857 protein-coding genes, 11 tRNA genes, 15 pseudogenes and 1 riboswitch (2 of these 884 running past the window's edge) are annotated in these 922,746 nt (G+C 50.6%); of the genes and pseudogenes, 540 read left to right on the top strand and 343 right to left on the bottom strand.

What is annotated here, in order from left to right; translation table 11 throughout:
- From pyrB to GN112_RS09890, 5 genes are all read right to left on the bottom strand, one after another.
- A protein-coding gene (pyrB, locus tag GN112_RS09910) for an aspartate carbamoyltransferase (protein WP_155310068.1) crosses the window boundary here: on the bottom strand, positions 1-878 show its 5' portion. It extends 58 nt beyond the left edge of the window; the window shows 878 of its 936 coding nt (coding positions 1-878); its start codon is at positions 876-878; the stop codon falls past the left edge of the window.
- Positions 879-966: 88 nt separating this feature from the next.
- Positions 967-1,914, bottom strand: coding sequence for a carbamate kinase (locus GN112_RS09905; RefSeq protein ID WP_155310067.1), 948 nt, complete (start codon positions 1,912-1,914; stop codon positions 967-969).
- 125 nt (positions 1,915-2,039) lie between these two features.
- Positions 2,040-2,957 carry an ornithine carbamoyltransferase gene (gene argF, locus GN112_RS09900; RefSeq protein ID WP_155310066.1) on the bottom strand — a complete coding sequence of 306 codons (918 nt, stop codon included), beginning with the start codon at positions 2,955-2,957 and terminating at the stop codon, positions 2,040-2,042.
- A gap of 45 nt (positions 2,958-3,002) precedes the next feature.
- Entirely contained in the window at positions 3,003-4,202 is a 1,200-nt protein-coding gene (gene rocD, locus GN112_RS09895; protein WP_155310065.1) for an ornithine--oxo-acid transaminase, read from the bottom strand.
- Positions 4,203-4,398: 196 nt separating this feature from the next.
- Positions 4,399-4,890: a cyclic nucleotide-binding domain-containing protein gene (locus GN112_RS09890; protein WP_155310064.1), complete on the bottom strand. Its 492-nt coding sequence runs from the start codon at positions 4,888-4,890 to the stop codon at positions 4,399-4,401.
- A 343-nt stretch (positions 4,891-5,233) separates the two neighbouring features.
- On the opposite strand from GN112_RS09890, the gene GN112_RS09885 reads away from it, so the two are divergent.
- Positions 5,234-6,640, top strand: coding sequence for an aminotransferase family protein (locus GN112_RS09885; RefSeq protein WP_155310063.1), 1,407 nt, complete (start codon positions 5,234-5,236; stop codon positions 6,638-6,640).
- A gap of 240 nt (positions 6,641-6,880) precedes the next feature.
- Positions 6,881-7,099: a hypothetical protein gene (locus GN112_RS09880; protein ID WP_155310062.1), complete on the top strand. Its 219-nt coding sequence runs from the start codon at positions 6,881-6,883 to the stop codon at positions 7,097-7,099.
- A 197-nt stretch (positions 7,100-7,296) separates the two neighbouring features.
- On the opposite strand, the gene GN112_RS09875 is transcribed toward GN112_RS09880, so the two are convergent.
- Positions 7,297-7,608 (bottom strand): MTH1187 family thiamine-binding protein, encoded by a 312-nt coding sequence (locus tag GN112_RS09875; RefSeq protein WP_155310061.1) that lies wholly within the window; start codon positions 7,606-7,608, stop codon positions 7,297-7,299.
- Positions 7,605-9,185, bottom strand: coding sequence for a methylenetetrahydrofolate reductase C-terminal domain-containing protein (locus GN112_RS09870; RefSeq protein ID WP_155310060.1), 1,581 nt, complete (start codon positions 9,183-9,185; stop codon positions 7,605-7,607). Before GN112_RS09870 ends, GN112_RS09875 begins: the two co-directional genes overlap by 4 nt.
- A gap of 116 nt (positions 9,186-9,301) precedes the next feature.
- Between GN112_RS09870 and GN112_RS09865 the strand changes: the two genes are divergently transcribed.
- Positions 9,302-9,712: a hypothetical protein gene (locus tag GN112_RS09865; RefSeq protein ID WP_155310059.1), complete on the top strand. Its 411-nt coding sequence runs from the start codon at positions 9,302-9,304 to the stop codon at positions 9,710-9,712.
- 72 nt (positions 9,713-9,784) lie between these two features.
- On the opposite strand, the gene GN112_RS09860 is transcribed toward GN112_RS09865, so the two are convergent.
- Positions 9,785-11,878 (bottom strand): PAS domain S-box protein, encoded by a 2,094-nt coding sequence (locus tag GN112_RS09860; protein ID WP_155310058.1) that lies wholly within the window; start codon positions 11,876-11,878, stop codon positions 9,785-9,787.
- Positions 11,879-12,306: 428 nt separating this feature from the next.
- Between GN112_RS09860 and fusA the strand changes: the two genes are divergently transcribed.
- On the top strand, positions 12,307-14,394 hold the full coding sequence (fusA, locus tag GN112_RS09855; protein ID WP_155310057.1) for an elongation factor G: 2,088 nt from the start codon (positions 12,307-12,309) through the stop codon (positions 14,392-14,394).
- Positions 14,395-14,542: 148 nt separating this feature from the next.
- Positions 14,543-15,244 (top strand): AAA family ATPase, encoded by a 702-nt coding sequence (locus tag GN112_RS09850; protein ID WP_155310056.1) that lies wholly within the window; start codon positions 14,543-14,545, stop codon positions 15,242-15,244.
- Between the two features lie 90 nt (positions 15,245-15,334).
- Here the strand turns inward: GN112_RS09850 and GN112_RS09845 are convergent, their stop codons facing one another.
- Positions 15,335-16,567, bottom strand: coding sequence for a M48 family metallopeptidase (locus GN112_RS09845; RefSeq protein ID WP_331457562.1), 1,233 nt, complete (start codon positions 16,565-16,567; stop codon positions 15,335-15,337).
- 47 nt (positions 16,568-16,614) lie between these two features.
- Between GN112_RS09845 and GN112_RS09840 the strand changes: the two genes are divergently transcribed.
- The 39 genes from GN112_RS09840 (at position 16,615) to GN112_RS09650 (ending at position 67,497) form a co-directional block, all read left to right on the top strand.
- A complete protein-coding gene (locus GN112_RS09840) occupies positions 16,615-16,815 on the top strand; it encodes a hypothetical protein (protein ID WP_155310054.1) in 201 nt (66 codons plus the stop codon).
- A 212-nt stretch (positions 16,816-17,027) separates the two neighbouring features.
- Positions 17,028-19,661 carry a hypothetical protein gene (locus GN112_RS09835; RefSeq protein ID WP_155310053.1) on the top strand — a complete coding sequence of 878 codons (2,634 nt, stop codon included), beginning with the start codon at positions 17,028-17,030 and terminating at the stop codon, positions 19,659-19,661.
- A gap of 8 nt (positions 19,662-19,669) precedes the next feature.
- The gene (locus tag GN112_RS09830) at positions 19,670-20,398 is read left to right on the top strand and encodes a hypothetical protein (RefSeq protein WP_155310052.1); all 729 of its coding nucleotides are present in this window, start codon (positions 19,670-19,672) and stop codon (positions 20,396-20,398) included.
- A 10-nt stretch (positions 20,399-20,408) separates the two neighbouring features.
- The gene (tssJ, locus tag GN112_RS09825; RefSeq protein ID WP_155310051.1) at positions 20,409-20,957 is read left to right on the top strand and encodes a type VI secretion system lipoprotein TssJ; all 549 of its coding nucleotides are present in this window, start codon (positions 20,409-20,411) and stop codon (positions 20,955-20,957) included.
- Positions 20,958-20,962: 5 nt separating this feature from the next.
- The gene (gene tssK, locus GN112_RS09820) at positions 20,963-22,348 is read left to right on the top strand and encodes a type VI secretion system baseplate subunit TssK (RefSeq protein ID WP_155310050.1); all 1,386 of its coding nucleotides are present in this window, start codon (positions 20,963-20,965) and stop codon (positions 22,346-22,348) included.
- Positions 22,349-22,350: 2 nt separating this feature from the next.
- Positions 22,351-23,031: a DotU family type IV/VI secretion system protein gene (locus GN112_RS09815; RefSeq protein ID WP_155310049.1), complete on the top strand. Its 681-nt coding sequence runs from the start codon at positions 22,351-22,353 to the stop codon at positions 23,029-23,031.
- Positions 23,028-26,516 (top strand): type VI secretion protein IcmF/TssM N-terminal domain-containing protein, encoded by a 3,489-nt coding sequence (locus tag GN112_RS09810; protein ID WP_155310048.1) that lies wholly within the window; start codon positions 23,028-23,030, stop codon positions 26,514-26,516. The genes GN112_RS09815 and GN112_RS09810 overlap by 4 nt, the downstream gene beginning before the upstream one ends.
- Positions 26,501-27,256, top strand: coding sequence for a type VI secretion system-associated protein TagF (gene tagF, locus GN112_RS09805; protein ID WP_155310047.1), 756 nt, complete (start codon positions 26,501-26,503; stop codon positions 27,254-27,256). Before GN112_RS09810 ends, tagF begins: the two co-directional genes overlap by 16 nt.
- 184 nt (positions 27,257-27,440) lie before the next feature.
- Positions 27,441-28,259, top strand: a complete 819-nt coding sequence (locus tag GN112_RS09800; RefSeq protein ID WP_155310046.1) for a type VI secretion system accessory protein TagJ — start codon at positions 27,441-27,443, stop codon at positions 28,257-28,259.
- Complete coding sequence (tssA, locus tag GN112_RS09795; protein WP_155310045.1) at positions 28,256-29,563, top strand: type VI secretion system protein TssA; 1,308 nt, start codon at positions 28,256-28,258, stop codon at positions 29,561-29,563. The genes GN112_RS09800 and tssA overlap by 4 nt, the downstream gene beginning before the upstream one ends.
- Positions 29,564-29,655: 92 nt before the next feature.
- Entirely contained in the window at positions 29,656-30,180 is a 525-nt protein-coding gene (tssB, locus tag GN112_RS09790) for a type VI secretion system contractile sheath small subunit (protein WP_155310044.1), read from the top strand.
- Between the two features lie 97 nt (positions 30,181-30,277).
- A complete protein-coding gene (gene tssC / locus GN112_RS09785) occupies positions 30,278-31,768 on the top strand; it encodes a type VI secretion system contractile sheath large subunit (protein WP_155310043.1) in 1,491 nt (496 codons plus the stop codon).
- A gap of 144 nt (positions 31,769-31,912) precedes the next feature.
- Positions 31,913-32,395 (top strand): Hcp family type VI secretion system effector, encoded by a 483-nt coding sequence (locus GN112_RS09780; protein WP_155310042.1) that lies wholly within the window; start codon positions 31,913-31,915, stop codon positions 32,393-32,395.
- A gap of 13 nt (positions 32,396-32,408) precedes the next feature.
- Positions 32,409-32,873 (top strand): type VI secretion system baseplate subunit TssE, encoded by a 465-nt coding sequence (gene tssE, locus GN112_RS09775; RefSeq protein ID WP_155310041.1) that lies wholly within the window; start codon positions 32,409-32,411, stop codon positions 32,871-32,873.
- A gap of 5 nt (positions 32,874-32,878) precedes the next feature.
- Positions 32,879-34,684, top strand: a complete 1,806-nt coding sequence (gene tssF, locus GN112_RS09770) for a type VI secretion system baseplate subunit TssF (protein ID WP_155310040.1) — start codon at positions 32,879-32,881, stop codon at positions 34,682-34,684.
- On the top strand, positions 34,648-35,688 hold the full coding sequence (tssG, locus tag GN112_RS09765) for a type VI secretion system baseplate subunit TssG (protein WP_155310039.1): 1,041 nt from the start codon (positions 34,648-34,650) through the stop codon (positions 35,686-35,688). Before tssF ends, tssG begins: the two co-directional genes overlap by 37 nt.
- A 73-nt stretch (positions 35,689-35,761) precedes the next feature.
- Positions 35,762-38,407 carry a type VI secretion system ATPase TssH gene (tssH, locus tag GN112_RS09760; protein WP_155310038.1) on the top strand — a complete coding sequence of 882 codons (2,646 nt, stop codon included), beginning with the start codon at positions 35,762-35,764 and terminating at the stop codon, positions 38,405-38,407.
- 74 nt (positions 38,408-38,481) lie between these two features.
- The gene (locus GN112_RS09755; protein WP_155310037.1) at positions 38,482-39,822 is read left to right on the top strand and encodes a tetratricopeptide repeat protein; all 1,341 of its coding nucleotides are present in this window, start codon (positions 38,482-38,484) and stop codon (positions 39,820-39,822) included.
- A gap of 111 nt (positions 39,823-39,933) precedes the next feature.
- Positions 39,934-40,992, top strand: coding sequence for a hypothetical protein (locus GN112_RS09750; protein ID WP_155310036.1), 1,059 nt, complete (start codon positions 39,934-39,936; stop codon positions 40,990-40,992).
- A gap of 47 nt (positions 40,993-41,039) precedes the next feature.
- Positions 41,040-42,185, top strand: a complete 1,146-nt coding sequence (locus GN112_RS09745; protein ID WP_155310035.1) for a hypothetical protein — start codon at positions 41,040-41,042, stop codon at positions 42,183-42,185.
- A gap of 164 nt (positions 42,186-42,349) precedes the next feature.
- A complete protein-coding gene (locus tag GN112_RS09740) occupies positions 42,350-43,567 on the top strand; it encodes a hypothetical protein (protein WP_155310034.1) in 1,218 nt (405 codons plus the stop codon).
- A gap of 376 nt (positions 43,568-43,943) precedes the next feature.
- Entirely contained in the window at positions 43,944-45,515 is a 1,572-nt protein-coding gene (locus GN112_RS09735; protein WP_155310033.1) for a type VI secretion system contractile sheath domain-containing protein, read from the top strand.
- 325 nt (positions 45,516-45,840) lie between these two features.
- Positions 45,841-47,844 carry a type VI secretion system Vgr family protein gene (locus GN112_RS09730; protein ID WP_155310032.1) on the top strand — a complete coding sequence of 668 codons (2,004 nt, stop codon included), beginning with the start codon at positions 45,841-45,843 and terminating at the stop codon, positions 47,842-47,844.
- Positions 47,845-48,013: 169 nt separating this feature from the next.
- Entirely contained in the window at positions 48,014-48,412 is a 399-nt protein-coding gene (locus GN112_RS09725; RefSeq protein ID WP_155310031.1) for a hypothetical protein, read from the top strand.
- A 144-nt stretch (positions 48,413-48,556) separates the two neighbouring features.
- The gene (locus tag GN112_RS09720; RefSeq protein WP_155310030.1) at positions 48,557-48,856 is read left to right on the top strand and encodes a PAAR domain-containing protein; all 300 of its coding nucleotides are present in this window, start codon (positions 48,557-48,559) and stop codon (positions 48,854-48,856) included.
- A 98-nt stretch (positions 48,857-48,954) separates the two neighbouring features.
- Entirely contained in the window at positions 48,955-49,734 is a 780-nt protein-coding gene (locus GN112_RS09715) for a DUF6931 family protein (protein WP_155310029.1), read from the top strand.
- Positions 49,735-50,134: 400 nt separating this feature from the next.
- Positions 50,135-50,761, top strand: a complete 627-nt coding sequence (locus GN112_RS09710) for a peptidoglycan-binding protein (protein ID WP_155310028.1) — start codon at positions 50,135-50,137, stop codon at positions 50,759-50,761.
- A 104-nt stretch (positions 50,762-50,865) separates the two neighbouring features.
- Entirely contained in the window at positions 50,866-53,343 is a 2,478-nt protein-coding gene (locus GN112_RS09705; RefSeq protein WP_155310027.1) for an OmpA family protein, read from the top strand.
- Positions 53,340-53,945, top strand: a complete 606-nt coding sequence (locus tag GN112_RS09700; RefSeq protein WP_155310026.1) for a hypothetical protein — start codon at positions 53,340-53,342, stop codon at positions 53,943-53,945. Before GN112_RS09705 ends, GN112_RS09700 begins: the two co-directional genes overlap by 4 nt.
- 361 nt (positions 53,946-54,306) lie before the next feature.
- The gene (locus GN112_RS09695; RefSeq protein WP_155310025.1) at positions 54,307-54,957 is read left to right on the top strand and encodes a PGRP and LysM peptidoglycan-binding domain-containing protein; all 651 of its coding nucleotides are present in this window, start codon (positions 54,307-54,309) and stop codon (positions 54,955-54,957) included.
- A gap of 20 nt (positions 54,958-54,977) precedes the next feature.
- A complete protein-coding gene (locus GN112_RS09690; protein ID WP_155310024.1) occupies positions 54,978-56,282 on the top strand; it encodes a peptidoglycan-binding protein in 1,305 nt (434 codons plus the stop codon).
- The gene (locus GN112_RS09685) at positions 56,279-57,817 is read left to right on the top strand and encodes a hypothetical protein (protein ID WP_155310023.1); all 1,539 of its coding nucleotides are present in this window, start codon (positions 56,279-56,281) and stop codon (positions 57,815-57,817) included. Before GN112_RS09690 ends, GN112_RS09685 begins: the two co-directional genes overlap by 4 nt.
- The gene (locus GN112_RS09680) at positions 57,817-58,470 is read left to right on the top strand and encodes a hypothetical protein (protein WP_155310022.1); all 654 of its coding nucleotides are present in this window, start codon (positions 57,817-57,819) and stop codon (positions 58,468-58,470) included. Before GN112_RS09685 ends, GN112_RS09680 begins: the two co-directional genes overlap by 1 nt.
- A 549-nt stretch (positions 58,471-59,019) precedes the next feature.
- On the top strand, positions 59,020-59,646 hold the full coding sequence (locus GN112_RS09675; protein WP_155310021.1) for a peptidoglycan-binding domain-containing protein: 627 nt from the start codon (positions 59,020-59,022) through the stop codon (positions 59,644-59,646).
- 122 nt (positions 59,647-59,768) lie between these two features.
- A complete protein-coding gene (locus tag GN112_RS09670; RefSeq protein ID WP_155310020.1) occupies positions 59,769-60,848 on the top strand; it encodes a formylglycine-generating enzyme family protein in 1,080 nt (359 codons plus the stop codon).
- 19 nt (positions 60,849-60,867) lie between these two features.
- Positions 60,868-63,495, top strand: a complete 2,628-nt coding sequence (locus tag GN112_RS09665) for a peptidoglycan DD-metalloendopeptidase family protein (RefSeq protein WP_155310019.1) — start codon at positions 60,868-60,870, stop codon at positions 63,493-63,495.
- Between the two features lie 441 nt (positions 63,496-63,936).
- A complete protein-coding gene (locus tag GN112_RS33560; RefSeq protein ID WP_162458862.1) occupies positions 63,937-64,293 on the top strand; it encodes a peptidoglycan-binding domain-containing protein in 357 nt (118 codons plus the stop codon).
- A 13-nt stretch (positions 64,294-64,306) separates the two neighbouring features.
- Positions 64,307-65,806, top strand: a complete 1,500-nt coding sequence (locus GN112_RS09655; protein WP_155310017.1) for a hypothetical protein — start codon at positions 64,307-64,309, stop codon at positions 65,804-65,806.
- A 176-nt stretch (positions 65,807-65,982) separates the two neighbouring features.
- Positions 65,983-67,497 carry a hypothetical protein gene (locus GN112_RS09650; RefSeq protein ID WP_155310016.1) on the top strand — a complete coding sequence of 505 codons (1,515 nt, stop codon included), beginning with the start codon at positions 65,983-65,985 and terminating at the stop codon, positions 67,495-67,497.
- Positions 67,498-67,588: 91 nt separating this feature from the next.
- On the opposite strand, the gene GN112_RS09645 is transcribed toward GN112_RS09650, so the two are convergent.
- Positions 67,589-67,909 (bottom strand): hypothetical protein, encoded by a 321-nt coding sequence (locus tag GN112_RS09645; protein WP_155310015.1) that lies wholly within the window; start codon positions 67,907-67,909, stop codon positions 67,589-67,591.
- 87 nt (positions 67,910-67,996) lie between these two features.
- Positions 67,997-68,218, bottom strand: a pseudogene (locus GN112_RS09640) (ISNCY family transposase); the annotation flags it as partial.
- Between the two features lie 40 nt (positions 68,219-68,258).
- On the opposite strand from GN112_RS09640, the gene GN112_RS09635 reads away from it, so the two are divergent.
- The 4 genes from GN112_RS09635 to GN112_RS09620 all read left to right on the top strand — a co-directional run bounded on the left by GN112_RS09635 (position 68,259) and on the right by GN112_RS09620 (position 71,900).
- Positions 68,259-68,921, top strand: coding sequence for a PGRP and LysM peptidoglycan-binding domain-containing protein (locus GN112_RS09635; protein WP_155310014.1), 663 nt, complete (start codon positions 68,259-68,261; stop codon positions 68,919-68,921).
- Positions 68,922-68,947: 26 nt separating this feature from the next.
- On the top strand, positions 68,948-70,201 hold the full coding sequence (locus GN112_RS09630; RefSeq protein WP_155310013.1) for a hypothetical protein: 1,254 nt from the start codon (positions 68,948-68,950) through the stop codon (positions 70,199-70,201).
- 121 nt (positions 70,202-70,322) lie between these two features.
- Positions 70,323-70,955: a hypothetical protein gene (locus GN112_RS09625; RefSeq protein ID WP_155310012.1), complete on the top strand. Its 633-nt coding sequence runs from the start codon at positions 70,323-70,325 to the stop codon at positions 70,953-70,955.
- Between the two features lie 60 nt (positions 70,956-71,015).
- Positions 71,016-71,900 carry a hypothetical protein gene (locus tag GN112_RS09620; protein WP_155310011.1) on the top strand — a complete coding sequence of 295 codons (885 nt, stop codon included), beginning with the start codon at positions 71,016-71,018 and terminating at the stop codon, positions 71,898-71,900.
- A gap of 276 nt (positions 71,901-72,176) precedes the next feature.
- On the opposite strand, the gene GN112_RS09615 is transcribed toward GN112_RS09620, so the two are convergent.
- Positions 72,177-72,407, bottom strand: a complete 231-nt coding sequence (locus tag GN112_RS09615; RefSeq protein ID WP_155310010.1) for a KH domain-containing protein — start codon at positions 72,405-72,407, stop codon at positions 72,177-72,179.
- A gap of 277 nt (positions 72,408-72,684) precedes the next feature.
- Between GN112_RS09615 and GN112_RS09610 the strand changes: the two genes are divergently transcribed.
- Positions 72,685-72,927, top strand: a complete 243-nt coding sequence (locus tag GN112_RS09610; RefSeq protein ID WP_155310009.1) for a hypothetical protein — start codon at positions 72,685-72,687, stop codon at positions 72,925-72,927.
- Positions 72,928-72,932: 5 nt separating this feature from the next.
- Here the strand turns inward: GN112_RS09610 and GN112_RS09605 are convergent, their stop codons facing one another.
- From GN112_RS09605 to GN112_RS34300, 3 genes are all read right to left on the bottom strand, one after another.
- Positions 72,933-73,526, bottom strand: coding sequence for an indolepyruvate oxidoreductase subunit beta (locus tag GN112_RS09605; RefSeq protein ID WP_155310008.1), 594 nt, complete (start codon positions 73,524-73,526; stop codon positions 72,933-72,935).
- 108 nt (positions 73,527-73,634) lie between these two features.
- Complete coding sequence (gene iorA / locus GN112_RS09600; RefSeq protein ID WP_155314189.1) at positions 73,635-75,497, bottom strand: indolepyruvate ferredoxin oxidoreductase subunit alpha; 1,863 nt, start codon at positions 75,495-75,497, stop codon at positions 73,635-73,637.
- A 109-nt stretch (positions 75,498-75,606) separates the two neighbouring features.
- Positions 75,607-77,406 carry a histone H1-like repetitive region-containing protein gene (locus GN112_RS34300; RefSeq protein WP_231716978.1) on the bottom strand — a complete coding sequence of 600 codons (1,800 nt, stop codon included), beginning with the start codon at positions 77,404-77,406 and terminating at the stop codon, positions 75,607-75,609.
- 25 nt (positions 77,407-77,431) lie between these two features.
- Between GN112_RS34300 and GN112_RS33555 the strand changes: the two genes are divergently transcribed.
- The 8 genes from GN112_RS33555 (at position 77,432) to GN112_RS09560 (ending at position 86,545) form a co-directional block, all read left to right on the top strand.
- Complete coding sequence (locus GN112_RS33555; RefSeq protein WP_162458696.1) at positions 77,432-77,671, top strand: hypothetical protein; 240 nt, start codon at positions 77,432-77,434, stop codon at positions 77,669-77,671.
- A gap of 87 nt (positions 77,672-77,758) precedes the next feature.
- A complete protein-coding gene (gene larE / locus GN112_RS09590) occupies positions 77,759-78,580 on the top strand; it encodes an ATP-dependent sacrificial sulfur transferase LarE (RefSeq protein WP_162458861.1) in 822 nt (273 codons plus the stop codon).
- A 69-nt stretch (positions 78,581-78,649) separates the two neighbouring features.
- The gene (locus tag GN112_RS09585) at positions 78,650-79,126 is read left to right on the top strand and encodes a GNAT family N-acetyltransferase (protein ID WP_155310006.1); all 477 of its coding nucleotides are present in this window, start codon (positions 78,650-78,652) and stop codon (positions 79,124-79,126) included.
- 57 nt (positions 79,127-79,183) lie between these two features.
- On the top strand, positions 79,184-80,419 hold the full coding sequence (locus GN112_RS09580; protein ID WP_155310005.1) for a lipoprotein-releasing ABC transporter permease subunit: 1,236 nt from the start codon (positions 79,184-79,186) through the stop codon (positions 80,417-80,419).
- Between the two features lie 87 nt (positions 80,420-80,506).
- The gene (locus GN112_RS09575; protein WP_155310004.1) at positions 80,507-81,211 is read left to right on the top strand and encodes a DUF6901 family protein; all 705 of its coding nucleotides are present in this window, start codon (positions 80,507-80,509) and stop codon (positions 81,209-81,211) included.
- A 556-nt stretch (positions 81,212-81,767) separates the two neighbouring features.
- Positions 81,768-83,384 carry a DEAD/DEAH box helicase gene (locus tag GN112_RS09570; RefSeq protein WP_231716977.1) on the top strand — a complete coding sequence of 539 codons (1,617 nt, stop codon included), beginning with the start codon at positions 81,768-81,770 and terminating at the stop codon, positions 83,382-83,384.
- A 96-nt stretch (positions 83,385-83,480) separates the two neighbouring features.
- Positions 83,481-84,620: a THUMP domain-containing class I SAM-dependent RNA methyltransferase gene (locus tag GN112_RS09565; RefSeq protein ID WP_155310003.1), complete on the top strand. Its 1,140-nt coding sequence runs from the start codon at positions 83,481-83,483 to the stop codon at positions 84,618-84,620.
- Between the two features lie 35 nt (positions 84,621-84,655).
- A complete protein-coding gene (locus GN112_RS09560) occupies positions 84,656-86,545 on the top strand; it encodes an ATP-binding cassette domain-containing protein (protein WP_155310002.1) in 1,890 nt (629 codons plus the stop codon).
- A 50-nt stretch (positions 86,546-86,595) separates the two neighbouring features.
- Here GN112_RS09560 and GN112_RS09555 read toward each other — a convergent pair whose 3' ends face one another.
- Positions 86,596-87,384, bottom strand: coding sequence for an IclR family transcriptional regulator (locus tag GN112_RS09555; protein WP_155310001.1), 789 nt, complete (start codon positions 87,382-87,384; stop codon positions 86,596-86,598).
- 323 nt (positions 87,385-87,707) lie between these two features.
- Between GN112_RS09555 and GN112_RS09550 the strand changes: the two genes are divergently transcribed.
- Together GN112_RS09550 and GN112_RS09545 are read left to right on the top strand one after the other, a co-directional pair.
- The gene (locus GN112_RS09550) at positions 87,708-88,511 is read left to right on the top strand and encodes an amidohydrolase family protein (protein WP_162458860.1); all 804 of its coding nucleotides are present in this window, start codon (positions 87,708-87,710) and stop codon (positions 88,509-88,511) included.
- A 174-nt stretch (positions 88,512-88,685) separates the two neighbouring features.
- Positions 88,686-89,441, top strand: a complete 756-nt coding sequence (locus GN112_RS09545; RefSeq protein ID WP_155309999.1) for an IclR family transcriptional regulator — start codon at positions 88,686-88,688, stop codon at positions 89,439-89,441.
- 367 nt (positions 89,442-89,808) lie between these two features.
- Here the strand turns inward: GN112_RS09545 and GN112_RS09540 are convergent, their stop codons facing one another.
- From GN112_RS09540 to GN112_RS09440, 22 genes and pseudogenes are all read right to left on the bottom strand, one after another.
- Positions 89,809-90,684, bottom strand: a complete 876-nt coding sequence (locus GN112_RS09540; protein WP_155309998.1) for a CoB--CoM heterodisulfide reductase iron-sulfur subunit B family protein — start codon at positions 90,682-90,684, stop codon at positions 89,809-89,811.
- Entirely contained in the window at positions 90,681-91,244 is a 564-nt protein-coding gene (locus GN112_RS09535) for a 4Fe-4S dicluster domain-containing protein (protein WP_155309997.1), read from the bottom strand. Before GN112_RS09535 ends, GN112_RS09540 begins: the two co-directional genes overlap by 4 nt.
- Positions 91,245-91,247: 3 nt before the next feature.
- Positions 91,248-92,090, bottom strand: a complete 843-nt coding sequence (locus tag GN112_RS09530) for a hydrogenase iron-sulfur subunit (protein WP_155309996.1) — start codon at positions 92,088-92,090, stop codon at positions 91,248-91,250.
- A 56-nt stretch (positions 92,091-92,146) separates the two neighbouring features.
- Complete coding sequence (locus tag GN112_RS09525) at positions 92,147-95,284, bottom strand: CoB--CoM heterodisulfide reductase iron-sulfur subunit A family protein (protein ID WP_155314187.1); 3,138 nt, start codon at positions 95,282-95,284, stop codon at positions 92,147-92,149.
- Between the two features lie 552 nt (positions 95,285-95,836).
- Positions 95,837-96,370: a 4Fe-4S dicluster domain-containing protein gene (locus GN112_RS09520; protein ID WP_155309995.1), complete on the bottom strand. Its 534-nt coding sequence runs from the start codon at positions 96,368-96,370 to the stop codon at positions 95,837-95,839.
- Positions 96,371-96,402: 32 nt separating this feature from the next.
- Positions 96,403-98,397, bottom strand: coding sequence for an aldehyde ferredoxin oxidoreductase N-terminal domain-containing protein (locus tag GN112_RS09515; protein WP_155309994.1), 1,995 nt, complete (start codon positions 98,395-98,397; stop codon positions 96,403-96,405).
- A gap of 203 nt (positions 98,398-98,600) precedes the next feature.
- A complete protein-coding gene (locus GN112_RS09510) occupies positions 98,601-99,866 on the bottom strand; it encodes an IS4 family transposase (protein WP_155308364.1) in 1,266 nt (421 codons plus the stop codon).
- A 502-nt stretch (positions 99,867-100,368) separates the two neighbouring features.
- Positions 100,369-100,977, bottom strand: coding sequence for a 2Fe-2S iron-sulfur cluster-binding protein (locus GN112_RS09505; RefSeq protein WP_155309993.1), 609 nt, complete (start codon positions 100,975-100,977; stop codon positions 100,369-100,371).
- Positions 100,978-101,088: 111 nt separating this feature from the next.
- Positions 101,089-102,735 carry a (2Fe-2S) ferredoxin domain-containing protein gene (locus GN112_RS09500; protein ID WP_155309992.1) on the bottom strand — a complete coding sequence of 549 codons (1,647 nt, stop codon included), beginning with the start codon at positions 102,733-102,735 and terminating at the stop codon, positions 101,089-101,091.
- Between the two features lie 9 nt (positions 102,736-102,744).
- Positions 102,745-103,197, bottom strand: a complete 453-nt coding sequence (locus GN112_RS09495; protein ID WP_155309991.1) for an NADH-quinone oxidoreductase subunit NuoE family protein — start codon at positions 103,195-103,197, stop codon at positions 102,745-102,747.
- A gap of 47 nt (positions 103,198-103,244) precedes the next feature.
- A complete protein-coding gene (locus GN112_RS09490; protein ID WP_155309990.1) occupies positions 103,245-104,018 on the bottom strand; it encodes a hydrogenase iron-sulfur subunit in 774 nt (257 codons plus the stop codon).
- 101 nt (positions 104,019-104,119) lie between these two features.
- Positions 104,120-107,185 carry a CoB--CoM heterodisulfide reductase iron-sulfur subunit A family protein gene (locus GN112_RS09485; protein WP_231716975.1) on the bottom strand — a complete coding sequence of 1,022 codons (3,066 nt, stop codon included), beginning with the start codon at positions 107,183-107,185 and terminating at the stop codon, positions 104,120-104,122.
- A gap of 29 nt (positions 107,186-107,214) precedes the next feature.
- Positions 107,215-108,375, bottom strand: coding sequence for a (Fe-S)-binding protein (locus tag GN112_RS09480; protein ID WP_155309989.1), 1,161 nt, complete (start codon positions 108,373-108,375; stop codon positions 107,215-107,217).
- 33 nt (positions 108,376-108,408) lie between these two features.
- Positions 108,409-108,954 carry a 4Fe-4S dicluster domain-containing protein gene (locus tag GN112_RS09475; RefSeq protein ID WP_155309988.1) on the bottom strand — a complete coding sequence of 182 codons (546 nt, stop codon included), beginning with the start codon at positions 108,952-108,954 and terminating at the stop codon, positions 108,409-108,411.
- Between the two features lie 26 nt (positions 108,955-108,980).
- Entirely contained in the window at positions 108,981-110,939 is a 1,959-nt protein-coding gene (locus GN112_RS09470) for an aldehyde ferredoxin oxidoreductase N-terminal domain-containing protein (RefSeq protein WP_155309987.1), read from the bottom strand.
- Between the two features lie 68 nt (positions 110,940-111,007).
- The gene (locus GN112_RS09465) at positions 111,008-111,589 is read right to left on the bottom strand and encodes an IclR family transcriptional regulator (RefSeq protein WP_162458695.1); all 582 of its coding nucleotides are present in this window, start codon (positions 111,587-111,589) and stop codon (positions 111,008-111,010) included.
- Positions 111,590-111,622: 33 nt separating this feature from the next.
- Positions 111,623-111,781: pseudogene (locus GN112_RS35225) on the bottom strand (helix-turn-helix domain-containing protein); the annotation flags it as partial.
- A 533-nt stretch (positions 111,782-112,314) separates the two neighbouring features.
- The gene (locus GN112_RS09460) at positions 112,315-112,791 is read right to left on the bottom strand and encodes a hypothetical protein (RefSeq protein ID WP_155309985.1); all 477 of its coding nucleotides are present in this window, start codon (positions 112,789-112,791) and stop codon (positions 112,315-112,317) included.
- Between the two features lie 162 nt (positions 112,792-112,953).
- Positions 112,954-115,059: a (Fe-S)-binding protein gene (locus GN112_RS09455; protein WP_155309984.1), complete on the bottom strand. Its 2,106-nt coding sequence runs from the start codon at positions 115,057-115,059 to the stop codon at positions 112,954-112,956.
- Positions 115,060-115,146: 87 nt separating this feature from the next.
- A complete protein-coding gene (locus GN112_RS09450; RefSeq protein ID WP_155309983.1) occupies positions 115,147-116,106 on the bottom strand; it encodes an electron transfer flavoprotein subunit alpha/FixB family protein in 960 nt (319 codons plus the stop codon).
- 69 nt (positions 116,107-116,175) lie between these two features.
- Entirely contained in the window at positions 116,176-116,952 is a 777-nt protein-coding gene (locus tag GN112_RS09445; RefSeq protein WP_155309982.1) for an electron transfer flavoprotein subunit beta/FixA family protein, read from the bottom strand.
- A gap of 542 nt (positions 116,953-117,494) precedes the next feature.
- Positions 117,495-117,950: an AMP-binding enzyme gene (locus tag GN112_RS09440; RefSeq protein ID WP_155309981.1), complete on the bottom strand. Its 456-nt coding sequence runs from the start codon at positions 117,948-117,950 to the stop codon at positions 117,495-117,497.
- Between the two features lie 17 nt (positions 117,951-117,967).
- Between GN112_RS09440 and GN112_RS09435 the strand changes: the two genes are divergently transcribed.
- Entirely contained in the window at positions 117,968-120,130 is a 2,163-nt protein-coding gene (locus GN112_RS09435) for an IS701 family transposase (protein ID WP_155309980.1), read from the top strand.
- An 86-nt stretch (positions 120,131-120,216) separates the two neighbouring features.
- Here the strand turns inward: GN112_RS09435 and GN112_RS09430 are convergent, their stop codons facing one another.
- Both GN112_RS09430 and GN112_RS09425 read right to left on the bottom strand, forming a co-directional pair.
- Complete coding sequence (locus GN112_RS09430) at positions 120,217-121,410, bottom strand: AMP-binding protein (RefSeq protein WP_162458859.1); 1,194 nt, start codon at positions 121,408-121,410, stop codon at positions 120,217-120,219.
- A gap of 425 nt (positions 121,411-121,835) precedes the next feature.
- Positions 121,836-121,912, bottom strand: a tRNA-Trp gene (locus GN112_RS09425).
- A 298-nt stretch (positions 121,913-122,210) separates the two neighbouring features.
- Between GN112_RS09425 and GN112_RS09420 the strand changes: the two genes are divergently transcribed.
- Both GN112_RS09420 and mtgA read left to right on the top strand, forming a co-directional pair.
- Entirely contained in the window at positions 122,211-122,993 is a 783-nt protein-coding gene (locus GN112_RS09420) for a TatD family hydrolase (protein ID WP_155309978.1), read from the top strand.
- A 40-nt stretch (positions 122,994-123,033) separates the two neighbouring features.
- Positions 123,034-123,744: a monofunctional biosynthetic peptidoglycan transglycosylase gene (gene mtgA / locus GN112_RS09415; RefSeq protein WP_197743300.1), complete on the top strand. Its 711-nt coding sequence runs from the start codon at positions 123,034-123,036 to the stop codon at positions 123,742-123,744.
- Between the two features lie 6 nt (positions 123,745-123,750).
- Here the strand turns inward: mtgA and GN112_RS09410 are convergent, their stop codons facing one another.
- Both GN112_RS09410 and GN112_RS09405 read right to left on the bottom strand, forming a co-directional pair.
- Entirely contained in the window at positions 123,751-124,644 is an 894-nt protein-coding gene (locus GN112_RS09410; RefSeq protein ID WP_155309976.1) for an alpha/beta hydrolase, read from the bottom strand.
- Between the two features lie 116 nt (positions 124,645-124,760).
- Positions 124,761-125,573: a lipase family protein gene (locus tag GN112_RS09405; protein WP_155309975.1), complete on the bottom strand. Its 813-nt coding sequence runs from the start codon at positions 125,571-125,573 to the stop codon at positions 124,761-124,763.
- A 226-nt stretch (positions 125,574-125,799) separates the two neighbouring features.
- On the opposite strand from GN112_RS09405, the gene GN112_RS09400 reads away from it, so the two are divergent.
- The 5 genes from GN112_RS09400 to GN112_RS09380 all read left to right on the top strand — a co-directional run bounded on the left by GN112_RS09400 (position 125,800) and on the right by GN112_RS09380 (position 130,149).
- Entirely contained in the window at positions 125,800-126,435 is a 636-nt protein-coding gene (locus tag GN112_RS09400) for a Crp/Fnr family transcriptional regulator (protein WP_155309974.1), read from the top strand.
- 228 nt (positions 126,436-126,663) lie between these two features.
- Complete coding sequence (locus GN112_RS09395; protein ID WP_155309973.1) at positions 126,664-127,194, top strand: HEAT repeat domain-containing protein; 531 nt, start codon at positions 126,664-126,666, stop codon at positions 127,192-127,194.
- Between the two features lie 298 nt (positions 127,195-127,492).
- Entirely contained in the window at positions 127,493-128,881 is a 1,389-nt protein-coding gene (locus tag GN112_RS09390; protein ID WP_155309972.1) for a DNA recombination protein RmuC, read from the top strand.
- Positions 128,862-129,185 carry a cupin domain-containing protein gene (locus GN112_RS09385; RefSeq protein WP_155309971.1) on the top strand — a complete coding sequence of 108 codons (324 nt, stop codon included), beginning with the start codon at positions 128,862-128,864 and terminating at the stop codon, positions 129,183-129,185. Before GN112_RS09390 ends, GN112_RS09385 begins: the two co-directional genes overlap by 20 nt.
- 4 nt (positions 129,186-129,189) lie before the next feature.
- A complete protein-coding gene (locus GN112_RS09380) occupies positions 129,190-130,149 on the top strand; it encodes a nitroreductase family protein (protein WP_155309970.1) in 960 nt (319 codons plus the stop codon).
- Between the two features lie 17 nt (positions 130,150-130,166).
- Here GN112_RS09380 and GN112_RS09375 read toward each other — a convergent pair whose 3' ends face one another.
- Positions 130,167-131,774 carry a sigma-54 interaction domain-containing protein gene (locus GN112_RS09375; RefSeq protein WP_155309969.1) on the bottom strand — a complete coding sequence of 536 codons (1,608 nt, stop codon included), beginning with the start codon at positions 131,772-131,774 and terminating at the stop codon, positions 130,167-130,169.
- 215 nt (positions 131,775-131,989) lie between these two features.
- Between GN112_RS09375 and GN112_RS09370 the strand changes: the two genes are divergently transcribed.
- The 7 genes and pseudogenes from GN112_RS09370 (at position 131,990) to GN112_RS34825 (ending at position 138,258) form a co-directional block, all read left to right on the top strand.
- Positions 131,990-133,240 (top strand): thiolase family protein, encoded by a 1,251-nt coding sequence (locus GN112_RS09370; RefSeq protein WP_155309968.1) that lies wholly within the window; start codon positions 131,990-131,992, stop codon positions 133,238-133,240.
- Between the two features lie 32 nt (positions 133,241-133,272).
- Positions 133,273-135,087 carry an acyl-CoA dehydrogenase gene (locus GN112_RS09365; protein ID WP_155309967.1) on the top strand — a complete coding sequence of 605 codons (1,815 nt, stop codon included), beginning with the start codon at positions 133,273-133,275 and terminating at the stop codon, positions 135,085-135,087.
- Between the two features lie 11 nt (positions 135,088-135,098).
- A complete protein-coding gene (locus tag GN112_RS09360) occupies positions 135,099-135,272 on the top strand; it encodes a hypothetical protein (RefSeq protein WP_155309966.1) in 174 nt (57 codons plus the stop codon).
- Between the two features lie 44 nt (positions 135,273-135,316).
- Positions 135,317-135,775, top strand: a complete 459-nt coding sequence (locus GN112_RS09355) for a hypothetical protein (RefSeq protein WP_155309965.1) — start codon at positions 135,317-135,319, stop codon at positions 135,773-135,775.
- Between the two features lie 88 nt (positions 135,776-135,863).
- Entirely contained in the window at positions 135,864-137,258 is a 1,395-nt protein-coding gene (gene tnpC / locus GN112_RS09350; protein ID WP_155308543.1) for an IS66 family transposase, read from the top strand.
- Positions 137,259-137,304: 46 nt separating this feature from the next.
- Positions 137,305-137,448 (top strand): annotated as a pseudogene (locus tag GN112_RS34830) (4-hydroxybutyrate CoA-transferase); the annotation flags it as partial.
- Positions 137,431-138,258: an acetyl-CoA hydrolase/transferase family protein gene (locus GN112_RS34825; RefSeq protein WP_331457561.1), complete on the top strand. Its 828-nt coding sequence runs from the start codon at positions 137,431-137,433 to the stop codon at positions 138,256-138,258. The pseudogene GN112_RS34830 and the gene GN112_RS34825, both read left to right, overlap by 18 nt.
- Positions 138,259-138,455: 197 nt before the next feature.
- Here GN112_RS34825 and GN112_RS09340 read toward each other — a convergent pair whose 3' ends face one another.
- From GN112_RS09340 to GN112_RS09325, 4 genes are all read right to left on the bottom strand, one after another.
- Complete coding sequence (locus GN112_RS09340; RefSeq protein ID WP_162458858.1) at positions 138,456-139,154, bottom strand: substrate-binding periplasmic protein; 699 nt, start codon at positions 139,152-139,154, stop codon at positions 138,456-138,458.
- 168 nt (positions 139,155-139,322) lie between these two features.
- The gene (locus GN112_RS09335) at positions 139,323-140,900 is read right to left on the bottom strand and encodes a hybrid sensor histidine kinase/response regulator (RefSeq protein WP_155309962.1); all 1,578 of its coding nucleotides are present in this window, start codon (positions 140,898-140,900) and stop codon (positions 139,323-139,325) included.
- A 365-nt stretch (positions 140,901-141,265) separates the two neighbouring features.
- Positions 141,266-141,730 carry a helix-turn-helix transcriptional regulator gene (locus GN112_RS09330; protein WP_155309961.1) on the bottom strand — a complete coding sequence of 155 codons (465 nt, stop codon included), beginning with the start codon at positions 141,728-141,730 and terminating at the stop codon, positions 141,266-141,268.
- Between the two features lie 86 nt (positions 141,731-141,816).
- Positions 141,817-142,749 (bottom strand): PAS domain S-box protein, encoded by a 933-nt coding sequence (locus tag GN112_RS09325; RefSeq protein WP_155309960.1) that lies wholly within the window; start codon positions 142,747-142,749, stop codon positions 141,817-141,819.
- Positions 142,750-143,510: 761 nt separating this feature from the next.
- On the opposite strand from GN112_RS09325, the gene GN112_RS09320 reads away from it, so the two are divergent.
- Both GN112_RS09320 and GN112_RS09315 read left to right on the top strand, forming a co-directional pair.
- The gene (locus GN112_RS09320) at positions 143,511-144,491 is read left to right on the top strand and encodes a calcium/sodium antiporter (protein ID WP_155309959.1); all 981 of its coding nucleotides are present in this window, start codon (positions 143,511-143,513) and stop codon (positions 144,489-144,491) included.
- 145 nt (positions 144,492-144,636) lie between these two features.
- Positions 144,637-145,707 (top strand): HD-GYP domain-containing protein, encoded by a 1,071-nt coding sequence (locus tag GN112_RS09315; protein WP_162458857.1) that lies wholly within the window; start codon positions 144,637-144,639, stop codon positions 145,705-145,707.
- A 10-nt stretch (positions 145,708-145,717) separates the two neighbouring features.
- On the opposite strand, the gene GN112_RS09310 is transcribed toward GN112_RS09315, so the two are convergent.
- On the bottom strand, positions 145,718-146,608 hold the full coding sequence (locus GN112_RS09310) for a diacylglycerol/lipid kinase family protein (RefSeq protein WP_155309957.1): 891 nt from the start codon (positions 146,606-146,608) through the stop codon (positions 145,718-145,720).
- Positions 146,609-146,808: 200 nt separating this feature from the next.
- On the opposite strand from GN112_RS09310, the gene GN112_RS09305 reads away from it, so the two are divergent.
- Both GN112_RS09305 and GN112_RS09300 read left to right on the top strand, forming a co-directional pair.
- Entirely contained in the window at positions 146,809-149,811 is a 3,003-nt protein-coding gene (locus GN112_RS09305) for a hypothetical protein (protein WP_155309956.1), read from the top strand.
- A 127-nt stretch (positions 149,812-149,938) separates the two neighbouring features.
- Positions 149,939-150,250: an IS1/IS1595 family N-terminal zinc-binding domain-containing protein gene (locus GN112_RS09300; RefSeq protein ID WP_155309955.1), complete on the top strand. Its 312-nt coding sequence runs from the start codon at positions 149,939-149,941 to the stop codon at positions 150,248-150,250.
- Positions 150,251-150,307: 57 nt separating this feature from the next.
- Here the strand turns inward: GN112_RS09300 and GN112_RS09295 are convergent, their stop codons facing one another.
- Both GN112_RS09295 and GN112_RS09290 read right to left on the bottom strand, forming a co-directional pair.
- Positions 150,308-150,571, bottom strand: coding sequence for a hypothetical protein (locus GN112_RS09295; protein WP_155309954.1), 264 nt, complete (start codon positions 150,569-150,571; stop codon positions 150,308-150,310).
- Complete coding sequence (locus GN112_RS09290) at positions 150,555-150,734, bottom strand: hypothetical protein (RefSeq protein WP_155309953.1); 180 nt, start codon at positions 150,732-150,734, stop codon at positions 150,555-150,557. Before GN112_RS09290 ends, GN112_RS09295 begins: the two co-directional genes overlap by 17 nt.
- Before the next feature lie 488 nt (positions 150,735-151,222).
- Here GN112_RS09290 and murI point away from each other — a divergent pair, with 488 nt between their 5' ends.
- The 4 genes from murI (at position 151,223) to GN112_RS09270 (ending at position 157,573) form a co-directional block, all read left to right on the top strand.
- Complete coding sequence (gene murI / locus GN112_RS09285; RefSeq protein WP_155309952.1) at positions 151,223-152,017, top strand: glutamate racemase; 795 nt, start codon at positions 151,223-151,225, stop codon at positions 152,015-152,017.
- A gap of 66 nt (positions 152,018-152,083) precedes the next feature.
- A complete protein-coding gene (locus GN112_RS09280; protein ID WP_155309951.1) occupies positions 152,084-152,932 on the top strand; it encodes a GGDEF domain-containing protein in 849 nt (282 codons plus the stop codon).
- 124 nt (positions 152,933-153,056) lie between these two features.
- On the top strand, positions 153,057-156,518 hold the full coding sequence (locus tag GN112_RS09275; RefSeq protein ID WP_162458856.1) for a response regulator: 3,462 nt from the start codon (positions 153,057-153,059) through the stop codon (positions 156,516-156,518).
- Positions 156,515-157,573 (top strand): HD-GYP domain-containing protein, encoded by a 1,059-nt coding sequence (locus GN112_RS09270; RefSeq protein ID WP_155309949.1) that lies wholly within the window; start codon positions 156,515-156,517, stop codon positions 157,571-157,573. The genes GN112_RS09275 and GN112_RS09270 overlap by 4 nt, the downstream gene beginning before the upstream one ends.
- 30 nt (positions 157,574-157,603) lie before the next feature.
- Here the strand turns inward: GN112_RS09270 and GN112_RS09265 are convergent, their stop codons facing one another.
- Entirely contained in the window at positions 157,604-158,131 is a 528-nt protein-coding gene (locus tag GN112_RS09265; protein WP_231714118.1) for a MarR family winged helix-turn-helix transcriptional regulator, read from the bottom strand.
- Between the two features lie 101 nt (positions 158,132-158,232).
- A complete protein-coding gene (locus GN112_RS09260) occupies positions 158,233-160,335 on the bottom strand; it encodes a molybdopterin-containing oxidoreductase family protein (protein WP_155309948.1) in 2,103 nt (700 codons plus the stop codon).
- 215 nt (positions 160,336-160,550) lie between these two features.
- Between GN112_RS09260 and GN112_RS09255 the strand changes: the two genes are divergently transcribed.
- The 7 genes from GN112_RS09255 (at position 160,551) to GN112_RS09225 (ending at position 167,616) form a co-directional block, all read left to right on the top strand.
- Entirely contained in the window at positions 160,551-161,525 is a 975-nt protein-coding gene (locus tag GN112_RS09255; RefSeq protein ID WP_155309947.1) for a GlxA family transcriptional regulator, read from the top strand.
- A gap of 5 nt (positions 161,526-161,530) precedes the next feature.
- On the top strand, positions 161,531-161,842 hold the full coding sequence (locus GN112_RS09250) for a DUF6951 family protein (protein ID WP_155309946.1): 312 nt from the start codon (positions 161,531-161,533) through the stop codon (positions 161,840-161,842).
- A gap of 11 nt (positions 161,843-161,853) precedes the next feature.
- Positions 161,854-163,080: a cation:proton antiporter gene (locus GN112_RS09245; protein ID WP_155309945.1), complete on the top strand. Its 1,227-nt coding sequence runs from the start codon at positions 161,854-161,856 to the stop codon at positions 163,078-163,080.
- Between the two features lie 233 nt (positions 163,081-163,313).
- Positions 163,314-164,105 carry an ABC transporter permease gene (locus GN112_RS09240; RefSeq protein ID WP_197743299.1) on the top strand — a complete coding sequence of 264 codons (792 nt, stop codon included), beginning with the start codon at positions 163,314-163,316 and terminating at the stop codon, positions 164,103-164,105.
- Between the two features lie 2 nt (positions 164,106-164,107).
- A complete protein-coding gene (locus GN112_RS09235; RefSeq protein WP_155309944.1) occupies positions 164,108-164,914 on the top strand; it encodes an ABC transporter ATP-binding protein in 807 nt (268 codons plus the stop codon).
- Positions 164,911-165,882 (top strand): ABC transporter substrate-binding protein, encoded by a 972-nt coding sequence (locus GN112_RS09230; protein WP_155309943.1) that lies wholly within the window; start codon positions 164,911-164,913, stop codon positions 165,880-165,882. The genes GN112_RS09235 and GN112_RS09230 overlap by 4 nt, the downstream gene beginning before the upstream one ends.
- A gap of 36 nt (positions 165,883-165,918) precedes the next feature.
- The gene (locus tag GN112_RS09225; RefSeq protein ID WP_155309942.1) at positions 165,919-167,616 is read left to right on the top strand and encodes a cation:proton antiporter domain-containing protein; all 1,698 of its coding nucleotides are present in this window, start codon (positions 165,919-165,921) and stop codon (positions 167,614-167,616) included.
- A gap of 6 nt (positions 167,617-167,622) precedes the next feature.
- Here GN112_RS09225 and GN112_RS09220 read toward each other — a convergent pair whose 3' ends face one another.
- The 3 genes from GN112_RS09220 to GN112_RS09210 are packed head-to-tail and all read right to left on the bottom strand — an operon-like array spanning position 167,623 to position 170,098.
- Positions 167,623-168,402: an ABC transporter permease gene (locus tag GN112_RS09220; protein WP_155309941.1), complete on the bottom strand. Its 780-nt coding sequence runs from the start codon at positions 168,400-168,402 to the stop codon at positions 167,623-167,625.
- A gap of 9 nt (positions 168,403-168,411) precedes the next feature.
- Positions 168,412-169,146, bottom strand: a complete 735-nt coding sequence (locus tag GN112_RS09215; RefSeq protein ID WP_155309940.1) for an ABC transporter ATP-binding protein — start codon at positions 169,144-169,146, stop codon at positions 168,412-168,414.
- Between the two features lies 1 nt (position 169,147).
- Positions 169,148-170,098, bottom strand: coding sequence for an ABC transporter substrate-binding protein (locus GN112_RS09210; RefSeq protein ID WP_155309939.1), 951 nt, complete (start codon positions 170,096-170,098; stop codon positions 169,148-169,150).
- A gap of 160 nt (positions 170,099-170,258) precedes the next feature.
- On the opposite strand from GN112_RS09210, the gene tadA reads away from it, so the two are divergent.
- The 7 genes from tadA (at position 170,259) to GN112_RS34820 (ending at position 174,906) form a co-directional block, all read left to right on the top strand.
- Positions 170,259-170,723 (top strand): tRNA adenosine(34) deaminase TadA, encoded by a 465-nt coding sequence (tadA, locus tag GN112_RS09205; protein ID WP_155309938.1) that lies wholly within the window; start codon positions 170,259-170,261, stop codon positions 170,721-170,723.
- 225 nt (positions 170,724-170,948) lie between these two features.
- On the top strand, positions 170,949-172,241 hold the full coding sequence (locus GN112_RS09200) for an adenylosuccinate synthase (protein WP_155309937.1): 1,293 nt from the start codon (positions 170,949-170,951) through the stop codon (positions 172,239-172,241).
- Positions 172,242-172,310: 69 nt separating this feature from the next.
- Positions 172,311-172,387 (top strand) — tRNA-Pro (locus GN112_RS09195).
- 190 nt (positions 172,388-172,577) lie between these two features.
- Positions 172,578-172,703 carry a DUF2335 domain-containing protein gene (locus tag GN112_RS35220; protein ID WP_155309936.1) on the top strand — a complete coding sequence of 42 codons (126 nt, stop codon included), beginning with the start codon at positions 172,578-172,580 and terminating at the stop codon, positions 172,701-172,703.
- A gap of 738 nt (positions 172,704-173,441) precedes the next feature.
- Positions 173,442-173,732, top strand: coding sequence for a rhodanese-like domain-containing protein (locus GN112_RS09185; RefSeq protein WP_155309935.1), 291 nt, complete (start codon positions 173,442-173,444; stop codon positions 173,730-173,732).
- Positions 173,733-174,200: a rhodanese-like domain-containing protein gene (locus GN112_RS09180; protein ID WP_155309934.1), complete on the top strand. Its 468-nt coding sequence runs from the start codon at positions 173,733-173,735 to the stop codon at positions 174,198-174,200.
- A 571-nt stretch (positions 174,201-174,771) separates the two neighbouring features.
- On the top strand, positions 174,772-174,906 hold the full coding sequence (locus GN112_RS34820; protein ID WP_269434900.1) for a hypothetical protein: 135 nt from the start codon (positions 174,772-174,774) through the stop codon (positions 174,904-174,906).
- A gap of 265 nt (positions 174,907-175,171) precedes the next feature.
- On the opposite strand, the gene GN112_RS09175 is transcribed toward GN112_RS34820, so the two are convergent.
- From GN112_RS09175 to GN112_RS09160, 4 genes are all read right to left on the bottom strand, one after another.
- Positions 175,172-175,894, bottom strand: coding sequence for a P-loop NTPase family protein (locus GN112_RS09175; protein WP_155309933.1), 723 nt, complete (start codon positions 175,892-175,894; stop codon positions 175,172-175,174).
- 120 nt (positions 175,895-176,014) lie between these two features.
- On the bottom strand, positions 176,015-176,653 hold the full coding sequence (gene scpB / locus GN112_RS09170) for an SMC-Scp complex subunit ScpB (protein WP_155309932.1): 639 nt from the start codon (positions 176,651-176,653) through the stop codon (positions 176,015-176,017).
- Positions 176,654-177,412, bottom strand: coding sequence for a segregation and condensation protein A (locus GN112_RS09165; protein WP_155309931.1), 759 nt, complete (start codon positions 177,410-177,412; stop codon positions 176,654-176,656).
- Between the two features lie 135 nt (positions 177,413-177,547).
- On the bottom strand, positions 177,548-180,277 hold the full coding sequence (locus GN112_RS09160; RefSeq protein WP_155309930.1) for a CBS domain-containing protein: 2,730 nt from the start codon (positions 180,275-180,277) through the stop codon (positions 177,548-177,550).
- 767 nt (positions 180,278-181,044) lie between these two features.
- Here GN112_RS09160 and GN112_RS09155 point away from each other — a divergent pair.
- From GN112_RS09155 to GN112_RS09145, 3 genes are all read left to right on the top strand, one after another.
- Positions 181,045-182,250: a type II secretion system F family protein gene (locus GN112_RS09155; RefSeq protein WP_155309929.1), complete on the top strand. Its 1,206-nt coding sequence runs from the start codon at positions 181,045-181,047 to the stop codon at positions 182,248-182,250.
- On the top strand, positions 182,247-183,533 hold the full coding sequence (locus GN112_RS09150) for a two-component system sensor histidine kinase NtrB (RefSeq protein ID WP_155309928.1): 1,287 nt from the start codon (positions 182,247-182,249) through the stop codon (positions 183,531-183,533). The genes GN112_RS09155 and GN112_RS09150 overlap by 4 nt, the downstream gene beginning before the upstream one ends.
- Positions 183,534-183,746: 213 nt before the next feature.
- Positions 183,747-183,835, top strand: a riboswitch (cyclic di-GMP riboswitch).
- Positions 183,836-183,899: 64 nt separating this feature from the next.
- The gene (locus GN112_RS09145; protein ID WP_155309927.1) at positions 183,900-186,173 is read left to right on the top strand and encodes a fibronectin type III domain-containing protein; all 2,274 of its coding nucleotides are present in this window, start codon (positions 183,900-183,902) and stop codon (positions 186,171-186,173) included.
- A 62-nt stretch (positions 186,174-186,235) separates the two neighbouring features.
- Here the strand turns inward: GN112_RS09145 and lpxB are convergent, their stop codons facing one another.
- The 12 genes from lpxB to GN112_RS09085 all read right to left on the bottom strand — a co-directional run bounded on the left by lpxB (position 186,236) and on the right by GN112_RS09085 (position 200,089).
- Positions 186,236-187,387: a lipid-A-disaccharide synthase gene (gene lpxB / locus GN112_RS09140; protein WP_155309926.1), complete on the bottom strand. Its 1,152-nt coding sequence runs from the start codon at positions 187,385-187,387 to the stop codon at positions 186,236-186,238.
- Positions 187,388-187,406: 19 nt separating this feature from the next.
- A complete protein-coding gene (locus GN112_RS09135; protein ID WP_155309925.1) occupies positions 187,407-188,375 on the bottom strand; it encodes a Gfo/Idh/MocA family protein in 969 nt (322 codons plus the stop codon).
- Positions 188,376-188,399: 24 nt separating this feature from the next.
- Positions 188,400-189,203 carry an LpxI family protein gene (locus GN112_RS09130; protein WP_155309924.1) on the bottom strand — a complete coding sequence of 268 codons (804 nt, stop codon included), beginning with the start codon at positions 189,201-189,203 and terminating at the stop codon, positions 188,400-188,402.
- Positions 189,204-189,257: 54 nt separating this feature from the next.
- Entirely contained in the window at positions 189,258-190,028 is a 771-nt protein-coding gene (gene lpxA, locus GN112_RS09125) for an acyl-ACP--UDP-N-acetylglucosamine O-acyltransferase (protein WP_155309923.1), read from the bottom strand.
- Between the two features lies 1 nt (position 190,029).
- The gene (fabZ, locus tag GN112_RS09120; RefSeq protein ID WP_155309922.1) at positions 190,030-190,470 is read right to left on the bottom strand and encodes a 3-hydroxyacyl-ACP dehydratase FabZ; all 441 of its coding nucleotides are present in this window, start codon (positions 190,468-190,470) and stop codon (positions 190,030-190,032) included.
- Between the two features lie 19 nt (positions 190,471-190,489).
- Complete coding sequence (lpxD, locus tag GN112_RS09115) at positions 190,490-191,536, bottom strand: UDP-3-O-(3-hydroxymyristoyl)glucosamine N-acyltransferase (protein ID WP_231716972.1); 1,047 nt, start codon at positions 191,534-191,536, stop codon at positions 190,490-190,492.
- A gap of 1 nt (position 191,537) precedes the next feature.
- Positions 191,538-192,050 carry an OmpH/Skp family outer membrane protein gene (locus tag GN112_RS09110; protein WP_162458854.1) on the bottom strand — a complete coding sequence of 171 codons (513 nt, stop codon included), beginning with the start codon at positions 192,048-192,050 and terminating at the stop codon, positions 191,538-191,540.
- 157 nt (positions 192,051-192,207) lie between these two features.
- Positions 192,208-194,853, bottom strand: coding sequence for an outer membrane protein assembly factor BamA (gene bamA / locus GN112_RS09105; RefSeq protein WP_162458853.1), 2,646 nt, complete (start codon positions 194,851-194,853; stop codon positions 192,208-192,210).
- A gap of 309 nt (positions 194,854-195,162) precedes the next feature.
- A complete protein-coding gene (locus tag GN112_RS09100; RefSeq protein WP_155309918.1) occupies positions 195,163-195,933 on the bottom strand; it encodes an ABC transporter ATP-binding protein in 771 nt (256 codons plus the stop codon).
- The gene (locus GN112_RS09095; protein WP_155309917.1) at positions 195,926-197,161 is read right to left on the bottom strand and encodes a lipoprotein-releasing ABC transporter permease subunit; all 1,236 of its coding nucleotides are present in this window, start codon (positions 197,159-197,161) and stop codon (positions 195,926-195,928) included. The genes GN112_RS09100 and GN112_RS09095 overlap by 8 nt, the downstream gene beginning before the upstream one ends.
- 20 nt (positions 197,162-197,181) lie before the next feature.
- Positions 197,182-198,678 (bottom strand): lysine--tRNA ligase, encoded by a 1,497-nt coding sequence (lysS, locus tag GN112_RS09090; protein WP_155309916.1) that lies wholly within the window; start codon positions 198,676-198,678, stop codon positions 197,182-197,184.
- A 904-nt stretch (positions 198,679-199,582) separates the two neighbouring features.
- The gene (locus GN112_RS09085) at positions 199,583-200,089 is read right to left on the bottom strand and encodes an FKBP-type peptidyl-prolyl cis-trans isomerase (RefSeq protein ID WP_155309915.1); all 507 of its coding nucleotides are present in this window, start codon (positions 200,087-200,089) and stop codon (positions 199,583-199,585) included.
- A gap of 243 nt (positions 200,090-200,332) precedes the next feature.
- Here GN112_RS09085 and GN112_RS09080 point away from each other — a divergent pair, with 243 nt between their 5' ends.
- From GN112_RS09080 to GN112_RS09070, 3 genes are all read left to right on the top strand, one after another.
- On the top strand, positions 200,333-201,712 hold the full coding sequence (locus GN112_RS09080; protein ID WP_155309914.1) for an aspartate ammonia-lyase: 1,380 nt from the start codon (positions 200,333-200,335) through the stop codon (positions 201,710-201,712).
- Positions 201,713-201,830: 118 nt separating this feature from the next.
- Complete coding sequence (gene hisD, locus GN112_RS09075; RefSeq protein ID WP_155309913.1) at positions 201,831-203,177, top strand: histidinol dehydrogenase; 1,347 nt, start codon at positions 201,831-201,833, stop codon at positions 203,175-203,177.
- 32 nt (positions 203,178-203,209) lie between these two features.
- A complete protein-coding gene (locus tag GN112_RS09070; protein ID WP_162458852.1) occupies positions 203,210-203,989 on the top strand; it encodes an SDR family NAD(P)-dependent oxidoreductase in 780 nt (259 codons plus the stop codon).
- A gap of 18 nt (positions 203,990-204,007) precedes the next feature.
- Here GN112_RS09070 and GN112_RS09065 read toward each other — a convergent pair whose 3' ends face one another.
- Positions 204,008-204,586 (bottom strand): 2-oxoacid:acceptor oxidoreductase family protein, encoded by a 579-nt coding sequence (locus GN112_RS09065; RefSeq protein ID WP_155309912.1) that lies wholly within the window; start codon positions 204,584-204,586, stop codon positions 204,008-204,010.
- A complete protein-coding gene (locus GN112_RS09060) occupies positions 204,583-206,475 on the bottom strand; it encodes a thiamine pyrophosphate-dependent enzyme (protein ID WP_155309911.1) in 1,893 nt (630 codons plus the stop codon). Before GN112_RS09060 ends, GN112_RS09065 begins: the two co-directional genes overlap by 4 nt.
- 424 nt (positions 206,476-206,899) lie before the next feature.
- Between GN112_RS09060 and GN112_RS09055 the strand changes: the two genes are divergently transcribed.
- The 5 genes from GN112_RS09055 (at position 206,900) to gtfA (ending at position 212,271) form a co-directional block, all read left to right on the top strand.
- Positions 206,900-207,181, top strand: coding sequence for an acylphosphatase (locus GN112_RS09055; protein ID WP_155309910.1), 282 nt, complete (start codon positions 206,900-206,902; stop codon positions 207,179-207,181).
- Positions 207,182-207,198: 17 nt separating this feature from the next.
- Positions 207,199-207,531: an inorganic pyrophosphatase Ppa gene (locus GN112_RS09050; protein ID WP_155309909.1), complete on the top strand. Its 333-nt coding sequence runs from the start codon at positions 207,199-207,201 to the stop codon at positions 207,529-207,531.
- Positions 207,532-207,734: 203 nt separating this feature from the next.
- On the top strand, positions 207,735-208,640 hold the full coding sequence (locus tag GN112_RS09045) for a carbohydrate kinase family protein (protein ID WP_162458851.1): 906 nt from the start codon (positions 207,735-207,737) through the stop codon (positions 208,638-208,640).
- Positions 208,630-210,819: an HAD-IIB family hydrolase gene (locus GN112_RS09040; protein WP_155309907.1), complete on the top strand. Its 2,190-nt coding sequence runs from the start codon at positions 208,630-208,632 to the stop codon at positions 210,817-210,819. Before GN112_RS09045 ends, GN112_RS09040 begins: the two co-directional genes overlap by 11 nt.
- A 9-nt stretch (positions 210,820-210,828) precedes the next feature.
- On the top strand, positions 210,829-212,271 hold the full coding sequence (gtfA, locus tag GN112_RS09035) for a sucrose phosphorylase (RefSeq protein ID WP_231716971.1): 1,443 nt from the start codon (positions 210,829-210,831) through the stop codon (positions 212,269-212,271).
- Positions 212,272-212,302: 31 nt separating this feature from the next.
- On the opposite strand, the gene GN112_RS09030 is transcribed toward gtfA, so the two are convergent.
- Positions 212,303-214,249 (bottom strand): bifunctional acetyl-CoA hydrolase/transferase family protein/GNAT family N-acetyltransferase, encoded by a 1,947-nt coding sequence (locus GN112_RS09030; RefSeq protein ID WP_155309905.1) that lies wholly within the window; start codon positions 214,247-214,249, stop codon positions 212,303-212,305.
- A gap of 539 nt (positions 214,250-214,788) precedes the next feature.
- On the opposite strand from GN112_RS09030, the gene GN112_RS09025 reads away from it, so the two are divergent.
- The 5 genes from GN112_RS09025 to hisF all read left to right on the top strand — a co-directional run bounded on the left by GN112_RS09025 (position 214,789) and on the right by hisF (position 219,914).
- Positions 214,789-215,259, top strand: coding sequence for an NUDIX domain-containing protein (locus GN112_RS09025; protein ID WP_155309904.1), 471 nt, complete (start codon positions 214,789-214,791; stop codon positions 215,257-215,259).
- A gap of 23 nt (positions 215,260-215,282) precedes the next feature.
- Positions 215,283-216,533, top strand: coding sequence for an imidazolonepropionase (hutI, locus tag GN112_RS09020; protein ID WP_155309903.1), 1,251 nt, complete (start codon positions 215,283-215,285; stop codon positions 216,531-216,533).
- Positions 216,534-216,689: 156 nt separating this feature from the next.
- Entirely contained in the window at positions 216,690-217,154 is a 465-nt protein-coding gene (locus GN112_RS09015) for a CBS domain-containing protein (RefSeq protein ID WP_231716970.1), read from the top strand.
- A gap of 24 nt (positions 217,155-217,178) precedes the next feature.
- Positions 217,179-218,069 (top strand): CBS domain-containing protein, encoded by an 891-nt coding sequence (locus GN112_RS09010; protein ID WP_155309901.1) that lies wholly within the window; start codon positions 217,179-217,181, stop codon positions 218,067-218,069.
- Between the two features lie 273 nt (positions 218,070-218,342).
- The gene (gene hisF, locus GN112_RS09005) at positions 218,343-219,914 is read left to right on the top strand and encodes an imidazole glycerol phosphate synthase subunit HisF (protein WP_155309900.1); all 1,572 of its coding nucleotides are present in this window, start codon (positions 218,343-218,345) and stop codon (positions 219,912-219,914) included.
- Positions 219,915-220,007: 93 nt separating this feature from the next.
- Here hisF and GN112_RS09000 read toward each other — a convergent pair whose 3' ends face one another.
- Positions 220,008-222,251, bottom strand: coding sequence for an alpha/beta fold hydrolase (locus tag GN112_RS09000; RefSeq protein ID WP_155309899.1), 2,244 nt, complete (start codon positions 222,249-222,251; stop codon positions 220,008-220,010).
- A gap of 112 nt (positions 222,252-222,363) precedes the next feature.
- Here GN112_RS09000 and GN112_RS08995 point away from each other — a divergent pair, with 112 nt between their 5' ends.
- The 3 genes from GN112_RS08995 to mtaB are packed head-to-tail and all read left to right on the top strand — an operon-like array spanning position 222,364 to position 225,169.
- Positions 222,364-222,792 carry an NIL domain-containing protein gene (locus GN112_RS08995; RefSeq protein ID WP_155309898.1) on the top strand — a complete coding sequence of 143 codons (429 nt, stop codon included), beginning with the start codon at positions 222,364-222,366 and terminating at the stop codon, positions 222,790-222,792.
- Positions 222,789-223,832 carry a tRNA 2-thiouridine(34) synthase MnmA gene (mnmA, locus tag GN112_RS08990; RefSeq protein ID WP_155309897.1) on the top strand — a complete coding sequence of 348 codons (1,044 nt, stop codon included), beginning with the start codon at positions 222,789-222,791 and terminating at the stop codon, positions 223,830-223,832. The genes GN112_RS08995 and mnmA overlap by 4 nt, the downstream gene beginning before the upstream one ends.
- Positions 223,829-225,169 carry a tRNA (N(6)-L-threonylcarbamoyladenosine(37)-C(2))-methylthiotransferase MtaB gene (mtaB, locus tag GN112_RS08985; RefSeq protein WP_155309896.1) on the top strand — a complete coding sequence of 447 codons (1,341 nt, stop codon included), beginning with the start codon at positions 223,829-223,831 and terminating at the stop codon, positions 225,167-225,169. Before mnmA ends, mtaB begins: the two co-directional genes overlap by 4 nt.
- Positions 225,170-225,174: 5 nt before the next feature.
- Here mtaB and GN112_RS08980 read toward each other — a convergent pair whose 3' ends face one another.
- Together GN112_RS08980 and GN112_RS08975 are read right to left on the bottom strand one after the other, a co-directional pair.
- On the bottom strand, positions 225,175-226,233 hold the full coding sequence (locus GN112_RS08980; protein ID WP_155309895.1) for a sigma-54 interaction domain-containing protein: 1,059 nt from the start codon (positions 226,231-226,233) through the stop codon (positions 225,175-225,177).
- Positions 226,230-226,601, bottom strand: coding sequence for a response regulator (locus tag GN112_RS08975; protein WP_155309894.1), 372 nt, complete (start codon positions 226,599-226,601; stop codon positions 226,230-226,232). Before GN112_RS08975 ends, GN112_RS08980 begins: the two co-directional genes overlap by 4 nt.
- Positions 226,602-227,246: 645 nt before the next feature.
- On the opposite strand from GN112_RS08975, the gene GN112_RS08970 reads away from it, so the two are divergent.
- The 22 genes from GN112_RS08970 to GN112_RS08865 all read left to right on the top strand — a co-directional run bounded on the left by GN112_RS08970 (position 227,247) and on the right by GN112_RS08865 (position 251,378).
- A complete protein-coding gene (locus tag GN112_RS08970) occupies positions 227,247-228,569 on the top strand; it encodes a sigma-54-dependent transcriptional regulator (RefSeq protein WP_155309893.1) in 1,323 nt (440 codons plus the stop codon).
- A gap of 23 nt (positions 228,570-228,592) precedes the next feature.
- The gene (locus GN112_RS08965; RefSeq protein WP_155309892.1) at positions 228,593-230,185 is read left to right on the top strand and encodes an XrtA system polysaccharide chain length determinant; all 1,593 of its coding nucleotides are present in this window, start codon (positions 228,593-228,595) and stop codon (positions 230,183-230,185) included.
- A 72-nt stretch (positions 230,186-230,257) separates the two neighbouring features.
- On the top strand, positions 230,258-231,112 hold the full coding sequence (locus tag GN112_RS08960; RefSeq protein ID WP_155309891.1) for a CpsD/CapB family tyrosine-protein kinase: 855 nt from the start codon (positions 230,258-230,260) through the stop codon (positions 231,110-231,112).
- Between the two features lie 158 nt (positions 231,113-231,270).
- A complete protein-coding gene (locus tag GN112_RS08955; protein WP_231716969.1) occupies positions 231,271-232,611 on the top strand; it encodes a TIGR03013 family XrtA/PEP-CTERM system glycosyltransferase in 1,341 nt (446 codons plus the stop codon).
- A gap of 342 nt (positions 232,612-232,953) precedes the next feature.
- Positions 232,954-233,979: an NAD-dependent epimerase gene (locus GN112_RS08950; RefSeq protein WP_155309889.1), complete on the top strand. Its 1,026-nt coding sequence runs from the start codon at positions 232,954-232,956 to the stop codon at positions 233,977-233,979.
- A gap of 44 nt (positions 233,980-234,023) precedes the next feature.
- The gene (locus GN112_RS08945; protein WP_155309888.1) at positions 234,024-234,593 is read left to right on the top strand and encodes a polysaccharide biosynthesis/export family protein; all 570 of its coding nucleotides are present in this window, start codon (positions 234,024-234,026) and stop codon (positions 234,591-234,593) included.
- A gap of 141 nt (positions 234,594-234,734) precedes the next feature.
- A complete protein-coding gene (locus tag GN112_RS08940; RefSeq protein ID WP_155309887.1) occupies positions 234,735-235,991 on the top strand; it encodes an outer membrane beta-barrel protein in 1,257 nt (418 codons plus the stop codon).
- A gap of 94 nt (positions 235,992-236,085) precedes the next feature.
- On the top strand, positions 236,086-237,228 hold the full coding sequence (locus tag GN112_RS08935; protein WP_162458849.1) for a DUF3473 domain-containing protein: 1,143 nt from the start codon (positions 236,086-236,088) through the stop codon (positions 237,226-237,228).
- Between the two features lie 62 nt (positions 237,229-237,290).
- Positions 237,291-237,662 (top strand): four helix bundle protein, encoded by a 372-nt coding sequence (locus GN112_RS08930; RefSeq protein ID WP_155309886.1) that lies wholly within the window; start codon positions 237,291-237,293, stop codon positions 237,660-237,662.
- 371 nt (positions 237,663-238,033) lie between these two features.
- Positions 238,034-239,395 (top strand): UDP-glucose dehydrogenase family protein, encoded by a 1,362-nt coding sequence (locus GN112_RS08925; RefSeq protein ID WP_155309885.1) that lies wholly within the window; start codon positions 238,034-238,036, stop codon positions 239,393-239,395.
- Between the two features lie 285 nt (positions 239,396-239,680).
- Positions 239,681-240,667, top strand: a complete 987-nt coding sequence (nadE, locus tag GN112_RS08920) for an NAD(+) synthase (protein ID WP_197743298.1) — start codon at positions 239,681-239,683, stop codon at positions 240,665-240,667.
- 1,175 nt (positions 240,668-241,842) lie between these two features.
- Positions 241,843-242,223, top strand: a complete 381-nt coding sequence (locus tag GN112_RS08915; protein WP_155309883.1) for a GxxExxY protein — start codon at positions 241,843-241,845, stop codon at positions 242,221-242,223.
- Positions 242,224-242,386: 163 nt separating this feature from the next.
- Positions 242,387-242,632, top strand: a complete 246-nt coding sequence (locus GN112_RS08910) for an acyl carrier protein (RefSeq protein WP_155309882.1) — start codon at positions 242,387-242,389, stop codon at positions 242,630-242,632.
- A 1,065-nt stretch (positions 242,633-243,697) separates the two neighbouring features.
- The gene (locus tag GN112_RS08905) at positions 243,698-245,260 is read left to right on the top strand and encodes a class I adenylate-forming enzyme family protein (RefSeq protein ID WP_155309881.1); all 1,563 of its coding nucleotides are present in this window, start codon (positions 243,698-243,700) and stop codon (positions 245,258-245,260) included.
- 869 nt (positions 245,261-246,129) lie between these two features.
- Entirely contained in the window at positions 246,130-246,510 is a 381-nt protein-coding gene (locus GN112_RS08900; RefSeq protein WP_155309880.1) for a nucleotidyltransferase domain-containing protein, read from the top strand.
- Positions 246,492-246,992 (top strand): ribonuclease toxin HepT-like protein, encoded by a 501-nt coding sequence (locus tag GN112_RS08895; RefSeq protein WP_155309879.1) that lies wholly within the window; start codon positions 246,492-246,494, stop codon positions 246,990-246,992. Before GN112_RS08900 ends, GN112_RS08895 begins: the two co-directional genes overlap by 19 nt.
- Positions 246,993-247,107: 115 nt before the next feature.
- Positions 247,108-248,247 (top strand): non-hydrolyzing UDP-N-acetylglucosamine 2-epimerase, encoded by a 1,140-nt coding sequence (gene wecB, locus GN112_RS08890; protein ID WP_155309878.1) that lies wholly within the window; start codon positions 247,108-247,110, stop codon positions 248,245-248,247.
- Positions 248,248-248,333: 86 nt separating this feature from the next.
- Positions 248,334-248,537: a type II toxin-antitoxin system HicB family antitoxin gene (locus tag GN112_RS08885; RefSeq protein ID WP_155309877.1), complete on the top strand. Its 204-nt coding sequence runs from the start codon at positions 248,334-248,336 to the stop codon at positions 248,535-248,537.
- Complete coding sequence (locus GN112_RS35215; RefSeq protein ID WP_155309876.1) at positions 248,534-248,695, top strand: type II toxin-antitoxin system HicA family toxin; 162 nt, start codon at positions 248,534-248,536, stop codon at positions 248,693-248,695. The genes GN112_RS08885 and GN112_RS35215 overlap by 4 nt, the downstream gene beginning before the upstream one ends.
- 590 nt (positions 248,696-249,285) lie before the next feature.
- Positions 249,286-250,623: an MBL fold metallo-hydrolase gene (locus tag GN112_RS08875; RefSeq protein ID WP_155309875.1), complete on the top strand. Its 1,338-nt coding sequence runs from the start codon at positions 249,286-249,288 to the stop codon at positions 250,621-250,623.
- 383 nt (positions 250,624-251,006) lie between these two features.
- Positions 251,007-251,192, top strand: a complete 186-nt coding sequence (locus GN112_RS08870; RefSeq protein WP_155309874.1) for a hypothetical protein — start codon at positions 251,007-251,009, stop codon at positions 251,190-251,192.
- A gap of 18 nt (positions 251,193-251,210) precedes the next feature.
- Positions 251,211-251,378: a HEPN domain-containing protein gene (locus GN112_RS08865; protein WP_155309873.1), complete on the top strand. Its 168-nt coding sequence runs from the start codon at positions 251,211-251,213 to the stop codon at positions 251,376-251,378.
- Positions 251,379-251,530: 152 nt separating this feature from the next.
- Here GN112_RS08865 and GN112_RS08860 read toward each other — a convergent pair whose 3' ends face one another.
- A complete protein-coding gene (locus tag GN112_RS08860) occupies positions 251,531-251,881 on the bottom strand; it encodes a helix-turn-helix domain-containing protein (RefSeq protein WP_155309872.1) in 351 nt (116 codons plus the stop codon).
- Positions 251,882-251,884: 3 nt separating this feature from the next.
- Complete coding sequence (locus GN112_RS35210; protein WP_155309871.1) at positions 251,885-252,145, bottom strand: type II toxin-antitoxin system RelE family toxin; 261 nt, start codon at positions 252,143-252,145, stop codon at positions 251,885-251,887.
- Positions 252,146-252,310: 165 nt separating this feature from the next.
- Here GN112_RS35210 and GN112_RS34815 point away from each other — a divergent pair, with 165 nt between their 5' ends.
- From GN112_RS34815 to GN112_RS35205, 6 genes are all read left to right on the top strand, one after another.
- Positions 252,311-252,445 (top strand): hypothetical protein, encoded by a 135-nt coding sequence (locus GN112_RS34815; RefSeq protein WP_269434898.1) that lies wholly within the window; start codon positions 252,311-252,313, stop codon positions 252,443-252,445.
- An 853-nt stretch (positions 252,446-253,298) separates the two neighbouring features.
- Complete coding sequence (locus GN112_RS08850) at positions 253,299-253,490, top strand: type II toxin-antitoxin system HicA family toxin (protein WP_155309870.1); 192 nt, start codon at positions 253,299-253,301, stop codon at positions 253,488-253,490.
- Positions 253,491-253,503: 13 nt separating this feature from the next.
- Complete coding sequence (locus tag GN112_RS08845; protein ID WP_155309869.1) at positions 253,504-253,746, top strand: type II toxin-antitoxin system HicB family antitoxin; 243 nt, start codon at positions 253,504-253,506, stop codon at positions 253,744-253,746.
- A 174-nt stretch (positions 253,747-253,920) separates the two neighbouring features.
- On the top strand, positions 253,921-254,088 hold the full coding sequence (locus GN112_RS08840; protein WP_155309868.1) for a hypothetical protein: 168 nt from the start codon (positions 253,921-253,923) through the stop codon (positions 254,086-254,088).
- 120 nt (positions 254,089-254,208) lie between these two features.
- Positions 254,209-254,430, top strand: coding sequence for an antitoxin (locus GN112_RS08835; protein WP_155309867.1), 222 nt, complete (start codon positions 254,209-254,211; stop codon positions 254,428-254,430).
- A 428-nt stretch (positions 254,431-254,858) separates the two neighbouring features.
- On the top strand, positions 254,859-255,221 hold the full coding sequence (locus GN112_RS35205; protein ID WP_414736119.1) for a type II toxin-antitoxin system prevent-host-death family antitoxin: 363 nt from the start codon (positions 254,859-254,861) through the stop codon (positions 255,219-255,221).
- 315 nt (positions 255,222-255,536) lie between these two features.
- Here GN112_RS35205 and GN112_RS08825 read toward each other — a convergent pair whose 3' ends face one another.
- From GN112_RS08825 to GN112_RS08810, 4 genes are all read right to left on the bottom strand, one after another.
- Positions 255,537-255,821 carry a type II toxin-antitoxin system RelE family toxin gene (locus tag GN112_RS08825; protein WP_155309866.1) on the bottom strand — a complete coding sequence of 95 codons (285 nt, stop codon included), beginning with the start codon at positions 255,819-255,821 and terminating at the stop codon, positions 255,537-255,539.
- Positions 255,818-256,087, bottom strand: a complete 270-nt coding sequence (locus GN112_RS08820; protein WP_155309865.1) for a type II toxin-antitoxin system Phd/YefM family antitoxin — start codon at positions 256,085-256,087, stop codon at positions 255,818-255,820. Before GN112_RS08820 ends, GN112_RS08825 begins: the two co-directional genes overlap by 4 nt.
- A gap of 919 nt (positions 256,088-257,006) precedes the next feature.
- Positions 257,007-257,501 carry a GNAT family N-acetyltransferase gene (locus GN112_RS08815; RefSeq protein ID WP_155309864.1) on the bottom strand — a complete coding sequence of 165 codons (495 nt, stop codon included), beginning with the start codon at positions 257,499-257,501 and terminating at the stop codon, positions 257,007-257,009.
- Positions 257,501-257,773, bottom strand: a complete 273-nt coding sequence (locus tag GN112_RS08810) for a type II toxin-antitoxin system TacA family antitoxin (RefSeq protein ID WP_155309863.1) — start codon at positions 257,771-257,773, stop codon at positions 257,501-257,503. The genes GN112_RS08815 and GN112_RS08810 overlap by 1 nt, the downstream gene beginning before the upstream one ends.
- 193 nt (positions 257,774-257,966) lie before the next feature.
- Between GN112_RS08810 and GN112_RS08805 the strand changes: the two genes are divergently transcribed.
- The 13 genes and pseudogenes from GN112_RS08805 (at position 257,967) to GN112_RS08745 (ending at position 269,096) form a co-directional block, all read left to right on the top strand.
- Positions 257,967-258,200 (top strand): DUF433 domain-containing protein, encoded by a 234-nt coding sequence (locus GN112_RS08805; protein ID WP_155309862.1) that lies wholly within the window; start codon positions 257,967-257,969, stop codon positions 258,198-258,200.
- Positions 258,201-259,580: 1,380 nt separating this feature from the next.
- Positions 259,581-260,000 carry a GxxExxY protein gene (locus GN112_RS08800; RefSeq protein ID WP_197743297.1) on the top strand — a complete coding sequence of 140 codons (420 nt, stop codon included), beginning with the start codon at positions 259,581-259,583 and terminating at the stop codon, positions 259,998-260,000.
- A gap of 558 nt (positions 260,001-260,558) precedes the next feature.
- Positions 260,559-260,837, top strand: a complete 279-nt coding sequence (locus GN112_RS08795) for an AbrB/MazE/SpoVT family DNA-binding domain-containing protein (protein ID WP_155309861.1) — start codon at positions 260,559-260,561, stop codon at positions 260,835-260,837.
- 552 nt (positions 260,838-261,389) lie between these two features.
- On the top strand, positions 261,390-261,827 hold the full coding sequence (gene mntA / locus GN112_RS08790) for a type VII toxin-antitoxin system MntA family adenylyltransferase antitoxin (protein ID WP_155309860.1): 438 nt from the start codon (positions 261,390-261,392) through the stop codon (positions 261,825-261,827).
- A gap of 367 nt (positions 261,828-262,194) precedes the next feature.
- The gene (locus tag GN112_RS08785; protein WP_197743296.1) at positions 262,195-262,581 is read left to right on the top strand and encodes a PIN domain-containing protein; all 387 of its coding nucleotides are present in this window, start codon (positions 262,195-262,197) and stop codon (positions 262,579-262,581) included.
- Between the two features lie 1,338 nt (positions 262,582-263,919).
- Positions 263,920-264,465 (top strand): MBL fold metallo-hydrolase RNA specificity domain-containing protein, encoded by a 546-nt coding sequence (locus GN112_RS08780; protein ID WP_155309859.1) that lies wholly within the window; start codon positions 263,920-263,922, stop codon positions 264,463-264,465.
- Positions 264,466-264,669: 204 nt separating this feature from the next.
- Entirely contained in the window at positions 264,670-265,014 is a 345-nt protein-coding gene (locus GN112_RS08775) for a nucleotidyltransferase family protein (RefSeq protein ID WP_155309858.1), read from the top strand.
- On the top strand, positions 265,004-265,486 hold the full coding sequence (locus tag GN112_RS08770) for a ribonuclease toxin HepT-like protein (RefSeq protein ID WP_155309857.1): 483 nt from the start codon (positions 265,004-265,006) through the stop codon (positions 265,484-265,486). The genes GN112_RS08775 and GN112_RS08770 overlap by 11 nt, the downstream gene beginning before the upstream one ends.
- A gap of 712 nt (positions 265,487-266,198) precedes the next feature.
- Positions 266,199-266,627 (top strand): type VII toxin-antitoxin system HepT family RNase toxin, encoded by a 429-nt coding sequence (gene hepT / locus GN112_RS08765; protein WP_155309856.1) that lies wholly within the window; start codon positions 266,199-266,201, stop codon positions 266,625-266,627.
- Between the two features lie 52 nt (positions 266,628-266,679).
- Complete coding sequence (locus GN112_RS08760) at positions 266,680-267,039, top strand: four helix bundle protein (protein ID WP_155309855.1); 360 nt, start codon at positions 266,680-266,682, stop codon at positions 267,037-267,039.
- A 454-nt stretch (positions 267,040-267,493) separates the two neighbouring features.
- Positions 267,494-267,703, top strand: a pseudogene (locus GN112_RS08755) (nucleotidyltransferase domain-containing protein); the annotation flags it as partial.
- Between the two features lie 21 nt (positions 267,704-267,724).
- Positions 267,725-267,886: pseudogene (locus GN112_RS35200) on the top strand (HEPN domain-containing protein); the annotation flags it as partial.
- Between the two features lie 454 nt (positions 267,887-268,340).
- Positions 268,341-269,096 (top strand): SGNH/GDSL hydrolase family protein, encoded by a 756-nt coding sequence (locus tag GN112_RS08745; protein WP_155309853.1) that lies wholly within the window; start codon positions 268,341-268,343, stop codon positions 269,094-269,096.
- A gap of 543 nt (positions 269,097-269,639) precedes the next feature.
- Here GN112_RS08745 and GN112_RS34290 read toward each other — a convergent pair.
- Positions 269,640-270,896: a hypothetical protein gene (locus GN112_RS34290; RefSeq protein ID WP_231716904.1), complete on the bottom strand. Its 1,257-nt coding sequence runs from the start codon at positions 270,894-270,896 to the stop codon at positions 269,640-269,642.
- Positions 270,897-271,280: 384 nt separating this feature from the next.
- Between GN112_RS34290 and GN112_RS08735 the strand changes: the two genes are divergently transcribed.
- The 8 genes from GN112_RS08735 to GN112_RS08700 all read left to right on the top strand — a co-directional run bounded on the left by GN112_RS08735 (position 271,281) and on the right by GN112_RS08700 (position 276,410).
- On the top strand, positions 271,281-271,511 hold the full coding sequence (locus GN112_RS08735; RefSeq protein WP_155309852.1) for an antitoxin: 231 nt from the start codon (positions 271,281-271,283) through the stop codon (positions 271,509-271,511).
- Positions 271,508-271,909 (top strand): type II toxin-antitoxin system tRNA(fMet)-specific endonuclease VapC, encoded by a 402-nt coding sequence (gene vapC / locus GN112_RS08730; RefSeq protein ID WP_155309851.1) that lies wholly within the window; start codon positions 271,508-271,510, stop codon positions 271,907-271,909. The genes GN112_RS08735 and vapC overlap by 4 nt, the downstream gene beginning before the upstream one ends.
- Positions 271,910-272,151: 242 nt before the next feature.
- Positions 272,152-272,532, top strand: a complete 381-nt coding sequence (locus GN112_RS08725; protein ID WP_155309850.1) for a GxxExxY protein — start codon at positions 272,152-272,154, stop codon at positions 272,530-272,532.
- Between the two features lie 265 nt (positions 272,533-272,797).
- Positions 272,798-273,109: a type II toxin-antitoxin system HicB family antitoxin gene (locus GN112_RS08720; RefSeq protein ID WP_197743295.1), complete on the top strand. Its 312-nt coding sequence runs from the start codon at positions 272,798-272,800 to the stop codon at positions 273,107-273,109.
- The gene (locus tag GN112_RS35195; RefSeq protein WP_155309849.1) at positions 273,106-273,327 is read left to right on the top strand and encodes a type II toxin-antitoxin system HicA family toxin; all 222 of its coding nucleotides are present in this window, start codon (positions 273,106-273,108) and stop codon (positions 273,325-273,327) included. Before GN112_RS08720 ends, GN112_RS35195 begins: the two co-directional genes overlap by 4 nt.
- A gap of 477 nt (positions 273,328-273,804) precedes the next feature.
- A complete protein-coding gene (locus GN112_RS08710; RefSeq protein WP_155309848.1) occupies positions 273,805-274,179 on the top strand; it encodes a GxxExxY protein in 375 nt (124 codons plus the stop codon).
- A gap of 546 nt (positions 274,180-274,725) precedes the next feature.
- Complete coding sequence (wecB, locus tag GN112_RS08705; protein WP_155309847.1) at positions 274,726-275,889, top strand: non-hydrolyzing UDP-N-acetylglucosamine 2-epimerase; 1,164 nt, start codon at positions 274,726-274,728, stop codon at positions 275,887-275,889.
- A 218-nt stretch (positions 275,890-276,107) separates the two neighbouring features.
- On the top strand, positions 276,108-276,410 hold the full coding sequence (locus GN112_RS08700; RefSeq protein WP_155309846.1) for a hypothetical protein: 303 nt from the start codon (positions 276,108-276,110) through the stop codon (positions 276,408-276,410).
- Here the strand turns inward: GN112_RS08700 and GN112_RS08695 are convergent.
- Positions 276,381-277,358, bottom strand: a complete 978-nt coding sequence (locus tag GN112_RS08695) for an IS1595 family transposase (protein ID WP_231716968.1) — start codon at positions 277,356-277,358, stop codon at positions 276,381-276,383. The genes GN112_RS08700 and GN112_RS08695 overlap by 30 nt on opposite strands.
- Before the next feature lie 630 nt (positions 277,359-277,988).
- Here GN112_RS08695 and GN112_RS08690 point away from each other — a divergent pair.
- From GN112_RS08690 to tnpC (GN112_RS08570), 25 genes are all read left to right on the top strand, one after another.
- Complete coding sequence (locus GN112_RS08690; RefSeq protein ID WP_155309845.1) at positions 277,989-278,372, top strand: VanZ family protein; 384 nt, start codon at positions 277,989-277,991, stop codon at positions 278,370-278,372.
- A gap of 251 nt (positions 278,373-278,623) precedes the next feature.
- Positions 278,624-279,694: a FemAB family XrtA/PEP-CTERM system-associated protein gene (locus tag GN112_RS08685; protein ID WP_155309844.1), complete on the top strand. Its 1,071-nt coding sequence runs from the start codon at positions 278,624-278,626 to the stop codon at positions 279,692-279,694.
- Between the two features lie 348 nt (positions 279,695-280,042).
- Entirely contained in the window at positions 280,043-280,423 is a 381-nt protein-coding gene (locus tag GN112_RS08680; RefSeq protein WP_155309843.1) for a GxxExxY protein, read from the top strand.
- A 442-nt stretch (positions 280,424-280,865) separates the two neighbouring features.
- Positions 280,866-282,038 carry an aminotransferase class V-fold PLP-dependent enzyme gene (locus tag GN112_RS08675; protein WP_162458847.1) on the top strand — a complete coding sequence of 391 codons (1,173 nt, stop codon included), beginning with the start codon at positions 280,866-280,868 and terminating at the stop codon, positions 282,036-282,038.
- Between the two features lie 697 nt (positions 282,039-282,735).
- The gene (locus GN112_RS08670; RefSeq protein WP_174247658.1) at positions 282,736-284,019 is read left to right on the top strand and encodes a glycosyltransferase family 2 protein; all 1,284 of its coding nucleotides are present in this window, start codon (positions 282,736-282,738) and stop codon (positions 284,017-284,019) included.
- Complete coding sequence (gene xrtA, locus GN112_RS08665; protein WP_155309841.1) at positions 284,016-284,831, top strand: exosortase A; 816 nt, start codon at positions 284,016-284,018, stop codon at positions 284,829-284,831. Before GN112_RS08670 ends, xrtA begins: the two co-directional genes overlap by 4 nt.
- A 222-nt stretch (positions 284,832-285,053) precedes the next feature.
- Entirely contained in the window at positions 285,054-285,701 is a 648-nt protein-coding gene (locus GN112_RS08660; protein ID WP_155309840.1) for an exosortase C-terminal domain/associated protein EpsI, read from the top strand.
- Positions 285,702-285,729: 28 nt separating this feature from the next.
- Positions 285,730-286,884, top strand: a complete 1,155-nt coding sequence (locus tag GN112_RS08655; RefSeq protein ID WP_155309839.1) for a GNAT family N-acetyltransferase — start codon at positions 285,730-285,732, stop codon at positions 286,882-286,884.
- Complete coding sequence (locus GN112_RS08650) at positions 286,874-288,025, top strand: radical SAM/SPASM domain-containing protein (protein ID WP_155309838.1); 1,152 nt, start codon at positions 286,874-286,876, stop codon at positions 288,023-288,025. Before GN112_RS08655 ends, GN112_RS08650 begins: the two co-directional genes overlap by 11 nt.
- 27 nt (positions 288,026-288,052) lie before the next feature.
- Complete coding sequence (locus GN112_RS08645) at positions 288,053-288,946, top strand: formyl transferase (RefSeq protein ID WP_155309837.1); 894 nt, start codon at positions 288,053-288,055, stop codon at positions 288,944-288,946.
- Between the two features lie 40 nt (positions 288,947-288,986).
- Positions 288,987-290,171: a DUF362 domain-containing protein gene (locus tag GN112_RS08640; protein WP_162458846.1), complete on the top strand. Its 1,185-nt coding sequence runs from the start codon at positions 288,987-288,989 to the stop codon at positions 290,169-290,171.
- A 24-nt stretch (positions 290,172-290,195) separates the two neighbouring features.
- Positions 290,196-291,281, top strand: coding sequence for a GNAT family N-acetyltransferase (locus tag GN112_RS08635; RefSeq protein WP_155309835.1), 1,086 nt, complete (start codon positions 290,196-290,198; stop codon positions 291,279-291,281).
- A 12-nt stretch (positions 291,282-291,293) separates the two neighbouring features.
- Positions 291,294-292,268, top strand: coding sequence for a polysaccharide deacetylase family protein (locus tag GN112_RS08630; protein WP_155309834.1), 975 nt, complete (start codon positions 291,294-291,296; stop codon positions 292,266-292,268).
- Between the two features lie 2 nt (positions 292,269-292,270).
- Positions 292,271-293,476 (top strand): carboxylate--amine ligase, encoded by a 1,206-nt coding sequence (locus tag GN112_RS08625; RefSeq protein ID WP_155309833.1) that lies wholly within the window; start codon positions 292,271-292,273, stop codon positions 293,474-293,476.
- On the top strand, positions 293,473-294,576 hold the full coding sequence (locus GN112_RS08620) for a glycosyltransferase family 4 protein (protein WP_155309832.1): 1,104 nt from the start codon (positions 293,473-293,475) through the stop codon (positions 294,574-294,576). The genes GN112_RS08625 and GN112_RS08620 overlap by 4 nt, the downstream gene beginning before the upstream one ends.
- 10 nt (positions 294,577-294,586) lie before the next feature.
- Positions 294,587-295,174, top strand: a complete 588-nt coding sequence (locus GN112_RS08615; protein ID WP_155309831.1) for an arsenate reductase/protein-tyrosine-phosphatase family protein — start codon at positions 294,587-294,589, stop codon at positions 295,172-295,174.
- 87 nt (positions 295,175-295,261) lie between these two features.
- Positions 295,262-296,557 carry an O-antigen ligase family protein gene (locus GN112_RS08610; RefSeq protein WP_162458845.1) on the top strand — a complete coding sequence of 432 codons (1,296 nt, stop codon included), beginning with the start codon at positions 295,262-295,264 and terminating at the stop codon, positions 296,555-296,557.
- A gap of 77 nt (positions 296,558-296,634) precedes the next feature.
- Complete coding sequence (locus GN112_RS08605) at positions 296,635-297,714, top strand: glycosyltransferase (protein WP_155309829.1); 1,080 nt, start codon at positions 296,635-296,637, stop codon at positions 297,712-297,714.
- Between the two features lie 300 nt (positions 297,715-298,014).
- Positions 298,015-299,181 (top strand): glycosyltransferase family 4 protein, encoded by a 1,167-nt coding sequence (locus GN112_RS08600; RefSeq protein ID WP_155309828.1) that lies wholly within the window; start codon positions 298,015-298,017, stop codon positions 299,179-299,181.
- A 260-nt stretch (positions 299,182-299,441) separates the two neighbouring features.
- Entirely contained in the window at positions 299,442-300,608 is a 1,167-nt protein-coding gene (locus GN112_RS08595) for an IS4 family transposase (RefSeq protein ID WP_155309827.1), read from the top strand.
- A 354-nt stretch (positions 300,609-300,962) separates the two neighbouring features.
- A complete protein-coding gene (locus GN112_RS08590; protein WP_231716967.1) occupies positions 300,963-302,465 on the top strand; it encodes an IS5 family transposase in 1,503 nt (500 codons plus the stop codon).
- A gap of 174 nt (positions 302,466-302,639) precedes the next feature.
- The gene (locus GN112_RS08585) at positions 302,640-303,677 is read left to right on the top strand and encodes a glycosyltransferase family 4 protein (RefSeq protein WP_155309826.1); all 1,038 of its coding nucleotides are present in this window, start codon (positions 302,640-302,642) and stop codon (positions 303,675-303,677) included.
- A 202-nt stretch (positions 303,678-303,879) separates the two neighbouring features.
- The gene (tnpA, locus tag GN112_RS08580; RefSeq protein ID WP_155309825.1) at positions 303,880-304,209 is read left to right on the top strand and encodes an IS66 family insertion sequence element accessory protein TnpA; all 330 of its coding nucleotides are present in this window, start codon (positions 303,880-303,882) and stop codon (positions 304,207-304,209) included.
- Positions 304,206-304,460, top strand: a complete 255-nt coding sequence (tnpB, locus tag GN112_RS08575; RefSeq protein WP_155309824.1) for an IS66 family insertion sequence element accessory protein TnpB — start codon at positions 304,206-304,208, stop codon at positions 304,458-304,460. Before tnpA (GN112_RS08580) ends, tnpB begins: the two co-directional genes overlap by 4 nt.
- Before the next feature lie 143 nt (positions 304,461-304,603).
- Positions 304,604-306,178, top strand: coding sequence for an IS66 family transposase (tnpC, locus tag GN112_RS08570; protein WP_155309823.1), 1,575 nt, complete (start codon positions 304,604-304,606; stop codon positions 306,176-306,178).
- On the opposite strand, the gene GN112_RS08565 is transcribed toward tnpC (GN112_RS08570), so the two are convergent.
- Complete coding sequence (locus GN112_RS08565; protein WP_155309822.1) at positions 306,101-306,475, bottom strand: transposase; 375 nt, start codon at positions 306,473-306,475, stop codon at positions 306,101-306,103. The genes tnpC (GN112_RS08570) and GN112_RS08565 overlap by 78 nt on opposite strands.
- A gap of 121 nt (positions 306,476-306,596) precedes the next feature.
- Between GN112_RS08565 and GN112_RS08560 the strand changes: the two genes are divergently transcribed.
- The gene (locus GN112_RS08560; RefSeq protein WP_155309821.1) at positions 306,597-308,285 is read left to right on the top strand and encodes a lipopolysaccharide biosynthesis protein; all 1,689 of its coding nucleotides are present in this window, start codon (positions 306,597-306,599) and stop codon (positions 308,283-308,285) included.
- A gap of 111 nt (positions 308,286-308,396) precedes the next feature.
- Entirely contained in the window at positions 308,397-309,362 is a 966-nt protein-coding gene (locus tag GN112_RS08555) for a glycosyltransferase family 2 protein (RefSeq protein WP_155309820.1), read from the top strand.
- 190 nt (positions 309,363-309,552) lie between these two features.
- Here the strand turns inward: GN112_RS08555 and GN112_RS35190 are convergent, their stop codons facing one another.
- Positions 309,553-309,813 (bottom strand): transposase, encoded by a 261-nt coding sequence (locus GN112_RS35190; protein WP_414736142.1) that lies wholly within the window; start codon positions 309,811-309,813, stop codon positions 309,553-309,555.
- Positions 309,814-309,968: 155 nt separating this feature from the next.
- Complete coding sequence (gene tnpA / locus GN112_RS34285; RefSeq protein ID WP_269434897.1) at positions 309,969-310,274, bottom strand: IS200/IS605 family transposase; 306 nt, start codon at positions 310,272-310,274, stop codon at positions 309,969-309,971.
- A gap of 392 nt (positions 310,275-310,666) precedes the next feature.
- On the opposite strand from tnpA (GN112_RS34285), the gene GN112_RS08540 reads away from it, so the two are divergent.
- Entirely contained in the window at positions 310,667-312,049 is a 1,383-nt protein-coding gene (locus GN112_RS08540; protein ID WP_155309819.1) for an IS4 family transposase, read from the top strand.
- Positions 312,050-312,142: 93 nt separating this feature from the next.
- Here the strand turns inward: GN112_RS08540 and GN112_RS08535 are convergent, their stop codons facing one another.
- Both GN112_RS08535 and GN112_RS08530 read right to left on the bottom strand, forming a co-directional pair.
- Complete coding sequence (locus GN112_RS08535) at positions 312,143-313,819, bottom strand: IS1634 family transposase (RefSeq protein WP_155309818.1); 1,677 nt, start codon at positions 313,817-313,819, stop codon at positions 312,143-312,145.
- A gap of 133 nt (positions 313,820-313,952) precedes the next feature.
- Complete coding sequence (locus tag GN112_RS08530) at positions 313,953-314,816, bottom strand: hypothetical protein (RefSeq protein ID WP_155309817.1); 864 nt, start codon at positions 314,814-314,816, stop codon at positions 313,953-313,955.
- A gap of 623 nt (positions 314,817-315,439) precedes the next feature.
- On the opposite strand from GN112_RS08530, the gene GN112_RS08525 reads away from it, so the two are divergent.
- The 3 genes from GN112_RS08525 (at position 315,440) to GN112_RS08515 (ending at position 317,965) form a co-directional block, all read left to right on the top strand.
- The gene (locus tag GN112_RS08525) at positions 315,440-316,486 is read left to right on the top strand and encodes a polysaccharide deacetylase family protein (protein ID WP_162458844.1); all 1,047 of its coding nucleotides are present in this window, start codon (positions 315,440-315,442) and stop codon (positions 316,484-316,486) included.
- Between the two features lie 53 nt (positions 316,487-316,539).
- The gene (locus tag GN112_RS08520; RefSeq protein WP_155309815.1) at positions 316,540-317,637 is read left to right on the top strand and encodes a glycosyltransferase family 4 protein; all 1,098 of its coding nucleotides are present in this window, start codon (positions 316,540-316,542) and stop codon (positions 317,635-317,637) included.
- Positions 317,638-317,818: 181 nt separating this feature from the next.
- Positions 317,819-317,965 carry a hypothetical protein gene (locus GN112_RS08515; protein ID WP_155309814.1) on the top strand — a complete coding sequence of 49 codons (147 nt, stop codon included), beginning with the start codon at positions 317,819-317,821 and terminating at the stop codon, positions 317,963-317,965.
- Positions 317,966-318,597: 632 nt separating this feature from the next.
- On the opposite strand, the pseudogene GN112_RS08510 reads toward GN112_RS08515, so the two are convergent.
- Positions 318,598-319,230 (bottom strand): annotated as a pseudogene (locus GN112_RS08510) (IS1634 family transposase); the annotation flags it as partial.
- A gap of 24 nt (positions 319,231-319,254) precedes the next feature.
- On the bottom strand, positions 319,255-319,674 hold the full coding sequence (locus GN112_RS08505) for a transposase (protein ID WP_269434896.1): 420 nt from the start codon (positions 319,672-319,674) through the stop codon (positions 319,255-319,257).
- 659 nt (positions 319,675-320,333) lie between these two features.
- Here GN112_RS08505 and GN112_RS08500 point away from each other — a divergent pair.
- Both GN112_RS08500 and GN112_RS33955 read left to right on the top strand, forming a co-directional pair.
- Entirely contained in the window at positions 320,334-321,599 is a 1,266-nt protein-coding gene (locus GN112_RS08500) for an IS4 family transposase (RefSeq protein WP_155308364.1), read from the top strand.
- A gap of 114 nt (positions 321,600-321,713) precedes the next feature.
- Entirely contained in the window at positions 321,714-321,983 is a 270-nt protein-coding gene (locus GN112_RS33955) for a type II toxin-antitoxin system HicB family antitoxin (protein ID WP_197743294.1), read from the top strand.
- 140 nt (positions 321,984-322,123) lie between these two features.
- Here the strand turns inward: GN112_RS33955 and GN112_RS08490 are convergent, their stop codons facing one another.
- Both GN112_RS08490 and GN112_RS35185 read right to left on the bottom strand, forming a co-directional pair.
- The gene (locus GN112_RS08490; RefSeq protein WP_155309812.1) at positions 322,124-322,306 is read right to left on the bottom strand and encodes a hypothetical protein; all 183 of its coding nucleotides are present in this window, start codon (positions 322,304-322,306) and stop codon (positions 322,124-322,126) included.
- A 171-nt stretch (positions 322,307-322,477) separates the two neighbouring features.
- The gene (locus GN112_RS35185; RefSeq protein ID WP_197743293.1) at positions 322,478-322,846 is read right to left on the bottom strand and encodes a type II toxin-antitoxin system RelE family toxin; all 369 of its coding nucleotides are present in this window, start codon (positions 322,844-322,846) and stop codon (positions 322,478-322,480) included.
- A 219-nt stretch (positions 322,847-323,065) separates the two neighbouring features.
- On the opposite strand from GN112_RS35185, the gene GN112_RS08480 reads away from it, so the two are divergent.
- The 8 genes from GN112_RS08480 to GN112_RS08445 all read left to right on the top strand — a co-directional run bounded on the left by GN112_RS08480 (position 323,066) and on the right by GN112_RS08445 (position 328,517).
- Positions 323,066-323,341: a nucleotidyltransferase family protein gene (locus GN112_RS08480; protein WP_197743292.1), complete on the top strand. Its 276-nt coding sequence runs from the start codon at positions 323,066-323,068 to the stop codon at positions 323,339-323,341.
- Positions 323,331-323,669: a HepT-like ribonuclease domain-containing protein gene (locus tag GN112_RS08475; RefSeq protein WP_155309810.1), complete on the top strand. Its 339-nt coding sequence runs from the start codon at positions 323,331-323,333 to the stop codon at positions 323,667-323,669. Before GN112_RS08480 ends, GN112_RS08475 begins: the two co-directional genes overlap by 11 nt.
- Positions 323,670-323,790: 121 nt before the next feature.
- Complete coding sequence (locus tag GN112_RS08470; RefSeq protein ID WP_155309809.1) at positions 323,791-324,726, top strand: transposase; 936 nt, start codon at positions 323,791-323,793, stop codon at positions 324,724-324,726.
- 187 nt (positions 324,727-324,913) lie between these two features.
- Positions 324,914-326,203: an IS701 family transposase gene (locus tag GN112_RS08465; RefSeq protein ID WP_155309808.1), complete on the top strand. Its 1,290-nt coding sequence runs from the start codon at positions 324,914-324,916 to the stop codon at positions 326,201-326,203.
- Between the two features lie 329 nt (positions 326,204-326,532).
- On the top strand, positions 326,533-326,775 hold the full coding sequence (locus GN112_RS08460) for a DUF4160 domain-containing protein (RefSeq protein ID WP_155309807.1): 243 nt from the start codon (positions 326,533-326,535) through the stop codon (positions 326,773-326,775).
- Positions 326,776-326,998: 223 nt separating this feature from the next.
- On the top strand, positions 326,999-327,235 hold the full coding sequence (locus GN112_RS35180) for a DUF4160 domain-containing protein (RefSeq protein ID WP_155309806.1): 237 nt from the start codon (positions 326,999-327,001) through the stop codon (positions 327,233-327,235).
- Positions 327,216-327,515, top strand: a complete 300-nt coding sequence (locus GN112_RS08450) for a DUF2442 domain-containing protein (protein ID WP_155309805.1) — start codon at positions 327,216-327,218, stop codon at positions 327,513-327,515. Before GN112_RS35180 ends, GN112_RS08450 begins: the two co-directional genes overlap by 20 nt.
- A 48-nt stretch (positions 327,516-327,563) precedes the next feature.
- Positions 327,564-328,517, top strand: coding sequence for a transposase (locus GN112_RS08445; RefSeq protein ID WP_197743291.1), 954 nt, complete (start codon positions 327,564-327,566; stop codon positions 328,515-328,517).
- Positions 328,518-328,717: 200 nt separating this feature from the next.
- Here the strand turns inward: GN112_RS08445 and GN112_RS08440 are convergent, their stop codons facing one another.
- Positions 328,718-329,059 (bottom strand): type II toxin-antitoxin system PemK/MazF family toxin, encoded by a 342-nt coding sequence (locus GN112_RS08440; RefSeq protein WP_155309804.1) that lies wholly within the window; start codon positions 329,057-329,059, stop codon positions 328,718-328,720.
- Complete coding sequence (locus tag GN112_RS08435; RefSeq protein WP_155309803.1) at positions 329,049-329,231, bottom strand: hypothetical protein; 183 nt, start codon at positions 329,229-329,231, stop codon at positions 329,049-329,051. The genes GN112_RS08440 and GN112_RS08435 overlap by 11 nt, the downstream gene beginning before the upstream one ends.
- 235 nt (positions 329,232-329,466) lie before the next feature.
- Between GN112_RS08435 and GN112_RS08430 the strand changes: the two genes are divergently transcribed.
- The gene (locus tag GN112_RS08430; RefSeq protein WP_155309802.1) at positions 329,467-329,889 is read left to right on the top strand and encodes a hypothetical protein; all 423 of its coding nucleotides are present in this window, start codon (positions 329,467-329,469) and stop codon (positions 329,887-329,889) included.
- A 235-nt stretch (positions 329,890-330,124) separates the two neighbouring features.
- A complete protein-coding gene (locus GN112_RS08425) occupies positions 330,125-330,802 on the top strand; it encodes a hypothetical protein (RefSeq protein WP_155309801.1) in 678 nt (225 codons plus the stop codon).
- A 64-nt stretch (positions 330,803-330,866) separates the two neighbouring features.
- Here the strand turns inward: GN112_RS08425 and GN112_RS08420 are convergent, their stop codons facing one another.
- The 6 genes from GN112_RS08420 to GN112_RS08395 form a co-directional block, all read right to left on the bottom strand.
- A complete protein-coding gene (locus GN112_RS08420; RefSeq protein ID WP_155309800.1) occupies positions 330,867-331,865 on the bottom strand; it encodes a transposase in 999 nt (332 codons plus the stop codon).
- 361 nt (positions 331,866-332,226) lie between these two features.
- Entirely contained in the window at positions 332,227-333,441 is a 1,215-nt protein-coding gene (locus tag GN112_RS34280) for a hypothetical protein (RefSeq protein ID WP_231716959.1), read from the bottom strand.
- 59 nt (positions 333,442-333,500) lie between these two features.
- Complete coding sequence (locus GN112_RS08410; RefSeq protein WP_155309687.1) at positions 333,501-333,725, bottom strand: hypothetical protein; 225 nt, start codon at positions 333,723-333,725, stop codon at positions 333,501-333,503.
- 266 nt (positions 333,726-333,991) lie between these two features.
- Entirely contained in the window at positions 333,992-334,150 is a 159-nt protein-coding gene (locus tag GN112_RS08405) for a type II toxin-antitoxin system HicA family toxin (protein ID WP_155309799.1), read from the bottom strand.
- A complete protein-coding gene (locus tag GN112_RS34275) occupies positions 334,143-334,523 on the bottom strand; it encodes a type II toxin-antitoxin system HicB family antitoxin (protein ID WP_231714110.1) in 381 nt (126 codons plus the stop codon). The genes GN112_RS08405 and GN112_RS34275 overlap by 8 nt, the downstream gene beginning before the upstream one ends.
- Before the next feature lie 291 nt (positions 334,524-334,814).
- Positions 334,815-335,093 carry a toprim domain-containing protein gene (locus tag GN112_RS08395; protein WP_231717232.1) on the bottom strand — a complete coding sequence of 93 codons (279 nt, stop codon included), beginning with the start codon at positions 335,091-335,093 and terminating at the stop codon, positions 334,815-334,817.
- A 129-nt stretch (positions 335,094-335,222) separates the two neighbouring features.
- On the opposite strand from GN112_RS08395, the gene GN112_RS34270 reads away from it, so the two are divergent.
- Complete coding sequence (locus GN112_RS34270; protein WP_155309797.1) at positions 335,223-337,127, top strand: IS1634 family transposase; 1,905 nt, start codon at positions 335,223-335,225, stop codon at positions 337,125-337,127.
- A 68-nt stretch (positions 337,128-337,195) separates the two neighbouring features.
- Here GN112_RS34270 and GN112_RS08385 read toward each other — a convergent pair whose 3' ends face one another.
- The 5 genes from GN112_RS08385 to GN112_RS35175 all read right to left on the bottom strand — a co-directional run bounded on the left by GN112_RS08385 (position 337,196) and on the right by GN112_RS35175 (position 340,559).
- Positions 337,196-337,900, bottom strand: coding sequence for a CHC2 zinc finger domain-containing protein (locus GN112_RS08385; RefSeq protein WP_155309796.1), 705 nt, complete (start codon positions 337,898-337,900; stop codon positions 337,196-337,198).
- Between the two features lie 250 nt (positions 337,901-338,150).
- Positions 338,151-338,990, bottom strand: coding sequence for an ExeA family protein (locus GN112_RS08380; protein WP_155309030.1), 840 nt, complete (start codon positions 338,988-338,990; stop codon positions 338,151-338,153).
- Positions 338,991-339,794: 804 nt separating this feature from the next.
- Positions 339,795-339,971, bottom strand: coding sequence for a hypothetical protein (locus GN112_RS08375; protein WP_155309795.1), 177 nt, complete (start codon positions 339,969-339,971; stop codon positions 339,795-339,797).
- A complete protein-coding gene (locus GN112_RS08370; RefSeq protein ID WP_155309794.1) occupies positions 339,964-340,383 on the bottom strand; it encodes a helix-turn-helix domain-containing protein in 420 nt (139 codons plus the stop codon). The genes GN112_RS08375 and GN112_RS08370 overlap by 8 nt, the downstream gene beginning before the upstream one ends.
- Positions 340,380-340,559 carry a type II toxin-antitoxin system HicA family toxin gene (locus GN112_RS35175; protein WP_155309793.1) on the bottom strand — a complete coding sequence of 60 codons (180 nt, stop codon included), beginning with the start codon at positions 340,557-340,559 and terminating at the stop codon, positions 340,380-340,382. The genes GN112_RS08370 and GN112_RS35175 overlap by 4 nt, the downstream gene beginning before the upstream one ends.
- A gap of 286 nt (positions 340,560-340,845) precedes the next feature.
- Here GN112_RS35175 and GN112_RS08360 point away from each other — a divergent pair, with 286 nt between their 5' ends.
- The 3 genes from GN112_RS08360 to GN112_RS08345 all read left to right on the top strand — a co-directional run bounded on the left by GN112_RS08360 (position 340,846) and on the right by GN112_RS08345 (position 343,002).
- Positions 340,846-341,853, top strand: a complete 1,008-nt coding sequence (locus GN112_RS08360; RefSeq protein WP_155308629.1) for an IS1 family transposase — start codon at positions 340,846-340,848, stop codon at positions 341,851-341,853.
- 640 nt (positions 341,854-342,493) lie between these two features.
- Entirely contained in the window at positions 342,494-342,730 is a 237-nt protein-coding gene (locus tag GN112_RS08350) for a type II toxin-antitoxin system RelB/DinJ family antitoxin (RefSeq protein WP_155309792.1), read from the top strand.
- Positions 342,731-342,735: 5 nt separating this feature from the next.
- Positions 342,736-343,002, top strand: coding sequence for a type II toxin-antitoxin system RelE/ParE family toxin (locus GN112_RS08345; protein ID WP_155309791.1), 267 nt, complete (start codon positions 342,736-342,738; stop codon positions 343,000-343,002).
- 307 nt (positions 343,003-343,309) lie between these two features.
- Here the strand turns inward: GN112_RS08345 and GN112_RS08340 are convergent, their stop codons facing one another.
- The 3 genes from GN112_RS08340 to GN112_RS34265 all read right to left on the bottom strand — a co-directional run bounded on the left by GN112_RS08340 (position 343,310) and on the right by GN112_RS34265 (position 344,357).
- The gene (locus tag GN112_RS08340; protein ID WP_197743290.1) at positions 343,310-343,561 is read right to left on the bottom strand and encodes a type II toxin-antitoxin system RelE family toxin; all 252 of its coding nucleotides are present in this window, start codon (positions 343,559-343,561) and stop codon (positions 343,310-343,312) included.
- Positions 343,561-343,821, bottom strand: coding sequence for a type II toxin-antitoxin system Phd/YefM family antitoxin (locus GN112_RS08335; RefSeq protein WP_155309789.1), 261 nt, complete (start codon positions 343,819-343,821; stop codon positions 343,561-343,563). Before GN112_RS08335 ends, GN112_RS08340 begins: the two co-directional genes overlap by 1 nt.
- A gap of 173 nt (positions 343,822-343,994) precedes the next feature.
- Positions 343,995-344,357, bottom strand: a complete 363-nt coding sequence (locus GN112_RS34265; protein ID WP_331457560.1) for an ISAs1 family transposase — start codon at positions 344,355-344,357, stop codon at positions 343,995-343,997.
- Positions 344,358-344,521: 164 nt separating this feature from the next.
- Between GN112_RS34265 and mntA (GN112_RS08325) the strand changes: the two genes are divergently transcribed.
- Genes mntA (GN112_RS08325) through GN112_RS08315 form a run of 3 tightly spaced genes read left to right on the top strand, consistent with a single transcriptional unit; the run spans position 344,522 to position 346,151 of the window.
- Positions 344,522-344,968: a type VII toxin-antitoxin system MntA family adenylyltransferase antitoxin gene (mntA, locus tag GN112_RS08325; RefSeq protein WP_155309787.1), complete on the top strand. Its 447-nt coding sequence runs from the start codon at positions 344,522-344,524 to the stop codon at positions 344,966-344,968.
- On the top strand, positions 344,961-345,143 hold the full coding sequence (locus tag GN112_RS08320; protein ID WP_162458842.1) for a ribonuclease HepT family protein: 183 nt from the start codon (positions 344,961-344,963) through the stop codon (positions 345,141-345,143). Before mntA (GN112_RS08325) ends, GN112_RS08320 begins: the two co-directional genes overlap by 8 nt.
- A gap of 24 nt (positions 345,144-345,167) precedes the next feature.
- Entirely contained in the window at positions 345,168-346,151 is a 984-nt protein-coding gene (locus tag GN112_RS08315) for a transposase (protein ID WP_155309785.1), read from the top strand.
- Between the two features lie 179 nt (positions 346,152-346,330).
- On the opposite strand, the gene asnB is transcribed toward GN112_RS08315, so the two are convergent.
- On the bottom strand, positions 346,331-348,307 hold the full coding sequence (gene asnB, locus GN112_RS08310) for an asparagine synthase (glutamine-hydrolyzing) (protein WP_155309784.1): 1,977 nt from the start codon (positions 348,305-348,307) through the stop codon (positions 346,331-346,333).
- Positions 348,308-348,530: 223 nt separating this feature from the next.
- Here asnB and GN112_RS08305 point away from each other — a divergent pair, with 223 nt between their 5' ends.
- Positions 348,531-348,818 carry a hypothetical protein gene (locus GN112_RS08305; protein ID WP_155309783.1) on the top strand — a complete coding sequence of 96 codons (288 nt, stop codon included), beginning with the start codon at positions 348,531-348,533 and terminating at the stop codon, positions 348,816-348,818.
- A 135-nt stretch (positions 348,819-348,953) separates the two neighbouring features.
- Here the strand turns inward: GN112_RS08305 and GN112_RS08300 are convergent, their stop codons facing one another.
- The 4 genes from GN112_RS08300 to GN112_RS08285 all read right to left on the bottom strand — a co-directional run bounded on the left by GN112_RS08300 (position 348,954) and on the right by GN112_RS08285 (position 357,647).
- The gene (locus tag GN112_RS08300) at positions 348,954-350,171 is read right to left on the bottom strand and encodes a uroporphyrinogen decarboxylase family protein (protein ID WP_162458841.1); all 1,218 of its coding nucleotides are present in this window, start codon (positions 350,169-350,171) and stop codon (positions 348,954-348,956) included.
- 42 nt (positions 350,172-350,213) lie between these two features.
- Entirely contained in the window at positions 350,214-352,865 is a 2,652-nt protein-coding gene (locus tag GN112_RS08295) for a response regulator (protein WP_155309781.1), read from the bottom strand.
- A 418-nt stretch (positions 352,866-353,283) separates the two neighbouring features.
- Complete coding sequence (locus GN112_RS08290; protein ID WP_155309780.1) at positions 353,284-356,097, bottom strand: cache domain-containing protein; 2,814 nt, start codon at positions 356,095-356,097, stop codon at positions 353,284-353,286.
- A 284-nt stretch (positions 356,098-356,381) separates the two neighbouring features.
- The gene (locus tag GN112_RS08285) at positions 356,382-357,647 is read right to left on the bottom strand and encodes an IS4 family transposase (RefSeq protein ID WP_155308364.1); all 1,266 of its coding nucleotides are present in this window, start codon (positions 357,645-357,647) and stop codon (positions 356,382-356,384) included.
- Between the two features lie 348 nt (positions 357,648-357,995).
- Between GN112_RS08285 and GN112_RS08280 the strand changes: the two genes are divergently transcribed.
- Positions 357,996-358,232 carry a hypothetical protein gene (locus GN112_RS08280; RefSeq protein WP_155309779.1) on the top strand — a complete coding sequence of 79 codons (237 nt, stop codon included), beginning with the start codon at positions 357,996-357,998 and terminating at the stop codon, positions 358,230-358,232.
- 46 nt (positions 358,233-358,278) lie between these two features.
- On the opposite strand, the gene GN112_RS08275 is transcribed toward GN112_RS08280, so the two are convergent.
- Together GN112_RS08275 and GN112_RS08270 are read right to left on the bottom strand one after the other, a co-directional pair.
- Positions 358,279-359,259 (bottom strand): hypothetical protein, encoded by a 981-nt coding sequence (locus GN112_RS08275; protein WP_155309778.1) that lies wholly within the window; start codon positions 359,257-359,259, stop codon positions 358,279-358,281.
- Between the two features lie 16 nt (positions 359,260-359,275).
- The gene (locus tag GN112_RS08270; protein WP_155309777.1) at positions 359,276-360,025 is read right to left on the bottom strand and encodes a hypothetical protein; all 750 of its coding nucleotides are present in this window, start codon (positions 360,023-360,025) and stop codon (positions 359,276-359,278) included.
- Between the two features lie 358 nt (positions 360,026-360,383).
- On the opposite strand from GN112_RS08270, the gene GN112_RS08265 reads away from it, so the two are divergent.
- On the top strand, positions 360,384-361,460 hold the full coding sequence (locus GN112_RS08265) for a cytochrome-c peroxidase (RefSeq protein WP_155309776.1): 1,077 nt from the start codon (positions 360,384-360,386) through the stop codon (positions 361,458-361,460).
- Positions 361,461-361,715: 255 nt separating this feature from the next.
- On the opposite strand, the gene GN112_RS08260 is transcribed toward GN112_RS08265, so the two are convergent.
- Both GN112_RS08260 and GN112_RS08255 read right to left on the bottom strand, forming a co-directional pair.
- Positions 361,716-362,363, bottom strand: a complete 648-nt coding sequence (locus tag GN112_RS08260; protein ID WP_155309775.1) for a CPBP family intramembrane glutamic endopeptidase — start codon at positions 362,361-362,363, stop codon at positions 361,716-361,718.
- Entirely contained in the window at positions 362,327-363,832 is a 1,506-nt protein-coding gene (locus GN112_RS08255; protein ID WP_155309774.1) for a HEAT repeat domain-containing protein, read from the bottom strand. The genes GN112_RS08260 and GN112_RS08255 overlap by 37 nt, the downstream gene beginning before the upstream one ends.
- 158 nt (positions 363,833-363,990) lie before the next feature.
- Between GN112_RS08255 and GN112_RS08250 the strand changes: the two genes are divergently transcribed.
- The 12 genes from GN112_RS08250 to GN112_RS08200 all read left to right on the top strand — a co-directional run bounded on the left by GN112_RS08250 (position 363,991) and on the right by GN112_RS08200 (position 375,810).
- Positions 363,991-365,277, top strand: coding sequence for a thiolase family protein (locus tag GN112_RS08250; protein ID WP_155309773.1), 1,287 nt, complete (start codon positions 363,991-363,993; stop codon positions 365,275-365,277).
- A 253-nt stretch (positions 365,278-365,530) separates the two neighbouring features.
- Positions 365,531-365,686 (top strand): hypothetical protein, encoded by a 156-nt coding sequence (locus GN112_RS33775; protein WP_173179086.1) that lies wholly within the window; start codon positions 365,531-365,533, stop codon positions 365,684-365,686.
- A 252-nt stretch (positions 365,687-365,938) separates the two neighbouring features.
- Positions 365,939-367,015: an AI-2E family transporter gene (locus GN112_RS08245; protein WP_155309772.1), complete on the top strand. Its 1,077-nt coding sequence runs from the start codon at positions 365,939-365,941 to the stop codon at positions 367,013-367,015.
- Between the two features lie 81 nt (positions 367,016-367,096).
- Positions 367,097-369,604, top strand: coding sequence for a DNA gyrase subunit A (gene gyrA, locus GN112_RS08240; RefSeq protein WP_155309771.1), 2,508 nt, complete (start codon positions 367,097-367,099; stop codon positions 369,602-369,604).
- Positions 369,601-370,638, top strand: coding sequence for an NAD(P)H-dependent glycerol-3-phosphate dehydrogenase (locus tag GN112_RS08235; RefSeq protein WP_155309770.1), 1,038 nt, complete (start codon positions 369,601-369,603; stop codon positions 370,636-370,638). The genes gyrA and GN112_RS08235 overlap by 4 nt, the downstream gene beginning before the upstream one ends.
- A gap of 27 nt (positions 370,639-370,665) precedes the next feature.
- Positions 370,666-371,397 (top strand): RadC family protein, encoded by a 732-nt coding sequence (radC, locus tag GN112_RS08230; RefSeq protein ID WP_155309769.1) that lies wholly within the window; start codon positions 370,666-370,668, stop codon positions 371,395-371,397.
- Positions 371,398-371,453: 56 nt separating this feature from the next.
- Complete coding sequence (locus GN112_RS08225) at positions 371,454-371,729, top strand: hypothetical protein (protein ID WP_155309768.1); 276 nt, start codon at positions 371,454-371,456, stop codon at positions 371,727-371,729.
- Between the two features lie 29 nt (positions 371,730-371,758).
- A complete protein-coding gene (locus GN112_RS08220) occupies positions 371,759-372,955 on the top strand; it encodes a phosphoglycerate kinase (RefSeq protein WP_155309767.1) in 1,197 nt (398 codons plus the stop codon).
- Between the two features lie 46 nt (positions 372,956-373,001).
- A complete protein-coding gene (locus GN112_RS08215; RefSeq protein WP_162458840.1) occupies positions 373,002-373,721 on the top strand; it encodes a TVP38/TMEM64 family protein in 720 nt (239 codons plus the stop codon).
- 96 nt (positions 373,722-373,817) lie between these two features.
- Positions 373,818-374,879 carry a hypothetical protein gene (locus tag GN112_RS08210; RefSeq protein ID WP_155309765.1) on the top strand — a complete coding sequence of 354 codons (1,062 nt, stop codon included), beginning with the start codon at positions 373,818-373,820 and terminating at the stop codon, positions 374,877-374,879.
- Positions 374,880-375,041: 162 nt separating this feature from the next.
- Positions 375,042-375,359 (top strand): YhbY family RNA-binding protein, encoded by a 318-nt coding sequence (locus GN112_RS08205; RefSeq protein WP_155309764.1) that lies wholly within the window; start codon positions 375,042-375,044, stop codon positions 375,357-375,359.
- Positions 375,360-375,471: 112 nt separating this feature from the next.
- On the top strand, positions 375,472-375,810 hold the full coding sequence (locus GN112_RS08200) for a DUF8180 domain-containing protein (protein ID WP_155309763.1): 339 nt from the start codon (positions 375,472-375,474) through the stop codon (positions 375,808-375,810).
- 10 nt (positions 375,811-375,820) lie between these two features.
- Here the strand turns inward: GN112_RS08200 and GN112_RS08195 are convergent, their stop codons facing one another.
- The 14 genes from GN112_RS08195 to mltG all read right to left on the bottom strand — a co-directional run bounded on the left by GN112_RS08195 (position 375,821) and on the right by mltG (position 389,682).
- Positions 375,821-376,603 (bottom strand): dihydropteroate synthase, encoded by a 783-nt coding sequence (locus tag GN112_RS08195; protein WP_155309762.1) that lies wholly within the window; start codon positions 376,601-376,603, stop codon positions 375,821-375,823.
- Positions 376,600-377,847, bottom strand: a complete 1,248-nt coding sequence (locus GN112_RS08190; RefSeq protein WP_155309761.1) for a peptidase U32 family protein — start codon at positions 377,845-377,847, stop codon at positions 376,600-376,602. Before GN112_RS08190 ends, GN112_RS08195 begins: the two co-directional genes overlap by 4 nt.
- 17 nt (positions 377,848-377,864) lie before the next feature.
- Positions 377,865-378,692: a cobamide remodeling phosphodiesterase CbiR gene (gene cbiR / locus GN112_RS08185; protein WP_155309760.1), complete on the bottom strand. Its 828-nt coding sequence runs from the start codon at positions 378,690-378,692 to the stop codon at positions 377,865-377,867.
- Positions 378,693-378,696: 4 nt separating this feature from the next.
- Positions 378,697-379,659: an adenosylcobinamide-phosphate synthase CbiB gene (gene cbiB / locus GN112_RS08180; protein WP_155309759.1), complete on the bottom strand. Its 963-nt coding sequence runs from the start codon at positions 379,657-379,659 to the stop codon at positions 378,697-378,699.
- Positions 379,649-380,758, bottom strand: a complete 1,110-nt coding sequence (gene cobD / locus GN112_RS08175) for a threonine-phosphate decarboxylase CobD (protein ID WP_162458839.1) — start codon at positions 380,756-380,758, stop codon at positions 379,649-379,651. Before cobD ends, cbiB begins: the two co-directional genes overlap by 11 nt.
- Positions 380,755-381,483 (bottom strand): adenosylcobinamide-GDP ribazoletransferase, encoded by a 729-nt coding sequence (gene cobS / locus GN112_RS08170; protein WP_155309757.1) that lies wholly within the window; start codon positions 381,481-381,483, stop codon positions 380,755-380,757. The genes cobD and cobS overlap by 4 nt, the downstream gene beginning before the upstream one ends.
- Positions 381,480-382,028, bottom strand: a complete 549-nt coding sequence (cobU, locus tag GN112_RS08165) for a bifunctional adenosylcobinamide kinase/adenosylcobinamide-phosphate guanylyltransferase (protein ID WP_155309756.1) — start codon at positions 382,026-382,028, stop codon at positions 381,480-381,482. Before cobU ends, cobS begins: the two co-directional genes overlap by 4 nt.
- 65 nt (positions 382,029-382,093) lie before the next feature.
- A complete protein-coding gene (locus GN112_RS08160) occupies positions 382,094-383,602 on the bottom strand; it encodes a cobyric acid synthase (protein ID WP_155309755.1) in 1,509 nt (502 codons plus the stop codon).
- Between the two features lie 49 nt (positions 383,603-383,651).
- Positions 383,652-384,389: a precorrin-3B C(17)-methyltransferase gene (gene cobJ / locus GN112_RS08155; protein WP_231716963.1), complete on the bottom strand. Its 738-nt coding sequence runs from the start codon at positions 384,387-384,389 to the stop codon at positions 383,652-383,654.
- Complete coding sequence (locus GN112_RS08150; protein WP_231714063.1) at positions 384,386-385,471, bottom strand: cobalt-precorrin 5A hydrolase; 1,086 nt, start codon at positions 385,469-385,471, stop codon at positions 384,386-384,388. Before GN112_RS08150 ends, cobJ begins: the two co-directional genes overlap by 4 nt.
- Positions 385,468-386,283 carry a precorrin-4 C(11)-methyltransferase gene (gene cobM, locus GN112_RS08145; protein ID WP_155309753.1) on the bottom strand — a complete coding sequence of 272 codons (816 nt, stop codon included), beginning with the start codon at positions 386,281-386,283 and terminating at the stop codon, positions 385,468-385,470. Before cobM ends, GN112_RS08150 begins: the two co-directional genes overlap by 4 nt.
- A 24-nt stretch (positions 386,284-386,307) precedes the next feature.
- Positions 386,308-387,528: a precorrin-6y C5,15-methyltransferase (decarboxylating) subunit CbiE gene (cbiE, locus tag GN112_RS08140; protein WP_155309752.1), complete on the bottom strand. Its 1,221-nt coding sequence runs from the start codon at positions 387,526-387,528 to the stop codon at positions 386,308-386,310.
- Between the two features lie 37 nt (positions 387,529-387,565).
- The gene (gene cbiD, locus GN112_RS08135) at positions 387,566-388,669 is read right to left on the bottom strand and encodes a cobalt-precorrin-5B (C(1))-methyltransferase CbiD (protein WP_155309751.1); all 1,104 of its coding nucleotides are present in this window, start codon (positions 388,667-388,669) and stop codon (positions 387,566-387,568) included.
- Positions 388,666-389,682, bottom strand: a complete 1,017-nt coding sequence (gene mltG / locus GN112_RS08130; RefSeq protein ID WP_155309750.1) for an endolytic transglycosylase MltG — start codon at positions 389,680-389,682, stop codon at positions 388,666-388,668. Before mltG ends, cbiD begins: the two co-directional genes overlap by 4 nt.
- Positions 389,683-389,906: 224 nt before the next feature.
- Between mltG and GN112_RS08125 the strand changes: the two genes are divergently transcribed.
- From GN112_RS08125 to GN112_RS08080, 10 genes are all read left to right on the top strand, one after another.
- Entirely contained in the window at positions 389,907-391,073 is a 1,167-nt protein-coding gene (locus GN112_RS08125; RefSeq protein ID WP_155309749.1) for a radical SAM protein, read from the top strand.
- 8 nt (positions 391,074-391,081) lie between these two features.
- Complete coding sequence (locus tag GN112_RS08120) at positions 391,082-391,585, top strand: hypothetical protein (RefSeq protein WP_155309748.1); 504 nt, start codon at positions 391,082-391,084, stop codon at positions 391,583-391,585.
- Between the two features lie 104 nt (positions 391,586-391,689).
- The gene (locus GN112_RS08115; RefSeq protein ID WP_155309747.1) at positions 391,690-392,037 is read left to right on the top strand and encodes an ArsR/SmtB family transcription factor; all 348 of its coding nucleotides are present in this window, start codon (positions 391,690-391,692) and stop codon (positions 392,035-392,037) included.
- A 106-nt stretch (positions 392,038-392,143) separates the two neighbouring features.
- Positions 392,144-393,532 (top strand): permease, encoded by a 1,389-nt coding sequence (locus tag GN112_RS08110; RefSeq protein ID WP_155309746.1) that lies wholly within the window; start codon positions 392,144-392,146, stop codon positions 393,530-393,532.
- Between the two features lie 119 nt (positions 393,533-393,651).
- Positions 393,652-393,882, top strand: coding sequence for a thioredoxin family protein (locus GN112_RS08105; RefSeq protein WP_155309745.1), 231 nt, complete (start codon positions 393,652-393,654; stop codon positions 393,880-393,882).
- A gap of 54 nt (positions 393,883-393,936) precedes the next feature.
- Positions 393,937-394,260 (top strand): carboxymuconolactone decarboxylase family protein, encoded by a 324-nt coding sequence (locus GN112_RS08100; protein WP_155309744.1) that lies wholly within the window; start codon positions 393,937-393,939, stop codon positions 394,258-394,260.
- Between the two features lie 41 nt (positions 394,261-394,301).
- A complete protein-coding gene (locus tag GN112_RS08095) occupies positions 394,302-395,420 on the top strand; it encodes a permease (protein WP_331457516.1) in 1,119 nt (372 codons plus the stop codon).
- Between the two features lie 260 nt (positions 395,421-395,680).
- The gene (locus GN112_RS08090; RefSeq protein ID WP_155309743.1) at positions 395,681-396,094 is read left to right on the top strand and encodes a PA2779 family protein; all 414 of its coding nucleotides are present in this window, start codon (positions 395,681-395,683) and stop codon (positions 396,092-396,094) included.
- Positions 396,075-397,055 (top strand): PA2778 family cysteine peptidase, encoded by a 981-nt coding sequence (locus tag GN112_RS08085; protein ID WP_155309742.1) that lies wholly within the window; start codon positions 396,075-396,077, stop codon positions 397,053-397,055. Before GN112_RS08090 ends, GN112_RS08085 begins: the two co-directional genes overlap by 20 nt.
- A 57-nt stretch (positions 397,056-397,112) precedes the next feature.
- Positions 397,113-399,299: an ATP-binding protein gene (locus GN112_RS08080; protein ID WP_155309741.1), complete on the top strand. Its 2,187-nt coding sequence runs from the start codon at positions 397,113-397,115 to the stop codon at positions 399,297-399,299.
- A gap of 24 nt (positions 399,300-399,323) precedes the next feature.
- On the opposite strand, the pseudogene GN112_RS35170 reads toward GN112_RS08080, so the two are convergent.
- Both GN112_RS35170 and GN112_RS08070 read right to left on the bottom strand, forming a co-directional pair.
- Positions 399,324-399,524 (bottom strand): annotated as a pseudogene (locus tag GN112_RS35170) (acyl-CoA dehydrogenase family protein); the annotation flags it as partial.
- 97 nt (positions 399,525-399,621) lie between these two features.
- Positions 399,622-399,909, bottom strand: a complete 288-nt coding sequence (locus tag GN112_RS08070; protein WP_155309740.1) for a hypothetical protein — start codon at positions 399,907-399,909, stop codon at positions 399,622-399,624.
- Positions 399,910-400,358: 449 nt separating this feature from the next.
- Between GN112_RS08070 and GN112_RS08065 the strand changes: the two genes are divergently transcribed.
- The 3 genes from GN112_RS08065 to GN112_RS08055 all read left to right on the top strand — a co-directional run bounded on the left by GN112_RS08065 (position 400,359) and on the right by GN112_RS08055 (position 404,060).
- Entirely contained in the window at positions 400,359-400,784 is a 426-nt protein-coding gene (locus GN112_RS08065) for a VOC family protein (protein WP_155309739.1), read from the top strand.
- Between the two features lie 17 nt (positions 400,785-400,801).
- The gene (locus GN112_RS08060) at positions 400,802-403,627 is read left to right on the top strand and encodes an FAD-binding and (Fe-S)-binding domain-containing protein (protein WP_155309738.1); all 2,826 of its coding nucleotides are present in this window, start codon (positions 400,802-400,804) and stop codon (positions 403,625-403,627) included.
- Positions 403,628-403,871: 244 nt separating this feature from the next.
- On the top strand, positions 403,872-404,060 hold the full coding sequence (locus GN112_RS08055; protein WP_155309737.1) for a hypothetical protein: 189 nt from the start codon (positions 403,872-403,874) through the stop codon (positions 404,058-404,060).
- 498 nt (positions 404,061-404,558) lie between these two features.
- On the opposite strand, the gene GN112_RS08050 is transcribed toward GN112_RS08055, so the two are convergent.
- Positions 404,559-405,023, bottom strand: coding sequence for a DUF4231 domain-containing protein (locus GN112_RS08050; protein ID WP_155309736.1), 465 nt, complete (start codon positions 405,021-405,023; stop codon positions 404,559-404,561).
- Positions 405,024-405,377: 354 nt separating this feature from the next.
- Here GN112_RS08050 and GN112_RS08045 point away from each other — a divergent pair, with 354 nt between their 5' ends.
- The 4 genes from GN112_RS08045 (at position 405,378) to GN112_RS08030 (ending at position 409,278) form a co-directional block, all read left to right on the top strand.
- A complete protein-coding gene (locus GN112_RS08045) occupies positions 405,378-406,127 on the top strand; it encodes an arginase family protein (RefSeq protein WP_155309735.1) in 750 nt (249 codons plus the stop codon).
- Between the two features lie 395 nt (positions 406,128-406,522).
- Positions 406,523-407,521, top strand: a complete 999-nt coding sequence (locus GN112_RS08040) for a sugar ABC transporter substrate-binding protein (protein ID WP_231716962.1) — start codon at positions 406,523-406,525, stop codon at positions 407,519-407,521.
- 45 nt (positions 407,522-407,566) lie between these two features.
- On the top strand, positions 407,567-408,322 hold the full coding sequence (locus tag GN112_RS08035; RefSeq protein ID WP_231716961.1) for an ATP-binding cassette domain-containing protein: 756 nt from the start codon (positions 407,567-407,569) through the stop codon (positions 408,320-408,322).
- Positions 408,319-409,278 (top strand): ABC transporter permease, encoded by a 960-nt coding sequence (locus GN112_RS08030; RefSeq protein ID WP_155309733.1) that lies wholly within the window; start codon positions 408,319-408,321, stop codon positions 409,276-409,278. Before GN112_RS08035 ends, GN112_RS08030 begins: the two co-directional genes overlap by 4 nt.
- A 121-nt stretch (positions 409,279-409,399) precedes the next feature.
- On the opposite strand, the gene GN112_RS34810 is transcribed toward GN112_RS08030, so the two are convergent.
- On the bottom strand, positions 409,400-409,528 hold the full coding sequence (locus tag GN112_RS34810) for a hypothetical protein (RefSeq protein ID WP_269434895.1): 129 nt from the start codon (positions 409,526-409,528) through the stop codon (positions 409,400-409,402).
- Between the two features lie 116 nt (positions 409,529-409,644).
- On the bottom strand, positions 409,645-409,932 hold the full coding sequence (locus GN112_RS08025; RefSeq protein ID WP_155309732.1) for a DUF3135 domain-containing protein: 288 nt from the start codon (positions 409,930-409,932) through the stop codon (positions 409,645-409,647).
- 429 nt (positions 409,933-410,361) lie between these two features.
- Here GN112_RS08025 and GN112_RS08020 point away from each other — a divergent pair, with 429 nt between their 5' ends.
- On the top strand, positions 410,362-411,516 hold the full coding sequence (locus GN112_RS08020; RefSeq protein WP_155309731.1) for an ABC transporter substrate-binding protein: 1,155 nt from the start codon (positions 410,362-410,364) through the stop codon (positions 411,514-411,516).
- Here the strand turns inward: GN112_RS08020 and GN112_RS33945 are convergent.
- On the bottom strand, positions 411,470-411,790 hold the full coding sequence (locus GN112_RS33945) for a hypothetical protein (RefSeq protein WP_197743289.1): 321 nt from the start codon (positions 411,788-411,790) through the stop codon (positions 411,470-411,472). The two genes, GN112_RS08020 and GN112_RS33945, sit on opposite strands and share 47 nt — an antisense overlap.
- A gap of 87 nt (positions 411,791-411,877) precedes the next feature.
- On the opposite strand from GN112_RS33945, the gene GN112_RS33540 reads away from it, so the two are divergent.
- Positions 411,878-412,879 (top strand): GGDEF domain-containing protein, encoded by a 1,002-nt coding sequence (locus GN112_RS33540; RefSeq protein ID WP_231717230.1) that lies wholly within the window; start codon positions 411,878-411,880, stop codon positions 412,877-412,879.
- Between the two features lie 212 nt (positions 412,880-413,091).
- Here GN112_RS33540 and GN112_RS08010 read toward each other — a convergent pair whose 3' ends face one another.
- Positions 413,092-413,331, bottom strand: coding sequence for a hypothetical protein (locus GN112_RS08010; RefSeq protein WP_155309730.1), 240 nt, complete (start codon positions 413,329-413,331; stop codon positions 413,092-413,094).
- A gap of 257 nt (positions 413,332-413,588) precedes the next feature.
- Between GN112_RS08010 and GN112_RS08005 the strand changes: the two genes are divergently transcribed.
- The 5 genes from GN112_RS08005 (at position 413,589) to GN112_RS07985 (ending at position 417,375) form a co-directional block, all read left to right on the top strand.
- Positions 413,589-413,661: transfer RNA gene (locus GN112_RS08005), tRNA-Phe, on the top strand.
- A gap of 125 nt (positions 413,662-413,786) precedes the next feature.
- Positions 413,787-415,499: a site-specific integrase gene (locus GN112_RS08000; RefSeq protein ID WP_155309729.1), complete on the top strand. Its 1,713-nt coding sequence runs from the start codon at positions 413,787-413,789 to the stop codon at positions 415,497-415,499.
- A gap of 138 nt (positions 415,500-415,637) precedes the next feature.
- The gene (locus tag GN112_RS07995) at positions 415,638-416,027 is read left to right on the top strand and encodes a HEPN domain-containing protein (RefSeq protein WP_155309728.1); all 390 of its coding nucleotides are present in this window, start codon (positions 415,638-415,640) and stop codon (positions 416,025-416,027) included.
- 4 nt (positions 416,028-416,031) lie between these two features.
- Positions 416,032-416,349 carry a nucleotidyltransferase domain-containing protein gene (locus tag GN112_RS07990; RefSeq protein ID WP_197743287.1) on the top strand — a complete coding sequence of 106 codons (318 nt, stop codon included), beginning with the start codon at positions 416,032-416,034 and terminating at the stop codon, positions 416,347-416,349.
- A 90-nt stretch (positions 416,350-416,439) separates the two neighbouring features.
- Positions 416,440-417,375 (top strand): transposase, encoded by a 936-nt coding sequence (locus tag GN112_RS07985; RefSeq protein ID WP_155309726.1) that lies wholly within the window; start codon positions 416,440-416,442, stop codon positions 417,373-417,375.
- Between the two features lie 544 nt (positions 417,376-417,919).
- Here the strand turns inward: GN112_RS07985 and GN112_RS07980 are convergent.
- Positions 417,920-418,576, bottom strand: a complete 657-nt coding sequence (locus tag GN112_RS07980; RefSeq protein WP_155309725.1) for a hypothetical protein — start codon at positions 418,574-418,576, stop codon at positions 417,920-417,922.
- Between the two features lie 198 nt (positions 418,577-418,774).
- On the opposite strand from GN112_RS07980, the gene GN112_RS07975 reads away from it, so the two are divergent.
- Positions 418,775-419,038 carry a hypothetical protein gene (locus tag GN112_RS07975; RefSeq protein ID WP_155309724.1) on the top strand — a complete coding sequence of 88 codons (264 nt, stop codon included), beginning with the start codon at positions 418,775-418,777 and terminating at the stop codon, positions 419,036-419,038.
- Positions 419,039-419,140: 102 nt separating this feature from the next.
- Here the strand turns inward: GN112_RS07975 and GN112_RS07970 are convergent, their stop codons facing one another.
- From GN112_RS07970 to GN112_RS07940, 7 genes are all read right to left on the bottom strand, one after another.
- Positions 419,141-420,502, bottom strand: a complete 1,362-nt coding sequence (locus tag GN112_RS07970; protein WP_414736118.1) for an ISNCY family transposase — start codon at positions 420,500-420,502, stop codon at positions 419,141-419,143.
- The gene (locus GN112_RS07965; RefSeq protein WP_155309723.1) at positions 420,462-421,691 is read right to left on the bottom strand and encodes a hypothetical protein; all 1,230 of its coding nucleotides are present in this window, start codon (positions 421,689-421,691) and stop codon (positions 420,462-420,464) included. The genes GN112_RS07970 and GN112_RS07965 overlap by 41 nt, the downstream gene beginning before the upstream one ends.
- Before the next feature lie 12 nt (positions 421,692-421,703).
- The gene (locus GN112_RS07960; protein WP_155309722.1) at positions 421,704-422,327 is read right to left on the bottom strand and encodes a peptidoglycan-binding protein; all 624 of its coding nucleotides are present in this window, start codon (positions 422,325-422,327) and stop codon (positions 421,704-421,706) included.
- A gap of 173 nt (positions 422,328-422,500) precedes the next feature.
- Positions 422,501-422,743 carry a PIN domain-containing protein gene (locus GN112_RS07955; protein WP_155309721.1) on the bottom strand — a complete coding sequence of 81 codons (243 nt, stop codon included), beginning with the start codon at positions 422,741-422,743 and terminating at the stop codon, positions 422,501-422,503.
- A gap of 59 nt (positions 422,744-422,802) precedes the next feature.
- Positions 422,803-423,552, bottom strand: a complete 750-nt coding sequence (locus tag GN112_RS07950; protein WP_155309720.1) for a HEAT repeat domain-containing protein — start codon at positions 423,550-423,552, stop codon at positions 422,803-422,805.
- A gap of 44 nt (positions 423,553-423,596) precedes the next feature.
- Positions 423,597-424,562, bottom strand: coding sequence for a hypothetical protein (locus tag GN112_RS07945; protein WP_155309719.1), 966 nt, complete (start codon positions 424,560-424,562; stop codon positions 423,597-423,599).
- 23 nt (positions 424,563-424,585) lie between these two features.
- Entirely contained in the window at positions 424,586-426,808 is a 2,223-nt protein-coding gene (locus GN112_RS07940) for a LysM peptidoglycan-binding domain-containing protein (protein WP_155309718.1), read from the bottom strand.
- Positions 426,809-427,114: 306 nt separating this feature from the next.
- Between GN112_RS07940 and GN112_RS07935 the strand changes: the two genes are divergently transcribed.
- A complete protein-coding gene (locus GN112_RS07935; RefSeq protein ID WP_155309717.1) occupies positions 427,115-428,602 on the top strand; it encodes an FHA domain-containing protein in 1,488 nt (495 codons plus the stop codon).
- Between the two features lie 70 nt (positions 428,603-428,672).
- Here GN112_RS07935 and GN112_RS34805 read toward each other — a convergent pair whose 3' ends face one another.
- From GN112_RS34805 to GN112_RS07920, 3 genes are read right to left on the bottom strand one after another with little or no spacing between them, the layout of a single operon-like run.
- Complete coding sequence (locus GN112_RS34805; RefSeq protein WP_155309716.1) at positions 428,673-429,629, bottom strand: FHA domain-containing protein; 957 nt, start codon at positions 429,627-429,629, stop codon at positions 428,673-428,675.
- 39 nt (positions 429,630-429,668) lie between these two features.
- Positions 429,669-431,333, bottom strand: a complete 1,665-nt coding sequence (locus tag GN112_RS07925) for a tetratricopeptide repeat protein (RefSeq protein ID WP_155309715.1) — start codon at positions 431,331-431,333, stop codon at positions 429,669-429,671.
- A gap of 7 nt (positions 431,334-431,340) precedes the next feature.
- Positions 431,341-432,363 (bottom strand): polysaccharide deacetylase family protein, encoded by a 1,023-nt coding sequence (locus GN112_RS07920; protein WP_155309714.1) that lies wholly within the window; start codon positions 432,361-432,363, stop codon positions 431,341-431,343.
- A gap of 453 nt (positions 432,364-432,816) precedes the next feature.
- Between GN112_RS07920 and GN112_RS07915 the strand changes: the two genes are divergently transcribed.
- The 7 genes from GN112_RS07915 (at position 432,817) to GN112_RS07885 (ending at position 439,652) form a co-directional block, all read left to right on the top strand.
- Entirely contained in the window at positions 432,817-433,695 is an 879-nt protein-coding gene (locus GN112_RS07915) for a hypothetical protein (protein ID WP_155309713.1), read from the top strand.
- 95 nt (positions 433,696-433,790) lie between these two features.
- The gene (locus GN112_RS07910) at positions 433,791-435,380 is read left to right on the top strand and encodes a protein kinase domain-containing protein (RefSeq protein WP_162458837.1); all 1,590 of its coding nucleotides are present in this window, start codon (positions 433,791-433,793) and stop codon (positions 435,378-435,380) included.
- 73 nt (positions 435,381-435,453) lie between these two features.
- Positions 435,454-436,194 (top strand): Stp1/IreP family PP2C-type Ser/Thr phosphatase, encoded by a 741-nt coding sequence (locus GN112_RS07905; protein WP_197743286.1) that lies wholly within the window; start codon positions 435,454-435,456, stop codon positions 436,192-436,194.
- A 6-nt stretch (positions 436,195-436,200) separates the two neighbouring features.
- Positions 436,201-437,454, top strand: coding sequence for a serine/threonine-protein kinase (locus tag GN112_RS07900; RefSeq protein ID WP_155309711.1), 1,254 nt, complete (start codon positions 436,201-436,203; stop codon positions 437,452-437,454).
- Positions 437,455-437,805: 351 nt separating this feature from the next.
- The gene (locus GN112_RS07895; protein WP_155309710.1) at positions 437,806-438,228 is read left to right on the top strand and encodes a hypothetical protein; all 423 of its coding nucleotides are present in this window, start codon (positions 437,806-437,808) and stop codon (positions 438,226-438,228) included.
- A gap of 35 nt (positions 438,229-438,263) precedes the next feature.
- On the top strand, positions 438,264-439,112 hold the full coding sequence (locus GN112_RS07890; protein ID WP_155309709.1) for an HDOD domain-containing protein: 849 nt from the start codon (positions 438,264-438,266) through the stop codon (positions 439,110-439,112).
- Between the two features lie 159 nt (positions 439,113-439,271).
- Positions 439,272-439,652, top strand: coding sequence for a response regulator (locus GN112_RS07885; RefSeq protein ID WP_155309708.1), 381 nt, complete (start codon positions 439,272-439,274; stop codon positions 439,650-439,652).
- A gap of 401 nt (positions 439,653-440,053) precedes the next feature.
- Here the strand turns inward: GN112_RS07885 and GN112_RS07880 are convergent.
- A tRNA-Arg gene (locus GN112_RS07880) sits at positions 440,054-440,130 on the bottom strand.
- A 119-nt stretch (positions 440,131-440,249) separates the two neighbouring features.
- Here GN112_RS07880 and GN112_RS07875 point away from each other — a divergent pair.
- The 15 genes from GN112_RS07875 to GN112_RS07805 all read left to right on the top strand — a co-directional run bounded on the left by GN112_RS07875 (position 440,250) and on the right by GN112_RS07805 (position 458,300).
- Positions 440,250-441,194 carry a sigma-70 family RNA polymerase sigma factor gene (locus GN112_RS07875; RefSeq protein ID WP_155309707.1) on the top strand — a complete coding sequence of 315 codons (945 nt, stop codon included), beginning with the start codon at positions 440,250-440,252 and terminating at the stop codon, positions 441,192-441,194.
- Between the two features lie 112 nt (positions 441,195-441,306).
- Positions 441,307-442,980 (top strand): tetratricopeptide repeat protein, encoded by a 1,674-nt coding sequence (locus GN112_RS07870; RefSeq protein WP_162458836.1) that lies wholly within the window; start codon positions 441,307-441,309, stop codon positions 442,978-442,980.
- Positions 442,977-443,792 (top strand): LolA family protein, encoded by an 816-nt coding sequence (locus GN112_RS07865; protein ID WP_155309705.1) that lies wholly within the window; start codon positions 442,977-442,979, stop codon positions 443,790-443,792. Before GN112_RS07870 ends, GN112_RS07865 begins: the two co-directional genes overlap by 4 nt.
- 33 nt (positions 443,793-443,825) lie before the next feature.
- Positions 443,826-444,677, top strand: coding sequence for an Mrp/NBP35 family ATP-binding protein (locus GN112_RS07860; protein ID WP_155309704.1), 852 nt, complete (start codon positions 443,826-443,828; stop codon positions 444,675-444,677).
- Position 444,678: 1 nt separating this feature from the next.
- The gene (locus GN112_RS07855; protein ID WP_155309703.1) at positions 444,679-445,458 is read left to right on the top strand and encodes an ATP-grasp domain-containing protein; all 780 of its coding nucleotides are present in this window, start codon (positions 444,679-444,681) and stop codon (positions 445,456-445,458) included.
- Positions 445,445-446,623 (top strand): deoxyguanosinetriphosphate triphosphohydrolase family protein, encoded by a 1,179-nt coding sequence (locus GN112_RS07850; protein ID WP_155309702.1) that lies wholly within the window; start codon positions 445,445-445,447, stop codon positions 446,621-446,623. Before GN112_RS07855 ends, GN112_RS07850 begins: the two co-directional genes overlap by 14 nt.
- A 2-nt stretch (positions 446,624-446,625) precedes the next feature.
- Positions 446,626-447,414: a UPF0280 family protein gene (locus GN112_RS07845; RefSeq protein ID WP_231714038.1), complete on the top strand. Its 789-nt coding sequence runs from the start codon at positions 446,626-446,628 to the stop codon at positions 447,412-447,414.
- Positions 447,415-447,556: 142 nt separating this feature from the next.
- Positions 447,557-447,952 (top strand): hypothetical protein, encoded by a 396-nt coding sequence (locus GN112_RS07840; protein WP_155309701.1) that lies wholly within the window; start codon positions 447,557-447,559, stop codon positions 447,950-447,952.
- A gap of 32 nt (positions 447,953-447,984) precedes the next feature.
- Entirely contained in the window at positions 447,985-450,612 is a 2,628-nt protein-coding gene (mutS, locus tag GN112_RS07835; protein ID WP_155309700.1) for a DNA mismatch repair protein MutS, read from the top strand.
- A gap of 17 nt (positions 450,613-450,629) precedes the next feature.
- Positions 450,630-452,654, top strand: a complete 2,025-nt coding sequence (locus GN112_RS07830; RefSeq protein WP_155309699.1) for an N-acetylmuramoyl-L-alanine amidase — start codon at positions 450,630-450,632, stop codon at positions 452,652-452,654.
- 39 nt (positions 452,655-452,693) lie between these two features.
- Entirely contained in the window at positions 452,694-453,485 is a 792-nt protein-coding gene (locus tag GN112_RS07825) for an enoyl-CoA hydratase/isomerase family protein (RefSeq protein WP_155309698.1), read from the top strand.
- Positions 453,486-453,699: 214 nt separating this feature from the next.
- Positions 453,700-454,974 carry a phenylacetate--CoA ligase family protein gene (locus GN112_RS07820; protein WP_155314166.1) on the top strand — a complete coding sequence of 425 codons (1,275 nt, stop codon included), beginning with the start codon at positions 453,700-453,702 and terminating at the stop codon, positions 454,972-454,974.
- 68 nt (positions 454,975-455,042) lie between these two features.
- Positions 455,043-455,474, top strand: a complete 432-nt coding sequence (locus GN112_RS07815; RefSeq protein WP_155309697.1) for an ACT domain-containing protein — start codon at positions 455,043-455,045, stop codon at positions 455,472-455,474.
- A gap of 191 nt (positions 455,475-455,665) precedes the next feature.
- Positions 455,666-455,887, top strand: a complete 222-nt coding sequence (locus GN112_RS07810) for a hypothetical protein (protein WP_155309696.1) — start codon at positions 455,666-455,668, stop codon at positions 455,885-455,887.
- A gap of 100 nt (positions 455,888-455,987) precedes the next feature.
- The gene (locus tag GN112_RS07805; protein ID WP_155309695.1) at positions 455,988-458,300 is read left to right on the top strand and encodes a GspE/PulE family protein; all 2,313 of its coding nucleotides are present in this window, start codon (positions 455,988-455,990) and stop codon (positions 458,298-458,300) included.
- Between the two features lie 32 nt (positions 458,301-458,332).
- Here GN112_RS07805 and GN112_RS07800 read toward each other — a convergent pair whose 3' ends face one another.
- Genes GN112_RS07800 through GN112_RS07785 form a run of 4 tightly spaced genes read right to left on the bottom strand, consistent with a single transcriptional unit; the run spans position 458,333 to position 462,074 of the window.
- On the bottom strand, positions 458,333-460,174 hold the full coding sequence (locus GN112_RS07800) for a M48 family metallopeptidase (RefSeq protein WP_155309694.1): 1,842 nt from the start codon (positions 460,172-460,174) through the stop codon (positions 458,333-458,335).
- A gap of 27 nt (positions 460,175-460,201) precedes the next feature.
- Complete coding sequence (locus tag GN112_RS07795; protein ID WP_155309693.1) at positions 460,202-460,771, bottom strand: epoxyqueuosine reductase QueH; 570 nt, start codon at positions 460,769-460,771, stop codon at positions 460,202-460,204.
- Positions 460,768-461,451, bottom strand: a complete 684-nt coding sequence (locus tag GN112_RS07790) for a YggS family pyridoxal phosphate-dependent enzyme (protein WP_155309692.1) — start codon at positions 461,449-461,451, stop codon at positions 460,768-460,770. The genes GN112_RS07795 and GN112_RS07790 overlap by 4 nt, the downstream gene beginning before the upstream one ends.
- Positions 461,448-462,074, bottom strand: a complete 627-nt coding sequence (locus GN112_RS07785) for a Maf family protein (protein ID WP_155309691.1) — start codon at positions 462,072-462,074, stop codon at positions 461,448-461,450. Before GN112_RS07785 ends, GN112_RS07790 begins: the two co-directional genes overlap by 4 nt.
- Before the next feature lie 94 nt (positions 462,075-462,168).
- On the opposite strand from GN112_RS07785, the gene GN112_RS07780 reads away from it, so the two are divergent.
- Together GN112_RS07780 and GN112_RS07775 are read left to right on the top strand one after the other, a co-directional pair.
- On the top strand, positions 462,169-462,864 hold the full coding sequence (locus tag GN112_RS07780; RefSeq protein WP_155309690.1) for a potassium transporter: 696 nt from the start codon (positions 462,169-462,171) through the stop codon (positions 462,862-462,864).
- A gap of 106 nt (positions 462,865-462,970) precedes the next feature.
- Positions 462,971-463,058, top strand: a tRNA-Leu gene (locus tag GN112_RS07775).
- 14 nt (positions 463,059-463,072) lie between these two features.
- Here the strand turns inward: GN112_RS07775 and GN112_RS07770 are convergent.
- Positions 463,073-464,020 carry a tyrosine-type recombinase/integrase gene (locus GN112_RS07770; protein WP_231716960.1) on the bottom strand — a complete coding sequence of 316 codons (948 nt, stop codon included), beginning with the start codon at positions 464,018-464,020 and terminating at the stop codon, positions 463,073-463,075.
- 337 nt (positions 464,021-464,357) lie between these two features.
- The gene (locus tag GN112_RS07765; RefSeq protein ID WP_155309029.1) at positions 464,358-464,588 is read right to left on the bottom strand and encodes a hypothetical protein; all 231 of its coding nucleotides are present in this window, start codon (positions 464,586-464,588) and stop codon (positions 464,358-464,360) included.
- Between the two features lie 229 nt (positions 464,589-464,817).
- On the opposite strand from GN112_RS07765, the gene GN112_RS07760 reads away from it, so the two are divergent.
- The 3 genes from GN112_RS07760 to GN112_RS34800 are packed head-to-tail and all read left to right on the top strand — an operon-like array spanning position 464,818 to position 465,878.
- Positions 464,818-465,183 carry a hypothetical protein gene (locus GN112_RS07760; RefSeq protein ID WP_197743251.1) on the top strand — a complete coding sequence of 122 codons (366 nt, stop codon included), beginning with the start codon at positions 464,818-464,820 and terminating at the stop codon, positions 465,181-465,183.
- 4 nt (positions 465,184-465,187) lie between these two features.
- Positions 465,188-465,763 carry a plasmid partition family protein gene (locus tag GN112_RS07755; protein ID WP_155309688.1) on the top strand — a complete coding sequence of 192 codons (576 nt, stop codon included), beginning with the start codon at positions 465,188-465,190 and terminating at the stop codon, positions 465,761-465,763.
- Positions 465,744-465,878 (top strand): hypothetical protein, encoded by a 135-nt coding sequence (locus GN112_RS34800; protein WP_269434894.1) that lies wholly within the window; start codon positions 465,744-465,746, stop codon positions 465,876-465,878. The genes GN112_RS07755 and GN112_RS34800 overlap by 20 nt, the downstream gene beginning before the upstream one ends.
- A 4-nt stretch (positions 465,879-465,882) precedes the next feature.
- Here the strand turns inward: GN112_RS34800 and GN112_RS34250 are convergent, their stop codons facing one another.
- Together GN112_RS34250 and GN112_RS07745 are read right to left on the bottom strand one after the other, a co-directional pair.
- Positions 465,883-467,097 (bottom strand): hypothetical protein, encoded by a 1,215-nt coding sequence (locus GN112_RS34250; RefSeq protein WP_231716959.1) that lies wholly within the window; start codon positions 467,095-467,097, stop codon positions 465,883-465,885.
- Between the two features lie 59 nt (positions 467,098-467,156).
- On the bottom strand, positions 467,157-467,381 hold the full coding sequence (locus GN112_RS07745; protein ID WP_155309687.1) for a hypothetical protein: 225 nt from the start codon (positions 467,379-467,381) through the stop codon (positions 467,157-467,159).
- Positions 467,382-467,569: 188 nt separating this feature from the next.
- Here GN112_RS07745 and GN112_RS07740 point away from each other — a divergent pair, with 188 nt between their 5' ends.
- The 4 genes from GN112_RS07740 (at position 467,570) to GN112_RS35165 (ending at position 471,648) form a co-directional block, all read left to right on the top strand.
- Positions 467,570-469,135 (top strand): integrase, encoded by a 1,566-nt coding sequence (locus GN112_RS07740; RefSeq protein WP_155309686.1) that lies wholly within the window; start codon positions 467,570-467,572, stop codon positions 469,133-469,135.
- Positions 469,111-469,779 (top strand): AAA family ATPase, encoded by a 669-nt coding sequence (locus GN112_RS07735; RefSeq protein WP_155309036.1) that lies wholly within the window; start codon positions 469,111-469,113, stop codon positions 469,777-469,779. The genes GN112_RS07740 and GN112_RS07735 overlap by 25 nt, the downstream gene beginning before the upstream one ends.
- Before the next feature lie 316 nt (positions 469,780-470,095).
- On the top strand, positions 470,096-471,352 hold the full coding sequence (locus GN112_RS07730; protein WP_155309685.1) for an IS701 family transposase: 1,257 nt from the start codon (positions 470,096-470,098) through the stop codon (positions 471,350-471,352).
- 89 nt (positions 471,353-471,441) lie between these two features.
- Positions 471,442-471,648 (top strand): DUF4124 domain-containing protein, encoded by a 207-nt coding sequence (locus GN112_RS35165; protein WP_414736141.1) that lies wholly within the window; start codon positions 471,442-471,444, stop codon positions 471,646-471,648.
- Positions 471,649-471,732: 84 nt separating this feature from the next.
- Here the strand turns inward: GN112_RS35165 and GN112_RS07720 are convergent, their stop codons facing one another.
- From GN112_RS07720 to GN112_RS07705, 4 genes are all read right to left on the bottom strand, one after another.
- Entirely contained in the window at positions 471,733-472,089 is a 357-nt protein-coding gene (locus tag GN112_RS07720) for a helix-turn-helix domain-containing protein (RefSeq protein ID WP_155309683.1), read from the bottom strand.
- Positions 472,058-472,336: a type II toxin-antitoxin system RelE family toxin gene (locus GN112_RS07715; protein WP_155309682.1), complete on the bottom strand. Its 279-nt coding sequence runs from the start codon at positions 472,334-472,336 to the stop codon at positions 472,058-472,060. The genes GN112_RS07720 and GN112_RS07715 overlap by 32 nt, the downstream gene beginning before the upstream one ends.
- Positions 472,337-472,370: 34 nt before the next feature.
- Positions 472,371-472,928: a site-specific integrase gene (locus GN112_RS07710; protein ID WP_162458835.1), complete on the bottom strand. Its 558-nt coding sequence runs from the start codon at positions 472,926-472,928 to the stop codon at positions 472,371-472,373.
- Positions 472,929-473,094: 166 nt separating this feature from the next.
- Positions 473,095-474,327 (bottom strand): ATP-binding protein, encoded by a 1,233-nt coding sequence (locus tag GN112_RS07705; protein ID WP_155309680.1) that lies wholly within the window; start codon positions 474,325-474,327, stop codon positions 473,095-473,097.
- Positions 474,328-474,550: 223 nt separating this feature from the next.
- Here GN112_RS07705 and GN112_RS07700 point away from each other — a divergent pair, with 223 nt between their 5' ends.
- The 7 genes from GN112_RS07700 to GN112_RS07670 all read left to right on the top strand — a co-directional run bounded on the left by GN112_RS07700 (position 474,551) and on the right by GN112_RS07670 (position 485,745).
- Positions 474,551-475,792: a tetratricopeptide repeat protein gene (locus tag GN112_RS07700; protein WP_155309679.1), complete on the top strand. Its 1,242-nt coding sequence runs from the start codon at positions 474,551-474,553 to the stop codon at positions 475,790-475,792.
- Between the two features lie 302 nt (positions 475,793-476,094).
- Entirely contained in the window at positions 476,095-478,446 is a 2,352-nt protein-coding gene (locus GN112_RS07695) for a tetratricopeptide repeat protein (RefSeq protein ID WP_162458834.1), read from the top strand.
- A gap of 29 nt (positions 478,447-478,475) precedes the next feature.
- Positions 478,476-479,420, top strand: a complete 945-nt coding sequence (locus GN112_RS07690; RefSeq protein ID WP_155309677.1) for a tetratricopeptide repeat protein — start codon at positions 478,476-478,478, stop codon at positions 479,418-479,420.
- An 11-nt stretch (positions 479,421-479,431) separates the two neighbouring features.
- Positions 479,432-479,830: a hypothetical protein gene (locus GN112_RS07685; protein WP_155309676.1), complete on the top strand. Its 399-nt coding sequence runs from the start codon at positions 479,432-479,434 to the stop codon at positions 479,828-479,830.
- Between the two features lie 346 nt (positions 479,831-480,176).
- Complete coding sequence (locus tag GN112_RS07680; RefSeq protein WP_155309675.1) at positions 480,177-482,417, top strand: O-linked N-acetylglucosamine transferase family protein; 2,241 nt, start codon at positions 480,177-480,179, stop codon at positions 482,415-482,417.
- 27 nt (positions 482,418-482,444) lie between these two features.
- Positions 482,445-485,078, top strand: a complete 2,634-nt coding sequence (locus GN112_RS07675) for a tetratricopeptide repeat protein (protein ID WP_155309674.1) — start codon at positions 482,445-482,447, stop codon at positions 485,076-485,078.
- Positions 485,079-485,181: 103 nt separating this feature from the next.
- Positions 485,182-485,745 carry a hypothetical protein gene (locus tag GN112_RS07670; RefSeq protein WP_155309673.1) on the top strand — a complete coding sequence of 188 codons (564 nt, stop codon included), beginning with the start codon at positions 485,182-485,184 and terminating at the stop codon, positions 485,743-485,745.
- 82 nt (positions 485,746-485,827) lie between these two features.
- On the opposite strand, the gene GN112_RS07665 is transcribed toward GN112_RS07670, so the two are convergent.
- On the bottom strand, positions 485,828-486,502 hold the full coding sequence (locus tag GN112_RS07665) for a sulfotransferase family 2 domain-containing protein (protein ID WP_155309672.1): 675 nt from the start codon (positions 486,500-486,502) through the stop codon (positions 485,828-485,830).
- A gap of 67 nt (positions 486,503-486,569) precedes the next feature.
- Positions 486,570-487,232 (bottom strand): hypothetical protein, encoded by a 663-nt coding sequence (locus tag GN112_RS07660; protein ID WP_155309671.1) that lies wholly within the window; start codon positions 487,230-487,232, stop codon positions 486,570-486,572.
- 382 nt (positions 487,233-487,614) lie between these two features.
- Between GN112_RS07660 and GN112_RS07655 the strand changes: the two genes are divergently transcribed.
- From GN112_RS07655 to GN112_RS07490, 34 genes are all read left to right on the top strand, one after another.
- Entirely contained in the window at positions 487,615-489,396 is a 1,782-nt protein-coding gene (locus GN112_RS07655) for a tetratricopeptide repeat protein (RefSeq protein WP_155309670.1), read from the top strand.
- Between the two features lie 72 nt (positions 489,397-489,468).
- Entirely contained in the window at positions 489,469-490,110 is a 642-nt protein-coding gene (locus tag GN112_RS07650; RefSeq protein WP_155309669.1) for a winged helix-turn-helix transcriptional regulator, read from the top strand.
- Between the two features lie 140 nt (positions 490,111-490,250).
- Positions 490,251-491,150, top strand: coding sequence for an N-acetylneuraminate synthase family protein (locus tag GN112_RS07645; protein ID WP_155309668.1), 900 nt, complete (start codon positions 490,251-490,253; stop codon positions 491,148-491,150).
- 130 nt (positions 491,151-491,280) lie between these two features.
- Positions 491,281-492,141: a radical SAM protein gene (locus GN112_RS07640; protein ID WP_155309667.1), complete on the top strand. Its 861-nt coding sequence runs from the start codon at positions 491,281-491,283 to the stop codon at positions 492,139-492,141.
- Between the two features lie 338 nt (positions 492,142-492,479).
- Positions 492,480-493,469 carry a glycosyltransferase gene (locus tag GN112_RS07635; protein WP_155309666.1) on the top strand — a complete coding sequence of 330 codons (990 nt, stop codon included), beginning with the start codon at positions 492,480-492,482 and terminating at the stop codon, positions 493,467-493,469.
- A complete protein-coding gene (locus GN112_RS07630; protein ID WP_155309665.1) occupies positions 493,403-494,725 on the top strand; it encodes a glycosyltransferase family 4 protein in 1,323 nt (440 codons plus the stop codon). Before GN112_RS07635 ends, GN112_RS07630 begins: the two co-directional genes overlap by 67 nt.
- Positions 494,722-495,744 (top strand): glycosyltransferase family protein, encoded by a 1,023-nt coding sequence (locus GN112_RS07625; protein ID WP_155309664.1) that lies wholly within the window; start codon positions 494,722-494,724, stop codon positions 495,742-495,744. Before GN112_RS07630 ends, GN112_RS07625 begins: the two co-directional genes overlap by 4 nt.
- Positions 495,745-495,808: 64 nt before the next feature.
- A complete protein-coding gene (locus GN112_RS07620; protein ID WP_155309663.1) occupies positions 495,809-496,501 on the top strand; it encodes an acylneuraminate cytidylyltransferase family protein in 693 nt (230 codons plus the stop codon).
- Positions 496,498-497,766 (top strand): hypothetical protein, encoded by a 1,269-nt coding sequence (locus tag GN112_RS07615; RefSeq protein ID WP_155309662.1) that lies wholly within the window; start codon positions 496,498-496,500, stop codon positions 497,764-497,766. The genes GN112_RS07620 and GN112_RS07615 overlap by 4 nt, the downstream gene beginning before the upstream one ends.
- Positions 497,757-499,166 (top strand): hypothetical protein, encoded by a 1,410-nt coding sequence (locus tag GN112_RS07610; protein ID WP_155309661.1) that lies wholly within the window; start codon positions 497,757-497,759, stop codon positions 499,164-499,166. The genes GN112_RS07615 and GN112_RS07610 overlap by 10 nt, the downstream gene beginning before the upstream one ends.
- A gap of 72 nt (positions 499,167-499,238) precedes the next feature.
- The gene (locus GN112_RS07605) at positions 499,239-500,387 is read left to right on the top strand and encodes a DegT/DnrJ/EryC1/StrS family aminotransferase (protein WP_155309660.1); all 1,149 of its coding nucleotides are present in this window, start codon (positions 499,239-499,241) and stop codon (positions 500,385-500,387) included.
- Positions 500,377-501,771: a hypothetical protein gene (locus tag GN112_RS07600; RefSeq protein ID WP_155309659.1), complete on the top strand. Its 1,395-nt coding sequence runs from the start codon at positions 500,377-500,379 to the stop codon at positions 501,769-501,771. Before GN112_RS07605 ends, GN112_RS07600 begins: the two co-directional genes overlap by 11 nt.
- A 5-nt stretch (positions 501,772-501,776) precedes the next feature.
- A complete protein-coding gene (locus GN112_RS07595; protein WP_162458833.1) occupies positions 501,777-502,769 on the top strand; it encodes an NAD-dependent epimerase/dehydratase family protein in 993 nt (330 codons plus the stop codon).
- A gap of 46 nt (positions 502,770-502,815) precedes the next feature.
- Positions 502,816-503,658 (top strand): GNAT family N-acetyltransferase, encoded by an 843-nt coding sequence (locus tag GN112_RS35160; protein WP_155309657.1) that lies wholly within the window; start codon positions 502,816-502,818, stop codon positions 503,656-503,658.
- A 26-nt stretch (positions 503,659-503,684) separates the two neighbouring features.
- Positions 503,685-504,482 (top strand): sulfotransferase, encoded by a 798-nt coding sequence (locus tag GN112_RS07585; protein ID WP_414736140.1) that lies wholly within the window; start codon positions 503,685-503,687, stop codon positions 504,480-504,482.
- Positions 504,479-505,189, top strand: coding sequence for a glycosyltransferase (locus GN112_RS07580; protein ID WP_155309655.1), 711 nt, complete (start codon positions 504,479-504,481; stop codon positions 505,187-505,189). Before GN112_RS07585 ends, GN112_RS07580 begins: the two co-directional genes overlap by 4 nt.
- A 65-nt stretch (positions 505,190-505,254) precedes the next feature.
- The gene (locus tag GN112_RS07575; RefSeq protein ID WP_155309654.1) at positions 505,255-506,304 is read left to right on the top strand and encodes a hypothetical protein; all 1,050 of its coding nucleotides are present in this window, start codon (positions 505,255-505,257) and stop codon (positions 506,302-506,304) included.
- Positions 506,288-507,091, top strand: a complete 804-nt coding sequence (locus tag GN112_RS07570) for a class I SAM-dependent methyltransferase (protein WP_155309653.1) — start codon at positions 506,288-506,290, stop codon at positions 507,089-507,091. Before GN112_RS07575 ends, GN112_RS07570 begins: the two co-directional genes overlap by 17 nt.
- 211 nt (positions 507,092-507,302) lie before the next feature.
- Positions 507,303-508,385, top strand: a complete 1,083-nt coding sequence (locus GN112_RS07565) for a glycosyltransferase family 4 protein (protein ID WP_162458831.1) — start codon at positions 507,303-507,305, stop codon at positions 508,383-508,385.
- On the top strand, positions 508,378-509,115 hold the full coding sequence (locus GN112_RS07560) for a TylF/MycF/NovP-related O-methyltransferase (RefSeq protein ID WP_162458830.1): 738 nt from the start codon (positions 508,378-508,380) through the stop codon (positions 509,113-509,115). Before GN112_RS07565 ends, GN112_RS07560 begins: the two co-directional genes overlap by 8 nt.
- A 204-nt stretch (positions 509,116-509,319) precedes the next feature.
- Positions 509,320-510,399 carry a glycosyltransferase family 4 protein gene (locus tag GN112_RS07555; protein ID WP_155309650.1) on the top strand — a complete coding sequence of 360 codons (1,080 nt, stop codon included), beginning with the start codon at positions 509,320-509,322 and terminating at the stop codon, positions 510,397-510,399.
- Between the two features lie 72 nt (positions 510,400-510,471).
- Positions 510,472-511,434, top strand: a complete 963-nt coding sequence (locus GN112_RS07550) for a glycosyltransferase (RefSeq protein WP_155309649.1) — start codon at positions 510,472-510,474, stop codon at positions 511,432-511,434.
- A gap of 7 nt (positions 511,435-511,441) precedes the next feature.
- Complete coding sequence (locus tag GN112_RS07545) at positions 511,442-513,190, top strand: tetratricopeptide repeat protein (RefSeq protein WP_155309648.1); 1,749 nt, start codon at positions 511,442-511,444, stop codon at positions 513,188-513,190.
- Between the two features lie 45 nt (positions 513,191-513,235).
- Positions 513,236-514,111 (top strand): glycosyltransferase family 2 protein, encoded by an 876-nt coding sequence (locus tag GN112_RS07540; protein ID WP_155309647.1) that lies wholly within the window; start codon positions 513,236-513,238, stop codon positions 514,109-514,111.
- A 40-nt stretch (positions 514,112-514,151) separates the two neighbouring features.
- Positions 514,152-515,405 carry a glycosyltransferase gene (locus tag GN112_RS07535; RefSeq protein ID WP_155309646.1) on the top strand — a complete coding sequence of 418 codons (1,254 nt, stop codon included), beginning with the start codon at positions 514,152-514,154 and terminating at the stop codon, positions 515,403-515,405.
- Between the two features lie 18 nt (positions 515,406-515,423).
- Positions 515,424-516,800, top strand: coding sequence for a B12-binding domain-containing radical SAM protein (locus GN112_RS35045; RefSeq protein WP_155309645.1), 1,377 nt, complete (start codon positions 515,424-515,426; stop codon positions 516,798-516,800).
- Between the two features lie 2 nt (positions 516,801-516,802).
- Positions 516,803-517,867, top strand: a complete 1,065-nt coding sequence (locus tag GN112_RS07525; protein ID WP_155314164.1) for an NAD-dependent epimerase/dehydratase family protein — start codon at positions 516,803-516,805, stop codon at positions 517,865-517,867.
- 24 nt (positions 517,868-517,891) lie between these two features.
- A complete protein-coding gene (locus tag GN112_RS07520; RefSeq protein ID WP_155309644.1) occupies positions 517,892-518,971 on the top strand; it encodes an NAD-dependent epimerase/dehydratase family protein in 1,080 nt (359 codons plus the stop codon).
- A 3-nt stretch (positions 518,972-518,974) separates the two neighbouring features.
- A complete protein-coding gene (locus GN112_RS07515; protein ID WP_155309643.1) occupies positions 518,975-520,585 on the top strand; it encodes a radical SAM protein in 1,611 nt (536 codons plus the stop codon).
- A gap of 41 nt (positions 520,586-520,626) precedes the next feature.
- Positions 520,627-521,442, top strand: a complete 816-nt coding sequence (locus tag GN112_RS07510; protein WP_155309642.1) for a glycosyltransferase family 2 protein — start codon at positions 520,627-520,629, stop codon at positions 521,440-521,442.
- On the top strand, positions 521,408-522,664 hold the full coding sequence (locus tag GN112_RS07505) for a radical SAM protein (protein WP_197743285.1): 1,257 nt from the start codon (positions 521,408-521,410) through the stop codon (positions 522,662-522,664). The genes GN112_RS07510 and GN112_RS07505 overlap by 35 nt, the downstream gene beginning before the upstream one ends.
- 71 nt (positions 522,665-522,735) lie before the next feature.
- Positions 522,736-523,680 (top strand): UDP-glucuronic acid decarboxylase family protein, encoded by a 945-nt coding sequence (locus GN112_RS07500; protein ID WP_155309641.1) that lies wholly within the window; start codon positions 522,736-522,738, stop codon positions 523,678-523,680.
- A 132-nt stretch (positions 523,681-523,812) separates the two neighbouring features.
- The gene (locus tag GN112_RS07495; protein ID WP_155309640.1) at positions 523,813-524,880 is read left to right on the top strand and encodes a sialidase family protein; all 1,068 of its coding nucleotides are present in this window, start codon (positions 523,813-523,815) and stop codon (positions 524,878-524,880) included.
- 81 nt (positions 524,881-524,961) lie between these two features.
- The gene (locus GN112_RS07490) at positions 524,962-525,756 is read left to right on the top strand and encodes a hypothetical protein (protein ID WP_155309639.1); all 795 of its coding nucleotides are present in this window, start codon (positions 524,962-524,964) and stop codon (positions 525,754-525,756) included.
- A gap of 288 nt (positions 525,757-526,044) precedes the next feature.
- Here GN112_RS07490 and GN112_RS07485 read toward each other — a convergent pair whose 3' ends face one another.
- From GN112_RS07485 to GN112_RS07475, 3 genes are read right to left on the bottom strand one after another with little or no spacing between them, the layout of a single operon-like run.
- A complete protein-coding gene (locus tag GN112_RS07485; RefSeq protein WP_155309638.1) occupies positions 526,045-527,028 on the bottom strand; it encodes a tyrosine-type recombinase/integrase in 984 nt (327 codons plus the stop codon).
- Complete coding sequence (locus GN112_RS07480) at positions 527,019-527,936, bottom strand: tyrosine-type recombinase/integrase (protein ID WP_155309637.1); 918 nt, start codon at positions 527,934-527,936, stop codon at positions 527,019-527,021. The genes GN112_RS07485 and GN112_RS07480 overlap by 10 nt, the downstream gene beginning before the upstream one ends.
- Positions 527,933-528,808, bottom strand: a complete 876-nt coding sequence (locus GN112_RS07475; protein ID WP_155309636.1) for a tyrosine-type recombinase/integrase — start codon at positions 528,806-528,808, stop codon at positions 527,933-527,935. The genes GN112_RS07480 and GN112_RS07475 overlap by 4 nt, the downstream gene beginning before the upstream one ends.
- A 243-nt stretch (positions 528,809-529,051) precedes the next feature.
- Here GN112_RS07475 and GN112_RS07470 point away from each other — a divergent pair, with 243 nt between their 5' ends.
- Positions 529,052-531,628, top strand: a complete 2,577-nt coding sequence (locus tag GN112_RS07470) for a 6-hydroxymethylpterin diphosphokinase MptE-like protein (RefSeq protein ID WP_155309635.1) — start codon at positions 529,052-529,054, stop codon at positions 531,626-531,628.
- Positions 531,629-531,696: 68 nt separating this feature from the next.
- On the opposite strand, the gene flaF is transcribed toward GN112_RS07470, so the two are convergent.
- The 4 genes and pseudogenes from flaF to GN112_RS07450 form a co-directional block, all read right to left on the bottom strand.
- Positions 531,697-532,068, bottom strand: coding sequence for a flagellar biosynthesis regulator FlaF (gene flaF / locus GN112_RS07465; RefSeq protein WP_197743284.1), 372 nt, complete (start codon positions 532,066-532,068; stop codon positions 531,697-531,699).
- Complete coding sequence (locus GN112_RS07460; RefSeq protein ID WP_155309633.1) at positions 532,058-532,447, bottom strand: flagellar biosynthesis repressor FlbT; 390 nt, start codon at positions 532,445-532,447, stop codon at positions 532,058-532,060. The genes flaF and GN112_RS07460 overlap by 11 nt, the downstream gene beginning before the upstream one ends.
- 167 nt (positions 532,448-532,614) lie before the next feature.
- Positions 532,615-533,460 carry a flagellin gene (locus tag GN112_RS07455; protein WP_155309632.1) on the bottom strand — a complete coding sequence of 282 codons (846 nt, stop codon included), beginning with the start codon at positions 533,458-533,460 and terminating at the stop codon, positions 532,615-532,617.
- 214 nt (positions 533,461-533,674) lie between these two features.
- Positions 533,675-534,001: pseudogene (locus tag GN112_RS07450) on the bottom strand (IS1 family transposase); the annotation flags it as partial.
- 512 nt (positions 534,002-534,513) lie between these two features.
- Between GN112_RS07450 and GN112_RS07445 the strand changes: the two are divergent.
- The 37 genes from GN112_RS07445 (at position 534,514) to flgL (ending at position 568,105) form a co-directional block, all read left to right on the top strand.
- Positions 534,514-535,560: a sigma-54 interaction domain-containing protein gene (locus GN112_RS07445; RefSeq protein WP_155309631.1), complete on the top strand. Its 1,047-nt coding sequence runs from the start codon at positions 534,514-534,516 to the stop codon at positions 535,558-535,560.
- Positions 535,561-535,915: 355 nt separating this feature from the next.
- On the top strand, positions 535,916-537,265 hold the full coding sequence (locus GN112_RS07440) for a sigma-54-dependent transcriptional regulator (protein WP_155309630.1): 1,350 nt from the start codon (positions 535,916-535,918) through the stop codon (positions 537,263-537,265).
- Between the two features lie 88 nt (positions 537,266-537,353).
- Complete coding sequence (flgB, locus tag GN112_RS07435; protein ID WP_155309629.1) at positions 537,354-537,782, top strand: flagellar basal body rod protein FlgB; 429 nt, start codon at positions 537,354-537,356, stop codon at positions 537,780-537,782.
- A gap of 1 nt (position 537,783) precedes the next feature.
- Entirely contained in the window at positions 537,784-538,221 is a 438-nt protein-coding gene (flgC, locus tag GN112_RS07430; protein ID WP_155309628.1) for a flagellar basal body rod protein FlgC, read from the top strand.
- Positions 538,221-538,523 (top strand): flagellar hook-basal body complex protein FliE, encoded by a 303-nt coding sequence (fliE, locus tag GN112_RS07425; protein WP_155309627.1) that lies wholly within the window; start codon positions 538,221-538,223, stop codon positions 538,521-538,523. Before flgC ends, fliE begins: the two co-directional genes overlap by 1 nt.
- Before the next feature lie 242 nt (positions 538,524-538,765).
- On the top strand, positions 538,766-540,367 hold the full coding sequence (fliF, locus tag GN112_RS07420; protein ID WP_155309626.1) for a flagellar basal-body MS-ring/collar protein FliF: 1,602 nt from the start codon (positions 538,766-538,768) through the stop codon (positions 540,365-540,367).
- 84 nt (positions 540,368-540,451) lie between these two features.
- Entirely contained in the window at positions 540,452-541,420 is a 969-nt protein-coding gene (fliG, locus tag GN112_RS07415) for a flagellar motor switch protein FliG (protein WP_155309625.1), read from the top strand.
- Positions 541,413-542,126 carry a FliH/SctL family protein gene (locus GN112_RS07410; protein WP_155309624.1) on the top strand — a complete coding sequence of 238 codons (714 nt, stop codon included), beginning with the start codon at positions 541,413-541,415 and terminating at the stop codon, positions 542,124-542,126. Before fliG ends, GN112_RS07410 begins: the two co-directional genes overlap by 8 nt.
- Positions 542,127-542,136: 10 nt before the next feature.
- A complete protein-coding gene (gene fliI / locus GN112_RS07405) occupies positions 542,137-543,456 on the top strand; it encodes a flagellar protein export ATPase FliI (protein ID WP_155309623.1) in 1,320 nt (439 codons plus the stop codon).
- Complete coding sequence (locus tag GN112_RS34240; RefSeq protein WP_231716955.1) at positions 543,449-543,610, top strand: hypothetical protein; 162 nt, start codon at positions 543,449-543,451, stop codon at positions 543,608-543,610. The genes fliI and GN112_RS34240 overlap by 8 nt, the downstream gene beginning before the upstream one ends.
- A 162-nt stretch (positions 543,611-543,772) precedes the next feature.
- Positions 543,773-544,234: a flagellar export protein FliJ gene (gene fliJ / locus GN112_RS07400; RefSeq protein WP_155309622.1), complete on the top strand. Its 462-nt coding sequence runs from the start codon at positions 543,773-543,775 to the stop codon at positions 544,232-544,234.
- On the top strand, positions 544,234-545,943 hold the full coding sequence (locus GN112_RS07395; protein ID WP_155309621.1) for a flagellar hook-length control protein FliK: 1,710 nt from the start codon (positions 544,234-544,236) through the stop codon (positions 545,941-545,943). Before fliJ ends, GN112_RS07395 begins: the two co-directional genes overlap by 1 nt.
- 51 nt (positions 545,944-545,994) lie before the next feature.
- Entirely contained in the window at positions 545,995-546,681 is a 687-nt protein-coding gene (locus GN112_RS07390) for a flagellar hook assembly protein FlgD (RefSeq protein ID WP_162458828.1), read from the top strand.
- A gap of 24 nt (positions 546,682-546,705) precedes the next feature.
- Positions 546,706-547,983: a flagellar hook protein FlgE gene (locus GN112_RS07385; protein WP_155309619.1), complete on the top strand. Its 1,278-nt coding sequence runs from the start codon at positions 546,706-546,708 to the stop codon at positions 547,981-547,983.
- Positions 547,984-548,360: 377 nt separating this feature from the next.
- Positions 548,361-548,819: a flagellar basal body-associated FliL family protein gene (locus GN112_RS07380; RefSeq protein ID WP_155309618.1), complete on the top strand. Its 459-nt coding sequence runs from the start codon at positions 548,361-548,363 to the stop codon at positions 548,817-548,819.
- A 9-nt stretch (positions 548,820-548,828) separates the two neighbouring features.
- Positions 548,829-549,812, top strand: a complete 984-nt coding sequence (gene fliM, locus GN112_RS07375) for a flagellar motor switch protein FliM (RefSeq protein WP_155309617.1) — start codon at positions 548,829-548,831, stop codon at positions 549,810-549,812.
- Between the two features lie 3 nt (positions 549,813-549,815).
- Positions 549,816-550,151: a flagellar motor switch protein FliN gene (gene fliN, locus GN112_RS07370; RefSeq protein ID WP_155309616.1), complete on the top strand. Its 336-nt coding sequence runs from the start codon at positions 549,816-549,818 to the stop codon at positions 550,149-550,151.
- A complete protein-coding gene (gene fliO, locus GN112_RS07365) occupies positions 550,148-550,525 on the top strand; it encodes a flagellar biosynthetic protein FliO (RefSeq protein ID WP_155309615.1) in 378 nt (125 codons plus the stop codon). The genes fliN and fliO overlap by 4 nt, the downstream gene beginning before the upstream one ends.
- Positions 550,522-551,331 (top strand): flagellar type III secretion system pore protein FliP, encoded by an 810-nt coding sequence (gene fliP, locus GN112_RS07360; protein WP_155309614.1) that lies wholly within the window; start codon positions 550,522-550,524, stop codon positions 551,329-551,331. Before fliO ends, fliP begins: the two co-directional genes overlap by 4 nt.
- Positions 551,332-551,345: 14 nt before the next feature.
- Positions 551,346-551,615: a flagellar biosynthesis protein FliQ gene (gene fliQ / locus GN112_RS07355; RefSeq protein ID WP_155309613.1), complete on the top strand. Its 270-nt coding sequence runs from the start codon at positions 551,346-551,348 to the stop codon at positions 551,613-551,615.
- 66 nt (positions 551,616-551,681) lie between these two features.
- A complete protein-coding gene (gene fliR, locus GN112_RS07350) occupies positions 551,682-552,470 on the top strand; it encodes a flagellar biosynthetic protein FliR (RefSeq protein WP_155309612.1) in 789 nt (262 codons plus the stop codon).
- Positions 552,471-552,473: 3 nt separating this feature from the next.
- On the top strand, positions 552,474-553,544 hold the full coding sequence (gene flhB, locus GN112_RS07345; protein ID WP_155309611.1) for a flagellar biosynthesis protein FlhB: 1,071 nt from the start codon (positions 552,474-552,476) through the stop codon (positions 553,542-553,544).
- 243 nt (positions 553,545-553,787) lie between these two features.
- Entirely contained in the window at positions 553,788-555,899 is a 2,112-nt protein-coding gene (flhA, locus tag GN112_RS07340; protein ID WP_155309610.1) for a flagellar biosynthesis protein FlhA, read from the top strand.
- On the top strand, positions 555,889-557,316 hold the full coding sequence (locus GN112_RS07335) for an Ada metal-binding domain-containing protein (RefSeq protein ID WP_155309609.1): 1,428 nt from the start codon (positions 555,889-555,891) through the stop codon (positions 557,314-557,316). The genes flhA and GN112_RS07335 overlap by 11 nt, the downstream gene beginning before the upstream one ends.
- 18 nt (positions 557,317-557,334) lie before the next feature.
- Complete coding sequence (locus tag GN112_RS07330; protein ID WP_155309608.1) at positions 557,335-558,222, top strand: MinD/ParA family protein; 888 nt, start codon at positions 557,335-557,337, stop codon at positions 558,220-558,222.
- A 154-nt stretch (positions 558,223-558,376) separates the two neighbouring features.
- Positions 558,377-559,135 carry a FliA/WhiG family RNA polymerase sigma factor gene (locus tag GN112_RS07325; protein WP_155309607.1) on the top strand — a complete coding sequence of 253 codons (759 nt, stop codon included), beginning with the start codon at positions 558,377-558,379 and terminating at the stop codon, positions 559,133-559,135.
- 57 nt (positions 559,136-559,192) lie between these two features.
- Positions 559,193-559,846, top strand: coding sequence for a hypothetical protein (locus GN112_RS07320; RefSeq protein ID WP_155309606.1), 654 nt, complete (start codon positions 559,193-559,195; stop codon positions 559,844-559,846).
- A 212-nt stretch (positions 559,847-560,058) separates the two neighbouring features.
- Positions 560,059-560,805 carry a flagellar basal-body rod protein FlgF gene (gene flgF, locus GN112_RS07315; protein WP_155309605.1) on the top strand — a complete coding sequence of 249 codons (747 nt, stop codon included), beginning with the start codon at positions 560,059-560,061 and terminating at the stop codon, positions 560,803-560,805.
- 41 nt (positions 560,806-560,846) lie between these two features.
- Positions 560,847-561,635: a flagellar basal-body rod protein FlgG gene (gene flgG / locus GN112_RS07310; protein WP_155309604.1), complete on the top strand. Its 789-nt coding sequence runs from the start codon at positions 560,847-560,849 to the stop codon at positions 561,633-561,635.
- A gap of 5 nt (positions 561,636-561,640) precedes the next feature.
- On the top strand, positions 561,641-562,648 hold the full coding sequence (gene flgA / locus GN112_RS07305; RefSeq protein WP_155309603.1) for a flagellar basal body P-ring formation chaperone FlgA: 1,008 nt from the start codon (positions 561,641-561,643) through the stop codon (positions 562,646-562,648).
- A 23-nt stretch (positions 562,649-562,671) separates the two neighbouring features.
- Complete coding sequence (locus GN112_RS07300; RefSeq protein WP_162458827.1) at positions 562,672-563,412, top strand: flagellar basal body L-ring protein FlgH; 741 nt, start codon at positions 562,672-562,674, stop codon at positions 563,410-563,412.
- 11 nt (positions 563,413-563,423) lie between these two features.
- On the top strand, positions 563,424-564,533 hold the full coding sequence (locus tag GN112_RS07295) for a flagellar basal body P-ring protein FlgI (RefSeq protein ID WP_155309601.1): 1,110 nt from the start codon (positions 563,424-563,426) through the stop codon (positions 564,531-564,533).
- Complete coding sequence (locus GN112_RS07290; RefSeq protein WP_155309600.1) at positions 564,533-564,922, top strand: rod-binding protein; 390 nt, start codon at positions 564,533-564,535, stop codon at positions 564,920-564,922. Before GN112_RS07295 ends, GN112_RS07290 begins: the two co-directional genes overlap by 1 nt.
- Before the next feature lie 20 nt (positions 564,923-564,942).
- A complete protein-coding gene (gene flgM, locus GN112_RS07285) occupies positions 564,943-565,227 on the top strand; it encodes a flagellar biosynthesis anti-sigma factor FlgM (RefSeq protein ID WP_155309599.1) in 285 nt (94 codons plus the stop codon).
- Positions 565,224-565,742 carry a flagellar protein FlgN gene (locus tag GN112_RS07280; protein ID WP_155309598.1) on the top strand — a complete coding sequence of 173 codons (519 nt, stop codon included), beginning with the start codon at positions 565,224-565,226 and terminating at the stop codon, positions 565,740-565,742. Before flgM ends, GN112_RS07280 begins: the two co-directional genes overlap by 4 nt.
- 46 nt (positions 565,743-565,788) lie before the next feature.
- A complete protein-coding gene (gene flgK / locus GN112_RS07275; RefSeq protein ID WP_162458826.1) occupies positions 565,789-567,195 on the top strand; it encodes a flagellar hook-associated protein FlgK in 1,407 nt (468 codons plus the stop codon).
- Between the two features lie 22 nt (positions 567,196-567,217).
- Complete coding sequence (gene flgL, locus GN112_RS07270; protein ID WP_162458825.1) at positions 567,218-568,105, top strand: flagellar hook-associated protein FlgL; 888 nt, start codon at positions 567,218-567,220, stop codon at positions 568,103-568,105.
- Between the two features lie 115 nt (positions 568,106-568,220).
- Here the strand turns inward: flgL and GN112_RS07265 are convergent, their stop codons facing one another.
- The 3 genes from GN112_RS07265 to GN112_RS07255 are packed head-to-tail and all read right to left on the bottom strand — an operon-like array spanning position 568,221 to position 570,957.
- On the bottom strand, positions 568,221-568,991 hold the full coding sequence (locus tag GN112_RS07265) for a flagellar motor protein MotB (protein ID WP_155309595.1): 771 nt from the start codon (positions 568,989-568,991) through the stop codon (positions 568,221-568,223).
- Positions 568,992-569,001: 10 nt separating this feature from the next.
- Positions 569,002-569,784 carry a MotA/TolQ/ExbB proton channel family protein gene (locus GN112_RS07260; protein ID WP_155309594.1) on the bottom strand — a complete coding sequence of 261 codons (783 nt, stop codon included), beginning with the start codon at positions 569,782-569,784 and terminating at the stop codon, positions 569,002-569,004.
- Positions 569,785-570,957 carry a response regulator gene (locus tag GN112_RS07255; RefSeq protein ID WP_155309593.1) on the bottom strand — a complete coding sequence of 391 codons (1,173 nt, stop codon included), beginning with the start codon at positions 570,955-570,957 and terminating at the stop codon, positions 569,785-569,787.
- Between the two features lie 340 nt (positions 570,958-571,297).
- On the opposite strand from GN112_RS07255, the gene GN112_RS07250 reads away from it, so the two are divergent.
- A complete protein-coding gene (locus GN112_RS07250) occupies positions 571,298-571,630 on the top strand; it encodes a histidine triad nucleotide-binding protein (RefSeq protein ID WP_155309592.1) in 333 nt (110 codons plus the stop codon).
- A gap of 16 nt (positions 571,631-571,646) precedes the next feature.
- Positions 571,647-572,393, top strand: coding sequence for a 3-deoxy-manno-octulosonate cytidylyltransferase (gene kdsB, locus GN112_RS07245; protein ID WP_155309591.1), 747 nt, complete (start codon positions 571,647-571,649; stop codon positions 572,391-572,393).
- Between the two features lie 100 nt (positions 572,394-572,493).
- On the opposite strand, the gene GN112_RS07240 is transcribed toward kdsB, so the two are convergent.
- Complete coding sequence (locus GN112_RS07240) at positions 572,494-573,360, bottom strand: hypothetical protein (RefSeq protein ID WP_155309590.1); 867 nt, start codon at positions 573,358-573,360, stop codon at positions 572,494-572,496.
- 6 nt (positions 573,361-573,366) lie between these two features.
- Positions 573,367-574,896: a glutamine-hydrolyzing GMP synthase gene (gene guaA / locus GN112_RS07235; RefSeq protein ID WP_155309589.1), complete on the bottom strand. Its 1,530-nt coding sequence runs from the start codon at positions 574,894-574,896 to the stop codon at positions 573,367-573,369.
- Between the two features lie 233 nt (positions 574,897-575,129).
- Here guaA and mltF point away from each other — a divergent pair, with 233 nt between their 5' ends.
- The 3 genes from mltF to efp all read left to right on the top strand — a co-directional run bounded on the left by mltF (position 575,130) and on the right by efp (position 578,145).
- The gene (gene mltF, locus GN112_RS07230; RefSeq protein WP_155309588.1) at positions 575,130-576,632 is read left to right on the top strand and encodes a membrane-bound lytic murein transglycosylase MltF; all 1,503 of its coding nucleotides are present in this window, start codon (positions 575,130-575,132) and stop codon (positions 576,630-576,632) included.
- Between the two features lie 152 nt (positions 576,633-576,784).
- Complete coding sequence (locus tag GN112_RS07225; RefSeq protein ID WP_162458824.1) at positions 576,785-577,558, top strand: phosphoribosylanthranilate isomerase; 774 nt, start codon at positions 576,785-576,787, stop codon at positions 577,556-577,558.
- Between the two features lie 26 nt (positions 577,559-577,584).
- Positions 577,585-578,145: an elongation factor P gene (gene efp, locus GN112_RS07220; protein WP_155309586.1), complete on the top strand. Its 561-nt coding sequence runs from the start codon at positions 577,585-577,587 to the stop codon at positions 578,143-578,145.
- Here efp and GN112_RS07215 read toward each other — a convergent pair.
- A complete protein-coding gene (locus GN112_RS07215; RefSeq protein ID WP_155309585.1) occupies positions 578,138-578,287 on the bottom strand; it encodes a hypothetical protein in 150 nt (49 codons plus the stop codon). The two genes, efp and GN112_RS07215, sit on opposite strands and share 8 nt — an antisense overlap.
- Before the next feature lie 21 nt (positions 578,288-578,308).
- Complete coding sequence (locus tag GN112_RS07210; RefSeq protein WP_155309584.1) at positions 578,309-579,568, bottom strand: hemolysin family protein; 1,260 nt, start codon at positions 579,566-579,568, stop codon at positions 578,309-578,311.
- Between the two features lie 357 nt (positions 579,569-579,925).
- Between GN112_RS07210 and GN112_RS07205 the strand changes: the two genes are divergently transcribed.
- The gene (locus GN112_RS07205) at positions 579,926-582,817 is read left to right on the top strand and encodes a DEAD/DEAH box helicase (RefSeq protein ID WP_155309583.1); all 2,892 of its coding nucleotides are present in this window, start codon (positions 579,926-579,928) and stop codon (positions 582,815-582,817) included.
- A gap of 10 nt (positions 582,818-582,827) precedes the next feature.
- Here GN112_RS07205 and queC read toward each other — a convergent pair whose 3' ends face one another.
- On the bottom strand, positions 582,828-583,532 hold the full coding sequence (gene queC / locus GN112_RS07200) for a 7-cyano-7-deazaguanine synthase QueC (protein ID WP_155309582.1): 705 nt from the start codon (positions 583,530-583,532) through the stop codon (positions 582,828-582,830).
- 151 nt (positions 583,533-583,683) lie between these two features.
- Here queC and manA point away from each other — a divergent pair, with 151 nt between their 5' ends.
- Entirely contained in the window at positions 583,684-584,880 is a 1,197-nt protein-coding gene (gene manA, locus GN112_RS07195) for a mannose-6-phosphate isomerase, class I (RefSeq protein WP_155309581.1), read from the top strand.
- 7 nt (positions 584,881-584,887) lie between these two features.
- Here manA and GN112_RS07190 read toward each other — a convergent pair whose 3' ends face one another.
- Together GN112_RS07190 and GN112_RS07185 are read right to left on the bottom strand one after the other, a co-directional pair.
- Positions 584,888-585,103 carry a hypothetical protein gene (locus tag GN112_RS07190; RefSeq protein ID WP_155309580.1) on the bottom strand — a complete coding sequence of 72 codons (216 nt, stop codon included), beginning with the start codon at positions 585,101-585,103 and terminating at the stop codon, positions 584,888-584,890.
- On the bottom strand, positions 585,100-586,380 hold the full coding sequence (locus tag GN112_RS07185; protein ID WP_155309579.1) for an adenylate/guanylate cyclase domain-containing protein: 1,281 nt from the start codon (positions 586,378-586,380) through the stop codon (positions 585,100-585,102). The genes GN112_RS07190 and GN112_RS07185 overlap by 4 nt, the downstream gene beginning before the upstream one ends.
- Before the next feature lie 350 nt (positions 586,381-586,730).
- On the opposite strand from GN112_RS07185, the gene GN112_RS07180 reads away from it, so the two are divergent.
- Positions 586,731-586,931: a site-specific integrase gene (locus tag GN112_RS07180; protein WP_155309578.1), complete on the top strand. Its 201-nt coding sequence runs from the start codon at positions 586,731-586,733 to the stop codon at positions 586,929-586,931.
- 42 nt (positions 586,932-586,973) lie between these two features.
- Here GN112_RS07180 and GN112_RS07175 read toward each other — a convergent pair whose 3' ends face one another.
- The 4 genes from GN112_RS07175 to GN112_RS07160 all read right to left on the bottom strand — a co-directional run bounded on the left by GN112_RS07175 (position 586,974) and on the right by GN112_RS07160 (position 588,765).
- On the bottom strand, positions 586,974-587,471 hold the full coding sequence (locus tag GN112_RS07175) for a hypothetical protein (protein ID WP_155309577.1): 498 nt from the start codon (positions 587,469-587,471) through the stop codon (positions 586,974-586,976).
- A 75-nt stretch (positions 587,472-587,546) separates the two neighbouring features.
- On the bottom strand, positions 587,547-587,996 hold the full coding sequence (locus tag GN112_RS07170; protein WP_155309576.1) for a hypothetical protein: 450 nt from the start codon (positions 587,994-587,996) through the stop codon (positions 587,547-587,549).
- Positions 587,986-588,372, bottom strand: a complete 387-nt coding sequence (locus GN112_RS07165) for a hypothetical protein (RefSeq protein ID WP_155309575.1) — start codon at positions 588,370-588,372, stop codon at positions 587,986-587,988. Before GN112_RS07165 ends, GN112_RS07170 begins: the two co-directional genes overlap by 11 nt.
- A 6-nt stretch (positions 588,373-588,378) precedes the next feature.
- Positions 588,379-588,765 carry a hypothetical protein gene (locus GN112_RS07160; RefSeq protein WP_155309574.1) on the bottom strand — a complete coding sequence of 129 codons (387 nt, stop codon included), beginning with the start codon at positions 588,763-588,765 and terminating at the stop codon, positions 588,379-588,381.
- A gap of 69 nt (positions 588,766-588,834) precedes the next feature.
- On the opposite strand from GN112_RS07160, the gene GN112_RS35155 reads away from it, so the two are divergent.
- Positions 588,835-589,023: a BrnA antitoxin family protein gene (locus GN112_RS35155; protein ID WP_414736139.1), complete on the top strand. Its 189-nt coding sequence runs from the start codon at positions 588,835-588,837 to the stop codon at positions 589,021-589,023.
- Between the two features lie 141 nt (positions 589,024-589,164).
- On the opposite strand, the gene GN112_RS07150 is transcribed toward GN112_RS35155, so the two are convergent.
- Both GN112_RS07150 and GN112_RS07145 read right to left on the bottom strand, forming a co-directional pair.
- Positions 589,165-589,704, bottom strand: a complete 540-nt coding sequence (locus GN112_RS07150) for a hypothetical protein (protein WP_155309572.1) — start codon at positions 589,702-589,704, stop codon at positions 589,165-589,167.
- A complete protein-coding gene (locus GN112_RS07145; RefSeq protein ID WP_155309571.1) occupies positions 589,694-589,858 on the bottom strand; it encodes a hypothetical protein in 165 nt (54 codons plus the stop codon). Before GN112_RS07145 ends, GN112_RS07150 begins: the two co-directional genes overlap by 11 nt.
- Before the next feature lie 768 nt (positions 589,859-590,626).
- Here GN112_RS07145 and GN112_RS34235 point away from each other — a divergent pair.
- Together GN112_RS34235 and GN112_RS34230 are read left to right on the top strand one after the other, a co-directional pair.
- Entirely contained in the window at positions 590,627-591,181 is a 555-nt protein-coding gene (locus GN112_RS34235; RefSeq protein ID WP_231716954.1) for a reverse transcriptase domain-containing protein, read from the top strand.
- Complete coding sequence (locus tag GN112_RS34230; protein ID WP_231716953.1) at positions 591,109-591,522, top strand: group II intron maturase-specific domain-containing protein; 414 nt, start codon at positions 591,109-591,111, stop codon at positions 591,520-591,522. The genes GN112_RS34235 and GN112_RS34230 overlap by 73 nt, the downstream gene beginning before the upstream one ends.
- 108 nt (positions 591,523-591,630) lie before the next feature.
- Here GN112_RS34230 and GN112_RS07135 read toward each other — a convergent pair whose 3' ends face one another.
- The 8 genes from GN112_RS07135 to GN112_RS07100 all read right to left on the bottom strand — a co-directional run bounded on the left by GN112_RS07135 (position 591,631) and on the right by GN112_RS07100 (position 598,475).
- Complete coding sequence (locus GN112_RS07135) at positions 591,631-591,960, bottom strand: type II toxin-antitoxin system HicB family antitoxin (RefSeq protein WP_155309570.1); 330 nt, start codon at positions 591,958-591,960, stop codon at positions 591,631-591,633.
- Positions 591,944-592,204 (bottom strand): toxin HicA, encoded by a 261-nt coding sequence (locus tag GN112_RS07130; protein WP_155309569.1) that lies wholly within the window; start codon positions 592,202-592,204, stop codon positions 591,944-591,946. Before GN112_RS07130 ends, GN112_RS07135 begins: the two co-directional genes overlap by 17 nt.
- A gap of 388 nt (positions 592,205-592,592) precedes the next feature.
- On the bottom strand, positions 592,593-592,787 hold the full coding sequence (locus GN112_RS07125; protein WP_155309568.1) for a hypothetical protein: 195 nt from the start codon (positions 592,785-592,787) through the stop codon (positions 592,593-592,595).
- A gap of 438 nt (positions 592,788-593,225) precedes the next feature.
- Positions 593,226-593,807, bottom strand: coding sequence for an acetate uptake transporter family protein (locus GN112_RS07120; RefSeq protein WP_155309567.1), 582 nt, complete (start codon positions 593,805-593,807; stop codon positions 593,226-593,228).
- Positions 593,808-593,896: 89 nt separating this feature from the next.
- The gene (locus GN112_RS07115; RefSeq protein ID WP_155309566.1) at positions 593,897-595,336 is read right to left on the bottom strand and encodes an AMP-binding protein; all 1,440 of its coding nucleotides are present in this window, start codon (positions 595,334-595,336) and stop codon (positions 593,897-593,899) included.
- Positions 595,333-596,598: an IS4 family transposase gene (locus GN112_RS07110; protein ID WP_155309288.1), complete on the bottom strand. Its 1,266-nt coding sequence runs from the start codon at positions 596,596-596,598 to the stop codon at positions 595,333-595,335. Before GN112_RS07110 ends, GN112_RS07115 begins: the two co-directional genes overlap by 4 nt.
- A gap of 79 nt (positions 596,599-596,677) precedes the next feature.
- Positions 596,678-596,959: an AMP-binding protein gene (locus tag GN112_RS07105; protein WP_162458822.1), complete on the bottom strand. Its 282-nt coding sequence runs from the start codon at positions 596,957-596,959 to the stop codon at positions 596,678-596,680.
- A gap of 100 nt (positions 596,960-597,059) precedes the next feature.
- The gene (locus GN112_RS07100) at positions 597,060-598,475 is read right to left on the bottom strand and encodes a wax ester/triacylglycerol synthase family O-acyltransferase (protein ID WP_162458821.1); all 1,416 of its coding nucleotides are present in this window, start codon (positions 598,473-598,475) and stop codon (positions 597,060-597,062) included.
- Positions 598,476-598,961: 486 nt separating this feature from the next.
- On the opposite strand from GN112_RS07100, the gene GN112_RS07095 reads away from it, so the two are divergent.
- Positions 598,962-599,732, top strand: coding sequence for a FadR/GntR family transcriptional regulator (locus GN112_RS07095; RefSeq protein WP_155309563.1), 771 nt, complete (start codon positions 598,962-598,964; stop codon positions 599,730-599,732).
- A 12-nt stretch (positions 599,733-599,744) separates the two neighbouring features.
- Here the strand turns inward: GN112_RS07095 and GN112_RS07090 are convergent, their stop codons facing one another.
- Complete coding sequence (locus GN112_RS07090) at positions 599,745-599,993, bottom strand: hypothetical protein (protein WP_155309562.1); 249 nt, start codon at positions 599,991-599,993, stop codon at positions 599,745-599,747.
- Positions 599,994-600,559: 566 nt separating this feature from the next.
- On the opposite strand from GN112_RS07090, the gene GN112_RS07085 reads away from it, so the two are divergent.
- The 4 genes from GN112_RS07085 to GN112_RS07070 all read left to right on the top strand — a co-directional run bounded on the left by GN112_RS07085 (position 600,560) and on the right by GN112_RS07070 (position 606,530).
- Positions 600,560-601,153 carry a substrate-binding periplasmic protein gene (locus GN112_RS07085; protein ID WP_155309561.1) on the top strand — a complete coding sequence of 198 codons (594 nt, stop codon included), beginning with the start codon at positions 600,560-600,562 and terminating at the stop codon, positions 601,151-601,153.
- Positions 601,154-601,161: 8 nt separating this feature from the next.
- Complete coding sequence (locus GN112_RS07080) at positions 601,162-601,413, top strand: hypothetical protein (RefSeq protein WP_155309560.1); 252 nt, start codon at positions 601,162-601,164, stop codon at positions 601,411-601,413.
- A 156-nt stretch (positions 601,414-601,569) separates the two neighbouring features.
- Positions 601,570-603,633: a YecA family protein gene (locus tag GN112_RS34225; protein ID WP_231716952.1), complete on the top strand. Its 2,064-nt coding sequence runs from the start codon at positions 601,570-601,572 to the stop codon at positions 603,631-603,633.
- Positions 603,634-604,028: 395 nt separating this feature from the next.
- The gene (locus GN112_RS07070; protein ID WP_231716951.1) at positions 604,029-606,530 is read left to right on the top strand and encodes an efflux RND transporter permease subunit; all 2,502 of its coding nucleotides are present in this window, start codon (positions 604,029-604,031) and stop codon (positions 606,528-606,530) included.
- Here GN112_RS07070 and amt read toward each other — a convergent pair whose 3' ends face one another.
- Positions 606,531-609,569: an ammonium transporter gene (amt, locus tag GN112_RS07065; RefSeq protein ID WP_155309559.1), complete on the bottom strand. Its 3,039-nt coding sequence runs from the start codon at positions 609,567-609,569 to the stop codon at positions 606,531-606,533. It abuts the gene before it with no gap.
- A 273-nt stretch (positions 609,570-609,842) separates the two neighbouring features.
- Here amt and GN112_RS07060 point away from each other — a divergent pair, with 273 nt between their 5' ends.
- The 10 genes from GN112_RS07060 to hemW all read left to right on the top strand — a co-directional run bounded on the left by GN112_RS07060 (position 609,843) and on the right by hemW (position 620,999).
- Positions 609,843-611,489 carry an aminotransferase class V-fold PLP-dependent enzyme gene (locus tag GN112_RS07060; protein ID WP_155309558.1) on the top strand — a complete coding sequence of 549 codons (1,647 nt, stop codon included), beginning with the start codon at positions 609,843-609,845 and terminating at the stop codon, positions 611,487-611,489.
- A 247-nt stretch (positions 611,490-611,736) separates the two neighbouring features.
- Positions 611,737-612,714, top strand: coding sequence for a CoA transferase subunit A (locus GN112_RS07055; RefSeq protein ID WP_155309557.1), 978 nt, complete (start codon positions 611,737-611,739; stop codon positions 612,712-612,714).
- A 13-nt stretch (positions 612,715-612,727) separates the two neighbouring features.
- On the top strand, positions 612,728-613,495 hold the full coding sequence (locus tag GN112_RS07050; protein ID WP_155309556.1) for a CoA-transferase subunit beta: 768 nt from the start codon (positions 612,728-612,730) through the stop codon (positions 613,493-613,495).
- 81 nt (positions 613,496-613,576) lie between these two features.
- Complete coding sequence (locus GN112_RS07045) at positions 613,577-614,542, top strand: TAXI family TRAP transporter solute-binding subunit (protein ID WP_162458820.1); 966 nt, start codon at positions 613,577-613,579, stop codon at positions 614,540-614,542.
- A gap of 78 nt (positions 614,543-614,620) precedes the next feature.
- Positions 614,621-616,600, top strand: a complete 1,980-nt coding sequence (locus tag GN112_RS07040; RefSeq protein ID WP_162458819.1) for a TRAP transporter permease — start codon at positions 614,621-614,623, stop codon at positions 616,598-616,600.
- 349 nt (positions 616,601-616,949) lie between these two features.
- Positions 616,950-617,171, top strand: coding sequence for a 4Fe-4S dicluster domain-containing protein (locus GN112_RS07035; protein ID WP_155309553.1), 222 nt, complete (start codon positions 616,950-616,952; stop codon positions 617,169-617,171).
- A gap of 84 nt (positions 617,172-617,255) precedes the next feature.
- Positions 617,256-618,404: a 2-oxoacid:acceptor oxidoreductase subunit alpha gene (locus GN112_RS07030; protein ID WP_155309552.1), complete on the top strand. Its 1,149-nt coding sequence runs from the start codon at positions 617,256-617,258 to the stop codon at positions 618,402-618,404.
- A 1-nt stretch (position 618,405) separates the two neighbouring features.
- Positions 618,406-619,209, top strand: a complete 804-nt coding sequence (locus GN112_RS07025; RefSeq protein ID WP_155309551.1) for a 2-oxoacid:ferredoxin oxidoreductase subunit beta — start codon at positions 618,406-618,408, stop codon at positions 619,207-619,209.
- Positions 619,210-619,749, top strand: a complete 540-nt coding sequence (locus tag GN112_RS07020; protein ID WP_155309550.1) for a 2-oxoacid:acceptor oxidoreductase family protein — start codon at positions 619,210-619,212, stop codon at positions 619,747-619,749.
- A 47-nt stretch (positions 619,750-619,796) separates the two neighbouring features.
- Positions 619,797-620,999 carry a radical SAM family heme chaperone HemW gene (gene hemW / locus GN112_RS07015; RefSeq protein ID WP_155309549.1) on the top strand — a complete coding sequence of 401 codons (1,203 nt, stop codon included), beginning with the start codon at positions 619,797-619,799 and terminating at the stop codon, positions 620,997-620,999.
- A gap of 155 nt (positions 621,000-621,154) precedes the next feature.
- Here the strand turns inward: hemW and GN112_RS07010 are convergent, their stop codons facing one another.
- From GN112_RS07010 to GN112_RS06995, 4 genes are all read right to left on the bottom strand, one after another.
- Positions 621,155-622,447: a TRAP transporter large permease gene (locus tag GN112_RS07010; protein ID WP_155309548.1), complete on the bottom strand. Its 1,293-nt coding sequence runs from the start codon at positions 622,445-622,447 to the stop codon at positions 621,155-621,157.
- A gap of 3 nt (positions 622,448-622,450) precedes the next feature.
- Entirely contained in the window at positions 622,451-622,933 is a 483-nt protein-coding gene (locus GN112_RS07005) for a TRAP transporter small permease (RefSeq protein WP_162458818.1), read from the bottom strand.
- 233 nt (positions 622,934-623,166) lie between these two features.
- A complete protein-coding gene (locus GN112_RS07000) occupies positions 623,167-624,723 on the bottom strand; it encodes a long-chain-fatty-acid--CoA ligase (RefSeq protein WP_155309546.1) in 1,557 nt (518 codons plus the stop codon).
- 298 nt (positions 624,724-625,021) lie between these two features.
- Positions 625,022-626,014 carry a TRAP transporter substrate-binding protein gene (locus GN112_RS06995; RefSeq protein WP_155309545.1) on the bottom strand — a complete coding sequence of 331 codons (993 nt, stop codon included), beginning with the start codon at positions 626,012-626,014 and terminating at the stop codon, positions 625,022-625,024.
- A gap of 270 nt (positions 626,015-626,284) precedes the next feature.
- On the opposite strand from GN112_RS06995, the gene GN112_RS06990 reads away from it, so the two are divergent.
- From GN112_RS06990 to GN112_RS06980, 3 genes are read left to right on the top strand one after another with little or no spacing between them, the layout of a single operon-like run.
- Positions 626,285-627,013, top strand: coding sequence for a FadR/GntR family transcriptional regulator (locus GN112_RS06990; RefSeq protein ID WP_155309544.1), 729 nt, complete (start codon positions 626,285-626,287; stop codon positions 627,011-627,013).
- 44 nt (positions 627,014-627,057) lie between these two features.
- Complete coding sequence (locus GN112_RS06985) at positions 627,058-628,434, top strand: CoA-binding protein (protein WP_155309543.1); 1,377 nt, start codon at positions 627,058-627,060, stop codon at positions 628,432-628,434.
- The gene (locus GN112_RS06980; RefSeq protein ID WP_155309542.1) at positions 628,419-629,093 is read left to right on the top strand and encodes an acetate--CoA ligase family protein; all 675 of its coding nucleotides are present in this window, start codon (positions 628,419-628,421) and stop codon (positions 629,091-629,093) included. Before GN112_RS06985 ends, GN112_RS06980 begins: the two co-directional genes overlap by 16 nt.
- Positions 629,094-629,238: 145 nt before the next feature.
- On the opposite strand, the gene GN112_RS06975 is transcribed toward GN112_RS06980, so the two are convergent.
- Genes GN112_RS06975 through GN112_RS06965 form a run of 3 tightly spaced genes read right to left on the bottom strand, consistent with a single transcriptional unit; the run spans position 629,239 to position 632,693 of the window.
- Positions 629,239-630,525: a DUF2333 family protein gene (locus GN112_RS06975; RefSeq protein WP_162458817.1), complete on the bottom strand. Its 1,287-nt coding sequence runs from the start codon at positions 630,523-630,525 to the stop codon at positions 629,239-629,241.
- A gap of 51 nt (positions 630,526-630,576) precedes the next feature.
- Entirely contained in the window at positions 630,577-632,490 is a 1,914-nt protein-coding gene (gene selB / locus GN112_RS06970; protein WP_155309540.1) for a selenocysteine-specific translation elongation factor, read from the bottom strand.
- Positions 632,491-632,513: 23 nt separating this feature from the next.
- Positions 632,514-632,693: a hypothetical protein gene (locus tag GN112_RS06965; protein ID WP_155309539.1), complete on the bottom strand. Its 180-nt coding sequence runs from the start codon at positions 632,691-632,693 to the stop codon at positions 632,514-632,516.
- 200 nt (positions 632,694-632,893) lie between these two features.
- Between GN112_RS06965 and GN112_RS06960 the strand changes: the two genes are divergently transcribed.
- Positions 632,894-632,969: transfer RNA gene (locus GN112_RS06960), tRNA-His, on the top strand.
- A gap of 52 nt (positions 632,970-633,021) precedes the next feature.
- A tRNA-Arg gene (locus tag GN112_RS06955) sits at positions 633,022-633,098 on the top strand.
- 647 nt (positions 633,099-633,745) lie between these two features.
- Here the strand turns inward: GN112_RS06955 and GN112_RS06950 are convergent.
- The 5 genes from GN112_RS06950 to GN112_RS06930 form a co-directional block, all read right to left on the bottom strand.
- Positions 633,746-634,105, bottom strand: coding sequence for an HVO_A0114 family putative DNA-binding protein (locus GN112_RS06950; RefSeq protein ID WP_155309538.1), 360 nt, complete (start codon positions 634,103-634,105; stop codon positions 633,746-633,748).
- A gap of 4 nt (positions 634,106-634,109) precedes the next feature.
- Positions 634,110-634,472 carry a toxin-antitoxin system TumE family protein gene (locus GN112_RS06945; RefSeq protein ID WP_155309537.1) on the bottom strand — a complete coding sequence of 121 codons (363 nt, stop codon included), beginning with the start codon at positions 634,470-634,472 and terminating at the stop codon, positions 634,110-634,112.
- Positions 634,473-634,528: 56 nt separating this feature from the next.
- Complete coding sequence (locus tag GN112_RS06940) at positions 634,529-635,086, bottom strand: hypothetical protein (protein ID WP_155309536.1); 558 nt, start codon at positions 635,084-635,086, stop codon at positions 634,529-634,531.
- A gap of 302 nt (positions 635,087-635,388) precedes the next feature.
- Positions 635,389-635,465: transfer RNA gene (locus tag GN112_RS06935), tRNA-Lys, on the bottom strand.
- Positions 635,466-635,554: 89 nt separating this feature from the next.
- Positions 635,555-636,313: an RNA 2'-phosphotransferase gene (locus tag GN112_RS06930; RefSeq protein WP_155309535.1), complete on the bottom strand. Its 759-nt coding sequence runs from the start codon at positions 636,311-636,313 to the stop codon at positions 635,555-635,557.
- 103 nt (positions 636,314-636,416) lie between these two features.
- Between GN112_RS06930 and hemL the strand changes: the two genes are divergently transcribed.
- A complete protein-coding gene (gene hemL / locus GN112_RS06925) occupies positions 636,417-637,700 on the top strand; it encodes a glutamate-1-semialdehyde 2,1-aminomutase (protein WP_155309534.1) in 1,284 nt (427 codons plus the stop codon).
- A gap of 74 nt (positions 637,701-637,774) precedes the next feature.
- Here the strand turns inward: hemL and GN112_RS06920 are convergent, their stop codons facing one another.
- From GN112_RS06920 to GN112_RS06905, 4 genes are all read right to left on the bottom strand, one after another.
- Positions 637,775-638,035, bottom strand: coding sequence for a hypothetical protein (locus GN112_RS06920; RefSeq protein ID WP_155309533.1), 261 nt, complete (start codon positions 638,033-638,035; stop codon positions 637,775-637,777).
- Positions 638,036-638,190: 155 nt separating this feature from the next.
- A complete protein-coding gene (locus GN112_RS06915; protein ID WP_155309532.1) occupies positions 638,191-639,126 on the bottom strand; it encodes a M23 family metallopeptidase in 936 nt (311 codons plus the stop codon).
- 22 nt (positions 639,127-639,148) lie between these two features.
- Entirely contained in the window at positions 639,149-639,508 is a 360-nt protein-coding gene (locus tag GN112_RS06910; RefSeq protein ID WP_155309531.1) for a hypothetical protein, read from the bottom strand.
- Between the two features lie 183 nt (positions 639,509-639,691).
- Positions 639,692-641,197: a sigma-54 interaction domain-containing protein gene (locus GN112_RS06905; RefSeq protein WP_155309530.1), complete on the bottom strand. Its 1,506-nt coding sequence runs from the start codon at positions 641,195-641,197 to the stop codon at positions 639,692-639,694.
- A 443-nt stretch (positions 641,198-641,640) separates the two neighbouring features.
- Here GN112_RS06905 and mpl point away from each other — a divergent pair, with 443 nt between their 5' ends.
- From mpl to GN112_RS06860, 9 genes are all read left to right on the top strand, one after another.
- The gene (mpl, locus tag GN112_RS06900) at positions 641,641-643,065 is read left to right on the top strand and encodes a UDP-N-acetylmuramate:L-alanyl-gamma-D-glutamyl-meso-diaminopimelate ligase (protein WP_155309529.1); all 1,425 of its coding nucleotides are present in this window, start codon (positions 641,641-641,643) and stop codon (positions 643,063-643,065) included.
- An 88-nt stretch (positions 643,066-643,153) separates the two neighbouring features.
- Entirely contained in the window at positions 643,154-644,083 is a 930-nt protein-coding gene (locus GN112_RS06895; protein WP_155309528.1) for a biotin--[acetyl-CoA-carboxylase] ligase, read from the top strand.
- 73 nt (positions 644,084-644,156) lie between these two features.
- Positions 644,157-644,717, top strand: coding sequence for a biotin transporter BioY (locus tag GN112_RS06890; protein WP_155309527.1), 561 nt, complete (start codon positions 644,157-644,159; stop codon positions 644,715-644,717).
- 5 nt (positions 644,718-644,722) lie between these two features.
- Positions 644,723-645,475, top strand: a complete 753-nt coding sequence (locus GN112_RS06885) for an energy-coupling factor ABC transporter ATP-binding protein (protein WP_155309526.1) — start codon at positions 644,723-644,725, stop codon at positions 645,473-645,475.
- Entirely contained in the window at positions 645,463-646,203 is a 741-nt protein-coding gene (locus GN112_RS06880; RefSeq protein ID WP_155309525.1) for an energy-coupling factor transporter transmembrane component T family protein, read from the top strand. The genes GN112_RS06885 and GN112_RS06880 overlap by 13 nt, the downstream gene beginning before the upstream one ends.
- 191 nt (positions 646,204-646,394) lie before the next feature.
- A complete protein-coding gene (gene trkA / locus GN112_RS06875; RefSeq protein ID WP_155309524.1) occupies positions 646,395-647,759 on the top strand; it encodes a Trk system potassium transporter TrkA in 1,365 nt (454 codons plus the stop codon).
- Entirely contained in the window at positions 647,760-649,208 is a 1,449-nt protein-coding gene (locus GN112_RS06870) for a TrkH family potassium uptake protein (protein WP_155309523.1), read from the top strand.
- A gap of 92 nt (positions 649,209-649,300) precedes the next feature.
- A tRNA-Lys gene (locus tag GN112_RS06865) sits at positions 649,301-649,376 on the top strand.
- A 16-nt stretch (positions 649,377-649,392) separates the two neighbouring features.
- Positions 649,393-649,470 (top strand) — tRNA-Glu (locus GN112_RS06860).
- Between the two features lie 125 nt (positions 649,471-649,595).
- Here the strand turns inward: GN112_RS06860 and GN112_RS06855 are convergent.
- From GN112_RS06855 to GN112_RS06800, 12 genes are all read right to left on the bottom strand, one after another.
- Entirely contained in the window at positions 649,596-649,766 is a 171-nt protein-coding gene (locus tag GN112_RS06855) for a hypothetical protein (protein WP_155309522.1), read from the bottom strand.
- A gap of 167 nt (positions 649,767-649,933) precedes the next feature.
- Entirely contained in the window at positions 649,934-650,668 is a 735-nt protein-coding gene (locus GN112_RS06850; protein ID WP_155309521.1) for a hypothetical protein, read from the bottom strand.
- Positions 650,669-650,671: 3 nt separating this feature from the next.
- The gene (locus GN112_RS06845) at positions 650,672-651,016 is read right to left on the bottom strand and encodes a hypothetical protein (protein WP_155309520.1); all 345 of its coding nucleotides are present in this window, start codon (positions 651,014-651,016) and stop codon (positions 650,672-650,674) included.
- Positions 651,013-651,561 carry a hypothetical protein gene (locus tag GN112_RS06840; RefSeq protein ID WP_155309519.1) on the bottom strand — a complete coding sequence of 183 codons (549 nt, stop codon included), beginning with the start codon at positions 651,559-651,561 and terminating at the stop codon, positions 651,013-651,015. Before GN112_RS06840 ends, GN112_RS06845 begins: the two co-directional genes overlap by 4 nt.
- 88 nt (positions 651,562-651,649) lie before the next feature.
- Entirely contained in the window at positions 651,650-651,865 is a 216-nt protein-coding gene (locus GN112_RS06835) for a helix-turn-helix domain-containing protein (RefSeq protein ID WP_155309518.1), read from the bottom strand.
- Positions 651,866-652,105: 240 nt separating this feature from the next.
- Positions 652,106-652,435, bottom strand: coding sequence for a hypothetical protein (locus tag GN112_RS06830; RefSeq protein ID WP_155309517.1), 330 nt, complete (start codon positions 652,433-652,435; stop codon positions 652,106-652,108).
- Positions 652,436-652,448: 13 nt separating this feature from the next.
- Positions 652,449-652,856: a hypothetical protein gene (locus GN112_RS06825; protein ID WP_155309516.1), complete on the bottom strand. Its 408-nt coding sequence runs from the start codon at positions 652,854-652,856 to the stop codon at positions 652,449-652,451.
- Entirely contained in the window at positions 652,853-653,728 is an 876-nt protein-coding gene (locus GN112_RS06820; protein WP_155309515.1) for a hypothetical protein, read from the bottom strand. The genes GN112_RS06825 and GN112_RS06820 overlap by 4 nt, the downstream gene beginning before the upstream one ends.
- Positions 653,725-656,118, bottom strand: a complete 2,394-nt coding sequence (locus GN112_RS06815; protein WP_162458816.1) for a DUF3987 domain-containing protein — start codon at positions 656,116-656,118, stop codon at positions 653,725-653,727. Before GN112_RS06815 ends, GN112_RS06820 begins: the two co-directional genes overlap by 4 nt.
- A gap of 1 nt (position 656,119) precedes the next feature.
- Positions 656,120-656,329 (bottom strand): helix-turn-helix domain-containing protein, encoded by a 210-nt coding sequence (locus GN112_RS06810; RefSeq protein WP_155309513.1) that lies wholly within the window; start codon positions 656,327-656,329, stop codon positions 656,120-656,122.
- A gap of 162 nt (positions 656,330-656,491) precedes the next feature.
- The gene (locus GN112_RS06805; protein WP_155309512.1) at positions 656,492-657,151 is read right to left on the bottom strand and encodes a hypothetical protein; all 660 of its coding nucleotides are present in this window, start codon (positions 657,149-657,151) and stop codon (positions 656,492-656,494) included.
- A 105-nt stretch (positions 657,152-657,256) separates the two neighbouring features.
- Positions 657,257-658,411: a tyrosine-type recombinase/integrase gene (locus GN112_RS06800; protein WP_155309511.1), complete on the bottom strand. Its 1,155-nt coding sequence runs from the start codon at positions 658,409-658,411 to the stop codon at positions 657,257-657,259.
- Between the two features lie 153 nt (positions 658,412-658,564).
- On the opposite strand from GN112_RS06800, the gene GN112_RS06795 reads away from it, so the two are divergent.
- A tRNA-OTHER gene (locus GN112_RS06795) sits at positions 658,565-658,627 on the top strand.
- Positions 658,628-658,804: 177 nt separating this feature from the next.
- Here the strand turns inward: GN112_RS06795 and GN112_RS06790 are convergent.
- The 6 genes from GN112_RS06790 to GN112_RS06765 all read right to left on the bottom strand — a co-directional run bounded on the left by GN112_RS06790 (position 658,805) and on the right by GN112_RS06765 (position 665,194).
- Complete coding sequence (locus tag GN112_RS06790) at positions 658,805-659,938, bottom strand: tyrosine-type recombinase/integrase (protein ID WP_155309510.1); 1,134 nt, start codon at positions 659,936-659,938, stop codon at positions 658,805-658,807.
- Positions 659,939-660,234: 296 nt separating this feature from the next.
- The gene (locus GN112_RS06785; RefSeq protein ID WP_162458815.1) at positions 660,235-660,762 is read right to left on the bottom strand and encodes a sigma-70 family RNA polymerase sigma factor; all 528 of its coding nucleotides are present in this window, start codon (positions 660,760-660,762) and stop codon (positions 660,235-660,237) included.
- A gap of 499 nt (positions 660,763-661,261) precedes the next feature.
- The gene (locus GN112_RS06780; RefSeq protein ID WP_155308930.1) at positions 661,262-662,437 is read right to left on the bottom strand and encodes a sigma 54-interacting transcriptional regulator; all 1,176 of its coding nucleotides are present in this window, start codon (positions 662,435-662,437) and stop codon (positions 661,262-661,264) included.
- A gap of 21 nt (positions 662,438-662,458) precedes the next feature.
- A complete protein-coding gene (locus tag GN112_RS06775) occupies positions 662,459-663,313 on the bottom strand; it encodes a hypothetical protein (protein ID WP_155308931.1) in 855 nt (284 codons plus the stop codon).
- A 76-nt stretch (positions 663,314-663,389) separates the two neighbouring features.
- Complete coding sequence (locus GN112_RS06770; protein ID WP_155308932.1) at positions 663,390-664,154, bottom strand: hypothetical protein; 765 nt, start codon at positions 664,152-664,154, stop codon at positions 663,390-663,392.
- A gap of 275 nt (positions 664,155-664,429) precedes the next feature.
- Positions 664,430-665,194, bottom strand: a complete 765-nt coding sequence (locus tag GN112_RS06765; RefSeq protein WP_155308933.1) for a S1 domain-containing protein — start codon at positions 665,192-665,194, stop codon at positions 664,430-664,432.
- Between the two features lie 134 nt (positions 665,195-665,328).
- Here GN112_RS06765 and GN112_RS06760 point away from each other — a divergent pair, with 134 nt between their 5' ends.
- The 11 genes from GN112_RS06760 to GN112_RS06710 are packed head-to-tail and all read left to right on the top strand — an operon-like array spanning position 665,329 to position 679,443.
- The gene (locus GN112_RS06760) at positions 665,329-665,769 is read left to right on the top strand and encodes a hypothetical protein (protein ID WP_155308934.1); all 441 of its coding nucleotides are present in this window, start codon (positions 665,329-665,331) and stop codon (positions 665,767-665,769) included.
- Between the two features lie 17 nt (positions 665,770-665,786).
- On the top strand, positions 665,787-667,532 hold the full coding sequence (locus GN112_RS06755; protein WP_155308935.1) for an OmpA family protein: 1,746 nt from the start codon (positions 665,787-665,789) through the stop codon (positions 667,530-667,532).
- Between the two features lie 36 nt (positions 667,533-667,568).
- On the top strand, positions 667,569-667,895 hold the full coding sequence (locus GN112_RS06750; protein WP_155308936.1) for a hypothetical protein: 327 nt from the start codon (positions 667,569-667,571) through the stop codon (positions 667,893-667,895).
- 11 nt (positions 667,896-667,906) lie between these two features.
- A complete protein-coding gene (traL, locus tag GN112_RS06745) occupies positions 667,907-668,173 on the top strand; it encodes a type IV conjugative transfer system protein TraL (RefSeq protein ID WP_155308937.1) in 267 nt (88 codons plus the stop codon).
- Between the two features lie 5 nt (positions 668,174-668,178).
- A complete protein-coding gene (locus GN112_RS06740; protein WP_162458758.1) occupies positions 668,179-668,739 on the top strand; it encodes a TraE/TraK family type IV conjugative transfer system protein in 561 nt (186 codons plus the stop codon).
- Positions 668,711-669,985, top strand: a complete 1,275-nt coding sequence (locus tag GN112_RS06735; protein ID WP_162458759.1) for a TraK domain-containing protein — start codon at positions 668,711-668,713, stop codon at positions 669,983-669,985. Before GN112_RS06740 ends, GN112_RS06735 begins: the two co-directional genes overlap by 29 nt.
- Positions 669,986-669,997: 12 nt before the next feature.
- Complete coding sequence (locus GN112_RS06730) at positions 669,998-671,332, top strand: TraB/VirB10 family protein (RefSeq protein WP_155308940.1); 1,335 nt, start codon at positions 669,998-670,000, stop codon at positions 671,330-671,332.
- Complete coding sequence (locus GN112_RS06725; protein ID WP_162458760.1) at positions 671,313-671,720, top strand: TraV family lipoprotein; 408 nt, start codon at positions 671,313-671,315, stop codon at positions 671,718-671,720. The genes GN112_RS06730 and GN112_RS06725 overlap by 20 nt, the downstream gene beginning before the upstream one ends.
- On the top strand, positions 671,720-674,239 hold the full coding sequence (locus tag GN112_RS06720) for a TraC family protein (protein ID WP_155308942.1): 2,520 nt from the start codon (positions 671,720-671,722) through the stop codon (positions 674,237-674,239). Before GN112_RS06725 ends, GN112_RS06720 begins: the two co-directional genes overlap by 1 nt.
- 46 nt (positions 674,240-674,285) lie before the next feature.
- Entirely contained in the window at positions 674,286-675,761 is a 1,476-nt protein-coding gene (locus GN112_RS06715; protein ID WP_162458761.1) for a conjugal transfer protein TraH, read from the top strand.
- A 13-nt stretch (positions 675,762-675,774) separates the two neighbouring features.
- On the top strand, positions 675,775-679,443 hold the full coding sequence (locus GN112_RS06710; protein WP_155309508.1) for a conjugal transfer protein TraG N-terminal domain-containing protein: 3,669 nt from the start codon (positions 675,775-675,777) through the stop codon (positions 679,441-679,443).
- A gap of 28 nt (positions 679,444-679,471) precedes the next feature.
- Here GN112_RS06710 and GN112_RS06705 read toward each other — a convergent pair whose 3' ends face one another.
- From GN112_RS06705 to GN112_RS06695, 3 genes are read right to left on the bottom strand one after another with little or no spacing between them, the layout of a single operon-like run.
- Positions 679,472-679,699 (bottom strand): hypothetical protein, encoded by a 228-nt coding sequence (locus tag GN112_RS06705; protein WP_155309507.1) that lies wholly within the window; start codon positions 679,697-679,699, stop codon positions 679,472-679,474.
- A gap of 47 nt (positions 679,700-679,746) precedes the next feature.
- Complete coding sequence (locus GN112_RS06700; RefSeq protein WP_155309506.1) at positions 679,747-680,184, bottom strand: type II toxin-antitoxin system VapC family toxin; 438 nt, start codon at positions 680,182-680,184, stop codon at positions 679,747-679,749.
- Positions 680,171-680,410, bottom strand: a complete 240-nt coding sequence (locus GN112_RS06695; protein WP_155309505.1) for a type II toxin-antitoxin system Phd/YefM family antitoxin — start codon at positions 680,408-680,410, stop codon at positions 680,171-680,173. The genes GN112_RS06700 and GN112_RS06695 overlap by 14 nt, the downstream gene beginning before the upstream one ends.
- A 185-nt stretch (positions 680,411-680,595) precedes the next feature.
- On the opposite strand from GN112_RS06695, the gene GN112_RS06690 reads away from it, so the two are divergent.
- The 15 genes from GN112_RS06690 to GN112_RS06620 all read left to right on the top strand — a co-directional run bounded on the left by GN112_RS06690 (position 680,596) and on the right by GN112_RS06620 (position 694,313).
- The gene (locus tag GN112_RS06690; protein WP_162458814.1) at positions 680,596-681,684 is read left to right on the top strand and encodes a ParM/StbA family protein; all 1,089 of its coding nucleotides are present in this window, start codon (positions 680,596-680,598) and stop codon (positions 681,682-681,684) included.
- Positions 681,677-682,171 carry a hypothetical protein gene (locus GN112_RS06685; RefSeq protein ID WP_155308967.1) on the top strand — a complete coding sequence of 165 codons (495 nt, stop codon included), beginning with the start codon at positions 681,677-681,679 and terminating at the stop codon, positions 682,169-682,171. The genes GN112_RS06690 and GN112_RS06685 overlap by 8 nt, the downstream gene beginning before the upstream one ends.
- A gap of 33 nt (positions 682,172-682,204) precedes the next feature.
- Positions 682,205-682,954: a thioredoxin domain-containing protein gene (locus GN112_RS06680; RefSeq protein WP_155308968.1), complete on the top strand. Its 750-nt coding sequence runs from the start codon at positions 682,205-682,207 to the stop codon at positions 682,952-682,954.
- 4 nt (positions 682,955-682,958) lie between these two features.
- Positions 682,959-683,411, top strand: coding sequence for a lytic transglycosylase domain-containing protein (locus GN112_RS06675; RefSeq protein WP_155308969.1), 453 nt, complete (start codon positions 682,959-682,961; stop codon positions 683,409-683,411).
- A 335-nt stretch (positions 683,412-683,746) separates the two neighbouring features.
- Entirely contained in the window at positions 683,747-684,496 is a 750-nt protein-coding gene (locus tag GN112_RS06670) for a hypothetical protein (protein WP_155308970.1), read from the top strand.
- 9 nt (positions 684,497-684,505) lie between these two features.
- A complete protein-coding gene (locus GN112_RS06665) occupies positions 684,506-685,846 on the top strand; it encodes a type IV secretory system conjugative DNA transfer family protein (RefSeq protein WP_155308971.1) in 1,341 nt (446 codons plus the stop codon).
- Positions 685,847-685,855: 9 nt separating this feature from the next.
- Positions 685,856-687,208, top strand: a complete 1,353-nt coding sequence (locus GN112_RS06660; RefSeq protein WP_155308972.1) for an HD domain-containing protein — start codon at positions 685,856-685,858, stop codon at positions 687,206-687,208.
- A 146-nt stretch (positions 687,209-687,354) separates the two neighbouring features.
- Positions 687,355-688,485, top strand: a complete 1,131-nt coding sequence (gene traN / locus GN112_RS06655; protein ID WP_155309503.1) for a conjugal transfer protein TraN — start codon at positions 687,355-687,357, stop codon at positions 688,483-688,485.
- Positions 688,482-689,156 carry a hypothetical protein gene (locus GN112_RS06650; RefSeq protein ID WP_197743246.1) on the top strand — a complete coding sequence of 225 codons (675 nt, stop codon included), beginning with the start codon at positions 688,482-688,484 and terminating at the stop codon, positions 689,154-689,156. The genes traN and GN112_RS06650 overlap by 4 nt, the downstream gene beginning before the upstream one ends.
- 70 nt (positions 689,157-689,226) lie before the next feature.
- Positions 689,227-690,147, top strand: coding sequence for a TraU family protein (locus tag GN112_RS06645; RefSeq protein ID WP_162458813.1), 921 nt, complete (start codon positions 689,227-689,229; stop codon positions 690,145-690,147).
- A 4-nt stretch (positions 690,148-690,151) separates the two neighbouring features.
- Positions 690,152-690,973, top strand: a complete 822-nt coding sequence (locus tag GN112_RS06640; RefSeq protein ID WP_155309501.1) for a type-F conjugative transfer system pilin assembly protein TrbC — start codon at positions 690,152-690,154, stop codon at positions 690,971-690,973.
- The gene (locus GN112_RS06635) at positions 690,963-691,253 is read left to right on the top strand and encodes a hypothetical protein (RefSeq protein WP_155309500.1); all 291 of its coding nucleotides are present in this window, start codon (positions 690,963-690,965) and stop codon (positions 691,251-691,253) included. Before GN112_RS06640 ends, GN112_RS06635 begins: the two co-directional genes overlap by 11 nt.
- Positions 691,231-691,770, top strand: coding sequence for a S26 family signal peptidase (locus tag GN112_RS06630; protein WP_162458812.1), 540 nt, complete (start codon positions 691,231-691,233; stop codon positions 691,768-691,770). The genes GN112_RS06635 and GN112_RS06630 overlap by 23 nt, the downstream gene beginning before the upstream one ends.
- 27 nt (positions 691,771-691,797) lie before the next feature.
- Positions 691,798-692,649: a conjugal transfer protein TraF gene (locus tag GN112_RS06625; protein WP_162458811.1), complete on the top strand. Its 852-nt coding sequence runs from the start codon at positions 691,798-691,800 to the stop codon at positions 692,647-692,649.
- A gap of 11 nt (positions 692,650-692,660) precedes the next feature.
- Positions 692,661-694,313 carry a hypothetical protein gene (locus GN112_RS06620; protein ID WP_155309497.1) on the top strand — a complete coding sequence of 551 codons (1,653 nt, stop codon included), beginning with the start codon at positions 692,661-692,663 and terminating at the stop codon, positions 694,311-694,313.
- A gap of 28 nt (positions 694,314-694,341) precedes the next feature.
- Here the strand turns inward: GN112_RS06620 and GN112_RS35150 are convergent, their stop codons facing one another.
- From GN112_RS35150 to GN112_RS35145, 5 genes and pseudogenes are all read right to left on the bottom strand, one after another.
- Entirely contained in the window at positions 694,342-694,566 is a 225-nt protein-coding gene (locus tag GN112_RS35150; protein WP_414736138.1) for an IclR family transcriptional regulator domain-containing protein, read from the bottom strand.
- 209 nt (positions 694,567-694,775) lie between these two features.
- Positions 694,776-696,179: an IS1380 family transposase gene (locus GN112_RS06610; protein WP_155309496.1), complete on the bottom strand. Its 1,404-nt coding sequence runs from the start codon at positions 696,177-696,179 to the stop codon at positions 694,776-694,778.
- A 220-nt stretch (positions 696,180-696,399) separates the two neighbouring features.
- Complete coding sequence (locus tag GN112_RS06605; protein ID WP_155309495.1) at positions 696,400-698,064, bottom strand: methyl-accepting chemotaxis protein; 1,665 nt, start codon at positions 698,062-698,064, stop codon at positions 696,400-696,402.
- 229 nt (positions 698,065-698,293) lie between these two features.
- Positions 698,294-699,295 (bottom strand): annotated as a pseudogene (locus GN112_RS06600) (IS1634 family transposase); the annotation flags it as partial.
- 53 nt (positions 699,296-699,348) lie between these two features.
- Positions 699,349-699,510, bottom strand: coding sequence for an ATP-binding protein (locus tag GN112_RS35145; protein ID WP_414736137.1), 162 nt, complete (start codon positions 699,508-699,510; stop codon positions 699,349-699,351).
- A 266-nt stretch (positions 699,511-699,776) separates the two neighbouring features.
- Between GN112_RS35145 and GN112_RS06595 the strand changes: the two genes are divergently transcribed.
- The 4 genes from GN112_RS06595 to GN112_RS34795 all read left to right on the top strand — a co-directional run bounded on the left by GN112_RS06595 (position 699,777) and on the right by GN112_RS34795 (position 702,633).
- Positions 699,777-700,304, top strand: coding sequence for a hypothetical protein (locus tag GN112_RS06595; protein WP_155309442.1), 528 nt, complete (start codon positions 699,777-699,779; stop codon positions 700,302-700,304).
- Between the two features lie 100 nt (positions 700,305-700,404).
- Positions 700,405-701,679 (top strand): DDE-type integrase/transposase/recombinase, encoded by a 1,275-nt coding sequence (locus GN112_RS06590; protein ID WP_155309440.1) that lies wholly within the window; start codon positions 700,405-700,407, stop codon positions 701,677-701,679.
- A complete protein-coding gene (locus tag GN112_RS06585) occupies positions 701,670-702,485 on the top strand; it encodes an ExeA family protein (RefSeq protein WP_197743281.1) in 816 nt (271 codons plus the stop codon). Before GN112_RS06590 ends, GN112_RS06585 begins: the two co-directional genes overlap by 10 nt.
- Before the next feature lie 13 nt (positions 702,486-702,498).
- Positions 702,499-702,633 carry a hypothetical protein gene (locus GN112_RS34795; protein ID WP_269434892.1) on the top strand — a complete coding sequence of 45 codons (135 nt, stop codon included), beginning with the start codon at positions 702,499-702,501 and terminating at the stop codon, positions 702,631-702,633.
- 405 nt (positions 702,634-703,038) lie between these two features.
- On the opposite strand, the gene GN112_RS06580 is transcribed toward GN112_RS34795, so the two are convergent.
- From GN112_RS06580 to GN112_RS06460, 25 genes are all read right to left on the bottom strand, one after another.
- Complete coding sequence (locus GN112_RS06580) at positions 703,039-703,257, bottom strand: hypothetical protein (protein WP_155309494.1); 219 nt, start codon at positions 703,255-703,257, stop codon at positions 703,039-703,041.
- Positions 703,258-703,414: 157 nt separating this feature from the next.
- Positions 703,415-705,976: a pyruvate formate lyase family protein gene (locus GN112_RS06575; protein WP_197743283.1), complete on the bottom strand. Its 2,562-nt coding sequence runs from the start codon at positions 705,974-705,976 to the stop codon at positions 703,415-703,417.
- 125 nt (positions 705,977-706,101) lie between these two features.
- A complete protein-coding gene (locus GN112_RS06570) occupies positions 706,102-706,281 on the bottom strand; it encodes a benzylsuccinate synthase gamma subunit family protein (protein ID WP_155309493.1) in 180 nt (59 codons plus the stop codon).
- 351 nt (positions 706,282-706,632) lie between these two features.
- Positions 706,633-707,550, bottom strand: a complete 918-nt coding sequence (locus GN112_RS06565; protein ID WP_155309492.1) for a glycyl-radical enzyme activating protein — start codon at positions 707,548-707,550, stop codon at positions 706,633-706,635.
- 9 nt (positions 707,551-707,559) lie between these two features.
- Positions 707,560-707,979: an acyl-CoA thioesterase gene (locus tag GN112_RS06560; protein WP_155309491.1), complete on the bottom strand. Its 420-nt coding sequence runs from the start codon at positions 707,977-707,979 to the stop codon at positions 707,560-707,562.
- Positions 707,980-707,984: 5 nt separating this feature from the next.
- Positions 707,985-708,755, bottom strand: coding sequence for an enoyl-CoA hydratase/isomerase family protein (locus GN112_RS06555; RefSeq protein ID WP_155309490.1), 771 nt, complete (start codon positions 708,753-708,755; stop codon positions 707,985-707,987).
- Positions 708,756-708,781: 26 nt separating this feature from the next.
- Positions 708,782-709,828, bottom strand: coding sequence for a zinc-binding dehydrogenase (locus tag GN112_RS06550; RefSeq protein WP_155309489.1), 1,047 nt, complete (start codon positions 709,826-709,828; stop codon positions 708,782-708,784).
- Positions 709,829-710,119: 291 nt separating this feature from the next.
- On the bottom strand, positions 710,120-711,145 hold the full coding sequence (locus tag GN112_RS06545; protein ID WP_155309488.1) for an MBL fold metallo-hydrolase: 1,026 nt from the start codon (positions 711,143-711,145) through the stop codon (positions 710,120-710,122).
- A 76-nt stretch (positions 711,146-711,221) separates the two neighbouring features.
- Positions 711,222-711,743, bottom strand: a complete 522-nt coding sequence (locus tag GN112_RS06540; protein WP_155309487.1) for a DNA-binding transcriptional response regulator — start codon at positions 711,741-711,743, stop codon at positions 711,222-711,224.
- A gap of 1 nt (position 711,744) precedes the next feature.
- Complete coding sequence (locus GN112_RS06535) at positions 711,745-713,484, bottom strand: GAF domain-containing sensor histidine kinase (protein ID WP_155309486.1); 1,740 nt, start codon at positions 713,482-713,484, stop codon at positions 711,745-711,747.
- A gap of 11 nt (positions 713,485-713,495) precedes the next feature.
- Positions 713,496-714,152, bottom strand: coding sequence for an isoprenoid biosynthesis glyoxalase ElbB (gene elbB, locus GN112_RS06530; RefSeq protein ID WP_197743282.1), 657 nt, complete (start codon positions 714,150-714,152; stop codon positions 713,496-713,498).
- A 385-nt stretch (positions 714,153-714,537) separates the two neighbouring features.
- Positions 714,538-716,427: a TRAP transporter large permease gene (locus tag GN112_RS06525; RefSeq protein ID WP_162458810.1), complete on the bottom strand. Its 1,890-nt coding sequence runs from the start codon at positions 716,425-716,427 to the stop codon at positions 714,538-714,540.
- A 28-nt stretch (positions 716,428-716,455) separates the two neighbouring features.
- Positions 716,456-717,514 carry a TRAP transporter substrate-binding protein gene (locus GN112_RS06520; protein ID WP_155309483.1) on the bottom strand — a complete coding sequence of 353 codons (1,059 nt, stop codon included), beginning with the start codon at positions 717,512-717,514 and terminating at the stop codon, positions 716,456-716,458.
- On the bottom strand, positions 717,511-718,602 hold the full coding sequence (locus GN112_RS06515; RefSeq protein WP_155309482.1) for an NAD(P)/FAD-dependent oxidoreductase: 1,092 nt from the start codon (positions 718,600-718,602) through the stop codon (positions 717,511-717,513). The genes GN112_RS06520 and GN112_RS06515 overlap by 4 nt, the downstream gene beginning before the upstream one ends.
- A 66-nt stretch (positions 718,603-718,668) precedes the next feature.
- Positions 718,669-720,642: a heterodisulfide reductase-related iron-sulfur binding cluster gene (locus tag GN112_RS06510; protein WP_155309481.1), complete on the bottom strand. Its 1,974-nt coding sequence runs from the start codon at positions 720,640-720,642 to the stop codon at positions 718,669-718,671.
- On the bottom strand, positions 720,643-721,530 hold the full coding sequence (locus tag GN112_RS06505) for an electron transfer flavoprotein subunit alpha/FixB family protein (RefSeq protein ID WP_155309480.1): 888 nt from the start codon (positions 721,528-721,530) through the stop codon (positions 720,643-720,645).
- Entirely contained in the window at positions 721,527-722,285 is a 759-nt protein-coding gene (locus GN112_RS06500) for an electron transfer flavoprotein subunit beta/FixA family protein (protein WP_155309479.1), read from the bottom strand. Before GN112_RS06500 ends, GN112_RS06505 begins: the two co-directional genes overlap by 4 nt.
- A 93-nt stretch (positions 722,286-722,378) precedes the next feature.
- Positions 722,379-723,149 (bottom strand): enoyl-CoA hydratase/isomerase family protein, encoded by a 771-nt coding sequence (locus GN112_RS06495; protein WP_155309478.1) that lies wholly within the window; start codon positions 723,147-723,149, stop codon positions 722,379-722,381.
- Positions 723,150-723,209: 60 nt separating this feature from the next.
- Positions 723,210-724,439: an acyl-CoA dehydrogenase family protein gene (locus tag GN112_RS06490; protein ID WP_155309477.1), complete on the bottom strand. Its 1,230-nt coding sequence runs from the start codon at positions 724,437-724,439 to the stop codon at positions 723,210-723,212.
- Positions 724,440-724,913: 474 nt separating this feature from the next.
- A complete protein-coding gene (locus GN112_RS06485) occupies positions 724,914-725,660 on the bottom strand; it encodes an SDR family NAD(P)-dependent oxidoreductase (protein ID WP_155309476.1) in 747 nt (248 codons plus the stop codon).
- 58 nt (positions 725,661-725,718) lie between these two features.
- Positions 725,719-726,471: an SDR family NAD(P)-dependent oxidoreductase gene (locus GN112_RS06480; protein ID WP_155309475.1), complete on the bottom strand. Its 753-nt coding sequence runs from the start codon at positions 726,469-726,471 to the stop codon at positions 725,719-725,721.
- A 595-nt stretch (positions 726,472-727,066) separates the two neighbouring features.
- Complete coding sequence (locus GN112_RS06475; protein ID WP_155309474.1) at positions 727,067-728,299, bottom strand: TetR/AcrR family transcriptional regulator; 1,233 nt, start codon at positions 728,297-728,299, stop codon at positions 727,067-727,069.
- A gap of 656 nt (positions 728,300-728,955) precedes the next feature.
- Positions 728,956-730,221, bottom strand: a complete 1,266-nt coding sequence (locus tag GN112_RS06470) for an IS4 family transposase (RefSeq protein WP_155308364.1) — start codon at positions 730,219-730,221, stop codon at positions 728,956-728,958.
- Between the two features lie 516 nt (positions 730,222-730,737).
- The gene (locus GN112_RS06465; protein ID WP_162458809.1) at positions 730,738-731,211 is read right to left on the bottom strand and encodes a transposase; all 474 of its coding nucleotides are present in this window, start codon (positions 731,209-731,211) and stop codon (positions 730,738-730,740) included.
- The gene (locus tag GN112_RS06460) at positions 731,166-731,711 is read right to left on the bottom strand and encodes a hypothetical protein (RefSeq protein ID WP_155309472.1); all 546 of its coding nucleotides are present in this window, start codon (positions 731,709-731,711) and stop codon (positions 731,166-731,168) included. The genes GN112_RS06465 and GN112_RS06460 overlap by 46 nt, the downstream gene beginning before the upstream one ends.
- 625 nt (positions 731,712-732,336) lie before the next feature.
- On the opposite strand from GN112_RS06460, the gene GN112_RS06455 reads away from it, so the two are divergent.
- The gene (locus tag GN112_RS06455) at positions 732,337-732,783 is read left to right on the top strand and encodes a Zn-ribbon domain-containing OB-fold protein (RefSeq protein ID WP_174247657.1); all 447 of its coding nucleotides are present in this window, start codon (positions 732,337-732,339) and stop codon (positions 732,781-732,783) included.
- 67 nt (positions 732,784-732,850) lie between these two features.
- Entirely contained in the window at positions 732,851-734,002 is a 1,152-nt protein-coding gene (locus GN112_RS06450; protein WP_231716949.1) for a thiolase family protein, read from the top strand.
- 407 nt (positions 734,003-734,409) lie between these two features.
- Here the strand turns inward: GN112_RS06450 and GN112_RS06445 are convergent.
- Positions 734,410-735,417: pseudogene (locus GN112_RS06445) on the bottom strand (transposase).
- 247 nt (positions 735,418-735,664) lie between these two features.
- On the opposite strand from GN112_RS06445, the gene GN112_RS06440 reads away from it, so the two are divergent.
- Positions 735,665-736,897, top strand: a complete 1,233-nt coding sequence (locus GN112_RS06440; protein ID WP_155309470.1) for a CaiB/BaiF CoA transferase family protein — start codon at positions 735,665-735,667, stop codon at positions 736,895-736,897.
- On the top strand, positions 736,890-738,113 hold the full coding sequence (locus tag GN112_RS06435) for a CaiB/BaiF CoA transferase family protein (RefSeq protein ID WP_155309469.1): 1,224 nt from the start codon (positions 736,890-736,892) through the stop codon (positions 738,111-738,113). Before GN112_RS06440 ends, GN112_RS06435 begins: the two co-directional genes overlap by 8 nt.
- 731 nt (positions 738,114-738,844) lie before the next feature.
- Here the strand turns inward: GN112_RS06435 and GN112_RS06430 are convergent.
- A complete protein-coding gene (locus GN112_RS06430; RefSeq protein ID WP_155309468.1) occupies positions 738,845-739,882 on the bottom strand; it encodes an IS4 family transposase in 1,038 nt (345 codons plus the stop codon).
- A 91-nt stretch (positions 739,883-739,973) separates the two neighbouring features.
- Here GN112_RS06430 and GN112_RS06425 point away from each other — a divergent pair, with 91 nt between their 5' ends.
- From GN112_RS06425 to istB, 38 genes are all read left to right on the top strand, one after another.
- Positions 739,974-740,594: a DUF6444 domain-containing protein gene (locus GN112_RS06425; protein ID WP_155309467.1), complete on the top strand. Its 621-nt coding sequence runs from the start codon at positions 739,974-739,976 to the stop codon at positions 740,592-740,594.
- Complete coding sequence (gene tnpC / locus GN112_RS06420) at positions 740,591-741,511, top strand: IS66 family transposase (protein ID WP_155309466.1); 921 nt, start codon at positions 740,591-740,593, stop codon at positions 741,509-741,511. Before GN112_RS06425 ends, tnpC (GN112_RS06420) begins: the two co-directional genes overlap by 4 nt.
- A gap of 796 nt (positions 741,512-742,307) precedes the next feature.
- A complete protein-coding gene (locus GN112_RS06415; protein ID WP_155309465.1) occupies positions 742,308-742,913 on the top strand; it encodes a TetR/AcrR family transcriptional regulator in 606 nt (201 codons plus the stop codon).
- Positions 742,914-743,116: 203 nt separating this feature from the next.
- A complete protein-coding gene (locus GN112_RS06410; protein ID WP_155309464.1) occupies positions 743,117-743,530 on the top strand; it encodes a VOC family protein in 414 nt (137 codons plus the stop codon).
- 219 nt (positions 743,531-743,749) lie between these two features.
- Positions 743,750-744,601, top strand: a complete 852-nt coding sequence (locus tag GN112_RS06405) for a 3-hydroxyacyl-CoA dehydrogenase family protein (protein ID WP_155309463.1) — start codon at positions 743,750-743,752, stop codon at positions 744,599-744,601.
- Between the two features lie 17 nt (positions 744,602-744,618).
- Entirely contained in the window at positions 744,619-745,830 is a 1,212-nt protein-coding gene (locus GN112_RS06400; RefSeq protein ID WP_155309462.1) for a thiolase family protein, read from the top strand.
- Positions 745,831-745,887: 57 nt separating this feature from the next.
- Positions 745,888-746,454, top strand: a complete 567-nt coding sequence (locus GN112_RS06395) for a cysteine hydrolase family protein (RefSeq protein ID WP_155309461.1) — start codon at positions 745,888-745,890, stop codon at positions 746,452-746,454.
- Between the two features lie 197 nt (positions 746,455-746,651).
- Positions 746,652-747,524 carry a Druantia anti-phage system protein DruA gene (locus GN112_RS06390; RefSeq protein WP_155308407.1) on the top strand — a complete coding sequence of 291 codons (873 nt, stop codon included), beginning with the start codon at positions 746,652-746,654 and terminating at the stop codon, positions 747,522-747,524.
- A 55-nt stretch (positions 747,525-747,579) separates the two neighbouring features.
- A complete protein-coding gene (locus GN112_RS06385) occupies positions 747,580-748,983 on the top strand; it encodes a hypothetical protein (protein ID WP_155308406.1) in 1,404 nt (467 codons plus the stop codon).
- A 981-nt stretch (positions 748,984-749,964) separates the two neighbouring features.
- Positions 749,965-751,971, top strand: a complete 2,007-nt coding sequence (locus GN112_RS06380; protein ID WP_155309460.1) for an aldehyde ferredoxin oxidoreductase N-terminal domain-containing protein — start codon at positions 749,965-749,967, stop codon at positions 751,969-751,971.
- Between the two features lie 20 nt (positions 751,972-751,991).
- Positions 751,992-752,528 carry a 4Fe-4S dicluster domain-containing protein gene (locus GN112_RS06375; protein ID WP_155309459.1) on the top strand — a complete coding sequence of 179 codons (537 nt, stop codon included), beginning with the start codon at positions 751,992-751,994 and terminating at the stop codon, positions 752,526-752,528.
- Positions 752,529-753,114: 586 nt separating this feature from the next.
- Complete coding sequence (locus tag GN112_RS06370) at positions 753,115-753,894, top strand: enoyl-CoA hydratase/isomerase family protein (RefSeq protein ID WP_155309458.1); 780 nt, start codon at positions 753,115-753,117, stop codon at positions 753,892-753,894.
- Positions 753,895-754,040: 146 nt separating this feature from the next.
- Positions 754,041-754,820: a glucose 1-dehydrogenase gene (locus tag GN112_RS06365; protein WP_155309457.1), complete on the top strand. Its 780-nt coding sequence runs from the start codon at positions 754,041-754,043 to the stop codon at positions 754,818-754,820.
- Positions 754,821-754,912: 92 nt separating this feature from the next.
- A complete protein-coding gene (locus GN112_RS06360; RefSeq protein ID WP_155309456.1) occupies positions 754,913-756,106 on the top strand; it encodes a thiolase family protein in 1,194 nt (397 codons plus the stop codon).
- A 199-nt stretch (positions 756,107-756,305) separates the two neighbouring features.
- Positions 756,306-758,096 (top strand): acyl-CoA dehydrogenase FadE, encoded by a 1,791-nt coding sequence (locus GN112_RS06355; protein WP_155309455.1) that lies wholly within the window; start codon positions 756,306-756,308, stop codon positions 758,094-758,096.
- 182 nt (positions 758,097-758,278) lie between these two features.
- Positions 758,279-758,908: a DUF4125 family protein gene (locus GN112_RS06350; protein WP_155309454.1), complete on the top strand. Its 630-nt coding sequence runs from the start codon at positions 758,279-758,281 to the stop codon at positions 758,906-758,908.
- 79 nt (positions 758,909-758,987) lie between these two features.
- Entirely contained in the window at positions 758,988-760,205 is a 1,218-nt protein-coding gene (locus GN112_RS06345) for an ISL3 family transposase (protein WP_155309453.1), read from the top strand.
- Between the two features lie 189 nt (positions 760,206-760,394).
- The gene (locus tag GN112_RS06340) at positions 760,395-761,729 is read left to right on the top strand and encodes an MmgE/PrpD family protein (RefSeq protein WP_155309452.1); all 1,335 of its coding nucleotides are present in this window, start codon (positions 760,395-760,397) and stop codon (positions 761,727-761,729) included.
- A 232-nt stretch (positions 761,730-761,961) separates the two neighbouring features.
- Positions 761,962-763,533, top strand: coding sequence for a class I adenylate-forming enzyme family protein (locus GN112_RS06335; RefSeq protein ID WP_155309451.1), 1,572 nt, complete (start codon positions 761,962-761,964; stop codon positions 763,531-763,533).
- A gap of 102 nt (positions 763,534-763,635) precedes the next feature.
- On the top strand, positions 763,636-763,923 hold the full coding sequence (locus GN112_RS35140) for an aminopeptidase P family N-terminal domain-containing protein (protein ID WP_155314158.1): 288 nt from the start codon (positions 763,636-763,638) through the stop codon (positions 763,921-763,923).
- Positions 763,898-764,140 carry a M24 family metallopeptidase gene (locus GN112_RS35135; protein ID WP_414736136.1) on the top strand — a complete coding sequence of 81 codons (243 nt, stop codon included), beginning with the start codon at positions 763,898-763,900 and terminating at the stop codon, positions 764,138-764,140. Before GN112_RS35140 ends, GN112_RS35135 begins: the two co-directional genes overlap by 26 nt.
- 58 nt (positions 764,141-764,198) lie before the next feature.
- A complete protein-coding gene (locus GN112_RS06325; RefSeq protein WP_155309450.1) occupies positions 764,199-765,176 on the top strand; it encodes an IS1595 family transposase in 978 nt (325 codons plus the stop codon).
- A gap of 700 nt (positions 765,177-765,876) precedes the next feature.
- Positions 765,877-766,302: a PaaI family thioesterase gene (locus tag GN112_RS06320; RefSeq protein ID WP_155309449.1), complete on the top strand. Its 426-nt coding sequence runs from the start codon at positions 765,877-765,879 to the stop codon at positions 766,300-766,302.
- Between the two features lie 63 nt (positions 766,303-766,365).
- On the top strand, positions 766,366-766,950 hold the full coding sequence (locus tag GN112_RS06315; protein ID WP_162458808.1) for a DUF4258 domain-containing protein: 585 nt from the start codon (positions 766,366-766,368) through the stop codon (positions 766,948-766,950).
- Positions 766,951-766,970: 20 nt separating this feature from the next.
- On the top strand, positions 766,971-767,894 hold the full coding sequence (locus GN112_RS06310) for a DUF4037 domain-containing protein (protein ID WP_155309447.1): 924 nt from the start codon (positions 766,971-766,973) through the stop codon (positions 767,892-767,894).
- Between the two features lie 76 nt (positions 767,895-767,970).
- Positions 767,971-768,903: an NAD-dependent epimerase/dehydratase family protein gene (locus GN112_RS06305; RefSeq protein ID WP_155309446.1), complete on the top strand. Its 933-nt coding sequence runs from the start codon at positions 767,971-767,973 to the stop codon at positions 768,901-768,903.
- A gap of 22 nt (positions 768,904-768,925) precedes the next feature.
- Complete coding sequence (locus tag GN112_RS06300; protein WP_155309445.1) at positions 768,926-769,729, top strand: NAD-dependent deacylase; 804 nt, start codon at positions 768,926-768,928, stop codon at positions 769,727-769,729.
- A gap of 154 nt (positions 769,730-769,883) precedes the next feature.
- Positions 769,884-770,669, top strand: coding sequence for an SDR family NAD(P)-dependent oxidoreductase (locus GN112_RS06295; protein ID WP_155309444.1), 786 nt, complete (start codon positions 769,884-769,886; stop codon positions 770,667-770,669).
- Positions 770,670-770,735: 66 nt separating this feature from the next.
- Positions 770,736-772,001 carry a thiolase C-terminal domain-containing protein gene (locus GN112_RS06290; protein ID WP_155309443.1) on the top strand — a complete coding sequence of 422 codons (1,266 nt, stop codon included), beginning with the start codon at positions 770,736-770,738 and terminating at the stop codon, positions 771,999-772,001.
- A gap of 333 nt (positions 772,002-772,334) precedes the next feature.
- A complete protein-coding gene (locus GN112_RS06285) occupies positions 772,335-772,862 on the top strand; it encodes a hypothetical protein (protein WP_155309442.1) in 528 nt (175 codons plus the stop codon).
- A 120-nt stretch (positions 772,863-772,982) separates the two neighbouring features.
- On the top strand, positions 772,983-774,488 hold the full coding sequence (locus tag GN112_RS06280) for an IS1380 family transposase (protein ID WP_155309441.1): 1,506 nt from the start codon (positions 772,983-772,985) through the stop codon (positions 774,486-774,488).
- Between the two features lie 334 nt (positions 774,489-774,822).
- Positions 774,823-776,097 (top strand): DDE-type integrase/transposase/recombinase, encoded by a 1,275-nt coding sequence (locus GN112_RS06275; RefSeq protein ID WP_155309440.1) that lies wholly within the window; start codon positions 774,823-774,825, stop codon positions 776,095-776,097.
- Positions 776,088-776,903 carry an ExeA family protein gene (locus GN112_RS06270; protein WP_197743281.1) on the top strand — a complete coding sequence of 272 codons (816 nt, stop codon included), beginning with the start codon at positions 776,088-776,090 and terminating at the stop codon, positions 776,901-776,903. The genes GN112_RS06275 and GN112_RS06270 overlap by 10 nt, the downstream gene beginning before the upstream one ends.
- Positions 776,904-776,916: 13 nt before the next feature.
- Positions 776,917-777,051, top strand: coding sequence for a hypothetical protein (locus GN112_RS34790; RefSeq protein WP_269434892.1), 135 nt, complete (start codon positions 776,917-776,919; stop codon positions 777,049-777,051).
- A gap of 462 nt (positions 777,052-777,513) precedes the next feature.
- Positions 777,514-777,825 (top strand): hypothetical protein, encoded by a 312-nt coding sequence (locus GN112_RS06265; protein WP_231716948.1) that lies wholly within the window; start codon positions 777,514-777,516, stop codon positions 777,823-777,825.
- A 78-nt stretch (positions 777,826-777,903) separates the two neighbouring features.
- Positions 777,904-778,290, top strand: a complete 387-nt coding sequence (locus GN112_RS06260) for a helix-turn-helix domain-containing protein (RefSeq protein WP_155309439.1) — start codon at positions 777,904-777,906, stop codon at positions 778,288-778,290.
- Positions 778,287-779,753, top strand: a complete 1,467-nt coding sequence (gene istA, locus GN112_RS06255; protein ID WP_155309438.1) for an IS21 family transposase — start codon at positions 778,287-778,289, stop codon at positions 779,751-779,753. The genes GN112_RS06260 and istA overlap by 4 nt, the downstream gene beginning before the upstream one ends.
- Positions 779,753-780,493 (top strand): IS21-like element helper ATPase IstB, encoded by a 741-nt coding sequence (gene istB, locus GN112_RS06250; RefSeq protein WP_197743280.1) that lies wholly within the window; start codon positions 779,753-779,755, stop codon positions 780,491-780,493. Before istA ends, istB begins: the two co-directional genes overlap by 1 nt.
- Before the next feature lie 264 nt (positions 780,494-780,757).
- On the opposite strand, the gene GN112_RS06245 is transcribed toward istB, so the two are convergent.
- Positions 780,758-781,423 carry an acetate--CoA ligase family protein gene (locus GN112_RS06245; RefSeq protein WP_155309437.1) on the bottom strand — a complete coding sequence of 222 codons (666 nt, stop codon included), beginning with the start codon at positions 781,421-781,423 and terminating at the stop codon, positions 780,758-780,760.
- A gap of 80 nt (positions 781,424-781,503) precedes the next feature.
- The gene (locus GN112_RS06240; protein WP_155309436.1) at positions 781,504-782,898 is read right to left on the bottom strand and encodes an acetate--CoA ligase family protein; all 1,395 of its coding nucleotides are present in this window, start codon (positions 782,896-782,898) and stop codon (positions 781,504-781,506) included.
- An 831-nt stretch (positions 782,899-783,729) separates the two neighbouring features.
- On the opposite strand from GN112_RS06240, the gene ltrA reads away from it, so the two are divergent.
- From ltrA to GN112_RS06175, 13 genes are all read left to right on the top strand, one after another.
- A complete protein-coding gene (gene ltrA, locus GN112_RS06235; RefSeq protein WP_231716902.1) occupies positions 783,730-785,040 on the top strand; it encodes a group II intron reverse transcriptase/maturase in 1,311 nt (436 codons plus the stop codon).
- Between the two features lie 255 nt (positions 785,041-785,295).
- On the top strand, positions 785,296-785,928 hold the full coding sequence (locus GN112_RS06230) for a TetR/AcrR family transcriptional regulator (RefSeq protein WP_155309435.1): 633 nt from the start codon (positions 785,296-785,298) through the stop codon (positions 785,926-785,928).
- 90 nt (positions 785,929-786,018) lie between these two features.
- Positions 786,019-786,852, top strand: coding sequence for a 3-methyl-2-oxobutanoate hydroxymethyltransferase (gene panB / locus GN112_RS06225; protein ID WP_155309434.1), 834 nt, complete (start codon positions 786,019-786,021; stop codon positions 786,850-786,852).
- 28 nt (positions 786,853-786,880) lie between these two features.
- Complete coding sequence (gene panC, locus GN112_RS06220; RefSeq protein WP_155309433.1) at positions 786,881-787,729, top strand: pantoate--beta-alanine ligase; 849 nt, start codon at positions 786,881-786,883, stop codon at positions 787,727-787,729.
- A 5-nt stretch (positions 787,730-787,734) separates the two neighbouring features.
- Positions 787,735-788,097: an aspartate 1-decarboxylase gene (gene panD / locus GN112_RS06215; protein ID WP_155309432.1), complete on the top strand. Its 363-nt coding sequence runs from the start codon at positions 787,735-787,737 to the stop codon at positions 788,095-788,097.
- Between the two features lie 61 nt (positions 788,098-788,158).
- Positions 788,159-789,577 (top strand): electron transport complex subunit RsxC, encoded by a 1,419-nt coding sequence (rsxC, locus tag GN112_RS06210; RefSeq protein ID WP_231716947.1) that lies wholly within the window; start codon positions 788,159-788,161, stop codon positions 789,575-789,577.
- Between the two features lie 43 nt (positions 789,578-789,620).
- Complete coding sequence (locus GN112_RS06205; protein WP_231716946.1) at positions 789,621-790,598, top strand: RnfABCDGE type electron transport complex subunit D; 978 nt, start codon at positions 789,621-789,623, stop codon at positions 790,596-790,598.
- 2 nt (positions 790,599-790,600) lie between these two features.
- Positions 790,601-791,287, top strand: coding sequence for an RnfABCDGE type electron transport complex subunit G (locus tag GN112_RS06200; RefSeq protein ID WP_155309431.1), 687 nt, complete (start codon positions 790,601-790,603; stop codon positions 791,285-791,287).
- Entirely contained in the window at positions 791,280-791,900 is a 621-nt protein-coding gene (rsxE, locus tag GN112_RS06195; protein ID WP_155309430.1) for an electron transport complex subunit RsxE, read from the top strand. Before GN112_RS06200 ends, rsxE begins: the two co-directional genes overlap by 8 nt.
- A 14-nt stretch (positions 791,901-791,914) precedes the next feature.
- The gene (locus tag GN112_RS06190) at positions 791,915-792,760 is read left to right on the top strand and encodes an electron transport complex protein RnfA (protein ID WP_155309429.1); all 846 of its coding nucleotides are present in this window, start codon (positions 791,915-791,917) and stop codon (positions 792,758-792,760) included.
- Entirely contained in the window at positions 792,748-793,659 is a 912-nt protein-coding gene (locus GN112_RS06185) for an RnfABCDGE type electron transport complex subunit B (RefSeq protein ID WP_155309428.1), read from the top strand. Before GN112_RS06190 ends, GN112_RS06185 begins: the two co-directional genes overlap by 13 nt.
- A 135-nt stretch (positions 793,660-793,794) precedes the next feature.
- Positions 793,795-794,742, top strand: a complete 948-nt coding sequence (locus tag GN112_RS06180; RefSeq protein WP_155309427.1) for a universal stress protein — start codon at positions 793,795-793,797, stop codon at positions 794,740-794,742.
- A 104-nt stretch (positions 794,743-794,846) separates the two neighbouring features.
- Positions 794,847-795,107: an FAD/NAD(P)-binding oxidoreductase gene (locus tag GN112_RS06175; RefSeq protein WP_155309426.1), complete on the top strand. Its 261-nt coding sequence runs from the start codon at positions 794,847-794,849 to the stop codon at positions 795,105-795,107.
- 88 nt (positions 795,108-795,195) lie between these two features.
- Here GN112_RS06175 and GN112_RS06170 read toward each other — a convergent pair whose 3' ends face one another.
- Positions 795,196-796,836 (bottom strand): IS1634 family transposase, encoded by a 1,641-nt coding sequence (locus tag GN112_RS06170; RefSeq protein WP_155309425.1) that lies wholly within the window; start codon positions 796,834-796,836, stop codon positions 795,196-795,198.
- Positions 796,837-796,959: 123 nt separating this feature from the next.
- Between GN112_RS06170 and GN112_RS06165 the strand changes: the two genes are divergently transcribed.
- Both GN112_RS06165 and GN112_RS06160 read left to right on the top strand, forming a co-directional pair.
- Positions 796,960-798,126 (top strand): FAD-dependent oxidoreductase, encoded by a 1,167-nt coding sequence (locus GN112_RS06165; protein WP_155309424.1) that lies wholly within the window; start codon positions 796,960-796,962, stop codon positions 798,124-798,126.
- Positions 798,127-798,419: 293 nt separating this feature from the next.
- On the top strand, positions 798,420-798,632 hold the full coding sequence (locus GN112_RS06160) for a dodecin family protein (protein ID WP_155309423.1): 213 nt from the start codon (positions 798,420-798,422) through the stop codon (positions 798,630-798,632).
- A 535-nt stretch (positions 798,633-799,167) separates the two neighbouring features.
- Here GN112_RS06160 and GN112_RS33935 read toward each other — a convergent pair.
- Positions 799,168-799,419, bottom strand: coding sequence for an HU family DNA-binding protein (locus GN112_RS33935; protein WP_197743469.1), 252 nt, complete (start codon positions 799,417-799,419; stop codon positions 799,168-799,170).
- Positions 799,420-799,458: 39 nt separating this feature from the next.
- Positions 799,459-799,728, bottom strand: a pseudogene (locus GN112_RS33930) (HU family DNA-binding protein); the annotation flags it as partial.
- A gap of 595 nt (positions 799,729-800,323) precedes the next feature.
- Here GN112_RS33930 and GN112_RS06150 point away from each other — a divergent pair.
- The 10 genes and pseudogenes from GN112_RS06150 to GN112_RS06105 all read left to right on the top strand — a co-directional run bounded on the left by GN112_RS06150 (position 800,324) and on the right by GN112_RS06105 (position 809,340).
- Positions 800,324-801,247 carry a hypothetical protein gene (locus GN112_RS06150; protein ID WP_155309421.1) on the top strand — a complete coding sequence of 308 codons (924 nt, stop codon included), beginning with the start codon at positions 800,324-800,326 and terminating at the stop codon, positions 801,245-801,247.
- Positions 801,248-801,488: 241 nt separating this feature from the next.
- On the top strand, positions 801,489-802,127 hold the full coding sequence (locus GN112_RS06145) for a hypothetical protein (protein WP_155309420.1): 639 nt from the start codon (positions 801,489-801,491) through the stop codon (positions 802,125-802,127).
- 24 nt (positions 802,128-802,151) lie between these two features.
- Positions 802,152-802,853: a single-stranded DNA-binding protein gene (locus tag GN112_RS06140; protein ID WP_155309419.1), complete on the top strand. Its 702-nt coding sequence runs from the start codon at positions 802,152-802,154 to the stop codon at positions 802,851-802,853.
- A gap of 158 nt (positions 802,854-803,011) precedes the next feature.
- Entirely contained in the window at positions 803,012-803,536 is a 525-nt protein-coding gene (locus tag GN112_RS06135; protein ID WP_162458807.1) for a JAB domain-containing protein, read from the top strand.
- A 98-nt stretch (positions 803,537-803,634) separates the two neighbouring features.
- Positions 803,635-804,591 carry a hypothetical protein gene (locus GN112_RS06130; protein WP_155309417.1) on the top strand — a complete coding sequence of 319 codons (957 nt, stop codon included), beginning with the start codon at positions 803,635-803,637 and terminating at the stop codon, positions 804,589-804,591.
- 183 nt (positions 804,592-804,774) lie between these two features.
- Positions 804,775-805,035: a hypothetical protein gene (locus tag GN112_RS06125; protein ID WP_155309416.1), complete on the top strand. Its 261-nt coding sequence runs from the start codon at positions 804,775-804,777 to the stop codon at positions 805,033-805,035.
- A gap of 656 nt (positions 805,036-805,691) precedes the next feature.
- Positions 805,692-806,114, top strand: coding sequence for a hypothetical protein (locus GN112_RS06120; RefSeq protein ID WP_155309415.1), 423 nt, complete (start codon positions 805,692-805,694; stop codon positions 806,112-806,114).
- A gap of 81 nt (positions 806,115-806,195) precedes the next feature.
- Complete coding sequence (locus GN112_RS06115) at positions 806,196-807,530, top strand: ParB N-terminal domain-containing protein (RefSeq protein ID WP_155309414.1); 1,335 nt, start codon at positions 806,196-806,198, stop codon at positions 807,528-807,530.
- Between the two features lie 16 nt (positions 807,531-807,546).
- A pseudogene (locus GN112_RS35545) lies at positions 807,547-807,897 on the top strand (recombinase family protein); the annotation flags it as partial.
- A gap of 192 nt (positions 807,898-808,089) precedes the next feature.
- On the top strand, positions 808,090-809,340 hold the full coding sequence (locus GN112_RS06105) for a metallophosphoesterase family protein (RefSeq protein WP_155309412.1): 1,251 nt from the start codon (positions 808,090-808,092) through the stop codon (positions 809,338-809,340).
- Here GN112_RS06105 and GN112_RS06100 read toward each other — a convergent pair.
- Complete coding sequence (locus tag GN112_RS06100) at positions 809,300-810,619, bottom strand: IS4 family transposase (protein WP_155309411.1); 1,320 nt, start codon at positions 810,617-810,619, stop codon at positions 809,300-809,302. The two genes, GN112_RS06105 and GN112_RS06100, sit on opposite strands and share 41 nt — an antisense overlap.
- A gap of 289 nt (positions 810,620-810,908) precedes the next feature.
- Between GN112_RS06100 and GN112_RS06095 the strand changes: the two genes are divergently transcribed.
- The 8 genes and pseudogenes from GN112_RS06095 to GN112_RS06060 all read left to right on the top strand — a co-directional run.
- Positions 810,909-812,090, top strand: coding sequence for a GTPase-associated system all-helical protein GASH (locus GN112_RS06095; RefSeq protein ID WP_155309410.1), 1,182 nt, complete (start codon positions 810,909-810,911; stop codon positions 812,088-812,090).
- Positions 812,087-812,980, top strand: a complete 894-nt coding sequence (locus GN112_RS06090; RefSeq protein ID WP_155309409.1) for a TRAFAC clade GTPase domain-containing protein — start codon at positions 812,087-812,089, stop codon at positions 812,978-812,980. Before GN112_RS06095 ends, GN112_RS06090 begins: the two co-directional genes overlap by 4 nt.
- Positions 812,970-814,034, top strand: coding sequence for a TRAFAC clade GTPase domain-containing protein (locus GN112_RS06085; RefSeq protein ID WP_155309408.1), 1,065 nt, complete (start codon positions 812,970-812,972; stop codon positions 814,032-814,034). Before GN112_RS06090 ends, GN112_RS06085 begins: the two co-directional genes overlap by 11 nt.
- Complete coding sequence (locus GN112_RS06080; protein ID WP_155309407.1) at positions 814,031-816,100, top strand: GAP1-N1 domain-containing protein; 2,070 nt, start codon at positions 814,031-814,033, stop codon at positions 816,098-816,100. Before GN112_RS06085 ends, GN112_RS06080 begins: the two co-directional genes overlap by 4 nt.
- 263 nt (positions 816,101-816,363) lie before the next feature.
- On the top strand, positions 816,364-816,957 hold the full coding sequence (locus GN112_RS06075) for a transposase (protein ID WP_155309406.1): 594 nt from the start codon (positions 816,364-816,366) through the stop codon (positions 816,955-816,957).
- A gap of 62 nt (positions 816,958-817,019) precedes the next feature.
- The gene (locus GN112_RS06070) at positions 817,020-818,309 is read left to right on the top strand and encodes an IS701 family transposase (protein WP_155309405.1); all 1,290 of its coding nucleotides are present in this window, start codon (positions 817,020-817,022) and stop codon (positions 818,307-818,309) included.
- A 371-nt stretch (positions 818,310-818,680) separates the two neighbouring features.
- A pseudogene (locus GN112_RS06065) lies at positions 818,681-819,265 on the top strand (transposase); the annotation flags it as partial.
- A gap of 182 nt (positions 819,266-819,447) precedes the next feature.
- Positions 819,448-819,645 (top strand): annotated as a pseudogene (locus GN112_RS06060) (IS3 family transposase); the annotation flags it as partial.
- 440 nt (positions 819,646-820,085) lie between these two features.
- On the opposite strand, the gene GN112_RS06055 reads toward GN112_RS06060, so the two are convergent.
- The 3 genes from GN112_RS06055 to GN112_RS33535 form a co-directional block, all read right to left on the bottom strand.
- Positions 820,086-820,568, bottom strand: a complete 483-nt coding sequence (locus GN112_RS06055) for a hypothetical protein (RefSeq protein ID WP_155309402.1) — start codon at positions 820,566-820,568, stop codon at positions 820,086-820,088.
- A 76-nt stretch (positions 820,569-820,644) separates the two neighbouring features.
- Positions 820,645-821,571: a tyrosine-type recombinase/integrase gene (locus tag GN112_RS06050; protein WP_162458805.1), complete on the bottom strand. Its 927-nt coding sequence runs from the start codon at positions 821,569-821,571 to the stop codon at positions 820,645-820,647.
- Complete coding sequence (locus GN112_RS33535) at positions 821,546-821,929, bottom strand: helix-turn-helix domain-containing protein (RefSeq protein WP_162458804.1); 384 nt, start codon at positions 821,927-821,929, stop codon at positions 821,546-821,548. Before GN112_RS33535 ends, GN112_RS06050 begins: the two co-directional genes overlap by 26 nt.
- A 357-nt stretch (positions 821,930-822,286) precedes the next feature.
- On the opposite strand from GN112_RS33535, the gene GN112_RS06045 reads away from it, so the two are divergent.
- The 6 genes from GN112_RS06045 (at position 822,287) to darG (ending at position 827,328) form a co-directional block, all read left to right on the top strand.
- Positions 822,287-822,859, top strand: a complete 573-nt coding sequence (locus tag GN112_RS06045) for a helix-turn-helix domain-containing protein (RefSeq protein ID WP_155309400.1) — start codon at positions 822,287-822,289, stop codon at positions 822,857-822,859.
- Between the two features lie 279 nt (positions 822,860-823,138).
- Complete coding sequence (locus tag GN112_RS06040) at positions 823,139-823,945, top strand: type IV toxin-antitoxin system AbiEi family antitoxin domain-containing protein (protein WP_155309399.1); 807 nt, start codon at positions 823,139-823,141, stop codon at positions 823,943-823,945.
- On the top strand, positions 823,942-824,919 hold the full coding sequence (locus GN112_RS06035; protein WP_197743279.1) for a nucleotidyl transferase AbiEii/AbiGii toxin family protein: 978 nt from the start codon (positions 823,942-823,944) through the stop codon (positions 824,917-824,919). The genes GN112_RS06040 and GN112_RS06035 overlap by 4 nt, the downstream gene beginning before the upstream one ends.
- 184 nt (positions 824,920-825,103) lie before the next feature.
- Positions 825,104-825,469 (top strand): helix-turn-helix domain-containing protein, encoded by a 366-nt coding sequence (locus GN112_RS06030; protein ID WP_155309397.1) that lies wholly within the window; start codon positions 825,104-825,106, stop codon positions 825,467-825,469.
- A gap of 124 nt (positions 825,470-825,593) precedes the next feature.
- Complete coding sequence (gene darT / locus GN112_RS06025; protein WP_155309396.1) at positions 825,594-826,250, top strand: type II toxin-antitoxin system toxin DNA ADP-ribosyl transferase DarT; 657 nt, start codon at positions 825,594-825,596, stop codon at positions 826,248-826,250.
- A 16-nt stretch (positions 826,251-826,266) separates the two neighbouring features.
- A complete protein-coding gene (gene darG, locus GN112_RS06020) occupies positions 826,267-827,328 on the top strand; it encodes a type II toxin-antitoxin system antitoxin DNA ADP-ribosyl glycohydrolase DarG (protein WP_155309395.1) in 1,062 nt (353 codons plus the stop codon).
- Positions 827,329-828,254: 926 nt separating this feature from the next.
- Here darG and GN112_RS06015 read toward each other — a convergent pair.
- The 3 genes from GN112_RS06015 to GN112_RS06005 all read right to left on the bottom strand — a co-directional run bounded on the left by GN112_RS06015 (position 828,255) and on the right by GN112_RS06005 (position 833,067).
- Complete coding sequence (locus tag GN112_RS06015; RefSeq protein WP_155309394.1) at positions 828,255-830,480, bottom strand: type IV secretory system conjugative DNA transfer family protein; 2,226 nt, start codon at positions 830,478-830,480, stop codon at positions 828,255-828,257.
- 9 nt (positions 830,481-830,489) lie between these two features.
- The gene (locus tag GN112_RS06010) at positions 830,490-830,735 is read right to left on the bottom strand and encodes a hypothetical protein (protein WP_155309393.1); all 246 of its coding nucleotides are present in this window, start codon (positions 830,733-830,735) and stop codon (positions 830,490-830,492) included.
- A gap of 265 nt (positions 830,736-831,000) precedes the next feature.
- Positions 831,001-833,067 (bottom strand): RCC1 domain-containing protein, encoded by a 2,067-nt coding sequence (locus tag GN112_RS06005; RefSeq protein ID WP_197743278.1) that lies wholly within the window; start codon positions 833,065-833,067, stop codon positions 831,001-831,003.
- 276 nt (positions 833,068-833,343) lie between these two features.
- Here GN112_RS06005 and GN112_RS06000 point away from each other — a divergent pair, with 276 nt between their 5' ends.
- The 3 genes from GN112_RS06000 to GN112_RS05990 are packed head-to-tail and all read left to right on the top strand — an operon-like array spanning position 833,344 to position 834,904.
- Positions 833,344-833,937, top strand: a complete 594-nt coding sequence (locus tag GN112_RS06000) for an RNA polymerase sigma factor (RefSeq protein ID WP_155309392.1) — start codon at positions 833,344-833,346, stop codon at positions 833,935-833,937.
- Positions 833,934-834,446, top strand: a complete 513-nt coding sequence (locus GN112_RS05995) for an anti-sigma factor family protein (RefSeq protein WP_155309391.1) — start codon at positions 833,934-833,936, stop codon at positions 834,444-834,446. Before GN112_RS06000 ends, GN112_RS05995 begins: the two co-directional genes overlap by 4 nt.
- Positions 834,446-834,904, top strand: a complete 459-nt coding sequence (locus GN112_RS05990) for a hypothetical protein (protein WP_155309390.1) — start codon at positions 834,446-834,448, stop codon at positions 834,902-834,904. The genes GN112_RS05995 and GN112_RS05990 overlap by 1 nt, the downstream gene beginning before the upstream one ends.
- 112 nt (positions 834,905-835,016) lie before the next feature.
- On the opposite strand, the gene GN112_RS05985 is transcribed toward GN112_RS05990, so the two are convergent.
- Positions 835,017-837,317 (bottom strand): CHAT domain-containing protein, encoded by a 2,301-nt coding sequence (locus GN112_RS05985; protein WP_155309389.1) that lies wholly within the window; start codon positions 837,315-837,317, stop codon positions 835,017-835,019.
- 100 nt (positions 837,318-837,417) lie between these two features.
- On the opposite strand from GN112_RS05985, the gene GN112_RS33925 reads away from it, so the two are divergent.
- Positions 837,418-838,992 carry a peptidoglycan-binding domain-containing protein gene (locus GN112_RS33925; RefSeq protein WP_197743277.1) on the top strand — a complete coding sequence of 525 codons (1,575 nt, stop codon included), beginning with the start codon at positions 837,418-837,420 and terminating at the stop codon, positions 838,990-838,992.
- A 302-nt stretch (positions 838,993-839,294) separates the two neighbouring features.
- Positions 839,295-840,377 carry a hypothetical protein gene (locus tag GN112_RS05975; RefSeq protein WP_155309388.1) on the top strand — a complete coding sequence of 361 codons (1,083 nt, stop codon included), beginning with the start codon at positions 839,295-839,297 and terminating at the stop codon, positions 840,375-840,377.
- Between the two features lie 172 nt (positions 840,378-840,549).
- Here GN112_RS05975 and GN112_RS05970 read toward each other — a convergent pair whose 3' ends face one another.
- The 19 genes from GN112_RS05970 to GN112_RS05880 form a co-directional block, all read right to left on the bottom strand.
- Complete coding sequence (locus GN112_RS05970) at positions 840,550-841,470, bottom strand: integrase domain-containing protein (protein ID WP_155309387.1); 921 nt, start codon at positions 841,468-841,470, stop codon at positions 840,550-840,552.
- A gap of 470 nt (positions 841,471-841,940) precedes the next feature.
- On the bottom strand, positions 841,941-842,294 hold the full coding sequence (locus GN112_RS05965) for a hypothetical protein (RefSeq protein ID WP_155309386.1): 354 nt from the start codon (positions 842,292-842,294) through the stop codon (positions 841,941-841,943).
- Complete coding sequence (locus GN112_RS05960) at positions 842,291-842,839, bottom strand: JAB domain-containing protein (protein ID WP_162458803.1); 549 nt, start codon at positions 842,837-842,839, stop codon at positions 842,291-842,293. The genes GN112_RS05965 and GN112_RS05960 overlap by 4 nt, the downstream gene beginning before the upstream one ends.
- A 150-nt stretch (positions 842,840-842,989) precedes the next feature.
- A complete protein-coding gene (locus tag GN112_RS05955) occupies positions 842,990-843,790 on the bottom strand; it encodes a DUF932 domain-containing protein (RefSeq protein WP_162458802.1) in 801 nt (266 codons plus the stop codon).
- 119 nt (positions 843,791-843,909) lie between these two features.
- Positions 843,910-844,689, bottom strand: coding sequence for a DNA-primase RepB domain-containing protein (locus tag GN112_RS05950; RefSeq protein WP_155309383.1), 780 nt, complete (start codon positions 844,687-844,689; stop codon positions 843,910-843,912).
- A gap of 69 nt (positions 844,690-844,758) precedes the next feature.
- Positions 844,759-845,463 (bottom strand): single-stranded DNA-binding protein, encoded by a 705-nt coding sequence (locus GN112_RS05945; protein ID WP_155309382.1) that lies wholly within the window; start codon positions 845,461-845,463, stop codon positions 844,759-844,761.
- Positions 845,464-846,151: 688 nt separating this feature from the next.
- Positions 846,152-846,460, bottom strand: a complete 309-nt coding sequence (locus tag GN112_RS05940; RefSeq protein WP_155309381.1) for a transcriptional regulator — start codon at positions 846,458-846,460, stop codon at positions 846,152-846,154.
- An 8-nt stretch (positions 846,461-846,468) separates the two neighbouring features.
- A complete protein-coding gene (locus tag GN112_RS05935; protein WP_155309380.1) occupies positions 846,469-846,789 on the bottom strand; it encodes a type II toxin-antitoxin system RelE/ParE family toxin in 321 nt (106 codons plus the stop codon).
- Positions 846,790-847,052: 263 nt separating this feature from the next.
- Complete coding sequence (locus GN112_RS05930) at positions 847,053-847,931, bottom strand: ParB/RepB/Spo0J family partition protein (RefSeq protein ID WP_162458801.1); 879 nt, start codon at positions 847,929-847,931, stop codon at positions 847,053-847,055.
- Positions 847,924-848,682, bottom strand: a complete 759-nt coding sequence (locus GN112_RS05925) for a ParA family protein (protein WP_162458800.1) — start codon at positions 848,680-848,682, stop codon at positions 847,924-847,926. Before GN112_RS05925 ends, GN112_RS05930 begins: the two co-directional genes overlap by 8 nt.
- A gap of 13 nt (positions 848,683-848,695) precedes the next feature.
- Positions 848,696-849,109 (bottom strand): TraM recognition domain-containing protein, encoded by a 414-nt coding sequence (locus GN112_RS05920; RefSeq protein ID WP_155309377.1) that lies wholly within the window; start codon positions 849,107-849,109, stop codon positions 848,696-848,698.
- A gap of 25 nt (positions 849,110-849,134) precedes the next feature.
- Positions 849,135-851,003, bottom strand: a complete 1,869-nt coding sequence (locus GN112_RS05915; protein ID WP_155309376.1) for a hypothetical protein — start codon at positions 851,001-851,003, stop codon at positions 849,135-849,137.
- Positions 851,004-851,038: 35 nt separating this feature from the next.
- Entirely contained in the window at positions 851,039-851,731 is a 693-nt protein-coding gene (locus GN112_RS05910; RefSeq protein ID WP_155309027.1) for a hypothetical protein, read from the bottom strand.
- A 180-nt stretch (positions 851,732-851,911) separates the two neighbouring features.
- Complete coding sequence (locus GN112_RS05905; protein WP_155309375.1) at positions 851,912-852,889, bottom strand: type IV secretory system conjugative DNA transfer family protein; 978 nt, start codon at positions 852,887-852,889, stop codon at positions 851,912-851,914.
- Positions 852,889-853,620, bottom strand: a complete 732-nt coding sequence (locus tag GN112_RS05900; RefSeq protein WP_155309374.1) for a hypothetical protein — start codon at positions 853,618-853,620, stop codon at positions 852,889-852,891. Before GN112_RS05900 ends, GN112_RS05905 begins: the two co-directional genes overlap by 1 nt.
- Positions 853,621-853,656: 36 nt before the next feature.
- The gene (locus GN112_RS05895) at positions 853,657-853,890 is read right to left on the bottom strand and encodes a hypothetical protein (protein WP_155309373.1); all 234 of its coding nucleotides are present in this window, start codon (positions 853,888-853,890) and stop codon (positions 853,657-853,659) included.
- Positions 853,891-853,910: 20 nt separating this feature from the next.
- The gene (locus GN112_RS05890; RefSeq protein WP_155309372.1) at positions 853,911-854,534 is read right to left on the bottom strand and encodes a hypothetical protein; all 624 of its coding nucleotides are present in this window, start codon (positions 854,532-854,534) and stop codon (positions 853,911-853,913) included.
- Between the two features lie 14 nt (positions 854,535-854,548).
- Entirely contained in the window at positions 854,549-854,914 is a 366-nt protein-coding gene (locus GN112_RS05885) for a hypothetical protein (RefSeq protein WP_155309371.1), read from the bottom strand.
- A 16-nt stretch (positions 854,915-854,930) separates the two neighbouring features.
- Positions 854,931-855,644 carry a hypothetical protein gene (locus GN112_RS05880; RefSeq protein ID WP_155309370.1) on the bottom strand — a complete coding sequence of 238 codons (714 nt, stop codon included), beginning with the start codon at positions 855,642-855,644 and terminating at the stop codon, positions 854,931-854,933.
- 630 nt (positions 855,645-856,274) lie between these two features.
- Between GN112_RS05880 and GN112_RS05875 the strand changes: the two genes are divergently transcribed.
- Positions 856,275-857,606 (top strand): IS701 family transposase, encoded by a 1,332-nt coding sequence (locus tag GN112_RS05875; RefSeq protein WP_155308529.1) that lies wholly within the window; start codon positions 856,275-856,277, stop codon positions 857,604-857,606.
- Positions 857,607-857,863: 257 nt separating this feature from the next.
- On the opposite strand, the gene tnpC (GN112_RS05870) is transcribed toward GN112_RS05875, so the two are convergent.
- The 21 genes from tnpC (GN112_RS05870) to GN112_RS05770 all read right to left on the bottom strand — a co-directional run bounded on the left by tnpC (GN112_RS05870) (position 857,864) and on the right by GN112_RS05770 (position 879,480).
- Positions 857,864-859,258 (bottom strand): IS66 family transposase, encoded by a 1,395-nt coding sequence (gene tnpC / locus GN112_RS05870; RefSeq protein WP_155308543.1) that lies wholly within the window; start codon positions 859,256-859,258, stop codon positions 857,864-857,866.
- A gap of 595 nt (positions 859,259-859,853) precedes the next feature.
- Positions 859,854-860,312, bottom strand: coding sequence for a hypothetical protein (locus tag GN112_RS05865; RefSeq protein WP_155309045.1), 459 nt, complete (start codon positions 860,310-860,312; stop codon positions 859,854-859,856).
- 13 nt (positions 860,313-860,325) lie between these two features.
- Complete coding sequence (locus tag GN112_RS05860; RefSeq protein WP_155309044.1) at positions 860,326-861,060, bottom strand: AAA family ATPase; 735 nt, start codon at positions 861,058-861,060, stop codon at positions 860,326-860,328.
- The gene (locus tag GN112_RS05855) at positions 861,057-862,619 is read right to left on the bottom strand and encodes a DDE-type integrase/transposase/recombinase (RefSeq protein ID WP_162458774.1); all 1,563 of its coding nucleotides are present in this window, start codon (positions 862,617-862,619) and stop codon (positions 861,057-861,059) included. Before GN112_RS05855 ends, GN112_RS05860 begins: the two co-directional genes overlap by 4 nt.
- A complete protein-coding gene (locus GN112_RS05850) occupies positions 862,577-863,446 on the bottom strand; it encodes a hypothetical protein (RefSeq protein WP_155309042.1) in 870 nt (289 codons plus the stop codon). The genes GN112_RS05855 and GN112_RS05850 overlap by 43 nt, the downstream gene beginning before the upstream one ends.
- A 366-nt stretch (positions 863,447-863,812) precedes the next feature.
- Complete coding sequence (locus tag GN112_RS05845; protein WP_155309369.1) at positions 863,813-866,875, bottom strand: conjugal transfer protein TraG N-terminal domain-containing protein; 3,063 nt, start codon at positions 866,873-866,875, stop codon at positions 863,813-863,815.
- Complete coding sequence (locus tag GN112_RS05840; protein WP_155309368.1) at positions 866,872-868,287, bottom strand: conjugal transfer protein TraH; 1,416 nt, start codon at positions 868,285-868,287, stop codon at positions 866,872-866,874. The genes GN112_RS05845 and GN112_RS05840 overlap by 4 nt, the downstream gene beginning before the upstream one ends.
- Before the next feature lie 13 nt (positions 868,288-868,300).
- Positions 868,301-869,164: a conjugal transfer protein TraF gene (locus GN112_RS05835; protein WP_155309367.1), complete on the bottom strand. Its 864-nt coding sequence runs from the start codon at positions 869,162-869,164 to the stop codon at positions 868,301-868,303.
- Positions 869,097-869,561: a S26 family signal peptidase gene (locus GN112_RS05830; protein WP_155309366.1), complete on the bottom strand. Its 465-nt coding sequence runs from the start codon at positions 869,559-869,561 to the stop codon at positions 869,097-869,099. The genes GN112_RS05835 and GN112_RS05830 overlap by 68 nt, the downstream gene beginning before the upstream one ends.
- A complete protein-coding gene (locus tag GN112_RS05825; protein WP_155309365.1) occupies positions 869,554-870,231 on the bottom strand; it encodes a TrbC family F-type conjugative pilus assembly protein in 678 nt (225 codons plus the stop codon). Before GN112_RS05825 ends, GN112_RS05830 begins: the two co-directional genes overlap by 8 nt.
- 12 nt (positions 870,232-870,243) lie before the next feature.
- Positions 870,244-871,179, bottom strand: a complete 936-nt coding sequence (locus GN112_RS05820) for a TraU family protein (protein ID WP_162458799.1) — start codon at positions 871,177-871,179, stop codon at positions 870,244-870,246.
- Positions 871,151-871,735, bottom strand: coding sequence for a hypothetical protein (locus GN112_RS05815; RefSeq protein WP_155309363.1), 585 nt, complete (start codon positions 871,733-871,735; stop codon positions 871,151-871,153). Before GN112_RS05815 ends, GN112_RS05820 begins: the two co-directional genes overlap by 29 nt.
- Positions 871,695-874,190, bottom strand: coding sequence for a TraC family protein (locus GN112_RS05810; protein ID WP_155309362.1), 2,496 nt, complete (start codon positions 874,188-874,190; stop codon positions 871,695-871,697). Before GN112_RS05810 ends, GN112_RS05815 begins: the two co-directional genes overlap by 41 nt.
- 4 nt (positions 874,191-874,194) lie before the next feature.
- Complete coding sequence (locus tag GN112_RS05805; RefSeq protein ID WP_155309361.1) at positions 874,195-874,653, bottom strand: TraV family lipoprotein; 459 nt, start codon at positions 874,651-874,653, stop codon at positions 874,195-874,197.
- Complete coding sequence (locus tag GN112_RS05800) at positions 874,650-875,915, bottom strand: TraB/VirB10 family protein (RefSeq protein ID WP_155309360.1); 1,266 nt, start codon at positions 875,913-875,915, stop codon at positions 874,650-874,652. Before GN112_RS05800 ends, GN112_RS05805 begins: the two co-directional genes overlap by 4 nt.
- Positions 875,916-875,924: 9 nt before the next feature.
- Positions 875,925-876,704: a TraK domain-containing protein gene (locus GN112_RS05795; RefSeq protein WP_162458798.1), complete on the bottom strand. Its 780-nt coding sequence runs from the start codon at positions 876,702-876,704 to the stop codon at positions 875,925-875,927.
- On the bottom strand, positions 876,694-877,254 hold the full coding sequence (locus tag GN112_RS05790; RefSeq protein WP_155309358.1) for a TraE/TraK family type IV conjugative transfer system protein: 561 nt from the start codon (positions 877,252-877,254) through the stop codon (positions 876,694-876,696). Before GN112_RS05790 ends, GN112_RS05795 begins: the two co-directional genes overlap by 11 nt.
- Positions 877,251-877,523, bottom strand: a complete 273-nt coding sequence (gene traL, locus GN112_RS05785; protein ID WP_155309357.1) for a type IV conjugative transfer system protein TraL — start codon at positions 877,521-877,523, stop codon at positions 877,251-877,253. The genes GN112_RS05790 and traL (GN112_RS05785) overlap by 4 nt, the downstream gene beginning before the upstream one ends.
- 25 nt (positions 877,524-877,548) lie before the next feature.
- Positions 877,549-877,884, bottom strand: a complete 336-nt coding sequence (locus tag GN112_RS05780; protein WP_155309356.1) for a hypothetical protein — start codon at positions 877,882-877,884, stop codon at positions 877,549-877,551.
- 4 nt (positions 877,885-877,888) lie between these two features.
- Positions 877,889-878,065: a putative periplasmic lipoprotein gene (locus tag GN112_RS05775; RefSeq protein WP_155309355.1), complete on the bottom strand. Its 177-nt coding sequence runs from the start codon at positions 878,063-878,065 to the stop codon at positions 877,889-877,891.
- Complete coding sequence (locus GN112_RS05770; protein WP_155309354.1) at positions 878,062-879,480, bottom strand: hypothetical protein; 1,419 nt, start codon at positions 879,478-879,480, stop codon at positions 878,062-878,064. Before GN112_RS05770 ends, GN112_RS05775 begins: the two co-directional genes overlap by 4 nt.
- A 696-nt stretch (positions 879,481-880,176) precedes the next feature.
- On the opposite strand from GN112_RS05770, the gene GN112_RS05765 reads away from it, so the two are divergent.
- The 3 genes from GN112_RS05765 to GN112_RS05755 all read left to right on the top strand — a co-directional run bounded on the left by GN112_RS05765 (position 880,177) and on the right by GN112_RS05755 (position 883,187).
- Positions 880,177-880,473 (top strand): hypothetical protein, encoded by a 297-nt coding sequence (locus GN112_RS05765; protein WP_155309353.1) that lies wholly within the window; start codon positions 880,177-880,179, stop codon positions 880,471-880,473.
- 566 nt (positions 880,474-881,039) lie between these two features.
- Entirely contained in the window at positions 881,040-882,305 is a 1,266-nt protein-coding gene (locus GN112_RS05760; protein WP_155308364.1) for an IS4 family transposase, read from the top strand.
- 90 nt (positions 882,306-882,395) lie between these two features.
- Complete coding sequence (locus GN112_RS05755) at positions 882,396-883,187, top strand: methyltransferase domain-containing protein (protein ID WP_162458797.1); 792 nt, start codon at positions 882,396-882,398, stop codon at positions 883,185-883,187.
- A 402-nt stretch (positions 883,188-883,589) separates the two neighbouring features.
- On the opposite strand, the gene GN112_RS05750 is transcribed toward GN112_RS05755, so the two are convergent.
- From GN112_RS05750 to GN112_RS05735, 4 genes are all read right to left on the bottom strand, one after another.
- A complete protein-coding gene (locus GN112_RS05750; RefSeq protein WP_155308342.1) occupies positions 883,590-883,763 on the bottom strand; it encodes a hypothetical protein in 174 nt (57 codons plus the stop codon).
- A 27-nt stretch (positions 883,764-883,790) separates the two neighbouring features.
- Positions 883,791-884,609 (bottom strand): ExeA family protein, encoded by an 819-nt coding sequence (locus tag GN112_RS05745; protein ID WP_162458704.1) that lies wholly within the window; start codon positions 884,607-884,609, stop codon positions 883,791-883,793.
- Entirely contained in the window at positions 884,596-885,840 is a 1,245-nt protein-coding gene (locus GN112_RS05740; protein ID WP_155308344.1) for a DDE-type integrase/transposase/recombinase, read from the bottom strand. The genes GN112_RS05745 and GN112_RS05740 overlap by 14 nt, the downstream gene beginning before the upstream one ends.
- A 77-nt stretch (positions 885,841-885,917) precedes the next feature.
- Positions 885,918-886,424 carry a hypothetical protein gene (locus GN112_RS05735; RefSeq protein ID WP_155308345.1) on the bottom strand — a complete coding sequence of 169 codons (507 nt, stop codon included), beginning with the start codon at positions 886,422-886,424 and terminating at the stop codon, positions 885,918-885,920.
- Positions 886,425-886,862: 438 nt separating this feature from the next.
- On the opposite strand from GN112_RS05735, the gene GN112_RS05730 reads away from it, so the two are divergent.
- Both GN112_RS05730 and GN112_RS05725 read left to right on the top strand, forming a co-directional pair.
- Positions 886,863-887,417, top strand: a complete 555-nt coding sequence (locus GN112_RS05730) for a class I SAM-dependent methyltransferase (protein WP_231716945.1) — start codon at positions 886,863-886,865, stop codon at positions 887,415-887,417.
- Positions 887,418-887,439: 22 nt separating this feature from the next.
- Positions 887,440-888,294 (top strand): thymidylate synthase, encoded by an 855-nt coding sequence (locus tag GN112_RS05725; RefSeq protein WP_197743275.1) that lies wholly within the window; start codon positions 887,440-887,442, stop codon positions 888,292-888,294.
- Positions 888,295-888,298: 4 nt separating this feature from the next.
- Here the strand turns inward: GN112_RS05725 and GN112_RS05720 are convergent, their stop codons facing one another.
- Positions 888,299-889,066, bottom strand: a complete 768-nt coding sequence (locus GN112_RS05720; protein ID WP_231716944.1) for a DUF4197 domain-containing protein — start codon at positions 889,064-889,066, stop codon at positions 888,299-888,301.
- A gap of 272 nt (positions 889,067-889,338) precedes the next feature.
- On the opposite strand from GN112_RS05720, the gene GN112_RS05715 reads away from it, so the two are divergent.
- Together GN112_RS05715 and GN112_RS05710 are read left to right on the top strand one after the other, a co-directional pair.
- Positions 889,339-889,701 carry a cupin domain-containing protein gene (locus GN112_RS05715; RefSeq protein ID WP_155309349.1) on the top strand — a complete coding sequence of 121 codons (363 nt, stop codon included), beginning with the start codon at positions 889,339-889,341 and terminating at the stop codon, positions 889,699-889,701.
- Positions 889,702-889,759: 58 nt separating this feature from the next.
- Entirely contained in the window at positions 889,760-890,872 is a 1,113-nt protein-coding gene (locus GN112_RS05710; protein WP_155309348.1) for an AI-2E family transporter, read from the top strand.
- A gap of 8 nt (positions 890,873-890,880) precedes the next feature.
- Here the strand turns inward: GN112_RS05710 and GN112_RS05705 are convergent, their stop codons facing one another.
- The 5 genes from GN112_RS05705 to hisS all read right to left on the bottom strand — a co-directional run bounded on the left by GN112_RS05705 (position 890,881) and on the right by hisS (position 899,304).
- Entirely contained in the window at positions 890,881-892,044 is a 1,164-nt protein-coding gene (locus tag GN112_RS05705) for a pyridoxal phosphate-dependent aminotransferase (RefSeq protein WP_155309347.1), read from the bottom strand.
- Between the two features lie 222 nt (positions 892,045-892,266).
- Positions 892,267-893,412, bottom strand: coding sequence for a GGDEF domain-containing protein (locus GN112_RS05700; protein WP_162458796.1), 1,146 nt, complete (start codon positions 893,410-893,412; stop codon positions 892,267-892,269).
- A 38-nt stretch (positions 893,413-893,450) separates the two neighbouring features.
- The gene (locus GN112_RS05695; protein ID WP_155309345.1) at positions 893,451-895,856 is read right to left on the bottom strand and encodes an ATP-binding protein; all 2,406 of its coding nucleotides are present in this window, start codon (positions 895,854-895,856) and stop codon (positions 893,451-893,453) included.
- A gap of 210 nt (positions 895,857-896,066) precedes the next feature.
- A complete protein-coding gene (gene aspS / locus GN112_RS05690; protein ID WP_155309344.1) occupies positions 896,067-897,884 on the bottom strand; it encodes an aspartate--tRNA ligase in 1,818 nt (605 codons plus the stop codon).
- Positions 897,885-898,026: 142 nt separating this feature from the next.
- Positions 898,027-899,304, bottom strand: a complete 1,278-nt coding sequence (hisS, locus tag GN112_RS05685; protein ID WP_155309343.1) for a histidine--tRNA ligase — start codon at positions 899,302-899,304, stop codon at positions 898,027-898,029.
- 201 nt (positions 899,305-899,505) lie between these two features.
- Here hisS and GN112_RS05680 point away from each other — a divergent pair, with 201 nt between their 5' ends.
- The 4 genes from GN112_RS05680 (at position 899,506) to epmA (ending at position 903,855) form a co-directional block, all read left to right on the top strand.
- On the top strand, positions 899,506-899,781 hold the full coding sequence (locus GN112_RS05680) for a hypothetical protein (RefSeq protein ID WP_155309342.1): 276 nt from the start codon (positions 899,506-899,508) through the stop codon (positions 899,779-899,781).
- A 21-nt stretch (positions 899,782-899,802) separates the two neighbouring features.
- A complete protein-coding gene (locus GN112_RS05675; RefSeq protein ID WP_155309341.1) occupies positions 899,803-901,497 on the top strand; it encodes a hydantoinase/oxoprolinase family protein in 1,695 nt (564 codons plus the stop codon).
- Positions 901,498-901,591: 94 nt separating this feature from the next.
- Entirely contained in the window at positions 901,592-902,914 is a 1,323-nt protein-coding gene (locus GN112_RS05670; RefSeq protein WP_155309340.1) for a histone deacetylase family protein, read from the top strand.
- 5 nt (positions 902,915-902,919) lie between these two features.
- Positions 902,920-903,855 (top strand): EF-P lysine aminoacylase EpmA, encoded by a 936-nt coding sequence (gene epmA, locus GN112_RS05665; protein ID WP_155309339.1) that lies wholly within the window; start codon positions 902,920-902,922, stop codon positions 903,853-903,855.
- A 91-nt stretch (positions 903,856-903,946) separates the two neighbouring features.
- Here epmA and GN112_RS05660 read toward each other — a convergent pair whose 3' ends face one another.
- From GN112_RS05660 to GN112_RS05630, 7 genes are all read right to left on the bottom strand, one after another.
- Positions 903,947-904,300, bottom strand: coding sequence for a TusE/DsrC/DsvC family sulfur relay protein (locus GN112_RS05660; protein WP_155309338.1), 354 nt, complete (start codon positions 904,298-904,300; stop codon positions 903,947-903,949).
- A 5-nt stretch (positions 904,301-904,305) separates the two neighbouring features.
- Entirely contained in the window at positions 904,306-906,960 is a 2,655-nt protein-coding gene (locus GN112_RS05655) for a molybdopterin-dependent oxidoreductase (protein ID WP_155309337.1), read from the bottom strand.
- Between the two features lie 165 nt (positions 906,961-907,125).
- On the bottom strand, positions 907,126-908,484 hold the full coding sequence (locus GN112_RS05650; protein WP_155309336.1) for an MATE family efflux transporter: 1,359 nt from the start codon (positions 908,482-908,484) through the stop codon (positions 907,126-907,128).
- Between the two features lie 232 nt (positions 908,485-908,716).
- Positions 908,717-909,916 (bottom strand): ABC transporter permease, encoded by a 1,200-nt coding sequence (locus tag GN112_RS05645; RefSeq protein WP_155309335.1) that lies wholly within the window; start codon positions 909,914-909,916, stop codon positions 908,717-908,719.
- A gap of 75 nt (positions 909,917-909,991) precedes the next feature.
- Complete coding sequence (locus GN112_RS05640; RefSeq protein WP_155309334.1) at positions 909,992-911,197, bottom strand: ABC transporter permease; 1,206 nt, start codon at positions 911,195-911,197, stop codon at positions 909,992-909,994.
- Positions 911,194-911,874 carry an ABC transporter ATP-binding protein gene (locus GN112_RS05635; protein WP_155309333.1) on the bottom strand — a complete coding sequence of 227 codons (681 nt, stop codon included), beginning with the start codon at positions 911,872-911,874 and terminating at the stop codon, positions 911,194-911,196. Before GN112_RS05635 ends, GN112_RS05640 begins: the two co-directional genes overlap by 4 nt.
- Entirely contained in the window at positions 911,871-913,055 is a 1,185-nt protein-coding gene (locus tag GN112_RS05630; protein ID WP_155309332.1) for an efflux RND transporter periplasmic adaptor subunit, read from the bottom strand. The genes GN112_RS05635 and GN112_RS05630 overlap by 4 nt, the downstream gene beginning before the upstream one ends.
- Before the next feature lie 406 nt (positions 913,056-913,461).
- On the opposite strand from GN112_RS05630, the gene GN112_RS05625 reads away from it, so the two are divergent.
- From GN112_RS05625 to GN112_RS05610, 4 genes are read left to right on the top strand one after another with little or no spacing between them, the layout of a single operon-like run.
- On the top strand, positions 913,462-914,331 hold the full coding sequence (locus GN112_RS05625) for a hypothetical protein (protein WP_155309042.1): 870 nt from the start codon (positions 913,462-913,464) through the stop codon (positions 914,329-914,331).
- Positions 914,289-915,851, top strand: a complete 1,563-nt coding sequence (locus GN112_RS05620) for a DDE-type integrase/transposase/recombinase (RefSeq protein WP_162458774.1) — start codon at positions 914,289-914,291, stop codon at positions 915,849-915,851. Before GN112_RS05625 ends, GN112_RS05620 begins: the two co-directional genes overlap by 43 nt.
- Positions 915,848-916,582 (top strand): AAA family ATPase, encoded by a 735-nt coding sequence (locus GN112_RS05615; RefSeq protein WP_155309044.1) that lies wholly within the window; start codon positions 915,848-915,850, stop codon positions 916,580-916,582. Before GN112_RS05620 ends, GN112_RS05615 begins: the two co-directional genes overlap by 4 nt.
- Positions 916,583-916,595: 13 nt before the next feature.
- Positions 916,596-917,054, top strand: a complete 459-nt coding sequence (locus GN112_RS05610) for a hypothetical protein (protein WP_155309045.1) — start codon at positions 916,596-916,598, stop codon at positions 917,052-917,054.
- A gap of 862 nt (positions 917,055-917,916) precedes the next feature.
- Here the strand turns inward: GN112_RS05610 and GN112_RS05605 are convergent.
- Together GN112_RS05605 and GN112_RS05600 are read right to left on the bottom strand one after the other, a co-directional pair.
- The gene (locus GN112_RS05605; protein WP_155309331.1) at positions 917,917-918,444 is read right to left on the bottom strand and encodes a universal stress protein; all 528 of its coding nucleotides are present in this window, start codon (positions 918,442-918,444) and stop codon (positions 917,917-917,919) included.
- A 206-nt stretch (positions 918,445-918,650) separates the two neighbouring features.
- On the bottom strand, positions 918,651-919,883 hold the full coding sequence (locus GN112_RS05600) for a Tm-1-like ATP-binding domain-containing protein (RefSeq protein WP_162458795.1): 1,233 nt from the start codon (positions 919,881-919,883) through the stop codon (positions 918,651-918,653).
- 501 nt (positions 919,884-920,384) lie between these two features.
- On the opposite strand from GN112_RS05600, the pseudogene GN112_RS35125 reads away from it, so the two are divergent.
- Positions 920,385-920,465 (top strand): annotated as a pseudogene (locus GN112_RS35125) (hypothetical protein); the annotation flags it as partial.
- Positions 920,466-920,541: 76 nt separating this feature from the next.
- Here GN112_RS35125 and GN112_RS05595 read toward each other — a convergent pair.
- The 3 genes from GN112_RS05595 to GN112_RS05585 all read right to left on the bottom strand — a co-directional run.
- Complete coding sequence (locus tag GN112_RS05595; RefSeq protein WP_197743273.1) at positions 920,542-921,486, bottom strand: diguanylate cyclase; 945 nt, start codon at positions 921,484-921,486, stop codon at positions 920,542-920,544.
- A 163-nt stretch (positions 921,487-921,649) separates the two neighbouring features.
- Positions 921,650-922,312, bottom strand: coding sequence for a response regulator transcription factor (locus GN112_RS05590; protein ID WP_155309329.1), 663 nt, complete (start codon positions 922,310-922,312; stop codon positions 921,650-921,652).
- Positions 922,275-922,746 carry the final stretch of a cache domain-containing protein gene (locus GN112_RS05585; RefSeq protein WP_162458794.1) on the bottom strand. 1,775 nt of this gene lie beyond the right edge of the window, so the window shows 472 of its 2,247 coding nt (coding positions 1,776-2,247); its start codon lies beyond the right edge, outside the window — the gene reads right to left on this strand; the stop codon is at positions 922,275-922,277. The genes GN112_RS05590 and GN112_RS05585 overlap by 38 nt, the downstream gene beginning before the upstream one ends.

Below are 922,746 nucleotides of genomic sequence, written 5' to 3'. Positions count from 1 at the left end.
TGCTCGAAATAGCGTGCCCGGGGATCGTCGTCTACATCCTTGGGAATCTCGTCTACCCGGGGCAGCGGATGCATGATGATGGCACTGGGCTTCATGGCCCGGACCCGCTCGGGGGTGAGGATGTACTGGCCGGCAGCCGCCTGGTAGTCCTCGGGGTCGTGGAAGCGTTCCTTCTGGATGCGGGTCATGTAGACGCAGTCCACCTTTGCGACCACCTGATCCAGGTTGGTCTCTTCGTGCCAGGGAACCTGGTTCCTGTCCAGGTAGGCCTTGATATCCCCCTCCATCTTGCAGACCGGCGGCGAGACGAAAGCGATTTCGACCCCCTCGTATTTGGTCAGCAGGTATGCCAGGGAGCGGACCGTGCGGCCGTAGCGCAGGTCGCCCACCATGGCGATCTTCAGCCCCCGGATGCCGTCAAAGGCGTCGACGATGGTGTACATGTCCAGAAGGGCCTGGGTCGGGTGCTGGCCCGCCCCGTCTCCGGCATTGATCACCGGGATGCGGGAGATCTCGGATGCCCGTGCCGCGCTGCCGGCCTCGTTGTGACGCATGACGATTACGTCGGCGTATCCGTTCATGATGCGCGTGGAATCGGCCAGGCTCTCCCCCTTGGCAGCGCTGGAGAACTCGCGGGCATTCTCGGTGGTGATCACCGCCCCGCCCAGGCGCAGCATGGCGCTCTCGAAGGAGAAGCGCGTCCGGGTGGAGGGTTCGTAGAAGAGGGAGGCCATGATGCGGCCTTCCAGGGCTTTGGCAAAACGGCGTTCACCGGACAGATCAGCCTTCATCTGGTCGGCGGTGCGAAAAACGGTTTCCAGCAGGTCGCGGTCGAACTGCTGGGATTCGATGACGTGGTTTAACGGGAAGGCGGCCATCGGGTATCCTCCTGGGCGGTTAATGGGTTGGATGGGTTCGGTTGGTTTGATCCGTTGGGGGTTGAACGGGCGGATCCGGCCAGGGCGTTCAACATGTTTTTCTAAATTCGGTGCCGGCCTTGCCGGCCACCGCCTCGGTAATACGTTCCAGACTGGTGATCAGTGCCCGTTTGCCGCCGCCATGGATGAACTGCATGGCCGCTTCCACCTTGGGCAGCATGGCACCGGCGGAAAAGTGTCCCTCGTTAATGTACCGGGCGGCGGTTTCACGGTCCACCCGTTTCAGGTAGCGCTGGCCGGGTTTGCCGTAGTCCAGGGCCACGCCCGCCACATCCGTGGCGATGACCATCAGATCCACGCCCACCTCGACGGCCAGGCGGGCGCTGGCCAGGTCCTTGTCGATAACGGCGTCCACGCCATCGAAGGTCCGGCCGGCCCGCACCACGGGAATGCCGCCACCACCGCAGCAGATGACGATAAACCCGCTATCGATCAGGGTGCGGATTTCCCGTTTCTCGACGATGGTCACCGGCTTGGGCGACACCACCACCCGGCGGTGGCCCTTGGGGGTCCGGACCGTGGGGTAGGGCAGGCTGGCGGCCTTTTCACGGGAAAAGGCCGGCCCCACGGGTTTGTCCGGATGCAGGAACGCCTTGTCGTTTTTGTCGACCACCACATAACTGATCAGACTGACCAGCGGCTGGTCGTTGATGCCCAAGGCCATCAGGGCCTCGTCCAGGGTCGATTCGATCATGTAGCCGATCTGCCCCTGGGTTTGGGCCACGAGAATTTCCAGGGGCAGCCGGGGCACCGCATCACAGCACTCCTGCTGGAGCAACAGGTTGCCCACCTGGGGACCGTTGCCGTGGGTGATGATGATGCGGTAATCCCGCGATAGACGGGCAATCTGCGCCATGGGGATTTTGAGGTTGGCGAACTGCTCGTCCACGGTGCCGGTTTCTCCCTTGCGGATAAGGGCGTTGCCGCCCAGAGCCACCAGCAGGACGGGCTTTTGCTCGGTTTTTCCCTTGGTCATTCCCTTAAGGTACCATAAAGTTGTCGGGTTTTACCGACCCATATTGCAGAGGAATTCAGAATTCAGAAGTCAGAATTCAGAAGTCAGAAGTCAGAAGTCAGAAGGTGTATTCTGAATTCTGCCCATCACGCTTTCCCGCAGATTTTGAGCAGGATCGCATTCTGGGCGTGCATGCGGTTCTCCGCCTCGTCAAAGACGATCGACGCCTCGGACTCGAGTACCGCGTCGGTGGTCTCCACGCCCCGCTCGGCCGGCAGGCAGTGCATGAAAAGACTCTTTTTGCCGGTGGCGGCCATCAGCTCGCTGTTGACCTGAAATCCCTTGAAGCGGGCCTTGCGCTCCTCGGCCTGATCCTTTTGGCCCATGGAGGCCCACACGTCGGTGTAGACCACGTCGGCATCCTTGACGGCGGCCTTGGGATCGTGACGGATTTCGATTTCGGAGAGACCGGCGGCCCGGGTGTCGGCAACGGTGGTGTCGTCGGGAGTGTAGCCCTCCGGGCAGGCGCAGACAAAGTGAAGCGGCAGGCGCTGGGCCAGGCGCAGCCAGGAGTGCACGATGTTGTTGCCGTCGCCCACGTAGACCACCTTGAGGTCGTCCAGATGGCCGCGGTGCTCCAGGATGGTGAACATGTCGGCCATGATCTGGCAGGGGTGGTTGTAGTCGGTCAGTCCGTTGATTACCGGTACGGAAGCGTATTCGGCCAGCTCGAGGACATGGGCATGGTCGAAAAGCCGGGCCATGATCACGTCGTTGTAACGGGCCACCACACGGGCAATGTCCTTGACGGCTTCGCGCTTGCCGATGGAGATGTCCGACGGTCCCAGGTAGAGTGCGTGGCCGCCCAGGCGGAAAAAACCGGTTTCGAAGGAGATGCGCGTGCGTGCCGAGGGCTTGGCGAAGATCATGGCCATGCTGTGGTCCTTGAACGGCTTGTAATCGTCGCGGTTTTTGAAGCGTGCCTTGACCTCCCGGGCCAGGGCGAAGGTGGCATGGATCTCATCGGCGGTAAAATCGGTAATGTGTAGAAAATCACGTTTCACGGGCCTTCCTCCTTGTTTCGCGGGCGTGTTGCTGTCAGTTTGGCGTCAGTCACGCATCACCGCGTCGATCTGTTCCAGCGCCCACGCCACATCGGCTTTGGTGATCACCAGCGGCGGAGCAAAACGGATGGTGTTTTCATGGGTCTCTTTACACAGCATGCCCTTGCCGGCCAGGCGGTGGCAGAATTGCCGGGCCCCGCCGGCCTCGGGAACCAGTTCCATGGCGATCATCAGCCCGCGGCCGCGGACTTCCCGGATGTGCGGGCTCTGGATCTGCCTGAGGCCGGCAAGGAAATAATCTCCCATTTCGCTGGCGTTTTCAATCATCTTTTCCTCTTTCAGCACCCGCATGGCCGTGCGCGCGATGGCACAGGCCAGCGGATTGCCGCCAAAGGTGGAGCCGTGCTCGCCCGGTTGGAGCACATCCATGACCTCATTGTTGGAGAGCACCGCCGAGACCGGGTAGAAACCGCCGGAAAGCGCCTTGCCCACCAGGGTCAGGTCGGCTTCGATGGCCTCGTGCTCCTCGGCCAGAAGGCGTCCGGTTCGGCCCAGACCGGTCTGGATTTCATCCAGGATCAGCACCACGTTATGCCGGTCGCAGATCGCTCTGACGGCCTTGAGGTATCCGTCCGGCGGGATGATCACCCCGGCTTCACCCTGGATCGGTTCCACCAGGAAACCGGCCGTGTTGGGGGTGATGGCCGCTTCCAGGGCATCGGCATCGCCAAAGGGGACAACCTTGAATCCCGGGGTGAAGGGACCGAAACCGATGTGCGCCGTGGGATCGGTGGAAAACCCCACAATGGTGATCGTGCGGCCGTGGAAATTGTTGGCGCAGACGATGATCTCGGCCTGATCCGCCGGTATCCCCTTGACCTGGTAACCCCATTTGCGCACCGTTTTGATGACGGTCTCCACCGCCTCGGCACCGCTGTTCATGGGCAGTACTTTGTGCGAGCGGGTCAACTCGCAGATCTCCTTGTAGAACGGTCCCAGCTGGTCGTTGCGGAAGGCCCGCGAGGTGAGGGTCAGATGACGGGCCTGTGCCTGCATGGCCGCCATGATTTTGGGGTGGCAGTGTCCCTGGTTGACGGCGCTGTAGGCGGCCAGGCAATCCAGGTATTTCCTGCCGTCCACATCCCAGACCCAGACGCCTTCGCCGCGGGTCAGGACCACATCAAGGGGTTTGTAGTTGTGGGCCCCATACTGGTTTTCAAGATCGAGATAGGCCTGGGTTTGCATGGTTTTTCTCCTTTTTTGGCGTTGGATCGACAAACGGTTGGCTGATGATGGATCGGCAGGTGCCGCCTGCCCGGCATTGGACGTGTGAACGAGCATCCGTGGCCTGTTGTTTCTCAAGGGCCGGTGACGCTTTCACACCGGTTGCGGTAGCGCTTCTTATATGAAGGCCATTTCCCGGTTACCCGTCGCAGGCGGGTCAGTCGCGCGGGGAAAGGTGCTCCAGCAGTTCCTGTGAGGTGTCGCGCAGATGCAAACTGAGCAATCGGGCCATGGCTCTGAGCATTCTGACGCCGATGACCGGGTGGTCCTGGCAGATCTGTTCGAAATGGTCGCGGGAGAGGGTCAACAAGGTCGCATCGGTGCGTGCCCGGACCGTGGCCGTGCGGGAAAAATTGCCGATCACGGCCATTTCGCCGATGGAGCCGCCCGGCGCCTTGACGGCGATCTTCTGCTCCAGGCGGCCGTTGTCGAGCTTCAAGACATCCAGGATCCCCTCGACCACGAAACAGACCTCGTTGCCCGGATCGCCTTCGTTAAAAACGATGTCACCGGCCTCAAGGCGCTGCACATGCATGCGCCCGCTGATCAGATTCAGCTGGTCGGCATCCAGTTCGGCAAAAATGGGGATACCGGAAAGGCAGGCCATAATTGCCTTTTTAAGCACATTTTCAGATTGGGGAATCGCCACCGGTCACACTCCGCTACAGTTGGGGATGAATTGTCAAATCCGACGACTATTTTGTATCCATGGTTATCCCAAGGCGTCCGTGAATGTCAAATACAACCCGGGAACGGTCCAGGGCAATCGCAATTAAAATCAAAAACCGGCCGTTCCTGAACACGCACCATTCCCGAAAGTGGAAAAATGCCAAATGCCAACGCCCAAATGTCAAATGAAGGAAATCTACATGCAATTGCCCTGGGGAACGGTCCCGTCTTGTAATGGGCAAATGATGTCTGATATACCGGTTGGCGCCTTGGATGGCGCATGCTTTTCCCAGAAAACATCAGTGGGCAAAAAGGAGTCGGCAATGGACGTATCAATGTTGCATGGGGCGGATTACACCGTGGAAGAAATGGTTGGCGGCGACCGGGATTATCTTTGGCATCACATCAAGCCCCACCAATGTTTCCAGACCCAGGAGCAGATGATCATTGTGGCGGGCAAGGGCCTGACGGTGACGGATATTCACGGTCGCGATTACCTGGATGCCACCTCCGGCGGTGTCTGGTGTGTCAATGTGGGTTATGGGCGCGAAAGCATTGCCGAGGCGGTGGCGGCCCAGCTCAAACAGATGAGCTATTTTGCCGGCAGTGTGGGAACCATTCCCACCATCAAACTCTCCGCCAAACTGCTGGAGCTGTTACCGGCCATGGGCAAGGTCTACTACTCGAACAGCGGTTCCGAGGCCAACGAAAAAAGCTACAAGCTGATCCGCCAGGCATCGGCCATCGACCCGGCACGGAAAGGCAAGTACAAAATCCTTTACCGGGATCGGGACTATCATGGAACCACGATTGCCGTGCTGGCCTCTTCGGGGCAGGCCGAGCGCAAAACCGATTTCGGCCCGTTTCCGGAAGGATTTGCCCGGATTCCCCACTGCCTGTGTTATCGCTGTCCGTTTGCGTTGCGCTACCCGGCCTGCGACGTGCGCTGCGCCCGCTGCGTCGAGGAGATCATTCTCAAGGAGGGGCCCGACACCGTGGGCGGCCTGATCGTGGAACCCATCACCGCCGGCGGGGGCATCATCGTGCCGGTGGATGAGTATTTTCCCATTCTTCAGCAGATCTGCCGTAAATACGGCCTTTTCCTGGTCATTGATGAGGTGGTGGCCGGATTCGGGCGTACCGGCGCATTTTTCGGCCACCAGCACTTCGATGTGGATCCGGACATGCTCACCCTGGCCAAGGGAATGGCCAGCGCCTACGAACCCATTTCGGCCACGGTGGTCAAACAGGCGGTTTATGACATTTTTCTCAACGATCCGGCGGATCCTGAAAAGCGGCTGAATTTCTTCCGTGATATCTCCACCTATGGCGGTTGTACTGGTGCCATGGCGGCTTCATTGGAGAACATCCGCATCATGGAAGCCGAAAACCTGGTTGAGAACAGCCGCGTGATGGGGGACTACCTGCTCGATCGGTTGAAGACCCTGGCCGATCATCAGGCCGTGGGGGATGTTCGCGGCAAGGGCCTTTTCTGCGGTGTGGAACTGGTTGCCGACAAGAAAGACAAACAGCCACCCAGCGAGGCCCAGATGGGGGCCGTGGTGGATGCGGCCAAGGCCGCCGGCGTTCTGCTGGGGCGCACCAACAACAGCCTGCCCGGTTTCAACACCACCTTGTACTACGCCCCGGCCCTGGTGATCACCCGCGAGGAGGCCGATCGCATGGTGGCGGCCACCCAGGCGGCCATCGAAACGGTCTTTGGCGCCTGATTGCCGGAACGGAAAACCTTAGGATTGAAGGAATACGCAAACTGACCGGTGGTATCGTCTTTACTTCCTTGAATTCATTTTGACAGCCCGAGGCAGCCGCGGTAATATATTTGCCAAGGCTGCCGAATCCGAATCCTCTTTCAGTGCCTTGCCGCAACGCAGCGTTCGCCGCTTCCCGTGACTCATTTCAGGGCCGCCGTAATTCCCATTTTGTCAGATCGAATTCAAGGGAGATGATGCATGCAACCCTATCTGACTGGAATCCAGGCCATCGACAATGGCGGCAGGCGGCGGCTTGGTGATCGGCGCATTCTGGTATCCGTGCCGCCGGGAGCGGAACGGCGGGCAAAATGGGAACGGCGCAGCGGGTTTGACCGCCGGATCCGGCGTGTTCCGGAGTTTTCCGAAGAGCGGCGCCAGAGCGGCGTCCGTCACTCCCCGCAGGGCGATCGTATGTAGCTTGATTTCTTTTTTCGCGGTCATGGACCGCTCATACAGCTTCCTGTAAATGCGCCAATTCACTGATTTTGCTGCAGGTGCTGACCTTGCCTGCGACAATGGTACCCGATATTTGGTTTACATGCGACTGCCCTGTCACTCCCCGTGAACGGGGTTGACGATACCCATTCAACGGACAGAAATCGCCTTAGCGTCCGTCACGCCAGCCCCGCTTCGAGTTTTGCCTTGACACTGGCCACTTTGTCGGCCATGTGCTGATCCCGGTCCGTGCGGGTGCCGAATTTCAGGGTCGTGGTGATCCGTGGCGCCCCCATTTTGTGGACCGCTTCGTGGCAGCGGCGGATGGCCGCAAACACCGTTTCCCAATCGCCCTCGATATTGGTTCCATAGGCATGCAGCTGAACCGTGAGGCCGGCGTCTAAAAGAATTCGTTCGCAGGCCGCCACATAGGTGGAAACCGACACCCCTACCCCCAGGGGAACGATACACAAGTCCGCAATGACGTTCATGGTTGGTCCTTTCGTTCCTTGGTGTTGCCCAACAACAGATGACAGGTGGTCTGGCGGCAGCACCCCGATATTTCGCCACCGTTGCTTTGGTGGTCCCGTCGTAAGTGAAAATTGAGCCAGGAAGAGGTGTGGTTCAGTTCCCACATGCGTGGCGGCACGCATCCGTGACACATTTCGCTGACTTTGTTGTTGCTGGCCAGCCGGGTGTGGGCGCGGAACCAGACACAGCGCCGGTCCGGGTATACTTCGCACATGCCGCCGCGGCTGCCGCCGCAGGCACCGTTGCGGGTGTGTTTGGGGCATCCGGATTCGGGGCACAGAAACCCGACGTGCTGGATGGCACAGTCGCCACATCGCTGGCACCCCAGGAGGCTGAGTTTGATCGGATGCTCGCCCAGATGCATGAACAGCCGGCCGGCAATGCTGTTGTCCAGGGCATGGCTGGCCAGCCGGTATGCCGGTGCGAGTTTTGAATCAAAATTGAAAAACAGATGGTGCGAAAACCGCATCAGCGGGTAGAGCACCCGGTCGACAATTGGTACCGGTTGCCGCTGCTGGCCGAAAACAAGAGCCGTCACCGGCTCGGGCGGGGCTTCGCGAAAGGCGTAAAACCCGCCGGGTTGCGGATCGTTGAATTCAGGCAGAAACTGGATCCAGTCATCCTGGATCGTCTGCATGCGATCCAGAATTTTTCCCACCGTGGAGAAATCCCGGTGAATACCGCCCAGGTGAACACCACGGTATCCCAGCCCCTTGAGTATGGCGCCCAGCCGTGCAGCCCGTTCGATGGCCGCCGCCTGCCCGGCCGTTTTGTCCTGCCACTCCTGCCGGACCGTCGCCAGCAGCGGGTCGGTCACCACCGCGCCGGGTACCCGACCCTGATTCATCAGCTCGGCCGCTTTGGGCGTGAGCACATACACCGATCCAAGGGCTGGTACGCCAAGATCCATGTGCCGTCCGATTTCGATCAGTTCCTGAAATTTGCGGGCATCATAGCCCAGCTGGGTGATGACGAATTGGGCGCCGGCAGCCACCTTACGGCTCAGTTTGGCATACTGGGCCACGCATTCGCCTTCGGTTTTCTTGAACGGCGATACGGCGCAGCCGGTGAAGAAGGCATCCGGATCACCGGCTGCATTGATGCGCTTGCCGATCATCCCGAGCATGATCTGCAGGTTGACCGAGTCCAGATCGAATACCGGCGCGCCCTGGCCGCCGAATCCCTTGCCGGCATAGTCGCCGGTCAGGGCCAGGATGTTTTTCATGCCCATCATGGCCAGCTGCAGGGCCCGGCTTTCCATGCCCACGCGGTTCATGTCCCGGCAGGTGAAATGGACGATGACGTCCATGCCGATGGAAAAGATCCGATAACCGATGGCATCGGGGCTCAAGGACGGGTTGCCGCCGGGATTGTCGGTGATCGAGACGGCCGATATGCGGCCGTCACTGAATGCATCCCTGGCGATGCCCATTACCGTATCCACGGCGCGCCCGGTGGACGCCCGGCCGGGTACCAGTTCCAGGGTAACCACAAACTGCTGTGGGTCTGAAATATCGTTCTGAAAAACGCGTAACATCGAAGATCATCCTCCCAATCATAAATTCTTCTTGAAAAAGATCAGCATGGTCCCTAATCTAACATTTTTGTTTCCGCTGCAAGGGAACCCGACAGACATGAAAGGTGACAGTTGAAGTGAATCGCAGGGATGAAAACAAGTGGCCGGCAATCCTTTTTTTCCTGGCCAGTGGACTCTTTTTTTTCGGATGCGTCTGGTATTTGTGGGCCGGTACCGTAACCCCCGAAAAATACCGGCCGGACGCCGGATCGAAAACCGCATCATTCCAGGACCGGATTGCCCGACCCGATGGTCCCATCATGCTGGTCAGGGATCGCGAAGTCAGGGTGGATGGGGCCCGTATCGTTTATCGCGGCAGCCACGCCGGCCGTCTGCATCTGGATCTTTATATTCTCGCGCTTGATCCGCACTATGGCTACCCCCACCGCATTGAGGAGAAATCCGCTCGGCAAGGCTTTGTTATCGGATCCCATCATTTTCAGTTGATTGCCGCCGGTGACGACAGTATCTGTCTTCGGCGCATGTGAAAGGAAGCATGGCTGCGGGAACGGGGGCGGCGGCCTCCGGGGGGACAGTGGTCATGGGAAGCGCGGGTCCTTTCAGATGGCGGGTTGATGGTGACCGTGATCGATCACTTCGCGGATGGCATGGGAGAGTCGTTCCATATTGAAGGGCTTCTGGATGAACCCGTTGCATCCCCGTTCGATGATGGTCGCCGCATCGCCCATGCTATAGCCGCTGGCCAGGAGCACCTTGATGTCTGCACGCAGGCTGCGCAGGCGGTCGAATACCTCACCGCCACCGATATCGGGCATGATCATGTCCAGAATTACCAGGTCGATCTGCTGCCGGGCACCCCTGAACCGGCGCACCGCATCTTCGCCGCAGTTGGCCCGGATGACGGTGTAGCCCATTTTTTTGAGCATCTTGGTGCCGACATCGAGAATATAGGGCTCGTCATCCACGAGCAGGATGGTTTCCGGTCCTTTTAAAATGCCTACCGGTGCCGGTGCCGGTTCCCTGTCCGCCTCCCGGGAGACCGGCAGGTAGACGCTGAAGGTGGTGCCGCGGCCGGTATGGCTTTCAAAATCGACGATGCCGCCGTGATTTTTGACAATGCCAAAGACCGATGCCAGCCCGAGGCCCGATCCGCTGCCGAACTCCTTGGTGGTGAAAAAGGGATCGAAGATCCGGTGGGAAATGGCCGGATCGATTCCCTTGCCCGTATCGGTGACTGATATGCGTACGTAGTCGCCGTAAGTGACCTCAAAGGGTTTGACGAAGTTTTCGTCGATAGTGATATTCTGGGTCGACAGATAGATATCTCCCTTTTCCGACATGGCCTGCCAGGCATTCAGGTAAAGATTGATCAGTACCTGTTCGATCTGTCCACGATCGGCGGAAACCATGTGCACGTCCGGTGTATAACATTCGTGGATACGGATCGCTTTGCGGGTTCTGCCGAACAGGGCGGCGGTTTCGGCCACCACGTCGTTCAGGTTGACCGGTTTGACCACATACTTTCCGCCGCGGGCAAAACCCAGCAACTGGCGGGTCAGGTTTGCCCCGCTGTCCACCAGTTGTTCGATACTGCGAAGGTTCTCATAATGCGGATGCCCGGATCGAACGTCCAGATACATCAGTGAGACATTTCCCTGAATGCCCATGAGCAGGTTGTTGAAGTCATGGGCGATACCCCCGGCAAGGGTGCCGATGGCCTCCATCTTCTGCGCCTGGTGGAGCTTGCGCTCCACATTTTTCTTTTCGGTAATGTCGATGCTGACGCTCTGGTACTCCATGGGAAGACCGCGTTCGTCAAACAGGGCCCGGTCGGTCCACTGGCGCCACAGGGTCTCTCCGGCGTTATTGTAGGTCTGCTGCTCATAGGTGACCATGGGACTATCGGGGTTCAGGTTTTGCAGCCGTTTTTTCATCTGCTGCCGGTCGGCTTGGGAAAAAAAGCTGTAAATATTGGACCCTGCCAGGGTGTCTTCCCTGAGCCGGAAGTGACTGCGGAAACGCAGGTTGGCGAAGGTGAGCGTACCGCTTGGCAGGAAGCGGCAAACCATGGCCGGCATGTCTCGCGAGACGGATCGATAGCGTTCCTCACTGTCACGCAGCGCTTTTTCGGCGCGTTTGCGTTCTTCGACTTCGTTGCGCAGTTGATCGTTGGCCTGTTCCAGTTCTTCGGTGCGCTGTTGAACCCGTCGCTCCAGCCGGTCGTTGGCCTTCATCATCCCGGCTTCGGCATGCTTGCGGGCGGTGATGTCGTGGGTCACGACCACGGCGTGGGTCACCTGCCCGCTGTCGTCACGATAGGGGTTGTAGGTTACCTGGTAGCAGCGCAATTCCCGGCCGTCAAATTTGAACCAGTCCTCAGAACTGGTGACATTGCCGGCAAAACAGGTATCAATCTTGGGTTTGATAATCCCTTCGAACTGTGTTTTGCCCCAGACATCGGCAACCGATTGACCGACCAAGTCATCGCGACGCTGTCCCCTGGCCCGGCAATAGGCCTGGTTGACGCTTTCATAGATGTAATTCCGGTCAATCATGGTGAGTAGTTGATCAGCCGCATTGGCGATGAACTGAGTTTTTCGCCAGGCCTTTTTCTCATTTTCCAGTGCCTGCAGCTTCTGGCGAAGGAGCCGGTTTTCGGATGTCAACTCGTCTATGCTGGAGGTATGCGTCATTTTCGGCCGGTCCTGACCATTGTCGCGGATCAGGTTGATATTTTTGTTTATGGGGCTAGTCTGATACTACCATTGCCTATCCATAGAACGGATGCCCCTGTTTCGTCAACATATGCTTGCAATGGCGTCAGGATGGCCGCATTCGAATTGGAATTCGCCTTATCGTTGCTCTCGCTTTCGGATGGATGAATGCCAAATGCCGGCATCCAAATTTCGGGTTTGTGTTAGAAACCGATTAAAAGCAAGAATTTTTATTGACATCCCATGGAACAACACTATATTAGCGCACCAGCAAGTTGATCGGTAGTCGAAGGTCCCCCATCTGGTGCGGTCATTGCCAAATGCGGGATCTTTTTTTTATTATTATACCCATTGAATTGAACCGAGCGCCCAAACCGTCAATATCGCGCTCATCACCAGAGGACATCATGGCAACACGTATCGACAAAATCAGGAATATCGGTATCAGTGCCCATATCGATTCGGGCAAAACCACCCTCACCGAACGAATTCTCTTTTACACCAAAAGAATTCACGCCATCCACGATGTGAAGGGCAAGGACGGTGTCGGCGCCACCATGGATTCCATGGAATTGGAGAAGGAGCGCGGCATCACCATCGCCTCGGCAGCGACCTATTGTGAATGGAAACAGCACGAAGTCAACATCATCGATACGCCCGGCCACGTGGATTTTACCATTGAGGTGGAGCGCAGCCTGCGCGTGCTGGACGGCGCCATCCTGGTCCTCTGCTCGGTGGGCGGGGTGCAAAGCCAGTCCATTACCGTTGACCAGCAGATGAAACGTTACAAGGTTCCCTGCATTGCTTTTGTCAACAAGTGCGATCGCAGCGGCGCCAATCCCTTCCGCGTGATCACACAGCTCAAGGAGAAGTTAGGCCACAACGCGGTGGCCATGCAGATTCCCGTGGGCCTAGAAGCCGACCATGAAGGCGTGGTCGACCTGGTTACCATGAAAGCCCTCTATTTTGACGGGGATAATGGTGAGAACATTCGGATTGAGGAGATCCCGGACGCGCTCAAGGACCTGGCTGATGAAAAACGGGAAGAACTGCTCGATGCCGCCTCCATGTTTTCCGATGAGCTGACCGAAGCGGTGCTCGAGGAAGCCCCGATTTCAGAAGAACTGCTGATCGACGCGGTACGCAAGGGAACCCTTTTGCGGCAGATCACCCCGGTGTTTATGGGGTCGGCTTACAAAAACAAGGGGGTTCAACCCCTTCTGGATGCGGTGACGACGCTTTTGCCCTGCCCGGCGGATATACAGAACCATGCCTTGGACCTGGACAAGGACGAATCCCAGGTCCCGCTTGTTTCCGATCCAAAGGCGCCTACCGTTGCCCTGGCGTTCAAGCTCGAAGATGGCCAGTACGGCCAGTTGACCTATATCCGCGTCTACCAGGGCAGACTGGCCAAGGGCGATACGGTGATCAACGTGCGTACCGGCAGAAAGGTCAAGATCGGCCGCCTGGTGCGCATGCACGCCAATCAGATGGAAGACATCGACGCCATCTCGGCGGGATACATCGGCGCCCTGTTCGGCGTTGACTGCGCTTCGGGCGATACGTTCAGCGATCCCGGGCTGAGCCTGACCATGACTTCCATGTACGTTCCGGAACCGGTGATTTCCCTTTCCATCGTTCCCAAGGACAACAAGGCCGAGATCAACATGTCCAAGGCCCTGAACCGCTTTTCCAAAGAGGACCCGACCTTTCAGACTTATGTGAGCGAAGAGACCGGCGAGACGATTATTTCCGGCATGGGTGAGCTGCACCTGGATGTTTACATCGAGCGCATGCGCCGGGAGTACAAGGCCGAAGTGACCACCGGTGCGCCTCGCGTGGCCTACCGCGAAACCATCACCCGTCGGGCCGAATTCAACTACACGCACAAGAAACAGACCGGTGGCTCCGGCCAATACGGGCGTGTGGCAGGCTACATCGAACCGGTGGAGGGTGAGGATTTTGTTTTTGTCAACGAGATTACCGGCGGGTCCATTCCGACCCCGTATATCCCGGCCTGCGAGAAGGGCTTTCGCAACTGTTTGGCCAAGGGCCCCAAAATGGAATTCCCGGTCACCGGCGTTAAGGTGGTGATCAATGACGGTGCGTCGCACAGTGTGGATTCATCGGACATGGCCTTCCAGGCCGCCGCCCGGGGTGCGTTTCTCGAAGGCTACATGAAGGCCGCACCGGTCATTCACGAGCCGATCATGAAAGTGGCCGTGGAGACGCCCACCGAATACCAGGGCCCGGTAATGGGCTCCCTGAACCAGCGTCGTGGAATGATCGTGGGATCCCAGGAAGAGGGGCCCATGTGCGTCATCGAGTCCCAGGTTCCTCTTTCCGAGATGTTCGGCTACTCGACCGTCCTGCGCTCCCTGACCCAGGGAAAGGCCCAGTTTACCATGGAGTTTGCCACCTACCGGCAGGTCCCCCAGAGCATTTCCGAGGAGATTGCCAAGAAACGTCAGGAAGAGAAAAAGAACGTTGCCTGATCAGACCATGTGTCTTGCTGCACATCATCAAACCAATCGATCCATGGGTGCCTCCGTTGTTGAACTGCCGGTCGAAAGAGCGATCATCGATTTTTCCCGGCATTCCAACAGGGCCAGGATTATCCAGTTAAGAGAGAGGAATCTGAAGATGCTGAAAAACGACCTGATCCTCAGAAACCCGTTGCGGTTGATGGGGCGCGAAAATGAATCAATCGTGCCGGAAGGGGGCTTCGGTGCCGTGTTCGCCCGCGCCGGTGTGGGCAAAACTGCGCTGATTGTTCAGGTGGCCCTCAATACCATGCTGCAACAGAAAAATGTCCTGCATGTCAGCCTGAACGACCCGGTTGAAAAGGTGAACCTGTGGTATCAGGAGGTTCTCAACAGCCTGGCCCATCAGTACCATGTACGCCAGATCAAGGAGTTGTGGGAATCCATTCAGATGAATCGCTTTATCATGACTTTCAAGGTGGAAGGCTTCAGCGTGCCCAAACTGGAAGAGCGGGTCAAGGACCTCACCGAACAGCAGATTTTCAATCCGCACATGGTCATTATCGATGGCCTGCCCTTTGATGATCGTTTGCGAACCCCGCTGGAAGGGATGAAGGAATTTTCCGAAAAGCATCGCCTGCACCTGTGGTTTACCGTCACCACCCACCGCCACGAAGCGCCGGGTGCCGACGGCCTGCCGGTCCAGCTGGAATCGGTGGCCGATCTTTTCGACACGGTGATTCAGCTTCAGCCGGAGGGGAAAAAGATCCATATCTGCTGCCTCAAGGGCGGGCCGGGGGATGAACAGACCGGGCACCAGCTGCTCGATCCATCGACCATGCTGATCCGGGACCTGAAATAGACCTTTCACATTCCAATTAATAAAAACGCGATGCCGGTTTGGTATCGTGTTTTTTGTTTTTGCGGTTCTGTATAAATCGCCGGTAATCTGTCAAGCGTTACCGATTTCCTCCAGGGCCGCGATGCGTGCCAGTACCGGCGGGTGGGAATAATTCAGGAAGACATACCATGGATGCGGGGAGAGGTTCGACAGGTTGTGAACGCTGAGTTTCTTCAATGCATCGATCAGGGACCGGGGGTGTCCGGTGGTGGTGGCGGCAAAGCGGTCGGCGGCATACTCGTGCCGGCGGGAAATGGACTGGCTCGCCAGACCCAGCAGAAAATCCACCGGTGCGTATAGCAGACCAAAGAAGATCAGCCCGCTATGAGTGGCCGGTTCAGGCACATAAAAAGCGGCAGACAGCTGCGGCGATCCAATGACCAGGGACATCAGATAGAGCAGCACGCCGGTCTGCAGGATCCCCGCCGTCATCATTTTCAAAATGTGGCGCAGTTTGCAGTGGCCCATTTCATGGGCCAGCACCGCCACCAGTTCATCGGTGGTATGGCTGTCAATCAGGGTGTCGAAGAGCACGATGCGGCGGTGGCGGCCAAAGCCGGTGAAAAATGCGTTGGATTTGGCGGAGCGTCTGGAACCGTCCATGACCTGGACATTGTCCAGGGAGAATCCGATGGAACGGGCATAGTCCATGATCGATGATTTCAGCGGCCCCTCCTCCAGCGGTTCAAAGCGGTTGAACAGCGGCATGATCCAGGCCGGCGCGACAAACTGGACCGCCAGGCCAAACAGGGTCACCAGCAGCCAACACCACAGCCAGGCGGTGTCTCCGGCGTATTGAAAAAAGGCCAGGATACCGAGCAGAAGGGGGCCACCAAGCGCGATGGCGAGTCCGAGCCCCTTGAGGCGGTCTTTTATCCAGGTGGCGGGGGTGGACCGATTGAACCCGAATCGCTCTTCGATGACGAAGGTGGCATAAATGCTGAAGGGTTGGTCAAATAGGGTTTTCATTCCTACCACGGCGCCGATATAGACCAGACCGGTTGCCAGCGGACCCCATCCGAGTCCCTGCGTCCAGCCGTCCAGCATGGCAAATCCGCCGCCAAGCCAGAATACCAGTAACACCATGAGATCGGCGGTGGCAACTGTGCGGCCGAAGCGGGTCTGGGTGCGCAGGTAATCCTGGGATTGGCGATAGTTGCCGGGATCGTAAATGGTTTCAAAAGCGGGGGGGATGGTGTCGGTCATGGCCTTCAGGTTAAGCCCGTCAGCCAGAAGATGAACCCAATAATCCGCCACGATGAAAAAGAGAATCACCCAACCCACGGTATTCAATACGTTTCCTCCATTGGCATGCCTGTCGGTATGCATAAATGGCCGGCTTGCTGGTACACGAAAAATCCATTGGGCCGCGTGCTTGTCCGGCACGCTCGTGGCGCCGCTCCGGCTATTTTGCGGGTGAGCATTTTGGAAATGCTCAGTCTGCGATTCCTAAAGGGTTTGCCGCCGTGTGGCAAGATCTTTTCTGTACGAAATCCACCTTGACAACCGCCTTGTTTTTGAATAATTTATAATATCTTAAATATAAAGACAAAATTCGCAATCAGAATTTGAATGGCCAACCTTCAAACCACTTTCCCGAGCGGGAACCGTTTTGTGTCCTGACCTCCCCGGCCGATCCACGGCCAGGGGCTTCCATTAACTGACAGGCATTTCTCCGGTGCCGGTGTCTGTATCGTCACGACAAGGGGAGATAAACATATGATCGGGAACGGAGTGTGACGAATTGCGGTCCACGTGCTCATTAATTAACTACCTTACCGCGGACAACAGCGGGTTTGTTTTTTCGCTGGATGTCGAAACGGGCGATACGGGGCGAACCATTCCGGCGGCTTCGCGGTCGGGTCCGTATTCCAAAACTCTCCGGGCCGATATCCGAACCGATGCGGGGGATCTTTTTCAGCCCCTGCAGCTTCTGGTTCAGCGGGACGTCTATGATGCGCCGGACTCACTTTTGGCGCCGCAGACCAACCTGACGGTCGAGGCCGCCTGGCAGCGCACGATTGCCCATTATGCCCGCATGCCGGAAGGGACCGGGGCACCGATCCGTTTGAAGGCACCGATCGGTGAAAATGGCCAGCACCTGCCATTTCAATCCCTGTTTTATTGTCAGCATCAACGCGCATGGTTTCACCCGGTCTGCCCCCAATGCGGTCGGGAACTCGTTCTTTGCCGGGATGATGCGCTACTGGCCCGGCAGGGACTGGGAACCTATGCGGGATCCCTTGAGCGATTTCTTTATTGTCCGTTGTGTTTCCAGAAGGCTGTGGCACCGGCCTTATTCTGTTACCGCAAAAAGCCGGGGATGCCGGAGTATGTCCATGATTGTCGTGGCCTGATCGCCCGGTGGCAGCAGTTGCTGGCGGCCGGGCCTGAGAGAAGTGGCCTGCCCTGTGGGGCGTGTTCCCATGCCGAGGTGTGTGGCGGGGATCCGGAAGGAGCCGCCAGGTATATTCGGCCGTTCGCCTTTTACCCGTTCCATCTGCTGATTTTCCCGGCGCCGAGTTGCCGGGCCGACGAATTTGTGCGCATGATTGCCGGCGATCCATCCGCCGTTCCACTCTCCGGCCAGGCCACTGATCCGACAGGTCAGCGGGGCCGGCTGTTCTTCCATGGCCAGGATCGTCAGTTTCTGGAAATTCTCTATCTGAAACTCGCCTTTCTCTTTCAGGTATGCCGGTCGTTCCTGACCGATTCCCATGGCGCGGCCCTTTCGCAAATAGCGCCCAGGCTTGACGGGATCGGGGTGGATATCGTGCCCAGCGGTACCGGCCTGCCTGATTTATGGAATTTCAGCGTTCGTATTCTGGATGCCGTCGGTATCGCCCAGACGGCGCCGTTTGCCCCGTTGGTGCCCGAGTCGCCGCAATTCCATTTCCTGGGTGCGCTCTGGTTTCACACCCTGCTGGTCAATTCCTGCCAAACCGCCAATGCGGTTTTTGCACGGGTGGGTGAACGGGTTGGACCATTGACCCGGGATCAGGATATGGACACATTGGCCATCGATCATATGGACCCCGGCGATACCTGGTCGGCCGGCCAGATTTTCTGGACGCCGGACCACAGCCCCATGCCTGAAACCTGGCACGCTCATTGGCGGCAGGCGTTGCGCCTTGGCTGCCAACTGGTGCATGCCGGCCTGAAAAGCGGTGTGCCCCTTGATCCGGCCGAATTCATGACCCGGCTCGACACCCTTCGGGAGGCGGTAAAGGGTGAGATGTTCTCCGCTTCCTCAGTCCCGTCCGAGGTGCCGGTGCCACCCCCGTCTGCCAACCGACTGCGCAGCGTGCTGAAAGGGATTCTTGAAAAGTGGCAGCAGACGGCAGCCGTTGACCAGGCGCCGGCCGTACCCGTGCAGGTCTCGGCTGCCCCGCCCATGGACGAGGAGACCGTTGTCGTTTCATCTGCCGCCGCTGAACCGCCAGAGTGGGGAAAAACCGCTGAAGGGCCGGATAGGGAAGACATCCGGAGTGATGAGGACGCGACCCGCGTCCCGACGGCGGCCGAGGATTGGGACAGTGAACTGGAGGAGACCGTGGTCTTCTCGCCGAGGGACACAGTACCGCCAGTGGCGTCAGGGCCGGCCGATGTTGCCGATGCCGACCGACCGGCGCCCCCTTTCGATCCGGACAGCGAAGCAACGGTGATTCTCCAGGTACCAACGGGTGGTGACACGCCGACGCCACCGCCCGCGGCGGATATGGAACAGACGGTTGTGCTCTCCGTCCCAGCGCCATCCCCACCAGCGGAAGAGGACGATCTTGAGGCCACCTTGCTGCAGGAATCGAGCCGTCCCAAACCGCCACCCCCGCCAGGCGGTGACGATGGCCTGGAGGCCACCCTTGTTCTCAACCCGGCAAATTTCCAATCGCCCGACCCGGAGGCGCCGGCAGCCGATGATGATCTGGCGGCGACCCTCGTTCAGGGGGCCGGTCACCCTCAGGCTGAGTCGTCGACACAATCTGTCCCCGCCGCCCCGGAGAACCCGGCCAACTCGGGCCCGCAGACGGATGAACTGCAGGCCACCGTTGTGATCCGCCCAGACCGTGGGATGTCATCGGCTGCTCCGCAGGGGCCTGCCGCACCCGGCAGCGGGCCGGTCGGCCCGGCGACGGATGAGGATGATCTCCTGGAGACACTGATCGAAACGCCGCGTTCACCGGGTTTTAACGGCGTCGGCGCGGCGCCTGATAAAAACAGTCCTCTCCCGTCGTCACCGGTCTATACCGATCCGAATACTCAACCGGTTCCGGACAACAATCTTCATTTTCCTGAGAAAAACGCTTCAGAAGATTCAGAGGATGACGATACCATCATGGAGCAGACGATCATCATCCGTTCTGATGTGAGAAAGGAGTGAGAAAATCGATGACCGACGCCGCCTTGATCGAAAACATCGCAGCCGGTCTTGATATGAACTTTGGCCATGCCGGCGATATTTCAGTGGAGGCTGTCGAGTCATACCTGAGCGGGCAGATGGCAGCGCTGGATGAGAAGTCGCGTATCCATGCGCTGAAAGCGATAGTGGCGCGGATGGATGCGTCTTTGCGGTCACCTGCCAGCGGGCCGGCGGAGGATGCGGTATTGACCCAGGTCTGCTCGTTGCTTCTTGGCCGCAAGGTTTCAATGGATGATCTCTCCTCCAGCGAATTGCTGGAAAAGCTGGCCGAGTCACTCAACACCATCTTCAATACCCTCAATCAGCTGATCAGTGTGATCAACATGAGTTTTACCGGTGAGGGGTCGCCGGAGGAGACCATCCGACAGGTCATCGGTTACCGGCTGGAGGGCGAAGGGCAGGGCAACTCACTGGAAACCTACCTGGGGCAGATCAGCAGTGCCTTTCTGACTTCTCAGCAGTCATTCAAAGAAGCCGCTTACGCCAAGGTCAAACAGATTCTCAGCGTCCTTGATCCGGAGCAGGTGGCCACAGAGGTGGGCAGGGGATTGAAATTCGGGCCGATGAAAAAAGCGGAAATGTACGAGATATACGAACATCGCTACCAAAAAATCCAGAAGTGGTTCAGCTCGGGTCGCTTCATGGAGGATTTTTTACGTGAGTTTGAAAAAAACTGCCAAACCAAATTCGCCAAATAAGGAGGCCGATTTGAAACGATTACTGACCATACTGAGCATCGGGATGCTTTTTTTGCTTATCGGTTGTGCGGCCAAGCAGCTGCCGCCGCCCCAGTGGACCTACGAAAGAGACGCCATTCAGATGCATATCAAGGCTGACCCCAATCTCAATCTGGACGATGGTGAGGCCCACACCTTGCTTTTATGCGCCTATCAGCTTTCCGATCCCAATACGTTCAACCAGTTGGCCAATGATCAGGACGGTCTTTATAAGCTGCTTGAGTGCAAGCTGTTTGGGGACGGTGCCGCGGCATCGAAGCGGATGATTGTCCAACCGGGCCAGGAGATCACCGTGCCCCTGGACCGGGCCGAGGGTGCACGTTATGTGGCTCTGGTGGCCGGTTATTATATACTGGAAACCGAGCGTATGGTGAAAATGGTTGAAGTGCCCGAATACATAGAAAAAAAAGGATTCCTAAGTAAAACGGAGACCCGCAAGCCGGCAAAACTGGCGATTGATCTGCTCCTGGGGCCCCAGCAGATCACCACGATCTCCACGTCAACACCAAAAGAGGAGTAGAACCCATGGAAAGAGCCCTTTACTGGCACCAGGGCCTCTTCCTGCAGCCCCAGCATTTTCAGCTTCAGGATCGATTTACCCGCTCTCTGCTCGAACCGCTGCATCGCAAACTCGTTCCCCATTTCTGGGGGGTTGGCAGGATGGCGGTCAAATCCGCATCCCTGGGGAACCGCTCCATTGGCCTGAACAGTGGCGAATTCCTTTTTCAGGATATGACCTATGCCGTACTGCCGGACAATGCCGTCATCCAGTCGCGTTCTTTTGAAAATGCCTGGCAGGATGGCGGCAAACCTTTCATGATCTATCTCGGTCTGAAGAAATTCAACCCGGCCGGAGCGAATGTCACTGTGGTTGACGATCTCAACAAGCTCGAAAACGTAACCACCCGCTTTGTCGCCACCGAGAGTGTTGACGAGATCAGAGACCTTCACGGAAGCGGTCCCAATGCCCAGATCCAGCATTTGATGCTGGTGCTTAAATTCTTCTGGGAAACGGAAAAAGATCAGCTGAGCGACTATGAGCTGATTCCCCTTACACGCCTGGAACGGCAGGGTGACGCGATTCAAATGAGTGAAACCCATATTCCGCCCTGTCTGAGCCTTTCGGCGGCACCGGGGTTGGATCGCCTGGTCAAAGAGGTCCGCGATCAGATCGCTGCCCGTGGGCGTCAACTGGAGGCGTTCAAGAAGGACCGGGGAATCCATTCGGCGGAATTCGGCAGCCGGGACATGGTTTTTTTGCTGGCGTTGAGAACCCTGAATCGCTACATCACCCAACTGATTCACTTTACTGAAGTCGGAGAGGTCCACCCCTGGTATGCATTCAGTGTTCTGCGCCAGTTGATCGGTGAGATGAGTACTTTTTCCGAACGCGTGTCCGCAAGCGGGGTGATGGATGACGGTAGTGTGCTTGTGCCCGCGTATCGGCATGATGCGCTATGGATCTGTTTTTCTTCTGCCCAGACCCTGGTCACCCAGCTGTTGGATGAAATTACTGCCGGTCCCGAATACATGCTCCCGCTGCTGTTTGACAAAACTTACTTTACTACCGATTTGCCGCCGGCGATATTTGAAGGCCGTAACCGGTTTTACCTGGCCCTGGCAACGGAAGCCGATCCCAAAATGGTGCTGCCATCCGTTGAGCAGATTGCCAAATTCAGTTCCCGGGAATATATGCCCATTTTGATCGCCCGCTCACTGCCTGGCATCAATCTTACCTACCTGCAGGTACCGCCCCAGGAACTGCCCAGACGGGCAAATACCCTCTATTTTCAGATTGACCACCACGGGGATCCATGGGCCCAGGTTCAGCATGGCAAGAACCTGGCGCTATACTGGGACAATCCTCCGGAGGATCTGAAAGTGGAACTGATGGTTGTTGGGAGAAACTAACCATGCGTCTGAGTGACTGTTTCGTTGAACTGATTGCCTACACGGCCCTGGTTATTCGCCCGGATGGGGCGAACGTTTCTTTTGATCAGGTTGATGCCGATATCCGGCGGCTGATCACGGAAAGCGAGGGCTGCTGTCAAAACAGCGGTTTCCCGTCGGCCGATTACGATCTGGCGCGTTTCGCCGTTTTCGCCTGGATTGACGAGACCGTTCTCTCATCCCAGTGGGAGGGGAAAGGGCGCTGGCTGGGGGAACAACTGCAACGGCGGTACTACAATACGTCAGATGCCGGCAAGCTGTTTTTCGAACGGCTCAATACTATCGGCCCCCATCAGCAGGATGTTCGCGAAGTCTATTACCTTTGCCTTGCCATGGGATTTATCGGCCAGTACTGCAATGAAGGGGATGATTACCTCCTCGAGCAGTTAAAGATTTCAAACCTCAAGGTCCTTACCGGCAGCTCGATGGGGCTGCCCGATTTGAAGCAGACCACACTTTTCCCGGACGCATATGCCCCCGCCAATGCGCAATTGCCGGCGAAGGGACCCAGGAAGAGACGCTTTTCCGCCTTCACTTTGCTTTGTGCCGGCACACCGGTCCTCTTTTTCGGGCTGCTGTTTCTGATTTATCGATTCATTCTCGGCAATATCGGACAATCCCTCATCAATGCGGGGCCCAAATGAAAACGTTGATCATTAAAATACTCAAGGTTTCTCTTGTTCTGTTGCTCATCGCTCTGGCCCTGCTGCTGATTTTTGGGCTGGTTCTGATGATCGGCTGGCCCCTGTGGGTGGGAATCTTTTTTGTCATCGGTGTCATCGGCATTGTTCTGGGTATTGTTTTCGTTAAAAAATTGTTTTCCCGAAAAAATGAACAACGCTTTGTTCAACAAATCATCGCCCAGGACGAATCACGCATCCAAGGGCTCTCATCCGGCGAGCAGGCCGGATCAAGGGAATTGCAACAGCGCTGGGCGGAATCTATTGACACCTTGAGAAAATCCCATTTGAGGAAGTATGGCAATCCCCTGTATGTCCTTCCCTGGTATATGATCATCGGTGAAAGCGGATGCGGTAAAACAACGGCCATAAAGGGCGCCGAGCTCTCATCGCCCTTTGCCGAAGTCAGCCGTGCTTCTGGTATTTCGGGTACGCGGAACTGCGACTGGTGGTTCTTCGAGCAGGCCATTCTGCTTGACACGGCCGGCCGGTATGCCGTTCCCGTGGATCAGGGCCGTGACCGCGATGAATGGCAAAAGTTCCTCTCACTGTTGGCCAAGTTCAGAAAGCGCGAACCGCTCAATGGACTGGTCGTCGCGGTGGCTGCGGATCAGCTTCTGGAAAATAATACCGCCAAGCTGGAAAGTGCCGGAACCAGTATCCGCCAGCGGGTTGATGAATTGATGCGGGTATTGGGTGCCAAGTTTCCGGTCTATATCATGGTGACCAAGTGTGATCTGATTCAGGGGGCGGTGAAGTTCTGTGACCACCTGGACGAGCCGGTCCTCAAGCAGGCCATGGGACGGTTGAACCAGCCCCTGACAGGCGATATAAAGTCGTTTTGCTCCCAGGGCATCCACGCCATGGGGGAACGGCTCAAGGACCTGCGTTTGCTGATGCTGAACCTGAGCGGAGCAAAAAATAAAAAGGCCGACCCATCCCTTTTGATGTTTCCCGAGGAATTTGAAAAGATGGGACCGGGACTGAATGCGTTCATGCGCGGGGCGTTCCAGGAGAATCCCTACCAGGAAACGCCGATTCTGCGGGGAATTTACTTTTCCAGTGGCCGGCAGGAGGGGACGCCCTACTCTCATTTTCTCAGCGCCATGGGATTGATCGGTGAAAAGGATGTTCTGCCCGGAACCAACCGGGGCCTTTTCCTGCATGATTTTTTTTCACGAATTCTGCCGACGGACCGGGGGTTGTTTGCTCCGACCATGCGGACATTGGAATGGAGCCGGCTGACCAAAAGTATCGGTTTGACCGCATGGGTGGCCATTGTTATTGCGATCTGCGGTCTGTTGAGCTTCTCTTTTGTAAAAAACCTGAAAACCCTGCGGGATGTTTCCGGCCAGTTTTCCAAGCCACCGGTTTTACAAGGGGAGTTGACGACCGATGTCCTGACCCTGGATCGTTTCCGGCAGGCGGTCAGCCGGGTCGAAGAACAGAACGCCAACTGGTGGATTCCCCGACTCGGGCTCACCGAGAGCATTCGGGTGGAAGCCGGCCTGAAAGCCCGCTATTGTGAGATTTTCAAATCCGGCTTTTTGGTGGGCTTCGACAAGCGCCTGACCGAACGCATGACCCGGTTTACCCCAACGACCGCACCGGATGTGATCGGACAGCATGCCATGCATCTGGCACGGCGGATCAACCTGTTGCATACGCGTATGGAAGGGGCTGACGTCAAGACGTTGCTGGCCGAACCCAAAACCCCTTATCCATCGGTATTGCTGGACATCCAGACGATCGACGAAATTTCCAACAAACTATCGGAGCTTTACCTCTATTACCTGATCTGGAGATCCTCGGACACCTCGCTAAACGAAGAATTGAAAGATCTGCAAACCTGGCTCAAACACATCCTCACCATGGACGGGGCCCGGCTCAACTGGCTGGTCGACTGGGTGAACATCAGCGGTGACGTTCCCGGCGTCACGATGGCCGATTTTTGGAGCAACCTGGATCCGGATCCCGATGAAATGACCATTGAACCGGCGTTTACGGTCAAAGGCCAGGCGGCCATTGACGGATACCTTGGCGAAATTGAAAAGGCGTTGTTCGATCCGCTCTCCATTGGGACCCAGAAGCTCGATTTTAAAAATTGGTATGCACAGGCCTACACGACGGTGTGGGCCCGATTCGCCGACTATTTTCCCTCGGGTGTCCGACGCATGAATGACCGGGATCGGTGGCAGCATACCGGTGCCCTGCTGCCATCCGACAACGGTCCCTATCTGTCGTTTCTGGAAACCCTGGCCGGAGAACTCGGCGTTACCGAGAAGCAGGCAGAGCGACCCGGGTGGGTCGATCTGGTGTACCGTTTCCATGATATTCGTCTGCAGGCCAAAGCCGATGGTAAGGGGGGAAAAGCGGCGGCGACGATTCTTGAAAGAGCCACCCAACGGGTGACATCACGACTTGGCCCCAGCTTCAGTGGCGAGAGCGCGGCGAATGTGCTCAGCCTTGAAGACCGTCTGGCTGCCGGCAAGGCCTTCAATCAATATCAGGCGTCCCTGGTAGCGCTTGCATCCATGACCGATTCTCAACGGATTGCCTTTAATATGGCCAAAGACCTTTACAGCGAGGACCCCGCCGACGGACAGTCGCCGTTTTTCAAGGCCCAGGCGGCAACAAAACAGCTCCAGACGTTTCTTGGCAGGGAGAACAAGGATACGGCTGTTTTTTGGAATCTCATTGCTGCACCCATCCGGTTTTACCACGCATACGCCATTCGAGAGGCAGAGTGCCAACTGCAGAGCCTGTGGGAGAAGACCGTTTTTCTGGAAGTTCAGGACCTGCCCCAAGATACAAATTTGAATCAATTGCTTATGGGAAGTGATGGGTATGCCACCAAGTTTCTCAAGGGACCGGCCGCACCGTTTCTCGAGAGAAGCCGCCGCAAAGGCTATTTTGCGAAAAAAGTTGACGGGCTGGCCCTGGATCTGGATACGCGGTTTCTGACGTTTCTGACCCGTGGTGCCAGTGCGGCCAAGCCGGTCGCATCCGAGTACAACGTGACCATCAAGGCCGTTCCCACCGACGCCAACAACGATGCCACTATCAAACCCCATGCCACATCTTTGGAGCTGCAATGTGGTGACGAGAAATACAAACTTCTCAATCTCCACTATCCGGTGAAAAAGACTTTTCGCTGGTCTCCGGAAACCTGTGGGAATGTGGTTTTTAAAATCGAAATCGGAAATCTCGTCCTGACCAAAGTGTATAAGGGGTATCAGGGATTTGCCAAATTTTTAAAAGATTTCCAGACCGGTCAACGAATCTTCCGCCCGGAGGATTTTCCCGATTCGGCGGCGGCATTGAAACGGATGAAGATCAGAACCATTACTCCCCGTTACCAGTTCAGTGGGAACCGGCAGGTGATTGCACTGCTTAAGGAATCCCCGGGGCGCGTTCCGCAGGAAATTACGGCATGCTGGGGAGAATAATCGGCTGGAGGCAGTGGTCGTGGTCCGCTTTCGGAAAACATCCGTCGGCGCGAGACTACTTCCAGATTCAGATGACGTCCCCGCTCGCCAAGGCTTTTGGCGAATGGGTGGGGACGGGATTCGGGCGGTTATCCGAGGAAATTCGTCGCAATGGTGTTTATTCGTGGCGCTTCTGGTCCCGTGGTGTAAAAAAAGGAATGTTGATATGTGGGCTCGCCAAAAGCAGCGCAGATGCCATCGGGCGACCCTATCCTTTGATATTGCTGGGGGAGGGGCCGCTCAACCGGTGGGAGCAGAACTGGCAATTGTTGCCCTTTGTGTTATCTCCCATGTGGGAGAAAATGGAGTACATGGCTTCACGGCGGATTGCCGGCATCGGTGAACTGGAAGCCGATCTTGAGCGTATGGACACACCGATTGCCGCCTGGCAGAAAATACTGACGGAAAAAGCTGAGGATGGCCATGGCCAGGATAAAGAGCCGGTCAATAAAATCATTATGGACAACCTCCAGGAAAAGGCAGGTATGCTTGAAGCGCAGTTGAAACTGGCAGTATCCCTGGACCAGGGGGGGCAGACCGATCCTTTGGTGATGTCCGGCGCATGGCATCAGGCCTTGAAATCGCACTTAAAGGGAACTCCGAATACCGTGTTCATGGGGGGAAGTCTGGAGCGTGCGTTTGCTGTTTTTTTCAGCCGGCCATTGATGGTGGATGATTTCACCGACCTGTGGTCACGCTGATCGGACTTAATCTGTAGAAAAAACTATACGCTACCTGCAGAAAGTGGTAGATATAAAGTAGCGGATTTCGCCCAAATGCGCCTTCAAATCTGTCGTACCATCAAACCCATGCAGTTTCACGTTTTTTCGAATCCGTATTATATTAAGCGATATCGACTGCAACATCACCGAGGAACCGATACCGATGAATCCTAAAGCGCTCATTCTGGATGGAAAGATTGACGAGGCGCGTGCCATGCTGATCGACCAGGTGAAAACCGCACCAACCGACACGGCGGCTCGTTCTCTGCTTTTTCAGGTCATGCTTTTATGCGGTGAGTGGGAAAAAGCCGGGCGGCAACTGGAGATTGCCGCCACCCAAAAAAGCTCACCGGACATGAACCAGGCGGTTTACCGAAATCTGATCCAGGCGGAAAAGGAGCGTCTGGCTGTGGCCAAGATGGAGCATCGGCCTACCTTTTTTCCTGATATCCCCGAATACTGTGAGGATTTCTTCGAAGCCCGAGAACTGCTTATCAGCGGTAAAATCGATGACGCGGCAAGCCGTTTTGCCCAAATTGATGCCGCCTTTACGGACGTTCAAGGAACCATCAATGGTCAGCCTTTCAAGGGGTTTCTGGAAACGGATACGACCTTGCGCTATTTTATTGAGGCCATTGAATATGAACGCTACCTATGGGTGCCCATCGCCAATATCCGGGAGCTGGTGATCACCCCCCCCGCGACCCTTATTGATCTCATCTGGGCCAAGGCGCGCATCACGACGTGGGAAGGGTTGACCATGGGGTGCTTTTTGCCGGTCCTTTACCCCAAATCATTTGAGAGCGATGACGACCGGATCCGACTTGGCCGTCTGACGGATTGGAAACCGTTGGGTGGCTCATTTTCCCGGGCCGTGGGACAGCACGTTTTTGATATTGGCGGAACCGATTACGCCCTTTTCGAGATCAAAGAGGCGGTTTTTCGATTGGCTACCGAAGAGGGGAAAGGAAGCGAGCATTGATCGATATTGAAGCCATCCTGACGCCCATTGAAGGAGAGAATCCCGCCGGGGAGAACCTGCGCTATACAGAGGCTTACGATGCCATTCAGGAATCGCGCCGCGAAGACGACCAAATGGATCGCGGCGACTGGGATCGTGAAATCAAAACGGCGGACTGGGAAGCGGTCAGGCGGCTCGCCGTGGAAGCGCTCAGCGAAAAGACCAAGGATTTGCAGATCGGCGTCTGGCTGGTAGAATCGCTCATTAAAACCGAAGGCTTCAACGGACTGGACGTGGGGTTACAGGTTCTTGCTGGTCTGTTGGAAAACTTCTGGGAACACCTTTATCCCGAAATCGAGGATGATGATCTGGATTACCGAATCGGTCCGCTTGAGTTTTTCAACGACAAACTGTGGGTCGTCATCAGACAGATAGCGGTGACCGACCCGAAGGTTGCCGGCGGTGGCTACTCATGGCTCCAATGGAAGGAATCCACGGAAGTCGGCACGAACCAAGAGGCCATTGCCGAGGGCAAAGTCGGTACGGAAGCATTCGAGAAAGCCCAGACCCAGTCATCGAAAAAATTCTACGAGACGCTGAATTCGCAAATTGAAGCGTCACTGGCATCATTTTTACGGTTTGACGATTTGCTCGACGAGAAATTTGGCCATGAAGCGCCGCGAACCGCTGATTTGAAACAAGCCGTCGAAGATTGCCAGCGGTTCGTCGCCAAAGTACTGAAGCAGAAGAAGGAACTTGACCCGGATCCGGATCCCGTCGAAGAGACGGAGGAATCACAGCCCGGGGAGCCCGGTCCCGGAAATGAGGACGAGACAACCGCCGAAGCGTCTGCCGCTTCCTCCTCCGCCCCCCGGCCGGTCGCTGCCACCGGTTCGGTTCAAGGGCAGATCGTTGTCGGTATGATCTCCGATACCGAGCCCCATGAGGCGGCGGTCTGGAACAGCGCGCTGACCGCCCTGAAAAACGAAGGCATCAAAAAAGCGCTGGATATTCTTTTTTCCGCTTCGTGCAGCGTTTCCAGCATACGGTCGAAAAATCGTTATCGTCTGCTTATGGCCAGGCTGTGTCTTCAGGCCAGTCGGCCCGATCTGGCCCGGCCGATAGCCGAGGAACTGAATACACTGGTCGAGGAACTGGGACTCGAACGTTGGGAGTCGCCGGTGTGGGTGGCCGATGTTCTGGGCGCCCTTTACCGCTGTCTCATCCAGGAAGAGGAAGGCAGTGAGGACCATTACCGCGCCGAGGAAATTTTTAAAAAGATGTGTACCATTGACCTGACAAAGGCGTTACAGCACAAACAGTAAAAGGATTGCTCCGCTATCCCGACGAATTGCCGTGATTGTGGAGCGATTCGATAAAATGACGTATCATCCCTGTATCTGAAAGGAGGAACACCATGGCCGAGAGTTTACAACACACATTGGACCGGGTTCGATCGCCGAGGGTCCAGATTACCTACGACGTCGAGATCGGGGATGCCATCGAGATGAAGGAAATTCCCTTTGTGGTTGGTGTGCTGGCAGATCTTTCCGGAAAACCGGATGAACCCCTGCCGAAAGTAAAGGATCGCAAATTCGTCGAGATCGACCGGGACAATTTCAATCAGGTTCTGGAAGGCATGAAACCGCGGTTGGCCTACCGCGTGGACAACAAACTGACCGATGACGACTCAAAAATGGCCGTGGAACTCCGCTTCAAATCATTGGACGACTTTCATCCCGAGCGGGTGGCCGAACAGGTGACGCCGGTACGCAAACTGGTGGAGGCGAGAAAGCGGCTTTCCGATCTTCTGGCCAAACTCGACGGTAACGACAAACTGGATGAAATGCTTCAGGATGTGCTGGCCAACACCGACTCCATCGAAAAACTCAGCCAAGAGGCGGGGGTCGAGGGGAAAGCGGAAGAAGGAAAAGAGGAATAGGCACCCGATTGGCGATAGGATTGTCGCTTGAATCAATCATGCCTTTTAAGACCGGCATTCGTCCGGTAAGTTTGAATGGGACCGCAAGGAGGATGATATGGCAGATCAGGAACAACAGGCTCAGCAAGAAGCGCCCCAGGAGGTACAGGAAGAAAAAGGCCTGCTGGATCAGATCATTTCGGAGGGGCGTTTGGCGCGGGAGGACAGCCAGAAAGCCTATGCCAAGGATTTGATCAGCGAGTTCGTTGGTCAGGTCATGGAAGGCACCATGACCATTTCGAAGGACACCGAGGCGATGATCAATGCCCGCATCGCCCAGATTGATAAATTGATTTCCGACCAGATGAATGAGATTTTGCACCATGAGGATTTTCAGAAACTGGAAGGCTCCTGGAGGGGGCTAAACTATCTGGTCAGCAAGAGCGAGACCGGCGAACGCATGAAAATCCGGGTGATGAATATCAATAAGAAGGACCTTCTCAAGGATATGGAGAAGGCCTCCGAGTTCGACCAGTCCGCCATGTTCAAGAAGGTTTATGAAGAAGAGTTCGGCATGTTTGGCGGTGCCTCTTACGGCGCGATGATCGGCGATTATGAATTTGACAATCATCCCCAGGACCTGGCCCTGCTCGAAAAAATGTCTCAGGTTGCCGCTGCCGCCCACGCACCGTTTATCTCCGCGGCGGGATCGAGTCTCTTTAACCTGGACAGCTTTACCGAACTGGGTAACCCACGCGACCTGTCAAAGATTTTCCAGAGTGCGGAATACGCCAAGTGGCGCTCGTTCAGGGATACGGAGGACTCCCGCTATGTGTCCCTGTGCGTACCGCACATTCTCATGCGGCAGCCTTACGGCAAGGCGAACATTCCGGTCGAAGCCTTTGATTTCGAGGAGAACGTCGACGGGACCGATCACAGCAAGTACCTGTGGGGCAACGCCGCCTATGCCCTCGGCGCGCGGCTGACCGATGCGTTTGCCAAATATGGCTGGTGTGCAGCCATCCGCGGCGTAGAGGGCGGCGGTCTGGTAGAGGGATTGCCCGTGCATACTTTTAAAACCGACGAAGGTGACGTGGCACTCAAGTGCCCCACGGAAATCGCCATCACCGATCGCCGTGAAAAGGAATTGGCCGACTTGGGATTTGTCCCCCTGGTCCATTGCAAGGGCACCGATTTTGCTGCTTTCTTCAGTACGCAGTCGGTCAACAAACCCAAAGTATACGATTCCGATGAAGCCAATGCCAATGCGCGCCTTTCCTCGCAGATGCAATACATCATGGCCACCTCGCGTTTCGCCCACTACTTGAAGTCCATGATGCGGGACAAAATCGGCAGTTTCATGACCCGTAGCGAGGCCGAGGATTTTCTGAACCGCTGGATCAGCAACTATATTCTCGGGGATCCCAATGCCGGACAGGAGATGAAGGCCAAATACCCCCTGAGCGAAGCGCGGGTGGATGTCTCTGAAATACCTGGAAAAACAGGTGCCTATCGCGCGGTCGCGTTTTTGAAGCCCCACTATCAGTTGGATGAGCTCAGCGTTTCCCTGCGTCTGGTTGCCGATCTGCCCCAGCCCGCTGGTGGATAATACCACTCATGGGGCTTGACCCATGTTTCAGGAAAGTAGGAATTTCAATGGTACGAGATCCAATGCAGCCACATTGGTTTTCGTGTGAGATGAACGACAAATATTTATCAGAGGGTGCCGGCGCACCCGGAAAAGGAGGCTGCCATGGCAGTTGACATGTTTCTGAAGCTCGATGACGTCCAAGGAGAGTCCCAGGATAAAACGCACAAAGGCGAGATCGATATCCTCGCCTGGAGTTGGGGCATGAGCCAGTCCGGAACCACCCATGCGGGCGGCGGCAGCGGCAGCGGCAAAGCCAGTTTCCAGGATATTTCCGTCACCAAGTATGTGGACAAGGCATCCAGCAGTCTGATGCGTATGTGTGCCAAGGGCACCCATATTCCAAAAGGACAGCTCACCGTTCGCAAGGCGGGTGATACTCCTCTGGAGTATATCGTGATGAAATTGGAAAACATTCTGGTGACCTCCGTGAGTACCGGAGGATCGGGTGGTGAAGACCGCTTGACGGAAAACATCAGTCTCAATTTTGCCAAACTCGACTATGTTTATAAAGAACAGAGTGGAAAGGGTTCCTCAGCAACCGATATGCCGTTCAAGGCAGACATCCCTGGTAATGATTTCAGTTAGGGATTGATTGAAGATGGACTATGGTCAGGCACCACTGCTGGACAGGCTTATCGACGAGGATCCTGCGAACTCCCGTGAGTCTGCCCAGCAGCGCCTGATGGATGCGCGCGAAATCAAGGCTCTGGTCGTCAGGGATCTGGAAAACCTGCTCAACTGCCGTCGAAGCATCGCGTCAATACCGGACGAATTGCGCGAACTGCAGAACTCCGTCGCCGTATATGGGTTGAAAGATTTTACTGCGCTGGGGGCAGACAGCCACCAGGTGCGGCAGACGATCCTGAAGGACGTGGAGAAGGCCATCGCCCGTTTCGAACCCCGCCTGAAAAATGTCAACGTGGTGATCGAGACCGGCGACCACAAAGAGCGCAGTCTGAGTTTTCAAATTTCAGCCATGCTGGTTGTCGATCCGATTCGCGAGCCAGTGGCCTTTGACACCTATTTTGATACGACCCGCAAAGCGTTCGTTATATCCGGCTGACCCTTATGGACGATAAACTGCTCGACTACTATGAACGTGAACTGACATTCATCCGGGAAATGGGGGCGATATTTGCTGAGAGATATCCCAAGATTGCCGGCAGATTGCTTCTCGAGAACGATAAATGCGAAGATCCCCACACCGAGCGGCTCATCGAAGCCTTCGCATTGATTAGCGGTCGGATTCACAAGAAGATCGACGATGACTTTCCGGAAATTACCGAATCGCTGCTCAACATCACCTATCCTCACTACATTAATCCCATTCCATCGATCTCGCTTTTGCGCTTCGATCCGGTAAAACAGAATATTTCTGAGAGTGGATACCAAATAGAGAGGGGAACCGAAGTCCTTTCAAAGCCGATTAAAGGTTCCCCGTGCCGGTTTTCCACGACGCAGGATTTGCATCTGTGGCCGGTGCAGGTCGCCCGAGCCGAAGTCAAGGAACCTCAGAAAATGGTTGCCGGTGCCGTTCAGGTCATCGAAGTTGAATTGGAAAGCATTAATAAAATCAATTTATCCAAGATTCAATGGCAGTCCCTGCGGTTTTTCCTCAACGGCCCAAGCCAGCATGTCTATCACCTGTATGAACTGCTGCTGAACCATGTGACCCATATTGAGTGCGAGGTTGCTGCAAAGAACGGAAACCGCGAAACCCATCGGTTCGATAAATCAGATATCAAACCCGTGGGATTCCAACGCGCGGAGGAAATTCTGCCATACTCCAAACGCTCATTTCCTGGATTTCTTCTGTTGTTTGAGTATTTCAGCTTCCCTGAAAAATTTCTTTTTCTCGATCTTTGCGGGATGGACCGTATCCAGAGGAAATTGCCTGCAAACCGTTTGGTTTTGCGATTTTTTCTCAACCAACCGGCGAAATCCGGGCTGGTGGTGAATGCCGATACGTTCTGCCTCAACGCCGTGCCGGTGGTGAACCTGTTCAAACGAATTGCAGAACCGATCCGGGTCGAACATCGCAAAACAGAATACCAGGTTATCCCCGATATAAGACGGCAGGGGGCAACCGAAGTATACGCGGTTGACGAGGTCACGGCGATTCTCTCCAAATCGTCAGGTGAAGCCGTAACGTATCGACCGTTTTACTCCATGAGACATTATCTGGGTGAGGAGGGCCTCAAGGAAGCGCAGACATTCTGGCACCTTTACCGCAGAGCCTCCGGGAAAAAAGATGATCGCGGAACGGACGTGTTTCTCTCTTTTTCCGATCTGGGACTGAAACCGGCGAGCCCGGTGGAGGATATCCTTACTGTCAGAGTGACCTGTACGAACCGGGATATGCCTTCGCGGTTGCCTTTTGGCGATCCTAAAGGCGATTTTAACCTCGAATCGGCTGCGCCCATCGCACGCATCGTCTGCCTGGTCAAACCGACCCCCACACGACGGCCTTTTCTTGGCGGGGACCTTCAATGGCGACTGATATCCCACTTGTCGCTCAACTACATGTCACTGGTCGGGGGCGGTGAAGAACCCCTTAAAGAGATCCTGAAACTTTACGATTTCGACAACTCCCTGGCCAACGCACAGCAGATCAACGGCATCGTCTCCATCGAGACCCGGCACGTGACGAAACGTATCAAACGCTCCTTCTGCCGGGGAATTCGGGTGACCATGACCTTTGATGAAGACAGATATGTTGGCACGGGTTTGTTTATGTTTGCCACGGTGCTGGAGCGGTTTCTGGGACAATATGTGTCTGTCAATTCATTTTCCCAATTCGAAATGAAGACGCTCCAACGAGAAGGAACGGTTAAGCTATGGCCGCCAAGAAGCGGAAATCAGGTGCTGATCTAAAAACGCAGCTGTTCGACCGGTTTTACGAATTCTCCTTCTACCGGGCCGTTCACCTGCTGGAGCGCCTCAGTGCCGGTAGAAGCGGCCTCGGTCAGACCCTGGCACCGGCCGACGAACCGGTTCATTTTACCGTAAAACCGGATTTTTCCTTTCCGCCAAGTGACATCTCAATGCTTGGGGACAACGGACCGGACGCACCGGCGACCATGCAGGTCGCTTTTATGGGGCTGACCGGACCTTCCGGTGTGCTGCCCCAATGGTATACCCAACTGATCATGGATCGGCGCAAAGAGAAGGACCATACGTTGGCCGCTTTTCTGGATATTTTCAACCATCGCCTGATCACCCTGTTTTACCTGGCCTGGAAAAAACATCGTTTTCCCGAAAACTACGCGTTTGGTGCCGCCGATCGGCTGTCGCGCTATTTGCTTAGTTTTTGCGGGCTTGGGACACCGGGACTGACCCGCATGATCGGGCTGCCCGAAGAATCGCTGACTTTTTACAGCGGCTTGTTTTCACGGCCGGTTGCCTCGGCGGTGGCCATTGAGGCGGCCGTGGCTTATTTCTCGGACTGCCGTGTGCGTGTTGAACAGCACGTTGAGCGCATTGTCGAATTGGATTCCCAGGATCAGACGCAATTGGGAAGCGCCAATGCCAGCCTGGGGGACGATGCCATTTGCGGCAGCCAGGTGTGGGAAAGTCAGACCAAGTTCCGTGTACACGTGGGGCCGGTGGATCGTGAAAAATTTGTGCGTCTGATGCCCATCGGAGACCTGCTGGTTCCGATTTTCTCACTGGTGCGCTATATGGTCGGCATTGAATTCGAATTTGAAATTCGCATCTATCTTAAAAAAGAAGAGGTCCCGCTATGCCAGTTGGGCGCGTCAGGCGGCGATGCCCCCATGCTGGGATGGACAACCTGGATTTCATCCCCGGGTTACGCCTACACCGAAGACATCTTTTTTACGTTTCAGGAGTATGACCTGCAGTTGATCAAGTTCTGATTTTTTTTATCAATCCCAGAGGCCGTGCAGCGGTGGACGGCCTGAATGCTCACCATCCGCAAAGGAGAGAAATATGGCCGTATCCAACCTCAAGTCACTGATCGGTAAACTCAATGAAACCTGTCGCCGTGCGCTGGAGTCCGCTGCCGGCCTCTGCATGTCCCAAACCCACTACGAAGTGGACATCGAGCATTTCCTGATCAAGTTGCTTGATCTGTCGGATACCGATCTGTTTAAAATTCTGCATCATTTTGAAATCAACGAAGCCCATCTGGTGGCCGACCTGACGCGTGCCATTGAATCATTTAAAACCGGCAATGCCCGTACCCCGGCCCTGAGCCCCCGGATCCCGCGCATGATCAAGGAGGCCTGGCTGCTGGCTTCGGTGGAATACCAGTCCCCGGCCATCCGTTCGGGCCACATTCTTTTGGCCCTGCTCGATAGCGAGGAATTCTCGCGCATGCTGCTCTCAAGTTCGGAAACCTTGAAGAAAATCTCCATCGAAACCCTGAAGGACAACCTGCAGGACCTGACCGCCGGAAGCGCGGAGGACGAAGGTGCTGCCGGTTTGCCCGAGGGCGGTGCTGCTGCCGGCCGTCGGCCCGCCGGACCTGCCGGCACCAAGGCCCTGGATCAGTACACCATCAACCTCACCGAGCGGGCCAAAAAAGGCGAGATCGACCCGGTGCTGGGACGTGATTTCGAAATCCGCCAGATGGTGGATATTCTCATTCGCCGACGCCAGAATAACCCCATCCTGACCGGCGAGGCCGGTGTGGGGAAAACGGCGGTGGTCGAGGGGTTTGCCCTGCGGATTGCCGAGGGGGACGTTCCGCCGATTCTTCAGAATGTGGCCCTGCACACCCTGGACCTGGGACTGCTCCAGGCCGGTGCAGGCGTCAAGGGGGAATTCGAAAACCGGCTCAAGGGGGTCATCAACGAAGTCAAGGCGTCGCCGGTGCCGATCATTCTTTTTATCGATGAGGCGCATACCTTGATCGGCGCCGGCGGGCAGGCCGGATCGGGTGACGCGGCCAATCTTCTCAAACCGGCCCTTGCGCGGGGTGAACTGCGGACCATCGCCGCCACTACCTGGGCTGAGTACAAGAAGTATTTTGAAAAGGACGCGGCCATGGCCAGGCGCTTCCAGGTGGTCAAGATTGAAGAGCCCGACGAGGAAAAAGCCATGGTGATGATGCGGGCCATCGGACCGTTTTTGGAAAAGCATCACAACGTGATGATCACCGACGAGGCCCTGGCGGACACGGTCAAACTGTCCAGCCGTTACATCTCCGGCCGTCAGTTGCCGGACAAGGCGGTCAGTGTGCTTGACACCGCCTGTGCCCGGGTGGCCATCGGGCTGACCACCAGTCCGCCGGCCGTGGAGCAGGCCCAGCGGCGCATCGGCGATATCGATCGCGAGATTAAAATTCTCAACCGCGAAATGGCCATCGGCCGGGATCATTCCGATCGCTTGGCTGAACTGACCGGCGAGCGCGAAGCCACCCAGGCCGAGATGGCCAAGCTGACCGAAAAGTGGCAGAGTGAAATGGAAGTGGCCGGACAGGTCCGTGACCTGTACCAGGAGATCCACGCCCTCTTGGACAGCGGTGACGAGGCCAAAGCGGAAATTGCCGCCAAGCAGGAGAAGCTCAAGGATCTGGAAGCCGAACTGGAGAAGCGGCAAGGTGATGATCCGCTGGTGCAGATTGCCGTGGATTCGGAAACCGTATCGGCGGTGGTTTCCGGTTGGACCGGCATCCCCACGGGGAGAATGCTCACCGATGAAATCGCCATGGTGCTCAAACTGGCCGATCGGCTCAAAGAGCGTATCATCGGCCAGGATCACGGGCTGGATGCGATCGAACAGGTGATCCAGACCGCCCATGCCGGAATCGAGGATCCCTCCAAACCCACGGGTGTTTTCATGCTGGTGGGACCCAGCGGCGTCGGAAAAACCGAAACGGCCCTGGCCCTTTCCGAGTTGCTTTACGGCGGTGAGCAGAACATGATCAGCATCAACATGAGCGAGTATCAGGAGGCGCACACCGTTTCCAGCCTCAAGGGATCCCCTCCCGGCTACGTGGGTTACGGTGAGGGCGGCGTGCTCACCGAGGCGGTACGCCGCAAACCGTATTCGGTGGTGCTGCTGGACGAGGTGGAAAAGGCCCATCCGGATGTCATGGAGCTTTTCTTTCAGGTTTTCGACAAAGGCATCATGGAAGACGGGGAAGGCCGCCGCATCGACTTCAAGAACTGCCTGATTATTCTGACCTCCAACCTGGGCACCGACCTGATCATGAACTTGTGCGCTGACGAGGAGACCATGCCTGACCCGTCCGGTCTTGGTGAGATGGTCAAACCCGAACTGCTCAAACATTTCAAGCCGGCTTTTCTCGGCCGCATGAAGATTGTGCCGTACTTTCCGATTACCGATGAGAACATGAAACTGATCGTGCGCCTCAAGCTAAACCGCATTGTCAAACGCATGCAGGAGAACCGGGATGTGGAATTCCTTTATGACGATGCCGTCGTGGATGCCATTGCCGGCCGTTGCACGGATGTTGACTCCGGGGCGCGCAATGCCGATCACATCATGACCAACACCCTGCTGCCTGAAATGTCTCGCGAACTGCTCAGCCGGCAGGCCGGTGGCGAGCAGATCAGCCGGGTGACGGTAACCATGGACGGTGAGGGGTTTGCCTACGACATCGCTTAGAATAAGGATTTGTTTTCGCGTCAGATTTCAAATGCTGGAAACAGGAACACCGGCAAGCTTATGAAGGATCCGAAATGCAAAACAAGCACGAAGCTGACGGTGACACACGACTGTCCATCGACCAAGCGGTGAGGTTCGCCATCGAACTGCAGCAAAAAGGACAGTTGAACAAAGCCGAAGGGATTTATCAGGATATTCTGGCCAAAATTCCCGATCATCAGGATGTGCTCCATTTTTACGGTATTCTGGAATTTCAACGCAGCCGCACCGATCAGGCCATCGAAAAAATCTCGGCTGCCATCGCGGCGGCGCCCGACTACATGGACGCCCACAACAACCTGGGCAACATCTACATGGAAAACCGGCGGCTGGAAGAAGCCGAGGCCGAGTACCGGCGCACCGTTGAACTGGCCCCCCGGCATGTGGGGGCGCTCAATAACCTCGGCACCGTCCTTCGAGCGTTGGGCCGCTTCGATGAGGCCGAATCCATATTCCGCGACACCCTGAAAGATCACGCCGATTTTTTCCCCCTGCATTACAACCTGGGGAACCTGCTTTACCAAAAAGGCGCGGAAGAAGAGGCTGTAGAGCATTATTTCAGAGCCGTGGTGCTTGACCCGGACCAGTCACGATCCAAAATTCGGCTGGGTCTGGCGCTGATCAAGCTGGGACGCAGGGAAGAGGCGGAACAATTGTATCGCGATTGGCTGGAGAAAGAACCCGACAATCCCGAAGCGCAACACATGCTGGCGGCCTGTTCCGGCGAAGCAGTGCCCGGGCGTGCATCGGATGCCTACGTCAAAACGCTTTTCAACCGGTTCGCGGACAGTTTTGAAGAGCAGCTCAATATCCTGGCGTACAAGGCGCCGGAATTTGTAACAGGCGCTGTCGCAACGCACTACGGCGAGCCTGAAAACAGTCTGGCAATACTCGACGCCGGCTGTGGTACCGGATTGTGCGGCCCCTTGCTGAAACCATTTGCCTTTCGTCTCGACGGCGTTGACCTCTCTCCCGGCATGCTCAAGAAGGCCGATGCGTCAGGAATTTACGACCGCCTGACCGAATCGGACTTGACCGGATATATCCAAGGGCACAGTGGCGTTTACGATGTGATCGTCGCTGCGGATGTGCTCTGTTATTTCGGCGATCTGGAAGATGTTTTTGCTGCTGTGGCAGATGCGCTCAAGCCCTCCGGACGCTTTGTTTTTACCGTGGAACGGGCCGAACCGGATACGAACAAGAACAACGGCGATTACCACATTATTCCCCAGGGACGCTATACCCATTCGGAGGCATATATACGCCGGATCGCCAATCAAAAGGGATTGACGTCCGAATCGATCACCCGCGACGTACTGCGCAAGGAGATGGGCCGTCCGGTTGACGGATTGGTGGTGACCCTTGCCAGGGCCTGAGGCGTTTCTGTCATACAGTAGCGAAGGAAGGGTCGGCACGAACATCTGAAGGTATAAATAAAAGCCCCCGTTGCAATCATTTGAGAGGCTCATTCATGATGAGGAGCAGCTATGCATGCAAGTCAACTCTATGAATTGATGATCATCAATCCGACATGGAATGTCCGTAAATTGAGGCAGGCCAAGACAGCCGGAACCCTCAATCTCCACACGACCCCACAGCAGTTGGGGTTGAGGCCTGAGAGGAGATTGCGCGGGACTGACGCTCGACAGTTCGATCAGCAATTCGAATTGGATTCCGCCATGTGGTACGGCGCCATAATCACCGGACCACACAGCATTACCCTGATAAAATTATTTCACATTTTTTATCACGCAGGCGTTATCTACAAGACCAGCGAAGGCTGGAACGACTGGATCGACAACCCATTTGGCAACGTCGCCTCCCTTTTGTCCCACGGCCAGCGCGTGATGGTTCAGATTCCGAGTATCCCAGCGGGAGGCGACCGGTTGTGGACCTGGCTGCAGGAGGAAGGCAGCATCCAATCCAGGGGATATGCCACCCACGGCCTGAGCCACAAACGCCGGCCGGAGGCGCTGATCAAGGGGCACCGCCGCTACCTGGATGAAAAACATGGCGTCTGGCAGTCCCTCAAAGGGCATGTTCAGGGACGCCACTATGCCTTCAATGTCGCCCTGGGTGGCGAAGGCAATCGCAACCCTTTCAGCCGCTCCAGCGATGACAAGGAATTCACCTATGTTCCTATCAAGGCGGATGGATTAAATGGCCACGTATATATCAATTACATGCCCCCTACCAACAATCGGCCCGGCGGGATGCTGGTGGGCTGCGAAAACGCCCAACACGGTGCCGGCACGAATCCGCATACCAAGCAGGGCCACGGACTGGGCGGATCCCAGAAACTTTCTGCCTGCGGGGGCCATAAATGGAGCAAGCTGAAGTGCGGCCCCATGGACACTTACAACGGATTGATTTGCGACCTCATCGACCGATCGGGAAATCTTGACTGGCTGCTGTCGGATGGGTTGATGAACCCCGATCAGCTTAGCTATAAAACACGACCTGTTCCGCGGATCAACCAGGCGCCGCCTTCGGACCTGCACAGGGCGTTGGCCGAGCGCCGGAGAGCCATGGGGTATCACGACTGATTTGGCGAAACCGCCGGAGAACAACAACGCACAGGAGAGAAGAAACCATGCCGGGAGCAATCAACGGAGCGGAAGCCTACTCGGAATTGAAAGCGCTGCAGCGTTACGCCTTCAACAACAAAGTCTGGGAGAACACCCCACAAAGCCTGCAAGAACGCACACGGTGGTTTCTATCGGGGCATGGCCCTGACATCCAGTTTAAAAGAGACGTGGCTCTTTGGTACGGCGCCATAACAGATTGCGGGGAACCCTGGAAAGGAGAGTTTTTGCTGCGTGTCTTTGGGGTCCTCTATTGGGGTGGGTTGATGGTCAATAGAGGAACGGAATGGGAGTCCTTCTGCACCCAACGGATTCCTATTTGTTCGACCATTTCCCATACTGCCCGCGTACTGATTCAGCTGCCCGAGAGTGACGACGGTGAATTCTGGGACTGGTTGTGGGGCGATGAAGAACCACGGCGCAGAATGGCGGCAACCCACGGCATCGGACGGCTGCCTCAGCCCGTAACGATCGGCAATGTGGCCACAAAAAAGGTTGAAGAGCTGAAACATAACCGCAATGTAAAACACTTTGGCGTCAATATCGCATTGGGGGGGTGTGGCAATCGCAACATTATTTCAGGTCGGGAGATCGATCACCAAAGTGGAGGCCATGGGCATCTTTACATTGCATACACGGGGGACACGCCTCAATTCTCACCCAAAGCGCTGTTGATCGGTGCCGAACAATCCGCGCCGTTTGACCGATCGGGAAGAAAACAGGGTGGGATCGGCGGTGCACTGCTGAATCTATTGCATCGAAAGCGGGGATTGCGTCAACTGATTTTCGGCGTATCGGACAATTACGGTGGAAAGCATAGCATCCTGGGCGGTCACAGCCGTTATTCTTCAACCGGCGGGGATGATTTCGCATACACGTCAAAAGTCGACCGGGAAGGGGAGGTCGTCCGGCGCATCGATGGCGCCAACCTTTACGGATACGGTCCCAGCACTGGCAACTACTATGATGGCATGTTCATCGAACTTACGACGGAACGGTTTGAACGCATTAAAAAAATGCAGGCGGCCGGAAGATTGAGCCCAGATCTTGTGGGTAAACCAGGTGGGCCGATCATCCCATCGATCGAAGGACGTACTCCGCGAAGGGAGATTCCAGTGGTCGTCGATTTGAGAAACAGAAGAGTGATCCGCTAGTTAAGAGCAGACTTGCCCCCTTTTGGTTACCACTTGAAAGCCTTGCCGGCAAAATGCATGAAAAATTCACTTGATATCATTTAAAAGCCCAAAATGTGACTTAAAAAAGAAGACCCTTTTAATTCCTCTTCCTTTAAAAAATAGTCATCGAGAGGAGTATAAGAATGTTTGATTGCAACAGATTAGAAGCGCAAAAACTTATCACACAGAAGCAGGGTTTAGAAATAAGCTTGGTGTGGGATGTGTACGAGGTATTTTCTACGGATTTCTTGCCGACGTTGAGGCAGGTTTGCCGCAAGTCCATTCTTGAAGTGGATAATCGTCTAGGCGCGAACAGATCTTTTCTGGCGGACTTTCCTAAAAAGTGGTCTTTTTATGCTTGCATGCGGGGTTTAAAAAACTGGAGACCCTATAACTATGGACTCCTCTCTTTTGCAAGAACGTGGAGTGCATTCGAATGCGGCGATTGGATACGCGTTTATGGTGAAATTGTTGAGGAGGGTTACTTGGGCAAAGACGTCAATGCACAAAGAATAGCGCCGCAGAAGGATACTACGAACATTGGAACCTGGAAAAAACATCAGATTAAAGGAAGAGGCCAGGATCTAAAAACGAATCAAGGCAGCCAAAATTCGCAAAAAGGACGTAGAAGGGCCGCCCCCTTTGCGTTGGATCATGATGAACTCATCGGTTATTCCGAAATCTTTGGAGGCAATTGGGTCCTCAAAACATTTTCATCCCGGGAAGGTAACGACGTTAAGAAAAAGACCGGGGTAATGAAAATTACGCCTGCCCGAGATGTGGCGACATCAGGTGAAACTTCCGGGATAATGAACTGGGTAATCTTGGATAACGACCTAACCGGTAAGATGGATCAGGTATTTGGTTTAATGCGCGGCGCAACGATCTCCGGCACCACAACAGACAATATTTTTATTCTCCAGCGTTTTTCCCATGTCATCGATGACAAGATTTTCTTTCTACTACCTTTGGGTACTATCGGAGCTGGCGGGCATCATTCGTTGATTGAAATCGCCACGCCACTTACGCTCAATAACTATATCGATTACAGCGTAGGCTGCTACGGTACCCTGTTCCCTAAAAACTACCAGTCGAATCCTGCAACACGCGGAGGTGCGGAAGCCATTAAACGTATCCTGCAGGCTTATGATCGAAGGGGAATGGCAAATTTAATTTTATGCTACTATAATGCCAAAAAATTGGAGGGGTGTTATGTGGCTGAACAAAGTGAATGGCATAAATGGCTGTACGCATTCAAGGCTGATCAAAGTTTGTTGCAACGATTCACTAATGTTCCGCCTTATCCTTCGAAAGAATATATTAAACAGTTTGCAATAGATTCTGGGCTTACAATCCGCTAAGATTTTTAGTAAATGCCACACTGAACAGTGGAGCAACCCAATACAAACCCTATTGCCCGACATTTAAAATGTGAACAGTAAAGATCAGTTTTTTTCATCGGGGACTGGGCTTGGTTCCAGTACGGCATCATCGTCCGTTAGTTTTACCACCTTCACCCGTTTAGGTGGCGTTTTCCAGTCGTTTTATACTATCAATGAGCCAACCTGACGGTGTTGTGGTGGGATTTCATTTGGCGAGACATGAATTTGCCTTGATGGACTTACATAGTTGCGGAACCGCCCCCGCTCTGATTTCCCAATGTGCCCAGCCCTTAAGTTTTGACACAGACAACCGATCATCCGTCTGGCGATTTTTCTCGCAGACAGAGGAGAAACTATGGCCGACCCCATCACCTTCGACAGTATCGGCGTTTCCATGTCCGCCAATCCAAAAAATTCGGTCCAGGCGAAGCCATCATCGAGTCTGCCGTTTAAAATTCTCATCATGGGCGATTTCAGCGGACGAGCCAACCGGGGACTGGAAACCGATGGCTCGGACATCGAAAATCGCCGGTTGTATGCGGTCGACCGGGATTGTGACGACGCGGTCATGGAGAAGATAGGGGTTTCCGTGCGCATCCCCTCGGCTGGTCCGTCATCGCCGTTGGTGGAACTCGATTTCAGCGAACTGGAGGATTTCCATCCCGAGCAGATCTATTACCGTTCCCCGCTTTTCAAAACCCTCAAGGAGACCCGCCGGAAACTTTTGGATCCGGATGCCTTTGCCGAAACCGCGGCAAGGTTTTCCGGAAAACCACCGGCTGCGCCCCATGGGGAACCGGCCGCTTCCACCGGCAACGCCCCGGGGCAGCAAACGGTCCCGGGCGTCACTTCCTCATCCGACCTGCTTGATCAAATTTTGGAGGCGGGTTCCGGCACGCCAGGTGATTCAGGGACCGCCCATCCTGCAACCGACTGGGACCGCTTCCTGGACGATCTGGTGGGCCCTTACCTGGTGCCGGACATCGAAAAGGAGCAGGATGCGTTGGTTGGCAGCGTCGACCGCTCCATTGCCGGCGTCATGAATTCAATCCTGCATCATCATGACTTTCAGGCCATCGAAGCGAACTGGCGGGCGCTTCGGTTTATTATTCGGCGGCTGGATACCGGAGAGAATCTCCAGGTTTATCTGCTCGATCTGACCCGGGCGGAACTTTCGGCCAGCCTGACCGCCTGCGAGGATCTGGCGGACTGCACGATCGTCAGAAAGCTGTCCGCTGCCGGCCAGGAGAGTAGCGGGCAGGTGCCTTGGTCACTGATTGCCGGCCTGTACACTTTCGAGAAGACGAAATCCGACGCTGTGGTCCTTGCCCGCGCAGGGGCCATGGGGCAGATGTTGAATGCGCCGTTTGTCGCAGCGGCTGGCGGGTCGGTCATCGGTTGTTCGAATATCGCCGAATCCCCGGACCCCGATGACTGGACAACGCGACCGCCATCCGAAGACGAAAACGCGTGGCAGGTGGTGCGCAGCCTGCCCGAGACCGCCTGGGCCGGCCTGGCCATGCCACGATTCCTGGTGAGGCTTCCCTACGGTGAGGATACCGATCCGGTGGATGTTTTCGATTTTGAAGAGATGCCCGGCGACCCGCCTCACAACCACTACCTGTGGGCCAACCCGGCATTTGCCGTCGTCCTTATCCTGGGGCGCGCCTTCAGCCGGTCGGGCTGGGAACTTATGCGACGGCTGGAAACCTTGGTCGACGGACTCCCGCTGCATCTGTTTCAGCGCGGTGATGAACGCCTCACCAAACCCTGTTGTGAGGTGCTTTTAACGGACAAAGCGCTTTCAGAAATGATTGCTGCCGGGGTGATGCCATTGGTTTCGTTCAAAGATCAGGACCGGGCGGCATTGGCTCGGATGCAATCCATTGAACGTTCCGGGAAAGCTCTTTCCGGCCGATGGAGCTAGGTTAAAGCCCATGTAAACAGGATCTGGAGAGTTTCTGCCGATCACAACAGGAGACAATCTAACTACCCGATGTTTTTTAGTAAATGAATCTTGTCTTGGGTTGACATGCAAAACTTCGATTGATAAAATTCGCAATGTGATCTGAAGATAAAAGCGATTGTTGATGAAACGATCCGATAATCTTAAGGCCAACTTACCGTTGCATGACTCACCCGCCGTTACCACCTCCGGAATTCGTGGAACGGAATTAGAAGGACACAACATCCATCGGCTGCCAACGGGTTGATACCCAAGGCGGCTGCAAACCGATGAATAAGAGGCGTTCATGACCTCACCTATCGATCAGAGCAATCGCTTTTTGACCATCAAGACGCCCTTGGCGCCTGATTCATTAGCCCTCATCAGAATACGTGGGACCGAGACGCTTTCCGACGGTTTTCGTTATGATTTGGATTTTTTCAGCCAGGAGGCGAATCTATCTTTTTCGGATATGGTCGGCGGTCACATCACGGTATCCATGCACATGCACAATGAGGAAATCAGATATATCAACGGCATTGTCGCCGAGTTCGAACAGGGACACCGTGAAGATGAGACGGAAAAGGGGATAGGTCAACACACGGTCTATCATGCGACGATCGTACCCTGGTCGTGGTTGCTCAGCAAGATGACGAACAACCGAATCTTTCAGGATAAAAACGTTAAGGAAATTATCGACCTGGTATTTGAGGAGCGGGTCGAAAGTCAATATGAATGGGCCCTCGACAAAGAATATGAAAAACGGACCTATTGTGTTCAGTACAATGAAACCGATCTCAATTTTGTTTCCAGGCTGATGGAAGAAGAGGGGATCTCCTACTATTTTCGTCACGAAGATGGCCAGCATACCATGGTGTTGACCGATTCATCCAACAAACTGAAACCGTGTCCAGGGCAGGAGAGCGCCCGATTTGAATCCAAAGCCGTTGAAGCTGAAGAAGATTACTTCATCCGCCAATTGACCTGCGCGTGTAAAATCATTCCCACCCGATACACTCATACCGACTACAATTTTGAAACCCCCACCACGCCGCTGATCATGGAAACCGATACGACACAATCGGGTAACGATACCCGAATGCAGCGGGAAGTTTATGATTATCCCGGTAAATACGGGAACAATAAAGACGGAGAACGCTACGGGCGGATCCGCATGGAAGCGGAGGAGGTGGAGATAACCACCCTAAAGGGCAAGAGTGAGTGCATCGGGTTTCGAAGCGGATACCACTTTAAACTGGAAAATTATGGCCGCGATGAGCTAAATGATAAAGAATATCTGCTGGTTTCGGTTACGCATGAGGCCAGCCAAGGATGGGAAGTATTCGGTACCCCCCAGGTAGACCATTACACGAACACCTTTTCCTGCATCCCCTTTGAGACGTCTTTCAGGCCACGCTGCCGCAGCTTTCGACCGAAGATTCACGGGGTCCAGACGGCCATGGTGGTGGGGCCTGAATCCGAAGAAATTTACACGGACAAGTACGGCCGGGTGAAGGTCCAGTTCCATTGGGATCGTGAAGGTGAAAATAACGAAAATAGTTCCTGTTGGATGCGTGTTGCCCAGATGATTTCGGGAGCTGGATGGGGGGGGATGTTTATCCCAAGGGTTGGCCAGGAGGTGATCGTCGAGTTCCTCGAAGGCGACCCCGATCGGCCGATCATCACCGGGTGCGTTTATCACGAACACAACATGCCGCCTTACTCGCTACCCGATGAGAAGACCAAATCGACGTTCAAGTCAAATTCCTCTCCGGATGGCGGGGGGTTCAACGAAATACGGTTTGAGGACAAAAAGGGCGAAGAACAGCTTTTTGTGCATGCCGAAAAGAATCAGGATATAAGGGTAAAAAACGATTGCTTCGAGTGGATCGGCAGGGATCGGCACCTGATTGTTAAACGATACCAGAAGGAAGAGGTGGAAAACAACCGCCATGAGAAAGTCGGTGCCGACCACTTCGAAGAGATCGGCAAAGATCGCCACCTCAAGGTAAAAGGCAAGGAGGCCAAAGGGGTCGATGGCAGCTGTTCCCTGACGGTCAAGGGCGATATGATCGAGGTCTTCAAGGCCAATCACTCGGAACAGGTAACCAATGACTACTATGTCAAGGGCGATAATCTTGTCATCGAAGGCATGACCAATGTTACCATCAAGGTCGGCGGATCTTATATCGCCATGGACAACACGGGAATCAAAATCAGCGGTACGCAGGTGGTGATCGATGGGAAGATGGCGGAAGTCAGCGGCAGCGCAATGGTCACCATCAAGGGGGGGATGGTCAAGATCAACTAAGGATCGGGGATGAAATTAATTGGACGTAATTGTGTTCGTCTTCAAGGCGCATCAAGGGTTGCATACCGGGAGTATGTGGCCGTTGATGCAACGCGGAAGAGGGGCGCAAGAACAAGCAATTTTGTTCAATTAATAAAATTCCCGATCCTAACACAAGGATGGTAGACCGATGAATCCAAAAAGCGGCAAGGCCGGTAGCGCGGTGGAACCGGCTGCCCCAGAAGTGCCCGAGGCGGCCGATGTGGCCGATCCCGGTGAAGTCTCCGAGCTGAAGGCCCAGCAGATTGAAGACCAGGAAGGCAAATACGGGGCCCCGGAGGAAACGCCCCACAATCCCAATGCCAGCGACGATGAGGAAGAGGAAAAAAATAGCTGGATCGAAATCGAACTGGTGGACGAGGAGGATCAGCCGGTACCCGGTGAAAAATACAAGATCACCTTGCCGGACGGTTCGGTGGCAACCGGGACCTTGGACGAAAAGGGGTTTGCCCGCGTCGATGGGATCGATCCGGGTACCTGTCAGATCACGTTTCCAGATTTGGACAAGGAAGCCTGGGAGCCTGCTTAACAGGGCCGGCAGGAACAATATGTGAACCCGTTGTCGCAGGCATGGCCAGCTCGTACAGATAAAGATCAAGAAATGATGACATCGTGAGCATTTGTAGGAGCGGTCCTTGACCGCGAAAATGGCAATCGGCCAGGAGCGAAAACTATGGGAAAACCAGCTGCACGACTCGGAGACATGCACACCTGCCCGATGGTTACACCGGGGGTGCCTCCCGTTCCGCATGTCGGTGGCCCGATCTCCATTGGCTGTCCAACCGTATTGATTGGCGGCATGGCCGCCGCCCGCGTCGGTGATATGGCAACCTGCGTTGGTCCGCCCGATACCATCGCCATGGGATCGGCCACTGTGATGATCGGCGGGATGCCGGCCGCGCGCATGGGCGATGCGACGGCGCATGGAGGGAGTATCGCCCTCGGATGCCTGACCGTGTTGATCGGCGGGTAGACATCAGCCGGACAGGTGGACATCGATGATCGCTACTCGGCCCGGAGAAGGTCCTGGGCACGATGAAAACCGCCCAATTGCGGGCACCGTGAGGCAAAATGGCCACTGATATCGATCTGGTCGCATTGTGTGAACAGTTTCCCTGTTCACCGGAAGCCAAAGCCCTTGCGGCCCAGCATGCCAAGGCTTCCGAATTTATCACCGCCCTGCGACAGGAGAAGCTGAGCGTCGATGCGGTTCAGGCCATGGCGCGCAGCCTGCCCAAGGAGAAGGCAGTGGAATGGGCGGCCCAGAGTGCTCGGACGGCCGGTGAACAGGCCGGCCTGACACCGGCGGAGCAGGAAACGCTCGAAGCCGTGGACCAATGGGTTGCCCGGCCCGATCGGGCCAGAAAAACGGTAGTCAGCACTGTCGCCGCTGAACTGCCCACCGATTCCCCGGTTAGCTGTGTGGCCAATGCCACCGCCTTCAGCGACGGCATTGCACTTCCCGAAGGAGCTGAGGTCCCCACATCCGGCGATGATCTGACCGGTCATTTCGTGGCCAGCGCCGTGCTCTTGGCGGCGACCAAGATAAGCTCCCAGAATGCCCCTGAACTGCCCGCAACACCCGAATCCCCTGAAATCCCTGATGTTCCGGAAGCGCCCGATATTGCGGAGCTTCCCGAGGCTATTGGCCTGATGCCGGAGGAAGCCTCCATGCCCGTTGACGAGTTGGTCGCTACGGCCGAATCGTCACTGGACGAAGGCCAAGATTTGATGGAATCGCAGGCGCCGCCTGAAATCCCGGCCAAGGAGCAGGCCCAGTCTGACAAACTGTTGAAACCGTTTCTCGATGCGGGTATGAAGCTGGCCGAAACGGTGCCGGGGTTTGTGTAAATTAACCTCGTCTAAGACATGAACCGAGTAATCGTGATAGCTCCGGGTTGCCCTTTGCGCAAACCGGACGGGAACTCTGTCATTGCGTATCCATTTTTAGGGGTAGACGCGGAAAGGTTCTATTTTCGATCCGGTTAGAAATAGGTTTTTCGGCCTTGATCATCGTTTCGGCCAGGCAACAATTTGGAAAGCACCAAAAGGAACCCTGGTTCCTACGCTGAAGCGTGGGAAACCCTATTCCAGCAGGAATTAGCACGGCGCTCCCACGCTTCAGCGTGGGAGCGCGACGACATATGTGGCCGAAACGATGATCAAGGCCGGTTTTTCCCTCGGGAAAGCCCTGAAGGCATGAAGAACCAATGCATGGTAAGCTCAAAGGAATGCTTGAAAAGAAACTATTATGCCTAAACATATCGTTAAACAAGGTGAACATCTTGTGGGTATTGCGACAAGTTATCATTTTCTAAACTATAAAAAAATTTGGGAAGATTCTAATAATACAGAGTTAAAAAAATCAAGAAAAAATCCAAATATTCTTTTTCCAGGCGACCAAATTTATTTACCCGAATATATAACAAACACTATTGACATTACAACCGAGCAACGGCATCGATTCATAGTTAAAAAGGTGCCTCTGTCAATTAATATTGTTATTAAAAATGAAGACAATGCTCCCATTTCTAATACTGAATGTTCGATAACGATAGAGGAAAAAAAATTTTCACACATTACTGATATTGAAGGAAAAATAATTCAACCTATTTCGCACAAGATAACAAAGGGAACTCTGGCGATTTTCGATACCCAGTATGATTTGTTAATTGGCAGCCTCGACCCAATTACAGAAGTCAGTGGTCAAAAAGAGCGACTCATTAATTTGGGTTATTATCCTGATAATAACGATAAAGAATCTGATCAAAGCTTTTTATCTGCAGTTGAAGAATTTCAATGCGATAATAATTTGTTTGTAGATGGTATATGCGGACCAAAAACACAAGCTAAAATAGTTAAAATCTATGGATGTTAAAGAATGTAATAATGTTTAAAAGAGCCATTTTATTTTTAAATGCAATAATCATAGCGAAAAACTTTACCTTACTTTAAGGTCCTATTGAAAGAACTGTTCCCAAAATGGTCGATAAATCACCTGAATATTACACTACTTCCGGCGGGGGCATTAGTGCTACTCATCCAACCCTCAGGCTTTGTGAAGTTAAAATTGCACCGTCTTTAAGTGGAGAATTTAACACAATAAAAGCTTCTCTTGTGCCTAGAGCTTGCTGGAGGCTGGACAATTTACGTTTTGCGTTTGATTCGTCGTTCCTTTTACCGGACGCAAAAGATGAGCTGTCTAACCTAGCAGTTCTCGTAAATGCCCACCCGGATGCGCCGCTTACTGTTTTTGGCCATGCCGATCCAGTTGGGAATGATAGCTATAACAAAAAGCTTAGTGGCCGCCGAGCACAAACGGTTTATGCGGTATTGATCCGTGATATCAATATGTGGGAACAATTGTATTCTAATCCTGAGGGATCTGATAACTGGCAAGATCGCTCGATTATTACCATATTAAACACCCTTATGTATGGTCCCATCCCCGAAGGTAATAAACTAGATGATCATGGACGTGAAATACTAAAAAAATTCCAGAAAGACCATGGTCTTATGGAAAGTGGAAATCCCTGTTCATCAACCCGCCAAAAACTATTTAAGCTTTATATGGATCATATCTGCAGGGATGAATATAACAAAAAACCATTTATGTTAGATAAAAAAGACTTTCTTGGCCAAGGTAGCGATCCCCACGGCAAAGCGGACTACCAGGGTTGTAGTGAATTTAATCCCCGTTTGTTGTTTTCAATATCAGAAAATCAGCGTTACCAACAAGATAGTGACAAGTCTGAACGAAACCGGGAAAACGCGTCGAATCGTAGAGTATTAATATATTTGTTTCAACCGGGCGTAAAAATCGCTGTTGAACATTGGCCTTGCCCTCGTGCAAAAGATGGCATAGGAGATTGCCAAAAAAGATTTTGGTCAGACCACCAAAAACGTAGAAGTCTCCAAAAAGACCGCAGGGAATATGAGACCAGTCATGACACATTCGCGTGTAGATTCTATGACCGATTGGCAAGCCAGTCACCATGCGAACGAGGCGAAATTGTGGCCATGGAGTGTCTTCCAACATTATTCACAATTGAACAGCCTGGGGCGTCTAATTATGTAAGAATGCACTCATTATGGGCTTATGTTGCCCACTTTGTACCCGGCTCGGATCAATTGGATCGGGTACAGCGTTACACCATCGAAGAAGGAAAACTCCATGATCCCGGAAACAATGAAATTTTGGTCATGGAATGTGATCGTGAGGCCTATTTTTATTTTAGCCATAGAGGAGATCTGCTTAGCTTGGATCAAGGGAAATGGTTTAAAAAGGATAAATCCGGCCTCCCTCTCCTTGGCCCATTATCTGCTCCAAGAGGTCCAGATGGAAAATTGGAGCTAAATATATGGGATCAAAACGACTGGGCCATTGTTCGAGGTCCACGCGTTGATGGTGTACGGCCGGATGCTGTAACCATGTCGGAATGGAAAGATAATTATAAAATAGGTAAACTACTTCCGTTGAAAAAAGGAGGGTTCGGCTTTTTTCCATATGGCAGCTATCGCGAGAAAGAGCGGCAGGAGCAATGGTTAGGAAACATTCCTGATTCAAGTGAACTAGTGCATTTGGGAAATCCTGGAGGTAATGCGATGTGGGCTGGAACATTATCGGCTTTACCATCTGATAAAGCTAAATTGCACCTTATTCACTATGGCCCTTATGGTGACTTACATGTGGGATCCTACAACGAAATCGCACCGTCTGGTAAGAACCACGATTTTCCCGGGCACCATCTCTACAACCAAGCACTCGTCGACTTACTTTTAGCACTGCCGTCTTCTGATCAACCTGATTCGGCAATTGATACGCTTCCGGCACCACCCGTTAGATGTTTGCTGCCAGGTGACATTTGCTATCAAAGCCAGGGGCTAACCAATAATTGCGGAGCATACAGCTTTTCATTCGTTATGAACTATTGGATGCCGTATACAAACAATCCTTCCCGTAAGGACGGAGCATTATACGCAAAACCCGGCAACGTCGATGATACTATCAATGGAGCACGAACGCCCGCTGATATCGTTAACGCGGCCCATAAATTCAAAATGAATGCACGCGATAATGATGCAGAGGAGCTTAGTCGCCCTCGCGCCATAAAACTTCTAAAACTTTGGATACAAGCAGGTGTACCCGTTATGGTACTAGTCGAGGAAGAATATAATGTGTGGAGCCTGCATTGGAAAACCATTGTTGGTTACGATGGTAATCGTTTCTTTTTCAATAACTCTGGTGGAGATGCAGAAGTCATTCGTGCACAGCGCACTCCTGGTGTAAACTACGAATTCGCGCCAGTTGGCAACGATGTCGATTCTCAAACCGCGCACTGGAACAAATGGAAATCAGCCGGAGGGGATATCGTTGACCTGATCACCTCCGTTGATGAATGCACTTTCATTCCTATTTATCCAAAAGACTCAATGTTTTCAGGAGATTCAGCATTGTGAAAATATCGATATTTACTATTGCTCTGGTATCATTGCTAGCGATAGCACTTGGAAATTGTAACGGCTTTGAAACCATCAACTACCAAAATAGCAAAACTTTAAATGCGGTAATCAAAAATTCTAACGGTAGCCCTATACAAGGTGCGGTTTTTTATGCTGAAGCTTATACCCATAAATCAGGCGTCTTTGATTTTGCCTATGGATATACAGGACCTGATGGAAATATCAAACAATCGTATGGGGAAACATTGACAATAAAATGGCGCAACAATGCCCGTTTGGCCATTGCAGCCTTTGCAGAAAATTACAAGCCTGTGGTTATTTACGATCCTATGGTTACGATAGAAGCTGATGGTATAGAGATCACACTACAGGATCTGCCTAATGTGGGGTTTAGATGGGAACCTCGTGTAGCGAAGCTTGGTTTTCCGTTTGAAAACCATCCCGATTTAGCGCATCGAATTTCCACACCTGACCACAAAATTCTCCTTGCTGCATTCTTTAATGCGTACAAACCCCTTTGGAATAAAGAAGAGACTGCGCTGCCAAATGAATGGAACAAGATGAAGTTTCTGGAAAAGCTAATAAATAATGCTAAATAGGCATAATGGTTGACAGTTGAATAATTGGCGGATGCCGGCCACATGCATGGGCGATACAACGGTGCATTGTAGCGGTTAAGTAAAAACGGAAACTGGATAAAGCGGCATCTCGATATAGCTCTTTTTCATAGACCACTAGAGGTTGATACCCCTGAGTCGAATGCAGGCGGATGCCATTGGCCGAAACGGTGCCGGGGTTTGTGTAGATCAGATCGGGCTGTCGTTTGTGGAAACGGGATGGTAATTTGGGCTAACGACGACCGGTATTGTCCATATTTTAAGTCGAGAACGAAAGTGAGAAGAATAAACGACTTCTCTTTCCTTCCCTTTGTTCAGCGTGTTTAAGCGGGAAAAAATAGCAATGCAAAGCCAGTCCGATAACCATGTCCATCGCGTGCAGGCGGGCGAGTGTATCTCGTCCATCGCAGCCGAGGCCGGCCTGCCTTGGAAGACCATCTGGTACGATGACAACAACGCTGATCTGCGCCAGCGTCGACAGAATCCCAATGCGCTGTTGCCTGGCGACAGTGTGGTGGTGCGACCAGTCGATTTAAAAAGTGAAACTGGTGGCACCGAGCAGCGGCACCGTTTTCGAAAACACGATATACCGGTGCGATTGCGCTTGCGGCTGCTCGATTTAGGAGAACCTTGCGCCAATACGGCCTACACGCTTACTATCGAGGGGCAGACGATCAATGGACAAACCGATAGTGATGGGCGTTTAGAGGTGACCTTACCACCTTCGGCGCGCTCCGGCGAATTCGTACTGCGAACCGATGATCTGGAGAGAAAAGTTTCCTTGGCAATCGGCGATCTCGATCCAGCCGATACCATCAGCGGTGCTCAGGGCCGCTTATGGAATCTGGGCTACAATGTCGGTCCCATCGACGGTAACCTGGGTCCGCGAACTTGCAATACGTTAAAAATGTTCCAAAAAAATAACAACCTGGAAATCACCGGCGAATTGGACGATGCCACGCATGATGCTTTGATCTCCCAATTTGGCGGATAGATTTCCCATCTGGAAGCGACATGGCACAACTGCAAACTCACGCCACCTACCAAATTGCAGCACCGATTGGCGAAGACGTCATGCGGGCACCCGTGATGCGGCATCACCGTGACAGTGAAACTTTCAATACGCTCGATACGCTTGCACCGGCAGTCATTTTAGAGTTTGAGGACTTCAGCTACCACTTAAACTCAGCGCTGACGCTGCCCTGCTTGCCCTCCGAGCCAGGTGATGACAGCTCCCAAGCCTATCGTTGGGAAGACCCTACGACCATGGCACATATCGATCGGCATCAACCGAAGGCCTATCAGCGCTTTCGCAGCGGTGAAATGGAGGAACCTGAAGATCCGGCGGATCCGTGGCAACGCAGCGCCATGGTTCTGATTGCGGTGGCCTACCGATTCCTGGAGCAAAACCCGGATTACGCGCTATTGATTGCCGGCCATACCGACACGAGTGGCGACGACGCGATCAACTTTCCCCTTTCCGATGCCCGTGCAGCCAACGTGCTGGCCCTGCTCGAAGGCGATCGGGAGCGGTGGGTCACCATTTGTCGGCAACATTCCAAGGTCGCGGATTACCAGCGCATCCTCAGCCATTACGCCCAGGTACGTGGGTGGGATTGTGACCCCGGACCCGTGGACAACATCCTCGGAGAACAAACCCGTCAGGCGATAAGCGCCTTTCAGAACCGCTACAATGAAGCCTTTGACCGTTCTATCGCGGTCGACGGTGCCGTTGGCCGGGAAACCCTGGGTGCCTTTTTCGATCTGTATATGGATGAGCTCGCACGCCTGCTCGACAGCAGCGTGGATTCACTTGATGCGTTTCGGCAGTCCCTGCGCTTCATCGATCCCGATCACAAAACCATCGGTTGCGGAGAACGGATGCCGATTGAGGATGCGCATCGGGACAATTTTCGAAGTGCTGAGAATCGCCGGGTCGAGCTGTTGTTCTTTTCGACAAGCCAGCCTCCGGATATCACAGACCATCTTTCCGGCGGTACGATCCGTTCGGGGCATGATGGCCCCGAGGCAAGCGGGATTTATGGTTCTGGTGCGCAAACTTTCCGGATTTTACGACCAGAGTGGTGGGATGGCCAACCGCCGGACGATAGCTACACGCCGACGTTCGAAATCCGTATCATTGAGGAAGACCTGAGCGATCAACACAATGCACCCGACGACGAGGAGTATGATACCTGGCACCCGGAAACCGCAGATCCAGGCCCAGACGACGATCCGTGGCGCTTTCTCGAATACTTTGATGAACATTATCCCGGCTACGGCGGTGGGCGGCAGGCACAGCGGAGCCGGACAACATGACCCATATTGCCTATAGCGGAAACATCAGCCCGGCTGTTTGGCTCTCTTTCAAAGGCAATAAGGTGCCAGGGGCTCACGCCAGTGCTGATGATGATTACGTCTACGAAATCGAAAATGAGTGTTTGTTCGAGTGGGATATCGTCTTCAACACCGGTTCGCATGTCCATCACCTGACACGTCGGGCATCACGCAGGAATCGGTATTTCAGTGCTTCACTCAATACCTACCGCAACCCACCTGTAAATGCCAGCGTCCTGAATGAGATCCTGGACGCCCAGGACAGTGGCACCCTCAGCGTGACGGTAACGATGAAGATCTGGTATCACTCTTTTTTCCGTCACATTCTGCACGAGATGCGCCAGACGGTGACCAATGAAAATAATCTTGCCAATCCCAGCGATCAGGCTGCCGTTTTGGGGGCTTTTCGTCGACGCAGTGGCGGTCGCTACCGATATGCGAGAGAAGAACAGCAACTCAGAGACATCCCGGCCATGCTCAGTGGGTTCGACATCGTTCCTTCAGGAGGATCGGGACCACCTGGTGTCAAGCTTTACATCTACCTCAAGGTTAAAGAGAATCTTGCGACCGCGGATGCCAACAACGTGACGGAGTATCTGGTTGCAAGTGACTATTCGAAGGTTAATAAATACGGGCGCTATCGGGCGAATGCCTGGGATGCCTCGCCCCCGCCGGCAAGGGTCCCGACCATTGAGGTGTGCCTGGAAACATGGGAACGAAATCTCTGGCAATACTTTTTGAACTATGCAGACCTCACCCGAGGACGCCACCTGATGAATCATATCGTAGGGCAGGGAAGGACCCGGCATACCCGTGGTGGCGGGCAGCTAGAGGTGGTTCGCGAGGTCCGCAATGGAATCGACCAGTTGCTCATTACCGCCAATCACTGGGGCCAGCGCCGCGAGGACCGTACGACGGAGGCCTACCAGTATCAAATGTCGAACATTTTCGGCTCGATCCACCAGTCCCGCTGGCGGGCTTCTCCCGTTCGGGTGATCCGCAAGCTGGATGACATGCATACTTATAATCTGAATGATCATGCCGCCTTCATTCTGCAGGTTGGTTGCGGTCATTGCGGAGAGCATGCAGCCGTCAGTTTTGCGATTCTCTGCGCGCTGCATGGGGGCGGGATGTCTGCGCTGCTCGGTTCCATCGTCAAGAGCGGCAATGCGAACATTGACCACGCCTTTGTGGTCGGTGGCTTAAGACCACGCGAGATCATCGAGACCACAATTCGCAGCTCGAGGAACAGTAGCGGGTCAGTGGGAGATGCCATCGATGTCTGGAATCTTCGCGATGCCCTTACCGATGCCGGCGCTGGCACCGATGGCTATGTCTGCGACCCGTATCTCGACCCCAGCCAAATCGCCCAGACGGCACGTGCGCTTCTGGCCTCACTGAATAGTGCCCGGCGGCGATCAAGGCACAAGGATACTGATTTCCTTTGGTACGGCGATGTTTTTCCGGCAACACCAGCACTGTCACGCACAGCTGTGGCGAGCGTCAGGAATGTTTAATGAAACGCAACGCGCTTTTTAAGGATGCCATCGATGCTTCGTCAGCATCCCAACGGTGGCGATTGAGCCTCTTTGCCGCTGTCTTCGTTTTTTTTATGGTCCCCAGCTGCACGACAATTGCGGATGACCTTTCAGGTGAGGATACCCACATGGCAATAGAAATCAACGCCGTCCGGATCGAACGTTTGGCCCGCGATCAGGCCGCTACCCTTGTGCCGCATGCGGACATGTTGCGCTACACCCCACCTTTGCCCGACATGTGGCCACCCGGCACTACGGCCAAACTGACTATCTACGGCTATGGAAGCCAGCCGGCGCCCACCGGTCGCGTCACCTACACGGTGAGTACCCCATCCGTGGAAGTGGTGTTTGAGATGGCTGAGGACGGACCGAACGTGTACGACACAAAGCGCGCCAGGGCGCAGTCACTGGATCGACTTCAGCCACGCGTGCGTTCCCATGTGGATGCGGATATCCGGCGCAAAGGAATTGAGGCCCTGCTCGATGCGATAAGCACCGGAAAACTCACCGAAGCGGCAAAACGGTCGATTCGCGATAGCTATCAGAGCTGGCAGCACGAAAACCAAATTATATCTGAAAATATTGATAGCCGCCATTGTGCGTTTTTCCGTTGGTTGAACGAGGCGTTTTAAGCTATTCAATCCTATTCGTTGTGCTGTTTCCACTCGGTTTTATAGGTATACTAATGGTGTTATATATTGAATCAGCATGAAAAGAAAAATGGAGGCACCAAATCAATACTATTATAGAAGGTCTCTTCTTTTCGAGTTCGTGCCACTGCGTGTGGGTTTAGAGTGTCGCTACTAATACTATCAGCAGGGAAGATATTATCACCATTTTCTTCCAAGCTTTGGTGTGATGATGTATTCTGGCTCTCGTTTTCGTGCATGGTGAAGATTTTCTTAAGCAAAGTTAGATTGGGTATTGAATAAAGAAACTACGAACATTAGTGACAATCGTTATAAAATCAATTTACTTATATTATATATAATGCATTTCGATGTCAAATCCAAGCTTATGGAATTGAGAGGGTCTACAAGGTAATTTCAACCTGAGTGCCCTCTTGAATACTCGTAGCCTGGAGCATAGCCTAAAGCAGAACGGCTATTGTCATACCCGATTGGATAAGAAGTCGATGTAAGAGAGGTTCCCTTCAAACTTTAAGGGTCTGTGGAGTCGCTATGCCTTTCTGTGTAATCAGGCAGGGAGAATGTATTAGTTCGATTGCAGCGTTTAATCGAATACCTTGGCGGAAAATCTGGGAGCACCCACATAATAGTCAGCTTCGCCAGCTTAGAAAAAACCCCAATATCCTTCTTCCCGGAGACAAGCTCTATGTTCCCCAGCGTAATACCAAATCAATTATAGGAAATACCGATCAGAGACATCGATTCCAGTTAAATGATAATATTACTTTTTTACGATTAAGGATTGCTATAAAGGGACGCCCTCTTTCTGATGAACCATACCATTTAACGCTGGGAGGTACCCTAATTTCCGGCAGGACTAGCGTAGAGGGAGAGTTAAAAGAAAGAATACCTGCCGGATTTCGAAATGCGACATTAAATTTCGTGGAACGTAACTGGACTATCCAGCTGGCGCTGGGAGAATTGGATCCAACCGATACAGCATCAGGAGCAGCCGAGCGCCTCCGTAACCTCAATTATTATGTCGAAGGACGTGTAGATGCCATCACGCCTGTCTTGCGAGAAGTAATAGGACAATTCCAGCGTGCACAGGGGTTGAATGAGAGCCGTGAACTGGATAGTGATACTGTTAAACGGCTATCGTCGATTCACGGGTGCTAGTCCTTTGTTTCAGAAGCAATGTGACCGATTTGGATATTTTGGGGATTGGAAATCAAGATATTTCTTGTGGATAAGACATTTTAAAATCAAATCCAAACCGATAGACATAAAATCTGGAGCGCATGGGAATAGCAATGCATCTATTTTACTCAGTGCTTGAAATTGTATCAACGAAAATTCGACCCACCCAAAGCGGCTGTACAAAAAATAAAGTATATTTTCATAGCTGGTTGGTTATGGTGACAGTGCTGTGTTTGGTGGGTACCTCAGAAATGGGCTGCACTGCGAATTTAGGAGTACTAAAAAGTACATCGGCACCACCTGCCGGATGGATTTTAGTATTGCCCAGTACTTTTATGATGGGTGCAAGGATGAAGTCTCAGAGTATGGATGAGGACGGCGAAAGACAGGATAATCCAAAACATCAAGTGAGGCTGACAAATGCATTCTGGATGCAGCCGACAGAGGTGACTCAGGAGCAGTTTGCAGAATTGATGGGTTTCAATCCTGCACGCTTTGTTAAATGTGGTCCGAGGTGTCCGGTAGATCAAGTAAGCTGGGACGAGGCTGCCGAGTATTGCAATGCCCTGTCGCAGGAAGAAGGGCTGGAATTTTGTTATGACTGCTGGGAGTCGAAAGGAAAGGTCCATTGTCAACCCAGTAAGGGATATCCAATGCCTTATGATTGCAAAGGTTACAGGCTCCCAACAGAGGCTGAATGGGAATATGCTTGCCGGGGAGGGGATTACAACACTGTAACAGTAGATAATAACATTCAGGGGCCGCGCAATGCACCCTCACTTGATCCTGGCTCGTGGTATGGGGGCAACTGCGGTGTTTCCTATGAGGGTGCCCACGACTGCAGCAGTTGGTTTGGTCGGCAATATGAAGCGTTCAAGTGTGGCACACATCCCGTGGCCGCAAAAATGCCTAATTCTTTGGGATTATACGATATGCTTGGCAATGTCTGGGAATGGTGCAGCGATTGGTACGGGGAATATATGGTGGAGCCGATTACCGATCCTGCAGGGCCGAAATTCGGGAGGTACCGGGTCTACCGTGGCGGTTCTTGGTTAAGCTATGCTTGGCATGTCCATCCAGCATTTCGGGGATGGCAGCCGGCCGATCTGCGTTTTGGCGAAAACGGTTTTCGTTGTGTGCGCACTGTTCCGATAGATCATCCCGCTACCCCGTTTCAATAATGAGCAAGGGTTTGAAGCAATGACCATTTATCGCAACCCGGTCCAAGGTCCTGGAGCAGGACAGCCTCCTACGCCCTTAGGATGCCAAGGGCAGGCTTGCCGTCAACATAGAGAAGAATTCCAAAGAGAATGGGAGGCCCGTTTCAGAAATCAGAGCCGCGACTATCGCTGCCAAAACCAAGGCTATGGAACCGGACAATGTCGTCGGGCATCATTTCTATATCCCCGTAAAATCAGAAGCACAGGCACTTGGCATTATCACCAGGGCATAGATATCGGAGGTAGAAGGGGGGTTTCTGAAATTGTCAATGTTTACGGGGGAACCGTTCGTAATGTCGTGCGGAATATTGAGGAGAACCGTGGCTTTGCAGGTTATGGAAAGTGTCTTGTTATTGAGGGGGATAACGGATTTTATTATCTGTATGCACATTGTGACTCTATTGAAGACCTTGTCCAAGTCGGTCATCATCTTGATGAGCGGGTGGTGATCGCCCGGGTGGGCGGCACCATGTTCCTTTCGAGTGATCCAACATATGAATGTGGTCCCCATTTGCATTTTGAGGTTTCTACCTCAACGTACCCTAAGGGAAGAGGGCGGGAACGCACTCTTGATGATACAGGGCCGGACTATTATCGCGAAGACCCCTTGCTTCACCTTGAAAGCCTTGCTGATTGGGGACCCAAAAAGTTTTATTTTCCGGTGGTTTCGGGTGCCAGTGACGAAACCGGCCACGAGGTAAATGCCTCAACAGTGGCTGATCTCTACAACGCCACGGAATCGAGTAATCCCAGCGGTTTTTTCCCCCTTGGAGCAAATAACTTATGGCATGGAGGGGTCCATTTGGAAGGTAATGAAAATACCCCTATCCGCTCACCATTCCAGGGAACCATTGTTGCTGTGCGTTTAGATCCAAGCCCGGCACAGGCGGTGCAATTTTATGGAAGTACTAATTTTATTTTGATACGCCACGATATTCCCCAAGGCATCTATACGCGTATGCGCGGGCAAACATCAACTGGGGAGCGCCGTCGAACGGAATCCGTTGGGCGTTATGTGGGAACTCGACGCCGGCTGCCTACAGCAACAAATCCTCCCGAGCAGGTAGCTGAGGTTAAACGGTTGCTTCACCAGTGTACAAATACCGCAGGACAACCTTACTATCAAGCTGATGGAGCTTTATTATCCGATGGCAACACTGTGGATGACGGTTTAGTTACGGCTATCGTCAATTTTCAGACGGACATTCAGGAGGAGCTTTCCCCGAATGAGCGTTTTGAGCCTGATGGCATTATAACGATTGGCGGCCGAACTTGGCGCCGCTTGGAGGCTCATGCGAGAGAGGTTTCTGAGCGTACAGGCGATGGGGACACCTCGGCTCAGCGTGAGTCCCTCCCGCCTAATGTGGTATTTACCCTTTTTATGCATCTTGCCCCCCTGGCTCTTGAAGATCATCTGGTAAATGATATTCCATGGTTGGGGCGCGTTCGCGTAGAAACGGAGGACGATGATCAATTGCAAGCGGATGAGGAGGATGATCCGCCTGCCCAGCGAAATCGTCATCTGAGCGGTAACGTCGGGCCTGGAGAAGCGAATCTGAGAGAAGATCTGCTTTGGGTGCAGCAGCGCCTTATTAGACTTACCAGAAATGAAACAGAACCTTATACAGGTCCAGCGGACGGTCAGTGGAGTTCAACTTTGGAGAACGCCATCCGTGCTTTTCAGGAAGCACATGTCCCATACTATGATACCCATCCTGTTGATGGTATAATTAATCCTAGCCGGCGTGCTACCAGCACGAACCAACGCCTTTGCATGACCCGGTCACAGCTGACCAGAGTTTCGGAGGCTGAAGGCATATGCCAGGAGTTTGTAGAGCAACTTCAGCAACGCGATAATCCTGACGTTCCAGCTAATGTGTTCACAGACATCGACTGTCGGGTAACAGCCGGAGAGGTGATATGGAAAGTCGGCACGGCACGCACCATAGCCATTCCTACAACGGAATTTCGGCATTTATTGCATTGGGAAATTTTTTCGGTTGAACCGTTGATCACCGGCTGGGATCGGATTGATGACGATACCGACGACGATCTTACTATCGATGTACCCAGCCTTATCAATCGGGTCGAAAGCGTATCGTCTGGAGCAACAACATCTTCAAATGGCTTGGAAGAGTCCCAGCCCGAGGCTGGTGGTGAGAATGCCCTCCGAGAAGACGGGCTTCTCACTACCACCGAGGTTCGTGCCTTTTACAGTAGTCCCGATCGCATAGCGCTAAGGCAAACCATGTGTCGTTTTTGTAGCGAATGGGGCTTGAACCTGGATAATGCGGTTACGGCTATAGATGATCTTGGATTCAACACAACCGGTCTGAGAGAGCGCTTGGCGCATTATATGTGGTGGCCACAGGTCAATGATGTCGGATTGCCCGAGTCACCCTTAGTTTGGCATTACAATCCGATCGCTTTTCTGGATTATTACCTTGGATTATTTCCAAGGGCGACAGCACCAAGTGCATTGCCTACGACGGACACGGAAGATGATGCTGATGCCTGTGTTTGTGAACCTGATCCGTTTGAAGAGTTTACCGAAAACACGGTTCCTGAAGATGTGAATCAGCAGTGCATACCACCGGAGAGTGGGTAGACGGAAGGACGGGGGGCAAGCTAAACAAATTCTGAAGCTACGTGCTTTCGTCGGTGGTTGCGGCCAACTTGCTGACGATCGCCCGAAAGCAATTGGCAGCAGCTGAGTAGCTGCACAGCCTGATCATAGCCGTAAACCTTTTTTTGGAAACGAAAAATAATGGCTACTGGGCATTGGCATAGGATCCGTGTAGGCGAGAGCATTTGGGATCTATCCGTCGTAAAGGGGCTGACTATCGACCGCATTTGGCAGCATTCCAAGAACGCCAAGCTGAGGCGCCTCCGTAAGAATCCGAACGTCCTATTTTCTGGAGACCGAGTCTTTATCCCAGATTTGGTACCCCATCAGGAAACGGCCAGTACCGAAGCAATACACCGGTTTCGACGCAAAAATGTACCGCTCCGGATCCATCTAAGGATTCTGCGTCATGGGCAGCCGCGTGTGAACGTGCCTTGGACTCTCAAACTTGGCATCGAGGAATACCAGGGCAAGACGGACAACGATGGCCACGTTAACGTAAGTATTCCTCCCGGCTATTCCCAGGCTCAGATGCGTGTAGGGCCAGAAAATGATACCGAAGAGTTTATTTTGCGCTTGGGTTATCTCGATCCGGTGGAGTTGTTGCGCGGAATACAGCAGCGGCTCAGGAATCTTGGCTACCATTGTCCTATAACGGGGGAATTCGAAGAGACTACCCGGAAAGCTCTTTGCAGTTTTCAGATACAGAACAACCTTAAGGTCAGCGGAGAAGCAGACCGAAATACCGTCAGTGCACTAAAACGTCTCCACGGTGCTTGAGAGTTGAACTTCTATGTCCATATCTAAAGAACCAATCAGACCGTTTGTGGATCCAGCGTGGGAACAGGTATCGCGGCAGGTGACGCCTCATGAGGTATGGGAGGCGTACCAGAAGCAAGCTAGAATAGCTGAATCACCGCTCAATCCCATTTTCTTAGATGTTTGCCTTGATGCTCATCAGGAAGGACAATGCACGACGGACAACTGGCTTTACGTACACGTGAAGGAACTCACATTTCCAGGAGACAGAAAGCTTGAAGAGCCGAAGGACAAATGGCTATATGTGCTCGAATCGAAGAGTGGCAAGCCAAAACCGATTGCAGAGGTCTATGTCGACGAAGAGGGCAATTGGTTGTATGGCGACCCCGGCAATCCCAAACATCAGGCGAAAAAATTCCAGACTCCTTACTTTCCTCTGGACCCAGGGATAGCTGAACCGGTCGACTATTACTTTTTCATCAGCCCGTTTCGCCTCACGACAAAAGGATTGAAAATTGTTGTTGACCACGCGAGGATTGCTGCGGTTTGTGTGAGTTACCCAGGCACCACTGGGATCCACGAAACACACGACAAAGTGTCTTGCGATGTGGTCGGTGTACCTGATCCTTTTTCTTGGGCGATTGCCGCGCATCAGGACTATTTTGTACCTTTCCTCGAGCTCTATCAGCATTGGGTAGTTGATGACGATCGCCAAGCGAAGCTTTTCATAGCCATGATACTTAAGGCGGTTATTGACGCAGGTGACGCACCAGGTATTGCGGATAACTGGTTGAGATTCGGCGGTGAGTTTCGAGGCGGGGCTGAACCTGCGGTTTGGATCGGGCAGTATGAAAAGCGGGAGAAGGAATTACGCGAGAGTGCAGAGCGGGCGCACGACTATTTGCGCTTATGGGTGCGTTCTTACTGGCATCGTGCCGTCGAGGCATCGGCCCAAGAAGCCGGAGAGGGACCGCTTGCAGAGGCGCTTGCTCACTGGGCACTCGTCGTTGACCGCATTCTGGAGACGGAACCAGGCCGCGTTTTTGCAATGAACCTGTGCAACGATGAGGAAAGGCTTGTCCGGCAGTACATATTCCCAATGGAACCTCCAGAAGCGCCCATGGGTGAGTGGAGCAACTTGCAGCCGTCAACAGTTGACGCTAAGAGCAAATTCACCGTAACGCGTAGATCATATAAACTCACACTGAAAGCATTCACCAGCGTGCTGCCTGCCATGCTAGCGGCGGGGAAGTCACCACCACCGCCAGCGAAAGAGGTTTCTCGAGAACCAGCTCCGATCGAAAACTATAAGAAAGCCACTCCTCCACTTGACGCCTATAAGAAAAATATTGACCGGGAGGAAGTCTACCTGAGACGATATTTGGAGAATCTCGACATCAAAACCAGGGGTGTCTCCTATCGTTTAGTACATCGAAATTTGATTAGTGGTAGAGACAGCCCCTTGAAGGCATCAATATCGACGCTCAGCGTCGAGCAGAGAACCTTTACCTGGGCTCGTACCGGAAACTCATAGAGGAGGCAGAGAAAGCGGCTCAAGATCAGCGGGCCGAGGACATTCGCGTTGACGAGGAAAGGGCCCGAGAACAGCGGGATAGAGACATCCGCGCCGAAGAAGAAAAGGCTATAGCGCGGCGTGCAGAGGATATCCGTACTGAAGAGCGCAGAGTCGACGAAGTCAACAGAAGGGCATTGGAAAACTACGATGCAAAGCGAACTCGGACCCAAAAGTTCTTCGATCAACTCGACGCGAAGTTCAATATGGCTCGAGCGAGAGTACCAGAAGATGTGCGACGTTTTGCATCTCGAGTCGCGGTGACCACTTCCGGTGTTTTGGAAGTGGTAAATTTTGCGTGGGGATTGCATCAATACTTTTCAGAACCCAGATCTAACGAACGAAAACAATACAGTTTGCTGGGGTGGCAGGTTTCGATGGAACTATTGAAGCACGTCGTCCAACCCAGCTCTCAATTGCTTGAATTCGCGGCTCAAGGGACGAAAAATTTCAAAGAAAGAGTATTGGTGGCTTCGGGGCGAACGGCCGACCAGGCAGCCAAGCATCTTAGCGTTCGGGCGCTGGGCGGGACTGCTGCTTTCGCTGGCATGGTCGCTGGTACCATCGAGTTGCTGTCGAGCCAGAAAGAATATGTATATCAAGGCATGGCCGAGAATGACATGAACGTGAAAATCGGTTCTGCCATGCGAGGTTTTGGCGCCACTTTAACGGTGATTGGCGGCGGACTGCTTCTCGCCAAGTCCGTTTCGGGAGGAGCCTTGTTCGGCGGACCGTGGGGGGCAATTATCGGTTTCGTGGGGGGCGGATTAATCATGGCGGGGGGAGCTGTAGCGGCCTGGCTCAAGCGTACTGAACTGGAAAAATATGCCCAACTATGTTTTCTCGGCGAATTGCGTGACTCCGAAAACTCTCCTGCGGAAAGTTGTCACAAGTTCTGGTGGTCACCGGTAAGACTTGGGGCTGGCCCCGCTATCGACGAGGCACGTTCGCTAGTGTCGCTTGTTTCTAATTTTACAATTAAGGCGGGGATATTTGATGGCGGCTGCTGGTTAATGATTGAAGTCGGATATCTACCCGACGAGGGGATCATCGAGATTTTGGTAGACAACGATTATTCGACCCCTGGTCCGCTATCTCCTTCGGATCACTTTAAAACCCTGCCTCACTGGCAAATGCACTCGTTTCTCACGGCTGTCAGCGTCGACCTACTGACGGAGAAAATCAGTATTGCTGGGCAGCACAAGGAACCCTCTAACGTTCGTTTCTTGCGGCAAGAAGATGGCCGACTTACCGGGATTTTTCTTCTTGCAGGACACTGGCACGAGCAACCCGCGATAATGAATATAGGAGCTAAGAGAGCGCCTCCACTGGGTTCGTTAGGGAAGCCTTTTTCGTCGAATTGTTATGTGCGTTTGCAGCTTCCTAACGGGGACAGTATCCCGAACGCTACCAACACGAAACCCTTACTCAATAAAGCAGGCAACCTAACCAGAGCGGTGGGCCATTGGCTGAAAGTCGTGCCGGGAGAGCCAAATATAGAAAGGATCAGAATGGCGGACGGAACTTACAAGGTTACGGGCATACAGTATCCAGCTGCAAACAGCCTACGGCAGACCGACATTGTTGACCTTGAGTTACATGGGAGTCGTGTAGAGGCAAGCGCTGCCATTCTCCAAAGCTATGAGGCGTAGAAAAATAAAGAAAATGGGTATTTGGTCGCCGTTGGCCGCATGGAGCAGTGGATGAATTTCATTTCAGCCACTGTTTGTCGATAGCCGCGTTTCAAGGGCCGATGGCGGTGTCTGACTGCAGGTAGATCAAATCGAACCGCAGTGGATGATCGGGAAAGACCAGCGGCTTGGTATTGGCAGGAAAATCGGACGTCAAGGTTATCGGTGAACGAAGGCCGAATTCGTTCCGATATGACTCGAAATGGGCGGTGTGCATCGTACGGAGGGTGTCGAGCGTGCTAATGGACTTGCCGGCAGCGTTCATCAGCACATCATGCCCCACGATCAATTCTTCGAGGGATCGTTGCCATTTTTGCTGCGGCTGGTCCTGCTTCACCAGCACGACGCCGATGCGCTGATAGGCCTCTTGCACAAAAGGGAGTATTTGGGGACATTGTTAACAAATTATACAAGACTCTTATATAGTGCCTGGCCGAAAACCCCTTTTTCTATGAAATTTTCAGACAGAAGTAATTATGATTCTCTTTATCGTCTGTTCTTGCAGTGCGGCCCCCAATTTTTGTATGTTCCGGGACAATACCGCCAAGCCTACATATCGTTTAAATCCGTGGAGGCCATGGTCGGGACAACGGTCAAGACCATGGTTCTCCAATGCATTGATCGCAGACTCCACGGCTGCATGTTGACGCCGGGCATGGACAAAATCTTCCGAGTTTTCTATCTGTTCCTAAAAACCCGACCTGCGAGAGGAAACCAATCTGATGGCGCCTGTATACAAGGTCAAGCAGGGGGACTGTATCTCCTCCATCGCTTTGCACTTCGGGCACTTTTGGGAGACTCTGTGGAACGAGCCGGACAACACCGGGCTATGGGAGTTCCGCAAGGATCCAAACGTCCTCATGGCCGGTGACGAAGTCATGGTTCCCGAGATCAGACCGAAGGCCGAGACCGGAGCAACCGAGGTCTGTCATCGCTTCCGCAAAAAAGGTGTGCCTGCCAAGTTGCGTCTTCGGGTTTTGATGGAAGATCCGTTCGAGGAGCAGGAAGATAAGGAGGAACCGAAGTCACGGGCCAATCAAGAATATGTCCTCGATCTCGACGGCGCTATCTATCGCGGAACTACCGACGATGATGGAATCATCGAGGTAGCCATCCCACCCAACGCAAGATACGGAAAGCTGACAGTCGGGCCTGACAATACCGTCATCAAGGTAGCATTGGGAGAGCTCGATCCGGTAGACCAGATCAGCGGCTTGCAGGGCCGGCTCAATAATCTCGGCTTCCACTGTGGAGCGGTGACCGGTGAGATCAATGAGGCGACGCAGGCGGCTTTACGGCGTTTTCAGGAGGAACATGGTCTCGAGGTAACCGGGCAACCGGATCAGCAGACACGAGACAAACTGGAGGAGGCGCACGGCAGCTAGAGCCCGGCGCTGTCAGCGAAGCGACGATGCCCACCGTTACCAACGTCAAGGTAGAACTCAAACGGATCCATATAATCGATGATGAAGACTGGTTTGGTGTCGGCGAGTGCTATTTCGAGGGACAGGTGGGTAATGAGAGAATTGATCGAAGCCTCCCGACTAAAGCCAGCAGTGGAACCGACATAAACCTTACGGGTCCGGCGTGGACGAAAGTGATAGACGTTCGCGGCCTCAATTACTTCGATCTGGAGCTTCGCGGCTTTGACGAAGATGTCTTTTCGGACGATTCCCTGGGCACTGTCCGCGTACGCATCACCAAAACCGCCGGGGGTGACTGGCCCAGGGACGACTTCCACAAGACGGCGGCCAACCCGGCCGATTTCACCCTCTACTACCACGTGGAACCGATACTGGCCCTCGACCCAGGAAGGCCGGAAACCGCAGTTGTGTGCCGTGAGCACAGCGCCAGTCCCAGTTGCTCAACGATCAGTGGGGTGACAGTGCGGGTCAGGAAAATCAAGGCCACGGTACCATCTTCACCGCCTCTGACGGCGCGTGGGGCACCACCGGCAGTAGCCAATGCCTGGGCAGCACCGGCCGACCGTGTTTTCGAGTCGACCAAGATATTACCGCGGGCAGCGCTCGGGTTTGCCGCTGCCGACTTTAACAACCCACAAGCACTGGTGCTCATCCGCAACAGTGCCGGTCCCATTCAGCTCGAAGCCGAAACCCAACCGGCGAATGTTGAAGTTCAGTTTAAGGCAATCCGCGCCACCGATGATGCTGCCGCAGTTGGCGCCGCTGCCCAAGTACCCACCATCACCCGGACCGGCAATACGACCGCCACCATGGCGACTGACCAGCGCGGCTCTTTTTTCGTGATCGCATTCGTGGATACGAATCGGAACGGTCAGCGTGACATCAACGAACAGGGCGCGATACTCCCGGTCATACTTGCCGAGTGCCGTATCGAAGCAGCAGGTGATCTGCGTAGCACCGCCAACCCGGGCAACTTGAATATCAACTTCGACGGCATCGCGGGCAACGTCAACACAGCCAATTACTCTTGGGTCAACATCAGTACCGGTGATTTCAACTCCCAAGCGACAGCCGGTGTTGCGCTGGATGCGGACGTTCGTATAGTCGGTGGCGGAGCCGACGGCAAGCGAGGTCTCGACCGTGTTTTTCTCGGCTGGGCCAACAATTTTACGGCTCTCAGCTATGACGGTCTCTATCGTGACGGAAGACACATCACGCGGGGAGCATTACCTGTTTCTTGAAAATCGACTATTTCGGCCTAAATTTGCATAAATTTACGCTTCTGCAGTCCGATGTCAAAGATATGGAGGCTTAAAAAGAGCATCTACAAGCAAACTAACACAAATCTGCAAGAATCAGGTAATGCTCCCCATCACGCGAGTTCAGGTCGACAATGCGGCCGCGGCGACGGGCGCGCCGGTCGCCGGGATTCAGTTATTCGTTTCCGGTGGGCCTGCCCCAAACACCATCGCCTTTCCGCCGAATCTGCTGGACACGGGCCGCCACAACCCGGAGCACGGTGGCATCAACATCACGTTCACGCGTTCGCAGGAAACCCCCCTCGCCCCGGCCGCACCTCCGCCGGGCGAAAAGCGACACGTCATCGCCCGCGATAGCCCTGGCTGGTTTTATAACCGGCGTCATCATGATCCAGCACGGCACAGCCGCCTGTGTTCGTTTGTTCACAGCCTGAACAGCACCACATTCCTGGTTGCTTGGAGCAATTCGACAGGTGGTAACGCACCCACGCCTGCTACGGCCAACTCCGTTGGCTTCCGGATTTTCACCGTCATTGCAGAGACACAATGGACTGTTAGCGCGACTTACCGGATCACCGGTTCGTCCCCTCATATCCGCTTACAACGAACCGGATCTGCACCAACGATAACGGTGAACAACGTGGACCATAGCCCCGGGATTACTCCCGCTGCAGCAGGTATGGAAGTACGCCCGCCGACGACATTGCGCTGCCGAGCCATCAATGCGAGCACCTGATGACGGCATCCCTAAAAACCCTTTTTTTTTGCAGGCCTTGTTCTGCTGGAGATAGCTGCTATGTCTAGCGTAATAAATGCAGGCCCACTGCCGAAGATTTTCACCGGTAAGACCCACTGTGGTCTATTCACGGCGGTCAAAAAAGTCGAGCGGGCGAAGGAATCAAAGGAAACCGGCATTCCGGGAATCTACACGCTTGCCTACAGTATCACCTTCGACGCGAATGCAGTACTACCGGAATTGAACAACAGGCGTTTCACGGTTGTTGGCCAGCGCGGAGAGGGAATCGAAGCCGGCGCACTGGGTCTGGAAGACTGGTTACCTACGGTAGCCGGTGAAATCCGCGTACTCGCTTTCGACGCGGACAATTTTACGCACGCGAAGTATGCGACCTACCTCGGTGGTGGTAACGAGGCGCGCCTGGTTTGGCGGGATTGCGAGTTATTTTCCGCGACTGCGCGCCCGGCGATGGGCCTAGATCCTGCAAAGGTGGCCCAAACCCTGGCGTCGTCGCCACCACCCCTGGTAACCTTTTTCAGGCTCACTGCCGATTATGATCGCTCAGTCTGGCAGAACGAAGAGGCACTTCGCGCTTTTGCCGGATACCTCGAGAACAGCGCCGTCACACAACTGGACCGCCGTAATGTGCTGGCTCATTACTTTGCGTTACCCGCTTCTGCCTCGAAAGATGCCCTGCGTAATCTCTCGACTGGCATGGTAAATCTGGCGGTCGATTTGATGCGTGCAGACCAGATTCCTAGCAGTGGGGTCATGCTTGAGCGCATGCGCGCTTTTTTCGAGACAGCACCTGGCATTTATGCCTTCAAGCCACCTGAGTTGAGCAATCAGGTTAGAGACGCATTGATCCAACTCCTGGCCAGCGAGGACAGCGGCGCAACCGAGGGGACCCGCAAAAGTCTCAAGGGATGGTTATTGGGTCACTGATCCTGCGGACATGTTGCCTGATATTTTGTCCTTTTGCGCTTTTCTTATGGGTTTGGGAGCCTTGTTCCTGCCAGATCACTTTTCCCGATCCTTAATAACGCCGGCAGGAACAATATGTGAAGCCGATGTAGCAGGCAAGGCCAGTTCCTAAACCTTTTGGTGCAGAACCATACGGGTAAGTCGGCGGAAAATTTTTCGAGGCCTTAATCGCGGATGAAACAGATCGCTACGGGTAAACCGCGATTGAAAACAGTGCGGATTTAATTGGGTTGTGACTTACTCGATCAATTCCAGAATGATGCGCTTTTTGTTTTTTCCCGAAGCAGCGTTCAGGATTGTCCGGATTGCCTGAACGTTCTGGCCCTTTCTTCCGATCACCTTGCCAAGGTCCTGTTTGGCAACGGAAAGCTCGATCACAACACTTTGCACGCTTTCGATTTCATTTACAGATACTTGTTCTGGAAGATCAACGAGTGCCTTTGCAATTTCCTCGACCAGTTTCTTCATGGTGCCTCTCCCCGGAGTTTAATTTACCACATGAGCCATATTCGGCTTATCTGCATTCAGACCAGGTCATTTTAAAGCCATCTGCTTTATAGGCTTATTTTCAAACGAAACCGTAATCTTGTCAAATCATCTTGTAACAAAAATTGATTTTGATCCTATTATGCAGTCCCGGGTCGTTTCTCCGGAATATGGAAAAACATACATGATGTCCATCGGTAGGCGATCAGAGGACGCCGAATTGACGGAACCTTCTGAAACATGACCCCCGTGCTGAAACATGGGGGATGATATTTTATATGAATTTGTTTTTGCCGGAACGATGTTGGTGATGCAAATGAGGCATACCATGGCTGGTATTGGCCCCATCGGCCGCCTACCATCGGTGATAGCATTCAAGATAATGTTTTTAGGCTGCGTTATCGGTCGTCGCTGTATTACAATACAGCTTCCTCCCTCTGGCCTTACCAAAAACATTATCTTAAACACTATAGAAATCCGTCTGAACGGCGACTTTTTATGAGACCATCAGGCTTGGCCGGGTAGCTGAAAACCCAGATCGAAGGCTTTTAAATTCACATCCACAAATGCCTTTTTGGTTTTGGTGCGAATGGCCGTTTGCAGATTCTCTTTGGTAATCGGCAGAATGCCGGTTTTGATCAGGGCCCCCAAAAGAACAATGTTGACGGCCAAAACGCTGCCCGCGGATTTGGCCAGTTCAACGGCGTCGAAGGCGATGAGTTGTTTGGTCTTGGCCTGGATCAGGGTTTGCAGCTGATTCAGGTCCGGATAGGTTCCCCGGCCGATGGCCACGGTAAACGGGGGCAGGGGGGTCATATTGGTGATCACCGTGGTTTCCCGGCTGCATTTGTTCAATGCACGCAGGGTTTCCAACGGTTCAAAACCGACCAAAACATCGGCCTCCCCATCCGAAATGATCGTGCTTTTTGCGTCACCGAAAACCACCGATGATTCGACCACACCGCCGCGTTGGGCCATGCCGTGAATTTCGCTCATGCGTACCGGCACGCCGCAAAGCAGGGCCGCTTCTCCCAGTACTTTGGAGGCCAACAGATTGCCCTGGCCTCCGACTGCCACAATAATCAGTCTTTTTGTTTGCATGGTTGTTTCCTGTATGCTCTCTGGCCGGGCGGGGTCACCGGCAAATGTTACCACCGGTCCGGCGCCTGCAGCCAAGGATTTGCGTTTAACCCGCTTTGAAGGGATATGTCACCCGGCTTTTTTGTCCTTAACCGGAGTGATGGCGTTTTCCGGACAGATCTGGGCGCAAACCGCACAGCCCACACAGGCATTGGGATCGATCTGAACCCGTTCGCCCTCTAGAAAAAAGGCAGGGCAGCCGATTTCGTTGATGCAGTCGCGGTGGTTCTTACACTTGTCCGTCACCTGGAAGGCGCGCACGTTGAGTTTTTTCAGGCTGCGGGCGTACAGGGTACACATCTCCTGGGAAATGACCACCGAAACGCCCTTGTGTTCGATTGCCGCCTTGACGGCTTCGATGCTTTTTTTCACTTTGTAGGGTTTGATGACGCTGACATGCTCCACCCCGATTGCCCGGACCACGGCCTCGATGGAAATCCGGCCGTATCCAGAACGGTTGAAGTTGGCCATGTCCACACCGGGATGGGGCTGGTGGCCGGTCATGGCGGTGGTGCCGTTATCCAGAATCACCAGGGTGAAGTTGTGATTGTTGTAGACGGCGTTGACCAGGCCGGTCAGCCCGGAGTGAAAAAAGGTGGAGTCGCCGATAAACCCAATCACCTGTTTGCCGGTCGCCTTTGAAAAACCGCAGGAGGTGCTGACCGATGAGCCCATGCAGATGACAAAATCTCCCATGGAGAGTGGCGGCAGAAATCCCAGGGTATAGCAGCCGATATCGGTCGGAAAGATGGTTTCCATACCCTCGGCGGCTTTCTTGACGGCATAGTAGGTGGCCCGGTGGGAGCAGCCCGCACACAGGTTTGGCGGCCGCTGTGGAATTTCAGGGATGTCGGACAGGTCGGGCACCTGACTGGGGGTGTCATCCACACCGAAATAGGTGGCGATGACCTGGCGGACCATGGTCGGGTCGAATTCATAGAGCCGGGAGAACAGTGTTTCGTCCTTTCCGGCGATGGGCACGGTCAATTCCGCTTTTTGGGCAAAGGCCATGACCGTCTCTTCAAGGAACGGTTCTCCCTCCTCGACAACGAGCACTTTTTCGCAGCCGGTCAGAAAATCCTTGACCCGTCCGGGTGGGGTGGGGTGTGTCAGACCCAGCCGAAGAATCCGGGTTTTGTTCTGGATGCCCAACTCGTGGATGGCATCGGAAACATAATTGTAGCTGACGCCGCTGCAGACGATGCCCCAGCTGCCTTCGCCTTCGATGAAGTTGAACACGGAGGTTTCGGCGATGGACCGGGCCTTCGCCCAGTTTTCCAGAAGACGCACGTGCAGACGGCGGGAAACGGCCGGCACCGCCACCAGATTGAAGGGATCCTTGGTGAAATCACCTTTGGTGTTGCGGGGCTGTATGGTTCCCAGGGCCACAAACGCGCTGGAGTGGTTGATCCGCGTGGTCGTGCGCAAAATGACCGGCTCACCCAGTTGTTCGGAGAGGTCGAAGGCCGCGATGGTCATTTCGCGGGCCTCCTCCACCGAGGAGGGTTCGAGAATCGGCACGCCCGAGAGCTTGCCGTAGTAGCGGTTGTCCTGTTCGTTCTGGCTGGAAAACATGAACGGATCGTCGGCGGTGAGGATGACCAGGCCGGCTTTGACACCCACGTAGGCCAGGGTCATCAGTGGATCGGCCGCGACATTCATGCCCACATGCTTCATCATGCAGAATGTGCGCACACCGCTGTTGGCAGCGGCAGCGGCAACTTCCAGGGCCACTTTTTCATTGGTGCTGTACTCGAAGTAGAGATCGCTCTCATTGGATATCTGGAAAAGATTCAAAGAGATTTCCGATGACGGCGTGCCGGGATATGTGGTGGCGAAGGCCACACCTGCTTCAATGGCCCCCCTGGCAATGGCTTCATTGCCCAGGAGCAGCATTTTTTCGCCAGGGCTGTCGGTGAGTAATTTGTGCATCATGATTTCCTAATTGATTTTATGAGGTTTTTGGGCATTCGAAAAAAAGGGGGGAATCGCCTGACCATGCGCAGCGATTCCCCCTTCGGATCTTATGTGCAATCAGGACTTAGTGCGTTTCAGCATCCGATTCGGGTGCGGCTTCAGATGCTTCGGGCTCGGCGGCAGGGGTCTCTGACTCCACGGTTTCATCTGCCGGTGCGGCTTCCGTTTCGGCGTCCACCTGCTCGGCAGCGGCCTGCTCTTCCAGGGAGATAAGGGCCGCCTCATGGGTGGCAATTCGCTGGGCGATCATCTCTTTCTGCATTTTATCGGTAGTCAAATTGGCGGCGTCGTTGAGCAGCTCGACAGCCGCTGCAAGACCTTCGACGGTTCCGCGACTGGCCGCGATGTCCGCCCTATACGAGAGGGTAATCCGATCAATGGTGTCCAGACGATCGAACGCGGCATTGCGCATGTCACTGGTCTCAGCGAATTCAAGCGCTTTTTTCAGCGCGGTCTTGATGCCATCGACATCCGGGATGCCGGACACATCCAGCAGGGCGTCGGCCTTGTCGATGAAGTAGCCGTATGCCAATGGATAGACATCCTTTGCCCGGTAAATGACGTTGGCCGCTTCGGGTGCTGCAACACCGGGCAGTACGGCAATCCGTTTTTCGCCCAAGGGGGCGAAATTGCCTTTCCAGATTTCCAGAGCGCCATATTTTTCTTTTAAGTAATACTTTGTGGAATTGGAGATGCTGGCTCCTACGATCAAAAAGATGAGAAATGCCAGGCCGGCGGCAATGAGCATGATCGTAATGTCCACAGGATCGGACGGTTTCTTGTCTTTCTTTTTGGGTTGCGCGGATTCGGTGTCGTAGGAGACCTCGACTTCGGATTTCTGGGCCGCGGCCAGCTTAATCGCGGCGGCTTTTTCCGCGGCGGCCTTTTCGGCAGCGGCCTTTTCGGCAGCGGCCTTTTCGGCAGCGGCCTTTTCGGCAGCGGCTTTTTCGGCAGCGGCTTTTTCGGCAGCGGCTTTTTCGGCAGCGGCTTTTTCGGCAGCGGCTTTTTCGGCAGCGGCTTTTTCGGCAGCGGCTTTTTCGGCAGCAGCCTTTTCGGCAGCGGCCTTTTCGGCAGCAGCCTTTTCGGCAGCAGCCTTTTCGGCAGCAGCCTTTTCGGCAGCAGCCTTTTCGGCAGCAGCCTTTTCGGCAGCAGCCTTTTCGGCAGCAGCCTTTTCGGCAGCAGCCTTTTCGGCAGCAGCCTTTTCGGCAGCAGCCTTTTCGGCAGCAGCCTTTTCGGCAGCAGCCTTTTCGGCAGCAGCCTTTTCGGCAGCAGCCTTTTCGGCAGCAGCCTTTTCGGCAGCAGCCTTTTCAGCAGCGGCTTTTTCAGCAGCGGCCTTTTCAGCAGCGGCTTTTTCGGCAGCGGCTTTTTCAGCAGCGGCTTTTTCGGCAGCGGCCTTTTCAGCAGCAGCCTTTTCAGCAGCGGCTTTTTCGGCAGCAGCTTTCAGATCCGCTTCATTGTACGTGTTGGCCAGCAAACCCTTGATGCGTTTGGCATCCTCGGCGTTCATTCCCGCCAGAAGCTCCGGGGCGGCAAACACGGACGGCTCAACCATCGCTTCGGGCACACAGTAGAGTACTTCCGGTGCCACCACGTCAAATTGCTTTTTAATCAGTTCTGCCCGTGAGACCGGTTTTGCCTTGGGAGCCGGTTTTTGGGCCGCCTTCTCCGCTGCTTCCTTGAGGTCTTTTTCACTGTACGTATTGGCCAGCAGGCCCTTGACACGTTTGGCATCCTCGGCGTTCATCCCCGCCAGAAGCTCCGGGGCGGCAAAAACAGACGGTTCAACCATCGTTTCGGGTACACGATAGAGTACTTCCGGGGTCTCTCTGTCAAATTGCTTCTTAAGAAGTTCCGGCACAGACATCGGCTTGGCCTTGGGGGCTGCTTTTTTGGCAGCGGCCTTTTTCGCTGGGGCGGCGGTTTTGGCTGCAGCTGCTGGTTTGGGCTTCGCCGGAGCCGCTTTCTTGGCCGGTGCTTTCTTCTTCGCATTCGCTGAGGCAGCGGCTTTTTTGGGTGCACGCTTCTTTTTGGAAGTGGATTTGATCAGACTCTTTTTCCCCATGAAAAACCCCTTTGAATTTGTATTTGGATTGGCTATATTGAAACGAAATGACAACCAAGGTCTATAAAGGATCAGGTCTTGATTGTAAATAATTTTTTGGGATTCCGCAGGCGCAACAGCCCCATGGATGCGCCGCATTTCAGGGTTTGCGCTGGTGTCATTGTCGTTAAAAAAAACACGCCTGATCGCTCGGTTAAAGGGCTTTGAGAAACTGGCAGTCGCCCTCTCCGGAGGGGTGGACAGCGCCCTGCTTTTGGCTGTGGCCCATGAGGTGATCGGTGATGGCCTGATTGCCGTCACTGCAGGGTCACCCATCCACCCGCAACAGGAACTGAACGACGCAAAAAAAATTGCCGGTATGCTTGGCATTACGCATCTGGTGCTTGATTCCGATGAAATGACCCAACCCGGCTTTCTGTCCAATACGCCGGAGCGCTGCTACGTTTGCAAAAAACATGTTTTTAGTGGGATGCTGACTTTGATTCGCAAGACGGGGATCCGCCATCTTGCCCACGGTGCCAATGCCGATGACGTGGGCGATTACCGGCCCGGCCTGAAGGCGGCCCGGGAACTGGGGGTGGTGGCCCCCCTGATGGATGCCGAATTGACCAAACCGGAGATCCGGCAACTTGCCCGGCAGCGGGGCTTGCCGGTTTGGGACAAGCCGGCCATGGCCTGCATCGCGACGCGGTTCCCTTATGGGACGCCCATTGTTTTAGAAAAGGTCGTGCAGGTCCGGGATGCCGAACAGGTGCTTGCCGAAGCCGGTTTCAGCGGCTGCCGGGTTCGTCATCATGGGGCCTTAGCCCGAATTGAAGTGTCGTTGGAGGATTTACCGGTGCTGATTGCCGACCCCATGCGAAGCCGTATTGCGCTGAGACTGAGACAAATCGGCTTTCTGCACATCTGTGCGGATCTGGAGGGCTATGTGACCGGCAGCATGAACCGGGCCCTAACACCTGGTGCGAAAGATTGAGATAAAATCATAAATGGTTCCGTTTTCGACAGATTGGGTAAATGCCCGGTCTGTCAGAAAAAGAGGATTATGACTGATCTACTTGTCAAACTTTACAACCTTCCCGAGGTCAAGCCGGCCCTGGCGGCCATGGCCGAGAAGGAGATCGTTGTCCGACGCCCCATGGCCAGTGAGAAAAATCTGGTGACGGGCTGGGTGCAGCCCCTGTTTGGCGAAGGCTGGGCATCGGAATGCGAGGTGGCCTTTGCCCGGCAGCCCATCGCCTGTATTATCGCTGCCTCGGGTGGCCGAATGCTGGGCTTTGCCTGTTATGACAGCACCTGTCGGAATTTTTTCGGGCCCATCGGTATCGACCCCGCGTTTCGGCATAAGGGCCTCGGACGGATCGTGCTGCTGGCCACCTTGCATGAGATGGCCCAGGCGGGTTATGCCTACGCCATTATCGGCGGTGTCGGCCCCATGGCCTTTTTCGAGAAATGGGTGGGGGCGTTCCCCATTCCCGGATCGACGCCGGGCATCTATCATCCTCCCATTAAAAAAGTATAGATCCGGTCCACAAAAAAACATTGCAGGCGCTTCTCATCGCCGTCAGGAATGTTTCGCATGTCTTTTACCTGGTTTGTTGGCACAAGATACATTAAGACAAAGCAAAAACAATCGTTTATATCCCTGATTACCTTGCTGGCAACCCTGGGGATTGCTGTGGGAGTAATGGCCCTGATCGTGGTGATTGCCGTGATGACCGGATTCGAGTCTGAACTGCAAAACCGCATTCTGGGAATCGAATCCCATGTCCTGGTGATGCGCTACGGTGAATCCGTGAGCGATATCGATAAAACGGTAAAGGCCATTGAATCCGTTGACGGGGTCCGGTCCGCCGTGCCGTTTATCTATACCCAGGTGATGTTGCGCAGTTCCCACGGGGTGACCGGAGCCATCCTCAAGGCGATCGACCCATCCCGTCCGGGACCGCCGGTATTTGTCGGCAAACAGCGATCCCTCAACGACGCCTTGGCCGACGCCGCACCGGATGAGAGCATTGGAAAACCACCCGGTCTGGTGATCGGGCGGGTTACCGCCGAAAAATTGCAGGTGGGTGTCGGTGAACCGATTTTCCTTATCTCTCCCTTGGGAAAGGGCGCCGCTGCCAATCAGATGCCCACGGTAATGCGCTTTGGCGTGGCAGGGATCTTCGAGACCGGTATGAACGAGTATGACGGCCAGGTGGCCTTCGTACGTCTGGATGTCGCCCAGCGGCTGCTGCAAATGCCCGGGCAAGCCACCGGCCTTCAGGTTCGTGTGGACGATATTTATCATGCCAGGCAGGTGGCCGACGGCATTGTCGAGCGGATCGGTTTTCCCTTCTGGGCCCGTGACTGGATGCAGATGAACCGCAATCTCTTTTCCATGCTGCGACTCCAAAAGACCGTCATGTTCATCATTTTGATACTGATTGTATTGGTTGCCGCATTCAATATCGCCAGCGCCCTGATCATGATGGTAATGGAAAAGACAAAAGATATCGCTATACTAAAAACGATGGGGGCAACCAATCGCCATATCCGGCGGATTTTTGTTCTCAAGGGCGTGTTGATCGGCTGCCTGGGCACGGTGATCGGCGGTTGCCTCGGATTTTTGCTCTGCGCGATTCTTAAACGCTATCCGTTCATAAAACTGCCCGGTGATGTCTACTTTTTAACCACACTGCCGGTAAGCCTCAATATGTTGGATGTCGTCACCATTGGTATCTGCACAGTAATGATCTGCTTTTTGGCGACCCTCTACCCGGCGATCAGTGCATCTTCTCTTGACCCGGTGGATGGGATTCGCTACGGTTGACGCTCTTCTCTTTGTTGGCGCGAAGTTTGCTCTGATTTCAGTGGGATGCACGATGGAAGCCCTAACCATTGGATGAGAAAGATGCCCATGAATCAAAATGCATATCGCTTCGATTACCGCATCGAACTGGAAGATGGTCAGCATACCCGTTTTGAGATCGCCCTGGATCCAGTTACTCTGACCATGCTGACCGCCTCCTCCGAACCGTATCCGCCATGGACGCAGCTGGCCTATAATCAGTGTCAATGCTGCCCCCTGACCCCCCAGACCCGACTCTATTGCCCCATTGCCGTAAACATCACCGACCTGGTGGAAAAGTTCAAGGACATCCTGTCCCACAAGAACTGCCGGGTCGTCTGTGAGACGGATGACCGCACTTACTCCAAACAGACCTCCGCCATGGAGGGGCTGACCTCGGTGTTCGGTATCATCATGGCCACCAGCCATTGCCCGGTAATGGATTTTCTGAAACCCATGGCCCGTTTCCATCTGCCCTTCGCCTCGGTGGAAGAAACCATGGTACGCAGTACCTCCCTGTTTCTGCTGGGTCAGTACTTTGAATACAAAAAGGGCCGCATCAAACAGTTCGATTTTGAAGAACTGGAAAAAAAATACGCCCGGGTCCAACTGGTCAACGAAGGGCTTCTGGCCCGCATCCGCAGCCTGGGCAATCAGGACGCGGACAAAAATGCCATTATCACCCTGCACTCGATTTCTCAGTTTCTTTCCCTAGAAATGGATTTCAGCCTGGCAACCATCGCCCATTTTTTTGAGCGGGGGCAAGATGACTGATATCGGCATGTGGCTTACCGGCAGGGCAATCGCATTTAACTTTTTTGTTGATTTTTTTACCCGCTATCGACTGGTTGAGAATGTCAAATGCCAAATGAAAAATGTCAATTGGTGGTATTCTGCCCTTTTATAATCGACCGGATCCTTCAATTGACATTTGGATTTTAACATTTGACATTGATTGAATCGGGGCGGTTGGTTTCCGATCAGAATACATCCAAATGCGATCGGCATGCCGCTTACCGGCGGCGTTGAATGACTTCTGGCGAAAGTGCTACAGTATTTAAGATAATGGTTTTGGCAAGGCCAGAGGGAGGAAGCCGTATTGTAATACTGCGACGACCGATAACGCAGCCCAAAAACATTATCTTGAATGCTATATGTTACCAGCCGCCGACTGTTCCAAACCCCTTTGCCGACAACCAATATTCCTTGCAATTCGTGAATGATTCTCGTATATTGATGCGGGCCTGAAATGAAAGGCCCGCTTTTTTTTCGGTGGCGGTCTGCAACGGACCCTCACGAGACATGAAAGGAATTGCAGGTAAACCAAGTTTTGATAGAAAAACTGATCACCACCATACGGGCCTGGTTTGTCAAACCGGAGCGCCCGGGGCCATCCGAACCTACCGACGACACCGGCATATCCAAAGTACCCGCAACATCGGAAGAAAAACCCGGAGCAGAACAAAAAAGAGGCCGGCGACCCCGGCCGCAGAAGCATAAGGCCCCGTTGGCCGCGGTTTCCGGAACCGGGGAGAAGCCATCCGTTCCGGCGGTTCAAAAATGGCACCGAGGTCTTTTTAAGGTCCCGGAACTACCCGACAAAACACGCTTTCACGACCTTGACCTTCCCGATCCGGTTCTGCACGCGATTGCCGATACGGGCTTTCAGTATTGTACGCCCATCCAGGCCGAGGTTCTGCCCGCCACCCTCAAGGGACGGGATGCCTTTGGCCGGGCTCAGACGGGCACCGGTAAGACCGCCGCATTTCTGGTGGCCGTGCTCACACGACTGTTGAACAATCCTCTGCGGGGCAAGCGCAAGCCAGGAACCCCGCGGGTGCTGATCATCGCCCCCACGCGTGAATTGGTGCTCCAGATTGCCGACGAGGCCAACCTGCTGTCCGCCCACTGCCCTTTTTCCATCGTCAGCGTATTTGGCGGTATGGACTATGAGAAGCAGCGCCGAAAGCTGCACGGCCGAGCGGTGGATATCATTGTGGCCACCCCGGGGCGCTTGCTGGATTTCAAACGCCGCCGGGATCTCGATCTCAGTCGGGTGGAAATGCTGATCATCGATGAGGCCGACCGCATGCTCGACATGGGCTTCATCCCCGATGTGCGCCAGATCGTCTACAGTACGCCCCACAAGGACAAACGCCAGACGCTTTTTTTCAGTGCCACGCTGACCCCCGATGTGACCCGGCTGAGTGCCAGCTGGACGCGCGATCCAATCACCGTTGAGATCGAACCCGAACAGGTTGCCGTGGATACGGTCGAGCAGGTGGTTTACATTGTCACCACGGACGAAAAATTTGCCCTGACCTACAATATCATCACCCGGCGCAACCTAAAACGGGTGCTTATTTTCTGCAATCGGCGCGATGAAACCCGGCGGCTGGCGGAGATGCTGGGACGCTACCGGATCAACTGTGACGTTCTTTCCGGCGAAGTCCCCCAGAAAAAACGGATCCGTACGCTGGACGCGTTCAAGGCGGGCAAGATCCGCGTCCTGGTGGCAACGGATGTGGCCGGCCGGGGAATCCATATTGAAGACATGGATTACGTGATCAACTTTACCCTGCCCCGCGACCCGGAAGATTATGTTCACCGCATCGGGCGCACGGGTAGGGCGGGCGCTGCGGGAACGTCGATCAGCTTCGCCGATGAGGAGGACTCGTTTTACCTGCCGGCAATCGAGGAATTCATCGGCCGATCGCTGCACTGCATTCCACCGGAAGAGCACTGGACCGAGCTGCCCCCGGCACCACCACGGCGGCGCAAACCAAAACCGCCTGCCGGTGGCCGACCCCCTGGCGGCGATCAACCGGGCAAACGTCGGCGCAGACGGCGGCCAGGCAGTGGGAACCGGGATAATCGGAATCGCAGTGGCCGACAGGCTTCCCGTACTGGCTCCAAACCCCGGCCCAAACGGAAAACAGCACCATGACGCCCAAAGACGGTATGATCAATGTAATGGCCGACATCACCCTGGCAAAAACAATTCTGCCTTCCCGGAACGAAGGCGACTGCTGATCCCCCCGCTATGATTGAGGATTCCAACACCGCCCGCTGTTTTGCCCAAATTGCCGATGGCCTTGAGGAGACCGGTGCGCTGGAACTGGGCGAACTGGGGGCGACCGGTCTCCGGCCGGTTCGCCGGGGTATCCATTTCACGGCGGATCGGGCGGCCCTTTACCGGATTAATTACTGTTCCCGGCTTTGCACGCGTATTCTGGTACCGGTCAAACAATTCGTCTGTCCGGATGCCAAAGCGATCTACCGGGCCGCCGGCAGCGTTGACTGGTCACGCTATTTCAGCGTGGACCAGACCTTTGCCGTATTCGCCAGTACGGCGGGCAGCACCGTCCCCCATTCGCAGTTTGCCGGATTGACCCTCAAGGATGCCGTGGCCGATCAGTTCAGGCGGGGATTCGGCCGGCGCCCCAATGTCGATCCGCAACAGCCCGACCTGTGGATCAACCTTTTTTTGCACAAGGACCGCGGAACGATCAGTGTCGACACGTCCGGCGGAAGCCTGCACCGGCGAGGCTACCGCATCAACAGTGTCGAGGCCCCCATGCAGGAGACCGTTGCCGCCGCTATGGTGCGCCTGTCCGGATGGGATGGCCGGCGGCGGCTGGCCGACCCCATGTGCGGTTCCGGTACCCTGGTCATCGAAGCCGCCATGGCCTGTTGCGGCATCCCGGCCGGCTACCTGCGCCGCCGATTCGGGTTCGAGCAGCTTCCCGACTACGATCCGCGGCTGTGGAAGGCGGTCAAGACCGAGATGGACGGCCGGATCCGCAAACTTCCCGAACGGATGGTTTACGCCAGTGACATTGATGCCAAAGCGGTATCGGCCACCCGCGGCAACTGCAAACGGATTCCCCATGCACGGTCGATCAATGTACTGAGAGTGGATTTCAATCGTATCGAAAAACTGGAAAACCACGTGATTCTCTGTAATCCGCCCTATGGCATCCGTATGCAGGGTGGTCCCCGGCTGGATGATTTCTACCGTCAGCTGGGAGATTTTTTAAAGCAGCGCTGCAACGGATCGGAAGCCTTCATCTATTTTGGCAACCGGGAGATGATCAAACGCATCGGACTGAAACCGGCCTGGAAAAAGCCGCTGCGCAACGGGGGACTGGATGGCCGGGTCGTCAAGTATGCGATTTATTGAAACGGCCACTTTGATCCCCATCCGATAGTGAACCCATGACCCTGATTACCCTGCGCGATGTCGGTATCCGATTTGGCGAGACAGCCCTGCTTGAGGGGGTGTCCCTCACTGTGGCCCCCGGCGAGCGGATCTGTCTGCTGGGCCGCAACGGTACCGGCAAGTCCACTCTTATTGGGATCATCGGCGGCGACCTGGAGCCGGACCACGGCGAGGTGGTTCAGCGCCAGGGCCTCGTGGTGAGCGGCCTGACCCAAGGCGTGCCCGAAGACCTCATGGGAACGGTTTTGGATGCCGTCTGCAGCCGGATGGGGGAGCGGGGGCGGAACCTGGTAAAATACCGCCAGCTGTGCGACCAGCATGACGCTTGCGGTCAAACGGATCCGGCCCTGCAGAAAACCCTGCTGGCCCTGCAACATACCATCGATGCGCAAGACGGCTGGCCCCTCCGACAGCAGATCGAGCGTACGCTTTCCCAGATGGGCCTTCCCATGGACGGGGAGGTGAGTACCTTTTCCGCCGGTATGAAACGCCAGGTACTGCTGGCCGCGGCGCTGGCGGCGGAGCCGGATCTGCTGCTGCTGGACGAGCCCACCAACCACCTGGACATGGGCGCCATCGAGTGGCTGGAATCCTTTCTGCTCAAGTGGACCGGTACCCTGATTTTGATTACCCACGATCGTATGATGATTCGCAAACTGGCCACCCGCGTCCTGGAAATCGATCGCGGTGCGGTCTATTCGTGGAACTGCACCTACGATGACTATCTGCAGCGCAGCCAGGCCCGTCTGGATGCGGAAGAGAAGGAAAATGCCCGTTTCGACAAGAAACTTTCCGCCGAGGAGGCCTGGATTCGCCAGGGGATCAAGGCCCGCCGGACCCGCAACGAAGGGCGGGTGCGCGAGCTGCAGCGATTGCGGGAGGTTCATCGCAACCGGCGGGACCGGACCGGCAAGGTCCGCATGCGCCTGGAGGAGGCCGAGCGCAGCGGCAAGGTCGTTGCCGAGGCAACCGGCATTCGTTTCGCTTATGATGCGCGAACCATCATCGACGACTTCAGCTGTACGATTCTGCGCGGCGATCGCATCGGTATCCTGGGGCCCAACGGGGCCGGCAAGTCCACCCTCATTCGCGTTTTGCTCGGCGAGCTCGACCCCCAACAGGGGCGTATCAAGCACGGGACCAATCTCAAGGTCATCTATTTTGATCAGCTCAGGGGGCAATTGGACGAGCAGAAAACCGTGCAAGAAAATGTTTCCCCCGATAGCGACATGATCGATGTGGGGGGGCGGCGGCGCCATGTAATCGGTTACCTGAAAGATTTTCTTTTTTCTCCCCAACGGGCGCGATCCCCGGTCTGGGTGCTCTCCGGGGGAGAGAAGAACCGGCTGCTGCTGGCCAAACTGTTCGCCCGGCCGGCCAATGTCCTGGTGCTCGACGAACCGACCAACGATCTGGACGTGGAGACGCTGGAGCTTTTGGAAGAACTGCTTTTGGACTTTAGCGGCACGGTGCTGCTGGTCAGCCACGACCGGGCCTTCATCAATAACGTGGTGACCCGAACGCTGGTATTCGAAGGGCGGGCACGCATCGAGGGCTATGCCGGCGGTTATGATGACTGGCTGATCCAGCGACCCGAGCCTGCGGCAGCCAAACCGGAAAAAGCATCCCCGGCAGCGCCCCGAAAAACACCCCCTTCAGATGCACCCAAAAAACGGGGCTACATGCAGCAGCGCGAACTGGACGCACTGCCTGGGCATATCGAGTCGCTGGAAGCCCGGCAGCAGGAACTTTTCAATTTGATGGCCGATCCTGATTTTTTCCGCCAGGACGGTGAGCAGATTGCAGAGGTGAAGCGGGAACTGGACCAGATAGAAAAGGACCTGGAAGCGGCCTTCAGCCGCTGGGAAGCCCTGGAAAACATTTAAAAACGGCGGTGTTAAAATTGGTGATATCTCCCACTGGAATCTTTTCAGCGTTAATGACAGCCCAGTTCAGTGGAAATGTTTTCCGATGCCTGGCGTACCCAGTCCAGTGTTCGATCGACCTGATCCGCGCAGGCATAATCCGGAAAGGGTATCGCCACGCCCAGCGCGGCCACTACTTTGTGGGAAACATCGCGGATCGGGGTTGCCAGGCCCATGATCCCCGGGTGGGCCTCACCGGTTTCAATGGCAAAGTCGTTTTGCCTGATTTCGGCGAGGCGTTGCCGGAATCGTTCCGGTTCCGTGATACTGTCGGCGGTAAAGGGTTCAAGGGGATAGTTGTCTAACAACCATTGAATTTTTTCAGCATCCAGACCGGCCATCAGCATCTGACCCAGCATGCCAAAGTGCGGTGGCTTTTGCTCGCCAATGGAAGAGGAAATTTTGATCATGCCGGCCCCTTCCCGTTTGTCCACATAGACCAGACGATCCTCCAGGCATTGACCCAACAGAACGGTTAGGCCGGTTTGATCCCTTAACCATTCGATATGGGATATGGCCACCTTGCGGATTGAAAAGCTGGAATGAACCACACTACCCAATCGAAAAAGGCGTAAGCCGAGTTCGTATTGTTTGGTTTGTGCATCCCATTTGAGATATCCACGGTGGGTGAGGTTTGCCATAAGGCGCTTACAGGTGGTCTTTTTGAGCCCGGTTTGAACGACGGCTTCGGAAAGATGCATCCGGCGCCGTTGGAAGGAAAACGCATCCAGAATATCCAAGGCCCGATCCAAGGCCTGGACGCGGTAGACGGTTTGTTTCTTGGATTTTTTATGTTCCATATGTTGAACCTCTGTTTCAAGCTTTGAACTTAATGGAGGCGCTTTTCTCTGTCAAGAACAAAATTGCATATAAAATTAAAAAATCGGGCTTCATTGAAAAAATTCGGATTAGTGTAAATGGATGGGGCACGATGCCGACGTCCAGGCAGGCGTGGGTGCACAGCGTCCCCTTGGGCATCTTTGCCAAACCGTTTATTTTCGGTATAGACATTTGGTTGAAATGCCTTTAAAAAACGTTTTGTCGTTGAGTGCCGCCAGTGATGGTGGCCTGGAAAAGATTGCTGCGGCACCGGGCAGCCCCTTCACCCAGTATAAGAAGAGATATGTTCATCGATTCCCATGCCCACATTTTTCCACGTAGAAAAGCGCCGTTGGTTCTGCAAGATCTTTTGCAGCGGGGGAATATTCCCCATTATACCAATGGGATGTTGGATGGCCTGATTCGCAGCATGGAAAGCGCCGGAATCGGACTCTCGCTGATCAGCCGCATCACCACCAAAAAGAAAAATGTGAATGCCGTCAATCGTTGGCTGCTCAACTGCCGCCGGCCTAATGTCCTGCCGCTGGCGACGGTGCATCCCGATTTTCCGGTGACTCCGGACTATCTCAACACCCTTCGAACCCAAGGGTTCAAGGGGATCAAGCTGCATCCCGACTACCAGGGCTTTTACGTGGATGATCCGCGCATGTACCCCTTCTACGACGCCGCCCAACAGGTGCGGATTCCGGTTTTGTTTCATGCCGGACTGGATCGCGGATTGCCTCCCCCCGTCCACGCGATGCCGAAGCGGTTGCTCAAAATCCATCGCCAGTTTCCGCAGATGGTGATGATTCTTGCGCATATGGGCGGGGAGGACAACTATGAGGAAACCGAGACCTGTCTGCTGGGCGAAAATATCTACCTGGACACCGCTTTCGTGCTCCGGATCATGGAGACGGAAACCCTCAAACGGTTTTTTCGGAAGCACCCCATCGAACGCATCCTTTTTGGCAGCGACAGCCCCTTTACCGATCAGGCGGCGGAGTTGAACTATCTGCTTGACCTTCCTTTTCTGACCGCAACCGAAAAGGAGAAGATCGCCGGAGGCAATGCGGCCGATTTGATGTTGGGCCCTCGAAAAAAATAGCCGATAAAAAGGTTGCCGGATTTTTCCCTAACGTGATATAGATATCGCTTATTGTGTTCCTCGCCGAATACGGCATCGTTTTTTATTTTGCCGCCTCTGTTTTCCCCTTGACCTTTATAAGGCCGTTAGATATAAAATCCCAAATTTCTCTATATAGAACGATAGGAGTTGATCATGCCACCCGCATTTAAGCGCGTACCGGCGGTCGAAAAATGTTTTGCCATTCTGGAGTTGCTGACAAAAACGGAAAAGCCTCTGGGGATCAGCGATATCTCCAGACAGTTGACGCTGAACAAGAGCACTGTTTTCAACATGGTTTACACGCTGATTGAACTGGATGTGCTCGAAGGGCTGGATGATGGAAAATTTGGCCTGGGGACGCGCTTTTACGTACTGGGCAATGCATCCGGCAGACGTTCCGAGCTGATCCAGGTAGCCCGTCCCTTTTTAGAAAAAATCAATCGGGAAACCAAGCTCTCCGCTTTTCTGGGGATACGGTCCGAACTCAGGGCCGTCTTGATTGACAAGGTCGACTCCGCCCATGACATCAAGATTTCTTCAGAGATCGGCATGCAGATGCCGGTCCTGGCGGGTGCGGGGATCAAGGCCATGCTTTCTCTGCTCAGCGATGAAAAAGTGGATGCCTTGCTCGACGGTGTCACATTGAGGAAATATACGCCCAAGGCCATTTCCGAGAAGCGTCTCTACAAGGCCGAGATAGAAAAAGTCCGCAAAGAGGGACTTGCCTTTGATCGGGAAGAGTATATCGAAGGCATGGTGGCTGTCGGCGTGCCCATCCGGTGCAAGGGCCGGAAGATCGAAGCGGCGATCTGGGCGGTAGGATTGAAACAGCAGGTCTCCAAGGCGGCTGTTCCAAATCTGAATCCACTATTGAAGCAGGTTGCCCTGGACATTAATCAGCGGCTGTAGGCAAACAGCACTGCACGCCATGTTGTGCAACCTGGGGGTTAAATGCGATGCTGGCCTCATCGCCGTGGTCAGCACATAAGCGGCCTGTAGGGCTTCCGTGGGGCGGAGTTCGAAGCACTCCTTGCAGTTCCAGCACTCGTTGGCGGCGATATCGCCCAGTTTTGTCGCCACTTTCTGGATGGAACGTCATTCTTCAGGATAACGGGGATGTCGTCATCGGTTTTACCCTTTATGTTCCAAATACGGTCATCCTGCGGCCGATTCAAATATCAAAAAAACCCTGCAGCAAACATGCTGCAGGGTTTTTCAAACTGAAACTAACCGCGTTTCCTAACAGCCCTTTTCGTTATCGAAATCGGGATCGTAATTATGCAGGCTGTCCGACCTTCTCAAAGATCTTTTCTGCCGCCGTCAGGTGTTTATGAATATAAAGTTCCGCTGGCGATATTCCGAAACTGTAACCCATCAGCTGAGTGAAATACAAAATCGGCATCTGAGGATGTGTGCCAAATTTCTTTTCCATATCATCCTGACGCGTATCCAGATTGGCATGGCACATCGGGCATGCCACCGCAATAGCATCCGCCCCTGCCAATTTGGCTTCCTGTATCACGTTGTGGCTTAAATTCACAACAACGTCCGGTTTGGAAAGAGCAAAGGAAGCACCGCAGCAAATCGTCTTATGCGGCCAGTCAACGGTAGTAATACCGCTTGCTCGCAGTACATTGTCCATGGACATCGGATATTCGGGCGAATCGAATTCGGTCACTTTTGGAGGCCGGGTTAAAAGACATCCATAATAACATGCCACTTTGAGTTCTGAGAGATCGCGTTCCACAAGAGTTGGGATCTTGGAAATCAATGGCTTTTGAGAAAAAGGCGTTAATGGATGAATGACCTTTGCCTCATCGTTGCAATCCTTATGGATTACTTCCACCACTTCTCTTTTAATCTTTTTATCCGTTTTTACACTGTGTTGAGCTATCTTGAACCTCGAAAAACATGCTGCACATGGAATGATAACTTCTTCCAACCCCATCTTAGGCATAATCGCCAGATTGGCCATTGGCAATGCGATTGCCATAAGTTGCGAAATGTTATGAGCAGCACTGGCACCGCAACAAACCCATTTGTCAAGCTCTACCAGTTCAACGCCCAGCTTATCGCAAACAACTTTTAATGATTGATCAAACTCTTGTGCCGTCGAATGAAGGGAACATCCCGGATAATAACCGTATCTCATGACTTTTCCTGTTTTTTCACTCGTTTAAGTATTTTGTGCACTGCTCCGGCGCCTTCAAATCCGGGAATGAGATGGAACTTATCTTTCTTAAGCATCTTTATCCCCATGGCCATATCCTCTGTAAATTTCCCTGTCCTTAGTTTAAGCATGCCGACCATACCCAGTTCATAAAGACGCCCAAACCAATTCAGGTTCTGAACAAAGCATTTGTTAGACTTAAGTACATCCGGGATCTGTGGCTTCTTTCCGTTGCGAAGCATCATAATTTTGATCGTATTCATCGTCTCAGCAATATCTATCTCCTGAGGACAACGTGTCGTGCAAGTCAGGCATGAGGCACACAACCACATCGTTTTGCTCTTGTAGACAACGTCTGTTAATCCCAGCTGAATTGCATGCATCAGCTGTGTCGGCACCAAATCCATTTCATGGGCGACCGGGCAACCGGTAGCACATTTGCCGCACTGGTAGCAGTAGCTGACATCCACCCCTCCCACAGCAGACACGACATCCGTGAACCTGACGCTGTCTTCATGTATATTGATCGCTGCTTCATTCATGGTCTATGCAGCCTCCTTTTCTTTACTCTTTTTGACAATGGCTCTTTTGCCTTCAGGAGGAGGCGGAGGGACGGGTTGACCGACAATTTTTGTTATTGCCGAAAACTTCGTCGGGCAGACTTCGATGCAAGTTCCGCATTTTATACACTTGTCCTGGTCAATTACATGTACTTCCTTTTTAACGCTGATAATCGCTTCAGCAGGGCATCTTCTTGCACAAGTCATACATGCCTGGCACTTGTCAGGTTGAATATAATATGACGGCGCTTCATCAAAAAGTCTGGCTATCTCATCTTTTGTAAAATAGCCTTCATATTCATCCTGACTTAATCGTTTTTTCAACTTCTCTTTTGTCGCTATTTTTATATAGGGAAGCAGTTTTTCAACCTGCGCCAGTTTTGACCGAATCTCCTCATCATCCAATCCTTCATTTTTACCAAGGGGGCCTAATTCCTTGATTGTTTTGATGAAGCTGTTGGTTGATTCAGCAAACACATTGGCTTCCGCAGCAGACATAAATTGCATTCTTAATCTATCCGGATTAAGTCCGATGTGTTCCATGATCTTTTTAAACAGAAGAACCATGTTTTTAGCAATAAAATTGCCATGAGTGACATAATTACATTCATCTAAATGACAGGCGCCAATAAATACGCCGTCCATTCCATTTGAAAACGCTCTGAGTACATGTGCCATGTCAATTCTCCCCGAGCACATGACACGAAGAATTCTCATATCGGTTGAATATTGTAGTCTGGAAACTCCAGCAAGGTCAGCAGCGCCGTAAGCTCACCAATTGCATGCAAAACACAACATTTTCGGCTTGAATTTAAAATCTGTATTCATCGTACCCACCTTACATTAGGTTTCAAATTTATGGATAGTAAGTAATTTGTATCCATCTATGCCGCAGAACTTTGTTCTACAGCCTCCTGCTCTATAGCAGAACTTTGTTCAACAGCCTCCTGCTCTCCATTGGTTAACGCATCAATTTCTGAGAATATCTCTTCATCTGTAAAATGCTTGAGCGAAATTGCGCCCGTTGGGCAGATTGTATTGCAAAGGCCATCCCCTTTACAAAGAACAGGATTAATCGCTGCTTTATCGCCTTTTTTGGACTTTGTAAGACTAAGGGCGCCGTAACTGCACAACTCAACACATGCCCCGCAACCCATGCAACTCTTTTCGTTTATGACGCATACAGATCCGGATGCCGTTACAATATCATGGGAAAGCAGCGTCAACACTCTGCCTGCGGCCCCATAGGCCTGATTGATTGTTTCTTGTATAAATTTAGGATAATGCGCCATGCCGCAAAGAAAAACACCATCCGTCGCAAAGTCGACCGGACGCAGCTTTACATGAGCCTCTTTAAAATAACCGTCAGGGCTTTGTGTGACCTTGAATAACCCGGCAAGTTCTTTGGTTGACTCTGAGGGAATAACCGCAGCTGCCAAAGAAAGTACATCCGCATCGATGGTTACCTTTTTCTTTAAGGTTTGGTCCGTTACGGTAACGCTCAGGGATCCTTTGCCGGTTGTTTCAACCACGGGTTTATCATCCGGCAGGTAGCGGATGAACCTTACCGACTTGCCTCTTGCCTCCCTATAATAATCCTCATTAAATCCATATGTCCGGATATCTCGATACAGAACATATATGTTCATTCTAGGATTGATCTTTTTCAACTCAAGCGCATTTTTTACGGATTCACTGCAACATACACGACTGCAGTAATTTCTATCTTCGTTTCTGCATCCAACGCACTGAATCATTACCAAATTTCGGGCATTGACAAGTTTTTCATCTCTTTTGGCTATCCTGTCTTCCAGTTCAAGCTGGGTTACTACCGCCTCCTGCTGGCCATACAGATATTCGGTCGGCGTGTAAACATCAGCACCGATAGCAAGAACCGTTGCACCGTGCTTTATCTCTACTTCACCTCTATCGGATTTTACCGTGGTTACGAAATTACCAATGTAACCATCAGCCTGGGTAATCGTTGCATTATGATATACATGGATCAATGGATGATCATATATTTTCCGGATCAAATCATGCAGGTAAGCCTGAACATCCATGCCGTCCAGAGTTGAATGAATATTTCGTGCTGTACCACCAAGATCTTTTTCTTTTTCAATAAGATAAACTTCGTGTTTCTGATCAGCAATAGAAAGAGCGGTTGTCATGCCGGCAACACCACCGCCAACAATCAGCGCCGCTTTGTTTACCGGCAAATCGTATTCCTGCAATGGCTCCAACCGAGCAACCCTGGCCACTGACATCCTGATAATATCCTTTGCCTTAGCCAGTGCACTTTCCATTTCTTTTGAATGCACCCAGGAATCATGCTCTCTGATATTCGCCATTTCTAAATAGTATTGATTAAGTCCTGCCTCACGAAGCGTATCTCTAAACAAAGGTTCAAGCGTTCTCGGTGAGCACGCAGCCACAACTACACGGTTTAATCCTTTTTCCAGTATCATATCCGTTATCTCTTTAGCAGAGTTTGTTGCGCATGAAAAAATCTGCTCTTGAGAATGAACGACATATGGCAATTGCTTACAGTATTCAACCGTATCAGGAACATTGATAACCCTGCTGATATTGGCGCCGCAGTGACAAACAAAAACGCCGATTCTCGGTTCTTCGTTGGTTACATCTTTTTCTTCCGGATATATTCTTTCCTTGGAAAGCTTACCACGTCTGTAATCCAACAACTCGCCAATCTGTGAACTGGCGCCGCTGGCGCTGAATACGGATTCCGGAATATCTAATGGGCCTTGCAAGCCCCCGCTTACGAATATACCCGGCTTGGTGGTCTGTATGGGATTGGCGGAGTCTAACTTTGCAAAATCATGATTGCTGAGTTCGATGCCGAATGTATCTGCAATATTTTTCACATCGGCAGGAGGAGTCAATCCCACACTTAATACCACCATATCAAACTCTTCTTCAATTATTCCATCTTCAGGCGTCCAGTACTTAATGGTGACATTCTTGGTTTCAGGCATCTCCTTGCTTATTGTTACATAGCTTTTAATAAATCGAACACCCGGAAGATTTTCAGTCCTTTGGTAGAAGCGCTCAAAGTCCTTTCCGAAAGAACGAATATCGTTATGGAATATGACGCATTCCGCTTCTGCGTCATGATCTTTTGTAAGAATCACCTGTTTTTGGGAGTAAGTACAGCAAACACCGGAGCAGTAACTGTTTCCACCTTCTGCAGCCTGTCTGGATCCTACGCATGAAATCCATGCTATCTTATGCGGATGCTTCAGATCTGTCTTGCGAAGTATTTCACCGCCATACGGACCGGTTGAGCACAACAGACGCTCATAATCCATACTGGTAACAACATTATCATATTGACCGTAACGGTATTCTGCTTTCAGCTTGGCATCATATGGTTCGATGCCCTGAGCAAGGATTATCGCGCCTGCTTCTATTTTTATTCTCTCGGCTTCCTGCTCTAAATTAATCGCATTATTTTTACATACATTTTCACAAATACGACATTTTTTCTCCTTCAGATACAGACAGCTTTCGTCAATATAGGCTACCAGGGGAACAGCCTGTGCGAAATAAATATGAACCGCTTTATTGGGCGATATTTCCTGATTATACGGATCAGGATAATTTACAGGACAATATTCAACACAAGTATTACAACCCGTGCATGTGTCCTCATTGATATATCGGGGTTTTTTGTTCAATACTACCGTAAAGTTCCCTGCCTCTCCCTCAACGCTTTTCACTTCTGTATATGAAAGAACTTCAATGTTTGGATGCCGGCCGACCTCGACCAGTTTGGGTGCCAAAATTCACATGGAACAGTCGTTGGTCGGGAAGGTCTTATCCAGTTGGGCCATATGGCCGCCAATGCTCGGGGCTTTTTCCACCAAACATACCTTGAAACCGGCGGTGGCAAGATCCAGGGAAGCCTGAATGCCGCTGATCCCCCCGCCGACAACGAGCACATCGGCAAAATTGCGGTTTCCCAATTGGTTGAAGCTTTGTTGCAAAACGGTTTCTGGAATCAGTTCGTTTCCCACTTTTCGATTACCTCGTCGTTGTATGCAAGGCCGCACCCCGGATCAATCATCCCCCAAAAGCCATTTTCCGGCCCGTCGGGACGGAACAAAAGGGACGCGGTTCGGCCTGAGAATAATGCCAAGCCGGATCGTTCCCGCCGAGTGGGTCGATCCGGCGTTGACCTCGAGTCGCTGCGGCCCAGTGCCGCCGCTATCGATCACCCGGGTCATTTATGGCTACAAAAGAGCTGCAAAGTAACTGTACCATGGATATATGGGGTTCCCTATAATTTGTCAAGAAAAATCCGGCTTCATTTTTTTCCGATTTGTACTAAGTAGTTACAACAATTCTACAAATTCCCCGGTCTCTTCGAAACCTTTTCCTTAGGATCGGGGATGAAATTAATTGAACGTAACTGCGCCGGGATTGTGTTCGTCTTCAAGGCGCATCAAGGGTTGCATACCGGGAGTATGTGGCCGTTGATGCAACGCGGAAGACGGACGCAAGAACAAGCAATTTCGTTTAATTAATAAAATTCCCGATCCTTAGGTGGATTGTCAGTCCTTTTGGGCCATGCGGGCGAAGGTTTCCATCATTTTCTGCAAACCATATTTGTTGGCCAGCGCCTCCAGGCTGACCTCCATCTCTTCCTGCTCTTCCTGCTCGTCGACCTCTTCTTCCCTCTCTTCGTAGGTCAGGGCGTCAACGAGGCACCATTTGACGCACAGGGGCTCGTCTTCACCCTCGCACATGTCGCACTTCAGCGGCAGGCCGGAATCGGGTTCCTTGAATTCGGGCCGGGAAGGGCAGGAGGCGCGGCAAAAGGAACACTCATCGTATTCCTTGCCGTCGATCATGTATTTATCACGGCCGGCACATTCCGCCGGGGTGTATTCACCGGCATAAACGGGAACGAAGATATCCCTGAACGGATCACGGATGATGCGGATACGCGACCTTGCCGGGTTGTTGCTGCTGTATTTGGGCTCGGCATGAAAGGCGGAACAGATCACTTCGCATGCCCGGCAGCCATTGCATTTGTTCACATCGATTTTTAAGGTCTTGATGATTTTCTTTGTTTTTTCAGCCATGACGGTTGTCTCCCCTTCGCTAAATGTCGTCCCTATTCCGCTGAAGTCTCTTGGGCCGGTGCATCCCCGTTTTCGGTGAGGATTCCCCGTTTGATAAAGTCTTCGCTGACGTAATCCAAGCCCAAGTCATGCAAGGACGCTTTCGTAGGAATACCGTCATTGTTCCAGCCTTTGAATTGGTAGTACGTGTCCAGAAGCTCTTTTTCCAGCTCGGGAAACCGTTTCTTCCAGTGGTTGGCCGGTGGCGCTTCGTCCTTGCGGCGCATGCCGCAGCGGATATTGATGGCCCTGACCAGGGTGCGGTAGCGCTTGGCCGCCTGGGTCAGTTTGGCTTCATCCATGTCGATGCCGGTACCGGCGGAGATGAACTTGGGATAGTTATGGATATGATAGGGCGGTTTCAGGGGGAATGAAGAGAGACCGGCGCACTGGCCCAGGGCATCGTCGATGTAGTGCATCTGCTCCTGCCAGTCGACGATGTCACAGGTCATCTGGACGGTCGGATAATAGGGGATCGAGTTCTCGCCGCGGGGTTCCCAGCCAAGAAAGTACTGTTTGAATTTTTCGTCGGGAACCTGAATCCAATCCTTGACGAAGGCTTCGCGTTGCTCCATTTTTGGAAAAGGCGCCTGGGGAAACTGCCCTTCGATCTGGGTAATGTTCATCTTCTCGCCGGTGGCGTACATGAGGAAATAGATCGGGTTCAGCATGGAAAGCTTGAGCGGCAGCTGTTCATGCTTCTTGATGGTGTTATGGGCAAATTCTTCGGCGCCATTACCGATCGCCTGGGCCGCCCAGTAGGTGCCGTCGGCCAGCACATCGCCAATGCCCTCGCGGTGGACGATTTTGTCAAGCAGATAGTAAAAGCGACCTTCGTTGTCATCGGGCATGTCCGGAAAGTCTTCATCGCTCAAAATGCCGTTCTCCAGCAGTTCAAGGGCAAAGGCCATGACCTGAGGCGTCGAAAACCCGTCCAACCCGTATTCAGTCGCTTTCTGGGCGATGCTCAGGCCGAATTGCAGATCCGAGAAGGCGCCCATGGTGTAAGTCAGCTTGGTGAAGCATTTCATCATGTAGGTTGGCAGGCCTGGTACGGATATGGTCGCGCCGCATTTCATCGGGCAGTTGAAACAACTGATCAGGCGCGTCTGGGCCGTTTCCATCGTCTCTTTCCACGAATCGGCGACCTCATCGGTCCAGAATCCCTTGCGCCGGGTCCGCGAGTTGCCCCACATGAAATTTTCGGTGTGCCATTTTTCATCGTGGACCTGCATCTCCTGGGGAGATCCGAGACCGGCCAGAATGGGCATCACCCCCGGGATGGGATGGTCTTCGCGGTATTTGATATATTCGAGAACTTCGTTGCAGAGCGAGATGAACGCCTCGGGGCGGGCCAGGTTGATGTCTTTGGTTCCCCGCACGACGACAGCCTTGACACCCTTACTGCCCATCACCGCACCGATTCCGCCGCGGCTGGCGCTGGAGCGCCCCTGCTCCACCGAGGCATAAAAGACCCGGTTTTCACCGGCCAGGCCGATCGCGGCCACCTGGGCTTTGGGTTCGTTCAGTTCTTTTTTGATGATTTCGGCGGTCTCGACGGCGCCTTTGCCATGCAGGTGCGTCGCGTCGCGGATTTCCACCTGGTCGTTATTGATCCAGATGTAGACCAGATTCGGGGCTTTGCCGCGCAGGATCACCTTGTCGTAGCCGGCATACTTCAGCTCCGGTGCAAAGAATCCCCCCATCATGGAAAAGGCCATGAGTTTCGTCTGAGGGGAAATGGTGGACAGAATGGTTCGATTGCAGCCGGTCGCCGGTGTACCGCAAAGGAGTCCGGCGCTGAAAATGAGCAGGTTTTCCGGCGAGAGGGGGTCGACTTCCGGTGGAACCCGATCCCATAGGATTTTGGCGTTTGTGCCCAGTCCCCCCAGGTACAACTCGGTATCCTTCGGGTCTGTTGCCACCCGCTCGATGTTCCCGCGGGACAGATCAATTTCTAAATTAAATCCAGTTTCAGCGTACCTCATTTTTTTTTCCCCTTCTAAATTACCTGAATTCGTGGCCAGCTAAATGGTAACTCCTGGGCTTAGCGATGAATCTGCACCAGTCGCAAGGTGATCGTGGTGCCCGGCGTACATTCAGAAATGGCGATTGAAAAAAACAATCGCAAAAACGGTCGATCAATACCGGACGCTAAAGGTGATGTAATTATCAATACTGTTCGGCACATTCATTGATAAGAGTATTGAGCAATAACTTTGGCGATATTCACATCAAATATTTCTAACAAATTATTTTTTACTGCTAATAACCAGTGAAGACCAATTTTATAAAACTGTTTTAATTTTTCTCCAAGAAGAGTTACTAACCCGCAAACATATGGTCTTTTTGCATTTGAATTGGAGCATGAAGATGAAGTTAGCAAGGTTTCGTTCTTATTATTTTCTTCAGATTCATGCTCATCTTTTTCATTTTCTCTGCTTATTATTTCCGTATCTTGTTTGAATGATAATAACAATAGATAAGCAATCATATACAAGTAGAATTGTATCTGTACGCCATGAGGAGATTGGCTCATTAAGTGAATTCCCTTGAAGGTTCTTTTTATGAAGCGAAAAAAAAGTTCCACTTGCCACCTGTAAGCGTAAAGCATTATAATTTCGTAAGTTGTCAAATCATTTCTGTTTGTGATCAAAATGTAGTTTTCGCCCATAGCCGTAAAGCTAACAATACGATAACTTGCTTTGTTTTCATCGCTATTGAATATTATATTTGAATCTGTGATGTCACTGAAAAATTTCAAGAATGTATCCGGTACGGTGGCAGTGAGACACTCTTTTACAGTGTACGTCATATTCGACTTTCCGCGAATAATAAAAAATGCATTGCTGTCGGATATCTGCTTGAACAGATTGAAAGCGATATAGCCTCGATCACAGACATATGTAATGCCTTCGCGAAGAATTTGCTTAACAAATTCTTTTTCGGAAAAGTTACCTTCCGTACTGATAAATTCGGTTGGAATCATTCGGTTGAGTTCAAAAGATAAATGCATTTTGATCGCATTAGCGGTTTTCTTGTAACAAGCCCATGCCATATTGGAAATGGCCGGAAAAAGCGAACCATCTACAATTAGCATTTTTCCAAGATGACTGATTTCCGGAATTTTATGCAAATCCAATTCTTTTACCAACTGATGGAATATATCTTTAAATATTTCTGGGGGATAACGATTAAACGCTTCATTATACATAGACTTCGATGCGACGACCAATCCTAATGCCTTAGCAGTTGGTGATGTTTTGATCTCAGTGACGATTTGTCCAACGCTTTTAATTCTGGTTATTATTCCAAAAAGCAAATTTGTGGTGAACGATGATAATGAAAGCTTGTAAGTGTCCAAATCATTATGGAGACTATTTTGATTAACCTCAATCAATGGTAGCACCGGTGATAGAATTGTTTGAAAAACATTTTTGTCGATGTGTTCGCTCATGGAGACCTCCTGATTAATTAATTGTACCCACCATGATTAAAACACAAAGCGATCTTTTTGTCCAGTGCTATTTTTTATTTTAATAACAGGATGTTATGGCAATATATATGCCGAACAGTATTGTGTAATTATCTATCTGTAGATACGATTAAGCCACATAATAGCTACATGTCAATAAAAAATTAAGTCGCTTACCGATTTTTTTCTCTGTATAGATAAATATAGAAGGGTGACGACAGGATGCTGTTGCAAACAACCGGGTTGCTTAAAACGGAAGCTTGGTTTTTTCTGGTCGATACGAGTTGGGACTCGCCGGTGTCGGCGAAAGAGTTGGTGATTGCGTACCATAAATACAGGCAAGCGGGATGGGCGGAAAAATAGATGGCGAGGGGAAACAGTCGAGGCGGGTAGGGGAGGGAACTTGTCGTTCACCTCCCGCCAAACCCATTATTCGGTGTCAGCGGACCGTGATGGATGGGCGGCCCTGGCTGAAGATGGTCTTTTATTTGGCAGGCACTTCCTTGGCCCGTGGAAAGGCAAGCGCCTCGGTAAGAAAATAGGCAGCCTGGAGATACGATGTCGGGCAAAGGGGGAAACATTCCTTGCAATTCCAGCACTCCTGGGCGGCAATCTCAGGAATAAAGTTGATTTGCCTCTCCGCCCCACAGTCCACAAAGGTAATCGCGCTTTTCTTTTTGACTTCATTGCAATAGCGCACACACAGACCACAGAGCAAACAAAAGGAGGACTCCTTTTCAAAACGGTTGCGGTCGGCGCCGTATTCCTCGGCCAGGGCAAGCAGTTCGAATGAGTCCGGCGCGTGGGCCATCAACAGTTCGATGATGGTTTTGCGTAGTTTGTCGACTTCCTCGGTGCGGGTCCTGACAATCAGGTCGGCCTGTACCGGGAAAAGACATCCCGCAACCAGTCGTGACCGGCCACGCGTTTCGATTTCGACCGTGCAGAGCCGGCATCCCCCGTACGGCTCCAGCTTTTCGTGGTGGCAGAGTGTGGGAATGTGAATCCCGGCACTTTTGGCTGCATCCAAAATGGTCATGCCTTCCGTTGCTTTGACTTCTTTGCCATCGATCTGCAAAAGGATTTCACTCATATTATTAACCTTCTATGGCTTTTGTTCTTGCTGGTTCACGGGTATCGGACAAAAAACAGGAGCTGCCGGAAATACCATCTCTTGCCGCAAGCGGAACCCATCCAAACATCGTTATTGCACGATTTTTTCCTCGTATTCCTCACGGAAAAAACGCAACGTGCTCGCCACCGGGCTGTAAGCGGTTCTGCCCAGTGAGCACAAAGACGCTTTCTTGGATACATCGCACAGGTCTTCGAGCAGTTCGATATCGCCTGGTTTGCCTTTGCCCTCGCAGAGCCGGTTGTATACCTTGAGCATCTGCCGGACACCTTCCCGGCAGGGTACGCATTTGCCGCAGGATTCTTTGCTGAGAAAGTCCAGCAACGTGCGGGTCATCTCAACCATACTGGTATCTTCGTCAAGGACCAGCATGCCACCGGCGCCCATGGTTGCACCGAGGCCGGAAAGGGCATCGAAATCAAGGGGCGTGTCCAAAAGGTTCTCGGGGATGCTGCCGCCCATGGCACCGCCGAAATGGACGGCCTTCAGCTTTTTACCGTTGGGCAGGCCGCCGCAGATATCGAAAACAATCTCCCGAAGGGTTGTTCCCATGGGAACTTCCACGACCGCCGTGTTATTGACATGGCCGGACACGGAGACGAGCTTGGTACCCTTGCTGCGTTCGGTGCCGATACTGGTGTACCATTCATGCCCCTTGTTGATGATCTGTGGCACATTGGCCCATGTTTCCACATTGTTCAGATTACTCGGCTTGTCCCATATCCCGCTCACCGAAGTACGGATATACTTGGGTCTCGGCTCCGGGTTTTTGCCTTCGATCGATCGCATCAGTGCGCTGGATTCACCGGAAACGAAGATGCCCACGTCAAAATGGACCTCGATGTGAAAATTAAATCCGGAGCCGAGAATATTGTCACCCAAAAGCCCGTACTCCTCGGCCTGGGCCAGTGCGGTGTAAATATTCTCTTTCAATTGCGGCATATCGTGCCGGGTATAGATAAAGCCCTGGCTGGCACCGATGGCATAGGCACCGATGATAAAGCCCTCGAGGACATTATGGGGGTTGCCGGTAAAGATGGCACGGTCCATGAATGCACCGGGCTCGCCCTCGTGACCGTTGATGATCACATATTTCTGATCGCCGGGGGCGTTGCGTGCCGTTTCCCATTTGAGGCCGGCAGGGAAACCGCCGCCGCCGCGGCCGCGCAGGTTGGCTTTTTTGATTTCGTCGAGAACCGCTTCGGGGGTCATTTCGAAAAGTGCCTTGGAAAGGGCACTGTACCCGCCAATGGCCAGAAAGTCATCGATACGCTTGGGGTCGATCATCGTATTGGTGTTGATGATCATACGGGTCTGTTTTTTGTAAAAAGGGATATCGGACTGATGGACCGCTTTTTCCCCGGTATCCGGATCCGTGTAAAGCAGACGATCGATGACCTTTTTGCCAAGCACCGTTTCGGCGATGATTTCGGGAACATCTTCGGGGCTGACCTCGATGTAATAGACCTCTTGGGGGTAAATCAGGACGTTGGGACCCCGTTCGCAGAGGCCGTGGCAACCGGTGGCCCTGATGTCGACCTTGTCCTCCAGCGACTGTTTTTTCAGCTCTTCTTTGAAGGCACGGATCACTTCCTGATTACCGAGCGCAAGGCAGTTCGTTCCCGCACATATCGCGATACAGGGCTTATCAGGTGCTTTGTGTGACAGGATCCCCTTCCTGAGGTCTTCCAGTTCAGCAGGTGAATTTATCCTTGGCATAATTTTCCCTTACGCATAAGTATTGAATACTTCTTCAGCCTTCTCCGGTTTAACCCGGGTATGGTGTTTGCCGTTGACGATAATCTCGGGCCCCAGGGAACAGCAACCGAGGCAACTGCCATTTTCCAGGCTGTATTTCATGTCCGCGTCGGTTTGCCCGATCTCGACGCCGATTACGTCTTTGACCTTGTCCAAAAGCTTTGAGGCGCCGCGCATCCGGCAGGTCGTTCCCATGCAGACATGAACCTCGTGGCTCCCCTTGGGAATCATGCTGAAGGTCTTGTAAAAGGTCGCCACCTGAAGGACTCGGTTGAACGGAACCTCCAGTTTGTCGCTGACCTTTTTAAGGACGGCTCTGGGGAGCCAGTGATTGACGTGCTGAATTTCCATGAGCACGTGAATCAAGGAACTGGGTTTGCCCTGATGGTCGTCAATGATCTGATCGATTTTGTTGGTATCCATGGCCCTGTCCTATTGTTGGTGTGTTGCTTCGACTGCTTACGCGTTGATCAATACTGGATCGTCGCGAAGCGATTGCTGCTTGGATCGAAATCGATGAAGCCCTGCCTGACCGAATCGTTCAGGTATTCCGCCACATCGGTCCGTGGCAGGCCCAATTGTTCCGTAATCTGGCCGGTATCCAAGGCGTTTGTCTTGAGCAGTGACAAGATCTGGCTGGTTTCGAACTTGCTGATGATCATGTCCTTGAAAATCCGGTCGAATGTTTCGCTGGCGAAAAACTCAGTGTATTCTTCGACGGTTTTAAAATCGACCCTCAGTTTTTCCCGTTCTACCAGTCGAATGTAGGGCACCAGTTTGGTAAGTGCCTCAAGTTTGAATTTCAGCGTCGCCTCGTCCACGCCTTCGCCCACGCCGAGGGGGCCCAGGTTTTTGACGGTTTTGGAGAAATCGTTCATCACCTCGGCATAGCGCATTCCCTCCGAGGCCGAAATCCACTCCAGCCGCAGGCGTTCGGGATCCAGGCCGATATGGGCCATCAGTTTGCGGCAAAGGTTCATCAAAAAGAGGGCCTTGTAATTGCCTTGGGTCAGGTAGTGGCATTCGCCCGGCCAGCAGCCGCCGATGAACACCCCGTCCATTCCGTTGGAAAATGCGCGGAGCATGAAGGCGAGGTCAACCCTGCCGGTACACATGAGGCGAACAATCTTGATATCCGGTGCATATTGTTGTCTGGAAACTCCAGCCAGGTCCGCAGCGGAATAACCTCACCAGTTGCAAAGAAAGCCGAGGATTTTCGGTCTGAACTCACGTGCTGCGCTCATTGTCGTCTCCCTTGTAGATTAAATATGGTGTATCTTGGCCATTTGCGATCCGCCCTATCCCAGCGGCGGATCCGGCGCGTTATTCTTTGGCAAAAGCAGCATCAGGCCGCATCGATCTGACAGAGAATTTCATCTTTGGTAAAGTGCTTCAGAACGATTGCATCGGCCGGGCAGACCGCGTTGCAAAGACCGTCACCCTTGCAGAGGATCGGGTTCACCGAGGCCTTGTTGCCGATGGGGGTATCTTTGAACTCGATCGCGCCGTAAGTACAGGCGGTGATGCAGGCCCCGCAGGCCACGCAGTCCTTTTCGTTGACCTCGCAAACGGCACCGGATGCCAGTACCGAGTCCTTGTTCAAGATGGTGATGGCCCGACCGGCGGCGCCATAGGCCTGGCTGATGGTCTCGTTGATGTGCTTGGGATATTGCGCGGTTCCGCAGAGGAAAACACCGTCCGCGGCAAAATCGACCGGTCTCAGTTTGACGTGTGCTTCCTGGAAGAACCCATCCGGGTTCATGGCCACCTTGAACAGCTTGGCGATCTCGGTGTTGGTCTTCGGGGGCACAACGGCCGCCGCCAGGGCGAGCATGTTGGCATCGATCATAAGCCGGTCGCCCAGGACCGGGTCGGTAACGGTGACGGTGATGCCCTCATCGGTCGCTTCCACCTCGGGTTTGTCCTCGGGTGTGTAGCGGATGAAGCGGATGTTGTTGTCCGCGGCTTCGCGGTAATAGTCTTCCTTGAATCCATAGGTGCGGATATCCCGAAAGAGAATGTAAATATCCATTTCGGGATTGAGGGCCCTCAATTTCAAGGCATTTTTGATGGAATGGCTGCAGCATACCCGGCTGCAGTAATTGCGGTCCGGCTGGCGGCAGCCGACACACTGGATCATCACCAGGCTCTCGGTGCTGGCCAGTTTTTCGTCCTGGTTGAAAATCAATTCCTCCAGCTCCACCGAGGTGACCACATTTTCATTTTCGCCGTACAGGTATTCGCTGGGCTGATACTCCTCGGCACCGGTGGCGATGATGGCGGCCCCATGCTTGATTTCCTTGGTTTGCCATCCCGTCTTGACCGTGGTGACGAAATTTCCCACATATCCGGAAACCGACGTGATGGTGGCATCCAGGGACACCTGAATCAACGGGTGCCGGTATACCTGGCGGACGGTGTCTTCCAGATACGCCTGAACCTCCATTCCCTCCAGGGTGTAGTGAAGCTTACGGACCATCCCCCCCAGGTCACTCTCTTTTTCGATCAGGTGCACGGTAAATCCCTGCTTGGCCAGGCTGAGCGCACTGGTCATGCCGGCGACGCCACCGCCAACCACCAGCGCCGCTTTGTTGACCGGCAGTTCGAATTCCTGAAGCGGTTCCAGGCGGGTCGAGCGGGCCACGGACATGCGGATGATCTCTTTGGCCTTCTGGGTGGCTTTTTCTTTCTCCTTGGAGTGGACCCAGGAGCAGTGCTCGCGAATGTTGGCCATCTCGTAGAAGTATTGATTGATGCCGCCTTCGCGAACCGTATCCCGGAAAAGAGGTTCGTGGGTCCGGGGGGTACAAGCCGCCACGACCACGCGGTTGAGCCCTTTTTCCCGGATCGTGTCCGTGATTTGCTGGGCATTTTCCGTGGAACAGGCAAAAAGACTCTCCTGGGCGTGGACAACATGCCCAAGGGTGGATGCATATTCGACCACGTCGGGCACATCGACCACCCGGCCGATATTGGCGCCGCAATGGCACACGAAAACACCGACCTTGAGTTCCTCTCCGGAGACATCGCGCTCCGGTGGATATTCCCGTTCCCGGGCCAGTTGGCCCCGGCGGTAGTCAAGGAGCTGGCCGCAGAGTGCCTCGGCCCCACTGGCGGTCATGACCGACTCGGGAATGTCAATCGGCCCCTGGAACGCGCCGCTGACAAAGATGCCGGGACGGGTGGTTTCGATGGGGTTGGTCGTTTTGTTCAGACAGAACTGATGGTGGTTGAGCTCGATACCGAACTTGTTGGCCAGCTCCTGCACATCGGCCGGCGGTGCGATCCCGACGGAGAGCACCACCATGTCGAATTCCTCTTCCTTGACCCCGTCGTCGACGGTCGAGTAGCGGATGGTGACGTTTTTGGTCTCCGGAATCTCCCTGCCGATGGAGACATAACTGCGAATGAAGCGGGTGTCGGCAAGGTTTTCCGCCCGCTGGTAGAAACGCTCGAAGTCCTTGCCAAATGCCCGGATATCGTTATGGAAGATGGTGGCATTGAGATTGTCGTCGTGATCCTTGGCCAGGATCACCTGTTTCTGGGTATAGGCGCAGCAGACGGCCGAACAGTAGCTGTTGCCGCCTTCGATGACCTGCCGTGAACCAACGCACTGAATCCAGGCGATCCGGTGGGGGTGCTTGCCGTCGGAGGGGCGCCGGATTTCGCCTTCATAGGGTCCGGTGGAGCAGAGGATACGTTCGAAGTCGAGGCTGGTGACCACATTCTCGAATTGCCCATAACCGTAATCGCCCCTGGGTCTCGGATCGAAAACCTCGTATCCCGGAGCGAGAACGATGGCACCGACCTCGACCTCTATTTTTTCCGGTTTTTGATGGAGGTCGATGGCGTCATTCTTACAGGCGCCCTGGCAGATCGTGCATTTCTCGTCCTGAAGGTAGAGGCAGGTTTCCGGATCGATATAGGTGATCAGGGGAACCGCCTGGGAGAAATAGATGTGGATCGCCTTGTTCAAAGAGAGGTTCTGGTTATACGGGTCCGGAACCTGGACAGGGCAGTATTCGACACAGACCGTACAACCGGTACAGTTCTCCTCGATGATATATCTCGGTTTTTTGACCAGTGTCACCGTGAAGTCGCCGGCCTCGCCTTCGACGCTTTTTACTTCGGTATAGGTCAGAATGTCGATGTTGGGATGCCGGCTGCACTCGATGAATTTTGGCGACTCGATACACATGGAGCAGTCATTGGTTGGAAATGTTTTGTCCAACTGTGACATTTTGCCGCCGATGGCCGGTGATTTGTCGACCAGGTAAACCTTGAAACCTGTCTCGGCCAGATCGAGGGCCGCCTGGATACCGCTGATCCCTCCACCGACAACCATTACATCAATGCGATTATTTTTTTCGGGACTGTCGTCCAACAACCCTTCGATTGGTTCTTTTTCCAATTTTTCCGTCCTTGTCAGGTTTTCCCGGTTTACGATAGCGCGGCCAAAACGATTTCCGTGATATCCTTGATCTCCAGGGCGTCTTCGAGTTCCATGTTCAGGCGGCTCTCCTCAAAGTTGGTGATGCAGTAAGGGCAGGCCGTGGCCAGCTCCTGGGCCTGAACGTCCATGGCCTGCTGCAACCGGATGTCGGAAAAACGCTCTTCCTTGGGCGTATCCATCCAGATCCGGCCGCCCCCGCCGCCGCAGCACAGGCTGTCCACGCGGTTGTCGGCCAGCTCCACCAGCTTCAGGCCGGGGATGCGCCGCAACACCTCGCGCGGCTCGTCGTAAATCCCGTTGTGCCGGCCCATGTAGCAGGGATCGTGGTAGGCCACCGTTTTTTCATAGCTGCCCGTGATCTCCAGCCGGCCGCTCTCGATCAGCTCGAGCAGGTACTGGGTGATGTGCACCACCTCGAAATTGGCCATGAACTCGGGATATTCGTTCTTCAGGGTGTGGTAGCAGTGCGGGGAGGAGACCAGGATGCGCTTGACCCCATGATCCACGAAGGTTTTGATGTTCTCTCTGGCCAGGTCCTTGAACACGTTCTCGCTGCCGGTCTTGCGGATGCTTTCGCCGCAGCAGTTCTCTTTCTCGCCCAAGATGCCGAAATCGATGCCGGCCTTGTTGAGAATGCTGGCCGTGGCCACGGCGACCTTTTTCATACGCGGATCAAAGCTTAAATAACAGCCCACGAAATAAAGCATCTCCATGCCTTCTTCGAAGGGCTTGACAGCGACGTCATTGGCGCTGACCCAGTCGGCGCGTTTCTTGCGGTCGAACTGCAAGGGGTTGCCTTCGGAAATCAGGCTGGCGCGTGCCGTGCGGGCCGACTTCACCGACGCGGGAAACACCTCATAGGCCGTGGCGATACGCCGCAGGGAAACGCCCAGCTCGATCTGCTTGACCCCCCGGGGACAGTACTCCGGGCAGCGCCCGCAGGTGGTGCAGCGCCAGATGTCCTCGCCATCGATCTCCGTCAGCCCGAAGGTGGCCTGCCGGATCAGCTTGCGCATGCTGAACTCTCTCACCCGGTTCCACGGGCAGACCGTATCGCACTTGCCGCATTGAAAACACAGCTTGAAAACCTCTCCACCTGCCTCTTTGATCTCTTCGATTACTTCTTTGAAGGGGGCTAATGTTTCCACGATCGTATCCGCCTCTTCTTTCGGCTTAATGTTTTAGCGCTTGGTTGCTCTGGCAACGGCATCTCTTACCGATTTGGCTCCGTATTTATGAATCAGCGAAGCGATACCGGCTTCCATCTCCCCCCGCTGGATTTCTTCCTCGGGGATGACCTCTTCCCGCTCCATATACGTCAGCGCATCGAACTTGCATGCCTGGACGCACATGGGTTCTTCAAGCGGCGGTACGCTTTCGCACATGTCGCATTTCAGCGGCAGGCCGGAGTCGGGTTCTTTGAAATAATCTCTGGAAGGGCAGGATGCCGGACAAAAGGTACACTGGGAGTACTCCTTGCCTGCAATGGTGTACCGGTTTCTTCCGTTGCATTCCGCCTGGGTGTAGTCACCGGCCCGAATCGGAACATACAGGTCTTTGGTCTCATCCATGAAGACACGGATGCGTGCCCGGGCTGGATTGAGGCTGCTGTATTTGGGTACGGAGTGAAACGCAGAGCAGGCCATCTCACATGAACGGCAGCCCGTGCATTTATCGACGTTGACGATGATCTCTTTTATAATTTTTGTTTTTTTCCCACCAGTCACGGTTACGACCCCCCTTTGAATCAAATCTATTCGGCTACGGCTACGGCCGGTTCGTCTTCGGTAGGCGTGTTTCCATTTTCATCAAGGATGCCACGTTCGACCAGATCTTCACTTACGAAATCCAGACCCAAGCTCTTCAATGTCTCCTGGGTGGGTACACCCTGGTCATTCCACCCTTTGAAATGGTAATATTCACTGAGCAGGTTCTGCTCCATTTCCTCATCTCTGACCGCCCAGTGATCTTCGGGTGGACGTTCATCTTTTCTCCGTAGACCTCGTCTCACATTGACTGCGCGAACCAGGGTCCGGATTCGCCTGAAGGTTTCCCAGAGTTTCTCTTTGTTCATCTCCATGCCTGTCGCAAAAGAGATAAAATCTGGAATATTGTTCATGTGATAGGCAACGCCGCCACCAAACTGGCCCCTGAAAGAGGAGACGAACCCGCAAAGACCGATGGAGTCATCGATATAATGCATGGCTTCATTCCAGTCGACGATGTCACAGAAGGCCTGGGACGACATCTTGTCCCGTTTTTCCCAGTTCATGAAATAGTCAATGAATTTCTGTTCCGGTACCGCCTCCCATTTGTCGCAGAATTCTTTACGCTTTTCCGGGTCGCGAATCGGGTCTTGGGGGAAGGAACCCTCGATCTGGGTGATGCTCATCTTTTCACCCGTGGCAATCATCAGGAAGTAGGCGGGATTGATCTTGCCAAGTTTGATGGGCAACTGTTCGAACCGTTTTACCGTATTGTGATCGTATTGTTCAGCGCCGTTGCCGATACGCTTTGCTGCCAGGGAGACGCCGTCGGCGAGGATATCGCCAATTCCTTCGCGGCGGACGATTTTTTCCATGATATACCAGAACCGGTCACCGCTGTCTTCGGGCAGCCCCGGCATATCTTTGTCTGTCAAGATTCCGGCTTCGTAAAGCTCTATGGCAAAGGCGATGACCTGGGGCGTCGAGTAGGAATCGAGACCATACTCTTGGGCGACGCCAAGGATATCATAGCTGAAATCCAACTCTTTGAAGGCCGCCATATGGTAGGTGTCCTTGCCATAGCATTTGTAACCGAATCTCCGGCGACCGGGCCAATTGATCACGTTGCGACAATTCTTGGGGCAGTTGTAGCAGCTGGTCTGGCGGTCCATGTTGTCGTATTTGATTTTCGTCCAGCGCTCTTGGAGTTCATCGCTCCAAAAATCGATCCGCCTGACGCGCGCATTGCCCCAGGAAAAATGGTTATGGTGAAAACTGTCGTCCTCGTCATAGGCCATCCAGTCGCCGCAACCGTCGCCTTCGGAGATCCGCTTGTGCATTTTCATGCATATATCGAACAACTCGGCCGGCTTGGCAATGTTGACATCTTTGGTTCCGCGAACGGCAATGGCTTTCAGCCGTTTGTCACCCATGATCACACCAACCCCACGCGCCGCACTGGAGTGGCCATGGTCGATGGATGCGGTGTAGACGCGATTTTCACCGGCAAGACCGATGGCGGCCACCTGAAGCTTGTCGTCTTTCAACTCTTCTTTAAGGATGTCACCGGTTTCGGTGGTGCCTCGGCCTCGCAGATGGGTGGCGTCTCTGAGTTCGACCGTATCGTTATGGATGTAAAGGTAGACGAGGTCTGATGCCTTACCTCGGATAATAATCTGGTCATAGCCGGCATGTTTCATCTCAGGGCCAAAAAATCCGCCCATCAACGAGTGCGACATCAGGTTCGTTTGGGGGGAGAAGGTATTGACGGCAACTCGGTTGGCGCCCGGTACAGGCGTGGCGTGGAGAAGCCCGGCACTGAATATCAAAAGATTATCCGGCGAAAAGGGGTCGGTGTCGGGCGGAACCCGCTCAAACAATATCTTGGCAGCCGCTCCCTGTCCTCCAAAAAAGAGTTCAGTTGTTTTAGGGTCGGTTTCCACCTTTTCAATGCTTCCTCGTGTTAGATCGATTTCTAAGTTAACCCCTGTTGCTGCGTACCTCATGATTTAACCCCTTCAATTTGAAAAACGTCCAATTAAGGTTGCAATCCTATTTTAACGTTTCATTCAGCCTATTCGAAATGCCCCGCGATCAGTGAAAAACGGGAATTGATCTCATCGGCGACGGCGGACAGGGCACTTGAGATTTCCGCCATCACAGGTTTTGTAAAATCGTGTTTCAGTCCGACCGTCCATATGACCGCCTGCAGATCTTCCCGGTATGCTTGCAACGGAACCGCCACGGCAATCATTCCTTCTATATATTCTTCCATGTCATAGGCGATGCCGTCTTGCTTGACCTTAAGAATCTCATCCCTGAAGGCGATTTTGTCGGTAATGGTTCTGGGCGTATATTGGACAGGCGTAATGTTTTCTATGATTTTTTCAATCTTTTTCACGGGAAGCTGCGCAAGCAGGGCCTTTCCGGAAACACCGGCGAAAACAGGCCTGCGCATTCCGATCTCGGACGATATTTTTACCAGGTGCGCACGATCGGCTTTGTCGACGATAATGACTTCCTCATTGGCGAGGATACCCAGGAACGTTGAGAATTTGAACTGACTGTTAATGGCTTCGAGGTAGGGATGGACCGTTTTGATCAGTTCGGCCCCGCCGGCGGCGGCACTGCCAAGAACGAAAAGTCGAGGTCCCAATCTGAACAGTCCGTCCTGACCTTTTTCCAGAATGCCAAGATCGTCGAGTGTGTGAAGAATATTAAAAACCGTACTTTTGTTCAAAGTAAGTTTTTTTACGATTTCATTAAATCCAAAGGGCCTTTTGTCTTCCGCCATCAAATATAAGATGGAGAAACATTTGTCTATGGCAGGGACCCTTTTGTAATGCATCGTCTGGTTGCTCGTTGGTTGAATCGTGAAGTTTGATTTATGCCAATGGAAACCTTTAATTAACTTGTCTCTATCTCCTGAGAGAACCGAGGTTCTCTATAAATACCCAAGTGGATTTCCTTTGTCAAGAAAAAAAGCGGATTCACGAAGCAAAAAAGGCTCACTCAAGAAAGGGGCGCGAAGCGGGGATGATGTCTGGTCGATACTGATTAAAAGAGAAGTAATATTATTAAAAATACAACACGTTACAATTATGAAGGGCCTTTTCTGAATGGGCCGGTGCCAAAGCCTGTCCCGGTACGCGACAACGATTTAACGGCGGATATTGACGGCGAGTGCATACAATGAAACATCACAGCGCTGCCGGACGGCAATCACTGCGCATGCCATTTTTTCTACGGGGAGAAGGAAAGCGACTTGCTGCGGGCCGTTTTCCTGGTTGATTGCGCTATTTGTTGGGAAGCCCGGCAGCATGTGAAAAGGTAACAGGCGGAAGATGACAAAAATTTGTTCCTGTTACCTTTTTATCTCAATTAGGCCATCTTTTTTTCCATGTCGGCGAGCATTCGGATGTGACCTTTTTCCTGTTCGATCAGTTCAAGAACCGTTTTGCCGTCCGTTTCAGTCAAATACGGCAAAAATTCCCTGAAGTAGAGGATGGCGTCCTTTTCAAAACCGATGGCCAGCTGAAACACATTTTTCGCCGTGATGGCCTGTTGGACGAACTCTTTTGAATCGATGTTGGCATAGAGCCGGTCATCGACCACCGAATCCATGTACGCTTCCATGTCGTCATTGTATTCATCCGATCGGATTTCCTCGGGCAATTTGTCCCTGATTTCAGAAAAGGCAGTCACGTGGCGGTCTTCTTCCTCGGTCAGGAACTGAAACAGGTCTTTCATTTTTTCATTTGTGCTCAATTCACATACGGTTGCGTAAAAGCTTTTCCGTCTTCTCTCTTTTTCAACCGCCGCTTCGGCGATTTCCCGCGCAGAAAAGATAACAGCCACTGTTGTGCCTCCTTTGAATGCAATATCATTAAGTTTGACGAATCCACCCAAAAACGGATTTGTAAGCCGCAGATAAACTTGACGGCTTTGCAGAAGAAACCCAACGTTTCTGCAAAGCCGTCTGAATTGTGAATTTTACAGTATCACCAATCTATAATGGTGCTATACCATATTTTTTTCAACGATCTCGGCAATGTCAAGGGTTTTGATCGATTCTTCCTTTTCCAGCTCTTTCATGCCGTCCTCAATCATGGTCAGGCAGAAGGGGCATCCCACCGCAACGCTGGAAACCCCCTTGGCGGCGATCTCCTCGGCGCGTTCCAGGTTGATGCGCTTGCCGATGTTTTCTTCCATCCACATTCGGCCGCCGCCGGCACCACAGCAGAAACTTTCACTGCCGTGGCGGTCCAGTTCACTGAAACCGGACCCGCCGACCGACCGCAGAATCTCACGCGGCTGATCGTAGATTCCGTTGTAGCGGCCCAGGTAGCAGGGATCGTGATAGGTTATCGTCCCCTGCATATTGGGGTTCAACTGGATTTTCCCGGATTTGATGAGGTCGTGAATGAACGCGCTGTGATGGATCACCTCATAATTACCGCCCATGGAGGCGTAGTCGTGTTTCAATGTGTTGAGACAGTGCGGGCAGGCGGCGATGATCTTCTTCACATTGTAGCCATTCAAGGTCTCGATGTTTTCCATGGCCATCATCTGGAAAAGCATCTCATTGCCGACCCGGCGGGCGAAATCGCCGGTGCATTTCTCTTCGACACCCAGGATGGCGAACTTGATGCCGGCTTTCTGCAGGATTTTGGCCAGGCTGACAGATACCTTTTTCGTACGGTCATCGAAGGACCCGGCGCAGCCCACCCAGAGCAGGTAGTCGACATCCGGACTGTCGGCCATGGTGGGGATGTTCAGGTCCTTGGCCCATTCGGCGCGCTTGTCATATCCGATTCCCCAGGGATTGCCGTTGCGCTCGAGCCCCTTCAGGGCCACGTTGAGTTCTTTGGGGTAAGCTTCGGCCATCAGGGTCTGACCCTGGCGCATGGCAATGATCCGCGGCACATGTTCGATGGTCACCGGGCAAACCTCTTCGCAGGCCCGGCAGGTGGTACAGGCCCATAGCGTGTCTTCGGCAATCACGTCTCCGATGAGCTGTTTCTCACTGTTCAGTTCGGCCATCCCAGCCTTGATTTCCGCGATTTTGTCTTCATCGGTCAGATTGACAAGACCCGCAGCCAGTTTGGACCGCTTCAGGAGATTGTCCTGATTGGCATACAGCTCGTGTTTCAGGCTTTCATTGAAGTCAAACAGGCTGAGCGGCTTGTCGGTCATGTAGGCCGGGCAGACCTCCTTGCAGCGGCCGCATTCGGTACAGGTGTATAGGTCCAGCCCCTGTTTCCAGTTGAGCTGATGGATGTGATTAACCCCCAGGGACTCATCCTCCCAGGCCGATTCATCTTCCAGGTCGAGGACTTTGGTTTTTTCATGGGGGTAGCCCAGGCTTTTCAGGAAAACATTGGGCAGGGCGGTGATGACGTGAAAGTGCTTGCCGGTCGGCAGGATGTTGAGAAAGGTCAGCTGGGTGCAGATGTGAACCCAGAACATGATCATCGAAATGGCGATGGTGGCATCCACGCCCAATCCGGCGACCAGGTTGGCCGCAACCATCGACACCGGGGACCAGGTAAATTCAGATCCGTAGGTCGCGTGGCTCAAGAAGTGGATGCTGTCCTGATTGTAAAGATGAATCAGGTTGTAGCGGGTACCATCGTAAAGCAGATCGGAGATCATCAGGACGCCGATCATGACAAGCACCAGGTAGGCCTCGAACGTGTTGTGCAGCCGTTCGGGTTTGACGACCGCACGGCGGTAGATGGCCCAGATGGCCATCAGGAGGACGACGCCCTCCATGATGTCCTTAAGCCCGATATACAGGTAGGTGATCAGGTTGTCACCGCCCAAAAAGGGCAGATGAAAGCCTGCCTGAAAACCTTCGCCATACAGGGTGATACTGCGGATCAAAAGGACGCAGAACCCCCAGAAGATAAGCGCGTGCATGATCCCCGAGCTTCGTTCCTTGGCTCTGCCGACCAGGCGTTTTTGGCCGATCGCCAGCACCAGAAGACTTTTCAGCCGCTGGATCAGATGATTGGTTCGGTCGGCGGGTTCGAGGGCGGCCAGCAATTTCAGCTTGCCGATCATCGTACGGGTGAAAACGGCTAGTGCGACAATGATCAGAAGGGACATCAACAGGGGATTCATGGTTACCTCTTGCAATACCGTCTGAAAATAGTGGATTGAATGAATGCCTGTTCCCGCGAGGGGCGGGAGGGAACAGGCATGGTTCGGCTATGCTCTGACTTTTTTGATCTCTTCGCGAAGGATCGGAACCACTTCGAAAAGGTCGCCGACGATACCGTAATCGGCCAGGTTGAAGATCGGCGCTTCGGGGTCTTTGTTGACGGCCAGAATCACTTTGGCGCCGCTCATGCCGGCAATGTGCTGAATGGCGCCGGAGATACCGAATGCCATATAAAGGGTCGGTGCCACGATTTTGCCGGTTTGGCCGACCTGTTTGTTGTGGGGCATGAAGCCGCCGTCGACCATTGCCCGGGATGAACCGAAACCGGCTTTCAGGTCATCGGCAAGCCCCTTGACCATGTCTACCCCCTCCTGGTTTTTGGCGCCGCGACCCACGGATACGACGATGTCGGCATCGGCCAGATCGATGTCGCCACTGGCATCCGTCAGGATCTCCTTGATGACGGCCTTCAGATCTGCTTCCGGTGCGGTCAGCTTGACCACATTTTCACTGCCGGTAATGCCTTCCGTGGCTTCGAACGCCCCGGCACGGATAACCGCTACCATTTTGGCCGTATTGATTTTTACTCGCTGCATGACCTTGTTGGCGATGGCCGGGCGAACGATTGCGATCTGATCGCCATCAAGGATTACGTCGGTGATATCCGTTGCACAGGCAACGTCCAATTGCGCAGCTACCCGAGGTGCCGCGGCTTTGCCGCTTTCGGAAAATCCGAACCAGACCATGTCGGCACCGAACTGGTTGGCCGCGTCGACCACGCACGCGGCGAACGGGCCGGCAGAGAACATCGCCAGGCTGTCATCGTCGGCAACGTACTGGGTGTCGGAACCGGCACCTGCCAGATTGGGGATCAAGCCGTCGATACCACTGCCGATGGCGACCACGGCGGTTTCGGCGCCGATGGCTTTGGCTTTGGATAGAAGTTCGGTGGTGCTGCTGCCCAGGGCTCCATTTTTAATGTCTGCAATGACAAGTACTTTAGCCATGATATTGTTTTCCTTATTTGAATCCGGTTAATGTCCAGTGAGGATTGTCAATCATCGATAAATGCGGACCTAAAACACATTGGCTTCACTGGCCAGGAGGCCGACCACTTCGGCGGTGATACTGGCGGCATCGCCTTCAAATTTCTTTCCGGCCTGGCGTGCTTCGGTGGCCATAAATTCGACGACTTCCGATTTCGGGCTGGCGACATCGTCGCTTGTGAGCCCCAGGCCGGCCAGATCCATGGATTCAATTTTCTTTTTCTTGGCCATCATGATTCCACGCAGCTGCGGCAGGCGCGGTTCATTGATGCTGTCACTTACGGTGACCACGGCGGGCAGGGCCACTTCGAGAATTTCAGTACCGGCGTCACCCAGGCGGGACACCTTTATATTCTGGTCGTCCAACGTTTCAATGGCAATCACGTTGCTCACACACGGCACGCCCAGCGCTTCGGCAAGGAGGATACCCGTCTGGCCGCTGTCCGTGTCCTGAGCCTGTTTGCCGGTAATCACCAGATCATAGGGGCCTTTTTCGAAGACCTTCTGCAGTACTTTGGCAAAAGCGAACGAATCGGCCTTGGCCAGAGCGGGATCGTCGACATGAATGCCCTGCTCAATGCCCATGGCGTATGCCTTGCGGATGATTTCGCTGTTATCGCCACCGCCGATGCTGACCAGCGTCGTTTCCGCCTTGCTGCTTTCCTTGAGCTGCACAGCGGATTCGATGGCATTCTCGTCCCAGGCATTCATCACGTACTGCAGCCCGTCTTCAACGATGGCTCCATCTTTGACGTTGATGGTCAATTCCACATCAACTACCTTTTTTAAAGTGGTGAGAATTTTCAAGTCGTCCTCCTAATCGTTGATGTTTCTTTGGTTATATTTCAAATCATGTGATGTTAGTGACCTGATTTATCCTTAAATGGAACGCATCGTTCTCGACACGGATTACCGAATTCCTTGAGTAGACCGGTAATCTGCCGGGGTCGCTTCGAAAATGGATTGTATATCTCTATGGAGAACGAATGATCTCTATATCTACCGATGCAGCCTTGTTTTGTCAAGGAAAAAATAGTTTGCCAGGAAAACCGTATGGGGCTTAAAGCCTTGCAGCTGGCTGCACCGCATGTATGACCAAATTTTATGCCGGTCAAGCCGTCGACTATTTGAAACGGATACCCAAGGCCGTCAGGACAGCATCGTCCCAAATATTAAATGTTATTCATGGTTATAAAACAGCTAAGAAGTAGCTACAAGAACTAATTAGCCACATCGAAATAACTTGTCAATAAAAATAGGTGCAGGATGACAGGCAAGTAATCGTTTTATACAATCAACAGCAGCGTACAAATGCGCAGATAGATCTCGTCCATTACGGTCCGTCGTTATCAGGATGCCGGCGTCTGCTCGCGAAGCTTGAAGCGTTGGATCTTTCCGGTCGAGGTTTTGGGAAGATCATCCACGAATTCAATGATGCGGGGATATTTGTAGGGTGCCAGTTTTTCCTTGACATGGCGTTTCAGCGCGTCGGCAAGGTCATCGCCGGCTTCCTGGCCATTTCTTAAGGCGATAAATGCTTTGGGTTTGATCAGGTCCATGGCATCTTGCATGGCCACGACCGCACATTCGGCCACCGCCGGATGGCTGAGCAGGGCGTTTTCTACTTCCAGCGGAGAGACCCAGATACCGCTGACCTTCATGGAGTCATTGGCTCGGGCGGAGTAGAAAAAATATCCGTCCTCATCAATATGTCCCATATCACCGGTACGCATCCAGCCATCGACCAGGGTCTCGGCTGTTTTGTCCGGTTTGTTCCCACTACAGCGCAAGATAGCTGTAGACAATTAAATCAAAAGCATGTATGCTTCCAATTAACAGGGCGATCAATCGAAGCTACGGCGTTGCACATTGTTCGTTCGTCGGCTTGAAAGCGGTTCTTTCCGCTGCCGTGGAGTCGCGTTTTACCGTTAACAACACCATTGCCGCTATGCAAATAGCTCAAAAACAAAATGATATTTTGCCGCCGGTTCCGCCTACGTTCAACACCGATGCAATAGCCGGAACCATAAAGGATTTTGGCCCGGCCAAAGTTGTACCCGTCAGTGGTTCGGACTGGGAACCATTGTGGGATCGATGGGTCCGTCAGCACCACTATTTAGGATATCGGCGGCTTCTGGGACATCGGCTCAAGTACTTGGCTTTTTTAAAAGACCGTCCTGTCGCTGGTTTGTCGTGGAGCGCGCCGGCATTGAAACTGTCCGCAAGAGATCGTTTTATCGGTTGGTCTCCGGAGCAACGAAAACAGCATCTGCACCAACTGGCAGCCAACAGCCGTTTTTTGATCCTGCCCTGGGTTCAGTTACATAATCTGGCATCGCATGTTTTGGCCCTCAATATCGCGCGGTTGCCTGCGGATTGGCTACGCCATTTCAGTCATCGACTCCTGCTTCTGGAAACGTTTGTCGACAACCGCTACTTTGCAGGCACCTGCTATAAAGCCGCCAACTGGCAGCACATTGGGCCTACGCAGGGCAGTACCAAACAAGGCAAAGGATATCGCTATCATGGCAACCCAAAGGAGGTTTACCTTTATGTTTTAGACCCGAACTTCAGACAAATTATCGATTGCCGACAACAGCCCGCCCTTTCGTGTGATCGCCCTTCCACCCAAACCAAAGTGGAGGCGTTGGTCATGCTTTTAGAACATTGTCGATGGCATCCGCAACTTACTGCCGATTTGAATCTCGATCCCTTTGATCTCGAAACGATTGCAAAAGAGCTCGTCGATTTTCATCAATGCTTTCATGATGCTTACGGACGCTCCGAACATCACCGTCTGGGATTAGCCTATTTTTCCGGACTCATGAGCAATGCCGAAGCCAAATCCGTGGAACCGATCGCGCTTGAATTTCTCGATCAAAAATCTGTCCGCTCCCTGCAGATGTTCATGAAGAACGGTCGTTGGGACCATGACACCATGCTGCGAGTTCATCAGGAAATGTTGGCGCCGTTGATCGCCGCCCCCGATGGAATGATTACCGTCGATCCCAGCGATTTTCCCAAAAAAGGCAAAGAATCGGTCGGTGTGGCTCGGCAGTATTGTGGTCCGTTGGGAAAAACAGAGAACTGCCAATCCGGTGTCTTTATTGGCTACTCAAGCGATAAGGGATATGGCCTGCTCAATTGCCAGTTGTATATGCCGGAAAGCTGGTTTTCTCCCGAGCAGGAAAAGCGACGCCGGTTCAACATGGTCCCCGAAGATCTCGTTTTTGAAACCAAGCAGCAGATTGCCTTAAGACTAATCAATGAGATTGTCGCAGCGAAATACTACCCTGCAAAGTGGGTCGGCGCCGATGCCGCCTTTGGCAGTGACATAGAATTTTTAAACGCCTTGCCCAAGGATCTGCTTTACTTTGCCGCAATCAAGTCCAATACCCAGGTTTTCACAAAAAAGCCAAAAGTGGGCATCCCGCCATATAAAGGGCATGGCCGTCATCCCACCAAAGAGAAAGTATTACCAGGTCAACCCAAGCCGAGAACCGTATCCGAAATCGCTAAGTCCGGTCGCCTGTCCTGGAAGACGGTCGTTGTTGCCGAGGGTGCCAAGGGACCCATCATCGCCAAGGTGGCTCGCATTCGCGTTTATATGTCTCGCGACGGATTGCCGGCAGGTGATCAACAATGGCTTTTCTTTCGACAAAACGACGATGGTAAAATCAGATACGCCATTTCCAATGCTCCCAAAAAAATTTCTCGTTCCGAAATGGTGAAAGCTTCTACTATGCGCTGGCCAATTGAACAGTGCTTTCAGGAAGGCAAAAGTCAGGTTGGCATGGATTGCTACGAACACCGTTCCTGGACCGCCTGGCATCGGCACATGACCTTCGTATTCTTGGCCTTGCACTTTATGCTGCGGATGAGATTGCGCTTTAAAAAAAACTCCGTTGTTGACGGTTCCCTTGGTTCGCAAAATACTATCTGTAGTACTTCCTCTCAGGTCGCTGAGTTCCGAGGGGATGTATGAAATTGTTCAATATCACCTGCGCCGTAATTTGATTTCGTATACGTCACACAGGAAAAAACGGATCATGTTGGCCAACTCTCATAACATCAATGTTTCGCTGTAGTGTTCCAGTATTCGGCGAAAAGGGTTTCACTGGTTACATACAATTCTCCCAGTTCACCGGTCGGCAAGACGGCTCCCATTTCATCCCGAACCTCAATGCTATAACCGGGCAGAGCCAATCCGCTGGCATTCTCTTTAACCTTTCCAGGGCGATTGGAGATATAGATGAAACCGGCCTCTGAAGATCCCAGACCATCGAGAATATCGATTCCGAACTTTTTCTTCCAGCGCTGGAAAAGCGAGCCGGGCAGGGCTTCGCCGGCCGAGATACAAAACCGCAGGCTGCCCATGTCGGGCTCCTGATCGATTTCCTCAAGATGGTTAAGCATCTGGCCGTAGGCCGTGGGAACAGAGAAGAAACCCGTGGGTTTATGCTTTTCAACCAGACCAAGAACGATTTCCGGAAGCGGGCGATCCGGATTGAGAATGACCGAGGCGCCGTAGTAAAGGGGCAGGTAGAGAGCGTTGTTGAGGCCATAGGAGAAAAAGAGTTTTGAGGAGCATAACACGCGGTCCTGGGGGGTAAACCGGACCACATGATGGCCCCAGGTTTCGACCGCATAGGCCAGGTCCTTATGAAAATGGATCACGCCTTTGGGACGACCGGTCGTGCCCGATGTGTAAAGCCAGTAAGAGTGGTCGGTCTTGGCGGTGGGGTAGACCGCCAGCTGATCGGACGCATCGTTCATCAGCTGAGACAATTCGGGCGCACCATCAACCGAATCCCCAAACACAACAACCGTTTTGAGATGCGCTGAGCCGGCGATAACGGATTTCAGCTTTTCATGGAATTCACTCTCCATAACAACGACGGATGCCTGACTGTCGCTGATGAAGTAATCCAGATCGCTTGTCGTCGCCAGCATGTTGATGGGAACCGGGACGGCACCGATTTTCATGGCCCCCAGGAAAAGGGCGATAAACTCGGGGCGATCGTGAAGCAGAATAATCACCCGGTCGCCATGCTTGACCCCCAGGTTCCCCAGCGCATTGCCAATCTGGTTGGCCATGCTTCCCAGCCGGCCATAGGAGATGATGTCATCTTTGTAGATGATCGCCGTGCGTTCGGCTTGGTTTCCTGTCAAATGCCGTTCCAGAAGCAGACTGGCCATGTTGAAGGTATCCGGCAGCTTAAATCCGCTTTCCCAAGGGCGCAACATCAAGTCTTTGACATCCATTTTTTCCTCCTGCGTTGAAGTTGTTAGGGGGCAATCGGTGCGTAACGGCGATGAACCATTGATATGCCGCTGATGGCGAAATGAAGAAAACAGAATGCATCCGTCCGGTGCCCGGTAAAATATACGGACCTTAAAAATAAAATATTGGTCTGGTTGATGGGGTTCCATATTATGAACCAACGTTTCGTTTTTTTTAAGAGACTATTAAGATGATGTATTTATGTCAAGAGATAATGGATGAAAATAAAATGAATAATATTTAACACGGCGGCTCAGTCTGTCTACTACACAAACCACCCAACGATCGAACGGATGGTTGGGGCGCTGTCACCAGGTAGGGCGGGAAGCCGTAAAAAATTAATGGCTGCAGAAATGCAAAAGGGAGCGCCGGGCAGGTTTGCCCGGCGCTCCCTTTGGCGTGAAGTTGGCAGGCCAGGAGGGACTCGAACCCCCAACACCCGGATTTGGAGTCCGGTGCTCTACCAATTCGAGCTACTGGCCTTAAACTGTGTGTCGAACAGAAAGAAAGCGCACATTAGCAGACATTTGATGATTGTTCAATAACCAAGTGCCGGCGTGTCAGGGAATCGCATTTGGATCTATTCTGATCGCTGGCTTGATCGGAAACCCAACGCCCCGATTCAATCCATGCCAAATGGTAAAATCCCAATCTCAACTGAGGGAAACATGGAAAACTTTGCGCTATTTCATGAATAGTCCTGCCTGGCAATAGCCTTTTGCGGCCAGTTGTGTTTTATTGTCAGGCAATCGCTGTACCCCTTGAAGAAAGGCCTGCAATCATGACCATACCGGCAACCATCCTCGACAGCCACGTCCACCTTGATCTGATCACCCGGCATCATCCCCAGCGGATTGCGTGGCTCAAAGCCAACCGCTGCGCGGTGGTGTCCTGGGCCTATTTTGAAAACGTTCAGTCAGTCGACCATTTTGCCGACTGCCTGGCGGCTAAGGCCGCCTGCATCCATACCCACGCGGCTGCCGGCCTGGCGTGTTACTACCTGTCCGGTGTGCATCCGCGTTCGATTCCACCGGATCTCAAACCGGAACAGATCGACGCCCTGCTGGAGAAGTCGCTTGCCGATCCGCTTTGCCTGGGGATCGGTGAGATCGGCCTTGAGACCGGCGATGCCAGGGAGAAGGAGATCCTCATTGCCCAGCTTGAAATCGGTCGCCGCATGACGGCCCATGGCAAGGTGATCGGTGTGCACACGCCCCGTGCCAACAAAGCAGCGATCACCGCGATCACGCTGGCCATGCTTGCGGACTTTGGCGACCTTTGCCAGCGGTTGGTCGTCGATCACTGCACCGCAGATACGATAAAGTCGGTTCTGGATGCCGGCTTCTGGTCCGGTGTCACGCTCAGCCCGGTTAAAACCGCATGGACAGAGATGAAGCAGATCCTGGCCAATGAATCGGCGCGCATCGGGCGGATCATGGGCAACACCGACTCGGGCAGTACGTTTTTCGAGGATGTGGTGCAGGCACGCAATAATGAGGAAATCTCCGAATCCTTGCGAGAAAAACTGTTTTTTAGCAACGCGCTGCGTTTCTATTCTCTCTGAACCGAAATTTTTCCTGCCAACCGGCTCTGGGAAATTGGCCATGGCAAAGAAAAAAACCAAACAACGATCCTTCTGGGGGCGCATTCGGCAACGGCTGATGCTTGTGGTCGGCGGCGTTTTTATCCTGACCGTGCTGGTAACCCTGCTTTTTCGGTGGGTCCCCGTGCCAACCAGTGCCTTCATGCTACGCCAGCGCCTGTCCGGCAGGGCCGTCGATTATCGCTGGGTTCCCATGGACCGGATCTCGCCCAACGCCGCCCTGGCGGTCATCGCCTCGGAGGACCAGAACTTTTTTGCCCACTGGGGAATCGATTTAAAGGCGGTTACGAACGCCATTGAGGAGAACCGGACGCGCAAGCACCCCCGGGGGGCCAGCACCATCAGCCAGCAGGTGGCCAAAAATCTTTTTCTGTGGCCGCGAGCCAGCTATGTGAGAAAAGGGATCGAGGTTTACTTTACTTTGCTGATGGAACTGCTCTGGCCAAAGGAGCGGATTCTGACGGTTTATCTGAACATTGCCGAGATGGGCCGCGGCGTGTTTGGCGTCGAGGCGGCCAGCCAGCGTTTCTATGGTCTCCCGGCCACCCGGCTGAACCGGCGCCGGGCCGCCACGCTGGCCGCGGTCCTGCCCTCACCCCGCCGCATGTCCGCCGCCCGGCCATCGGACTATGTGGTCCGGCGTACTTGGCAGATCATGGTCCAGATGGATCGGCTTGGCGGCACACGATTTCTCGAGCGGCATGGCGTTTGATAATGCTCATTTCAGTGCTTCGTTAAGATTTTTCCGGATGATTCCCAACACCGTGGCGGTGGTTTCCGGTGAGAGAATCGAACCTGCCAGTACATGTCGCCCCGGATCGCGATTGGCCCTGAAAAAAATTAATCGCTTACGGGGAGAGGGAAATCCCATAAAGCGGGCCAGGGCTAGGCTGACATTGATTATCCGGTCCCAGGGGTTGATCAGCATCAGCACCGGCATGGTGGCGACACGAAGGTCGGCCCGCCAGGATTTTTTAACCATTTGCATCATGCTGGCGACGGCACATAGCGGATAGCGCGTGGTCCAGTAGCGGGCTTGCAATCGATTGACGGCGCTGAAACAGCGCCAGCTGCCGAAAAATGCTTCGACCAACCGGAATGACGGTGGCCAGAGGGCTGCAGCAGCCATGGGATTCTTGGGCATGAAGTTGGGCGACAGCAGGATCAGCCGTTGCAGCAGGGGCGCTACCGACGGCTGTGCCGCCAGCCAGGTGGCCAGGGTGCCGCCGGTGGAGGCGCCCACGAGGATGATCCGTTCGCCGATTCGGTCTCCGATGGCCATGGCCTCCAGCCCGTCGGCCAGCCATTCTTCAACCCGGGCGGCACCCAGCGCAGTGCCGTCCTGCCCATGTCCGGCCAGTCGTGTGTAAAAGAGATTGGCACCGATCGATGCCGCCAACCGGTCGCACAAGGGCCAGGTTTCCATGCGACTGGCCGAAAAACCGTGAAGGTAAACGATGGCCAGGGGCCGTTTCTCCACCCGCCCGCCATACCAGACGATCTTTTTCTCGCAGCTTTTCCGGATCCCAGCGCATCGCGATTCGGTATTCGCCAGGTAGCCGTCCAATTGCGCCAGCCGTTGCGGTATCCTGATTGTTGAATCGGCATGCATGGCGGTCGCCCCTTCTCTTTAAGCCATGATGAACAATAAAAGTTAACAGAAACCCACGGCCTAGGTCAACGCCGGCTTGGATGGTGGACGGTTTCAACCGGTTTCGCAACAGGGCGTCAGTTCTTAAAGGCCATTGGCAGTTGCGCCGTATAGTTCAGCGGTGCATGGTCGGCAAGAAAAGCAGGCGCCTGGCCAAGGGGGCGATACGGGGTGAACCGATCAGCGTTTTTCACGATGGTCCCAGCATGGACAAAACGTGCCCGTCGGCCGGTCGGAGGAAGTTGGGTGACGATATCCCGGGGGTTGACCACATTGAAGACGGGAACTTTGGATAGGTGGCGGGCGAAAGCGGCGTCACCGATGCGTGGGGCGCCGAAGGTGTAAACGGCACGCGGCGCGTGAAGTGAAGCCGCCAGGGTCGCCAATGCCCCTCCCAGGCTGTGGCCGGTATAAAACAGTGGTTTGGTGAGGTTTCCAAGGGGAGCGGCGATAGCGTCCCAGACCGCATTGATCAAATGGCTGAATCCCCGGTGAACCATCCCGCCGGACGGCCATGGACAGAGAAGGATGTCGACGTTGAAGCGCCAGTTGCTCAGCCGGCCGGCGGTGCCGCGGAATACCAGGGCGGCAAAATCCGATGGCGCACCGCTGACGGTCTCGATTAGCGCCGCCTGAATGTGCACATGATTGAAAAAATGGCGTTCGATCAATCCGGCCCGGGCCAGGAAGTCGTTGCGCGAGAATTTGCTGGTCACACCTTCGGTTTGATCGCGGCGGTAGATCAGTCTGGAAAGCTCGGACATCCACCAGGCGTTGACCGGGCTGAATCCGTTGGCGTCGACGTTCACACCGGAGGGCTGCTCGATACCGAAAAAATCGTCCGACGCCCCCGGATTCAATAACGCCTGCCATGAGTGATCCGCTGCCATGGTCCTGGTTTCCTGATGACTGCTGCTTTATCCGGCAGCAATCCGATTGTGTTTTTGCTGCTGATGGCAATTGTCTGTAGCTTGACATACCCTGTGGAATTTGCAATAAATATAACAAATTTCCATTCAACCGTGATGTAGGCAGGAAGCTGCCTTTTTTATCTCTTTCCGTCTTTCGTGTGCCAATGGGGCGTGGTGATTATTGTACCCATAAGGGGGAAAACCAATGCTTGAACGGGTCGCCCTCTTTTCGAATCTCGAACCGCAGCAGATTGCCCGGCTGGAGTCCATCTGCTTGGAGCGGACGGTTCCGAAAAACACGCTGGTGATCAACGAGGGCGATGAGACCGATTGCCTCTATGTGCTGCTGGCGGGCAAGGCCCAGGCCTTGCGCAGTGATGATTCGGGCCGCCAGTTTGTCGTCAATCGTTTCGCGCCTGACGACTATTTCGGCGAAATGAGTCTTCTTGACCGTCGTACCCGTTGTGCTACTGTCATCACCAAAACACAGTGCATCCTGCTGATCCTGCCCCGCAAGGCGTTTTTCGATTTTGCCGATGCGCATCCCGAACTCTACCGCAATGTGATCGGTACCCTCCTGGACAAACTCAGAAAGGCCACCCAGCAAATCGAGGAACTGGCCTTTCTGGACGTCTACGGTCGCCTGGCCCGTCTGCTCACCGAAAGCCAGAATGCTGATGGAATCATCGAAGAGAAACTGACCCAGCAGGATCTTGCCGATATGGTCGGCTCATCCCGGGAAACCGTCTGCCGCATTTACAACGAACTGGTCGATGGTGGCTTTGTTGTCAAGGATAAAGGCCGCATGAGAATAAAGAAAAAACTGCCTTTCAACTTTTAATACCGTTCCCCTTCCATCGGCCGGCTGTATCGTGGCCTCTTTGTCGAACCGGCGTTTGTTCCGACAAAGTGTGAGGTCGGTCACATCATTGATCCCGCCCTGGCGTTACACTTAGTCCATAAATCAGAACCGATATGTTTCTTGTGCCCATCTGCCGGCGACCCTTTTTCAGCTACCCGTGTTATGCCCAGGATCATTCACGCACCTTTTCATGAAAGGAGCGAACCCATGAAGCTTCAATTCTTAATCAGCCAATTGATCGATCCGGAGGATACCCATCGAACCATCACGGCGGTGCGGCGTCTGTCGGCGTTTGTCGATGATTCACAGGTGATGGATGCCCTTTGCGCACTGGCGGTGCGGACCATTCGTTACTGTGTGCGCGAAGCGGTCATCGATGTACTGAAAGCCAATCCGGCCGGTGCGGGCATGCGTCTTTCGGATTATGTGCTCTGGTCAAAGATTCCATCCGTGCGCAAATGGGCCCTGGTCAGCCTGGGCTTGATGCGCTGGCGCGATGCCAAGGACGCGGTCATCAGCGGACTCTATGATCCGGATGCGTCGGTGCGTCAGGCCGCGGCCATGAGCTCCACCGGTTTATACGATGACAGCGATGTGCAGGCAGCGCTGGAACATTATTTTGCCAACCATCGTCTCGACTCGCCGCTGTCGTTCATTGCCGAGAACGCGCATACCAGGCAAGCCGGGACCCGTGGCCAGGACGATGATGAGGTTTCCACGACAACGGTTTTTATCTGAGGCTACAGGCAAGACCCCTCTTCAACCCAAAGGCACCGACCGCCGGTGACGTCCTGAACCGCGCCATTCAACGTTGCCGGAGCGGCCAATGAATTTCGCCCGTGATTTTTTTTCCTGCCGTTGAGCCAACCGAGATCTCCTTCTCCAGGATACATTTGGTTTTGCGTCCCTTCAATTAAATGCGCTTGCCCTGCATCCTCCTCAGGCCGGGCTGGATTTGTCCGGCCAACTCGCGTATAACCTGAACCCATCAAGACGGGTGAACTCTCAAGACACAAACGTTTTTTCAGGATGTTGTATGGATGACCCTCAACTGGTAGCCCTTTTCGGTGGGGCGGTTGGCCTGCTGCTGGCGGTTTTCACTACTCTGCTGGTGTGCCGTTCCCGCTGCCGGGCACGGCTGGCCAGCGAGGTGCGGTTTGCCGGGCTGGAAAAACAGGGGCTGGAAGACCGGCTGGCTGAATTGCGCCGGCAATGGGACGTGACGCGGCAGGAACAGGCGGCACTCCAATCGGAGAATATCGATCTGCAAAAGCGGCTCGCCGAGCTGAACGTGCGTCTTGAGGCCGAACGCTCGCAGGCCCAGGAAAAAATTGCCCTGTTAAACGATGCCCGCGAGCGCCTGAACGCTGAATTCAGACTTCTGGCCGAGCGTATCCTGGAGGAAAAGGGGCGAACCTTTGCCGACCTCAACAAAACCCAGATGGATGGACTGATCAATCCCCTGCGTCAGCAGTTGGGTGATTTTAAAACACGGGTGGAAGATGTCTACGACAAGGAATCCCGCGACCGCGCCGCGTTGTTCAACGAGATTGCCCATCTGAAACATCTCAACGAACGCATTGACCAGGACGCCCTCAACCTGACCAACGCTCTCAAAGGCGATGTAAAAACCCTGGGCAACTGGGGCGAGGTAATGCTGGAGCGGATTCTGGAAGCGTCCGGACTGGAAAAGGGCAGGGGATACGACACCCAGGTGAGTCTGACGGGCAGCGGCGGCAACCGTTTCCAGCCGGATGTGATCGTCCGGCTGCCCGAGGGCCGGGATATTGTCGTGGACGCCAAGGTCTCCCTCAAGGCTTATGAGCGCTACCATGCCGCCACCGATGAATCGATCCGGGCCTCTGCATTGAAGGACCATCTGGCATCGCTGCGCAGCCACATCAAGGGGCTTGGCGAAAAACACTACGAAGATCTGGACGGTATCCAGACCCTCGATTTTGTACTGATGTTCGTGCCCGTGGAAGCGGCCTTTTTAACGGCGCTGGACCATGACCGTGCGTTGTTTAGCGAGGCTTTTGGAAAGAATGTGATTTTGGTTTCGCCGTCGACCCTGCTGGTCACCCTGCGGACCGTTCACAACATCTGGCGTTTTGCTGACCAGAATCAGAACGCCATGGAGATCGCCCGCCGGGCCGGTGGCCTGTACGACAAGTTCATCGGCTTTATCGAGGCCCTGGAGGAGGTGGGCCGGCAGCTTGATCGGGCCCGGGCCGCTTATCGCACGGCCCGCGATCGCCTCTCCACCGGGCGGGGGAACCTGGTGCGGCGGGCCGAGCAGCTCAGGGCGCTGGGCGTGAAAACCAACAAAAGTTTGCCGGATGCCTACGCGGCGGAGGTATTGCCGGCCACTGACGAAAACGACATGGATGAACAGGGAAACGCCAATGTTCAGAAAACAAAGTGACCTGACCTATCGCCAACTCATCGACGGTGTCCAGCTGGCCACCCTGGTTCACGGAGAGAAAACCCTCATGGGGCGCTTTAAACTGGCCCGGGGCAGCGTTCTTCCCGAGCACCGCCACTCCCATGAACAGACCGGTCTGCTGATTTCCGGCCGCATCGTCCTCACCATCGACGGCACCGACCACGCGGCGGGACCGGGCGACAGCTGGTGTGTCGGCAGCGATGTGCCCCATTCGGCCCGGGCCCTCGAGAATTCGGAGGCGCTGGAGGTGTTTTCCCCGGTTCGGGAGGACTATCTGGAGTAATGCGATGCAACCACCTGTCACGCCGCCTCAGCCAAAAAAACGCGCTGAACCGGATTCACCCGCTGCAGTCGACCCGGTAAGCACCCAAATCGATCCCGATCGCTGCATCGGTTGCGGCCTGTGTCTTGCCGTGTGCCCCCAGGAGACGTTGGCCATCGCCGATGGCAAGGCGGTCGTTCGCGGAGACATGTCGATGGGTTGCGACCACTGTGGGGCCGTCTGTCCCACCGAGGCCATTCGGGTGAACGCGGTGGACCCCGCCCAGTTTGAATTTCAAACCTTCCGCGCCGATTCCCGCTGGCTGCCCCATGGTCATTTTGATACAGCAGCACTGGTCAACCTGATGGCGTCGCGGCGTTCCTGCCGCAATTTTTCCGCGCAGCCGGTCGACCGGGCGCTGTTGGAGGATCTGGTCAAGGTGGGGATTACCGCGCCGTCGGGATCCAACTGTCAGCCATGGACCTTTACCCTCCTGCCGGACCGGGCGATGGTCGACCGACTGGGCCGCCGGATCGGTGATTTTTTCCGCAAAACCAATCAACTGGCCGAAAAGAGCTGGCTGCGCCATATTTTAAAATGGATCGGCAAACCCGAACTGGACACCTATTACCGGCAGCATTACGCTACTGTTCAGCGCGGATTGGCCGCCCATGCCAACGACGGCCGGGATCTTCTTTTTCATGGTGCCACGGCAGGGATGGTGGTGGCTGCGGAAAACGATGCCTCATGTCCGGCCGAAGATGCCCTGCTGGCCACCGGCAATATTCTCCTGGCCGCCCACGCCATGGGGCTGGGCACCTGCCTGATCGGCTTTGCCATTGAAGCCATGCGGCGGGATCGATCGATTGTGCGCCTGCTCGGGATTCCGGATTATGAGACGCCCTATGCCGTGATTGCCCTGGGGTGGCCCGCGGAGACCTATCAGCGCGTGGCCTGGCGAAAACCGGTGACGATCCGTTTCTAACCGCGGGCAGGGTATCCTTATCCTCGTTGTCTGGTGGTGTCTGTTTTCTCTCCATGTTCAACCCCTTCCCTGGCCATTCTTACATGCCTGCGGCCGAATGGAATACCGAGCTTTTTCATCCTTTTTCGCAATGTGGAAGGATTAATATTCAACAACCGGGCAGCACCTTTGTCGCCTTCAACCCGGCCGTTGCACATCTTTAACACTTTACCAATGTGACCGGCCATGACGGCGTCCAATTCAAGACGTTCGTCTTGACTTGATTCGCAGGGGGGGGGCGGCACCGGTTTAAATTTATTGCTTTTTATGTTCAGGTCGTCGAATGAAAGCACACCTCCCTTGCAGACAATGAGCTCGCGTTCGATGGCGTTTTCAAGCTCTCGCGCATTGCCCGGCCAAGTGTACTGTAGCAATCGGTCGAGGGCCCCAGGTGAGAGTGTGGGCTTGACAAATAACTTCATTTCCCGTGATTTTTTCTGAATAAAATGCTGAACCAGCGCTGGGATATCTTCTCGTCGATGGCGCAAGGGTGGGATGGCAATGGGGAACACCCGCAGGCGGAAATAGAGATCCTTCCGGAATGTGCTTTGGTTCAGCATTCTTTCCAGGTTACGGTGGGTGGCGGCGATGACCCGTATATCGATTCGGATCGTTTCTGAGCCTCCCACCCGTTCAATTTCTTTTTCCTGTATCACCCGCAGCAGACGAACCTGGGCCTCAAGCGGCAATTCTCCGATTTCATCCAGAAATACCGTCCCCCTGTGGGCGCGCTCAAATCGCCCACGTTTGCGTGTAAAGGCACCGGTAAACGCACCCTTTTCATGGCCAAACAGCTCACTGTCCATGAGCGTGTCCGGAATGGCGCCACAGTTGACCCGAATCATGGGCCCATTGCTGCGAGGGGATAAGTTGTGGATGGCATTGGCCAGGACCTCCTTGCCCACGCCGGTCTCTCCCAGAAGCAAGACCGGACTTTCAAGGGGGGCGACCTGGCGCACCATGTCCATGATCCCTTTCAATCCCAAATCAGCGCCCACTACCGCTTGGCCGGTGATTTTCTGCATTTCATCCTGGAAATAGCGGTTATCGTCGGCCAGCTTATCCCGAAGAGTTTGTAGTTCCCGGTAGCGCAGGCTGTTGGCCAAGGCGATGGAAAATGGTTCGTTGAGTAAAGAGAGCAGTTGGACATGGTGGCGGTTGAATTTGATGTCGGGTTCGCTGAATACGGACACGGTACCAACGAAATTGCCTTCCAGAGCCAGATCAAGCAGCAATCCGGAAAGGTCACCGGTGACGCCCAGTTGCCGAACCACCGGACCGGCCACGGCATCTTCGACCATTCGCTCGACCAGCTTGGTACGAAAAGAACGCTGGTCTTCCACCTGTTGCCGGCCCCTGGTGTCCAGTGGTGTCCGCAGCGCCATGGCCTGGCTGTTTTGCGTGGTGGCCATGGCGATCGTTTCCACAATGCCCAGCGCACGATCATAGACGTGAAAACAAAGCCGCGTGGCCGGAAGAAAGCGCGACAGGTATTGAAGGCATCGTTGCATGGCCTTTTCGATATCCAGGCTACCGCAAATTCTTAGCGTGGCTTCACGGAAAAAGACGCTTTCATTGATGTTCATGGCGGGTCCTTTCTATTTCTGGACTATTTGCCAGATTAGTCAATATCTGGCAAATAGTCCAGAAATAACCTTGCTATGGCGCAGTAAGTTGTCAAAATAATCGCAACTATCTTGTTTTATAGTAAATATCAACATGGCATGGTCTCTGCTTTCCTCCCAGCCTATCAATCATTTAATGCTTCGATCTTCATTGCTACCCAATAAAGGAGCCCAACATGAAAAACGTTGTCATTGTAAGTGCCTGCCGGACTGCCATCGGCGCCTTCGGCGGAACCCTAAAAAGCCTCAATGGGGCCACGTTGGCCGCCATCACCATGAAAGAGGCCGTTAAACGGGCGGGCATCGCCTCCGAGGCGATCGATGATGTCCGCTACGGTTGCTGTCTGGAACATCACGATACGCTGAATGTGGCCCGGGTCGCAGCGTTGATGGCGGGGATACCGGATAGCGTCCCGGCGGTTACCATCAACCGCGTATGCATCTCCGGTATGGAAGCGGTAATCTCCGGCGCGGCCATGATCCAGGCCGGCATGGCCGATGTCATCCTTGCCGGTGGTGTGGAGCATATGTCCGGTGTGCCCTATGCCGTACCGTGTGCCCGTTGGGGAGGACGGCTTCAGGATCAAACCTTTGTGGATGCAATGATCCATGCGCTGCACTGCGGTTCGCATCTTTTGCCGCTGTCCGAAGATGCCCCCCTGGATACGACCATGGCTCCGGCCAATGCATATATCGGCAAACCATTTATCATGGGTCATACCGCCGAGTTTGTGGCCCAGAAACTGGGGATCAGCCGCCAGGAGATGGACGAGGTCGCCTTGCGTAGCCAAAACAATGCCGAAAGGGCCACCAATGACGGTTCGTTTGCCGAAGAAATCGTGGCCGTGCCGGTGCCGCGGCGCAAGCAGGATCCTTTTTTGTTTGATAAAGACGAACATTTTCGACCCGGGTTGACCATGGAACAATTGAGTAAATTACCACCGGCCTTTGTTCCCAAAACGGGGACTGTCACCGCTGGCAACGCCAGCGGTATCAACGATGGGTCAGCAGCCATGGTGATCATGTCAGAGGATAAGGCAGAAGAACTCGCTTTGCGGCCCATGGCTCGCATCCGTGCTGTGGGCAAAGGCGCCTGTCATCCGTCCATCATGGGGCTTTCACCGGTACCGGCCGTGCATGATCTGATGAATCGAAGCGGACTAAGCATCGTTGACTTTGAACTGGCGGAAGTCAACGAAGCCTTTGCCTCCCAATACATCGGCTGCGAGCGGGAACTCGGGTTAAACCGTGAGATCACCAATATTAATGGATCAGGTATCGGCCTGGGGCATCCGGTCGGGGCAACCGGATGCCGGATTATGGTCACGTTGATGCATGCGATGAAAAAACACGGCAAGGCGTTGGGATTGGCCACGCTGTGCGGCGGCGGCGGCGTATCCATGGCCTGTGCGATCGAAATGATTTAAACCGAAATTACAATAAATAGGGAGAAAAGAACATGGCACAGCTGGTTGTAGAACGAAGAGATGTGGATTTTGTGCTTCACGAGCAGTTGGAGGTCGAAAAGTTAAGCAAGCATGAGAAGTTCGCCGATTTTAATCGGAAGACGGTCGACCTGATTATTTCCGAGGCCCGGTCCCTGGCCATTAAAGAGATGTTGCCCGCGTTGAAGCTCGGGGATGAGGAAGGCTGCCGGTTTGAAAACGGAACGGTTACCGTACCGGAGGCATTCCAAAGGCTATATGACCTTCTCAAAGAAGGCGAATGGATTGCCATGTGTGATGATCCCCAATGGGGCGGTCAGGGGATGCCCACCACGGTTTCATTGGCCGCGATGAATTACTTTGACGGGGCCAATTACCCCTTTATGCTCCACACGATTCTTTTGCATGGTGCCGCCAAGCTGGTGGAAACCTTTGGCACGGAAAAGCAGAAAGCGCTTTATTTGAAGAAAATGTTAAGCGGCGAGTGGGGCGGCACCATGCTGCTCACGGAACCGGAGGCCGGTTCGGACGTGGGCGCGTTAACCACCGCTGCCGTGAAAAATGACGACGGTACCTATACCATCAGCGGTAGCAAGATTTTTATTTCCGCAGGAGAAAATGATCTTGTTGAAAACATTGTCCATCCGGTTTTGGCCCGGATCGAGGGTGCACCGGCGGGAACTGATGGCATCTCACTGTTTCTCGTACCCAAAATCTGTGTCAACGATGACGGCAGTCTGGGCGACCGCAATGATGTGGTTTGCACCGGCATCGAAGAAAAAATGGGTATTCACGCCAGTCCCACATGTTCCCTGACGCTGGGCGGTAAAGGCAACTGCCGCGGCACACTACTGGGAAAGGAAAACAAGGGGATGCGGGCCATGTTCGTGATGATGAATGAAGCCCGCCTCGAGGTGGGCATGCAAGGATTGGGGTGCGCCTCCGCCTCCTACTTGAATGCCCTGGCTTACGCCCGGGAGCGGATTCAAGGCCGGAGCCTGCAGGCCACCAGCAAAGAGGCGCCCCCCGTGCCGATTATCCAGCATCCGGACGTTCGGCGCATGCTGCTTTCGATGAAGGCCTATACGGAAGGCATGCGCAGCATCATCTATTACATCGGCTGGTGTGAGGATCAAATCCGCACCAGCAGCGATGCGGACGAAAAACAAAAATACCAGGGCCTGATCGATGTGCTCACACCCATTGGCAAGGGGTATGTGACCGACAAGTCTTTCGAGGTGTGCAACCAGGGGGTCCAAATCTTCGGCGGATACGGCTACACCAAAGAATATCCCCAGGAGCAGCTGTTGCGTGACTGCAAGATCACCCACCTCTACGAAGGCACCAACGGCATCCAGGCCATGGATCTTTTGGGTCGCAAGCTGGGGCTGAATAAAGGCCAGTCGTATAAGGATCTGATCAAAGAGATGCGGGATATGGCTGAAACCGCAAAAACCGTCGGCGGTTTGGAAACACTTGCCGCGGACGTGGAGAAAGCGATCAACAAACTGGAAGAAACGGCGTTGTCCATCGGCAGTACCGCCCGGTCCGAAAATATGATGAGCGCATTCGCGCATGCCTACAGCTTCATGGAGGTCACCGGAGATACGGTTATGGCGTGGATGCTCTTGTGGCGGGCTGTCCTGGCGACCCGCAAGCTATCTGATGGTGCCAAGAAAAAAGATCTGAATTTCTATGACGGTCAAGTGAAAAGCGCCCGGTATTTTATAAAATCCGTGCTTCCGTTAACGTTAGCCAAGGCCGACATCATTATTGCCGGTGACGATACGGTGATGCAAATATCCGAAGATGCTTTTGGCAGTAAGTAAGAAGCATCTCAATGAAAACTGCGATCATATCACCGGCAAGTTACACCATCTTGGGGATTCCGACAGTTATTTTTTCAGTATTGATCCCGATCATCGGTGTCGCCGTTTTCACTTATATCATTACTATTCGCATGGCGCCGCTGGTCAAGGCGGCGCCTGACTACGGTTCGACCGGATTCCTCTAAAAAGTGTAGGTCCTATTACATAATAACAAGGAAAAATATTAAAGATGAATTTTAGAAATGAATATCTTCGAAAACTGACATCTGCACAAGAAGCGGTTCAGATGGTGAAATCAGGAGATCGTATTTTCTATGGAGAATTTGCACTTTTCCCCGAATCCTTGGATGAAGCTTTGGCAGAAAGAATAAATGACTTAAAAGATATCTATTTATCAGGTGTTTGTGCTACCAAAATGCCAAAAGTTGTTGAGCAAGATCCTAATAGGAGACATGTTATCTTTAACGATTGGCACTTCGGCGGTGTCTCCCGTTCGCTTTATAAGAAGGGCTTGGTTAGCTATATTCCCTTAACATATCACCAAGGACCACGCATTATCCGTAAGTATCACGACGTTGATGTGACATTTTTGTGTGTCGGACCAATGGATAAGCACGGAGTAAGCGTTCACGGGGTATATTGGGCGCTCAATCCGGCGCACTTTTTTCGCTCCGCTAACCTCTCGTAATTTCAATATTTTTATACAAAATCAATAACTTATTGAAATAATTAAAAATATCTAGACTTTCCATTTCTAGTATGCTATCGTGCTTTTCATGAAGCCCGATAGACCCATTTCAGATGCCGATTGGCAAGCTACTGCTGAACCGGTACGCCAGTACATCGTTTCTTTGGAAGATGAGCTGCGGGCGATTAAAACTCAAAACGACAAGCTGGAGAAAAACAACGAGAAGCTTGAAAAGCAAAAACGCCAAAACTCGACCAACTCCAGCAAACCGCCCTCATCCGATCCGCCCTATAACAAACCCAAACGCGAAAAGCCCAAAGGCGAACGCAAGCCGGGCGGACAAAAAGGACACCCGGGGCATGGGCAAATGCTGCTAACGCCCAACAATACTCAAAATGTGATGCCCGAGTGCTGCGGTTGCGGTCTCCATTCATCGGATTGGGATAATCTGCGACCCTTTCATACTCACCAACATATCGAATTGCCTGAAATCGAGATGGACATCACCCATTTTGTTCTGCACCAAGGTCAATGCCCTGGGTGCGGCAAGATTGTCAAAGCACAGGTTCCGGAGGCGTTTAGCACCGGCTACGGCCCGCGGTTTTGTGCGTTTATCGCCGAACTGAGTGGTATCAAGGCCATGAGTCGGAGAAATGTGCAGCAACTGGTCCACTCCGTGTTTGATATCAAAATCGCCACCGGCACGATCCAAAAGGTTATCGACCGCGCTTCCGAGGCCATTGCCTCCACCTATGAGCGTATCGGCCAGGTGGCCCGCAGCAGTGAGTGCAACTTCATCGATGAAACCAGTTGGTTTAAAAAGCACAATCTGCAATGGCTCTGGGTAATGGTCAATACGATGGTGGCCTTTTTCCGCATCGATCCGAAAAGATCCAAACAGGCCTTTCTCGAACTGATCGCCGACTGGAAAGGCATCTTGATCAGCGATGGTTATCGCCTTTATTGCAAATGGGTCCATGGCCGGCAAACCTGCCTGGCCCATTTGATCCGAAAGGCCAAGGCGTTAATCGAGAGTAGAAAACTCAACGAAAGGCGAGGCGGCAAGTTAATCTTGGCACATTTGAATACCCTGATCGAATTTTCAAAAAACAAACCGCCACCTTTAAAATGGGAGCGTTTTTATAACTCCTTGTTGCTCATCCTCAGCCTTTTTGAAGACGACACCGACGGTGCCGGTCGCCTGGCCAGGCAAATAATACGAGAAATTGACGCATTGTGGACCTTTCTCGAACATGATGGCGTCGAACCCACCAACAACCGTGCCGAACGCTCTCTGCGCTTTGGCGTGCTATGGCGCAAATGTAGTCTGGGAACGCAAAGCGACAAAGGCAACCGCTGGGTCGAACGAATCTTGTCTGTAAAAGAAACCTGCCGACTGAGAGATAAAGCCACATTTCCGTTTATAGTCGAATGCCTGGAATGTTACTTTGCAGGCATCTCTGTTGATGTGAGTTGGATCTAAGCCTCTCTTCAGCTAATAGCCCCGTGACCGTTTACAGCACGGATATTTCAATTTCGGTCTTGCAAACTCAATTACCGGTGCAAACATTAGCAAATCAAAAAAGATTGTTGTGGAGGTAAACGAAAACGTTCCTTATTGCTTTGGCGGCTATTATGAAACAATTCATATCTCAATGGTTGATAAGATTGTTGAAGGTAAAAATAATCCCCTCATTGAGATTCCCAAAGCGAAAGCATCACCTGTTGATATTAAAATAGCTAAACAAATATTGACCACTATAGAGGACGGTTCTTGTTTACAGTTAGGAATTGGCACTTTGCCAAATCTGATTGGTGAAATGATATCGAAAAGTGATTTAAAGGATCTCTCCATACACACCGAGATGTTGGTCGATGCATGTGTTGACATGTATGAATCAGGTAAAGTTACAGGTATACATAAAAAGGTTGATCGTTTAAAAATGAGCTATACTTTTGCTCTTGGTACTATAAAACTATATGATTTTTTGCATATGAACCCAACTTGTGCTTCATTTCCAGTTCATTATATTAATGATCCAGATAGAATCTGCAAGAATCCAAAAGTCGTAGCAATAAATAATGCCATTGAAATTGACCTTTTTTCTCAAGTCTGTTCCGAGTCAGTCGGCTACCGACATATTTCTGGAACCGGCGGACAGCTCGATTTTATTTTAGGTGCTTTTAAATCCACAGGGGGTAAGGGGATTATTTCGCTAAGTTCGACCTATACGGATAAAGATGGGAATATATGCTCAAGGATTGTGCCCACCCTCAAGCCGGGCGCAATTGTTACGGTTCCTAGAAGTATCGTTCAATATGTTGTCACGGAATATGGTATTGTACAGCTAAAAGGAAAGTCAACGTGGGAAAGAGCAGAGGAACTGATTAACATTTCACATCCCAATTTTAGGGAGGAATTGATAAAGGAAGCGGAAAAAATGAATATTTGGGTAAAATCAAATAAGAAGGACAACTATTGATTTTCCATTACCTTTGATACGATCAATCCATCCCAAAAGGGCCTGGTACTTGGGCAGACAGCGGTATTTCAACCCGTCACCACCAACCGGTATCGTGTTGACCCCACCCAGTTTGAATTTCAAACCTTCCGCGCCGATCCCCGCTGGCTGCCCATGGTCATTTTGATACAGCAGCACAAAACCAATCAACTGGCCGTTTATTTTTGTAGCAAGCCACTTGTATATTGGTACTTCTCCTCAATTTTTCGAAGCGTTCCGTTTGCAATGATTTTTTTGAGCCCTTCATTAAATGCTTCAATTCTGCTTTCATACCCTGAAATCTTCTTCGAAAATATAACATGGGTTGTGTTCCTCTTTAAGGGAGGAGGCAAAGGTACAATGTCCCCTTTATATTCCGGATAATAATTTTTAATTAGAGCCTGATTCAAAGCCACAGACAGAGCCATTATGTCAATACGCTCCGAATACAGCATTTTTATAAGCTGTATGGGTTCGCTGACAAAAGTTTTTTGTAGATAATCTGCCGAATCAAATTCAGGGCTTATGGTCCATCCCATAGATACACCGATCAGATAAGGCTGCAAAGTCTGCAGGTCGCCATTATAATAAACCGCTTTGCCTTTCTTTTTAAAAAGCATTGTGTCCACATAAAGATAAGTATCTGAAAATCCATATATTTCAGACCGTTCTTTCGTATGCCAGGCAGTATACGCTGCATCATGCCTTCCTTCCCGGACTTCAATCAAACACCTTTTCCAAGGTCTGTATTTATATTGAATTTTATAGCCGGCGTGATCAAATGCTGCTGTTATGATTTCTTCTTGGAATAGCAGCCGATCTTCTGATTCAGATGCGTATTTCTGAGCTACAAGGATAAGCGGCTTTTCGTCAGCCATTCCGCTGGTTCCCAGCGACACTGCAAAAAGAAATATAAATAAAGAATATTTATAATACCTCATAGCATCACCCAAGTTGATTTGTTTGTATGCGGTACTTTTCCATTGTTTTCAATGTGTATCAATTGCGGTTTTAAGAGTTTCGTATTCAGCTCCATCTGATTGGGCCTATTTGGGATTATTATTTTCGTCCAACACGTGGCGGATTTTTTGGGAAAGTTCCGATAAATTGAATGGTTTTTGGATAAATCCATTGCACCCCCGTTGAATGATTTCTTGTTCCTGACCACCAAGGGGGTATCCGCTGGAAAGAATCACCCGCGTCCCTGGTCGGATTTCGCGGATTTGCTTGAATAGATCCATCCCGCTGATGTCTGGCATGATCATGTCAAGGATCACCAGATTAATGGTCGGGCCTATCCTGCTGATGATTTCAACAGCTTCCTGACCATTTCCTGCCGTAATAGCACGATATCCCAATTTTTCCAGTAATTCCTGGCAAATTTTCAGAATCGGTTTTTCATCATCGACTAAAAGAACCGTTTCAGACCCTTTGAGGGTTTCTCCGTATAGAGTGGTTTTCTGGACAACTGCCTTATTGGATAGTGGCAGGTAGAGATTGAAGGTTGCCCCATGTCCGGGTTCACTGTATGCGGTAATTATTCCGCTGTGATTCTTGATGGTTCTATAGGCTGAAGCCAGGCCCAAGCCCGTCCCCTGGTTTTTTTGCTTGGTGGTAAAAAACGGTTCGAAGATTCGGCTCAGGGTTTTTCTATCCATGCCCATGCCGGTATCCGTGACTGACACTTGAGCATAGTCTCCCGGTTCCAGTTGATGCGGCGCGCAGAATTCGTTATCCAAAACTGAGATGGTCGTTTTTAGATAAAGCTCTCCGCCATTGGGCATGGCATGCCAGGCATTCACAAATAGGTTGAGAAGAACCTGTTCGATCTGTCTTTGATCCGATTCCACGGTGATATCTTTTTCATCAATGGTGGTGTGGATACGGATCTCTTTTTTGGTACGGCCAAACATTTTGGCGGTTTTAACCACCAATGCATTGAGGTCGGTCGGTTTGACCTCACACTTTCCGTCTCGGGCAAATACCAACAACTGTTTAGTCAATTCGCGCGCGCTGCGGATGTAGTCATCAATGGCCTGCAGGTGCTCATGGTGGGGATTGGATGGATCTAAGTCCATGGCAATCAATGACGATCGCCCCTGAATGCCCATCAAGAGATTGTTAAAATCGTGGGCAACGCCTCCGGCAAGCGTGCCGATTGAACTCATCCGTTCTGCACTCTGCAGCTGGGCCTGGAGTTGTTTTCTTGCACTGATGTCTCGAATCACGCCATGGGTACCGAGATACTGCTTCCTACCATTGCACTTGGCTTCCTGGTACAATCCCATGGACTTTAGCTCTACCGGTACCAACTCGGCTCTTCTTGATTCCGGCAAACCGTTTCCGTTAACCATCAGGCGCAGTTCTATACCGGAAGTTGCCCGATTCCCCCGACGCCTTTCGTTGAAGTGCCAGGTAGCCTTTTTAAGATCCGCTTTGCAAACGATCGTCGAATAGTGTTTGCCGATCAAATCCTCAGGCTTGAAGCCCAGCAGATGTTCCACAGCATCGCTCAGGAAAGTGAAATTTCCGTCTACGTCCAATGTGTAAATCATCTCGTCACTGTTTTGTACCAGGTAGCGGTATTTTTCTTCGGAAAGGTTCAGCGCCTTAGATCTGTCCATTTATGTCACCGCATTTCTATTGGGTATGAGGTTTCATAAAAAACAATCCAAAAAATCCCTTTTTGATTTTTCCTGTCGAAAGCATTTGATGAAGATTACAGAGCCATCGGTGTTTTGTATTTTGTCCATTCGAATCAAAGCTTGAATGGAATCCTTCAAGTGTGTTTGGCAGGCTTCGTATTTGTGGTCGCTTAAAATTCATTATCTATGCAAAAAATTATATTTTTCTATTAAATATAATTTATAAATTTTGTTCAATTAATATATAAAATATTAATCGGCGAAACCAAACAATAGTCAATACGAATTAAATATCAGAAGATTATTGGGTTTTACCTGTCATTTTTAAAATGTGCGGTTAAAAATTAGATCACCAGGGAGTTTAGAAAGGAAAACAAATTTTGTTTTTTATTTTTTATGCCAAGTTTTTTACGGATATTGTTTCTATGAAATGAAATCGTTGCGATGGACACATTCAACAGCCCGGCAATTTCCTTGCTTCTTTTGCCCTGCTTAATCAATTCGATGATGTGAATTTCCGTGGTTGTAAAATTTTGTTCCAGCCCCAGCATATGATATGGATTTGAATAGGAGATCTCTTCAAGTTTGCTTTCGATGATTGCCAAATAAGTCCGGGCGGCTGAACTCATTTGCTCGGTTTTCATTTTATCCACGAATGGGAAAATACTCTTTTTAAAATCAGATAGAATTTTTTCACAAATATCTATTTTTTCCTTATTATTCTGCTCGATCAGGGCATCAAGAGCGTCACTTATATTTTTTAACCTGATTTCCATTGCATCTCTGTTTTCCAAGGCGTTGCTGGTCATTTTTTGGATCTTTATCTCGATAACAACAATATATATCTCAAGATTTTTTTTAGGATTCCATTACAGATACGCTATCGTTGGTTGATTTAGGGGCCATGATGTATTGCGTCTGTACCCTGGAATGTCGGATACAGCTTTCTTACACAATCTGGGCAGATTCCATGTGAGAAGTCGGCTTTGGTTCGGTCGTGCAGAAAAGATTCAATCTGTACCCAATTTCCATTTTTCTCTCTGATTTTTTTACAATTTGCACAGATGGGAATAAATCCGCTCAATGCTTTTTCAAGGGCCTCGGCGAGTTGACTCTGGAGATCCCGTTGTGATTCCAAGATCTGTTTGAATTGAGTGACATCCAGCAGTGACGCCACACTCTGATTTGTTCCGGGAATGAGATCAACGGTCACATAAACATCCCGGATCGTTTTTTTGCGGGTGAGGAGTTTGAACTCATAGCTTTTAGGTTTTTTTTTTAGTTTCCGGCGTTGCGATTGGTAATTCTCAACCTTTGCCCAATCGGAAGGATCCACGAAATCTATGATGGACATGCGGTCTTCGATATTTGCTCTTTCAAACCCGGTAAGTCTTTCGAAGTTTCGGTTCAGCAACATTATTTTTTTGTTATCATCAATTATTATCATTGCCGTTCCGGTTGTTTCAAAGATCGTTTGGTATATTTTTTCCGATGCTGAAAGGGCACCTTTGACAGAAGTCAGCTGTTCACTCAGCGCAACGGTGATAATGGAAATGACAAAAAACATTATCGTTCTGAGGCTGTCGTTTATCGTCAAGGAGTACTTCCCAAACAGATGCTGGCTGAGCATCAGGAGCAGACCTAAAATTACGGTGACGATCAAGCCCCGCTTTTTCCACCAAATGCACGCCATAATGATGGGAACATAGAAAAAGTGCGTATAAAGAACTCCAGTTTCAAGAAAATTCTTGAAGACGTAGGTGAGAATGCAGGCGGTGAAAAGCAATCCCAGCATGAGTGAAAACCGTGATCTTGATCCGTCCAGCAAGAGCTCATCCCTTTTGTAGAAATCCAGTTTTTATCGCCCTACCTTATAAAGCACCATTCATGCCATTAATGGCAACTACCAATAACTATGAGTTATCATTTATTAAACATGCGAGGTACAAAATACCTCAAGAAATTCAGTGGGCTTGCTAAAAAGAGAGTGGCAAGGTTTTGTTTTACAACTTGTAAAATAACTTGACACCTGCTGATCAATGACAGCCAAACTCTGGCTGATGCGCACCCCAATATCTCATTTTTGAATGAGTTTAAATTGGTTATATCTCATTTTGTTTGTCACTGAAAGTCTTTTCAAACGGTTTATATATTAAAATATTGCGAGCAAAATGAGAGGTGTTATCCTAATATTTACAAGACACTCGTTATCGAAATTGTAGAAGTACTTCCGCGTAATAAAGCTCTCGGACCTGACCTGGAATCTTATAGTACAAATGGGCGCGGAAGTACAAACCGACGCGTGGACTGGCTACGATAATTTCAACGAGTTCGTATTCCGGTTTGACCCGGTATTTGGACAATCTGAAAGCAGTTTCCTCGATCGTCGGCCACACAAACACCGTCACAACCATCCGGATTTGCCATTATGCAAACATGAATATGATGCATGCAACGATTGCCAAAGTGCCCACCATCGACAGTCCAGTTGATAATTCTGGTAATTCAAAGTATTATCATCCAAACGCAGGCGCAAACCTGCGCCAATCAAGGGGTGAGAAAGACAGATAACCCCAGAAAGGCCGTTTCTTGACGTTTACCCATTTGATTCCGTTCCTGGCCGGCTTGTTGCTGCTTTACTATGGTGCCGGTTGGCTGGTCCAGGGGGCTTCCTTGCTGGCCCGCAGCCTGGGGCTGGCCCCCATGGTGATCGGACTTACCGTGGTGGCTTTCGGTACTTCGGCCCCCGAACTGGTGGTCAGCATGGTTTCCGCCTTCAAGGGCAAGAGCATGATCGCCCTGGGCAATGTGGTGGGCAGCAACATCTGTAACATTGCCCTGGTATTGGGGCTGACAGCGGTATTTCAACCCGTCACCACCAGCCGTATTGTAATCACCCGGGATATCCCGCTGATGCTGGGCGTTTCCGCTTTTCTGATGCTGCTTTCGTTGAATTCGATGATCGGTCGGTTTGAAGGAATGCTTCTTTTGGGTGGGATCATTGCCTACACCGTGTTCAACTACAAAGTGGGCTTACGAATTGATCGAACCGGTGCCGGCGTGACCGATCCGGCTGCCCCGGACCTTGTGGCCCATGGCCAGGTGCGGAAGCGGTGGGTCCAGTACCTGATGGCGGCCGGTGGCATCGCTGCCGTCGTTGTGGGGGCGGATCTTTTGGTGGATGCGGCGGTGGGCATGATGACCGCCCTGGGTGTTAATGAGAAATTTGTTGGTCTGACCGTGGTGGCTTTCGGGACCTCGGTTCCGGAGCTGGCCACATCGGTGGTGGCGGCCATGAAAAAGGAGATGGACATCTCCCTGGGCAATCTGGTGGGCAGCAATGTCTTCAACCTGCTCAGCGTCGTCGGCGCCTCGGCCATGATCCGACCGATTTCGATTCCCGGCGGGTTTGTTCACAGCGGCCTGGTGATCGATTACCTGGTGATGATGGCTATCAGCGCGCTGCCCTGGATACTGATGAGACGGGACTTGACAATTACCCGCAGAAAAGGTCTGATCCTGTTTGGATGTTATGCGATCTATGTGATGTTCCTTATCTTAAAATCCTGAATCTGACGGTTTTATATGCCGCCTCACATTTTCAAAGCGTTTCATTTCAAGCGGCCATGGCATTTGTAAGTGTGCCGGTGCTTTCCTGTGGATGCCACTGCGGGGCTTAAAAAATTATCCGAATCAGATTCTCAGGAGGTCACTTATGGGACCTGCAACAGATGCTGAATCCGTCGTTCCCCTGGTCATGGTGGTGGATGACGATGACGATATCCGGGATATCCTTTACTACGGCATCACCCATGCCGGGTGCGCGTGTCTCACCGCAGACAGTGGCGAATCCGCCCTGAAACTGCTTGAGGCCGAACCTGTCGAGGTGGTTATTTCCGATATCCAGATGGTGGGCATGACCGGCCTGGAACTGTGCCGCCAGATCAAGGAACATTATGAGGCCGATGTGATCATCATTACCGGTCTGGTTAACAACTTTGCCTATGAGGAGATCATCGCCGACGGGGCCAGCGATTTCATCGAGAAGCCCATCCGATTGGCGGAGATCGTGGCCCGGCTCAAGCGGGTGCTCAATGAACGCAAGGTCCGCGGCCAACTCAAGGCCACTGCCAAAGAACTCAGGAACAATGTCGTCCGTTTCCGCAACGCCATGGAAGGCTTTGTGCAAGCCATTTCGCTGACCGTGGAGATGCGCGATCCCTATACGGCCGGACATCAGAACCGGGTGGCCGATTTGGCCAGCGCCATGGGCCGCAAAATGGGGCTCTCCGAGGATCGCATCTATGGCTTGAAGATGGCCTCAGTGATTCACGACTTGGGGAAAATTACCATTCCCGGTGAGATTCTTTGCAAGCCGGGCCGGCTCAGCGAGCCCGAGTACGCCATGATTAAAACCCATGTGCAATCCGGTTACGAGATCCTCAGTAAAATTGATTTCCCCTGGACATTGGCGGAAATCGTTCTGCAGCACCATGAACGGATCGATGGTTCCGGCTATCCCAACGGTTTGTCGGGCGAACAGATTCTTTTGGAGGCCAGGATCCTGGCTGTGGCCGATGTGTTCGAGACCATCGGCTCCCACCGCCCCTATCGTCCATCCCTGGGCATTAAAAAAGCCATGAGCGAGTTGACCGAAAACAGTGGCCGCCTTTATGACCCCGATGTGGTCGAGGCCTGCCTGTGGCTGGTGGCGGAGACCGGCTTTGCGTTCAAGGATGCGTCCGGTGAGCCTGCCGTGGTCAATACGCAGATGCAGTCGTTGTAAAGTAAAGCGATCAATATCGTAATTTAAGCACCCCTGGCAGGACTCTGAAATCGAACCGGTCGCTGGTCCAGCCGACCTCCCCGTCGACCTGCAGGGTCAAGGGGGTGTCCAGTCTCAGATAAAATGAGTGCCCGCAGCGATATCGGCCTACCCGGTTGCCGATGCTGAATCCGGTGATCAGTCCCGCCAACGCCCCGGCCAGGCCCGAGTCGATGGCCTGGATGTGCAGGCGGCCATCATCCCAGCGTGCCCGGGGTACCGCCTTGAGCCCCATGCCGAAATAGGGCTGTTTGACCACCATCAGGCTGAGCAGGTGGTCGATACGCTTATGCCGTCCGTCGATGGTCAGCTGCCCGCCGGTGGGGCGATAATCCCTGAAATATGCCGTCACACCGGCTGCCATGTGCGCCTTCAACCCCCGATATCCCCGAGCACGGAACTGCTCGTAGCGCCGGATGGCCGCACCGTCGATACCCAGGGATGTCATGAACGCCTTTTGGCGGACATCACACCCGGTGCCGCAGTCGATCAGGTCCAGGCGGTGATCCCGTCCGCCTATGATGCCGGCCGCGATCTGCAGAAGGTTTTTCCCATACCCCAGGGCGTGGGTCAGGGCGTTGCCGGTGCCAAACGGCAGAAAGGCCAGCGTCGTGGTGGCCAGGTCGACGGCGTTGAGCATCAGGGAAAATGTACCGTCTCCGCCGGCCACCACCAGCACATCGCATTTCTGTGCGGCTTCCCGGGCGCATTGGGCCAGTTCCCGGGCACTGCCCGTATCCAGTCCCCGAACCGTTGCCTTCATCATCCGGGACACCTGTTGCAGCCGCGCGTAGCGCCGGTTTGCGGAAAGCTTGCCGGACGCGGGATTGGCAATCATACAATAGTGCGGGGGCGGGCTCATCTTGCTTCTCCGATGACTTTCATTACTTCCCTACAAAACAGCCGCTTTCACGTTGATCGGTAAAGGAGAAATTGTTAGCTTGGCGTTAGCGAACGATTAGAAAATCGTTAGATCGTTGCCTTTGGAGACAAACCGGTTTGCCCATGTTTTGACGGGCACCCGGTAAAACGCCAACGATATGAAGACGGTGAACCGATACCATGGCCACATTGCGACATTCCCTAAAAAAGCCGATTTTTCTTTTTCTCGTGATCATCGGGATCGGAGGGTTCTGGCTGCCCCAGGCCTTTGATGCCTCATCACCGGCGGCCAAAACGCCCCACCAGGTTCACATCGCCTTCGGTTTCCACGCCAACCTGTACCACTCTTTTAGGGGCGATACCAACGATGAAAACGGATTCGGACAGGATATCCGTGTGATCCGGCACATTTTGGGCACGCTGGACCGCTTCAACCGCGATGGTGTCCCGGTGCGGGCGGTCTGGGATTTTGACAGCCTTTTTTCCCTGGAGGAAATCCTGCCGGCCCACGCCCCGGACATTATTCGCGATGTGCAGCGCCGGGTGGCACAAAACAACGACGATGTGATGCTGATGTCCTACAACAACGGCCTCATGTCGGCCATGACCGACGTCGAGTTCATGACCTCCATGGCGCGGGCCATCAGCAACGACAAGGGCAGCGGGGTGCGTGATCTTTTCGGCCGGGTGGCGCCGGTGGTGCGTCCCCAGGAGATGATGACCACGCCGGGCAATTTTTCGCGCTACAAGGCGCTGGGTATCGATTGCGTCTCCCTTTACTACAGTGCCACGCCATTTGATGCCTTTAGAGCCTTTTCCCGGGAGCTCTCCCCGACGGAGGCCCATAACCCGGTCACTTACCGTAACCCGCGCAGCGGCGAAGCGATCGATGTCCTGCCCACCTATCACGCCGGTGACCTGGTGGAGAATGTCAGCCTCAGGGAATGGGCGGAGCGGCTGCACCGTCTGCAGGACGACGGCAAGATCGACCGGGATGTGCTGATCTTCATCAATTTCGATGCCGACGCCGAATTCTGGTCGGGCACGGACCTGCCCTGGTACCTGAAATGGCTGCCCAATACCGGTGGACTGGCACAGCTGATCGATTCGGTGGCTGATCTCGATTTTGTCACCTTCAGCAACGTTACCGATTACCTGGCCACCCATCCCCCGGCCGGTACCGTGCGGTTCAGCCAGGACACGGCCGACGGCAGTTTCAACGGTTACCACTCCTGGGCCGAGAAAGCCTATGCATCGGATTACTGGACCCGCATTGTGCGCAACCGCCGGTCCCACCGGACCGCCCGCAGGGTGTTTGCCATTGGCGATGCCAAGCCTGTCACCGCCAGCCTCAACGACTTGCTGCGCGGGTCCTTCGAAACCCGCCTGCGGGCGCTCTCGACGACCAATTTCGGGCTGGCCAGCCCCTTTCTCAGCCGGCAACGGGAAACGGCCATGGCCGCCTTGCTCGACCGCCTGGACTGGTACAGTGACCAGATCGACCGCCGTGTCACCGATCGTGTCCGTGAACTGACCGATGGCGTTGTGCCGACGGTCCTGCCGGCAAGCGGTGGACGTCTGGTGGATACCTTCGTTGCCATTGAACCGGCTGACGGCGGCGACCGCCATCTCACCTTCCGCCTGCCGGCGGCGGATTCGGGCGGCAGGCACTACAGCATTGCCGACACCCATGGAAGCCTCATTGCCGCCACCCTTGAGAAAAGCGACCCATCCGCAGACGGACGGACGGCCACCCTTACCGTACGGGTGGCCGGAGAAGAGACCATGCCCGATGGGGTCTACTTTCTGTTTCGCGATGATGCTCCGTTGCCTGCCGGGACTGCGCGGACGGTGTCGGCCACGCCGCGCAGACTCGAAAACGAATTCATCCGCGTGGAACTGGATAAAACCGGTCATGTCACCCGGGTGACCCACAACGGCAGGGTACAACTGGATGCCGGCAGCCTGGTTCCGGTCGTCGTCTACCAGGGCCGGCGGCTGAGTCCTGCAAAACTGTCGGTCGAGGTCGAGAAGAGCGGTGCTTCCGGTGTGGCCAGCCTGCGTATCCATGGCGGCTGGGACGGGCCCGACGGGAGAACCCGGGCGCCGGGGTGGGTTGACTACCGGTTGCGGCTTATGGCGGGAGTGCCGTATCTGTTCATCGAGGGAACGGTGCGTTATCCAGATACGTTTCGGGATACGCTGACCCAGGCGGACCGGCCGATAATGGCCCGAAAAATCGACGCCGGCTGGGAGGCGGTGGCACCGGTGGAACTGCGATTTTCGGCACGGGCCAGCAACGCCCACCCCTTTTTCATCCACAAGCGCAACTTCCTGGGCCAGGAGGACGCCTATGCCGTGGATTATTACCGCCACGCCCCTGAAAACCGGAACGTGGCCGACATCAACAACCACATCACCGCGGAATATGCCGGGGTAACGACCGGTGGCCGCGGAATGGCCGTGGCCATGAACACCGCGGTGAATGCCAACTTCGCCTTCTGTCCGTTTACCATGGCGTATCTGCCCGAAACCGATGAATTCCGTATCCGGGCCAATCCCTTCGGTACTTATTATGGCCGCCAGATTTTGCCGCCAACCCGTGGAAACCGCCTGGGCTACGAAGCGGTGCGGCTCTCGGCTCCCCAGTTGCACAGTTCCGGTCCCACCTACAACGGGTACCGCGACCGTTTCGACCTGATGGTCGCTTTTTTTAACGGGGACAGTCTGCCCGATCCGTTGAAGCGGGATTTGATCGCCTTTGCGCGCCGGCCGGTCATCATCGGAAAGCTTGCCCCGGCCCATCTGTCGCCCCGTGACGACACGCTGCTGCCACCGGCCGGTTTTCTGGCCATGCCTTCCGGAAACGGCGTGGTTTTCCATTGGGAATCCGCGGGTGTGCCCGGTACGCAATATCGGATTCGCTACCATGCCGCCGATTCTGCGGAAATTAAGACCGTTTGTACAGCGGCCCATCCCCTCCTTGTGGCTGCCGGCGATTTTCCCACCCCCGAAACCGCTTATGTGGCCACCATCCAGGCGGAGTATCCCGACGGGCTCAGATCCCCTCCCTCACGGGAAATCCGTTTCCGCATGGCGCCACCGGCCGATTCCACCCTGGAGATCCCCAAGGATTTCATGGCCAAGGTGCTCTGGGCGAATATGACGGCGTGGATCCGGTAAACCGAATCGATTCCCCGTTCCCAACGAAAACACTCCTCCAAACAAACCCCTAATAGTCGACAGGTAGGAAACAAAGCCATCCAAAAACCGGAATTTTTCAGACCATCTGAAAAGAGGGGGGGGGAGAATGGCTGTTTCCAGATCCATCGATGATGCCGGAGACGCGGATCAACCCAGCCGATGCCCGGCTTGCGGGGCCGATGCCTACTACCGCTACGGAAAAACCGCAAACGGCAAGGCGCGTCGGATATGCCTGTTGTGCCAGCGGCAATATACGATCGACGGCGCCCGCCGCGAGCGGCCGGACCGGCCGGTATGCCCGCTCTGCGGCGAACCCATGCATGTGTATCGGCGCCAGGCGGGGTTTACCCGCTACCGCTGCCGGAATTATCCGGCGTGCAGGAGTTATGTGAAGGTGGCGGATGAAAAGGGGGGCTGATCCCCCGTTGCGGTATCCGCCGACAGGGAGTGGCGGATGTGACGGATTATGCCGCCGTCACATGGCGGAGGGGAATTTTTCGGGGCCCGGTGTACAGGATTCCAGCTTTGCCACCTCACCGTTCAACTGTTCGATCAGTTGAAGGTGCGAGCGGATTTTTTCCCGATAGTAGTTCGCCGCACACGCTTCAACCGGTTTGTGCCCGTCGATATAATCGACCAGCAGCGGATATTGCCGTCTGAAGCCCTTATCAAAACGGGCGACTTTGGCTCGTATTAATTCCGCTTTTTTTGATGCCTCTGTTTCAGATGTTTTTTTCATGCGTTTTCCCATCTTTCTGTTTGCAATCCGAGCACGCCTGCACGAATGATTTTTCAACCTCGACTCCGTCGATAAACACCATTTTACGGCTGGTTTTGTCGTTATGGTACTGGCTGATATAACGACCATTGATGCGGTGGTCTTTTACAAATTCGATACTCATGACAATTCCCCTTTCTGTTGCCCGGCGATTCCTGCCGGCTAAAACAGGACCTCGCCGGAGAGGGAGATTCGTTATATTCGGTTGTGCCGTACAGGATCATGTTCCGGTGGTCCGCACACGCCACCACAAACAGTCCTGCTTACCAGGATGTGCCAAGCTGATCCAGCTTGAGGGCATTCGGCAATGGGAGAATAGAAAATTGCTTCCCGGACTTAGAAAAAAACGACCCTGAAGGGAGCCACCGAATGGATTATTCCGATTACAGCAAAATAACCCTATCATACATTTGTGCAATAATCCACCCCCTTGTTGATGAAGTCCGGAACCTGCCGCCGGGAGATGACGCCACCGTCTGAAGATTGAAAAATCCGCTTGCTTTCGTAAGGAGATTGGTGTTGGTGTGGTGAGGCGTGGCGATACCCCCGGCCTGGCGGCGATGCCTGCCTGCCGGCCGGAGGCGGCTTCTTAAAAGAAAGAAATTGGGCAAAATGATTGTGCGACCGATTGGCGTGGTCGATTCGGGTTTGGGAGGGCTTTCGGTCTGGCAGACGTTGGTTCGGCACCTGCCGGAGGAAAGCTATCTTTACTTTGGCGATAGCGGATACTGTCCTTACGGCTCCAGGACGGTCGACGATATATTGCGTCGCGTCACCCGCATCGTCGATTTTTTGGTTGAAAAGGAATGCAAAATCGTCGTTGTGGCCTGCAATGCCATCACCGCGGCCTCCATTGACGTTCTGAGAAAAAATTATCCGGTTCCGTTCGTCGGCATGGAACCGGCCATCAAACCCGCATCCATCCATACACGAACCGGGGTGGTCGGTGTCCTGGCAACCGAACGGACGTTGAAAGGCAAACCCTTTTCCGATACCCGATCGAAATATGCGGCAAACGTCCAGGTGATTGAAAAAGCCGCCAACGGCTTGGTCGAAAAGGTCGAATCACTGGATTTCGATAGTGATTCGACCATGCAGCTGCTCAACCGGTATATCCAGCCCATGCTTGCTGAGAACATCGACCATCTCGTTCTGGGATGTACCCATTATCCATTTCTGCAGGCATCGATCCGGAAGATCGTCGGTGATGGGGTTACTGTCGTCAACCCTGCGCCAGCCGTTGCTCAGCGGACATCTGTTGTTTTGGGGGAGCGGAAGCTCAGGCATGCCACCGGTGAACCCGCCGGACGATCCATTTTCTACACGACCGGTGATACCGAAAAAATGAAACATATGCTATTATCAATCGAAGCGGCCGATTGTGAGGTGCTGCCCATCTCCCTTTGAGACACTATTCAACACCGGTAGCGGGGGCTTAGGCGGAACGTTTCAAACAGCCTTTTAGGAGTGTCGATGCAAGAGCAATTTGATCGGCTCAAGCGCTATAAAAAACCCTTGCTGTTGATTCTGTCATTTGCGTTGGTGCTGCTGATCGGTTGGCTGCGTTTTCTGACGGGTCCTGAGTTTGCCTTTTCGTTTCTTTATCTGGTCCCGATCGTTATCACCAGCTGGATGGCAGGCCGGCAATGGGGCGTACTGATCTCTGCGGTGAGTGCATTTTCCTGGTTGCTGGCCGATATTTGCATGTCCGATCAGTTTTCACAGTCTTATATTCCCATCGTCAATGAGACCTTTCGTCTGACCGTGTTCCTGTTTATCGTTTTTATCATCGCCAGAAACAAGCAGATCCTGGAGAACCAGCAGGAACTGGCCACCCTTGATCCGTTGACCGGAGCGGCCAACCGTCGGGCGTTTTTCAACCTGGCGCGGACGGAAATCGATCGCTCACGCCGTTACGGCCATCCGTTTTCGGTGATGGTCATTGACATTGACGATTTCAAGCAGGTCAACGATACTTTTGGCCATCACGTTGGCGACCGGCTGCTGTCGACGGTGGTCGAAACCATCAAGAACCATGTCCGCGCCATCGATATTGTTGCCCGGTTCGGCGGCGATGAATTCGTTATCCTTCTGGTCAGGACCGATGAACGTTCCGCTTCCCTGGTTGCGCGAAAATTACAGACACAGCTTCTGAACAATATGCGGGGAAAAGGATGGACGGTGACCTTTAGCATGGGGCTGGCGACCTATCATTCCGTTCCTGAGAGTGTGGATGAAACCGTCCGGGCCGCCGATCAGTTGATGTACCAGATCAAGCACAATGGTAAGAATGGTATCAAGCATGCGGTATTGAAGATGTAACTTTTGTGAGCGCATCGCGGGTTAAGGATCGTCGAAAATGAGACTTGCCGTTCTGCCGTACCGATGGCCCCGTTTTGCGATCCGTGTTCGACTGGCAAAAGACGTAAACCGGAGCGTCGGTCCAATGAAGCGAATCCAACGGAAGATTGGCACAAGGCGTTTGATCGCCTTCATTTTTCTTGTCATCCTGATTTTCAGCGGCCTGCCGACGGGCAGTTCGCTGGCCGCTACAGAACTCCTTAATATTGGCGTTCTTGCCATCCGGGGGCCTGAGCAGTGTCTGGCCAGTTGGGCGCCGACGGCGGAATATCTCACTTCCCGGATTCCCGGACAGACCTTTGCCATGATTCCGCTGACCCATAACCAGATTTACGCGGCCGTGCAGAACGGTGACGTCGATTTTATCCTTGCCAATTCGACATTCTATGTGGGGCTGGAATACTGGTATCGTGCCAATCGCATCGTTACGTTGAAGGAACGGCGGGCCAGCGGCGTCTATACCCGCTATGGCGGTGTCATTTTTTGCCGCCGGGAGCGTACCGACATCCGCAACCTGAAGGACCTTGTCGGCAAATCCTTCATGGCGGTGTCGGAATCCTCCTTGGGCGGGTGGCTGATGGCCTGGCGGGAGTTCAAGGAAAACGGGATTGATCCCTTCCGCGATTTCAAGCCCCTGCAGTTTGATGAAACCCACGATCAGGTCGTTTACGCGGTGCGCGATCGCCGGGTCGATGCGGGCACGGTGCGAACCAATACCCTTGAGGACCTCAGCGCCGAGGGAAAAATCGATCTGGATGACTTTTATGTGTTTCCGCGGATGCACGGCGAGATCGGGCCCATCCCTTATCTGGGGACCACCCGGGAGTATCCGGCCTGGCCCATGGCCAAGGTTAGGCATACGCCCGACGCATTGGCTGAAAAAGTGGCCGTGGCCCTTCTTGAAATGCCGCCGGATTCTCCGGCAGCCGTGGCTGCCGGCGGCGCGGGATGGACCATTCCCCTGAATTATCAGCCAGTTCACGACTGCCTCAAAATCCTGAAGGTGGGACCTTATAAAAACTTGGGGAAAGTTTCTTTTGCGGACGTGCTTAAAAGTTATGGGTACTGGCTCTTTTTCGGCTGCGCGGCATTCAGCATCCTGTTCGCTTTCAGCGTCGTGATCCTCAAGCTCAACCGCAAGATCAGATTTTCTAACGTCCGTTTGCAGGTGGAAATGGACCTGCGCCGGAAGCGCGACCGGGAATTGGAGAAGGCCAAAGAAATGGCCGAAACCGCCACCCAGGCCAAAAGTGAATTTCTAGCCAATATGAGCCATGAAATTCGCACACCCATGAATGGAGTGATTGCCGCAACCGATCTGGCCTTGGGTGAAGAGGTTTCCCCGAAAATCGAGCAGTACCTCAATATCATCCAGAGTTCGGCCTATTCGTTGTTGGGGATCATCAACGATATCCTGGATTTTTCCAAGATCGAGGCCGGCAAGTTCGATCTCAAGGAGCGAACCTTCCGGATCAGTACCGTCTTTGACCGGGTGATGGAGTTGTTTGTCAACCGGGCTGCCGAAAAGGGAATCGAACTGCTCCTGGACATCGACCCCGGTACCCCCAAAGAGATCATCGGTGATCCTCTGCGGTTGCAGCAGATCCTGACCAATCTGGTCAGCAACGCCATCAAATTCACCGATTCGGGCGGTGCGATTCTGCTGTCGGTCAAGGCCCCTGAAGGGGCAGGCGGGAAAACAGTGACGCTGGCCTTTTCCGTAAAAGACACTGGTACCGGGATCGCACCGGAATACCTCCCGCTGCTTTTCGAACCGTTCAGCCAGGCCGATACCTCCTCGACACGCAAATACGAGGGGACCGGCCTGGGGCTGAGTATCTGCAAACAGCTGGTCACCCTCATGAACGGAGAAATCGGGGTGGAGAGCCGGATAGGGGAGGGCAGCACCTTCTTTTTCACGGTGCGGCTGCGTCAGCCGCCGACCCGGAGCGAGTTCGCCCTGATGGTGCCGCCCGATATTCAGGGCCTCAACATCCTTGTGGTCGATGATTTGGCCGATAGTCGCACGATCATGCGCAAAATGCTGGAGTCGCTGGGGTTCAGGGTCGAAACCCTGGCTTCCGGCGGTGATGCCGTGAATCGCCTGAAAGACAACATGATGCGCAACAATCCCATCGATCTGATCATGATGGACTGGCGCATGCCTGAAATGGACGGTATCCAAGCTTCCAGAAAAATTCGGGGTGAACTCAAACTGAGCGTTCCCATTATCATGATGACGGCTTTCGGCAAGGAAGCCCAGCGCATCGAGGCGGAGAAAGCCGGCATCAACGGATTTTTGATCAAACCGATTTATCCGTCGACCCTTTTTGATGCCATCATGGACGGTTTTGGCAAACAGGGGCCCAAGGAGCTGAGACCCAAAAAGCATTTCACGACCCGCGCGTCAATTTACCGTGCGCCCTTGAAAGGCCTGCATCTGCTGGTAGCCGAAGACAATCCCACCAACCAGCAGGTGGCCAGGGCGATCCTGGAAGGGGCCGGTATTGTGGTGACCATCGTGGGCAATGGTGAAGCGGCCATCGACGCGGTTCGCCGCCAATCCTTCGATGCCGTGCTGATGGATATTCAGATGCCCCGCATGAACGGGTACGAAGCCACTCGGCAGATCCGGCTGCTTCCCCGGGGAGCGGACCTGCCCATTGTTGCCATGACTGCCCATGCCATGAAGGGGGACGAGGAGAAATGTCTGGAGGCGGGCATGGACGGTTACATCGCCAAGCCGGTCAATCAGGACCGTCTGTTCCATACACTCTGGCGGCTGCTTCGTTCCCGCAAGGGGGCGGACGGTTGGACGGACGCCGAAGAAGCGGAATCCCTGGCCGCCGGGCAGGGGGATGGTGATGATGAGCGCCCAGCGGACACTCCGGCTCCGTCTCCCGAAGCGCCCCCGTCGCTTCCGGACTGGCTGCCGGGACTCGATATCCGGTCCGCCCTGGACACGCTCAGCATCGATCGCGAAACATTGGCGCGTATCCTGACCGGTTTTCTTGCCGACAACCGCGAGACCGCCCATCAACTGCGTGCGGCGCTGGCCGATGTTGATATGCCGGGCATGCGGCAGCTGGCCCATAGCATCAAGGGCAGCGCCGCGAACATCGGTGCCACCGAATTGAGCCAGGCCGCCTTTGCCCTGGAATCGGTCTGCCGTGACGAAACGGACGGGGAACCCGATCCTTTACGGCTGGAAGGATTGGTTGCCAGCGTGGCGGCCGCCCTGGGCCGGGTGCTCCAATCCATTGAATCCCTGGCCACCGCCCCGTCCTCTGAAGAAAATGGGCTGCCGGCTGCGGAGAAAGACGATCTTCCCCTGGACGGGCTGCTGACCCAACTGACGGCGGCTATTGACCAGGCCGACCCGGAACAGGTAATGAAAACCATGACCGCCCTCAAACGACAGGCGGTCCGGTGCAACCAAATCGATGCATCCATTTTCAAAACGCTCGAAGATCAGGTCAGTCGATACGATTACGACCAGGCTCTGGAAACTGTGCAAAAGATCAACCGGATTAAGGGAAACCCATGAATGCGCCTCGACCGTTGGTTCTGATTGTTGATGACAATGCGACGAATATCGATCTGCTGGTGAACACGTTAAAATCCGAGTATCGTCTGGGGATTGCCAAAAATGGTTCCAACGCCCTGGCGTATGTGGCCAAACATCGGCCCGATCTTGTCCTGCTGGACATCATGATGCCGGAAATGGACGGTTATGAGGTGTGCCGGCGCATGAAGGCCGATCCTCAGACCGCCGCTATCCCGGTCATCTTTATCACTGCGATGAGTGAAACGGTGAACAAAACCACCGGGTTCGAGCTGGGCGCGGTGGACTATATCACCAAACCCTTCCACGCGGCGGAAGTTAAAGCCAGGATTCGCACGCATCTGTCAATGGAGGAGATGCGTCTTCGGCTGGCCTCCCAGAACGAGATCCTGGAACAGCAGGTGGCCAGCAAAACCGCCGAAATCCGGGATATGTTGAATGCCAGCATTCAGAGCATGGCCCTGATGGTGGAAATCCGTGACCCATACACCGCCGGTCACCAGCAGCGTGTGTCGCAGCTGGCCTGTGCCATTGCCGAGCGGATGGGGCTTGCCGCCGAGACCATCGAGGGGATTCGGATTGCCGGCCTGCTTCACGATGTGGGCAAGATCCGCATTCCCGTTTCCATTCTCAGCCGGGCCGGCCGGCTGCTGGACGCCGAGCATGAAATGCTCAAGATCCATCCCCAGGTCAGCTTCGACATCCTTAAGGCAATTCCATTCCCCTGGCCCGTGGCCCAGATGGTGCTGCAGCACCACGAACGGCTGGATGGCTCGGGCTATCCCCAGGGGCTTTCCGGCGATGGGATCCTGCCCGAGGCGAAAATCCTGGCTGTGGCCGATGTTACCGAAGCCAACAGTTCGTTTAGGCCCTACCGGCCGGCCAACGGGATCAAGGCGGCCCTTGACCGCCTGACCCAGCAGAAAGGCACGCGTTACGATGCCCAGGCGGTGGTGGCCTGTGTGGAATTGTTTGACGACGGCGGATTTGCATTCGATTATGGTGCTAACGGCAATGGTAATGGTGATTTCCGATGAAAGCCCACCCGTTTTAAGGCATTGAGAAACCTATTCCCCGCTCTCGCTGATATTGCCGATGGGTCCGGCGGTCAGTACCGGTTCGGCCTTGATGTCCCTGGCATCGATCATCTGGACCAATCGCTGCAGCGAACTTAAAATCATCGATTGTTCCCAGTCTCTTAATTTGTCGAACTGGTTGAGAAACGATTCCTGAATGGGCGGAGGGGCCTGATCTAACAACGCCTGGCAGGCCGTTGTGGGCTGAATCACCACCCGGCGTCTGTCAATGTCGCTTTTGGTTTTGGTGACCAGACCCCGTTTCTCCAACCGGTCGGTGATTCCGGTGACCGTCGCCTGGCTCAGACTGACCGATGCGGCAATCTCGCCTGACGACATCTCCCCCTCCCGAGCCAGTTCGCGCAGGATGATCAACTGCGGCCCGGTGAGCCCGAAGTGCTTTGACAGATACCGGGAGTGAAGATCAATGGCCCGGATCAGCCGTCTGAGCGCGATCAACACTTCGTCGCTGACATTGGCATTGGCCCGGGCGGATGCTTCCATCTCTTTCGCTTTCATGGTGCGGCGCCTGTTTAACGGTGCGGCGGATAACATTTTATGGATGGGCACTATCTATAAATTTGCCGGTCGGTCGTGTCAATGCCTTCGGCGGATATTTCTCACGGTATGGGGCCGGACGATGCAGCCGACGGTTCAACGGGCCTGAGGGTACATAATTGCGACTTCCAGGTGGGATATCCCATGATGGGTTCCCGGCTTTCGGCGCGGCAGTCGGTGAGCAGGTTGCAATTCCCGTCTCCGTGCCAGCCGTGGGGCACCATGACCAGGCCTTCGGCAATGCGGTCGTCCACCCGGGCGTGCATGCGCGCCTGACCGCGGTCGGTTTCAATGACCACCTCCTGGCCATGGGTGATGTTGTAGCGGGCGGCCGTCTGGGGGGCGATTTCGGCCACGGCAAAGGGACGGTGCCGGCGCAGGCCGTCGATGTGGTGCATCTGGCTGGCGGTGTAAAACAGGTCCCGCTGGCCGGTGGAGAGGATCAGGGGATACGTTTCGCCCAATTCCTTCCAGCGTTTTCCCTGGGGGCTTTTTTGCGGTTCGATGTAGGTCGGCAGCGGATCGAAGCCCACATCGGCCAGGGCCTGGCTGTAGATCTCGATTTTGCCTGACGGCGTGCGCCACATGTCGTCGGTGGTCTCGTAAGCCTTTTCCTGATAGAAATCGCCTTCCGGTTTTTTGTGATGCAGGTAGTCGAAATCCAGCTCACAGGGCTGCAGCAGGTCCTTGACCAGTTCCTTTTCCGTCGGCCAGGGAAAGACCTCCCGCATGTTCATGCGCTCGCAGAGCCCTTTGTACATGTCGAGCACGCTGCGGCACTCGCCCACCGGTTCGATGGCCTGCTCGCGGATTATCAGGTAGGGCAGGCAGTGGCAGACATTGTAGTTGTAGGCGATGCTCCAGCCCTCCAGGTGGCTGGTGGCCGGCAGGATGTAATCGGCCAGGGCCGTGGTGTCGGTCATGAACTGCTCGTAGACCACCAGTAGGGGCAGGCGCCTGAAGGCGGCTTTGAACGCATTGGCGTCGGGCATGGTCACCACGGGGTTGCCGCCCAGGACAATGAATCCCTTGAGTTTGTCGGGGATGCTTTCCGGCACCATGGAGACAATGCCGTAAGGGCTGGTGCGACCCCACAATTCGTAAAACAGGGGATACTTGTCGGTGCCCAGCGGCTGGCCGCCACCTTCGGTCGACAGGAAAATGTTCTTGAGGGACAGGCGCGGACTGAGCACCCACCCGCCGGGAACGTTGATTCCGCCGACGATGGTCTGCAGGATCGCGATGGCGCGGTTGGTCTGCGTGCCGTTGGCCTGCTGGTCCTGGGTGCAGGTGCCCTGGTAGATCGCGGCTCCCCGGGTGGTGGCGAACAGACGAGCCAGCTTGCGGATGTCGTCTGCCGGAATCCAGGTGATTTTCTCGGCCCATTCGGGCGTATAGGGCTGCACATGGGGCACCAACTGATCGAATCCCATGGTCCAGCGGTCGATAAACGCTTTGTCGTAGAGATTTTCGTTGATGATCACATGCATCATGGCCAGGGCCAGAGCGCCGTCCGTACCGGGCCGGATCTTCAGATACATTTCGGCCTTGTCGGCCAGCTTGATCCGTTTGGGGTCGATGACCACGATCTTGGCGCCCCGGCGAAGGTTCTTGGTGATCGCCAGGCGCAGGGGAAAATCCGACTCGTTGGGATTGTGCCCCCAGAGAACGTAGAGCCTGGAGTTGAGTTCTTCCACCGGATATTTGCCGAAGGTGATCTGCCGGCAGCGGATGCGCATGCGGTAGCAGATGCTCTCCACCGAAAAGTAGTTGGGCGACCCATAGGCGGCGCGGAAGCGGTGGGTCAGGGCGACCATCTCAAAGTTCTCCACCCCCACCGATCCGCAGAAGAAACCCAGGGCCTCGGGTCCGTATTTGGCCTTGATATCGTTCAGCTTGGCGGCGATTTCATCCAGGGCCTGGTCCCATGAGATTGGCTTGAACCCGGTACCGTCTTTTTTCAGGGGGTGGCGCAGGCGGCTGGGGTGGTAGATATGATCGATGGTGGCACGCCCCTTGGGGCACAGATAGCCTTTGTTCAACGGGTGAGACTGCTGGCCCTGGACGTTGACGACCTTGCCGTCGGCAACGTCCACCTCGATGCCACAACTGTGATAGCATAGAACGCAACCGCTATAGGTTTTTTTTGTATTCGATTGTGTCATTTCAAGGGCCTCCTTTCGCCTGACGGTCGGGCCGACCTTCATCATGATCGACCGCTGGACTCGTTCGACGTGATGTGACTCATTTTGCGGCGTGATTGCCGGGCGGGATCCCTTGATGCCTGATGATGCGCATACAATAGCCCTTGATTCGTTGTATTTGAAGTGGCATATATGACAATTATCAAGGTGAATCACGTCAATCGTGGAGACGGCAGATGATCAATGTTACCGTACTGGCCATGCAGCACACCTCGGCTTCGGCAATTATCGGCCCCATGGATGTCTTTTCTCAAGCCGGAGTGATGTGGAATCGCTTCAAGGGGCAGCGGGTCACGCCTCACTTCAAGGTCCGGGTGGTCACGCCCGATGGCGAGGCGTTTAAATGCTCCAACGGTGTCCGCATGGCGGCGGATGGATCCATCCGTGATGTGGCCGCAACCGATTTGATTGTGGTGTCCTCCATCGCCAACGTCGAGAAAAACCGCTGCCGTCAGGGGGGTGTTGTCGAATGGCTCAGCGACCACTACCAGCGTGGTTCGCACATCGCTTCGATTTGTACCGGATCGTTCCTGCTGGCCGAAACCGGATTGCTGGACGGAAAAAGGGCAACGACCCACTGGGCCTTTGCCGAAGAATTCAGAAGACGTTATCCCAAGGTTGCCGTCAGGACCGACCGGCCGATTGTGGATGAAAACGATCTGTACAGTTCAGGCGGTTACAACGCCAGTATCGACATGTCGCTTTACCTGGTAGAGAAATACTGCGGCCACGAGGTGGCCCTGCAGTCGGCCAAGGTGATCGCCGCCAGTAGGGGAGAGTCGTCCGGGCCGCCATATACCGCCGTTCAATGTCGCAGGGATCACCATGATGACCAGATTATTTCGCTCCAGCAGTATATCGAAGAGAATTTCAACCACAATTTCAATTACGACGACCTGGCCGAACAAAGCCACATGAGCCGTCGGACCTTGGAGCGCCGGTTCAAGGCCGCCACCGGTAAAACACCGCTTTCCTACCAGCAGTGCATGCGGATCAAGGCCGCCAAACAGCTTTTGGCGGATGGGGGCCGTTCTTTTGAGGAGATTACCTGCCAGGTCGGATATGAGGACAGCAGTTCCTTTCGCAAAATCTTTACCAAGTACACACACGTGAGTCCGGCCGAGTACCGGAAACGGTTTCCCCGGGTCTAACCATCATGGCAACAGCTGAAATCGAGGCGGGGATCTGCGGTTTTAAAACTGTGGTGGATGCGAAAATGGATGGCCAGGGCTGTGTGCTGACGATCCGGAGTGACTGCAAATCCATCCAACGGCTGGCCCGGCGGCTGACCCGGGTCAATCCGTTTGACGAGATCTCATTTAGCCAATCCGTTCCCCAGACCCTGCAGATGGGCAAACTGCACTGTCCCCATGCGGCTTGTCCGGTGCCGGTCGGAATCATCAAGGCCATTGAAATCGCAGCCGGACTGGCGCTGCCGGCCGATGTGGCCATCCGGCTTTCCCGATAGGCCTTTAGACCATGGAACCTATTCTCACCATCGGCATTATTCTGCTCACCGGTTTTGTGGCCGGCGGATTATGCCGGCAGATCGGTCTTCCCAAAGTTACCGGTTACATTCTTGCCGGTCTGGTTCTCAACCCGGAACTCACCCATTTCATCCCCTCATCTTTTGTTGACCATACCAACCTGGTGACACAGATTGCGCTGGCGTTCATTACCTTTTCCGTCGGCGGCACTCTGCAGCGTTCAAAAATTCGGTCCATGGGAAAAACGATCCTGTACATCACCCTTTTTGAGGCGGAGTTTGCGTTTTTATCCGTGGCGGTCTTTTTTATCCTGCTCGCGCCGGTGGTCCTGGTCGGTCCGGATCGCGGTTTGTTGACCTACTTCATTCCCATGGGGTTGATGCTGGCATCGCTGGCGGCCCCGACCGATCCGTCGGCGACACTGGCGGTGGCCCATGAGTTTCACGCAAAAGGCGATGTTACCGCAACCATCATGGGTGTGGCTGCATTCGATGATATTCTCGGCATTATCAATTACAGCCTGGCGGTTTCGGTTGCCGGTATTTTTGCTTCGCAGCTCCATTTCTCACCTTATTCCATTGCCTGGCCATTTTTGAAAATTGCAGGATCGATTGCCGGCGGATGCGTCTTTGCGGGCGGGCTGAATGTCCTGAGCAAATGGATTGGCAATGAAACTGAAGGGGTGCTGATTTCGCTGATTATCAGCCTGCTGGCACTGTGTTATGGCATTATCGATAAAGTCGGTGCCGATGCACTTCTGGCCACGATGACCATGGGAATCATTGTGGTCAATCATAACCCGCAAAGTGAAAAAATCTTCAGCATTCTGGAACGATACACGGAAGAACTGATTTTTATTCTTTTTTTTACGATTAGTACCATGCATTTGAATTTCTCCGTCCTGGCATCCAACTATCTGCTGATTTTTATGTTCGTTTTTTTTCGTTTGATCGGAAAAATTGGCGGTACGGCAATGGGGGGAAAACTGGCCAATGCCTCTGACAGAGTGCAAAAATATACGGCCGGCGGCCTGATTCCCCAGGGGGGCATTGTTATCGGGCTGGCCCTGGTAATCAAACAGAATCCGGCGTTTAACACCGTTTCGGATGTCATCCTGAATGTAATTATCGGAGCAACGATTATCCATGAAATCGTCGGTCCCATGCTTTCGAAATGGGCGCTTTCCAAGGCCGGTGAAATCAAGGCCGGCAGCCGGTGATGACCTTTCTATGAATAGGACCACTAAGGTCGACGGCACCTCCCGTTCGAAAAAGCCCTCAAACCCCGCCACCGGCGCCGAAAAAGGTTTACAATACTCGCATACTCCATGTATGTTCCGCTTCTAAAGCCTTATTCGTCTTGTTATCAGAGCCAATCCAGAGTTTTCAAACAACATCTACGTGCCTGATTCTCTGACACCAACCGAATGAACGACCAAGAGGGATCGGAAGCGTGCCGCCCGTATCCAAAAAAATTCTCCGCTCCATCGTGCCCCTGCTCATCGTGCTCGGAATTTGGGAAGTGGCCGCCCAGATGGTGATGGGGATCCGGGGTGTCCCTTTCCCCACCCCCTGGCAGACGTTTCTCCGGCTGGGAGGGCTTACGGGCGGCGATTCGCTTTGCGGTCATTCGCTCTATGTTCATATTGGCAACAGCCTCAGACGCTGGGCCATCGGATTTACGATCGCCGCGTTCCTTGGAATCGGCTACGGTCTGGTTGCCGGCCGCATCCGGGCGGTCGAGAAGGCCACCGCCGGGATCCCGCAGCTTTTGCTCCTGATTCCCGGGCTGGCCTGGGTTCCGGTCGCCATTCTGCTTTTCGGTATCGGCGAAACGGCGACCGTCTTCATGATCGTCGTCTCAGCGACCGCTCCCATCGCCATCAACGTGCTCGGTGGGATCAAGGACATCGACGTCCAGCTGGTTCGTGCCGCCCGAATGATGGGCGCCGGGAACAACGCCCTGTTTTTCCGGGTGCTGATCCCGGCCGCCCTGCCGTCTCTGATCAGCGGCCTGCGTATCGGGCTGGGCACCGGTTGGCGTGTGCTGGTGGCCGCCGAGATGGTTGTCGGCACCGGCACCGGACTGGGCTACTCGATTGTCCAGGCACGCTGGACCCTGGATTACCCGGCCTCCTTCGCCTGCATTGCCGTGATTTGCGGCATCGGACTGCTTGCCGAGCAGGGGATCCTCAGGCCCCTGGAGAAGCAGGCCCACACCCGCTGGACCCTGGCCACGGAATAGCGATGATTCGGTTCGAACATGTCAGCCAGGATTATTTCCACAACGGCGCATCGCCGGTAACGGTTCTGGCGGACGTCAACCTGGACGTCCGGGAAGGTGAGTTCGTCTGTGTACTGGGGCCGAGCGGTTGCGGAAAGACGACGTTGCTGAATCTTGCCGCCGGGTTCATTTTCCCATCCCGGGGACGGGTGCTGTTCGACGGGCGGGCGGTCGCCGGGCCCGGGCCGGAGCGCGGAGTGGTCTTTCAGGATGCCACGCTTTTCCCCTGGCTTTCGGTCGCAAAGAATGTCGAGTTCGGTCTGGCGCTGAACGGGCTCAGAGGCCGCTTTCTGAGGCGGCGGGCCCGTGGGTACCTGGACCGTCTGGGACTTAACGGACATGCCGATAAGTATCCGCATGCCCTGTCCGGCGGCATGCGGCAGCGGGTGGCCATCGCCCGCGTGCTGGCCCTGGAACCGAAGGTCCTGCTGATGGACGAGCCCTTCAGCGCCCTGGATGCCAATACCCGCGAGCGCCTGCAGGATGAATTGCTGCGGGTGTGGACCGCCCGTCGCCGCACGGTCCTGTATGTGACCCACAGCGTGGAGGAGGCCGCCTATCTGGCCGACCGTGTCGTCGTCATGGGGCCCGCTGAAAACAGTTTGTTCAGGCAGATCGAGGTCATACTGCCGCGGCCCCGGAACCGATCCGGGGCCGCTTTTCTGAAGACGAAAGCGGCGTTGCGCGAGGTGCTTGCAGCGCTGCCGTGCTGCATCCAGACGGATATCGGAGCGCCAGCGACCGGTTCAACGAAAAGGAGTCGCGAATGAAAATGGGGTTTCGAAATGGGATTGTCCTGTGGTTTATGGCCGTGCTGACCGGTATTGCCGCAACGGGCGGTACGGCTGGGGCCGGTGAATCGGCATCGGTGCGTTTTGCCTTCCAGGATCGCATCGGCAGCGTCATGCCCATTGTGGCGGTCAGTAAGGGCTTTTTTGCAGGCGAGGGCCTTGCGGTTAAGCCGCTGCGCTTCAGCAGCGGGCCGGCCTGTGCCGAAGCGCTCTATTCCGGTGCGGCCGATATCGGTGCCATGGGCGATACGACTGCGGTCATCACGGTTGCGCGCAGTCCCCGTTTTACCATCGTCGCCAGCCATGCCACGGGCGAGCACCGGCACCGCATCATGATCCACGGGGATTCGGGCTTCACGCGGCTCGATGACCTCACCGGCCGGCGCATCGGCGTCAAGAAAGGGACCTCGACTTACGGCGGCCTGCTTGCCGCCCTGGAAAGGGCGAAGCTTTCCCAATCCATGGTTCAGATCGTGGATCTGACGCCACCGATCATGAGCGATGCCCTCATGGCCGGCTCCCTGGACGCCTTTGCCGCCAGCGAGCCCACCCCTTCGGTTGCCGAACAGAAGGGGGCCCGGGAACTGATCACCCTTGGCGGGCTGGGCAACCTCTACCCCATTCTGATCCTGGCCAACCAGGACCGCTTTTCCGCCGATGCCGATGTTCTCATCCGATTCCTGCGGGCCCTGCGTCGTGCCGGCGTCTATGCGGCCGAGCATCCGGACGAGACGGTGGCGCTCATGGCTGTCGAAACCGGACTGCAAGCGGACACCACCCGTAAGGCCATGGCCCGCCACGACTACCAACTGCGCCTGGATCAGGCCATTCGTGCCAGTCTGGCGGCGACCGCCGGGTTCTTAAAACATCAGCAGATCATCGACCATGTGCCCGATTTCAATGTTTCGGCCGACTCCGAATACCTCGACGCCTGCCGTTTGCCCTGAACTCTTTTTTTTCGATACGACGGGATACGCTCGACCATGTTGCCCCTGCTTTTTTCTCTCGGTATCGTCTATCTGTTTGCCCTCGGTGCCGGACGGCTTAGCGCCGCCATCGGCCTGCCCCGGGTAACCGGTTATCTGCTTGTCGGTGTTCTTGCCGGTCCCACCCCGGGCGATATTGGGCTTCCCGCGCTGATTTCGCATGACCACCTGAACCAACTGGCTTTCCTGCACGATGTGATCCTCGGACTGATCGTTTTCACCATCGGCGGCAGTTTCAGCCTGGGCACCCTCCGGCAGATGGGGATGAAACGGTTTCGCATCAGCGCTGTGGAGATCGGTATGACCGGCCTGCTCGTCGGTTTGGGTACCGCTGCCTGCGGAATCTCTCCACTGGCGGCAGGCTTCCTGGCCATCATGGCGGTGACCACCGCACCGGCAGCAACCCAGATGGTGATGCGCGAATATCAGTCCGAAGGCCCGCTCTCCGACACGATCCTGCCGCTTATCGGTATCAACAACCTGGTGGCCATCATCGCTTTTATCCTGTTGAAAGAAAACGGGTTGGCGCCGGTGCCGAATTTTTCGAGCCTGGCCGCACAACTGTCCGAGCCCCTGGTCCTGGGCGTGTTCATGGGGATGGCCGTAGCCATCATGGACCAGCGGTTCACCAGGCCGGTAGAGCGGCAGATGCTGGTTCTGGCCGCAGTAGCGGTCACTGCCGGGATGGCGGATTATCTTGACAACTCTGCTATTTTCGCAACCCTGGTGGCCGGTATGGTGGCTGTAAACGCCTCTCCTTACGAAAAGCGGATGCTCAAGGACCTGACGGCCATCGACTATCCCCTGTATGTGCTTTTTTTTATTATGGCCGGGGCGACACTGCATCTTGACGCCCTGGGCCATATGGGGCTGGTGGGTCTGGGGTACGTGGCCATGCGGCTGGGAGGCAAATATTTCGGCTGCCGGCTGGGCGCGCGGATGGCCGGTGTTTCCCCGATCATACGGACCTGGCTGGGACCGGCCATGCTCGCCCAGGCCGGTCTTGCGATCGGCCTGGCAGAGGAACTCTCCAGAATGTGGCCGGATCAGGGCGCATCCGTTCAGACCATTATCCTGTCGTCGGTAGTGGTCTTTGAGGTTTTGGGGCCGCTGCTAACGCGCGTTGCCCTGGTCAACGCCGGAGAGGTAACAGTCTTTAACCTCCTGGCCCAACGCAGCCCGGTAGGGTTTGGCGAGGGGCTGCACCAGGTACTGGGCCACTTCGGCCGGGCCGTTGGTATTTCTCACACCGACGGGCCCGTGCATAGCGGTGAGATCCGGGTCCGCCATATCATGCGTCGCAATGTGGAGGTTATCTCCAACCGGGCGTCTTTCCGAGAGGTATTGAAAACCCTGGGTCACTCCCGGTATGATCGGTTACCGGTGGTGAACGACTGGCAGGAATTGGTGGGGGTGATCAAATATGCCGACATCGCCAACACGCTTTTTGATCCATGCCTGCACCATCTCGTGGTTGCCGACGATATTGCCACGGATACGCATTTGAAGCTGAATCCTGAAGATACCCTGGAAACGGCCATGCAAGCCCTTAAGGATTACCCCAACGATGTCTATTTATTGGTTGTGGAAAAAGAGAACCCCAGACAGTTGGCGGGCGTTGTGCGGCACAACGACCTGCTTTCCAGCCATTTTCGATCGCATTCAGCAGAGAGAGAAGGGCGCGCGGTCTGTTAGACTTTTTTACAACCCGTGATGGCCGGGTCTTTCATCGATTCTTGCCGTCTTGAGGAATTTCCAGGCACAGAGGTGTCTTTCCAGGCAGTTGACGATTTCATAGAGACAGACTCCGAGAAGACTCATACCGATGATCCCGACAAACATCAGATTGTTATCAAATCGACCCCAGGAATCCATGATAAAGAATCCCAGGCCCTGGGCCGTGGCAACCGATTCGACAAAAAAGAGGACCGCGATGCCCGTTCCGGTCCCGATTCGAAGCGATGTAAAGGCTTGGGGCAGCGCCGCGGGAACAACCACGTGCTGCAGCGTTTGGACGACGGTTCCGCCCAAGGATTTGAAGGAGTCGATATACTCCCGGTCCAGGCCCAGGACGCTGTCCCTTGTGGTGACCAGGATTTGGTAACCGATAATCAGGGCGATCATAAAGATTTTTGAAAAATCTCCCAGCCCGAAAATGACCAGAAAGATCGGCAGAAACACGATTTTCGGGATGGGATAGGTCAGGAAAACAAAGGGGGAAAGCAGAGTATCGGTTTTGCGGTGAAATCCAAGCACCAGGCCCGCCGGAAAGGCCAGGATCCATGCAAGGGCCATGGCACAGGTGACCCGGTATCCGCTGACAAGAAAATGACGCCAGAATTCAACCGTTGTGATTGCTTCGGCAAAAGCCATCAGGGCCGCTTCCGGTGACGGGAGCATGGTGGAGGACAGGGCCAGGGAGAGAACTTTCCAGACCAGGATCAAGAGGGCGCCGGTAAAAAGATAACGGTAAACGGTCATCGCTTCATTTTATCCTTCCATGATCCGACGGATCGAGCGAATTTTTTCGAAATATTGATCTTGCATGCGGAAGACCTGCTCTCCGAAGCCTTCATTGGGAATCACCTTGCGGATCCGCGTGGGCCGATCGCTTAAAATCATGATGGTTCGTCCGAGAAACACGGCCTCTTCCACACTGTGGGTCACGATGACATAGGTCAGGCGGCGTTTTTGCCACATGGCCAGCAGGGTGTTCTGGAGGTGTTCCCGGGTCAGGGCGTCCAGAGCGGAGAACGGTTCATCCATCAAAAGGATGTCCGGATCGGTGGCCAATGCTCTGGCAATGGCCACCCGCTGTTGCTGTCCCCCACTGATCTGGACCGGATACCGGGATGCCAATGCTCCGATTCCCAGCTCTTCCAGAAGGCTGGCGGTAACCCTGGAGACCACATCCCTGGGGGTTTTGCGGATCTTCAGCGCCAGGGCGACGTTTTCCGAAACGGTTTTCCAGGGAAACAGCCCGAAGTTTTGAAGAATCATTGCTGTCGTGCATTTCGATTGATCGCTGTTGGTCGATTTGATCTCGATGTTTCCGGAGGTGGGCTGCAACAGATCGGCCAGCATATAGAGCAGGGTGGTCTTGCCGCAGCCCGACGGGCCGATGATGGACAGGGTCTCACCGGCAGACAGGGAAAAAGAGAGGTTGTCCAGGACAGGCGCGCTGTCTGTCTCAAACGTTTTGCATAGGCCCTTGACGTGTATCATTTTATTGAAACACCACCTGCCCGTAAGGGATTTTTTTCTTAAGCAGACCGTGTTGCATGAGCCAGTCCTGTGTGGCCATGATATCTTTTTCTGCCGGGGGGGCGGTTTCCGGGAACATCGGAACCCGGTACAGATCTTTCACCGGCATGGGAAAACGGGTACGCTCAATCACGGTCTCCTTAAACGCCTCGGGATTCTGGTTGATCTTGGCAACGGCGGCCCCATAGGCCTTCAAAAAGCGTTCGAAAAGATCCGGCCCGGCCGAGGCGTGGGTCATATCCATGGCCAGAACGGTAAGGCAGACGTCCAGCCGCCGGTCATCTTTGATGACGTGGGCCCCTTTGGACTCGGCAAGGGTCAAGAGGGGTTCGGGGAGAAGGGCGGCGGAGATCTGACTGGAAAGGAGCAACTGCAACCGGATGGGCATTTTTTTGATTTCCTGTTTGGTCACATAATCGCTCGGGCGCGCAAGGGACCGAAGCAGGACGTCGAGTACATATTCGATGATGGTGGCGCGTGAAATAGCCACATCCTTTCCCTTGAGCTGTTGCATGCTTTCAATCCCGGAACCGGGCGCCGAGGCAATGCCGAACATGCGATGATCCGGATGGGTATGAAAGGCGGTGGTCAATATTTTTACCGGTTGCCCGGATTGAATCAGGAGCAGGGTGTTGAGGATATCGCCGAAATATCCGTCGAGCTTTCCCGCCTGCAGGGCGGCGTCGCGTTCAAGTGCGCTCTGGAAGGAGACCAGCTCGAGATCGATGCCCTGATCCGAAAAGGTTCCGATGTCCTGCCCCACCAGAAGCGGGAGTGTATCGACAACCGGCAATACCCCGAAACGAAGTACGTCCTTGGCGAAACTCATATGAGGAACAAAAAGAAGCAGGATGAACAGGTACAGGGAATACCCCGGCCATTTATTCAACGGCCTATTTTGAGGTGATTTCATTTTGTTTTTCCTTTGATAAAATTGGTTTTTTTCGGAACGGTTGAAAGTAGGAAAAAAGGGTCGTCAAGTCAAGAAGGCGTCACAGATAAAGCAGGGGTGTTTTTCCCATCACTTGAAAAATTTGTTGAACGATGCTCCAAAAGCCGTTAATTGCCGACCAATGGAAGCATCACACGAATATTACATGCAGCTGGCCATTGAGCAGGCCATTGCTGCCGAAAACATCGGCGAGGTGCCGGTCGGTGCGGTCATCAAAGATGCCGACGGGCAAGTGATCGCCCGGGGTTACAACCGGACGATCAGCGACTGCGACCCCTCGGCCCACGCAGAGATGAATGCATTGCGAAGCGCTGCCCGGCGGCTGCGAAATTATCGTTTGTTAAGCACCACGCTCTATGTTACTATTGAACCTTGTGCCATGTGCATGGGGGCCATTATTCACGCCAGGGTGAAACAGCTTGTGTTCGGTACTCCCGATCCCAAATGGGGTGCCGTGGAAAGCCTTTATCAACTGGGCCGGGATTGCCGGCACAACCATCAGGTCGATGTGATCGGTGGCATTTGTGCGGATCGGTGCCGGTCCATCATGCAGGCGTTTTTTCGCAGCCGTCGCCACAAGAGTTGATTTTTCCCCCGGTGATGTCTGTTTTTCCGAGTTCGGTTTAGGCTGGCGGAAAGAAATAATTTCCCCAGATCGCGCCGGATTTGTGGTCGTCTACAAGGCGCCGCCACCGGTGCATATCGGGAATATGTGCCTGTGGCGGTAACGCGGTAGACGGGCACAAAGACAAGCAGGCTGGTGGAATTATTTCTTTCTACCAGCCTTAATCCATCGATGAAGGAGCGGTAAGTGGCAAATATCGTAATCATAGGAACGCAGTGGGGCGATGAGGGAAAAGGAAAACTAGTAGATTTGCTGGCGGCCGATGCCGATGTCGTGGTCCGGTTCCAGGGAGGCAACAACGCCGGCCACACCATGGTGGTCGACGGCGAGCAGTTTATCAGCCACTTGATTCCATCCGGTATTCTGCAAAAGAAAACCTGTATCATCGGAAACGGGCTGGTTGTTGACCCCGAGGTCCTGCTTGGCGAAATCGACTACCTGGCGGGCAAGGGAATTTCCGTGGGGCCGGACAACTTGATGATCAGTGATCGTGCCCATGTGATCATGCCCTATCACAAACTGGTGGACAACGGGCGCGAGAAAATGAAAGGGGACAAAAAAATCGGTACCACCGGACGCGGCATCGGCCCCTGTTACGAAGACAAGGCCACCCGCCGAGGAGTTCGTTTCGTGGATCTGATCGATCCCGAGTCATTCCAGGAGCGTCTGAAAACCATTGTCCCCGAAAAAAACTTCTATCTGGATAAATTCCTCAATACCGAAACGGTTGATCAGGAAACCATCCGGAGCCAATATATGGGCTTTGCTCAGCGCCTCAAACCTTATGTGACCAACGTATCCGTTGCCCTGCAGAAGGCCTGCAAAGCCGGACAGTGCATCCTTTTTGAAGGGGCTCAGGGTACCCACCTGGATATCGACCACGGCACTTATCCCTTTGTGACCTCCTCCAATACCGTTTCAGGCAATGCCTGTGGGGGCGGCGGTGTCGGACCCAAGGACATCAACGGTGTATTGGGCATTGTCAAAGCTTACACTACCCGCGTTGGCGCAGGCCCGTTTCCGTCGGAACTGTTTGACGAAATCGGTGACCAGATCCAAAAAAGCGGTGCGGAGTTCGGTGCCACCACGGGCCGCCGGCGCCGATGCGGCTGGCTGGACACGGTTATCCTGAACAACGCGGTGCGGCTTAACGGACTGACCGGCCTGGCGATTACCAAACTGGACGTGCTCGGCGAACTCGATGAACTGAAGATTTGTACGGCGTATTCGTTGAACGGCGAGGTGATCGATGAGGTGCCGGCCAATCTCAACCATCTGGCCGCCTGCAAACCGGTTTACGAAACGCTTCCCGGATGGCGACAGAACATTCGCGCCATCCGCCGATACGAAGATCTTCCCGAACTGGCACGCCAATACCTGAGCCGAATTGAAGCCCTTACCGGTGTACCCATCCAGATCGTTTCGGTGGGGCCGGGCAGAGATGAAACCATCGTTCTGAACAATCCGTTCGATGGATAAAAAAAGAGCGTCGAAACGACGCTTAACCTATTGACATTTTAAAGGCCCTGGCATAAAAGGACCACGCATCGGGACATGGCTCAGTCTGGTAGAGCACAGCGTTCGGGACGCTGGGGTCGCAGGTTCAAATCCTGCTGTCCCGACCAAAGAAATCAAGGGGTTGCGGAGATTTAAGCCGTAACTCCTTTTTACGTTGCTACCCTATTGCTACCCTGCCGGCCCGATGCACCTTAAAGGGTATCACACCCACCATTCCACCACTGCCAAAACTGACAAAAGGTTTCGTCACCGGAAACGAAACCCCCGCGCGTACGGGGGGAATGCCGGAAAAAAGAATTGGCACAGTACCAAAAAATTCTTTCTGGGGCCGCCGATAGAATTATACAGATGGCCGAGATGAATCAGGAACACCAGCATTATATGGAGAAGACGGCTATCAATAAAGAGGCTATCAAAATATAAAAAACCGCCCGTTTCCAAGGCCGTCTCGCTTGTGGCGAGCTATTCCGCATAATTCACCGGTCCCCCCGCAGAACCGCCACCATTGCCCGCAACAGCATGATTTTAAAATCCGGCCGGCCGCTCCCCGGTCAACGTGACCAACCAAATCGGAAGAAATCGCGTCAAGCAACACGCCAACCGCGCGCGGTGGCGGGTCGCCCGTCGAAAAAATGACCAGAAGCAAGGCAAGGCAGCCGGGCAAATCCGCTGCGGGGGGCTGATCGGCGATAACGTCCCGGTGGGAACATTCGACGCAATCCGTAGTTGGAATACAGTCCTCGATAATCCATAGCCTTTGCAGCGGCAGTCACGCGGGCCTTGAACTCAATGCCGTCCACGGTCCAGCCGACGCGGGTTTCGGCATTCTACACCATGTTTCCACCCAAGGTGAACAATCTGACCGTTTTGCCCTTCGCTCCGGCCAAAAACCATTGCGTGGCGACTGACGCATCCAGGCGGGCATCGTAAACCGGGGTGAGATACGACCAAGGGTTGACCACTGGCGATGCACCGGAACCGAAATGAATTTATCAGAATACCAGTTTGACGATGATGAAATTGCAAAATTACATGAACGGGAGCACAGCGTATATCAGTTTGTCACTCAAGAAATATTGGAAACGGTCGATTAACAGGTCAATCTATAAGGTAAAAATTATTACATTTGTTTTTGGCAAACATGGGCGATTGGGGGAATTAATGAAGGTTTTTTCAGCGATTTGCCGAGTGATCATCGGCCTGATAATTGCGATGATTTTAATACCGTACACATGTTTGGGTGAATATCGAGATCTGTCTGCTGAAGAATTAAAAGGCATGCTGGATTCCGGTCAGAAACTGTACCTGCTTAACCCCCTAAGTGATATTGAATTCAACGAGGGCCATATCTCAGGTTCGGTGAACATCCCCCTTCACTCTATTATGCGGTCAGATAAAATGCCCAAAAATATGGATACGTTAATCGTCACCTACTGCCTCAGCCAACAATGAGTGTACTATATTGAAGCTGCCGGTCTGGTAGCCAACCGTATGTATACCAATATCAATACATTCTCTGGAGGAATGAAAGCTTGGAAGTCTGCCGGTTACGAAGTACAAAAGAACAATCCGTTGACTGCATTCGAAGTTGAAACCATTGATTCAGCCACGTTCAAGAAAAATTTTCAGAATTGCTGTGTTGTGGATGTTCGAATTCGCAAACAGTATTCAATGGGCTTCTACACCAGGTATCTTAGCAATGAGATGGCATCCCTAACATTCGAGCATCGCAAAAAATACATCCACAAGATTCCGCTGCAATATTTGAGCAGCCGTTATAAAAAGATCGCCAAGGACAAGAAAGTGGTTGTGGTTGATTACAAGGGTAAGCAAGCACCCCTAGCGGTTCGCTATTTGAAGAGCGTAGGATATGATCCCGTTTATATGCTTAAGGATGGCATGAGCAGTTTTGAGAATTGAATCTGATATTCCTTATAACCACGCCCCTATTACATGTTTGCCAGGAATGGGGGGATTATTTTTTTCCACCAGCCTTATGCGTTACCATATTCGATTTTTTATAAAAGTCAATGGAGTCGCTAAAAACAAAATTCAGAGCTTTGATTTGAGAAAAACAGCGTTTTGATTAATTATCCAAAATGCATCATGGGTCAAGGAATTGTTGTACAAAGTGCCCTCTCCCAGTGGGACCAGGAGGTCATGTCTTCTTCACATGCTCCTCTTTTTGAGACAAGGCCACCGTCCAGGCCTTGTCTTTTTTTGTGGTTCTATCGCATGCTCTGAAATTCTGACAAGTTTGATGGAGAAACACTCCTAATCGGGAAAATACAGATGATCTGCGTATCCAGTTGCAACAGTTACAATTTTAAAGCTTCCTGACTCTGATCACAAGCCCACTTTTATGGAGTGGTAGTTTTTACCTATCATCAACCCGCCAACTGACTCTCATTGCCCTTTCGGCGGAATGCCGTATTTTTTGATCAAGAAAAACGAAACATCAACTGAAACAATCAACCAATGAGGTGACAATATGGCCGAGAATAGAACTCAAGATTACTGGAAAGACGACAACAAAGGACACGTTGACACCCGCGAAAGAAACTTCGAGTGTGAAAACAAGGACCCGCATCTGGGCTGTGATCCGGGGATTGATGTGGCGGGATAACCGAAAGGAAGGTACCCCATGATCGGAACAACACTGACACTCGTCACCTTGGCATACTTCATCAATCGATGCGTTTCTGGTGCCACCTGCAGGATTTGAGGGCACGATAAACAGAGCTTCGACGAAATAGGCGAAAAAATAATAGACCGCCTGATATGACGGCGAAATAGGCGGGGCCTCTAACGAGGCTCTGCCTTTTTGATTTGACAGTTGTGGCCGTGCCGGTCAGCTCTTGATATTGTAGTTACACCGGAGCAATAGCGGTTCAATCAGACGAGGAAGGGGACTCCGGAAGTTGCAGCACTCGATCCAACTCGGCATAGGCCTTCTTTAACCAGACCTTGACACGTTGACGCTCTAACAAGCCCAAGGTTGGTCCTATCGCTTTGTCTTTGTTATTAGCGGCGGCCCACAGACTTGCCCCAATCCGGTCGATCTTCCGCATGGATCCGGCGTGCAGGCTGGGTAGATCCATAATGCGTGCGCCCACAGCCTCAGCCTTAACTTTCTCCTCAGACTCATCAAATAAAGAAAAGTCGTTGCCACGTCCGTGGTTGCGCACCAGCACATAATCTGGACCGGAGCCATATGTACTCAGGGTCTTTTCCAAAAGGCGGATTGAGTCGGTACCATCGTCCATTATATGCCACAATGTAAGGACCACGCCGATATCATTGCTGAATTCCACCAAACCGGTATCCGCCATCCATCGATCCAAATTAAAGGAAGCTTGGGCAGGCAAATCGACAATAACGTCACGACCTGATTCTGCGGCCTCTTCTGCGATCCGGTCGGCACTCTCAAAGGTACGGATGTCCACGGTCTCTGTGTATTCACCGTAATAACGTATCAGATCACCATGCGATAGGTCGCCATCGAAGGCACCAAAGGGTTTCCCTTGGTCGATGTGGTATTGCGCCAATATTCTGGATAGTACGGATTTGCCAACACCACCCTTTTCGCCGCCTACAAAATGGATACGAGCCATCTCCGTTCTTCCTCTCAATGGATTGTGGTATCAACAGGTGGAACATATTTAAGTTGGCAAAAAATTTATTTGGTGTCAAGGGTTGGTTGTCGTTGACAATTTTGCCACAAACCCAGTTTTTCAACTGTTGTTAAGGGAGACCTCACCGGCTTCTCCGTTTTCCGAGACACCCGGCATCGCCGCGGGTTCAGCATTGGTCTGGATTTCATCCTCCGGCTCCTCCTCCTCGAGTCGCGATTTACCCAGCTCCTCAATCTCCTTAGGCGTCGGCAGATCCTTAAGATCCTTCAACTCAAACACCTCAAGAAAATGTTTGGTGGTGGCGTAGATCAACGGCCGGCCGGGAATCTCTTTTCTGCCCAGCACGCGGATCAGTTTGCGCTCCATGAGCATGCGGATCACGCCGCCGCTGTCCACCCCCCGGATGTGCTCGATGTCGCTGCGGATGATGGGCTGGTTGTAGGCGATGATGGCCAGGGTTTCCAGGGCCGCTTTGCTGAGGCGCGGGGCGTTGGGCTTGATGAGGCGTTTGATCCATTCGTTAAATCGGCCCTGGGTGCGGAACTGGTAGCCACCGGCCACCTGCCGGAGCACGAAGCCGCCGTTGCGGGTGTCGTAATCCGCGATCAGTGATTCCAGGGCCGCTTTGATGGCAGCGGTCTCCTCGCCTTCGAGCACCCCTTTGAGTTGCTCCAGAGTCAACGGTGTTTCCGCGACAAAAAGCAGGCTTTCGATAATGTATTTCAGGTCTTCAGCCATTTACTGATAAAAAATCCGGATGATTCCCGTGGGGACGTGTTGGGCGATACGCACCAGCCCGAGTTTGGCCATTTCCAAGAGGGCCAGAAAAGTGACGATGATGTCGGCGCGCTCGCGACCGTCCGAAAACAGTTCGTCAAAGGTCAGGGATTCCTTCTCTTCCAGAATCTCTGTCAGCTGGGTGATGCGCTGTTGAACCGAGATGCGGTCCCGGGTGAGATCGACGCGGTGGCCCGGCGTGACTTTTTCCAGGATGCGCTGGAAGGCATCGATCAGTTCAAACAGGCCGATATGGATCACCTGGTCGTCCTCGACTTCTTTCAGAAGATCGTTTTCCGGTTTGCGGGTAAAGGTGGTTTCCCCCAGAAGGTCGCGTTCGGCCAACTGCTCTGCTGCGGATTTGATGCGCAGGTACTCCAATAGAGGCCGGGTGATCTCCAGCCGGGGATCCTCATCTTCCTCTTCCCCCAATTGTTTTGGCAGCAGCATCCTGGATTTGATATGCGTCAGGGTGGATGCCATGAGGACGAAATCCCCGGCAAAATCGATGTTCATCTGCTTCATCCACTCCAGGTAGGCCAGGTACTGCTCGGTAATCCGGGAGATGGGGATGTCATAAATATCCACCTCCGCCTTTTTAATCAGGTGGACCAGAAGATCCATGGGGCCTTCGAAAATGTTCTGTAGCTTGACCTGATAGCGTCTATCGTCACGGTCTGCAGAATTATCGTCGGCCAGGTTGTCCGTTATCAGTACCATGAGGTAACGGTTCCATTGGGGTTGAATGCCGTAAATTAACGGCAAGCGAAAAGGCAATCAAGCAAAAAGGTCGCTCAGGCGGTGACACTCTTATTCATGATTATTTACGATTGTATCGATGCGCTTGCCCTGGTTCTATCTCCCATTACCCGGCCCGGGTGGTTTCCTGTTTCCGGCGGGCCTTTTCGCATCCGTATCCTTCAGTTGCTTACCGATAAAAGTGAATTCGTCCTCCCGGGTTTTGATCTGCCCATTGAGTTTGGCATCCAATACCGCCTGTAGGGTCCGGCTGAACAAAGGGCCCGGTTTGAGGCCCATGGCCAAAAGATCCTTGCCGGTGATGGTGATGGTCACGTTACGCAGTTGGGTGTGATACAGCGAGATCCGTTTTTTGGCACTTTCCGACTGGGTGCTGGCCATCATATAGAGGATGACCTCGGTTTTAAACCCTTTGAGCAGATTGAATATCTCTGCATGGGTTATCCTCTTGCGCCGCTCCAGAGACATTAGTTGCTTTCCCACACCGATGCGCGTTTCGGTGAACATTTTTGCATGTCGCGGCGCCACGGTCAGATGGCTGCAGATTTCATGAGTTGTTTTCAAGTCGCAATGGCGAAGCAGAACCATGAAATAGACGGTCCAGCGCTCGTAAGTTTCATCGATAAACAGCAGATCGTGCCAATCAACCACTTTTTTTGCGCTATCCAGCAACCGTTTCAGATCCTTTTCAATTTTCATCCGGGGATGAATGACCCGCAGCAGATCATAGTCGAGAAGCCGCATGATCGTCGGTGCGGGGTTTTCCTCCTTCAGGATCAAGACAAGTTCGGTATAGACCCTTTTGCCGGACAGTCGCTTGAAAAACTCCATTTTAACAGCATTGTCGATCAGGCTGGAGGTCAGCTTGCCGATGGTGAAGCCGAAACGCTGCTCAAACCGCAGGGCCCGGAAGACCCGTGTGGGATCTTCCACAAAACTGAGGTTGTGTAGAACGCGCAAGACCTTGTCCTTGATGTCCTTCTGCCCGGAAAAAAAATCGATCAATCGACCGAATTTATTTGGATTGAGCTGGACGGCCAGGGTGTTAATGGTGAAATCGCGGCGAAACATGTCCATTTTGATGGAACTCATCTCAACCACCGGAAGCGATGCCGGAAATTGGTAATATTCCATCCTTGCCGAGGCCACATCGATCTTGAATCCGTCGGGGAAGATAATCACTGCGGTGCCGAATTTTTGATGGGTATGGGTGCGGGTGCCATATTTTCGGGAAAAGGTTTTTGCGAAAGTAATCCCATTGCCTTCGACCACCACATCGATGTCTTCGTTGTCGCGATACAGGAACATATCACGGACAAACCCGCCTACCACAAAGGCGTTGAAGTTCAGATGGTCGGCTACTTCGCCCAGCTGGACAAGGACCTGCATGATCGGGTCGGTAAGCCGTTCGCGCATGAAATTCAGCACCATACGCAGCCGTTTGCTGCTGAAATGGTCGTTCATTGCCGAGATTTCATGGCTGGACAGGCGGCTTTTCTGAACAAGGGTGTTGAGCAGGTCCGTTCGCGTGATAACCCCCAGTACCTTGCCATGTTCCGTGACCGGCAGAATGCGCTGCTTGTTACCGATGATTTTGTCCTGGATTTCCACAATGTCCGCATCCGGCTTTACATGAGAAATCTCGGTGCTCATGTATTCGCCGATAGAGATGCCATCCAGGTCGTGGAACAAGGCTTTTTCGATTACCTGTCGGGTGATGTAGCCGCTGAAACCATCATTTCCCGGGGCACGTTCACCGACCAGCAGGGCATTGATGTTGTAACGGTTGAGCAGCGTCCTGGCTTCACCGCAGGTGGTCTCCGGGCCCGCCATGATGGCCGGCGCGGACATCAGGTGTCGGGCCAGGCGCCTGGGGTTGATTTTTCCGTGCAGGGCCTCCAGCAACATCTGCTCGGCCTGGGCAATGGTTTTGCCCTTGATGGTGGCTGCTGCTGCCGCGGGGTGCCCGCCACCTCCCAGGTGATCCAGGATGTCACCCACATCCACATCGTCCGTTCGGCTTCTGGCTACCACGTAAACTTTGTTTTCCATCAGACCCAGCGCAAAAATGGCATCGATGTTCTCCATTTTGGCCATTTTCTGAACCAGAAACGAAAAGTCAGGAAAATAATTATCGGTGACCACGCTGGTCAGCACGATGTCCACCCCATTAACCGTTATATGCCGGGCGGTCTGAATCATATCATTCAGCAGGCCGATCTGTTCGGGGTTGAATTCCCGGGTAATCATGCTGGAAATGACGTTCAGGTTGGCTCCTTTGGAGAGGAAAAATGCCGCCGCTTTGAAATCATTCTCCGTGGTTGACGGGAAGGAGAACGAACCGGTGTCTTCATAAATTCCCAGGCACATGATGGTGGCTTCTTCCGGGCTCACAGGAATCATCTTTTTCTGAAGGATTTCGGACAGGATGGTTACCGTGGCGCCGGTGAGCATATGGAATTCCTTGTGCGCGGGGATGTCGTCGTCGTTTTTCGGATGGTGGTCATAGATGTGAATTTCGAGATCCGGGTTGTCCAGAACCCGTGCCAGGTCACCAATCCGATTGCGCCGTCGGGTATCCACAAGTACCAGTCGGCTCACAGCGGCGAAATCGATCCGGTTCAGCTCGACGATATTAAACAGGTAAACCATCGACTGGATGAAAAAATTGCGCAGGTTTCTTTCCTGGGATCCCGGAAAGACCACCCGTGCTTCCGGGTACAGCTTCTGAGCGGCCAGCATTGATGCCATGGCATCAAAATCGGCATTCACATGGCTGGTGATGATGGTTAGGGGAGACGTGCGCGTTGGGCTGCCGTTGATCATGGGGATACCGTTTTCTGCCTGTCGGATCAGGGGTCGATTGTCAATAGGGCGATTGGATTGCAAGCCGTCCGTTGACGGGCGATCCAAGCGTTTGGTTTCGCGTCCGGTAAACGGGATAAAAATAATTGGATATTACGCGTTTGGGAATGTTTACGCAAGTTGATCTCACCATGCCATCAGGATGGGGGGGCTTGCTATAAACTGCACCAATACCCCGATATTAATAAAGTTATTGTTGTTTCAGGCAGTTTGTGGTAGCAAAAAATCAGCTTGTTCCACCAACATGGGTGCCGTGACACCTGCCTTGAATGAGAAGACCATTGACTTCATACAATTTCTCAACCCAACAATTCAAACTCGCTGAACAGTTCCGGAGGGTAACTCGATTTATGTGAAATCGAAAAGATTGAGCGTCGATCATTCATGCACTTGGATAAAATCGCCTTTCAGACAGCCTTGTTCCGGGTGAAGTGGGTAAACAATAAACAGTCATCTTGATCCGATCAATCTAAAAATATTTCAGATTTTTCCAAAGGGGTCGAAATTGTCAAAAGGGTGCCCGCCCAGGCTGAAACAACGATGCAGGCAAGTTATCCGGATTCAATTACCGAATGGCTCCCAAGGGTCGGTACTTTTCAGGGATGGTCGTGTGTAGGCATTGGACCTATTGTTGCATAAGCGTTCATAGCCAGCGTTTATTAGAGACATTTATTCATAACCAGTCCAACCCAACGGCAATTGAGAAAACCTGGACATAGGGGGGAGTTATGCCGATTTACCTGTGGGAAGGTAAAAACAGGAACAATATTGTACAGAAAGGCGAAATGGAAGCCTCCGGTGAGGATGTGGTCCGCGCCAATCTCAATCGACTTCGCATCACACCGACCAAAATCAAGAAAAAACCCAAAGATCTTTTTGAAAATGTCGCTTTTCTTCAGCCCAAGGTCACCCAAAAGGATGTGATCCTGTTTTGTCGGCAGTTTTCCACCATGATCGATGCGGGGCTGCCAATTATCCAATGCATGGATATCCTGCATGCCCAACAGGAAAATGTTACCTTCAAAAAAATGCTCAAGAATATAAAAGAGCAGGTGGAAAGCGGGTCTACCCTGGCGGACGCCTTGAAAAAATACCCCAAACAGTTCGACGACCTGTTCGTGAATATGGTCGCCGCGGGTGAGGCCGGTGGTATCCTCGACACGATTTTGCGGCGATTGTCGGCCTATATGGAAAAGGCGGCCAAATTGAAAGGTCAGGTCAAGGGCGCAATGACCTACCCCATCGTGACCCTTCTTATCGCCGTTCTGGTCGTTGCCGTCATTCTGGTGTTCGTCATTCCCGTTTTCCAGGAGATGTTCACTGATATGGGCGGGACCCTGCCCGGCCCCACACTGATCGTTATTGCCATGAGCGACTTTGTCAAATCCAAGGTTCATTGGATTATCATCGCCGTGATCCTTTTTATCTGGGCCTTCAAAAAATATTACCGGACCGAAAAAGGGCGGCGGCTTGTCGATGCCACCGTACTTAAGCTGCCGGTGTTCGGAATACTCATCCGCAAGGTGGCGGTTGCCAAATTTACCCGTACCATGGGAACCATGCTGTCAAGTGGTGTCGCCATTTTGGAGGCACTGGATATCGTCGCCAAAACCGCTGGCAACAAAACGGTTGAACGGGCCATTTATACGGTCCGGACCGGTATCGCCGAAGGACGGACCATGGCCGATCCGTTGGCTGAAAGCGGTGTTTTTCCGGCAATGGTGTGTCAGATGATTTCCGTTGGTGAATCGACCGGCGCGCTGGACGCCATGCTGCAGAAAATTGCTGATTTTTACGAAGAGGAAGTCGATCAGGCGGTGGAAAACCTGACTTCACTGATCGAGCCGTTCATGCTGGTCTTTTTGGGTGTCGTCATCGGTGGCCTGGTGATTTCCATGTACCTCCCCGTTTTCAAAATGGCCGGAAATTTGTGAAGGAGACCCTCAACCGTAAATTAAATTGGTTGATGTCATTACGGTTCCTTTTTTCGCTGATGCTGATGGGATCAACCGTTACCTACCAGTTGGCCAACCGGTTGAGTCTGACGGCCATGCCCATTGTGTTGCTCTATGGGGTCTCCGGGGTGATCCTTCTCCTGTCGGCCATCTATGCCATTGTTTCACCGGTTCTTCAGTACCATCAGCGCCATTTCGCCTGCGTCCAGATTGGTCTTGATGCGTTTTGCATAACATTGATCATATTTGTTACCGGCGGATCGGATAGTGTTTTTATTTTTTTATATCTGCTGATCGTGATCTATTCCAGTGTGTTTGTCTTTAATCGGGGAACTTTTTTTATCGCCGGCTTTTGCAATGTGCTGTTTGCCGTATTGCTGATCCTGGAATTTAAGGGGACAATTAATCCTTTCGGACCCGGTGCCGGTCTGGGAAACGTGACCATAACCGGACTTCAAGTCATCCAGAAGTGTATCGTCATGGTGGCCGCATGTTTTTCTGTCGCTTTTTTAAGTGGTTACCTGTCAGACCAGGAACGACGTTCCAAAGCGGAACTGGTCGCCATGGAGGCTCACCTCAATCGGGTTCAAAACCTTGCGCAAATCGGGGAGATGGCTGCCGGACTGGCCCATGAAATCAAGAATCCACTGGCTTCATTATCGGGCGCCATCCAGATTCTGAAAAACGAACTCGAGGCAGACAAAGATAATATGCGCCTGATGCAGATCGTTCTGCGGGAAACGGATCGGTTGAGCAGCCTTGTCAATAATTTCCTGACTTTTGCCAGACCCTCCGCCGGCAATACCCGGACTGTAAATCTGGGACAGGCGCTTGGCGAAATTGTGACTTTATTTGAAAAAAACAATTCCGTGGATCAACGCATTGCTTTGGAACTGAATATTGTTTCCGAGGCCAGCATCGAAATTGATCCCCTCCAGCTTCACCAGATCATCTGGAATCTACTCTTGAATGCCGCCGAATCCATAGAGGAGAGAAGCGGACGAATTGTTGTCACCGTTCAGAAAATGAAGAACGAACGGATTCTGGTTGAAATTGTCGATAATGGATGTGGAATGGATGAAAAGACGCTCCAGTCGATTTTCAATCCCTTCTACACCACCAAACCCAATGGTACCGGTCTCGGCCTTTCCATTGTTTACCGAATTCTGGAAACCTATGACTGCCGTGTGGATGTGAAGAGCAAACCGGGCGTCGGCAGCATGTTCAGCCTCTACTTTAAGTCGGCTTGGCATAAAACATGACATTCTCACCGTATACATAAGGATACTGCCATCGTGGCGTGCTTGTCTAATTTTGGGCACGCCCCTTCACCGGCTCTATTTACCCCCTCTTTTTTTCTTCGTTAACCGCCTTTTCAGCTGTGAGTGGGTAAAGATTTAATTTTTTTTATTTAATAAGTAATCTTATGGTGTGAAAACTGCATAATTTTTCGCAGTGTTCTTTGCAAACCGATTGCTCGAAAAAGGCAAAACATCCGAAAGGATGCGACGCAAAGCCAACGGCCTGAACCCGGGATTCCGGGTATGGCGGCAGGGCTGCCGAGCGAACACAGCATCTCTCTAAACCGCTGTTGATCGCACGGCCGAAAAAAATGGAGAGATGCCGAGATGAAATCCAAACAACAATCCTTTCTGAAAATCTGTTTCACTGGCCTCACGGCACTATTTTGCTTGGTTACGGTCGCACACAGTGCCAACGTCACCCTGGCGTGGGACGCCAATGACCCGGAGCCTGAAGGCTATCGGGTTTTTGCACGTGAAGAAGGGCAGAGCTATGATTATCAGTACCCCCTCTGGGAAGGTGACGAGACCACCTGTACCCTGGCCGGGCTCGTCGAAGGGATCACGTATTACTTTGTCGTTCGTGCCTTTGAGGGAACGCTCGAAAGTGCGGATTCCGAAGAAGTTTCCTACACACCTGCGGCAACAGGCCTCAATCAGTCCCCCAGCGCCTCTGCCGGTGATTCCCAGACGGTTTACGAAGACGATGCGGTAGCGCTGGACGGGACCGCTTCCAGTGACAGCGACGGATCGATCGTCAGCTATTTGTGGGAACAGACCGGTGGAACCAGCATCACCATCAGCAACAGCTCGCAGGCGCTAGCCACCTTCACGGCGCCAGTCGTCGATGCTGACGGAGAAACCTTGACCTTCAGCCTGACGGTAACCGACGACGACGGCAACACGTCTGTTGCGACAACCACGGTCAATGTCCTTAAATCCGACAGTACCGACGCGGATTCCGAAGAAGCTTCCGACACACCTGCCGAAATAGGCGTCAATCAGTCCCCCAGCGCCTCTGCCGGTGATTCCCAGACGGTTTACGAAGGCGATGCGGTAACGCTGGACGGGACCGCTTCCAGTGACAGCGACGGATCGATCGTCAGCTACCTGTGGGCGCAGACCGGTGGAACCAGCATCACCGTCAGCAACAGCTCGCAGGCGCAAGCCACCTTCACGGCACCAGTCGTCGATGCTGACGGAGAAACCTTGACCTTCAGCTTGACGGTAACCGACAACGACGGCAACACGTCTGTTGCCACAACCACGGTCAATGTCCTTAAATCCGACAGCACCGATGTGGATGGCGACAATGTCCCCGACGTTCTGGACGCGTTTCCCGAAGATCCGACGGAGTGGGCGGATAATGACAGTGACGGCGTTGGTGATAATGAAGACAGTGACGACGATAATGATGGGATGTCCGACCAGTGGGAATCGGAATACGGCCTGGATCCATACACGGATGACGCCGGACTGGATGCGGACGGGGATGGCGTGAGCAATCTGGACGAATACGAAGCCCAGACCGATCCCGTTGCCTCACCCACCAATACGGCACCGGATGCCCCTGTCATCGAGACTGTCTACACGGATGCGTTTGTCGATCTTACCCCGGTATTGGTCTCGGGGGCTTACTTCGATCCGGACAGCGATGATCATTATCAGTCCCAATGGCAGATCAGTACGGAAGTTGATTTCCCTGATTCTTCCGCGATGGTTCTGGATGAGACCACAACAACCCAGTTGACTGCCTATCAGGTGGGGGAAATGGTGCTCGACTATGATACCGTTTACTACTGGCGGGTACGGTTCGTCGACGCGCGCAGCGGTGAGTCGGACTGGTCGGAGGTCTCGAGTTTCATCACTGTGGAAAGCTCGGACGATACGGATACCAACGGTATCCCGGACGATCAGGAGGTCAGTGCCATTGTCGATCTCAATGAAAATGGAATCAACGATATCCTGGAAGACGATATCAAGCTGGTCAACACAGTTGAGGGGCAAACCGTTGTCGGGGTTAAGGCGGTTTCGAGCAATATTATCCTTTTTTCTGTTAAATCAATCTCTTCAGACACCGTTTCTGACCAGAGCGTGGCCATGGGTTTCGGCCTCATCGGTTTCAAACTCTATCTTGACGAGGTGGGCGCGGCAGCGACGGTGACCATCTACTTCTCAACCGCTGTAGAAGAGGATTCACAGCTTTACAAATACTACAGCGATACCGGGTGGGAAATTTACGAACGTTCCGTTTTCGCAGAGAACCGCAAAAGTGTAACTTTGACGCTGGTCGATGGCGGCATCGGAGACGAAGATGGCGTCGCCAACGGCATTATCGTCGATCCCTCCGGTATCTCTTCTGTGGACACGGCCACCACGGACAGCGCTTCGGTATCCACAAGTGATTCGTCCTCTTCCAGTGGCGGTGGAGGCGGTGGCGGTTGTTTTATCTCCACCGGATCCGAGGGGATGGGGCATTTGGGACTGGCCACAACATCCAGTGTGGCCTTGACAGCAATTCTGTTGCTGATGGCAGCGGGTTCCCTCAGTGCAGCTGTATGTCGCATCAACAAAAAGGGAAGGGTGGACGGAACGCGTTAACCCTTCTTCACAATAACACCGAAAGACAGACGACCCGGGTGAAAAGCCACCCGGGTCGTCTGTTATTCATCGTTGGATGATTTTGCCCGGATCAGGTCGAAGGCAAGCCGGGCGACACGATTTGAAGCACCGGCCCCCCCAAGAAGATTTTTCACCCGCAACAGTTCGCTTCTAATTTGGTTGAACTGCCGTTGGTCCTTCAGCAGACCGACAACGGTGGCGGCAATTTTATGCGGCGAAGCATCACCTTGGATCAATTCGGGAAGCAATCCCTTTTGGATAATGAGATTGACGATGCCGATGTGTTTGATTTTGATAAGCCGTTTCCCCAACCAGTAGCTCAGCGGTGAGACCTTGTACACGATCACCAGCGGGATCCCGTGAAGCGCCGCCTCAAGGGTGACGGTTCCCGAAGCCGCCACGAGCAGATGACTCTTTTGGAACATCTCACTCACCGGTCCGTTGACAATATCGACATCGGCAAGCATGGGCTGCTCGCGGACCAGACCAAAAACGCGGTCGGCGTCGATAGAATCGGCGCAGGAAACCATAAAACGGGCCGATGGAAAGGTCTTCCGAATGATTCCGGCGGCCTGCAGCATCGCTGGTAGCAGGGTCGATACCTCTTTTCCCCGGGATCCCGGAAGCAGACCGATAGTCGGTGCCTTTGCCATGGACGATTTCGAGTCCACGGTTGACTTGGGTTGGATGCGATCCAAAAGCGGGTGGCCGACAAAAGTGACGGGGACGTCATGTTTGCGGTAGAAGGGAGCCTCAAACGGAAGGATCACCGCCATGTGATCGACCAGCCGTTTGATGGTTTTGACCCGTCCCTGGCGCCAAGCCCAAATTTGGGGGCTGATGTAATAGAGGACCGGTATGCCTATCCGTTTTGCCATGGCGGCAACCCGAAAATTAAAATCGGGAAAATCGATTAGAATCAACAGTTGGGGGCGGATGCGCACAAGTGCTTTGCGGACAATCCCCAAAGCACGACGGATCGTGGGCAGTTTGCCCAGCACTTCCGTGATGCCCACCACCGCAAGGTCCCGGGCATCGACGAGCAGGTCAACCCCTTCGGCACGCATGGCATTGCCGCCGATACCGAATAGAAACAGGTCACCGCCCAATTGCTTTAACGATTGGGCCAGTTTGGCACCGTGCATATCTCCGGAGGCTTCTCCGGCGATGATCATCATCCGTTTTGAAGGCATTTGATTGAAATGGTCCGCCTCAACACGCAATGTGCTGGCTGGTTTCCTGAATCTGATTCATAATCGACAGCGCGATATTCAGCGCATCACGTCCCATCTGGCCGGTCACGGGTGGTTGATGCCGGCTTCGAACCGCCTGTACGAAAGCCTTCAACTCATCATCCAGAGCATCACCTTTGTCGAAATTCATGGCCTCGATGGCCATTCCCGGGATAATGCCGTCGGACTGATCCGGGTCAGGATGGACATAGGTGATCTGATGGTTGGCAAAATCGATGGATATATAGGCCTCTTTTTGAAACAGTCTGAATTTTCGTTCATTTTTTGCTGAAATGCGACTGGCGGTCACATTGGCGACGGCACCGTTGACGAATTCCAGCCGGGCGTTGGCAATGTCGATATTACCCGATATGACTGAAATCCCGGCGGCGTTGACCGCCTTGACCTCGGATTTGACCAGACTCAGAATCAGGTCGATATCGTGGATCATCAGATCCAGCACCACGCTGACATCGGTGCAGCGCCCCTGAAAAATGCTGAGCCGGTGGGATTCGATAAAGCGGGGTTGGATGATTCTGCCTTCCAAGGCGACCACTGCCGGATTAAACCGTTCCAGGTGCCCGACCTGGATAATCAGGTTTTTGTTCCTGGCCATACGGATCAATTCATCGGCATCTTCGATAAGGCTGGTAATGGGTTTCTCAATCAGGACATCCACCCCCTGGTTGAGGAAATCCCGGGCGATGGAAAAGTGGGCCGGCGTGGGGGCGGCGATACTGACGGCATCGACTTTTCCGAAAAGGGACTGGTGATCCGGATAAAACGTGGTGCGGTTGTCATCCGCCACTTTGCGGCCTTGAATCCCATCGGTATCGGCGACCCCCACCAGGTCCACATCCGGCATATGATGATACTTTTGGGCGTGGAATTTCCCCAGGTAGCCGACTCCCACCACTCCGATTCGCAATTTTGTGTTTACCGGTTCCATTGGCTCGTACAAGACTTTCTGATTTTATTCACAGATGATGGCAATTTGATTTTCATCGGCGATCCTGACCATTTCCGTGCGATCGAAAACAACGGTTTTTCCGGCTTCGATGGCAAGGACGCGAACATTGGCCTGAACCATCGTTTCGATGGTTCGGATGCCAACCGAGGGAACGTCAAAACGAAAATCCTGATTGGGTTTGCACACTTTGACCAGCACGGCCTGACCCCGGCCCAGTTGTCCGCCGCGCGCGATGGTGGCATCCGTGCCATCAATGGCTTCGACCGCCAGAATGGACCCGCCGCCCACGACAACGCTCTGGCCGATATCCAGGCGGCCGATCTCACGGGCAACCGAAAACCCCAGTTCAATGTCCTTTTTTTCGGACCGGGATGGCTTGCGCCGGGTCCATACGCCTTCTGTGGCCAGCAGTTCGGGCAACAGAAAGGTCGAGGCTTCGATTTTGATGCCCTCCTTCTCAAGGCAGTCGGCAAAGGCCCGCATAATGGCATCATCATGCGTATGGCGCATGCCGGCAATGATCGATATGGCCTTCATATCCGGCTTGACATCGGAGAACAGACGTGTTTTCCGGACGCCGCCCAGCATGACCGCCCGGGTGACGCCATTCTGCTTGAAAAAGCGGATCAGCCGCTTGACCTGCCCCAGATGCAGCCACTCGATTGCTTCAGATAATTGGGCCAGTTCGGGGTCTGCTTCGTTGACGTAGGCGGCCGTGAACAGCACGAACCCGTTCTGGCCGGCAATTCGGGAAAACAGGATCGGAAACTGGCCGTTTCCGGCGATTAAACCGATTTTTTCAGTCATTTTATAGCGTTTGTATTCTGTCCACGCCAACGCGTTGAAAACGCGCGACTTAGGCTAGCGGGTCACACCCCTGGAAGATGCCTTGATGAAACCAATGAAATTTTTCACCTCGGGCACCATCTCGACTTCGGCATGAATCCTCGATATGGCCTCATTGAGCGTCAAACCGTAACGGAACAGAATGCGATAGGTCTTTTTCAACGCGGACAGGGTCTGATCGGAAAACCCGTGACGTTTGAGACCCACCCGGTTCAGCCCGTGCAGGACCGCCCGATCCCCGGCGGCAATGACATAGGGGGGGACATCCTTGACGACTGCCGATTTTCCACCGACAAAAGCATAGTCGCCAACGCGGACAAACTGATGGATGGCCACCAGTCCCCCGACCGTGGCGAAATTACCGATGGTGATGTGGCCGGCCAGTGTGGTGTTGTTGGCCAGGACGACCATTTTCCCCACATGGCAGTCATGGGCGATATGGGTGTAGGCCATCAGAAAGCAGTGCTCCCCCAATTCGGTAACACTGCCGCCGGGTTCCGTTCCACGGTGGATGGTCACAAATTCCCGGATGGTCACATTCGCACCAATTTTTACCCAGCTCTTTTCACCACCGAATTTCAGGTCCTGGGGAATCGCGCCGATGGCGGCAAATTGGAAAATTTTGCATCCGGGACCGATGGTTACAAAGGGATCGATCACCACATGGGGGCCGATCCAGGTCCCTTTACCGATGGTTACATGAGGGCCAATGATTGAGTAGGCGCCAATTTCCACGTTTTCGCCAATGGTGGCGTCGGGGCTGACGATTGAAGTGGGATGAATCATATTATTCTCCATATGCAGCCATCAGTTGTGCTTCGGCGACGACCTTTCCATCGACTTTGGCGACACCGGCCATTTTTACGACTTTGGCCCTCATTTTGAGCATTTCCAGTTCCAGGATCAACTGATCTCCAGGAACGACCGGTTTTCTGAAACGAACTTTGTCAAACCCCATGAACAGGACCAGTTTGTTTTGATTTTCCGAAGGCTGGGACCGGATTACCAATACGCCACCGGCCTGCCCCATGGCCTCGACGATAAGCACGCCGGGCATGATCGGGGTGTCGGGGAAGTGCCCTTGAAAGAAGGGTTCATTGATCGTTACGTTTTTCAGAGCGACAATCCGTTCGTTTTTTACAAACTCAACGATCCGGTCCACCAGTAAGAAAGGAAAACGGTGGGGCAGATTCTGCATGATCGACTTGATATCAAATACCATTTCCATTGATGGGCCTCCGTTTGACTCACTGATCCTTGATTCTTTTTTCCAATTCCTTGATCTTTTTTTCCAACTCGGCAACCTGCTTTTTCATTTCGGGCAGTGCCGGAATGATCCGCTGAACCCGAAGCCAGGTCCGATGGGGCATGGATGTTGAGCCCGAGGAGACCACTTCCCCGTCAGCGATTGGCTTTCCGACTCCGGTCATGGGACCCACAGTGACATGATTGCCCAGGGTCAGGTGTCCGGAGATGCCCGCTTGGCCAGCAATGATGGCGTGGTGGCCGATGGTCGTGCTACCGGCGATACCGACCTGGGCTACGATGACACTGTCTTCTCCGATGACCACATTATGGGCGATGTGAACCAGGTTGTCCGTTTTCACACCTCGCTGGATCCAGGTCCGGCCAAAGGTGGCCCGGTCGATCGTGTTCCCGGCGCCGATTTCAACGTCATCGTCGATCTGGACAATCCCCATCTGGGGTATCTTGTGGTAGCGGCCCCCATCGGGGACGAAGCCGAATCCGTCGCTGCCGATCACGGTTCCCGGATGGATGGTGACCCGGTTTCCGATCCGGCAGCCGTGCATAATGGTAACATTGGGATGGATGATCACGTCATCTCCAATTACAACATTGCGATCGATGAACACCCCGTTATGAATCACCGACCGGTCCCCGACTGCGGCACCCTTGCCGACAGTCGCAAAGGCGCCGACATGGACATCCTCGCCCAGGCGAGCATCGCTGGCAATCATGGCCTGTTCACTGATTCCGGGGGTGGGGGCGGATGTTGGGTGAAACAGGGCGACCACTTGATTGAACGCCAGCTGGGGATTGTCGGCCTTGATCAGGTTGGCACCGGTGGTTGCCGTGAAGCTTTTGGGGACGATAACGGCACCGGCCTGGATGGCGTTGATCCGTTTCAGGTATTTGCTTCCGGCGGCAAACGTGATCTGCTCCGGCCCTGCCGTTTCGAACGGTGCTATTCCGGTGATGCGCTTTTCCGAATCGCCCGCTAGGTCACACGCGATGGTATTGGCAATCTGTTGAAGCGTGTATTCGGTTCCCACCTTACTTGCCCTTTTTTGCATTCATGGCGTTGTATTTTTTGATCACTTGATCGGTGATATCGATGGTGTCCGGGGCGTACAGGACCCCCACCTTGGGCATGATCATCAGATAGCTGCCCGATTTTCCGATTTCCTCGATGATTTGGAGCGTCGCTTTCTGGAGTTCGCCCATCAGCCGTTTCTGATGACTTTGCAGCTCGGATTCATATTTTTTCTGCAAACTTTTAATGTCGTTGACCTTGATTCGGAATTCGCGCTCTTTCTCATCGCGCATGGCCTTGTCCATCACCAGCGCTTCCCGTTCGAGACGTTTTTTCAGTTCCTCGATTTCGGCGCCTTTCTCTTTAAGCGCGACTTCCATCTGCTTGCCTTTGGCGGTGAGTTCGGCTTTGATCACCTTTCCGGCATCCGATTCGTCAAACACTTGCTGAAAATCGACCAGACCAATTTTGGCGACATCCGCCCCAAAGGCAGCCCCACTGAAGATCAGGGTGGTCATTACGGCCAGTATCATCCTCTTGCCTGCAGATCGCATAGACTCTCCTTTCTATCCGTTCGCGTGTGGTTCATTGTGTAACATTAGTTTATGGGGACATTCAATTTGTTGTTTGCATCTATTTATGGACAGACACCAGCTGTCAACGCTTTCCATGGGCAGGCGATATCTGCCATTAGAATGCGGCGCCCATGGAGAACTCCCATTTGGCACTGGAATCTTCATCCTCTCTGGGGTCCAGAATATGTCCGGCTTCAATCCGAATCGGACCGATGGGCGAGTACCAACGGATACCATACCCGGCGCTTTGGCGAAGATCACCAATATCGATCGATTCGTCGGCATAGACATTCCCGGTATCGTAAAAAAGCACGCCTACCAGGCCAAGGTCCTTGACGATCGGGTAGGTGAGTTCAAAATTGAACTGTACGTAGGAGAGCCCGCCCTCCTCCGAATCTTCTCCATCGCTGTTGACCGTCGGTATGTTGATATCCTGATAATCAAAACCACGAATCGAATTCATACCCCCCAGATAGAATTTTTCGTAATCCGGCAGGATGTAGCCGCTGGTTTGTCTGACAGTACCGGATTCCCCATGCAGGAAGGTAACCAGATTCTTGAATACCGGGATGTACCAGCCCAGTTCGGCAACAACCTTGTTGAAACCGATGTCTCCGCCAGGACCGGCGTAGGTGTACGCGAGACGGTGGTATTGACCATTGGTGGTGTTGAAGGTCTTGTCTCTGGAATCGTAGGTAAGGGCTATGGTCACCGCACTGGTGGCATTTTCGCCCTCCAGCGCTTTGACGTTGTCGTTGGCGTCATCTTCGATGTCATCGAGATCGGTAATATCGTAGCGATAGGCCAGGGAAACCCGTGTATAGTCCCAGATGGGGTAGCTGACCCCTACGGTTCCACCGCGGCTCGTTCGGTCATAGGTGTCGTATTCGCGGGTCTGGCGGTAGATGTTGACGGTACCGGAAAGGGGAATGTCGAATAACCAGGGTTCGGTGAAGCCGATGTTGTAAAGGTCCGATGATCCGCCGATCTGGCCGCTTAATTTAAGCGTTTGTCCGCGGCCGAACAGGTTGCGTTGGGTGATTGAACCGGTTACAAAAAACTTGTCCACCGTGCTGTATCCGGCGCCGAAAGTGAAACTTCCAGTCGGTTTCTCAGTGACTTCCAACTTGACGCGCATGCGATCGTCAGCACTGCCTTTGGGCGTGTCCACCTTCACGTCTTCGAAATAATCCAGCCGGTTCAGGTTGCGCACGCTGCGTTTGAGACGGCTGCCGGAGTAGAGTTGCTGCTCGTAAATGCGCAGTTCCCGACGGATGACTTTGTCCCGGGTACGCGTGTTGCCGACAATTTCGATATTTTCAAAATAGACCTTTTCACCCTTGTCAATGGAGTAGGTGATATCCACGAGATGCGTTTGCCGATTTTCTTTGGTCAACGGGCTGACGCTGGCATAGGCAAATCCGGCGTTTGCGTAAACGTCGGTCAGGGAGACAATATCCTGGCGAACCGTTTCACGGCTGAAAAACGGTTCCTTGGCGATTTTCAGTGCAGGCATCAACTTTTCTTTGGGGATGATGAGATCCCCCTGAATATCGATGCGTCCGACCTTGAATCGTTCACCTTCTTCGATTTTGAAGGTGATGTGGATGGCCTCGTCTTCAAAATCGACTACTGGATCGGCAACCTTGGCATGAATGAAACCGCTGATTTGGTAATGGCCCATGATCCGGCCGGCATCCTGCTTGAGGTCTTCCCGGTTTAATTCACCGGAAGAGGTGAGCCATGAGAAAAAGCCCCTTTCGGAGGTCTTGATCAATTTGAGCAGTTCCTTGTCGGTGAGGGTTGTGTTGCCCAGAAAAGTGATCTTGTCGATTTTAACCTTGTTGCCTTCTTCAATGACAAATTCGATATCCGCCTGATTGTTCTCCTGCTCGTGGACGGCATAGGTGATGTTGACATTATGGTAGTTTTTGTCCTTGTACATGGACTGGAGCTGATCGATATTGGATTTGATGGTGAAAATGTTAAGGATCGATCCTGTACTGATGTTTAGGTTTTCACGCAGCTTGTCGTCTTCAAAAACCTGGTTGCCGCTTAATGAAATTCTACGGATGGTCGGTTTTTCGGTGACGTGGAAAACGATGACCTTGCCGTCCGGGTCGGTCTCGGATTCAACCCGGATATCGTCGAAATAACCCATCTTGTAGATGTTTTTCATGTCTTTGGCGATTTCCCCGGCACGCAGCACATCGCCCGTTTTGCTCCGGATAACCCGTTCGATGGCATCCGCCTCGATACGGCGGTTGCCCGTTACCCGGATCTGGGTAATGATATCCCGGCTGAAGAGGTGCCGGGCAAGCTTTTGGGATGACTGGTTGACGATGTTTCGTAGACTTTCCATGCCGGCTCCGGCTTCGTAAACCGCGTAGACCGGCTTCGTGCCCACCGATTCGATCATGCGGGTGTCAAGGCTGATGCTGTCACCGATTCGGGTCAGGCTGCCCCAAACGATATAGTCGGCACCGGCCTCAAGGCCGGTTTGCCTTAGCGTCCCGACATCATCCAAATCGGATGCACTGGCCGCCACACCCTGGGCGCTGTCCGGTGGAACCATCACCGCCCCTTCGGCTTGCAGGTCTTCCCGGATGGTTTTCGGGATTTCCTCTTTCAAGTAGGAAAGGTCCTGGTCGGCATGAATTTCAAATGGCAACACCAGCACCTGAACCGAATCTGCAGCAGCTGTGGTATTGGCCAAAAGGAAAAAAAAGAGTGGCAGCAGCAATAAAAAACGCCTCAACATCAAGTTCCCTCCAGCGGTCGCAATTCTGTTTCGTTTGTCATCCGTCGGTTTTGGCATGCATCCCTTAGGATCGGGAATTTTATTAATTGAACGAAATTGCTTGTTCTTGCGCCCGTCTTCCGCGTTGCATCAACGGCCACATACTCCCGGTATGCAACCGTTGATGCGCCTTGAAGACGAACACAAGCCCGGCGCAATTACGTTCAATTCATTTCATCCCCGATCCTTACCCGTCATTTTTATTACCGGTCGCAGATGCAATGGGTGTCTTGAACCGGTTGTCAATTTCTGCCAGGACTATAGCGGTTTTCATCCTTTAAAGGAAGATGCAACCGGTAACCCATTGTTCAGTTCATGCAATCGGCCGTTAAGGATGGTGACCCGTCTTGATACCAGCGCGGCCAGCTCAGGATTGTGAGTGACCACCACCAGTGCCATGCCCATCTCCTCGTTCAGTTCCATCAGCAATCGATGAATGCGGTCGCTGTTGCCCCGGTCCAGGTTTCCGGTTGGTTCGTCGGCCAGAAGGATATCGGGCTGTTGTACCAGGGCGCGTGCCAGTGCCACCCGTTGCTGCTCCCCACCGGACAGCTCCGCGGCCCGGTGGCCAAGGCGTTCTTTCAGCCCCACCCGCACTAGGATGGCTTCGGCCTCCGCCCGGGCCGTTTTTTTTTCGGTCCCATTGATCAGGGCCGGCATCATGGTGTTTTCCAGGGCGGAGAATTCGGGCAGCAGGTGATGGAACTGAAAAACAAAGCCGATTGCCCGATTGCGAAAACGGGCCAACTGGGTGTCATCCAGCAGCAGGACATCTTTCCCGGAATAGACCAGTTGCCCGGCATCGGGTCGATCCAGGGTCCCCAGAATGTGCAGGAGAGTGGATTTGCCGATGCCTGACGCGCCCACAATGCCGATGGTTTCCTTGCAGTCCAACCGGAAAGAGAGGTTGTCGATGACCGTAATGCAGGCCCCACTATGATTGTAGGTTTTGCTGATACCGTTGGCCTGGATCAACGGCAGGCCGCTGTTGGCGGTGTGTGTTCCGGGACCCGTATCATCGGGGCGATGGTCGTTATCCATGACGCAGTGCCTCCACCGGGTCGATACCTGCCGCCTGCCGTGCCGGATAGATGGTCGCTGCAAAGCAGATGGCCATGGCACACGCGGCGATCAGGAAAACGTCCATGATTTTCAAATTGACCGGCAATGTCGTGATATAGTAGACGTCGGCGGGCAGATGAATGAAGGAGTAGCGTTCGAGAAGGATGCAGAGGGCCAATCCGGCACCCGTTCCCAACACGGTTCCCACAGCACCGATCATCAATCCTTTGATCACGAAAATCCGCCCGATGGATTTTGCGGTTGCCCCCATGGTTTTCAGAATAGCGACATCTTTCCGTTTTTCCATGACCATCATGACCAGTGAACCGGCGATGTTGAATGCAGCCACCAGGACGATCAGGGCCAGGATGATGAACATGACGGTTTTTTCCAGCTGCAGGGCCGAAAAGAGATTCCGGTTCATCTGTTTCCAGTCCTCGATGGTGTATTCTTTAGCGAGATATCGTTTCAGCCGACCGGTTACCTCGGCGACCCGATCCATATCCGCAAGGCGGATTTCGATGCCGCTGATGGCCCCTTGCATGTGCAGCATTTTCTGGGCTTCTGAAATGTCGATCAGGGCCAGTGTCCCATCAAATTCATACATTCCCGATTCGAAGCGATCGACGACCTGAAATTTGACCATGGCCGGAATGTGCCCGGCGGGTGACAGGGTGCCCCGGGGGGAGATCATGTAAATTGAATCGCCGCTGACCACGCCCAGATTGGCGGCCAGTTCCTTGCCCAAAATGATTCCGGGCCGTTGCCGGTCCTTTTCGTCGGACTCTTCGGTACCGGCGCCTCCCGCCAGGCGGTGGGTATCGATGCTTTTTATAATTCCCTTTTTCTGATTGGCATCGATGCCTTTGAGAACCGCGCCGGCCGCACGATTGGCGGTTCGCAGAACTACCTGGGCGGAAATAAACGGCGATGCGGTTTCGATCCCTTCAATATGGTCCACTTTGTCCAGAATTGGTTGGTAATCGGTAAAGGAGCCCTTTGTCCGGGTGATCACCACATGGGGACGGACCCCCATGATTCTATCTTTCAGGTCCGTCTCGAAACCGGCCATGACGGCAATCACAACGATCAGGGCCATTACGCCCAGAGCAACGCCGGCAATGGACAATACGGTAATCAGCGAAATGAAGGCCCGCTTCTGACGCGTTCTGAGATAACGCCCGGATACAAATGTCACAAAAGACATACCGATAGCCAGTTCCGTCTTTAAGCGCCTTTGGGAACCCCCGCTCTGGGTTTCATGTGCGGAAACAGAATCACCTCACGGATCGATGCGGCATTGGTGAGCAGCATGACCAGCCGATCGATGCCAATGCCTTCTCCGGCGGTGGGCGGCATGCCGTATTCCAGGGCTTCGATATAGTCGTCATCCATGAAGTGGGCTTCGCTGTCCCCGGCTTTGCGGTCCTCCACCTGCTGCAGAAAACGACCCCGCTGGTCTTCCGGATCGTTGAGTTCGGAAAAGCCGTTGGCCAGTTCACGGCCGGCGATGAACAGTTCGAACCGTTCGGTCAGATCCGGCTGGATGTCGCTTCTTCTGGAGAGCGGTGAAACTTCGGCCGGGTAGCCGGTGATAAAGGTGGGCTGGATCAGATGGGGCTCGACCAGCGCATCGAACAGTTTGGTAATGACTTTGCCCAGGCGTTCGGTTTTGGTTACGGTAATGCCTTTGGTCGCGGCAAATTCGAGCAGTTTGGCCTTGTCTGTGAACAACGCCGGATCCACGCCGCCGATCTGCTCTAGGGCATCGAAAAGGGGGAGGCGTTTCCAGGATCCGCCCATTTCGATTTCATGGTCCTGGTAGGTGATCCGGGTGCCGCCGGTAATCGATCGGGTAATCTCGCCCAGCATCGCTTCGGTCAGATCCATGAGATCTTCATAGGTGGCATAGGCTTGGTAAAACTCCACCATGGTGAATTCCGGATTGTGCCGAGTGGAGACACCTTCGTTTCTGAAGTTGCGGTTGATCTCAAAAACCCGCTCGAAACCGCCCACCACCAGCCGCTTGAGGTAAAGCTCTGGTGCAATGCGCAGGTAAAGGTCGATATCCAGGGCGTTGTGGTGGGTGATAAAAGGGGTGGCCTCGGCACCGCCCGGAATCGGCTGCATCATGGGGGTCTCTACCTCCAGGAAATCCCGGGAAAGGAAGAAGTTGCGCATGGCCTGAATGATCCGGCTGCGTCGAATGAAGATTTCCTGAACATCCGGGTTCATGATTAGATCGATATAGCGCTGCCGGTACCGTTTTTCGGGGTCTTTCAGTCCGTGGAATTTTTCGGGCAGCGGACGGGTGGATTTGCATAGCAGCGTCAGCGTGGTGGCCAGAATGGTCCACTCTCCGGTTTTGGTGCGAAACAGACTCCCTTGAATGCCGACAAAATCACCCACATCAAGCCGTTTGAACATGTCGTAGGCCGAGTCGCCAACCTGGTCTTTGCGGATATACGCCTGCATCAGACCGGATCGGTCCCGAAAACGGATGAAGGCGGATTTGCCGAAACGGTTGATGGCCATCATTCGGCCGGCTACGGTAAAACCCGCAGTGTCCTCTTTTTTTTCTTCCGGCAGCGTTTCAATATGGGCGCTGATATCCCGGATGGTATGGTTGGCGGTGAAGCCGTTGGGAAAGAGATTGATTCCATCCGCTTTCAGGCCGTCCGCTTTCTCTTTTCGTTTGCTCAACAGATCTTTTGCGTTGTCCATGCTGTCTCCGCTTTGAATGCCGGCTTGCATCCGTTACTTCAAATCAAGGTGCGAGCGCTGGTGGGCCCGGTCCATCAGTGATGGTGCTGTCTATTTTCGGCCGGGATGCGTGGACTGCAGCACCACGCTTGCGTCCAGCCGAAAACTGTAAACCCCTTCTGCTATCGTATTTGATTGATGGTGTCAAGCTGCGCTCGGCGGCGAAACAGGGCAATCTCATGTAACCTTGGTATGTGATGTGCCTTACAAGGCGATCGCATACGGATCGTTACCATGATCCAAATCGAAATCGGAATCGCTATCGAAATCGAAAAGAAATGGGACATAAACATGCAGACTGGATATTTGGCGACTCGCGGTCAATGGTCATCGGCGCCATGGGAACCTGGAATACCGGAAACCGTCTATCGTCCTTTTGTCAACCCGTGATTCCGATATACATCGTCGATTTCGATCCCGATTTCGATTTCGATAAACCTGAGTTACATGCGATTGCCCTGGGCGGCGAAACAGAGCAATTGTATGTAACCTGTTCTTATTTTCCCCGGTAGGGACTGGTTAAGAATGCCAAATGCCCCATGAAAAATGCCAACTGGTGGTATTCTATCCATTTTATAATCGATCCGATCCTTCAATTGGCATTTGGATTTTTACATTTGGCATTGATTGAATTGGGGCGGTGGCTTTCTCGTCACACCAGCAACAGCAACAATACATCTATCTGCGGTTGCCCTGAACGGCGAAAACAGCCTGGTTGATTCATTTGTCGGTAGGGTACCATGGACGGCTTCCCAAATCTGGGTCAGGGAACCGCAATCGGAAAGCTTTGAGCGGGATAACAAAACAGTGACACCCCTTCCCACCACTTTGCCATTGGCGGGAAGGGGTGTCGATGGTTTTTCGATCAGCCGCAGCCTTCTCCACCGCAGTCGCAGCTGCCGCATTGCGCGTTGCTGCAGCCGGCGTGCTGTTGGGAGGCGGTTTCGCTGATCCCCACCACCGTAAGGGCAAACGTCAGGTTTTGGCCGGCCAGGGGATGGTTGAGATCGAAGACCACTTTCTGGTCATCGATGCTGTCGACCTTCGCCGGAATCTGCTGGCCCTGGGGGGTGCTCAGCATCAGGGTCTGGCCCACTTCGGGGGTCATGCCTTCGGGAATCTCGGATTTGGGGAAATCATGCATGCGGTTTTCATCGCGATGGCCGTAGGCCTCTTCGGGGGCGAGGGTAACGGTCTTGGTTTCGTTGAGAGACATACCCATGAGCGCGGTTTCAAACCCGGGGATGACGGCGCCTGCTCCCATTTGAACCTCCAGGGGCTGGCGACCCTCGCTGGAATCGAACACTTCACCACTGTCCAGGGTTCCCGTGTAATCGACGCTCACAAACAGGCCGCTTTCAACTTTTTGCATGGTAAACTCCTTTAGATTAAATGAATAGTTCCGGTCAAAATTGACATGAATCGAAAAAAGTCAAGAAAATAGTCCGTTGGCATTCATCCATCCGAAAGCGTCGGGTTGTCGAATTCCAACTCAAATTCGGTCACCCTGGTGCTCTTCGCGTTGCACTTGACAGCGCGTTGCTTTACCGTAATTCCAAAAGATGATAACGCCATTGGCGACTGCTATTCATTCTTTATTACTGAGAGGTGCGACATGCGGACTGAAAAAGACTTGATGGGAGAAAAAGCGGTTCCCGATGATGCCTGGTACGGCATCCATACCTGCCGATCACTCGAAAATTTCGACGCGGCCGGCGAGGTATTGCCACTATCGATCGTATCTGCCATTGTGCGGTTGAAAGCCGCCTGTGCTGCGGCCAACGAACAGCTGGGGCTGCTGGACCCGGATTGTGCGTCGGCGATTCGCAAGGCCTGCCGGGCGATTTTGGCCGGAGGATACGACGACCAGTTTCCCATCGATATTTTTCAGGCCGGTTCCGGCACATCCACCCAGATGAATGTCAATGAAGTGATTGCCAACCTGGCGGCGGTCGAACTCGGGGGCCAGCGTGGCGATCGCCGGCGGGTTCATCCCAACGACCATGTCAACAAGGGGCAATCGACCAACAATATTTTCCCCTCGGCGATCCGGCTGGCTGCTGTCGAGTTGAACCGGCACTTGGCGAAGGCCGTCGCAGGACTGGTGGCGTCACTGGAGGAAAAAGCCGACGCGTTCGCCCAAGTGCCCAAAAGCGGTCGGACCCACCTGCAGGATGCAGTCCCCATCACCCTGGGCCAGGAGTTCGCCGCCTATGCCCGCAGTCTGGAAAAAGCCCGGGCACGCCTGGCCGCAGCGGCGGACACCCTGTTGGAAATCGGTGTCGGCGGGAATGCCGTGGGAACCGGTATCAACACCCCACCGGCGTTTCGATCCCTGATTGTCGCGGCCCTTAACCAATCGACCGGGTTTTCTTTCCGGGTTGCTGAAAATGGCGTTGAGATTACCCAGTTCATGACCGACATGGGGCAGATGTCGGCATCCCTGCGGCTCTTGGCCATGGATCTGCTCAAGATGACCAACGATTTGCGGCTACTGGCCTCGGGGCCCTATACCGGTATCGCCGAAATCCGCCTGCCGCCGGTGGAGCCCGGCTCGTCGATCATGCCGGGAAAGGTCAACCCCAGCATTTGCGAGGCGGCCAACATGGCCTGTATTCAGGTGGCGGGATACGATGCGGCCGTGGCCATGGCCTGCGGGTTGGGGCAGCTGGAACTCAACACCCACATGCCCCTGATCGGCGCCAATCTGATCAAGGCGTTCGAGGTGCTGACGCGAACCGTCACCATGCTGGACATGCGCTGCATTCGCGGTATCGAAGCCGATGCGGCAGTCTGTCAACGCAATTTCGAGTCCAGTGCCGGGTTGGCCACGATCCTCAATCCGGCATTGGGCTACGACCGGGTCGCCGCCCTGGTCAAGGAGGGGCTGGCCAGCGGGAAAAATCTGAAGACCCTGGTGCTGGAAAAACAGTTGATGAATAAAGCGGCGCTGGACGAACTGCTGGCCGGTGCATTCGGCCCGAATGAATCGTGATTATCGGGATCCCGGTGGTCAACAAACTGCCCAAATCCTTTTACCAGGCACTTGAGCCTGGCTGCAGGCTCAGCATCAATGCAGACCAACAGACGGTTGTTTGTGAAAGGGGTAAGATATGAGTAAACCAATCCGATTTTATGATTATGCCCGGCTGACGCCCGCCAATCGCCGGAAGCTGCTTACCCGCACCGAAGCGGACATTTCGCATTTTATTGAAGGCGTCAAACCGATTATCGACAACGTCCGCCAGAACGGAGACGACGCCCTGGTGCATTACGCCCGCGAACTGGACAAAGCTGAGATCGCCCGGGATGCAATCAAGGCGAAACCGGAAAATTTCGACCGCGCCTTTGCCCATCTGGACCCCTCACTGATCGAGACCATCGAATTCGCCGCCGACCGTATCAAGCGATTTCACCAGGAACAGATGCCCGATGCCATGCGTCTGGCGGAACCCTTTCCCGGTGTGTTTGCCGGTGACCGGTTCACGCCGATTTCTTCGGTGGCCTGTTACGTGCCCCGTGGGAAGGGGGCATTTCCCAGTGTGGTGATGATGACCACCATCCCGGCGGTGGTGGCCGGTGTGCCGAAGATCATCATCCTGACTCCGCCGGGGCCTGACGGAGAGATCGATGATGCCACACTGGTGGCCGCCCGGGTGGCCGGCGTAGACGCGGTTTACAAGTGTGGCGGCGCCCAGGCGGTGGCCGCAGTGGCCTTCGGCACCGAAACCGTTCCCAAGGCGGTTAAGATCGTTGGGCCGGGCAGCCCTTGGCTGGTGGCAGCCAAAAAAGTCCTCGCCGACGTCATTGATCCCGGCACTCCGGCCGGACCCAGTGAATCCCTGGTCCTGGCCGACGGATCGGCGTCGACCAAGGCGGCGGCACTGGATCTGATCATCGAATCCGAACACGGACCCGATTCATCAGCCTTTCTGGTGACGCCGGACCGGTCCCTGGCCGAGGACGTCATGGCGACGATTCCGATGCTTTGGAAGCAGATGGGCGAATCCCGGGTTAATTTTTCCAGTACGGTACTGGGCGGCGAGAAAGGCGGCGTGATTCTCACTCAGGACATGGATCAGGCCATCGAATTTGTCAATGATTACGCCCCGGAGCATCTGGAAGTACTCAGTGCGGCTCCGTTTACCTACCTGGACCGGCTCGTCAATGCCGGGGAAATTCTGTTGGGTCAGAACACTCCCATCAGTTTGGGAAATTTTGTTCTCGGTCCCAATGCGGTCCTGCCGACCTCGGGCGCGGCCAAAACACACTCCCCCTTGAGTGTCTACGATTTCCTGAAAATGACTTCGATTGGCTACGTTACCCCGGGTGCGTATCCGGAACTGGCCCGGCATGCCCACAAACTGGCTACCTACGAGGGATTTGACGGGCATGCCCTGGCGGTTTCGGATGCCCGGCCCGTTGATAGTTCCCTTGACCCGGTGAAAACGAAACCATAACGCATTCCTCTTGACGGATGAAAGGATGGGTCATGGAAGAGAAACTGGTATTCCCCGATTTTTCCCTGAACGGCAAGCGGGCACTGGTTACCGGTGCCGGTGGCGGCATCGGACGGGCACTGGCCCTGGGTCTGGTGAACGCCGGTGCCACGGTGGCCATCACCGGACGCGATCCGGAGAAACTGGGGGCCGTGGTCGACGAGGCGACGCGCCTGGGCGGCCAGGCCTTTGGAGCCCGCCTTGACGTGCGGGATATTGCGGGCCTGGTATCCGATATCGGTGCCTGTGTCGCGCGCCTGGGCGGGCTGGACATCCTTGTCAACAACGCCGGCGTCGAGCAGGTGTGCGACAGCTTTTCCGTAGACGAAACCCTTTGGGACAAAATCGTAGATACCAATCTCAAAGGGACCTTCTTTTGTGCCCAGGCCGCCGGGCGCGCCATGGCGGCTGCAGGCGGCGGTACGATCGTCAACCTCTGCTCGTTGACCTCCTTTGTGGGCGTTCCCACGGCTACGGCGTACACCAGCAGCAAAAGTGGTCTTCTCGGCATGACCCGGGCACTGGCAAGCGAGTGGGCCGCAAAAGGCATTCGCGTCAACGCCATCGCACCGGGATACTTCCGGACCAGCATGACCGAAGTGTTTTACGAGGACGAGGCTTGGACGGTGTCCATGCTGTCCAAGATTCCCATGGGCCGTTTCGGCCGGCTGGAAGACCTGATCGGTAGCGTCGTGTTTTTGTGTTCGCCCGCATCCGCATACATCAACGGGCAGGTGATCGCCATTGACGGCGGTTATTTGTCATCTGTTTGAACAAAAGACGGACCCGGTTTAGCCGGCGAGCCGTTTGTCGAAAACTGCGCTGTTTTTTTCCAGCATGGCCCCGACCATGAGATCGGCCATGGCCGCCCGGTAGTGAGACAGATCGATATTGGGGATCAGCTGGCGGCGGCAGATTTCTGCCAGGACGACCATGTTCTGCATACGGATGTCCGGAAGGTCGGCCTGGAAGACCGAAATCACCTGAATGCCCCGTTTTTCTGAAAACGTCTCAATTTCCGCCGCGCGGGTCTGGCTGGCCTGATTCAACCGGACCGAGAGAGGTTGCCATACCGTATCGTAGTATACCAATGCCCCTTTTGCTTTCAGCATGGTGGCTGCGGCCCGCAGGGCTTCGTGGCGTTCCAGGGCGATGGCCAGATCCGCCTGACCGTCAGGCACCAGGGGAGAGAAGATGTCGTCTCCCAGGCGAATGTGGGAAACCACGATGCCGCCGCGCTGGGCCAGACCGTGGGTGTCGACGCTTTTCACCGCATGACCGGCATGGTCGGCGGCGCGCAGGATGGTTTCGCTGATCAGGCCGATCCCCTGGCCGCCCACACCGGTAAGATAGATGTTGAAGGCGTTCACCGGGCACCTCCTTTGCCTTTTTTACCGACCGGGGCAATGGCTTTTGTCGGACAGGTCTGGATGCAGCTGCCATCACCGATGCAAAGATCGGTGTTGATGGTAACGTTGCCCTGGGCATCCCGTGTAAAGGTGGGGCATCCAAAATGCTCCACGCAAGTGTGGAGCCGATCGCACACGGTCTGATCGATCTCGACGTGCTGCTGGCGGTAATCGGCCTTCCTGCGTTGCCCGCGGGTGAATTTGAGCATGCACGGGTGCCGGGCGATAACCACGCTGAATTCATCGATGGCCGTGGCCTCGGTTACCAGCCCGGCCAGTTTGGCCTGCTGGTAGGTGTCCACCTCGAAAATGTGTTTGACCCCCAGTCCTTCCAGCACCTGGCGCACCGGGATTTTGTCGGTCGCCTGGTTGACGTTGTGGCCGGTGGCCGCGTGGTCCTGGTGCCCGGTCATGGCCGTCGTCCCATTTTCCATGAGGATCAGGGTGATGGGATGCTGGTTGAAGACGGCATTGACGATGCCGGGCAGGGCGGCGTGGAAAAATGTGGAATCGCCCATGAAGGCCACCACCTTGCGCTGGGTGTTGAACAGGCGCAAACCGCTGCCCATGGCCGTGGACGCCCCCATGCACATGAGCAGCTGACCCATTTCATAAGGCGGCTGATACCCCAGGGTATGGCAGCCGATATCCGCCACGGTGATGTCCGTTGCCGAAAGGGCCTGCTTGATGGCGAAAAAGGCGCTGCGATGGCCGCAGCCCGGGCACATCTGGGCCGGCCGGGGTGGTGCCGGGTCAACGATTGCCACTGCCTTGAACGCCGGCACCAGGTCCGGCCAACTGGCCGCCAGGGTCTGGCGCACCTTGTCCGGGGTATACTCGCCGACCCAGTCGGACGGGCCGGTCTTGCCGATGATGGTCACCGGCAGACTCTCGTCAAAGGCGATGGCCTTGATCTGCGTTTCCAGCACGTCGTCCAGCTCTTCGAGAATTTTGACCGCTTGATGCGCGGCGAGAAAATCAACGATGGTCTGCCGGGGCAGGGGATGGACATAGGCGAGCTTGAGAATGTCGGGCCGGGTGGCCGCCCCGTGGACGACCTCCATCAGCGAAAGAAACGGGAGCCCCATGGTAATGATTCCCCACTGGGCGTTGCCGTTGTCGATCTGCCGGTTGAGTGGGCTTTTCTCAGCGTGCCGGCGGACTTTTTCAAGCCGTTCCAGAGCCATGCGTTTTTGCTCCAGGGCCATGCTGGTCAGGGGGATGTAGGGACCATTGGCCGGATCGAAGCGCGGTGTGTCATCCGGAGGGTCCGGATTCCACGCCCCGAAGGCCACCTTCTGCTTGGCATGGCAGACATGGGTGGTCAGGCGCAGGATGACCGGCATCTTCAACTGCCGGGAGAGACCTGCGGCCTCGATGTAGTAGTGGTAGACTTCCTCCGGATCCGCCGGTTCGAGCACCGGCGTGTAACTGAGCATGGCATAGTGGCGGTTGTCCTGCTCGTTCTGCGATGAGTTGGCCCCCGGATCGTCCCCCAGGACCACCACCATCCCGCCGATGATGTTCATCAGGCTGAGTTGGACAAAGGTGTCCGCGGCCACATTGAGTCCGACACTCTTGAAGAAGACCGTGGAGAGGTGCCCGTTGAGGGCCGCACCGTAGGCCAGTTCCGTGGCCACTTTCTCGTTGGTTGAAAATTCGAAATAAAAGGGCCGCTCGGCGGTGGGGATGGCGCCGATGGCCGTGGCAATTTCCGGTGTCGGTGATCCGGGGTAGGAAGTGACCACCCGCGTACCGGCCTCCACCATGGCCCTGACAATGGCCGTGTTGCCCATTACGATTTCGGAAAACGGCTCACGCCTGAGCAGCATCGTTCCCATTTTTTTCATGGCACGTCTCCTGATGGGGGTTCCCTGTTGGTCAGGCAATTGAAAAAGAGATGTTCATTCACTGTAGGTTCATCAGGAGAGGTTGTCAAACCGCAGACTGGATGGGAAGGAACGGGGGCACCGCAGTTGGTTTCGCGACTCTGGTTATTTCTGATTGCGACGCCTTTACGGTTTTTATGCTGCCTTGACATCCGCATGACGGGCCAATATTCTGATAAGGATCGGGGATGAAATGAATTGAACGTAATTGCGCCGGGCTTGTGTTCGTCTTCAAGGCGCATCAAGGGTTGCATACCGGGAGTATGTGGCCGTTGATGCAACGCGGAAGACGGGCGCAAGAACAATCAATTTCGTTTAATTAATAAAATTCCCGATCCTAAGGTATTCAAGTTGATGCCGTCATTCCTTTTTTGAGGAGGGACTTATGGAAAACAAAACCAGGGCGCATCTGATTGTGCACGGACGGGTGCAGGGTGTTTTCTTCCGCGCGGAAACCCAGCGGGCGGCAAAGCGTTTTGGCGTCAGTGGCTGGGTCAGGAACAAGCGTGACGGGACGGTGGAAGCCATTGTCGAGGGACCGGAGATCGACGTGATTTCACTGGCCAATTGGTGCCGGACCGGTCCGCCGCAGGCTACGGTGGAGAAGGTGGATGTCAGCTGGCTGGCCTATCAGGGTGAGTTTGAACGCTTTGATATCAGATATTGAAACGGAAGGAGGGCTACATGGCAACGGTTACCTCACTTCAGAAAGCCGAGAAATTCGAAATCGAAAAGTACACTGCGCCCAAGGACGTGCGCGCACTTTCCAAGACGCATGTCCCCTATAGCGGATCGCCGCAGAAACACCCCCTGGATTCGGACCAGATTATCCTCGTCCCGGATCCGTACAATACCATCAGCCCCTACCTGGAATTCAGCAAGGGCGATATCGCCTTTGTGGAGAAACTGGCCAATATCGTTAACATCGATGGCGAAACGGTCACCATGGCTCGGATCTGGGTAAAAAAGGGCAGCCTTGCCATCCAATGTACGCCGTTTCAGGTGGCCTCGCTGTAAGGCTGGCGGAAAGAAATAATTCCCCCATCCTGCTTGTCTTTGTGCCCGTCTATCGCGTTGCCGCCACCCGCACATATTCCCGATATGCACCGGTGGCGGCGCCTTGTAGACGACCACAAATCCGGCGCGATCTGGGGAAATTATTTCTTTCCGCCAGCCTAATCGTTTCATCTTCAATAACACCAACATTACCGGGAGGCCGCGTGATTGTTGTCATCGGTGAGATCCTCATCGACATTTTCCCGTCATATCAACGGATTGGCGGTGCGCCGTTTAATTTTGCCTATCATCTCAAACAGCTTGGATTTGGGGTGCGTTTTTTCACCCGCGTCGGCGACGATGATCACGGCCACCGGATTCTCGATTTTATGGAAAACCGGGGATTTGATGCCGAAGACGTCCAGATCGATCAACGACATCCCACCGGAACCGTCCAGGTAGCGCTGGACAGCAACGGGGTCCCGCATTTCGATATCCGCGAAAATGTCGCCTACGACCATCTCTCCCTGGAATCGGCCATGGGCAGTAAAGCGCAGGATGCGCGGATGATCTATTTCGGCAGCCTCATCCAGCGGTCCGCCAACGGTTATGGCCAGGTTCAGGAATTTCTGCGTTCATCCACGGAACAGACAACCTGTTTTTGCGATATCAACATGCGACCGCCGCACGTCAATCCCCGGGCAATCGACGATTCTTTGCACCGGGCCGATATCCTCAAGGTCAATGAAGAGGAGCTTGACGATATCCGGCGCCGTCTGGGCGGCCCGCCATCCGCCGATCCGTTTGTTTCCTGGCTGATGGCGCGATACGCCATCTCAACCCTGGCCATTACCCAGGGCAGCCGGGGCAGCACGATTGTCAGCGGGGACTTACCAATCCACCACCTCATGAGCGGGCGGGACGATGTGGTGGATACCGTGGGGGCCGGCGATGGGTACGCGGCAATTCTGGCGGCCGGCCATATCAACCGGATTCCGTGGGAAACGGTCATCGACCAGGCCTCCGTCTTTGCCGCGCGGATATGCCGCATCCCCGGTGCCATCCCCGATGATGAACATTTTTATGACCAACCCCGGTTACTGATGAAAGGAAATGCCAATGGCCGCTGACGGGCCTTATGTTCAATTGTTCAGTTTGCATGGATTGATCCGCGCTACCAATCTGGAGATGGGACGCGATGCAGACACCGGCGGGCAGATCAAATACGTTCTTGAATTGGGACGTTGCCTGAGTGAACGTGACGATATCGGGCGGGTGGATCTGTTTACGCGCCTGATTGCAGACAAACGGGTGTCTTCGGATTACAGCCAGCCCGTTGAAAAGGTCAACGACAAATTCCGGATCGTGAGAATCCAGTGTGGCGGGCGCCGGTATATGCGCAAGGAATTGCTCTGGCCGTACCTCGAAGAGTATGTGGACAAGACCATTAAATTCATCAAACGCAACGACGCCATCCCCGACATCGTGCATGGCCACTATCCTGACGCCGGGTATGTGGCTGCCCAGCTGGCGGATATTCTGGGGATTCCCTTTGTCTATACCGGCCACTCCCTGGGACGGGCCAAACAGGCCCGGTTGCTGGATCAGGGAATGAGCCGCGCCGAAATGATTAAAAAGTTCAAGATCGACCGACGGATCGATGCCGAAGAACAGATCCTGGCCCGGGCCGATCTGGTGGTCACCAGCACCCGTCACGAAATTGATGAGCAGTATGGGCTCTATCACAATAAGGACATTCCCGACTATCAGGTCATTCCCCCCGGCATCGACATCGATACGTTTTATCCGTATTACCACAACATCCTCGATGATACGGAGCGCTCGGAAAACAGCCGTTACGCCCAGGCATCCATGCTGAAGGAACTGAACCGATTTTTCATGAATCCGGACAAACCGCTGATTCTGGCCCTCAGCCGGCCGGATAAGCGCAAGAATATTTCCGGCCTGGTGCGGGCCTACGGCGAAGACCTGGAACTGCAAAGCATGGCCAACCTGGCCGTCTTTGCCGGTCTGCGCAAGGATATCGATGCCATGGCGGACAACGAGAAGGAAGTCCTGACCGAGATGCTGCTGGCTATGGACAAGTACGACCTGTACGGCAAGATGGCCATCCCCAAAAAGCATGATTTCGAGTATGAAGTGCCGGCCCTGTATCGCATTGCCGCGGAGAAGGGAGGGGTGTTCATCAATCCGGCCCTGACGGAGCCCTTTGGGCTGACCCTGCTCGAGGCATCGGCCACCGGCCTCCCCATTGTGGCCACCAATGACGGTGGTCCCAACGATATCATCCAAAATTGCCGGAACGGTATCCTGGTGGATGTGACCGACACCGGTCAGATTACCGATGCCCTTCGCAAGATCATCGCCGATTCAGCCGTTTGGGACCGCTACTCGAAAAACGGCATCATGAATGTCCGCAAGCATTACACTTGGCAGAGTCACGCCGGTTCCTATGCAAAACGGATCAAAACCCTGATGAAGGGGAACCCCAAACTGGATTTTAAATCCCCCCGTCCCTCTGATGCCATCGGACGGCGGCTTTTGAAACTCAACCACTTTCTGATTACCGACATCGACAATACCCTCCTTGGTGACGACAACTCGCAACTCGAAACGCTCATCGATTATCTGAAGCGTTACCACGACCGTCTCGGATTCGGGGTGGCCACTGGAAGAACGTCCGACTCGGCACGGGAGATTTTGGAAAAATTCGGGATTCCCCGTCCGGATGTGATCATCTGCAGCGTGGGCAGCGCCCTTTTCTACGGCAGGAGTAAGAAACCCAGTCCCGGATGGGCCAGCCACATCAACAACCGGTGGAATCGTCAGAAAATCGTCGATCTGCTGGAAGATGTCGACTTCCTGGAGTACCAGGAGGAGGAAAATCAGCGCCGCTACAAAGTCAGCTATTACATGGACCCCGACAAAGACCGTTTGGCGGCCGTCCACGACCTGCTGCTCAAGCATCGGTGCCGTTACACGCTGATCTACTCCCATGACCGTTATCTGGATATTCTTCCCTTCCGGGCCTCGAAGGGAAAGGCCATTCGCTACCTGAGCTACCGCTGGGAAATTCCGCTGATCAATTTTTTGGTCTGCGGAGACTCGGGAAATGATGAGGAGATGCTTCGCGGTGAGCCCCGTGCCGTGGTGGTCGGCAACTACAGCCATGAACTGGAAAGCCTGAAAGGCAGCCGGAATGTCTATTTTGCCGGTGCGCCCTGTTCCGGCGGGATTATCGAAGGCCTGCGGCATTACCATTTTATCGATGAAATATCCGGAGGTTGAGCGATGGGGATGAAAAACAACGTACAGCTGATCGTCTATCCGGACAGTCTGGGCAGTGATCTGGTCGAATTGCATTACGTGCTGCGGCGATACTTGAGCCGCGCCGTCGGCGGTATCCATCTGCTGCCGTTTTATCCCTCATCCGCCGACCGCGGTTTTGCACCGTTGACCTATGATGAGGTCGATCCGGCATTCGGCTCCTGGCGGGACATCGACCTGATCGGCGGGGAGTTCGACCTGATCATCGATTTCATGGTCAACCACATTTCCCGTCAGTCGCTCTATTTCCAGGATTATATGGAAAAGGGGGCGGATTCCGAATTTGCCGACATGTTTCTCTCCTTCAACAAAATCAGTCCCAACGGCGAGGTCAGCGAGGCCGATCTTGCCAAGGTGTACACACGAAAACCCCGGCCGCCGTTCACCATTGTCCACCGGGCCGACGGATCAAAAGAGAAAATCTGGTGCACCTTTGACTATGAGCAGATCGACCTTGATTGGAATGCTCCCAAAACCCATGAGATCATGCGGCGATACCTGATTCAACTGTCACGCTCCCCGGCCAAAATGATCCGCATGGATGCGTTTGCCTACTGTACCTTCAAACTGGGGACCAACTGCTTTTTTCTGGAACCGCAGGTATGGGAACTGCTTGGCTGGCTGAGTGACTATGTTTCTCCGTTCGGGGTTGAGATCCTGCCCGAGGTCCACGAGCATTACCGCTATCATCAGAAAATATCCGAGCAAGGGTACTGGACCTACGATTTTTCTCTGCCCATGCTGATGCTGCACACCCTCTACCATCATACCAGCCGGGTGCTGAAACAGTGGCTGGCCATCTGCCCGCGCAAACAGATCACCACCCTGGACACACATGATGGAATCGGCGTGGTGGATGTGCAGGACCTGATCTCCCCGGACGACCTGCAACTCACCTTGGACGGACTGGACGAGAAAGGCTCCAACACCCGTAAAATTTTTTCCGGCCCCGAATATGAAAACCTGGATGTCTATCAGGTGAACTGCACCTATTACTCGGCGCTGGAATGCAACGATGACGCTTACATTGCCGCCCGGGCGATCCAGTTTTTCACCCCGGGAATTCCCCAGGTATACTACGTCGGACTCCTGGGGGGGGAGAACGATATCGCCCTGGTGCAACAGACGAAGAACGGTCGCGACATCAATCGGCACAACTACACTTTGGAGGAAATTGAAACCGAAATCACAAAGCCGGTGGTCCAGCGCCTGCTGCGACTCATGGAATTCAGAAACACCTGCCGGGCCTTCGACGCCAGGTTCGTTATCGAGGACTCACCCGATGACCAGTTGAAACTCTCTTGGACACGGATGCCTTACCGTGCCATCCTGCATGTCGACCTGCGTTCCTATGCGACCCGCATATCCTATTACGACGAGAAAAAGGAACGTATGGCTGAATTTGTCGCCTGATGCAAAAGCTGAAAACTTTTTTCCGTAATTTTTATCTCAGGTACTCAGTCGGGCACACGCAGCTGTCATTCTCGCCCGGTTTGTCACCGGGGACCGTGCGGCCATATTCCACGGCATCGCTGAAATCCATCAGGACACTGACGTCATCTCCGCCACTGACCCTTGTTTTGGCATGCGGATAGCGTTTTTTAAATACCCGCAGCATAGCCGTATTTTCCCGCAGTACCGACGCCAGGAATCCGGTAAAATTGTTTTCCTTGGCGATTCGCTCCATGAGCGACAGGAGGTACGAGGCGATCCCCATCCCCTGGAAATCCTCGCGCACCACGAAGGCCACTTCAGCACTGGAACTGCCTTTGCCTTCGTCGGCATAGGAACCGATGGCAATGATTTCCTGGTGGCCGCCGATGCGCACCTGACCGATCATGGACATGTTTTTGTGGTAATCCACACTGGCCCACTGTTTCTGAACCACCTCATGGGAGAAAAGCTTCATCTTGTAGAAAAAACGGAAGTAGATGGTTTTTTCCTGCAACGAATAGAAAAAGTTGCGATAGGCAAATTCATCAGAGGGAAGAAGCGGCCTGAATTCGACGGTCTTGCCGTTTTTGAGGGTCATCTGGTTTTTGTATCCCTCGAGAAAAATCAGGTCATCCTGGGTCGGAGGCAGCTGATCGGCAAAAATGTAGTGACGGCTCTTGGCCACATCGATCAGTTCCTCACGGAATTTGGGATGCGCGATCTGGGCCAGTTCCATGACCCGCTGGTAGATGCTTTTACCGGAGAGCTCGGCAATACCATATTCGGTGACCACAAAGTTGACGTCGCCACGCGTGGTGGCCACCCCGGCACCCTCACTCAGATGCGGCACGATTCTGGACACATTGCCGTTTTGGGCCGTGGAGGGCAGGGCGATGACGGAAAATCCGCCCTTGGACATGGCGCTGCCGCGCAGAAAATCGACCTGGTCACCGATACCGCTGTAGAACAGGTGGCCCATGGAGTCCGTACACACCTGGCCGGTCAGGTCCACCTCAAGGGCCGAACTGATCGAGATCAGGTTGTCGTTGCGGGCGATGACCGTGGAATCGTTGACGAACTCCGATGAGCGGAAATAAAACATCGGGTTGTTGTCGACAAAGCGATAAAGCTGTTCCGACCCCATGCACAGTGACGCCACCACCCGTCCGGGGAGCAGGGTTTTTTTGCGGCTGGTGATCACCTTATTCTCGAGCAGCGGTATAAAAGCGTCAGTGATCAATTGGGTGTGGATGCCCAGGTCCTTTTTGTCACTCAGGTGTTGCAGAATGGCGTTGGGCAGGTGGCCGAAACCGATCTGCAGCGTGGCGCCGTCGTCTACCAGTTGGTTGACGTAAAAACCGATGCGATCGGCCACATTTGGATTTTTGAAATGGGGCCGGGCCTCGACAAGGGGTTCCTCGTGTTGCACCAGATAATCGATTTCATCGATATGAACCACGCTGTCCCCCAAGGTTCGCGGCATGCGCGGGTTGACCTGGGCAATGACCAGTTTTGCACTTTGCATGCCGGCCAGGGTGATATCCACCGATACGCCGAGGCTGCAGTATCCGAATTTATCCGGCGGACTGACCTGAATCAGGGCCACGTCCAGTCCGATGCGGCGTTTGGCAAAGTAGCGGGGGATCTGGGAAAGATAGGTGGGAATATAATCGATTTTCCCATCGAAGGCCGCTTTTCTCATGGAGGCGCTGATGAAGAAAAGCTTGAGCGAGAAGCGTTTCATGAACCGGGGATCATCCACATAGTCGGCAAAGGTCCATGACAGCATCTGGTAGACCATGATGTCCTGCATGTTCAGGTCTTCCACCATGGTCCGGATCAGATGCTGCGGTTCCCCGCATCCGGTGCCGATAAATACCCGGCTACCATTTTTGATTTTGGACATGGCGGTTTCGGCGTCAACCAACTTGTCCGGACAGGTTTTCTTCAAATCCATGGTTATCCTCCATACAAGGATTGAGGGACGAACGGGCACTTGCCCACAACGCATCGTTTATCAATCGGTTAAAGTAAGTCTGACATTTGACCTTAAAAATGGGGCATAGTCAAGCAAAGTTCGCCACCGATTCTGTCCAGTCGGTTTCACCGTTCAAGAAAAGGGTTGGCCCCAATGTTGCGACCTTGATGGCCTCGTAAAAAGTCGCTGTTTAGACGGATTCGTAAAAAGCCCGAGATCAAGGCTTGCGAATCCTGAGGAATGAGGTGTACTAATCGTACTCCGCAGTGACCAAGGATACGCGCAGGCGCCGATATCGGGCTTTTTACGAATCCGTCAACCTTGGGGTTGACATCAACCGGCACGGCTCATAATCTCTGTTATCGTTATATTATTGATGATCGCCGTTAAATGCATGAAAGGTGTTGTGAGAGCCATGAAAGTGATCCACTACACAGAAAAACACCAGATCCGCAATTCCGGAGATGGTCCGTTGGCCTTCGTCTGCCTCATCCCGGCAGGCGCGCCGGAGATATAAAATGAGCGGCCCCTACCGCAACCCGCTGCCTACCGTTGATATCATCATTGAGGTTGCCGGCGGCATTGTTCTCATCGAACGGCGCAACCCGCCTCACGGGTGGGCCATTCCCGGCGGGTTTTTGGATTGGGGGGAAACCGTGGAGGCCTGTGCCCTCCGGGAGGCCAGGGAGGAGACGGGCCTTGTGGTACGCCTGGAGGAGTTGTTTTACGTTTACTCACACCCCGAACGGGATCCCCGTCATCATACGATGACCACAGTGTTCATCGCATCGGCCGAAGGGATGCCCGTGGCCGCGGACGATGCAAAAAACGCGGGGGTGTTTTCCGCCGATGCCTTGCCTGCCCCACTGGTTTTCGATCATGGGCAGATTTTAAGCGACTATTTCAGCTATCGCCAGGGTGAGAATAAGGCGAGTCTTTTTCGGCGTTATCTGCATCCGGACAGCGCTGCCCGAACGCCGGTACCATAGATTTCTTTTAAGGTGGGCGTTGGATGCGAAAAACGATATTCCCCGAATCCGTTGACAGCCTCTGGCTCGACACGAACCTGGCGACCATGGCTGAATCGGGCGCCTATGGCAGGATCGCAAGCGGAGCGGTGGCGGTAACCGCTGGTCGTATTGTCTGGATCGGGGCCCAGTCCGCGTTACCGGATGATGCACCGCAACGGGCGGCCCGTGTTCACCGGCTGGATGGCGCCTGGCTGACACCGGGAATGATCGATTGCCATACCCACCTGATTTACGCCGGGAACCGGGCCCGGGAGTTTGAAATGCGCCTAAATGGTGCCACTTATGCACAGATTGCTGAAGCAGGGGGCGGGATCGTCAGCACGGTGACCGCTGTCCGGAAGGCCTCGGAAGATGCGCTTTACCGATACTCGGCCAAACGGCTGATGGCCATGCAGGCCGAAGGCGTGACCACGGTAGAGGTGAAATCCGGCTACGGTCTGGATACCGCCAGTGAGCTCAAGATGCTTCGGGTGGCCCGGCGATTGGAGGAGACGTTGCCGACAACGGTGGTGGCGACGTTCTTAGGGGCCCATGCCCTGCCGCCGGAATACAAGGGGCGCCCGGACGCCTATGTGGATCTCGTGGTGGATGAGATGTTGCCCGAAGTGGCCGCCGAAGGGCTGGCCCGGGCCGTGGATGTGTTTTGTGAGACCATTGCTTTCACCACCGAACAGACCGAACGGATCTTCAAGGCCGCACGCCAACACCAACTGGCCGTCAAACTGCACGCCGAACAGCTTAGTGACAGCAAGGGGGCCATCCTGGCCGCCCGGTATGGGGCGCTGAGCGCCGACCATCTGGAATATCTGGAACCGGACGGGGCATCGGCCCTGGCTGCATCCGGTACGGTGGCGGTGCTTCTGCCCGGCGCCTTCTATTTTCTCAACGAAACCCGTAAACCGCCGGTGGCGCTTTTGCGCCGTAACGGCGTGCCCATGGCCCTGTCCACCGACTGCAACCCCGGCACCAGTCCCACCACCTCACCGTTGCTGATGATGAACATGGCCTGCGTCAATTTTGGGCTCACCCCGGTCGAAGCCTTGGCCGGGTTTACGGTCAACGCTGCCCGGGCGCTCAAAATCGATGACCGCCAGGGAAGCCTCGAGGTGGGCAAATCCGCCGATTTTGCCGTCTGGGAGATCGACGAACCGGCCGAGCTGGCCTACCGCATGGGCGGCAATCCCTGCCGCATGACCGTCAAGGATGGCGTTGTGGTGCATCGCGCTGTCTGAAGTGAAGGTACGGTATCCGTCTTGAACTGCGTGCAGGTTGTCTATACCGCTGCATCGGTCCTGAGGCAGGCATCTATAACCATCATTTTCTGATTTGACGCCAGGCTGACCCGCTGCTATCCTTTATTATATCAACGTGTAACCCGAGGAGTGAGGATGCAGGCCAGGGATGTCATGACCACGCATTTTTCGACATTGAAGGTCGACGATACCATCGCCGAGGCCGTCAATCGTTTCCGTCAGGCCAGTCGCGATCAGGGAAAAAAGGTGTTCGGCATGATGGTCACCGATGCAAACGAGCACCTGGTGGGTATGCTCTCCATGTACGACATCCTCTTGTTTGTGCAGCCCCGTCATGCCGGGATCTGGTCGGAGCTGACGGACCTGGATCAGGCAGGCATGTTCGAAGGCCTGTTGGGGCGCGTGAAGCACATCCAGGTGGGTGACCTGATGACACCCGATGTGGTCACCATCACGCCCGACACCCACCTGATGGTCATCGTGGATCTGATGATCAAACGCCATATTCGCCGGCTGCCTGTGGTGGAAGACGAGGCGGTGGTGGGCATGGTCTATATCTCCGAACTATTCTACCATTTGCTGCGCCAGTATCTGGTGTAACCGATCTAGGGAGATCGCATATCGATGCCGGTTGCCCGAACGAGAAGTGTTTTGAGCGGCATGCGGGTCAGGGAGGCCATGCGCCGCCAGATGGTGATTGGCCGGGCCTTTGAGACCGCGCGGCGCGGCGTTGCCCGGATGATCAAGTACAAATCGGACTGCCTGCTGATCACCGACGATGAAGGCGCCTCGGCCGGGGTTGTTACCAAAACCGATATGACCGGTGCCTATTATGTCGGGTTGCCCGTGGATACCCTCCTGGGAGAGATTATGATGGGGCCGCCGACCTGCTGTTTTCCGGATGATCCCCTGGAAGATGCACTGGAAACCATGGGGCGCGAACAGGTCCACCAGCTGTTCGTGAAAGGAGCCGATGCCGATCAAATGGAGGGGGTGCTGACCTACGGCGATATCCTCGGACTGGTTTACCGCTATTGCCGGCGCTGCAACAAGAGCCGTTTCCGCAAAGATGCGAGACGCGGTGATGGGCAGCCGCCCGACGAAGCCCTGGTGGAAACAGTGATGACAACCGAGGTGCCCACCTGCGGGATCCACGACGACCTGTTCCACGTCATGGAGATGCTTTCCGCCCAGCCCATGCATGCGGCCCTGATCAACGATCCGGAAGGCCGGTCGGCCGGGGTGATTTCCAAGTCTGATCTGGTGATGGGCTGGTATCGGGAAGTTGATCCCCAGACAACCGCATCGATGGTGATGAGTCGACCCGTACACGCCTGCCATCGTCGCGATTCCCTCACCGATGCCATCGGCCGTATGTTGCTTGCCGACCTGGGTCGGATTTTTGTTCACGATTCCGATCCCACCCATATTGTGGGGGTGATGTCCCTGGCGGATGCCGCCCGGCACCGTTCGGGGACTTGCAGGGCATGCGTCTCCAGCCGGCTGATCCGGTAGCCTGCCGATATCCACATTGAGTCCATAATTTGAGGGGGTGACCTCAACCCAAAAGGGGATCGAGCCGGTGTTTCAATTGCCCGCGGGAAAATACTGCGGTGCCATGGCCTCCCTATACGTCCGGATGACGCACGCCTATCGAATTGGTGCATCCTGATCGGTTGCATAACCGGTGGACGAAGCCGCGATTGCCCGGGAAAAAGCGGTTGAGCCCGGTGGGGTGATGGTGTATGAACTCTGTTTTTCAAGCCAGTCATAAAAGGACACAATACAATGATTACCTTGCTGGATTATGGTGCCGGAAACGTTCGCAGTGTGATTAACGCCATCGAAAAATTGGGCGAAACCGTGCATGTGGCCGCATCGGGACGCGACATCGCGGAGGCGGAGAAGCTGCTTTTTCCCGGGGTGGGCAGCTTTGGCAGCATGATGGGGATTTTGCGGGAGAAGCGGTTTGTGGAACCGCTGCTGGCGTTTATAAAAGCCGGCCGGCCTTTTTTCGGCATCTGCCTGGGGATGCAGGCGCTGTTCGAGGGCAGTGACGAGGCGCCCGAAGAAAAAGGGCTGGGGGTGCTTCCCGGCCGGGTGGTGCGCTTTGATGTGGACCTGGCCGTGCCTCATATGGGCTGGAACGGCATCAGTGTCAAGCAGCCCACCGATCTTTTCTACGGGCTGGGCGGTGATGAGAAGTTCTATTTCGTGCACTCTTACCATGTGGTGGCTGACGATGCGGCAGTGGTGCTCACGACCACCGATTACGGCTATCCGTTTGTCAGTGCCGTACAGAAAGGAAGCGTTCAGGGGACCCAGTTTCATCCAGAAAAAAGCGGTGCGTCGGGTCTGACCCTGCTGGAGAACTTCATCCGCAAGGACCGTACGGTGAGTATCCCGCCCAAAAGCCCCGACCACACCCGGCTGGCCAAACGGATTATCGCCTGCCTGGATGTGCGGTCCAATGACCAGGGGGATCTGGTGGTCACCAAGGGCGATCAGTACGATGTCCGCGAGGGCGGCAACGTCCGTAACCTGGGCAAGCCCGTGGAACTGGCCGGCCGATACTTCGAGGAGGGGGCCGATGAGGTGACGTTTCTCAACATCACCGGGTTCCGGGATTTTCCCCTGGAAGACATGCCCATGATCCAGGTGCTCAAGGAGACCTCCAAACATGTTTTCGTACCCCTGACCATTGGTGGCGGAATCCGCGATTTCACCGATAAAAACGGGCGCAGTTACACGGCCCTCGAGGTCGCCGCCGAATATTTCCGCTCCGGTGCCGACAAGGTTTCCATTGGCAGTGATGCGGTCTATATCGTTGAGGATTACCTGAAACGCGGCAAGGCCACCGGTCAAAGTGCTATCGAACGGATCTCCTACGTTTACGGCAACCAGGCGGTGGTGATCTCCATCGATCCGAGGCGCGTGTATGTGAATTCGCCGGCGGAGACCGACCACCCGACGGTCGTCACGACCATCCCCGGACCGGAAGGACAGGGTCATTGCTGGTTCCAGTGTACGGTCAAGGGGGGGCGTGAGGGCCGGGATGTGGACGCCGTCACCCTTGCCCGGGTGTGCGAAAAACTGGGGGCAGGGGAGATTCTGCTCAACTGCATCGATCGGGACGGCACCAACATGGGCTTTGACATTGAATTGATCAAGGCCGTGAAACAGGCGGTGACCATTCCGGTGATTGCCTCCAGCGGAGCCGGATGCGAAGCGCATTTTGCCGAGGTATTTGAAGCGACCGATGTGGAATCCGCCCTGGCCGCCGGGATTTTTCACCGGCGGGAAGTCCCCATCGGTGCGGTTAAACGCCATTTGAAGGATAGCGTCGAAATTCGCCTGTAGGTTGTGTTCTGGCCGATGTGGGCACGGTCCGTTCAAACACGCTGGAGCGCATGGAGGCCGAGGGGAAAATAAAGATGAGCGATTTCCGGATGATCAATCCGGTGCGCTCTCTGTTGGCGCGGTCTCCGGCACTGACGGCGGGTTGATCTCAGGTAATTCAACCTTACGGACAGGCGGTGGAGATTGGCGAACGTGTTCGAGAAAATCGCCGATGGTTCGGTAGACCCGATCGGCCCCTTCGCCCAGAAGAATTCCATGGCGCTGAAAATTGAACAGGACCATCTGTTTGTCGACGGAGCCGAGCCGTTTGAAGATCTTTTCGGTTCCCTTGGGATTGACCACCGGATCCTCGCGTGACTGGACCACCAGCGCCGGCACGGTAATCTCGGACAGTCGCGGTTCCAACGAGGCCATCAGCCGCTCCAGTTCGCGAACGCCCGAGATGGGGTTTTTGAAATAGTTGATGTGCGGATTTTCCGGGTGGTTGTCCACAAAGGTTTTTTGCGCCTCTTCCAGGTGGATATGGCCCATGATGCGGTTCCACATGTCCACGGCTGGCACGAATCGCGCGGCAATGTCCTGCAATCGCAGTGGTGCGGAGACGGCAAAAACAGCCTCCACCGCCGGCACCCGCTGGGCCAGGTCCAGTGCCAGGCCGGCCCCGGTGGAAAAGCCGCCGGCGACCACCCGTCGACACAGGCTCCGGATCACCGCATAGCCCGCATCCATGTCGTCGATCCATTCGGGAAAGGTGCAGGCGGCCAGGTCCTCCGGTGCGGTACCATGCCCTTTCAGCCGTGGCACGTATACCCAGAATCCCATTCGGCCCAGGTATTCGGCAAGCCCCCGGACCTCGGCCGGTGCCGCCAGATAACCATGGGCCAGAACCACCCCCACCCGTCGACGGTCGCCTCGGATAAGAAACGGGCGTCCGATCTGCCTGGGTTTCGAAACGCCCAATGAGCTGAACCGGTCGTAATCCCGATCGAATTCATCTCGGGCCCGTTTGATCAGATAACGGGCCACCTTTCGTTTCAGCCAGAATCCAGGCATCCAGGAGAGCCTCGATATACGGCCCTGGAGGGGTGTCAACGGCTCGACTTCATTGGCAATTACCGCCACGGGGTTGTCGATGCGGGAACGGTGAAAATCAAATATGCCGGCCAGACGCGCGGCATCCCTGACGATTCCCCGGCCATCAATGCGGACCACTTTTTTTTCAGCGGCAAAATTGATGAATTCACTGAATTTGCCATAATGGTCGTCGGTCAAGAGGTGGGTCTGATTCCTGTCGACGCTGGTATGAAAATAGACCTCGCCGGATCGGGTGCAGGCCTGGGCCGCCAAAAATACCCGCCGCTTCAAGTTCTCCGCATCGATCCGATCAACCGGTGATTTTTTCAGGCAGGCGGCAAACAGGTGGTCGTGGTTGACGGTGGTCATCCGGTAAATGGCGGCCATGTATCGTCGCATGATTTTCAAGGCTTCGCGGCGCATGCATTTGCGGGAGGGAATCCGGTCGTCGAATCCGATGGACACGGGCGACCGGATGTCGTCCTGGATGGCCCGGCATGAGAGACAATCGGAAACTTGAATGGGCGGGCCAAAGCGGATGTCGATATCGACACCGGAGAGCAGCATGGCACCTTCGGTCATGATCTCTTCGGCAATCCGTTCCGGCAGATCCTCCACCAGTCGTTCGGCCAGGCGGCTCAAGGCGTTTTCCCGCGCCCGAAGCGGGTAGTAGGTGAGATTTATCGGCACAATGCTGGTGGGAAGCCGGCTGATGCCATCTGCCGATGGCAGCATGAACCGGTCGGCCAGGCGCCGGGCCTCATCAGGATTGTTTTCAACCATATTGATGAGACGCTGGCGATAGAATTCGGTTCTCAGGGCCAGGGTGGCTGCGCCGGTGTGCGGCGGGTGTTTTCCGCCTGCGTAGGAGATCATGAAACGTCCCTTTTCCATGATCTTCTTGTTTTTGACCATGCGTCCTTCGGGAAAGATGACCCAGTTGGCCTCGGCGGTGAGCAGGGATTTGACCATTAACCGATCCCGGTCCGGAGAGCGGGTGGAGACGGCGCCCAGTTGTTCTATATAGCGGCCGAATTTGCCCACAAACAGTGCTGCATCGGCCAGTGCCCACACCGGTGTGCCGGTCAAACGGTGCAGATGGTAGGGCAGCAGAAAGGTCTCGATGCGGGTGAAATGATTGACAACAAAGATGGTCGGGCCGGTGGGGAGGTGCTCGGCATCGTGCATGTTCAGGCGGGCTCGGCTGATACCGGAAATGGTTTTGATGGCCAGCCCGGTGGTACGGTAAGCAAAAGAGTTCATTGCACAGGGAACAGCGGTTGGTGAATCGTCAGTTAAGGTTGACAGCGTTACAACTTATCATTAGACTACATCTCTTAAGTTCAAAAATAAAGGGAATTTACGGAGGCGATAGGTGTATTCAAAGATTCTCAAACTGCGATTCCCGGTGGCGGAAGTGCGAAAACCACTGGTGTGTACCCTGGCGCGGGAATATGATCTGGTGTTCAATATTTTAAACGCCGGTATTCTGCCCCGCAAAGAGGGCTTCATGGTGCTGGAGATTTCCGGCAGCAAAAAGAATTTTAAGGACGGGGTCGATTACCTGAAACGCCAGGGCGTGGGTGTGCAGAACGCCTCCCAGGAGGTCAAACGCATCAAAAAAAAGTGCACCCATTGCGGTGCGTGTACGGCGGTGTGCCCCACCGGTGCGCTGGCCATCAAACGGCCTGAGATGGAAGTTCTTTTCGATCAGAAAAAGTGCATTGTCTGCGAGCTGTGCATCACTGCCTGCCCGCCGCGGGCCATGCAGGTGCGTCCCACCAACCAGCTTTTTTTTGAATGACCGATCGTATTGCCATCGCCGTCTCCGGCGGCGTTGATTCACTGGTTTGCGCCCATCTTTTAAAACAGCAACGCTGTGATCTGTTGGGGCTTCACTTTCTTACCGGCTACGAGAAACCGGAAGATCGGATGGCCCGGCGTATCGTGGCGTTGTTTGCGTCCCTGGGCATACCGGTCGCCATTGTCGATCTTGGTGCTGCCTTCAAAAAACAGGTGGTCGACTATTTTTCCGATGCCTATGCAAACGGCCTGACGCCCAATCCCTGCCTGGTGTGCAACCCGTTGATAAAATTCGGTGTGCTTTTTGAAGAAGCTGAAAAGCGGGGTGCATCGAGGCTGGCCACCGGCCATTATGCACAGGTGACAAGCGATCCCAATGGGGTCTATCGGCTGTACAAGGGCGTGGACCCGGCCAAGGATCAGTCCTACTTTCTGGCCCGGCTCAACCAGGCGCAACTGGCCCGGGCCGTGTTTCCACTGGGGACCTGGACCAAAGCCGAGGTCATGGCGTTGGCGGACCAAAAAGGACTTCAGCCGGTGACGTGCCGGGAGAGCCAGGATGTGTGCTTTATTCAGGACGGTGACTATGCCCAGTTTCTCACCACGCAGGCCGGCATTCGTCCGCAGCCAGGGGATATTGTGGATACCGCCGGACGCCGGGTCGGCAGACACAACGGGCTGCATCGATATACCATCGGCCAGCGGCGCGGAATCGACTGTCCGGCCAGTCAGGCGTATTACGTGGTTCGCATCGATATCCGGCAGAACCGGTTGGTTGTCGGTTTCAAGGATGAGTTGACCACCGATCGTTGTCGGGTAAGGGACATGAATTGGATTCATGATACTCCATCGGCCCCCCTGGCTGTTCAAACCCGGATTCGCTACCGGCATCGGGCGGTGCCTGCGGCGGTTACTCCCGTGGGCCGTGATAAGGCATGGGTGCGCTTCGACGTGCCCCAGGCGGCGGTGACCCCAGGGCAGGGAGCGGTGTTTTACCGGGGGGATGAAGTGATCGGTGGGGGGTGGATTTCTGATTCATGAAAAGATTTTGTGTCAAAACTCTGGGTTGCAAAGTCAACCAGTGCGAATCCGAGGCCATCTGCAATGCCCTGGTGGAAGCTGGTGCCGGGTTTGCATATGGAACGGATGGTCAGGCAGACCTGGTGATCGTCAATACCTGTACGGTGACCCGCAAGGCGGCCATGCAGAGCCGCCAGGCTGTTCGCCAGGCCATTCGCAACAATCCCGGGGCGCGAATCGTGGTGACCGGCTGCCATGCCCAGATCGCGCCGGCGGAGTTGGCCGCCATCGACGGAGTCGACCGGGTGGTCGGCAACGGCGACAAACACCAGATCCCCCGGCAGATACTGGCCGGCCTGCCCGCAATGGATGCCTCCCCGGAAACGCCAGCCTGCGGGGATGTAAGAGCAATCGCTCAATTTGACGCGTTGCCCGGCATTGCCCATGGCGGCCGCACACGGCCGTTTCTGAAAGTGCAGGATGGCTGCGATGCTTTTTGCACCTACTGCATCGTCCCTCATGCCCGCGGAAGAAGCCGCAGCCTGCCCGTGGATCAGGTGCTGGATCAGATCGGCCGATTGGGACGGCTGGGCTACCGCGAGGTGGTGCTTACCGGCATTCATATCGGCTGTTACGGCAAGGATTTATCGTCGACCACAGGTTTGTACGACCTGCTTTGCCGCATCCGCGAGGCAGGCACCATCAATCGGGTGCGCCTCAGCTCCATTGAACCGGCCGAGCTCTCCGACGAGATCATTGGATTGGCCGATGCCGACCCGAATCAGCCTGGACGGCTCTGCCCCCATTTTCATGTCCCCCTGCAAAGCGGCGACGACGGTATTTTGAAGCGCATGCACCGGCCGTACACCAGAGATTTTTTCAGGGGGCGGGTGCACGCCATCATCCACCGAGTGCCCCATGCGGCCATTGGCGTCGACACTCTGATCGGATTTCCCGGAGAGACAGACGCTGCTTTTGAGAACACCCATCAGTTGATTTCCAGCCTGCCGGTGACCTATCTGCATGTTTTTCCGTTTTCGGCCCGTGAAGGCACGCCGGCGTTTTCCTTCAGCGGGCAGATCCCGGCACCGGTCATCAAAAACCGCTGCCGGAGGATGCGCCGTTTGGGTGAAGAAAAACGGCGCGGTTTTTATCACCGTCGCATCGGCGAGACCGTTACCGTTCTGGTGGAAGAGACCCGTGACAAGGGCGACGGTCGCCTGAAAGGCCTGACCGACAACTACGTCCCGGTGCGCTTCGACGGACCGGATGAATGGTACAACACGCTTCGAACGGTTAGCGTCAACAGGATTTCTGGAGATGGGTTGCCTGAAGGGACGGTTGATACCGGTGAGTGACCCCTTTACTTTTCCGGCGGCAAAATTCCCAGATCACTAATCTTGTAAAGCAACGTCTTATAGCTGATCTTCAATATTTTTGACGCTTTGCTGCGGTTCCAGTCGGTTTTCCCGAGAACATGGGAGATGATTTCGCGTTCAACCATTTCAACCGCTTTTTTCTTGGCTGACTTTAAGGAAAACGATTGATTGTCCGGCGAATTTTTACCGCCCAGATCAATAATGGTGGACAGTGAGGCGTGGTGGTCGGCACCGCTATCGGAATTTTCCCCGTTCTGGGGGGCCTTCTCATTGTTGAAAAGCTCATCAATAATCTGGTTGCAATCCCCCAGTACCAGCATCCGTTTCAGGACGTTCTGGAGTTCGCGGACGTTTCCCGGCCAACTGTAGGCACACATGCGCTCGATCACATCGGCGCTGGGTTTCTCGACACGACGGTTATTGAGCATGGCGGCATACTCTTTAACGTAAAAGTCGATCAGCGGTGGAATATCCTCGGGGCGCTCACGTAGTGGGGCCAGATAGATTTTGATGATATTGAGTCGGTAATACAGATCCTCGCGGAATTTTCCCTCTTCGATGTCTTTTTGCAGATCGTGATTGGTGGCGGCGATCACCCAGGTGTCTGCCTTGACCTCTTTTTCCGAGCCCAACGGCGAGAATTCACCGCCGCTCTGCAGGACATGCAGCAATTTTGCCTGCAGGGGCAGCGACATGTCGCCAATTTCATCCAGGAGCAGAACACCGCTATGGGCCAGTTGGAATTTGCCTTTCTTTTTCTGTTCGGCTCCGGTAAAGGCGCCACGCTCGTAGCCGAACAATTCACTCTCCAGGAGACCTTCCGGCAGGGCGGCACAATTGATCTTGATGAAGGGTTTTCCCAGACGAGGGGATTTCTGGTACAGGTTCTGTGCGACAACTTCTTTGCCGACACCACTTTCCCCGAAAACCACCGTATTCAGTCCCGTGCTGGCCACATGTTCGATCAGTTCCCGCACACGTTCGATATTTTTGCTGACGCCGACAATGGGAGGGCCGGGTTTTGATTTAGAATGCTCACTCATTGCTTTAACAATTTTTTAACCAGTTGTTCGAGTTCCGGCAGCTTAAACGGTTTTTCAAGCACATGGTCCGCGTGGGCCTCTTTGGCCAACGACTCCGGATGTTCCCCCCAACCGGTAATGGCGATAACGGGTGTTTCCGGGAACTTTTTCTTAACGATGGAAATAATTGCCACGCCACTGATATTGGGCAGGACCAGATCGGTAATGATCAGATCAAAGGCCGCATCCTTGGCTTCGATATATTTGAGGCCGTCAAGACCATTGGCGGCCGAGATAACCTCATATTTCTTTTGCGAGAAATAATTCGTCAGTGCAGTGAGGATCTCTTCACTGTCATCGATAATCAGCAACTTGAAAGGCTTTTTCATTCCAGCCTCTTACATTGTTAAAAAAAATTAGGAGACGGCAGATCCTGATTATTATCTGCTATATATGAATGTTCACCAAATGGCAAGGCGTTCTCCCACAGGGTAACCGCATTTGGGGCCGAATTATGAAAACCTGTGATTGCAGGCATGGCCGGTTCTTACAGGAAACTGCACATGGTTAGGCCACTGGCAGTTGTAAGAGCGGGCCATGCCCGCGAAAAACAGGAACTCGATCTAAGTTCCCTAACCCTGTGTTCCACCGTTTTTACTGGGGACCGCTGAGATGGCAAAAAAATATTCAAGCGCATCCGGTTTTTACCGATAACCATAATCTACATCCAATCAACCCGTTAAAAAGAGCTTTCTGTTATAAAAGTGGAAAAAGTTTTCATATTATGTAATATAGGTTCACCTCTACTGTCGTTCTTTGAAAAATAGATTTTGGGCGCTTTTTTCTATCGAACTTTTTGGTGATTTATTATTACTAATAATAACAGTGAGAAAAAAGATTTTCTGGCAGTCCTGGATATTCATTGAACGGTATCTGGTAATTTGGCACATCTTTTGTAGAATGTGGTCGGAGTGGTTGCTGCGATCCATGTGTGGCATCCATTGCTTATTTGTCAATTTAGGTGGAACGGTACCATGCTCCAGACAACAGCGGTGGTTATAGAAAAAAGCAAAGCGGAAAGAGACGATATCCGCATGCGGCTTTCCCACTGCGGTGTTCTGCCCATCTGTTTTGAGGATGAATGGGTATGCCTGGAAAATATTTACTGTATCAAGCCTTCGTTTGCGGTTTTCCGATCGGATTCATCCGAATCGGCCTCCCGCTTTGTCAATGCGGCCAAGGCCATAGAGAGCGGTTTTCCGATCATTGTTCTTTCAAATAACCATAGGATTGAAGCGTTCGTTCAAAACAATTGGCTGGAAAATCTCTTTTTTTTGCGATATCCTGCCAATCATCAAACATTCCAGGCAACTATAAACCGCTTGACCAATGTCAAGCAGGATCTCAGTGGCCCTGTTTTGATCGCCGGTTCCGTTGAACGCAAAAAACTGATCCAGGAACTGCCCCTGGTCAGTGCTTCCCAGGATCCCGTACTCATCCAGGGGGAATCCGGGGTTGGCAAAAAGCTGATCGCCAAGGATCTGCATCGCTTATCCGGAAACCCGAATTCGATTTTCAACCTGATCGATGCCGGCGATGTCACCGGAGAATGGATCCGAAAAACGAAAGTCCGGATCGACAGCTTAAGCCGGGATTACGAGTGCTTTTATGCCATTGACAACGCCGAGCAACTGCCATTTGAATTTCAAGCCCAACTTTTTCTTTTGTTGGAAGACCGTGCGCCAGGGGGGATATCCAAAACCGGTGCGGCGAGCCGCTTCATTACCATGGTTCATCGGGATATATCGACCATGGTCGATAAGGGGTTGTTCAGAAAAGATCTCTACCATCGGCTCAGCGTGTTGAAACTTACCGTTCCGCCGTTGCGTCGGCATATGAGCGATATCCGGGCACTGGCTGAGTATTTTACTACCCAGTACAGTATCCGATATCAGGGGGCGGTCTGCCGATTGACCGATCCGGTGATGGACGCGTTCGTTAATTACCCCTGGCCGGGCAATGTGTCCGAACTCAAACGCGTCATCAAAAAGCTGGTTCTCATGGATCGGGTCCATTGGGAGAATATGCTGCCGGTATTGTGCAATACCGACAAGGGCGGGAACGGCGGACGACCGTCGGTTTGTGGCATCGATACCGATGAGGTTCGTCAGTTTCTCTCAACTAACTGGAACCTCACCTTGAAACAGGCCAGATCCCGCTTTGCAGATAAAGTTGAAAGAAAAATCATCAAAGCGGCATTGGCCGAGACCGGTGGAAATTGTAAAAAGGCCGCAGGTCTATTGAGAATCAGCTATAAATCGATGCTTAACAAGGCAAAACTTTATCAGTTGGTGTGAAAAAACGGCTAAAGGACTGACATATGGCCTCACAACCCATTCCCATGGACCCCAAATACATCATCGACCTGATCATCAAGCGTCGCTGGATCATTATGGTGCCCTTTTTTATCGCGATGATCGTCGGTATTGTGCTGGCCATTAAACTGCCCAAAATATACGAAGCCAGCACATTGATTCTGATTCAGCCCCAGCGGGTGCCGCAGAATTATGTGCAGTCGATTGTTGATACCGATCCAAATGAACGCATCAATACCTTGTCCCAGCAGGTCTTGAGCCGAACCAATCTCGAAAATATTATCAAAGAGTTCAAATTGTTAAGAGGGGTAGAGAACTCTTCAATGTACATGGAGGACAAGGTCAATAACTTACGCAAACGTATAAAAGTGAATGTTTCGAGCGGTCGCCGACGTGGGGAAAGTGATGCATTTTCTATTTCTTTCCAGGATAAGAGCCCGGAAGATGTGATGAAAGTGACCAATGCCCTGGCTTCCTATTTCATTGATGAAAATTTAAGATTGAGAGAAGCACAGGCCGTCGGAACCAGTGATTTTTTGGATTCCGAACTCCAGAGCATGAAAAGCCGCCTGGAAGAGGTTGAAGCCCAGTTGAAACGATATCGTGAGTCTTACATGGGAGAACTTCCTGAGCAATTGGACTCAAATTTACGAATCCTTGACCGGCTCCAGGAGCATTTGAGTGAGAGCCAGCAAAATCTCAGTGAAGCCAAGATAAGGTTGGTTACCTTGCAGAATGAAGCGGCCGCTTCGCGTGAACAGCCCACAACGCTGATTATCGGTCAGGGTAACCAGCAAGAGATCAACGATCTCGATCAAATGCGGGTCCAGTTGGAAAACTTGTTGGCTCGCTATACCGAGCGGCACCCGGATGTGGTCCGGCTGAAATCCAGGATTGCGGAAATGGAAAAACAAGCCGATCTCGATCGGCAATCGGAGACCACCACGTCCACGGGCAGCGGTTCCAATCGGCGTCAAACGGCATCTCTATCGCCGGAATACCGAACGCAATACAATGAAATTATTCAGGAGATGAGACGGCTTGAAGCCGATGTCGCCGACACGCGCACGCAAATTGCCGTCTATCAAAAAAGAGTTGAAAATACACCTAAAAGAGAGCAGGAGTTGTTGTCATTACGACGCGATTATCAAAATATCCAATCCACTTATGACTCTTTGCTGGAACGGAAATTGGAAGCCGAAATCGCCGTAAACATGGAGCGCAAGCAAAAAGGCGAGCAGTTCAGGATTCTTGATCCAGCTAAAATTCCCCAGAAACCGATTAAACCGGATATGCGTAAGCTGTTCATCATGGTTGTGGGGGCAGGCCTGGCAGTAGGCGGTGGAATTATTTTTCTGCTTGAGTACCTGGACAGTTCATTCAAACGGCCCGAAGATATCGAAGAAGATCTGGAATTGCCGGTATTGTGCACCGTACCCAGAATCATCGATAGCCGAACCCGGATGGTCAGGCGGGTTGAATACATCTGTTCCGCTCTGTTTGGTTCGATTTCCTTTACCCTTTTTGCTGTATTCGCCGTTTTGACACAAAAAGGTGTTGAACCCATGCTGGCGATAATCCGGAAAGTCGCCAACTGACATCATCAGGACTATTGTTTCTGCTGTTTGCTGAACCAATGCCACTTGGCGATCACACAGAGGTGCCCAACAATGGGAAAGATCCACGAAGCGCTTGAAAAATCCGGCCGGGTGAAAGAATTGAATCGGCTCGCCTCTGTTGAAGAACGCGTCCATCCCGCCAGAGAACCAGGCAACGAAATAAAAATTGTCGCACCCAAACCGGAACCGCCGGTCCGCCCAACCGCTCATGAGCGCCGGTTGGATCCACATTTGGTTGCGTATCACGACCCAAACGGTGTTGAGGCCGAGATTTTTAAGATTCTTCGAACCAACATTCTTTTTCCAAAAACAGGCACTCCGCCGCGTTCCATCATGGTGACCAGCGCGATTCCCGGTGACGGGAAATCCTTTGTCGCCGCAAACCTTGCCATCAGCATTGCGCAAGGCATCGAGGAACATGTGCTCCTTATGGACTGTGATATGCGACGGTCCAGCATTCATACCCGGTTCGGCTTTGATGAGCGTGTACCGGGGTTGAGCGATTATCTTGCTAATAAAATTCCACTGGAATCGCTCTTGCAGAAAACGGTTGTGGATAAGTTGACCCTCCTGCCTGGTGGCACACAACCACCCAACCCGTCTGAGTTGCTTTCCAGTCAGGCGATGAAATCTCTATTGAAGGAAGCCAAAAGCCGATACAGCGATCGCTATATTATCGTTGACTCACCGCCGCCTCAACTGACGGCAGAAACCGCCGCGTTAGCCAACTATGTTGATGGAATAATCATTGTTGTCAGGTATGCTTCCACTCCCAAAGATATGATTCGGGAACTGCTTGAAAAATTGGGTAAGGATAAAGTGCTCGGTGTGGTGATGAATGGATATCGGGTGCCGACTACAGAACGATATGGCTATGGGAAATATAAGAAGTATAAGAAATATTGATTCACAACGGTGAATAATTCTTAATTTTAAATGATGAATTTTGAATTCCGGAAAGAAATCGATCTTAATTCAAAATTCAAAATTATTAATTCTTAATTGCTCTGCTGCCCATGCTTCAAATTTTTAAACAATATTATCCCGTACGAAACGCACTCTTCGTGGTTGGTGAAGGGCTGTTTATTTTTGCCTCGGTCATCATTGCCAGTTGGTTGTTGATCGGAATCGATTTTGTCATTGAAGATCGCACTTTGGTTCTGAAAACGCTTTTGATCGCCTTCGTTTGCCAAATGTGCCTGTATTATAATGATCTCTACGATATGAAAGTGACCGACAGCTATCAGGAACTGATTATCCGGCTGATGCAAGCCTTGGGTGCCTCAGCCATTCTGCTTGCCGTTGTTTATTTTATTTTTCCTGTCTGCATTATTGGTCGAGGGATCTTTATTGTCAGCATCTGCTTTGTGGTGGCATTTATCGTTATCTGGCGAATCGCCTATACGCATATTCTCAACAATGGGATATTTGACAAAAAAATCATTTTGTTGGGATCCGGGGAACTGGCTCGCAATATCCACCGGGAAATTAATGAGAATAAAGATTGTGGATACCAGGTGGCAGCCGTGGTTAAAGATGATTGCGAGGGTGCTTCACCGGTCGTATCACCCAATATTTGCCGGAATAACTATGCGGACCTGTGTCGGAATGCAAAAGATTTGGACATCGATAAGATTGTTGTCGCTATCGAAGAACGCCGTAGCGGCTTTCCAACGCGGCAGCTTTTGCAATGTCGTGTGGATGGAATCGAGGTTATTGAAGGTACCAGCTTTTATGAAATGCTCACGGGGAAATTGATTGTCGAGAAAATCAACCCCAGTTGGCTTATTTTTTCCGAAGGCTTTAAAAAATCATGGATGCGGAGAGTGATAAAAAGAACCGGTGATTTATTGCTCTCTGTTGTGATGCTGTTTTTTTTGTCTCCCATACTTGGCATTGTCGCTGTTCTAATCAAACTGGACTCCAAGGGACCGGTATTTTTTTCTCAGGAGCGAGTCGGAGAAAAACGAAAAGCGTACATGGTTCATAAATTCCGTTCGATGGTTCAGGATGCTGAAAAAAAAAGTGGCCCGGTGTGGGCTCAGTCCAACGACAACCGTGTTACCCGGGTAGGGAAGTTTATCCGTAAGTGGCGGATTGATGAGTTTCCCCAGCTGTTCAATGTGATCAAAGGCGAAATGAGCTTTGTGGGACCACGGCCTGAACGGGAGTTTTTTGTTAAGGAACTGGAAGAGGCGATTCCCTACTATGCCGAACGCTTTTCGGTTAAACCGGGCGTTACCGGTTGGGCTCAGGTCAGTTATCCCTATGGCGCCTCTGTGGAAGATGCCAAAGAAAAATTGAACTATGATCTGTTCTATATCAAGAACATGTCCATCTTTATGGATTTGATGGTGATCATGCGAACGGTGAAGACAGTCTTGTTTGGTGAAGGGGCAAGATAGGGCAATTTTGAATTGAGAATTTTAAATTTTGAATTCTACCGATAATTAAAAAATCAAAACTAAGAATTCAAAATTTTTCATGTCCGTGAAATAACCATTTCCGCCGAAAAGGCAATAAAATACAATATAATTCATGCGGTTAGCAAGCTTTTGGGTTTGTTTTCCACCAAGCGGAGCTATGCCATTCGACCATAGGTCGAATGAATTTTGAATTGAGAATTTTAAATTTTGAATGAAGGTTTATAATCCGATTTTAATTCAAAATTCAAACTCTGAGTCTCTGCGTCCTCGAGCGAAGCGGGCGAGAGAAAAAACTGGTTTTCATTTCTGCAAGGAAATTTTATGCAACTCGAATATAAATGCGCACTCGTTACCGGCGCTGCCGGTTTCATCGGTTTCCATCTGTCCAAGCGACTGCTGTCCGAAGGGTATACCATTATCGGTGTCGACAATTTAAACGATTACTACGATCCCGGAATCAAAATGAGCCGGCTCGATATTTTAAAGGCGCATCCGCAGTTTACATTCTCCAGGACTGATTTATCGGATAAAGCGGGAATGGAGGCGCTTTTCAAATCAACGCCCATTGATGTGGTGGTCAACCTGGCGGCCCAGGCGGGAGTGAGGTATTCGTTGACCAACCCCCAGGCCTACGTCGAATCGAATCTGGTGGGTTTTGTGAACATTCTCGAAGGATGCCGGCACAACGATGTCAAGCATCTTGTTTTCGCTTCATCCAGTTCGGTATATGGCGCCAATACCAACATGCCGTTTTCCGTGCATCACAACGTGGATCACCCCGTCTCCCTCTATGCTGCCTCGAAAAAATCCAACGAATTGATGGCTCACACATACAGCCACCTTTTTGATCTGCCTTGCACGGGCCTGCGCTTTTTCACCGTCTACGGCCCATGGGGAAGACCGGACATGGCACTGTTTTTATTTACCAAGGCCATCATCGAAGACAAGCCTATCGACGTTTTCAATCACGGTAAAATGAAACGGGATTTTACCTATATTGACGATATTGTCGAAGGCGTGGTCCGGGTGATGAAGACTGTTCCCGATCCTAACCCCCAATGGTCCGGCAACGCACCCGATCCCGGAACCTCCTACGCCCGATACAAAATCTACAACATTGGCAACAACCAACCGGTGGAACTGCTGGACTTCATTCAGGCCATAGAAGTCGCCATCGGCAAAAAGGCCGTAAAGAATTTCATGGACATTCAGCCGGGTGATGTCCCCGCCACATACGCCGATGTGGATGATCTGATCCAGGATGTGGGATTCAAACCCGCCACACCGATTGATGTCGGCATCGGGAAATTTGTGGAATGGTATAAGGATTACTATTGTAATCAATGATTAATTTAAAATTCAAAATTAAGAATTTAAAATTGGAACTGACTATGCGCAAAATAATACTTTTTGCCTCATTAATTGCCATATGTATTGCCGTAACACCCCTAAACACCTTCGCCCAGTCTCCAAAAGATTCCTACCTTATCGGCAACGGTGACATCCTTGAAATCGTCACTTGGAAGGAACCCGACTTTTCCAGGGAAGAGATCATCGTTCGTTTGGACGGAAAACTTTCTTTCCCGCTTCTTGACGATGTGATGGCTGCCGGCAAAACGCCAACCCAGTTGAAACTGGACATTCAGGATGGGCTCAAGGCCTATGTGTCGGAGCCCCATGTCACCGTTACGGTTCGGAGCGCGGCCAGCAAACGCTTTTATATTTTGGGTGAAGTCGTTAGAACCGGTGAGTACCCCCTTACCAAAAAACTGACTGTTTTGCAGGCGTTCGCTCTTGCCGGTGGGTTTACCGAGTGGGCATCCAAAAAAGAGATCATCCTGTTTCGCCGTCATCAGGGCCAGGAGAAGGTCATCCGTATCGACTATAAAGATATTTTGAAAGGTAAGGATTTCAGCCAGAACGTCGAAATTCAGGCGGATGATACCATCGTCGTTCCATAATTATAAGTATCTGTCACCGCCCGCTTCGTTTGAGGCGCGGAACTCACAGAGTATTGTTGATCTTCTTTGGCCTTCAGCCGATAAAAATTCTTAGCGCCCTCTGCGTCTTTGCGGTGAAATGCAAAAAAAGGAAAAGCTGTGATGAAAAAGCTGATCGAATATTTGGTGGTCGGTTTTCTGATCGTCACACCGCAAATGGCGGGTGCCGAGGTCATCATCATGCCGCACCTGAGTACCGGTATCGAGCATACGGACAACCTCTATTTGGCTCCAGACAGCGAAGAATCCGATACCATCACCACCGTTTCGCCGGGTGTCACGGTAGAATTCTCCGGACGCACGGCGGCGCTATCGGCCAGCTACGCCCCTTCATACACCATGTATGACAAACTGGAAAACAGCGATTACTGGGAGCACGCAGTCGGTTTGACCGGATGGTGGCAAGCCACCCGACATCTTCGTTGGGAAGCCAGTCATGACTACCTGCGTACCGAGGACCCGGTTTCAGAGGAAGATTTGACAATCCGGAGGAGCATCGATGTACACACGCGCAACACCACGAGTACCAGAATGCACTACCAGTTCGGCGTGGAAAACACGCTATACGCCGACGGTTCTTACAGTTCACTGGATAACGATGACCCGACGATCATCGATAGCAAAGAGTACGGTGGCGGTGCCGGCGTTACATACTGGTTTAACGTTCGCTGGGGACTTGACGTCGGTACGGACTACTCAGAGGCTAAGTATGACGACGGGTTGGATGATTATACTGAAATAGGGGGCCGTTCACGTTTAAATCACAGATTTAATCCTCATTTTACAGGATTTCTGGAATACCAGTATACCCGCCATAGACCTGATGAAGGCACGGAAGACGACTACAAGGTGCATGGTAGTGGCATCGGGTTCGATTATGCTGTCGACCCGACCATGGATTTCAGCATGAGCGTTCACTACCTCATTCGAGACCAGCAGGATGGTGAAAATGAGACAGAGACGCCCGTTAACTTGAGCCTGAACAAACGTTTTCAGCGTGGTTCGATCAGTCTGAGTGGTGCAGGTGGATATGATTATACAGCGGTCACTGCTGAAAACCTTGGCGTCTATATGTATTATGAGGCCGCCATTGCTGCTGATTATGCGTTTACCAGCAGGTTGGCCGGTGATCTCAACGGCACATACGGCTATCATGACTATCAGGAAACGACGCCCCACAGGAAGGACGATGTTTTCAGAGCCGGATGCGGCCTCTCTTTCCAGGTACTGCGCTGGCTGTCCATGCGGGCGGGATACACATATCGCACGGTCAGTTCAACCGTCGATACCAATGACTACAAGGAAAATCGTGTGTCATTGATGCTTACCTTGGCGCCACCCCGACCATATCGGTTTTAATAATTTTGAATTCTTAGTTTTGAATTTTAAATTGTGGTGCGGTTTCTGATCCTTCATTCAAAATTATCATTACCTTCGGCTGGCCCATTAAGCTTTGATTACTCAGAATAAAAAAAAATACTTCCTTTTTACCATAGACGTTGAAGACTGGTTTCAGGTCGAGAACTTCAAGTCGTCGATCGCTTCCGATTCCTGGCAGCATCAGGAACTGAGGGTAGAGCGCAATACATACAACCTGCTGGATCTGTTTGATGAGGTGGGAGAGGGCTCGAGGGTTCAAGGGGTCGAGGGGGCAATAGACAGAAGCCGGAAGTCAGAAGCCAGGAGCCAGAAGCCAGGAGCGGGGAGCAGAGCGCAGGGCGCGGAGAGAGGCCGAAACGAGGAGACCCATTTCCCGCCTTTCACGCAGAAAAAACGGTCACGAGCGTGCCACTCACATCCACAAACCACAAACCACAAACCACAAACTGTTTTTAAACAACCCAACAAACCAGCTGTTCGCGCCACCTTTTTCATACTTGGATGGATTGCCCGCAAGTGCCCGGAACTGGTGCGTGAGATACACAAACGTGGCCACGAGGTTGCCTCCCATGGTGTCGACCACCACTTGTGTAACACCCAGTCCGTATCCGACCTTCGAACAGATCTCAACGACAGCAAAAAACTGCTTGAAGATATCATTGGGGACGAGGTATGCGGTTACCGGGCGCCAAGTTTTTCGGTCAATGACAGCATCCTGAAAATTATCCAGGATGCCGGTTACCATTATGATTCCAGCTATAATTCCTTCGACCGCCACGGCCGATATGGCAAGCTGAACATCAATGCGTTTAAACAGAGCGGTATTGCTTACCAGGTGTCAGACCATTTTCATGAAATTCCGGTCAGCAACCTTGACTTCGATCTTAAAATTCAAAATTTAAGATTAAACATTCAAAATTTCTCTCTTCCCTGGGGTGGTGGTGGCTACTTTAGGTTGATACCATATGTGGTATTTAAAAAAGGTGTTCAACGGATTTTGAACAAAAAGAATGCCTACAGCTTCTACCTGCATCCCTGGGAAATAGATCCCGGGCAGCCTCGTGTGAAAGCGGCTCCTGCTTCTTTCAAATTCCGGCATTATATCAATCTTGCCTCCACATATAAAAAGCTCCGGCGGATGCTCAATGAGTTCAGTGATTGCCGGTTTGGGACGTGCAGGGAATACATAGAGGCTGTTGCAGTTGATGGATTGTAGAATACCTTTGGATGCTTCATAAGCCCAACATCGAACATCGAACGTCCAACATCGAATAGTGAATGGGAAAAGATAAAAGACAGACCTATGATCTGGAAAACAGATTGCTTGAATATTCGGTGCAAATTGTAAAGGCTGTTGAACAGCTTCCGAAAACCAGAACTGGTAACCATGTCGCCGGGCAATTGTTAAGATCAGGGACGTCTGCTTATCCCAATCACGGAGAGGCACAGGCTGCGGAATCGCCAAAGGATTTCATCCATAAGTTGAGAATTTCGCTAAAGGAACTTCGGGAAACCCAGCGATGGATAAAATTAATCCAGCGTGTCCCGTTAACGAAAGATCCGGTCGCGATAGATAATTTGTTGAATGAGACCGAAGAGTTGATCCGTATCTTCGTCGCAAGTATCAAGACCGCTGAACAAAAAAAATAACGGACCTATAACCCAAAAGAAGGCCTAAATTTAAAGCCTTGTAATTTCGCCTGACTATGCTTTTTTCAAGTGTGATAACACACTGGCATCAAACTGATTTCATAACAAAATTAGGAGCACACCTTTTTCTTGGTTATAGGTTCGAAAAATAAAACTTGATCTTTGGGCTTCATTGTTTTCCCTTTTGATGTTCGATGTTCGATGTTCGATGTTCGATGTTCGATGTTCGATGTTCGATGTTCGATGTTCGATGTTCGATGTTCGATGTTCGATGTTCGATGTTTACTAATTCTGACTCCTTTATTTTATTGTATTACGATAGAATACTAACCAGTTACCACATAACAAAATAGCACAATAGGAAACCCAATATGAACGTCTGTATCATTGGCACCGGCTATGTCGGCCTCGTCGCCGCTGCCTGTCTTTCGGAAATGGGCAACGATGTGACCTGCATCGATGTCAACAAGGAGATTATCAATCGCCTGAACGACGGCAAGATCCATATTTTTGAACCGGGTTTGGAATCCCTTGTCTCTCGCAATGCTGCAGAAGGCCGGCTTACCTTCAGTACCGATCTGGCAGAGGGCATGCAGGACGCCCTTTTCATATTCAGCTGCGTTGGCACGCCGTCCAAAACGGACGGCTCCTGCGACCTTTCCTACATGGACACGGTGGCCGAGCAGATCGGTCAGCACCTCTCCGATTACAAAATCATCATCAACAAATCCACGGTGCCGGTAGGTACGGCAGACCGCGTCAAAGCGATCATCCAGAAAGAGCTCGATCAACGCGGCGTATCCGTCGAATTCGATGTGGTTTCCAACCCGGAATTTCTCAAGGAGGGCGACGCGGTTAACGACTTTTTGAAGCCGGACCGGGTGATTGTGGGGACGGACAATGTACGCACGGCAAAGCTGCTTGAGACGCTTTATGCGCCGTTTGCCAGAAGCCGCGACAAAATGATCGTCATGGGGGTGCGCAGCGCGGAGATGACCAAGTACGCCGCCAACTGCATGCTGGCCACGAAAATTTCTTTCATGAACGAAGTGGCCAACCTGTGCGAAACCGTGGGGGCCGACGTTAAGGAGGTGCGGGCGGGCATCGGGTCCGACCGGCGGATCGGCTATCATTTTATCTATCCGGGTGTCGGTTACGGCGGTTCATGTTTTCCCAAGGATGTGCGAGCCCTGATCAACACGGCCAGGGAATATGGCTGCATGTCCAATCTCGTGGAAGCGGTGGATACGGTCAACAACCGCCAGAAACGGCAGATCGCGGACAAGGTAATCGACTACTTTTCGGCAAGAGGCGGCGTCAACGGTAAAACCGTAGCCGTGTGGGGGCTCTCCTTTAAAGCGAACACCGACGACATGCGTGAATCCGCTGCCTTGGATATCATCCAGGTGCTGACCGACGCGGGCATGAAAATACGGGCTTACGATCCGGTGGCCAGCGAGAATGGGAAAAAAATCCTTGCCGACAATTCTCATGTCAGCATCATGGACGGTCAGTACGATCCTCTTGATGGTGCCGATGCGTTGGCCGTGGTTACCGATTGGAACCAATTTCGCAACCCGGATTTCAATCGCATTAAAAAGATGCTCGTTCATCCGGTGATCTTTGACGGCAGAAACCTCTTTTCGCGAACCTTTATGAAGGATATGGGGTTTTCTTATATCAGCGTCGGCCGTCAGCCGGTGATTGCCGAAGGCAGTGACAATTTTAAATGATGAATTTTTAATTATGAATGAAGGTTTCTAATCCGACTTAGAATTCAAAATTCAAAACTAAAAATTCAAAATTATTCATGTCTGTGTGTCCGTGGGTAATCCACCTCTCTGCGAACTTTGCGTCTCGAACGAAGTGGGCGGTGAAAAAAACAATTTTGAATGATGAATTTTTAATTATAAATGAAGGTTTCAAATCCGATTAGAATTCAAAACTAAAAATTCAAAATTATTTATGTCTGTGTGTCCATGGCAAAACGAATCATTGCAAATGATAAGGAAGGAAACGTGACCCAACCTTTTTCAAAAGACATCCTGGCCATCGATGCCGGGAAAGAAGCCGATAAAATCGGTAATCAGATTCGCACGCTTCTGACTCGCAAGCTAAAACGCCGTGGCCTTGTCGTGGCCCTGTCCGGCGGAATCGACAGCAGCGTCTCCGTGGGATTGGCGGCAAAAGCCCTGGGACCGGAGCGGGTGGTCGCATTGCTCATGCCCGAACGCCATTCATCGGATGACACGCTTGATCTTAGTAAATCCGTGGCCGAAACCTTTGGCGTGAAGTGGTTTCATGAAGATATCTCCGGGGTGTTGGAAGCCGTCGGCTTTTACCGTCGTTACGACGATGCCGTGCGCAAGGCTATTCCCGAGTATGGCGATGGGTGGAAATCAAAAATTGTGATCCCCAATGTGATGGAATCCAAAGGCTTCAACCTATTCTCCATCGTTGCCCAACAGCCGGATGGGACTCAGGTGCAGAAGCGTTTACCGCTGGAAGCCTACCTTGAAATCGTTGCCGCCACCAACTTCAAGCAGCGTACGCGCAAGATGTTTGAGTATTACTATGCCGATGGGTTCAATTATGCGGTCGTGGGAACGCCCAACCGACTGGAGTATGACCAGGGATTTTTCGTTAAACTGGGAGATGGCGCCGCGGACATCAAACCCATCGCCCATCTTTATAAAAGCCAGGTTTACCAGATGGCCGCTTTTCTCGGTGTTCCCGAAAAAATCCGCAACAGGCCGCCAACAACCGACACCTACTCCATGCCCCAGGGCCAGGATGAGTTCTACTTTTCACTGCCCTATGATCGCATGGACCTGTGCCTCTACGGCAAAAACAACGGTTATGCACCCACCGACATTGCCGATACCCTCGGACTTACCCCCGAGCAGGTGCAGCGGGTTTACGACGACATCGACACCAAACGCGTAACGACACGCTATCTGCACCTGTCACCACAACTTATCGAGGATGTCCCGGAAATCGAATAATATCACTGCCCGCTTCGCTTGAGTCGCAGAGAACGCGAAGGTTATTGTTTTCCCTATCGGGAAAAGAACCAATAAGTGGTAGCATCTCCGTTTTTGTATGACCTTTTTGGCGAAGCCCACTTAAACACCTTCTCTCAGCGAACTTTGCGTCTTTGCGGTAATAAGTTTTTCACCGCCCGCTTCGCTCGAGTCGCAGAGATCGCGAAGGTTATTGCTTTCCCTATCGGGAAAAGAACCAATAAATGGTAGCATCTCCGTTTTTGTATGACCTTTTTGGCGAAGCCCACTTAAACACCTTCTCTCAGCGAACTTTGCGTCTTTGCGGTAATAAGTTTTTCACCGCCCGCTTCGCTCGAGTCGCAGAGAACGCGAAGGTTATTGCTTTCCCTATCGGGAAAAGAACCAATAAATGGTAGCATCTCCGTTTTTGTATGACCTTTTTGGCGAAGCCCACTTAAACACCTTCTCTCAGCGAACTTTGCGTCTTTGCGGTAATAAGTTTTTCACCGCCCGCTTCGCTCGAGTCGCAGAGAACGCGAAGGTTATTGCTTTCCCTATCGGGAAAAGAACCAATAAATGGTAGCATCTCCGTTTTTGTATGACCTTTTTGGCGAAGCCCACTTAAACACCTTCTCTCAGCGAACTTTGCGTCTTTGCGGTAATAAGTTTTTCACCGCCCGCTTCGCTCGAGTCGCAGAGAACGCGAAGGTTATTGCTTTCCCTATCGGGAAAAGAACCAATAAATGGTAGCATCTCCGTTTTTGTATGACCTTTTTGGCGAAGCCCACTTAAACACCTTCTCTCAGCGAACTTTGCGTCTTTGCGGTAATAAGTTTTTCACCGCCCGCTTCGCTCGAGTCGCAGAGAACGCGAAGGTTATTGCTTTCCCTATCGGGAAAAGAACCAATAAATGGTAGCATCTCCGTTTTTGTATGACCTTTTTGGCGAAGCCCACTTAAACACCTTCTCTCAGCGAACTTTGCGTCTTTGCGGTAATAAGTTTTTCACCGCCCGCTTCGCTCGAGTCGCAGAGAACGCGAAGGTTATTGTTTTCCCTATCGGGAAAAGGGCAAATAAATGGTAGCATTTTCGTTTTTGTAGGTCTTTTGGAGCGTAAACCCACTTAAACATCTTCTTTCTGCGAATTTTACGTCTCCGCAGTGAATCAAACAGAAATGAACCTGAATCAATTATCAAGCAAAATTATCGGCGCCGCAATCGAAGTCCACAAGATACTTGGCCCCGGTTTGCTGGAGTCAACCTACGAGGAGTGCCTGTGTTATGAATTGGGATTACAGCTATTAAAATATGATCGGCAAGTCGGCCTTCCAGTTTCATATAAAGGAAATGAACTCGATTGTGGTTACCGAGTCGATATTTTGGTTGAGCAATCCATCATTCTCGAACTGAAATCTGTCGATACAATCCTCGGCATCCACAAAGCGCAGCTGTTAACATATCTTAAGTTGGCAGATATTCGTTTGGGCTTACTGATGAATTTCAACGTCCCGCTGATGCGAGACGGTATCCAGAGAATTGTAAACAATTTCGTTTAAATCTATTTTAACTTTTGAATTCAATGCGAGTTAGACGCCTTCATTCAAAATTTATAATTCACCATTAAGAATTGGTTTTTTGGCGAAGCCTACGTAAACATTTTTTCTCTGCGAACCCTATGGCTCTGCGGTGAAAAATTAAAAAAGGAGCAATACGATCGACATGAGTGAAACGAAATCGAAAATCAGGGACTTCATTATTGAAAATTTTCTCTTCGGCAACGCCGATGGACTAAAGGACGACACCTCTTTTCTCGAAGAGGGCATCATCGACTCCACCGGCGTGCTGGAGCTGGTCACCTTCCTCGAAGAAACCTTCGAAATCCAAGTGGATGATGAGGAACTAATCCCGGAAAACCTCGATTCCATTGACAATGTGACTGCTTATCTGGACCGCAAAGCGGCATAAACCGACTCACCGCCCACTTCGTTCGAGGCGCAGAGATCGCAGAGAGTTCCTGAATTCACTGTTGGTGTGCGACACGATGTCGCACAATTGGCTGATTGGCAAGGCCTTCACGGTGCCTTGACCAATCCCAGCATTCCCCTGCTGGTACCCTAGGAGGCATGCTTGCTGCGCGCTGTGCAGTTGGTATGGAGCCCTTTTCGACAATGTACCAAATCCCGCGTTTGCGGGAGGGGTGGAAACCGTGAGGTGGATACCTTCCTGGAAGCCTCATCCGGGTAAAGGCTAGGGTTGGAGTGATATGGTTAATGTAATGTGAATGCCGTCAAGCATCGTCAATGAGAACAAGCCAAAGAGGCTGGCAGGCTTGGACTAAACGGTATCGCGGTCAGGTTATGGGTTTCCTAACTGCCCATACGGGGATGTTGTGCCGCCGGTGTAGAAGGCAAACCTAAGTCACTCGCAAATTGGCAATTGTGTGGAACGTGGAAACCCCGTATCTCCGCCGGGATGTATCCGGCAGGCGAAACCGCAAGGCACGCTGTTGGGGGTGCGGGCGTAAGAAGCAGGAAAAAGCGAATGCCGGTCTGTAATGGATCGGATACGGGTTCGAACTTTGCCCTTCCCGAAAGGGAGCTGACGTCCTGCAGGTGTTCCATCGCGTGAAAACTGGGAGAACCGCATTCATGAAGGAAAGCAAATGACGGCGTCCTTATGGACAGCTGATGCGCCTTCAAGCTTATGGCATTGTGGCTGTCAGTAAGTATCGCGAAGTCGGAGTCGTTTTATTAACCCCCGGCGGGTGGTCTTGCAAGGACTGGCCTTTCGGAATGCTTGAGCCGTATGACGGGAAACTGTCACGTACGGTTCTGAGGGGGCTTGGGGATGGCAACATCCCCCGGCTACCCGATGAATGGTAAACAAATTATCGAGTTGCATTAAGAACCACCCCCAGAGCCAGATGCAATCCCCTTGATAAAAGATTTTAACAAAGTATTTTCCCTTCGGCCGAAGGCCGCCAACAAAATCTTAGCGTCCTTTGCGTCCCTGCGGTGAACAATTTTTAAGATGCTTATCCATCACTTTCTAGAAAATTCCGCCGCCAGTTTCCCCGACAAGGTGGCCGTCATCCACGAAAAGGCCCGCGCCACTTACGGGGAGATCAACGAGGACGCCAACAGACTGGCCAGATTCCTGCTGAGCAGGGATATCCGCATTGGCGACCGCGTTGTAATCATGCTGGAAAACAGCATCGAATACATAGTGGCCTACTACGGCATCCTCAAGGCGGGGGCCGTTGCCGTGCCGCTCAGTACCGACCTCAAACCCGACGGCCTCGATCCTTTATTGGCCGAACTGGAACCGTCGGCCATCATTGCTTCCGCACGTTTCGAGCGCCTCCTCCAGGCCTCGAACCTGAATGTCACCAATCTGAATACGCTGATCATCCACAATCCCAAATTGGATTGGTCCAATAGATTTTCTAACGTCTTTACGTTAACAAAGATCATCAACGACATTCAGATATCATCCCACAACCTGCAACCCACAACAAGCACCCAATTCAGTCCGATCGAATTGGGTTGCATCATCTATACATCTGGCTCCACCGGCAAACCCAAGGGCGTCATGCTCACCCACGGCAACATCGTTGCCAATGTCGAATCCATCTGCCAGTATCAGCAGTTGAGCGATCATGATGTGCAGATGGTCGTCCTGCCTTTCTTTTATGTCATGGGAAAATCCTTGCTCAACACGATTTTCGCTGCCGGTGGTACGTTGGTGATCAACAACAAATTCGCTTTTCCGGCAACGGTGATCAACCAGATGATCGAAGAGAAGGTGACATTGTTCTCAGGCGTGCCGTCAACCTATGCCTATCTGTTGCATCGTTCTCCTTTGAAGAAACAGCGCGATCAGCTCACTCATCTTCGCCTGGTCACCCAGGCGGGCGGCCACATGGCCAGTTCGGTGAAACGGGAACTTCATAAGGTGTTGCCCAGGCATACCCAGATATGCATCATGTACGGTGCCACCGAAGCATCCGCCCGGCTGACTTGGCTGGAGCCCAATCGCTTTGAAGAAAAAATGGCCTCCATCGGCAAGCCCATTCCTGGGGTGACCATTAAACTGATCGATGCCGATCGTTCTGAAGTGCCTCCCGGCAAAAGAGGTGAGGTGATCGCCTCCGGGGCGAACATCATGCAGGGCTACTGGAAAGATCCGGACAGCACGGCAGCCGTCTTGGATGACAACGGCTACCATACCGGCGATATCGGCTATCAGGATGAGGAGGGGTTTATTTTTCTGGACGGCCGCAAGGACAACCTGCTCAAGGTCGGCGGGCACCGGATCAACCCCCAGGAGGTCGAGGATGCGCTGCTCGCTACCGAACTGGTCGTTGAAGTTTCCGTAGTGGGCATACCCGACGATCTACTTGGAAAACGTCTCATATCGTTGGCCGTACCGCTGAATGGCGAAACCCGGACGGAAGCCATCATGGAGAAATGCGCATTGCTCCTTCCCAAATACAAACTGCCCAGTGAAATCAGACTGGTGCGGGCGCTACCCAAAAATGCCAATGGCAAGGTGGATCAAATTGGATGCCTGAAAATGGCAAATGGCGGGTAGTGTGTTGTCGGTAGGTGATCACCGCAGGGCCTCAGAGCACACAGAGGGAAAAAACAAATTGTGTGTTGGCTTCGCCAAGAAACCAATTTTTAATGATGAATTATAAATTTTGAATGAAGGCGTCTAATCCGATTAGAATTCAAAACTAAAAATTCAAAATTATTCGAACTGTTCGTCTGTGGCCAATATAATCCTCTGCGCCTCAACGTTTTACAATTTCTACAATGGTTGTGAAAATATTTTCCGATCGATAGCTCGTTTTTTTGAAAACGATTTGGGGTTGATTCGCCAAAAGACCTAAAAATGGGCTATATTCTTTTTCATTTGATTTCGTTTCCCAGAAATCAACCGTCTCCGTGTCTCTGTGTCCTCGATCGGAGCGGGCGAGATAAAAACATGTCTCTCGCAGAGCCGCAGAGCTCACAGAGAGAAAGCATTTAAGTGGGCTTCGCCAAAAAACCAATTTTTAACTCAAAAGACAATAGCACACGGATTTTCAGGATAAACACGGAAAAAAACTTGTTTTTTAACTCAGCGAAGCTGATTCTATGTTCACCTTATCTGTGTCCACCCGCGTTCATCCGTGTCCTAAAATCATTATATCCAATGAAACCCTTGACACCAGCGGAAAAAGAAAAAATCATATCCCAGTTGTTCTGGGACACAGCTTTCAATCCTGTTGATGCAGAGTCGTTGATTAACGCACACCTCCAAAGCCTTAATGATATCCACTCCCAACAATTCCATGTAATCCGCGTTCATCCGTGTCCTACTAAAAAATTCTGCGTTCTCCGCGTCTCGAACGAAGTGGGTGGTGAATAACCAGCTTAACCAAGCCAACAAATACAACCAATTCAACTGGCCAGGCAATGAGCCATCTTGACCAAAATTCGCGTAACGAACCATTCGACATATCCGTATGGCAACGCACAAATGAAAAAAAACGCCAGGAAAGAGAATGGCAACGGTTGAAAGTCTATGATCGTACTTGGGAAGCAATTGATCGATTAAAAGAACGATACCCATTCGATGCGGTCTATTTTTTCGGTTCTTTGACCAAACCGTATAAGTTTTTTGGTAGTTCGGATATCGATATCGGAATCGAAGGCTTGAACAAATACCTGCACTATCGGTTTATCTCCGATCTAACCGGATTGTTGAAGAGAGAGATCGATGTCGTCAGGCTGGAAGATTGCCCTTTCGCGGGAACGATCAGAAAGTGGGGAGTTCAATGGAAGAGACGAAAATAGCGCTGTTCCTGGCCGATTTCGATCATCAAGTTGCCCAGATCAACAACATATACGAACGTCTCGAAATTAAGTCGAAAGCCCTGTCGAAGAATAAAGTAGCATCGGAAACCGTGGAGAGCGCAGGGTATTGGCTGCACAATTTATATTGCGCCTATGAAGACCTGTTCAAAATTGTTTCATCTTTTTGGGAAAACAACATCCGTGACGACGGAAGTTTTCATCAGTCATTGATCCGGAGGATGCTGCTAAATATCGAAGGCGTCAGGCCTTCGTTGCTTTCTGAAAAGGCTTTTACGCACCTGGATGAACTTCGAAGTTTCCGGCATGTGTTCCGGCACGCATACAGCTATGGGCTTGATGATGAACGTGTGATTCATCTTATAAACCGTATTTTGAATAATAAGAACATCCCTCTCGTGGAAATTCAACGGTTTAAAGAGAAAGTGACAACACTGATAGCTTTGAGGGAAGATAGTCCGTAGTCGTTGGAGAGTCAGCAGTCCGCGACTCACAACAAACATTGTGGTGCCATTTTGGTAACATAATTTGCAGCCGTTCACAAATGCAACCAATCAGATAAACCAACGAGCCTCATTTATGCAAATTCATCTTATCGCTGCAGCCAGGCCCAATTTTATGAAAATCGCTCCGCTTTACCATGCTTTAAAAAAAGAAGATTGGGCTGAACCTGTTATCGTGCATACGGGTCAGCATTACGACCTCAATATGTCCGATGCCTTCTTCACCGACTTGAAACTGCCTGCTCCTCACATCCACCTCGGCGTCGGCAGCGGAAGCCATGCCGAACAGACCGGTAAGGTGATGATCGCCTATGAAAAAATCATCTACGAAAAGCAGCCGGATCTGGTTGTCGTCGTCGGCGACGTCAATTCAACCCTCGCCTGCACAATTGCTGCAATTAAAGTCAACTATCCAATTCAAAATTCAAAATTAAAAATTCAAAATTGCGGCCGACCCGTGGTCGCACATTTAGAGGCTGGCTTGCGTTCATTCGATCGAACCATGCCCGAAGAGATCAATCGCATAGCCACCGACGCACTTGCGGATTTTTTATGGACGCCATCTCCGGACGGTGATGCAAACCTGGTCAAAGAAGGTGTAGACAAAGGAAAGATTGAGCGCGTCGGAAATATCATGATCGACTCGTTGGAAATGATGCGCGACACGATCGAGGACGAAAATACTCACCTTGAGTTTGGACTGAATAAAAATGAATTCGGCGTCGTGACCTTCCATCGTCCGGCGAATGTAGACAACGTTGAGATTTTATCCTCACTATGCACATCGCTTATTTCGATTTCCAAAATGATTCCTCTGGTCTTTCCCGTTCATCCACGCACAAGGAAGAATCTTGAGGAATACGGCCTGATGCCGAATCTTGCTGAATGCGGCAGCATAATTTTGACTGAACCGCTAAACTATATCCGCTTCATGAGTTTGGTTTTCAATTGCCGTTTGGCCATAACGGATTCCGGCGGCATCCAGGAAGAGACGACCTATCTTGGCATTCCATGCCTGACCATGCGGCCCAACACCGAACGGCCGGTTACCGTCACCGAGGGAACGAATCGCCTGTGCAGCCATACTGAAATCGAATCAATGGCATTAGACTCGCTAAAAATAGATCGAATCCAAAGAACGCCACCAGACTTGTGGGACGGCCAGACCGCTCATCGGATTGTTGAGTCCTTAAAGCACTTCAGAAGCAGGCAATAGCCGATGGAATGGTGAGGAGCAGGCTAAGAGGCTCGGGGATTTTATTAATCAGCTGTCCGTGTCCTATAAAGAAGGAGAATCCAAAAATGAAGTTGAAAATTGTTTTAGAGCCCAGTGATGAAAGGGGCTATACTGTTTACGTACCTAGCCTACCTGGGTGTATTAGCGAGGGGGAAAATAAACAAGAAGCGCTTGCAAATATAAAAGAAGCCATTGAACTCTATCTTGAACCGGTTGCTGACGATTTTGTATCATCTGCTGGTGCCGAAATAACGGAAATCGCTGTATGACCAAAGTGCCTGTCCTCGGGTATCGAAGGGTAATCAAAGCGTTGCAAAGAGACGGATGGGTCATTGTCCGACAGAAGGGCAGCCACATAAGGTCCACGCTTTCGCATATTCTAAAACAAGCGCGCCTCACCGTTGATCAATTTATAAACCTGATTTGATTCTGAATCTTAAAATCTCTGCTTATAGCGTTAAGTCCTGTGTCTTATAACGAAACGAGCGGTAAGAAACCAATTCAAAATTAATAACTTCTCCGTGTCTATCCACGTTCATTCGTGTCCTCAAATAACAGTACACAGATTTTCACAGATACACGCAGATACAGAAAAAAATATCACCGCAGAGTCGCAACGAACGCAAAGAAAAGAAATAGGGTTGGCTTCACAGACGCTTTTTTCGTTCCCGTCAGGGAAATCAAACCACTTCGCGGACTTTGCGTCTCAAGCGAAGCGGGCGGTGAAAGAAAAATGCTAAATGATGAATTATTAATTTTGAATTGAGGTTTTTAATTCGCTTATAATTCAAAATTCAAAACTAAAAATTTATAATTGCTGTTTCTCGCAGAGTCGCAGAGCTCACAGAGGGTCAGGTGGGTTGGCTTCGCCCAATGCACACAAATAGGATAAAGATGACTGTTTCCTATTATGTTTGATTTCCCCCTCAGAAATCAAACTCACTCCGCGCCTCCGTGTGCTCTAACTGAGGTGGTACAGTCCTTTAAAGCGGTGAAGCAATAAAACCAAGTCAACCAATGAAAATCACCCATCTCGGCGCCGAAACCTGCGTCACCGGTTCCTGCCACCTGCTACAGGCCAATGGCCTGAACATCATGGTGGATTGCGGCATGGCCCAAGGCAGCGATCCGTCCAATGCCATGGAAAACTGGCCGATCAAGCCAACCGAGATCGATTATCTGTTTCTCACGCATGCCCATATCGATCACATTGGTCGAGTACCCGAATTGATCCAAAACGGCTTCAAGGGCGAAATCATCTGCTCACACCCCACCAAAGCACTGCTGGTTCCCATGCTTGGGGATGCCATGAAATTTGCCGACATCCCTAAAGACGATGTTCGCACTGTCAAGAAGGCGATTGACGACCTCTCCTGGGGATTTGAGTGCGGCGAACCGTTCGATTTACAAAAAGGGATATCCTTCAAACTGAAGCGGGCAGGACACATCCTGGGATCCTGCTTCATCCGTTTCGAAGATAAAGAGACCGGTTATTCTGTACTTTTCTCCGGTGATCTTGGCGCCAAAGACACACCGATCCTGGTCGATCCGGAGCCTCCCGATCCTGCCGATCTGGTTGTGATGGAATCCACCTACGGCGACCGGCTGCACGACGATCGGACGAAGCGTATCAACCGGTTGGGGCAGGTCTTGACCCGTTCATTGTCGGACAATGGCAAAGTCTTCATCCCGGCTTTTTCTTTGGGCCGCATCCAGGAACTCATCTATGAAATGGATCGCCTTTTTTTGGATCCAGTATATAAAGAGATGTTCCCTGCACTTCAAGGCAACAAACGTCCACCGGTGTTCGTGGATTCCCCGCTCGGTCTTGAGATCACGAAAATCTATTCGAGCCTTTCCGAATACTGGGACAAGGAAGCCAGGAAGCTGCAACACAAAGGCGATCATCCCATCGATTTCAATGGGCTCTATGCGGTGGAAAACTACCGCGATCACCTGAAACTCTGCGATGCCAAGGGGCCTGCTATCATTCTTGCCGGCAGCGGCATGTGCACCGGCGGTAGGATTCTCGATCATTTGGCAAAAGGTATTGAGGACCCTAAAAACGACATCCTTTTTGTCGGCTATCAGGCCGCCGGAACCCCCGGCCGAATCATCCAGGACTATGCTGACAAGCCCGACGGCTACGTTTATTTTGACGATAGTCGCAAAACCATCAACGCCAAGGTCCACAACCTGACCGGTTATTCTGCCCATGCCGACCAAAAAGGCTTGGTCAATTGGATCGAATCCATGCATGAAAAGCCTGGTGCGATAAAATTGGTGCATGGGGAGGAGAGCGCGAGGAAGGTGCTGGGGGAGGTGTTGGAACAACTGGGGTACACGGTTCATTGAAATCAATGCCACAGACCCACACATAGAGACACAGACAAAAACAGACATCTCTCGCAGAGCCGCAGAGAACGTAGAGAGGTAAGAGAGGTCAATGTTTGGTTGGATGAGTCACGGGCGATCCCATTGAATCCTTTTTATAGTTCATAGACACAAATATTCTGATCTACAGCCTGGATGGCTCAGAACCCAAAAAACAAGAAGCTTGCCGTGAGTTGATAAGAGATCTGATACTATAGTGTTTAAGATAATGTTTTTGGCAAGGCCAGAGGAAGGAAGCTGTATAAATCATACCGCGACGACCGATAACGCAGCCCAAAAACATTATCTTGAATGCTATATTTACGCACTATCCGTGTTCATCCGTGTTCATCCGTGTGGATTTGATGATTATAATCGAAACCGATAAGCGTTTTTTTGATCGGTATGATGAATATGAAGAGATCCAACAGGTACTCGCGGACCGGTCCGTGGATATGCTGATATATCCCTCCGATGAATTGGAAAAGATTGCCCATCGGTTTTTCATCAAACGAATCATCGAAAAGGGTGAGGTCGTCTATGAGTGTTGAAAAGAAAAATTAAAAACACTGGAAAAATGTGCCGTTCAACTTGACCGATTCTACATTACAACACGGTATCCCAACGGACTCCCGGAATTGACACCTGAGGAAGCTTATCTGGAAGATGATGCCAAATTATGTATCGAAAATGCAGAAAAAATAATACAAGCAGTGAAAGCGATTATTGGTGTTTAGGAGAAGAAATATATTTTCGATGTTAGTTTGTTTTCCCTCGGCCCCTTGAACCCTTGATGCCTAATCGTCCTGGTCGTTCGATGTTCATTTTAAATTCTGACTTCTCCTGGCTTCTGTTTTTTCACGTCACCATGCATACGAATGTAGGCATCTTACATAAAACTGGATTCTTCAATACCAAAGATCTCCGCAAACTTTTTACGTGTTGCTTTTCTATACACTGCGTTTTCACGTTCCCATTTGGCGATGGTAGATTGCCTTACATTCATTCTGCGGGCAAGTTCAGCCTGCGTCCAACCTCTTTCAAGGCGTTCCCTTTTTACAGGGTTCAAAAAAATATAACCTTCGGCTTCCTCCCGGTCATAGACCGGCTCGGTCGCCGATGAACGGACCGCTTCAATGTCAGCATCGATTTCATATTTTTCCATTAAACGGTTGAACTCGTCTATTGGCAATACGATGAATTTAATTTTTCCATTTTCTTTAATGGTTTGGTATTCCATGATTTATCCTTTATAAATATCTCCACGTGGTCGTACCTTTACTATTTCAATGGTTAAGACATCATCATGCCGAGTGAATATGATACGATATTTTCCCACCCTGAGTCGCCAGCCGATCCGACCTTTTAACACCGCAGTGTCAAGGTCTGGATTATCCGGGTTTTCAGCCAGATCATGTAATTTTTCGACTATGGCAGTTTTTGATTTTAATGGGAGACGCGCAATATAATTTCTCGCGCTTCGCCTATATTTGAGTTTATACATTCATAAAATATAGCCCAAAAGGCTATATTTGTCAATGGCAGGAAAAGCACGAGCCAGGGCAATCGCATGTAAACAAAATATCGGGAACCATTGTCGCAGACTATGTCATTTCCTGCAGCAAAAGCTGTGAATTGACGCATTTGCAGGAAGCTGTAGGAGTGGTCCATGACCGCGAAAAAAGAAATCAAGCTACATGCGATTGCCCTGAAGAACGAGCAGAAAATATGCAACTATAGGGTAAAAGCAGGCTATAGGGGGGGGATATGTCATCAAACAAAAGATTATATCTTCAAACCATAAAGCGACACGAACAAAAAACAACAAAGCAAAATGGCTCCGCGTCTCCACCACACAGAATTTCTAAAGGGAAGAACCGATAGGCGTCAGGCGTCAGGCGGAGGATCGAAAGAGCGGATACAATTTACCGTTGGCTTCGCCAAGAAGGAGTTATAACCGGTAATATTCATTTGATTTCCCTCTCAGAAATCAAATCCCTCCGCGTCTCTGCGGCCTCGAGCGAAGCGGGCGAGAAACAAATTATCTCTCGCAGAGTCGCAGAGATCGCAGAGAGATCGTGTTTCAGAGGGCTTCTCCAAAAAACCAATTCTTAATGATGAATTATGAATTTTAAATGAAGGTGTCTAATTTGAATTGAGTTCAAAACTTAAAACTTAAAACTTAAAATTCAAAATTCAAAATTAATCAGCTTTCCGTGTTCATTCGTGTCCAACAAAAAACTACAAGGATTTCACAGACAACACCAATGTAAGATTCAATTATTGACGCTTTCTTACTTAGTGCTTAAAATAGCATTAACCCAGACCCAAAAGAAAACAGGCCTGAATAAATGGAACAAACAATGATTGGCCTCACGGAAAGCCGCAAAGTACGCAAAGGAAAGAACAGGATTTGGTTGGCTTCGCCAAAGTTTATTGCTTCCCGGCAGGGCAATTAAGACCCTCTGCGACCTCAGCGTCTCAAGCGAAAGCGGGCGGTGAAAGAATTAGCCACCGACCCACACAGACAGACACAGATGATTTGGCTGACAGATCAAATAGGTCATGTGCGATAGGCATAGATTGGAAGCTTTGAATAGCGGAAGCATCACAGATAAATCTTGTCAATCCTGTCAGAAAAATGAGACAATAATCACATGAAATTTAGTGAACTCGTCAAATTACTTGAGAAAAACGGATTCAAAATATTGAAAGAAAAAGGGTCCATTCGATATTATAGTAAATCAAAGTGTGATCGATTGATTCGCATTGACTATCACGGTACAAAAGAAGTTCCAACTGGTACCTGCCATTCTATTTTAAAAGCTGCCGGTATTAAGAAACGATAGGGAGGTATATAAGATGATTGACTTACCTTATTCCTTAATTATTGAGGCAACGGAAGAACCTGATTATTTTGGTTTTTATTCACCTGATCTTGAGGGGTTTTCAGGAATTGGTCACTCCGTTGAGGATTGCATATACAAGGCAAAATGGGGAATGAGAGAACATGTAATATTGTTAAAAATGCAGAACCTTTCAGTCCCTCCGCAAAATCCTGATCCAAAAATAATTATTGAAAACGAAAAACAGGATGCTGCTTAAGTAAACCGGTGTGTAAGAGCCTGTTTGAGAAGTCTGGATCAGGCTCGATAACAAGACGGAAAGTGGCTCAAAAGCGGAGCATATAGGTAATATGTGAGCATTTTGAGACACTTTCCAACGCCGTTAGCGGGCCTTAGACGGATTTATCAAACAGGCTCTAAGAGGGGATCGGATATGTCATCAAACAAAAAATTGTATTTATATGAAGCGCTGGAACTTCGGGGCGAATATGACGGCCGGATTAAGACCTTGAAGGATTGCCTTCCGGAATCCAAGCAAAACCGTGACCGCTTTGGATTTCGCCGGGACGAAGGGGAGAAACGGCGTCACACCCAGCCCTGATTTCGATGTGGCGGATGCAAGGAAACAACTGGCTGCATTCGAGTTCAAGCGCCGAAAAATCAACAGCGCGATCCAAAAAGCGAACTTTAATTATCTGTAAACTTCAAACCATAAAGCGACATGAACAAAAAACAAAAAAGCAAAATGGCTCCGCGTCTCCATCACACAGAATCTCTAAATGATGTCAAGGAAGTCCACATTTTCCGCCGTGGTGATGAAATTGTTTTAAAACGCAAACCACAGAACCTGGCAAAGGTGTTTGAATTGTTGACTGAAATTTCAGACGATTTCATGGCGGATGGCCGTTGTCAACCATCAATGCAAGAGCGTGAATCATTATGATCTTCATGCTTTAAGTTTGAAACTGATATTGGTTACCAACAACCAGCGGGAATTCAGCCGAGTCAAAAGGTTAAAAATCGAGAATTGGGTTGCAGAGGGTGAATCGGTATAAAGATCAGCTACATCAGCTTCTTTCTATCGTTTCCAGCGTTTCCCGCGATTCTCGCTGAACAGTTTTTAAACCCAATAAACTCAACGAACATTGAATAGCCTCACGCAAAGCCGCAAAGAAAAACAGCATCCAGTTGACTTTGTCAACATTTTCTTCTTCCCGTCAGGGAAAGCCTAAACCTCCGTGAACTCCGCGTCTCAAGCGAAGCGGGCGGTGAGATAATCAGCGAAGCTGAACCTTTGACACCTTATCCGCGTTCATCCGTGTCCTATCAAAAGTTTTTCCAGCCGTAGGCTGAATAAAAATCTGTCTGTGTGTGTCCGTGGCAAAAAAAAGTTGGCCACCGACACACACAGACGAACACAGACCAAAATCAATCTCGCAGAGATGCAGAGAAGGTCAGGAAAAAAATCGTACGCGGATTTTCGCGGATACACACGGATGGTTTTTCAATTTTGAATGTTGTAGATCCTTTAAATCGGTAAAGTTGACAAGGCGCGGGCGACCTGTGGCTGTATTGCTGTCGATCAAGGAATACGAAAAATTATTGCATCAAAATATTGGATTTTGGAACGCTTTAATCAATTTCCGCAAACAGACAGGGGAACTGGAAATTTCAGATAGCGATTTTGAAGGTCTGAGGGATCGGTCTCCCGGAAGGACGGTTGATGCGTTTTGATCAAATATCTTTTGGATACTAACGTTATTTCTGAAGCAGTTAAACCGGTGCCTAATCAAAACGTGATGGCAATAGCCTCACGCAAAGCCGCAAAGAAAAACAGTAAACCGTTGGCTTCGCCAAAATTTATTTACGACCGATCCGTGTTCATCCGCGTCCCATAAAAAGCTTTTCCAGCCGTAGGCTGCCGATAAACCTGTCCGTGTTAGTCCGCGTGTGTCTGTGGCAAAAAAATAAAGCCGATCGCCTCTGGCCCATAGCCAATTATCAAACTCAACCAACGAACGGGCTATGGAACCTAGGCGGCGGAGCCAGCTATTTTCGTTTGGCTGCCAACCTATAAATTTCCTTATCTCTTCGGGGGCCGACAGCCAGAACATATACAACGATACATTGTTCCTGAACTTGATAAACAACGCGATAATCACCAACGCGCAGTTTTCTAAAGTCAGCCAGATTTCCTGACAATGAGGCGCCAAATTGCAGTGGCTGCAAAGACAGTTTTGTGTCTATCGCCTTGATGATGCGACGTGCAGCAGACGGTCCAATGATTTCAAGATCATCTTCAACGTCATGATGATAAATGATTTTCCATGTCATGCGCCGAATTTTCCCTTCATATAATCATGGGACAAGGCTTTCTTTGGATCAAAGCTATCCAGACGGGCAAGTGCAAGAGCCGTGAGTCTGAGGTCTTCCATTTCCTGTTGCATTGCCTCGTAGCATTCCATGGAAAGAAGCACCGCTTTCGGAGCATTGTTTTTTAGTACGATTACTTTATCTTTGTCCCCATTTGCGAGGGTGTCTAAGGTGGCGGATGTTTTTTTGGAAAGAGTGGTTGCTGAAATATAGTCCGAAGATTGCATGATGTGTTACCTTTCAGAATTTCCTTCGTATCCATCCATAAATGGCCAATTTGCCCGATATCGTCGTTGCTCGACAAATTTAATCCTCGGAATATCAACCATATGCCTCCGGTAAAATTGTTCGGGCGCCTTGATCTTGACCAAATTTGCCTATTTCTGGACGAGCACTAGTTAACGAATTTAATAATTATAATTACAATAGTCTGATTATATTGAATTGTCAATCAGCATTATATGGGAATAATTATAAGCATAATTTTCCATAATTCCAAAATTAACCACAGATTAATCAACCCCTAACATACAACAATCAACAAACAAGGTCATCACCGCAGAGTCGCAGAGAAAAGATCAAGATTTTGTTGGCTTTGCCAAAGTTTTCTTCTTCCCGTCAGGGAAAGCCCAAACCTCAGCGAACTCCGCGTCTCGAGCGAAAGCGGGCGGTGAAAATTAGCCACCGACCCACACAGACGAACACAGACAAGAATCAATCTCGCAGAGATGAAGAGAAGGTCAGAAAAAAAACAAATCGGACACGGATTTACACAGATACACGCGGATAAAGATAGCCTTTTCAAATCAGCAAAGCTGAAAACGTTTACGCCCGATCCGTGTTCATCCGCATCTATCCGTGTCCCATAAAAAAACTAATTGTACGCGGATTTTCGCGGATGCATGCGGATAAAGAAATTATAGTTTTAAATTCAGCGAAGCTGATAAAGTTTACGCTCTATCTTCGTTAATCCGCGTTCATCCGTGTCCCATAAAATAAACAGTACACGGATTTGCACAGATTGCCACGGATTCAAGGACAGCAACGGTTATGACCTGCGGTCAGATAAATTACGTGTTGTAGTTTTTCCTCAGCGATAGCTGACTATATTCACGCCCTATCTGTGTCCACCCACGTTCATCCGTACTATTTGTATTTATTAAGGGTTTGCATTGGGAGAAAAAGGAAAAGAGGATTCCCTTGAAGGGAAATAAAACCAAATTGCTCATAGTATTCTTTTGCGTGACCATCTTTGGCATCAACAAACAAGCCAATAATTCCGACATTTTCTGAAATCAGGATGACTTTTTCAACTGCGCTACCGATCAGATAATGACCAAACTTTTTGTGCTGGTGTTTTATCGAAACAGCAAGTCTTGCCAGTTTGACTGCAGGGACTTGATCTGGGTATTTTTTAGCAATTTCTTTTGGCAAATAGTCTGTTTCAATTTCACATATCGACAAGGTATAAAAACCAAGGATAACTCTTGGATTATCACCATTTACGAGCACAAATGTACGAGACATTCCTTTTGAAATATGCTGTCTCGCTGTTCTTTGTAGGTAAAAGTTTAAGGCTGGATTTCCGCAATCAAATTGAGCTCTTTCATGCGATTTATCCAAAAGCTTGATCTTTAGCATTACAGATCCTGTTTGCACCTTTTTATTGCATTAGCTAATTTTGTATTCTTCTTTGGTGGATTTTCTATTATTTCAAACAGATGATCTGCGGATTGTCTATTCAACTTGATTTTGTTTTCATGCTCAATTATTGCATGTGCTTTTTCCAGAGCTGCTTGAACCAAAAATTGATTCAAAGTAGCCCCTGAGATTTCAGATGCTTCTGTTAACGTGCTATAAACACTTGGCGTTACCCTAGCTGAGACACGAGAGGTTTTAGCTTCTGCTTTCATTTTGGATTCCTTTTTAAATTATTTTTTTTAAGCTTTATTGTTACTATACGATTGTGGTGCCATTTTGGCAACATTATTTGTAACCGCTCACACAGGAAGCGACCTGGTAAAGGTAAGCGGCGTATTGGACCTTGATTTTAAAATTAAAAACTAAGAATTCAAAATTAGATCTGTGTATGCCCAGGAGGTAATAATGGGAAGAAAATTAGACCGAATTACTGTCGATTCAGCGGTGATGAATGGTCAACCCTGTATTCGAGAGCTCAGATTGACAGTCCGAAGGGTTGTCGAAGCTGTTGCTTTATACCCTGACAGAGCGGAACTCTTTACCGAATATCCTGAGCTTGACGATGAAGACATCCGTCAGGCGCTTGAATTTGCCGCAAGAAATCTTGATAGTCAAACAATTCCACTGGCGGCAGCTTAATCCGCATCGCTGAAAAGGTCGGGAAAAAAATAAATCGTACGCGGATTTTCGCGGATACACGCAGATCAAGCCTTGTTTTTTATCAGCGAAGCTGATCGTTTACACCCAATCCGTGTCCATCCGCGTTCATCCGTGTCCCATAAATATGAAACATCAAGCGCTCACCGAAGAGATCATCAAAGTTTTTTACCGGGTCTACAATGCGTTGGGACAAGGAAGTCGGCCTTCTGATTAACTTTGGGCCAAAACCGGAATTGACTCGGAAAGTGTTCAGTAACAGCAAAAAGTAATCGGACACGGATTTACACAGATACACGCGGATCAAATTTTATTTTTTATCAGCGAAGCTGACCCTTTCATGCCCTTATCCGTGTTCATCCGCGTTCATCCGTGTCCCATAAATATGAAACATCAAGCGCTCACCGAAGAGATCATCAAAGTTTTTTACCGGGTCTACAATGCGTTGGGACAAGGAAGTCGGCCTTCTGATTAACTTTGGGCCAAAACCGGAATTGACTCGGAAAGTGTTCAGTAACAGCAAAAAGTAATCGGACACGGATTTACACAGATACACGCGGATCAAATTTTATTTTTTATCAGCGAAGCTGACCCTTTCATGCCCTTATCCGTGTTCATCCGCGTTCATCCGTGTCCCATAAATATGAAACATCAAGCGCTCACCGAAGAGATCATCAAAGTTTTTTACCGGGTCTACAATGCGTTGGGACAAGGAAGTCGGCCTTCTGATTAACTTTGGGCCAAAACCGGAATTGACTCGGAAAGTGTTCAGTAACAGCAAAAAGTAATAGGACACGGATTTACACAGATACACGCGGATCAAATTTTATTTTTTATCAGCGAAGCTGACCCTTTCATGCCTTTATCCGTGTTCATCCGTGTCCCATAAATATGAAACATCAAGCGCTCACCGAAGAGATCATCAAAGTTTTTTACCGGGTCTACAATGCGTTGGGACAAGGAAGTCGGCCTTCTGATTAACTTTGGGCCAAAACCGGAATTGACTCGGAAAGTGTTCAGTAACAGCAAAAAGTAATAGGACACGGATTTACACAGATACACGCGGATCAAATTTTATTTTTTATCAGCGAAGCTGACCCTTTCATGCCTTTATCCGTGTTCATCCGCGTTCATCCGTGTCCCATAAATATGAAACATCAAGCGCTCACCGAAGAGATCATCAAAGTTTTTTACCGGGTCTACAATGCGTTGGGATAAGGAAGTCGGCCTTCTGATTAACTTTGGGCCAAAACCGGAATTGACCCGGAAAGTGTTCAGTAACAGCAAAAAGTAATAGGACACGGATTTACACAGATACACGCGGATCAAATTTTATTTTTTATCAGCGAAGCTGACCCTTTCATGCCTTTATCCGTGTTCATCCGCGTTCATCCGTGTCCCATAAATATGAAACATCAAGCGCTCACCGAAGAGATCATCAAAGTTTTTTACCGGGTCTACAATGCGTTGGGATATGGATTTCTGGAAAAAGTATACGAGAATGCAATGATGATCGAATTTAAGAAGGAGGGCCTTTCTGCGTTACAGCAGTCACCCATCGATGTAATCTATTCTGACCAGATTGTTGGACAATATTTCGCAGACCTGATCGTTGATGGGAAAGTGATCGTTGAAATCAAGGCAAAGAAACACCTTGGGACAGAAGATGAAGCACAGTTGCTTAATTACCTGAAAGCCACGGACAAGGAAGTCGGCCTTCTGATTAACTTTGGGCCAAAACCGGAATTGACTCGGAAAGTGTTCAGTAACAGCAAAAAGTAATCGGACACGGATTTACACAAATACACGCGGATCAAGATCAAGCCTTGTTTTTTTATCAGCGAAGCTGACCCTTTCATGCCCTTATCCGTGTTCATCCGCGTTTATCCGTGTCCCATTAAAAGCTTTTTCAGCCGTAGGCTGTTTTGAAAACGGTCCGTGTGTGTCAGTGTGTGTCCGTGGCAAAAAATTAAAGCCAATAGCCTCCGGCCCATAGCCACTTAATAAACCCAACAAACACAAGCAACTCAATGAACATTGAATAGCCTCACGCAAAGTCGCAAAGAACGCAAAGAAAAACAGTATACAGTTGGCTTCGCCGACGTTTCTTTTTTCCGTCAGGGAAAGCCCAAACCTCAGCGCCCTCCGCGTCTCAAGCGAAGCGGGCGGTGAGATAATCAGCGAAGCTGAAAATTTAACGCCTTATCCGTGTTCATCAGCGTTCATCCGTGTTCCATAAAAACGTAATCGTACGCGGATTTACCCCGATAATAAAACTTGACATCAATTTAGTGACGGTTTATTTTTTGTTTAAAGGTTTAATTGTAACAGGAGGCGGGCATGCCTACGGTCATGAAAATCAGCCCCCAAGGGCAGATTCGGATTCCCAAAAAGGTGATGAACGACCTAAAAATTATTCCAGGCGATTACGTTGAGGTAGATGTCGAAAGTGGCCATGTCGTGTTAAGGCCACGCAAGCTCATCGATCCCTCCCAGGGATGGTACTGGACGGAGGATTGGCAAAAAAACGAGACAGAGGCCGAGAGAGAGATAGAGGCAGGCAGGTGTTCACCAGAGTTTCAAACCGCTGAAGAAGGCGTGAAGTGGCTGGACGAATAGGCACCTATCGTTTCAGTAACACTTTCAAGAAACAATATAAAAAGCTTCCCCAGGACATTCAAAATGCGTTCAAAGAGAAGTTGAATTTGTTTCTTGCGGACAGCCTTCACCCATCCCTCAGAATAAAAAGAATACAAGGTGTTCAAAATCGATGGGAAGGATCGGTTACCATGAAGTATCGATTCACGTTTCATTATGATGATGAAAAGACTGTTGTTTTTAGAACCATCGGTACCCATGACATTCTCATTCGAGACTCCCATAAAACCTAATTGTACACGGATTTACACAGATAAACGCGGATAAAGATTGTCTTTTAAAAACAGCGAAGCTGAAAACTTTAACCCCCGATCCGCGTTCATCCGCGTTCATCCGTGTCCTATAAAAACCTAATCGTACGCGGATTTACACAGATGCACGCGGATAAAGATTGTCTTTTAAATTCAGCTAAGCTGACCCTTTTACGCCTTATCCGTGTTCATCCGCGTTAATCCGTGTCCCATCAAAAGCTTTTCCAGCCGAAGGCTCTTTTAACCCTGTCCGTGTGAGTCCGTGGCAAAAAAAACAATGATCAGACATTCAAAATTACCAAAAGATATTTCGGATCGTATCAAGTCCGCCAGCCAGTATCTGGAAAAAAGAAAGGACGTAATTTTTGCATACTTGTTCGGCGGATTGGCGAAAAGCGATGCAAAGCCACTGAGCGATGTCGATATTGCTGTTTACCTTGATGAAGGCGTTGATTGCATCGATGCAAAACTGGATATCCTGGAGGATTTGACCGACATCTTGAATACCGATGAGATCGATTTGATCATATTGAACCAGTCATCGCTTCCGCTCAGTATGAATGTGATTAAGAACAATTGCTTGCTGGTAGACAAACAACCATTTGTAAGGCATGCGCATTCTTCGTTGATCATGCGAAAATATTTTGATTACCATCGATTGGAATCGACAATCCTAAAAAGGCGGTTTTATCATGGTTGATGAAACCCTCATTCTCCGAAAATTGAGTGAACTGGAAGAGTATACATTCCAAATGCAAGGTTTCCCTTTAGCTCCCTTGCCCCATAAAGTGTGATGTGATATATAGGACTATATATCACGATCGAACTCCAAGGGAGGTGCACATGGGAGGTCAAAGAATAATCATTACCATAGCGCCTGAAGATAAGATTTGGCTCGAAAGCTACAGCAAAGCACACAACATCTCCACAGCTGAGGCGGTCAGGCAGGGAATTCGCCGGTTAAAGCAATTAGCCGAAAAGGATACATACAAAACCCTCATTGCAACGACGCGGCATGTATGGCGTAAAGGGGATGGATTGAAATATCAAGAGAATCTACGATCGGAATGGCACGACAGATGATCGAACGGTTGCTCGATTCAGTGATAATCATCGACCACCTGAATGGTATTGATGCGGCCACACAATTTCTCTTGGGAATCAATCCAGAAAAGACATCGATTTCTGTTATTACGTGGGCGGAAATCCTGGTTGGTGTGGAAAAAGAAAAGCTGGATTTGGTGAAATCTTTTCTTAATCAATACAACATATTCAGCATCGATAAAGCGATTGCGGATCTCGCTGCGCAAATGCGCAGGGAGTATCGCTGGAAGTTGCCGGATGCATTTCAAGCGGCATTGTCAATAAACCATAATACTCTTTTAACAACCAGAAATACCAAAGATTTTGATCCTTCCAAGCATGCTTTTGTGGAAATCCCATATACGATTTGAACACGATTTCTCCGTCCCGAGCGTAAGCAGGCGAGATAAAAAAGTAGTCTCTCGCAGAGACGCAGAGTAGACAGAGAGAAAGCATTTAAGTGGGCTTCGCCAAAAAACCAATTCTTAACTCGAAAGACAATAGCACACGGATCTTCACAGATAAACACTGATAAAGCAGTTGAATTTTTCAACTCAACGAAGTTGAGAAACTGAATACCAAATCCGTGTTAATCCGCGTTCATCCGTGTCCCCAAAAAAAACAGTAATAGCACACGGTTTTTCACAGATACACGCGGATACAGCAAAAAATATCACCGCAGAGTCGCAACGAACGCAAAGAAAAGATATAGGGTTTGCTTCGCCGACGCTTTTTTCGTTCCCGTCAGGGAAATCAAACCACTTCGCAGACTTTGCATCTCAAGCGAAGCGGGCGGTGAAAGAAAAATTCTAAATGATGAATTATTAATTTTGATTTGAGGTTTTTAATTCGCTTATAATTCAAAATTCAAAATTCAAAACTAAAAATTTATAATTGCTGTTTCTCGCAGAGTCGCAGAGCACACACAGAGAATGAATAGGTAGTTAGGCTATGCCCATAGAAATCGGCTTTCATCCGTTTTAGATTGATTTCGTCCTTCAGGAATCAAACCCCTCCGCGTCTTTGTGTACTCGAGCGAAGCGGGCGAGAAACAAATTATCTCTCGCAGAGTCGCAGAGATCACAGAGAGAAAGATCAGGATTTAACGGGCTGCGCCCGAAAGATCTAAAAGCAGATAGAAAACCGTATCGTTTGATTTCGCCCTTCAGAAATCAATCCCCTCCGCGTCTCTGTGGCCTCGAGCGAAGCGGGCGAGAAACAAATTATCTCTCACAGAGCCGCAGAGCCCACAGAGAGACCAGATATGGTTGGCTTCGCCAAAAAACAATAAAATCGATAGAACTACCTATTCTATTTGATTTCCCCCTCAGGAATCAAACCCACTCTGCGCCTCCGCGTACTCGAACGAAGTGGGCGAGAGAAAAAGATAAAATCGACACCCATCCATCATAGGAAATCTAATTCTCTGAGAACTCAGCGTCTCAAGCGAAAGCGGGCGGTGAAAGAATTAGCCACCGACCCACACAGACAGACACAGATGATTTGGCTGACAGATCAAATAGGTCATGGGCGATAGGCATAGATTGGAAGCTTTGAATAGCGGAAGCATCACAGATAAATCTTGTCAATTCTGTCAGAAAAATGAGACAACAATCACATGAAATTTAGTAACACAACGAACCCATGTAACCCAGGCACCGAATCATCGGTACTCATGATATACTCAATCGAGAGTCCCATAAAAATAAATAAATTCACCGCTTGGTCTTGAAATAACGAAAATTTATTCAAACCTTTCCGAATACTGGGACAAAGAAGCCAAGGAAATTCACCGCAAAGGCGATCATCCCATCGACTTCAATGGCCTATACGCCGTGGAAAACCATCACAACCATTTAAAACTCTGCGATGCCAGCGGACCGGCGATCATCCTTGCCGGCAGCGGCATGTGCACCGGCGGCAGGATCGTCGATCATCTGGCAAAAGGGATAGAGGATTCAACAAACGACATCCTTTTCGTCGGCTACCAAGCCGCCGGCACACCCGGCCGGGCCATTCAGGATTATGCCGACAAGCCAGGCGGTTACGTCTACCTCGACGACGACCGCAAAACCATCAACGCCAAGGTTCATACACTGACCGGCTACTCTGCCCACGCCGACCAGAAAGGCCTTGTCGACTGGATTGCATCCATACCCGAAAAACCCGGTGCCATCAAATTGGTGCATGTGGAGGGCAGCGCGCGGTCGACGCTGAAGGACGTGTTGGAAAAACGAGGCCACACCGTTCAATAGACCATAATTGGACGCGGATTTTCACAGATAAACGCGGATAGAGCAGTTTTCGTTTCCTATTCAGATAGGTCAGAGGCAATAGGCTATGGTAGGCTATGGGCGATTGCAATCTTCCGCGTCCTTTGCGCCTCTAACGGAGTGGGCGGTGAACCAATTAAACCGATTGAGCTGACCCAACCAACAGGTATTTAAGTGAATCAATAGATGGCCTCATTCGAAAAATTGAAACAACGGTGGTCGAACGAAAAATCGGAACAAGAAGCCCGAGCCGCTGAATTCAAGAGACAACTGCAGGAAAAAGGCACTCCGGTTTTCAAGAAATACAACCTCCAAACGGTTTATATATTCGGCTCAGTGGCTGCGGGCAGAATCCGACAGGACTCCGATGTTGATCTTTATGTATCGTCTCTGCCTGCAGATAAATACTGGAATTTTCGACATGAGCTGGAAGAGGCGGTGCAATTGCCCATCGATCTGTACACTGACAGCGACGACTGCACGTTTATCAGAAAAATTGTAGAACGCGGAGAGAAAGTGTATGGCGTATAACATCCAATTGTTGAAAGCCGACATCGCCGATGAACTGGTAAAAATAGAGATGGTCGTCAAGGAATTCAACGATGTCAAAAAAAAGATCGAACTCCCACCGGAGAAGGTCCCCAATTACGACCGCGGTGCCGTCGGATACTTGCTGCACAATTTTTACAATGGCTGTGAAAATATCTTTCGATCCATTGCACGTTTTTTTGAAAATGACCTTGGACAGTCGACTTGGCATAAAGACTTGCTGAAACGGATGAAAATGGAAATATCCGGCTACCGGCCGAGGGTCATTGACGACGAATTGTATGCACGCTTGGATGATTTCCGAGCTTTCCGCCATAAATTCCGACACGCATACGCATTTGAATTGGATTGGGAAAGGGAACAGATCGTAGCCAGAAAATTGCTGCCCACCAGTAAAATGCTGAAAAAGCAGATTAACCATTTTTTGGATCAAATAACTGAGATAGATTTTTGATTTTGCCTCGGTCCGTGTAGGTTTGTGTGCGTCTGTGGCAATAAAGAATAGATATTTTTGGGTCTGTGTATGCCCGTGGCAAAATAAAATCTCTGTGAACTTTGCGCCTCAAGCGAAGCGGGCGGTGAAAAAGAAGTTTTAAATAAGGCGGTGAAAGAACAATTCTGAATGATGAAATCTTAATTTCCAATGAAGGTTAAGGATCAGGAGTCAGAATCCAGAAGCCAGAAGTTGGGAAATAGAAGCTGTCAGTTTGAACAATAACAACAAGCGACCCACAACCCACAACAAACAAATTGTAAATTCAAAACTAAAAATTCAAAATTATTTACACTGTGAGCGAAAAGAAAAACATAAAAAGAAGATAGTTAGGGGATGTAGAAATTTCAGATAGCGATTTCGAGAGTTTGAGGGATCAGTCCGCCGGAAGGACGGTTGATGCGTTTTGATCAAATATCTTTTGGATACCAACGTTATATCAGAAGCCCGAAGTGGGCGATGAACCAAAAAAATGATCAGACAGTCCAAATTACCAAAAGATATTTCGAAGCGTATCAAGTCCGCCAGCCAGTACTTGGAAGAAAGAAAAGACGTAATTTTTGCATAGTAGACAAACAACCATTTATAAGGCATGCGCATTCTTCGTTGATCATGCGAAAATATTTTGATTACCATCGATTGGAATCGGCAATCCTAAAAAGGCGGTTTTATCATGGTTGATGAAACCCTCATTCTCCGAAAATTGAGTGAACTGGAAGAGTATACATCCCAAATCCAAGGTTTCCGGTCGATATCGGTAGAAGACTACAAAAGCGATTGGAAAAGCCAGCGAATAATCGAAAGAACCTTACAAATGATGATCGAAACCTGTGTGGATATTGCAGGACATATCATCTCTGACCAAAAATATAGAATCCCGGAAAGCTATGCGGACGCATTTATCGCTCTTAAGGAAAATGGAATCCTTGGTACCAATATTTGCCGGACCATGGAACAAATTGCCAAGTTCCGAAATGTCATTGTCCATCATTATGATCGGGTAGATGCAGAAATCGTTGTTGGTATACTTCGTAAACGGCTTGAAGACTTCGACAGGTACAAAGATACGATCGTCGATTGGTTGAAAAATAGAAAGGTATAGCTGATAGGCTCTGGGCTATAGCCAATAGGCGGTTGGACATTGGAATGGTGTGATGTCTAAGGGGTTTAAAGAACTGGTTGTCTGGCAGAAATCGCGCGATCTGGCAATCAACATTTATGAGATTACCAAACATGGAAATTTTCGAAAGGATTATGGACTGGCTGACCAAATCAGGCGCTCATCGGTGAGTGTTCCGAGTAATATCGCAGAGGGAGATGAACGGGATACTGACAAAGATGCTGTAAGATTCCTGTACATAGCAAAGGGTTCACTCGCAGAACTGAGAACACAATTGGAAATCGCAACTCAGATTGGTTATGTGGATGATGACGATTTTAAAAGTCTTGATCAACAGGCAATTACCATAGGAAAAATGCTTGGCGGTCTAATCAAGGCACGTTCAAAAAAATAGAAAAATGAGGTGGGTAAAACGGCTTTTTTCCTATCGCCAATAGCCCATAGCCCCTCGCCTAAACTACTACGGAGATTCCCCCATGCTAAAAAAACTCAATACATATACAGTCCTTGCGATCACAGCCACCAACCCACAACAGACAAATTCAAAATTCGAAATTAAGAATTCAAAATTAATCAGTTGTCCATGTGGGTCCGTGGCAATCAATGTAGGTCGTAGATGGTAGGTGGAAGGTTGGAGATCGAACGTTCTGCAGAATTTCACAGCCCACCACAATCAACCAACAACTCACGATATAAACTTTGCGCCTCGAGCGTAGCGGGCGGTGAAAGGAAAATGAAAAAAATGAACATATTGAAATTCAACGGATCAAAAAGCTCTTATTGACGGTTTTTAAGAAAAGCAAAACAAGAAAAGCCTATCTTTTTGGTTCCTTTTCCAAAGGACGCAGACCCGGAAAAGCGATGTGGATTTGATGATCATCACCGAAACCAATAAGCGCTTTTTTGATCGATATAACGATTATGAAGAGATTCAACAGGTACTCACGGGTCGTTCCGTGGACATGCTGATATATACGTCCGATGAATTGGAAAAGATTGCCCACCGGTTTTTCATCAAACAAATAATTGAAAAGGGTGAGGTTATCTATGAGTGTTGAAAAGACAATTTAAAGCGCTGGAAAAATGCGCTGTTTCAACTTGACCGATTCTACATCACAACACGGTATCCCAACGGACTCCCGGAATTGACACCTGAGGAAGCTTATTTGGAAGAAGATGCTGTTAAATGCATTGAAAATGCCAGAAAAATTATGGATGTGGTCAGATCACTTTTTGTATAGCTCAAAGCAGAATATGGAAAATTTGGTTGGTTTGATTCGTTAAATTGTACACGGATTTTCAGGATAAACACGGATAAAGATTTTCAGGTGTTATTTCAGCGCAGCTGATTAAATTTTGCCCTATCCGTGTTCATCTGCGTTCATCCGTGTCCCCAAATAATAATACACAGATTTAACATCAAAAATATCACCGCAGAGCCGCAGAGTACGCAAAAAAAAGAAATAGGAAGTTGGTTTCGTCAAAGCTTTTTCGTTCCCGTTAGGGAAATCAAACCACTTCGCGGACTTTGCGTCTCAAGCGAAGCGGGCGGTGAGAAACCAATTCAAAATTCAAAACTCAAAGCTCAAAATTTGAGAACAGTTGAGGTAACTTATGATTGAAAAGCACAAATTAATAATAGCGCTAATATGTTCGACTTTATTGATAACATTGTCCTGTTCTCAAGGGGGAGAAATGGAACAAAAAAAAGGGACCTATAAAAATTTGAATGACGTCCCGGATACAACATGGGATAAGCTTTCTAAAAAGAGCTTCTACTTTGGTCACCAGTCTGTCGGGTACAATATTCTTGACGGTGTTCGGGATATCATGAAGGATTATCCCGAAATTAAGCTGAAGATTGTTGAAAGTACAGACCCCGCTGAACTGACTTCAGGTGTCCTGGCCCACTCCCGAGTCGGCAAAAATACCCAACCCGAAACCAAAATTAACGATTTTTCGCGTTACATCGAAGGCGGTATCGGCAAAAAGGCCGATGCTGCTGCGTTGAAGTTCTGCTATGTGGATATCCTTGCCAACGCCGATCCCGAGAAACTGTTTGCTGAGTATGAAAGTGAGATTGAAAAAATACGCAACACCTTTCCCAATTTGACGATCATTCATTTTACCGCGCCTTTGACAACGCTTCAAACTGGCCCCAAAGCCTGGGTAAAGAAGATCATTGGTCGTTCCCTTGGTGGAGCGAAGGAAAATATAAACCGACACACATACAACGAATTACTGCGTGCCAAGTATCAAGGCAAGGAACCCATATTGGATATTGCGAAAATCGAATCCACCAATTCTGATGGTACCCGATACTCCTTCGAAGTCGATGGTAAAACATACTATTCATTGGTGCCCGAATACACCAGCGATGGCGGTCACCTCAATGAAATAGGACGTAAAAAAGTTGCCGAACAGCTGATCCTCCTCCTGGCAAATCTATAATAATCCAATGGCTATTGGATGCCGACCAAAGTAAATATTAAGCCTCTCGCAGAGCCCTAAAGCACACACACAGGTCGTGTTTCAGCAGACTTCACCCGAAGATCAAAAACAGATTCAATCCATTTTACGATTGGCCAACAAACCGCTTGGCCCACCAATCAATTTCAACAAAACCAAATGATTTTTTTTCCGGAGACGCAAAGCGAATCCGTTGATTAGCTCCATAGCCTGGTCTATCAGCCGAAGGCTGCCAAACTCTGTGTCTCTGTGGACTCGAACGAAGTGGGCGAGATAAAAATAGTTTCTCGCAGAGTCGCAGAGCTCACAGAGAGTGAATAGGTAGTTGGGCTATGCCCATAGAGATCGGCTTTCATCCGTTTTAAATTGATTTCGGTCTTCAGAAATCAAACCCCTCCGCGCCTCTGTGGCCTCGAGCGAAGCGGGCGAGAAACAAATTATCTCTCGCAGAGATCGCAGAGAGATCGTGTTTCAGAGGGCTTCTCCAAAAAACCAATTTTTAATGATGAATTATAAATTTTCTGATTATATCGGATTTTGGGGAGGTCTCCGGTACCCACCCAAAGAAGCCGAAACGTACAAGTTTTGCAACCAGTTGTTGTGATATCTGAATTGGTTTAGCTGTTCCGCCGGACTTTTAAATCCATTGTGCAACTTAACCGTTCGAGGATTGTATGGTGAAAAATTATTGATGAGCGTCCATCCTCGAATACTCAACTGCGCTGCATCCATCGATCCATGAAAATATTGGGTACTGTACAGGTGGCGATCCATTCTTTGCATCAACCGGTCAACCATGTTACTGGTTCGGTGTGCTTTAGGATGATCGTAGGCAACACGATAGGCGGCAATGTTTTTCCGTAACTTCGTTATGGGATCTATGATAACGGATGGCACAGCATTCTTTTCGCACCATTCGTACAACCTTCTTATTCTTTGGGAAAACGATGCCTTACTTTCAGCGCGATAACACTCCCATAGCTTTGATGCGGCGTTTTCAAAAATATCTCGGTATTTCTTTTTGGCACGGTCACGAATTTTGATAAACACATGAAGAAAACAGCAAATGATAACTACTGCCGGGAAGAGGAATTGCCACGCATTTCGGGTGGCTTTCCAGCCGTCCATATTCACGGTTTCCGGTGAATATTCCGGCTTTATACACTGGGCCTCTTGTTTGTACACTTGATACGCATCTGTTAACGCTTGTTCTCCGGCGTCTTTGGCAACGGCTGCACCGAGAATACAGCCATCACCAACTGTCGTGGCCACATACGTTTTTTCACCTAAAATTCGAGTATGCTTTTCATCAGCGGCAAGATGTTCGGGAACATCTTGAGGATTTCGGACAGTTGTTCCGACAATGCTGTTTCGCCCGATAGATTGTTCGATTCGATACCAATACATGGGATCTTTTCCGAAAACACGACTTATGGCCCAAAATGGTATGTCGAACTTTCTAAAAAACATTGCATCTTCGATTTCGTCAACAAATCCAACGAGGTATGGCAGTACAAATGAAGGACGAATGGTGTAAGCAACACCGGATATTTTAATTCGACGGATCCATATGGATTGTTTTTTTGAGTAATAAAGATCCTTCATCCGATATCCATTTTCGATTTCAGCCGGGAATAATTCCGGAAACAGTTCGATCCTTTTGTTTACGGAAGTTCTGAAATCAACCGGGTTGAGTATGTTGCATTCATAATTGCCTTGAGAAAAGGGCAAACATATGATTCTGTTGTTTCGGTTAGCGGATCTTGTATCTGCTATTCCCATATAGTTAGAGACCTCCTTTGGCGGGATGTGTCTCTAACTATATAAAATTATTAGTAAAAAGTCTAGACTCAAATCTTCAATAATATCAACATGTTGTGTTTTTGTCGGGGGATAGGCCACTGTATGTTCGGCTTATTGGAATCAAACTCCCCAAAATCCGTTATAATCAGTAAATTTTGAATGAAGGCGTAGCTAAAGGTTACCAATAACGGCAAACTTACCCCCTTTTAGGGGTTAACCCAATACCACCCTTTCTAAGGGTGGATCCTTTATTCCCTTGCGCCTCAAGTAAAATAGGCATTTGCGCGAATTTACATTGACAAAGAATATAATGTATATACACATGTGTATATACATTATCTGCTTGGCCACAGGGAGGCAAACATGGAAACCGCAAAGATTTTCAAAAGTGGCAACTCCCAAGCGGTCCGGTTGCCCAAAGCCTACCAATTCGATGTTTCAGAAGTCCAAATATTTAGACGGGGTGACGAGATCGTTCTAAAACGAAAACCGCAAAATCTGTCCAGAGTGTTCGAGCTTTTAACCGAAATGTCGGATGATTTCATGGAAGAGGGACGCTGCCAACCGTCGATGCAGGAAAGAGAACCGATATGACGGTGATGTTAGACACGGATATTTGCATTTATACGATAAAAAAGAAGCCTCCCAGTGTCTTAAAACGGCTCGAAATGTGCCAGACCGGCGCTGTGGTCATGTCAGCTGTAACGTTTGCGGAATTAATGAACGGCGCAAAAAAAAGTCGTTGGGTTGATGACAATGTTCGCCGGTTGAATGCCCTGAGCGAGCTTATCGAGGTTCTTGCCTTTGACAGAGATGCCGCCGTGGTTTACGGAGATGTCCGCTCAGATCTTGAAAAAAGAGGACTGGTCATCGGTGGCAACGATCTGTTTATCGCTGCGCATGCGTTAAGTCTGGGCTATCCCCTGGTGACCAATAACCAAAGGGAATTCAGTCGGGTCAAGGGTTTAATGATCGATAACTGGTTGGAATAGCGACCATTTCTGGTGAAATTTTAAATATTGTGTTTCATCCATTTTTTTGATTTCCCTCTCAAAAATCAAACTTAACTCCGCGCCTTTGTGTACTCGAGCGAAGCGGGCGAGAAATAAAAAAGATGCCTCTCGCAGAGTCGCAGAGATCACAGAGAGGATTGACTTGTTTGATTCCCTTCTTAGAAATCAAACTTAACTCAGCGCCTCTGTGTACTCGAGTGAAACGGGCGAGAAACCAAAAAATGGACATCAATCGACTATCATCCAAAATCATCAAAGCAGCAATCGATGTTCACTCTGCATTGGGGCCAGGCCTGCTGGAGTCGGTATACCAGAAATGCATGGCGATCGAATTTGATGCGATTGGGATGGATTTCAAGACCGAAGTGCCGTTGCCCGTTCTTTATCGCGATAGGGTCATCACAGATGATGGGTTCAGGATAGACATGCTTGTTGAAGACACGATCATCGTGGAGCTTAAATCCGTCGAATTGGTGAAATCGGTACATAAAAAACAACTGCTTACATATTTGCGATTGGCGAAGAAACCCATTGGGTTACTGATCAATTTCAATGAAACCCTGCTAAAAGAGGGCATCACGAGAATCATTAATGAAAAGTAGCCTCTCGCAAGTCGCAGAGATCACAGAGAGGGCGTTGTTTATTGGGCTTTGCCCATAGAAATCGGCTTTCATCTGTTTTAGATTGATTTCGCCCCTTCAGGAATCAATCCCCTCCGCGCCTCCGCGTACTCGAACGAAGTGGGCGAGAGAAAAAGATAAAATCGGCACCCATCCACATTTTTGGAGTTAGGAAATGCTGAAGAGCGGAACTTCGGAAAATATAATAACAGAAACTGGGGAGAGCAGAAGATTTGAATTCGGATAGATGAAACAAAGGCGGGATATCAAGCACTTTAGAGATCTTGATGTATATAGACTTGCTTTTGATTTACTGCAATTAATAAAAGGGATATTTATGCGAAGAAAACATTTCCCTGTAATTGTTGAACAAGATGATGATGGTATATTTATCGTGACGTGCCCGGTTTTTAAAGGATGCCATAGCTATGGGCACACTATTGATGAGGCGATGGAAAATATTAAAGAAGCGATTGGTGCATGTTTAGATGAGGATATAACAGAATTTGATGGCTATACTCAATTTGTCGGTGTTCGGGATGTAGAGATTGCTGTATGACGTCATTCCCGACTATATCATTTAAACAGTTGATCAAGCGGGTTGAAAAATTAGGGTTTCAACGGGTAAGACAACGGGGTTCTCACATACGCTTTGTTCATCCCGATGGAAGGAAGACTACAATTCCGGATCACGGAAATAAAGATGTACCAAAAGGTTTATTAACCAAAATAATACGATATGATCTTGAAATAGAACCAAACAATTTTTTGGAATGAATGATTTAAAAGCTTTCCATAATTCAAAATTCAAAATTCAAAACTTAAAATTCGAAATTGTTTTTATCAATTTCCCCCCCAGAAATCAAACTTACTCCGCGCCTCTGTGGCCTCGAGCGAAGCGGGCGAGAAACAAATTATCTCTCGCAGAGTCGCAGAGATCACAGAGAGAGACCAGATGTGTTGGCTTCGCCAAAAAACCAATTCTTAACTCAAAAGACAATAGTACACGGATTTTCAGGATGAACACGGAAAAAAACTTGTTTTTTTAACTCAGCGAAGCTGATTCTATGCTCGCCTTATCTGTGTCCACCCGCGTTCATCCGTGCCCTAAAAACCATTATATCCAATGAAACCCTTGACACCAGCGGAAAAAGAAAAAATCGTATCCCGGTTGTTCTGGAACACAGCTTTCAACGCCAGCTGACCCTGCTTTTCCGATCCGTGTTTATCCGTGTTAATCCGTGTCCCAAAAAAATGAAACATCAAGAGCTAACCGAAGAAGTCATCAAGGTCTTTTACCGGGTATACAACGCCTTAGGGTATGGCTTCCTGGAAAAGGTATACGAAAATGCGATGATGATCGAATTTAGAAAGGAAGGGGTGTCCGCCTTCCAGCAGTCACCCATAAATGTAATCTATTCTGACCAGATTGTAGGACAATATTTTACAGATATAATCATCGATGAGAAAGTGATTGTCGAAATCAAGGCAAAGAAATCCCTAACATCGGAAGATGAAGCGCAGTTACTCAATTACCTGAAAGCCACCGATAAAGAAGTTGGGCTTCTGATCAACTTTGGGCCAAAGCCGGAATTGAGCCGAAAAGTGTTCGATAACAGCAAGAAATAGTTGGACACGGATTTACACAGATGCACGCGGATAAAGAAATTATAGCTTTAAATTCAGCGATAGCTGAGAATTTTACGCTCTATCCGTGTTAATCCGCGTTCATCCGTGTCCCCGAAAAAGCAGTAATAGCACACGGATTTTCACAGATACACGCGGATACAGCAAAAAATATCACCGCAGAGTCGCAACGAACGCAAAGAAAATGTAGAATTGGGGTGGCTTCGCCAATTTTTATTCCCGTTAGGGAAATCAAACCCCTCCGCGAACTCCACGTCTCAAGCGAAGCGGGCGGTGAGATAATCAGCGAAGCTGAACCTTTAACACCCGATTCGTGTCCATCTGCGTTCATCTGTGTCCCATAAAAAGGTCTTTCCAGCCGTAGGCTGTTTTAAAAACGTCCGTGTCAGTCCGTGTGAGTCCGTGTGTGTCTGTGGCTAAATAAATTTCTGCGACCTTTGCGCCTTGAGCGAAGTGGGCAGTGAACCAATTAAACCAATCGAACCAACCAATCCAACTAACCAAGCGAATTAAAACGGTTGTAACCTAATGCAAATTCATCTTATTGCCGCTGCCAGACCCAATTTCATGAAAATCGCTCCGCTTTACCATACTTTAAAAAGAGAAGATTGGGCTGAACCTGTTATCGTGCATACGGGTCAGCATTATGACCTTAATATGTCCGATGCCTTTTTCACCGACTTGAAACTGCCTGCTCCTCACATCCACCTCGGCGTCGGTAGTGGCAGCCACGCCGAGCAGACAGGCAAGGTGATGATTGCCTATGAAAAAGTGATCTACGAAAAGCAGCCGGATATGGTTGTCGTCGTCGGCGACGTCAATTCCACGCTCGCCTGCACCATCGCTGCAGTTAAAGTCAACTATCCAACCAACCCAAAGAACTCAACAAACTTATTTATCCGCCCTGTGGTCGCGCACTTAGAGGCAGGCCTGCGCTCCTTTGACCGAACCATGCCCGAAGAGATCAATCGCATAGCCACCGACGCACTGGCGGATATTTTATGGACGCCATCTCCGGATGGCGATGCAAACCTGGTCAAAGAAGGTGTAGATAAGGGAAAGATTGAGCGCGTCGGAAATATCATGATCGACTCATTGGAAATGATGCGCGACACGATCAAGGCCGAGAATACTCATCTTGAGTTTGGACTGAATAAAAATGAATTCGGAGTTGTGACCTTCCATCGTCCTGCGAATGTAGACAACGTTGAAATTTTATCCTCGCTATGCACATCGCTTATTTCGATTTCCAAAATGATTCCTCTGGTCTTCCCCGTTCATCCACGCACAAGGAAAAATCTTGAGGAATACGGCCTGATGCCGAGTCTTACGAAATGTAGCAGCATAATTTTGACTGAACCGTTAAACTATGTCCGCTTCATGAGTCTGGTTTTCAATTGCCGTTTGGCCATAACGGATTCCGGCGGCATCCAGGAAGAGACGACCTATCTTGGCATTCCATGCCTGACCATGCGGCCCAACACCGAACGCCCGGTCACCGTCACCGAAGGCACCAACCGTTTGTGCACCCATGATGAAATTGAAGCAATGGCTATAAAATCTTTAAAAATGGACCGAATCCAAAGAACGCCACCAGACTTGTGGGACGGCCAGACCGCTCATCGGATTGTTGAGTCCATAGAAAAATTAAAATTCGAAACTGAAATTATTCCTGTCCGTGTTCATCCATAGGAAATCTAATTCTCTGAGAACTCTGCGCCTTGAGTAAAGTGGGCGGTAAAAAACCAATTCAAAATTCAAAACTCATAATTCAAAATTTGAGAACAGTTGAGGTAACTTATGATTGAAAAGCACAAATTAATAATAGCGCTAATATGTTCGACTTTATTGATAACATTGTCCTGTTCTCAAGGGGGTGAAATGGAACAAAAAAAGTCACCTATAACAGCTTGAAGGATATCCCTGATGCATCCTGGGAAAAGCTGTCCCAGAAGAAAATCTATTTTGGCCATCAGTCGGTGGGGTATAATATTATTGACGGCATCAAAGACTTGATGAAGGAAAATCCAAAGATCAAGCTCAATATCGTCGAAACCAAGGATGTCAATGGCATTAAAGGCGGCTTTCTTGCACACTCCACGGTTGGCAAGAATACTGATCCAAAATCAAAAATAGATGATTTTAATAAAAATAAGTGGGTATGCACTTTACTCAAGTACCCACTATATATTGTGGTCGAGATCGGCATCTAAGGGATCCAGGTTCGAATTATCCTGCCCAGTAAGAAAAGGTAGGGCTGGTCCTTTCAGTGACGGAGCGGGAACCGGATCTACCATCATTGCCTGCTGTACCAGTCGGTAAAAGAGCTTGCCACGAGAAGCACTTTTCCGCCGGTTAAAACGAAAAGTGAATTCATCGAGGTAATAGGTCAAATGAGAGGGCCGTACTGCTCCCTGATATGTACCAAGAAGCCAGCGTTTTAACAGAGCAGCGACTAAATGGACAGACTTGAGTTCTTTCGAGCCAAGAGAAACATGCTTAAAACCGTAATCATTCAAATTAGCATAAGCAGCCCAATCATCCGTACGGATCGTACTATCCGGCTGGACGACATTTTGAATGAACGGTATCAGGCTTTCGGCAGATGCGTTTTCAAGGTGCTGCAACCGAATTCTTCCCAGTGCATGATCATCCTCATCGCTGTTCATTTCCACAGCGATACCAACCAAGGCTTTTCCTGCGGCTCCCCGTCCTCGTTTTCCGGGCTTTGCTCCGCCGACATATGTTTCATCGACCTCGACCAAATCACACAGCTTGTCCCGATTCGGTCTGACCATTGCTCGGCGCAGTTTATGGAGCCACTGCCAGGCCGTATGATAGCTCCCCAAGCCAAGCAGCCGTTTCAACCCCAGTGCATTTGCACCGTACTTTTGATTTGTAATATGCCACATGGCACGGAACCACATCGGAAGGGGCTTGCGAGCGCCGTGCAATATAGTTCCAGAAGTGACCGAGCTTTGTGCTCCACAATTGGTGCAATGGAACAAATCTCTGCCTGTCTTCCATATTTTTTGTGCTTTGCATTGGGGGCAGATGAAACCATTCGGCCATCTGATCTTTTGCAGATACTCCAAACAGGCAGCATTGGTACTGAACCGGCTCTCAAGCTCCGACAAGGTGCGGGGGTAATCTTCCTCCATAGGAAGACACACTACATCTTGTGGTTACTTGAGTCAAGTGCATACCCACTTAAAAATATTAGTGCCGGGATTGGGAGCAATGCCGATGCTGCCGCACTTAAGTTCTGCTATGTAGACATAATGTTCAAGACCGATGTCAACAAGGTTTTTTAAGAATATAAGGCAGATGTTGAGAAACTAAGAAAAGATTACCCCGATCTAACCATTATTCATTTTACGGCACCTTTGACACAGCGCCAAACCGGATGGAAAGCCTCCATCAAGAAGCTTATTGGAAGGGAAATAGGTGGTGTGGAGGACAATCGGAAAAGAACCGAGTATAATGAGCTACTGATTAAAGAGTTCCAAGGGAAAGATCCCATTCTCGATATTGCCAAGATTGAATCCACCTTCCACAATGGAACGCGCGAATCTTTCGAGGTGGACGGCAACACATATTATATTCCATGGCTCCTGAATATACTTATGATGGCGGGCACCTGAACGAGATTGGACGCAAAAAGGTCGCTGAGCAATTTTTACTTCTGCTGGCAAATCTTGATTGAGCCAGTTTAGACAGGATTAACAGGATTTACAAGATAAAAAATATTTCTGTAGACGATATAAAACTGGCAGGAAATTTGTCGTCCGATGGTTAATTATAAATTTTTAATCCTGGCCATATTTGGCACCCTGTTCATCACTTACGCGTCATCTATCCCGGATATTACTATCGTCTCTTCAAATGATTCTTTAGACAGTTTGGTTTCAAACCTTGCACATGTACCTGTGTTTGCTTGTTTAAGCTTTTTTTGGTTTAAAGCTTTTCATGGAAGTATGCTGTGGCACAGGAAAACGTTTTTTGTTTTGATCGGTCTATTTCTCTTTTCGTTATCAGACGAGTTCCATCAATCGATGGTACCGGGTAGAACGGCCTCGTTTTCTGATATTATTTTGGATTTTATCGGGATCATCCTGGGGTTTTTTGCCTTTAGAATTTTTGACAGGATTAACAGGATTTACAAGCTGGTTTAAGAGTTTTTATCCTGATAATCCTGTAAATCCTGTCAAAAAAAATTTTTCCGATAGAAGGCTGTAGGTCCAAGGCAAAAGATTTATAGTTTTTCCTGGCTGGCTTGTTTATCAGTGTAGCTGAATGCTTTAACTCTCATCCGTGTTAATCCGTGTCCCAAAGACCTTGTCCTCAGTGCTCTCTGCGCTTCGAGCGAAGCGGGTGTGAGATAAAATATTTATCCTGGAAATTCTGTTAATCCTGTCAAATATACATGAACGATTATTCAATAAATATCAGACTTGCCGAAGAGTCTGACCGTCAACGTTGGGACGAGTTTGTACTGAGTCACCCGAATGCATCACCCTACCACCTTTTAGCATGGAAAAAGGCAATCGAGACCGGATACAAGCATAAATGCCATTATTTGATTGCCGAAAAGCATAATAAGATTGTCGGTATCTTGCCGTTGGTGCAACTTCGATTATTTCCATTCATCAACGAAATGGTTGCCTTGCCGTTCTGTGACGTAGGCAGTTGTATTTCGGTAGATGCCCAAATCGAGGATTCGCTATGCAAGGAGGCGATACAATTAAATATTATAAAGAAAACAAAAAACATCCAGCTTCGGGGCGATTTGGCACCAACCGAAACTATTCAATCGCAGTTCAAGGCAATAGATACCGATAAAGTTCGAATGTTCCTCAATCTACCTTCTTCGCCAGAAGAATTGTTGGCAAGCTTCAAATCCAAACTTCGCAGCCAGGTACGCAAGGCGGAAAAAAATGGAGTCGTCTTCGAATGGGGCGGTTTGGAAGATATTGACGGCGCTTACCATGTATTTTCGAAAAACATGCATGAGCTTGGATCACCGGTTCATTCAAAATTATTCCTGAAGGCAGTTCTGGAAAACTATGGTAATAGAGCCAAACTGGGTCTGGCTACCTTTGAGGGGCGCATCATCGGGATGGGTATTATTCTTTTAGGCGGAAAGTGCGTTTCCATTCCATGGGCATCAACGTTGAGGGAATATAATCGTTTAGGCCCCAACATGCTTCTGTATTGGAATTTTTTGAAATATAGCGCTGACAACAGATTTGCTTATTTCGATTTCGGGCGTTCTACGGAAGGTGAGGGGACGTATAAATTCAAAAAGCAATGGGGAGCAAAACCGATTCCCTTGGTCTGGTATGAACTGAATGATAATGACAGGAAGCGAAAAGACAAAATCAATACTGGCGAAGGTATAGACAAACGAGAACTGGCCGCCGAGTTGTGGCGTAAAATGCCTTTAAAGTTGGCTAATATTATTGGCCCTCATATTCGAAAATACATAAGCTTGTAGACAGGATTTACAGGACTGACAGGATTGTTAAAAAAAAGAAATTGGACAGGATTTACAGGATTGTCAGGATGTTTGGTCGCCTCTGGCGAAACAGCACACGGTCAAATAATTCAGCATATAGTTGCCTGTTCTACACTCAGGCGGTGTACTACGCGATTTTATATGTAAATTCTGTAGATCTTGTTAATCCTGTCAAAAGGCTGACAGTATCAAAAAACGATAGAGAGATATAAACAATGATTAATTTACCATTGAGGCGACGGAGGAACCTGATTATTTCGCCTTTGGCGAAACCAAATATTTTTCATTATCTTGTAGATCCTGTTAATCCTGTCAAAAACATAAAAAATGATTTCTGACGAGATAACACACAAAATTATTGGATGCGCTTACAAAGTTTATAATCACCTGGGATTTGGATTTCTGGAAAGCGTCTATCATAAGGCGATGGTAATTGAATTGACCAAGCAAAATCTGAATGTCGAATCTGAAAAACCACTCGAAGTTTACTATGATGATCAAATTGTGGGGAAGTTCTTTGCCGATCTTGTTGTTGAAGATATTGTTGTCGTTGAACTGAAATCGATACAAAAAATTGCAAAAGAGCATGAAGTTCAATTGGTCAACTATCTGAATTGCATAAGGAAGGATATCGGACTACTGATTAATTTTGGACCAACGTCGGTAGATGTTAAAAGAAAATATAGAAAGCCCTTTGGACAGGATTAACATGATTTACAATATAATTGAACTTTACGGTATTCGACAGAAGAAGCACAACCAAGTAGACAGGATTAACGGGATTAGCTGGATTTTAACCTAAAAAAGGCTTCACCCGAAATCACTTCATGTTTATTATAATTATTTTCCTATTTGGCCAAAGGCCATGTAAACAATCCTGTACATCCTGTCAAAAAAACACCGAAGGCCAACTAAAGACAATCTTATTCATCCTGTAAATCATGTATAAAAAATAACAAATTATCCGACAGGATTAACAGGATTGCCAAGATAACATAATATACGGGTTTTACCCGAAAAAACTTAAATAAATGTTCTTTTCATTATTAATAATTATGAGAAATAGTTGGCCGAAAGCCATGAATAAAATATCCTGAAGATCTTGTTAATCCTGTCTAAATAAATTACTAAAAATAGAATCCATTCATTAGTGTTAAAATTTTTAAAAAATTTAGCTTGGTACCCCCCTGCCGAGACGAAAATCCCTTGGTCGGCCATTCTATCAACATTCAACAGGGAGCCGGTCGATTTCAAATCTGTTCTGTGCAACTATCTGAATGTTAAGCACTGCATCCTCGCTGAAAGTGCAAGAGTGCTGTTATACAAATTGCTTTTGTCGCTAAAAGAAAGAGAGGGCGGTAATCGTGATGAAGTGTTGATCCCCGGCTATACTTGTTATTCAGTAGCCGCGTCCGTCGCCAAAGCTGGTCTTAAAATCGCCGTCTATGATCTTGATCCAAGCACCCTTTTTGCAGATGTTGACTCCCTTCGACGTGCCATCTCAGAGAAGACCCTGGCTGTGGTTGCCCAGCATCTTTTTGGTATTTTGTCGCCGCTTGATGAAATCATCAACTCAACTCAACAACACGGTGCATACCTAATCGAGGATGCGGCCCAGGCATTTGGAAAGGGCAACGAACTAAGGGCTCCTGGCACTCTGGGAGATTTCGGATTGTTCAGTTTCGGGAGAGGCAAACCTCTACCGGTTGGAGGGGGAGGCGCCCTGGTTTCGAACAGTCATCAAGATATTTTAAATATCACTCAAATAGGTTCCGAAGAAAAGGGATACAAGCAAGCAATTGTAACGGCTGCCACACAGGCCATTTCAAAACCATATCTCTATTGGATTCCTGAAATGCTGCCCCTCGGCCTTGGCGAGACGGTTTTCGATCCTGACTTCAATGTTGAAGGGTTGCCCCGTGCCATGGAATCAATGATGGCGATGAGCCTGCCAAGCCTTGACAGGCTGAATCAGCATCGGAGAAAAATCTCAGATATTTACTCGGAAATGATCGATCCAAAATTACAGGTCCTAAACTCAGATCAGGCAACCTCAATTATCCGCTTTCCAGTGATGCTGACTAATACTATGCTCGATAAAAAAATGAAGCGATATGGAATTCGGCAGATGTATCCGCATTCGATAGTCGATGAAATTTCAATCAAACCCCATTTAAGGAATAAGCAGGGCTTGACACCAGGTGCTACCGAAATCGCGGAGAAGCTGTTCACTCTTCCTACACATATCGGAATTGATGAAAGAATGGCCAAGGACATTTCTATTTTAGTGCAAAAAACAGTCAGACAGGATTTACAGGATTGACATGATATAAAAAGTGGTCGCTTCGCGAAAAAGAAAAGCCTTGGTTTGACAGGATTAACATGATGGACGGGATGAAAGAAGTGGTCGCTACGCGAAAAAATTAAAACTTTATGTTGTTTATGTTTTTAAAATCCTGATGATCCAGTAAATCCTGTCAATTTTTAGTGTTTTTTCATTCGATGTCCGATGTTCAGCTTACAATGCATGCAGCGTGGTCAATTCAGAACACACTCTATTTTACTCATGATTAAAATCGTGTTGGGTCTATTATACCATGGCCTATTTCAAAGAGCGGACAGATATTCCTGATTTCTACCAAGTACACCAGGGTACCAGAGATTATAAAAAAAATGGGGTTCGCATACTTCCGATAGAAACATTTTGTAAAGAACTGAAACTTCATTAATGAGGATTTACATGATGTTCAGGATAAAATAAGTCGCTACGCGAAATACAAAAAACTTATAGACAGGATTAACATGATGTACAGGATGAGAGAAGTGGTCGCTACGCGAAAAAGCAATGCTTTGTTTTTAAAATCCTGACGATCCTGTAAATCCTGTCCAAGTTTGTTCTTTTTATATTTTACATCAATGCTATCCATACAATCATGTTAACCCTGTCAAAAAGTACCCTTTTCTTTTATTTTAAATATCCATACAATCTTGTTAATCCTGTCTAAAAGTTGGAAATACAAATGTTAGAATTCATATTCTGGTTTTCCGTTTTCATGATATTCTATGCCTACTTCGGCTATCCCTCATGCCTCATGGCAATTTTGGGTTATCGCAAAGTTAAATCCTTATTTTCTTCAAAGGAAAAAAAAGATCTTGCTTCAACCTTAAACCATCCACCTTATACCTATAACCATACCCATGACGACCTTCCTTCAGTTTCCTTCATCATAACCGCCTACAACGAAGAAAAGCGAATTGAAGACAAAATAAAGAATTCATTGGCTTTAAATTATCCAAAGGACAACCTTGAAATCATCGTCGCTTCGGACTGTTCTAGTGATAATACTGATGAAATCGTTAATAGCTATTCAAACGCTGGTGTGAGGTTAGTGCGGGCCCCAGAAAGAAAAGGCAAGGAAAACGCCCAGAAGCACGCAGTAGATGCCTCATCGGGCGAGATTTTAGTCTTTTCGGATGTCGCGACAATCTTAAAGCCAGATGCGATCCAAAATATCGTCGGCAACTTCAGTGACCCAACCATCGGTTGTGTCAGTAGTGAGGACCGATTTATCGATAAAGATGGAAATGTCAGTGGTGAGGGCGCGTATGTTCGCTATGAAATGTTTCTCAGAAACCTGGAGACCAAAGTCAATACGCTCGTCGGGTTGAGTGGCTCTTTCTTTGCTGCCAGAAGAACCGTCTGTGAAAACTGGGCAACTGATCTACAAAGCGATTTCAATACATTGCTTAACTCTATCAAGATTGGATTGCGAGGTGTATCGGATCCAAAGAGCATCGGCTACTACCAAAACATTGCTGACGAAAAAAAGGAATTTCAAAGGAAGGTCAGAACGGTATTGCGCGGCATATCGGTTCTGATGAGGAACTTGTCTCTGTTGAACCCGAAAAAATACGGCATGTTTGCCTGGCAATTGTTCAGTCACAAACTTTGCCGGTGGTTGGTTCCGTTTTTTATGATTCTTGCGTTTCTATCCAATTTCCTGATCGTTATTAATTCCGGTTCGTTCATTCTTGTTTTCATCGCTCAGCTTTTGTTTTACACGACTGCGATTTTCTACTATCTCATAGTGAATAGAGATATTGATCTTTTCCTCTCACCTGACAATATTAAATCCAATGTCCTTAAGAAAGCATTTAAAATACTTACCGCTTCAGCCTTAAAGCTTATACCTATCACTAAACTTTCCTACTTCTTCACCATCGTTAACTGTTCAATACTGGTAGCATGGTTTAGCTACTTTAAAGGCCAGCGTGCCACATTCTGGGAACCATCCAAACGATGATTCGATTTATTTTTCTGCTGGTGCTTTGGCTGCTCGCTTTTTACCCGGTATATCCGGAAATGGTTTCAACCTGGTTGAACCATTCCGACAACTCGCATGGCATTCTCGTTCCATTCGTCAGCTTGTATTTTATTTGGAACCATCGCGAGGCGATCATCGACCTCCACAAGCGGGAGTCCATCTGGGGGTTACTCCTGCTGATTTTCAGTCTGGTGCTCTATCTGATCAGTTACGCTGGTGGCGTCGCCGTTGCCGCTCGCGCCATGATCGTCTTTTCACTGATCGGTCTGGTGCTGTATAATTGGGGCGGCGATGTAACTCGGAAACTGCTTTTCCCGATGCTTTTCCTGCTCTTCATGGTGCCGATACCGGTGTCGCTAATCGGCTTGATTTCGCTTCCACTTCAGCATGTTGCAACCGACATTGCCGCATTTGTAATCCGACTGACAAGTATTCCGGTGCATCAGGAAGGAAACATGCTGTATTTCGTACAAACCCAATTGGAGGTAGCCGAAGCCTGCAGCGGTTTGCGTTCCATCGTTTCGCTGTTAATGCTGGGAAGTATTTTCATTTATTTGTCGCATTTCAGCCCTACGGCAAAAATCATATTCCTGCTGTCGACCATACCGCTGGCCATGTTCGCCAATATCGTTCGTGTCACTGGAACTGGTATTTTAGCGCATTTTTATGGTTCGGCGGTGGCAAGAGGCTTTCTGCATGACTTTTCAGGAATGGTCGTTTTTGTGTTCGGCCTGGCGTTGCTATATGTAGAATACAAGCTGATCAACATATGGCAGAAAAGGGAAACCTAAAGTGAGTCAACGACCACCCCCTCAGCGGGTGGCTTGGATTTCCCCGCGAAGCGGGAAAAGCCAAAAACACTTCAGTGTTTCAATCGTTGCGGTTGTGACCGGGTGTGCGTACAGCACCCGGTTTGAAAACAACCAATCAAGATTTGCCCTCTGTTCTTATCGGCTATTGGCTTCTGAACCCTGTATTCTGACACCTTAATTCTGGAGCCATTTTTTTATATCATGCCTTCATCTAGATCTTTTTGCATATCTTTATCTACGCTGGTGTTAACGATTGGTCTGGTCTTTTTTATTGCACAGCGTGGTGAGCCAGTCGTCGTAAAAACCAACCTGGAGAATATTCCCTATGCCTTGGGCGCTTATATCGGCACTGAAGATCGCTTCGACGATTCCATATACAAAGAATTGAACGCCGACAGGCATGTATACCGGCATTACCGGTCTGCCGACGGAACCCAGATAAATCTCTACATTGGCTATTACGGGACCGCCAAGGGAGGGAGGACCGGCCACAATCCGTATGCCTGCCTGCCAGGTGCGGGTTGGGGAATCGTTAAAAACCAAAAAGTCGCCATAGAGGTCTCCGGAAAAAGGGAGACGGTCAACCTAGTGGTCGCGGAGATGGGCAACACCTACCGCACCATGCTGCATTGGTACCAAAGCGATGGCGACAAGGTGATGGTAACCGGAATTCAGCAAAACATCCAGCGACTTCTACTAAAAATCAGGCACAATCGCAATGACGGTGCATACGTACAGGTTTCGATGCTTTCTGACAGGAGCGGTCTCGATCAGGCAAAGATGAAAACCGTTCAGTTTGCCGGGCAGATTCTGCAATTGTTGCCTGCTTTCTGGCCGGAGGAAAAATAAATGCGGATCTTTGAATGGTATAATTATTATGAATATTTATTTTAAAATAATTACAGACCTTGACTTGCTGCTTAAATATAGCGATGCATGGAACAAAATTATCGAGGAAGATGAATATGCATCTATAGCGTTAACACCTGAATGGTTTGAATGCTGGTGGCAGGCGAATCAATTAGGGCCGAAAAAGAGTAAATTACACGTTCTTATACTCTTTGATAGAGCAAAGGTTATAGCAATATTTCTTCTTCAAATAAGTAAATGTACTTTTCGTGGAGTACCGATAACAAAGCTTCATTCATGTACGGATGGGATCACACCTCATTTCGATTTCATCATTTCAAAAGGGTATAAAGCGTTTGCAATAGATATACTGCTTTATTATATAAGTAAATGTAAAAGAAGCTGGGATATAGCAATATTTGATAAATTTAGAGACAATGATAAACGAAATTTATTTATAGAAAAAATAGGCGAATACAAGTGTTTCAAATGCGGTAAAGAATCCTCTTTGGTCACACCTGTTATAAGAATTGAAAACGGCTGGGATAAATTCTGGAAGTTAAAATCTAAAAAATTTAAAAAGTCATTACGTAACAAAATAAACAGGATTAATAAAGCCGAGAAGATAACCTATGAACAAGTTGAAAAAATTGAAAATGCAAAATTATCATTGGAACAAATTTTTAATGTCTCATCCTGCAGCTGGAAAGGTGAATGTTGTAGATCAATTGTTGATAATCCGATAGAACGTAATTTTTATGAAAGAATTTCGAAGATAGGTTTTAAGAAGGGATGGAGTAAAATTTGGGTGCTGAATTACGACAATATACCAATAGCTTATGAATATCATTTGGTTTACAAGAATGTTGCTTATCCCCTCCGTGCGGATTATGATGAAGCCTATCGCAACTTATCACCTGGTTCTTTCTTAGAATACAGCATTATAAAAAATTTATTTGATAGCAAAAAGATTAAATTATACTATTCATGTGGTCATTGTTATCAATATTTGATGAATTGGACTGATGAAACGGAGAAACTACAACAAATCTTGCTATTTAATTCAAATTTTTTATCTAACATTTTATATTTATTTGAATTTCTATTGTTGCCTATTTTAAGGAAAAACAAACAATTCATGTTATTGAAAAACATAATAAGAGGGAAATTTAATGGTAATTAATAAAGGTATTAATGCGATAAAAACAATAAGCAGTGACTTTGTTCAATTATATAAGCGTGAGATAGATTTTTACAAGGCAGTACCGCGACATGCATTGTTGTTTTTAACTTTTCGATGCACATCTAAATGCCGTGCATGTACTATGTGGAAAAGAATAGTAAATGAAAAAGATGAGCTAAATCTTCAACAATGGAAAAATATTATAAAAGATTTAAGTGTGAATGGTGTTAAAATAATAGAATTATTCGGTGGCGATGTATTTTTAAGGAAAGAGTTGACAGTTGAGTTGATAAAATATTCAAATGAGTTGGGCATGGTTGTTCATATGCCAACAAACGCAATCCTATTGGACGAAGAGACAATACAAGAGATAGTCGATGCCGGTTTACATACTCTGTATATTTCTGTAGATGAGATAGATAAAAATCACGATAAGATACGTGGTACAAAAGGCAATTTTGATCATATCATTAAATCGATTGTAAATTTAAAAAAAGTGAGAAGTTTAAAAGGATCTAAAAGACCTACGGTATACTGCAATACGACAATATCAAAATTAAACATTGATTCTATTGAAGAAATAGTATCTTTCGCACATAAACAGAATTTTGATGTGTGTGCGTTAGAATATATAGGAGAGTTCACGGAGGTTCATGTTAAAAGATCACGTATTGATGGGATATATCCCGATCCTTACTTCCTTCTTAGAGGAGAGTCGCTTTTGCTAAATAATGATCAAGCAAAGAAGCTTAAAAAAACAGTGCCGAAACTAATCAAAAAGTATAAATACTCAGATACAGAAATGTATACTTTAAATATTGATACACTTTCTAAAAAAAATATTGTTTCCGGAACAGTTCCAAACACAAAGTGTTATATGGAACGAAATCAGGTAACCGTTGATCCGTATGGCAACATCATAGCCTGTCCTTTTTTTTCAAATTATAAACTTGGGAACCTATCTGCTACGCCTTTACAGGATATCTGGAATAATAAAACGCACCTTCGATTTCGAGAACAACAAAATAAGAATACTCTCAAAATGTGTTCACATTGTATCATGGGCGTTGAAAGAAATTATAATATTATCAAGGGAATGCAAAGAATTTACTACAAACGTATTCATGAAAAGTTAATATAATCTTCTTTAAGTTTAAGAAAGATAATTATGTCTAATTTAAGGATTGTTGTATTGGTAAGTTCAGACCCATCCGATATTTATTTTGCCAATCAGCTTATTAAAGAATTAAACGTAGTTGGTGTAATTATTGAAGATCAAAAGAAGAATATCTCAAAAATTAAAAGAATATACAAGCTGATAAAGATGATTTTAACACCGATTCTTTTAAGTCGGAGACTCAAAGAACACTTTATTACAAACAATTTTTATAAAAAATACGGTAAAAAAATTACTGAATCAAATGATTCAATGTTCGGAGAAGAATCAAAAAGAATTATTTGCAGTGATTCCTGTTCTACGTATACTATTTATTCTCCGGAAACGATAAATAGCAAAAGGTCTATCGAGTATATAAAATCGTTACGAACGGATTTAATAGCTGTATGTGGGACATCGATTATAAAGAATGAAATTCTATCGATACCTAAAAATGGTGTGTTAAATCTTCATGGCGGACTTTCTCAAAAATACAGAGGGTTGTGGACAACTCATTGGGCTTTGATAAATAAAGAGCCCGAATATATTGGAGCTACAGTCCATTACGTAACCAGTGGAATTGATGACGGCTCTATAGTTTACCAAAGCAGACCTATCATTCAGATAGAGGATAACCCTGAAACGCTATACGCAAAAGTAGTCAAAATTGGTATTAAGATGATGATAAGGACTATTAAAGAAATACAAAACGGTACTCATGTTTGTCATAAACTTAAAATAAAGGGTGATCTCTATTTGAGTGAAATGATGAATGTCATTTTGCTCGAAAAATCCTGGAAAAATATTGAAAAAGGTATACTTTCACAATATATAGATAATAAAGAAAAAATTGATATAAAATTGGAGTCGATAACTAATGCTAAAAGTTATATTTTATTCAATTAATTTGTCAATAAGCCATTTTTACGATTTCTGAATGCTGATCATGAAAAGGATTGATAGAAGACAGTTTCTAAAGGTTTTAAATTTTTTTTATTTGTCATTGGTTACAACTCTTTTTACATCTTCAAGAACTAAAAAATGTTTTGGAGATTACTGGAGAGATAATTTAAATACGAATAAAGATTACAAACCAATTGTATTGAGAATGTATAATGACAAAGCAACCCATTGGGACTTTAAAAAAGGTAACTATATTGAATATATAAAGAATGATGTTGTAGCAGTTTTATTCGAAGAAGGACTAAAGACTTTTACAAACAGTTGTAGGATTAAAGAATCTTGGCTAAAAGTTTTAACAAATTATGAACCTGGTGATATAATTACGTTAAAGCCGAATTTAAACGCATTGCAGTTAGGATACAACAAAAATATTTGTACCACACCTGTGGTAATAAACACTGTTATTAAAAGTTTAGTTAATTCACTAAAAGTACAGCCTAACAAGATTTATGTATACGATTTATGCGTTAATCCTAAATTAATTGAAAAAATCATTGATTACCCAGTAAACTGTATTGGGAAATACGACAATACAATTTGTGGAAAAATACAAAAACGCATGAATTATGGATTAGGAGGATTTGACAAAAAAGCGAAAATAATTATGTCAACCCCTATTAATGAAGATGGAAAAAATATCGACTGTTATATGCCTAAAGTTCTTACTGAAACAAAGCATCTAATCAATATTCCTACAGTGAAATCTCATCAATTCCTTCTACTTTCCGGAGCGATGAAAAATCATTTTGGTACAGTTAGATTCTCGAATGGATCACAATATCCTACAATACTTCACAATTGCATTAATCATGCTATTAGCGATATTTATAGGAATGAACATATAAAACAAAAAACACGATTAATTATAGTAGATGGCCTTTTCGGTGCACCGCTTTATGGTACCAAAAACTATAAAGGCAGACTGCCTGTTAAATGGAAGACTCTTGGCAATAATTCACTAAATAGCCTTTTCTTTTCGACAGATCCTGTTGCGACAGAATCCGTTTTATCAGACATAATCCAAAAGGAGCAAAGCTACAGAAAAATAGCTTCAAAATCCTCAGAATATTTAAAGTTAGCTAACAAGAAGGGACTTGGTGTAGTTGAAAGAAGTATTTCACAATTATATAAAAGAATTGAATATATTCAAAAAGATGTTACAACTTAAATAGCCACTACTCCAAAAAAAATTATGGAAAAAAGAATTGAAATCGTTAAGAATATAGATGATATTCTCAAAAAAAAGAATGAATGGAACCAACTTCTAGAACGTTCTGCAATTTCTAATGTATTCTTAACCTGGGAGTGGTGTGTTGCATGGATTTATACTTATATACAAGATTTTAATGACCTATTCATCATATTTCTATACATCGAGAATGAACTTTACGGGATAGCACCTTTCTATCTTAAATATGAAAGTATTGGAATAACCAAAGTAAAGAAACTTCTTTTCATCGGAACACCATACGCTGGTTCGGATTATATGGAAATTATACAAAAGAAAGGAAAAGAAAAGATAGTCACCGACTTGTTATATAATTTCCTTATGAATGAAGGCAAACATTTCTGGAATAAAATTGATTTTATTGACGTTCCATCCGATTCTTTATTTCTAATGCATTTTAGCAATAATATTGAACATGATGGTAAATATTATGAGTTGAAAAAAGCATCCTATTCCCCGATTGCCACCATATCCTCGAATGAGGAAAAATTTTTTTTAAAAATGTCGAAGAGTTTTCGAAAAAAATTTAAACAAGACGTCAGGGTATTTCATAGAAATAATACCGCTAGGCATCACACACGATCAGATAAAATTGTTTCTTCTGATATTATCAAGTATTTTCGATTTTATAAAAAAATGACTGATTATGAAAGTGAAAAATTTAAACAACTTTTAATTAAATACAACAAGTTATGCCCTGATCATGCTATAATACAAATTGATTATTTAGAAGTGGATAATCGCGATGTCGCAGCACTCTTACATTTAAGATACAAAAATATACTTTCTATGTATCTGATGGTTATAGATAAATATTATAATCCTAAGATCAGTCTAGGAAATATTATTGTTGGTCTAAGCATTAAAAATGAAATTAATAGTGAGATAACAGAATACGACTTTCTTAAAGGAGAAGAATCTTATAAATTTCATTGGTCAAACAAAGGAAAAAGAAGTGTGAGCATAAAATTTTGGCAAGATTGTACTATTTGCAAAATTTCAGCTTTAATTGAAGAGTCAAAAAACATAGGTAAATTAATTCTTAGGTAGATACTATAATTTATGAAGCTTCTCATCACAATTGATACTGAAGAAGACAACTGGAACAGATATAGTCCTACTGTAAATCCTGTTTGCAATATTAAAGGAATTGAACGACTTCAAAAGATTTTTGATAAGTTTTCTGTAAAGCCAACTTATTTGATTACCTATCCAGTTGCAAACACCACAGATTCAATTAATATTTTAAAACCTATAATGGAAAAAGGAAATTGTGAAATTGGAGCGCATTGCCATCCATGGAACACACCACCACTGAATGATTTAGAACCGGTAAACAAGACCGATACGATGATCTGCAATCTTCCAGAAAATATGATTTACAAAAAAATTGCACTATTGCATCAAACAATAAAAAAGAATTTTGGCATCGCTCCAACCTCATTTAGAACCGGGAGGTACGGTTTTAGTAAGGAAGTAGCCCAGACGTTAGTAAAACTAAAATACAAAGTAGACTCCTCAATTACGCCCTATACTAACTGGAATCATAAACATGGTCCTGATTTTTCAAATAAAACACCGCATTTTTTTTGGTATGGATCAAACGGAAAAAAAATATATAGGATTGGAAAATTACTTGAGGTCCCGGTGTCCGTTGGATTCCTTCAGTCAAATTTCGATCTTAGGAACAGATTTTTAAAGTTTGCAGAACAAGATATATTTAAAAGAATCCATTTAGTCGGTCTGCTGGATTACTTGAATATTGTTTCTAAAGCCTGGTTATCTCCCGAAATTGAATCTCTTGATACAATGATCAAACTCAGCAAACAATTAAGAAAAAATAAGTTCAATTGCCTGAACCTGACCTTTCATTCAAGCAGCCTAGTCGAAGGGCTAAGCCCATTTACCACGACAAGGAAAGATGTTGAGCGTCTTTTAGAAAAAATATCTGATTTTATTTCCTTTGAAAGACGAAATGGCATTGAATCTCAAACATTGTCAGAATTTGCTGATGAAAAGCAAAAATCTACTCGATAGCAATGGCTAAAAAACTAACTATTCTCGTAACAGACGGAGAAAATCGATCATCATTGGCGGTTACCCGTTCTCTTGGAAAATGTTGCCACAAGATTATTGTATCTTCAAAGATAAAAACCTCTATTTCAGCATCCTCTAAATATTGCTTCAAGAGTTATATCCTTTCTGATCCTCTATCAACGCCAAAAGATTATTCTAATGAGGTCATTCACCTGATACGGCGGGAATCCGTTGATGTGGTCTATCCCATGACCGAGGCCACAATCTACGCACTCAACAATGTGCGCAAAGAAATAGAGGCAAGGTGCATTCTGGCATCAGTTGAGGCAGATCAATTCGATACCATTTCAAATAAGTTCGAGCTGTTTCAACGCGCCAAGCAGATGGGCCTATCCATACCTGAAACCCTTTTTGTACAGAGTAAATATGATCTGAAGACCAAGATTGATCAGATTAACCATTTTCCGGTAGTGGTCAAGCCCGGTCGTTCCAAAATAAAAAAGGGAAACTCCTACATATCAGCATCTGTCCGGTATGCCAGATCCAAAGGGGAGTTGATACGCTTGTACGATACAATCGAGGCGCTGGATTATCCCTCCATGATCCAGGAAAAGATCCAGGGGCCGGGTACGGGGCTGTTCACCTTGTTTGACGAAGACAAGCACTTGGCCTTGTTTTCCCATCAGAGAATCAGGGAGAAGCCGCCGTCCGGCGGCGTTAGCGTGGTCTGCCAAAGCGTTCCCATCGATCCTGAGATGGCCGAGGCTTCAAACAGGCTGCTGGCTTCGGTTAAATGGCGGGGCGTCGCAATGGTGGAGTTCAAAAGGGATCTAACTGACGGCCAAGCCAAATTGATGGAAATCAACGGACGTTTTTGGGGATCATTGCAATTGGCCATTTCGTCAGGTGTGGATTTTCCGCTCCTGCTGCTCGACTATCTGCATGAAGTTAGGCAAACAACACATCAAATAAAGTATCAGGCAGGGTTGAAGCTGAAATGGTTACTAGGCACCCTGGATCACCTCCTGATTCGACTGAAAACGCCTCGCCCGATTGCGACGGATAGTGGGGCACTCAGTTATCGATTCGATTCGTTGATGGACTTCCTCCGGATCTACGACCGAATGACCACCTTCGACGTTTTAAAATTGGATGATATGAAACCTTTTATATCCGAGGTACGACAATATGTTAAGGACCTGCTATGATCAATATTCTGCACGCCATCGATACCGGCGGGCCGGGAGGAGCGGAAACGGTCTTTATCAACTTGGTGACCGGGCTGGAAAAACACAATTGTCGTTCCCATGCGGTGATTCCTCGCAAGGGGTGGGTGCATGAACAGCTGAACGATAGAGGCGTCGTTCCAATCATAGTCAAGTCCAAGGGTGGATTCAGCTTTAAGTACCTGTATCATCTCATAAGAATAATTAAATCGAAGAAGATTGACATCGTCCTATCGCACTTGTTTGGATCCAATGTCTATTGCAGTCTGGCCGGGTTGATTTGCCGGGTACCGGTCATTTCCGTATTTCACGGATTTGTGGACACCAGTGAAAACGAATCGTTGGTCGATTTCAAGTTCAGATTGATCAATTGGGGATCGAAGCATATTGTCTTCGTCTCTGATCAATTGAAAGCGCATTATCAACAACACACAATTGTATCCAGAAAAAAAAGCATAACCATCTATAACGGAATCGACACAGATGTATTTAAGCCTGCCAAGGCAGATAATGTCCGAAAGGAACTTGGATTTACAAACGATAATATTGTTTTCGGATCTATCGGCAATATTCGTCCGGCAAAGGGGTATGATATTCTCATTGTCGCCGCAACTCAGGTTATCAAAGAATTCCCTCAATGTCGGTTCATTATAGCAGGTCAAGGTTCCGGTAAGCTGTATGAAAGTTTATTAAAGAAGATCAAAGATCTCAATTTAAGAGATTATCTGACATTTATTGGTTTTCGGGGAAATGTTGCGAATGTATTGAATAATTTTGACGCTTTTGTCCTGCCATCAACGACTGAAGGCTTTTCCATCTCTACCATTGAAGCCATGGCTTGTGGTATCCCAATAGTGGTTACCAAAAGCGGAGGTCCTGAAGAGATCGTTGATTCTGGGATAAATGGAATTATGGTGAATGCTAATTCAGTTGAAAGCCTTGTTATAGGGTTGAGAGAAATAGTAACACAATATGACAAGGCTAAAGGAAGAGCTGTAACAGCGATTGATGATGTAAATACGAAGTTCAATATTCAATCCATGATAATGAAATATCTATCTTTATTACTAACTAATAAATGAAGATATAAATATGCATAAAATGGAAAAAAAAATAATTAACGGTGATATAAAGAGATCAACAAAACTATTGATTAAAACAATAGTAGAATCATCGATTTACAATATTTATTATAAAAAACCAATCCCGAAAAAGAAAATTAAATCCATAGTTTTTATTTGTTCCGGAAATATATGTAGAAGTGTATTTGCTGAATACTATTTTAAATCGATTTCAAAACGTTTTGATTTATTAATACAATCATGTGGCACGGATGTTGTTCTTGGTAAAGAAGGCAATATCCCCCAAGAGACGATCAACACTGCAAAAGAATTTGGTGTAGAAATTGTTGATCATCAATCCAAAGATATTAGCAGGTGCCGTTATGATTCGGATTTGATTGTCGCCTTAGAATTTAAGCACTACAAATCATGGAAAAATATTTTTCCTGAATTGGATAAAAATTTATTTTTGATGACTGATTTCTTGAACTGGCCCAATAGATTGTTCTGCAATATTTATGATCCCTTCGGACTTGATGAGACACAATACAAGAAAACTTTTTTGAAAATAGAAAAATGTTTGATAAACTTATTATTAAAGTTAAAGATTGATTGTTAATCGCAGTAAATTAAACCTCGGGCTATGCCCGAGCGACCCGAAGAGGTTCGGACCGGTCCGGCGAGACTAGGATTTGGTAATTATCAAATGCAAACTAATATAGAGAATCTTTATTCTTTAAAAATTAGAAGTGTTTGGGAAGTTTTTAAGCATGATAGTTTTGCTTTCAAAATGGCATGCCTGTATTTATTTTTCGAATATGTTCGCCCTCAAACTTTGGTGCCCTATCTTGATGTCTATTCATCATGGGCACAATCATTCATCATCTTAGCTTTCATTGGTTGGATTTTTGAAGGAGAAGATAAAAAAATACATTGGTCTGGGATAACAACCAATGTATTTTTTTATTTGTTTATTGTAATTCTATCATCTTATTACGCCATTTGGCCTGAAATTTCATGGAATAAATTTAACGATTACTTCAGTTGGGTAGTGATATTTTTTGTATTAACGCAGGTTGTTACAACACGAGAACGTTTTTACATTATACTATTAATATTTTTGCTTTCAAGTTTCAAACTTTCTTTTTTTGGAGCGCGGACTTGGGCGATGCGAGGTTTTGCATTCACAAAATGGGGCTTGATGGGCCCTCAAGGATTTTTTCAGAATTCCGGAGAACTTTCGATTCAGATGGTTGTCTTTGCACCTATTGCTCTTTTTTTCACCATTGGCATCAAAGATCATCTCAAGAAATGGAAAACCAAGCTGTTATATCTCATGCCAATAACTGCTGTGATGACTGTACTCGGAGCTAGCTCAAGAGGAGGGCAAATAGCACTGTTTTCCCAAATTTTTATGTTGATAGGTATTTCTAAGCACCGCCTCAAGATATTGATTGCCACTATTGCAATTTTAATGATTAGTTATCAATTGCTACCAAATCAACAAAAAGTTAGATTTGAAGATATGGGAAAGGATGATACGTCTATACAGAGACTACTTTATTGGAAACATGGCTTGCAAATGATTAAAGAACATCCCTTGTTAGGCGTTGGTTATTATAATTTTGTACCTTATTACAAGCTTCACTATAATGAAGATATTATTATACCACATCATGCAAAATTGGGCATTGTTGAGTTGCCACATAATATATTTATTCAGATTGGAACTGATACTGGCTTTACTGGGCTTACTATCTATTTTGGGTTAATAATTATGGCTTTTTACCATACATCAAAAATCGGTAAAGAGGCAGTAATGGCCAACGATTTATTTATTTATAAATTGACAAAAGGAATGAATCTGGCACTTGTGGGATATCTTGTCGCTGGTCAATTTGTCTCTGTAGCTTACTATCCATTTTTTTGGATGCATATTACTTTTGTAGCAATAATTGATGCCATGTGGAAAAATGAACGTAGGATAGCTCAATTTTTATAAACATTTATTCAGACTTTAGACAATATATTTATGTTTATTCCAAAAGACGAGTTCTAATCGTTTAGAAGGTAAAAAAAATGAAATTCAATTTTGTTTTTTTGGGTATTAACAAATGGTTGAATGAAAATAAACTACAATCGATTAACGATGTTCGTTTCGTTGACGATAGGATATTCAAAACTGGAAAAGAAGCCTACATACTAAAAACCTTTAAAATTATGCAAAACACTACTTTAAATTTAACACTTTCGGAAAGTTTAGAAAAAAACGCAATAAACATAATCCACCGAGATGATTTTTCACCAAAAATGTCAATTGATAATTTTATTATTTGCGCACGTGTTGATAGGGAACCAGCATTCTCAGCACAAGTTGAGATCTTACAGAATGGACTGCATGCAGATGGTAAAAAAAGGTTCTTTATAACACATTGGCCGATTGATGGTATAATACCTCGAGATCCAAAAAGCAATGATATAAAACGTTTATCTTTTTTTGGTAAAAAGTGTCATGTTTCTCCAGAACTTAATTCCGAAAAATTTAAAGACTTTTGTGAAAAACATGGCCTAAAATTTACAATACATGAAGACAACTGGACAGACTACCACTCTACCGATGTTGTAATTGCTCTACGTGATGGATTTCCATTTTATCTTGATAGTAAAGCTAGCCATAAATTAGTGAATTCCTGGATTGCCTGTGTGCCTGCAATTCTTAACCCAGAGTATGGATATAAAGAAATAATTAATGAGACTGAAGACGCAATATTTGTTAACTCACTTGATGAACTGATTAAAGCATTAAAAGCAATGCTCGATTCTCCAGAACAATATATTAAAATTGTAAATAATGGAAAAAAAAGAGCTAATGAATTTTCATTTGAAAAAATTTCCAAAGAATGGGAAACACTTTTAAAACATATTGAAAAATATAATTATCCCCGCTGGAAGAATATGAGTTATCTGTATAAAATAACTTGTTATAAGTTCGCTATTTTTCGCTCAATTATTTGGGGTATACAAGTAACTCAATATCCAAATACTTGGTTAAGAAACATTAAAAGCTACATTAGGATTTTCATTGCAGCTCCAATTTTATGCATAAGGCATTTAAAATTCCATCATTCACACCGGTTACACAAAAATAGATATAACTGAAAATATAAGGAGCGGATTTTTTTTTCGATGAATTTTAGGTTATGATTGTATAAAAAGATATTAAAAATATAAATATTTTATTTTAGAATGTCCGATTAAAAATTTATAAATTCAGTCGAATATGGTTTTAATCATTCTGATTTTCTTTGTAGTTTAATGTAGCCAGATACGATGATGGAGTTTTTCAAAAAAACCAGACAACTATAAAATTATAGAGACCGTTTTTGGTTTGAGTCTCTCTTAACAGTAACGACTTACTCAAAAACGGATAGCTTGTCTTTTATTCTTAGGATTCGGATTTTGAAAAAATCAGCAGATAATAAAAAGCCAAGCATTTTAATGGCATCGAATTACTCAAACAGAACTGGCTATGCATGGAAAAATATTTATCGTCTTTTCGAGCAAATTGCTATTTTTAGCAAAGAGAATGAAATTGCATCATTGGTATCATTCAAGCATTTCGTTCCTGATATAGGATGGCCAACTGAAAGTGTTTTTGATGGTATTCTGGAACTTCAACCATTGTCAAGAAGCGTAAAAGATATCTTTAATTGGATTCGAGAAATAAAAGCTCATAATATTCGCCATATTTACCTTACTGACCAACCGACTACGAGTTTTTATTATGCGTTGTATCGAATTGCTGGTGTTCGCTCTATTATTGTACATAATCGGGTCTCTGTTCCAGACCCAAACCCAGCAAAGCCTGAAAGAGGTTTTATTGGTTTTATTAAATGGATTTTTTGTCGAATGCCATTCATCCAAGCGACACGAGTCTATACGGTTTCTAATTTCGTCCGCAGAAGGCTTGTTGTAAAAGCGAAAGTACCATCAAGCCGTGTAGTAAAAATTTTAAATGGAGTGGATATAGAGAAATTTGCGCCATTCGATATGTCTAATCACTCTGGACCAATAAAGATTTATTGTGGCGGGCGCGCAACAATTTACAAAGGTATAGCCATTCTGATAGAGGCGACTGCATTACTCAGAGATAGATTTTATCTTAATAATTTCGAAGTTTTTTATGCTGGTGATGGACCTGATTTACAATACTTTAAGAGTTTGGCGAATAATTTAAGACTTAGAGGATTATTTACTTTTCTTGGGGAAGTACAAAGTACTGAATCGCATATTAAAAGGGCTGATATTGTTGTTGTCCCATCGATTTGGGGAGATGCCTGCCCATCTGCAGTATCTGAGGCCCTTGCAGCTGGGAAACCTCTCATTACCACCCGGGTTGGAGGTGTCCCGGAGATTGTTGGTAATTGTAACGCAGCAATTTTGGTTGATCCTGGAGATATATACGGACTTGCTGAAACTCTATCACGCCTTATTGAAAACCCTGTGGAACGAACTTATTTGGCAAATAGAGCACGTCAAAGAGCAGTAATTGCACTTGATCAACGTCGATACTTCGCGGAGGTTAAGAAACAGCTATCTTTAGATATGGGGGTGCGGCATGCATAGTTGCAGTAAATTAAGCCTTGGGCTATGCCCGAGCAACCAAAAGAGGTTCGAACAGATATGGCGAGATTGACATATGATAATAGTTTGTTAAAAAGGGAAAGCTCCGAGGGGAAATCAGTAATGTCCGGTTAGGTTCTTGCTTTCGTTTTATGCACTCATAAACGGCTAAAAAAATGAAAAAAAGTGAGTTTTTCTCTTGACAAATAAATAAAAATTTTTTCGGCGGTCTGTAGTTATATACTATAATTACAGGAAGTTATATGCCGAGGTCATTCCAGCCGTATCAGAGTAAACTTCGCTCAGATTCATTTTTTCAATTTTTACAACCTGTTGAATACATTATGCCTGAAATACCAGCGCTCGCGTCACGTGGAGACAGACCTCTTAAGATGACCTTCGAAGACCAATTGAAAATGTTGATTTTCTACCACCTCGAAGAGCATGTCTCTGCCCGCCACATGCTTCAGGTCCTTGAGGAGGATGACTTTGCTCGGGAAAACATAGCCCCGGAAAATGGCATAAAAAAAAGCAGCTTCTCGGAAGCCATCAACTCAAGAGGGCTCGAACAACTCCAAATTGTTTTCGAAAAACTCCGCCAAAAGGCATCTGGCTTACTCCCCAATCGTTGCCCCGATTTCGGCAAACTTATTGCCCTTGATGGTTCACTCATCGATGCAACTATGTCCATGCTCTGGGCGGATTACCGTAATCGCTCCAAAAAATGTAAAATCCACTTTGGCCTTGATTTGAACCGCGGGATTCCATCGAAAATTTTCTTCACGGACGGCAATGGAGCTGAAAGGCCCTTTGTCGATCCTATCACCCCTGCTGGCCATACCGTGGTTGCCGATCGAGGATACCAAGAGCATGCCCTGTTTGATCATTTGCAAGATCAAAACAAGCATTTCATTATTCGGATCAAAGCCAGCACGGTCAAAACTGTTGTTTTTGCAAATGATGTCTGTCCGGAGAGTATCGTCTTCTATGATGCCGAAGTGCTGCTTGGTACCAAGGAAAACAAAAATCAGTCACAAAAACCTGTTCGACTCGTAGGGTACCGGGTTGAAGGCGTCGATTACTGGATCGCTACGGATCGAAGAGATCTGACAGCCGAGCAAATCGCCGAAGTTTATAAACTCAGATGGGATGTTGAAAACTTCTTTGCTTGGTGGAAACGCCATCTGAGGGTCTATCATTTAATTGCCAGAACAAAGCACGGCTTGATGGTACAAGTTTTTGGTGGCCTCATTACCTATCTTCTGCTTGCCATCCATTGTTATGAAAACCATGGTGAGCCGGTCACTATAAAGCGGGTTCGAGAGTTACGGATCAAAATACAAAATGAACTTCGTGTGTCCGCTGGAGTTGAGCCAGGTCCTCAATTTTTTAAAGAGCGGGAACATCAACATTTATGTGCAAAGACCTAACCGGATATTGCTGAGGGGAAATATAAGAAAGAACCTATGCGAGATTGAAAATCACTATTACATGTCAGATGGGACTGCAAATATCACATCGTATTTTTATCGAAGTATCTACAAGAGACGTTATACTTGGAATTTTGAAAAGGATCGGATTGATTGCCCAGGATCCGTCCGTGTCTGCAAAAAGAGATTGAGTTGTTTGAAGGACATACGATGCCTGACCATTTTTATTTAGGGCCTGCTGGACAATCAGTAAGCACTTGAAAAATTTACTTTAATTTGCTATATTTGGTGCCGTAAGTGCACGAAGATCCATCAATTCTTTCCAAAAACCTTGCGCCTTCTGACACGAAAATCATGTACAAACACAATTTGAAGCAGCTCGAATTCGTTGAATTTTCCCTGCCCTTTCAAGGGCACCTGTCACGCGACAACAAGTGGGTGAAATTAGCCGCCTTGATCCCCTGGGAGCAGTTCGAAGAACGCTATCAGAAGAACTTATCACGTTCCGGTACGGGTCATCCGGCGCTACCGGTCAGGATGGCCCTGGCGGCATTGATCATCAAAGAAGAGCTGGGCGTAAGTGACAGAGACTGTGTCGAGCAGATCACTGAGAACCCGTATCTCCAGTACTTTTGTGGGTTAAAGGCATTTATCACCGAACCTCCGTTCGATGCATCCCTGTTCGTTCATTTTCGCAAGCGTTTTCCTGCGGATGTTCTCAACCAGGTAAACAATGCCATCGCCCAAAAGGTTCGTGAAAACCAAAAGTCGCCACAGGATCCGCCACCGATTCAAGAAGACAGCAATGATGGAAGCGGCGAGCAGCAACCCCTTTTCAATCAAGGGCAGTTGCTGGTGGATGCTACCTGCGCACCCGCGGACATCACATACCCGACAGATCTCAAACTCCTCAATAAGGCCCGTGAGAAGAGGGAACAGATCATCGATGAACTTCACAAGGTCCGTGAAAGAGGGCATAAAAAGCCGCGTACCTATCGGCAACGGGCCAGGAAACAGTTTCTGTCGGTGGCCAAGGACAAGCGCGTCAGTCGTAAGAAGATGCGGCGTTGCCGGCGTCAGCAGCTTGGCTATTTGCGACGCAACCTCAAATCCATCGATCAGCTGGCCCAACACACCGGAATAGGCGTCCTTGGTCGGGGTTTATACAAAGACCTGCTGGTTATCGCCGAGGTCCAGCGCCAGCAGCAATGGATGTACGACCATAGCAGCGTGCGCATTGACGATCGCATCGTGAGCATCAGCCAACCGCATGTGCGTCCCATCAAACGCGGCAAGGCCGGATCGGATACGGAGTTTGGAGCCAAGATCAGCATCAGCCTTGTCGACGGTATCAGCTTTGTGGACCGGATCAGTTGGGACAACTTCAACGAGGGGGTTGATCTCATTGCTCAGATCAAAGCCTACCGAAAGCGGTTTGGCTGCTATCCGGAGTCGGTCCATGCAGACAAGATTTATCGTAATCGGGAGAACCGGCGGTACTGCAAAGATCACAAGATCCGCCTGTCGGGTCCCAAGTTAGGGCGACCACCAAAGGTGACTGCGGCAAATGCCGAAGAACTCAAAGCCGCCAAAAAGCAAGCCCGACAAGATGAGGTCGATCGCAATGCGGTTGAAGGCAAGTTCGGACAGGGCAAACGCCGCTATAGTTTGAATCGGATCATGACCAAGCTTTCGCATACAAGTGAAACCGCGATCATGCTGAGCTTTCTGATGATGTATCTGAAGCGGTGGCTGGCCACCCTTCTTTTTTTCGTTTTTCACAGAGCAAGAATGCTTTTGGTTCAACGTGGATTTTACATCGCATTGGGGCCTTTATCACCATCAGCCCAGTTGTGACGGAACAAAAATCGTTATTCAGGAGCCTCTATCTATGTTTGAGCATGCCGTCGAAATACAGTGGTCTGAGGGCTTTCCCAACAACATCGCCCTCCTCGGATGGGGCTTCATCAAACCACCCGCTAAGCGGGGTGTCGGTGATTGCAAATTTTAACACCGCTCAGAAGGTATAATATGAACTCAAAACTTCTTTTTCTCTTCCCTGATCGCGCGAATCCTCGACTTACAGAAGTCAAAAAAGGCCTCGTTCCTAGTGATCGCCTTTATGGCTTATTTGAACTTCGTAATCTTGGATGGGATGCAGAGATATCGGACTCCAGGTGGGAAGGTAGAGCGGGGCATTTGAGACGAAATTTAAAGCGGATTTGCGAACTCCCCTGCCCAACTACAATAAGAAATATGCGGAAAAGTGATATCATTATTGTAAAGGACGATTTTTCGGCAACTCTGCTTACAGAGGCAAGGCTTCTAGGTAAACCGTTAATTTACCTTGATGCCATGTTCGATATCCCTTTACGGCGGCACAGGCGCATGGCGATTGCTTATAACCTTAAATATGCGAGTGCTGTATGTTGCTATTCGATGCAACAGGCCCTTCAATGGGCAGAAGCTTTTGAACTGCCGATATCGCGTTTCGATGTAATGCCTTATTGTATAGACACAAATTTTTACCCAGAGCATATAAAGAAACCAAAGAAAAGAAATTATGTTTTCGCAGTAGGAAGAGATCTGGGGCGAGACTTTGATACCCTTTTTTCGGCATGCGAGAAGCTTGGAGTAGCGTTAAAACTTGTAACTCTCCCTTATCTAGCACCCCAAAAAGCCCTGTCTTCAAATCTTGTCCAGGTATTCCAGAACATTACCTATACGCAGTTGTTTGAACTTTACTCAAATTCTGCCATGGCTGTGATTCCTCTGAAGCAAGGAACAAGTCATCTTTCTGGTATCCGGGCATTGCTGGAAAGTTCAGCCTTGGGCATACCGACAGTGGCTACAAAGACACCAGTTCTTTCAGAGTACCTGCAGGATAAAAAACACGTTCGATACACGACTTCAACAAGCATTGATGCAATGGCCGATGAGATTCAATCAATTCTTGATGATCCATTTGAAGCAGAGGAGATGGCACTTCGTGCTTCTATAAAGGTTCGTACGAAATTTAAAATGCAACAATTCACGAGGATGCTAGAAAAGGTGATTACAAGGATTTGAAAGACTATGGGGAATCACCCTTGCCTTCGAATTACGCAGTATTTCAGTACTGATTTGATCCACACCGTGAGAAAGTTGAATGATCAAGCGATGGCCGATCGAAAGAGAGGCCACTTTTTAAACGTAAGCAGCCAATAAACCCCATCTTCACAAGGACGACCAGGCATGGCAATATCCTTCTCCAGAGAAAGGAGAAGATATCATGCCGGAAGACTACGATTCATTCGATCCCCAGCAAAGGCGAAACTTTTGGCAAACGCATATCGAGCGGTGGCAGGCAAGCGGTCTGAGCCAAAGGGCCTATTGTGTACAGCATGACCTGATTCTCCACCGATTTTATGATTGGCGGCGGCGCATCAAATCCGGTGGGAACAACCGAGTATCGTTTTTGCCGGTATCCCTGACCGGAAGCGCCTCCTTCAATAAACCATCCGTTCGCATCCACACTCCCAATGGGTACACCATCGAGATAGGAAGCCAGCTCAGTTGTACGGAAGTTGATCGACTCATCGCCATGGTGGCCTCTTTATGATGCTGCCACATAACCCCCAGCGTGTGTTTCTGGCCGTGGGGCATACCGACATGCGAAAATCGATCGACGGACTATCGGTTTTGGTGGAACGTGCCATGGATATGAATCCCTTTGACGGAGATCTTTTCGTTTTCTGCAACCGACGGCGTAACATGATAAAAATTTTGTATTGGGACAGAAACGGATTCGCCCTATGGCACAAACGGCTGGAGAAGCACCGTTTCCATTGGCCCACACCACCGAACAGGTGATTTCTCTTGAAACGAAAGAGCTGGAATGGCTTCTCGCCGGACTGGATTATACACACGCTCATGAGCATTTAAGCTGCCGTCACGCAAGCTGAGAAATAGAAATAAATATATACAAATACAGCATGTTGTGATATATAGCGGGCATGTCTTTGGAGCCGAACAAGCTGCCCGACGATGCCGAATCGCTAAGGCAAATTATCTCCACCCAGCAGCATGAAATTGACCATCTGAAAGAGATGGTGCGCCTGCTTCAAAATGAGATCTTTGGCCGCAGAAGCGAATCGTTGTCGTCAATCCATCCCAACCAGTTGCCGTTGTTCGGCTCCGATACACCGGTCGAGCCCATTCAAGAGGACGAAAAAATTGTAGTCCCGGAGCACACCCGCAAAAAGCGTGGGCGCAAACCGTTGCCCGAGGACTTGCCGCGGGTAGATGTCGTTCACGATCTGCCCGAAGAGGAGAAGCGTTGCGCCTGCGGGGCGGAGTTAAGCCGCATCGGTGAAGAAGTCTGCGAAAAGCTCGATTACATCCCGGCCAAGGTTCGGGTGATCCGCCATATTCGTCCCAAATACGCTTGTAAACACTGCGAAGGGGTTGAAGACGATGGCCCAACCGTCAAAATCGCTCCGCCTCCCGTGCAACTGATTCCCAAAAGCAACGCCACCGAGGGACTGCTGGCCCACATCGCCGTTTCAAAGTTTGCCGATGCCCTGCCTTTGTATCGCCAACAAAAGATCTTCGACCGATTGGGCGTCGAATTGTCGCGGTCAACCCTTGCCAACTGGATGATTCAGGCGGCTGCTCGTTGCGGGCCGCTCATTGATCTGATGGCGCAAGAGATTCGCGGCGGACCAATGATCAATATCGACGAAAGCCCATTGCAGGTGCTTAACGAACCTGGCCGTAGCAATACCGCCAAATCGTATATGTGGGTATTTTACGGAGGGCCGCTGGATGCACCGGTCGTTTTGTACCGTTATCATCCCACCCGTAGTGGAGAAATCGCGCTGAAGATCGTGGACGGCTATCGGGGCTATATCCAGAGTGACGGTTATATCGGATATGATCATTTGTCCGAAAAACCGGACATTACCCTATTGGGCTGCATGGTGCATGCGAGGCGCAAGTTCATGGCCGTGGTCAAGGTCCGCAAGAAGAAGCGGGGCAACAAGGCGGCGACCAAAGGCTTGGCCGACGAGGCGCTGGTTTTTTTCAAAGAACTATACCATATTGAAAAGTACGCTAGGCAAAATGAACTTACCATTGAGCAAACCAAGGATCTACGGCAGGAAAAGTCCAAGCCGATACTGGATAGATTCAAAGCCTGGCTGGATACCTACCATTCCCAGGTTCCTCCGAAGAGCCTCATCGGCAAGGCGATTCAGTACACGTTGAATCAATGGGAGCGGCTGGTTGTTTACATCGAGGCCGGATTCCTGAAGCCGGATAACAATGTCGCCGAAAATGCCATTCGACCATTCGTGCTGGGCCGTAAGAACTGGTTGTTTGCCGGCGGTCCGAATGGAGCGGATGCCAGCGCCACATTTTTCAGTTTAATCGAAACGGCCAAGGCTAATTGCCTGGAGCCTTATGCCTACCTTCGCTATTTGTTCGAAAACATTCCTCTTGCTCAAAATGAATCAGACTTTCTCGCATTGCTGCCAAACCGAATTGACAAGGCCATGCTGAGCGCTTCCGCCAAGGGTGTGGTTGATTAGACGCTTACTTTTAAACGACAAGCGATCATTGATCTGGTTTTCGAGTTTGGGATCGTAGTTGATACGGAACCATTTTTGAAGGAGCATGCATTTAAACAACATTAATGGAGGGTATGCGGCAACGCCTTCACCACTGGCACCGACTGTATGGTGATCCATTAGGATCTGTTCAACGCGATTCCAATCGATGGTGTCATTGAGAGTGTTCATGCGTTTGAGGCTGCGGTTATGTTTGAGGGAACTTGCCATTGCCAGGTTTGCAAATCCGAGAGAATTGCCCATTTTTCTATAGACCATGAATTTCCTCCTACTATATGAAATGTTGAAAGATATGTATCACAAGCGATATTAAAAAGCAAAAGTAAATTACGATAACGCACTGATATTTAATGTTAAATTGAATTGAAAGGTCCAGCGGGTGGAAGCGGCAGTTCGAACTGACAGTCAATTTTTCATAGGTTGTGCAAAGGTCTCGAATATACAGGCGCAGCAGGTGGGAACGGCTGCTCGAGCTGGCATCCAAGCACTCATAAGGTGTGCAAAGGTCTCATATAGAAACGGAATTGCATTTATGTCTACAAATTCTACTACTAACGAGAAGATGAATAAATTTATATATGCTGGGCACTTAAGAGATGATTTAAAGGAAAAGTCTGTAAAAGGTGGTATCGCTACTGTTACCAGACAAAGCATCGAATTTGTATTACAAATAGCTTCAGTAGCAGTTTTGGCTAGGATACTTGCTCCAAAGGACTTTGGCCTTGTTGCAATGTCAACAACTGTTCTGGGATTAGCCCATTTTTTTAAGGAGGCTGGTTTAACGATAGCTACGGTACAAAAGGAAGATATTACTCATGAACAGGTAAGTGCTTTGTTTTGGATTAACGTTGGAATTAGCATCGTTTTGTGTCTAATAATAGTGGTAACATCTCCAATTGTAGCATGGTTCTACGGAGAGCCAAAGCTAATTAATATTACAATTGTATCAGCAATTATAGTGTTGCTAAGCGGCCTAACCATTCAGCATCAAGCCCTTTTACGTAGGCAAATGAAATTTAGCACTTTGGCCTTTTTGTCCTTGGCCGCACGTTTATCAGGTATTCTATTTGGTCTTTATAGTGCCTTCAATGGGTTGGGGTATTGGGCATTAGTCATTATCTCATTGGCTCAAGCAACAACATACTTATTATTATTGTGGTTTTTCTGCGCTTGGAGACCAAGTAGGCCAAAGAATTTCTCTGAAGTTAGAGATTTGATTGCTTTCGGCGGCAACCTGACAATGTCTAGAATACTAGACTTTTCAAGGAGGCAATTGGATGATGTTCTAATCGGAGCGGTCTATGGCCCTGGTCCGCTTGCTTTATATACAAAAGCATATAGTCTAATGATGTTACCCATAAGACAGATAAACGACCCTTTAAGCGCGATTGCAGTTCCAGCATTAAGCAGATTACAATACAATCCAGAGCATTTCAGACGGTATTATTGCAAGTTTATTGAAGTCTTAGTTTTTTTTGGGTTTCCAATAATCGGATGTTGTGCGCTGCTTGCTAAAGATATTGTAATAGCTTTACTTGGTAAACAATGGATTGGCGCTATCCCCATTTTTATCGCTTTAATTCCCGCTGGTTTAGCGGGCCTTTTAGATATTTCGGGAAACACAATATTTATCTCAATGGGGCGCGTCAAAGAACAAATGAGAATCGAATTCTTGGGGTCTATAATAGTCTGTACTTCTATCGCTATAGCTGTAAATTTTGGGCCAATATATATTGCGTGGTCAGTAAGTTTATCCCAAATAATTGTTTTGTTAATAATTCTAAATGTCGCATTAAATAATAGCTATCTAAGAAAAAAGGATCTGGTTGCATCTATTTGGCGACCAGCTATAGCATCTTTTGGATCTTATTTCGTTACATTGTTTATTATTTATTTTTTCAGCATTAACGATTTGAATCCATTTATTAAAATTATTATAATTTCGCCAGGTTATATGATTGCTTATGCATTAATTATAAGTATGCTCCCAGAAGGTATCTTGTTTTTAAAGGAGTTGTTTTCTATGGTAAGAGAAGCTTTACAGCTTCATAAAATAATAAAAGGGTGAGTCTTCCCCTAATTAGTGTCGATCCATAAATGGTAATTTTCAGAGCTGCCGCTCTGCGGGTGGTCGGTGATTTTTAAGGATCACCGCCATCATAAAAGTTGAGGTTATTACATGTATCAAGAGAAATGCATTGATATTATTATTCCTTGCTATAATGAGAGCGAAATAATCAATCTAACTTTAGGTTCTATTAAAGATCTTTTTAAAAACGTTCCTTTTAAATATAATGTTGTCGTTGTTGATAACGGTTCTACTGACAACAGTATGGAAATTGTAGAGAAAAATAATGTTTCCGTTGTTATGAAAACTGAATGTTCAGTCGCAGAAGTTAGGAATTATGGTGCCGGGCTCTTAAAAGGTCAATATATCGTATTCCTAGATGCTGATGTGCTTATTACCAAAAGATGGATGAATGAGTTGATAAAATTTGTTGAAAGTAATACAAAAAAATACATCATAACAGGTAGTCCTGTCAACGTTTCCAGTAATCAATCTTTGCTAGAAAAATGCTGGTTTTCTGGCAGAAGGATCGGTAGTAACTATATTAATTCTGGGAATTTAATAGTAACTCGTTCTTTATTTGAAAAAATTAACGGATTTGATCCCAAGCTGATAACTGGAGAGGATTACGACTTTTGTGTGAGAGCTATAAATTTCGGTTCGATCATAAAAATCAATCCAAATTTTTACACAATCCACTACGGATTTCCCACTAAACTTTATGATTTCTTCAAGAGAGAAATGTGGCATGGTATTGGTGATTTCCAAGACTATCAAGCCTTTTTTTCATCAAAACCTGCAATTCTTGCAACATTCAATAGTATATTTTTGCTGGTGACATTGATAGGCTATCTTTTTTTTAAAAATTTCTATTTATTAATAGCTTATTCAATGTTCATAACATGTGTCACGTTTGTCATCTCAAAGCATAGGAGCCACCTTATAAGCTGTATTCCATACAATATGATTGTTAGTTTTGTTTACCTTGTAGCACGTTTCGCTTCGCTCTGGAAGGCGATAGCTTCTATTAATAAGAAAAGCATCCAGAGAAGCAGGAATAACGCCGGATGCAGTTAACAAACACCCCTAAAAGGGTTGGCATAAGGCGATAGCCCCAAAAAACTGGAAAGTATTAACCCGGCAATTAAATAGACAAGCTTTAAGCAGCATAGGCGATCTTTGGATGTTTGAAATATTTCATGACCCATCCAGGCGGCACTGGTTCAGTTCAATAGGTAATTTAGCCAAGGGTGTACAATTATCCCTTTTAATAACAGATGGTTATATTCAATACGGCTGGTTTTTCAGGTCTGTTATAACATATTGATATTATTGGATCACCTATTGAACTGAACCAGTGCCATCCAGGCAACTTTTGCAGTTTTTTCAAATGTGAAATGGCTTTACGTTTCAGTTCTTTTTTTGTTCTGGCAGGAACACCGGAATGGACGCCACCTTTCAGATCGCAGTTGAGATATTCGTCCGGATTCAACTCCGGTGAATATGATGGCAGAAAGAAAAGCTCGATTTCATTTTGTGCTGACCCTTCGAACCGTTAAGAGCTAACTGATGTCTTGGCCCTTGTCAATGACGTTCTCCACCTGCATAGCAGGTGGTATCAGGTTGCCCCCTTGAAGGGGCGTTAACGTTGGGAAAGCCCCGTTGGGGCTTGGTTTCAATTACCTATTCGAAATCCAGCTCCATTTGTTGCTTCTCAAATGCCTCTTGCTGGCGAATATAGGTCCGTATGGTTTCTGCATCTAAACCCACTGTGCTTACACAGTATCCGCGAGACCAAAAGCTCTTCGGTGTCGGCTGCCCTTTGCGATGCATATACTGGTGGATGCGTACGGCACTTTTGCCTTTCAAAAAGCCGATCGTGAAGGCGATGCTATATTTGGGAGGGATGCTCAGACACATGTGCACGTGGTCGCACTTTAATGTACCCTCCAGCATTTCGATCCCTCTTTGGCGGCACAGATCCTTCAATGTCTATCCGACTAAACGTTTGAATTTGCTGTACAGATTTCATTTCCGGTACTTCGGGGCGATTACCAAATGGTATTTACAATCCCAACGCACATGCGATAAACTTTTCCAATCATAAATAGGTTCTTCCTCCTTTAAGTCCCTACGGGGCTTTCCCGGTGGAAGAACCTATTTTATTTCTCGCGGGATAGGTAGAACCTTTCCGCGTCCACCACTAAAAGTGGTGGCTTAATGCCAGAGTTAATTAATAGACTGAAGTTTCGCAGTTAAAATCTGGACATTTTAGAGGGATAATAATCCGAAAATATTAGAAAAAATAATTGAAAAGCGGCTCTGAATTTAGCGATATTAGACATCGCCAAACACCTAATATCACTAAAGAAAGAACCGCTATGAATTACCCTAATACATTTTCCCTCTCCTTGCAAAAACAATCTGATTCGGGCCGGATCATTGACGACCGTGAACTCAATCGTGCGTTTACCGAACTCAAGTTCCGTTCATTGGCCCGACAAAGCAACATCACCAAAAAAAGAGGCTATGAAACACTCTCGCTCATATTTGTTTTCGTGCTACTGCCTTTTCTCAAGCGAAGCCTCTGCAGTTTCTGTAATGGCGGCTATCTGCAAAATTACGTCCAGGCCCATAAAGACACGTTCTATCGGTTCTTGAACAATGAACGTTTCAACTGGCGCAAACTGGTCCAGTTGCTGGCATCAAAGATCATTGCCATGAGTAAAAAAGTCCCCTTGAAAGAAAAAGTGTTGATCGCCGATGATTCCATCTGTCCCAAATCGGGCAAAGAGATCGAATTGGTCAGCTATCATTTCGATCACAAAGTCAGGCGTTCCATTCTTGGCAACCAGTATCTGCAATTGGGCTTTCATGACGGGTTGCATTTTTTTCCTATCGATGGTGCCTTCCATACATCCAGTCACCGGCCCAACACCGATATGCGGGATATCGACAAGCGTACCAATGGCTGGAAGCGACGTAAGGAAGCGCTGAGTAAAAAAACCGACGTTCTGGTTCAGATGCTCGACAGAGCCTGGAGGTCGGGCATTGATGCCAGCTTCGTCTTGTTCGACAGCTGGTTTGCCCACGACGATATCATCCATCGCATCGTCGATGTCGGTTATGGCGTCATCTGCCGATTAAAGCGCAACCGGGTCAAATACGGTTATCAAGGCGGCGCATACACGCTCAAACAACTATGGCAACAGGTCGCCAAAAAACAGACCGTCTGGATCAAGGATCGCACGATTAAGGGCGTAAGCCTCGACGTCACGTTGAAAAAGACCGGCTCGGTTCGGGTGTTGTTCGTTTCCGATGGTCGCAAACAGTGGCAGGCCCTGCTTTGCACTGATACCGACCTGGAGCCATCCCGGATTCTTGACTATTACGCCCGCCGTTGGTCCATCGAAGTATACTTTAAAGATGCCAAGCAGATGCTTTACATGGGAAAAGAGCAGAGCAATACGTTTGACGCTTTGATTGCCAGCCAGAGCCTGGTAATGATCCGGTATCTGCTATTGGTCTACATCCAGATAAAACACGGGCTGAACGCCTGCGTTGGTCCGCTGTTTCGGCAAACGTCGGATAATCAGTCATTGTGGATGTTCAGCCGTGCCGTCTGGGACCGTGTCAAAGAACTAATTTTTAAGTCAAGCGATATACTTTCGTACCGTATCGAACCTGATTTGCTTTTTCATTTTATTGATATCATAGAAGATCTCATCGCTGAACAAAGTCGATGGGTTACTGCGAAACTTTAGTTAATAGATATGATTTCATTTAATTTAACTTACATTTCGCATGGCGGGCGAATAATTTTTTAATTTTCTTATGTTTTTGTTTTTTAAAATCAATCAGGTAGCTTTAAATTGCCACCAGCCATCTTGAAGATAATTGTAGATCGCCTCGGGTATCTCCAACAACCGGTTGATAAGTTTGTGCATGTCACCGATTCCCTTCACCACTGATTGTATACATACGCCATTCCGGATTATCTGCGAGAAGTGGACATTACGATAGAAATAACGGATGTTATTCCAAGTCGGCTTTTTTGTATTCATCCCTTGGGGTAATATGGGCAGCTTGTCTATCTCCTCGGCTGTCATATTCATCCGTATCTTTCGTTCGATAAGGGACACAATCATCAAGGCTATAAAATATAAAAAGAGCATGGCTTCAATACGGTGCTCCTTTTTTAAAAAAACAGGCGCTACTTCCAGAATCGATTTTTTGGTATACATCCGTTTTTCAAGGAATGGTTGGTTTTTATATTTTCCTAATACCTCACTGGCTTCAAGCTGCGTATTAGTAATCAAGGGAAAAACGCCATCAGTTCGCGATGCTTCGGTAAGAGATTGTTCGTTTAACTGCCACTCAATGCGGTGGGTATATTTCCATTTATTTTTGTAGATGCTTTGTGGAGACGGTCTGCCGGGAGATACTTTCACCTTGATCTGTTTGCGATCGGTTACTATCCGGACCTCTACAAACTCTTTAACATCCTTGACAATCTTATCGATAGCGGCCTTGATTTCCCTTTTGGTTTTCAAATGATACGCATTGAGTTTAGGTGACAGGCTTTCTAACTGTTCAATGGCCTTATCGATCTTTTTCTGTCTTTTGGCTTCGTCCTCTTTTTGTTTGGAACTGCTGTGAACAAAAATGACCCGAAAGCCTTCTTCGGTCAGTTCGGTCTCATAGGTGCGGTAAACGGTAAACTCACCTTTCTTCCGTGAGTTTTCAACGCTAACGGCGTCTTCCCAAGGCACTTCGTTTTTTTTCAGATATTTGATGAACTGGATGTATTCCTTGTGATTCTTCGGAACGATGGTGATAAACAGCCCTCCTTCACCAGCGATGTGCTTTAGATTCTTTTCGGTTTTCAACTTGCAGTCGGCGATGTAAATGAAATCCTCTTTTCCCAACAATGTGCGCAGGCCGTTCCAGTTGGGAATATGGGTCACATCATCGGTCGTATTCCCGTCAAATAGCTGATAACTGAGTGGAACATGTCCGTCCGCCGTGATATTCAGACCAAATACAACTTGTTTGCAATCGGGTCGAAAATCCTTGTTGTGCCCATGCTTAAGCTTGACCGCTTCCGGATCGGGAGTTTCGTATTTGCCGATGAAAGTCACGGATGTGCTATCATTATGTATTTCCTCCGTAAGTAACTGGTGTACCGATATGGCATTGCAAGAAGCCTCGGTCATCAGCGTATGGCGGTCTGCATGAAATAATGCTGATAGTGCCCTGGCAAGACGATCATCGTTAAAAAAATTTGGCTCGACCGGTTCTGTTACAAGTCCATCTGTATATTGGCACAACCATTCTTGAATCTTGTATAGTGGTTTGTTGTCACAGATGATGTTGGCGATTAAGATACACAAGCTTTGCGCATGCTCCGCAAGACTTCCGTCGGATGCCGGAACATACTTTGAAAAAAGGTTGAAAAGGTCAAGCTGATCCATGAAATACTTGACCATTGGCAATACATCAACTTGCTTGAATCGAGTTTCAAATTGCTCCATAACGCCTCCGTAGTCTCGGTTATGAGGCGCTTGGATATAGATGAAGGAATCATTTTGCCAGCCTCATACATTGTATGCATAACAGATGAGGCCGGAATTGTCCAGTGCTTATTTAATCTATTTTTTCAATATGTTATAGACTTGCCCCGCCTTGAGCAATAAACTTGGTAATTACCGTTTCACTCGTGCGAAATGTAAGATTTAATTCTTGAACCCTAAAATTTTCGGGAGCTGTGAGTGAGGAAGTATTAGATTGATCACTATCCAAAGTTCCGATGGGTTCCGTTGAAACAACAACTTCATCGATATATCGATATCCAATAGCTGAGTCTGAGGACTGTCCGTACCCATCAAAATTAATCTCATCAATATAAAGCCCTGACTGCTCAGTGCCCCTGTTGTTAATATTGTAATGCGCAGCAACTTTTACCCCATCAACCCATGCTTCAAAGATACCGTTATTCCATTCCGGGGCTTGGGCAAATTTGATGTGATACTCATAACAAGTCCATTCAGAACTGGGGAAAAATAAACCAGATAAATTATAATCTTCAACATTGGATGTGTCTCTCGCCGCTCCCGAGGCACCATAGCTTATTTGCTTAAGATATCCAGTTTCATACACTCTGCCAAAAGTAACATTTGCATATGTACTACTATCTCCATCCGCTCTTTGCCCAAATATTTTTAACCACTTCTGTCCAGCTGTGCTTTTCTCAACTTTTGCGTAGAATCGAATATAAAGTTCTAAATAATTGCCTAAACCTTCAATGTCTATATACGCTTTTCCTCCCGTGCCATAGTCGCGCATACAGCCGCTATTGTTTACACCACCCGTTGAAAGTTTTTCAAAGTTAACGTATTGCCATCCACCAGAACCATTAAAATCGCTTCCTGACCAATTCAGGCTATCCGAAAAAAGTGTTTTGCCAAATGCCAGCCCCGTGAATAGGCAGAAAATGCAGGTTGCGAGAAAAATTTTAAATATTTTTGCCACTATAAACTCCTTTTGCTGGTGTTTAGATTGGAGATGCATTGTGTTCTTAATAGGGATAAGCAAAATATATGCCGTAAATTAAAATTTCTTTTAAATATCGCATCCTCCACAAAAAAGACATAGGCTATAAGTGAATGTTTTAAATAGCTCAATATCCTTTTTGAAATACCAAGTATGCATAATGAATGCCAACTAACTTATCCCATATGCTTTGGCAATGATAAATGCCTAAACATTGCAATGCGGTTTGCAAAGTTGAAGAAATGCCTCCTTAGAAGCATGAACCCCACCTTTAAGGTATGCAAAATAGGAAGAATTCAATTAATGAGGCAATTTGAGCTCCATTTAGCTTCGTAACCCTAAGAAAATTATATACAAAACCAATGACCAGGTACTATTTGGCATAGTTGCAGTAAATTAAGCCTTGGGCTATGCCCAAGCAACCAAAAAGGGCTTTCCCAACAACATCGCCCTCCTCGGATGGGGCTTCATCAAACCACCCGCTAAGCAGGTTGTCGGTAATAGATGAAAATTTGCTAAAGATAATTTTGTATACAGAGTCGCTATACTTTTAGGCAACTCAACCTTATTGCTAAAATTACGTTGTTATGGATTATGTTTTAATGAATTTTACATCCAAATTAAAATCAATTTCAAAAAATTCTACAGTCAACATTTTAAATGCTCTAAAATATTGGCAAAGAAAGTGTGCCACATTAAAAAATAATGGATCGATTATTTTAATGTACCATCGAATTATAAAAAAGGAAGAGGTCGGGGCATACTTGCAGAGTGGCATGTATGTAACCCCCCAAACTTTTGAAGAAAATTTAAGAACTATTAAAGAGATTTGTAGTATAAAGCCTTTAAGAACTCTTCTTTCTTATCAAAGCTATAATCAAAAAGCTTCTGTTTATAATCCTCAACCCTGTTGTTGCTTAACATTTGACGATGGTTGGATTGACTTCTACCATAATGCCTTTCCTATTTTAAAAGAACATAATATCCCCGCTACTCTCTTTGTTCCGACCGCATTCATTGGCAAAAAAAAATGGTTTTGGACTGATCGGCTATCTTTTCTTCTTTGTCAGGTAGAGGATTATAAAATTAATGAGAAAAAGGCTATCCCAATAAATAACTTGGTAAATGAAATCCTTTCGATAGATGGAGCTATTTCAAATCGCATCGAAAAGAGCATTGAGCGACTTAAAATTGAGTCAATTGAAAAAATTGAATCTACCATTAAAGAAATTTCTTTAAGGTTTGGTATTTCTTCTTCACCATCAGGTATGCCGTTTGTGAATTGGGAACAAATAGAAGAAATGAAAAACTCAGGATTAATTACCATAGGGTCACACACGCACAAACACCCTATTCTTACCAACTGCAGCCAAAATGAAATTGAAATGGAGTTAACCGAATCAAAGAGAATATTGCTTGAAAAAAAGGTTGTGGATGAATCTTTTATACCATTTTGTTATCCCAATGGAAATTACGATGAGCAAATATTGCAAATGGTAAAAAAGGCAGGATATCACTTGGCAGTTACAACAGAAAAAGGCTGGAATCGAATTGGTTCGAATTGCTTTAAATTGAAACGTATCGGCATACACCAGGACATAACTTCAACGCCGGCTATGTTTGGTTGCCGCATTGCAGGTATTTTTTAAGTGCGCGATATGATGTTGAAAACTTTATACTGCAGTTGCTTGAAAAAATTAATATGCTGAAAGTCACGACAATAGCCTCGGGAGACCTATGGGCTGGCGCCGAGGTAATGATTTGGCAACTTATTGGGCAGTTACGACGCTATCGTGATGTGGAGCTTTCGGTATTGCTACTCAATGAGAATCGGCTCGCAGCAGAAATTCGTTCTTTGGGTGTCCATGTTGATATTATTGATGAAAGCAAACATACTTTTATTCCACTTTTCTGGAAAACACGTAACCTAATAAAATCAAATGCACCTGATATCATTCATGCACATCGCTATAAAGAAAATCTTCTTGCATTTTTAGCTGGAGGAGTTGGGAATAAAGCTGTCTTGATAACGACTCAACATGGCATGTCCGAATCCACAGTGCGTCAGGGAATCGGGGCGCGGATTAAATCCAGAATAAATCAATATCTCCTTGGGCATCAATTTAATTCTCTGGTGGGGGTTTCTAAAAACATCAGTGGCTTTTTTATCAATGATTGCAGGGCTAACCCGAAAAACGTCTGTATCCTGCATAACGGTATAAAGTTGCCGCCATATCAATTGCCAACGACTCGACAATATTCTGTGGCAGGATCGGCCGGGCGATTTTTTCCTGTCAAAGATTATACTTTATTAGTTGAGATCGCCAAGTGCGTTACAAATCGCGATAAAAATATTCGCTTTGAAATCGCAGGAGACGGCCCTGAACGACCCAAATTGGAAACTCAAATTTCAAAATACTCACTTGATGGTGCATTCCATCTACGCGGTCATCAACATGATATGGCGCCGTTCTATAGAGGTTTGGATATTTATATCAACACATCCGTACACGAAGGTATCCCCATGAGCATATTGGAGGCCATGTCCCATGGTTTGCCTGTTGTGGCTCCCAAAGTTGGTGGAATCGTCGAAATTATTGATGATGGCATTGACGGCTTTCTGATCCCAACCCGGAAGCCGGAGGATTTTGCAGAAAAAATATTGTTGCTGCAAAATTTTGAACTGCGTATGAAAATGGGACTGGCGGCAAGAAAAAAGGTCGAACAACGGTTTTCTGCTGAGCATATGGCTCAACAATATTATGAATTGTATCGCCAATTGGCGGAGAGACCGAGCTAACCCTGCGCTCGCAGATTTTTTTTGGATTGACAGCCTTTTCAATACACCACTTGCCCCTGAATGGTACAACTTTTTTCACTCCTGTGTGCAAATTTGGTTCAGGATAGTAATTTAGGTCCGAGATAATGTCCAAAACTAAGACTTGGATTTGGAGCAAATAGCACTTTGAAAGGCAGATTGAATGAATAAAATCCCATCAGCTGCAATTGGACGGATCGGTATTCAAACAGTTCGTAGTTATGATGTAACCGAAAAAGACATCAAACGCTTTGCCCAGGCCATAGACGATCCCAATTTTTTGTGGGGTCGCACCAAGCAAACATACTGAAAAGACAATAAATATCTGTAGCGACCGGGGTTGTAGCGACCGGGGTCGCCAAGCTGGATGCTTAATTGGTGCGGGTTTAGGCCTAAAAATAGGCTGTTTTTTGGTCTTAAACCGATGTTTTGGGGGCCCAAAAGAGCGGTTTAAGAAATTAGCAGATGGGTGATTGGCAGCAAGGAATTAAAAAAATCCAACGATTTACAACGATTTTTTCAGCCGCAGGCTGTCCCTTGCCTGGCCGAAGCAATTGCGGGACGTCCTTAAGAAACTAAAGAAAGTAGCGGGGGTCAGGTCTTCATTCTTGACAAGATCAGAAACCAATTGCCTCACGCAAAGCCGCAGAGATCGCAAAGAAGATAAGGGACGGTTGGCTTCGCCAAAATTAAGTTGAATTTTGTATTCGGAAATATACTGGGTGTATGGGAAGGGATAAAGGGTGGTAGGTGATGGAAACGGGTTCAAGGATTCCAGGATTCAAGAAAAAAAGCTGATTGCTCATAGGGCATAGCTGGAAATGCGAGAAAAGCGGGAATTGCGGGACGTCCTTAACCCATCTTTTCCGCTTGAATTTAATATTTACTGTAATTTCTAATAGTTGAGTCATACGCTAAGGCGTTTATGGCACTACTTATTTTTTATACCTCATATTTCACCACTTTTCCTGGACTATGAGGTACACCCAGTGCATCATAAATTTTTAGCTGACGAGACTCTGCTTTTGTGCTTTTTCTAACATGTATTATCTCGCCATTTTTACTTCTCATTACTGCTGTTGTTCGATTTTGGCCGTCTAATTCTTTTCTCAAATCGGACCAACTTGTATGAATCCCATTTTCTTTAAGTCTAAACCTGATTGTATGAACGTGGTGATAAGCTAATAATGTGATAAAGAGATGTCCTTTTACTCTCCTCGTTATTTGATGAAACACCGGCCGTAAACCCAACTCCGATTTTAAACTTCGAAATACAGCTTCAAGATCAGTCAACATCGTATATGTACGCCAAAGAATAGTTTCATCCAGATCGTTCAAGTTTGTTCTCAAACAATAAACGCCTGGATTTGAATCTGAAGAATCAGAATTTTTTTTTATCTTCCAGGTAATCTTTGTCGCCTTCTTTGATCCTTTATCTTTATGGATGGTAATCTCATAATTTTTAGCAGCTTTGGTATATTTTTGTTTCAGCCGTCCTACTTTTTCAACAACCTTCTCATAAATCTTTAGCCGACCTTTTTGATTTAAACCATCGTTCAATGATTTTAAGTCTGCTTCAAATCTTTCTGAAAATCGATTTTAAATGCTCTGATCCTTTTTTGCTCGCTCACTTGAATGACAATAAATTTCAGTCTCTTCTGTTTCCTTGACATATTTTTTGTACGCTTTAACAATGTAATCCTTATCTCTTTTTACTTCAACAGCTTTATCATGATTAAATTCTCTATGTCTTTTCCTGCTGACAACAAGGTATCGGTAATGATTCGCCTGCAACCATTGTACATTATCGTTTGTTGCTATCCCGGCATCCATTACGACGACTGGTTTCTTTTTATCAAAAACACTCATCTGCTTATCGTCTTCTAATGAACTTTCTGATGGTTTATTCAAACTTGAAATCATTTCTTCCAGTGTTGATGGCTCACTAACGTTTCCGGAAAATATTTTACTTCTTCTTGGAAAGCCGCTACTGTCCAAAACTAAAGCCAAAGTTACCAAGGGACAGTCTGAGCGTTTTTCTTTTGATTTTAGCGTGAAATTGGGGACGGGCCAAGTCAAATAACTGGAATTAAATCGGAAAAGTTTAAAATGATGCCTTATTTAGGGTCTATATCGCGATTTTTAAGGCCAAAAATCGAATTATAGGCGGATTGTTCTTCCCTCAGTTCAAATGCCCCTTCGGTGGGTCTGACGGAGCGACCCTTTGCGGATTAGCCACGGACACACACAGACGAACACGGACAAATTTCAAGCAACAGGGGCAGGTCTTCATTCTTTACATATTCCATTATTTGTGATTAATCTTTTTGAAAAAGAACCATCAGAGGACAGGAATGCGCCGGCTATGTTCATTCCTGTGCAAAACATGGGAGAGTTGAAGATCATTCACTCAAAACATTACCGGACTTTTTATGTGACAGCCTATGATATAGGATGAAGAGACACCAATTAATAAAGCACCTCAAAAAAAATGGTGCCTCTCTTTTACGTGAAGGGAGCCGCCATACAATTTATCAAAAAGGTATGTTCAAGACCAATACTGTTCGGCATATATATTGCCATAACATCCTGTTATTAAAATAAAAAATAGCACTGGACAAAAAGATCGCTTTGTGTTTTAATCATGGTGGGTACAATTAATTAATCAGGAGGTCTCCATGAGCGAACACATCGACAAAAATGTTTTTCAAACAATTCTATCACCGGTGCTACCATTGATTGAGGTTAATCAAAATAGTCTCCATAATGATTTGGACACTTACAAGCTTTCATTATCATCGTTCACCACAAATTTGCTTTTTGGAATAATAACCAGAATTAAAAGCGTTGGACAAATCGTCACTGAGATCAAAACATCACCAACTGCTAAGGCATTAGGATTGGTCGTCGCATCGAAGTCTATGTATAATGAAGCGTTTAATCGTTATCCCCCAGAAATATTTAAAGATATATTCCATCAGTTGGTAAAAGAATTGGATTTGCATAAAATTCCGGAAATCAGTCATCTTGGAAAAATGCTAATTGTAGATGGTTCGCTTTTTCCGGCCATTTCCAATATGGCATGGGCTTGTTACAAGAAAACCGCTAATGCGATCAAAATGCATTTATCTTTTGAACTCAACCGAATGATTCCAACCGAATTTATCAGTACGGAAGGTAACTTTTCCGAAAAAGAATTTGTTAAGCAAATTCTTCGCGAAGGCATTACATATGTCTGTGATCGAGGCTATATCGCTTTCAATCTGTTCAAGCAGATATCCGACAGCAATGCATTTTTTATTATTCGCGGAAAGTCGAATATGACGTACACTGTAAAAGAGTGTCTCACTGCCACCGTACCGGATACATTCTTGAAATTTTTCAGTGACATCACAGATTCAAATATAATATTCAATAGCGATGAAAACAAAGCAAGTTATCGTATTGTTAGCTTTACGGCTATGGGCGAAAACTACATTTTGATCACAAACAGAAATGATTTGACAACTTACGAAATTATAATGCTTTACGCTTACAGGTGGCAAGTGGAACTTTTTTTTCGCTTCATAAAAAGAACCTTCAAGGGAATTCACTTAATGAGCCAATCTCCTCATGGCGTACAGATACAATTCTACTTGTATATGATTGCTTATCTATTGTTATTATCATTCAAACAAGATACGGAAATAATAAGCAGAGAAAATGAAAAAGATGAGCATGAATCTGAAGAAAATAATAAGAACGAAACCTTGCTAACTTCATCTTCATGCTCCAATTCAAATGCAAAAAGACCATATGTTTGCGGGTTAGTAACTCTTCTTGGAGAAAAATTAAAACAGTTTTATAAAATTGGTCTTCACTGGTTATTAGCAGTAAAAAATAATTTGTTAGAAATATTTGATGTGAATATCGCCAAAGTTATTGCTCAATACTCTTATCAATGAATGTGCCGAACAGTATTGGTTCAAGACTCAAATTCCCAGGCATAATGAAATCGTTGATGAATTGGCGCGTAAGATTTGTAAAGACCTTGGCATACCATTTGTGAGGTAGTATCGATGAAATATCGAGCAGTTGTAAAAAAAAAAGAGGGTTGGTGGATTGGCTGGCTCATTGATCTTCCAGGCGTAAATGCACAGGAAAGAACTAAATCGGAACTCTTGGAATCCCTAAAACTTGGGGCTCAAGAAATGCTGTTCGACCGGGGGTCGGACCAAGCTGGATGCTTAATTGGTGCGGGTTTAGGCCTAAAAATAGGCTGTTTTTTGGTCTTAAACCGATGTTTTGGGGGCCCAAAAGAGCGGTTTAAGAAATTAGTAGATGGGTGATTGGCAGCAAGGAATTAAAAAAATCCAACGATTTACAACGATTTTTTCAGCCGCAGGCTGTCCCTTGCCTGGCCGTGGGGGGAATTGCGGGACGTCCTTAAGAAACTAAATAAAGTTGGAAAGTAGCTGGGGTCAGGTCTTCATTCATGACAAAATTGCCTTATCGATATGCTCGGCTGGCCGGAAAAGCCATAGCGCTCGTAGGTGCCGTATTTGATAATATTGACCTGGTTGTTGCACCAATGGCAGGCGATCGGTCCGGTCTGATTTTCCTTGGCAATTTTGTTCAAAACCAATAGAATCGTCAATACTGGGTGGGGCATGGCTATTCTCCGTTTTTATTTGAAAAAATAAATGTGCACCGGATCAATAGCACATGCCCCCCCTTTTATCCCCCCCAAAGGGGGGGAAGGATGCAAGGGGGAATTGCGGGACGTCCTTAAGAAACTAAAGAAAGTAGCGGGGGTCAGGTCTTCATTCATGACAAAATTGCCTTATCGATATGCTCGGCTGCGATGATGAGCACCAATCATGAAAATAATATTTTCCTGTTCGTCAATTTCATAGAAAAACCGCCAGGAGCCTATACGATAGCGCCACGTTGGAGGCGTATAGTTTTTGAGTTTTTTTATATTGGTGCCGAAATGGGGATGCTTTTTTAGCTGAGGGTAGACATAAGCTTTTAGTTTTTCATATAATTTTGATTCACCTGATTTTGCGATAAGTATCAGATCCTTTTGAAACCGGTCGGTTTCGAAAATGCGGTAGTCAGTCAACAGTAAAAGGGACAGGTACTTTATACTTGACTTCAATACGGATACGATATAGATGAATGGAATAGAGGAGAAATTAGCAGTTATCATAGGGAGCGCTGCCAGAATCGAGATTCAGTTCAGGTGTGTAGAGATTCGCGTGGCATGCTTTTGTATTTCGGGTCATTGGTCGGAAATACAAACCACCGTTATCGTGGGTTGTCGTTGACAGGACAGGAACACGTTTTCTTGCTCCTTTGAGATTGCTGTGATAAATCTTCAGAAAAAAGGATGAAGGGACCTCTTCCGATGAACAAGGATCTCGTTCTGATGAAGCTATCACAACAGCGACATCTTCTAAAAAATTATCATGTCAAATCAATTAGTCTTTTCGGTTCGTTTGCTCGAGACGAGGGGACTTCTGACAGTGATGTTGATTTGTTGGTTGAATTTGAGCCAACAGCCCGAATCGGAATGTTCGAATTCATCCGTTTACGACGTGAACTCAGCCAGGTGTTAGGTTGCGATGTCGATCTGGCCACCCCAGAATCTCTTCATAAAAATATGAAAACGGATATATTAAAAGGGGCTATTCGTGCCGCATAGATCGAGGGAATTCCGTGTTTACGATATTATCGAAGCAATTGATAACGTCTTTGAGTATACAAAAGGCATGAGTTACGATCAGTTTGTTCGGGATCGCAAAACTTTTGATGCCGTAATAAAAAACTTCATTACGATCGGAGAAGCTGCCGCACATCTTCCGAATGATTTCATAGAAGAACATACAGATATCCCATGGCGTGACATGCGAGACATGCGCAATATTTTGGTCCATGAATATTTTGGAGTAGACCGGCATGTTGTCTGGGAAACAATTAAAAATAACCTGCCGCCTATCTTTCCGTTATTAAGACAAATCATTGGTAAATAAGAAAATATTTGCTTTGCCCCAGACAACACCGACAAGATAATTTTTTATGGCTGATCGCCATTGTTGTTTAGTTTAGTTGGTTCTATTAGTTTGATTGGTTGGTAGTGAATGGGAGGGAAGCATGCCACGCGTATCCCGGATGATTATACAGGATCAGACAGCGGTTTATCATGTGATGTCCAGAACAGCGCTGGATGGATTTCCATTGGAGGCGTTTGAAAAGGATTATCTACTTGAATTAATCAAGCGGATGGCGGGCCTGTTTTTCACCGAGGCCTATGGTTTTGCGCTGATGGGCAATCATTTTCACCTATTGGTCAAGATGCTTCCTGAGCATGAATTTACTGACGAAGCTGTGAAAGAACGGTTGGAACGGTATTACGGTGAAAAGAGGGCCTTGGCCTGGGAAGGACAATTGCCGTCTGTCCGGCAAAAACTTGCCAGCCTTTCCGAATTCATGCGCGAAATCAAAGTCAACTTTACCCGTTTTTATAACAAGCGCCACGGCCGTCGGGGGTATTTCTGGGGCGACCGGTTCAAAAGTGTGATTGTGGAGGAGGGAGAGACACTCATCAATTGCCTGGCTTACATTGACCTCAACCCGGTACGGGCCGGCATCGTGGAACGTCCGGAGGATTATCGCTGGAATTCTCTCGGGTATCATATCCAGACCAGTAACAAGGATGGGTTTTTGTCGACTGATTTCGGGTTGAAGCCGTTCAATGTGAAAAGCGAGAAGGAGCGGGTGCGGCTTTACCGGGAATATGTATATGAGACTGGAGCGATACCAACCGATGGCAAGCCCTGTACGAAGACAATACCGGAAAAAGTGGTAACCAGAGAGCAAAAAAGGGACTTCGAGATCAGTCGTACGGACCGATTTTTATACCGGACGCGGTATTTTACGGATTCCGGGATCATTGGGTCAAAGGAATATGTTTCGAATACTTACCAGCAATTCAAGCACCTCTTTCAATCCAAACATGAGAAGAAGCCCAAGTTCGTGAAGGGGTTGGATGGCGTTTTTTCGTTGAAGCGACTTTCAGAAATAATTTAGCCATGGACCAACACAGACGGACACAACAACAATAATTTTGAATTTTTAGTTTTAAATTTTGAATTATGATCAGATTTGAAACCTTCATTTATAATTAACCCTACAACGATACTTAGTAAAACAATAGATTGAAATTATGCTCAAGGCCTGTCATACTACGAAATAACCATAAAAAAGGAGACAGGCCATGTTACCAGTCATGCGATGCGACGAATATCTTTATCCGGTTCCAAAGTTCGACCTCGGCAGAGGCGACGTTAATGATTTTAATAATGAACTCAAAGGATTTCACGAGCAATTCGAAGATTGTTTCCAGCGTAGTGAATCCAGGGATCACTTTTTTAATTACATGGCTGGACAATTCAGTCCACTGGAGCGTAAATCCATCGAGCCTATAGCGCTATCCATTGAAGACGGTAATGTCAGAGCATTACAACGTTTTGTAAGCGATGCGCCATGGGCCGAAAAGAAAATGACGACTAAGTATCGTAGTTTTGTCAACGACGATCTCGGCAGCTCAGACGGGGCCATGATCTTCGATGAAAGCGGCTTTCTTAAAAAGGGCAAGGACTCGATCGGCGTCGCCAAACAATACTGCGGGACCATAGGAAAGGTCGACAACTGCCAGGTTGGTGTTTTCACAGGTTACGTTTCCGAATATGGTTACGCACTGGTCGATAAGCGACTGTTCATTCCCGAGAAATGGTTCGCCGACGATTACTCTACCCGTCGAAAAAAGTGCAAACTGCCGGAAGACACCGTTTTTAAAACCAAACCCCAGCTGGCCGATGAAATGCTCACCGAGCTCGGCAAAGAAAACATACTGCCGTTCAAGTATGTGTTGGCCGACTCGATATACGGAGAAAGTCCGGAGTTTATTGCAGCGGTCGAATCGATGCCGGACAAAACCTATTTCGTTTCCGTTTCTAAAGACTTGCGATGCTGGCTTAAACGGCCGATGACCATGAGCAAATCGTATCAATGGGGTGGCAAAACCCGAACCAAAACCATTTTAGTCGACCAGGACAGCAAGCCGCTGACCGTGGAGGCTCTGGCCAAAAATATAAACGATTATTTCTGGTATCGCCGACAGGTGTCCGAAGGAACCAAAGGGCCTATTGTCTATGAGTTTACTCGCCGTCGGGTGATCCTGTCATATGACGGACTACCGCAGAAAACAGTCTGGCTGCTGATCCGTAGAACCTTGGGCGATGATCCGCAATACAGCTTTTTCATTAGCAACGCCTCGTCAAGCACGAGGCTAAAAACGCTCGTTTGGCTCAGTGGTTTACGCTGGGCGATTGAACAGTGTTTCGAAGAAACCAAAACCGAACTGGGTATGGACCACTACGAGGTACGCAAATTTCCAGGATGGCACCACCATATACTCACGTGCATGATGGCCCATTTTTTCCTCTGGCACCTGAAAATCAGGATGGGAAAAAAAAGCACCGTCTATTACGCTATCGCAGCTTAGAACTCTTATTGAAGTTATTTTACCGATGAAGCCGCGCACCCTTGAAAACCTGCTTGAAAAGATCATTTGGATCCAAACCCGTAACCATCGCGCTTATTTGTCACATCGAAAAAGGCGCTTGCGTGAAATTTTCAAATACACATAAGTGTCGTTGTAGGAAAAAAATAGGGACAGGTACTTTATACTTGACATCAACAAACGTAACAAGTATCTCTGGATACCAAGACTGAAAATTATGATTATAAATTGCGAATATGGTAACCTATGAAAGTCAAGTAAGGCGGTTCGGAGTACGATGGGGAATGTAGAGTTTTATACAAGGGCTTGGAATGCCAACAATATTCAGATATGGACCATATCGTTTTTTCTTTTATTCCGGTGACCGTGTTGAGCCTATGCATGTACATGTACATGTCGAAGCGGATGATAATATTGCAAAAGTCTGGCTTGACCCAATCAGACTTGAAAATAGTGGCGGGTTCATCCGATACGAAATCGGTCGTATTTTGAAAATCGTAAAAGAACGCCAAATTGAATTGATGGAGGCCTGGAATGGCTACTTTGGCAGTTAAAATGGATGTTCCACATGCTGTAAGTGTGTTTATTGACGAAGATACGCTTACGGAGTAAATAGGGACAGGTACTTTATACTTGACATCAACAAACGTAACAAGTATCTCTCGGATACCGAGCTGAAAATTATGCTTAAAAATTGTGAATATGGTAACCTATGAAAGTCAAGTAAGGCGGTTCGGAGTACGATGGGGAATGTAGATTTTTATACAAGGGCTTGGAATGCCAACAATATTCAGATATGGACCATATCGTTTTTTCTTTTATTCCGGTGACCGTGTTGAGCCTATGCATGTACACATCGAAGCAGAGGATAATATTGCCAAAATCTGGCTTGACCCAATCAGACTTGAAAATAGTGGAGGATTCAATCGATCCGAAATGGGTCGTATTTTGAACATCATAAGAGAGCACCAAATTGAATTGATGGAGGCTTGGAATGGCTACTTTGGCAGTTAAAAAGGATGTTCCCCATGCTGTAAGTGTGTTTATTGACGAAGATACGCTTACTGTCGAACTGGAGGACGGTCGAACAGTATCAGTGCCGATTGCATGGTATCCGAGATTGCTGCACGCAAGCAAGGAGGAACGGGCGAATTGGCGCCTAATTGGAAAAGGGCATGGCATTCACTGGGAAAACGTTGATGAAGACATTAGTGTTGAAAGTATATTGACCGGCAAACCATCCGGAGAAAGCCAGGCTTCTTTGAAAAAATGGCTTGAAAATAGAAATAAATAACTATCTGTTATGTTAATTTTATTTGTTTCATTGGTTTGATTGGTTGGGATGGAAGGAGAGGTCCTCATGCCGCGTGTATCCCGAATGATTGTGCAAAATCAGACAGCAGTTTATCATGTAATGTCCAGAACTGCGCTGGATGGATTTCCGCTGGAGGCTTTCGAGAAAGATTATCTGCTGGGTCTGATCAAACGGATGAGCAGTTTGTTTTTCACTGAAGTCTTTGGGTTCACCCTGATGGATAATCATTTCCACCTGCTGGTTAAGATGCTTCCTGAGCACGAATTCACAGATGAGGCGGTGAAAGAACGGTTAGTTCAATTTTATGGTGAAAAGAGGGCTGTGGCCTGGGAAGGACGGTTGCCGTTTGTTCGTCAAAAGCTTGCCAGTCTTTCCGAATTCATGCGCGAAATCAAAGTCAATTTCACCCGGTTTTACAATAAACGCCATGGCCGCCGAGGCTACTTTTGGGGCGATCGGTTCAAAAGCGTGATTGTAGAGGAGGGCGAGACACTCATCAATTGTCTGGCCTACATTGACCTCAATCCGGTACGGGCCGGTATCGTGGAACGTCCGGAGGATTACCGTTGGAATTCGCTCGGATACCATATTCAGACGAACAACAAAGAAAATTTCCTGTCCACCGATTTCGGCTTGAAGCAATTCAGTGTTAACGGTGAAAAAGAGAGGGTGCGGCTTTACCGGCAATATGTGTATGAAACCGGAGCGATCCCGCAAGCGGACAAGCCCTATACCAAGACGATACCGGAAAAAATCGTAACCGAAGAACGAGAACGGAACTTCGAGATTGGTCGTAAGGAACGGTTTTTATACCGGACGCGGTATTTCACGGATTCCGGGATTATTGGATCGCGGGAATTCGTGTCTGGTACCTACCAGCAATTTAAACATCTTTTCCAATCCAAGCATGAGAAGAAACCCAAGTCGGTGAAGGGGTTGGATGGGGTGTTTTCTTTGAAGCGGCTCTCAGAAATTATTTAGCTGCGGACACATATGGACGGTCACGGATAGTTCATCGCAGCCGCCGGATGGAGACTTTTTAATGGGACACGGATGGGGGCGTTAAGGGTGGTGTCATTCAGATTTTAACAGGACAGGCAGATCCACGGGGGCAAGCACAGACTATCAAGCTGATGGTTCTTGGCTGACATCGTAAAATAACACTCTTAAATCATATCGAATTAAATTCCAAGATGTATTTTTAGGGCAGTATCGACACCGACCATGTCTCCATCGCTTAACCGGCCAATGCGTTTTATAATCCTATGTTTGTCGAGGGTGCGTATCTGATCTGCTTTTACCTTTGAGTTTTTGGGAAGATTTCCGGAACCCTTGGAGAGAATCGCCTCGAATGGATAGATTTTTTTTAAATTTTTTGAAGTGATCGGGAGAACAGTAATTGTCCCGGAATATTGATTGTTAACATCATTTGAAACGATCACGACGGGCCTTGTTTTAGCAATTTCCCGACCAATAGTCGGGTCCAGAGCGGCCAAATGAATTTCTCCCCGTTTAATATTCATCCCAGCCTTCCAAGTCCGCGACTTCAAATTCCGATGAAATATCAATGCTTTCCTTTTGGCAGGCCTGGTAACCTTCTGCCAGTTGTTTTTCCAGAATCTTTTTTTGGGTCTGTTTCACTTTAAGCTCGATGGCTTCGGCAATAAACATGCTACGTTTTTTTGTGCCGGTCATTCGATCTACCATGTTGACCAGGTCTTTTGGCAATGTGATGTTCAGTCGAACCTTCTGTGTGTTCATATAGCCCTCTGAAAAGTGTGTGGTTATATACACGTTAATATACACACTAATACTCGATGATCAAGTTTTTTCTGGTTAATATTTTGAAGGAGAGGGGGCGAGTCAGCAGATAAAGCTCCAGTCTCGTCCCTACGAGAACCTTCACCGCTCTAAAAGCTGGCCGCCCCCAATGCGAAACTTACAGCAAATAAATCCCATAGACCATCAAAAATTTCATGATAAGTCACAAATATCACTGGACAAAGGCTCGCAAGCCTGTCAAATAAAGATCGGAAAACCTTACTTTGCCATGAGTCATATCGACCATAAAGCAAAAAGGGACCTTATGTTCATATCCGATCCTTTGCCTTTTGTAATCATTTACATCGAAGAGCTTGATGGGGTGATAAAAAAATACGACGCTAAGGCGAAAATTTCGAAAATCCAAAAGTCGTGGCTGGCTTTCTGTATAATGGCAATTTTTGTAACGCGTACCGTATGCTGGGCGAAATTCGAAAGGGCCTTTCTCGGTAAAAAATCTGGGGCTGCGATCTCATGGATGTTTAGAAGAGATAAAGGGACAGGTACTTATTACAAAATGATTGACACCTAAGAAAAATTGAAATAGCTTTGCCGCATGATTTGTTAAGGAACAGCCTATAAATAACTTCGTCTATTAAGGTGATATGCTAACATTTTAAATTTATCCAAATATCTATTAAAAATATTGTTTGCGACAATAAACTATTAAAATATGGTGCGTTACAGGACTTTGATTGTTTGACGCTCTGCGGTTTAAATGTTATAGTGTCAACTATATAACAATTTAAAGTTGACACTATAACATTATGAACATTCAAAAATATCAATCAAAAGACCTGGAGCAGTTTTTAATACGTCAAAAAATCAGCACGTTAAAAGAGATTAAGACAGTGCTCGGCACCGATGTCGATATGACGGCTTTTAGAAAACTTAAACAATTGTCGTATCGATCAAGTTACTCACATGGGGGCAGATACTACACCCTGGATAAAGTCGCCAAGTTCGACGACAACGGCCTATGGTGTCACTTGTCTGTATGCTTTTCACAGCATGGCAACCTGCTTTCAACTCTTGAGCACTTGATAGCAGGATCGGAAGCAGGTTTTTTTGCCAAAGAACTTGAAGCGCTGTTGGCCGTTAGTGTTAAGGAATCGCTTTTACGTCTGATAAAAAAAGGCAAAATCGATAGGAAAAAAGTCTCCGGCGTTTACCTGTACTGCGCAGCCGATGCTTCTATGCGCAGGCAACAATTGCTGGCTCGTCGGGTCAAGCTTTCGGATACCGAAGACTTTTCGGACGAAGTCAAAGCAGCGATTATCTTATTCGTCAGCATTCTTGATGAACAGCAGCGGCGACTTTTCGCCGGATTCACTACCGTACACATTTTACAACACCTTGATCTAATGAGAAAAATTTTGCAGGTCTCGTTTATCCCTCTGGTGAAATGTCTGCAAGTCATCAGGTATTGGTCCGTTATGAAGTGAGAACGGCAAACCTCGCACCGCGAGATAGGTTATCATCCTGAGGCCAAGCTGAAACAGGCTGAGGTCACATCGATCCGAACGATGGATCTGTTTGTACAAGCCAGTCGAAAAAGCGAGAATCCCAAAAAAAAATGACCCATAAGTATGCCAGGCAACTGGCCATCATCAGTCGGGTTAACCGCTTGGGACAAGAAAGATGGCTCTTGGCGATATTGAACCCTCGGCTTTTTTGATCACTGAAAAACGTTTCAATCGTAAAGCGCTTCGCATAGTAGTCGCATGCTTTTTCAGCCGATTTAAAATTGGTTACCAGGAATATGGGCTCATTGTGATCGCTCCCCCACCAGGCCACCGCAGTTACCGGGCCATATTTTTTGTTGGTGAACTGGCAGTTTTTCATCCCTTTGCAATGGCCCTTGGGCAGTATAGTGGCAAGGATGTCGATCTGAAAAGATTCATTATCGGCGTAGATGGTAATATTATATGCCGTGCGGCAAACATATTTCCACCCAAACTTGGCCAGTGTTTGCTGAAGCGTTGTGCCGTCAAACTCACCATCTCCCAGAAAGATTACCTGACGAGTGGATTCGGGGATCAATGGATGCAGTTTCTTTACCACCTCAACATGCATGTCTTCAGGCAGATGGCCTTTTTTACCCTCAACGATTTTGAAGGCTAGTGGCAACGCGCGGCCATTGTAAATCAAACTGATCATCAAACAAATACACCCGCGTCCAACCAGACTGCCGTCAATGGCCAGGACGATTTCTTCAAGACCAAGGTGGGCCAATACGTTTTGTATGAAGGGTAGAAAGTAGGTTTGCTCGGTAACCTTTTCGTTGATGAGCAGGCGCTTGATGCGTTTTTCGGTGCTGGGCACTTTAATATTTTCGGGTACATTGAGTGCGATCTTTGGTAACTGGGTTTCTTTGCCGATAATGATGCCCGTGATCATTGTTGCTAGCGTGTTCATGTTTCTCAGGAGATTTCCTTTGAGTTCCACCGGGTAGAAAAGTTTGACAAAATCGTTGACTTTTCTATAAATCGATTTGCAGTCATTCATAAGGCCTCCATATTATAAGAGATAATCGTGGAAGCCTAATATATAAAATGACTGGTGGAATGTCCAGAGTTATTATACTCTACTATATCATATAGTTATAAGCTTTTTAAAAGTGTACGGTAGTGAATCGCCGGACTTGAATCGTTAAAACTGGGTCATGGAGGTGATCTGCGCATTGCGGATCTGCTGGGGCTGCATCCTCAAACCGTTGCCAAGGGCCGCCGGGAACTCATTGACCAAGACATTGTTGTCGATCGCACCCGCAAGAAAGGGGCCGGTAGAAAACCTGTGGAAAAAAAACACCGGAAGTGATCGAGGAGATCAGAAATCTTTCGAGCTGTGCGGACGATATCTTAAATGGTCAAGCCGCTAAGCTAAATTTTACTTCCTTATTTCTGAACCAATTGTGATATTCATCGTTAATTTTCAAAGTTGTGATGATAGCCAGATTGAGGGATCCTTTCTTCGCCCAACTCATTCCATTCTTCTTTTGGCGATTTGAAACAACGAGGTCGTTCATCTTTTCACCCACATTACTCGAGTTCCGAAGATTTAGCCGTTTGCGCATATCATAGTTGGGAATGGAGGATATATTCCGGCCCAAATAGTCAATGAGCTTTTGAATATGATTATCATCCTTAATTTCGGATGCCGGGATGTTTTCAAGATATGAGATGGCTTTGTTTGTAAGACCGTGCCATAATAACGGCATAACCGCGCGAAGCGTTTCATTTCTGAGCTTTCTGCCTTTCATCCCCATGCTCAATTCTTCTTTGAACTTCTTGCATAGATGAAACCAATCAAGAACAATTTGCATATTCTTGTGCCACCCAAATTGCTTGACGATGGCATCATTTAGCGCCTTATGGCCGTCGGTAAAAATCTGAAGACGTTTGCCGAATAGAGAATTCGACAAAAGAAATGCGATTAGCAACCACAAGCATGATTTGGTGCCATCAGCGGCCAATACGTATTTTAGGCCTCCATGTTCAATGTGGCATACGGTATCATGTACATATTTTCGCTTATGCTCCGTGACTTGTGGGCTTTCTCGTGTATCCTTTTGCCTTTTGGGGGTTACGTCGTCTATGCTTATGTTGACCGTTTGACTGGGTTCTTCGTAAATGACGGGATTATTCAACAATTCAATCGGATTATAGTCGAAAGATCCTTTAGAAAGGGCCTTTTGAACTTCAGCCATGGGAATTGATATCGGTTCTCCACCCCTGGGAATATCTGGGTTGAAACAACATCCGTCAGCGCTGAAGTTGCCATGATTCAAATCATCGGCCTTTTGCTTTAAATGGTCGATCAATTCCCTACCTTCTTTCTGGGTCTGATCATGCAACGTGCGATGTGGCGTACCGCCTTCTATTTGGTGCCGTATGAAGTTGAGCCATTTTGATGTTTTCCGAAAGGATCCTTCCGTATTACCCATTATCATGGCCCGTTCCTTAAAGCCCGTGGTCAAATAAAACTGATTCGGTCCTAATGGGGCAAATATAGACTGACTACTGTCAAACCGAACGCCATTTTTATCAAATGCGAAGTGGGTTTCAAACGCAAAACGCCCCACGGCGCCATCCACCAGATATGGGCGTTCATTTACCCCAATTTGATTAGCCCCACTGAAAATCAGGACTTTTTTTTAGACACCTTTTCCATGTGTCGTGCTATGGCGTCTCTTATTGCAGGGTATGCCGTATTTAAAACTGCTATTTCGCAGTCGTCTATATTTTCACCGGCATCAGCGTTTATGGTGTATTGATAACATCCATCTTCCAGTTCAATGGGCTTATCGTCCGCTTCCTCATCACATTCAACCAAGTTAACCATAACTTCGATTTTGTATTTGCTCATTGGTAGCCTCCGTCTCGAAATTTGAGATAGTAATCTACCAAAACATCGCATATATCTTTATATCTGTCCAGTTAATTCTGACATATTTTCAACGAGTTATTTTTGTTTAGAGCCCTTTGCACCATATATAGGCTTGGCATTGTAACCTTTGGGGTCCACCGCCGTCCGCACAGCTCGGAACATTTTGAAATAATACAGAAAATAAATGCATCGAACTTTGATTGAAAAAAACTTCCGTTTGGGTAGCAAAGAGAGCCATTTCAAAATTACAATTGCTGGTTCGGGATAGTAATTTTATGTGTCCCAGCTTTTGTCGATTTTTCCATTCGAATGTGACTGCCACGTTGGCGAACGGCGGAATAACCGAGACTTTTCAAAAAAGAAATTAGCTCTTTCCCTGAAATAACAGGCAATTTGTCAGACATGTATTTCACCCAGATCCATCATAGTAAATAAAGATGGGTTGGGGATATAATTTGAGGAACTTTCTGGGTCATCTTCAAAATGGAGTTGTATAGCCTCCTTCAGGTTATTGACAAGTTCATCTAATGTTTTGCCTTGTGTAAACACATCAAAATCGACACATCGTCCACAATAAAAATCACCATCGAAATATATATCGGCCTTTATCATTTTGTTCATTAATTTGACCTCATTACCAATTTTCATGATATGTTTTTTTAGTTTTCTGATGTTCATTCTATCATGGCACTTCGATTGACACAATAATGATGTTAGAACAACACCGGGGTCAGGCAGGGCAATCGCATGTAGCTTGATTTCTTTTTTCGCGGTCATAGACCGCTCCTACAGCGTCCTGTAAATTAGTCAATTCACTGCTTTGGGGAATTGCGGGACGTCCTTAATAAAGTTGGAAAGTAGCGGGTGTTACGTTACTGTACCCTAGGTATCCCTTGTCTCAAGATCCATGGCACGGCGAGTCCTCCTTCCTAATTGAGTGTTCCGTTCCGAGCGCGACCCTAAAGATTCAGGGAACGGAACAGATTAAATCGAATGCTTGTCGGGACGATCTACACGTTTAAACGCATCGACTGCTTCGCGGCGGCAGGTAGGATTATTTATGACTGGCTAGAAGAGAAAATGTCGAGTGACCGATGACAAGGCTTCGTCAGATAAATCGTCAGGGTCCAGACCAGATGGCAGCGTGATGGTATATACCTTGGTGTAGGGTTCAAGGGCACTGCGGATGCGAACGGTAGCCTCTTGTCCGGCACGATCGCCGTCAAGCATCAGAACAACCGGTGAGACTTTTTCCAGTAGATCGTTTTGTACGGCAGAAAGATGGATTCCCAGCAAGGCCACGGCAGGGATATTCAATTGAGCCAGACGCATGACTCCCCAACCCATCTTTGTCACTTTTTTCCGGAAAATTGCTGAAAAACCGCGTTTTTTACTACATATGAAATTATTTTATTTATAATTACAATATGTTGAAATTTTACCGGCCAAAGTAGTGCCATAAAATTCACCGAAGTATTGACAATCGGTGTTTTTTCTGTAATTCAAGATGGCATGTATATCCGACGAACAACAATTAAGAGCAAAAAAGATGGCGAAACATATTTCACTCATCGCCTTGTTGAATCAGTTAGAGTTGGAAATAAGGTGAAGCAGCGCACTATTATAAATCTCGGTAAAAATTTTCCTTTTCCACGAGAACAATGGCCAGATATTGCTTGTCGTGTTGAGGGAATTATTAATGGTCAATCAAGTTTGTTTAAATTGCCGGAAAAAATTGAGCAAGCCGCACAGCATTATGCTGCACAAATCATACAAACCCGGTCGAGTCAAAACAACAATACAGACAAAAACGATAGTATAGATGCCCCCGATTACCGTTTGATTGATATCGATAGTCTTGAACTTATAAGACCGCGTAGCGTTAGTATTGAACATGTATCACATGAAACATTTCTCAAATTACAATTGGATAAAATATTTGAAGGTCTTGGATATAATAATCATCAAATAGCAGCTGCAATCGGAAGTATAGTTGGTCGAATGGCGGTTCCCGGCAGTGAGTTATCAACGCATTACTGGCTGCAAAATCGAAGCGGTTTAGGCGAATTAATCGGCTATGACTATGAAAGTATGTCGCTAAAACGAATCTATGAAATATCTGACCGTATTTACAAAGACAAAGAAGCGATTGAAAGGCATTTATACAACCGAGAACGTTTTTTGTTTGGTTTTGAAGAAATAATTACACTTTATGATTTGACAAACACATTTTTTGAGGGAAGCTGTAAGTATAATGAACTTGGCAAGCATGGAAAATCAAAAGAAAAACGCTCAGACTGTCCCTTGGTAACTTTGGCTTTAGTTTTGGACAGTAGCGGCTTTCCAAGAAGAAGTAAAATATTTTCCGGAAACGTTAGTGAGCCATCAACACTGGAAGAAATGATTTCAAGCTTGAATAAACCATCAGAAAGTTCATTAGAAGACGATAAGCAGATGAGTGTTTTTGATAAAAAGAAACCAGTTGTCGTAATGGATGCCGGGATAGCAACAAACGATAATGTACAATGGTTGCAGGCGAATCATTACCGATACCTTGTTGTCAGCAGGAAAAGATATAGAGAATTTGATCATGATAAAGCTGTTGAAGTAAAAAGAGATAAGGATTACATTGTTAAAGCGTACAAAAAATATGTCAAGGAAACAGAAGAGACTGAAATTTATTGTCATTCAAGTGAGCGAGAAAAAAAGGATCAGAGCATTCAAAATCGATTTTCAGAAAGATTTGAAGCAGACTTAAAATCATTGAACGATGGTTTAAATCAAAAAGGTCGGCTAAAGATTTATGAGAAGGTTGTTGAAAAAGTAGGACGGCTGAAACAAAAATATACCAAAGCTGCTAAAAATTATGAGATTACCATCCATAAAGATAAAGGATCAAAGAAGGCGACAAAGATTACCTGGAAGATAAAAAAAAATTCTGACTCTTCAGATTCAAATCCAGGCGTTTATTGTTTGAGAACAAACTTGAACGATCTGGATGAAACTATTCTTTGGCGTACATATACGATGTTGACTGATCTTGAAGCTGTATTTCGAAGTTTAAAATCGGAGTTGGGTTTACGGCCGGTGTTTCATCAAATAACGAGGAGAGTAAAAGGACATCTCTTTATCACATTATTAGCTTATCACCACGTTCATACAATCAGGTTTAGACTTAAAGAAAATGGGATTCATACAAGTTGGTCCGATTTGAGAAAAGAATTAGACGGCCAAAATCGAACAACAGCAGTAATGAGAAGTAAAAATGGCGAGACAATACATGTTAGAAAAAGCACAAAAGCAGAGTCTCGTCAACTAAAAATTTATGATGCACTGGGTGTGCCTCATAGTCCAGGAAAAGTGGTAAAATATGAGGTATAAAAAATAAGTAGTGCCATAAACGCCTTAGCGTATGACTCAACTATTAGAAATTACAGTAAATATTAAATTCAAGCGGAAAAGATGGGCCAAGGACATTCCACAACGACCACCGCCTTGCGGTGCCAAGATTTTATGCGATGGAAGTTATACAGGATTTTATTTTTGGGCAGACCTGGAGGGAATTTCCATTTGCCGTATTGTTTGACTTGGTTGGTATCCAGACATCGTCCGGCATACCCGATGGGATGACCGTCTAAGTCATGGAGCCGGACAGCGATACATTCCTTGAGAAAACCGCCCCCCTGATAAGCACCGACTTCAAAGCGCCTGGCGGTCAAGGGGGTGATCTGCTTTTGGCGCAGCCATGGAACGGAAGCATTGAGGTGCAAACGCGCTGTAAAGGGGCGGAAGGATTTTTTCAGCGGTTGTAACGAAGAAGCGGTCTGAGAAGTCGGTTCCGTGGCTGCCAAAGTGGCCAGAAAAGTGGCGGTTTGTCGGTAGTCTTTGCCATAAAGGCGCCGCACGAGTTCGACCACATCCCCGCCGGCATCGCATCCGGTAAAGCAGCGCCAAAGGTTTTTGGAAAGGCTGATCACAAAGGCGTTGGGGTTGTCGCCACCATGCAGGGGACAAGGGCCAAAGAGTTGGTCGCCGCGCTTTGTAAGCGGTGTCGTCACCCCCTTGGCCTGAAGGACCGTCACGATGGAGACACAGCGCTTGAGCGTGGACTCGGTAACTGATGGAAACGCGGCCACTCCAAATGGTGACATCATTCGATATGATATGGTTCGATATGGATGCGCTACGCGCCATCTGATTTGATTGGGTTTTTTAAGGCATGGGCAGAAAGGCTTGAATAAAGCCCAAAAAGCGAGGGGAACAGCAAGTGTGGTCTGCTGCTCCCCTCAGTGGCATCATTCAATGCCTCCTGCACCCGGCTATCCCTCGACAGGTTGCTCCCCAGCAGAGCCTGCCTCCGTTTCACCGGGCAACTGGTATTTCACCGTTATGAAAAACCGATGATCATTTTCTTCTCCTATGTTGGGATTTCGTCATTGGCGGTGAGAACAACTTAAAAAACAAAGCCTCATCGAGACGAGGCAGATTCTCTTGGGCCGCCGTGGCGAGCAATTCCGCGGCCATTTGGTTGAGCACCCGCAGATTGTTGGCCGCGTGAGCGGACAATGTAAGAATCAATTCGTCGGTCATCAGTTGACGGTTCCCGGCCGTCTCGAGAGCGAAATACAAATAATCCTGGAGTTGCTCGGGAGAAAGCGGTTCGAGCAATAACCGTGGTCCGATACGGCTGCCCAGGGGCAACAAGTCGGCGGACCGGAACCTGTCGGGCAGCCGGTTGTCGCCACACAGAATAGTAAACAAAAGGCTCTGCGAGTCGAACCGATGGCTCTGTAAAATACGCAGTTCGGTCAGGCACTCGGTCGACACCTGCTGGGCCTCGTCAATCAAAAGCACCGGTTTTAGCAACGTCGACTGGCAATGGCGTTCCCAACGGTCCCGCAGGGCCTTGAAGCCGCCATAGCGGTTGGAGGGGGACAGGTTGACATTGAACAACTCACCCATTTCGCGGTAAAAGTCCCCCAGCTTGCTTTGGGGGCGCTGCATCACACCGACGGTCAGGTCGGGTATCTGTTCGAGTTGATGGGCAATCTTTTGTAGCGTCTTGCTTTTCCCCAATCCCGGCTCTCCGGTAATCAATGCAAAGCCGCCGTTCTCGGCCATGGATCGCACCCGCAATCCAAAAGACTCGGTGCCTGGGATGGCATACAACGCTTCCGGTGGCAAATCGGGCAGAAACGGGTTGTATTTGAGTCCGTACAAGCTTCTGATATCGGTATTGTTCATTCTTCGATTTCCTCCTTGGGAATATAAGCCGGGGGCAAACCCGTTGCTGCGTGATCGGCTAACAATTTTCGAAGCAGCGCCGGCAGCGGTCTGTTGATTGACGGAATTGACGATGTCGTATTTTCGTCCGGTTGGATGAGGCGGCGTTTGCCAGAAACGTTTTTGGTCTTGTCCTGGAATTGCGGGACGTCCTTAAGAAACTAAATAAAAAAACAACGGGGTTAGGTCTTCATTCTTGACAAGATCAGAAACCAATTGCCTCACGCAAAGCCGCAGAGATCGCAAAGAAGATAAGGGACGGTTGGCTTCGCCAAAATCAAGTTGAATTTTGTATTCGGAAATATACTGAAATAATAGGGACAGGTACTTTATACTTGACTCCAATACTAGGGCAAAGGGGACGTAGGCCAAATGGGACGGGCATGAAATTATGCGATTAAATCTAAAACGGGATCGAGCGGCGGAACCATCTTCCTGAACGACATCGATCGGGACGATTTTGTCGATCGGTTTACCATGATCATGTCCGAAACCGGCACCTTGCGTTACAACGCATGAGGAATGCGGGTGCGTTTTTTCCTTCGATGACGCCAGGATTCGAAACGTTGCCGGACCTGCTCGAGGGTAGGGGAAATTGTGGGAACATCTTGGATATCGGCGGTCATCGGCTGGCCTCCTTATTTTTTGGTTCAACCGATGATATCCTATCCCTTCGCGGATTTCATGCATGCTTGCCGAAAGAACACATTCGATGGCGTCAATTAAAGTCCGTGGCCATGTAAGAGTGGGCCTTGCCCGCGATAATCAATCATGAACGAAGTCGATTTTCACGTTGTATCCGGCGGCCTTACGCATGCCGATCCTCTTTTGTTTCAGCTCGTAAACCGGCGCCAGCGTGTCGTATGGGGCGCTGGTTTTCGGTTCGGCCAGCGCCTTGTTTTTGAAATCCTCGAACGTGGGTCGACTTGCGGTATCAACCATTACGGGCCTCATCGATCACCAGATCCGTATCCGGTGACACGGCATAAAACAGCTGGTTCAGCTTTTCGATCGTTGGCATCGCCGTACCTTGTTCATAGCGGGCGTAGGCGTTGCGCGATGACATCCCCATCCGTTTGGCGACCTGGGCGAGCGAAAGCCCGCTGATTTCACGCTTGCGTTTCAGCAAAAGCCCGATCATGGGTTTCGGCTCCGGGGCCCCGACCTCGAAGGTGTCCTTGGCACCCTTATATACTGTCACCTTGAAGCCGTCCCGGTTCACCAGCGTTTCAATCATATCGGCCACCATCAGGTAGGCCTCTTTTTTGGTGCGGCCCTGGGTCATCAGATCCAGGATGGGAATTTCCGCCAGCCAGAATTTGCCGTCTTTATAAATGCGTCCTGCGAATCTCATGGTTTAGCCTTTCTTGCCTTGTTTAGTATTGATCGGGCAAGCTTCTCGTTGATCTCACTATGGCGGGGGACCGGTTCCTGCCGGTCGCCGTTGGTCCAGATATCGTGGTTGCCGCCGTGTCTTTCAAGCCACCATCCCAACTTCGTCAACTCAGCTTCCAGCTTTTTTCGTTTCATGCACGCAATGTACACATATAAGTGTGCATATGTCAATACAACAGAGAAAAAAGGGACAGGTACTATATAAAAAAAGATTGACACCCTAAAAAAAATTGGAATAATTTTTTTTGAATTATTTATAGAGATGGATAATTGGTTAGCTTTTTTATTGGAGAGCGTAAATGCCGGCACTGGTTCAGTTGAATAGGTGTTGTAAGTGGCAGAATATACATAAAATAGCTGGACAATAGAAAATAAAAAATGTACGGTAATCTACCCCAACCATGATGAGAAGGAGTAGATTATGCTGTTATTTACATGCAAATGTCCCAATTGTTCGTCTGAAAATATCCGACATGACTATGTATATCGCACAATTTCTAACGGTGATAGGGAAATGTTTCTTTGTCAAGACTGCAAATATTCATTCTCAGAAACAAAAAACACCTTCCTGCAAGATATCAGAAAGCCTGTCAGTAAAATTTGGGAGGTCTTAAACGCCCGAACTGAGGGAACGTCACTCAATGCCACCTGCCGGATCTTTAAAATCGCTAAAAACACCCTTCTTGCCTGGGAAAGAAAATTTTCCTATCTTTATAGTACTTTATTTATCTATTCAATGGCGCATACGTTCATCCAGTCAGTCATTGAAGGTGATGAATTTTATACAAAAGTCAAAAAAAATGTTCCTGCTGAAGAATCTTCCGGATGGACTATTGTCCTCATGGATAGAGCCAGCCGTTTCATTTGGGAAATGAGCTGCGGTAAAAAGGACAGGTCCCTTTTTGAAAAAGCAATCAAAACCCTGGCGGAACTTGTCAACCAAACTGAAGACATAACCCTTCTGACAGATGGTGAACGTCGATATGGAAAAATTCTATTTGAAATATGCCACGAGCTTTTTCAAACTGGCATGCGTGGTCGTCCTCGAAAAGTGTTGAAAAAGGGAGTCACCGTCAGGGTAAAAAACAAAGGATCCCAAGCCCATAAGAAAGGACGCAAAAGGCCAAAATACCAGACAACATGTCCTCAACACCCTGAGACCACAAACCATATTACAGATAAGGAAACACACGCCAATCACGTTGAAGCCAACAATGCTGCAATGCGCCGAAAATGTTCCGCGTATAGAAGAAAAACAAACACATATGCAAAATCAGAAACCGGTCTTCAACGCGTGTTGAACGTTTATTGGGTTATCCATAACTTCCTCAGAGTTCACTTTACGACCAAAAAGGTGCCCGCTGTTAGTTTAGGAGTACTCGAATGCGAGATCACTCCAGAAGCACTTTTCAGTGCACAACATATTTAACTATTCAAAATTATGACTAATTAATTGCCTATTCAACTGAACCAGTGCCAATCAATCAGAGAATCTGGAAAACGCTTCAATTTAATCTGAAAATTTCGTTCCATTTATTGCGGGAATCAACAGCCACTGAATCCAGCGGTAGCGGTCCTGTTTAAATTTCAGCAGGAATTCCCGTTTGTGGCATCTTTGGGTGATATGCCAGATTTGATATGGGATATAATGTCGTTTTGCCCTTGCCATTGAATCATCCTATATCGCACTTTTTAATTTAATACCAAAAATCTCAATATAGGGTGTATTTCGGCCCTTCTTTGAAACAATTTAGCCTTAATTATATGGGGTTGGCTTGGCCTCCCCGCTCGCCCCACATCGACCTCAATCCAGTTCGTGCCGGTATCGTGGATAAGCCTGAGGAGTATCGCTGGAATTCGCTGGGATCTCATCTTCAAACCAACAACAAAGACGGGTTTCTTTCCACTGATTTTGGACTCAAGGAATTCAATGTGTTTGAACATACTTGCGGTGTGTTGAAGTGTGGATTTTACTTTTCCATAAAATCAAAAGGGTGGTTATTCTTGACTTTGTATCCCAATTGGGATATTTTTTGAAAAAACGATAATTGATAAAAGGCACTATCAACATGAAGACCCAAACAACCATAAGGGTGGATACAAAAAACTATAGACAAGCGAAAGAGATCTTAAAATATCTTGGCTTGAGCTATTCGCAAGCAATCAATGTGTTTAATAATTTGATTGTTTGCCACAAAGGGCTTCCGTTTGAAATCAAAATCCCCAACGATGAAACCTTGGCGGCAATGGAAGAAGCCAAACGATTGGATGGTGATTATATAACTATCGATGAATTTTCGAAATAGTTCATATGAAGTTATTTCGGACGAAAACCTATCGAAAAGATTATCAGAAAATAAAAATGAAAGACTCTCAGTACGAGAAATATATCCAATTTTTATCCCTGTTGTTGGATGAGAAGGAACTGCCACTTGAAGCAAGGGACCACAATTTGATTGGAAACTTTTCTGGTTTTAGGGAATTTCATGTCGGTGGGGATTTAATTGTAATCTATTCTATTGAAGAAAACACACTTCGCTTGGTAAGAATCGGTTCACATTCCCAACTTTTCAGATAATTATTTTTTCCTCAAAACACGTTTCGCTTGAGCATAAAAAAGGTTCCATAACCACCATGGCGTTCTTAATACGTTCGATAAACGGAAAAACAACGGGGTCAGGTCTTCATTCTTGACAAAATAGCCTCTTACAGAGACACAGAGCGCGAAAAAATGAAGGGGCCAAGGATTCAAGAGGTCGAGGAGCCAAGGGGCAAAACAGCTGATAATTTCTTTTTCCTAAACCCAACGAACTCAACGAATCCAACCAACAAATACGTCCGTGTGAGTCGGTGTGTGTCTGTGGTAATTTAGAAAGAGAAAAGAATCAATCACCGTAATGGGTTTTGGCCCGGTGGATGAAAACCTTATTGTTCTCTTCATCGATTGTGTACACGATTCTGTCTTGAAAGCTTAGACGCATCGAATAAAACCCTTTTAGCTGGCCGACTAATTTTTTCCCGGAATGAGGTTCGGGACTGATTCTGTATTCAAGAATATCTTTCAACTTGGACTTAAGGCGGGGGCTTAGTTTATTGACGTCCTTGAGGGCTTCTTTCGTGAATCTGATTTCATACATCAAGTGTCTCCAAAAACCTCGTCCATCGAATAGGTCTCGCCGCTGTTCATTTGATTTATGGAACGGTCCAAACTCTTTAACATTCCAGGTGTTGACAGCAGTTCAAGCGTTTCAATCAAGTTGTCATATTCCTCTTCAGATAGCATAACAACGGAGCCTTTGGGATGCCGAATTCGGAATATCTGATGTTTTTCAGTTGCGCCTTTGACTATTTCGAAAAATTGGCGACGTGCATCGGTTGCTGTTATATTATTTTTCATACAAACCTCCCATAGTGTACGTTATAATGTACATTAATACGGCTGGTTTCTCCCTGTTGTCAACAAAAAAAGGGGGTTAGGTCTTCATTATTGACAAAACTGCCTCACACAGAGTCACAGAGAGCGCGAAGAAACGAGACAACGGGGTCAGGCAGGGCAATCGTAAGTAAAATTTATGCGGATAGGATTTTTATCAGATAATTCTCATCCCATGCCGCTTTGAGGCGTTTGGTTTGAATACCGCCTTTAAGGGTTTTCTCGCGTTTGAGCAGGTTCATGGCCATGTGACGCAGAATTACGAAGTTTTCCAGAGCATGATCTTTGCGTACCCGGCAGTGGTCTTCGCGGAAAGATACGTCCAAACAATAGTGTAATCCGTTTTCAATGCCCCAGTGTTCTCTGACCCTGACCGCATTGGCGATGGTGGGCGCATGATTTTCGAGACTGGAAACTGAAAGGGACAGGTACTTTATACTAAATTGTTGACACCCGAAAAAATTTAAAATAGATTTCCCGTATGATTTGCTAAAGGTGATTGGCTTATTTTTCCCCTGAAATAAGCGTTTCGCCTTACATCCAAAGATCTATCAGTCTGGGATATTTTGGCTCATTTTCCAAAGATAATTGGAGGGAGGAAGTGTGACAAAAAAGTCGTTTATCAGAAAGTGTTACTAGAAAATACGGTTGAAGAAGGAACATAATGATTCGCGAAGGCAAAAAAATACCCAAGGACGTCCAAAAAAAGGTTCCTGAAATTATCAAGGCTATTGAGGCTGACCCGGTCGTCGTTGTTCTCTTCGCATTCGGCAGCTTGGCGACTGGCCCTTTAAAGCCGCTGAGCGATTTGGATTTCGGTATTTTACTCGATGATCGGTTGGACAAAAGGCAGCGTTTTGACAAACACATTCAACTTATCGGCCTTTTTAGCGATACATTCAGAACCGATGAGATTGATTTGATCATCCTGAACGACGCCCCACCTAGAATGGCATTTCAAATTTTCAAGACAGGAAAGATACTGGTCTGCAGGAGTACGGCTGCCTTGATTGATTTTCGTGAACGCTTGGTAACACAGTATCTGGATTTCAAGTGCATGAGGGATGCGTTTGATGCAGTTTTCCTGGAAGGGGTTGGCTATCATGGATGAACAAATTAAGGAACATCTCAAATACCTGAATAAATACCATCTTCATTTGCTGGAAGCCCGGAAGGTTCCTTATGACGAGTTTATTGACAATCCGATCCACTATGGTAGCACGGAACGCTTTTTTCACTTGGCCATCGAAAGTTGCCTCAACGTAGGCAACCGTCTGATTGATTAGTTGGGACGAGAATGAGAGGTAATCATGCCCCGCGTATCCCGAATGATTATTCAGGATCAGACAGCGGTTTATCATGTAATGTCCAGAACTGCGCTGGATGGCTTCCCGCTGGAAGCATTTGAAAAAGATTTTTTGCTGGATTTGGTCAAGCGGATGGCTGGTCTGTTTTTTACTGAGGTGTATGGCTTTGCCCTGATGGGCAACCACTTTCACCTTTTAGTAAAGATGCTTCCAGAATATGCGTTTACGGATGAAGCGGTTAAAGAACGGCTGGAGCGCTTTTATGGTGAAAAGCAGGCCATGGGCTGGGAAGGGCAATTACCGTTTGTCCGTGAAAAACTTGCCAGCCTTTCTGAATTCATGCGCGAAATCAAAGTCAACTTTACCCGTTTTTACAATAAACGCCACGGTCGCCGAGGCTATTTTTGGGGCGATCGGTTCAAAAGCGTAATCGTAGAAGAAGGGGAGACGCTAATCAATTGCATGGCGTACATCGATCTTAATCCGGTTCGGGCCGGCATCGTGGAACGGCCGGAGGATTATCGCTGGAATTCGATAGGGTACCATATCCAGACCAGTAACAAGGATGGCTTTTTGTCGACCGATTTCGGCCCAATGAAATACGATTCGCTGTCACAATGTGAATTGCCTCGGGCAAGCTTGAAACAATTCAATGTGAAAAGCGAAAAGGAGCGGGTGCGGCTTTATCGAAAATATGTATATGAGACTGGAGCGATACCAACCGATGGCAAGCCCTATACGAAAACAATTCCGGGAAAAGTGGTAACCAGAGAGCAAAAGAAGAACTTCGAGATCAGTCGTACAGAACGTTTTTTATACCGGACGCGGTATTTTACGGATTCCGGGATTATCGGATCGCGGGAATATGTCTCAAATACCTACCAGCAGTTCAAGCACCTGTTTCAATCCAAGCATGAGAAGAAACCAAGGTCCGTGAAGGGGCTGGACGGCGTTTTTTCGTTGAAAAGATTATCAGAGAATCTCTGATAATCGGTTTGTCGCATGTTGTTTGTTGTGGGTGGGTAAGAACCATAATGAGAATTAATCACCGCCCACTTCGTTCGAGACGCAAAGTTCACAGAGGGTTAATTTTCCCCTTCGGGGAGAGAACAATTATTGCTCGGCGTACTCTGCGGGGTACGTTTTTTCTTACGAGTTCATCAAATTTAAGAATGGACGGCGATGTCGTCAATCAAGTGATCGGATTGAAGAGGAAAACTGCTAATAAACTGGTGGTCAAGCAACTGGGTGGAAAGAATCCCTACCAGAGCCATGTTTTCGCGTTCACTTAACAACTGCCCTTTCCCTTTCCCACATTTAGCGATCAGACGAGATACCTTACTGGGCTCGAAATATCCCTTGGCACGGATTTGATCCTCAGACATCATTTCATCCACATAATCCAGTTTCCGATTGCCGAAAAAGCAGCGACTAATGGGAGCACGATAGGGTTGCTTGGCCCGCTCGATCAGTTCATCAGGAATCACTCCCCGGGCGGCTTGTTTCAACAGAAATTTTTCATTCAACCCGTGAATCCGGAATCGTTGCGGCAATCTGCAGGCAAATTCGATGAGTCGGTGGTCCAAAAAAGGAAAGCGCCCTTCAATGGAATTGGCCATGGCCATGCGGTCTCCCTGAGAGGACAGCAGATAATTAGACAGAAAAATGCGCATCTCCGTGTATTGAGCTCGTGAAAGCGGGCTCCAGGACATAAAATCGTTCGGCAGATTCGCACAATATCGATCGGCAAACGCATTCGTGGAAAAGGCTTGGCTTTGCAAATCATTTGAAAAAAATGACTGCAACTGGGATGTATTAGACCATCGCAACAGGTGAGAATACACGGGTGAATCGATGGCCAACAAGTCTTTTTTGAAAAATCCCTGGAGAAATTGTCTCGAACGACTGTTGGCACCTGAAAAGATATATGGATAGAGTTTTTCCAACAACTTGGGCCTTTTTTCGGAATCCGGCTGACGCGCCCAAAAGCGACGGATCTTATCCTCTTTAAAAATGTTGTAACCGGCAAATATCTCATCGGCGCCTTCTCCGGTGAGAACTACCTTAAAATTTCTCTCACGAACCAGTTTGGAAAGCATGAAAAGCGGGGTTGGGGCAGTCCTGATAATTGGTGTTTCGGTATGCCAGACAACTTTCGGGAAAAGGGTGCCGATATCTTCCTCGCTGCAACATACGTCATGATGGTCGGTTTTCAATGATCGAACGGCGATCGTCTGATAATCCGATTCATCAAAGCGTTTATCGGTAAACCGGACCGAGAATGTACTGAGCCGGTTGTTGAAGTTTTGCTTGACCAGTGAACTGATATATGTGCTATCGATACCGCCACTAAGGTAGGCCCCCACCGGAACATCTGCCCTTAGCCGAATCCGTGATGCATCCAATAGCAAGCCGCGCAGTTCCTCCACCCAATCATTTAAGGGGCGGTCACTTTTATCTTCATGGCTGAAGTCAGGCGACCAATATGATTGAATAAACATGCCCTGAGAATTGATTCGGGCATAGTGGCCAGGCAACAGCTGATAGATATTCTTGAATGGCGTCAATTCCCCCAAAGGCGCCCAACAGGTAAACACATCGGCCAGAGATTGTGCATTGATTTCACGATGTATGGCGGTATCAGCAAACAAGGCTTTTATTTCCGACGCGAAAGTCATGCGACCGTTGTCAAACTGGTAAAATAATGGACGAATGCCGACCCGATCCCGTGCCAAAAGCAACTCTTTCTTATTTTCATCCCAGATGGCCAAGGCGAATTGACCGTTCAGTACCTGAAGAAAATGGGCGCCTTTTTCCTCATACAGGTGAATTAACACTTCAGTGTCCGTCTGGGTATAGAAACGGTGGCCTCTTGCCTCCAAATCTTTTCTGATCTCCGGGAAATTGAAGATTTCACCATTGAATACAATCCATATGGACTTGTCTTCATTGTGGATCGGTTGATTCCCCGCGCTACTTAGATCAATGATGCTCAAGCGGGTGTGAACCAATCCCACCGGACCCTTCAAAAACATACCCGCTGCATCCGGTCCGCGATGACGCATCATCCCCGCCATTTTGCCGAGCAACACCCGTTTGTCTTCAAGGGAACGATAATTAACGATGCCTGCTATTCCACACATGATTCAATTTCCGTCATGCATCAAAGTTGAGGTTCTATGAAAAGTTGCAAACCATCTTCTATACGAAATGTCCATTGACTTACCGGTATCAACACGCTCAGGATCTTGTGTTATGTATATGTAAAGCTCAATTTGTCAATCTTTTATCTTTTATTCTGGAAAGCATTAATGGAGCTGGCCTGCCGCCTCATGCGGCACCGAGGCTCGGCAGAGCATCCGGCTGGTGCGCCCAAAAGCGACGGATCTTGTCCTCTTTGAAGATATCGCAACCGGCAAATTGCCTATCCCGGAGCACATCGAGAATACTGAGAAAATCCCACCTATGGTGGGATTTTTTTGTTGGAGGCGGAACCATCCGGTACATTTAAAGCAAACGAAAAAAGCGGCAGCAATTGTAATTATGCGGTTCAGGTTTGTACCAGCATGGCAATTCGATCAGTTCTTCGAAAAATTTAGTTCAGGTTATGATCAAAAAGTGCAACAAAACTGTACGCAATTAGCCAGCCGATGAATATTTTCATTTTTGGCTCTCTGTATCAGAAATTTTGATCAAACCTATCCATTGGTTGATAAAGGAACTCGTACGGTTTGATGTGAAAATCTGCCAAGGATTTTAACTGAGCGATGGCACGCGCTTATCGATATTTTATACCGGGATATATTTGGCATTTGAACCGCCGATTTTTTTGATCATTTTATTGTAAGTTTCAAGATCTATTTTATTATTTTCTAGTTGGAAATTTAAATATTCACAAGCTTCATCACTACAGACATTTATTATTTTATTTGTTACATTATTTTCTGAAATATAGTTATTGAATAGATCCCAATCGTTTGCGGCTATAATCCTCCATAGATCACTAATTTGATGGTATTGTTCTTTATTGTAAGCTGGAAACCTGCTCGTGACATCAAACAATACCCTTAAACTTTCTTCAGGCGTGTCGTCTATAATACCGCCGCCTGAACTAACTATAAAATTAGGGAAATTTTTGATCTTTTCGTTCAACTCAATTACTTGTTTTTTTATTTTCTTAACATCATTCATTGCAATTGATATTGTATCGATGTTTCCGAGCGTTACAATATTTGGAGGAACTGTGTAGGCGACTTTTTTCATATCAACATGATGATCTAAACTCAAACATTGCGCTCCAGTTTGCACAAATTCATCAAGTAGGTGATTTGTTTCGCCTGGAACATGTAGGAAACCAGGCAAATAAGTTTTATAAAAAATTTTTTTTACATATTGACCTGAAAAAATATTGAAATGTTTTCGAGATATCATTACTACGACCGGTTCTCCAACCCACAAAAAATCTGCTCCATTTCTTTCACCTTCACAAGCAATTTCGATAATAAGTTCTGTAAAAAAATTTGAAACCTCTTGGATAAATACAGGGTCTTTAATGCATTTTATTAAAAAATTTTTAACCCCTAATACATAACTCGTCAATGTTGCCGGACCAAAGCCTCCTAATCCTATCGCAGTTGTGGATAATTTTTTAAATTTTTTTATAGATTTTATGTATGGATTTGTCATAAATGCTTTGAACGATTTGGACTTACTAATTTTTTTTAAATCATTCGTGCTATTGATTTGGCCTAAGCAGACATGTTCAGTTTTGTGGCTGTCAATATACGTTTTTAAACCAAAATAGTTGCAAATATCGATATATGGTATGCTGGATATTACAAAATCATGCCCATATTCTTTGGTCTGGAAATACAACCATTGAGCAATCTTATCTTCAGGTGTCATATTAGAAGTGTCAATTTGATCATTGAATCTTTTTGCACTTCCACCACCAACAGGAGAGACCAATCTCCTATTATGGCTGAGCACATAATCAATTAGTTTCACTCGAGTCCTATGTGTCATTGTAAGGAATTGAAGAATGTGAGTTTAACGCTTGAGAAGGTGGTGGCGGATGCGCTTGAGAGCCTTGTCATAATCGTAGGCATCGATGTGGGCTGCTACTTCGGCCATTACCGCCGCCGGCAGGTGAGGCCGGGCTGCGGCAAAACTCGACGCGACGGCCTCGGGATCCGCCGACTGAAGGGCCTTGACCAGTCGGCCCAGCGATTGCGATCGCTGGGCCGGATCGGCCGCTGGCTCTTCAGAAGCCGGTTCCGGTGCAGCAGGAGTAAGCGTTTCGATTCCGCCGCGCACCTCGGCGAGCAGCCTGATGATTTCCCTGATCAAAACTGAGATGTTGGTTTCATCGCAGGCGGCCGGATCGGTCAGGGCCTTCTCGAGTTTGCGAGCACTGGCCGACAGGTCCGTGGCTCCGATGTTGGCCGCACTGCCCTTGAGGGTATGCGCCAGATGGCGCAGGGTGTCGTAATCCCTTTTCTCCAGCAGGGTTTTCAAGGTGGCAGCGGTGTCGACGTTGTTGGCGGCAAAGCCGATCAGGATCTTCAAAAACGTCGATGGGTCCATTCCGAGCGCTGCTATGGTTTCGCGGAGGTGAATGCCCGCAAAGCGGTTCGGTAACGGGTCGACATCGGTTTCAACAGCGGTGGGCTCGGGGGCCGATACCGGCCTGGAACCGGGGAGCCGCTTGATGTTACGCCAAAGGGCGTGAAACAGGCGATCCTGATTGATGGGCTTGGAGACGTATCCATCCATCCCCGCTGCCAGGCATTTTTCCTCGTCGCCCTTCATGGCGTAGGCGGTCATGGCGATGATGGGAACCTGATGAATAGAGGGGGTGGCGCGGATGGCGCGGGTGGCCTCGAAACCGTCCATTTCCGGCATTTGGATATCCATCAGGATCGCATCGAATTCAGCTTTATCGATGGTGACCGCCGCGACCGCCTTACGGCCGTTGGTCGCGGTGGCCACCTGGATGCCAGCCGTTTGCAGGACCGCCGTTGCGATTTCCCGGTTGGTGGGATTGTCCTCTACCAGCAGGACACGGCAGCCACGCAGGCGCTCCCGGTAAATGGACTCACGGGTGGTGAAACGGTTACGGGCGATTTCGCTTTTCACGGCCGTTTCGCCAAAGGCGGTCATCACCGCGTTGAACAGCTCGGACGGGTAGATCGGTTTGGCCAGAAATCCATTGATGCCCGCTTTTTCAGCCGCTTCGCGAACACCCGGCTCCTCGAAAGCGGTCATCAGCAGGATGACCGTATCGCGCTTCAGGTCACGGCGGATACGGCGGGCGGCGCTTAACCCGTCCATGCCAGGCATCTTCCAATCCATCAGGATCAGGTCGACGGACGATTTTCCGGTCGTATCGGTTTTAAGTATGTGCAGGGCCTTTTCGGCCGTTTCAACGGTCTTGACCGGGAAACCGAAACTGTCCAGCATCCGTTTCATGATCATCAGGCTGTCCTTGCAGTCATCCACCACCAGCACGCGGATTTTTTCCAGGGACGAAGGGGGTTTGAAGGTTGGTGGTGCCATGCCCGCAGAAGGCTCGAAGCGGGCCGTAAAACTGAAGGTGCTGCCTTTGCCAAAGGTACTTTTGGCCCAGATCGTCCCGCCCATCAGGCTTACCAGCCGTTTGCAGATGGCAAGCCCCAGGCCGGTTCCTTCGTATTTACAGGTTGTTGAGTCGTCCGCCTGGATGAACGGTTCAAACAGCCGCGGCAACTGCTCTTCCGCAATGCCGATGCCGGTATCCTTGACGGAAAACTTTAGAAATACGGTTGGCTCGGTTGTTTCCTCCAGGCTGATGCGTATCAGGATCACCCCGCCCTTGTCGGTGAACTTGACGGCGTTGCTGACCAGGTTGGTCAGAATCTGCTGCAGGCGCAGGGGATCTCCGATCAGTACGGCCGGGATGTCTGGGTCGATATCCGCCAGTAGTTCGATGCCGGTTTCGGCCACTTTGGAATGAAAGGCGTCCACCACCCGATCGAGGATCTCGTCCAGCATCAATGGACGTGCTTCCAGCTCCATTTTTTTCGCCTCGATTTTTGAGAAATCCAGGATGTCGTTGATGATGCCCAGCAGGGAATAGGCCGAGGTGTGGATGATTTCGAGATAGCGCACGGCCTTGTCGGGCAGATTTTCAGCCAGCGCCAGTTCGGCCGCAGCGATCACACCGTTCATGGGGGTGCGGATTTCATGACTCATGGCTGCCAGGAAACTGCCCTTGGCACGATTCGCGGCCACGGCCTCTTCTTTGGCCTTGCGCAACGCCGCTTGATCGGCGTTGTGGTAGTAGTCGCTGAAACGGTTGATGGAATATCCCAGACACGCATTGAGCTTCTCGAGAGCGGTGATCAGCGCATCGCCCTGCAATGCGTCGACGAGCAGCGGGGTCAGAAGCGTTCGATAGATTTCGAACGCCCGCTGCACCTCCGAAAGGGAAAAGCCGCCAGCCAAGCGCATCTCGCATATTTTTTCAATAAAATCATCGAGCTTGGTGTAATCTCCGTGGACGATGGCGTCAAAGTGCGCATCACAGGACTGCGAGGTGGTACTCTGCAATTCCTCCAATGGACGATTGGCGTAGTGGCCACCGACTTCCGTTTGGATGCGCTGCGCATATTCTTGATGCAGCTGTTTCGACCGGCGCTGTAGGAGTTCAATGAGTTTCATGGGTGTTTATTGATGCCTGACCGCAACGATTGAATTTTAATAAACGCTGTGAGGCAAATGGCGCAGACATGCTTTGTTGGGAAGCTTGTCACCACAGGGGCTTGGTCTGAACGGAGCTTTCAACCAAAAGATGCCGGCTGTGATCGGTGCGTCAAAGTAAAACGGCCGGCAACAGGCGTCCGGAGGGCGATTGGTTTGCCTCTGTTCAACTCTTACAAAAAATATCTTCGCAAATGGGAGGGGTGCTGTCAATCATCATGGCGGTGAAGGGCGTTTTATCCCTGTTCAGCAAACAGAAGAGGACGGCGATGCAACACTATATCGAATGCGTTTCAAACTCCTTTCGCTGGGTGATGTCATTGTAGATATAGGTTGGGTATTGAGCAATTGAGTAGGATGGCAAGTTCTCCAATAGTTGCTATTTTTTGGTTCTTGTTTTTTTCTCATCCAGGATTTGCCTGACCATCCGGGCCATTTCCATTTTGACCACCGGCTTCATCAGAAATCCTTTGACTCCAATTGTCCGGGCGCTTTCCGCATTGATTTTTTCGCTGAACCCCGTACAGATAATGACCGGTATGCCCGGCCGAATCGAAATCAGCTGCCGGGTGAGCTGATCGCCCGTCATATTCGGCATTGTCATGTCGGTAATGACCAAATCGTAAAGATTCGGGTTGGCTCTAAAGGCTTCTAACGCTTCTACACTGCTGGTACGGACGTTGACGTCGTAGCCCAAGCGCTCGAGGATTTGTTTTTCAAGGGCGGCAATGGTCTCATCGTCATCCACCAACAGGATTTTTTCGGTACCGGTTTGGGCGGTTTCCGCCTCCTTATCCGGCAACGAATCCGATGAATCCATGATCAACGGTAAGAATACCTTAACCGTGGTCCCTTTTCCGACGTCACTATGAATTTTTATATCGCCACCATGTTCCTTGACAATTCCGTAGACCACGGAAAGTCCAAGACCCGTTCCTTTCCCTTTTTCCTTGGTCGTAAAATAGGGCTCGAAAATTTTATCCAAGATCGAAGGGTCAATCCCACACCCGGTATCCACGACTGAAAGCACGGCATAACGGATGGATTCGATGGGCTGTGCCGATCGGTCCGCATCGTCGTTTGCCACCTCCGCCAGGCGGACCATGATCTGACCGCCATGCTTATCGACTGCATGGTAGGCATTGGTGATCAGGTTCATGGCAATCTGATGGATCTGGGTGGGGTCGGCAAGCACCATGGCGCAATCATCCTGGATATCATTCACGATTTCTATGCTGGTGGGGATGGTGGATCGCGACAACTTAAGGGCTTCCCTTAAAATTTTCTGAATTTGAACCGGAATCAGCTTATGCTCGGATCGACGGCTGAAGGCCAGGATCTGTTTCACGAGATCGGAGGCCCGATTGCCGGCTTTATAAATCTCTTTTATGTATTCATGTTCGACACTGTTTTTCGGAATGTCTTCCAGTAGCATTTCGGCCATGGCAATAATGGGAAATAGCAGATTATTGAAGTCGTGAGCAATCCCTCCGGCCAAGGTACCGATGGATTCCAGTCGTTGCGCCCTTCTGAGGTCGTCTTCAAGCTTTTTTTTGTCGCTGATGTCGTTGAATATCGTCAGGATTAATGCTTTGCCTGAAATTTCCAGAAACCGTGCAAACATTAACGCGTCGAGATGGGCACCATTTTTCGCCTTGAACTTCATCTCCAATCCATTGACCTGGCCGGAAGATTGTAGTGCATGGATAAATCGCTCCCTGTCTGGAACCGAGTAAAATTCCATTTCATTTGTCGTTCGGCCGATAAGCTCCTCCTTGGAATAGTGGGTCAACTTACACAGCTTATTGTTGACATCGACCAATTGACCGGTTTCGACTTCGGTGAGGGCGATTGCCTGTGGTGAGAAGTCAAACAGGAGGTGGAATTTATTTTCGCTCTCCTTGATGGCCTCCTCTGCCTGCATCCGGTCGGTCAGCATTTTGTTGGCATATTCGGCCATCTGATCAAGTTGGATAAATTTCAGATGGTTACGATCGATCGTTTCATCGGTGTGCGCCGCTTTTTGAAAAAAAGAGATGAAATAGTTGAGGTCGTTTTGTAGCTTGTTGCTCAACCACTTGAAAAGCAATGAAAAAATTGCAATGATGAACATCACGATCAGAACAAAATAGCCTATTTTCGTTTTTACCTGGCTGTTCAATTCGGCTTGCAGCAATGCAATTTCTGCTTCCACATCATCAAGATACACACCGGCACCCACAAGCCACCGCAATTCCGGTATTCCGAAGATAAAGGAAACTTTGGGTGCTTCTCTGTCGGGTTTCGAAAGCTTGATATGGGAATAATAAATATAGTCTCCTCCGGGAGTCATGGCGGCGCGATGCTCTTTTTCAAAAATGGCTTTCATTTTATTGGGGGTGGCATTGAAAACGTCCCATAATTTTTTCTTTCCGGAAACGATTTTGCCATTTGAAACCAACGCATCGCCATTGAGCCGGTTGATAAAGATATATCCTTCTTTCCCGAATCGTATTCTGCTGATGCCTGAAAGCAGGTCCGTTTCTATCTGTTTTTGAACATCGTTGACATACAAACCCGTACCGATAATCCAGTCGTAGGGTTCAAATCGTTTGATGAAAGCAATTTTCTTATGATCATTGCCTGCCGATCCCGGTTTCGTCCAGTGGTACTCATAAAATCCCTCACCGGAACGCTTTGCAATTTCGATCATGTCTTTGATCACCAATTGACCCTGGGGATCCTTGAGATTGAGCAGGTTCAGCCCCTCCATTTCGGGTCTGTCGGCGAACAGCATCTCTACCCCATCCAGTCGCGTGGCGAAGTAATAGCCGCTTCCGTTTTCAAACCGGATGGGACGCAATGCGTCCAGAATCATACGCTGAATATCCGTCCGGCTTTTCAGATGCCGGTTTTGTTGGTAGATGTGCCTGGCGATCGCATACGCTTCATCAACCCTTGCCTTAATTTTTTCCCGAGTTACCGTTTCACTCTGCGATTGTTCATAACGGATCCTCTCGACAACCCGCATCACCTCCTGTTTGATGATTTGTTTCTGGCGGCGGCTAAAATCCGCACGAATTTTTTCAGCCCGCAGATCAAAATCCCGGTACGTCTCGATCGCATCCATAGCGATAAAACTGCCACCGAGCACCACAAGGAAAATGGTTCCCCACACTCGTACCAACTTTATAAAATTGATTTTATTTTTCATGAATTTGCTCACCAAGTTTTAACTCAATTTTAACACCCGCCGAACAGTCGCCTCTGTATAGAATTTCCAATATTTCGTATCAAGGAAAAATCCTACCGATGACGACTCAAGCAACGGGAAAGGCACACATGCAAGCTACTGCCCCGCGAACTGGTGGCGCGTAAGGATTCGCGGATCCCCCTGTTTGTCGGCCGATGCATCGATCCGGAACGCATGCAGCATTTTTCTGAAAACCGTGAGCTGGTCGACTGGCTGAGGTTCCGGACCAATACTGTTCGGCACATTCATTGATAAGAGTATTGAGCAATAACTTTGGCGATATTCACATCAAATATTTCTAACAAATTATTTTTTACTGCTAATAACCAGTGAAGACCAATTTTATAAAACTGTTTTAATTTTTCTCCAAGAAGAGTTACTAACCCGCAAACATATGGTCTTTTTGCATTTGAATTGGAGCATGAAGATGAAGTTAGCAAGGTTTCGTTCTTATTATTTTCTTCAGATTCATGCTCATCTTTTTCATTTTCTCTGCTTATTATTTCCGTATCTTGTTTGAATGATAATAACAATAGATAAGCAATCATATACAAGTAGAATTGTATCTGTACGCCATGAGGAGATTGGCTCATTAAGTGAATTCCCTTGAAGGTTCTTTTTATGAAGCGAAAAAAAAGTTCCACTTGCCACCTGTAAGCGTAAAGCATTATAATTTCGTAAGTTGTCAAATCATTTCTGTTTGTGATCAAAATGTAGTTTTCGCCCATAGCCGTAAAGCTAACAATACGATAACTTGCTTTGTTTTCATCGCTATTGAATATTATATTTGAATCTGTGATGTCACTGAAAAATTTCAAGAATGTATCCGGTACGGTGGCAGTGAGACACTCTTTTACAGTGTACGTCATATTCGACTTTCCGCGAATAATAAAAAATGCATTGCTGTCGGATATCTGCTTGAACAGATTGAAAGCGATATAGCCTCGATCACAGACATATGTAATGCCTTCGCGAAGAATTTGCTTAACAAATTCTTTTTCGGAAAAGTTACCTTCCGTACTGATAAATTCGGTTGGAATCATTCGGTTGAGTTCAAAAGATAAATGCATTTTGATCGCATTAGCGGTTTTCTTGTAACAAGCCCATGCCATATTGGAAATGGCCGGAAAAAGCGAACCATCTACAATTAGCATTTTTCCAAGATGACTGATTTCCGGAATTTTATGCAAATCCAATTCTTTTACCAACTGATGGAATATATCTTTAAATATTTCTGGGGGATAACGATTAAACGCTTCATTATACATAGACTTCGATGCGACGACCAATCCTAATGCCTTAGCAGTTGGTGATGTTTTGATCTCAGTGACGATTTGTCCAACGCTTTTAATTCTGGTTATTATTCCAAAAAGCAAATTTGTGGTGAACGATGATAATGAAAGCTTGTAAGTGTCCAAATCATTATGGAGACTATTTTGATTAACCTCAATCAATGGTAGCACCGGTGATAGAATTGTTTGAAAAACATTTTTGTCGATGTGTTCGCTCATGGAGACCTCCTGATTAATTAATTGTACCCACCATGATTAAAACACAAAGCGATCTTTTTGTCCAGTGCTATTTTTTATTTTAATAACAGGATGTTATGGCAATATATATGCCGAACAGTATTGGTTCCGGACCTATTTTTTGGCCAATCGCGCCCATTGTATGGCTGCATCCAGCCGTCGGCCTTTCAACCCCCCACGTACGGCGGATCTCCCGCAACCCCTGATCCCACCGGTGCCCGCCGGCCTTCTGGAGGCAGAGGTCGCCGCTCTGGACCCGGGCTGTTTTCTGGTCTCCCACAAAAAGATGACCGTCTTTGTGACGGTTCCATTGACGAGGTCTCCCTGCTGGTGTCGGAGATCGAAGGCGATGGCAAACGGGTGCCGGTGCTGATCAAGCACTACCTGAAGTTGAATGGTGAGTTTATCGCCTTCAACGTCGACCGGGATTTTTGCGATGCCGTTGACGGCCTGGTGGTGGTGGACCTGATGAAAACCGAAACGCGCCTTTTGGAGCGCTTCATGGGGGCCGGCGGGGGCCGGTCCTACAGGGCATTCTGGTTGCAGGCCGAAGCCGGTGAGGGTTGATTCGTATCCTCACAAACCGCGAACTACGGATTCAGTACGATTGCGATTATTGCCCCTGGGGTTGCTCGTAGGCATCCACCAGCACCTGCCAGGCCTGCCGGTAGGCGGATAGCGCATCGGCCAGCTGGGGAATCACTTTCCCGGCGACGGCATCATAGCGTCTGCGATCCATGGGATTGACATTCTCGTGGCGGATGGCCTTGAGGTAGACCAGTGTTTCCAGGGCAAAGGCCATGCGCGCGGCACGTTCCGGCGTTGGGGGGCGGTAACGGTAGCTGGAACGGATTTTTTCCACTTTTTTCGGATCCGGTGGCAAAAGGGAGAGAATGTCACCCGTACCGGTGCACAAGGCCTGATGGGTCGCTTTGAGGCGCTGTAGAAGGGGTTTGAAATCCTTGCGACTGCGTGACGCCATATCGTCCACTTGACGGATTTCTTCGGGAAGGGGGCGTTTCAGATACTCCGTGGCGGTCTGAAAAAAAGGTGCCAGCACGTGATTGGCCGTTCCCTTGAGCCGGCTGCCCTCGATCCGGCGGCGAATATCCGAAAACCGAAGGCAGTCCGTCCTGCAGATATCCTGCATTTTATCCAGCAGGATGTCATTGAAGATGGCCGCAGAAGAGATCTCCGGGCTGTTCAGCCGTTTTTCAAGCGGTCCGCAGGTACGCTCCAGGCAGTCGTTCATCAGGGCGCGCAGGTATAGCGGACCCTTGATGCGGATCCGTGCCAAGCGCTGTTTCAGCAAACGAAACCCTCGGTATATCCCATACATCAGCCAGGCGATGATCAGAAGTGGCAGCACCGGACCGAAGCGTCCCAGGCGGACCATGAGACCGGTGCGGTCCAGGGTGGTATAGACCACGATGATCAGAACCAGACCACAAAAAAGCGCTGCCGCCACCGGGTTGACGGCAGATCCATTCTCATTGGCCAGGGCGGGGCAAAAATGGTGCCGGTCGTTTTTCGGCGGCCGCCGCCAAGCGGCAATCCGGAGTGGCAGCCCATCAGGCGGTGCGTTAGATTTCACGGCATCCTGAAATATTTTAATTGGATGGGGGGAGGATCTTCAGGTTCTCCCGCTCCTTGGCGGGTTCCTGGTGCGGCGCCGGCAACATCTGCTTCTGGCTGATCAATTTGCCGTTCTTATCGATGACGGTATCGTCTTCCATGATCAGAAAGCCCAGTTTTTCCATGACATCGTTGCGGTACCGGTATTCGTGCTCCATGTGTCTCTTGCTGAGTTTGTAGTTGCTGACGATCCAGGAAATCCCGAAGATCAGCCCGGCCACCAGCAGTACCCCGCAGGCAATCAGGCTGTAGGTGACCATTTTCTCACCGGCGTTGAAGATGAAGAGGAAAATGGCGTCCAGTTTGTAGAACAGGACTGTGGCGGCCACCAGTACAAAGAGTACCGGCAGGAAGGGGACTTTTTTCATGTGGGTGAGAAACAGGTTGAACTGAAAAAGCTTGGACCGGTGGTCATCCTCGTCCGCAGCGGTGACACCGCCTTCACCAACTGCCGGCGTGTTGCCGAAAATGAACTGGTTGAAGGCCAGGATAAAGACCCCCAGCAGAAAGGTGGTCGCCACCGGCGTGATAAAGGAGACGTAAAAATAGAATTTCCAGGGAAACGGTCCTTTATCCGGGCCCAAATTGCCCAGAAAACTCACCAGAAAAATCAGAATTTCAACGGCAATGATGAACCACAGGTAGTTGATGAAAAAACTTTTCAGTTCCACCCCGTCGAAAAGGGTAGCCAGTCCGCTATGTTTTTCTTTTTTATCGGTACTCATGAATGTTCACTATTTGGTTTGGGTCCGGCACCCGTCCTGATGGATGCCTGGGGTTAATTTTCGTTACGGGGCCCGTTTCGGCCGCCGTGGATCGAATCACTCCTGCCACGAGGCTCAAATCTATAAAAACACACCGGAACTGTCAAGTTACGAATCTTTGGGGCAATTGTGTAACCATTTTGGCGATCAACCGTTAACCCCGGTTAGGGGCACCCACTCGCATCTGATTCCATTTCCCGTCTATCTTCCTTGCCACTGAATTGACCCCCAGGCAAACGGCTCTCCGGAAGGGAGGTGATAAAACCGCACTCGAGTGTTTTTTGGCATAAATCTTTAACCACCGATGGAGAATTGAAAAATGAAAAAAAGTTTAATTATCATTGGATTGATCACTTTTTTACTGACAATCAATGCCGCGGGGCTGATGGCGGCCGGTCAAACGTTGACCGACCTTGAACGGTTGGGAATGCATCTGTATAAAGACAAAAATCTGTCTTTGAATCAGAACCAATCCTGCCAGACCTGCCATCATCCGTTGGCCGGGTTTGCCGACCGTTCCAATTTTTTGCATCCCTACGATAAATTCGTTTCGCTTGGTTCCGATGGGGTAAGCCAGGGCGGGCGTAATGCGCCGACTTCGGCGTATGCCGGGTACAGCCCGATTCGTTATTATATCGAAACTACAATTGGTGATGAAATTGTAATAGAATATTTCGGCGGTATGTTTTGGGACGGCCGGGCGACGGGCGAAACGTTGGGTGATCCGTTGGCTGAGCAGGCCCAGGGGCCGCCCACGAATCCCGTTGAGATGGCGATGCCTGACGAAGAAGCCGTTATCGACGTGATCAAGGCATCTGACTATTACGACCTGTGGGTCAGTGTGTTCGGGCGCGTTTCAAACATCAATGACGCCTACGACAATTTCGGCCGGGCCATTGCCGCCTATGAACGATCGGCCCAGGTCACGCAGTTCTCGTCAAAATACGATGTGGCCGGGGATGAGTTCACCACTGAGGAAGAAAACGGTCTGGACCTATTCGAATCTAAATGTTCCGCCTGCCATGCCACCACAGTCGATTATGGCGCACCGGCTGCCCTGTTCACCACCTACGGCTACGCCAACATCGGTGTGCCGATCAACGATCTTGTGCCGCTGGAAGGGCCGGACCTGGGGCTTGGCGGTGATATCGGAGACACCACTCAGGAAGGCAAGTTCAAGATTCCCACTTTGCGCAATATTGCCATGACAGCACCCTATTCGCACAATGGTAGTTTTCCGACTCTCTACGACATGGTTTCGTTCATTAACGACCGAAGCCCGTATGATCCGGAGGTTGACGGGAATCTCTCCACATTAGTAGGCAATCTTGATCTGACCGAGGCTGAGATTGATGATATTGTGGCTTTTCTGGAAACCCTGACCGACGGTTATTGATTTCCTGTTAAAACCGTATTTCAGTAATCTCAAAAAGCGGGAGGAACACCACTGTCTTCCCGCTTTTTCTATTTTTATCCCCTTGGAGCGGGCTAAGCCCGCGAAAAACCCTAAGAGCCTGTTTGATAAATCCGTCTAAGGCCCGCCAACGGCGTTGGAAAGTGTCTCAAAATGCTCACATATTACATATATGCTCCGCTTTCGAGCCACTTTCCGCCTTGCTGTCGGGCCTGATCCAGATTTCTCAAACAGGCTCTAATAAAAAAAAGGCAGCGACAACGAAAAAATCGCCAGGTTGCCCAGCACATGGATCACGATGGGCGATAGCAGGCTTCCGCTGAGATGGTAGGCGATGGCGAAGACGATACCGCCGACGATCTGGGTGACGGGCACGGTCGTGCCCGTGTGAAAGGCGGCGAAGACGGCCGTTGAGATCAGCACGGCGGCAACCGTTCCCCAGCGCCGCAGATAGCCAAAAATCAGCCCCCGGAAAACGATCTCCTCGGCCACCGGTGCGATGCCCCCCCCTACGATAAAGAACAGCACCCGCATCGGCGGCTCGGCCGGAAGCGGCGAGCGGACCAGGCGAAACGGGTCCTGGCCGGCGGCCGTCAAACCGGCAAAGAGCAGACCGGCGGCCAAGGCGAAAGCGGCCGATCCGATCAGCCCCTGCCGCAGACCCGTTTTCAACGTGTTGCGGCCAAGTCCGATGGCCGTCAGGCCGCCGGGCCACGTTCCGGCCAGGCCGCCCAACACCGCGATCTGGAGCGTCCGGGTAACGGCAATCAGCCATAGATGGGGAATTCCCATCCGGTGGCCGACACCCGCGAGAACGGCTTCCAAGAGAATCACGGCTGACAGGGATGTCAGTAGGAAGGCTGCAGGGAGCGGGGCTGAACCCATCCCAGTCTCCTCAATGCACGGTAGGCGTACATCTGAACATACCAATGCGGTTCCTTGCTGAGACGGTCGAGGATCTGGGGGATCGCTTTGCGGTTTTTACGTTCGCCCATGGCCCACAGCGCCTGGCAGACCACGATGGGCGACGGATCCCTGGACAGCTGGTCCAGCATCGACACCGCCTGGGGATGATGGGAATAAGCCAAACTGCGTGCCAGCCAATACCGCTCGGCCACATCCGGACTGTTCTGCAAGTCCGCCTTTCGGGCAGCCAGGGTGATGTCCTGCCGTTCTTCGCAGGCCTTGCGCAGGGCGGCAATCCGTATGGCTCGGGATGACACCGAAAGTCCGGTATCCGTGGCGGTGGCGGCGGCCATGGCGGTGTGGCCCCGATAGACGGGTGCCAGCAGGGTGCTGCCGATGGCAATGCAGAGGCAAGCGGCAATGATGTCCGAGACGGCAACACTCAGATAAAGGTTGGGCAATGCGCCCATCAGGCTGAACAGCAGGCCGAAAAGCATCAGTGGGAAACCGACCCGCAGGCAGGCCAGGGTAATGATTCGTAACATGCGGTTGTTATCCAGGCGGTCGGCATAGGTGGCCAACAGCGCTGCCGGACTGCCCAACAGCGTTTCCTTTTCCACCGACAGGATGGGACGGCGGTTGTGAGCCAACAGCAGGCGGGCGGGAGGGGCGCCCGCACCGATGGTCAGGTCGGCCGGAATGCCTGGGGCGACGGGAAGATAGTCGTTTGTTCGCAGGACCCTTTCAAGACGGCGTTGATTGTCACGATTCAACGTGTTGCCCAAAATGCAGGTGCGTATCTGTTTCTGGTCCAGTGATTTATAGGCTTCGGCAGGGTAGAGGGTATAGGTGTAGTAGGCGTCGACGATCCGTCGGCCGGGACGGCTGTCCAGCAGCAGGTGGTCGCGGATGTTGGTAAACAGGTTGTCGTCCAGCACCAGGCTCCACAACAAGGCCAGAATCAAGGCCGCAGTCACCGGCCAGAGGATGCCGGTCGGCGAAATCAGAGTTGTGCGGGCCGGCAGCAAAGCGATGGCGGCAACACCGGTAACCAGGGGAACCACGATCGCATACATGCTGGCCGCCGGATTCAAACCGTTGCTGTTGACCAGGTAGACCAGGACCATCCAGGCAACCACGCCGATGATGCTCGACCGCAGGCGGCGGTGAAAGACCCGGTCCCACAACCAGGCCGCGATCAACGTCAGCAAGGAGAGTCCCGCCCCGATGCTCAGCGTAAAGAAGAGGCCTCCGGCCATGGCCGGTCCCAGCGCGTCCAGCTGTGCCGTTACCCGAGCATTGGGAACGGCCAGATATCCGTTGCGCACAATCACTTCCGTGGTTTGCAGAAGGTTCAAATTGGAGAGGTAAACATGCGCGGTGGCGACGACCTGGGCGCTTAAAAGACCGATGAAAAGAACCGTCGGGGCGTAAAAGCGGCGTTTCATTTCCTGTTGGACACCCTCACGGGGTTTGTGGTAATGACTCTATTCGTTTGAGTCGGAAACTATGTTTTTACCAATGAGAACCGTCTGACCTTTTTGTTCATATCAGCTTTGTTCATATCAGCTGTGATGCCAAGAATCAACAACAGGAGGAGAACAGGATGAGAGAAGTGGTTATCGTCAGTGGCGCCAGAACCGCGGTGGGTTCCTTTGGAGGATCATTGAAAACCGTTTCGGTGGTGGAACTGGGCGCAACCGTCATGAACGAGACCCTGAAAAGGGCGGGGTTGCGTCCGCAGCCCAATGCGGCCATGCAGGCGGCCGGTCCGGACGCCCTGAAAGATCAGGGACTGATCGAGCTTGAAAAGAAAGCCATGGACTGGGATACCAGTCTGCCGGCGGTCAGCATCGATGAGGTCATTATGGGCAACGTGCTGCAGGCGGGCCAGGGACAGAACCCGGCCCGTCAGGCCATGGTACGCGGCGGCCTGCCCAAGGAGACACCGGCGTTTTCTCTCAACAAGGTCTGCGGCAGCGGGCTCAAGGCCATCGCCCTGGGCGCGTCGTCCATCATGACCGGAGAGTCGGACGTGGTCCTGGCCGGCGGCATGGAGAACATGAGCATGGCCCCCATGGCACTGCCCAAAGCCCGTTGGGGCCATCGCATGGAACTGACCGGTAAGGGGGAACTCACCGATCTGATGGTCTTCGACGGACTGTATGAAATTTTTTACGGCTACCACATGGGCATGACCGCCGAAAATATCGCCAAGCTCTACGATATCGGTCGCCAGGAACAGGACGAACTGGGCGTACTCAGCCACACCCGCGCCCGCACCGCCATCACCGAGGGGCTGTTTGCGCCCGAAATCGTTCCGGTGACCATTAAAAACCGCAAGGGCGACATCATTTTTGATACCGATGAACGTCCCATGGACACCAATATGGAAAAGATGGGCAAGTTGCGGCCGGCATTCATCAAGGATGGTACGGTCACCGCCGGCAATGCCTCGGGAATCAACGACGGCGCTGCAGCGGTATTGATGATGACGGCTGAAAAGGCCAAGGAGATGCGGCTGGAACCCATCGTCAAGATCAAGGCCTTCCGTTCCGGCGGCCTGGATCCGGCATACATGGGATTGGGGCCGGTGCCGGCGGTACGCAAGGTCCTGGCGGCCACGGGAATGACCATCGACGACATGGAGATGATCGAACTCAACGAAGCCTTTGCCTCCCAGGCCATCGGCTGCATGCGGGAGCTGAAGATCGAGACCGAGAAGCCCAATGAACTGGGTAGCGGGATTTCCCTCGGTCATCCCATCGGCTGCACCGGCGCCCGGCAGATGGTCAGCGGGATGAACCTAATGAAGCGGAAAGGGTATTCCACCGGTCTGATCACCATGTGTATCGGTGGCGGCATGGGGATGGCGATGATCATCGAAAGATGATTTTTTCCTTTACTTTTTCGGCTGTTATTGTTAAGAAACAAAGGTTTTTGATTTACACGAAAACTCCTTAGAGGCTGTTTGAGAAGTCTGGATCAGGCTCGATAACAAGGCGGAAAGTGGCTCGAAAGCGGAGCATATAGGTAATATGTGAGCATTTTGAGACACTTTCCAACGCCGTTAGCGGGCCTTAGACGGATTTGTCAAACAGCCTCTTATCCAATGATCGATACAACGGCAACAGGAGAAGGACGCTATGGATATCAGCAGAAAACTGGGAATTCTGGTTTTTACCGGCGTTCCGGCGATTATCGGCGCCGGAATCATTTATGGGATAGCCGGCAGCTATACACCGGTTGCCGTATATGAAATACTGCTTTATTTCGTTGCCGGAGCCATCATCAGCAAATAGATTGACCTCGTCGATGGCGGTTGAACCGCCGACCCGCTGAACTTGACGCGTTATCACTTAATTTCTGCGCAAATGCCCCTCGATTTTACTATCCGGGCATTTGCGCAGATTGCGTTAGGATCGGGGATGTTTTCAAAAGCACCTTAAGGACCGACAATGACCTGCTGCCCGGCTTGTGGCACCGGCCTCTTGTTACCCACACCCGGCTGTTCCATCGATCCGTTGCTGGCTTTTCCGGTTCGTGGAGGGACCATGGAGGTCCGCACCTCCCAAAATATGATCCTCTGGTTTTTTCTGGGCTGTTTTCTGATTTCCATCTTGCTGATGGGGTGGTTGCTGTCGCCCTTTTTTCCGATCATTGTCCTGGGGGCGGTGGTCGCCGGCGCCTTTTCTCCCCTGTACCGGCTGATCAGCGCGCATGAGCGGATCAGCCCCGGTTTTGCGTCGATGTTGACCTGTGGCCTGATTTTTCTGATCCTGTTCGTGCCGATCGTTTTTTTTGTCGGCATTTTGACCCAGGAGGCCGCCGAGCTGATCCAGTTGGCCAAGAGCCCGGCACTGTCCGGTTTCATCAATACCCATTTCACCAACAGTGCGCTTCTGGCGCGCATCAATCCGCTGCTGGCCAATCTCGATATTGCCATTACCGGCGAGGAACTCAACACCACCATCTCCGAGATCGGTCGTGCGGTGGGACAGTTCCTCTTCGACCAGGCCCGGTCCATCGCCTCCAACACCCTGGCCTTTATCGCCAGTTTTTTCCTGATGCTGCTGGTGATCTTCTTTCTGCTGATCGACGGCCCTCGCCTGATTCGGTTTCTGATTGATCTTTCCCCCCTGCCTGAGGAGCAGGACGCCAAACTAATTGACAAGTTCAGCGATATGGCCGGTGCCATCCTGTTCGGCAACGGGCTGTGCGGGATCATTCAGGGCGCTGCCGGCGGTGCGATTTTCTGGTTGTTCGGCCTGCAGTCGGCTTTTTTGTGGGGGGTGATCATGGCCCTGTTGGCCTTTCTGCCGATTATCGGCATCGGCGTGGTCTTTATCCCCACGGTGATTTTTCTTTTTCTCAAAGGACGCATTGCCGTCAGCATCTTTTTTTTGGTATTTTATCTTTTGCTATCCGGCAGTGTTGAATATCTTCTGAAGCCCAGGGTGGTGGGAAAGCGGGTCCAGATGCACACCCTGGTGGTCTTTCTGGCCATTATCGGCGGCCTGCGGCTGTTCGGGATTCTCGGGATTATCTACGGGCCGCTGATCGCCACCGCTTTTCTCACCTTAACCGATATTTACCATGCCAGTTACCAGCGTCTGATCGAAGACATCTAACCCTGTACGGCGCAGCCCGTCGGTGAACCATGGGGTTTTCCGGCTGCTGCACCAACCTAGATAGAAGGACCGTGCACCAAGATGAGTGACAATTCAACCGAAGCGTTACAAAGCCCGGAAGTCAGCATCGAAAACGAAATGAAGCGTTCCTACCTGGATTACGCCATGAGCGTGATCATCGGCCGGGCGCTCCCCGATGTGCGCGACGGGCTCAAACCCGTTCACCGGCGTGTGCTCTTTGCCATGCGGGAGCTTAAAAACGACTACAACAAGCCTTACAAAAAATCGGCCCGCATCGTCGGCGACGTGATCGGTAAGTACCACCCCCACGGCGACAGTGCCGTGTACGAAACCATGGTGCGCATGGCCCAGGATTTTGCCATGCGCTACCCACTGGTCGACGGCCAGGGCAACTTCGGTTCCATTGACGGCGACCCGGCGGCAGCCATGCGGTACACCGAGGTGCGCATGCAGCGCCTGGCCCACGAGATGCTCGAGGACCTGGACAAAGAGACCGTCAACATGATTCCCAACTACGACGAGTCCCTTGAAGAACCCTCGGTCCTGCCGGCCAAATTTCCGGCGCTGTTGGTCAACGGCTCTTCGGGAATCGCCGTGGGCATGGCCACCAATATCCCGCCGCACAATCTCTCTGAGGTGATCGAAGGCATCAAGGCCCTGATCGACAACCCCATGATCACCTGCCACGAGTTGATGGCATTCATTCCCGGTCCTGATTTTCCCACCGCCGGTGTGATTCACGGTATCCAGGGCATCCGCGACGCCTATGAAACCGGTCGCGGCATTGTGCGGGTGCGCGCCCAGGTAGCGGTTGAGGAGAACAAGAAAACCGGCCAGGAAACCATTGTCGTGACCGAGATTCCCTACCAGGTGAACAAGGCGCGGCTGATCGAGAAGATCGCCGAGTTGATGAAGCACAAGGTGATCGAGGGGCTCAGGTTCGTGCGTGACGAGTCTGACCGCCGGGGCATGCGCATCGCCATGGCCGTGAAGAAAGACCACATGGCCGGCATCATCATCAATCAGCTCTACAAGCACACCCAGATGGAAAACAGTTTCGGGATCATCCTGCTGGCGGTGGTCAAAAATCGTCCCCAGGTACTCACCCTGAAGCAGATTCTGGAAAATTTCGTTCTCCATCGCAAGGAGATCGTCATCCGGCGCACCCGCTTCGACCTGAACAAGGCCGAAGCCCGGGCCCACATCCTCGAAGGCTTGAAGATCGCCCTGGACAACCTGGACGCGGTGGTCCAGCTGATCCGCAGCTCCAAAACGCCCCCGGAAGCCAAGGAACGCCTCATGCAGACCTTCAGCCTGACGGTGATCCAGGCCCAGGCCATTCTCGACATGCGTCTGCAGCGACTCACCGGCCTGGAGCGGGACAAAATTGTCGAGGAGTACGATGCCGTGCTCAAGGACATCGCCCGTTTCAAGGAGATTCTGGGCAGTGAGGCGTTGGTGCTGGGCATCATCAAGAACGAACTGGATATCCTCAAGGGGGAGTTCGGTGATGAGCGTCGCACCCAGATCGTGGCCGGCAGCCGTGCGTTGACCATCGAGGACATGATTGCCGAAGAGGACATGGTGGTCACCATCACCAACACCGGCTATATCAAACGCAACCCCATCACCCTCTACCAGAGCCAGCGGCGCGGCGGCCGGGGAAAGACCGCCATGGGCACCAAGGATGAGGATTACGTGACTCATCTGTTCGTGGCCTCCACGCACCACTATTTTCTCTTTTTCACCAACCTGGGCAAGGTCTACTGGTGCAAGGTGTATGACATTCCCCAGGCCGGCCGCCAGAGCCGCGGCAAGGCCATCGTCAACCTGCTTGAATTTGCCGATGGCGAGCGCATGACCGCCGTTTTGGCCGTGCCGGCCTTCGAGGCGGGGCTGCATGTGATCATGGCCACCCGCAACGCAACGGTGAAAAAGACCGATCTGATGGCTTACAGCCGGCCGAGGACCGGCGGCATCATTGCGCTGCACTTGGCCGAAGGGGATGAACTGATCGCCGTGAAACTTTCCGACGGCACCCAGAACGTTTTTCTGGGAACCGCCATGGGCAAATCGATCCGCTTCCACGAAACCGATGTGCGTCCCACCGGCCGCACGGCCCGGGGAGTGCGGGGCATGAGTCTGGCCGAGGGGGATCGTGTGGTCGGCATGGAGGTACTGCAGCATGGCCAGACGATGTTTACCGTTACCGAGAATGGTTACGGCAAACGCACCTCCATTGATGAATACCCGCTCCATCGCCGGGGCGGCAAAGGGGTGATCACCATCAAAACCAACCAACGCAACGGCCAGGTGGTGAGTATCCTGCTTGTGCAGGACGAAGACGACCTGATGCTGGTTACCGATACCGGCAAACTGATCCGCATGCCGGTCTCCGGTACCTCGGTGATCAGCCGCAACACCCAGGGGGTCAGGCTGATTGTGATGGAAGCGGAGGAACGGGTGGTCAGCGCCGCCAGCCTGGCGGAAGAAGATGCGCCCAATGGCGGTGACGCGGAAGACGATGCCGGTGGGACGGATGATGAGGCGCCGGAGGTGCAGGAATGATAATGCGTGATGCGAGTATCGAGACAACGGCCATTGGCGTCGTGGGCGCCGGCAGTTGGGGAACCGCGCTGGCCCAGCTTCTGGCTTCCCAGGGCTTTTCCATCGACCACTGGGTGTACGAGGATGAGGTGCGCGAGCAGATGCGCACGGACCGGGAAAATGGCCGTTTTCTGCCCGGCGTGCGGCTTTCCGATAACCTGCACCCTTCCGGCGACCTGGATGCGGTGGTGTCCGGCAAGGATCTGGTGCTGGTGGTGACCCCCTCCCACGTTACCCGCCAGACCATGCAGCGCTGCGGCCCTGCCATTGATGCCGATACCATTGTGGTCAGTGCTTCCAAGGGGATTGAAAACCAGACCCACCTGACCATGTCCGGCGTCCTGACCGAGGTGATCCCCGGACTGACCGACCAGCGGCTGGCCGTTCTGACCGGCCCCAGCTTCGCCAGGGAAGTGGCCCGCCAAGTCCCTACCGTGGTGACGGTCGCCTCCGGTAATCCCGATACGGCGGCGTATGTTCAGCAGGTGTTTGCGACGCCTTATTTCCGGGTGTACACCATTGAGGATGTGATCGGCGCCGAACTGGGCGCCTCGGTGAAGAATGTGATCGCTATCGCCGCCGGCGTGATCGACGGACTCGGTTTGGGACTCAACACCCGTGCCGCCCTGATTACCCGGGGGTTGGTGGAGATCCGCCGGCTGGGACTGGCCATGGGGGCGCAGCCGAGAACCTTTACCGGCCTTGCCGGGGTCGGTGACCTGATCCTGACCTGCACCGGGGATCTGAGCCGCAACCACACCATTGGCAAACAGATCGGGCAAGGACGCAAACTCAAGGACCTGCTGGCCGAGATGCATATGGTGGCCGAGGGGGTCAAAACTGCCCGCTCGGTGTACAACCTGTCACGCAAACTGGGCGTGGAGATGCCGATTTCGCAGGCCATCTATCATCTGCTTTACGACGACCTGGACCCGAAGACGGCGCTTCACCAGTTGATGACAAGGGATCTAAAACAGGAGCTGGACGAAATATAACAGGGGCGTAACGAAGGGAGCGAATCGGTGGCGCAGGATGAAAAGAAACCGCCCCACAAGGGCGCCGGCCACCGCCGGCGGCTGCGAGACCGGTTTCTCCAGTCGGGGCTGGACGGCTTTCACGATTACGAGGTGATCGAACTGCTGCTTACCCTGGCCACGCCGCGCAAAGATTGCAAGGATGCAGCCAAGGCGGCCATGACCCGTTTCAAGTCATTCCAGGGGGTGCTCGACGCGGCGCCGGAAGACCTTTGCCAGGTGCCGGGCATCGGCCCGACTACCCTGTTCGGGATCAAACTGGTGCCGGCGGTCTGCCAGCGTTACCTGAAGCAGCAGTTGGAAGGCAAAACGGCACTGGCCAATTCGAAAGCGCTTTTCGACTACCTCGACCACACCCTGCGGGACCGAAAACGGGAGTGCTTCATGGCCATTTACCTGGATGCCAAGAACCGGGTGATTGCCGATGAGATTCTTTTTGTCGGAACGGTCACCGCCAGCGCGGTCTATCCCCGTGAGGTGGTCAAGGCGGCCCTGGCCCATACGGCTGCGGCAGTGATCTTCGCCCACAACCACCCCTCCGGCGATCCGACCCCGTCACCCGATGACATGGCCATTACCCGGCGGCTGGTGCAGGCCTGCAGCCTGATGGGCATCACCGTTCACGAGCACCTGATCGTCGGTGCCGAAGGATACTACAGTTTTGCCGATCACGGGCATATGGCGCGAATCAAACGCGAGGCCAGCGAATCCGATAGCTGAAGGACCCGCAGAAACGCGTATTTCAGACGAATCCAAATCAGCCACAAGCGAAACCGATGACCGTTAACCAGAAGAAATTCCCGCCTTGCTATGGAGATCTTGAAACGGTTTTCCCCATGGGAGCAGAAGGACTCCGGCAGAGTCCCGAATCCTGCATGCCCTGCTGCTACAAAACCGAGTGCCTGAGAAAAGCCATGACAGAGCGGGGCGGAATCACCGTTCGTGAGGAGATCGTCGACCGCGCATATGCGTCGGGCATGGTGGGCTTTTTCGAGCGCTGGTCACGTAAAAAAGCACTGTCTGCCAGAAAACAGAAAAAGGACGCATCCTAACTAGCGATACCGAAACCAAGGAGGAATCGATGGCCAAACTTTCCGTTTCCGATCTCAATGTCAAGGGACAGCGGGTACTCATGCGGGTCGATTTCAATGTCCCCCTGGACAATGGCCGGGTGGCCAACGACAAACGGTTGCGTGCGGCCCTGCCGACGATCCGGTATGTTCTGGAGCATGGCGGACGTCTGGTGCTGATGTCGCACCTGGGTCGGCCCAAAGGCAAACGGGTCCCGGAACTCTCGCTGAAACCCTGTGCTGCGGCACTGGAATCACTCTTGGGGCAGCCGGTAGCCTTTGCCGACGACTGCATCGGACCGGCTGTCGACCGCGCGGTGGAGACGCTGGCCAACGGGCAGGTCCTGCTGCTGGAGAATTTGCGTTTTCACAAGGCCGAGACCGACAACGACGATGCCTTTGCCCGTGCCCTGGCCGGTCTGGCTGATTTGTATGTCAATGATGCATTCGGCACCGCCCATCGGGCTCATGCGTCCACTGCCGGGGTGACCCGATTCGTCAAGACCTGCGCCATGGGATTTCTCATCGAAAAAGAGGTCGCCTATCTGGGCGACGCCCTGGCATCGCCCAAACGGCCTTTTGTGGCCATTCTGGGCGGAGCCAAGATTTCGGGCAAGATCGATGTGATCAGCAGCCTTTTGCCCAAAGTGGACCGGTTGATCATTGGTGGCGGCATGGCGTACACGTTCTTCAAGGCCAAAGGCTTCGAAATCGGCAACTCCCTGGTCGAGCCGGACAAGGTCGAACTGGCCGGTAACCTGCTGGCCCAGGGGGGCGACAAGCTGGTGCTGCCGGTGGATTGCCTGTGCAGCGATCAGTTTGATTTCGATAATCGCACCGTTGGACCACTGATCCCCACGCTGATCGATGCGATTCCTGCCAGCGGCAGCGGGCTGGATATCGGGCCGGCTTCCGTGGCTGCCTTCGAGGAGATCATTTCAGGCGCCAAGACCATTGTCTGGAACGGTCCCATGGGCGTATTTGAGATCGATGCCACGGCCGGTGGCACATACGCCGTGGCCCGGGCCATGGCAGCGGCTACGGAGAAAGGGGCCATTACGGTGATCGGCGGCGGGGATTCCGCCGCTGCGGTGGAGAAGGCCGGCCTGGCCGATCGCATGACCCATATTTCTACCGGTGGCGGTGCGTCACTGGAATTTCTGGAAGGCAAAGTACTACCCGGGGTGGCCGCATTGACGGATCGATGAGTCCGGCCGGGTCTCGTTTTTGTCACCGATGACGGTGGGTGAAGGCGTGAAACGGTGGAACCCGAAATACCGCTGGTGGATCATCGCCATCCTTCTTGGCACAGGGCTGTTGCTGCTATTGCTGTTCCGCCACGAAATGGCCTCCGGACTGATGACCGCCTACCGCTGGATCGCCAACCGGGAGGAGGTGGCCAGGGTAGTCAATGCCTTTGGTCGCGGCGCTCCCCTGGCGTTCATGGCACTTCAGGTCCTTCAGGTGGTCCTGGCTCCGGTACCGGGCGAGGCCACGGGGTTCATCGGCGGATACCTGTTCGGTACCCTGGGCGGTTTCCTTTACTCCAGCCTGGCCCTGGCCCTGGGATCCTGGATCAACTTCGGCATCGGCCGTTACCTGGGCAAACGGTTTGTCAGACGCTGGGTCCCGGCGGACAAGCTGGATCGCTTCGACCATCTCCTTAAACGGCAGGGGATTATCGTTCTTCTCATTCTCTTCATTTTTCCCGGTTTTCCCAAAGACTACCTCTGTCTGTTCCTGGGCATCACCGCTGTTCCCCTTAAGGCATTTTTACTCATCGCCACATTCGGCAGGATGCCCGGCACGCTGATGCTGAGCCTCCAGGGCGAATTTTTGTTCCAGAAAAACTACCTGTTTTTTGCCGTTGTTTTTGGGGTGACCGGCGTGGCCGCATGGCTGAGCATCCGATATCGCGATCGGATCTACCGCTGGATGGAAAAACTCAATGGAAAAACCGACAGCAGCCGTTGACCCCCGTTCACAATCGTGTTAATTAAAGAAAAACAGTAGCATCCGTAACCTCACCCCATAACCCGAAACCCAACCATCCGCCCGAAGGGAGTCCCGGTGGCCTTCTGGAGTGTCAGAGAGGAGCTCAGTCAGTTCAACCGCCTGCGCCGTTCCTATTACGAATTGCTGAGGGACGAGCTGGACCAGTTCATGCTGGATTACTCTCTGATCCAGTCCTACCAGCAGTTTGCCGATCGCAAGCTCTCTTACCCCTTCATCGAAAAGCGCGAGCTCAAGCCTCGCGCAAGAATTCCCGGCATCGAGTACGAGTGCCAGAAGACGTTTCTGGTCATTTTTGTGGAGGATGTCATCCCGGCGAACCACAAAAAATACATTCGATTCTTCGATGTCAACAAACCCACCAAAACCAATCTCCTGCAGTCCAAGGCATTGCCGTTGCCCGAGCAGTTCGACAGGACCCATAAGTATCTCGACTCGGTCCATTTTTATAACTTCATGAATGTGCTCATGCCGGTGGATTACGCCCTGTTGATCCAGCGCGACCCCTCCAGCCATTCGGCCAACCGCTACAGCCTGACCCACTACCATGTCAGGATCGATTGGCCTATTGCCGATGCAGCCGAAGACCTGGCCCAGAACCTGAGGTATATTTCCAAAGATCTCTACGAAAAAGGAGACAAGTGCGCCGAACTGATTCAGCGGAAACTGTTTGAATATTATGGCATGCCCTTCATGGTCGGGGGACGGCGCACGGCCGCCATGGTCGCGGCCCAGTACCTCAAGCGAATTCCCTGCATTACTACCGTTTATGCCGGCAGCAGTGAATCCCGGACCCTCTATCGCATCTCCGAACGCGGGGTTTCCAAGGCGGCCCTGGTCCGTTTTACCAACGAGGAGGCCCGCCGGATCGCCGAGTCCCAGAAGATACCGCTGCGCTCGTTCAGGAAAAATTACGTGATTGCCGACAAAGGCAAAACCAACATCTGTATTTTCCAGGCGACTTACTCCTACACCGCCCACGCCCGCCCGCCCGAAGACGGCAAACTGCGCGAAATCAATCCCGACGTGAACTGGCTCACCGTCGGTGAGGAGCATCTGCTTCCCAAACCCGGGGTCCGCAAGTACCCGCCCATTAATTTGAATCTGATTTATACCTGAACCAATTGAGCATAATTTGCTTGAAAACCAATGGTATTCCCGCTACCGTGGTTTGAATCAAGCGGATGCCGATGCCGTTTCGTCAACACCCGGCAGCGGCTTTCATAAAAAGGAAAAACGTATACAAACGCGTAATGCGGCGGTAGAAAAGGAGAGACTCGTATGCAGCGGTTACAGGGATTTCAGAAGCGGTTTCTCCGCGGGCTGGCCCATGGGCGTAAACCGGTGGTGTTTGTGGGCCAAAAGGGACTTTCCCCGTCGCTTCTCAATGCCATGAACGACGCATTGGACCGCCATGAACTGGTCAAGGTCAAATTTATCGAATTCAAGGAAAAAGAGAAAAAAATGGCCATCGCCGAGCAGATCGAGCAGACCATCCTTTGCGAGATGGTCGCTATGGTGGGCCATATGGCAACTTTCTACCGCTGGCAGCCGGATCCGGAAAAGCGGAAGATTGATCTGCCGGCCAAGGGGAAGTAACCCGCCGGAGGTTGACTTCCCGATCAAGTGGGCATAGATTGAGCAACCGTCGATTGCCTGTTCCCGCGGCCCTTCGCCGAATTGTCCAATCAACCCTTTGAGGAGTTATCCGATGTCACATCATCACGACCATGATCACCATCACGACCACGACCATGATCACCATCACCATCACGACCACGACCATGATCACGACCACTCACACGACCACTCCCATGGGCACGATCATCACCACAGCCATGCTGCCGCACTCTCATTTCCGGAAAAGCTCGAAAAACTGCTGACGCACTGGATTCAGCACAACGACCACCATGTGGAAGACTACCGGCAGTGGGCCGAGCAGGCCGGCCAGAACGACCAGGCCGACGTGGCCGAACTTCTCCAGGCGGCGGCGGAACTGACGGAATCGGTCACCCTGCGCTTTCGCGAGGCCCGCGACAAAATCAAATAAAACGGTCGACCTATTGCCAGGTAAACACCGTATCCGCGCAGATTCTGCGACAATCCCCGACCGCTGTCACGAGGGACGGATCGAGTGCGTTCATCAGGATCATGGTGGTGCCGGCGGCGGCCAGCATGGGCAGAAAGGCGCTCTGGTAGCGGCGGCGCAGGTCGCTGCCCGGCGCGCCGGTGGTCAGGTTGGAGAGACCGGCAATGGTGTGGACCGGAAAGCCGAGAAGATCGGGCAGGCTGCGGATGACATCCAGCACGGCCATGTTCTGGCGGTTGCCGTCCTGCCAGGCCAGGGGTGCCACCACCGGATCGAAAATGAGCCGATCCGGGGTGATCCCGGCCTGCTGGCATTTGTCGAAAAGGGCGATGGCCGATTCCATGCGGCCGGCCGCATCCGGGGGCACATGCCCGTCGGGACGCAGGAGATAGGCAATCAGGTCGCAGTCGTACCGGGTGGCCAGGGGCAGGATGCGCGCCAGTTTGTCCTTTTCGAGGGAAAGCCCGTTGATCACGGGACGCCTTCGGCAGGCGGTCAGTCCGGCGGCCATGGCGTCGGGATTGGTGGTGTCCAGCACCAGCGGCAGGTCGACGGCCGCCTGAACGGTTTCCACCAGAAAGGTCATCCGTTCGGCCGGTTTGCGGGAGAGGGGGCCGCTGTTGATGTCGATGGCCTCGGCACCGGCATCCCGGCAACGCATGGCCAGTTCCCGGACCGGGGCCGGATCGAGCTGTTCCACGGCCCGGCCGATGAATGGCCGGGTAATGCGCAGGTTGTCGGCAACGACGATCATGATGGTTTTTCTCCGGGATCATCCGCCGGACAGCGGATCAGGTCCAGTGGCCGGGTGGGGATGTTCAAATAGAAGGTCGCCTGGCTGCCGGGATGGGCCGGTGACCGCCGTTGGCCGTGTTCATCGACGATTTTTGCGATGCGCGCCGAGCGGCTCGGTCCACCGGGTGAGATGACATCCACGGCTTCGTTTTCAAAAATGCGGTTCTTCACCTGTACTTGTGTGCCGCCGTCCGGGCTGCGGCCGGTCACCTTGGCCACGAACCGGTATCCGGGGTGGATCCGGTTCTCGGTGTTGGCGGCCGTCTGGTGGGGATCGCCGAAGTAGAATCCGGTACAGTAGCCCCGGTGGCTGATGGCGGCCAGCTCGGTCAGCCAATGCGGCTGGAGGGCATAGCCGTCCGGATCGCGATACCAGGCGTCGATGGCCTCCCGGTAGACCTTGACCACGCCGGCCAGGTAGTGGATGCTCTTCATGCGGCCTTCGATTTTCAGGCTGGCGATCCCGGCGCCGATCATCTCCGGGAGATGTTCGATCATGCACAGATCCCGGGCGTTGAAGATGTAGCTGCCGCGCTCGTCCCCGGCAATTGGGAAATACTGCCCGGGGCGGGTCTCCTCCACCACCGCATAGCTGAAGCGACAGGGCTGGCAGCAAAGCCCGCGATTGCTTTCCCGTTTGGCCATGAAACCGGACATCAGGCAGCGTCCCGAGTAGGCCATGCACATGGCGCCGTGGACAAAGCTCTCCACGGCAATGCCGCTGTCCGCCGCCATGCTGCGGATCTCTTCCAGGGTCAGTTCCCGTGCCGCGTTGACCCGTGTCGCGCCCAATTCCTGCCAGAAGCGGGCCGTGCCGCTGTTGGTCGTGTTGGCCTGGGTGCTGATGTGCAGGGGAATTCCGGGGACCCGTTTGCGGGCCTGCATGAAAATGGCCGGATCGGCCACGATCAGGGCGTCGGGTTCGACCGTGCCCAGAAAATCGAGGTAGTCGGCGATGGCCCCGGACTCGCTGTCCCGCGAGTAGATGTTCACGGCCACGTACATGCGGATCCCCCGCTCACGGGTCAATCGGCGGGCCGCCAGCATCTCCGGCCTTGAAAAATTGGCCGAGAAATTGCGCAGGCTGAAATCGCGACCGGCCAGATAGACGGCATCGGCGCCGTAGTGGATGGCGATTTCCAGCTTTTCGGGCGTCCCCGCCGGCGCGAGCAGTTCGATTTTTTGGGTGCTTGATATTGTCATGATGAGAAGAAGACGTGTCAGCCCTTCGGCCCGAAATCCTGTCCGATCATCCTTTCCAGGGACGCATTCAATGCCGCCCGCGAGAACAGCTCCAGGGAGACCACGCCGGAAAATCCATTCAGCAGCCCCACGATCCGGGCCATGCGGCCGGACGACAGCCGGTCCAGCGGCAGGTGGTCGTGGCTGCCGATCACGCCGTGCAGGTGGACGATGGCGATGCGCGATTGCCAGCGATCAAAGAAAGAATTCAGATTTTCACCGTACACCATGAGATGGCCCATGTCCATGCACACGGAGAGGTCCAGGGCGTCGATCACGGGGGCGGCCAGATGGAAGGTGTCATCCAGGTTCTCGACGGAGATGCGCCGGCCGGTCAGCCGTCCGGCCAGGACCTCGGTCAGCGACGCAGCGGTGGCCGCCTGCCAGCGGTCGATGTCATGATCCGCCGGATCGCGGTTCAGGTGCAGGGTGAAGGTGCTCGGGCTGAGCGGCAGGCAGCGGTCGATGAATGCGCCCAGGACCCGGACCGCCTTTTCCCGCTCGGCGGTCTGCCGGTGGCCCGGGTGGATGTCCGTGGGCAGGTGCACGTTGTAGGTGATATCGCCCTCACGGCCCAGGTCCGCCAATTCGCGGATCAACTCTTGGCTGGGCAGGCTGTCCGCAAAACGGCTTTCGAAAAAGAGCAGTTCGATCTCATCCACGAAGGGGGCCAGGTGACGGACGTTTTCGGCATAACCGGCCCGGTAAATGAAAGAGGGGCAGGCCAGGGTGAACGGAAACGCCCGTTTTGCCGAAACGGTGAGTGGTTCGAACGGCGTGGCCATCCGGCGTGCTTTTTCGTCCACGGTATCAGCCCGCCATCTGAAAGGCCAGGCCGATGGCGGCCGCGGCCATGAAGACCAGCAGGCTGGTGACCAGCATCAATTGACAGGCCTGGTCGATGTGGTGCACCCGGGCAGCGCCTAACCTGCGGCCGATGACCGGTTTTTCCACCCTTTGGCCATGGTAGATGTTGGGGCCGCCCATCCACATCCCCAGGGCGCCGGCAAAGGCCGCTTCGGGGTAACCGGCATTGGGGCTGGCGTGGGCACGGCCGTCGGCCAGGGCCGTCTTGAACGTGCGTTTGGCGCGGCCGGTGACCAGGTGCGCGGCCAGAGCGATGAAGGGAACGCTGAGCCGGGCGGGAATGAAATTGGCCACGTCATCCATGCGGGCCGCAAAACGGCCGAAGTCACGATACCGGTCGTTTTTGTACCCGACCATGGAATCCAGGGTGTTGACCATTTTGTAGGCCATGGCCAGGGGCGCGCCACCCAGCAGGGCGAAAAAGAGCGGCGACACCACGCCGTCCACCAGATTCTCGGCCACGGTCTCCACGGCAGCGCGGGTCACCCCGGTTTCATCGAGCCGGTCGACCTCGCGGCCCACGATCATGGCCACCGCCCGCCGGCCGGCGGAAAGGCCCGATTGCGCCAGGGCCTGACCCACGGTCCGGGCCGCCTCGGCCAAACTGCGTGCAGAGATGCAGGTGTAAAGCATCGCGGCCTGCACGATGACGCCCACGGCCGGGTGAATGAATCCGGCAAGGGCCACCACCAGCAGGCTGATCATCCAGACCCCCGTCACCAGCAGGGCCGCCATGAGACCGCCGGAGGCGATCGGTGATAGGGAGAGGGAGCGGAAGCGGGGCTCCAGCCGTTCGATGGCCTGGCCCATCCAGCGTACCGGGTGGGGCAGCCACAACGGATCGCCCAGCAGCATGTCCAGGATGACAGCCAGGGCCAGTGCCAGGGGAAATCCTTCATCGGACATGGGCACCACCTCCGTTTTCGTGACGCTGGCACAGATCCGCCAGGAGATCGGCGGCCCGGCGATTGTCTGCCGACTCCTTCAGCGAGATGCGGATAAACGCATCGGTCAATCCCTCGAAGTTCGCACAGTCGCGGATCAGGATGCGCTGATCGGCCATGTGCTGCCAGGCCATGGGGGCGGTCAGTCCGCCGGGCAGGCGCATGAGAAGAAAAGAGGTCGCCGAGGGGAAACAGCGGATTGCCGTGCGGCGGTGGATGGCAGTTTGCATCTGCGATCTTTCCGCTGCGACCATCTCGCGTGTGGCGGCAAGGAACGGGTCCACCTGTTCGGGATGGGTCATGAGCCAGGCCACGGCGGTCTGGGCCAGGCTGTTGACCGACCAGGGCAGGGCATAGGCCGTCAGCTTTTCAATCCATGGCGGCGGCGCCTTGACAAAACCGATACGCAGGCCGGGGATACGGAACGCCTTGGACATGGAGTTGATCACCAGCACGTTGGGCAGTGTCGATCCGATCATGCTGGCGGTCTCTGGTTGCGGCACAAAGGGCAGATAGGATTCGTCAATCACGAAAACGGTCTGTGGCAGCGCTTCACACAGGTCGGTGATGGCCCTTTGGTCAACCAGGGCGCCGGTGGGATTGTTGGGGTTGCACAGAAACACCAGGTCGGCTCTGGCGGCTTTCTCGCACAAAAGCGCCATGTCGGGCATGAAATCGTCGGCTTCCCGGCAGATGAAGGGGTCGCAGGGCACCCGGTTCATCGCACAGGCGTCGCGGTAATCCGCATAGGTGGGGCCCACGATCAATGCCCGGCGGGCGGCCAGGGCGCGCGGAATCAGGTAGATCAGCTGGGTGCTGCCGTTGCCGGCCATCACCTGGGCCGGATCGATGGCGTGGCGCCGGGCAAACGCAGCGACAATGCCGCCGGCATCCACTTCGGGCAGGGCCGCGATCACCGAAAGATTGGCCGCCAGGTGATCCATCAGCGCCGGCATGGGGCCCAGGGGGTTGACGTTGGCACTCATATCGACGATATCGGCCGGCCGGCAGCCGTGGTCCTGGGCCAGCTGATAGATATTTCCGCCGTGGCCGCCGATCACAGGCCACCTCCCATGCAGACCGCCAGAAGCAGGGCCGCTTCACTGATTTCGGTCATGGCCCCCAGAAGATCGCCGGTGATGCCACCCAGTTTGCGACGGTAGAGGCCGAGCAGCCCGGCGACGACAGCAGCGAAAAAGAGGTTCAGAACGATCCCGCGCCAGCCCAGAAAAAGGGACAGGATGACCGGCACCAGAAGATACCGGAAATCGGTCAGGGCCAGGGGCGTTTCAAAGAAGGCGCTGCCGGTGCCCTCCTCGCCGCGGGCATAGGGCAGAAAGTGCATGCCGAAAATCATCGCTCCGCGGGCATAGGCGGGAATGATCACCAATGCCAGAAAACGGTCCTGGTGGACGTTGCCCAGGGCCACGGTCTTGGTCAGCAGGAGCAGGGCCACGGCCACCAGTCCCATGGCGCCCACCCGGCTGTCCTTCATGATGGCCAGGCTGCGCTCGCGGTCCCCGTGGCCGTAGAGACCGTCGGCCATGTCGGCCAGCCCGTCCAGATGGAAGGCGCCGGTCATCAGGGCCAGAAGGCCCACATCCAGCACCGCGGCCACGGTCGGGGGCCACACGATAGCGGCCAACTGGTCGAACAGGGCCACGATCAGGCCGATGACCAGTCCGGCGATGGGGAAATGGACAATGATTCCCTTGGGATCAAAGGGGCGTGGTTTGCCCAGGGGCAGGGCGCTGATAAACTGCAGGGAGGCGATCAGTCGGTTCATGGAACGCTTTTTTCAGCAACGGGTTTGATGGTGACGGGGATGCCGGCAACGGTCCAGACCACCCGGTCGCAGGCCGCGGCCATGGCCTGGTTGGCCCAGCCGGCCAGATCCCGGTAAAGCCGGGCCAGGCGGTTTTCGGGAACGATACCGGCGCCGACCTCATTGGAGACCAGCACCACGGCGCGGGGTGCCCGGGTGATGGCTTCGGCCAGGTTGTCGATCTGGCCCCGGATCACGGCCACATCTTCGCTCTGCAGGAGCAGGTTGCTCAGCCACAGGGTCAGGCAGTCGATCAGCATCACATCTGCCGTGGCACTGTAATCGCGGATGGCACCGACCAGATCGACGGGAATTTCAAGGGTCTGCCAGCTGTCATCACGATCGCGCTGATGCCGGGCCACCCGGTCGCGCATCTCATCGTCATGGGGCACGCAGGTGGCCACAAAGATGCGCCGCGGACCGGCCGCCTCGGCCAGTTCCAGGGCGTGACCGCTCTTGCCGCTTCGGCAGCCGCCGATTACCAGTGTTTTGTTTTCGTTCGTCATATGCGATTGGGTTTGATATTTTTCCTCTGTTTTGGCTTCAGCCTAACCACCTACAGCCTACATCCCTAAATTAGCTCTGCTATTTTATCCACATCCACATACTTGCCAAAATGCTCAGCCAAAAGGGCGTACTGCTCCAACTTGGCCTCCAGGCCGCCGGTGGCCGGCACGTCGATACTGCCGAGCCCCACCGTGGTCAGCCAGCGTTTGATCAGGGCGGGCGTATCGAAGAGGCCGTGCATATAGGTGCCCATGGTTCGGCCGTCCCGGGCCATGCAGCCGTCAGTGTCCTCAGTGGGGTGGCCATTGCGCTCGTGCACCCTGACCAGGGGGGCGCCGCCGGTCAGGTGGGTTTGGCCCATGTGGATTTCATAGCCGGTGCCGGCAATGTCGTCCCAGCTGAAGCGGCTGAGGGTGGTGGTTTTGGGCGCCTTGAGCACGGTCTCTACGGGCAGCAGGCCCAGTCCGTCGGTGCTCCCGGGGACGCCCTCGAGCCCGCCGGGATCGTGGACGGTCAGACCCATCATCTGATAGCCGCCGCAGATGCCGGTAATATGACCGCCGCCGGCCTGATACTCGGTCAGGCGGGCGTGCCAGCCGCCGTTTTTAAGCCACTCCAGATCATAACGGGTGTTCTTTGAGCCGGGCAGGATCACCGCGCTGAGAGCGGAAAGATCCTGGGGGTTCTCCACGAAGTGAACCGACAGGCCATTTACCGCTTTCAAAGGATCGAAATCGGTAAAGTTGGAGATGTGCGGGATGCGGATCACCGCCACCGCCGGTTTGCCGTCGGGTTCGGCCCGGACCGCCTTGGGCCGTTCGATGACCACCGAGTCTTCGGGATCGATACGGATATGGTCGTACCAGGGCAGCACGCCGAAGACCGGAAGACCGGTTTTTTTCTCGATCCAGCGCACCCCGTCCTCGAAAAGGCGCAGGTCACCCCGGAAGCGGTTGATGATGAATCCGGCCACGCGTTGGCGGTATTCTTCCGGCAGGCAGGCGATGGTCCCCACCAACTGGGCGAAAATACCGCCGCGGTGAATGTCGCCCACGATAATCACCGGGGCATCGGCATAGGCGGCCATGGGAAAGTTGACGATATCGTGGTCCATGAGGTTAACCTCGGCGCAGGAGCCGGCACCCTCCATCACCACCAGGTCATAGGCCCGGCGCAGGCGGTCCAGAGCGGCGTTGGCGGCGCTGACCAGCCCGGCTTTTTTCTGATGGTAGTCCATGGCCGTCTGGTTGCCGATGGCCTCACCCATGAGCACCACCTGGGAGCCCACATCGCTGGTGGGTTTGAGCAGAATGGGATTCATGTCCACATGGGGGGCGATGCCGGCAGCCTCGGCCTGGACGATCTGGGCGCGTCCCATCTCGAGCCCTTCGGGAGTGACCCCGGAGTTGTTGGACATGTTCTGGGCCTTGTACGGCGCCACGCGCAGGCCCCGGTCGGCGAAAACACGGCACAGGGCCGCGGCAATGATACTCTTGCCCACATCGGAACCGGTGCCGAATACGGCCAGGCAGGGAGCTTTGGGGGCGTGGCTGGTTTTGGTTGCGTTGTTCATAGCTGCTGGTTTACCTGTCGTTCAAAAGTAGCGGATTCAAGATACCCACCTAATCCCCTATATTGTATTTCTTCGCATATCCCCGCGGCGTGATCATGAACCCGTCGTAGTCGAACGTATTCGAATTGCCCACAAACACCGTGGTCTGCATGTCCACCTCGGCCCGGTGCAATTCGCCCAGGGTGGTCAGCGTGACCCGCTGATTGTCGCGCATGGCGCCGGTGACGATTCCCACCGGTGTGGATGCATCGCGGTGCTTGAGGAAAATTTCCTGGGCGCGGGTCAGGTGGTCGGTCCGGCGGCGGCTTTTGGGATTGTAGATGACGATCACGAAATCGGCACGGGCGGCCGCCTCCAGCCGGGCTTGGATGGTTTCCCAGGGGGTTAACAGATCGCTGAGCGAGATAGCGGCAAAGTCGTGGGTCAGGGGCGCGCCCAGCAGCGAGGCCCCGGAACACAGGGCCGGGATGCCGGGCACCACTTCGATGGCGAGGCGGTTGGCGTTTTCCGGTCGGTCGCTGCCGCCAATGGCGACGGACCGTTCGCGGCACATTTCCAGAACCAGCCCGGCCATGGCATAGACCCCCGGGTCGCCGCTGGACACCACGGCGCAGGCGGTTCCCGAAAGGGCCAGGTCCAGGGCCGCCGAAACGCGGTCGACCTCTTTTTTCATGGCCGTGCTGACAATCTGCTTGCCCTGGATGAGGGGCCGGATCAGATCGATATAGGTCGTGTAGCCAGCGATGGCCTCGACACTTTCCAATACCTCGGCGGCCCGCCGGCTCATGTGGGCCGGTCCGCCGGGACCGATGCCGACGATATAGAGCCGTCGGCCGCCACCGCCACGGTGACGTTCGTCGTTTTTTGTTTGGGAACGAGCATTCGTCCCCAATGGGTCGCCAGCAGGGCTGCCGCTTCGCATACGCTCTTCACTCCTATGTGTTTTTCGACCATGGGTGACGGGTTCGGTACCTGGGCCACCGTCTTGAGTCGGTCACGTGTAAAAATGGTGATGGTGACGTTAAGGGTCTCGGCCAGGGCCACCAGACCGGGTTCATCGGCTTTCAGATCAACCGTGGCCAGGGTCCGCAGACTGGCCGGGGCCAGGTGGTTGGCCGCAAGGGTCGTTTCCAGCAGGCCGCGCATCTCCTCGACGTCGGTACCTCTGTTGCACCCCATGCCGGCGACGAGGGATGGGGGCCGCAATACCAGCACATGGGGGGGCAGGTCAAGCCGGATGTGATCCACGAAAACAGCGGCCTGGGCGTCGTCGAATCCGTTTGGCGGGCAACGGATGACCTGTTCTGCCGGCAGCTGCCCGATGACAATGCCGTAAGGATCGTGGATGCGGATCGGCGCGCCGGTAATCAGGGCCATGTTAACCGTTTTAATGGCCGCCGGGTTTTCGATGGCCAGTCGGTTGGTTGCGGCAATCAGATCGATGGCCGCCACCCGGTTGACATCGGTGGCCGTGGTAACCACCGGCTGGCCGCCGGTGATGCCGGCCACCTCTCTGGCAAGGGCGTTGGCTCCGCCCAGATGGCCGGAAAGCAGGCTGATGGCGAACTGTCCGGCCTCGTCGCAGACCACCACGGCCGGATCGCGGGTTTTGTGAACCAGATGCCCGGCGATGCTGCGGATCACGATGCCCGTGGCCATGATGAAAATGTGGCCCGAAAAGTCGTTGAAAACGCGATCGACTTCATCTGCCAGACGTTCGAAACGGTTGGCCCCGTCCATTTCGGCGGCCACCCGGGTTGACAGAAAGAGCTCGCTGTCGGCGATTTTTCCGGAAAGGGCCCAGGCCAGGCGGGCACCGTTGGGGGTCAGGGCCCAGACCGCCGTGCGGGACGGACGGTCGGATTTCACTGCCGTTTCTCCGCATCCCGGTAGCCGTGGGCAAAATGGCGGTCGTAGAGTTTGGAGTGGTGCTTGAGTGTCTCCAGGCTGACGTCCAGCACCCGGCCGACCATCACCAGGGCGGTGCGTTTGATTCCGGCCTCACGGACCGTTTCGGCCAGCCGGCCGATGGGGGTCCAGAGGATTTTCTGGTCGGGCTGGCTGGCCCGGTAAACGACGGCACAGACGGCCTCCGTGCCATAGGCATCCCCAAGGGTGCGGGCCATCTCGTCGATCATGGAGATGCTCAGATAGATGGCCATGGTGGCCTGGTGGGCGGCCAGGGCGGCCAGGGTCTCGGCTTCGGGTACCGGGGTGCGTCCGGCCATGCGCGTGAGGATCAGGGTCTGGGAAATTTCCGGCAGGGTGTATTCGATGCCCAGTGCCGCGGCGGCGGCAAAGGCGGCGGTTACCCCGGGAATGACCGTGTAGGGGATGCCGCGCTCGGACAACTTGGCCATCTGCTCGAAAATGGCGCCGTAGAGGCTGGGGTCGCCGGTGTGCAGGCGGACCACTTTTTTGCCGTCGGTGTGGGCGTCGGCCATGGAGGCGACCATTTCGTCCAGGTGCAGACCGGCGCTGCTCAGGTGCCGGCAACCGGGCCGGGTCCACTTGAGCAGGGCTTCGGGGACCAATGATCCGGCATAGACCACCAGGTCGGCGGCAGCCAGGGCCTGCTGTCCCTTGACCGTGATCAGGTCCGGGTCGCCGGGACCGGCACCGCAGAAGATGATGGGATTGGGGGCGGAAACGTTTGAATCGCTGGATGGGGAGGGTTCCATGACGGTCAACTTTCTTTTGAATGCTTATTGGGGGCGGCTGCCGGTAATGATCCACACCGGATTGGCCGCTTCGAATCGATGGCTGAATGGCATGGGCGTGGCCCGGTTGACCTGCAGCTGGATCATGTCGATCTCGAACCCCAGATCAACCAGGGTCTGTCTGGCAATGGTCAGGGTGTCGATCAGGACGGTGTTGATGACGATGATGCCGGCCGGCTTGAGACGGTGGGCGGCGATTTTTACGATAGCGGCCAGATTGCTGCCGCCGCCACCGATAAAGACGCGGTCCGGGTCGGGAAGGTCGGCCAGGCCGTCGGGCAGGCGGGCTTCGACCACGGTGAGGTTGCCGATTCCGAAACGCCGGCGGTTTTCCCGGATATGGCCAACCCGCCGGGCTTGCTGCTCGACGGCAACGATGCTGCCCCGGGTGATGAACTGCCCCGCCTCGATGGAGACCGACCCACTACCGGCCCCCAGGTCCCAGAAAACGGCCCGGTCGAACAGGCGCAGATGGGAGAGGGTCACGGCGCGGACCTCGGCCTTGGTGATCAACCCGTTTTCATGCACGAAGCGGTCGTCGGGCATGCCCGGAAAAAGATCCGGCTGTTGCTGACGGGAGGGGTCGGGTTTCAACACCACCAGGTTGAGATCGGAAAAAACGGTCTGGCGCGCCGTTTCCGGGGTGAGCCGCAGAATTTTCTCCGACGACGTACCCAGTTGTTCCAGAACACACAGGGAAAGGTCGGAAAATCCATTTCTGATCAGCAGATCGGCCAGCCATGCCGGTCCGTGGGCCGGGTCGGTGTAAACGGCCACGGTCTCTCCGGTGGCCAGATAGCGCAGCATCGTTCCGGTATGACTGCGGCCATGCAGGCTGACCACGCGCACGTCCTGCCAGGGTTCGCCCAGGCGGGCAAAGGCGCAGGCCACGGCCGAGACGTTGGGCATCACCCGGATGTTTTCAGTTCCCAGCCGCCGGGCAAGAAATGCACCGATGCCGAAGAAGAGGGGGTCCCCGGAGGTGAGCACAACGATGGCACTGGCCGCCATCTGCTGCTCCAGAAAATCGCCCAGGCCCTTGAGATCCTTGTCGATGATACGCTGCCGACATTTCAGGTGGGCAAACGGGGCGAGGAGGCGTTCCCCGCCCACGAGAATATCGGCGCCACCGATAATGGCCATTTGGCGGGCAGTCAGGTTGTCGGGCGAGACGCCCGTACCGATGATGGTTATCGGGGGTGACAATGACGATCCTTCCCAAAAAACAAATTAACTGAGCACCTTATCCCCAATCCGGTCGGGTGTCAACCACGCTGCTGCCGTCGTAATCGAAAATGACACAGCGTGCCATGATCCTGCCTTCGGCAAATCCTTCGGCGCACTGCTGAGCCATTTCGGCCACATGGCGGATGACTGCCGGTGCTCCGGCCTTGAGGGGATCAAAGGCGTGACGGGCGGTATTGGCGTGGGCGACCCGATCGGCCAGCGACCGATCCGCCGTCCGTTCCCGGGTCCAGCGGGCCAGGGTGCCGAGGGTCAGTTCGGATTTGGCGGCATGGGTGTGGGGAATGTTCTGGGCCATCTTCACGGCCTTGCCGAAAAAGACCGCCAGGGTCACGGTGGCAAAGCCGCGGGTGGCGGCGGCCGCCATGGCCACCTGGAAAAAATCGCCAATCTGGATAAAGGCCATTTCGTTCAGGTCCGGCCAGCGCCGCTGGGCAAACCGCTCGCTGCGGCGACCGGTGGTCAGTACCAGATGACTCATTCCGGCGGCGCGGGCCACGTCCATGGATTTTTCGATGGTGGCCACGTAAGCCTCGTGGGACATGGGCCGGACGATGCCGGTGGTGCCCAGGATGGAGAGACCGCCAACGATTCCCAGTCTGGCATTGAGGGTCTTGCGGGCCAGCCGTTCTCCCTCGGGCACAAAGACCTCCACATGGATGCCCCGATTCGTGGGATGCGCGCCAAGAACCTCCCGGATGCTGTTGGTGATCATGGTCAGCGGGCCCGGTGTGATGGCCGGTTGACCGGGAGGGATTTCAAGGCCCGGCCGGGTGACCGTGCCGACGCCCACGCCGCCGGTGATGCGAATCGACGTATCGCTGGAAGGGCCTTCGAGGCGCACACACGCGCCGATTTCAGCGCCATGGGTGATGTCCGGGTCGTCCCCGGCATCCTTGATCACCGTGCAGCAGACGGTTTCCGGACTCTCGAACCGGCATTGGCGGACCGGAATCGATGTGGTGGTACCGGTCAAAAAGGTGATCGTCACCGTGTCGGGCGCCTGGCCGGTCAGGCGCAGGAGCAGGGCGGCCTTGGCCGCGGCAGCGGCTGCCGCACCGGTGGTGAAGCCGGATCTCAGTTTCTTTGTCTGTGCGTTCAACGTGATCGATTTCCCAACTGATACTTGCGTACGGCAGCGTTATGTTCCTTGAGGGAGGTTGAAAAATGGTGGGTGCCGTCCCGTTTGGAAACAAAATAGAGGTAATTGCTTTCGGCCGGGTAGAGTACGGCCTCGATGGCCAGCGCGCCGGGGCTGGCGATGGGACCGGGCGGCAGACCTTGGATTTTGTAAGTATTGTACGGGGTGTAGGTCTCAAGGTGTTTGCGTTTGATGTTGCCGTCAAAATCGGTAATTCCGTAGATCACTGTGGGGTCCGTTTCCAGGCGCATGCCCTTTTTCAGCCGGTTGTGAAAGACAGAGGCCACCAGGGGGCGTTCCTGCGGCGCGCCGGTCTCTTTTTCCACAATCGATGCCAGGGTGACCACTTCATGGACGGTCATGCCGAGCGCCTTGGCCCGTGCCGTCCATTCCGGCTTGAACGCCGCCCGGAACTGTTTGACCATGGTGATGACGATGGCGCCGGTGTCCAGCCCCCGGGGGAAATAATAGGTGTCCGGAAAGAGGTACCCCTCCAGGGTGTCGGCCGGGATGTCCAGCAGCCGGGCCATTTCCGGATTGCGGGCGGCATCGAGAAACGATTTCTCGTCGGCCAGGCCGGCAGCGGAAACGGCCCTTGCGATCTGAACCAGGTTGTAGCCTTCGGGAATCGTCAGTCGGTAGAGGCGGACCCGGCCTTCGACCATCTGACCGAGAATTTCCCGGGGTGTCATGCTGGTGGAGAGAAAATACTCTCCGGCCTTGAGCAGTTTGTCTTTCTTGTCGATTCTGGCAAAGATGGTAAACCGCAAGGCGTCGGAAATCAGGCCCTCCCGGTGCAGGGCCCTGGCCGTTTGCTTGAGTCCCTGCCCGGAAAGCAGGGTGAACAGTTTTTCCTGCCCCGGCTCGGCCATGGGGCGCTCGGCCCATGATAAGAGGTGCCGGTAGAGGAGTCCGGCGCTTCCGGCTAAAATAAGAAGAAGAGCGACTCCTAATAAAATCAACTTTTTGATCATAACGTGTGGCTTTCAATGCTCTGACACCGGACACATGATTAAAGTGATTACAATAAGGCATGCCATCGGGCATTGTCAAAGGCGAATTGGCAGTGCTGTGCATGTCGCTGCCTTCGCTTTGCTGAAATGATTCACTCCGGCCTTTGACTTTGATCCCAAGGGTTTATTTTTAAGTGGGAAGGGTATACAAGAGAAAACGTGCTTTCAGACAGGAGAACATTCCCATGCCTAAGCAAAATAAAGATAAGGATATTTACCACGGATTCGAGCAGGGCCCCATCCGTCCGCCCAGCGAAGCGCACAGCCTGCTGGTCCGGGTGACCCGCAACTGTCCCTGGAACCGCTGCACCTTCTGCCACGTCTACAAGGAATCCCGGTTTTCGGTACGTCCCGAATCCCACGTCATCGAGGATATCGAAGGCATCCACCGCCATGTGGACACCCTGAAGGAGCTGGCCGATGAATCGGGCAGTATTCTGCGCCGGGACATTTCCGCGGTTGTTCAGGACCTTGCGCCCCATGAGCATGATCTTTTCAGCGTCGCCCTGAACTGGTACGCCGGCGGGATGAGTTCTATTTTTCTTCAGGATGCCAACAGCCTGATCATCAAGCCCGACAGCCTGATCCGGATCCTTGTTCACCTGCGCCGGCGCTTTCCCTGGGTGGAGCGGATCACTTCCTATGCCCGGGCCCACACCGTTGCCCGCATCAGCGACGACCATCTGCGCGAGATGCGTGCCGCTGGTTTGAACCGCCTGCACATGGGGCTGGAGTCCGGCGCCGACAGCGTGTTGCAGATGGTTCGCAAAGGGGTTGACAAACAGACCCAGGTCAAGGCCGGCCGGAAGGTTAAAAAGGCCGGTATTGAACTCTCCGAATATGTCATGCCGGGACTGGGCGGCAAGGCGCTCTCACGGGAACATGCCCTGGAGACGGCCGATGCGCTGAACCAGATCGATCCGGATTTCATCCGCCTGCGGTCGCTGGCGATTCCCCAGGGGATTCCCCTGGCCGAGGATCAGCGCAGCGGGCGATTCGTCAAACTGGGCGATACCGATACGGTGCGGGAGATCCGCCTGTTTGTAGCGACCCTGGACGGCATTACCAGCATGATCGCCAGCGATCATATCCTCAATCTGTTTGCCGAAGTCGAAGGGCGTCTGCCAGAGGCCAAAGCCGGTATCCTGGCGCTGCTGGACCGGTTTCTGGACCTGCCGGACGAGGAACAGTGCCGGTTCCAGGTGGGCCGGCGGATGGGGCTGTTCACGCGCCTCGAGGACATGCAGCGTCCCAAACGCCGGGCCAAGGTGGACGCTTTCTGCACGCACCACGGCATTACAGCGGACAATGTGGATCATATAATTGCGCAGATGATGACGCGGTTTATTTAACCCCTCCTATGGGATTGAACTACCAGTTCAGGGAGGCGCGGAAAAAGCTGGACCGCCTGGACGCGGATGAGCGGCGGCGGCTTCTGGCCATCTGCCAGGAGATTTGTCAGGCCCAGGCGGCCTTGACCCGCCAAGCCGCACCCATTCTGGCCCAGTGCATGACCGGCTGCCAGGGCCTCTGTTGCCGGAATATTCATGTGGCCGATATCATTACCGGCTGGGACCTGATCTATATCCTTGCCCTGGCCCCACAGTTGGAACCCGCCATGGCCGCGTGCCTGGCCCATGAGACCTTTTTCCCGGCCGACTGCCTGTTTTTAAAAAATGGTGTCGGTCCCTGTCTCTTCCCCGACCATTTGCGGCCGGAGCGCTGTGTGATCTCTTTCTGCCGCGTGGAGCCGTCGGTGGAAAAAGAGATCGCCCAGGTGATGCGCGGTTTCAGCCGGCTGATCCGGTTTTTCAGATTCCGGCCGCTTCGGCGCATTGCCGCCCGTTTGGGGCTCTGCGCCTGATTGGCCGGCGCCGATTCAGCTGCTTTTTACAAAACCATCAGAATTGCTGCTTGACATCATCCGAAAGCTTCTTTATATTCCATAAGAGCGATATGGAGGGTTTGATGAAGGAATTTCTCAGAGTCATGAAGGCTCTTTCCGATCCCACCCGGGTCAAGATACTGAAAATATTGGAGCGGCGTTCCATGTGTGTCTGCGAGCTGCAGACCGCCCTCGGCAGTGCCCAGTCCACCACCAGCAAGCATTTGAAGATCCTAGAGGATGCCGGGCTGGCCGCGTCGCATAAGGACGGCCTGTGGGTCAACTATACATTGGCCGATGGCCGGCAGAGTGCCTATGCGGCCTCAATCCTGGGAAATTTGCGCCACTGGCTGAACGATGAGGGTGAGATCTGTGACCTGCTTCAAGGTATCGAACGGATCGATCGTTATGAGATCCTGAACAAGAACTGATTTTTTTTGTCCTTTATATATGAATAAATCGCGATGTAAGGAATCATGTGAAACACTTGGATCCTCCTGATCACAGGAGGCCGGGAACATCCAGGAGCAACCCATCATGAGCGAAACCCTCTCCACGGCCCCGTCGGACAAAACTGTTGAAACCCCACTTGCCGGGGCCGAACCCGAGGAACCCAGCCTGATCGACTGGGCCACGATCTGGAAACCGCTGGCCTGGATCGTCGGCGGTTTTCTGCTTTTCTTTTTCCTGCCCGTGGACAGCACCCGCTTCACCGGTTCGGTGATCGAATCTTTGGCCCTGGCCAAGTGGTACGCCCAGGAGCATGTGCTGCTCTGCCTGGTGCCGGCCTTCTTCATTGCCGGCGGCGTGGCCGTTTTCGTTTCCCAGGGATCGGTGATGAAATACCTCGGTGCGGGTGCCAGCAAAGTGCTCTCCTACGGGGTCGCCAGCGTGTCCGGTTCGGTGCTGGCGGTGTGCTCGTGCACGGTGCTGCCGCTGTTTGCCGGCATCTGGAAGCGCGGCGCCGGACTGGGACCGGCCATTGCCTTTCTGTACTCGGGGCCGGCCATCAATGTGCTGGCCATTATCCTCACCGCGCGCATCCTGGGGCCGGAAATCGGTGCGGCGCGGGCCGTGGGCGCAGTTCTCTTCAGCGTGGTGATCGGTCTGTTCATGCACCTCCTCTTCCGGAAGGAAGAAGCGGCCAAGGCGGCGTCCGCCATACACATGCCGACGCCGGAAGTCGAGCGGCCGCTGTGGCAGACGACCCTTTTGTTTGTTGCCATGATCGGTCTGCTGGTTTCCGCCACATGGGGCCGTCCGGAACAGGCGGGCGGTTTATGGTCGGCGGTGTTTGCCGCCAAGTGGCTGATGGCCGGCGGGTTTGCATTTTTGCTGGGCGTTTTGATGGTCCGCTGGATGCGCGTAAAGGTTTACAAACTGGTTATCGCTGCGGTGGCGGTTCTGATCCCGGCCCTGATGGCCCCGCAATATCCCCTGATCGCCTTTTCCGTGGGCCTGATCGCGTTTACGACCCTGTTGACCACCACCCGTGGGGAGACCGAGTCCTGGTTCACGGCCTCGTGGGATTTCGCCAAGCAGATTATGCCGCTGCTTTTGGCCGGCGTGCTGGTGGCGGGTCTTTTGCTGGGCCGGCCCGGATCCGAAGGCCTCATTCCCTCGCAGTGGATCAGCGGCCTGGTGGGCGGCAACTCCTTTTGGGCCAATCTGTTCGCGTCGGTGGTGGGCGCGTTCATGTATTTCGCCACGCTTACCGAAGTGCCCATCCTGCAAGGGCTTATCGGCGCGGGTATGGGCCAGGGACCGGCCCTGGCGCTGCTCCTGGCCGGTCCGGCCCTGAGCCTGCCCAACATGCTGGTGATCCGCAGCGTGCTGGGAACCAAAAAAACCGTTGCCTTTGTTGCCTTGGTCGTTGTCATGGCCACCATCAGCGGGTTGATTTTCGGAAGCCTGATGGCGGTGTGAGTAGACCATGAACCGTGGTGGGTGAGTTGTGAGCAAAGAGCGGTGATGGGTGGGCAACAAAACAGTGACCATGAGTCATTTCAAAATATCAACGGATAAACTCAACAATGGAGAAAAAAATGGAGATCAAAGTATTGGGACCCGGATGCGCCAAATGCAAACAGGCAGAACAGATCGTTAAGGAAGCCGTTGCCGAAAGCGGTGTGACCGCAACCGTAGAGAAAGTCACCGACGTCATGCAGATTGCCGGTTATGGGGTATTCGGCACACCGGCCGTGGTGGTCGACGGCGAGGTGAAAATAGTGGGCAAAGTGCCCAAGAAGAAAGATGTAATGGCCTGGATTCGGTAGGCCACGCGTTAAGGGACGGGAAACGTGTCGATAACCAAAAAGGAGATATAGCACATGCGGATGTTAGCCGAATTTTTCCCCGAATTCGCCGAAATGCTCGATGAGATGGATGCTCTGTATGCCAGCAAACGGAGCATCGATGAGAAGACCTACCAATTCATCTGTTTTGCCCTTTCCATCAAGGGGCGCTCGAAACCCTGTGTTCTGAAACATTTCAAGGGGGCCCTGGAAGCCGGTGCGACGGTCAAGGAACTGTCTTACATCCTGGCCCTGACCATGCGTGAAGCCGCCGGTGCCGATGACTGCTGGACTCACGATGTGCTCGGTGAGTGGAAAGCGATCATTGCCGGTAATATCAGTTGTGACTGTCAGAAGTGAAACTACCGAAGGGCGGACACAGCATGAAAGGGACGTGCGTCATGACACCTGAAAATAATAAAACCGCAGGCAGTGGCTTCAACACGAAAAGAACGGGCGGGACGCTCATTTCAGCCGCTGTCACCCACCTGTCACCCGGAACCTTATATATGACCGGGAGCATATTGCTGGTGGCCATATGGTTTCTGATGTATCGCCATCTGTCCAGCCTTGCCGAACTGTTTACGCATTTGTTGTCGCGATTGGCGGGGTTTTCGATGACCAGCCACTTTGGCAGTGCCGTCGAATTTTTTGTCTTCGAAACCCCCAAAGTGATCATGCTGCTCACCCTGGTGGTTTTTGGCGTGGGGGTCGTGCGTTCCTTTTTTACGCTGGAACGCACGCGGGCCATCCTGGCCGGGAAGCGCGAATCCGCGGGCAACGTGCTGGCCGCGTTGCTGGGGATTGTCACCCCCTTCTGCTCCTGCTCGGCCGTACCGCTTTTCCTGGGATTCGTGACCACGGGGGTTCCCCTGGGCGTGACCTTTTCCTTTCTGATCGCCGCCCCCATGGTCAACGAGGTGGCCCTGGTTTTGCTGTACGGTCTGTTCGGCTGGAAAGTGGCGGCGATTTACCTGGGTACCGGTCTTGGCATCGCCATGGTGGCCGGCTGGGTCATCGGGCGGATGAAAATGGAACGCCACCTGGAAGAGTGGGTTTTCCAGATTCAGGCGGGAAAAGTGGATCTGCCCGAAGATGCCCAGGACTGGGCGGCCCGGATTCGCTATGGTTTTGATGCCGTTCGCGAAATCGTCGGCAAGGTCTGGATCTATGTTATGCTCGGGATTGCCGTGGGCGCCGGCATTCACGGATACGTCCCCGAAGGCATGATGGCCGCGTTCATGGGCAAGTCGGCCTGGTGGTCGGTGCCGTTGTCGGTGCTGCTCGGCATCCCCATGTATTCCAATGCCGCCGGCATCATCCCCATTGTCCAGGCCCTGCTGGGCAAAGGGGCCGCACTGGGCACGGTGCTGGCTTTCATGATGTCGGTCATCGCCCTGTCGCTGCCCGAGATGATCATCCTGCGCAAAGTGCTCAAACCGCGCTTGATCGGCACCTTCATCGGCGTTGTCGGGACAGGCATTCTGCTGGTGGGCTATATTTTCAATTATTTCATGTAGCCGTTGCCGTGTGCGCGATGAAATCCGGGCTTTTGTCGAATCGCTTCCCGAGGCGCTCGATACCTATTGACGCCCACCCTCAGCACCTCTCCAGCCTTCTCACAGACGGCTTGACTTTTTCACCACCTTGAGATCTAAAAGAAACGCCACCGTGCAGTCGAGCCCGTTGGCAACTGCCCCGCAGGCCGTCCATGGCCCGATTCTCCCGTCGGGTCGAGGGGTTTGATCGTATCCTGCCCTAAATAAAAGAGAGGTGATGAATGAGAAAGGTACGAACATTGGCAAGACCGGTCAGCCTGTTCCTGGCCATTTTCATGATGGTGATCTTTACGCCCTATCAGCAGGTCATGGCGGCCATGATTTCCGCCGAGACGGTTTTGGATGCCGGTCGCGTCGCCGAATCGCGCGCCACCGTGCATGCCGTTCTGGCCCGCGAGGATGTCCGGCAGGCCTTGGTCTCCCAAGGCATCGACGTCCAGGAAGCCACGTCCCGCATCGACAGCCTGTCGGACGCCGAGATCACTGCCCTGGCCGATCGCATGGACCAGTTGCCGGCCGGTGGCAGCACCGTGGGCGTGATTGTTGGTGCTTCCTTGATTGTCTTCATTGTGCTGCTGATTACCGATATCATGGGGTACACCGATATTTTTCCTTTTGTCAAAAAACACCATTGATCGAAAAAGCGGCGGCCATTCACCGGCGGCCGCCGGATGGTGCCTGCTTTTCTTGCTGATCCTGTTGCCGGTCCTGGCGATGACGGGTTGTACCGGGCCGGCAGGGTTCAGACGGTCCGACTTGCCGCTGGCGGATTCCCCCCGATACCTGATAGACAGTGTTCCCTTTTTTCCCCAGAAGGTTTACCAGTGCGGACCGGCTGCCCTGGCCATGGCGCTTTCGTGGAGCGGTGTTCATCTTTCGCCGGATGATCTCACTCCCGAAGTTTTCACCCTCTCGAAAAAAGGCAGCCTCCAGTCGGCCATGATCGCAGCGGTGCGCCGGCATGACCGGATTGCCTGGCTCCTGCCTGCTCCCGATGCGCTTTTGGATGAGCTCCGGGCCGGAAATCCGGTGATCGTGCTCCAGAATCTCGGCTTGGCCTGGTACCCGGTCTGGCACTATGCGGTGGTGATCGGACTGGACCTGGAGAAGGGCAACGTCATTCTGCATTCCGGTGTGACGCAGGAAAAGCATGTGGCTCTGGAGCGCTTCAACCGCACCTGGCGGCGCGGGGATTACTGGGGGCTTGTGGTGCTGCCGCCATCACGGTTGCCGGATCGTGCCGAAGAAGCGGATTACCTGCGCGCCGTAGGCCCACTTGAACGACTGAAAAAATGGACCGTGGCTGCCCGGGCTTACCGGAGTGCCCTGGCCCGCTGGCCCGGCAGCCTGGCCGCCCGACTGGGCTTGGGGGCCTGTTTGTACGAATCCGGAGACCTTGAAGCCGCTGAAGCCGTTTTCCGGGAAACCACTGTCAATTTTCCCCACGACGGTGCCGCCTTCAACAACCTTGCCCAGGTGCTCATGGATCAGGGTCGCGCCGACGATGCCCTTGAGGCCATCCGGCACGCGATCCAGCTTGGCGGCCCGCTGACGCCGCAGTTTGAAGAGACCCTCCGGGAAATTCGCCGGCAGTGATCTGGTCGCCCGTACCATCCATCCAGATCAAACCACGACCGGCGACGGGAGAATGTTGTGAGATTGGTAACCCTCTTTATCGAAAAAGGCCTGGCGGTCTGGCGCGTATGCGAGCACCATTTTATACCGGCCTATGCGTGGCAGGGCGACCCCCTGACGTTCTGGCGGGAGCGGATTGTTTTTCTGATCTGTTTTACGGCCGGTACGCTTGGAATGATCGCCCTGATTCCGTCTGTGGTGCTGGCCGTCCGCGAGTCGTTGTGGATTGTGGCCTTTCTGGATGCGATGGCGTATCTGACCACCGTGGCCATTCTGTTTGGCAGACGGTTACCGTTTATCCTCCGTGCATGGGGGGTATGCATCATCCTGTATGCCCTTGGTACCGGATTGATGCTTTCCCTGGGACCCTTGGGCGCCGGTTATATCTGGTTGTTTGGTGCGTCGGTGATGGCCGCCGCCCTTCTCGGTGTCAAGGCCGCTGTCGGGTCGTTGCTGATCAATCTGTGCATATTAGTGGGGACTGGTTTTTTTATCGCCGGCGGAGCGCCGTTGTGGTCACAGCCCTTTGATCATATGGTTGAAAAATGGTCGGTGATGAGCATCAATTTCATGCTGATCAATGTTCTGATCACAGTGACAACGGCACTGATGCTGGGCGATCTGAAACAGACACTGATGCAGACCCGCCAGGATATCGCCAAACGCAAAACGGTGGAGGCCTCCCTGCGCGTCAGCGAACGGCGGTTTCGTACCTTGGTGGCGCATGCGCCGCTGGGCATTATTACCATCGACAATGACGGAGCGATCAGCGATGCCAACCCTAAATTCATTGAGATGTTCGGCTTCCCGTCACTTAAGGCCGCACTGGCGTTAAATCTGTTTCGCTCCCATCGGTTGGCTCTGACAAAATTCATCGAGCAGCTCGACGACGGTCTGGTCGGCGGAATCGCGGGAACCTATGAAGGGGCCTACGAGACAAGTTGGGGGAAATCCGTTTATCTCCGATATATGCTGACGCCCCTGATGGATACGACGGGGTCGATCTATGCGGTATTGGGGATCTTCGATGATATTACCCAGTCGCGCATCCAGGAGGAGCAGCTTCGGCGGGCCCAGAAAATGGAGGCGCTGGGGCTGCTGGCCGGTGGCGTGGCCCATGATTTGAATAATGTTTTGTCGGGAATCGTCAGCTATCCGGAATTACTGTTGCTTGACCTGCCCGCCGACAGCCCGCTGCGCGATCCCATATTGACCATTCAGCAGGCCGGCCAGCGGGCGGCGGAGATCGTACAGGATCTGCTGACCCTGGCCCGTCGGGGCGTGGTTACCGTAGCGGTGCTGGATCTCAACCAGCTGATTAGCGAATATCTCGACTCGCCCGAATTTGAAAAATTGCTCTCCTTTCATCCGGCGGTTCGGATCGAAAGCCGACTTCAGGCCAGCCTGCTGAACCTGAGCGGCTCGGGCATCCACCTGAAAAAGACCATCATGAATTTGGTCTCGAACGCGGCTGAGGCGCAACCCAGGGGCGGCCGAATCCTGATCACGACGGAAAACCGTTACGTGGACCGGCTGATCGAAGGTTATGACAATGTCGCGGAGGGCGACTATGTGGTTCTGCGGGTCGAAGATAAAGGCATCGGGATCCCGCCGGAGGATCTCAAACGCATTTTCGAACCCTTTTACACCAAGAAGGTCATGGGTCGCAGCGGCACCGGCCTGGGCATGGCCGTGGTATGGGCAACGGTGCAGGACCACAAGGGGTATATTGACGTTCACAGTGTCAAAGGAGAGGGGACGACATTTGAACTTTACTTCCCCGCCACCCGCCAGGAACCGGATTCATCCAGAGCCGCATTGCCCATGGACGGTTATCTGGGGCGCGGACAAACGATTCTGATTGTGGATGATGTGAAAGAGCAGCGCATGATTGCCTCGGGGATTCTCAAACGGCTGAACTATTGTCCGGTCTGTGTCGGAGACGGGGCGGCGGCCGTTGCTTATCTTTCCACCCGCATGGTCGACCTGGTTTTGCTGGACATGGTCATGGACCCCGGTCCTGACGGTCTCGACACGTACCGGCGGATTTGCGAAATCCATCCCGGCCAGCCGGCGATCATTGCCAGTGGCTTTTCCGAAACCGATCGTGTTCGGGAGGCCATCGAGCTGGTCGTGGCGCAATATGTCAAGAAACCCTATACCGTTGAAACCATCGGATTGGCCGTCAAGGCGGCGCTGCGGTAACCGCATTCCCCGTGGCCGGCATCGGCTCCACGCCTCAACGGCAATGATGTCGGCGAGGTAGTCCAGTCCCTGGCCGCCGTAGGCTTCGGGCACCACCATGCCGAACAGGCCGATGGCCCCCATGGCCCGGGTCAGTTCCACCGAAAACACGGCTTCGTTTTCAAGTTTGCCGGCGATCGGTTTGATTTCCGCTTCGGCAAATTCCCTCACCGAATTGCGGATCATCTCGTGCTTCTGGCTGATTTGATCGGACATGACTGGTAACCACGGGTTTGCGTTTTTATGCCTTCATCCAAGCCGCGAACTGTATCTGCCAATCGCCTTAGCCCAATCGCGGCAAAATGAACCGGAAGATCGTGTATCCCACACCGATGACGATGAAAAGACCGGCGGAAACAGCGTGAACCCAGAATGCGGTCCCGATCCGTCCGGTGGTTTTTCGGGTATGGGCCACATAGGTTTTGTAGAAATCGATAATGTTCGGCGCCTGTTGGTTACGGTCGACCAGGCCGCGGTCAAACAGATATTTCGTGATGGGCACAAAGGCGCCCAATGCGACGGCGACCACAACGGCCATGGCTGCCAGGACGATCAGATCGGTCGTATTCATAACTGTTCCGTTGCGGCAAGCTTGATCCCGATGGCGGCAAATAGTGTTAAGAAAATGTATCCTATCGATTTATATTGGGCAAATCTCACCCAGTCAAACTGAAATTTCTGTATCATAAAATGGGATCGGATAGATCTGTCAATAGCGGGCTGTCGGCATTTCAGGGTGACGGCATTTGGAAGCCGGATTAGAAAAGTATGGTCGCAGGCATGGCCAGCTCTTACGGAAAAAGATGTAGAACCAAGCGATTGACAAGCGTAGGAGCGGGGCCATGCCCGCGAAAAAAAAAACAATCCAAACGCGGTCACTCATATCGGCATTTTGCGATGGGTTCCCATGCCCCCGCCTTTATCCTTGTTTTCAACGTTCCGGGGTGCTACCCCACCACTCTTACCATGAATCTGCCGGATCTGCGGGGCTTGACGGATCCAACAACCAAGGGGGCTTTTATGAAGGTAAACAAAGTCGATCATATTTGTATTGCGGTAAAAAACCTGGAAGCGGCGCGCAAGGTGTGGGAGCCGGTGTTGGGCAAGACCGAACCGGATGACGCCTACATCGATGAACCCGAGAAAATCAGGGTGGCGAGATACTGGATCGGAGAGATCGGCTTTGAACTGATGGAGTCAACCACTCCCGACGGGGATGTGGCCAGGTTTATCGAGAAACGCGGGGAGGGGGTCATGCTGGTCAGCCTCAATGTTGACAATACCCGTGAGGCCATGGATGAACTGGAAAAAAAAGACTACCCCCTGATCGGCGGTGCACGGCCCTTCCGGGATTGTGAATTCGCCTTTGTGGATCCCAGGAAAATGAATGGCGTGCTGCTGGAAGTGATTGACTACCCGTGGAAAGAGTTTGAGGAAAAGGAATAAGAAATGGATCCAAGGAAATGCTGACCGCAGAATTTGAATCGCTGGCCAGTCAGATCGATGGCGACCTGGCCCGAACGCCCATCGATCGATGCATGCTGGCCACCGACGCCAGCATCTTTTCCATACGCCCGGAGGCCGTGGTCTACCCCAGGCACACCCGGGATGTGGTGGCCACGCTCGAATTTGCCCGGTGCCACGGCCTTTCCGTCCATCCGCGGGGCGCGGGCAGCGGCTTGTGCGGATCCGCCCTGGGCCGTGGCATGGTCGTCGATTTTACCCGCCATATGAACCGGCTGATCCGCATCGATAGGGATGCAAAAACCGTGGAATGCGAGCCGGGTTACCGTCTCGGCGAAATGGAGGCGGCCCTTGCCGGCAGCGGCCTTTTTTTCCCGCCGGATCCTTCCAGCGGGGAATACGCCAGCCTGGGCGGGATGGTGGCGACCAACGCTTCGGGCGCCCATGCGGTCAAGTACGGCAATGTCGCCGATTATCTCATGGACGCCGAGGTGGTCCTGGCTTCCGGCCAGATGGTCAGCCTAGCGGCGCTGTCAACCATTCCCATGGGCGAACTTCCCGATCCCTTCGGGCGGCTGGCCCAATGCTACCTGGACCACCGCGAAACCATCGAAACGGGCTATCCGGCGGTCAGCCACAATGTGGCCGGGTACAACCTGCGCGGGCTGGTCAAGGATGGCCGGCTGCACCTGCAGCACCTCTTTTGCGGCGCCGAAGGCACCCTGGGAATCGCCACGCGCCTCAAATTCCGGCTGATGGACAAGCCTGCCCATGACAGCCTGGTGGTGGCCTTTTTCGACACGATCCATAAGGCCGCCCGGGCGGTTCAGGCGATCCTGCCCATGCAGCCGGCCGGCATCGAGGTGATGGATAAATCGCTCTTGGAACTGGCCCGGGCCAGTGACCCGCTGCTTGGCCAGCGGATCCCCGCGGGTATCGACAATGTTCTCATGGTGGAGTTCGACGGCCGGCGGTCTGAGGAGACCGAAGCATTGGGGCGGCAGGTGCTGGCGCTTCTGGCTGCCAGGGAGCTGACCAACGATGCCCATCTGTCCGTCTCCAGCCAGGAAAAGGCCCGTTTCTGGGCCATCCGCAAGGCCGCCGTGCCGATCCTCTACAAGCTCAAGGGTGAGAAGAAGATTCTGGCTCTCATCGAGGACGCGGTGGTGCCCACCGACCGGCTGGTGGAGTACTTCACGGGAATCTACGCCCTGCTCAACCAACACCAGGTGCGTTTCGTGGTTTACGGCCACATTGCCAAGGGGTTGCTGCACACCCGGCCGCTGCTGAACCTCAAGGACCCTGCGGATGTCGGGCTGCTCAAAACCCTGGCCGACGGTGTTTTCGACCTGGTCAGCGGGCTGGGCGGGGTCGTTTCGGGGGAGCATGGTGACGGTCGACTGCGCAGTGCCTACGTCAGGCGGCAATACCCGGCGCTCTTCCCGCTTTTCCGGAAAACCAAACGGCTGCTTGATCCCGACAACCTGCTGAACCCGGAAATCAAAACCGCCTCGACCGCGGACCAGATGATGCGCCACCTGCGCTATGGCACCGGCTACCGGCCGCAGAATTTAAACTTTCGCAGTCTCAACTGGCCATCGGGCTGGCAGGCCGCTATCGAGCGTTGCCACGGATGCACCAAGTGCACCACGCTGACCACGGCCACCCGGATGTGCCCCATTTACAAGTTCACCCGCCGGGAGGCCGCGGCACCCAAAGCCAAGGCCAACGTCTTGCGGGCGCTGATCAGCGGCGCCCTGGACGATGGCGCCTTGTATCAGAAGGCGTTTCAGGCGGTTATCGACCAGTGCGTGGGCTGCGGCAGTTGCCGGTTGGAGTGCCCGTCCAACGTGGATATCCCCAAACTGGCCCTGGAGGCCCGCGCGGCCTATGTGCGGCGTTTCGGCCCCACGCTGCACAGTCGCTTGGTGACCGGCGTGGAAACCTTGGGCCGTTACGGTGGCCGGCTTTCCCGAGGGCTGGCACCGGTCCTGCGGTTCGGTTTGGCCCGCCGGGCAGGAGAACTGCTCACCGGCGTCAGCCGGCACCGGCCGTTTGTGGCCATGGCCCGGGAATCGCTCTTCCGGCAGGTTCCGCCGGTGGCCGGCAGCGGCGGTAAACGGGTGATTTATTTTTCGGGTTGCTACGCCGGTTACATCCGACCCGGTATCGGCAGGGCTTTGGTACAGACATTGACCCGGCTGGGGATGACCGTTTACACGCCGGTACAGCACTGCTGTGGCCTGCCCCTGCTGACCAAGGGCATGGCCGATGCGGCGCGGGAGAAGGTCCGCCGGAACCTGGCCCGCTGGGGGGATCTGCTCAGCCGCGTGGATTATGTCGTGGTCACCTGCTCCTCCTGCGGACTGGCCCTTCTGCAAGAGTGGGGCTATCTTCTGAACACGCCCCTGATTCGCCAGGTGGCCGAGAAGGTGATTCACTTCAGCCGGTTGGTGCAGCCCGCCATGGCTGCGGCCGGCATGCGGCCGGTCAACCTGTCGGCGGCCTATCATCAACCCTGCCATCTCAAAATCCAGCCCGATCCGCAGTGCACGGCGAGCCTGATGGGTTCCGTGCCGGGGCTGACCCTTGCAACGCTGAAGAGTCATTGCTGCGGCATGGCCGGCACCTGGGGCCTGGCCGCCAAAAATGAATCGCTCAGCCGCACCATCGGCAACCACCTGATGGGCCTGATCGATTCCTCCGGCGCCGATGTAGCCGTCACCGATTGTCCCACCTGCGAGATGCAGATGGCCCAGCTGGGCAGCCGGCCGGTGATGCATCCGGTGGAGATTGCGGCGCGCTGTCTGGACGGCATATCCTGAAACGGCACGCTTAAAGGTGGTTTTGCCAGGGCCCTTATTGCCGATGGCAACCCAAGGGCGACCCCCTAACTGCGGTACCGACCGTCGTTTGTTTTCTTTCCATCTTGTAAAAAAAGGTGACAGTCATTTCCCAAATGATCGGGCAGCATGAGCAGCGAGCACCACACTTCAGCCGATTGCCAAGTGGCACATCCTTTGCTGCTTACATGAGTGAACAGCCATATTCAATGAAGGAGGTGGCACCATGGCTGAAAATAAATCTCAGAGTCACTCTAACGACAGGTGCGAAGGGCGCGTCGATACCCGCAAAACCAACTTCCAGTGTTTAAACAACAAAGATGATTACTTGGGCTTTGTGGCCAGCGGCGGAGTTTTTCTTAAGGATTTTACAATAGAGCAGGGAATCTGGACGTGGCATGGGATATGTGGGTGATGGCAAGATAAAGAAAGGGCACGGCCAGAATGACTGTGCCCAAATGTGCCATTCGGCGGATTCTCATTCAAATACTTCTCCCTTGCCCCACCAACCAGTTGTTTGAACTCGTCTGTCAACGCAGATGGAGGAAGTTTGTCTTAAGGCGATTTCTGTCAAAGAATATACCCGCCTGCGTGTCTTTTCATCCGTCTTCCGCGTTGGGCTTTTCCACACATAGCCCCACTATGCGTAAAAAAGCCCGCCTTGAATACGAATGAAAATCCTGCGCATCCTGGTATATTCTTTTCCGTCAATCGCCTAAATTGACTCATTACAAAGACCTGTCCAGTTTTAAGCGACCTGTTTTTTTCCAGATAAATCAACCTATAGTTCATCGCATTTGAAGTGATACTGTCTCTTATATAGTGGGTGAAATACGTATCAATCCATTTGCGAATATCTATAATCTGATAAAATTAAAAATTAGAAAAACACTATATCTTGTGGCGACTGTATTTAATTTCTTTTTTCGGATACTTTATTCGTTGTATTAACCCATTTAGCATGTTCTTTTGAAATATGCTCCTCTATCCTTTCTGCCAGCAATAGTAAGCCTTCTTCGTAGTTTAAATTTCTATATGGGCCACTAAGAGAAAGAAATAAATATTGCTCATGCTTTAATTGTTCGTTTGTTGATCGGTATCCTAACCAAAGGGAATGATATTGTAAGAGTTGCTGAATTCCTTCGATTATCGCAATTGCTGCACCAAACAATGCCATAATCAACTTTGTAATTGGATAACCACTTAGCGAAATAATAGGTATCAAACTTGCTAAGATAATCTGGCAAATTTTTAACTGGTAGTACCTCTGTTTATTTTTCGCACTTTCTTTGGAATACCACTTCATTTGATCTTGTAAACGGAACCATGCAGGGTGCTTCAAGACTTCCTCTGGTATTTGAAATTCTTTTGTCATCATATTGTCCTTTTATCATTTAATGCCTGGACCAACTCAAGCTTGTTCATGCGCTCGGTGCTCTTGGTGATTTTTTGTGGGAGTGGAACTCAATGGGTGGATCGTGAGATAGGATAACCGTTGTCGCGCGGTGCAGTCAAGGGATTACGTGGACGATTGATCTTTATGGCGGCAATAACGCTGCCGTCAATTTTTATGCATGTGATCTGAAAGGCGACAAACGGTTTCAAAATGCTTGACCAGTTTTGAAATCATATGTCTAATGTGTTGTTGTATGCCCTTTAAAGTGTGCAACCCTGGCTACATGCGATATTTCTTGCCGCGACCCTAACAATGAATGTCTTGGAGTACGGATCGATGAAAGTCATCTACAGTCATAGTTTTTACCCGGTATACACATCCGACCCGGCTGCGGAGGCCGGAAGAATTGAGGCGGTGATGAATGCACTTCCGGCAGGCACGGAGCTGATTGAAGCAGAACCGGCCACCGAGGCGCAAATCGCACTGGCGCATACGATCGAGCACATTGAATTCGTCCGCCAGGAGGGGCTTTACGACATTGCCGCACTTGCAGCAGGCGGCGCCATCCAGGCGGCTCGGCTGGGCCTTGAAGCACCTGCCTTTGGCGCCATTCGGCCACCCGGTCACCATGCCTCCGGGGACAGTTGCTGGGGCTTTTGCTATTTCAACAACATGGCGGTGGCGCTGCTGACTCTCAAGGATGAGGGCTTGATCGAAACCGCTGCCATTCTTGACTTTGACCTCCATTACGGCGACGGCAATGTAAACATTCTGGATCATAGCAGCTGGGTGACGATTTGCAATCCGACAAGCCGTACCCGCGACAGATATCTCCGGGAGGTGGAGACCTTTATCGAGGCGCATCCGGCAGACATCATCGGCATATCGGCAGGTTTCGACCATCATATCAACGATTGGGGGAGGCTGCTGCTTACCCAGGACTACCACGCCATGGGACGAATGGTGATCAACTCCGCCCGTAAAAACAGCGGTGGCTGTTTCGCCATCCTGGAAGGGGGATATAACCACGATGTCCTCGGCCAGAATGCCGCCGCTTTAATAGACGGTCTCAGCCCGTCAAGCTGAAGTGGGTTCTTGATAGGAGACCCCAGAGTCCCAAAGCCGCATATTTTTTTGACCGCCGCTGAAACGGCGAGCAACCTGAAAATATATTCCAAACCCCTTTCTCAATCCCAATAGACAATCCTGGTCAGAAGACCCTACGCTGATAGGAATTAGCAATTTGACACATTAGGAGTGCTGATCTATCAGATCCCAACGTTGACGGATTCGTAAGAAGCCCGATATCGGCGTTACGCGTATCCTTCGTCACTGCGGAGTACGCTCAGTACGCCTCATTCCTCAGGATTCGCAAGCCTTGATCTCGGGCTTCTTACGAATCCGTCGGAAATGCGACCTTTTACGAGACCATCAACGGCGCGTATGATCCTGATCCCCCAATCCGATCCGAAGGAGCCGAAATGATGAAAAAGATCCGCTGTCTTATGATGATTAGCGCCCTTGCATTGCTGACACTTTGCCCTGTTGCGCTCGCCGGCCAACTGGAGCCGCTCGGCAAAGGACTCACGGTCTGGTACGACACCGGCGGTCCCGTGGGCGGACCTTACAACACCATTGTCCAAAAAGGCGCCATGCAGGCGGCGGCGGATATGGGGTGTACCCTTAAACTGCTCTACTCCGACTGGAACCCGGAGAAGATGATCGAGAATTTCAAGACGGCGGTTGCCGCCCGTCCCGCCGGCGTTGTGATCATGGGTCATCCCGGAGACGACGCCTATGCGCCTTTCGTCAAGGAGGCCATGGACGCGGGCGTCCTGGTCACCTGCGTGGATACGGACCTTCCCAAAATCCGTGAAGAATATCAATCCAAAGGGTTCGGTGTGCTCGACACCGATCCGGACATCATGGGAACGAACATGACCCGGGAAGCGCTTTCCCGTTCCGGGATCGAGAAAGGCAGCCGGGTTTTTGTCTGGGGCCAGAAGGTCTTGCAGGAACGCGGGCGCCGGGCGCGGGCCATGATTCGAACTCTGGAAGAGGCCGGGATGGTCGTGGACTATATCGAAATCAGCCCCGAGATCAGTAAGGACACGGCCCTGGGCACTCCCATCGTCACTGGTTATCTGGCGAGCCATCCGGATTGCAAGATGATGCTGATCGATCACGGCGCATTGACTTCTCAGATGGAGAACTTCCTGAAAGCCGCGGGTGTCGGCCCCGACGAAATCTTCGTGGGCGGCTTCTCGCTTTCGCCTGCCACGGCCACGGCCATCGAGCATGACTACGTGGATGTCGTCCTGGAAATGCAGCCCTACCTGTTGGGCTATTTCGGGGTGGCGCAGATCGTTCTGACCAAACGCTATGGGTTTACCGGACTGAAAATCGATACGGGCGGCGGCATGATCACCAAGGAGAATATCCACCTTATCGCGCCGCTGGCCAAGCGCGGTATTCGATAGCCAATGAATACGACCGGCCCGGGTAAACCTTCCCGGACGCCGTGCATGAGCCTGCGGGAGGTCAGCAAATCGTTCAACGGTGTGACGGCCCTGAAGTCGGTCAGCCTGGATCTCTTCCCCGGAGAGATCCTCGGGCTGGTGGGAGATAACGGGGCCGGCAAATCGACCCTGATCAAAGTGCTGGCCGGCGTCCATGCGCCGGACAGCGGCCGGCTGGTCATCGGCGGCCGGAGGATCGATTTTGGAGCCTACAACGTCCGCCGTGCCCGCCAGTTGGGCATCGAAACCGTGTTTCAGGATCGTTCGCTGGGTGAGAAGCAACCGCTTTGGCGAAACACCTTCCTGGGCCGCCCCATCGTCAATCGATTCGGCTTCATCCGGGTTGCGGAGCAAAAAACGGCTACGCTGGATGTCCTGCAACGACACGTCGGTCTCCGGGGCGTGGGGATCAGCACCGATGCCCGCGTGCGCACCCTCTCCGGCGGAGAGCGCCAGGGGCTGGCCATCGGCCGGGCCATGTATTTTGATTCTTCGATCGTCATTCTTGACGAACCCACAACGGCCCTCTCGCTGAACGAGGTGGAAAAAGTGCTGACCTTCGTGGCCGGAATCGTGGACCGGGACAAGGCCTGCATCTACATTTCCCACAACGTGAGCCATGTCTATCGGGTCGCCCATCGGATCGTGCTGATGGACCGGGGTGAAATGGTCGGCGAGTATTTAAAGAAGGACCTGTCCCCGGAAGAACTCGGCGTACGGCTGATGGGAATCCAGGCCGGTCCCGGCACGGGGGGGGCATGATCCCTGTATTGCTGCACCGCTTCAAGATCCAGGCTGGGGTTTCCGGCCTTCTGATGGGCCTGTTGGCCGTGTTCATGATAGCCAGCCCGGCGACGTTCCTCGGCCCTCGGATCTACATCTCATTCGCCTCCACAATTCCCTTCGTCACCATTCTGGCCCTGGGGCTGACCTTTCTGGTGATCGCCGGAGAACTGGATCTGTCGTTTCCTGCGGTGATGGCGATGTCCGGCCTGACCTTCGCCGACGTTTTTCTCAAGACCCAGAACCCTTTGCTGGGGTGGATAGCGGCCCTTGTCGTCGGCGCGTTCGCCGGTTATCTCAACGGGCTGCTGATCGTCCGGATCGGCGTTCCGTCCATCATCGCCACCATCGGGACCCAGTTCTTCTGGCGGGGGCTGTCGTCCCTTCTGGCCGATGGCCTGGCCCGCAGCATGGCGCCGGTGCGGGAAACATGGCTCCACCACGTTTTTGTGGGACGGATCGGCGGTGTCCTGCCCGCCCAAGCCCTGTGGTGCCTGGGCATTGCACTACTGCTCATGCTGATCCTGAACCGCCACATCTTTGGCGATCATGTTCTGTTCATCGGCGACGACATCCGCACCGCGAGGCTGATGGGGATCAACACCGATCGCGTGCGGATTCTGCTCTTCACGTTCATGGGCACGGTGAGCGCCTTTGTCTCCGTTATGGTGTGCATGGAAATGGCCAATTGGTGGCCTACTCAGGGAGAGGGGTACCTGCTGCTCGTCTTCGCTGCCATCTTTATCGGGGGGACCTCCGTTTTCGGCGGAGAGGGGACGATCTACGGCACCCTCATCGGCGCCGTCATCATCGGCATCATCGAAGCCGGGATCATCAGTGCGGGGTTCTCCGGGTTCTGGACCCGTCTGGTGCATGGGTTTATCATTGTCGCGTCCGTGTCGGTCTATGCAACGCTTTTCAAGACAGGCCGATAAGGAGAAGTTCATGAGACCCGAAGGAATGCGCGTCTTCGATCGCCCGGCGGACCGCTGGTTCAGGCGTCCATAGTTATCCTGTGTTGCCACGACGGCGGTGAATCACCATTTCAACGGTGGCCTAGGATGCCTTTCCGCGGTAATGGCCTAACGCGGGCTGCACCCGTTCCCTGGCATCCTGGGCCTGGGCTGCCGGAAGGACCACGCCCAGACAGATCAACCCGATTGCCAGGCCGGTCATCAGCTTCATCGGACCTCCTTCTGAAAAAATGAAAAAGGAGCGCCAATGACCACACCATCAGTGCTCCTTTTTCATTGGGCATCAGTCGTCGGTCGAACTGTGAATGACCGCAGTGAAATCGGTTGCTATGATTTTACAGATTCGCCCAATAGCTGGGTCACGCGATAGAGTTCTTTCTGCATTTCTAACAATTTCCCTTGCATCAGGGTGACCAGGACAGCCATTCGTCCCTGGTTGTTTCCGGATTTGTCCAATACGCTGTCGATTTCCGTCTGGTATTCGCGCATGTGCGGGTGCTGTTGCAGATACGCCTCACGTGCTGCCAGGGCCTCCTCAAGAAAAGTGTTGCTTCTTTCGCCGGGTTTTCTTTTCTGCTTGCGCTTCTCGATACCTGAACTCAGATTGGTTTGCATGCTGCCTCCGGTTCTTTTTTCATCCATATCACAGGGCCACGGGTTTGGAAAACGATGATCCAGTCGACTCGGGGGGCCGTTGGTCATCTCGGTTCGAGTAAGATGCAGCAATCTTTGCGCCAAAAGTGCGCGAAACCATTAGAGCCTATTATTCGCCGGTTGACAAGGCATTGGCACTGAAGAACAGTCAATTTTGAAATTAAAGGCACAAAAATGTTGGGTAATTCTATGGGTATTGTATGAAATAAATGCCACAATGAACCCAATATCGCAAAATCCGGAGGGAAAAAAGTCGGTCCCCTGGCTTCGGCTGGCTTTTGGATAAATATGCGGCAATGAAGTCATCTCCTGCGTCAAGGGCTTGCTATTGAAATGGATACCCGTTATTTTTCGATCATCCACGTAAAATGAAGTAAACAGGAAAAAGGTATGAAAGCAAAGAAAAAAAAAGCAAACCAATGGATGCGTAAACGCGTCTTGGTTTTCGGACTGCTATTCGTATGCCTGGGAGGCCATCTAACCCTATGCCGTGCAGATGCATGGATTACGGTGGGTGCTGTTTTTGCAAAATCCGGGGAGGCCGCCGAAGATAATCTTGAGCTTTTGGAAGCGGTGCGTTTTGCTGTAAATGAAGTCAATGCAAACGGCGGGGTGCATGGAAAAAAGATAAAGTTGATGGAATACGACAACCACAGCACGCCCATTCAAAGCCGATTGGCCGCCAAAAAAGCGGTCGGGGATGGCGTCGTTGCCGTGATCGGGGCTTCCTGGAGTTCACATTCGCTGGCCATGGCGCCTTATCTACAGAAAATGAAGGTGCCGATGATCAGCCCAGATTCAACCCATCCGGATGTGACCCGGACCGGTGATTACATTTTTCGGGCCTGTTTCGTCGATTCGTTTCAGGGCCACGCCCTGGCCAGGTTTGCCCGGGATAAGTTGAATGCCACAACGGCGGTAGTCGTGCAGAATGTTACCAGCAATTACAGCATTGGCCTTTCGGAAATATTTCAGAAGCATTTTACGGCCAGGGGCGGGAACATTGCTGCCGTAATGAATTACAAATTTCAGCAGACCGATTTCCAGGACCTTTTGAAACCGGTTGCCCGCCTGGATCCGGATCTGCTTTTTGTTCCCGGCCATGCGGAAAGCGGGTATATCGTCCGGCAAGCGCAGATTATCGGTATCCGGGCAAAGATGCTTGGCGGTGACGGATGGCCGTATCGGCAGTTTTATGCCAATGGTGGGCAGGACTTGAAGGAGGGTTACTATTCCGCACACTGGAGCAAGGATCTGGATACGCAAAAAACAAAGGTTTTTATTAGGGGCTATGAACACGTTTATGACGTCACTGATTTCGCGGCCATTTCATATGATGCGGCCATGCTGCTGTTCGATGCCATCAAACGTGCGGCTTCAATCAGCCGCTCCGCGATCCGCGACGCCTTGGCGGCAACAAAAGACTTCGATGGCGTTACGGGAAAAATCTCTATGGATAAAAATGGTGACCCCCTGAAACAGGTGGTGATCATGAAAATTACAGATGGCCGCCCCGCGCTATTGATGACGATCCCACCGGATTGAAGACGGAAAAATGTCCGATGAATGATTCCACGCGCCCGCGCACGGGCGCGACCGCTGACCCAAGGAAAACATGTTGAACCGTCAGAGCCTCAGATACAAGGTCAATCTCTCTCTTAGCCTGACTCTGCTGGTTGTTGCCTTCATATTTGGCACGGCACTGGCGATTTACGAGAACGGTCGGCGCCATGCTGCGATACAGCAGATCCATCTTGCCCTTGGCGATCTGACCGAACAATATCAGGAGCAATTGGGCAATGAAATTTTTGCTACTCAAATCCTGGCCGTCCGCACAAGTCTGAAAGAAATCATGCAGCGGAAAGCGAATCTGATTGCCATTACGACTTACGATGAATTGGGCAAGGTGCTGGTTTCAACCGATAGTCAGGTCTCCGGGAACCTTTTGAACAATCAGCTGCCGTCGCTTTTATCCACCCCGACGGGAGTTGTCCGGAAATGGAATGGACAGACTGTATTCAGCTATACCAGTGCCATCGTTGCCTATGGCGAGTGTGTGGGATTCTGGCGGATTGATTTCTCTCTGTCCACCATGCAGCGCCAGACTATTGAGATTGTCTTCATCTTTGTGGCTCTGATTCTGTCTTTGGCGTTTCTGATCGGCGTGCTACTGAACCGCATTTTGACACGTTTTGTTCTGATCCCGGTCAGTTCGTTGCGCAATGCTATGCAGCATATCCAGGGCAGTGAAACGGATCGGAAAACTGAAGGGGCGCAAGTTAATGACGGCTGGCGTTTTGAAAAAATGATCCAGACCTTTGACGAGCACGTTGGTGATCTGAATTTTTCCCAGATGCCCGGTGATGAAATCGATTCTCTTGCCCACGCTTTTCGGCGGATGCTGTTGGCACTGAAGAATGCTTATATCGGTATCCGGACCGATGCACTGACCGGTTTGAATAACCGCATGAAAATCGATGAAGCACTGGAAAATGAAATCAACCGGGTACAGCGATATCGAAGCACGTTTTCCATCATTCTGCTGGATATCGATAATTTCAAACAGGTCAATGATACATATGGTCATCTTATTGGTGACGACGTGCTGAAAGAAGTTGCCGGTCTGCTAAAAGCCAATTTCCGGAAAACGGATGTTCCGGGCCGGTGGGGAGGGGAGGAGTTCCTCGTAATTTTACCTCATCAGGATAGGCGGTGCGCGTCAGGGATTGCCGAAAAACTGCGCAGGATCATTGAAACAACCAACTTTCCGGATGTCGGAAGGATTACTTCCAGTTTTGGTGTCGCAGAGTATTTGGACAGGGATACGCCAAAGGGTATCGTTATGAGAGCCGATGCCGCGCTATACAGAGCAAAGCAACAGGGCAGAAACCGGGTTGTCGACGGATAGTTGTCTCCAACGTTGACGCTCCGACATTAGGGGCGGATGGTCGGCCTGGACCTGTCCATGTGCCGGGAATATCAGAACCGCATAAAACGGTTAGACGACATGTTGGTGCCGGCAATTGCCGCCAAGGGTGAACTCCACGATAAACTGGTTGCTATCCAATCGTCTTTTAAAAGCAGTGAGGATAACCTTGAGAAGCAACGGTCGTTTTTCCATCAGAATATGATGGGAGGGAATTTTTCTTCAAACCGTTGCTGAACGCACAACTGCTCTATCCGTTCCATCGTGTATGCTTTCTCCTTGGCAACCTGGATTACCGCAGCCTTCGGCCCTAAGTAATCGATCAGTTCCGCGACCAATTTCCTGGCCGCCTTGTATTTCCGATCCCCCGGTTTCATGGGCGTATGCTCTGCCAACAACGCCATTATATGGGCCATAGCCTGTAGTTTGTTCATCGGAAATCACATCTCACGGGTTTAAATGAAATCTGAATCTTATTCAGACTTCTTATTTTTACCCAGGTTTTCATGCGGGTCAATGGATGATAACCTCTCACAATGATATGACCAAACTTTTTAAAGATCAAAATGTGCGTCGATAATGAGAATTTTGAAATTGTTTGCCGTATTTCAAAAATTTCCTTGACTTATTTTCCTGAAAAGGTTTATATGCGGACTTTCTTGAAACGGCCAAGCGCCTCTTCAGGAGCCCCGCCGAGGTAGCTCAGTCGGTAGAGCAGGGGACTGAAAATCCCCGTGTCGGCAGTTCGATTCTGTCCCTCGGCACTTGCAAGCAAGGATAACCCGTTGATTTTTCAGCGGGTTTTTCTTTTGGCCTCTCCCTTATTTCAGGGGTGGTACACTTTGGTGGTACACGTCAAGGGTACACAACCAAGACAGGAGGCCATCCAATGCCCAACAGCAAGCGCAAGCGCTGTGCTATCCGTTCACCTTCCTACCTGCTCAATACCCCAAGACGCGGCTGTTACTATTTCAGAATGAAGGTTCCGCTTGACCTTCAGCCATGTGTCGGTAAAAAAGAGTTGCGTGCATCATTGAGGACAGGTTACCTCTCTGAGGCTCAACCCCTATCTATGCTGATTGCTGGCAGGGTGTTGCAACTATTCCGAAAGATAAGGATTGCATACGGGGAAAATAAAAACGATATGACCAAGCTCGATAAAGATAAAATCAATGAAATCATCAGGGGATACATCAAGGATAGCCTGGAGTGGGAGGAGGATTACCGAATCAATCTACATCACCCCTTTACCGATGATGACCTTGATAAACGAGTCCAGTTCCTGGGATTCATGGAAGCTGACATGAGGGAGGCTTTAGCGAAGTGTGACCGCCGGCCTGTTGAACGTGACGTGAAGAACCTCATCGAAGAACGTGGACTGGATATTGAGCAGGGATCCGAAGACTATAATCTCCTTTGCAGGGAAATCACCAAAGCCAAGATCGATGTTTTACAGGTCGAACAGGAAAGGACCATGGGCAATTATTCATCACCCGAGGATGAGTCCCTGCGTGAATTAATCGACCATAACCACGGGGAAACCCCAAAGCAGGGACAAGGGGACGCATATGGGCACCAACGGGAGCGAACCTCAGCCACCATGAAGCAAGCCGGGGATGATTTCATCAGCGAATACGGTGGCGGCTGGAATCCGCGTTCCCTAACTGATTACCAGATTGCCAAGGACCAGATCGTGGCCGGTCTTGGTCCTGACACCCATCTCCATACAATCGATTACAATCGGGTGAAGGCGTTCAGGGATGGTCTCAGGAGCGGTGCGTCCACCCTCAGCGGCAAGCCCATGTCAATATCCCGCATCAACTTTTTCATGGATGCAGCAAAGCGCATCTTCGGTCTTGCCATGAAGCGGGATCCCGATCTCTACCGCGTCAATCCAGCTGAAGACCTCAGATTGAAGGACAAGCGGAAGGCCAGTGAAAAGAGGGATGTATTTGAACCGGAGGATCTCAGCCTGATGTTTGTTGACTCCGACGAATATGGGAACAATAACCACACCAAGGCTGCCCATTTTTGGGTTCCATTGCTCGGCCTGTACACGGGGGCCAGAATGGAGGAGCTTTGTCAGCTTCTGATTGAGGACGTGGTTCAGCGAGATGGTATCTGGGCTATAGACATCAGGGACGATAATGCGGAACGTAAGTCGGTTAAAACCGGTGAGCGCCGAATTGTTCCGCTTCATCCATTCCTTGTCGAAGACCTCCGCTTCCCTGAGTTCGTCAAGAGTATCGGCCCCAATGAAAAGCGGGTGTTCCATGAACTGGTCTACGTGAACAATCGGTGGGGACATGGGTTCGGTCAGTGGTTCGCCAAGTTCAAACAACGTGCTGGCGTTGAGGCACCCCCACGTAGGAAGTCGTTTCACTCATTTCGGCACACCCTCATCAATCACCTGAAGCAAAGCGGCGCTGAACAACAATACGTGAAGGAGTTCGTCGGACATAAAGGCCGTGGTGACATTACCTGGGACCTATACGGGAAAGCGTTCAAGCCGGCAACGCTGATGGAAAAGGTGGTCTCGAAGCTGGACTATACGATTGACCTCAGTCACCTGAAGGACAGCCGGTGGACGGGGAAAAGCTGACTGACCAAGAAAAGACTGATAAAGTGATAAAGGGACAGGTACTTATTACAAAATGATTGACACCTAAGAAAATTTGAAATAGCTTTGCCGCATGATTTGTTAAGGATTGTATGCCTACCTCATTAACGGAGATCGTAAATGCCGGATCGGGCGAGAGACTGGTTTCAGCAAGCAAAAAGGGATTTGGAACAAGCCAAATCTTCAAAGGCGGAAGAACGTCACGAATGGGCCTGTTTCGCAGCCCAACAGGCTGCCGAAAAGGCAGTGAAGGCCCTCCATTTAAGCCTTTCACAAGAGGCTTGGGGGCACATTGTTGCACGTTTACTTAAAGAGCTGCCCATAGCGGTTCCGGAAGGGTTGATAGACAAAGCAAAGGTGCTCGATGCTTTTTATATTCCGACCAGATATGCCAATGGGCACCCCGAGGGAGCACCATTTGAGCATTACGGACCTTTGCAAAGCGCGGATGGGATTAAATATGCCAGTGAGATTATTGAATTCGTCGGTGCTCAAATGGCCGAGCCGTGACGAGGTGAAGAAAGCACTTCGGCAATGGCTTGAAAAACAGATGGTAACACATCCAGAGATAACCAAGCTGGGATATTTCGGATCGTTGGCTAAAGGTAATTGGGGTGTCGGAAGTGACCTCGATCTTATTGTCATTATAAAAGATTCTTTAATTCCTTTTGGAAAAAGACCAATTCGGTGGAATTTTGATATGTTGCCCGTACCAACCGATATCCTTATCTACACGGCGAAAGAGTGGCAGAATATGCAGAAAAAAGGCGGTCGCTTCGTCGATACGATTGAGAAGGAAGCGGTTTGGCTATATCAGGATAATAAGATTTAGCCACAGACCCACACAGACGAACACGGACAAATTTTAAGCAGCCTTTCGGCTGGGAAAAACATTTTTCTTTGGTAGACTAGTGGAGACATCATGCCGCGTGTATCCCGAATGATTGTTCAAAATCAGACAGCGGTTTATCATGTAATGTCCAGGACAGCCCTGGACGGGTTCCCGCTGGAGGCATTCGAGAAGGATTTTTTACTGGAACTGATCAAGCGGATGGCCGGTCTGTTTTTTACTGAGGTATACGGATTTGCACTTATGGGGAATCATTTTCACCTTTTGGTCAAAATGATCCCCGATGATCGATTTTCCGATGAAGAAGTGAAAGTGCGGTTGGTCAATTTTTACGGTGAAAAGAAGGCACCTGTTAATGATGGGCAACTACCGTTTATGAGGCAAAAACTTGCCAGCCTTTCCGAATTCATGCGCGAAATCAAAGTCAATTTCACCCGGTTTTACAATAAACGCCATGGCCGCCGAGGCTACTTTTGGGGCGATCGGTTCAAAAGCGTGATTGTAGAGGAGGGCGAGACACTTATCAATTGTCTGGCCTACATTGACCTCAATCCGGTACGGGCCGGCATCGTGGAACGTCCGGAGGATTACCGTTGGAATTCGCTCGGATACCATATTCAGACGAACAACAAAGAAAATTTCCTGATTACCGATTTCGGCTTGAAGCAATTCAGTGTTAACGGTGAAAAGGAGAGGGTGCGGCTTTACCGGCAATATGTGTATGAAACCGGAGCGATCCCGCAAACGGACAAGCCCTATACCAAGATGATACCGGAAAAAATCGTAACCGAAGAACGAGAAAGGAACTTCGAGATTGGTCGTAAGGAACGGTTTTTATACCGGACGCGGTACTTTACGGATTCCGGGATTATCGGTTCGCGTGAGTTTGTTTCGGATACTTATCAGCAGTTCAAGCATCTCTTTCAATCCAAGCATGAGAAGAAACCAAAGTCGGTGAAGGGATTGGATGGGGTGTTTTCGTTGAAACGATTATCAGAAAACATTTGATAGTCGTGTGCGTGGTAAGGATCGGGAATTTTATTAATTAAACGAAATTGCTTGTTCTTGCGCCCGTCTTCCGTGTTGCATCAACGGCCACATACTCCCGGTATGCAACCGTTGATGCGCCTTGAATACGAGCACAAGCCCGGCACAATTACGTTCAATTAATTTCATCCCCGATCCTAACGAACTTAACCGCTTTGAGCGGTTCATATGTCAAGCCTCCAGCTTTGCTGGAGGTCATGACTTTCAGGGTGCTCCCAAACAAGCTGCCAATCTGCAAAACCATAGATAGCGGAGATCTCGCCGATCCATTCGCCATCATTTACCTTGTGGAGCAACCCCTTACCAGGCGATTTGCCTTGTTTCACAGTTTCCCTCACCGCTGATCGCAATGATAATAAAAGATTTTTTTACCAGATCTATTCCGAGAACCGAATCCCGTGTGCGGTACTCCGTCCGGTCCATCAAATCGTCGACGCTTATCTTATGGCTTTTTATCTATCAACGGCGCTTGCTTTGAGGGAAACCGGAGCACCGGTTTTACACGTTACTCCGAACGGGCCCAGATAGACCAGGACTTAGAAGAGATCGCCTTTTTAATCCGCGCATTCCTTTTTTCAACGGATAGTTCAAGAAACGCTTCTTCATGCTGTTCTGTTTCAAGCTCGTTCTGGTCGACTGTCAATAACCGGCACAACAACAAATAGGCCTCATCACATGTTCGGCGGGGAACGGGTAGCTCCTCATCCGGATCGATCAGGGCGGCCTTGGACACCGGAAGCATGCTTTGGTCTTCAAGCATTGGTCTGAGCCGGATCACGATGGCTCTGCGCATTTCAAGCTGCTGTTCGACGGCAATATGCATCAGCCGCACCTGCATTTCCCCGTTCGCTTTGGAAAAATGGTCCAGAGCGGGACGGATCGCCAGCTCTTCTATTTCTGCAATCAGTTCACGTCCCCGCTTGGAAGCAGTTCTGTCCTCACTGAGCCACATCTCCACGATGGTGGCAGGTGCCTGCCGAGCCAGGGCCTTGATCTTTGTCGATAGATCTTCTACAGCCGTCATATTGTCGGGGTCCACACTTTTTATTTGGCTTTCAATCTTTGAATTGCTCAATGGTTTGCCTCCAACTTTTTGAAACCCTAAGGCTGAACAGACAAGTACGACACCCATTACACCAATGAAATAGCAGCACGTTTTCATAATTTCTCAACCATATCAAATGATCTTAAAGCGTTGACCCCATTTGACTCTTAGATCGTAGTTGGTTTTCTTACGGGCCCATTCCAGGCAGGGCTCCCAGGATTTGCCTTTGCTTTTTTTGGGGTACGTTAAAACGCGCTGAAGCCAGACAACAGAACCGAATTTGTTGGACGGTCTTATCGTAAAATAGGCGAAATTGTGCTGGTCCACACCGGAACCGGTCTTTTTCCAACTCTTTTTTCCAGAACCACGGACAATGGGGTGGAAATGCTTAAACGAGCTGCATCCAAAATGGCAGAAGACCTTGCATTTGATGTCAACCTTGTCCAGATCCCAGCAGCAATTGTAATTATGCGGTTCAGGTTTGTACCAGCATGGCAATTCGATCAGTTCTTCGAAAAATTTAGTTCAGGTTATGATCAAAAAGTGAAACAAAACTGTACGCAATTAGCCAGCCGATGAATTTTTTCATTTTTGGCTCTCTGTATCAGAAATTTTGATCAAACCTATCCATTGGTTAATAAAGGAACTCGTACGGTTTGATGTGAAAATCTGCCAAGGATTTTAACTGGTGTCTACGTATTCGATCTCCAGGCCTCGCATCATAAAAGTTAACATCGCCTCCCAACTGGGAAAATACATATATCGCGTCAAAGCGCGCACATCGTCAAAAAAGGTTTTGCGCGTTGGTAACTCAGCACGAACCAAGCTGTACTTCTCATCCATCAGTTCAAGAACGGTATGGAACAGAAAGGCTAACAAGTTGAAGGTCAGCAATAATGATGAAAGGTGCTTGTTCCCGTGACCGAAGTTGTGTTCAATATTATAGCCTCTGTTTTTCAAAACATTATTATTTTCGTTCTCGACTTTCCAGCGTGCTCGGCCATCTTTGACAATTTGCTTGACGTTGCTCTTTGAAACTTCAAAATTGGTTGCAAATGCGTTTTTGTACACGATTTTTCCATCGGGCAGGGTTGTTGTCAGTTCGCACCAATTAACATCAATGGCGTTTTCACTATCACGTAGCGGCAGTTTGTTGGCAAAGCGATACGTATCGATTTCATGGGTTTTGCCGGTCCAGCGCTTCTCCACCACGGTTTCGATGGTCTGCATGGCGTCCAATTCATCCAGCCACTGGTAAAGGGTTTTATGAGAATCGGGTTTACAGACCAAAATGAAATCAAGTTCTTGATCTAATAGTTTTTTGCAAATCGGTTGTTTACAGTATAGATCATCGCCCAATACAGTGATGCCAAAAGGTTGATACTCCGCCGCATATTGATCGATCCAGCGTTTTGCTGCCGCGTTTTCGCAATCTTGTTTATCATGGCCATCCTGGGGGGTAATAAATTCCGGTTGCAAAGCAATCACCTTATTGTTTTCCGGTGCCACAATCACCGGGGTCACGACTGAATGCGAATAGGTTACGGTTCCATTTTTATGGTGCTTGCGACTACAATTATCACAATGAATTGTATTTGAAGCAAAATACTGCGTTCCGTCAAAGGCAACCAATAAATTGTTGTCGTATGAGCGAAACCCGTCCAGATGACCGGATTTTTCCAATCCGTCGAAAAGATATTTGAACACGGGCGTGACATAAGAGGGATGGACCTCGTCCATTAAACTTTTGATGTGGTTGGTACAGGGAATTTGAGTGAGGCCGAAAAGTGATTGCGCATTGTTTTTGCCTTTTGTTTGCTGCATAGCGGATTGAAAGGCTAAAAAGGATGGGCTTTGGGTAAAAAAAACAGAAAAAGCTCCCAGGGCTGCGTCTTCTATGCTGTAGCTGGTATTAGTGCCGATGCGCCGGTCAGGAAATGCAGAAATAGTTTGGCGAAAAAATTGGATCACTTTGTCAAATGTGAATTCTGCATGTTTCCTTTCAAGTAGGATGCGGTTTTCTTCTTGTTCTGGCAATCGCATGGCCCTGGCTCGCTTTTGGTAAAAGTGGATGAGTATTCACCCTCTTATATCCATTACAAGCTTCTGTGTCCAGAACATTTTGAAATAATAAAGAAAATAAATGCATCGAACTTTGATTGAAAAAAACTTCTGTTTGGGTAGCAAAGAGAGCCATTTCAAAATTACAATTGCTGAGATCCCAGGGTTTGCATACCGTGTTCTTCCAGCCGGCGTTTAATACGATCTGCAACCGCCACTTGCCGCCGCCTGATTCGTATCTCTTTTTGCGGTACCCCCACAGCGTGCCTTGGGTCGGATCATCCTTGTAAAACATGGATTTCAGGTCAAAGGTGGGTTTGATGCGGATGCATTGGCTTTGGCTGTCCCACTTCCAATATCCCCATTCAGATTCATGGGAGCCGGTAACATGGTTTTTTTTTTGCGTACCGGATATGTCAAGATCCGGATCAATGACAAGCTTTCTAATGGGCTTGCTTTTTGTAATTTCCGGGTGACACGTCTTAGCATTGATTTTAAGCAGGCCACGAAAGGGCTTGGTGTGATAGTGGTGATGATGAATGTCTGTAATTGGAATGCCTACGAATTCAAATCCCAGCCGAAGCAGACCATCGTCAGTGCTTAATTTGTTGATGGTGCATCCGCTCCCATCTTCCCAGCGGTCTCCGGGTGCGGGCATGTCGCCGAAACAAGCACCCCTGCCATATCTTGAGTGACCGGCATAAATCACCATTATTCCAGGTGTTTCAAGCCACTTTTTAAACTCACGCTTGGTCTGGACAACCTTCAGTCGGTAGATCACCTCCTGTTTGGAGTTGATGTATTCATACCGGAACGCATGGCTGCTGCCTCGATCCGTGAGCGGCACCTTGTGCATGATCTTTCCCTGATCATTGGGAACAAGGAACATGGGATGTATATCGATGTACTCCTTGAGCCAATCAACCCACTCTTTGGCCTCTTTTTGGGCCTTGGTGTCATTCAATACGATGGCCACATTGAGCTTGTGTTCCCAGTCAGCAAGCTTTTTTTTTAGCTGTTTTCTTCTATCCTTGAGATCCTTGTCCGTGCCTTCCACACCCCTCGCCAGCACAATTTTTCGGATCTCAAAACCGGTATTAATCGTCGTGTGGGTGCTGCTGGGTGGGGCCTTTTTGCCTTTGCCATGCTGTTTGCTAGTTGGAAATCCCAATATCATGCCTCCTCAACACCCATGCACTTTTAGCAACTTTCCCTGTGTGGCTGAATCTATCTCGCCGGATGCCGTTAAGCCGTGGGCCAATTGGAATTGACGGATGGCAGCCTTGGTTTCAGGTCCCATGGTACCAAACTCATCGTCGCAACTGAATCCCAAATTATTGAGTCTGGCCTGCACGCCGCTGATCTCATTCACCGGGTCAAGCCTGCCAAGATCCAGGGGGAATTCTTGCATCTCTTCTCCAAGATACAATGTAGCGATAACGGCCTTTGGATTGATATTATGCTGGACCATCCCGTCCGAATCGGTAGTGCCCTCATGAATTTTGCCGTCAACCTTTAGGACATACCGCTCATTTGCCCGCGGTTGGTCATTGTCGAGAAATCGAACCCGCAGCTTCACTGGAACGCCTTTTTTTCGGAAACGATGCCGCTGCTTCGTGGCGTACGCCACGGTATGGATTTCTTTATCCGGGATGAAAACATGGTCACCGGGCATGAGTATATTTGGATTCTGGCGCAATTGCTTCAGGGCGTCGTTCTCAGGTCGTTGCCATATCTTCTCCCAATCAAACCCATGTTGCGCTGCGATACTACTTAAGCACTCGCCTTGTTTTACTTTGTGTTGCATGACCACACCTGCCTGCACCTATAGCATTCAAGATAATGTTTTTGGACGGCGTTATCGGTCGTCGCGGTATGGATTATACAGCTTCCTCCCTCTGGCCTTGCCAAAAACATTATCTTGAATGCTATATTTCCCCGATACGATCATTCAGCAATGTTGTTAATGGGTTATCGAAGTTAACTCACGATTTCCAGACCGGCCGCCACAGCCAACTGTGATTGTTGGCTGTCGAAGGTAAAAAAACAATTTGCTCCCATGACGAGTGCCGATGCCACATGAATAATATCCAGCGAACGAGCTCCAATCGATTTCGTATGGTTGGCTGAAAGATTCAGGCTAATGGCGAAAACATCCGCCCAATTGAAAAGAGGGGTGTAGAATACTCCCTTGTTTTCATGTGTATCGAAACGTTTCAACACGCTTTCGGCCTGTTCGTCGCTGATTTCTTTTCTGAATTGTTTATAAGGAAAACGGACAATCAGTCGGGATTGGTGATTGGGTCCGGATGTGCCGATTGTCGGGTGGAACGAACCATTCCTTTGATGCCGGCAATGGCAGCAGCGATCACGTCGCGGTTCTGTTCTCCCGGATCAGTTTGGCTAAATCGTTCGAGGTCAGGCAGCACCGTCGCTGCGCCTGGCCCCATCTGCCCAAGGGCCAGCACCACCGGCGGCACCAGATCCTCGTAGCCCTCTCCGATACGTTCATTCAACACGGTCATGAGGTCGGGTGCAGCCGCGGACGCCTCCGGCCCCATTTTGCCGAGGACCCGGGCAATTGACCGGATTTGGTTGAGCGTGGCGAACAGCGCATCGAAGTGGGCGTCATCGGCCTGGGCGTCTTCGATTGCCGCTAACTTGCGGTAGCGTGCGGTCTGTTTGTCCAATTCCCCGCGCAATGCGTCCAACGCCTTATCCGGCTGACCGCTGACCTGCCAAAGCGCCTGGGCCGCAGCGACACGAACCATCGCATCTTCATCTTGCTGTGCGGCGGCGTTGAGTGCATCGGCCGCCTGGCTGGCTCGCTTTCCATCGGCACCGAGGTCGGCAGCAGCCGCTCGGCGGTCGGCCGGATTGGCCGCGTTGAGCTTGACGATCAGGGCCGGAATATCGCTCTCGACCGCTCGTGTCGCGCTCTGGCTGTTCTCAGGCGTGTTGTTCATCTTTGCCTCACAGGAAGCCGCAAGCAAGGCCAGCACCGCCAGGCATATCGCGCCATGTCGTTTCATCCGGTTCGTTACCTAGTAGATTCCTTTGCATCGGTCATCCGTCCTCAAGCCTCCTCCCAGTGCAGGAGGTCGACCTGGCCACTGTTGTAGCAGCGCTCGAGATACGCACTCTGCTCATCCGTCAGCACACCGCCGTAGAATGTTACGGTACGTGCGCAGCGGGTCAAATACTTGCCTGCATCCTTGAGATCATCTTCTGAGAGCGGTTCCTGTTTTTTGGCTCGCGTTATGATCATATCGAGATTTTCGGACATCGCCTCGGCAAGCTGTTCAGGCTCGCTCTGATTGCAATCGCGCTGCAGCATCATCGCCGCCCAAGTTGGCAGGTCGAGGTAGGGATTGCGCACGAGTTGCAGGTAAAGAAGCGTGATGAGCTGTCTTTGCTTTCGCAGATCCGAGGTATTGAAGATCTCGGTCTTTCCTGCTTTTGCCTGTATTACGGAGGTTAACCGGTCGTCGCGCAGATCCTCGAGGGCGTAGAATTCGACCAATGCATCGTCCTCTTCGCGCTTCACGGCCGGTTCGAAGTGTTTCATGCCATCGAGGAGCACGTCGCGCACAATCGTCGTGTCAATGTTGTCCGGCAGGTGAAACGTCAGATCGACCAGGCGCGGGAGTACGCGAGATGCATCTACCGCCAGCAACTGATAGCGATTTACCATGCCAGGCTCAGCAAGCTGCGGGCTCGTGAGATCGCAATAGATCGTCAAGGCACTCACGGCACATTCCCAGTCATTGCGGTCCGTTACCTTGCGTAGCAAATGCCGCTCCAAGCCGCTGACCTGTTCGCGCAAATCAAAAAAGCGCATGATCACGCCGAGCTGATTGATTTCGCGATCGACAAGGGCATCGCTCTCGAGCATCTTGGCGACGAACTCAGCCGCGTGCCTGGGATAGGCCCGCTTGGGGAGCGGTACCGGCATGTCGACGTCGCCTGCGTTGATGAAGGCGAACATCTTACGCATCGCCTCGGACTTCCCGAGATAGCCCTGTGGTGGCACAGGCATCATCTTTTCCTCCTCGTACGCTACGCTCAAATTGGTTTGCCACTGGTATCACGCAACGTGCGCAACGGCCGCAGGACGGCGGCGGAAAGTGTTCGAAATCGCGCGACAGGTGACGGCTCCCCGCCACCGAGGGTCTTGATCTCACCCTGCAGGTTGTTGACACCTTTCTTCACGACGGCGTACTTCACCGTCAGTGGATCATCACTCATGCGCTTGTGAATGAACGGTGGTGAGGACTCGCGACTGATTGCAGCCATCCATTCGGAGAAAGCCAGATTAACGTTGTTGTCGTACTGCGCACCGTCCCAGTCGCTCTCGATGTTTGTTGTGGCGTTGTAAGAGGTGGTGTGGAATGCATCCAGCAGTACATGGCCGGCCTCATGGGCCAGGACGGTGCGCCGCTTCGCTCCGTGCTGGTCGAGAAATACGCACATCGAGAACTCGGACAAAGGCCTCAGTCGCGCCACAACATCCCGGTAGGGGAGCAGCGCTTTGCCGAGAAGCGTGGCGCGCGCGAAGTCATTGACGAGGATCACACGAAGACAGCCGCTATGCGCCGCGTTGTTCTTGGCGCAGGCGCGAAAGGCGACATTGCCGACCATCTGGGCATTCGTACCTCGCGCGCTGCCATACTCGGAGGTCGTATCGTCAACGCTTGCGTTGTTGAAGCCGCCGCTGTGGGACAGCTTCTGATCGTCGTCGGTGGAGGTCGCCGAGATGATGCGCGCCGGCATGCCGTTTTCGAAACAGAGCAGATCGCAGGAGCCGAAGTCGTCGCTCGAGTCTTGTACAGGCGGATTGGGGGAGACGGTGACTTGGACGCCCTTGGCTCGCAGGGCTGAAGCAAGCTTGTTGGCCGTTTCCTCGGGTTTGTCCTTTCTGTCGGTTTCGATTTGCACCGTTACGATTCCGCTTGTCAGGCGGACGCGTACGGTCATTGTACCGCCGCCGTCCGCCTTGTTGCCCTTCTCGTCCGACACGGCGATCAGGTTGCGCGGCAGGGCCACGTCATGCACATTCACACCTGTGGATGTCGTCTCCACGTGGATGCCGACATTGGATTGTGCGAGCGTGAGCCGCATGTTGGCAATCATGCTGTCCACTTCCGCGTTGCTCACGTTTGCCCCTGTCGGGCCGGTGGCACCGCCGATGCGATAGATGCGTAGCTGCAGCTGCTTTTCCGCTTTGCCGACTCTCGCTTTGGCCATAGCGCGACATCTGGCGTCCGCAGTCGTTGCTGCACAATTGGCGTACTCGCGCTCTGCATGTACCTCGAGATCGAGAATTTCCAGGTGCGAATCGCTCGGGAGCGGTGTAACCAAGGTTTGCTTCGATACATCCGTGCCGCTGTCCGATGCTCTCCCGTAAGGTCGCTTTGCCGTGTGATCCTGGGTATCCACGACGAGACGCAGGTAGTAAGAGCGATAATGATGGGAACTATTGACCGGCTTACACGTTACTTCGAGTGACGTCCCGGCCTCGGTCATGTCCGACCAGCCCGTCACTTGCCCGGCTGCATTCAATACGGGCTTTTTTACCTTGAGCTTGACTTTGATATCAGCGACGCCTTTCTCGCCGGCACTGCGATCATAGATTTGCACCTTGAAATGATCGGGGTCCAGGCTCGCATTGGCGTTGTGCGCGAACACCGTGTGATCCACCCAATTGCCATTGGTTGTGCCCGGACCCTGCCGGGTCGGTACGTAATTAGAGACGGCAAGTTGCGACAAACTGTCCAACAAGGAAGCATCCGCGGGATTTGCACGGCCTTGTTCCGATACGATGGCAAGGCGCACTTCCGGCGCTTTACGACGAAATTTGTGTGGCGGCTTAACCTCGGTCGTTCTCGACTCCGTCTTGGAGGTTAGCTCGGGTATGGCAACGACATCTCCAGGTCTAAGCTGGCGGTCCTTGAGAGATGGATTGGCTTCGCGCAGCTTGGCACAATTGATGAACCCGTACGTGTGGGCAATGCTGCAGAAACTGTCGCCCTCTTTCGCCTTCACCTTTTTCATTTCCGGCGGAGGGGGTGGTGTCGGAGGAGGGGGAGGGGGGGGAGGCGGCGCTGGGGGTTCGAGGTCCGGAAGAATCAGTTCGTCGCCCGGATAGATCAAGTTAGGATCCGGCCGCTTCGCGCGAAATGCAGCGTTGTCCTCGTGGTAATAGATCTCCTGCCAGGATTCATACCCATGCTTCTCAGCAATCTTGCTGAGCCAGTCGCCCTTTTTGACTACGTATAATGTGCCCACGGCAAAGGCCTTCCAGACAGGTAAATCTCAATTAAGCATATAACTTCTTCCACGCCAAAATATAGTGAGATAGTCCTTGTAAGTCAAGAGTAATGTAAATACAATATGTTGTATGACGTAAAACCAAGAAGAAAACAGCCTTGTCACCCTGGTCGCATGGATTCGATAAGCTCATCCAGACCTTCAATTGCTGTGAGGATGAGAAAGTGGTTTTGACAAACACTGCTCTAAATTGCATTATATGAAAAACGCGATTGGGTCACTTGCCCAACCCTTTATACACACCCAGAATATGAATTGAATGTAATGATAAATGAAACTGCACCTGCTGTGCTGGATATCGCGTTGCCCAATGGCACTCACCTCGAGTTTACCCGAAATGTTACCATCGGCCGCCATTCGGACTGTGAAATCTGTATCCGGGAGGAGATGGTCAGCCGGTATCATGCCGATCTCTTTTGGGAGAACGGACAGTGGTGGATCAAGGACCGGCAGAGTGCCAACGGCATTTTTATCGACGGGCAGCGCATCGAGCGAGCCGTACTTTTCGGGACCGGGCAGATCCGGTTGGGTGCCTCCGGTCCAGCACTCGCTTTCGAAGTGGAAACGGTGGTCGTCGAGCCACCGATTGCTGCACCACCCCCAGCGTTTCATCAGGCAGATTCACTCTCGACGGAACGTACCCAGATCGAGCGCCCCGACCTAGATCATTATAAGGACCACTATTTCGGTAAAGATGGAGACGGCACCGCCGGTGAACACACCATGATGGTTCGCCGCGCTTATGCCGAAGTGCGGAAGAAGCAGCGGATCACCTATGGCCTGATTATCGGTCTGGTGGTCATGCTTGCGATTGTTACCGGCAGCGTGGCCTGGTACAAACACAGCCAGATCCTCGAGCAACGCAAGCTGGCCGCCGAGGTTTTTTATACCATGCGGGCACTGGAGATCGATCTGATCAAATTGCGGGTGGATGCCGAACAGCGTAAATCCGAGGCCGCCAAAGCGCAGATCGAGGCGGCCAAGCTACGCAAAAAGAAACTTGAAGAAAGCTATGACCGGTATGTCAACAGCCTCGATATCTACAGCAGGGGATTAAGTGAGAAAGAGAAGATCATCATGCGTGTGGCGCATCGGTTCGGCGAGTGTGAAATCAATATGCCCGATGATTTTGTTGATGAAGTAACCGATTATATTGAAAAGTGGCAGTCCAGCAAACGTCTGTCGCGGGTCATTCAACGTGCCGAACGGCAGGGATACATTCAGCCGATCGTCGACGCCCTGACCGAGGAGGATTTGCCGATCCAGTTTTTCTACCTGCCGGTTCAGGAGAGTAACCTTAACCACGAAGCGGTTGGGCCACCCACCCGTTTCGGTATTGCCAAAGGCATGTGGCAGTTCATTCCCACCACCGCTGAACAATACGGCCTGCGCGTCGGTCCCCTGCAGGATGAGGCGGTGGTGGACCTTCTGGATGAGCGCCACGATTTCGAGAAGTCGACCTTGGCGGCAGCCCGCTACCTCCGGGATATCTATACCACGGACGCCCAGGCGTCCGGACTGCTGGTGATGGCCTCGTACAACTGGGGCGAGCGGCGGGTGATCAAGCTGATCAAGACCTTTCCGGAAGACCCCCGGGAGCGCAATTTCTGGAAATTGATTACGAAATACCGGGATAAGGTCCCCGATGAAACCTACGATTACGTGTTTTCGATTTTCACGGCCGCCGTGATCGGTGAAAATCCCCACCTGTTCGGTTTCGATTTTGACAATCCCCTGGCGTCAGCAGAATAGCGGGCATTGGAGCGGATCCGGGCCATCGAATGATCAGGCACTGCAAAGTCAGGCAGGGCCAGTGGCCCCGTTATTTAAAAAAATTTTTAAACAGTGACTTTGACTTCTTTTGGGGAACGGCGGGCGTGTCGTCCAACGAAGGGGCGTTGGGGTCCAGATCGGTTTTCTCCAGCGGCTCGGCAGAGGCATTCTGCACTTCTGCAAGGCGGCCGCCACCGAGGAACCGGAACGTCGGGCCGGTCGTGGAGAGGGTCAGTTCCGCACCTTGGGCCAGCACGGCCTGGGCGCCCACCGGTCGGCCGTTGATGGAAACCATGTTTCTGCCCGTCAGATCCTTTGCATAGTAATCATCGGCATTGTAAAAAATCTGGACATGACGGCCGGCCAGTGCGTCGTTGCTGATTACGAACTCACATGCCGGATCTGTCCCGATGGTGACTGGCAGCAGATTGTACGACTGGAGGGTCGGACCGTATTGGATAACCAGGGGGGCATTGGTGCTGACCACCGGTGACAGCGCATCCGGACCCACGGTATGCCCTGCATCGGGAGGAGGGACCGGTGCCGCCGGAGTAGGCACAGGCCTGGGAACTGGCGGCTTCTGTGGCGGGGGCATGGGGGCCTCCATTTGCGGTGGTGCGGGTGCCACTTGCCGCGTGGGCGGGGTGGGTGCTGAAGGCATTGACTGCTCCGGTACCGTGCCGGCCTCGATTTTGGTCAGGAAACTGGCCTTGGGTCCATTTTCAGAAAACGTGATCACATCGCCATCGCGCAGATAGACATCGGCGATACGTTTCCCATTGACATACGTGCCGTTGGTGCTGGCATCAATGATCCGAAAGCGATTGCCCTGACGTTCAATGCGGGCGTGCTGTCTGGAAATCGTCGTCAGGTCTTTGTCAAAGCGGACCCCGCAGGAAGAGTGACGCCCAATTTGAACGGGAAATTGGGAAAAATCCTGAATCTGTCCTTTCAATGGGCCTTGGATATGAACCAACTGGATAGTAATATTTGGCATCTGGGGCATCGTTATCCCACCTGCATGTATCTTTTACGAAATGGATTCCTATTCGGATCCTTTTTTAATGAGCTCAAGGCGTTTGTTGAGCAACTGGGCCTTTTTCAGGTTTTGGCTGGCATCCTTGTAATCGGGATCCACGGCAACCACTTTTTCCCATGCACCAATGGCTTCTCTGAGTTCCTGCTTTCCGAAAAAGACAATCCCCTCATTATAGTGGAACTCCTTGTACGCCTCCACGCTGTTACCGATATACTGCCGGCACTCTTCACAATCCGGATTGATGACGGCGGCCTTCTCGAAATCGGTCTTTGCAGCCAGATAATCCTGGTTGTTGTAAAGAATCAACGCCTTCTGAAAATGAGATTGAAACAGCAACTGACGGATTTCAGAATTTTCCGGGTCCAATGCTAGGGCCCGGTTGAATGTGGTGATGGCACTGTCAAATTGATTGTTCTCATAGAACGATTCGCCTTCAGCCTTGAGAGTGTCTGCCTCGGCAGTGCGGCACTGCTCCAAAAGATCCTGGCATGTTTTGCAGTTTGCATCATAGCCAAGCGCGGCGGTCAAGGCGCTTTTGGCCTTGTTCAGCCGTCCGGCATCCAAATGCTGCCGTCCGGTCTCCATGTATGCCCGTGAAATATAGCTGATGGCGGCAGGGTCGTCCGGGGTGGCATTGAGTACTTTTTTCAGTTCCACGATGGCATCGTCAAACGCATTCTCGTTGAACAGCGCGATTCCGGTTTCACGGTATTCAGCTACCTGGTCAGACGGTTTGACGGTTTCCGGCGGGATTTCATCTTCAGGCGGTGCGGTTGGCTCGGGCTGCGTTACAACAGGCTTCGTTTCTTCAGGCTCAGGAATATAGGATGGCTCTTCGTCCCCAGTCGCTGTGGACCGTTGCTGGTAAGCGGTCATCCCTTCCCGCCGGGGAACTTTGATCTTCTGGCCGACACGGATGCCGGTCGGATCGGTAATGCCATTGAACTTGGCAATCACATTGAACAGCTTATAGTCTCCGTAATAGAGACGGGCCACCTTGGACAGACTCTCTCCCGGAGCGATCTGATGAACGACGTATTCACCTTCGATACCGGTTGCCTGCGGTGCCCTGCCTGAACTGATTCGATTCAGATCGGCAAAGGAGACGCCTTCAATGACCGGGATCATAATTTTCTGGCCGATTTTGACCTGCTTGGCATCGGTCATGTTATTGAAATTGGCGATGTGATGATATTTGCGATAGTCCCCGTAATATTTCATTGCCAGCTTGGAAAGGCTTTCCCCCGGCCCTATGGTATGAATGATGTATTTGCCATCGTCGGATGGGGTGCGCCCCTGGAGCATGGCAGCGGCGCCTTCATGTTCCGGGCTATATCGAAGCGCCTTTAAAAATTCCCGTTTTGCCAGAGTCCATTTGCCTTTGTCCCTGAACCGCAGACCGGCTTGATAATGGGTTTCGGCCAACTTCTCCAATTGGGCTTCAAGGCGGCTGATGCTGTCATTGACCTGGGGTTGGGCCGGGTCTACGGTTTGCGCCAGTTTGTATTTCTCCAAGGCTTCAACCAGGTTACCCTGACTTTCGTAAGCCTGAGCCTGCTCAATATACGCATTGGCCTGCTGGTCTTTTTCCCGGGGCGCCTGAACAGTTTGGCATCCCAAAAAGAGCAGTAACAATAAGGATAATCCGATACATACGCGTTTGTATGGCATGGCAAACTCACTTTAACGGAAAATAAGTAAACGTTTTTAGCCGGGAAGCGAAAATCCCCATGTCATGTTTGAGGATCTGGTCCCGTTTCACCAGAAAGGGGTTGGCGAAAAACGGGTTGCTTCCCCGGTCTACGGTGACGCCGATTTTATAGCCGGCCTGCCGCGATAGCGAGACAACGGTGGATGTGCGACGGCCGAAGGGGTACGAGAAGATGATGGTGTCCTGGCCCAACTGCTTATCAATGATTTGTTTGGACTTGAAAATTTCCCTTTTCAGCCGGGCCATGTATTGGCTGCCATCCTCGTCTTTCTTCTGTTTGGACAGATCGCTGTGAGCGACCGAGTGGGAGCCGATATAAAATCCTGCCCGTTTCAGCTCCCGCAGTTGGTCCCATGTAATTGCCTTACTGGAAACCCCCACATAATCAATGTAAATGAACAAGGTGGCCGTAAAGCCGTATTTCTTCAAAAGCGGGTATGCAATATTATAAACGGAACGGTAACCGTCGTCCATGGTGATCATGACGGAATTTTTTGGCAACGGCTGGCGATAATCCAGAAACGCAGCCAGTTCTTCCGGCCCAATGACCCGATAGCCATTTTCCTTGAGGTATCTCAACTGCCGCTCAAAAATATCCGCAGGCATGCAAAGCGGAGAATTGCAGGATTGGCCGAACCGGTGGTAGCAAAGGATCGGAACCGCCTGGTAGCCCTCTTCGGTAATGCCGGCACGATTGGGAATTTTAAGCGGAATGACCACGAAGCGTTCCGGCAGGAACGCATCCGCACCATTGACATCCTCGATCATCCAGGCCAGTTTCGGGTCTCCCAGATATTTGGCGGCCAGCGTCTGCGGAGTCTCACCGGGTTTGAGTCGGTGAAGGATCCGCTCGGATGACCGATAGACATCGGGCCTTGAGAACGAAACAACAGAACCCGGTCCGGCACAACCCGCCAGAACGCTCAGAAACATCAGTAACAGGGAGGACGCATACTTAATGAATTCTAGACGTGAGCCACTTGGGATCATGTTGGTACTCCGGAATCAACCGAGGAAATCAGCGAGAGCAAAGGCCATATTTAATGGAGGCGCACGCTATTTTATCTTTCAAGAAAATCCTTAGCTTATCTACCATAGGGATTCGCTAAATTCAATAGCTGCAATCACCTTGATCTCCCCATTTGAAAAGAACTGACCGGTAGATGCGTGCCTGTCATAAGGATCTGTTTCTCACATCAGCCGGGCGCCGGAAGCCGAGACCGGCGACGGACCACTTACCGGGGTTCCCAAAAGGAGAAGTTTCTTGACAATCCACTGGTATCATAATACTTTTAAGCAAATTGGCAATCGTTACCAACGACAGCATGCACATCCGGTGGGCGTTTTGGCGGCCACGATCACCGAGCCCGTAACCGCGCCGGTAAATCCGTAGCGATACGAATCCTGACCGAACATACACAGTAACAATAAGGAAAAATTGTCGTGAAGCAAGGATCGAGGCGTGGCGTCATCAGAAAGACCCACTGGTTTGTCTGTTTGTTTGTCTGGTGGGTGGTTGCCGTTTTTTTCTACCTGTTTTTCTCGGCCAAAGAGGGACGACTGATCGAGAGTGTGACAACGAGCGGATTGCAAACGGTTCTTGAAAGTGCCGAAAAGGCCGCACTGCCCTTGCTGGAACGCAACGTGGGGGCCCTGACCCGTCTCGCCCGGGAGGTCGAGGCCATTGACGGGGTGGTCAATGTGACCATCATCGATCACAAAAACAAAATTATCGCTTTTACCAATGTTGCCCAGTTGCTGCCGATGCCGGCCACAACCGTTAAGCGGCATGACGGTGCCAGTTATTGGCCATACACCATGTCGGACGGAACTAAAGTCGTCTGCTTCTCAGCCGATATTGTTTTTTCTGGAACGAAAATCGGCCAAGTCCTGATGGCAAAGGACGGCCGTGCGACCCGTTCCTGGACAACCATCTTTTTCCTTTCGGCCCTGGTCAGTTTCATTTTGATCGTCTTCATCCTACTGGTCGCAGAATTTAACGGGGTGCGTCCGTTGATAAACGCCTTTGGCGAGCAGATGCGCATATGGACCGGCGTCACGGATGACAGGGCAGATGGCCGGGAGATGACCTGTCCGCTTTGCGGCTGCCAGAAACCGCTGAGCCGGTCATTTTTGCTCGAAGCCAATCTTGACCGTTATCCGATCGTGAGGTCGACAGCCGAAACGAATCAGACTGCCCGGACCGTGCTCACCGGTGGCATCAACCTGATCGAGATTTCCCGCCGGGAGGACCTGGGATGGCTCAGAAAGAAGATCATCCATCGCTGCGCAGACATCATTAAAAAACTCGCTGGCGATTAGACTGCGTTTATGAGAAAAATACTGAATGGAAGGCAGGGACCGTAAGCATGCCCGTTAGCGACAAAGCGTCAACAACCATGATGTGGATGAAGCAGATGTCCACAACAACTATCAATACCGTTGCCGGAAAGGTAAAAGCCCTTATGTCCGGATCGCCGGTCAAACGTCACGTGATCATTGGTGTGATTGCCTGGATTGCCCTTAATCTTGTCGTTTTTTTTGTTCTTCAGGGAAAGATGGAGAGTGCCGACAAGACTTTTTTAAACAAAGGCGTCGACCTGACCTTGGGCATGGCTGACAAGAGCGGTTCTCCGATCCTGTCGTCCGACATCCTCGCCCTGAATGTCGCCATTCGTGAGGTGATGGAGAATTCAAATGTTCAATTTGCCGCCATTTCAGACCATCAGGGGAAAATTCTGGCCCACTCCAATCCGGCCAGAATCAACCGTCAGATGGCCCCCCTTGACGAAGAGCGTCCCATGGAAACGATCAATGGCGTTGATATCTCATCCGGCGTGGTTAATGGGGAGACCGCCATTGTGCTTTTTAAAAGTGACGTCACCTATGCCGGCATAAAAATCGGAACGGTTGCCATCGGCTGGAAGGGGCAGGGCCGACTTGCCGCAGTTCGATCCGTCCGGATAAACATGATTTTTTTTCTTGTGATCAGTGGCCTTGTCGCTACCGGCGTCCTCTTTTTGGTGGAGCGAAATATCAAGGCCCGGAAAATCAAAATGGAAAAGGCCATGCAGGGTATGACCCGCATCGGTCCCTATCTGCTCACCCGCAAGATTGCCCAAGGCGGCATGGCAGAGTTGTTTCTGGCGGACTACCTGCGTGGAGACGGCTTCCGCAAGACCGTGGCGGTGAAAAAAGTATTGCCCCATCTGGCAGACAACCGTGATTTCATCGATATGTTTATCCGTGAAGCCCGTCTGGCAGCTTTGCTGCAGCATCCCAACATTGTCCAGATCGCTGATTTCGGTAAAATTCAGAACGCTTATTTCATTGCTATGGAGTATGTGGACGGCAAGAATCTCGCTGAAATCATGGGTGAACTGAAAAGAGGGCTGCCGGTGGACATGGCGATCTTTCTTATTTTAAAAATCAGCAACGGGTTGCACTACTCCCACTCCCGAAAGGATGACAAGACGGGCAAACCGCTCAATATCATTCATCGGGACATCAGCCCGCAAAACATTCTGATTTCCATGAACGGCGAAGTCAAACTGAGCGATTTCGGTATTTCCAAGGCCACCTCGGAACCGTCGCTGACTCAGGCCGGCGTGATCAAAGGCAAGCTTTCCTACCTCTCGCCGGAGCAGGCCATGGGTAAGGAGGCGAACCACCAGGTCGATATTTACGCGCTGGGTCTGGTCTTTTACGAAATTCTGTCCGGCAGTCGGCTCTATCGATTTTCCAATGACATCGAAGCCATCCGGACGATTCCCCAAATGACCATCCCGGCAATCATTACCCGGCGACCGGATATTCCCCAGGGACTCAACGATATCGTCATGCGCTGTCTGGAGAAATCCACCAGCAAACGCTACCAGACCGCAAACGAGTTGCATCAGGACCTGTTGAAACTGAAAAATCATTTGGGAATGACTTATGATGCTTCGGACCTGGCATTGTTCATGCGCAATAATTTTGAGAAGCCCGAACCTGATCCCGTTGCCTGAGAGGCAATTTGAAGCGTTTGGATAAAGCCCGGTAACCAGGCGAAAAATGACTTAACAGCGGAGCATATTTCAGGTGCCACAGCATTTGCCGACGATCATGTACCATGGTGTAACGGATGTCGGAAATATCCGTTCAAACAACGAGGATGTGTTTTTCATCAACGAAGCCTCTCTGTACTGTCTGGTCGCCGATGGCATGGGCGGTGCCGCCGCCGGCGAAGTGGCCAGTCGGATTTTTGCTGAAACCGCCCAGGCGGTTTTTTCCGGTCACGACGGCCGGTCGGAAGAGAACACCATCGCCCGGGTACAGACCACCTTCAAATTGGCCAATGATAAGATTCTCAAACATGTGGAACGTCATCCCGACGACCAGGGGATGGGCTGCACGGCTGAACTGTTGGCCTTTTCCGAGGATAGTTTCATTGTTGGTCATGTCGGTGACTCGAGAACCTACCGGTTGAAAAACAATGCCCTCAAACAACTGACCAAGGACCACTCGTTGGTGCAGGAACAACTGGATCAGGGACTGATTACGCCGGAAGAAGCCCGGCAGCATGCCATGCGGAATGTGATTTTAAGGGCCGTGGGGGTAAACGATACCGTGGCTCTGGATATTCTCAAAGGCAAACGGCATCCCGGCGATCTTTTTCTCCTGTGCAGTGACGGCCTCACCGATATGGTCGATGAAACCACCGTTCAGACTGCCTTGTGCGGAGACAACAACTTGAACGAAAAGTCGAGTGCGCTGATCCGCCTGGCCAAGAGCGCTGGCGGAAAAGATAATGTGACGGTCGTACTGGCCTCAATCGTTTAGGTCCCCATGTCGAAAATGAAATACGGTCGCTACGAAATTATCAAAGAGTTGGGACGGGGGACCATGGGGGTGGTTTACCAGGCCCATGACCCACAGATTGACCGCATGGTGGCCCTGAAGGTCCTCCGGCCGGACCGCGTGGTCAGCCGGGATTTCGTGGCCCGGTTTTTAAGGGAGGCCAAGGCGATTGGCCGTATCTCGCATGCCGGCATCGTTACCGTCTATGACGTGGGGCAGGATCACGATACCATTTACATTGCCATGGAATACCTTGAGGGCCGCCCGTTGAACGAGGTAATGAAAGACCGCACACTGCCGGTGGACGAGGCGGTCGGCATGTGCATCCAGGTGGCCGAAGCGTTGGACTACGCCCACAGCCGGGGTATTACGCATCGTGATATCAAGCCCTCCAATATTATCCTCACCCCGGAAAATCGAATCAAACTGACCGATTTCGGCATTGCTCGCATCGAAGATCCCGATGCCGCCCAACAGACTCAGGCCGGGGATATCCTTGGCACACCGGTCTACATGGCGCCCGAACAGGTGCTGGGGCAAAAGGCCGATGGCCGAACGGACCTTTACGCGTTGGGGGTGATTGCCTATGAGATGCTCACCGGCCGGCGGCCATTTGGCGGTGGCAACATTGCAGCCATTTTTCAATCCATCACCCATCAGTCCCCCCAGGACCCCATGGCGGTGGGGGATTTTGACAACCGTGCGCTGGCTGATCTGATTTTAAAGAGCCTGTCCAAAAAACCGCAGGCGCGTTTCCAGTCCGGGGCGGCGATGTCCGATGTGCTGAAGCAGTGCATGACACGGGATTCGACCGTTTTTTTGGAGAAACCCCTGCCTACGCAGAAAACCACCTCCACCAGGAAGAAAATGGTGGCCCTGGCAGCCCTGCTGTGCCTGGCCGTGGGCGCGATTGGCTACATGGTGATACCGAAACCGGATCGTTCGCCTGCTGGGCGCCCGGCGGTCGACCTGCCCACACCCACACCCACAGCAGCACCCGAACCCGAACCTGCACCGTTGCCGTTATCCACACTTAGCGTTACCAGTACCCCGACGGGGGCCCAGGTTTTTGTGGACTCATTGTTTAAAGGCAATACCCCTGTGGATATTTCCCTCTCCCCGGGGCGTTATGAAGTCCGGTTAAATCTTCCGGAATATTATGAATGGGAAGCCCAGCTTCAGATCGGTGAAACGGATTCGACCCCGCTGGATGTTCGTTTGATCGCCATCAGCCAGAATTGAAAATGGGCCAATGATGAATGGGTTGTGTTGCCGTTATGGGCATCCACCCGGATATCAAAAAACCGTCGCCCCTGCCAATTTTTTGTTACTATCGCAGACGGATGCTGTTTCTTCACACTACCCCCATGTTGTGCGTGGCGGCTGACAAATTAGAAGTGTTCTGAAATAGAAAAATTGATTGTCTTCCTCAACGGTTATCGGTTATCCGAGGCTGATCTGATGATCGGCGACGAGGCGTTCGTTGGCAAAGAATCAACGAAATTCTGTTGATATGGCAAAACAATTGCGGTGTGTTTATGACGGCACCCTTCTGTTCCAACCGGATATGCAACCAGCGAATGGGAGAGATTAATGATCGAACGTCGGAAACACAAGCGGTATGTCATGCCCCATGGCACGCTGGCCATTTTGAGAAGCGATATACGGGGACGCTTGCTTAATCATGAAAAGATGAGCATTGGTGAGATCGCCATGGTCCTGTACAAATCGGAATCGGATATGATCGGCGAGGTGGCCGATCTCAGTCTCGGGGGGCTTTCATTTAACGGCACTTTTGACTGGCATGACGATATGGAACGTGTGCAGCTTGACCTTTTAATGACTGAGCAAGGCATCTATCTGCACAACATTCCTTATGCAGCCGTTCCTGTGTGCCGTTTCCCTGAGGGCAGTCAAAAAAAATCTGCTATGAGAACCAATGCACTTCGTTTCAAAGGGCTCAATACGAAGCAGAAAGATCAGCTGCAGGCGTTGATGGCATTTCATGTCGGTTGAATGAAAGAACCAAAACTGACCACGAAAGCGAATTGATGACGACGATACCCTCCATCATTGAAGAGCTCGACCAGCTTAGACCGGTATCCGATGTCGCCGGTAAAGTGCTTTCCCTGCTGGACGACTCCGGTTGCGGCATGTCCGATCTGGCTGACATCATCCGACATGAACCGGCATTGACCGCCAATCTTCTGAAGCTGGCCAACTCCGCCTATTTCGGGTTGCCGGGAAAAATTGGGGATGCCAAGCAGGCCATTGTTTATCTGGGGATGACACAGGTGGTCGATCTGATCCTCCTGGTCAGTTGTGCGGACACCTTCAAAGGGTCGCACAGCGGTTATGGGCTGGATCGCGGTGCATTGTGGGAAAGTGCGATCTGCGCGGCCATATTGGCCAATGCGCTGTCCGAGAAAAAAGGCTTCAAATCGACCGGTCTGACATTTACCGGCGCATTGCTGCGAGATATCGGCAAGGTGGTGATTGACCAGCACGTCAAGTCGGCCATGCCGCAGATCATGGAGCGGGTCGAGACCCAGCATATCTCCTTCATGGCTGCTGAACGACAGGTCCTTGGGGTTGACCACGCCCAAGTGGGCGCCATGGTGGCCAAACGGTGGCACTTTCCGCCCCTGCTTCAGTGTATCATCCGATATTATCACACCCCGCTTCAGGCTGACGGCTGTTTTACGGAGGCTTCGATTGTCCATCTGGCCGACGCCATTTGCCGCAAAATGAAAATATCCCCGGGGGTGGATGATTCGTCCTATGAAGAGGATGAACGCATCGCTCATTCGTTAGGGCTCAATGAAACGGTGATCAATGGGGTGATTGGCGAATTCAGTGAGAAAATGGAACATGTCCGCACGCTTTTTCTGGCGGGATGAGCGCTGGACCAAAACAGTATTTAAATCGAGTTTTTAGATTGATTCCGCCTGCCCGTTTTTGCTTTTCTCCAAGAATCTGCTAAAGAAACCCATGCGAAAACCGATACTACAGAATCAAAAACAATTCAAACCCATTACCATTAATTCCGGAGGTAAGTGATGGCGTACAAGATCCTTACGGTTGATGACAGTAAGACCATTCGGATGATCGTCAAGAAGGCCTTTAAACCATACAACTGTGAACTTTTTGAAGGCGAAAACGGGGTGGAAGGCCTGGCCATTGCCGCCAAAGAACAGCCTGATTTGATCATCCTTGATATTACCATGCCGGTGATGACCGGTATCGAAATGCTGGGTAAACTCAAGGCGGAAAATGCATTGAAGGATATCCCCGTGATCATGCTTACGGCAGAGTCGGGAAAAGAGAATGTCATGCAGATTGTGAAAATGGGGGTAAAAGACTACATCGTTAAACCTTTCAAAGGCGAGCAGTTGATCGAACGGGCCAAAAATATTTTAAAGCTCAGGCCTGTCGAATAAGTCTGCTGCCAGGATTGCCGCACCCGGTCTTGCGCCGGGTCATGGATTGTCACCTGCTTTGTTTACCTGTTTTTACTTGGATGGCGCTGCCGTCTTCCACCGATCGTCAGGCTCCCCTTTAAAAAAAATGCCTTATGCCGGACATTTCGATGTCCGGCATATCTGTTTCAGAACAAGGCCCGTCCCGATGGCTGGAAACGTCGACGGTCGGCCATGCCTGGGACGATAAATCCGTTGATCCGTTTTATAATATTCCGGTCCGATTAAAATCACTTGCCAGGAAGCGGCAATTATCATTTTTCAAATGGTGTTCGGATATGTTATGTTGATAAACTTTGATGAGAGGACGGATGGGTGTGGCCGGTTATAAAAAAGGAGGCGTTGAGCCTCCTTACCCGAAATGGCGCGCCTGGCAGGATTCGAACCTGCGACCTACGGATTAGAAGTCCGTTGCTCTATCCAGCTGAGCTACAGGCGCTTTTAAAAGAAGGCATCCGTAACACAATGACACCGAAATGTCCATATGAAAAACAGGCCGTTTGGACGGGTCGAATCGCATGAATAGCCGATGGACATTGAAAGATCCCGGGTAGGGGAATGAAGACGGAAAAGAAGCAATCAACGGACAAAAAAGAAAAACGGACGGGTACAGGCAGCGGCGGAACACAAAGTGAGAAATCCGTTGTCAAATACGATCCCCTTCAGCGCTATTTGTCGGAAATCAGTCGATACAACCTGCTGACCCGTGAGGAAGAGGTTTCCCTTGGAAAACGGGTCCAGGAACAGGGGGACCAGGACGCGGCCTACCGTCTGGTTACCTCCAATTTGCGCCTGGTGGTGAAGATCGCCTTAGAATTTCAGCGGGTCTGGATGCAGAATCTGCTGGATTTGATTCAGGAAGGCAATATTGGTCTGATGCAGGCCGTGAAAAAATTCGATCCCTATAAAAACGTCAAATTTTCCTATTATGCCTCTTTTTGGATTAAAGCATATATCCTTAAATTCATCATGGATAACTGGCGTCTGGTAAAGATCGGAACCACTCAGGGACAACGCAAGCTTTTTTTCAAGCTGAAAAAAGAGAAGCAGAAACTTATCGAACAGGGATTTGATCCAAAACCCAAACTGCTCTCTCAGCGGCTGGGCGTTTCCGAGCGGGAAATCGTGGACATGGATCAGCGCCTGGACGGGTGGGATATCTCCCTGGATGCCCCCCTCAAAGAAGATTCGGACACGGAACGGATTGAGTTTATGAGTACGGAATCCGATTCGGCCGAGGAGACGGTGGCAAAAAAGGAGATGGAATCCCTGCTTCACGAAAAAATTGCTGAATTCAGAAAACAGATGACAGACCGGGAATTGGAGATTTTTGATAAACGGATTTTCTCCGATACGCCGGTCACCCTACAGGAGATCGGGGATAAATACGGCATATCCCGTGAGCGTGTGCGGCAGGTCGAGAAAAATGTGGTCAAAAAAATGCGCGACTACTTTAAAAAAGAAATTCCTGACTTTGAAACCTATACGGAAGATGTCTCCTGACTATCCCGCCTGTCACCGTTGCCAATGGTGAGGCAAACGGCCTGCTGATGTATCCATCTTTGTAGTGAAAGCCTATAAAATGATAAAATGGTACGTTAAGTTTGTTGTTATAATGCTCTGGATAATGTTTTTCAGTGCCTGCGGCTTGATTGGTCATGGGGACCGCGGCCCGGGCCCGTTGGCATCACCGGCCTATTCGCCCCCGGTCAATGCCTACTACCTGTTTGCAAAGGCTCATCTCAGCCTTAAAAAAGGCGATGTTGATCAAGCCATCAGCCTAGTCCGTCAGGCTCTTGAATCCGATCCCGACTCGGCCTACCTGAAGCGTGAGCTTGCCGGGATGTGGCTTTTGAAGAAAAATCCCCAGGCCGCCATTGCCGTTCTGGAAGAGATTCTCGCCAGCCATCCCGAAGATGTCGACGCCTTGATTCTGATCGGCCGGATTTACCAGAACATTGATGAACCGGTCCACGCCATCAACGCATTTTCGCGCGTGATCGCCCTCGATCCTGACCAGGAAAACATCTATCTGATGTTGGGCGGTATGTACATGGACCAAGAACAATGGGATCAGGCACAAAAGGTCTACCAGCAACTGGTCACCCACTTTCCGGGTTCATATGCGGGATATTTTTTTCTGGGGCGGATCAGTGCCATTAACGGTGACAGCAAAACAGCCAGGGCGTACTTTGAGAAAACCCTGCTGCTTGAACCGCAACTTGTCGAATCCCGTTTTGAACTGGGCGCGCTCTACGAAGCCGATCGGCACTACCGTCAGGCGGCTGCCATTTACCAGGACATTTTGAAACAAAACCCCGGCAGCATTCAGGCCATGATGGCCCTTGGATGGGTGCGGCACCGCCAGGGAATGAAAAAAACCGCTGCCAAACAGTTTGCCGAACTGGGGCGCATGAGCCTAGAAGATGAAGAGGTGATCCGGATGCTGGTGCGGCTTTACCTGGATACCCGGGAATATGAAGCCGCCGCGGTGATCATTCGCGGAATGCTCAAGGCCGTTCCGGAAAATTCGGACTTGCACTATCTGGCGGGGGTGGCCCTGGATGGGACCGGTGAAAAACAGTTGGCCATCGAACAATTGCGCAGCGTGGCGCCGGGATCGCATTTTTTCAGGAACGCGGCGGTTCATGCCGCCTTGCTTTACCAGGAGATGGAGCAACTCGACAAAGCGATAGATTTTATTCAGCAAACGATTGCCAAGGATCCACAAAATCCGGAATTTCGTCTCTATCTGGGGTCTTTTTATGAGCAGACCGAAGATTACGTAGACGCCGAAAAGGCCCTCCAAGCGGGCCTTGCCATCGCCCCTAAAAACCCCCGGCTCTATTTTCGGTTGGGAGTGGTGTATGACAAATGGGGCAAGAAGGATGCCTCCATCGAGACCATGAAACAGGTGATCCGCTATGATCCGGATAACGCCAACGCCCTCAACTATTTGGGCTACACCTACGCGGATATGGGGGTCAATCTGGATGAAGCCGAACAGTTGATCCGTAAAGCATTGGAACATAAGCCCGGGGATGGTTATATTACCGACAGCCTGGCCTGGGTTTACTATCAGCGCGGAGAATATGAAAAGGCATTGCCACTTTTGGAGCAGGCGGTCAGCCTGGTCCCCGATGATCCCATCGTCCGCGAGCATCTTGGCGACGTCTATGCACGGCTCGGTATGACCGAGAAGGCCCTTGACAGTTACCGGCGGTCCATTAAAAACGGCCACACCGATAAAGCGGCGGTCGAAGAGAAAATCCAATTGTTGACACGATGATGATCAACGCTGCCGACTGTCTGACGACTACCGCTCATCGCTGGTTGATTGCCTGGCTGCGGACGGTACTGCTTGGGTTGCTGGTTATCGGGTTGACCGGTGGTTGCGCCGGGTTGCGGCCGGCAACCGTTCCTACCGATCCGGAATCCGAGGCCGTACTGGCGCAACTGAAGCACGCCAACAGCGGCCTGTCTCAATTCAAATGTGTTGGCCGGCTGACGGTGAAGACACCCCACCAACCGGCCCAATCGTTTCGTGCGGCCGTGGCCGGCCAGATTCCTGACCGGCTGAGAATCGACCTTTTTTCACCTTTCGGGGGATCATCCGCAACCCTGGCCAGTAATGGTGAGCACCTGTTTGTCGTTCAGCACGCCTCACAGGAATATCGCAAGAAAACGCTTGGTCAGGGAAGTCTGCGCCGGATTGTCGGCCTGGATGTCAGCGTGGTGGAGCTGCTCGAACTGATGGTCGGGCGTCTACCCCTCGAAGCCGGGTGTGCGGCCAGGCGCAGTTCCATCGGGACGGATTCGGGTAGCCAGCTGGATCTAATTGACCGACGCGGGCGGGTCCGCCAGCGGATTACCCTTGACACCGACAGCCAGCCGAGGCAATCGGTCTGGTTTGACACTGGCGGCAAACCGGTTTATACGCTGGTGGTTTCCGGTTGGCAGGTGGTCGACGGTTTTGCCTTGCCCCGACAGCTTGAACTTTCTAAGGAGACCGGTCAACGGGTAACGGTTGGGCTTGAACGGTATGTGGCCAATGCGCCCATGGCCGATGGTCTCTTTACACTGGCCCCACCCCCGTTTTGAATCGATTTTTCAATATTAAGGAAAGGCCATCTTATGCATGATCACTCAGATAGCAATGAAGGCGGCGGTGGCGGCAAAAGCCCGCAAGCGCCTGACCCGCAGGACCAGAATATCGAGAACGCCCTTTCAAAAATCAAGCACAAACTGATCGTCATGAGCGGTAAGGGTGGGGTGGGCAAATCCAGCTTTGCCACCAATCTGGCCGTGGCCCTGGCCGCCAAGGGATTTTCGACCGGCTTGATGGATGTGGATCTGCACGGCCCCAGCATTGCCGGCATGGTCGGCATCAACGGACTTCTGGAGGTGAGCCAGGAGACACAGCAGGTGGTTCCCAAGAAGGTGAACGAGAATTTGAAAGTCGTTTCCATGCAGTCTCTGATGAAGGATCCCGATCAGGCCGTCATCTGGCGAGGACCGGCGAAGACCGGTATCATTCGTCAGTTTATCGGTGACGTTTTCTGGGACGCGCTGGATTTTCTCATCGTCGACTCACCGCCGGGTACCGGGGATGAGCCCTTGAGTGTCGCCCAGACCATCACCGGCGCCAAGGCCCTGATTGTCACCACCCCCCAGGATGTCGCCTTGGCCGATGTCCGCAAATCGATCAATTTTTGCCGGGCCGTCAACCTTGAACTGGTCGGGTTGGTGGAGAACATGGGGCCGTTCGCCTGTCCCTGCTGCGGGAAAACCGTTGAGCTGTTTAAAAGCCAGGGGGGACGCCTGACGGCCGAGGCTATGGGCGTGACTTTCCTGGGCACGTTGCCCTTTGATCCCGAAGTGGTCAAATCGTGTGACCAGGGCGCTCCGATTGCCGCCGCCGGTCAAAGCGGACCCTTTGTGGCGGCACTGGAGACGGTGGTTCAGGCCGTTATCGGCAGACTCTAACGTGGCGCGGCAGGTTTTGGCCCTGGAGGCGCGGTTGCGTGCCTGCCGCAATGTCCTTACCATCGGGGTGCATCCCAATTTCTGTGATTACGGTGAACAGGAGAGGCACCTGATCCGCAGCGCCGATAAAATTTATTACCCCACGGCGTTTTACGCGGAACTGTTCGATACGTTGGGCAAAGCCACCTTTCCCAGCTACCATACCTACAAGTGTGTTCAGGACAAGATCAAACAAAGCGCCCTGTTTCAACTGGCCGGCTTGCCCCATCTTCGTACACGCGTTTTCTTCGGGAAACGGCAGCGGGGCCGGATACGGGACTATTTTTCACTTCCGCTGATCGCCAAGGAGCCGCGGGGGTCCGCCATGGGGCGGGGTGTGTTCCTGATCCGCAACGATGCCGAACTGGATGCTTACACCCGTGACCGGCATGTGGTCTATATCCAGGAGTTCCTGCCCATGGACCGGGATATCCGCGCGGTGGTGATCGGCGGGCGGGTGGTGCACGCCTACTGGCGCATCGCCAGTGCGGGAGAATTTCGCACCAATGTGGCCCGGGGCGGGCGGGTCAGTCTCGACCCGGTCCCCCAGGCCGCCCTGGACCTGGCCCTCGAGACGGCCACCGTGTGCCGGTGGGACGACGTTGGATTGGACATCTGCTGCCATGACGGACAATACACCCTCCTGGAGGCCAATATGAAATATGGCCGGGAGGGGTTTCGGGCAGCCGGTATCGACTATTTTGCGTTGATGGAGCAGCTGATTGACAATGGAGAAATCTGAAGATGTCACAACCCAGCCGGTCCTGGACCGGTTGAAGGCGGACCTGAACCGGCGTGAACGGACCATCTTTTCATCGGCCGCCACATTCAGCAACGCCGGGATACGCCGTCATCCGATCTTCGATTCGGCGGCCGGCTACCGGCAGGCCTTCTCCCTGGATGCTGACCGCATCCTGCACAGCCGTGCCTATACCCGTTACAACGACAAAACCCAGGTTTTTTCCCTGATCGCCAATGATCACATCACTCACCGCGTTCTGCATGTGCAGTTGGTTTCCAAGATCGGTCGCACCATCGGGCGTTTTTTAAGACTTAACGAGGATTTGATCGAAGCCATCGCGCTGGGTCACGACATCGGTCACACGCCGTTCGGTCATGAAGGCGAACGCTACCTGTCCGAGTTGTGCCTGAAAGCCGGCATCGGAAACTTTTTGCACAACGTCCAGAGCATCCAGTTCCTCGACCGGGTGGAGCGAAAAGGGCAGGGCTGGAACCTGTGCCTGCAGACCTTGGATGGCATTCTCTGCCACGACGGCGAGATCCATAACCGTCTGCTGACGCCTCAACCCGACAAGACCTTTTCCACCTTTGAGGCGGAGATCAGTACCAAAAAGGCCAACCCGGCCCTGGCCCTGGTGCCCATGACCACCGAGGGGTGCGTCGTGCGCATGGCCGACACCATCGCCTATATCGGCCGGGATCTGGAAGACGCCATCCGCCTCGGCCTGCTGAAACGGGGAGAGATCCCGGCATCCATCGTTCGTATTTTGGGCAATTCCAATGGCACCATTGTCTACCGCCTGGTGACCGACATTATCCAGAACTCTTATGCCAACCGGTTTATCGCCTTCAGCCCCGGGATTTCCGATGCGCTGAAAAACCTCAAGACCTTTAACCTGAATCGGATCTACACCAATCCAAAAAACAAGGTGCATTCGGCGACCATCAAAAAACTGTTTGGCATGTTGTTTGACACCTATCTTGAAGACCTCACGACCGGCAACCGGGAATCGGACATCTTTTCCGGTTTTCTGGCGGACATGTCGGACGATTATGTCGAGGACCACAGTCATCCGGAGATCGTGCGAGACTACATTGCTGGCATGACCGACAGCTATTTCCTGAATCGGTTCCCAGCGCATCTGCGGCCGGTCGTCCAAATCTAAACATGGGTAGCAAACCGGCCAAACCGTCGCGTGGACGGGCACCCTTACCGGAGAGCTATCGGAAACGAACCTATCGGGAACGGGTCCACACCACCGGCCTGGTGGCCTTTCGGGTGGTGTGCGAACAGACCGACCTGTTGATTCAGGCCGAGCGACCTCTGGCCGATGAGGCCCGTGAACACGTGTTGGACTGCCGGGGGCAGATTGCCGGATACATCCGGCGTTACCCGGAATTTGCCACCACGCTGGTCCCCTGGCCGAATGTGTCGCCGGCCCCCCTGGTGGTCCGTCAGATGATTCACGCCGGCCAGGCTGCCGGGGTCGGCCCCATGGCGGCTGTGGCCGGGGCCATCGCCGAATCTGTCGGTCGCGGGTTGCTGGAGGCAACTTCCCGGATCGTTGTTGAAAATGGCGGAGATCTCTTTGTGAAGAGCGATGCGCCGCTGGTGGCCGGGATTTTTGCGGGCGCCTCGCCCCTGAGCATGAAGATGGGGCTGAAAATTCCGGATACCGGCGATGGGCTGGGGCTCTGCACCTCCTCGGGGACGGTGGGCCACTCCCTCTCCCGCGGTGTTGCCGATGCCGTCTGTGTGGTCGCCCGGTCCAGTGCCCTGGCCGATGCGGCGGCCACCGCCATCGGCAACCGGATTCAACGCCCCGGGGATATCGACGGCGCCATCCAGTCGGGCCGCGGGATGGGGGATATCCTTGGTATTGTCGTGGTTGTTGGCCGTCAGATGGGGGCCTGGGGATCGATCGAACTGGTTCCCCTGAACCGAAAAAAAGGTTGAGTTTTCGGGTGGAAAAGGATAGATATGCTCGATAATCCAAGGATTTTAAGGACGTTGAGGGACGCTTCAAAATAAAGGCCGCCATTCCCTGCAAGATCTTGAACCCAACCACAACGCGAACGAGGTGAGGGAGAAACAGTCAATGAAAAAGGTGAAAATCGCCTTCTGGATAGTCGTCTTCGGTTTTGTCGGGCTGATCATCTACCAAAACCGCGGATTTTTTATGTCCGAGAGCCATTTGGTGCTCAATCTGGGCTTTTTTTTCTATGAAACCCCGTTTCTGGCCAATGCCATCTTTTTTGTGGCTTTTTTTCTGCTGGGGATTCTGCTGACCTACTTTCTCAGCCTGTTCAAACACTTCAAAGACGCCAAAATCATCAAGGCTCTCAAAGCCAAGGAGGCCAGCCTGGTGGAAACCGTGGCCACGTTGGAACAGCAGCTCCGCAGCCAGACGGCGGCTGCCGAACCCGCGCCCGACACGGTTACCGCCGCTCCTGTTACGGATGATGACATAGTGGTGGCTGCCGAAGTGAAATAATCCGGATCGTGCCGTTACTGACTGACTGATTGATGGCCCCTGTCAAATCGACCCCTATGATGCAGCAATACCTCTCCATTAAGGAGCGGTATCCCGACGTCCTGCTTTTTTACCGCATGGGCGATTTCTATGAGATGTTTTTCGAGGACGCCAAAGTCGCCTCGGGTGCATTGGAAATCACCCTCACGTCCCGCAACAAAAACAACGACGCCGCGGTACCCATGTGCGGTGTACCCTATCGGGCCGCCCAGGGCTACATCGCCCGGTTGATCGAAAAGGGTCATAAGGTGGCCATCTGCGATCAGGTGGAGGACCCCAAGGCCGCCAAGGGCCTGGTCAAGCGCGAAGTGGTCCGCGTGGTGACCCCGGGGATGATCGTCGAAGACGAACTGCTGGATGCCAGGGCCAATAATTTTGTGCTGGCCTTCTCGCGGCATCAGCAGGTCACCGGGCTGGCCAGCCTGGATATTTCCACGGGGACTTTCCGGTTGACCGAAACCGCTGATGTCGCGGCCATTGTCGACGAAATGATGCGGGTGGCCCCCCGCGAGATCCTGATGCCCGTATCCCTCGAGGAGGATGCGGCGTTCACCGTGCTGAGGGACAACCCGCTCAACTTCGCCATCACCGTGCTGGAGGATGCCACGTTTGAATGGGGTGCCGGCCGGCAGCGGCTTATGGATCAATTCGAGACCCTTTCCCTTGAAGGATTCGGTTGTGAATCCATGAAAGCCGGGATCGGGGCCGCTGGCGCACTGGTGCATTACGTCACCGAAACCCAGCGCCAGAAGCTTGAACACCTGCATGGCATTCAAACCTATTTTTTGGGGGCCTTCCTGGTCGTTGACGATCAGAGCTGCCGGAACCTGGAACTGCTGCGCAGTATCCGTACGGGCGGCCGCCAGGGGACGCTTCTGGACATCCTGGACCAGACGGTCACGGCCATGGGGGGGCGGCTGATGGCGCAATGGTTGCGTTATCCGATGCTCGATGCGGCACGCATCCAGAGACGCTATGCGGCGGTGGCCGAAGGCGTGGAGCGGATGCAGGCACGAAAGGATCTTCGCCAGGCCCTCAAATCGGTACGGGATCTGGAGCGGCTGGGCAGCAAAATCGCCATGGGGCACGGCAATGCCCGGGACCTGACGGCATTGAAACTTTCCATCCGGGCACTCAAAGCGGTCTTCGCCGCCCTGACCGAATTGACGTCGGATCATTATGCCTGCCATGAGGATACCCGACCCCTTGATGAACTGGCCGATCTGATCGATCAGGCCATTCGCGAGGATGCCCCGCCGGTCACCTCCGAGGGGGGCATGATCTGCACCGGATACAATGACGAACTGGACGAACTGATCCGCATCAGCCAGGATGGCAAGGGTTGGCTGGCCGAATTGGAAGCCAAAGAGCGCAGCACAACGGGCATCAATTCACTCAAGGTGCGTTTCAACAAGGTTTTCGGCTATTATATCGAAATTCCGCGCGCACACAGCGAATCGGTGCCCGATCACTACGTGCGCAAACAGACCCTGGTCAATGCCGAACGCTATATCACCGACGATTTGAAGCACTTTGAATCCCGGGTGCTCAATGCAGAGGATCAGCGCGCCAGTCTGGAATTGCGTCTCTTTATCGAGGTCAGGGATCAGGCCAAGGCCCGGCATGCCAAGGTTCAGGCCATCGCCCGATTCATCGCGCGCGTTGATTGCCTGGTTGCATTTGCCGAAGTGGCCCATAATAACGGCTACTGCCAACCGCAAATCAATTCCGAGGGCGTTTTGGATATCCAGGAGGGGCGTCATCCGGTGGTGGAGAAGCTGATTACCGGCGAACGGTTTGTCCCCAACTCCATTCTTCTGGACAATCAGGCCAATCAGGTGCTGATTATCACGGGCCCCAACATGGCCGGCAAATCCACGGTGCTTCGCCAGGTGGCCCTGATTACCATCATGGCCCAGATGGGCAGCTTCGTGCCGGCGGCATCGGCCAATATCGCTTTGACCGACCGCATTTTTACCCGGGTGGGGGCCCTGGATAATCTTTCCGCCGGCCAGAGCACCTTCATGGTGGAGATGCAGGAGACGGCCAATATCGTCAACAACGCTACTGCAAACAGCCTGGTGATTCTGGATGAGATTGGCCGGGGGACTTCGACCTATGACGGGCTGAGCATTGCCTGGGCCGTGGCCGAGCACCTGCACGACCTGAACGGAAACGGAACGCGCACCCTTTTCGCCACCCACTACCATGAATTGACCGAACTGGCTGAGCAACTCGAGCGGGTGAAAAATTACAACATTGCCGTCAAAGAGTGGAACGACGAAATCATTTTTCTGAGAAAACTGGTCGCAGGCGGTACCAACCGCAGCTACGGCATTCAGGTGGCCCGTCTGGCGGGAATCCCGGAATCGGTGATTCGCCGCTCAAAGAAGATTTTGGCCCAGATCGAATCCGGGGCGCATCCCCAGGTCGGCGAAAAAAAACCGACCCGGAGCGGTGGCAAAAAAGGTGACGGGCACGTACAGCTCGGCCTGTTCAGTCCGGTCGAACGAAAAGTGGTAGAGACCCTGCAGATGCTCGACCTTGGGCGCATGACCCCCATTGATGCCCTGAATACATTGAATGAGCTGCAAAACCAGGCCCAGTTAGTCGTCTACTGACACGAAACGATATCGATATGCATGAGTTTGCCGACAAACCAACATATGCGGCAGTGACCCTGCTAATGCTGGCCGCACTTCTCGCAGGGATGGTTTGTGCGCCGCTGTCCTGGGCCATGACGCCCAAAGAGCAATTCTATCATGCCGAAAAGGCCTATACAGCCCTTAAAAAGAACCCGCGCCATCAGAAATATCGAGACAAATGGCTGGCATGCATTGAAAAGTTCAAAGGCGTAGCCCGGCTGGATCCGTCCGGCCCCTGGGCGGCCGCCGGACTGTACAGAGCCGGACTGTTGTATCTGGAACTGCACAAACGCTCCTACCTTGCCGCAGACCAAAGCGAAGCAGTGGATGTGTTTCAGCGGATCATCCGGCAATTTCCCGACAGTCGCTATACCCCCAAATCACAAACGCAATTGAAGGCGCTGGGGAAGCCGGCAACACCACCCGAAACTGTGGCAGCTGGACGCCATTTGAAAAAAGCCCATGCGGCCTACAACGATTTGCTATCCAGTGGCACCCGCAAAAAATACCGGGATCAGTGGCAGCGCTGCATCGATCGGTTCCAGACGGCCCACCGCACCGATCCCCGGGGGCCCCATGCTGCCGAGGCCCTTTACATGGTCGCCGTTGTTTACCGGGGATTGGCCGGCGCCTCCCATCGATCTGCCGACCGGGATACGGCCGATGACTATTTCAGACGGGTTCAGCGGGAGTTTCCCGGCAGCCCGTTTGCTGGCAAGGCCGCCGGTGAACTGAAACCGACGGCGGTTCCGGTGGCAGTGGCGTCAGCCGTGGATCAGACGGATCCGCTGGCCGCGATGATCAACCGGTCAGGCGCCGCGTCGTCAGGCCTCACCCCGCAAAAAGGACCCGTGGGAACGGGCCGGGTAACGGTGCAGGGCCTGCGTTTCTGGTCCAATCCCAGTTATACGCGTATTGTGGTCGATGCGGACCAGGAGACCCGTTTTACCCATCGACTGCTGAAAAAGGATCCTTCCATTAAAAAACCGCAGCGGCTCTATATCGATCTGAGCAACAGCCGGTTGGGAAAGGATATCAAGAAATTCATCCCCATTAACGATGAACTGCTCAGTGATGCGCGGGCAGGACAGTACACCCCCGAGTCGGTCAGAATCGTCGTTGATATCAAGTCATTTAAAAACTACAAGATTTTTTCCCTGAAAAATCCATTTCGCATCGTCCTGGACGTATGGGGGATGGAAACGGGCAAAACCGTCGGAAAACCGTATGCTGCCCCCTTGCCGCCTGCTAACGGCAAGTTGCCCCCCGGCGCCATCGCCCGGCAATTTGCCCTTGGCGTCAGCCGCATCATCATCGACCCGGGCCATGGCGGCAAAGATTATGGCGCTCCCGGATATCGCAAAGGCGTGCATGAAAAGCACGTGGTTCTTGAAATCGCAAAACGGCTGGCCCGCAAGGTGGAGCGCGAACTCAAGTGTGACGCGATTCTCACCCGTACCACCGATCGCTACCTGACCCTGGAGGAGCGGACGGCGATCGCCAATACCCAGAACGCCGATCTGTTCGTTTCCATCCATACCAATGCCGTCAGGGATCATCGGGTTTACGGGATTGAGACATTTTTTCTCAACCTGGCCACGGACGATGACGCCATTCGGGTGGCTGCCCGGGAAAACGCCACCTCGGCGAAAAATATCAGCGATCTCGAGTCGATCCTCAATGATCTGATGCAGAATGCCAAAATCAATGAATCCAGCCGCCTGGCGGCTATGGTACAGGAAGAGATGTGCCTGCATCTGAAAAAGAGGGGGTACAGTGATATTCGTAGTAAAGGTGTCAAGCAGGCGCCGTTCTACGTTCTTCTGGGGGCTCAGATGCCGGCCATCCTGGTTGAGACCTCCTTTATTTCCAACCCCCGGGAATGCAAGCGCCTGACCAGTGCCAAGTATCAGGAAGCCCTGTGTGACGGCATTATTCGCGGTATTCGCCAATATATCAAAGATACCCTTCCCACTGCCTTTGTTCAACCGCCGACAGCGAGAAACAGGCAGGGATAAAATCGCCTTAACCCGAAACGTGCAGGAGGAGAGAGAAACATGGCTTACGAGAACATTATTTTTGACGTGACCGACGGTGTCGCCACCATTACGTTTAACCGTCCCAAGGCCCTTAACGCCATTAACGGCCAACTGCTGGACGAGCTGGCGTCAGCGCTGGACGAAATTGAAGCCGATGAGCAGGTCCGGGTGCTGGTTCTGACCGGTGCCGGAGAAAAGTCTTTCGTGGCCGGCGCCGATATTTCCGAATTGGCCACCTTCAACACCCTCCAGGGAAAACTCTTTTCGCGAAAAGGGCAGTTGATTTTCAGTCGTCTACAGGACCTATCCATCCCGGTGATCGCGGCGGTTAACGGTTTTGCTCTGGGCGGAGGAAGCGAAATTGCCCTGGCCAGTGACTTTATCTACGCCGCTGAAACGGCTACGTTCGGCCTGCCGGAAATTACGCTGGGAATCATCCCCGGATTCGGTGGCACCCAGCGACTGGCGCGGCTGATCGGCATCAACCGAGCCAAAGAGATGATTTTTACCGGTGCCATGGTGAAGGCTCCGGAAGCCGAGAAGATCGGTCTGGTCAACCGGGTTTTTCCCAAGGACAAGCTGATGGAAGAAACCTACAAGACGGCCAAGGGAATTGCCAAGAAGGGCAAGGTGTCACTGCGCGAGGCCAAGAAATCGGTCAACAACGGGATGAACGTTGAAATTGGCATCGGTTTCCAGATCGAAGCCGACGCCTTCGGGATCTGCATGGCCAGTCCGGATGCCAAAGAGGGCACCGGCGCCTTCCTTGAAAAGCGCAAAGCGGAATTCAAAGGCTCCCTGCTTGGCTAACGGGATATGATCGCTGTAGGTTTTTTTGAATGGTTCCCAAAAGGCTGGAAACTGCCTGTTTTTGGTAGCTATTGGAGGAGAAAGGCCGCGGGGATGTTCCTCACGGCCTTTTGTTTGGTCAGTGATCGGGCGGACAAGTTTTTGCAGTCAGATATTTTCAATTCAGGTGAAAAAAGGAGAACGATTCTTGATTTACGACATCGAATACGAAACCATGCCCCGTGAGGCGCTGGAATCCATTCAGCTTCGGCGGCTTCAGACGACTCTTCAGCGAGTTTATGCCAGTGTCCCCTTTTATCGTGAGACCTTCAAAGCCGCCGGAATTACACCTGCCGACATAAAAACCCTGAAGGACCTGAAATATGTCCCTTTTACGACCAAACAGGACCTGCGGGATAATTATCCTTTCAACATGTTCGCCGTTCCCATGGACAATGTGGTGCGCATTCATGCCTCCTCCGGAACCACCGGTCAGCCGACCGTGGTCGGCTACACCGCCAGGGACGTGGGTACCTGGTCTACGCTGATGGCCCGTGCTCTCTCCGCCGGGGGGGCAGGCCGCGGTGATATCATCCACAATGCATACGGATACGGCCTTTTTACGGGTGGCCTGGGCGTGCATTACGGTGCTGAACGATTGGGGGCGTCGGTGATTCCGGTGTCCGGTGGCAATACCAAAAGGCAAGTGGTTATCATGAAGGATTTTGGTGCCACCGTTATTACCTCAACCCCCTCCTACGCCCTTCATCTGGCAGAGATCGCGGAGGATATGGGCGTGTCCTTCGCTTCGTTGAAGTTCAAGTTCGGTATTTTCGGCGCCGAGCCCTGGTCCGAGAAGATGCGCGAGGAACTTGAACGCAAGCTGAATCTCACGGCCGTCGACATTTACGGGCTCAGTGAAGTGATGGGGCCCGGAGTGGCCATCGAGTGCCACGAAGCCAAGAAGGGGCTGCATGTTTTTGAGGATCACTTCATCGCCGAAATCGTCGACCCGAAAACCCTTGAACCGCTGCCTTACGGCGAAACCGGCGAACTGGTGTTTACCTCGTTGACCAAGGAGGCCTTCCCCGTAATCCGCTACCGCACCCGGGATATCACCTCACTTAATCCCGAGCCGTGTGTCTGTGGTCGTACCCACGTGCGGATGAACCGGGTGACGGGACGCAGTGACGATATGCTGATCATTCGCGGCGTGAATGTATTCCCCTCTCAGATAGAAAGCGTGCTGATGGAGATTAAAGAGGTGGAACCCCACTATCAGCTTGTGGTCGATCGAGAAGACAACCTGGACGTGCTGACCGTCAAGGTAGAGGTGGGCGAGCGAGGTTTCAGCGACGAGGTCAAGGGACTGCAGCAGCTGGAACGGCGGATCACCAAAACCATCAAGGAACTTCTCGGCGTTTCCGCGAATGTCAAACTGGTTGAACCCAAAGCCATTGAAAGAAGCCAGGGCAAGGCCATACGGGTTGTGGACAACCGTCAGATCTGATAAATTTTAAAAGGTTATCCAGCGCTCAAGTCACCGGTCCATTGACCGATTATATGGGAGGAAGACATATGCAGGTTGAACAGATTTCCGTATTTCTGGAAAACAAATCCGGGCGGCTTTCGGAAGTAACGTCGATTCTCAGTGAAGCCAAAGTGAATATCCGGGCCCTGGCACTTGCCGACACTTCGGATTTCGGTGTGTTGCGACTGATTGTTGATGATACTGAAAAAGCTCGCCAGACATTGAAAAACAATGGCTTTACCGTGGGAAAAACCAATGTGGTGGCCGTGGAGGTGGCTGATCGGCCCGGCGGTCTTCACGATATCCTGACCATGCTGCATAATGCCGACCTCAATGTGGAGTATATGTATGCCTTTGTGCGTTCCTCCGGTGATAATGCGATCATGATTTTTCGTTTTGAAAAGGACCAGGAGGCGGTCCAGTTGCTCCAGTCCAAAGGCGTCAATGTGATTGATGGCGAGCGGCTGTACCAGCTTTGATCCACAAGATTAACCTTTTTAGGCGATTGGCGGATAAGAATATACCAGAATGCGCAGGATTTTCATTCGTATTCAAGGCGGGCTTTTTTACGCATAGTGGGGCTATGTGTGGAAAAGCCCAACGCGGAAGACGGATGAAAAGACAAGCAGGCGGGTATATTCTTTGACAGAAATCGCCCTAAGGTGCATCCATGGGCGACAAACAGGTAAATCAGATACAGGTGATCTGGGCGGTTGCCCTGATCCTTGCCGGACTCGGTGTTTTTTACCGGATTCCCCAGGTGATGCCCAATATCGAGCAAATACCCAGGTTCGCCGGTGCCTCCGGTTTTATTCGATTCTGTTTTTATTTTATGGGGCTCTTTCTGATCGGAGGCGGGTGTAAAAAACTCTACCGGCAATATCGTAAATAAGACGGCTGTCTCCGATCCGTTAAGGTGATCTGAAGCGGTTCCGTTATTTAAACCCCACAAGACGCGTCTTTTACCCATCAAACGCAGGTAAAAAGTTATTATGGCCAATGCAGAAACCAGTTTGACTGTCGACAGTAACGCAGAGCGACACACGCTATCTGAAAGCGAGTACAAGATAAAAATCCAAGCCCTCGGCAACCAGCTGAATTCGGCCAACAACCTGGGCGAGGCACTGATTAATGTCAAGGATGACATCTGCGAATTGTTCGGGGCCAATCGCATCACCGTGTATGTGGTTGATGGCGTCAAGCGGGAACTGGTGTCACGGTTCAAATCCGGCAATGAGGTGGCCGAGATTCGCATCCCCGTGGCCCAGACCAGTATTGCCGGCTATGCTGCCCTCAAACAGCGTTTGGTCAATATCAAGGATGCCTACGATCAAGGCGAACTGACGGACATTGACCCCAGCCTCCAGTTCGATTCCAGCTGGGACCGCCGTACCGGCTACCGGACGCGACAGATTTTGGCCCATCCCATCGTCTATCAGAAATACCTGATGGGCACCCTGGAACTGATCAACCGCGAAGGCAATGGTGAATTCGGACCGGCCGAGGAAAAGGCCATCCAAGAACTCTCCAAGATCATGGGCACCGCTCTGTACAATCAGAAACGCATTGCCGCCCGGGGCTCGCGCACCAACAAATACGACTACCTTCTGGAAAACCATTTGCTCACCCAGAAGGAACTGACCAAGGCCATTGCCGACGGAGCGAAACGCAAAGAGCCGGTTTCCGCCGTTCTGATGAAGGATTTCAAGATTTCCAAAAAAGAGATCGGCAACGCCCTGGAAAAATACTTCAAGACCAATTTTATCGAGTACAACGCCAATTATCCCATCCCCGGTGACCTCATTGCGGGCTTAAAAGTGCCCTTCATGCGCAATAACATCTGGGTGCCCCTGAAAAGTGAGGACAACAAAGTCGTCATTGCCGTCGACAACCCTTACGACCTGAAGAAAATAGACGAAATCAAGGCCCTTTTTCCCGGTCGGCCGGTCACTTTCTACGTCAGCCTCAGGCAGGACATCCTCGATTTCATCAAGCTGTTTACCCAGGACGAAAAGGAACTGGCGGAAATCGACGACATCCTCTCCCAACTCCAGGTGGAAACAGATGAGGTGGAGGAGGCCGAGTCCAGTGTCGGTGATGAAGACAGCGCCGTTGTCCAGCTGGTCAACAAGATTATTCTGGATGCATACAACCGCAATGCCTCGGATATCCATGTCGAGCCCTATCCCGGAAAACAGAACACCCAGGTACGGATCCGGGTGGACGGGGCCTGCACGATTTATCAGACCATCCCCTTTTCATACAAGAATGCGGTGGTTTCCAGAATCAAGATCATGTCCGACCTGGACATCGCAGAGAGGCGGCTTCCCCAGGACGGCAAGATCAAATTTAAAAAGTACGGTGGGAAAGACATCGAACTGCGTGTGGCCACCATTCCCACCCAGGGTGGTCTCGAGGATGTGGTCATGCGTATCCTGGCTGCCGGCGAACCCATCCCCCTGGACAAGATGGGCTTTTCCAAGCGCAACCACAAGAATTTTATTAGTGTGGTCACCAAACCGTATGGCCTGATCTTTGTCTGCGGCCCCACCGGTTCCGGTAAAACCACTACCCTGCACTCGGCCCTTAGCTTTATCAATAAAACCGAAACCAAAATCTGGACCGCCGAGGACCCGGTGGAAATCACCCAGCGCGGCCTTCGACAGGTGCAGGTCAAACCCAAAATCGGATTTGACTTTGCCGCTGCCATGCGGGCCTTCCTGCGCGCCGACCCGGATGTGATCATGGTCGGTGAAATGCGCGACAAGGAGACCACCTCCATCGGTATCGAGGCCTCCCTGACCGGTCACCTGGTTTTTTCCACCCTGCACACCAACAGCGCCCCGGAGAGCATTACCCGTCTTTTGGACATGGGCATGGATCCCTTCAACTTCGCTGATGCCATCCTGTGTATTATGGCCCAGCGCCTTGTGCGTACCCTGTGCAAAACCTGCAAGCGGCAATACCATCCCAGCAAGGAGGAGTACGACGAACTGGTGCGTGAGTACGGCGAAGAGGAGTTCAAAGCCAATCTGGATATTCCCTACACGGATGACCTGCAGCTATATAAACCCGAGGGATGTGACCTGTGCGGCAACAGTGGGTACCGTGGCCGGATGGGCATCCACGAACTGCTCATGGGAACCGATGAGATGAAAAAACTGATCCAGCTCAAGGCCCCCATGGAACAGATTCGTGACCAAGCCATCAACGACGGCATGTCGACCCTGAAACAGGACGGTATCGATAAGATCTTTCAGGGGCACTGCGACCTGCTTGAAGTCAGGAAGGTTTGCATCAAATAGTCCGCACGTCCAACCACTGACATCTTCCGGCCTCAATCGGCGGTGGGCGATTCGATTGCCGCCTGGAACTTTTCCAGTTGTTCCGCGTAGTAAGCCCGATTGGATGTGGCCTTATCCAGGGCAATCCTGGCCGTTTCAATGGCATGGCCGATTTTTCCGTTGACGAACAGACTTTCGGCCAGCGTGTCCAGCACATGCGCAGAAGGGTCGATGGCGACGGCTTTTTTGGCCAGCGTCAGGGCCAGCTCAGGATTGCGCAATGCCGGATCCGCGCAGGTGGCCAGGAGCCAGGCGTAATTATTCAGAACGATGGTATTATCGGGTTCCAGATCCAGGGCGGCGCGGTAGGCCGAGATCGCCTGGTCGAAGCTGTTGCGGCCGAAATAGAGATCCCCCAGCATGCCATAGAGCCCGGCACTGTTTTCCTCATCACGGTCGATCGCACTGAGAATGGCCGTTTCAAAGAATTTCTCATTGAGCTGCTTGCCGGCCTGCCCGAAGTTCAATTGGTAACCGATACCACCAATCAGCACCATGGCCGCGGCATAGATGGCGATGCTGATGCGTACTTTGCGGTCGTGGCGATCCACCCAGGTGCGGTCGGCTTCGCAGCGCCTGAGGAAGTTGACCCGCTGACGGATACTGAAGTGGTGCCAGTTGGGCTTGTCCGCGGAATTGCCGGATACGCTTACGATCTTCTGAAATGTGGTGATCAGCGGTGCGGCACTGGCGAACAGGGTATATACGAAGGCATCGGCCTGGCGCTCGAAGTTGCGCATGAAATAGCCGAAAATGTAGCGGAAATAGATGAGAAAGTTGAAGATGATCGCCAAACTGGAAAGCCCCGTGGTAACGGTGGCACGGCTGATGCCCGTGGTGAACACGAACCGGTAGAGGGGCTCGGAAAAGATGATCAGGTAGATGATCAAGTCAAAGGTGGCATAGGTGATCAGCATGTAGCCGATGAAGAAAAAAAGGTAGAAGAGCAGATGCCGCTTTTTCACATGGCCGATTTCGTGACCGATGACGGCGTCGACCTCTTCGGGGCTGAGAATCCGCAAGAGGGCGTCGGTTACCAGGATATAGCGAAATCGGCTGACCAGGCCCATCACACCGGCAGTGATCATCCGGCCGCCGAAAATCGGCCAATAGAGGATGTCGGCGTATTTCAGATTGGCCTGCTGGCAGATGGCTTCGATCCGCTGGCGATAATATCCGTTTTCCAACGGCCGGCAGCGCCAGAATTTCTGGATGATCAGCGGGCCGAGAACCGCTACGGCAAGGAGAAAAAAGAGAAAATAGGCCGCTTCCCCTTCCGGGGATGAAAGCACCTGGCGCGGCAGGTCAAAGGGCAACGCCAGGATCAGATCGGCGATGCCCGAGAGCAGCAGCCAGGGAAGCAGTATGGGAATGCTGAAGGCGATGTTGGAGCTGACATAGGCCCTGCGCGATATCTGGGCACCATAGATCAATCGATAGGCGTCGTAGGCATTGGACCAGATAATAACCAGATAGCCCACAAAAAGCGCCATGAAGAAGAGGGCCTCGAGGGTGGGGATGATATCGAACAGGCCGATACCGGTAAAAAACGACGACAGGTTGAGACCATAAATGTCAAGCGCGAACAGCGCGATGGCCAGGATCGACTGGCGGGTCAACGCCGATGAAAACTGTTGATCCAGCACCTCATGCCCGCGATGGTCCGCCTGATTGGCGATACGGGCAAACTGGCGCTTGGAGAGGATGAAGAAAAGAAGGGTCAGCGACAGAAAGAAAACAATCGTGTCCAACAGCACAAAGTTGGTCTGCTCCGACGGTTGATAGGTGGAGTAGATTAACAGGGCAACGATAAAATAGATGAAGTTTCCGAACATGGTGTCAGTTGTCCTGTCGGCGTGGCATCAGGGCGTGTTTGCATCCGATTGGCGTGAATGCGGTTTGGGGGCGCGATAGTAGCGTGCTTTCTCACTGTAAATGCATCCGCAATAGGGCTGGCGGTACATGCCCAGCCGCCTGGAAGCATCGATGCCCGCCTTCCAGCCATCCCGAAAATCCTGGTAATAGAAAGGCACCCCGATCGATTTCCCCACAGCCTCACCGATGGACCGGATCTGGTCGTGTTTCTGAAAGCGGCTGTAGAGCAGGGTGGTACTGAAGGCGTCGAATTTGCCCTTTTTGGCGAAATGGGCCGTGGTGGTCATGCGGTCGTGATAGCAGTAGATGCAGCGTTCGGCCTCGCGGAAGGCCACATTGCGCAAAAACGCTTCCATATCATAGCCGGGCTGGTAGATGACTTTGAGATCGATCGATTCCGCATAGGTTTTAAGGGTCTTCTCCCGCCGCATGCATTCGGTGTAGGGATGGATATTATAGCGGTAGAAGAATCCCATCACGTTGTGGCGATTCTGGCGCAGGACCTCCAGCGGATAGATGCTGCACGGGCCGCAGCAGATGTGCAGGAGCAGCTTCACCGGCGGGCTCCAAACAGGGCCGTGCCGATGCGCACCAGGGTGGCGCCCTCCTGGATGGCGACTTCAAAATCCCCAGTCATGCCCATGGAGAGTTCATCCATCCTGACGCCGGGAATATTCCGATCGGCAATCCGGCTCTGCAGACGGGCCAGTTGGTGGAAAAACGGACGCGCCCGTTCCGGCTGATCGAAAAACGGCGGCATGGTCATCAGCCCCTTGATGCGGACATGTTCGAGTCGGCTGATGTCGGTAACCAGGTCCATGGCCTCGTTTTCGGTAGTTCCGGACTTACTTTCCTCCTGGCTGATGTTTACCTGGATGAGAATTTTCTGGATCTTGGCGTTGTTTTGTGCCGCTTTGTCCAGCGCCCGGGCCAGTTTGAGAGAATCGACCGAATGGATCAGGTCGAACATGCGTACGGCGTATTTGGCTTTGTTGGACTGCAGGTGGCCGATGAAATGCCACGTCAACGGCCGATCGTAGAGGGCGTCGAACTTGTCTCGGGCTTCCTGGATGTAGTTTTCACCGACGATGTCGATACCGGCGTCGATGGCTTCGGCCACGCGGTCGACAGACACGGTTTTGGTGACCGCCACCAACCGGACCGTTTGCGGGTCGCGGCCGCAGGCGGTGGCGGCATCGGCGATGCGCCGGCGGATGTTCTCCAGATTCTGCTTCACACGGCCACCTCTTTTGCATTGGCATGGCTGAGCCGAACGACACCGAGCTTGAACAGCGTTTCGATCACCTCGCAGACGGGCAGCCCGACCACATTGGTGTAGGAACCATCGATTGACCGGACCAGAAAGGTTCCCAGCCCCTGGATGGCGTAGGCGCCGGCCTTGTCAAAGGGCTCGCCGGACTCGATGTACCAGTCGATTTCAGCGTCGCTGAGCGCCTTGAACTGCACACGGGTTTGAACAGCCTCGCAGTGGCAGGAGTTTGTCTGTTTACACACAATGGCATATCCCGTATAGACGAAGTGGGACTGCCCACTGAGCCGGACCAGCATCTCGCGAGCCTGCCGGGCATCGGCGGGTTTGCCCAAGATGGAATCGTCGATGGTGACGATCGTGTCCGCACCGATGACCCAACTGCCGGGATAACGCGAGGCCACCTCGTCGGCCTTGGCCGTAGCCAGGGTTTTGACATATTCGGACGGATTTTTCGGCCGGACCGAGTCTTCATCAAAACTGCTGGGAATTACTTGAAACGTCAGGCCGGCCTGCTCGAGCAGGTAGCGTCTGCGTGGAGATTGGGAGGCCAGAATGAGTTGCGGAGTTGTTGCTTGCATTGGTGTCATTCAACGGTTTCGCATTTGTTGTCCGCGATTTTAACTGATCAAAGCCAGCGCGGACGATTGATTTTTCCAAAGTCATCAATTTTTACCAAAAGCCATGAATAATAACAAGGATCAAAGGGACGGAATCGAATCCCCGCGGCGTTTCTGGATTATCGGGGCGGGGCACTTCGGGCAGATCGCCGTATCGCGGATCCGCCGGCACATCCCTGGTGCCAGCATCACGGTGGTGGACACGGTGACGCCGACCGATCGCCTTGAAGGCGTCACAACGGTTCTCGGAGACGGTATCGATTGGCTGGGACGCATGTTAACCGAGGCGGCTGCCGTGGATCGGATCGTGCCGGCGATTCCGGTTCATGTGGCGGCCGAGTGGATGTCACTGAAATTAAGGTCTCGATACGACATCCAACCGATGGCCATCCCCGACCACTGGCTTGCCCGAATGCCCCATGCCATGCCCGGAAAACCGGGCCAGGTGTTTGTCAGTCATGCCGATTTCATCTGTCCGGACAACTGCCCCGAACCAAAGGAGCGCTGCACCCATACAGGAAAGCCCAGACCCATGGACCTGTTCAGGTTGCTGGCCGGTCTTGAATTCGATGACGTGCTGCCCATCGTCCTGCGCAGCCACCAACTGCAGCCCGGTGTCGGGGGACTTCTCCCGGCCGATATGATTCATGCGTTGGATATCGCCGAGCGGAACCACCGACGGCCCCTGATGATCGCCACAGCCTGCCGTTGTCACGGCGTGGTCGATTTCATGCGTCTTTCTGAAATGCCGCGAGTATAGAGGAAGCCTGCCGATTTACTTGACATTTTGCCGGATTCCCGTTAATAGCTGCCCCACAACCGTGAAACATCCATTGGATCTTCCAAAGATAAAAAAGTAACGGCTTGCCCGGGTGGCGGAATAGGTAGACGCAAGGGACTTAAAATCCCTCGAAACTTAGTTTCGTGCCGGTTCGATTCCGGCCCCGGGCACCAGTAAAAACAAGGAGTTAGCTGTCACCGGCTGACTCCTTTTTTTGTTTAAAATCCGCCACTGTGCCCGAAACTGTGCCCGCGAATTTTTCGAGATATTTTTGTTGCCGCTGAGCAGCCGCTTTCAGGTCGGCATCGTTGACGATGTTATATCGATCAAAAACAGCTCTCGTTTTGTGGCCAGAAACCATCATCGCAACGCGTTCTGGGGTTCCAGATCGCACCATGTTGCGAACAGCAGTTCGCCGAAAATCGTGAAAAAGCTTTCGACCAATAGCACCATCTTTACAAGCTTTAAACCAAGCACCTCTGATATCCTTGATTTGACCAGTACCCTTACGATTGGGGAATACAAATGGGGAAAAGGCCATATGTTTTTTGCGATCCTGCCACTGTTGATCGAAAATTATTTTTAATTCATCATCAAGAAAAACGGTACGAGCTTCATCGTTTTTAGTTTCGCCTGTCTCAAGACGAACGATGCCTTGTGGACGATCCACATTATTCCACGTTAAATTGGTAATTTCGGAAAATCGCCAGCCGACCTTATATGCAAACGTTACAAAACCTCTGAGATAGTCTGGCAGATTGTTCCTGAGTGCAACAAACTCTTCGTGTTCAAAAAAGCCCTTTCGGATATTGTTTTCCTTCAGCATCGGAATGTGAGGGACCCTGTCAACTATTGGTGGGGTCTGCTGTGCACCGAGGTTCAGCATTCTTTTCAACGCGGAAAGTTCCCTGTTAATACTGGCATTTTTTGCTCCTTCTACCAAACGAGTCTCAATATATTGGCTAATCCTTGGAGAGGTTATTTTCGGAACCGATTCACCCTCGAAAAAGCGTTTTAGGTGGCCCACACTACGTTCCGCTCGGATGAGTGATTTCCGCTGGTTGATGCGGTAGTCATGCAAAAGGCCTTCGGCCAAGTTGTCAAAGATCACTTTCTCGAAATTGATGCCTGGCACTTTGCCCGCTGCGATGTCTCCCTCCCTTCTATCCAGCAGCTTTTTGGCGGATGCTAAGGCAAAAATAGTGTAACGGCCTACCCCGCCTATGCGGCAAAAGTGTAACGGTTGGTTCTACTATCCCGCAGCGAGACCCCGCCCCAAAAATCAATAAACCTACCACGCTACCCCGCCGCAATAGCTCCCGCCGGCAATCGTTTTTACCAAAAAGTTTTTGTAGGTTGTAAAGTGGGTATTGTCATGGTCCAAGAAAATGAGGAGAAAGCCCGGAACCATCACTTCCGGGCTTTCAGGGTGAACTCCGTATCAAGGCCGGATGTTCATTAAGTAAATTACTTTAAACTCCGGCCACTTTCAAGGCCGGATGGTAAAGCTGATCCAAATATCCTGTCGTTGGTGCAACACCGTTTTTTGTGTGTGCCGGTGCTGCTTTCGTGGGCATGCTTATTGTTGCGATGCATGCCGCATCGCCGGTCGTCTCCAGTCCCGTCGAAAAGCGCAGCGACGCTACCGTAAAACCGATAAAGGTAAAAAAGCCCACCGTCTTGCCGAAAACCGTCGTCGGCATCGTGAAATCGATCCACGTAGAAAAAACATGGATGATCATACTTCAACAAGCCCTTTTAAACGGGTTATGTTGCCACCACAGATCGAAATTTCGGTACCTTTTCGCCTCGGTTTTCGATGCCGCTGCCATTTTTGCGGTCGGCCGGGTGAAATTGTGAGCCATTTTCCACGCCGTGGTTATGGATGAAATCTTTTTCAGGATTTTTTACGCAGATAAGGAGGCCAATATCATGAGACGACGGTTTACAGGGGGAGAACTGTTTCAACTGCGCAATCGGATCCCGGTTGACTGGCTGATCAAAGAACAGCTTCATATCCCATCTAAAGTGATCGAAGGCATTTTTCGTTTTCTATGCCCGCTATGCAATGAATTTCAAACCGCGACCAACCCCAAGACCAATCTCGCCAGGTGCTTTCTTTGCGAGAAAAACTTCAACCCGATTGATTTGGTCATGACCGTGAAAGGCCTTGGATTCGTTGACAGTGTCAAATATTTGCAAACCCTTGTACCAAACAGACCGGATCCTTTAACGGACCAACGGTTGGAATTGAATCAACTGCTTGGCGATATCGGGAAACGGATGAGCATCGGGTGAACAGATGGCCAACAACCGACTCACCCAATTGGAGGAGATCATCGCTGCCAATCAACACCATTTTCACCAAACCGGTAAGGCATTAAAGCAGATTCGAGACGATCAATTGTTTCGAGATTTGCTGTTCGATTCGTTTGAAGGCTATGTCAAGGACCGGTGGGATATGGCCCGATCCCAGGCATATCGTCTGATTAAGGCCGCCAATGTCATCGACAATTTGTCTCCAATTGGCGACGGCATCCTTCCGGAGAATGAATACCAGGCCAGGATTCTAACGCGTTTTACAAAAGAGGATCAACGCAAGATCTGGCGTGCATTTATCGCATCCGGCATGGCGCTCACGGCTAAGAATATTAGAAAGTACGCCCATCAAACCCTAAAGGCCAAGCATGTCAAAAAAAAGAATGCGTCTGTGGTCGATATCATCAGCGCAGACTATAAAACGGCCGTGATGGCCATGCTGGAACAGATTCGGTCGGCGCAAAACGATGATTGGCAAACGACATCCAGACAAGCGGCCTTATTCTGGCTGAAAGTGATGAAAGAGAAAATCATTCGTCATGAAAGACAAAGACTTTGAACAACTGCCCATGGACGACCGTTTCCTGATCTTGCTGCACAAAAAGATCATGGACAAAACCGGCAGCGCCAAACGCAGGGCCAAAAAATATCGAGCTGTGCGGACGATATCTTAAATGGTCAAGCCGCTAAGCTAAATTTTACTTCCTTATTTCTGAACCAATTGTGATATTCATCGTTAATTTTCAAAGTTGTGATGATAGCCAGATTGAGGGATCCTTTCTTCGCCCAACTCATTCCATTCTTCTTTTGGCGATTTGAAACAACGAGGTCGTTCATCTTTTCACCCACATTACTCGAGTTCCGAAGATTTAGCCGTTTGCGCATATCATAGTTGGGAATGGAGGATATATTCCGGCCCAAATAGTCAATGAGCTTTTGAATATGATTATCATCCTTAATTTCGGATGCCGGGATGTTTTCAAGATATGAGATGGCTTTGTTTGTAAGACCGTGCCATAATAACGGCATAACCGCGCGAAGCGTTTCATTTCTGAGCTTTCTGCCTTTCATCCCCATGCTCAATTCTTCTTTGAACTTCTTGCATAGATGAAACCAATCAAGAACAATTTGCATATTCTTGTGCCACCCAAATTGCTTGACGATGGCATCATTTAGCGCCTTATGGCCGTCGGTAAAAATCTGAAGACGTTTGCCGAATAGAGAATTCGACAAAAGAAATGCGATTAGCAACCACAAGCATGATTTGGTGCCATCAGCGGCCAATACGTATTTTAGGCCTCCATGTTCAATGTGGCATACGGTATCATGTACATATTTTCGCTTATGCTCCGTGACTTGTGGGCTTTCTCGTGTATCCTTTTGCCTTTTGGGGGTTACGTCGTCTATGCTTATGTTGACCGTTTGACTGGGTTCTTCGTAAATGACGGGATTATTCAACAATTCAATCGGATTATAGTCGAAAGATCCTTTAGAAAGGGCCTTTTGAACTTCAGCCATGGGAATTGATATCGGTTCTCCACCCCTGGGAATATCTGGGTTGAAACAACATCCGTCAGCGCTGAAGTTGCCATGATTCAAATCATCGGCCTTTTGCTTTAAATGGTCGATCAATTCCCTACCTTCTTTCTGGGTCTGATCATGCAACGTGCGATGTGGCGTACCGCCTTCTATTTGGTGCCGTATGAAGTTGAGCCATTTTGATGTTTTCCGAAAGGATCCTTCCGTATTACCCATTATCATGGCCCGTTCCTTAAAGCCCGTGGTCAAATAAAACTGATTCGGTCCTAATGGGGCAAATATAGACTGACTACTGTCAAACCGAACGCCATTTTTATCAAATGCGAAGTGGGTTTCAAACGCAAAACGCCCCACGGCGCCATCCACCAGATATGGGCGTTCATTTACCCCAATTTGATTAGCCCCACTGAAAATCAGGACTTTTTTTTAGACACCTTTTCCATGTGTCGTGCTATGGCGTCTCTTATTGCAGGGTATGCCGTATTTAAAACTGCTATTTCGCAGTCGTCTATATTTTCACCGGCATCAGCGTTTATGGTGTATTGATAACATCCATCTTCCAGTTCAATGGGCTTATCGTCCGCTTCCTCATCACATTCAACCAAGTTAACCATAACTTCGATTTTGTATTTGCTCATTGGTAGCCTCCGTCTCGAAATTTGAGATAGTAATCTACCAAAACATCGCATATATCTTTATATCTGTCCAGTTAATTCTGACATATTTTCAACGAGTTATTTTTGTTTAGAGCCCTTTGCACCATATATAGGCTTGGCATTGTAACCTTTGGGGTCCACCGCCGTCCGCACAGCTCGAAAAATATTACATGGATCAATACCGTAAGACCGGCGTCATTCCCAAACCGCTGCTGCTTGCCGGCCAAGGCATCATGGAAGGCAGAAAGTGCAGCGGCCGGCGCCGGGTCTTGACCGAAAAAATCCAAAACCGCTTCATCGAGATGGTCAAGGCTTCCAGCGATCCATCGGACGATCGTTTTGTATTTATCACCCGCCATGGACGAACCATCAAAAATTACCACGCCTGGCTCGAACAAGAGTTCGAACGTAGCATCTCACTTAGCGCTTTAAGGCGTTTTGCCAGGCAAGCCAACCTCAAGGTCTATTTGGAAAAACCAGACTTCGAGGAAAAGAACGATCCCAGCGTCTGCTTTAAGGACGAACCGGTCTTCGATTTGATTCAAATGGACGGATGCAGGTTTCGCTATTTCAAGATTCGATCGGACGACGGCGTTTGGGCCAAGCCCCAGGTGATCGAGTTTTTTGACACCGGATCGCGCAACATGCTTGTGCTTGACGCCTATTTTTCCGAAAGCAGTCTAAATTCGGTGGACCTGTTCGAGAAATTTTTGGTGAGCACCCCCTTTCCGCAAAAAAAGATACGGCTGAGACCGGACAATGCAAAGGGTTTTGTCAACCTGAAACGCCCCATCAACGAACTGAACATCAAATTTTCATTGCCAGGCGGATTTTATCTGCAACCAAACTTCTCACGCATCCATGCGCCCAAGGACAAAGCACATCTGGAATCATCCCATCGCAGCATCCATCATTTTGAAATGCGGATCATCAAGCACTTTGAAGACCGCATCGTTAAGACAGAACCGGGCTATATCTACAAAAAGGGCAAAAAAGGAAAAATTACCATCACCTATCTCGACATCGATCTTGCAACGCTGCGCCAGAGTGGTTTACTCGAAGCCTATCGCCGGCAGCACAATGAGCAAAAGCACTATTATTCTGTGAACGGTAAAACATCGGCCTGGGTGCCCAAGGAGAAGTTTGACGACGGTCTTGCCCAATACGAGTGGATAACGTTCAGTGCGGATGACGTACGCCATTTCGTCAAATACGGCTATGACAAGATCAACGCCACCGTGGGGGCGAAAGGCATCATTACTTTCAAAAAGCAGACCTACTATGTGGCCGTTGGCGCGCAACACTTCAGCCGCCACAAGAGCACCAAGGTGTATATCTCCGATCTTGGCGACAAGCTGTTTATCTTCGAGCATAAGGAAAACGGTATCCTGCTGGGTGAAGCGCTGCGCCGGGAACCTTACGAAAAGCCGGTCAAAAAGGCAGGCACCGAACCCAACGCGGTTGAATTGATCAGCGCTTTTCTGCAGGAGAAAAAGATGGCGGTGGACAGGCCACGACTGATTGACATCCATCTTCGGGGTTTGACCCTCGATGCCGCCCAAACAATCTATCGGCAACACCGGAAACGATATATCGCTTACGCGATCAAACTACGCCAGCCTGAAACCATCACCGGCAAGGCGCTTTTCAATGCGTTCATTTTGGATTGCGAAAGACAATTGTCAAACAACCCTTTGGCCCCGTATGCCTCATGCAGCGAAAACAAAGTTTTATAAACGATAAGCGCCGGGTCTCCTATCTATCCGCGGTATACAACCGGATCTACCGGGGACAGAGCGTATTGATCGAGGGCGAATATGGTGTCGGAAAAACTCGTTTCCTCGAACTGCTCAAACCCAAAAAACTTCAAGGCGTATGGGTGGAGTCGCTTTTCAATGTGCATGAAATGTTGGCCTCCATCCTTCAAGGGTTGAACTACGAGGCGGTGGCCACTTATCGGCGCACGCCCCATCATTTGAAGCTGATCCGCAATCTGACCGATTATTACATCATCATCGACGAGGCCAATGACATCGAAAAAAGGGTTTGGCCCTACCTGAAACGAATCATGGACGCGCACGTGCCCATCGTTTTGGCCGGACTGCCAAAGGTGAGGACATATTTGACCAGCCAGCATCCGGATATCCTCAGCCGATTGAAAACCTTGATTCTGTATCCCATCGTAGTCGAGGATTTCATCCTGGAATACAAGGATTTTGAATCTGAAGCCATCGAACAGATTTATGTGGCCACCAGGGGCGATATGAGAAAATTCAAGGAAATTTGCACGGATTGCCGCGACAAGGCCAAAGAACTGGGCCATAGCTTCGTCGATTTAAATCTGGCGGTCGACTTTCTCGCCAATCTTCATCCCATGTAGGCTCCAAAAAACAATCTCTTCCCTCACTCTGCGGCGAATCAGCTTTCTCCCAAGACCTGTTAATCTAAATCCCACATCGTAACTTTTTTTAACTCTCGTAAAGTCGATTGTTATTGCATCGTTTCTCTATTAACCGCTAACGCGCAGCGGCATAAGATGCTTCAAGGCCTGAAATACGATGAAAAAGTTACATTATTTTGCAACGTCCTAAAGGCAGCCAATGATCACTAACGCATTAATATATTTGGGATATTTTTTAAACGGGGCCTGAATAAACAGAACGGGAAGCGTTACACTATTTTTGCCTTAGCAAACGATTGCAAAAGAGCTCGTCGATTTTCATCAATGCTTTCATGATGCTTACGGACGCTCCGAACATCACCGTCTGGGATTAGCCTATTTTTCCGGACTCATGAGCAATGCCGAAGCCAAATCCGTGGAACCGATCGCGCTTGAATTTCTCGATCAAAAATCTGTCCGCTCCCTGCAGATGTTCATGAAGAACGGTCGTTGGGACCATGACACCATGCTGCGAGTTCATCAGGAAATGTTGGCGCCGTTGATCGCCGCCCCCGATGGAATGATTACCGTCGATCCCAGCGATTTTCCCAAAAAAGGCAAAGAATCGGTCGGTGTGGCTCGGCAGTATTGTGGTCCGTTGGGAAAAACAGAGAACTGCCAATCCGGTGTCTTTATTGGCTACTCAAGCGATAAGGGATATGGCCTGCTCAATTGCCAGTTGTATATGCCGGAAAGCTGGTTTTCTCCCGAGCAGGAAAAGCGACGCCGGTTCAACATGGTCCCCGAAGATCTCGTTTTTGAAACCAAGCAGCAGATTGCCTTAAGACTAATCAATGAGATTGTCGCAGCGAAATACTACCCTGCAAAGTGGGTCGGCGCCGATGCCGCCTTTGGCAGTGACATAGAATTTTTAAACGCCTTGCCCAAGGATCTGCTTTACTTTGCCGCAATCAAGTCCAATACCCAGGTTTTCACAAAAAAGCCAAAAGTGGGCATCCCGCCATATAAAGGGCATGGCCGTCATCCCACCAAAGAGAAAGTATTACCAGGTCAACCCAAGCCGAGAACCGTATCCGAAATCGCTAAGTCCGGTCGCCTGTCCTGGAAGACGGTCGTTGTTGCCGAGGGTGCCAAGGGACCCATCATCGCCAAGGTGGCTCGCATTCGCGTTTATATGTCTCGCGACGGATTGCCGGCAGGTGATCAACAATGGCTTTTCTTTCGACAAAACGACGATGGTAAAATCAGATACGCCATTTCCAATGCTCCCAAAAAAATTTCTCGTTCCGAAATGGTGAAAGCTTCTACTATGCGCTGGCCAATTGAACAGTGCTTTCAGGAAGGCAAAAGTCAGGTTGGCATGGATTGCTACGAACACCGTTCCTGGCCCGCCTGGCATCGGCACATGACCTTCGTATTCTTGGCCTTGCACTTTATGCTGCGGATGAGATTGCGCTTTAAAAAAAACTCCGTTGTTGACGGTTCCCTTGGTTCGCAAAATACTATCTGTAGTACTTCCTCTCAGGTCGCTGAGTTCCGAGGGGATGTATGAAATTGTTCAATATCACCTGCGCCGTAATTTGATTGCGTATACGTCACACAGGAAAAAACGGATCATGTTGGCCAACTCTCATAACATCAATGTTTCGCTGTAGTGATAAATGGGTCGATGAAAACGGAGTCGCCCATTATTCAAATGTGGCTCCCCCGGCCGACCAGGACGCTTCCGTTAAGGTGGAATCAAAAGGCGGCGCTATGCCTGCAGCGGGGAAATCAAACAACCTCGGCGATGTCCTGAAAAGCTATCGGTTCCCATGGTCGTATTGTTGGAACCTTCTTTTTCATTGATCGCGCTCCCTGGTAGTGATCCGTGGAAAGCCGACCCAGGGAGACCGGCGGTTCGGGGCGTCCCCCTATCCACGAAAAGTTGAACTATAGAAAGACCCGGTAATCAGGCACATTGAGCGCCGTTGCCAGTTTTTCAGCCCGGCTTTTGCCAATCGCCCGTTTACCGTTTTCCATCTCGCTGATATGTCGCTGGGGAATACCGGTTTTTTCGGCTAATTCCTTCTGTGTCATTTCCTCCTTCAGCCTGGCCCCCCGCAATACGGTTCCGCTTTCATTGCCTTCGAATTCGGGAAAAGCTTGCCGCCACGGGATCGAATCGGTAGTGTCCACAAAGCCAAGGCTGGAAAGGGATTCCACCGCCGCTTGGCGGTTTGATTCCGGGCCACGGAAGGTTAGAACAATGGTTTGGTCAGTACGGCGCTTTTTCGTGCGTCCCAACATAAATCACCTCAACGAGTTGAATCGTTTTATCGCGCACCTCCCATATCGCCACATAACAGGGATTGCCTTTCTTGATATGGCAATGGTGCACGTTCTCTTTCAGTTTACTGTAATTCGGCCAGTTTCCCCGCACTGGCCCACCTTGCTCGATTTCCGTCAGCAGATAGAACAGCCTTTTCCGGACGTTCAACGGTAATCGGGAAACCTGTTTTCCTGCCTGCCGGCTCAACGTTACTTCCCAGCTCATCTATATATACCTTTTTTAGGTATTGTCAACTTGTTCACTTTACCCGGTGGAGCTGTATCACCTTCCCATTTTCTTTGGGTTTCGGTTTCATGGCGTCATGGAGACCGTTCAGGGCGGCGGTTTTCGCGTCTTCATTGGCGTGCACATAGCGCATGGCCATTTGAACGGTACGCCAACCCATAACGTCCATGAGGCCAGCAGGGTTAAAGGTCTTCGCCAGTTGGGTGGCGACGGTGTGCCTTATGCTGTGAAAGGTGATCCGGTCCCGCTTCGTTCGTCCGTTGTTCAACTTCAAATTTTCAACCGCAGTCCTGAAATTGGTGGGTGCCTCCTTGAACGGGGCGCCACCTTTTTTCAAGAAAACGTGCTCTTCGGGTTCACCCTCGGGCAGCTCGTCAAAAAGGGCGACGATGGCCGGAACAATCTGGATGGTTCGGGCATCTCGGTTTTTGGTTTCAGGGAACACCAAAACACCACGGCCGCGGTCAATATCCCGCCATCGCATGTTGAAGGCTTCGGACGCCCGGCAGCCGGTAAGGAATGCAAACCGGGTGATCCACCATGCGTTGCACCAATAAGATAAGGCATTCACTAAGATTTTGGTGGATGCCTTTTTTTATTGGTTATGCCAATTTGCCCCACTCCTGCCCCATCTTTGATGGAATTCCCTATCGCGAACCCGGATAAGGCGTTGGAACATTCCCTGTATCATAAGCTGTGCATGGCCAATCTGTTGACGTTGTCAGATGATTGACAGATCAAATCGCAGGTTGACGATCAGGCGTGGGGCAGTCACCCGTAACCAGTCGATAGAGCTTCTGGCTGAATTCGATGATTTCGTAAGGTTTTGCCACCACGTCGCAGAACCCGTAATCCTGGTAGCGGGCCACCACCGGGTTGTCGGAATAACCACTGGAAACAATGGCCTTAACGGACGGATCGATGGCCTTGAGCCTTCCGATGGTTTCTTCTCCTCCCATTCCGCCTTTGATGGTCAGATCGAGAATCACGGCATCATACGGTTTTGACGCATCCATGGCGGCCTGATATTTCTTGATGGCCATTTGCCCCTCTTCGGCGAAGTCGACCGTATAACCCAGATGTTGCAGAAGGTTGCCGGCAAGTTCGCGGATCATGGCTTCGTCGTCCATGACCAGAATCTTTCCGCCCCCGTGGACCGGCCTGTTCGGTGATTGGAACTCCGTTGTCGGGGCTGCCGGGGCCTTGTCCAGCGCAGGCGTTTCACTCGCCGGCAGCAGTACGTGAAAGGTGGTTCCCTCACCAACGCGGGACGTAACGGTAATCTCTCCACCATGTTGGATAACGATCGAGTGGGAGATGGAAAGCCCCAACCCGGTTCCCCGATTCGCGCCTTTATCCTTGGTAGAAAAATAAGGGTCAAAAATCTTTTCGATATGTTCTGAAGGGATGCCCACTCCATGATCGATAATGGCGATGTCGATATATCGTCCGGCAGCCAGGAGGCTGGTCGAACTGTCGATGGTCACATTTCTAAAAACGATCGATACGGTTCCGCCACCTGGCATGGATTCAACCGCATTGACCATCAGGTTGTGGATGGCCTGGCCGATCTGCTGGGCATCCACCTGGGCCGGCCAGATTTCCTGCACCGGGCCGATTTGGTAGTTGGTGTTGGATCCGCTCAGCGAGAAAGCGGCCGCGTTTTCCACCAGATGGACAATGTCGGTGGGGGATTTTTTGGGTTGCCCGCCCTTGGAAAAGGTAATTAGACGACGAGTCAATATTTTGGCGACCCTGGATGCCGACAGTGCCTGCTCAAGAAGGGCCGAGGGCACTGATTCGGGGGGGACATGCTCCATCGCCAAAGAGATGTTGCCCATGATCGCAGTCAGCAGGTTGTTGTAATCATGAGCGATGCCGCCGGACAGAGCCGCAATGGACTCCAACTGGCGAATTTGTCGCTTCAAATCATGGCGGCCATCAGACCGGTCGGTGGAAGGGTTTGTCATTGTATCGGCTTCCCGCTTGGGGTCATTGAAGGATGAATGCAACAACGGCGTGACCGGGTTATCGGTATGAAAAAACGATACTTGAGAGCGGATCGGGAACGTGTGCTTCTAAAGTAACAAAAAATGTTACCGATAAAACGTTTAGGTAAACTATTGGTGCGATAGTTGCCGCATTGAAAATGCCAATAAATGGCGAACACGACGTATATGCAGGAGTAACGATATGGGTGGCATCGATACGATCTTACAAAATTCACTCTATCCGGTGACTCGGGCAAGTCTTTTTGAAGAGAAAGATGCTACGGCGCTGCTGGAGGTCCTGGTTCAGCAGCAGGACGGCCTCGAGACGCTCTCCAACCGGTTTCTGCAGACCGGGATCGACAAATATACGAGCGAAGATTACACCGAAGCGGCGAAATCATTTGAAGCGGCAATCAGTATCGCTCCCAATTCAAGTTATAACAGTGAGACCGTTCAATATCTTGTTCAGACGTATCTGAAATTGGAAGACACGGATAAGGCGATCGAAACGTACGAAAAGGCCATCTCACGAAATCCCAGCGACATCGATCTGCGCAGCAAATTGGGTCAGTTATACTATTCCGAAGAACGCTATGAAGAGTCGGTCGAACAGTATCGGACCGCCATGGAACTCTATTCCAACGCTGAAACGCGGTATTCATACGGAGAGGCTTTACTGAAGGTAAACAATTACAGCGAGGCCGAATACCAATTCAGTCAGGTGAAACGGCTCGATCCAAGCAGTTATGCAGGCGATTATGGAATGGGAAAGATGTTTGCCCAGTCCGGGGAGTATGAAAAGGCCATTGAACATTTTGAAGCGGCATTGAAGCTGAACCCAGAGTTTTACGATGCGTATGCCGAGATTGGTTATGCCTATGCGGATGACGGAGAAATAGAAAAGGCCAAGGATGTTCTAAAAGAACTTGAAGACCTCGATTCGAGTTTGGCCTCAACACTGAAATCCTATATTGATGAGAAGGAGCCGCCGCAAATTGCCTTCGCATTTGCTGAAAGCACCTTCCCCTATAAAATGTCCAAAGGGTATCAGGTGGCGGCGATCGATTCCTACCTGGAAAATGCCGGTGCCGAACTCAGCATGACCATGAAATTCCTGTTTACCAAATCCATGGACCCATCTTCCATCGAAAATCGTTTTAACTGGAATATCTCACGGGCAACGGGGAACAATATTGCCGAGACCTATAATTTCGGCGATACGATCCCATCAGCCGAGATCAATCTGGCCCCCTATCCGGACTATGTCCTCTATGATGAAGAAACCCAAACCGCAACATTGGGATTCACCATCCGCCAGAATGAAACTGCCGATGGCACCTTGGACCCCTCTCATATGGTTTTTGCCTTCAAGGGTGAGGATGTCTATGGTGTGGCAATGGATCCTGAGGGAGATGAATATAGCGGTTTTTCAAGGTCATTTTAAAAGGATAGCCCTCAATTCCATATTTTTCCTTCGTATTCCAATCTTTCAGTATCAGCAGCATACTTTAATGGTACAGTATTTGCTGCTCTACCTGCCTAATAAGAACCAACTATCAGATGCAATTTCAGCAAGAATCCGCAATCCATACGATACCTGCGGCGAAAAAATGATTATTAACTATAAAAACAGGTAGATATAACTTTCCATGGGTAACTTCAACTCCAACGCATCATTTGCTGTATCTGTCAAGAGGATGACAATGGCACGCCATCCTTATGACAGTGCGACTCTGTGAAAACAACATGAAAGCAGGATATAGTAATAAAAGTATAAAGATAAAAAAATGGTTGAGACAATCGCTATGGGCATATCAGGATGGTGATCTCAAACGCTCCAAAGGGTATTGCAAAAAAGTATTTAAATTGGATGCAAGCAATGCTGATGCCTTTCATCTTATGGGCATTAACTATATCAAAGATGGAAGATTTGACGATGCATTATCAATGGTCGATAATGCAATAAAATCCGATGTTACTTTTTCAGATTTTCATCGAACAAGAGCACGAATATTAACAAACTTGAATCGTTCAGAGGATGCATTATTGTCTTATCGGAAAGCCATATCCATCAATCCTGAAGATGATACATCTGTTTATGAGACGGGTGCACTATATCAGCAATTGAAAAAATTTGAAAGTGCGTTTTCCTGTTATCAGAAATGTCTTGAATTGAATCCTAAATTTTCGGCGTGTTACAATAACCTTGGATTGATTTACAAACATCAGGAGAACTACGAAAAGGCGATTTCAAGTTTATTAAGTGCGGTTGAAATCGATCCATCTCTCAAGCAGGCATATAACAACTTAGGTATCATTTATAAAGATGTTGGCGAAGTCCAGCAGGCAATAAAATCATTCAGTACAGCCATTAAATTGAGCCCGAATTATGCTGAAGCATTTTTCAACATGGGCGTTTTGCTCGATGAAATTGGCCGTTTTGAGGCAGCGATCAATTGTTTTAACCAAGTAGTACGAATTGATCCAGGATTCAATGGAATATATAATAATTTTGGTATTGTATTTCAGAAAATGGGTCGAACAGAAGATGCTGTACGATGTTTAAATAAAGCGATTGAACTTGAGCCCGATAATGCATATGCATTTCATAATATCGGGATCATATTTTTTCAGAATAATAAATTGCAGTTGGCAATTGATCATACAAAGCAAGCAATAAAATTAACAAATGGAGAGAAACAAAAATATTATTACAATTTATTTGAACAGTTGAGAGCTGCAAGCTGTTGGGATGAATTGGTTGAAATTGAGAAAAGAATTAATGCGATCACGATTAATCAATTGGATGCTGAAAAAATACCGGATGAATCACCATTTTTGGCATTGACACGATCAGAAGACCGTCAACGAAATTTGCGGATTGCCTCCAAATGGAGCGCCTCTATAAGAGATAAAACAAAGCGTTTTCACCGGCCTTTCCAATTTCAGACAAAATCGAAAAACAGAATCATTATCGGTTTTCTTTCAAACCGATTTCGAAATGCAGCCACCGGCCACCTGATGGCTGGTATGTTTAAGTATTTTGATAAAAATAGTTTTGAAACACATTGCTATTCATGGGGAGAAGACGATAACAGCTATTTCAGGAAAACAATTGAGAATAGTGTTGATCGTTTTATCGATATCACAAACCTTGGATTTTTTGATGCAGCTTATCTTATCCATAAAAATAAAGTAGACATCTTATTCGATTTAAAAGGGTTCACCCGCAATAACCGAATGGAAATCTGCTCTTTGAAACCCGCCCCAATTCAAATTGCCTACATGAATTTCAACGGTACGTCAGGATCGAATTATTATGACTATCTGATGGCCGATTCAATAGTTATTCCGGAATCACACCTCAATGATTATTCTGAAAAAATAATTTATATGCCAAATACCTTTATGGTTGCTGACAATGCAATAATGACCCATTTGAAAAAAAAAACCAGGCGAAGTGAAGACTTGCCTGAGGATAAGGTCATTTTATGCTCATTCAACCAGGCCTATAAAATTGAGGCCGAACTTTTCGACTGCTGGATGACGGTTCTGAAAGAAGTCCCCGAAAGTATTCTATGGATGATTGAGGATAGCGATTTGGTGGTCGAAAATCTAAAGCACCGAGCAATAAAAAAAGGGGTTGACCCCAATAGAATCATTTTTTCCCGTCGGATGGACAAACTGGATCATCTGTCAAGGTTGCAGTTGGCGGATTTGGCGCTGGATACATGGACCTGCAATGGGCACACATCCACCGTCGATGCGTTGCTGGCCGGTGTTCCGGTCGTCACAAAGATGGGAAATCACTTTGCATCAAGAGTTTCGGCGAGCATCCTTAAAGCCATTGGTTTGGATTCAATGATCAGCACCGGAAAAAAGGAGTACCAAAATATAATTATCGAAAAGGCCAGGGACAGAAATAAATTGAGCAGCGTGAAGCTTCTTTTGGGAAATTTCAGGACGTCTCAGCCACTGTTCGATACCAAACGTTTTGTTCGGAGTCTGGAATATGGACTACGAGAAATATGGGCAATTTATCGATCAGGTGACAAAGCACAAAATATCAATATCTCCGATATGTTAAGCAATAAATAAATCTAAATAAAAGAGGGAAGGGCGTAAAAATGACAATCACTGAAGACAAACTCGAGACAATCAAGGATATGATTTCAAACGGAGGACAGCAGGAGGCATTGACAGCATTGACTGAACTTGTCGATGAGGAAAAGGGCAACTCGGAAGCGCATTCCATTCTGGGAAATTTGTATTATTCATCCAATGAGAAAGAAAAAGCGTTATGTCATTACGAAAAAAGCGCCCAGCTCGAACCCGATAATACGAATTATTTGAAGAGTTATGCCGATCTCCTATACAGCGAAAAACAAGATGCGGCGGGAGCCTTGATAATCTATGAAAAGTTAGTGGAACAGTGCAGCGGTGAAATCAATACAATCATGATGGCGGGTCATCTTTCTGTTTCGGTCGGGAACTTGGAGAAAGCCGTCAAATACTATAATGCCGCATTGGATATCGAGCCATGGAATTTTGAGGCGCCAAAGTTTCTTGAGGCAATCAAACGACAAACCGAACAGAAACAAAACGAGGTCAGTCTGGAGACAGCCTATCAGCGATGTCTGGAATTAGAGAATTTGGGTCAGACCGATGCCGCTATTGATGCGTTGAAGGATATCACTGTCAAAAATCCTGATTTTGCTCTTGCATACAATGATCTCGGTGTTTTGTTGTTCCGAAAAGGAAACAAGGCTAAAAGCCTTGAGTATTATGAGAAAGCCGTATCCATTGATCCGAACAATGCCAATTTTCAGAAAAACCTAGCCGATTTCTACTTGATTGAGCAAGGAGAAGTTGAAAAGGCACTCAATATTTACCTTTCCGTCCTTACAGACAACCCGGAAGATATAGAAGTTCTTATGGTAGCCGGACATATCTGCAGTGCCATGGGAAAATTCCAATCTGCATCCGTTTTTTACGATAGAATATTAAGCGTGGAACCATGGAATATCGAGGCGAGTGAACGGCTTAACTCTCTAAAACAAAAAATGGCATAGGAAAAGAGACTTTGGAATCCGTCTATAAGTGTGCATTCCTGCAGTTTGATATTACGCCGAATGTATCTCCTGAAAAACCTGTTTTGCTTCAAGGCTTTTTTGAAAGGCCGAGGTCTGCTACGGCGGCGGCTATTCCATTATCCATGGAACTGTGTTTGCTAGAAGATTCGAATTGCACAAAATTACTTATCGTTAGTGCCGATATTTTTGGCTTTGACGAAATGACCGTCAACACCATATATCATCAGGCCGCCGAATGGGGACTTTTGCCGCAAAACATTTTGCTGAGCGCATCGCACCCCCACAATGCACCGGGAACGCTTTCCAAATTACCAAAAGCATATGGTCCCTTTTACGAAGGCTACGCCAAGCAGTTATCAAATATAATTATTGAGTACTTCATTGTTTGAATCTTTTGGATATTCTATTGCGGAAGCAATGATGATGGGATATAGGCCGCTTATCAACGATTTCCCAGGCGCCGATGAATTGTGGCCAAGCGATTGTCTCTTTTCTGATATTGATGATCTGATACGAATGGTTCAGGATGATAATTATCATTCCGAACGATACCGCGAGTATGTTAATAAAAGATATTCACCCAAGATTCAAATCAATCATATCGAAAATATGATTTGTGAAATGATATAAAGATGTTCCTTCCGAGTCGATAATAATAGTAAAACGATTGCCTAATTTGACATAAAAGAAAAAATTAAACGTGAGAAAAGTCCTTTGCCCTCCGGAGAACTTGATATGGCACTATCATTAATTAAAGAAGGCATCGATGAAAATAATAGTCAATGTATATATCTTGAAGGACTTGCCCACTTGCGGTTGGGGAATTTTAATCAAGCCGCTGATTGTTTAAAAAAATTGACCCTGCAATTTCCAGAAAATGCAGACTATCATCGAGTGTTGGGTAATGTATACAAACAAATGGGGAAGTATAAAGACGCAGAATCAGAATTGATTGAAGGACTTGGATATTCACCTCAATGTGCCGACATATATTATGACCTTGGAACTCTTAACCAAATACAAGGTAAGTTTGGATTGGCGTTAAAACATTATCAGTCTGCAATTTTATATAATCCAAGACATCCGTCGTCTCTGAATAATATGGGATTGATATGGCAAATTTCGAAAGACAAAGAAAAGGCTATTGAAGCGTTTGAATCCGCAATTGAAGCTGATCCATCATTTGCGATTAGTTACTACAATTTAGGTATTATAAGATTAGGTGAACGTAATTTTAATCAGGCCATTAAGTGCTTTGAAAAAGGAATTAAATACAAACCAAATCATGTCTCAATGAGAATTGGTTTGGGAAATGCTTATATTGGCATACAAAAAATTGAAAAGGCTATCAACAATTTTCAAATAGCTGTTATTCTTGATAAGAATAGTGATAAAAATTGGTTTAATTTGGGATATGCTCAACAGCTAAATGAAGATTTTAAAAATGCGATTTTTTCTTTTAAAAAAGCGATTAATATTAACGGGAATAATTCAGAAGCTACACTTAATATAGGGTTAATATATAAACGACTCGGTCGTACAACCGATGCGCTATATCATCTTGAAAAAGCGGTTCAATTGGATTCAAATAATGGTATTGCATTAAACCATTTAATCATTCATTTACTATGGCAATGCCAATGGGATAAAATTGAAGATTATCATCGAATGATCAATCAATTGACAGATGCTCAAATCGCTGACCGGAAGAAACCTACCGAAGATGTATTCTTAAACCTGATACGGCATGACAACCCAGAATTGAACCATACCGTGGCAAGGGCGTGGAGTCAGTACATTCAAAGAGAAAACAATTCCTTAAAATTCGATTTCAATGGAATCGGTAACGGCCAACGAAAAATCAGAGTCGGTTTACTTTCCGCCAATTTCCGAAATCATCCAGGTGCAGACTTGATTTTGGGAGTTTTAGAAAATTATGACCGGTCCCAATTTGAAATATTTTGTTATGGATGGGGAAATGAAGATGACAAAAGTCCGCAAAAGCAAAGGATTGTCGACTTATGTGATTCTTTTGCCGATATATCAATGTTGAATGATCGAAGTGCTGCCGAGCGGATTCAACATGAGAAGATACAAATCCTGATCGACCTCAATGGATTCATCAAAGACGCAAGAGTTGCCATCAGTGCCTACCGGCCAGCGCCCTTACAAATCCGGTTTCTCGGGCTAGTGGGTACGACCGGAGCCGATTTTTTCGATTATATGATTGCTGACGACATTGTTGTACCAGAACAGACGCGCCCCTATTTTTCTGAAAAACTGATTTTGATGCCCCATAGCTATCTGGTTAATAACTACCGCAGCGACAATCCTGTGGAGATCGATCCTTGCAGTGACAAATCGCAAAAAGAGCCATTTGCTTTCGGCTGTTTCAATTCGGCTTATAAATTAGATCCGACGTTGTTTAATGTTTGGCTGAACATTCTCGATACAGTTCCTGAGAGTGTATTGTGGTTCATGCCTGAAAGTGCAAGGGTACAGATAAACCTGAGAAAATTGGCGAAAAAAAGAGGACTCGACCCCAAGAGGATCATTTTCTTGGAAAAATTACCCAAGGCAGATCACCTTAAACGGCTATCCAAAACCGATCTTGTACTTGATACCCGCAATATTAATGGTGTCGCTTCAACCACCGATGCGTTGTGGGTCGGAGTCCCTGTCGTTACGCTAGCCGGCAACCATTTTGGTGCCCGAACTTCTGCCAGCTTTCTTTCTACAATGAACATTCCTGAGTTGATTGTCTCTGATTTGGCTCAATATGAGAGCCTTGCTGTCAACCTGGCCCTCAATCCGCAAAAATTATCGCTGATCAGGAACAAAATAATAAAAATGCGTTTAATTTCACCCCTATTTGATACGAAACGATATGTTAACTATTTTGAAAATGCCTTGCGTATGGTTTGGGAACGATATTTAAGCGGAAGCGCCCCAAAAACCATGCATGTCGTTCAATAGCTCATCGGTAAAAAGGATTTTCGAAATATGGGGAAGAAAGAGACGATCGACATTCATCACTTCCAAGAATCTGATGAAAGCCTTCAAACCACGTTAGAAAAGGCGCTAACTCTTCACAAAAGCGGGCATTTTCGAAAAGCGGGTAAGTTGTATGCCGATATTTTGTCAGTTTCGCCCAACTATCCTGCAGCACTGCATCTTTTTGGAATTTTACAGTACGATATGGGGAGGGCTGAGGCGGCAATCCCGTTGATTCAAGCGGCCATCATCGGGAATCCCGAGCAACCGCTCTACTATTTGGATCTGGGAAACGCCTACCTTGAGACTGGTGATTATAATCACGGGGTTCGGGTTTATCGGCAAGGACTCTCGAAATTTCCGTCAAATACTCAGCTCTTATATAACTTATCAATAACTTATGTCAATCATGAGAAATGGGAAGAAGCTGAAGATGTTTTAAATCATGCGATTCGAATCGATCCCGAATGGGGCGATGCCTGGGCTCTTTTAGGGAAGGTATTCTTGGTTAACAAAAAAGTAGACCAAGCAATCTCATGCTATCAACGGGCAATTGAAATAGATGGAAAAAGAGAAGACTTTCATTTTTGTCTGGGCAATGCATGGCTTGAAAAAAAAGAGTTCCATCTTGCCTCGATGTGTTATAGGCGCGCAATTAACTTAAAAAAGAACTTTTACGATGCCATAAACAACTTAGGTGTCGCAACGCAAAAATCGGGTGACGTGAAAGGCGCCATTGCGTGCTACAAAAAAGCTATTTCCATTTCTCCTCAGTCTTCGGATGCTTATGTAAATTTGGCAAATGTCCTGTTAAACCAAGGGTATGAAAAAGAGGTGATTCGACTTTATGAGCGAGCCATTGAAGTTCAGCCTGATTCACTTCCTATTCTCATTAACCTTGGAAAACTCTATTTAAGAGACCAAAATTATGAAAAGTCGATAAATTGTCTCTCTCGGGCGGATGCGATTTCACCGAATGACCCACAAACATTATACCTTATCGGGAGGGTGCTTCTATCAGCAGGTGAAATTCGACAGGCGATCGATATTTTTAAAAAAGTTCTGGCCATTGATCCTGGAATGGTGAGTACATATATCAGCCTTGGTAATGCATACCGAATAATGGAATCAATGGAAGAAGCCATTTTGAATTACCAAAAGGCCCTCAAGCACGATAAACGATCGGAGGCGGCGCTTACCAATTTGGCAATCGCTTATCGAGAGCTCGGCGATATCCAATCATCCCATTCCTGTTTGGATTCAATTTTGGAGATGAAGGATGATTTGGGTGCCCGTGTAAAAAAGACGATGCTGCTGCCAATCATCTATCCTTCCAACCCATCTATCGATCATACCCGCCAGAAATTTGAGAAAGAGTTATACGAATTGGCGTCAACCGGAAAGACTTTGGCCGACGCCAATGAGCAGATCGGTCTTTCCAATTTTATTGTTGCTCTTCACGGAAGGGAGGATGAGCGGCAACTAAGGCATAAAATATACGATTTTTATAGACGGATATGCCCTGATCTTATCTGGACCGCGCCTAACTTAAAAAGGACCTGTGTCTCGGGAAAGATCAGGATTGGATTTCTAAGTAATTTTTTTCGTGATCATACCATTGGTCGGCTTTATCGCGGGATAATAGAAAATATCGACAAAACAAAATTTGAAGTGGTTGTTTTTCGTTTTGATCGCCACTCAGACGAAACCGCCCAAGCCATACACGCCAGTGCGGATAAGGTTGTAATACTGAAAAAGAATTTGAAAGCCGATCGTGAGTACATCGCCGGATGTGAGCTGGATGTTCTGTTTTTTCCAGAAATCGGTATGCACCCGTTGACCTATTACCTTTCTTTTTCACGGATGGCACCGGTTCAATGTAAAAAAGGTTTTCCGGTTACATCAGGCGTTCCAACCATCGATTACTTTATATCCCATGCCGCATCCGAACCCGCCAATGCCCAAGACTATTATACGGAAGAATTGATCCAGCTGGAATCGACGGGGTACTATTATTATCGCCCCAAAAAGCCAGGAACAATCCCCAATAGGAACGAATACGGATTGCCTGAGTCGGCAAAACTGTACGCCTGTCTGCAGAGTCCATTTAAAATTCATCCGGAGCATGATGCCGCCATTGCTGAAATTCTTCGCAGGGACAACGATGGTATCCTTTTGCTGATGGAGGGGAAGTATCACCAATGGAAGACCCTGCTGATAGAAAGGTTCCGGCGGACTTTGGGACCGCTGACCGACAGGGTGTATTTCATTCCATCACTGGATAGGGACCAATTTGTTGCTCTTTTTTTAATGGCTGACGCGGTGATTGATTCGATTTATTTCAGCGGCGGGAATACCAGCCTTGAGTGCTTTGCCATGGGGGTGCCCGTTGTTACCTGGCCCAGTCCGATGCTTCCCGGCAGGCTGACGTACGGTTTTTACAAACAGATGAACATCATGACGTGCGTTGCCAGCGATATGAACCAATATGTTGAGTTGGCAATACGAATGGCGAACGATTTATCATGGAAAGATTCAATATGCAGAGAGATTGAATCGAAGTCATCTATTTTGTTTGAAAACATTTCAAATGTGAAGGAACTAGAAGAAACGCTTGAAAAGATGGTTGCAAAATGCTGGTAAACATAATGACTATAAAATAATAGTTTCGTTGAGGAATAAATTCATATTGTATGCTGAATCAAAATGCGATCAGAGACAGCCTAAGAATACCAAAGGGAGATTAATGAAAAAAGCACCGATAATCATTGTTTGTGGAATGAATCACTCCGGAACATCCTGTATCGCTAAATTCCTTGTGGATAATGGAGCATACCCAGGAGAGTACGACATTAGCAAAAATGAACCGACCCCATATATCAAATATGAAAATACCTATTTTAAGAATTGTTGTATTGAGTTAATTAAGATTCCAGCACTCAAAGCACCATCGAACAGTGTCGAAAAGTTTATTAATTATATTAATAAGCAGAGCTTAAACACTCCTATAATCCTTAAATATCCAAAGAGTGTCTATTGCTTGAATACGCTTTCGGAAATAGTTGGTATGAATCGGGTTCGGACCGTTTTTGTCATGCGAAATGTCGTTGATGCTGTTCAGAGCAATATGAATAAAACAAACGCATCAGCTCAACGAATGTTCCAATACTATAACAGTACTTACCAAGCATTGCTTTCTTATAAAGGGGAAGTTTTTATTACGGCATTTGAAAGAATCAGAATAGGGTTAGACACAAAAAATTTATTACAGTATTGCTGTTTAGATAAGATAAAAAATAATGATATTTAATAAGTATAATTGATAATTTATAGGATTATTTCCATAGTTTTGGTGACAACTGAAATTGCGTTATTTTCTAATCTTGCCATTATTAATTCAAAAAATTATAGTTAAAAATATTTATGTCTTTTTTGTATATAGAAAATACAAATTCAAATGATTCTTTGTCGTAATAAGATTGGTATCTAACCAGTTTTAATTTTTTCCCATTATCTTTTTTTCCATCAAAGCAATCAGTATTATTAGAGGATGTATTGATGTGAAGTAACTGAGTTTTAGGAATTTTGATTTGTTCACAAACATAATTGAACCCCTCCTGTATGTTTTCAAACTTACCTATAAAATTTACTAAACATCTTCCATCTGAAGAAAATAGAAATTCGTTTTGTGGCCGGACAAACCAATATTTTTCCTTAAATATTTTATTTTTAAAATCCTTCATTAAAAAAGTTTTAAAATCACATATTTTATTATATCCTAAATAATTGTAAAAAGAAACCACTCTGCTCCATGGATTTCTGACAAAAGCAAACTTGAAGTAATCATCAAACATTTCTTGCGTCAAATATTTAAATCGAACATATTCATCCGCCATCAGGTGTGCAAGGCGAGGTGGTCCAAGTTCCGGCATATCGTTATATCTTAGTAAAAGCGGAGCACGAGTTTTCCATTTAAGCCCTAATAGATTGATAAATATATGTTCTACACTTTGACCTGCATTTTTTGGAACATGAATAAAAATGCACTTGTAGTGATGACATATCATGTTGCTTTAAACCTTTCTGATTCCCATAAACTATAAAAAATAAGACTGTGAATTGAGTATGATTAAACTAATTAAAGAAAGCAACCTTCAGATCCGGACGTTTTCCGGATAGATATTTAAGCAGGATTCGGTTTGCATTGAAAATGAGGCCCGCATGCGCCCCTACCTCTGAATTGTCAAATTTTAGTGTGTTTTGGTATATATAAAGATCCATCCCATAAAGATTTACCTCTGCAATGAAATCATTTCCAATGGGCAGGGATAACGGTGAGTGCAGGCTTGACGAAAAACCCAACAGGGAATCGGTGGATTTCTCGAAATACTCGATATTGCTTTGTGATTTTATGTAGTATTTCAAATTTTTGATCCACGACAACCGATCGGCAGGGTAATTTATCTCTGATGTGCTGTTCTGTTGGTTGATGTTTTTTTTATGGAGAAAAGTATAGACATTGTTCTGCCATAAATATTCCTTCAATTTGTTTTTATCACTCTTGGCGATCACCCGATCAAATCGATTGCTGTGGTAATCGTGTGCGAAAAATAATATCGGTGAATCAGTAATTTTGTATAGACCCTGGACCACATCGAAATTGTTGAGGACGACATAAAAAGCATTGGATTCATAGATATCCTTCAAACCATACTTGTTGATACTCATCCCCGATCCCAAAATTTTCATTTTACTGTAGTCCTCAACTCCTGGAATCGCTTTCTGCAATGGAAGCATAATTTCTGCCCTTCAACGTGAGTTGTTACGAATAGTTAAAATAACAATTTACGACACCCATAGCGTTTTGTGAGCAACCGGAAAATCACCATACGGACGCATTGACTATCAATCTGTCACTACAATGTAATTGTGGTACATCGTTTGCAAGCTTCAGGCCAAAAGATTGCATACTTGGGACACATGAATCCACATGAAGAAATACCCTTAAAGACCGCGATGATGGGGAGAGCAATATCACGGCATCGTCTTGGAAACTGAAACACACTACCGACAGGAAAACATTGGCTTAAACAGCATAAATGTCAATTAACTGGATAACAACGTCATATTTTCGACGGAATGAGACAAAAATGAATAGCATAAATACGGGGATAATGGCGTGAGTCCGAAAGAACAAAAAACCAGTGGCCTGAATACCATGTTTAAAACGGCCGTCAAGATGCACAATGATGGCGACCTGGATGGGGCTGGAAAGCTGTATCAGCTGATTTTGGAGGCCTTCCCCGAGCATGCCAATACACTTCATCTCATGGGGCTTGTTTGTCGTGAGAAGGGAGCGTTGGGAGAAGCGAGGTCGCTGATCCAGCGAGCGATCGGGTTAGAAAACAATGTCCCGGTATTTTATGTGAGCTTGGGGGAAACGTTACAGTCCGAAGGAAAAACTCAGGAAGCAATGAACTGTTATCAAAAGGCCCTTGAGCTTGCACCCAATATGATTGAAGCACTTTGCAGTCTGGGTAACTTGCTGCGCGAACGGGGAGACTGTCGTCAAGCCGTCATTTGTTATCAAAAAGCCATCCGTATCAACCCGCAAGTTCCCCAGTTGTTCAATAATTTAGGTTTGGCATACCAACAACAGGATGAATGTGATGCCGCCGAAGCCTGCTTTAAAAAAGCCATTTCGATGGCACCCGAACTGATAGAGGCACTTAACAACTTGGGCAATCTCTATCGGGATGCGTCCTTTTTCGAGCTTGCGCTCAATCAATATCAACGTGCGTTAACCCTCGCGCCGCATAATACAAGTGTAAACTACAATATTGGCCTTGTTTATCAATCCCAGCAAAGAGAAGAAAGATCCGCCCACTATTTTCGCAAGGCGGTCGAGTACCATCCACCCATTGCCGACGCCTACCATAATCTGGGACAATTCCATCAGGATCAAAATCGTCCCATGGAAGCTATTCGTTATTATGAAAAGGCGATCATGTTGGATCCTCACCATTTTGATGCCCAGCTCAACCGGTCACTTTCATTGTTATCGCTCGGCAGGTTTAAAGAGGGATGGGACGCATACGAGTGGCGCTTTAAGAGGGATATCTGGAAGCGGGTCTACCCTCACTGTTTGAAAGGCCGTCGATGGGATGGACGAGCATTTTCCGGGAAAACACTTCTCGTTCACAGCGAACAGGGGTTTGGTGATACCATCTGGTTCGCAAGGTATCTGAAGCAAGTCAAGTCGCTGGGAGGAAAAGTAATCTTTGAGGTCAGATCCGAACTTTTCGATTTGATGAAGTCGGTTGACGGCGTGGATTCGTTGGTGAGCATGTCGTTCGAATCACCTCCAGATATCGAGTATGACTGGTATATTCCACTGATGAGTTTGGCTAGGGTGTTTGAGACCACCCTTGAAACCATTCCCGTAACCGTGCCCTATTTGTACGCGTCTGATGATAAACGAAGAGACTGGGTGGATCGAGCAAAAGGGCCTGAGCTAAAAGTAGGTCTGGTTTGGGCTGCCAAATCAACCAATGCGAACAATCGATCCTGTCCGGCGGAGAGGCTGCTGCCACTTTGCAACCTTAAGGACGTGCGACTTTTCGGGTTGCAGAAAGGCGACGATGCCGTTCAGGCGGATCATTTGCCGACAGGCTTTATTAACCTGGGACCGGATTTTCAATCTTTTGCTGATACCGCCGCTGTTATCGATTGCCTTGATCTTGTCATCAGCGTCGATACGTCGGTAGCCCACCTTGCGGGCGCCATGGGAAAGCCGGTTTGGGTGATTTTGCCATACGCCGCGGATTGGAAATGGATGATGGAACAACACGATTCTCCCTGGTATCCGACGATGCGACTTTTCCGGCAACAGACTCCGGACAATTGGGAATCTATAGTAAAAATAGTCGTTACTGAGTTAAAAAGATTGACGGACAGGTAACAAATTTGATAATCGTCCATTTATTGAACGGATGAATGACCGGCCGTTCATGCGGCCATTTTGCGAGGGATAATGATCTCCCCATTTGATTCACGGTTCCTATCTCCAACAAAACTGTTTAGGCGTTTATCGGTAATGTTGGCAATCAATGGATCCCCAAATAAGAGTCAACACGCGATAGCCCGGCAGACACACCTGAGCAGTTCCATGGTGAACAATTATATCAAACGCCTGCATGAGGAACGGTTGATCCGCGTTGAAGGAACCACCAACCGGAATCAGACCTATCATCTGACGGATGCAGGGCACAAGTCACTTAGAGAAGCTTTTTTGGCCTACTCAGCCGAAATTGTAAGACTTTATGGTGCGGTAAAGACTGAGATATCTGAAATTTTAATGGGATTTTTCATGGAAGGGGTCCGTTCAGTCGTGCTTTTCGGCGTTGCGGAAACAGCAGAGGTGGTTTATGCGGCCATAAAGCAGACGCCCCTGGTGGTTGATGCGGTTGTCGACAGTGACGAAAAAAAACAAGGCAAACTATTCAATGGGTTGGTTATTCAGGCCCCTGATACCCTGCAGTGGATGCATCCGGATGCAGTGGTAATTACCTCTTTCGGAAAGCAGGAAGAGATCTATACTTCCGTTAAGACGCTTGTTCCAAGTAAAGTCAAAATCAAACGATTATCTGAGCATCCCGTGGTTTTGGAGGCATGAGACCAATATATGGTGGGAGAGAGAAAAGGGGATCATCTCAAAACTTAGGCGCTGGTACTGATTAATTCTGAAGTTGCCCTGCTACCTTTATCGATCACGTTGATAAAAATTGGCCGTACACTGAATTAACAGCAGTTTATATGATCCGGACGATTATGCCTGAAACAAATTACATAAAAATAGGAAGCCGAATCATCGGTAATGATCAGCCCACTTTCATTGTTGCTGAGATCGGGATTAATCATAATGGTGACTTGGATATTGCAAGGCAACTGATCGATATTGCCGTGTCTGCAGGTTGCGATGCGGTAAAGTTTCAAAAACGATCACCGGATGTTTGTGTTCCACCGCAGCAAAAATGCCTGCAACGTGAGACACCATGGGGTGTGATGAGCTACATCGACTATCGGCACCGGGTTGAATTCGGCCGAGTGGAATATGGTGAGATTGATCGATACTGCAAAAAAAAGAAAATCCCATGGCTCGCTTCCTGTTGGGATATTGAATCTATTGATTTCATGGATGCATATTCTTTGCCTGCCTATAAGGTCGCCTCGGCCTGCCTGACCGATGAGGCTTTGCTTTATTACTTGAAAAAGAAAAACAAACCGGTTGTGCTTTCAACCGGAATGTCATCGATGTCACAAATCAGACGTGCTGTCGGTTTTTTCGAAGAAGAAAAACTACTCATTTTGCATACTACCAGCAGTTATCAGTTTAATCCGGGAGAGATTAATCTGCGTGTGATCGATGCCTTTAGGCGAGAGTTCAGATGTCCCATCGGCTACTCCGGCCATGAAATTGGTTTCGCCGTTACACTGGCAGCCGTTGCCTTGGGCGCTGTTATTATTGAGCGCCATATTACGCTGGATCGATCCATGTGGGGCAGCGACCACTCGATTTCCCTGGATCCGCCACAGTTAAGGCAGATGGTCAGAGACATTCGTATCATTGAAAAGGCCATGGGTGATGGTGTCAAACAGATTTACGAGAGTGAACGTAGGGCTTCGGCTAAGCTCAGGAACTGTAAGGCCGTCTAACGTATTCCAAGAATATCCTATCTATTTTATTGAGTATAGAATTCTGCCGCATTATTCCCTTGATGCATTGTAATCGAGGAAGCGGAGCTATATTAATAACAGGCAAGGGGGGGGGGGGCGACAATAGGTAATGACAAAGGTTGATTATCCGAAACAACTCACCGTTATGGTTACCAGCCGGTGTAATCTTCGATGTAAACTTTGCTTTCAATCGGAATATCGATCGGATTTAAATCCGTCTATCCTGGATAAAATGCGCCATGTATATTTCCATCTCGACTGGTTTCATCCCATCGGTGGTGAACCACTTCTGTATGATCTGAAGAAGTTATACGATTTGCCTTTCAGTGACCGATGCAAATTCAAAATTATTACAAACGGCACGCTGATTACTCCTGAACAAGCGGTAAATATTGTGAGAAACGTAGACCGGCTTATTGTGAGCGTTGACGGTGGAACAGAAGATGCTTACAGAGAGATGAGGGGCTTTTCGCTGGAGAAAGTGTTGAGAGGGATCGAACGGGTTCAATCCTGCAAAACTGAAACAGGCAATTTGACTCCACACATAGAAATCAATTTTTTGCTGACAAAATCTACTGTTGATACGTTGCCAACACTTGCCGCCTGGGCGGCTTCGAATGGTGTTGATTGTATCAATACATTCTATCCCGTGTATAATAACCCGGCCATTAAAAGCTCTGAAGAAATATGCAAAGAAGAGGCAAAAGTCTCTATTTTAAAAGCAAAGAGGCATATGAAAATAATTGAACCGGAAAGAAGGGGCGGAGATGAATGCAGACGGCCTTGGAATACATGTTTTGTGGATGTGAATGGAAACGTTTCCCTATGCTGTTTCGGAAGTCCATCTCTTGGCAATCTGAATGAGAAGAGTTTCGATGACTGCTGGTTCGGTCCGTTGGCAACCAAAATAAGGGAAACGGTAAATACGGAAAAAGAAATACGGCAATGTAAAAAATGCCCTGTTAGATAAGGCGGGTAATGGGGGAATAGGGCAGAGGTGATGGGTGAAGGGTGATAAAGACCGGAACGTATTATAATGAAGAAGAAAAAGTTCACAATTAATGCTGTGTCTGAAAAAATAAGACCGATTTTGCATCAGGATGAAAAAGTCCAGGCGGCATATCTGCTTCGCTCCATCGTTTACGGTAACTTCCAGTATCGGTGTGAAGATCAAACAAGAAACCGAATAATTCGAAGTTTATGTCAGCTATAAAGCCAAAAGTCGTTCATTTTTCCGTAACGCCTTTGGCCGGTGCCCCTATCCGGCTCGTCCAGGCCTTAAATCGCCTGACAGATGTCGAAGCCAGGTTGGTGGACCTGGAGCGGTTTGGACTCTATGACCATGACGTGGTATTTGATGAAACGCCGGATGAAGCTAATCGTTTGGCAAATGAAGCAGATATCCTTCATTTGCATAATTATCTCGACTACGACTCGCATCAGTTTGCTCCTATTGATTTTGGAGAATTGCTTAAAGCCGGCAAACGGATTGTCCGACATTATCATTCGACCCCAGATTGGATTGCTGAGCAGATGGGCATTTCCGAGGAAAAACTACTCGCATGCACACTGCCGTCCCTGGTGATCGCTCAATATCCGGAGCGGTTTTTCGCCAGATCCCATGTGGTGCCCAATATGGTGCCGCACTCCGATCCGTTGTATTCCCCCATTCCAGATCAGGAAACCGAATTCGACCTTTTTTTCAGTCCGACAAAAAGCGTCGGGGCTTTCGAGCGCAGATGGGATACCAAAGCGGCACCGGAAGTGACCAGGCTTATCCACCGGGTAGCAGAGCGTACCGGATGCACCTTCAAGATCATGTCGGGGCGGCCTTTAGACGAGGTCTTGAGAGCCAAGCAGCGGGCCCGGATTGTTATCGATGATTTGGTCACCGGGAGCTATCACCTGACCGGACTGGAAGGCCTGGCCCAGGGGAAACCTGTACTGAGTTTTCTCGATGAACGGTGTCAATATCTGCTTCGATATTTTTCCGGATCTGAGCATTGTCCATTTGTGAACGTACGTTTGGAGGATGCCGAAACGGTTCTCTTGTATTTGCTTGAGAACCCGGACGCGTGCGAAACAATCGGTCAGGCCGGTTACCGATGGCTTCTCTCCTTTTGGAATGAAGAGAAGCTGATCCGATATTTCGAGCGTGCTTATGAAGAGCTGACAGAAAACCCTCATTCTATCCGGCGACAGCCGGCGCTTTATGTGGAAGAAAAAGACCGGTGCTTTCACAATCTCATTCTTCCGGATTTAATTTTTCGGGCCAGAACCCGTCCGGCCTGCAATTGAGAAAACAATCGACTGAAAAAGGTTCAATAAAAGTAAAAATGCGCTTAGCTTCCTCACATGCGCCCGTCCGGACGATTTTTGCCTCCCATACTGCCAATACGGGCTATGGGGCTGAAAATCTGCTCATCGGTCTTGTGACCCACCTTCATGCTTCTGGCCTGGTTGATCCGATCGTGGTAATCCCGGAAGAAGGCGGTCCCATGGAAGACAAACTGCGTCAGGAAGGCGTGACGGTCCTTCGGTCACCATTGCGGTGGTGGATCGGTAACCCAGACCAACTTAGGGACTATCCGTTCGGACGGAGCGAACGGGTTGAGAAATTAGCGCTTCTGATGTGCGAATGTGGAGCCGAAGTTGTTGTGAGCAACACAAGTGTTATTCGCGATGCAGCGGATGCCGCACGGCAGGTCGGCCTACCTCACCTGTGGTATATCCACGAAATCCTGAGCAGATACACGGCGCTACGTACTCCGTTGTCCCTGTCGGATGTTTGGACTCAGATGGCGGAATTATCCAATGCCATGGTTTGTGTTTCCAAGGCGGTACAAATGGATATCTGCCAGTTTGCTCCGCATGTTGCTGAAACATGTAGACTTGAGGTCATTCACACGGGAATTCGCTTTAAAGATAGGGGGGATCCGATTGAAGCGCGAACCGACCTTACCATTATCACAGGTTTTAGCACTGAGAATGTCATTGTATGCTTTGTCGGAGTTCTGAATGAGCACAAAGGCGTCATGACACTTGTGGATTGCGCTCGCCATGTCATCCACGATGCATCTGAGATCCGTTTCGCTGTGATTGGAGGGGATGGAGGGGCTGAAACTGCCTTTCGCCGTTCAATTAAGGAATATAATTTGGAAAACAAATTCGCCATCCTTGGCCATCGAGACGATGTACAACATCTTATGCAAGGAGCTGATATTGTAGTTGTACTATCCAGGTCAGAAGCTTTCCCGTTGGTTGTACAGGAGGCAATGCATCTTGGGCTTCCAATTGTAGCGATGGCAAGCGGAGGTGTGGAGGAACTGATAGAGGATGGCAAAACCGGTTATCTGTTCCCGATTGGTGATACCCGAGCCATGAGTGAATGTCTGGTCTCGTTGGCTAATGATCCTAAAAGGCGGCAGCTGATGGGCGAACGCGGTATGAGGAGGATCCGGTCCAGTTTCAGTGAGGAAAGATATGTTGACTTGTTTGCCCAATGCGTCGTGTCTATTGCCGCTGATACTTTTCACAAAGCGGAGTGTCCATGAAGATTGCCTACATGACCATCAATAGCGCAAATTACATCCCCCGGGCCATGGTGCTGCTCGATTCCATCCGGAAAAATGGTTCGAAGTGCGATTTGCATATGGTGCTGGCGGAAAACGATGAGACATGCAACAGGGTTACCCCCATCGATGGTATTACATTGCACCGTGCTTCAAGCCTTGAGATCCCAACCCTGTTTGATATGAGTTTTTACTACAATATTACCGAATTTAATACGGCGCTAAAGCCATTCGCAATTCTAAAACTCATGCAACTTGGATACGATGCTGTCATCTACTTCGATCCGGATATCGAGATCTTTTCAGATACGATTGAACTTGAAGAAATGACGGCACTGCATGATCTTTTGCTTACGCCTCATATCACTAAACCGCGGAAAGAAGATGGTTTCTTCCCGCCGGTTCGACTGTGCATCCATGCCGGCCAGTTTAACTTAGGCTTCATAGCCATTCGCCCCACCCTCCAGGCGACCGAATTTCTGCACTGGTGGGCGGATAAGCTGGTGGAAGGCTGTATTATGGAACCCGATTATTCGTATTTCGTCGATCAGCTGTGGGCTTCTGCCGGACCTTCATTTGTGGATGATACCAAAATTGTGCGAAGTGACGCTTGGAACATGGCGTACTGGAATATCGGGCAGCGAAAATTATGGTGTCGGGAGAAACAATGGATGACTGATGACGGACCGCTGCTCTTTTTTCATTTCAGCGGATACGACCTGGAGGATCCACATCGGTTGTCATATTTTACGGAACGCCATGCTAATGTGCCTCCAAACTCCGAGCTCGGTAGTCTGCTTGCAGGATACAGGGGGACGGTGGCGGCCAAAACGATCCTTTATCCCTACGGAAATATCCCATACTCTGCTGGAAAATACAGGGATGGCAGCATTATTTCTCCTGTTGCCCGTCGTCGGTATTTGCAAATGACTCCTTCAGAGCGGGTAACCCTGGGGGATCCTTTTGTTCGACCGGACAAGTTGGAGACGGCCACCAATTGATGACAAATATCATATCGCAAACAACAACTGTTTCGGGTGAATGATGGATCATGAAAATCCGAACATGAAGACCTTTGAAACCCTTGCTATCATCCCTGCACGGGGAGGCTCAAAGGGATTGCCAAGAAAAAATATTCTTGATCTTGGCGGAAAGCCTCTTATCGCCTGGTCCATTGAAGCGGCGCTTTCCTGCCCCAACATTACCCGGGTAATGGTTTCTACCGATGATCAGGAAATAGCTGATGTTTCGAAAGCCTACGGGGCGGATGTGCCGTTTCTACGGCCGCCTAAACTGGCCACAGATTCGACATTGCTGGATCATGTATTGGAACATACGCTTCGGACTCTTGAGGACGTAGAAAACTACTCACCGGATATTTTGGTTGAGATGTATCCCACGAGCCCTTTTCGTTCCCAAGAGATGGTGCGTCATGTTATTGAGAAGGTTGAAAAAGGGTATCGCAGGGCTTTAACAGTGCGGCCTATTGTTGTTAACCGCATCGGGTTGTTGCAGATGGATGCCGATGGAAGGGTTTGCGCTCATGCACCGATGAATCGCCCGACTGGCCGAACATCAACGTTTTACCGTTTTTACGGCCTCGTCATGGCCTTCAACCGCCATGCCTCTTTTTGCCGTCATCCTGTCTATTTGTATAAGGTGGACAGTCCATTGCACCTTATAGACATCGACACTCCCGAAGACTTACGGCTCGCTCGCCGGCTGTTGGAAAAAATGCCGCAGGAGGCAGCGAAATGATGCGCCTAGTGATTCCAGCATTCACAACGCAGAGGCGCCAAAAGGATGACCTTTTAAGCCTTTTGAAACGTTTGGCCTTGGACTGGGATGTGGTTGTAGTCGGAGATGATGCTGACGCCTTTTTGCCATGCAAGGGGGCGCTGACAGTGACAATGGATAAGAAAACCTTGAACCGATCTCCCCAAGAAGACCTGCTTCCCCCGTTTACAACAGCGATTATGGCATATCTGGTGGGGCAGGGCATTATTGATACCGGAGAGAACGTAATGGTGTTAGACGGTAGAAAGGTTCCTTCCTCCTCTAAGATCCTTGACATCGCCCGCACAAGGCATGCCGATTGCGGCCTTCCCCTTCTGATCGGCCTAGCGCCGACGAGAGACAACCCCGCGCAGTTTGACGCATATCATTTGCTTGCGACAGTCACCTTAATGTGCAATGCTGGCAAAGATAAGGCGGGGAAAGATTTCTGGCAAAGCCGACCTTTTAATTTCCCATGGTGTGAGTTCGGATACGGTAAGTGTTCCCCAGGCGCCCTGTTTCATCTTCCCCCCTTGAATGTGTCAGGATCCTCAGTTGAATTGAAGTATGTAGAAGGCCCTCTTCCTGACGACGGAATCCTTCTCGAATGGGTGGAGCCCACAAAGGCGGCTAGGCTTCTCCCATTTCCAGACCGTCAGATGCAGCTACCGGATTTATGCGGATTAGCAGTGACACCCGGTGTTACTGACCTTGACTGCTTTGCAGTAAAAAGCCCCCATGGAAAGACTTTATTTCTTGCGGAAACGCTGCTTTGCCCCGGTGCCACAGTCCACATGCGGCCTCTCCAGGCTATGGAATGCGATATCGCCTGTTGGACACGTGGTATGTTTTGGAGAATGGGTAGTTTTCAGATGCAGCGGTGTACCCTGTTCGGTCACTCCTTTGTCGGGCCCTTCCCTATGCAAGAAATAACGAAGGAACCTCAGGTCGTAACGGTGTTACATCCGGTGGAAAACGGCGGGTCGGCGGACATTATTGAACCGTTGTTGTTGGAAAGCGGCCTTTGGGAATACGACTGTGACCGGCAGAAACGTGTCAGCAGAGAGACGAAGGAAGTGCTTGCCGGTAGACAGATGTTCCCGGATTTCTGTATACCAGCACCGGTTTTAGCCATCGGAACCCACTCCGATTTTATACACGTGGAAACGCGCTTGTCGTCCGGCGAAGTGGCGGGGATCATCCTTGAAGAAGAGTTGGTACAATTGGGAGGTCTCCCGTGCATCTGATTCTCGAACAGGCCCTGACGGATGGACAGTTGATACTTTCAGACGCGAAGCGTGCGTTCGAAAAAAATGACATCGAGCGAGCTTTGGCAATTCTGGATGTGCTGGATGGAATCATGCCGCGGATGCATGCGCTGAATTATCGTTCGGAGTTGCTATGGCGTCCGGTTAGGATGGCTTTGGGTCCCAAACCCTTTCCATCGATCGACGGAGAAAAGAGACCCACACCGCCATGGGGACTTATACTAACGGTGGGAAAAGGTATCCATTTCCAAGTCGCGATCCGGAGGCTTTTGGCCCAGACCAGGGAACTCCGCTCAGATTGCCTGATAAAAAAAGCCCTGCGCGCCCTGGAGACTTTGGAACCGTCTGGCGCCGAGCCTCACTGGCAATCGGCTATGCGCTTTTCGCCGCTGGCAGAACCACTGCTGGATGCGGGTAAACGTCACGGGTTTATGCCGGCATCCGGCATTATGTTGGAGATTGGTCCGGTGTGGAGGCTACCTCTGGAACGGGGAGTATGCAGCCTTGTTCCGTTTGGAGAGGGGCTTTTGATCGCTACCCGCCGTAAAAACAATCGGGGATTGTTACTGGATGTCGCCTTGGATCAAGTTTCGCCATGCGGAGAACTATTGCCAGTCAAGCTGGATCGTCCGGTGGATTTAAGGCCCCTTCCCGGTGGGGTGAGTCCAATGTTTTCAATCGCGCGACATCCGAACAGTCGGGAGCTGATCTTTCCGGAGTTTTGTGCTGACAACGCGATACGTCTCATGGCCTATGACATCTTCCACAGTACGCGTCGCGTCTTTTCAGAAACGATGGAACCTGCAATGGCAGGTCCATTCTATGTCTGTTCCTCGAATAGTCGAGTCTGGCTTGTTTCGCGCTTTTCCGGTGGGGTGACCGAATTTCTTCCCAACGGCAGCATATTATTGCGAATGGAGCCTCCGGAAGGAATGCTATCCCCGCTCCGGGTGGAGGCTTTTGGCGAGACCAAGCGGGTTGTGATGTGCGCGCATCCACGGAACACGAGACGGAAATATGAAAGATTCCTTGGGCACACGCGAAATACACTATCCGATCTTTGGTGCTGGGATGTGGCAAGGGACGATGTGACGGCCATAGAACTGCCGGATGAGTATGTATCCGCTCCGCGATTTGTAACGACGGTTCAGGGATACTGGGTGATCGTCACTGAGACCTTTCTACACGTGTTGGACGAGTCTCTCCGGCCATGTATATCGCTTAACCTGGCGGCACACCTCTGTAGAATGTTCGGATTACCTTATCATGCAGATAAGGTTTTTTCCATTGCCTGCTGTCAGGATGGCCGAACACTATATTTTGCAGAATATATGGTTACAGGTGCTGTTGGTTCTCTTCAGTTTAACTTCGCTCAATAAGGTAAAATTTTATAATTATGCGGAATTCGGAATTCCGGGAAGCGTCAATACAATTTGAAAAGGGAGCATAACGTGGTTATCGATCATAAAAATATACCGCTGGCGCTTCCCTTTATGGGGAAGGAAGAAGTCGATGCGGTAACCGAAGTGATCCTGTCGGGTCGGCTGGCCCATGGCCATTATAATCAGAAGTTTGAAAAAGCGATTGCAGAAATGGTGGGAACACGGTTCGCTGTTGGGATGAATTCATGTGCATCGGCTCTTGAAATCGCGCTGGCCGTACACAATATCCGGGGGGAGGTGGTGGTACCGGCCTTTACCTTCACTGCTTCTGCCAATGCGGTCGTCAACGCCGGTGCAACTCCGGTCTTTTGCGACGTGGATGAAGAGACACGGAACGTGACAGCGAGTCATATTGAATCCCGCCTGACAACTCGGACCGAGGCGGTGATGGTAGTCCATTACGGCGGACAGCCGTGCGCCATGAGGGATATTGTCCGATTGTGCCAAAAACATCGGCTCTTGTTGATAGAAGATAGCGCCGAGACTTTAGGGGCTACTTGGGAGGGAAAACAGGCTGGCGGTTTTGGTATCGGATGTTTTTCCTTTTTCCCCACCAAGAATATGACCACAGGTGAGGGCGGAATGCTGACCATGAACGATGCGACCGCTGCAGAGCGTGCGCGCGCCATGATTGCTCACGGCATGCCGTCGAAGTCAGGCCTTAAAGCATCGGAATCGCCGGCGTGGCATCGTTCTGCCGTCATTCCAGGACGAAACTACAGAATGTCGCATATCGCCGCTGCTATCGGATATCAGCAGTTTTTAAAACTTCCGGAAATGAACCGACGAAGGATCAAACTCGCCGAATATTACAACAAATCTCTTCGGAGTATAGATCAAGGAATCAAATCCCCGGCAGTTCTGAAGAATGCTACCCATGTGTATCAAATGTACACGGTGCAGGTTTCTCCACATCGACGTGATTCGCTGGTCGAACTGTTGCGGGAAAACAGCATCGAAGCAAGTGTTCACTTCATACCCCCCGTTCACTTGCAAGACTATTACAGGGAGCGATTTCCGGATACTCCCGCACTTCCGAACACTGAAATACTTTCTAAAAGCCTTGTGACGTTGCCTATGTATCCCGGACTTTCATTCGAAGACATCGATTATATAACGGCGATCATTAACAAAAATTGGAAAAGTGATGTATCCTGATTTCCCGGGCCGGTGGGAGGCGTACGTTTTGCTGTTCATGGCACTTATCTGCCTTGATATCTCTCTGAAACGAAAAGTTTTTCGCGCGCCTGTCGATTATGATACGGCTAACCACCTTTACTTCGCTTTTTTAAGGAATCGGAAGGTTCCGTTCGTTAGTTCCTATGGCCCGGGGATCAAATATATCCTGCCTCGTGTCTATGCTTTTTTTTATAAGTGGCTCGACGGTCGACCCCATCGATTCCGTTTCTTCAACAGTGTTTCCGCTATTCTTCTGATTGCTCTATGGGTCGTTTCGAGTCAGAATATCGTAATCAATGAAGTGCCTTTCTACTTCCTGGGCGTGCTGTTGATCAATTCCCTCTGGGTCAATTACGCTACCTCCGCCACCGAGTTTCACAGCGTGGTCTGGATAATGGTGTTGTTTCTGATCCCCCGTATTACCGGTTTCGAAGCCGCCTGGGTTATTCAGATTGTTCTCCTTGCCGGTTTGGCGGCGGGGTTCAAAATTCTGAATGTCCTTTATTTCATCCCCGTCGCGATGTTTCATCGCGAAGAACTTATGGAAAATTGGTTATGGGGAGTCAGTGGCGGCACGGTGTTGCTGCTATTTGTTTTACGAATCATAAACACCAGTGGTGCCTCTTCCAGAAGTTACATGAAAACAAGAAAGTGGCTGCACTCCAAAAACGTTGCTTTTATCAAAGCTAATCCGTTTTTCTGTGTATTGATAGTTGTCCTGGCACTGGGGAATTTGCTTTTTGCCACTTGGCCATGGCGGATTTTCTTGCTGATCACATGGGCTATTTTCTTAGCTCAACGAATGTATCTTCTGTATTTCTGGTATCCGCCGTTGGTTCTGGGTCTATTTATTGCGTTTCAGAGCCAATGGCTCACCTGCATACCGTTTTTCGTGGGGATGGGATTGCTTCTGGCTGTTTTTGGGGCTCACCACCGAAGGCACGTTTTGGCCTTTTCACCGATCGAGATCGACATTCGATGCCGCTCCCTCATAATGGGGATCACTTCGTGGCGGGATTATCTTGAAAGAAGAGACCGTCAGGTTGCATGGCTCAGGAACCATATCGGGTCCGAAGAGTGTGTTTATTTATGGGGGAGCAACGTCGCCCTATTGCTTTTGTCTGGATTGAAGCACACGGCAAGTACCTATTATTCACATAACCATCTGGTCTACTGGAGCGATCGGAAAGATAAGGAATCCCATGCCCTTCGTCATGTGACGGCAGAAAAACCGAAGTTTATTATCGAATCGGATATTCTGGACGGTATCGCCTTTCCGGCCAAACGTCTGGGATGGCTTTACGAAAAATCTGCGACGGTTGAAGGGATGACGGTGTATCAAACGAAATCATCGGAGGAGTAAGGACGTTGAAATATGCGCTTATCACTGGGGGCTTGGGGTTTATCGGATCCTTTATCGCAAGAAAACTTCTGGAAGAAGATATAGTGGATACGGTTGTGTGCCTGGATCATTACGGAAAATACGTGAATCCGACGCGTCCAGAATACACGGATTACCGAAAGCTTCGTGTCCTTGGGATTCAAGACCGGATTGTTGTAGAACGGGGAGAGGCGAAGTACTACAGCGTTCTGAGCCGTATTCTCAACCGTTATCGCCCGCTTTATATCATTCATCTGGCGGCACTTCCATTGGCCAAACTCGACAATCTGAACGCCGAGGAGGCAAGGGAAGGAACTGTCGAATCCACGGCGAATATGCTGGAAGTGATCGGGCAAATGGACGGGTATCGGCCAGAACGGTTTGTATATACCTCTTCCAGTATGGTTTACGGCGATTTTATCAGCGAATCGGCGACGGAGGAACACCCGACCCGACCCAGAGAAATCTACGGCACCATGAAGCTCGCAGGAGAAATTGTCACTCAGGGTCTGGGTCGTTATTACGGGATCCCCTATACTATCATAAGGCCTTCTGCCGTATACGGGCCAACGGATATGAACCGGAGGGTGAGTCAGATATTCATCGAAAAAGCTTTCAAGGGGGAAAAGATCCAGGTGAACGGTGCTGATGAGAAACTGGATTTTACCTATGTCAAAGATGTGGCCGAAGGGTTTGTACGGGCGGCTATTCATCCGAAGGCCGTCGGCGAGACATTCAATATTACCTATGGCGAGGCGCAGAGACTGCTGGATTTCGTGATGTGTTTGAAGAACCATTTCGGAAGCCTCCAGTATGAAATAACAGAACGGGACAACTTTAGACCCCGTAGGGGCACACTTTCCATTAAAAAGGCCAGATCGCTGATCGGTTTTTCCCCCAGATACGGATTGCCGGAAGGGGTGAAGGAATACGTTGAATTCATCCGGGAAAACCACCCGTTGTTTAATAAGTCCATTTGATGGGGTATAGAGGCCCGAACCGGGCTGTGTATGCCTTTGCCGACGAATGCACCCTATCAAATTCTGCTTGTTTCGAGAGATAGTTCCGGTGGACACGTTTCGCATGGATTTTAATAACTGTAAGCATGTGCTTCGGGGAAAAGGGCTTCGACTTCAGGAAAGGCCATGGGAAACGGCTATTTTCAAGGTTGATGTCTATTCTCTTAGTTTCGAAGAAAAACCTGTGTCGCAGAACGAAAGCGATTGGCTCGAAGCATTGAAGCGGGTTGATGCCGAGTGCCGTGGGAAAAAGAGTCTTGTTTCGGCGCGGGTTTCCAGTCTGAATTCAAAAGCAATTGAATGTCTTGAGGAAAACGGATACAGGTTGATGGAGTGTTACCTGGAGTTCAAACATGATCTGGTGGATATCCCCGCTGAAAGTGGTATGAACCGGATAGGGCGCTTCATGCTAAGCGAGGTTCCCTTTATGGAAGAACTTGCAGCAACATCCTTTCGTTACAGCCGCTTCCATATGGACCCACGAATTCCGATAGCGGATTCGGACAAATCCCGCGCCGAATGGGTAAAGAACGCCTGCAACGGCAGAGCGGACGAAGTGTTTGTTGCACGTTCATCCGATTGTTTGGTGGGGTTCTCGGCCTGCATGCTGAAAGACTGTGAGGATCTGAAAATGGGTATCCTCGATTTGATCGCCGTTCATCCGGATTTCAGGTCAAAGAGGATCGGATGGGATTTGACCTGCCGATTCTTGGCCTTTTGCCGGGAGAACGGCTGCCGGATGGCCAAGGTTGGTACCCAGGCCCACAATCACCCGTCGATCCGGTTGTACGAACGGATCGGTTTTTTGGTGAAACGATCATTCTATACCTTTCACAAACATTTCCACTGAAACAACACCAAACGGAACTTGTCGTTGTGCCTTTTTCAAAAGAAAGAAGACTGGAAAAATTATTGTTGTTCATCGGAAGTCCGAGAACCGGATCGTCCTTGATAGGACAGATATTAAATTATCACCCCGAATGCCTGGTAGCCCATGAATCGCGCTTGGTTACCAATGTCGTAATGAACGATATACCTTATCAAACAGCCCTGAAAAATGCAGAAGATAAAGCATTCGGCCAATTCAACACAGGGCTTGAAAATGATGATTATTTCGGAAAAAATCTTGATCGATATCAGAAAAAATGGATACCGATGAACGATCTTATCGGCGATGCAGATTTTAAAAAAAAGGATATCAGAATAATCGGAGATAAAAAAGCCGGTGGGTTTACCCAGGCATCTATTGACCAGCCCGAAAAAACCCGAAAATTTTTAGAAGATCATCCGGAAGCCGTATTACTTCAAATAATCCGAAATCCCATAGATGCAGCCGTATCTTATATGCGATCACACAGAATAACACCTTTTCAAAAGGCATGCTCGGAAATTGTTATAAAAACGCATGTTGCCTATGTCTTTGGAAAAAAGGCAACGAATCCTTTTCTCTGCATTTACTATGAGAAATTATTGAACAGCCCGGAAATAGAATTGAAAAAAATTTTAACTTGGCTGGGAGTCGGTATTGAGGACGACTGGCTGCGAAAAATTTCGACCAAAATCAATAAGGCGACGCCAAAGAAGCATTTGGAAGAATATCGCCGACTGGCGAAAGACATTATACGACAATATGAAGCCAATGAAGAATTCAGCGTTTATCGTATTTTAAAATGAAACCGAAAAATATATCCATTGTCATCCCGTTTCACCAGGAAGAAGCATCACTTAAAGAGCTGATTCCACGACTTATGGAAGTCATTCGGTCCCTGGAGAACTCCGTCGAGGTGATCCTTGTGGATGATGCCTCGAGTGACGGTGGTGCGACCGTCGTGGAATCCTTCAGGGCGTATCACCCGGAGATACGACTGATTAGGCTAAAGACACGTGGGGGGCAAACCGGCTGTTACCGGGCGGCTTTTGAACAGGCTCAAGGTGATTACATCCTTCGGATGGATGCCGATCTTCAGGACGATCCGCGGGATCTGCCCCGATTCATGGAAAAAATCGCGGACGGTTATGAATTGATCATGGGGTTACGGGAAGCTCGGAAGCACCCGCGATTACTCCGGGCCGCATCCATGGTTTATGACCTTCTGGTTCTGCTGCTTTTCAATTCGCCGCTGCATTCGAACTCTGGAAGCTATGTGGCGTTCAGGGCGGATTTGGTGAAGAATATTCCATATCGAAGAAACGATCACCGGTACCTATCCCTGATCGCCATGCGCAGGGGGGCCAAACGTATCGGGGAAGTTTTTGTACGCCATAATGAACGCCAGTGGGGCGTTTCCAAATACCGGTCCATTAAAAAGGTAATACTGGGAATACCGGAAGTAATCATGTTTATGGGAAGATACCTTTTGGGTGTCTATGATCTTCAATGAATTGGAGGGCGAAGGCATATGATGGACATTCAGGTGGGATTGATGGAAAGCAGTTGGACTAACCTGTGAAAACAGTCTGGAACGATACGGGAAACCTCGAAACCGGATCTACGAGGATTCATATTTACAACCTTCAGCACTGGTTTTCCGAACTCGGTTTTGATGCGGTTTTGAACGACTGGGATCATTACGAGAATTACGACGTACTGATTCTGGGAAAGAACGTGCCTGCACGGGAGATGGAACGGGCAAGAAAACTAAACCCGATGCTTCTCTGCGGTTGCGTCAACCCCAGCGATTACACTCCGGAGAAACGGGAAAAGAGTGACAGTGCGGATTTTTTTATCGTAGGTTCCATCCCGGAGAAGGACTATTATTCGGGATATCAGAAACCGGTGTTTCTATTCCCGCAGATCGAAAGGCTGTTCACCAGGAAAAAGCGTCACGACGATCATTCACCGATTGTCCTCGGGTATCACGGCAACAAAGAACATCTCGAACATTTTCCAGGATCGCTGAAAAGGGCACTGGAGAAGCTTTCGATGCGTTTACCCATCGTGCTTCGCACGGTTTATGATCGCCGTGGACTGGATCAGTGGAAGATCGGAAGGCCTGATATCGAAATAGATGAAGTGCAGTGGGATCTCGGGACCATAGAGACCACCCTGCTGGGTTGCGATATCGGTCTGGTCCCTGGACTGACCCCCATCTCGCGGACGGAGCGCTTGTTTTTTTTCAAATTATTGAAGTGGAAAAATCGGTTCAAAAAGGGATACTGGAGCGACTATCTCATCCGGTTCAAAAATACGACCAATGCCGGAAGGGCCTTTGTTTTCCACCAGCTCGGAATACCTGTCGTATCGGACATGATACCCACCAGTTTCCATATTCTTGGTGATCCGGATTGCGGGTATCTCGCAAATTCCGAAGCGGGATGGCTTTATTCACTTCAGGAGCTCTGTAGTTCCTCCCAAAGAAGAGCGGAGATTTCCGAAAACGCTCTATCGCGTTTTCGGAAATTATACGATCCATTGGAATGGAGTCGGCGGCTCCATCGGGAGATACACGGAATATGGCGGCAAAGAACGGGAAGGGTGGATGCGGGTTTATCTTGAAGACAGGAAAGCGTTGGCGTATTTCGGGAAATCAGCAACTCCCGAATTTTGGGATGCGCACTGGGATGTGGAAAACCTTCGACAGAGGATTGTTTCCTGTCGGACGGACGCCCTTTTTATTCCTCTGGTTCTGAAGTATCTGCCCAGGAGCAGCCGGGTACTGGAGGGAGGGTGCGGCCTCGGCGGCATCGTCCATGCCCTCCAATTTCAGGGATATCGGGCCATCGGCATCGATTTTGCCGAAAAAACCGTGGCGCGCGTCCGTGAGGCTGCGCCGGAATTAGATGTTCGTTTCGGGGATGTGAGAGCCCTTCCCATTGATGACCACCAACTGGACGGATATATCTCTGGCGGAGTGATTGAGCATTTTTTGGATGGCTATGAGGATATCATGCGTGAAATGTTTCGGACCCTCCGGCCAAACGGCTTTCTGTTCCTATCGTTTCCATACATGTCACTCTTACGAAAAATGAAGGCCCGACTCGGAAGATACCAGACGGATAATTGCGTTCTGATGAAAGCGTTGACGGATCGGTTCTATCAATATGCCTTGGATGGGCGGGATGTGGCTCGAACGTTCGAGGAAACGGGATTCAGGCGAATCGAGACCCGATCATTTGACGGAATCAAAGGACTAAAGGACGAGGTGAATCTGCTGCGGCATTTTCTCCAGAAAATATACGATGGTGAACGGTTTCAGGCGGTGAGACCATATTTGGACAGTGTTCTCAAGCAGTTTGCTTCCCACTGTATGATGTTGGTGTTCCAGAAAACCGACTGTTCGTGAAGAACCTGAACGGCTAAACCAAAGTCTACACGTTGTATGGAGAGAATCCTAATATCAAGATGAAAAACACCAGCGAAATTCTATGACAATAACAAGCCCTCGCATCAGAGAGGACGCGGTCTCGATGCACCTTTGTCCTTCCCCCGAACCAGCTTCCCTGGCCCTCTTTTTCACCCGCGGCATGTCTTTACAAGGTTGGAAAGCGGTAGGCATGCTGGAACGGGAACTGGCCCTTTACCGTTGGTATCTGGCCCATGGCCGCCGTGTTGTCCTAGTGACCTATGGAAACGGCGAGGATATACGGCTGGGTGCGAAAGCCATTCCGGGTGCGCAGGTCTGTTGTAATGAATACAATATGGATCTGGATACCTATGCCAAGGCCATTCCCCGTTTGCATGGCGCTGTGTTGCGCGATCTGGATGTATTCAAGACCAACCAGGTCCCCGGGGCCGGAGAGGCCCTTGCAGCGTCCCGCGTTTTGGGTAAACCTCTGCTGGTTCGGTGTGGCTATCTGCCGTCCTATATCATGGGCCGCAGGCACGGGCAGGCATCCAAGGAAAAGCGAGAAGCGTTGTCTTTGGAAACCGAAGTTTTTCGCCAGGCTGAGCATGTGGTGGTCACTACCCGGGAGATGGCGGTGGATGTTTTGCGGCGCGTGCCGCATGTACGAGTGACCGTGGTACCTAATTACGTCGCCCCAGAGTTTTTCCCGCCTAGGGAAACTATGTTTGAATTCGACTGTTGTTTTGTCGGCCGTCTTCATCCGGAAAAAAATGTACTGGCCTTGCTGGATGCAGTACGAGAGACGCCGTGGCGGGTGCTTGTCGTCGGCGACGGTGAACTGCGGGACGAGGTTGCCTCCCGTGTGGATGCCATGGGGGAGCGTATACGATGGGAACTCCGCGTTTGTCACTCACAACTGCCTGCGCGAATGAACCAGGCGCGCCTGTTCATTCTGCCGTCCCTCTACGAAGGGCATCCGAAAACTCTGATGGAAGCGATGTTCTTGGGGATGCCCGTGGTGGGAGCCGACTCTCCGGGAATTGAGCCTTTGGTACGTGATAGCGGTGGCGGGTGGCTCTGCGGGCACGACGCACGTGCCATCCACAACGTCCTGCACTGTGCGCTTTCGTCACCTGACGAGCTGAGGCGCAGAGGCATATCGGGACAATGCTTCGCACGTCGCCATTTCGATCTTGAATCAGTGGCTGCCCTCGAAGAGCGCGTGCTGCGGGATACCGTCAATACATCGCATGCTCCGGTCCGCAATAAAGAAGGATACACCTATGGATGAATACTATTGGGGTCGCTACACGGACACCGTCAGAGAATTTTATGAGGCACTTCGCCGGCACGAATTCCCGGACCTGCCGGATTGCAACGAAAATCGGGCGCACCTCATTGCCCAACTGATGGGGACAGGTACGGCAGAAGCTATTCATCTACTCCATGCCCTACACCGCAGTCTGCCGCTGCAAGGGGACGTTTGTGAATTCGGTGTCTGCCAGGGCGCTACATCCGCGTTACTGGCATATGAAATCATGTCTACGCCCAAGAGACTCTGGCTCTTCGACTCTTTCAAAGGTCTGCCAAAACCTTCGGACAAGGACGTTCTCCTGAACGATATTTTCAATCTGGGAAGCATGGCCCGTTATGAAGGGGAGATGTGCTGCGGCATGGAATCGGTGCAGGCGCGCCTTGACGATGTTCAGTTCCCCAAAGACCGTGTGGTGATTGTTCCCGGATTCATTGAAGATGTATTGCCTCAAGCCATATTGCCCCAACGCGTGAGTTTTGCCTATGTGGACTTTGACCTTTATTCCCCAATCGCCGTGACTTTGCAGTATCTGGATAGAGTACTATCAATAGGGGGGATAGTGATAGTGGACGATTACGGCTTTTTCTCTGCAGGAGCCCAGACAGCCGTAGATGAGTTTCTGGAGACTCGGCCCGGCCGTTACAAGTTTTCCATGTCCACGGACTATGCGGGCAAGTTCTGCCTTCTGGAAAAAGTGACAGTGTGAGATTTATATAGATCGTATGTATTATGATGATAACTACGATCAGAGAATGGATTCAGTCGTCGGCGTTACAAAGCATTAATCCAGAAAAAAAATCTATACTCGGCCAGCACTTCCAGGAATAGATGTAAATGCGCCTTGTAATACAACGATAGCAAATAAGGTCGCCGCTTCAATGCAGCATATGAAAATCGAACGTTTGTAGTAATGAGCAAACCACTGCACATTTGGTATGATGGCGTGATATGGTCTCGTCAGACGATGGGCGGCGTTAATAGATATTTTGCCAGAATCATTGACGGGCTGTCGGAAGATATCTTTCCTACACTGACGGTGGAATGTCTGCGGGATATCAATTTCCCGGGTAATCCCAAGCTGCATGTGGTTCCCTGCACAAGGAAAGGCAAAGAAGCCGTACGTTGGATCGATTGCGACATCTTTCATCCGACATACTTTGAGATGCTTTCCTATGGGGATATTCTTCAGGCAAGGGCTCCGGTTGTGCTGACGGTCCATGACACCCTGCACGAGCTGTATCCTGAGCTGGCCGATCCCGATGGTGAACAACGGGCGTGGAAAAAGCGACTTATCCCTGCCGTTGACCATATCATCTGTGTTTCCGAGAACACGAAGAAAGATGTTATGAAAATATTCGGTGTTCCTTCGGATCGGATTGACGTTGTGTATCATGCGTCGGATTTGTCATGGGCAAAGTGCGAACCTGTGCTACGTCAGAATAACGCACCCTATTTTCTGTATGTCGGCCATCGATATTGTTACAAGAACGTGCCGCGACTACTCCAGGCCATTTCCACAATCCGCAGTGGGTTTCCTGGGGTCCAACTGATTTTCACCGGCGATCCGTTTACGGACAAAGAGCTTCAGATGATGGCAGCCCTCGGACTATCCGAAGCGGTGCAACATGTCGGAAGGGTCTCTGACCCGCAGTTGGCGGGGCTTTATTACGAAGCAGTCGCTTTGGTATATCCATCTCTATATGAAGGCTTCGGCCTTCCTGTATTGGAAGCCATGAGTTGTAAATGCCCGGTGATTGCATCCAACAGTTCAAGCATCCCGGAAGTCGCAGGCGATGCCGGCTTGCTTATTGATCCTCTGGAGACAGATGCCTTGGCAGATGCCATGAAGCGCGTGCTTGCAAATCCTGCCTTGCGGGCAAAGATGGTGGATCGAGGTTTGCAGAGATCTCGGCTTTTTTCATGGGAGAAGGCCGTCGAAAAGACCATTTCTGTTTACCAGCGCCTCGCAGCTACAAGATATCTTGCATGACCGATTTTTTGGAGATTATCAGCCCCAGGAAATTGGTTTTTAGCCGAATACATTTTCTACCCATAATTGATCATGATGCAACAAGATACTACTAAGACCTCTCCGACCGTTACGGTTCTCATGAGTGCTTATGGAGTGGATGCGTTTTTGCATCAGGCGGTCGAAAGCGTTTTATGCCAAGACTACGAAGATTTCGAATTCCTGATCATTGACGATGCCTCACCGCAGGATATAGCGACCGAACTGAAATGCTATGGTGATTTACGTATGAAGATCGTGCGCAACGAGTACAACCTGGGGCTTACACGATCTTTAAACAAGGGGCTGCAGATGGCCTGCGGTCGCTATATCGCCCGCATGGATGCAGATGATATCAGCCTTCCACAGCGATTGAAAATTCAGGTAAATTATATGGAAAAACATCCTGAAATCGGTTTATTGGGCGGTCAGGCAGACTGCATTGATGGCGATGGAAATATCGTTTTTCAGGAACGCCATCCTACAGATGAGCTGCTTCTTCGGTGGCTTTTGTTGTTCATTAACCCATTCTGGCATTCGAGTATTATGCTGCGGGCCAGTGTCTTGAAGCTTATTGGAGGCTACAACAATTGCGTGCGATATGCTCAGGATTACGACTTGTGGCATCGTCTTGCACCACATACTCGATTTGCTCAGCTCTGTGAGCCTGTCATCCTTTACCGCATACAGGGAAAAAGCATTACATCGTCGTGTGGTCGCGAACAGGAAGCTATCGCGCTAAACATTATACGCAATGCGCTGCAAATTCTAAAATGCAATGATATGGTTGATGATGATATTAGAGGAGTTCGAGAAATACTTATTAATCTGCCAGCATGTCATGCAAATGAAAAAAGTATAAAAATAATGTGTTCGAGTATTGGTATGTTCGCAAAATTCCATAAATTAACGTTTGACCATGAACTTGCCATAAAAAATTATGCCAAAAAAAAGATGCATGTATTTTTGAGAAACAACCAGATAAGTTTAGATAAAAGTAAAGACTCGGGGATATAATTCGCATATGGCACGAATAGTTAAAAAACCTTCTAAAGATAAAATCAATGTGTTTGTATTTGATCATATTTTTAAGTGTGCAGGTACTTCTGTTGCGCAGATGCTTCACAGTTCAAAAGTGCATACTTGTCATTTGCCAACTGCTTCAAGCCTTATAAGAATCGAAGATTCCCTTTACGGAATGAAACCTGGAGATAAAGTTTTTTTATATGGTCATAAAACATGGGGAGTCCATGAGCAATTGTCCGATCATTACAATGTTATATATTTTACTCTGTTACGTAACCCGATAAAGCTTGCGCTTTCAACATATGGTTACCGAGTTAATACCTACGAAATTGAGAAGATAACAGTTGACGAATATTTAGCTACATACACATTTAATAAGATGGTAGGGCATCTTGGAGGCAGTCTGAAAAATGCTCAAGAAAGAATTGAAAAATATGCAATAGTTGGTGTGGTCGAAAAAATTAATGATTTTATTTCTATTCTTTCGAATTTAACAGGAACTATTTTCAATAAAAAATTTCAGCTTAACGTGACGTCAAAATCATTCCATCCGGATTCTAAAATAATAGAATATGTCAATGAAAAAGGAGGAGATGATTTTGAACTATATGCCTATAAGTCAGATACAAAATCAAGTTGTTTTTTGGTTACGGATGCCGTTAGTGAGGAAAAAGTAATCAGAGCGTATACAAAAGTAGATGATAGTTTCCAGGATAAAATCAATAATCTGAATTGGGACGAAGCTAAGAAGATTATATTGAATAGCAAAAAGGATCGTTATCATAGCTTTTTTCATAAAACTAAAGCGCTGTCACAGTTTTTTAATTTGAGTCTTGATGAAGAATTTATCTTGGAAGTTATTAATTCATTAGAAGATATGGCCATTATGTGTTTATCACCTAGTTCTGTTGAAACGAAGAATGTGTTTGAAAAACTATGTATAATTGCAGAATTTTTAAATAATCATATTTTTGAAGATTACACTAGCTCAATATCGAGACGACTCCAAAATTTATTTACCTTTCTTGGGAACACAAAGTATGCAGAAGAAAATAGACTATGTGAAAAATATCACAGAAGAGCAATAGACATCTCTGACCAATTCCCTGAACCGTTATTCGCATACGGAGTTTGGTTAAGAAAGGAAGGACGGGCAAAAGAGGCTATAAGTGTTTTGGAAAGAATTAAAAATATCAATAGAGATAAACGCTTTTATACAGAATATGCAGTGACACTATACATTGCGCAAGGTCAGGATGCTCTGGACGAATATATAAGGTCAGAAAAAAAAGAGATTGAACAAGTGTTCCCTAATCTATTTAACCTGAAGACATCTCGGAGGCGTTGTTACCTTAAAGATTTTCAAAATAAAAGAATTTTAATTATCAGGTCAGGCCCTGAAATGGTATTTAATGATTTTCTAAAGAACCTTGTTGGCATTCCAATCCAATTAACTATCATGATACAAGAAAATATTTCTATTCATGATAACCCATTTGTTGAAACTGTATATCGCATACCGTCGGGACAATTTAATCCAATAGAAAATTTTGAGGGGAAAAGCCAAATACTTTCTAAAGAATTTGATTCGGTGATAATGGTAACGACTGATTATGGAAAAATAGATCGTTTGGCCAATTTTTTTGCTTTCACGAAACAGATTAAAAAAAACGAACAATATTTTTATACCATGGATAATGTTTTTCTGTCACCAGAAGAAAAATTCTGTATCAGTGATGGAAAATAACATTAGCATAATGTTACATCCAACCTTCTCCGCCAGGAATATGCTTTGATCCCAATAACTTTATACATTCCTTGTTACAATGCTGAAACTTTTTTAGAACGGGTGATTCCGGCCGTTATGGCTCAGACATATGAAATTGCCGAGGTCCTGATTGTTGATGACGGATCAACTGATCAAACCGCAGCAGTGGCTGAGGCATATATTCCAAACGCCCGATATCCTATGCGTGTCATTCGACAGCCTGAAAATCTTGGACTTGCAATTGCCAGAAATACGGCTGTAAGGGAAACATCCACCGAATTTATTGCCGCACTGGATTCAGATGTGCTCCCAGACCAAAAGTGGCTTGAGATGTTGGTTGCGGAAATGGAGGACGACGTTTCGGGCGTCGGGGGAGAGCTTCTGGAGATGTATCAAACATCGTTGCCGGATAAATGGCGCGCGATCCACATGGTGCAGCACAGAGGTCCTGATATTATCAGGAGGCCCCCTTTTTTATGGGGATGCAACACCCTTTTCCGTAAACGGGTGATCGAAGAAGCCGGACTATACAAGGAATATTGCAAAACCAATGCTGAAGATGTGAAGCTATGTGAGACGATACGGGATAAACACATATTGATTTACACTCCCCATGCCAAATGTAAACATCTTCGGCGCGATACACCGGCTTCCTTGAGAAAAAACTTTTGGAAATGGTATTATTACGGTTGTTTCGAAACGCCACACTTCAAAAAGACCATTGCTTCAAATATCCGTCATTTCAGGAGAATTTTTGGACTTATTGGAAATGATGTCGCTGACAGGGATCTAAAACTGGCTATGATGTCGTTTTCAATGCTCACCTATACGTTTATGATGGACTGGTTAGACTGGTGGCGTTTTTTTAAACAGAACAGGTGTTGTGCTGTCGCGGAATGAAAGTCAGCTGGCTCTAGGTGAGAAAAGATTGAGTTCAAGGATGATTTGGAAAAAACTGATATTCAGATTAGATGAATTATTATCGATTGTCTTTAACGTCCTGCTGCTGTTGCCGGTTTTATTGGCCGCTTTAGGACGTAAGTTGTTTTATCGTTTTGCTAAAACTGGTGGCTCATTGCCTTCACGCATGGTTTTCCTTTCAAGTGAAGGAATAAAAGTCGCGCCAACAAGGGTTCGAAGCTACCACTTCGCAAAAACCATGCAGCGTCTGGGAGAAAAAGATGCTTTCGTGTTTGCCTATTGGGATACCTTTGGCTCTTTGACTCATTTCCCTTTCCCTTTTCGTCGAATCTGGGAGGTCGAAAAGTTTTTTGTTAATTTTTTGACTCTGATTCGGCTACTTTTAAAAGGTCCTTTGATTATTATCGAGCAGCGACCTAATTACGGGTTTATTGTCCCATTGTATTTAAAACTGCTGAATGGTTCACGTGTCTTCATGGATATAGATGATTGGACTCTTGATTATCTGACTTTAAAGCCTTTGGTTCGAATTGAGGTGAGGCATCTTCTTTCCTTTTTCGGTACCTACTGCGATACATGTATTGTGTCCAGTCGAAGACTTCAGGAACGGCTGACGCGTCATTTTGAAAACATGCACCTGCTTCCCACTTACGTCGATCACCATCGATTCACCCCTGCAAAAAATGAAAAGAATAATGGGCCAGTCGTCTTTTCATGGGTGGGGACCATATTTCAGGATTTTACCCGCGACAATGTGCTTTTCATAATAGAGGCTTTTGCCGAGGCCTGTGATCTGCTGGGTGAATTTGAAAAAATTCGGTTGGATATTGTGGGCGGGGGGGATTATTACAATGCGGTTGAGAAACAGGTGAAAACCCGATTTTCCAACTATCCGATTGTAATGATTCCATGGCTTAATCCCAAGAAAATGCCTGCGTATCTGCAGTCGATTGACGTTGGTTTATATTGCCTGCTGTTACCATCCCTCTTTCAGGAGAGCAAAAGCCCCACTAAAATTTTTGAATACTATGCCTGTGCCAAGCCTGTGATATCAACTTCCTTGGGTGAGGCAAAATACTTTGTAGAAACAGAAAAAACCGGTATTCTGGCAGACTCTGTGAACGACTATGCAAATGCAATTATCCGCCTTTTTAAAGATGCCGAAATGCGAATTTCGTTGGGGCGAGAGGGGCTTTCAAGGGTTGAGCGTGAATGGAATATGGATGCAGCGTGTGCCTCTCTCAGAAAAATCGTCATGGCAACGGTGGAATAAAATGGAAAAGGGTTGAATATGAAAGTTTTTCTTGGCAATGCACCTTGGCGAAAGCCTGGTTTTTACGGAGTAAGGGCTGGTTCCAGATGGCCTCATTTTGAAGCGGACGGTTGCAGCTATATGCCGTTTCCATTTTTTTTGGCGTATGCCACCTCTCTTTTGCGTGACGACGGATTTACGCCCTTTCTGGTGGATGCCGTTGCAGAAGATATTGAGGATGAAACCTTTTTTGAACGGATCGTATCTTTCGGGCCAGATATCATTTTTTTCGAAATTTCTTCAGCTTCTTTGAATACGGATCTCAGGGTACTCCATCATGTTCGGAAGCTGATGGGAAAGGATGTCAAAATCATTTTCGGGGGCGCTCATCAGGACCTTGGAAATTCTGAGTTTCTGTCTGAAAAGCCGGAACTCGATTTTGCGTTGGGCGGTGAATATGAATTCCCTCTGCTGAGTCTGCTTCAGGCAATCAGAGACCAGACATCATTGGAAAAGGTGCCGGGACTTGCATGGCGGGATGAACGAGGAGGGGTAAGAATAAATTCCCGTGGGACTCTTCACGCAAATCTGGACGATTTCCCCTGGCCTGCACGGGATATGCTTCCCATGGCCCGGTATAATGACCGGCCGGGAGGTATTCCCGCTCCGTCTTTGCAAATCTTGGCCTCACGTGGATGTCCATTCGGATGCGTATTCTGTGCATGGCCTCAACTCATGTATGGTGGCAGCAGCTATCGGACCCGAAGTTCCAAGGATATTGTTGATGAGATCGAGTCTTGCGTGAAAACCTATGGCTCCCGTTCCTTCTACTTTGACGACGATACCTTCAACGTGGGAAAGACGCGCATCATGGACTTATGCCGGGAGATCAAATCCAGAAAATTAAATCTCCCCTGGGCGATCATGGCACGCGCCGATCAGATGGATCGAGAGCTTCTCGAAACCCTCAAGGACGCAGGTCTTCATGCATTGAAATACGGTGTGGAGTCCGGTGCCCAGGAGATACTGGATGGTGCATGCAAAGGGCTTGACCTGGAAAAAGTTGGCGAGACGATTAAAATTACGCGCGAGTTGGGGATCCAATATCATCTTACCTTTATGTTCGGTCTTCCAGGAGAGACAGAAGAAACGGCCCGGGAGACCATGGCGCTCGCCTTGGACCTGGATCCGGACAGCCTTCAATTCTCGATCGCAACCCCGTTTCCAGGCAGTCGGTTTTATGACATGCTTCTTAAAAGCGGGCATCTCTTGTCGACCAACCCGGATGAGTACGATGGTTACCATAATGCGGTGGTACGAACGGAGGCTTTGAGTCATACCGACCTCTTATCCCTTCGAAACGAGGCGGAAAATTTGTGGAAAGAACATTGCCGGCAGCGAAGGGCCAGGGAATAAAAATGATGCAGACCATATTTGTTACTGGTGGGGCTGGGTTTGTGGGGGCCTCGCTCGCGCTGCAGTTCAAGGCCCGGTACCCTCGAAATAGAGTCATTTGCATGGACAATCTTAAACGTCGGGGATCAGAACTTAATCTAATCAAGCTCAAAGCGGCCGGTATTAAATTTGTTCATGGGGATATCCGTATACCTGGCGATATCGAAGCCGCCGGCCCCTTCGATCTTATGGTGGAGTGTAGCGCCGAGCCGTCTGCCCTTGCCGGCTACGGTGGCTCACCGGACTACCTACTCTCCACCAATGTGACGGGCACTATTCACTGCCTGGAGGCCTGCCGGCGACATAGCGCAGCCCTCATTTTTCTTTCCACAAGTCGGGTGTATCCGTGGGAGCTCATTCGAAATCTTTCCTACCTCGAAACAGACACTCGGTTCGAACTTTATGATTCGGAGGGCGTTCCCGGGGTTTCTTCCGAAGGAATTAGCGAAACCTTCCCCTTGAATGGTCCGCGAACCCTTTACGGTGCCACCAAACTGGCGTCGGAATTGCTGATAACCGAATATGCGGATATGTACGGAATTAACGCTGTGGTTAACCGATGCGGTGTGTTGACCGGCCCATGGCAGATGGGCAAGGTGGATCAGGGATTCATGGCATTATGGGTCGCACGCCATTTTTTTGGTGGAAAGCTTGCCTACATCGGTTTTGGAGGCAATGGTAAGCAGGTTCGGGATGTACTTCATGTAAAAGATCTGTTCGAACTGCTTGACAGGCAGATCTCAAATCTTTCGATTCATTCCGGTGCTGTCTACAATGTGGGCGGTGGTCCAGCCATGAGCCTTTCGCTGATGGAACTGACACTATTGGTTCGAGACGCCACCGGTCAGGAGATTTTGTTCGAACGTGATATGGAGACCCGTCCTGGAGATATCCCTTGGTACATCACGGACAATCGGGCGATCACTGCTGCAACCGGATGGCAGCCCCGCACTACACCAGGAGAAATCATTCGGGAAATTACTGCCTGGATTGATGAGAACCAGGTAAGTCTAAGACACATTTTATAGTACGAACAACCTATAGAGGATCCAATGCCCATTGTTATTATAACCGGTTCAGCCGGTTTGATCGGATCGCAAACGGCAACCTTTTTTCACGAAAAGGGCTTTGACGTAATCGGTGTGGACAATAATTTGCGGAAGACCTTTTTCGGGGAGGATGCCTGCACCCTATGGAACCGCTACCGCCTGGAGCGAAATCTTTCACGGTACCGTCACATAACTGCAGATATCCGGGATACGGATGCCATCAATACCCTTTTTTCAGAGCACGGAAAAAATATTGCCTGTGTCGTTCATTGCGCGGCTCAACCCTCCCATGACTGGGCCGCCAACGATCCCTTCACTGACTTCACGGTCAATGCAAACGGGACGCTGGCCCTTCTGGAGGCGACCCGGAAGTATTGTCCGGAAGCGGCTTTCATTTTTACCTCTACAAACAAGGTCTACGGTGATACGCCCAATCGTCTGCCTCTGGTGGAACTGGAATCAAGGTGGGAACTGCATCCAGACCATCGATGGCATGCCCGGGGGATTGATGAAACCATGAGCATCGACACATCAAAACACAGCCTTTTTGGAGTCTCCAAGGTTGCGGCGGATGTGCTCGTTCAGGAGTATGGACACTATTTTGGCATGAATACGGTCTGTTTCAGGGGGGGCTGCCTGACAGGACCTGCCCATAGCGGTGCCCAGTTGCACGGTTTTCTAAACTACCTGATGCGATGTTGTGTAAGTGGCAAACCCTACTTTGTATTCGGGTACAAGGGAAAACAGGTTCGAGACAATATCCATGCATTTGATCTCGTGAATATGTTCTGGCATTACGTCCAGGATCCGAGGCCAGGAACGGTATACAATGCAGGCGGAGGCCGTCATTCCAACTGCTCCATGCTTGAAGCGATTGAAATGTGCGAGAAAATAAGTGGAAAAAAGCTCCAGTGGGAGTATCGAGAGGATAACCGGATCGGTGATCATATCTGGTGGATCAGTGATGTCTCCAAGTTCCAGGAGGATTATCCGGATTGGCATTACACCTATTCTATCATGGACATCCTTGAAGGAATATATGAGGCGCTTTCTTCCAACGATACTGCCAGAAAATCGGCCTGATTTATGACAGGTCCGAAATATCTACATTTTCAGGTTACGGAGCGTTGCAACCTCAATTGCCCCGGTTGTTACCTGCCGGCTAGGGATGGGGCGGCGTGGACCTCTGTAAACACAATTGAGGAGAGCGTTTTCAAACCCCTTGCGTCGGAAGGTGTCCGATATGTTACGCTAACCGGTGGAGAACCGCTCTTACATCCTGACTGTGTCGCCATATGTGAATCCGCATGCCGTTATTTCAGCGATGTTCAGGTGGTCTGTAACGGTACACTTCTGGATATCTCCACCTACGAGGCCCTTCGGGAGGTGGGAGTCCGGGAAATCAAGGTCTCACTTGATGGCTTGATACCCGATGTGCATAATCTCCTGCGTGGCCGGGCAGGAACCTTCGAAAAGGTTGTTGAGAATTTAAAATCCATCGTCGGCCTTCCCCTGATCCGCCGGGGAGAGATTAATCTGGGATGTATCTGTACCGTTCATCCGGAAAATGTGAAAATACTTGAATCAACCGCTGAGTTTGTCCGGACCATTGGGCTGGACAGTATGCTGTTCCAGCCGTTTCATCCATATGGCAGTCTTTACCCACCAGGAGGAAAGGTCAGCGGTGTGCACCCTCATGCGCAGAACGATTTCCTCGCTGTTTTAGACGAGCAAGTGGAGGCATTGCGGGTACTTCGAAATAGATATCCCGGATTTTTAGATAACACTCTCGCCATGTTAGACAAGTTCAAAGCGTTTTACGTGAATCCGATGGGGCCGGAGCAGGTTTGCGGCGCGGATCGTTTTGCTTTTATTGATTCAGAGCTCAATGTCAGAGGCTGCTTGTTTTGTAGGTCCCTTGGGTCGTTAAAACACAAGTCAATGACGGAGTTTCGAGAAAACAAAGTGTGGAAAAGTTTTGACAACTTCCGACTCAGATGCCGTCGTTGTCTGATGGGATGTCAGTTTGTCGATAAAGGTAAGGACTTGACAGAATTGGGATTTTCACTATTGTCAGTCGAAAAACCTGTGGAGGCCCGAGAAGTTTTCGATGCTGCTTTAGGAATGGAGTACTCGACGGAGGCGGCCCATGGTGCCGGACTGGCACGTTTTAGGAAAGGGGAACTCAATTCGGCCCAGTCCCTTTTTGAAGAGGCTTTGTTGCACAAGTCGCGGAATCTTTTTCTTCTTGGGGATCTGGGATCGGTGCTTCTTCAACAGGGGCAGTGGGACCGGTTGGCGGATATCGCCCGCCGTATCCTGACCATTTCACCGGAACATACTTTGGGATATCGGTTCAGGGGACTGATTGCGAGGCACGAGGGTCACCCTGATGAAGCCGTAAGGCTACTGCGAAGAGCAATGGAAACAGACCAAAGCAATGACAAATGGGTGTTTTTCGAATATGGTTTGGCATGCTTGGAGGCGAGGCAACTGGTGACAGCAGAAAAATATATTCGAGTGGCCATTGAAAAAGATCCTGGATTTTCCTGGTATCATTATCGGTTGGCAATGGCCCTTCGGGGGTTGGGCAGAAAAAGCGAAGCTGTCGATGCCTGCAAAGAAGCGATCCGTCTGGATTCGAGTCAAAAAGTGTTTCAAAAGTTTCTGTCGGAGCTTAACGGCACGTTGGCTTGACCTGCAACAATGTATCGGCGTTGAGGTAATTCGGAGAATCTATGCCAGTATCCATTATTGTTCCGACTTTTAACCAGGCCGATTACCTGCGGCCATGCCTAGACTCCATCTGGTTTCAGGACTACCCGGAGATAGAAATCGTTCTTGTCAATGATGGATCGACGGATGAAACCGCCCATATCATTGATGGTTTTTTACAAGACCTTAACTCAGCCCGGGTTTCCTATGCCTCGCTTTACGATGGTGAACAAAACCAGATCCGACGCGTTTTTCATTCCCGGTATCCGGAACAGGGTCGGAGACTCCACATCCTGACGCACGAAACCAATCGTGGGCTTGCGGCGGCATTGAATACCGGATTCAAGGCTTGTACCGGAGAGATGTGCACCTACGTGCCGTCGGACAATATCTGCCTGCCCACCATGGTGTCTGCGCTGGCGAGACCCCTTTCTGAAAACGCCGATTTTACCTACGCCGACATGTTCATCGTGGATGATGCCATGAATATCAAACGCAAATTTGAGCTTCCCGACTATTCCTTTAAGCGCTGTTTCGGGGACTGGTACCTGTGCGGGGTGGCCAAGATGTACCGACGGAAACTGCATGATCGCTTCGGCTATTACGATGAAAGGCTTCTTGCCCATGACCATGAGCTATTCCAACGATTCGCCATGGGAGGTGCGCGTTTTTTTCACGTGGCGCAGCCACTCATGTATGTTCGAGCCCATGATGGTGACCGGGAGGTGGAGATCCACTCGCCCACCAACTGGAATCGGCTTCTGGGAGAATCAAAGGAAATCGTTATGAAGGCAAGAGGTTTCCTTGAAACGCAACCTGGGAGTGAAAACCAGCTTTAGAAGGTGTTTTCTATCCATGCCTGATACGGATTATTATTTCCACGAACCGGGAACCCTAGGTTTAGGGGCAGTGCTTGATGTGGGGCTTCGATGCACTCACTCTTGCAGGTTCTGCTATTACAGCTTCTATACCTCGCCGGAAGATCAGTTCCTGGCACTTAGAAAGGGCAGTTTTCGGCCCATCAGTGAGTGTCTGGAAATTTTGTCTCATATTGCCGCCAATGGGTTGAAGCATGTGGATGTTACCGGGGGCGAACCCACCCTGCATCCGGGGATTGTGGAAATTGCCCGTCATGCCTCAAAACTAGGACTGGGGCTTCGTATTATTACACTGGGGCAATTCCTGATGCAAAAACGAGCCGGTGATGAAATACTCCTGCAACAGTTGTTGGACGCGGGTGTCGCAGATTTTCTTTTTTCGGTTCACGCGGTCGATGAAGCAAATTTTAAGGGATTTACCGGTGGTTCCTTGGAGAAGCTCTCCACCGCCATGTCGTATTTGAAGGGTATTGGGTTCCAATATGGAGTAAATACAGTTGTTTTTCGTGACAACCTGGATATGTTGCCTGAAATTGCCAAGATATCCGTTTCAATGGGTGCCTATATCCATAATTTCATCCTTTTTAACGCATATCATCGGTGGTCGGAAGTGCCTCAAATTGTGGAGATGCAGCCCATATACCAGGAAGTTTCAGGGCCGCTTCAGGAGGCTGTCAATATCCTCGAAAGTCGAGGGCTTGCCATCAATATTCGTTATGCGCCCCTTTGTGTGGTCCGCGGGTTGGAACGTCATGTCGTTGGGGTGACAGGCGTTTGTTTTGATCCCTACGAGTGGCGGAACCGGGCATGTAATTATGACCGTGATCCTTCATTTTGTGCAGAACCCATTGCATTGAGCACGGAGGGCGTCTTGGTGGCCCATTCAATGCAAGAGAAAAATGGGGTAACACCGGGAGGAACCCCGTTCTTCGCCATGCGCGGAGACGATTTTAAAATTTTTCCAGAGATATGTCGCTCCTGTGCGGCGCACCATGTATGTGATGGAATTGATCCCCGATATGCCGACAGGCATGGTTTGACCGCTTTCTCGCCATATTATTCGCTTGAAACCACAGGCGTATTGACTGGGGCAAGAGTTTCTTATCTTCCTCCTTTTTTCGTTAAAATGGGGCCCATGGCTGATATGCGGTCGGCGGTTATGGGTACTTTACCGAGACGATAGGCAGTATCTCCTCTATCCGCGGAAAGGAATCGATACCGCTAACGGCGTAAACCCAGGCAGGATTAGCTTCTATGAATCATTATCGGAAACGAATACTGGTAACCGGCGGAGCCGGATTTCTTGGATCACATCTCTGTGAACGGCTTTTAGCCGAAGGCCACGATGTCTTGTGCGTGGATAATTTTTACACCGGTACCAAGGAGAACATCCGGCATCTAATAAATCATCCCTGTTTTGAACTGATGCGGCATGATGTGACTTTTCCACTGTATGTGGAAATGGATGACATTTACAACCTGGCCTGTCCGGCGTCACCGATTCACTACCAGTTTGATCCGGTTCAGACCACAAAGACCAGTGTTCATGGCGCCATCAATATTCTGGGATTGGCCAAGCGGGTCAAAGCGAAAGTGCTTCAGGCGTCCACCAGTGAGGTATACGGCGATCCAAAGGTTCACCCCCAGACAGAGGATTACTGGGGACATGTGAATCCGCTCGGTGTACGGGCCTGTTATGATGAGGGAAAGCGGTGTGCCGAAACGCTCTTTTTCGACTATCACCGGCAGCACCAATTAAAGATAAAGGTTGCCAGGATTTTCAATACCTATGGTCCCAGGATGCACCCCAACGATGGAAGGGTTGTTTCAAATTTTATTCTGCAGGCGCTTCGTGGTAACCCGATCACCGTTTTCGGGGACGGCAGTCAGACACGCTCCTTCTGTTATGTGGATGATATGGTTGATGGGCTTATTCGGATGATGAACAGTCCGGACGAGTTGACGGGACCGGTGAATCTGGGCAATCCAGCTGAATTCACCATTCTGGAGCTTGCCCAGAGGATCCTTCAGTTGGTAGACTCGAAGTCAACGATCATATACCGACAGTTGCCCCAAGACGATCCGACCCAGCGTCAACCTGATATCACACTTGCAAATGAAAAATTGCAGTGGGCGCCAAAGGTGGCCCTGGAAGAGGGACTTTTAAAAACCATTGAATACTTCAAGGCATTTTCTTGAATGGGAAACAAAAATTGTTGAACGAATTGCGCCAAAAGCGTTAAGGATGGTTTCAAAATCCAAATTTTAAGTTTTCAAGAGGGGGTGGTGTTCTTGGCCCCCCATAACGATGTGGGCTAAAAAGAGTAAGTCATGTTTCATCGTCAGATCATCATAACACAGGCTCATAACGCCTACTATCATATTCCCTCTTTGGCTGTCGCGCCAGATGGCAGTGTCCTTGCCTTTTGCGAAGAACGCTGGCGATCAGCTTGCGATGATACGGGCGAATGCCACATTGTTATGAAGAAGAGTGTGGATGGTGGTGTAACCTGGGGAGAGTTGATCTATCTAAAAAGAAAAACGGATGCAAAATACCACATGGGTTCGGCGGTAACAGATCCCATTACCAACAAAGTCCTGTTGATGTGCGGCGGCGGATGGCTGGAAAGTATGGATAACGGCGGTACATGGCAAGATTGGCATCCAGTGATATATGATGCTGAAGGTGCTTCAAGGGGGAGTACCCACGGAAGCGCACCGGGCATTATTAAACAATTTGGAGATAATCGGGGGCGTATTTTGTGGCCGGCACGCACGATTGTCAGCCATGATGGGTACAATGACCGGTCCATTCCGGATCGCCAGGTAAAATGTTTCAGCACGGTCCTTTTCAGCGATGATGCAGGCGCTACCATTCATTGTTCCAAATATTTTTTGCAGGGAACAGGAGAAGCATGCCTCGCCGAACGCACCAATGGTGATCTCTATTTAAATGCGCGGGCCTATTTTAACGACAACCGGCGCAGGACGGCGATCAGCTGCGATGGAGGCACACATTTCACAGAATCTGTGCCGGACAGCCAGTTGCGGGAGATACCTCAGGGATGCAACGCCAGCATGATCCGCTATCCGGCGGAATTTTGTGGTGGTCGTGATATCCTCCTTTTTGCCAATCCGGACAGCACCGGACCCTATCGGGAGCACGGCGTACTCCATGTCAGCTTTGATGGTGGAAAAACGTGGCCGATACAAAAGGCCGTAACCCCATGGGGGGATTGGTTTGACTATTCATCCATGGCCGTAGCCAATGACGGAACCATTTTGCTGATGTACAAAACAACTCCGAATATGAAAGGACTTGCCTCATCCCCGGATGGTTGCTGTTCAATGGCCCTGGCCCGATTTGACCTTGAATGGATGGAGCTATCTTCGGCTTAAAAACAACCCAAAAAATTTGGAATTCTTTTACAAATTATACTTTGTTTTTTGACGATAGTTTGATCGCATGAAAGTAAAAAAATGAAACTACACTATTCGCAATCAATGAAATTTCATGGCCAAAGGGCAATTGATTTTTTAAATTTTGATCCCTACGATGCCGTAAGCCATAACAAAGAACCAACAATGTTTTGGCTTTATTCAAATGATGACTATAAGCATTTATTTTTGCATAAAGGCAAAAGCTATATATATTGGCATGGTATTGATGTTTTGTACCTAAAACAGAACAAGAAAAACTTGCTTCCCATTATCAGAAAGGCAGACCCTGTATGTGCCTGCCACAATGAATTGCAGCAGAATTGTTTAGCTGATATGGGAATTTACGCCTATGTCCGTCCAATATTTTGGAACGATATTAATAAGTATGCTGATAGTGGGCAAAATCTGAAAAAGAAGGTTTATATAACGTCCCATCCAAGGCGTGAGGAAGAGTATGGAGAACCAATGATAAATGCTGTTGCCGGTGCACTCCGTGATTGGACATTTCATATTTTTGGTACTAACAAATCGCTACCGGTACAGCGAAATGTTTTTTATCACGGGAATGTGCCTGAAGTAGAAATGGATGAAATAACAAAAGATTATGCCGCTACCATTCGTTGGAAACAAATCAACGGTATCCATTGGGATGGTGTCAGTCAAACAGTAATGAAAGCATTACTCAGGGGGCAAATGGCTATAACAGGTATTAAATATTATTTTACGCACCATGCTACCGGGATACATGATATAATTTCATATCTAACTATTTTTGATAAATTAAGAAACACCCTACCTAAAATCAAGCTGAATGATTTTGATTGGATCGAATAGCCAAATCTTAATGACATTGTGATAACTTTTTGGCATATTCGATAAACGACTATCTATCCTTTTTATTCTTTAGTATTAGCGAACCGCGCGGTAAGGTTTCAAGTTAGGCGCAATTGGAAAGACTGCTAAAGGAAAAGTGCATAAAGAAACGCCGATATTTACTTCCGATACTATGAATTGAGGAGAATTGCAATAAGAATATATGTCTTTTATAAATACTTCTTATAGAAAAGGACGCACTTCTCCTCTGGCATTGACTTTTTCATTTTTTAGCTTATCAGGTAAAAGCTATTCTCGTTGCACTTGGGGCTGTTGAAACGTTAATTTCAGCGCACCGTTTTTAATCAGGCGGTTCATGAATATGACCGCCGGTATCTTTTCCATGGCGCTTCTTATTTTGTCTGGTGAAGGGTGGATATAGGGCTCGGTGCTTCGGGTGGATGCATGCCCCATCAGGCTCTGAATGACCAGGATGTCTACGTCCTTGTCATTGAGATGGGACGCGAAGCTATGGCGCAGGCTGTGACAAGTGACATTGAACGGCAGCTTGAGACCTGAGGCCGCCAGGATTTTTTTAAAGTTATCCTCCATGGTACGGATGGCCAGGCGATTGCCTTTCTTGGAGATGAATAGGGCCAGGTGCCCGTCGCTTTGGTAAAATTGACCGCGCACTGCCAGCCATTCAGATACCACTTGAAAAAGTTCATCGGTAAGGCAAAGCTCCCTGTGCTTGCCGCCCTTGCCGGCGACCGACAGCTTGCGGTTTTGCAAATCCAGGTGGTCCATATTAAGATGATGCACTTCGCCGACTCTCAGTCCGGTTTGATACATCAACGCGTAGACGGCATAGTCACGGATGCTCAGCAGTGTATCCCGGCCGATGGATTTAAACAGTTGACGCATCTGATCGACGGTCAAGGCATTGGGCCGATTGCGGTAGCCTTGCCGGATTTTGAGCACATCGTAAAACGGCAGCGTGTCGGCTTCGGGCACATCCAACAACGACAAAAAGTGAGAATAACTTCTTAGTGCGAAGATTTTGCGGTTGATCGAACCGCCGCAATTGTCCCGGTCTTTTTTCAGGTGATACTGAAACTGCATCGCCGCCGGCCCGCTGATGGTTTCAAAAGGGCTGTCCCGGATAAAGGATTGAAACAGGTCCAGGTCAATCCGGTTGCTTTTGATGGTCTGCTCGCTGACCTGATAGATGGTTTGGCGATAATCGAAAAACGCGTCGATATGCTCGAAAAACTGTGTGCTGTCTACGCCCATGAAAGTCCTCCTTGCAGGCCGATCTGCTCCAGGGCCTGCTTTTTAAGCTTGTCGGACACATGGACATACACAGCGGTTTCGGCCTTGTGATCGTGGCCCAGCATAGTCTGGATGTCATCAAGGGGCACGCCGGCATGGTACATGTCGGTGGCAAAGCAGTGCCGCAGCACATGCGGGGTGATCCGCTGGGTGATGCCCGCTGTTCGGCAGCGCTCCTTGATCATTTTCCGCACACGATCGTTTGAGATGGCCGTGCCGGTATCGATGGGAAAGATCGGCACATTTTTCTGAACCGGCGACCACAGGTGTTCCAGGTGGTCGACCAGTTCGTCGTAAAGGTTATCGACCACAAATAGCGCGCGTTGCTTTTTGTTTTTTCCGCGTACACGCAGCAGGCCGATCCGGTTGTCCCCATCATGATCCGGTTCGAAGTGTACGACTTTAAGCGCGGTCAGTTCGCTGACCCTCAGTCCCAATGCCCACAGCATGGCAATGATCAGATGATCCCGGATTCCTCTCCAGCCGGATCGATCGATGGATGCGAGCAGTTTGAACACCATCGCCGGGGCTACCGGTCGATTACGCTCGCTAGTGCGGGTGCGGCGGATTTGGGGCAATTTGTCGGCCGGGTTCTTGACCACGATATTGAGTTTGACCATCAATGCAAAAAACAATCTAAGGGAACTGCGATGGTGTTCCATGCGGCTTTTGCTGACCCCGCTGTTTTTAACCTGGCCGATCCAGTCGAGGATATGTTTACCCTTGGCAAAAACGGGATCGATTCGAAGCTGCCGGCGGGCGTAATCGAAAAACGCCGTCATGCAGGCCACGTAGTTGTCCACGGTGCTGGGAGCAAACATGGCGATGTCGGTCAGTTCTTTTTTAAACTCGTCGATCGGTGCGATCATAAGGTCTCCTTGATGTATGGGTGGCTGCGCATGTACACGGCATGGCGATGCGGATTAAGATGGGCGTATTTGAGCGTGTTGCTGCGCCGGGCATGGCCCAGCACCTGTTGGCAGATATCGGTGCCGGCCACGACGTTTAACTGGGTGGCGGCGGTGTGCCTGAACAGATGGGCGTGAAGGTGCTTGCCGATACCCACGGCATCGGCAATGGCGGCAAACAGGGCTTGCAGCGACCGGGCCGACAGGCGTTTTTTGCGTTTGGATAAAAAAAGTGGGCCGCGCACCGCTTGCCGATCGGCCAGGTAGGCGTCCATCAAGGTGCATAATACCGTTGGCATGAGCATGGTCCGGGCGATGCCGCCTTTTTCCCTGACCCATAGCAACCTTGCCGTCACATCGACATCCTGGGTATTCAGGACGATAACGGCATTGGTGCGCAGCCCCAGGGTTCCGAGCAGCAAGACAATGATCAGGTTTCTCAGCCCCAATTCGCTGTCAGCGACCGAGGTGCAGTGTTCAAGGATATGTTCGTATTCGGCAGCGGTTAAAAAGCGCGGCACCGTTTTTTCGATCTTCGGATAGGCCAGATCGGTTGCGATGTTTTTCTCCACCAGCCTGTTTAACGTGAGGTAGTGGTAAAACTGGCGCAAGGCCCATATCCTGGCCTTTTTGATATGGATGGAAGGCTGTCTATAATCGGCAACGAATTGTCGAAGATGGCAATACTGGATCGAAGCGATGTCATGGATACCAGAGCGGTTGATGAAACAGTTGAACTGGTTGATTCTTAAGGAGAGGGATTCTATGGATTTATTCTTAAACCCGGCAACTTTACAATACGCGATAAACCCGCTAATCTGATTTTCGAGCATAAGGGAACCTCCATTCCAGGTTGGGGCCTGGATATAGGTTTTTGGGTGATAGGTTCCCTTATGCTTTTTCCTACATTTTCAGCAACATAAAATCTCCCACTGCGCTAACTGCGGGGTTTGTGGGTTATCTCCAAAGTTTCTATTTAATAGTAGAACTAATAAGAATGAATTCCCATCATTATTAAAATTGGTTTTGTATATAGCGGTGGGGTTTCTCATTATTTGGAAAGAGTGAGAGAAAGCTTGAAAAATAATATTTATTTTTGCAAAAATAGCGTTGCTCTCAGATCCCGTTTCCCCGAAGCATACTCGTCACTGAACTCTTCAATTAAAGATGATTCACTTGCCTCATTAAACTTTGATATCGGAAGTCACGGACAGACAATTCAAGTTTGCAAGAGGAGCGGGAAGACCTCCCTCTTGTACGATCCCACATCGCTTGAAAAAATGCTCCACGACATAGCTTCGAAACCGCCTCCCGATCCTTACGATACTATTTTTTTTATTGGGATAGGATTATGTCATGCGCCACTTTCAGCCATTCAGCGGTATAACAAAAAGCCAAGAATCATCATTATTGAACCTTATCCTGCAGTTTTCAACTTAGCTCTCAATACTAAGAATCTATCTGATCTGCTAAGCTATGATCGGTTGGATCTCTTTATCGGAAAACAGGTAAATCTCAAGAGAATTATTAATAAATACGAAAAAAACATCCCTTTGGGAAGAACTCTGTTATTCATCCATTCATATGACCATGCAATCACGGGAACGAAATATCGTTTGATTGTACATGAGTTGATGCACCGCATCAAAATGATCAGGGATATCTGGAATACTACCCGTCGATTTGGCAAACAGATGTTGGAGAATTCCATTGCCAACCTGCCGAGCCTGCTTTCCGGAACGCCCATGGGAGCTTTACGCGACAAGTTTAAAGGCGTTCCGGCAATCTGTTTTGCCGCGGGCCCATCTTTGGACGAAGCGCTGCCGGAGATAAAAAAAACAACTAACGCCTTGCTCATTGCTTGTGATTCTGCTGTCGGTTCACTTTTAAAAGAGAATATCCAACCGCATGTGGTTGCCACCGCCGATAGTCATCTGGCCAACATCAAGAAATTGAGACCTCACATGCACCGCCTGACGAATACCATGCTTGTCTTTGGCGTTGAATCCAACCCCGATAATGTCCGTTGCTATCTTGGTCGGCGACGAACGGGCGTAACTGCCTACAACAAACTGATCACTAACTGGTTGGCACCCAATCTGAAATTAGGGTGCCAATTTCCCCAAATGACATCGGTCATGCACCTGGCGGTTTCTTTTGCAACGGCTATCGGCGCTGAACCGATCATTCTGGTTGGTGTCGATTTGGCGTATATCGGCAAACGGAGCCATTCAAGTGGAGCGGTATTTAATCATATTCCGGAGAAGAAATCGAATTTGATTGCGATCAATGGAGTCAGCGGTGATGTGGTGCATGCCCCCCCCCCATTGGTTGCTGACCGGATTATCCTGGAACAGAATATCGATCAATCCCAAGTCAGAATGATTAATACGAGCCTTCGAGGGGCATTCATCGAAAATTCCGAAATTAAATCGATTGCCGAGGTGGCAGAAACCGAATTGGGTGAGCAACTTAATGTCAATGCCCTTATGGAATCGATTGCCTGGGAACCAGCTTCCGACAATGAGCGGATCATCGCTGAAGTGGCCCGGCTGATTGAGCGGCTTGCCGGTTTTGCAAGCCAGTGTGAAAAACAATCCGATGCGGTCCGACAGATCCTCAAACGGCATGGAGGACGATATAACTTCGCAGGCCTGGAAAGCGATTCCAATGGATTAATAGGTGGTGACGAACGCTTTCAAAATGAAAACAACGATTTAATAAGCCTCATTGAAGAATCCTTCCTCGATGAGATCCAACCTATTTTGAAACAGTCAGAAATAAATGACGCTAAAACAAAGACGTCCAAAAACGAAAAGATAGTCGATCAACTGACCAACATCCAGCTGAAATATACGGTGTTTCGCCAGTCGGCCAATACGTTGATTGGGTATTTAAAAACGGTTGCAAAAAATTTCGCAAAAATGAAAAAGCAACTAGATCTGTTCGCGACAGATACTGGCAACTACCAGCATAGGATTGATTTGGCTGAATGTTTTCGTGATTGCGGCGAGATTTGGCAGGCCGTTAATGCCTACCTTCAGTGTATCGACACCGATCCTCAACGGCCGGTAGCATATAAAGGATTAATCCAGTTATATATTGATGCTCAATTGTGGGCAGCCGCCAACGAAATGGCTGCCACCGCACGAACTATTTTTCCTGATGATGAGGACGTTGGGCGCCTGGAGAAAATGGTTGAAAATCATATTGACTCCATTTTTTACCAGATGAATGCGGCGTGGAAAACGGGAGATGTATCCAAATCGAAGAGATTGTTGGACGCATATAAACTTTTGAGAGATGACGATCCGCAGGTCCGTGAAATTGAGACCGATATTGATTTGCTTGAAAATTCGTCATTGGAAAAGCCGGATATGAATCATGCGGGTTCTGCCGATCTGCAGGCCCGTTTCAAGCAGGCGGTTCAGGCGGTAAAGAATCAGGACATTGAAAGGGGGGTGGGAATTTTAGAAGGATTATGCTTAGACTTTCCCGATCTCACCGCTAAATTGAGATCGCAGATCGGTGATTGCCGGATACTGCAGAAAAATTATAAAAGTGCCCTGTGGAATTTTCTTAAAGCGTGGCAACATGGACTCCGTGGGGACGAAATGAAAAGGAAAATAGATTTATTACGGTCATACGGCTGAAACTAATTGATGATCTTGTCGCGTGCCGAGGCGCAAAAGCGTTCCAACACAATGGGTGTTCATGCAGGCTACTGCCCCCTTAATCCGGCAGCGATGTTCTCATTGATTTTAATTAGGATCGTTAATAGTTCTGGGGAAGGGGAGGCCATCACTTCAAATATCCGTTTGTCGACAAACCCGCTGAGGCGTAACAAGTCCACTTTGATATGGTTTGGTAAGGGGTTATCCGCTTTGCCAAGTTCGGTTTGAAATATGGACCAGATCCGCTGGTTGTAGTTCAGTGCCTCCCTGAGCAGAGTTCTCCTGGTTTCGTTATCCCATTTCCTCTGGCACACTCTGAGTTTGGAAGCCGCCTCCGTTAATACCCTGGCTTCCGTCTCTCTTCCCGAAACCGATACTCTCTCAACGGATTTATAAGCCTTAAGCGCATTATTGTACACGGGCGATGATCTCCTCTTCATACGCAATTAATTTTTTACAATTTTTCAAGGCCTGATAGTAGCGGCCGTTCAAAATATCCTCACTGATACGTTCGATTCGTCCCTTTGCACTTGGTGCGGCATCCAAAAAATCCTTGACTAGGCCCCAATACAATTTGTGGTGGGCGGGCAGGTTGTTTTCATCAATGTACATTAACTGAATTGAAAAATATATCTTTCGGGCCGGACTGGTGGCTTTTTCACTGCTGAGGATGTCTTTTTCCCTTAAAATGGGAACGGTATTCTCGATAATAAAGTTGGTTTTGGCAGGTCCGTTGGTTATAACGGCGCCACCAATAATCATCCGCTCGCCAGGTTTTAGGGTTATTTTTAGTCCCATGACAGGTAACTGTTCGAAGATTTTGCCGTTAGGCAGTTTTAAGAAGAATGTAGAAAATGTTTTCGTGAATTAAACCTGTACGATTGGGATTGTGATACGGGCAAAGGGAACTATGGTTTCCCCTTGCCCGTTTTTGTTTATGACGGTTGCAAGGATGCTGTCAAGTACTAGAAGAGCTGCAATACGGACTGGGCCGCCTGGGATGCCAGGCTGAGAGACGTCGTACCCAGATTTTGGCGGGTTTGCAGCATCAGCATGTTGGCGCCTTCTTCGTTCATGTCGGCCAGGGTAAGGTTGTCACCGCCGGTCTCCAATGTGTTGATCATGGATGACGTGAAATCAGATCGAATGGAGATGGTGGAGAGGCTTGAGGACAGTTTCTGCGCTTCAGTTCTCAATTGGCCGATGACAGAGTCGATCTCTCCAATAGCAGACTCGATAGAAGCGTTGCTATCGAAATTGGCTTCGCTGATCGTTATTGCGCTTGCGCCTGCCCCACTCCCTGTCATCGTTATTGCTTTCGAACCACTGTCATACGCAATATTGAAGCCGGAGACGCTAAGTGTATTGGTTCCATCTTCATTGAACTCGACGGAAATGCCGTTTGATGTTCCTTGGATCAGGTTCTGGCCGCCATAACTGGAATCTTCCGCCATCTCGCCGACTTGGACAAGGAGTTTGTTGTACTGCTCTTCAAGATCTGTGTCATTGTCCGATGTCTTTGCAGCAGAGGCCAGGGATTTCATCTGATCCAGCAGGTTTTCGATCTCCTCGATACCGGTGTTTGCCGCTTCGATGGTCTGGATGGCTTCGCTCATGCCGTCCTTTTTGGCCTCAAGGTCACTGGCGCGGTTGTAATGATCTTCGGCCTTGAAAAAGTTGACCGGGTCGTCCAGTGCGGAGTTGACCTTTTTACCGGTGGACAGACGGTTCTGGGTAGTCTCCATCAGTGAGTCGACCTGCTGAAGGGCGGTGAGGTTCTGACGCATTCCTGAGGTGAGTGCGATTGTCATGATGATTCTCCTTTTCTAGGGTTTTGCCGGCTTTCTTGCCGTATGGGTTGATTTGTGCGCGCTCGCTGCTGAATTCGTTCTGAGCATCCTTGGACGATTCCTGCGCGCTATAACCCTATTATCGTTCGATGGGGGAGGGACTTTAGATAAAAATGCAGGATCGGGCACTGGTTCAGTTGAATAGGTAATAACTATAGATTACTATTTTGGTTAGTTATATGTATTGTGCACTGAAAAGCGATTCCGGAGTGGTCTCGCATTCTACTACTCCTAAACTGACAGCAGGCACTTCTTTGGTTGTAAAGTGAACTCTGAGGAAGTTATGGACAACCCAATAAACGTTCAATACGCGTTGAAGACCGGTTTCTGATTTTGCATATGTATTTGTTTTTCTTCTATACGCGGAACATTTTCGGCGCATTGCACTATTGTTGGCTTCAACGTGGTTGGCGTGTGTTTCCTTATCTGTAATATGGTTTGTGGTCTCAGGGTGTTGCGGACATGTTGTCTGGTATTTTGGCCTTTTTCGTCCTTTCTTATGGATCGGTTTGATAGGAAATTATCGGTGAACATCATCCGTTTGCAAAATGCGATGTCTTGCAAAATGCAAAACGGTGCCGATAGTAATGAAAAGAACAGTTTTGATTGATGCCAATACCGGTTGGTGCTCATTAATTAGCAGTTAAATTGAATTATTAGCTAAAAATACAATTAGCTTTGATTCAATTTCATGGATCGCGACGGATGGCCCCATTCGTGGAACAGGGCAATTCGAAAGTTGCAAAATGCAAAATATGGTAATTGAAATGGTGTGTTTTCGTGAGATTAGAACTCGCAATTCAGTCAAATAACAAAGCTTGGCATTAACGGCAAAGCAGCATCCGCCACTATAGATAAGGACTCCGCCTGCGTTTGCCCCCAATATATGGAGCGGATGAGGATCTTTGACTTTATGGTGCCGAAATAATTGACGCTCCGTCAATAAAGCGGCAACAATTTTGCTTGACTATAAAGCATTCCCCAACAATGTGATAAAAAAGCAGGAGGCCTTTTGTGCAAGACTCAACAATGATTAAAAATGAATGTACAAATAAGGTGGTCGAGGGATCCGTATCAGTAATGCATGAGAATGAAGCCTTTACAGGTATCGTTGGTGATAGTCCAAAAATGCAGAAAATTTTTCGCTTGGTGGAGCGCATTGCGGACAGCGACAGTACCATATTAATAAATGGCGAAACCGGTACCGGAAAAGGGATGATCGCCCACGCCATTCATAAGCAGTCTTACAGAAAAGAACAGCCCTTTATATCAATCAACTGTGGTGCGATTCCGGAAAACTTGTTGGAAAGTGAGCTTTTCGGACACATCAAGGGGGCTTTTACCGGAGCAACAGCCAATAAAGTCGGAAAGTTCGAGGCCGCCAACGGTGGGACTATCTTCCTGGATGAAATCGGCGATATGAGCCATGATCTTCAGGTAAAAATACTGAAGGTGCTTGAAGAACGCAAGTTTGAACCGGTTGGTGGCTGCCGGACCATAAACGTCGATGTCAGAATCATTGCAGCGACGCACCGGGATTTGGAAGAAGAGGTTCAGAAAGGCAACTTTCGGGAGGATCTGTTTTACCGGCTTTATGTGATTCCAATCAAACTTCCCGCCTTAAGGGAAAGAATGTCCGATATCCCTCATTTCGTTTCCCATTTTATCAGCCAGCTCAACCGGGAAAAGAAAACGGAAGTCACTCAGATTACCGCCCAGGCATTGGATGCGCTGATGCGGCACTCCTGGCCGGGAAACGTAAGGGAACTAGCCAACCTGATGGAGCGCTTGGTGGTCATAAAGGGGCAGGGATCGCTGGGAATTGACGACTTGCCGCCAAAAATGCGAGCGCAGATCCCCACGAACAGTTTCGCGGCACCGGAGATTTCCGGTGATGGGATCTGTTTGAACACAGCGGTCAGTGAGTTCGAAAAACGCCTTATTTATCAGTCTTTAGAAAAAACCCAATGGGTTAAAAATAAAGCCGCCAAACTCCTGCATGTCAAACGAACGACATTGGTTGAAAAAATTAAACGTTACGAATTGCAAAAGTGTGCCTGAACGATTTTTCCTCCCCCACACAAAAAAAAGCGGGCATCGTGCCCGCTTTTTTTTTGGGAATGACGTCAAGATGCTGACGTTAGCCCATTTTAATCTGCCCGCAGTCAGTTTTGTCAGTTCCTCTCTTCTCATTTTGTCTTATTTATAACCTATAGTAATAAAAGAGAAATAAAAAGTATTAAAGGGCGATTGGTTGTCAACCGACGATCACTTGTTTCATGGCAACTAAATTGCAAAACACTTTTCAGTCAAACGATTGAATTGACTTCTTTCTGCGGTTGGCCGCCTTGTATCTTTTTCATATCCAAGAAGGTTAATACCATTTCCAGGTCTGCAGCCTGGCTGAAGAGACGATATGGATGTGACTTCCGTTTTACTGGTGATAAATGAATCCGCACTGCAAAATATTTTTCGACGCATGTTCGAAAGAAAAGAGGTGCAGGCAGAGTTTTGTTCAGATGCCAATCAGGCAATTGAACGCCTCCATCACCGGGCGCATCAAATCATATATATCGACTTGGCTTTGGGTGATATGGACGGTATCGAACTCGTCAAAAAAATCAAACAGGATTTTCCAAAGACCTATATTCTAATGGGCTCGAATGCATGCACGCCCAAGGATGTGATTCGATCTATGCAGGCAGGTGCGGCCGACTTTATCGTTGACCCTTTCGAAATTGATCTTGTCAAGGCCGCCATGGATAAGGCGATGCGGGAAACCCTTCCCAGATCGTCTATGTCGCAGCGGAATCATTCCAATCAAAAAACGATTGTCACGCAGGATAGGTCTCTTCAACGCGTCCTGGACGTTGCCAGAAAAGTTGCCCCAAGCACGGCCAATGTTCTGATCACTGGCGAAAGTGGCACGGGAAAGGAGTTGTTGGCCGCTTACATTCATGCCAACAGCCAACGAAACGACCAACCCTATATCGCTGTTAACTGTGCGGCACTACCGGAACAGCTTGCCGAAAGCGAACTGTTTGGTCATGAAAAGGGCGCCTTTACCGGTGCGATTTCGCGCAAGCTGGGGAAGTTCGAAGGTGCCGGCAACGGCACGTTGGTTTTGGATGAGATTACCGAGATGGCGTTGCCACTTCAGGCCAAGCTGCTGCGTGCCATTCAAGAGCGTGAAATTGTCAGGCTGGGAAGTAATCGCCCGGTAACGGTCGGCGCCAGAATTATTGCCATCAGTAACCGGAATATCAAAAAGGCAGTCATGGCCAATGAGTTCCGTGAAGATCTTTACTACCGTATCAGTGTCATTCCTTTGACGATTCCTCCGCTTCGAGAACGAAATAACGACATCCCACTGCTGGCAAACCATTTTTTTGAACGCTTCAGCAAACAGAATCAAAGCACAATGACTCGCATTTCGGATTCGGCCATGGAACTTCTTTCCCGGCAAAAATGGCCCGGTAATGTCCGAGAGCTGGAAAACACCATCGAACGCGGAGTGCTGATTGGCCATGGTGAAGAACTCCTGCCGGAACATTTGTTTATGGAAGAAGTTTTTCAAGACGATAACCGAAAGCCGAGTCTGGAAGCGGGGATGACGGTCAGGGAGATGGAAAAAGAACTGATATTCAATACCTTGAATGCCGTAGAGGACAACCGTACGCATGCCGCAAAGATGCTTGGGATCAGTATCCGGACCCTGCGAAACAAACTAAATGAATACCGCGAGGAGATGGATCGTACCGGATGATGGTTCACACCCACTTTTCAAAAAGATGCGACTGAAATGGTATGTAATTTGCTGAACCAAAGAATAGTCTACTAAACCGAGGACCGCTATGGATGATCATGCATTCAACCTTTTTGGAGGAACCATATCAACGCTGTCCAGGTCGCTGGACCTCAGGGCACGCCAGCATGAGTTGATTCTGAGCAATGTTGCCAATGCGGATACGCCGAATTATGCTCCCTTTTCCATAAACGTCGAAAAAGCACTTCAGGAAGGCTCGTCGGTGGGCACTCCATCGGCATTGACACGGACCGACGATAACCATCTATCCGGAGAGCCTGTGGTTGATGATCAATCCGCTGATATCGATTCCGGTGAAGCGGATCCGCTTTTGCTGAGAGGGGACCGGAACGGTGTCGATATCGATGTTGAAATGACCCGTCTTGCCAGAAACAGCCTGCTTTACAAAACAGCCACCCAGATTGTGGGGTCCAAGTTAAAAGGGCTGAAGAATGTTATCAAGGGAGGAACCAACTAACATGAGTTTTCTTGACAGCTTGTCCATCAGCGCCACCGGATTGAGCGCCCAGCGCCTCAGAATGAATCTTATTTCGAGCAATATGGCCAACATCAACACCACCCGAACCGAATCGGGTGAGCCGTATAAGCGCAAGGACGCTGTTTTCGAAACCATTCAGGCGGATGACTTCCAGACCGTACTTGATGAGCAAAATGGAACTGTCCAGGGCGGTGTCCAGGTTGCCGACATTATCGAGGATCAGAAACCGTTTATCGAAAAATATGATCCCGGTCATCCGGATGCTGATGAAAACGGTTACATTCGGCTGCCCAATGTCAATATTGTTGAAGAAATGGTGAATATGATTTCGGCCAGCCGAAGCTTTGAGGCCAACGCCACCGCTGTGCGCAATACAAAAGATATGGCCAGTGCTGCACTGGAGATCGGAAAAAGTTGATGAATGACCTGACCATTACCAATTTACAATCCCTCCTGCCGCAATTGGAAACGTCTGCCAGCCAGAGCAAGGCGACATCGTCCGCGCCTTTCAGCAGTTATGTCAAGCAGATGCTAAAGGAGACCAATCAGAAAATGCTTGACTCGGATCAGGCCATCGAAGATCTGACGACCGGAAAAAATACGGATATTCATAATACCATGATTGCCATGCAGAAGGCTGAGATTTCTTTTGAACTGGTTATGCAGATCAGAAATAAGCTCATCGATGCCTATGATGAAATAAAAAGAATGTCCATATAATCCGCGCAAGCGGCAATCATGCGGAGTTCAAGGCAAAATTGGACAAGTCAGGGGTTTGTTGCTGGTGATTTTAGGATAATGTTTTTGGCAAGACCAGAGGGAGGAAGCCGTATTGTAGTACTGCAACGACCGATGACGCAGCCCAAAAACATTATCTTGAGTACTATAAAACCGCATGTGACCTGATCAATGTTGATGCAACTGATTTATAGACACGGTTGAATACGATTTGAGGAGTATCGATGGCTTTTTTTCCATCTATCTTGCCACAACAGATAAAATTGGCCTTTAAAGGACTTTCCACCGGCAAACTGGTAGCCATGGCCATTTTGATTGGCGGCATCATTGCCGGATTTGCTTTTTTGTTGAATTGGTCCGAGACCGGAAACCTGCATCCGCTTTACAGCAACCTCGCTCCGGAAGACGCTTCCCAGATCGTTTCCCGTTTGCGCGAACGGCAGATCCCTTACCAACTCAGTATGGATGGAACCGGTGTTTTTATCCCATATGAAAAAATATATGAAACCCGGCTGGAACTGGCATCGGAGGGACTGCCGCGGGGAGATGGAATCGGTTTCGAGGTGTTTGACGAAACCGAACTGGGAATGACCGAGTTTGTCCAAAATGTGAATTATCAGCGGGCACTTCAGGGGGAGTTGAGCCGAACCATCAACACGTTGCTTGAGGTGGAGAATTCGAGGGTCCACATTGTTATGCCGGCCCGATCCCTTTTTATTGAAGATGAAGAGCCTGCCACGGCTTCCGTTATTGTAAAATTGCGGCGTGGCAAATATCTGAATAAAGAGCAGATTCAGGGGATCGTCCATTTGGTATCATCGAGTGTCTCACGGCTTGAACCGGAAGATGTTACCGTTATCGACAACAGCGGAAAAATGCTGGCCGGATTCAAGGAGACATCCACTGTCAGCCAGGTAACCTCCAATCAACTTGCTTTCCAGGAGAAGAAAGAGCGGATTCTGGAGAATCGTGTCAAGACCATGCTGGAAAGTGTTCTGGGACAGGACAAGGCCATTGTCCGAGTTTCCTGTCTGCTCAATTTTGTTCAGCAGGAAAAAACCGAGGAATTGTACTTGCCGGATAACTCGGTGGTGCGCAGTGAGCAGACATCCACCTCTATCGTCAACGGTGCTGGCCTTACGGCATCCGGTGTCCCCGGGCTCCAATCCAATGTTGTGCCAAACAATTCAGGCGTGTCCGGTCAAAAGGGGGCGAAAGGCAATCAGAAACAACAGTTTACGAAAAATTATGAGGTGAGTAAGCGGGTCAACCGGCAGATCATGCCCGTTGGCAGTATTCAGCGACTCTCCGTGGCGGTTGTTGTGGACGGGTCATACCAGCAGGCTGAGGAAGGCGCCGAAGGAGAGCAGGCGCAATATGTTCAAAGGACCGCCGAAGAGATGGCCAAACTGGAGAGCATTGTCAAGAGTGCCGTCGATTACGATGCTACCCGGGGAGATAAGATCGAAGTGGTCAACATCCCCTTTGAAACCCAATTGTCACCTGAAATGGCCGCGGCTCCGGCAACCGCTGGCTGGTTGGAAACGATCAAGACGCATCAGGAACTGATAAAATATTCGGCAGCAGCGCTTTTCTTCTTACTTTCATACATGATTGTCCTCAAGCCACTGGCCCGTTGGCTGACCTCGACACCCATCGAAGAGATCCAGATGCTTGAGCAGTTGCCGCAGACGATTAAGGAGCTGGAGCGGCGTTACGCCGAGGCAGGAACAGAGAACAGCTATACCCGGCAGTTGGAAAATGTCATCAAGGAGAACCGCTCCGGTTCAACCCGACTGATGAAAGAGTGGCTTAAGGAGACATGATCTTGAAGTCTATAGATTCGAGATCATGTCTTCCACCATGAAAAACGGAAACCTTATTAACGCGAAGCGAAACAGTGTATTGATATGGACCCCCGCAATTTAATCGGATCACTAAAAGCGGCAATCCTTGTACATGCCATGGGATGGGATGCGATTGCGCCGGTGGTCGACCAGCTCAGCAAGCCTGAGAGGAACCTGATATTCAAGCTGCAATCCAAATTGGGAGAAATTTCTCCTGCCTTGGTTGAGAGTGTTGCCCGTGAATTTCTTGAAAAAGCGGCCCCTCCCAAACAGATCGAGAATAACAAGTCATCTGAGGCAGACGATGCCGGTGAGGAAAGCGCCGATCAGCGACGGGTAAAAAAACTCAAAGCCATTCAGTCCATCCCCCCGGACCTTCTCAACCAACTGATTCAAAACGAGCACCCACAGACGATTTCCTTGGTGGTGGCCCACATCGAACCGCACATCGCCAGTGAGGTGATGTCACTGTTGCCCGACGAGCTGAAAGCCGACGTAGCCTATCGAATTGCCAATTTGGACAAAGTCGCCTCGGGCATGTTGGAAGAGATCGAAAACGTTTTTGAAGAGATCCTCGCCAACAAAGAGACATCCACCTCGCAAAAGGCTGGCGGTGTACCTCGGTTGGCTGAGATCCTGAACATGATCGACAGCTCCGCTACCGAGCAGATCATCGAAGAAATCGAGGAAGACGATCCGGAGTTGGCTGAAAAGATTCGGCAGAATATGTTTGTTTTTGACGATCTTGTGCTGGTCGATGACCGCGGGTTGCAGAAAGTCCTCCGCTCCGTAGAGTCCCAGGAACTGGCCGTGGCACTAAAGGCAGCGACCAACGAAGTGAAGGAAAAAATATTCCGCAATATGTCCCAACGGGCTGCGGAAATCCTAAAAGAGGAGATGGAGGTCTCCGGTGCCGTCCGGATCAAGGACGTTACGGATGCGCAACAAAAAGTCACCAAGATTGTCCAGGATATGGAACGAAAGGGCGAATTGGTGATCAGCGGGAGAGGAGGGGAGGAATTTGTTGGCTAATACACCCAAAAACGATTCGATGTCCACAAGGGAGCCATGTGCGCTATACTATTTTCCTGAAATACCATCCGGTAACGCAAAGAAACCCAAATCTGCTCATTGCACTGATGACTTCGTCAGCGGCCCCCCCAAACCCAGCTGCGATATCGCGTCCTTGCACTCTATAGCGAATGAACAGCAGGATATTCAAGCCGTTATCGAAGAGGCATTCAACAATGGCCTGGAGCAGGGGCGTTCGGAATCCGCCACCGCCCTCAGGGAAAACGTCGAAAGTGCAGTCTCGGCATTTAATACCGCTGTCGCGGAAATGGGTCACAGCCACCAACAGAATATTCAGTTGATGGAAACGGAAACGGTTCGCCTGGCTTTGGCCATCGCTAAAAAAATTATTGGTTATGAAATTGAGCATGCACCAATTGTCAGCCATGTGGTTAAAATGGCAATGGAGAAAATTGCCGATCCTCGCCAATTGATTATCAGACTGCATCCTGGAGATATCGAAGCAGTTGAATCGATAAAATCGGATTTGATTCCGATCGATGAAGGAAATTTGGCCGTGCGTATCCAAGCGGACGATACGATTCAACAGGGTGGCTGCATTATTGAAACCCAGCTTGGTGATGTCGATGCCAGAATCGACCAGCAGATAAAAACGATCGAAGCATTATTGATCGATCAACTGCCCAAACCCGCTGATGAAAGCTGAGTGATTGAATATGTTCAACGCATTATCTTTGGATAAGTACCATGGCATTGTTGACTCAGCGGCACTGATCCGGGCGGGAGGAAGGATAAAAAAGATCGTTGGGATGGTGATTGAAACCAGTGGGCCCGCCGTTCAGATCGGATGTGTCTGTGATATCCATACCGATGGCGGCTCAACCTGTGTCAGTGCGGAAGTGATGGGTTTCCGTGAAGATTCGGTGCTGATGATGCCGTTGGAGGACATCCGCAGTTTGGGGCCCGGTTGCAAGGTGGTCGCGCGGAAAGAAAAAGCACAGGTGGGCGTCGGCAACGCAATGTTGGGTCGGGTGATCGACGGTCTGGGCAATCCCATCGACGGAAAGGGGCCGATCCAGATTGACGACGCCTATCCGGTCTATGCCAACCCCGTCAATCCGCTCTTGCGAAACCGGATTACCAAACCGCTGGATCTGGGCATTCGTGCCATCAACGGGCTTTTGACGATCGGCTGTGGTCAACGCATGGGCATTTTTGCCGGTTCCGGTGTGGGGAAAAGTGTTCTTCTTGGGATGATTGCCAGGCAGACCTCGGCAGAGGTGAACGTTATTGCTCTGATCGGCGAACGGGGCAGGGAACTTAATGAGTTTATCCAAAAGGATTTGGGAGAAGAAGGACTTAAAAGGTCTGTTGTGGTCGTTGCCACCTCCGATCATTTGCCCCTGGTAAGATTGCGGGGTGGTTTTATTGCCACCGCCATTGCCGAGTATTTCAGGGACCAGGGGCGCCACGTGAATCTGATGATGGATTCCGTCACCCGGCTGGCCATGGCCCAGCGTGAAATCGGTCTGTCCCTGGGCGAACCGCCAACCACCAAGGGGTATACCCCCTCGGTGTTTGCCATGTTACCCAAACTACTTGAACGCGCCGGAACGTCATCCGGGCGCGGAACCATTACCGGATTGTACACCGTCCTTGTGGAGGGCGATGACATGAACGAACCCATCGCCGATGCCGTCCGTTCGATCCTTGATGGCCACATTGTGCTAACGCGTGACCTGGCAAACCAGAACCACTACCCGGCAATTGATGTTCTCAGAAGTATCAGCCGGGTCATGGCCGATATTACCGATCTGGACCACAAACACCATGCCGGGCATGTGAAGGAGATTATGGCTACCTACCGTAAAGCCGAAGATCTCATCAACATCGGTGCCTATGCGGCCGGCAGCAACCCGAAAATCGACATGGCCATCCGGATGATCGATCCCATCAACCGTTATTTAAAACAGGATATTCACGAAGCGGCCGCTTTCGAAGAGAGCGTCCATGCGTTAGCCAGCTTGCATGAATAAGTGGCTGTTTGGAAAGTATGTGTCAGCCGTAAAAAAACGCCTTATCGGGGTGTTTTTTTATTTGCGTGGCCTGCAGTTGCGGTGTGCCAAGGCAATTGGGAAAAAACCTCCAGCGCCGGTAATTGTTGCCGCCTTTCAGCTTGGTTATCCATGAAAAAAGATTGTGATAAATTGAAAAATCAAATTAAAACAAGTGGTAACGCAATGATAAAAGAGATGGCACAAATGATGCTTAAAAGATGGTATGACAGTGCCGGTCGGATGCATTCAGGATCCCAATGCCGGCTAAGATGTGGATGGTAGGGAAGGGAACCCCATGTACACATTCAGGCTGCAAGCCGTTCTCGATCACCGCCAATTTGTAGAAGATAATTTGAAAAAAGAACTCGCCGAGATTCGTCAACAAGCCATGGCGGCTGAAAAGACGTTGGAGCAAATGGAAAATAAAGAGCAGTTTACTGCTGAAGCATTGAGAAATGAACAGGTCAGCGGCCTTGCCAGTGACCATGTGACTGCCTACCACAGCTACCTAAGGCGACTGTCCGATCGCATCGTGGCACAAAAGACCTTGATCGTTACTATTGAAAACAGGATCAGCCGCAAACAGGATGAGGTTCTCGAGGCCATGAAAAAACGTCAGATTCTGGAAAAGCTCAAAGACCAGGGCCTCGACCGCTACAATCAGACGCTGGTGCGAAAAGAGACGAACTTTATCGATGAAATCGCTGTCAACCAATATGCCCGAAAGGCATTGAACCGTCATGGAAAGAATGACTAATGGAACTGGGAAGCTTGATTCAATCCTTTATGGCGCCAACGGCTTCAACCAAAGCTGTGACGGGCACGGACATTTTGACCAGAGACTTCTCGGAAACGGTAACCGGCACCGATGTCAATGATGGGCAGTCCTTTCTCCAGGCGATCAGTGAGTATCTGTCGGGCAGCCATGATCGGCCGGTGTCAGATGGCCCGGTAACCGATTCAGATATGCCGGCACTCGAGGAAACCGATTTGCAACTGGCCGCCCTGATCGCTGAGGATCCGTCCCTGGCCGCGATGGTGGAAATGCTCCAGCAAGATGCTGTGGCCGATTCTGCCACCGAAATCGAAAGCATCGCATCCGCCTTCACCGAGATGGATGACGATGCGCCAATGGCGATGCCGATCCAAACTTTGGCAAATGGAAAAGAGGTATTGCCCGAGGAAATGCTCACCACCGGCGAGTCAGACGGTGCCGAATGGGAGAACGCCCTGTTGGCTTTCGAAACGGGAACGCAACGGCATGGCAGCCAACCAACGACTGAGGATCAACTGATCTCGCAAGAGAAAAACATTGTGGTTCCCGCCATTAAATCCGAGGACGAAACGATCATCCCTTCAAACGGCGCTGCTTCTCAGTTGCGGTCACAAATGGAACAGACGCAAATTGATCTGCAAGGGGGTGAAACCCGTTCGGACAATGGGCGTCTATCCGGCCCATCCGTTTCGCTGGCTGAGGGGGAAATGACGCTATCGGAAAATATGCCTGAAAAAAATCAGCAGATATTTGATGCCGGGTCACAACAAGATGAAATCGTGACGGATGATGAACAGCTGGCGGTTCGCTCCCCAAATATGCCTGAAAGAGATCAGCGACTGTTTAATGGCGAGTCACAACAAAATGAAATCGTAATGGATGATGAACAGCCGGCGGCTCGCTTCCTTTCCACGGACAGTTTGAAAAGTGACTCCAAACCGTCGTCTGCGACCGGTTCCGTGCCCGGGGAAGGAACACTACCCTCAAAAGGAGAAACTCCGCAAAAAGGAGAGAATTCGCAGCCGGAAGGCGATGACGTGGCCGCCCAAAAAAAGCACCATCAATTGCGGACGCAGGGCGAAAGCACCAACGCATCGTTTCGCGAGACGGCAAATGGCGGCACAACGCCTTATGAAGCGTCAAGGTCCGATTCTCCAGCAGTTGACAGCCTTTCCCAGAACCGGGCGCAGACGACGACACCGTTTGGCAGCCCATCCCAACCGGCGGCGGAGAGTGGTTTTAACAAGGCGGTGATGGATCAGATCGTCGAGAAAGCCATGGTTCGTTCTACCGACACGGGATCAGAGGTTCGTGTTCAGCTGAAACCTGATTCTCTGGGGGATGTCCGCATGAGCATCATCTCGGAAAACAACCAGCTGTCGGTAAAAATGATCACCGATCAACACACAACCAAAGAAATTCTCGAAAGCCAGTTGAATCATCTGAGAGCGGAACTGGACAAGCAGGGACTGGTCGTCGACAAGATCGAGGTCATGGTCAACACCAATACCGATCAAAACCAGAATCGCGAACAGTTTTTCCAGATGTTCCGCGATCAGCAGACTGGCAATGGTCGTGGAAACGCCGGAGAAAACCGGCAGCGGCGGCAGCAGCAGCAAGAGGCACAAAATGGTGGCGATGGAAACAGGACGCAATCGTCGGTAGAAAATGGTATCAGCTATTTCGCCTGACCCTCTGTTTTCATGGTGAAGAAAAAAACATTTTGTGGGAGACATTTAAAAATGTCAGTGATGAGCGTATCCGAAGTATACAGTCAGGCCAGCACGAGTACCAGCAGCGATGAAGACGAAACCGTCATGGGCAAGGATGATTTCCTTACCCTCCTGGTGGCCCAGCTTCAGAATCAGGACCCGTTGAATCCATCGGACAGTACGGAATTCACTGCCCAACTGGCCCAGTTCAGCTCGCTTGAACAGTTGCAGAACATCAATGATGCATTGTCCGATTTCGAAGTTTATCAATCCACCTTGAACAACATCCAGTCATCTAGTTTTATTGGTAAAACCATTACCGCTTCCGGTGACACGCTTACTGTTGAAGATGGCGTGGCAAATGATATCGCCTTTGAACTCGAAGAGAGCAGTACCAGTGTTTATATCCAGATTTACGATGCTTCGGGAACATACGTTGGCGATATCGATGCGGGCGCCATGGCGGCCGGTCAACAGACCGTTAGCTGGGATGCAACCGATGACAACGGCACGGCGGTGGACGACGGCGTGTATACCTTTTCCATCATGGCGGTGGATGCGGATGGAAATTCGGTCACTGCAACCTCCTATGTGACCGGAACGGTGACCGGTATTGATTACGAATCCGGCGAAACCTTGCTGCTGATCGGCGACCAGGAAGTTGCCATCTCTTCGATGATCCGTGTTGAAGAGACCAGCACCGATGATAATGTTTAACGATTAAATTTAAGGAGATAGAAGATGATTGGTTCCTTGTATTCCGGGATTTCGGGGCTGAAAGCAAACACCAGTGCCATGGCCGTTATCGGCGATAACATCGCCAATGTGGACACGACCGGGTTTAAAACGTCCAGGGTGTCTTTCGCCAATATTTTCAGTTCCACCTTAAGTCAGAGCGGTCTTGAGATCGGTCGCGGCGTAACCATGAACGGTGTCAACCCGCAATGGGATTCGGGTTCCCTTGAAAATACCACCAGCGGAACGGACCTTGCCGTAAACGGCACCGGACTTTTCGTCGTTACCGACCCCAGTACCGGCAGTACCTATTATACCCGTGCCGGTCAATTTGAGTGGGATTCCGACGGCAACCTGGTGACCCCCGATGGGTTTGTCGTGCAAGGCTACAGTATTGATACGGACGGAGAGATCGGAGGATTAACGGATATTGCACTGCCGAACGGCACGAGTGACCCCAGTGCAACCACAGAGCTTACCTTCGGTATCAATCTGAACAGTGACGCGGAAGCGGGCGATACATTTACCAGTTCAATCACGACTTATGACTCCCTGGGGTCCGAAGTTATCCTGGATGTCGTCTTTGTGGCAGACGGCAGCGGAGGCTGGGACTGGTCCGTGGATGTGGACCCGACCTCGGCGACCTGTAACACGGGCGGACATATTGAGTTCGACGTCGAGGGCAATCTTGACACCACTGCTTCATACTACGACTCGGATATTACCGTTGACGATGATAGTGACGGCGATGCCACGAACGATGCAGTTTCAGGAAATCCGGTTATCGCCATTACTGGATTGGACGGCGCCGATGACATGAGTATTAGCTGGTCTTATCTGGATTCATCCGGTGACTCCGATGGCAGTATTACCGGCTACGCCTCGGAATCCACCAAGACGGCCCAGAGTCAGGACGGTTATCCTTCCGGCAGCCTCCAGTCGGTCAGTGTGGATGAGGACGGCTATTTCACTGGAATTTATTCCAATGGCTCTATGATTCCCTTTGCCCAGATCGCCCTGGCCGACTTTCCCAGCTATTCGGGGTTGGCCAAGATGGGCAGCAACCTGTATGCTGAGTCGTTATCATCCGGGCAGGCGCTGATCGGTACCGCCAATACCGCCAGCCTGGGATCGGTTTCATCGAGCACGCTTGAGATGTCCAACGTTGATCTGGCCACGGAATTCGTTGAGATGATCACCACCCAGCGTGCCTATCAGGCCAACTCCAAAGTCATCACCACCAGTGACGAGATCCTCCAGGAGCTGATTAATATCAAGCGTTAATTCCTGTTCCCGGCCGTTTGCTGACCGCAGGCAATCCTGATCGATGATCGGGATTGCCTGCGGCAGGTCTGCGCACCGTATTCCGTCAAACCCTTGACTCCTTGCCTTGAATATTGACGCTGCCGCCACAGACAACGCCGGTAGCAGTTTAAGAAATATCTCCTTTCCTCCAATACCCCATCGATAATTGGCGTATATTGGCACCGGTCGTTCAGGAAAAACCCCTTATCCTGAGGGGTTGGACTCAACGACGGATTCTTTTTCAGTTTCCATGACAGGCCAAAACGAAATGGCATGCAACATGCTTGATTGATCGCCATCGATTGCCATGGTTCAAGATTGCCAGAAATGACAAAACCGTCGACGGAGGATGATGAATGTCGAAAACAATGCTGATTATTATAGGCGCGGTTGTGCTTCTCTTCATAGGGGCGGTGGGAGCCGGCTTTTTCATTTTATGGACCAAGATCTCTCAGATCCCTCCTGCCGAGACACCTGCCGCCGAAATCAAGGTTGAAGAGGAGGAAAATGTCATCGGTCCCCTCTATGCACTGGATACGATGATTGTCAATCTGGCGGACCATGGCGGAAAGCGCTATCTGCGTATCACCATGGCGCTTGAATTGAATGACCCGGATGCGGTGAGTTCCATTGAAAGTCGTCTTCCTCAGGTCAGGGACGCCATCTTGATGATCCTTCCCACCAAGAATTATACTGACGTCAGCACTACCGAGGGTAAAATCGCCCTGCGAAACGAATTGATGACAACGATTAACGGCCTGATGACCAAAGGCCAGGTAAACAATATCTATTTTACCGAATTTGTTGTGCAATAGGATTCCACCATGGCTGACCAGATTCTGTCACAAGAGGAAATCGATGCGCTGCTTTCGGCAATGGACAGCGGCGAACTCGATGTCGCCGAGGAGAGCCAGGAGGTTGCCGTCGAGGTCCGTCCATATGACCTTACGGCCCAGAATATCATGCAGCGCGGCCAGTTCGACGCGTTGGAAGAGGTCTACGATAAGTTCGTCAATTTATATCAGGCGTCTTTATCCAATATTTTTCAACGGGCCATTTCAGTAAAAATCATTTCCCAGGAAACCGTCAAATTCGGAGAGTTCATCAAGGCTTTTTCCAACCCCACGGGATTTGTTATTTTCGGGATGGAACCGCTCATCGGCTCCGCGCTGATTGCCTTTGAACCCAACCTGGTCTTCTCACTGATTGACTGTATGTTCGGCGGCGATGGCAAACCCATGGAGAAAATACGTGAGTTTACCATGATCGAAAGGCGCATGCTCAATAAAATGGCCCTGGGTGTATTAAAAGACCTTGAGACCGCCTGGGATGCCGCTTATTCGCTTCGTATGTCCTTACGAAAAATCGAAACCAAACCCGAGTTTGTTTATCTGGTCAATCCCAGTGATCAATTGATCATCGTTGTCTTTGCCATCAGTACGGAATCCTTTTCGGGGAACATCCATCTTTGCCTGCCCTATCTGATGCTTGAGCCGATCAAAGAACATCTAAGTTCCAGTTACCTGCGCGAAAAAGATCGAGCCAGTTCGTTTGGTGATGAAATTCGCAACCTGCTTCGGCGCACGGAAGTCAACCTGGTTGCCGAGTTGGGCAAAACGGTTTACTCGGTTCAGGATATCCTGAATTTTGAAGTTGACGATATTATCCGGCTGAACACCGGTCCGCAGAATAACGTTACCGTGAACATTGAGCGGGTTCCCAAATACCTGGGCATGCCAGGGGTGGTCAAGGGAAGCAAGGCCGTACAGATTACGGATGTGATCGATCATGACCGAGGAAAGGGATAAACCATGGCACCAAAAAGAAACGCGGGTGCATCGGGGGCGGGCGGCAACGCGAAGCCCAATGCGCTTGAGGCCGGCAGCGAGGAAAATCTGGATCTGCTGCTTGACATCCCTCTGGAGATCACGATCGAGTTGGGGCGTACCCGGATGTTGATCAACGATCTTTTAAAACTGGGCCAGGGATCGATAATTGAACTGACCAAAGAGGCGGGGGATACATTGGAGATTCTGGCCAACAATCGACTGATTGCCAAGGGCGATGTGGTCGTGGTGAACAAAAAATACGGTATTCGGCTGACCGAAGTGATCAGTCCGGTCGAACGTGTGGAGAAGTTGGGATGAATGCAGGATCTGACATTCTCACTGCCGGGGTAAAAATGGTCGCATCCATGGGTGTGGTGCTGACCCTGATTGCAGTCATGCTATACGGCATCAGGAAACTGACTCGACAGCGTATGGGGGGGGGCAGCGGCAAATCGATTCGCGTACTGGAAAACCATTACCTTGGCGTAAAAAAGAGTATCTGCCTGGTTGGTGTCCCGGGAAAGGTGCTGGTTCTGGGGGTGACCGGCGACCGTATCAGCCTGCTCGATACATTGGACGAAACAAGTATTTCGGATCGTTTGCCTGAGAATACACCTCCCTCCTTCGGACCGATGTTTGCCGAAAGGCTGAAACGTTTTGGTCGTGGACGCATGGGAAAGGATGACCGGTGAGGTGCAAACGGCTCCCAAAACCGGCCTTCAATAAGGATCGGCAGGCAGTAAACGATCTCCTTCGACGGGCACTGTGGGTTCTTATCCCGCTTGGACTGATTCTGCTGGCCGGCAGTGCCTGGGGGCAGACACCGGCACCGCTGATCAGTATCGGTGTCGACCAGGAAGCGGATCCGGGTAAGATGACCGTGGTCATGCAATTGTTCCTGCTGATGACCGTTTTGTCCCTCGCCCCGTCGATTCTGATCATGCTGACCTCGTTTACCCGCATCGCCATCGTTTTCTCCTTGTTGCGGCAGGCGATGGGCACCAACCAGCTGCCGCCCAACCAGGTGGTGATCGGGCTTTCACTCTTTTTAACCTTTTACGTCATGGCTCCGGTATGGCAGCAGGTTAACGAGGATGCCCTGCAGCCATTACTGGCCAAGGAAATCAACCAGACCCAGGCCCTTGAAAAGGCGCTGGTTCCCATCCGTAAATTCATGATTTCCCAGACCCGTGAAAAGGACCTGGCCCTTCTGGTGAATGTGGCCAAATTGCAACGCCCGGCAAATGTGGACGAAGTGCCGACGACCGTCTTGATCCCATCCTTTATCATCAGCGAACTGAAAACGGCCTTCCAGATCGGTTTTATGCTTTATGTTCCGTTTCTGATTATTGACATGGTGGTGGCCAGTGTCCTGCTTTCCATGGGCATGATGATGTTGCCGCCGATTATGGTCTCCTTGCCTTTCAAACTGATGATTTTCGTGCTGGCCGACGGCTGGTACTTAATCGTAGGTTCGTTGGTAAAGAGCTTTGCCTGAAGGGGAAAATCGTCATGACGCCTGAGTTTGTTACCAGCTTTTTTTTGCAGGCCATCAAAACCGCCATTCTGCTCGCCTCGCCCATGCTCGCCGTGGGGCTGATTACCGGTGTGTTGGTCAGCATGTTTCAAGCCGCCACCCAGATCAACGAAATGACCATGGTATTTGTTCCCAAGATGATTGGGGTGGCCCTGGCCCTGCTGTTTTTTTTCCCGTGGATGATAAAAATGATTGTCGGGTTCACCCAGAACCTGTTTCTCAATTTGCCCAACTACATTCGCTGATTGGTGCCGCCGATCAAAGCTGCCAGATGGCATCGGAACCCAGAACGGCGATGATGGACAGATAAAATGGCAACCCTGAATCTCCCCATTGATGCCGTTTACGGTGTACTTCTGATTTTTCTCAGGGTAGCCGGTATTGTTTTCAGTGCGCCGATTCTCGATACATCCAGTATTCCGGCGACCTTCAAGGCGGGACTGGCGCTGGCCGTCAGTATTCTGATGTTTCCCACGATCCGGATGACGGTCAACCTGGGAGATCTTAACCTGATTATTCTGACCTTCGGCGTGATTTCTGAAGTTGGCATCGGCGTGACCATCGGTCTTTCCGTGAAGTTGCTGTTTGCCGGTATCCAGCTGGCCGGACAGATTGCCGGCTATCAGATGGGATTTGCCATTGCCAATGTGGTCGATCCGGCCACCAGCACCCAGGTCCCCATCCTGGGACAGTTCTACAACCTGACGGCCATGTTGATTTTTTTATCCATCAACGCCCATCATATGTTTTTCTCGGCATTGGTGGAGAGTTACAGCATTATTCCTCCCCTGTTCATCCATATCGGTCCGCAACTGGTGAGTAAGATGATGAAACTGGCGGCCAATATGTTTGTTGTGGCCATTAAGGTGGGTGCTCCCCTGATTGCGGTCATGCTGATCACCAGTGTCGGGCTCGGCCTGGTGGCAAGGACGGTTCCGCAGATGAACATTTTTATTGTTGCCATGCCGTTGAAAATTGTTATCGGTCTGTTTTTTATGATGATTTCCGCGCCTTATCTGACCACCTTCCTAATCCATCTGTTTGCATCCTACCGGATCACCCTGTTCGATCTGATGCGGCTGATGGGAGGCAGCGGGTGAGCCATGGCAGGCGGGGATCAGAGTCAGGACAAAACCGAACAGCCGACCGGTAAAAAACTGTCAGAGGCCCGTCGAAAGGGCAATGTGGCCAGCAGCCGGGAGATCCCCTCGGTTTTGGTACTCTCAGGGGGCGTTGGCGTGCTCTATTTTGGCGGCTCCTGGATGCTGGGCCGCCTGATCGGGCTGATGCGCATCATCTACCAGCGTGCCGGTACCCTTAATATGGCTCCGGAAACCATGCACACCCTCTTTTGGGATTTGTTTTCCAATACTATTCTTATCTTGATCCCTTTGATGCTGGTGGCAATGACCGCCGGTGTGATCGGCAATGTGGCCCAGTTCGGTTTTCTTTTTACCGGTGAGAAGTTGACGCCGGATCTCGCCAAGTTGAATCCGATCAGCGGTATAAAGAAGTTCTTTTCCCTTCGCTCACTGGTGGAACTGCTCAAATCCGTCATCAAACTGTTGATTATCGGCGGTGTCGCCTACGCGGTAACGCAACGCTATCTCGACCAGATCCCCGGACTCATGCAATTGAGCATCGGCGCCATTGTGATTTTTATCGGTCAGGCCTCGTTTCAAATCGGCCTCTATACATGTATGGTTCTTTTTCTGATGGCGGTTCTGGATTTTGCCTACACCAAGTGGCAACACCAGGAAGATCTGAAGATGTCCAAGCAGGAGGTCAAGGACGAACATAAACAAAGTGAAGGCGACCCAAAGGTGAAGGCCAGAATCCGGTCCGTGCAACGCGAAATGGCCCGGCAGCGGATGATGGAAGCGGTCCCCGGGGCCACCGTTGTTATTACCAACCCCACCCATCTGGCCATTGCCATTCAATATGAAGACGGGATGCATGCGCCAACTGTGGTGGCCAAAGGCGCTGGGTTTGTGGCCCAGAAGATCAAAGCCCTCGCCGAGGAAAACGATGTACCCATGGTGGAAAACAAGCCTTTGGCCAGAACCCTTTTCAAATCCACTGAAATTGGTGATTTCATTCCCGCGGACATGTACCGGGCCGTGGCTGAAATTCTTGCCTATGTCTACCGCCTGAAGGGACTCGTTCAGGGTTGACGGATCGACCGTCCCTTCATGGAGCCAAGAAATTGACACTCCTTTGGGAAACAGCGACGTCCACGCCAAAACAACGCTGACGGGTTACATTTTTTGTTGGCGCAATCTTAATAAAAAATAAATTAAAACAAAAAGATATGATGCCTTGAGTTTTGCCTTACAAGCGATGTTCGGTGATAGGCATGAAAAATGCTTGGGAGTGAGATTGAATAACACCGATACCAGGGAGCATCATCATTTGCCATGGAAATAGCCGCAAGAAAACAGGTTCTCGACCGATTTTCCTTTGTTACGAACAACACTGACGTATTGATGGGCTTTGCCGTCATGTCCATTCTCATGGTCATGGTTATCCCCATTCCGTCAATGCTTCTCGACCTGTTTCTCTCTTTCAATATCACCCTATCGATGATCATTCTGCTGGTGGGGATGTACATCCTTAAACCGTTGGAGTTGTCTTCTTTTCCTTCACTTCTTCTGGTTTCCACGCTTTTCCGGCTTTCCTTGAACGTGGCTTCCACAAGGCTCATCCTGCTCCATGGCAACGAGGGTACCCACGCCGCGGGATCGGTAATCATGGCTTTCGGCAGCTTTGTCGTGGGTGGAAACTATGTTGTCGGCTTTATTGTTTTTATTATTCTCGTGGTGATCAATTTTATGGTTATCACCAAGGGTGCCGGGCGTATTGCCGAAGTGGCCGCCCGCTTTACCCTGGACGCCATGCCCGGCAAGCAGATGAGCATCGATGCGGACCTGAATGCCGGCTTGATTGACGAGGGCGAGGCCCGGGAGCGCCGTCAGCAGATCAGTAGTGAAGCGGAGTATTACGGTGCCATGGATGGTGCCAACAAGTTTGTGCGCGGCGATGCGGTTGCCGGGATCATCATCACCATGGTCAACATTTTGGCCGGTCTGGCCATTGGTGTTTTTCAGAAGGACATGAACTTTGCCGACGCGGCACAGACCTATACGCTGCTGACTGTCGGAGACGGACTGGTCAGCCAGATCCCGGCGTTGATCATATCCACGGCGGCGGGTATCGTCGTCAGCCGGGCCGGTGCCGAGAATAACCTGGGAACGGAGATTGGACGTCAGCTGTTGGTACAGCCGCGGGCGTTCATGGTGGCGGCGGTGATTCTTTTCTGTTTCGGTCTGGTACCGGGAATGCCGACCATTCCCTTCCTGATTTTATCCGCGACTGCGGGCCTGGTGGCCTACCTGGTCTTCCAGACCCAACAGGCCCGGCAGGAAGAGGCTCGGGAGCTTTCCCTGCAGACACAGAAAAAAGCCGAGGAAAAACCACCGGAAACGTTCAAGCCTCTCCCGCCGGTGGATGTGATGGCCCTTGAGGTCGGGTATGGCTTGATTCCGCTGGTGGATGTGGAGCAGAATGGTGAGCTTCTCGAACGCATCAAGTCGATCCGCCGGCAGATTGCCCAGGAAATCGGAATCGTGGTGCCCTCCATTCATATTCAGGACAACATGAAACTGAAACCGGGTGGCTACTCCATTTTGCTCAAGGGCATCGAGGTGGCCAGTGGCGATCTGATGATCAATCACCTTCTGGCGATGAATCCCGGCGGAGCTGATGAAAAAATCAGCGGGGTCGCCACCCGGGAACCCACCTATGGGCTTGAGGCGTTTTGGATCAAACCCGGCGCGCGTGAAGATGCCAGCGCCAAGGGATATACTGTCGTGGATCTGGCAACCATTCTGACCACTCATATCTCGGATGTGATTCGCCGGCATGCCCACGAATTGGTCGGGCGCCAGGAAGTTCAGAAGATGCTCGACACGCTTAAGGCCAGCCATCCCAAGGTGGTGGAGGAACTGGTTCCCAACCTCATGTCCTTGGGCGGCGTGGTACGGATCGTGCAAAATTTACTTCAGGAACAGGTGCCGGTTCGCGACATGCTGACCATTATGGAAACGCTGGCCGACTGGGCGCCGTCAACCAAAAAACTGGATATTCTCACCGAACATGCTCGACAGTCATTGGCCCGGACCATTACCCGCATGCATCAGGCGGAAGACGGCAAGTTGTATGTCCTTACCCTCAACCAGAAGGTTGAAAAGAAGGTCTCTGAGTCTTTGCAGAAAACCGATCAGGGGATGTTTCTGGCCATTGATCCGGTTTATGCCAAATCCATGATGGACGACCTGAGTGTGAAAATAGAAGACTTCAAACATTTGGGCGCTTCGCCCCTGCTTGTCTGCTCGGCACAGATTCGGGGCCATCTTAAGAAACTGGCTGATCGGTTTGTTCCCGGGCTGACCGTCTTGTCGTATGATGAAATTATGAGCAGTGTAAAAATACAAATCGTTGGAACCGTGGAGACCTCAGATGCAGATTAAGCGCTTTGAAGCTGCCGATATGAACGATGGACTTCGGATGGTCAAACGTGAGTTTGGCGATGATGCTGTTATCTTATCGGCAAAAGAAGCCCGCTCCGGCGGATTTTTCGGTGCACTGAGGAAAAAGCACGTCGTCATCACCGCGGCAATGGATTATCAGGTCAAAGAAATCAGGTCGTCCAAACCATTTTCAGGCCTTTTGTCGGAGCAACTTGATGATGCACCACCACCCGCGGACCGGGTTTCGTTGTCCACTGCATCGCCCTCATTGCGCGCGCTGTCTTCAAATCAGCCGGCAGTGGATCCACCACCAACGGAAAAGGACGAAAAAATGCCGGACCGTTCAGAACAACGTGTCAAATCCGAATCTTTTTCGGAAGCCCAGCGACTGGTCTCCGCACTTTCGGCGCTGCGACGCTATGGTGGCACGCAGATGTCGAGGTCCGAAGGCCTGAACAAAGAATCCATGGACAGCGACCCGAAAGCGGCCCCAATTTTTGCGGAGCCCTTTTACCGACATCAGACCGCTCAGCAGCGAATCGCTTTTGTCGGCCCTTCCGGAGCGGGAAAGAGCAGCATGGTGGCGAAACTGGCTCAGCACTGCCGGAAAGTTGAGAATAAAAGCACCGGCCTGATCAGCTTGGACCGGTTTCGGCTGGGTGCGAATACACTTTTGGAAAATGCCGCCAAGATTATGAACCTGCCGTTTGTTCTCGTTCGAAATGCCGACCAGTTGCAGGATGTCCTGGCTGACTATTCGAAGCATGATGTGGTCTTGATCGACACGCCAGGCATGGGTAAAACGGATCGGACCATGTTTGACGCCGTCCGTAACCTGCTGGAATGTGCCAATCCTGACGAAATTCATCTGGTGGTCAATGCCTCCGTTCGCCAGGCGGTAGTTGCTGCTGCCGTCAAAAGCTTTTCCGTTTTGGATGTCAATCGCCTGCTGCCCACCCACCTGGACGAATACGACCACAACGCTGCGGCTACGGAACTTTATCAAACCACGCATCTGGTCACCGCTTTCCATAGTGTCGGTGTCGATCTGTTTGACGGTTTCAAGGTGCCCTGCCGGGAACCCAAAGCAGCTTCAAAACCATGCTTTTTTGAAGATCGGGAGGCAGAAGCAAATCCATCGACACCGCTTGGGCATAGGCAAAAAACGGTGCCCGTCCCGACTGAACCGGAAGTGGAAACGGAGGTTCAATACCTTGCCAACCGGAATTCAGAATTGTTTCATCACCCGAGCTGCAAATCGGTCAAACGAATCAATGCAGAGAACATCATTGTGTTCGAAAGCATCGATCAAGCCATCGACGAGGGCTTTAAACCCTGCCGGGCATGCTGCAGTATGGGCATGACCAAATCACCAATGTTCCAACCTTACGCTTATCAACGCGCAAGTGCCCTTTAACCTGGAGACGATACGGTAATGCCAACTTTCGAAAAAGCAGGCCAGATCATCAATCTGAATCAGAAAAGAAAGCAAAGACTTTCTTCATCAACAAAGGGTGCCTTACAAAAGGAGCCGGCCAGGGTAATAGCCATTACCAGCGGGAAGGGGGGGGTTGGTAAAACCAACATTGTGGCCAATCTGGGATATGCCCTGTGCAAGGCCGGTAAACGGGTACTGATTTTCGATGCGGATCTGGGCCTTGGGAACCTGGATGTGCTTTTGGGGCTGACTCCCCGCTACAACCTTGGCCATGTTATCGAGGGCGTCAAAACGCTGCCCGAAATTATTGTCAGCGGCCCCGGCAATCTGAAGATCCTGCCGGCCTCGTCGGGCATTCAGGAATTGACTCGCCTGACATTTTTGCAGAAATTGGAAATTTTCAATGAGCTGAATGCAATGCTCAACAGTTACGATATCGTCCTCATTGACACCGCCGCCGGCATCTCTTCAAATGTGCTCTATTTCAACGCATCGGCAAATGAAATAATGGTTGTGGTTACTCCTGAGCCAACCTCAATTACAGATGCCTATGCACTGATGAAAATTCTTTCGGTAAAATATCAGGAGAAAAATTTTCGTCTGCTGGTCAATCAAGTGAGAAATAGCAAAGAAGCAGAAGATGTCAGCCGTCAGCTGTGTCTGGTAACCAATCGTTTCCTGGATATATCGGTTGAGCATTTTGGCAGTGTCGTGGCTGATGATAATGTTAAAGCTGGCGTGCGCAAGCAAAAAGTCGTCAGTGAATGGGCACCCATGACGCATGCCAGTCGAAACTTCAGCGAACTGGCCCATAAGCTGATTCGTTCGCAACCCATGCTTCAGCGGCAGGAAAACCGCCCGCTGATCTGGCAGGACATTATGTGAGCATACGCCAAGGATAACCGGCTTTCGTTTTTGCAGCTAATTTTTTACCATGCATGCGGCCAGAAAGGCCACATTCCCCTTCGATATCCACCGGTCCGGAGGGCGGATGGAAAGCGACGTTTAACGGAAGAATTCCTAAACATGGAGCCTTACTATGGATCTTGCACAACAGCGAGAAGAAAACTTCGGGAAAGACAACCATCTTTTACGAAATCAGATCATCAGCGAATACCTTCCTTATGTGAAGCGGATCGTCAATCGCATTGCCGTGCATCTGCCGGCCACCATTGAAGTGGATGACCTGATCAACGTCGGGGTCATCGGGTTGATTCAGGCCATTGAACGGTATGACCCTTCCCGTGACAACAAGTTTATCACCTATGCGGTATTTCGCATCAAAGGCGCCGTTTTGAGCGAACTTCGGTCACGTGATTTTCTGGGACGAACCACGCGGCGAAAAATCCGTGACCTGGAAAAAGCGTACCTCAAGCTGGAGCAGAAGCTGGGGCGCGATGTGACGGATGAAGAGGTTGCTGAAGAGATGGATATGGACCTGGAACAGTTTTACAAAGTCAAACGCATGTCCAGCATCTCATTCGTCAGTTTTGAGGAGGTTGGCTACACCTCCCACAGCGAGGGGACTTCCATATCCGGGCAACTGGCCAGTGGGGATGCCAGTGACGCACTTTCCCTGACCACCATGAAAGAAATCAAGTCAACAATCGCCAAAAATATAGACCTGTTGCCCGAAAAAGAAAAACTGGTCATCTCTCTTTACTATTCCGATGAGTTAACCATGAAAGAGATCGGCCAGGTGCTCAACATCACGGAGTCGCGGGTCTCCCAGATCCATGCCCAGGCCATCATCCGGCTCAGGAGCAAACTCCGCCGGGATGGGCTTTTGGAAGAATAAGCAATTGCCGGTAAAGCGACCGTTGCCAACCGAAAACCGTATCACAAGAGGTTAAACATGCTTCATCTCAGTTATGAAATCTGCGGTGTTATCCTTGCCATACTACTGATTGGGAGTTGGCTGGCAGTTGTTGTCTTCCGCAGTAAATTGGCTTCTGCCGGAAGGCTGACCAGCTGCATTGAAGAAAATGAGACCGGTTCCCAGCATGAACTTGAACATCGGGCACTGGTTTTCCTGATGAGCCAGAAAATCGATACCGTATTGGCGGCATTGAGCCAAACCATTGAGGCGGAGCGACAAAAACTGGGCGCTTTTGTCATGAATCCGTCGATCAATGAAGCGGTGGAAAATTTGAACAGTCAGAAGACCTCTTTTCAGGAAGACGTGGCGTTAACGCCAGTTGAGGAGGATCCGGTTCAATTGCAGACGGCTCAAGTTCCTTCCAGCGATCCATGCAAGATGAGCGAACCATCGAAACCGTTGACACCTGACCAATTCCTTCCATCGTTTGATCAAGCCAAGGCCGCCGTTGTTGAAGCGGCCGTTCATCCACATCAGCCTGCCGCCGCACCGGTAGCTGAGCCGCCGGTGTCCGATTACCATCAGATCCTGCCCATGGCCAAAAGCGGCATGGATGTGACAACGATTGCCGATGAGTTGCACCTGCCTGAGGCGGAAGTCGCCATGATGATACGCCTGAATGCGGCCTAAGATCTAAGATGGCTCGCGTGGCCGTGAACACGACGCTTATTTCGAATCGGCCGGTGCGGCACTTGTTGCCGACCGGCTATTTTTTCCCGCGAGCATTTGTAATATGGAATCTAACTGCTTTAAATAATGTTGCAAATTAATTCGTTTGGATGGCATTGATTGTGCTTATTCTACAGGCAGGCGTCAACGTTTATCCCTGAGGAGTCGATCGAATGAATGGTGGCATGTATTTATCCGCATCCGGCGCGATGGTTCAGCAGCTTCGCCTGGAAATGCTGGCCAATAATGTGGCCAATATCAATACCATCGGGTACAAAGGTGAAAAATCTGTTTTCAGGGTCAGTGAGGCTGCCTCATCAACGGTCCAGACCCTTTCCGAAGATGAGACCCAACCCTTGTCACCTTATGCTCCCCCGTTTGAAGTCATGATCGATTTTAGCCAGGGTGCTCTCCGCCAGACCGGCAATGCCCTGGATGTGGCCATTAGCGGCAGCGGCTTCTTTTCGGTGCAAACCCCCGACGGGGTTCAGTACACCCGGCAAGGCAGCTTTACCTTGGACGAGGACGGCAATCTGGTTACCCCGGACGGGTATGCGGTCCTGGGTGAAGGCGGCCCCATCAATCTCGAAGAAGGGCAGGTTCAAATTGATCTGGAGGGCACCATTTTCGTTGACGGGGATGAAGTAGGGCAACTGCAGGTGACTGAGTTCGCCGATCCGAGTGTACTTGAAAAAAGCGGTAACGGACGATTCTCCCTTACAGACGGTGCTGCGGCCGGTCAGCGGCCGGAATTCGTTGAGGTCAACCAGGGGTATCTGGAAGCTGCCAACGTCAACACAATTCAGGCCATGACGGAGATGATCGAAACATCGCGGGCTTTTGAAGCCTATCAAAAAGTGATCCAGACGGCCGATGAGGCCACCAGTACGAGCATCAACGATGTGGGTAAAAGTGTTTAACCGCAAGTAGGCGGCATGCGAACACCTTATCAGGAGGAATTATGATCCGAAGTTTATGGTCAGCGGCAACAGGAATGCAGGCCCAGACACTCAATATTGATGTCATATCCAACAACCTGGCCAATGTCAGTACCTCCGGGTACAAAAAGAGCCGGGCAGAATTTCAGGACCTGCTTTACCAAACCTTGCGTTCACCGGGAGTGGCTTCTTCGGCAGACACCCAGGTCCCCACCGGCATCCAGGTGGGGCACGGGACAAGACCCTGCGCCACGCAGAAAATTTTTACCCAGGGTGACTTCCAGAACACGGAAAACGAATTGGACATGGCCATTGAGGGTAGTGGTTTTTTTCAAGTGATCCAACCCAACGGAGAGACTGCCTATACCCGTTCCGGATCGTTTAAACTGGACAGCGACGGTCGCGTGGTTACTTCTGACGGTTTTCCCATGGAACCGGAGTTGACCGTGCCCACCGATACGGTATCGCTTTCCATCGGTACCGACGGGACGGTGTCTGTCCTGCTTGCCGATGAAACCGAGGCAACGGAGATCGGCAACATTGAGCTGGCCCAGTTTACCAACCCGGCCGGATTGAACAGCATTGGCCGGAACCTGTTCATGCCGACGTCATCCTCCGGGGATGCCACTACCGGAACGCCGGGCGAGGAAGGTTTCGGCACCATCGCCCAGGGGTATGTGGAGATGTCCAACGTCAGTGTGGTCGATGAGATGGTCAATATGATCGTGGCCCAGCGGGCATACGAGACCAACAGCAAAACCATCCAGGCGTCCGATGAAATGCTTCAGACCGCCACGGGCCTGAAAAGGTAATTGACATGATTGACATGATCTTCTGCTTCAAAGGACAGAACCGTTCACGCAAACAGTGGACGTTGCCGCTTTTCCTGGGCCTGATGATCCTCCTCATGTCTGCCGGCACAGGTGCCGCGGTCAGCATCGAGATGAAACGTGAAGCGAACGTGGATCAGGATGCCGTTCACCTGTCCGACATTGCTGTAGTGAGCGGGGCATCCTTTGAAAAGGCACAGTCCGTGGGGCAGATTGTTGTGGCCAATGCGCCTTTGCCGGGACAGACCCGATTCGTGGGGACAGACTATATCCGCATTCGGTTGAGGCAGGCCGGTATCGATACGGACCGGATGAGCTTTCATGGGGCAACGGATGTACGGGTTACGCGGGTGGCAGCGGAGTTGCCCGCCGAACGCATCAAAAAAGCCGTGGAAATGGCTATCCGCAGCCGGATGTCATGGAAAAATGAAGATGTCACCATTGGTGAGATCCATTTGAACGATTCACTCTCCCTGCCCACGGGAAAGTTGACCTACAGGATTGTTTCCAACCGCAATGAAGATTACCTGGGGCGCACCATCCTGGCCTTGCACCTTTTTGTTGACGGTGAACCGTTGCGTCGGATCTGGGTCGACACCAGCATTTCGGTGATGACTGACGTGGTGACGGTGGTCCGGCCATTGGGTAAGCGTCAAACGGTCAATTTGGAGGACCTGGCACTTGAACGACGCGACCTGAAAGACCTTCCGGCGGATACGGTCCGGCGTATCGAAGATGCGCTCGGCAATCGGACAACACGCATGATTTATCCCAATACCGTGCTGGAGGCCGACATGATAGATACCCCGGCGTTGGTCAGACGGGGTGATATCGTGAAGATTATTGCCCGATCGGCAAATATGACCATTACCGCCACGGGCAAGGTCAAACAGCAGGGCGGTATGGACGATATGGTGCGTGTCATGAATACGGACTCCAATCGTGTGATAACAGCCCGGGTCACCGGCCCGGGCGTGGTGGAAGTGGATTTTTAAAGAGGTGCACGATGATTCATTTGATGAATACCAAAAGCCTTGGCCGTTGCCGGCTATTTTTGATTGTCTTGCTTGTGGGCGGTGGCCTGGTCGGTTGTGCCGGAGGAGTTACCGGAAGGCCGGTACAGTCCAGACCGTTTGCTTACGACCCTGCAGCCCAGACCGTCCAGCCGCCGAATACCCAAGAAGCGCCGAGCCAGGCAGACGGTTCCCTGTGGCAGGAAAATGCACCATTAATCAGCATGTTCAGCGACCAGAAGGCCCGCGCAGTGGGAGATATCGTTACGATCAAGATCGTTGAATCTTCCGAGGCGACAAATGAGGCCAGCACAGACACCGATCGGACCTCCTCCATGAGCGCCAGTGTGGATGCGTTTTTCAACGCCGAGAAAAAATATTCTTCCGACAATCCGTTTTTCAACCCTTTTTCAAAGGTGGCAGGTGGACTGACCAGTGAATTCGGGGGTTCCGGAACGACCAAGCGCAGTGGCGATTTGGAGGCATATATCACGGCGCTGGTGACCCAGGTGCTGCCTAACGGGAACCTGGTGCTGACCGGATCTCGGGAGGTGCTGGTCAATAACGAGAACCAGGTCATCCAGCTCAGTGGCGTGGTGCGACCTCGTGATATCACCGCCGACAATCAAGTTCTTTCCACCTATATCGCCGATGCCCGGATTTCTTATAGCGGTAGCGGCGTTGTCAACGATCGTCAGCGGACCGGCTGGATGAGCAATATCCTGATGACCGTTTGGCCATTTTAAATGAGAGGATCATGAAATCTATTCGCTATTATCTGATCTTTGTTTTGCTTGCCGGCTTGGCCCTGGGATGGCGTGGTTCTGCCGGAGCCGTTCGGCTCAAGGATATTTCCGAGATCAACGGGGTAAGGAGCAATCAGTTGGTGGGCTATGGGCTGGCCGTGGGGCTCAACGGCTCCGGCGACGGCAAAAAGGCAATTTTTACGGTACAATCCATGGCATCCATGCTGGAGAAGATGGGGGTGACCATTGCCCAGGATGACATAAAGGTCAAAAATGTTGCCGCGGTAATGGTAACTGCCAATCTGCCCCCCTTTGCCAAACGGGGAAACAGCATTGATGTTCTGGTCAGCTCTATCGGTGATGCCAGCAGCCTGCAAGGCGGAACACTGATGTTGACACCGCTCAAGGGAATAGACGGAAAAATTTATGCGGTCGCCCAGGGCCCGATCAATATCGGCGGCTTTTCCGCGGGCGGGGCGGCGGCTTCGACAGTGAAAAATTTTCCCACTGTCGGAAGAGTACTTTCCGGGGCGACCATCGAACGGGAGGTGCCCAATGCCTTCGGCAATCAAGGCACCGTTCTGTTCAGCCTGCACCATCCCGATTTTACGACGGCAACTCGGGTTGTCGATTCGGTCAACGCCCAATTGGGTGCGATTTACGCCCGGGCCAAGGATCCCGGGACCATCGAAATCCGTGTACCCCCAAAATACCTGGGAAATACCGTTCCATTACTGGCATCCCTAGGCAATCTGGAGGTGGCTCCGGACGCCGATGCCAAGGTGGTCATCAATGAACGAACCGGAACAGTGGTCATGGGCGAACAGGTGCGGATTTCCACCATTGCCATCGCCCATGGCAATTTGAGCATCATTGTCAAAGAGAACATGGATACGTCTCAGCCGTTACCCCTTTCCGATGGGCAGACGGTGGTTACGCCCGACACCGACGTCGTTGTTCAGGAAGCCGGAAACCAGCTGGTCGTGGTTCCCAAGGGGGTGAATATCGGCCAGGTGGTCAATGCGCTCAATGCCCTGGGGGTAACGCCCAGGGACCTGATTGCCATTTTTCAGGCCATCAAGGCAGCCGGAGCCCTGCAGGCCGATTTGGAGGTGATTTAATGTCAGAAGCAAATGCGATGACGGTGCCGCCCGCTACATTCCAACTGCAGGCGGCCAGTACGGACCGAAACATTTCGGAAGCCAGCTCAAGGGCCTTGGGCCAAGACCAAACAGAGACCGAACTCGAGAACGCCAGTCAGCAGTTCGAATCGCTGTTGCTCAATATGATGATCCGTGAGATGCGGGCGACGGTTCCGGATTCCGGGCTTTTCCAGGAATCCATGGCCGAAGAGATTTTCACTTCCATGCTTGACGAACAGTATGCCGACGTCATGGCGCAACAGGGGGGGATCGGACTCTCGAGAATGATCGTCGACCAGTTGGGTACGATTGACGGTGTTTCCGGAGAGACAACGACAGACCGGAATGCATCGGTAAAGTTAAAGTGACCCATATAAAAAGCCGATGAATGGATAAAGAAACTGGAGACGAATCCAAAGATAAGGTTGCCTTTTCCAAAGACTTCAGCGCGGCCGATGACGGTGTTCGGAGCATTAAGGACATGCCGGAAATACGAGAAGATAAGGTGGCTGCAATCAGACGGCGCCTGGCCTCCGGCAAGTATCGGGTGGAAGGTGACCGGATCGCATCGAGCCTGTTATGCGAAACGGAAGAAAATAACGAGATTTTAAAACAGATCGGCATCGATGGAAAAAGTGATGAATCATCGACGCACAAAACGGAGGGGAAATGAGCCAAAAGCTTGATCAGCTGCTTGACGTAATGGACGAAGAGAAGACGTGCTATGAAAACATGCAAGCCCTTTTGGTAGAGGAAAAAAATGCCGCTTCCCTTCCCCGGCAGGACCATTTGCTAAAAATCGGGCAGAAGAAGCAGAGCCTTGTCGATACCCTGAAACGGATGGAGGGGCGACGCCTGAAGTTGGTTGAAGACCTGTCCCGGGAATACGGCATCGAGGATGAGGAACGACCATTGACCGCCAGCCGGCTGGCCGGTTATCTGGAACCGACGTCGGCCAAGCGTTTAGCAGACCGTGCCCAAGCGCTTAAACGACTTATCAAGCAGGTCCGGCGGGAAAACAGTGCCAATGCAACACTTTTTTCCTACTACCTGGATCTCACCCAGGGTGCCCTTAAAATGCTTAACGATCTTATTTACGGGCACGCCGTCTATACCAAACCGGGGACTGGATCACGGGTATCGGGATACGGGAGCAACCGCGGAAAGGTTTTTTGCGGAAATATTTGATGCAGAATGCATCGGGCTAACCCAACCGCCAAGGGAGAAAGCAGTCATGGCCAATATTATTTACGGAATGTTCAACGTTGCCACCACAGCATTGATCACCCAGCAAAAAGCCCTGGATGTGACGGCCAACAATATCGCCAATGTCAATACCGAGGGCTATTCACGGCAACGCGTGAATCTGGAGCAAAACGAGCCGGTGTACTATGAGGACGGCATTTTAAGTACCGGGGTTCAGGCCCAGCAGTATGTTCAGCGGATTTACGATCAATTTATCAATGCTCAGATCGCTGAATCGGAGTCGGAACTGGGACGCTGGGATGCCGAATTGGAGACCCTGGAAAAAGTCGAATTGATGTTTGATGAGACCTCCGGTTACGGGCTCAACGACGCCCTTTCCGAGTTCTGGAACTCCTGGCAGGAACTCTCCAACAGTCCCGACGGATACACGGAACGGGCAACCCTGATTGCCGATACTCAAAACCTGACCGAAGTTTTCAACAGTCTTTCAACCAGTTTGAGTGAGGTCCAGTCCGACACCGATCTCAGCATCACCAGCGCCGTTGACGAGATCAACACGCTGAGCAGTGAGATTGCCGATCTGAACCTGAAGATCGCCGAAGTCGAAGCCGGCGGATACAGCGCCAATACCTTCAGGGATGAACGCGATCTGAAATTGCAGGAACTTTCGGCGCTGATCGATATCAACAGCTTCGAAGATGCCGATGGTTATCTGACCGTGACAACGGCCAACGGCAACACCTTGGTGGATCGGGCCAATTCCTGGGAGTTGACCACAAACACCAATGCCGACGGTTTTCAGGACGTCTATTGGGTCAGCAGCACCGGTACCGAAGAGAACATCACCGACGATATCAGAACCGGTAAATTGAAAGGCTGGATCGAGGCGCGCGATGAGACCATTTCCGGGTACCTCGATCAGCTCGATGATCTGGCGGCAACCATTATCGATGCCGTTAATACGCTCCACGCGGCAGGAACGAACCTTGACGGGACAACAGGTACGGCTTCGGGCACCAATTTCTTCACCGGTACCGATGCATCCGACATTGCCATTAACACGGATATTGAAGATAACCCGAATTTGATAGCGGCAGCCGATACCACGGAATCGATTCCCGGTGGTAGTGAGAACGCCATCGCCATCGCCGAACTGCAGAACAGTTTGTTGATGAGTGGAGGGACAAGTACCATTGATGATTTCTACAACGCCCTGGCCAGCGAGGTGGGCAGCGATGTTTCCCAGGCCGAGGTCAACAGCGAACATCAAACAACCGTTTCCCTGCAGCTTTCCACCTACCGCGAAGAAGTGTCGGGAGTTTCCCTGGACGAGGAAATGGTTGATTTGATACAATTTCAGAGCGCTTACAACGCTGCCGCCAAATTGGTGACTGCCGTGGATGAAATGCTTCAAACCCTCATCGACATGGTCTAACGGAAAGGACGAGGAGCAGCCGATGCGAATCAGTGCAAAAATAATGGCCGAGAATATTAAGGCCAACTTGGCCAAACAAAGTGCCCAGCTGTCAAAAACCCAGATCGAGATTGCCACAGGAAAAAAAATCAACAGCCTTTCCGATGATCCCGAGGGGGTCGGCAAGGTCTTGGACTACCGGACAACGCTTTCCACCATCGATCAATACCAGCAAAACATTACCGACGCCAAGACCCGTGTGGAATATACGGAAACCATCCTTGGCCAAATCAACGGTCTGGTCAACGACGCCAAGGATATCGCCTCCAATGCCGATACGGAAAATGGGGAGGCCCTGGCCGAGGAGGTTGCCAATATCCGGGATCAAATTCTGAGCCTGGCCAACTCCCGGTACAACGGCAGCTATATTTTTTCCGGTGACAGCACCAATACGGAACCATTTGAATACGACGAAATTTCAGGAGACTATCAATATAACGGCGACGATGGTTCCCACAGTGTCATGGTGGGGGAGGGGATCCAGATTACATTGGATGCCGATGGCAGTGAAATGTTTACCGAAACGGTCAGCGGCAGTGGGGACACGGTTTTTGATGTCCTAGACGATCTGGAAGCGGCCCTGCTCTCAGGCGACGAAACAGGGATCAGTGATACTGTCGCGCTGCTTGCCGACATTGATGAGAATCTGGAAATGGAACGCTCCAAGTTTGCTGCGGCGTATTCACGCTTGGAGGACACCGAAGAACGCTGGACCACTTTGAGCAATGCCGTGGAGACCATGCGCTCGGATGTCGAAGATGCGGATGTTACCGAGGCCGCCGTCGATTTGCAACTGCAGCAGACGTCCTATGAACTGCTGCTGCAGGTCGCTTCCGAGGTGCTCCAGCCGACACTGCTTGATTTCCTCTGATTTCGGCGCCGCAAAATAAAAGCAAGGGCCGTAGCGAGATGGGCATTATCCATCTCGCTACGGCCCTTGCTTTTTTATCAACCGTTGCTTTATCGGAGTGAGGGAAAAACCAGCGTTACGCGTCTTTCGCAGGCAGCATGGCGTTTTCCATCTTATCCCGCTTCGGTATGGTACCGACGATGATCTCCACGCGCCGGTTCTGTCGGCGTCCGGTTTCGGTGAGATTGTCGGCAATCGGGCGGTATTCGCCAAACCCCATGGTGGACAGGCGTTTGGGATCAATGGCGGTTTTATCAAGCAGGAACTGGGCAACGGTGGCGGCCCTGGCAATGGAGAGTTTCAAGTTGGTTTGGAACGGACCGCCCCTGACCGGTACGTTGTCGGTGTGGCCGGAAATAATGATATCACCGCTGGTCTCTTTGGCCAGGATCTGACCGATCCTCAGGATCAGCGGCTCAAGTTCGGGCTTGATCTCGGCTTTGCCCGAGTCAAAGGTGCTCTCTCCCATCAGACGGATGGTCACCTGATCCTTACCGGCTTCAATCTCGATCTCCTCTCCGATTTTGCTGTAGAGTTCACTGAAGTTCTCTTCCAGCTCACGGCCAATAAACTCCTTGACCCGCGTGGCGACTGCGTCCTGATCGAAATCCCTGGCAATCATTTTAAGCCCGGTACGCGGCGATTCGGAGACATTTTCCTTGCGCTGCATACCAAAGGCTTTTTCCATGGATCCGGCAACCACCTTATACTTCTGCCGATCCATCTCGGAGAAAGAGAGCAGCAACACGAAAAAGCAGAGCAGCAGACTCATCAGGTCCCCGAATGTGGTCATCCAGCGGGGGGCACCGACTTCACATGGGGGGCATTCCAGGATGTCATTACTCATTTTTCACCTGCTACTCGGCCTCGGCTTTATCGCTGTTGGTAACCGATTTCTCGCGTTCTTTGGGGGAAAGGAAGATTTTGAGGGATTCTTCCAGCACCATGGGAGAGACACCCCGATTGATGGCAATGGCCGCTTCCATAATAATGCTTTTGTTAAGCCGTTCCTGCTCGCTGCGAAGGGCCAGTTTGTCGGCGATGGGCAGGGCGATCAGGTTGGCGATCACGGCGCCGTAAAGGGTGGTCAGCAATGCGACGGCCATGGAAGGACCGATGCTGGCCGGGTCAGACATGGACGCCAGCATCTGCACCAGTCCGATCAGGGTCCCCACCATGCCGAAAGCCGGTGCCGTGTCACCCGCCCCTTTGAAAACATTCTGACCGGTGGTATGACGCTGACTCATCAGCCGAATGTCCTTGTTGAGCATATCGGCAATCAAGCCCTCATCGTAACCATCGGAGAGATATCTGAGTGCCTTGGTGGAAAACGGATCTGAAGGGGTTTCCTTTTCCAGTGCGATCAGGCCTTCCTTTTTGGCGATACGGGTAAACTCAACCATCTCGCTGATGATGTTTTCCGGCGCCTCCATTTTGACCAGAAATGCCTTCATGGCAACGCTGATGGAACCGATCACATCAGCCATGGTAAACTTGATAAACGTGGCTGCGATGGTTCCGCCAACGACGATCAGAAGACCGGGAATATTCAGGAAGATCAGTGCACTGCCACCGATGAGAATTGAAACCAGGATCAGTACACTGCCGCTGACCAGGCCGATGATGGTTGCGAGATCCATTTAACCCCTCACGGAAGATTTACGAATCAGCACCTTGTTGGTGATGGTGCCGATGGTGTGGTAACGTTTGAGTTTATCGATCGTATAGTCATTCAGAACCGTGTCGGCGGCCATGACAAAGGCGCCGGTCCGCATGCGCACATGGTCTGCCAGCACCATTCCGGAAACAAGATCGTCGAGCGATAGCTCTTCTTCTGTTTTGCGTGCCTCGTCATGCTGTTGTTCAATATTAATTTCAAGCAGCATGGCCACCATCTGTGGAGACAGCTGGTACCCCCTTAAGGGTTGCAGAGAGTCGGGAATTCGATCAAGCGGGACTTTGCCGCGATGGCGGATATTGTCATAAATGCTGGCCGCCGAAATAATCTGCGCCCCTACCGGGATATCGTCTCCCGACACCCCTTTGGGAAACCCTTTTCCGTTAAACTGCTCATGATGCATTCGCACCAGCAGTGCGGCGGGTTTCATGATTTCAATCTCTCCGATAATACCGGCACCCGTTTCTGCGTGGGATTGATACAATTGCCGTTCGTTGTCGACCATTTCTGTCCGGCGTTTGTTCAGGATCGATTTCGAGATACCAATCATGCCAATATCGTGGAGCAGGGCCGCCGTTTCCACAATCGGGACCTCGGCATCCCCCACATCGGCATGCCGACGAGCCATTTTCAAGGCCAGTTTTGCCGTTCGCCGGCAATGGCCGCCCAACTCTTCGTCAAAAACTTCCAGAAGTTGGGTGAACATGTGAATGGTCTGATAATGATTGGCCGTGATAATGTCGATTTTACGTTTTAAACTGCGCTCCAGGTTGACGATCCGGGCGCCGATTTCAATTCGGGCACGCAGTGCACCCAGGTCAATGGGTTTGGTAATGTAATCGTCGACACCGCTTTCCAGGCCGTGTAAAACGTCGTCACGCGAGTCCTGGGCGCTGATCAAAATCAGATAAACGTATCCCGGGGTTTCCAGTGCGCGAATCCGGCGACACAGTTCGATACCGTCCAGGCCGGGCATCATCCAGTCGCTGACAACGATGTCCACGGGCTGCTGGTGAATAATTTCCCAGGCACCGTTGCCATCAACTGCCGTGGACACGGCATGCCCCCATGTGGCCAGCCGTGAGGACAGCAGATTCAAGGTTACAGGATCATCATCGGCAATCAGGATATTCATGTTTCAGGTCACTTTGATCCATGCGTTTGCTGGGCATGTCTGGTTATCCGTTTTCGGATTTCGGCACGTCGCTTACCGTTGGATGGGTCTGCGAAGGCTGCTTTGTTGTACACTTCTATCGGTCGCCGATTTTAAAACTTAAATATTGAATTCCAGGGATTTTCGTACTTTTAAAGCGACTGATGGTGCGGTGTCGGCGCGCTTTTCAACGGTGCAATTGTCTTCTTGACAAGGTCGCTGATGAACCGATAGGAACAGACACCCGGACAGCCGGTTTTCAGCCACCCCGTTTTCTCCCCGGCCAATTCATTGGCTGGAGAGGCTCCAGGAGATGCGTGTCATGGAAAATGATTGTTTGTTTTGTAAAATTGCCAGTGGGCAAATGGATACCGAGTTCTTATTCGAAAATGATCGCTTGGTTGTGTTTCGCGATATCCATCCGCATGCACCGGTGCATCTGTTGATCGTTCCCAAGCGGCATATTCGCAGCATTAACGACCTCACCGAGGGCGATCATGACATCCTGGCGGAAATGATCATGACCGCCAAACAGATGGCCAAAAAGGAAAATGTGGATGCCGCTGGATACAAGCTGCTCTTTAATGTGGAAAAAGGCGGCGGACAGGTGATATTTCATCTGCACCTGCACCTGATGGGCGGGAAAGTATGGTAAGAAAGGATATTATTAAATGCGGGTTGTGGTGATTATTCCATCACGCTACGGATCGTCCCGGTTCGATGGCAAACCGCTGGCGCCCATCTGTGGCCGGCCGATGGTGCAGTGGGTTTATCAGAGGGCCAGTCAGTCCAGTCGCGTTGAAACGGTTCATGTGGCAACCGATGACGAACGGATTCGGGCCGCGGTCAAGGCGTTTGGCGGCAATGTGATGATGACCGCATCGACCTGTCGATCGGGAACCGACCGTGTTGCTGAGGCGGCCGAACGGCTTGGTTTGGGGATGCGGGATGTGGTGGTCAACATCCAGGGGGACCAGCCGCTGGTCGATCCCCGTTGTTTTGATGCGGTGGTGAAACCGTTTACCGAAGACCCGTCCGTGAAAATGAGCACACTGGCATTTGCCATTGTTGACGAACGGGAAATCACCGACCCCAAGGATGTCAAAGTCACCTTCGATAAAAATGGTGACGCCCTCTATTTTTCCCGCGCAACGATTCCCATGGGGCGTGACGGTTTTTCCGGGTACACCATTTATAAGCATTTGGGGGTGTATGCCTACACCCGAGAATTTCTCGAGTGCTTCCAATTGCTTTCACCGGGCCGGCTGGAGGAGATTGAAAAGCTTGAACAGCTTCGGGCCATGGAGCACGGCCACCGGATTCGGGTGGTGGTGACCCCTTACGACTCGCCGGAGGTGGATCTGCCGGTGGACATCCGGCGTATCGAGGAAAAGATGGCCGCCATGGGGATCGGCTGATCCACGCACCGCCGGCTTTAATGCCCATTCATCGGCCAAGCTCCCTTTTTGCGTTATCGGTCCGGGAATAGGCAAAAGGGGAATTTCCAGATTGGCACGATCAATTGATGGTCTGCTCGGTGATCGGTCCCGAAGCGCCGGATGGCGGGCTCGTTTCCGGTGGTGGGGGCGAATAGGTGCGAACCGGCGCGGCCGTTGATATGCTGCGGGATAGTGAATCCAGGCGCTGGTTCAATGCGGTCAGCTTTTTTTCCAGGCCGGCCAGTTTGTTATCCATGGTCCGAATGTTCCCCTTGACCATTTCCTGCAGGGAGAGGCGCTCCAGGCCAATCGCCAGATCCAGGGATTCCTTGCTCAATTTCTCATTTTCCAACTGTTGCAACCGCTTTTGAACTTTGGAGAGCAGTTCCTGATCTTTTTTCATCCCGTCGGCAATCCGCAGAATCTGGCTGGCCAGTTCTTCGTCGAACTTGTCGAACCCCGCATTCAATTCGGACATTGCTTTTTGCAAATCGGCGAGGGTGGCCTGCGTCTTTTCATTCAATGCATCCAGTGCTGCCTGATCGGTTTTTTTCTCGACAATGCGCTGCAACTCGTCAACGCGCTTTTTCATGTTTACCTGGATGCCGGCCGTGGCCGTTTCCATGGCCTTTGCCTGTTCGGCGAGATTTTCCTCAATCGTGGCCTGTTTGAGGGATAGACTCGAAAATCGGGAATCCAGATCCTTGGCAAGATTCTGGACTCCCATGGAACCTGAGGTCTGTGTACTGATCACCCGGTTTCTAATATCCAGGTAGGCAACGGCCAGAACGACGACCAGCAGGCACGGGATCAGGATCGCCACCAGTGTGATGCGGATGCTCAGTTTGTCGATGCGCAGGTTCTCCGCATCGGCCATGTATGGGGTGTCCGGCACGGTTTCGTCATCACGAATGGTGAACCGGGCGGAATCGTCAGTTTCGTTCATTGCCGGTTATTCCCACTCGATGGTGCTGGGGGGTTTGGAACTGATGTCGTATACCACCCGATTGACGCCGCGGACCTCGTTGATGATCCGGTTGGATATCTTGCCCAACAGTTTATGGGGCAGCCTGGCCCAGTCGGCGGTCATGGCATCCTTGCTGGTCACGGCCCGGATGGCCACAATATTTTCGTAGGTGCGACCGTCCCCCATGATCCCCACACTTTTAATGGGCAGCAGTACGGCAAAGGACTGCCAGAGTTTGCGATAGTATCCACCCGCGCGAATCTCTTCCTGGAGTACCGCGTCCACCTCACGCAGTACGTCCAGCCGTTTTTTGGTGACTTCTCCGATTACCCGAATGGCCAGCCCCGGGCCGGGAAAAGGTTGCCGCCAGACCAGATCTTCATCCAGTCCAAGGGTTTTGCCCAGTTTTCGCACCTCATCCTTGAACAGATACTGCAGTGGTTCCACCAGCTTGAGCTTCATCTTCTTAGGCAGTCCGCCCACATTATGATGGGACTTGATTACCGCAGTGGGACCACCGAAGGCGGATCGCGACTCGATCACATCGGGGTAAAGGGTGCCCTGGGCCAGAAAATCGGCATCCTTGATTTTTTTGGCTTCGGCTTCGAACACATCCATGAAGATCTTGCCGATGATTTTGCGTTTTCGCTCCGGGTCGCTAACGCCGGAAAGGGCTTTGATAAACTGGGCCGCAGCATTGACGAAACGGATGTTGATGTTCAGGTGGCTCTTTAGTTTCAACTTCAGTTGGGCGGCCTCGTCCTTGCGCAGCAAACCATTATCCACGAAAATGCAGGTCAGGTGCTTGCCGATGGCCTGATGAATCAAAAGGGCGGTCACCGAAGAGTCCACCCCCCCGGAAAGTCCGAGGATAACCTTTTTGTCACCGACTTTTTCGCGAATCTGTTCGATGGTTTCCCGAGCAAAGGACTTCATGGTCCAGGACCGCTTGCATCCGCAAATGTCATAGAGAAAGTTGCGGATGATTTGGCGGCCCTTGACCGTGTGCTCGACCTCGGGATGAAACTGGACCCCATAAAATTGTTTTTGCGCATCGGCGATGGCAGCGATGGTGGTGTTTTCCGTCGATGCCGTGACTTCAAATCCTTGCGGTACCGCCTGAATGGAGTCACCATGGCTCATCCAGGTGACCGTTTCCCCCTCGATTCCGTTGAAGAGCACGCTGTTGGACTTGGTGAAGAGCGTGGCAAAGCCGTACTCCCGTTTGTCGGCTTTTCTGACGTCCCCCCCCAGGCTGTCCACCATGAACTGCATGCCGTAGCAGATTCCCAACACCGGGATACCCAGCGTAAAAATTCGGTCGTCTACACGGGGGCTGCCCTTTTCGTAAATGCTGGATGGGCCTCCTGACAGAATGATGCCTTCCGGTGCCAGGGACCGGATTTCCTCTGCGGTGATGGTCGGCGGTTCGATCTGACAGTAGACACGGCATTCCCGGACCCGTCTGGCGATAAGCTGGTTAAACTGGGAACCGAAATCGATGATCACAATCATGGTCTATCTCCAGGCAACAGCGTAACAAATACGCCGTAATCCAACGGTTTGATCGATTTTGGGGCGTAATAGCACTATCATATGAAAAAGGCAACCGGTGGCAAATTGAATCACAGCGGCGCCCACCATCTGATTCCCCAAAGTGTTGTACGCTGGGTGTGCCGGTTTCCGTCAGGTTGATTAATTCCGGCTCTGCGATTATAGATGCCGTTGATATTTAACCAAACACGAATATGGGCCGATACTATTACCAGCGATCCGGGGAGCGGTTCCATGCATCCGCGGATGAATATCAACTCACAGATTTTCCGGCACCCATGCACTTGACGAAGCGACGGCTCGGCAAATACCGCTTGATTGCACTGATCTGGGTTCTTCTGATTGCAGGCTGTGATCAGAAATTGCTTAAGGATGACCTGAAAACCCTCAAATCCCGTGGTGAACTGGTTTTGATTACCCGCAACAACGTGGCCTGCTATTATGAAGGTCCCCACGGTCATGCCGGGTTCGAATATGATCTGGTCAAATCCTTTGCTCGTTCCCTTGGTCTGCGGCTGCGGGTTGAAATCCTTGAAGAGGAGGCCGAGATGGTCGCCGCACTCAAGGCCGGCCGTGGCGACATCATCGCCGCCGGTTTCCCGTTTGGCAGCCAGAGCGCCAAGCTCCTGGCATTGGGGCCGGGCTACCTTGAAATTACCCAGCAGGTGGTCGGGCGCCGTGGCGGTGTTGAGATCCGGGGAGAAACGCAGCTCGACGCGTATACCCTCTGGATGACCGGCAGCAGTGCCCGGATCGAAATCCTTGAAAATCTCCGTCAGCGTTACCCGGCGATCCACTGGCAGATCCTCTCCGCATACAATGCCGAGGATCTTCTCCAAATGGTCTGGAACCGTGCCCTGCCGCTGACACTGGTGGACTCCAACATCATTGCCATGACCCATCACGATTACCCGGAACTTAAAATTCTGATGAGCCTGCAGCCCTCCCGGCAGCTGGCTTGGGCGACAGACCCGCGGAACCGGCGTTTGACCCAGGCCATTCACCAATGGTTCAACCGCAAGGATACCCGTGAAACCATCAATGGCCTTGTGGAACACTACTACCGCCATCTGGAATCCTTTGATTATGTCGATCTTGCCCGATATCGCCGGCGAATCAAAAGCCGACTTCCCCGATATCGCGCGTTTTTCAAAACGGCGGCACAAAAATACGCCTTGGACTGGAAGCTTGTGGCCGCCCAGGCTTATCAGGAATCTCACTGGGACCCCCGGGCAACTAGTTACACGGGGGTTCGCGGGATAATGATGTTGACCCGGGAAACGGCCACTGCCATGGGTATAGAGGATCGGACGGACGTGGAGACGTCGATCCTTGCCGGCACCCGGTATCTGGCCCGTCTGCATCGCCAGGTGGGCCCGTCGGTTCCCGAACCGGACCGGACCTTCATGGCCCTTGCAGCCTACAACATCGGTTTCGGCCATTTGAACGACGCCCAAACCCTGGCCAAGCGCTTGGGCAAACCGCCGAACAGTTGGCGGGGGGTCCGCTCGGTGCTACCCTTCTTGCAACAGAAGAAATACTACACGACACTTGAGCATCGTTATGCCCGGGGGAAAGAGGCGGTGACTTATGTGGATCGTATTCGGACTTACTACAAAATGCTCCAACCGATCATCGATTCGCTTGCCGACGGTCAACCCGCGGACCGGGATCCTGCCGGGTTCCCGGGGCCTTGAGTTCAGGTGGTGCCGGCCGTTGAATGAATTCTTTTTCACGATCAATCGTCGTGACCGGTGATACAATTTGCACAAAAAAGATGGATGTGGTAGAGACGGCCACCAAACATCGTACCTTGTCTGAGATTAACCGCTTAGAACTGCACAGGATAATGCCACTACAACCCATCGTTCAGATCTACGAAATCCAGACTCCTGCGGAGGCCCGGGCGGTCATTGATTGCGGAGTGGATCACATTGGCAGTGTGATCACCGACGTGGATCATCGTCATGATCCGATCCTGCGGAACACCATCCGGTTGGTTCGCGAGAAGGGCGCTGTGAGCAGCCTGATCCCACTCTATTCGGATATGGACGCTGTTTTCGATACACTGGCCTATTATCGACCCGACATCATCCATTTTTGCGAGCAGTTGGACGGCGCGGCGAATCCGGCCACCGCCTCGGCCATTGCCTTGCAGGCCGAGGTCAGGCGCCGATTTCCCGGAGTAAAGATCATGCGGGCGATCCCCATCGCACAAAATGATATTGATGGGGGTGAACCCGTTCTGGCCCTGGCCGCCCGTTTTGAGCCGTTGAGCGACTTTTTTTTAACGGATACGGTGGTGGGAGAAAATGGCGACGATCAGCCCGAGGCCGGGTTCGTTGGCATCACCGGGCTTACCTGTGACTGGTCGGTTGCGGCGCGGTTGGTGGCCCAGAGCAACATCCCGGTGATCCTGGCCGGCGGGATTGCCCCTGAGAATGTGGTCCGCGGGATTGAAACCGTGCGACCCTACGGTGTCGATAGTTGCACCTGCACCAATGCCGTGGACAATGCCGGTCGGCCCATCCGGTTTAAAAAGGATCTCGAACGGGTCCGCAGGCTGGTGGCGGCCGTGCGTGGCAGCGGGTACCCGTTTGAAGTGGATGGACCCGTCCAATAAGAAGATAAAAGGGAGGTCTGTAGGATATGTACGAGAGCAGTGATTTACGCAAGGGATTGAAAATAGAGATTGATGGCGATCCGTATGTGATCGTTCAGTTTGAATTCGTCAAGCCGGGGAAGGGGCAGGCGCTGTACAAATGTCGCCTGAAAAACATGATCAGCGGTTCGCAGTTCGATAAGACCTACCGCTCCGGTGAAAAATTCAAGGAAGCCAACCTTGAAGAGGTGGAGATGGAATATCTCTATGCAGATGGTGACAACTACTGCTTCATGAACACGTCCAATTACGAGCAGGATTTCCTGAACGCGGAGCAAGTGGGAGAAGCCAGGGCATTACTGAAGGAAAACACCGTCTGTAATGTGCTCATGTTCGAAAAAAGGGCCCTCGGCATCTCTTTGCCAAACTTTGTGGAACTCACCATCACCGAAGCCGAACCCTGGGCCAAAGGCGACACGGCCGCCGGATCCACCAAGCCGGCCACCCTGGAAACCGGCCACGTGGTCCAGGTGCCCCCCTTTGTTAACGAAGGGGAGAAAATCCGCATCGACACCCGCACCGGTCAATACGTGGAGCGGGTCAAATAATCCACCGTTGCAGACGACGAACGGCCGAGGAAAAAAAGAGCGATTTTTTTTCCGGCCGATTCATCATCCGTTGATGTCGCTTAAGGCTGATGTCGCCATACCCTGCCGTGGCCGATGCGCGCGTGTTGTCGGTGTCGGTCATGGTGGTGATCCCGGGATCATCTCATGGGATGGCAGGATCCGGACCCGTTGGTGCCGTTTCCATGGCCGCCTGGACCAGATACCGTTTGATCCGGTTGCCGTCCACCTCCTTGACCACCACTTTAAAACCGTCGATGGAGAACGTTTCATCCTCTTCGGGAATCCGGCCGATGCGATCCAGAATGAAGCCGGAGAAGGTATCGTAGTCTCCAGTTTCGGGAATGTGCATGCCGATTTTTTCGTTGACCTCCTCAATGTCCGACTTGCCCAGCACCATCCACTCCCTGGGTTTTTTACTGACGATGTGCGGCTCTTCCTTGTCGGTTTCATCACGGATTTCGCCAACCAGTTCTTCCAGGGCGTCTTCGAGGGTGATCAGGCCGCAGACCCCGCCGTGCTCGTCGATGATGATGGACATGTGATCCTTGCGGGCCTTGAACTGGTGCAGGAGCCGATCGGCTTTTTTATTTTCGGGAACAAAATGGGGCGGGCGCATGATGGCGCGCACATCCACCGGCGTTTCCGTGGTCGCCTGGTGCATGAAAATATCCTTGATATTGAGAATACCGACGACATGATCAAAATCGCCATCGATGACCGGAATGCGCGTAAAGCCGGAATCGGCGATGGCTTTGAGATCCAGCGGGGCGTTGACATCTACAACAAACATATCGGTACGCGGCGTCATGATTTCCGATGCACTGGTGTCATCCAGTTCAAAGACATTATGGATCATTTCCCGCTCTTCTTCCTTGATCTCTCCCTGCTCCTCAACCACTTCAACGAAGGTGATCAGTTCCTCTTCGGTGGCCGATGGCGTTTTGCTCATTTTGCCGGTAATCCGGGGGATGAAGTTGAGAAAAAGGATGATCGGGAAAAACAGAATCGACATCCAGTAGATGGGGTAGATGGTCAGCCTGGCAATCAGGATGTTGTTCCGCGTGGCGAAAGATTTGGGGATCACCTCGCCGAAGACCAGAATCAGGAGGGTCATCACGCCGGTGGTCATCCCCACGGCATAATTGGCGGACATGCGGATGGTCAGTGATGTGGCGATGGCCGAGGCGGCGACATTGACCACATTATTGCCAATCAGGATGGTGGTAAGCAGTTTGTGGGGATTATCCTTCATTCGCTTGATCAGCTGGTTTGAACGGTTGTTCTCCTTGGCCAGGTGCCGGGCCCGGGTTTGACTGATGGAAAAAAGGGCGGTCTCGGCCGATGAAAAAAAACCGGAGAGCAGCAGCAGAATGAAAAGGATAAAAAATTGGTCAATTATCATCCGCACGCTCCCTGTCGGATGATGGACATGCGGGACGGGTATTTTTTCCAGTGAATGAAACGACAGGTCGGTAAAACGAAACAATCGTCAGCACTGCCCAGGAAATCGTCAGCTGGGCCGCATAAAAAGGGGTCGTCCAACGCTATTGCCTTCCTCTTGAAATGGGAAATGGTGTCATGCGATAGTGTCCCCTCCCAATGAGGGGGCGGAAAATCGTCGGGTGAGGTGTTGTTTCCATCAAAACCAATGATTATGGCCGTAATGGCCGAATTAAATCAAATATAGCTTATTTTTTCAGTTTTTCAAGCAAATAAACACATTGTTATAATTCTTGATCGGACTGGTGAGCCTTTTTTAATGACAGACAACAATTCCATCCATGATTATCTCGCGGCATTGAACACGGCACCGGCATTTGGCGGACAGGTGGTTTTTCACCGGGAATTTGCGGCAAGCACACCGGAATTTGGTGAAACGGTGGAACCATGGCCCCCGGCGATTGGCCAGCTTATGGAAACCATGGGCATCAAACGGCTGTTTGCCCATCAGGCACGGACCATCGACCGGGTGCGGGCCGGTATCCATACCGTGGCGGCCACGCCGACCGCCTCGGGCAAAACCCTGACCTATCTCCTTCCGGTGATCGAGGCAGCCGTTGCGGACGAATCGGTTACCGCCCTGTTCATTTATCCGCTCAAGGCCCTGGCCCAGGATCAGAACAAAACCATCGGCAGGATGGCCGCCGATCTGAACGACGTCGATCTCAAATCCGAAATTTACGACGGCGATACGTCGGCCTACCGTCGCCGAAAAATTCGTGACAACCCGCCCCATATCCTGCTGACCAACCCGGAGATGATTCACCTCTCCATTTTGCCCCACCACGATATCTGGGAACGCCTTTTGGCCCGACTGCGCTTTGTGGTTGTCGACGAGGTACACACCTATCGCGGCATCCTGGGATCGCACATGGCCCAGGTTTTCCGCCGCCTGATCCGATTGTGTGGGTACTATGGCGCTGCTCCGACATTTGTGTTCACTTCGGCCACGGTGGCCAATCCGGCTGAACTGGCCAGCCAGCTGACCGGCCTGAATGTCGGCACCGTCCAGAAGAGCACTGCCGGTACGGGAACCCGCCACCTGCTGGTGATGGATCCGCTGGACGGGCCTTTAAGGGCCACGGTCATCCTGCTCAAGGCCGCCTTGCATCGCGGTCTGCGAACGATTGTCTATACCCAGTCACGAAAACTGGCCGAGCTTTTGACCGTCTGGGCCCGCAGCCGGTCGGGCGGGTTTGCCGACCGCATCAGCGCATACCGGGCCGGTTTTCTGCCCCAGGAGCGACGCGAAATCGAGGCCAAGCTTTCCTCGGGGGAGCTGCTGGCCGTTATCACCACCAGTGCGTTGGAGTTGGGCATCGATATCGGCAGCTTGGACCTGTGTATTCTGGTTGGCTATCCGGGCTCCATCATGGCCACCTGGCAACGGGGCGGCCGGGTGGGCCGAGCCGGTCAGGAATCGGCGGTGATTCTGGTGGCCGGCGAAGATGCCCTGGATCACTATTTTGTCAGGCATCCCCGGCAACTGGTCCAGCGGCCGCCCGAAGCGGCGGTGATCAACCCCCATAATCCGGATGTCATGTCGCGCCATCTGGTTTGCGCCGCTGCCGAACTGCCGCTTAAAATGGATGATCCCATGCTAATGCCGGAACCGGTGAGGGGGTGTGTCGATCAACTGATCGCTGCTGGTGACCTTTATCTGAGCGCCGATGGCCGCACCTGTTATTCACCGCTAAAAAACCCTCACCGGCATGTGGATTTAAGGGGCTCGGGATCCCGTTTTGCCATCCTGGAGGCGCCCGCCAATACGCGGTTGGGTGAGATCGACGGTGTCCGCGTCTACCGCGAAACCCATCCCGGTGCCATTTATCTTCACCGCGGAGAGACATACCAGGTGGCCGCCCTTGAACTTGAAACGCGAAAAGTGATCGTAACCCGCTGCCAGGTGAACTACCATACCCGGGTGCGCTCCGGCAAAGAGACCCAGATCCTTGAAATTTTCGATCAGCGACCGGTCTGCGGAACCGTGATGGCCATCGGGCGCCTGCAGGTGACCGAACAGGTCACCGGTTATGACCGCATCCAGACCCGTACGGGAAACGTCCTCGAACGGATCAGCCTGGACCTGCCGCCCATGGTGTTCGAAACCCATGGGCTCTGGTTTACCGTTCCCCAGGCGGTGGTCGATCAGGCGGAGCAGGAGCGGATTCATGTCATGGGCGGCTTGCACGCCATGGAGCATGCCGCCATTGGCGTCTTTCCACTGCTGGTATTGGCCGACCGAAACGATTTGGGGGGTATCTCGACCCCGTTTCATCCCCAGCTGCAAGGCGCCGGTATCTTCGTCTATGACGGGATTCCCGGTGGGGCCGGGCTCTGCGTGCAAGCGTTTGCCGATGGGCAGGGCCTGCTCGAGGCCACCCTGGCGGCTATCACCGGCTGCCCGTGTGAGACCGGTTGCCCCAGTTGCGTCCATTCCCCCAAGTGCGGGTCCGGCAACCGGCCCATCGACAAGGCCGGGGCGATTTTCCTGTTGCGTCAGCTGATTGCAGGCAACGGCCTATCGGCACCGGCCCGACTGCCCGAGATCGAATTGCCCGAGCCCCCCGGACGTGGGGCTGATTTGACGGAAGCAACGCTGTCTGCGGCTGATCCATCTTCGCGATACGGAGTACTGGACGTCGAGACCCAGCTGTCTGCCCAGGAGGTGGGCGGGTGGCACCACGCCGAGCGCATGCGGGTGAGCTGCGCGGTGCTCTACGATTCCAAAACCGACAGCTTTTACGAGTTTGTCGAGGGCCAGATGCCCATGCTGATGGACCACCTCAAGCAACTGGAACTGATCATCGGTTTCAATATCCGGCGCTTCGACTACCGGGTGCTGTCCGCATACACGGATCTGGATTTTGCATCGCTGCCCACCCTAGATCTCCTCGAAAAGGTCAAGGACCGGCTCGGGTACCGCCTCTCCCTGGATCACCTGGCCTCGGCGACCCTGGGTGCCGGAAAAACGGCTGACGGACTGGACGCCCTGAAATGGTGGAAAGAGGGCAAAATGGCCAAGATCCTGACGTACTGCCGCTCGGACGTGGCCATCACCCGTGACCTGTTTCAATTCGGCAGGGACAACCACTATCTGCTGTTTCAGAACAAGGCCAAGCAGACCGTACGCCTGCCGGTGCGCTGGTAATAACATTATTTTAAGGTCTATCTGTGCCGTAGGGTGTCGGGTCGGGTATCCCGGCGGCAAGGAACCCGTTTTTTCTTAAAATGCAGGCATCGCAACTGCCGCAGGCCAGTCCCTCGGCAGACGGATCGTAGCAGCTGTGGGTCATCCCATAATCCACGCCAAGCGCAGTGCCCGCCTGGATGATTTGTGCCTTGGTCAGTTGGATCAAAGGGGTGTGGATGCGAAATCGCCCTTTGCCCTCGACAGCGGTTTTGGTTGCCAGATTGGCCATGGCTTCGAAAGCCTGGATGTATTCCGGGCGGCAATCCGGATAACCACTGTAGTCCACGGCATTGACCCCGATAAAAATATCCCAGGCGCCCAGCACTTCAGCCCAGGCCAGGGCATAGGAGAGAAAAATAGTGTTGCGAGCCGGAACGTAGGTCACCGGAATCTCGGTCGCCATATGGGCCTCGTCACGGGCTTTGGGAACGGCAATGTCGTCGGTCAGGGCCGAGCCACCGATGGGGGCAAGATCGATCCGGGTTTCCAGATGGCGCTTTACCCCCATGGCCGCAGCCACTTTACGGGCGGCCCGGAGTTCAACGTCGTGGCGCTGGCCGTAAGAAAAACTGAGGCCGTACAGGGAATACCCCTGGCTGCGCGCCATGGCCAGAACGGTGGTGGAATCCAACCCGCCACTTAAAAGAACAACGGCTTGTTTGTCCTTGCTCATTTTCGGATTCGCCTTGAATCGTATGGAAGATTTCATTAACGTGAAAGCCAACGGGCGCGTTCTTGTTTCAGCGCCATTCGCGACGCCTCTATACCAGGCGGATCCCGCTTCGTAAATCACCTGTTGCCGGAAAGGAGCGCCATCTTTCGCCATGCCTGTCTACCGATTGCAGAACGTCGTCCAGCCGTATGCCTGGGGATCGACCCGCGCCATTGCCGATCTGATTGGCCAGCCTGTTCCGTCAGCCCAGCCCCAGGCCGAATTGTGGATGGGAACCCATCCCAAGGGGCCGTCCATGGTTATCGGCAGCGCTGGACCCGTATCCCTGGCCTCGTTGATCGACGATCAACCGGCGGCGATTCTGGGGGATGCGGGAGCCCGTCGTTTTTGCGGCAGCCTGCCGTTTCTCTTCAAGGTCCTGGCAGCTGCCCGGCCACTGTCTATCCAGGCGCATCCCAATATCGCCCAGGCCCGAGAGGGATTTGCCCGCGAAAACACATCGGGGAAGGCGATGGATGCCTTTGATCGCAATTATCGGGATGCCAATCACAAACCGGAAATCCTCTGTGCCCTGACACCATTTTGGGCCATGAGCGGATTTCGCCCGGTGCAGGCCGCCAAAGCATTGCTGGTGCCCATTTGTCCCGATCCGCTTGCCGGTGCCCTCGAACGGCTGGAGAAAGACCCGGAAGGCCAGGGGCTTCGCGATTTTTTTGAACGTCTCATGACCTTACCGGAGGCGGAACGGCAATTGGCCGCCCGGCAAGTGATGCACAAGGCCGGCCTCCTGGTTGCCCGTTCACCGGTCTACCGCTGGATCGTCACGCTGGCGGATGCCTATCCGGGCGATATGGGCCTGCTTTCACCGGCCCTGCTCAATCTGATCTGCCTTCGGCCAGGCCAGGCCGTTTATCTGCCCGCCGGCCAGTTGCATGCGTATCTGGAGGGTATGGGGATTGAACTGATGGCCAATTCCGACAATGTCCTGCGCGGTGGATTGACGCCCAAACATGTGGATGTTCCGGAGCTGTTGCGGGTGGTCCGCTTTGCGCCTGTGGAGGTAAAGATCATCCATGGCGAAGCGGTGCGGCCGGCGGAAAAACGCTACCCGTCACCAGCGGCGGAATTCTCGCTGGGTGTACTCGAACCGGATCATGGACAACCGTATCACGCACCTCCCGAAAGAGATGTGGAGATCTTGCTGTGTACGGCCGGTGACGGCACGTTAATCGCTGAAGGACAACCGCCCATGACGGTTAAACGGGGAGACAGCTTTCTGGTGCCCGCGGCTGTCGGTACCTACGAGATCCAGGGACGGCTGACGCTTTACAAAGCCGGCGTTCCCTGAAATTTGATCAGTAGTTTTTGGGATCTCGGGAAAAATCCTCAAATCCCTTTTGCTGGAGAAACTTGGAGATCATGTCGGCCAATGCATCGGCGGTGTCCACCCGATAGTGACCGCTTTCATCGGCACCTGTCTTGCGTTTGGAATTGGCCACCACAGCCTGTAACGCTGCTGCGGAAATTTCGATATTAACGTGAACCCTTACTAACGGGCTGTTTTCTGTCATGCTGAATCCTCTTTAAGGAATGATAAATCTGTTTTGGGTGGGATGAGTTCAACAATTCGGGTGGTCGGCAGAGTTCCCATGCTCGATTTTAACGGTTTCCCCCCGCTCGTTGGTTGCAGGTCTGAAACGCGAGTGAAAAAATTGGGTTGAAAGCGCCCCTGATGATCAACCCCTATTTTTATCTGATCGACGAGCATTTGGGGAAGCAGGGTGACAGCCGTTTTGGTGATCCAGATCTCTCCCTTTGACGCGATGGATGATAACAGCGAAGCCTGGTCGATGCCCCCTCCGGGGACCACCGGAGGCATGTTGCCACAGCCGGCGTCGATTCCCGGAAAATCATTGGTGCCGGTGGCGATTCCCATTTGCAGGGCAATGGCTTCGGACCCGCCGTCCCCAGAATCTTGTTTTCCCTGAAGGGCGCGTATCTGGGTGCCCATGCGTGTGGCACAGCAGACGGCACTGAAGATCGGGTTTCGTCCGGCACTTTCGGTAAATACATAATGGATCTGTGCGCCTGTGCAACCGACCCGCTTGCCCCCCAGCGACCGGGCCAGTTCATCAGTGACGTTCCATATGTGACGGATCAAACGAAAATAAGCGACCGGCATCATGGTGTCGGAGAGCCGGTGGGCATCGTTGATCTGAATGCACAACACACCGACCGGCAGTCGCCAGTTGGCCGTGGACCGTTCCTTTCCTTTACGCTCGGCTGTGTTTTTACCGGTTTGTAGGGGAGGTTTGCTGTTGCCTTCGCGGATCAAAAAAAGGGTGCCGGTTTCAAACGCCAGACCGAAAATCCGTAACGGGACAGATGCCGTTCCATCGAAAATCATCGAGCTGCTCTCGACACCAAAAGAGAAATCCGTTGTTTCGCGATTATTTTCGGGCGGTGCTGCTGGAAGCCGGTCGGGGGCTATCGAGCTGGTACCGGACTCGAAGGTGGCGCTGGCTGTCGAGCGTTTCAGTACGCTGTAGACAAACGAAAAAAAGGATTGCCACTCGTGAACGCAATGCTCGACCGCCGGCCCCATCAACAGCTTAAAAACGTTGTGGGTGGCAAGGGTTTCGATCTGCCCGGCCAATGCATCGGAAAACGGATCGTTGCCACCGGGCGCGATCCAGCGCACGGAAAGGTCCCGGTCAACAAAAAAAGCCGGGGCTGCAATGGTGTCCGGTCGCAAATAAAGTTCAGGCAGTGTTGTATCGCCATCTGTTTTAAACGCTTTGTCAATCGAGCTTATGGGATGAGCGGTCGGTCGCTGGTTCTCGGACATGATCGTGTATTTCCGCTTGATTGGGGGCAACGGTCAGAGCTGCGGTCTGTTTTGAGGTATTTCGAGAGGGAGTCGATGGCGACCAGGATAAACCATCCGGTACACTCCCTGTGGGTCCCTCAGTGTCAACTCAATCAACCGTTTATCAGGGAAAAGCCGAAAATCGTCAAGAAAAAAGATCTGCCGGGTGATAGGGCCGGCAAAAGAATCATTGACCTCGGATTGACAATCCTGGCCGGAGACCGTCTTATTGAAGAAGTATAATCCCAACCAAAACAACCCCCCAAAAAGGACGGCGGATCACCGTAGAGCCGATTCGCCGAATCAAGGACATCCAGGCCCTCAAGAAGATGCTCGAATCCCCCCCCGGGGACTATCTTTTGTTCGTCCTGAGGATCAACAACGACCTGCGGGTCGGGGACCTGCTCACGCTCACCGTGGGCGATCTGCGCCATCTGAAGCCGGGGGAGGAGATCACCATCGTCGAGAACAAGACCGGCAAGCGCGCAACATTCTCATGGTCAACAATATTGTCAGCGATGCGGATTTAAAGGCTGCAGCTAAAGAGATAGTAAGAGATATCAACATGAAAATCACTGGGTAAAGTAAATGATATAGAGTATGACTATACACCACAAATAAATATGCCGGTGTGCTACCGCCAGATAGTCAACCAGTACCGATACAAACAACTGATTTATGTCGGCTGCAAGCAGGTAGATGGGGATCGCCAGTCGCTGAAGTAAAAAAATATGAGGCAGCGGCAGGGTAAGGACAATAATCGGCCAGAGCGCCTTGTGAATGGCACAAAGAATGAAAAAATGTCTTACCAGACAAGCTGCCATAAACGCCCCGAGTATGGCCGTGAGTGTGGTCAAAACGCCGGTGATTATCTTAATTATTTGATAGTCATTGCCCTGAAATGTTTGGTCAAACTGTTCTTTGGGTATCCATTCGCCCGCACGAACAAATCGATAGGCTATCGCACTGAACAGGTAAAGAACAGTTGCCGGGATGATCAGTTGTGTTACGCTTGTAACCTGCCCTGCAACCATCGCATGCCAGATCTTTTCTCCATTAATCAATATCATACGCACTCCATGGATAAATTGATTACAATGGGCGCAGGTTCTAGGACCCCCGGCAAAAATAGTTGTGCCGCGACCCTAATAAAAAACGAACATCAATGCCGCACTGCCGCCCAGCACCCCGAGTATAAAGAAAACAGTCCCCAGATAATTAAGCCTCGATCGGCGATGAGCGGCCTTGCCGAGTCCCTCTTCCATCAATTCCACGATATTGACAACGATCTCGGCCTTTTTAGGCAGAAATGACACAATAAAACACATCGCACTCATTAAGAAAAACACATTCGGGGCAACCTGAATGATTGCTTCCAGCGTATTTTTAGGCTCAGCGGAGTACTGTTTTAAAATCGCTATATAGACCGGAATCGCAGCAAATGAGAACTGAATCATGGTCTTAGCAAAGTCTCGGCCAATCTGCACCGATTCTTCGACCATCTTTTTCCCGAGCCCGAAGAGCGCCTGGTCAGAAGGTTGCAACGGTGATCCGGTCAGTGGTTTTTTCGCGCTTTGCTTGTTTTCAATCGACATGTTTGACTTCATACATACCTCGATCGGGTAATGTGAGCAGCAGGGAAACTTTAAAACTTTCCCGGCAATGCAGACAGGTTAACAAAAAGGTATACAAACGCGGAATTCCTTTACGCCTTCGCTTGTCCCGGAAATAGACAATAAAAGAAAAGAGTCGGTGTAGGCCGTAATGAATCAGCCCAAAGGCAATGGTCGTTAGAGCAATAATTGTAAATGCCTTCACAGAAATAAAAAGTGTGACCATCATCAAAAGAGTAACCGCGTAACGTTGCAGGATTATACGCAGATACCCGATGTGAAGTGCTTCGATTTTGAAACGGTATTTTGCATCTTTATTACAATATGGGCAGATGACCGATTTACAGAATAGATCCATGATGCTTTACCTCAGCACTGACCAGAAAAAACAGAGCAACGCAAAAAATCCCATCAAGTAAAATTCATATTTCAGCCACTCCTTGTACAGCTCGGCATTTACAAAATCGGTAACCCAGTACGAGACAATGCACCACACCGCCAGCAGCCCACAGACCGATGCAAATGGGATCCTTAGTGTGGCGAGAGGGAAACAGGGCAGAGGGATCAACCTGGCACACAAAAATGCTGCACCTGCCCAAAACACGGTAGCACCCGCTTGGAGCATCACCACCTGCCGAAATGCCGGTGAGCTGGCTATCTTTACGATCTTTGTGGATTCTTTTATCACTTCATTTGCTTCATTGCCGATTTGATAAAACGTCAGAAGGCTCTTTTTTTTTAGTTTATGCACGTAAAGGTGATAAAGGGTCGCCCATTAAATATTAAGTCCCAAATAAAATCAAATTAAGGAAAAACCAGGATCACAATGTATATTGATACGGATATTCTCAATGACTTTCGTATGAGGATTGACGAGGCAGGATATGGGTACCAGACCATGATTAATGAAGTTCTTAGAGAATATCTTTCGAAAAGCGGGAAACCCCTTGATGAGTCGGTTATCCGACAAGTTATCCGAGAAGAATTGAATCGAGTAGCTCATACTTGATATTTATCGCCTCTTGGGATTTTAATATTTTTTTGTGGCCTTGCATTTTGGCAGGGCCATCTTTATTTGTGGGCACAACGCCCGGTATCAGTGGGCGCATGGTCCTCGCGCTCCACTGAACACAGAGGTTCGGTTTATTGACTATTTATTATCGTTATTATTATTCGTTTGTCCTGTTTTTATGTAATCTACAACCATACCTTGAAGTTGTCGTAATGTTTCTTCAAGAACGGGCAAGCGTTGTTTATCTTTGGGGTCTTTTGAGGATCTCTTTAGTTCGATTATCATTCTAAGATCAAGAACCTTTATGGTATTTCCTCGAAATTCTATTTCTACAGTGTGTTCGAGCAAATTATCATATGTTTTCCCCTCCTCGATAACAGCAAGAACGTCAAGCGGTCCGAATCGAGTAGATAATAATGCATGACCTTCTCCTGAAAAGTCTTGTTCTGTTGGTTCAATTATTTTGTTATCCGGGCGACGATGATATGAGTCAATTGATTTAAGAAATGAAAGTAATTTGACAATATTTTCGGCTGTTCGTTGATGGACAATGTCAACATCCATAGTAGTTACAGGTGCACCCTGCACAACGGCGGCAAGACCACCAACCAAGATAAATTTAACATCAGCTTTTATCAGTCCCTCAAGTACGGCGCTTAAGTCTATGTCAGTTCTCATTCTGTTTTTGCTTGTAGGCATTTCTTAATTCCTGAATAGTTCGTACTGCGTTATCATTAGCCTTTAAACGCTCTTCAGGGGACATTTTGAGAAACATTGTCACCAATCCTATGTCAACACCCTGCGAATTATTTAAGGGTTCTTCAATTGCCATAGCCAGTTCTTCCTCCGGAAATGAATATTTAGCGCCGAACGCCAGCTTCACGCGCTGCGGCAGTTGGCCGTCGCTGTGAAAGCATTGGTTGTGTGCCGGGCACGGCACACATCTTAAAAGTGAGCCAAGCATATCAGTCGGTTGGATCGCTTGGCAAGTCTTAGACCCAGCCCGATGGAGGCGAAGGGTGTAGCGACATGGCAACTGGGTATCCGGCAACGGTGCCTGGGGAGGAAGCCGCCCTGCTGCGGCAGGGCAGTCGCGAAGGTACGGGGTGACGAACAGAAATCGAGTCAGGCGCGCATCTGTGGGACCAGCCTGCAACACAAGGTTAAGTCCTCTATCCATCTCAGGCAGTGCTCGTATACTCGGCGCTTACGTACCGAAAGATGTGTGCTTACCCCGGGAGGCCCGCTGCATCTCGGGACTTGTCGTGTGAAATTGCCGGTAGGGGGAACTCCGGCCACCAAAACCCCCGGCATCGTCGGAAGACCGGCCCCTGACCGGCGATGAGCCAAACTCCATTATGGAGAGGAACACGAAACCAAAGGAGCCAGCGGCGGCAGATCATTCGAGTGAGCAAACCGCAAGGTGCGCCCACCGTGCAGCGGGAGTCAGCTTAAGGGCATAATGTAACCGGAGGAAACGAGATGCGCGAGCTACCCGCGGGTCAAGCGTAACAGGAGGATCACCCCGGTGAAAGGCCCGAACGGTGCCCGGACCGAATGGTACGGGTAAATGAAAATGACCATTAGGAGGCGTGTACTTATGAACATCAAGCCACAGCAGATGGAAATGTTTGTAGCGTCGCGGCTTGCCGAACGTCTGGGAGGAAGCGAGCAGTTACTGGAACGAATTCTCGAACGCCGGAACGTGCTCAGAGCAATGAACCAGGTCGTTGCCAATAAGGGCGCCCCGGGCGTGGATGGGATGAAAACCAACCACTTGAAAGGGTACCTGAAAAGGCACTGGCCGAAGATCAAGCAGGATCTGCTAAATGGGGTCTATCGTCCCTTACCGGTCAGAAGGAAGGAGATCGATAAACCCGATGGCGGTGTCCGTTTGCTTGGTATTCCCACGGTATTGGACCGACTTATCCAACAGGCGATCGCTCAAATGCTGGAGCAGATCTGGGATCCGACCTTTTCTGAATACAGCTACGGATTCAGACCGGAACGGTCCGCCCATGATGCTGTTCTACAAGCCAAGGGCTATTTGCTTGACGGGTACACGTATGTGGAGGATTCAGCATGTGTGGCCAGACCAAAATCCGGATTCACCGAAAAACAATTTCACGTTTCAAGGAGCGAGTCCGGGAACTGACGAACCGTAATCAAGGGAGAAGCCTGAGCCAGATTATCAAAGATCTGAATCAGTACCTGATTGGCTGGTGGAACTATTATCGCCTGACAGAAGCCAGGCACCTGTTCAAGTCACTCAATGGCTGGATCATCCGCCGGCTGCGGTGCGTTGTCTGGAAACAATGGAAAAACCCCAGGACCAAGGTCCGAAACCTCAAAAAGCTTGGCATTGCGCATAAGGACGCCATGCTTTGCGGTAACGCCCGCAAAAAGTACTGGCGCATGAGCAAGGTCAAGTGGGTGATATTTGCTCTACCAAACCGTTACTTCTTCGAACGAGGACTATACCTGCCTGCTCAATAACTTTCCTGATCAGCCGAACCGCCTTGGTACGCGATCCGTATGCCGGGTGGTGTGGGAGGGGGTAGCCGCGAGGCTACTCCCTATCCCGATGTGTGCAGATCCTTATAGCTATTGGCTCAGCTTGGAACTGGCAATCCGATTAAGACTCACGCCGGCTTCCGCAGCTTGAATGGCCAATTTGCGATGAACATCAGGTGGAACTCTGACCATAAATTTTCCGCTGTAGCGTTTGCTGGCAAAGGGTTCAGGTATTGATTCACCATTTTCAACCATGTCCGATACGACATCAGCCACCAGCTTGCGAATTCCCTTTAATGCTTTTTCCTGCGTAACAGCCAACCAACTTAGGCTTGGAAATTCAGCACATAGGCCTACATACTCATCATCGTCATCAGACCAGGTAACCCGGTATGTATATTTGTCATCTTTTTGGGCCATGGCCAACCTCCAGCTTTTCGATAGCCAAAAGCACCTGCTTTACTTGGTATGTCTTGGCTTTTCCTTTATCGTTCTGGATATTTACCCTTGGATCACCTTGCCAAGGCGTTTTATATATTCGATGACTGCTTTTCTTCTGACGTGGTTCACCGAAAAAATGGTCGCATATCCTGCACAATTCCGAAAATCGCACATCCTTCGGATTTTTTTTAATTTGAATAAGCAGGTCGTCGATTTTTGTCATGTCTAAATAGTATCAATATTGGTACTAATGTCAAGGATTGATCTTCAAGGTACCAAGGAGTGGATTGAAAACGATTTAGGCCACACACAACGGCCCGCGGATCACCTGCAAGGTCTGGGCGTGAGCCCGAAGGGATTATGCCCAGACCTTGACAGGTGGATCCGCTAGATGAAGGAATCATTTTGCCAGCCTCATACATTGTATGCATAACAGATGAGGCCGGAATTGTCCAGTGCTTATTTAATCAATTTTTTCAATATGTTATAGAATTTCCCCGCCTTGAGCAATAAACTTGATAATTACCGTTTCACTCGTGCGAAATGTAAGTCAGATAGGATTGTTTGGGTTTGTATTGAAAAGAATTTAAACTTTCGATTCTCTTAGTTATTTACTGATGATGATAGTTTTCAATGGTTTTGGCAGATTTGCCGATAATGGATGCGATTGTTTTAAGATCAACATTTTCGGCCAGCATTAATAGCGCAATGAATCTTAACTTCAGTCGGACATCTGGTTGATTGTCTCTGTGATCATGTAATTTTTGAATTTCAGCATCATCAAATTTGTATTCGGATACATCCATAAAACCCCCTCCTGACGGTTTGGGAATTCTGTTTCAGAATGGATGTATCAAAAATCTTGATGTTTGTTCAGTTGACTGATTTTTTATGAAAAAACTATTTTGCAGCAAATTGTATGCCTAAAAAAACCTAAGTTGGATCACTATAGAAGATCAATTGTGAACTATGATCGGATTCGAAACTTTCATCTATGATTGTTTTTTCACTGCCCACTTCGCTCAAGGCGCAATGTTCTGAGGGGGAAATCAAGCTTCAGTTTAAAAATTTAGAATTAAACGAATACCTTCTTCGACAGCAGCCAATTTTCTTTTGAGCCGTTCTTTCAGGAAAAGAGTGATTGTTGTCACTTGACGGAAAAGGTGGGCATTGACAACAAAGGGCTGCGGGATGGCAATCCGCAGCCCGATGGCGTGGCGCGAAGCGCCACGCCATCACCTGTTTTACTGTTTTAACGGCTCTTTTAGAGGCATCAGAGGCTTGCCAACCGGCAAATGAATATTTACTTCTTCACCCAAACCGACGGCCACCATATAAAGTCCATAAATAACGGAAACGGCAAAAAGGAAAGAAGCGACCGGTTTAAATGCAACATATCCGATTTCAGTCAAACCCAAGGTCGATAAAACAAAAAAACCGAGCGGGCCAATCAAAAAAGGAATTAACGGCGCACGTAATAAAGGAATGATATAAAGGCCCATTAAAACCCCCAAAAAGATATTCACATAACCGATCAGCGGAGTTGGGGAAGCCAGTTTCAAACCGACCAAAAGAAATGTAAGCGCTGGTCCCAGCATAAACAGGGTGCCAAAAGTCAAAAGCAGGTTTCCGGGAGTGGCAAGCCCTCTTTTGAGTTGAATCATACCGGCAAGGATCTGAGCCAGACCACCTGCCGTCAGGAGTGCAAAAAATATCGGAACATTCTCTTTGGGAATATAGTTATTGAGTGACAACCAGATAATCAGACAAACCATTGAAAAAGCAGAATAACCCGTGGCAGTTGTGCCGGCCCATTGCTCTTGCATAAAACCTCCTCCATGAAATTGTTCGTTTACTGGTTTGCGGTGACCCTTTTCCAAACAGTTTAACAGCAGACGGGATTTGGGGGTAAAGTCTATTTTTTTAATAGTCGTTTTAGAATTTTTCCAGCACCCGATTTGGGTAGCGACTCCGTGAATTCCACTTCATGCGGACGTTTATAGGCAGCCATGTTGTCCTTGCACCAGTTGATGAGCCCTTCTGCCGTTAGTTCGTCTTTGAACTGGTCTTTCAATACCACAAATGCCTTGACTGACTCTCCGCGATAGTCATCGGGTATCCCTATGACGGCGACCTCAAGGATGGCCGGATGCATCAACATGGTATTTTCCAACTCTGTTGGGTAGACATTAAAACCGGAGCAAAGAATCAGTTCCTTTTTCCGATCGACGATCTTTAAATATCCATCTTCATCCATCAGCCCGATATCACCGGTGTAGAACCACCCATTCTTCATTACTTTTTTGGTTTCTTCAGGCTCGTTCCAGTATCCATTCATCACCGTCGGGCCCTTGATGGCGATCTCTCCTTTTTGGTTGCAAGGCATCTCTTCTTCGCGTCCCTCAAGGTCCATTATTCTTAAATCGTTTTCCTTAATAATGGGGATACCCGTAAAACCGGGCTTCCAGTTGCCTAAAGGTGTTACAACACCTCCGGCGGCCAGAACTTCGGTCAAACCATATCCTTCACCCAATTGACTGTTGGGCGCGATTTCCTTGATCCTCTGTTGGAGAGTGATTGAGATGGGAGACCCACCGGTCACGATCACCCTCAGAGAGGAGAAATCAAATTGTTCTATTGTCGGCATGTTGACCAGGGCGGTGATCATCGTGGGGGCCGCCACCCAGACCGTGCATTTTTTTTCGGCAATGGCCTGTGCGATGATGGCTGGAACAAATCGAGTCAGGATCACCAGTTTCCCTCCGGCAAAAAGGGCCGGTATCATGGTGACCTGTAACCCCATGATGTGGAAAAACGGTGCAATACCCAGGCTGGTCTCCTTTGGAGTAAGGCCGAACCAGTGCATCGATGCACACACCGCTATGGTTAAGGACCTGATACTGATCATGGCTGCCTTGGGTACCCCGGTGGTTCCCCCGGTTAATTGCAGCATGGCCAGATCGTTATCCATGTCGTGGATGCGGCACACCGGTATCGGCATGCCCTCATCCAAAATATCTTTAAAGTCGACGGTTCCGGAAAACGGTTGGTCGGTTCCAAATACTTCGTCCGGAGGAGAGAACAGGGGCTGCTTTGAAAGAAAATCCGCAAACCGGGCGACGATCACGGTTTCAATGCGACCGGCGTTATCCACCTTGTTAAATTCGGAGCAAAGCGTGTCTTGCACGATGATCATATTGATGCCGGTTTTTTCGATGATCGGCGCAAGCTCCATTGCTTTGAACATGGGATTCAGATTAACCACCACCCCACCGGCACGAATGATTCCAAAAAAACTGATGACATAATGCGGACTGTTTTGCATAAAAATACCAATACTGTTCGGCACAGTCATTGATAAGAGTATTGAGCAATAACTTTGGCGATATTCACATCAAATATTTCTAACAAATTATTTTTTACTGCTAATAACCAGTGAAGACCAATTTTATAAAACTGTTTTAATTTTTCTCCAAGAAGAGTTACTAACCCGCAAACATATGGTCTTTTTGCATTTGAATTGGAGCATGAAGATGAAGTTAGCAAGGTTTCGTTCTTATTATTTTCTTCAGATTCATGCTCATCTTTTTCATTTTCTCTGCTTATTATTTCCGTATCTTGTTTGAATGATAATAACAATAGATAAGCAATCATATACAAGTAGAATTGTATCTGTACGCCATGAGGAGATTGGCTCATTAAGTGAATTCCCTTGAAGGTTCTTTTTATGAAGCGAAAAAAAAGTTCCACTTGCCACCTGTAAGCGTAAAGCATTATAATTTCGTAAGTTGTCAAATCATTTCTGTTTGTGATCAAAATGTAGTTTTCGCCCATAGCCGTAAAGCTAACAATACGATAACTTGCTTTGTTTTCATCGCTATTGAATATTATATTTGAATCTGTGATGTCACTGAAAAATTTCAAGAATGTATCCGGTACGGTGGCAGTGAGACACTCTTTTACAGTGTACGTCATATTCGACTTTCCGCGAATAATAAAAAATGCATTGCTGTCGGATATCTGCTTGAACAGATTGAAAGCGATATAGCCTCGATCACAGACATATGTAATGCCTTCGCGAAGAATTTGCTTAACAAATTCTTTTTCGGAAAAGTTACCTTCCGTACTGATAAATTCGGTTGGAATCATTCGGTTGAGTTCAAAAGATAAATGCATTTTGATCGCATTAGCGGTTTTCTTGTAACAAGCCCATGCCATATTGGAAATGGCCGGAAAAAGCGAACCATCTACAATTAGCATTTTTCCAAGATGACTGATTTCCGGAATTTTATGCAAATCCAATTCTTTTACCAACTGATGGAATATATCTTTAAATATTTCTGGGGGATAACGATTAAACGCTTCATTATACATAGACTTCGATGCGACGACCAATCCTAATGCCTTAGCAGTTGGTGATGTTTTGATCTCAGTGACGATTTGTCCAACGCTTTTAATTCTGGTTATTATTCCAAAAAGCAAATTTGTGGTGAACGATGATAATGAAAGCTTGTAAGTGTCCAAATCATTATGGAGACTATTTTGAGTAACCTCAATCAATGGTAGCACCGGTGATAGAATTGTTTGAAAAACATTTTTGTCGATGTGTTCGCTCATGGAGACCTCCTGGTTAATTAATTGTACCCACCATGATTAAAACACAAAGCGATCTTTTTGTCCAGCGCTATTTTTTATTTTAATAACAAGATGTTACGGCAATATGTATGCCGAACGGTATTGTAAAAATACCGACCCGGTCACCCCTGGCCAACCCGCGGCCCATCAACGCGTTGGCAAACTGGTCGATTTTTCTGTTCAGTTCGCCATATCGGATTTCATAACCGTAAAAATCGATGGCGACGGCATCGGGTTGTTCGGCCGACCGATCTCGAAAATACTCGGTAAATGGCTTTTCCGCCTCAATATGATCTGATACGCCTTGCGGCCAAGTTCGTTGCCAGCATGCATGTCTGTCCATTATTTTTTCCGCCTCCTTCAGATGCCCATCAGTAGATAAAATAGTAAGACCGGCCGACCGGTCAGCGTGCATATAAAAAAATAACGCAGGTATGGGAGCACTATCCATTTTTTAAATGATAGAGTTCATCGTGGGATTTCTGAATACAATCCGCAAAAAAGTCTGAATCCGGCATCATTTCCGGGCAGCTCATTGTTGAAAACACCAACTCATCACCATAACTGCCGGCAGCAAGCAAAAGCCCCATTCCATCCATCAGAAAGCCCCAATTGAAGCATCGGATTTGTTGGGCACCGCAGAAATAGAGCGATTCACGGGAGCCCGGAACATTACTCATGCCAAAACCGCTATATAATGGCGAGTTAAAATTCGCCAGTTTTACACCCTGGGCCATTTTAATGCTCAAATCAATCATCGCCAAAGGCGACAATTCAAGCATTTCATTCATCGACCGGCCCCCAAGCGTATCGGTAAACTTTTTTGAATACTGTGTTGCTTGGTGTACTTTTGCAAGACGTTCGACAGGGTCCTCCACATCCGTATGTGTAACGGTAATCATGGAAAAGACTTTATTTCCACCGGCACCAATCTCTTCCTCTTTTCTAACTGCGATCGGAATTAATCCGCGAAGTGGTTCTTCCGGGAGTTCATTGTGGTGCATGAGGTATTTCCTAAGCGCTCCCGCAAAGATTGTTATGACAACATCATTGACCGTCGCTCCAGGTACGAGTTTTCGGAACCGTAGGATATCCTGTAAGGGGAAGGGGCGCGCCTCGATCACACGAGACAAAGATGGAATGGCTTTTGAGAATCGGGTGCGAACCGCCGATCCCATTTTCATTGCGTCTTCAACGGCGGCCTGCATTGCCTGCGGAAGGTCGGGAAGCGTCCGATACAGGAAGTTCATCCTTTCCATGGGCTTTATCACCGTGTTTCTGAACATGGTTCGATAGAATAAATCCAGTTGAGAAGGGGCTTTATCTGCCGGCGTCGTTTGCTTTGGCGGGAGTTCTTTAGCCGCCGGATCCAGTGTATGCAGCACACTCTTCACATAAGTAGCCGATGATCCGTCAAACTGACCGTGGTGCTTCTTGTGAACCACCGCAAAGCAACCCTCGGGGATGCCGTCTATTTTGTTCAATCCTTCGATGATATGCATTTCCCAGAGAGGGCGGGACATATCCAACGGTATCGCGATGATACGCTCGACCTCAGAGCAAAATTGTTTCCAGGTTCCTGGTTTGGAAAGCGTAGTGAAACGAATGTGGTTTTTTAAATCAAAGTTCTCATCATCAACCCAGTATGAGTAGTCGGCATTGAAGGGAACGGGAAAACGCTTCTCGCGCATCGGCAAGCTATCTACCCGTTTTTCGATATAATTTAAAACATCTTTTTGGGATACGTGCTTTCCAGGGGCAGTAACCGGATTATAAATATGAACGTCACTAATATGCATGGGTGTGTTTTGTGATTCCAGTGAAAACCACATCTCATCTGCCCCGGTAAGTTGTTTCATTTTTACCATTCCTTCCTGATTAAATTGTTACTTTTTTAAAAAAATGGGGATAAAGAAATCCCGGCTTTCTCGCGAATTTCATGACAGGAAAATTGAACTACAGTTTGCCTGTAACAAGACGACACAGATTATTATGGAGGCGGTTCGTTCTGACCGATCGTTCATACAATCTGGAAACGCTAGTTTTTACTGTTTGAATCAGTCCGGGTTACCCTCCAAAAATCTTTGTGTCGATCCCGGGGGCAAACCAACGAAGAACGCCTTTCCCTTTATCCTCAAATCCAGATTAAGGGACTGAAATTTAACAAAAATATTTGTATCGAGAATTAAAAAACATGTGGGTGCTGTTGGTCTTACATTTATGGTCCTACATATAATGTACTGTTGGTCTTGTCAAGAAATAATTTTTCTGATAGATGGAATTGCAAGGATTTTATGAAGCTTAAATTTAATGCTAAAAAACTTTAAAACCGTTGACGTGTCCACATGAACTTAAAGGGAACAATGTATTCTTTTGAGCCCATCAAACAACCCAAAGCCACCGAAGAGGTCTTGGCACAGTTGAAAGAAGCCATTCTTCGAGGCGCCTATAAAGAAGGAGACAAACTTCCATCGGAAAGAGAGTTGACAAGCCTGTTCAATGTCAGCAGGGGGGTCGTACGGGAAGCCATTAGGGGCCTCCAAGTGAGCGGGTATGTTGAAATAAAGCAGGGACCGTTGGGAGGCGCGTATGTAAAAGAAATCACATTGGGCCTGTTTGATGTGGGATTCTCTGATCTGTTTTTTTCAAACAAAATTACCATCACCGAAGTTTTAAATGTTCGTCAATACATTGAACCGGAAATCGCGCGATTGGCTGCATTGAATATTAGCGACGAATTCAGAGAAAAACTCGAAATTGCGTTGGAGCAAGAGAAGCAATCCTTCAAATCAGCCGACGATCTCATGAAGAAACTGACGGCAGTTCATTTAATCCTCGCTGAAATGTGCGGCAATCGTCTTTTTGAAGGTATCATCATTTCCATCATCTCCCTGACTCACCGAATCATCAAGGCGATGTTCAAAGATTTATTGAAACTGCACGGCGCCGGAGAACACGAAGATATTGTTCAAGCCGTCATGAAGGGAGATTCTGAATCCGCCGCAAAAGCGATGACTCTCCACGGGGATAGCTTTGGTCGTGTATTTCTCGAATTAGAGAAATCCGAAGGCTGGTTATGGGGGCCTGAGTCTTTCAATGGACCCGGCAAGAAATAATTTTTTGATGTCTCATCCCTCCCGAATCAATGCCATCAGTTCCTCGGCGTTCATTTTCCCGCTCATATCGGTACCGTCAAGCAGACTGTCGGCAAGGTCCCGTTTGGCGCGGTGCAGGGCGACGATTTTCTCCTCGATCGTATGCCGGGCGATCAGGCTGTAAACGGTCACCGGCCGGGTTGGGCCGATTATGAAAACCTCAAAGCAGAAAAGTACGGAACCATCGTTGAACAAGAAAATGGTGGAAGGGGAGGGTGCCATTCGGTCCTCCTCCTGTGGAATACAATTATCGTTGTTCCCACTGCCAGCATGAAATGAAGATAAACGAAGCAATTATAGATGTCGAGATTGCTATGGCAGAATTCGAAGGCAGAAATATCAAAGGGTTTATGCCGGTTCTTGGTTGCCCGAATTGCAACCGTGAGACAATGAAGTTTGCTGCAGACTAAGAGCCCGCCCGAAGGGCGCTAAGTTCAAAGGGCTGATCTGCCGCCCTATTCGCAGCTGGTTAGACGCCGGTAATTGTCGGCAACGCGATTTTAAAGAATTACGCTGAATCGTTGGGTTGCGCTTCTATTTAAAGCCAAAAAACGGTATTAACTTTCCATTCGTTGCCGGCAGGCTTGGATAGGAATACAATCGCCGCAAGAATCGTAAAGGCGCTTTTTGGTTATCATTCCACCGCGATAGAATCTGGTGAGCATCTGTGGAGGTGCATGGTTTATGTTGATTTGAATATGGTCAGAGCTGGCGTTGTTGCCCACTCCTCAGAATGGAAATGAAGCGGATTTTATGAAATTCAGAACCCGAAAACCCGGTACCGGCCGATGATAAAAAAAAATTTTATAATTTTAATTCTAATACTTCTATCTTCAAACATTCATTCAGAAACTATAAAAATCGGTTATTTTCAACTTCCACCACTTCAATATTTTGATAATGATACACAAACGCTAAGAGGTGCAACATTAACATATTTTAAGGAAATGGCCGCTCAATTAGATTACGAAGTTGAATGGATTGGCCCGATGCCATTACTCCGGTATTCCGGGATGCTGGAAAAGGGTAAACTTGATGGCGCTCTGGGATTTCACAAAAATAAAATAACTGAGACTTTTCTACATTTTCTCGATGAGCCTCTTTATTATGCTCAACCAATACTCATTGTCCGAAAAGATAACCCATTAACCGGACTTCACTCCATAGATGATATTGTTGGATATAAAATTGGTACGGTTGTATCTTTGTCAGGGATTTATACACCATTCTTTGACAATCATCGTGATAAAATAACACTGGAAACATTGGGCAGCGATACCTGGCTTGAACAAAATTTCAATAAACTCCTTATCCTACGAATTGATGCAATATTTGATCGACAACCTTATTTGATCGACAACCTTATTCAGTACAATTTGTAGCAACTAAAATGCATATTCAGGATCAGATCAAAGTGCTCCCTTTGCCTGAACCGGCAACCCCAATGTATATTGTCTTCTCAAAATCTTCACAGCAGGGAAAAAAATATTATACCCATTTTAATGCCATTAACTCAATTTTTAACTTAAATTATGAAGAATTGATAAAGCAAGAATTACAGTGGTATAAGGAAAAACAAAACTCCCTCAACATGCGGCAGAGATTAGAAAAAAATAAGCAAACCACCCCACATTCGCCTTAACGCAGACAGTCCAAAAAGCCGGTCCGCCGGTTCGGTTTGTTGAACAGAAACGACACATCGACGTGCCCACGTTCGACCGGCAACGGACACACAGAGTGGATCCGGTTCGACAGACGCTAATGCGCCAAGGCCACGATAGACTTATAGGTTACACCATTGAAAAGCGCCATAGAAAGCTATCTCAACATTATCCATGAGGCCCGACGCTGCCGCCCTGATATTCAGGCCGCCGCCGAAAGCCTGATTGATCGAACCGCCACAGATTGGCACGCGATCATAGATGCCTTGATCCAGTCCGGACAAGATACGGCACTGGGGATCACATTTGCTGTTTGTGCCGTCAATGGGGTTCGTCTCGACCCGGCCGTTGCAGCCGAGGCGCTGAAAGTGATCGAGCCCATCATCGATTTTGCACCGGTTTTCCGATACCAGGCCCAGGCCGCCATCCCCCATTTATTACGGCTTGCCCAGTCCGATGAATTGTCCACCGAACGTCAGGTATATGCCGGCCTGATTGCCGCTGAAATGAGCGTCGTCCACCAGGTCGATCCAAATCCGGTACGTTTGGTGCTAAACAAGTTGGAACATGCATACGGACTAACCCCCGTGCTTAGAGCCATGTTGGCCAGCGCCCTCTACCTTCTCGATTCTGAAAAAGCGCATCCGGAAACGGATCAATTCCTCAGCCAGGCTGATGTGCTCAAGACGCTTCCCAAGGAGCGTCCGCCCGTTGTCATCGCAAGTGGCGAGACCATGCGCAGACCTGTGGAAAAAGTGGGCCGAAATGCCCCCTGTCCATGCGGAAGCGGTAAGAAATATAAAAAATGCTGCCTTGGCAAGGACAAGGAGAAGTTTTACGATGCATCGTCCTATGCCGGAATTACCAAGAGCCAGCTGCGAGCCGCTCCACAACTTGTCGATGACGTTGAATTTATCCATGACATGCGCGCCTATGAACTAAAAAAACTGGTGCCGGAGACCCTGAATGCCAAACAACTGATAGCCGCCTATCGCCGGTGCGAGTTGTTCGGATTGAGAGCGCTTGCCTTCGAGATGCTCAAAGAATTGGAGGGCAGGCCGGAAGAGCACGATTTCGACAGAGGACATTTTGAGGATTTGTTGGAGTACACGTTACGGGCGGGAGACATCGAATTGGCCAACGCCATTCGCCGGCACATTCCCGATGACGAACTCACCGATCCGGATATGACCCGACTCGAGTTGGACCTGCTTCAAAACAATCCGGCGATGGAAAGGCTCGAGGCCCTGTTGCGGTTGGAGTTGACGCAACCGGATGAGGTAGAATTCGATCCCCCTTTGCTTCACCTAAGCTATCTGTTGGAAAATGTATATCCCACCTTGAGCATTGTCTTCGGCCGGGCGTTTATTGCCGGCAATCCCGACCGTTTATTGGACAACGACACCCTGATTGAATCCATACGCAGGGCAAGGGCCGAAATCGGTATTGAAGCGTGGGATGACCCCATTGAGGATTATCTGGAATGGTGCTTCGAAAAGGATGTGGCGGAAAGTCAGGAGAAGGATAAACATCAACAGCTCACCCAGGTGCTCGAAGATGCATCGGCGGCAAGAAAGAAGGCCAGGGAAAAGGAAATCGAGCTGCGTCAAAAAGAGAAGGAGCTCGAAGCCATGGCGTCTGAGCTGAGCGAAAAGCAGCGCCAACCCGCACCGGCGGTCACCGATCACGCACCTTCTGTTGTCAACCGGACGAATCAGGACAAGAAGACGATCTCTCTCCTTCGTCAACGCATTGAGGGGTTAAAGGAAGAAATCAATTCCCAGCAACAACTTCGGCGTGAGCTTAGGACCAAGTTGAAAGCGGAAAGGGATAAATGGTTATCCCAGGCCAATCCATCAACCGCACCAATAGAAAAGCCGGTATCGCCCCTGGACGATTTGCCGCCGTCAGCATTTAAAACGATTCTGGTTCCCGAATACGCACCGGCATTCTCCAGGTCCTGCAAAACCCTTCCCCCATCGGTGGCCGCCAAAGCGATCAAATCCATTGGAGAATTTGCCGCCGCGGAAGATGCCATATGGCAAATTACACGACCCATTAAACGTATGGCGGGACACTATCGAATCAAGATAACCAGAGATTACCGGGTGATGCTGCGCTGGGAACCCAATGATAAAATTGAGGCCCTGGATGTCATTCCCCGCTCGGAACTGGATCTGTGGATTAGGAACCATCGTTAAATTTTATCGGATCAGCTCTTTTATCTGGGTATCTATGATTTTTACTATAATACTGTCCGTATTACCGGGGCTGGATCTGAATATAGAACGCCATAATCGATTTTTTATAAACATGTTAGGATCGGGGATGAAATTAATTGGACGTAATTGCGCCGGGCTTGTGTTCGTCTTCAAGGCGCATCAAGGGTTGCATACCGGGAGTATGTGGCCGTTGATGCAACGCGGAAGACGGGCGCAAGAACAAGCAATTTCGTTTAATTAATAAAATTCCCGATCCTTAGCTCCGATTTATCCCCGGCCATATGGCATAATGGGATCGGCACCGCAAATGGTGGCCACCCCTCATATTTCTTGGTCTGTATGGTTTGCATAAGAAAACAAGGAGCTTTGCTGCAGTGACCGAAATATTTCGAACATTCAACCGCTGGTACGGCAAAATCGTGTTGGATCATCCCGTACGGGTTTTGATCTGCCTGATGATCCTCATTGTTATATTGGGATACATGGCCAAAAACTTCAGGATCGACGCATCGGCCGATACCCTCCTGCTGGAAAATGACGAAGATTTGCGTTACGCCCGACAAGTCAGCGAGCGATATGGGGTTCACGATTTTCTACTTGTCGCTTTCACACCCTTGAAAGGGGACCTGTTCGACAATGAGAACCTCGACACACTTGGCCGCTTGCGGGACGAGCTCCAGGCGATGGATTGGGTCGCATCCGTCCTCACCATTCTGGATGTACCGCTGTTGGAGAGCCCCCCCATCTCCTATGCGGATATTTCCAACGAACTCCCCAACCTGAAATCGCCGACCGTCGATAAAGCGCTGGCAACGATCGAGTTGCACGAAAGTCCGTTTTACCGAGACCTCTTGGTCAGTTCGGATATGGGTACCACGGCCATCGTGGTCAATATCAAATCAGACCCGATCTATACGGACCTGATCGCCGAACGAAACGGCTATCTGGATCAAAAGGCCGAGGGCGGCCTCTCCTTGCAGGATGCCCAACGGTTGGATGTTGTGATAGAGAAAATCCGTTCACACCAAATCCGGATGAATGAAGCCCAGCATCGAAACATCGCACAGATTCGTTCGATCCTGGACCGATACCGTCCCGAAGCCAGGATTTTCCTGGGTGGCATCTCCATGATTGCGGACGACATGATCGGCTTCATCAAAAGAGATCTCAAGGTTTTCGGCCTTGGCGTATTTTTGCTTCTCGTTTTCATGCTGGGTGTTATTTTTAAAAACGTCCGCTGGATTATCGTTCCCATGCTCTGCTGCTTTCTGGCCGTCGTGTGCATGATGGGGGTGCTCGGTGCCTTCGGCTGGGACGTAACGGTAATCTCCTCCAATTTTGTTTCCCTGCAGTTGATTATCACCCTGGCCATCGTGGTCCATCTGATGGTACGGTATCGTGAGTTCCAGATCACCCGCCCCGGAGCCGATCACCGGGCCCTTGTTCAGGAGACCGTTCGTTCCAAGTTTGTCCCCTGCCTTTATGCGGCCCTCACCACCATTGCCGGTTTTGCCTCGCTTTTGCTATGCGACATCAAGCCCGTCATTCATTTCGGGTGGATGATGAGCATCGGCATTCTGTTCTCTCTGACGCTGACATTTTTGCTGTTTCCGTCCTGCGTCGTGCTGCTGAAGCAGCCCAATCCACCGACGCCTCCCAAATATCTCCGCTTTTCCCTTACCGATTTCCTGGCCCGATTGACCGTATCCCACGGAACGGCGATTCTGGTCGTCTCCGTCGTCTTATCGGTTTTAACCGTGATGGGCATCTATCGACTGAAGGTGGAAAACAGCTTCATCGACTATTTCAAAAAATCAACCGAGATCTACCAGGGGATGGCAGTGATCGATCAACAATTGGGCGGCACCACGCCCCTGGACGTGATCCTTCGATTCGAAGCCATTGATCCGGATGTGGATTTCGCCGAGGAAGACGAGGAGTTTGCCGATCCCTTCGACAAACTCGATGAAGAGGAAGATCCCAATAAATACTGGTTTATTGAAGACAGAATGGAGACCATCGAGCGGGTCCACGATTATTTGGACGGTTTGCCTGCAACGGGCAAGGTCCTCTCCCTGGCGACATTGCTGAAGATCGGGCGAAGGCTCAACGACGGTCAATCACTGGACAGCCTCGAAATGTCGGTACTTTATTCGAAAATGCCGGACGAGTATAAGGATCTCATTTTGAGCCCGTTCATCAATTTTAAAAATAATGAAGTTCGCTTTACCTTGCGCATCATCGATTCGATGCCATCACTCAACCGCAATGCCTTGCTCCACAAGATCGACCATGATCTCGTTCATCAATTGGAAATTGAAAAAGGAAAAGCCAGACTGGCCGGGATGATGGTGCTGTACAACAACATGCTGCAAAGTCTCTTCACGTCCCAGATCAAGACCATGGGGGTGGTGGCCATGGCGTTGCTTCTGATGTTTCTGCTGCTTTTTCGTTCTGTGAAACTGGCTCTGATTGCTTTTTTTCCCAATTTCTTCTCGGCAGGTGCGGTACTGGGGGTAATGGGGTGGATGAACATCCCGCTTGACATGATGACGATCACCATTGCAGCCATCAGCATCGGCATCGCCGTGGACGACACGATTCACTATATCTATCGGTTCCGCGAGGAAATCAAGTCCGACGGCGATTACATCAAGACCCTATACCGTTGTCACAACAGTATCGGCCATGCCATGTACTACACTTCGGTGACGATCATCATCGGGTTTTCAATCCTGGTTTTCTCGAATTTCTGGCCCACAATCTATTTCGGCCTCTTCACCAGCCTTGCCATGCTGATTGCCCTGGTCGCCGCCCTGACCCTATTGCCGCACCTGTTGGTCATCGTAAAGCCATTCGGTGTACGAAATCCTTAATTAATTCTCCAGGTCCATAATGAATTGTCGGGTAATCTCTTTTTCATCCAGCGGCTTTGAAAACATAAAACCCTGTGCGGATTCACAGTTTGCGGCCTTGAGCAGTTCCAGCTGCACTTGTTCCTCCACACCTTCGGCGACCACCTCCACACCGATGCTTTTCGCCAAGGCGACAATCGTTTGCACGATTTTGGGATTTTCCTTTTGGGCGCCTCCGGAAATGAAAGAACGGTCAATCTTCAGTCCGTCAATGGGAAATCGTTGAATGTAGGACAAGGAAGAGTAACCGGTTCCAAAATCGTCCACAACAATTCGAATCCCCATATCCTTCAGCCCCTGCATGGTTCTGATGGATGTTCTTGCGTTCCTCATCAGCGTGGATTCGGTTAATTCGAGTTTCAGGCTTTCCGGAGCCAATCCGGTTTCGTCAAGGACCTCTTCCACAAACTTCACCAGTCTGGAACTCTGAAACTGTTTGGCGGAGACGTTGACGGAAATTGTTAGATGTCCGTTATTCGTCGACAGCTTCTGCCATTTGACCATCTGCCGGCAGGCCTCTTTCAAAACATATTCGCCGATGTCGACAATCTGACCGGTTTCTTCGGCAACCGGAATGAATTCTGCCGGGGAAATCAGACCTTGTGTTGGATGATTCCATCGAACCAGGGCTTCAAAACCCAGAAGGGCGGCTTCCCGAACGGAAACGATGGGCTGATAATAGACGGCCAGCTCTTCATTAAAGACGGCATCCCGCAGCTCCCGTTCCAGTTCGTTCTCCCTGACCACCTTGGTATGCATCTTATTGTTGAAAACCTTGAAACACGCCTTGCCAATCTCCTTGGCCCGGTACATGGCGATGTCCGCATCCCGCATGACGGATTTCGCGTCTTGGTAAAATTGGGTCTTCAGAACGATTCCCACGCTTGCAGAAGAACGAATTTCATTGGTTTCTATGACCACGGGTTTTTCCAGTTCTCTCATTATGCGCTTTGCGACATCCACGATCTCCCGTGGATGGTTGAAATCCTCCAGAATGATGCCGAACTCGTCACCCCCCAGCCTTGCCACCGTATCAATATCTCGCAGACAGGCCTTAATCCGGTCCGCCACGGCGATCAGGAAGGCATCCCCGATCTGGTGCCCCAGCGTATCGTTGACAGACTTGAAGCGATCCATGTCCAGCATCATGGCGGCATAGGTGAAATCCTTTTTTCTCTTTTTCCTGTGTACGGCCGAAGACAGACGTTCGAGAAAGAGCATGCGGTTGGGCAAACCGGTCAAGGCATCGTGGAACGCCTGATGGGACAGTTGCGTTTCAAACTCCTTTCGCTGGGTGATATCATTGTAGATATAGTAGGCCCCCTGAATTTCATCGTTTACCAGAATGGGATAAATGAACAGGGCGACATCGATTAACCGACCGGCCTTGTCCTTTCGAATGGTTTCCCTGGTAAGGGTCTTTCCTTTCAACACCGAAGACAAAGCCGCCTCGGCCTCTTCGATCAGGTGCTCCGGAACCAGCAAGGAGATGTCCGATCTGCCGCGCAGATCCTTTGGCAAATAGCCGAACAGGGCGGCAAACCCCTCATTGACATCCACAATGCGGCCTTGGGCATCAACCATGATAATCCCCAGGGGGGAAGAATCGAACAATTCCTGGAAAAGTGCATGTTGGTGCTCAATTTTCGAAGATGCCAGTTCCAGCGCAGTCATCACATGATTATATTTTTTTGCAATTTGTCCGACTTCGGTAAATGGCTCCACCGGAACGCGTACAGAAAGGTCGCCGGTTTTGGTCTGATAATCCATGGCTTCAAAAAGATCGTGAAGCTCGGTAGTCGCTCCATGCTCGGAAACATTCAGGCCTTTTTCTTCTTCTTCCCTGGAAACCCGCATGGGCCAGATCCGGTCAATGCCCTTGATCACCATATACGGGATGACAAAAGCAATGAGAAATGCAGCAACAATGCCTTCCATCTGAATCACGAACTGCCCCTGGAAGCTGAGCCCCGTACCCAGCCGTTGGGCGTCGCCAAAAAGGGCAACCGCCAGGGTGCCCCATATGCCGCAGCCCAAATGGACCGGCACGGCACCGACCGCATCGTCCACTTTGAGCCGGAACAGCAACTGCTCGACATATACACACACCAGTCCGGACACGGCACCAACGACAGCGGCATCGATGGAACTGACACAATGGCAACCGGCGGTGATGGCAACCAGACCGCCCAGAGACCCGTTGATGAGCGCGGTGACTTTCGGCAGACCGGTCCGATACCAGACATAAAGAATGCATGCGGCGGCACCGGTACTGGCCGCCAGCGTCGTTTTGGCGATAATGCCGGCCACCGATCCGTCAAGGGCCAGGGTGGATCCACCGTTGAACCCGAACCAGCCGAACCACAGCAGCATGACACCGAGGATGGACAGCGGAAGGTTGAAGGCGGTGATTTCCCTCGGCGGACCGTTTTTGGGAAAGCGACCGCTTCTCGGGCCGATGACAAGGAGGGCGGCAAGGGAAAGCCAGCCGCCCACGCTATGCACCACTGTCGAACCGGCAAAATCGACAAACCCGCGACTGCCGAGCCAGCCGGAAAGTTTCCCCGTTTCCAGGCCGTTCCAGGCCCAATGCCCGAAAACCGGGTATACGGCAATGGCCAGGATCCCGGCAATCACCAGGTAGGAGGAAAACTTCATGCGTTCGGCCACGGCGCCGGAAAATATGGTCGTCGCCGTTCCACAGAACATGACCTGGAAAAAGAAAAAGGCCGTCGGGAAAGGCCCCTGGTCCATGGAAAAGAAGAATCCCATGTTGCCGAACAACCCCGCCTGTGAGGTGCCGAACATGATTGCATACCCCACCGCCCAGAATCCGATAACGGAAAAACTGAAATCGGCAAGATTTTTTACGGCCACATTGATGGAATTTTTTGAACGGGTAAGTCCCGATTCAAGACACATAAAGCCGGGTTGCATGAGGAAAACAAGACTTGCAGAAAAAACAATCCAGAATATGTCGATCAGGGGGGCGTCATTCATCGGATGGGACTTTCGATCTATTTGAGGTTGTGAATGATTGTGTGTCTGCCATTAAAAAATACCGAAATTTCCAAGTTCCAAAATATATTTATCGGCCGGTCAAGCATAAACTTGACTGAGGTGGGGGCGGCAAGATAAGTGGCGGGTATTTCGGTAATTGTTGAGCAAATCGAGGTTACAATTGATTTTTAGACAGAACCATGGTTTTGAATTACCTTTCTCCAAAGGCACTTGGCAATTTGAACCAACTGATTTTCAAGCGAGGCATTTTCAATGACCGAGCAAAAACGTCGCCCCCAACTGGTAGCTGATCACGAGGCACTGGCGCGCACCTTCCACCAGCCGGAAAATGAGCAGTCGCGAAATGTGCTTACCAAATACATGGAGCAGATCCTGTTCGGGCTCCACGATTTTTTGCGGGAACACGTGGGGATTACCGAAGAGATCCCCTTGAAAGAGCTTGCCGCACAGTTCAGCTCCTCGACAATCGCGCGTACGCCGGTGAAAAGACTGGCCGACGTGATCGCCAAAATCATCGAGGAGCTTGCTCCTCAGGCGGTCAATGTTTCATCCCCCTATTTCATTGGCCACATGACATCGGCCATTCCATTTTTCATGGTGCACCTGAGCACCATCGTCGCTGCCCTGAATCAAAATCCGGTAAAGCTGGAAACCTCTAAAGTGGTGAGCGTTTACGAACGCCAGGTCCTGGCCAAGGTGCACCGGTTGCTGTTCAATCTGGACGAGACCTTTTACGAAACACACATCCAAAGGCCCGAAAGCACCCTGGGCTCTTTCGTAGAAGATGGTACGCTGGCCAATCTTTCCGCCCTCTGGGTCGCCCGAAACCGCCTGTTGCCGGCCACATCGGGTAGCGTCGGTGCCGAACGCGACGGGATGGCAAATGCCCTGCACGACCGTGGCCTCCGCAGGGTGACGATACTGGTATCTCAATTGGGGCACTACTCGATCCGTAAATCCGCCGGTGTGTTGGGCCTGGGCTACGACGCCGTGACGGTGATTCCCGTGGACCGTGCCAACCGCATGGATCTGAACGTGCTCCAACGCACCCTCGAGGAGCACTGCCGGGACCCGGAAACCGCAGTCATGGCCGTTATCGGTATTGCCGGCACAACGGAAACCGGCGCTGTGGATCCGTTGCCCGCCATCGCCCGGATCTGCCGCGAGTTCGGCGTTCACTTTCATGTGGATGCGGCCTGGGGCGGGCCCGTGCTGCTGTCAGAACGCTATGGTCACTTGCTCAAGGGTATCGAGCTGGCGGATTCGGTCACCATTGACGGGCACAAACAGTTCTACCTGCCCATGAGCAACGGCATGGTGTTCTTTAAGGACCCCCAGGCCATGGATGCCGTGGCCTACCATGCCGCCTACATCAACCGGCCGGGGTCTGTCGATCTGGGCATCCGCTCCTTGGTGGGCTCGCGTGCCGCGACGTCACTGGTCCTGGGAAGCGCTCTGGACATCATGGGGGCCGATGGATACGCGCTGCTCATCGACCACGGAATCGAAACCGCCCGCGCCTTTGCCGAAGAGATCAACCGCCGTTCCATGTTCGAGTTGATCACCGCGCCGGAACTCAACATTCTGACCTACCGCTTGGTACCCGACGGGCTGCGTGAATCCAAAGAATCAAATGAAACAATCAGCGGAGAGAGCCGCTTGCGCATGTTGAACCACGTTAACATCCAAATTCAGCGATTGCAGCGGGAGGCCGGCAACAGTTTCGTTTCCCGAACTACTTTGCGGCGGTCCGGCCAACCCGACACCGTGGTTCTGCGCGTGGTGCTCATGAACCCCCGCACGACCCCGAAAATTTTCAACGCGATCCTGGACGAACAGGAATCCATTTACCTGGACAGCATTGCGCCATCACTACGATTGAAATCTCTTACCCCATGAGGCAAACCCGCACACGACTGGTGTGCGGTAGCCGCACATCAAATCAGCCGATTTTTCCCTTCTCCATCTTGGTTACAATGTAGCTATCCGTAATAACGTTAAAAATTAACGAGTCAAGTTTTTGGCACGGATATTGGTTGTTCTACAATGAATCCGACCGGTTGGTGTTCTGAACACTCACGGTGGGCGGGTACCGAACCGTTGGTTACCCACTGATCCGAATCTGTCAATTGTGGAGGTACTTGTTTTGGAAAAAGAGGCAGGCAAGCTGCTTGAGCTGAAGGAAGCGGTTGCGCGTTTCGTTTTTGACGGGGCGCACATTTCAATCGGGGGGTTTACCCTCAATCGCAATCCCATGGCGGCGGTTTACGAGATTATCCGCCAGGGCCGCAGGGATTTACACCTGTACGCCCATTCCAATGGCCAGGCGGTCGACGAACTGGTCGGGGCTGGGTGTGTTCGTCGCCTGGAGATCGCCTACGGTGGAACGGGCCGGTTTGCACCCACCTGTATCCGGTTTCGCAAAGCGGTGCAGGCGGGTATGATCCAGGTAGAGGACTACTCCAACTACCAGATGACCCTGCGGTTCATGGCCGGTGCCATGGGGGTTCCCTTTCTTCCCTGTCGCTCGGGCCTGGGATCCGACCTCATTCATCACTGGGGATTCTCCGAAGATTTGCGCAAAACCGAATCTCGGCTTCCGGATGAAAAGATGGTCGTCATGGACAATCCCTTCGGCAGTTGGGGCGAAACCGCCAAGGTGGTTCTCGTGCCGGCCATCACCACGGATGTGACCATCATCCATGTCCAGAAAGCCGATGCTCTGGGCAATGCCCGGATCGCGGGGCTCTCATTTGCCGATGTGGAGCAGGCCAAATCCGCCGAACATCTTATTGTCACCTGTGAGGAACTGGTGTCGACGGATGAGATGAAGGCCGATCCCGACCGCAACTGCATTCCCTTCTTCTGTGTCGATGCGGTGGTGCATGTTCCCCACGGTGCCTATCCGACGGCCTGCTATGGGTATTATGACTACGACCCCGCCTATCTGAAACAGTTTGCTGATTACACCCGGGATGATCCCGCCTATGAGACCTATTTACAGGATTACATTCTGAGGATTGACGATCACGAATCGTTTCTCGAAAAAATCGGCAGTGAAACCCTGGGTGACATCGAGGCCGATCCCGAAACGGGATACGCCAACAACCTGGATAGACGTTGAGCGGGGGGAGGGCATGCAAGATTACACATTGAAAGAGATGATGGCGGTGGTGGCGGCCCGGGAAATCCACAATGGGGATATTATTTTCTGTGGTACCGGCATCTCCATGCTGGCGGCCATGGCCGCCAAAAACATCAGCGCACCGGATTGCGTGATTTTTTTTGAAACCGGTGCCATCGACAGTTTGCTGGAAGAGGTGCCGCTGGCAGTGGCAGACTCGCGGGTCATGTACCGCACCGCGCTGAACGGCGGTCTTGCCGAGGCTTTCGGGACCATGCAGAACCGGTTTACCGGAAAGCGTGTGGTAGGCATTCTGGGAGCTGCCCAGATCGACCGCTTCGGCAACCTCAACTCTACCGTCCTGGGTGATTACGACCATCCGGCGGTCCGGTTTTCCGGCAGCGGCGGGGCCAACGATGTGGCTTCCTTCGTCAGCCGGACGATCATCTTCATGAAGCACGAGAAACGAAAGTTTGTCCGTCAGCTGGACTACCTGACCAGCCCCGGATGGCTCGACGGCCCCGACGGACGGAAGAACGCCGGACTGAGCGGTGGCGGTCCCTCGGCCGTTATCACCGATATGGCCGTGATGCGGTTCGATGAACAGAGCCGCGAGATGTTTCTGGCCGAATGCTATCCGGGGATTTCCGTCGAATCGGTCCAGGAGAACATGGGCTTTGCCGTGGACTGCTCACGGGCGGTTGAAGCACAGCCGCCAACCGGGCGTGAACTGGAAATTCTCCGAAACCGCTGCGACCCCCAGCGCCTGATTTTGGGGTAGGCCAACCACAAGATACCGTAGGTTTGACAACTTTTTATGCAACATTGGGGCAACAACTACCATCGACCAAAGGAGCAGCACATGAAGACCAGGAACTGGGCACTTGTTATTGTTTTGGCAGTTATGTTTACCGTCGCCGGTATGGGCGACAGCGAAGCCGCATCGTATAAATACATGACCATCCTGACCGGCGGAACCGGCGGCGTCTACTACCCGCTGGGCGGCGGCATCGCCGATGTACTGACCAAAAAAGGCATTTCCAATGTTTCCGCCGAGTCCACCGGCGGTTCGGTGGAGAACTGCAACCTGGTCGGCCGCGGTCGTGCCGAGATGGGTTTCGCCATGGCCGGGGTCTGCTACGACGCATACAAAGGCGAGGGTAAGTTCAAGGAGCGGGGCGAACTGCCCATCATGGCCATGATGTCGGTTTATCCCGCGCCCATGCACATCCTGGTTCTGGACAAGTCCGACATCCATCAGTTGTCTGACCTGAAAGGGGCGAAGGTGTCCTTGGGCGCCTTTGGCAGCGGGACGGAGAACATGGCCAAGAATATCCTCGAAACCCAAGGCATCACCTATGATGATATCAAAACGGCCTTCCTGTCGTTTTCGGAAACCGCCATGGGATTACGCGACGGTGTGGTCGAGGCCGGCTTCATGGCGGTGGCCATCCCCGCATCGGCCGTTCTCGATTTGGGATCCACCCGCAAGGTCCGCTTCATTCCGCTGACCGATGGAGAGATCAAAAAAACCCTGGAAGCCTATCCCTACTACTCCGAGGTGACCATCAAGGGGAGCGCCTACAACGGCATTGGTGGCATCACCGGTGATACGGCGGGCGTGGGCGTGCAGAACGTTCTGGTTTGCCGCCGGGAACTGCCCGAGGATCTCGTCTATAATATGGTCAAAACCATTTTCGAAAGCCAGAAGAAACTCCTCGACGTCCATCAGGTGGCCAGCCAGATTACCATTGAGAATGCGGTGAAGGTGCCCATCGACCTGCACCCCGGCGCGGCCAGATACTTTCGGGAGATGGGGGCGTTATAGCAGACGTTCACTGTCATCGGATAACGGATCTTGCCGAATCTGTAAACGTTACGCAACTATCGGATGGAGATGGAAAATATGAATACGGACAAGAAGACATCCAACGCCCTGGATTTAAAAGCGGTTATGGCGTTGCAGGAAAAACGGGTGTTTCCCCGTTTTGCCAATGGGACCGATTATGCAGTGGTCATTGCCGTTTCCCTGCTGCTGGCGGCATTTCAGATCTGGACAGCCGGTTTCGGGGTGCTTTTTGCACTCAAGCAGCGCATCATTCACATATCCCTTTTGGGCGCGCTGACCTTCTTCCTGCGCCCGGTCAGCAGCCGGTTCGATACGGATGGGGAAGGCCGCCGGAAAGTCTTCCTTTGGGACCGGACTTTTGCCGCGCTGATGCTGACGTCCATGGTGTATCTGTTGTGGAATTACGAGGCCATCCAGAGCCGCGCGGGCTTTCCCGAAGCCTGGGATATCGGTTTCGGGCTGGTCATGATCGTCTTGCTTCTGGAGATGACCCGGCGGGTGGTCGGCCTGGCCTTGCCGATCATCGCCTGCTGCTTTCTGCTCTACGCGTTCCTGGGGCCTTATATGCCCAGCATGATCGGCCACCGGGGATATGACCTGGAGAGAATCGTTGCTCAGATGTACCTGACCACCGAGGGTATCTTCGGTGTACCGGCAGGGGTGTCGGCGACCTTCATATACATGTTCATCCTTTACGGCGCGTTTCTGGAAAAGAGCGGTGGCGGCATCTTCTTTATCAAGCTGGCCTATGCCCTGACCGGTCGCATGCTGGGCGGACCGGCAAAGGCGTCGGTGTTTGCCAGCGGCCTCATGGGCTCCATTTCCGGCAGCGCCGTTGCCAATACCGTGACCACCGGCGCGTTTACCATCCCATTGATGAAAAGCGTCGGTTTCCGGCCGAGCTTTGCCGCGGCCGTCGAAGCCTCGGCTTCGTCAGGTGGTCAGCTCATGCCGCCGATCATGGGGGCTGCGGCCTTTATCATGGCCGTGTTCACCAATATTCCCTACAAGTTCATCATGGTGTCGGCGGCGGTGCCGGCCGCGCTTTACTATTTCGCCATTTTCATTTCGATCCATTTCCGGGCCAAACGCATGGGCCTGAAACCCGGCAATGCCGAGGATCTGCCCAATGCCAGGGAATTGCTGAAGAAAGACTGGCAGCACATCTTTTCACTGGTGGTGCTGGTCACCCTGCTGCTCATGGACATCACGCCGCTCAGGGCGGCATTTTGGGGAACCTTGACCATTATCGTTTCCTGCGGAATGCGCAAATCGACCCGCATGAGCCTGAAGTCCGTTTACGAGGCGCTGCTACTCGCCAGCCGCAACACGGCCACCGTCGGTGCGGCGTGTGCCTGTGCAGGAATCGTTGTGGGGGTGGTCACCCTGACCGGCATCGGTCTTAAGTTCGCCACCCTGATCGAGGTGCTGGCCAATGGCAACATCATCATCGCTCTGTTGATGACCATGGTGGCATCGCTGATCCTGGGGATGGGGCTGCCCACATCGGCCTGTTACATCGTACTGGCCGTACTGGCCGCACCGGTATTGACCAACCTGGGTTTCCCGGTTCTGGCGTCGCATCTGTTCATCTTCTATTTCGGTATAATTTCCGCCATCACGCCGCCCGTGGCCCTGGCGGCCTATGCCGGTTCCGGAATATCCGGATCCAATCCGTTCAAGACCGCGGTGACGGCGCTCTCCTTGGATCTTTCCGCCTTTTTCATTCCGTACTGGTTCATTTTCAATCCGGAACTTCTGTTGGGCAAGGGATTGCTTGCCAACATCGCCGTGATTTTCATATCCGCCGTGGGGGTCGTTGCCCTGTCGGCCATGACCCAGGGGTATCTGGTCAGAAAGTTGAATGCCGCTGAGCGAACCATCGCCGTGCTGGTGACCTTTTCGCTCCTCATGGTCGATCTGAGGTGGCGTCTTCTGGGGCTGGGTGTGTTCGGTGCACTGTTTGTCTATCTGAAATTCTCGGCTGCCAGATCCAGAGAAGAGGCATCGGGACGTTTCGTATCTGTCGAAGAGTGAGCCCTCCGAAGGCGATCGATGGATAACGGCATGCCGGGCGGCACTTCCCGCCATGGAGCGACGCCCGGCACGCCGACCGAACACAGCCTCTATCCTCCCTGTCTTCCCACCTATCGTCCACCCATCCCACCCGCCTGTTCACTCACGGTTTTCAAGAAATGATCGGCTCTTGCCGATAGGAAAAAAGTGTACGGATAATCCGGCTTTTTATTGACAAGTGCCGGATCAGCTTTTATGACGGGCACCATTTCAGGGCCCCGGCAATGGCCGTTGCCGAACAGAGACATACCGGTTGCGAAAAAGATGGGTGAACCCGCTTGTTCGTGGCCCCAAATGGCAGGGGAAAGACATGTCAAAGCAAAAACTCAAGTCCCATCGAATCAACCGGGAGTGGTGCAAGGGATGCGGGATCTGCGTGGCCTTCTGCCCGAAGAAGGTGCTGGAGCTGGACCGGGAAGACAAGGCGGTGGCGGTGCGCCTTGAAGACTGCATTGCCTGCCGGCTGTGCGAGCTGCGCTGCCCGGACCTGGCCATCACCGTCGAAACGGAAGATGTTCCGGTTCCATCGTAGGGGCGAAAAATCTTTCGCCCCTACACGGCGACACCCCATGACCAGGAACCGCACGTATCAACCCAGGCATTCAAAGGCAATTCCATGACCAGACAAGTCAAATTCATTCAGGGCAACGAGGCCTGCGTGGAAGGGGCCCTGTACGCGGGGCTGGAGTTTTTCGCCGGCTACCCGATCACCCCATCCACGGAGATCGCCGAGCATCTGTCGGCGCGGCTGCCCCAAAAGGGTGGCAAGTTCATCCAGATGGAAGACGAAATCGCCAGCATGTGCGCCATTATCGGGGCGTCGCTGACCGGCAAGAAGGTACTCACGGCCACATCCGGCCCGGGGTTTTCGCTCAAGCAGGAGGCCCTGGGGTATGCGGTGATGGCCGAAATCCCCTGCGTGATCGTCAACGTACAGCGCGGCGGCCCGTCTACGGGGGTACCGACGCATGTCAGCCAGGGGGATGTGATGCAGGCGCGCTGGGGTACCCACGGGGACCACAGCATCGTGGCCCTGACCGCCTCCAACCACCAGGACGTGTTTGCCATGACCGTGGAGGCGTTCAACATCGCCGAGACCTACCGGACGCCGGTGGTGCTGCTGTTCGACGAGGTGGTGGGGCACATGCGCGAGCGGCTGGAGATTCCCGAGGCGGGTGAGATTCCGCTGGTGGAGCGGCTGCGCACGATGGTGCGCGAGGGCGTGGACTACCACCCCTACCTGCCCCGGGAAGACGGACGCCTGCCCATGAGCGATTTTGGCGGGGTACACCGCTTTAACGTCACCGGCCTGGTGCACGACATGTGGGGTTTCCCTTCGGACAACCCCACGATCGTGCACGGCCTGTTGCGCCACCTGGTGGACAAGATCGAGAACAACGCCGGGCAGATGGCGCGTTACAAAACCTTCTACCTGGACGACGCCGACACGGTGCTGGTGAGCTACGGCTCGTCGGCACGCTCGGCCCTGCACGTGGTGGAGGGGCTGCGTTCCCGGGGCCATAAGATCGGCCTGCTGGAACTGCAGACCCTGTGGCCGTTTCCGGCGGATGTGGTGCGCGAGACCTGCAGCCCGGCCCGGACCACGGTGGTGGTGGAGATGAACATGGGCCAGGTGTGCCAGATGGTCAAGCACGTGGTGGCGCACCCCGAGCGGGTGTTTCTGGCCAACCGCATCGACGGGGCGTTTATCACCCCCACGGACATCAAGCAGATACTGCGCCTGATCAAGGGCAAGGGGGTATAAGATGGCAGTTCAGGATTACATCCGGCAGCGCTTTTTCCCGCACATGTGGTGCCCTGGCTGCGGCCACGGGATCGTGCTCAACGGGATGATCCGGGCAGTGGAGCAGCTGGGCATGAGCCGCAACGAGATCGTGATGGTTTCGGGCATCGGCTGCTCGTCGCGCATCTCGGGATACGTGGATTTTCACACCCTGCACACGATCCATGGCCGGGCGCTGGCCTTTGCCACGGGGGTGAAATTGAGCCAGCCGGAGCTGAACGTGATCGTGCCCATGGGCGACGGCGATGCCCTGGCCATCGGCGGCAACCACTTCATTCATGCGGCCCGGCGCAACATCGACATTACGGCGATCGTGATGAACAACCGCATCTACGGCATGACCGGCGGTCAGTACTCGCCCCTTACCGGCCCGGGGATGATGGCCACCACGGCACCATACTCGAACATCGACCAGGGGTTCGACATCGTGGCGATGGCCAGGGCGGCCGGGGCGACGTTCGTGGCCCGCACGACCACCTATCACGTGCAGCAGATGGCCGAGCTGATCCGCGAGGCGGTGCTGCACGAGGGCTTTTCGGTGGTGGAGATCATGAGCCAGTGCCCGACCTACTTCGGCCGCAAGAACAAGCAGGGCGGGGCGGTGGAGATGATGAAGCAGATGAAAGCCATGACCACACCCATCGGATCCAAGGCCAAGCAGGCGAACCCGGAGTTGATCGAGCGGGGGATTTTTGTGCAGGTGGACAAGCCCGAGTACTGCAGCGAGTACAACCGGATCATCGAGCGGGCCATGGGAGGAAAATAGATGGAACGATGCAGGATGGTATTTTCAGGCTCCGGCGGGCAGGGGGTGATCACGGCGGCGATTATTTTGGCCGAGGCGGCGGTGCTTTACGACGGGCTGGAGGCGGTCCAGACCCAGGCCTACGGCGCGGCGGCCCGTGGCGGGGCCACGCGCAGCGATGTGATCATCGCCGACACCCCGATCAACTTCCCCAAGGTGATCCAGCCCAACGTGCTGGTCTGCCTGACCCAGGAGGCATACAACACGTTTTACGGCATTATCCGTCCCGGGGGAATGCTGCTCACCGATCCGCGCTATGTGAAGCCCCAGCTCAAGGTGGACGCGATCCAGCGCGAGCTGCCCATGTACGAAACGGTGATGGAGCGGATCGGCAAGCCGATCGTGTTCAACATCTGCATGCTGGGCGCCATCGTGGGCCTGACCGACCTGGTGCGCCCCGAGTCGATCATGAAAGCTTTGGAGACGCGCATCCCGGCCGGCTTTCTGGATATGAACCGGCAGGCTTTGGAGCTGGGGCTGGAATTGGGCAAAACCGCATAAACGGATATGTCGGGGCCACCGGCCGGTCGCCCCGACAGAATGCTTGCATGCAAAATGAACGCGCAACGGATACGCAGGCCGCACTTGGTACAGATACCGCCCCTGCAGGAATTTATATCCATGTGCCGTTCTGCCGGGCCAAATGCCCCTATTGCGATTTCTACTCGGTTACGGACAGCGACCGCATACCGAATTTTGTCGATGCGCTGTTAAAAGAACTGAAACGCCGGCGTGGCCGGGTGCCATCGGCCGATACGGTCTATTTCGGCGGCGGTACCCCGTCAATCCTGACGCCCGGCCAGATCGAACGTATTCTGGGCGCCGTCCATGATGCATTCAATATGATGCCCGATTCGGAAGTGACCCTGGAGGTCAATCCGGGAACGGTCAGTCTGGATTCGTTGCACGGTTTCCGTAACGCCGGCATCAATCGCCTGAACATCGGTCTACAATCCACCAATGACCGGACCCTTGGTTTTCTCGGCCGCATCCATACCGCCGAGCAGGCGCGCAATACCTACCGGTGGGCACGGCAGGCGGGATTCGACAATGTTGGCCTGGACCTGATTTACGGCATTCCCGGCCAGAGCCGGGAAGCATGGCGGGCGGAGCTGGCCGATGTGACCCGCCTTAAAAGTGAGCATCTCTCCTGCTACACCCTGACCCTGGAGCCGGGAACCCCGCTGGCCGACCGCGTGAACCAGGGACGGATCCCTTCTCCGGACGAAGCCGTGGTCGGCGATCTTTTCGTGTTCACGTGCAAATGGCTGGACGACCACGGGTACCGGCAGTACGAGATTTCCAATTTTGCCCGTCAAGATCCGGGGAAGGGAATCGACCTTCGCTCACGCCACAATCGCAAATACTGGAATTTCGTACCTTATCTCGGCTTCGGGCCGGCGGCTCACAGTTTTCTGGATCAGTGTCGGTGGTGGAACCACCGGAATCTTGCGGCTTACCTGGCCGATGTTGCGGCCGGCCGGCTACCGGTGGCGGAGAAGGAGCGCCTGACCCGCGACCAGCAGCTGATCGAAGCCATCTACCTTGGTCTGCGCCAGACCGACGGTATCGATACGGTGGATTTCAGGCAGCGATTCGCAATTGATTTTTTTGATTACTTCAGGAAGGCGATGGTGCCGCTGATCGATGGTGGATTGATCCAGTTGGCATCCAGGCGGGTTCGGCTGACCGCACAGGGGATGCGGTTGTTGGAGCATGTTGCCGATGTTTTCATTCAAGCACTTGAATAATCGTCCGGCGTTTTTGACATGAGGATCCCTCGGTCTTTAAAGGAATAAGGGCCTGCAACCGATGACGGCTGCGGGCCCTTTTTTATCGCTGATAGCATTATATGCATTTTTTAACAGGTTGGTCTTAAATTCCTTTCTTTCAATGGCGTTCCCGGTTACCTGGGTCCCAAAATCAGATCGGGGACGAACGTGGTCAGCCAGGGGACAAAGGCCAATACGAAAAGGGCCACGATATAAATGAGCAGGGCCGGGGTAATCGCCCGGGTGATCTGCACGAAGCTGACCCGCGTCACCGCCTGAGCCGTGTAAAGCAAAAGTCCCAGGGGCGGGGTGATGTAGCCGATACCAAGCCCGACGCTGAACAACAGGCAGTAGTGAATCGGATCGATGCCCATGTGCCGGGCGATGGGCATCATGATCGGCACCAGGATCATGATCGCGCCGATCTGGTCCATGAATGTGCCCACGATCAAAAGCACGATGCAGGTAAAGATCAGAAACAGCGATGGGTTGGGGATGTGGGCCATGGCCAGTTCGAGCAGTTTCTGGGGAATTTGCTGCAAGATGATGTACTCGGAAATGACGCCCGCGCCGGAAACGGTGATCACCAGTGCCCCGCTGACCACGCCGGTCGAGATAAGCAGTTCCTTCAGATCGGACAGTTTGATCGCCCGGTAAATGGCCATCTCGACAATCAGTACCAGCACGCAGGCCACCACCGATGCCTCGGTGACGGTGAAGGCGCCGGAATAGATGCCGCCAAAGAGCACGAAGATGATCAAAATGGCGAAGAAGGCCTTCTTGCCGGCGTCGAGAAGTCCCTTGAAATCGAAGCGTTCCAGGGCCTCGCGGCCCAGGCCCTTGCGATGGGATTCCCACCAGGCGTACAGGGAGAGCATCAGCATGATCAGCGCCCCGGGCAGGTAGCCGGCGGCAAAGAGGCGCACCACGGACTCACCGGCGGTGAGCGCACAGATGATCATGATGATACTGGGCGGGATGATGATGCCCAGAATGGAGGCGGCGGTGACCAGGCCCACGGAAAAGGCCTTGGGATACTTGTACTTGTCCATGTGGGGGAAGATGACGCCGCCGATGGTGACTACAGTGGAGATGGCCGATCCGCTGATGGCGCCGAAGACGCCCGAGGAGATGACCGAGGTGATGCCCAGCCCCCCGGGCAGCCAGGAAACGAACTTCCAGGCAAACTGCACCAGGCGGGTGGCCGACTGGCCGCGGACCATGACCGAACCCATGAAGATGAAAAAGGGAATGCAGATCAGCGAGAAGTTGTCGATTTTCTTCAGCACGGTCTGGGCCACGAACATGAAATCCATGCTAGTGAAAATCCACAGCCCCAGGACGCCGGTGAAGTAAAGACAGATGTAGATGGGAATGCGCAAAAGGAGCAATCCGAACAGGATGGCGAGCATAATGATCGATTCCATGATCTAACGTCCTTTCTTTCCGCGTTCGAAAATCAACTGGCGCAGACACTCAAGGGAACGGATGACCAGCAGAATCCCGAAAAAGGGAAGCATGCCGGCGATAATGCTGGTCGGGATCTGCAGGATGGGGGTCACGGTTTCCATTTCGATTTCGATCTGCATGAACTGGACGCCCGCGTAGACAAAGGTGCCCCCCGCCGCCATGCGCACCAGGTTGAGGAACAGGTCCAAAAGGAAGCGCAGGCTGGGAAACGCCATGTAGATGGCATCGACTTTGAGTTCCAGATCGTTTTTGATGGAGGCGCTGGCCCCCAGGAACGTCATCAGCATGAACAGGTAGGTGGTCAACTCGTCGGGCCAGGTGAGCGGGCGCTGGAAGATATAGCGGGTGGCGATGCTGATGGTCAGGGCCACCAGGCAGATGGCGAAACTGACCAGGATGCCCCAGCGTTCCAGGCGATCGATAACGGCAATAACGGCCTTCATAACAGCTCCTTTTTCAAGGCGGTCCGCCTGCGCTTGCGGGCGTGAGCGGACCATTGGACGCAAACACGCTATTTGCTTACCGATGCGGTGTGTGCATTGGATCGTGTCCAGCTATAGCATTCAAGATAATGTTTTTGGGCGGCGTTATCGGTCGTCGCAGTATTACCATACGACTTCCTCCCTCCGGCCTTGCCAAAAACATTATCTTAAGCGCTATACTTTTTACCAACCGATCAAACCATGCGATCACGGTCTTTCCAAAACTCATCGCGTAATACGCGTTTGAGTATTTTACCGGTTGGGCTTTTGGGGAGATCGTTCATGAACTCGATTGTTTTTGGCTTTTTATAGCTTGCCATATTTTCCTTACAGTAGGCAATCAGTTCTTCCGCAGTGGCCGCGACATCCGGTTTCAACGCGACAACAGCTTTAACGGCTTCTCCCCAGTGGTCATCCGGAACGCCGATAACCGTTGCCTCCAGCACCGCCGGGTGGCCGTAAAGAACTTCCTCGACTTCGCGGGGATAGATATTTTTCCCTCCGCTGATGATCATATCATTTTTCCGGTCGACGATATAGATAAACCCTTCCTCATCCAGGCGGGCATAGTCACCCGTGTGCAGCCATCCGCCTTTTATCAATTTATCCGTTTCTTCCGGTAGCTGCCAATACCCGACGGTCATCGGTTCTCCGCGAACGACCAATTCTCCGACTTGACCGACAGGGATCTCCTGGTCGTAATCGTCGACCAGCCGGGCTTCAAAAAGAGCCGCCGGACGTCCGCACGAGGCCAGGCGCTGCATTCCGATTTCACTGTTATCAAGATGATCCGCTGGCCGCAGAACCGTTGTCATGGGACCGGTTTCGGTTTGTCCGAAAAATTGCATGAAACCGCAATCCATCCGTTTCAGGGCCTGTTTGAGAAGGTTGACCGGCATTGGAGACGCAGCATAAAGCGCCAGACGCAGGGCGCTTAAATCGTACTGCTCAATATGATCGCCCTGAAGCAGGGTGTTGATCATCGTGGGAACAAACTGGCAGATCGTGATGCGGTGCCGCGATAGAAGAGAGAGCACATCCTGAGGATCGAAATTGCCCTCGCGGCGCAGGACGATGGTATTGCCCCTGAGAAAATGACACAAGCGGTCTTCCAGCGTTACATGGTAGAATGGAAAGAGAAGCAGAACCCGGTCATCCGGCTGCAGGCTCATCTCAATGGAACCGGAAAGTGCGTTGAGGTAGTTGTGGCGATGGGTCCGCATGGCACCTTTGGGATTGCCGGTGGTACCGGAAGTCAGAAAGATGCTCATCAGGTCATCGTCATTGACGGCAACATCCGGTTCAGTGTCACTTTGACCCTCGAAAAGAGCTTCATAGCGATGGTGATCGGGTAGGGACGCATCACCAATGCAAATCGATTTTTCCAGCGAATCGATCTCTTCCTTTAGTTTGTCCACTTTACTACTGAATTCTTCGGCAAAAAAAATAAAACGCGGAGCAATGTATGATAAATCGCGCTGCAATTCATTCATTTTCAGCAAATTGTTGATCGGCACCATAACCCCACCAATTTTGCACAACGCCATATAAATTTCAAAATATTCAATACAATTGTGAACCAGAACGGCAACGCGATCGCCGTGTTTGAGGTCCATTTTGAGCATGGCGCTCGCCAACTGATTAACCCGCTGATTTAATTGCGCGTAGGTAAGGGACTTTTCATCGAGGATCAACGCGGTTTTGTTTGGAACTCTCGCAGCAGATAATCGTAACACATCCTTCATGGCCATGGCGATACTCCTTAACGGTAAAAAAGGTTAATTCTTCTGGTATGACAATTCCCAAACGGCTGTTCGCCTAAATCCAGGATCGATGAAAAACAAAACCCCTTAAATACTTACACGTTTAAAAATATCATATAGAAAATTAACACGTTAATATTAAGTATATAAAGATCAAAAAAATTGGCAAAACAATTGTTGGGGACGACTATGGCGCTTGCCATTGAAGACGTTATCGATACCCGCGACGGGGGGCGCCTGCAACCCTTGCAGACGTCCCTGTTTTTCATCCGATGCGGGTTTTTTGTTATTCTATGGATGCGGTAAGAGCCTTGATTTTGTTCAGCCAAGCTTTGCCGATATCACCCTCGAACTGTTTCCAGACGACCATCTCCTTCTCTTTAAACTTGGCCATCTCCTCCGGAGCCAGCTCGGTCACGACGATGCCTTTTTCCTTGAGTACCTTGTCGCCTTCGATGGTCAGCTGTTTGCTTTGCTCACGGGCCTTGGCCAGGTTGGCGGAGATAATCGTGCCCAAGCCATTGCGAGTGTCTTCATCGAGTTTGTTCCACCACTTGTCATTCACCAGGAAGAAGAAGAGCCCCACCATGTGACGGGTGTGGGTATAGTATTGGCAGACATCGGTCAGGCGCATACGCATGACGTTGACGGTCTGATCCGTTCCATCCACAACGCCTTGTTTCAGTCCCGGGAAAACATCTGCCCAGGCCATGGGCAGGGGATTCATGCCTAGGGCGTTCCAGAAGGCCAGGGGGTAGCGCGCCTGGGTGGTGCGCATCTTCAGTGGTCTGAGTTCTTCGAGGGTCTTAAACGGTTTGGTACTGGCAATGCCGTAGCGTCCGAAATAGCAAAGATCCAGAACCAGCAGGCCTTTGTTTTTCAGGCAGGTGAACAACTCGGTGCGCAGGGCGTCATCGGCCAGCAGGGCCTCCCATTTTTCATAGGAATCCATGCAGTAGGCCAGGGTGCCGATACCGAACTTGTCATTGAGTTCGGGGGCGTAGTTGCCGGTCAGGTAGGCTCCCTGCAGAACGCCCATACGAACTTTCTTGATGATCTCGATGGCGCTGCCCATTTGCCCGGAGTGGAAAAATTTGGCATTGACCTTGTCGCCGATCTTCTCGTTGACTTCTTTTTCAATCCACTGTCCCGACTCAGGTCCGGGTTCGATGGGATTGATGAAGTGGGCGAACTTGAATTCCACAGGGCCTGCGTGAACTGCTGCGGTTCCGATGAAAAAGGCAAAGGCGGTCAAAACAATCATCAATTTGTACTTCATGTGGAACTCCTTTCATTCTGGCCCGGCAGCGTCTCAAGACGACGTCCGGTCCGGTTGTGGAAATGAATAATGGTTGTGATGATCGAACCCAACATCAGACCTTACGGTCGTGGTCCTCCCAGTAATCCTTTTGAAAATCATAATATGAATTATGTTCATGAATAATTGGCCATATAGTTATTGACTATTCCAATCATTATATGGTCTAATGTTTGATGTCAATGATAAAATCTGAATAAAATTTATCAATAAAAAAAAGGAAGGAACTCCATGGGTTTTTTTATCCCGATCAAAACCTCCAGAGCTTCTGAAGACGTGTTTTCTCAGCTGAAGGGCGCCATCCTTTCAGGAAAGTTCCAATCCGGCAGCAAATTGCCGTCCGAACGTGAACTGACAGCCGAATTCCAGGTCAGCCGGGGGGTGATCCGCGAAGCCATCCGGATGCTCGAACTGAGCGGGTTTCTTGCCATCCGGCAGGGGCATGGGGGCGGCGCTTATGTCACCGACCTGACGCTCAGTCATGTGGGCAATGCGTTCCTGGATCTTTTCCAGACCAACACGCTCTCCATGGCTGAGGTTTCCCAGGTGCGGCTTTTTATCGAACCTGAGGTGGCCAGGCTGGCTGCCCTCAGTTTCAACCCGTCCCATCTCAAACGGATTGAGGAGGCCGAAGCGGGTGAGTATATTGAATTCAAATCGCTGACCGATCGGATCGCCCGGCTTACCGCCGTGCATAAAGTGCTGGCCGATATTTGTGGCAACCTGTTTTTCGAGGCCATTGTCCGATCAATACTCAAGATTACTGCGGAAGTGGTCATGAACGCGGTTCCGGACCCTGATTCGTTGCACGGTCCCGGGGATCACCGGGCAGTCATCGATGCCGTCAAGGCCGGGGACGCGCCGCGCGCAGCCGCAGAAATGGCCCTCCACCTGAGGGGGTTCTCAACCACAATTGTCGAACTCGAAAAAGTATACCGCCGGAAGATCGCGAGGGAGTAGGCTTTATTCGCGGTCCAACCATCCCAGGGTAAGGAAAACCAAAAATGAATCTTGACCGGTTACTAAAACCCGAACGCGTGGCCGTTGTCGGGGTTTCCATCACCAATGACAATCACCCGGCCAACGTCATCTTCAAGAAATTGCAGTTTCGTTATCCGGTGGATGTCTATGCCGTTAACAACCGTGGCGGAGAAATACACGGGGTGCCGGTATACAACAGCCTGGCTGCCGTTCCCGATTCCATTGACTTAGTGGTTGTCGCCGTACGGGCAAAGTACACCTTGGATGTTGTCAACGCCTGCATCGACCTTGACGTCGGGGGGGCCATTATCGTGTCCGGCGGATTTGCGGAAACCGGGAATGCGGATCTTCAGAATCAGGTGGCTGAGGTGGCCAAAGCGGCGGATTTCCCCATTATCGGGCCAAACTGCCTGGGCCTGTTTTCTCCCGGTAAAGTCGATACCTTCATTCTGCCCAGTGAGCGAATGGAAATTCCCAAACCGGGCGGGGTGGCCATCATCAGCCAGAGCGGTGCCTTCCTGGTCGACCTGCTGGTGAAGTTTTCAAAACATGGCATCGGCGTCAGCCAGGCCATCAGTATCGGCAATAAGGCCGTATTGAGAGAGATCGACCTGCTCAACTATCTCAAGGATGACCCCGAGACAAAGGTGATCACTCTTTATATCGAGGGGTTCGCAGAAAACGAAGGCCGCGCCTTTGTCGAGGCGGCAACCTGTATCGGAAAACCGGTGGTGGTGAACAAATCGGGGAAGAGTGCAGCAGGCAGCCGGGCAGTGAGCAGCCACACTGCGTCCATTGCCGGCGATTACAAGGTGTTTTCCGAAGTGTTCGCCCAACATGGAATTATCGAAGCGCAAAACGAATACGAGATCCTCTCCTATTGCAAAGTACTGAACAGTTACCCCCGCAACATTGAGCGTAACGTCGGCATCATCACCATCAGCGGTGGCCATGGCGCTGCCGCCACCGATATGTGTGCCGCCAGGGGGTTCGGTCTGCCGGAGATTCCCGAAGCGGTCCGCAAACGGATCTACCAGCGCCTTTCGCCCTCCGTGCGGGACATCGCGGCGATCAACAACCCGGTTGACCTGACGGCCAGCGCCATTGACGAGGATTTTGTCGCCGTTTACGATGAGATGACCAATCTTCCCGAGTTCGATGCGTTTCTCATGCTGGTGCTGCCCTATTCCACCGGGGTTTCCATCGATATCGGTGCCAAGGTGAGTAACCCGTCTAAAAAACGCGTTCGTCCGCTGGTCGCCTACATCCCGCATATGGCCAAATACCAGGCCTTTATCGAGGGATTTGAATTGAACGGCGTCCCGGTCTCCGATTCGATCGATGGCGCGGTGATGATGCTTGAGGGAATGAGGAGATATCAGCAATGCTTTCGCCTGTAATACAGACCATTTTATCGGCGTCCGCCGATCGGGGGTGGGTGCTGGAACCGGATGCCAAACGGATCATGCGTGAGGTCGGGCTGGATGTACCGGACTTCCGTTACGCGACGCAATTGGAAGCGGCTGCGAAAAGCGCCGCCGAGCTCGGTTATCCCCTGGTGGCCAAGGTGGTGTCACCGGCGGTACTGCATAAATCCGAGGTCGGTGGGGTGGCCGTGGGCATTGACTCCGACGCGGCTCTAAAGGATGTGTTTGCGCGCTTCAGCCGGATTGAGGGATTTGCCGGCATCCATTTGGAGAAGATGGCCAGGGGGCTGGAGCTGATTGTGGGGGCTAAGGTGGATGCCCAGTTCGGCCCGGTGATCCTGTTGGGGCTGGGCGGTACCGGGGTGGAGATTTACCAGGATGTGGCCATCCGCATGGCCCCGCTCTCCGCGCCGGATGTCGGCGCCATGGTGGATTCACTGACGGGAGGAAAACTCCTTAAAGGATACCGTGGTGCCGACCCGGTGAATATGGAGAAATTGACCCACACGCTGTTGTTGTTTTCCGCCTTGGTGATGGGAATCGAGGACCGGATCGCCTCCATCGACCTCAACCCGGTGCTCTGCGCGAAAGAGGCCTGCGTGATCGCCGATGCGCGGATTATTTTGCGGTAACCGGCCGCTCTGGTTGGTGGATCACCGGGCACCTGCTGCAAAACGTTTATCTGCAACCGTAAATGAACGCCCCGTCAGCTTACAATTTCAAGCTGACGGGACGTTGAATGTTGTTTTCCTCTTTCCGGTGCCAGGAACCAGATGGTCAGGTGGACAAGGTCTTGATCAATTGCCCCAGGTAAAACCGGGCATGGCTGATGGGAGCGGCCATATTGGCCCGGTGATTGGCCAATATGCTGCTCAGGTCGCGGTCCAGGATGATCCACGGTTGGATTGCCGCAGCCCGTTGACAGGAGAGGATGGCATGGTGCAGCAGTTCAGTGGCATTGCGTGATTCCAGGGTCAGCAGAAAATCATGGTGAACGGCTTCCAAAACCGTGGCCATGGAGCTGGCCACCCCCTGGGTATAAAAGAAATAGTCGTCCACGGCGAAAAAACTGACCGGCGAGCCGTCTTCATTGGCCTGTTTGACCAAATTCTCATCGCAGCTGCCGAGCAGGTCCTCGAAGGAGGAGAGCAGCGGAATCAGGTTGTCGGTACGAATATAAAAGGTGGCCTTACCTTTTTCCAGCTTCTGAAGATAGGTTTCCAATTCCTCCAGCCCCTCCTTGTATTTGGATTCGGCTGAGGGGAACCAGTAGCTGGTGGCTTTGACCATGAACCAGTTCATGGCCTGTTCGAGATTTTCGTCAAAGGCGTCGGTGGTTCCGGTTCGGGAGATGCGTTCGGCCAAGGCAACGGTGGTCCGCCGGGTCACTTCCAGCACGCCCATTTGAAAGTTGTTGATGTTATCGGTGACGTTGATAATGTCGTTGGGTCGCCACCCCCACCAGCGTTCCTCAAGCTCCTGATAGAGCGGTTTGATGGCTGCTTCCACAAAGGCGACCCCCTTGGGTTTCGGTTTGTGGATCGGTGCCATAATGGCCGTGGCCGGCAGCGCACTGTGGCTGACGGGGCTCGGCTTGGCGGCCGTTTGGCTGGTGGTTTTATGTGCTGTCGTGGCCGGCTGCGAATGCGTCACCATATCCTTGGAAACGGTGGCGTGGGTGTCGGCGGCCTTGGCTGTGCTGGTGGATCCATGACTGTCAGTGGATGGAACGGCAGATGCAGTGACATGACCGGCGGCTGCCTGATGCGAACTTGCCGTAGCTCCATCTGCTTCGGTTTCCGTACCGGCGTGGGTCGTGTCGGTTGCCGCATGGTCGTCGGCCTGGGGCGAGGATACATGGCTGGTTTCAGCAGACGATGTTGTTTTCAGGGGGGTGTCATGGGACGTTCCGGCGCTGTCCGGGGGGGCGGTTGGGACCGGTGAGCTGAAGATGACAACCAAGGCCCACAGAACGATAATGGCGATGGCGACGCCGGCGATAATGCGCGGTGTGGCAAACTTCTTGAATTCGAAACCTTTGGCGCGGTCCCCGTTGTTTCCCATGGCTGCTCCGTCTTCCATACTGGCCCGACCGGCGGTCCGGCCGGATCGGTCTTATTGGCGTTTTCTGAGTTTCCGGATATCTCCCACGCGGATGGTAACATTGGTCGCGTCGAAGTGTTCGATCAACGGTATCACATATTTACGTGAAGCTCCAGTCATATCCTTGAACTCGGGCGTCGAGATCTCCCCCTTTTCCAGGATATGGGCCACCAGTTTCTTCTTTAGTTTTTCAATGACCCGGCTGTCATAATAAAGGTCTTCCTTGACCTTGATCAGTACCCCTTCACCGATCAGCAGTTCCAGGACGCCGCGGGCGGATTTTGCATCCATCTCAAGGTCGGCGGTAATTTCGCGAAAATAGGGCGGCGTCAGGCCGCTTTTCCGGTAAATGTCGGCGATCTGCTGTTTCACGACCTCCTGGTCGACCTGCAGCGAGACCGTGTGCGCGGCCAGCCGGACCGTGTCGTCCTCAAGGACCAGTTGCTGGTCCTTGATCATGCGGTTGAGAACTTGGGTAAAGAGCTTCGCATTGGCTTTCCGGGGAAATTTGGATTTCAGCTCCTCTTTGGAAATGCCGGGCTTTAGTGGATTGCGCTGATGGTACTGCTCCAATACATCATGGCTCAATGTCTTGAGCTGATCAAAAACGGCCAGATGGACATAGGTGCGGTTGTCCTTGTCCACCAGAACAATGGTCTGGCTGTTGAGCAGATTGGCGGTGGTGGTGGTCAGGGCTTTTTCGGGCTGGTTGGTCATCAGCAGCAGATCGGCAAAGGTTACGCCGGCAGGACCGGCCATGCGGGCCTGATAATCGATGATTGCTTTGGCGTCGGACTCCACCAGGTCCATCAGCCCGTCGATGATCTCCTGTTGAAAGCGCTTGTGCTTGGCTGGTATGGGGTTGAGCACCTTGCCGCCGCCGATGGTGCGCACCGGTGAATAGCTGCGGATGACGAAACGGTCGTCGCGGATCAGGCTGACCGGCTCGTCCAACCGGATCTGGGCCGGGCAGGTGTCCCCGGGTAGCAGATCCTCGCGGTCCAGCAAAATCAGGTTGCCCATGGTTTCACTGGTGCCGGTGTGAAAACGCACCTGGGTCCGGTTTTTCATGGGCTTTCTGTTGCTGGAAAGATAGAGCAGTTCGAGGTCGACCATGTAGCTGGGCGTCAGGGTGTTTTCCCTGGCGATAATTTCCCCGCGGTTGATGGCCGCCTTTTCCAGCCCCTGGAAATTGATGGCCGTGCGCATTCCGGCCTCGGCCATCTCGCGGCCCTGGTTATGCACCTGAAGGCCGCGAACTTTGGAGGTTATTTTGCTCGGGTAGATCATGATGGTTTCGCCGACATTGATCTTCCCCGAAATCAGGGTGCCGGTTATGACGGTGCCGAACCCCTTCATGCTGAAGACCCGGTCGACCGGCAACCGGAACAGCCCGCTGGAGGCGCGTTCGGGTACGTTTTCGCTCAGGGTGTCCAGCTTTTCGATGAACCGGGGGATGCCCTGTCCGCTCATGGACGAAACCGGCACGATGGGCGCTTCCTCCAGAAACGTTCCCCGGGTGAAGTCGCGGATATCTTCGGTGACCAGTTCCAACCACTCTTCATCCACCATATCAATCTTGGTCAGCACCACCAGGCCGTACTTGATGCCCAGAAGGGTGCAGATTTCCATGTGCTCCCGGGTCTGGGGCATGACCCCCTCATCGGCGGCAATGACCATGGTGACAATATCGATGCCCGTTGCACCGGCGACCATGTTTTTGACAAATTTTTCATGACCGGGAACATCCACGATCCCCAGGTGGCGGCCACTGGGCAGGTCCAGAGAGGCAAAACCCAGTTCGATGGTGATACCGCGTTTTTGTTCCTCCTTGAGCCGGTCGGTATTGGTTCCGGTAACGGCTTTGATCAGACTGGTCTTGCCATGGTCAATGTGCCCGGCAGTGCCGAGAATAATCTGTTTCACAGTCGATAGGCTCCGGCAGTAGGTCAGGGTTGCTGTTTTTTTTTGTTGCGCAGGTACTCGGCAAAATAGGCCAGCCCCACTAGAATGACGCCCAGCCCGGCCACATAGATCAGGTTGGCGTCGGGATAGAACAGTCGTGAGAGAACCACGGCAAAAACAGCGCCCAGAATGGCTCTGATGATGAATATCTGAAATTGGGTCAAGCGATTACCTCATTTTCATGCGATGGTCGAGTAAGATCCCGAATAGTATATTAGAAGCCGAAACGGGTCAATACCCAGTCACGTTCGATAAATGAGCCGCTGCTGGCACGGTCCAGAAGCCGAAACGATAAAAAAACAACCTATCAAAGAATTAGGTTGAAAAGGGCAGGGAGATTTGTTAATAGTCAACGTTTCTTATGGTGGGTGTAGCTCAGTTGGCAGAGCATCAGGTTGTGGCCCTGAGGGTCGTGGGTTCAAGTCCCATCACTCACCCCATAAAAATAAAGGCCATTGCACCACATTCCCATGCAATGGCCTTCATACTTGAGCGCCTGTAGCTCAGCTGGATAGAGCGCCGGACTTCGAATCCGTAGGCCGGGGGTTCGAATCCCTCCAGGCGCGCCATAAAATCAAGGGGTTAGCCATTTAATGGTTGCCCCTTTTTTCTTTGGTTGCGCATAGGTTGCGGATGATTGCATCAGCATCCATGTCGTCCAGACGATTGTTGATTTGCATATAACCCAAGAAAAATGGAATTGGTGGGATTTGGCGGGATTTTAGTGATACTGGGGACTTGTGGACGGCGTGGGGCGGATTTTGGTGAAAAAATCTATGTCGATAAATTTGGCTGTCTCCGGCCCCGCATGGGTGTTTTTTTGCACATAAAATCAGAAAAATCAGATTCCCTTTGCTTGACGCTGATCCACAATGCAACCTTTCAAGTTTGTTATTATGTGATAATTTCGAAAAATATTATTTAAATGAAGCCACTAAAAATGACAACTTAAAAGATGGTGTTAAAGTTGCTTTTGAAGACAAACCGACGGGCATACGTGATTAAACAGTGAGGTGTGTTACCGGAATTCGAAATGAGCGAAAAGTGCTATAAATTGGTTATGTTTTCCGCAAAAAAACACGAAAAATGGTCAAAAAAAACCTTTACACACTTTTGGAGGTGTACACGTGTGCAGGTGTTGTGGTGGGATAAAAAAAGCCGCAAACCATTGACTGGTGGGGATTTGTTCGGCGCCGTTTAGGGTGCGGAATTTACGTTATATGTTCAACTCCACCTTGAACTCGGTGGCCTTCACCACCGGCCGGACCGTTCCTTTTTCCCGAACAAGATCCACGATGCCGTAATTTGAAAGGGTCTTCAGCGTCCTTGACAGGTTGGATTTTTTTCGGCCGGATGCCTTTTCGAGTTCTGTCAGAGAGTCAGGAGCACTGTCCCGGATAATCCGTAAAAGCCGCTGATTCTGCCCGCTCAGGACCTGCCCCAGGGACTCCATGGATTCGAACCAGACCGTGGGCTCGTTCTTTTTCGGTTTGTATTCACCCTTGGCAATGGCAATGGTCCGTTTGCGGTAGTCGTCTTTCGACAGGATGCCGATTTTCATCACACTCTTTTTCATAGCTTCATCCCCCGGTCTGCTGATCAACAGCCTTCCAGAAATCATCGAGAAGTTGGCCAGCAGACTCAAATTCGTACGGTTCAACCTTGTCCATGTGGTGTTTGTGGTCCCAGGTCACTTTGCGTCCGGAAAACCGTTTCCGGCCCTTCGTCCTGATCGCATGAGCGTTGTCGAATCCCACCACGCGGACATTGTTTCTGTCATGCAAGGTCAACGAATACCGCATCCCATGGGGAATGGCAGGCGATGGAGTGACGCTCTTCGCTTCGAACTTGACCCAATAGCCGTCATCCATCATGAAAACTTCGCCATCCAGGTTAAGGAGCGTGTCAAGCGGTCCAAATTCACCTACGGTATCGGTTCCCATACCTACCTCTTGTTATCATCTGATAATAATTTGTCAATAGGAAGATGCGATCCTTGTCACGCCTTTTTACGCAGGCGGATCACCTTGGCGCCTTTCTTGACTTCGGCAGCCCGCTCAATGGTTTCGATGGCTTCCTTCAGATCGGCATCGGCAAGCTTGCTGTACTTGGCGGTCATGACCAGGGTGGACAGCTTTTCCTTTGCCGCTGCCAACACCTGGCTTGTCTGGCCTTTAAGACTGGGTGTTTTCTTTTCGGCCTGTTCCCAGGCATCGGTTTTGAAGCGGTTCAGCTCAGTTGGGGAGATACACTCGAGGGTTTCTTGAACTTTCTGGTCAATCTTTCGATCCCACTTTTCGATATCAGCCAGGAGTTCCTGTTCGGCGCGTAGCGCTTCAAGGTCTCTTTCCTTCTGCCGGCGCTCCAGAATACGTTGCTCCTTTTGGGCTGCCTGCCGAACCTTCAGGTCCTCGGTGCCCCAGCCATTTTCCAGCGAACGCTTCAGGAATGCGGGAAATCCGCCATTTTTGGTCGAATTGTGGGTGGCATATTCGAGCTCGGCAGCGACGTACGACTTGCCGTGGGTTTTTAGATACGTGTCGATGCTTGCCAACACGTCCCTGTGGTCCTGGTAAATCCTGGGGATGCGGGAGCGGATGGATTCTGGAAAACGATTTTTAAGATCGACAGCCGCCGCTTCGGTGGTTGTTGTTGTTTCTGTAGTAATCTCTGTAGTGGTTTCTGTATACGTCCCCCCACTTTTTGGGGCATCAAAGAACCTTGAAATGGTAGGTTGAATATCCGTTCGATCACAAGGTCGCCCACCTTGTCATTTCCTTGTCATTTTTTAAATAAAGCCCCCCTAAAAAACAAAAAAGCGAAATCGGTATAAACAACCGATTTCGCTTAATATCTTTTTGGTGGGCCGTGAAGGAATCGAACCTTCAACCTACTGATTAAGAGTCAGGTGCTCTGCCTAGTTGAGCTAACGGCCCTCTTTCAAGTCCGTGAAACAAAAGCGCTTTATAATAGCCTGAATTCGGTTTGTCAATCTGTTTTTTGCGGTGGCATAAAAACGATCCGGCTATTTGCCGGGCCAGCGGCCGTCACCGGTTCTACTTTTGTGCTTACGGTCCCGTTTCCACCTGTTCTTCTGCTTTTCCGTCCGTTTCGAAGCATTTTTAGGGGGGGACGAAGCGGATGAGATATCCATAAAATAGCTGCCTGGTGTCTTCGGCCGGGCCGGCGCCACGGCGGTGTCAGACATTTTCCCGGGGTCCCGTTTTTCCGGCAGTGGCGGCCCGCTGAAACTGCCTACTGGTAGGGTGTCGGTGAGCATCAATTGGTTGCCGAAGCAGAAGAGAGCGGCGCCGGTGCTTTTTAAATGGTCGGTGTTCACCGTTAGGATCACCGGTGCCGGATCGATGCGGCGGCCCAAACGCTCGGCCATGGATATTTCGCGGGCCAGTACGATTCGCGGATCACAATGGCCGGCGCGGATCCCCTTCTCCAGAATCACCGCATACCCTCTGCGGCGAACGGGATGGTAAAGCAGCTTCGGAGTGCCCTGGGCATGATCCGGCAGGATGAGATGGGTGCGGTCGACGGCGCGGATTTGATTGCCTTCCGCTTCCAATGATTGCAAGGCAGCCGTGCAGAGGACTTCGTGGATATGGCTTTTCCGGACATGGCGCCAGCCGGCTTCTTCGTTTAGGGCTTTCATCAGGTCCTTGATTTTAACATATCCTTTGGTGTCGGGTATCAGACCGAATTCATCCGGCTGCCGACCGAGGACATAGGTAAGGAATTTGGCCAGTTTTTCGACCTGGTGACGATGTTTCATCTGTCGGTGTTCCGTAGGGTTGCCGGCTTGACCTCATGATTTTGCTCTGGTAGTTTCGCCTCCATCAATGACGAGACCATTATATAAAGAAAGGACGTCGTCCATGCAAACGGATATTTCCTCCCAACTGTTCCAACGTGCCCAGAAACTGATTCCCGGTGGGGTCAACAGCCCGGTCAGGGCCTGCCGATCCGTGGGCATCGACCCCCTGTTCATTCAGCGGGCCGACGGATGCCGGTTGGTTGATGCCGACGGTAACAAATATATCGATTACATCGGTTCATGGGGGCCGATGATCCTGGGTCACCGGCATCCGGCGGTCATCACCGCCCTTTCCGCGGCGCTTGAGCAGGGAACCAGCTATGGCGCACCAACGGAACTCGAAATAGAACTCGCCGAATTGATTGTTGACGCTGTGCCTTCCGTGGATATGGTCCGCATGGTCAATTCGGGAACCGAGGCCACCATGAGCGCCATCCGGCTGGCACGGGGGTACACCGGCAGGGACAAGATCATAAAATTTGACGGCTGTTACCACGGGCACGCCGATGCCCTGCTGGTCGAAGCCGGATCGGGGGTTGCCACCCTGCAGATTCCCGGCAGCCCGGGGGTGCCTGCCGAGTTTATCGGTCATACCCTCTCCCTGCCTTACAACAATGTCGACGCGATCCGAACCGTGATGGAGCAGCAGGGCGATCAGATTGCCTGTGTCATCGTCGAACCCGTCGCGGGCAACATGGGGCTGGTTCCCCCGGTGGCTTCATTCCTTGACACCCTTCGCCAAACCACTCAAGAATATGGGGCGCTGCTTATCTTTGATGAGGTGATGAGCGGCTTCCGGGTCGCCCTGGGCGGTGCCCAGGAACGCTATGGGATAACCCCGGATCTTTCCTGTTTCGGCAAAATCATCGGTGGCGGACTGCCGGTGGGTGCATACGGCGGACGACGGGAAATCATGGAACACGTCGCCCCCATGGGGCCGGTCTACCAGGCCGGTACGCTTTCCGGCAACCCATTGGCCATGGCAGCCGGGATTGCCACGTTGAAGGCGCTCAACGCACCGGGCTTCTATGAAAAGCTGGAGGCTCGCGCCAAGCGACTGATGGATGGCCTGGCCGCCGCCGCAAATAAAGCGGGCATCCCCATCTCCTGTGCACGGGTGGGGAGCATGCTGGGGCTCTTTTTCACCGAACAGCCGGTGAACAATTATGCGGATGCAAAGAGGTCCAATCTGGAACGGTTTTCCGTCTATTACAAAGGGATGCTCGATAATGGAATCTACCTGGCACCGTCCCAGTTCGAAGCTCTTTTCCTGTCCGCCGCCCATGACGATCAGGCCATTGCCAAGACCCTGAGTGCCGCTGAAACGGTTTTTTCCCGGCTTTAAGGAATCGAAAACCGAAAAGCCCCTTTTCCGGATCCGGAAATGGGGCTTTTTTTGTTTGGAGGGTTGCTCTTGGATCAGAAGGTGAAGTTGAAGCGGACCCAGGGGGTTGACGTTTGCTGCCACTCCTCTTGGGGCGTTAATTCGGATTCTCCCTGAACATAATCGATAATACATTCCACATCGATGTTCATCGACGACCGGCTCGACAGCGGGAGCCTGACCCCGCGATCATTATTTCGATTCATGGGGATCGGGCTCTCTGACTGAACCACCGCATGGACGTTGCCGGCGGCGCTTCGGTACAGATCATGGGTGGCACCGCTGCAACCAGCCATGAGGAGTGCTACCACCAAAAACATAAAAAGAGATCGTTTTTTTGTATTGGTATTGTTTTTTGGTGTCGCCGGTACCATGGAATTAAAACTCCGTGTCTTTTTTTGTATTGATCAACCCATTCAAGTGTCTACTTTTGTGTAGCCTTGTTTTGCGGTCAGTTCAGGAAATAATTCATCGGATTGACATTCACCCCGTTTATACGGACTTCGTAATGAAGATGTGGACCGGTGCTGCGACCGGTATTGCCCACCAGGGCGATAACTTCCCCTCTTTTGATCCGCTCACCCTTCTTTTTCAATAATTTTGAAATGTGGCCATACCGGGTGGTCATCCCGAATCCGTGCTCAATGGTTACCATATTGCCCATCAGGCCTTTCTTGGCGGAATAAGTGACGATACCGTCCGCAGGGGCGATGATTTCAGATCCATGCCGGGTGGCGATATCAAGGCCGCGGTGAAATTCCCGGCGGCCGGTAAAGGGGGATTTTCGATGACCGAATCGGGAGGTTATCCACCCTTTTACCGGACGAATGGATGGGGTTGCCGCGAGCAGGTTGCGTTTGCCTTCAAGCTGGTTGAAAATGGATGCAAAAGAGTCCTGTTGGACGGTTGCGTGTCCACTGATTTCGTTGAACTGGGCGTGCATGTCCCTGACCATTTCGTGATAATCGATTTCTATTATCGACTCGGCATCAAGGTCATCCGGATCCGATCCGCCAACGCCGAACATGCTTTCGCCATCATCGTTGGGATCAAGGTTGGCGATGATGCGAATTTTGTTTTCGAATTCACGGAGATTGGCCAGTTGTTTGCCCAGGGTGTCAATTTTTTGAGCAAAAGCGGCCAGTTGGTCCCGCTGCTGAGCAACCATTTCCTCCTGCAGGCGCAGGTTGGCCTGGGTCTGAAATGCATCTCGGGTTTTTGCCTTTAGGCGGCAGTAATCTGAAATGCCCCAGTATAATCCGAATGTTAGGGCCAAACCAAGTGCCGCTGCAACGGGGAGCAGCAGCCGGGGAATGGCTGCTTGCCGAACAGGCGTGCCAGTGGCGTCAAAAATCAGAACGGTCAGCTTTTTCTTCATTGTACCCATTTTGAACAGATCCTGAATGGCCTTAGTTCTGAAGGGGTGATGGTCCGGTTACCGGAACCAGATCAATCGTACAGTGCCCTTCGAAACGACCTTCCCGTTCGTTACTGATATGGCCAATTCGGGTTTCGATCTGCTTTTTGGGGCACTGAGTATCACTGCTGTAATACGTCATGTTCATGACACTGCCGGCCTTGAGCTTGGGAAGTACCGCCGAATTTTCTTTGACCACGACAAACATCGGGCTGGTTTCACTGTGCCAGATTTTGAACTGATAAAGTGGATGCGGTTGGTCCAGAGCGAATTCCACACTGTAATAGCCATTCGGTGCCATTGAGGCCTTGAATTTTTTGGTGGTGCGGGTGTGCAAGCGGGTGACTGTCATAGCGATTCCTCCAGGATGCAGAAGTCTGCTCAGATTCAATTGTTTGATAAAATCAAAGCAATTAAAATGCCAATTGTTGTGTCCGTATTGGCGGCATTGTGGGTTTAAACCGACTATCGGCGGTTATGGAAAAGTCTTGAGTGATTTAAAACAGGTCTAAACAATACCAAAAACGATGGGAGGTCAGGCCAAATCCCGCATACCGTAGCGGGTAATCAGCCGTGACAGATAGGTTCGTTGAATATCCATAATTTTTGCGGCTTTACTTCTGTTTCCGCCGGTATGCTGCAGATTGAGCAGGATGAACTCTTTTTTAAATTCATTGAGGGCTTCATCGAGGGTGAGTCCCACCCGCAAACCGGCAAACTTGGGCAGGGATGCCGAAATGGGCAGATCTTCGGGCAGAATGGTTTTGCCGTCGCCCATAACCACCGCCCGTTCAATAGCGTTGCGCAGTTCCCGAATATTTCCGGGCCATTCGTAATGGGTCATTTTATCCATGGCGTCTTGGGAGACGGTCAGATTCAACAGACCGGTTTCTTTTTTGAATACCTCCAGAAAATGGTTGACCAAAAATGGAACATCTTCAAGCCGCTCTCTCAGGGGGGGAGTGTCGAGCTGAACGACGTTCAGCCGATAAAACAGATCTTCACGAAAATTTCCCTCTTCAACCTCCTTTTTGAGGTCTTTATTGGTGGCTGACAGCACCCGAACATCAACGGTAATCGGTGTGTTGCCGCCGACCCGATAAAAGACCCCTTCCTGAAGTACCCGAAGCAGTTTGGCCTGGATGCCCGGGGCCATTTCTCCGATCTCATCGAGAAAGAGACTGCCTTCATGGGCAGCCTCAAATTTTCCAATTTTACGGCTGGTTGCTCCGGTAAAGGCACCTTTCTCATGGCCGAACAGTTCCGATTCGAGCAGCGGTTCGGGAAGCGCGGCACAGTTGAGGACCACCAGTGGTTTGTCCCTGCGTGGACTCTCGCGGTGGATCAGGCGGGCCACTAATTCCTTACCGGTTCCACTTTCCCCTTGAATCAGGGCCGTGGTTTTGGTTCGTGAAAGTTTCTGGGCATCTTTCAGTACCTTGTCCAGGATTAAGCTTTTGCCGATGATTTGATGCTTTTCGCCTAACTTTTTTTTCAGGTCCTGATTTTCCTGGCGGACCTGCTCGAGGCTCCTTGCACTGCCGATGGCCAGAGCGGCAAGGTTGGAAAATTCTTCGAGGACATCCATATCCGCCTGGCTGAACCGGCTGTCGTCCTGTTTGTTGATGACCTGCACCACGCCGATGGTGCGATCGTTTATCTTCAGGGGCACACAGGCCATGGAACGGGTTTCAAAATCGATGCGATCGCTGATCGTGCGCATCCATCGGCTGTCCTGCTGTGCATCGGCAATGAGCAGGGCTTGTCCGGTCTGCGCCACATGGCCGGCGATACCCTCACCCAGCTTTACCCTGAACTCCTTGACCTCCTTGCCCTTGGTGCCGGTGGCCACTTTGAAATAAAGCGTGTTGGTTTTGGTGTCCATCAGAAGCAGCGATGCGGCCTCTGCGCGCACGACATTGGTGGCCGATTCAATAATCAGGTGGAGTAGCTTGTCCAGGTCCTGTACGGAAGAGACCCAGGACGAAATTGCCTTCAAGTGATCAATCGGTGTGGGGGTATCCACAATATCTGTTTTCATAATTCTATCGTTTTCACATTCAGTCTGCCGGCAGTGGTCACTTCCGGCCTGAAATGACACCAGATTATTCTATGCATCCGTTCGGAGCCAAATCAAATTGTTGATATTCTAATCGATTATTGCCCTTTCGACATCGCTGCCCCTACCGGCGCGACCAGTGATTCGCTGCTGGCGTCGTGGACAAAAACACCCTGGTCCGACTTTATGGCCAGGCTGGTAAAAGGGTTATCGGCAACATTGAGTCGATCAACAGTCCTTTATTCTGATAAGCTCATGGTCACTCTCCGATAAAAGTCGTTTCGATGTGGCCAGAACGTTTTTGCGGTCCCTCAAGTCTGGCGGGATTGCTTGTGATTCCTCTGTAAAAAAGGTATTGTGGCGCTATACGAAAGCCCGCCAGGGAAAGTAATTCTCTCATTATTAGATCAAAGGACACTGTGGTTATGGTTTTGCCGGAAAACAACCGCATCCCGGACAAGGTGACGACCATCCACCTGATCGCTGTCTGTGGCACCGCCATGGGCGCGCTGGCCTGTCTGCTCAAAGCAAAAGGGTACCAGGTGACCGGTTCGGACAACAACGTCTATCCGCCCATGAGCCGATTCCTTGCGGAAAAGGGGATTGCGGTAATGAACGGATTCGATCCTTCCCACCTTGCCTACCGACCGGATCTGGTGGTGGTGGGCAATGCCGTCTCCAGGGACAACGCCGAGGTGGTTGCCATTGGACAGATGGGCCTGTGTTACTGCTCCATGCCCCAGGCGGTGAACCGGTTTGCCGCGGCCGGAAAGCGCCAGTTGCTGGTAGCGGGAACCCATGGCAAAACGACCACGTCGGCGCTTTTGGCCTGGATTCTCTATTGGGCCGGCCGGGATCCTTCGTTTATCATCGGTGGCATTCTGCCCGATTTCAACAGCAATTACCGCAGCGGAGAAGGGAACTGTATGGTGATTGAGGCGGATGAGTACGACACTGCGTTTTTTGACAAAGGACCCAAGTTTCTTCACTATACCCCGGATGCCGCTGTTTTGACCAGTGTAGAATTTGATCATGCCGACATCTATCGGGACCTGGATCACGTTCGCGAGGCGTTCGGGCGTTTTGTTTCCATCTTCAAATCTAATGCCCTCCTGGTCAGCGCGGACGACAATCCCGATGTGATTGCATTGGCGGCCCAGGCCGGCTGCCGGCGCCAATCCTACGGCCTAGGGGACGATTCCGATTGGCGTTTGGATGAAATCCGGGTCGAGGCGCCGCTGACCCATTTCCGGATACTCAAAGGGGGAAAGCCGTATGGCCGTTTTCAGAACCGGCTGATCGGTGCGCACAACCTCAAAAACACCCTGGCTGCTGTGGCGGTGGCCGATGACCTGGGGGTGACGCCGGATCAGATTGCCGGTGCCTTGGCGCGATTTTCCGGCGTTAAGCGGCGCCAGGAGATTCGGGGAGAAAAAAACGGGATCACGGTTGTGGACGATTTTGCCCATCATCCCACTGCCGTCAGGGAAACGGTTCAGGCGGTGAAAACCCATTTTTCCAAGAGCCGGCTAGTTGCCGTTTTTGAACCACGCACCAATTCCAGCATGCGCAAGGTGTTTCAGAACGATTATGCCACGGTTTTCGATGCTGCCGACCGCATCTGCATCCGTACCCCTTCCATGCTCCAAAAGGTGCCCGAAGGCGAGCGGTTTTCCAGCCATCAGCTGGTTGTCGACCTGAAGAAAAGGGGCAAGGATACCACTCATTTTGATGATACCGATGACATCATCAATGATCTGCAGCACTCATCAAAACCGGGTGACGTGATTCTGATCATGTCCAATGGCGGGTTTGACAATATCCACGAAAGGCTGCTCAGCGTCCTTTAAGGGCAGAGACAATCTGTTTGCCCTCCATTGCTCTATTGACTTCTGTTGACCAATCGGGTTAACCAGTCTTTGTCGAAAGGTTAACCAGATGACCCCCAAAGAGAAGATCACCACCATTTTAAAAGAGAGCGGCGATGTGGTTTCCGGTGAGGTCCTCAGTGCCCGGCTGGGCATCAGTCGGGTATCGATCTGGAAACACATCCAGGGGCTGGTCCGGCAGGGCACGCCCATTGAGACCACACCCAACGGTTACCGGCTGCCCCCGGATCCGGACAGCCTGATGCCATGGGCGTTCGGGGCGCGCCAGGCGCAGATTCACTATTTCCCAGAAACCACCTCCACCATGGACGAAGCCGTCAATTTGGCGCGCCAGGGGTGCCCTGACTTCACCGTTGCCGTTGCCGAACGCCAGACCCACGGCCGCGGGCGCATGCAGCGTACCTGGCTTTCGGCCGACGGCGGCCTCTTTTTCACCGTCGTTATCAAGCCAGCGGCCATGCCCCTTATGCAGGCGGGCCTGGTCAACCTGGCGGCAGCCATCGACATGGCCGCCGTAATGCGCGAGATCCACAAGGTGGATGCGCGCCTCAAATGGCCCAACGACATCCTGGTCGGCCAGCAAAAGATCTGCGGCATTCTCTCACAAATGAACACCGAGGGGGACCATGTGGACCATATGGCCATTGGTATCGGCCTCAATGTCAACAACGCCCCGGAGACCGAAGAAGCCGTCGCCATATCGCTGAAAGGCCTGCTCGGCCGGCCGGTCCCCCGCCGGGAGATCCTGCTGGCCTTTCTGGAGCGGTTCGAAACGCGCATCGCCGCTTTCGATGCCGAAAAGGTCATCGGACAGTGGCGGGAGAGCAATGCCACCCTCGGTCAACGGGTGTGTGTGTTTACATTCAAGGAGAAGGTCGAGGGAACGGCTGTGGATCTGGACGCCCAGGGGGGGCTGATTCTGCAGCAGGACGACGGAACCCGCCAGACCGTGATTTACGGAGATTGTTTCCATCGCTGAGGTTCCTGTTTCCCCTGTCGTGTTGACCGCTTATCGGATTTAGAAAACCATATCAAACTGGAGAACACCAATTATGGAATCCTCCGCCCTGCAGCTGAAACGCATGATCTACGCCTCGCTCATGGCCGCTTTGACCGCGGCCGGTGCCTACATCGCCATTCCCATCGGGCCGGTGCCGATTGTTCTGCAGAACCTGTTTGTCATGCTGGCCGGCCTGCTCCTGGGCGGCCGCTGGGGGCTGATCAGCATCGGCGTCTACCTTCTGGCCGGTGCTGTGGGCTTACCGGTTTTTGCCGGTGGTACCGGTGGTATCGGAAAATTTGTCGGTCCCACCGGCGGATACCTTTTTGGATTTGGCGCTGCCGCTTACGTGGTCGGCATCATTGCCGAGAAAGGCCGCGGCCGGGTGGTGGTGGATGTGTTGGCCATGCTGGCCGGCACCGTAGCCATTTACGCGTTTGGGGTGCCTTGGCTCAAGGTGGTTACGGGCATGAGCCTGTCCAAGGCGGCGGCCGTGGGCATGCTGCCGTTCCTGATCGGCGATGCCCTTAAAATTGCCGCCGCGATTCCCATTGCCCGATCCTTGCGTCCGATTATCGACGGGGCCACCGATCCCGTGCGGGTCGCCGGATAAAATCGATGGCCACCGTTATCCAGACCGATCACCTGACTCACCGTTTTGCCGATGGGACCCTGGCGCTGGACGACGTCAGCCTGGCCTTCCAGCAGGGCGAACTGACCGTGGTCGCCGGCGCCAATGGCTCGGGAAAGACAACCCTTTTGCGCCACCTCAACGGCCTGTTGACGGCCCAGCATGGATCAGTGCGGGTGTTCGGCCATTCGGTGAAGAAAGATCCCCTGGCCGCCCGCAAAGCCGTGGGCATGGTTTTCCAGGATGCCGACAGTCAGATTGTCGGCGAAACAGTATACGACGACGCCGCCTTTGGTCCGGAAAACCTGGGCCTGGACCGGCCGGAGATCGACCGCCGGGTGAACCGGGCCCTGGCCGCCGTCGATCTTGTGGGGCTGGAGAACAAACGGCCTCACCATCTTTCCGGCGGTCAGAAGCGTCGCCTGGCCATTGCCGGTGTCTTGGCTATGGAGCCGCAGGTGCTGCTCATGGACGAGCCCTTTTCCAATCTGGACTATCCGGCCACCAGTAGGGTGCTGGAACAGATCCTCGACCTGGATCGGCGCGGACACACCATTATTATCACCACCCACGACCTGGAAAAGATCATCGCCCATGCCCGGCGGTTGGTGGTCATGGCCGAGGGCAGGGTGGTTGACGACGGCCGCCCCGAAGCGGTGATCGGCGGGATTGCCCGGCATGGCATCCGTCCGCCCTGTTCCGTGCAGCTGGGCAAAGGTATCCGTCCATGGGTGAACTGACCAGCTTCGGTTTCACGCCTGGCCGATCAGTGCTTCACCGCTTAGATCCCCGGACCAAGCAGATGCTGCTGATCCTGCTGGGGGGTGTTTGCCTCAAGGGTAATATTGTTTTCCTGGGGCTGCTCTCCCTTACCCTGGGGCTGCTGGGCCGCGGTGCCGGGCTCTCCATTTCGCGGCTGATCGCGGAAACCCGTTACTTCCTTTATCTTCTGGTGGTTGTTTTTATTGCTCGCGCGGTCCGTTTTTCCGGCAGCTGGATACCGGTGGTTTCCATGGGGTCAATAGGCGAGGCCGGCATGGTTTGCTGGCGCCTTTTCCTGGTCGTGGTCATGGGAATCCTGCTGGTGGCCACCACGCGAGTTGCCCATATTCGTGCGGCCCTGGTCTGGTTTCTGACGCCGGTGCCCGGAGTCAATTCGCGCATGGCGGCCACCATGGTGGGGCTGGTGGTGCGCTTTTTGCCCCTGATCCTGTTTCAGGCGGCTGAAATGGCCGAGGCCCAGCGCGCCCGATGCATCGACCGGCGTAAAAATCCGTTGGCCCGCCTGATGCACGCCACGATCCCATTGTTCCGGCGCGTTTTCCTAGGAGCGGATGAACTGGCCGCGGCCATGCAGGCGCGTTGCTACAGCGATTACCGGACCCTTCCCGATCTGACCTTTTCCCGTTTGGATACCATCTCCCTGGGAGCGGCCCTGATGATTTCAGCAACCGCATTTTTGCCCTGATCGGGGCATTCCCATTAAAGCTCCGTGCTCCTTCTCCCGAAACCCTTCCCCGGGCGCGGTGCCCGGTCATCGGTCAGCATTCGTATCCCTTGGTTTGACACGATTTCGGTGGTAGTGTAAGGCATACCAGCAAAAAATCGGAATGGGTGCGTCACGATGAATGCTTGGCCCCGGTTTAAAGGAGTGGCATCTTGAAAATTGTTATTGTTGGCGCCGGTGAAGTGGGGTTTCATATTGCCAGCCGGCTGGCGATGGAAAACAAGGATGTGGTGGTGATCGATGCCAATTCGGAGGCCGTCAAACGGCTTTCCGAAAGCATTGACGTCCAGACGATTATCGGTTCGGGCAGCAGCCCCGCCGTCCTTGAAGAGGCCGGTATCCATGAGACGGAAATCATGCTGGCGGTGACCGATTCCGACGAGGTCAACTTGGTGGCCTGTCTCGTGGCCGATACGCTTTCGCCGACCACCAAGAAGCTGGCCCGCTTGAGGGGGGCCGATTTTGACCGCTACCACGATGCCTTCAAAACCAATGCACCCCATATCGATACCGTAATCAACCCCGAAACCGAGGTGGTTCGAACGATTCAGCGGCTGATGAGCGTCCCCGGCGCCGTAGATGTGGGCGAATTCGCCGATGGCCGGATCAAGTTCGTGGGCGTCTACCTGGATCCCGGATCACGACTGGCCGATGTCCAGCTTGCCGACCTGCCCAGTGTCATTCAGGAAGACCGGCCCCTGATTGCCGCTATCGTGCGCGACGACCGGTTGATTATTCCCAAGGGCGACAACCATCTGCGCGGCGGCGACCTGGTCTATTTCATCAGCGAAGAGAAAAAGCTGTCCCGGCATCTTTCCATTTTCGACAAGCATGTGACCCCGGTCAAGCGTGTATTGATCGTCGGTGGCGGTCGTATCGGATATCGCCTGGCCCGACGGCTGGAAGAGGATTCCCTGTCGGTCAAGGTCATCGAACGCCGCGCCCCGCGTTGCGACTACCTGGCCGAGCAGCTTGACCGGGCCGTGGTGTTGCACGGTGACGGATCGGATCAGAGCCTGCTGTTGGAAGAGAACATCCATGATGCCGATCTGGTGGTCACCCTGACCGGTGACGAAGAGACCAACATTCTGGCATCGCTGCTGGCCAAACGGCTGGGGGCCAAAAAGACCATTACCCAGATCAACAAGTTCAGCTACTTCCCGCTCATGTCGACCATCGGTATCGAACAGGTGGTCAGCCCGCGCCTGTCGGCCATCAATACCATTTTACAGCACATCCGGCGCGGCAAGGTGCTTTCGGCCATCTCCATCAAGGGGGAAGAGGGCGAGGTAATGGAAGCCCTGGCACTGCCTACCTCCGATATCGTTGCCAAGCCGCTCAAGCGGATCGCCTTTCCCAAGGGGTCCATGGTGGCCGGGATCATCCGCAAAGATACCATCATCATCCCCACCGGTGACAGTATCATCGAACCGGAGGACCGCATCATTATTTTCGCCACCCGGCAGTCCGTTCCCGGCGTGGAGAAGATTTTGGCCGTCAAACTGGAGTATTTCTAAATGCGCTGGCGGTACATCATCAAAACTGTCGGCGTGCTGAATCTCTTCTTCGGTGCCACCATGCTGGTCCCCCTGGTTTTTTCCCTGTTTGCCATGGACGGCAGTCTGATGCCGCTGCTCAAGGCCATGGGGGTTACCCTGCTGGTGGGCGGCGCCGTGGTGGCCCTTTTCAGGCATGAAAAGACCGAGTTCATGAGTCAGCGTGAAGGCATGGCCATCGTGGCCGTGGGCTGGACGGCCATCGGTCTGTTCGGTGCGTTGCCCTTTTATTTTTCCGATTCGGCCTTCACGTTTACGGATGCGTTTTTTGAATCGGTTTCCGGGTTTACCACTACCGGATCATCGATCCTGACCGACATCGAAGGCCAGAGCCCGGGCTTGCTGCTCTGGCGCAGTTTTATCCAATGGCTGGGGGGCATGGGGATTATCGTGCTTTCCATCGCCATCCTGCCCTTCCTGGGGGTCGGCGGCATGCAGCTTTACAAGGCCGAGGTGCCCAGTCCGGTGCCGGACAAACTCAAGCCGCGCATCCGCGATACAGCCATGATCCTCTGGAAGGTGTATGCCCTGTTCAGCGTGGCCGAGGTGGTGCTCCTGATGGTCGGCGGAATGACCCTGTTCGATGCCCTGAACCACGCCTTTACCACCATGCCCACCGGCGGATTTTCCACCAAGAACGCCTCCGTGGCCCATTTCGACAGCGTATATATCGACGGGGTGATCACCCTGTTCATGCTACTGGCCGGGATCAACTTCTCGTTGCACTATCAGCTGCTTAAGGGGCGTCCACTGGCCTTCTGGAAAGATTCGGAATGCCGCTTCTACTTGGCCATGTGCCTGGTCCTGACCCTGGTGGTGGCCGCCAATATCTACCATACGGTCTATGACAATGTCGGGCAGGCCCTGCGTTACGCCGCGTTCCAGGTGGTCTCCATCGTTACCACCACCGGATATGCCACGGCCGACTACGAACTGTGGCCGGCCATGTCCCAAGTGATTATTTTCTTGTGCATGTTCGTGGGGGCGTCGGCGGGGTCCACCGGTGGCGGCATGAAGTGCCTGCGCATCATGCTTGGCTTCAAGTATTGCTACAAGGAGCTTTTTTCCATGATCCATCCCCGGGCGGTGACGCATATCAAGATCGGCGGCAAAGGCGTTCCCGAGGATGTGATCCGCAGTGTCCTAGGGTTTCTGGCGCTTTACATGGCCCTGTTTGCCCTAAGCACGGTGCTTTTGGCCGGCATCGGGGTCGATTTCGTGACCGCCCTGGGTGCGGTTGCTGCCACCATTGGCAACATCGGGCCGGGTTTCGGCATGGTGGGGCCGGTGGAAAATTTTGCCGCGATTCCGTGCCTGGGAAAATGGCTGCTTGCCTGGTGCATGCTGCTGGGGCGCCTTGAAATCTACACCTTGATCATTCTGGTGGTTCCCGAATTCTGGCGTAAATAGGGGCATTTGCACGAAATTAAAAAAACCGGACCGCAATTGTTTTTAGTGTTGACAAAAAAAGGTTTGACGTGTAGAAACGGTTTTTCTCTTTCGGGCCGTTAACTCAGTCGGTAGAGTATCTGCCTTTTAAGCAGAGAGTCGTTGGTTCGAGCCCAACACGGCCCACCAGAGAGATAAAGTTTGCGTCCCCATCGTCTAGCCTGGCCCAGGACACCGGCCTTTCACGCCGGCGACAGGGGTTCGAATCCCCTTGGGGACGCCACTTTTTACATACATTTTATTTCCCTGTTTTCGGCCACTTAGACAACGCTGTTTATCTAAGTGGCTTTTTTGTTTCCATGGTTGGAAAAACCGATTCACACCCTATTTCACACCCCTGGGGATATTTCACACATTTTTCACACCCACCACCCACCACTGCCAAAAGGTTTTGTCACCGGAAACGAAAACCCGCAGGTCCAGTGTGTCGGCGCTGATGCCGGTGCTGGTTTTGGCCAGGTTGTCCATGGCGGCCGCGGTCAGACATCGATGATAATGTCGGCAAAGGTAATTTCGCATGGGCAGAAATAGGTAAGCCCCCCGGCCGTGGTTCCGGGGGGCTTTTGCCAGGTCTGGCCCTGGCGGGCGAGCGACACTTGAAAGGAGTGAAATTTAGTCACTTCGTTGATTATGCGGCATCAACGCGGGCCGGACCGGTGGCTAAGGCCGGTCAGTGCACAACCAATTCACATGCCCCATGTCCGGGGTATTTCTTCGAACTGGGACTCAGGCAGCGGGCTTTTGGCACCGATGTTTTTCGAAATTGCGCTGGAAATGCCCAATCGGGAATAGGCGTCTTGTTCTTCCGGTGGGGATTTTGAAATCGCAACACCATGCGGACCGCAAGGCGCGTTGCACTGTCCCTGGACGTGCCGCCAATGAGTGATGAACGTCTGCCGGTAGTCTTCGGCAATTTCTCCACGGACAATCTTGAAATAACCGGCGGGAGACGATTCCTTTAACTGCCCTTTAAGCTCATCGATGAGCTGGTCAAGCTCGGTGATTCTCTTCTCACGTTCGGCGTCGGTGAGCGTCTCGCCGGTCCGCTCGGCAAAGATAAGATCGATGGCGGCTTTGACGTCGCTCCACGCCACGTTCGTACAAACCCGCTCCCATTGCGGATTCCGGCTGGTAACGTGAAGTAATCGGGAGAACGGATCGCGCGACCCAGAATTCGTCTCGCGCAGAATTTTTGCAAGGTAGGCGATACGTTTCTGCTCGTAAGCCTCCCATGAAGACTTAAAACGTGCAACCATATCCCGCTTCGATGCCTGGACTTTTCGGACCTCGGACTTCTTCTCGCGCATGAAGAGAATCTCTTTTTGAATCTCGCCAGCATTGAGATAATCGTCGATCCATTCATAACCAGATAAGGCTGTATAATGCGGTGGGTTTTTCCACTCAAGAAAACCGTAGCCCATGGTTTACTCCTCTCGCCGGTTTGCTTGTTCGATGAACTGGCGATGAGCATTTGGATGGCTCCTGGCAATCCGCTGCATCGCTTCGGTGCGGGAACATTTACGCATCGTCTGACACTGTTCCACCATTGTCATAAAATCCTTTTCGCCGGCATCTTCCGGGCTGGCGTCCAGGGTACTGCCGGACTGCAGGAAAGCCGCGTGGGCTTCTGGATGCTTTCCGGACACGGCTTGCATGGCGGCCGTAAGGCTGCATCCGGTGCGTTCGCGCTCTTGCCTGACCAACTGCTGAAATGTCGGCTCAGCTTTCTCGGGTGTTTCGTTTTTCTCAAATTTTTTTTCTTTACTCATTTGGGAATCTCCAAATTCGGGTTTTTGCTTTGAATGAATCGGCGGTGCAGTTCTGGTTGCTGGGCAGCCACCCGGCTCATGGCCTCCGATTTGGTGACCTTCTCAGACTCCATGATCCGTTCCACAGCGGCCATAAAGTCGGCATCCCCGGCAGGCTGATTCAATGCCGATTCGAGCTCGGCCCGGACCGCGTGCAGCTTTCGCAATTCGGCAGATTCCCTTCCAGGGGTGAGTTGCGGCGCCAGGGCTTCGTACTGCGAAGCCGTCATGCCAGATTCAATGATGGCCTGAAGGCGTTGACCTTCGGCCTCACCAAAATGCACCTTTGCCAGGCCGATGATGCGGTCGCGGGCCGCCTGTACGGACGGCTCCTCAATTTCAGCAATCCGAGCTTGGCGGGCATCGTCGCGAATCTGGCAGGCCTCTTCGTAGAAGGGCGTGTCCTTCAGCTGTGCGCAAATATCACGGTCCAAATCGATTGTTTTGCCATACCCGACCAGCTCAAAAGTCCTGCTTTTTCTTGGCATGTCGATAACTTCGGTCATGTTGTTATCCTTCGTGGGAGGTTGGCCCCGCCGGCCGACGGTGGCGATGCCCCATGTGTACCATGGTGTCGGCAAATCGCCGAGCGCGTCAGTCGCCCGAGTCGCCCGAGTCACGAAAAATTCCGTTATCGACCTGGAAGATTGTGATTTGGTCCTGAATGTAATTGTTGAGCGAATCCTCGACGATCCTGACGGCGCCACGGGTTTTGAGTCCGACGATTGATCCGTCCTCGAGAAGGCGATAAACGTGTCTGGTCGAGGTATCCAAAATTGCAGCTGCCTTTTGTGCGGTAATCAATTTCATTCTCGATTCCACCTCGAAACCGTTGATGGGTGCACGCCGAAAATTGATGCTATTTCAGATCTTTGCGACTTGTTTGCGTCAAATTTGTGCATGGTGCCATCTTTTCGATTGCCTGGGGTGCGTGCGCACCGGAAAATGGGGGGTCAAAAAGTTGCCGACTATCGCGCTGATCGTCGCCGCATAAGGCAGATCCCAGGAAGGACCCGCGATCATTTCTTCGGTCGAGTGGCCTGCCGCCGGTCAGCCGTCACCGCCGTCGCTCCGCGCCAAACTCCGTTGGTTCGCCACGGACACAAGGTCAGACGAATGCACCAGCACCCAGAATCCTGGCCGGCCCTTGACGCTCAACGTCACCACGGGCAGCTTGTTCTCTTTACGTGCCAGCGGTTTGACTTTGTCCCACAAATTGATGATGGCGTGACGGACCGAATGTTTATGCTCAACGAACAGCTCATCGTGAAGCGTATCAGACCGCGTGTGGCCGCTGTTACCGCCGGACAATGGCGTTCTACCCCTGGCACCAAAAAACCGTGCTACTGCTCGTTCTCGCTCTTTCCAGGTCTTGGCCATTGTTGCGCGCTCCTTAGAATGGTATGCCATCATCGCCGGGCTGGGTGTAATACTGACTCACGTCCTCACCCTCGGGCGTTCGGTGACCACCACCTTGTTTAGCCGGTCGGTTGTGGTGTTGGTGATTTCCACCCTGACCGCCGCCATCGCGGTGACCATGGTCAAGGTGGCCCTGTGCTTGAAGGTCGGCCAGCACCATCCGGCGAACGTGCTCCATCTCCGGTGCCGTCAGATACATCTGATCAAAATATTTGCGTTCACCGTCCTGCATGGCTTCCTTTTGCGGCAGGGCGATCCAAAGACCATTGTTGCCGGACATCAGGCGACAACCTCTGACCGTGAGCCCGTAATAACGCAGGTCGAAAAAGCCTCGCATGGCGCCACGGTCATATGGTTTGAAATTGAGTGCTGAAACTGTCATCGGTGTCCCCCTCTATTAATAGGTAGCCGCTCGCCACAAATATCCCGGAACGGGCAGCCGCATTCCGGATCAGGCATCACGCCAGTGCAGATTAAGTTCATCAGCAAGTCATGACTGAACCGGCATCCGGCCGGTGAATATCCGCCAGTATTAAAAGGGCATGTGGGGGGCATTGTCGGGTTCGGCAGGTCACAATCAGATTCCGACGAAACGTCTTTTTTTTCTAAAAAGTGCCTATCCGGCACACTGCCAAAAGGATCAAAACCCCCTTTTGGCCCTTTTGGCAGTACGTAGCGGTGCATGTTTGCCTGGTTTTTTAATTGTTCGAGGTAGCTCATTTTAAACCCTCCATCGCGGATTAGCTCCATCAACAGGTCATGGGAAAACCGGCATCCGGCCGGTGCATATCCGCCATGATTAAATGGACAAGTCGCCGGCAAATCCGGATTGGGTAGCTCACAATCAGATTCCGACGAAACGTCTTTTTTTTCTAAAAAGTGCCTATCCGGCACACTGCCAAAAGGATCAAAACCCCCTTTTGGCCCTTTTGGCAGTACGTAGCGGTGCATGTTTGCCTGGTTTTTTAATTGTTCGAGGTAGCTCATTTTAAACCCTCCATCGCGGATTAGCTCCATCAACAGGTCATGGGAAAACCGGCATCCGGCCGGTGCATATCCGCCATGATTAAATGGACAAGTCGCCGGCAAATCCGGATTGGGTAGCTCACAATCAGATTCCGACGAAACGTCTTTTTTTTCTAAAAAGTGCCTATCCGGCACACTGCCAAAAGGATCAAAACCCCCTTTTGGCCCTTTTGGCAGTACGTAGCGGTGCATGTTTGCCTGGTTTTTTAATTGTTCGAGGTAGCTCATTTTAAACCCTCCGTTCTGGGGTTTAGCTGATATTCGATTGTCGGACGCCCGCCGGTGTTTTTTTGAGTTTCAAGCATCCAGTCATGGTCGACCAACACTTTGAGCCCGGACTTGATTGTTTCCAGATCTGTCAACCCTGACCACTTGCGACGGTATACTTCACGCACTGTCAAAAGGGTCGGAAGTGCTCCTTTTCGTATTTTGGCAATGATCGCCCTTGCCGTTACGGTTCCAGGCGCTTCAACGCTCGCATAAAGGCGCCGTGCGTGGGTTTCCAAATACTCAGCCCAGGCCAATGCCTGTAGCACCTTAGGACGCCCAACGGGGCCGTTGTGACCATCTGCCAAATGGCAAATGAGAGCTATGCCAGGTACGAGTTTTCGATATTTTGATAGGTGGGACTCAAGGGCTGGATGCATGTCCCCGGATCGCAACCGTGTTTCCAGATCATGGCGCCAATCCCGGAAGAGGGAGAGACCAGCCTCGTCAAACCGTAGGAAAGGAATGCCGTCTGGTGCGCCGTCCGGACCATTATCCTGATGGGCTCCAATGGTGAATGGGTCCATCCTGGATAGCCGGTCAAAAACCTTGAACGCCGCGTTCTTTGCCTCGCTGTCCGGCCATCGGTCAACATCTTTCCATTTACCACCAGTATCAGGCCAAACCGTCATCCCGAAGCGTTGTAGTAGACCATCATCGCCGATACCGTTGACAACGGCTTTGACGTATTGAGCAATACGGGCAGGTTGTGTACTACCGAGAAGAGAGATGCACACAGCCGGTATATGTAGGTTCATGCCCCTGGTGATCCGGTCGAAGGTATAGGCGGAGTCCCCGTTCCAGCCGGTTAGGTAGAAGCCCCGCGCCTCGGCGTTTTCCTCACGGTCCAACATTTTGAGAAGGGAAACCAACTCATCCCGAAAAACGAGCAATCCGTTCGGATTTTGCCGATGCAGCTCTCCAAGGGCTGCGGCCGTCGTATCGTTCGCCATGTACCGGGCCATTGTCGGCGCCTCGGATTTCTCAAAACCAAGGATGTGAGATAGGTCGGCATCTGGGTTTTTTTTCAGAGCAGCACGGGCGGCTTTTTCTGCGGCCTCAGCCCGAAGCTTTTCTGCAATCTTTGTCCGCTCGTACTCTACAGCTTCATTTTGGTATCGTTCCAGGGCCATTGCCGCCAACCGCTTGACCGGAGCCAATGCCGCCTCCATGGCAGGACTTTTGAGAACCCCTGGCCGGCCGATCAGCATTGCCCATTGATTTACTACCACAGTCCAGTCCGTAGCCAGTTGTGGACGGATACCAATCTTTCGCCCGATGATACAGGCCAACGCCGCCATGATTGCCGCCGCTACGAAGTCCGGGGGGCACTGCATCCGCTCGACGATGTCAGATGCCCAGGGTCGCAAAGTCTCTGGTAGTAGTTCGAAAGCAAAGCTCGCTACAGGTGGTAGGCCGTCAGGCAGGGGCATCGGATCTGGCCAAACATTTTCGGCAGGGCCGGCCGCTTCAATCTGCCGTTTTACTTTCTGCAAGCCCTTTTCCATCGCCAGATCATTGAAATCGGTGGGTTTCGCGTCCAGGCTGTTAAACTCTGGAAATACGACCCGGCAACGATACTTTTCAGCGGCAGCCGTGGCCTTTGTCCGGCCCGGATTGCCATTAGTCCATCGGTCATCATCGCCGCAGATAGTGATCGGCGCCGTGGGGTTTTTCTCACGAACCGTTTTTACTACCGACTCAAGATTTCCGGCGTTGAAAGCACAAATACAGGTCCCCCCGGTCGCCGCGTGAATACTTGCCATCGTGGCGAAACCTTCACCTATATAAAGATCGCCGTTGCCTGGTATGGTATAGCTGCAACCCTTTATCCGCCCGCCAGTGAGAAAAAGCTTCTGCCCATCTGGCGACATCGTTTGAAGACTGCATACCGCTCCAGTATCATCCACGACCGGCACAAGTATATTTCCGTTGAGAACTTTCAGACCGGCGGGGGCAACACCCTTCATGACAAGGTAAGGATGATCTGCCGGTGCTGGTCCAGCCATCGCCAACATATCAACAGCCTTTGTCCTGGCCCTGGCCTGTGATTTGGCTTTTTCTTCTTCTCGTTGCAGCCGGGCATCCTCGATCCGCCACCGGTTCTCGGCCTGTTCGGCTTCGGTCATCTCGTGGCTCTGTTTTGCGCACCATGTTGTGGACACTCCGGTTTTCCAGTTCCCGAAAACGCCCGCCGGCACACCGTCGCCATGAAGAAGATACCATCCAGCCTTGTCGCCCGGCTCATCAATGTCATACCTGTGCACATTTCCATCTGCTACGATTTCGGCAGGGGCGGGACCATGCTCCGCTATGGCGTTTCGGAAATCGCTTTCCGTTTCGGTGGTCATGTTATCGCTCCGCCCGAACCGATACGGTAGACGCCTGAAGGTATGCCAACACCGCTTGCGGATCATATCGGACGGATGATCCGAATTTTGCGTAGGCCGGCCCGCGTCCCTGAAACCGCCAGTTCCTGAGGGTCTGCACATGCACGTTGAGAATTTCGGCCAGTTCTTTTTCGAGTAAATACGTTTGCCGCTGTTGGAGACGTTCAAACATGAAAAAATCCTTTCGATAAAAATAAAAGAGGCCATCGACTCGTATTGAATCGATGGCCTCTTTTTATCGCAGAATAATTTTTTAAGTAAACGGAATTATTTGATTTTTTTCCAAAAGTTAAGTTTTGGAAAAAAATAATTTCCAGGAGTTAAGTTTTGGAAGTCAGGAAAGGCCGTGTTCTTTGAAAATATCGTAAATTTTGCTCTTTGCGTACGGTTTGGGACCATTTTTGCCAGCTTCTATCCATTCCCCAATTAAGTGTTCGGCAATGTATTTGGGTTTCCACTCTGGATGTTTTTTTTTTACATTGAGGACAGCTTGAGTTCGCTGATCGCTTTTTCTCCGCAGCCCTCGATTCTGCGCAAATCGCCTTTTCTTTCTGCCCAAAATCTTAGCATTATCTATGTCAAATTTCGTGTTATGTGTGGCCACATCCTCCAAAACAAGAGGGATGATTCTGAACAGCTCATCCTCAATGGCGATGGCCACTTTGGTTGGGATGCTTTCCAATTCCGGCAGAACTTTCTCGAAAAAGTAGATTGCGGCTGTAAAATTTCGATATTCGAACAGGGAAAATCCAGGGCTTTCTATCGGCGAGGTTTCGCTCATTATGTATTCATACGACTTTCTCAACTCGCCTTCTTGCATGTAAAATTGTTTTTGCTCATCGGCATCAGTAATTTTTAGTCGAATAAGGGTTTCGCCACCTTTAAGCACCGAAAGAACGAAAGTGCGTTTGTGACCTTGCCAGGTTTTTAAAAAAGTGTCTGTGGGTAATTGATCCCCACTTTGCCGTTTAAAAAACTCAATTATTTTTTTCATATCGCGCCCCCTGTGCGCCCCTGGTGGTGATCCGGGGAGGGCCGGCCCAGGGAGACCGACCGTTCGGCAAGGTTCATGACGCCTTGCCTATCCCCGGAAAATTGATTATTCGTTCACGGCATCGTTTTTGGCCTTTGTCGACGCGATGCTGGTCACAATGTTGCCGGCCAGTTCGGATGCACGCTTCAATGCCTCATCGCGCAGATGGGCATATCGTTGGGTCATAATCGGTGTTTTATGGGTCAGCAACCGTTGAAGAGTGTACATATCAACCTGCCCGCTTGATGCCAGTTGTGTTGCGAAAACATGCCGCAAGCCATGCAACGGTCTGAAGTCGGCAGGCAGGCCCGCCGCTTTTTTGATTTCATTAATCGGCTGCCGCAGGTTAGTAAGTTGACGTCCACCGCGCCCAGGGAAAACGTAGGGACTGCCCTTAGTTCGCGGGATTCCCTCCAACAGTTCGCGCGCTGCTGTGTTCAGCGGGATTTTTTCAGGCTTGACACCCTTGGGGTCTACAATTTCGATAAACCCGCGTTCAAAGTCGATGTGCCGCCACTGCAATTTGAACATTTCAGATTGCCTCATTCCAGAATAGAGCGCCAGTTTCATAACGTTGCCCGCCTGCGGATGTGGGTGCTGGTCAATTACATCCAAAAGCTTTTCAATTTGTGATGGTGTTAAGTCCTCGGTTTTTTGATTGTGAACGGTGGGCTTTTTAATACGGAAGGGTAGGGGGGCAGATAGGCCATTTTTAACACCAAAATTCACAATCCAGGTCAGCAGGTTTAGAACATGCTTGACGGTCTGTGGGCTTTTCGACTTTAAAAGGTGTCGTTTCAACCGTTCCACATCCAGGGGTAATATCTGGTCTGGTTCCATCTTGCCGAACGGTTTTTCAAGGTATTGTTTGTATCTGCTGCAATCGGTAATGAGCGCCTTCCCCGGCTTTCTGGTGGCCAGATATTCGGCCCATAGCCGACCGATGGTGTATTTGCCTTCCGCCGCTTTTTTCGCCTCTACCTGGGCCACTCTTTTTTCTTGGCCTGTCTGCTTTCGGCCTTCAATCATCAATGAGCGCAACCGTTCGGCTTTTGCGGGGGTCATGTTGTCCGCATATTGCCTGCCAACCTTGGTTTCAATGATTTTCCCGTCCCTTTTAAAACGGACATAATAGACTTTTTCCTCGCCGGGACCGCCGATTCTCTTAGCAATACGATAGAAAATCCCCGTCCTGCCTTCGACTTTGAAAGGTTTGGCCATTTTTATCACCCCGTTTTTAAAATTCACACCCTATTTCACACCCACAGAACAAATATACAAGTATGGCAGATTATGTCAAGTGCAATATAACTGATTAGAAAGGCAATGAAAACTGGTGGTTAGGTAGATATATTAAAATGGGGGGAAACCCAAGTAAATGTACAAAACCGGCCTTTCACGCCGGCGACAGGGGTTCGAATCCCCTTGGGGACGCCACTTAACAATATATTTTACTTCCCTATTCTCAGCGGGTTACGTCAATCAGGCGAAACCCGCTTTTGTTTTAGGAGGTACAAGGAAGTACATAGGAAGTAGACGCTTTCCCGAGATCGTTTTTCCTGACAGGCAGGTAATCGTGGTCGATTGCCTGCCTGTTTTGTTTTCGAGTTACCCTTAGCCTTTTGCGGTCGAGAGCAAGGTATCGAGTTTAGCCATTGCATTTTCGCCCTGTTCCTTGTCAATATGGCTGTATCGGGTAAACATCTTATTGGTCTTGTGACCGGTGAGCTTCATGATAACGACCTGGTCCACGCCTGCCTTAATCATATTGGTGTTGAACGTGTGCCGCAGATCATGGATGCGATAAGGACCGACTTTTGCCTTGGTACAGGCTTTTTTGAACAAACGATCCATGTACCATTTCGGGACCGATTCACCATCCGGTTTTGCAAATACATGCTTTTGACCCGGTTTGCGTTTCCGTTCCGCCTGAATGAATGCATTCTTCAACTCTTTGACCGAATTAAAGTAGATGCGTCTCGGCTCTTCGGTTTTTGTGTCATCTGGTGTCAGATCGATAAAGCCCCTGAAAAGGTCCACCCTGTTCCATTCCAACTCGATGACTTCACCACGCCGCATTCCTGTCAAGTACGCGGTAGCCACAACGGGTTTCATGTATTCCGGCAAGAAAACCAAAACAGCCTGGAACTCATCATCCGGTATATATTTCCCTTTGGGCTCCTCTTTGAATGTGCCGCGTCTGGCGAACGGATTGGAATTGACAATCCCGGAATCCAAAGCCAGATAATAAATTCGGCGGGCTAAGGAGACCATTTTATTGATGGTTGTTCCGGAATAGGGCTTGTTGGTGTAATCCGATATGGTCCGTTTCATTTGGATTCGAAAATTATCCACCATAAGCGGTGTGATTTGAACCGCCCTATAATCTCCCAAAACAGCCCTCAATGGTTTAGACCTGGCCAAATCATCAGCTGCGGATTTTTTAACCTTCATGACCTCTTGCTTTAATCCCCAATCAATAAGGTCATTAAAGGAAATTTCCGGATCTACCTGAATGCCAAGCTTCTCCTTTTCCTGGAATGCATCCACTTTGGCCCTAAAGATAGATTCGGCTTTCTTTTTGCTAAAAGACGCCTTTTCGGTCCGGTACTTGATTTTACCTGTCTTCGGATCTCTGGCAAATGGGTATTGAACAAACCACGGGCCTTCTTTTTTGGGCTTGCCATCCTTATCCTGAATGTCGTTGCCGTTTTTATCCTTTTTGGTATATCTTTGAAAAACTCCCATTTAATTACTCCTTTAAATTAAGGAGCAAGAGCAGGAAAACTGAATATCACCCCCTTTCGGATATGATATTACAATTCCCTGTACTTGATCGTCAACAGTCAATTTTATTCAATTTATCTAAATAGTTATCGACGTCCTTCTTGTCCCATAAAACTTTGGAAAAGATACGCTTTGCGGGAATGGGAAATTCGCCGGCGTAAAATTTGTTCCGGATCGTCTGTGGTTTAAGACCTATGTAATCAGCCAACTCAGTAAAATTGAGCATACGTTTGGGTAAATCGCTTTTTTTATAACCTTTATCCATGAGTTGATTGATTCCACCGAACATCGGTTTCAGTCTTTTCCTTAATGGTCCTCACGACCTCATTTTTCAATTGAGATATGCGCTGCTTGGTAAGCCCCAGTTTTTTGGCCACGGCGGTGCCGGTCAAGTTTTCATCAAGGGCGCGTTCCAGAAAGCATTCGAATTTCGGGATGGATTTTATCAGCAGTTCTACAATCTTTTCCCGGGCCTCATCCTGTTCCGGCGAGTTTTGGGATTGCCCCCAAACCAGATGGACATCCTCTTGGGTTATTTCAAAATTGAGTTCCTCAAAGTAAACCTCCCTGCCGTTGGATTTCATGGACAGTTCTTTGAATTTCGAGTCTATGTGGATCCAGGTCCAGGCGATCAGGCCGGCCTTGTCAGTATCGATCTTCCAGCGGTTCGCCGCTTTTAGCGCCGCCAGGTAGCCTTCCTGCATGAGGTCTTCCCATTCGTAATTTTTGATGTAGGGCCGGTATTTCCGGATCTTCGATTTGATGATGGGCTCGATCTGTTTCAAAAATTTTTCCATGATGCCTGACGGTTTCTTGAGTCTACGCTCCAGGAGTACCGGTTCCCTCTCTGTATAGTAATAGGCGGCAGGGTAAATTTCCGGATGGCATTGCCGATCCGGCAGAACTTCTCAATCGGTGACGTATCGTAAAAGCACACCGCGCCGGCTCTGGATGGATGGACAGGCAATGGACCTTATCCATTTGCGACTGCTAAAAGCAGGTGGTTCATTTGCTGAGAAGATAGTAGCTGCGAACAAGAACGAGCGCGCGGATAACGATGGTATCGCACGATGCGTGCCATGGTGGTAACGCTTTGTAATGGCAGCTAAATGAGAATTTATGGAAGTGAAAGGGGTTTAATTCCGGGCTTGTATCGGAAGCGTTGCAGGAAAAAAACGATGGCGGGCTGATTTTTTCTGTTGAGCTGCAATGACCTCAAGGGATAGCAGTATTAAAAATTGTCCTGCCATCCCTGATGGGCGAACCGAAAACACTTTTGCCGATTCACTTCACGACATAGACACGGCAAATCCGGTCGCCGTCGTTGGCGTTGTATCTATATTCTTGCGAGGCATCGAATTGTCTGTATTTTGCCAATGAGCCGGTATCGATTCCCAATATTTTTGCCGTCCGGGACTGATTGTTATGTGTTTCGGACAGGACATGATTGCAGATTTCGCTCCTGAAACGGTTGACATGCTGCTTTAGCTCGATCTTTTTGTGACCCTCTGCGTTGACGCTGTTGATATCCCAGGAAAAGAGGACTTTGCTTTTCAGGCTGTCAGGAAAGACGCCTCCGGCTGCATTTGCAGCGCTGTCCGCCGGCTCCAGGGTGTAGTTGGAAAACCGGATCCATTCTTTTTTCAGCGTTGTTGCTTCGTGGTCTTTGCGTGATTCGACCATGGCGGTACGGATCACATGTTCAAGTTCACGAACGTTTCCGGGCCAGTTGTAATTTTCGAGCAATTCAAGTGCATCCGGTGCGATATCTTTTATTTTCGAAAATCGTCTCGATGTTTTTCCATCCTCTGTCAACATGGCCGGGCAACGGATCCCCGAATTGTTTTCCCGGATGAAATGGTTAGCCAGCAGTTTGATATCTTCTTTTCTCCGCCGCAAGGGCTTGAGTTCTATGATATATTCCGAGATGCGGAAAAAAAGCTCGGTTCGAAAGGATTCAAGGTTCAAAAGCTCATGGGGCGATTGGGTGGTAGCCGAGATAATGCGGATATTCACCTCTTTCCTGTCCTGGACACCGCCACCCACCGGATTGACAACCGGTATTTCCAGCAGGTTCAACAGCATGATTTGGACTGCCGGGTGGGCTGTCGCGACCTCATCAAGAAATAGGGTGCCGTTGTCAGACTCCAGAACAATGCCATCGTTATTCTTGGTTGCTCCGGTGAACGCATGCGCCACATGACCGTAAAGCTGACTTTGGGCAAGAGTCGGCACAAGGGCGCCGATGTTGGTTCTTCGAAAGTGATGTTTTTTACGCTGAGGGTGAAGGTCGTGGATGATATTGGCGACCATCGTTTTTCCGGTGCCGGTCTCGCCGGTGATCATGACCCTGGCATCGGTGGGTGCCACTAGCTGGACCATCTCTTTTACGTCCTTGATCACCCGGCTTGCGCCGATCAACTGTTTTAAGGGATCTTTTGAAGCTGCGTCGTATTGCAAGGTACCGCCTCCTTTCCTTAATCAAGCTACAGTGGCACAGTCTTCGACCAAAATGTCATAAGCACGCATGGCCGTTTCGAAAGATTGGATGCATTTATTCTTGTATTCATCCATTTCCCACCAACTGCAGTCCAGTTCGCATTGTCTTTCGCGCCACATGTATTTCAGCCACACCTCCATTCTTTCCACCTGTTGGATCACGTTGGGCTGATTCCTGGCTTCACCGTCATCTTCGATTTTGGGAAGAAGAATGGGTTCGACCTCAAAATCCCCGTCATTCCAAAGACATTGAAAAATTAGATGGATGGTCTGTTCGGTGGGGAACCAGCGCTTGCGAAGGGAATATTCGAGAAACGGAACCGAAAACCGCAACAACTCGGACCGTGGTTTTGAAAAGCCTTTTGATTGAATGATCTCAAACTCTTCCGGAAACCAGATTTCAATGAATGGATGGGTTGCGCACCTGTCGATATCCTCTTTTTTACCGCCCGCTTCAATGGTTCCAACGACAAGATCTTCTTTACCGGAGTAATCGAGCATTTTTTCCGCAGCCCTTTTGGCCTCATCCGAATAAAAGAAGTCGGCTGCCCACAAAAACACATGGCTGCGTGGTTGATAAAGCGTGAGCGCCTCAGAAAGACCGGCTTGCCATCTGCTGCAGGTGTCAAAACTTAACACCGGCAACAACGCATACAATTCCTTATCATATTCAAGGTGAACCAAATCCTGCCAGCGTTCGGAGGATGGCGTGGCAACCACATGAATCCTTTCCTCATTGACGAAAAAATCGAGCCAGCACTCGATATTCTCTATGTGACGGTGTTGATATGCACCCATGGTGGACGGACAATTCAAGACCAGTGCACTATCAATCATCTTCTTTGTCTCCTTTCCCCGAGCATTGCTGTCGCGCAATGATTGCGCAAGCCGGCCTGACAACGTGCAGGTGCCGTCATTTGAAAAAGGTCGCCATGTCCGTAAACCCGTAAAGTGCAACCGAATGGAAGGCAATGGACTGGCCGGTGGTTTTTTTTGTGAAAATTTCCTCTAGCCCACCAAGATCCTTTCTGCACACGTCTGCAAGATCGGGGTCTGCAAAATATCCCAAAGAAACATGGGGATTGAATGCCCTATGCAGATTCATATCCAGTAAAACCCCGACCTTGTCGTTTAATTTTTTTCTCTCATCGAGCATCCGATCCAACACGGCCGCCGAGGCGTTGTCGGCGGGCGATAAGCGGGCTACCAGCGCCCTGTTGGACCAGATGGCCAGTTTTTCAAATCGAAAACCGATATTCCAATCGTTCTTGGCGGCAAGCTTGGATGCATTGACCGTTTCCGTCACCTTGGCAGCCGTTGCAAACGATTCCGGGAACCCTTGCAGGTAGGTTTCCAACTCCTTGCGGTGCGAGGCGGTGACGCCGATGATATTGCCATCGTTTATCCCGTCCCAAATGGTGACGTGATAGGATTCATAGGGAAGCGTGCAGAACAAGCAGGTGTTCATCAGCACTGCCGGCCTCATCGTTTCCATGGCTTCCGCCAGGGCCCTGTAAAGGGACAGGTCGGGGTCACCATAGACATCACAGGCTACCTTTTTCAGATTTCCCATGGGTTCCAAAGCGTTTCCCGGACTGTCGAACAACAGGGAAAATCCGTGATACGGTGCCCAAACGGGTTCAAAGCTTGCGATTTTTTCATTGGAAATCAAAGTCATCGCCCCCCTCCTTTCTTTTGCTTAGCAGGTTGAATGAAGAAAAAATGCCGGCAATTATTTCCGGTGTATGGCAATGATATGGTTCATATTGTGTGCCAAGCGGATAAGTTGCCGCCATCACGAAATAAAGGAGTTTGGGGCATGGGTAATTGATACCAATTTGACGAAAAAATAGGTGGATTTGTATGAAAAAATCAGAAATCAGCCTAAATTTTTTATAGCGGTGGTTTTTCAGAGTTGTCAAACCAAAATCGGGGGAATGTTGAAAAAGGAGTTCAGGGGAAGGATCTCATCTCCAAAATTTCACCGTTTAATTCCAGTCGCACCTTCTCTCTGATCCTGACAATATCCCTGTCCCTGCAAGGTGCATCGGTGTAAATGGTGCTCTTTTGTCCGATGAACCGCCGGGAACAGACAAAACGGTGCATGGGCAGATGAGATTTGAGCAGCAGGGCCGGCAGTTTCTTTGACGATCTGGACAGGGCTATCGTAATCCCGGAAAGATGGTGTTTGACGGATGAAATATAAAAATGCATCACCCGTCCCGTCCGATAGATTGATTCTTCGGAAAAAACCCAGGCGCATCTTTTCAAGGTTCCCGTTGCGCCGTTAAGATCCACCTGAACACAATCGGCATAGCGTTTTCGAATCACGCCTTCGATGACCTGCCCGACCTGGTTTTTCCAGATCGAATACTCATCTTCGGCTTTCATCCTTTCCAATATACGAATGAAAAGCGGACGGACTGTCTTTTGCACAGGTTCGGGCAACGACGCCAATGAAAAGGTGACCGGCAGGATGTCATGTTCGAGGACCTCGGATTCAAGGCCCATTTTCTCGATAACCCTTTTATGTTGAGGCATGCGAAAAACGATATTGGCTGTCATTGAATCCAGATCCACAAGACAATCGGAGGCCTTATAGAAATTGCGCATCGCGGTTTCCATGGACAATGCCAGCGCTCTTTTGGCCGTCTCCGGCAGCACGCCCAGCGCATCCACAAGCTCTTCATAGCCATCAATGGCTTCGATATTCATCATTCCTCTCATTATCGTTTTATTCCAAGGCTGATTTTACCGCCCCTTCAATATAAAGCCACAGCTAACCAAGCGATCGCCTTTAAACAGAACATAGGCCCACAGTAAAACCGGCACGCATTGACAGGAGAGAAACAATGACAAAACAGGAGACCCCACCCGATACCCAGGGAGAAAAAGAAGCAAAACCGGCCGCAAATGAAAAACGGCCCACCAGACAGCGAACCAAAACAGACTATGTGGAGCTTGCCAAAGAGAGAAACGCCCGGGTGATTTTGCACAACACCCCGGACACCTACCCGCTCACGGACATGGCCCGTTATGCGGACCAGGGCATCCGGCGGTTGAGAAACCGCATCATGATATCCCTGGCGCCCAAAGAGGCCCTGCCGCTTCTGGACGAATACAACGATGCGCTCGTCCAACTCCACACGGTCGTATCGAAAATCTGTGCGGTTACCAACGTAAGGTACCGGACTCCCCGGGCATTAGCACAGATCCTTGGCGAACAGACACCCGAGGCGGCGGACAAGGCAAAAGCGGCAGCGAACCATCCAACCGGCCCGATGGAAAAATGACAAATTGACGGTGTCCCATGAAATTCCATCTGTTTAAAAGAAAGCAAATTCCCCGAAAAATCGAGCTTGACGATCTGGCGCGCGCCTTCTGGCAGGATTCACCCATCGATAAAGCCTTCTTTGAAGAACCCGATCATGGCCATCCATCAACGGCACCGGACTGGAAAACCGATGCGGTCCGGGATTTCTGGCTCCAATACATCCGGCCCTTCAAAAAAACCATAACAGCACCGGTATTGAAGACCATCCAGAACCTGTTGATGGAACTGGAAACCATGGCGCCCTGTCCGTCGGTATCGCAAGCAGACGATGAGATCCCCCGACAATACCTGGCATTGTCGGGCATCGCTTTGATGGACCACGCCTTGAATGTCAGCCGGGAGGCGGTCGATCTGTTGAAGGCCAAGGAAAACGATTTTCAGATGCGTGTGGGCAAACTCCTGATCGCGGCTCTGACCCACGATGTGGGCAAACACCCGTCCGCACGGATTGCCCATATGCCCCATTCCTATAACAGCGCCATGTGGCTTCAGCAACGCATCGGGCATTTAAAAGACAGAGAACAGATCATCGAAGCGGTTCGACTTCACCATGCCGGCGGCGGTTCATGCAAAACCGCACCTGCCAATCCCATCCTGTCCATCCTGATGCAGGCCGACCGGATTGCCCGGCAAAAAGAGCTGGCCAATCTGGCTTTCGAAAAGCAAAGGCAACATTCCGGCAATCAGGAGCGGCAGCATTTACCGGAGAACAGGATGAGAAGCGATTCGGACCATGGTGAGGAAAAAGAGGCGCATTGGTTCTCCAAAGAGATGTTCCTGGAGGATCTGCACTCACAGATCAGCGTCATGGGGTTTGACGCATTCCGCCATAAAGGTCGTGCCTACTTCTCGCCATCTATCATAAAAGGCGCGCTCAATCGCCTCAGGCGGCAGCGCGGCCTTTCCGATATCCGTTCGGGAGCCCAGATCCGGAAGATCCTATCAATGCATGTGCCGGAGGTCGCCAATGAAAAATGCCGGCTGCGGTTCAAGCAGAATTTCAAACCCATGAAAAGGTGGTTCTATATTTTCCCGGCATCATTGTTAGGCGCATCGGAGAAGACCGACCCGGACATCCCCAGGGACCGGAAAGGCCGATGGTTAAAGGGCATCGACCGGATTCAGGCACAACCCAACCAATGTCCCGAAACGAAATCCCTGCGGTTCCGGGACAAACAAGGTGAGAAAATGAAAACCGTCCTGTCGATCGTTCTGTTTTTGTCGACCGCCGTTTCTTATTCGCATGCGCTTGCCAGGGACACGGCTGCGGCCACGCACATCATCGGGCAGAAGAACCGTCAGCATGAATACGGGCCAGCAAGGGGGATGGAAAGGCCTGCCTATGTGATTACACCAACGGCTGCTGCCGCCAAGGCCGCCACGTCCCGCATACGGCAAAACAGGCCTGATCGTCCCGTCAAGAAGACTTTTGTCATCTATTTCGATTTCGGTTCCAGCGAACTTGAGCGATCCCAGAAGCAAAAGCTTTACCGGCTTGCCACTATTATCGGTAACCGGCCGGCAGTCAGCGTAACCGGATATACCTGCCCGACGGGGCCGTTTGAAGCCAACCGACGATTGGCCCGGGAACGGGCGCAAACGGTCGCAACCTGGCTCAAAGAGCACGGCATCGAGGTGCGGCAGGCCGCGGGCAGACCCGAATGCTGCTATGTCTCCGATACCCGGCCGGCCGAAAACCGAAGAGTGGAAATCGTCTTTTAACTACAATCAACCAACCCGAAAAGGAGGTCCCCATTCATGTCCCGATTCACAGAAACGATGAAAAAGGCCAGCGCAAAAAAGAATCTGATCATCACGGCGGGCATTGTCCTGGGCAGCGCCGCATCGGCGGCGGCCATCACCGCGCCGACCGGTCCCACGGACTTTGCCTGGGATGTGTATGACATCGGCGTCAACAGAATCCTGAACGGTCCCATCGGTTTTGTCGCCGGCGCCGGCGCCATGGTGGCCGGGGCCGTGGCCGCCATTCAGCAGAAGATCGCCATGGCTGCACTCGCGATTCTCGGCGGGGCGGTGCTGCTCAATGCCGATTCGATGATCACCAGTCTCGGAATGGTTTTTTAAAGGAGCGCGAAATGGCAGAAAGGTTCCCGCAATACTTGTCCGCACCCGTGCAGGTGCTCTGGTTCGAAACCGACGAGCTGGCCATCATCATCCTGTTTTTCCTGCTGGCCTCCATCTTTCACGGTGTTTTGTGGATATTGTGCATTGCGGGACCCTTTGCCTATTCAAGCCTCAAGAACAGGTATCCGTCCAGCTTTCTTATGCACATGCTCTATTTTTCTGGAATCAAGCGCTTGAAAAATTATCCCACTTCCTTTGCCAACACTTTTTCCGAATGACGGCCATGCACATTAAAAAATTCATAAACAAATTCGACAACCTGAAGGCAGAAAACAGACTGCTCAAATTCGTGATCATCGTCATCGGCATCGGATGCGTCGTCTCCTCGATCCTGTCGCTGCAGGCCGTAAAGTACCAGAAGGTGATCATCCTGCCGCCGGCGGTGGACAAACGCATTGTTATCCGGGGCAGCAGCGTGAACGCGGAATATATCGAGCTGTTCTCAAAATATGCCATGGGGCTGCTGCTGAACTACACCCCCAGGATTTACGACGACCAGATCAATGACCTGCTCAAACTCACCTCGCCCGGGTACTATCCGGCCCTGAACCGCAAACTGATCGAGATGAAGGAGAATGTGAAACGGCTTGCCATCACCAGCATGTTCTATCCGCACATCCTTCGCATCAATCAGGAAAAACAGGAGATCAAAATCCTGGGGCTGCGGATTCAGACCGCCCGAAGCCAGGAGATCGAGCGCGAGGAAAAAATCTACATGCTCAACTATCAAATGATCAACGGGAGATTCTATGTCGATGGCATCCAGGAGATCGAAAAAAAGTAAACCCCGGCTTATCTGGTTTCTGCTGGCGCTGTTGGCACCGGTTTATGCGGTTGCCAGTCCGCAGAGCGGGCAGACCCGGTATTGGATCCGGATTGCCGACAAACAGGACAACCTGGCCGCTGTCCATGATCTTATGGCCGGCCTGTCCGATGAAATCGAAAAAGACGAACTTCGCATCTGTATGGACAACAGTGAATATGTGCTGGTTCATACCGGCGCCGCGGATCCGGATGCGGCCTTTTTGATCAGGGAGAAAGTTTCCCAGCATCTGGGCGCCAAGGTTCATACGGCCATCGTCCATTATGATCCGGCCCAGTGCTTTGCCACCGCCCACTTTTTGAAAAAGGCGGCCGGGAAAACACCCCCGCCCATGCCGACGACGGCCGCAAAACAGCAAAAGGCCCCCAAATCCCGTCCATCGGTTCATATCTATCCGGACATCGCCGGACACACCCGAAAAAAGGGCGGCAGACTCGAGACCACCGACCATGCGACGGTGCTGTCCAAATCCATGGTCCAGGTCCTGCCCGAACTTTCCACCCAGGTTTATCTGAGCAATCTGGATATCAACAGGGTCACCTGCATGGGCAACCGGCCGGTCAAGGATGTGGTCTTCTCCGCTGAAAAGGGCGTCACCGCAAAAATCAACGGCAGCAACGCGTTTATCAAGCTTCAGATGCACCGGGACAATCCGTCCGTAAAACCCCAAGCCGTCGAGGATCCGGTGGAGCTGTACGTGGTGTGCGGAAGCGCCGGCGATGTGTACACCGTTATCGGAGTCCCCAAAAAGATACCGGCCCAATGGATCCAGCTGGTTTCGAAAACCGGGGATGTCAAAAGGAACCTGTCTCTGTTCGAGGGCAAAGACTTTGAAAAAAAGGTCGTTACCCTCGTCAAGCAGGCCTGGACGGGAGAATATCCCGATTCATACGCCATCGAAGATATTGACCGCCGCCTGACGATAGAGGGCCTGGCGTGGCTCGACATCACCCTACGCCGGACGGTGGATGTCGATGGCGAGGGGTTTCGCATCAAGGAGTATGCGCTGCTTGTAAGCGATAACGCGGCTGAAGCGCATTACGGCATCCGTGAAAAGCAGTTTGTGCTGCCCCGGTTGTCCGAACATCCTTTGGCCATCACCCTCGACGGCCTGATTGTCCGGAAAGAAACGCCAACCCGCCTGTTTATCGTTGAACGATCGGAACAAGAGCCGCGCATCGGCATCGGCAGGCCGACCACCAAGTAGAGGCAATTTCTCATGAAAGAATTCAACAATGCAGACCAGATCAAAGATCCCGGCAGAGCAGGCACCCTGAAAGCCAGATTTGCCGCCTTGCATCCGGACACCAAAAGAAAGGCCGCCACCGGCGTCATCATTGCCGGACTGATGAGCCTGTTTGTCGTCGGCTACTACCTTAAGCGGCAGGAACCGGTTGAGGAAAGCGCCGAAGCGCCCGTCGAAGAGGTCCGCATGGATCAAAACGTGCTCGAAAAGTCCCTTTATGCCAAGACCGAAAAGCTTCTGGTGGCCCAGAAGAAAGAGACCGAAGCGCTGAAAAAGGCCATCAAGGCCATCCGGTATACCCTTGAGCAAAACCCCCAGATTGTCCAGGTACCGGTCCCGGAAAAAGAGGTCCCCAAAGAGCCGACGCCCAAAGAAAACGACATTGCCATACCCGAACCGCCGCCCATGGAAAACAAGGCCGCCGGCGATGGGGTCCCGAAAAATCTTTTTAACACCATTGCCCCGCCTGTGCCCCGGGATGCCGGTGCGGCCCGGTTTGTCGGGGGCATCGAGATGATTCAGGTCGATCTGGCCCGGCCGGATGAGAAGACGACGGCTGGCAATAAAAAAAAACAGATCTATTTGCCCCCTTCTTTCATGGCGGCGACGCTGCTTTCGGGAGTGGCCGCGCCCACGACCAACGCCGCCAAGGCCAATCCCCTGCCGCTTCTATTCCGGGTAAAGGACCTGGCCGTGCTTCCCAATAAGGTCAAGGCCAACCTGAAAGGGTGTTTCGTCATCGGATCGGGCATCGGCAACCTGGCCGACGAGCGGGTCCACATCCGACTGACCACCTTGTCGTGCGTGGCCAAAAACGGCGACGCGGTCATCGATCAGGAGGTCAAAGGCTTTGTGGTGGACGAGGACGGCAAAGTGGGGCTCAAGGGCCGGGTGGTGGCCAAGATGGGGGTCCATATCGCCCGCACGGCCCTGGCCGGGTTTATCGGCGGCATGGGAGAGGCCCTGGGCGATTCGACTCGGACAAACACCCTCAGCGCCCTGGGACAAACCCAGTCCACGTTTACCAGCACGGATGCGGAAAACATCGCCAAAGCCGGCCTCGGAGAAGGCATATCGTCGGCCACCAAAGAACTGCAGAAATTTTACCTGCAACTGGCCGAACAGACCCTGCCGGTCATCGAGATCGGCTCCACCAAGGATGTGACCCTAGTCGTCAGCGAAGGCGCCGGCCTTAACATCATGGAAAAAGGACAAAACGATGCTGCCAAAAATGACGATGCCCCTGTGCATCCTTTTGCTGGGCTGCCTTTTATGCGCATGCCAATCGGTGTTCAACCCGTACGATGACGCGTTTCAATGCCCTGACGTGGATGAAGGCACCTGCACCGGCATACCCGATGCCTATCGCCGGAGTCTCGATGAAAACCCGCCGGCGGATCTCCCATGCGATGACTGCACGGCTGCCGTGGAAAATGACATGCCGGACGAATCCGGGCAGGCAACGCCCGCCGATGCCAGGCGCATCTATCTGCAAAAACGATTCGAAAAGCTCCGCGCCCTGATCGCAGACGACCACCCGCCCATTGTGGTGCCTCCGGAAGTGGTCAGGGTCCTGGTGCTGTCCTATACGGGCAACGAAAACGAGATGTTCGGATTCCGGTACATCTACTTTTTCGCAACCGAGCCTGCCTGGCTGTTGTCCACCACCATTGAAGAGAATCCGGGAGACGATTGATGGGATTGAGAAAAATGATATTCGGCACCCACGGCATGACCCATGACGATATTTCCAAGATGACCTTCAGGACGCAGTTTTCCGAGTTTTTGCCCTACAGGGCCTATGATCCTGAAAGCCGGTGCTACCATAACATGGACGAATCCATCGGTTTCCTATGGGAATGCGTGCCCCTGGTGCACGCCGATGACCAGATCTTCGATATCCTTAGCGGCCTGCTGAACTCGGTGTTTCCCGAAGGCACGGTCCTGCAGTTCATCCTGTACGCCGACCCACATATCAAGCCGGCCATGGATGAATACCGGCGCATCAAGATCAGGAGCAACGAATTGTCGGAAAAGACCACCGGCAACACCGCGGACTTTTTCATATCCGGATCCAAGGGGGTCGATAAGCTGCGGGGAACTCCGGTAAGAAACTTCAGGCTGTTCGTGGCGCTGAAGCTTCCCAAAGATAAAAAGGACAGGATTAACTACCTGGACATCAGAGACAGCGTCCATGAAACCTTGAAGGGCATCTACCTGTCCCCCCGGCTGATCGCACCGGACGTGCTCATATCCATGCTTTCCAAGGTGTTCAACGGCACCGCACACGAAACCCGCGGCTATGACACCAACCGCGAGATCAACAGGCAGATCATCCTGAGCGAAACGCCGGTCAGGTCCAAATGGGACCGGATTCTTCTGGGCGACAAACACCTGCGCTGCATGACCGTAAAAAAGATGGTGGACCAGGTGGACGATCTGACCTTCAATTATCTGACCGGAGATATCTGGGGCGTTCAAGGGGACAACAACCAGATCAACGTGCCGTACCTGTTCACCGTCAATGTCATCTTCTCCCCCCTGGCCGCCAAGCTGCACGCCAAGTGCAATTTCGTGCTCCAGCAGCAGGGCGTGGGCAGTTTCGCGCCCTCCCTGCAGCGCAAAAAGGACGAATACATGTGGGCCACGGGCCAGATCGAGCAGGGGGTCAGCTTCGTTCGCATCATGCCCATGCTCTGGCATTTTGCCGATTCGGAGCAGCAATCCCGGGAGGCGGCCGCCCGGGTCAAACGCATCTGGCAGTCCCGGGGGTTCGTGATCCAGGAAGACCGCGGAATTTTGAAAATCATGTGGCTGGCCGCCTTGCCCTTTGGCCTGTACACCCATGACCGGGCGGTGGACTATATCGACCGGGATTTTATCTGCCAGCCCAAGGTGGCCGCCCGGTGCCTGCCCATCCAGGCGGACTTCAGCGGGGGCTGTGCGCCGTACAATCTGTTTGTGGGCCGCAAGGGCCAGTTGATCAGTTTTGACCTGTTCGCGCCGGTTTCCGAGAATTTCAACGCCCTGATTACCGCCACCAGCGGTTCCGGAAAAAGCTTTCTGACCAATTCGATCTGTTACAACTACTACACGGCCGGTTCGCTGATCCGGATCGTCGATATCGGCGGCAGCTATAAAAAGCTGTGCAACATCGTCGGCGGCAAGTTCGTCAACTTTTCCAAGCAGTCCGACATCCGGCTCAACCCCTTTACCAACATCATCGATATCGACGAGAGCATCCAGGCGGTCAGCGCCATCATCGCCCAGATGATCTATTCCACCAGCCGGCAGGTGCCCACCGAGACCGAGATCACCCTGATTAAAAACGCCGCCTTGAATTCTTTCCACGAACACGGCAACGACGCCGATATCGACCGGGTATACGAGTACCTGAAAGAGCCCTCCAAAACATCCGAAGAGCTGCTGGATCTCGAGTGCGGCGAGGACAACTCCTGCATCAAGGATATCAAGACCCTGTCGGCCCAGCTGGCCTTTAACCTGAGAAATTTTACCTCCCTGGGCAATCTGGGGGTATGGTTCAACGGACCGGCCAACCTGGATATCGCCCATGACGATTTCGTGGTGCTGGAACTCGAGGAGCTCAAATCCCAGACGGAGCTGTTCAACGTGGTGACCCTCCAGCTCCTGAACTATGTCACCGAAAACCTCTACCTTTCCGACCGGTCCCAGCGGCGGCTGGTGATATTCGACGAGGCCTGGCAGTTTTTCTCCGGAAACGGCAGCAATACCGGCGAGACCAGCCTTCTGGCCCGGATCATCGTGGAAGGCTACCGGCGCGCCAGAAAATATGGCGGCAGTTTCATCACCATCACCCAGTCGCTGCTGGACCTTGCCATGTTCGGCGACGTGGGCCAGGTGATCCTGTCCAACTCGGCCTATAAATTCCTGCTGCAGTCGGCGGATTTTGAAAAGGCGCGGTCGAAAAAGCTCATCGACTATTCCGACTTCGTCATGAAACTGCTCAAAAGCATCCGCAGTCCCAAACCCAGGTACTCGGAGATCTTTATCGACAGCCCGGTGGGCATGGGCATTGCCCGGCTGCTGGTGGACCCGTTCTCCTATTATCTGTACACCTCAGCGGCGGAAGAAAACGCGATGATTGAAAAGCTGGTCCAAAAGGGGCTTTCCTATCCGGAGGCATTCGGGAAAATGATGGCCCTGGAAAAGGATGCCGACACAAGCGGGTTTTGACTTTTGCGCAAAACAGTCCGGAGCAAAACAACGAAAGGCTTTGAACATGAAACCCATTATACTTCGCATGGCGGCCTGCATGTCGCTCCTGCTGACAGCGCCCCCGTCCTTTGCCGGATGGATCGATGACTGGATGCAGCAAAAATCGGTATCCGGCCCCAACCACTTCGAGACCCAGAAACGCGGGTTTACCTCCTTCGGCAACTTTTCGGCCCGCTGGCAGACCGGAAACGATTATCTGGTCACCGTCAACAAGCCGCAGTTCAAGGCCGGATGCGGCGGGATCGACTTGTTTCTGGGCGGCATGGACCTGATGCAGTTCGATTACCTGGTGGATAAACTCCAGCGCACCATGGGATCGGCGTCCGCGGCATTCGCTTTTGACATCGCCATGAGCGTATTGTCCGAAAAAGTGGCCACCAGCATGAAATCCATCATGGCCATCGTGGATCGGCTCAACCAGCTTCAGTTCGATGACTGCAAGGCCGGCCAGGCCATTGCCGCAACCCTGGTGGATGCCGCCAACCCGAAGATCGAGGCCAAGGACAAAACGCAGGCCATGACCGAGTTCGCCCAGCAGTCCGGGGTATCCAGCCTCTGGCAGGAGCTGAAAAACTTCGGCCGGGAAAGCTCGGTGCAAGACACCGCCATCGCTTCCGGTGTGGGAGACATATCCCAGCTTGTCACGGGCTGTCCCCTGGCATTGAGACAGATCTTTTTCACCCAGGGATATGTCCTGTCCCATCTGGGGGCACGGCGGGGGTATGTTGCCGCCTATATCGACCTGGTGCGCGGCCTGATCGGAGATGTCAAGATCAGCGCCGATGGCATGAGCAGCACCCGGATCGACCGGTGTCCGCAAAACGCACCGGCCACCATCCTGGACGCCATCGCCGACGGGACCGTCTATCTGCGCGATGAACTGACCGATACCTGCAATCCGGCGGGAGATATCGTTATCGACGGCACCACCTATCCGAACCTGAAGAACTGGGTGTTCACCACCCTCAGCGCCATCGGCGGCAAGGTGATGGCCAAGCAGCCCTTGACCGCCGATGAGGAGAATTTCCTCAACGTTATTCCCTCATCGATCTACAAGGCCATGATCACCGAGATATCCATCGACGGCACCGTCGGCGCGCCGGCGCTGATTGCCTCCAAGTACACCGATTACGTGGCCATTCTCTACGCCTATTACATGCTGGGAGATCTGTACAACCTGATGGACAATACCATCATGGTGGCCGATACGGTGAGCCGGGCCAAAAGAGGGACCGATTCCGGCGGCGGCCAACGAAATTGCAAGATTGAACTGGCCGAGCCCGTCATGGCGGACCTGAAAGAGATGAAAAAGGACCTGGTGCCCTTCATGCACGGCGTCTACAACGTGTACCAGACCAAGCTGGAAGAGTTGAACAACACCATCAATTTCGCCCAGGCCATCCGGGACCGGGACGAAACCTTCAAGCAGATGCTGTCGCAGCGGGTGGGCCAGGCGGCCATGCTGCATATGCTCGATTAGGAACCATGCGTCGATGAGAAGAATAGTCTATATCATCCTGTTTGCCGTAATCCCTTCCGGCGCCTTTGCCGCGGTGCCGGCCAGCCTGCAGGTCATCACCGTCCAGGGCGGATTCGATGTCTATGCCCATACCTTCAGGCGGCTGGCCCTGATCATGAGCGATGCCGGCTACAACAATCTGTTTTTCACCTTTATCGTGATCGGCATCTTCATCGCCGGCTGTATTGTCATCAGCCGGTCGGTGTTTGAGGGCCGCGCCCGGGCGACCTCCTGGGTGTCGTGGATCGGCACCATCATATTCGGACTGATCATCTTCAAGACCTTTATCGAGCCAAGATCCGATTTGGTCATCTTCGATGAAACCAACAATCAGTCCATTACCATCGGCGGCGTGCCCGACGGGGTCATCTTTATCGCCGGCCTTGCCAAAAAGATCGAAAACGGCCTGATCCACATCATCGAAACCAGCGGCAGTCCCGATTCGTTCATCGACAACCCCGGCGGCGTCACTTTCAACATCTTTGCCAAGGCATTTGCCCAAGGGGTGGACATGTCCGGCACCGGCACCACCGGAAGCTACCTGAACACCAATTTGAGAAATTATGTAAACGACTGTCTTTTTTTCGAGATATCCCGGCCTGGCACCACCCTCACCCTGGATCAGATTAACGTGAACACCGATTTCATCCCCATCTTCTCCCAGGCCTCCAACCCGGCCGTGTTTACGATTTACAGGGACAATGCCAACCCCACCGGGGCAACCAGCTCCTGTTTTTCCGCCTGGTCGCAGATCCAGGCGGAACTGGCCGCCATGACCGATGTTAGCACCGCCAACCAGAAGTACTGGACCGAGCGGTGTCTTCGGGCCGGCTATAATCACAATGTTACCGGTGCCGCGGGTCCGGACATGGTGACCCTGTGCCGGACCAAAGCGGCCGACCTGCTATCCAACGCCAGGATGTTGGGCGTGGTCGTCACCTCATCCCAATTGATGCGACAGCATTTAATGGCCAGCGAACTGTACGGTGCCCTTCAGGAGGCCAACCCGGACAACGCCATCAAGGTCACCAGTTCCATGAATATGGGCAACCGCCTGGTGGGCGCCGGCATCGCCGCCGGAGATTGGATGCCCCACATGCAGGCCATGTTGTTTGCCATCTTTGTGGGGATCATGCCCTTTTTCCTGATCCTTGCGGCAACACCGTTTTATGCCCGGATGCTTTCCTTTATCATGGGGGCCTTTGTCTTTTTCATCGCCTGGGGGGTTTGCGATGCCCTGTTGCATGAATTTGCCATGGACAAGGCCATTGATATCATGACCGAGATCAAGGACGGCCAGCTGGGGCTGAAATCTTTTTTGCTGTTCCAGTCCGACGCCATGAAGGCCTATGCCTGTTTTGCCCAGTACAAGGTCATGAGCATCATGTTCGCCAGCATATTTGCCGGCGTGTTGACCCGCATCGGCGGCAGCATGTGGGCACGAACCCTGACATCACCGGGCGGCCAGATGGCAAGTGCCGGCGCCGGTGCCGCCATGGAGGCCATCGATCCGTCCAAAAGCGCGGGAAGAAAAAGCAACCTTACCGAATCGGTTCCCACCCAGGTGCTGCACAACAGCTATGGGATGGCCAACCAGGCAAGGGCGGCCCTATACGGCAAGCAGACCGAATACCGGACAAAGGATGCCGCGGTAAAAGCCTTCGGCGGCCAGATGGCCAATGCCGGCGCTGCCGCCACCCGGATGTCGGCGGCCAACCTGACCCATCTCAAGGAAAAGGTGTCCCACTCCGACGCCGTCTTGAAATGGGGCAACGCCCACGGCCTCAGCAATGACGACACCATCCAGATGACCCAGGACTATATGCAGCATTCGACGGCATCGTCCGCCCTTGCCATGAACAAGATCGCCCAGGGGTACAATATCTCTGCCATGGAAGCGCTCGATTTCGGCAAGCATGTTCAGGCGGAAACCGGATACGGCAATGCCCTGGGGGTGGAAAAAGCCTTCCGGTCGGCACAGACGGACGGATTTGACGGCACCATGGCCGATTATCAGTCCATGCGGGCCGATATCGACAGCCGCAAGGGGTTTTTAACCGCCGAGACCGTTGAAAAAATGGCCGGCAGCTACTTTGGCGGCAACACCAACCGGCTCCTGCGCCATGAAGCCCAGTACAGCCAGAGCCAGACCGCCGGCATGCTGCACAGCCTGAGACAGCACCGGGTCACACCCCAGGAAGTGGGGGAGGCCCTGGGAAGGGCCCGTTCCTTTGAAGCCATTGCCAAGCAGGACCATCTGTTTGCCGCGGGCGACAACACCTATTTTCGAACCCAGTCGGCCCAGCTGTACGATGCGGCGGCAAAGCATCTCAAACGCACCGCCATGGAGGAGATCGCTTCCGACGGGTATCTTTCCAAGCAAACCCGATCCAATATCAAAGCCATGCTGGCCACCGACATGGGCAGCGCCCAGCTTCGCGCCCAAGGGGGCCTGGAAACCACCATCCGGGGCGAAAAAGAGGCCAGTCATTTTGGACAGTTTCTGAAAAGTCAGGGCGTGGATGTGCAAGGCAGGGATATCATCGGCGCCAAGGCCCGGATGAATATGTATCTGGACAACGACGGCAATCTTAAGACCGGCTTTGTGGCCGTTAACAAAGGAACGGTGATTACCAGCCAGGATTATCGGGAGCACAAAGGCGCCCTGACCAGGGATCAGGCCCGCGACCTGGGGCTTTCCCGGGAAGGGTTTTATTCCATCAAAAGCTCGGCCAACGGCGAAACCGCTCTGTTCGTTCATGGCGAATCGGGCCGGGCCTTTACTCAATCCAATATGCATGTGGAAAAAGACTCCGCCGATGGATACCAGGTGGTCTATAAGGACCCGGACACGGGAAAGACCGGATACGTTCTACTCAGCAAGGGGTCGGAAACCAGAGACGTGGCTTCCCATGTCCGCCATTTGAAAAACGGCGAGACGATGGCCTTTCAAGATGCAAACGGAACCCTGAACCTGGTATCCGGTGAGATCCGGTCCAAAGGGGTCATGCAGGATATCTCCGGCACACTGGACAATGGCCGTGCCGTGAGCTTTCGGTACAATACGGTCACCGGTGAGATCACCGACAGAGACATCAGCCAGAATGTGAACTTCAAGCCCGATGAAGCCTACCGGAATTTGTACGATAAATCCCATGGCAACATGCTTAAATTCTATGACCTGAACGATGAGGCCACCCGGCTGGCATTTGTCAACAACATGGCCCGAACGGTAGGCAATATTATCGGCGTTGATGAAATAAAAGCTATTGGTGGTAGAGGAGGCCTCGGGGCCTCTATCGGTAAACCCGGAGGCAAAAAGGGGTTTGGCCTATCCGGCGGAATGGAGCTGTCGCACTCCAACCGCCAGCAAATCAATCAGATCGGCGCATCGTTGCTCCATGCAATCGAGGAGTCCGAGGATCAATCCGGGTATGTGGATTATGACAAAGCCGATGCATTGTTACGAAACGAATGCGATGGCCTTACAAAACGGGGGTATAAGTCCGGTCGAATCGGTCTGACAAAAGAAGCGCACGACGGACAGGCAGCCAGAAAACATTACCAGGAAAACTTTGATCAACTGATGGATCAGATGATGCCGCCGTCAACAAATAAAAGCAGTAAACCTGACGATACATAAATTATGGGCTGTAGATGAACTGTGCGGTTTATTTGTCCAAAGGGCGGCATGGAGTTTCTGACGATGGGGTGTCCGATAATCCGGATGCGAAGTCAAACCATTTATAATCCTCATCGTTTTCATCAATCCAATCAAGGTTACCCTGTTCCAGCCCTCTCTTCTCTGGGGGCGTTTTGGTACCGACTTTCTTTTCAATCATTATGAAAACTACGACGATGCAGTATGTCGCGACAGCTATAGTTATCAAGGTTGCCATGAATAAGTCCTCCAACGATTCGGATAGAGCCTTTGCTCATCCTCCGGTCAGACCAGTCGACTTGGGACTCCAAGCTTCTTTGCGGCCTGGTGAAGAATCCGGTCACATGTAACCAGCTCCGCATCCAGACTCCAGGAACAAGCCAGATGCAGCGCATCGAGCGTTCTCAAAGCGGTTTTTCTGGAGGTAATCCATCTTTCGGCTTGAGAATAATAAGTGGACTTCATCGGTTTGGATAGGAAAAGTCCTGCATTGACATCCTTTGTAAAGGTCTTTTCAAGCAGGACGGCTTGTTCCTCCAATATTTCATCCATACGCACCCAGCGAGCCAGAGCGGAGGCAAACTCGACCTTCACGAGATCGCTGATGATCACCGGAGGTTGAAAGGAGATCAATAGATCCTGTATTTTCCTGCTGACCGACTCTTCCCGATAATAAGGAAGCAGAGCGCTCGTATCCAGGTAAAAGCGTTCAGCCTCGCTCATTTCGCATCTCACGAATCATCTTTGAACTTGCTTGTTTCGAAGGCGGCAATTTTGAACGGAATTCGCGACGATCCGGGAAACGAAGGTCTTCATCGTTCTTGTCGATTAACACCAGTTTCGCGACCGGTTTCCCACGACGGGTGATGATGACTTTTTCACCGGCGGACACTGCGTTTAACAGCCGTCCGATATTTTGCCTCGCTTCGCGTACACTTACCCTTTGCATTCCTTGACCTCCCGATTGATGCGGCATTTCATCGAAACGGCGCCATCTTTCGCTCCATGAAGTACCGTTTTTAAGTGTACACACTAAAAGTGTTTACATCAAGGGGAATATACAAGAATGCCATTTACCGGGAAATGGGTCGAATCGTTTTTTTAACCGTACGCCTATTATTAGGACATCGACCCATGCATGACCGTCAGGAACATTTCGTGGTGGATCAAACCGTAATAACACTAAAAAACGAGATCGCAAGAATGGCATTTTCTCCAATCCTAAGAATGGGCATCGATATCGGGTTCGGTGACGTGAAAGTCGTCTCGGCAAAGATCGGCGGCAACAAAAAAGCTGATATCGTTAAATTCAAGTTCCCGACCGCAGTGGCCCGGGTAAAAAGCAGAGCGATTACGGGTCTGGACGATGCTCAAGTGGAGTACGGTTTTGAAAATTCGAAATACCTTTTGGGAAGCGATGCCCTTGGAAGCATCAATATACTGCCCACACGGGATATCGATTTCATCGTGGAATTTGGTCCGCTTCTGATTTTCAAGGCATTCGAGCATGCGGCCCGGCATTATCATCTGCCGATAGAAACGGTTTGCACCTCCGCGGAAGTCTGTCTTGGGTTGCCTCTGGCCTACTACAAAGAGAAAAAAAATGAACTGGCCAGGCGGCTGGCCCGTTTCGAGGTGACGGGCTGCAGGGTCGACATCAGCCGGCTGGCGATCCAGGCCCAGGGCCAGGGCATATTGCTGGATTTTTTGTTCGACGACCATTGCAGGCCCGACAGAAAATGGCTGGGAAGCGATCTGCTTATCCTGGACATCGGATTCAATACCATCGACATTCTCTGTGTCCAAAAAGGTAGATCCAGCTCTGAGTGGTCCAATATGCTTGAGGGTGCAGGAATCTGCCGGATCTGCAGAGACCTTGATATTGAACTGAAAAGGATGGGCCTGGAACTTGGCGAACAGACGATAAAAAACGTATTGGTCGAGCGCCGGGCCACAAAGTATGGCAAGCCAATCGATCTTTCCGCAACCATTGCCCGGCTGACCTCCGATTACGCCGACTTTTTGCACCGGCAGATCCAGTCCAAGCTTTCCGATGTATTGAAAACCACCCGCAAACTCATCGTTGCCGGCGGCGGCGCCTATTATGTGGCCGATACATTCAAACGAAAATACTCAGGGGGCTTTCTGCTGGTGCCGGTTGATGCGGAATACAGCAATGCCGGAGGGTTTTACAAATATTTGAAGGGCGTCAAAAATGGCTGAGCCGGTGCGGTTCCAATTCTCCCTTGCAGACGACGATACTGCCAAACAGCTCCGGGCGATCCCGGCCGGCCACCGGTCGCTTTTTGTCGAACTGGCCCTCGATGCCTGGTTTGCCAATGAGCAGGCAAATGGCCGCAACCGATTTACCTCGGCCGTTTTTCCATCCAGCCAAAAGAAACCGTCCCGTCCGACCCGATTCCGGCTTTCCCTTGCAAATGAGGATATCGTGCGCCGGTTGCGGGCCATCGCTTCAAGACACCGCTCACTGGTTGTCCAGATGGCCATAATCAACTGGCTGGCGTCGAAAATCGGCAGAAAGATGCACGCACTATTTTCCGCCAAAGACATGCGGCAGGCACCGGTTGGCATTCAACCGACGCCCGGCTGCCTCAATTCTGCGGACAACGGCCATGAGGCTTCTGATGCGGTAAACACGCAAGTCTCCGACACGGAAAAACTGATGAAAACCGCATTGGAATTTGACTGAATACCCATCCGTTAGAAAAGAAAGGACAATCAAATGAAAATGAGAATGATGATAGTGGCCGTGGTGATTGCATTCATCCACGCCACCGGCTTTGCCCGGGAAAACGATCCCTGCCGAAATATCGATCTTGACTGGTTGCGGACGCATTCTCCCATACCCGCCGGGCAGATCGTATCAAAGCAGAATATGGATTCGCTGTGCGAGATTGTCCTGAAGATCGGCAACGAATATGTACCGCTGTTTGCGGGCAACGACTTCATTATCGCCGGCGAAATGCTCAAGCACAGAACCCAGGTGACCAGGAAAAGGATCGATGCGCTGAAAGCCGACAACTTTGCGAAGCTGATTCCCCGGCTCGACGCGGTCGCTGCCATTGTTTATCTGCCCGCGGAAAACAACGGCCGGACGATCTATTTGATCACCGATCCCTTGTGCGGTCATTGCAACACGGCCGCCGAGAAAATCATTCCATTGGCAGAAACCTACGGTGTTTCGGTGAAGGCGGTTTTGTATTCGGTTCACGGACAGGAAGGGGACCATAAATCAATCGAGGCGGTATGCCGGGATTTTTCCCTGGATCAGTATACGGAACATAAGTGGAAAAGCCGGCCCTTTGACGAAAGGCATCGATGCAAACGGGGAGAAGAACGGGTCAAGGCCGCCAAGAATGTGATCGGCAAAGCGGGTATCGGCGGTGTGCCGGTATTTATTTTCGATGACGGCCGGTTTGTAAACGGCGCCAATATGACGGCCGTTGAGAAGATTCTGCAGAGCATGGACTGAAGAGATGGGCCTTAGGGTTGCTGCCGCACTGATCGTATTGACCGCTCTCGCCCCGAATGTGCACGGCTATTGTTTTAAAAAAGCCGGCGCTCGCTATGGCATATCGCCCCTTTTGCTGAAAGCGATCTCGGACGTGGAAAGCAACGGCGACATTCATGCGGTAAATTATAATGCCGCCTCCGGCACGGTGGATATCGGCCACATGCAGATCAACAGCTTCTGGAAGAAACACCTGGGCGCCCATTATGCGACGTTGTTCGACGCCTGCTACTGCACCATGGTCGGCGCCTGGATTTTAAAGCAATGCATCGCCCGATACGGCTACGATTGGGATGCCGTGGCCTGCTACCATACCGGTTGCGGGGTTGCGGATGCCAAGAGTCGCGCAAAACGCAAACGTGGATTGGCCTATATCCGGAAAGTGAAAAAGAGACTCGCCGCGGCAAAGCAGCCATAGGCCTTTCCCCGTTCACCGTCGTTCCAGGGGTCGATGCAGGGAGGCAAATCATCAAAATCGCAGCGGCCTTTATTCTGATCACGGGCGTTATCGCCGGTCTGTATTATGAATCGGTTATCCGGACGTATTTTCCGGAATATTCGGCGGTCCTTTTCGCAAGCGCCGTCATCTGCTTCGCCGGACTGATCCATGCCCTGATCATGCGCAACCTGTTGATTGCGCTGTTGACCGTCTGCGGGGCGGCAGCCGTTCCCTGGCTGGTTGCCTGGTTCACGAACTATTGGCCGTTTATCGCCCCAAAGCTCACCTTCCTTGGAAAATGAGGATTCGGAATCATGGCAAACAAAGAGACCACGGGAAATCCGGGGATCGGCGGCGACATCGTCCCGGTAGGCCAGAGCCGGTCCAGCACCCAGTCCATCTTCGGCAACATCATCGACGCCATATCCCAGATCCAGCAGTTCGCCGTGATCGAACGCTCCGGCCAGGACATACCGGACGATTTTCTCACCATCCGGGGGAAACTCAACTTTTTCAACATGGGCTTTGGAAACGGTTTCATCGAAGGGATCATCTTTGCGCTGCTGACCGCATTCACCCTGCCGATCATGTCCGACGACGGCTTGAAAGATTGGGTGGAGCGCTATTTCCCGCTGGTACGATCGAAGCTGTTTTTGTGGTCTTTAACCTGTTCGCCGATCATTATCGCAGGCGGCCTGTGCTGCTTTTTAAGCAAATACCGGATCGGCATCCTGTCCAAAAACGCGGTGGATTCCCTGCTGATCGGCCGGCTGTTTTCCCTGGCCGTCAAAGGGATCCTTATTTTCGTCGCGCTGATCTTTGCCTCCAATCACCTGACGCCCGAGCTGGCCTGGAAGGCCGCATACTTCCTGGCGCTCCAAAAGGAGCCGCTTGCCGCAACCATTTATCGGATCATTTGGAATGTGCACCCCCATCTCGTTCCCACCGCCTACCGGACGCTCCTGGTGTTTTTTATCGCCACCATGACGCCGTTTTTTTCCATATGGCTGGTATCCATTTATCGAAAAAGCAGACAGAAGAAAGCGGATCTGTTCTGGCATTGAAAGGCAGGTATGGCATTGGGCAGAAAACGCAAGACGCACACCCTGATCGGCAAGGGCATTGTCCTGGGCGATCCCAGAAACCGCATCCGGAACATCTGGCTCAAGGACGCCGAGCGCAAAGGGCATCTGTTCTGCTTCGGGACCACGCGCATCGGAAAGACCAAACTGGCGGAATCCATGATCTGCCAGGACATTGAAAAAGGGTACAGCGTCATGTTGGTGGATCCGAAGGGCGATATCGCCCTGTTTTCCAAAATTGCGCAGGCCGCATTCGCCGCCGGCCGGCAGGAGGAGCTGTGCCTGATCACCCCCGTCTATCCGGACAGCTCGGCCAGCATCGATCCGCTGGCCTACTACTATATGCCCGAAGAGATCGTCTCCCATGTGGTATCCGGGATCAAGGCCAAGGAGGAGTTCTTCGTCAACGTGGCCTACGAAACCACCCTGGTCATCGTGCTCTCTTTGATCATATTCCAGCGCATCGGCCGCTCCAATGCGGCCCGCATCAATTTTGACGAGATTAAAAAGCGATGCTCCTATTCCGGGCTTGAAAAACTCAAGGAAAGCCTCAGCGATGTGACCGGCAACGACGCCGATGAGGTTCGGGCGGCCCTCTTACAGCTGCTCGAATCCCCGGCCGACTATTTTGCCAAGATATCCTCATCCCTCAGAACGGTGCTGACCTCCCTTTCCACGGGGAGCGTCGGCCGGATCATCGGCAAGGCCAACGCCAACCGGTTCATTAAACGACTTGAAGAGGGAAAAAGGGTCATACTGGTCATTCAGACGGGGAGTCTGCTCACCCGCCGGACCAGCCATATCGTGGCCCGGGTGATGATATCCATGCTGCAAAGTTTTGCGGGCCGCAGATTCGCATCGGGAAAAACCGTCGATCCGCTCCTGTCCCTCTATCTCGATGAATTCTCCAACATCGCCTATTTCGACATCGCCGACCTGTTTAACAAAGCCGGCGGCGCCGGCATCTGGATCCACGCCTTTTCCCAATCCGTTGCCGACCTGGATGCCGAGATCGGCCGGGATCACGCCAGGAAAATCCTGGACAACACCAACACCAAAGTCTTCATGCGGGTCAACGACCCCCAGACGGCCCGTTATATCTCCGAGTACTCCGGCACGGTGAAAAGGTTCAGCCCGATTCTGCAGCTGGGCGGCGGCATCATGATCCGGGAAACCGAAGAGCAGGCCGTGCTGACCGAAGACGCCATGAACCTCGGACTGCAGGACTTTTTCATGTTCGGCCTTTCCGGCGCCTACAAAGGAAAAACCGTTGCCGTCAAACCGCCCGTGCTGGAGGTGATCTATCCGGATATCAAAACCGCCGCCAACTAGGACTCGGCCATGGGCTTTTTGGCAACTCTTTCCTTTTGGGACAAAATATGGATGGCTCTGGGGCTGGCCGGTCTATTGCTGCTGTTGATCCGGTTTCATTTCAAACTTGCCAGAAAGGAGAAGGATGCACTCATACGCATCGATCGGTTTATGGACACCCGCATGACGGGCCAATCGGACAACCATCCGTGCGCCATGGATCATGATTCCCAGTGCTTGAAATGGAAGCATCCCGACATCGGGATGTTTTACAAGGGATATGTCGAGCCGTACACACAATTGCTCCGGCGGATCGATGCGCTTGATACGGTCGTCGACCTTCTCGCCTTGCTGGACGCTGAAGGCCATTGCCCTTCCATCGCCGGACGCGGCCATCAACACGGCCCGGCCGACAAACCAGCCGATCTGGAAGCGTCACGGTGGCAATCCGTCCGGCATAATGCCTATGCCATCCTGCACGAAAATGTGTCCCTTCGCGAACACAGCCTCAATGTGGCCTCGATGGTCGTTGAACAGCGAAAAAAAGGGGGCAGGGATTTCCAGATGGAGCTGGGGCGTCTTCTCATCGTCTCGTTGGGGCATGATATCGGCAAGATTCCCGGAAAATCGAAAGGCCATGCGGCCAAGGACCACTGCATGGCTTCCCGGGATGTCCTCGACGGGATGTTGCCGGCCGACTACCCGTCCCGGGACGAAATTCTGGCAGCTGTGCGGGACCATCATTTTTCTTCCGCATCGGGCGGCGCTTTGCTGAACCATCTGAAAACGGCGGATCATAAAGCCAGACAAATGGAGCTGAAAAAATACGGCTGCGAGGCAACCATCGCTCCGTCGTTCTTTAAAACCGCAGCGAGTCATCCAACAAAACCCGATCGGGCCTCTCAAAAACCCCGCTACGCTTCCGTCGATCTTTCCTGGCTTGAGCTTTCGCAGCTACTGCAGCTTGTAGCCGCCAGAATCAATGTGGTGGAAAAGGGAAAATATGAGGCCTTCTCGCATGCCGGCATGGTTTATGTCTATCCGCGTCTACTGGCGCAGTGCGCCTGCCATCTGGCCATGCAGGCCGGCCGTATGGAGGTCGTCGCCCACATGGCCACGGAAGAGAAGATGGAAGCCTTGATGTACGCCATTCGAAAGGCCCTGGAGGAACACGTTCCGGACAAACTGATCGGAGCCGGGTACATCGGACGGAAATTTCAGATTGCATCCGGAAACGGCGACTGCATGAACCCCGGTTTTTACCTGCCGTTGAAAATTTCGGCATTTACACCGGCGAGTCCCTCGGAAATCGAAAAACGCAAACAAGGTGTTTCCCTGCTTCAATCCATCCAGAGTGTATCCATTTATTATCCCGATTCCTGAGGTCCTAAACACCTACCTTCCTTCCTTTCCCCGTTGTCTGTAAACCGCTCCCGGCTTTACCGGCCCGCCATTATCAAAACAGGCAAACCAATTGAGCGCACCATTGCCACGGCATTCCAATCCAAGGGAAAACGAGAAGCTGCCCCATGAATCGCAAACCCATCATGATTCTGCTGTCCATCGGAATTGCATCGGCCGTCCTGATATCCGCCGCGTTTGGTGACGGACTATTGCCCGTCTTGGGATGCTTTCATGACTACAACGGTAACGGCGCCCTCGATTCCGGAGAATTCGGGCAATGCGTGACAACCCCCCAGGGCGATCTTTGCATGCTGGACAACATCCCGTGCACGGAAACGGTGACCGCCGCGGTCTGCCCGGGGGAAAGTGTGCTGAACGCCGTGTCCGACCAATGCGAGCATCCGGTCCGGTATCGGTGCGCCGGGTCCGGCGCCATCTATCAAAGCCTTGCCGAATGCAGCGGCGATTGTTCTCCAAACGCTGACTGCGCGGTCTTTTGTCCCGGAAGCCTGACCATCCGGAACAACGTCTGCAGCGCCGATCCGACGTGCACGAACGGCGCCTACGACCAAGGCGCCGATGCCTGCATCGAAGAAACCTGCCCATACGGCAACGCGTTTGCGTGTAAGCAGTTCAATGGAGAAACGTTCTGCAGTGAAATGTCGTGCGCGATATCATGGGATATCATCACCAACCTGGGATCGGCCCAGGGTGAAGACGACATTCAGGACAACGGCCCCGTCAGCGACGAAAATATATGTATGGGGCAGATCTATATTTTCACCGGCAAGGATCGAAGATGCCGGACCTGGGGCGCCACCATCGCATTCGACGATTGCTGCCGGGGTGAGGATTACCTGTTCGGCATGGCGCAGTGCAAGGAAAAGGAAATAACCCTTGCCCGGCTGAAAGGCGAGGGCCTGTGCCATTATGTGGGGCAATACTGCTCAAAAGAGATCAGCCTGGGGTTTACCGACATTTGTGTGGAAGAATCCAAATCGTACTGCTGTTTCAACAGCAAGCTGGCAAGAATCGTCCAGGAGCAGGGGCGGGCGCAGCTGTCAACCTTTAATGGCTGGGGAAGATCGTCCAGACCCAACTGCAGAGGACTCACCCCCGAGGAGTTCCAGGTGCTGGATTTTTCTCAAATCGATCTGTCCGAATGGCACGGCGATATCGAAACCAAATCCCAGACAGAAATCCAAGAGAACCTGCAGCAGGGCGTTACGGATTTCTATGACAGGATCGGCAATTGAAGGCAGCCAAACCATTATCCTATCGAAGCGTCGCCATGGGCATGCGTGCCAAAATCGCAATCGCCGCAGTCATCGTCGCATGCGCCGCTTCCCAGGCAACCGCCGGAATCAGGAATCTTGGCATCATGGGAAAAACCTACCCCGTCGTGGAGTTGGACGCCCTTGTCGAAATCCGGAACAAAGCTGCCGGCATCGACTGGCAAGGCATCCTGCAGTCGCCGGAGAACCTGAGAAAATTGAGAAACTACAGACCCGAGGGGCTTCCCAGGCTTGCCAGAGCACGCGTTGACCGGACTTTCCTGGTCGATATGACCTACACCCTCGATTTCGATATCCCCAACGGCAGAGGCGGCATCCTGTATCCGGCAGGCTACACGTTCAATCCCCTGGATTACATCGACTACCCCAGAACCATCGTCGTGGTGGACGCCAGTGATCCCGAGCAGGTCGACTGGCTGGAAAGCTCGGGCCATGCCGCCGATCCGAACACAAGACTGCTCATCACCGACGGGATCTATCTCGATGTCAGCTCCCGGATCGACCGGCATGTGTTTTTTGTCATGCCCGCCATCGCGAAACGGTTGCAGCTTCAGGCCGTGCCTGCGGTGATCCGGCAAAAGGGCGGCAAGATGGAGGTGAGGGAAATTGCGATTGCACCAAAGAAGAAATAGATGCATTGGCCTGCTTTTGATTGTTTTGACCATGCCATGCACGGCCCACGCACTATGCGGCGGAAGCTTCATGAACCCGATCTCCGATGTGTGCTGGGAATGTATTTTCCCCATCAAGATTGCCGGGATGTCCATTGGAACGGGGATGACCAGCGGATTGGCCGATCCGCCGGATGCGGCGTCGACGCCCATATGCGTCTGCCCCTTTCCGCCGCCGGTTTTCCAAAGGGTCGGGATCTCCCTTTCCTTCTGGGAACCGGCCCGGCTGATCGAGACGGTCAAGGACCCGTTCTGTTTCCCATCCATCGGCCAGAGCATCTACGGTGAGACGGGCACTGCCGGCTTGCTCTCCGGGGCTAACGACGAAGAGGGCGGTAACCAGGAGTCGGCCAATACCTTTGCCCAGGCCCACTACATGATATTTCCCGCATGGTCCATCATGGAGCTTCTCACCGATTTGACCTGCGTGGAAAAGGGCGGGTTCGACATCGCCTATATGACCGAGTTCGATCCGTTATGGAACGACGATGAACTGGCGTTTTTCATCCAGCCCGAAGCCTTGCTGTTCGCCAATACCGTGGCCCAGTTCTCATGCGTGGCCGACAGTGTCAGCAGCAATATGGGATTGCCGCAACCGGCGCTGTTCTGGTGCATCGGATCCTATGGATCGGTCTATCCCCTGGCCGGCCTGATCAATCAATCCAACTATATTCAGTCCCAGGCCGCACTGGCCGCCCGGATGATCTATAAACTGGCCAGGCAGGGGCTTATCCTCGATCCCGGCGTCTACATTTGCGCGGCGGTCCCCACCCCGATCTGGGTAAAATGGAACTACCGCCTGCAATTGGCCAAGCCGGTCAGGGCTTCCGGATGCATGCCCATCGGCCGGACCGGTCTTTTGTGGAGCACCATGAAAAATCCGCCTTTTGTGCCCGGCGGTGACAACTTCCTGTTTGTCAACTTCAGAAAAAGGGTGTGCTGTGCATTTTAACGCCATGAAATTGTCGAACGCGCTGCTGAGCATGGTTTTTTGCGCGTTCATCTGTCTGCCGGAAACGACAGGCGCAACGGATAACACCGTGGATCTGGTGAACGACGCCATCGACCGGGCAAAACAATACCAGGAACAGATAGCGTTGCCCGAACAAACCAACCGGGAGGGGCAAAGCGCCGCCGGAAAGGCTTTTGAAGAATTTCAATCCCAGGCGTTTCAAGAGAAGATCGCCGCTGAAAAAGACCGCATCGAGAATTCGCTTTTCGGGCCGTTTTCTTCGCAGCCGCCGGCAGCGGCGACCGACGGGAAAATCTGTCCGGATGGATGGCCGGCCACGGAAAGACTGATTCTTTTTATCTCCTCTTCCATGCCGCTGTCTGTCCTGAGAACCTATGTGAAGAATATCGATGCCCTGGACGATCCGAATGTGGTGATGGTGTTAAACGGGTTTGTGGACGGCATGCAAACTGTCCGCCCCACCCTTGATTTTCTGGAACAGCTGATGGTCAGGGATAGAGACTGTCGCCTGAGCGAAGGCAAGCCGTGCAATGTGTATGATGCAAATATCCAGATCGATCCGTTGCTCTTCAGCCGATTCGGCATCCAGCAGGTTCCGGCCGTTGCATATGTCAGAAACGTTAAAATGATCGATGCCCGGCAAAGCATGGCGTTGGAAGGCAATCTTTCTCAAGAAATCGATGCCGTTGTGGTTTATGGCGACGCCTCCCTGGAATACTCTCTGGAGCGGATATTCGACGAGACCGGAAGCCCTCGGATCAAAAAGGCCGTGCAGACACTTCGGGAGGATTTCTATGCGCAATAGATTGTTGTTGATAGCTGTATGCGCCATGGTTTCCATCTCCAGTTCCGCTGCCGCCGTGGCAATCTATCACCATTGGTTTGCGGTCAGGATTGTCGCCGCCGACACCGCCACCTTCATGCGGCAGGCACGCGCAGACTATCTGAACCGGAAAATCACCCCCAAGCAATTGGAGCAGCGGATCGAGCAGGCGATGGGGCTGATCCGGCAGCAGCCGGCCAACAGCGTTGTGTTGACTTCCGATGTGGTGCTTTCAAAAAATGTTAAAATCATTGCGCCATAGACTGTTCGGGCAGGCGAAACCGCCCCAGGGATCGAAAGAGGTAACCGTTTTTTTCATCTGTCTGTGGGTCGGGATCCTGGTGTTGACCTATGTGGGGATGGCGGTTCCCCGGCATATCGCATTTTCAAAGACCCGTTCCTTGGCGCACCGTTTCTTTTTTTACAAGGATCGTTTCCAACAAAAGGATCTTGCGACCGGGCGCCATGTCATCATTTCGATCTACTCGACAATCGTGGACAACTGCAAACCCTGCACCGTGGTCAAGCAGATCGGATGCAACGAGGGAGAGCATCTTTCAGTCACGGACCATGGATATTACTACTGCGGCGATAATTACCTCGGCCATGCCAAAACCCACTCCAGGAAAGGCGCGCCTGTGGAAAATTTCCGGTATGATGGAATCGTTCCCCAGGGAAAGTTCTTTGCCATCGGTTCGTGCCCGGACAGTTTCGATTCGAGGTATATCGGCTTTTTGGATAAAGCGGATGTCAAGGCGATTGCCATCCCCCTGTTTTAAACGCTCATGGTTCAAGAAGAGGTGAGAATGATCCGGCCGGTTATTACTATCAAAATGGGCATATGGTTCGTCGCAGTGGTGTTTTCAGTTGCCTTTGCGGTTGCGGCCGATCTGTCCTACAGGGATCAAAAACGCGGCTGGTATTGGTACGAAGCGTTTGCCGAAGAAAAGCAGCCGCCGGATGAGGAGACAACGCGCGGGCCGACGATCCCCGAGTATTCATATGATCAATTGTGGAACATGCACCCGGATGAATTTCAGAAACATTTGAGCCGGGTCACCAAGGCCGCCGTTCAATTTCCGACGGAAAAAAATGTCGGGCAATATTTGAAAATTCAGGATGTGGCCCGCAGAAAATCGGTGGCCTTTGCATCGGTGGTCAATTTTGTGGGCCAGAAAAATCCGCAATATTCCACCGAAGATGTCTATCCGATCACCGCTCCGGGACGTGTTGCCCTTACCGGTATGCAGGAAAAGGAATACGACCAGGTCTTTCTTGAGGCGCAGAACGAGTTTGGCTTGATCATGTTCAGCCGGAAGGATTGCGGGTTTTGCGATGCCCAGCTTTCAATCCTCTCCTTTTTTGAAAACCAGTACCATTGGCCGGTGCGATCGGTCGACATAGCCGACAATCCGAATTTCGCGGCCCAATTCGGCATCGGGCAAACCCCATCGATTATCCTGGTAAACAAAGGGAGCCGGGATCATCTGCCCATCTCCTCCGGTGTCATCTCCATGAGCGATCTGAAAAAACGGCTGTATCGCTCCATCCGATACATGCAGGGCAAAACTTCTCCGGAGCAATGGGCATTGTACGAGTTCGAGAGGCAGAGCGGCCACGATCCGCTGAGATTCATATCGTCTGAACAAACCAAATAGGAATCATTGATATGCATCCAATCGTCATCACCATACTGGCTTTGTTGATCTCTTCTCCCGCATCGGCAGCCGAATACGATGAGGGGTATTCCGCCGGAACGTCTTCAGCCCGATCCATTTTGTCGGAGATCGGCGGTGCCGACCGGATCAACAGCCGCATTCAGGTTCCCATGACATCGGACACCGGTTCGTTGACCACCTTCCAATCCACATATGCGGACCCGGATGACCCGGGGCCGCAGGATTTTAAAGCGCAGTTGACAGAGACGTCATCCGATGCGTTTCTCGAGGTCCTGATCCAGCCGGGACCGGCCCGTGATATCGGAACCTTGACCGTCAGACAGGATACGGATTTTGACGATGCCATGGATGCATCCTACACGCCCCCGGTTATTGCGTCCGGCGTGTGTGCCAACGGCATTATATCCTGCTCTCCCGGCACCTGGTACAACTGCCGATTTTATCGGTGGCAGGCCAACCCGGATTCATCCGTCTATTTGAGTGAAGTCGATGGCATCGCCGATCTGGCCGGCTGCTATTGTGTCAACGCCGGCTGCGGCGGTGATCTGGTGTGGGCCAATGCGGCCAATATGCTCAAAGACCTCGGCGGCGGCATTGTCGGCACCATCCAAAAAAGCAATCCGGACGTTGTGGTTACAAAGGTATCCTCCGATGCGGAATCGATCAGGTACTACGGTCAACGCGCATCCGACGCCGGCATCAATCAGGGCAGTGCGCAGATCTATTTTTCCGGTTCGCAACACCCCGAGCAATATTACAATCCCCAAGGCGGATCGCTGCCCATCACCGAGCAGGTCCTGGCCCAACAGGCCGATCCGGCGAGCCCCTACAGTCAGCTCGGCAGGGCCTATGATGCACGGTTGAATCCCAGGCAGGAAAAATCCTGCAGCATCTCGCATGCGGTATCGATTGCATCCTCGGAAACGCTGGTCCTTTCAACCCATGATACCTGCGGTTCATTGGATCTGTCCGGCTGCGTTCTAGACCGGGAGCAATTGTGCGATTATGAAAACAAAAACTGTGTGCTCACGGTAAGCGACGGAACTGCAACCGGGTTGTCCCCGATCTTCCCGCCGGTATATGTAACGGACAGCGATGCCGGGCTTTCCTTTGCGGCGACGGCAACCGGCAATGCCATCTCATACGAGACTGGCGGCATGAACTACCTGCTGGCGTCCGGCCCGGATCTGTGGTGGAACATCCGGCGAAAATACCTTTGCGATACGGGTGTTGTCTTTCCTACGGATGAACCGATTGATGCCGCAAATGTTGTTTCCGGTTCGGTGGAAAAGACCGGCAACCTCATCTCCTATGATGAGTATGATCCCGCAACCGGTGCAACCACGCCGCAAAGCGCCGGCCTGCCGGAAATCCCCGCCTATTCGGCCTGTGAGATGGCCTGCAAGGTCCGAAAGCGATCCGCCAACACCCAGGCCGGTACCGATGCGAATACCTGGGACTATCAGAACTCGGTGGATAGCGTTCAGGTGGTTTATAAATCATGCGGTGCGGACCAGGCATGTCCGATTGAATCAGGGGAAACCATTGTTCAGAATTGCGCCTGCCTGAATGAGTTTCCAAATGCGGTATCCCATATGCAGGTGATGGAGGCTGCGGCAAATGATATGATTTGTGCGCCGTGAGGTTTGTTGTTCACATGCCTATCTTTTTCTAGGCGTTCGATATGGCAATGCTTTTGACAAGTTCTCCTATTTTCGGAAAATCTTCTACCCCTATTCTAAATGCCGGAGCTGCCACCCCTATCCCACCAGCCAACTTGGCAGTGTGATCAAATATCGGAGCCACCACCCGGCAAATCCCTTTTCTGAGTTCTTGATTTTCACAGGCATAACCGATTTTTATTGTATCGTCTAACTCTTGTTCTAAAACATCGATGTCTGTAATACCTAAACGAGGCGATTTTGGTATTGAACAGAAGTATCCGGGTAAAACATGGTAGAGAAATTGAGATCGTCTGAGAATTTGAGACTATTTTCCCGGACAAGCTATCCTGATCGGATTGATTGTGGGTATATGCGCAAATAAGCCTGTTTTAGGGCACACCTCTCCACCAGTTTTACTCAGAGTCTCGTTTTCCTTACCGGTTATTCGATAACCGGCGCTGTGCGGCACCGTTCGAACAACTCCGGCAAGCGGAGGCTTTCCACACAGGCCTTGGATACCTTCAAAATCGTTTCCCCGCTGTGGGAGACAATCTTTCCGGCGATATCGATCAGCCGTCTGCGCACCGTGGAGGCATAGGAACCAATCGATAATACCGGCGCACTGACATCTTCTTTAAACGATTCAAGCAGAAAATGACCGACAAGCATCGTATAATACCAGGCTGCATTGGGAGCGAATCGCTTGAAAGGCAGTTGTTCGTGACCAAAATCCTTCAACGCTCGGTTAGCCAATTCGTCTCTGCCGCGTTCATGATAGCAGGCGACAAGGCCGTTGGTGGTCAGATATTCCACCGCTCCTGCTTTTTCCAGCATACTGTCGATCGCCTGGCCTTGGCCGATGTTGGTGACGATGATGGTGTCAGGCCGAAATCCCGGAAGGTAAAGCTGTTTGCTGTCATCGTGCATCAACCGACAAAAAATCGCGCGGCGGAACCGTTTCCAGTTGCCTTGCCGGATACCGAATTCGGCATATTTCCAGGCTTTCTTCTTGCCGGATTCGAATCGTTTCCATTTGGACGCATCCCAGTTGTCCGCCATTTGCTTGATGTCTTTATACACTTTGCCGCCGCAGACATAACCGACATGAAGCCTTTCGCAAAGCTCGAAGATTTTCTGGTCGAAAAACCCGCTGTCCATGCGGATGATAATCGGCACATCCCCACGGTAGTCGCATCTGATTTTAAGAACCATGTGCCGGATCATATTCTGCACGGCATCACCGTGATTGGAATGTTTATCCCCGCTGCGAAACGCCGCATCGACAATCAAACGCCCCCAATTCATCTGCAGGGGCTGAAAGCCCTTTTTCTTCTTGTAGGTGGGCTTCACGCCGTGCCGGCATTTTGCATCGTCATTGTCCATGACCATCGTATCGATACCCAATTCGATCACATCGGGTTGCGTAATCCGCAGACGCCAGATGAAAAGGGCCTGCAAAAGGCGCCGGAACAAAAACACGCGAGTCCAGGCGAATGCTTTGAAAAAACGTTTGATTTGATGAGAAGAGGCCATGTCTTCAGTTGGCGTCTCTATGCTGCCGGCATAGCCCTCATCGCGAGAAATCTGGTCGAAATATGCCAGGCGCCGACTGGTCCCATCGGCGAAAAAGCAGAGCACTTGTTTGAAAAGTTCTGTAATGGCAAGGCCTTTTCGGTTCTTGCGGATGGATCCAAACCAGCGGTCGAACCAGCCAAAAACCTGAATGCCGTGCATATACGCCACGAACAGGGCCAGCCCGGCTCTTCCGGTCAACCGGTCGGACGTCGTTTCGATGCGTTGGATTTTGAGTTCACTTTGTCGGTAGTTTTTGCTATGCTTACTCATAGAGTCCTTTACCTATTGGGTGTGTTTACGCTTGTTGTAAACATGGTGGTTTTTAACAAGTATTATAACACATTATCCAATTTTAGAGGACTCTTTTTTTGTGAAAATCGCGTATTTTAGGTATAAACAGTGTTGTCGCTATTGCCGATCTTTTCATGATGTTCCTCTATAGTTGATAACGGGCGTTGAAACCATGCCGGTATGATGAATTTAAGGATACCTACACCTTAAATTGACTCACCATCTCTTTCAACTCGGCTGAAAGGTTCATTAACTCCTGCGCGCTCATATTCACCTGGGAACTGCTGTTCGATATCTCGCCTGCCGTCTGGTTGACCTCCGATATATCACCGGCGATCTCTCCGGAGACGGTTGAACTCTGGGCGACATTCTCGGTAGCTTCCTGTATTCCCTGGGAGGCCTGGGCCACGTTTTCCGCAATATCCTTGCCTGTCACGGACTGCTCTTCAACCGCCGTTGCGATGGTGACAACGATCTCGTTGATCTCGCTGATGACTCTGGATATATGTTCGATCTCCGTCACCGTACCGGCGGTTGTGCCCTGGATGCCTTCGATCCGGTTTTTGATTTCCTGGGTGGCTTCGGCTGTCTGTTTGGCGAGTTCTTTAATCTCATTCGCCACCACCGCAAAGCCTTTGCCGGCCTCTCCGGCACGTGCCGCCTCAATGGTTGCATTTAAGGCCAGCAGATTGGTCTGCTCGGAGATTTCGGTAATGGTCTCCGTTACCTTGCCGATTTGATTGGCAGCCTGTCCAAGCTCATTAACTTTATCGGACGTACTCTGGGCCTGTGTGACGGCCTTGCCGGTTATGCCGCTGGCTTTTTCGGTGTTTTGAGCGATCTCGTTGATGGTGGCAGACATCTCTTCCATGGCTGTTGCAACCATGGTAACATTGGTTGAAGCCTGCTCGGTTGCCGCAGACACCGAGTTCATGTTGGCGCTCATCTCTTCGGCAGCCGCCGCAACAGAGTTCGCCTTGCCGGAGCTATCTGCGGAACTTTTTGTCATATGTTCGGAAAGAGACGAAAGAGACCCGGACGAATCATTCAGGATCCCGGATTTTGATAGAATACCCTCGATCACCTTTTTTGTGTTTGCCACCATGATATCAAAGGATGACGACAACTCTCCAAGCTCATCTTTTGTTTTTATATCCGTTCTTTTGGTCAAATCGCCTTCGGATAGTTGCTTTGCCGTATCCGTTATCTTCAGGATCGGCGTGGTAATCATTTTCGCAACCAGAAACATCGAGCCAAGCATGGCGAAAGCGGTAACCGTTGTGAGGAAAAGCATTATCCGTTTTATAAAGCCGGCGATGCTCTGCATAGTATTGGAAAACCTGGCGCTGTTGTCTTTTATTTTATCAACTTCGGCTGAAAAGCGTTTGATGAGTTGCCGGTCGGTTATCTCGTTATTTACGTATTGCCTCAATATTTTCTCAGCGTTCTCAGCGTCTTTTAAATCCTTGTCCAATACCTCGAAGGTTTCCCCGAAACCCAGAAGTTTAAAAAGTATAATTTCCATTGAATTTACAGCATCATAAACTGCAATAGGCGCCTTTTTAATCTCAAGGACTAACTGAATCATCCCCATTTCACCTACGATATCAGATTCTTTGGTAACATATGTTGCCGTATTTGCGTCCCTTTCGCCCGGATGGTCATTTAACGACCTGAAACATGCCGAGGTTTTCCATTCAAGATAAATTGCGTCCTCGATATGATCCCGCTCAAGCTTTTGAAGATGCGTTGTTTTGGCAATCTCCAGCATGCCGAAGATCGAAACAAGGGACATTGTCAGGGCGATTCCGCCAAGAACCAAAAACTTTGTTTTGATTTTAAGGTTCTGAATACTTACAACCACTTTAGCTTCCTCCTTTTTTACAGGTCAGTTCTTACAGATCAGTTGTAGGATTGAGTGTTGGACCGGCCGGCGCCTTTGTTATTTCCTGACAGCTATGACCTTCTTATCGGCAGGTGATTTTAAAACTTAACTCAAGTTTGACAGTCGATTTTTAAATATCTATTTATTTCAACGCACTACAACACCCAAAAATGTTCTTGGCACTACCTTTTTAGATTTCGAGCGCGGCTTACGCGTCCTGTATCGTCGGCGGTATTGCCACGCCAACTGCCTGGAAGATCTTACCGCATACGCCCTTGCTTTGGCTCCTGATCGATAAGCGCCTGCCGTCCTCTTCGATGGTTACCCGTTGCAGGGCTTTCAAGTCCTGCTTGATCTCGGCCCACTCAAAACGGTGGCCCGCTTTCGACAGACGCCGATCAAGCTCTTTGCGAAGGACCAGTGCCAGGAAGCTGCAAAAGACATGGCCTCGGATCGTCCGGTCTTTCTGGTGGAAGATCGGACGGGTCGTAAGCAACGACTTGACGTCGCGGAAGACTTTTTCTACCCGCCACAGTTCTTTGTACTTCAGCGCCACCTGGTCGGCAGAAAGACCCGTGTTGGTTCTAAGCACCCATTTCCCGTCAAAGCGCGATTCATACTTGATTCGGTTTTCGTCAATGCTGGTGCTGCCTTTTTCGATCTTCACGTATTTGCGAAATCCCTTGTTGCCCACAAGACTTTTGGGACCCTTTTTGAGTTGCTCGGTCAGTGCCAGAACGATAGCCTCACGATCAGCGGCATCTTTGCGCTGCTGACTGGGATTGACACATACGATGTACCGGCAGCCGTCTAACTCGACTTGCTTGACCTTCAGCGGAGCCGGTTTGCTCCGGTCACTGGTTTCAGGGTATACCTGCCTGTACCGGCCTGGCTGGGACAGGACACGGTCCCGGATCTGCTTGACCTTGCGCATACGGGCACCGAGGATGTAGGCAATCGGGCTGTCTTCAGATTCGAGTTGCTCCAGCGTGTCTTTGCTGATCATGCCCCGATCGGCAACGATGCAGATCCGCGCAATCTTAAACCGCGTCTTCAATCGCTCCACGATCGGCAACAAGGTCTTGACATCGGCGGTATTGCCCGGCCACATCTCGCAACAGATGGGTTGGCCCTTGTCATCCAATACCGCGCCGACCACCATTTGAGCCAAATCGGGTCGGTGATCCTTGCTAAAGCCGCGTTTGTCAATGGGAATGAAAAGTGTACCAGAAATGGGAAAATAAAATTGTACCACCCTGGGGTTCATTGAACCTCCTTTTTCCCATTCTCGGCTACCAGCCCGGAAAATCCGGCGGTGGCAAAATCGCTCTTTGAAAACGTGTGACCCCGGAGCCGGTAGCTGTGGCCCTTGATGTTTATCACCCGGCAATGGTGAAGCAGCCGGTCGAGGATGGCTGTGGCGATGATCTGTCACACGTCTGCGTTATGATGGCCTCAAAACCAAAGAAAAAGGAGGCCGCCATGACAGACTTCACCATCACCGAAGATTTCCCAAGATCCGAAATCGAGTTCGATGCCAGGTTCTCCGATCCGGACGCCTGTTACCAGTATCTGTTCCAACTGTAGGTTGCCGCGATTGAGTGTGGGGTAAACGGCTAAATTTTCACAATCGTTGACAAACGGAAAAGAATTTTCGAATTAGATGAGCCTCCGGCAAGGGGGCTTTTTTTATGGATAAAGAAAAGGGGTGGCGGTTGGCAGACCGGAGCACCCCAAAAAACCGGGTCGTATTATCGACCCCAACAAAGAATGGTCCGATGATACTTTCCGTTTGTGTAAAACTCAAGGATATTGATGAACAGGGACGCAATTTTTGTTGGCCAACACCTCGCGGATGCCCCAGGTGTGGTTCAACTCGAATATGGGGACACGGTTTCGTACTCGCCTACTTTGATGGGTTTGCTTTTGGGGTGTGGCTTCGAAGATACCGTTGCCCGGACTGTAATTGCATTATTAAAATGAAGCCCGAAGGTTACTTTAATCGTTTTCAGGTGCCGATCTTAACAATTTGCGATTGCCTGAAGCAACGCCTATCCAGCGGCAGATGGAACACGAAGTTGTCTGCATCCCGGCAGCGCCATTGGCTGGCCGCACTAAAACGAAAAGCCCTGGCCTGTTTTGGGATCGGGACCGATTTGCTTGCCGCCTTTTCCCTATTCATGAATATGGGCCGGACACCTGTCAGTCGGACCATCTAATCCGGAGTTCTTTCCATCATCGACAAACCTACCGAACAGTGCGCTCCCCGTATCGTGAGAAATGGTTTAAGCCAGGGGAAACACAAAAAAGGAGGTTTGTATGACACAAGAAAAGGATGAGACCGTCGCTGTTTTCCGGTTTGGGGTGATTCACGAGTTTGTCGGCACGACGAACCTGACCAGAAGCGAGAAACGGCGACTGTTGAGGGAGAAGTGCGAGCGCAAATGGGTCATTCCCTATTCCAGCCGAACACGGATCAGCGAAAATACGATTTATCGCTGGATTCGGCGTTACCAAAAAAGCAACGGCCGTATCGAATCGCTGTATCCCGGGAAAAGAGGCGATCAGGGCAAATCCCGAAACTTGGACGAGGAAACAGTCAACATCGTCCTTGCCACTAGACAAAGCCAGATGGCAACGCCGGTCCCGATGCTTTTGGAAAGTCTCAAACGCCAGACAATTGTTCCTGCAAGCTTTGGCCTTTCCACCCTCTATCGGCTGTTTCACCGACACGGGTTGATGGATCAATCCCCCAAACCGGAGGATCGAAGAAAGTATGAAGCCGAGTTGGTCAACGACATCTGGCAAAGCGATGTGATGCACGGACCCAAGGTGGTGGTCGATCGGAAAATGCGAAAAAGCTATTTGATCGCTTTTATCGACGATCATTCCCGATTGATCGTTTACGGCGGGTTCTACCTGTCGGAGAATCTGGCCAGTTTCATGGATGCTTTCGAAAAAGCACTTTCCAAACGAGGATTGCCGAGAAAACTGTACGTGGACAACGGCGCTGCCTATCGCAGCCGCAAACTTGAATTTACCTGTGCATCACTGGCCATCGCCCTCATTCATGCAAGGCCGTACAAGCCCCAAGGGAAGGGCAAAATTGAGAGATTTTTCAAAACCGTTCGCGGTGGATTTTTGCCTGCCGCGGATCTTTCCTCCCTGGAACGACTGAACCAGTCGTTTAGCCATTGGCTGGATACAGTCTATCACCAACGCATTCACAGCGCCACCGGCATGACGCCCTTTGACCGGTTCAGCAAAAACCTTGCCTGCATCCGAACGGCACCGAAGAACCTGAAAGACCACTTCCGCACCGCCGTATACCGAACCGTTGCAAAGGATCGAACCGTCACACTCAACGGCAACCTGTTTGAAGCTCCGGTGGCGCTGATCGGCAAACGGGCGCTGATTTTGTACCATGAAAACGAACCGAAAACGGCTGAGGTGTTTTTCAATCGGAAGTCCCACGGATTGTTGGTTCCCGTGGATCTGCATGTCAACTGCCGGGTAAAGCGGGACAAGAACATCAATACCCAACTCGAACCGGCCCACAAGACGGATTATCAGGGAGGCGGTCTATGGAAATGAATACGCCGTATCTGCCGTTCTTCGGTTTTGAGAAAGAGCCCTTCACGGCGGATATCGCGGTGACGGATATTCTTGAAACGGATCAACTGGCGGCAGCGAAGAACCGTTTCGATTACAGTTTGGGTTTAGGGGCGATTTATCTGATCACCGGTGAGATCGGCTCCGGTAAATCCACGGCCATCCGTTATCTGGTAAACGGTCTGCATCCTTCCGAGTACAAACTCGTCTATGTTACCGCCACATCCGGTTCCATCCTGGAACTGTACCGCCTGATCATGGGAGAACTGGGAATGAAACCTGCCGGGACCTCCCGTGCGGCCATGACCGATCGAATCAAACGGGAAGTATTGGAATTGATCCACGGGAAAAAACAAAATGTCGTTCTGGTCATCGATGAAGCCTCTTTGCTCCGTCTGGAAGTCTTCGTGGAGTTGCATACGCTGTGTCAGTTCGAAATGGACTCGAAGCCTTATTTGCCCATGGTTTTGGCTGGCCAGACGCATTTGATCGACAACCTGCGATATCCGGGTTGTCTTCCTCTGGCATCGCGGGTGGTGGCCAAAAGCCATTTCATCGGTTCCAAAAAAGAACAGATGCAAACCTATCTTCAACATCATCTGACCATTGCCGGAATCGACCGGATGCTGTTCGAAGGTAATGCGATCACGGCGATCCACCAAGGATCGGGCGGCATCTTCAGGAAAGCCAATCACCTGGCTCGTGGTGCCCTGGTTGCCGCGGCAATGGGTCATGAAAAAACTGTCAACGCGGAACATGTGCGGCTTGCCGCATCCGAAATCTTTTAGGAAAGGAGTCGATATGCAATCCCATCCGACCGCCGAAGATATCCGCCAAAAACTGGAGGCGCTTGTATTGGCCGCCATTTTAAATGTGCTCAACCGATTAACGGATGAGTTGTCTGTGGTAAGCCAGCAAAAAAAGATGAAGTTTTAATCCGATTCAATACGTTTTGCCCGGTGAAACGGAGCCAGGCTCTGCTGGGGAGCAACCTGTCAAGGGATAGCCGGGTGCAGGAGGCATTGAATAAAATGCCCAGAGGGGAGTAGCAAATCAGAAATGCTGCTCCCCTCATTTTATTCAAGCCTTCCTGCCCATGCCTTGAAAAACCCATAAAATTGGAGCGCGTAGCGCACCCTAATAGAGGTCCGACCAACGGTGGAAAGTCGTTGAAAACCGGTGGGCATAAACAAAGTTCCAGAAAATTTGAAAACTTCGAAACCCCTTCAATTTAATCCGAAAATTGTCTTCCGTTCATCGTGGGAATCAACAGCACTCAATTTTTGGTCCGAGAAGAGAACTTGAATACGGTATTTCTGGATCGACACTAGTTATATAAGGTCAGTTAGATTCTTTTATGAAATCCGCATGGGATCCTTTCTTTTCGAAATGCTCACATGCCTCATCACGCAGGTTAATCCGCTTGCCCGGCACAGCCATTGATTTAACGCTGATTGTCGCCGAATCTGAATCGATTTCTTTTACTCCAAATATACAATACCCGTCCATCGGGTCAACGAGCCCAATTCTTGCATAACGACATGTTTTACACTTTGGCATACGATCACCTCCTCTTATTTTTCAACCTGAAAATTACATAACCGCTTAGTTGAAATCTATTGCCATTCGGAATGGTACCATCCGATGTGTTGCAGGACGCTGCCACAGGTAACGCCCTGCAACTTTAAGAGACAGCGAATTCACTGTTTTTTATCGGCTAAAAGCCTTGTTCCGTTCGCCCGATGACCGAGTCCTGGCACATCTGGGTCAAGGAGGTAAATCTGGCGCTGTAGCCGGCTATCCTCACGATCAAATGATCCCAATCCTCCGGCTCTTTTTGGGCGGCAAGCATGTCCTCGGTATTCACGACATTAAATTGAACGTGGTCGATACCCAAGTCATGCCAGGTTTTCATGTAGGCAGTCCAGACATCAAATCCCTTCTCGGACTCCCTCATCAGGCCCACCGGTAAACGCTGATTGAGTTGATTGCCCTTCATCGCGCTGTGGGGCAGTTTTGCCACGCTTTTCAGCACCGCCGTCGGACCTTTTTTATCCATCCCCATGTATGGCGAGACGCCGCCATCGTGCAGGGACTCACCATGACGACGACCGAATGGTTGTGCGCCTATGAGGGTGCCAAGTGTGGCGAAGGAGGACACCGATTGCGAGATCAGAGAAATACCGCCTTTCCAACCCACCATTTTATGTTGCTTCCAGAGTTCAACTGATTTTTCGAAAACCCATTTAGCTATATCGTCGGCGTAATCGTCATCATTACCAAATTTAGGCGCATTGACGAAGTCTTTCCTCATCTCATCAAAACCCTCCCAGTTTGCCTTGAGCGCTTCGAGGAGTTGCCCCATCGTGTATTTTTGCTTATCAAACACCCAGTATTTAATAGCGGTAAGGTCATCGGGCACACAGTTTATCCCAGGATAAAAACTGGTCCAGGTGTTGGTGTAAGGTTTGTTATGACGCTCAAAAGATCCCACACCTTCTTCGACGCACCAGTCATCCATCACCGCTATAAAAGGGCTCTCCAGCCACTTTCCCTCTGCATAGCTGGTGATCTCCTTGTTCAGCGTCTCAATCTGTGAGGCATGCTTTATCTGTGTCTCAACTGCTCTTTTTAGATCCTCCCAGGTGAATTTAGAGGCATCCCCGGTATGGGCACCCACCTGCTTTTGGCTAAACCAGGGATCAAAACCATCACTCAACGCCAACGTACTCATCGCCGGGCCGTCTACGCCGCCGCCCCCTTCATTTCTCGAGTGTTGTGTCGACCTTCTTCCGGTAACCCCAGGCGCCATGCAGAGGACCAGTGCCCAACGTGATGCCACCTCGGGCGGCCAGCCCTGGGATTCAATACTCTGCTTTGTATTTTTCTCGTCATGCTTTATTGAGGGGAAGCCAAAACCTTGGGCGACACATTCATAGACAAGCCGCCTCGTCTTCTCGTTAATCTTCGGGGAGTACCTGAAGGCTATGGAGGGCTCGTTGGTATGGATGTTCAGGCTTGCCTCTAGGATGGCGTCAGTTAGATCGTTGCACAAATCATTGCCGTTTTCATCCAGCCCCCCTATGGTAACGATATGGAGATCATTGATCCCGGGGTGAATGGCCCGCATCCACCTTCCCTTTGTCACACCACGCTCACAAATCTTGAGGCGCTCACACTCGAGAAGCTCGATTGCCTCTTCCCGGGCCATCGGCTGGCCGGTCTTGTCGATAACGCTCATCTTGTAGTAAGGCCACATCAGATCGTCTTCGAGGTGAGAGTAGCCGGAACAGTACCGCTCGATATTCTGGCCCACCTCGAAGCAGAACCACTTTGACTGCATGGCATCTTTAAAGCCGCTAGCCGGTTTGGCGGGCACCCGGTAGCAAATTTCAGAGATTTCCAGAAGCTCCTTTTTCCTCTGCTCAGCGCCTACCACACTGTCTTTCAGGTCGAAGTTTTCCGCTATGATCCTGGCCAGCCGGCTATATCTTCTAGCCCAGCCAATAACCGCTTTAGCGACGATAATCATTGCTTCCCACATATCAATTTTCGAAAAAAGCTTTACATTTTCGTCGCCTGTCCACGGGTATTGGGTCAATTTGGCCCGGACATCTTTAATATTGTCCTCGCACCATTTAATCCTCTTCTCTAGTCCGTCCTCAAGCACACTCTGGTAAGGCGGACAAGTGCTGGTATAGAAATGCTTCCATACCGGAGGCTCCCCAAGCACACCCGAGTTAAGTGCATCCAATGATTCTTGATCAAGATACCTCTCGCATCTGGATGAAAGTGACCACTGTTTCCAGTACTCTACTATTTTTTCCCCATCATCGTATAATTCCTCCGGCGTGATAGAATCATCTTCTAGATAATCGAAAACATTTGCCTCGCCACCTTCTGGGTACAGTTCCAGGGTGTCCGGTCGTGCATTGTGGCCACCGACTATTATTTCATCGTCCTGGATATACATACTACAGTTCTTCAAGTAATGCTCAAGGCACCTTGCCCTGATAGTTACGGGAAGTTCTCCCGCATTGGCTTTATGCGCATCGGTATACAATTGAGCTCTTTCGAGAGAAGTCTTTAATGCCTCCCGAATATACACTCCCCCGGCGGTATGTGCCCAGCGGCAACGTTTGTAAAGGTGCTTTGTACGCGGGGTGCTACCAGGTTCTTCCTCAAGCTTTTTATCCCACAACGCTTTTCCCAAGGGTAAATCAGGAGCAGTCAAGCACAATTCACTTTTAATTTCATTAAGTACCATTAAGCTTCCCATTTTGATCCTCCAAAAAAAAGTATGGTTATTGCCGTGCTGTCGATGTTGATTGATATTACATTTGCCACTAATGGCGGCTGAATAACCTGGTTATGGCCGTTCAGGTGCCGATTGCGTGAGTTCTTTCAAATTGAGTGTTTTAAATCCTCTTCGCTCATCTCCTGATCCGCAAACACAGGTTTTAAATGCCAGTATGTGCCCTTTTCATCCTTCATCTGTACGACGAAGTCACCTTTCCCCGGCTCATAATCATATGCATCTTCCGGAATTGGAAAAAAATGGTTGCTTTTTCCGTATTTTGCCATTTGTTTTACCTCCCTTAAATTATAAGAATTTATCTTTATATTTAACCCTGACCGTGGTATGAAAATGAAATATGGAAATACTCCGCCCAAAATTTTAATTAGTGCATGTGCCTTAAATCATTAGTACCATCACCACCACTACTACTAATAATAATTATCATTGCTATTTGTATTTAAGCATTCTTAAAATCTTTGTCAATAAAAAAAAGTTACAATGTGGTAATTCCCTTTTTTTTTAGTCTCGTCTATTCTGTCCGGGAACAAACCGTCAAATAAATATTTCTTAATCGCTTTTGGTATAAAAAAATCAGCCATCCTAAACAGCTAAAAAATCTAACTTAAGCAATTGATTTATCCACCAACCGTAACTTCAAAGCCGTAATTTTTTAAAATACTTGCGAAATTCGACACGTCCTCATTGAGCATTGAATTGGTACCTGCGAAAGTATAAATCCTATCCAACTGTTCATACTTGCCCTCAGCCCAATTATGAAAAGGCAAAACATCAATACCTTCCACCGTATCTTCAAGATCCCTGGCTAAATTGGCCACCGATTCAAAAAAGTCTGCATCATCGTTCACCCCTGGAATTATGGGCAGCCGCAACCTTACCCGCTTTGTGCTACCAAATATTTCTTTGATTTTATGTAAATTTTGAAGTATTATTTTGTTTGACACAGCGGTTACTTTAAGGTGAGTCTTTGGGTCCATACACTTTAGATCAAAAAGAACCATATCCGTATGAATCAGCACTCTTTCAAAATCGTTCCATGGGGCATAGCCAGAAGTATCTAAACATGTATGAATTCCTTTCTCTTTCGCCCTTTTTAATAGCGCAGCAGTAAATTCCGGAAAAAAAAGCGGTTCACCACCCGATGCCGTTATCCCCCCCCCGGAGTTATCATAGAACTGCCTATCCCCTTCAACCTCTTGAATGATTTCATCGATCGTCCACTCTCTACCGACCAGTTCCAATGCACCGTGTGGGCATTCATCAACACATTTCATGCATAGGGTACATTTATTTCTGTCTCGTTCCGGGAATTCCCCGTTTGGTCCAGGAAGACTGATAACATCTTCAGGGCATACTTCAGCACAGTGGCCGCACCGCATGCACTTATTCTTAAAAAAGTAAAACTCCTGATGGGAATTTTGAGTTTCAATATTATGACACCAGGAACATCTCAAAGGACAGCCTTTCAGAAAAACTGTTGTTCTTATACCCGGGCCATCATTGGTTGAAAATCTTTGAACATTTGAGATTAACATTGAGTTCCCCTACTGGTTTGTGATAATATCACCCATAAATTTTACCGCTATCTCACTAGGTATTTTTGTAAGTTTGAAGTTATTTCCTAATATCGTACAAGCTGTTTTTACTATTCCTTCGGCTAAAAGCACTTGTTCGTTTTTCCGATAAAACTTAAAACTATAAGTCAAAAAAGTAGAATTCTCAATTTTGGATCTTAAATGAATTTCAATCAAATCTCCATATAGAACAGGCATCTTATAAATACATTCCGCTTTAACCCTAACAAAACCAATATTGTATTTTTCTTTTAGAATGTCGTGAGTTAAGCCTATGGATCGAATGTATTCTTCCTCAGCCGTAGTGACATATCTGAAAAAGTTACCAAAATAAAGTATGTTTTCACGATCGCAATCATACCATTGAACCCGCATTTCTGTTTTGTGCATAATATTTATTCTTCTTTCCAAACGGGTTCTCTCTTTTCTAAAAAGGCGACAAGCCCCTCTAAGCCATCATGAGAAGGTGCAAGCTCGTTGAGGTAAATTCCCTCTATCGCGTCCAAGGCTTTTTCAAACGGCTCGTTGAAAGTGGCCGCCATAGCCATTTTACTTGCTCTGATAGCAACAGAGCTGAGTTTTAAAAGACTTCCCACCAACGCATCTTCAGCTGCTTTCAATTCACTCGACGGAACGACCCGGTTAACCAATCCAATTTGATTGGCCTCTTGCGCCGAAATACTTTCTCCCGTGAAGAGGAATTCATATACTTTTTTGCGAGCTATAAAAAAAGGATAGGCTGCTAAGGCTAAGGGCGCAAAATTGCCTAAGGTGATATCGGGCTGACCAATTACGGATTTTTCTGAAGCAATGACCATGTCACAAAAAAGAGCGAGTTCACAACCGCCCCCCAAAGCAAAACCATCTATAACGGCAATAGTCGGCTGTTCTAATTTAATCATTTGACGGAACATCCCATGAAAGACACGCAGCATCTCTTTAACACTTTCAGGAAGATGATCGCGTACCTCGACACCGGCAGAAAAGCCTTTGGTTCCGGCCCCGGTAAAAACAACGGCCTTTATGGCCTTTGTGTTTCTTATTTCTTCCAGCGCGGATACGATTTCCGACATAGTTTGAAGATCAAGTATGTTCAACGGCGGTCGGTTAATTGTTATCCGGCCTACATTATTCTCAATATTAAGAAGTATATTATTATAATTCATTACAATTCGCCTCCTGAATAATAGTTTTAAGGAATTAAGATTGTTCTAATTGATTCACCTTTTCGTACAACATCAAGTGCCTCATTAACCTCTGATAAAGGAAATTTTCCTGTAATCAGCGGTTTAATATCTATTTTTTTATTCTTAACAAGTTCAATTATTCTTGGCATATCAGCGGTACAGCAACTGACTGAACCAACAATTTCCAGTTGCTTGACCATCATTCGCCCAGGACTGAAAGATGCATTATCCGGACAAAATCCTACAACAACCAGCCGGCCACCGGGACGTAGCATCTGGTAAGCTTGAAGGATTGTTTCAGGCCGTCCAATCAACTCAAAAGCCACATCAACCCCGCCCCCTGTCAAACGCCGTATTTCCTTTACCACCTCTTTCCCTTTTTTAGCGTCGATGGCTTTATAAGCCCCAAACTCCATTGCAGCTTGAAGTTTTGTTTTCGGGCTTCCGGTTACAACTGGAATATTAAAATCTACAGCAATCACAGACACACCCATTGCTGCAGCAATCTGAACACAATTCATTCCTAAACCACCACAGCCAATGACAGCTGCGGTATCTCCAAGAGTCAGACCCGAGCGGTTCTTGACGGCATGAAAAGGTGTTGATACGGCATCGGCAATTATGCAGCCATCCTCCGGCTGGATTTCCGCTGGGAGTGGATATGCATTTCGCGCAGGAACTTTTATATACTCAGCATAGGCGCCGTTGATGTGGTTGCCAAGCATTATCCAGTTGTCACAGATATTGTCTCTGCCTTCCCTGCAATTACGGCACGAACCACAGGAAATAATATTGCCTAACAAAACTGAGTCTCCGACTTTCAAATCCACTACCGAGGACCCAACCTCTGATACGATCCCGGCTGATTCATGCCCTAATATCATTGGTGGTTTTTTCACCGTAGGCACGCCAAGATCGATGTATTCCATATCAGATTGGCAAATACCGCATCCGGCCACCTTTACCAAAATCTCGTTTGGACCGATCCGGGGAGTAGGAACTTCTTCAAACTTTAGTTTTTTCCCAGGTCCATAAAAAACAGCTGCTTTCATTGATTCCCCTCCTATTAAGATTTTTATTCAGCCATTTTACAATGACAGCAAAAAACGGTTGGTACCAACATTGACAGTCTCGTAAAAAGTCGAAATTCTCAAATTTCGACCTTGCAACCATTTGAAATCATTGGCTGGCAATTTGTAAAAATAGCATTTTGGGTACTTTTTACGAGTTCATCAACATTGAGAAGTATAAAACAGCTTGGGCAACCATTTCGTGTAGAACTACTAATATACAAAAACAAAAACACCAAAGAAGAACAATTGTCAATGAGAAATATGATTAGGCTATCCCGTGTTTCGAAGTGTGGGTTCATTTTTTATAATTTGCGTTAAAGAGCGGTCAGAGGGTATTAAAAATTTAACCATATTATCAGCCATTTTCCTTCTTATCATTCGTTTTTCTTCAAGATAGCGTAAATGTGAGATGGCCTCTCCGGTAGCAAACCACTGTTGCATAAGGGGAAACGCCTTCCAGCTATCGGCCCGAATATCCCAGGTCATTTGTGAAGCTGTTTCATAGGCACTTATAGGGCTATTACTTAGGATGTCTTGAATCTCAGTCAGCCGTCTTGAATGATGGGTTTGAAGTTCCCTGATCCGCTGCCGGTGGTCGTTGAAAAGTCGCCGATGCCCAGGCAGAACCAGATCTGCATCAAGCTCAAAGACCTTTTCAAGGCTTTTTAGATAGCTTTTCAGCGGATTTTCATCATCTGACCAGCACTGTATGTTCGGGCTTATGTCCTGAAGAACGTGATCGCCCGACACCAATATTTTTTTATCAGGTTCATATAGGCATGTGTGCCCCAGTGTATGTCCTGGGGTTTCGATGCATTGAAAGTGATACTCACCGATATCGATATGGTCTCCGTCTTTAAGGATGTTTAATTTCGGAACCCAATCGGACCCAAATTTATATCCAGGGTGCTGGGTAAGGGCAGATCGAAGTTTGCCTTCAGGAAACCCGCTTCGGCCAGCGTATGCGATCATTGTTTCAAAACCTTCCCATGACTCGATAATCTCTGCATCAGGACGATTGAAATATACTTTGGAAGATTCTGTAACCAGTTTTGATAAAAGACCAAAATGATCGGCATGAAGATGCGTGATGAAAAAATCCGTGACCTCCAGTTTTACCTTCAATTCCTTAAGGGCCGATTTCATTGCTTCAAAACATTCTTGCCGGTTAAGCCCCGTGTCAATGATTAGATTTCTTTTAGTTGAAATAATAATATACGAGTTTAAAAATCTCAGCGGGCTGTCAGGCAGGGGGATTTTAACTCGAAATAAGTTCGGGCGTACCTCTTCAACCATAATTCATCTCCCGTGCTATTGATAAACAGGCCGTTGACTGACGCGGCAGAAGATAGTGCATTAGATTTCCTGGATATTAAAAATCAGGCTCCATGATAAGATTCTCTTTTTGCACCTGTCGTATCAAATAAATTAAAATATACTTCAATGAGCTGTGAACCTCCGGGATTGCCAGCGGAACCTTTTCAAGGAAAAAAGTGGCGCCTGCTTCATACGCTCTTTCCATCAATTGATAATCAGGCTTGATCGTATAACAAACAACAGGAATAGAAGGAAACGACTTGCGAACCTGCTGCATGACATCCATGCTGATGTCCACTGCTCGATTTCGATCATTATATTTCTGCTGTGCCTGTTCGACCCAGAAAAGATCAAGCAAAATGATGTCCGGGTTCTCCTTTTTAATTAACGCTTCCCACGCATCGATTTCGCCACTTTTAATGATCTCGAAACTGACTCCGATCCTTTGCGTAGACTCATCAAGTGATTTAGAAATCGAATCTATCCAGTTATCGTCCCATGCCAGTTCCTCTTTTAGATGTTTTTCTCTGAATATATCACTGAAAATATCGTCAAAAAATAATACTTTTGCTTTCATTTCATTCTCCTCCTTTTGTATTTATAATATTAAATTTCAAATGGATGCGGTAGGGATCTTCTTCCTTGCAAATCTTGCCACCCATTTCTTTCATGATGTTTGACATCTGTGGCCAGCCTCTGCCGGAAACGGTTTTATATGGCAACCCATTATCTTGAAACGTGACAATAATCGTTTTGCCCTTTAATTTTACAGTGATATAAATTTTCCCGATAACAGCGTCATCTTGTTGCTGTCGAGCAATGATCGCTCGAGTACTATTGGTAAATAGGTTTTCAAAGATGCCTTCAAGTTGCTCATATGTCCCGGTTATTTTACTATTTGTCAGATTGTTATCCTGAATGTCAATGTTGATGACCAGATGCGGATTGCTTGCCCTCATCTGGCTGATGTAAGCATTCAGCCATTTTATTAACTGAATGTTCTTCCGCCTTCTTTTTAGCAGCAATCCTTGTTCATGAAGACGGGATAGCAATGCTTCCAAACCTTCAAGGGCCTTAGACACCTCAGAATCACTATAAACATGGGGAAACTTTTTAACCAGGGCGCCCTTTAACGACGCTAAACAATAAAATCCAGGGTTATGTATCTGATGGCTGATATCAGAAAGGTGCTGAGCTACCCTCTCGTTTAACAGAAAAGATTTCAACAGAGAATTGTACAGCAAGAGAAAGGGTTGCAGATGAAGAAAAGGACCAAAGTTAGGCCTTCTGGAACCGAGAACGATAGCGCCCGAATCCTGGCTGAGCAAGTGCAGCGGGTAAGTAACGTAAGATTTGATATGATCATTGCATTCAATAATAAAATCACGCTCCTCTTCTTTCAGTCCGGGATAGGATGCAATCCTGTTCCGAAATCGAATTAAGCGGTGATCACCTGCTTGACCCTCCACCGGGTAAGTGATGTCGCTGACATCACTTAGAACACTGTCAGGGGCGGGAACAAAATCCTGAAGGAACACTTCCATCACTTTATCATCGTACCATGAAACCAGGCGAACGTTCGACGTGCGAAGTCCTCCTGTTTTAAAGAAACCATAACCAATATCAGCCGAGGAAAGCTTTTGATAGGCGCCTATTGCGTCTCTGTAATTAATTGTCGTATCTGTAGCAATGAACCGGGATAGACTGACTAACTTCCTATGGGCTGTATTAATGCAAACCCTATTTTTGATGTCTATAATATAGTCCATAATCAGGGGACCATATTTTTGAGCAAAATCATCAGCGAGTTCTTTTTCAGGTTGATTATACGGATCTTTGCCCCGGTAGCGGCTTAACTCGATGGTGCAGAAAGTATCCCCACCCCTTTTAATCGGTATTATGATAATACTCGCCACCGGTTTTTTTATCTCTTGTACATATTCACCATTCATTTCCGGCCAAATTTGTAAAAAAGGGTTAGGCAGGCCCTGAAAATCTTCTAACCAGATATCCTCGACAAGAATGGATCTACCGGATTTAATTACCATACCTGTAAATCCTCCATGAGGATCGAACAGATGCAGACCCATTCCTTCCCGCAGCCACGGCTCTTTATCTTTAATAATGAAGAGCTTTTCCACCGGTCCGCTTTTGGGTAATAGATTTATCTGGCCGATGTCGGCCTCGATTCCCTCCATCAACAGCTTTAGTACCTCATGTAGAATGAATTCTACCGCTGACTCATCTCCGGAAATTGCCAAAGAGGCTATTCTCTCAAAAAGGTGTTCAACGTTTATTTTTTTTAAAACTTTTTCCATAAAATTTTGAATTATATCATCGAAACAATTTTTTCAACGAGCTTTTCAATCCCTTGAGCTACATCCTTAATCCCGGGGCCGATCATATAGGCTGGGGTCGTTACGATACGGTTTTTTTCGTCAAAGACAATTTCGTCTGCCATACAGGTTTTATGTTTAACTCCCATCGATTCCAGGGCTTGGATCGTCTCCTCATGAGTGCCTACCGTCAGCGTCGGAGAGTGATCCTTCAAGGCCATCCCAACGGTGGCCGGGGCAATACAAAGAGCGCCAATGGGTTTCCTATCGGATAACATGTCATCAAGCAACCGGCTAACGTCAAGGTTTACAGCTCCCCCGGGCCCTTTAAAAGCGAATTCACTTAAGTTTTTGGCCGCGCCGAACCCCCCCGGTATTATCAATGCGTCAAGATTGGCGCTTTTCACATCCTTTAAATTTTTTATTTCCCCCCGGGCAATGCGGGCGGATTCAAGCAGCACGTTACGCGTCTCCTTCATCTCTTCCTGTGTCAGATGGTTGACCACATGCGCTTGCGGTATATCCGGAGCCATACACACAATCTCAACCCCTAGTCGATCGAGAAAAAGAAGTGTTAGAACCGCTTCGTGTATTTCAGACCCATCAAATACACCGCAACCGGACAGTAAAACCCCCACTTTTTTCTTCATAATACCCCTCCATTGTTTGATAGATTCAATCGGAAATTAATGCTTATAAAAATTCCCTCAATCTGTAACATTGTAAAGTAGGTTGAAAATCATGGTATTTTTTATAGTAAACAAGCCGTCCCCTGGTAACTTACTGAATATTCTTTACGGCAACCTGTTTGCATGAAATAAATACCTATTATCGGCCTTGATCATCGTTTCGGCCAGATAAGGAACCTTTCCCAAAGGCGATTTTGGCTTGTAATGGATAACATATTGAATATAATATGATATAATCAGGATAAAACTAATCGACAATGTGTTGCCTACAGGCTATTGGCCGAAACGATGATCAAGGCCCTATTATCTGATTTTTAGTTGCCGACCCAATAGGTTGCAAAATGGGTTATCCTATAGAAAGTAATTCAGGAAGCCAGAGCGATATCTTAGGATAAAAAAGCAGGATAATGGCAACCATGAACATCATGGCGGCAAAAGGAAGATTACCTTTTGCGATGGTCAAGATATTATCTTTTGTAATGGCTTGAACAATAAAAAGGTTTAAGCCGACTGGCGGAGTTATCAACGCCATTTCAATAATCACCATTAAAACGACCCCGAATACAACAACATTGAGTCCCAGAACAGGCATTAATGGATAGATTACTGGAATTGTGAGTACTGTTATGGCAAGGCCGTCCAGAAACATCCCCAGAATAACATACATGGCAAGCAGACAGGCAATCACTATCGAAGGGGAAAATCCTGATGCAACAATCCATTCGGTAAGTAGCCTGGGGATTCTCAGATGGGCAACCAGATTGCTTAATATCATCGCACCAATTATTATCATCATGAGTGAAGACCCTAATATTGCACTCTCTTTTAGAATACCAATAAAAATTTTCCAGTCAATTTGTTTGTAGATAATTGCCGTGACAAGGCAATATACGACAAAAACAGCTGCAGCTTCTGTAGGTGTAAAGGTACCGGTATAAATACCGCCTAAAACAATACCAGGGGCCAATAGGCCCAGAAAAGCCTTTTGGGTTGCGGTTATTTTTTGCGCCCATGTAAAAGAGACCCTTTTGTAGTTTCCAGAAAGGATACTTACAAAAAAAACATAAATAACAAAAAAACCGATAAGTATGGCAGCGGGAATGAATGCAGCGGCAAATAACGAGGCAACAGACGAATTTGTTAAAAAACCATAAACAATCAGCCCGGCACTGGGAGGAATGAGAACTCCAAGTGCACCACCGGCGACACTTCCATATGAAAGCTCTTTTGTGTATCCATGAGCGAGTAGTTGGGGGATGGCGATTAATCCAATCGCGCCTGCTACAGCCGTACTAACACCGATCATTGCTGAGACCAGTGCACAGGCAACAATAGTAGCCATTGAAAGCCCGCCGGGGATTGATCCGCTCCATTTACTTACCATATCGTAAATTCGCTCTCCAATACCGCACCTGGCTAAAATTACACCACCCATGATAAAAAGGGGAATAGCCAGCAGAATAAAATTATACAGAGTCTTTTCAATTATGACAGGCACCATAGTCAAGCTTTGGAATTCCCCGAAATTGGTGAACATACCTATTATTCCGGTCATACCCAAAGCAACGCCTACAGGGACGCCACCAGATATAAAACAAAGAACCAGCATGACAATACCTGCAAAAGGCGCGACATACATAAAATATATACCGATTCCGATGGCAACCGTAAAACCGAAAAGGAGTTTTATTGGAGCAGTTTCATGAGCATCAGTTTCTTTTTTCAGAGAGGATAGGAATTTAATATCCAGTAAGCTGTTTCGAAGCACTTGTAAAAAAAGTAAACCCATGGTCAGGGGGAAGACAAGATATAAAATCCATTTTGGGTATTCTAACAGCCCGAAGCTTGTGATATGATTCTGATAGGCATCCAGGCAGGTATGGGATCCATAATACCCGACAATTACGGTAAATGCTAAAACGACAATATTGGCTGCGATTCCAAGAACCAAGCTGGAATATTTAGGCAACCTGGAAACAAGAATATCAGCAACGATTTGTCTTTTTTCCCTTGATGAATAGGATGCCGCCAGCAGAACGAACCACATCATGATAAAAAGTGAAACCTCAAACACCCACGTTGTCGGTTTATTGAAAATTCGGCGCATTATGACTTCGTAAGTAGCAAAAGCGCTCACAAAGAGCATGGAAAAACCGGCGACGGTTCCAAAACTAAGTGAAAGACAATCGATAATATTAGCGTGGATAGAATGAAAATTTGAGTTGGATGGTCGCATGTGTTTTATCATTGCGGATAAGACTGGATTATTTATTTCTGGCCTGAATCATATAACCCCACAATTTTTCGCCCATATTTTTACCGCATCTCCGGACTGTAAATTCATGCATCGCCGGATAGACAAGCTTTTTCAACCTGGCTCTTTCATCATTGGATAAAAAATTCATCTCTTTTATAAGCCCGTTTTTAAATTTCTGAAATATCTGTTCTGTTTCCTTGGTAACATAGTTCCGGGTCCATAGCGCAATTTCCTGAGCGGAATCTTTCAGAATATTTTGGTTTTCGAGTGATAGTTTTTGCCATTTATTCATGTTCATCGCAAACCAGAATTGAAGAAAGGGGCTGGTGTAATCCTGAATAATATAGGGTGCGGCCTCATACATTTTTGAAAAATAAAACCGGCTGGGACCTGTACAGACGCCATCGATAGTCCCTCTTTGAAGTGCCATAAAAACCTCTTTTATGCTTAATTCGACGGGTATGGCACCAAGTGCCTTATACATGGCTGCCTGTGCGGATCCACCTGTTCTCATCTTCAAATTTTTATAGTCGGCCACTGTATGAATCGTTTTTTTATTAGTGCCGACCACCGAAGTGCCATAAGACACGGGTGCCAGGAGCTTGGCGTTTAATTGGTTTTTAAACTCGTTGGCTGCAATCTTGCATACCTCAGGCATATCCAGAAATCTGTAAAAATGCTCATAATCATCCCAGCACCCCTGTGCTCCGAATGAACTGATAAACTCAAGCGCCGGTGATCTTGCACCAACATAAGCCACATGTAATAATGCCATGTCAACGCTGCCATTCACGATAGCCTCGATTTCGCTTTTTGAATCGTATAGCTCACCGGAAGGGTAACGGATAATAGTGATGTTGCCATTGCTCTTTTTTTCAACAATGTCCTTGAATTTATCGGCTGCCAGCTCTAAACAACTGGCGGGTGACAGATTGCTTGACAGGCTCAGTTTAATTTTTTGGGTGGCTTCGGCTTGAATCGACCCGCTAATGAAGAGTAAAATCCCCAGTCCCAGCGTAATGATCAAAAAACGGTAAGTTGATCGAATAAATACCCTGTTTTTCATTTTTGCTCCTTTTCCTGGAACACATCCATTCCCGTTTTACCTGCAAAAGTATGCGCCGCTTTCGTTCTATTGACCTCCTTTTCAATCATAACGGAATAATGATCAATCGCCTTTTCGTTGCTTTCCAGACTCTTAATAATTGCTTGAGCGGCAATTTCACCTGAAATGAACGCACCTGTAATACCTTCTCCAAATGGATAAACAAAGCCACCGGCATCACCGGCGGCCAGGATATTATCTTTACCTAAACAGAATGCGCCTATAGGACCCATATCGTTTATTCTAACGCCATGCTCTTTAACTATTTCCTTTACGTTAAGGTTGTGGACCTTCTTAAGGTAATGATAAAAATTGTTGTGCAATTGTTTTATGCTTTGTCCTTCTCTGCCGCATGTTACCTGAAGAAGGAAATCGTCCTTTTTATATATGCATGAATATAATCCCGTGAACTTAGGGTCAAGAAATCCATATAACCATTCAGGATCAAAGTCTATTGTTCCATGATACCACTGTTCATAACATGGAAACCATGAAATTTTTTTATCGAATTGAGGAAAAAGTACACCCCGTACTTTCGATGATGCACCATCAGCGCCAATCATGAATTTAGTTCTGAACCCGACAGGGGCATTTTCTTTTAAAACAGCATTGACTGTAATGATATCATCTTCAATAGAGAAGCTTTTAAAATCACATTCATCTTTTACCTCGGCTCCTGATCTTTCCGTCAGCCAGTAGTCGAGACGATCCCGCCATGTATTAACAATCCCCTGAGGTAAACCGGGTTCCGAAAGTGGCGCTATGGGGAAAAATACTTTCATGCATTCATCCGCCGCAGTATCTTCTGTCGGGAATATTTTATACCCGTACCACTTGTTGGGAAGGGACAATATACGATCCGGAATTTCTCCATAGCGTTCAGCCAAAAAAGCCTGGGCTCCCGGGAACAGCATGCCTGTGCACATCTTGTAGCGGGGTAATTTCTTCTGCTCCAGCATGACAACTTTCAATCCCGCATCCACCAGGGTTTTTGCCGCCACGGAACCCGCAGGACCGCTGCCGATTACGACAACATCATAATCAACCATTTTCTCCCCTTGCTTTTATCCCAGGCAAGTCATTGAACCGAACGTGTCGCGTAAAGAGATCGGGGCTTATCTTTCCTCGAGTTGCAGCGCGACCAGTTCGGCGATATCGAATATCTTCTGATCTTCGGTAAACTTTTTGGCGCCATCGGTCAACATGAGAAGACAGAACGGACAGGATGTTGCGATAAAGTCAGCCCCCGTATCGAGGGCCTCTTTGGCTCTCACCTGGTTAATCCTGGTTCCCACCTCTTCAGCCCAGTAGTTTCCGCCGCCACCGCCGCAGCAGAAGCTTTCGTTACGATTACGCGCCATTTCCACCAATTTCCCCATTGAATTGACCACGTCGCGCGGTTCATCGTAGATGGCGTTGCGCCGTCCAAGATAGCAGGGATCATGATAACATATCGTTTTTGATTCTCTGTTAAGGCGCAACCGGCCGGCTTTTAACAGCGATTTTAGAAACAGCGAATGCGGAATAACCTGGTAATTGCCTCCCAGCTTCGGATAGTGGCGGGTGAAACTGTTATAGCAATGCGGGCACATGGTAATGATCTTTTTTATACCCATATCTGAAAAATCTTCAATATTCTGCTGAGCGAGTTCTGCAAACAGGAATTCGTTGCCCATCTGCTTGGCAGGATCCCCTGTACAGCGGAAATCCTCAAGAATTCCGAATGAGGTACCAGCATGTGATAATATCTTCACCATCGATCCGGCAATCTGTTGGGCGCGTTCTTCATAGGTAACTGAACAGCCGATCCACAGTAAATATTCAGTTTTTCCCTCTTCGAAAACCGGAACATTCAGATCTTTACACCAATCTCTCGGACCGGCGCCGGTACCAAAAAACGGATGGCCCCGAAGTTCCAGACTGCTGTTGGCCTTGCCCATCATTTCGGGAATTTCGGAGCGCTCCATGACGAGATTTTGCCTGAACTTCATGATCGTTTTGGGCTGATTAATCAGGGCCGGACATGCCTCCATGCAGGCGGCACAGGTTGTACAGCAAAAAAGTGCTTCACTGGTCAATGAATCAATTAAAGAATCATCTTCCACGTGACCATCTTGTAAGGATTCGGCGAGCGTAATGATGACACCCTTGGGTGACAATGGTTTTCCGGTTTGTGCCGCCGGACAAACCTCATGACATCGACCACACCACAGGCAGGTTGAATAATCGAGTAATCTTTTTTGGCTGAAATCTGCCAATGTGGCAGCGCCCAGTACAGGCATCTCCTCACTCTCCTCGTCCTCAAAGGAGGAAAAATCAATGAGGCCCATTTTTGTGCCCGGCATCGGATCGGCCAGCGCCGCATTTACGGGTACCAGAACCAGATGCACCAGTGGCGAGTATGGGATATAAGCCAGAAAACCAAGCGCAAGAAGACCATGGATCCACCACATATAACGGTGCACGGTAAGCCACGCATCGGTCTTGCCGAACATCATCGACAGATAATTGCCGATAAAGGATCCGTTGTCGATCCCGTTGCAGGCGATTCTACCGCCTTCCACCACGAAACCGGTAAGGATAACCACCCCGAGCAGTAAAACGATCGGCGAAAATCCTGTTCGGGCTTTTGGCTCGGTCAACCTTTCAGGAGGAAATACCAATCTTCTAAACAGGAAAAAAAGAATACCGCAAATAACGGCAATCCCGGCTAAATCAAGTGCAAATGACATAAACCAGCGGTTAAATCCGCCGCGGAAAACGGGTAAACCGAACAGCACGTTTAAAAATACCAAAATGGTTCCCAGTAACAGAATAACCATTCCCCAGAACAGCCCCCCATGGGCAACCCCGGTGTAGATTTTTTTGTATATCCGGGTTCCCAGGATTCCTTTTGTAAGCAGGGCGTAAATATAAACCGGGCCGATTTTTCCAGCAGATTTTGATAAATCCGGATTGATCCTGACCTTGCCCTGGCGTATGCGTTTCCAATGTCCATACATCCCATAGACAAAAATGACGATCATCGGCACCGCGAACGCATCAATGAGAATACCCAGATTGATGTTCCAATAAGGTATACGTCCCATTTAAGCTTCCTCTTTGAGGGTTTCGATCAGAACAGGCACAATTTTTTTATAATCGCTGACAATTCCGAATCTCGCACGTTTGAAGATATTGGCCTCTTCATCCTTATTGATGGCAACAACACATTTGGCGTTTGCAATGCCTGCCAGATGCTGGCTGGCTCCGGATATACCCAGCGCAAAATAAACACTAGGGGCCACAATTTTGCCAGTTTGTCCAACCTGCTGTGTCGGCTGCGCCCATCCTTCGTCAACGGCGCCTCTGGATGCTCCAACGGCGCCATTGAGAAGATCGGCCAGATCCTGGAGTATGGAAAAATTTTCCGCTGTACCGATTCCCCTGCCTCCGGATACTATGACTTCCGCATCCTCAAGGGGAATTCCCTCCGTTTTTTCTTCCTTTTCGGCGATCAACTCGACTTTTTTTTCAGTAATGGAGAGCAACGATGAATCAGTAAATCCCTGCAAATCGGCTGCTTCAAAATATTTCCGCCGGATGGTCAATATGGCGGGCATTTTGTTGAGCTTATAGGATGCCACCGCTTTTCCCCCATACAAGGGCCTTTCAACAACAAGATCCGGCTGGATTCTGATCACTTCTGAAACTACCGGCGCTGATAGTTTAACGGAAAGCGGGGCCGCAATCCCGGAACCAAGGGTTGAAGCGGTCAATAAGATAACTTCATAACCCTCATTCACGATCAATGAAGCAAGATCTGAAACCAAATTTGCAGCGACGGTATCCTCCACCTGGTATGCTTTGGCAAATGAACCGGGGATTTGCCCAGTTCCCACGGCAACAATATCAGGCTGTTCACAAAATTCCCTGCTCACTGTTACCAGTTCACCAAGCCTCTTTGGCTCGATCATTTCAACAATCAGGGTTCTCATATGAGCCGTTCCTCCCTCAATTTACTCAGCAAAATTTTAGCGGTTTCCGCCATGTCATCTTCCGCCGGCAGGAATTCACACACAGATTCCATTTTTGGAATATTAACCAAAACTTCATCGATGAGCATCGCATCGCCTTCGATTTCTGATAGCGTATCCACAGGCTTTTTTTTGGCTGCAAAAATTGATCTGACCACTGGAATTCGAGGAACGTTTTCCGGAACGCTGGTAATCGATAATACAGCTTTCCCACCACATTTAAGTTCACTGGATCCGCTTTCGGTGTTTTGAATAACTTTCCATTGGTCACCATCCTGTTCGATTTTGGCAACCTGAGGGATAAAAGTAAAACCGAGCATCTCGGCCAGCATGCCATGGACAATACCTCTGTCCATATCCGCCGATTGCTGGCCTGCCAGTACCAAATCAACATCTTCCAGTTTGTCGATGGCCATTTTAAGATTGGCGGCTATTATGTGAGGATCATCTGAATTTCCCACGACAAGGCTGAGCTTTTCACCACCCATGGCCACTGCTTTTCTCAAAATCTGGATATCTCCCTTGATTCCATAAGATACAATGGTAAGCGATGAGGAATATTTTTCTTTTAGTTGTACGCCCGATTCGATTGCATTCTCATCATAGAGACCCATCATCCGCTTGTACCGAGCGTGGGCGCGACTATTTGTCAGTTCAAAATCACCGGCAGGGACTTCGTAATCCGGGACGACTTTTGCCAATACAACGATATGCATTGGATAACCTCCTGTTTGAAGACGGATAGAACGTTGCATGTCTTCGTTCTGGCCAAACATAAAAGAGGACCGAAGCACAGTGAACAAATCCTGCTATTTGCCCTTGTATTCAGGTGCCCGCTTTTCTGCAAAAGCCTGAAACCCTTCCTTGCGGTCCTCGGTATCTCGTAAAACACCCCATAACAAATGGGCGAAGGCAAGGCCGTGGTCCAACGGTAAATCCATCCCCATAACAACTGCCTGCTTAACGGCCTTAACGCTGAGCGGTGCGTTGTTTGCAATTTTCTCGGCATATTTTCTGGCCAAGCCTATCAATTCATCAGGCTCGACTATATCGCTAACGAGACCGATTCTGAGTGCTTCTTGAGCATCGATCAAATCACCGGTTAACATCATCTTCATGGCAACTGATAGTGGAATGGCTCGCGGTAAACACTGGGTCCCATTCAGTCCGGCGAGGCTGGCCACTTTGACTTCTGTCAATCCAAACTTGGCGTTGGAACTTGCTATCCTCAAATCGCATGCCAAGGCCATTTCGAGTCCGCCACCGACGGCATAACCGTTTATTGCTGCAATGATGGGTTTCCACATTTTCATGTGGGGAATGATCGGCTGTCCGTCTCGCAAATAGATTGACGCCATGCACTCTTTCGGGGGCGGCGTTTTCTTCATATCCGTCCCGGTGGAGAATGCTTTCTGACCGGTACCGGTTAGCACCGCCACTCGAATGTCAGGATCATTTTTGACCGTGCTCCAAATATCAACCAATTGATCCATTGATTCGGGATCCAAAGAATTCATTGCTTCCGGTCTGTTCAACGTAATATAGGCGACATGGTTTTCTTTCTTGAAATCAACACCCATTTTTTTCTCCGATTTTGATTATGTAAACATCACAATTAAAACTCTCCGGGTTTGGCTTATTTATCCCTCCTTTTTTAATAAAAACGGATTATATGGTTTTTTCTCCCTAAGCAATGTCCTTGCAACAGCCATTCTATGAATTTCCGAGGGGCCCTCGAGAATCCGCCACAATCTGACCATACGAGCAGCATACTCAATCCCAAGTTCATGTGAAAGACCAAGACCGCCATGGGCCTGTATCGCTCTATCGGCCACTTTAGTCAGCATCTCGGTTGCAGCCACTTTTATGGATGACCCTTCAATACGCAGGTCTTTGTAGCCCTGATCGGACTTCCAGGCTGCGTAATAGAGCGGCCAGCGAACGCTTTCCAGTTCTATTGTTGAATCTGCAATCCAGTTCTGGACCGTTTGGCGCGCTGCCAGTGGCTTTCCGAATGTAATCCGGGTATTAGCCTGATCTATCATCATCTGAATTAATCTCTCGGCCATTCCGGTACAATGGGCCGCAATTTCAATTCTGCGCACCCCGAAGCGATTCTGCAATGGTATGAATGCCTGACCGACTTCTCCAAGCACGGCATCGTCCCCAACCTCTACATCCTCCAGAAATAGGTCCCATGTCGGCATGGCGCCGATAACAGGGATTTCACGACCAATTTTTAAACCCGGTGTCTCGCGATCAATAAGGAACGCCGTAAATCTATTCTTAGATGACGCTTCCTTGTCTGTAACGGCGATCACTATAAAAAAAACTTCAGGATAGTCACATTTACTAATCCACATCTTTGCGCCGTTTATCACCCACTTGTCACCCTTACGTACCGCCGTTGTTTTCAAACCGCTGACGTCGGAGCCAGCGTCGGGTTCAGAGCATGCCATGGCTGAATCAAGATTAGCGCTACAATAGGGCTCAAAGTATTTTTCTCTCTGGTTTTCGGAACAACACTCATGCAGATAATATAGATTGGGCGCATCAGGCGGCAGCGTGAATCCGTGATGAGAAAACCCGACCAAAGACTTTGATAACTCCTCTACAACCAGTGTCTTGGCTAGCATTCCAAGGCCTTGTCCGCCGAATTTCTCTTCGACTTCCAGTCCCCAAAAGCCGAGCTCTTTTGTTTTTTGCATTAGCCTATCATGGTCTTCCTGAGGGATCAATGGGCCCGGTTCGGTCCACAAAGATAGTTCCCGCTCAAGAAGCACTTTATCCAATGGCAACATCTCGCGTTTTACAAATTCTGCCGTCGCCTCCTTAAGCATCATGTACTCTTCAGATATCGAAAAATCCATTTTTTCTCCTTAGCTGGTTCATCTTCTAACCTGTGGTTAGATTTTCTACTTACTTAGGGCATCGGAAATATAACCCCACAATCTTACTTGTCTTTTTGTCCGTGTTCTGTGTTGCGTCGCCGGTAATATACAACCAGTATGAAACCATCAACACGCCTTGAACACAAACAAAAAACCGGCGCCACCTCTGTGGATTTTACTTTTTCCAAGGCCCTTATTAATTTCTTGCTTATTTTTCTTGATCTTCAACAACGTGCTGAATTCTAATCAAAAGAACTACTTGATGCTCTGCATCGGTGTTAAACGAAAATGCCTTTTGATACCTCGCCGCGGCCCTGCTACAAGGTAGCTCATTAATCTGGTCAGGCTGGAACGCCGATTACCTTTTTAAATCCCACCCATTCTTTTTCACCAATATTCATTTCAGCTACGGAAACTCCAAGACGGCTTTCGTAGATTGTGGTTTACTATGTTTCATCCTGAAAAAAGGCTTCTGCCACCGCATACATATAATACCTGCCCGGTAACAAAACTGGTGTCATCATCAGCGAGAAAAAGCACTGCGTAGGCGATATCATCCACCTCACCTAAATTTCCCGTTGGTTGTTTACTGATTAAAAAATTCCTGTTTTTTTCTGGAAGTTCATCCCACAGTGGTGTATGAATTAGACCAGGTGCAATACAGTTTGCGGTAATGCCTTTTCTGCCGAGTTCGAGAGCCAGCGTCCTGGTCAGAGCGACCACGCCTGCTTTCGCAGAAGAGTAAGGGGCTTGTCCGGGCCCACCCAGCCACGCACGTGATGCTATGTTTATAATTCTGCCGTGCGTTTTTTCAACCATGTAATTATGAGCTGCCTGGCTGCACAGGAAAGTCCCCTTCAAATTGACATTGATGGTAATATTCCAGTCTTCTTCAGTGAGTTTTCTTAAAGCGCCAGCCCGTTCCATTCCTGCATTATTCACCAGAATGTCAATACTTCCGAAAGTATCGACAGTTTCTTTGAACATGTTTTCAACGGAGGTCTTATCACAAATATCTGCAACCTTTCCTATGACATCGAATCCCATATCTTTAAATTCTGTTACCGTTTCATTTACTTTTTCGGCAACAATATCATTGATAACGACCTTGGCGCCTTTTTCGGCCATTCTCATAGCAGTTTGCTTTCCCATACCACTACCCGACCCTGTTATCAGGGCGACTCTATTTTTAATACTCATTTCTTATACCTCCAAATGACGAAGATGTTAAACACAAAGCACATTTAATAACGGTTTGTTAAACGGACAGAGAGGAATATAAGCTTTTCCCGCCACAAGCAAATAACATCTGGCCAGTAATATATTTGGATTTCTGTGAAGCAAAAAAGCCTACTGTTCTGGCTATGTCCTCGGTCTTGCCAAGTCTTTTCACAGGCAAACGTGAAGCCATTTTCTCTGATTTATCTTTCGGTAGATCAGACTCGGCGATATCACCTTTGATTACACAGTTAGTCGTCACATTGTCTTTCGCCCCTTCGAGTGCCAAGGATCTTGTCAGGCCGAAGACTGCTGATTTTGTAGCCGAGATATTCACTTTTCCTTTGCACCATCCAAGATAGTCGATACTTGTTATATTGACAACCCGTCCATACTTATTTTTACGCATTCCCGGTATAATCTCCCGGCAGAAATAAAAAACCGCGTTTAAGTTTTTATCAACGGATTTTCTCCAACGGTCGTCCAACACGTCAGCGATCTCCCATCCTTCTGAATCGTCGACATTATTAACGAGGATATCAATCACACCAAACTCCGCCTTGATTTTGTCAATCGCCTCTTTGACCTTTTCAGGTTTTGAAGGGTCCATTGCCAACCCGATTGCCTGCTGACCTTTTTCCTTGATTTTTTCAACGATGCTGTCCACCTGCTTTTGGTTGACATCACAGACGGCAACCTTCGCGCCCCCATTAGCAAGAGCGAGACTGATGGCCTGGCCTATCTGATCTGTTCCGCCGGCAATTACCGCTACTTTGTTTTCTACACCATCCATTCTACATCCCCCTTCTTTTTTGTTTCTGACGTTTCCTTCTTCTTCTGAAACTGGAAAATATAACCAAACCACATTTGTACCAATAACTGAGAGATATTCAACTATGGTACAAATGAATTGTCAATCTTTTTCTTTTAATTTTATGAGATTTTCTGAAAATTAGGATGCTGGATAAGCAGAAACGGCATAAATATCCAGGATATTTGATGAAGTCAGCGGCGGCTCGTGGTGTTTCAGATCCACCCATTGGTGGATATTAAAGAAAAGAAGGGTCCACTATCCAAGATAGTGAATTATAAGGGCCTCGGAAAAAATAAAATCCACGGAGATGACGCCGGATTTTTGTTCGCCTGGTTTTATAAGATCAGGCAAGGCGCGTCGATGGTTTAATACTGGTTGTATGTAGCCATCGGCGCAACGAAGAACGCGGGCAAAAAGACGAGTAACATCGCGGATTTAATAAAAAGATTTCCTCGATGCCCTCCTGCGGGGTAGTTCATTTATTTCCGAGGTCCTAAGCGACGGACAATAAAACACCCTCCTTGTTTAACAAAACGGCAGCAGTTAACAACAAAAAGAGCGGTGTGTGCGCCTTTCAAGGGCGTGAAAAGGTACTTATTACCTGTGCCATGGAAAATTCATTCTTTTTCTTTACCGCTAAACTTAAAAGATTAACAACCTGGCTTAATTCTTCCATCATATCGATGGCGTGCACCTTTTTTACAATTATCCATCTTGTGGCCAAATGCGAAAACGTGCCGACAAAAAGATTGATAAAAATCCTGTTATTAACATTAGAATTGAAAACACCCTTTTTTTTCCCTTCATCCAGAATGTCATTCAGGTAGCTAAATTGTTGCATAAATTCAAGATGTAAATCGCTGGACAGATATTGTCTGTTAAGTTTTATATCCCGCAGATAGACTATTAAGAATTCACGATTCGTCAGAAAAAAGAAGAAATAATGGTAAATGAAGTTTTTGAGCTTTATTAACGGCTCCTTATTGTCTATCACATTCTTTAAAAAAACGTCTTGCGTTTCGATATATACCCTTGGAATACTGAAAAGCAGATCGTTTTTACTTTTATAATATTCATAAATTGTTCCCTCTGATACTTTAGCAAGTTTAGCTATTTCCATCATCGTGGTATTGAAAAAGCCTTTTTCGGAAAAAATAGCTTGTGCTGCCAATAGAATTTTTACCGCCTTTTTATTATCAGGGGAAAGTGACGTTTTTTCACTTTTTATTATCATGTTTAAGATCAATGCCATGATGTTGTCAAAATCAGGCAGTGTTTTAGTAATACCTTTTGATCCAAGACAGTTAATGGATTCTTCATCCAGCAATCCAAAAATCATGTCCCGAACTATACTTGTATTCAGATTTTCGTGGAAAAAATTCTCTTTAACCCCTTGTATCAGAATATCTTTTAAAATTTTTGTATATTCTTTTAAGGACCGATATCCTTTATGAATGAAGAAATTACTGTACCCCCGGCTTTCAAGCATCAAATATTTCATTATTCGCAAATCCTTAGTTTGCGTATCATTCAGAGAAAGATGAAACCATATCATTTTACCAAGTTTTGAAATGGGTCCAATAATTCCTTTAAAATGATAATTTAATTCTCGATTCATGGCTTTAATCTCTTGATCAACCATAAAAAAAAGCAGATCTTCCTTATTTTTAAAGTAGTGATATATAATGGAATCAACAACATTTGCTTTTTTAGCTATTTCAGATATCGTGGAATCCCTCAGGCCTTTTTCAGCGATGACATCCCTGGCTGCTCGGATAATTGACTTTTTCGTTTTACTATTGTTCATGAAGTGTAGCCCTAATTAGGGGTATGGTTCGGCTGTATACCGGATGTTGCTGCAACCACATATCCTGAACCTTTAGGCCACGAGCGGTTTTGGGTTCACGATCTTCGCAGAAATTTGTACACTTTTTCCTTGTCATTATTGGAAACGCAATCAACCAAAAGAGGTTATTGGCGAAAACTTTCCCGTAAGAATCCTGATACACAAACAGGTCAGGTTTGGTTCGCTTTCAAGGCGCGCCAAAAGACAAGCAAGCGTGTGGATCTATTTATTTCCGAGGCCCTAAGAGTGCGGTAGCGATAGTTGTGGAGCGCAAGCACCGCAAACTTAGCCATGTGATTGCAAGTGATCGATAACTGTTCATCGGGTAACTTGGTTCCATAATATTTATTATTTTTCAGATAGTTATCTCTATTTAGCATGTTCTAGTGCAACTCCTAGGCTAACTGAACATTGATCAACAACCCTCTCTATTGCAGGTCTTATTGAAAGTAGTTAAAATTTGTTATTATGTTTAAACTGCGTAAAGTTGAATCTTATTTATTACTAAATAGGTTATTGGTCAACATATATTTTCGGAAAATTTGGTTAGGCTGAAATGAGAAAAATATCGAAATAACGAAAAGTTATCGGTATAAAACCAATACTGTTCGGCACATTCATTGATAAGAGTATTGAGCAATAACTTTGGCGATATTCACATCAAATATTTCTAACAAATTATTTTTTACTGCTAATAACCAGTGAAGACCAATTTTATAAAACTGTTTTAATTTTTCTCCAAGAAGAGTTACTAACCCGCAAACATATGGTCTTTTTGCATTTGAATTGGAGCATGAAGATGAAGTTAGCAAGGTTTCGTTCTTATTATTTTCTTCAGATTCATGCTCATCTTTTTCATTTTCTCTGCTTATTATTTCCGTATCTTGTTTGAATGATAATAACAATAGATAAGCAATCATATACAAGTAGAATTGTATCTGTACGCCATGAGGAGATTGGCTCATTAAGTGAATTCCCTTGAAGGTTCTTTTTATGAAGCGAAAAAAAAGTTCCACTTGCCACCTGTAAGCGTAAAGCATTATAATTTCGTAAGTTGTCAAATCATTTCTGTTTGTGATCAAAATGTAGTTTTCGCCCATAGCCGTAAAGCTAACAATACGATAACTTGCTTTGTTTTCATCGCTATTGAATATTATATTTGAATCTGTGATGTCACTGAAAAATTTCAAGAATGTATCCGGTACGGTGGCAGTGAGACACTCTTTTACAGTGTACGTCATATTCGACTTTCCGCGAATAATAAAAAATGCATTGCTGTCGGATATCTGCTTGAACAGATTGAAAGCGATATAGCCTCGATCACAGACATATGTAATGCCTTCGCGAAGAATTTGCTTAACAAATTCTTTTTCGGAAAAGTTACCTTCCGTACTGATAAATTCGGTTGGAATCATTCGGTTGAGTTCAAAAGATAAATGCATTTTGATCGCATTAGCGGTTTTCTTGTAACAAGCCCATGCCATATTGGAAATGGCCGGAAAAAGCGAACCATCTACAATTAGCATTTTTCCAAGATGACTGATTTCCGGAATTTTATGCAAATCCAATTCTTTTACCAACTGATGGAATATATCTTTAAATATTTCTGGGGGATAACGATTAAACGCTTCATTATACATAGACTTCGATGCGACGACCAATCCTAATGCCTTAGCAGTTGGTGATGTTTTGATCTCAGTGACGATTTGTCCAACGCTTTTAATTCTGGTTATTATTCCAAAAAGCAAATTTGTGGTGAACGATGATAATGAAAGCTTGTAAGTGTCCAAATCATTATGGAGACTATTTTGATTAACCTCAATCAATGGTAGCACCGGTGATAGAATTGTTTGAAAAACATTTTTGTCGATGTGTTCGCTCATGGAGACCTCCTGGTTAATTAATTGTACCCACCATGATTAAAACACAAAGCGATCTTTTTGTCCAGCGCTATTTTTTATTTTAATAACAAGATGTTACGGCAATATGTATGCCGAACGGTATTGGTATAAAACATAATTTTAGAAAATATCCATCGTCATTATAATTAAAAAAAGCTTGACATTAAAATCCTATGCAGTATTAGAATATAGCTCAGTTAATAGGAATTATAGGTTGTTCATCAGCTTTTGTCGCGAAGGCAGGGACTAACGCCCTCCAATTCGTGGTGCGAAAAACAAATAATACATTGATTTGTTACCGTACACATTTTACAACCAGCTGAAATAGAAGATTATACTTATAGATCAAATCGTTTTCTTGGATTGGCGCAACGTTAACCTCTAGTAATCGGAATACTCGGCAATGGTATTGGCAAGCCACGAACGGCGAGGTAGTTCAGCAACCTGAGGCCGAGTTGGAAAAAACTCAGGTCGCAGCGATCAGATCGGTGAATCCGTTTATACAAACCGGTTTCCAATGCCAAGATACCCAAAAAAAACGATCCATAAATAAGCCAAGCAACTGGCGTACATCAGTCGGGTTAACCGCTGCGGACACGATAGATGGCTTTTGTCAATGTTAAAGCCTCGGCTTTTCTGATCGCTGAAAAACGTTTCGATCGTAAAGCGCTTTGAATAATAATCGCAAGCTTTCGAACCGGATGAGAAATTGGTAACCAGGAATAAGGGCTCTTTTTGATCATCGCCCCACCAGGCAACAGCATTAACAGGACCGTATTGTTTATGCGTGATTTTGCAATCTCGCAATCTTTTATAACAGCCTTTTGGCAACATGGCCGCAAGGGTGTCGATCTGCAAGGGTTCACCACCGGTGTAGAGCGTAATATTGGATGACGTTCTGGATACATGCTTCCATCCGAAATCATTTAATGCCCGCTGGAGAGTGGTGCCATCAAATTCGCCATCGCCCAAGAATACCACCTGTTGGGTCGATTCGGGGAGCAAGGGCTTGAGTTTTTTTTGACTAGTTCAACATGTGCATCTTCGGGCAGATGACCCTTTTTGCCTTTAAAAACCGCAAAAGCAATGGGCAATGCGCGGCGCTTGTAGATCAAGCTGATCATCAAACAGATACAACCTCGGCCGACAAGGCTGCCGTCAATGGCCAAGATCATTTCCTGGAGGCCGAGAGTACTCAACACACTTTTTACAAACGGCAGGAAGTAAGTCTGTTCGGTTATCTTTTCATTAATGATCAGTCTTTTGAAGCGTTTTTCAGTGCTGGGTAGTTTGATTGGTTCAGGCACGTTGGCTGCAATTTGAGGCAACTGGGTTTCTTTACCAATAATGATGCCCGTAATCATGGCCGTCAGCGTGTTCATGTTTCTTGCGAGGTTACCGTTCAATTGGTCAGGGTATAGGCATTTGACAAGTTCTTTGACTTTTCTATAGATCGTTTTGCAGTCGGTCATAATAAGGCCTCCACTTTATAAGAGATAATCGTAGGACCTTAATGTAGAATAAGTCAAAGGAAATGTTCAGAGTTATTATTTGCCATCATATCCGATTGTTATGCTTATCTATAAAACTGTACGGTGGTGAATACATTGATTGTTTCCGCATAGGCCGACAAACTGATAAATTACAATACTTGGTTATCCACAACGCTGAAGTGATGGTGCGTTATCTATTGAAAATACAAACGGTTTTACGAAACACCTCTATATATTAAGGCACTTAAACAATATTCATCTCAGCGAAATTGATAACAGATTTGCTGGTGGTGAATCACCACATGGACTTGAAAACAGAAAATGAATAAATGAAAGTTGATGAACTCGTAAAAAGTACCCAAAATGCTATTTTTACAAATTGCCAGCCAATGATTTCAAATGGTTGCAAGGTCGAAATTTGAGAATTTCGACTTTTTACGAGACTGTCAAAGTTAATCAAAAGAATTCCTCGATGCTCTGCATCGGGGTTAAACTAAAATTCTTTTTGATACATAGCAGCGCTGCTGCGGGGTAGTTCATTTTCTTTTTCGAAAAGGAAAATGAAAATTATCGGCAACATTAACTATTAAAAAGGGAGTTTATGATGGCAGAAAAAGAAAAAGGTAAAAAAGAAGAAAAAAAGGCAGAAGAGATTACATTCTTTCATGAAGATATTTTTGAGGTGCCGGAAGATGGCAGCCCCCCATTTCTAAAAGGATGGAAATGTAAGAAATGTAACAAGCTGTGGTTTCCGACTGTAAAATATTGCATGGATCCTGAATGCTGGAGTGAAGATTTGGAGGCTGTTCCCTTGAGCAGAACAGGGAAGATTTATACCTGTGTAGATATTTATATAGGTGCACCTGGATTTGCCACGCCATATGTCTGGGGATATGTGGACCTGCCGGACGGCATTAGAATACCGACAATATTTGACGGTGAGGTTAAAGGCTTTCATATAGGCGATGAGGTAGAAGTCGTTGCGGCACCACTCAGAAAGAACAGTAAGGGCGAGGACATTATCAGCTGGAAGTTTAAAAAAGTTGCATAATGAGAATGATGGGTTGTTATAGACGGGTTTAAGTAAAATGATGCCAAAAATACCAGGAGGAAAAATCGTGAGAGATGCGTATATAATCGGAGGTTATGCTTCTGTAACAGGTAGACTGACAGAGGATTTTGATTTACTGGGTGCTATAGCAGCAAAAGCTGCGATTGAAGATTCCGGCGTTAAGCCAAGCGATATAGAAGGAGCTTATGTAGGAAATGCATTTAATGGAAATGCTGTTGGTCAGGCTATGTTTGCCAAGCTTGGTATGTGCGGCGCAAATTTGCCTGTAACAAATGTTGAGGGCTACTGTTCAAGCGGGGGACTGGCAATTCACCACGCCGTTCAAGACGTAAGATATGGAAAATGTGATATTACCATCGGAGTCGGAGCGGAAAATCTTACTTTGCATAGACAGACAGGTCAGGCCTTTACACCTAACGTGTCGAATATTGAGGGTATGCATGGAATGCCCATGCCCGGAAAATATGCTTCAAGGGCAGTAGTTTATATGAATGAAACCGATTGTACAAAGGAAGATCTCGCAGATGTGGTGGTCAGAGTGAGAAGAAATGCTTCCAAAAACCCTCGTGCCTGGATGCGCAAACCGGTGACCAGGGAAGAAGTGCTGGAATCAAGGATGATTGCTGATCCCATTACTTTGTATATGTGCTGTGGTATTACAGACGGTGCCGGTGCTGTTGTAGTTGCGTCTGAGGATGTGGTGAAGAGGCTCGGAATTTCAAAGCCGGTTAAGGTTTCAGGTTCTGTCTCGATATCGGGTCCTGTTGATATTGGTCCTGTTGATTCAACCGGTGATGACATAACCGAACTTGCTGTCGATATGCTTTACAAGGAGGCAGGAATAGGGCCGAAAGACGTTGATCTATGTGAAATACATGATGCCTTTGCAATCTGTGAACTACTATATTACGAGGCTTTGGGTTTCTGCAAAAAAGGCGAAGGGTTTGTTTATGCAAGAGAGGGTAAGAATGACCATGGCGGTGAATGTGTATTCAGCCCCAGAGGTGGATTGCTTGCAAATGGTCACCCTGTTGGTGGGACGGGGGCCTTGCAGATAGCTGAATCATACCTCCAGTTAAAGGGAAGGTGCGGTGATTATCAGGTGGAAAATGCCAAAGTCGCAATGACACATGTTACAGGTGGTGGCATTTATGGTGCTGAGCATGCTGTGTGTACAATGCACATTTTGTCTGTTTAACAGGCTCCCTCTGTGTTTTTCCCTTGCTTTTAACTCTGACATTAAGCCACCACTTTTAGTGGTGGACGCGGAAAGGTTTGACCGATCCGGCGAGATTTTTTGGGGAAAAACCTTGGTCATCGTTTCGTCTACCTTGCCTGGTTCCCACGCTCAGCGTGGGAACCCAAACCTGTCAAATGGAAATCATTGACGCTCCCATGCAGAGCATGTGAGCGAATTGGAGTTGTGATGAGAGAAGTCCCTATACGACGTTTAATGTTGAAGGCTCAGTGTTTGATGTTTATGGGGCGGGTTTTCGCCCCCTTTGAGGGGGCTTCCTGATACCACCTGCTATGCAGGTGGAGTATGTCATTAAACGGGTACTGGTTCAGTTGAATAGGCAATTAATTAGTCATAATTTTGAATAGTTAAACATATTGTGCACTGAAAAGTGCTTCTGGAGTGGTCTCGCATTCGAGTACTCCTAAACTAACAGCGGGCACCTTTTTGGTCGTAAAGTGAACTCTGAGGAAGTTATGGACAACCCAATAAACGTTCAACACGCGTTGAAGACCGGTTTCTTATTTTGCATATGTGTTTGTTTTTCTCCTATAGGCGGAACATTTTCGGCGCATTGCAGCATTGTTGGCTTCAACGTGGTTGGCGTGTGTTTCCTTATCTGTAATATGGTTTGTGGTCTCAGGGTGTTGAGGACATGTTGTCTGGTATTTTGGTCTTTTGCGTCCTTTCTTATGGGCTTGGGATCCTTTGTTTTTTACCCTGACGGTGACTCCTTTTTTCAACACTTTTCGAGGACGACCACGCATACCAGTTTGAAAAAGCTCGTGGCATATTTCAAATAGAATTTTTCCATATCGACGTTCACCATCTGTCAGAAGGGTTATGTCTTCAGTTTGGTTGACAAGTTCCGCAAAGGTTTTGATTGCTTTTTCAAAAAGGGACCTGTCCTTTTTACCGCAGCTCATTTCCCAAATGAAACGGCTGGCTCTATCCATGAGGACAATAGTCCATCCGGAAGATTCTTCAGGAGGAACATTTTTTTTGACTTTTGTATAAAATTCATCACCTTCGATGACTGACTGGATGAACGTATGCGCCATTGAATAGATCAATAACGTATTATAAAGATAGGAAAATTTTCTTTCCTAGGCAAGAAGGGTGTTTTTAGCGATATTAAAGATCCGGCAGGTGGCATTGAGTGACGTTCCCTCAGTTCGGGCGTTTAAGACCTCCCAAATTTTACTGACAGGCTTTCTGATATCTTGCAGGAAGGTGTTTTTTGTTTCTGAGAATGAATATTTGCAGTCTTGACAAAGAAACATTTCCCTATCACCGTTAGAAATTGTGCGATATACATAGTCATGCCGGATATTTTCAGACGAACAATTGGGACATTTGCATGTAAATAACAGCATAATCTACTCCTTCTCATCATGGTTGGGGTAGATTACCGTACATTTTTTATCTTCTATTGTCTAGCTATTTTATGTATATTCTGGCACTTACAACACCTATTCAACTGAACCAGTGCCGACGCGGCCCGCCAGGAATTTTATGTTGCACATCCAGGCGTGATAGACTTCCGTGATACTAATGACTTCGATATAAACGCAGACGGCTAAGTTAATAGAATTGACTTTTAAACATCAGTATGAGGCTAATATGAGTAAATGCAATGACAATGTGCTTGGTGATATTCGTGTTTTGGACTTAACCTGTGGAATAGGTGAATATGCCGCTAAATTATATGCTCAGATTGGGACGGAAGTTATACATGTAGAGCCTGTAACAGGTGACCCTTTAAGGCAAAAGGGTCCGTTTTGTAAAGATCAGGTGGATGAAAACGGAGGGCTTGAGTTTTTATATTGTAACCTTGGCAAGAAGAGCCTGGCCCTTGATTTGTCAGATGGAGCAGGAAAGCAGATATTCAAAAAGCTTTGTAAAACAGCGGATGTGCTTATTGAAAGTTTTCCTCCCGGGTATATGGATAGGTTGGGGTTGGGTTATGAAACATTGGAAAAAATCAATTCTAAGCTGGTATATACAGCGATTACGCCATTTGGGCAAACTGGGCCATATAGTGGATATCCCTTTTCAGATCTCACATTGATGGCCCTTGGCGGGTTTCTTTTTTTAGCTGGGAATGATGACAACAAGCCGGTCCGAGCCTTTGGTGAGCAGGCGTTTCAGATGGGAGCATCATATGCGGCGATTGGAAGCATGATCGCCCTCTATCATGCCCGGCATACGGGTGAAGGCCAATTTATTGATGTGTCAATGCAGAGTTGTGTGGCGACAGCTCTTGAAAATTCAATTCAATGGTATGATCTCCAGGGGGTGAACCGACGAAATGTTGGGGTTGAAGCAGGGCTTGGCATATATCGTTGTAAGGATGGATATGTGTGTATTGTTGCGGCATTCGGAAAAACAAGGGCAATGTGGGAAACCTTTTTAGGTTGGATAGAAAAGGATGGCGCCAAGGACATTAAGGAATTAAAAAGTGAAAAGTGGTTTGAACCTACATACAGGAAAACAGATGAAGCGCGTGAGACATTCAAAAGAATATTTGAGGATTATTCTCGGCAACGTACCAAATTGTATCTTTACGAGGAAAGTCAGAAAAATAGGGCCGTAGTTTTTCCGGTGAGCAACGGGAAGGATATTTTTGAAGACAAGCAGTTTAATTATCGAAAGATTTTTAAAAATATTTATCATCCTGCAATAGATACTGAGGTTTGCTTTCCGACGACCGGTTTTGAAATGAGTGGTACCGATGTCGAGATCACGGTTCCTGCACCCACCAGGGGGCAGCATTCTGCTGAAATATTAAAGGAGCTGGGGTATTCGGATAATGATATAGAAGGCTTGTTGATAGGAGGTTGCATATATGGATAGAAATAATTTGCCTTTAAAAAATATTACCGTTTGCGATTTTTCATGGGTTGGCGCGGGCCCGATAGCTACCAACATACTTGGACAGTTCGGCGCAAATATAATTAAGATTGAATCAAGAAGCAAGCCTGAAGTGCTTCGAAAGGGCTACCCTTTTAAAGATGGTAAACAAGGGATTGAAAGGAGCGGATATTTTGCGAACCGTAATCCAAATAAACGGAGTATCTCGCTAAATATGAAGGTGCCTGAAGCCAGGGATGTTGTTGTTCGGCTGATTGAAAAAAGTGATATTGTCATAAACAATTTCAGAGCCGGGCAGATGGAAAAGTGGAATCTTGGATATGAAGATGTTCAAAAAATAAAAAGGGATATCATTTACGTGACGATGAGTATCCAAGGGGACAAGGGGCCTTACAGCCATTCGGCCGGTTTTGGAGTAACGTTGAATGCGTTGGTGGGCTTCACTCATTTAACAGCCAATCCTGAAGGTGAACCGCTAGGGACCGGTACGAGTTACACTGACCATATAGCCGTTCCGACCCATACCCTGGTTGGCATTATGGCTGCGCTTTTAAATAGAGATCGAACCGGAGCCGGGCAGCGCGTAGAAGTTCCTCAGGCCCAGGCCGCTATATGTTTAAAACCTCTCGATATAATGGATTACGCTGCGAATAGGCGTATTCAGCAACCTTTGGGTGTTAGAGATGCCAATGCCGCACCACATGGGGTATACAAAGTTTTGGGGTATAGGAAGTGGATCGCAATTGCCGTTTTTTCCGATGATCAGTGGTGTGTATTTAAAGAGGCAATGGGGTATCCTGACTGGGCTGAAGATGATACGTTCGACACTTTATCAGGCAGACTTGATAATCAAGATATTTTGGATCAACAAATTGAAAAATGGACCGAGACGCAAGATGGAAAGCAACTTCAACACCGGCTAATGGAGTCTGGTGTCCCAGCAGGCATGGTACAAGATGCCAGGGCAACGATCGAAGACCCTCAGCTTGCCCAACAGGATTTCTGGGCTTACCTTGATCACCCTGAGGTAGGTATAACATTGTACAATAAGGTGCCCATGAGATTCTCAAAAACACCGGCGGTCATGAAAACAGCGGCTCCTCTTCTTGGAAAACATACCCGTGAGGTATTGACAGATTTCCTTGCATACAGTGACGCTGAATTTGAAGAAATGAAAAACAAAAAGGTTTTTGATTGAGGAGATGGGACTGGTGAGTTACGAAGGCTACTGTGCTGTTTTCAAGAATTCAAAGGTTTTCCGAGGCCCTAACGATTACCCGGGGTTGAAAAACTATTTTTTTAAAAGGATGTTTGTAGGCGTTTGCGGGGTACGCAGAAGCGGGACGGATTAGATCCAGCTTACATCAGGAGATTAACCTGCAAAGGAAACATTGTAGGGGGCGCATTTCGAAAAAGTAGGACTACTCATTGGTCAAGAAAGCTAACGAGAAAGAAAGATTTTTCAGCAGGTTCCAGCGGCCGGCTTTATAGTAGGACCGCAGCATGAGCATCGCCTCAGCCGTTTTCTCAAGCCAATATATGCAAGCCCCCTTCATGCGTAGATTCACCACTCTTCGAATCCCGCTTTCCATGGCACCGCTTCCGATGGGAAGTCTATTCCAATCCAGGGTGATAGTACACAACCTTAAGGGGTTTGTCCAGAGGCGTTATTTTTTGGCTATAGCGACCTACTTTTTTGAAATGCGCCCCATTGTAGGCACTTGGACATGGCAGAGAAGGTCGCTTTGTCTCTGAGACTATAGATCCATCGTGAATGTCGGGTTTACAACCCTGTTGCTTGAGGCGCTGAAGAGAGAAAAAATCCTTGATAGATACCCTGTCTGTTTGCGGCTGGGTATTTCATTGATCATTATATTTTTGGTAAGCGGAATCGCTTTTAGTATCAAGTAGGTACGCAATGTCGTTGAATTAAGAAATTGGTTTGTACGCGGTGCTAAATTTTCGGCGACTTTTCTTTTTAAAGGCCCTCGGTTCGCTGCGGCTAGGCCGGATCTCGTTTAAAACGCGTACGATGAGGTTTTGAATCTTCGATACATTCTCACATAGTAGATCTTGCATCCGATTGAACAATACGACAATGTGGTGGCGTAGCATCGCCAACACATTGGTAACGTTGGCTTTATAAGAATAAAGGCGTCCGGACGTAATCGTTTTGATCCGGTTACTGACGCTCTGGATAAGAACGGCCGCGAAATTTTTGGTGAATACCTTGGCGTAAAAGTCCTGATAGACCGAATGAACCGTTTTGCCGCTGAAATTTTCGATTTGGATGCGAGACTTCATGACTTTGTAGTCTTCTTCCACCGGCCAGCGTTGGTGGTACAAATCACCGAAAATCTCCACCGGGTACTTTCCCCGGTCGGTTAGCGAGGTGATCAGGACTTCGCTTTCGCCTGTTGGCAGATCTACCCGTATTAGGCGAAGCTTTAGCGGCTTTTTATCCAATTCGAATTCGGCACATTTGCGAGCAGAATTGGGAGTGCAGGATAATTTAACGATTCGGTCAGGCTCCCCGGATTGCAAAAACGCTTTGACAACCTTGAGCTTATTGCATGACACACGGGCACAGACATTGGCGTTGCTTGCCACGATCAGTTTGAACAGCCAAAAACTTTCATAGCCGCGATCCAGTAGCAACAGGTCCTCTGGACCGAGATGAGCGCAATGAGCGGCGGCCAGTTCTCGTTCGCCAATACATTTTGAAGTGATCGACGAGGCTACAGTAATATGGTTTAAGACATCATACAATTGCGAGACGCGTGCTTTCGGGCAAGGGTCGCCCTGCCGCCCATGCCACTGACCGAAATGTTCGACAACCGGTTTTGCTGTGGGCAGGGTGCACAGCGTACCGTCTGTAGCCAAAAGAAAGAATCCGTTCCAACGGTTTGGTGCAAAACGCATTTGGCTCAGACGCACCAAATAATCGTTGAGTTCGATAAAGGCCATGTGGCACGTAACAATTCACATCCCCAAAGAAAAAACGAAGGAAATTCATTTTTAACGGGACAAATTGAACCATACCTGATAGTGACAAAATATGGGAAAACGATTTGGCCCTGAAGACCTTAATCAGAGCAACGGAGAATCTCTCAACAAATTGAGAAAATCCGATCTGATTGATCTAACTTTAAGATTGCGCGATTTTGGTATAGATCTGTATGAACGTCTAAATCAGGATTCAAGCAACAGTTCCAGACCGCCGTCAAGCGATAGTCCGTATAAATGTAAGATGATATCGGATGGAGTTGAACAGTCCAACCCAGAAGGACAAAAGCGAGAGGATGAAGACGTAGACAGCGAACCATTGGACGGAGAAGAAAAAAATGCTCAGGAACAGAAAGATTCCGACAACTGCCAAGACACCGTAAAGCGCAATGCAGGACGGCAACCCGGATCCCAGGGATTTTGGCGTAAAGAAAAACCGCAACCCGATCATTTCGTTGATCATCATCCACAGCAATGCATCATATGTTCGGCCAAGCTCGCTAAACAGGCGGCGGCACACACCGGATTTTATACATACGAGCTGGAAAAAACTAAAAACGGTCTAAAACCCTTAATCGTTATTATAGCGCGCTGTGTGCATGCGGCCATGACAATATTGAAAGACCCGGCCAAGGGTATGAATCGATTCTTGAGGGACGCAAGCGCAATGTGAAGCTGAGTGAATATACGATGGTCGGTCCGATGCTTGCCACATTCATGGCCGCCTTAAATCGGCGTTGCGGCATGTCACGCAAAAAGATCCAAGAGTTTTTGAAAAGTTGGTTAAATTTTAATATTTCCTATGGTCTTATCTGTGAATCCATCAGAGAGGTCGGTATCGCTTGCAATCCTGTAGTTGATGAGCTCATTGATGATTTGCAGAAAGAAGACAAGATACATATGGACGAGACGCCTTGGTACCAAAAAGGTATATTTTGTTGGGTTTGGGTAGCCATCGGCCACAAAACAGCGATTTACCGAATCGGAAGCCGTAAAAAGGAGCTGCTGCTCCAGCTGATCACACAAGCCTTTTTGGGATGGCTGATTACAGATGGTTATGGTGCTTATCGTAGCCATACAAAAAGGCAGCGTTGTTTGGCTCATTTAATCAGAAAGGCCGTTGCCTTGACTGGTGCGGTAAGCAAGGAGGCACAAAAAACCGGAGATTGGCTCCTACGGGAGATGCGAGGGCTAATAAAGGCAATGGCCCGGGGCGAGGATGGTAAAAAAGAATGCAAGCCAATTCTCGCCAGACTAAAAAGGGCTTGCAATCTGGGATCAAAATCAGATCATGACAAATTGAAGTCTCTTGCCAAAGAGATTTTAAACGATTGGGATGCGGTGGTGGCGTTTGTCAAAAATCCCGGGTTGCCTGCCACAAATAATGAGGCCGAGCGAGCTTTGCGATGGGTGGTCCTGTATCGAAAAATCACGTTTGGCACACGCACGACTGAAGGCAGCACTTCTTATGCTGCAACGATCAGCCTCATTGAAACTTGTCGATTGAGAAATATCGACCCATGGGATTATATTGCGAACGTCCTTGCTCAAGGGCGTAAAGGAATTGTTGCCCAAGCTCCTGGTGTATAACTTGGCTTTTCTACGGGGGAGTGAATCGTTACTGTGGCACAGTTTTTCTCGGGCTTTGGTCAATGCGCTTTTGGAAGCCAGGGGTTCGGCGATGTCCGCCCCTTTCAGATTTTTGCTAAGATTGTACAATTCGGTTTCATATGCCGCCGCGGGCAAATTGATCATGTAGCAAATGAGATTTTTAAAGGATAAGGCCCGGTTTCGGGTGAAGTCTTCGGGTCGTTTTTTAAATCGATTGCAGAAATCTTCGGATTCGATCAACTTTTTTAAAGAATCGACTATATCCGGCACAGTTCGGGCATTTCAGTCTCCATGCCAAGTTCTCTTTTTTCTGCAATCATTTTTTCTCCTTTTGGATTTTTGAGTTGATATCTTAGTCAATAAAGATATCATAAAATACCTGCATATACAATACGTTATGCACTTAGAATGCTTAATTCAACGACATTGAGTAGGTACGACATGTTTGCCGGCCAGGCATCTCATTTGGAGGGTGTCAAATAATAATGATTGTTATTTTTTACTTGACGCGCAATAATAACAACTGCTATTTAAAACCAAGAGTATGATTGACAGTCTCGTAAAAACTGAGTAATGGTTTCTCGATCAATGTAACCGAAAATAACCTATTAATCATCTCAATATAAGATTTATTTGTTTATATGTCTGCTATAAAATATATGGTATCAATATGCAGAGAAATGTTGCTTATTGCTACGACTATTTAATACGGTTGCAATTTTAACTTTCGACTATCTAAGAGTTCATATGATTTGAAGACAAAGCCAAGGATAGTATGGTGATTCATTCGAACATTAAGAAATCCGAACTTGTCCAGAAAAAAAAGGGGCAGATATGTGACACGGCCGCAAAACTCTTTTCAAAAAACGGATATCACGACACCTCTGTTCGTGATATCGCAAGGGAGTCTGGGATAGGAATTGGTCCCATATATGATTATTTCAAAAATAAAGAAGAAATTCTTTTCACGGTACATAAGAGGATAGTTGAGTTAAATTTTGTTAAAATCAGTGAAAATTTAATTGGAATAGAGGATCCAGTTGATAGGATTACTATGGCAATTAAAACTCAATTCGATTTGGTTGACGAACTCCAAGACTTATTCTTATTTATGTATGAGGAAGGCCATCTTCTTAATGCTAAATTAAAAAAGGAGATTATGAGGATTGAAAGAAAAACAATTTCTATGTTTGAGGATATTTTAATGGAAGGCCAAAAAAGGAAACTATTTAAAAGTTTCAACTGTAGGGCAGCTGCTAATATGATTATTTTATTTAATCATGGATGGGTTCTAAAAAGATGGGATTTGATGAAGATAGATAGTTCGCATTCTCAGTTACGTTTCACAACTGATTTCATACTATCTGCTATTTCAGCTTAACGCTGTTATTGGCGACCTTTTGGAACTATCATCACATAGGTTTTTCGTCAGGAGGAGAAGCTATACAGTGGGGAGTGTCTTTTTTTACTATGGGCTCCATAAATCAGAATCTAAAATAATTATTCGATGCAAGAAAACTACGTCCTTTAGGGAGTAGGTTAAACGATTTATACTAATGCTCGAATAGAGAAGGGGAGGTCAAAATGGTTAAGGGACTTTATGGTTTTAATGTGGCAGTGAAAAAGGAGAGTCATAAAGAAGTTGTTGAGCGTTGGGCCGCTATATTTGGTGTCCAGCCAGTGTACTTGAAACCGAGTGATTTCGCTGTTCCAGGCATAATTGGCGCTAAATTGAAGGTAGGTGAAGCGAATATTTTTATTCTGGCAGGAGATAATGAGAAAGTTGCTTTGGCTCAATTTGTCGCAAAAAATGGCGAGGGTGTTTTTTTGGTATCCTTTGAGGTTGATGATCTTGAAAAAGCAATGAAGGAAGTGGTTGATCAAGGAGTAAAATTTGTTTCGGATAAGCCACTATCATTTCCTGGAGGCAGGGTCAATTTTATTCATCCGAAATCTATGAATGGGGTACAAACGGAATTCATACAAATAGAGAAATAATTGTTATAAAGGGCGCAAAAAGTATAACGATCATGACATTCGGACGTTGGAATAATAATGGGAAAAAATCGGTGCATTAGGTGGACGAGGAAATGTACGATTCTTTTTATGGGGCTATGCACTTGGCAACCGAGACCTTGGGACTCAAGTGTTTAACCCCGTTTGGATATTGTTTCCAACCAAATGATATCGTAAAGAGAAAAAGGAGATAGAGTACATATGCATAAAATAAATAACGTTTTTATTGCTGGTGCCGGTACGATGGGAAGCGGTATTGCCCAGGTTGTGGCGCAGGCTGGATTCCAGGTAACATTGTATGATTTAAAAAATAAATTTATTGATCGGGGAATCGCAATTATTAAGAAAAGTTTAAAAAGACTTGTTGATAAAGGGAAGAAAACTAATGAAGAAATGGAAGAAATCCTACAACGTATAACACCTTCAACCAGTCTAAATACCGCTAATACTGCTGATCTAGTTATTGAAGCGGTTTTTGAAGACCTAAGCGTAAAAAAGGATCTTTTGAATGAATTTGATAAAATTTGTAAGAAACAAGCGATTCTTGGGTCAAATACTTCAACCTTGCCGATAGCCGCATTAGCCGCGGGAACAAAAAACCCGGAGCGTATTATCGGGATTCATTTTATGAACCCTGTTCCTTTGATGCGGGGAGTGGAAATAATTCCAGGTATGGAAACCTCTGAAGAAATAGTGGTAATTGTAAAAGATTTCATTAGAAGTTTAGATAAAGAGCCTGTAGAATCCCTTGATTATGCGGGATTTATATCTAGCAGGATTTTGGATGCCATGCTAAATGAAGCTGTGAAATGTGTTATGGAGGGAAATAAACCGATAGAAATTGATAAAAATATGAAATTTTGCTGTAATTTTCCGATGGGACCACTTGAATTGATCGATCTTGTCGGGGTAGATATTGTTCTTCATGGCCTTGAGACGTTGCATAGAGAACTTGGCGATAAATACCAACCTGCGCCGTTATTGAGGCAAATGGTCAGGGCAGGACGTTTAGGCAGGAAAACAAATAAAGGCTTTTATGAATATAATAAATAGAAAAAAGGGGGAAGGTGATGAAGGATGAAGAGATAGTCATTGTAAGCGCAGCTAGGTCTCCCTTTGGAAGATATTGTGGCTCTCTGAAAGATATGGATTATTTCGATCTAGGGGCTATTCCGATGAAGGAAGTTCTTAACAGGTTGAATTTGGAAAGCAATGTTGTTGATGAGGTCTTTTGGGGGGTAGGTGATACGTCTGTATGTAAGGATGTATTCACACCAGTAGCTGCGCGGCAGACTTTATTAAAGGCCGGGCTGCCTTCGGAAACACCATCTATCAGCATAGATAAGGCCTGTGTTTCCGCCATGTCGGCAGCTAAACTTGCCTCTATGGCTATTAAACTCGGAGAGATAGATGTTGCTATTGCAGGAGGAGCTACCAGCTTTAGCCAGGAGCCGCTCATAGTTCGAGGGTTAAGATACAAAGGATTTAGAATCGGAAATGTTGAAATGGAAGATCCGCTGTTTCAACTTGGTTACAAAGATTTTAATCCGGTCTCTGTTGATACGGATGACGTTGCCAACGAATATAAAATTACCCGCGAGGAAATGGATGAGTGGGCATTAAGGAGCCATCAAAATTACGGTGAGGCTTGGAAAGCAGGAAAATTTAAAGATGAAATCATCCCGATAGAAATACCTAAGAAGGGCGGCGGTTTTGGAATGTTGGACATTGACGAGCAATACAGGGCTGATAGCAGTCTTGAAAGACTATCCCGCTTGAAACCCGTTTACGGAACAAGAGCTATCACCGCTGGTAATGCGCCTGGGCTTAATGACGGAGCCACGGCATTGTTGCTAATGGCAAAACGCAAAGCCAAGGATTTGGGTCTCGATGTGTTAGGCGAGATTGTTGCGATGACTTCCATTGCTATTCATCCGAATAGAATGCCGGAAGGACCCGGATTTGCGATCAAAAAAGTTTTGAAAATGGCGGATCTTTTCATCGATGACGTTCGGGTGATGGAAATTAACGAAGCATTTGCAGCAGTACCAATTGTGAGCATTGAAGTCGCATGTGATAATGATCGGGAAAAAGCAAAAAGAATTCAAAAAAAGACAAATATTAACGGCAGTGCAATTGCTATTGGACATCCAAATACAGCTAGCGGCGCTAGAATAATGATGAATCTTATGTATGAACTAAAACGCCAGGGCGGTGGTTACGCTATTGGTGCAATTTGTGGTGGCCTAGCCCAAGCTGATGCCTGTATTATAAAAGTGTAGTATTTGTTTACGACTAAGGATACGACAAATGTCGTATCATTCAACAAAGGTAAAAAAATGCGTGCAGCCGTTCTTGTCATTGATATGATCAAGGATAATTTCGAGGGGACAAAAGGTAATCGCCTGACTGATGAAGCAAGAGCATTTTTACCTGCCCTGAATCATTTGTTGGCAGTTGCAAGGAAAATAAAATACCCGGTGATCTTTGCATCTGACAGTTTTTTGAAAGAGGATTTTATCTTTAATAGCAAATTGAAACCGCATGCTATTAGAGGGACTCATGGCGCTGAAGTCATAAATGATATTCACCGTGGATCAGATGATATTATTATGGGAAAAAGGCGGTTTAGTGCTTTTTTTAAAACAGATCTAGATCAAACCCTTAGAACCTGGCGAATAGACACTGTAGTTGTTACCGGGATTGCAACAACTTTTTGTATATTGGGTACAGTCTTTGACGCTCTCTCACATGATTTTAAAACTATTCTTATTGAAGATTGCACCGCAGCTCATGATAAAAAAATACACCAAATATATATGGATATTTACAGGAACTCTCCTCTATATCCTCTTTTAAGGGTTTTTCAGGCCGAGGAGTTCATTAATATGGTAAACCGTCAATAATACATTATAAATTGATCAAATGGAGTTTGTATCCTGATATTCACGGGTTGGCCTTGATCATCGTTTCGGCCAATAGCCTGTAGGGGGTGTAAACCCAAATTGGGGCAAATTTACTAACAGGCGTAATGGTACCGATTTTCTCGCTCTTTGAAAAATAAAGCTGGACTCAAAACGCTATCTTCGATAAGGTGTCGTCCATGAGTGAGAGCATGACCATTCAGGGGCGCAAATTATTTTCCGAAGATATTGAACTGATTCGTCGGCTGATGGCCGACAATCCGGATTGGCACCGCAGTCGGTTATCCATCGAACTGTGCCGAATGTGGAATTGGCGCACCGATAAAGGTCAGCCCAAAGATATTGCCTGCCGTTCAATGTTGCGTAAGCTAGAACAACGCCAGTTCATCGTGCTGCCGCCACCGTTGCGACCGGGAAATCATTCCCGGCAGATACCTGACATGCCTCATCGTCGCGACCCCATCGAGGGAGTGCTGGACGATCTTCGTCCTGTTGAAATCATCATGGTCAGTGGCCGTTCAGACAACGATCACCTTTTTCATTGTCTAATGGATCGCTACCATTATTTGGGGTGCCGGGGTCACGTTGGCGAGCATATGAAGTATATGGTCTATGATCGCCACGAAAGGCCCCTGGCCTGCCTGCTTTTTGGATCGGCAGCCTGGAAAACAACACCACGAGACCGTTACATCGGATGGAACGTGGCTACACGCCAAGGGAATCTGAAGCTGTTGACCAACAACACCCGGTTTTTGATTCTACCCTGGGTTCGCATTCCCAACTTGGCCAGTTTCATTCTGGGCGCTTGTCTCAGGCGGTTGCGGTCCGATTGGTCCACGCGCTATGGTCACGATTTGTGCCTGGTCGAAACCTTCGTCGATCGTTCCCGCTTTGAAGGGACCTGTTATCAGGCTGCCAACTGGCTAAAATTGGGGCAAACCAAAGGCCGCAGCCGTCAAGATCGCTATCGAAAGTTGAAGGTGCCGGTCAAAGACCTGTACGTTTATCCGTTGACAGCCGATTTCAAAAAGCGCTTATGTGCCGCAGGCTGAAGCTTCGCTACTTGCACGGCAGGCATTCGAGAACCTGCTATCTGCGAGGCGAGCCATGGAGACCACTGTCGATATTCAAAAGCTGCAACGGACCATTGATGAAACCCTTTCCAATTTCCAGACACATTCCGATGCCAACCGGCTGATCATCGATCTGCGCACAGCCCTCTTCTCCACAATTGAGGACTTGATTGTATCTTCCATTGAAAATCTGTTTTCCGATCCATGTTTTTTTAAAGCCGTAAAAAAGCTGGCAGCAAAACTCGGATTTCGCTTCAAGGGATTCAAACCCACCAGCATTCGGCTTTTATCCGGCCGATCGCTACCGATTGAATCCCCTTATTTTGCCAAAGCGCTTCCGAAATCTCGCCGTGGTCGTAAAAGGAAGAAACGGAAACCGAAAAGCGGTATTCACCTGGGGTTGGCCTATCTGGGTTTTATGGATCGTTGCAGCGCTGTTTTGGCATCGGCGTCTGTTCAGGCAAGCTTATTGTGTCCGTCATTTGAGATTGCCAATCGGACCTTGTCTTCTGTTGGCATCGACATGGATATTAAAACGATCCGGCGGTTGTGTATGCACATGGGCAATCGCTCCATGGAGAATCGGCATCGGATAACATTATCGGAAAATGACCATGTAACCGGCCGCGTTTTGTTCGTGTGCATTGATGGTGGCCGCCTTCGTGAACGCCGGACCAAAAAGGGGCGGTTGGCTTCCCATCAAAAACGGAGAGGATATTATTCCGACTGGCGGGAGCCGACACAAATCGTTATTCAATGGCTCGACGCCCAGGCAAATCCGATCAAGGAAATTGCCCCGCTTTACGATGCCACGATGGCCGACATCAACGGTGCGTTTGAATTATTGGAAGATTATCTTCGTCAAATCGGCGTTGACCAGGCCGACGGAGTAATTTTCTGCGCGGATGGCGATCGCAGATATTGGAAACGATTTTCCTCACTGGCAGAAAAGCTTGAAGCCAAGACGTGTTTCCAAGTGATCGACTATACCCATGCCAAACAGAATTTGCATATTGTCGCGGATCATCTTCCCAAAACCCTTGAAGCCAAAGAGCGAACGGCGATTCTCAAGAATTGGAAGGACCTGTTATGGCAAGGAAATTTGATGGAAATCCGAAATCAGATTCGTCAGTACATCACGTATCCGTCGAAGCTAAAGAAAGCATTGAACAAGTTCAACAATTACTTTGTGAAAAATCTCCGCCGCATGCAGTATGCGGCCTTTCGGTTATTAAATCTGCCGACCGGCAGCGGTTGTGTTGAAAGCGCGATACGTCGCGTGATCAATCTTCGGTTGAAAGCGCCGGGTATTTTTTGGAAGCGTGAGACCGCTGAGGTCATGCTTTTTCTCAGGAGCACATTACTTTGCGGGCGTTGGGATAATATGCTGGAACACTTGCTACAACTGAATCGAGGAACATTTGAAGCTTGCCCCTAAATGGGATTGCACCCCCTGTAGGCAACACATTGTCGATTGGTTTTATTCTGATTATATCATATTATATTCAATATGTTATCCATTACAAACCAAAATCGCCTTTGGGAAAGGTTCCTTATCTGGCCGAAACGATGATCAAGGCCAACGGGTTTTATTCTTTGAAAGATAAACCCTTGTAAAGATTTTTGAATTCGACTTGGGAGCGGTCGGGATGGGATTAAGTGCGATGTTACCGATTCGAGAAGTATTATGGCGTTAATGGTAGCGCCGATGATTTTGTTTGAGAAATTGAACTTAAATTTCATGAGTGCCTAGGCTATATGCAGCTTTGAAACCACGCGTTTGTCAACTGCAAAAGACATAAAGAGGAGAACATTATGGTAACTATTGGGATGTCATCATGGCCTGCGGAAAGTGAAAAAAAGATTGGTAAAATTTTTTTAAGTATGCCGGGTTATACATATTCTATAAAGATGGCATCTGATGTTTCCACATCTATGAGAATGTTAGGGTTGGAGTAGAATGATAAAAAAGGTGCTTACATATCTTTTTCAGGGTGCTGCATTTTTTTCTTCAAAAAGATAACGTAAGCGTTCACAGGGCCTGCAGAAACACGATCAGATCCAGGCGATGTGATATATGGCGCATACAAAAGAATTATTTAGTGCCTGAACGAAAACCCCTATAAAAATCTGGGTCTTATAAATACAGTAGGTTACGATGCCAGCAGCCTGATTTTCGAGAAAATTATCAATAGACGTCATTTTTTCTCTTTTATTGTTTTGGGCTACATATTTGTAAAAAGATGTGTTTTTACGCGCAAAATAATGGTTTCCAAAGAGAAGCATTTATGACCTGTTTATAGTAAATTTAAAATTAGCGAGAAAAAGGTTAAATCTTCAAGCGTCTGAATTGAGCTAAGTCCCAGTTCTAAAAGAGCATATAAGTTTTCGTTCAGGCACTATTTAGAAGGGAAAAAAAATGAGGTACGCAGAGACAGGGTTTAATTTAGAAGTTGATCTAACCCGGGGAAATATTGAGCGGGTCGCAACTGATCCAAGAGATACCGAGCTTTATCTGGGGGGTTTAGGTACTAACGCCAAGATATTGTGGGACAGGGTTCCGCCTGAGGTTGATGCTTTTTCTCCAGAGAATCTTTTAATATTCGGCGCCGGTCTTTTGTGTGGCACACCTGCTACCGGTTGTAACCGCACCATTGTTTCTACCATTTCTCCTCTGACCAGGTTAATGGCATTTTCAATGATGGGCGGATTTTGGGCACCGGAATTGAAATATGCCGGTTATGACAAAGTGATCCTTCGCGGCAAATCCCCCGATCTGGTTTATTTGTGGATAAACAATGACAAAGTAGAAATACGTGATGCCTCTCATTTGCAGGGTAAGGGCGCCATTGAAACTGCAGAACTTATTAAGCACGAGTTGGAGGAGCCGAGAGCCCAGGTAGCTGCTATTGGCCTGGCCGGTGAAAACAGGGTCTATTTTGCTTCCATCGAGCAGGGAAGGTCCAGTGCCAGCCGAGGCGGAATCGGTGCCGTTATGGGAGACAAAGGGGTAAAGGCGATAGTTGTTCGAGGGACAACGGACATAAATATTGCTCAGCCGCTGGAATACATTGAACTTTGCAATGAAGTGATGGAATATATAAAATTCCGGAACGAAAATCCAATTAAGTGGGTAGAGCCTGTTCTTTCCGTACTTGGGTCACCGCAAGAGATGGCAATCCATGATGAGAAGTGGCACACCACAAATTTCGTCTGGGGAAATGCCCGCACCCGCAGAAAAGATTTCTGGACCGAGGACGTCGCAACGAAATGGATGGAGACGCTGGATAGTATGCGGACGCGGTTAATAAGTTGCTACAACTGTCCGATGCAATGCGGAGCAACAATATCCGTCCCGGGGCTACCAACATACATGATGAAATGTTTTTCGAAACTTACATACACAATGGCTGCATTTTCAGACCTGGAATTTGGTTTGAGAATCGCCCAGCGTGCAACGGAGTATGGCCTGGACGGATTCTCAACACCGCAAGTGATGGCCTTCGCACTTGAACTTTTAGAAAACGGCATTTTGACGGATAAAGACTTTCCGGAAATGCCGGAAGACAATGAGGGCAGATTCTACTATCTGCTTGACAAAATTGTCAATAGGGAAGGAGTTGGAGATATTCTGGCCAATGGTACGTATTGGGCGGCCAAAGAGATCGGTAAGAGCGCAGAAGCATATGCACATAATAATATTAAGAAACAAGAACAACTGCCTCTCAAGCTATCAATGATGAATCCAATTTATTTCCTTATGTATTGTACAGGAGAGAAAATAAGCATTACACAGATTGAAGGGCAGTTCCCCCAAGGACCTTTTCCGAAAAGAGAGCAAAGAGAAGAGTTTGTCAAGGATTGGTTCCAGGTTCCTGATGAAAAGTTTAAGCAATATTTTCTTGACTGGGAGCTTCGCGGAGAAAATTCAATTCCCTATTACCCCACTGTTGAAATGTGTTGTGATATTGTTGACTGGCAAGAGCGGATGCACTACATTGATGACGCCCTTGGAATGTGCGCCGGTTTGTCATCATTTCCCATGAAACCTCCATATCATATACACAATTTCCCTAAATTTATTTCATCCGGGGCCGGGATCGAAATGGATGAAGAGAAACTGACGAAAGCAGCAAAAAGATACCGAACTTTGGTCAGAGCAATTAATATAAGACGAGGTATGAGAAAAAAAGACGAGAAACCGCCAGAGGATCATTGGAAGCATCGGTTTCCCGATCTTGAAAAGGATCTCTTAGATACGTATTACAAATACAAGGGTTGGAATGATGAGGGTATTCCGACTAAAGAGTCCTTAAATGAGTTGGGGTTGGATTACGTATACGAGGATTTTGTTAAAAGGGGAATATCGATGGATAGTGAAGATGCTTCTTCCAACGACGCTTCGGCGGAAAAAGAGAAGGAATAAAGCGAAGGGGGGTGGTAACCGTGACAGGTGAGAAAAAAAAGAAAACAATTAAAACGATAAAAATAAATATTGATAAATGCCATGGGTGTCGGGCATGCGAGGTGATATGCTCCGCCTTTCACGCTTCACCAAAATATAGCAGTAATAATCCGGCCAGATCCCGTATTCGAATATTACGTGATCCCCTAAGAGACATATATGTTCCTGTCTACGCGGGAGAATATACTGTTGCTGAATGCGCCGGTAGAGACAAATATATCATTGACGGAAAGGAGTACGACGAGTGTGCCTTTTGCAGGGCTTCCTGCCCGTCCAGGGAGGAGTTCAAAGAACCCGATTCCGGTCTCCCCCTAAAGTGTGATATGTGCGAAGACGAAGAAGAACCCTTGTGTGTTAAGTGGTGCCCGGCTGATGCGCTAGTTTACGAAGAGAGGGAAGAGGAAGTCGAAGAAGAGGTGGAGCAGGGGGAGTTGGAGATCGGGTTGGAAGTACTGGTAGACAAATATGGAATGCAAAAGCTAACCAATGCCATTGGCCGAATGTCAGGGAAGGACTAAGAAAATAAGGGTTCAAGGATTCCAGGATCCAAGGGCTCAAGTGTAATGGTAGAGGTTGCAATAGCGCCTTTCTCCAGGCAGCTTTTGTTTTAACCGAAGCCCTCGCGTTTCCATAACCATCTATGGAACCGGCGTCAGAAAAATAGGCAAGATTTAATACCACAGGACTGGACGCAGACGGATGCCATTGTAGTAGCAGATATAATCGATTACTTCTGACTGTATTTATTGCGATGTTCTCTAAAGATGGCAATAAGCTGAGCTTTCAGAGCAATCTTTGCTGGACTATTTCTCGGACTCTGGTCTTTTTATTTCAGGTACTGATAAAAACCACTCCGGTTGACCCGCATCATCTGGCAAAGCACGGTGACCGGATGGACCTTCACTTGCTGCCGAATAAAACCGAATTTTGCTTCGGTACAGCTGTACAACTTGTTCAGGACCAGGCCAACAGTGTCTGCTATGAATTCTTTGGTGAAACGGCGGCTGGTTTTTCAAGCATTCATGGGACAACTCGCTTTCCTGTGAATCGTTCTTAGCAAAGTGTCCGTTTCTTTTAAACCACATTACTCAGGAGGCACTGTTTATGGAATACAAAACGATTCTTTTTTCTGTTAAAGATGGCATAGCTTGGATACGATTCAATCGACCCAAAAAGCTAAATGCCATGAATGCGCAAGTGATAACCGAAATTGAAAGGGTGATTGTTGAGTGTGAGAGCAATGATGAGATCAAAGCCGTTATAATGATTGGCAATGAGAAGGCTTTTATAGCTGGTGCTGATATAAAACCACTATCCGATGCTGATGTGAACTCCGCTTTTCGATTAGTTGAATTAACAACGAGAATGCAGGAGCGCCTTGCTGATTTGCCAAAACCGACGATCGCCGCTATTTCAGGTTTTGCTCTTGGAGGTGGACTTGAGGTTGCACTTTGCTGCGATTTCAGGTTGGCGGCAGAGAATGCCGTTTTAGGACTTCCCGAAATTACGTTAGGTATTATTCCGGGTGGCGGTGGGACACAGAGGCTGACGCGACTGGTAGGGCTTGGACCTGCCGCGGAAATGCTCTTGGCGGGCGTCACAATTAAGGCTGAAAAGGCATTATCCATAGGGTTAGTTACGGAGGTTGTCCCGGTGGACCAACTGGAAATCAAGGCTGAGGATTTGGCCATGAGGCTTGCAGTTATACCGGCGGTCGCCATGAAGGCATGCAAGACAGCCATGAGGTCTGGTTTGAACTGCGGCTTAAAGGAGGGGCTACGGATCGAGGAAATGGCTTTTTGTATGCTATTTGGCACCCTTGACCAGAAAGAAGGCATGAAAGCTTTCTTGGAGAAGCGAAAGCCGAAATTTTTGGGAAAATAGTTTGCGCAGACATTAGTGGGGTGTTTTGCCTGTGTGATATTTTGGGAGAGTTAGGTTTCAATCCCGGAAAGGAATTTCCGTCTTTATGGATGGGCAAGACGGGCTATTTCCGTTAGTGAAAAGTGACAAATCAGGGGGAAAGGATAATGAGAATAGACCAATTGTTTAGTCTTAGGGAGAGGGTAGCAATAATCACAGGCGGTGGCAGAGGTCTTGGAAAATTTATTGCCGGGGGACTGGCGGAGGCCGGCGCTGATGTTGTCCTGGCATCACGAAAGATTGACAACTGTGTTGAAGCGGCAAAAGAGATTGAGAGCCTTGGCGTAAAGGCACTGCCGGTGCAATGTGATCTGGCCAAGGAAGAAGACATTAAAAACCTTGAAAAAGCCACGATGAAATCATTCGGAAGGATCGATATTCTCGTGAATAACGCCGGCATGACATGGGGTGCTCCAACATTGGAATACCCAATGGACAAGTGGGAAAAAGTGATAAATGTTAACCTAAGAGGGGTGTTTCTCCTTAGTAGAAATGTTGCCAATATAATGGTTAAACAAAACAGGGGGAAAATAATCAATATTAGTTCTGTATTAGGTTCCCGTGGCACCACTGAGGAGATAGGTCCAGCTATTGCCTACAATGCCTCAAAGGGAGCCATAAATGCTCTTACACTGGATCTTGCAGTGAAATTAGCCAGGTTCAACATCAATGTGAATGGAATCGCCCCAGGCTACTTTGACACGGATATGATCGGCTATACGAAACAGGATTCAGTGGTTTTGGAAAAATTGATTGGAAAGATACCCGCTGGAAGACTTGGACTGGAGGATGACATAAAAGGTGCTGCTGTGTTTTTAGCGTCGGATGCATCTAAATATCTGTACGGGCACATTCTGAGTGTTGATGGTGGATATTTGACTATGTAATGGGGTCAGCTGTTTGATCTAACCGAATGGGTTTATCATGTTCGGGACAGCTGGTTTATGAGCGTTTAAAAATATTTATGAGGAGGTTGGGTATGAAATCTGATGATGTTGTAATTGTTTCTGCAGTAAGAAGTGCTATCGGTACTTATGGTGGTCAGTTTAAAAATTTGAAAGCGGTAGCTTTGGGCGTGCCTGTAATGAAAGAGGCTATCAAACGGGCAGACATTGACCCTGGTATAATAGATGATGTGGGATGGGGATGTTGTTATCAGCAAACAACTAATGAGACAAATATTGGTAGGGTAACCGCAATAAAGGCAGGGGTTCCGCCTGAGGTGCCGGGCTTTACGGTTCAACGTGTCTGCACTTCATCCATGTGGGCCATGGCGAGCGGAGTTATGGCAATTCGTCAGGGAGCAAACACGGTGTTTCTGACTGGGGGGGTTGAGAGCATGAGCACGGTGCCTTACACTATCGACACGCTTAGGTGGGGTGCGGGTATGAGGCATGTAGAGGTTAGGGATGCCATGTGGGATGGTTTGACGGAATTGGGGGTTGGTCCGGCCATGGGCCTTACAGCCGAGAATCTGGCGGAGAAATATAGCATAAGCCGGGAAGATCAGGATGAGATAGCCTATCAAAGCCAAACGAGAGCAACGGCGGCAATCAAGGAAGGACGATTTAAAGAAGAGATTGTACCCATTGAGATAAAAGGGCGAAAAGGGAAAGTGAAAATTGTAGATACTGACGAGCACCCACGGCCCGAAACGACGCTGGAAAACCTGGCTAAGTTGAAGCCTGTCTTTAAAAAGGGTGGTACCGTGACGGCCGGCAATGCCTCCGGGATAAATGACGGGGCTTCGGCAATGGTTATTATGAGGAAGTCGAAAGCAGATGAATTGGGCATTAAGCCTTTGGCAAGGATAGTTGACTTCAGTGTAGCAGGTGTTGATCCTGATATTATGGGTTGGGGGCCTGTTCCTGCGACAGAGAAGCTGATGGCCAGAACGGGTTTGAAAATGTCGGACATGGGGTTAATAGAGATTAATGAGGCATTTGCTGCTCAGTATCTGGCGTGTGAGAAAGGGCTTGGACTGAAGGAAAGACGGGATATCGTGAATGTAAACGGCAGTGGAATAGCCCTTGGTCACCCTGTAGGTGCAAGCGGAGCAAGAATATTGATTACCCTGCTTTATGAAATGAGACGTAGGAATGTTAAGCTCGGTTTGGGAAGCATCTGTGGAGGTGGTGGTGTGGCAATGAGTACGATAATTGAGTTGGTGTAATTGAGCGCCGGTTATATTCTAAAAATTTACGAAGGATGTTGCGCGCCACATAGACTACAGCGTAGATCTATTCCTGTAGGGACATTGATTGGTTTATATGCCATATGTAGCGTTGTAATCATTAAAACTGTGGGATGAGTAGCCTAAAGCTTTAAATGGCGTTGTAAGGTTCAATTGTTTTTCCTACAAGGGGTTTAAAATGACAAAACAAGAAGTAAAAAATACAGATGGTGGGATGTTTATAAATCAAGCCAGCGATTTTCAGGAAATTTTTACACCTGAAGATTTTACCAGGGAACATAAGGATATAGGCAGAGCAATTGAAGATTTTATCAAAGGAGAAATAATAAGTCGTGGCGAAGAAATCGAAACGCTAAATATTGAACTGTCGAAAATGCTTATGAAAAAATGTGGGGATTTGGGATTTCTCGGCATCGATATTCCAGAACAGTATGGGGGATTGGAATTAGACAAGATAAACTCTGCGATTGTTTCTGAAAAGTTTGGATATAGTGCAGGCTCCTTTGCCATTACGGAGTTAAATTCTACGGGCATTGGTTTGTTGCCTGTGGCTTTATTCGGGACGGTTGAACAGAAGGAAAAATATCTGCCTGGTTTGGCTTCAGGTGAGCTTATTGGCGCTTTTGGCTTGACGGAGCCCGAAGCGGGCTCAGATGCTCTGAATTCACAGACAACGGCAACGCTTAGTGAGGATGGGAAATATTATCTATTGAATGGATCCAAACAATTTATCACCAATGCCGGTTTTGCAGATATTGTCTTTACTTATGGCAAAGTAGATGGAAAATACTTTACCGCTTTTATTGTGGAACAGAAGTGGGAAGGTGTTTCTACCGGTGAAGAAGAAAATAAAATGGGATATCACGGCACATCGACGCGCTCTTACTTTTTTGATAATGTCCGAATCCCGGTAGAAAATGTTTTGGGTGAGGTGGGAAAAGGTCATGTTATAGCACTGAATGCATTGAATATGGGGCGTTTTAAAGTTGGGGCTTTATGTATGGGGAATGCCAAAAGTGCTTTTGCCGAAGCTGTTAAATATGCAAAGAAAAGGGTACAGTTTGGACGTGCATTATGTGAATTCGGACTGATAAAAGAAAAAATAAGCAAAATGGCTATTCGGCTCTTTGCGGCGGAGAGCTTGGCATATCGAACAGCAGGATTAATTCAGGCTAAATCTGAGGAACTAGCGTGTCTAAGCGGAGATACTGGTATCAGTACAGCTAAGGCTCTCAAGGATTATATTGTGGAATGCTCGATTAATAAAATTTACGGGTCAGAAACCGAAGATTTTGTGGTTGATGAGGAGGTCCAAATCTTTGGAGGCTATGGATACATAAAGGAAAATCATCCTGAGTTAGCCTACCGGAATGCTAGAATAAATCGGATTTGGGAGGGTACGAATGAAATAAACAGGATGGTAATCGTTAACACATTGTCCAAAAAAATTGGTGATGGAACCTGCAATTTGATGCAGTCTTTTGAAAGCGTCTTCGAAGAGTTGGAGAAACTTGAACCTGTTGATTCTGATGAATCTGGGAGTTTGAATGCACAAACCAGGTTAATGCAGACGGCAAAAAAAATACTTACTTTTGTTTTTGGCAAAGCTCATCAAAAGTACGGGAAAGCTTTAAGAGAAGAGCAGGAGATAATCGGCACTATAAGCGATATAATAATTGAAATATACGCTATTGAAAGCTGCCTCTTAAGAAGCCAGAAAATGCTGAAGGGAAAAAAAATAAAGAAAGCGGTAATCCCTGTTGAAATGACAAAGGTTTTATTCCATGATTCATTTGAAAAGATATGCTTTCTTGCCGGAATTTTATTGCAGGCCATGGAAGATGGAGCGGCTTTAGAGAAGGATCTGAAAATGTTTAGAAAATTTATGATTTCTTTACCCATAAACACTGTCGCGTTAAGGAGAAATATTGCAGATGCAATGATTCAACGTGGGCGTTATTATTTTTAACCAAGTTATCCATAAAGCTGAGGTGACAATGATTTAATTGGCCAAGAAAGAATATGGAGGAACACCGCCTATGATTTTTTTAAATCATTTTGATTGATGCGGTTATTTTTTGAACAATTCGCATAAATATAAAGATTACCGTTCCGGGAATTGCTGAATTACATCAAATGGAGATATAAAAGATGACGGCTATCTCTAATTTTATTGAAAAGATATTGAATATAGAATGGCAGATGTTTAAGGCTATCAAAAGTGCCGCACCGGTTTCCTGCCAGGACTCGCCGGAAACCTTCAAAGAAGTTCGAGGTTCGGTTTTCGAAATTTGGTCGGAAGAGATGCTTGATTCCTATCTCGGCGACCTGAAACTCGCCCAAGAAAAGGGAAGAAACCTGTTAACTGAAAAGTATGCTCGGATGGATAATCTTATTCCTCCACTTAAGATCAATCCGTTAATCAACGAAATCGTCAGCATTGAAGCTGACTGGCAAAAGGAACTTAAAGAGAAGTATCCGTTACTTTATGCTCGTACCTGCCGGGGAACAGATGCTGTCCAAAATGGAAACAATTTTTCCATATACCTGAAAAGTGAACTGGAAACTTATAGCGACAGAACCATAGAACTTTACTATTCGCAAATAAAAGAAGCTTCTGAGAACAAAAAAAACCTTTCAGCCCAGGCTCTTGACTGTCTGGTGCAAAAGAGCGGATACCGGAATATCGAACATGCAGAAAAATATCTGACAACTTCTGGCAACTCGCGAGATAGTAACAATCGCTTCGGTAAAAAACACATTACAAAAGAAACGCTTTGATCAATTTTTGGTTCCTCGCTGTTTCGTGTGGGTAACCAGTTGATTACCTCACGGTGCAAGTGGTAAGTCATAGAGCATTATGAGAGACATAGACTTATTTCAAATGGCCCTTGGGCTGAGACCTCCCTGGCGGGTATCAGCAACTGAATTTGACCCTATTGAAAAGCGTCTGGACATCCGCCTTGATTTTCCAAGAGGGAGCACCTTTAGCTGCCCAGAATGTGATCAGGATGGCCTTAAAGCCTACGACACGGCTGAGAAAACATGGCGGCACCTGAATTTCTTTCAGCATGAGGCCTATCTGACCGCCAGAGTTCCCAGGACCAAATGTGACAAGTGTGGCACCCACTTGGTCGATGTGCCTTGGGCTCGGTCTGACAGCGGCTTTACGCTGTTATTTGAGGCCATGATCATGACGCTGTCCAAATCCATGCCGGTAAAAACCATAGCAAGCTTCGTCAATGAGCACGATACCCGGCTATGGCGAGTATTGCATCACTATGTGGACGATGCCCGGGAAAAAGCTGATCACAGCCAAGTCAAGCAGGTCGGCATGGATGAAACTTCCCGGCGGCGGGGCCACAACTATGTGAGCCTGTTTGTGGACCTTGAAGGTCCCAGAGTTCTGTTTGCCACCGATGGTAAAGACGCTTCGACGGTCAAACGGTTTAAACAGGATCTGATCGACCACGGCGGCAACCCCGGCACCATTGAGGAGATGTGTTGTGACATGTCCCCGGCATTCATTAGCGGCGTTGAGAAGCAGTTTCCCGAGGCGTCCGTGACCTTTGACAAGTTCCACGTCATGAAAATTATCAATGATGCCGTTGACCAAGTTCGTCGGGAAGAATTCAAGGACCGTCTCGAACTTAAGGGTACCCGTTATATTTGGCTGAAAAATCAGACAAACCTCAAAGAATCACAATCCGAACTGCTTGAACAATTGACGATTAAAAAACTCAACTTAAAAACCAGCCGTGCCTATCACATCAAGCTCAATTTCCAGGAACTGTACCAACAACCTACTGAGGAAGCCGAACCTTTCTTAAGAAAATGGTACTTCTGGGCGACCCACAGCCGCTTAGATCCAATCATAAAAGCCGCTAAAACCATAAAGAGCCATTGGGACGGTGTCCTGCGCTGGTTTACATCTAAAATCAATAACGGCATCCTGGAAGGCATAAACAGCCTCATCCAGGCAGCCAAGGCCAGAGCCCGAGGCTATCGAACAAAACGGAACCTCATTACTATGATTTATCTCATCGCCGGCAAACTCGATTTTGAATTACCCACATGAAACAGCGAGGAGCCCAATTTTTTAAACGTCCCATTTTGTCAGATGTCTGCATCAGAAACAAATTTAGAACCTCGACATTCCTAATGTATTCCTGAGACTAAAATTTTCGCATTCCTTGACCTCGACCAAAATTGAACGTTTTGAAACAGCCTTCTTTTAAATAAATAAAGGAATTTATCCAAACAGATCATGAGCATATCAGAGAAACTATCTAAATACATACTGACCACGTCATATGCCGATATTCCGGATGAAGTCAAAAGATACACCAAGCTATGCCTTTTCGATTGGCTGGGTGTAACGATAGGCGGATCAAATGAAAAAATTGCATCGATATTGATAGATTTTATTGGAGAAATGGGAGGGAAAAATCAGGCGACAATTATCGGTAAGGGCATCAAAACGAATGTATTATTCGCCACTCTGGCTAATGGATGCATATCACACGCACTGGATTTTGACGATTCCCACGCGGGCTCTTTTATCCACCCCAGCGTTTGTTTGGCACCTGCCGTTATAGCTGTCGGTGAACACCTGAAAGTGAGCGGGAAAAAGCTAATAACTGCATTTTCCATAGGATTTGAAATAGCCAGCAGGATAGGAAAGGCTGCTGGTTTCAGCCATTATCAGCGCGGATGGCATACCACCTCTACCGTGGGACGCTTTGGTGCTGTTGCAGGGACGGCAAAGCTTCTGAATTTAACAATTGATGAAACCATTAATGCCTTTGGAATTGCCGGCACCCAAATTTCAGGATTACGAGAGGTATTCGGTACGATGTCTAAGCCGTTCAATGCCGGTAAAAGCGCCATGGATGGTGTGTTATCCGCTTATCTGGCTAAAAGAGGTTTTGATAGCAGTGATTTAATTTTTGAAGGAAGGTATGGAATTGGCAGGGTTTTAGCTTCCAAGGCTGATGTTAATAAATTACTGGGCGGACTCGGCACGGATTATCAGATTGTCGACGTGGGTTTCAAGCGTTATGCTTCCGCACTGGCGACACATTCAACCATTGAAGCCATTAAGGAAATAAAAGAGAAAGAGAGCTTATCCGTAAAAGACGTACATAAAATTAACATCGAACTTGGGAAACTTCCGCTAAGCGTAATAGACAACAAGGAGCCCAAAAGGGAGCTCGAAGCCAAGTTTAGTATCTACCATTGTGCAGCGCTTGCTTTTATAGAAGGTTCCGCAGGCCAAAAGATGTTCAAAAGGGAGAAACTCAATGATCCTAAATTAGTCGATTTTAGCAAAAAAGTTGAAACCGAACTCAATCCGGATTTTAGCATGTTCGAAACAAAGGTGACGCTGACAACAACGGACGGCAGACATTTTGAAATGTATATACCCAGTCCAAAGGGTACTCCGGAAAACCCCATGACTTTTGAAGAGATGAAACAAAAATTCAAAGGGCTGGTTTATCCTGTTTATTCAAGGGAAAAGACCAGGCAGATCTTTTATAAAATAAAGGGACTTGAAGACATATCTGATATTGGGGAGATCATGGACCTGTGCATTTCCTGAATAGTTTTCTTTAAACGGGTACTCGAGAATAGAGATGGAATATTTTCCTCTATTTATAATATATAGTGATCCAACTTGGGTTTTTAATTTTCAATTTCGTCATCAACACTGGTATTTTGATACATCCATGAGCACCTCCAAGTCATTTGAGTAATTGGTTGCATCATGGATGTATCCAAGGGTTTGAATCGAATTGACAAAAGACCAGAGGGAGATTGAAGGAGACTGTAAGATGAAATGGAGCGTCGGAAAAATAATAAGTAAAAGAGCGGTGCTTACTCCTGACAGAACGGCTGTTATTTATGAAGATACGCCTATTACATACGGTGCTTTGAATGATGAAGTAAACAGAGTATGCAATTTTTTTCAGGAGAAGGGACTTCGCAAGGGGGATCGTATCGCTGTTGACATGTTAAATTGTCCTCAATTGCTGGTATGCTATTTTGCTGCAGCCAAGCTTGGGCTCATTTTTGTTCCCCTGATTTATAGACTCATGCCGCGAGAGCTGGAATACCAAATCAATAGATGTGGCGCTCGTCTGCTTATATTTCATGATGACGTTTTAAAGAACATTGAGAAGATTCGATCTTCGGTATGCGTGGAAGAAGATAAGTTTATTTTCTTTAAAAGCAACAGTGTCGGAAGTCCTGACTGTCCAGGTTGGGCGATTGACTATTACCAAAGTATAAGTGGACGCTTAAGTTCTGAACCAGTAATTGAGGAGCAGATAGACCTGGAAGATCCCCTTGCGATTCTTTATACATCCGGTGTTACAGGAGATCCAAAAGGCGCCGTTATATCACATGGCCAGAACTATTTTAAGAGCTTTCACATTATAGACTACACTGACATGAGAAAAGATGATGTGATTTTATGTCATATTCCTCTTTGTCACTCCGGTGGACTTTGCGTGGCGGCTACACCTTGTCTTTGCCGTGGCGCAACTCTTGTTTTGAGAACGAAGTTTGATCCAGTGCTGTTTGCCTTGGACATTGAAAAATACAAAGCTACAATAGTGGTTGCTTTTGTTACAATGCTTAGGTTCGTACTTCAAGCAGGAATTCTTGATAAAGTCGATGTCAGTAGTGTTCGGGTTTTGTTTGGAGGAGCCGAGGTAACAACGAAAGGGTTTCTTAATGAACTTGCTGGAAAAGGACTTCATCTGCTCACCGGCTATGGTCAGACTGAAAATTCTTCCATGGTCTTGATGCCGAAAGATGCTTTAAGAAGAAAACAGGACTCATGTGGGCTTCCAAATTTTTTCAGCGAAGTATGGATACAAAACGAAAAGGGGGAAAAACTCGCTCCTTTTGAGGTCGGTGAGATAGTGGCAACAGGTCCGAACGTTATGAGTTGCTACTGGGATGCGCCCGAAGAGACAAAAAATACGATTGTTGATGGTGTGCTTCACACTGGCGATCAGGGATACACTGACGAGGAAGGTTTTTTATATATGGTTGATCGTATAAAAAATATGTACAGGAGTGGTGGGGAAAACGTATATCCTGCGGAAGTGGAGAGAATTCTATTAGGCCATCCTAAGATCGAGAATGTAGCGATTATCGGAGTGCCGGATGAAACCTGGGGTGAGACGGGGAAAGCTTATATCGTTTGTCGTGAAGGAGAAACACCTACAAAAGAAGATATTATCAACTTTCTAAATGAAAAAGTAGCTAAATACAAAGTTCCAAAACATATCGAATTCATAGATTCACTACCCCTAACAGCGAGTGGAAAGTTAAGAAAATCAATTCTTGAAGAAATGCATTTCAATCCAAAAACGACAGAAAAAGGGGACAATTAATGGTAGACATAAAATTTATTCCCTTCGGATTGAGGTGGTGTGAGGAAAGAGGCGAGAGCTGACAATTTGATACTGACCTGGGGTTAGAAATGCTGAACATCAATAGAAGATGGAGCGTATGCGCAGACGAATAGAGAAACTTCAAAATCTTATGGACACGGAACGGATCGATATTTTATCCTTATCGATCCGATTAACCAGTATTATTTTTCGGGGAGCGCTCAGCATCAGATAATGGTGATACCGATTGAAAAAGATCCTGTCTTATGGGTGGTCCTCAGTTTTGAAAGAGCGCAGTCTGATTCATGGGTAACTGATGTCAGAGAGGCGTCTTCACTGTCGAATATATTTAAGCTGATGGCCGATTACAGACAGAACCTATTTTTTTAAGTCTCCAAGTCCCGAACTAAAGCGGGCGTACGATGTCGCCTATGAATTTATGGAAGTATTCAAAGAAAATGCAAAGCAGAATACCGTACGAATTGGTGACGTCGTGCGCAAGGCTGCCGATGTGGTCACAAAGAATGGTCTTGCCGACAACTTTATGGGGTGTCCGCCAAATTCCAGTTTCCGGTTATCTGGAAAGCCCAAGTTGTTCAGGGTGTGACCGTATCTGTCACACCCCCCTGGTATAATGGCCTCAACAAATAACAAAAGGAGGCCAAATGAACACATTCATCATAAGGGAAGACTTCCCAAAATCCGAAATCGAGTTTGATAAGCGCTTTTCAGATATCGAAAAATGCTACGATTACCTTTTACAAACCATCTGGCCTGATGGATTCAGTTGCAAATTATGTGGCCATACAAAATACTGGATCAGCGCTAAACACATTTATATCTGCACCCGGTGTGAACACCAGCACTCGCTTACAGCCGGTACGATTATGGATAGTTCAAAAAAGCCCCTTACGTACTGGTTCAAGGCCATGTGGTGGTTCACCACCCGAAAGTCCGGGCTGAACGCTGTCGATCTGCAAGAACTTCTTGGCCTTGGTAGTTACGGTACTGCTTGGTCATGGCTACAAAAACTCAGGCGTTGCACCATCCGGAAAGACCGGGAGAAGCTATCCGGACGGGTTGAAGTCGATGAGTTCTACATCGGCGGCAAAGCATCCGGCAAACGGGGGCGCGGTGCAGAAAGCAAAACCACCGTGATCGCCGCTGTAGAAAGGGATGACCAGAAAAGGGTGATTGGCCGTATCCGTCTAAAGGTCATCCCGGATTGTTCGAGTATGTCACTGACTACATTCATCGAGTCAAATATCGAACCGGGCAGCACCATCGTTACCGATGCCTGGCGTTCATACCAGTCTATTGACAAAGAGCGTTATACGCATGTTGAACGGAACCTAACCAAAACGTCTGACAAAGATAGTGTGTTGTACGGTGTTCATTTGGTCGCCACCTTGGTCAAACGATTGATTCGCAGTACCCATCAGTGCCGGTTTGAACCTCGCTATCTACAGAATTATCTGGACGAGTATGTTTTTCGATTCAATCGGAGAAAATCCGCCAACATTGGTAAAAAATTCATGCGTATCATTCAACAGGCCGTGGTGACAGCAAAGAGTACTCTTGAAGACATCCTGCTTGATGGGTACTTTGCTGAGAAAAAATTGTCACTTGGCCTTTACGGATAACCGGATTCCAGTTTTAATGTCGGGCATATGGACTTGGGCTGTTTGTAAATGAATATCCTTTTACCTGGTTATCCATAAAGCTAAAGTGATATTGGGTTATACAGTTGAAAATACAGGCAATTTATAGAGAACAACCGTTTTGGGCTCAAACCTTCATATCTTCAGATGGTTAGGTCATAATCACTTTAGCGAAGTAGATAACCAGGTCCTTTTATTTATCCGAAAAACACTGAAGTCTTTCTTCCAGGCGTGGCATTTGCCGTTGAACCAAAGTTCTGCTTACCGCAAATAGGTTTTGTTCAAATCGAAACAACATTCTATATGATGGAAGGGGGGATCGAACCACTGTGTTGCTTGCCTGGAAACTTTTCTTATTGGACCGTATAGCCTGTTGAAAAGTTATGATTGACTATTCCGACCTTAATACGCAACAACATCTTAATTGTAATCCTTTCCGGGAGACCATCGCATAGGTGGACAAAGGTTTCGATCCCAATGAAATATAATTGAAAAAATGCGACAACTATGTTGACAAATAGCGGAGGTCTTAATTCCGCAAAGCCTATGACATCATTCGAGGCTACAAAAAATGAAGCCAAAGAAGCGGGCAAAAAGACAAGTAAGATCGTGGATTTAATTTTTTCCGAGGCCCCTGAGAGCTCGTGGACGTCTGGAAAAGAAATTATTGAGGATTCATGGAATGGGTACGGAAGATTTTAGTGCGCTGAAGGATTTAATTGAAAACAAAATCCCTTTCAACCGTTTTATTGGAGTCAGGGTGAGCTCTTTGGATCGTGGCAAGTGTAAACTGTATCTCCCTTATAGGTCCGAACTGCTTGGCGATAGCCGGCGAAAAGCTATCCATGGGGGTGTATTGTCTATGTTAATTGATACTTGCGGTGGATTCGCTGTCTGGTCAATGTGTGATATCGATGTACTTATTGCTACTATTGACCTGCGTGTTGATTATCTCAAACCGGTGATTGCCACGGGTTTGGTTGCAGATGGAATTGTCAAACTGCTTGGCAATCGAATTGGTAACGCCCATATCGTAGTCTATTCTGAGGGGAATCCTGATTGTGTAGTTGCTGAGGGACGAGGTGTTTATAATGTTCGTATGGGTTAACAATGAACACCGCGATAGTTTGCGGTATCCGGTTTCATTATGCAAAATATATGGAAACAAAAAATGATTATGGCTTTAGAAAATGATGCGCCAAAGATTGAATGGATAAGGGAAAAGGCGAAGGCATCCGATTATCATATCTCCGAACATATTGTCAGGTACTTTATGGTAAAAAAGGTAACGATAAGGGAGATTGAGGATGCCATCGCAAACGGCAGGATCATCGAAACGCACAGGCACCCAGCAAGGGGAGTCAGCGCTCTGGTGCTAGGCTATGCTGGAGAAAAACCGATCCATGTTATGTGCGCTGATGATCAACACGGTTGGTTGCTTATTCTTTTTACTTATGTTCCCGGTAGTAAGATGTGGAAAGATCCTGTCAACCGAATTGAACATGGAGGTAAGAGAATGGGGGAAAAGTTAAACAAGTGTTTCTTTTGCGGCGGTATGATAGAGCAAGTACAGGTAGGAAATTTCGACTATCGTCTGGAAGGACAGCTTTATGTGGTCAAGGATATTCCTGCCGGTCTGTGTGTGCAATGCGGTGAAAAATATATTACCGCTAAGGCTTCGAAAAAAATCAACTCTCTTATAGAGGATGAAAGGTTTGTTGGAACTGAAGATGTTTTTGTATTGAAGTATGAGTAAAATACAATGGAGATCTTTCCGTGAAGGGGTTAAAGCTGGCAGAAGAATATTTTAGGGTCCATGGAACTAAAATGATAGAAAAAAAGTTTCCGGATTACCAAAATCGTATTGCGGCTGGTCTGGTAGGAGAAGGTTCGGAATGTTACGGCTTTGATGACCAAATATCCAGGGACCATGATTGGGGACCTGGATTCTGCTTATGGTTGACGAAAGAAGATTATAAAACCATAGGACAAAAACTTGAAGTGGAGTATCAAAATCTGGTTCATATTTTCAAGGGCTTTAAGCGTATTCCGAGTCAATGGGGCAGCGGTCGGGTGGGGGTACATGAGATCGGGGCTTTTTATCAGAGATTTATTGGAAGCCCCAAGGCTCCTGATACGCTCGAAAAATGGCTCTATCTGCCTGAAGAATATTTGTCTAAATGCTGCAATGGGAGGGTCTTTGCCGATCCTTTAGGAGAATTTACAAGGATTAGAAGCGAGCTTTTAAAATTCTATCCGGAGGATATACGACTGATAAAAATTGCTGCCAGATGCATGAGCTGTGCCCAGTCAGGTCAATATAATTTCATGCGTTCGGTGAAACGCAGGCAGTTCTTTGCCGTCCTTTATGCGGAAAAAAGATTTTGCTCAGATATCATGTCGCTGGTTTTTCTGCTAAACAGGCGCTACACCCCGTTTTATAAATGGCGACATCCTGCAGTTCGTCTGCTCCCGATTCTGGGAGAGTTCCTGTATGAAAATATCGGGCTTATGATTGCAACCCATGATTATAAAAAGAAAAGTGAAATTATCGAGGTCATTTGCGCCCAGGTGATCAGGGAGTTGCGTAAATGTGGGCTAAGCCATTCATCCAGCGATTTTATGCTTGATCATGGTCCTATTATCCATGCCGGGATACAGGATAGTAACCTAAGGAAAAGAGATGTGTGGCTCGGATAGATGCTGATTTGCATTTGCCGAAAGACAAAGACATGGATTACGGGTTGTCCCTTGTTCGGATAAAGGGAAGAGGCGAATGAAAAATATATTAATTATCGGCGGCAGTTATTTTGCAGGCAGAATTTTTGTAGAAGAGCTTTTAAGGGAAAAAGAATACAATGTTTTTGTCTATAACCGCGGTAATATACCTTTAAGAAAAGAGGGTGTCACGGAGCTGGTCGGGGATAGAAATAATGCCGACCGGATCAAACAGGTGATACCGGACAAACAATGGGATGCTCTGGTTGATTTTTGTGCTTATACACCGGATGAGATTGAAACCGTTTTAAATTCTCTTCCCGGCACCCTGCAACATTATATATTTATCAGCACCACCACGGTTAATCAGAACGTTCTTGATCTGCCCATCAAGGAAGATGCTTCAAAACTTGTCGGCCCTCAGTCCGAACTGGGTCCTTATGCTGATTATGGGTATAACAAATGGATGACTGAGTGCAGGTTGAATAAATTATGCGAAGAAAAAGGTGTATTATGCACGTCATTACGCCCGGCTATTATTTACGGTGAATATAATTACGCTCCCCGTGAAACATACTTTTTTGATCTTATCAGGGATCACAAAACAGTCATTTTACCGGATAATGAGCTGCCCCTCTACAGCTTTGTTTATGTTGTTGATCTTGCCAAAATTATTATTAAAGCGCTTTGTAACCCAGGGGTATTTGGCCGAGCTTTCAACATATCAGCCCCGGAACTTGTTTCATATAAAAGGATGATAGAAGTTTTTGAGGAGATAATCGGAAAAAAAATTAACACCAGCCAAATGAGCATGGTAGATATCAATAGAAAAAAGATTCCTTTGCCTTTTCCATTAGACAATCACCTGATCTATTCAGGCGTTGGCATACAAAATCTCCTTGGATTTGAATATACCCCTTTTGTCAAAGGTATGAGAAGGACTTATGAATATTATCTGCTTGTGCAAAAACACCGAAAGCGTTCCAAGTAAAAACGATGCGTGGAGGTGAAAAATGGTGAACCGTGATAAAATTTTTGAAGCGTCGGCAATGATCCGTCACTCGAGGCGGGTTGTGGGTTTTACCGGTGCTGGCGTGTCCGAGGAGAGCGGCATATCCACCTTTCGTGATCCGAATGGTTTGTGGAATCGGTATTCCGGAGGCGCTTCAGGTGGGATAATGGGAATCTTGAAAAGACATCCGGAGGCAGCGAACGAATTATTTTCAGAAATGCTTCAAACATTCAAAAGTTGCGCACCAAATCCGGGCCATTATGCCTTTGCCGATCTCGAAAAGATGGGATATCTTAAATCTATTATCACGCAGAATGGTGATAACCTCCACCAGGATGCGGGAAGTTTAAAGGTGTTTGAGCTTCACGGCAATCTGTTTCGATTCAGATGTCTTGATTGTGCTCAAAAAAAGCATTTTCCTAAGGATGAACTTTTTTCCTTTGTTGAGAATATCCTGTTGAATATAAAACAATTTTCCATAGCGTGGGTGATGCCATATCTTCCTTCTTGTGAATGTGGCGGTAAAATGAGGCCGGATATAGTGACTTTTGGTGAATCTGTTCATCAGCTTGATGAAGCAACTGAGGAAGTGTGTAAGTGCGACTTGATGCTTATTTCAGGAACATCCGGTATGGTATACCCGGCGGCGGCTCTTCCAGTCGACGCTAAGAAAAATGGCGCAAAGCTCATAGAAATCAATCCGAACGAAAGTACACTGACCGCTCGATGTGATCTTTTCCTTCCTGGTAAGACCGGAGAAATATTACCTGAAATTGTAAAAGAGATACAAGAGATGAGGGAATGAAATTAATAATTCGGTTATGCAGAAACATCAAGTTGAGAACTAACGGCGTTGGTGATAATTCACTTCGCTGACGTGCGAAACTTCTGCTTAAGGGCTTGCGCAAAATTAGATTAACACAATAAGGAAGAAACTGGTTTTCTGAAAGGAGACGCTTATGCTGGAAATTAAAGATGCGGTAGCAGTGGTTACCGGGGGGGCAAGCGGTATCGGCTTGGCTTTTGCCAAATACTGGGCCAATGCCGGTGGGAAGGTCGTGTTGGCAGATGTTTCTGACTCTGCCCTGAACAAAGCAAAGGCGGATATCGGAGATCAGGCGATTACCCTGGTGTGCGATGTCACGAAGGAAGCGGATACCCACAAGCTGGCGGAAACGGCCATGGGTGCCTTCGGCAAGATCAACCTGGTGGCGCCCTTTGCCGGCATTATAAAAGACGGATTGATGCTCTCCCCCGATCGGGAAACCGGGAAAGTGGTTTCAAAAATGTCCCTCGATCAGTTCCGCTCCGTAATCGATGTCAATTTGACGGGGGTGTTTCTCACCGTGCGTGAGTGTGCGGAACAGATGATCAACAACGGAGACCGGGGGTTGATATGTCTGATTTCATCCACCGGATCTTTGGGAACCGCCGGTCAGATCAACTACTCGTCTACCAAGGCAGCGGTTTCGGTCATGCCCAAAGTCATCACCGCCGAATTTTTCCGGCGGGGAGTTGCCGACCGCATCCGTTGTGTGGCCGTGGCACCGGGCTATGTGGCGACCCCCCTTATCGAGGGGATGAACGAGAAGGCGCTATCCCGCATTCTGGATAATGTCCCCATCGGACGATTGGTCGAACCGGATGAAATTGCCTCCCTGGTTGGCGAGCTATACCGCAACGAAGCGCTTACCGGCGATGTCTATTTCATCCATGGCGGTCTGCGATTAGGTTCAAAGGGATAGTGTGTCAATCGGCTAAAATCAGTCCAAGTTTTACATATTTACTTCATTAAGAACGGGAGATCGGCTATGAGTCGTGTCAGCATCATCGGTGCCTACAACACGAAGTTCGGGGCATTTGTGGAAAAAAACCGGGAAACCGGAGAAGTGAAGGATACCAAGTCGTTTTACGACCTGATCATCGAAGCCGGTAGAGGCGCCATTGAAGATGCGGGTCTGCACCCGTCCGACATCGATGGTATTTGGATCGGTTCCTGCTCACCGTCCATGTTTATCAACCAAGAGCACGTTGGGCCCCTGGGCCTGGAAGTCGCACCTGAGTTTCTCCGGTTCGTTCCAACCACTCGCACTGAAGGGGCCTGTGCTTCGTCATCCGTGGCCCTCTATAATGCCATCTTTGGCATTGAGTCCGGCCGCTTTCGTCGAGTTCTCGTCATCGGTGTGGAAAAGATGAGCCTACTCTCAACACCGGACGTCACTCATGCCCTGGCCTGCTCTTCCTATTGGCCTAAAGAGGGCGCAGCAGGCGTAACCTTTCCGGGGTTGTTTGCCGAGTACGCCAAAGGTTACATGGCCCATTACGGGTATAACCTGGAAGAGCTGCAGAGAATGTTTGCGGCGGTCTCGGCGCTTTCTTATCGAAATGGTATCGAAAACCCACTGGCCCATTTCAGCAAGGGGGGGCCGGCGGATCGGCTCAAGCTGTTTACGCCTGAATCCATATTGGAGCTACCGGAATCCGGGAAAGGCAGTAATCCTGTAATTGCCCCGCCATTGCGTCTTCACGACTGCTCTCTGATATCAGATGGCGCTGCGGCAGTAATCCTGGCACCCACAGATGAGGCCCGATCCCTCAGCCAGCGAGCAGTGGAAATTGCCGGCATCGGCATGACTACGGAGCGGCTTGCGGAAAGCGTGCGGCCGAATATGCATGAACTGATTGCAGGGAAGCGGGCGGTTAGCCAGTCCTTCAAAGAGGCAGGAATTACCATCGATGATGTTGATCTGGCCGAAGTTCACGATTGCTTCTCCATCAATCACATCCTAACCACCGAAGCGTTAGGGCTTTCAGCAGACGGCCGCGCCGGGTGGGACTACCTTGACGGCCGATTTACCGCCGATGATCGGTGCCCGGTCAACCTGTCGGGCGGGCTTAAATCCAAAGGCCACCCTGTTGGTGCGACGGGGTGTTCCATGCATGCCCTGGCCTACAAACAACTGGTCGGAGAATCTATCGGTATGGCACCAGCCACCAAAGTGCCGGAAGTTGCCGTCGTCTTTAATGTTGGGGGTTCTGCCGCCACAAACTGTGTAACGACACTGAAGAGGATTTGATCTTGGCGATGGAAAATCGCCTCCGGGCGTGCGGTGAAGATTCCCCGCGGCAAGTCACGGTGTGACCTCCGATTTAATTCCCATCCAATTCCAGCGACTCTAATTCCCGCCAAAACCATCGGTGTTCGCCTACCAATCCGCTTTTAATTCCCCCGATCTTGTAAAATTCCATATAGTTCCTCTGATTCGCTTGTTCAAAAAGGACATCCAGCCAGGAGAGGAGCTGTAGGTTGCCGCGATTGAGTGTGGGGTAAACGGCTAAATTTTCACAATCGTTGACAAACGGAAAAGAATTTTCGAATTAGATGAGCCTCCGGCAAGGGGGCTTTTTTTATGGATAAAGAAAAGGGGTGGCGGTTGGCAGACCGGAGCACCCCAAAAAACCGGGTCGTATTATCGACCCCAACAAAGAATGGTCCGATGATACTTTCCGTTTGTGTAAAACTCAAGGATATTGATGAACAGGGACGCAATTTTTGTTGGCCAACACCTCGCGGATGCCCCAGGTGTGGTTCAACTCGAATATGGGGACACGGTTTCGTACTCGCCTACTTTGATGGGTTTGCTTTTGGGGTGTGGCTTCGAAGATACCGTTGCCCGGACTGTAATTGCATTATTAAAATGAAGCCCGAAGGTTACTTTAATCGTTTTCAGGTGCCGATCTTAACAATTTGCGATTGCCTGAAGCAACGCCTATCCAGCGGCAGATGGAACACGAAGTTGTCTGCATCCCGGCAGCGCCATTGGCTGGCCGCACTAAAACGAAAAGCCCTGGCCTGTTTTGGGATCGGGACCGATTTGCTTGCCGCCTTTTCCCTATTCATGAATATGGGCCGGACACCTGTCAGTCGGACCATCTAATCCCAGGATAAGCGAGAATTTTATCTAAAATTCTCAATAAAAAACTCGAAATGCCCTTAAATTCAGTATATTATTAGTTTTCGAGACAAAAAATGTACTGAACAAAAAGGGACATTTCGAGTGAAGAAAAATATCCGCAAAAAATTGGCCAAACGCAAGCGAAAAATAGAAAAACGCACCAAAAAAAGAAACTGGGACAATCAGTCCAAGCCGATGATGGCGGGGCGTAATATCTGCTACGATGTCGACGGACGCCATCAGGCAATCGCTTATGGCGGTATCGGGGCCATTCATCAGCTGGCGGCCAAAACTGGCTTGATCAATGAAGTCGATGCTTGCGTTACATTGCTTAAACGTCATTTGCCGTATCATGAATCGGATCATATCCTGAATATCGCCTACAATTACCTGGCCGGTGGAAGCTGTTTGCAGGATATCGAACTGCTGCGCAACGATGAGGGTTGGCTCAATGCATTGGGCGCTCAGATCATTCCCGATCCCACCACAGCGGGTGATTTCTTAAGACGTTTTACCGAACCGGACATCGGCGCGTTTATGGAAGCCAAAAACACGGTCCGAAAGAAAATCTGGCAAATACAGCCGGCAAGGTTTTTGCGCGAGGCCGTCATCAACGTGGATGGCACCATCTGTGCCACTGACGGCCAGTGCAAGCAGGGCATGGACATCTCCTACAATGGTCAATGGGGATATCACCCACTGGTCATTTCGTTGCATAACACCCGCGAACCCCTATTTATCGTCAACCGATCAGGCAATGTCGCTTCCCATCATGATTGTTCCCCATGGATCGATCAAAGCCTGGACCTGGTCGGCAACTGCTTCCAAAAGGTGCAGTTGCGAGGGGATACCGACTTCAGTCTTACCAGCCATTTTGACAAGTGGGACCGCCAGTGCACGTTTATTTTCGGCATGGATGCGATGCCCAATCTGAAAAAACTCGCTGACCGACTCGGTGCATACGATTGGCAGCCGCTTGAAAAACGCCCCCACCGGCAGGTCAAAACATACCAAAGGCGCACGCCCGAAAATGTCAAACAGCAGGTGGTCAAAAAACGTCAGTTCAAAAAAATCGTCACTACAGCAGAAGACATCGCCGAATGCGAATACCGGCCGGTCAAATGCAAAAAGACCTATCGGTTGATAATTTTGCGCAAAACCCTCGACGTGGTCCGCGGGGAGATGAATCTGTTCGAAGATGTGCGCTACTTTTTCTACATCACCAATGATCGGAAACGTTCCGCCAACCAAATGATCCACTTTTACCGCGCCCGCAGCGACCATGAAAATGACATCGAACAATTGAAAAATGGCGTTAAGGCGCTTACCCCGGCCTCCGATACGCTGTTGTCCAATTGGGCGCTGATGACCATTGCCTCGCTGGCTTGGGATTTGAAGGCCTGGTTTGGCCTGCTGCTATCTTATCGTCCCTTAGGCTTGTCGGTGGTGCGGATGGAATTTAAACGATTCATCAACACCTTTATGCGTATCCCCTGTCTGGTCGTCCGAACCGGTCGGCGGATCTGTTACCGAATCGTGGGATACAACGACAAGCTTGCCCATGTGATCAAATTTTCTGACAAAATGAAGTCGTTCGGGTTCACGTAGGGCCAACGCATCGGGCAGCAGTTGCATGGGGCGACTGTGAGCCTATCTCAAACCACGAAAGGAGTCGAGACGATCAGCAGAATTAAAAAATGGCGATTATATGTTGAGAAAGAACAAGACAAGTGCGTCTTTACAACGCTCTCACTTTTACTGCTGGCCATTGTTTTGCTGGTCCCGCAACCAACCAACGGCTTGAGTGTATTGTAATTCAATACTCGCTTATTTTGGGTCTAATCCGGAGTTGTTTCCATCATCGACAAACCTACCGAACAGTGCGCTCCCCGTATCGTGAGAAATGGTTTAAGCCAGGGGAAACACAAAAAAGGAGGTTTGTATGACACAAGAAAAGGATGAGACCGTCGCTGTTTTCCGGTTTGGGGTGATTCACGAGTTTGTCGGCACGACGAACCTGACCAGAAGCGAGAAACGGCGACTGTTGAGGGAGAAGTGCGAGCGCAAATGGGTCATTCCCTATTCCAGCCGAACACGGATCAGCGAAAATACGATTTATCGCTGGATTCGGCGTTACCAAAAAAGCAACGGCCGTATCGAATCGCTGTATCCCGGGAAAAGAGGCGATCAGGGCAAATCCCGAAACTTGGACGAGGAAACAGTCAACATCGTCCTTGCCACTAGACAAAGCCAGATGGCAACGCCGGTCCCGATGCTTTTGGAAAGTCTCAAACGCCAGACAATTGTTCCTGCAAGCTTTGGCCTTTCCACCCTCTATCGGCTGTTTCACCGACACGGGTTGATGGATCAATCCCCCAAACCGGAGGATCGAAGAAAGTATGAAGCCGAGTTGGTCAACGACATCTGGCAAAGCGATGTGATGCACGGACCCAAGGTGGTGGTCGATCGGAAAATGCGAAAAAGCTATTTGATCGCTTTTATCGACGATCATTCCCGATTGATCGTTTACGGCGGGTTCTACCTGTCGGAGAATCTGGCCAGTTTCATGGATGCTTTCGAAAAAGCACTTTCCAAACGAGGATTGCCGAGAAAACTGTACGTGGACAACGGCGCTGCCTATCGCAGCCGCAAACTTGAATTTACCTGTGCATCACTGGCCATCGCCCTCATTCATGCAAGGCCGTACAAGCCCCAAGGGAAGGGCAAAATTGAGAGATTTTTCAAAACCGTTCGCGGTGGATTTTTGCCTGCCGCGGATCTTTCCTCCCTGGAACGACTGAACCAGTCGTTTAGCCATTGGCTGGATACAGTCTATCACCAACGCATTCACAGCGCCACCGGCATGACGCCCTTTGACCGGTTCAGCAAAAACCTTGCCTGCATCCGAACGGCACCGAAGAACCTGAAAGACCACTTCCGCACCGCCGTATACCGAACCGTTGCAAAGGATCGAACCGTCACACTCAACGGCAACCTGTTTGAAGCTCCGGTGGCGCTGATCGGCAAACGGGCGCTGATTTTGTACCATGAAAACGAACCGAAAACGGCTGAGGTGTTTTTCAATCGGAAGTCCCACGGATTGTTGGTTCCCGTGGATCTGCATGTCAACTGCCGGGTAAAGCGGGACAAGAACATCAATACCCAACTCGAACCGGCCCACAAGACGGATTATCAGGGAGGCGGTCTATGGAAATGAATACGCCGTATCTGCCGTTCTTCGGTTTTGAGAAAGAGCCCTTCACGGCGGATATCGCGGTGACGGATATTCTTGAAACGGATCAACTGGCGGCAGCGAAGAACCGTTTCGATTACAGTTTGGGTTTAGGGGCGATTTATCTGATCACCGGTGAGATCGGCTCCGGTAAATCCACGGCCATCCGTTATCTGGTAAACGGTCTGCATCCTTCCGAGTACAAACTCGTCTATGTTACCGCCACATCCGGTTCCATCCTGGAACTGTACCGCCTGATCATGGGAGAACTGGGAATGAAACCTGCCGGGACCTCCCGTGCGGCCATGACCGATCGAATCAAACGGGAAGTATTGGAATTGATCCACGGGAAAAAACAAAATGTCGTTCTGGTCATCGATGAAGCCTCTTTGCTCCGTCTGGAAGTCTTCGTGGAGTTGCATACGCTGTGTCAGTTCGAAATGGACTCGAAGCCTTATTTGCCCATGGTTTTGGCTGGCCAGACGCATTTGATCGACAACCTGCGATATCCGGGTTGTCTTCCTCTGGCATCGCGGGTGGTGGCCAAAAGCCATTTCATCGGTTCCAAAAAAGAACAGATGCAAACCTATCTTCAACATCATCTGACCATTGCCGGAATCGACCGGATGCTGTTCGAAGGTAATGCGATCACGGCGATCCACCAAGGATCGGGCGGCATCTTCAGGAAAGCCAATCACCTGGCTCGTGGTGCCCTGGTTGCCGCGGCAATGGGTCATGAAAAAACTGTCAACGCGGAACATGTGCGGCTTGCCGCATCCGAAATCTTTTAGGAAAGGAGTCGATATGCAATCCCATCCGACCGCCGAAGATATCCGCCAAAAACTGGAGGCGCTTGTATTGGCCGCCATTTTAAATGTGCTCAACCGATTAACGGATGAGTTGTCTGTGGTAAGCCAGCAAAAAAAGATGAAGTTTTAATCCGATTCAATACGTTTTGCCCGGTGAAACGGAGCCAGGCTCTGCTGGGGAGCAACCTGTCAAGGGATAGCCGGGTGCAGGAGGCATTGAATAAAATGCCCAGAGGGGAGTAGCAAATCAGAAATGCTGCTCCCCTCATTTTATTCAAGCCTTCCTGCCCATGCCTTGAAAAACCCATAAAATTGGAGCGCGTAGCGCACCCTAATAGAGGTCCGACCAACGGTGGAAAGTCGTTGAAAACCGGTGGGCATAAACAAAGTTCCAGAAAATTTGAAAACTTCGAAACCCCTTCAATTTAATCCGAAAATTGTCTTCCGTTCATCGTGGGAATCAACAGGAGCTATGGAGCCGGTGCCGTGTTTCCATTGCGCGAAGATGTTTATCCCACGGAATAGAAAGCAATATTGCTGCAGCCGCCCCGAATGCCAGAAAGCAAGAAAATCCAATTGGCAACGAATCAAGATGAAAACCAATCCGGACTATAGGACCGCACAGAAACTCAGCAACCAAAAATGGGCTGCTAAAAGCCGCGGTTACTGGAAAATTTACAGAGACAAAAATCCAGAGAAAGCCGAAAGAAACCGGATGCTTCAGGCGATCCGCAACCGGCGCAGATCAGTTAACAAAAAATCCGACGACAACTTGATTGCAAAGATGGACGCGAGGATCAACGTGGATTTTCAGCCGGTTGGACAATTTTGGCTGGTTCCGCTGATTGCAAAGATGGACGCGACAAAAGTCAATATTTACACGATTACAGACACCTGGCGGTGATTGCAAAGATGGACTCGAGGACAACGCCGAATCGATCATGGTACGCAGATCGTAAAAGCCAAAACTCAGGAGGCGGCCATGATCAAAAAGAAAATCATCAATAAGGGGCGCATCCGTCGCGTTGACGGCGGATTTGCATTCATCCCCCACCGTTTTCTCACCGGCGGGTTTGTCAGCAATCTTTCTCGGGACCAACTGCTGCTTTATTTCTTCCTGGTTCTTGCGGCAGACCGCTTCGGCCTTTCCTTTTACAGTTACGATAAGATCTGCACGCTGCTGGAAATGAGCCTGGATCAATATGTAGAGGCTCGGTGTGGGTTGATCAAAAAGGACCTGATCGCTTTTGACGGCACCGTTTTTCAGGTGCTTGCGCTACCACCGGAAGTCACCCCTAACTCAGAACCTGGGAAACCGCATCCCCTTGAGCAGCTTGCCCGAAACCTGTTCAAGGAGGTGACCTCATGATCGACAAGCGTACCATTTTCGAAATCCACCGGCTGAAGCATTTGGGCTGGTCGGAAAGGAAAATCGCCCGACATTTAAGTATCGACAGGGGGTCGGTGAAAAAATATATCAGCACCCCTGAGATCGTTCAAAGAAGGCCGAACCGGACATCCAAACTCGATCCGTATCGAGATCGGATCAAAGCGTTACTGGATGAAGATCCCACCGTCAGTGCCCCGGTCATTTTGCAGCAGTTGGAAGGCTTTACCGGCAAAATCACCATCGTTCGCGATTACCTGCGCCAATTGAGAGGAAAGCGAAAACAACGGATCGCCTATACCCGTTTCGAATCCGCTCCCGGTGAACAGATGCAGGTTGATTGGGGCCACTTCGGATCATTGGCATATGGCGGCACCCGGCGCAAACTGTATGCCCTGGTCGTCATCGAAGCCTTCAGCCGCATGCTGTATGCGTGCTTTACCCACAGCCAGAAGCAGGATGCGCTGCACGATTGCCTGCTTAAAGCGTTTACCTGGTTTGGCGGCTGCCCCAAAAAGCTGGTCGTCGACAACATGGCCACGGCTGTCATCGAACGATTGGGATCGATTGTTCGGTTCAACGATGCATTCCTGGATTTTTTACGCCACTTTTCTGTTGAACCGATCGCCTGTAATCCGGGTGCGCCTTATGAGAAGGGAAAGGTGGAGTCGAGCGTAAAATATTTACGTCGCAATTTTATGCCATTGCGATCCTTTGCCGATCTGGATGATGTCCAGCACCAAGCCCTGAACTGGCTGGACACCGTCGCCAATGTTCGTATCCATCAGACAACGGGGCAACGGCCAGCGGATCGATTTGAGAAGGTAAAGCTAAGCCCCTTGCCGAATCTGTTGCCGGATGTCCGGGCAACCCAATCGTTACTCGTGCACAAGGATTTTGCCATTCGATTCGACGGCAACACCTATACCGCTCCGCCATGGGCTATTGGCAAATCGGTGATCGTAAAAGCGGATGTCGCCTTTGTCTTTTTGTATTTGAACGACAAACGCATTGCCGTTCATCCGAGATGTTGGGAACGCAAACAGCGAATCGAAACGCCTTCCCATCGGCAGCAGGTCAAAAAACTCCGCAAGAAGCTATGGCATGACCGACAGGTGGCGGCATTGATGTCTCTGGGCGCCGTAGCCGTCGACTATATCAACGGCCTGTTAGAGGCCGGACAGCCGATCAAACAGCAAGTGAAGCGGCTGCTTGTCCTGAAAGACAAGTACGGGGCCGAGGCCTTGGTTTATGCCCTCACCAAATCCATGGCCCATAAAGCCTGGGGGGCTGATTACGTCGAAAACATTGTCCACCAGGAAATGGCTCCCAAAAACGACCATCCACCGGTACGGCTGAAAAATGAGGATTTAAACCACATCCGTCTGAACCAGCCGTCTTTGGCAGAATACGATACGCATGCGCTTAAAGGGAGGAGAAAATAATGGAAGAAATATGTGAAAAAGCGAAAACATTACGGCTGAAAACCATCGCCGATCAGCTGCCTCCCATCGTAGAGACTGCCGAAAATAACAACTGGCCCTTGTCAAAGACTATCGCTCACCTGTTCGACCTGGAACTCGAAACCCGCAGGCAAAACCGTATTGCGCTTTGTTATCGTCAATCCAAACTGAACGAAAAGCTTACCATCGATCAGTTCGATTTTAATCATCACAGCTCTCGAAAAAAACATAAAACCCGTATTCTCAACCTGATGTCCCTGGGGTTTTTGAAAGAGAAGATGGATATCATTTTGATTGGCAATCCCGGTGTCGGGAAAAGCTTTTTAGCCAAAGCCGCAGCCTATGCCGCCACCCAGGCCGGTATAAAAGTCCTTTTCACCACCGCCATGGATATGATCAATCACTTGATCGCAGCCGATGCTGACCATTCTCTTTTGAAAAAGCTCCACTACTATCGATCACCGGAGCTGCTTGTCATTGATGAGATCGGTTATCTTGGATTGGGCAAACAAGGTTCGAATCTTTTCTTCCAGGTAATCAGCCAGCGGCATGAAGCCAAGTCCACCGCCATTACGACCAATTTGCCGTTCGCCGATTGGGGTAAAATTTTTGACTCCACCACGGTTGCCACAGCCATTGCCGACCGTCTTGTCTACAACTCGCAGATCTTCATCTTGGAGGGACCCAGCTATCGAAAGAGGGCAAAGCCGAACACCCCGTAAAATCTAAAACACGAAAACGATTTGGCCGTGCTCCGCCGTTTTTAGGGGACCCGGGATGCACGCTTGCGTCTACTGCCAGGGGTGGTTGATTTTAATCCGATGATTTTGGCTGGTTTTTAAACCGCTGATAACAAGTCACGAGAAATCTTCATCGCAAGGATTGCTTGGCTTACCGATTGAGGATTTATTTTACTCAAATCATAGCATGTGGAGCAATTTGTCGCTTCCATGAACCACGGCAATATTTAGAACACGGATTCAGGTTTATTCTAAAATCATTAGTGCATCCACTGCAATGGGTTTGCTTCCGGAAATAATAAGCGGGTTTATGTCAATTTCCTTTATTTTTTCATTTTCCAGGCCTATTTTTCCCACATTGATCAGGATATCCGCCAGGATATCAATATCCACTTTTACCATGCCTCGCACTGCTTCGAGTATTTTGTGCCCTTTTATTTCACGCATCATGTCAAGCGCATCACTTTTTTCTAAAGGGGCCAGCCGAAAAGATACGTCTTTTAAAATTTCGGTAAAAATTCCTCCAAGCCCAAACATGACGATCGGGCCGAACTGTGGATCGCGGGTCAAGCCCATCACGAGTTCACGCGTGCCTTTGACCATTTCCTGAACCAGCACGGTTTTTTTACCGTCCATGCCCCCAATAATTTCATTATAGGCCTGGGTTGCTTCGTTTTCATTTCTCAGGTCTAATTTAATCAGATTTCTTTCCGTTTTATGTGTCATTTGAAATGAACACCCTTTTAGGACAAGCGGGTATCCTGTTTCTTCGAGGGCATTTAAAAAATCTTTGTAATTATCGACAAGGATCTCCTTTACAACTGGAATTTGATATGCTGAAAGAATTTGTTTGGATTCATATTCAGAAAGCGAACTTTGTCCGTTGCTAATAGCTATTTCTATAACGTCCATTTATTTCTCCGTTAAATTGCTTTTGTGTTTTCTCAATAATTGGATGAGGGGGATTAACAATAAAAAATTCTTTTTTTTATTCAGCTATGTATAATTTCTCCGTATTCGGAAAGCGCGGTAAGCGCCCTTGCAGTCCTTTCAGGTGTGGGATAAACTGGGATTGAATTGTTTTGCAAATACAACCGCTCAGAATGAAACTTGTATGCCTGAGCGATCATGGCAACCGCGACCGGCTTGTTGTATTTGTTTTTTGCTCCAACGAGGGCATGCGCAATCCCGCTGTTTAAGGGAGTAAACATTTCCTGCTGGCACATGATGAATCCTAAAGAATCAACATCTTCATCCGCCAGAACGCAATCTATTACAGCGCTGATCGTCTCAATATCCTGAGTAAAAGGCATATCTATAGGATTGTATCGAAATGTGAAGGGGGGGAGTAATTTTGTAAGTCTGTTAATTGTATGGTCTGTGAATTTGGTGATATCCATTCCGTTTTTTATCAGCGTATCGGTCATCACAATTCCCGGGCCGGCAATTGGAGAGCAAACCGCAATGCGTTTGCTTTGTGGAGTTCGGGCCAGAGAAAATATTTTCGCAATGTCAAACAGCTCGGTACTGTTTTCCGCCAGGGCGATGCCGGCTTGCCTGAACATGCCGTTGTACATTTCAAAGTTGCCGGCCAATGTGCCTGTATGGGAACAGGTCAGGTGGTCCATTCCTTTGGCGGACCCTCCCTTATAAGCAACAACAGGTTTAATTCGCACGATTTTTTTGGCTGCTTCAAAAAGACCCCTCGGGTTGTCGATTCCCTCTAAATACAGAGCAATAACTTTTGTGGCATCTTCTTTTTCAAGGAATTTTAACAAATCCACAAATTCAACGTTACACCTGTTACCAAGGCTCATTACTTTACTCAGCCCAATATTGTCGTCCATTGTGATATACGAAAAGAAATGGCACATGCCACCGCTTTGCGATATAAAAGCAATATCTCCCTTTTCCATATCGGAAAGCGTTGAAGTAAAAGAGGCGTTTAAATCAGCCAGAGGGTTGACCACGCCAAAGGTGTTGGGACCGATTATTTTTATGCCATAATGATTTGCCGTTTTTATAATATCCTCTTGAAGCTGCTTACCGGTTTCAGCTTCAGCCTCTTTAAAACCCGCTGTGATTATCACGGCGCCTTTTACATTGCATTTGCCGCATTCTTCAATAACGTCAAGGACTGCCGGTGCGGGGACGGTGATAATGACAAGGTCGATTTTATCAGGCACATCGCTTAGGGTCGGATAAGATTTTAAACCGAACACCTCGGGAGCCGAATGATTTATCGGATATATTTTACCCTTGTATTTCCCTCTATAGATAATGCTTTCCATGCAGAAAAACCCTGATTTGCGAAATTGATTTGACGCCCCGACAACCGCTACTGATTCCGGATAAAAAACTGGATAAAGATCTTCATAAATACCCATTTATATTCCTTTCTTGTTGTATAGACCGTCACAGCAATCCGTCAGTTACACGGTTCATCTTGCTGTTGTGGTCATGCTAATCCTTCGGAGATTAGCTCAGTACAAAGGGATAGGATGTAGCATTTTTTCTTGACATGCATGACATACTATTGTTGTGTGCCGGGCACGGCACACATCTTAAAAGTGAGCCAAGCATATCAGACTGTTGGATCGCTTGGCAAGTCTTAGACCCAGCCCGATGGAGGCGAAGGGTGTAGCGACATGGCAACTGGGTATCCGGCAACGGTGCCTGGGGAGGAAGCCGCCCTGCTGCGGCAGGGCCGTCGCGAAGGTACGGGGTGACGAACAGAAATCGAGTCAGGCGCGCATCTGTGGGACCAGCCTGCAACACAAGGTTAAGTCCTCTATCCATCTCAGGCAGTGCTCGTATACTCGGCGCTTACGTACCGAAAGATGTGTGTTTACCCCGGGAGGCCCGCTGCATCTCGGGACTTGTCGTGTGAAATTGCCGGTAGGGGGGATTCCGGCCACCAAAACCCCCGGCATCGTCGGAAGACCGGCTCCTGACCGGCGATGAGCCAAACTCCGCTATGGAGAGGGACACGAAACCAAAGGATCCGGCGGCGGCAGATGATCCGAGTGAGCAAACCGCAAGGTGCGCCCACCGTGCAGCGGGAGTCAGCAGAGGGCATAATGTAACCGGAGGAAACGAGATGCGCGAGCTACCCGCGGGTCAAGCGTAACAGGAGGCTCACCCCGGTGAAAGGCCCGAACGGTGCCCGGCCCGAATGGTACGGGTAAATGAAAATGACCATTAGGAGACGTGTACTTATGAACATAAAGCCACAGCAGATGGAAATGTTTGTAGCGTCGCGGCTTGCCGAAAGTCTGGGAGGCAGAGAGCAGTTGTTGGAGTTGATTCTCGAACGACGTAATGTGCTCAGAGCAATGAACCAGGTCGTTGCCAATAAAGGCGCCCCGGGTGTGGACGGCATGAAAACCAACCACTTGAAAGGGTACCTGAAAAGGCACTGGCCGAAGATCAAGCAGGACCTGCTAAATGGGGATTATCGTCCCTTACCGGTCAGAAGGAAGGAGATCGACAAACCGGATGGCGGTGTCCGCCTGCTTGGTATCCCCACGGTATTGGACCGCCTTATCCAACAGACGATAGCTCAGGTATTGGAGCAGATCTGGGACCCGACCTTTTCTGAGTACAGCTACGGATTCAGACCAGGACGATCAGCCCATGACGCTGTCCTACAAGCCAAAGGCTATCTGCTGGACGGGTACACCCACGTGGTTGACATGGATTTGTCCAAGTTTTTTGACCGAGTTAACCACGACCGGCTTTTAAGCCGGCTGGCCACCAGGGTCCGGGACAAACGGGTCTTGAAATTGATCCGCCGGTACCTTACGGCCGGAACGATGATCGGGGGGCTTGTCAGTCCCAGCATAGAAGGAACGCCCCAGGGTGGTCCTCTGTCGCCGTTGCTCTCCAACATCGTACTCGATGAACTGGATAAGGAATTGGAGAAGCGGGGTCACCAATTCGTCAGGTATGCTGACGACTTCAGGATCTACTGCAAAAGCCGGAAAGCCGCCGAGCGTGTGAACAAGAGCATCACGAAGTTCATCACCGCGAAGCTCAAGCTCAAGGTGAACGAGGAGAAAAGCGCAGTGAGCCGACCATGGCTCCGCAAATTCCTGGGATTTACCTTTATCAGTATGTGTGGACAGACCAAGATCCGGATCCACCGGAAAACAATTTCACGTTTCAAGGAGCGAGTCCGGGAACTGACGAACCGTAATCAAGGGAGAAGTCTGAGCCAGATTATCAAAGATCTGAATCAGTACCTGATTGGCTGGTGGAACTATTATCGCCTGACAGAAGCCAGGCACCTGTTCAAGTCACTCAATGGCTGGATCATCCGCCGGCTGCGGTGCGTTGTCTGGAAACAATGGAAAAACCCCAGGACCAAGGTCCGAAACCTCAAAAAGCTTGGCATTGCGCATAAGGACGCCATGCTTTGCGGTAACGCCCGCAAAAAGTACTGGCGCATGAGCAAGGTCAAGTGGGTGATATTTGCTCTACCAAACCGTTACTTCTTCGAACGAGGACTATTCCTGCCTGCTCAATAACCTTCCTGATCAGCCGAACCGCCTTGGTACGCGATCCGTATGCCGGGTGGTGTGGGAGGGGGTGGCCGCGAGGCTACTCCCTATCCCGATAGTATAAATAACAGTCGTTATTATTGCATACTAGGTTGACGATGAATTGTCAAGATGTTTGGTTGTGTTTGGTTTTCCATAACGCTAAAGTCAATTTCATTTCCAAACCTGTTTTTAATGGGAACGCCATCACCCAATAAACAATCAAACCGATAACCTACTTTTATGGGAATCCCTGAGCGAAGAAAAAGAGAGAAGGAACGAAGAAGACAACAGATAATCGTTGCTGCGAGACGTTGCTTCAAAAAACGTGGTTACAAAGCCACTTCCATTGAAAAAATTGCCGATGAAGCCGGCTTGAGCCCGGGTACAATCTACCTCTATTTTCAAAACAAGGAAGATTTGTATGCATCAGTATTAACTAAAGTTTTTGAATCTTTGTATATGCGTTTTGTACATATTAAGAATCAGGAAATTCCGAAAATAGAAGATAGATTGAATTCGATGATTGAAGTAATACTCGAAGTTTATTCAGAAGAACCAAAATTTATATTAAAATTTTTTCATCTCTTATTACAAGATAATAATTTCAGAATATCCCCTGTAACCCATAAGATTTTAAAAGCTTTATTGAAAAAAGTGAAAGAAGTTTCCACAGCATTATTTAAGATTGATAATAAAAATTATGTTAATAAATACTCTGACCCAATAGTTTTATCGGACATATTTTGGTCAACTTTTATTGGGGTCGCTGTTGTTGAAGCTGGAAAAATGAACTTATTGAATAGTGAAATTAATATAAAACCAAAGCTTGAAAATATCTTTGAACTTTACAAAAGGGGAATGGATCAGAGTTAGCGTTGGTGAGGTTGGCCCAGCGTGAGCCGTATCAATAGGCCCTCGGTTTGCGCAATTTTTGGGTGTGAAAATCAGGAAGGACTGAATACTATGGCCAAGGCAAAATTTACCGTACGATCATTCAAATCCACCAAGGCAAACGGTCGACGCATCAGCATGCTAACGGCCTACGACTATACCACAGCATGCCTGTTGGACGAAACCGGAGTAGACTGCCTGCTGGTGGGGGATTCTCTCGGTATGGTCATGCTGGGTTATGAAAACACCTTACGGGTAACCATGGATGAAATGATCCACCATACCAAGGCGGTGGCCCGAGGCTCGCGTAATGCTCTGCTTATTGGAGACATGCCTTTTCTTTCCTACCATATCAGCGTGGAAGAAACGGTACGCAACGCCGGACGCTTCGTGCAGGAAGGCGATGCTGAAGCTGTAAAACTGGAAGGCGGTCAGGGAATGGTCGATAAAATCCGCGCCATCGTCAAAGCGCAAATCCCGGTTCTGGGGCATCTTGGACTCACCCCCCAGTCGGTAAACGCCTTTGGTGGTTTCAAGGTTCAAGGTAAGGATTTCGAGACGGCCCGCCAGATTATCGATGACGCCCTGCTGCTTCAGGACGCCGGCGTATTCGGGATTGTTCTTGAGTGCGTTCCCGATGGGGTGGCTCGCTTGATTACTGAAAAACTGGAAATCCCAACCATCGGTATCGGCGCCGGCGTACATTGCGACGGCCAGGTCTTGGTAATACAGGACTTGATGGGTATGTTTCGAAAAATGCGTCCAAAATTTGTAAAGACCTATGCCGACGGTGGAGATATCACCGTTGCGGCGGTTAAATCTTATATCAAAGAGTTGCGCAGCGGCGCCTTCCCAGCACCCGAACACAGTTTTCCTGTCGATGAAAATGTGCTGGCCGCACTCTGATACTACAGGACAAAAAATCTCAAAAAAAATGCAAATCATCCAATCCAAGAATGAACTCCGCAAAGCGGTAAAAAGTGTCAAAAGAAAAGGCAAAACCATCGGCTTCGTTCCCACCATGGGGTTCTTGCATCAGGGCCATCTGTCCCTCATTCGTCGGGCACGGGAGGAAAATGATATCGTCGTGGTTAGCATTTTCGTCAACCCGACCCAGTTCGGCCCCAATGAGGACCTGGATGCTTATCCCCGAGACGCGCAGCGAGATTCTGATCTGATGGTGGCGGAGACCGTAGACATTGCCTTTTACCCCACTGTCGATGCGCTCTATCCGAAAGGCTATACCACTTACGTTGAGGTTCAAGGTCCAATGACCCAAGTGCTTTGCGGCCGGTCACGACCTACCCATTTTAGAGGTGTCACCACCATCGTGACCAAGCTGTTCAACCTGGTTTCTCCGGATCGTGCCTATTTCGGTCAAAAAGATGCCCAACAGGCGACCGTGATTCAACAAATGGTCAGAGACCTGGACTTCGACCTGCAAGTCGTGGTTTGTCCAATCGTCCGCGAAGCCGACGGCATGGCCATGAGTTCGCGTAACACCTATCTTACTCCCGGGCAAAGGGCGGATGCCCCGATGTTGAACCGGGCACTGCTCGACACTAAGGAGATGATCGAAAAGGGCGAACGCAGCGTAGCAGTGGTCAGTCGGAATATTGAAAAGCAGATCAGTGGCATTGAGGATGCAACCATCGACTATGTAGCTGTGGTGAATGCACACACCCTGGAAGAAATGGAAATGCTCAGTGGTGAGATGCTCGTTGCTTTGGCAGTCAAATTCGGGAGGACACGACTGATCGACAATATTCGAATAGAGGTATAATTATCATGCTGGTTAACATGCTCAAAAGCAAGATCCACCGCGCCACGGTTACCGATGCCGATCTGAATTATGTGGGCAGTATCACCATTGACAGCGTCGTGATGAATTCCGCCAACATCCTGCCTGGGGAAAAAGTCCAAGTCGCCAACATAAACACCGGTGAACGTTTCGAAACCTACACACTAGAAGGCGAAGCACACAGCGGCATCGTCTGCCTGAACGGCGCTGCCGCACGTCTGGTGCAGCCCGGCGACAGAATCATCATCATCGCTTACTGCTGGCTGGAGGAAAAAGAAGCTAGGCCGTTCAGGCCCACCATCGTTTTCATGGACAAAAATAACCGTGGAGCCTTGGAACCATGGGACTGAAAGGTGGCACAATTTATTGCGGAATCTTTCATGGAAAGATTTCCGCTGCGGAGATCTTTTTGTGTTTCAGGGGTTCCGAAATGATGGTCACAAAAAAAATGAAATTCATGTTGCCGCCATGGGGCTGAAGCTGGAAGGATACCCGGGCAGCGGCACATTCGCTCACGGTGTTCACCCGCCGGATCATAAAAAGTTGTCCAAGGATGCGGCCATCCGGGTGATGCCGACGCCGGAAATGGTGGTGTTGGCCCTTCATCAGAATATCGGCGGCCCGTGTGACCCCATGGTCAAACCCCGCCAGACAGTACAGTGGGGTGAGCTGATTGGCAAGGGCAGTACCTTTGTCTCCACCACCTTGCATGCGTCGGTGCCCGGCATTGTCCAGCGACCGGTGAGAGTGACGCTGGCCAATGGCCGGCACATGGATACCCTGCCCATCAAAACCGAAGGGGAACTGCCGTCGGGTCAGGACCTGTGGGATGAGATCTTCGGCGGGGACTGGCCCACCACCGGCCTGAACGCCTATGAACCGACCCAGATCAGCCGCGATATAAACGATGCTGGACTGGTGGGGCTGGGCGGGGCGGCCTTTCCCACCCACGTGAAGATCACGCCCGGCGACAAGAAGCCGATCCACACCTTGATAGTCAACGGCTGCGAATGCGAGCCCTATCTCACATCCGACTACCGGCTCATGGTAGAGGCTCCGGTTTCCATTATTACTGGCGCCCTGCTGGCGGGCCGTAGTGTGGGGGCCGAGCGGATCGTCATCGGTGTCGAGGACAACAAGATGCCGGCGGTAGCGGCGTTGAAAAAGGCCACGGACGGTACGGGCATACAAATTGCCGTGGTCAAAACCAAGTATCCCCAAGGCAGTGAAAAGCATCTGATTCAGGCCGTGATCAAGCGCCAGGTGCCCCTGGGCGGGCTGCCCTCGGATGTGGGGGTGGCCATAAGCAATGTGGGGACCATGGCTGCCGTTGCCCGGGCCGTGATTCATAAAAAACCCCTGACCCACCGGGTGATCAGCGTTACCGGCGGCGGCATCGTCAACCCGTCCAACGTGCTGGCGCCCATCGGTGTTTCATTCGGTGCGCTGATCGATTTTTGCGGCGGCCTGACGCCCGGCGCAGCCCGCATGGTTGCCGGCGGCCCCATGATGGGATTTGCCTTTGCCAATCCCAACACCCCGGTTACCAAAGGCACCGGTGGGCTTACCGTGATGACCCGGGACGAAGTGAATGCCGGCGAGGAGACCGCCTGTGTCCGTTGTGGGAAATGCGTGGATGTGTGCCCCATGAACCTGGTTCCCACCAAAATTGCCATGGCATCAAGACATCAGGACATCGCCCTGTCCCGGCGATATAACATTATGGCCTGTTTCGAGTGCGGCTCCTGCGCATACACGTGCCCGGCCCACATTCCGCTGGTTCAGCTGATCCGGGTCGGAAAGGCCCTGGTGGCGGCGGGTGGGATCTGACGGTATGACCACGGAAAACCAATTAAACATGCAGGATTCTCAAGTGAAACCGATTGATGAAACCAGACCGACGGCGCCGGTGATTCACGTATCGCCGTCTCCCCACTTGGCCCAATCCACCACCAGTACCCGGCGGATGATGGTGGATGTCCTCGTGGCTTTGGTGCCGGTGGTGGCCATGTCCCTGTTCGTCTTTCGCGGCTACGCCCTGCTCCAGCTGGCTGTCTGCCTAAGCGGGAGCCTGGCGGCGGAACTGCTTTTCGTGAAGATGCGCGGGCGGCAGTCTACCCTGAAAGACTGCTCGGCCATCGTTACCGGCATCATCCTGGCCATGTCCCTGCCCGGTACGGCACCCTGGTACGTGGGTGTGATCGCCGCTTTCGTGGCCGTCGGCATCGGAAAGATTATTTTCGGCGGGTTGGGCATGAATTTGTTTAATCCGGCCATGGTGGGTCGCGCATTCGTCATGATTTCCTTTGCCGGCGCGCTTGCCGCATCGGGATTCGAAGACGTGCGCAGCGCCGTGGACGCCGTTTCCCAGGCCACCCCCATGAACGCCTATAAGATGAACGGTGTGGTGACACCGCTGGTCCACCTCTTCTGGGGAACCACCAACGGCAGCCTGGGTGAGACCAGCGCCCTGGCCTGCCTGCTGGGGGGCCTTTATCTGATTATCCGGCGTGCCGCCTCATGGGAGATCCCGGCAGGACTGCTTCTGGCGGTCCTGGTCATCGGCGGCATGGCCGATCTTGCCGGTCCCGCGGACGGGTGGACGGTGCTGCACCATATCCTGGGAGGGTCATTGCTTTTCGGGGCCTTTTTTATTGCCACGGACCCGGTCACCAGCCCCTTGACACCCAAAGGCAAGTTTATTTTCGGCCTGGGCACCGGCACTCTGATTATGGTGCTGCGGCTGTTCTCCGGTTACCCGGAAGGTGTAATGTTCGCGGTGCTGTTGATGAATGCGCTGACCCCGTTGATCAACCGGTGGACCATACCCACTCCTTTTGGTGGACAATAACGATGACGATGGATGCTGAAAACAAGAAACCCGGCGGACTGAGAAAAAGCAGTTTCGTGCAGGCCTGGCTGGTGCTGGTGCTGGCGGTGGGATTCGGCGTTTCCCTGGCCGGCGTGCAGCTGGCGTTGGGGCCGGTAATCGAGAGTAACAAAATCAATGAAACCCAGGAGAAGGTGCCCGAGCTGGTGCTGGGAAACTTTTTGGCAGCCAAGATGGCAACCGAAAACCAGACACTGGAGATTGTTCCCCGCCAGGTGACCGTGAAAAAGTCGGGTCGGGTTAAATTCTACAGCGTATACGAGGCGCGGTACCAGGATGGCCTGAAAGGGTGGGTGGTGAAAACCAAGGGCCAGGGCTACGCGGACACCATCGAACTGCTGCTTGGGCTTTCCCCGGATCTTCGCACCATCACCGGCCTGTTTGTTCTGGATCAGAAAGAGACCCCCGGTCTGGGCAACAAGATCATTACCGATACATGGCGGGGACAGTTCATCGATGCCCCGGCGGACAGGCCCCTGATAGTGGTGAAAACCGGTGCCTCCCGGCCCGGTGAAATCGATGCGGTGACCGGCGCCACCATCTCATCCAGAAGTGTGACCGCCATGATCAACACGGCCATCGGCGACCTGCGAAAACCGCTCACCGCCGGTCCGTCTGCTGCCGCGAAAGGGGGCAAGGACAATGGCTGACCAGCCCACCGCCGCCGAGCGGTTCATCCAGGGCATCCTGCCGGAAAACCCGGTCTATCGCCAGCTGCTTGGGTTGTGTCCCACCCTGGCGGTGACCAACAGCCTCATGGCTGCCGTCACCATGGCCGGTGCCGTGGGGTTCGTGCTGCTTTGTGCCAACGTGATTATCAGCCTGATCCGCAACCTGCTCAAACCGTACCTGCGCATCGTGGTTTTTACCCTGACCATCGCCACCTTCGTCACCATCGCGGACCGGTTTCTGGCGGCCTACCTTTACCAGATGAGCAAAACCCTGGGGCCTTACATTCCGCTGATTATCGTCAACTGCATCATCATCTGCCGATGTGAGGTGTGTGCGTCCAAGCAGTCCCCTTTCGTTGCCGCGGCTGACGCCGTGGGCCAGAGTTTGGGGTTCGGCTTGGCCCTGTCCAGCATTGCCGCCATTCGAGAAATTCTGGGTACCGGATCCCTGTTCGGACTGCGGGTCATGCCGGCAGTATGGCCGGACTGGGTGATCATGGTGCTTCCTCCCGGCGCCTTTCTCACCTTCGGTCTGCTGCTGGGAACCATCAACTGGATTACCGCCCGCAAGGGCGGTAAGAAGATAGCTTAGGGAAAAACGATCCCATGAATTATCTAATCGATATACTGCTCATCGCCCTGGGCGCGGCCCTGATCAACAACTTCGTCCTGTACTATTTCGTGGGTATCTGCCCCTTTATTGGTGTTTCCCGGCACGTGGGAATGGCTGTGGGCATGGGGTGCGCGGTGACCTTTGTCATCACCATTGCCGCCTTCATCGCATGGACCATCACCACCTTCGTGCTCATGCCCGGCGCCCCGCTCACCCGACTGGCGGCGAGCCTTTTCATGCCGGCCGAGACGGCGGCCCGGGTGGACCTGACCATCTTGAGCTATATTGTCTATATCTTCGCCATCAGCTCGTCGGTGCAGTTTGTGGAGATGTACGTGCGCCGGTTTTTTCCCTTGCTCTACAAGGCCTTCGGTGTGTTTTTGCCGTTGATCACCACCAACTGCGCCATCCTTTTCGCCTGTCTGACCATCATGAGCCACGTGGTGGGCGCGGAGAACCCGGCGGACCGGTGGGACCTGGGCCGGGCCCTGACCCTGGCCTTTTTCGGCGGCGCGGGCTTTACCATTGCAATCGTCATCATGGCCGGCATCCGGGAGGAACTGGAGTTATGCGATGTGCCCAAACCGTTCCGGGGCGCCGCCATTACCCTGGTGGTGGGAGGGATCCTGGCCATGGCGTTCATGGGTTTCACCGGGGTGGATTCGGGTCTCCGGGAAGCCATGACCGCAAAACCGGCAGTGACGGAAACATCAACATCCGTGCCTGCTCCGGCACCACCGGAAGAGAAGACCCTTTCAAAGGCTTTCGACTTTCACCGAGTCTCAACACCGATTGAAGGTCCTGCCAATATACTACGAGGGGAATCATGTCCTGGGTAATTATCGGACTGGCCGCCACCACCATGCTCGCCATGGCGCTGGTGCTGTCATTCGTATTGGGGTGGGCCAATCGGGCCTTTCATGTGGAAGTGGATCCGCGGGTGGATGCATCCATCGATGTGCTGCCCGGCGCCAACTGTGGCGGCTGCGGATATGTGGGCTGCGGCGAATACGCCGAAGCCATCGTGTTGGATGATGCGCCGGTGAACCTGTGCACCGTGGGGGGGAAAAGCTGTACGGAAGCACTTGCAGCAGTCATGGGGGTGGAGGCCGCCGTCAGCTATCCCTGGCGTCCGGTGGTCCACTGCGGTGCCCGCACCGGCGACCGGCTGGGGCGCAGCCCTTACATCGGTGAGCAGCGCTGCGGACCGGCCAACCTGGTGACCGATGTCCAGGGATGCACTTACGGCTGCCTCGGGTTCGGTGACTGCACCCGGGCCTGTGATTTTGATGCCATCCATATTGATGACGGGCTGGCCCGGGTGGATTATTCGACGTGCGTGGGTTGTGGCGCCTGCGCCAAGGTCTGCCCCCGCAACATCATCACGATGGCACCCTTCAAGAGCGACCGGATGCTGGTGGTGCAGTGCTCCAACCACGACGCCGGAAAGGACGTCAAGGCGGTCTGCAAGGTGGGCTGTATGGGGTGCCGGGCCTGTGAACGGACGTCGGGCATGTTCACCGTCCAGAACAACCTGTCCACTATTGACTACGACAGCTACACCCATGAAAATCTGGAGTCCGGACTGTTGGCAGCCAAGAAATGTCCCAGAAACCGTTTGGTTTTCGTCGGCATTCCGTCGGAGAAGGATATCCTTGTTGCTGCCAAAGAAGAATTACCTGATTTGATCAAACCGGATTTCAAAACCACGGTGGATGATACGGAGTGGCGGGGGTAGGCGCGGGATTGATCCTGAATAATCGACAGGATGTGCAGGATGTGGTGGAATCCGATAGGTGTTTTGATTTTTGCCATTGGAACCAGAGTGTTAATTGGTACATCCGTCTAATACAAAATCATCAGGAGGAATTGGGTGAAAGAAACCGTTTTCCAGAATAAAATTCTTGTGGCTATCGACGGCAGCGAGCAGTCTTTATCGGCCGCTCGGTACACCGCTAATGTCTTCCCTACGGACCGCACTCACATAGTGCTATTTCATGTTCGGGAACAACTGCTCGATCTCTTTTCCGACCTGGATGCCTATCCCCATTATAAACATAGGGTAACCGGAGTGAAGCGCTGGGCCACCGAACAAAAGAGAGAAATCACCGACATCATGGACAGTGCTTTGGTCTACTTCAAGCAAAAAGGCTTCCCCGAATCGGCCATTGCCATTAAGACTTCGGCCAAGAAATTGGGGATCACCCAGGATATCATCAAGGAATCCTACGACGGGTACCATGCCATCATTGTGGGACGCACTGGGTTGAGCCGGTTAAGAGACTGGTTGGCAAAGAGCGCAGCCATGAAACTAGTGGCCAAGATCAGACATATTCCCGTTGTGGTGGTGGGCGGCAATCCCGACACGAAACACCTGCTGGTGGCCTTTAACGGCAGCCATGGGGCCATGAAAGGCGTGGCAAGCGTTGGTGCACTGGTGGGGGCCTCGGACCACCACCTGCATCTTTACAGCATAATTACCAACGATGAAAAGTTCTGGGTAGGGAACAAGACGTTCTTCATTCCTGAAAATATCGAAGATTCCATTGAAACCGGAGTTAACCAGATCGGCGCGCAGCTCGAAGTTGCCCGCAGCAGACTATTGACCGAAGGAGTAGCACCTGACCGGATCTCAATCAAGATTCATGCTGTTGACAGGAATCGGTCGACCTGCCTTGTTCAGGAAGCTATGGAGAACCATTTCGGCAGTGTTGTCGTGGGACGTCGTGGGATGATCACGTTTTTTGATGCGATTTTCATCGGCCGGGTCAGCGACAAGGTATTGAGGCTGGCCGATCAGATGGCGGTATGGGTTATATAACCGGTAATCGAATTTTGATAATTGTACTAGTGGTGCTCAAATTAATTTTGGCCTGCGAAGGCTATTTTCATTCCCTAAACCTTTTTAAAGAAGAGGAACTATAAATGCAGAAAACGGATGTGCTGGTCATTGGCGGTAGTGCAGCGGGTATTGTAGCTGCAACCACTTCAAAATCTTTTAACCCAGATAAAAAAATCGTACTGATTCGGAAAGAAAAAAATGTTCTTGTTCCTTGCGGCATTCCTTATATGTTTGGAACATTGGAGAGTAGCGACCAAAACATTGTTCCTGATGCAGTACTGGCAAATGCCGGAGTGGAATTGGTCATCGGTGAAGCGGTTTCAATCAGTCAGGCTCAAGTTTGACAGTTGATTTTAAAATATTCTGATATTTCAATACGCTATAAGACGCAAAAATAGTCTTGGCACTACCTTTTTCTGTTTTCGGTTAGGTCTACGCCTCCTGTATCGTTGCCGGCAGGGCAACACCGACGCACTGGAAGACTTTGCCGCATACGCCCTGGCTACGGCTTCGGATCGAAAGGCGCCAGCCGTCTTCTTCGATGGTTACCCGTTGTAGCGCCTTCAGGTCCTGCTTGATCTCGGCCCACTCGAAACGGTGGCCTTTCTTCAATAGACGGCGGTCCAGTTCCTTGCGAAGGACCAGCGCCAGAAAGCTGCAAAACACATGGCCCCGGATCGTGCTGTCTTTCTGGTGAAAAATCGGGCGGGTGGTAAGTAGGGATTTGACGTCCCGAAAGACTTTTTCTACTTGCCACAGTTCCTTGTACTTGAGTGCTACCTGATCGGCAGGAAGATCCGTATTGGTCCGCAGCACCCACTTGCCATCGAAACGGGCTTCATACTTGATGCGGTCTTTGTCGATGCAGGCGCTGTTCTTCTCGAGCTTCAGATACTTGCGATAGCCTTTGTTGCCGACTAGACTTTTGGGACCTTTTTTGAGTTGCTTGGTCAGAGCTGAAACGATGGCCTCGCGGTCGGCGGCGTCTTTGCGTTGCTGGCGGGTGTTGACGCATACGATGTACCGATTGCCATCGATCTCCACCTGTTTGACTTTCAAGGGCGCCGGCTTGTTGCGGTCATAGCTTTCGGGACGGACTTGTTTATAACGGCCCGGCTGGGATAATACCCGATCCCGGATCTCTTTGACTTTTCGCATGCGGGCACCCAAAATGTACGGAATCGGACTGTCTTTCGATTCGAGTTGCTTGATCGTATTGGCGCTGATCATACCCCGGTCGGCAACAATGCAAATCCGCCCGATCTTAAACCGCGTCTTGAGCCGCTTTACGATCGGCAAAAGTGTTTTAACATCGGCGGTATTGCCTGGCCACATCTCGCAGCAAATGGGCTGACCCTTGTCATCGAGAATCGCGCCAACAACCATCTGGGGCAGATCGGGCCGATGGTCTTTGCTAAAACCCCGCTGGCCGATACTTTCACCGCCCCGGCCTTCGAAGTAGATCGAGGTGGTATCGAAAAATACCAGATCGAGATGGGTGAACAGATCCCGGCGATGGGAGAAGATCGACTCTTCGATCAGATCCTTGTTGCAGCGGGGCGAGAAAGGCGTTGCCCCGTCCTGGTCCTCGATCTGTTCACCCAAAAAGCCCATCGCCCGATACAGGTGGTGAAGATCCAGGTCATCGATCCCGTCAATGATGTAGTCCCGGCACCAACGATGACAGAATCGATCCGAACCCGATACCATCAACCGGTGCAGCACAGTGAGAAAAATGGCTCGCTCGACATTGAACTCGAAACGACGGCCTTTCAGCGACCGCACAATAGCCGCCTGGATACCGGTCTCTTTCCACAACCGCTCGAATATCAGCACCGGTCCGATCTTTTTGGCATCGGCAGCCAGATCGCTTTTGCCGGAAAGGATCAGCATGGTTTGCTCCGAAAAGCGGGACAACGAGCGGATGAGGGTTTCGACACGGCCCTTTTCCTGTAACCGGTCCATGCGGCCTACCGTGGCGACGACGCGCTGCTTGACTTTGCCTTTTTCTTTACGGTTCTCGACGATTTGCAGATACTGATGGTTACCGGACTTTTTGACGCGAGCGAACATGGGCGGCTCCTTTTGAAGAGACACCCTGAATTTATCCTTCAAAGCATTGCCAGTCAATAACTAAGCCTCGATTCTGTGGCACTACCTTTTGGCGAGAATTTTTGGTGCGGTTGTATAATTTCAATGAGTTACGAAGCTCAAACGACCGATTTCCGGGTCAAACTGTCAAACTTCAGTCAGGAAAAAAAGATCTGCAGATTGTCAGATGAATCGGAAATCGGTTTTGAAAAGCTTATTTTTGCAACCGGATCGAACCCCGCCAAGCCTCAATGGCTGAAAGGCTTGGACCTGAACAATGTTTTTTTTATCCCCAAGAATAAAGAATACTTAGATAAACAAATAGCTGAAATAGAGGGATGTGATAAAGTGGTGGTGGTTGGGGGAGGTTTCATTGGGGTTGAAATGGCAGACGAGATTGCTAAATCCGGAAAGGATGTCACAATCGTCGAGCTATTGCCCAATGTGTTAAGCCTTGCCTTCGATAAAGGACTTGCCATCCTGGCAGAAAAAGCCCTTATTTCCAGAGGGGTAAAGGTAACCTGTGGAAAGGGTGTAAAAAAAATCCTCGGAGACCGGAGCGTATCCGGCGTATTGTTGGACGATGGTGAAATCATAGAGGCTAATGCGGTCATCCTGTCGGTGGGATATCAACCCAATACGGCACTTGCCCAAGAGGCCGGCCTGAAGATCAACGAGATGGGATTTATCAAGGTAAACGAATATATGCGAACAGACCATCCGGATATTTTAGCAGTCGGGGATTGTGCCGAAAAATTCAGTTTCGTTACCCGAACACCGAAACTGACCATGCTTGCATCCACATCGTGCGCCGAAGCACGGATCGCGGGCATGAATCTTTATAAACTGTCCACCGTTCGATCTTTTACAGGCACCATTTCAATTTTTTGTACCGCCATCGGTGATGATGCGTTTGGTGCCGCCGGTGTAACCGAAAACCTTGCCAATGAAAGAGGTTTCGAAATTTTGACGGGGTTGTTTGAAGGTGTGGATCGGCATCCGGCCACCTTGCCGGGTACTCATAAACAAATCATAAAATTGATCGCTTCGCTCGATTCCGGAATTATACTGGGTGGGGAAATGTTTGGTGGAAAATCGACAGGAGAACTAATCAACCTGATCGGCTTTATGATCCAAAATAGTATGACAGTGGATGCGCTGTTGACATCTCAGATCGGGACGCACCCCCTATTAACGGCGGCGCCAACTGCCTACCCGCTCATTAAAGCTGCAGAGTCGATTGCCAAGAAGCGCAACAAATATCTACACTAAACCGCAGATTCTCAACAATTTTCCGGACAGAAAGGCCCGATTCGAGGCCGGGCTTTTCTGATCACCAACAAGCTTGATAAACAACAGATGGAACTGGCTTTTGAATAGGACCTGAAACCAAGCCCCAACGGGGCTTTCCCAACGTCAACGCCCCCTTCTAAGGGGGCTTCCTGAGACCACCTGCTATGCAGGTGAAGAGTGTCATTGCTTGACCACGGGACCATCCGTTGAAATGAAAGGTTCGTTTCAGCGGTATTCCGTTTTATTAACCGTAAGCTAACAAGGGGGAAATCATGAGCGAAAGCATTTACAAAGTCATTGAACTGGTGGGAACAAGTCAGACTTCCTGGGAGGAGGCGGCTAAAAACGCAGTGGAAACTGCCTCCAAATCCTTGAAGGATCTGCGGGTGGCGGAAATTACGAAACTGGATATGAAGGTGGAAGATGGCAAGGTAACAGCTTTTCGCGCCCGGGTGGATCTGTCTTTCAAGTATGCGGTGGAATAAACGCAGGCATTAAACAGGCGGAATCGGTGATAAGCCAGTCAGGCCGCCCGGCATAGGGTGGCCTGACCGTGCCTTGCAGTCTTAGGGCCGTGTCCCTTATCCCATGGCCCGGGACATTAGATCGCCCACCATTTTCGAAAAACCGGCCGGGTTGTCCAGCTTGCCGCCCTCGCTGACCACGGCCATATCCAGCAGCAGCTGGCTGTAGTCCTTCAACTCGGGATTGTCCCGGTCGTTTTCAAACAGGGTTTTGATCTTTTTAGTGACTTTGTATGATGTGGATAAACCACAGACCCTTGCGATGGTCCGACATCTATTATGAACAAAGACTATAAGATGATTAGCCATGTAAATAGATGGATGGCTTGGATGTAATCTGCAATTTTTTTGCGACTAATTTTATTGTGGTAACTTGCCATAAAATGAAAAATACAAATAATAGCAGTATGTTAAAGATACGAAATGGAAAGCTGAAGTGATTGCCAACAAGGTGGACCACGCTCATGGCCCACCTTGGATGACAAAATGAAGTCTGCTATGGTAGGTTTTTGCTCGGCTTGAACGTTACCACACTACGCCCTTTGATTTTCATCTTTTCGCCGGTCTGGGGATTACGGCCCATCCGGGTTTTCCTATAAACATTCCGAAAAGTCCCAAATCCGATCAGGGTGACCTTGCTGTTCTTTTTCTTTAGTCCTTTCTTGATGCCATCCAGTGCCGCCTTAGCTGTGGTTTTGGGGATGTCGGCATCCTTGGCGATTTTCTCGATAAGTTCAGCTTTGGTCATGCGGCCTCCTTGGTATTGGTTTGGGGTAATTATTGATCGATCAACACGTTCCTTCAATTCCTTGCCCGGTTTGAAGAAGGGCAATTTCTTCGGAGCAATTTGTACTTGTTCACCCGTTTTAGGGTTGCGCCCGGTGTACGATTTGTATTCCTTGACGAAAATCGAACAGAACCCACGGATTTCGACCCGCTCACCTCTCGCCAGTGCATCTGACATTTCAGTGAAAAACAGGGCCACGACTCTTTCAGCTTCTGTTTTTGATAAACTATTGGTGTCCTTAAGGGCTTGGATCAGTTCGATCTTGTTCATGCGGCAGGCGCTCCTGATTATTTTGCTCTTGAGGATGATAGGGCGTTGATTTTGGCCAAGAATAAACTCAGAAGAACAAATATGTCAATAAAAAAAGTGAGTTATCCAAGATCGTATGGAAAGGGCGGTCTGGTTTTATTCCATCGTGGACTTTCCCGGCGTTTAACAATTTTACCCCCATCCTATTATTAATAATAAAGCCATAGCTCTGTCCCATTTTCAGACGAGTTTCGAAACGGGACACCTTGAAGTCCATATCCCGCCGGTGAAGGCGGGTTCATCGATTTATTTGCTCATAGAATATTTTAATTCTATTGATGCAGCCCGATTATTCGGGACAACGGACACACAAAAACACCTTTGTGGCGCCCGACAGCGGTCAGATAAAACGATTATCCAAAATATCCGCCCCGGATGTTTTTGGATGCCTCATATGCGGTGTTTGCCAGCTTTTGCTCGGGAAGTCGTTTTATCGGTGAAACGGGAATTTGTGAATACCAGAAACATCATACCAACCCGGACAGGGAGAGGCCCTTTTTTCCCTGACGGGGAAAGGTTTTCTCTTCCTGTCCATCAACGACGCAAGGAGGAAACCATGGATCTGAAATCAATCATTCAAAAAAGTCTTCAGCAGCCCAAGGATGAACTCGGAGACCGGTCAACCTATGTCGGTGCTTCGGATCTTGGGTGCGAACGCAAAGGGTGTCTTGAAAAATTGACCCCTTCGCAAAAATCGTTCGAGACCCTGGTCCGTTTCAAGCGCGGTGATCTCGTTGAAAGCATCGTTAAAGAGGCTTTGGAAAACGGCAACATCAACCACGTGTCCCAGCTTGAATCGATTCATCCGGAAAAATCGCACGTAAGAGCCCATCTGGATTTTACATTCACCAATAGAAACGAAATCGGGGTTCTGGAATGCAAGAGCGTATCGTTTATTCCGAAAGAACCCTACGACGGCTGGGAAAAACAGATCTACTACCAGATGGGGCTGCTGGCGCTGAATCACCGTAAAAAGAAAATCAAGGGTGCGGTAATCGCTATGGATCTTCAAACCGGTGACGTCCGCATTTTTAACGGATACAAGCACAACCCCTTGATATTCAGGGAACTGGAGGCCTCGGCCGACCGCATCTGGCAATCGCTGCAAAACAAGGATATCCAAAACCTGAAAACCAACAGGTCCGCCCTCTGCTCGTACTGCCAATACCGTGAAAATTGTCCGGCATTTTTCGTGGACGGTTCATCGGTGGTGGATCTGAGTCCCATCCAGAAGGATGTCGATCGGTACATGGACGCCAAACTTCTCGAAAGGGAGGGTAAATCGCTGTCGTTTCAAGCAAAGGCAAGGATCCAGCGGTTTTTGGGACAATTCAGGACAGGCCGGGCCGGAAAAACCCTTATCGAGGTATCCGAAAGGAAAAAGGAAACCCTTGATTCCAAGGCGTTCAAATCGGCCCATCCGGATCTGTTCGAAAAATTTAAAAAAACCACACCATACACCGTCCTCACGGTTTCATAGTACCATTTTATATAATTGGAAGGTGTCGCCAGCCGACTGTTTTCCATAAGATACCTTTCCCATTCATCCCATCCCGTTGAGAACATCAACCGGAATCGATCCAGTCAAAACGCCGAGCCCTAACGCGCTTTTGCCGCCTTGAGCTTCGGCCGACCGTTTAACAACAACCATCCCATAAGGGAGACACACTCCCTTTATGGGCAAGTTGTCTCCCTTTGGGAAAAACCGAAAGGAGACCATCATGGCAGTCGTTATCAAAGACAAACAGGGTAATGGAAAACATTACGAAACCGTGGCCGAACGCGTCCGCAAGTTTCGCGACAAGTTCCCGGTGGATTCAGGATGGCAGATCGTTCCCGAAATCTCGTTTCCAAAAGAGGATACGGTGCTGTGCAATGCGGCCATCATCAATCCCGAAGGGGTCGTCGTTGCAAAGGGCACGGCTGAAGAGGTCAGATCCGCCGGCTTTGTCAACCGGACATCGGCAGTTGAAAACTGCGAGACCTCGGCGATCGGGCGAGCCCTTTTCTCAGCCGGATTCGGCGGTGGCGAGTTCTGTTCCGCAGATGAGCTATACGCGGCACTGACAAACGGCCGGGAGATCGAAAAAGCCGAAAACAAAGCGTCCGCAAAGACCAACGGAAAGGCTGCCCCAAGGAATCGGAAACCATCCCCCGGCAACCGGAAATCGTCCGACCCCTCCAAGATCGATGATTTCGGTTATTTGGAAGAGATCGGAATCGGTATCAAAATCGACGACGGACATCTTGTGGTGGCCGAAGGAGAAAAGGGCGTGATCTACAGGCACCGCGGGGTTTTAAAAGCCTCCGGCTTCCGGTTCAACGGCGAGACCAAACAGTGGACCCGGCCTTTGCACTAAACCAACAAACAAAAGGAGAAAAACATGAACAAGGCGATTCTGGTTGGAAATCTGGGCAAAGATATCGAGGTTCGTTACACCACCGAGGATCTTGCCATCACCAATCTCGATCTGGCAACAACCGAAAAAATCAAGGACAACTCCCAAACCGAATGGCACCGCATCATCGCCTTCGGCAAGCTTGCCGAAATCTGCGGCTCTCTTTTGAAAAAAGGCGGGCTGGTCTATGTCGAGGGCAAGACAAGGAAAAGGACATGGGAACAAGACGGCGTACCAAGGCACTCCGCGGAAATCATCGCATACAAAATAATTGCGCTGGGATCGGGAGCCAACCTCGGTGTGAACAAGGCCATTTATATCGGTCGCCTGGGTATCGACCCTGAAATCCGTTACACCAAAGATGGTTTGGCGGTCGCCAATTTTTCCCTGGCAACCAATGAGAAAAAAGGAGACGGCTACGAAACCCAATGGCACCGCATCGTTGCCCTTGGCAAATTGGCCGAAAGTTGTCAGCGCTACCTGGAAAAAGGCAGGCAGATTTGCATTGAGGGCCGGCTTCAGACACGAGCATGGAAAAAGGACGGCATCACCCGCTACACCACCGAAGTGATCGCCTCGCACATGGAGATGCTCGATTCGAAAATGGCTGATGCCGGCGCTTTAGAAAATCATATGATTCCGAGCGCATCCATGGAAACCGGCAGTATGGGCGATATCCCCTTTTAATCCCGATGCAAGGTGTGTTGCCGCAAAGGCCCTGAAACCGCATCGCCTGTCCTGACAGAAGCTGCGACCCTATCCAAAAAACAGACCCCGATGAAGGGAGGCCATCTCCCCTCATTGGGAAGATCCCTCCTTTCATGAATTTAAAAGGAGGAAAGCCAGTGAAAAAGAAAGATGCAAACGACCCGGTCAAAAAACATGTCACCTACGCCTACAGAATATCGATGATACGGGACAAGGCCATCCAATACGAAGGGACGATATCAAATGCCGTACTGGGTGCCGATTTGGTTTACAAAACCATCTCCTCGTGCGGTCAGGACGACCGGGAGCAACTGATCATCGTCATGCTCAATGCTCGAAACAAGGTGGTGGGTACCAATGTTATCTCCGTGGGTTCGATCACTTGCTCGCCAACCTTCCTGAGGGAGGTGTTCAAGCCGGCCATCGCGGCCAGCGCTTCGGCGGTGATCATCGGACACAATCACCCCTCGGGCACACTGGACCCGTCCGCCGATGACATGCTCATAACCAAAAAAATCATTGCCGTCGCCAAACTGCTGGACATCACCGTGCACGATCATGTGATCGTCGATATGACCAGCACCAATTACTACAGTTTCAGCGACAGGGGCGTGATGAACAATCTGAAAAATGAAGCCAGGCGCTTTCTGGATCAACTCTAAAAACAGCCAGACATCCACATCAACCCGCAACAGGGGAGCAGGCATGACATGTCCCCTTTGCGGGATCTGCCATGCCCGCTCTTTAAAGGAGAACTGCCATGGCAGCAAAAAAAGCCAGAAAACATGCGAAAAAGATCGACTACAAAGAGAAGATGAAACAAACTCTCCAAACCATCCTGGATCTTCAACACATCGACGAGATCCGGAACTGGTTCAATGGCATCGCAAACCTGATGCTTTTCGGCAGGAACTACTCATCCAACAACCTTCTTCTGGTCCATGCCCAGAAAAGGGAAGCCATTTGGACCGAAGGTTTTTGTGTATGGAAAACCAAATACCGGCGGTTTGTTCAAAAAGGCGAGAAAGGCATTTTGATATTCGCACCGATTCCGGTAAAGACCGAAAAAAGCGAGTCTCGAAAAAAGACGGATGAGCGGATCGATCATGGGGACCAAAATGAGGAACCGTCTTTCGTCTTGTTCAGACCGGTCTATGTGTGGGATTACTCCCAGACCAGAGGCGACCGGGTGGCAAGGATCGAACGGATGCTTGAAAACCGCACCGAAACCAAGAAAAAGGTCTATTCCGCTCAAGGCGAAAATCTTGAAAAGCTTTCGACCGCCATGACCGGCCTGGTTACCGACAGCGGCATCGAAGTCGCCCACAAGGATCTCGGTTCAGCCGGTGGCATGGCCAGGAAAAAGACCATATTCGTAGACAGCGCACTCGATACCGGCGAGGATCTGGATGTCCTGATCCATGAATATGCCCACATCATGCTCGGACACACCGACGGCAATGATAACCGAAGCGACGTTGAACTGGAGGCCGAGCTTACCGTAGGACTGGTCAAAAGCGGTCTGGGCCTCGATATCCAGCCGCAGGCAGCCTACCTGTTCGACTGGAGCCGGGATGCGAGTGACGAAAAAAGAGAAGAAAAATTCATGAAAGCCTTCAATATGTCGCAGCCCTTGGCAAATCAAGTGCTGAACCATCTGGTCGCCGCTGTCGACTCGGATGATGAAATGGAATCGAATACCGACATTGCTGCATGATTAAAAAAAGCCCCGGCTCCGCGCCCTTTTCGGAATCGGGGCTTTTTTGTTTTCCCGGAGGCAGGACGAACCCCCACCAAAAAGGATTTCATTTGCCGGGACAGGCACGGATTGGAATGGTTATATTTTGAATGCATTTCGCTCTTTAAATTGAGGCGTATTGCACTTTAAATATAAGTCTTGATGGAGTTATTTGATATCAACGCTCCAGAAGAGATCGATTCGCTGCAGCAAAAACTCACGGTATCCTATCCCCTGCTTGATCCGATGCTGCCGGACGAAGGAAAATTCATGGCCCGTTGGAAACTTCGGCTCAATGTCACACCGGATGAAATTAAAGCCATTTTAGAGATGTGCCAGATGATTGCCCAACGAAACATCTCATTGCTTTCCAGTCGCCTTGCTGAAATAGATGCATCTTCAGGCCAATCTTCGGCGATATAACCGCACCAACCTGACACCTTGAAGCCAATCATAGGATGTACGCTGTCCGGCTGCTGGTTTTTGAAAGCCCTCCACTGGATAGCATGTCATCATATTGTGCCCCATTGGAACCATGACGCGGCGGCATGAGGGCCGCGCACTGGTTATCAAGAGACCATGTTGAGGCGCCGGCCGATTCCGCCATAACGGATCGGGCTGTTCCGGTGCTCGCTTTCCCCTCCATTCGTCTCCGATACGCATTTTCCCATGAAGCGGCCCGATGTTCCCATGAAACAATCGGAAGATTCCCGTGAAATCCCTCGAAATCGGTTCAGCCGCCTGCAATGGAATCCGCGAAGTCGGCGAACTCATGTGTAATTCTCAACCCGGACATTGAAGCATGAGTACTCGAGCGGTATCCGTGTTTTACCGCAATAAATCGTCCATTGTCCGACGACCTTAACCGTGATGTCCGATGAATAAACAGGCTGTCCGACGCATACCGGGAAAATAATGCAATAAATACAGTCAAATAAATCATTCGATCATCTGCCGCTGTTTTTCAAAGGCCCGATTTTCCCACGTCCCTATATAATATATTAGCACCATCGGACACGTCCGATGGTGGCAATGATAATCCGGCAATATTTTCACGGCATGGCATCGGAAAAAAGAAAATGAAACTCACCGGCAAAATGGAACAATGGATAGAAAGCCGTTTGTGGCATCTGAAAATCGATAACGGCACCATCACAATCCGGCAGATCGTATCCGAACTGACCAGCCTGTTCGGCATCAGCCTCTCACCGGGTTCGCAAAAACAGCTGGAAGCCGAAATCGGCAAAATCCGATCCCGCATTTACAAACGCCACAAGCGGTGGCTCCGTCGCCGGGCGCAATGGGCCGACACATTGGGTGTGCCGGAAAAGATGATCCAGAGATGGTTCCGGGCCGGCTGGATCGATCCCGGCAAGCCGAAAACCATTCGCCTTCTGGCAGGCATAATCTTTGAAAGAGACTATTATCACCGGTTCCTCGAACCCGGGGGCGCCGACGACAAAATACCGGAAGACCCGGACGTCAGCATCACAGGCATGTAGGCAACCCGCTGTAACGATATCCGATATTTCATTAGCAGCAAATACAGCCACCCGCCGGCTCCGGACATAAGGAGAGATTTCGTGCCGATGATACATTTTGAATCAAAGGAAAAAGTCCTCAGACTCGATGAGATTTTCAAAGATGACAGCATTTATCCAAGGGAGCGGACAGACGACAAACGCATCGAATTTTTCAGCGACCTGATAGAAGAGGGCACCCAATTTCCTCCCATTAAGATCGTCAAAAACACATCCGGCAGATACATTCTTATCGACGGATTCCACAGGTACAGCGCCTTCATCAAACTCAAGCGAACCGAGATTACCTGCGACCTTATCGATGCCGCCCCGCAATTGTGGCGCCTGCTTTCGGTGGGTTTCAATTCCGATTCCTCGCAGCCCCTTAAGCCCGGCGAAATCAAAAGGGCCATTCATGACGCCTGGTGCAAGGACCATGTCAGGAACAAGCGGCAGATCGCCGACATGGTCGGATGCAGCGTCCAATGGGTGCGCAAAGTGGTAAAGGGTCTTGCGCAAAAGGAAGAGAGCGAGAAATTGGCCCTGGCCCGAAAGCTAAAGGATGAAGAAAACCTTCCCGTACGTGACATCGCCGAAAGGATTGGCTGGAGCAAAACCAAAACCCACCGCCTGTTAAGCGAAGATTCCAAGACCGAAAACGGCCCGGAAAATAACCCGGCGGATTCAGGGCGGTCATCGAAACAAAACCCCCGTATGGCGGATACTGAAACCCCGCCGCAAACAGAGCCGTCCTTTCAAGATGCCGAAAACGTCATCCGGAATTTTAATCGGTATAACCACGAATGGGAACCCGATCAAAAAGAAACCCTCTATGTATTCGATGGCATCAAAAACAATATTCCGGTTCAAGTCATATCCGATCATATCAACAGGAGTCCGGGCTGGGTCCGCAACACCGCGAGCGTTCTATTGTTTTTCTATCAGAATGATGGAAACTGCTCCGATCAACTGCAAGAAATATCCGACGCCCTCTCCGTGGGTATCGACAGAATACAATCCATCCACTGGTTCTTTATTCATTGGCCGAGCATTCTGCCGGAACGACACCCGCTGTTTCAATGGATATTGTCCAACCCTCCCCGATACCGTGACGACCGGGTGAGTCAATTGATCCGTCTCGAACACCTGCACTGGCACAATGACAGCGAAGATGCCCAGGGATTGGAGAGTGATCAGGATCAACATCGCCTTTTATCTCAATTGTCCGACGACACCTTGTCCCGCTTGAATCGGATAAGCGCCCATTTTGAGGATCTCAAGCGATATCTGCGGAATTATGACATCGATACGGCTTTGGCAAAGGATCTGCTTGAACGGATGAACCTGATCATGATTTTGCAGAACCGCATCCGGGATCATTTGTGTAAATATATTTGAATGAGGCCGAAGCTTTCGTCGTGCTTATCAAATGATCCAAAAGCTCGAAAAGAAAGGAGTGGGGTTTCAATCCCTGACAGAAAAAATTGATACGACCACGGCTGGCGGCCGCTTAATATTTCATCTGTTCGGCGCTCTGGCTGAATTCGAGCGGGATTTGATACTTGAACGGGTTCAAGCCGGCTTGAAGTCCGCCCGAGCGCGGGGGCGCAAAGGCGGGCGGCCACCGATATCTGAGGAAACTAAGGCAATGGCACAAGCCTCAACGGCGGACAAAAGCTTATCTATAAAACGGATCTGCGAACGACTTGTGATAGCCAAAAGCACGCTTTACAAGCATGCTGGTCCGGGGAAACAAAATCCTTAGCATAAATCTCTGTTCCATTGGTTGTTACACCCCCTGGTTGCCGGCCACATTACTATCTGCACAACATACTGTATTCATAAATTTATTGACACGCAAGTGCTATATTGGCATATTCGGCTGCGTAAAAAGCAAACACTTATCTTTGGAGCTCAACGCCACGTCACTGGTACACGAGTGGTGGGGATACAGAGAATGAATGCATTTACGGACAACCGCCTAGTCTTTCTGCATCTTTCCGATATCCACCTGAATGGCGAGGATCTCGGCTCACACCAGGATGTTGACCAAGACATCCGAGAAAAGCTCCTTGAGGATTTAGGATCATCCGACATCGAGCTCTTAGATGGTGTTGACGGTGTCCTTATCACGGGCGACATTGCCTTCAAGGGCGAAGCTGAAGAATATAAAGCGGCAACAAAATGGCTGAAGACCCTTTGCAACAAAGCAAAATGCCGCCACTCCCATGTATGGGTAGTCCCTGGCAATCATGACGTCTGCCAGTCTTCCATCAAGAAGAGTGTTATCATCCAAAGCCTTCACAATACTGTGCGAAAAACGGGACAGCCACAGGAGGGGTTGCGGACACAACTCGCCGACCCCGCCGCCGCACGAGAGTTGTTGAGATCGTTAGAGAATTACAACACGTTCGCCGACCTGTATCGATGCCGCTCATCGCCTAACGAAGTCGCGTGGTCTTCTCGTGTTACGCTGAATGGTGAAGGCGACTCGAGTCCGGCCGAACTTGTTTTGAACGATGGCTCAGAATTAAGGCTTTATGGGTTGAATTCGGCTTTAATCTCCGGTCCAGAAGACAAGGATGTTGGAAAGCCGAATCAGGTAGTTGGACTTAGGCAAGTCCAGCTCCGAGAACACCCCGGTATCGTCAACATGACTCTTTGCCATCATCCTTTTGATTGGCTGATGGATGGCGACGACGTGCAGGATTATTTGCTTGCTCACGCTCGCATCCAGCTTTTCGGCCACAAACATCGGCAACGCGCACGAAAGATAGAGAACAGTCTTGTTGTTGGAGCGGGAGCTCTCCACCCTAATCGTCAAGAAAGCGATTGGGAACCGCGCTATAACGTGATTCAACTTCGAATATTCCACGAAGATAACCGAAAACTCGAAGCTCTCGTGTACGAGCGTGTATGGATGCCAGAAAAGACTGGATTTGGACGCCGGGCTGGCTCGGAAGACTATCCCAAACGGGTGGTTCTCGATCTGCAGGCCTGGGAAAACACCGGGAAAGAGGTAAAGCCGATGACCGCCGAGAATCAATCAACACCACAGGTCGTTGCCGCCGCCCCCATCGCACCGGTTAACGACCGCGACATCAACTACGATTTCCTTGAACTTTCCTATCCTAAACGAATGCGACTGCTCACCCAATGTCATAAAGTTAACGACAAGGCTTGTATTGCATGTGATGTTCACGCTTAGAGACCTTGTGCTCACGCTTAAATTTTCGTCCCGGCCTGATAGGCTCTGTTGCAGCTTTAAATAATTCATGAAGGCTTTGGATCAATTTTAATACAATCTCGGGAGGTCTTTCAAAAAGCAAAAAAAGCGTATCTTTGGATTTTGAAAACATTTGCGTCATGTTTAATTGATAATCGTACTTTTTCTCCATGCTTTCGAGTTCTATATCTGCCTGTGCAGGAGAGGCAAGGATCGTAGCAAGATTTTTTGCGAATACCTTTGCATGAAAGTCTTGATAGACAGACAATTCGGATTCGCCTGAAAAGTTTCCGATTTCAATACGCTCTTTCATAAAAAGGTAATCTGTTTCTACTGGCCAGCGCTTGTGATACAGGTCTTTGAAAATTTCCTTCGGATATTTTCCCTCATCGGTAAGAGAGGTGATCAAAACTTCAATTTCGCCTGAATCAAGTTCTATGCGTATTAGGCGCAAGCGAAGCGGCGCTGTGTCCAAGCCCATTTCCGAGCATTCTTTGATGGATTGATGCGAAGCATTTATGTCAACAATATCCTGATCAAGGCCGGATTCGATGAAGGATTGAACAATTTTCCATCTTTTTGAAATCCTGGCGCAAAAGTTTCCACCTTGAGAGAGAATGAGGTTAAAAACCCAATAAGCTGGATAACCACGGTCCAACAAGAGAAGGTCGTTTGGGAGTAAGTTGAGCATATGATCCCGCAATAGTTCTCTCTCGCCGATGCAGTATGGTTTTATAAAAGCTTCGATGGTAATTTTATTCAAGACATCAAACATTTGTGAAACACGGGCCATGGGGCACGGAGGGCCGTTCTTGGGCTTCATTATGCCGAAATGCTTCCGTATTTCTTCGTATTTGAAAAGCTTTAGAGTCGATCCATCTATCGCAAGCAAATTGAAACCATGCCATGTTTTGACGCTTTTGTAATTGTCATAGAAAAACTCCAGAAGATGGCGGTTGAATTCTATAAAAGTGGACGACTTGAGTTTTTTACGAGCCAAACAAAGCGCCATTTTTGTAACCATTGCAACAGGGACATCCAATCTGAATAGCGCCTTATGAAAGTGGTCCAGTTCATCTTGATATGATCCTTTGATGAAGTTAATGAGATAGAGAAAAAGCGTTTGAAATGGTAATTTTCTGTTTCGTGTAAAATCTTTTTGGGACTTTTTGTGCCGATTGACAAAGTCCTCTGAGTGAAGAATTTTTTTTAGATAATCAACGGTTTTGGCACAGGTTTCGGAAAGCAGTCTCCATGCCAACTTTGCTCTGCTTCTTGAAAGTTTTTGACATTATTTTCTCCTTTTGCAATAGGTAATTCGAGACTGAAATCGGCCACAATGTAACACCATACCGATGTATATTCAATGGTTTATCGCTTTACTTCTTAACTTTATGACATTGACTGCTCACCGAGAAAGATCTCCTTGAAGACGGAGATGCTGACCTCAACCATGGAAATTTGATTGAGGTGGTCATCAAACGCGCGAGAGCGCGAGGGATCTTAGACGAATTTGGTCAGCTCGTCCAACGAGCGAAACAGGAGATGTGATGGCAGATATGAATCCGAAATTCGCAGACTGGTATTCTAAGGTAAGACCGGAGCCTTCGAATGAGCTTCTCACGACCCGGTGGAAGTGTGTGGCTACCCTTCAGAATGAGCTCGATAGTCAACTATCGGCTCGAATCAGCGCATGGGTGTTTGGGGTCTCAAGCGATTCGGACGATGTTCGGGAGATCCTGGAGCAGACGTTTAAAACCGCTGACGCCTCATTTCCCCTAAGCGACAACGAAAACCTTCTTACGGTCCTCGCGGCGTCCTGCCTTGCGGACATACTCGACAAAATTCACCCAGCAGCCAACGTCGTCGCATTGGCATTGCTTTGCGCACGTTGTCGTGGCGCCCGAGACATCGACGGACAAGGCCCCTTAATAGTGGCGCCGGAGGTTTACTTAGCGCAGCAATCCATAAAAGCTCGAGAGAATGCGCACAGTGGAACCGATACACTCCATCGGTTTAGGGGTACACCCGCTATTGAAATACCTGAAGCACCGGATCTTGCAGGGGGGAACGACTGGAATATCGTCCATCAGAATCTCAATTCGGTCAATGCCTATGTCCAAGCCCTGTCGGAATGCGTCAAACAGCTATCTGCCGGTGCCAAAACCTTTCAGCAGGATACCAAGAAGGCCGCGAAACGTTGGAAGACCGCTACAGCGGACTCCAGGGTTCCGGTGCTCCAGGAAGAGACGGAGGTGTTGTGGTGGCTTTTTGCCGAGCATAGCGACTGCGTTGATAAACCGTTCAACGAGATCGCGGAAACCGCTCGGCCTGTGGTTTTTGCAAGGGATCTGGCCAAACGCATCAAGTTGCTTCCGCCTCCTCCAACGAGCGAAGCCATCCTCAAGAAAGCCTTAAAGGCGGCCGGCACGAACCGGGAGGCAGATCAATACAAACTCCCCGATTTGCTCGAGAGCCTCGACCACGATTGGCGCCGGCGACACTTCGCAGCACACGGGGCTGAAATCCGGCTTGAATACAAACTGATGCCAGCCTCCGCGGCTGCTATCGAATGGAATGGCGAGCTCGGCCAAGAGGACCAATGGCTTGCGATCTCGAAAAAGATTGGACTTGACCCAAAGACATCTCTGTCGCTGGCTGATTGGAGCGCACAATTTTTCTACGAGGAGTTGTTGGCTATCGCCCTGAGGCCGGAAGAGGCAAGTGAATGACAGACACGGAAAACGAAATAACCGACGAAGTGCCTGAATGGATTTCGTTGCATACGGGTGACGCTCTGAATGGAGACGGCCTCGAGAACATTGGAGCTGCTCATCCCATGCAGGTTGTAATGTTGTTGGGACCGAAACGCGTGGGCAAAACGACTTTACTTGCAGAGTTTCACAACAGGTTTTTGTGCGGCCCTTTCGCGGGGTTTCTATTCGCCGGCTCGCTCACGCTGCCGGGTTTTGAGCACCGCTGTTACCTATCACGTACAACATCGAGAATGGAGAAACCGGATACCCGTAGGACTCCTCTAGGCAGCGGTGTGCACTACTTCCACCTGGCAGTCCGGGATAGCGCTCTCAATGACCCAATCCGTCATGTTGTCATCGGCGACGCCTCCGGAGAACGATTCCGCACACTGCATATGAACCGGGAAGACGTGCTCTCCATGAAGCCGCTTCTCGCAGCGATGGGCCGTACGGTATTTATGGTTGACGGACGACACCTGGCGAATCCAGTCAAGAAGCAGCAGGCGAGGACCAGGGCGCGAGTCTTGGTTCGCAGTTTGATCGAAACCGAGGTTTTGGGCGCGGACTCAATGATCGACTTCGTGATCTCAAAGTGGGACTATGTTGTCGAGCACCAGATCGAGGACTTTGCCGAAGCTGTGCTCAAAGAGGCTCAGGACTCCTACGCCAGTGCTGTCCGGGAGTTTGCGATTCATCGTGTGTCAGCAAGACCATCTATAGGCAGTAAACTCGAAAAGGGTTTCGGAATGGCTGGCCTTTTTCAGGCGTGGGTCCGCCCCATTCGGACACCACACATCAAGCTGGCAAAGGTGCCGGAAACCTCGCGCTCGTTTCTCAGAAATGTAGGGGGGCAAAATGGAAGTTGATCAGGAACGCTCCCGTCTTTTTATGTTTGGGCTTCCAGAAACTGGCAAAACCACATTCCTTGCGGCACTCTGGCATGTGGTGGAGTCGCCAGAGATCGACGGGGTTTGGAAACTCGACGAGCTGTTCGAGGGCAGCCGTGATTACATCGAAAAGCGTCGGCAAGAATGGATTTCGTACAAGGAAATGAAGCGGACGAAAGTCGACGGGAATGCGATTCGGATGAAATTAAAAGGTCGTGACGGAAGTTTCGCGCAGTTCGAGATGCCAGACCTTTCGGGCGAGACCTTTCGTCAGCAATTTGTCGAACGAGATCTCCGGGAGGGACTTGCGGAGCTCTACCGAAAGGCTACCGGCGCGCTTCTCTTCATTAATCCCAATAAAGTGCAAGACCCGTTTTCCATTCCTTCAGTTGAAACCGTAATCGGTGAATCTTGGGACGACGAAGACGGAGAGGATGATTGGGATGAGGATGATGACGAAAAGGAATCCGAAGTTGAGGATACTGCTGCGGTAGCAATTGATGTTACCGACGAGGACGATAGTAGCAGTGAAGAAGTGACCGGTCCTGACTCGCCTGAAGACAGTGTCAAGCCGGAGGGCGAGACGGCGCCTGTAGATGCAACTCCCGACAGCGAAACCAGCTTCGTCGATGAACCGTCGCAGTTCAATATTTCCAAGTGCTGCACGTCTGTGAAAGTAGCCGAACTTCTGCAATTCTTGCATTCCGTGAGGGGAACGCCGATCCGCCTTGCAGTTGTTGTGGCCGCATTGGATGAGCTTGATGGGACTCCATTCGAGAACCAACCAGTGAAATACATCGAGAAGCATTTCGCACTTGTGCGACAATACCTTCGGGCAAACCCACATGTTTTTGTCACACGCGTTTTCGGCCTGAGTGCTCAAGGCACGAGCTACCAACGGAAGGACCAGCTTAAAGCACTGCAGAATATGGCGAATGCATCGGACCGAATCCGACTTGTTCACGAAGATGGGTCAAAAACGAACGACCTGACGCAGATTCTCGACTGGCTATGCGAGGCGGAAACACGATGAGCCCGCGGAAAGAGATCGCAGTACATCAGGTTCTGCATGGCTATCGCGATGGTCATGAGATGATCGCGAGCTCGATTGAGCTACCGAAGACCGCACGCCGACAAATGCTGGTTCTGAGCGATCTGTCAGGTGACGAGCCGTTGAAAGGCTTCCAGCAATATCTCACGGGCTACCCAGTAGCCGATACTGATTACTTTGCACTTGCTCAAACGTGGTATGCCCACGAAATGAGCCGCCCTGGCTGCGTCTGGACCCATTCTCTTCTAGTCGAAGGTACACAGCTGATAGCGAGTCTGACGCCGGCGAGGTTGCTGTCTCTCTATCGACGGCCGAAAACAAAGGCACAGCCAAGTGTATATTCAAAACCGATCAATATTGAGCTCGGTGAAGAGGATGCAATACAGTTTCAGCAGCCGGAGGACTTAGAGATTGCGGTGATGGCTGCGCTTTATGGGGACCCAAACAGGGAGGTGGTCGTTCCAGGGCGGTCTTCTAAGCCAACGCAGGACGCTATTCTTGCCGTCTGGTGGAGGCAATGGCCTGCCTTGCGCAGTAAATTCCGATTTTGCACGGGCTCGCTTTCGCGTAGGCGAGATGGTGAGCATCAGTTTGATTTGCAGGTAGTACCCTTGAGGGTTGCCTCGCGACTTAAACGTCGTAGGAATTTGGAGAATGTCATCGTTGTGGTTGATCCATCTTCACCAGAGCGGCTTGGGGTTTCGACTGCGGCAATTCGTGATGCCATCCTTGGTGAAGAAAGCGACCAACTTTTTCAAAGGTATGGACAAGATTTGCCAGGCACAAGACGCGCATTCGGTGTTTTCCTTGAGGTTGTGGACGTCCTGAAGAGCTTCAGAGGCTCCTCAGACTCAGCTGATCGGGTTGTTGAGCTTATAGGCACAGCGTTTCCGAGTCCGAAGTCAGCGAAAAAATTGAAGCGTGCAGTGATTGGTCGAGTTGTAAATTCAAGTCAGTTAGACCTTGGGATTGGTGTACTTGAAGAGAGTGCGAAACTGCTAGCGCTCCTGAAAACTGAACAGGTGGAGGCCTTCGATCTCGATGATCTGAAACTCGAATTCCGTCTAGTTGATGCGTTAAATGAGGAGGGGGTGGATCAGTTTGCGATAATCGAAACGGTGATTGAAGGAAAAGGGCTCTCAGCCGTGGGGAGGGAGATTTGCAGTCGCGCTCTGGACAGACTTACCACTAAAAGACTAATCACCTTTCATGCACACAATCGATCACTTGTACGCAGCGTTTTGGCGTCGTCTCCAGAGCGCATGGAAACGACGGATGTCTGGGATGGACCACGGGAATTCCAACGGACGTGCTTGGAGTTAGTGACAGAGCACGGAAGTCCATCCCCAAAAGTTATTCGTGCGATGGTTCAGGCATCTGGATTCTCGTTAGTCTACGAAGTTGGTAAAGGTTTGGATACCTCTACCGTCGACGTTGTTCTTAGTGAACTGAATACATTGGAGGCGGAAGAGAAATACGCTGGTACGATAAAAACGTGGGTGAATGGCCTTCAATCAAAATCAGAAGCCATCGCGCAGTGGCTAGGAGGCGAAGCCAGATCTATTTCTCCCTTGTTGCTCATAGCGCTTTCTGAAAAAATGACGCCGCGTTGGCCCCCGCTTGCCAGCTTGCATTCCGAGGTACTTTTAGGGGCTGTTGAACAGGCTGCTGGCCTACAATCCAGTGCTGTTACAGCGACGCTTGCACTTGTTATTGGCCTTCAGCGTGGTGAGAAGAGCGGCGCCCTGATAGTAGCAAGAACATTCGAGGAGGTGCACCAAAAGCTGATAGAATCGGCGCTACCCTGGTCTGCCTGGCAGTGGCTCGATTCCGAGCTTCCCCGCGATAGATGGACACTGATATTGAATTGGGATCGTGCCGGTCGCCTTCGAAGGGGGCTGGTTAGGGCATTTGTCGAGCACCACGACTGGGACGCCAAAAATTTGGAGGCTACACTCTACAACCCATCCACCAGAAACTTCGTGGTTTCTCTTTGCGAACAAACCAGCAAAGGACGCAGGTTACTGGACCGCGCAGGGCTACGGTAAGGGCTGGGGGATAGATAGAGGGCCACTCCTCAGAAATTCGAGGTACGGAGCCAATTTCTTAATGGTGATATCATCACAGGCAAAACCCTATTTAATGTTTGCTATGGGTCCATTGAATAGCTAGTGTCCATCCGGACTACTAAACGTTTGATATAAATAAAAAAAGCGCATTTTGCGATGGATTTTCCTCACTGTGTGTAGTATAAGGTATTTCCCTAAACACCTAAAATAACTACGCAAACGAGTAAAAGGCCAAACACAAAATGCGCAAGAAACAGCAAAAACAAATGCCTCTGATCGAACCTGCTTCCGGTCACCCTCAGGAAAGGGAACTGGAAATCATCAGCCAAATCATTGATCGTACGCCTACCATTTGTGACTATGTTCTTCAAGATCTCAACGAAGGAAAGGTTCGTAATCGAAATGCCGGGGCACAAGGAATGAGCGCCGAACAATTGCTGCGGGCGGCAGTTGTTAAGCAGCTTTACGCTTTCACTTATGAACAGTTGGCTTTTCATATGGATGATTCTCGGGCTTTGAGCCGGTTTTGTCGGATCGGTATTGCCGATAAAGGATTTGGTAAGTCCGCTCTCAACGCAAACATCAAAAGAATTTCGCCGGATACATGGGAGCGCATCTCTCGGGATTTGTTGGTGCAGGCCAAAGACGAAAACATCGATAAAGGCCGAAAGGCCCGCATCGACTGCACCGTCGTTGAAAGCAATATTCATAAACCTTTCGATTCCATTCAGCTTTTTGATTCCGTAAGGGTATTGACCCGTTTGTTATACAAAGCCCGCGATGAGTTCGGTATCAAGGTTACCTTTACCCCTACAACGTTACTTATTAAGATATAGATTGAATTTTTTACCAAGGTCTGCCATACTACGCAACAACCCCTAAAAGTAGGAGGCAGGCCATGTTACCAGTCATGCGGTGCGACGAACACCTTTATCCGGTTCCAAAATTCGATCTTGGCAAAGGCGATGTTAAAGATTTTATGAATGAACTCAAAGGATTCCACGAACAATTTTACGATTGTTTTCAACGCAGCGAATCCAGAGAGCATTTTCTAAAATTCATGGCCGGACAATTCAGCCCGCTTGAACGTAAATCCATCGAGCCCATCGCACTGGCGGTGAAAGATGGCAATGTAAGGGCGATGCAACGTTTCGTCAGCGATGCACCGTGGGACGACGATAAAATATTAACCAAGTATCGTAGTTTTGTTAATGATGACCTTGGTAGTCCTGACGGTGCCTTGATCTTCGACGAAAGCAGCTTTGTTAAAAAGGGCCAGGACTCTATCGGCGTCGCCAAACAATACTGCGGAACCATCGGAAAAGTCGAAAACTGCCAGGTTGGCGTCTTCGCCGCCTACGTATCGGAAAACGGATATGCAATGGTCGACAAGCGGCTATTTCTCCCCGAGAAATGGTTCAACGGCGATTACATCGAGCGCCGGAAAAAGTGCAATCTACCTGAAGACACGGCCTTCCTGACTAAACCCCAACTGGCTGTCGAGATGCTCAACGCTGTCAATCAAGAAAACGTCCTGCCTTTCAAGTATGTACTTGGCGATTCCATATACGGGATCAGCCCTGATTTTATCGCCGCGGTTGAGTCCTTGCCGGACAAAACCTACCTCGTATCGGTTCCCAAAGATACACGATGCTGGCTAAAACGACCGATGACCATTACCCGATCGTATCGCTGGGGTGGGAAAACCAGGACCAAGACGCTTTTGGTCGATCCTGACAGCAAACCGTTGACCATGGAAGAACTGGCCCGGAATATCAACGATTATTTCTGGTATCGGCGGAAGGTGTCCGAAGGTACCAAAGGACCCATTGTTTATGAGTTTACCCGTCGCCGAGTCATCCTGTCCGCTGAAGGGCTTCCACAGAAAACCGTATGGCTGCTAATCCGACGCAGCCTTGGTGATGATCCGCAATACAGTTATTTCATCAGCAATGCATCATCGAGCACGAGGCTGAAAACACTCGTATGGCTCAGCGGTCTGCGTTGGGCAATCGAACAGTGTTTTGAGGAGGCCAAAACCGAGTTGGGCATGGATCACTACGAGGTGCGCAAGTTTCCTGGATGGCAGCACCACATGTTAACGTGCATGCTGGCCCATTTTTTCCTCTGGCACCTGAAAATCAGGATGGGAAAAAAAAGCGCCATCTATTACGCTGTCGCAGCTTAAGATTCTTCTCAAAATTATTCTGCCAATGAAACGGCACACGTTTGAAAGCCTGCTCGAACAGGTCGTTTGGATACAGGCCCGGAATCATCGCGCCTACTTGTCACATCGAAAAAGGCGCATGCGAGAGATTCTCAAAGAACACTAAGTAGCGTTGTAGGGTTACTGACCATCGGCGTCGCGCCAAGCGTCGAATGGTCGGCATCCAGTATGCCAAGACAATGAAGAAACGCTTTCCCTTGTATAAGGATTTACTCAAAGTCACCCAAAAGACCATCGGTTACGCCATCAAAGCGGAGGCCTTTTTGGGAAAGCTTCATTCGACGAATATCGAACAGTTTGCGTTGCTCAGCGACATCAAACATTATGGCGACTTGGCCAGGCAAGTCTATGACCAGACCTTCCGGCGTGTTATCCAAGGGGAAAGCATCCCCGCCGACCAAAAAGTCGTTTCGATCTTTGAAGAACACACCGACGTTATCGTCAAAGGCCGCCGGGATACCCACTACGGTCATAAAATCTGCCTGACCGGAGGCGCTTCCAACCTGATCCTGGATTGCGTGATCCTTGAAGGCAATCCTGCCGACACGGATTTGGTTGAACAAATGTTGGATCGCCAGAAACAAATCTACGGTCGGTATCCGTTGAAAGTCGCCCTGGACGGTGGGTTCGCCTCCAAAGACAATTTATCGAAAGCCAAAGAGCGTAAAATCAAAGATGTCTGTTTTGCCAAAAAACGCGGATTGAAAGAAACAGACATGTGCCGCAGCCATTACGTTTACAAGAAGCTGCGAAGATTCCGTGCCGGTATCGAGGCCGGAATATCCTGGCTCAAGCGCAGTTTCGGATTGACACGTTGTACATGGAAAGGATTCCGTTCTTTCAAATGTTACGTTCTGTCATCGGTTGTTGCCGCCAATTTGCTAACGATGGCCAGAAAGAAACTGGCGACCGCCTAAACGGCAACTTCTGGACGCCCGCTGATCAACCAGAGCATAGAAGCGCCTGGATGATGGGTTTTGTGGGCATATAACCAATAAAGTCTGTTCCGTCCCAAAATTTACTTCTCACCGACGCAGCGGAAATTTTTTTCATCGCTGAGAAGATAAAAATCATCCATTTCTGGATGGGGATTAGCTAAGATAATACACCGATGGAGCGTTTCTTCCGCAGCTTGAAAACTGAACGGCTTGACGGGATCAGATTTTCAACCAGGGAATCAGCCCGGCTGGAAATTGTCGACCACATCAATTTTTATAATGCCCTGCGTCTGCATTCGACGCTGGGATATATCAGTCTTATGGGCTATGAGAAAGAGCAATTACGGAAGGCTGCTTAAAACCGTGTCCGTTTTTACTTGACCATTACACCCTGTCTTGTTTTTCTCGACGGGTGATCAACGACAATCTTATTTTCTTGCGGGGTATTATAAACGTCGTTCATCAGACGGGTTTTCTTTCTGATTGCGGCAATATAGTCGATTTAGTAATCGAGTGCAAAGAAAGCGGACGTTTTTCTTGCGATTAAAGGGGGGTGCAATTATATTTACGCGCGAGCGAGTGTTTATGATAGGGCCTATGTTAGGCGTAGGCTACGTCGCCGCCTACCGCAGGTGGCTCAACCTCGATCCCTACCTTGCCGAAACGCAGAAACCTTTCCGAAGCGGGAGGCAGCACAAGGTGACAGACGATAAGAGCGGCGTTGTTGGTTAAAAACTGATGAAGTTTTTTCTTGACGATACCATGGGAATGGTTGAATTAAATGACGATATAGGGATTTTTAGGAAGTACATAGGAAGTAGGCGCCTTCCTCAGACAGGTATTTCAGGGTACTTTTAGGGGTGATCAGGTACAATCGTAAAATTGGATAACATTTTGGAATAATGAAAATATGTTGTGTTTTCCTGCTCTTGCTAAATTTAGCCTTACGGCCTTTCACGCCGGCGACAGGGGTTCGAATCCCCTTGGGGACGCCACTTTTTACATACATTTTATTTCCCTGTTTACGGCCACTTACGCAGTTTGATGCTGATAAGTGGCTTTTTTGTTGCTTTGAAATCGTTCCTTGGACATAAATTCTGGACATAAAAATGTCTTCAAAAATCATGTTCTGAAGGTGTTTTTTTTGTTCGGACACCATCATTTGCAGTCCTCCCATTCCACGGTTTGATATATCCTTGAAACGACCCGTCGTGTAACCTGCGGCCTGTAAATCATGGAACAAAATGGAATCCAAGAATTCAAAGCCGGGCTTATCATCCATTGCTTTCCCAAATTTTGATCTGAGTGAATTCATCGATCAACCCTCTGACCATAAATTTCGGACATAACACAAAGCATTAGTTTGGTGGAAATTCATCGTCTCCTGACGGGTTAAACGTCATTTGGAGCGATTTTCTGACCGTTTCGAGTCCGAGGGATTTGAGATATCGTTCAGTGGTCCGTGGGCTCTGGTGCCGTAAGAGCTGCTGGATATGACCGAGGGAAACATTTTTACGCCACAACCAGGATGCAAACATGTGACGGATCGAATGAAACCCAAATGGTCTTACCCCAGCCTTCTTGCATAGCTTCTCCATGAAATGCTGACGCTTCTGAAATGGTTTTCCGTAATAGTCATCGCAAAAAGCGGTTTGTGACAAACAGACGAACACATGCTCTTGATCCAAGCCTGCCATCTTCTGGCGTTCTTTTAACCATGCGGTCAGATCCCGGTAAAGTTGTTTAGTCATAGGGATCCAGTCCCCTTCCATGCCACCGTCCCGCTTACGGGTTTGCAGATATACCTGCTCCCTGACAAAATCGACTCCGGACCATTTCAGGTTGAACAGCTCGGTTCGGCGTGCACCGAGATGGAAGAAAGCCAGCAGCATCACTTGGTCCTGCCTTTCGCAGATTGCGTAGACCTTCCAAAAATCCGTTTCAGGAGGGACGTATCGTACGTTTTTTTCCACCTTGAATCGCTCGCTTGTCAAAAAGAGGTTGGGCATATGGGGCCAGTCCTCGATATTGCGTTCTCCCCAGCGCCAGGCCGCGCCTAAATTTTTTCGCGCTTTGTTGGCTGCGTGACCGCTGATCGTTGTTGATATGTGCCGAAGGAAGGCACGAACCGCATCCCGTTTAATCTCATCGACAGGTGTTTCCATTGAATAGCCGCTGTGATCGATAAAGCGGGAGAACGCCTTTCTCTTTTCTTCATAGGTTTTTTGGGAATAGCGGGCTTTCACTTCATCGAGGTATTCATTGATCCAAACGATGATCGACAAACATCTGGTGGCGATCGACTCCCGTTCGAGACGCTTTCTGGTCTCGAGTTCCCACTGCATGGCGGCTTGTTTTGACGCCTTGCTGGTATCCGGGAACAGTTTGGACTTTTTCACGCCGTTTACCATGATCTGGCTGATGTAGCGCCGCTTGCCCCGTTTCATGATGATTGTTGGCATGGCTGAACACTTGCTTGATCGATTTTTCAAAAAACCGATACCGGTTTGGTGACACTTCGACACCGCCCCATCTGCTTGCATACCGGTTGACGGTACGGGGATCGATCCGCAACAGTTGGGCGAGTTCCTTTGCGGTCAACGATCTTCCGAATTCTTCCTCAAGTTCATCGACGACATCCATTTTTTCCCTACGTTGTTTTTATTTAATGAAAAATGAAAAGCTGCCATCGGAATAGGGTTTGATTCCATTTCCGTATTAATGTAATTTATGCGTAGACCTATCCAGGATTTCAGCATTATTGAAACCTTCTAACGCTGAAAACATATTGCGTTCCGACTTACGTTCAGCAATTACATTTATTATTAAAAATTGGAACCTACTTCTGTAATCTTGGCGAACAAACAAAAAAGTGATCTAAATCAGGCGAGTATGAGGCGCTTTCGTTCGGATTTCAGACGGGGATCAGGTTCGATTGTAGGGTTTGATTCATCGTTACATAATAAAATAACTGATTGTCAAGAAAAAAATTAATATAAAATGAAAAATATTCATGTCGACGTCGATTTTAAAGAAGTCCTTCAGCGTATCGAAAAAGAGATGGAAGGTTATTCCAGGACGGAGTGGGCGAATAAAGTGGGTGTGAGGATCAACGTGGTATCCAATATTCACGGTGCCAACGCCAGGCAAAATCCCTCGCTAAATTACATATTAGCTGTATCCGTGGCGACCCGGAAACCCATGGACTATTTTCTATGGGGACCAGTCTCCTACATTTCATCTGAACTGCCTGATCCAATGGTAAAAGAGGATGAAAAAATATATTCGGATATCGATCCCAGCAAAGATATGAAGGTTTCGGTGGCCCAAGACCCGGAAATGGGCAAACGGGTGCGCTATTGGCGTGAAGATATGGGATTCAGTGTAGCGAAGGTTGCAAAACGTTCCGGCTTACCTGTCGATCTGATCAAAAGCATTGAGGCCGGCAATCACACAAGTACGGATGTGATCGTCAAACTGGCCGATACCCTGCGGTGTTCCATTGATTTTTTATTGGGGTGTGGTAGTGCCTCTGTTGTTCAAGATCTAAATAAGAAGACAGGAAATGATTGAAAACAAAAGTGGTGGCATCCTGAAATGACAGCTGGACGGGGAAACCCATTATGACGTGCTGAAAGCCTGCTTTATGGGTATCCACAGGAGGCGGGGGAATAATGCTGGTAATGGGGTTGTTTGGTTCTTGACACGCACATGCGAAACCCATAATTTGAGATGGGTTATGTGTTAATTTGTCAAGTCGGCTGGATTGGACCGAGGCTTTTACTTGACATTTAATTATGAAACCCATGTAATTTTTATGGGTAACATGAAACGAAGTCAAGGACGCCGACGATGAAACACGATGAGTTTTTCCGAAAGCATCCGGTTTTTACCGGAAAAGAGTTGGCTGATCATTTATCGTCTCTGGGTGAGGTCCGCGGACGAACGCAGGAGTCATTTTTGGCCTATCACCGGAAGGCCGGTCGGGTTGTCCTGGTGCGACGAGGGTTGTATGCCGTCATCCCCCCGGGGGCTGATCCCGGTTCATATCCTATCGACCCTTTTCTCGTAGCCGCGAAGTTAACACCGGATGCAGTGCTGTCGCACCACACCTCGCTTGAATTTCACGGTAAGGCTTACTCGGTTCATACACACTTTGTCTACTCGGCATCCCGTCCGCTTGGATCTTTGAATTTTCGAGCGTACGTTTTCCGGGGAGCGAGGTTTCGTCAAGCGCTTCTACGTTCTGGGAAAGAAAATTTCGGTGTTTCGGCCGCAGAGCGATCCGGTCAGGAATTGAGGGTTACGACCCTGGAACGGACCTTGGTCGATGTGCTTGATCGTCCAGACCTCTCGGGAAGTTGGGAGGAAATATGGCGGTCGATGGAGTCCGTAGAATTTTTCGACCTCGATAAGGTTGTGGAATACACGCTCCTGCTCGGAAATGCGACCACCGGGGCGAAAGTGGGGTTTTTTCTCGATCAGCACCGCGAAACTTTGATGGTTGAGGACCGACATCTTAATATGCTTCGCGACATGCGCCCAAGGCAGCCTCATTACCTGAACCGTTCAAAGCGAGAATCAGGTCGATTCGTGTCGGAATGGAACTTGGTGGTTCCGAATGAAGTCCTCGAACGGGCATGGGGGGAGGTGCCATGAAGATTTCCCCCGAGAAACTTGCAGCCGAAGCGGAAGCGACAGGCTTCAGACCGGATATGCTCGAAAAAGTTGCTCAGCTGTTGGGGCTGCTGGATGCATTACGGAGTCATCCATTCCTCAAAGGGAAGCTGGTTCTCAAGGGCGGCACAGCCTTGAACCTCTTTGTCTTCGATGTACCCCGGCTCTCTGTCGACATCGATTTGAATTATGTGGGAACCGCAGATCGAGATGGTATGCTCGCTGACCGCCCCAACGTCGAACAAGCCGTTCAGGCGGTTTTTACTCGGGAGGGGTTCACTGTCAGGCGGATGCCTGAAGAACACGCCGGAGGCAAGTGGTCGTTGCGGTATAAAAACGCTTTTGGCCAGGGCGGAAACCTAGAAGTGGATCTTAATTTCATGTTCCGTGTCCCATTGTGGCCAGTGACGATCAGGAATTCTCATTCTGTCGGGACATGGCGAGCAACGGAAATTCCGGTGCTGAATCTAAATGAATTGGCGGCCGGGAAATTGGCTGCGCTATTCTCGCGCCGACAGGCTAGGGACTTGTTCGACAGCCATCGGATTCTCAGAATGGACGAAATCGATTCCAATCGCCTTCGTATTGGGTTTGTAGTCTATGGTGCAATGAATAGAAAGGATTGGAGGACGGTCTCCGCCGATGGTGTGAAGTTCGATGCCACGGAGTTGGCTAGGCAGTTGATTCCCACGATCCGCGTCAATTCACCAGAGCTCCATGTGGAATCAGCCGAATACGGGACACGAATGGTAAAAGAATGTCAAGATAATCTGTCTGCGGTGCTGCCCTTTTCAGGCGCTGAGCTGGAATTCCTGGACCTGCTGCTCGAACGAGGGGAGATTGACGCGACGCTTTTAACATCTGATAAAGTCCTGCAAAAACGTATCCACAACCAGCCACTTCTTAAATGGAAGGCAATCAATGTGCGGCGGCACAAAGGGTTATCCTTACGATAGGACTCGATCATAGGGGAAACGGTTTGGTCAGGCGGATTGAGGATGTCTTGCCAGGAGCCTACTTCGTATTCTTGGCGAAAAAAATGTGATCTAAATCAGGCGAGTATGATATGCGGTAATTTGTATTTCAGAGGGGGATCAGGCTCAATTGTAGGGTTGTGATTCATCGTTACATAAAAAATAAATGGACTATTTTCTATGGGGACGAGTTTCCTACATTCCATCTGAACTTCCTGACCCGATGGTAAAAGAGGATGAAAAAACATACTCGGCCCCTGGCACCAGCAAAGATATGATAGATTCGGCGACCCAAGACCCTGAGATGGGTAAACGGGTGCGCTATTGGCGTGAAGATATGGGTTTCAGTGTAGCAGAAGTTTCAAAACGTTCCGGCTTACCTGTCGATCTGATCAAAAGCATTGAGGCTGGCAGTCACACAAGTACGGATGTGATCGTCAAACTGGCCGATACCCTGCGGTGTTCAATCGATTATTTATTGGGGTGCGGTGGTGCCTCTGTTGCTCACCATCCACAATTAGACAGGGAGTAGGAAAGTGCAGTAAAATTCGTAAGCTCTGATTGTTTCAAAAAAACTTCAAAATGGACAAAAATATCGCATATGATTCCGACTCCTTAGACGATACGCTGCCACCTGATTGTGAGGGGGGTTAAAATTGGCTGTACCACTACAACCCAAGATTTACCACATTGTACACGTGGACCGGCTTCCGTCGATTATCGCCGATGGCTGCCTTTGGTGCGATGCGGAAATCATCCGACGGTTACCGCCCGGCACTACCGTAGGGATGAACCATATCAAACAACGACGGCTGCAATTGTCTCTGACAAGTCATCCGCACTTGCATGTGGGCGACTGTGTTCCGTTTTATTTCTGTCCGCGCTCGATTATGCTATATTTGATTTACCAAGGCAATCATCCCGACTTGACTTACACAGGTGGACAAGGCCCGATCATTCATCTGGAAGCCGATCTTCGCCGGTCGGTGGCCTGGGCGCAGCAGTATCAGCGGTCATGGGCCTTCACCCTGTCCAATGCGGGGGCCTACTACTTCGAGGACCGTTGCGATCTGGCCCGGCTTGATGAGATTGACTGGAATGCAGTCCAAAGCAATCAATGGGGTGGTCGAGTGGTCTCCCCTTCGGCAAAGGAAGGCAAGCAGGCGGAATTTTTATTGGAACTCAGCTTCCCCTGGGAGTTGATAGACCGTATCGGGGTTTGTTCAAGAGCAACGTATCATGCTGCGGTCAACGCGCTTGGAAAAAGTGGTCACAACCCTCGAATTGAAATAAAAACAGACTGGTATTATTGATAAATTGGAGTCGATTATGATTGAATACAAGAGCGGCGACATTCTCAAAGATCAATCCGAAGCCATTGTTAATACAGTCAACTGTGTCGGCGTGATGGGACGGGGCATTGCGTTGCAGTTTAAAAACGCCTTTCCTGAGAATTTCAAGGCCTATGCGCTGGCCTGCAAGCAGGACAAAGTGCAGCCCGGCCGCATGTTCGTGTATGAGACTGGCCAATTGATTCCTCCCCGCTATATCATCAATTTTCCAACCAAACGCCACTGGCGCGGCAAAAGCCGCATGGGGGACATTGAATCCGGGCTTAGATCTTTGGTGGAAGTCATTCGCCGTTACACTATCCGCTCGGTCGCCATCCCACCGTTGGGTAGCGGTCTGGGCGGGCTGAATTGGCAGCAGGTGAAGTCCCGCATCGAGGCGGCGGTTGAACCGCTCACAGATGTGCAGGTGATCATCTATGAGCCCAAAGGGGCACCGAAAACAGAGAAAATGGAGCACAGCCGGGAGGTACCCAAGATGACAGCTGGCCGGGCCGCCCTTGTGGAATTGATGCACCGTTACCTCAACGGCCTGCTGGATCCCATGGTGACCCTGCTGGAACTTCATAAGCTGATGTATTTTATGCAGGAAGCCGGGGAACCCTTACGGCTCAAATACCAAAAAGCGATTTACGGCCCATATGCCGAAAATCTGCGCCATGTTTTACATGCCATCGAGGGCCATCTTGTTGCAGGCTATGCTGATGGCGGCGATGCACCGGACAAGCAGCTCAAACTGGTGCCGGGTGCCATTGAGGACGCCACAGCTTTTTTGAAACAACACGCGGAAACACGCGCCAGGTTTGACAAGGTGGCTGAACTGGTCGAAGGCTTTGAATCGCCCTTTGGCCTGGAACTGCTTTCTACGGTGCATTGGGTGATCAAAAAGGAAAACTTGCGCACCCTGTTCGACGTTGAGAAACACGCCTATGCTTGGAGTGACCGTAAGCGACAATTCACACCACGCCAAATTGCCATCGCCGTCGATGTGCTGGCACGAAAGGGCTGGATCGACGGGATTGAAGTCCAGGGAAATGCATGAGCACGACAGATACCAGTAAAAAAACTTGGAATTTTTCATTGTCGCCTCGCTTTTCGACGGGGAAAGGTATGTACTGGGCCGGAGTTCGGATTACGAGCGCGACCATGCCGTGAATCTGGTAAACTGCCGATTTCCTTGAACCGGTTCAACGTTATCAACAAAGAAAAGAGAGGACATGCATGGAGACGCAATGTTAAATGACGCCATACAATAAATCGTCTGATAACCGAAATAACTTCTCAACTTAATCCGGTTTCTCGTGACACTCGTGATCCTTTTTAGTGTTTTCAGAACCACAATGGGCACATCGCATTCCGCTCCCTGTTGTGGATCCACAGTTGTGACGGAAGTGCCTGCCACAATCATTACATTGATAAATCCACATCCAGGAACTGCTGAAACCATAAGGGGTGTGACCGCAATTTGGACAAGTTGCTATCGAATACCTCCATTTTTGTTTTGGGTTAGGAGATAGCTGTTTGCTTTGGCTTACAAACCACACCATGATAAAAAAGAGATCAATCCTTTTTCCACGGTTTTCTTCGCATCCGAATCTGAGCGTCAATGGTCGCGGGGTCAGTCCCATAACGATCAGAAGACAGCTTGCGAATTCGCTCAGACCGTTTTGCATTGCCGCGACCTTTCAACGGCCGTGTCCGAAAGCTGAATGGTGGAGTGACTTGGGCGTTCTGTTGAATCTTAGCGTACCCATGGAAATTAGGCAGTCGAACAACGTCTACCATGGAAAAATCAGGCCAGAAAATATCAGCCATTTCTTTGGCATCAGAGCGCCCCAAGCGAAATGCGATCGTGGCCCCCACATTACCGATCACACTATCTATCAAGGTGTCCTTGCGACCCTTTGATATTTGGCTGCTGAGCTGCTTTGTGGGCACTGGTTCAGTTCAATAGGTGATCCAATAATATCAATATGTTATAGCAGGCTTGAAAAACCAGTCATATTGAATATAACTATCTGTTATTAAAATGAAAAATTGTACCCCCTTAGCTAAATTACCTATTGAACTGAACCAGTGCCGCTTTGTGTACTGAGTGCTCAAAACCACGCCGAGGCGATATTTGCGGGCCTCTGATAGCAAATCCCCTACACTGTCGGGTGGTATCAATCCGGCTTCATCGACATACAGGAAAAAATCCTTGCGATCTTTTTCGCTTATTGCTCCACGCTTCATAGCGGCGATTTTAAAACGAGCCACCAGCTGACTGGCCAAAAGCCTGCTTACTTCGGTTCCCCAACGCCCTCTGCCCATTTTAACCAGAAAAATTCTTCCTTGGCTCAGAATATCGTCGAAAGAAAAACTGCTTTTATTTTGGCCGAAAATACGTCTTAATCTGGTATCGCTGGAAAATCGCCCAAATTTACTTGTAACGTACTGGCTCACATTGCAAATCCGTATGTCACCATAATCAGCCTTTTCGATTTGCTGTAGGAAATCGATTACCTCTTTTTCCGATGTTCTCTCCTTCAGCCATTTCCTCAGGTCAGAATCCTGATAACATCGCTCGAAATCCAGAACCGTGGGAGAGAACCCACTCCGCTGCTTACTTCCGTCACCGCAAAGCAGTTTGAGCATGTTCCGAAAGTGATTTTCAAAGATCGGCCCACCAGTCTCTTTCATGTCGTACATCAGGTCCATAGCATGATACATTTCGTCAATGATCATATCCCGCTGTTCAATCGAGTCCCATTGAAGTAGATTGAAGCTCACTGGCCATTCATCGAGAACATCCATTACAATAACATCTTCGGCACGCCGTTCAGGGATTCGCGTAAGGATGGATTCTACCATATCCCCATGGGGATCGATGACGCATAACCCATGCCCCTTTGCGATATCCTGAAGAATCATGTTGGCAAGGAATACGCTTTTCCCGGTACCAGTGGCCCCTACGACAAACATGTGTCGCATTCGGTCTTCATTGGTCAAAGATACCGGCTGCAACCACCCGTTGTGAAAGTTATCGAAAAGCGCAATCTTTTTTTTTGATATAGTGTTTCCATCGTAAAAGGAAATGGTTGAAGTCCGCCATCGCCGAATTGGCAATCCGGGCACATCACTTTTTGCCGGCAGGGGAAGCGAGAAGATCGCAGCTGCTTCTTGGGGCGAAATGGGTTTTTCATTGAAGCCCCGCTGTTGTGTCGAATTATCCAAGTCCAAAGGGCTCACAGTGAACCCACCCGCAAATAAATTGTTGTCATCCCTATCAGAGGTAGAGGCAAGTATCATCTGGACCAAGCCAACGGCGAAAGCCTCATCCATGGGCACACCAGAGAGCAAAAAGGCATCAGCACAAAAGGAAGCATCCCTGATTTGGATCAATTGCCGCAAAGTCATATCCCGGATCATGGCCACCTGTTTCGTCGAGGCAATGTGGTCCGCACGTCCGGCCGATAAAAACCGCTCACATTCGGCAATTTGATTCTCGAGTCGCTGCAGATCGTCGAATGTAGGCCGGTGCGCCTTCAGCCGAACCACCAGCTGGATGGGATCCAACAATGACATCAGCCCACGAGCCAGTTCGTTCGAAGTCAACATAGCCGCTGACCATGGAAAGCACAAATCCAAACAGTCCTCCTTACCCGTTTCTTCTTTGAGAGGGCCGAAACCCAGTGATATCCGAGGCAAGGAATCAGACAGAACGATTCGCCGTTTAAGTCTCCCGATTGACAAAACGGATTGGGTTTTAAAGGGGGTTTGGTGATATATTAGAACACTTTCCCGAATGATCGGTTCGAAAGTTATATTAGGCAAATGGGTTTCCAATAGCGGGAGAAGGCGCAAATAACCCTGGACAACAGCTTGAACCGCCACATCTTTGGTATCGGCCGATGCCTTAAGAACCAAATCGATCCATAATTGCCCTTGAGAGGGCTGCTGAAAGTCCGGATGGGCAGTCCATCGAAGCTCCAGTACTGTGTGATCGGGCCACAGTGCCAGGGCCTGCATTAGTTTTAACCGACCTTCCCACTGGATCATCCATAACGCCTCGTTATTCAATAGGTATTTGTCATTGGTTGATGATACGAGTTCGGCGGATACAATTGAGGTGAGCGTTAGTGCCGCCGTAGCTTCAATACAGCCACCCTTTGCTATTGTGATTACAGCAGGTATCTTCAGGGAAGTCGTCATTTTTAATGCCTATACTATTTCCTTTGACTTTGTTTTTCCATTCGCATTGTGCATTTGAATGTTAAGTACTATTTCCACACGGCTCGGTTCGAGCCCCAGCGCCAGCAATCCTTTTGCCAAGCGAAGTTTTGCCTGAAGATTTCGTCTGTGGATTTTGCGAATTACCGGATCCTTTGTCCTTTCGCCCGATCTTTTTTCATCTATTACGGCAGGGAATTTGCCCTCAACATCTTCAAATCGTCGTTTTTCAACCATAAAATTTTCCATCCTCCCCATTTTAATGTATGTGTTCACGAGGCGAAGGCTTGCCAAAAAACAGAATTCAGCAGAAACAGAACGTAGATAGTCAACTACCACCAAGGGCGGTGGTAGTTAACTAAAACGAACCCGAATAAAGCGTCCAGAGTCGTAACTTATTATTGGCGTTGTAGCTCCACATTCCGCTGGTGGCCTCCGATGGGTGCTGGTATTCACCATCGATGTACTAAACCACACCTTGATCAATGAAAATGTTGGACTATTATTTCAGTGTGTTAATGAAACATCCACCGCCACCGCCACCATCACTACCATCACTATCATCACTATCATCGTCACCGTCATCATCGCTACTATCTCCTGATACCAGCAATGGGTTGGTGAAAAAGCTTAACTGGCCAATGCTATTATCTCCGATCGCCATAATCGTAGCGTCGCCTTTCAGGCCCACGGTATGGTTACCTCCCGCCGCAACTTGAATGATGTCCGACCAGCCGGCGACTTCCAGCTCACCGTTTTCGTTATCTCCTACCGCCACCACCGTGCCGTCGTTTTTCAGGCCCACGGTATGGTCATTTCCCGTTGCGACCTGAATGATTCCGGTCCATCCATCAACTTCCAACGCGTCCCGGCTGCCATAAATATATCCGACCGCGACCACCGTGCCGTCGCTTCTCAAACCGATGATATGAGATGCTCTCGCCGCGACCTGAATGATGTCCGTCCAGCTCGAAACATCAGTGCCAGTAACGTAATCTCCGGTAACGTAATCTCCGACCGCCATCACCGTACCGTCGTTTTTCAGTCCGACAATATGGTAATCTCCAGCCGCAACCTGAACGATGTCGGTCCAAGCGGTTACACCGGGGGAAATATAGTCAACTGCCACCACCGTTCCGTCACTTTTCAGCCCCACGGCATTGTCACCTCCTGCAGCAATCTGAATGATGTCGGTCCAGTCGGCTACAAATATACTACAATGACTGTTGCCAGCTACCACCACCGTTCCGTCGCTTTTCAGGCCCACGGTATGGTTACCTCCCGCCGCAACTTGAATGATGTCCGACCAGCCGGCGACTTCCAGCTCACCGTTTTCGTTATCTCCTGCCGCCACCACTGTGCCGTCGCTTTTCAGGCCAACGGTATGATCATTTCCCGTTGCGACCTGAATGATTCCGGTCCATCCGGCAACTTGTAACTCGCCATATTCGTTATCTCCGGCAGCCACCACCGTTCCGTCGCTCTTCAAACCGACGACATGGCTATATCCTGCGGAGATTTGGGTGATGTCGGTCCAGCCTGAAACATCCAATTGACATGCGACTATACTGTGCTCCGCTACTACTACAGTGCCATCGCTTTTCAGGCCAATGATATGATTATATCCCACTGCGATTTGAATGATGTCGGTCCAACCGGTGATTTCCAATTCATCCAGGCTGTCAGAGATGCCATGCCCTACCGCGACCACCGTGCCGTCGCTTTTCAATCCGACTGTACAATAGCCTCCCGTGGCAACCTGAATGATTTCGGTCCAGTCATCGACCTCCAGTTCTTCATATTCGTCATGTCCGACCGCGACCACCGTGCCATCGCTTTTCAGACCCACGGAATTATGAGTTCCCGCAGCAACCTGAATGATGTCGGTCCAGCCTGAAATATTCAATTGACCATGAGTATTATAACCGACTGCCTCCACCGTGCCGTCGCTTTTCAATGCGACGATATGATTAAATCCTGCGGCAACCTGAATGACGTCGATCAAACCAGAAACATCCGTCTCAAATCGAACATTAAAACCAGATGCCACCACCGTGCCGTCGTTTTTCAGTCCGAAAGTATAGTTATCCCCCGCCGCGACCTGAATGATATCGCTCCAGCCCGATACATCCAACCCACCATTGCCATCACCAACCGCCACTACAGCGCCATCGCTTTTCAACCCGACTGTATGATGAGATCCCGCCGCCACCATCGGCTCGGTGGCGCTAACAAGGGCAGGTTTCGAAAAAAACAGAAAGAAAGCTACCAGAGGCACCGCCCATCGCGCGCCAGCAAATAGACCAACTGAACCGGTAAGATCCAACACACCGGTCGCCAGTATGAAAATGGCGATGCCATAAAGAATGGTGGATGCTTCCATTCCCTGATTGCGGACCCGTTTTGATCCGGCTTCGTCCCCGGCCCATTGCCCCATGTCGGCTGCAAGGGATTCCGTGCCACTTACCAGGCTATCCTTGGCGAATTGGCCGTATCCTGCCCCAAGGTTTATAAGGGCATACAGGGTCAACAAAATCGCCACAGTTATGGTCAATTCATTTTTTTTCATTTTTTCCTCCTTCTCCTTTATGTTGATGTTTTTGTTTCAGAAAAAATTCTCTGAATTTGAATTGAGCTTTTTGAGAGTTCAGACGCAGCCTTCCCGATTTTATTCAAACAACGCCTTAAAAAAGAATTGTCATTAAAGATAAGCGGCAGGGAAAATGCTAAAATAGATTTGGTTGGCTTTAGAAAGCTTGTTGAAATAATTCTCAGAAAATATTATGAAAAAAGCATTGTATAAAAAAAATTATCCTACGTCTAACTTAATAAGTAGAGGAACACCTTGCCGCAGTTAGATGATATTAAGCCGCAGTTAGATGATATAGATCTAGCTGAATCGTGCCTTGGAGGTGATCAACAAGACTGCAACTCCCTTTTCGATAGGCACCGCCAGGTACTGTTTATCTACATTAAAAAAAAAGTAGGCGATCATGAGGTCGCAAGAGACTTGACCCAGGAAACTCTACTAAGAGCTTATCGTGGTTTGAGAGATTTTGAATGGGATTCATCTTTCAAAACGTGGCTGTTCTCCATAGCGATTAATCAATTTAGGGATTACCATAGACGAAAGCATGCTCTAAAAAGATTAGGCGACGAAGTGCCATTTGGCATCGAAGAAGATATAGATAAAAACCTCAGAGGTGATATTGAAGCGCTAATAGAAAAAAAAGAAAAAATGGATAAGGTCAACGCTGGTATTCAGCAACTACCGAAAAGGCAACGTGAAATCCTTCAATTGACCCAGAAAGGCCTTAACTATAATGAAATTGTGCACAAACTTAAAATTAGCAGGATTGCTGTGGGTACTAATAAAACAGAGGCTCTTAAAAATTTGAGAGCTATCCTGAAAAAAATCAAAAAGGACAAAAAGAAATGAACATGTCCTGTGAATCTATTGAAAACATGTTGGCAGCGTTCATCGATAATGAACTGTCAGAAAATGACAAACAAAGAGTGGGTGCCCACTTGAAGACATGCACAGCTTGTCGGGAACTACTTGCCGAATTGAAAGAGACAAATGAATTAATCATGTCCGCTGCCGATTATTCTGATCAAGCTATAGATTTTGACAAAATGTGGGAAAACATCCAAGCCCAAGTTGATTTTTTGCCAACTTTTTCCGATCGATTGCGTGGCCGGTGGGAACAATTTAAAGAACGGCTTAAATTACCTGCTGTGTGGATACCGTCGGCAATAGGAGCTGTGGCTGCGGTTCTCGTGATTATTTTCCTTCCCATGCATATAGGCAAAAAACCAACCCTGGTTAGTAGCGTGGAAGAAGTCAATGCAGGCAGCGGACAGGTCCTCATGTTAAAAACCGCTGCAAGTGGCCAGCCGTTAATCTGGTATCAACCTGAAAAAACATCCGAAAAGGAGGCCGGTTGATGAATGTAATACCATTTATCCGGTCAATATCAATGTTGCTTTTCATGGGGATTTTAATCTGTCCGCATAATTCATTTGCCTCTGCATCTACGATAAAAATTGAGGTGGTAATTGTTAAAGCAACTCGAAATACGACCACTGTTGATCCCGGATTGGAATATCTGGTCAAGGAGGTATCGCCACTTCTGAATTTTAGTGGCTTTTCTTTACTGAAACGGTCAGAGACCAAGCTATCTGAAAAGGCAAAGGAAAAAATAACACTTCCTTCAAATCGTATATTGGAAATTACTTTTCTTGAATTCTCGGATAGTCAGGCAAGGGTGTTGGTAAGAATTCTTGAAAAGGGCAAGGAAACATTTCGAACAATCCTACTACTTGTAGACAAAGGTCGTGCGCTGATCGGTGGGCCACCGCATGACGATGGGGTCTTGTTGCTGCAAATTGGAGCCAGGTTTTAAACTTCTCAATCCGGAGAACCAAAACTAAATGCATCAAATTTATAAAATCACCATGCCTGATTTGATCGGACTCAGTCTAAAATGAAAGTACTTTTTTTCTTGCTTTGGTAGGCTACATCCAATCCCCGCTCACGCAAAAAGGTGCCCAGAAAAACGGATGCGCCCATTCTGGTTTTTCTTGAATGAGATACATCTGTGCGTTGCGTAGCGCCATAACTTTGTCAATTTTTTTCTGCTCTTGAAATTCATTGAAGAACCGGACCATTAATTCCCTAGTTGATTCATCAGCCACACTCCATAGGGTTGAAATGACTGAAGAAGCACCCGCCTGCAACAAGGCGCGCTGAAAACCGAAAATGTCATCACCGGGAGGAAATTTTTCATCCGCAAGGTTTGCTAATGATTGGCCTGAAAAGCCTTTATGGCCGGCCATTAAACCGGACTCACATGCACTAAGCGCTACCAGATCGGCATTTAGTGAAACATGCTTCAGCTCAGAAACTGTTAATCTGCCATCATTTTGCGAATCTTTATCGAAAAGAATGAAGGAACGAAAAGGATCGGTCCGCATCATCTTCGCATGAGTTGAAAACAGTATCAAATCATAATGTTGCATATTGTCTTTGACCACCGTCTCAGTAGCTTGCGTATCAAACAGTACCAGTTTATCGCTGAAAAGCCGGCCAACATCTTTAACCTCAGCCTCCGCGAATTCGAGTTTCGGAATTTCTCCAATACCTTCTTGTTCGGTTTGTGGAGGACTTCCTACTGCAAATAAGCGGTTCTTATGTGATCTGTTCTTTTTATGAACCATTTTTAATATGGTGGCGCTGGGCGCATAAAGGATACCATAATGTTCGATCAAGAAACCTGTTTGTGCTTTAAAGAACACTTTATGGGGTTTTCGTGCCACGACTTGGATATCCCTTTGCAAAGATACCTCCGTCACAATTTCTTTTCCTTTTTGGGGAGGGATTGTCACCAGGGCCTGAAACGGCAGATAGTTCAAGACGCCGTGAGGGATAATGCAAATCCGTTCGAAATCTTGCATTCGGCTTTCAAAGGGCGACACGATTTTCTGGTATAATTTAATCGCTGGATCAGCATAATCCCCCATATTTGTTATGTTCTCTCTCATATCGGTTACCAATTTGCCGAGCGCTTTAGCATTTATGTCGAGTCGTTTGGCATAAATTCTGTCTCGCGTCATCAAGCATCCAATAGCTACCTTTTCACCGACATAGTATTCGATAGTGACCATATTTTTAGGAATAAATTTTCGAATCTCAGAGGCGGTCATTGGTGTGCTGTTAAGTTCAGACGTAGAGTCTTTTCTGTAAAAGGATGTTGTTTCGTAAAAGCTTCTAGACTTGGCCTTTTCCATGTATTCAACGGCATTTGAGAACTGTGTTTGCTGGACCATCAAGTCAATGGCGGGTTCAAAAACAACCAGACGGTTTTCCATGAAAGACAGTTGTCTCCGAACGTCTTTGAAACGTCCACTCCACAGTTTTTCTATTTCCTGAATGGATTTTCTATAATAATCCAGTGCCTTTTCGATCCCTCCGGTTTTTTGTGCTAACAAGCCTGAATAGTAGTATCGTTTCCAATTTTCAGTGCTCTCAATGTTTTTCATCAGCTCTAACGCCTTGCTATAAGAGCTGGCCGCCTCATTATATTGCCCTTGGTCGAAACATATTTTCCCCTTAAGGGTGAAGGCTTGGGAGGCTACCACCTTGCGGTGGTATCGGTCAGCATACTGAATCGCAGCCTCCAATCTATCAAGAGCTTTCTTTTTATCGCCAAGCAAATAATACATCTCCGCCGCATTCATACAAGCGCTTTCAATGTCGATTTCCGTTGCAATAGACTCAATATAATATGGTGTCAGGTAATTAATTCCTTTATCTATATATTCTGCCGCTTCAGTGTATCGGTTCTGCAAACCAAGAAAATAGGTGCCATACATGACATAGTAAGAACCCATTGCATTGCGATCCCACATATGCTTGGATTGCGGGTCGATGCTGTCAATTCTTTTCCAGGCTTTCTTGAAATATGTTTCAGCGGTTTTGAAGTCTCGAAGCAATGAATAGAGCATTCCTGCATTTGTATCCATGATCGAGAGATAACCACGGAAATATTCAGTTGTTCCGAACATCGATTTACCTGTTTTTAGCAGCACATCATCTGCAAGGTTTTCATACTCTTTCATTATATTCTTACCGTCTTCAAGCCTGCCAAGTTTTATATCAATAAGCATCATGCGGCGATAGGCTTGAAGGGCATAGGCATATTTGGCATCGGCGTCCATCACGCCCAATGCTTTGGACGCATCTAAGACTTTCCTGAAGCTTCCCATTGCCTTTGAATAATCCCCAATAATTTTATCGTAGAAGAATCCTTTAAGCATATGATAAAAAGCATAAGTGAAAAATTTTACGCTTCATTTTCCACGTATCATTACTGTTCTGCATATGAAAGTTCCCAATATAGTGTTAAAAGGAGGCAAGATGAAATTTATATTTCTCAGGGCTTTCGATATTTTGGATCTGAAATTCAATAGATACTGCATCAATAATGCGAAATGTAAGATGAAAAGATTTGTTTTTTTGATACTTTGTATTTCAATTTGTTCTTTGCTATTCAATGGCTGCTATGAATCTGAATACCCCATTATTGATAAGGGAGAAAAAGTTGATCTTTCAGGTTCATATAAACAGCAAGATAAAATTAGTGGATCTATTAAAACAGTTAAATTCACCGAACAAAAAGATGGTATTTGGCCGCTATCACACTATAGATACAAAGATCAAGATGGCGATATTACTCTTTTTAAGAAACTTTCATCTGAGCTATATTTGGCTCAGGAAAGTGTGCAAAATGGGAAACGTTACGAGTATGCGTTTGTAGATTTCATAGATGACAAAACTGCTTTAATACTTGTTGCCGATCTTATGAACAAAGGTGATTATATTGAAGCTCTTTTAAAAAAATATAATATTGAAGCAAAAGAAGTTTCTAGAAACGATGTTCCATTATTGCAAATAAATGGCAATACTGAGAAAATGATAAAATTCTTTAATGCACATGATAAATCATTGATGATGGTAGTTTTGAAGCTTGAAAAGCTTGAAAAAGAAGAAAAAACTAAACGAAAAAAACAAACTGATAGAGGTGATTTAAGTGAAAGCCAAAGAGTTATACTTTCAATCGATAAATATATAGAGTCGTATTTAAAAGGCGAATATGATACTTTAATCAAACATGACTCAAGCATGTATAGAGAAGTAGTGAACAAAACAAAAAAAGCCCCAAAGCAATTGCAAGATAAAGAAAATGAAAAGTATTTTTCGGAAAAATTTAATTACATAAAATCATATGAAAAATCAAAAGAAAAGAGAGGCACTCTTTTTGATAATTCTAGCACATCTAATTCTATATTGCAAAATGCTTTTGGGGGTGGTGCGAGTTTTCTAGATCTGATGTATCCTAAAATTAATTACGAAGTTATGGAAGTTCGTGATTATTCTCCATCAGGATTGAGTGAATGTGAACGATGTAACAAAGTTGGTTTTGTGCGTCTCGAGTATTTCGATAAAGAATACTCTCCATATTTTAATTATAAAAAAAATAAAAAAGTGAAAAGCTGTATTGTAGAAGTATATCTTGATAAATGGACGAACAAAAATAATGGCGATACGTACTACAAAATACTTCATTTTAAACCAACTAAATATGAAACCAAATTATTTGATATTAATAAAAATGATAATGTGGAAAAGGAAGACGACGACAAAAACAAAAACCATGCTGAATTTGTTGTTAATATTCAAAAAAATTTAAAACGATTAGGCTATTATAACGGTGGAATTGATGGTATCGCTGGTAAAGGAACGATTTCTTCTGTTAAAGCATACCAAAAAGATAACAATTTAAAAATTGATGGTAAATTAACAAATTCATTAAAAGTTCATTTAGAATCTAATACAAAGCGTTTTTCAATAAGCAATAATAAAACTGAAACACTTGAAAACAAAATAGATAAAACGATTGATAACATTTTTGATAAATTGTTTAAAAAATAGATGAATATACTCTGAATGTAGTTTGGAAACACAAAACGACAAAGGCAACCAATGGTTTGATAATATTCTATTACTGAGTGATATCTGCCATCTTAGAGGTAAATATACTGCCCCTTTTTGTATATTGACTGGAATGGCTACTTTGCGGACATATTCCATAATTTTAGCTGGATATAATTGGATCTTTTAAAAGCTAGCGTCAGTGACGTTTACCAATTTGATAGTATAAGGATTAAAACTCAAAGCATACTTATTTAAACAATATCATAAATTCAAATAATAATAAGGGGGGTCATATTAGAATGTCTCGTTTAAAATGTATATCATTTATCTTTATAATAATGTTATTTTACCAATTTTTTATTTATGGTTGTGGAAGTAAAAGCTTAGATCGCTCAACAGCAGAAGCATTAATTGAAAACTCTCAATTCATAATAAAACGGATTATCAGTCCTCATGAAAACGGTTTACAGGTTGGTTTACAACATGATTTCTGGTATCAAAAGAAAAAATACACTATAACTAATACCCTATTATCAAAGAGAGGCGAATCTTATTTTAAAAATATAGATGATAAATATATAACACTAAAAAATCCGCTTGATATTAAGGTTGAGGTTACTGGTATTGCAGATGCAATTTTACCGCAAACTGATGCAACAGGTGTTAAAGAAGCCCAATTTATATGGAATTATATTAACGTTCCATCTCAAATTAAGTGGGTTTGCGCTGATGGCGGGAAAGGCAAAGCCTATTTTCGTCTTTATGATGATGGTTGGCGATTAGAATCATTTAACGATGTTCTTTATAATAAAAATGCCATTCAGTTATCTATTAGTGAATTAAATGATGAGGAGTTAGACAGAACAACTATCAAAGAGAAAAAACAAGAGCTACAAAGGATCGAAGCAGAAAGAAAAATGAAAGAGGAAGAAATCAAACGAAAGGAAAAAGAAAGAATTGCGCAATTAATACAAGAATCAAAAAATCACACAGAAACTATTGGTACTTTCAAGTGTATTAGTACGTCAATTGCAATGGGTCAAAGAAATCCTCATGCCAATGGTGATGCAATTTTAACAAATGTAGATGCTTCTTACGTACATGTTTTTAAAAGTTCTGTTCGAAATGCTGTTGATAGTGTTGATGTAATATTTTGGTTTGGGAACATAATTAGTATCTACAAAACTGATCTTCAAGACAATCCGGCTTACCCTCCTCAGGCGTATAGCATACGTTTTAAACTAAAAAAGAAAATAAATATTTGTCCAGGCCGTCATGCAGATGCTATACAGTTCCAAGATAAACAAATAAGAGATGATTTTTACAACAAAATAAAGGATGCGAAATCAAAATGGGATAGAAAGTATCCAGAACTTAAATAATTCATGGACGAATCACAATAAGAGTTCTATTCCAACAAAAAATAATAAAATTTGTTTTCTGTTGCTTGTTCGGTGCCTTGCAATTAGGGTTGGTTTACCCTACCCTCCATGCCTTGCCAAAAAAAAACCCTCGCTTTAGAGCGAAGGCTTTTTAAACTATATCTAAGCTTTTTCATATTGCGCCCAAATATTGACTTACCACATCATCACGGTCCGGGCCGTGACCTAACTCAGCTTTGATTATCTGCCTTGCGTCCTGGTTTAACTTTTTCCATTTTTCACCGCCTATTATTATCGCGTTCTTTCTGAATGCTTTTTTTGATTCGAACTTACACGGCGCCTTAAATCCGGTAATTTCTTCGTAGCGATCCTGTGCGTAAGCATGTCGACATCCATGACTTGATGCGCCACATTCTTTCTTTGAAATTCCTTTGGCTCTTGTTATTCGATAATATTTCTGAATCCATTGTTTTTCGCTATGATCATTTGGAATTAGGTTGTTGATACCTGATAGCGCTTTTGCATATTCAATCGCTGCTTTCCCATTTTCGGTCAGTTCGTTTATTATCCGCTCTCTTCCGCCTTTGGTTCCATGCTGAATGAATACCCTCCCGCCTGTCATTACTGCCTGGTGGGCATTAAATTTACATGCTTCCTCGACTCTTAATCCTATATACCGTTCTAATTGTAACTGGGCAGCCACTCTTTTGTCATCGCTATTGTTGCTTTGCTTCAATTCTGTCACCGCTTTTTGAAACACATCCTGAGGTATTGATTTATCCCGATTGTCAACAAACACTCGATTGGGGATGCCGAATTGTGTATTGTCCGGTTTGATTCGATCGTTCTCATAAATCCTGCAAACAGTTCGAACGCCGGATAAATATTCTTTAATGGTTGCTGCCTGCAAACCCTCTTCTTTCCATTTGTCGACCGCTTTTTGAATGTGAATATTGGTTACATTTTTCCATCTTTTGACACCGTAACCCAACTCCCGTATCGTTATTACAAATCTGCGGGCTTCTTTTATGTGATTGTGTCTGGTCTTGGCGGACCCCGATTTGGTTTGTTTTATACCTCGTATCGCTTGCATTACCAGGGTGTCTGTTCTCGTCGAGTTGCTCAGTTTGATCACCTCCCTTTTTTTGTAATCTTATAGCGATCTATTAAAACGGCGGGTTCACCGGATTAAAAAAAGTCTTGGTTAATGCGATTTTACCCCGCATCGCCGTAGGCGACGCCCCGGGAATGGGTACAGGGTAAGGATAATCGCTTTATATATACGCTGATGTATCGACCAGCGGTTACAAAGAATGGGAATTTGGCAATGGTGATTTTTTCCCTTTTGCCCTTGTCGTGTGCCGAAAAAAAAATGATCGTCAGTCGTCAATTTGTTTTTTCAGGGCATGAGTAATTGGGAAAACATTTCGAGAAGGTATGAAGATAATCTTATTATTTCATGTAGTAAGACTCGTATGCGTATTCATGGATCAATCAGGTTTGCCGACCGTCTGTTTTTTTTTCGGCAAGCCTCAAAAACAGACGGTCGGGTAGTTTGATCGGTCAATTTTGCTCCATTGTGGTTTTAGAGCGTTCCCAATTGCATTTGGCATGGCTGCCGGCAAGTCCTTTTTCAACAAGGTGAGGGCATATCAAAGCAACTTTTTTTGCGGCATCTTCCAAAAATCGATCGAAGCGGAAACGAAAGAAGTGCCTGATCATTTTTTCAGCCCATGCAAGGCGCGTATCATCGAACGATGATATACATTCACGTAAGCTAAAAGCCGCATCTTCAGACCATAGCGAAAGAATCATTTTCGCCAGTCCGTTTGCCGACCCCGTACCTTCATGCCGATTAATCCATTTCACCACATGTGCGTAAGGATTTTCAAAATCTTTGCCTGTATTGTCGATCATGATGTCTCCTTGCTTCCTATTTTTGTTTGCATCCTTGAGATTTGATCCAATACGGAACGTACTTTTCGTTTCGTATCTTCGATAATTTTCTCGTCCGCGAAAGACAGGTAGGCATCAGAATCCATGTCCACGATAATGTGATCCAGAATATCAACATCGAACAGTTGCGCAGACGCCATTATCATGAGGGTGATCAGTTTGTCTTCCATGGAAGGCGAGGAATCTCCTGATGGATGATTGTGTCCGAGGATCAAGGCTTTGCAAGGCATGTTCAATGCCGCTTTAATGATCTCCCTGGGTTGCACGATACAACTGGTAAGGCTTCCAGTGGATACCAGGTTTGTGCCGATGGGTATTAGCTTTGTATTCAGCATCACCACCACGAAGTTTTCCCGATCAGTCTGACCGAGTTGGCGGATTACCTTTTTGATTAATTTGGAGCCGGAGAAGCTATTGTAGATTGCCTGGTCACTCAAGAAGCGGATTTCTTGTTCCTTGACCATATGCAGCTTATAGGAATAAAAACGATATTCTTTCTTTTTCACTTTCATCCTCCCTATTGTCAGCCGCAAAGGCTCCCAGGAATAGGGAGGGCATCCCCATCGGGAAACCTTTACGGTTCCCCGATTCTGGGGATTTCTTGTTTGATTTAACGCATTTTTTGAAGAACCGTACAGCGTTGCCTGTCTACTTATTCAGCTTTTTAGTCTGGCCATCTCTTCGGTCAGGACCCACAATGCCTTGTTGAGCTTGACATCCCGATCAATGGATTTCACAGGGCGGGTCTTGACTCGACGAATATGGCCATTCACATTTCGCTTACTTCCATATATGCCCCCTTTCATGATGTTTTCCTGGACCACATTGAATGTCGTCCACAGATCATTGCCTTGGTCGTCGTAGCGCCGTTCCTGAAGTAGCTGTGCTGGCAAAATCGGTGCCTTTTCGATATCGTCATAAACCAGTTTGTGCGCAGCCATGGCGAACACGCCTTTTTCATTCGGGGAGAGGTCTATCGCCTTTAAATCATTGACTTGTGCGGCGATATCTCCTGCACCTTCGGCAATCTGGTAGGCAGAATTCAAAAAAGCGGTTATGTCAAAGCCGACATGTCTGTGCGAAAAAGTGAACAGTTTCGAGGATACCATCAATCCATTTCCGCATATTTTACGCCAGATCGAGGCACAAAGCTTAAACGCACACCCGCGATCATGGGAGTTGGCCATTACCAGATCGACGCGTTCCCGGTCGGTTGAAAGGGATCCCTGCATGAATCGGATGATGTGTTTTTGATAGCCGCTGCGGTCATTTTTCCTTGTTCCGGATTGCTTCACATGCACGGGTTGCCATCCGGCCGACCTCAACAGATCGACAGCCTCGATAGTTGGCACAAAGCTATACCGGTCGGAAACCGTTTCGTGTGGGTTTATCGCTCCAGCAGCCGGAGCCAATTCGACGATTTGGTCATTGGTCAGGGGAATAATTTGTGATTTCATTGTTTGCCTCCCTTTGGATAAAACCGCACTGGTTCCCACCAAAGGGAGAACACCACCGTATCGGGGAACCATTGCGGTACCCCGGATTTGGGGTTGGATTTAAGAATTAGACCTCTTCTTTATTGATTGATGATCTCGACGGCGCGCCTGATCGTGCGCTGAAGGTAAGCGGCCTGGCGCCGTTGGCCTTTGTGGTGGGTCCAATCTTTTCTTTCTTGCAACAGCCTGTCGGCGATGACTTCCGGATCCGTTCCCCGGCGAAGCAATGCTAGCGCATAGGCAAAATCGGTTGCCGACTCATCCCCGCGATCGTAATCGGTACGCAAAATGGGGTTGCCCGATAGACGTTGCTCTATTGCTTTTACCTTGATTGGCAGCCGATCAACTGTTCTTTTCGGCAGGGTTACCTTCGGTACTTGGGCCACTTTTTCCCAGTCCACCCAAACAAGCCGGGAGAGGGGAAATCGTCCATTTTTACCATACTTTGGTTTGCAATTGCGGAATCCCGGACAGCGGCCCCAACGCAAATTCGGATCGCAGGCGGAATCTGCGCGGAAAAACCTGATCCAGTATCTTTTTTCCGGATTGCTGATGCTCCGGCCGGCTTTGATCCATACCTGAAAATTGCCGGGGCTGGTTTCCACCACGAGACGTCCGGGTTTAAAACGTTTCAACTCCTTTTGGTGTAGCAGCCTGTTTCCCGGGATATCATCCAAAAGCAGGAAGCGGCTTTCATCCTCAGGCTTTATGAAGATGTGATAGCCGTTGGCGTTCATTGCTTTCAAATATCCCAGCTTATTCACTGAGGGCGAAAGCGACCATAGCCCTCTGTCCGGATTCAGGATACCGATTTTCCATGCGCTAAAATATCGTTCGAGTTTTCGAAAAATTCGTTCCATCGATAACCTCACACCATGCTAGACCCCTGGATCCAAGGATATATTCCATTCGGGATCCAGGGGCACTGATTAAAACGGAATATCGTCATCCGCATAATCATAGGATGCGGATTCGTGGTACTCACCTGATTCTTGCTTTTTGGGCCTGGCGTCCAGCGCGCGCCACCGGTGTGCGACAACCCCCGTGGCATGGCGGGTTTGCCCATCCTTGTCGTATTTTCTCGTTCGTACTTTCCCTTCCACATAGACCAGCCGGCCTTTGCTCAATATTCTGGCCGCGTTGTCCGACAGACCGTTGAATGTGGCAACGCTGATCCACTGGGTAGTGTCATTACCTTTGAAATATTCGTTACATGCCAAAGAGAAGTGGGTAATTCCCTCCTTGGGAGTCACCGGATCCTGTCCAAGACGGCCGACCAAGGCGATCTCATTCTGGTCCAGATCCTTAAGTGATTGTCTTCCGGTTTCAGGCAAAATTCGAAGCTGCCTGGCCCGGATTTCAAAATAGTAGCGGGTTTCATCATTCTTTGTGTAGCTGCCTGTGTTGGCCGATCCCTGAACAAACACGAGCGTGCCTTTGGCCACACTATTCATCTGTTCGGCAACGGAACCAAAAGCAGCCACATTCACCCACTCGGTTCGTTCCTGCGGTTCGTTGTTTTTGCTTTTCCATGTCTCCTTTACCGCCAATTGAAATCGACAGGCGGTTTGCTCGCCACCGATAAAAAATGTGGCATTTTGTCCCAATCTTCCGATGATGATGGCCTTGTTCATAAGACGCTCCTTTCGTTTGCCGGGCACAAAAAACACCTGTAGCGCTGAAAATGCGCACAAGTGCTTTGGTCCCTCGTTAATGGATGTTTATTGGAGGCTTTTGATCGTAATTTGTGGGGTGTGGATATGACACGACCACCGAATGGCAATTCTGCTGTTTGGCTTGGCCGTTGCAGAAAAGCATCTACCCAAGGTTTGGCTTATGCCGTTTTGGGAATGGCGGCTGATTGATTGACACCGATCCATTAAAAGAAAGAATGAATCTGAAATAAGGATTATTCAGGAAAAATCCTGTCATCCCGAGGTCCGCTCAGCGGCGGAGGGAACAATGAAATGAGATTTCATTGAGCGAATAATTGCATAAATTTTAAAGAAAAAGACATGGATCGTCAAGTAAAAATTTACTTCTTAGCGGCGTATTTATAAACCAGAATTCGTGTATCCTTGTTAATTCTACTTTGTCACAGATTCAAACATCATAGATTTATCCAAGATTTCAACAGTGTGCGGAAGATGCTATTTGCATTTTTAAACAGTACTTCAAAAGCATCTTTCCTTTGACACACGAAAGAAGCGAAAGGGGATGAGCTTTATCCCTGAGCGAATATTAAGGGGAAACTCGCGTTTTTTCTCTTAACCAATTGATTAGCTATTTAAATCATCAGCGCAAGCAAAGGGTCATTTGAGATCACGCGACTTTTAAATCCAAGTTCTCACGTTTCTTGCACGCTCCCAGCAAATTAATGAAATTATTCAAAGTCGGATTCCCACGGGGACCAACCATACGTCGTATGCTTTTTTCGTCCTGGGCAAGCTCTTGTGCAATGGAAGGTAACGCTTCAGTGGCATTAATATAGTCCCTGAGCAAGGTTTTCCCTGTGCTGATATCGCCATCGAGGAAGGCGTTTGTAGCCTCGATGATAAGTTCCTTGCGGTATTCCGGATCTTGTTGTGCCCGCAATTGCACGGTCTCTTTAAATTTGCGTGTCAGTGCCATGATAATCTCTACTTTCTGACCTTATGATCGGCCCAACGGGCTTTGGCTGCCTCAATGTCCTTAGATTGCCGCCGCTTGCTTCCTCCGGCCAGCAAAAGGATAATGTTTTTCCCGTCATAAGCGAAATATATCCGGTAGCCGGGACCAAAATTGATTTTGTACTCATAAACGCCGCCGCCCACGCTTTTAACGTTTGACGTGTTGCCGTTCTCAAGCCGGGTAATCGCCGTGGTAACTTTGGCGGCTGCTTTGGCGTCCAAACTGAAAAACCATTCACGAAACAGGTTTTGATCAATGTCATTGGTATATTCAATGATTTCGTATATCATAAATATAAGTAACCTTCGTGTTACCATCTGTCAACACCAACATTCGAAAGCGTTTTGGGGCCTTTTCGATGTTATTAAGCGACTTTTGATGTAATGCTTGGAAATTCCACTTTTATCCGGGATGAATCAACCAGTTCGGTTTTCCCTTTGTACCGACCATTGATACCAAAAAGGAGCTATGGGCCTATCCATCGATCAGCTCACCGACTGATTCTTTCATTCTCATTGGCACGGGCCTCTTGCTCTCTCAACTCACCGCCGGTTTATCTGCACTTACCAGAAATCTGATTGACCGCTTCCTTTAAAGCAACCCGAACCATGTTCGTCTTGTTTTCGGAAGGATGCTTCTCCATAAACCGTACCGACACCGTAAACCGTCCCTTTTTTGATCGCCAAGTCCACTGGCTGAAAGTCTCATTGTGATCCGGCTTTTGGACCTCGCCCTGTCTGGTTTGATTGCGGATATCCCGAACGGTCTTTTTCCCATCGGATGCCATCTTCAGGATTTCAATCTGCTTTTCAGGTTCCGTTTCCCGGGATGCCTGAATCTGAACCTCTTTGGAAAGTTCAGACGTCTGAACTTTCTTTTTGGCTTCATCGGAGAGTCGCTCCAGGCCCAGGACCTGACTGACATAGCTTTTTGATTTATTGATCAGTTTTGCGATTTCGTGTTGGGTGAACCCGAAGGTCTGAACCAATCGCCGAATGGCTGCGGCCTCTTCCAGGGGCGGGATATCTTCCCGCTGGATGTTGGCAATAAACTGCATGAGAAAGCGGGTTTTATCATCGGGTTGTTTGATGATGCAGGGAAGCGTGTCGAGACCGGCGATCTTGGCGGCCAGATAACGCCGCTCTCCACTGATGATCAGGAAACCATCTTCATTTTCAGAAAATTGGACCGTTATCGGATCGATGATGCCGCCGATCTCGCGGATGGATCGGGCAAGGGACTCAAGGGTTTCCTGAACAAAGGTTTTTCTGGGTTGGTTCGGGTCCGGCTGGATACGCTGGATTTCAATCCACCTTGCCTCCCGGAGCGGGCGGGTATCTAAACGATCGCCCCTATTTGCAGCTGTATCCAATGTCGAAGGGACCAGGAAAAGAGATCGGTCCCGGGCATCTTGAGAGAAATCCTTAGCCATACATGACCTTCCTGCCAAGCTGGCGAAACACCTCGGCATGCTCGCTTTTGGGATAAAGCATGGTAACCGGTGTCCCCAAGGTGACGGCTTCCACATAAACAACGGCATCTTTCAGCACCTGATCAAACACCCGATTGCCCAGATGGTTTTGGATCATGGCCTTGAAATCCTGTTCGATACGCCGACGGCCATCGTATCTATTGATCAGGTAACCCAAAATCTCCAGCCGGGGATTGGCCCGCTTTTTTACCTTGTCGATCAACCCGTGGACATACCCCGTGCCTTTGACACTGTAATCCTGGGCCTCCAAAGGGATGATCAGATCTTTAACAGCTGTTAATACCGACCAGGTGGCCAGTCCTAAATTGGGAGGAGAATCAATAATGATCACATCGTATTGACCATTGATTTCATCAAGCCTGTCGGCCAGATAATAGTGAGCGTCCCGCTCGGATTGAAGTTCGCTTTCCAGTTTGGCCAGACTCAAATTGGAAGGAAGGATCTTGATGTTGGCATATTGGGTCCGATGTACTGCCTCTTCGATGGATACTCCATCATCCCGGATCACATCCGTGACCACCAACGGCAGGTTATGGATATCGGGCAAAAAGGAAGAACTTAAAGATCCTTGCTGATCCATGTCCACCAGGAGCACTTTCAGATCCATCTCGGCCAGGGCTCCGGCCAGACATAGGGTGATGGTGGTTTTGCCCACACCGCCCTTATTGTTGCAGATTCCGATCTTTTTCATGGAGGATTCCTTTTTAAACCGCATTGGAGATAATGTCAGGGTACTCCACCTTTAATCTGGACGGTTTGACCAGTTCGGTCTTTCCCTTGTACCGGCCATTGATGCCGAATAGAAAGAAGATACGTCTGTTCAAATTGAGTACATCTTCCGGGCGCACGGCCGCTTCCTCCGAACAGCGCATGGTGATACCGCCCCCCAACTGAAGAAAAGGATCGTATTTCTTTCGAGTACCCGAGGAATCACTGACATACCTGGCTGTCAAGGGGTCGTTGACGCGCATGAATATCTTGGTATTCAGGTTGTCCAGGATCTTACGGGCCATCTGATCGCCGATGGCGGCGGTAATATCAGCCAGCGATTGGGTGAACACGCTCACCATGGCGCCGGCGCCGCCGGCCTTGTTGAATAGATCCTCCTTAAGCGTCATTTTGCGGTTGGATTTTCCATTATTTTCAACACGCGACGCGCGGAGCGCGGCTTCTGGCTGCCTTGATGATGCGTTGATTCATATTTTCCGTTCTTACAACATGGCGATCAGCGGAAGATAAAGCTGAAGTGGAAAGTTGAAGTATTTTATCCAGATTTGACATCTTTTGGGACGGTAACCCTTTTTCTTTTCTCCGCGCTTCTTCTTTATCGAGTTGTGCAAAAGCAAGAGGAAGACGATCAATGGATCCGCAAACGGCACTGACATAATCGGGTTGGTTCAGATTGTACACCAGCGCTGCCTCAGCCGGTAATCGTTCAAAATCATGTGTGAGGTTTTTCCGCCCACTCCTGCGTCGTTCGCCATGTTTTATGGTGCCGAAAAAATTTTCTATAATTTCGTTTGTACGACTCACAAGTCGCATTCGAGAAGGGGCGTTCTCCGGTAACGTAATAACGTGGCCCCAAAGGTGTTCGCCATGAACATCGATATGTTTCAAGATGATATCAATGGCATCACGCATATCTTGGGCCGGGCCTCTTTTGGGACGACGTTCTTTGAGCGATGCCGTCCAATCGTAAAATCGTTTCCGCATCAAATCAATGTCTGCCACTGTTTCATTTTCGGGCAGTTTTTTCGCGGTCCGCAGTTGATCCCGCAATTCATCGAATAGCTCAGCACGGCGTTGAAGACGCTTGATGATGTGACGAAAAGGAACTTCACATGCAACTTTGGTCAAAATCCGGCCAAGCCGTTTGAGTGCACCCGTTACTTTTCGATCATCGGATGGGATACGAAGAAACGCATCAATCGCTTTTGATCCGATCATGCAGCGGTTAAAAAAATCGAAATAGGGTCGGTCAAATGGAAAATCCAGCCCGGAGGCGTCGGCATGATAGTCGATCACCCATTGGCTTAGCGCACGGACAACCGCTATCCCATTTTTTCCCGGCGGCAATTGATATGTATGGTCTTCCATCTCTTGCCATGCAATAACCGTTTGCCGAGCATCATCGATCTGTAAACCAATCTTTCCGCCGAACTCGCGAATCAGGCGCTTAATGTCGGCCTGAACCTTGGTTCTGCGAAAAAGGTCGCGAAGGGCACAATGGTCAGAATTTAAAAGATCTTTGCCGATATCCGCCAGAAAATGCTGATGGCAGGCCAAAACAGGGATCTCCAATCCCAATTCGGAAACCAAATCGTTCAGCGCCGGTGTGACCGCTCGCCCTAAATCTCGCATCCCCGCACAAGGCGGGCCGAATCTTTCAACGGTGTCGCGCAGACATGGCAAAATAAGTTCAGCTTTCTCAGTGGCTATCTTCCATGCGCCAAGCACCCATTTTCGCCAACCGGCCATCACAACAAAAAGCGTGCCTCGGCCGTTTTCTCCGCTTGCATCGATGTGCATCGGCCATCCACCGTCATTTTCCAATATTTTTCTTATGCGGTCGGCTTTTGCATAATGAAGCCGTAGAAAATATTGTGAAAACCGCATGGCCAAGTCACTGACTTCACCAGCTGAGATACGAATGCCATAGTCGTCATTGAGCGCTGCCATGATCTCTTCTCGCTGCCGATGTTCAAGCAACCGCTGGCGTCCGACAAAAACCATCAAATCATAGCCGGCATTGCAGTTTGGCATAATAGTTTGCGACACGGATAAAGATCTTTGGGTCACCAAGGTGCCGACGGGATGATGGCATCGGCCGGCACAAACATACACTGTTTCACATACTTCGAATACTCCATGTCGAAGGGTCCTGCCTTCATGGCGGTATGTTTTCTGAACTTTCATTGGGCCATGACAGATTTCACAGCGTCCACGCTCCTCTTTGGCCGAAACAACAACATCGGTCAGTCCGAAAGCCTGTTTACAACAACGGTCATTCAAACGACGCGCCTCATCTCTCAAATCGCTCAGGACGTTTAAGGGAGGCTTGCCGTTTTTTTTTCTGTCGGGATCCCGTGTCGAGTAAAAATCTGTTTGACTTGCTCGACTGTAACCGACATCCCTCGTACGTCCAGGCGCTCAGCAACCAACGTTGGAGACACCCTGATCTTTACGGTTTTAAACGCTTCAATCAGCACGGCGATGGTTAATTCTGCTGATGGTGGTTCAACAACCGGTGCTGTCTTTTGCAAAAGAAAACGGCGCGTATTTAACTGCAGTTGTGCTTTTTCAGGATTTGCATCTGTATATAGAAAGAAACGTTCCAGCCGACGGCGACCGATCTGATTGTTTTTAACCAGCCCATGCAGTGCATTATGCAACGTGTTGGGAATTCTTATTTTCAACAAATTCAGCATTTCTTTGGGCATCATGCCGGCATCTGAAGAATGGACGATTTTGATGATGGTGTTTTTCAGCGTGCCATATTGTGAAAAACCAATCCCCTTATGAAACCACAATCCCCACTCATCAAAAATCGGTACATCCTGAAGCGTATAATAACGACCGGCATCCGTAAAACTCGTTAAATATCCCATGCGTTTGAGTCTTCGAAAAACACTCATTCGCGACGTCGTTTGAAGTAAATGATATAACTGGCCAATATCTGCGATATACTTCTTATTGAAAAAGTTCCGAAGTACTGTCTTGGATTCTTCAGGTGAGAGCATATGGCCTCATGATACAATTATTTGTTTGAATGTAAATTATTCAAATAATCGTATCAATTTAGCTCTCCCATGTCAATCCTCGGGTTTAATAATATCAAATGGTTACATTTTTTAGTGCCGCCATAATCATCGAACAGCGATACAATTATGAATGAATACAACGATATATTTGCTTACATTTCAGTGGGTTAAAAAATCCAACTGCATTCTGACCCTGTAGAGATCCTCGATGCCCATGTAGCAGGCGTTGGAAAATTCATCGATATAGATGGATAGGGGAGGATCAATCTTTTGACCCGACGCAAAACGCCGGCCGATGAAACTTTGGATCATGGAGATCAGAATCCGAGCCATCATGTCGCTGACCTTACCGGAGAGCATGCTGCCGGTCTGAACCACAAGGATGACCCGTTGTCCGTTTTCCAGGCTTTTCACGAAGCGATTGGAACGGGCTTTGCCGATAATCCTGCCCATATTGCCAATGGATAAAGCCGTCAGCACCGTGCGAAGAGAGGAAGTAACCTTCCCGAAAAACTCTTCCTTGGCCTGAAGAATTTTGTTGGCAATGTGAACGATCTCCCGTGTACCGGGATCTTCAATTTCGGTCAATGCACTCATCAGGTTCTCTATTTCCTCAGCACCGCATCGTCTGCTGATTTCCGCGAAATTGATGGGCAACTCTGGATCTACCTTCGCCTTCAATGCCAACAGGCTTAAAACGATCATGAGTGTCGTTTCATAGGCTACATTATGAAAATAGGCATCCTTGGCCTGGACGCCTGCGACCACATGATTGACGATTTCTTCCGGACTGAAATAGTAGGCCAGAGGGTTGATCGTGGCCGAAAATTCGGGGTAGATGGGGTTGATCAGGCACAGTTCGTTGCCTCTATCGTTATCATGCGCAATCTGTACGATTTTTGAAAAAAGCTCCAGATCCCCTTTGGGGTCCACTATGACGACGCTATAGCCCTTGGCGATGTCCTGGGCGACCATGTTCTCTATCAACTTGGATTTGCCGATGCGGGTAGTGCCGAAGCATCCGATGTGGCCGATCCGGTCTCTGTCCGGGAGTTCGATCCTGCGGATGGCACCTTTTAAATCGTGTATAGGCACACCCCGGCCGATGAGGGTGCTACGCTTTCGTGACCAGAACATTATTCCATCCAAAATCGTTCGGCTTTTTTTCGCTGATACGCCCGGTAAAGGGAAACCAGCCAGATCGTGAAAAATGGGGCCAGTATCGCTCCAGCAAAAATGGCCAGAATTCGAAAGGCGGTGATCAAAAGGTGTTCTTTCATTCTGCTGATGGTCAAAAAAACACCGTGTCCGAAGCCGACATTAATTTTTGCCAATGCACGACCCAAACCATAGGCAACGACATCGTTGTAGTTGTAAAAGGCAATCAACAAAACGAAAATGATGATGGCCTTGATGATCAAACTGAACATGCGACCCACCAAAAGTGCATCGACGGCACGTTTGGCAATTTTGCCTATCCGATATCGGCTCAGATAGGAGCAAAGCGTCACCGCGATGATAACGGGCAACAGGTTCAACATCCACAGGAAGGCACGCGATCGAGCCAGCGGGAAGCTGAGGGAGACCAGCTCCATCAGATACTCACTGTGCGTGAGCGGCATGATGATGGCCAACAGAAGCGCAAACACCATGCCTTCGATAAAGCCGTTGCCAAATCCGATGCTGAAAAAGTTAAGCGATCCGCGAAGGGTGAGAAAATCTTCGGGAATCTCGTAATCCGATCTTTCCATGACGGCAAATTGTTGAATCTGCGAAATGGCATCGACGATATTCTTGAAATAGGTGCGCGTGCCGGCACTAGCGTTACTGCCAATGGGAATCGCGTTAATATTTTCGTCTTTGGGCATGTCGCAACCTTAAAGCACACGAACAGGGTTGGGGATTCAATAGGGCCAGTAGACCACTATCCACTGCCTTAAATAAGGGATGGCGACAGCAACGGCCATTGTGATGAAGGCAATGATGATATTCCGGTCGATGACCGCATAGATTATCCCCGCAAGAAAAAAAATGCCTGTCGCCATCAGGGTTGGATCGAATTCCGGGTATCGCTGCTGGATTTCCATCCGATAGTGGAATCCGGCAATCAGAACCAAAAGTGCTATGATACCGATCACGGCTTTTACCCTGGGGAAAATCATAGTTCTATCTTTTTAATGGGTTTTATGCTTTTCAGACGGCGGCCGTTTTCAATGATGGGTAGCTTGCTTTTCGATTTCTCACTTTTTTGGCAGGGGTGCGAGTAGAGGTAGATTTTAGCGGGCAAGCCCGCATCGAACCGCATTATGTATTTGCCGCTTTTCAATATGCGTCTGGATTGAAAAAAATCGATGACGGCTTGGGGCTGCATGGGTTCGAGATATTTATCCTGCCGTTGACGGTTCAATGCCCGGGCAACGGTGTCGAGGCTATAGTATGCATTTCCGTTGTACCGGAAGGCTGAGGTCTGGTTTACGTCCAATTTAACCTTCAACTCCGAAAAAAAACGTTTTTCATCAAACCATGCCGCGTTGTCATCTACTAAGATCCCTTCCTTTGGTTTAGAATCGGAGTTAATTATCCGGTCTTCCAAGTTTGTATTGCTATCGGATCCGCCGCCCACCGTCCTCTTTTGTGAGTCATCGGAATTGCCATCAGCAGTCTGACCATTACCTGTGATACCTTCATTGGGATCACGCCAGAGGGGTGCCAGGTCCACAATGGATATGGTGCGGACGTTCGAAGAACGGGATCTCTTTTTCTTTGAGAAAAATTCAAACATATCGTTGTGGTATTTTAAGTCTCTGTTGGAGTGTCCATCGAATCCTGATTATTCTTCTTTTTCATGGATTTGTAGGTGCGTGAGGGACGATAGCCGATGCCCACCTTAGATCCGATGAGTTGCAGATGGTCCTCGAGACCGAATATGATTTTATAGTATTCATCCATGTAACGGGTAAAATCCTCGATGGTAATCGATCGCATCAATTCATCCCTCAGTCTGCTGATGATGATGTCCCCCTGGCGGGTGATATCGGCCATCATGTAAGTGTCCGAGGTGTTGGCCATGATTACCCGAGATCGGGGATGTTTGGCCATTTCGATGAAAAAATCCCTTCCTTTCGTCGGTCCGTTGCTGGGGCTTTTTTGTGTCTCCGTCATTGTCCACTCCTTTTCCTCAAGAATAAAATTGAAGGTATTCTCCTGCCAGGGATTGGCGAATCTCCTTGGAAAAAAACAAGCTCCACCTGAATCGGGGTGCAGTTGTTCGAATCCAGGATTTGATGCCCGGCAGGCGCCGATAGCATTTGAACCGGTACTTGGGAAATTTGCTTGATAGAACGAACTCTGGAAGACTTTTGGACCTGCGCGATAATTGAATCCGGACATTTTCACCATCCATCCGAACCCGCTTTACATGAAACAAATGGGTTTTCCCAAGCGAGTAGTTTTCGCGTTTGATTGCGTCCCTAATATCCAATTTACCTGTTTCCCCCTTCAAACTGATTTTGTAGTGGGTATGGTGCACTTCGGTGATGGTTCCAAGTACGATTTTGCGTTCAAGGGGTTTCCATTTGAGATATGATTCCAGCGACTCCTGACCCGCCATAAGATTTTCTAATATGGGCCGGGTCATCTGTTTGATTTGGGGCGGCAGACGCCTCAGCGGTACCGAAATCGGGATGTCCTTTGAATCGCAGGAATCAATATGCCCATTGAACCGTGCAATCCATCTTCGATGAACAACAGGATCGAAGAGAATGCAGGCGCTTTGGGTGTCGAAATTGACAATACAATCCCGTACCTGAAAATACTGGATGATGGCCGTTTCGATGGCCTGGTAGGCAGTGCCCTCCGTGATTTCATTCAGGTTTATTGATGATTGCTCCATGGACTCGACGATCCCGTATTTTTATAAATGTCCTGGTAAAGTATTCATCGCTTGTATTCCATCCCGTCAAACAGGTATTCCCATGACCGTGGATTGTAATCGTGTGCGTGACGCCATTTGCTGATCCGATCCACACGCCTGCCAATGGACCACTGTCCTCAGACGATGAGAAGTTATTTGATACAGAAGAATCCGACGACCCTCCGCAACCGAGCAGGCCAAGGAGACAAGGAGACAAGGTATCATCAGTAAAGTGATTAGGCTTGTTTTCACGGGGCCATCTGACACTTGTAATCTGCAGACCTAAAATGAAGTTGTTTTTATATAACTTATAATTATTATAAGAAAAAACATTTATTAGGAATTGAATAGTTCCTACTAAAGTTTCCCCTTTTTGAAAGCAGCCCGGCGGGGTGAGTACTACTGAAGAATATTAATATTTCCTGTAATAACAGATGGTTAGCAAAATGGCGGTCGCCTGTAACCTATTGAAATCATTACAGATATCGGGACCGATTTTTGGCAATATGATCAAATATTTAGTTAATACAGTATGTTAATGTTGATTGCGAGGCTCGGTTGTGGTATGTTTCTTCTTCCACAAACAAACAACCCAACCGGAGGCCTCGCATGCTTATCCTACACGACATCCTTGAAAAACTCAAAAACGAATTTGCTCAGTCCAGTAAAGGTCAGGAACGGGGAATATGGTTCGTATACACGATCGTGGCGATCATTGTTCCTTTCGCCTCATCGAGGACCTCAAACATTCTACGGTGCTTGAAGACGGTGTTCGGCTTTTCCGGGATCAGTCGTAAAAAGTTCTATACCTTCATGGCATCCCCACGGATTCCATGGCAACGGTTATGGCCCACGCTGTGGAAATTGATTCCGCTGCCAACGACCGGTGGGCGGTTAATGCTGGCTCTGGATGACAGTATCAACGCCAAGACAGGCAAGAAGATTTTCGCCTGCGACAAGGTTTTCGATCATGCTGCCAAGCAAAACCAGTCCAGGTATCCGTGGGCCCAGAACATCGTTGCTGTGGGGTTGTTGAAGATGATCAAGGGACGTTGGGCCTGTCTGCCGCTGAGTTATCGTTTCTACCTCCTGAAGAAAACCATCGAACGAATGAACCGTGACAGCAATGGACCGGAAGTGACATTCAAGAGCAAGCTTGCCATGGCGGTCGACATGATCGGTGAGATTGCCGCGGTGTTTCCCAGAAAACGGATTGTCATCATCACCGACTCATGGTTCGGCAATGGCGGCCTGTGGAAGCCATTGAAAAAACAGTTGGGCATATGGGTGGATATGATTTCCAGGCTTCGATCCAACAGCACAATATTTGAACTGCCGCCACCTCCGACCGGACGACAAGGCCGCCCGCGTAAATATGGCCGCAAGCTGGGGAATGCGGCAGCGTTGGCCGTTCGATTCAAATCGCTGGCAAAAGAATACATCGTCAACCTGTATGGCCGCAACCGGAACATCGTAGCCTATGAACGCGTGGTGATGCTCAAGACCATCCGATGTGCGGTCAAGGTGGTCTGGGTCTATCGTAAGACACAGTGGGTGGCACTTTATTCCACCGACCTGTCCCTTTCGGCTGAGCAGATTATCGAATACTATGGGGCCCGCTGGAAGATCGAAGCCTTATTCAAGGAATTGAAAAACGACATCGGCAGCGCTGACACGCAAAGCCGTCATCCGCAGGCCGTCAGCAACCATCTGCACTTTTGCATGCTGGCGACCACCGTCGCCTGGATTTACGCCAGCCGGGTCGAGAAAACGCCATCTCGCCGGCATGCCGTCGGCGGCCGCCGTCATTTTGCCTTTTCGGATGTCCGCCGATCCGTTACAAAGGCCGCGATGGACAAGGATTTTGGTAGGCTCTTCCCGGTGCCACGCAAATCCGTCTTTAATTCTCTCGTGGACGTACTGCTGCGCATGGCGGCTTGATTGAATTTAGGAAACTTTAGTAGTTCCTATTTATCATCGTCATATCTGTCTTTATGGAAGATGTTTGCCTTTAGAGATGAAAATGCAGGATTTGTAACCACATCATCATCAAATTCCTTGTCCATATCCAGGGCCGTGGAATGGACGATTTTTTCATTTTTCTTTTCTCCTCGTGGCTTATATCGGTTGGATAATAACCGATACAGGCAAACCAGGATAAAAGTAAACGGTCACGGGGCTATTAGCTGAAGAGAGGCTTAGATCCAACTCACATCAACAGAGATGCCTGCAAAGTAACATTCCAGGCATTCGACTATAAACGGAAATGTGGCTTTATCTCTCAGTCGGCAGGTTTCTTTTACAGACAAGATTCGTTCGACCCAGCGGTTGCCTTTGTCGCTTTGCGTTCCCAGACTACATTTGCGCCATAGCACGCCAAAGCGCAGAGAGCGTTCGGCACGGTTGTTGGTGGGTTCGACGCCATCATGTTCGAGAAAGGTCCACAATGCGTCAATTTCTCGTATTATTTGCCTGGCCAGGCGACCGGCACCGTCGGTGTCGTCTTCAAAAAGGCTGAGGATGAGCAACAAGGAGTTATAAAAACGCTCCCATTTTAAAGGTGGCGGTTTGTTTTTTGAAAATTCGATCAGGGTATTCAAATGTGCCAAGATTAACTTGCCGCCTCGCCTTTCGTTGAGTTTTCTACTCTCGATTAACGCCTTGGCCTTTCGGATCAAATGGGCCAGGCAGGTTTGCCGGCCATGGACCCATTTGCAATAAAGGCGATAACCATCGCTGATCAAGATGCCTTTCCAGTCGGCGATCAGTTCGAGAAAGGCCTGTTTGGATCTTTTCGGATCGATGCGGAAAAAGGCCACCATCGTATTGACCATTACCCAGAGCCATTGCAGATTGTGCTTTTTAAACCAACTGGTTTCATCGATGAAGTTGCACTCACTGCTGCGGGCCACCTGGCCGATACGCTCATAGGTGGAGGCAATGGCCTCGGAAGCGCGGTCGATAACCTTTTGGATCGTGCCGGTGGCGATTTTGATATCAAACACGGAGTGGACCAGTTGCTGCACATTTCTCCGACTCATGGCCTTGATACCACTCAGTTCGGCGATAAACGCACAAAACCGCGGGCCGTAGCCGGTGCTAAACGCCTCCGGAACCTGTGCTTTGACAATCTTGCCGCACCCAGGGCATTGACCTTGGTGCAGAACAAAATGGGTGATGTCCATCTCGATTTCAGGCAATTCGATATGTTGGTGAGTATGAAAGGGTCGCAGATTATCCCAATCCGATGAATGGAGACCGCAACCGCAGCACTCGGGCATCACATTTTGAGTATTGTTGGGCGTTAGCAGCATTTGCCCATGCCCCGGGTGTCCTTTTTGTCCGCCCGGCTTGCGTTCGCCTTTGGGCTTTTCGCGTTTGGGTTTGTTATAGGGCGGATCGGATGAGGGCGGTTTGCTGGAGTTGGTCGAGTTTTGGCGTTTTTGCTTTTCAAGCTTCTCGTTGTTTTTCTCCAGCTTGTCGTTTTGAGTTTTAATCGCCCGCAGCTCATCTTCCAAAGAAACGATGTACTGGCGTACCGGTTCAGCAGTAGCTTGCCAATCGGCATCTGAAATGGGTCTATCGGGCTTCATGAAAAGCACGATAGCATACTAGAAATGGAAAGTCTAGATATTTTTAATTATTTCAATAAGTTATTGATTTTGTATAAAAATATTGAAATTACGAGAGGTTAGCGGAGCGAAAAAAGTGCGCCGGATTGAGCGCCCAATATACCCCGTGAACGCTTACGGATAAAAAGCATCCCAAAAAACAATAATAGTAGAAAATATGTTTCATCGTCCATCCTCGACCTCCCTAACTATTTATTATGGATTTTGATTCCCCTTGGATTTTATGTGATTGGGCAGATTACATGCCCATATCATCCCAGTCCTTGAGATGTTCGTCCATGTTTTTAATGTTTTTATCGAAATCCTTAAGACCATTCTTCATCTTATCTACAGTCTCGCTAGCCATATCTGTCGTGTGCCACGCTTTTTGAGACTGTCATCCCACGTTTCATGAGATCATTCGGATGACATCCGATATCGCCGCGTTAACCTATATCATATCGTTCATAATCGAGACGCGTTCAAATGAACAAATGATAAAGCTTACCGCGTGGATGACGTTTCGCCAACAACCGGAAAGAACCGACTTACAACAAGAAACCAGTATATCTATCCGCTACACGTCAGCAACGCAGAACCGCAACTCACCCCATGAGCCTCTGTTAACAACGACGATCTTGGTATTGATTGAACGAATTTCAAGTTTTTTTTCAACGAGTTTACCGGTGTAAATCAGGAAGTTTTTAGCGGAAGTGTAGGCGAGCAGGAGCCTGTAAGGGGTGTTGTCGAACAGCAGGTCCAAGCGCACCTGACCGGTGCATTGATCTCTGTCGAGACATTTCTGGCAGCGTTTTTCCGTATCACCGATGGGGTTGACGGCATCCAGAGATCGGCAGACAGGGCGTCGGTTCCGGTAGAGCGTTCGGGCGGCGCCGTAATCAAGGATCCGGCTGTCAAGCGCTGGGATCGGTTTTCTTTTGTTACCCAGATCGATGCCCTGAGGTCTGACGGTGATGTAGCGCGCCATCATACGCTGTACGATGTCACGCAGGATTTCGGCTTGCTGCGGGTTCATGGCATATCCCCTTTCATGTCAGTTCCCAGCGTTGGAGCATGTCGTCGAGAAACAAAGGATCGATGGGGCCGCCGGATTTGTTTTCGGCCAGGATTTTTTTGAACCTGGGGACAACCAGGCCCGGGATACCTCTGGCGCGTTCAAACAGGATATGCAGCCCCTGCTGACAGATGCGCTGCAGATTTTCGGCACCGAAGTGATGTTCGATAAAAGGGGGCAGTTCATCGAATGTCAGACCGGTCAACTCTTCGCGCACCACGATACGCCGCCACAAAGGGGCAATGGCCTGAACTCTGTCCCGCAGCAAAGGCATGCCGATTAAAAGGATGCGTACCGGGCAACTGCCGTCAAGGTCGCTTTCGGCCAGCGCCTTTGCCTCCAGCAGGGTTTCATCGGCCAGTTCGTGTGCTTCGTCGAACCATAACAGCAACTGGTGGGGGTGTTCGCCAAGGGCGGATATCAGGCCTTGGAGCGTTTCGCTGTGAGAGCGTCGGGTGGGCAGTCTCATCCAGGTTGCCAGCACGCGGATCAGGGCGGTTGCACTCAGGTGACGTGCGTGAGAAAAATAGAACACGCGATGCCGGCAGCGGTCTAGGACGGTGTTCAACTGCCGGCACAGCCATGTTTTACCGACACCGGTCTCGCCGGTTAACATCAGATAACGGTCGTTTTCGTTTCGAAAGGCGTTTTCAAGGTTTTCAAGCGCCCGTGCAAAATCGTCAAAGGCAAAGTAGGACGATGGGTTCATAGTGGTTCCTCCTGCGGGTCGGGTTTCTTTATCTGTGCCTTTACAAGCCTTTCCAGGTATTGCAGATAGGCTTTCAGGGCACGGTTGGGTCCAAGGGCGTCAGCGGTTTTGTCGATCGCCCGGCGAAACGGCTGTGCGGGCAACGGGCCGTTTTGTCGATAAAAGGCTTCGATGGCCGCGGCTTCTCGTTGGTCGATGGGAACGGGGCGCTGCAGCAGCCGGCTGAACTCACGAAACACTTCCGGCAAACCGAAGCCGGGCTGGGCATTGGGCCGGCAGCGACCCTGCCAGACATCCAGAAGTTTTTGCAGCTGGCCGGTGCCCCGTTTTTCCTCTGTCTTTTGAAAATCGAAGGGATGCTTTTTGGTGAAGGGTTCAAGCGGGATCTGGTGCGCGTCATCGATGATCAGCAAGGCTTGGTCTGTGTTTACCGGATCATAGCGAAAATGACATTTTTTTCCTGCAAAGCGGGCCGGCACACGGAAAAGGCCGTTGGGTAGATTCACCTGGCCGGTCTTCGGGTGGCTTTTGGCCTGGGCGGCAATTTGAAATGCCTGGGCAAGTTGGTCGGCACCGACGCGCCGTGTTGAGATGCGTCGGGCCAGGGCTTGTTCCGGGGTCATCTTGATTTCACGATGGTGGTGCCGGTTGTAGACCAAAGCGATCGTCGCCTGAAGCAGGGCCTCCAGATGATGGATATCGACCACCTCCTGGTTTGGCAGCTCTTTGACGAACCATTTTTTCAGGGATCGGTGATAAGCCTCGATTTTCCCCTGTGCCTCTGGGTTGCGGGATTTTACCCAGTTTCGATGAACCCCCAAAAAGGCAAGGCCGGTGCGGAAGACTTCGGAGTCATAAGCCGAGGCGCGATCGAACTGCATGCGAAGGGCAATCCCCCACTTGGACGCGGCCAGGCGAAAGACCCTGACGGCGGCTTGGATATTTTCAGCCTGTGCGATAATGGCGGCCAGAATGTAACGGCTAAAATCATCGAGAATCGACAGCACATGGACCCGGATCGTTTGGCTGTTGGTCAACATTACTGAAAACGGGCCTTTGGCGTCCAACTGCCAAATTTCGTGCGGCTGGTCGGTCTCGTACAGGTCCCGCAGTTTTTTGCCTGCTGTCTTTCGGCGTCGCAAAATGCCCATAAACGCCGGGTGTGCGTGAAGATCCCGGCTAAGGGTCGAGCGACTCATGGACAGCTCACCGAACTCCAATTCGAGGTAAATCATCAGCTGGGTCAAAGAACGTCCGGGCTCTTCGTACAAAAGCCCCAGGGCGTAGTTCACCTGTTCACAGCGGTCGGTGCGGGCCATCCCTTTGTCTTTTCTGACCTTGGGCATCAGCCCCAAAAAGCCTTTTTCGCGGTAGTCTTTCAGCCATCGGAACAGTGTGCTTCTGCCGATCGGCCTTTTTTGGGACGAACACGGCCATTGAACAGACTTCCGCGTACGATCGCTAAGAATGTGCCGTTTTTTTGCTTCGGTCAGTTTGTCATCCAAAAGTGGACTGATCATTTCGAACCGCCAGGCGGCGATCTCCCATGAATCGGACATGACAAGGGCTCCTTTGGAAGAATGTGGCCCCATGTTCGCATATTTTTAAAATTGATGTGTTCAGCCGCCGTGCAGCTAATGCCGGTTTTAAAGCCAAGGCCGAACGAATTGCCCCAACTGACGATGAGACAGTTGAGTTCAGCGAAGTTTGGCGGGTTTTCGGACGCGATCAGCGTACTGACAAATTCAAATTGTTTGCAGGCTTCAAGACGTTCCCGGCGCCCCTGGCTGCGGTAACGATCCGGGTTGATCCAAACCGGTTGACCATGCAATGAACACATCTGTGGGTAACGGATTTCCAACTCCGCCTGGATCCGGGTGGCCGGTATTGAAAAGGCCGTTTCCCCCATCGGCCTGCCCAGCCACCAGGCACCCAACCCTTCTGTCCATGCGTGAAGTGTCGCGTGCTCAGGGGTGTGATCACCGTAAAGATGATCCCATACCACTTGGCGCAATGCCATGTCTCCTCGGTTGTATAGGCTTACCGAGAGCTCAATCACCGAAAGTGAGTAAAGTTTGTAGGGAAGAATATCCGCCGGGAGCAACCGGAACCGGCTTTTACATATGGGACATCTGACCAGAACAATCTGGGCCATATCCTTGACCACCGTATCGATCCCCTCGTGATCCTTTTCAAGCTTGTACAAAGTGCGACAAACGGTAGAGTTGGTCAATTCAAGCGATGGCAGTGGCTGCTGGCAAGCGCAATCAACAGAACATTTTGGACAGATCGTCTCTGCCAGATAATCGGCAAGAAGTCCTTGCGAATAAAGGCAAATGTAGGTAGCATTGGTAATTGCTATGGTGATCGGGATGGGTGCCTCCATCTTGGTTGCCGAAGGGGGCAGGCCAATGCCCCCTTCATCCTTATCGACGAATTCTGTAGCCCGCCTCCTAATCGGTTTGTAACTCCCTGTATAATACCCTTTTTCTACGGGTGAACAAATGAACTGGTGCTTCAGTGAAAAATGCTGAGCACCGGATTTTGTTTTTGATAACTCTCTGAATGAAAATTGAAGGGGGCGGACATGCGATTGCCAAGGTATGTGATGGGAGGTTCGGAGTGAGTGAGGTGAGGAGGACTGAGCCGTGATTATTTGTTCTATATTTTTTTCTACAATTGAAAATGAGTCAGTGGGTTAGTGGGCTTTGAGTCTCTGAGTCCGTGAGATGCGAGTCTCTGAGTTCGTGAGCTACGACACCATATCCTTGATGTGATTGCGGCGATATTCATTAATGGCTGATTTCATATATCTGTAGTCATCGGCTGTCATGGAACTGATCTCATTTTGTAGAGCTTTTCTTGCCGTTTCATTATTAGTAGCATTCGCAGTCACATCCATAAGTCGTTGGGTGATAACGTTACGGGCAAATTCGTTCACATCCCGTTTGGTAAACGAGGCACCTACGTTTCCTGAAGCGCCTATAAATTTACTTAAGCCACCACCAATAGAACCTCCCATTGCAGAAGCCACCTGATCAACATAGCTTTGATTTGCAGATACAAAATTAGAAGAAACTGCCTTTGCAATCTGAGGTATTACTTCAGCTCGTTGTGACGCTTCCGTGAGGTCAGCCCCCCTGATCATAGAGTCGATACCCTGGCTCAGACGAGACAGCACATAAGGGGTCCCAAATCCGCTGAATCGTTCGCCCAATGACATCCGATCCAATACGTGTCCATCGGAAGATCCCAAACTGACGGGTGTACCGTCGGCCATAAAACCTTCGGCTTGCTGATAAACGCCGGATTGACCGTAAACCCGTCCCGACGTAATCGTCACGGTATCCCCCGATGAGGGATTGGTCAGGGCATAAGGGCTGGCCGGTGTAATGGGCCGCTCGAAGTATTGACCGAAATTATGGAAGCCCGCGCCGGTCGATACGTTAATATTGGACGGAACAATGTCGCCGCTTTTCGGATCATAGGCCATTTTAAAACTCACTTGGGAGCCTTGGAGCATGCCTGGCGTAAAATGATGACCGTGGGAACCAAAATAGGTTGCCAGGGCGGCGGCTTCATCCGCGTTTGGAGAAACGTCCATATGGGTGGCCGTCTGAAGATAGCCCTTTACATCCGGGTTCGCATTCAACCGATTGAGAAGATCACGGTTTCCCGGGCTGACGGCCCCATTCTGGAGAATATCCGTTGCCGCAATGTTTGCCACGATGGAATGGGCGCTGTGGCGGGCCGTGTCCGTGTAGGCCGCCTGGTATATTCCTTGAGCGCCGACAGCGCGGTTGGCGTCCAGGTTTCCGCGCTGTTGCGTTCCCTGAATGGTTCCCACCTGGGACTGCCTTTCACTTAGATCACCATCTTTTCCCAAGGCTTTCAAGGCAGAATCGCTTCTGACCATTTCCGTACTGGTCCGGTCGTAGTGCTCTTCCATACCGAGACTCTCGGCTGTCACTGCCGACGCCAAGCCACCTGCCACCTGGCTTTCCTGCATCAGTTCGCGGGCATCCTGGGCGTTCATGTCCCTGATCCCGGACTGTTTGTTGACGGCAGAATATCTGGCGGAACCATCGAGCGTGCGGTTGGTGGTTTCCCTGCCCTTATGTGCGGCCGCGGCCGTAAACGATCCGTCACTATCGTCAATCAAAATTTCACTTCCCGATATGTTACCGGCATAAGCGAGATTGGAGAGGCGGACCATCTCATGATAGCCTTGGTTGCGGTGTGTCTCAACCGGAACCGGCGATTTGGCATAGGACTCCAGGGCACTTGCCTGCCCGTTGGGATCGTTTATCTGGGTTGCCGCCTCGCGGCCCAAATGACCGAAGTTCATTGTATTGGCAAAGTGGGCCAGGGCAGCGCCGCCGAATTTGGCGATGACTCCAGAAATCACGCCGGCCAGGATCATCGTGGCGGACCGGGTCTTGCCGAACATCAGCATGGATTGGTGGCTATGGCTCTCCATCATGGCAATGGATTTAAAGCTCAGCCCGTTGCGACGAATTTCATCGAAAAAGTTGATGGTATGATCCATGGCATAGCTGTGGACCAGGGCATCGCAGACTTCCCAGGCCGTCAGGAAACAGAAAAAACCGATGATGAGACCACCGACCCGGCCGATAAGCGGTGTCGGCAATAAAATGACCAGAAAGGGCACCAGACCTAAATAGATGGCAGTCATTACCTCCTTGATCAGCGGCAGCCATCGATCCGTAGAAATGGCTTCACCTGAAAGGGCCGTGCCGATTTTATAATTCCCGAGAGCGGCGATATCTGCATTCAGGGCCGCGTTCCAGAGTTCACGGGCAATCAACAGGTTGCGGGTAACTTCCGATGGGGCCACATTGCCCTGGGTGATGTAGGATAAAAATTGCGTGGTGCGCTGCATGCAGCGCTTGATCTGGTCCTCACCGATCATTCCCGTGCTGTTGTGGTAGCCGGCCTCCGCGCATTTGGTTTGCCAGAAATTCATGTTCTCATCCGAGATGTCGGTGATGGCGTTCAGGTCGCCGACAATCCGATCATAGGCGTCGGCACAACTCATGGTCGTACCGGTGGGGCTGGCACTGTTGAAATACACCGTGAATACCGAAGGGCTCCGGGCCGCCTCCAGAAGCTCGGTCAGATCCGAACTGGTGGCGAACATATTGACATTCAGATCGCTTTGCGGCCGCAGGATCTCAAAAGCGACGCAATCTTCGCAATATCGCCGCAAGGACGCATTGATGTAACGTCCGTTTCCGTTTTGGGTAGAGATATCGATCTCTCCATTATAGACTTGGCGAACGATATTGTAGACATCGCCATTGGCGTTTTCCCGGTAGTCGTACACTTCCGGATCGGCGGATGTCCATATGATGTCGGTCATGGTGCGGGTAAAGCTGTTTTGCATGCCGGCTAAAAGCGCCACACCCTCGGGAACGTCGGCCACTTCCTGATGAATATTCAAAAGTTCGTCATACACCACCATGGATGTCGTGGGGCGGATCAAGGCGATATAGACGATGGCCCCGGTCAAAATGGTAAACGCCATGTAGATAAAACCCAGGGCGCTGCCATTTCGAAAATAGCCGATGGCGCCCCAGCCCAACCAGAAGGTGAGGGCCACCACCATGAAGGCAACGAAAAGCCCCTCATAGGAATTGTCCGAGAAACTCAACGCGATCCGGCTCAAGGCGTTGTGGATGCTGTGGAACCCTCCATAGGTGACATACTCCCTGAACGTATCCGGAATATCGGCCAAGGCATAACCCGGAGCGAGCAAAATCATAAAGGGGGGTATTTCGCAGAGTCGTTTCATTTACGGATTCCCGTTTTGTCAAAAGAAATACGATTCAGACGATCACCTCTATCCTGGATCAACCGTTCCTGCTGCAGATCGTTGGTGATTCGCTGCAGGGAAGCTGCATAGGCTTGTTCGAGATAACCATACATGCTGTCCAAACGGCCCAGTATGGTTTCGATATAGCCGGCCGGTTGTTCCACAAGCTGCTGCACGCATCTGCCGCCGGCATCCGGACCCAGTTGATTGTGAGCGATGCGCATGGCATCGTGATAGAGTTTATAGGTGTTGAACAAAAGCGACTTGCTCATCTGGTAGGCGTAGGAGAGGGCACCCACATAGGCGAGACGGCCGGAGATTTCTTCCACATTATTCAAATCCCCGACCGCCTTGATGTCGTTTAATACAAGCATATATACCGGCGAAGGCATGCTTTCGATGAAGGCTTGTGCCGCCGGCGATAGATCCGCTTTCGTGCCGATGGCCGTGATGACCTCACCTATCATGGCATAGGCCCAGGCGTATAAAGAGTCATAGTTGATGCCGTCGATACGAATGTGATCCAGTTGCCTGCAAGCGCCGCTGGCATCCCGGGTGATCAGGTCACCATAGACCAGCGCATCCACATCCCCGGGATCGTTGTAGCATGGACCGATCATGAAATAACGGCCGCTGTCGATCAGCACGTCCCCTGTGAGCGCCGACATGATCCGGGTCTGGGATTCGGGGATATTGTTTTCCACGGCAACGTTGGCGAGCAGTGAACCGTCTTTGAAAAATACGCGCCGCATTTCTTCGGGGCAGCCTGAGGTCATGTCGCTTACCGTCACCCCCGCATCCTGCATGACCTGTTGGGTGTTTGAGCTATTGTAATCGTCCTGGGCGCCCTGATAAAAGTCGTTGATACCGCTTTCGATCAGGAATTTTTGAAGTGCCTCGGATTGATCCTCTCCCGACGAAGTACTCTTCAGGTAGGCCGATACACCCTTGGCAGCCTGGCAGTCGTCGATCTGCAATTGATTGAGCCGATCCACCATCGCCTCCAGCGATTTCATGGACTTTTGAATGGGCTCGGAAAGCACCGACATGGCGATATCGTAAACAAAGGTTGCCACGCCACCCTCTGCAATACGTTCCAGTTTTTCCATCAGATATTCCGCATCCAGGTAGGAGAAACTTCCCATGAACATGTCGATGCCGCCACAGCCGGCCCGAAAACGGGGCGGCGCGAAACTGACCAGGTAGTCCTTCTCGTTTTTAAAGCGAAGGGACAGGCTCCCGGCCGAGGCGTAGCCCCGCTTCTGGCTTTCGAACATATTGGGGCCGTTGGCGGTGGCCTGTTGGATCCAATTGTCGATCCAATCATCGGCAAAGCATGTACCGGCTGCCGTTAGAATAAGGACGATGCTGAGCAGGAAGTGTTTATGCATGGCTATCTCCCGGTTATTTTACGGTTTCGTGAAAGGCCATGGGATAAAAATCCGTTGGATCGGCGCGGCGCTCCATCAGGCGGATCAGCTGGTAAACACGTGTGGTGAGTTGATCCAACGAGATCACTCCCGAGGAGAGGATGCTCGAGTTTTGGGTGCTGCGAGAAACCAAAAGCAATGTCGGTGTGATGTCGACATGGAATCTGGCCGCCAAACCCGGGTTTTCGGTGATATCGATCCGCCTTATGGTCCAGCTGTTCAGATGTTCGAAGTGAGACAGAATCTCCTCTTGTGCCGTGCAATATCCGCATCCTGCTTGATGAAAGGCGATGATGGCATATCGGTCCTTGAATTCTGCAAGCGTTGCTTGGATGTCTCTATTGCGCTGCCGGACGTATACGCCGCGGCCGGGCTGTGAATAGGGATATCGGGACTCACCGGTCAACCACGGGTTCTGCATGGCCACATAGCCGGCGACATTGGCCATCAGGCGGCTTTTCTTTTTGGCCACATCCGTGGCTTCCAGAAACCTCAGCACATTTTCTTCGGTTGGACGATGAACCGCATGTTTGAGCCGCGCGTCGATCACTACTTGAAATCGGTCCGGATGCAGATCGAACAGTTCGTCATAGCTGTATCGATCAGGCCTGGTATCTTGTCCGGTATTTCCAATCATTGGCTGATCCTCAATCGGAACGTCTTGTTCCTCGTAAACTGGCAGGTCAGGGTCTTCATACCAAAAGTAGCCTCTTTGGCGATCTTCCCAGAACGTGTCTGCAGACCATGCGGGTGCTGCAATGAGAAGCAGGCTAAAAAAGAGGAGAAAGCACCGTTTCGATGTCGCTGATCGATTTAAATCCGAAGTATCGTGAGTCATAGCTGTTGTCCCTGTCACCGACCAGAAAAACCATGCCCGGCGGCACCTTGCCGGTGAATCGAAATGGCGCGATATTTTTGCCGGTCATGCACTGACCCAAATACTTGCCATTGCAGTAGTAGTTCATATCCTCGCTTACCAATCGATCTCCCGGCAGGCAACCGATGCGCTTGACAATGCTGCACGGTTTGCAGCCCACTCCCGGATCGAAGAGTGGGAGACGGACGTAATCGCCCCTTTGCAATCTCTTCCGATCGATCTCCCAAAACAGATGATATTTGACGCTGTCGGTTTTGGTTATGGTCAGGCGGTCCGGTATGGCCATGCCGGCGGCAAGCGATAAACAGAGCAGCGCCAGGCAGCATGAAAATTTGGCGTTCAGCCTCGGTTTATTCAATTTTGACCACCCGGTTTGCGGCCATTTTCAATTCGTGCCGGCCGGACTCCCGATAAAACAATGTCAATGCCTGATGCAGGGAGTCCGCCCCATAAACAAGCAGCCAGTCGTCGTGTGAGGTCATGGGATCTGGATCGAAAACCACGGCCGGTACCCGGTCCACGTGATAGCGATTGAAAATTTTCTCACCGACGATGATCTTCGCCCTGACCACACCATCTCCTTTTGTACCGGCCTGCTCTTTTTGTAAAAACGTATGCAGGAAATTCTTCGGGAACGCCCTGAAAACAAGGCGCAGCGTATTGCTGCCAAGAGTATCGATGTCGGCGGCAAAAGATTTGAGAACCGCCAGGGGAACCGACCGGGACACGAAAATATAAATTCTGGATGTTGTATCGACATGGGCATCGGCATTTTCAGTTTCAGGGGCCGCCGCTTGGATCAGTTCGTTTTTTATTTGCTCGTTGATGGCGCTGACGGTGACTCTCTTCTCTTCGATTTTTTGTTGCACCTTGCGATGCAGCGTTTTTTCATTTCGCTTGACGGCCTGTTCGGCCCTTTGGAAGTAGGGGCTTTTTTCAATCCCATTGACCATTCTTTCAATATCCTGCCCGCTTGAAAGAAGGCTCGAAATGACGATCAATGATATTGCCAAGGTGATCGGTTTCATATCCACCTGCGATCAGCTGGCACAGCAAATACGCAGCCGCCATAAAAGCCATGCGAAATTATCCCCGCCCGGATCGACACGATTAAGACCCTCTGACCAAAACAGAGGATCCATACCGATGGGGATTTTAAAGGGGTGTTCATTGGGACGTATTGGCTGCAGCTTGAAATAGCTTTTTATCCAGATGGGCATCGAAATGGCGTAGCATTGTACGGATGCCGCATCCATCAATAAACCACGGCGACCCATATGGGCGATGGTTCGCGCAGCAAGACCGGCATTCCCCGTGGTGTATTCGTCCTGGTTGAAATGCCCGTTCATGTTAAACAGGGTCCCCCATGCGCCCAAACACCAGTAAAGCGCATCGATGGGTGTACCGAACTGAGCCGCTGCCGCATCGGCCATGCAGGTCTCGACCATGGGGTATGTGGCAAACAATGAAGCCTCAGGCCACCACATGGAGCTGTAGATTTCCTGCCATTCACTGTCGGTCTCCGATATGTATTCCATGCCGTTGTCGGAAGATTCCCAACACATGTCGTCGAACTCATCGATCATGGCATCGAGCATGGGATGCGTGAGATAATGAACTTGTGCGAAAACCGTGGCCCCTTCCGTGTTGGAATGATCGGCGTGGGTCCCGCCGAGAAACACTTCATCCAAGGACCCCGCATCATCTGCCGATAGGCTGAGCAGCAGGGATTGGGACGCGGTCGGCGAACAATACGGATCCTTTACCGTTTCGATTATCCTGTGAGGCTCCCAGAATGCTATTAAAGTACCGTATCGACACCACCAACCGTAGCAGCATTCACAGGTGCCAAGCACCTCGAATTCGTAGTCGAATCCGTCCGGGTTCCATTCCTGTTCGATACACGTCGAGCCCACGAGCGTGGGCAGGATGAGAATCAAAATCAAACTAATGGACAGGTGTGGATGTAACCGCAAGGACCGCTCCTTTCTGTTGAACAATTGTTGGAACGCTTTTTATCCCAAAGCGTTGGGCCACCTGGGGATGCAATCGATAGACATGCCGATGGAATCGTTTGGATACGGTGGTAAGGTCGCCCTGGGTGATCACGATGCGTGTCATGGGATCGGCTGTGCCCTCTGCATGATCGGCCCAGTCAAGCTGGTCAGGCTTACTTCCATCGATGACGATCATGGTGCGAAACCGGCGATGTGCCAGAGGGTTGTAGCGATACCCTTTCGGGTAGACGATATTTCCTTCGGCGTCGGTGATGTCCCAGGGGACCGTGTAGGTTAAATCCAGGAATTGTTTCGTTTCGACCGACGTGGTCGGCAGTGTCATGGACGTGATGGGATTGGGTCGGCTATCGTTGCCGTTTTTTGAAAACGCGGCGCTTTTTTCAATGATCGGGTATACCGGTCCCACACGGCCCAGGTTCCTGGCCTGGAGACCGCCTTGGTTCATGAAAAGGCAAAGTATCAGGACGCCGATTTCAATAACGCCTTTGACCGGCGAGCTTTTGAATCGCTTCATGATATGGATATCCTTTTCTTAAAAGGGCGTTGATGCGGGCGTTGTCCTGGGGATCGGAAGTAAAGGCATAGTAGGCCACCGGATCGAGGGACAGCCGTGCCACGCCGGTTCCGTTGGGGGTTTCCATCAGGAACTCGGAGTATTTGGGCTTCACCAGACGCACCGAGTTCAGGATGGCGCCCATGAATTCGTCGTACTCGATGATTTTCTCTTTGATTGCCTGGGGGTAGTCCCTGGATTGCAAATAGAATTTGTAGGCCGAGTTGGAATTGATTACCCGGCCGACCTTGTCGAAATTGACGATGTCCAGGGGCGATTGCAGCACCGTGATGAAGGACCCGAAATATTTACGCGCCAGTCGGTACCCGGACTCGATGACCATGGCGATGAAGCTGTCCTTGCTGACCCACTGGGCCGTCTCCTCGAAGACGATCACACGCGGGCGCTGACGATCTGAAAGATAGAGATTCTGGGTGATGTAGTGGATGATCTGCATGCAAACCACCCTGAACAGCGAGTCCATGTCTTTCAGCGAATCGACTTCAAGGACCACGAACTCGTCGCTGCCGATGTCCAAGGTGGCCGGTCCGGCAAACCACTTGCCATAGGGACCCTTGGTAGTGAAATCCTTGAGGTTGAATCCCAGTTCGGCGGCAATGGAATCGATGTCCTTGATCTTGGACAGATCGATGTCGGACTCCATTCGCTTGGACACTTCCGTGAAACGGTTCAGGAACCGATAGATCGCATCGATACCGGCATCGTTTCCTTCCAGTTCCCAGGCTATGCGCGCCGTGTTTTTCAAGATGGTCATTTGGGTTTCCGTGGGCATCTGGCCTGTCGCCGAGTAGCACATCTGGTAGAGGATTGCCGAAATGGAATCGATGGATTCGTCGATATTGCGGATGTGGGTGAAAGGGTTGAGCGATACGGTGGAGTCCTCGGTGAACTCGATGAAGTTGCCGCCCAAAATCTTGGCCAGCTTTTCGTAGCTTCTGCCCAGATCGAAAACCCGGATCAATCCGCCATTGGAATAGATCTCCTTGAGAAGATAATTCATCAGGTAGGATTTGCCCGCACCGGTCGTTGCGGTAACCACCGCGTTGTTGTTGGTCGATCCTTCGTTGAACATGCCGTAGGAAACCACCTGCCCTTTGCGTCCCAAGAACAGGGCCGTGGGCTGGCCGGATCCGGTAAAATCTCCCTGTACGGGCAGAAGGCGCAGGGCGGTTTCCGCCGGCATGATTTTGTCGCGTTCCATGAAATCGATGTTGGTGCCGATGTTGTAAAGACCCAGGGGCAACGATGCGATCAAAAGCGGCGTCAGGATTCCCATATCCTCCTGAAGCACGAACCCGCCTCCCTGGGAATGCCATATCCGCCTGATCTGGGCGCAGTTGGTATCGATTTCCTCGGTTGAGCGGCCGATATTCCAGATAATGGGGACGACGCGCACGAAGGTGTTGCCACTGATCAATTCCTTGGCTGCCCAGCGATACTCGGCTTCCCTTTCGTTTTCCTTTTGACCGCGCACGCCTCTTTTTTCCTGGCGGATCATCAATTCGGTTTTGGAGCGAATGCGTTTGGACAGCCCTTCGAAAACAATGTTAACGGTAACCCAGAACGGGCAGGTAATCTGATTGTTGTCATCAACGGCGCCCATGATCCCACCCATGATGCGATTCATGGTGAGGGGTTCGATCTCACCAATGGGCCATCCTTTTACGGTCTGGGCCTTCAGGTATTTCGAAGCACACCCGCCGCGTATTTCCACATGGGTGAATTTGGTATCGATCATACCGGCGCGGACGATTTGTTTGCGGATTTCCAGATCCGGATCATAAGGGAAAAGCTGTGTATTTGCCCCGGTGTTGAGAATCTTTGACAAAAGTCCGATCAGGCCGCTGGGATCCAGGGGCATGGGATCCAAACCGGCCCCCTTGAGTGCCTCGGCCACCGAAAGGGCGGCGAATTCGAACTGATCGCTAAGCTGTTCTCCCGGCGGGAACTTGAGGCTCACCAGCAACCTGAAATTTCTCACGGGAATGCTGTTGGTGCTTCTCAGACCAAACTCGGCTTCGGAGAAATGCCGGATCATGTTGTCGGTGAGGGTATCCAAAAATGGATTCTGGCGGCTTTTCAGCGAGCGGTAATGGTCGAAAAGGTCGGTGCAGTCCGGATCGGCGTACATCATGAACTGGAGAACGCTGCCGGAGGGAATCCCGCTGTGGATGCACCCTTTCAGGTTCTCGAACACCTTTGCCGCGGCATACACCAGGGGGGTGCATTCCCACACATAGCCGAAGGTGTCATCGGCGCTATGGTAGACGCCGGCTTTCCTGTCCCAGGACTGATAGGGCAGGTAGGCCGAAAGCTTGTCCCGATTGGCCAGGTTGACAAATCGCTTTGCGTTGAATGCGTCGCCCACACCCAATATTTTATCCAGTAGCAGCATAATTCTACTCGTCGATGATATCCAGGATCCAGCGGGATCTGTCGCTTTTGAAAAAGATATAGCGATGGCTGTAAAAGCGATCCTCGCGGTCGTATCCTAAAATCAAAACCCGCATCAACTTGGCGGGAATCCGGACGGGTGTGATGGGACGCCTCACCAGACCGGCGATCTCCTGATACAATTCGTTTTTGTAAACCTGATCCTGGCGTTGTTGAAGTGTTTTGCCGGTTTCGCTCGTTTCGGGTCGATCCTTTATCAGCGGTGAATCATGCTGTGGATCGATGTCGATGGCCGCCGCGTTTTTTGGATCGGCCTTGGATCGTCGGTAGGCGGTATCCATGGGGACACAATCGCCGTTGAACGGATCCGGGCAGTCACTGTACTCATCATAAGGGTTCAGGGTCTGGCAGCCTGCCAGCGAGAGGAAGGCAGCCAGGATGAGCAATAGCCATATCGTTCTCATAGTTCCACCTTTGAGGTTTCTTGTTTCTTGATAGCGATATCCACCCCTTCGCTGATCACGATGGTGATATTTTTGGTGGGGTGTACCTCGATGACCGGCAGGCTTTGTTCGGCCAGATCCAGATAGAATTTTTGAAGATCCTGGGCCACATTGACAATGCCCTGGCCGATGCCGGCCTTGGCCAGGGTCTCCGGATCGGTATCCTTGAACTGGCCGGTTCGAACGCCGGTATTGACGCCGTAAGTGAATTCCTGCTGCCCCAGGCTCATGGCGTCTCCCAGACCTTCCAGAAAGCCGGCGATCGCCACCCGGGCGATCTGTTGCCCGAATTTAGCGTAAACATGGCCTTTCATGCCCTCCTTGCCGTCGGTATCGACCACAAACCCCTTGATGGCCTGATCGATCACGGTACCCCCTTTCTGGTTGATGCAGGATAAGGACAACAGGCGGGCGTGAACCCGTTCGTCTGCAAGACTCCCGTACCCCTCCGCCACAACGAAGCAGCCCTTGGTATTGCTTTTCACGTTGTTGGGCAGCACCGCCAGGTTGTTGACCCGGATCAGCATGGGGATGGGATTGTTCTTGCCCACATCCGTGGCAGGTGCGGTGACACCGTTGAGCAAATTTGCTTCCATGAAGGATGGCGGCAGGTGAACCTCGATATTATCGGCATCCTGCGAACCGGCTGCGGTCGCTTGAGGATTTACAAAAACCGCAATCTGTTTGACGGGAGGCTGATTTTTATTGTTGCCCGAGGATTTTCCCCGGATCCGATATCCCTGGAAATAATTCTTTTCAGGGGAGGCAGGCCCATTTCTTTGCATTTTTTCGACAACGGGCAGCGGTGTGGTAAACGACAGGTTCTTTGGTGGAACCTTGCCGATGGCTTTGTCGTTGGCAGGGGGATTCGAAAGGAAGTCCGGCGTTCCTTTTTTTTCTCCGTACCGCTGTATTTGTTCGACCGCCTGAAATTTCTCGGCGAGCATGTCCCGCACCTCCTTTTTGAAAGCTGACAGCTCGCTTCGCAATTCTTCGACGTCCGCACGGGTCTTGTTATAGATGGTCTTCTCGAAGGTCCGCTTGTCGAATTGCAGCGTGTTTTTCTTGACATCCGCGCGGGTTGGGATCTGCCCGTCTTTGTCCTTGGTGAATTGATAGGCGCTGAACACAACGATAACCAGCACCGAACCGATGGCGATTTTTACCAGCCGGCTTTTGTCCCTGCTTTTTAAGTCTCGAAACAGATCGATTAGTTTTTTCATTGGATTCAATCAATTGGGTGAATGTTCAACAATAAACAGGCGCACGGTTTTGCCGGCGCGCAAGAGCACCTTGCCGCCTGTAAAATGCGCCAAATCCCTTCCCAGGCAGATGGCCGTTGGATTGCGGGTCAGTTTTGGAACCAGAAAACTGGTTTCGTCCACCATCATCTCTTTCATGTCCGCCGAAGGTGCGATGCTTACGAGGTATTCGTTCAGCCTGAGGGGAACGCCATCGATAGCCACGATACGCCGCAACCGGATCCGCAAATGCTCGATTCCATCGATTTTCTGATCCTTTGAAATCACATTGAAATTTTCGGGAATCGTGTCGACAAAGGCGTTTCGAATCAGATCCACAGCGGCCGTTTCCTTATCCAGCCCGGCGAACTTGAGCAGGTTCTCCCTGGCTTTGTGGGTTGGAGACTCCAGTCGGATGACCCTGGCCTTGAGACCATTTTTAGGGATGATTTCCAGTGAAAATACGTCCCCGCTTTTCGTAATGACGTAAACAACCCCCTGTTTTGCGTTCCTGCCCAACGTAACGAAGGCATCGTTTCCCTGGTACTCCACTTCCATATGGAGTCCATGGGGGGCGTTGATGTTTTGGATGGGCTCGCTGCAATGGATACGGTTGATGGCTCCCGGCGCCAGCTTGACCGGGGTCATCTGGTCCGTCATCTGGTAACCGCTCGTCTGATTGCCGATCTGGTCGGATGCCTGGACAGGCACCGGAAACAGTGAGGCGAATAAAAGGACGACTAAAAAATTGGATAATTGTTTACGTGCCATTTTTTTGGGATACTCCTGTAATCCTGAAGGTTCCATCATCGATTTCATACTCGATAATGTGGTTTTCGATGGCATCCGCGATGCGCACGTCATCGGCAAACTTGCTTCGCAGGCCGATCAGTTCGATCCGGTTTGTGGTTCCCAATTTTTTAATTGTATTGATTTGAAACGAGGAACTGATCCTCAGACGAATCACTTCTTCAATGATTTTGTCGAGATCGATTCGCATGGACCTGAATACGCGAGGGGACGCCAGTTTAAGAAAATCGGAAAAGTTTTGCTCTGCGTTGCTTGGTGTGTAGTCAAGAAGCAGCTTGATCGAATACCGACCCATCAATTTGAGATATTCGTCATCCGCATCGTTGCCCCTGATCTCGATTTTATGATCCACCACCGGAGGCAGGATCACCACTTTCTGATTGTTCATCGCATGGTAGGCCACGAGCGAATTGACAATGGTTAGCCCCAAGGTCACAAGCAAGCAGAGCTTGAGGAGCCTGTTTTCGGCCATGGTATTGGCCAATTTGTCGCCGTAAATGGAAAGCTTCATTCGATAAACCTGTTGGCAAAAAAATTCGGATAATTGGAGAATCTGTAAAATCCGCTGAAATAGGCAACATGCCGGATGAACCCCCTGGGAAAATTGCGGCCTATCCAGATGAAGGAAGCGACCATCGCCAGGTTGAGGATCAGGACCATCCACTGAAATCGAAAGATCATGCAAATGTAAACGGATAGAAGGCACATGATGAACTCATCGCTTTGCAGCCCGACAAACCGGACTTGCTCGTTCAAGTAGCGGGGTATCTGGTATCGCATGGGCAACCTCCACGAACCAAAGTTGTTAAAACAGAGATTTCGAGACGATGTTTTCAACCTCCGCGACGGTTATTCCAAGCGAGATCACGACATCCTCGATGAAGATGATCAGCCCTGCACAGATGGCACAGACGATGGTGCCGAATACGTTGCTGCGGACCGCCCAGAATATGGCGTAGAGGACCAGGCCGGCGGCAATGACGAACCCGATGGCGCCCGTCAGGATCTCGTTCATGAAAAGGTCGTAAACGCTGTACGCAAAACTTCCGGAGGCCGGCGCCTGGAAAGCGGATGCCACCCCTGGGCAAAAGCCGACGGTTAAAACAATCAGGGCGATACTTAATTTTCGGACGGCTTGCATGACTTTAGTCCTCCCTTTGACGATGTTGTTGATGGTTGATTTTGCAATCGATGATATCGCTGCCATGAAAAACCCTCGGCTCGGCGACATTTATCGTGGCGTTCCTAAGGGCGGTGACCGGATGTTTGGCGCAGCCGATCAACACGGTTACAATCACGATTGCGTAAACGATGCGTTTCATGGCGAGTCCCCGACGGTTTGGCTTTTCAAAAGCCCGTAATTTCGTATGACCATGACTTTCAAAATCCGATCGGATTCCGTCTTGACGCGCTCTTTCCAGAGGTCGGTCAGGGGCGTGTGCAGGGGATACCTTTCCTGGATTTCCTTGAGCACCTGGCTATCCACCGCCCTGTGGAATCCGGGATGATTTTCTCCCAACAGGTTGCCGATCGAAGCACGTACGGCTGCCTTGGCAACCTCCAAGAGACTCTTTCGTTCGGGATCCGAAAGGGTGGACAGTTTTTCCTTTGCCGCTGCAAGCTCCTGGCTTGTCTGGCCTTTCAGACTGGGTGTTTTCTTTTCGGCCTGTTCCCAGGCCTCGGTTTTGATGCGGTTCAGCTCAGTTGGGGAAATACACTCGAGGGTTTCTTGAACTTTCTGATCAATCTGTCGATCCCACTTTTCGATATCAGCCAGGCGTTCCTGTTCGGCGCGTAGCGCTTCAAGGTCTCTTTCCTTCTGCCGGCGCTCCAGAATACGTTGCTCCTTTTGGGCTGCCTGCAGAACCTTCAGGTCCTCGGCGCCCCAGCCATTTTCCAGCGAGCGCTTCAGGAATGCGGGAAATCCGCCATTTTTGGTCGAATTGTGGATGGCATAATCGAGCTCGGTTGTGACGTACGACTTGCCGTGGGTTTTCAGATACGCGTCGATGCTCGCCAACACGTCCCTGTGGTCCTGGTAAATCCTGGGGATGCGGGAGCGGATGGATTTTGGAAAACGATTTCTAAGATCGACAGCCGCCGCTTCGGTGGTTGTTGTTGTGGTTTCTGTAGTAATCTCTGTAGTGGTTTCTGTATACGTCCCCCCATTTTTTGGGGGGATGACCCCAAACTTTTTGGGGGGAGGTCCCCCATTTTTTTGGGGGGATATCCCCGAACTTTTTGGTGGGATATCCCCCAACTTTTTAGGGGGATATCCCCCTGCTTTTTGGGGGGATCTGGATTTATTGGAAATTTTGATGATATTTTCGATATTCGGCTCGATATACATCACGTTCGTGATGGCAAGGCCGCTTCCCGTTTTGATGTGGCGGAACTCGCGGGTGATCAGATTCTGGCTGACCAGATTGTCGATGGCGTTTTTAATCTGGTTTTTGGAAAAACTGAAAATGTCGGCGTATTCCTGGTAGGTCTTCTGGAGTTTGTCGGCCTGAAATTTTTGCTGGATCCCGATCACATCGCCGGTGTGCTCGTCCCGGGTCATTACCGGCGTGTACCAATAGACAATATCGGATAAAAGGATGATAGCGACCACATCGGGCTTGCCCGATCCAGTCAATATGTTGCGGAACCAGCTGATTGGCGTGATGTTCCCGGTCAGCCGGCAGTTCAACATCTGCTGACAAACAGGATTGATTTGGGCGTGATTGTCGTTCATGGGACGTACCTCCAGGCGGACACCAATCCGGAAACTAACGACCCATGAAAAAGGGGAAAAAGACTCATCTGAGTCTTTTTATGATTAAGTGAAATCAGTAAGTTATTGTTATGTTGGTATCGTGTCGCACTTCTTTCACGCCGGCGACAGGGGTTCGAATCCCCTTGGGGACGCCACTTTTTACATACATTTTATTTCCCTGTTTACGGCCACTTACGCAGCTTGATGCTGATAAGTGGCTTTTATGTTTCTACGGCGTTCTAAAAATTCCCACCTACAGGCCGATTATTGATGCTTTGTCCTCCAAATGCGGACTTCTATATTGATTTGCGACTTCCTTGTGGATTATTGAGCATAATTTCATTGACCTTTATGTGGTAATCGAATTAAAACGAACTTTCTACAAAGGGAACGCCACACAAAAGCTGCAAGACGCCTGTAGGCGTGTCGAGGAATGGATAAAGCTGAATTGACATCTGAAAGGACGCACTTTGATAAAAACGCTGAATGGAAAATGGCGAGGGTATTATAACGACTACAACATTCCGGGAAACCTGGAATCGATATGGCGCTTTTATCATTGGGTGAAAGTGAACTGGTGAAAGGCAGTGTTCTGCCACAGAAACCATATGTTTCCACCATTAAAAGAGACTCAATGGGTCTTGGAATTGTGATTTATTAAAAGGAGATATTATTATGAACGGCGATTGCTATCGAGTAACATTCATCGATTCTGATAAAGAAGAAAAAGTCGAATTTATAAAAGTTCTTGGGGATTGTGCCAAATTTGGAATGGATAATATTGTAAAAGTTGAACGTGCTTTTATTAGAGTTTTTCCAGAGGTTGAAATGTCTGTTGTTAGAAGTCGTATTGAGGCAAGAACTCAGCAAGATAAAAAAGATGGCAGAGACGAAGACAAGAATTTTTCAAAAAACGTTGGTGTATGTGGTTTGTGCTATGCCTCTAACTGTCCACATAATTGTTTCAAATAAAAAATGTTGATGAGCGTCCAACCTCGAATACTCAACTGAGATGCCGTTTGCTGGAGTTGGTCGAGTTCTGGGTTTTTGCTTTTCAAGCTTCTTGTTGTTTTTCTCCAGCTTGTCGCTTTTGGTTTTAAGGCGATTTCTGTCAAAGAATATACCCGCCTGCTTGTCTTTTCATCCGTCTTCTGCGTTGGGCGTTTCCACACATAGCCCCACTATGCGTAAAAAAGCCCGCCTTGAATACGAATGAAAATCCTGCGCATCCTGGTATATGCTTATCCGCCAATCGCCTAATCGCCCGCAGCACATCTTCCAGAGAAACGATATCCTTGCGTACCGGCTCCGCAGTGGCTTGCCAATATGGGCCCATCCATAAAACGGAAAAGGGTTAGGCTCGCGTGTCGCGATGCAGCCCGCAAAAAAAATCTATACTTTTCTCTATGAGAAACCAATACTGTTCGGCATATATATTGCCATAACATCCTGTTATTAAAATAAAAAATAGCACTGGACAAAAAGATCGCTTTGTGTTTTAATCATGGTGGGTACAATTAATTAATCAGGAGGTCTCCATGAGCGAACACATCGACAAAAATGTTTTTCAAACAATTCTATCACCGGTGCTACCATTGATTGAGGTTAATCAAAATAGTCTCCATAATGATTTGGACACTTACAAGCTTTCATTATCATCGTTCACCACAAATTTGCTTTTTGGAATAATAACCAGAATTAAAAGCGTTGGACAAATCGTCACTGAGATCAAAACATCACCAACTGCTAAGGCATTAGGATTGGTCGTCGCATCGAAGTCTATGTATAATGAAGCGTTTAATCGTTATCCCCCAGAAATATTTAAAGATATATTCCATCAGTTGGTAAAAGAATTGGATTTGCATAAAATTCCGGAAATCAGTCATCTTGGAAAAATGCTAATTGTAGATGGTTCGCTTTTTCCGGCCATTTCCAATATGGCATGGGCTTGTTACAAGAAAACCGCTAATGCGATCAAAATGCATTTATCTTTTGAACTCAACCGAATGATTCCAACCGAATTTATCAGTACGGAAGGTAACTTTTCCGAAAAAGAATTTGTTAAGCAAATTCTTCGCGAAGGCATTACATATGTCTGTGATCGAGGCTATATCGCTTTCAATCTGTTCAAGCAGATATCCGACAGCAATGCATTTTTTATTATTCGCGGAAAGTCGAATATGACGTACACTGTAAAAGAGTGTCTCACTGCCACCGTACCGGATACATTCTTGAAATTTTTCAGTGACATCACAGATTCAAATATAATATTCAATAGCGATGAAAACAAAGCAAGTTATCGTATTGTTAGCTTTACGGCTATGGGCGAAAACTACATTTTGATCACAAACAGAAATGATTTGACAACTTACGAAATTATAATGCTTTACGCTTACAGGTGGCAAGTGGAACTTTTTTTTCGCTTCATAAAAAGAACCTTCAAGGGAATTCACTTAATGAGCCAATCTCCTCATGGCGTACAGATACAATTCTACTTGTATATGATTGCTTATCTATTGTTATTATCATTCAAACAAGATACGGAAATAATAAGCAGAGAAAATGAAAAAGATGAGCATGAATCTGAAGAAAATAATAAGAACGAAACCTTGCTAACTTCATCTTCATGCTCCAATTCAAATGCAAAAAGACCATATGTTTGCGGGTTAGTAACTCTTCTTGGAGAAAAATTAAAACAGTTTTATAAAATTGGTCTTCACTGGTTATTAGCAGTAAAAAATAATTTGTTAGAAATATTTGATGTGAATATCGCCAAAGTTATTGCTCAATACTCTTATCAATGAATGTGCCGAACAGTATTGATGAGAAACATATGATTGGGAAAATGATCGTTTGGAATCATTAGTGAGTATCACTGGAAGGGAGATGTCAGCGTGGATTTCAATGAGAAAGTCAAACGCAATGTTGCTAAAAATTTTGACCGCAGCATTCAGATTTATCGAGCATTCGAGGAAAAACATCGTTTTTTTGCGGCCTATGCGCTGAAACTGGCTGAAGCCATTGGCTTGGATGACGGTTCATCGATTCTGGACGTCGGTTGTGGCTATGGATTGTCTGCGAAAGCGCTCAACGAACGCTATGGATGCCAGGTCATGGGTGTGGACCTGTCGCCCGAAATGATCGCTGCCGGCCTTTCCCTGTGCAAGAACGAAGACATTTGCCTGATGGTCGCCGACGGTGAAGATCTTTTCCCGGTTGTCGGTGACCGCCAATTCGACTACGTTGTTTACAACGCCTCGATATTTATTTTCCCCGACGCCGCCAGGGCCATCGATGAAGCGTTCGGATGCCTTCGCAACGGCGGTAAAATCGCATTTTCCTACTATCCGCAGTTGATTGGCAAGGATGACGCCGATTTATTCGCCGTTGCCTTCGAACGATTGGGAGAACCGATGCCCCGGTACCGAATGATTACGGATTATCCGGATGCCTGCAAAGCCCTGGAGACGCGTTGCGGCAATATCCGACACCATCGCTGGACACAGCCTTTGGATATCGGCTTTATCCAGGATTTCTTTTCCATTCCGGCCCAATCCGCCTCCCTTTTTCCCGGTCGCGACTACGACGAACGACACGATCTGGCCAGACGCCTGTTTGCCACCCTCAAGGATATGACCGGGGATGGGTGCATTGTCTGGCGGATGGCAGAGGGCGTCAAAGGCTAATGGATTGGTAAGAGCCGCCAGCCCAGTATGCCTTTTCGCTGATCGGCAGGTGGGAAGCGTCGTCCTCAACTGCTAGCTGACCACGAAGCCCCGCTCGACAAAGGAAATACTCAACGCGATCCTGGACGAACGGGAGGCCATTTGCAGGAACCCGATTGGAATTACGCTGGGGCTGAAATAAACCCATGATAGAACATGACATTGTGTAGATTGTCACGATATTAACCCTACGTAATTCCAATATATATTACCTATGGGAGAGAATTCTCGGTGAAAGTGTGACAAAGACAAAGAAAGGGGCTTGGTGATACCAAGCCCCTTTGATAGTAGACAGCAGTCTACCGCACCAGATTATCCCTTGGCGCCGGAGTCCCCTCTCGAGCGCCTCCGTTTCATCTGGGTTTAAAACGGTTCGACGTCCTTGGATGGTTTTTGGGTTTGTATGTCATCGTCTTGAAGGTATTGTTTTACTCTTCCCAACGCAGCGATAACGCCATCGAGGATGATCGTTTCGATTTCCATGGCGATTCGTTCACACTTTTGCTCATATTCGAAATCCTGTTCCGGATCAAACATGGCACGGCCTCCTTTGTGTTATTTGGGTTAGGCAATCAGATCACAATCGGTAAAAAGTTCGGCGCTGACGGTTTTCTCGTTGCGATAATATGCCTCGCTTAGCAGTAAGGTGCCCAGGTTCATGATTTCCCGTCGATTGCCGTGGCAATGCGCCGCGACAAGGGCCAGCGCATCGGATTCAAAGAGGTCCTTGGGTGCTTTTGCACAACGGAGTCTGAAGTCGATAAACTGCTCGGTTTCTTTTTCGTCCAGAGGGTCGATGCGAAAGTTCACCGTCAACCGGGTGCGAATGGGCGTCATCACCGACAATGTCATCTGCTTGGCGAGCATATCATCACCGACGATGATCAAGGAGGCGGCGGCGGCCTTTTTTGGGGGACAGACAATCAGGGAACAAAGGTCCATCAGCGATTCCCGTTCGAGCAGTTGGGCATCGTCGATCAGGATCACCGGATGGACCGGATGCTTTCCGGTAGCCATCATGCCGATGTGTTTTTGCAATTTTACCAAGAGGGGCACGGCCCTGGTTTGGGTTTCCACGCCGAGTTGTTCGCCAACGGTCTTTAGCAGCGCCGTTCGTTGCAAGCCGCCGTAATGGATGTAAAGTCCGTGGTAATAATTGGCGTCCAGGCTTGCCAAAAGGTGCTGAACCAGGGTGGATTTCCCGGCACCGGAAGGCCCGCTGACGGCAAAACTTTTTCCGTGCTGTAAAAGCTGCAAGCCTTGATCGGCGATTCGTTGATCCCTTTGGCTGTAGAACGGTTGTTCCATTTTCCAGGTATCGGCAAATGGATGAAACTTCCATCCGAAGTGTTCGGCCAGACTCTGGTGGTTACTCGGTGTCATTGTCTTTCTCCTTGGTATGAGCGAAATTGGCGTTGTCAAAACGATATGCGTTTGCGGTAAGGTCCACCGGCTTGGCCGGTTTAAGATCATCGCCGTAGTAAATGCGGGAAAGATCCCAGGGCATGTAATAGATGGTTACCCGCTGTCCCGGCAGACATCCGGGCACTTCGAAAGCCTTTTTTTTCAGACGAATCGTACCGTCGTTGTAAACGCGACAACGACGCTTTAGCCGAAACAACGATTCGATATCGGCGACTTCGGGCACGGGTTGGCAAACGCTATCGACCCCCAGGCGTTTTTGCATGGGTGAGCATTCCAGGGTACTGTGGATTCGGCGGTGATAGTCGTTCAGATAAAGGGTGAACGCCGTGTTGATTTCATCGAACGTTTTGTACCGCTGTTTGGCGAGGAACTGGTCCCGGACGGTACGAAAAAATCGCTCCACTTTGGAACGGCCCTGGGGACGCCCGGGAGGTGTATGGGGTTGTCGCATGGACAGGTTAGCGCAAACGATTTTCAAATGGCGGCTGTTGTATGCCGACCCATTGTCCGTATACAGCCGATGGGGGATACCATGGCGCCTTATGGCAGTCATCAATTCGATGATCAGGCTTTGGGTCGATTCCGTGGAATAAAACCTTCCGCTGACCACATAGCGGGTGCAATCGTCGATGATGACATGCAGGTAGCTTTTGCGTTTTTTCTTGCCCTCGTACAGTTTGGGCCCGTGCATGAAGTCTCCGATCCACATCTGACCGAATTTATCGAATTCAAACGGACGAACCACTTCGGCGGTTGCCAAATGAGGATCGCGCATCAGGTTGTTATTCCGGGCGAATCGATACAACGTGGAGCGGCTCGGACGGGTTTCATCCCATAATTGGCGCTCGACCAGTTCCCGAAGCATCAGTGACAGGGTCCAGCGGGGATGTGCCAGCCGGAGTTCAAACATCTCGTTGGCAAGGGGTGCCGGCACATCGTGCGTGCCTTTGTCGGATCGCTCTTTGTCGCAAAGCGCACCGAGCCCGCCATGGTTGAACCGGTACAGCCACTTTCGAATGGCTTCGGCCGATAGCGTAACATAGCGACCGTCATGGGGATGAATGTAGCTGCTTTGTGATACGACGGCCAGCATTTCACACAACTGAACATCGTTGGCATCGCGGTGCAAAAGCGGGCTGATAATCCCGTAGCGCCACAACGCCAAGTCCATTTGCCGATCATCTTGCATAAGGGGCCTCCTTTGATAAAAAGTTTGCCCCCATGTACGTAATCTACTGGTTATTCACAATTTATAGATTCTGTTGGTCAGGCATAACCGTACCGTTTCGGGTAAAATTTCATGGCAAACATGCGGATAAAATCGGACCAATGCCCCGGTGGGTCGATGCATGGTGAAGGTGCCCAGACCGGCGTTGTTTTAGCCTCCTGATCGATCCAGTCCAAAAGGCCGTGCCATTTTTTGATGGATCCATCCACCACGGAACGGGTAAGGCACAGGCGACGGCATATCTCAGCAGTGGCGAGCTGTCGATCCACCAACTGGATCAAGGCGGTAAGCATGCATAACGTCAATCGGGTTATTCGTAGAAATGGATGCGGTAGAATGGAAAATGTCCGCCGGCACTGATCATGTTTACAAAGATAACGCTGAATCCTGATTTGCTCCTGGCCGGAAAAGCCATAGCGCTCGTAGGTGCCGTATTTGATAATATTGACTTGGTTGTTGCACCAATGGCAGGCGATCGGTCCGGTCTGATTTTCCTTGGCAATTTTGTTCAGAACCAATAGAATTGTCAATACTGGGTGGGGCATGGCTATTCTCCGTTTTTATTTGAAAAAATAAATGTGCACCGGATCAATAGCACATGCCCCCCCTTTTATCCCCCCCAAAGGGGGAAAGGATGCAAGGCATGGGGCGGTTCCTGCTGTTTGGGCTGCTCAGTTCCGCCTGACTATCTGTCGATTGGGGATGATTGTCTGGAAAAGCCAGATGGCAGGTTATTCTACCTGCCTATTTTCAAGAAGGGATACATGGGGTTTATCTCTGATGGTAGCGTAAGTTGACTTTTTTTCTCTCTTCTCAGGTAGTAGAGAGAGACTCCTTATAACATTGCAGACCGGCTTTCGGTTTTTTTACCGGGGGCTCGCCTCGAAAACACGGTTTTACCTCAATGCAACGCCATTTCGCTCTATTTGCTGAATCGCGACTATACCCAACATAAAATGAGAGAAAAGCAGTTTCAGCGCCTGATGGAAGAACCGCTGTACTGGATTTTCTGCTGGGCTAGCGGGCAGGCCATGGTGCGTTTTTTGTTGAGTCATCCCGAATGGGTGGCAGGAAAACGGGTGCTGGACTTTGGCTGCGGCTCCGGCGTGGTTGCCATCGCCGCAGCAAAGGCAGGCGCTGCGAAAGTCTGGGCCAGCGACATTGACCCATTGGCGAGGCAGGCTACGCTGATGAATTGCCGGTTGAATTCGGTTTCCGTTAAGGTGATTGGAGACTGGACCGTGTGTACGGAACCCCTCGACCTGATTCTGGCCGCGGACGTATTATACGACCGGGCAAACCTCGCCTATCTCGACCGATTCATTGAACGGTCACCTGAAGTGCTGGTTGCTGATTCCCGGGTAAAAACATTCGATTATCCGCCATACCGGAAAATCGGACAGTTGCAGAGTTTCACCATTCCCGATTTGGCTGAACCCGATGAATTCGGCCATGTGTGTTTGTACCACTATCATCTTGAATGCTATAGAATGATCCCATGCGGCATCGCCACGATCACGGATACCTTTGCGAGGTAAGACAACGGGCGTATAGAGGAGAATGATGGACGCGTATCTGAAACTTTGCCAACGGGTCATCGACGAAGGGGTCTGGGTCGAAAACACCCGTACGGGAAAACGGTGTTTGACGGTAATCAATGCCGACTTCGAATACGACGTCAGCGATGGTACCCTGCCGGTGCTAACCACAAAAAAACTATTCTGGAAACCGGCCATTGCCGAAATGCTGGGCTACTTGCGCGGCTATCAGAGTGCGGCACAGTTTCGTGCCCTGGGGTGCAACACATGGAATGCCAACGCCAACGAGAATGCCGCCTGGCTGGCCAACCACCATCGCCAGGGCGAGGATGACATGGGGCGCTGTTACGGGGTGCAGGGGCGCGGCTGGCGCAATCCCGAGGGCAAGGAGATCGATCAGTTGCGCAAAATTGTCGATCACCTGTCCCGGGGAATCGATGATCGACGTGAAATCATGACTTTCTACAACCCGGGGGAGTTGGACCGGGCCTGTCTGGCCGCCTGCATGCACACTCACACCTTCAGCCTGCTGGGAGACCGGTTGTACCTGACCAGTTACCAGCGTTCGGACGATTTGCCCCTGGGGCACGGGTTCAACCAGGTCCAGGTGGGCTGGCTGTTGATGATCATCGCCCGGATCACCGGCAATCGGCCGGCCAAGGCGTTTCATAAAATCGTCAATGCACACGTTTATGAGGACCAGCTGGACCAGTTGAAAACCATCCAGCTCCAGCGCACGCCGTATCCGTTGCCCAAATTGAAGATCAATCCGGACATCAAATCCCTATCTGATCTGGAAACCTGGGTCACCCTGGATGATTTTGAACTGGAAGGCTACCGGCACCATCCTGCCATCCCATACCGGTTTTCGGTTTAACCGTCTACTTTGTACCGAAAACCCGTTTTAGCAGATCCGTTGTCTGGCGTACCGGATCCTCACGGATGGCCGCTTCTTCCTTGGCCATGTAGTAAAATATGCCCTCGAGGCCTTTTTCGATAACATGCGTGGTCAGGTCAGCCTTGACGTCCGGGACAAACGGCAGACTGCTATACTTGCCCATGATCTGATCGTAGGTCTGGATGGCACCCACCTGTGAGAGGCTGTCGGAAACGATCGGCTGCATCTCCTGGGTCAGGGCCGGGGTCATCTTGCTTTCGAAATAGCGTGTGGCCGCATCATCGGCACCGTTGTAGATGTTTTTGACATCCTGGAACGTCATAGCCGAGATGGTATCCCAGAAAAGGGATTTGGCTTTGGGGGTGGCCAGTTCAGCTGCCCGGTTGAGCTTGAGTTCAAGATCGTCCAGAGTTTCCGACATGCCCACGGTGGCCAGTGCCGATCGGATGGTGTCGAACGTTTCGGGCAGGGGGATATGGATGGCGCTGTCGGCATTGAACCCATCGGTTTTGCCCAACTGCGCAACCACATTTTCCGTGCCGATGTGCAGGGCCTCTTTCAACCCGGCAGCGATATCCTCGTTTGAAAGGGCGCTAGTACCGTCCTTTCCCGTGATCGTTGATAGAAAGCTGGTGCCTTTTTCCAGCCAACCGCTTTGAACCGTGCTGGCGGCGCCGACAATTGCAGCCACAATCACGGGGAAAATGAACAAAAATTTCCGTTTGCCATCTTTTTTGGTGAACATCGCCATGGTCGTTATCCTTTTATTTAACATAGAGTTTGATATGAAACTGTGGATCTTGCCGGTGGAGGGAAAATAACCGATGATTGGCTATTCCATACAATAAAGCTGTCTAATAGAATATACCAGCTTGAACTGAAATGCACGAATTTTCACCAGGCGCATGCCAGGTTGAAAATTGAAACTACGACCCTGTTGGTTAATATATCTGTATCGTTTTCGAATAAGTATTGCCCATCCGGAAATGGACAATTTGCCCGATATTTTTAAGGAGAACGCCAATGTACAATAAAAATAGCAGTGACGGTTACCGATCAACCATAGAAGGGATTAAACAAAAAATTCTTGTTTACGGTGAGAATACATTGATGGAAGAGTTGAAAATGAAAAAGGGGACTCGAATTCCGACTCACCAACATCCTCAAGAGCAGACCGGGTATTTGGTTACCGGTAAAACCAGGCTGACCATTAACGATCAGGTCTATAATTGCAATCCAGGGGACAGTTGGTGTATTCCATGTAACGCCAAACACGCAAATTACGCCATACGGGATTCGGTGATCATCGAAATTTTCTCACCGGTCAGGGAAGATCTTCATCCCGATACGGAGTACGCCCCATTTATTCAATCATGGAATAGATAGAAATATCTGTATGTACCGATTTACTAATCCCCCCCAACCCTTGTGGAGCCTGCCCGATATGCATGACGACAAGGTCAATAAATTCGTGGTAATCTTACTGGTTGTGTTCATTTCGGCCGTTTTCCTTTCGATGATCCGTGCGTTTCTGATGGCGATCTTCATGGCCGGGATCTTTGCCGCCCTGACCCGCCCTATCTATTACCGCCTGGAGCGCTGGCTGGGCGGGCGGCGCAGCCTGGCTTCGGTATTGACCTTGCTCCTGATCATTTTCGTGGTGCTGATTCCCCTGACCATCCTGACGGGCGTGGTGACCGGGCAGGCCATCAAGGTCGGCCAGTCGGTTACGCCCTGGGTCAGGGCGCAGATCGAGCAGCCCAACATGCTTTCCGACTATCTGGAGAGACTGCCCTACTACGAGCATATCATGCCCCACAGCGAGTTGATTCTGCGTAAGGCCGGCGAGATGGTTGGCAGGATCAGTCAGTTTCTGATCAACAATCTCTCGTCGGCCACCATGGGGGCGGTCAACTTCCTGTTTATGCTTTTTACCTGGCTCTACACCATGTATTTTTTTCTCATGGACGGCGAGAAACTGCTGGAGAAGATCCTCTATTACCTCCCCCTGGAGGACCGTGACGAACAGCAGATGCTCGACCGGTTTACCTCGGTTACCCGGGCAACCCTCAAGGGCACGGCGGTAATCGGCATCCTGCAGGGCGGCCTGGCCGGGGCGGCGTTCTGGGTGCTGGGGATACCCAGTTCAGCGTTCTGGGGTGTTATCATGGTGGTGCTTTCCATTATTCCCAGCGTGGGCACGGCGGTCGTCTGGGTGCCGGCAGCCGTGATTCTGGGGTTTAACGGCGCCATCGCCAAAGGCGTGGGCCTGGCCATCTTCTGCGGTTTGGTGGTCGGCAGCCTGGACAACCTGCTGCGGCCGATTCTGGTGGGTAAGGACACCCAGATGCACGAACTGATGATTTTCTTCGGCACCATGGGGGGCATTTTCATGTTCGGCATGGTGGGCGTGATCATCGGTCCCATCGTGGCGGCCCTGTTCGTGACCGTCTGGGAAATATACGGGCATGCGTTTCAGGGCATCCTGCCCGATACCGGATATGTGCTGCGCAGAAGAGAAAAAGAACACCGGGCGGCGGAAGAACCGGCCGAGTGAACTGTGCCCTATACCGATACCAGCGACTTCAGTTTTTTCAGCCGCAGACCGGTTTCAGCCAGAATCTGCTCGGAGCGTGAGAAGTGCAGCCGGATCAGATGGTTGACCGGTTCGTGGAAAAAACTGGATCCGGGTACGGCAGCCACGCCTACCTTTTTTGCCATCCAGCGGCAGAATTCATTGTCGTCGGTCACGCCGAACTCCGAGCAGTCCACCATGACATAATAGGCCCCCTGGGGACGGGTGTAACTGAGACCGGCTTCGTCCAGGTAGCCGAGGAACGTGTCGCGTTTGCGGGTATAGTCGGCGGCAAGCCTGTCATAGTAGCTCAAGGGCAGGTCCAGGGCGGTGACGGCGGCTTCCTGCAGGGGAGCGGCGGCGCCGACGGTGAGAAAGTCGTGCACCTTGCGCGCGCCGGCGATCACCGCTTCCGGGCCAATCACGTAGCCCAGCCGCCAGCCGGTCATGTTGTAGGTCTTGGAAAGGGAACTGCAGGAAATGGTGCGCTCGAACATTTCCGGTAGGGCGGCCATGTAGTGGTGCCGGTGAGGCGCGTAAACGATATGCTCGTAGACCTCGTCGGTGATCACGAAGGCGTCGAATTCCTTGGCCAGATCCGCGATGGTGTCGAGCTCTTCCCGGGTGAATACTTTTCCCGACGGATTGGACGGGTTGCACAGGACGATGGCCTTGGGGTTCTGCTCGAAGGCGGCGCGCAGTTCGGCAGGATCGAAATCGAACCTCGGTGGATGCAGGGGGACATAGATGGGCACGGCCCCGCTGAGGATGGTGTCGGCGCCGTAATTCTCGTAGTAGGGGGAGAAGATCACCACCTTGTCCCCGGGGTTGCAGGCGGTCATCATGGCGGTCATCATCGCCTCGGTGCTGCCGCAGGTGACCACCACGTGCGTATCGGGGTCGAGGTCGATGCCCATCCAGTGCTGCTGCTTTCTGGCCAGGGCCTCGCGAAAGCCGGGGGCGCCCCAGGTGATCGCGTATTGGTGAGGCCCTTTCTCCATGGCGCGTTTACCGGCCGCCAGCACCTCCGGGGGCGGGTCCGCGTCGGGAAATCCCTGGGAAAGGTTGATGGCGTCGTACTGGTTGGCCACGCGGGTCATTTCGCGAATGACCGATTCGGTGAAATGGGTCAGACGATTGGCGGTTTGCGGCATGATAGATCCTCATGGTTGAAGTGTTAGGCCGATACCTTGAATACGATTTCTAACGTAAGGCTGGCGGAAAGAAATAATTCCCCCAGATCGCGCCGGATTTGTGGTCGTCTACAAGGCGCCGCCACCGGTACATATCGAGAATATGTGCCTGTGGCGGCAACGCGGTAGACGGGCACAAGGACAAGCAGGATGGGGGAATTATTTCTTTCCACCAGCCTAACTTCACCCCGGCCGATCCGACTCCGCAATGGCCGGCGAAGATGAGAAAACCACGGCCCGGTTGCGCCCCTTGTGCTTGGCTTTGTACAGGGCGTTGTCGGCTTTGGCGATCAAGCGGTCAGCCGCTGCATGGGGCAAGGGGGTGGTGGTGGCGATACCGATACTGATGGTGGCGGTGATCCGGCGCTTCTGGTGGACCAGGCAGATATCGGCCATGCGCTGGCGCAGTGTCTCGGCCATCCGGATGGCCGTGTCGGTATCGGTATTGGGGAGCAGAATCACGAACTCCTCGCCGCCATACCGGGCGACCAGATCGGTTCCGCGTTTGAAGACCTCTCTGAAGATATCCGCCGTCAGTTTCAGGTATTCATCGCCGGCCTGGTGCCCGTACCGGTCATTGATGCGTTTGAAATGGTCAATGTCGGCAATCATGAGGGTCAATGGCGAGCCGAGGCGGGTGGCCTGCTTCCACTCCTGCTCGAACCGTTCGTTGAAATAGCGACGGTTGAAGAGGCTGGTGAGACCGTCCAGGCGACTCAGCCGGACGAGGGCTTCCGATTTTTTCAGCAGTTCCTGCTCGTTATCCAGTGCCTGCCGGTATTCTCGGTTGCTCCGATAGGCGAGCAGGGTCAGATAGACGCAGAATATCAGAGTTAACGCGGCCATCGGCAGGTTGGCCTTGTGGATCAACATACGGACGATGGCCGGTACCAGCATGGAAAGATTGAAAAAAATGGCCAAGTGCATGCTGGGCACGAAGGCGACCGACCCGCCGGCACAGAGTCCGATCGTGCAGATGGCCATGATCAGTTTGGTGTTATGCTCGCCTTGCAAGCCCATGACGATGGCATACCAGACCCCCCAGATCAGCGATGTCAGTCCCACACTGGTAAAAAAAACGTAAGTGTTCAGTCGCTCGTCGAATTCCTTGGCCCATCGGAAAACGGCGAGATGGGCCAGGCGGAAGAGGCAGATGCCGGCGATCATTGTCCCGAAATGGATGACAATGTCCATGTGACGGCGGTAAAAGTCGTCCGTATAAAGGGTCACGAAGACCAGCAGCGGGTAGAAACCGATTCCATTGTAAGACCGCTTCCTGATGTCGGTAATGATCCGCCCGCTGAAGTTTATGGGCTCGCCGGTTTTCATCAACGAAGCCGTTTCCCGTGGGGTTGGTGTGGATGCTCTCATTTTTTCGATGCGTACTGTTTTTTCAGTTTAAGGCTCTGTTTCAGATAGGTCGTCAGCTGCTGCTGAACCTTGCCGTAAACCGTCTCGGGGGGGTAGTTACCATGGCTGTCGGGAGTGCCGGCCGATTGGCCGGTGAGAATTTCAATGCCCGCCTCGACTGTGGAAACCTGCCAGATTCTGAATCGGTTCGCCGCCACCGCATCGATCACGCTTTTTTTGAGCATCAGGTTCTTGACATTGGCCGACGGAATCATCACCCCCTGGTCCCCGGTTAGTCCTTTGCTTTGACAGACGTCGAAGAAACCCTCGATTTTCTGGTTGACCCCGCCAATGGCCTGGATCTGACCTTTCTGGTTGACCGAGCCGGTTACCGCAATGCCCTGGCGGATGGGCAGGCCCGACAGGCTGGAGAGGATGGCGTATAATTCGGTGGACGAGGCACTGTCGCCGTCGATGCCGCTGTAGCTCTGCTCGAAGGTGAGGCTGATGGCCAGGCTCAGCGGATAGCGCCGGGCAAAGGTGCGGCCCAGATAACCCGAGAGAATCAGCACGCCCTTGTCGTGACTCTTGCCCGAGAGCTTGGATTCCCGCTCGATGTTGACGATACCGGGACGTCCCATGAAGGTCTCCGCGGTAATTCGCGATGGTCGGCCAAAGGCGATTTCACCGATCTGGTAGACCGCCAGGGCGTTGACCTGGCCCACCGCTTCGCCGGCCACATCAATCATGATGGTGCCGTCCACGTAACTTTCGTGGATCTTTTCCTCGTAGAGATTGTAGCGGAACCGATACTCGCTGAAGGCCTTGAACACGTGGGCCTCGGTAACCCGGTCGGCGGCCTCCTTTCTGGCCCAGTAGTCCGCCTCCTTGATCACACCGGTGACGGCGCCAAAGCGCAGGGAGAGTTTGCGCTGGCTGTCAATGGCCTTCTCGCCATACTCCACCACCGCGGCGACCCCGTTGGCACTGAAGGGCAGCAGTCCTTCGTTTTTGCAGACCCGGGCGATAAACTGAGCATACAGGCGAATGGTTTCGTCGGTGCGTACGACCTCGTAGTCGAAATCCGCTCGCACGCGGAAGATTTTGTTGAATTTGGCGTCGTAATTCTGCAGCACCTGAAACGGTTCGTATCCGCCGAGCAGGATCACTTTTACATCCAGGGGTAACGGTGCCGGCCGTAACGATGCGGTGCCCAGGCCCATGTCCTGGGCCATATCCTCGATGCAGAGCATTTTGTTCTGCAAGGCCCGTTTGAGGGATTCCCATACCTGGGGGTGGGCCAGCACCGTCTCCACTTCGAGGATCAGAAACCCGCCGTTGGCCTGCAGCAGGGCGCCGGCCTGCACCATGGTAAAGTCGGTGACCAGTGTGCCCATAAAGGCCTTTTTGTCGATGTGGCCGAAAACGTTGGCATAGGTGGGGTTGGGCTCGAATACCACCGGTGCGCCCTGCATCCCCGAACGATCCTCCAGGACGTTAACCCGGTAGCGGTTCAGGGAGAGGCCGTTACCGTTGGCCGGTGTTTCGTTTTCATCATCCCCATTCGCCTGGCGGGGCAGGAACAGGGCCACATTCTCCACCATGTCGGCCTGGATTTCATCGAGAAAGGCGAGAATCTCTGGCTGATCGGGATAGTTTTCGCGGATCAGGTCCAGCCGGTTCCTGACCACGAAAAGAGCCAATTCATTGGCCAGTTGCTGGATTTCCTTTTGTTGGGTGTGGTTGATCCGGTTGACTTCCCGCAGGGCGGTCTGAATCTCTTCCTGAAATGTCTGTACGGTCTTTTCGATGGCGCGTTGGTCCTTGTCGGGAAGCTTTTCGAACTCCTCCTGGCTGTAAGGCGCATCCCCGTTCATGGGGATGGTCTGGTAGCCGGAGGGGATCTTTTCGACCTTCAGCTGTTTTTCTCCGGCCGACCGGTCCAACTGGTCGAAATAGGATTGTTTCTCTTCCCCATAGCGTTCCTGGATTTCAACCACCTTCTGGCGAAACGGGTCTGCCTGGAACTCCTTGGGCAGGCGGATCTTCAGATCGGCCACCAGCCGGCCCAGGCTCTTGGCAAAGCGGGTGGCCTGACCGGGGCTCACCGCAATGGCCCGGGGCCGATACGCATCTTTGAAATTGTTGACCATGCACCAGTCCGGCGGGGTGGACAGCTGCCGGGCCGCTTTGCCGACGATCTCCTGAACGATCGTGGTTTTGCCGGTGCCTTCCGGTCCGGTCACGAAAATGTGGTAGCCGGCACTTTTCATCTCAAGGCCGAAAGTGATCGCCCGCACGGCGCGTTCCTGGCCGATCACCTGATCGAGTGGCGGAATGTCGGCGGTGGTTTCGAAATCGAACAGGGATGGGTCGCACAGACAGCGCAGGTCGCTGACGGGAACTTCGTTAGGCTGGGTCATGGGCTCTCCTGCTTTGCGGCTAATCGCGTTCAAGATCAACGATTGGATGTTTCCAAAAACAACAACGCCCAAAGGCTGAGGCTACCTTCGGGCGTTGCGATAATTCCTTTATAACGAATGCGTTGGCCCCGCCAGTGCTGACGGGACAGGCAACGGGGGGACAGCCCTGCACCTTTCCTGCCCTGCACCGGTGTCGTATTGGCCTTTGCATCAGCCGTTGCCGTCGCTTTTTTCCTGGCCTTCGGTGACGGTGAGTTTCAGCTTGAGCGAGAGTTCGTCCAGCTGGGCCTTGGCCGCCTCCGAGGGCGCATTGGTCAGCAGGCAGGCCGCCTTCTGGGTTTTGGGAAAGGCGATCACGTCGCGGATGGACGACTCGCCGCACAGCAGCATGACCAGCCGGTCGAATCCGAAGGCGATTCCGCCGTGGGGCGGGGCACCGGATTCCAGGGCGTCCAGCAGGAAACCGAATTTCTCCTGATAGGTCGCAGGCCCCATGCCCAGGGCGGCGAAGACCCGCTGCTGGAGTTCCATGTCGTGGATACGGATACTGCCGCCGCCCACCTCAAATCCGTTAAGCACCAGATCATAAGCCCGCGAACGAACCGCCAGGGGATCGGACTCCAACTTGTCGTAGTCCTCCTCCAGCGGCGCGGTGAAGGGGTGGTGCAGGGCCTGATAGCGTTTTTCGGTCTCGTCGTACTCGAACATGGGAAAGTGGGTCACCCAGACGAAGTTGAAACGGCTGTCGTCGATCAGGCCCAGACGTTTGCCCAGGTGGTTGCGCAGGTGACCCAGGGCCTCGTTGGTCACCTTGGGCTGGTCGGCGACGAAAAAGATCAGGTCGCCGGGCTGCATGTCGATCCGTTCGGCCAGTGCGGCTTTTTCCGCATCGGTGAAGAACTTGGCGATGGGCGACTGCCAGGCATCCTCGCGCACCTTGATCCAGGCCAGCCCCTTGGCGCGGTAAACGGCGACGAAGGCGGTCAGGTCGTCGATCTCCTTGCGCGAAAAATCGATGCAGCCCTTGGCGTTGAGGGCCTTGACGATCCCGCCCTTTTTGACCACGCTGGCAAATACCTTGAATCCGGATTTCTCCACGATGTCGGAGACATCCTTCAGCTCCAGGTCAAAGCGGGTGTCGGGTTTGTCCAGGCCGTAGCGGTCCATGGCCTCGGTCCAGGTGAGCCGGGGAAACGGCGTGTTCAGGGACTGCCCCATGACCTCGCTGAAGATGCTGCTCATCATGCCCTCGCTGATGGCCATGAGATCTTCCTCACCCACGAAGGACATCTCCATATCGATCTGGGTGAACTCCGGCTGGCGGTCGGCCCGCAGGTCTTCGTCGCGGAAGCAGCGCACGATCTGGTAGTAGCGGTCGAATCCGGAGACCATCAGCAGCTGCTTGAACAGCTGCGGCGACTGGGGCAGGGCATAGAACTGGCCGGGGTTCACGCGGCTGGGCACCAGGTAGTCCCGGGCCCCTTCGGGCGTGCTTTTGGTGAGCACGGGCGTCTCGATGTCCAAAAAGCCGTTGTCGTTGAGAAATCGCCGCGCCGCCGCGCCGGTGCGGTGGCGGGTAATGATGTTGCGCTGCAGCGGCGGCCGCCTAAGGTCCAGGTGCCGGTTCTTCAGGCGCAACACCTCGGAGACGTCCACATTGTCCTCGATCATGAAGGGCGGTGTCTTGGCCGGGTTGAGAATTTTCAACTCGCTTACCAGTACCTCGATTTCACCGGTGACCAGCTTGGGGTTGACCATGCCGTCGGGCCGGGGCTCCACCTTGCCGCGCACACCGAGGACAAACTCGTTGCGGATGACATGGGCCTTGGCATGAACGTCAGGATTGATTTCCGGGTTGAAAACCACCTGGGTAATGCCCTCGCGGTCGCGCAGGTCGATAAAAATCACGCCGCCGTGGTCCCGTCGCCTGAGGACCCAGCCCATCAGGACGACTTCCTTCCCCATGTCTTTGGCGCCAAGGGCGTTGCAGTGATGGGTTCTTCTCATTTCACCAAGGATGTCAGCCAATGCAATACTCCTTATAGAAAAAGCAATTTTTGATTTTTAATGATGAATTTTGAATGGTACGCGGCTGCCCACTGTTCCATACAGCAGCAATGATGGAAGGCCTTCATTCAAAATTAAAAATTCATCATTCAACATTCACGGTTCAGCACAGGGCCTTGACCAAATGGTCGATGAGCCCCTTCACGGGGATCTCCTGCTGGCTTTTGGACGCCATGTCGCGCAGGACCACGGTGCCGGCGGCCAGCTCGCTTTCGCCCACGATCAGCACCCGGCCGGCATTTTGCCGGTTGGCCTGTTTCATCTGGGCCTTGAGACTTTTATCCGCATAGACCATGCTGACACCGATGCCGGCCACCCCCAGTGCCACGGACCATTCAAAGGCCTGCTGGCGGGCGGTTTCCCCCAGGGCGGCGATAAACAGGTCGGGTGGACGCGTCGTCACCGGTGCGCCGGCGGCGATGATTTCCGCCAGGCGGTCAAAGCCGATGGCAAAACCGATGGCCGGGGTTGCCGGACCGCCCAGCGATTCCACCAGACCATCGTAACGGCCGCCGCCGGCCACGGCACTCTGGGCGCCCAGGGCGCCGGTCTGGATTTCAAAGGCCGTGCGGGTGTAGTAATCCAGGCCGCGTACCAGCTGTTTGTCGATCTCGAAGGGCACACCCAGGCGTGACAACGTGTCGGTGACGGTGGCGAAGTGGGCCCGACAGTCCGCGCACAGGTAGTCGAGGATGGAGGGGGCTCCGGCCATGGCCTCGCGGCAGCCGGGAACCTTACAGTCCAAGACCCGCAGGGGATTGCGCTCCTTGCGGCGATTACAGTCGCTGCACAGTTTGGGGGCCGCCTCCGACAGCAGCTGAGCCAGGGCCGCCTTGAAACGGGGCCGGCAGGCCGGGCAGCCCAGGGAGTTGATGTGCGCCGTGGTGTCGGTGACATCCAAACGGTCGAAAAGGGTGCGCAGCATAAAAATCAGCTCGATATCGGCATATGGCGCGGCCACCCCGAAGATTTCCGCGTCGATCTGGTAGAACTGCCGGTAGCGGCCTTTCTGGGGCCTTTCCCGGCGGAACATGGGGCCGATGGTATAGAATTTGCGCACCGGGTCCTGGGCGGCCATCTTGTGCTGGATGTAAGCCCGGCAGATGGATGCCGTGGCTTCGGGCCGCAGGGTCAGCATGTCACCCCGCCGGTCGGCGAAGGTGTACATCTCCTTTTCGACAATGTCCGTATCTTCGCCGATGCTGCGGGCGAACAGCTCGGTCTTTTCCATGATCGGTATGCGGATCTCCCGGAAACCGAAATCCTCGAACAGGGATATGGCGGTGCGTTCAATCTTCTGCCACAGTTCGGTTTCACCGGGCAGGATATCCTTGAAGCCTCTGATCAGCTGGATATTTTTCTGGTTGGTGGTCTGGCTCATCCGTCAATTTCCTCTCGGGGGCTGACATCCCTCCGGCGACCGGCCGGAGGTGTTCAACCTGCGTACTTTTTTGCATAAACTTGGACGTTTATCCCAGTTTTTCACGGATAGTCAACCCTATTTTGTTGATTTGCGAGGGCAATCGCATGTAACCTTGGTATGTGACGTGCCCTAAAGGGTGATCGCGTACGGATCGTTACTATGATCCAAATCGAAATCGGGATCGCTATCGAAATCGAAAAAGAAATGGGACGGAGACATGCAGACTGGGTGTCTATCGACATGGGAAACTGGAAAACCGGGAACCGTCTATTGCCCTTTTGTCAACCAGTGATTCCAATATACATCGTCGATTCCGATTTCGATCCCGATTTCGATAAACCTGAGTTACATGCGGTCACCCCGGCGCGAGCCGGGTGTATTGTTGACATGGGCCCTGTTTTTGGGTACCGTGAATCTTCCTCTTCACGACAATAACACCACTATCAGGATGGCACCATGATCATCGGCTTGGATGTAGGCGGTACCCATACGGATGTGGTTCTTCTGGGGCAAGAAGGGCTGGTGCGCCAGAACAAGGTGTCGACCAACCCTGCAGACCTGTTCACCACCGTTCTCAGCGGCCTGGAAAAGATTACCGACGGCATTGATCCCCAGTGTATCAAGCGGGTGGTGCTTTCCACCACCCTGGCCACCAATCGCATTGTCCAGCAACGTATGCCCGATGTGGGAATGATCATTTCCGCCGGACCGGGCATGGATCCGGAATTGTTCCGAACCGGTCCCCACTACCATGTGGTCAGTGGCGGAATCGATCACCGGGGGCGGGAAATCGCCGCTGTCGACGCCGACGAGGTTCTCAAGGTGGCCGACACCCTGGAACAGAAAGGAATCCGCTATGTGGGGGTGGTCTCCAAGTTTTCCGTGCGCAACCCGGTCCACGAACTGGCCATCCAGGAGGCGCTCGGTGAACGGTTTGAAAAGGTATTTCTGGGGCACCGTATTGCCGGTGCACTCAACTTTCCGCGGCGGATCGCCACCACGTTCCTGAATGCGTCGGTTTATCCGATTCATAAGGAATTTTTCGAGGCGGTGGTCAATTCCCTGGCTCAGAAGGGACTAAATTTGCCGATCCGCATTCTGAAACCCGATGGCGGCAACATGCGTTTCGATGCCTCCATCGATCATCCGGCCCAGACGGTGCTTTCCGGTCCGGCGGCCAGCGTCATGGGCACCGTGGCCTTCGCCCCGCAAAGTGACACCTGCCTGGCAATGGACATCGGCGGGACCACCACGGACATGGCGGTATTGGTCAACGGCGTTCCCCTGCTGGACCCCATGGGCATCAAGATCGGTGAACACAAAACCCTGATCCGTTCACTGGACACGATTTCCATCGGTGTCGGCGGTGACAGTGTCGTTCGCGTGGTGGACGGTCAGATCCACATCGGTCCCGACCGGCTGGGCGTGGCCATGGCCTATGGCGGCCCGGTGCCCACGCCCACGGATGCCATGTTCATTCTCGGCGTTGGCGAGGGGGGCGACCTGGAAAAATCCCGCGAAGGGATTCAGGCGCTGGCCGACGAATTGGGCATTGATGTCGAGACGGCGGCGCAGCAGATTTATGACAAAGCCTGCCAGACCATTCTGGATGAAGCCGGCGCCATGGTGGAGCGCATCAATGCCAAACCGGTTTACACGGTTCACGAACTGTGGGAGGGTAGCCGCCTGCAGCCCCGTCACATCATGGTGCTGGGAGGACCGGCGCCCTGGTTTGCCAAGGGCCTCGAGCGTCTGGGGGACTGTCCGGTGGAAGTCGTACCGCGCTGGAAAGTGGCCAATGCCATCGGTGCCGGATTGGCACGGACCACCTGTGATGTGACCCTGTTTGCCGATACCGAGAGAGAGATCGCCACGGCGCCGGAAGAAAGTTTTACCAAGACCATCCCTTCAAGTTACAGCAAGGCGGATGCCACGGCAATGGCCCTCGACCTGTTGCGCAAGAAAGCCATTGCCCGGGGTGCCAATGCCGACCATCTCGAACTGGAGGTGGTCGAGGCGATGGAGTTCAATATGGTCCGGGGTTTTTTTACTTCCGGCAAAAACATCCGGGTCATGGCCCAGGTCAAGCCCGGACTGATCCACGGATACGATCCCATCGCCGAGAAGATAATGGGCGACCATTTCGTGTAGATGTTGATGCGGTATTGCACGTTGCCGGAAGCCGCGTGCCTGTTTTAAGGCCAATCGTTTTCAAGTCAATTCATGTCAAGCATCGGAGTCTGCCATGCTGCGTGCCAGAAATAAAACCGGTCTGGTCTTTTTTCCCGCTTTCGACTGGGCCATCAGCCCCACCCACCCGGAGCGCGAAGAACGCCTCCTGTACACCCAGGACCAGGTGTTTGAGGAAGGCATCCTCGATATTGAGGGGATCATTGAGTACAAACCCGATCTGGTGACCAAAAAGGATGTCCAGCGGGTCCACTTCTGTGTACCGGACTTGTGGGCCGTCATGACCGAGTCCCACTTCATCAGTGCCGGCGGCGCCAAGACCATCGCCATGGCGGTTATGGACAAGCAGGTGGATTGCGGATTTGCCCTGGTACGGCCGCCGGGCCACCACGCCAACCGGGTGGTGCACGGGGCCAGGGGCTTTTGCAATGTCAACATTGAAGCCATCATGATCGAATATATCCGCAAGGCGTATGGCGTCAACCGGGTGGCCATTGTCGATACCGACTGCCACCATGGGGACGGCACCCAGGATATTTACTGGCACGATCCCGACACCCTGTTTATCTCCATCCATCAGGATGGCCGTACCCTTTACCCCGGCTCGGGCTTTCTGAGCGAGATGGGCGGCCCCAACGCCGTGGGTTCGACGATCAATATCCCATTGCCACCCAACACTTCCGAGGACGGGATCCTGCATGTCATCCGGGAAGCGGTGCTGCCGATCCTGGAAGATTTCAAGCCAGAGATCATCGTCAATTCCGCCGGCCAGGACAACCACTATTCGGATCCCATTACCAATATGAATTTCTCGGCCCAAGGGTATGCCGAACTCACTACGCTGCTCAAACCCGACATTGCCGTATTGGAAGGCGGGTATGCCATTGAGGGTGCCTTGCCGTATGTCAACGCCGGCATTATTCTGGCCATGGCCGGCATGGACTACAGCCACCTGAAAGAGCCCGATTACAACCCCGAACGGATCCGTCAGAGCCCGGAAGTGAACCGCTGGGTGGAGAAAGTCTGCAAAAAGGTGCTGGAAAACTGGTACAAGCGCCGCCAGCTGGGTGAGATGGCCCGGGGTGACAACCGTTTCATAGAGCGTGACCGTAAGATTTTCTACGATACGGACAATATCTACGAGCGCCAGCATGAAACGCTGCGGGTCTGCGAGGCGTGTGGCGGCGCCCTGAGGATTGACTCCGAGGCTCAGGAGCGCAAGCACATCCTTGCGATTCACATACCCCGCAACGCCTGCCAGGATTGCCACGACCAGGGACTCGCCTGGTATGAAGAGGCCGACGCCGACGCTTACGACAAAGTTTATTTGCAGGATCGGGCCGCCGACGTGATGAAGGAGAAGGTCAAACCGGCGTGAGCTTCATGGACGATCAGCCCTCTTTTTTTTCACGTCAGATCGTCATCCGGGAGAACCTCGATCAGCGGGCGCGAATCATTGCCGCCGTGCGCCGTTTTTTCCATGACCAGGGGTTTCTGGAAGTGGAGACGCCGGTGCGGATTCCGGCACCGGCGCCGGAAGCCCATATCGATGCCCAGGCCGCCGGCGACTGGTACCTGCATCCATCGCCCGAGCTGTGCATGAAACGGCTCCTGGCCGCCGGGTACGGAAAGATATTTCAGATTTGTCGCTGCTTCCGCCGGGGGGAGCGCGGCGGGCGCCATGTGCCGGAAATGACGCTTCTGGAGTGGTATGCGGCGGGTGGGGACTATCGTGACATGATGGTCCAGTGTGAACAGTTGATCGCCTTTGTGGCCGAGCGGCTGGCTCGCGGCCGGCGGCTTGACTACCAGGGATGCACGGTTGACCTCACTTTGCCCTGGGATCGCCTGACCGTCGACGACGCCTTCCGGCGGTTTACCGGAATGAGCGCCGCAGCGGCCCTTGCGCAAGGCTGCTTTGACGAACTGATGGGCCTTGAGATCGAACCCCGCCTCGGCCGGAAGCGGCCGCTGTTTCTTTACGATTATCCGGCGGCCTGCGGCGCCCTGGCCCGGCTCAAGCCAGGAAACCCCATGGTGGCCGAACGTTTCGAACTTTACATGGCCGGCATGGAGCTGTGCAACGCCTTTAGTGAACTCACCGATCCGGATGAGCAACGCACCCGCTTTGAAAACGAAAACCGCGCCCGTGAAGCCGCCGGAAAACCTGTTTATCCCGTTGCCGAGCCATTTTTAAACGCCCTGGCCGCCATGCCGCCTGCCGCCGGAAACGCGCTGGGGGTTGACCGGCTGGTCATGCTTTTCTGCAACACGGCGTCCATCGATGACGTGATTGCCTTTACGCCGGAAGAGCTGTAATCCGCAGTATTGACGCCAATTCCCCCCCCCCGACTGGATTTGTGGCCGGTGACAAAGGCTATATTCTCAGCCTCGGCTGCGCATTTTCTACCTATCCGCCACATCCTTTTGGTTTGGGCAGGCCCGCCAGGCGCTTTACCCCGCGGGCCATGCCGTCCGGAAAGAGCGCTTGGATCTCTTGAATGCTCATGCCGGTGCCCAGTTTGATTCTGTGGTTGATGGGTTCCTTGCCTTCTTCCAGATAGTAGTTCCGTACAAATCGCAGCACCCACCAATGCGCTTCACTCAAGGTTTCGAGGCCCGCCTCGCGCGCCAGGAACAGGGCCACCGCTTCAGACCACAGAAGGGGGTCGAGCAGGTAGCCGTCCCTGTCGAAAACGATGTCCCGGCCGTCAATGCGCTTGACGATTCGCTTGGGACCGCTGCTGTTTATCGAGAGAACCATTAAAATCAGCCATTGGTGGATTTCAGTGCTGCCAGAACCCTGTCCGGCATTGCCGGCATGCTGTATAGCCGGACGCCGATGGCGTCCTCAATGGCGTTGATGATGGCCGGGTGCGTGGGGACCAAGGTAAATTCGCCGACGCCGATGGCGCCCAGCGGTCCATGGTCACGCGGCGTTTCCAAAAGGATCGTTTCCATCTCGAACGCGTTGGTCGCTCTTGGGAATTTGTAGGAGTTCCAATCGACCGTTTCTCCGTGAACATACTCCTCGCGCAGCGCCATGCCCGCCCCCATGTCCATGCCGCCTTCGATCTGACAGGTCACGGCCAGGGGATTGATGATTTTGCCCGGGTCGACCACGGCGGTCATCTTCACCACGTTTACCTCACCGGTTTCCGTGTTGACGGCCACCTCGGCCATCTGAACCCCATGGCAGTATGCATCCCAGACCTTGCCTTGACCGGTTTTAAGATCCATGCCGGTGTGGGACATGGTGTTGATGCCCATGTAGCGGGCGGGCTTGCCGGCTTTTTCAAGCTCCTCGCGGGTGTTGGCGCCGGTCTCTGCCATGGCCGCTTTGAGGGCATCGACGGCCTTGACCAGGGCCTGGCCCGACATATAGGTTTGCCTGGATCCGGCGGAAACGCCCGAATCCGGCGTCGTTTCCGTATCACGGGTAATCAGGCGGATTTTTTCCATGGGCAGATCCATCAGATGCGCGCCAAGTTGGGTCAACATGGCGTCGTTGCCTTCTCCCGGATCGGCGACGGACCCGTAGATCGACAGTCCGCCGTCGGGATCGATTTCAACGGCCACATGCGAGACATCGCCGGGTTCGCCGACCCCAAAGCTGGAACCGGCAAGGCCCACACCCCGCCTGATCGTGCCGGATTTGTGCGCTGCGGCTGCCTTTTTGGCCTTTTGATAGTGGGGTTCGAGGCGATTGAGGCAGCCGCTGAAGGCCCATTCATCAGCCTCCTGGCCGTTGGAGGTGGTCTGCCCCTTTTGCAGCGTGTTGATGCGCCGGAATTCATAGGGATCCATGCCCAATTTGGCCGCCAGAAGGTTCATGCAGGACTCCACCGCGAAATTGGCCTGGGGGGGCCCTGCACCGCGGGCCGCGCCGCCCCAGGCATCGTTGGTGTAAACCAGTTTGGCGTCGACTTCCACAGTGGGAATGTGGTAACCGCTGCTCAGCATTGCCAGGGCCCTTTCGATGATGTTCGGGCCGATGGACATGTAGGCGCCGTTTTCGACGATCATCTCCATCTCAATGCCGGTGAGTTTGCCATCCGCATCGGCGCCCATGCGTGTTTGCATATGGAAGGGGTGCCGTTTGGGGGTGAGCCACATGGATTCCTCAAGACTCGGGATATAGCGCACCGCCTGCTGGAAATGCAGGGCCGCGGCCGCGGCAAGGGCTTCGGAGGTAAGGTCGCACTTGATGCCGAACTGCCCGCCGGCAAACGCCTCGATGTAGCGCACGTTGTCCCAGCCGACGGCATCCTGAATCATCTGGGCATGCTGGTGGATCCAGATGGAGCGGCCGATGACAACCAACTGGGCGTCTTCGCCACTGCCGTCCAGATACGCCACCGTGGCTTCGGGTTCCAGGGGGGCCTGGTGGATCAGGGGAGAGTAGAAATTCCCGGAAACCACGACCGGCGATTTCTCAAGGGCTGCCTTGGCATCTCCTTTGATCTGACCGGCGGTGTGGCAGATGTTGGGCGTGCCCGGATGAATTTCCGGAGCCCCTTCTGCCATGGCCGCATGGGCATCCCGCATGGCTGGAAGGACCTCGCAATCAAGATTGACCGCGGCGGCCGCCGCCAGGGCTTCCTTTTTCGTGCGTGCGGCCACGATGGCCACGGCGGCGCCCAGAACCGGCAGGTTGTCGGAGCACAATACGGGTTGGTTGTCGCCCAATCCCATGTTGTTGGCGCCCTTGATGTCAGCGGCGGTCATGATGCCGACCACCCCGGGCATTTTTTGAGCTTCAGCGAGGTCGAGTCCCTTCAGCCTGGCCCGGTGATGGGGACTGCGCACAACGGCAATTTCCAGTGCTCCCGGCATGTCGATGTCCGCGCTGAATTCCGCCAGGCCGCAGGCTTTCATCATTGACCAGGGGCGGGAATGGGAGACACCCATGGGGTTGTCGTCAACCTTTGAGCGCAACTCTGCCGGGGTGCATTCGCCGCGCAGGAAACGCCCGGCCAGCTCCACGGCTTCGAAAATTTTGGCATAACCGGTACAGCGGCACAGGTTGTGTCGCAGTCCATGTTGGATCGCTTCGCGGCTGGGGTTGGGGTTGCTGTCCAGAAGGACCTTGGTGGCCAGAATCATGCCCGGGGTGCAAAATCCGCATTGGATCGCTCCGGCCAGCACAAACGCTTCCTGAATCAGATGAGGGTTGGCGGGCGTGCCCAGCCCTTCCACCGTGATCACTTCGGCGCCTTCCAGGGCGGTCACCTTTTTCAGGCAGGAGCGTACGGTTCTGCCGTTGACGATCACCGTACAAGCGCCGCATTGGCCTTTGCGGTCGCAGGACTGCTTGGCGCCTGTCAGCATCAGGTCTTCCCGCAAAAGATCCAGCAGCACGCGATCTTCGGGAACGATATGCTGGCGCCGAACGCCATTAATAGTCAGACTGATTCGTTTCATAGTTTTCTTTTTCCTGTTTTTAAATGGGTTCCAGGTATTGTTTCAGTGAGAGCATCTGTTTTTATGCAACAGTGGGGTAACGTCGATTTGTGCACGATGTCAAGAATGACACAACGTGATATTCATATTGAAGGTGTTTTTTTCTGTCAAATAAAAAACGGCAACCTAAATAACGCGAATGCCTTTCCAGCGCCCTTGACGGAATCGCCAGAAGGAAACCAGGCACAGCGAGATCACATACAGGGTCAAGGTGATCCAGCAGACCAAAAGGCCCCCTTGCAGATAGGCGATGATGACCGTCAGCGGCACGATCATCATCAGGAGTGTCACCACCCCGATGCTCCACATGATAAAACGGGTGTCGCCGGCGCCCTTCAGGACGCCGATAAAGGTGAAGTAGAGGGCGTCAAAGGCGATGAACACCGCCATGGTGCGCAGCACGATGGTCCCGTCGGCCAGAAGCCGGCTGTAGGCGGGCGTGCCGCGTTCGGCGGCCAGAAAGAGTTCCAGTATCGGGTGGGGCGCCAGGAGGAAGATCAGGTCCAGGCAGAAGATGTAGGCCATGAGGACGGTGATGGTCTGGCGGGTGAAGCGCAGGGCCGCCGGGATATCGTTGCGTCCCAGCGATTGTCCTACCAGGGTGGAAAGCCCCATGGAGAACCCCACCGCGGGCATGAAAGCGATGGACTCCAGGGAGAAGGCGATATTGCTGATGGCCAGTTCGGCTTTTCCCAGCCGGCCCATGGCGAAAATAAAGAAGGTGAAGGCAAATACGTCGATGGTGAACTGCAGGGATGCCGGCACGCCTTTGCGTACGATCCGCAGGGCCAGTGCCGGATCGATTCGCCATCGGGACAGCACCCCGTAAAGCCGGTCGTTGTCGCGGGTGAAAATCAGCCCGGCGAACAGGACGGCGATCAGGCTCCAGGCGCATACGGTGGCGATCCCGGCACCGCGAATGCCCATCTGGGGGAATATCCAAACTCCGTTGATCAGAGCATAGTCCAGGGGAATATTGAATAGCATGCCGATGACATTGACTACCATCACCGGACGCGTTTGGCCCCTGCCGGAGAAAAAACAGGCCAGTGCGGTACCGGCCACGTTGATCCCCCCACCCAGACACAGGATCCGGAAATAGACGCTCTCCAACTGTTGGACTTCCGGCGGGTGCCCCCCCAATCGGAAAATCGGTTCGGCCAGCAGCGACATACCTGTCAGCACCACGGCCGCCAGCGCCGAAAAATAGATTCCCTGCCAGATGCAGGGGCCGATGCGGGAGGACGCGCCGGCCCCGGTGTACTGGGCCACAAAAACGTTCAGGTAGCCGGTCACCCCAGTAAAAAACGTCAGGATGAGAAAAGTGGCCACCCCCGCGGGCAAGGCGGCGGCAATGGCATCGATGGTGTAGTTGGCCAGAAAGATGCGGTCGGTGAATTCCATGACGGTGGTTGCGGCCATGGAGAAAACCAGGGGCAGACTGACCGAAAACAGTTCGCGGTAGCAATGGGGATAATGAGGCATGCTGGTCCCGTATGGTCACGGCTTATTTTGATGAGTCAGACACCCTAACCCATTAGCTCCTTGAATGCAAACGGCTTAGGATCTTATTTAACCTGTCCCCAGCAACTTCCTGTTCCGGAAACTGGGGTTTGTCGCCATCTGCATCAGGGGTGGCGCTGATGGCGGTCACCGCCGGTTTCTCACCATCCGCCGTGTTCAACTTGGCCGAAGTGTCGCTGGCGGTGACATGGATTCACTCCGCCCGTAGCGCCTCGATGGGGTCCATGCGGGCCGCCTGACGGGCGGGCAAGATGCCGGAGAGAAGGCCGATGACCGCGGCCAGGGCTTCAGCCAGGATGGCATAGGCCAGAGGTGTGTGTGTCGGCAGCTTGGGGAGCAGTGTTTCCAATAGCCAGGCTCCGCCGCTGCCCAGAACGATGCCCGCCACTCCACCGATGGCACCCAGCAGGGTGGCCTCAATGGCAAACAGGGCCACGATTCCATGGCGACCGGCCCCCAGGGCACGCAGCAGACCGATTTCCGCACGACGCTGGCGGACGGCGATGGTCATGATCGTGGTGATGCCCACACCGCCCACCAGCAGCGAAATGCCGCCGATGGCTCCCACGGCCAGGGTCAGTACCCCCAATACCGATCCGAGAACATCCAGCATCTGATCCTGGGTAACGATGGTGAAATCCTCACTGCCATGGCGGGCGATCAGAAGTGTTCGGATCCGCTCGGAAATTCCCCCGGCATGGCTGCCAGCGGCAAACAGGGCATCGATCTCCATGAGGCTCTCCCGGTTGAACATGGCCAGGGCCCGCTGGGCCGGCACATATACCGCATCGTCCAGGTCGAAACCGAGCATCTGTCCCTTGGCGGCCATGACGCCGATGGTCCGGTAACGGTCGCCGCCGATACGGATACGCCGTCCCAGCGGATTGGTGTTGCCGAAAAGTTCATCCGCCACCCGGCTTCCCAGCACGGCATAGGCCCTGGCGTCGGCCGCGCGGTCCGCTGGCAGAAAGCGTCCCCGGGACACTGCCAGCTGCCAGACCCGCGGAACGTCGGCATCTACCCCGAACACATAGGTCCGTCGGCTGCGCTTGTCGAATTCAACGGCGGCATTGCCCTGTACCACCGGCACGGTGGCCTCGATGCGGGGAATCCGGTCCAGGGCATCGGCATCGTCGATGGACAGGGGCCGGACATTGCTGATCAAGGCCCCGGACATGCCCGTGGTGGAGGCTCGACCCGGCGTGATTCCGATCAGATTGGTGCCGAACTGGGTGAATTCGTCCAGGATGAAGCGGTGGATGCCTTCTCCCAATGAGGTGAGCAGCACGACGGCACCAATACCCACGGCGATGCCCAGAACCGTGAGAAAACTGCGCAGACGCTGGCTGACCAGTGCATCCAGCGCCCAGTGAATGGCGTCACGAAAGTTCATGATGAATCAGGATGCTGTCGATTCTAAAATACGATAAAATGCCTTCATTTGGCCTTTTGCATTTGACATTTCCCTTTATTTCTCAGCCAATGCTGCCACCGCATCCAGCCGGGCCGCGCGGTCGGCCGGCAGTATACCGAAAAGCGTGCCGGCAAACATCGCCGTGGCCGTGGCCGCCATCGGTGACCACCAGGGCACCAACAAGGAAAATTGCGGGAAGAATCGTTGCAGTACGGCCAGTCCGGCGACGGAGAGCAGCAAACCGGCCATGGCACCGGCCAGAGAGAGCAGGGTGGACTCCACGAGAAAGAGCAGCAGTACCTGACGCCGGGTCGCGCCGATGGCCTTGAGCAGGCCGATCTCCTCCGTGCGCTGGGAGATGGCGATGAGCATGACGTTCATGATCAGGATGCCGGCCACGGCCAGGCTGATGGCGGCAATGCCGGCCACGGTGAGGGTAAGGGTGCGCAGGATGCGGTCGAAGGTGGCCAGCATGGCGTCCTGGGTGATCACCGTGATGTCGTCCTCACCATCGTGGCGGTCGCGGACGATGGCCAGGATGTCCCGCTTGGCCCGGGAGATGGCATCGCGGTGTTTGGCTTCCACCAGCACCCGGAAAAGGGTGTCGGTGTTGAACAGGGCGGTTGCCGATGCCACCGGGATGATGGCCACGTCACTGATATCTACGCCCAGGGACTGTCCTTTGCGGGCCAGGCTACCGATCACCCGGAAACGGCGCTCACCGATGCGCACGAAACGGCCCAGGGGGGATCGGTTGCCGAACAGCTCCTTTCTGGCCGTGTGTCCCAGCACGCAGACCGCTTCGGCCCGGAGGATATCGCCCTCCGGAATAAAACGGCCGTTGGCCAGGGTCAGGTTGCGCACCGCCAGAAGGTCGGCCGTGGATCCGAGAATGGAAATTTCCCGTTCGCGATTGCCCGTGGAGACCGGTGCGGAACCGACCACGATGGGGGCTACCCGGCGTACGGCGTGGCTGCGCGACAGGGCCACGGCATCGCCAATGGTGAGGTCCCTGGGGGTCTGGCCCATCATGGGGGGGGGACCGCCGATGGTTTCGGAACGGCCCGGCAAGATGACCAGAAGGTGGGTACCCAGGGAACTGAACTGGGTGGTGACATAGTGGCGGGTGCTTTCGCCCAGGGTGGAGAGCAACACCACCGCAGCCACGCCAATGGCCATGGCCAGCAGCATCAGTCCCGAGCGCAAGGGATAACCGGAGACCGCCCGGGAGCAGAAACCGAAAACATCCGTGGTTTTCATCCCTTCCTCCGGTCATCGGCGACGATGCGGCCGTCGACCATGCGAATGCACCGGTCGGCGCGATCGCCGATCTGCGGATCATGGGTGACGATCAGCACGGTCATGCCTTCCCCCCGCAATGACTCGATAGCCTGGATGATTTCCCCGCCGGAGGCTCGGTCCAGGTTGCCGGTGGGCTCATCCGCCAAGATAATGGCCGGATTCATGATCACGGCCCGGGCAATGGCCACCCGCTGGCGCTGACCGCCGGAGAGCTGGTCGGGTCGGTGCCCGGCCCGGTTGGCGATGCCGAAGCGCGTCAGGGCAGCCTCCACCCGCGATCTGCGCTCACGGACGGGAATGCCGGCCAGCACCAGGGGCAGGGCCACGTTGTCCGCGGCGGTCAGACGGGGAACCAGATGGAAAAATTGGAAGATAAAACCGATCCGGTAACGCCGCAGGCGGGCCTGCCGGTTATCGCTCAGGTCCGTGGTATCCTGGCCGTCAATGCGGTAGCGGCCCTCATCCGGACGGTCCAGCAGACCGAGGATATTGAGCAGGGTCGATTTGCCCGATCCGGACGGGCCCATGATGGAGAGATACTCCCCTTTGTCGACCTGCAGGCTGACCCGTGCCAGGGCATGCACCTGCTCGCCGCCCACCGGGAAGATCCGGCTGACTGTTTCCAGATGAATCACGGGGACGCCTCGATCACGACGGCCGGGGCGCCGTCTTCGAGATCCGGCACGTCGACGTTGATCACCACCTGCTCGTCCGCTTCGAGGCCCTGGCGCACCTCGGTAAAATCCCAGTTGGAGAGACCGGTTTCGATGGTGCGGCGCTCGACGGTTTCGCTGGCCGGTTTGAACACAACCACCGTATTACCGGCCATCACCGCCTCAGTGGGCACCCGCAGCACATCCGGCCGCACATCCAGGATGACCTCGATATCGGCACTGTAGCCGGCCAGCAGCAACGGGAACTCCTCCGTGTGAGCAAAGGCCGCTTCCACATCCACGGTACGGGCCTGCTTTTCCAGATCCAGCACGTAGTCGGCCACCCGGCGGACATGGCCCTGGAAGATCCGGCTGCCATAGGCATCCATGGTGATGCGGGCCGACATGCCCACCTGGATGTCGGCCACATCCACCTCGTCGATGGGGGCGATTACGTAGAAGCATCCCGATGCGATGATATCGATCACTGGCGGCGTGGGCACGCCCAGGGGGGAGGGCGTCACATATTCGAAACGTTCGCCGTTGATTTCACCGATCACCCCGTCGAAGGGCGCCAGCAGTCGGGTACGCGCCAGATTGGCCGCCACAACGGCCAATTGGGCTTCGCGGACGGCGATCTCACCACGGGCGGCCGTGCATTCGGCGGCCAGGGCGTCGGCTTCGGCCACAGCGTTTTCCGTACGTTCCTCGGTGCCCACGCTGGATTTCAGCAGGGTTTTCAGGCGCGCGGCGTTTTTGGCCGCTACGGCCGCCCGTGAGCAGGCCGATTGGGCCCGGGCCCGGGTGGCGGTCACCTCCCGCCGGGCCAGTTGTACCTGGGCGGCCAGGTCCTCGTTCCACAGTTCCAGGAGCAGATCTCCGGCCTTGACCCGGTCCCCCTCGGCCACGGGCAGCCGGGCGATCTGGCCACCGATGCTGGGGGAGAGCTTGGCCCGCCGGCATGCTTTGACCGTTCCGGCACGGGTGTTGGCCACCGTACGTTCGACCCGTCCCCGGGTGACGGGCCTGACCACCACCTTTAAGGGATCGGGGCGGGTGGTGTACCGGAAGAGCCAGAACAGGATCGCCAGGATGAGGAAACAGAGACCCCACCGGACGATTTTTCCAAACCAACGGCCCTTTGGCGGAAGATTGCCTGCCATGCGGTTCACCCATTTGTTTTTGCCTGAAAACCTGTCGTAGCTCACGAACTCAGAGACTCGCATCTCACGGACTCAGAGACTCAAAGCCCACTAACCCACTGACTCATTTTCAATTGTAGAAAAAAATATAGAACAAATAATCACGGCTCAGTCCTCCTCACCTCACTCACTCCGAACCTCCCATCACATACCTTGGCAATCGCATGTCCGCCCCCTTCAATTTTCATTCAGAGAGTTATCAAAAACAAAATCCGGTGCTCAGCATTTTTCACTGAAGCACCAGTTCATTTGTTCACCCGTAGAAAAAGGGTATTATACAGGGAGTTACAAACCGATTAGGAGGCGGGCTACAGAATTCGTCGATAAGGATGAAGGGGGCATTGGCCTGCCCCCTTCGGCAACCAAGATGGAGGCACCCATCCCGATCACCATAGCAATTACCAATGCTACCTACATTTGCCTTTATTCGCAAGGACTTCTTGCCGATTATCTGGCAGAGACGATCTGTCCAAAATGTTCTGTTGATTGCGCTTGCCAGCAGCCACTGCCATCGCTTGAATTGACCAACTCTACCGTTTGTCGCACTTTGTACAAGCTTGAAAAGGATCACGAGGGGATCGATACGGTGGTCAAGGATATGGCCCAGATTGTTCTGGTCAGATGTCCCATATGTAAAAGCCGGTTCCGGTTGCTCCCGGCGGATATTCTTCCCTACAAACTTTACTCACTTTCGGTGATTGAGCTCTCGGTAAGCCTATACAACCGAGGAGACATGGCATTGCGCCAAGTGGTATGGGATCATCTTTACGGTGATCACACCCCTGAGCACGCGACACTTCACGCATGGACAGAAGGGTTGGGTGCCTGGTGGCTGGGCAGGCCGATGGGGGAAACGGCCTTTTCAATACCGGCCACCCGGATCCAGGCGGAGTTGGAAATCCGTTACCCACAGATGTGTTCATTGCATGGTCAACCGGTTTGGATCAACCCGGATCGTTACCGCAGCCAGGGGCGCCGGGAACGTCTTGAAGCCTGCAAACAATTTGAATTTGTCAGTACGCTGATCGCGTCCGAAAACCCGCCAAACTTCGCTGAACTCAACTGTCTCATCGTCAGTTGGGGCAATTCGTTCGGCCTTGGCTTTAAAACCGGCATTAGCTGCACGGCGGCTGAACACATCAATTTTAAAAATATGCGAACATGGGGCCACATTCTTCCAAAGGAGCCCTTGTCATGTCCGATTCATGGGAGATCGCCGCCTGGCGGTTCGAAATGATCAGTCCACTTTTGGATGACAAACTGACCGAAGCAAAAAAACGGCACATTCTTAGCGATCGTACGCGGAAGTCTGTTCAATGGCCGTGTTCGTCCCAAAAAAGGCCGATCGGCAGAAGCACACTGTTCCGATGGCTGAAAGACTACCGCGAAAAAGGCTTTTTGGGGCTGATGCCCAAGGTCAGAAAAGACAAAGGGATGGCCCGCACCGACCGCTGTGAACAGGTGAACTACGCCCTGGGGCTTTTGTACGAAGAGCCCGGACGTTCTTTGACCCAGCTGATGATTTACCTCGAATTGGAGTTCGGTGAGCTGTCCATGAGTCGCTCGACCCTTAGCCGGGATCTTCACGCACACCCGGCGTTTATGGGCATTTTGCGACGCCGAAAGACAGCAGGCAAAAAACTGCGGGACCTGTACGAGACCGACCAGCCGCACGAAATTTGGCAGTTGGACGCCAAAGGCCCGTTTTCAGTAATGTTGACCAACAGCCAAACGATCCGGGTCCATGTGCTGTCGATTCTCGATGATTTTAGCCGTTACATTCTGGCCGCCATTATCGCACAGGCTGAAAATATCCAAGCCGCCGTCAGGGTCTTTCGCCTGGCCGCGTCCAAGTGGGGGATTGCCCTTCGCATGCAGTTCGATCGCGCCTCGGCTTATGACTCCGAAGTCTTCCGCACCGGCCTTGCCTTTTTGGGGGTTCATCGAAACTGGGTAAAATCCCGCAACCCAGAGGCACAGGGGAAAATCGAGGCTTATCACCGATCCCTGAAAAAATGGTTCGTCAAAGAGCTGCCAAACCAGGAGGTGGTCGATATCCATCATCTGGAGGCCCTGCTTCAGGCGACGATCGCTTTGGTCTACAACCGGCACCACCATCGTGAAATCAAGATGACCCCGGAACAAGCCCTGGCCCGACGCATCTCAACACGGCGCGTCGGTGCCGACCAACTTGCCCAGGCATTTCAAATTGCCGCCCAGGCCAAAAGCCACCCGAAGACCGGCCAGGTGAATCTACCCAACGGCCTTTTCCGTGTGCCGGCCCGCTTTGCAGGAAAAAAATGTCATTTTCGCTATGATCCGGTAAACACAGACCAAGCCTTGCTGATCATCGATGACGCGCACCAGATCCCGCTTGAACCCTTCACCAAAAAGCATCCCTTCGATTTTCAAAAGACAGAGGAAAAACGGGGCACCGGCCAGCTGCAAAAACTTCTGGATGTCTGGCAGGGTCGCTGCCGGCCCAATGCCCAGCCCGGCTTCGGTTTGCCGGAAGTGTTTCGTGAGTTCAGCCGGCTGCTGCAGCGCCCCGTTCCCATCGACCAACGAGAAGCCGCGGCCATCGAAGCCTTTTATCGACAAAACGGCCCGTTGCCCGCACAGCCGTTTCGCCGGGCGATCGACAAAACCGCTGACGCCCTTGGACCCAACCGTGCCCTGAAAGCCTATCTGCAATACCTGGAAAGGCTTGTAAAGGCACAGATAAAGAAACCCGACCCGCAGGAGGAACCACTATGAACCCATCGTCCTACTTTGCCTTTGACGATTTTGCACGGGCGCTTGAAAACCTTGAAAACGCCTTTCGAAACGAAAACGACCGTTATCTGATGTTAACCGGCGAGACCGGTGTCGGTAAAACATGGCTGTGCCGGCAGTTGAACACCGTCCTAGACCGCTGCCGGCATCGCGTGTTCTATTTTTCTCACGCACGTCACCTGAGTGCAACCGCCCTGATCCGCGTGCTGGCAACCTGGATGAGACTGCCCACCCGACGCTCTCACAGCGAAACGCTCCAAGGCCTGATATCCGCCCTTGGCGAACACCCCCACCAGTTGCTGTTATGGTTCGACGAAGCACACGAACTGGCCGATGAAACCCTGCTGGAGGCAAAGGCGCTGGCCGAAAGCGACCTTGACGGCAGTTGCCCGGTACGCATCCTTTTAATCGGCATGCCTTTGCTGCGGGACAGAGTTCAGGCCATTGCCCCTTTGTGGCGGCGTATCGTGGTGCGCGAAGAGTTGACCGGTCTGACATTCGATGAACTGCCCCCTTTTATCGAACATCACTTCGGTGCCGAAAATCTGCAGCGCATCTGTCAGCAGGGGCTGCATATCCTGTTTGAACGCGCCAGAGGTATCCCGGGCCTGGTTGTCCCCAGGTTCAAAAAAATCCTGGCCGAAAACAAATCCGGCGGCCCCATCGATCCTTTGTTTCTCGACGACATGCTCCAACGCTGGGAACTGACATGAAAGGGGATATGCCATGAACCCGCAGCAAGCCGAAATCCTGCGTGACATCGTACAGCGTATGATGGCGCGCTACATCACCGTCAGACCTCAGGGCATCGATCTGGGTAACAAAAGAAAACCGATCCCAGCGCTTGACAGCCGGATCCTTGATTACGGCGCCGCCCGAACGCTCTACCGGAACCGACGCCCTGTCTGCCGATCTCTGGATGCCGTCAACCCCATCGGTGATACGGAAAAACGCTGCCAGAAATGTCTCGACAGAGATCAATGCACCGGTCAGGTGCGCTTGGACCTGCTGTTCGACAACACCCCTTACAGGCTCCTGCTCGCCTACACTTCCGCTAAAAACTTCCTGATTTACACCGGTAAACTCGTTGAAAAAAAACTTGAAATTCGTTCAATCAATACCAAGATCGTCGTTGTTAACAGAGGCTCATGGGGTGAGTTGCGGTTCTGCGTTGCTGACGTGTAGCGGATAGATATACTGGTTTCTTGTTGTAAGTCGGTTCTTTCCGGTTGTTGGCGAAACGTCATCCACGCGGTAAGCTTTATCATTTGTTCATTTGAACGCGTCTCGATTATGAACGATATGATATAGGTTAACGCGGCGATATCGGATGTCATCCGAATGATCTCATGAAACGTGGGATGACAGTCTCAAAAAGCGTGGCACACGACATGAAAACCGGTTCCCGGCGTTGCTCGTTATGGGGAGACGGCTGCCTCATCCATCGATGCGCGTGCGGTATGAAGCAATAAATGACATTGTAATGCGATTTGGGGAGGATTGAAAAGGGGATATTGTCCTGCTCTCAGGGCAATCGCACGTAACCTTGGTATGTGATGTGCCCTACAGGGTGATCGTGTACGGATTTTTACTATGATCCAAATCCAAATCCAAATCCAAATCGAAATCGGAATCGCTATCGAAATCGAAAAGAAATGGGACGGAGACATGCAGACTGGATGTCTAACGACATGGGAAACAGGAAAACCGGGAACCGTCTATTGCCCTTTTGTCAACCAGTGATTCCAATATACATCGTCGATCCCGATTCCGATCCCGATTCCGATTCCGATTTCGATCCCGATTTCGATAAACCTGAGTTACATGCGATTGCCCTGGTCCTGCTCCGTCTGAAGGTGACTTTTTGCGAGACCGTCAATCGTGATTCATCTACACCGACAAAAGGGCATTCGGCACCTGAAAGAATGGCATGGGACACACCTTCGCCCAAGGAATGTCCCATGCGGCCCTGGCTACCAGGATTGGGTACAGGGCAGGACGAACGGAGAGTCTCGAACCGTTTTTTGGCGGCCGAGAACGGCGCTCATTACAATTGTACGATACCGCTTGGCGGAACGATGGTGACCGGTATTTTGGAAAGCCGGATAATGGTTTGAATGGCTTTGGAAACGTGGGATTCCTCAGGTGCGCTGGCATGAGCGCTTAATACGATCAGGTCGCATTCTTGTTCATGAGCCGTGGTGATGATCTCTTCGACCACATCTCCTTTTTTGACCAGAATCTTGTCTTCCTGCAAGAGACTTTCCGGACGCACGCCTGAAAAGTCTTCCATCAGCTTGTTCAGCGCCGCTTTTACCAGATCACTCTCTTTGCGTTTGCCGATCAGGATCAATCGCGCGTCCTCTTCATGTTCCCGCATGATTTCTTCATAGCGTTCATCGCCAAAAAGATTTTTTATCCTCTTTTCCAGTGAGACGGGTTGCGCAACGATCACATGCAATAGCGTGATGCGGCCCTGGCAGGCCGTCGCGATGTTAAGTGCGTACGAATAGGCATCCCTGCAATCATTGGACAAGTCAGTGGCAAAAAGAATATTTTTATTTTTCCAGTTCATTGTTCACCTCATTCAGCGATCGTTAATCGTGGATGGATAAAGATTGCGTTCAGCGGCATTCTATAGCATTCAAGATAATATTTTTGGGCTGCGTTATCGCTCGTTGCAGTATTACCATACGACTTCCTCCCTCTGGCCTTACCAAAAACATTATCTTAAATATTATATCATCCGAATGGTCTCCTGAAAATGACAGCGGAGCGTCATTACACGATTTCCGCAAAATACTTGACGCACAATTCAGCAATCCGGATCATGAACTCCAGGTCATCCCAATGGCAGTCGAGAATTTCGAGATTGATTTTGGGATCGAGTTTTTCTTTAAGCACATTGATGAACGCGGCTCTGCCTTCAGGATTAAAATACATTTTCCCTTCGCGATCATAATTGAAAAAGCCTTGGCTCGGCACGACGACGGCCACTTTGCCTTTCGAGGCGTTAAGCCGGGTGCACATCAACTCTGCCGTTTCGATCATCTCTTCAATAGTCGGTTTTGCCGTCCCCAGAATCTCGTTGTGTTCGATGGTAAACCGGCCCTGTTCCTTATACGCAGGCATTTGCAAGGTGTTCATGGTAAAGACCCCGATGGCACCGGGCGCCACAATGGTGGGGATCCCCATTTCTGCTGCGGCCATCAACCGGTTGCGTGAGTGGCAGGCGCCGCCAGTGACTTCGTGGAGCAGTTCGAACGGACAAAGATCGAGCATTCCACCGATCACCCCTTGCCGGATCAGATCTTCGAGAATCCCGGTTTGTATGCTTGCCGAATGGGCGATCGCGACCTTAAAGCCTTTCTCTTCCAACAGCCGCTTAATCGAGGGCACGCAGGAAACGACCCAGCCGATGGCCGTCAGGCCGATCCATTTGCCTTCTTCCAAGGCTTCTTCTTCCAGCACGATATTGCTGATGGTCGACGCTGCCCGTTTGAGGTCCCTTTTGGACCATTGGTTGAGACCGAAAAAATCAGAGATGGGTTGGACCAGAATGACGTCGGACTTGATGAAATGGGGATGCAGATAATCGGAAACCGCGACGGTGGAAATCAGCACTTTGGGGAAACCCACCGGCAGACATCGCATCGAGCGCAGGCCAATGGCCGTGCCCATGCTTCCTCCGATGGCCAGGATGCCGTCGATTCTTCCATTCTTGAAAAGATCAAGAATAATCGCTTCCGCCCCCTTGGCCAGTTTTTCTACGGCGACTTCATAACGCCCCGCCTTTGCATCGGCAATTAGTTCTTCCAGTGACGACCCGATCGACTCGGCAAGTTGCTGCCGCGGAAAATCCGGAGCAAAATTTTTGGGGTCTTCTCTTAATCCGAGGTCCAGCACCATGCAGCGAATACCTTTTGATTCGATGTACTCCTTCAGGTACAGAATTTCATCGCCCTTGGTGTCGCAAGTTCCGGTTATCAGAATCGCTTTCTGTTTGATGTCCATTTGGATCCTATCCCCATGTTTGATGTCAGAGTCGGTCATAAATGGTTTCGCGTTGTTTTTCAATCTGAATGAAGAACCGGTTCAGAAAGTGAATACCGTTGTTTCCCAATAGGCAAAATGCTAGGCGATTTCTGTCAAAGAATATACCCGCCTGCTTGTCTTTTCATCCGTCTTCTGCGTTGGGCGTTTCCACACATAGCCCCACTATGCGTAAAAAAGCCCGCCTTGAATACGAATGAAAATCCTGCGCATCCTGGTATATTCTTTTCCGCCAATCGCCTTTTTGATAAACGCGCCGCTTGCCGCAAGCATCAGCACATCATCAAGAGGCCAAGGCTATAATTATCAGGCCCTGGCCACGCGCATCATCGGCAAGAACATGAACCCCTATATCATCGAGCCGGCGTTTGAGGAACAAGCCGATTTTCAACACGAAGGAGAAGCGTTTCTTTTTGTGCTGGAAGGGACCCACGAGTTGGTGTATGACGGAAAAAATATATCATGGAAGAGGGGGATTGCGTTTATTATGATGCCAATGTTCCCCATACCGGTAGAAGCATTGGTTCCAAACGAGCAAAATTACTGGCCGTCTACTTCCTCAGTGCTTCTTTGTTCTCCACGTTTTCTCCGATGTCAACCTTCATCTCTTGCCAAGACCCTAACCGGCGAACAGGTGTCCCTGGATCCGGTTGCGGCCCTGATTTTTGGCCTGGTAGAGCAACTGGTCGACCGTCTGGAGCAGCGATTCCGCACTCGCGGCCTGTGGTGGCGTGGCCGACGAAAGGCCGGTAACGCCAAAACTGGCAGTAATCCGGATCGTGTGTCCGCCGGTTTGGACAACTAACGATTCAACGCTTTGGCGCAGCCGTTCGGCCAAGGTCATGGCACCGTCAAAATCAGTTTCCGGGAGAACGACGAGGAACTCTTCCCCGCCGTAGCGACCAACCCAGTCCACCTGTTGCCGTACGGCGGCGGACAGGCATCGGGCGAAGGCCTGCAACACGGCATCGCCGGATAGATGACCATAGGTGTCATTGACTGTTTTGAAATGGTCGATGTCACACATCAGCAGGGTAAAATCATGGCGATAGCGAACGGACCGCCTGATTTCCTCGGGTAACCGCTGATTGATGTATCCCCGGTTGTAAATGCCGGTCAAGGGATCGGTGACGGACATCACTTGGATTTCGTCCACCGCGTCCCTGAGGGATTTTTCAAGCTGCAGAACGCGGATGCCGGTCTTGATGCGGGCCATCAGCTCGGCGTGGTGAGCCGGCTTGGTGAGGTAGTCGTCCGCACCGGCGTTCAGGCCCGAAATGATGTCCTCCTTGCCGCCTTTGGACGTCATCATGATCATATAGACATATCGGCCCGGGCTTTCCCGCCGGATGGCTCGGCATAACTCCGGCCCTTCTATCCTGGGCATCTGCCAATCGGTTAATACGATCGGAAAAAAATGGCGCCGGAAGAGTTCCAGAGCCTCATGCCCATCGGCTGCGGCAGTGACCATGAACCCCGCTTTGGCCAATAAGTTTTGGAACAGCCGCCGGGATATGGGATCGTCGTCGGCCACGAGAATTTTGTAAGATTTGTTTTCGGTCAATGGTTGCGATCCAAGGGAAATAGGGATTGGGAACGGTTATCGTATTGATTTTTATACTTTAAATAGTAATGTTCGTATAAAGTCAACTGTTTTATTTTGTGTCGCCGCAACGTTTTTCTGTACCATCCCGATCCCGGGGCAAGCGGATCGAATTCTGCCTCCCTCATTTCTCGGTGATCTTCAGGTAGTGCACGGCCGCCTTGACCAGTTCGGTATAATGCTTCAGGTTCAGTTTTTCTTTGATGCGTTCGCGGTAGGTACCGATGGTTTTGATGGACAGTTTCATGCGCTCGGCGATCTCGCGGGTGGATAGCCCCTGGCCGATGAGGCGAAAGGTTTCCAACTCACGGCTGGTGAGTGCGTCCAGGGGGGAGGTGTCGGCAGTATTGTGCGGGGAGACCAGGCGCTGGAAAACCTTTTCCTTGACGGCCTCGCTGGCATACACCTTTCCCTGGAGTACCTGATGGATGGCCTCGACCACGACGGCAATGGCCTCCTGCTTCATCAGATACCCCCGGGCCCCGGCCATCAGCGCCCGCTCGGCATACAGGGATTCGTCGTACATGGAGAGAACCAGTGTGGGCAGGCCCCGGAAACGGGCGTTGATTTCCCCGATCAGATCGATTCCATTGCTCTCTTTCAGCGAGATGTCAACGATTATCAGGTCGGGAGAGAGACGCTGGATCGCCTTCATTGCACCCGACGGTGTCTCCTCGCTGCCACAGACGGTCAGATCGGCGGCTTTGTTGATCAATTCACTCATGCCCAGGCAAAAAACCGGATGGTCATCAACGATCAGAATTTTTCTTTTCGGTGGGGGTGCCATGATTGCTCTTGCCGTGTTCGCGGGAATGCGGAGCCGACGCCTTGAGGAATACATGCACTGTCGTTCCGGTTCCCGGATTGCTTGTGATTTGAAATACCGCACCAATTATACTGGCACGGTACTGCATGATTTGCAAACCGATTCCGGTGGCGTCGCTTTTTTCGGGAATCCCCTTGCCGTTGTCGATCACACGAAGGTGAATGTGCTCTCCTTTTTGGGCCAGCAGGATGGCGATATGGTCCGCCTGGGCGTGCTTGACCGCATTCTGCACGGCCTCACGGGCAATGTAGTACAAATGCATGGCCACGGTATTGTCCGTCATCACCACCGTTTCATCACCATCGAAGCGGCAGGCGATTTTGGACGTTGCCTCGGTCTGGCGGGCAATATCTGCCAGGGCGACGAGAAGACCATGGGCCACCAGGTGAACGGGA

It is taken from the genome of Desulfosarcina ovata subsp. ovata, from assembly GCF_009689005.1.
Lineage (GTDB): Bacteria > Desulfobacterota > Desulfobacteria > Desulfobacterales > Desulfosarcinaceae > Desulfosarcina > Desulfosarcina ovata.
This window is presented reverse-complemented; position numbering and strand designations above follow the sequence as displayed.

Excerpts from the sequence above, each read along its gene's own strand:
- GN112_RS08050 (WP_155309736.1), bottom strand. The coding sequence starts at position 405,023 with ATGATGACAAAAGAATTTCAAATACCAGAGGAAGTCTTGAAGCACCCT.
- GN112_RS08735 (WP_155309852.1), top strand. The coding sequence starts at position 271,281 with ATGGAAACCGCAAAGATTTTCAAAAGTGGCAACTCCCAAGCGGTCCGG.
- GN112_RS06715 (WP_162458761.1), top strand. The coding sequence starts at position 674,286 with ATGAAACCCATTATACTTCGCATGGCGGCCTGCATGTCGCTCCTGCTG.
- GN112_RS09885 (WP_155310063.1), top strand. The coding sequence starts at position 5,234 with ATGGACGTATCAATGTTGCATGGGGCGGATTACACCGTGGAAGAAATG.
- cobS (WP_155309757.1), bottom strand. The coding sequence starts at position 381,483 with ATGAACCGACTGATCGCCTCCCTGCAGTTTATCAGCGCCCTGCCCCTG.
- GN112_RS07690 (WP_155309677.1), top strand. The coding sequence starts at position 478,476 with ATGACAATCACTGAAGACAAACTCGAGACAATCAAGGATATGATTTCA.
- GN112_RS07755 (WP_155309688.1), top strand. The coding sequence starts at position 465,188 with ATGGCCAACAACCGACTCACCCAATTGGAGGAGATCATCGCTGCCAAT.
- GN112_RS07745 (WP_155309687.1), bottom strand. The coding sequence starts at position 467,381 with ATGAGCAAATACAAAATCGAAGTTATGGTTAACTTGGTTGAATGTGAT.
- GN112_RS07625 (WP_155309664.1), top strand. The coding sequence starts at position 494,722 with ATGAAGATTGCCTACATGACCATCAATAGCGCAAATTACATCCCCCGG.
- GN112_RS06400 (WP_155309462.1), top strand. The coding sequence starts at position 744,619 with ATGAAGGATGAAGAGATAGTCATTGTAAGCGCAGCTAGGTCTCCCTTT.
- GN112_RS05670 (WP_155309340.1), top strand. The coding sequence starts at position 901,592 with ATGCTGCGTGCCAGAAATAAAACCGGTCTGGTCTTTTTTCCCGCTTTC.
- GN112_RS06200 (WP_155309431.1), top strand. The coding sequence starts at position 790,601 with ATGACGATGGATGCTGAAAACAAGAAACCCGGCGGACTGAGAAAAAGC.
- GN112_RS33935 (WP_197743469.1), bottom strand. The coding sequence starts at position 799,419 with ATGACCAAAGCTGAACTTATCGAGAAAATCGCCAAGGATGCCGACATC.
- GN112_RS07545 (WP_155309648.1), top strand. The coding sequence starts at position 511,442 with ATGGCACGAATAGTTAAAAAACCTTCTAAAGATAAAATCAATGTGTTT.
- GN112_RS09305 (WP_155309956.1), top strand. The coding sequence starts at position 146,809 with ATGGCCACATTGCGACATTCCCTAAAAAAGCCGATTTTTCTTTTTCTC.
- GN112_RS07020 (WP_155309550.1), top strand. The coding sequence starts at position 619,210 with ATGGAACGATGCAGGATGGTATTTTCAGGCTCCGGCGGGCAGGGGGTG.
- GN112_RS09745 (WP_155310035.1), top strand. The coding sequence starts at position 41,040 with ATGCCGGGAGCAATCAACGGAGCGGAAGCCTACTCGGAATTGAAAGCG.
- GN112_RS07115 (WP_155309566.1), bottom strand. The coding sequence starts at position 595,336 with ATGACTGTGCCGAACAGTATTGGTATTTTTATGCAAAACAGTCCGCAT.
- GN112_RS09025 (WP_155309904.1), top strand. The coding sequence starts at position 214,789 with ATGAGCGGCCCCTACCGCAACCCGCTGCCTACCGTTGATATCATCATT.
- GN112_RS06015 (WP_155309394.1), bottom strand. The coding sequence starts at position 830,480 with ATGACGACTTCCCTGAAGATACCTGCTGTAATCACAATAGCAAAGGGT.
- GN112_RS05970 (WP_155309387.1), bottom strand. The coding sequence starts at position 841,470 with ATGCAAGCGATACGAGGTATAAAACAAACCAAATCGGGGTCCGCCAAG.
- GN112_RS07780 (WP_155309690.1), top strand. The coding sequence starts at position 462,169 with ATGAATAATAACAAGGATCAAAGGGACGGAATCGAATCCCCGCGGCGT.
- GN112_RS06355 (WP_155309455.1), top strand. The coding sequence starts at position 756,306 with ATGACAAAACAAGAAGTAAAAAATACAGATGGTGGGATGTTTATAAAT.
- GN112_RS06580 (WP_155309494.1), bottom strand. The coding sequence starts at position 703,257 with ATGCCAAAGTGTAAAACATGTCGTTATGCAAGAATTGGGCTCGTTGAC.
- GN112_RS06040 (WP_155309399.1), top strand. The coding sequence starts at position 823,139 with ATGAAACACGATGAGTTTTTCCGAAAGCATCCGGTTTTTACCGGAAAA.
- GN112_RS09385 (WP_155309971.1), top strand. The coding sequence starts at position 128,862 with ATGTTCAGAAAACAAAGTGACCTGACCTATCGCCAACTCATCGACGGT.
- GN112_RS09400 (WP_155309974.1), top strand. The coding sequence starts at position 125,800 with ATGCTTGAACGGGTCGCCCTCTTTTCGAATCTCGAACCGCAGCAGATT.
- GN112_RS06575 (WP_197743283.1), bottom strand. The coding sequence starts at position 705,976 with ATGGGAAGCTTAATGGTACTTAATGAAATTAAAAGTGAATTGTGCTTG.
- hemW (WP_155309549.1), top strand. The coding sequence starts at position 619,797 with ATGCAAAATGAACGCGCAACGGATACGCAGGCCGCACTTGGTACAGAT.
- GN112_RS06845 (WP_155309520.1), bottom strand. The coding sequence starts at position 651,016 with ATGAGTAAAGAAAAAAAATTTGAGAAAAACGAAACACCCGAGAAAGCT.
- panB (WP_155309434.1), top strand. The coding sequence starts at position 786,019 with ATGGCCAAGGCAAAATTTACCGTACGATCATTCAAATCCACCAAGGCA.
- GN112_RS09510 (WP_155308364.1), bottom strand. The coding sequence starts at position 99,866 with ATGAGCGAACACATCGACAAAAATGTTTTTCAAACAATTCTATCACCG.
- iorA (WP_155314189.1), bottom strand. The coding sequence starts at position 75,497 with ATGCACAAATTACTCACCGACAGCCCTGGCGAAAAAATGCTGCTCCTG.
- GN112_RS05765 (WP_155309353.1), top strand. The coding sequence starts at position 880,177 with ATGAACGGCGATTGCTATCGAGTAACATTCATCGATTCTGATAAAGAA.
- mntA (WP_155309787.1), top strand. The coding sequence starts at position 344,522 with ATGATTCGCGAAGGCAAAAAAATACCCAAGGACGTCCAAAAAAAGGTT.
- GN112_RS06710 (WP_155309508.1), top strand. The coding sequence starts at position 675,775 with ATGAGAAGAATAGTCTATATCATCCTGTTTGCCGTAATCCCTTCCGGC.
- mltG (WP_155309750.1), bottom strand. The coding sequence starts at position 389,682 with ATGATCAAAAAGTTGATTTTATTAGGAGTCGCTCTTCTTCTTATTTTA.
- GN112_RS07550 (WP_155309649.1), top strand. The coding sequence starts at position 510,472 with ATGATGCAACAAGATACTACTAAGACCTCTCCGACCGTTACGGTTCTC.
- GN112_RS09060 (WP_155309911.1), bottom strand. The coding sequence starts at position 206,475 with ATGAAAAAAATGGGAACGATGCTGCTCAGGCGTGAGCCGTTTTCCGAA.
- GN112_RS06075 (WP_155309406.1), top strand. The coding sequence starts at position 816,364 with ATGCGCAAGAAACAGCAAAAACAAATGCCTCTGATCGAACCTGCTTCC.
- GN112_RS08070 (WP_155309740.1), bottom strand. The coding sequence starts at position 399,909 with ATGAATACGACCGATCTGATCGTCCTGGCAGCCATGGCCGTTGTGGTC.
- GN112_RS06315 (WP_162458808.1), top strand. The coding sequence starts at position 766,366 with ATGATTATGGCTTTAGAAAATGATGCGCCAAAGATTGAATGGATAAGG.
- GN112_RS09185 (WP_155309935.1), top strand. The coding sequence starts at position 173,442 with ATGAAGGTTTTTTCAGCGATTTGCCGAGTGATCATCGGCCTGATAATT.
- GN112_RS09110 (WP_162458854.1), bottom strand. The coding sequence starts at position 192,050 with ATGATACTGGCCGTAATGACCACCCTGATCTTCAGTGGGGCTGCCTTT.
- GN112_RS07860 (WP_155309704.1), top strand. The coding sequence starts at position 443,826 with ATGCATGATCACTCAGATAGCAATGAAGGCGGCGGTGGCGGCAAAAGC.
- fliM (WP_155309617.1), top strand. The coding sequence starts at position 548,829 with ATGGCTGACCAGATTCTGTCACAAGAGGAAATCGATGCGCTGCTTTCG.
- GN112_RS35175 (WP_155309793.1), bottom strand. The coding sequence starts at position 340,559 with ATGAAACGAAAAAAGCTGGAAGCTGAGTTGACGAAGTTGGGATGGTGG.
- GN112_RS09665 (WP_155310019.1), top strand. The coding sequence starts at position 60,868 with ATGACCATTTATCGCAACCCGGTCCAAGGTCCTGGAGCAGGACAGCCT.
- GN112_RS09070 (WP_162458852.1), top strand. The coding sequence starts at position 203,210 with ATGGAAGAGAAACTGGTATTCCCCGATTTTTCCCTGAACGGCAAGCGG.
- GN112_RS06815 (WP_162458816.1), bottom strand. The coding sequence starts at position 656,118 with ATGACCACCGAAACGGAAAGCGATTTCCGAAACGCCATAGCGGAGCAT.
- GN112_RS09540 (WP_155309998.1), bottom strand. The coding sequence starts at position 90,684 with ATGAGATACGGTTATTATCCGGGATGTTCCCTTCATTCGACGGCACAA.
- GN112_RS07080 (WP_155309560.1), top strand. The coding sequence starts at position 601,162 with ATGCATATTCAGGATCAGATCAAAGTGCTCCCTTTGCCTGAACCGGCA.
- GN112_RS09630 (WP_155310013.1), top strand. The coding sequence starts at position 68,948 with ATGCCCACCGTTACCAACGTCAAGGTAGAACTCAAACGGATCCATATA.
- GN112_RS05975 (WP_155309388.1), top strand. The coding sequence starts at position 839,295 with ATGTCTCGTTTAAAATGTATATCATTTATCTTTATAATAATGTTATTT.
- GN112_RS06370 (WP_155309458.1), top strand. The coding sequence starts at position 753,115 with ATGGAATACAAAACGATTCTTTTTTCTGTTAAAGATGGCATAGCTTGG.
- GN112_RS09230 (WP_155309943.1), top strand. The coding sequence starts at position 164,911 with ATGAAAATGGGGTTTCGAAATGGGATTGTCCTGTGGTTTATGGCCGTG.
- GN112_RS06070 (WP_155309405.1), top strand. The coding sequence starts at position 817,020 with ATGTTACCAGTCATGCGGTGCGACGAACACCTTTATCCGGTTCCAAAA.
- GN112_RS07135 (WP_155309570.1), bottom strand. The coding sequence starts at position 591,960 with ATGGCCCAAAAAGATGACAAATATACATACCGGGTTACCTGGTCTGAT.
- GN112_RS06880 (WP_155309525.1), top strand. The coding sequence starts at position 645,463 with ATGGGTGAACTGACCAGCTTCGGTTTCACGCCTGGCCGATCAGTGCTT.
- GN112_RS33925 (WP_197743277.1), top strand. The coding sequence starts at position 837,418 with ATGAAATTTATATTTCTCAGGGCTTTCGATATTTTGGATCTGAAATTC.
- GN112_RS06790 (WP_155309510.1), bottom strand. The coding sequence starts at position 659,938 with ATGGGAGTTTTTCAAAGATATACCAAAAAGGATAAAAACGGCAACGAC.
- GN112_RS05985 (WP_155309389.1), bottom strand. The coding sequence starts at position 837,317 with ATGCTTAAAGGATTCTTCTACGATAAAATTATTGGGGATTATTCAAAG.
- GN112_RS05650 (WP_155309336.1), bottom strand. The coding sequence starts at position 908,484 with ATGCCTCATTATCCCCATTGCTACCGCGAACTGTTTTCGGTCAGTCTG.
- tnpC (WP_155309823.1), top strand. The coding sequence starts at position 304,604 with ATGTCTTTGGAGCCGAACAAGCTGCCCGACGATGCCGAATCGCTAAGG.
- GN112_RS06240 (WP_155309436.1), bottom strand. The coding sequence starts at position 782,898 with ATGGGTATTTATGAAGATCTTTATCCAGTTTTTTATCCGGAATCAGTA.
- GN112_RS07325 (WP_155309607.1), top strand. The coding sequence starts at position 558,377 with ATGGATCTTGCACAACAGCGAGAAGAAAACTTCGGGAAAGACAACCAT.
- flhA (WP_155309610.1), top strand. The coding sequence starts at position 553,788 with ATGGAAATAGCCGCAAGAAAACAGGTTCTCGACCGATTTTCCTTTGTT.
- GN112_RS06185 (WP_155309428.1), top strand. The coding sequence starts at position 792,748 with ATGTCCTGGGTAATTATCGGACTGGCCGCCACCACCATGCTCGCCATG.
- GN112_RS05675 (WP_155309341.1), top strand. The coding sequence starts at position 899,803 with ATGATCATCGGCTTGGATGTAGGCGGTACCCATACGGATGTGGTTCTT.
- GN112_RS08820 (WP_155309865.1), bottom strand. The coding sequence starts at position 256,087 with ATGCAATCTTCGGACTATATTTCAGCAACCACTCTTTCCAAAAAAACA.
- GN112_RS07475 (WP_155309636.1), bottom strand. The coding sequence starts at position 528,808 with ATGCTCGAAAATCAGATTAGCGGGTTTATCGCGTATTGTAAAGTTGCC.
- GN112_RS06665 (WP_155308971.1), top strand. The coding sequence starts at position 684,506 with ATGGCATTGGGCAGAAAACGCAAGACGCACACCCTGATCGGCAAGGGC.
- fliG (WP_155309625.1), top strand. The coding sequence starts at position 540,452 with ATGGACCCCCGCAATTTAATCGGATCACTAAAAGCGGCAATCCTTGTA.
- GN112_RS08885 (WP_155309877.1), top strand. The coding sequence starts at position 248,334 with ATGAAGTTGAAAATTGTTTTAGAGCCCAGTGATGAAAGGGGCTATACT.
- GN112_RS06775 (WP_155308931.1), bottom strand. The coding sequence starts at position 663,313 with ATGATTGATAGTGCACTGGTCTTGAATTGTCCGTCCACCATGGGTGCA.
- GN112_RS09235 (WP_155309944.1), top strand. The coding sequence starts at position 164,108 with ATGATTCGGTTCGAACATGTCAGCCAGGATTATTTCCACAACGGCGCA.
- GN112_RS08555 (WP_155309820.1), top strand. The coding sequence starts at position 308,397 with ATGTATCAAGAGAAATGCATTGATATTATTATTCCTTGCTATAATGAG.
- GN112_RS06340 (WP_155309452.1), top strand. The coding sequence starts at position 760,395 with ATGAGCATATCAGAGAAACTATCTAAATACATACTGACCACGTCATAT.
- traL (WP_155308937.1), top strand. The coding sequence starts at position 667,907 with ATGGCAGAAAGGTTCCCGCAATACTTGTCCGCACCCGTGCAGGTGCTC.
- flgL (WP_162458825.1), top strand. The coding sequence starts at position 567,218 with ATGCGAATCAGTGCAAAAATAATGGCCGAGAATATTAAGGCCAACTTG.
- GN112_RS09050 (WP_155309909.1), top strand. The coding sequence starts at position 207,199 with ATGGCAACGGTTACCTCACTTCAGAAAGCCGAGAAATTCGAAATCGAA.
- darG (WP_155309395.1), top strand. The coding sequence starts at position 826,267 with ATGATTGAATACAAGAGCGGCGACATTCTCAAAGATCAATCCGAAGCC.
- GN112_RS06945 (WP_155309537.1), bottom strand. The coding sequence starts at position 634,472 with ATGGGAACCGATACCGTAGGTGAATTTGGACCGCTTGACACGCTCCTT.
- GN112_RS08380 (WP_155309030.1), bottom strand. The coding sequence starts at position 338,990 with ATGAACAATACCGATATCAGAAGCTTGTACGGACTCAAATACAACCCG.
- GN112_RS06595 (WP_155309442.1), top strand. The coding sequence starts at position 699,777 with ATGGATAAAGAAAAGGGGTGGCGGTTGGCAGACCGGAGCACCCCAAAA.
- istB (WP_197743280.1), top strand. The coding sequence starts at position 779,753 with ATGGAAGAAATATGTGAAAAAGCGAAAACATTACGGCTGAAAACCATC.
- GN112_RS05925 (WP_162458800.1), bottom strand. The coding sequence starts at position 848,682 with ATGAAAAAGATCGGAATCTGCAACAATAAGGGCGGTGTGGGCAAAACC.
- GN112_RS05900 (WP_155309374.1), bottom strand. The coding sequence starts at position 853,620 with ATGCCCAAAGACGAAAATATTAACGCGATTCCCATTGGCAGTAACGCT.
- GN112_RS06045 (WP_155309400.1), top strand. The coding sequence starts at position 822,287 with ATGAAAAATATTCATGTCGACGTCGATTTTAAAGAAGTCCTTCAGCGT.
- GN112_RS07110 (WP_155309288.1), bottom strand. The coding sequence starts at position 596,598 with ATGAGCGAACACATCGACAAAAATGTTTTTCAAACAATTCTATCACCG.
- GN112_RS05800 (WP_155309360.1), bottom strand. The coding sequence starts at position 875,915 with ATGAAAAAACTAATCGATCTGTTTCGAGACTTAAAAAGCAGGGACAAA.
- flgG (WP_155309604.1), top strand. The coding sequence starts at position 560,847 with ATGATCCGAAGTTTATGGTCAGCGGCAACAGGAATGCAGGCCCAGACA.
- GN112_RS08385 (WP_155309796.1), bottom strand. The coding sequence starts at position 337,900 with ATGATGTCACCATTTGGAGTGGCCGCGTTTCCATCAGTTACCGAGTCC.
- GN112_RS08160 (WP_155309755.1), bottom strand. The coding sequence starts at position 383,602 with ATGAACAACGCAACCAAAACCAGCCACGCCCCCAAAGCTCCCTGCCTG.
- fliQ (WP_155309613.1), top strand. The coding sequence starts at position 551,346 with ATGACGCCTGAGTTTGTTACCAGCTTTTTTTTGCAGGCCATCAAAACC.
- GN112_RS09860 (WP_155310058.1), bottom strand. The coding sequence starts at position 11,878 with ATGACGCATACCTCCAGCATAGACGAGTTGACATCCGAAAACCGGCTC.
- mpl (WP_155309529.1), top strand. The coding sequence starts at position 641,641 with ATGGTTTTGCCGGAAAACAACCGCATCCCGGACAAGGTGACGACCATC.
- GN112_RS08895 (WP_155309879.1), top strand. The coding sequence starts at position 246,492 with ATGGAAGAGACGAAAATAGCGCTGTTCCTGGCCGATTTCGATCATCAA.
- wecB (WP_155309878.1), top strand. The coding sequence starts at position 247,108 with ATGCAAATTCATCTTATCGCTGCAGCCAGGCCCAATTTTATGAAAATC.
- fusA (WP_155310057.1), top strand. The coding sequence starts at position 12,307 with ATGGCAACACGTATCGACAAAATCAGGAATATCGGTATCAGTGCCCAT.
- scpB (WP_155309932.1), bottom strand. The coding sequence starts at position 176,653 with ATGGCTGAAGACCTGAAATACATTATCGAAAGCCTGCTTTTTGTCGCG.
- GN112_RS08405 (WP_155309799.1), bottom strand. The coding sequence starts at position 334,150 with ATGTCTGACAAATTGCCTGTTATTTCAGGGAAAGAGCTAATTTCTTTT.
- GN112_RS08490 (WP_155309812.1), bottom strand. The coding sequence starts at position 322,306 with ATGCCCCACCCAGTATTGACGATTCTATTGGTTTTGAACAAAATTGCC.
- GN112_RS08235 (WP_155309770.1), top strand. The coding sequence starts at position 369,601 with ATGATAATGCGTGATGCGAGTATCGAGACAACGGCCATTGGCGTCGTG.
- GN112_RS08315 (WP_155309785.1), top strand. The coding sequence starts at position 345,168 with ATGCCCCGCGTATCCCGAATGATTATTCAGGATCAGACAGCGGTTTAT.
- GN112_RS07460 (WP_155309633.1), bottom strand. The coding sequence starts at position 532,447 with ATGGGACTAAAAATAACCCTAAAACCTGGCGAGCGGATGATTATTGGT.
- GN112_RS06980 (WP_155309542.1), top strand. The coding sequence starts at position 628,419 with ATGCTTTCGCCTGTAATACAGACCATTTTATCGGCGTCCGCCGATCGG.
- cobU (WP_155309756.1), bottom strand. The coding sequence starts at position 382,028 with ATGACGAACGAAAACAAAACACTGGTAATCGGCGGCTGCCGAAGCGGC.
- GN112_RS09655 (WP_155310017.1), top strand. The coding sequence starts at position 64,307 with ATGTCCATATCTAAAGAACCAATCAGACCGTTTGTGGATCCAGCGTGG.
- GN112_RS06545 (WP_155309488.1), bottom strand. The coding sequence starts at position 711,145 with ATGGTTGAAGAGGTACGCCCGAACTTATTTCGAGTTAAAATCCCCCTG.
- GN112_RS07045 (WP_162458820.1), top strand. The coding sequence starts at position 613,577 with ATGAAGACCAGGAACTGGGCACTTGTTATTGTTTTGGCAGTTATGTTT.
- GN112_RS06160 (WP_155309423.1), top strand. The coding sequence starts at position 798,420 with ATGAGCGAAAGCATTTACAAAGTCATTGAACTGGTGGGAACAAGTCAG.
- GN112_RS08900 (WP_155309880.1), top strand. The coding sequence starts at position 246,130 with ATGAGCCATCTTGACCAAAATTCGCGTAACGAACCATTCGACATATCC.
- GN112_RS05990 (WP_155309390.1), top strand. The coding sequence starts at position 834,446 with ATGAATGTAATACCATTTATCCGGTCAATATCAATGTTGCTTTTCATG.
- GN112_RS08670 (WP_174247658.1), top strand. The coding sequence starts at position 282,736 with ATGTTAGAATTCATATTCTGGTTTTCCGTTTTCATGATATTCTATGCC.
- GN112_RS07010 (WP_155309548.1), bottom strand. The coding sequence starts at position 622,447 with ATGGAATCGATCATTATGCTCGCCATCCTGTTCGGATTGCTCCTTTTG.
- GN112_RS07515 (WP_155309643.1), top strand. The coding sequence starts at position 518,975 with ATGACAGGTCCGAAATATCTACATTTTCAGGTTACGGAGCGTTGCAAC.
- GN112_RS07125 (WP_155309568.1), bottom strand. The coding sequence starts at position 592,787 with ATGGATGTATCCGAATACAAATTTGATGATGCTGAAATTCAAAAATTA.
- GN112_RS06675 (WP_155308969.1), top strand. The coding sequence starts at position 682,959 with ATGGGCCTTAGGGTTGCTGCCGCACTGATCGTATTGACCGCTCTCGCC.
- GN112_RS05745 (WP_162458704.1), bottom strand. The coding sequence starts at position 884,609 with ATGACACCGAGTAACCACCAGAGTCTGGCCGAACACTTCGGATGGAAG.
- GN112_RS09255 (WP_155309947.1), top strand. The coding sequence starts at position 160,551 with ATGATCAATGTTACCGTACTGGCCATGCAGCACACCTCGGCTTCGGCA.
- GN112_RS08690 (WP_155309845.1), top strand. The coding sequence starts at position 277,989 with ATGGTTAATTATAAATTTTTAATCCTGGCCATATTTGGCACCCTGTTC.
- GN112_RS06720 (WP_155308942.1), top strand. The coding sequence starts at position 671,720 with ATGGGATTGAGAAAAATGATATTCGGCACCCACGGCATGACCCATGAC.
- GN112_RS05875 (WP_155308529.1), top strand. The coding sequence starts at position 856,275 with ATGCTTATCCTACACGACATCCTTGAAAAACTCAAAAACGAATTTGCT.
- GN112_RS05805 (WP_155309361.1), bottom strand. The coding sequence starts at position 874,653 with ATGAGAACGATATGGCTATTGCTCATCCTGGCTGCCTTCCTCTCGCTG.
- mtaB (WP_155309896.1), top strand. The coding sequence starts at position 223,829 with ATGAAAAGATTTTGTGTCAAAACTCTGGGTTGCAAAGTCAACCAGTGC.
- GN112_RS08205 (WP_155309764.1), top strand. The coding sequence starts at position 375,042 with ATGCAGCGGTTACAGGGATTTCAGAAGCGGTTTCTCCGCGGGCTGGCC.
- fliO (WP_155309615.1), top strand. The coding sequence starts at position 550,148 with ATGAATGCAGGATCTGACATTCTCACTGCCGGGGTAAAAATGGTCGCA.
- GN112_RS08500 (WP_155308364.1), top strand. The coding sequence starts at position 320,334 with ATGAGCGAACACATCGACAAAAATGTTTTTCAAACAATTCTATCACCG.
- GN112_RS09670 (WP_155310020.1), top strand. The coding sequence starts at position 59,769 with ATGGGAATAGCAATGCATCTATTTTACTCAGTGCTTGAAATTGTATCA.
- GN112_RS08425 (WP_155309801.1), top strand. The coding sequence starts at position 330,125 with ATGAACATTCAAAAATATCAATCAAAAGACCTGGAGCAGTTTTTAATA.
- GN112_RS08200 (WP_155309763.1), top strand. The coding sequence starts at position 375,472 with ATGTCACATCATCACGACCATGATCACCATCACGACCACGACCATGAT.
- GN112_RS07205 (WP_155309583.1), top strand. The coding sequence starts at position 579,926 with ATGACAGACAACAATTCCATCCATGATTATCTCGCGGCATTGAACACG.
- GN112_RS07005 (WP_162458818.1), bottom strand. The coding sequence starts at position 622,933 with ATGAAGGCCGTTATTGCCGTTATCGATCGCCTGGAACGCTGGGGCATC.
- GN112_RS06245 (WP_155309437.1), bottom strand. The coding sequence starts at position 781,423 with ATGGACGTTATAGAAATAGCTATTAGCAACGGACAAAGTTCGCTTTCT.
- GN112_RS09310 (WP_155309957.1), bottom strand. The coding sequence starts at position 146,608 with ATGAGCCCGCCCCCGCACTATTGTATGATTGCCAATCCCGCGTCCGGC.
- GN112_RS08940 (WP_155309887.1), top strand. The coding sequence starts at position 234,735 with ATGAAAAAGCTGATCGAATATTTGGTGGTCGGTTTTCTGATCGTCACA.
- GN112_RS08595 (WP_155309827.1), top strand. The coding sequence starts at position 299,442 with ATGCCGAGGTCATTCCAGCCGTATCAGAGTAAACTTCGCTCAGATTCA.
- GN112_RS09395 (WP_155309973.1), top strand. The coding sequence starts at position 126,664 with ATGAAGCTTCAATTCTTAATCAGCCAATTGATCGATCCGGAGGATACC.
- GN112_RS08125 (WP_155309749.1), top strand. The coding sequence starts at position 389,907 with ATGCCTAAGCAAAATAAAGATAAGGATATTTACCACGGATTCGAGCAG.
- GN112_RS07700 (WP_155309679.1), top strand. The coding sequence starts at position 474,551 with ATGGGTGGCATCGATACGATCTTACAAAATTCACTCTATCCGGTGACT.
- GN112_RS06565 (WP_155309492.1), bottom strand. The coding sequence starts at position 707,550 with ATGTTAATCTCAAATGTTCAAAGATTTTCAACCAATGATGGCCCGGGT.
- GN112_RS09085 (WP_155309915.1), bottom strand. The coding sequence starts at position 200,089 with ATGCAAAAAGTTGAAAGCGGCCTGTTTGTGAGCGTCGATTACACGGGA.
- GN112_RS06190 (WP_155309429.1), top strand. The coding sequence starts at position 791,915 with ATGAATTATCTAATCGATATACTGCTCATCGCCCTGGGCGCGGCCCTG.
- GN112_RS07720 (WP_155309683.1), bottom strand. The coding sequence starts at position 472,089 with ATGTTGGGACGCACGAAAAAGCGCCGTACTGACCAAACCATTGTTCTA.
- wecB (WP_155309847.1), top strand. The coding sequence starts at position 274,726 with ATGCAAATTCATCTTATTGCCGCTGCCAGACCCAATTTCATGAAAATC.
- GN112_RS09580 (WP_155310005.1), top strand. The coding sequence starts at position 79,184 with ATGTCTTTTACCTGGTTTGTTGGCACAAGATACATTAAGACAAAGCAA.
- GN112_RS06165 (WP_155309424.1), top strand. The coding sequence starts at position 796,960 with ATGAGTTACGAAGCTCAAACGACCGATTTCCGGGTCAAACTGTCAAAC.
- GN112_RS08875 (WP_155309875.1), top strand. The coding sequence starts at position 249,286 with ATGAAAATCACCCATCTCGGCGCCGAAACCTGCGTCACCGGTTCCTGC.
- GN112_RS05730 (WP_231716945.1), top strand. The coding sequence starts at position 886,863 with ATGGAAGAACCGCTGTACTGGATTTTCTGCTGGGCTAGCGGGCAGGCC.
- panC (WP_155309433.1), top strand. The coding sequence starts at position 786,881 with ATGCAAATCATCCAATCCAAGAATGAACTCCGCAAAGCGGTAAAAAGT.
- GN112_RS08220 (WP_155309767.1), top strand. The coding sequence starts at position 371,759 with ATGGCCAAACTTTCCGTTTCCGATCTCAATGTCAAGGGACAGCGGGTA.
- GN112_RS07280 (WP_155309598.1), top strand. The coding sequence starts at position 565,224 with ATGAGCCAAAAGCTTGATCAGCTGCTTGACGTAATGGACGAAGAGAAG.
- GN112_RS05655 (WP_155309337.1), bottom strand. The coding sequence starts at position 906,960 with ATGAAACGAATCAGTCTGACTATTAATGGCGTTCGGCGCCAGCATATC.
- GN112_RS34800 (WP_269434894.1), top strand. The coding sequence starts at position 465,744 with ATGAAAGACAAAGACTTTGAACAACTGCCCATGGACGACCGTTTCCTG.
- GN112_RS08260 (WP_155309775.1), bottom strand. The coding sequence starts at position 362,363 with ATGGGTTCAGCCCCGCTCCCTGCAGCCTTCCTACTGACATCCCTGTCA.
- tagF (WP_155310047.1), top strand. The coding sequence starts at position 26,501 with ATGCTGGGGAGAATAATCGGCTGGAGGCAGTGGTCGTGGTCCGCTTTC.
- GN112_RS05950 (WP_155309383.1), bottom strand. The coding sequence starts at position 844,689 with ATGGAACGAATTTTTCGAAAACTCGAACGATATTTTAGCGCATGGAAA.
- GN112_RS34790 (WP_269434892.1), top strand. The coding sequence starts at position 776,917 with ATGCAATCCCATCCGACCGCCGAAGATATCCGCCAAAAACTGGAGGCG.
- GN112_RS06950 (WP_155309538.1), bottom strand. The coding sequence starts at position 634,105 with ATGAAAAAGAGTGTGATGAAAATCGGCATCCTGTCGAAAGACGACTAC.
- GN112_RS06730 (WP_155308940.1), top strand. The coding sequence starts at position 669,998 with ATGAAAGAATTCAACAATGCAGACCAGATCAAAGATCCCGGCAGAGCA.
- GN112_RS34825 (WP_331457561.1), top strand. The coding sequence starts at position 137,431 with ATGGTTGATAAGATTGTTGAAGGTAAAAATAATCCCCTCATTGAGATT.
- GN112_RS05740 (WP_155308344.1), bottom strand. The coding sequence starts at position 885,840 with ATGCAAGATGATCGGCAAATGGACTTGGCGTTGTGGCGCTACGGGATT.
- GN112_RS08795 (WP_155309861.1), top strand. The coding sequence starts at position 260,559 with ATGCCTACGGTCATGAAAATCAGCCCCCAAGGGCAGATTCGGATTCCC.
- GN112_RS34240 (WP_231716955.1), top strand. The coding sequence starts at position 543,449 with ATGAATAAGTGGCTGTTTGGAAAGTATGTGTCAGCCGTAAAAAAACGC.
- GN112_RS09145 (WP_155309927.1), top strand. The coding sequence starts at position 183,900 with ATGAAATCCAAACAACAATCCTTTCTGAAAATCTGTTTCACTGGCCTC.
- lpxA (WP_155309923.1), bottom strand. The coding sequence starts at position 190,028 with ATGATTCATCCCACTTCAATCGTCAGCCCCGACGCCACCATTGGCGAA.
- GN112_RS08115 (WP_155309747.1), top strand. The coding sequence starts at position 391,690 with ATGAAGGAATTTCTCAGAGTCATGAAGGCTCTTTCCGATCCCACCCGG.
- fliI (WP_155309623.1), top strand. The coding sequence starts at position 542,137 with ATGTTCAACGCATTATCTTTGGATAAGTACCATGGCATTGTTGACTCA.
- GN112_RS06560 (WP_155309491.1), bottom strand. The coding sequence starts at position 707,979 with ATGCACAAAACAGAAATGCGGGTTCAATGGTATGATTGCGATCGTGAA.
- GN112_RS05710 (WP_155309348.1), top strand. The coding sequence starts at position 889,760 with ATGCATGACGACAAGGTCAATAAATTCGTGGTAATCTTACTGGTTGTG.
- GN112_RS05610 (WP_155309045.1), top strand. The coding sequence starts at position 916,596 with ATGAACCCGCAGCAAGCCGAAATCCTGCGTGACATCGTACAGCGTATG.
- GN112_RS08810 (WP_155309863.1), bottom strand. The coding sequence starts at position 257,773 with ATGAAAGCAGAAGCTAAAACCTCTCGTGTCTCAGCTAGGGTAACGCCA.
- GN112_RS05615 (WP_155309044.1), top strand. The coding sequence starts at position 915,848 with ATGAACCCATCGTCCTACTTTGCCTTTGACGATTTTGCACGGGCGCTT.
- GN112_RS06910 (WP_155309531.1), bottom strand. The coding sequence starts at position 639,508 with ATGACAGTCACCCGCTTGCACACCCGCACCACCAAAAAATTCAAGGCC.
- tssH (WP_155310038.1), top strand. The coding sequence starts at position 35,762 with ATGGCCGTATCCAACCTCAAGTCACTGATCGGTAAACTCAATGAAACC.
- GN112_RS08710 (WP_155309848.1), top strand. The coding sequence starts at position 273,805 with ATGAAACATCAAGAGCTAACCGAAGAAGTCATCAAGGTCTTTTACCGG.
- GN112_RS07735 (WP_155309036.1), top strand. The coding sequence starts at position 469,111 with ATGCAGCGAAAACAAAGTTTTATAAACGATAAGCGCCGGGTCTCCTAT.
- GN112_RS07500 (WP_155309641.1), top strand. The coding sequence starts at position 522,736 with ATGAATCATTATCGGAAACGAATACTGGTAACCGGCGGAGCCGGATTT.
- GN112_RS06485 (WP_155309476.1), bottom strand. The coding sequence starts at position 725,660 with ATGAGTATTAAAAATAGAGTCGCCCTGATAACAGGGTCGGGTAGTGGT.
- GN112_RS09695 (WP_155310025.1), top strand. The coding sequence starts at position 54,307 with ATGCAAAGCCAGTCCGATAACCATGTCCATCGCGTGCAGGCGGGCGAG.
- GN112_RS07845 (WP_231714038.1), top strand. The coding sequence starts at position 446,626 with ATGGGTAGCAAACCGGCCAAACCGTCGCGTGGACGGGCACCCTTACCG.
- GN112_RS06670 (WP_155308970.1), top strand. The coding sequence starts at position 683,747 with ATGGCAAACAAAGAGACCACGGGAAATCCGGGGATCGGCGGCGACATC.
- GN112_RS08515 (WP_155309814.1), top strand. The coding sequence starts at position 317,819 with ATGAATAAAATCCCATCAGCTGCAATTGGACGGATCGGTATTCAAACA.
- GN112_RS06805 (WP_155309512.1), bottom strand. The coding sequence starts at position 657,151 with ATGAAAAAAATAATTGAGTTTTTTAAACGGCAAAGTGGGGATCAATTA.
- GN112_RS06850 (WP_155309521.1), bottom strand. The coding sequence starts at position 650,668 with ATGGGCTACGGTTTTCTTGAGTGGAAAAACCCACCGCATTATACAGCC.
- GN112_RS35180 (WP_155309806.1), top strand. The coding sequence starts at position 326,999 with ATGCCAACAATATTCAGATATGGACCATATCGTTTTTTCTTTTATTCC.
- tssG (WP_155310039.1), top strand. The coding sequence starts at position 34,648 with ATGGCCGCCAAGAAGCGGAAATCAGGTGCTGATCTAAAAACGCAGCTG.
- GN112_RS05940 (WP_155309381.1), bottom strand. The coding sequence starts at position 846,460 with ATGGCACTGACACGCAAATTTAAAGAGACCGTGCAATTGCGGGCACAA.
- GN112_RS08000 (WP_155309729.1), top strand. The coding sequence starts at position 413,787 with ATGCCCAACAGCAAGCGCAAGCGCTGTGCTATCCGTTCACCTTCCTAC.
- GN112_RS08695 (WP_231716968.1), bottom strand. The coding sequence starts at position 277,358 with ATGGAGGAAGATTACCCCCGCACCTTGTCGGAGCTTGAGAGCCGGTTC.
- GN112_RS08450 (WP_155309805.1), top strand. The coding sequence starts at position 327,216 with ATGGCTACTTTGGCAGTTAAAAAGGATGTTCCCCATGCTGTAAGTGTG.
- GN112_RS09680 (WP_155310022.1), top strand. The coding sequence starts at position 57,817 with ATGAAACGCAACGCGCTTTTTAAGGATGCCATCGATGCTTCGTCAGCA.
- mnmA (WP_155309897.1), top strand. The coding sequence starts at position 222,789 with ATGACCGATCGTATTGCCATCGCCGTCTCCGGCGGCGTTGATTCACTG.
- GN112_RS09390 (WP_155309972.1), top strand. The coding sequence starts at position 127,493 with ATGGATGACCCTCAACTGGTAGCCCTTTTCGGTGGGGCGGTTGGCCTG.
- GN112_RS06270 (WP_197743281.1), top strand. The coding sequence starts at position 776,088 with ATGGAAATGAATACGCCGTATCTGCCGTTCTTCGGTTTTGAGAAAGAG.
- GN112_RS08340 (WP_197743290.1), bottom strand. The coding sequence starts at position 343,561 with ATGTATGAAATCAGATTCACGAAAGAAGCCCTCAAGGACGTCAATAAA.
- GN112_RS07960 (WP_155309722.1), bottom strand. The coding sequence starts at position 422,327 with ATGCAACACAAAGTAAAACAAGGCGAGTGCTTAAGTAGTATCGCAGCG.
- GN112_RS09675 (WP_155310021.1), top strand. The coding sequence starts at position 59,020 with ATGCCTTTCTGTGTAATCAGGCAGGGAGAATGTATTAGTTCGATTGCA.
- GN112_RS05680 (WP_155309342.1), top strand. The coding sequence starts at position 899,506 with ATGATCCAAATCGAAATCGGGATCGCTATCGAAATCGAAAAAGAAATG.
- GN112_RS06320 (WP_155309449.1), top strand. The coding sequence starts at position 765,877 with ATGGGTACGGAAGATTTTAGTGCGCTGAAGGATTTAATTGAAAACAAA.
- GN112_RS07000 (WP_155309546.1), bottom strand. The coding sequence starts at position 624,723 with ATGGCCATGAAGGATGTGTTACGATTATCTGCTGCGAGAGTTCCAAAC.
- efp (WP_155309586.1), top strand. The coding sequence starts at position 577,585 with ATGTACGAGAGCAGTGATTTACGCAAGGGATTGAAAATAGAGATTGAT.
- GN112_RS07740 (WP_155309686.1), top strand. The coding sequence starts at position 467,570 with ATGGATCAATACCGTAAGACCGGCGTCATTCCCAAACCGCTGCTGCTT.
- traN (WP_155309503.1), top strand. The coding sequence starts at position 687,355 with ATGAATCGCAAACCCATCATGATTCTGCTGTCCATCGGAATTGCATCG.
- GN112_RS09555 (WP_155310001.1), bottom strand. The coding sequence starts at position 87,384 with ATGGAACATAAAAAATCCAAGAAACAAACCGTCTACCGCGTCCAGGCC.
- GN112_RS09715 (WP_155310029.1), top strand. The coding sequence starts at position 48,955 with ATGGCCACTGATATCGATCTGGTCGCATTGTGTGAACAGTTTCCCTGT.
- GN112_RS07380 (WP_155309618.1), top strand. The coding sequence starts at position 548,361 with ATGTCGAAAACAATGCTGATTATTATAGGCGCGGTTGTGCTTCTCTTC.
- GN112_RS07565 (WP_162458831.1), top strand. The coding sequence starts at position 507,303 with ATGCTGGAACGGGAACTGGCCCTTTACCGTTGGTATCTGGCCCATGGC.
- cbiB (WP_155309759.1), bottom strand. The coding sequence starts at position 379,659 with ATGTCCGATGAAGGATTTCCCCTGGCACTGGCCCTGGCTGTCATCCTG.
- GN112_RS05865 (WP_155309045.1), bottom strand. The coding sequence starts at position 860,312 with ATGAACCCGCAGCAAGCCGAAATCCTGCGTGACATCGTACAGCGTATG.
- GN112_RS09245 (WP_155309945.1), top strand. The coding sequence starts at position 161,854 with ATGGAACCTATTCTCACCATCGGCATTATTCTGCTCACCGGTTTTGTG.
- GN112_RS08860 (WP_155309872.1), bottom strand. The coding sequence starts at position 251,881 with ATGGAATACCAAACCATTAAAGAAAATGGAAAAATTAAATTCATCGTA.
- GN112_RS09615 (WP_155310010.1), bottom strand. The coding sequence starts at position 72,407 with ATGAAGAAACTGGTCGAGGAAATTGCAAAGGCACTCGTTGATCTTCCA.
- GN112_RS06550 (WP_155309489.1), bottom strand. The coding sequence starts at position 709,828 with ATGAAAGCAGCTGTTTTTTATGGACCTGGGAAAAAACTAAAGTTTGAA.
- GN112_RS06525 (WP_162458810.1), bottom strand. The coding sequence starts at position 716,427 with ATGCGACCATCCAACTCAAATTTTCATTCTATCCACGCTAATATTATC.
- asnB (WP_155309784.1), bottom strand. The coding sequence starts at position 348,307 with ATGTGTGGAATAGCAGGCATCGTTAATTATCGTTCCCTTGAAGACAAA.
- GN112_RS06095 (WP_155309410.1), top strand. The coding sequence starts at position 810,909 with ATGGCAGATATGAATCCGAAATTCGCAGACTGGTATTCTAAGGTAAGA.
- GN112_RS07145 (WP_155309571.1), bottom strand. The coding sequence starts at position 589,858 with ATGGCAATTGAAGAACCCTTAAATAATTCGCAGGGTGTTGACATAGGA.
- GN112_RS06435 (WP_155309469.1), top strand. The coding sequence starts at position 736,890 with ATGGATAGAAATAATTTGCCTTTAAAAAATATTACCGTTTGCGATTTT.
- gtfA (WP_231716971.1), top strand. The coding sequence starts at position 210,829 with ATGAAAAACAACGTACAGCTGATCGTCTATCCGGACAGTCTGGGCAGT.
- GN112_RS09260 (WP_155309948.1), bottom strand. The coding sequence starts at position 160,335 with ATGACACAATCGAATACAAAAAAAACCTATAGCGGTTGCGTTCTATGC.
- GN112_RS07805 (WP_155309695.1), top strand. The coding sequence starts at position 455,988 with ATGGCCAATGCAGAAACCAGTTTGACTGTCGACAGTAACGCAGAGCGA.
- GN112_RS07895 (WP_155309710.1), top strand. The coding sequence starts at position 437,806 with ATGATCGAACGTCGGAAACACAAGCGGTATGTCATGCCCCATGGCACG.
- fliN (WP_155309616.1), top strand. The coding sequence starts at position 549,816 with ATGGCACCAAAAAGAAACGCGGGTGCATCGGGGGCGGGCGGCAACGCG.
- GN112_RS06920 (WP_155309533.1), bottom strand. The coding sequence starts at position 638,035 with ATGGCTGGTTGCAGCGGTGCCACCCATGATCTGTACCGAAGCGCCGCC.
- GN112_RS06895 (WP_155309528.1), top strand. The coding sequence starts at position 643,154 with ATGACCCCCAAAGAGAAGATCACCACCATTTTAAAAGAGAGCGGCGAT.
- mltF (WP_155309588.1), top strand. The coding sequence starts at position 575,130 with ATGGGCCGATACTATTACCAGCGATCCGGGGAGCGGTTCCATGCATCC.
- GN112_RS09730 (WP_155310032.1), top strand. The coding sequence starts at position 45,841 with ATGACCTCACCTATCGATCAGAGCAATCGCTTTTTGACCATCAAGACG.
- GN112_RS07695 (WP_162458834.1), top strand. The coding sequence starts at position 476,095 with ATGAAAGCAGGATATAGTAATAAAAGTATAAAGATAAAAAAATGGTTG.
- GN112_RS06300 (WP_155309445.1), top strand. The coding sequence starts at position 768,926 with ATGGTGAACCGTGATAAAATTTTTGAAGCGTCGGCAATGATCCGTCAC.
- GN112_RS06125 (WP_155309416.1), top strand. The coding sequence starts at position 804,775 with ATGGAGTTATTTGATATCAACGCTCCAGAAGAGATCGATTCGCTGCAG.
- GN112_RS08285 (WP_155308364.1), bottom strand. The coding sequence starts at position 357,647 with ATGAGCGAACACATCGACAAAAATGTTTTTCAAACAATTCTATCACCG.
- GN112_RS09755 (WP_155310037.1), top strand. The coding sequence starts at position 38,482 with ATGCAAAACAAGCACGAAGCTGACGGTGACACACGACTGTCCATCGAC.
- GN112_RS08835 (WP_155309867.1), top strand. The coding sequence starts at position 254,209 with ATGAACAAAAAACAAAAAAGCAAAATGGCTCCGCGTCTCCATCACACA.
- GN112_RS07225 (WP_162458824.1), top strand. The coding sequence starts at position 576,785 with ATGCCACTACAACCCATCGTTCAGATCTACGAAATCCAGACTCCTGCG.
- GN112_RS07970 (WP_414736118.1), bottom strand. The coding sequence starts at position 420,502 with ATGCGATTGCCAGAACAAGAAGAAAACCGCATCCTACTTGAAAGGAAA.
- GN112_RS06705 (WP_155309507.1), bottom strand. The coding sequence starts at position 679,699 with ATGGCAACCTTGATAACTATAGCTGTCGCGACATACTGCATCGTCGTA.
- GN112_RS07150 (WP_155309572.1), bottom strand. The coding sequence starts at position 589,704 with ATGAGAACTGACATAGACTTAAGCGCCGTACTTGAGGGACTGATAAAA.
- GN112_RS06985 (WP_155309543.1), top strand. The coding sequence starts at position 627,058 with ATGAATCTTGACCGGTTACTAAAACCCGAACGCGTGGCCGTTGTCGGG.
- GN112_RS09375 (WP_155309969.1), bottom strand. The coding sequence starts at position 131,774 with ATGAACATCAATGAAAGCGTCTTTTTCCGTGAAGCCACGCTAAGAATT.
- GN112_RS07820 (WP_155314166.1), top strand. The coding sequence starts at position 453,700 with ATGCCCCGTGAGGCGCTGGAATCCATTCAGCTTCGGCGGCTTCAGACG.
- GN112_RS06770 (WP_155308932.1), bottom strand. The coding sequence starts at position 664,154 with ATGACTTTGATTTCCAATGAAAAAATCGCAAGCTTTGAACCCGTTTGG.
- GN112_RS07250 (WP_155309592.1), top strand. The coding sequence starts at position 571,298 with ATGGAAAATGATTGTTTGTTTTGTAAAATTGCCAGTGGGCAAATGGAT.
- GN112_RS08660 (WP_155309840.1), top strand. The coding sequence starts at position 285,054 with ATGCCTTCATCTAGATCTTTTTGCATATCTTTATCTACGCTGGTGTTA.
- GN112_RS06840 (WP_155309519.1), bottom strand. The coding sequence starts at position 651,561 with ATGACCGAAGTTATCGACATGCCAAGAAAAAGCAGGACTTTTGAGCTG.
- GN112_RS07825 (WP_155309698.1), top strand. The coding sequence starts at position 452,694 with ATGGCTTACGAGAACATTATTTTTGACGTGACCGACGGTGTCGCCACC.
- GN112_RS08590 (WP_231716967.1), top strand. The coding sequence starts at position 300,963 with ATGTACAAACACAATTTGAAGCAGCTCGAATTCGTTGAATTTTCCCTG.
- GN112_RS07180 (WP_155309578.1), top strand. The coding sequence starts at position 586,731 with ATGCTCGAATCCCCCCCCGGGGACTATCTTTTGTTCGTCCTGAGGATC.
- GN112_RS09840 (WP_155310054.1), top strand. The coding sequence starts at position 16,615 with ATGGCCGGCTTGCTGGTACACGAAAAATCCATTGGGCCGCGTGCTTGT.
- GN112_RS07495 (WP_155309640.1), top strand. The coding sequence starts at position 523,813 with ATGTTTCATCGTCAGATCATCATAACACAGGCTCATAACGCCTACTAT.
- GN112_RS09815 (WP_155310049.1), top strand. The coding sequence starts at position 22,351 with ATGCGTCTGAGTGACTGTTTCGTTGAACTGATTGCCTACACGGCCCTG.
- GN112_RS05935 (WP_155309380.1), bottom strand. The coding sequence starts at position 846,789 with ATGATATACGAAATCATTGAATATACCAATGACATTGATCAAAACCTG.
- GN112_RS09535 (WP_155309997.1), bottom strand. The coding sequence starts at position 91,244 with ATGAATGAAGCAGCGATCAATATACATGAAGACAGCGTCAGGTTCACG.
- GN112_RS34795 (WP_269434892.1), top strand. The coding sequence starts at position 702,499 with ATGCAATCCCATCCGACCGCCGAAGATATCCGCCAAAAACTGGAGGCG.
- GN112_RS07680 (WP_155309675.1), top strand. The coding sequence starts at position 480,177 with ATGGCACTATCATTAATTAAAGAAGGCATCGATGAAAATAATAGTCAA.
- GN112_RS09015 (WP_231716970.1), top strand. The coding sequence starts at position 216,690 with ATGCAGGCCAGGGATGTCATGACCACGCATTTTTCGACATTGAAGGTC.
- GN112_RS09830 (WP_155310052.1), top strand. The coding sequence starts at position 19,670 with ATGACCGACGCCGCCTTGATCGAAAACATCGCAGCCGGTCTTGATATG.
- GN112_RS09515 (WP_155309994.1), bottom strand. The coding sequence starts at position 98,397 with ATGAGGTACGCTGAAACTGGATTTAATTTAGAAATTGATCTGTCCCGC.
- GN112_RS06555 (WP_155309490.1), bottom strand. The coding sequence starts at position 708,755 with ATGAATTATAATAATATACTTCTTAATATTGAGAATAATGTAGGCCGG.
- GN112_RS06120 (WP_155309415.1), top strand. The coding sequence starts at position 805,692 with ATGAAACTCACCGGCAAAATGGAACAATGGATAGAAAGCCGTTTGTGG.
- GN112_RS08725 (WP_155309850.1), top strand. The coding sequence starts at position 272,152 with ATGGACATCAATCGACTATCATCCAAAATCATCAAAGCAGCAATCGAT.
- murI (WP_155309952.1), top strand. The coding sequence starts at position 151,223 with ATGATTGTGCGACCGATTGGCGTGGTCGATTCGGGTTTGGGAGGGCTT.
- fliJ (WP_155309622.1), top strand. The coding sequence starts at position 543,773 with ATGTACACATTCAGGCTGCAAGCCGTTCTCGATCACCGCCAATTTGTA.
- GN112_RS07025 (WP_155309551.1), top strand. The coding sequence starts at position 618,406 with ATGGCAGTTCAGGATTACATCCGGCAGCGCTTTTTCCCGCACATGTGG.
- GN112_RS05700 (WP_162458796.1), bottom strand. The coding sequence starts at position 893,412 with ATGAAAACCGGCGAGCCCATAAACTTCAGCGGGCGGATCATTACCGAC.
- GN112_RS08265 (WP_155309776.1), top strand. The coding sequence starts at position 360,384 with ATGAAAAAAAGTTTAATTATCATTGGATTGATCACTTTTTTACTGACA.
- GN112_RS08120 (WP_155309748.1), top strand. The coding sequence starts at position 391,082 with ATGGGATTGAACTACCAGTTCAGGGAGGCGCGGAAAAAGCTGGACCGC.
- GN112_RS08470 (WP_155309809.1), top strand. The coding sequence starts at position 323,791 with ATGCCACGCGTATCCCGGATGATTATACAGGATCAGACAGCGGTTTAT.
- GN112_RS09095 (WP_155309917.1), bottom strand. The coding sequence starts at position 197,161 with ATGTCTTTTGTGACATTTGTATCCGGGCGTTATCTCAGAACGCGTCAG.
- GN112_RS09220 (WP_155309941.1), bottom strand. The coding sequence starts at position 168,402 with ATGACCGTTTACCGTTATCTTTTTACCGGCGCCCTCTTGATCCTGGTC.
- GN112_RS06145 (WP_155309420.1), top strand. The coding sequence starts at position 801,489 with ATGGCAGTCGTTATCAAAGACAAACAGGGTAATGGAAAACATTACGAA.
- GN112_RS06265 (WP_231716948.1), top strand. The coding sequence starts at position 777,514 with ATGAAAACCAATCCGGACTATAGGACCGCACAGAAACTCAGCAACCAA.
- manA (WP_155309581.1), top strand. The coding sequence starts at position 583,684 with ATGCCTGTCTACCGATTGCAGAACGTCGTCCAGCCGTATGCCTGGGGA.
- GN112_RS09750 (WP_155310036.1), top strand. The coding sequence starts at position 39,934 with ATGCATGCAAGTCAACTCTATGAATTGATGATCATCAATCCGACATGG.
- GN112_RS34230 (WP_231716953.1), top strand. The coding sequence starts at position 591,109 with ATGTGTGGCCAGACCAAAATCCGGATTCACCGAAAAACAATTTCACGT.
- GN112_RS09360 (WP_155309966.1), top strand. The coding sequence starts at position 135,099 with ATGAAAACTGCGATCATATCACCGGCAAGTTACACCATCTTGGGGATT.
- GN112_RS05920 (WP_155309377.1), bottom strand. The coding sequence starts at position 849,109 with ATGACGCTTAAGGAGGATCTATTCAACAAGGCCGGCGGCGCCGGCGCC.
- GN112_RS05725 (WP_197743275.1), top strand. The coding sequence starts at position 887,440 with ATGATGGACGCGTATCTGAAACTTTGCCAACGGGTCATCGACGAAGGG.
- GN112_RS08010 (WP_155309730.1), bottom strand. The coding sequence starts at position 413,331 with ATGAACAAACTACAGGCTATGGCCCATATAATGGCGTTGTTGGCAGAG.
- GN112_RS06275 (WP_155309440.1), top strand. The coding sequence starts at position 774,823 with ATGACACAAGAAAAGGATGAGACCGTCGCTGTTTTCCGGTTTGGGGTG.
- GN112_RS08030 (WP_155309733.1), top strand. The coding sequence starts at position 408,319 with ATGATCCCTGTATTGCTGCACCGCTTCAAGATCCAGGCTGGGGTTTCC.
- GN112_RS05600 (WP_162458795.1), bottom strand. The coding sequence starts at position 919,883 with ATGGACATCAAACAGAAAGCGATTCTGATAACCGGAACTTGCGACACC.
- GN112_RS09055 (WP_155309910.1), top strand. The coding sequence starts at position 206,900 with ATGGAAAACAAAACCAGGGCGCATCTGATTGTGCACGGACGGGTGCAG.
- guaA (WP_155309589.1), bottom strand. The coding sequence starts at position 574,896 with ATGATTGTGATCATCGATTTCGGTTCCCAGTTTAACCAGCTTATCGCC.
- GN112_RS06990 (WP_155309544.1), top strand. The coding sequence starts at position 626,285 with ATGGGTTTTTTTATCCCGATCAAAACCTCCAGAGCTTCTGAAGACGTG.
- GN112_RS05775 (WP_155309355.1), bottom strand. The coding sequence starts at position 878,065 with ATGAAACGCATCGTTTACGCAATCGTGATTGTAACCGTGTTGATCGGC.
- GN112_RS07945 (WP_155309719.1), bottom strand. The coding sequence starts at position 424,562 with ATGATGCCTGTGCCACCACAGGGCTATCTCGGGAAGTCCGAGGCGATG.
- GN112_RS35215 (WP_155309876.1), top strand. The coding sequence starts at position 248,534 with ATGACCAAAGTGCCTGTCCTCGGGTATCGAAGGGTAATCAAAGCGTTG.
- GN112_RS05825 (WP_155309365.1), bottom strand. The coding sequence starts at position 870,231 with ATGAAACCGATCACCTTGGCAATATCATTGATCGTCATTTCGAGCCTT.
- tssK (WP_155310050.1), top strand. The coding sequence starts at position 20,963 with ATGGAAAGAGCCCTTTACTGGCACCAGGGCCTCTTCCTGCAGCCCCAG.
- GN112_RS06150 (WP_155309421.1), top strand. The coding sequence starts at position 800,324 with ATGGATCTGAAATCAATCATTCAAAAAAGTCTTCAGCAGCCCAAGGAT.
- GN112_RS09575 (WP_155310004.1), top strand. The coding sequence starts at position 80,507 with ATGAATCAAAATGCATATCGCTTCGATTACCGCATCGAACTGGAAGAT.
- GN112_RS06105 (WP_155309412.1), top strand. The coding sequence starts at position 808,090 with ATGAATGCATTTACGGACAACCGCCTAGTCTTTCTGCATCTTTCCGAT.
- GN112_RS09740 (WP_155310034.1), top strand. The coding sequence starts at position 42,350 with ATGTTTGATTGCAACAGATTAGAAGCGCAAAAACTTATCACACAGAAG.
- GN112_RS06695 (WP_155309505.1), bottom strand. The coding sequence starts at position 680,410 with ATGCAAAGGGTAAGTGTACGCGAAGCGAGGCAAAATATCGGACGGCTG.
- GN112_RS09080 (WP_155309914.1), top strand. The coding sequence starts at position 200,333 with ATGCGGACTGAAAAAGACTTGATGGGAGAAAAAGCGGTTCCCGATGAT.
- GN112_RS06380 (WP_155309460.1), top strand. The coding sequence starts at position 749,965 with ATGAGGTACGCAGAGACAGGGTTTAATTTAGAAGTTGATCTAACCCGG.
- GN112_RS06010 (WP_155309393.1), bottom strand. The coding sequence starts at position 830,735 with ATGGTTGAAAAACGACGATTTGAAGATGTTGAGGGCAAATTCCCTGCC.
- GN112_RS09280 (WP_155309951.1), top strand. The coding sequence starts at position 152,084 with ATGCAAGAGCAATTTGATCGGCTCAAGCGCTATAAAAAACCCTTGCTG.
- GN112_RS07580 (WP_155309655.1), top strand. The coding sequence starts at position 504,479 with ATGAAACCGAAAAATATATCCATTGTCATCCCGTTTCACCAGGAAGAA.
- lpxB (WP_155309926.1), bottom strand. The coding sequence starts at position 187,387 with ATGCCTTCAAAACGGATGATGATCATCGCCGGAGAAGCCTCCGGAGAT.
- GN112_RS08645 (WP_155309837.1), top strand. The coding sequence starts at position 288,053 with ATGTCTAATTTAAGGATTGTTGTATTGGTAAGTTCAGACCCATCCGAT.
- GN112_RS08975 (WP_155309894.1), bottom strand. The coding sequence starts at position 226,601 with ATGAAAAAGCCTTTCAAGTTGCTGATTATCGATGACAGTGAAGAGATC.
- ltrA (WP_231716902.1), top strand. The coding sequence starts at position 783,730 with ATGAACATAAAGCCACAGCAGATGGAAATGTTTGTAGCGTCGCGGCTT.
- GN112_RS07130 (WP_155309569.1), bottom strand. The coding sequence starts at position 592,204 with ATGACAAAAATCGACGACCTGCTTATTCAAATTAAAAAAAATCCGAAG.
- GN112_RS08610 (WP_162458845.1), top strand. The coding sequence starts at position 295,262 with ATGCAAACTAATATAGAGAATCTTTATTCTTTAAAAATTAGAAGTGTT.
- GN112_RS09270 (WP_155309949.1), top strand. The coding sequence starts at position 156,515 with ATGAATGCGCCTCGACCGTTGGTTCTGATTGTTGATGACAATGCGACG.
- GN112_RS05855 (WP_162458774.1), bottom strand. The coding sequence starts at position 862,619 with ATGTCCGATTCATGGGAGATCGCCGCCTGGCGGTTCGAAATGATCAGT.
- GN112_RS07815 (WP_155309697.1), top strand. The coding sequence starts at position 455,043 with ATGCAGGTTGAACAGATTTCCGTATTTCTGGAAAACAAATCCGGGCGG.
- GN112_RS09315 (WP_162458857.1), top strand. The coding sequence starts at position 144,637 with ATGGGACCTGCAACAGATGCTGAATCCGTCGTTCCCCTGGTCATGGTG.
- GN112_RS06515 (WP_155309482.1), bottom strand. The coding sequence starts at position 718,602 with ATGGTTGATTATGATGTTGTCGTAATCGGCAGCGGTCCTGCGGGTTCC.
- GN112_RS34820 (WP_269434900.1), top strand. The coding sequence starts at position 174,772 with ATGGCCGAGAATAGAACTCAAGATTACTGGAAAGACGACAACAAAGGA.
- tnpA (WP_155309825.1), top strand. The coding sequence starts at position 303,880 with ATGCCGGAAGACTACGATTCATTCGATCCCCAGCAAAGGCGAAACTTT.
- GN112_RS33775 (WP_173179086.1), top strand. The coding sequence starts at position 365,531 with ATGGATATCAGCAGAAAACTGGGAATTCTGGTTTTTACCGGCGTTCCG.
- GN112_RS06030 (WP_155309397.1), top strand. The coding sequence starts at position 825,104 with ATGGACTATTTTCTATGGGGACGAGTTTCCTACATTCCATCTGAACTT.
- GN112_RS05770 (WP_155309354.1), bottom strand. The coding sequence starts at position 879,480 with ATGAACGACAATCACGCCCAAATCAATCCTGTTTGTCAGCAGATGTTG.
- GN112_RS09810 (WP_155310048.1), top strand. The coding sequence starts at position 23,028 with ATGAAAACGTTGATCATTAAAATACTCAAGGTTTCTCTTGTTCTGTTG.
- GN112_RS08950 (WP_155309889.1), top strand. The coding sequence starts at position 232,954 with ATGCAACTCGAATATAAATGCGCACTCGTTACCGGCGCTGCCGGTTTC.
- GN112_RS08020 (WP_155309731.1), top strand. The coding sequence starts at position 410,362 with ATGAAAGCAAAGAAAAAAAAAGCAAACCAATGGATGCGTAAACGCGTC.
- flgA (WP_155309603.1), top strand. The coding sequence starts at position 561,641 with ATGATTGACATGATCTTCTGCTTCAAAGGACAGAACCGTTCACGCAAA.
- elbB (WP_197743282.1), bottom strand. The coding sequence starts at position 714,152 with ATGAAGAAAAAAGTGGGGGTTTTACTGTCCGGTTGCGGTGTATTTGAT.
- GN112_RS07525 (WP_155314164.1), top strand. The coding sequence starts at position 516,803 with ATGATGCAGACCATATTTGTTACTGGTGGGGCTGGGTTTGTGGGGGCC.
- GN112_RS08720 (WP_197743295.1), top strand. The coding sequence starts at position 272,798 with ATGAAACAAAGGCGGGATATCAAGCACTTTAGAGATCTTGATGTATAT.
- GN112_RS05835 (WP_155309367.1), bottom strand. The coding sequence starts at position 869,164 with ATGACTCACGATACTTCGGATTTAAATCGATCAGCGACATCGAAACGG.
- GN112_RS09550 (WP_162458860.1), top strand. The coding sequence starts at position 87,708 with ATGTTCATCGATTCCCATGCCCACATTTTTCCACGTAGAAAAGCGCCG.
- GN112_RS07640 (WP_155309667.1), top strand. The coding sequence starts at position 491,281 with ATGACAAAGGTTGATTATCCGAAACAACTCACCGTTATGGTTACCAGC.
- GN112_RS08060 (WP_155309738.1), top strand. The coding sequence starts at position 400,802 with ATGCTGACCGCAGAATTTGAATCGCTGGCCAGTCAGATCGATGGCGAC.
- GN112_RS08360 (WP_155308629.1), top strand. The coding sequence starts at position 340,846 with ATGCTGTTATTTACATGCAAATGTCCCAATTGTTCGTCTGAAAATATC.
- GN112_RS07455 (WP_155309632.1), bottom strand. The coding sequence starts at position 533,460 with ATGACAATCGCACTCACCTCAGGAATGCGTCAGAACCTCACCGCCCTT.
- GN112_RS07885 (WP_155309708.1), top strand. The coding sequence starts at position 439,272 with ATGGCGTACAAGATCCTTACGGTTGATGACAGTAAGACCATTCGGATG.
- GN112_RS06995 (WP_155309545.1), bottom strand. The coding sequence starts at position 626,014 with ATGAAGTACAAATTGATGATTGTTTTGACCGCCTTTGCCTTTTTCATC.
- GN112_RS08040 (WP_231716962.1), top strand. The coding sequence starts at position 406,523 with ATGATGAAAAAGATCCGCTGTCTTATGATGATTAGCGCCCTTGCATTG.
- GN112_RS35185 (WP_197743293.1), bottom strand. The coding sequence starts at position 322,846 with ATGATAACTGCTAATTTCTCCTCTATTCCATTCATCTATATCGTATCC.
- GN112_RS06885 (WP_155309526.1), top strand. The coding sequence starts at position 644,723 with ATGGCCACCGTTATCCAGACCGATCACCTGACTCACCGTTTTGCCGAT.
- GN112_RS06855 (WP_155309522.1), bottom strand. The coding sequence starts at position 649,766 with ATGCGAAATTACCTTTGCCGACATTATCATCGATGTCTGACCGCGGCC.
- GN112_RS06005 (WP_197743278.1), bottom strand. The coding sequence starts at position 833,067 with ATGAAAAAAAATGAATTGACCATAACTGTGGCGATTTTGTTGACCCTG.
- GN112_RS08815 (WP_155309864.1), bottom strand. The coding sequence starts at position 257,501 with ATGCTAAAGATCAAGCTTTTGGATAAATCGCATGAAAGAGCTCAATTT.
- GN112_RS05845 (WP_155309369.1), bottom strand. The coding sequence starts at position 866,875 with ATGAAACGACTCTGCGAAATACCCCCCTTTATGATTTTGCTCGCTCCG.
- GN112_RS06510 (WP_155309481.1), bottom strand. The coding sequence starts at position 720,642 with ATGGGACGTATACCTTATTGGAACATCAATCTGGGTATTCTCATTGAT.
- GN112_RS09850 (WP_155310056.1), top strand. The coding sequence starts at position 14,543 with ATGCTGAAAAACGACCTGATCCTCAGAAACCCGTTGCGGTTGATGGGG.
- GN112_RS08245 (WP_155309772.1), top strand. The coding sequence starts at position 365,939 with ATGGAGGTCCGCACCTCCCAAAATATGATCCTCTGGTTTTTTCTGGGC.
- GN112_RS08620 (WP_155309832.1), top strand. The coding sequence starts at position 293,473 with ATGATCAATATTCTGCACGCCATCGATACCGGCGGGCCGGGAGGAGCG.
- GN112_RS08295 (WP_155309781.1), bottom strand. The coding sequence starts at position 352,865 with ATGAAACTCATTGAACTCCTACAGCGCCGGTCGAAACAGCTGCATCAA.
- fliR (WP_155309612.1), top strand. The coding sequence starts at position 551,682 with ATGGCAACCCTGAATCTCCCCATTGATGCCGTTTACGGTGTACTTCTG.
- GN112_RS09100 (WP_155309918.1), bottom strand. The coding sequence starts at position 195,933 with ATGGATAACGACCATCGCCCCGATGATACGGGTCCCGGAACACACACC.
- GN112_RS07175 (WP_155309577.1), bottom strand. The coding sequence starts at position 587,471 with ATGATATTGATTAATGGAGAAAAGATCTGGCATGCGATGGTTGCAGGG.
- tssF (WP_155310040.1), top strand. The coding sequence starts at position 32,879 with ATGGACGATAAACTGCTCGACTACTATGAACGTGAACTGACATTCATC.
- GN112_RS06305 (WP_155309446.1), top strand. The coding sequence starts at position 767,971 with ATGAAAAATATATTAATTATCGGCGGCAGTTATTTTGCAGGCAGAATT.
- GN112_RS05910 (WP_155309027.1), bottom strand. The coding sequence starts at position 851,731 with ATGCTCTCACCTGAAGAATCCAAGACAGTACTTCGGAACTTTTTCAAT.
- queC (WP_155309582.1), bottom strand. The coding sequence starts at position 583,532 with ATGAGCAAGGACAAACAAGCCGTTGTTCTTTTAAGTGGCGGGTTGGAT.
- GN112_RS06395 (WP_155309461.1), top strand. The coding sequence starts at position 745,888 with ATGCGTGCAGCCGTTCTTGTCATTGATATGATCAAGGATAATTTCGAG.
- GN112_RS07210 (WP_155309584.1), bottom strand. The coding sequence starts at position 579,568 with ATGATAATTGACCAATTTTTTATCCTTTTCATTCTGCTGCTGCTCTCC.
- GN112_RS06620 (WP_155309497.1), top strand. The coding sequence starts at position 692,661 with ATGCATCCAATCGTCATCACCATACTGGCTTTGTTGATCTCTTCTCCC.
- GN112_RS07875 (WP_155309707.1), top strand. The coding sequence starts at position 440,250 with ATGAAGACGGAAAAGAAGCAATCAACGGACAAAAAAGAAAAACGGACG.
- GN112_RS06335 (WP_155309451.1), top strand. The coding sequence starts at position 761,962 with ATGAAATGGAGCGTCGGAAAAATAATAAGTAAAAGAGCGGTGCTTACT.
- GN112_RS05860 (WP_155309044.1), bottom strand. The coding sequence starts at position 861,060 with ATGAACCCATCGTCCTACTTTGCCTTTGACGATTTTGCACGGGCGCTT.
- fliF (WP_155309626.1), top strand. The coding sequence starts at position 538,766 with ATGGCTTTTTTTCCATCTATCTTGCCACAACAGATAAAATTGGCCTTT.
- flhB (WP_155309611.1), top strand. The coding sequence starts at position 552,474 with ATGGCAGGCGGGGATCAGAGTCAGGACAAAACCGAACAGCCGACCGGT.
- GN112_RS08410 (WP_155309687.1), bottom strand. The coding sequence starts at position 333,725 with ATGAGCAAATACAAAATCGAAGTTATGGTTAACTTGGTTGAATGTGAT.
- hepT (WP_155309856.1), top strand. The coding sequence starts at position 266,199 with ATGGTTGATGAAACCCTCATTCTCCGAAAATTGAGTGAACTGGAAGAG.
- GN112_RS07300 (WP_162458827.1), top strand. The coding sequence starts at position 562,672 with ATGAATACCAAAAGCCTTGGCCGTTGCCGGCTATTTTTGATTGTCTTG.
- GN112_RS08465 (WP_155309808.1), top strand. The coding sequence starts at position 324,914 with ATGTTACCAGTCATGCGATGCGACGAATATCTTTATCCGGTTCCAAAG.
- GN112_RS07810 (WP_155309696.1), top strand. The coding sequence starts at position 455,666 with ATGGGCGACAAACAGGTAAATCAGATACAGGTGATCTGGGCGGTTGCC.
- GN112_RS08525 (WP_162458844.1), top strand. The coding sequence starts at position 315,440 with ATGAATTTTACATCCAAATTAAAATCAATTTCAAAAAATTCTACAGTC.
- GN112_RS05695 (WP_155309345.1), bottom strand. The coding sequence starts at position 895,856 with ATGACCCAGCCTAACGAAGTTCCCGTCAGCGACCTGCGCTGTCTGTGC.
- GN112_RS06360 (WP_155309456.1), top strand. The coding sequence starts at position 754,913 with ATGAAATCTGATGATGTTGTAATTGTTTCTGCAGTAAGAAGTGCTATC.
- GN112_RS06640 (WP_155309501.1), top strand. The coding sequence starts at position 690,152 with ATGAAATTGTCGAACGCGCTGCTGAGCATGGTTTTTTGCGCGTTCATC.
- GN112_RS06635 (WP_155309500.1), top strand. The coding sequence starts at position 690,963 with ATGCGCAATAGATTGTTGTTGATAGCTGTATGCGCCATGGTTTCCATC.
- GN112_RS08925 (WP_155309885.1), top strand. The coding sequence starts at position 238,034 with ATGAACGTCTGTATCATTGGCACCGGCTATGTCGGCCTCGTCGCCGCT.
- GN112_RS07170 (WP_155309576.1), bottom strand. The coding sequence starts at position 587,996 with ATGTCGATTGAAAACAAGCAAAGCGCGAAAAAACCACTGACCGGATCA.
- GN112_RS08035 (WP_231716961.1), top strand. The coding sequence starts at position 407,567 with ATGAGCCTGCGGGAGGTCAGCAAATCGTTCAACGGTGTGACGGCCCTG.
- panD (WP_155309432.1), top strand. The coding sequence starts at position 787,735 with ATGCTGGTTAACATGCTCAAAAGCAAGATCCACCGCGCCACGGTTACC.
- GN112_RS08055 (WP_155309737.1), top strand. The coding sequence starts at position 403,872 with ATGGCTGAAAATAAATCTCAGAGTCACTCTAACGACAGGTGCGAAGGG.
- flgM (WP_155309599.1), top strand. The coding sequence starts at position 564,943 with ATGGATAAAGAAACTGGAGACGAATCCAAAGATAAGGTTGCCTTTTCC.
- GN112_RS05605 (WP_155309331.1), bottom strand. The coding sequence starts at position 918,444 with ATGAACTGGAAAAATAAAAATATTCTTTTTGCCACTGACTTGTCCAAT.
- fliE (WP_155309627.1), top strand. The coding sequence starts at position 538,221 with ATGAATGACCTGACCATTACCAATTTACAATCCCTCCTGCCGCAATTG.
- GN112_RS07985 (WP_155309726.1), top strand. The coding sequence starts at position 416,440 with ATGCCGCGTGTATCCCGAATGATTGTTCAAAATCAGACAGCGGTTTAT.
- GN112_RS06460 (WP_155309472.1), bottom strand. The coding sequence starts at position 731,711 with ATGACCGACTGCAAAACGATCTATAGAAAAGTCAAAGAACTTGTCAAA.
- GN112_RS05715 (WP_155309349.1), top strand. The coding sequence starts at position 889,339 with ATGTACAATAAAAATAGCAGTGACGGTTACCGATCAACCATAGAAGGG.
- GN112_RS05625 (WP_155309042.1), top strand. The coding sequence starts at position 913,462 with ATGGAGGCACCCATCCCGATCACCATAGCAATTACCAATGCTACCTAC.
- GN112_RS08335 (WP_155309789.1), bottom strand. The coding sequence starts at position 343,821 with ATGAAAAATAATATAACAGCAACCGATGCACGTCGCCAATTTTTCGAA.
- GN112_RS09370 (WP_155309968.1), top strand. The coding sequence starts at position 131,990 with ATGAAAAACGTTGTCATTGTAAGTGCCTGCCGGACTGCCATCGGCGCC.
- GN112_RS06505 (WP_155309480.1), bottom strand. The coding sequence starts at position 721,530 with ATGAGAACCCTGATTGTTGAAATGATCGAGCCAAAGAGGCTTGGTGAA.
- GN112_RS08640 (WP_162458846.1), top strand. The coding sequence starts at position 288,987 with ATGAAAAGGATTGATAGAAGACAGTTTCTAAAGGTTTTAAATTTTTTT.
- GN112_RS08480 (WP_197743292.1), top strand. The coding sequence starts at position 323,066 with ATGAAGCTATCACAACAGCGACATCTTCTAAAAAATTATCATGTCAAA.
- GN112_RS07760 (WP_197743251.1), top strand. The coding sequence starts at position 464,818 with ATGAGACGACGGTTTACAGGGGGAGAACTGTTTCAACTGCGCAATCGG.
- GN112_RS08615 (WP_155309831.1), top strand. The coding sequence starts at position 294,587 with ATGCATAAAATGGAAAAAAAAATAATTAACGGTGATATAAAGAGATCA.
- istA (WP_155309438.1), top strand. The coding sequence starts at position 778,287 with ATGATCGACAAGCGTACCATTTTCGAAATCCACCGGCTGAAGCATTTG.
- GN112_RS05880 (WP_155309370.1), bottom strand. The coding sequence starts at position 855,644 with ATGGAGCAATCATCAATAAACCTGAATGAAATCACGGAGGGCACTGCC.
- GN112_RS05885 (WP_155309371.1), bottom strand. The coding sequence starts at position 854,914 with ATGACGGAGACACAAAAAAGCCCCAGCAACGGACCGACGAAAGGAAGG.
- GN112_RS08845 (WP_155309869.1), top strand. The coding sequence starts at position 253,504 with ATGATTGACTTACCTTATTCCTTAATTATTGAGGCAACGGAAGAACCT.
- GN112_RS07785 (WP_155309691.1), bottom strand. The coding sequence starts at position 462,074 with ATGACACCAATGCAAGCAACAACTCCGCAACTCATTCTGGCCTCCCAA.
- GN112_RS08270 (WP_155309777.1), bottom strand. The coding sequence starts at position 360,025 with ATGAGTACCGATAAAAAAGAAAAACATAGCGGACTGGCTACCCTTTTC.
- GN112_RS09565 (WP_155310003.1), top strand. The coding sequence starts at position 83,481 with ATGATTGAGGATTCCAACACCGCCCGCTGTTTTGCCCAAATTGCCGAT.
- GN112_RS09380 (WP_155309970.1), top strand. The coding sequence starts at position 129,190 with ATGCAACCACCTGTCACGCCGCCTCAGCCAAAAAAACGCGCTGAACCG.
- GN112_RS09455 (WP_155309984.1), bottom strand. The coding sequence starts at position 115,059 with ATGAATCCCCTGTTGATGTCCCTTCTGATCATTGTCGCACTAGCCGTT.
- GN112_RS34290 (WP_231716904.1), bottom strand. The coding sequence starts at position 270,896 with ATGGGAATAGCAGATACAAGATCCGCTAACCGAAACAACAGAATCATA.
- GN112_RS09155 (WP_155309929.1), top strand. The coding sequence starts at position 181,045 with ATGCCGATTTACCTGTGGGAAGGTAAAAACAGGAACAATATTGTACAG.
- GN112_RS06870 (WP_155309523.1), top strand. The coding sequence starts at position 647,760 with ATGCGCTGGCGGTACATCATCAAAACTGTCGGCGTGCTGAATCTCTTC.
- GN112_RS34275 (WP_231714110.1), bottom strand. The coding sequence starts at position 334,523 with ATGACCGCGAAAAAAGAAATCAAGCTACATGCGATTGCCCTGCCTGAC.
- GN112_RS07840 (WP_155309701.1), top strand. The coding sequence starts at position 447,557 with ATGAAAAAGGTGAAAATCGCCTTCTGGATAGTCGTCTTCGGTTTTGTC.
- GN112_RS07535 (WP_155309646.1), top strand. The coding sequence starts at position 514,152 with ATGATTTGGAAAAAACTGATATTCAGATTAGATGAATTATTATCGATT.
- GN112_RS08250 (WP_155309773.1), top strand. The coding sequence starts at position 363,991 with ATGAGAGAAGTGGTTATCGTCAGTGGCGCCAGAACCGCGGTGGGTTCC.
- GN112_RS07120 (WP_155309567.1), bottom strand. The coding sequence starts at position 593,807 with ATGCAAGAGCAATGGGCCGGCACAACTGCCACGGGTTATTCTGCTTTT.
- GN112_RS06495 (WP_155309478.1), bottom strand. The coding sequence starts at position 723,149 with ATGGGTGTTGATTTCAAGAAAGAAAACCATGTCGCCTATATTACGTTG.
- GN112_RS05905 (WP_155309375.1), bottom strand. The coding sequence starts at position 852,889 with ATGTTCTGGTCACGAAAGCGTAGCACCCTCATCGGCCGGGGTGTGCCT.
- GN112_RS07560 (WP_162458830.1), top strand. The coding sequence starts at position 508,378 with ATGGATGAATACTATTGGGGTCGCTACACGGACACCGTCAGAGAATTT.
- GN112_RS09470 (WP_155309987.1), bottom strand. The coding sequence starts at position 110,939 with ATGAGGTACGCAGCAACAGGGGTTAACTTAGAAATCGATCTAACACGA.
- GN112_RS07295 (WP_155309601.1), top strand. The coding sequence starts at position 563,424 with ATGAAATCTATTCGCTATTATCTGATCTTTGTTTTGCTTGCCGGCTTG.
- GN112_RS07715 (WP_155309682.1), bottom strand. The coding sequence starts at position 472,336 with ATGAGCTGGGAAGTAACGTTGAGCCGGCAGGCAGGAAAACAGGTTTCC.
- GN112_RS08980 (WP_155309895.1), bottom strand. The coding sequence starts at position 226,233 with ATGAGTGAGCATTCTAAATCAAAACCCGGCCCTCCCATTGTCGGCGTC.
- GN112_RS06455 (WP_174247657.1), top strand. The coding sequence starts at position 732,337 with ATGGCAGAAAAAGAAAAAGGTAAAAAAGAAGAAAAAAAGGCAGAAGAG.
- GN112_RS09340 (WP_162458858.1), bottom strand. The coding sequence starts at position 139,154 with ATGGCTGACGAAAAGCCGCTTATCCTTGTAGCTCAGAAATACGCATCT.
- GN112_RS09585 (WP_155310006.1), top strand. The coding sequence starts at position 78,650 with ATGACTGATCTACTTGTCAAACTTTACAACCTTCCCGAGGTCAAGCCG.
- GN112_RS09275 (WP_162458856.1), top strand. The coding sequence starts at position 153,057 with ATGAAGCGAATCCAACGGAAGATTGGCACAAGGCGTTTGATCGCCTTC.
- GN112_RS06080 (WP_155309407.1), top strand. The coding sequence starts at position 814,031 with ATGAGCCCGCGGAAAGAGATCGCAGTACATCAGGTTCTGCATGGCTAT.
- GN112_RS06425 (WP_155309467.1), top strand. The coding sequence starts at position 739,974 with ATGGGAAAACGATTTGGCCCTGAAGACCTTAATCAGAGCAACGGAGAA.
- GN112_RS05750 (WP_155308342.1), bottom strand. The coding sequence starts at position 883,763 with ATGTTTGATCCGGAACAGGATTTCGAATATGAGCAAAAGTGTGAACGA.
- GN112_RS07190 (WP_155309580.1), bottom strand. The coding sequence starts at position 585,103 with ATGACAGAAAACAGCCCGTTAGTAAGGGTTCACGTTAATATCGAAATT.
- rocD (WP_155310065.1), bottom strand. The coding sequence starts at position 4,202 with ATGCAAACCCAGGCCTATCTCGATCTTGAAAACCAGTATGGGGCCCAC.
- traL (WP_155309357.1), bottom strand. The coding sequence starts at position 877,523 with ATGCGATACCAGATACCCCGCTACTTGAACGAGCAAGTCCGGTTTGTC.
- GN112_RS07910 (WP_162458837.1), top strand. The coding sequence starts at position 433,791 with ATGTCCACAACAACTATCAATACCGTTGCCGGAAAGGTAAAAGCCCTT.
- GN112_RS07600 (WP_155309659.1), top strand. The coding sequence starts at position 500,377 with ATGTATCCTGATTTCCCGGGCCGGTGGGAGGCGTACGTTTTGCTGTTC.
- GN112_RS09505 (WP_155309993.1), bottom strand. The coding sequence starts at position 100,977 with ATGAGTGAAATCCTTTTGCAGATCGATGGCAAAGAAGTCAAAGCAACG.
- GN112_RS06930 (WP_155309535.1), bottom strand. The coding sequence starts at position 636,313 with ATGAAACATCGTCACCAGGTCGAAAAACTGGCCAAATTCCTTACCTAT.
- GN112_RS07645 (WP_155309668.1), top strand. The coding sequence starts at position 490,251 with ATGATCCGGACGATTATGCCTGAAACAAATTACATAAAAATAGGAAGC.
- GN112_RS07255 (WP_155309593.1), bottom strand. The coding sequence starts at position 570,957 with ATGAATATCCTGATTGCCGATGATGATCCTGTAACCTTGAATCTGCTG.
- GN112_RS05995 (WP_155309391.1), top strand. The coding sequence starts at position 833,934 with ATGAACATGTCCTGTGAATCTATTGAAAACATGTTGGCAGCGTTCATC.
- GN112_RS09330 (WP_155309961.1), bottom strand. The coding sequence starts at position 141,730 with ATGACCAGCAACGCCTTGGAAAACAGAGATGCAATGGAAATCAGGTTA.
- GN112_RS35210 (WP_155309871.1), bottom strand. The coding sequence starts at position 252,145 with ATGTATAAACTCAAATATAGGCGAAGCGCGAGAAATTATATTGCGCGT.
- GN112_RS07385 (WP_155309619.1), top strand. The coding sequence starts at position 546,706 with ATGATTGGTTCCTTGTATTCCGGGATTTCGGGGCTGAAAGCAAACACC.
- GN112_RS05965 (WP_155309386.1), bottom strand. The coding sequence starts at position 842,294 with ATGATCGACAATACAGGCAAAGATTTTGAAAATCCTTACGCACATGTG.
- flgB (WP_155309629.1), top strand. The coding sequence starts at position 537,354 with ATGGATGATCATGCATTCAACCTTTTTGGAGGAACCATATCAACGCTG.
- GN112_RS09215 (WP_155309940.1), bottom strand. The coding sequence starts at position 169,146 with ATGATACACGTCAAGGGCCTATGCAAAACGTTTGAGACAGACAGCGCG.
- GN112_RS07520 (WP_155309644.1), top strand. The coding sequence starts at position 517,892 with ATGCCCATTGTTATTATAACCGGTTCAGCCGGTTTGATCGGATCGCAA.
- GN112_RS09560 (WP_155310002.1), top strand. The coding sequence starts at position 84,656 with ATGACCCTGATTACCCTGCGCGATGTCGGTATCCGATTTGGCGAGACA.
- GN112_RS09010 (WP_155309901.1), top strand. The coding sequence starts at position 217,179 with ATGCCGGTTGCCCGAACGAGAAGTGTTTTGAGCGGCATGCGGGTCAGG.
- kdsB (WP_155309591.1), top strand. The coding sequence starts at position 571,647 with ATGCGGGTTGTGGTGATTATTCCATCACGCTACGGATCGTCCCGGTTC.
- GN112_RS07185 (WP_155309579.1), bottom strand. The coding sequence starts at position 586,380 with ATGTCCGAGAACCAGCGACCGACCGCTCATCCCATAAGCTCGATTGAC.
- GN112_RS09435 (WP_155309980.1), top strand. The coding sequence starts at position 117,968 with ATGCTTCCAATTAACAGGGCGATCAATCGAAGCTACGGCGTTGCACAT.
- GN112_RS06085 (WP_155309408.1), top strand. The coding sequence starts at position 812,970 with ATGGAAGTTGATCAGGAACGCTCCCGTCTTTTTATGTTTGGGCTTCCA.
- GN112_RS07480 (WP_155309637.1), bottom strand. The coding sequence starts at position 527,936 with ATGATCGCACCGATCGACGAGTTTAAAAAAGAACTGACCGACATCGCC.
- GN112_RS05790 (WP_155309358.1), bottom strand. The coding sequence starts at position 877,254 with ATGAAGCTTTCCATTTACGGCGACAAATTGGCCAATACCATGGCCGAA.
- GN112_RS07890 (WP_155309709.1), top strand. The coding sequence starts at position 438,264 with ATGACGACGATACCCTCCATCATTGAAGAGCTCGACCAGCTTAGACCG.
- epmA (WP_155309339.1), top strand. The coding sequence starts at position 902,920 with ATGGACGATCAGCCCTCTTTTTTTTCACGTCAGATCGTCATCCGGGAG.
- GN112_RS06385 (WP_155308406.1), top strand. The coding sequence starts at position 747,580 with ATGGAGACCACTGTCGATATTCAAAAGCTGCAACGGACCATTGATGAA.
- GN112_RS05640 (WP_155309334.1), bottom strand. The coding sequence starts at position 911,197 with ATGAAAACCACGGATGTTTTCGGTTTCTGCTCCCGGGCGGTCTCCGGT.
- hemL (WP_155309534.1), top strand. The coding sequence starts at position 636,417 with ATGCAAACGGATATTTCCTCCCAACTGTTCCAACGTGCCCAGAAACTG.
- GN112_RS06760 (WP_155308934.1), top strand. The coding sequence starts at position 665,329 with ATGACAAAACAGGAGACCCCACCCGATACCCAGGGAGAAAAAGAAGCA.
- rsxE (WP_155309430.1), top strand. The coding sequence starts at position 791,280 with ATGGCTGACCAGCCCACCGCCGCCGAGCGGTTCATCCAGGGCATCCTG.
- GN112_RS06680 (WP_155308968.1), top strand. The coding sequence starts at position 682,205 with ATGAAAATGAGAATGATGATAGTGGCCGTGGTGATTGCATTCATCCAC.
- GN112_RS07440 (WP_155309630.1), top strand. The coding sequence starts at position 535,916 with ATGGATGTGACTTCCGTTTTACTGGTGATAAATGAATCCGCACTGCAA.
- GN112_RS08435 (WP_155309803.1), bottom strand. The coding sequence starts at position 329,231 with ATGACCGGCACAAAAAAACGTAGCATGTTTATTGCCGAAGCCATCGAG.
- GN112_RS08430 (WP_155309802.1), top strand. The coding sequence starts at position 329,467 with ATGCGAAACTTACAGCAAATAAATCCCATAGACCATCAAAAATTTCAT.
- GN112_RS08565 (WP_155309822.1), bottom strand. The coding sequence starts at position 306,475 with ATGGTCTATAGAAAAATGGGCAATTCTCTCGGATTTGCAAACCTGGCA.
- GN112_RS08805 (WP_155309862.1), top strand. The coding sequence starts at position 257,967 with ATGGGAAGAAAATTAGACCGAATTACTGTCGATTCAGCGGTGATGAAT.
- vapC (WP_155309851.1), top strand. The coding sequence starts at position 271,508 with ATGACGGTGATGTTAGACACGGATATTTGCATTTATACGATAAAAAAG.
- GN112_RS08225 (WP_155309768.1), top strand. The coding sequence starts at position 371,454 with ATGACCGTTAACCAGAAGAAATTCCCGCCTTGCTATGGAGATCTTGAA.
- GN112_RS06915 (WP_155309532.1), bottom strand. The coding sequence starts at position 639,126 with ATGGGTACAATGAAGAAAAAGCTGACCGTTCTGATTTTTGACGCCACT.
- GN112_RS07490 (WP_155309639.1), top strand. The coding sequence starts at position 524,962 with ATGAAACTACACTATTCGCAATCAATGAAATTTCATGGCCAAAGGGCA.
- GN112_RS06905 (WP_155309530.1), bottom strand. The coding sequence starts at position 641,197 with ATGAAAACAGATATTGTGGATACCCCCACACCGATTGATCACTTGAAG.
- GN112_RS06140 (WP_155309419.1), top strand. The coding sequence starts at position 802,152 with ATGAACAAGGCGATTCTGGTTGGAAATCTGGGCAAAGATATCGAGGTT.
- GN112_RS06570 (WP_155309493.1), bottom strand. The coding sequence starts at position 706,281 with ATGGCAAAATACGGAAAAAGCAACCATTTTTTTCCAATTCCGGAAGAT.
- GN112_RS06735 (WP_162458759.1), top strand. The coding sequence starts at position 668,711 with ATGGCATCCAGGAGATCGAAAAAAAGTAAACCCCGGCTTATCTGGTTT.
- GN112_RS05620 (WP_162458774.1), top strand. The coding sequence starts at position 914,289 with ATGTCCGATTCATGGGAGATCGCCGCCTGGCGGTTCGAAATGATCAGT.
- GN112_RS08375 (WP_155309795.1), bottom strand. The coding sequence starts at position 339,971 with ATGGTTGATACCGCAAGTCGACCCACGTTCGAGGATTTCAAAAACAAG.
- GN112_RS06520 (WP_155309483.1), bottom strand. The coding sequence starts at position 717,514 with ATGAAAAACAGGGTATTTATTCGATCAACTTACCGTTTTTTGATCATT.
- GN112_RS07095 (WP_155309563.1), top strand. The coding sequence starts at position 598,962 with ATGAACTTAAAGGGAACAATGTATTCTTTTGAGCCCATCAAACAACCC.
- GN112_RS09265 (WP_231714118.1), bottom strand. The coding sequence starts at position 158,131 with ATGAAAGCGAAAGAGATGGAAGCATCCGCCCGGGCCAATGCCAATGTC.
- GN112_RS09705 (WP_155310027.1), top strand. The coding sequence starts at position 50,866 with ATGGTCGATAAATCACCTGAATATTACACTACTTCCGGCGGGGGCATT.
- GN112_RS09405 (WP_155309975.1), bottom strand. The coding sequence starts at position 125,573 with ATGGCAGCGGATCACTCATGGCAGGCGTTATTGAATCCGGGGGCGTCG.
- hutI (WP_155309903.1), top strand. The coding sequence starts at position 215,283 with ATGCGAAAAACGATATTCCCCGAATCCGTTGACAGCCTCTGGCTCGAC.
- GN112_RS08840 (WP_155309868.1), top strand. The coding sequence starts at position 253,921 with ATGTCATCAAACAAAAAATTGTATTTATATGAAGCGCTGGAACTTCGG.
- GN112_RS09135 (WP_155309925.1), bottom strand. The coding sequence starts at position 188,375 with ATGGAACCGGTAAACACAAAATTGCGAATCGGAGTGGTGGGAGTCGGC.
- GN112_RS08870 (WP_155309874.1), top strand. The coding sequence starts at position 251,007 with ATGATTATAATCGAAACCGATAAGCGTTTTTTTGATCGGTATGATGAA.
- GN112_RS09635 (WP_155310014.1), top strand. The coding sequence starts at position 68,259 with ATGGCGCCTGTATACAAGGTCAAGCAGGGGGACTGTATCTCCTCCATC.
- lysS (WP_155309916.1), bottom strand. The coding sequence starts at position 198,678 with ATGGACAACGCAAAAGATCTGTTGAGCAAACGAAAAGAGAAAGCGGAC.
- GN112_RS08785 (WP_197743296.1), top strand. The coding sequence starts at position 262,195 with ATGGCACGACAGATGATCGAACGGTTGCTCGATTCAGTGATAATCATC.
- GN112_RS09300 (WP_155309955.1), top strand. The coding sequence starts at position 149,939 with ATGGCTGTTTCCAGATCCATCGATGATGCCGGAGACGCGGATCAACCC.
- GN112_RS07705 (WP_155309680.1), bottom strand. The coding sequence starts at position 474,327 with ATGACAAACCCTTCCACCGACCGGTCTGATGGCCGCCATGATTTGAAG.
- GN112_RS09365 (WP_155309967.1), top strand. The coding sequence starts at position 133,273 with ATGGCACAGCTGGTTGTAGAACGAAGAGATGTGGATTTTGTGCTTCAC.
- GN112_RS06755 (WP_155308935.1), top strand. The coding sequence starts at position 665,787 with ATGAAATTCCATCTGTTTAAAAGAAAGCAAATTCCCCGAAAAATCGAG.
- GN112_RS09500 (WP_155309992.1), bottom strand. The coding sequence starts at position 102,735 with ATGCCAAGGATAAATTCACCTGCTGAACTGGAAGACCTCAGGAAGGGG.
- GN112_RS33535 (WP_162458804.1), bottom strand. The coding sequence starts at position 821,929 with ATGGATGTCGTCGATGAACTTGAGGAAGAATTCGGAAGATCGTTGACC.
- GN112_RS06835 (WP_155309518.1), bottom strand. The coding sequence starts at position 651,865 with ATGAAATTGATTACCGCACAAAAGGCAGCTGCAATTTTGGATACCTCG.
- GN112_RS06540 (WP_155309487.1), bottom strand. The coding sequence starts at position 711,743 with ATGAAAGCAAAAGTATTATTTTTTGACGATATTTTCAGTGATATATTC.
- GN112_RS09355 (WP_155309965.1), top strand. The coding sequence starts at position 135,317 with ATGAATTTTAGAAATGAATATCTTCGAAAACTGACATCTGCACAAGAA.
- GN112_RS09290 (WP_155309953.1), bottom strand. The coding sequence starts at position 150,734 with ATGAGTATCGAATTTGTAAAAGACCACCGCATCAATGGTCGTTATATC.
- GN112_RS05955 (WP_162458802.1), bottom strand. The coding sequence starts at position 843,790 with ATGAAATCACAAATTATTCCCCTGACCAATGACCAAATCGTCGAATTG.
- GN112_RS06740 (WP_162458758.1), top strand. The coding sequence starts at position 668,179 with ATGCACATTAAAAAATTCATAAACAAATTCGACAACCTGAAGGCAGAA.
- GN112_RS08770 (WP_155309857.1), top strand. The coding sequence starts at position 265,004 with ATGGCGTATAACATCCAATTGTTGAAAGCCGACATCGCCGATGAACTG.
- GN112_RS06175 (WP_155309426.1), top strand. The coding sequence starts at position 794,847 with ATGCAGAAAACGGATGTGCTGGTCATTGGCGGTAGTGCAGCGGGTATT.
- GN112_RS07830 (WP_155309699.1), top strand. The coding sequence starts at position 450,630 with ATGCATGAGTTTGCCGACAAACCAACATATGCGGCAGTGACCCTGCTA.
- GN112_RS08915 (WP_155309883.1), top strand. The coding sequence starts at position 241,843 with ATGAACCTGAATCAATTATCAAGCAAAATTATCGGCGCCGCAATCGAA.
- GN112_RS08095 (WP_331457516.1), top strand. The coding sequence starts at position 394,302 with ATGACACCTGAAAATAATAAAACCGCAGGCAGTGGCTTCAACACGAAA.
- GN112_RS06810 (WP_155309513.1), bottom strand. The coding sequence starts at position 656,329 with ATGTTTGAACGTCTCCAACAGCGGCAAACGTATTTACTCGAAAAAGAA.
- GN112_RS08825 (WP_155309866.1), bottom strand. The coding sequence starts at position 255,821 with ATGACATGGAAAATCATTTATCATCATGACGTTGAAGATGATCTTGAA.
- GN112_RS09335 (WP_155309962.1), bottom strand. The coding sequence starts at position 140,900 with ATGGACAGATCTAAGGCGCTGAACCTTTCCGAAGAAAAATACCGCTAC.
- GN112_RS07165 (WP_155309575.1), bottom strand. The coding sequence starts at position 588,372 with ATGGATCTATTCTGTAAATCGGTCATCTGCCCATATTGTAATAAAGAT.
- GN112_RS09175 (WP_155309933.1), bottom strand. The coding sequence starts at position 175,894 with ATGGCTCGTATCCATTTTGTAGGCGGCGAAAAGGGTGGTGTTGGCAAA.
- GN112_RS35045 (WP_155309645.1), top strand. The coding sequence starts at position 515,424 with ATGAAAGTTTTTCTTGGCAATGCACCTTGGCGAAAGCCTGGTTTTTAC.
- GN112_RS08320 (WP_162458842.1), top strand. The coding sequence starts at position 344,961 with ATGGATGAACAAATTAAGGAACATCTCAAATACCTGAATAAATACCAT.
- GN112_RS07670 (WP_155309673.1), top strand. The coding sequence starts at position 485,182 with ATGAAAAAAGCACCGATAATCATTGTTTGTGGAATGAATCACTCCGGA.
- GN112_RS05840 (WP_155309368.1), bottom strand. The coding sequence starts at position 868,287 with ATGCATAAACACTTCCTGCTCAGCATCGTCCTTATTCTAACGGCAGCC.
- GN112_RS05705 (WP_155309347.1), bottom strand. The coding sequence starts at position 892,044 with ATGCCGCAAACCGCCAATCGTCTGACCCATTTCACCGAATCGGTCATT.
- GN112_RS09130 (WP_155309924.1), bottom strand. The coding sequence starts at position 189,203 with ATGACTGAAAAAATCGGTTTAATCGCCGGAAACGGCCAGTTTCCGATC.
- GN112_RS08850 (WP_155309870.1), top strand. The coding sequence starts at position 253,299 with ATGAAATTTAGTGAACTCGTCAAATTACTTGAGAAAAACGGATTCAAA.
- GN112_RS08905 (WP_155309881.1), top strand. The coding sequence starts at position 243,698 with ATGCTTATCCATCACTTTCTAGAAAATTCCGCCGCCAGTTTCCCCGAC.
- GN112_RS09160 (WP_155309930.1), bottom strand. The coding sequence starts at position 180,277 with ATGATCAACGGCAGCCCAACGCGCACGTCTCCCCTAACCATCATCACC.
- GN112_RS08255 (WP_155309774.1), bottom strand. The coding sequence starts at position 363,832 with ATGAAACGCCGCTTTTACGCCCCGACGGTTCTTTTCATCGGTCTTTTA.
- GN112_RS06410 (WP_155309464.1), top strand. The coding sequence starts at position 743,117 with ATGGTTAAGGGACTTTATGGTTTTAATGTGGCAGTGAAAAAGGAGAGT.
- GN112_RS05590 (WP_155309329.1), bottom strand. The coding sequence starts at position 922,312 with ATGGCACCCCCACCGAAAAGAAAAATTCTGATCGTTGATGACCATCCG.
- GN112_RS06365 (WP_155309457.1), top strand. The coding sequence starts at position 754,041 with ATGAGAATAGACCAATTGTTTAGTCTTAGGGAGAGGGTAGCAATAATC.
- GN112_RS06350 (WP_155309454.1), top strand. The coding sequence starts at position 758,279 with ATGACGGCTATCTCTAATTTTATTGAAAAGATATTGAATATAGAATGG.
- GN112_RS07935 (WP_155309717.1), top strand. The coding sequence starts at position 427,115 with ATGATAAATGAAACTGCACCTGCTGTGCTGGATATCGCGTTGCCCAAT.
- mutS (WP_155309700.1), top strand. The coding sequence starts at position 447,985 with ATGGCCCCTGTCAAATCGACCCCTATGATGCAGCAATACCTCTCCATT.
- GN112_RS08685 (WP_155309844.1), top strand. The coding sequence starts at position 278,624 with ATGAACGATTATTCAATAAATATCAGACTTGCCGAAGAGTCTGACCGT.
- GN112_RS09420 (WP_155309978.1), top strand. The coding sequence starts at position 122,211 with ATGACCATACCGGCAACCATCCTCGACAGCCACGTCCACCTTGATCTG.
- GN112_RS06430 (WP_155309468.1), bottom strand. The coding sequence starts at position 739,882 with ATGGCCTTTATCGAACTCAACGATTATTTGGTGCGTCTGAGCCAAATG.
- GN112_RS08460 (WP_155309807.1), top strand. The coding sequence starts at position 326,533 with ATGCCAACAATATTCAGATATGGACCATATCGTTTTTTCTTTTATTCC.
- GN112_RS09735 (WP_155310033.1), top strand. The coding sequence starts at position 43,944 with ATGGCCGACCCCATCACCTTCGACAGTATCGGCGTTTCCATGTCCGCC.
- GN112_RS07665 (WP_155309672.1), bottom strand. The coding sequence starts at position 486,502 with ATGATATGTCATCACTACAAGTGCATTTTTATTCATGTTCCAAAAAAT.
- GN112_RS07035 (WP_155309553.1), top strand. The coding sequence starts at position 616,950 with ATGTCAAAGCAAAAACTCAAGTCCCATCGAATCAACCGGGAGTGGTGC.
- fabZ (WP_155309922.1), bottom strand. The coding sequence starts at position 190,470 with ATGGAAATGGTATTTGATATCAAGTCGATCATGCAGAATCTGCCCCAC.
- GN112_RS08345 (WP_155309791.1), top strand. The coding sequence starts at position 342,736 with ATGAAGTTATTTCGGACGAAAACCTATCGAAAAGATTATCAGAAAATA.
- GN112_RS06700 (WP_155309506.1), bottom strand. The coding sequence starts at position 680,184 with ATGAGCGAGGCTGAACGCTTTTACCTGGATACGAGCGCTCTGCTTCCT.
- GN112_RS07950 (WP_155309720.1), bottom strand. The coding sequence starts at position 423,552 with ATGAAACGACATGGCGCGATATGCCTGGCGGTGCTGGCCTTGCTTGCG.
- GN112_RS05795 (WP_162458798.1), bottom strand. The coding sequence starts at position 876,704 with ATGGCACGTAAACAATTATCCAATTTTTTAGTCGTCCTTTTATTCGCC.
- GN112_RS05945 (WP_155309382.1), bottom strand. The coding sequence starts at position 845,463 with ATGAACAAGGCCATCATCATCGGAAGATTGGGACAAAATGCCACATTT.
- GN112_RS09780 (WP_155310042.1), top strand. The coding sequence starts at position 31,913 with ATGGCAGTTGACATGTTTCTGAAGCTCGATGACGTCCAAGGAGAGTCC.
- GN112_RS07265 (WP_155309595.1), bottom strand. The coding sequence starts at position 568,991 with ATGAGTAATGACATCCTGGAATGCCCCCCATGTGAAGTCGGTGCCCCC.
- GN112_RS06535 (WP_155309486.1), bottom strand. The coding sequence starts at position 713,484 with ATGGAAAAAGTTTTAAAAAAAATAAACGTTGAACACCTTTTTGAGAGA.
- GN112_RS05890 (WP_155309372.1), bottom strand. The coding sequence starts at position 854,534 with ATGTTTGAATTTTTCTCAAAGAAAAAGAGATCCCGTTCTTCGAACGTC.
- GN112_RS07870 (WP_162458836.1), top strand. The coding sequence starts at position 441,307 with ATGCTCTGGATAATGTTTTTCAGTGCCTGCGGCTTGATTGGTCATGGG.
- GN112_RS06405 (WP_155309463.1), top strand. The coding sequence starts at position 743,750 with ATGCATAAAATAAATAACGTTTTTATTGCTGGTGCCGGTACGATGGGA.
- GN112_RS06590 (WP_155309440.1), top strand. The coding sequence starts at position 700,405 with ATGACACAAGAAAAGGATGAGACCGTCGCTGTTTTCCGGTTTGGGGTG.
- GN112_RS06690 (WP_162458814.1), top strand. The coding sequence starts at position 680,596 with ATGCATGACCGTCAGGAACATTTCGTGGTGGATCAAACCGTAATAACA.
- GN112_RS09880 (WP_155310062.1), top strand. The coding sequence starts at position 6,881 with ATGCAACCCTATCTGACTGGAATCCAGGCCATCGACAATGGCGGCAGG.
- flgK (WP_162458826.1), top strand. The coding sequence starts at position 565,789 with ATGGCCAATATTATTTACGGAATGTTCAACGTTGCCACCACAGCATTG.
- GN112_RS09225 (WP_155309942.1), top strand. The coding sequence starts at position 165,919 with ATGTTGCCCCTGCTTTTTTCTCTCGGTATCGTCTATCTGTTTGCCCTC.
- GN112_RS09875 (WP_155310061.1), bottom strand. The coding sequence starts at position 7,608 with ATGAACGTCATTGCGGACTTGTGTATCGTTCCCCTGGGGGTAGGGGTG.
- GN112_RS06090 (WP_155309409.1), top strand. The coding sequence starts at position 812,087 with ATGACAGACACGGAAAACGAAATAACCGACGAAGTGCCTGAATGGATT.
- GN112_RS07900 (WP_155309711.1), top strand. The coding sequence starts at position 436,201 with ATGTCGAAAATGAAATACGGTCGCTACGAAATTATCAAAGAGTTGGGA.
- GN112_RS07215 (WP_155309585.1), bottom strand. The coding sequence starts at position 578,287 with ATGACCGACACCGACAACACGCGCGCATCGGCCACGGCAGGGTATGGC.
- GN112_RS08960 (WP_155309891.1), top strand. The coding sequence starts at position 230,258 with ATGGGAAAGATCCACGAAGCGCTTGAAAAATCCGGCCGGGTGAAAGAA.
- GN112_RS06055 (WP_155309402.1), bottom strand. The coding sequence starts at position 820,568 with ATGGATGATAAGCCCGGCTTTGAATTCTTGGATTCCATTTTGTTCCAT.
- GN112_RS05930 (WP_162458801.1), bottom strand. The coding sequence starts at position 847,931 with ATGGCTAAGGATTTCTCTCAAGATGCCCGGGACCGATCTCTTTTCCTG.
- bamA (WP_162458853.1), bottom strand. The coding sequence starts at position 194,853 with ATGTTGAGGCGTTTTTTATTGCTGCTGCCACTCTTTTTTTTCCTTTTG.
- GN112_RS06415 (WP_155309465.1), top strand. The coding sequence starts at position 742,308 with ATGGTGATTCATTCGAACATTAAGAAATCCGAACTTGTCCAGAAAAAA.
- flgF (WP_155309605.1), top strand. The coding sequence starts at position 560,059 with ATGAATGGTGGCATGTATTTATCCGCATCCGGCGCGATGGTTCAGCAG.
- tnpC (WP_155308543.1), bottom strand. The coding sequence starts at position 859,258 with ATGAAGCCCGATAGACCCATTTCAGATGCCGATTGGCAAGCTACTGCT.
- GN112_RS06230 (WP_155309435.1), top strand. The coding sequence starts at position 785,296 with ATGGGAATCCCTGAGCGAAGAAAAAGAGAGAAGGAACGAAGAAGACAA.
- GN112_RS07570 (WP_155309653.1), top strand. The coding sequence starts at position 506,288 with ATGCGGGTTTATCTTGAAGACAGGAAAGCGTTGGCGTATTTCGGGAAA.
- GN112_RS05810 (WP_155309362.1), bottom strand. The coding sequence starts at position 874,190 with ATGCTGCTACTGGATAAAATATTGGGTGTGGGCGACGCATTCAACGCA.
- GN112_RS06660 (WP_155308972.1), top strand. The coding sequence starts at position 685,856 with ATGGGCTTTTTGGCAACTCTTTCCTTTTGGGACAAAATATGGATGGCT.
- GN112_RS09625 (WP_155310012.1), top strand. The coding sequence starts at position 70,323 with ATGCTCCCCATCACGCGAGTTCAGGTCGACAATGCGGCCGCGGCGACG.
- GN112_RS07060 (WP_155309558.1), top strand. The coding sequence starts at position 609,843 with ATGACCGAGCAAAAACGTCGCCCCCAACTGGTAGCTGATCACGAGGCA.
- GN112_RS06290 (WP_155309443.1), top strand. The coding sequence starts at position 770,736 with ATGAGTCGTGTCAGCATCATCGGTGCCTACAACACGAAGTTCGGGGCA.
- gyrA (WP_155309771.1), top strand. The coding sequence starts at position 367,097 with ATGAGTGACAATTCAACCGAAGCGTTACAAAGCCCGGAAGTCAGCATC.
- GN112_RS09725 (WP_155310031.1), top strand. The coding sequence starts at position 48,014 with ATGAATCCAAAAAGCGGCAAGGCCGGTAGCGCGGTGGAACCGGCTGCC.
- GN112_RS08100 (WP_155309744.1), top strand. The coding sequence starts at position 393,937 with ATGCGGATGTTAGCCGAATTTTTCCCCGAATTCGCCGAAATGCTCGAT.
- GN112_RS07850 (WP_155309702.1), top strand. The coding sequence starts at position 445,445 with ATGGAGAAATCTGAAGATGTCACAACCCAGCCGGTCCTGGACCGGTTG.
- hisF (WP_155309900.1), top strand. The coding sequence starts at position 218,343 with ATGATTACCTTGCTGGATTATGGTGCCGGAAACGTTCGCAGTGTGATT.
- GN112_RS08350 (WP_155309792.1), top strand. The coding sequence starts at position 342,494 with ATGAAGACCCAAACAACCATAAGGGTGGATACAAAAAACTATAGACAA.
- GN112_RS06295 (WP_155309444.1), top strand. The coding sequence starts at position 769,884 with ATGCTGGAAATTAAAGATGCGGTAGCAGTGGTTACCGGGGGGGCAAGC.
- GN112_RS07995 (WP_155309728.1), top strand. The coding sequence starts at position 415,638 with ATGCCGGATCGGGCGAGAGACTGGTTTCAGCAAGCAAAAAGGGATTTG.
- GN112_RS06480 (WP_155309475.1), bottom strand. The coding sequence starts at position 726,471 with ATGGATGGTGTAGAAAACAAAGTAGCGGTAATTGCCGGCGGAACAGAT.
- tssC (WP_155310043.1), top strand. The coding sequence starts at position 30,278 with ATGGCAGATCAGGAACAACAGGCTCAGCAAGAAGCGCCCCAGGAGGTA.
- GN112_RS07290 (WP_155309600.1), top strand. The coding sequence starts at position 564,533 with ATGTCAGAAGCAAATGCGATGACGGTGCCGCCCGCTACATTCCAACTG.
- tnpB (WP_155309824.1), top strand. The coding sequence starts at position 304,206 with ATGATGCTGCCACATAACCCCCAGCGTGTGTTTCTGGCCGTGGGGCAT.
- GN112_RS07335 (WP_155309609.1), top strand. The coding sequence starts at position 555,889 with ATGCAGATTAAGCGCTTTGAAGCTGCCGATATGAACGATGGACTTCGG.
- GN112_RS09605 (WP_155310008.1), bottom strand. The coding sequence starts at position 73,526 with ATGCAAACAAAAAGACTGATTATTGTGGCAGTCGGAGGCCAGGGCAAT.
- GN112_RS07660 (WP_155309671.1), bottom strand. The coding sequence starts at position 487,232 with ATGCTTCCATTGCAGAAAGCGATTCCAGGAGTTGAGGACTACAGTAAA.
- tadA (WP_155309938.1), top strand. The coding sequence starts at position 170,259 with ATGGAAGCATCACACGAATATTACATGCAGCTGGCCATTGAGCAGGCC.
- GN112_RS07390 (WP_162458828.1), top strand. The coding sequence starts at position 545,995 with ATGTCAGTGATGAGCGTATCCGAAGTATACAGTCAGGCCAGCACGAGT.
- GN112_RS34815 (WP_269434898.1), top strand. The coding sequence starts at position 252,311 with ATGACCGCGAAAAAAGAAATCAAGCTACATGCGATTGCCCTGAAGAAC.
- GN112_RS06440 (WP_155309470.1), top strand. The coding sequence starts at position 735,665 with ATGAGTAAATGCAATGACAATGTGCTTGGTGATATTCGTGTTTTGGAC.
- GN112_RS09495 (WP_155309991.1), bottom strand. The coding sequence starts at position 103,197 with ATGGATACCAACAAAATCGATCAGATCATTGACGACCATCAGGGCAAA.
- GN112_RS33955 (WP_197743294.1), top strand. The coding sequence starts at position 321,714 with ATGAAATATCGAGCAGTTGTAAAAAAAAAAGAGGGTTGGTGGATTGGC.
- GN112_RS09800 (WP_155310046.1), top strand. The coding sequence starts at position 27,441 with ATGAATCCTAAAGCGCTCATTCTGGATGGAAAGATTGACGAGGCGCGT.
- GN112_RS05735 (WP_155308345.1), bottom strand. The coding sequence starts at position 886,424 with ATGCCCCACCCAGTATTGACAATTCTATTGGTTCTGAACAAAATTGCC.
- GN112_RS06820 (WP_155309515.1), bottom strand. The coding sequence starts at position 653,728 with ATGAGCTACCTCGAACAATTAAAAAACCAGGCAAACATGCACCGCTAC.
- GN112_RS05850 (WP_155309042.1), bottom strand. The coding sequence starts at position 863,446 with ATGGAGGCACCCATCCCGATCACCATAGCAATTACCAATGCTACCTAC.
- GN112_RS07100 (WP_162458821.1), bottom strand. The coding sequence starts at position 598,475 with ATGAAACAACTTACCGGGGCAGATGAGATGTGGTTTTCACTGGAATCA.
- GN112_RS08290 (WP_155309780.1), bottom strand. The coding sequence starts at position 356,097 with ATGAAAAATAAAATCAATTTTATAAAGTTGGTACGAGTGTGGGGAACC.
- GN112_RS08105 (WP_155309745.1), top strand. The coding sequence starts at position 393,652 with ATGGAGATCAAAGTATTGGGACCCGGATGCGCCAAATGCAAACAGGCA.
- GN112_RS06750 (WP_155308936.1), top strand. The coding sequence starts at position 667,569 with ATGTCCCGATTCACAGAAACGATGAAAAAGGCCAGCGCAAAAAAGAAT.
- cobM (WP_155309753.1), bottom strand. The coding sequence starts at position 386,283 with ATGGAACCCTCCCCATCCAGCGATTCAAACGTTTCCGCCCCCAATCCC.
- GN112_RS34805 (WP_155309716.1), bottom strand. The coding sequence starts at position 429,629 with ATGCCCCAGATGCCAAATATTACTATCCAGTTGGTTCATATCCAAGGC.
- GN112_RS09720 (WP_155310030.1), top strand. The coding sequence starts at position 48,557 with ATGGGAAAACCAGCTGCACGACTCGGAGACATGCACACCTGCCCGATG.
- GN112_RS06390 (WP_155308407.1), top strand. The coding sequence starts at position 746,652 with ATGAGTGAGAGCATGACCATTCAGGGGCGCAAATTATTTTCCGAAGAT.
- GN112_RS06490 (WP_155309477.1), bottom strand. The coding sequence starts at position 724,439 with ATGGATTTTTCGATATCTGAAGAGTACATGATGCTTAAGGAGGCGACG.
- GN112_RS08745 (WP_155309853.1), top strand. The coding sequence starts at position 268,341 with ATGGAACAAAAAAAAGGGACCTATAAAAATTTGAATGACGTCCCGGAT.
- GN112_RS08420 (WP_155309800.1), bottom strand. The coding sequence starts at position 331,865 with ATGAATGACTGCAAATCGATTTATAGAAAAGTCAACGATTTTGTCAAA.
- GN112_RS06170 (WP_155309425.1), bottom strand. The coding sequence starts at position 796,836 with ATGTTCGCTCGCGTCAAAAAGTCCGGTAACCATCAGTATCTGCAAATC.
- GN112_RS06975 (WP_162458817.1), bottom strand. The coding sequence starts at position 630,525 with ATGGGAAACAACGGGGACCGCGCCAAAGGTTTCGAATTCAAGAAGTTT.
- GN112_RS08440 (WP_155309804.1), bottom strand. The coding sequence starts at position 329,059 with ATGAATATTAAACGGGGAGAAATTCATTTGGCCGCTCTGGACCCGACT.
- GN112_RS09620 (WP_155310011.1), top strand. The coding sequence starts at position 71,016 with ATGTCTAGCGTAATAAATGCAGGCCCACTGCCGAAGATTTTCACCGGT.
- GN112_RS07030 (WP_155309552.1), top strand. The coding sequence starts at position 617,256 with ATGACCAGACAAGTCAAATTCATTCAGGGCAACGAGGCCTGCGTGGAA.
- GN112_RS09520 (WP_155309995.1), bottom strand. The coding sequence starts at position 96,370 with ATGGCTGAAAAAACAAAGAAAATCATCAAGACCTTAAAAATCGATGTG.
- hisS (WP_155309343.1), bottom strand. The coding sequence starts at position 899,304 with ATGAGCCAGACCACCAACCAGAAAAATATCCAGCTGATCAGAGGCTTC.
- GN112_RS08650 (WP_155309838.1), top strand. The coding sequence starts at position 286,874 with ATGGTAATTAATAAAGGTATTAATGCGATAAAAACAATAAGCAGTGAC.
- GN112_RS07980 (WP_155309725.1), bottom strand. The coding sequence starts at position 418,576 with ATGAAAACGTGCTGCTATTTCATTGGTGTAATGGGTGTCGTACTTGTC.
- GN112_RS09030 (WP_155309905.1), bottom strand. The coding sequence starts at position 214,249 with ATGGATTTGAAGAAAACCTGTCCGGACAAGTTGGTTGACGCCGAAACC.
- GN112_RS08025 (WP_155309732.1), bottom strand. The coding sequence starts at position 409,932 with ATGCAAACCAATCTGAGTTCAGGTATCGAGAAGCGCAAGCAGAAAAGA.
- GN112_RS06825 (WP_155309516.1), bottom strand. The coding sequence starts at position 652,856 with ATGACAGTTTCAGCACTCAATTTCAAACCATATGACCGTGGCGCCATG.
- GN112_RS07555 (WP_155309650.1), top strand. The coding sequence starts at position 509,320 with ATGAGCAAACCACTGCACATTTGGTATGATGGCGTGATATGGTCTCGT.
- GN112_RS08630 (WP_155309834.1), top strand. The coding sequence starts at position 291,294 with ATGAAGCTTCTCATCACAATTGATACTGAAGAAGACAACTGGAACAGA.
- GN112_RS35160 (WP_155309657.1), top strand. The coding sequence starts at position 502,816 with ATGCACCCTATCAAATTCTGCTTGTTTCGAGAGATAGTTCCGGTGGAC.
- GN112_RS06035 (WP_197743279.1), top strand. The coding sequence starts at position 823,942 with ATGAAGATTTCCCCCGAGAAACTTGCAGCCGAAGCGGAAGCGACAGGC.
- GN112_RS08910 (WP_155309882.1), top strand. The coding sequence starts at position 242,387 with ATGAGTGAAACGAAATCGAAAATCAGGGACTTCATTATTGAAAATTTT.
- GN112_RS09295 (WP_155309954.1), bottom strand. The coding sequence starts at position 150,571 with ATGAAAAAAACATCTGAAACAGAGGCATCAAAAAAAGCGGAATTAATA.
- GN112_RS06800 (WP_155309511.1), bottom strand. The coding sequence starts at position 658,411 with ATGGCCAAACCTTTCAAAGTCGAAGGCAGGACGGGGATTTTCTATCGT.
- GN112_RS06645 (WP_162458813.1), top strand. The coding sequence starts at position 689,227 with ATGAACCCGATCTCCGATGTGTGCTGGGAATGTATTTTCCCCATCAAG.
- GN112_RS08930 (WP_155309886.1), top strand. The coding sequence starts at position 237,291 with ATGGGAAAAGATAAAAGACAGACCTATGATCTGGAAAACAGATTGCTT.
- GN112_RS07320 (WP_155309606.1), top strand. The coding sequence starts at position 559,193 with ATGCTTCATCTCAGTTATGAAATCTGCGGTGTTATCCTTGCCATACTA.
- GN112_RS06610 (WP_155309496.1), bottom strand. The coding sequence starts at position 696,179 with ATGAGTAAGCATAGCAAAAACTACCGACAAAGTGAACTCAAAATCCAA.
- GN112_RS09210 (WP_155309939.1), bottom strand. The coding sequence starts at position 170,098 with ATGAAATCACCTCAAAATAGGCCGTTGAATAAATGGCCGGGGTATTCC.
- GN112_RS07620 (WP_155309663.1), top strand. The coding sequence starts at position 495,809 with ATGAAGACCTTTGAAACCCTTGCTATCATCCCTGCACGGGGAGGCTCA.
- GN112_RS08395 (WP_231717232.1), bottom strand. The coding sequence starts at position 335,093 with ATGGGTTGGGGAGTCATGCGTCTGGCTCAATTGAATATCCCTGCCGTG.
- xrtA (WP_155309841.1), top strand. The coding sequence starts at position 284,016 with ATGATTCGATTTATTTTTCTGCTGGTGCTTTGGCTGCTCGCTTTTTAC.
- GN112_RS08970 (WP_155309893.1), top strand. The coding sequence starts at position 227,247 with ATGCTCCAGACAACAGCGGTGGTTATAGAAAAAAGCAAAGCGGAAAGA.
- GN112_RS06470 (WP_155308364.1), bottom strand. The coding sequence starts at position 730,221 with ATGAGCGAACACATCGACAAAAATGTTTTTCAAACAATTCTATCACCG.
- GN112_RS08110 (WP_155309746.1), top strand. The coding sequence starts at position 392,144 with ATGAGCGAAACCCTCTCCACGGCCCCGTCGGACAAAACTGTTGAAACC.
- GN112_RS07925 (WP_155309715.1), bottom strand. The coding sequence starts at position 431,333 with ATGCCATACAAACGCGTATGTATCGGATTATCCTTATTGTTACTGCTC.
- GN112_RS09000 (WP_155309899.1), bottom strand. The coding sequence starts at position 222,251 with ATGAACTCTTTTGCTTACCGTACCACCGGGCTGGCCATCAAAACCATT.
- GN112_RS07765 (WP_155309029.1), bottom strand. The coding sequence starts at position 464,588 with ATGCCGACGACGGTTTTCGGCAAGACGGTGGGCTTTTTTACCTTTATC.
- tssB (WP_155310044.1), top strand. The coding sequence starts at position 29,656 with ATGGCCGAGAGTTTACAACACACATTGGACCGGGTTCGATCGCCGAGG.
- GN112_RS06325 (WP_155309450.1), top strand. The coding sequence starts at position 764,199 with ATGAACACATTCATCATAAGGGAAGACTTCCCAAAATCCGAAATCGAG.
- GN112_RS06260 (WP_155309439.1), top strand. The coding sequence starts at position 777,904 with ATGATCAAAAAGAAAATCATCAATAAGGGGCGCATCCGTCGCGTTGAC.
- GN112_RS35165 (WP_414736141.1), top strand. The coding sequence starts at position 471,442 with ATGTTTCGCTGTAGTGATAAATGGGTCGATGAAAACGGAGTCGCCCAT.
- GN112_RS06765 (WP_155308933.1), bottom strand. The coding sequence starts at position 665,194 with ATGATGAATATCGAAGCCATTGATGGCTATGAAGAGCTTGTGGATGCG.
- GN112_RS08800 (WP_197743297.1), top strand. The coding sequence starts at position 259,581 with ATGCCTTTATCCGTGTTCATCCGCGTTCATCCGTGTCCCATAAATATG.
- GN112_RS07240 (WP_155309590.1), bottom strand. The coding sequence starts at position 573,360 with ATGAACGAAACTGACGATTCCGCCCGGTTCACCATTCGTGATGACGAA.
- GN112_RS05720 (WP_231716944.1), bottom strand. The coding sequence starts at position 889,066 with ATGGCGATGTTCACCAAAAAAGATGGCAAACGGAAATTTTTGTTCATT.
- cobJ (WP_231716963.1), bottom strand. The coding sequence starts at position 384,389 with ATGAGCCGGCGGGCCGCCGAGGTATTGGAAAGTGTCGAGGCCATCGCT.
- GN112_RS08585 (WP_155309826.1), top strand. The coding sequence starts at position 302,640 with ATGAACTCAAAACTTCTTTTTCTCTTCCCTGATCGCGCGAATCCTCGA.
- GN112_RS08520 (WP_155309815.1), top strand. The coding sequence starts at position 316,540 with ATGCTGAAAGTCACGACAATAGCCTCGGGAGACCTATGGGCTGGCGCC.
- GN112_RS07105 (WP_162458822.1), bottom strand. The coding sequence starts at position 596,959 with ATGGACAGACATGCATGCTGGCAACGAACTTGGCCGCAAGGCGTATCA.
- GN112_RS09690 (WP_155310024.1), top strand. The coding sequence starts at position 54,978 with ATGGCACAACTGCAAACTCACGCCACCTACCAAATTGCAGCACCGATT.
- GN112_RS09430 (WP_162458859.1), bottom strand. The coding sequence starts at position 121,410 with ATGGATGTCAAAGACTTGATGTTGCGCCCTTGGGAAAGCGGATTTAAG.
- GN112_RS07050 (WP_155309556.1), top strand. The coding sequence starts at position 612,728 with ATGCAAGATTACACATTGAAAGAGATGATGGCGGTGGTGGCGGCCCGG.
- GN112_RS08635 (WP_155309835.1), top strand. The coding sequence starts at position 290,196 with ATGGAAAAAAGAATTGAAATCGTTAAGAATATAGATGATATTCTCAAA.
- GN112_RS06890 (WP_155309527.1), top strand. The coding sequence starts at position 644,157 with ATGGAATCCTCCGCCCTGCAGCTGAAACGCATGATCTACGCCTCGCTC.
- GN112_RS06500 (WP_155309479.1), bottom strand. The coding sequence starts at position 722,285 with ATGCATATCGTTGTATTGGCAAAAGTCGTCCCGGATTACGAAGTCCCT.
- GN112_RS07040 (WP_162458819.1), top strand. The coding sequence starts at position 614,621 with ATGAATACGGACAAGAAGACATCCAACGCCCTGGATTTAAAAGCGGTT.
- tssE (WP_155310041.1), top strand. The coding sequence starts at position 32,409 with ATGGACTATGGTCAGGCACCACTGCTGGACAGGCTTATCGACGAGGAT.
- GN112_RS08775 (WP_155309858.1), top strand. The coding sequence starts at position 264,670 with ATGGCCTCATTCGAAAAATTGAAACAACGGTGGTCGAACGAAAAATCG.
- GN112_RS08655 (WP_155309839.1), top strand. The coding sequence starts at position 285,730 with ATGAATATTTATTTTAAAATAATTACAGACCTTGACTTGCTGCTTAAA.
- GN112_RS05645 (WP_155309335.1), bottom strand. The coding sequence starts at position 909,916 with ATGAACTTTCGTGACGCCATTCACTGGGCGCTGGATGCACTGGTCAGC.
- GN112_RS06830 (WP_155309517.1), bottom strand. The coding sequence starts at position 652,435 with ATGGCCAAGACCTGGAAAGAGCGAGAACGAGCAGTAGCACGGTTTTTT.
- GN112_RS05630 (WP_155309332.1), bottom strand. The coding sequence starts at position 913,055 with ATGGCAGGCAATCTTCCGCCAAAGGGCCGTTGGTTTGGAAAAATCGTC.
- tnpC (WP_155308543.1), top strand. The coding sequence starts at position 135,864 with ATGAAGCCCGATAGACCCATTTCAGATGCCGATTGGCAAGCTACTGCT.
- GN112_RS09610 (WP_155310009.1), top strand. The coding sequence starts at position 72,685 with ATGGGGGATGATATTTTATATGAATTTGTTTTTGCCGGAACGATGTTG.
- GN112_RS08370 (WP_155309794.1), bottom strand. The coding sequence starts at position 340,383 with ATGAGATTCGCAGGACGCATTTATAAAGACGGCAAATTCTGGCTGGCG.
- mtgA (WP_197743300.1), top strand. The coding sequence starts at position 123,034 with ATGGCAAAGAAAAAAACCAAACAACGATCCTTCTGGGGGCGCATTCGG.
- GN112_RS34235 (WP_231716954.1), top strand. The coding sequence starts at position 590,627 with ATGAACATCAAGCCACAGCAGATGGAAATGTTTGTAGCGTCGCGGCTT.
- GN112_RS05660 (WP_155309338.1), bottom strand. The coding sequence starts at position 904,300 with ATGGTTCTCTCGATAAACAGCAGCGGTCCCAAGCGAATCGTCAAGCGC.
- GN112_RS09040 (WP_155309907.1), top strand. The coding sequence starts at position 208,630 with ATGGCCGCTGACGGGCCTTATGTTCAATTGTTCAGTTTGCATGGATTG.
- GN112_RS06630 (WP_162458812.1), top strand. The coding sequence starts at position 691,231 with ATGTTAAAATCATTGCGCCATAGACTGTTCGGGCAGGCGAAACCGCCC.
- GN112_RS06625 (WP_162458811.1), top strand. The coding sequence starts at position 691,798 with ATGATCCGGCCGGTTATTACTATCAAAATGGGCATATGGTTCGTCGCA.
- GN112_RS07920 (WP_155309714.1), bottom strand. The coding sequence starts at position 432,363 with ATGATCCCAAGTGGCTCACGTCTAGAATTCATTAAGTATGCGTCCTCC.
- GN112_RS07510 (WP_155309642.1), top strand. The coding sequence starts at position 520,627 with ATGCCAGTATCCATTATTGTTCCGACTTTTAACCAGGCCGATTACCTG.
- flgC (WP_155309628.1), top strand. The coding sequence starts at position 537,784 with ATGAGTTTTCTTGACAGCTTGTCCATCAGCGCCACCGGATTGAGCGCC.
- GN112_RS07395 (WP_155309621.1), top strand. The coding sequence starts at position 544,234 with ATGGAACTGGGAAGCTTGATTCAATCCTTTATGGCGCCAACGGCTTCA.
- GN112_RS08680 (WP_155309843.1), top strand. The coding sequence starts at position 280,043 with ATGATTTCTGACGAGATAACACACAAAATTATTGGATGCGCTTACAAA.
- GN112_RS08965 (WP_155309892.1), top strand. The coding sequence starts at position 228,593 with ATGGCCTCACAACCCATTCCCATGGACCCCAAATACATCATCGACCTG.
- GN112_RS06345 (WP_155309453.1), top strand. The coding sequence starts at position 758,988 with ATGAGAGACATAGACTTATTTCAAATGGCCCTTGGGCTGAGACCTCCC.
- GN112_RS07090 (WP_155309562.1), bottom strand. The coding sequence starts at position 599,993 with ATGGCACCCTCCCCTTCCACCATTTTCTTGTTCAACGATGGTTCCGTA.
- GN112_RS06585 (WP_197743281.1), top strand. The coding sequence starts at position 701,670 with ATGGAAATGAATACGCCGTATCTGCCGTTCTTCGGTTTTGAGAAAGAG.
- GN112_RS09710 (WP_155310028.1), top strand. The coding sequence starts at position 50,135 with ATGCCTAAACATATCGTTAAACAAGGTGAACATCTTGTGGGTATTGCG.
- GN112_RS09545 (WP_155309999.1), top strand. The coding sequence starts at position 88,686 with ATGCCACCCGCATTTAAGCGCGTACCGGCGGTCGAAAAATGTTTTGCC.
- GN112_RS07485 (WP_155309638.1), bottom strand. The coding sequence starts at position 527,028 with ATGGGCGTAGACAGCACACAGTTTTTCGAGCATATCGACGCGTTTTTC.
- GN112_RS08760 (WP_155309855.1), top strand. The coding sequence starts at position 266,680 with ATGTCTAAGGGGTTTAAAGAACTGGTTGTCTGGCAGAAATCGCGCGAT.
- GN112_RS07260 (WP_155309594.1), bottom strand. The coding sequence starts at position 569,784 with ATGGATCTCGCAACCATCATCGGCCTGGTCAGCGGCAGTGTACTGATC.
- GN112_RS08065 (WP_155309739.1), top strand. The coding sequence starts at position 400,359 with ATGAAGGTAAACAAAGTCGATCATATTTGTATTGCGGTAAAAAACCTG.
- GN112_RS07615 (WP_155309662.1), top strand. The coding sequence starts at position 496,498 with ATGATGCGCCTAGTGATTCCAGCATTCACAACGCAGAGGCGCCAAAAG.
- GN112_RS09905 (WP_155310067.1), bottom strand. The coding sequence starts at position 1,914 with ATGACCAAGGGAAAAACCGAGCAAAAGCCCGTCCTGCTGGTGGCTCTG.
- GN112_RS07675 (WP_155309674.1), top strand. The coding sequence starts at position 482,445 with ATGGGGAAGAAAGAGACGATCGACATTCATCACTTCCAAGAATCTGAT.
- GN112_RS08445 (WP_197743291.1), top strand. The coding sequence starts at position 327,564 with ATGGAAGGAGAGGTCCTCATGCCGCGTGTATCCCGAATGATTGTGCAA.
- GN112_RS08945 (WP_155309888.1), top strand. The coding sequence starts at position 234,024 with ATGCGCAAAATAATACTTTTTGCCTCATTAATTGCCATATGTATTGCC.
- GN112_RS09450 (WP_155309983.1), bottom strand. The coding sequence starts at position 116,106 with ATGGCTAAAGTACTTGTCATTGCAGACATTAAAAATGGAGCCCTGGGC.
- GN112_RS09165 (WP_155309931.1), bottom strand. The coding sequence starts at position 177,412 with ATGGTACTGATAACGGACAACCTGGCCGACGATAATTCTGCAGACCGT.
- GN112_RS07650 (WP_155309669.1), top strand. The coding sequence starts at position 489,469 with ATGATCTCCCCATTTGATTCACGGTTCCTATCTCCAACAAAACTGTTT.
- GN112_RS35195 (WP_155309849.1), top strand. The coding sequence starts at position 273,106 with ATGACGTCATTCCCGACTATATCATTTAAACAGTTGATCAAGCGGGTT.
- GN112_RS08625 (WP_155309833.1), top strand. The coding sequence starts at position 292,271 with ATGGCTAAAAAACTAACTATTCTCGTAACAGACGGAGAAAATCGATCA.
- GN112_RS09250 (WP_155309946.1), top strand. The coding sequence starts at position 161,531 with ATGGCAACAGCTGAAATCGAGGCGGGGATCTGCGGTTTTAAAACTGTG.
- GN112_RS09870 (WP_155310060.1), bottom strand. The coding sequence starts at position 9,185 with ATGTTACGCGTTTTTCAGAACGATATTTCAGACCCACAGCAGTTTGTG.
- GN112_RS08195 (WP_155309762.1), bottom strand. The coding sequence starts at position 376,603 with ATGATCGTCGTTGCCGACAACCTGCGCATTACCCGGCCATTCATCGGC.
- GN112_RS08090 (WP_155309743.1), top strand. The coding sequence starts at position 395,681 with ATGAGAAAGGTACGAACATTGGCAAGACCGGTCAGCCTGTTCCTGGCC.
- GN112_RS07865 (WP_155309705.1), top strand. The coding sequence starts at position 442,977 with ATGATGATCAACGCTGCCGACTGTCTGACGACTACCGCTCATCGCTGG.
- GN112_RS08190 (WP_155309761.1), bottom strand. The coding sequence starts at position 377,847 with ATGACAATATCAAGCACCCAAAAAATCGAACTGCTCGCGCCGGCGGGG.
- amt (WP_155309559.1), bottom strand. The coding sequence starts at position 609,569 with ATGAATGACGCCCCCCTGATCGACATATTCTGGATTGTTTTTTCTGCA.
- GN112_RS08605 (WP_155309829.1), top strand. The coding sequence starts at position 296,635 with ATGAAATTCAATTTTGTTTTTTTGGGTATTAACAAATGGTTGAATGAA.
- GN112_RS34300 (WP_231716978.1), bottom strand. The coding sequence starts at position 77,406 with ATGTCTGTGCCGGAACTTCTTAAGAAGCAATTTGACAGAGAGACCCCG.
- GN112_RS06685 (WP_155308967.1), top strand. The coding sequence starts at position 681,677 with ATGGCTGAGCCGGTGCGGTTCCAATTCTCCCTTGCAGACGACGATACT.
- GN112_RS05815 (WP_155309363.1), bottom strand. The coding sequence starts at position 871,735 with ATGAAGCGATTCAAAAGCTCGCCGGTCAAAGGCGTTATTGAAATCGGC.
- GN112_RS07330 (WP_155309608.1), top strand. The coding sequence starts at position 557,335 with ATGCCAACTTTCGAAAAAGCAGGCCAGATCATCAATCTGAATCAGAAA.
- GN112_RS06285 (WP_155309442.1), top strand. The coding sequence starts at position 772,335 with ATGGATAAAGAAAAGGGGTGGCGGTTGGCAGACCGGAGCACCCCAAAA.
- GN112_RS07085 (WP_155309561.1), top strand. The coding sequence starts at position 600,560 with ATGATAAAAAAAAATTTTATAATTTTAATTCTAATACTTCTATCTTCA.
- GN112_RS08045 (WP_155309735.1), top strand. The coding sequence starts at position 405,378 with ATGAAAGTCATCTACAGTCATAGTTTTTACCCGGTATACACATCCGAC.
- GN112_RS06130 (WP_155309417.1), top strand. The coding sequence starts at position 803,635 with ATGGCAGCAAAAAAAGCCAGAAAACATGCGAAAAAGATCGACTACAAA.
- GN112_RS08535 (WP_155309818.1), bottom strand. The coding sequence starts at position 313,819 with ATGGAGCAATTTGAAACTCGATTCAAGCAAGTTGATGTATTGCCAATG.
- GN112_RS07800 (WP_155309694.1), bottom strand. The coding sequence starts at position 460,174 with ATGTTCGGAAACTTCATCTATTTTATCGTTGCCCTGTTAATCTACTCC.
- GN112_RS05780 (WP_155309356.1), bottom strand. The coding sequence starts at position 877,884 with ATGCAAGCCGTCCGAAAATTAAGTATCGCCCTGATTGTTTTAACCGTC.
- GN112_RS34810 (WP_269434895.1), bottom strand. The coding sequence starts at position 409,528 with ATGAAGCTGATGACCGGCCTGGCAATCGGGTTGATCTGTCTGGGCGTG.
- GN112_RS09685 (WP_155310023.1), top strand. The coding sequence starts at position 56,279 with ATGACCCATATTGCCTATAGCGGAAACATCAGCCCGGCTGTTTGGCTC.
- GN112_RS09410 (WP_155309976.1), bottom strand. The coding sequence starts at position 124,644 with ATGCATGCCGATTCAACAATCAGGATACCGCAACGGCTGGCGCAATTG.
- GN112_RS05760 (WP_155308364.1), top strand. The coding sequence starts at position 881,040 with ATGAGCGAACACATCGACAAAAATGTTTTTCAAACAATTCTATCACCG.
- hisD (WP_155309913.1), top strand. The coding sequence starts at position 201,831 with ATGAGTAAACCAATCCGATTTTATGATTATGCCCGGCTGACGCCCGCC.
- GN112_RS08540 (WP_155309819.1), top strand. The coding sequence starts at position 310,667 with ATGAATTACCCTAATACATTTTCCCTCTCCTTGCAAAAACAATCTGAT.
- GN112_RS06475 (WP_155309474.1), bottom strand. The coding sequence starts at position 728,299 with ATGAACAATAGTAAAACGAAAAAGTCAATTATCCGAGCAGCCAGGGAT.